The organism is Psychrobacter sp. CX90 (genome assembly GCF_057396305.2).
The window spans coordinates 807,398-1,730,143 of sequence record NZ_CM182008.1; the positions used below are offsets into that span (position 1 = coordinate 807,398).

The 922,746-nt window shown below is 39.5% G+C and carries 696 protein-coding genes, 7 tRNA genes, 1 other RNA gene, 11 pseudogenes and 2 riboswitches (1 of these 717 running past the window's edge); of the genes and pseudogenes, 337 read left to right on the forward strand and 378 right to left on the reverse strand.

Annotation, left to right across the window (positions count from 1 at the left end; all coding sequences use genetic code 11):
- The 8 genes from AC2SLN_RS03225 to AC2SLN_RS03260 all read left to right on the forward strand — a co-directional run.
- A protein-coding gene (locus AC2SLN_RS03225; RefSeq protein WP_486548622.1) for a uracil-DNA glycosylase crosses the window boundary here: on the forward strand, positions 1-232 show its 3' end. The gene continues 521 nt to the left of window position 1, outside the view; only the last 232 of its 753 coding nucleotides appear in the window; its start codon lies off the left edge, out of view; the stop codon is at positions 230-232.
- Positions 233-242: 10 nt separating this feature from the next.
- A complete protein-coding gene (gene tadA / locus AC2SLN_RS03230; protein ID WP_486548621.1) occupies positions 243-812 on the forward strand; it encodes a tRNA adenosine(34) deaminase TadA in 570 nt (189 codons plus the stop codon).
- Between the two features lie 415 nt (positions 813-1,227).
- Complete coding sequence (gene cmk, locus AC2SLN_RS03235; RefSeq protein ID WP_486548620.1) at positions 1,228-1,935, forward strand: (d)CMP kinase; 708 nt, start codon at positions 1,228-1,230, stop codon at positions 1,933-1,935.
- A gap of 275 nt (positions 1,936-2,210) precedes the next feature.
- A complete protein-coding gene (rpsA, locus tag AC2SLN_RS03240; protein ID WP_486530169.1) occupies positions 2,211-3,890 on the forward strand; it encodes a 30S ribosomal protein S1 in 1,680 nt (559 codons plus the stop codon).
- 399 nt (positions 3,891-4,289) lie between these two features.
- Entirely contained in the window at positions 4,290-4,583 is a 294-nt protein-coding gene (locus AC2SLN_RS03245) for an HU family DNA-binding protein (RefSeq protein WP_486529926.1), read from the forward strand.
- Between the two features lie 81 nt (positions 4,584-4,664).
- A complete protein-coding gene (locus AC2SLN_RS03250; protein ID WP_486548619.1) occupies positions 4,665-5,888 on the forward strand; it encodes a CNNM domain-containing protein in 1,224 nt (407 codons plus the stop codon).
- Positions 5,889-6,405: 517 nt separating this feature from the next.
- Positions 6,406-6,900 carry a hypothetical protein gene (locus AC2SLN_RS03255; protein WP_486548618.1) on the forward strand — a complete coding sequence of 165 codons (495 nt, stop codon included), beginning with the start codon at positions 6,406-6,408 and terminating at the stop codon, positions 6,898-6,900.
- 382 nt (positions 6,901-7,282) lie between these two features.
- Positions 7,283-10,633, forward strand: coding sequence for a LysM peptidoglycan-binding domain-containing protein (locus AC2SLN_RS03260; RefSeq protein WP_486548617.1), 3,351 nt, complete (start codon positions 7,283-7,285; stop codon positions 10,631-10,633).
- A 354-nt stretch (positions 10,634-10,987) separates the two neighbouring features.
- Here the strand turns inward: AC2SLN_RS03260 and AC2SLN_RS03265 are convergent, their stop codons facing one another.
- Both AC2SLN_RS03265 and AC2SLN_RS03270 read right to left on the reverse strand, forming a co-directional pair.
- On the reverse strand, positions 10,988-12,223 hold the full coding sequence (locus AC2SLN_RS03265; protein ID WP_486548616.1) for an MltF family protein: 1,236 nt from the start codon (positions 12,221-12,223) through the stop codon (positions 10,988-10,990).
- A 1,021-nt stretch (positions 12,224-13,244) separates the two neighbouring features.
- The gene (locus AC2SLN_RS03270) at positions 13,245-14,042 is read right to left on the reverse strand and encodes a Nif3-like dinuclear metal center hexameric protein (RefSeq protein ID WP_486548615.1); all 798 of its coding nucleotides are present in this window, start codon (positions 14,040-14,042) and stop codon (positions 13,245-13,247) included.
- A 710-nt stretch (positions 14,043-14,752) separates the two neighbouring features.
- On the opposite strand from AC2SLN_RS03270, the gene AC2SLN_RS03275 reads away from it, so the two are divergent.
- Positions 14,753-16,087 (forward strand): S1C family serine protease, encoded by a 1,335-nt coding sequence (locus AC2SLN_RS03275; RefSeq protein WP_486548614.1) that lies wholly within the window; start codon positions 14,753-14,755, stop codon positions 16,085-16,087.
- A gap of 249 nt (positions 16,088-16,336) precedes the next feature.
- On the opposite strand, the gene yfaE is transcribed toward AC2SLN_RS03275, so the two are convergent.
- The 13 genes from yfaE to AC2SLN_RS03340 form a co-directional block, all read right to left on the reverse strand.
- A complete protein-coding gene (yfaE, locus tag AC2SLN_RS03280) occupies positions 16,337-16,594 on the reverse strand; it encodes a class I ribonucleotide reductase maintenance protein YfaE (RefSeq protein WP_486548613.1) in 258 nt (85 codons plus the stop codon).
- Positions 16,595-16,941: 347 nt separating this feature from the next.
- A complete protein-coding gene (gene nrdB, locus AC2SLN_RS03285; protein WP_486548612.1) occupies positions 16,942-18,075 on the reverse strand; it encodes a class Ia ribonucleoside-diphosphate reductase subunit beta in 1,134 nt (377 codons plus the stop codon).
- A 497-nt stretch (positions 18,076-18,572) separates the two neighbouring features.
- A complete protein-coding gene (locus tag AC2SLN_RS03290) occupies positions 18,573-19,106 on the reverse strand; it encodes a DUF6985 domain-containing protein (RefSeq protein WP_486548611.1) in 534 nt (177 codons plus the stop codon).
- Between the two features lie 416 nt (positions 19,107-19,522).
- A complete protein-coding gene (locus tag AC2SLN_RS03295) occupies positions 19,523-20,191 on the reverse strand; it encodes a Cap15 family cyclic dinucleotide receptor domain-containing protein (protein WP_486548610.1) in 669 nt (222 codons plus the stop codon).
- Positions 20,188-21,093: a nucleotidyltransferase domain-containing protein gene (locus AC2SLN_RS03300; RefSeq protein ID WP_486548609.1), complete on the reverse strand. Its 906-nt coding sequence runs from the start codon at positions 21,091-21,093 to the stop codon at positions 20,188-20,190. The genes AC2SLN_RS03295 and AC2SLN_RS03300 overlap by 4 nt, the downstream gene beginning before the upstream one ends.
- Before the next feature lie 321 nt (positions 21,094-21,414).
- Positions 21,415-21,633, reverse strand: a complete 219-nt coding sequence (locus AC2SLN_RS03305; protein WP_486548608.1) for a hypothetical protein — start codon at positions 21,631-21,633, stop codon at positions 21,415-21,417.
- 180 nt (positions 21,634-21,813) lie between these two features.
- Complete coding sequence (locus AC2SLN_RS03310; RefSeq protein WP_486548607.1) at positions 21,814-22,002, reverse strand: hypothetical protein; 189 nt, start codon at positions 22,000-22,002, stop codon at positions 21,814-21,816.
- Entirely contained in the window at positions 21,999-22,688 is a 690-nt protein-coding gene (locus tag AC2SLN_RS03315; protein ID WP_486548606.1) for a hypothetical protein, read from the reverse strand. Before AC2SLN_RS03315 ends, AC2SLN_RS03310 begins: the two co-directional genes overlap by 4 nt.
- Positions 22,685-24,961 carry a class 1a ribonucleoside-diphosphate reductase subunit alpha gene (gene nrdA, locus AC2SLN_RS03320; RefSeq protein ID WP_486548605.1) on the reverse strand — a complete coding sequence of 759 codons (2,277 nt, stop codon included), beginning with the start codon at positions 24,959-24,961 and terminating at the stop codon, positions 22,685-22,687. The genes AC2SLN_RS03315 and nrdA overlap by 4 nt, the downstream gene beginning before the upstream one ends.
- A gap of 896 nt (positions 24,962-25,857) precedes the next feature.
- Positions 25,858-26,205 (reverse strand): YbeD family protein, encoded by a 348-nt coding sequence (locus AC2SLN_RS03325; protein WP_486548604.1) that lies wholly within the window; start codon positions 26,203-26,205, stop codon positions 25,858-25,860.
- A gap of 245 nt (positions 26,206-26,450) precedes the next feature.
- Positions 26,451-28,328 carry an RNA polymerase sigma factor RpoD gene (gene rpoD, locus AC2SLN_RS03330; protein WP_486531849.1) on the reverse strand — a complete coding sequence of 626 codons (1,878 nt, stop codon included), beginning with the start codon at positions 28,326-28,328 and terminating at the stop codon, positions 26,451-26,453.
- Positions 28,329-28,692: 364 nt separating this feature from the next.
- Entirely contained in the window at positions 28,693-30,858 is a 2,166-nt protein-coding gene (locus AC2SLN_RS03335) for a DNA primase (protein WP_486548603.1), read from the reverse strand.
- 295 nt (positions 30,859-31,153) lie between these two features.
- Entirely contained in the window at positions 31,154-32,422 is a 1,269-nt protein-coding gene (locus AC2SLN_RS03340) for an outer membrane protein assembly factor BamD (RefSeq protein ID WP_486548602.1), read from the reverse strand.
- A gap of 595 nt (positions 32,423-33,017) precedes the next feature.
- Between AC2SLN_RS03340 and AC2SLN_RS03345 the strand changes: the two genes are divergently transcribed.
- The 3 genes from AC2SLN_RS03345 (at position 33,018) to AC2SLN_RS03355 (ending at position 36,427) form a co-directional block, all read left to right on the forward strand.
- Positions 33,018-34,103, forward strand: coding sequence for an RluA family pseudouridine synthase (locus tag AC2SLN_RS03345; protein WP_486548775.1), 1,086 nt, complete (start codon positions 33,018-33,020; stop codon positions 34,101-34,103).
- Positions 34,104-34,330: 227 nt separating this feature from the next.
- Positions 34,331-35,611 carry a purine nucleoside phosphorylase YfiH/LACC1 family protein gene (locus tag AC2SLN_RS03350; protein ID WP_486548601.1) on the forward strand — a complete coding sequence of 427 codons (1,281 nt, stop codon included), beginning with the start codon at positions 34,331-34,333 and terminating at the stop codon, positions 35,609-35,611.
- A 258-nt stretch (positions 35,612-35,869) separates the two neighbouring features.
- On the forward strand, positions 35,870-36,427 hold the full coding sequence (locus AC2SLN_RS03355) for a flavodoxin family protein (protein ID WP_486548774.1): 558 nt from the start codon (positions 35,870-35,872) through the stop codon (positions 36,425-36,427).
- A 115-nt stretch (positions 36,428-36,542) separates the two neighbouring features.
- Here AC2SLN_RS03355 and AC2SLN_RS03360 read toward each other — a convergent pair whose 3' ends face one another.
- The 5 genes from AC2SLN_RS03360 to tolQ all read right to left on the reverse strand — a co-directional run bounded on the left by AC2SLN_RS03360 (position 36,543) and on the right by tolQ (position 40,886).
- A complete protein-coding gene (locus AC2SLN_RS03360; RefSeq protein ID WP_486531853.1) occupies positions 36,543-36,692 on the reverse strand; it encodes a hypothetical protein in 150 nt (49 codons plus the stop codon).
- 294 nt (positions 36,693-36,986) lie between these two features.
- Entirely contained in the window at positions 36,987-38,330 is a 1,344-nt protein-coding gene (locus AC2SLN_RS03365; RefSeq protein ID WP_486548600.1) for a beta-propeller domain-containing protein, read from the reverse strand.
- Between the two features lie 261 nt (positions 38,331-38,591).
- Complete coding sequence (locus AC2SLN_RS03370; protein ID WP_486548599.1) at positions 38,592-39,638, reverse strand: TonB C-terminal domain-containing protein; 1,047 nt, start codon at positions 39,636-39,638, stop codon at positions 38,592-38,594.
- A gap of 50 nt (positions 39,639-39,688) precedes the next feature.
- A complete protein-coding gene (gene tolR, locus AC2SLN_RS03375) occupies positions 39,689-40,141 on the reverse strand; it encodes a protein TolR (RefSeq protein ID WP_486531856.1) in 453 nt (150 codons plus the stop codon).
- Positions 40,142-40,157: 16 nt separating this feature from the next.
- A complete protein-coding gene (gene tolQ, locus AC2SLN_RS03380; RefSeq protein WP_486548598.1) occupies positions 40,158-40,886 on the reverse strand; it encodes a protein TolQ in 729 nt (242 codons plus the stop codon).
- Between the two features lie 624 nt (positions 40,887-41,510).
- On the opposite strand from tolQ, the gene AC2SLN_RS03385 reads away from it, so the two are divergent.
- The 3 genes from AC2SLN_RS03385 (at position 41,511) to AC2SLN_RS03395 (ending at position 47,838) form a co-directional block, all read left to right on the forward strand.
- Positions 41,511-42,806: an NCS2 family permease gene (locus tag AC2SLN_RS03385; protein ID WP_486548597.1), complete on the forward strand. Its 1,296-nt coding sequence runs from the start codon at positions 41,511-41,513 to the stop codon at positions 42,804-42,806.
- Positions 42,807-43,852: 1,046 nt separating this feature from the next.
- A complete protein-coding gene (gene putA, locus AC2SLN_RS03390; protein WP_486548596.1) occupies positions 43,853-47,068 on the forward strand; it encodes a bifunctional proline dehydrogenase/L-glutamate gamma-semialdehyde dehydrogenase PutA in 3,216 nt (1,071 codons plus the stop codon).
- Between the two features lie 77 nt (positions 47,069-47,145).
- Positions 47,146-47,838 (forward strand): 1-pyrroline-5-carboxylate dehydrogenase, encoded by a 693-nt coding sequence (locus tag AC2SLN_RS03395; protein WP_486548595.1) that lies wholly within the window; start codon positions 47,146-47,148, stop codon positions 47,836-47,838.
- A 21-nt stretch (positions 47,839-47,859) separates the two neighbouring features.
- Here the strand turns inward: AC2SLN_RS03395 and AC2SLN_RS03400 are convergent, their stop codons facing one another.
- Both AC2SLN_RS03400 and AC2SLN_RS03405 read right to left on the reverse strand, forming a co-directional pair.
- Positions 47,860-47,988, reverse strand: coding sequence for a hypothetical protein (locus AC2SLN_RS03400; protein ID WP_486548594.1), 129 nt, complete (start codon positions 47,986-47,988; stop codon positions 47,860-47,862).
- Positions 47,989-48,175: 187 nt separating this feature from the next.
- Positions 48,176-50,704 (reverse strand): TonB-dependent receptor, encoded by a 2,529-nt coding sequence (locus AC2SLN_RS03405; protein ID WP_486548593.1) that lies wholly within the window; start codon positions 50,702-50,704, stop codon positions 48,176-48,178.
- Positions 50,705-51,225: 521 nt separating this feature from the next.
- On the opposite strand from AC2SLN_RS03405, the gene AC2SLN_RS03410 reads away from it, so the two are divergent.
- From AC2SLN_RS03410 to AC2SLN_RS03420, 3 genes are all read left to right on the forward strand, one after another.
- Positions 51,226-51,846 carry a hypothetical protein gene (locus AC2SLN_RS03410; protein WP_486548592.1) on the forward strand — a complete coding sequence of 207 codons (621 nt, stop codon included), beginning with the start codon at positions 51,226-51,228 and terminating at the stop codon, positions 51,844-51,846.
- 233 nt (positions 51,847-52,079) lie between these two features.
- Positions 52,080-54,083, forward strand: coding sequence for a DEAD/DEAH box helicase (locus AC2SLN_RS03415; RefSeq protein WP_486548591.1), 2,004 nt, complete (start codon positions 52,080-52,082; stop codon positions 54,081-54,083).
- A 71-nt stretch (positions 54,084-54,154) separates the two neighbouring features.
- The gene (locus AC2SLN_RS03420) at positions 54,155-55,273 is read left to right on the forward strand and encodes a type I glyceraldehyde-3-phosphate dehydrogenase (RefSeq protein ID WP_486548590.1); all 1,119 of its coding nucleotides are present in this window, start codon (positions 54,155-54,157) and stop codon (positions 55,271-55,273) included.
- Positions 55,274-55,626: 353 nt separating this feature from the next.
- On the opposite strand, the gene AC2SLN_RS03425 is transcribed toward AC2SLN_RS03420, so the two are convergent.
- The 6 genes from AC2SLN_RS03425 to AC2SLN_RS03450 all read right to left on the reverse strand — a co-directional run bounded on the left by AC2SLN_RS03425 (position 55,627) and on the right by AC2SLN_RS03450 (position 60,107).
- Positions 55,627-55,717, reverse strand: a tRNA-Ser gene (locus AC2SLN_RS03425).
- Positions 55,718-56,079: 362 nt separating this feature from the next.
- Positions 56,080-56,412, reverse strand: a complete 333-nt coding sequence (locus tag AC2SLN_RS03430) for a CopG family transcriptional regulator (protein ID WP_486531869.1) — start codon at positions 56,410-56,412, stop codon at positions 56,080-56,082.
- Between the two features lie 210 nt (positions 56,413-56,622).
- A tRNA-Asn gene (locus tag AC2SLN_RS03435) sits at positions 56,623-56,698 on the reverse strand.
- A gap of 122 nt (positions 56,699-56,820) precedes the next feature.
- A complete protein-coding gene (locus AC2SLN_RS03440) occupies positions 56,821-58,782 on the reverse strand; it encodes a flotillin family protein (RefSeq protein WP_486548589.1) in 1,962 nt (653 codons plus the stop codon).
- Positions 58,783-58,995: 213 nt separating this feature from the next.
- Positions 58,996-59,721, reverse strand: coding sequence for an OB-fold-containig protein (locus AC2SLN_RS03445; RefSeq protein WP_486548588.1), 726 nt, complete (start codon positions 59,719-59,721; stop codon positions 58,996-58,998).
- A gap of 310 nt (positions 59,722-60,031) precedes the next feature.
- Positions 60,032-60,107: transfer RNA gene (locus tag AC2SLN_RS03450), tRNA-Asn, on the reverse strand.
- Between the two features lie 468 nt (positions 60,108-60,575).
- On the opposite strand from AC2SLN_RS03450, the gene AC2SLN_RS03455 reads away from it, so the two are divergent.
- Both AC2SLN_RS03455 and AC2SLN_RS03460 read left to right on the forward strand, forming a co-directional pair.
- Complete coding sequence (locus AC2SLN_RS03455) at positions 60,576-61,100, forward strand: acyl-CoA thioesterase (RefSeq protein WP_486531842.1); 525 nt, start codon at positions 60,576-60,578, stop codon at positions 61,098-61,100.
- Between the two features lie 55 nt (positions 61,101-61,155).
- Entirely contained in the window at positions 61,156-61,701 is a 546-nt protein-coding gene (locus AC2SLN_RS03460) for a DUF2059 domain-containing protein (RefSeq protein WP_486548587.1), read from the forward strand.
- A 122-nt stretch (positions 61,702-61,823) separates the two neighbouring features.
- Here the strand turns inward: AC2SLN_RS03460 and folE are convergent, their stop codons facing one another.
- On the reverse strand, positions 61,824-62,411 hold the full coding sequence (gene folE, locus AC2SLN_RS03465) for a GTP cyclohydrolase I FolE (protein WP_486548586.1): 588 nt from the start codon (positions 62,409-62,411) through the stop codon (positions 61,824-61,826).
- Between the two features lie 227 nt (positions 62,412-62,638).
- Between folE and AC2SLN_RS03470 the strand changes: the two genes are divergently transcribed.
- The gene (locus tag AC2SLN_RS03470; protein ID WP_486531837.1) at positions 62,639-63,442 is read left to right on the forward strand and encodes an enoyl-ACP reductase FabI; all 804 of its coding nucleotides are present in this window, start codon (positions 62,639-62,641) and stop codon (positions 63,440-63,442) included.
- A 130-nt stretch (positions 63,443-63,572) separates the two neighbouring features.
- Here AC2SLN_RS03470 and AC2SLN_RS03475 read toward each other — a convergent pair whose 3' ends face one another.
- The 3 genes from AC2SLN_RS03475 to AC2SLN_RS03485 form a co-directional block, all read right to left on the reverse strand.
- Positions 63,573-63,737 (reverse strand): hypothetical protein, encoded by a 165-nt coding sequence (locus AC2SLN_RS03475; RefSeq protein ID WP_486531835.1) that lies wholly within the window; start codon positions 63,735-63,737, stop codon positions 63,573-63,575.
- A gap of 319 nt (positions 63,738-64,056) precedes the next feature.
- Positions 64,057-65,244 carry a JmjC domain-containing protein gene (locus AC2SLN_RS03480; RefSeq protein ID WP_486548585.1) on the reverse strand — a complete coding sequence of 396 codons (1,188 nt, stop codon included), beginning with the start codon at positions 65,242-65,244 and terminating at the stop codon, positions 64,057-64,059.
- Between the two features lie 206 nt (positions 65,245-65,450).
- The gene (locus AC2SLN_RS03485; RefSeq protein ID WP_486548584.1) at positions 65,451-66,263 is read right to left on the reverse strand and encodes a glycosyltransferase; all 813 of its coding nucleotides are present in this window, start codon (positions 66,261-66,263) and stop codon (positions 65,451-65,453) included.
- A gap of 681 nt (positions 66,264-66,944) precedes the next feature.
- Between AC2SLN_RS03485 and AC2SLN_RS03490 the strand changes: the two genes are divergently transcribed.
- Complete coding sequence (locus AC2SLN_RS03490) at positions 66,945-67,163, forward strand: NF038104 family lipoprotein (RefSeq protein WP_486548583.1); 219 nt, start codon at positions 66,945-66,947, stop codon at positions 67,161-67,163.
- 76 nt (positions 67,164-67,239) lie between these two features.
- Here the strand turns inward: AC2SLN_RS03490 and purB are convergent, their stop codons facing one another.
- The 4 genes and pseudogenes from purB to AC2SLN_RS03510 form a co-directional block, all read right to left on the reverse strand.
- Positions 67,240-68,643 (reverse strand): adenylosuccinate lyase, encoded by a 1,404-nt coding sequence (purB, locus tag AC2SLN_RS03495; RefSeq protein ID WP_486548582.1) that lies wholly within the window; start codon positions 68,641-68,643, stop codon positions 67,240-67,242.
- Positions 68,644-68,783: 140 nt separating this feature from the next.
- Positions 68,784-69,423, reverse strand: a pseudogene (locus AC2SLN_RS03500) (IS1595 family transposase).
- A 295-nt stretch (positions 69,424-69,718) separates the two neighbouring features.
- Positions 69,719-70,018: a hypothetical protein gene (locus AC2SLN_RS03505; protein ID WP_486548581.1), complete on the reverse strand. Its 300-nt coding sequence runs from the start codon at positions 70,016-70,018 to the stop codon at positions 69,719-69,721.
- Positions 70,019-70,135: 117 nt separating this feature from the next.
- The gene (locus tag AC2SLN_RS03510) at positions 70,136-71,527 is read right to left on the reverse strand and encodes a DUF2931 family protein (RefSeq protein ID WP_495057353.1); all 1,392 of its coding nucleotides are present in this window, start codon (positions 71,525-71,527) and stop codon (positions 70,136-70,138) included.
- A gap of 364 nt (positions 71,528-71,891) precedes the next feature.
- Between AC2SLN_RS03510 and AC2SLN_RS03515 the strand changes: the two genes are divergently transcribed.
- On the forward strand, positions 71,892-72,875 hold the full coding sequence (locus AC2SLN_RS03515; protein WP_486550951.1) for a formylglycine-generating enzyme family protein: 984 nt from the start codon (positions 71,892-71,894) through the stop codon (positions 72,873-72,875).
- Positions 72,876-72,896: 21 nt separating this feature from the next.
- On the opposite strand, the gene AC2SLN_RS03520 is transcribed toward AC2SLN_RS03515, so the two are convergent.
- The 10 genes from AC2SLN_RS03520 to AC2SLN_RS03565 form a co-directional block, all read right to left on the reverse strand.
- Complete coding sequence (locus tag AC2SLN_RS03520) at positions 72,897-73,064, reverse strand: hypothetical protein (RefSeq protein ID WP_486550950.1); 168 nt, start codon at positions 73,062-73,064, stop codon at positions 72,897-72,899.
- A 304-nt stretch (positions 73,065-73,368) separates the two neighbouring features.
- The gene (locus tag AC2SLN_RS03525; RefSeq protein WP_486550948.1) at positions 73,369-73,779 is read right to left on the reverse strand and encodes a hypothetical protein; all 411 of its coding nucleotides are present in this window, start codon (positions 73,777-73,779) and stop codon (positions 73,369-73,371) included.
- 16 nt (positions 73,780-73,795) lie between these two features.
- Positions 73,796-74,365, reverse strand: coding sequence for a hypothetical protein (locus AC2SLN_RS03530; protein WP_486550946.1), 570 nt, complete (start codon positions 74,363-74,365; stop codon positions 73,796-73,798).
- A complete protein-coding gene (locus tag AC2SLN_RS03535) occupies positions 74,337-76,250 on the reverse strand; it encodes a DUF2345 domain-containing protein (protein ID WP_495057354.1) in 1,914 nt (637 codons plus the stop codon). The genes AC2SLN_RS03530 and AC2SLN_RS03535 overlap by 29 nt, the downstream gene beginning before the upstream one ends.
- Before the next feature lie 241 nt (positions 76,251-76,491).
- The gene (locus tag AC2SLN_RS03540; protein WP_486550955.1) at positions 76,492-77,901 is read right to left on the reverse strand and encodes a toxin-antitoxin system YwqK family antitoxin; all 1,410 of its coding nucleotides are present in this window, start codon (positions 77,899-77,901) and stop codon (positions 76,492-76,494) included.
- Positions 77,902-77,944: 43 nt separating this feature from the next.
- A complete protein-coding gene (locus AC2SLN_RS03545) occupies positions 77,945-80,512 on the reverse strand; it encodes a LysM peptidoglycan-binding domain-containing protein (protein ID WP_486550957.1) in 2,568 nt (855 codons plus the stop codon).
- A 72-nt stretch (positions 80,513-80,584) separates the two neighbouring features.
- The gene (locus AC2SLN_RS03550) at positions 80,585-82,504 is read right to left on the reverse strand and encodes a DUF2345 domain-containing protein (RefSeq protein ID WP_495057355.1); all 1,920 of its coding nucleotides are present in this window, start codon (positions 82,502-82,504) and stop codon (positions 80,585-80,587) included.
- A gap of 381 nt (positions 82,505-82,885) precedes the next feature.
- Entirely contained in the window at positions 82,886-83,299 is a 414-nt protein-coding gene (locus AC2SLN_RS03555) for a hypothetical protein (RefSeq protein WP_486550969.1), read from the reverse strand.
- 2 nt (positions 83,300-83,301) lie between these two features.
- On the reverse strand, positions 83,302-84,015 hold the full coding sequence (locus tag AC2SLN_RS03560) for a M23 family metallopeptidase (protein ID WP_486550968.1): 714 nt from the start codon (positions 84,013-84,015) through the stop codon (positions 83,302-83,304).
- Between the two features lie 569 nt (positions 84,016-84,584).
- Positions 84,585-85,988: a DUF2931 family protein gene (locus tag AC2SLN_RS03565; RefSeq protein ID WP_495057356.1), complete on the reverse strand. Its 1,404-nt coding sequence runs from the start codon at positions 85,986-85,988 to the stop codon at positions 84,585-84,587.
- 364 nt (positions 85,989-86,352) lie between these two features.
- Between AC2SLN_RS03565 and AC2SLN_RS03570 the strand changes: the two genes are divergently transcribed.
- On the forward strand, positions 86,353-87,336 hold the full coding sequence (locus AC2SLN_RS03570; protein WP_495057357.1) for an SUMF1/EgtB/PvdO family nonheme iron enzyme: 984 nt from the start codon (positions 86,353-86,355) through the stop codon (positions 87,334-87,336).
- Positions 87,337-87,783: 447 nt separating this feature from the next.
- Complete coding sequence (locus AC2SLN_RS03575) at positions 87,784-88,764, forward strand: SUMF1/EgtB/PvdO family nonheme iron enzyme (RefSeq protein WP_486550770.1); 981 nt, start codon at positions 87,784-87,786, stop codon at positions 88,762-88,764.
- A 122-nt stretch (positions 88,765-88,886) separates the two neighbouring features.
- Here AC2SLN_RS03575 and AC2SLN_RS03580 read toward each other — a convergent pair whose 3' ends face one another.
- Both AC2SLN_RS03580 and AC2SLN_RS03585 read right to left on the reverse strand, forming a co-directional pair.
- Positions 88,887-92,123 carry a hypothetical protein gene (locus tag AC2SLN_RS03580; RefSeq protein ID WP_486550769.1) on the reverse strand — a complete coding sequence of 1,079 codons (3,237 nt, stop codon included), beginning with the start codon at positions 92,121-92,123 and terminating at the stop codon, positions 88,887-88,889.
- A complete protein-coding gene (locus AC2SLN_RS03585) occupies positions 92,123-94,954 on the reverse strand; it encodes a contractile injection system protein, VgrG/Pvc8 family (RefSeq protein ID WP_486550768.1) in 2,832 nt (943 codons plus the stop codon). Before AC2SLN_RS03585 ends, AC2SLN_RS03580 begins: the two co-directional genes overlap by 1 nt.
- 688 nt (positions 94,955-95,642) lie before the next feature.
- Between AC2SLN_RS03585 and AC2SLN_RS03590 the strand changes: the two genes are divergently transcribed.
- From AC2SLN_RS03590 to AC2SLN_RS03695, 22 genes are all read left to right on the forward strand, one after another.
- The gene (locus AC2SLN_RS03590) at positions 95,643-96,152 is read left to right on the forward strand and encodes a hypothetical protein (protein WP_486550766.1); all 510 of its coding nucleotides are present in this window, start codon (positions 95,643-95,645) and stop codon (positions 96,150-96,152) included.
- A gap of 29 nt (positions 96,153-96,181) precedes the next feature.
- Positions 96,182-96,934 carry a tetratricopeptide repeat protein gene (locus AC2SLN_RS03595; protein WP_486550765.1) on the forward strand — a complete coding sequence of 251 codons (753 nt, stop codon included), beginning with the start codon at positions 96,182-96,184 and terminating at the stop codon, positions 96,932-96,934.
- Between the two features lie 189 nt (positions 96,935-97,123).
- On the forward strand, positions 97,124-97,636 hold the full coding sequence (gene tssB, locus AC2SLN_RS03600; RefSeq protein ID WP_486550764.1) for a type VI secretion system contractile sheath small subunit: 513 nt from the start codon (positions 97,124-97,126) through the stop codon (positions 97,634-97,636).
- 3 nt (positions 97,637-97,639) lie between these two features.
- Positions 97,640-99,121, forward strand: a complete 1,482-nt coding sequence (tssC, locus tag AC2SLN_RS03605; RefSeq protein ID WP_486550762.1) for a type VI secretion system contractile sheath large subunit — start codon at positions 97,640-97,642, stop codon at positions 99,119-99,121.
- 40 nt (positions 99,122-99,161) lie between these two features.
- A complete protein-coding gene (locus AC2SLN_RS03610; protein ID WP_486550761.1) occupies positions 99,162-99,665 on the forward strand; it encodes an Hcp family type VI secretion system effector in 504 nt (167 codons plus the stop codon).
- 119 nt (positions 99,666-99,784) lie between these two features.
- Positions 99,785-100,276, forward strand: a complete 492-nt coding sequence (gene tssE, locus AC2SLN_RS03615) for a type VI secretion system baseplate subunit TssE (protein ID WP_486550759.1) — start codon at positions 99,785-99,787, stop codon at positions 100,274-100,276.
- Between the two features lie 42 nt (positions 100,277-100,318).
- The gene (tssF, locus tag AC2SLN_RS03620) at positions 100,319-102,142 is read left to right on the forward strand and encodes a type VI secretion system baseplate subunit TssF (protein WP_486550758.1); all 1,824 of its coding nucleotides are present in this window, start codon (positions 100,319-100,321) and stop codon (positions 102,140-102,142) included.
- Entirely contained in the window at positions 102,106-103,128 is a 1,023-nt protein-coding gene (tssG, locus tag AC2SLN_RS03625; RefSeq protein WP_486550756.1) for a type VI secretion system baseplate subunit TssG, read from the forward strand. Before tssF ends, tssG begins: the two co-directional genes overlap by 37 nt.
- A 151-nt stretch (positions 103,129-103,279) precedes the next feature.
- Positions 103,280-106,114, forward strand: a complete 2,835-nt coding sequence (gene tssH / locus AC2SLN_RS03630) for a type VI secretion system ATPase TssH (protein WP_486550755.1) — start codon at positions 103,280-103,282, stop codon at positions 106,112-106,114.
- Entirely contained in the window at positions 106,104-107,240 is a 1,137-nt protein-coding gene (gene tssA, locus AC2SLN_RS03635; protein WP_486550753.1) for a type VI secretion system protein TssA, read from the forward strand. The genes tssH and tssA overlap by 11 nt, the downstream gene beginning before the upstream one ends.
- A gap of 90 nt (positions 107,241-107,330) precedes the next feature.
- Entirely contained in the window at positions 107,331-110,192 is a 2,862-nt protein-coding gene (locus AC2SLN_RS03640) for a contractile injection system protein, VgrG/Pvc8 family (protein WP_486550752.1), read from the forward strand.
- Between the two features lie 9 nt (positions 110,193-110,201).
- On the forward strand, positions 110,202-111,695 hold the full coding sequence (locus AC2SLN_RS03645) for a hypothetical protein (RefSeq protein ID WP_486550751.1): 1,494 nt from the start codon (positions 110,202-110,204) through the stop codon (positions 111,693-111,695).
- Positions 111,696-111,698: 3 nt separating this feature from the next.
- The gene (locus AC2SLN_RS03650; RefSeq protein WP_486550750.1) at positions 111,699-112,622 is read left to right on the forward strand and encodes a hypothetical protein; all 924 of its coding nucleotides are present in this window, start codon (positions 111,699-111,701) and stop codon (positions 112,620-112,622) included.
- A gap of 51 nt (positions 112,623-112,673) precedes the next feature.
- Positions 112,674-113,225, forward strand: a complete 552-nt coding sequence (locus AC2SLN_RS03655; RefSeq protein ID WP_486550749.1) for a hypothetical protein — start codon at positions 112,674-112,676, stop codon at positions 113,223-113,225.
- A gap of 267 nt (positions 113,226-113,492) precedes the next feature.
- Positions 113,493-114,506, forward strand: a complete 1,014-nt coding sequence (locus tag AC2SLN_RS03660; RefSeq protein WP_486550747.1) for a hypothetical protein — start codon at positions 113,493-113,495, stop codon at positions 114,504-114,506.
- Between the two features lie 129 nt (positions 114,507-114,635).
- Positions 114,636-115,694, forward strand: a complete 1,059-nt coding sequence (locus AC2SLN_RS03665; RefSeq protein WP_486550745.1) for a DUF2345 domain-containing protein — start codon at positions 114,636-114,638, stop codon at positions 115,692-115,694.
- A gap of 25 nt (positions 115,695-115,719) precedes the next feature.
- The gene (locus AC2SLN_RS03670) at positions 115,720-116,670 is read left to right on the forward strand and encodes a hypothetical protein (RefSeq protein ID WP_486550743.1); all 951 of its coding nucleotides are present in this window, start codon (positions 115,720-115,722) and stop codon (positions 116,668-116,670) included.
- Positions 116,671-116,694: 24 nt separating this feature from the next.
- Positions 116,695-119,349: a T6SS effector BTH_I2691 family protein gene (locus AC2SLN_RS03675; RefSeq protein WP_486550741.1), complete on the forward strand. Its 2,655-nt coding sequence runs from the start codon at positions 116,695-116,697 to the stop codon at positions 119,347-119,349.
- Positions 119,350-120,555: a DUF6708 domain-containing protein gene (locus AC2SLN_RS03680; protein ID WP_486550739.1), complete on the forward strand. Its 1,206-nt coding sequence runs from the start codon at positions 119,350-119,352 to the stop codon at positions 120,553-120,555.
- Positions 120,556-120,672: 117 nt separating this feature from the next.
- Entirely contained in the window at positions 120,673-121,887 is a 1,215-nt protein-coding gene (locus tag AC2SLN_RS03685; RefSeq protein WP_486550738.1) for a DUF6708 domain-containing protein, read from the forward strand.
- Positions 121,875-122,072 carry a hypothetical protein gene (locus AC2SLN_RS03690; protein ID WP_486550736.1) on the forward strand — a complete coding sequence of 66 codons (198 nt, stop codon included), beginning with the start codon at positions 121,875-121,877 and terminating at the stop codon, positions 122,070-122,072. Before AC2SLN_RS03685 ends, AC2SLN_RS03690 begins: the two co-directional genes overlap by 13 nt.
- Positions 122,073-122,074: 2 nt before the next feature.
- Positions 122,075-123,283 carry a DUF6708 domain-containing protein gene (locus AC2SLN_RS03695; protein WP_486550734.1) on the forward strand — a complete coding sequence of 403 codons (1,209 nt, stop codon included), beginning with the start codon at positions 122,075-122,077 and terminating at the stop codon, positions 123,281-123,283.
- A 75-nt stretch (positions 123,284-123,358) separates the two neighbouring features.
- Here AC2SLN_RS03695 and AC2SLN_RS03700 read toward each other — a convergent pair whose 3' ends face one another.
- The 14 genes from AC2SLN_RS03700 to AC2SLN_RS03765 form a co-directional block, all read right to left on the reverse strand.
- Entirely contained in the window at positions 123,359-124,747 is a 1,389-nt protein-coding gene (locus tag AC2SLN_RS03700) for a DUF2345 domain-containing protein (RefSeq protein ID WP_486550732.1), read from the reverse strand.
- Between the two features lie 348 nt (positions 124,748-125,095).
- Positions 125,096-125,563 (reverse strand): hypothetical protein, encoded by a 468-nt coding sequence (locus AC2SLN_RS03705; protein ID WP_486550730.1) that lies wholly within the window; start codon positions 125,561-125,563, stop codon positions 125,096-125,098.
- A gap of 1 nt (position 125,564) precedes the next feature.
- Positions 125,565-126,671, reverse strand: coding sequence for a DUF6402 family protein (locus AC2SLN_RS03710; RefSeq protein ID WP_486550728.1), 1,107 nt, complete (start codon positions 126,669-126,671; stop codon positions 125,565-125,567).
- Between the two features lie 4 nt (positions 126,672-126,675).
- Positions 126,676-127,710 (reverse strand): DUF2345 domain-containing protein, encoded by a 1,035-nt coding sequence (locus AC2SLN_RS03715; RefSeq protein ID WP_486550727.1) that lies wholly within the window; start codon positions 127,708-127,710, stop codon positions 126,676-126,678.
- A gap of 98 nt (positions 127,711-127,808) precedes the next feature.
- The gene (locus AC2SLN_RS03720) at positions 127,809-128,603 is read right to left on the reverse strand and encodes a hypothetical protein (RefSeq protein ID WP_486550725.1); all 795 of its coding nucleotides are present in this window, start codon (positions 128,601-128,603) and stop codon (positions 127,809-127,811) included.
- Positions 128,604-128,695: 92 nt separating this feature from the next.
- Positions 128,696-129,787 carry a DUF2515 family protein gene (locus tag AC2SLN_RS03725; protein WP_486550723.1) on the reverse strand — a complete coding sequence of 364 codons (1,092 nt, stop codon included), beginning with the start codon at positions 129,785-129,787 and terminating at the stop codon, positions 128,696-128,698.
- 51 nt (positions 129,788-129,838) lie between these two features.
- Positions 129,839-131,275 (reverse strand): DUF2345 domain-containing protein, encoded by a 1,437-nt coding sequence (locus tag AC2SLN_RS03730; RefSeq protein WP_495057358.1) that lies wholly within the window; start codon positions 131,273-131,275, stop codon positions 129,839-129,841.
- A 283-nt stretch (positions 131,276-131,558) separates the two neighbouring features.
- On the reverse strand, positions 131,559-132,686 hold the full coding sequence (locus AC2SLN_RS03735; protein WP_486550964.1) for a hypothetical protein: 1,128 nt from the start codon (positions 132,684-132,686) through the stop codon (positions 131,559-131,561).
- A gap of 101 nt (positions 132,687-132,787) precedes the next feature.
- Positions 132,788-133,771, reverse strand: coding sequence for a DUF2515 family protein (locus AC2SLN_RS03740; protein ID WP_486550962.1), 984 nt, complete (start codon positions 133,769-133,771; stop codon positions 132,788-132,790).
- A 12-nt stretch (positions 133,772-133,783) separates the two neighbouring features.
- Positions 133,784-136,432 carry a DUF2345 domain-containing protein gene (locus tag AC2SLN_RS03745; RefSeq protein WP_495057359.1) on the reverse strand — a complete coding sequence of 883 codons (2,649 nt, stop codon included), beginning with the start codon at positions 136,430-136,432 and terminating at the stop codon, positions 133,784-133,786.
- A gap of 19 nt (positions 136,433-136,451) precedes the next feature.
- Positions 136,452-137,303, reverse strand: a complete 852-nt coding sequence (locus AC2SLN_RS03750) for an OmpA family protein (RefSeq protein WP_486550775.1) — start codon at positions 137,301-137,303, stop codon at positions 136,452-136,454.
- Positions 137,304-137,345: 42 nt separating this feature from the next.
- Positions 137,346-138,296 (reverse strand): type VI secretion system-associated protein TagF, encoded by a 951-nt coding sequence (gene tagF, locus AC2SLN_RS03755; protein ID WP_486550776.1) that lies wholly within the window; start codon positions 138,294-138,296, stop codon positions 137,346-137,348.
- A gap of 5 nt (positions 138,297-138,301) precedes the next feature.
- A complete protein-coding gene (tssM, locus tag AC2SLN_RS03760) occupies positions 138,302-142,306 on the reverse strand; it encodes a type VI secretion system membrane subunit TssM (protein WP_486550777.1) in 4,005 nt (1,334 codons plus the stop codon).
- A gap of 140 nt (positions 142,307-142,446) precedes the next feature.
- On the reverse strand, positions 142,447-144,012 hold the full coding sequence (locus tag AC2SLN_RS03765; RefSeq protein ID WP_486550778.1) for a hypothetical protein: 1,566 nt from the start codon (positions 144,010-144,012) through the stop codon (positions 142,447-142,449).
- A 332-nt stretch (positions 144,013-144,344) separates the two neighbouring features.
- On the opposite strand from AC2SLN_RS03765, the gene AC2SLN_RS03770 reads away from it, so the two are divergent.
- The 13 genes and pseudogenes from AC2SLN_RS03770 to AC2SLN_RS03830 all read left to right on the forward strand — a co-directional run.
- Positions 144,345-145,151: a M15 family metallopeptidase gene (locus tag AC2SLN_RS03770; protein ID WP_486550780.1), complete on the forward strand. Its 807-nt coding sequence runs from the start codon at positions 144,345-144,347 to the stop codon at positions 145,149-145,151.
- A gap of 104 nt (positions 145,152-145,255) precedes the next feature.
- Positions 145,256-145,891: a hypothetical protein gene (locus AC2SLN_RS03775; protein ID WP_486550782.1), complete on the forward strand. Its 636-nt coding sequence runs from the start codon at positions 145,256-145,258 to the stop codon at positions 145,889-145,891.
- Between the two features lie 10 nt (positions 145,892-145,901).
- Complete coding sequence (tssK, locus tag AC2SLN_RS03780) at positions 145,902-147,245, forward strand: type VI secretion system baseplate subunit TssK (RefSeq protein ID WP_486550784.1); 1,344 nt, start codon at positions 145,902-145,904, stop codon at positions 147,243-147,245.
- A gap of 54 nt (positions 147,246-147,299) precedes the next feature.
- Positions 147,300-148,112, forward strand: coding sequence for a type IVB secretion system protein IcmH/DotU (icmH, locus tag AC2SLN_RS03785; protein WP_486550786.1), 813 nt, complete (start codon positions 147,300-147,302; stop codon positions 148,110-148,112).
- A 45-nt stretch (positions 148,113-148,157) separates the two neighbouring features.
- The gene (locus AC2SLN_RS03790) at positions 148,158-148,682 is read left to right on the forward strand and encodes a PAAR domain-containing protein (RefSeq protein WP_486550788.1); all 525 of its coding nucleotides are present in this window, start codon (positions 148,158-148,160) and stop codon (positions 148,680-148,682) included.
- Positions 148,683-148,684: 2 nt separating this feature from the next.
- On the forward strand, positions 148,685-149,323 hold the full coding sequence (locus AC2SLN_RS03795) for a hypothetical protein (protein ID WP_486550790.1): 639 nt from the start codon (positions 148,685-148,687) through the stop codon (positions 149,321-149,323).
- Positions 149,324-149,330: 7 nt separating this feature from the next.
- Positions 149,331-149,891 carry a hypothetical protein gene (locus AC2SLN_RS03800; RefSeq protein ID WP_486550792.1) on the forward strand — a complete coding sequence of 187 codons (561 nt, stop codon included), beginning with the start codon at positions 149,331-149,333 and terminating at the stop codon, positions 149,889-149,891.
- Positions 149,892-150,184: 293 nt separating this feature from the next.
- Positions 150,185-150,646 (forward strand): hypothetical protein, encoded by a 462-nt coding sequence (locus tag AC2SLN_RS03805; protein WP_486550794.1) that lies wholly within the window; start codon positions 150,185-150,187, stop codon positions 150,644-150,646.
- Positions 150,647-151,456: 810 nt separating this feature from the next.
- Positions 151,457-151,945: a hypothetical protein gene (locus AC2SLN_RS03810; RefSeq protein WP_486550796.1), complete on the forward strand. Its 489-nt coding sequence runs from the start codon at positions 151,457-151,459 to the stop codon at positions 151,943-151,945.
- Between the two features lie 95 nt (positions 151,946-152,040).
- Positions 152,041-152,661 carry a hypothetical protein gene (locus tag AC2SLN_RS03815; protein ID WP_486550798.1) on the forward strand — a complete coding sequence of 207 codons (621 nt, stop codon included), beginning with the start codon at positions 152,041-152,043 and terminating at the stop codon, positions 152,659-152,661.
- 164 nt (positions 152,662-152,825) lie between these two features.
- Positions 152,826-153,518, forward strand: a complete 693-nt coding sequence (locus AC2SLN_RS03820) for a hypothetical protein (protein WP_486550800.1) — start codon at positions 152,826-152,828, stop codon at positions 153,516-153,518.
- A 96-nt stretch (positions 153,519-153,614) separates the two neighbouring features.
- Positions 153,615-154,307: a hypothetical protein gene (locus AC2SLN_RS03825; protein ID WP_495057360.1), complete on the forward strand. Its 693-nt coding sequence runs from the start codon at positions 153,615-153,617 to the stop codon at positions 154,305-154,307.
- A 76-nt stretch (positions 154,308-154,383) separates the two neighbouring features.
- A pseudogene (locus AC2SLN_RS03830) lies at positions 154,384-155,306 on the forward strand (IS3 family transposase); the annotation flags it as partial.
- A gap of 127 nt (positions 155,307-155,433) precedes the next feature.
- Here the strand turns inward: AC2SLN_RS03830 and AC2SLN_RS03835 are convergent.
- Together AC2SLN_RS03835 and AC2SLN_RS03840 are read right to left on the reverse strand one after the other, a co-directional pair.
- A tRNA-Asp gene (locus tag AC2SLN_RS03835) sits at positions 155,434-155,510 on the reverse strand.
- A 55-nt stretch (positions 155,511-155,565) separates the two neighbouring features.
- A tRNA-Val gene (locus AC2SLN_RS03840) sits at positions 155,566-155,641 on the reverse strand.
- A 676-nt stretch (positions 155,642-156,317) separates the two neighbouring features.
- Here AC2SLN_RS03840 and ftsY point away from each other — a divergent pair.
- The 8 genes from ftsY (at position 156,318) to AC2SLN_RS03880 (ending at position 166,130) form a co-directional block, all read left to right on the forward strand.
- Positions 156,318-157,226, forward strand: a complete 909-nt coding sequence (gene ftsY / locus AC2SLN_RS03845) for a signal recognition particle-docking protein FtsY (RefSeq protein WP_486550829.1) — start codon at positions 156,318-156,320, stop codon at positions 157,224-157,226.
- A gap of 177 nt (positions 157,227-157,403) precedes the next feature.
- Positions 157,404-157,976 (forward strand): methylated-DNA--[protein]-cysteine S-methyltransferase, encoded by a 573-nt coding sequence (locus AC2SLN_RS03850; protein ID WP_486550804.1) that lies wholly within the window; start codon positions 157,404-157,406, stop codon positions 157,974-157,976.
- 435 nt (positions 157,977-158,411) lie between these two features.
- Complete coding sequence (locus tag AC2SLN_RS03855; RefSeq protein ID WP_486550806.1) at positions 158,412-159,110, forward strand: hypothetical protein; 699 nt, start codon at positions 158,412-158,414, stop codon at positions 159,108-159,110.
- A gap of 365 nt (positions 159,111-159,475) precedes the next feature.
- Entirely contained in the window at positions 159,476-160,234 is a 759-nt protein-coding gene (locus AC2SLN_RS03860; protein ID WP_486550808.1) for a 2Fe-2S iron-sulfur cluster-binding protein, read from the forward strand.
- The gene (locus AC2SLN_RS03865; RefSeq protein WP_486550810.1) at positions 160,231-161,223 is read left to right on the forward strand and encodes an FAD binding domain-containing protein; all 993 of its coding nucleotides are present in this window, start codon (positions 160,231-160,233) and stop codon (positions 161,221-161,223) included. The genes AC2SLN_RS03860 and AC2SLN_RS03865 overlap by 4 nt, the downstream gene beginning before the upstream one ends.
- A 2-nt stretch (positions 161,224-161,225) precedes the next feature.
- Positions 161,226-163,727: a molybdopterin cofactor-binding domain-containing protein gene (locus tag AC2SLN_RS03870; protein WP_486550812.1), complete on the forward strand. Its 2,502-nt coding sequence runs from the start codon at positions 161,226-161,228 to the stop codon at positions 163,725-163,727.
- Between the two features lie 150 nt (positions 163,728-163,877).
- On the forward strand, positions 163,878-165,338 hold the full coding sequence (locus tag AC2SLN_RS03875; RefSeq protein WP_486550814.1) for an XdhC family protein: 1,461 nt from the start codon (positions 163,878-163,880) through the stop codon (positions 165,336-165,338).
- A 3-nt stretch (positions 165,339-165,341) separates the two neighbouring features.
- Positions 165,342-166,130: an NTP transferase domain-containing protein gene (locus tag AC2SLN_RS03880; RefSeq protein ID WP_486550816.1), complete on the forward strand. Its 789-nt coding sequence runs from the start codon at positions 165,342-165,344 to the stop codon at positions 166,128-166,130.
- Between the two features lie 158 nt (positions 166,131-166,288).
- On the opposite strand, the gene AC2SLN_RS03885 is transcribed toward AC2SLN_RS03880, so the two are convergent.
- On the reverse strand, positions 166,289-167,041 hold the full coding sequence (locus AC2SLN_RS03885) for a YebC/PmpR family DNA-binding transcriptional regulator (RefSeq protein ID WP_486550818.1): 753 nt from the start codon (positions 167,039-167,041) through the stop codon (positions 166,289-166,291).
- Between the two features lie 286 nt (positions 167,042-167,327).
- On the opposite strand from AC2SLN_RS03885, the gene AC2SLN_RS03890 reads away from it, so the two are divergent.
- From AC2SLN_RS03890 to AC2SLN_RS03900, 3 genes are all read left to right on the forward strand, one after another.
- Positions 167,328-168,164, forward strand: a complete 837-nt coding sequence (locus tag AC2SLN_RS03890) for an ion transporter (protein ID WP_486531816.1) — start codon at positions 167,328-167,330, stop codon at positions 168,162-168,164.
- Positions 168,165-168,438: 274 nt separating this feature from the next.
- Positions 168,439-169,755, forward strand: coding sequence for an ABC1 kinase family protein (locus AC2SLN_RS03895; protein ID WP_486550820.1), 1,317 nt, complete (start codon positions 168,439-168,441; stop codon positions 169,753-169,755).
- Positions 169,756-169,819: 64 nt separating this feature from the next.
- Entirely contained in the window at positions 169,820-170,494 is a 675-nt protein-coding gene (locus AC2SLN_RS03900; RefSeq protein ID WP_486550822.1) for a YoaK family protein, read from the forward strand.
- Positions 170,495-170,611: 117 nt separating this feature from the next.
- On the opposite strand, the gene AC2SLN_RS03905 is transcribed toward AC2SLN_RS03900, so the two are convergent.
- Complete coding sequence (locus AC2SLN_RS03905) at positions 170,612-171,118, reverse strand: Lrp/AsnC family transcriptional regulator (protein WP_486550823.1); 507 nt, start codon at positions 171,116-171,118, stop codon at positions 170,612-170,614.
- A gap of 181 nt (positions 171,119-171,299) precedes the next feature.
- Here AC2SLN_RS03905 and leuA point away from each other — a divergent pair, with 181 nt between their 5' ends.
- Positions 171,300-173,057, forward strand: a complete 1,758-nt coding sequence (gene leuA / locus AC2SLN_RS03910) for a 2-isopropylmalate synthase (RefSeq protein WP_486550825.1) — start codon at positions 171,300-171,302, stop codon at positions 173,055-173,057.
- Positions 173,058-173,540: 483 nt separating this feature from the next.
- Here leuA and AC2SLN_RS03915 read toward each other — a convergent pair whose 3' ends face one another.
- Positions 173,541-174,737 carry an amino acid aminotransferase gene (locus AC2SLN_RS03915; protein ID WP_486550827.1) on the reverse strand — a complete coding sequence of 399 codons (1,197 nt, stop codon included), beginning with the start codon at positions 174,735-174,737 and terminating at the stop codon, positions 173,541-173,543.
- 927 nt (positions 174,738-175,664) lie between these two features.
- Here AC2SLN_RS03915 and AC2SLN_RS03920 point away from each other — a divergent pair.
- From AC2SLN_RS03920 to AC2SLN_RS03940, 5 genes are all read left to right on the forward strand, one after another.
- Positions 175,665-176,612 (forward strand): OmpA family protein, encoded by a 948-nt coding sequence (locus AC2SLN_RS03920; RefSeq protein WP_495057361.1) that lies wholly within the window; start codon positions 175,665-175,667, stop codon positions 176,610-176,612.
- Positions 176,613-176,670: 58 nt separating this feature from the next.
- Entirely contained in the window at positions 176,671-198,930 is a 22,260-nt protein-coding gene (locus tag AC2SLN_RS03925) for a Calx-beta domain-containing protein (protein ID WP_495057362.1), read from the forward strand.
- Between the two features lie 167 nt (positions 198,931-199,097).
- Positions 199,098-199,214, forward strand: a complete 117-nt coding sequence (locus tag AC2SLN_RS03930) for a transposase-like zinc-binding domain-containing protein (RefSeq protein WP_486550942.1) — start codon at positions 199,098-199,100, stop codon at positions 199,212-199,214.
- Between the two features lie 275 nt (positions 199,215-199,489).
- Positions 199,490-199,714 (forward strand): hypothetical protein, encoded by a 225-nt coding sequence (locus tag AC2SLN_RS03935; RefSeq protein ID WP_495057363.1) that lies wholly within the window; start codon positions 199,490-199,492, stop codon positions 199,712-199,714.
- Between the two features lie 18 nt (positions 199,715-199,732).
- On the forward strand, positions 199,733-200,137 hold the full coding sequence (locus tag AC2SLN_RS03940) for an IS256 family transposase, variant Zn-binding type (protein ID WP_495057364.1): 405 nt from the start codon (positions 199,733-199,735) through the stop codon (positions 200,135-200,137).
- Positions 200,138-200,425: 288 nt separating this feature from the next.
- On the opposite strand, the gene AC2SLN_RS03945 is transcribed toward AC2SLN_RS03940, so the two are convergent.
- Positions 200,426-201,700: an SIP domain-containing protein gene (locus AC2SLN_RS03945; protein ID WP_486549575.1), complete on the reverse strand. Its 1,275-nt coding sequence runs from the start codon at positions 201,698-201,700 to the stop codon at positions 200,426-200,428.
- A 214-nt stretch (positions 201,701-201,914) separates the two neighbouring features.
- On the opposite strand from AC2SLN_RS03945, the gene AC2SLN_RS03950 reads away from it, so the two are divergent.
- The 13 genes from AC2SLN_RS03950 (at position 201,915) to AC2SLN_RS04010 (ending at position 222,976) form a co-directional block, all read left to right on the forward strand.
- Positions 201,915-202,679 carry an ABC transporter ATP-binding protein gene (locus tag AC2SLN_RS03950; RefSeq protein ID WP_486549577.1) on the forward strand — a complete coding sequence of 255 codons (765 nt, stop codon included), beginning with the start codon at positions 201,915-201,917 and terminating at the stop codon, positions 202,677-202,679.
- A 1-nt stretch (position 202,680) separates the two neighbouring features.
- Positions 202,681-203,820, forward strand: coding sequence for an ABC transporter substrate-binding protein (locus AC2SLN_RS03955; RefSeq protein ID WP_486549578.1), 1,140 nt, complete (start codon positions 202,681-202,683; stop codon positions 203,818-203,820).
- A complete protein-coding gene (gene fhuB / locus AC2SLN_RS03960; protein ID WP_486549580.1) occupies positions 203,807-205,918 on the forward strand; it encodes a Fe(3+)-hydroxamate ABC transporter permease FhuB in 2,112 nt (703 codons plus the stop codon). The genes AC2SLN_RS03955 and fhuB overlap by 14 nt, the downstream gene beginning before the upstream one ends.
- Before the next feature lie 564 nt (positions 205,919-206,482).
- Entirely contained in the window at positions 206,483-207,832 is a 1,350-nt protein-coding gene (locus AC2SLN_RS03965) for a diaminobutyrate--2-oxoglutarate transaminase family protein (RefSeq protein ID WP_486549582.1), read from the forward strand.
- An 89-nt stretch (positions 207,833-207,921) separates the two neighbouring features.
- Entirely contained in the window at positions 207,922-209,448 is a 1,527-nt protein-coding gene (locus tag AC2SLN_RS03970; RefSeq protein ID WP_486549584.1) for a pyridoxal phosphate-dependent decarboxylase family protein, read from the forward strand.
- A gap of 25 nt (positions 209,449-209,473) precedes the next feature.
- Positions 209,474-211,282, forward strand: a complete 1,809-nt coding sequence (locus AC2SLN_RS03975) for an IucA/IucC family protein (protein ID WP_486549585.1) — start codon at positions 209,474-209,476, stop codon at positions 211,280-211,282.
- A 66-nt stretch (positions 211,283-211,348) separates the two neighbouring features.
- Positions 211,349-212,752, forward strand: coding sequence for a lysine N(6)-hydroxylase/L-ornithine N(5)-oxygenase family protein (locus tag AC2SLN_RS03980; protein WP_486549587.1), 1,404 nt, complete (start codon positions 211,349-211,351; stop codon positions 212,750-212,752).
- A gap of 110 nt (positions 212,753-212,862) precedes the next feature.
- Positions 212,863-213,477 carry a GNAT family N-acetyltransferase gene (locus AC2SLN_RS03985; RefSeq protein ID WP_486549589.1) on the forward strand — a complete coding sequence of 205 codons (615 nt, stop codon included), beginning with the start codon at positions 212,863-212,865 and terminating at the stop codon, positions 213,475-213,477.
- Between the two features lie 46 nt (positions 213,478-213,523).
- Positions 213,524-214,999 (forward strand): MFS transporter, encoded by a 1,476-nt coding sequence (locus tag AC2SLN_RS03990; RefSeq protein WP_486549591.1) that lies wholly within the window; start codon positions 213,524-213,526, stop codon positions 214,997-214,999.
- Positions 215,000-215,235: 236 nt separating this feature from the next.
- On the forward strand, positions 215,236-217,317 hold the full coding sequence (locus tag AC2SLN_RS03995) for an IucA/IucC family protein (RefSeq protein WP_486549593.1): 2,082 nt from the start codon (positions 215,236-215,238) through the stop codon (positions 217,315-217,317).
- A gap of 4 nt (positions 217,318-217,321) precedes the next feature.
- A complete protein-coding gene (locus tag AC2SLN_RS04000) occupies positions 217,322-219,547 on the forward strand; it encodes an IucA/IucC family protein (RefSeq protein WP_486549595.1) in 2,226 nt (741 codons plus the stop codon).
- A gap of 84 nt (positions 219,548-219,631) precedes the next feature.
- Positions 219,632-220,312, forward strand: coding sequence for an RraA family protein (locus AC2SLN_RS04005; RefSeq protein ID WP_486549597.1), 681 nt, complete (start codon positions 219,632-219,634; stop codon positions 220,310-220,312).
- A gap of 249 nt (positions 220,313-220,561) precedes the next feature.
- Positions 220,562-222,976, forward strand: coding sequence for a TonB-dependent receptor (locus AC2SLN_RS04010; RefSeq protein ID WP_486549599.1), 2,415 nt, complete (start codon positions 220,562-220,564; stop codon positions 222,974-222,976).
- Positions 222,977-223,352: 376 nt separating this feature from the next.
- Here AC2SLN_RS04010 and AC2SLN_RS04015 read toward each other — a convergent pair.
- The 7 genes and pseudogenes from AC2SLN_RS04015 to AC2SLN_RS04045 form a co-directional block, all read right to left on the reverse strand.
- Positions 223,353-223,672, reverse strand: a pseudogene (locus AC2SLN_RS04015) (hypothetical protein); the annotation flags it as partial.
- Between the two features lie 110 nt (positions 223,673-223,782).
- Positions 223,783-223,859: transfer RNA gene (locus tag AC2SLN_RS04020), tRNA-Ile, on the reverse strand.
- An 80-nt stretch (positions 223,860-223,939) separates the two neighbouring features.
- Positions 223,940-225,193 carry a tRNA nucleotidyltransferase/poly(A) polymerase-related protein gene (locus tag AC2SLN_RS04025; RefSeq protein WP_486549601.1) on the reverse strand — a complete coding sequence of 418 codons (1,254 nt, stop codon included), beginning with the start codon at positions 225,191-225,193 and terminating at the stop codon, positions 223,940-223,942.
- A 202-nt stretch (positions 225,194-225,395) separates the two neighbouring features.
- Positions 225,396-227,678, reverse strand: a complete 2,283-nt coding sequence (locus AC2SLN_RS04030) for an NADP-dependent malic enzyme (protein WP_486549685.1) — start codon at positions 227,676-227,678, stop codon at positions 225,396-225,398.
- 389 nt (positions 227,679-228,067) lie between these two features.
- Positions 228,068-229,660, reverse strand: a complete 1,593-nt coding sequence (locus AC2SLN_RS04035; protein WP_486549603.1) for a protein adenylyltransferase SelO — start codon at positions 229,658-229,660, stop codon at positions 228,068-228,070.
- Positions 229,661-229,869: 209 nt separating this feature from the next.
- A complete protein-coding gene (locus AC2SLN_RS04040) occupies positions 229,870-231,261 on the reverse strand; it encodes an acyl-CoA desaturase (RefSeq protein WP_486549605.1) in 1,392 nt (463 codons plus the stop codon).
- A 225-nt stretch (positions 231,262-231,486) separates the two neighbouring features.
- Complete coding sequence (locus tag AC2SLN_RS04045) at positions 231,487-232,365, reverse strand: glycerophosphodiester phosphodiesterase (RefSeq protein WP_486549607.1); 879 nt, start codon at positions 232,363-232,365, stop codon at positions 231,487-231,489.
- Positions 232,366-232,692: 327 nt separating this feature from the next.
- Between AC2SLN_RS04045 and AC2SLN_RS04050 the strand changes: the two genes are divergently transcribed.
- Complete coding sequence (locus AC2SLN_RS04050) at positions 232,693-233,607, forward strand: hypothetical protein (protein WP_486549609.1); 915 nt, start codon at positions 232,693-232,695, stop codon at positions 233,605-233,607.
- A gap of 134 nt (positions 233,608-233,741) precedes the next feature.
- Here the strand turns inward: AC2SLN_RS04050 and AC2SLN_RS04055 are convergent, their stop codons facing one another.
- On the reverse strand, positions 233,742-234,392 hold the full coding sequence (locus tag AC2SLN_RS04055) for a cob(I)yrinic acid a,c-diamide adenosyltransferase (protein WP_486549611.1): 651 nt from the start codon (positions 234,390-234,392) through the stop codon (positions 233,742-233,744).
- Positions 234,393-234,531: 139 nt separating this feature from the next.
- Here AC2SLN_RS04055 and cysS point away from each other — a divergent pair, with 139 nt between their 5' ends.
- The 6 genes from cysS to argJ all read left to right on the forward strand — a co-directional run bounded on the left by cysS (position 234,532) and on the right by argJ (position 242,333).
- On the forward strand, positions 234,532-236,049 hold the full coding sequence (cysS, locus tag AC2SLN_RS04060) for a cysteine--tRNA ligase (protein WP_486549613.1): 1,518 nt from the start codon (positions 234,532-234,534) through the stop codon (positions 236,047-236,049).
- 378 nt (positions 236,050-236,427) lie between these two features.
- Positions 236,428-237,897, forward strand: a complete 1,470-nt coding sequence (gene guaB / locus AC2SLN_RS04065) for an IMP dehydrogenase (RefSeq protein ID WP_486549615.1) — start codon at positions 236,428-236,430, stop codon at positions 237,895-237,897.
- Between the two features lie 161 nt (positions 237,898-238,058).
- Entirely contained in the window at positions 238,059-239,420 is a 1,362-nt protein-coding gene (gene glmM / locus AC2SLN_RS04070) for a phosphoglucosamine mutase (protein ID WP_486549617.1), read from the forward strand.
- 50 nt (positions 239,421-239,470) lie between these two features.
- Positions 239,471-240,118: a pyridoxamine 5'-phosphate oxidase gene (gene pdxH, locus AC2SLN_RS04075; RefSeq protein ID WP_486549619.1), complete on the forward strand. Its 648-nt coding sequence runs from the start codon at positions 239,471-239,473 to the stop codon at positions 240,116-240,118.
- Positions 240,119-240,196: 78 nt separating this feature from the next.
- Positions 240,197-241,012, forward strand: a complete 816-nt coding sequence (gene xthA / locus AC2SLN_RS04080; protein ID WP_486549621.1) for an exodeoxyribonuclease III — start codon at positions 240,197-240,199, stop codon at positions 241,010-241,012.
- A 79-nt stretch (positions 241,013-241,091) separates the two neighbouring features.
- Positions 241,092-242,333: a bifunctional glutamate N-acetyltransferase/amino-acid acetyltransferase ArgJ gene (argJ, locus tag AC2SLN_RS04085; protein WP_486549623.1), complete on the forward strand. Its 1,242-nt coding sequence runs from the start codon at positions 241,092-241,094 to the stop codon at positions 242,331-242,333.
- Between the two features lie 215 nt (positions 242,334-242,548).
- Here argJ and AC2SLN_RS04090 read toward each other — a convergent pair whose 3' ends face one another.
- The 3 genes from AC2SLN_RS04090 to AC2SLN_RS04100 all read right to left on the reverse strand — a co-directional run bounded on the left by AC2SLN_RS04090 (position 242,549) and on the right by AC2SLN_RS04100 (position 245,398).
- Positions 242,549-243,556 carry an alpha/beta fold hydrolase gene (locus AC2SLN_RS04090; RefSeq protein ID WP_486549625.1) on the reverse strand — a complete coding sequence of 336 codons (1,008 nt, stop codon included), beginning with the start codon at positions 243,554-243,556 and terminating at the stop codon, positions 242,549-242,551.
- A 584-nt stretch (positions 243,557-244,140) separates the two neighbouring features.
- Complete coding sequence (locus tag AC2SLN_RS04095) at positions 244,141-245,109, reverse strand: alpha/beta fold hydrolase (RefSeq protein ID WP_486549627.1); 969 nt, start codon at positions 245,107-245,109, stop codon at positions 244,141-244,143.
- Positions 245,110-245,233: 124 nt separating this feature from the next.
- Positions 245,234-245,398, reverse strand: coding sequence for a rubredoxin (locus tag AC2SLN_RS04100; protein WP_486531281.1), 165 nt, complete (start codon positions 245,396-245,398; stop codon positions 245,234-245,236).
- Positions 245,399-245,570: 172 nt separating this feature from the next.
- On the opposite strand from AC2SLN_RS04100, the gene AC2SLN_RS04105 reads away from it, so the two are divergent.
- A complete protein-coding gene (locus AC2SLN_RS04105) occupies positions 245,571-246,122 on the forward strand; it encodes an adenine phosphoribosyltransferase (protein ID WP_486549629.1) in 552 nt (183 codons plus the stop codon).
- 346 nt (positions 246,123-246,468) lie between these two features.
- On the opposite strand, the gene AC2SLN_RS04110 is transcribed toward AC2SLN_RS04105, so the two are convergent.
- Positions 246,469-247,416, reverse strand: a complete 948-nt coding sequence (locus tag AC2SLN_RS04110; protein ID WP_486549631.1) for a transaldolase — start codon at positions 247,414-247,416, stop codon at positions 246,469-246,471.
- 535 nt (positions 247,417-247,951) lie between these two features.
- Here AC2SLN_RS04110 and pheA point away from each other — a divergent pair.
- The 6 genes from pheA to AC2SLN_RS04140 all read left to right on the forward strand — a co-directional run bounded on the left by pheA (position 247,952) and on the right by AC2SLN_RS04140 (position 255,377).
- On the forward strand, positions 247,952-249,124 hold the full coding sequence (gene pheA, locus AC2SLN_RS04115) for a prephenate dehydratase (RefSeq protein WP_486549633.1): 1,173 nt from the start codon (positions 247,952-247,954) through the stop codon (positions 249,122-249,124).
- Positions 249,125-249,322: 198 nt separating this feature from the next.
- Positions 249,323-250,426, forward strand: coding sequence for a histidinol-phosphate transaminase (gene hisC, locus AC2SLN_RS04120; protein WP_486549635.1), 1,104 nt, complete (start codon positions 249,323-249,325; stop codon positions 250,424-250,426).
- A 285-nt stretch (positions 250,427-250,711) separates the two neighbouring features.
- A complete protein-coding gene (locus tag AC2SLN_RS04125) occupies positions 250,712-253,012 on the forward strand; it encodes a bifunctional prephenate dehydrogenase/3-phosphoshikimate 1-carboxyvinyltransferase (RefSeq protein ID WP_486549637.1) in 2,301 nt (766 codons plus the stop codon).
- Between the two features lie 152 nt (positions 253,013-253,164).
- A complete protein-coding gene (gene rarD / locus AC2SLN_RS04130) occupies positions 253,165-254,115 on the forward strand; it encodes an EamA family transporter RarD (protein ID WP_486549639.1) in 951 nt (316 codons plus the stop codon).
- A 192-nt stretch (positions 254,116-254,307) separates the two neighbouring features.
- The gene (gene folB, locus AC2SLN_RS04135) at positions 254,308-254,670 is read left to right on the forward strand and encodes a dihydroneopterin aldolase (RefSeq protein ID WP_486549641.1); all 363 of its coding nucleotides are present in this window, start codon (positions 254,308-254,310) and stop codon (positions 254,668-254,670) included.
- Positions 254,671-254,741: 71 nt separating this feature from the next.
- Entirely contained in the window at positions 254,742-255,377 is a 636-nt protein-coding gene (locus AC2SLN_RS04140) for a hypothetical protein (protein WP_486549643.1), read from the forward strand.
- Positions 255,378-255,621: 244 nt separating this feature from the next.
- Here the strand turns inward: AC2SLN_RS04140 and cysE are convergent, their stop codons facing one another.
- From cysE to dnaE, 4 genes are all read right to left on the reverse strand, one after another.
- On the reverse strand, positions 255,622-256,536 hold the full coding sequence (gene cysE, locus AC2SLN_RS04145) for a serine O-acetyltransferase (protein WP_486549645.1): 915 nt from the start codon (positions 256,534-256,536) through the stop codon (positions 255,622-255,624).
- A 160-nt stretch (positions 256,537-256,696) separates the two neighbouring features.
- Positions 256,697-257,623 carry an RNA methyltransferase gene (locus tag AC2SLN_RS04150; RefSeq protein ID WP_486549647.1) on the reverse strand — a complete coding sequence of 309 codons (927 nt, stop codon included), beginning with the start codon at positions 257,621-257,623 and terminating at the stop codon, positions 256,697-256,699.
- 42 nt (positions 257,624-257,665) lie between these two features.
- Positions 257,666-258,025 (reverse strand): Hpt domain-containing protein, encoded by a 360-nt coding sequence (locus AC2SLN_RS04155; protein ID WP_486531292.1) that lies wholly within the window; start codon positions 258,023-258,025, stop codon positions 257,666-257,668.
- A 45-nt stretch (positions 258,026-258,070) separates the two neighbouring features.
- Positions 258,071-261,697 carry a DNA polymerase III subunit alpha gene (gene dnaE, locus AC2SLN_RS04160; protein ID WP_486549649.1) on the reverse strand — a complete coding sequence of 1,209 codons (3,627 nt, stop codon included), beginning with the start codon at positions 261,695-261,697 and terminating at the stop codon, positions 258,071-258,073.
- A gap of 698 nt (positions 261,698-262,395) precedes the next feature.
- Here dnaE and AC2SLN_RS04165 point away from each other — a divergent pair.
- Together AC2SLN_RS04165 and AC2SLN_RS04170 are read left to right on the forward strand one after the other, a co-directional pair.
- Positions 262,396-262,611 (forward strand): virulence RhuM family protein, encoded by a 216-nt coding sequence (locus AC2SLN_RS04165; RefSeq protein ID WP_486549651.1) that lies wholly within the window; start codon positions 262,396-262,398, stop codon positions 262,609-262,611.
- Between the two features lie 68 nt (positions 262,612-262,679).
- Positions 262,680-262,946, forward strand: a complete 267-nt coding sequence (locus AC2SLN_RS04170) for a transposase (protein ID WP_486549653.1) — start codon at positions 262,680-262,682, stop codon at positions 262,944-262,946.
- A 73-nt stretch (positions 262,947-263,019) separates the two neighbouring features.
- Here the strand turns inward: AC2SLN_RS04170 and AC2SLN_RS04175 are convergent, their stop codons facing one another.
- The 8 genes and pseudogenes from AC2SLN_RS04175 to AC2SLN_RS04210 all read right to left on the reverse strand — a co-directional run bounded on the left by AC2SLN_RS04175 (position 263,020) and on the right by AC2SLN_RS04210 (position 270,949).
- Positions 263,020-264,006 (reverse strand): AraC family transcriptional regulator, encoded by a 987-nt coding sequence (locus AC2SLN_RS04175; protein WP_486549655.1) that lies wholly within the window; start codon positions 264,004-264,006, stop codon positions 263,020-263,022.
- A gap of 352 nt (positions 264,007-264,358) precedes the next feature.
- On the reverse strand, positions 264,359-265,723 hold the full coding sequence (locus AC2SLN_RS04180; RefSeq protein WP_486549687.1) for an MFS transporter: 1,365 nt from the start codon (positions 265,721-265,723) through the stop codon (positions 264,359-264,361).
- Positions 265,724-265,841: 118 nt separating this feature from the next.
- Positions 265,842-266,348, reverse strand: coding sequence for an anthranilate 1,2-dioxygenase small subunit (gene antB / locus AC2SLN_RS04185; protein ID WP_486549657.1), 507 nt, complete (start codon positions 266,346-266,348; stop codon positions 265,842-265,844).
- Between the two features lie 86 nt (positions 266,349-266,434).
- Positions 266,435-267,802, reverse strand: a complete 1,368-nt coding sequence (antA, locus tag AC2SLN_RS04190) for an anthranilate 1,2-dioxygenase large subunit (RefSeq protein ID WP_486549659.1) — start codon at positions 267,800-267,802, stop codon at positions 266,435-266,437.
- Positions 267,803-268,158: 356 nt separating this feature from the next.
- A pseudogene (locus AC2SLN_RS04195) lies at positions 268,159-268,368 on the reverse strand (SDR family NAD(P)-dependent oxidoreductase); the annotation flags it as partial.
- Between the two features lie 65 nt (positions 268,369-268,433).
- Positions 268,434-269,447 (reverse strand): benzoate 1,2-dioxygenase electron transfer component BenC, encoded by a 1,014-nt coding sequence (gene benC, locus AC2SLN_RS04200; RefSeq protein ID WP_486549661.1) that lies wholly within the window; start codon positions 269,445-269,447, stop codon positions 268,434-268,436.
- A 68-nt stretch (positions 269,448-269,515) separates the two neighbouring features.
- Positions 269,516-269,806, reverse strand: a pseudogene (locus AC2SLN_RS04205) (muconolactone Delta-isomerase family protein).
- Positions 269,807-269,830: 24 nt separating this feature from the next.
- The gene (locus tag AC2SLN_RS04210) at positions 269,831-270,949 is read right to left on the reverse strand and encodes a muconate/chloromuconate family cycloisomerase (protein WP_486549663.1); all 1,119 of its coding nucleotides are present in this window, start codon (positions 270,947-270,949) and stop codon (positions 269,831-269,833) included.
- Between the two features lie 150 nt (positions 270,950-271,099).
- Here AC2SLN_RS04210 and AC2SLN_RS04215 point away from each other — a divergent pair, with 150 nt between their 5' ends.
- Positions 271,100-271,999 (forward strand): LysR substrate-binding domain-containing protein, encoded by a 900-nt coding sequence (locus tag AC2SLN_RS04215; RefSeq protein WP_486549665.1) that lies wholly within the window; start codon positions 271,100-271,102, stop codon positions 271,997-271,999.
- 357 nt (positions 272,000-272,356) lie between these two features.
- On the opposite strand, the gene AC2SLN_RS04220 is transcribed toward AC2SLN_RS04215, so the two are convergent.
- From AC2SLN_RS04220 to AC2SLN_RS04230, 3 genes are read right to left on the reverse strand one after another with little or no spacing between them, the layout of a single operon-like run.
- Positions 272,357-272,509, reverse strand: coding sequence for an AAA-type ATPase lid domain-containing protein (locus AC2SLN_RS04220; RefSeq protein WP_486549689.1), 153 nt, complete (start codon positions 272,507-272,509; stop codon positions 272,357-272,359).
- A gap of 48 nt (positions 272,510-272,557) precedes the next feature.
- Positions 272,558-273,061 carry an IS630 family transposase gene (locus AC2SLN_RS04225; protein WP_486548567.1) on the reverse strand — a complete coding sequence of 168 codons (504 nt, stop codon included), beginning with the start codon at positions 273,059-273,061 and terminating at the stop codon, positions 272,558-272,560.
- Positions 273,062-273,077: 16 nt separating this feature from the next.
- Complete coding sequence (locus AC2SLN_RS04230; RefSeq protein WP_486548337.1) at positions 273,078-273,395, reverse strand: IS630 transposase-related protein; 318 nt, start codon at positions 273,393-273,395, stop codon at positions 273,078-273,080.
- Positions 273,396-273,524: 129 nt separating this feature from the next.
- Here AC2SLN_RS04230 and AC2SLN_RS04235 point away from each other — a divergent pair.
- The 3 genes and pseudogenes from AC2SLN_RS04235 to AC2SLN_RS04245 all read left to right on the forward strand — a co-directional run.
- Positions 273,525-273,788 (forward strand): annotated as a pseudogene (locus tag AC2SLN_RS04235) (ferredoxin reductase domain-containing protein); the annotation flags it as partial.
- A gap of 207 nt (positions 273,789-273,995) precedes the next feature.
- On the forward strand, positions 273,996-274,940 hold the full coding sequence (gene catA, locus AC2SLN_RS04240; RefSeq protein WP_486548338.1) for a catechol 1,2-dioxygenase: 945 nt from the start codon (positions 273,996-273,998) through the stop codon (positions 274,938-274,940).
- 140 nt (positions 274,941-275,080) lie between these two features.
- Positions 275,081-275,864: pseudogene (locus tag AC2SLN_RS04245) on the forward strand (DEAD/DEAH box helicase family protein); the annotation flags it as partial.
- 198 nt (positions 275,865-276,062) lie between these two features.
- On the opposite strand, the gene AC2SLN_RS04250 reads toward AC2SLN_RS04245, so the two are convergent.
- Positions 276,063-276,413, reverse strand: a complete 351-nt coding sequence (locus AC2SLN_RS04250) for a hypothetical protein (RefSeq protein ID WP_486548339.1) — start codon at positions 276,411-276,413, stop codon at positions 276,063-276,065.
- A gap of 156 nt (positions 276,414-276,569) precedes the next feature.
- On the opposite strand from AC2SLN_RS04250, the gene AC2SLN_RS04255 reads away from it, so the two are divergent.
- From AC2SLN_RS04255 to AC2SLN_RS04280, 6 genes are all read left to right on the forward strand, one after another.
- Complete coding sequence (locus AC2SLN_RS04255) at positions 276,570-276,950, forward strand: hypothetical protein (protein WP_486548340.1); 381 nt, start codon at positions 276,570-276,572, stop codon at positions 276,948-276,950.
- Positions 276,951-276,978: 28 nt separating this feature from the next.
- On the forward strand, positions 276,979-277,305 hold the full coding sequence (locus AC2SLN_RS04260) for a hypothetical protein (RefSeq protein ID WP_486548341.1): 327 nt from the start codon (positions 276,979-276,981) through the stop codon (positions 277,303-277,305).
- 57 nt (positions 277,306-277,362) lie between these two features.
- Positions 277,363-277,752 carry a hypothetical protein gene (locus AC2SLN_RS04265; RefSeq protein WP_486548342.1) on the forward strand — a complete coding sequence of 130 codons (390 nt, stop codon included), beginning with the start codon at positions 277,363-277,365 and terminating at the stop codon, positions 277,750-277,752.
- A 51-nt stretch (positions 277,753-277,803) separates the two neighbouring features.
- Positions 277,804-278,301, forward strand: a complete 498-nt coding sequence (locus tag AC2SLN_RS04270) for a hypothetical protein (protein ID WP_486548343.1) — start codon at positions 277,804-277,806, stop codon at positions 278,299-278,301.
- 698 nt (positions 278,302-278,999) lie between these two features.
- Positions 279,000-280,553 carry a glycosyl hydrolase family 28-related protein gene (locus AC2SLN_RS04275; protein WP_486548344.1) on the forward strand — a complete coding sequence of 518 codons (1,554 nt, stop codon included), beginning with the start codon at positions 279,000-279,002 and terminating at the stop codon, positions 280,551-280,553.
- 103 nt (positions 280,554-280,656) lie between these two features.
- On the forward strand, positions 280,657-280,857 hold the full coding sequence (locus AC2SLN_RS04280; RefSeq protein ID WP_486548345.1) for a hypothetical protein: 201 nt from the start codon (positions 280,657-280,659) through the stop codon (positions 280,855-280,857).
- A gap of 99 nt (positions 280,858-280,956) precedes the next feature.
- Here AC2SLN_RS04280 and AC2SLN_RS04285 read toward each other — a convergent pair whose 3' ends face one another.
- The 4 genes and pseudogenes from AC2SLN_RS04285 to AC2SLN_RS04300 all read right to left on the reverse strand — a co-directional run bounded on the left by AC2SLN_RS04285 (position 280,957) and on the right by AC2SLN_RS04300 (position 282,672).
- Positions 280,957-281,181: a hypothetical protein gene (locus tag AC2SLN_RS04285; RefSeq protein ID WP_486548346.1), complete on the reverse strand. Its 225-nt coding sequence runs from the start codon at positions 281,179-281,181 to the stop codon at positions 280,957-280,959.
- A gap of 48 nt (positions 281,182-281,229) precedes the next feature.
- Positions 281,230-282,162 carry a tyrosine-type recombinase/integrase gene (locus tag AC2SLN_RS04290; protein ID WP_486548568.1) on the reverse strand — a complete coding sequence of 311 codons (933 nt, stop codon included), beginning with the start codon at positions 282,160-282,162 and terminating at the stop codon, positions 281,230-281,232.
- A pseudogene (locus AC2SLN_RS04295) lies at positions 282,160-282,366 on the reverse strand (Arm DNA-binding domain-containing protein); the annotation flags it as partial. The gene AC2SLN_RS04290 and the pseudogene AC2SLN_RS04295, both read right to left, overlap by 3 nt.
- Positions 282,367-282,596: 230 nt before the next feature.
- Positions 282,597-282,672, reverse strand: a tRNA-Arg gene (locus AC2SLN_RS04300).
- Positions 282,673-283,417: 745 nt separating this feature from the next.
- Here AC2SLN_RS04300 and AC2SLN_RS04305 point away from each other — a divergent pair.
- From AC2SLN_RS04305 to recD, 3 genes are all read left to right on the forward strand, one after another.
- Positions 283,418-288,079: an exodeoxyribonuclease V subunit gamma gene (locus AC2SLN_RS04305; protein WP_486548347.1), complete on the forward strand. Its 4,662-nt coding sequence runs from the start codon at positions 283,418-283,420 to the stop codon at positions 288,077-288,079.
- A gap of 109 nt (positions 288,080-288,188) precedes the next feature.
- Complete coding sequence (locus tag AC2SLN_RS04310; protein ID WP_486548348.1) at positions 288,189-292,730, forward strand: UvrD-helicase domain-containing protein; 4,542 nt, start codon at positions 288,189-288,191, stop codon at positions 292,728-292,730.
- A 115-nt stretch (positions 292,731-292,845) separates the two neighbouring features.
- Complete coding sequence (gene recD / locus AC2SLN_RS04315) at positions 292,846-295,146, forward strand: exodeoxyribonuclease V subunit alpha (protein ID WP_486548349.1); 2,301 nt, start codon at positions 292,846-292,848, stop codon at positions 295,144-295,146.
- A gap of 102 nt (positions 295,147-295,248) precedes the next feature.
- Here recD and AC2SLN_RS04320 read toward each other — a convergent pair whose 3' ends face one another.
- Together AC2SLN_RS04320 and AC2SLN_RS04325 are read right to left on the reverse strand one after the other, a co-directional pair.
- Positions 295,249-295,812, reverse strand: a complete 564-nt coding sequence (locus AC2SLN_RS04320) for a hypoxanthine-guanine phosphoribosyltransferase (protein WP_486548350.1) — start codon at positions 295,810-295,812, stop codon at positions 295,249-295,251.
- Between the two features lie 109 nt (positions 295,813-295,921).
- A complete protein-coding gene (locus tag AC2SLN_RS04325; protein WP_486548351.1) occupies positions 295,922-296,590 on the reverse strand; it encodes a hypothetical protein in 669 nt (222 codons plus the stop codon).
- 340 nt (positions 296,591-296,930) lie between these two features.
- On the opposite strand from AC2SLN_RS04325, the gene AC2SLN_RS04330 reads away from it, so the two are divergent.
- The 3 genes from AC2SLN_RS04330 (at position 296,931) to AC2SLN_RS04340 (ending at position 300,100) form a co-directional block, all read left to right on the forward strand.
- On the forward strand, positions 296,931-298,607 hold the full coding sequence (locus AC2SLN_RS04330; RefSeq protein ID WP_486548352.1) for a carbon starvation CstA family protein: 1,677 nt from the start codon (positions 296,931-296,933) through the stop codon (positions 298,605-298,607).
- A 125-nt stretch (positions 298,608-298,732) separates the two neighbouring features.
- Positions 298,733-299,017, forward strand: coding sequence for a cory-CC-star protein (locus AC2SLN_RS04335; protein WP_486548353.1), 285 nt, complete (start codon positions 298,733-298,735; stop codon positions 299,015-299,017).
- A gap of 78 nt (positions 299,018-299,095) precedes the next feature.
- On the forward strand, positions 299,096-300,100 hold the full coding sequence (locus AC2SLN_RS04340) for an ArsA family ATPase (protein ID WP_486548354.1): 1,005 nt from the start codon (positions 299,096-299,098) through the stop codon (positions 300,098-300,100).
- A 134-nt stretch (positions 300,101-300,234) separates the two neighbouring features.
- Here the strand turns inward: AC2SLN_RS04340 and AC2SLN_RS04345 are convergent, their stop codons facing one another.
- From AC2SLN_RS04345 to AC2SLN_RS04405, 13 genes are all read right to left on the reverse strand, one after another.
- Complete coding sequence (locus tag AC2SLN_RS04345; protein WP_486548355.1) at positions 300,235-301,893, reverse strand: GTPase/DUF3482 domain-containing protein; 1,659 nt, start codon at positions 301,891-301,893, stop codon at positions 300,235-300,237.
- A 75-nt stretch (positions 301,894-301,968) separates the two neighbouring features.
- The gene (locus AC2SLN_RS04350; protein WP_486548356.1) at positions 301,969-303,363 is read right to left on the reverse strand and encodes a DUF2868 domain-containing protein; all 1,395 of its coding nucleotides are present in this window, start codon (positions 303,361-303,363) and stop codon (positions 301,969-301,971) included.
- 781 nt (positions 303,364-304,144) lie between these two features.
- A complete protein-coding gene (locus tag AC2SLN_RS04355; RefSeq protein ID WP_486548357.1) occupies positions 304,145-304,489 on the reverse strand; it encodes a GNAT family N-acetyltransferase in 345 nt (114 codons plus the stop codon).
- 11 nt (positions 304,490-304,500) lie between these two features.
- Positions 304,501-304,728: a GNAT family N-acetyltransferase gene (locus AC2SLN_RS04360; RefSeq protein ID WP_486548358.1), complete on the reverse strand. Its 228-nt coding sequence runs from the start codon at positions 304,726-304,728 to the stop codon at positions 304,501-304,503.
- Positions 304,729-304,786: 58 nt separating this feature from the next.
- The gene (locus AC2SLN_RS04365) at positions 304,787-306,634 is read right to left on the reverse strand and encodes an ABC transporter ATP-binding protein (protein WP_486548359.1); all 1,848 of its coding nucleotides are present in this window, start codon (positions 306,632-306,634) and stop codon (positions 304,787-304,789) included.
- Between the two features lie 451 nt (positions 306,635-307,085).
- On the reverse strand, positions 307,086-307,478 hold the full coding sequence (locus tag AC2SLN_RS04370) for a hypothetical protein (protein WP_486548360.1): 393 nt from the start codon (positions 307,476-307,478) through the stop codon (positions 307,086-307,088).
- Between the two features lie 389 nt (positions 307,479-307,867).
- Positions 307,868-309,103, reverse strand: coding sequence for a 2-methylaconitate cis-trans isomerase PrpF (gene prpF / locus AC2SLN_RS04375; protein ID WP_486548361.1), 1,236 nt, complete (start codon positions 309,101-309,103; stop codon positions 307,868-307,870).
- Positions 309,104-309,291: 188 nt separating this feature from the next.
- Complete coding sequence (locus AC2SLN_RS04380; protein ID WP_486548362.1) at positions 309,292-309,555, reverse strand: Txe/YoeB family addiction module toxin; 264 nt, start codon at positions 309,553-309,555, stop codon at positions 309,292-309,294.
- Positions 309,545-309,844, reverse strand: coding sequence for a type II toxin-antitoxin system Phd/YefM family antitoxin (locus tag AC2SLN_RS04385; protein WP_486548363.1), 300 nt, complete (start codon positions 309,842-309,844; stop codon positions 309,545-309,547). Before AC2SLN_RS04385 ends, AC2SLN_RS04380 begins: the two co-directional genes overlap by 11 nt.
- A 188-nt stretch (positions 309,845-310,032) precedes the next feature.
- Entirely contained in the window at positions 310,033-312,687 is a 2,655-nt protein-coding gene (gene acnD, locus AC2SLN_RS04390) for a Fe/S-dependent 2-methylisocitrate dehydratase AcnD (protein ID WP_486548569.1), read from the reverse strand.
- A gap of 529 nt (positions 312,688-313,216) precedes the next feature.
- Positions 313,217-314,347 (reverse strand): bifunctional 2-methylcitrate synthase/citrate synthase, encoded by a 1,131-nt coding sequence (gene prpC / locus AC2SLN_RS04395; RefSeq protein WP_486548364.1) that lies wholly within the window; start codon positions 314,345-314,347, stop codon positions 313,217-313,219.
- A 69-nt stretch (positions 314,348-314,416) separates the two neighbouring features.
- The gene (prpB, locus tag AC2SLN_RS04400; protein ID WP_486548365.1) at positions 314,417-315,310 is read right to left on the reverse strand and encodes a methylisocitrate lyase; all 894 of its coding nucleotides are present in this window, start codon (positions 315,308-315,310) and stop codon (positions 314,417-314,419) included.
- A gap of 522 nt (positions 315,311-315,832) precedes the next feature.
- The gene (locus tag AC2SLN_RS04405; protein WP_486548366.1) at positions 315,833-316,765 is read right to left on the reverse strand and encodes a LysR substrate-binding domain-containing protein; all 933 of its coding nucleotides are present in this window, start codon (positions 316,763-316,765) and stop codon (positions 315,833-315,835) included.
- Between the two features lie 520 nt (positions 316,766-317,285).
- Between AC2SLN_RS04405 and AC2SLN_RS04410 the strand changes: the two genes are divergently transcribed.
- Positions 317,286-318,485: a DUF805 domain-containing protein gene (locus AC2SLN_RS04410; protein WP_486548367.1), complete on the forward strand. Its 1,200-nt coding sequence runs from the start codon at positions 317,286-317,288 to the stop codon at positions 318,483-318,485.
- A gap of 245 nt (positions 318,486-318,730) precedes the next feature.
- Here the strand turns inward: AC2SLN_RS04410 and AC2SLN_RS04415 are convergent, their stop codons facing one another.
- Positions 318,731-319,399, reverse strand: a complete 669-nt coding sequence (locus tag AC2SLN_RS04415) for a TetR/AcrR family transcriptional regulator (protein ID WP_486548368.1) — start codon at positions 319,397-319,399, stop codon at positions 318,731-318,733.
- A 191-nt stretch (positions 319,400-319,590) separates the two neighbouring features.
- Here AC2SLN_RS04415 and AC2SLN_RS04420 point away from each other — a divergent pair, with 191 nt between their 5' ends.
- The 6 genes from AC2SLN_RS04420 to AC2SLN_RS04445 all read left to right on the forward strand — a co-directional run bounded on the left by AC2SLN_RS04420 (position 319,591) and on the right by AC2SLN_RS04445 (position 328,551).
- Positions 319,591-320,742, forward strand: coding sequence for an acyl-CoA dehydrogenase family protein (locus AC2SLN_RS04420; RefSeq protein ID WP_486530815.1), 1,152 nt, complete (start codon positions 319,591-319,593; stop codon positions 320,740-320,742).
- Between the two features lie 122 nt (positions 320,743-320,864).
- A complete protein-coding gene (locus AC2SLN_RS04425) occupies positions 320,865-322,073 on the forward strand; it encodes an acetyl-CoA C-acetyltransferase (protein WP_486548369.1) in 1,209 nt (402 codons plus the stop codon).
- Between the two features lie 65 nt (positions 322,074-322,138).
- Positions 322,139-324,310: a 3-hydroxyacyl-CoA dehydrogenase NAD-binding domain-containing protein gene (locus tag AC2SLN_RS04430; protein WP_486548370.1), complete on the forward strand. Its 2,172-nt coding sequence runs from the start codon at positions 322,139-322,141 to the stop codon at positions 324,308-324,310.
- A complete protein-coding gene (locus AC2SLN_RS04435) occupies positions 324,303-325,373 on the forward strand; it encodes a CaiB/BaiF CoA transferase family protein (RefSeq protein ID WP_486548371.1) in 1,071 nt (356 codons plus the stop codon). The genes AC2SLN_RS04430 and AC2SLN_RS04435 overlap by 8 nt, the downstream gene beginning before the upstream one ends.
- Before the next feature lie 140 nt (positions 325,374-325,513).
- The gene (locus AC2SLN_RS04440; protein WP_486548372.1) at positions 325,514-327,199 is read left to right on the forward strand and encodes an AMP-binding protein; all 1,686 of its coding nucleotides are present in this window, start codon (positions 325,514-325,516) and stop codon (positions 327,197-327,199) included.
- A gap of 113 nt (positions 327,200-327,312) precedes the next feature.
- The gene (locus AC2SLN_RS04445; protein ID WP_486548373.1) at positions 327,313-328,551 is read left to right on the forward strand and encodes an OmpP1/FadL family transporter; all 1,239 of its coding nucleotides are present in this window, start codon (positions 327,313-327,315) and stop codon (positions 328,549-328,551) included.
- 112 nt (positions 328,552-328,663) lie between these two features.
- On the opposite strand, the gene AC2SLN_RS04450 is transcribed toward AC2SLN_RS04445, so the two are convergent.
- The 7 genes from AC2SLN_RS04450 to AC2SLN_RS04480 form a co-directional block, all read right to left on the reverse strand.
- Positions 328,664-329,914 (reverse strand): NRAMP family divalent metal transporter, encoded by a 1,251-nt coding sequence (locus AC2SLN_RS04450; protein WP_486548374.1) that lies wholly within the window; start codon positions 329,912-329,914, stop codon positions 328,664-328,666.
- A gap of 447 nt (positions 329,915-330,361) precedes the next feature.
- Positions 330,362-331,531 (reverse strand): zonular occludens toxin domain-containing protein, encoded by a 1,170-nt coding sequence (locus AC2SLN_RS04455; RefSeq protein ID WP_486548375.1) that lies wholly within the window; start codon positions 331,529-331,531, stop codon positions 330,362-330,364.
- Position 331,532: 1 nt separating this feature from the next.
- A complete protein-coding gene (locus tag AC2SLN_RS04460) occupies positions 331,533-331,814 on the reverse strand; it encodes a DUF2523 family protein (protein ID WP_486548376.1) in 282 nt (93 codons plus the stop codon).
- 2 nt (positions 331,815-331,816) lie between these two features.
- On the reverse strand, positions 331,817-333,274 hold the full coding sequence (locus AC2SLN_RS04465; protein ID WP_486548377.1) for a virulence factor TspB C-terminal domain-related protein: 1,458 nt from the start codon (positions 333,272-333,274) through the stop codon (positions 331,817-331,819).
- Between the two features lie 143 nt (positions 333,275-333,417).
- The gene (locus tag AC2SLN_RS04470; RefSeq protein ID WP_486548378.1) at positions 333,418-333,654 is read right to left on the reverse strand and encodes a major capsid protein; all 237 of its coding nucleotides are present in this window, start codon (positions 333,652-333,654) and stop codon (positions 333,418-333,420) included.
- 203 nt (positions 333,655-333,857) lie between these two features.
- Positions 333,858-334,160 (reverse strand): hypothetical protein, encoded by a 303-nt coding sequence (locus AC2SLN_RS04475; RefSeq protein WP_486548379.1) that lies wholly within the window; start codon positions 334,158-334,160, stop codon positions 333,858-333,860.
- Positions 334,161-334,182: 22 nt separating this feature from the next.
- On the reverse strand, positions 334,183-335,436 hold the full coding sequence (locus AC2SLN_RS04480; protein WP_486548380.1) for a phage/plasmid replication protein, II/X family: 1,254 nt from the start codon (positions 335,434-335,436) through the stop codon (positions 334,183-334,185).
- A gap of 129 nt (positions 335,437-335,565) precedes the next feature.
- Between AC2SLN_RS04480 and AC2SLN_RS04485 the strand changes: the two genes are divergently transcribed.
- Positions 335,566-335,910: a helix-turn-helix domain-containing protein gene (locus tag AC2SLN_RS04485; protein ID WP_486548381.1), complete on the forward strand. Its 345-nt coding sequence runs from the start codon at positions 335,566-335,568 to the stop codon at positions 335,908-335,910.
- Between the two features lie 409 nt (positions 335,911-336,319).
- Here AC2SLN_RS04485 and AC2SLN_RS04490 read toward each other — a convergent pair whose 3' ends face one another.
- The 6 genes from AC2SLN_RS04490 to AC2SLN_RS04515 form a co-directional block, all read right to left on the reverse strand.
- Entirely contained in the window at positions 336,320-337,489 is a 1,170-nt protein-coding gene (locus AC2SLN_RS04490) for a zonular occludens toxin domain-containing protein (RefSeq protein WP_486548375.1), read from the reverse strand.
- 1 nt (position 337,490) lies between these two features.
- The gene (locus tag AC2SLN_RS04495) at positions 337,491-337,772 is read right to left on the reverse strand and encodes a DUF2523 family protein (RefSeq protein WP_486548376.1); all 282 of its coding nucleotides are present in this window, start codon (positions 337,770-337,772) and stop codon (positions 337,491-337,493) included.
- A 2-nt stretch (positions 337,773-337,774) separates the two neighbouring features.
- The gene (locus AC2SLN_RS04500) at positions 337,775-339,232 is read right to left on the reverse strand and encodes a virulence factor TspB C-terminal domain-related protein (protein ID WP_486548377.1); all 1,458 of its coding nucleotides are present in this window, start codon (positions 339,230-339,232) and stop codon (positions 337,775-337,777) included.
- 143 nt (positions 339,233-339,375) lie between these two features.
- Positions 339,376-339,612, reverse strand: coding sequence for a major capsid protein (locus AC2SLN_RS04505; protein WP_486548378.1), 237 nt, complete (start codon positions 339,610-339,612; stop codon positions 339,376-339,378).
- A 203-nt stretch (positions 339,613-339,815) separates the two neighbouring features.
- Positions 339,816-340,118, reverse strand: coding sequence for a hypothetical protein (locus tag AC2SLN_RS04510; RefSeq protein WP_486548379.1), 303 nt, complete (start codon positions 340,116-340,118; stop codon positions 339,816-339,818).
- Positions 340,119-340,140: 22 nt separating this feature from the next.
- Positions 340,141-341,394 (reverse strand): phage/plasmid replication protein, II/X family, encoded by a 1,254-nt coding sequence (locus AC2SLN_RS04515; RefSeq protein ID WP_486548380.1) that lies wholly within the window; start codon positions 341,392-341,394, stop codon positions 340,141-340,143.
- Positions 341,395-341,523: 129 nt separating this feature from the next.
- Here AC2SLN_RS04515 and AC2SLN_RS04520 point away from each other — a divergent pair, with 129 nt between their 5' ends.
- From AC2SLN_RS04520 to AC2SLN_RS04535, 4 genes are all read left to right on the forward strand, one after another.
- Positions 341,524-341,868, forward strand: coding sequence for a helix-turn-helix domain-containing protein (locus AC2SLN_RS04520; RefSeq protein ID WP_486548381.1), 345 nt, complete (start codon positions 341,524-341,526; stop codon positions 341,866-341,868).
- Between the two features lie 489 nt (positions 341,869-342,357).
- Complete coding sequence (gene bioA, locus AC2SLN_RS04525; protein WP_486548382.1) at positions 342,358-343,665, forward strand: adenosylmethionine--8-amino-7-oxononanoate transaminase; 1,308 nt, start codon at positions 342,358-342,360, stop codon at positions 343,663-343,665.
- Between the two features lie 275 nt (positions 343,666-343,940).
- A complete protein-coding gene (gene bioD / locus AC2SLN_RS04530) occupies positions 343,941-344,678 on the forward strand; it encodes a dethiobiotin synthase (RefSeq protein WP_486548383.1) in 738 nt (245 codons plus the stop codon).
- Positions 344,679-345,126: 448 nt separating this feature from the next.
- Entirely contained in the window at positions 345,127-345,741 is a 615-nt protein-coding gene (locus tag AC2SLN_RS04535; RefSeq protein ID WP_486548384.1) for a hypothetical protein, read from the forward strand.
- 74 nt (positions 345,742-345,815) lie between these two features.
- On the opposite strand, the gene AC2SLN_RS04540 is transcribed toward AC2SLN_RS04535, so the two are convergent.
- Positions 345,816-347,225: an aminotransferase-like domain-containing protein gene (locus tag AC2SLN_RS04540; protein ID WP_486548385.1), complete on the reverse strand. Its 1,410-nt coding sequence runs from the start codon at positions 347,223-347,225 to the stop codon at positions 345,816-345,818.
- 412 nt (positions 347,226-347,637) lie between these two features.
- Between AC2SLN_RS04540 and AC2SLN_RS04545 the strand changes: the two genes are divergently transcribed.
- The 3 genes from AC2SLN_RS04545 to AC2SLN_RS04555 all read left to right on the forward strand — a co-directional run bounded on the left by AC2SLN_RS04545 (position 347,638) and on the right by AC2SLN_RS04555 (position 350,158).
- Positions 347,638-348,525, forward strand: a complete 888-nt coding sequence (locus AC2SLN_RS04545; protein WP_486548386.1) for an EamA family transporter — start codon at positions 347,638-347,640, stop codon at positions 348,523-348,525.
- A 71-nt stretch (positions 348,526-348,596) separates the two neighbouring features.
- Positions 348,597-349,427, forward strand: a complete 831-nt coding sequence (locus tag AC2SLN_RS04550; protein WP_486548387.1) for a PhzF family phenazine biosynthesis protein — start codon at positions 348,597-348,599, stop codon at positions 349,425-349,427.
- Positions 349,428-349,483: 56 nt separating this feature from the next.
- Positions 349,484-350,158, forward strand: a complete 675-nt coding sequence (locus AC2SLN_RS04555) for a LysE family translocator (RefSeq protein ID WP_486548388.1) — start codon at positions 349,484-349,486, stop codon at positions 350,156-350,158.
- 42 nt (positions 350,159-350,200) lie between these two features.
- Here the strand turns inward: AC2SLN_RS04555 and AC2SLN_RS04560 are convergent, their stop codons facing one another.
- Positions 350,201-351,142 (reverse strand): hypothetical protein, encoded by a 942-nt coding sequence (locus tag AC2SLN_RS04560; protein ID WP_486548389.1) that lies wholly within the window; start codon positions 351,140-351,142, stop codon positions 350,201-350,203.
- Positions 351,143-351,262: 120 nt separating this feature from the next.
- Here AC2SLN_RS04560 and AC2SLN_RS04565 point away from each other — a divergent pair, with 120 nt between their 5' ends.
- Both AC2SLN_RS04565 and AC2SLN_RS04570 read left to right on the forward strand, forming a co-directional pair.
- A complete protein-coding gene (locus AC2SLN_RS04565; protein ID WP_486548390.1) occupies positions 351,263-351,985 on the forward strand; it encodes an aspartate/glutamate racemase family protein in 723 nt (240 codons plus the stop codon).
- A 15-nt stretch (positions 351,986-352,000) separates the two neighbouring features.
- A complete protein-coding gene (locus AC2SLN_RS04570) occupies positions 352,001-353,368 on the forward strand; it encodes a DUF711 family protein (RefSeq protein WP_486548391.1) in 1,368 nt (455 codons plus the stop codon).
- Between the two features lie 326 nt (positions 353,369-353,694).
- On the opposite strand, the gene AC2SLN_RS04575 is transcribed toward AC2SLN_RS04570, so the two are convergent.
- Positions 353,695-354,438, reverse strand: a complete 744-nt coding sequence (locus tag AC2SLN_RS04575; RefSeq protein WP_486548393.1) for a M90 family metallopeptidase — start codon at positions 354,436-354,438, stop codon at positions 353,695-353,697.
- 53 nt (positions 354,439-354,491) lie between these two features.
- On the reverse strand, positions 354,492-355,736 hold the full coding sequence (locus AC2SLN_RS04580; RefSeq protein ID WP_486530832.1) for a DUF819 family protein: 1,245 nt from the start codon (positions 355,734-355,736) through the stop codon (positions 354,492-354,494).
- A 352-nt stretch (positions 355,737-356,088) separates the two neighbouring features.
- Between AC2SLN_RS04580 and AC2SLN_RS04585 the strand changes: the two genes are divergently transcribed.
- From AC2SLN_RS04585 to AC2SLN_RS04600, 4 genes are all read left to right on the forward strand, one after another.
- Entirely contained in the window at positions 356,089-358,362 is a 2,274-nt protein-coding gene (locus AC2SLN_RS04585; RefSeq protein WP_486548394.1) for an ornithine decarboxylase, read from the forward strand.
- 340 nt (positions 358,363-358,702) lie between these two features.
- Positions 358,703-358,990 (forward strand): trp operon repressor, encoded by a 288-nt coding sequence (gene trpR, locus AC2SLN_RS04590; RefSeq protein WP_486530834.1) that lies wholly within the window; start codon positions 358,703-358,705, stop codon positions 358,988-358,990.
- A 115-nt stretch (positions 358,991-359,105) separates the two neighbouring features.
- A complete protein-coding gene (locus AC2SLN_RS04595) occupies positions 359,106-360,515 on the forward strand; it encodes an anthranilate synthase component I family protein (RefSeq protein WP_486548395.1) in 1,410 nt (469 codons plus the stop codon).
- A 20-nt stretch (positions 360,516-360,535) separates the two neighbouring features.
- On the forward strand, positions 360,536-361,189 hold the full coding sequence (locus AC2SLN_RS04600) for an anthranilate synthase component II (RefSeq protein WP_486548396.1): 654 nt from the start codon (positions 360,536-360,538) through the stop codon (positions 361,187-361,189).
- A 335-nt stretch (positions 361,190-361,524) separates the two neighbouring features.
- On the opposite strand, the gene AC2SLN_RS04605 is transcribed toward AC2SLN_RS04600, so the two are convergent.
- The gene (locus tag AC2SLN_RS04605) at positions 361,525-362,946 is read right to left on the reverse strand and encodes an aldehyde dehydrogenase family protein (protein ID WP_486548397.1); all 1,422 of its coding nucleotides are present in this window, start codon (positions 362,944-362,946) and stop codon (positions 361,525-361,527) included.
- Positions 362,947-363,473: 527 nt separating this feature from the next.
- Between AC2SLN_RS04605 and AC2SLN_RS04610 the strand changes: the two genes are divergently transcribed.
- Entirely contained in the window at positions 363,474-364,967 is a 1,494-nt protein-coding gene (locus tag AC2SLN_RS04610) for an L-serine ammonia-lyase (RefSeq protein ID WP_486548398.1), read from the forward strand.
- A 432-nt stretch (positions 364,968-365,399) separates the two neighbouring features.
- On the opposite strand, the gene csdA is transcribed toward AC2SLN_RS04610, so the two are convergent.
- Together csdA and yghU are read right to left on the reverse strand one after the other, a co-directional pair.
- A complete protein-coding gene (gene csdA, locus AC2SLN_RS04615; protein WP_486548399.1) occupies positions 365,400-366,944 on the reverse strand; it encodes a DEAD/DEAH box helicase CsdA in 1,545 nt (514 codons plus the stop codon).
- 900 nt (positions 366,945-367,844) lie between these two features.
- Positions 367,845-368,720 (reverse strand): glutathione-dependent disulfide-bond oxidoreductase, encoded by an 876-nt coding sequence (gene yghU, locus AC2SLN_RS04620; RefSeq protein WP_486548400.1) that lies wholly within the window; start codon positions 368,718-368,720, stop codon positions 367,845-367,847.
- Between the two features lie 234 nt (positions 368,721-368,954).
- Here yghU and AC2SLN_RS04625 point away from each other — a divergent pair, with 234 nt between their 5' ends.
- The 6 genes from AC2SLN_RS04625 to gdhA all read left to right on the forward strand — a co-directional run bounded on the left by AC2SLN_RS04625 (position 368,955) and on the right by gdhA (position 375,390).
- Positions 368,955-369,599 carry a Crp/Fnr family transcriptional regulator gene (locus AC2SLN_RS04625; protein ID WP_486548401.1) on the forward strand — a complete coding sequence of 215 codons (645 nt, stop codon included), beginning with the start codon at positions 368,955-368,957 and terminating at the stop codon, positions 369,597-369,599.
- Positions 369,600-369,723: 124 nt separating this feature from the next.
- On the forward strand, positions 369,724-370,152 hold the full coding sequence (locus AC2SLN_RS04630) for an MAPEG family protein (RefSeq protein WP_486548402.1): 429 nt from the start codon (positions 369,724-369,726) through the stop codon (positions 370,150-370,152).
- A gap of 59 nt (positions 370,153-370,211) precedes the next feature.
- A complete protein-coding gene (locus AC2SLN_RS04635; RefSeq protein WP_486548403.1) occupies positions 370,212-370,706 on the forward strand; it encodes an HXXEE domain-containing protein in 495 nt (164 codons plus the stop codon).
- A 466-nt stretch (positions 370,707-371,172) separates the two neighbouring features.
- Positions 371,173-372,006, forward strand: a complete 834-nt coding sequence (locus tag AC2SLN_RS04640; RefSeq protein ID WP_486548404.1) for an alpha/beta fold hydrolase — start codon at positions 371,173-371,175, stop codon at positions 372,004-372,006.
- 407 nt (positions 372,007-372,413) lie between these two features.
- On the forward strand, positions 372,414-373,841 hold the full coding sequence (locus tag AC2SLN_RS04645; RefSeq protein ID WP_486548405.1) for a DHA2 family efflux MFS transporter permease subunit: 1,428 nt from the start codon (positions 372,414-372,416) through the stop codon (positions 373,839-373,841).
- A gap of 202 nt (positions 373,842-374,043) precedes the next feature.
- Entirely contained in the window at positions 374,044-375,390 is a 1,347-nt protein-coding gene (gene gdhA, locus AC2SLN_RS04650) for an NADP-specific glutamate dehydrogenase (RefSeq protein WP_486548406.1), read from the forward strand.
- Between the two features lie 428 nt (positions 375,391-375,818).
- Here the strand turns inward: gdhA and AC2SLN_RS04655 are convergent, their stop codons facing one another.
- From AC2SLN_RS04655 to AC2SLN_RS04670, 4 genes are all read right to left on the reverse strand, one after another.
- Complete coding sequence (locus AC2SLN_RS04655) at positions 375,819-376,586, reverse strand: YidX family protein (protein WP_486548407.1); 768 nt, start codon at positions 376,584-376,586, stop codon at positions 375,819-375,821.
- Between the two features lie 241 nt (positions 376,587-376,827).
- A complete protein-coding gene (gene arsH, locus AC2SLN_RS04660; protein ID WP_486548408.1) occupies positions 376,828-377,601 on the reverse strand; it encodes an arsenical resistance protein ArsH in 774 nt (257 codons plus the stop codon).
- 107 nt (positions 377,602-377,708) lie between these two features.
- Positions 377,709-378,218, reverse strand: coding sequence for an arsenate reductase ArsC (locus tag AC2SLN_RS04665; protein WP_486548409.1), 510 nt, complete (start codon positions 378,216-378,218; stop codon positions 377,709-377,711).
- A 208-nt stretch (positions 378,219-378,426) separates the two neighbouring features.
- On the reverse strand, positions 378,427-379,716 hold the full coding sequence (locus tag AC2SLN_RS04670; RefSeq protein WP_486548410.1) for an arsenic transporter: 1,290 nt from the start codon (positions 379,714-379,716) through the stop codon (positions 378,427-378,429).
- Positions 379,717-380,081: 365 nt separating this feature from the next.
- Here AC2SLN_RS04670 and AC2SLN_RS04675 point away from each other — a divergent pair, with 365 nt between their 5' ends.
- Both AC2SLN_RS04675 and AC2SLN_RS04680 read left to right on the forward strand, forming a co-directional pair.
- On the forward strand, positions 380,082-380,354 hold the full coding sequence (locus AC2SLN_RS04675; RefSeq protein WP_486548411.1) for an ArsR/SmtB family transcription factor: 273 nt from the start codon (positions 380,082-380,084) through the stop codon (positions 380,352-380,354).
- 230 nt (positions 380,355-380,584) lie between these two features.
- Positions 380,585-381,502: a universal stress protein gene (locus AC2SLN_RS04680; protein ID WP_486548412.1), complete on the forward strand. Its 918-nt coding sequence runs from the start codon at positions 380,585-380,587 to the stop codon at positions 381,500-381,502.
- A 263-nt stretch (positions 381,503-381,765) separates the two neighbouring features.
- Here the strand turns inward: AC2SLN_RS04680 and AC2SLN_RS04685 are convergent, their stop codons facing one another.
- On the reverse strand, positions 381,766-382,587 hold the full coding sequence (locus AC2SLN_RS04685) for a M12 family metallo-peptidase (RefSeq protein ID WP_486548413.1): 822 nt from the start codon (positions 382,585-382,587) through the stop codon (positions 381,766-381,768).
- A 356-nt stretch (positions 382,588-382,943) separates the two neighbouring features.
- Positions 382,944-383,756 carry a protease inhibitor BamI-like protein gene (locus AC2SLN_RS04690; RefSeq protein WP_486548414.1) on the reverse strand — a complete coding sequence of 271 codons (813 nt, stop codon included), beginning with the start codon at positions 383,754-383,756 and terminating at the stop codon, positions 382,944-382,946.
- Positions 383,757-384,149: 393 nt separating this feature from the next.
- On the opposite strand from AC2SLN_RS04690, the gene AC2SLN_RS04695 reads away from it, so the two are divergent.
- Complete coding sequence (locus AC2SLN_RS04695; protein WP_486548415.1) at positions 384,150-386,123, forward strand: bifunctional metallophosphatase/5'-nucleotidase; 1,974 nt, start codon at positions 384,150-384,152, stop codon at positions 386,121-386,123.
- A gap of 233 nt (positions 386,124-386,356) precedes the next feature.
- Here AC2SLN_RS04695 and AC2SLN_RS04700 read toward each other — a convergent pair whose 3' ends face one another.
- The 4 genes from AC2SLN_RS04700 to AC2SLN_RS04715 form a co-directional block, all read right to left on the reverse strand.
- On the reverse strand, positions 386,357-387,079 hold the full coding sequence (locus AC2SLN_RS04700) for a sulfate/molybdate ABC transporter ATP-binding protein (RefSeq protein ID WP_486548416.1): 723 nt from the start codon (positions 387,077-387,079) through the stop codon (positions 386,357-386,359).
- Between the two features lie 250 nt (positions 387,080-387,329).
- On the reverse strand, positions 387,330-388,259 hold the full coding sequence (gene cysW / locus AC2SLN_RS04705; RefSeq protein WP_486548417.1) for a sulfate ABC transporter permease subunit CysW: 930 nt from the start codon (positions 388,257-388,259) through the stop codon (positions 387,330-387,332).
- Between the two features lie 145 nt (positions 388,260-388,404).
- Positions 388,405-389,289 carry a sulfate ABC transporter permease subunit CysT gene (cysT, locus tag AC2SLN_RS04710; protein ID WP_486530856.1) on the reverse strand — a complete coding sequence of 295 codons (885 nt, stop codon included), beginning with the start codon at positions 389,287-389,289 and terminating at the stop codon, positions 388,405-388,407.
- A gap of 628 nt (positions 389,290-389,917) precedes the next feature.
- Positions 389,918-391,033, reverse strand: coding sequence for a sulfate ABC transporter substrate-binding protein (locus tag AC2SLN_RS04715; protein ID WP_486548418.1), 1,116 nt, complete (start codon positions 391,031-391,033; stop codon positions 389,918-389,920).
- A gap of 599 nt (positions 391,034-391,632) precedes the next feature.
- Here AC2SLN_RS04715 and AC2SLN_RS04720 point away from each other — a divergent pair.
- Entirely contained in the window at positions 391,633-392,316 is a 684-nt protein-coding gene (locus tag AC2SLN_RS04720) for a carbonic anhydrase (protein ID WP_486548570.1), read from the forward strand.
- A 203-nt stretch (positions 392,317-392,519) separates the two neighbouring features.
- On the opposite strand, the gene sat is transcribed toward AC2SLN_RS04720, so the two are convergent.
- Complete coding sequence (sat, locus tag AC2SLN_RS04725; RefSeq protein ID WP_486548419.1) at positions 392,520-393,779, reverse strand: sulfate adenylyltransferase; 1,260 nt, start codon at positions 393,777-393,779, stop codon at positions 392,520-392,522.
- 210 nt (positions 393,780-393,989) lie between these two features.
- Here sat and AC2SLN_RS04730 point away from each other — a divergent pair, with 210 nt between their 5' ends.
- The 4 genes from AC2SLN_RS04730 to cysG all read left to right on the forward strand — a co-directional run bounded on the left by AC2SLN_RS04730 (position 393,990) and on the right by cysG (position 398,788).
- Positions 393,990-395,672, forward strand: a complete 1,683-nt coding sequence (locus AC2SLN_RS04730) for a nitrite/sulfite reductase (RefSeq protein WP_486548420.1) — start codon at positions 393,990-393,992, stop codon at positions 395,670-395,672.
- Positions 395,665-396,294 (forward strand): DUF934 domain-containing protein, encoded by a 630-nt coding sequence (locus tag AC2SLN_RS04735; protein ID WP_486548421.1) that lies wholly within the window; start codon positions 395,665-395,667, stop codon positions 396,292-396,294. Before AC2SLN_RS04730 ends, AC2SLN_RS04735 begins: the two co-directional genes overlap by 8 nt.
- A gap of 83 nt (positions 396,295-396,377) precedes the next feature.
- Complete coding sequence (locus tag AC2SLN_RS04740) at positions 396,378-397,007, forward strand: phosphoadenosine phosphosulfate reductase domain-containing protein (RefSeq protein ID WP_486530862.1); 630 nt, start codon at positions 396,378-396,380, stop codon at positions 397,005-397,007.
- 314 nt (positions 397,008-397,321) lie between these two features.
- Positions 397,322-398,788 carry a siroheme synthase CysG gene (gene cysG / locus AC2SLN_RS04745; RefSeq protein ID WP_486548422.1) on the forward strand — a complete coding sequence of 489 codons (1,467 nt, stop codon included), beginning with the start codon at positions 397,322-397,324 and terminating at the stop codon, positions 398,786-398,788.
- A gap of 163 nt (positions 398,789-398,951) precedes the next feature.
- Here cysG and AC2SLN_RS04750 read toward each other — a convergent pair whose 3' ends face one another.
- Positions 398,952-400,151: a methyltransferase gene (locus tag AC2SLN_RS04750; RefSeq protein WP_486548423.1), complete on the reverse strand. Its 1,200-nt coding sequence runs from the start codon at positions 400,149-400,151 to the stop codon at positions 398,952-398,954.
- Positions 400,152-400,526: 375 nt separating this feature from the next.
- Here AC2SLN_RS04750 and AC2SLN_RS04755 point away from each other — a divergent pair, with 375 nt between their 5' ends.
- The 3 genes from AC2SLN_RS04755 to AC2SLN_RS04765 all read left to right on the forward strand — a co-directional run bounded on the left by AC2SLN_RS04755 (position 400,527) and on the right by AC2SLN_RS04765 (position 404,574).
- The gene (locus tag AC2SLN_RS04755) at positions 400,527-402,167 is read left to right on the forward strand and encodes an exonuclease SbcCD subunit D C-terminal domain-containing protein (protein WP_486548424.1); all 1,641 of its coding nucleotides are present in this window, start codon (positions 400,527-400,529) and stop codon (positions 402,165-402,167) included.
- A gap of 490 nt (positions 402,168-402,657) precedes the next feature.
- Positions 402,658-403,725, forward strand: coding sequence for a Fic family protein (locus AC2SLN_RS04760; protein ID WP_486548425.1), 1,068 nt, complete (start codon positions 402,658-402,660; stop codon positions 403,723-403,725).
- 165 nt (positions 403,726-403,890) lie between these two features.
- Positions 403,891-404,574, forward strand: a complete 684-nt coding sequence (locus tag AC2SLN_RS04765; protein ID WP_486548426.1) for a hypothetical protein — start codon at positions 403,891-403,893, stop codon at positions 404,572-404,574.
- Between the two features lie 151 nt (positions 404,575-404,725).
- On the opposite strand, the gene AC2SLN_RS04770 is transcribed toward AC2SLN_RS04765, so the two are convergent.
- Complete coding sequence (locus tag AC2SLN_RS04770) at positions 404,726-404,941, reverse strand: hypothetical protein (protein WP_486548427.1); 216 nt, start codon at positions 404,939-404,941, stop codon at positions 404,726-404,728.
- A 21-nt stretch (positions 404,942-404,962) separates the two neighbouring features.
- A complete protein-coding gene (locus AC2SLN_RS04775) occupies positions 404,963-405,214 on the reverse strand; it encodes a hypothetical protein (RefSeq protein ID WP_486548428.1) in 252 nt (83 codons plus the stop codon).
- A gap of 365 nt (positions 405,215-405,579) precedes the next feature.
- Between AC2SLN_RS04775 and AC2SLN_RS04780 the strand changes: the two genes are divergently transcribed.
- Positions 405,580-409,656, forward strand: coding sequence for an AAA family ATPase (locus AC2SLN_RS04780; protein ID WP_486548429.1), 4,077 nt, complete (start codon positions 405,580-405,582; stop codon positions 409,654-409,656).
- 381 nt (positions 409,657-410,037) lie between these two features.
- On the opposite strand, the gene AC2SLN_RS04785 is transcribed toward AC2SLN_RS04780, so the two are convergent.
- The 6 genes from AC2SLN_RS04785 to AC2SLN_RS04810 all read right to left on the reverse strand — a co-directional run bounded on the left by AC2SLN_RS04785 (position 410,038) and on the right by AC2SLN_RS04810 (position 421,333).
- Positions 410,038-414,912 carry an NAD-glutamate dehydrogenase gene (locus tag AC2SLN_RS04785; RefSeq protein ID WP_486548430.1) on the reverse strand — a complete coding sequence of 1,625 codons (4,875 nt, stop codon included), beginning with the start codon at positions 414,910-414,912 and terminating at the stop codon, positions 410,038-410,040.
- 741 nt (positions 414,913-415,653) lie between these two features.
- Positions 415,654-416,406 carry a PAP2 family lipid A phosphatase gene (locus tag AC2SLN_RS04790; RefSeq protein WP_495057365.1) on the reverse strand — a complete coding sequence of 251 codons (753 nt, stop codon included), beginning with the start codon at positions 416,404-416,406 and terminating at the stop codon, positions 415,654-415,656.
- Positions 416,407-416,451: 45 nt separating this feature from the next.
- Positions 416,452-416,898, reverse strand: a complete 447-nt coding sequence (locus tag AC2SLN_RS04795) for a diacylglycerol kinase (protein ID WP_486548571.1) — start codon at positions 416,896-416,898, stop codon at positions 416,452-416,454.
- Positions 416,899-417,298: 400 nt separating this feature from the next.
- A complete protein-coding gene (locus AC2SLN_RS04800; RefSeq protein WP_486548432.1) occupies positions 417,299-418,708 on the reverse strand; it encodes a sensor histidine kinase in 1,410 nt (469 codons plus the stop codon).
- Between the two features lie 117 nt (positions 418,709-418,825).
- On the reverse strand, positions 418,826-419,509 hold the full coding sequence (locus tag AC2SLN_RS04805; protein ID WP_486548433.1) for a response regulator transcription factor: 684 nt from the start codon (positions 419,507-419,509) through the stop codon (positions 418,826-418,828).
- A 51-nt stretch (positions 419,510-419,560) separates the two neighbouring features.
- Positions 419,561-421,333 (reverse strand): phosphoethanolamine transferase, encoded by a 1,773-nt coding sequence (locus AC2SLN_RS04810; RefSeq protein ID WP_486548434.1) that lies wholly within the window; start codon positions 421,331-421,333, stop codon positions 419,561-419,563.
- Positions 421,334-422,054: 721 nt separating this feature from the next.
- Between AC2SLN_RS04810 and AC2SLN_RS04815 the strand changes: the two genes are divergently transcribed.
- From AC2SLN_RS04815 to AC2SLN_RS04835, 5 genes are all read left to right on the forward strand, one after another.
- Positions 422,055-422,762, forward strand: a complete 708-nt coding sequence (locus tag AC2SLN_RS04815) for a TetR/AcrR family transcriptional regulator (protein WP_486548435.1) — start codon at positions 422,055-422,057, stop codon at positions 422,760-422,762.
- A gap of 576 nt (positions 422,763-423,338) precedes the next feature.
- Positions 423,339-424,565, forward strand: coding sequence for an iron-containing alcohol dehydrogenase (locus AC2SLN_RS04820; protein WP_486548436.1), 1,227 nt, complete (start codon positions 423,339-423,341; stop codon positions 424,563-424,565).
- Positions 424,566-424,667: 102 nt separating this feature from the next.
- Positions 424,668-425,717 (forward strand): NADPH-dependent curcumin/dihydrocurcumin reductase, encoded by a 1,050-nt coding sequence (gene curA, locus AC2SLN_RS04825; protein ID WP_486548437.1) that lies wholly within the window; start codon positions 424,668-424,670, stop codon positions 425,715-425,717.
- Positions 425,718-425,923: 206 nt separating this feature from the next.
- Positions 425,924-426,601: a type 1 glutamine amidotransferase domain-containing protein gene (locus AC2SLN_RS04830; RefSeq protein WP_486548438.1), complete on the forward strand. Its 678-nt coding sequence runs from the start codon at positions 425,924-425,926 to the stop codon at positions 426,599-426,601.
- A gap of 10 nt (positions 426,602-426,611) precedes the next feature.
- Positions 426,612-427,241 (forward strand): glutathione S-transferase family protein, encoded by a 630-nt coding sequence (locus AC2SLN_RS04835; RefSeq protein ID WP_486548439.1) that lies wholly within the window; start codon positions 426,612-426,614, stop codon positions 427,239-427,241.
- Positions 427,242-427,311: 70 nt separating this feature from the next.
- On the opposite strand, the gene AC2SLN_RS04840 is transcribed toward AC2SLN_RS04835, so the two are convergent.
- Positions 427,312-428,388: a WG repeat-containing protein gene (locus tag AC2SLN_RS04840; RefSeq protein WP_486548440.1), complete on the reverse strand. Its 1,077-nt coding sequence runs from the start codon at positions 428,386-428,388 to the stop codon at positions 427,312-427,314.
- A gap of 583 nt (positions 428,389-428,971) precedes the next feature.
- Positions 428,972-430,642 (reverse strand): fatty acid--CoA ligase, encoded by a 1,671-nt coding sequence (locus tag AC2SLN_RS04845; protein ID WP_486548441.1) that lies wholly within the window; start codon positions 430,640-430,642, stop codon positions 428,972-428,974.
- A gap of 566 nt (positions 430,643-431,208) precedes the next feature.
- Here AC2SLN_RS04845 and xseA point away from each other — a divergent pair.
- The 4 genes from xseA (at position 431,209) to htpX (ending at position 434,534) form a co-directional block, all read left to right on the forward strand.
- Positions 431,209-432,726, forward strand: coding sequence for an exodeoxyribonuclease VII large subunit (gene xseA, locus AC2SLN_RS04850; protein ID WP_486548442.1), 1,518 nt, complete (start codon positions 431,209-431,211; stop codon positions 432,724-432,726).
- Positions 432,727-432,779: 53 nt separating this feature from the next.
- Positions 432,780-433,049, forward strand: a complete 270-nt coding sequence (gene xseB, locus AC2SLN_RS04855; protein ID WP_486548443.1) for an exodeoxyribonuclease VII small subunit — start codon at positions 432,780-432,782, stop codon at positions 433,047-433,049.
- Between the two features lie 60 nt (positions 433,050-433,109).
- Positions 433,110-433,313, forward strand: a complete 204-nt coding sequence (locus AC2SLN_RS04860) for a hypothetical protein (RefSeq protein WP_486548444.1) — start codon at positions 433,110-433,112, stop codon at positions 433,311-433,313.
- 306 nt (positions 433,314-433,619) lie between these two features.
- Positions 433,620-434,534 carry a protease HtpX gene (gene htpX, locus AC2SLN_RS04865; RefSeq protein WP_486548445.1) on the forward strand — a complete coding sequence of 305 codons (915 nt, stop codon included), beginning with the start codon at positions 433,620-433,622 and terminating at the stop codon, positions 434,532-434,534.
- A gap of 76 nt (positions 434,535-434,610) precedes the next feature.
- Here htpX and msrAB read toward each other — a convergent pair whose 3' ends face one another.
- Positions 434,611-436,308: a bifunctional peptide-methionine (S)-S-oxide reductase MsrA/peptide-methionine (R)-S-oxide reductase MsrB gene (gene msrAB, locus AC2SLN_RS04870; RefSeq protein ID WP_486548572.1), complete on the reverse strand. Its 1,698-nt coding sequence runs from the start codon at positions 436,306-436,308 to the stop codon at positions 434,611-434,613.
- Between the two features lie 683 nt (positions 436,309-436,991).
- Here msrAB and AC2SLN_RS04875 point away from each other — a divergent pair.
- A complete protein-coding gene (locus AC2SLN_RS04875; protein ID WP_495057366.1) occupies positions 436,992-437,411 on the forward strand; it encodes a hypothetical protein in 420 nt (139 codons plus the stop codon).
- Between the two features lie 159 nt (positions 437,412-437,570).
- On the opposite strand, the gene AC2SLN_RS04880 is transcribed toward AC2SLN_RS04875, so the two are convergent.
- The 4 genes and pseudogenes from AC2SLN_RS04880 to AC2SLN_RS04895 all read right to left on the reverse strand — a co-directional run.
- Positions 437,571-438,446: an ATP-binding cassette domain-containing protein gene (locus tag AC2SLN_RS04880; protein WP_486548447.1), complete on the reverse strand. Its 876-nt coding sequence runs from the start codon at positions 438,444-438,446 to the stop codon at positions 437,571-437,573.
- A gap of 85 nt (positions 438,447-438,531) precedes the next feature.
- Entirely contained in the window at positions 438,532-439,182 is a 651-nt protein-coding gene (locus AC2SLN_RS04885; protein ID WP_486548448.1) for an IS1595 family transposase, read from the reverse strand.
- A gap of 23 nt (positions 439,183-439,205) precedes the next feature.
- A complete protein-coding gene (locus AC2SLN_RS04890; RefSeq protein WP_486548449.1) occupies positions 439,206-441,128 on the reverse strand; it encodes a glycine betaine ABC transporter substrate-binding protein in 1,923 nt (640 codons plus the stop codon).
- 271 nt (positions 441,129-441,399) lie between these two features.
- Positions 441,400-442,830 (reverse strand): annotated as a pseudogene (locus AC2SLN_RS04895) (coniferyl aldehyde dehydrogenase); the annotation flags it as partial.
- A gap of 143 nt (positions 442,831-442,973) precedes the next feature.
- Between AC2SLN_RS04895 and lipB the strand changes: the two are divergent.
- From lipB to AC2SLN_RS04915, 4 genes are all read left to right on the forward strand, one after another.
- Positions 442,974-443,810 carry a lipoyl(octanoyl) transferase LipB gene (gene lipB, locus AC2SLN_RS04900; RefSeq protein ID WP_486548450.1) on the forward strand — a complete coding sequence of 279 codons (837 nt, stop codon included), beginning with the start codon at positions 442,974-442,976 and terminating at the stop codon, positions 443,808-443,810.
- Between the two features lie 3 nt (positions 443,811-443,813).
- Positions 443,814-444,866 carry a hypothetical protein gene (locus tag AC2SLN_RS04905; protein ID WP_486548451.1) on the forward strand — a complete coding sequence of 351 codons (1,053 nt, stop codon included), beginning with the start codon at positions 443,814-443,816 and terminating at the stop codon, positions 444,864-444,866.
- A 291-nt stretch (positions 444,867-445,157) separates the two neighbouring features.
- Positions 445,158-447,062: a dihydroxy-acid dehydratase gene (gene ilvD, locus AC2SLN_RS04910; RefSeq protein WP_486548452.1), complete on the forward strand. Its 1,905-nt coding sequence runs from the start codon at positions 445,158-445,160 to the stop codon at positions 447,060-447,062.
- A gap of 293 nt (positions 447,063-447,355) precedes the next feature.
- Entirely contained in the window at positions 447,356-448,588 is a 1,233-nt protein-coding gene (locus tag AC2SLN_RS04915) for a cation:proton antiporter (protein WP_486548453.1), read from the forward strand.
- Between the two features lie 114 nt (positions 448,589-448,702).
- Here the strand turns inward: AC2SLN_RS04915 and AC2SLN_RS04920 are convergent, their stop codons facing one another.
- The 4 genes from AC2SLN_RS04920 to AC2SLN_RS04935 all read right to left on the reverse strand — a co-directional run bounded on the left by AC2SLN_RS04920 (position 448,703) and on the right by AC2SLN_RS04935 (position 453,582).
- Positions 448,703-450,067, reverse strand: a complete 1,365-nt coding sequence (locus AC2SLN_RS04920) for a serine hydrolase domain-containing protein (RefSeq protein WP_486548454.1) — start codon at positions 450,065-450,067, stop codon at positions 448,703-448,705.
- A 255-nt stretch (positions 450,068-450,322) separates the two neighbouring features.
- Complete coding sequence (locus AC2SLN_RS04925; protein ID WP_486548455.1) at positions 450,323-450,823, reverse strand: protein tyrosine phosphatase family protein; 501 nt, start codon at positions 450,821-450,823, stop codon at positions 450,323-450,325.
- Between the two features lie 124 nt (positions 450,824-450,947).
- A complete protein-coding gene (locus AC2SLN_RS04930; RefSeq protein ID WP_486548456.1) occupies positions 450,948-451,850 on the reverse strand; it encodes a MaoC/PaaZ C-terminal domain-containing protein in 903 nt (300 codons plus the stop codon).
- Between the two features lie 331 nt (positions 451,851-452,181).
- Positions 452,182-453,582, reverse strand: coding sequence for a 3-oxoacyl-ACP reductase (locus AC2SLN_RS04935; protein WP_486548457.1), 1,401 nt, complete (start codon positions 453,580-453,582; stop codon positions 452,182-452,184).
- 649 nt (positions 453,583-454,231) lie between these two features.
- On the opposite strand from AC2SLN_RS04935, the gene AC2SLN_RS04940 reads away from it, so the two are divergent.
- A complete protein-coding gene (locus tag AC2SLN_RS04940) occupies positions 454,232-456,028 on the forward strand; it encodes an acetyl-CoA C-acetyltransferase (protein WP_486548458.1) in 1,797 nt (598 codons plus the stop codon).
- 208 nt (positions 456,029-456,236) lie between these two features.
- Here the strand turns inward: AC2SLN_RS04940 and AC2SLN_RS04945 are convergent, their stop codons facing one another.
- The 8 genes from AC2SLN_RS04945 to rsmG form a co-directional block, all read right to left on the reverse strand.
- Positions 456,237-456,584: a PilZ domain-containing protein gene (locus AC2SLN_RS04945; RefSeq protein WP_486530896.1), complete on the reverse strand. Its 348-nt coding sequence runs from the start codon at positions 456,582-456,584 to the stop codon at positions 456,237-456,239.
- A 177-nt stretch (positions 456,585-456,761) separates the two neighbouring features.
- Positions 456,762-457,973 carry a DNA polymerase III delta subunit-related protein gene (locus AC2SLN_RS04950; protein WP_486548459.1) on the reverse strand — a complete coding sequence of 404 codons (1,212 nt, stop codon included), beginning with the start codon at positions 457,971-457,973 and terminating at the stop codon, positions 456,762-456,764.
- A 91-nt stretch (positions 457,974-458,064) separates the two neighbouring features.
- Positions 458,065-458,910 (reverse strand): 3-deoxy-manno-octulosonate cytidylyltransferase, encoded by an 846-nt coding sequence (kdsB, locus tag AC2SLN_RS04955; RefSeq protein WP_486548460.1) that lies wholly within the window; start codon positions 458,908-458,910, stop codon positions 458,065-458,067.
- A gap of 105 nt (positions 458,911-459,015) precedes the next feature.
- On the reverse strand, positions 459,016-460,236 hold the full coding sequence (lpxK, locus tag AC2SLN_RS04960; protein ID WP_486548461.1) for a tetraacyldisaccharide 4'-kinase: 1,221 nt from the start codon (positions 460,234-460,236) through the stop codon (positions 459,016-459,018).
- Positions 460,237-460,454: 218 nt separating this feature from the next.
- The gene (msbA, locus tag AC2SLN_RS04965; protein WP_486548462.1) at positions 460,455-462,296 is read right to left on the reverse strand and encodes a lipid A export permease/ATP-binding protein MsbA; all 1,842 of its coding nucleotides are present in this window, start codon (positions 462,294-462,296) and stop codon (positions 460,455-460,457) included.
- A gap of 172 nt (positions 462,297-462,468) precedes the next feature.
- Positions 462,469-463,581, reverse strand: a complete 1,113-nt coding sequence (locus tag AC2SLN_RS04970) for a ParB/RepB/Spo0J family partition protein (RefSeq protein ID WP_486548463.1) — start codon at positions 463,579-463,581, stop codon at positions 462,469-462,471.
- 262 nt (positions 463,582-463,843) lie between these two features.
- The gene (locus AC2SLN_RS04975; RefSeq protein ID WP_486548464.1) at positions 463,844-464,614 is read right to left on the reverse strand and encodes a ParA family protein; all 771 of its coding nucleotides are present in this window, start codon (positions 464,612-464,614) and stop codon (positions 463,844-463,846) included.
- A gap of 47 nt (positions 464,615-464,661) precedes the next feature.
- Positions 464,662-465,339 carry a 16S rRNA (guanine(527)-N(7))-methyltransferase RsmG gene (rsmG, locus tag AC2SLN_RS04980; RefSeq protein WP_486548465.1) on the reverse strand — a complete coding sequence of 226 codons (678 nt, stop codon included), beginning with the start codon at positions 465,337-465,339 and terminating at the stop codon, positions 464,662-464,664.
- Between the two features lie 219 nt (positions 465,340-465,558).
- Between rsmG and AC2SLN_RS04985 the strand changes: the two genes are divergently transcribed.
- The 3 genes from AC2SLN_RS04985 to AC2SLN_RS04995 all read left to right on the forward strand — a co-directional run bounded on the left by AC2SLN_RS04985 (position 465,559) and on the right by AC2SLN_RS04995 (position 470,092).
- Positions 465,559-468,048, forward strand: coding sequence for a Lon protease family protein (locus tag AC2SLN_RS04985; protein WP_486548466.1), 2,490 nt, complete (start codon positions 465,559-465,561; stop codon positions 468,046-468,048).
- 151 nt (positions 468,049-468,199) lie between these two features.
- Positions 468,200-469,261, forward strand: coding sequence for a helix-turn-helix transcriptional regulator (locus tag AC2SLN_RS04990; protein ID WP_486548467.1), 1,062 nt, complete (start codon positions 468,200-468,202; stop codon positions 469,259-469,261).
- A gap of 150 nt (positions 469,262-469,411) precedes the next feature.
- A complete protein-coding gene (locus AC2SLN_RS04995; protein ID WP_486548468.1) occupies positions 469,412-470,092 on the forward strand; it encodes a TerD family protein in 681 nt (226 codons plus the stop codon).
- Positions 470,093-470,198: 106 nt separating this feature from the next.
- Here the strand turns inward: AC2SLN_RS04995 and AC2SLN_RS05000 are convergent, their stop codons facing one another.
- From AC2SLN_RS05000 to aceE, 3 genes are all read right to left on the reverse strand, one after another.
- Positions 470,199-471,203: an ion transporter gene (locus tag AC2SLN_RS05000; RefSeq protein WP_486548469.1), complete on the reverse strand. Its 1,005-nt coding sequence runs from the start codon at positions 471,201-471,203 to the stop codon at positions 470,199-470,201.
- Between the two features lie 554 nt (positions 471,204-471,757).
- Positions 471,758-473,527: a 2-oxo acid dehydrogenase subunit E2 gene (locus tag AC2SLN_RS05005; protein WP_486548470.1), complete on the reverse strand. Its 1,770-nt coding sequence runs from the start codon at positions 473,525-473,527 to the stop codon at positions 471,758-471,760.
- A gap of 38 nt (positions 473,528-473,565) precedes the next feature.
- Positions 473,566-476,391 carry a pyruvate dehydrogenase (acetyl-transferring), homodimeric type gene (gene aceE / locus AC2SLN_RS05010; RefSeq protein ID WP_486548471.1) on the reverse strand — a complete coding sequence of 942 codons (2,826 nt, stop codon included), beginning with the start codon at positions 476,389-476,391 and terminating at the stop codon, positions 473,566-473,568.
- Between the two features lie 1,056 nt (positions 476,392-477,447).
- Here aceE and AC2SLN_RS05015 point away from each other — a divergent pair.
- Entirely contained in the window at positions 477,448-477,948 is a 501-nt protein-coding gene (locus AC2SLN_RS05015) for a hypothetical protein (RefSeq protein ID WP_486548472.1), read from the forward strand.
- On the opposite strand, the gene zapE is transcribed toward AC2SLN_RS05015, so the two are convergent.
- The 12 genes from zapE to AC2SLN_RS05075 form a co-directional block, all read right to left on the reverse strand.
- Positions 477,945-479,060: a cell division protein ZapE gene (gene zapE, locus AC2SLN_RS05020; protein ID WP_486548573.1), complete on the reverse strand. Its 1,116-nt coding sequence runs from the start codon at positions 479,058-479,060 to the stop codon at positions 477,945-477,947. The two genes, AC2SLN_RS05015 and zapE, sit on opposite strands and share 4 nt — an antisense overlap.
- 364 nt (positions 479,061-479,424) lie before the next feature.
- On the reverse strand, positions 479,425-480,090 hold the full coding sequence (locus AC2SLN_RS05025; protein ID WP_486548473.1) for an alpha/beta hydrolase: 666 nt from the start codon (positions 480,088-480,090) through the stop codon (positions 479,425-479,427).
- A gap of 112 nt (positions 480,091-480,202) precedes the next feature.
- On the reverse strand, positions 480,203-481,249 hold the full coding sequence (locus AC2SLN_RS05030; protein WP_486548474.1) for an ABC transporter permease: 1,047 nt from the start codon (positions 481,247-481,249) through the stop codon (positions 480,203-480,205).
- Between the two features lie 3 nt (positions 481,250-481,252).
- Entirely contained in the window at positions 481,253-482,323 is a 1,071-nt protein-coding gene (locus AC2SLN_RS05035) for a microcin C ABC transporter permease YejB (RefSeq protein ID WP_486548475.1), read from the reverse strand.
- A 206-nt stretch (positions 482,324-482,529) separates the two neighbouring features.
- Complete coding sequence (gloB, locus tag AC2SLN_RS05040; protein WP_486548476.1) at positions 482,530-483,309, reverse strand: hydroxyacylglutathione hydrolase; 780 nt, start codon at positions 483,307-483,309, stop codon at positions 482,530-482,532.
- An 82-nt stretch (positions 483,310-483,391) separates the two neighbouring features.
- Positions 483,392-485,242, reverse strand: a complete 1,851-nt coding sequence (locus AC2SLN_RS05045; RefSeq protein WP_486548477.1) for an extracellular solute-binding protein — start codon at positions 485,240-485,242, stop codon at positions 483,392-483,394.
- A gap of 53 nt (positions 485,243-485,295) precedes the next feature.
- On the reverse strand, positions 485,296-486,456 hold the full coding sequence (gene serC / locus AC2SLN_RS05050; RefSeq protein WP_486548574.1) for a 3-phosphoserine/phosphohydroxythreonine transaminase: 1,161 nt from the start codon (positions 486,454-486,456) through the stop codon (positions 485,296-485,298).
- Between the two features lie 258 nt (positions 486,457-486,714).
- Entirely contained in the window at positions 486,715-487,590 is an 876-nt protein-coding gene (locus AC2SLN_RS05055) for a hypothetical protein (RefSeq protein ID WP_486548478.1), read from the reverse strand.
- Positions 487,591-488,126: 536 nt separating this feature from the next.
- Positions 488,127-489,011: a MetQ/NlpA family ABC transporter substrate-binding protein gene (locus AC2SLN_RS05060; protein WP_486548479.1), complete on the reverse strand. Its 885-nt coding sequence runs from the start codon at positions 489,009-489,011 to the stop codon at positions 488,127-488,129.
- Between the two features lie 206 nt (positions 489,012-489,217).
- Positions 489,218-489,901: a methionine ABC transporter permease gene (locus tag AC2SLN_RS05065; RefSeq protein ID WP_486530918.1), complete on the reverse strand. Its 684-nt coding sequence runs from the start codon at positions 489,899-489,901 to the stop codon at positions 489,218-489,220.
- 2 nt (positions 489,902-489,903) lie between these two features.
- Complete coding sequence (locus tag AC2SLN_RS05070) at positions 489,904-490,659, reverse strand: methionine ABC transporter ATP-binding protein (RefSeq protein WP_486530919.1); 756 nt, start codon at positions 490,657-490,659, stop codon at positions 489,904-489,906.
- A gap of 358 nt (positions 490,660-491,017) precedes the next feature.
- Positions 491,018-491,224 (reverse strand): DUF2905 domain-containing protein, encoded by a 207-nt coding sequence (locus tag AC2SLN_RS05075; protein WP_486530920.1) that lies wholly within the window; start codon positions 491,222-491,224, stop codon positions 491,018-491,020.
- Positions 491,225-491,637: 413 nt separating this feature from the next.
- Between AC2SLN_RS05075 and purD the strand changes: the two genes are divergently transcribed.
- Together purD and AC2SLN_RS05085 are read left to right on the forward strand one after the other, a co-directional pair.
- Complete coding sequence (purD, locus tag AC2SLN_RS05080; protein ID WP_486548480.1) at positions 491,638-492,918, forward strand: phosphoribosylamine--glycine ligase; 1,281 nt, start codon at positions 491,638-491,640, stop codon at positions 492,916-492,918.
- A 203-nt stretch (positions 492,919-493,121) separates the two neighbouring features.
- Entirely contained in the window at positions 493,122-494,552 is a 1,431-nt protein-coding gene (locus tag AC2SLN_RS05085; protein WP_486548481.1) for an ABC1 kinase family protein, read from the forward strand.
- A gap of 118 nt (positions 494,553-494,670) precedes the next feature.
- Here AC2SLN_RS05085 and AC2SLN_RS05090 read toward each other — a convergent pair whose 3' ends face one another.
- A complete protein-coding gene (locus AC2SLN_RS05090; RefSeq protein ID WP_486548482.1) occupies positions 494,671-495,168 on the reverse strand; it encodes a GIY-YIG nuclease family protein in 498 nt (165 codons plus the stop codon).
- Between the two features lie 57 nt (positions 495,169-495,225).
- A complete protein-coding gene (locus tag AC2SLN_RS05095) occupies positions 495,226-496,044 on the reverse strand; it encodes a class I SAM-dependent methyltransferase (protein ID WP_486548483.1) in 819 nt (272 codons plus the stop codon).
- Between the two features lie 390 nt (positions 496,045-496,434).
- Here AC2SLN_RS05095 and AC2SLN_RS05100 point away from each other — a divergent pair, with 390 nt between their 5' ends.
- Both AC2SLN_RS05100 and AC2SLN_RS05105 read left to right on the forward strand, forming a co-directional pair.
- A complete protein-coding gene (locus tag AC2SLN_RS05100; RefSeq protein WP_486548484.1) occupies positions 496,435-496,626 on the forward strand; it encodes a DNA gyrase inhibitor YacG in 192 nt (63 codons plus the stop codon).
- A gap of 41 nt (positions 496,627-496,667) precedes the next feature.
- On the forward strand, positions 496,668-497,855 hold the full coding sequence (locus tag AC2SLN_RS05105) for an aspartate aminotransferase family protein (protein WP_486548485.1): 1,188 nt from the start codon (positions 496,668-496,670) through the stop codon (positions 497,853-497,855).
- Between the two features lie 249 nt (positions 497,856-498,104).
- Here AC2SLN_RS05105 and ruvA read toward each other — a convergent pair whose 3' ends face one another.
- The 3 genes from ruvA to AC2SLN_RS05120 form a co-directional block, all read right to left on the reverse strand.
- Positions 498,105-498,743, reverse strand: coding sequence for a Holliday junction branch migration protein RuvA (gene ruvA, locus AC2SLN_RS05110; RefSeq protein WP_486548486.1), 639 nt, complete (start codon positions 498,741-498,743; stop codon positions 498,105-498,107).
- A 281-nt stretch (positions 498,744-499,024) separates the two neighbouring features.
- Complete coding sequence (locus AC2SLN_RS05115) at positions 499,025-499,513, reverse strand: hypothetical protein (RefSeq protein ID WP_486548487.1); 489 nt, start codon at positions 499,511-499,513, stop codon at positions 499,025-499,027.
- Positions 499,514-499,655: 142 nt separating this feature from the next.
- Positions 499,656-500,861, reverse strand: a complete 1,206-nt coding sequence (locus tag AC2SLN_RS05120) for a phosphoglycerate kinase (RefSeq protein ID WP_486548488.1) — start codon at positions 500,859-500,861, stop codon at positions 499,656-499,658.
- 546 nt (positions 500,862-501,407) lie between these two features.
- Between AC2SLN_RS05120 and AC2SLN_RS05125 the strand changes: the two genes are divergently transcribed.
- On the forward strand, positions 501,408-501,737 hold the full coding sequence (locus AC2SLN_RS05125) for a TraR/DksA family transcriptional regulator (RefSeq protein WP_486548489.1): 330 nt from the start codon (positions 501,408-501,410) through the stop codon (positions 501,735-501,737).
- A 116-nt stretch (positions 501,738-501,853) separates the two neighbouring features.
- Here the strand turns inward: AC2SLN_RS05125 and AC2SLN_RS05130 are convergent, their stop codons facing one another.
- On the reverse strand, positions 501,854-502,876 hold the full coding sequence (locus tag AC2SLN_RS05130; protein ID WP_486548490.1) for a serine hydrolase: 1,023 nt from the start codon (positions 502,874-502,876) through the stop codon (positions 501,854-501,856).
- Between the two features lie 372 nt (positions 502,877-503,248).
- Here AC2SLN_RS05130 and AC2SLN_RS05135 point away from each other — a divergent pair, with 372 nt between their 5' ends.
- The 3 genes from AC2SLN_RS05135 (at position 503,249) to AC2SLN_RS05145 (ending at position 507,537) form a co-directional block, all read left to right on the forward strand.
- On the forward strand, positions 503,249-503,884 hold the full coding sequence (locus AC2SLN_RS05135) for a response regulator (RefSeq protein WP_486530932.1): 636 nt from the start codon (positions 503,249-503,251) through the stop codon (positions 503,882-503,884).
- 115 nt (positions 503,885-503,999) lie between these two features.
- Positions 504,000-505,730 (forward strand): sensor histidine kinase, encoded by a 1,731-nt coding sequence (locus AC2SLN_RS05140; protein WP_486548491.1) that lies wholly within the window; start codon positions 504,000-504,002, stop codon positions 505,728-505,730.
- Positions 505,731-505,818: 88 nt separating this feature from the next.
- On the forward strand, positions 505,819-507,537 hold the full coding sequence (locus AC2SLN_RS05145) for a sigma 54-interacting transcriptional regulator (protein ID WP_486548492.1): 1,719 nt from the start codon (positions 505,819-505,821) through the stop codon (positions 507,535-507,537).
- Positions 507,538-507,557: 20 nt separating this feature from the next.
- On the opposite strand, the gene AC2SLN_RS05150 is transcribed toward AC2SLN_RS05145, so the two are convergent.
- Together AC2SLN_RS05150 and gpmI are read right to left on the reverse strand one after the other, a co-directional pair.
- Entirely contained in the window at positions 507,558-509,153 is a 1,596-nt protein-coding gene (locus AC2SLN_RS05150; protein ID WP_486548493.1) for a S41 family peptidase, read from the reverse strand.
- 124 nt (positions 509,154-509,277) lie between these two features.
- Positions 509,278-510,873: a 2,3-bisphosphoglycerate-independent phosphoglycerate mutase gene (gpmI, locus tag AC2SLN_RS05155; RefSeq protein WP_486548575.1), complete on the reverse strand. Its 1,596-nt coding sequence runs from the start codon at positions 510,871-510,873 to the stop codon at positions 509,278-509,280.
- 540 nt (positions 510,874-511,413) lie between these two features.
- On the opposite strand from gpmI, the gene ssrS reads away from it, so the two are divergent.
- Positions 511,414-511,608: non-coding RNA, 6S RNA (ssrS, locus tag AC2SLN_RS05160), on the forward strand.
- 237 nt (positions 511,609-511,845) lie between these two features.
- Here ssrS and AC2SLN_RS05165 read toward each other — a convergent pair.
- Positions 511,846-512,481, reverse strand: a complete 636-nt coding sequence (locus AC2SLN_RS05165; RefSeq protein WP_486548494.1) for an FxsA family protein — start codon at positions 512,479-512,481, stop codon at positions 511,846-511,848.
- Between the two features lie 238 nt (positions 512,482-512,719).
- Between AC2SLN_RS05165 and ruvC the strand changes: the two genes are divergently transcribed.
- Positions 512,720-513,304: a crossover junction endodeoxyribonuclease RuvC gene (gene ruvC, locus AC2SLN_RS05170; protein WP_486548495.1), complete on the forward strand. Its 585-nt coding sequence runs from the start codon at positions 512,720-512,722 to the stop codon at positions 513,302-513,304.
- Positions 513,305-513,312: 8 nt separating this feature from the next.
- Here the strand turns inward: ruvC and AC2SLN_RS05175 are convergent, their stop codons facing one another.
- The 4 genes from AC2SLN_RS05175 to AC2SLN_RS05190 form a co-directional block, all read right to left on the reverse strand.
- Positions 513,313-514,143, reverse strand: a complete 831-nt coding sequence (locus AC2SLN_RS05175; RefSeq protein ID WP_486548496.1) for an META domain-containing protein — start codon at positions 514,141-514,143, stop codon at positions 513,313-513,315.
- Between the two features lie 72 nt (positions 514,144-514,215).
- Positions 514,216-514,851: a glutathione S-transferase family protein gene (locus tag AC2SLN_RS05180; protein WP_486548497.1), complete on the reverse strand. Its 636-nt coding sequence runs from the start codon at positions 514,849-514,851 to the stop codon at positions 514,216-514,218.
- Positions 514,852-515,185: 334 nt separating this feature from the next.
- Positions 515,186-515,827, reverse strand: coding sequence for a peroxiredoxin (locus AC2SLN_RS05185; protein ID WP_486548498.1), 642 nt, complete (start codon positions 515,825-515,827; stop codon positions 515,186-515,188).
- Positions 515,828-516,102: 275 nt separating this feature from the next.
- Entirely contained in the window at positions 516,103-517,557 is a 1,455-nt protein-coding gene (locus AC2SLN_RS05190; RefSeq protein ID WP_486548499.1) for an SLC13 family permease, read from the reverse strand.
- Between the two features lie 626 nt (positions 517,558-518,183).
- Here AC2SLN_RS05190 and AC2SLN_RS05195 point away from each other — a divergent pair.
- The 3 genes from AC2SLN_RS05195 to AC2SLN_RS05205 all read left to right on the forward strand — a co-directional run bounded on the left by AC2SLN_RS05195 (position 518,184) and on the right by AC2SLN_RS05205 (position 521,038).
- Positions 518,184-519,563, forward strand: a complete 1,380-nt coding sequence (locus tag AC2SLN_RS05195) for a cation:dicarboxylate symporter family transporter (RefSeq protein ID WP_486548576.1) — start codon at positions 518,184-518,186, stop codon at positions 519,561-519,563.
- A gap of 467 nt (positions 519,564-520,030) precedes the next feature.
- A complete protein-coding gene (locus tag AC2SLN_RS05200) occupies positions 520,031-520,252 on the forward strand; it encodes a hypothetical protein (protein WP_486548500.1) in 222 nt (73 codons plus the stop codon).
- A gap of 6 nt (positions 520,253-520,258) precedes the next feature.
- The gene (locus AC2SLN_RS05205) at positions 520,259-521,038 is read left to right on the forward strand and encodes a hypothetical protein (RefSeq protein WP_486548501.1); all 780 of its coding nucleotides are present in this window, start codon (positions 520,259-520,261) and stop codon (positions 521,036-521,038) included.
- Positions 521,039-521,176: 138 nt separating this feature from the next.
- Here AC2SLN_RS05205 and AC2SLN_RS05210 read toward each other — a convergent pair whose 3' ends face one another.
- The 3 genes from AC2SLN_RS05210 to AC2SLN_RS05220 all read right to left on the reverse strand — a co-directional run bounded on the left by AC2SLN_RS05210 (position 521,177) and on the right by AC2SLN_RS05220 (position 523,670).
- A complete protein-coding gene (locus AC2SLN_RS05210) occupies positions 521,177-522,085 on the reverse strand; it encodes an alpha-glutamyl/putrescinyl thymine pyrophosphorylase clade 3 protein (protein WP_486548502.1) in 909 nt (302 codons plus the stop codon).
- A 107-nt stretch (positions 522,086-522,192) separates the two neighbouring features.
- On the reverse strand, positions 522,193-523,185 hold the full coding sequence (locus AC2SLN_RS05215; RefSeq protein ID WP_486548503.1) for an aldo/keto reductase: 993 nt from the start codon (positions 523,183-523,185) through the stop codon (positions 522,193-522,195).
- A 110-nt stretch (positions 523,186-523,295) separates the two neighbouring features.
- Positions 523,296-523,670 (reverse strand): carboxymuconolactone decarboxylase family protein, encoded by a 375-nt coding sequence (locus tag AC2SLN_RS05220; RefSeq protein ID WP_486548504.1) that lies wholly within the window; start codon positions 523,668-523,670, stop codon positions 523,296-523,298.
- A gap of 222 nt (positions 523,671-523,892) precedes the next feature.
- Between AC2SLN_RS05220 and AC2SLN_RS05225 the strand changes: the two genes are divergently transcribed.
- The gene (locus tag AC2SLN_RS05225) at positions 523,893-524,894 is read left to right on the forward strand and encodes a LysR family transcriptional regulator (RefSeq protein WP_486548505.1); all 1,002 of its coding nucleotides are present in this window, start codon (positions 523,893-523,895) and stop codon (positions 524,892-524,894) included.
- A 118-nt stretch (positions 524,895-525,012) separates the two neighbouring features.
- On the opposite strand, the gene hrpA is transcribed toward AC2SLN_RS05225, so the two are convergent.
- The 5 genes from hrpA to ggt all read right to left on the reverse strand — a co-directional run bounded on the left by hrpA (position 525,013) and on the right by ggt (position 535,754).
- Positions 525,013-529,578, reverse strand: coding sequence for an ATP-dependent RNA helicase HrpA (gene hrpA, locus AC2SLN_RS05230; protein WP_495057367.1), 4,566 nt, complete (start codon positions 529,576-529,578; stop codon positions 525,013-525,015).
- A 463-nt stretch (positions 529,579-530,041) separates the two neighbouring features.
- Positions 530,042-530,791 (reverse strand): DUF1543 domain-containing protein, encoded by a 750-nt coding sequence (locus AC2SLN_RS05235; protein ID WP_486548507.1) that lies wholly within the window; start codon positions 530,789-530,791, stop codon positions 530,042-530,044.
- A gap of 97 nt (positions 530,792-530,888) precedes the next feature.
- Positions 530,889-531,995, reverse strand: coding sequence for an alpha/beta fold hydrolase (locus AC2SLN_RS05240; protein WP_495057368.1), 1,107 nt, complete (start codon positions 531,993-531,995; stop codon positions 530,889-530,891).
- Between the two features lie 213 nt (positions 531,996-532,208).
- Positions 532,209-533,213, reverse strand: coding sequence for a protease SohB (sohB, locus tag AC2SLN_RS05245; protein ID WP_486548509.1), 1,005 nt, complete (start codon positions 533,211-533,213; stop codon positions 532,209-532,211).
- Positions 533,214-533,777: 564 nt separating this feature from the next.
- On the reverse strand, positions 533,778-535,754 hold the full coding sequence (ggt, locus tag AC2SLN_RS05250; RefSeq protein ID WP_486548510.1) for a gamma-glutamyltransferase: 1,977 nt from the start codon (positions 535,752-535,754) through the stop codon (positions 533,778-533,780).
- A gap of 537 nt (positions 535,755-536,291) precedes the next feature.
- On the opposite strand from ggt, the gene aspS reads away from it, so the two are divergent.
- The 7 genes from aspS (at position 536,292) to AC2SLN_RS05285 (ending at position 543,265) form a co-directional block, all read left to right on the forward strand.
- Complete coding sequence (aspS, locus tag AC2SLN_RS05255) at positions 536,292-538,103, forward strand: aspartate--tRNA ligase (RefSeq protein WP_486548511.1); 1,812 nt, start codon at positions 536,292-536,294, stop codon at positions 538,101-538,103.
- An 82-nt stretch (positions 538,104-538,185) separates the two neighbouring features.
- Entirely contained in the window at positions 538,186-539,127 is a 942-nt protein-coding gene (locus AC2SLN_RS05260; RefSeq protein ID WP_486548512.1) for a lysophospholipid acyltransferase family protein, read from the forward strand.
- 118 nt (positions 539,128-539,245) lie between these two features.
- Positions 539,246-540,040 carry a glycosyltransferase gene (locus AC2SLN_RS05265; protein WP_486548513.1) on the forward strand — a complete coding sequence of 265 codons (795 nt, stop codon included), beginning with the start codon at positions 539,246-539,248 and terminating at the stop codon, positions 540,038-540,040.
- A 39-nt stretch (positions 540,041-540,079) separates the two neighbouring features.
- Positions 540,080-540,841 carry a hypothetical protein gene (locus tag AC2SLN_RS05270; protein ID WP_486548514.1) on the forward strand — a complete coding sequence of 254 codons (762 nt, stop codon included), beginning with the start codon at positions 540,080-540,082 and terminating at the stop codon, positions 540,839-540,841.
- A gap of 2 nt (positions 540,842-540,843) precedes the next feature.
- Complete coding sequence (locus AC2SLN_RS05275) at positions 540,844-541,689, forward strand: WaaZ-like lipopolysaccharide core biosynthesis protein (protein WP_486548515.1); 846 nt, start codon at positions 540,844-540,846, stop codon at positions 541,687-541,689.
- Between the two features lie 57 nt (positions 541,690-541,746).
- Positions 541,747-542,505 (forward strand): hypothetical protein, encoded by a 759-nt coding sequence (locus AC2SLN_RS05280; protein ID WP_486548516.1) that lies wholly within the window; start codon positions 541,747-541,749, stop codon positions 542,503-542,505.
- 64 nt (positions 542,506-542,569) lie between these two features.
- Positions 542,570-543,265, forward strand: a complete 696-nt coding sequence (locus tag AC2SLN_RS05285) for a putative nucleotide-diphospho-sugar transferase (protein ID WP_486548517.1) — start codon at positions 542,570-542,572, stop codon at positions 543,263-543,265.
- Between the two features lie 3 nt (positions 543,266-543,268).
- Here the strand turns inward: AC2SLN_RS05285 and AC2SLN_RS05290 are convergent, their stop codons facing one another.
- Positions 543,269-544,354, reverse strand: a complete 1,086-nt coding sequence (locus AC2SLN_RS05290; RefSeq protein ID WP_486548518.1) for a glycosyltransferase — start codon at positions 544,352-544,354, stop codon at positions 543,269-543,271.
- A 49-nt stretch (positions 544,355-544,403) separates the two neighbouring features.
- Complete coding sequence (locus AC2SLN_RS05295; RefSeq protein ID WP_486548519.1) at positions 544,404-545,267, reverse strand: glycosyltransferase; 864 nt, start codon at positions 545,265-545,267, stop codon at positions 544,404-544,406.
- A 268-nt stretch (positions 545,268-545,535) separates the two neighbouring features.
- On the opposite strand from AC2SLN_RS05295, the gene AC2SLN_RS05300 reads away from it, so the two are divergent.
- The 4 genes from AC2SLN_RS05300 (at position 545,536) to AC2SLN_RS05315 (ending at position 549,893) form a co-directional block, all read left to right on the forward strand.
- Positions 545,536-547,152, forward strand: a complete 1,617-nt coding sequence (locus tag AC2SLN_RS05300) for a glycosyltransferase family 39 protein (RefSeq protein WP_486548520.1) — start codon at positions 545,536-545,538, stop codon at positions 547,150-547,152.
- A 64-nt stretch (positions 547,153-547,216) separates the two neighbouring features.
- On the forward strand, positions 547,217-548,221 hold the full coding sequence (locus AC2SLN_RS05305) for a glycosyltransferase family 2 protein (protein WP_486548521.1): 1,005 nt from the start codon (positions 547,217-547,219) through the stop codon (positions 548,219-548,221).
- Between the two features lie 49 nt (positions 548,222-548,270).
- Positions 548,271-548,672 carry a GtrA family protein gene (locus AC2SLN_RS05310; protein WP_486548522.1) on the forward strand — a complete coding sequence of 134 codons (402 nt, stop codon included), beginning with the start codon at positions 548,271-548,273 and terminating at the stop codon, positions 548,670-548,672.
- 300 nt (positions 548,673-548,972) lie between these two features.
- Complete coding sequence (locus tag AC2SLN_RS05315; protein WP_486548523.1) at positions 548,973-549,893, forward strand: ChbG/HpnK family deacetylase; 921 nt, start codon at positions 548,973-548,975, stop codon at positions 549,891-549,893.
- Between the two features lie 22 nt (positions 549,894-549,915).
- On the opposite strand, the gene glnE is transcribed toward AC2SLN_RS05315, so the two are convergent.
- From glnE to AC2SLN_RS05330, 3 genes are all read right to left on the reverse strand, one after another.
- A complete protein-coding gene (glnE, locus tag AC2SLN_RS05320; protein WP_486548524.1) occupies positions 549,916-552,774 on the reverse strand; it encodes a bifunctional [glutamate--ammonia ligase]-adenylyl-L-tyrosine phosphorylase/[glutamate--ammonia-ligase] adenylyltransferase in 2,859 nt (952 codons plus the stop codon).
- Positions 552,775-553,052: 278 nt separating this feature from the next.
- Positions 553,053-553,628, reverse strand: coding sequence for a phosphatase PAP2 family protein (locus AC2SLN_RS05325; RefSeq protein WP_486548577.1), 576 nt, complete (start codon positions 553,626-553,628; stop codon positions 553,053-553,055).
- 162 nt (positions 553,629-553,790) lie between these two features.
- Positions 553,791-555,200 carry a glycosyltransferase family 4 protein gene (locus AC2SLN_RS05330; protein WP_486548525.1) on the reverse strand — a complete coding sequence of 470 codons (1,410 nt, stop codon included), beginning with the start codon at positions 555,198-555,200 and terminating at the stop codon, positions 553,791-553,793.
- A 360-nt stretch (positions 555,201-555,560) separates the two neighbouring features.
- Here AC2SLN_RS05330 and AC2SLN_RS05335 point away from each other — a divergent pair, with 360 nt between their 5' ends.
- The 4 genes from AC2SLN_RS05335 to AC2SLN_RS05350 all read left to right on the forward strand — a co-directional run bounded on the left by AC2SLN_RS05335 (position 555,561) and on the right by AC2SLN_RS05350 (position 557,432).
- The gene (locus AC2SLN_RS05335; protein ID WP_486548526.1) at positions 555,561-556,013 is read left to right on the forward strand and encodes a DsrE family protein; all 453 of its coding nucleotides are present in this window, start codon (positions 555,561-555,563) and stop codon (positions 556,011-556,013) included.
- Positions 556,014-556,101: 88 nt separating this feature from the next.
- Positions 556,102-556,425, forward strand: coding sequence for a hypothetical protein (locus tag AC2SLN_RS05340; RefSeq protein WP_486548527.1), 324 nt, complete (start codon positions 556,102-556,104; stop codon positions 556,423-556,425).
- A gap of 136 nt (positions 556,426-556,561) precedes the next feature.
- On the forward strand, positions 556,562-556,909 hold the full coding sequence (locus tag AC2SLN_RS05345) for a hypothetical protein (RefSeq protein WP_486548528.1): 348 nt from the start codon (positions 556,562-556,564) through the stop codon (positions 556,907-556,909).
- Positions 556,910-557,117: 208 nt separating this feature from the next.
- Positions 557,118-557,432 (forward strand): TusE/DsrC/DsvC family sulfur relay protein, encoded by a 315-nt coding sequence (locus AC2SLN_RS05350; protein ID WP_486548578.1) that lies wholly within the window; start codon positions 557,118-557,120, stop codon positions 557,430-557,432.
- A gap of 110 nt (positions 557,433-557,542) precedes the next feature.
- On the opposite strand, the gene AC2SLN_RS05355 is transcribed toward AC2SLN_RS05350, so the two are convergent.
- Entirely contained in the window at positions 557,543-558,097 is a 555-nt protein-coding gene (locus AC2SLN_RS05355; protein ID WP_486548529.1) for a tRNA (cytidine(34)-2'-O)-methyltransferase, read from the reverse strand.
- 332 nt (positions 558,098-558,429) lie between these two features.
- Here AC2SLN_RS05355 and AC2SLN_RS05360 point away from each other — a divergent pair, with 332 nt between their 5' ends.
- From AC2SLN_RS05360 to AC2SLN_RS05370, 3 genes are all read left to right on the forward strand, one after another.
- The gene (locus AC2SLN_RS05360; protein WP_486531209.1) at positions 558,430-558,570 is read left to right on the forward strand and encodes an entericidin A/B family lipoprotein; all 141 of its coding nucleotides are present in this window, start codon (positions 558,430-558,432) and stop codon (positions 558,568-558,570) included.
- 233 nt (positions 558,571-558,803) lie between these two features.
- On the forward strand, positions 558,804-559,334 hold the full coding sequence (locus tag AC2SLN_RS05365; protein ID WP_486548530.1) for an inorganic diphosphatase: 531 nt from the start codon (positions 558,804-558,806) through the stop codon (positions 559,332-559,334).
- 346 nt (positions 559,335-559,680) lie between these two features.
- Positions 559,681-560,073 carry a hypothetical protein gene (locus tag AC2SLN_RS05370; protein WP_486548531.1) on the forward strand — a complete coding sequence of 131 codons (393 nt, stop codon included), beginning with the start codon at positions 559,681-559,683 and terminating at the stop codon, positions 560,071-560,073.
- Between the two features lie 6 nt (positions 560,074-560,079).
- Here AC2SLN_RS05370 and AC2SLN_RS05375 read toward each other — a convergent pair whose 3' ends face one another.
- Positions 560,080-560,751 (reverse strand): alpha/beta hydrolase, encoded by a 672-nt coding sequence (locus AC2SLN_RS05375; protein ID WP_486548532.1) that lies wholly within the window; start codon positions 560,749-560,751, stop codon positions 560,080-560,082.
- A 187-nt stretch (positions 560,752-560,938) separates the two neighbouring features.
- On the opposite strand from AC2SLN_RS05375, the gene AC2SLN_RS05380 reads away from it, so the two are divergent.
- From AC2SLN_RS05380 to creC, 4 genes are all read left to right on the forward strand, one after another.
- Positions 560,939-562,324: a glycerophosphodiester phosphodiesterase family protein gene (locus AC2SLN_RS05380; protein ID WP_486548533.1), complete on the forward strand. Its 1,386-nt coding sequence runs from the start codon at positions 560,939-560,941 to the stop codon at positions 562,322-562,324.
- A gap of 138 nt (positions 562,325-562,462) precedes the next feature.
- The gene (locus AC2SLN_RS05385) at positions 562,463-563,248 is read left to right on the forward strand and encodes a sulfite exporter TauE/SafE family protein (RefSeq protein ID WP_486548534.1); all 786 of its coding nucleotides are present in this window, start codon (positions 562,463-562,465) and stop codon (positions 563,246-563,248) included.
- 226 nt (positions 563,249-563,474) lie between these two features.
- Positions 563,475-564,308 (forward strand): response regulator, encoded by an 834-nt coding sequence (locus AC2SLN_RS05390; protein WP_486548535.1) that lies wholly within the window; start codon positions 563,475-563,477, stop codon positions 564,306-564,308.
- On the forward strand, positions 564,305-566,128 hold the full coding sequence (creC, locus tag AC2SLN_RS05395) for a two-component system sensor histidine kinase CreC (RefSeq protein ID WP_486548536.1): 1,824 nt from the start codon (positions 564,305-564,307) through the stop codon (positions 566,126-566,128). The genes AC2SLN_RS05390 and creC overlap by 4 nt, the downstream gene beginning before the upstream one ends.
- A gap of 222 nt (positions 566,129-566,350) precedes the next feature.
- Here the strand turns inward: creC and AC2SLN_RS05400 are convergent, their stop codons facing one another.
- The 3 genes from AC2SLN_RS05400 to ispF form a co-directional block, all read right to left on the reverse strand.
- Positions 566,351-566,833, reverse strand: coding sequence for a hypothetical protein (locus tag AC2SLN_RS05400; protein WP_486548537.1), 483 nt, complete (start codon positions 566,831-566,833; stop codon positions 566,351-566,353).
- 141 nt (positions 566,834-566,974) lie between these two features.
- The gene (grxD, locus tag AC2SLN_RS05405; protein ID WP_486548538.1) at positions 566,975-567,328 is read right to left on the reverse strand and encodes a Grx4 family monothiol glutaredoxin; all 354 of its coding nucleotides are present in this window, start codon (positions 567,326-567,328) and stop codon (positions 566,975-566,977) included.
- A 293-nt stretch (positions 567,329-567,621) separates the two neighbouring features.
- The gene (gene ispF, locus AC2SLN_RS05410; RefSeq protein ID WP_486548539.1) at positions 567,622-568,110 is read right to left on the reverse strand and encodes a 2-C-methyl-D-erythritol 2,4-cyclodiphosphate synthase; all 489 of its coding nucleotides are present in this window, start codon (positions 568,108-568,110) and stop codon (positions 567,622-567,624) included.
- Between the two features lie 55 nt (positions 568,111-568,165).
- On the opposite strand from ispF, the gene mnmA reads away from it, so the two are divergent.
- Complete coding sequence (gene mnmA, locus AC2SLN_RS05415; RefSeq protein ID WP_486548540.1) at positions 568,166-569,383, forward strand: tRNA 2-thiouridine(34) synthase MnmA; 1,218 nt, start codon at positions 568,166-568,168, stop codon at positions 569,381-569,383.
- A 423-nt stretch (positions 569,384-569,806) separates the two neighbouring features.
- Positions 569,807-570,112, forward strand: a pseudogene (locus AC2SLN_RS05420) (IS1595 family transposase); the annotation flags it as partial.
- 48 nt (positions 570,113-570,160) lie between these two features.
- Here the strand turns inward: AC2SLN_RS05420 and AC2SLN_RS05425 are convergent.
- The 4 genes and pseudogenes from AC2SLN_RS05425 to AC2SLN_RS05440 all read right to left on the reverse strand — a co-directional run bounded on the left by AC2SLN_RS05425 (position 570,161) and on the right by AC2SLN_RS05440 (position 574,547).
- Positions 570,161-570,988, reverse strand: a complete 828-nt coding sequence (locus tag AC2SLN_RS05425) for a sulfite exporter TauE/SafE family protein (protein ID WP_486548541.1) — start codon at positions 570,986-570,988, stop codon at positions 570,161-570,163.
- Positions 570,989-571,361: 373 nt separating this feature from the next.
- Positions 571,362-571,835 (reverse strand): annotated as a pseudogene (locus tag AC2SLN_RS05430) (flavin reductase); the annotation flags it as partial.
- A gap of 215 nt (positions 571,836-572,050) precedes the next feature.
- Complete coding sequence (locus tag AC2SLN_RS05435) at positions 572,051-573,085, reverse strand: methionine synthase (RefSeq protein WP_486548542.1); 1,035 nt, start codon at positions 573,083-573,085, stop codon at positions 572,051-572,053.
- 415 nt (positions 573,086-573,500) lie between these two features.
- A complete protein-coding gene (locus AC2SLN_RS05440; RefSeq protein ID WP_486548543.1) occupies positions 573,501-574,547 on the reverse strand; it encodes a DUF1852 domain-containing protein in 1,047 nt (348 codons plus the stop codon).
- A 983-nt stretch (positions 574,548-575,530) separates the two neighbouring features.
- Between AC2SLN_RS05440 and otsB the strand changes: the two genes are divergently transcribed.
- The 11 genes from otsB to AC2SLN_RS05495 all read left to right on the forward strand — a co-directional run bounded on the left by otsB (position 575,531) and on the right by AC2SLN_RS05495 (position 590,926).
- Positions 575,531-576,490 carry a trehalose-phosphatase gene (gene otsB / locus AC2SLN_RS05445; RefSeq protein WP_486548544.1) on the forward strand — a complete coding sequence of 320 codons (960 nt, stop codon included), beginning with the start codon at positions 575,531-575,533 and terminating at the stop codon, positions 576,488-576,490.
- Positions 576,487-578,199, forward strand: a complete 1,713-nt coding sequence (locus AC2SLN_RS05450; protein ID WP_486548545.1) for an alpha,alpha-trehalose-phosphate synthase (UDP-forming) — start codon at positions 576,487-576,489, stop codon at positions 578,197-578,199. The genes otsB and AC2SLN_RS05450 overlap by 4 nt, the downstream gene beginning before the upstream one ends.
- 201 nt (positions 578,200-578,400) lie before the next feature.
- A complete protein-coding gene (locus AC2SLN_RS05455) occupies positions 578,401-579,420 on the forward strand; it encodes an acyl-CoA dehydrogenase family protein (RefSeq protein WP_486548579.1) in 1,020 nt (339 codons plus the stop codon).
- On the forward strand, positions 579,408-580,304 hold the full coding sequence (locus AC2SLN_RS05460) for a PIG-L deacetylase family protein (protein WP_486548546.1): 897 nt from the start codon (positions 579,408-579,410) through the stop codon (positions 580,302-580,304). Before AC2SLN_RS05455 ends, AC2SLN_RS05460 begins: the two co-directional genes overlap by 13 nt.
- Complete coding sequence (locus tag AC2SLN_RS05465) at positions 580,288-581,214, forward strand: class I SAM-dependent DNA methyltransferase (protein WP_486548547.1); 927 nt, start codon at positions 580,288-580,290, stop codon at positions 581,212-581,214. Before AC2SLN_RS05460 ends, AC2SLN_RS05465 begins: the two co-directional genes overlap by 17 nt.
- Before the next feature lie 106 nt (positions 581,215-581,320).
- Positions 581,321-581,995: a glycosyltransferase family 2 protein gene (locus AC2SLN_RS05470; protein ID WP_486548580.1), complete on the forward strand. Its 675-nt coding sequence runs from the start codon at positions 581,321-581,323 to the stop codon at positions 581,993-581,995.
- 1,161 nt (positions 581,996-583,156) lie between these two features.
- Positions 583,157-583,972, forward strand: coding sequence for a 3-hydroxybutyrate dehydrogenase (locus AC2SLN_RS05475; protein WP_486548548.1), 816 nt, complete (start codon positions 583,157-583,159; stop codon positions 583,970-583,972).
- A 456-nt stretch (positions 583,973-584,428) separates the two neighbouring features.
- On the forward strand, positions 584,429-585,208 hold the full coding sequence (gene phbB, locus AC2SLN_RS05480; protein WP_486548549.1) for an acetoacetyl-CoA reductase: 780 nt from the start codon (positions 584,429-584,431) through the stop codon (positions 585,206-585,208).
- A 70-nt stretch (positions 585,209-585,278) separates the two neighbouring features.
- Positions 585,279-585,896, forward strand: a complete 618-nt coding sequence (locus AC2SLN_RS05485) for a phasin family protein (RefSeq protein ID WP_486548550.1) — start codon at positions 585,279-585,281, stop codon at positions 585,894-585,896.
- Between the two features lie 196 nt (positions 585,897-586,092).
- The gene (gene phaC, locus AC2SLN_RS05490; protein WP_486548551.1) at positions 586,093-588,273 is read left to right on the forward strand and encodes a class I poly(R)-hydroxyalkanoic acid synthase; all 2,181 of its coding nucleotides are present in this window, start codon (positions 586,093-586,095) and stop codon (positions 588,271-588,273) included.
- A 52-nt stretch (positions 588,274-588,325) separates the two neighbouring features.
- Positions 588,326-590,926, forward strand: coding sequence for a DUF3141 domain-containing protein (locus AC2SLN_RS05495; protein WP_486548552.1), 2,601 nt, complete (start codon positions 588,326-588,328; stop codon positions 590,924-590,926).
- Positions 590,927-591,131: 205 nt separating this feature from the next.
- Here AC2SLN_RS05495 and AC2SLN_RS05500 read toward each other — a convergent pair whose 3' ends face one another.
- From AC2SLN_RS05500 to AC2SLN_RS05520, 5 genes are all read right to left on the reverse strand, one after another.
- Positions 591,132-593,219 carry a catalase gene (locus tag AC2SLN_RS05500; RefSeq protein WP_486548553.1) on the reverse strand — a complete coding sequence of 696 codons (2,088 nt, stop codon included), beginning with the start codon at positions 593,217-593,219 and terminating at the stop codon, positions 591,132-591,134.
- A gap of 300 nt (positions 593,220-593,519) precedes the next feature.
- Positions 593,520-594,023 carry a YsnF/AvaK domain-containing protein gene (locus tag AC2SLN_RS05505; protein ID WP_486548554.1) on the reverse strand — a complete coding sequence of 168 codons (504 nt, stop codon included), beginning with the start codon at positions 594,021-594,023 and terminating at the stop codon, positions 593,520-593,522.
- A gap of 385 nt (positions 594,024-594,408) precedes the next feature.
- Positions 594,409-595,257, reverse strand: a complete 849-nt coding sequence (locus tag AC2SLN_RS05510) for a DUF2382 domain-containing protein (RefSeq protein ID WP_486548555.1) — start codon at positions 595,255-595,257, stop codon at positions 594,409-594,411.
- Between the two features lie 717 nt (positions 595,258-595,974).
- The gene (locus tag AC2SLN_RS05515) at positions 595,975-597,096 is read right to left on the reverse strand and encodes a DNA topoisomerase IB (RefSeq protein WP_486548556.1); all 1,122 of its coding nucleotides are present in this window, start codon (positions 597,094-597,096) and stop codon (positions 595,975-595,977) included.
- A gap of 136 nt (positions 597,097-597,232) precedes the next feature.
- The gene (locus AC2SLN_RS05520) at positions 597,233-597,538 is read right to left on the reverse strand and encodes a hypothetical protein (protein ID WP_486548557.1); all 306 of its coding nucleotides are present in this window, start codon (positions 597,536-597,538) and stop codon (positions 597,233-597,235) included.
- Positions 597,539-598,123: 585 nt separating this feature from the next.
- On the opposite strand from AC2SLN_RS05520, the gene trhP reads away from it, so the two are divergent.
- From trhP to AC2SLN_RS05545, 5 genes are all read left to right on the forward strand, one after another.
- The gene (trhP, locus tag AC2SLN_RS05525; RefSeq protein ID WP_486548558.1) at positions 598,124-599,593 is read left to right on the forward strand and encodes a prephenate-dependent tRNA uridine(34) hydroxylase TrhP; all 1,470 of its coding nucleotides are present in this window, start codon (positions 598,124-598,126) and stop codon (positions 599,591-599,593) included.
- A 13-nt stretch (positions 599,594-599,606) separates the two neighbouring features.
- Entirely contained in the window at positions 599,607-600,398 is a 792-nt protein-coding gene (locus tag AC2SLN_RS05530) for a YdcF family protein (protein WP_486548559.1), read from the forward strand.
- Positions 600,399-600,540: 142 nt separating this feature from the next.
- Positions 600,541-600,798 carry a YfhL family 4Fe-4S dicluster ferredoxin gene (locus AC2SLN_RS05535; protein ID WP_486548560.1) on the forward strand — a complete coding sequence of 86 codons (258 nt, stop codon included), beginning with the start codon at positions 600,541-600,543 and terminating at the stop codon, positions 600,796-600,798.
- 446 nt (positions 600,799-601,244) lie between these two features.
- On the forward strand, positions 601,245-602,771 hold the full coding sequence (gene exaC / locus AC2SLN_RS05540; RefSeq protein WP_486548561.1) for an acetaldehyde dehydrogenase ExaC: 1,527 nt from the start codon (positions 601,245-601,247) through the stop codon (positions 602,769-602,771).
- A gap of 142 nt (positions 602,772-602,913) precedes the next feature.
- Entirely contained in the window at positions 602,914-603,261 is a 348-nt protein-coding gene (locus AC2SLN_RS05545; protein WP_486548562.1) for a DUF779 domain-containing protein, read from the forward strand.
- Positions 603,262-603,655: 394 nt separating this feature from the next.
- Here the strand turns inward: AC2SLN_RS05545 and tkt are convergent, their stop codons facing one another.
- Together tkt and serS are read right to left on the reverse strand one after the other, a co-directional pair.
- Complete coding sequence (gene tkt, locus AC2SLN_RS05550; protein WP_486548563.1) at positions 603,656-605,656, reverse strand: transketolase; 2,001 nt, start codon at positions 605,654-605,656, stop codon at positions 603,656-603,658.
- Positions 605,657-605,822: 166 nt separating this feature from the next.
- Positions 605,823-607,109, reverse strand: coding sequence for a serine--tRNA ligase (serS, locus tag AC2SLN_RS05555; protein ID WP_486548564.1), 1,287 nt, complete (start codon positions 607,107-607,109; stop codon positions 605,823-605,825).
- 246 nt (positions 607,110-607,355) lie between these two features.
- Here serS and AC2SLN_RS05560 point away from each other — a divergent pair, with 246 nt between their 5' ends.
- The 4 genes from AC2SLN_RS05560 (at position 607,356) to AC2SLN_RS05575 (ending at position 609,807) form a co-directional block, all read left to right on the forward strand.
- On the forward strand, positions 607,356-608,015 hold the full coding sequence (locus AC2SLN_RS05560) for a YcxB family protein (protein ID WP_486548565.1): 660 nt from the start codon (positions 607,356-607,358) through the stop codon (positions 608,013-608,015).
- A 354-nt stretch (positions 608,016-608,369) separates the two neighbouring features.
- Entirely contained in the window at positions 608,370-608,840 is a 471-nt protein-coding gene (locus AC2SLN_RS05565; protein ID WP_486548566.1) for a Dps family protein, read from the forward strand.
- A gap of 129 nt (positions 608,841-608,969) precedes the next feature.
- The gene (locus tag AC2SLN_RS05570) at positions 608,970-609,287 is read left to right on the forward strand and encodes an IS630 transposase-related protein (protein WP_486548337.1); all 318 of its coding nucleotides are present in this window, start codon (positions 608,970-608,972) and stop codon (positions 609,285-609,287) included.
- 16 nt (positions 609,288-609,303) lie between these two features.
- On the forward strand, positions 609,304-609,807 hold the full coding sequence (locus tag AC2SLN_RS05575; RefSeq protein ID WP_486548567.1) for an IS630 family transposase: 504 nt from the start codon (positions 609,304-609,306) through the stop codon (positions 609,805-609,807).
- A 60-nt stretch (positions 609,808-609,867) separates the two neighbouring features.
- Here AC2SLN_RS05575 and AC2SLN_RS05580 read toward each other — a convergent pair whose 3' ends face one another.
- The 3 genes from AC2SLN_RS05580 to AC2SLN_RS05590 form a co-directional block, all read right to left on the reverse strand.
- On the reverse strand, positions 609,868-610,518 hold the full coding sequence (locus AC2SLN_RS05580) for a DUF2057 family protein (RefSeq protein WP_486549916.1): 651 nt from the start codon (positions 610,516-610,518) through the stop codon (positions 609,868-609,870).
- Between the two features lie 128 nt (positions 610,519-610,646).
- The gene (hda, locus tag AC2SLN_RS05585) at positions 610,647-611,462 is read right to left on the reverse strand and encodes a DnaA regulatory inactivator Hda (protein ID WP_486549917.1); all 816 of its coding nucleotides are present in this window, start codon (positions 611,460-611,462) and stop codon (positions 610,647-610,649) included.
- Positions 611,463-611,967: 505 nt separating this feature from the next.
- Positions 611,968-613,068, reverse strand: coding sequence for an AI-2E family transporter (locus AC2SLN_RS05590; RefSeq protein ID WP_486549919.1), 1,101 nt, complete (start codon positions 613,066-613,068; stop codon positions 611,968-611,970).
- Between the two features lie 374 nt (positions 613,069-613,442).
- Here AC2SLN_RS05590 and purM point away from each other — a divergent pair, with 374 nt between their 5' ends.
- Together purM and purN are read left to right on the forward strand one after the other, a co-directional pair.
- Positions 613,443-614,537: a phosphoribosylformylglycinamidine cyclo-ligase gene (purM, locus tag AC2SLN_RS05595; RefSeq protein ID WP_486549920.1), complete on the forward strand. Its 1,095-nt coding sequence runs from the start codon at positions 613,443-613,445 to the stop codon at positions 614,535-614,537.
- 1 nt (position 614,538) lies between these two features.
- Entirely contained in the window at positions 614,539-615,273 is a 735-nt protein-coding gene (gene purN / locus AC2SLN_RS05600) for a phosphoribosylglycinamide formyltransferase (RefSeq protein ID WP_486549922.1), read from the forward strand.
- Between the two features lie 261 nt (positions 615,274-615,534).
- Here purN and AC2SLN_RS05605 read toward each other — a convergent pair whose 3' ends face one another.
- The 5 genes from AC2SLN_RS05605 to AC2SLN_RS05625 all read right to left on the reverse strand — a co-directional run bounded on the left by AC2SLN_RS05605 (position 615,535) and on the right by AC2SLN_RS05625 (position 621,343).
- On the reverse strand, positions 615,535-616,269 hold the full coding sequence (locus AC2SLN_RS05605; RefSeq protein ID WP_486549923.1) for an ABC transporter ATP-binding protein: 735 nt from the start codon (positions 616,267-616,269) through the stop codon (positions 615,535-615,537).
- 55 nt (positions 616,270-616,324) lie between these two features.
- The gene (locus AC2SLN_RS05610) at positions 616,325-617,254 is read right to left on the reverse strand and encodes an ABC transporter substrate-binding protein (RefSeq protein WP_486550093.1); all 930 of its coding nucleotides are present in this window, start codon (positions 617,252-617,254) and stop codon (positions 616,325-616,327) included.
- 108 nt (positions 617,255-617,362) lie between these two features.
- Complete coding sequence (locus AC2SLN_RS05615) at positions 617,363-618,094, reverse strand: ABC transporter permease (RefSeq protein WP_486550095.1); 732 nt, start codon at positions 618,092-618,094, stop codon at positions 617,363-617,365.
- Positions 618,095-618,428: 334 nt separating this feature from the next.
- Positions 618,429-619,820, reverse strand: a complete 1,392-nt coding sequence (locus AC2SLN_RS05620; protein WP_486549925.1) for an NAD-dependent succinate-semialdehyde dehydrogenase — start codon at positions 619,818-619,820, stop codon at positions 618,429-618,431.
- Between the two features lie 533 nt (positions 619,821-620,353).
- Positions 620,354-621,343 (reverse strand): LysR substrate-binding domain-containing protein, encoded by a 990-nt coding sequence (locus AC2SLN_RS05625; RefSeq protein ID WP_486531158.1) that lies wholly within the window; start codon positions 621,341-621,343, stop codon positions 620,354-620,356.
- Positions 621,344-622,271: 928 nt separating this feature from the next.
- On the opposite strand from AC2SLN_RS05625, the gene AC2SLN_RS05630 reads away from it, so the two are divergent.
- Both AC2SLN_RS05630 and AC2SLN_RS05635 read left to right on the forward strand, forming a co-directional pair.
- Positions 622,272-623,855: an isocitrate lyase gene (locus AC2SLN_RS05630; RefSeq protein ID WP_486549926.1), complete on the forward strand. Its 1,584-nt coding sequence runs from the start codon at positions 622,272-622,274 to the stop codon at positions 623,853-623,855.
- 659 nt (positions 623,856-624,514) lie between these two features.
- Positions 624,515-626,023 (forward strand): CYTH and CHAD domain-containing protein, encoded by a 1,509-nt coding sequence (locus AC2SLN_RS05635; protein ID WP_486549927.1) that lies wholly within the window; start codon positions 624,515-624,517, stop codon positions 626,021-626,023.
- A 370-nt stretch (positions 626,024-626,393) separates the two neighbouring features.
- On the opposite strand, the gene AC2SLN_RS05640 is transcribed toward AC2SLN_RS05635, so the two are convergent.
- A complete protein-coding gene (locus AC2SLN_RS05640; protein ID WP_486549929.1) occupies positions 626,394-626,963 on the reverse strand; it encodes a L,D-transpeptidase family protein in 570 nt (189 codons plus the stop codon).
- A 237-nt stretch (positions 626,964-627,200) separates the two neighbouring features.
- Here AC2SLN_RS05640 and AC2SLN_RS05645 point away from each other — a divergent pair, with 237 nt between their 5' ends.
- Positions 627,201-628,319 (forward strand): hypothetical protein, encoded by a 1,119-nt coding sequence (locus tag AC2SLN_RS05645; RefSeq protein WP_486549930.1) that lies wholly within the window; start codon positions 627,201-627,203, stop codon positions 628,317-628,319.
- 245 nt (positions 628,320-628,564) lie between these two features.
- Here AC2SLN_RS05645 and ruvB read toward each other — a convergent pair whose 3' ends face one another.
- The 8 genes from ruvB to AC2SLN_RS05685 all read right to left on the reverse strand — a co-directional run bounded on the left by ruvB (position 628,565) and on the right by AC2SLN_RS05685 (position 640,048).
- Entirely contained in the window at positions 628,565-629,542 is a 978-nt protein-coding gene (gene ruvB, locus AC2SLN_RS05650; RefSeq protein ID WP_486549932.1) for a Holliday junction branch migration DNA helicase RuvB, read from the reverse strand.
- 432 nt (positions 629,543-629,974) lie between these two features.
- Positions 629,975-630,877 carry a LysR family transcriptional regulator gene (locus AC2SLN_RS05655; RefSeq protein ID WP_486549934.1) on the reverse strand — a complete coding sequence of 301 codons (903 nt, stop codon included), beginning with the start codon at positions 630,875-630,877 and terminating at the stop codon, positions 629,975-629,977.
- Positions 630,878-631,035: 158 nt separating this feature from the next.
- Positions 631,036-633,534 carry a DNA polymerase III subunit gamma/tau gene (gene dnaX, locus AC2SLN_RS05660; protein ID WP_495057369.1) on the reverse strand — a complete coding sequence of 833 codons (2,499 nt, stop codon included), beginning with the start codon at positions 633,532-633,534 and terminating at the stop codon, positions 631,036-631,038.
- A 79-nt stretch (positions 633,535-633,613) separates the two neighbouring features.
- A complete protein-coding gene (locus tag AC2SLN_RS05665) occupies positions 633,614-635,041 on the reverse strand; it encodes a hypothetical protein (protein ID WP_486549938.1) in 1,428 nt (475 codons plus the stop codon).
- Positions 635,042-635,494: 453 nt separating this feature from the next.
- On the reverse strand, positions 635,495-637,027 hold the full coding sequence (gene lysS / locus AC2SLN_RS05670) for a lysine--tRNA ligase (protein WP_486549940.1): 1,533 nt from the start codon (positions 637,025-637,027) through the stop codon (positions 635,495-635,497).
- 61 nt (positions 637,028-637,088) lie between these two features.
- Entirely contained in the window at positions 637,089-637,550 is a 462-nt protein-coding gene (locus tag AC2SLN_RS05675; protein ID WP_486549942.1) for a hypothetical protein, read from the reverse strand.
- Between the two features lie 105 nt (positions 637,551-637,655).
- Positions 637,656-638,744 (reverse strand): peptide chain release factor 1, encoded by a 1,089-nt coding sequence (gene prfA / locus AC2SLN_RS05680; protein WP_486549944.1) that lies wholly within the window; start codon positions 638,742-638,744, stop codon positions 637,656-637,658.
- Between the two features lie 158 nt (positions 638,745-638,902).
- A complete protein-coding gene (locus AC2SLN_RS05685) occupies positions 638,903-640,048 on the reverse strand; it encodes a beta-ketoacyl-ACP synthase III (protein WP_486549946.1) in 1,146 nt (381 codons plus the stop codon).
- 506 nt (positions 640,049-640,554) lie between these two features.
- Here AC2SLN_RS05685 and AC2SLN_RS05690 point away from each other — a divergent pair.
- Positions 640,555-640,947, forward strand: a complete 393-nt coding sequence (locus AC2SLN_RS05690; RefSeq protein WP_486549948.1) for a hypothetical protein — start codon at positions 640,555-640,557, stop codon at positions 640,945-640,947.
- Positions 640,948-641,164: 217 nt separating this feature from the next.
- Here the strand turns inward: AC2SLN_RS05690 and AC2SLN_RS05695 are convergent, their stop codons facing one another.
- Positions 641,165-641,536 carry a hypothetical protein gene (locus AC2SLN_RS05695; protein WP_486531145.1) on the reverse strand — a complete coding sequence of 124 codons (372 nt, stop codon included), beginning with the start codon at positions 641,534-641,536 and terminating at the stop codon, positions 641,165-641,167.
- 341 nt (positions 641,537-641,877) lie between these two features.
- The gene (gene uvrB / locus AC2SLN_RS05700; protein WP_486549950.1) at positions 641,878-643,995 is read right to left on the reverse strand and encodes an excinuclease ABC subunit UvrB; all 2,118 of its coding nucleotides are present in this window, start codon (positions 643,993-643,995) and stop codon (positions 641,878-641,880) included.
- A gap of 472 nt (positions 643,996-644,467) precedes the next feature.
- Between uvrB and dps the strand changes: the two genes are divergently transcribed.
- Positions 644,468-644,953: a DNA starvation/stationary phase protection protein Dps gene (gene dps, locus AC2SLN_RS05705; protein WP_486549951.1), complete on the forward strand. Its 486-nt coding sequence runs from the start codon at positions 644,468-644,470 to the stop codon at positions 644,951-644,953.
- 237 nt (positions 644,954-645,190) lie between these two features.
- Here the strand turns inward: dps and AC2SLN_RS05710 are convergent, their stop codons facing one another.
- The 8 genes from AC2SLN_RS05710 to ppsR form a co-directional block, all read right to left on the reverse strand.
- Positions 645,191-646,456 (reverse strand): copper resistance protein NlpE, encoded by a 1,266-nt coding sequence (locus AC2SLN_RS05710; protein WP_486549952.1) that lies wholly within the window; start codon positions 646,454-646,456, stop codon positions 645,191-645,193.
- Between the two features lie 617 nt (positions 646,457-647,073).
- Complete coding sequence (locus AC2SLN_RS05715) at positions 647,074-648,744, reverse strand: ABC transporter ATP-binding protein (RefSeq protein WP_486549954.1); 1,671 nt, start codon at positions 648,742-648,744, stop codon at positions 647,074-647,076.
- A 106-nt stretch (positions 648,745-648,850) separates the two neighbouring features.
- Positions 648,851-649,882, reverse strand: a complete 1,032-nt coding sequence (gene dusB / locus AC2SLN_RS05720; RefSeq protein ID WP_486549955.1) for a tRNA dihydrouridine synthase DusB — start codon at positions 649,880-649,882, stop codon at positions 648,851-648,853.
- A gap of 196 nt (positions 649,883-650,078) precedes the next feature.
- Positions 650,079-650,504 carry an HIT family protein gene (locus AC2SLN_RS05725; protein ID WP_486549956.1) on the reverse strand — a complete coding sequence of 142 codons (426 nt, stop codon included), beginning with the start codon at positions 650,502-650,504 and terminating at the stop codon, positions 650,079-650,081.
- Positions 650,505-650,788: 284 nt separating this feature from the next.
- Positions 650,789-652,387 carry an inorganic phosphate transporter gene (locus tag AC2SLN_RS05730; RefSeq protein ID WP_486549958.1) on the reverse strand — a complete coding sequence of 533 codons (1,599 nt, stop codon included), beginning with the start codon at positions 652,385-652,387 and terminating at the stop codon, positions 650,789-650,791.
- Between the two features lie 251 nt (positions 652,388-652,638).
- Positions 652,639-654,288, reverse strand: a complete 1,650-nt coding sequence (gene sthA / locus AC2SLN_RS05735; RefSeq protein ID WP_486549960.1) for a Si-specific NAD(P)(+) transhydrogenase — start codon at positions 654,286-654,288, stop codon at positions 652,639-652,641.
- Between the two features lie 99 nt (positions 654,289-654,387).
- The gene (locus tag AC2SLN_RS05740; protein ID WP_486549962.1) at positions 654,388-654,798 is read right to left on the reverse strand and encodes a DUF4377 domain-containing protein; all 411 of its coding nucleotides are present in this window, start codon (positions 654,796-654,798) and stop codon (positions 654,388-654,390) included.
- Between the two features lie 208 nt (positions 654,799-655,006).
- Positions 655,007-655,846: a posphoenolpyruvate synthetase regulatory kinase/phosphorylase PpsR gene (ppsR, locus tag AC2SLN_RS05745; protein ID WP_486550097.1), complete on the reverse strand. Its 840-nt coding sequence runs from the start codon at positions 655,844-655,846 to the stop codon at positions 655,007-655,009.
- A 717-nt stretch (positions 655,847-656,563) separates the two neighbouring features.
- On the opposite strand from ppsR, the gene ppsA reads away from it, so the two are divergent.
- The 3 genes from ppsA (at position 656,564) to rpsT (ending at position 660,856) form a co-directional block, all read left to right on the forward strand.
- A complete protein-coding gene (ppsA, locus tag AC2SLN_RS05750; RefSeq protein ID WP_486549963.1) occupies positions 656,564-658,942 on the forward strand; it encodes a phosphoenolpyruvate synthase in 2,379 nt (792 codons plus the stop codon).
- A 380-nt stretch (positions 658,943-659,322) separates the two neighbouring features.
- On the forward strand, positions 659,323-660,165 hold the full coding sequence (locus AC2SLN_RS05755) for an RDD family protein (RefSeq protein WP_486549965.1): 843 nt from the start codon (positions 659,323-659,325) through the stop codon (positions 660,163-660,165).
- A 424-nt stretch (positions 660,166-660,589) separates the two neighbouring features.
- Complete coding sequence (rpsT, locus tag AC2SLN_RS05760; RefSeq protein WP_486531133.1) at positions 660,590-660,856, forward strand: 30S ribosomal protein S20; 267 nt, start codon at positions 660,590-660,592, stop codon at positions 660,854-660,856.
- 310 nt (positions 660,857-661,166) lie between these two features.
- On the opposite strand, the gene AC2SLN_RS05765 is transcribed toward rpsT, so the two are convergent.
- The 4 genes from AC2SLN_RS05765 to AC2SLN_RS05780 all read right to left on the reverse strand — a co-directional run bounded on the left by AC2SLN_RS05765 (position 661,167) and on the right by AC2SLN_RS05780 (position 664,525).
- Complete coding sequence (locus tag AC2SLN_RS05765; RefSeq protein ID WP_486531132.1) at positions 661,167-661,895, reverse strand: histidine phosphatase family protein; 729 nt, start codon at positions 661,893-661,895, stop codon at positions 661,167-661,169.
- A gap of 200 nt (positions 661,896-662,095) precedes the next feature.
- Positions 662,096-662,890 (reverse strand): metallophosphoesterase, encoded by a 795-nt coding sequence (locus AC2SLN_RS05770; protein WP_486549967.1) that lies wholly within the window; start codon positions 662,888-662,890, stop codon positions 662,096-662,098.
- A 75-nt stretch (positions 662,891-662,965) separates the two neighbouring features.
- On the reverse strand, positions 662,966-663,742 hold the full coding sequence (gene pyrF, locus AC2SLN_RS05775) for an orotidine-5'-phosphate decarboxylase (RefSeq protein ID WP_486549969.1): 777 nt from the start codon (positions 663,740-663,742) through the stop codon (positions 662,966-662,968).
- Between the two features lie 402 nt (positions 663,743-664,144).
- Positions 664,145-664,525: a LapA family protein gene (locus AC2SLN_RS05780; RefSeq protein ID WP_486549970.1), complete on the reverse strand. Its 381-nt coding sequence runs from the start codon at positions 664,523-664,525 to the stop codon at positions 664,145-664,147.
- 756 nt (positions 664,526-665,281) lie between these two features.
- On the opposite strand from AC2SLN_RS05780, the gene yajC reads away from it, so the two are divergent.
- From yajC to AC2SLN_RS05800, 4 genes are all read left to right on the forward strand, one after another.
- The gene (gene yajC, locus AC2SLN_RS05785; RefSeq protein WP_486531128.1) at positions 665,282-665,614 is read left to right on the forward strand and encodes a preprotein translocase subunit YajC; all 333 of its coding nucleotides are present in this window, start codon (positions 665,282-665,284) and stop codon (positions 665,612-665,614) included.
- Positions 665,615-665,842: 228 nt separating this feature from the next.
- Positions 665,843-667,723 carry a protein translocase subunit SecD gene (gene secD, locus AC2SLN_RS05790; protein ID WP_486549971.1) on the forward strand — a complete coding sequence of 627 codons (1,881 nt, stop codon included), beginning with the start codon at positions 665,843-665,845 and terminating at the stop codon, positions 667,721-667,723.
- A gap of 78 nt (positions 667,724-667,801) precedes the next feature.
- Entirely contained in the window at positions 667,802-668,923 is a 1,122-nt protein-coding gene (secF, locus tag AC2SLN_RS05795; protein ID WP_486550098.1) for a protein translocase subunit SecF, read from the forward strand.
- Positions 668,924-669,081: 158 nt separating this feature from the next.
- Positions 669,082-670,617 carry an MATE family efflux transporter gene (locus tag AC2SLN_RS05800; RefSeq protein WP_486549973.1) on the forward strand — a complete coding sequence of 512 codons (1,536 nt, stop codon included), beginning with the start codon at positions 669,082-669,084 and terminating at the stop codon, positions 670,615-670,617.
- 305 nt (positions 670,618-670,922) lie between these two features.
- Here the strand turns inward: AC2SLN_RS05800 and AC2SLN_RS05805 are convergent, their stop codons facing one another.
- The 12 genes from AC2SLN_RS05805 to AC2SLN_RS05860 form a co-directional block, all read right to left on the reverse strand.
- A complete protein-coding gene (locus AC2SLN_RS05805) occupies positions 670,923-671,402 on the reverse strand; it encodes a RidA family protein (RefSeq protein ID WP_486549974.1) in 480 nt (159 codons plus the stop codon).
- A gap of 299 nt (positions 671,403-671,701) precedes the next feature.
- Positions 671,702-673,246 (reverse strand): amidophosphoribosyltransferase, encoded by a 1,545-nt coding sequence (purF, locus tag AC2SLN_RS05810; RefSeq protein ID WP_486549975.1) that lies wholly within the window; start codon positions 673,244-673,246, stop codon positions 671,702-671,704.
- Positions 673,247-673,310: 64 nt separating this feature from the next.
- Complete coding sequence (locus AC2SLN_RS05815) at positions 673,311-673,814, reverse strand: CvpA family protein (protein WP_486549977.1); 504 nt, start codon at positions 673,812-673,814, stop codon at positions 673,311-673,313.
- 77 nt (positions 673,815-673,891) lie between these two features.
- Positions 673,892-674,929: a quinone-dependent dihydroorotate dehydrogenase gene (locus AC2SLN_RS05820; RefSeq protein WP_486549979.1), complete on the reverse strand. Its 1,038-nt coding sequence runs from the start codon at positions 674,927-674,929 to the stop codon at positions 673,892-673,894.
- Between the two features lie 152 nt (positions 674,930-675,081).
- A complete protein-coding gene (locus AC2SLN_RS05825) occupies positions 675,082-675,636 on the reverse strand; it encodes a DUF4870 family protein (RefSeq protein ID WP_486549981.1) in 555 nt (184 codons plus the stop codon).
- A gap of 478 nt (positions 675,637-676,114) precedes the next feature.
- Positions 676,115-676,720: a hypothetical protein gene (locus AC2SLN_RS05830; RefSeq protein WP_486549982.1), complete on the reverse strand. Its 606-nt coding sequence runs from the start codon at positions 676,718-676,720 to the stop codon at positions 676,115-676,117.
- A gap of 169 nt (positions 676,721-676,889) precedes the next feature.
- Positions 676,890-678,203, reverse strand: a complete 1,314-nt coding sequence (gene gspL / locus AC2SLN_RS05835; protein ID WP_486549984.1) for a type II secretion system protein GspL — start codon at positions 678,201-678,203, stop codon at positions 676,890-676,892.
- Positions 678,204-678,364: 161 nt separating this feature from the next.
- Complete coding sequence (gene sixA, locus AC2SLN_RS05840) at positions 678,365-678,826, reverse strand: phosphohistidine phosphatase SixA (protein WP_486549985.1); 462 nt, start codon at positions 678,824-678,826, stop codon at positions 678,365-678,367.
- Positions 678,827-678,960: 134 nt separating this feature from the next.
- Positions 678,961-680,199, reverse strand: coding sequence for an NAD(P)H-dependent glycerol-3-phosphate dehydrogenase (locus AC2SLN_RS05845; protein ID WP_486549987.1), 1,239 nt, complete (start codon positions 680,197-680,199; stop codon positions 678,961-678,963).
- Between the two features lie 82 nt (positions 680,200-680,281).
- Complete coding sequence (locus AC2SLN_RS05850) at positions 680,282-680,860, reverse strand: nitroreductase family protein (RefSeq protein ID WP_486550099.1); 579 nt, start codon at positions 680,858-680,860, stop codon at positions 680,282-680,284.
- A 102-nt stretch (positions 680,861-680,962) separates the two neighbouring features.
- The gene (gene aroC, locus AC2SLN_RS05855; protein ID WP_486549989.1) at positions 680,963-682,063 is read right to left on the reverse strand and encodes a chorismate synthase; all 1,101 of its coding nucleotides are present in this window, start codon (positions 682,061-682,063) and stop codon (positions 680,963-680,965) included.
- 176 nt (positions 682,064-682,239) lie between these two features.
- Positions 682,240-683,268 carry a HemK family protein methyltransferase gene (locus AC2SLN_RS05860; RefSeq protein WP_486550100.1) on the reverse strand — a complete coding sequence of 343 codons (1,029 nt, stop codon included), beginning with the start codon at positions 683,266-683,268 and terminating at the stop codon, positions 682,240-682,242.
- A 1,092-nt stretch (positions 683,269-684,360) separates the two neighbouring features.
- On the opposite strand from AC2SLN_RS05860, the gene AC2SLN_RS05865 reads away from it, so the two are divergent.
- The 3 genes from AC2SLN_RS05865 (at position 684,361) to AC2SLN_RS05875 (ending at position 687,571) form a co-directional block, all read left to right on the forward strand.
- On the forward strand, positions 684,361-685,728 hold the full coding sequence (locus AC2SLN_RS05865) for a L,D-transpeptidase family protein (protein ID WP_486549991.1): 1,368 nt from the start codon (positions 684,361-684,363) through the stop codon (positions 685,726-685,728).
- Between the two features lie 163 nt (positions 685,729-685,891).
- A complete protein-coding gene (gene coq7 / locus AC2SLN_RS05870; RefSeq protein ID WP_486549993.1) occupies positions 685,892-686,533 on the forward strand; it encodes a 2-polyprenyl-3-methyl-6-methoxy-1,4-benzoquinone monooxygenase in 642 nt (213 codons plus the stop codon).
- A gap of 174 nt (positions 686,534-686,707) precedes the next feature.
- Positions 686,708-687,571 (forward strand): tetratricopeptide repeat protein, encoded by an 864-nt coding sequence (locus tag AC2SLN_RS05875; RefSeq protein ID WP_486549995.1) that lies wholly within the window; start codon positions 686,708-686,710, stop codon positions 687,569-687,571.
- Between the two features lie 270 nt (positions 687,572-687,841).
- On the opposite strand, the gene AC2SLN_RS05880 is transcribed toward AC2SLN_RS05875, so the two are convergent.
- From AC2SLN_RS05880 to AC2SLN_RS06010, 27 genes are all read right to left on the reverse strand, one after another.
- Complete coding sequence (locus tag AC2SLN_RS05880) at positions 687,842-688,693, reverse strand: DNA adenine methylase (protein ID WP_486549996.1); 852 nt, start codon at positions 688,691-688,693, stop codon at positions 687,842-687,844.
- A complete protein-coding gene (locus tag AC2SLN_RS05885; protein WP_486549997.1) occupies positions 688,629-688,859 on the reverse strand; it encodes a Com family DNA-binding transcriptional regulator in 231 nt (76 codons plus the stop codon). The genes AC2SLN_RS05880 and AC2SLN_RS05885 overlap by 65 nt, the downstream gene beginning before the upstream one ends.
- Positions 688,860-689,024: 165 nt before the next feature.
- Positions 689,025-689,699 (reverse strand): phage baseplate protein, encoded by a 675-nt coding sequence (locus AC2SLN_RS05890; protein ID WP_486549999.1) that lies wholly within the window; start codon positions 689,697-689,699, stop codon positions 689,025-689,027.
- Positions 689,687-690,280: a phage tail protein I gene (locus AC2SLN_RS05895; RefSeq protein ID WP_486550001.1), complete on the reverse strand. Its 594-nt coding sequence runs from the start codon at positions 690,278-690,280 to the stop codon at positions 689,687-689,689. The genes AC2SLN_RS05890 and AC2SLN_RS05895 overlap by 13 nt, the downstream gene beginning before the upstream one ends.
- Positions 690,273-691,097, reverse strand: coding sequence for a baseplate assembly protein (locus AC2SLN_RS05900; RefSeq protein WP_486550003.1), 825 nt, complete (start codon positions 691,095-691,097; stop codon positions 690,273-690,275). The genes AC2SLN_RS05895 and AC2SLN_RS05900 overlap by 8 nt, the downstream gene beginning before the upstream one ends.
- A 5-nt stretch (positions 691,098-691,102) precedes the next feature.
- On the reverse strand, positions 691,103-691,468 hold the full coding sequence (locus AC2SLN_RS05905; protein ID WP_486550005.1) for a GPW/gp25 family protein: 366 nt from the start codon (positions 691,466-691,468) through the stop codon (positions 691,103-691,105).
- A 151-nt stretch (positions 691,469-691,619) separates the two neighbouring features.
- Entirely contained in the window at positions 691,620-692,141 is a 522-nt protein-coding gene (locus AC2SLN_RS05910; RefSeq protein ID WP_486550007.1) for a phage baseplate assembly protein V, read from the reverse strand.
- The gene (locus AC2SLN_RS05915; protein ID WP_486550009.1) at positions 692,141-692,431 is read right to left on the reverse strand and encodes a hypothetical protein; all 291 of its coding nucleotides are present in this window, start codon (positions 692,429-692,431) and stop codon (positions 692,141-692,143) included. Before AC2SLN_RS05915 ends, AC2SLN_RS05910 begins: the two co-directional genes overlap by 1 nt.
- A 7-nt stretch (positions 692,432-692,438) precedes the next feature.
- Positions 692,439-693,200: a phage late control D family protein gene (locus tag AC2SLN_RS05920; RefSeq protein WP_486550011.1), complete on the reverse strand. Its 762-nt coding sequence runs from the start codon at positions 693,198-693,200 to the stop codon at positions 692,439-692,441.
- A 44-nt stretch (positions 693,201-693,244) separates the two neighbouring features.
- Positions 693,245-693,496, reverse strand: coding sequence for a tail protein X (locus tag AC2SLN_RS05925; RefSeq protein WP_486550013.1), 252 nt, complete (start codon positions 693,494-693,496; stop codon positions 693,245-693,247).
- Positions 693,497-694,249, reverse strand: coding sequence for a phage tail protein (locus tag AC2SLN_RS05930; RefSeq protein WP_486550015.1), 753 nt, complete (start codon positions 694,247-694,249; stop codon positions 693,497-693,499).
- Positions 694,246-696,567: a phage tail tape measure protein gene (locus tag AC2SLN_RS05935; protein ID WP_486550017.1), complete on the reverse strand. Its 2,322-nt coding sequence runs from the start codon at positions 696,565-696,567 to the stop codon at positions 694,246-694,248. The genes AC2SLN_RS05930 and AC2SLN_RS05935 overlap by 4 nt, the downstream gene beginning before the upstream one ends.
- Before the next feature lie 24 nt (positions 696,568-696,591).
- On the reverse strand, positions 696,592-696,783 hold the full coding sequence (locus AC2SLN_RS05940) for a GpE family phage tail protein (RefSeq protein WP_486550018.1): 192 nt from the start codon (positions 696,781-696,783) through the stop codon (positions 696,592-696,594).
- Complete coding sequence (locus tag AC2SLN_RS05945) at positions 696,743-697,048, reverse strand: phage tail assembly protein (protein ID WP_486550020.1); 306 nt, start codon at positions 697,046-697,048, stop codon at positions 696,743-696,745. The genes AC2SLN_RS05940 and AC2SLN_RS05945 overlap by 41 nt, the downstream gene beginning before the upstream one ends.
- 133 nt (positions 697,049-697,181) lie before the next feature.
- Positions 697,182-697,706, reverse strand: coding sequence for a phage major tail tube protein (locus AC2SLN_RS05950; RefSeq protein WP_486550022.1), 525 nt, complete (start codon positions 697,704-697,706; stop codon positions 697,182-697,184).
- A 1-nt stretch (position 697,707) separates the two neighbouring features.
- On the reverse strand, positions 697,708-698,919 hold the full coding sequence (locus tag AC2SLN_RS05955; protein ID WP_486550024.1) for a phage tail sheath subtilisin-like domain-containing protein: 1,212 nt from the start codon (positions 698,917-698,919) through the stop codon (positions 697,708-697,710).
- 66 nt (positions 698,920-698,985) lie between these two features.
- On the reverse strand, positions 698,986-700,251 hold the full coding sequence (locus AC2SLN_RS05960) for a BspA family leucine-rich repeat surface protein (protein ID WP_486550026.1): 1,266 nt from the start codon (positions 700,249-700,251) through the stop codon (positions 698,986-698,988).
- 20 nt (positions 700,252-700,271) lie between these two features.
- Complete coding sequence (locus AC2SLN_RS05965) at positions 700,272-700,730, reverse strand: Gp37 family protein (RefSeq protein ID WP_486550028.1); 459 nt, start codon at positions 700,728-700,730, stop codon at positions 700,272-700,274.
- A complete protein-coding gene (locus tag AC2SLN_RS05970; RefSeq protein ID WP_486550029.1) occupies positions 700,727-701,767 on the reverse strand; it encodes a hypothetical protein in 1,041 nt (346 codons plus the stop codon). Before AC2SLN_RS05970 ends, AC2SLN_RS05965 begins: the two co-directional genes overlap by 4 nt.
- 11 nt (positions 701,768-701,778) lie before the next feature.
- Positions 701,779-702,270, reverse strand: a complete 492-nt coding sequence (locus tag AC2SLN_RS05975; protein ID WP_486550031.1) for a hypothetical protein — start codon at positions 702,268-702,270, stop codon at positions 701,779-701,781.
- Positions 702,271-702,483 carry a hypothetical protein gene (locus AC2SLN_RS05980; protein ID WP_486550032.1) on the reverse strand — a complete coding sequence of 71 codons (213 nt, stop codon included), beginning with the start codon at positions 702,481-702,483 and terminating at the stop codon, positions 702,271-702,273.
- Positions 702,484-702,495: 12 nt separating this feature from the next.
- Complete coding sequence (locus tag AC2SLN_RS05985) at positions 702,496-702,840, reverse strand: hypothetical protein (RefSeq protein WP_486550033.1); 345 nt, start codon at positions 702,838-702,840, stop codon at positions 702,496-702,498.
- Positions 702,834-703,292, reverse strand: coding sequence for a gp436 family protein (locus AC2SLN_RS05990; protein ID WP_486550035.1), 459 nt, complete (start codon positions 703,290-703,292; stop codon positions 702,834-702,836). The genes AC2SLN_RS05985 and AC2SLN_RS05990 overlap by 7 nt, the downstream gene beginning before the upstream one ends.
- Positions 703,293-703,336: 44 nt before the next feature.
- Positions 703,337-703,867 (reverse strand): hypothetical protein, encoded by a 531-nt coding sequence (locus tag AC2SLN_RS05995; protein ID WP_486550036.1) that lies wholly within the window; start codon positions 703,865-703,867, stop codon positions 703,337-703,339.
- 97 nt (positions 703,868-703,964) lie between these two features.
- Positions 703,965-704,888 (reverse strand): major capsid protein, encoded by a 924-nt coding sequence (locus AC2SLN_RS06000; RefSeq protein ID WP_486550037.1) that lies wholly within the window; start codon positions 704,886-704,888, stop codon positions 703,965-703,967.
- Between the two features lie 75 nt (positions 704,889-704,963).
- Positions 704,964-705,338, reverse strand: coding sequence for a capsid cement protein (locus AC2SLN_RS06005; protein WP_486550039.1), 375 nt, complete (start codon positions 705,336-705,338; stop codon positions 704,964-704,966).
- Between the two features lie 68 nt (positions 705,339-705,406).
- Positions 705,407-706,582 (reverse strand): hypothetical protein, encoded by a 1,176-nt coding sequence (locus AC2SLN_RS06010; protein ID WP_486550041.1) that lies wholly within the window; start codon positions 706,580-706,582, stop codon positions 705,407-705,409.
- 235 nt (positions 706,583-706,817) lie between these two features.
- Here AC2SLN_RS06010 and AC2SLN_RS06015 point away from each other — a divergent pair, with 235 nt between their 5' ends.
- Positions 706,818-707,279 carry a LexA family protein gene (locus AC2SLN_RS06015; RefSeq protein WP_486550042.1) on the forward strand — a complete coding sequence of 154 codons (462 nt, stop codon included), beginning with the start codon at positions 706,818-706,820 and terminating at the stop codon, positions 707,277-707,279.
- Positions 707,280-707,427: 148 nt separating this feature from the next.
- Here the strand turns inward: AC2SLN_RS06015 and AC2SLN_RS06020 are convergent, their stop codons facing one another.
- The 14 genes from AC2SLN_RS06020 to AC2SLN_RS06085 all read right to left on the reverse strand — a co-directional run bounded on the left by AC2SLN_RS06020 (position 707,428) and on the right by AC2SLN_RS06085 (position 717,123).
- Positions 707,428-707,928, reverse strand: coding sequence for a phage virion morphogenesis protein (locus AC2SLN_RS06020; RefSeq protein WP_486550044.1), 501 nt, complete (start codon positions 707,926-707,928; stop codon positions 707,428-707,430).
- A gap of 145 nt (positions 707,929-708,073) precedes the next feature.
- Positions 708,074-709,300, reverse strand: a complete 1,227-nt coding sequence (locus tag AC2SLN_RS06025; RefSeq protein WP_486550045.1) for a phage head morphogenesis protein — start codon at positions 709,298-709,300, stop codon at positions 708,074-708,076.
- Between the two features lie 10 nt (positions 709,301-709,310).
- A complete protein-coding gene (locus AC2SLN_RS06030; protein WP_495057370.1) occupies positions 709,311-710,900 on the reverse strand; it encodes a phage portal protein family protein in 1,590 nt (529 codons plus the stop codon).
- Between the two features lie 6 nt (positions 710,901-710,906).
- Positions 710,907-712,577 carry a terminase large subunit domain-containing protein gene (locus AC2SLN_RS06035; protein WP_486550049.1) on the reverse strand — a complete coding sequence of 557 codons (1,671 nt, stop codon included), beginning with the start codon at positions 712,575-712,577 and terminating at the stop codon, positions 710,907-710,909.
- Complete coding sequence (locus AC2SLN_RS06040; protein ID WP_486550051.1) at positions 712,577-713,134, reverse strand: DUF3486 family protein; 558 nt, start codon at positions 713,132-713,134, stop codon at positions 712,577-712,579. Before AC2SLN_RS06040 ends, AC2SLN_RS06035 begins: the two co-directional genes overlap by 1 nt.
- Positions 713,135-713,314, reverse strand: coding sequence for a hypothetical protein (locus AC2SLN_RS06045; RefSeq protein WP_486550052.1), 180 nt, complete (start codon positions 713,312-713,314; stop codon positions 713,135-713,137).
- 3 nt (positions 713,315-713,317) lie between these two features.
- A complete protein-coding gene (locus AC2SLN_RS06050; RefSeq protein ID WP_486550054.1) occupies positions 713,318-713,629 on the reverse strand; it encodes a hypothetical protein in 312 nt (103 codons plus the stop codon).
- 3 nt (positions 713,630-713,632) lie between these two features.
- Complete coding sequence (locus AC2SLN_RS06055) at positions 713,633-713,962, reverse strand: hypothetical protein (protein ID WP_486550055.1); 330 nt, start codon at positions 713,960-713,962, stop codon at positions 713,633-713,635.
- The gene (locus AC2SLN_RS06060; protein WP_486550057.1) at positions 713,959-714,165 is read right to left on the reverse strand and encodes a TraR/DksA C4-type zinc finger protein; all 207 of its coding nucleotides are present in this window, start codon (positions 714,163-714,165) and stop codon (positions 713,959-713,961) included. The genes AC2SLN_RS06055 and AC2SLN_RS06060 overlap by 4 nt, the downstream gene beginning before the upstream one ends.
- Positions 714,158-714,403, reverse strand: coding sequence for a hypothetical protein (locus tag AC2SLN_RS06065; RefSeq protein WP_486550059.1), 246 nt, complete (start codon positions 714,401-714,403; stop codon positions 714,158-714,160). Before AC2SLN_RS06065 ends, AC2SLN_RS06060 begins: the two co-directional genes overlap by 8 nt.
- 9 nt (positions 714,404-714,412) lie before the next feature.
- On the reverse strand, positions 714,413-714,946 hold the full coding sequence (locus AC2SLN_RS06070) for an NlpC/P60 family protein (protein WP_486550061.1): 534 nt from the start codon (positions 714,944-714,946) through the stop codon (positions 714,413-714,415).
- 76 nt (positions 714,947-715,022) lie between these two features.
- A complete protein-coding gene (locus tag AC2SLN_RS06075) occupies positions 715,023-716,060 on the reverse strand; it encodes a hypothetical protein (protein WP_486550063.1) in 1,038 nt (345 codons plus the stop codon).
- 105 nt (positions 716,061-716,165) lie between these two features.
- Positions 716,166-716,735 (reverse strand): PH domain-containing protein, encoded by a 570-nt coding sequence (locus AC2SLN_RS06080; RefSeq protein ID WP_486550065.1) that lies wholly within the window; start codon positions 716,733-716,735, stop codon positions 716,166-716,168.
- A gap of 19 nt (positions 716,736-716,754) precedes the next feature.
- Complete coding sequence (locus tag AC2SLN_RS06085; RefSeq protein WP_486550067.1) at positions 716,755-717,123, reverse strand: helix-turn-helix domain-containing protein; 369 nt, start codon at positions 717,121-717,123, stop codon at positions 716,755-716,757.
- A gap of 97 nt (positions 717,124-717,220) precedes the next feature.
- Here AC2SLN_RS06085 and AC2SLN_RS06090 point away from each other — a divergent pair, with 97 nt between their 5' ends.
- The 13 genes from AC2SLN_RS06090 to AC2SLN_RS06150 all read left to right on the forward strand — a co-directional run bounded on the left by AC2SLN_RS06090 (position 717,221) and on the right by AC2SLN_RS06150 (position 724,994).
- The gene (locus AC2SLN_RS06090) at positions 717,221-717,460 is read left to right on the forward strand and encodes a DNA-binding protein (RefSeq protein ID WP_486550069.1); all 240 of its coding nucleotides are present in this window, start codon (positions 717,221-717,223) and stop codon (positions 717,458-717,460) included.
- Between the two features lie 2 nt (positions 717,461-717,462).
- Positions 717,463-717,882 carry a hypothetical protein gene (locus AC2SLN_RS06095; protein WP_486550071.1) on the forward strand — a complete coding sequence of 140 codons (420 nt, stop codon included), beginning with the start codon at positions 717,463-717,465 and terminating at the stop codon, positions 717,880-717,882.
- Positions 717,883-717,884: 2 nt separating this feature from the next.
- Positions 717,885-718,190, forward strand: coding sequence for an IclR family transcriptional regulator (locus AC2SLN_RS06100; RefSeq protein ID WP_486550073.1), 306 nt, complete (start codon positions 717,885-717,887; stop codon positions 718,188-718,190).
- A 12-nt stretch (positions 718,191-718,202) separates the two neighbouring features.
- Positions 718,203-718,487 carry a hypothetical protein gene (locus tag AC2SLN_RS06105; protein WP_486550075.1) on the forward strand — a complete coding sequence of 95 codons (285 nt, stop codon included), beginning with the start codon at positions 718,203-718,205 and terminating at the stop codon, positions 718,485-718,487.
- Positions 718,487-719,419, forward strand: coding sequence for a hypothetical protein (locus AC2SLN_RS06110; protein WP_486550077.1), 933 nt, complete (start codon positions 718,487-718,489; stop codon positions 719,417-719,419). Before AC2SLN_RS06105 ends, AC2SLN_RS06110 begins: the two co-directional genes overlap by 1 nt.
- A 29-nt stretch (positions 719,420-719,448) precedes the next feature.
- On the forward strand, positions 719,449-721,194 hold the full coding sequence (locus AC2SLN_RS06115; protein WP_486550078.1) for a transposase family protein: 1,746 nt from the start codon (positions 719,449-719,451) through the stop codon (positions 721,192-721,194).
- 11 nt (positions 721,195-721,205) lie between these two features.
- Positions 721,206-722,399, forward strand: coding sequence for an AAA family ATPase (locus AC2SLN_RS06120; RefSeq protein ID WP_486550080.1), 1,194 nt, complete (start codon positions 721,206-721,208; stop codon positions 722,397-722,399).
- A gap of 10 nt (positions 722,400-722,409) precedes the next feature.
- Positions 722,410-722,682, forward strand: coding sequence for a hypothetical protein (locus tag AC2SLN_RS06125; protein WP_486550082.1), 273 nt, complete (start codon positions 722,410-722,412; stop codon positions 722,680-722,682).
- Positions 722,675-723,292: a DUF3164 family protein gene (locus AC2SLN_RS06130; RefSeq protein WP_486550084.1), complete on the forward strand. Its 618-nt coding sequence runs from the start codon at positions 722,675-722,677 to the stop codon at positions 723,290-723,292. Before AC2SLN_RS06125 ends, AC2SLN_RS06130 begins: the two co-directional genes overlap by 8 nt.
- Before the next feature lie 10 nt (positions 723,293-723,302).
- Entirely contained in the window at positions 723,303-723,689 is a 387-nt protein-coding gene (locus AC2SLN_RS06135; RefSeq protein ID WP_486550085.1) for a hypothetical protein, read from the forward strand.
- Positions 723,690-723,741: 52 nt separating this feature from the next.
- Positions 723,742-724,014, forward strand: a complete 273-nt coding sequence (locus AC2SLN_RS06140; RefSeq protein ID WP_486550086.1) for a Gp49 family protein — start codon at positions 723,742-723,744, stop codon at positions 724,012-724,014.
- A gap of 85 nt (positions 724,015-724,099) precedes the next feature.
- Positions 724,100-724,525 carry a gp16 family protein gene (locus AC2SLN_RS06145; RefSeq protein ID WP_486550088.1) on the forward strand — a complete coding sequence of 142 codons (426 nt, stop codon included), beginning with the start codon at positions 724,100-724,102 and terminating at the stop codon, positions 724,523-724,525.
- A 100-nt stretch (positions 724,526-724,625) separates the two neighbouring features.
- On the forward strand, positions 724,626-724,994 hold the full coding sequence (locus AC2SLN_RS06150; protein WP_486550090.1) for a Mor transcription activator family protein: 369 nt from the start codon (positions 724,626-724,628) through the stop codon (positions 724,992-724,994).
- 280 nt (positions 724,995-725,274) lie between these two features.
- Here the strand turns inward: AC2SLN_RS06150 and AC2SLN_RS06155 are convergent, their stop codons facing one another.
- On the reverse strand, positions 725,275-749,973 hold the full coding sequence (locus AC2SLN_RS06155; RefSeq protein ID WP_495057371.1) for a Calx-beta domain-containing protein: 24,699 nt from the start codon (positions 749,971-749,973) through the stop codon (positions 725,275-725,277).
- A 58-nt stretch (positions 749,974-750,031) separates the two neighbouring features.
- Positions 750,032-750,979: an OmpA family protein gene (locus AC2SLN_RS06160; protein WP_486549358.1), complete on the reverse strand. Its 948-nt coding sequence runs from the start codon at positions 750,977-750,979 to the stop codon at positions 750,032-750,034.
- 803 nt (positions 750,980-751,782) lie between these two features.
- On the opposite strand from AC2SLN_RS06160, the gene AC2SLN_RS06165 reads away from it, so the two are divergent.
- A complete protein-coding gene (locus AC2SLN_RS06165; RefSeq protein WP_486549357.1) occupies positions 751,783-754,227 on the forward strand; it encodes an esterase/lipase family protein in 2,445 nt (814 codons plus the stop codon).
- Between the two features lie 147 nt (positions 754,228-754,374).
- Here the strand turns inward: AC2SLN_RS06165 and rnhB are convergent, their stop codons facing one another.
- Both rnhB and lpxB read right to left on the reverse strand, forming a co-directional pair.
- The gene (rnhB, locus tag AC2SLN_RS06170; RefSeq protein ID WP_486549356.1) at positions 754,375-755,340 is read right to left on the reverse strand and encodes a ribonuclease HII; all 966 of its coding nucleotides are present in this window, start codon (positions 755,338-755,340) and stop codon (positions 754,375-754,377) included.
- 222 nt (positions 755,341-755,562) lie between these two features.
- On the reverse strand, positions 755,563-756,822 hold the full coding sequence (lpxB, locus tag AC2SLN_RS06175; RefSeq protein WP_486549355.1) for a lipid-A-disaccharide synthase: 1,260 nt from the start codon (positions 756,820-756,822) through the stop codon (positions 755,563-755,565).
- Positions 756,823-757,252: 430 nt separating this feature from the next.
- Between lpxB and AC2SLN_RS06180 the strand changes: the two genes are divergently transcribed.
- On the forward strand, positions 757,253-758,338 hold the full coding sequence (locus AC2SLN_RS06180) for a 3-deoxy-7-phosphoheptulonate synthase (RefSeq protein ID WP_486549354.1): 1,086 nt from the start codon (positions 757,253-757,255) through the stop codon (positions 758,336-758,338).
- 240 nt (positions 758,339-758,578) lie between these two features.
- Here AC2SLN_RS06180 and pepN read toward each other — a convergent pair whose 3' ends face one another.
- Positions 758,579-761,179 (reverse strand): aminopeptidase N, encoded by a 2,601-nt coding sequence (gene pepN / locus AC2SLN_RS06185; RefSeq protein WP_486549368.1) that lies wholly within the window; start codon positions 761,177-761,179, stop codon positions 758,579-758,581.
- 110 nt (positions 761,180-761,289) lie between these two features.
- On the opposite strand from pepN, the gene AC2SLN_RS06190 reads away from it, so the two are divergent.
- The 3 genes from AC2SLN_RS06190 (at position 761,290) to AC2SLN_RS06200 (ending at position 763,666) form a co-directional block, all read left to right on the forward strand.
- Entirely contained in the window at positions 761,290-761,937 is a 648-nt protein-coding gene (locus AC2SLN_RS06190) for a DUF6231 family protein (RefSeq protein WP_486549353.1), read from the forward strand.
- A gap of 226 nt (positions 761,938-762,163) precedes the next feature.
- On the forward strand, positions 762,164-762,691 hold the full coding sequence (pal, locus tag AC2SLN_RS06195) for a peptidoglycan-associated lipoprotein Pal (RefSeq protein WP_486549352.1): 528 nt from the start codon (positions 762,164-762,166) through the stop codon (positions 762,689-762,691).
- 174 nt (positions 762,692-762,865) lie between these two features.
- Positions 762,866-763,666 (forward strand): 4'-phosphopantetheinyl transferase family protein, encoded by an 801-nt coding sequence (locus AC2SLN_RS06200; RefSeq protein ID WP_486549351.1) that lies wholly within the window; start codon positions 762,866-762,868, stop codon positions 763,664-763,666.
- A 191-nt stretch (positions 763,667-763,857) separates the two neighbouring features.
- Here AC2SLN_RS06200 and AC2SLN_RS06205 read toward each other — a convergent pair whose 3' ends face one another.
- Entirely contained in the window at positions 763,858-764,661 is an 804-nt protein-coding gene (locus AC2SLN_RS06205; protein ID WP_486549350.1) for a hypothetical protein, read from the reverse strand.
- An 883-nt stretch (positions 764,662-765,544) separates the two neighbouring features.
- On the opposite strand from AC2SLN_RS06205, the gene ahcY reads away from it, so the two are divergent.
- From ahcY to AC2SLN_RS06235, 6 genes are all read left to right on the forward strand, one after another.
- Positions 765,545-766,963, forward strand: coding sequence for an adenosylhomocysteinase (ahcY, locus tag AC2SLN_RS06210; protein WP_486549349.1), 1,419 nt, complete (start codon positions 765,545-765,547; stop codon positions 766,961-766,963).
- Positions 766,964-767,173: 210 nt separating this feature from the next.
- Complete coding sequence (metF, locus tag AC2SLN_RS06215) at positions 767,174-768,037, forward strand: methylenetetrahydrofolate reductase [NAD(P)H] (protein WP_486549348.1); 864 nt, start codon at positions 767,174-767,176, stop codon at positions 768,035-768,037.
- A 4-nt stretch (positions 768,038-768,041) separates the two neighbouring features.
- Positions 768,042-768,971, forward strand: a complete 930-nt coding sequence (locus AC2SLN_RS06220) for a 16S rRNA (uracil(1498)-N(3))-methyltransferase (RefSeq protein WP_486549347.1) — start codon at positions 768,042-768,044, stop codon at positions 768,969-768,971.
- A gap of 736 nt (positions 768,972-769,707) precedes the next feature.
- Entirely contained in the window at positions 769,708-771,501 is a 1,794-nt protein-coding gene (locus AC2SLN_RS06225) for an acyl-CoA dehydrogenase C-terminal domain-containing protein (protein ID WP_486549346.1), read from the forward strand.
- A 251-nt stretch (positions 771,502-771,752) separates the two neighbouring features.
- Positions 771,753-773,537 carry an acyl-CoA dehydrogenase C-terminal domain-containing protein gene (locus AC2SLN_RS06230; RefSeq protein ID WP_486549345.1) on the forward strand — a complete coding sequence of 595 codons (1,785 nt, stop codon included), beginning with the start codon at positions 771,753-771,755 and terminating at the stop codon, positions 773,535-773,537.
- 302 nt (positions 773,538-773,839) lie between these two features.
- Positions 773,840-776,341, forward strand: a complete 2,502-nt coding sequence (locus tag AC2SLN_RS06235) for a site-specific recombinase (RefSeq protein WP_486549344.1) — start codon at positions 773,840-773,842, stop codon at positions 776,339-776,341.
- A 92-nt stretch (positions 776,342-776,433) separates the two neighbouring features.
- Here AC2SLN_RS06235 and AC2SLN_RS06240 read toward each other — a convergent pair whose 3' ends face one another.
- The 3 genes from AC2SLN_RS06240 to pdxA form a co-directional block, all read right to left on the reverse strand.
- The gene (locus AC2SLN_RS06240) at positions 776,434-777,270 is read right to left on the reverse strand and encodes a symmetrical bis(5'-nucleosyl)-tetraphosphatase (protein ID WP_486549343.1); all 837 of its coding nucleotides are present in this window, start codon (positions 777,268-777,270) and stop codon (positions 776,434-776,436) included.
- 174 nt (positions 777,271-777,444) lie between these two features.
- Positions 777,445-778,299 (reverse strand): 16S rRNA (adenine(1518)-N(6)/adenine(1519)-N(6))-dimethyltransferase RsmA, encoded by an 855-nt coding sequence (gene rsmA / locus AC2SLN_RS06245; protein WP_486549342.1) that lies wholly within the window; start codon positions 778,297-778,299, stop codon positions 777,445-777,447.
- A 362-nt stretch (positions 778,300-778,661) separates the two neighbouring features.
- The gene (gene pdxA / locus AC2SLN_RS06250; protein WP_486549341.1) at positions 778,662-779,789 is read right to left on the reverse strand and encodes a 4-hydroxythreonine-4-phosphate dehydrogenase PdxA; all 1,128 of its coding nucleotides are present in this window, start codon (positions 779,787-779,789) and stop codon (positions 778,662-778,664) included.
- A 731-nt stretch (positions 779,790-780,520) separates the two neighbouring features.
- Between pdxA and dnaB the strand changes: the two genes are divergently transcribed.
- Entirely contained in the window at positions 780,521-781,957 is a 1,437-nt protein-coding gene (dnaB, locus tag AC2SLN_RS06255; RefSeq protein WP_486549340.1) for a replicative DNA helicase, read from the forward strand.
- 219 nt (positions 781,958-782,176) lie between these two features.
- Complete coding sequence (locus AC2SLN_RS06260) at positions 782,177-782,983, forward strand: enoyl-CoA hydratase/isomerase family protein (RefSeq protein WP_486549339.1); 807 nt, start codon at positions 782,177-782,179, stop codon at positions 782,981-782,983.
- Between the two features lie 243 nt (positions 782,984-783,226).
- Here AC2SLN_RS06260 and acnB read toward each other — a convergent pair whose 3' ends face one another.
- Positions 783,227-785,830 (reverse strand): bifunctional aconitate hydratase 2/2-methylisocitrate dehydratase, encoded by a 2,604-nt coding sequence (gene acnB / locus AC2SLN_RS06265; protein ID WP_486549338.1) that lies wholly within the window; start codon positions 785,828-785,830, stop codon positions 783,227-783,229.
- A gap of 419 nt (positions 785,831-786,249) precedes the next feature.
- Here acnB and AC2SLN_RS06270 point away from each other — a divergent pair, with 419 nt between their 5' ends.
- Together AC2SLN_RS06270 and lipA are read left to right on the forward strand one after the other, a co-directional pair.
- Positions 786,250-786,648 (forward strand): carboxymuconolactone decarboxylase family protein, encoded by a 399-nt coding sequence (locus AC2SLN_RS06270; protein WP_486529874.1) that lies wholly within the window; start codon positions 786,250-786,252, stop codon positions 786,646-786,648.
- 257 nt (positions 786,649-786,905) lie between these two features.
- Positions 786,906-787,949: a lipoyl synthase gene (gene lipA, locus AC2SLN_RS06275; RefSeq protein ID WP_486529873.1), complete on the forward strand. Its 1,044-nt coding sequence runs from the start codon at positions 786,906-786,908 to the stop codon at positions 787,947-787,949.
- A gap of 390 nt (positions 787,950-788,339) precedes the next feature.
- Here the strand turns inward: lipA and AC2SLN_RS06280 are convergent, their stop codons facing one another.
- The 3 genes from AC2SLN_RS06280 to AC2SLN_RS06290 are packed head-to-tail and all read right to left on the reverse strand — an operon-like array spanning position 788,340 to position 791,898.
- Complete coding sequence (locus AC2SLN_RS06280; RefSeq protein ID WP_486549367.1) at positions 788,340-790,349, reverse strand: TRAP transporter permease; 2,010 nt, start codon at positions 790,347-790,349, stop codon at positions 788,340-788,342.
- Between the two features lie 22 nt (positions 790,350-790,371).
- On the reverse strand, positions 790,372-790,917 hold the full coding sequence (locus tag AC2SLN_RS06285; RefSeq protein WP_486549337.1) for a DUF1850 domain-containing protein: 546 nt from the start codon (positions 790,915-790,917) through the stop codon (positions 790,372-790,374).
- Between the two features lie 15 nt (positions 790,918-790,932).
- Positions 790,933-791,898, reverse strand: coding sequence for a TAXI family TRAP transporter solute-binding subunit (locus AC2SLN_RS06290; protein ID WP_486549366.1), 966 nt, complete (start codon positions 791,896-791,898; stop codon positions 790,933-790,935).
- Between the two features lie 393 nt (positions 791,899-792,291).
- On the opposite strand from AC2SLN_RS06290, the gene AC2SLN_RS06295 reads away from it, so the two are divergent.
- The 3 genes from AC2SLN_RS06295 (at position 792,292) to queE (ending at position 795,169) form a co-directional block, all read left to right on the forward strand.
- The gene (locus AC2SLN_RS06295) at positions 792,292-793,221 is read left to right on the forward strand and encodes an alpha/beta fold hydrolase (protein ID WP_486549336.1); all 930 of its coding nucleotides are present in this window, start codon (positions 792,292-792,294) and stop codon (positions 793,219-793,221) included.
- Positions 793,222-793,438: 217 nt separating this feature from the next.
- Entirely contained in the window at positions 793,439-794,260 is an 822-nt protein-coding gene (dapD, locus tag AC2SLN_RS06300) for a 2,3,4,5-tetrahydropyridine-2,6-dicarboxylate N-succinyltransferase (protein WP_486549335.1), read from the forward strand.
- A 159-nt stretch (positions 794,261-794,419) separates the two neighbouring features.
- The gene (queE, locus tag AC2SLN_RS06305) at positions 794,420-795,169 is read left to right on the forward strand and encodes a 7-carboxy-7-deazaguanine synthase QueE (RefSeq protein ID WP_486549334.1); all 750 of its coding nucleotides are present in this window, start codon (positions 794,420-794,422) and stop codon (positions 795,167-795,169) included.
- Positions 795,170-795,608: 439 nt separating this feature from the next.
- On the opposite strand, the gene lolA is transcribed toward queE, so the two are convergent.
- The 3 genes from lolA to rplU all read right to left on the reverse strand — a co-directional run bounded on the left by lolA (position 795,609) and on the right by rplU (position 797,538).
- Complete coding sequence (gene lolA, locus AC2SLN_RS06310; RefSeq protein ID WP_486549333.1) at positions 795,609-796,331, reverse strand: outer membrane lipoprotein periplasmic chaperone LolA; 723 nt, start codon at positions 796,329-796,331, stop codon at positions 795,609-795,611.
- A gap of 514 nt (positions 796,332-796,845) precedes the next feature.
- Positions 796,846-797,103: a 50S ribosomal protein L27 gene (gene rpmA, locus AC2SLN_RS06315; RefSeq protein WP_486529867.1), complete on the reverse strand. Its 258-nt coding sequence runs from the start codon at positions 797,101-797,103 to the stop codon at positions 796,846-796,848.
- Between the two features lie 123 nt (positions 797,104-797,226).
- Positions 797,227-797,538 (reverse strand): 50S ribosomal protein L21, encoded by a 312-nt coding sequence (gene rplU, locus AC2SLN_RS06320; protein ID WP_486529866.1) that lies wholly within the window; start codon positions 797,536-797,538, stop codon positions 797,227-797,229.
- Between the two features lie 626 nt (positions 797,539-798,164).
- On the opposite strand from rplU, the gene AC2SLN_RS06325 reads away from it, so the two are divergent.
- The 4 genes from AC2SLN_RS06325 to AC2SLN_RS06340 all read left to right on the forward strand — a co-directional run bounded on the left by AC2SLN_RS06325 (position 798,165) and on the right by AC2SLN_RS06340 (position 806,105).
- Complete coding sequence (locus AC2SLN_RS06325) at positions 798,165-799,199, forward strand: polyprenyl synthetase family protein (protein WP_486549332.1); 1,035 nt, start codon at positions 798,165-798,167, stop codon at positions 799,197-799,199.
- 356 nt (positions 799,200-799,555) lie between these two features.
- The gene (locus AC2SLN_RS06330; RefSeq protein ID WP_486549331.1) at positions 799,556-801,001 is read left to right on the forward strand and encodes an efflux RND transporter periplasmic adaptor subunit; all 1,446 of its coding nucleotides are present in this window, start codon (positions 799,556-799,558) and stop codon (positions 800,999-801,001) included.
- Positions 801,002-801,030: 29 nt separating this feature from the next.
- Positions 801,031-804,270 carry an efflux RND transporter permease subunit gene (locus AC2SLN_RS06335; protein ID WP_486549330.1) on the forward strand — a complete coding sequence of 1,080 codons (3,240 nt, stop codon included), beginning with the start codon at positions 801,031-801,033 and terminating at the stop codon, positions 804,268-804,270.
- The gene (locus AC2SLN_RS06340) at positions 804,270-806,105 is read left to right on the forward strand and encodes an efflux transporter outer membrane subunit (protein ID WP_486549329.1); all 1,836 of its coding nucleotides are present in this window, start codon (positions 804,270-804,272) and stop codon (positions 806,103-806,105) included. The genes AC2SLN_RS06335 and AC2SLN_RS06340 overlap by 1 nt, the downstream gene beginning before the upstream one ends.
- Before the next feature lie 262 nt (positions 806,106-806,367).
- Here AC2SLN_RS06340 and AC2SLN_RS06345 read toward each other — a convergent pair whose 3' ends face one another.
- A complete protein-coding gene (locus AC2SLN_RS06345; RefSeq protein ID WP_486549328.1) occupies positions 806,368-806,673 on the reverse strand; it encodes a hypothetical protein in 306 nt (101 codons plus the stop codon).
- Positions 806,674-806,691: 18 nt separating this feature from the next.
- A complete protein-coding gene (locus tag AC2SLN_RS06350; protein ID WP_495057372.1) occupies positions 806,692-807,252 on the reverse strand; it encodes a hypothetical protein in 561 nt (186 codons plus the stop codon).
- A gap of 359 nt (positions 807,253-807,611) precedes the next feature.
- Between AC2SLN_RS06350 and rnhA the strand changes: the two genes are divergently transcribed.
- The 8 genes from rnhA to AC2SLN_RS06390 all read left to right on the forward strand — a co-directional run bounded on the left by rnhA (position 807,612) and on the right by AC2SLN_RS06390 (position 815,676).
- The gene (gene rnhA / locus AC2SLN_RS06355) at positions 807,612-808,118 is read left to right on the forward strand and encodes a ribonuclease HI (RefSeq protein ID WP_486549326.1); all 507 of its coding nucleotides are present in this window, start codon (positions 807,612-807,614) and stop codon (positions 808,116-808,118) included.
- Positions 808,119-808,192: 74 nt separating this feature from the next.
- Positions 808,193-809,440, forward strand: coding sequence for a DNA polymerase III subunit epsilon (gene dnaQ, locus AC2SLN_RS06360; protein ID WP_486549325.1), 1,248 nt, complete (start codon positions 808,193-808,195; stop codon positions 809,438-809,440).
- 58 nt (positions 809,441-809,498) lie between these two features.
- A complete protein-coding gene (locus AC2SLN_RS06365; protein ID WP_486549324.1) occupies positions 809,499-811,181 on the forward strand; it encodes a hypothetical protein in 1,683 nt (560 codons plus the stop codon).
- A gap of 204 nt (positions 811,182-811,385) precedes the next feature.
- Positions 811,386-812,213 (forward strand): RnfABCDGE type electron transport complex subunit B, encoded by an 828-nt coding sequence (locus AC2SLN_RS06370; protein ID WP_486549323.1) that lies wholly within the window; start codon positions 811,386-811,388, stop codon positions 812,211-812,213.
- 160 nt (positions 812,214-812,373) lie between these two features.
- Positions 812,374-813,069 carry an endonuclease III gene (gene nth / locus AC2SLN_RS06375; protein WP_486549322.1) on the forward strand — a complete coding sequence of 232 codons (696 nt, stop codon included), beginning with the start codon at positions 812,374-812,376 and terminating at the stop codon, positions 813,067-813,069.
- 573 nt (positions 813,070-813,642) lie between these two features.
- Positions 813,643-814,809, forward strand: a complete 1,167-nt coding sequence (gene metK / locus AC2SLN_RS06380) for a methionine adenosyltransferase (protein ID WP_486549321.1) — start codon at positions 813,643-813,645, stop codon at positions 814,807-814,809.
- Positions 814,810-814,906: 97 nt separating this feature from the next.
- Positions 814,907-815,266 (forward strand): DUF3144 domain-containing protein, encoded by a 360-nt coding sequence (locus AC2SLN_RS06385; RefSeq protein ID WP_486549320.1) that lies wholly within the window; start codon positions 814,907-814,909, stop codon positions 815,264-815,266.
- Between the two features lie 65 nt (positions 815,267-815,331).
- Positions 815,332-815,676, forward strand: a complete 345-nt coding sequence (locus AC2SLN_RS06390) for a hypothetical protein (protein WP_486549319.1) — start codon at positions 815,332-815,334, stop codon at positions 815,674-815,676.
- A 186-nt stretch (positions 815,677-815,862) separates the two neighbouring features.
- On the opposite strand, the gene AC2SLN_RS06395 is transcribed toward AC2SLN_RS06390, so the two are convergent.
- The 16 genes from AC2SLN_RS06395 to apbC all read right to left on the reverse strand — a co-directional run bounded on the left by AC2SLN_RS06395 (position 815,863) and on the right by apbC (position 836,060).
- Positions 815,863-816,759: a ferredoxin--NADP reductase gene (locus AC2SLN_RS06395; RefSeq protein WP_486549318.1), complete on the reverse strand. Its 897-nt coding sequence runs from the start codon at positions 816,757-816,759 to the stop codon at positions 815,863-815,865.
- A 147-nt stretch (positions 816,760-816,906) separates the two neighbouring features.
- Positions 816,907-818,382, reverse strand: a complete 1,476-nt coding sequence (locus AC2SLN_RS06400; protein ID WP_486549317.1) for an NADH-quinone oxidoreductase subunit N — start codon at positions 818,380-818,382, stop codon at positions 816,907-816,909.
- On the reverse strand, positions 818,382-820,127 hold the full coding sequence (nuoM, locus tag AC2SLN_RS06405) for an NADH-quinone oxidoreductase subunit M (RefSeq protein ID WP_486549316.1): 1,746 nt from the start codon (positions 820,125-820,127) through the stop codon (positions 818,382-818,384). The genes AC2SLN_RS06400 and nuoM overlap by 1 nt, the downstream gene beginning before the upstream one ends.
- 1 nt (position 820,128) lies before the next feature.
- Complete coding sequence (gene nuoL / locus AC2SLN_RS06410; RefSeq protein ID WP_486549315.1) at positions 820,129-822,003, reverse strand: NADH-quinone oxidoreductase subunit L; 1,875 nt, start codon at positions 822,001-822,003, stop codon at positions 820,129-820,131.
- A 4-nt stretch (positions 822,004-822,007) separates the two neighbouring features.
- A complete protein-coding gene (gene nuoK / locus AC2SLN_RS06415) occupies positions 822,008-822,361 on the reverse strand; it encodes an NADH-quinone oxidoreductase subunit NuoK (RefSeq protein ID WP_486549365.1) in 354 nt (117 codons plus the stop codon).
- A 134-nt stretch (positions 822,362-822,495) separates the two neighbouring features.
- Positions 822,496-823,221, reverse strand: coding sequence for an NADH-quinone oxidoreductase subunit J (nuoJ, locus tag AC2SLN_RS06420; protein ID WP_486549314.1), 726 nt, complete (start codon positions 823,219-823,221; stop codon positions 822,496-822,498).
- Positions 823,218-823,766, reverse strand: coding sequence for an NADH-quinone oxidoreductase subunit NuoI (gene nuoI, locus AC2SLN_RS06425; protein ID WP_486529848.1), 549 nt, complete (start codon positions 823,764-823,766; stop codon positions 823,218-823,220). The genes nuoJ and nuoI overlap by 4 nt, the downstream gene beginning before the upstream one ends.
- A gap of 149 nt (positions 823,767-823,915) precedes the next feature.
- Positions 823,916-824,974, reverse strand: a complete 1,059-nt coding sequence (gene nuoH, locus AC2SLN_RS06430) for an NADH-quinone oxidoreductase subunit NuoH (RefSeq protein ID WP_486549313.1) — start codon at positions 824,972-824,974, stop codon at positions 823,916-823,918.
- A 1-nt stretch (position 824,975) separates the two neighbouring features.
- The gene (nuoG, locus tag AC2SLN_RS06435) at positions 824,976-828,053 is read right to left on the reverse strand and encodes an NADH-quinone oxidoreductase subunit NuoG (RefSeq protein WP_486549312.1); all 3,078 of its coding nucleotides are present in this window, start codon (positions 828,051-828,053) and stop codon (positions 824,976-824,978) included.
- Positions 828,054-828,069: 16 nt separating this feature from the next.
- A complete protein-coding gene (gene nuoF / locus AC2SLN_RS06440; protein WP_486549364.1) occupies positions 828,070-829,689 on the reverse strand; it encodes an NADH-quinone oxidoreductase subunit NuoF in 1,620 nt (539 codons plus the stop codon).
- Positions 829,690-829,712: 23 nt separating this feature from the next.
- The gene (gene nuoE, locus AC2SLN_RS06445; protein ID WP_486549311.1) at positions 829,713-830,222 is read right to left on the reverse strand and encodes an NADH-quinone oxidoreductase subunit NuoE; all 510 of its coding nucleotides are present in this window, start codon (positions 830,220-830,222) and stop codon (positions 829,713-829,715) included.
- A 97-nt stretch (positions 830,223-830,319) separates the two neighbouring features.
- The gene (nuoC, locus tag AC2SLN_RS06450; RefSeq protein WP_486549310.1) at positions 830,320-832,101 is read right to left on the reverse strand and encodes an NADH-quinone oxidoreductase subunit C/D; all 1,782 of its coding nucleotides are present in this window, start codon (positions 832,099-832,101) and stop codon (positions 830,320-830,322) included.
- Positions 832,102-832,288: 187 nt separating this feature from the next.
- Positions 832,289-832,957, reverse strand: a complete 669-nt coding sequence (locus AC2SLN_RS06455; protein ID WP_486529843.1) for a NuoB/complex I 20 kDa subunit family protein — start codon at positions 832,955-832,957, stop codon at positions 832,289-832,291.
- A gap of 10 nt (positions 832,958-832,967) precedes the next feature.
- Complete coding sequence (gene ndhC, locus AC2SLN_RS06460; protein ID WP_486549309.1) at positions 832,968-833,606, reverse strand: NADH-quinone oxidoreductase subunit A; 639 nt, start codon at positions 833,604-833,606, stop codon at positions 832,968-832,970.
- Between the two features lie 308 nt (positions 833,607-833,914).
- Positions 833,915-834,490, reverse strand: coding sequence for a dCTP deaminase (dcd, locus tag AC2SLN_RS06465; protein ID WP_486529841.1), 576 nt, complete (start codon positions 834,488-834,490; stop codon positions 833,915-833,917).
- A 292-nt stretch (positions 834,491-834,782) separates the two neighbouring features.
- A complete protein-coding gene (gene apbC, locus AC2SLN_RS06470; RefSeq protein ID WP_486549308.1) occupies positions 834,783-836,060 on the reverse strand; it encodes an iron-sulfur cluster carrier protein ApbC in 1,278 nt (425 codons plus the stop codon).
- Between the two features lie 840 nt (positions 836,061-836,900).
- On the opposite strand from apbC, the gene AC2SLN_RS06475 reads away from it, so the two are divergent.
- The gene (locus tag AC2SLN_RS06475) at positions 836,901-837,701 is read left to right on the forward strand and encodes a DUF2310 family Zn-ribbon-containing protein (protein ID WP_486549307.1); all 801 of its coding nucleotides are present in this window, start codon (positions 836,901-836,903) and stop codon (positions 837,699-837,701) included.
- Positions 837,702-838,019: 318 nt separating this feature from the next.
- On the opposite strand, the gene AC2SLN_RS06480 is transcribed toward AC2SLN_RS06475, so the two are convergent.
- From AC2SLN_RS06480 to AC2SLN_RS06490, 3 genes are all read right to left on the reverse strand, one after another.
- Positions 838,020-838,649 (reverse strand): CoA transferase subunit B, encoded by a 630-nt coding sequence (locus AC2SLN_RS06480; protein WP_486549306.1) that lies wholly within the window; start codon positions 838,647-838,649, stop codon positions 838,020-838,022.
- Positions 838,650-838,727: 78 nt separating this feature from the next.
- Positions 838,728-839,429 carry a CoA transferase subunit A gene (locus tag AC2SLN_RS06485; protein ID WP_486549305.1) on the reverse strand — a complete coding sequence of 234 codons (702 nt, stop codon included), beginning with the start codon at positions 839,427-839,429 and terminating at the stop codon, positions 838,728-838,730.
- A gap of 146 nt (positions 839,430-839,575) precedes the next feature.
- A complete protein-coding gene (locus tag AC2SLN_RS06490; RefSeq protein ID WP_486549304.1) occupies positions 839,576-840,916 on the reverse strand; it encodes a short-chain fatty acid transporter in 1,341 nt (446 codons plus the stop codon).
- Positions 840,917-841,296: 380 nt separating this feature from the next.
- Between AC2SLN_RS06490 and metG the strand changes: the two genes are divergently transcribed.
- From metG to AC2SLN_RS06520, 6 genes are all read left to right on the forward strand, one after another.
- Positions 841,297-843,408, forward strand: a complete 2,112-nt coding sequence (gene metG / locus AC2SLN_RS06495) for a methionine--tRNA ligase (RefSeq protein ID WP_486549303.1) — start codon at positions 841,297-841,299, stop codon at positions 843,406-843,408.
- A gap of 350 nt (positions 843,409-843,758) precedes the next feature.
- Positions 843,759-844,751: an ABC transporter substrate-binding protein gene (locus AC2SLN_RS06500; protein WP_486549363.1), complete on the forward strand. Its 993-nt coding sequence runs from the start codon at positions 843,759-843,761 to the stop codon at positions 844,749-844,751.
- 130 nt (positions 844,752-844,881) lie between these two features.
- On the forward strand, positions 844,882-845,922 hold the full coding sequence (locus AC2SLN_RS06505; RefSeq protein WP_486549302.1) for an ABC transporter substrate-binding protein: 1,041 nt from the start codon (positions 844,882-844,884) through the stop codon (positions 845,920-845,922).
- A gap of 185 nt (positions 845,923-846,107) precedes the next feature.
- Positions 846,108-847,142, forward strand: coding sequence for an ABC transporter substrate-binding protein (locus AC2SLN_RS06510; RefSeq protein WP_486549301.1), 1,035 nt, complete (start codon positions 846,108-846,110; stop codon positions 847,140-847,142).
- A 484-nt stretch (positions 847,143-847,626) separates the two neighbouring features.
- On the forward strand, positions 847,627-848,523 hold the full coding sequence (locus AC2SLN_RS06515) for an ABC transporter permease (RefSeq protein ID WP_486529832.1): 897 nt from the start codon (positions 847,627-847,629) through the stop codon (positions 848,521-848,523).
- 155 nt (positions 848,524-848,678) lie between these two features.
- Complete coding sequence (locus AC2SLN_RS06520) at positions 848,679-849,473, forward strand: ABC transporter ATP-binding protein (RefSeq protein WP_486549300.1); 795 nt, start codon at positions 848,679-848,681, stop codon at positions 849,471-849,473.
- Between the two features lie 163 nt (positions 849,474-849,636).
- Here AC2SLN_RS06520 and AC2SLN_RS06525 read toward each other — a convergent pair whose 3' ends face one another.
- From AC2SLN_RS06525 to AC2SLN_RS06555, 7 genes are all read right to left on the reverse strand, one after another.
- Complete coding sequence (locus AC2SLN_RS06525; protein WP_486549299.1) at positions 849,637-850,908, reverse strand: saccharopine dehydrogenase family protein; 1,272 nt, start codon at positions 850,906-850,908, stop codon at positions 849,637-849,639.
- Between the two features lie 310 nt (positions 850,909-851,218).
- On the reverse strand, positions 851,219-852,385 hold the full coding sequence (gene nspC / locus AC2SLN_RS06530) for a carboxynorspermidine decarboxylase (protein WP_486549298.1): 1,167 nt from the start codon (positions 852,383-852,385) through the stop codon (positions 851,219-851,221).
- Between the two features lie 202 nt (positions 852,386-852,587).
- Positions 852,588-853,094 carry a septum formation family protein gene (locus AC2SLN_RS06535; RefSeq protein ID WP_486549297.1) on the reverse strand — a complete coding sequence of 169 codons (507 nt, stop codon included), beginning with the start codon at positions 853,092-853,094 and terminating at the stop codon, positions 852,588-852,590.
- Positions 853,095-853,265: 171 nt separating this feature from the next.
- Positions 853,266-854,519, reverse strand: a complete 1,254-nt coding sequence (locus AC2SLN_RS06540) for a vWA domain-containing protein (protein ID WP_486549296.1) — start codon at positions 854,517-854,519, stop codon at positions 853,266-853,268.
- Between the two features lie 131 nt (positions 854,520-854,650).
- Positions 854,651-855,523 carry an AAA family ATPase gene (locus tag AC2SLN_RS06545; RefSeq protein WP_486549295.1) on the reverse strand — a complete coding sequence of 291 codons (873 nt, stop codon included), beginning with the start codon at positions 855,521-855,523 and terminating at the stop codon, positions 854,651-854,653.
- A 216-nt stretch (positions 855,524-855,739) separates the two neighbouring features.
- Positions 855,740-856,495: a hypothetical protein gene (locus AC2SLN_RS06550; RefSeq protein WP_486549294.1), complete on the reverse strand. Its 756-nt coding sequence runs from the start codon at positions 856,493-856,495 to the stop codon at positions 855,740-855,742.
- Between the two features lie 287 nt (positions 856,496-856,782).
- A complete protein-coding gene (locus AC2SLN_RS06555; RefSeq protein ID WP_486549293.1) occupies positions 856,783-857,103 on the reverse strand; it encodes a YcgL domain-containing protein in 321 nt (106 codons plus the stop codon).
- A gap of 525 nt (positions 857,104-857,628) precedes the next feature.
- Positions 857,629-857,728, forward strand: a riboswitch (glycine riboswitch).
- Positions 857,729-857,776: 48 nt separating this feature from the next.
- Positions 857,777-857,919, forward strand: a riboswitch (glycine riboswitch).
- A 226-nt stretch (positions 857,920-858,145) separates the two neighbouring features.
- Between AC2SLN_RS06555 and gcvT the strand changes: the two genes are divergently transcribed.
- The 5 genes from gcvT to AC2SLN_RS06580 all read left to right on the forward strand — a co-directional run bounded on the left by gcvT (position 858,146) and on the right by AC2SLN_RS06580 (position 865,204).
- The gene (gene gcvT / locus AC2SLN_RS06560; RefSeq protein WP_486549292.1) at positions 858,146-859,294 is read left to right on the forward strand and encodes a glycine cleavage system aminomethyltransferase GcvT; all 1,149 of its coding nucleotides are present in this window, start codon (positions 858,146-858,148) and stop codon (positions 859,292-859,294) included.
- 326 nt (positions 859,295-859,620) lie between these two features.
- Positions 859,621-860,001: a glycine cleavage system protein GcvH gene (gcvH, locus tag AC2SLN_RS06565; RefSeq protein WP_486529822.1), complete on the forward strand. Its 381-nt coding sequence runs from the start codon at positions 859,621-859,623 to the stop codon at positions 859,999-860,001.
- A 125-nt stretch (positions 860,002-860,126) separates the two neighbouring features.
- Positions 860,127-860,906: a nitroreductase family protein gene (locus AC2SLN_RS06570; protein WP_486529821.1), complete on the forward strand. Its 780-nt coding sequence runs from the start codon at positions 860,127-860,129 to the stop codon at positions 860,904-860,906.
- A 259-nt stretch (positions 860,907-861,165) separates the two neighbouring features.
- A complete protein-coding gene (gene gcvP / locus AC2SLN_RS06575; RefSeq protein ID WP_486549291.1) occupies positions 861,166-864,057 on the forward strand; it encodes an aminomethyl-transferring glycine dehydrogenase in 2,892 nt (963 codons plus the stop codon).
- 442 nt (positions 864,058-864,499) lie between these two features.
- Complete coding sequence (locus AC2SLN_RS06580; RefSeq protein ID WP_486549290.1) at positions 864,500-865,204, forward strand: esterase/lipase family protein; 705 nt, start codon at positions 864,500-864,502, stop codon at positions 865,202-865,204.
- A gap of 41 nt (positions 865,205-865,245) precedes the next feature.
- Here the strand turns inward: AC2SLN_RS06580 and AC2SLN_RS06585 are convergent, their stop codons facing one another.
- From AC2SLN_RS06585 to AC2SLN_RS06600, 4 genes are all read right to left on the reverse strand, one after another.
- Complete coding sequence (locus AC2SLN_RS06585) at positions 865,246-866,589, reverse strand: ribonuclease D (protein WP_486549289.1); 1,344 nt, start codon at positions 866,587-866,589, stop codon at positions 865,246-865,248.
- A gap of 170 nt (positions 866,590-866,759) precedes the next feature.
- A complete protein-coding gene (recR, locus tag AC2SLN_RS06590) occupies positions 866,760-867,353 on the reverse strand; it encodes a recombination mediator RecR (RefSeq protein WP_486549288.1) in 594 nt (197 codons plus the stop codon).
- Positions 867,354-867,533: 180 nt separating this feature from the next.
- On the reverse strand, positions 867,534-867,866 hold the full coding sequence (locus AC2SLN_RS06595; protein WP_486529816.1) for a YbaB/EbfC family nucleoid-associated protein: 333 nt from the start codon (positions 867,864-867,866) through the stop codon (positions 867,534-867,536).
- A gap of 336 nt (positions 867,867-868,202) precedes the next feature.
- Entirely contained in the window at positions 868,203-869,522 is a 1,320-nt protein-coding gene (locus AC2SLN_RS06600) for an O-succinylhomoserine sulfhydrylase (protein WP_486549287.1), read from the reverse strand.
- Between the two features lie 708 nt (positions 869,523-870,230).
- Here AC2SLN_RS06600 and AC2SLN_RS06605 point away from each other — a divergent pair.
- The 3 genes from AC2SLN_RS06605 (at position 870,231) to dusA (ending at position 874,407) form a co-directional block, all read left to right on the forward strand.
- On the forward strand, positions 870,231-871,847 hold the full coding sequence (locus tag AC2SLN_RS06605) for a phospholipase D family protein (RefSeq protein WP_486549286.1): 1,617 nt from the start codon (positions 870,231-870,233) through the stop codon (positions 871,845-871,847).
- 143 nt (positions 871,848-871,990) lie between these two features.
- Entirely contained in the window at positions 871,991-873,292 is a 1,302-nt protein-coding gene (locus AC2SLN_RS06610; RefSeq protein ID WP_486549285.1) for an MFS transporter, read from the forward strand.
- Between the two features lie 98 nt (positions 873,293-873,390).
- On the forward strand, positions 873,391-874,407 hold the full coding sequence (dusA, locus tag AC2SLN_RS06615) for a tRNA dihydrouridine(20/20a) synthase DusA (RefSeq protein WP_486549284.1): 1,017 nt from the start codon (positions 873,391-873,393) through the stop codon (positions 874,405-874,407).
- Positions 874,408-874,499: 92 nt separating this feature from the next.
- On the opposite strand, the gene AC2SLN_RS06620 is transcribed toward dusA, so the two are convergent.
- The 6 genes from AC2SLN_RS06620 to AC2SLN_RS06645 form a co-directional block, all read right to left on the reverse strand.
- Positions 874,500-875,378, reverse strand: a complete 879-nt coding sequence (locus AC2SLN_RS06620; RefSeq protein ID WP_486549283.1) for a CPBP family intramembrane glutamic endopeptidase — start codon at positions 875,376-875,378, stop codon at positions 874,500-874,502.
- A gap of 156 nt (positions 875,379-875,534) precedes the next feature.
- Positions 875,535-876,428 carry an alpha/beta fold hydrolase gene (locus AC2SLN_RS06625; protein ID WP_486549282.1) on the reverse strand — a complete coding sequence of 298 codons (894 nt, stop codon included), beginning with the start codon at positions 876,426-876,428 and terminating at the stop codon, positions 875,535-875,537.
- Positions 876,428-877,504, reverse strand: coding sequence for a signal peptide peptidase SppA (gene sppA / locus AC2SLN_RS06630; RefSeq protein ID WP_486549281.1), 1,077 nt, complete (start codon positions 877,502-877,504; stop codon positions 876,428-876,430). The genes AC2SLN_RS06625 and sppA overlap by 1 nt, the downstream gene beginning before the upstream one ends.
- Positions 877,505-877,975: 471 nt before the next feature.
- Positions 877,976-881,230 (reverse strand): ComEC/Rec2 family competence protein, encoded by a 3,255-nt coding sequence (locus AC2SLN_RS06635; RefSeq protein WP_486549280.1) that lies wholly within the window; start codon positions 881,228-881,230, stop codon positions 877,976-877,978.
- Between the two features lie 80 nt (positions 881,231-881,310).
- Positions 881,311-882,003 (reverse strand): lipoprotein-releasing ABC transporter ATP-binding protein LolD, encoded by a 693-nt coding sequence (gene lolD, locus AC2SLN_RS06640; RefSeq protein ID WP_486549279.1) that lies wholly within the window; start codon positions 882,001-882,003, stop codon positions 881,311-881,313.
- A gap of 131 nt (positions 882,004-882,134) precedes the next feature.
- Positions 882,135-883,370 carry a lipoprotein-releasing ABC transporter permease subunit gene (locus tag AC2SLN_RS06645; RefSeq protein WP_486549278.1) on the reverse strand — a complete coding sequence of 412 codons (1,236 nt, stop codon included), beginning with the start codon at positions 883,368-883,370 and terminating at the stop codon, positions 882,135-882,137.
- Positions 883,371-884,083: 713 nt separating this feature from the next.
- On the opposite strand from AC2SLN_RS06645, the gene AC2SLN_RS06650 reads away from it, so the two are divergent.
- Together AC2SLN_RS06650 and AC2SLN_RS06655 are read left to right on the forward strand one after the other, a co-directional pair.
- On the forward strand, positions 884,084-885,058 hold the full coding sequence (locus tag AC2SLN_RS06650) for a hypothetical protein (RefSeq protein WP_486529805.1): 975 nt from the start codon (positions 884,084-884,086) through the stop codon (positions 885,056-885,058).
- 290 nt (positions 885,059-885,348) lie between these two features.
- On the forward strand, positions 885,349-885,744 hold the full coding sequence (locus AC2SLN_RS06655; RefSeq protein ID WP_486549277.1) for a hypothetical protein: 396 nt from the start codon (positions 885,349-885,351) through the stop codon (positions 885,742-885,744).
- A gap of 270 nt (positions 885,745-886,014) precedes the next feature.
- On the opposite strand, the gene AC2SLN_RS06660 is transcribed toward AC2SLN_RS06655, so the two are convergent.
- Positions 886,015-886,404, reverse strand: coding sequence for an SCP2 sterol-binding domain-containing protein (locus AC2SLN_RS06660; RefSeq protein ID WP_486549276.1), 390 nt, complete (start codon positions 886,402-886,404; stop codon positions 886,015-886,017).
- 633 nt (positions 886,405-887,037) lie between these two features.
- On the opposite strand from AC2SLN_RS06660, the gene ccoN reads away from it, so the two are divergent.
- The 6 genes from ccoN (at position 887,038) to AC2SLN_RS06690 (ending at position 892,805) form a co-directional block, all read left to right on the forward strand.
- Complete coding sequence (ccoN, locus tag AC2SLN_RS06665) at positions 887,038-888,531, forward strand: cytochrome-c oxidase, cbb3-type subunit I (protein WP_486529802.1); 1,494 nt, start codon at positions 887,038-887,040, stop codon at positions 888,529-888,531.
- Positions 888,532-888,561: 30 nt separating this feature from the next.
- Positions 888,562-889,200, forward strand: coding sequence for a cytochrome-c oxidase, cbb3-type subunit II (gene ccoO, locus AC2SLN_RS06670; RefSeq protein WP_486529801.1), 639 nt, complete (start codon positions 888,562-888,564; stop codon positions 889,198-889,200).
- Entirely contained in the window at positions 889,200-889,382 is a 183-nt protein-coding gene (locus tag AC2SLN_RS06675) for a cbb3-type cytochrome oxidase subunit 3 (RefSeq protein WP_486549275.1), read from the forward strand. Before ccoO ends, AC2SLN_RS06675 begins: the two co-directional genes overlap by 1 nt.
- Positions 889,379-890,485, forward strand: coding sequence for a cytochrome-c oxidase, cbb3-type subunit III (gene ccoP / locus AC2SLN_RS06680; RefSeq protein ID WP_486549274.1), 1,107 nt, complete (start codon positions 889,379-889,381; stop codon positions 890,483-890,485). The genes AC2SLN_RS06675 and ccoP overlap by 4 nt, the downstream gene beginning before the upstream one ends.
- A 246-nt stretch (positions 890,486-890,731) precedes the next feature.
- Complete coding sequence (gene ccoG, locus AC2SLN_RS06685) at positions 890,732-892,150, forward strand: cytochrome c oxidase accessory protein CcoG (RefSeq protein WP_486549273.1); 1,419 nt, start codon at positions 890,732-890,734, stop codon at positions 892,148-892,150.
- A 70-nt stretch (positions 892,151-892,220) separates the two neighbouring features.
- On the forward strand, positions 892,221-892,805 hold the full coding sequence (locus tag AC2SLN_RS06690; protein ID WP_486549272.1) for a FixH family protein: 585 nt from the start codon (positions 892,221-892,223) through the stop codon (positions 892,803-892,805).
- 301 nt (positions 892,806-893,106) lie between these two features.
- Here AC2SLN_RS06690 and ttcA read toward each other — a convergent pair whose 3' ends face one another.
- Positions 893,107-894,225: a tRNA 2-thiocytidine(32) synthetase TtcA gene (gene ttcA, locus AC2SLN_RS06695; protein WP_486549271.1), complete on the reverse strand. Its 1,119-nt coding sequence runs from the start codon at positions 894,223-894,225 to the stop codon at positions 893,107-893,109.
- Between the two features lie 337 nt (positions 894,226-894,562).
- Positions 894,563-895,507 (reverse strand): OmpA family protein, encoded by a 945-nt coding sequence (locus tag AC2SLN_RS06700; protein ID WP_486549270.1) that lies wholly within the window; start codon positions 895,505-895,507, stop codon positions 894,563-894,565.
- Between the two features lie 497 nt (positions 895,508-896,004).
- On the opposite strand from AC2SLN_RS06700, the gene AC2SLN_RS06705 reads away from it, so the two are divergent.
- On the forward strand, positions 896,005-896,991 hold the full coding sequence (locus tag AC2SLN_RS06705) for a hypothetical protein (RefSeq protein ID WP_486549269.1): 987 nt from the start codon (positions 896,005-896,007) through the stop codon (positions 896,989-896,991).
- A 324-nt stretch (positions 896,992-897,315) separates the two neighbouring features.
- Here the strand turns inward: AC2SLN_RS06705 and murU are convergent, their stop codons facing one another.
- Together murU and AC2SLN_RS06715 are read right to left on the reverse strand one after the other, a co-directional pair.
- On the reverse strand, positions 897,316-898,104 hold the full coding sequence (gene murU, locus AC2SLN_RS06710; RefSeq protein WP_486549268.1) for an N-acetylmuramate alpha-1-phosphate uridylyltransferase MurU: 789 nt from the start codon (positions 898,102-898,104) through the stop codon (positions 897,316-897,318).
- An 80-nt stretch (positions 898,105-898,184) separates the two neighbouring features.
- A complete protein-coding gene (locus tag AC2SLN_RS06715; RefSeq protein WP_486549267.1) occupies positions 898,185-899,318 on the reverse strand; it encodes an aminoglycoside phosphotransferase family protein in 1,134 nt (377 codons plus the stop codon).
- Between the two features lie 487 nt (positions 899,319-899,805).
- Between AC2SLN_RS06715 and AC2SLN_RS06720 the strand changes: the two genes are divergently transcribed.
- Entirely contained in the window at positions 899,806-902,934 is a 3,129-nt protein-coding gene (locus AC2SLN_RS06720) for an LPS-assembly protein LptD (RefSeq protein ID WP_486549266.1), read from the forward strand.
- Positions 902,935-903,046: 112 nt separating this feature from the next.
- Positions 903,047-904,480, forward strand: a complete 1,434-nt coding sequence (locus AC2SLN_RS06725) for a peptidylprolyl isomerase (RefSeq protein WP_486549265.1) — start codon at positions 903,047-903,049, stop codon at positions 904,478-904,480.
- A 277-nt stretch (positions 904,481-904,757) separates the two neighbouring features.
- Here the strand turns inward: AC2SLN_RS06725 and AC2SLN_RS06730 are convergent, their stop codons facing one another.
- The gene (locus AC2SLN_RS06730) at positions 904,758-905,630 is read right to left on the reverse strand and encodes a peptidoglycan DD-metalloendopeptidase family protein (RefSeq protein WP_486549264.1); all 873 of its coding nucleotides are present in this window, start codon (positions 905,628-905,630) and stop codon (positions 904,758-904,760) included.
- Positions 905,631-906,735: 1,105 nt separating this feature from the next.
- Here AC2SLN_RS06730 and AC2SLN_RS06735 point away from each other — a divergent pair.
- Positions 906,736-907,164, forward strand: a complete 429-nt coding sequence (locus AC2SLN_RS06735) for an MCR_0457 family protein (protein WP_486549263.1) — start codon at positions 906,736-906,738, stop codon at positions 907,162-907,164.
- A gap of 381 nt (positions 907,165-907,545) precedes the next feature.
- Entirely contained in the window at positions 907,546-908,742 is a 1,197-nt protein-coding gene (locus AC2SLN_RS06740) for a D-alanyl-D-alanine carboxypeptidase family protein (protein WP_486549262.1), read from the forward strand.
- A gap of 198 nt (positions 908,743-908,940) precedes the next feature.
- Here AC2SLN_RS06740 and der read toward each other — a convergent pair whose 3' ends face one another.
- Complete coding sequence (der, locus tag AC2SLN_RS06745; RefSeq protein WP_486549261.1) at positions 908,941-910,338, reverse strand: ribosome biogenesis GTPase Der; 1,398 nt, start codon at positions 910,336-910,338, stop codon at positions 908,941-908,943.
- Between the two features lie 429 nt (positions 910,339-910,767).
- On the opposite strand from der, the gene AC2SLN_RS06750 reads away from it, so the two are divergent.
- Both AC2SLN_RS06750 and AC2SLN_RS06755 read left to right on the forward strand, forming a co-directional pair.
- Positions 910,768-911,475, forward strand: a complete 708-nt coding sequence (locus tag AC2SLN_RS06750; RefSeq protein WP_486549260.1) for a hypothetical protein — start codon at positions 910,768-910,770, stop codon at positions 911,473-911,475.
- Between the two features lie 109 nt (positions 911,476-911,584).
- A complete protein-coding gene (locus tag AC2SLN_RS06755; protein WP_486549259.1) occupies positions 911,585-913,435 on the forward strand; it encodes a monovalent cation:proton antiporter-2 (CPA2) family protein in 1,851 nt (616 codons plus the stop codon).
- A gap of 129 nt (positions 913,436-913,564) precedes the next feature.
- On the opposite strand, the gene AC2SLN_RS06760 is transcribed toward AC2SLN_RS06755, so the two are convergent.
- On the reverse strand, positions 913,565-914,506 hold the full coding sequence (locus AC2SLN_RS06760; RefSeq protein WP_486549258.1) for a DUF2628 domain-containing protein: 942 nt from the start codon (positions 914,504-914,506) through the stop codon (positions 913,565-913,567).
- Positions 914,507-915,058: 552 nt separating this feature from the next.
- On the opposite strand from AC2SLN_RS06760, the gene trmB reads away from it, so the two are divergent.
- The 7 genes from trmB to AC2SLN_RS06795 all read left to right on the forward strand — a co-directional run bounded on the left by trmB (position 915,059) and on the right by AC2SLN_RS06795 (position 922,684).
- Entirely contained in the window at positions 915,059-915,889 is an 831-nt protein-coding gene (gene trmB, locus AC2SLN_RS06765; RefSeq protein ID WP_486549362.1) for a tRNA (guanosine(46)-N7)-methyltransferase TrmB, read from the forward strand.
- Between the two features lie 664 nt (positions 915,890-916,553).
- The gene (gene rlmH, locus AC2SLN_RS06770; protein ID WP_486529781.1) at positions 916,554-917,042 is read left to right on the forward strand and encodes a 23S rRNA (pseudouridine(1915)-N(3))-methyltransferase RlmH; all 489 of its coding nucleotides are present in this window, start codon (positions 916,554-916,556) and stop codon (positions 917,040-917,042) included.
- Between the two features lie 536 nt (positions 917,043-917,578).
- On the forward strand, positions 917,579-918,658 hold the full coding sequence (locus AC2SLN_RS06775) for an MFS transporter (protein ID WP_486549257.1): 1,080 nt from the start codon (positions 917,579-917,581) through the stop codon (positions 918,656-918,658).
- A gap of 864 nt (positions 918,659-919,522) precedes the next feature.
- Positions 919,523-920,302 carry a DODA-type extradiol aromatic ring-opening family dioxygenase gene (locus AC2SLN_RS06780; RefSeq protein WP_486549361.1) on the forward strand — a complete coding sequence of 260 codons (780 nt, stop codon included), beginning with the start codon at positions 919,523-919,525 and terminating at the stop codon, positions 920,300-920,302.
- A 141-nt stretch (positions 920,303-920,443) separates the two neighbouring features.
- Positions 920,444-921,181, forward strand: a complete 738-nt coding sequence (gene queC / locus AC2SLN_RS06785; protein WP_486549360.1) for a 7-cyano-7-deazaguanine synthase QueC — start codon at positions 920,444-920,446, stop codon at positions 921,179-921,181.
- Between the two features lie 443 nt (positions 921,182-921,624).
- Positions 921,625-921,972: a hypothetical protein gene (locus AC2SLN_RS06790; RefSeq protein ID WP_486549256.1), complete on the forward strand. Its 348-nt coding sequence runs from the start codon at positions 921,625-921,627 to the stop codon at positions 921,970-921,972.
- Positions 921,973-922,189: 217 nt separating this feature from the next.
- Positions 922,190-922,684 carry a peroxiredoxin gene (locus AC2SLN_RS06795; RefSeq protein ID WP_486549255.1) on the forward strand — a complete coding sequence of 165 codons (495 nt, stop codon included), beginning with the start codon at positions 922,190-922,192 and terminating at the stop codon, positions 922,682-922,684.
- Positions 922,685-922,746: the final 62 nt, after the last annotated feature.

Consider the following 922,746-nt stretch of genomic DNA (forward strand, 5'->3'; position numbering starts at 1 on the left):
AGAAGCTATTAATAAGCAGACCCAGCATACTGTGTTTATTTTATGGGGCAGTAAAGCGAAACAAAAAGGTAAATTTATTGATACAGATAAACATCTTGTGCTGTCAGCTGTTCATCCCTCTCCATTGGCAGCGAACCGTGGTGGTTTCTTTGGTACTCGACCTTTCTCAAAAGCCAACGACTATTTAATACAACATGGTAAGCAGCCGATTGACTGGCAATTGCCTCAATAAATTTGTGTTTATGTATAGACCATTATTACCTGATTACAAGTTTGCTGCTAGACCTATTGTTCTAGCAGATGCTAAGTTTTGGACGCTGGATGATTTTAGATTTATGCAGCAGGCGCTTATACTTGCAAAGCAGGGTAATGATCAGGGTGAAGTACCTGTTGGCGCAGTTATGGTGTGTAATAATGAAATAATAGGGGAAGGGTATAACAGACCAATCAGCTGTTCAGACCCTACTGCACATGCGGAAATTGTGGCGTTACGTTTAGCGTGCACAAATATTGAGAATTATCGCCTCCCTCCAAACACAACACTTTACGTGACCCTAGAGCCTTGCACGATGTGTATTGGTGCCTTAATACATGCAAGGCTCTGGCGACTTGTATTTGCTACTCATGAACCCCGTTCTGGAATGGTAGGCAGCCAATTAAACCTTACCGATCTTGAATGTTATAATCACAAAATTTTGATTCGTTCAGGGCTTCTACAGTCGCAAAGTCAGTCACTGTTGAAACAGTTTTTTAAGGTAAGGCGGCAAAAGGCATTGGCGTATAAACATAGGCCTAAACTTAACTCTAAATAATACTATTTAAAGTAATAGTCATTCATCCATGGACCTTGCTATGAGTTATCCACCTATCATAAGTTATAAGTTATGTTTTTATGTTAGCTTCCTCTTAAAAAATAATATTTACCTGTATTAAATAAGTATAGAAATTATCATCTAATCAAATTATCATCTCATCAAAAAGTTACTCAAATTATCATCTCATCAAAAAGTTACGCCGTTTACTTTATAGATTAGAGTATCTTACTCTTGTTCAAGCAATAAATAATATCTGGATTTAGATATTGATATTTGCTATAATCCGCCCCTATTTGTATTTATCGTAGTCTCGCATAAGTTTGTCAAAGTATATTATCTCGATTTTATCGATAGGTTTTGAGTTTAATATAGTGCGGTATTTGTTGATATCATTAAGGGCTAGCCATATCCAATGAATTATCCTGTTATCACAATTGATGGACCTAGTGGTGCTGGTAAGGGCACGGTCTGCTTTAAGCTTGCTCAAGTACTTGGATTTAATCTGCTTGACTCAGGTGCTCTATATCGTATTGCAGGATTGAAAGCTTTCGAAGCGGGTCTACTAGCAGATAATGATCCGACTGAGGATGCGAAGCAAAAAATTACTGAACTCACTGCTAATTTGGACATTCAGTTTGTAGCCGATGATAACACAGGACGAGTTGATATCATTGTAGATGGTGTTAATGTCGCAGGCAAAATTCGTAATGAGACTGTTGGAGGCTACGCTTCTAAAGTTGCTTCACTACCAGATGTTAGAGCGGCACTTCTACAGTTGCAAAAGAATATGGCTTCTCAAAGAGGGTTGATTGCAGATGGTCGGGATATGGGGACAGTGATTTTCCCAGATGCAGATGCAAAAGTTTATTTAACAGCAAGCCCTGAAGCACGAGCAAGCCGTCGAGTTTTGCAATTACAAGAATCGGGGCAAGATGCTGATTATGATACCATATTAGCAAACATTGAAGAACGTGATAGGCGAGACGAAAATCGCAGTATCTCCCCATCGATACCCGCAACAGATGCTTTAATTGTCGATAGTTCTGAGATGAATGCGGAGCAGGTTTATCAAGTGATAAAAAAATTCTGTCAAGAAAAAGGCATTTGCTTTAGTGGTTAAATGACAGTGACTTAAAAAATTTTATTTATTAAGGTGTTACTCCTATTATTTTACGGATAAGTCGCACCAAGATTTTACAGATTTTAGCCTATTTTTTATTTATTGTGCATAGGCATAATAACTGTTGGGCATAAATATCAAACTGATATTTTAATTAAGCATTTATTAAATGAGTGTAGAAGAGTAAAACCAGCGTAAATCTTTTGTGCTCATAAACTTGAACCGTACTGTGCTGGACAGGATACGGCTATATTAAGGTAAACATAATGGAATCAATGGAATCATTTGCTGAACTATTTGAAGCGAGTCTAGGAGAGCAGGGTCTTGATATCGAGCGTGGCTCGGTAATTAGCGGCTCTGTTGTAGCAATCGATAGCGATTGGATTACGGTTGATACTGGATTGAAATCTGAGGGTGTTGTTGCTCGTGAAGAGTTCTTAGATGACAATGGCGAGCTTGAAGTAGCAGTGGGCGATAGCGTTGATGTGGTGGTAGAAGCCGTTGATAACGGTATGGGTCAAACCCTATTGTCACGTGAAAAAGCTAAGCGTGTAGAAACATGGAACGCACTTGAAAAATTATTTGAAGGCGATGAGATCGTTAAGGGTATCATCTCTAGTAAAGTTAAAGGTGGTTTTACAGTTGATATTGGTTCAGTAAGAGCATTCTTACCAGGTTCTTTAGTTGATGTTCGTCCTATTCGTGATACGACGCATCTTGAAGGCAAAGAGCTTGAGTTCAAAATTATTAAACTAGATCAAAAGCGTAATAACGTTGTTGTTAGCCGTAAAGCGGTTATGGAAGCTGAGAACTCAGCTGAACGTGAAGAGCTACTTAATAAGCTTGAAGAAGGTATCGAGGTTGATGGTATCGTTAAAAATCTAACTGATTATGGTGCATTCGTAGACTTAGGCGGTATCGATGGTCTATTACATATTACTGATATGGCATGGCGCCGTATTAAGCATCCATCTGAAGTTGTAGAAGTGGGTCAAGACCTTAAAGTTAAAGTTTTGAAGTTTGATCGTGAACGTAACCGCGTTAGCTTAGGTCTTAAGCAATTAGGTACGGATCCTTGGGATAATGTTGGCGGTACTTACCCAGTAGGTAGCATCGTTAAAGCCCGGGTAACTAACCTAACTGATTATGGTTGCTTCGCAGAAATCTCTGACGGTATCGAAGGTCTAGTTCACGTATCAGAAATGGATCATACAAACAAAAACATCCACCCTTCTAAAGTTGTACAGATTGGTGATGAAGTTGATGTAATGATCCTTGATATTGACGAAGAGCGTCGTCGTATTAGCTTAGGTATCAAGCAAACTATGCCTAACCCATGGGAAGAGTTTGATAAGAAATTTGACCGTGGCGATAAGCTAACGGGTACTATTAAGTCAATTACTGACTTTGGTATCTTTATTGGTCTTGATGGCGGAATCGATGGTTTGGTTCACTTATCTGATATCTCTTGGAATGAGACGGGTGAAGAAGCAATTCGTAACTACAACAAAGGTGATACTGTTGAAGCTATGGTGCTTTCAGTCGATGCAGAAGCTAATCGCATTAGTTTAGGTATTAAACAGCTAACCTCTGACCCATTTAACGAATACCTAGTAGATAATGATCGCGGTTCACTCGTTACTGGTACGGTAAAAGAAGTTGATGCTAAAGGGGCTGTTATTACTTTAGCGGATGACGTTGAAGGTTACTTACGTGCCTCTGAGATTCAACGTGATAAAGTTGAAGATGCGACTAAGCATTTAAATGAAGGCGATAGCGTTGAAGCGAAAATTATCAGTGTGGATCGGAAGTCACGTGGTATTAGCTTATCAATTAAAGCCAAAGACGAAGCCGAAGAACGTCAAGCGATTAAAGAACTGGGTAGTACTGCTACATCATCTACTGAAGCTCAGCCTAAAACGATTGGCGACTTAATCAAAGAGCAAATGCAGTAAGTCTATTGTTATAGATTTATATTGTAATGAAATTTAAATTAAAAGGGAGTAACTTCGGTTACTCCCTTTTGGTTTAAATAGGAAATAATAGTTATTTCATTTTACAAAAATTTAACTTATAGTATAAAAGTGCTCTGTCTTATAAATGATACTGTTACTTAAAAGTTTTAGTATGTTTTATGAGTTTATTTCTTCTGTGGTAGACTAAATGCTAGATAAGATGTTTATAAGAACACGCTTCTATAGACTTTTGAATTTGAAGTCTAAACGTATTTGTTTTGGTTAGATTTACTGGTAGCAGATAACTTATTTTTTATAGATTGACAGTTTAATTTTTAAGCTATAATTTAAGTATTTTAGATGAATTAGAATAGGGAAGCCTTGAAAGGTCAAATGGATATGACAGAAGTTATTAATAAATCAGATTTAATGCATAATATAGCTGCAAGATGCGACTTTGTTGCAGATTCAGAAGTGGATTTAGCAGTACGCGAAATCTTAGATTTACTATCAAAAAGCTTGGTAGCTAATGATAGGATTGAAGTCAGGGGGTTTGGTACATTCTGTTTACATCACCGTAAATCTAGAAAAGGCCGTAATCCTAAATCGGGTAAAACTGTGATAGTGCCAGCTAAAGCCATTCCACATTTTAAACCAGGTAAAGCACTGCGTGAGGGTGTAAATGATAAATAGATGTAATAGATAACGTTTAATGCTATCCTTGGTACTTATTATATCTTTTTTTATAACGTCTAACTATATTAGGTTCTTGACTTGAAAGATCGATTCCGAACAACCGCATGGGTTCCTCGTTTTTTAACTCCAATTCTTATAATTATTATTCTCGCACCCTTGCTAGCTTTTGCTGCTGGAAAAGATGCTGATGCAGCGATTCAAAGCTCTGGATATAGCATTCATGTAGTGCTTTTGACACTATTTATCGTATTGTCAGTCGTGGTTTCCTTTGTTTGTTCGGTTTCTGAAGCCTCATTATTAACGATGACACCCTCATATGTGGCGTCAATCGCTGAAGAAAACCCTAAAAAATCTATGATGTTGCAAGATATTAAGATTGACAACATAGATCAGTCTATTGTTGCTATTTTAACTTTAAATACAGTTGCGAACACCATTGGCTCTTTAGGTGCTGGCGCACAGGCAATCATTGTATTTGGTAGTGAATGGTTTGGGGCTTTCTCTGCAGCGATGACGTTATTGATACTGATTGGTTCAGAAATCATTCCTAAAACTATGGGCACCATATATTGGCGTCAATTATCTGGGCCTATTGCTTATTTTGTTAAAGGTATTATATTTCTTTTATATCCTTTAATTTGGGTCTCTGAAAAACTGACAAAGCTACTTACCCGTGGTCAGCAAGCACACACTTTTAGCCGCAATGAGTTTGCAGCTCTTGCTAGTGTGGGAGAAAAGTCAGGTCAAATAGATCCTTTGGAATCTCGTATTATTAGAAATCTATTGGCTTTTGGGGCGATTAAAGCTGAAGATATTATGACCCCACGATCAGTCATACATGCGTTTGAGCAATCAATGACTGTTGCAGAGCTATTAGCAAACCGTCCTAAGCTTATATTTTCCAGACTACCAATCTATGATAAAGATCTAGATAATGTTACAGGATTTGTATTAAAAACAGACTTACTTTTGGCTAAAGCAAACAACCACATGGATAAACCTTTAGAGAGCTATAAACGTGAAATAACGTTTGTTTTCTCTAAAATGAAGTTGTTTGATTTATTGGACTTAATGCTCAATACGCGTATCCATATTGCTGTCACTGTGGGCGAATTTGGCGAAGTTAAGGGGCTTGTAACCTTAGAAGATGTACTCGAGACCTTATTGGGTTTAGAGATTGTTGATGAGATAGACAGAGTTGAAGATATGCAAGATCTTGCTAGGCAATTGATGCAGAAAAGATCTGCAAGGTTAGGAATGTTGGTTGAGAATGATAATCCAGAAGATAAGATTATTCAATAAGGGTCTTTCCTAATACATATATTGGCAAAATTTTTCTTAACCCTACTGTCATTAACATAGATTACCTAATGCGATAATACCTAGTTTCTTGTTGAGTTTTAGAGATGTGGACAGTACACACTATTTTTCATCAAATGTTTAAATTGGTCGATTTTAAATGAATATTCAGTATGAGTCATTCTGTGACTAAATATTACACGAGATTAATATTGCCTTATCTTAAGTGTACTATCATGAAGATATACCAAAGGACTTTAATTTAGACCAGTAGGTCATCAGTAATATCTATGCCATGATCAGGTCTTAGTATTACTAAAGGTATTGAAAGCTCGTGTTAAAGATTCATGAGTATATAACTGGTACAGTATTTTGTTATGAAATCGATTGAGTAATATGATTAAGTTCTTATGTTTAAATATTATTGATCAAATAGGGTTACTTAAGAGCACTTACTATAGTCATAATATGCGAAGTTATTTATTACTAAGTATTAAAAGTTAACTAAAAAGGAAGACTCATGTTCAATAGAACTTATTCATCAACATCAAACATATTAACCGCTTCACTACCAGTAGCTATTGCTAGTGTGTTAACGGTAACCGTTGCCACTGGGGCACATGCCGCAACCATAACAGAAGCATCGGTCAATAATTATGCGACCACTATGCGCCAAGCGGCTAACAGTAAAAATATTTCACAAGTAGCTAAGTTAGTCGCAGATGATGCACTTATATCTATGTCGCGTAAAGGCAAAACAACCAGCCTCGATAAATCTGCTTACCTTAGACTTTTACAGGACAGTTGGTCGCAAACCAGTAATTATCAATATGATATTCAAGTGTCTAACATTGTAATTAGTGGTAATCAAGCTAAGGCTAACGTTGTTACTGTGGAAAAGTGGGTTAAAGATGGTAGTCAAACCACACTTACTACTTCGTCACGTGCGACTTTAAAAGCAGATAATAACAATGCCGTTTTATTGAGAGCTGTTGCCCAGGTTTCGATCGAATAAAAGTGGAATAAAAAAAAGCTAAATGACGAAAGTAAATAAATAACTCAAATAGCAAGTCAAATAGCAAGCCTCTAATATCGTATTAAATTGCATTCAACGATGCACTGATAGCCAAGTATTTATTATTACTATATCCCTGCATAAACTTTAACTTTCTGGTAAGTTAAAGTTTATACACTAACCAATATGAAATCCAAAAAACTAATTCAAAAAAGCGTAGTTAATAATGAGTATTAATATGACACTTACTATAATACAAGCATTATTATTAAAGCCCTTATGACTACAGAATTTATTACAATAAGATAATTTTTGGATAACATATAATAAATCACATCACTATGTATCTATATTAATGGATCATTAATGGGTCATCATTACCATGAATTTTAAAACTATCTCTCTGCATTTTTGTAAGCTTCCTTTAGTCATTGCCGTCAGTTCGATATTGATGGTTGCTTGTAGTAGCAATTCCAATATGGGCAATAGCAGCGGTGTTAATTCATCGCATCGTATCCCTGTCGCTCAGTCAGAAGCAGTGTCTTCAGTGCCAGCAGGCGATGGCTATAGTACGTCTTTACTCGATGATGAGAGCCTCGAAGAGTTGGCTAATTTGTTAGAAGCAACTGACATGAAGATGGTCGAAGATGACAAATTAGCCATCCAAAAGTTTGGTAACTTATGGGATAGGGTACGTGCTGGTTTTAGTTTGAATCAGTCCCAATATCAGAACAATCAAAGGATTGAGGCGCAGAAAAGTTGGTTCATAACTCGACAGGAATATATTAATAGGCTTACGGCACGAGCCAGCCGCTACTTATATCATACCGTGCGTGAAGCTGAACGTCGGAATATACCGACCGAACTTGCTTTACTACCCGTCATTGAAAGCTCTTATGACCCAACGGGTACAAGTAATGCCGCAGCTGCGGGGCTATGGCAATTTATTCCAAGTACAGGCCGTATTTATGGCTTAACTCAAACACCAAGCTATGATGGTAGACGGGATGTTGTTGAGTCAACGCGTGCAGCCTACGACTTTTTAACCTCTTTGTACAATCAGTTTGGTAGTTGGGAGCTTGCTTTAGCTGCTTACAATGCGGGTCCCGGAAGAGTGCAAAAGGCAATTGATGCAAACCGTGCTCAAGGGTTACCTACCGATTTTTGGTCATTAAGCTTGCCAACTGAAACAATGAATTATGTTCCTCGCTTTTTAGCAGTAGCACAAATTGTGAAAGACACCAGTAAACATAGCATCTATTTACCTGCAATTGCGAATCGACAGCATTTCCGCAGTGTGCCCGTTAACTACGGCGTAAGCTTGCAAGAGGTGGCTAGACTCACTAATGTAAGTTATGATGAGCTACGCATGTTAAACCCAGCTCTTACTAATTCAACAGTTGATATGGCAGGACCGAATCGTATTATTATTCCAAATGAGGTTAATATTACCCTTGATAATACATTAAGTAAGCTAAGTGGTTCTGGAAGCGGTACCTTTACGGCGAGTATTCCAGATACTGAATATAAAAAAATGGTAAAAACGTCTGAGGGGTTAGCAGAGTTCGCGAGTAAAGCCAGTGCGCCTGTACAAAACAGTACCTATATCGTACCAACACCTACAACAACGAGATACACTGAACCACCTCTAAGTGCTTCTGAGAAAAAGAGAATTGAAGCAGAGCTGGCTACCTCCAACACCTTGCCAACTACGTCAGCTCAAATCACAAAGAATTCAACTATTGTACAAGAGCCGCCTCTATCAGCTTCGGAAAAGGAGTTTATATCCGCTCAGATTAAGAGTCAGACTTCCGATATCGGCGAGGTGGTAAGTTCTATTGACGGTAATATTAAACTGGATGCTGTCCAAACTCAGCAGTCAATCTTAGAGGCCAAAGGTCAAGAGAAGCGTATAAGCTTTGGCACAACTAACAATGAAGCCACGCAAAAAAGTGCACCTAAACCCTCAGGAAAACGTACGACTTATACGGTTATGCCTGGTGATACCCTAATTAATATTGCTTCTAGAGCTGGTCTATATTGGCGAGATATTGCCGATTGGAACCAAATTAATCCAAATGCCACACTATTATCTGGCACTAAGCTCTATCTCTATAATGCAAAACCAATTGCACCACTTAGTGAGTCGGCAAAACCTAAAGACGCTAATGCAGTTAATAGTCAACCCAATACCTATGTTGTTCGTCCAGGAGATACACTGATTGGTACAGCAAACAGAGTAGGGCTTAGTGTTTCTCGCTTAGCGAGCTATAACGGATTATCAACTAAAGCTGATCTTAGAGTTGGTGATAAGCTGTGGTTAATCCCAGGCATGGTAGAATCTTCAAAGCTCGAAGCTGAAAATAGTGCAAGTGCAAAATCAGATTATAAAGGCGATACACAGTCGTATACAGTAAAGCGTGGAGAGAGTCTAATTGGACTTGCAAACTCATTTGGTCTGTCTTTATCTACGCTTGCTGCAATGAATGATTTGAGCGCTTCTGAACAATTATTAGTAGGACAGCGTCTAGTTGTACCCGCTAACAAACAATCTGATGCGTCAAAAAAAGCAACGACATCTAGTAGTAGTAATTCAAAATACAGCGGTAAGACTACAAATTACAAAGTAAAAGCAGGAGAGTCTTTAATCGGTATATCCAGAAAAATTGGGATATCGGTTAGTGACATTGCTGAAATAAACAATTTTTCTGAAAATACACGCTTGCAACGGGGTCAGAGTATTAAATTACCTGTTGATAAACAAAGAGTTGCGGTAGTGTTAAATAATGAGTCGATAAAGTATAAAGTACAATCTGGAGATTCCTTAATTGGTATTGCTAATGAATACAATGTGGCTCTCAGTGAGTTAGCAGCAGCCAATAATTTATCGACCAGCTCGCAGCTACTACTTGGTAGTACCATTGTTATTCCAGGTGCTGACGATATTCACTCTAAGAAAACAGATGCGCAGTCGAAACCATCTTCAAAAGTCAATCAGACTGCCTCTGCTACTAATCTGACTAATTATACAGTGAGCTCTGGCGACACCTTAATTGGTGTAGCCAATAGATTGGGGGTTTCAGTTTCTAGCTTAGCTGACGCGAATAATCTTTCAACTAATTCGCAGTTGAGGATTGGTCAGAGATTAAGCATTTCAAATGGTGCTAGCCAGTCAAATGATAAATCAACCTCATCGAGCCCAAGCGCTGATTATAAAAATACTTACAGCGTTAAATCTGGAGATACGCTTATTGGTTTAGCAAAGTCATATGATGTCTCAGTGTCAGATTTGGCCTCTGCTAATGATATGAACACCAATAGCCAGCTACGTATTGGTCAACGCTTAAAAGTGCCAAGCCGTGTTGTCAATAGTTCTAAGAATATACCTTCTCATTCAACAAGCGCTAGGAATTCAGAGGTTGTTAGGTCAAATTCGTCAGCCAATTATACGGTAAAATCAGGGGATTCATTAATTGGGTTGGCTAATAAGTATAAAATGAGTGTCAGTAAGTTGGCTGCCGCAAATGACTTAACGACCAATGCCCAGCTTCAAATTGGTCAGAAGATAGCTATTCCCGCTACGATAACAACTTATAGGGTTCAAGCAGGAGATAGCTTGATTAAGTTATCCAGAGAATATGGCATATCAAGCTCTCAATTAGCAACATTAAATGGCATCGACAGTAATACGATGTTGCAAAAAGGTCAAGTAATTAAAGTGCCCGTTAAATAAATTTGTGGGCTAATAAGTGTCTTGTTATGATACTGATGCTTTTTGATAGTCAATTTGGCAAAGTTATATACATATAAAAGCGGTCATATATAAAAGAGCCCATCTATTCTATTAATAGGTGGGCTCTTTCAATATAAACTATTCAAGTATAGCGAAGTTTAAGTGTGGAAGATGATCATCAATGATACAAAAACATTTCAAAGTTTGTTATGGCGATAACTTCGTTTATCTTACTGATGTAGCAATTAACAATATAGTTACTAATGCCAGTTATCTTACTACTACCGTATTACCTGAATCAATGGTATTTGACTCTATTTAAAGAGCTGAAAGTAAGGAGCAAGAATTCAAACGTTAGGTTAATTCTGTCGGTCTGGTTTTTAATACTTCCAAATAACTACGGATGTTAGTCACGTAATGCATACATTGAATATAACGAGAGTTGCTTGAGGCGTTATTTGATAAATATGAGTATACGTTAGCCCAGCTGTTTGGATTTAAACCTTTCGTTTCAAGTTTGCGCTGAATTTTCTTAACCGCATTGGGTCCCATATTATATGAAGCAAGAGCAAACCATAATCTATCTGGATTTGGAACATCACTGAAAGTTGCTTTCATTTGCTCAAGATAGCGAGCACCGCCACCGATACTCTGGTAGGGGTCAACCCGGTTAGATACTCCCATAGCTTTAGCAGTGCTATTGGTAAGCATCATTAGCCCTCTGACACCGGTAGGCGATACAGCGTTAGCATCAAGATGTGATTCTTGATACCCCATAGCTACCAAGAGTTGCCAATCGTGATCATAGTTGTTTGCTTGTTCTTGGAATGAGGTCTTATAGCTTGGTAGATTGGTATTCAGTGATTTCTCAAAGTGTTCACGATTATAGTCGTCTTTTAATAAGTTCTGATCATAAAAGTCTGCAAGTTTTGCGGTACGGACTAACTGATCATTCGCACATAAAAAATGACTGGCTTCAATGGCTAATGGGTCAGTGCCATTTTTAAAGCTCCAGTTAGTTTTTGGGTGTAAACCATTATTTATTAATGATTGATCGTAGCCACAGCTAACATTCATTGCGGATAGACCCGCATTTTCCGTATCACGAGTACTGGCTGTGGTTAAAGCCATGTCTGCTTGACCAAGGTTTACCGCCTTTAAAGCTTGGGCATCGTTCTCAAAATCTATGACTTTAATTTCAACGCCCAATTGTTGAGCGTAAGTACGAGCAAGGTCGTAACCAAATCCGTGCTGAAAGCCATCAGTCGAAAAAAATGTACTATCACCTTTTACTGATGCCACCACAAGTGTGTTTGAAGATTGCACTTTATCATACGCAGCATGATCACTGCCTTGAGTCGTAGTCAAGGTAATGCTTTGGGCAGGTAAGGATAAAAATGCAATACTAGAGAGTTGAGCAAATTTTTTTGTTTTTGAAAATCTTTTAGCAGGTGGTATTTGGTAAGCGTCAAGTCTTTTTATAGAAGGTACTGATAAAAAACCGCGAAGGCTTTTAGTAGTATTTGAAGTTTTAAGAGGTTTTGATATGTGAGTGCTTTTGCGTTGTAACCAATAGGTCATGCGTTGCATGGATGTCTCCTTTGTCCAACCATCCATAATGTGTAGAGACTGATACACCATTGCATCAAATTCTCGTTAAAACCACATATATGAGCAACATTTAATGCCATTTAGCGCATTGATTATAAAATTAATCGGTCAATGCGTTTAAACACATTATATTAGCTAATGTGCTGGGCATAGGTCTTGAGAAGCGTAATAAGGCAGTAATTAAAAAGCGAATACTGCGTTACTCTATCTACAAGAGTTGCTAGCAGACGAACTTAAGACGTTTAAGAGATATACAAGAAAGGACAGCTATCTTGTATACATACAAATATAAAATATTAATTTGCATTAATGAGGTTTTAATACCTTAATCTATAGGGTATTGGTGCAACCTATCATTACTCTTAATAAATCTTATACACAGTCTTAGAACCTGCATTCATAACTTATAATTGGCTGTTTTCTGCAAAAACAAGCCCCTACTTCGTTAAAATTAGCATTAAACAGAATGACTATTCAACCCAATTTTGCTTCGTATTGACTCATTTTATTTTAAAAATTCCGTAACCTTCACTTATGAATACAGGTTTTAAGATTAAAATATCCTAAACCTGTGCATTAGTTGAATGAGGCAAATAGTTACGATTAAATATTATGATTGAGTTTGATAACTCTAAAATAACATCCATCAAATGTAACTAAATAGCTAAAGCAACTAAAATCCGCACTTGCGATGATTTGTAAAATTTGCCAGTTTATAGCAAAAAGAAAATACATCTGAAAATATCTAGACAAAATATTGCATAGGCAATATTTTGCTTAAGTGTACTCTATATTGGGCTGTTACTACATTAATTCAAGTTTAATATTCAACTTGAATAGGGTTGAAAACGCCGAATAAAATAAAAAAGGCAGACCCGTAACTGCTCAATTATATAATATTTAGTGAAACAATTATAGAGTTATAATTTAAACCCCTACGATTTACTAAATCAAAACATTTGTCACTCTAGTAGTGGCGGAGGAATATTAACGTGAATAATTAAGCAGGGTTTGGGTCATCAACAAATAATACCTCAATACCCAGTCTTTTCTGAATTAACTCTCCCAGATTTTTTATACCGCCTCTCTCAGTGGCATGATGCCCCGCTGCCAAATAATCTATACCCAATTCTCGTGCGCAGTGCGTGGTACGCTCAGATATCTCACCAGATATATAAAGCTGGCAGCCCATTTTTGCAGCCTGTTCAATCATATCTTGAGCACCACCCGTGCAAATACCAACTTTCTTGATCCATTTATCAGATGTTTGATCGTTCGTTGTTGAACTACTATTGGCTGAAATATGCAGTGGCGTTCTACCTAATATCTCCGTTACTGTAGTAATAAATTCGCCAATAGACTGAGGATCACCTTCTGCAATATTGCCAACGGGATGTTTTTCTGTAGGGTAGAGTGCCCCAGTAATGGTTAGGCCAAGCTGATTGGCTAATACTGCATTATTGCCAATTTCTGGATGGGCATCGAGTGGTAAATGGTATGCGAGTAATGAGATGTTGTTTTGCATTAAAGTACGAATGCGTTTTCCTTTTATTCCGGTAATAGGTTGGGGTTCTCCTTTCCAAAAATAGCCATGATGGACTAAAATAGCGTCTGCATTTTGAGTCACAGCCGCATTAATTAAATTTTGGCTAGCGGTAACGCCAGTGATAATTTTTTTGATTGGCGCATCTGCATCAACTTGTAAGCCGTTTGGGCAATAGTCATTGAAATCATCTGCTCTCAAATAGGTATTACACCAACGTTCTAATTCTAACGGGGTTGCTTGACCGTGAATCATATTATCCTCATTTATTGTGAGATCATCTTTTAATATAAACTTTACTATAATGATAGTTTATGTATTTAATTATCTTACTTCTATCTTGTATCCCTATTTTTATCTTATATTGGTATAAGATTTGCTAAGCTTTAGGTATTTAATTTAGGTATTTAATGAGCTATCTCATTTATATTAACTATTATGCTTGCTTAACTATTTAATTGCAGGTTAATTTCGGGCTACTGGTCTAGTAAATTACTGGACTTTCTTCTAGATAGACTAAACTATAATAAATAAGTAACTAACTAACTAACTAATGATGTGTTGACTGATTATTAAATAGTTTGTAGAGATTTTATCTAGTGTAAACTATCTTGGTTAGTGGCTACAGTAAGGGCATAAAATAGCAATTTATATCAAATAGCGTCAAACCTAATTATATAGATTACAAATGTTACATTGCTTGTTGGTATCTGTTTTCTATAGAATTTCGCATAAGTTTGTATTCATCATAAAGCTTAGTGTGTCATCTAGTTTGGTTGTGAACATTGATATAATTGCCGCTGTTAATATGCATTCCTGCTTATTTTGTATTGCTATTTCTACGCTGCTACTGCGTAATCTTTTACCGAGTACCGCAAGATTTCGATAGTGCAGTTATATCAACTTACTGTCTACTATAGATAGTATTGGTAATAAAAGTTGAATTTTAAACCCTAAGGAGCGATATGTCCGCAAAATCAAACACAAATGTCTTATGGAAAATACTGCCATGGTTATTATTGGTGGCTGTATTAGTGGCATTTATTTGGGTATATATTGATTTAAAAGCCAGCCAGCAAAATACTTGGCAGCCACCGCGTAGTGATACGACAAGCATCCCCTTAGGCTCTAATAACACACTAGATAAGCCAGAGCCCATCTCATCTTATCATGATGCTGTGGCACGTGCGTCGCATTCTGTGGTCAATATTTACACTACTCAGGCAGTCACAGAGCATCCTTACATGAATGACCCAATCTTGCGCCGCTTCTATGAGTTTCATGGTCAATTACCAGAGCAGGGAGGTAGTTCAACTAACCTTGGTTCAGGGGTTATCGTCTCTAAAGATGGGTTCATTGTAACCAACGCCCACGTGATCGCTAAAGCCGACGAGATTGTTGTCGCATTAAATGATGGTCGTAAAGCCGTGGCTAAAGTGGTTGGTACAGACCCAGATAGTGATTTAGCCGTTATTAAAGTTGATATGGATGGGCTTAACCCGCTATCGTTCCGAGAAGCACCCATTGAGGTTGGCGATGTGGCATTGGCTATTGGTAACCCTTTTGGTGTGGGTCAGACGGTTACTCAAGGTATTATTTCAGCCACAGGTCGTACAGGGCTTGGTATTAATACCTTTGAGGACTTTATTCAAACCGATGCAGCGATTAACCCAGGCAACTCCGGCGGTGCATTAGTGGATGCTAGAGGCGAGCTTGTGGGTATTAATACGGCTATTTTTTCACGCTCTGGTGGGTCAATGGGTATTGGCTTTGCCATCCCGACGGCTTTGGTAGAGCAGGTAATGAATGCCATCATTAAAGAGGGTAAAGTAAGCCGTGGTTGGTTAGGCATTGAAGTACAGTCCCAGCTACGTGACCCTACTTCATTTGATAGCAGCACAGGGGTTGAGGTATTGAATGTGATACCCGATAGCCCAGCTGCTAAAAGTAATTTACAAGTGGGTGATGTTATTTTGTCGATCGATGGCAAAGAGATGAAAGATGCTAACAGTCTTATTCAGTATGTTGCCCGAAAAATGCCAAATACTGTGTTATCTGCTCAGGTTGTACGTAAGTCTAAGACGATGACTATCAATATTACTCTTGCAGAACGTCCTACCCAGAAAGGTATGCAGCAAATACCTGAGTTTTTACCTGCGCCCGATAGTGAGGAGGGCGTACCAGACGAGTCAGAACTCATAGAGCCTGGCCTCGAATCGCCGATGAGCTTAGAGGATAGAGCTAAATTACGTGAAGAATTAATTGAGCTATTTGAAAAAGGCGCAAGACCCAACAATTAAACGACTATATGAAGCAGTCTTGTGGTAACAAAAGCGTTTGGTCTACTTTTAAGTATGTGATTGTTGCTATGGTTTAGCTTAATTTAGACCTTCCATAAGTTCTGGCTACCAAGTTAGCGTCCAGAGTTGATAGGTTGCACACAAGAAGCCTGCAATAATATTGCGGGCTTCTTGTGTGTGATGGGGTAACTACTCAAATATTATTGTGGGTCAAACTAAGAGGATTAATCTGCTCGATAGTCGAAGCCGCTAGTGTAAATCCTTTAAATGAATCATACCTTTGACTTGGCAGCAGCAGGGAAGTATCTCATTGTTTTCAACCATAGCCAGTGGCGGGGTGGCGTAATTGACAGGGTATGAAGATGCAGTAAGCTTAACACGACAGCTACCACAATAACCTTCACGGCACTGGAAGTTCACATCATGACCAGTACGTAACAAGCCATCAAGTAACGTCTCGTCTTCATGTAAATAAAAGCGTGTTTTAGAGGTAAAAACCCAAGTCATAAATTAACCATACTACATCTATAGTCAATCCACTTTAAACCTGCTACGGTGTTAACCGCCCTAGATGTACTACTTGTACTATCTGCGGTCGGTTGTCGTGTAGCAGAATTAAATTGAATCGACTATATAAAAATAGCCTAAGCAGATTCTAAAAAGATACTTAACCCAAAACAACAAGTCCAAATGTTTAGTTAGTATGTCCTGCATTCACCGTAACCTAGCTTCATGAATAAAATATGACAGCCGAGCTACCAACAATTTTTACTATACCCAATTAAATATACCCATAAATATAGCTAGTCAAATGCTGCAACTCTACATCCTAGAGTTACTGGCGTTCAAAATCATCACAGTTCAAAATCGTCAAAGTCACTATCAGACAAGTCGGAATCAATCTGACCGACTAGATACGAGCTAATTTCTGTCTCTTGCGGCGCAACTTGCACATTGTCAGAGGACAACCATGTATTAATCCATGGAATAGGGTTGCTCTTAGAATCAGGGAAAATGGAAGGTAAACTAACTGCTTCCATACGTAGATTGGTAATATACTCAACATACTGACACAGAATATCTTTGTTCAGTCCGATCATCGAACCATCTTTAAACAGATATCCCGCCCATTCTTTTTCCTGCTCAGCTGCCGTACGGAATATCTCTATACTTTCCTCATAACATTCTTTAGCAATTTCCGCCATTTCTGGATCATCTTTACCCGCTGCCATAATATTAAGCATGTGCTGGGTACTGGTCAGATGTAGCGCTTCATCACGGGCAATTAACTTAATAATTTTGGCATTACCTTCCATCAGTTTACGTTCTGCAAAAGCGAACGAACAGGCAAATGACACATAAAAGCGAATAGCTTCTAATACATTCACTGCCATCAAGCACAGATACAGCATCTTTTTCAATTTACGCAAATCAACGTATTTCTCTTCACCATTCACTATATGCGTGCCGGGGCCGAATAAGCTGTAAAGCTGTGAGTATCGGTATAACTCATCATAATATTCAGCAATGCCTTCAGCACGATGCAGGATATGCTCATTTTCCATAATATCATCAAACACGACACTAGGATCATTAACGATGTTACGAATAATATGAGTATAGCTACGTGAATGTATGGTCTCAGAGAATGACCACGTCTCAATCCATGTCTCTAATTCTGGAATGGAGACCAGTGGCAACAGCACCACGTTAGGACTACGGCCTTGAATTGAATCGAGTAGAGTTTGGTACTTTAGGTTACTGATAAAAATATGCTGTTCGTGAGTAGATAAATTACCATAATCAATACGGTCTTTCGACACATCAACCTCTTCAGGACGCCAAAAGAATGATAACTGCTTTTCGATGAGTTGCTCAAAAATCGGATGCTTTTGCTGGTCATAACGCGCCACGTTGACAGGCTGACCAAAAAACATGGGTTCTTTCATCGCATCATTTTTAGTTTGGCAAAATATTGAATATGTCATGGCTTTACCTTTTATTTCCAGAGTGTTTGAAGTGGGTGTATTTTAAAGCATGTCATTAGTAGGGTGTAGATATAATGCTTTATAGTGGTTCAACGATGTGTGTTAAAAAGTTAATAGTTGACTCAATGTTTCTTAATTCTGCCCTACACATAGTGTCTATAAAGTTAAAAATGCGGGAGCTAATCCCTAAAAAAATGTTAAAAAATTGCAGTACCATTTCTCAACGGGTCTTAACGGGCTTTAAATCAAGAACTAAATAGCTTTTTTGAATCGAGTTGCGGTGTTCTTTTAGAGCTAATCTGTGTTTCATAGTGACTTAAATCCATCCCCAGCCCTTCCTTTGGAAAAGGAAGGGGGCGTTCTTTATGAGTTTGATACGTCAGTGTTTAAAGAACAACTTCCGCATCAAAACAGTCCTAAAGTAGGTTGGTGTAAAGGTACGAGACCCAACAGGTTGTAGCACGTTATTTGTTGGATTTCACTTCACTGCCACAATGCTACTCGTTAGGGTATGAGTAATACACAACATTTTCAAGATTAGGGTCACCATAGCTATCTGCATTAGACAGATGACCGTCATATGCACCTACTTTACTAACAGACAGTCCTTGTTTAAAAACTATTTGCAGACCGTGCTCAGGCTCCCAATCACATTCACATTCTAAGGAAATATAAATCGCTTTATCACCATATGGGCGACGCATTACAATGGGTGTGCTATCAACTTGGATATGTTGCCAAACATCATTAGGATTACCAATCTTAATAATATCGTCTTCGTCTAACATCGCTTCTATATCTTTATAGTATTGATAGATACCATCTACAGCTTGTTTTAGAACGTTGTCATCTATGGTTAAAAAATTAGCGATGGCTTGATGAAAGGCTTCTTTATCTTCGTCTTCCTCGTAATCTTCTAAAACAAAGCGATATTTTTTACCGCCTAAAACTTTCACAGCGACAGGTTGACTGATTAGCCAGTTATCAAAATCGCCTTTCTGAAGTTGGCCTAGATAGGGAATATCAGTCATATGAGTACCTTTGATTGATTTTAGATAAAATAAAAAGGTTAGATGTAGTATGGTAGCGTGGGTAATAACCCATGATGAGGGGTATTCAATCCGTGGGTTTCACTGCATTTTACCTATGCTACGGATTCTTTTTTATGCAATTAAGAATCTTAATTCGTCAGACATCAAAAAATTGCCCAATTTATATTGTTCATTTAGGAACTCAATATGCTTATCCAGAAATAGTTCAACGTTTTCGAGTTCGGTTTTATAGGTTATGTTGATAATGAACATCTGAATTCCTTATAGCTTGAGTAGGCGCAGGTTTTATTGCACCTCGCTACGCAGTTATTAGAGTAGGTTGATGTCGGGACACAAGACCCATCAGGTTATAAGGTGTTATTAGTTGGGTGTCGTAAACTCGCTCAACCTATGGACTAAGAGATTTTACCCTCCGAATTAGCCATGGGGTGTTCTCCATAACTACTTCTATACATGTCAACTTTCTCTTTTTTCCAGAACTTAAGGTTGATTGTTCCAGTTGTCTCTCTACTAGACCAATACTCACCATCCATCTCTAACTGGTTATTTACGATTGAAAGCATCGCAGTACCAAAATGCGGAGGGCTTCTATACTTGATATCTGCTTTAGGGTCACTCCTATATGAATAAATAAGTTTGGGATTTTCATTTTCCGTGCTAATAATAAACCCACTTGAAAAACTCTCACTACACATTTCGCCAGTTCTCATTACGCAACTAACCTTAGTAAATGTTTGATTGATAGTTAGTATAGTAGGTATTTCATCAGGCTTTTTACCAGTGTTTGGACAAACCCAGTTTGATTTCAAAACCCCTTCCCATGTACCATTTAAGTTGGGGAATGGAACTAACCAAGGATAAAGTTTTTCCCATTTCCATAACCATTTCACGAATATAGTAATAACTATAGTGTCTACAGCAACTACTATAGGTAAGGGTTTGAAAAAGTCATAAAATACTTTACTTTCAATAGGATTAATAAGAGTCAAGAAATATATTGAATAAACTAAAGATGATATTAATACTAAAGCCCAAACATAGAAGGGGGTATTTAAGTTTTTCATTGTTTAAACTCTAAAAAACGCCACATTTGTAGAATAAAATTATTGGTCTTTTCAACGTTCCATTTCCTTGTGCTATTAAACAAAGGTAAGATGCCTGATGCTTCATACCAATCACTGCATTTACTACTATATTTAGTTTGGTTATAAAGATATGCAAGTGTGTTTCTTAGTCTTTCAGTCCGAAAATCTATTGTTATGATGTCGTTTGGTACATTATATACTAAACACTCAATTAGAAATGAGCTTATAGCACCATCTACAGGTAGGTGTTCTTTAATCATTTGATGTCTTATGCGTTTTACAATTCTAACGAGTCTCTTATATCTACGTTGCGTTTCTTCATTTTTTAACTTACCATTTTTTGTGTGTTGTTTGGGATAGTTTATTACTTCTATACCATCGTCGGAATAAAATTTGATACCTTCGGCAAATGTTTCAGGATCATAGCTATTGATATGCTTATAATTTCTGTATTGGAATGCTGGTATAGCGTCTGCCTCAATTCTATGAGATGAGTTCTTTATTTTTAAAGACTTATTTCCAGCTATAACTTCAGGAAATTTACTTCTCAAAGCTTTCAATAAGTCTTGTCTGAATTCTGTAAAACCATAATCCCCTTCAGTAAAACCATAATAACTACTATTGTAGCCAGTAGGGTAAAGTGTATAAAAAGGATGTTTTAACATTACGCAAACATCAACATCGCTATTTGCTCTTACATTGGTATTATTCTCATACGAACCCTGAATAAAAATTTCAATATTATTTCTTCTAGTCTTTAAGACTTCAGAGGAATTAATAGCGTCTTTAATCATTCTTATCGCATTTGAAATGCGTTGTTCCTCGTTTTCACTAGCTGGCCGTTCCCAGTCTATTAAATTTTTTTCTGAATATTTATTCATAAGTCATCCTAGTTGACGGTTTTAATTAGTTTGTAGCCTCGTAGGGTGCGTTCCACGCACCATAACTATGAGCCAAATTATATTTAAGCGCATTAATTACAAGTGTTTATGCAACGAAGCCCAGTCATACTATAGTGCGAGTTATAGCAGCGTGCATGATAAGCCACGACGTATGGTATTTAATACGTGGGTTTCTCTTTGTTAAACCCACGCTACGTAGGCTCTGTGGTATTGAAAAGGTAGACTGTAGGTTTAGGCCACCAAAGTTAAGATGATGTACTTAGAAAGATGGATAGAGTAGGTTGCCGTATTTATTATTTATTATTTATTCTTTTCGTCTGTTCGTTTAGGATTTGATAAATCAGATTCGAATATATCTTTGTAGTTCCTATTATCTATATTTATTTCTCTTCCTTCAAAACCTGTAGTTAGCTTTGGCTCAAATGAACTCTCTGGCATGCTAGGATTTTCTTTAGGTTCTACTTTGTCGTTGGTAGTTTTAATCGTACTAGTCGGTAAATCAGGATATTCTTTAGTCATAAAAACCTCCATTCTTAGCTATAGTCAATCAACCACTAAAAGTGGTACAAGGCAAACGAGTGCAAGTACTACAACTGTAGGCTAAGTAAGTTTAACGCTGTAACACCTTAACAGTGGTTTGACTATGTAATAAATTAATTTAAAGTTAAAAGGACTTAATTTGTAAGTATCTACTACTCATTATTTATCTTTTTTATCGGAATTAATACTATCAAATACTGGTATAGCACCTTCCATAATTGTAATTATAGCTGGCTCAAATGAGGATTCAGGCATTGCTGTATTAGTTTTTTGGCTAGATTGACTGTTTTGAGCAGCTTTCGATGGCTCTATAGTTATAGTAGGAGGGTGGGGATATTCTTTAGTCATATTAGTCTCAATAAAGTTAAGGTAAAAATTGAAAAAATTAAGGTAGCTATGAAGAGTTTTACATACTTTGCAACAGTAATTATATGTTCTTGTTTATTTGAAGCTACTGTGTCCATGTTTCTAATACTTTCGTCATAGGCTTTGATCATATAGTGTTTGTAAGCAACTATATCTTCCGAACCAGTAGTTTTTAAACTTTCTAGAATATTTGGTAGCCTAGGTGTTTTAACAAGTTGGAGACTTGCAAAAAGAGATTTGAAAGTTAAATACCCAAATAAAATCTCTAATAAAGAGGATATAATAAAGAGTACCGATATGATTATAGGTAAGCATGAGTTAACTGTGTTAAAACTAAGGCTCTCTATACTCTTACTTGAAAACATAATGATAGTACCCGTCGTAACAATAGACATGACTACAAGGTATTTATTAGCTTTCTCATCAACATTTCTGATTCGAGTCAAACTTTGTAAATACTCATCTTTTAGTACTGTGAGGCTTAAATCATACTTTCTACTCCAATCTAAATTTGCTTTTTCAGAGTTAGAGGCAGGAGTAGTAACAGGGGCAGTAGGAATAGACTCACCTTGATTCTTAGAAATAGATATATCAGGCTGATTAGGCTTCTCTATAGTCTTAAAACTACTATCCTTAATAACTAACTTATTAAAGCTATTGAAAATCATAACTTACAAGCCCCACTCGCACAGCCATCATCAATGTCAGCCTGTGCATCGTTAGCACCATCACGGGTGTTATGGTAATACAGGGTTTTCACGCCAAGTTTATATGCCATGAGTAAGTCTTTGAGGAGCACTTTCATTGGCACACGTTGACCTTCATAATGAGTCGGATCATAGTTGGTGTTGGCAGAAATACTCTGATCAATAAACTTCTGCATAATCGCAACCAGCTTGAGGTAACCATCATTGTTAGGCATTTGCCACAATAGCTCGTACTGATTCTTTAGGTTTAAGATATCAGGTACGACCTGCTTCAAGATACCGTCTTTAGAAGCTTTGACCGATACCAAACCGCGTGGTGGTTCGATACCATTGGTGGCATTAGCAATTTGGCTTGAGGTCTCAGACGGCATTAACGCAGATAGGGTCGAGTTGCGTAGACCGTGCTCGACAATCTCGCTACGTAATGCTTCCCAGTCTAGGCGTAGTGGCTCGTTGCATACTTTATCTAGGTCAGATTTATAGGTGTCAATCGGTAAGATGCCTTTTGAATAAGTGGTCTCATTAAAGGCAGGACAAGCGCCTTTTTCTTTGGCTAACTTGTTAGACGCTTTCAATAAATAATACTGTAAGGCTTCAAAGGTTTGATGGGTGAGGCCAAGGGCTGAGTCGTCAGAATACTTAGTGCCATTTTTCGCTAAGTAATAGGCATAGTTAATCACACCAACCCCAAGGGTACGGCGGCGCATACTGCCATTTTCAGCTGCTTTAACAGGGTAGTCTTGGTAGTCAAGTAAGGCATCAAGCGCACGTACGATAAGCTCGGTCGGCTCTTCCATGTCGTCTAAGTTTTCAACTTCGCCCAAGTTGATTGCCGATAGTGTACAAAGGGCAATTTCGCCTTCTTCGTCATTGATGTTGTCAAGTGGCTTAGTAGGCAGGGCGATTTCCATACATAAGTTGGACTGACGGATAGGGGCGACAGTAGGGTCAAAGGGGCTGTGAGTGTTGCAATGGTCAACGTTTTGGATATAGATGCGGCCAGTGCTGGCACGTTCTTGCATCATTAGACTGAACAATTCAGTAGCTGGCACTTGGCGTTTGCGGATGTTGTCGTCTTGCTCATATTGGGTATAGAGCTCTTCAAACTTGTCTTGATCGGCAAAAAAGGCTTCGTACAGTCCTGGCACGTCAGAGGGCGAGAATAAGCTGATGTCTTGACCTTTAATCAAACGGGTGTATAGGGTTTTGTTGATTTGAACCCCATAGTCCATGTGACGGACACGGTTGTCTTCTACGCCGCGGTTGTTTTTGAGTACTAATAATGACTCAACTTCAAGATGCCATAGTGGGTAGAATAAGGTTGCTGCGCCGCCACGGACGCCGCCTTGTGAGCAGCATTTAACGGCGGTTTGGAACAGTTTGTAAAACGGAATACAACCCGTATGCTGCGCTTCACCGCCACGGATAGGGCTACCTAGCGCACGGATATTACCTGCATTGATGCCGATACCCGCACGCTGTGAGACGTAACGCACAATGGCGCTGGTGGTAGCATTGATAGAGTCTAAGCTATCGCCGCATTCAATTAGTACGCAAGAGCTGAATTGACGAGAAGGGGTACGAACTCCTGACATAATGGGCGTTGGTAATGAGATTTTGAACTGCGATGTCGCATCGTAGAAGCGTTTAACGTAGTCTAAACGCTCAGACTTGTCATAGCTTGCGAATAGACACATACCGACCAGCATGTATAAGAATTGCGGACTTTCAAATACGGTCTTGGTGACACGGTCTTGTACCAAGTATTTGCCTGCCATTTGCTCAGCAGCGGCGTAGGCAAGGTTCATATCACGCCAGTGGTCAATGTACTCGTTTAGCTCATTAAACTCTTCACGTGAGTAGTCTTGTAAGATGTGTTCGTCATATTTACCCGCATCAGTAAGCTTGGTGACATGGTCAAATAAATGAGGAGGCTCAAACTGGTTATAAGCAATTTTGCGAAGATGGAAAATCGCCAAACGTGCGGCCAGATATTGGTAATCTGGGGTGTCCTCAGAGATTAAGTCAGCAGCGGCTTTAATGATGGTCTCGTGAATGTCACGGGTTTTTATGCCATCATAAAACTGGATGTGCGACTTAAGTTCGACTTGTGAGACAGAGACATTATCTAAACCTTCGGCTGCCCAAGTAATAACTTTATGGATTTTATCTAAATCGATTGGCTCTAATCGGCCGTCTCGTTTCATTACTTGAATCTTATCCATATTTGTCATTGCTGTCTCCGATATTGAATAGGTTGGTTTCTTAATAGGATTGGTTCTAAAATCATCGTTGGTTATGAATACTGGTACAGTTTAAAGCATGGTTTTATGATGAATACAGACGCTAACAGGGTGTTTAGTCTTAAACCATAAAACCCCACATAGAATATGTGGTCATTTCTGTATAGCCACAAGATATGGGGTGATTTTTATGTTATAGACACAATATAAAGGAAAAAAAGTGATTTTTCTATATTGACAAATTAGGACAAGGGGGGTCGAGCTTCCTATTTAAGCCGAATATTATGATGTCTAAAATGAGGGTAAATCTGCAAGCGTTGAGAGTATGAAGGCTAGGGCAGATATTAAGACAAAATAGGCATGTGAAAAGTAGTAAAAATTTTTTTTAAAAAAAATGTAAACCAAAGGGTCATGGCTAGAATAATTACAATTCAATTTTATAATCGGAAAGTCGCTTTAAGATTAAGATAAGCATTATGCTTGGTTGATATTCAATCAATGGAAATTAAATTTGCAAACTTAATTTCAAGTTATTTGGTCAAATCTATTTTTTTAGCCCCATAAATAACAAAAAGAGCAGCCTTTAGAAAGGCTACTCAACTTTAGATATAGTCAGCGAACTACTAAACGGTTACAGTGTTAACCTCGTTAAGCCTACTCCCGTATTATTAGCTACTTGCACTCGGTTGCCTTGTAACCATTTTAGACTTCTTTGACTATAGAGGGCTTGTCAACGTTACAGATGAGCTAGTAAGTTAGGGGTTCATTAAGTGTCAGTAAATTCAGTCATCATTATGATCTAAGTGATCTAAAACCTGTTAGTACACGTATAGCTTATCGACTGTATTTAAACAGGTCTCTAAACAATAGTCTTTTAACATCTGTATTTAAACCACAGTACGTACTGTCGCTGCCTTATCCAGCGCAGCATACAGCTCGTTTACTTGCTCAGCCTCAGTAAAGTACAGTTTTACGCGTAATGAGCTAAAACGACCGGTACTCGATTTTTTTACCTGAATAGTTTCGTGATCAAAATCAGGGAAATGAGTGCCTAAAATTAATTTTACTTCATTGAGCAGAGTGTCATGCTCACCTTCGTGACCGATAATACTCATTGGGTAGTCCATTGGAAATGCCCAGAGATCTGGGTTCTGAATATCTGTTTTTTTCGCTAATGGATCGGTACGTAAGGTAAGCTCACGAGTTAGGTCAATATTTTTGTTTTTATTAGCCATAGTGCCTCCAATATTTGTAGAATAGCTTATTTATACAATGCGTTATTCTGAAAAGTAATAGCTGTTCTTAAAACAATCGCTTCGCCAAAACATAAAATAGCAGCGCTAGACTCAGTAAGTCGATTATTTGTAGCGTTTATACTCACTGTCATTACCGTGTTAATGTTCAGATTTGGTATGACATAAAAAAAGCCGAGACTCACTCAGCTTTTTTATAAATCAACCTGCTGTGTGACTTATGCAAATTAGTCGTTTTCTAAAAACGAACGCAAGTGCTCAGAGCGAGAAGGATGACGTAGCTTACGTAACGCTTTGGCTTCTATTTGACGAATACGCTCACGGGTAACATCAAATTGCTTACCCACTTCCTCTAAAGTATGATCTGTTGGCATATCAATACCAAAACGCATACGCAATACTTTCGCTTCACGCTCGGTTAAGTTCCCGAGCACATCACGAGTCGCTTCTTGCAAACCAGCTGATGTTGCATCTTCTACTGGACTAGAGATGGTCTGATCTTCGATAAAGTCGCCCAGATGCGAATCTTCATCATCACCGATGGGCGTTTCCATAGATATGGGTTCTTTTGCAATTTTCAAGACCTTACGAACCTTGACTTCATCCATCTCCAAACGTTCGCCTAATTCCTCTGGCGTTGGCTCACGTCCCATTTCTTGAAGTAACTGGCGAGAGACACGGTTGATCTTGTTAATGGTCTCAATCATATGCACTGGGATACGAATGGTACGTGCCTGATCCGCAATTGAGCGAGTAATGGCCTGACGGATCCACCATGTCGCATAGGTTGAGAACTTATAGCCACGGCGATATTCAAACTTATCAACCGCTTTCATCAAGCCAATGTTACCTTCTTGAATGAGATCCAAGAATTGCAGACCACGGTTGGTATATTTTTTAGCAATAGAGATAACCAGACGTAAGTTAGCTTCGACCATCTCTTTTTTTGCACGGCGGGCTTTGGCTTCACCAATGGCCATACGCCGCGCCACTTCTTTCATTTCGGTAATTTGCATGCCTAGCTTGTCTTCGTGATCACGGATTCGGCGCTGCAATACCACCACATCGTCAACCACTTTGGCAAGACTATCGCCAAACTTAGGATTGCCTTTTAAGCGATCGGTTAACCAATCAACATTGGTTTCATTACTTGGAAAAGTCTTACGGAATTCAGCACGTGGCATCTTACCACGGCGTATAACCAGACGCATAATTTGCCGTTCTTGTTTACGCACGTCGTCATAAACATCATGCATAATGGCCATAACGTTATCAGACATACGATTGTTCAGCTTTAATAGCATAAAGCGTTCAGCAAGTTGCGCATATGCTTCATCAGCTTGCACACTACCACGTCCAAAATCATCTAAGGCTTTTTTAGCTGTTTGAAATAATTCACGAATCTCATCAATACGGACGCGGACAATTTCGGGGTCTAGACCACTGCTTTCTTCTTCTGCGTCTTCATCTGCCTCAGTATCTTCCTCTTCATCATCGTCGTCATCTTTGACCGGCTTTGATTTAGTATTGATAATAGGTGTTTTTTCATCGTCGTCGTCATCGCTGGTAGCGACTTCTTCCTCTTCTGGATCTAAAAATCCGGTAATGACATCTGATAATTTCTTTTCGCCCGCTTCAACTTGTGCGTATTCATCCAGAATAAATTGGACAGTGCCAGGCCAAAATGCCATGGCATGCTGAACGTCACGGATGCCTTCTTCGATACGCTTAGCAATTGAAATTTCGCCTTCACGAGTCAACAGATCTACAGTGCCCATTTCTCGCATGTACATACGCACAGGGTCGGTCGTGCGACCCGGCTCTGTTTCAACAGCCGCAAGAACAGCAGCTGCTTCATCAGTTGCCATCTCATCATCGCCAGACTCATCGTTCATTAAAATGTCATCAGCGTCAGGTGCTGATTCATAGATTTTAATACCGACATCAGTAAGCATTTGCACGATGTCTTCAATTTGATCGCTTTCAGTAATTGAGGCGGGAAGTTGGTCATTTACCTCAGCATAAGTCAAATAGCCCTGTTCTTTACCCATTTGGATAAGCGTGGCTAATTGTGAGGTAGATTGAGAGGCAGGCTTATCGGTCATAATATCTCGCTTGCAAATATTGAGGTGTATTGAGTTTAAAATGAGGGCTTAGGTGGCTAAGGATATTAGGTGTCTAGCCATATATTGCAATTAAATAATGTGAAAGTCATCTGAGCGAAAAATTGCAACAGTTAAAACGCTATAATAACCATGTATTATAACATAACATCGAAATCTGCACCTAAATGAAAACGGTATCTAAACGCAGTTTAACCAATTTTTACACGTCGTATTGTTAAACTAGGTATTTGTTCAATGCTAATACGCAATGTCAAGTCTAGTTTAAGTCCATTAGGCATTCATCTTTACTTCTTATAGTATGGGGTTAGTTGATTTTTTTTAAACCCCTAATTTAGTTATTGACTTAGTTAAGTTTGGTAGATTGTTGTGCTTGCTGCTTTTTTTGCCAGTTCATTAATGTTTGTCGTTGCCTGTTTATATGGCTAGCGATAATAATATTATTTTTATTTGCCATGAGTTGTTTTGATAGGGCTTGTAGCATTAACTGAATAAGTAAGTCATCGGTCAGCTCATCAACATCAATAATCCCCCGATTGTTTAAGTTTGACCAAAAAGGCTGCCAGCGTTTGGCTAGATTTTGCTGCGTTTGAATCGGCAGATTTGCTAATATAAAATGCGCAGCCGCATTGGCATCCTCAGGCAGATGTGGCAGTAAAGAGCTAATGACTTGGGTAAGTTCATTTAGACTAGGGCTATCAAAATCTTGCCAGCTAGGCAGAGGAGGTAGCTCATATTTTTTTTGACGCATATCAGGCGGCACTTCATCTTGGCGTAAGCTTTGTGGCAGTTTAATGTCAGTGACACCCGACTCATGCCACAGGCGCTTGATAGGTTCATCAGCCAATAGATGTGGTGCAAATAATAGACAAAGCTCTAGCTGGCGACTGACGGTCATGTCACTATCAAAATCTAACAATACGTCATGTGCGGCAGTTTTTTGTTTATTTTTGCCGCCCAGCTTTTGATAAATATCATTATTCAATAAATAACGAAAGCTTGACCCTTTTGGCAGTTGGTTGGTCAGCTCACGAACTTTGGACATGAGTTTTGCTTTGCCTTCTGCCATGCCTAAATCATAGCGATCACTTAAGTATGCAAAAATATACTGCGACAACGGCATGGCCTGTTTTATTTGCTCACGCATGGCATCCACCCCATGTTCTGTGACATACGTGTCAGGGTCTTGTCCACTTGGCAACGTTAAAAAACGTAACTCTTTATCATCACTGAGCACAGGTAGGGCAACTTCAAGTGTGCGCCATGCTGCTTTTTGCCCCGCGCTATCGCCGTCAAAGCATAAGGTTAGGGTTGGGTTCATTTGCAAAAGGCGTGAGATTTGGCTCTCATTGATTGAAGTACCCATCGAAGCCACTGCGCCATAAATCCCCGCTTGATATAGCGCAATGACATCCATGTAGCCTTCAACCACTAGCCAATCATTAGCACGATGTTGGCGAGCCTCATAATAGCCATATAATACATGTTGTTTATGAAAAACTGGTGAGTCGCTTGAGTTAATATATTTTGGTTTAATGTCGTTATCTAATGCACGTCCAGCAAAACCAATAACCCGACCTTGGTTGTCACGGATAGGAAAAATAACGCGATCACGTAATAGGTTATAATCACGCCCTTTTTCGGAGTTACGAATCAAACCCAGTAGTTTTAAACCGTCAACATCTTGAGGAAACGACTCTTCTAAGTGTTGCCAGCCAGCTGGCGCATAACCCAAACCAAACTCTTGAATAGTATGGTCGGTCAACCCTCGCTGTTTGAAATAGCTTAAAGCTTGAGTGTTTTTTCTTAGGTTTGCCTGATAAAACTTATTAATATTGATTAATAAATCGTATAGGTTGCCCTCTGATACAGGGGCCGCATTTATAAAGGAGTTACTACTCTGCTTAGGGGCAACGCTGTTTTCAAAAAAGCTAGACTCGGCATTACTTTCCCAATTAGGCGTAGGCGGTGGGGCATCATTGTAGTAGCTGTTAAAATCAGACTCATTAAGGTCATCACTCTTGGCATTATGTGCGTTATGAGTTTCGACGGCATCGTTATGTTGAGGGGCATCGTTAAATACGGGGTTATTGATTGAATGGCTATGAGGCGTGTTTTGATTTAATGAAGCTGGAGGCGCCTTACTTGACTGTGGCACTGATAGTGACTGATTAGCAACTTGAGTAGGGCGACGCTTGTAGCTCAAGTCTTTTTTATCATCTTTAGGTACTTCAATGCCTGTTTGGCGAGACAGCTCATCAACGGCTTCATGGAAGGTTAAATTCTCATAGTCCCGCAAGAAGCTAATGGCATTTCCACCAACCCCACAGCCGAAACAATTATAGACATTTTTTTGCGGGTTGACATAAAAAGAAGGCGTCTTTTCACCATGGAAAGGGCAGTTGCCTTTAAATTCTTTGCCTGCACGTTTTAAGGTGGTGTGTTTACCAATAATTCCGACAAGGTCTGCTTGACTATTGAGCTGATCGAGAATATGACTGGGAATACTCATAACTATGGCTACAGCACAAAATATAATCAAAGGGTCATAAAAGAATTAAGGTGTAAACCGTCCGGATATATCAACAGCACAGTTTGCGGTCATTCGTATAGCTGGCAAACTTCTAAACGGCTACGGTATTAACCACGCGAGATATACCTGATTTGATAAATTAGCGACTAATCAGTGGTCGACTACCTTGTACCTACTTTAGAGTTGCTTGGCTACATAAACCATCAACTCTGTTAGCTAACTATGGTTTAACTACTTTAAAAATCACGTGTGTTACTTATTACATAGACGCTATTTATTCAGTAGTTTCATCTGGCACAGTAGGCTCAGAATCGGTGTTCTCTGGGCTATCATCTGGATACATAACACGTGGGCTGACAATTCTACCCGTTTGTTTAACGTTGGTTGGGTTGCTCATTTGCTGTGTTTCATCTTCTGGTAAGTCTAGTCCGAGTTTTATATTGCGGTTTCGGGAGTTAGTCAACGAAGGTAAGCTATCTTGCGAGATAGTATTTGCTGCTGGTAGTCTTAATTGAGCAGCACGCTGAATGACTTGAGTTTTGGTTGGCCCTGAATAATCAATAGAGGTCACAGCCTCTGAATCATTGCGATTAACAGCACGGCCAAGCTTACCAAAGGTAAGTTTGTTCAGTAATCCACTTTTTCGATTGGTATCTAACTTGACTCTACCGTTTGATGTTAACCATTCTGGGTAATTGATTTGTAGTAGGGTTTTATACTCTTGTGCCAAGTCGGTCATGCCAAGTTGGTCATTACTAAACGCTAATATGGCAATGGCTTCTGGAACTTGTTCACTTAGCGGATAATACTGGAATACCCATTTTGCCCGGTTTGCAGCCGCAACATACGCTTCACGTTTAATATACCATCTTGCAGCGGCAAGTTCATTCTCTGCAAATTCATTGTAAATAAAACTCATGCGTTTAGCAGCATCTGGTGCATAGGCACTATTAGGATAACGTGAAATTAAATCTTGAAAATTACTGAAGGCTAAGCGTAGATAGGAGGTATCACGGTGTGCTTGCTTTAACTTTGCCAAATGTAATAATGTACTGCTATTGGCCTGCATATTTGCCACACCACGAACATAGTAAGCATAATCTACTTGTATATTATTAGGATAAAGCTTGATGAATTGTTCAGCACTGGCTGCGGCAAGCTCATATTCTTTAGTGTTAAATTGGCTATACATTAAATCTAGTAAGGCTTGCTCAGCATAACGACCAGTCGGGTAGAAAGTACGCAATTCAGCCAGTTGTTCAGACGCATAAAAGTATTTTTCTTCATCTAGAGATTTTACCGCATCTTGATAATATTCTGCATCTGTTTTAGATGCTGATGATACGGCATTCTCATCTTTATCAAATACACCTTTAATGGTTTGACAGCCCGTTACACTCAGCATACTGACAGTTAGGACAGCTAGAGTCAACTTGGCCAGACGTGGCTTTAATGCGTCTACTAAAGCTAAAGAAGCCGCTTGAGTGTTGGTTGGAATAAGTCGTATGTTTGCAGATGTCGTTGTTGGTGTTTCACGCTGCATGAAAGTCTCCGCAGAAGAATAGTCTTGTCGAATTAAATAATTAGCATAGTTTAGCATGAGTGTAGCACGCTACTAAATTATTTTGGTATAGGAATGTATGCTGCATGATTAGAACAAGTAACGGTTAAAAAACATTGTTAATATAAACTTTGTTAAAAGTCCCGTTATAAATGCACTGACAAATATTGTTGAATAAGCCAGCAAAGTTGCTCAATTCAGTTATATACCTTTGTATAAGGTATAAGTAGAATATAGTATGAGATAAAATATGCTAAACTTAGCGTATACTAAATACCTAACTTAACCAATATTATGATACTAATACTACGCACAAAAATTACGCACAAAAATTTAGCCAATGCAATGTATTTAGCAGCTATATATTTAGTAAAAGTAATTTAGTGAAGGCTAAGTATCAAGGGGCATTATTATTAAGCGCCATTGGTATCTAGAACAATTGGTATCTAGCACAATAGTTAAGTCAAAAAATAAGGCTGTAAATATAATGTCGTCGAACCTAACTGATGATAGCTCTAATATTGAATTAAATACCCGCTCCAATACGCACCTTTCTGATCACAATAATGCACATGATATGAGCTTTGAAGATTTGGAAGACGATGCTGATCTGACCGATGATGCTGATTTGACCGATATTGATAACTTGCCAAATAATATTAATGGTATTGAAGACGGACAAAGCATTAATAATATAAGCAAAACGGTAAATGCAGAACACGTTGTTGTGGAAAGCGAAGCCGGGCAGCGAATCGATAAACTAGCATCAGCCTTGTTTGCAGAGCATTCTAGAGCACAATTGCAAGAGTGGTTAAAAACGGAACAGCTAACAGTCAATCATCAGGCCATTAAACCAAAGTATCGTGTGAAAAAAGGCGATAATATTCAATTGCAAGCTGAGTTACAAGGGCATAGTGCAGATAAGCCTGAGAATATAGCCCTAGATGTGGTTTATGAAGATGACAGCGTCGTGGTCATTAACAAACCCGTCGGCATGGTTGTTCATCCTGGAGCAGGTAATTGGGAAGGTACATTGGTAAACGCCCTATTATATCATTATCCAGACCAAGCTCATTTACCGCGCGCAGGATTGGTACACCGTATTGATAAAAACACCTCAGGACTGCTGGTCATTGGAAAAACCAAAGCGGTCCAACTGGACTTGCAAGACCAGCTCAAAGATAAGAGTGTATATCGCCATTATCGCTGCGTAGTGGCAGGCGATGCTCCTAGTTTAATTCGTCAGCGGGTCATAAATTTACCTATTGGGCGACATCGTACCCAGCGTACTAAGATGGCAATCACTAGTACAGGTAAAGAGGCGATTACCCATTTGATAGACATTACACCATTAAGTTCAGTGTATACGTTGCTTGATGTGCGTTTAGAGACAGGGCGAACCCATCAAATCCGAGTGCATTTAAGTCATATTGGCCATCCGATAATTGGTGATGATGTCTATGGTAAGCGCCAGCAGTTACGTGCGGGCATCACTCAAGAGCAACGTGATGCGGTGCAAGGATTTAACCGCCAAGCATTGCACGCTTATAAGCTTGGATTCATCCACCCCGAAAGTGGTCAAGAGATTGAAGTGACTGCACCAATGCCGGACGATATGATGCAATTAATTGAAGTGTTGTCTGATAGGGCGCTTAATATTTGAAACTGTACTTACAGTAACAAACATTATTTCTCTATTTAACCAGCAATCTAATTAACCAGTACCCTCGCTATGTTCTCAACGATATAGAGTGCTGCTAAACTATTTAGGTCACTGTTTAAAAAACGGTAGTAGCAGTCATGTAGGTTGTCTTTACATATAGCTGTCTTAATAGTGACAAGACCCTATACTCATTTTAATCAAAGCCGTTATTAACCAAAGTTATTTTTATGCCTATAACTTCTCATAGCCTCAGGCCAGAATTTGCTAAGTTGTTTGATGTCATCGTACATACAAACGATATATTGGTCATACAAACCCATTCGTCCGATTATTTAGAGGGTTGTTTAGATAATCATTTAGATAGTTATTTAGATAGTCATTTAGACAATGTAAGGGGCGATGAGCGAGGTAAATCTCAAGATGATAAAGTCAAAAAACTGGGCAGAAATGCATCTAAAATAAAGACAATAGATTCAAATAGTACCAATAATAAAGGCATCAAAAACGACAATAAAAACGAGACGTTTGGTCAGTTTAACTTGGGGATGCATGTGAATGATGCCCCAAAAAAAGTACTGTTAAACCGTGCGAGCTTGCTAAATAGCATGAATCAATATCTGGCCAGCTCAAATGGATTTAGAGCCAATCAATCTGGGGACAAATCTAATGCTGGATTTGATTCGAGGTCAGCCTTAGTAGAAAGCATCCATTGGATAAATCAAATACACAGTAATGATGTATACCGAATAGGTGGGCAGTTGAGAACTGATGCGGCTCAAACAGTTGTATCTCTTAATCCGCCATCAGCAGATGCGCTCATTAGTGACAAGGCCAAGACTGCCTTAGCTATTATGACAGCAGATTGTGTGCCTATCGTCATATATGATGAGTCAACAGGTCAACTTGCGGCAGTACATGCAGGCTGGCAAGGCTTAGCTAAAGGTATTATTGCAACTACCTGCGACGAGATGCGCCATCACAATAAGGTAACAGAAGCCAGTAACTTAGATAGCAGTAGTAACGGCTCGACTGAGCAACCTTTGCAGGCTTGGATTGGTAGTTGTATCAGCCAGTCGTGCTATGAAGTCTCTAGAGATGTTATTGATAAGCTGTTGGCTGGCTGTGAGAAGATTGGCTTGGATAAAGCTTCTGTAGAACAGCGTATCGTAGCTACTCATAAAAATCCTGATAAAGCATGGCTTGATTTACCTGCACTTGCAGCCTTGCAACTACAAGCAAATGGTGTGTTGGTAAATACTTATTCTGATGTTCAGGCGAATACTTCAAAATGCACAGGTTCAAATAGTCATTTAAATAATAGACAGGGGCATAATAATCACTATAAGTTGCCTTCTTCTATTCAATCGAAGGTGTCAAGTCATGTCTCTGAGCAGGTAGCTTTTGCATGTAGTTATAGTGATAGTCGTTACTATTCTTATCGCCGTATGACCCACTTGGGTAATACAAATACAGGCCGAATGGCTATGGTAGCCGTGCGCCTTAAATGATGATTTTAATTTAAAAAGCTTATTTAAAACGCTTATTTTAAATGACGATTTTAAGTTGTATTGGCAAAAGTCGTTATAGTTTGATTTAGATAGCCGCTTTAAATCTATTAAATCATCTTTCCAACATAGGTATCAGATTTATAGTTTTATCAGACTTATAGTTTCTCAGTTTTAATTAGGGTTTAATTGTCCATGACTTCTCAAAATAGCAAACAAAATTCAAAACAAAAAACGACCGCTCAGAACCTCTGTTTAAAGATGGCAATTGTTTACCACAGTAATTATGGTCACACTCGCCGAGTTGCTCATGCAATTGCTCATGGTGCACAAGGATACAGTTTAAAAACTATTGATGTTAAAGCCCTAGATATTAATGAGATGGATTGGGATTTTATCGATGCTGCTCAAATGATAGTGTTTGGTAGTGCCGTTTATATGGGTAGTGTTCCTGCTGAATTTAAAACCTTCATGGATAGCACCTCTAAGCGTTGGTACAATCGTCAATGGAAAGGTAAGTGGGCGGCAGGATTTGCAAATTCAGGGGGGCTTAGTGGAGATAAGCTGGCTGTTTTACAGCAAATTTGTATCTTTAGTATGCAGCATGGCATGAATTGGACGGGATTCCCCATTACACCGACTGGATATAGTGAGCAAGACGTCAATCGATTGTCTAGTTTCCTTGGATTAATGACTCAGTCAGCTGATGCACCACCAGAAGAGACACCCTGTGAAGGGGATATTCAAACGGCTAAACTATTTGGCGAACACTTAGCGCAAGTACTGATAGAACAGCCGCCTAACTTTAAATCTGAGTAAAGCAAGCCCTAAGAGTATTAAATGCAAGGGGTAAGTACACGGCTTAATAGTCTCTAATAGTAATAGGCTGAGTTTGATGCGTTGTGTTTATGGAATTGTGTTTATGGAATTGTATTTACGGATCAGCAGCGTATTGCTTTAGTTCTGATTTGACTGGAATTGGATTACCTGCAATTTGAATATGCTGACAGGCGGTTAAAGATAAGGCTAAACCTATGAATGTATTTAATATTATAGCTCTTGGAACAAAAAAAGACGGGGTCATGGGGAAGGCTCTTGCTGTAAATATAAAAGTCTTTATTATATAGGCAAAGGGCTCTAAAATCGATCCAAGGCAACCGATTGAAAGCACTATAATTGTAGGCTAGATCAGGTCAACGCCGTAGCGATTTATAAATTCGCCGCCTATATTGAAATGAGCCAGAATTTAAATGAGCCATACTCAAGTTTACTATGTTCAAATTATTTATACATTAAAACCACACATAAAAAACCTCAGTCATAAACTGAGGTTTTTTATGTGAAATTATAATTCAGGGTTGTGACAAATAGTCCCTATTTACTGCTTACTGCTTGGTACCCAGACAGGAGAGCGAACTGTGCCATTGATTCGTTTCGAGATAGTTTGACCCCCCTCTAATGAACGAATGACTAAAGTGCTTGTATTAGCGCCTTGTGAATAGACAACTCGCTCACTGCTTGGCGAAAAACTTGGGGCTTCGTCGATGCCTGTATTACCTAAATTAGCAATTACTGCCCCAGTATTACTCATTATCGCAGCACTACGTCCATTTAAATAACCAATCTTGCTACCATCGGGGCTAACACTCGGGTCGGCCGCATATCCACCACGGGAAATGCGAGTTATGGCACCAGACGGATAGCGGCGGTATAAGCTAGCGGTGTTTGATTCGGGGCTTTCATGGTCTGATGCAAATACAAAACTACCATCTTTGGCAAAGCTTGGTTGCACCTGATCCAGAGGCAGCTTAACTATTCTGCGTGGCGCTCCGCCTGTTATGCCTATGCTGTAAATGTCATGGTCACCACTAACATTGCTGGTAAAGATGATCTCATTGCCTGTGTAGGAGAAGCTTGGGCTTAAGTTGCTGCCTTTTATATCTACTAATTTACGGACTAATTTAGAATTAATATCTATAATATATAACCCTGCGCGTTGATTTTTTTTCTGTACGGAATAGGCGATATATCTCCCATCAGGAGAGGCAGCAGGCCTATAAATACTGGCATTTTGCACGGTAGTCAGTAAGCGTGGATTTTCTCCATCAGAGTCACTTATATAAAGTGCTGAATCTTTGCCATTTGACGTTTGTTTTTCAACAATGTAAGCAATGCTGGCATTAAGGTCAGATTGTTTTTTGCCTGTGATAAGCTCATATATACGGCTTGAAACTTGATGTGCAATCTCTCTTTTATCCTTACCTCTTATCGTTTGTTGACCTAAAATATTACCTGTGCCAACTTCTATCACTTCAAAGTTAACCACAGTGTTACCTCGGTCACTAGATGTGCTACCCACAACCAGATAAGGGATGCCAAGATTTTGCCAAGCGGGTAGGGTTGCCGATAACTCTGTACTTGAATGTGGCTGTTGAATAAGACCGTCAGAGGTTGTCTTAAGTGACGTCGTTTTTAGGTCTTGTAATACGACATTAGAGATGGCGTTATCGCCAGCAAAAGGAACAAAGGCAACCTGATGTTGAACCACACTGCCTTGTTTTTCAATGGTAAACTCAAGCGCATCTTCAGCATGTAAAACAGCTGGATATGACATCATACTGAATAGGAAAAATGCAGCAGATAATTTAGAAGGCTTTGAGTTAGGCAGCTTTGAGGAAGCAAGCTCGTTAGTAATTATCTTGTTGTTACTACAAGTGTGCATAGAGGTATCCATAAATTAAGAAAACGAGTATTGTTTCATTGAAAATATATAAAGTACACTACATCCATATTTAGTTATAAGCAAATCATCTATAGTAAAACCACTTCTTAATGCGCCTTGCTAAAGGGATCACGGTGTTTAACTCACTTAGTTTAAACAATTAATTCCTATTATTTAAGTCCAGTTCAATCAGTCAAGTCCGGTGCGAAGCTTAATGTGCTATTTAACGTATTTTGTTATATCAGTGACTTAAGTTTCGAGCTATTCAGTGACTTTAAAAGTGGGTCTTAGAGTGGTGTGTTTAGTACCAATAACTGGGGTTAATGGACTTGCACTGCGGATGGCTTCTTCAAGTGATTGATTAAGCGCACTATCATCTGAGTTTGCTGTAACACTCAACACGTCTCCATTGGCATTTACTTTAATTTCTACTTTGATTGATTTGCCAATGCGTCCAGCTGGGGGATTCCAGTATGGTTTGATATGGTTGACAAGAGCGCCTTTCACGGCATTACTTGAGTTTCCAGCGCTGCTACTGGCAGAGTTAGATCCTAATCCCGAAGCATTACTATTGCTAGATTGGCTGTTACCAAGCTCAATGGTTTGGCGTGAAGAGTCCGAGCTTGTTCGATTCAAACTTTGATTTTTCAGGGAGTCAGGAATTGATCGTCCCCCCGTTTGTTTATTGTCATTACCAGATGACTCCTTTAACCTCTCTTTAAATTGACCGACTTGGTCTTTTTGAGTTTGAGATTCTTGGTCAAAATGTTCTTCGATTCTTCGATGTTTAAGTTCCGTTTCTTCTTCAGATTCTCTTATCAACTGTTCATGAGTTTGTTCAATTTCAAGTCGTTTACTACTTAACTCGTTAGCGTAGTTTGGATCAAATCCATTATCTTGGCCGCTATTAATACTATCATCAAATCTATCAGCAGGATCATTTGTTCTTTGAAATATTGACTCTGCATGACGCTTATCACTAGTTATCGAAATGGGCTGATCAGTGCTATTTAAATTTATGTTTGCTGTGCTTTGGTCAGTATTAGGATTTTCTTCATTGGATGCTATGCTTCCAGCAGCCATCGATTCACGATTGGCGCTGATAGAGGCTTGTATTTCAGCCAACTCTTGTGGCGTAATAATACTAGTCTCAATAGTCTGGGGTGTATGAATAGTAGGAATGCGATTGGCAAATAAAACAAATGCGATGATTGAACCATGCACAATAAGACTCATGATTGAAGGAATAGCAAGACCATTGTCTTCAGGTTCAACAGGAACATAGACGGTAGGCGCACGATTTAGCACTTTTTATTATCCCAAAATAGTAATCGATCATAACATTCATTTAGCATTTTTTATTGCTGAGCAGTAGGGAGGGGCTGACCCGTTAGCAAGCCAACTTTTTCAACGCCTGCTTGTTGTAAGTTTGCCATAAGCTGCATAATCATGCCATATTGATTGTTCTGATCAGCATTAATCATTACTTTTATGTCATTACCGTTTGATTGGCTTTGTAGTCGAATTAATGTATCAATCAAATCAGCTTCGCTAACTGGAAGGTCTATATCATTCTCATAACTTACAAAAATTTCGCCATTGCTTTTTAGTGATACAATCACAGGCATTTGCGTACCACTACCTAAGCTATCGGTTTTTGCTTTGGGTAAATCCACATTGACGCCAGTAGTAAGCATTGGGGTCGTGACCATAAAAATGACCAATAAAACCAACATCACATCAATATACGGCACCACGTTCATTGAAGCATTAAGCTCTTTTTTATGCCTGGCAAAGGGGCTGGGTTTCATCTTTTGGCTCCTTTATTTAGACGAGTGGTGTTGTGGTAAGTTCTTCTGTTGCTACTGGGTTATGAGGCGCTGGGACGCTGTCATTAATTTCACGTTGTAGCATACCGGTCATCTCATCACAAAAAAGGGCACGGCTATCATAAATAGTGGCCGACTTTGAGGTAAAATGATTATAGGCTAAAACAGCTGGAATAGCGGCAAATAATCCCATAGCAGTTGCAATCAAGGCTTCTGCAATTCCAGGAGCAACGGCAGATAAGCTCACTTGTTCTGTCATTGACAACCCCAAAAAGGCATTCATAATACCCCACACTGTGCCAAATAGGCCAATATAAGGTGCAACAGAACCGATGCTAGCAAGTAGTGATAATCCTGATTCTAATGCCTGCTGTTGACGACCCAGCCCGACTCTTAGTTTGCGTTCGACACCTTCTATAATATGAGTTTTAGGCTGGCGCTTTTTATTCATATGTAAAAACTCAGAAAACCCCACATAAAAAATATTAGCCAATCCGTTGCGATCGGGCATGTTTTGTACACCTTGATACAATTTCGCCAGCTCTTTACCAGACCAAAACCAGCTTTCGAATTGCTCATCATGACGGCGAGCAGTGCCCAAGCGAGCGCTAAGACGGAATATAAGCACCCAGCAAACCAGAGAAGCCAACAGTAAAATACCCATAACAATTTGTACAAGCAGACTTGCATCAATAACTAGGGCGATGAGGTTTATCGAATCGGACATGAATGACTCACTCGTTGTAATTAAATACTAAATTAAAGATTGATAATAAGATGAATGCTAACCTGAGTATTCTAATCTACAATAGCGTAATAAGCATAGCTATCTTTAAAACTTGCCTTTTACCTTTATTGGCTAGAATTTAACCCTTAGTATGTCGCTATAGTATTCAAAAGGCTAAGTTTAAGGTTAAATTGATAGATTAATCAGTTAAATGGATAAGGTTGATGAATCATGAAATGAAAACATTTGAGTGCAAATTAAACCGTTTATCGTGAGGTTGAATGAGCAACTATGTATTATACATTTGTTAGGAAAGCACGCCTAGATGAGTTAATAAAAAGTTATTTTATAACGTCATAGATGGTATAGCTACGGGTTAGCTATGGGGTAGATGTTGAACTCATCACAGTATAAAACAATATATTTGCCTTAGTAGCTATCCTTTATAATTCATTACTTTATAATACATTCTTTTTTAGTTATCTTAATGCTTTATTACCTTTTGTATGTTTTCAGTTAAGCAAATGATTTACCTAATTTGTTTGCCCTACTTATAAACAAGCATGGGCACTTTTTTAATTTTCTGTCCCAACTCTAACTCCAAGTATAGTCAGGCAATAACCTATGAATGCAATTGAACGTTATTTTGGAATCAATGGTAAAAATACCACTGTCAAGACTGAGATATTGGCGGGTATAACTACATTTTTAACGATGGCATATATTATATTTGTTAACCCAAATATTTTAGCTGAAGCAGGCATGGATCAGGGCGCTGTTTTTGTTGCGACCTGTCTGGCTGCTGCGGTTGGTTGTTTGATAATGGGGTTGTATGCCCGCCTGCCTGTTGCTTTAGCACCGGGTATGGGCTTAAATGCTTTTTTTACTTACGGTGTTGTACTAGGTATGGGTCATAGCTGGCAAACGGCTTTAGGAGCTGTATTTTTATCCGGCTGCATCTTCGTTTTGCTCAGTTTGTTTAAGATACGCGAATGGGTAATTAACGCCATTCCACTTAGTTTGAAACAAGGTATTGTTGCGGGTATTGGCGCCTTTCTAGCGTTTATTGCGTTACAGAGTTCAGGCATTATTGTTGCCCATCAAGCAACGTTTGTTACGCTTGGCAATCTAAAAGAGTTCTCGCCAATAATGGCAACAATTGGCTTCTTAGTCATCATCGCACTTGTGCACCGAAATATACCAGGAGCGGTAACGATTGGGATTTTACTGATTACTATCGTCGGTATAATTGCCGGTCAAATTCCATTTGATGGCATCGTCTCTATGCCACCCGCTATTGCACCAACATTTATGCAATTAGACATAGCCAGTGCATTTGATGTGGGCATGATTAGTGTGATTTTTGCCTTCCTATTTGTAGACTTGTTTGATACAGCCGGTACACTAATTGGTGTTACCAAAAAAGCGGGTATTATGCGTGAAGATGGGACCATTCCAAACTTGGATAAAGCTTTATTAGCAGATTCTACGGCAACGGTTGCTGGCACTATATTTGGTACGTCATCAACGACGAGCTTTGTTGAAAGTACAGCCGGTGTAGCAGCTGGTGGACGAACAGGGTTAATGGCTGTTACCGTAGGTGTGTTGTTTTTATTAAGTATGTTTTTTGCTCCGTTAGCCGGTATGATTCCTGCGTATGCGACGGCAGGTGCAATCTTTTACGTATCCGTACTCATGCTTTACACCCTTAAAGATATTGACTGGGAGGACCTAACTGAGGCTGCCCCTGTTGCTGTCGTATTGTTATTGACCCCACTCACATATTCTATAGCCGATGGTATCGCTCTAGGCTTTGTGACCTTTACTGCTGTGAAAGTGCTCACTGGTAAATATCATCAGGTCAGTATCGCTGTGTGGGTCTTGACTGTGATTTTGCTGGCAAAAATCATATTCTTATAAACTAATGGTAATGGTTTAGAGTGCAGTGTTAGCTTTTATACAAGACAGCTTGCGATTTGTAGCCAATTCTGCCACCCGGTTATATTTACTCACGTATGCGGAGCAGGGATTAAGGCTATAGGGATTACTGTTATGTCGATACCCCCTATAGCCAACTCCCTATAGCCAACTCTCCGTTATCCGCCCAGACCAGTAGTATATCTTTATAACCCCCCCCCTTTAAGGGATTTTACCTTTGCAGAGCAAACCTAAAATTGCAATGCAGTTTTTAACGGTCTTTACCTCAGGGCTAAACCGCTTTCTCCCTTATTATTTACCTAAAATTCGAGAATGGTATAGATGCTATAAATATAGATGGCTTCATAGCCAAATGTTTGATAACATTTAGTTATCAAGCTCATAACCTCAATCAACGCCGTAGAGGTTTTTCTTTCCCTGACACCCTGTTAGCGTCCTGCTAAGCCTCGGTCAGAGCCAACAAAGAAGAAGGCATTAGTGAGCTTGATGTTTCCAGTTATTAATATAATTTTAGGACCGCACATAGATTATGTGGTTCGAGATGATTGTATGTATTAATGATTAGGTAACATATTTTCTTGTGTTAGTTACTGTAAGAGTTGTCTAAATAGGGTTATATAGTTATAACTTTTAGGGTTGTAATTTATATGACTATGGACGGCACTCACAGTAGCGACATTTTGGTAATTATACGACGTCTTAAACATCTTACGTATTACCAATGTTGGCTTAATTAAGTGGTTTTAGGTTTATATCGTTCAAACGCTTATTCTATTGATAGTTATTGAAAAGTAATGATAGCTATATAAAAAGTAACACATCAACATAACATGATGTCTGCGTTTAACTTCGGACAACTTAAAGTCAGCTAGTCTGATAGCATTGGTTTCTACGATTATTGGATAAGATACATTGTTAAAGTTACCTTCTTTTAAATACATTATTTAAGATGCATAACCTAATTTAATAACAATGCAGTGTCGATATTCGAATCAGTAAATAGTGCCTCTTAGGCGTCAGGAGTTATGATGAGTCTTTCCAATAAATATTATCCGCAAAACCCAATTCAGTTTACTCCAAAAGAGCTGATGCAGCCTGATTATATTAGTCAGCCTAGCGCTCAGCTTTATAAAAAAATATCCCCACTTTATAGTGTGGATGAAGACAAATGGCTTGGCGAGCTATTACCACTAGCAGAGCCAGTAACACATCAATCAGCTAATGGCACAATTGATGAGCGGGTAGCGATTAGCGACCAAACGAGAAGCTTAGTGGAGCATGTAAGAAATAATAATGACGCTGTTAAGATGGTTGATTCATTATTATTAGAGTATAGCCTAGATACTCAGGAAGGTATCTTGCTGATGAGTTTAGCAGAAGCGTTAATTCGTGTGCCTGATAAAGAGACGGCTGATGCGCTCATTAGCGACAAAATGAGTGTGGCAGACTGGAAGAAGCATCTAAAAGATGATAATGGATTTATTGTTAACGCCTCAACATGGGGGCTGATGATGACGGGGCGTGTGGTCAGTGTTGATGAAAAGTCGACTGCCTCAAGCTTTTTAGATCGTATGACTAAAAAGATGGGAGAGCCTGTTATTCGTAGTGCCATGCAAAAAGCCATGAAAATTATGGGACATCAGTTTGTATTGGGCGAAAGTATTGAAGAGGCTAGTCGAAACAGCCAGCAATATAGGAACAAAGGTTACACATATTCGTTCGATATGCTTGGTGAAGCAGCCATTACGCACAAAGATGCCGAAAAGTATTTTAGTGATTATTTGAATGCTATCAAAGCAACTGCGCACATTAAAGTCAAAGAAGGGATGCCAAAGCCTTCTGTCTCTATTAAGCTCTCCGCACTGCATCCTCGTTATGAAGCAACTCAAAGCAATCAAGTCTTGGGCTTGCTACGTCAACGTTGTATTTTACTTATTGAAGCAGCACGTGATGTTGACGTTGATATTAGTATTGATGCTGAGGAGGCGGATCGCTTAGAGATTTCATTAAAGCTGTTTGAATCACTATATCGTGACACGATGACTCAAGGCTGGGATGGATTAGGTCTGGTAGTTCAGGGCTATTCTAAACGTGCCATTTCAGTATTAGCTTGGCTGGCAAGTTTGGCTAAAGAAGTTGGTGATCGTATCCCAGTGCGCTTAGTAAAAGGGGCTTATTGGGATTATGAGATTAAATTGGCTCAGCAAAAAGGGTTTACAGACTATCCCGTCTGGACGCGTAAAGAGGGCACGGATGTTGCCTATCTTGCCTGCGCAAGATTTTTGTTATCTGAACAAATTCGCGGGGTATTGTGGCCTCAGTTTGCAACGCATAATGCACACACTTTGGCGTCAGTAATGACCATGAGTGAGCATAGAGACTTTGAGTTCCAGCGTTTACATGGTATGGGTGATGCCCTTTATGACCATATATTAGAAGCTTATAACATTCCTGTTCGAATCTATGCGCCTGTTGGTGCTCATAAAGACTTGCTTCCTTATTTAGTACGCCGTTTACTTGAGAATGGGGCGAATAGCTCATTTGTGCATCAATTATTAGATAAATCTTACCCTATTGATAAACTAACCGTACATCCGTATGACACACTAATCAGCCAACCAACTTTACATAACGAGCGTATACCGCTACCACTTGATATTTATCACGATAGAAAAGCCAGCTTTGGCCCTAATATTTTTATTGACTCACAGTGGATAGCTTTTAAATCGGATATTGATAGCTATTTAAGCAAAGTGTGGCAAGCAAATTCAATCGTAAATGGCCAAGATGTCTATGATGAAGCGGAGCCTGCGGTCTCAATTGTTGCGCCTTGGAATCACGATGTTAAAGTGGGTAACGTAAAATTTGCCACTGAAAACACGGCGCAAGAGGCGGTAAAAGCAGCCATTGGAGGACAGCAGCAGTGGCAAAAAACACCAGCGAGTGAACGTGCTGGTATTTTACGCCGTATCGCAGACTCGTATGAGGCTAACTATGCCGAGCTTATCGCTCTATGCCAAAAAGAAGCAGGCAAAACGATGCAGGACAGCATTGATGAGATCAAAGAAGCGGTTGATTTCTGCCGTTTTTATGCTGATGAAGCTGAGCGATTAGATATTCAGACTAATGAATTTATAGATCTAGCGGGCAATAAGGTAGTACAAAAGAGGGCCGCACGTGGCACCTTTGTATGTATCAGCCCTTGGAATTTCCCATTAGCGATTTACACAGGTCAAATCGTAGGCGCTTTAGCGGCTGGTAATACGGTGGTCGCTAAGCCTGCTGAGCAAACCAGTTTGATTGCTTACTATGCGGCAAAGCTCATGTATGAGGCTGGCGTGCCAGAATATGCGCTACAATTTGTGATCGGTAGTGGTGAGGTAGGTGCTGCTTTAACATCATCGGACTCCATTGCTGGGGTAATCTTCACTGGGTCTACACAAACGGCTCAGCATATTAATAAATCGCTCAACTCTAAAGCAACCTCACGTTCATCGGTTAATGAGAGAGCTGTTAAAGAGTTACCTATTTTGGTGGCAGAAACGGGTGGTCAGAATGCAATGATTGTGGACTCTACCGCATTGCCTGAGCAGGTAGTTAAAGATGCGGTATTATCTGCCTTTGGTTCAGCAGGTCAGCGCTGTTCTGCTTGCCGAGTGCTATGCCTACAAGATGACGTTGCAGACGACATAATCGAGCTACTAAAAGGTAACATGGCGGAGCTTATTGTCGGTAATCCGATCCATGTGTCAACCGATGTTGGCCCCGTTATTGATAAAGAGGCTCAAAAAGGCTTGCGTGGGCATATTGAGAATATGCGTAAACAACCTAAAGCTCATGTTATTGCGCAAACACCCATAAGTGCCGATTGTGCTGATAAGCTTAGCAATAGTACTTTTGTACTACCCACCGCCATTGAAGTGGATAGTATTGATGTGATAGGGGGCGAGCACTTTGGACCAATATTGCATGTACTGCGCTATAAATCCCATGAGCTGGATGAATTAATTGATGCCATTAATGCCACTGGATATGGGTTAACTTTAGGTATTCATAGTCGAATTGAGAAAAGAGCTGACCATATTGAGCGCCGTGCCAAAGTGGGTAACACCTATATTAACCGTAATCAAATTGGCGCAGTGGTTGGTGAACAACCGTTCGGTGGTTGTGGTTTATCAGGGACTGGGCCTAAGGCAGGTGGTCCGAATTATGTGGCTCGGTTGACTAAATGGCAACAGGTTTAATAGAGGGTGTGCAGTATTTTTATCAAAAGGTTTTATATATTTAGTTGTTATTGGAATGATATAAAAAAGGAAAGCTCATGAGTGCAATATTTAAGCAAAACCATGCCCAGCAATGTGAAGCATGGAGTCAGCTAAGCGCCGAAAACCGTGCTGCTATATTACGTGACGCTAGCGGTAAATTAGCAGAGTTAACCAGCGATTCAGCTAAGGCTGATAAACTAATCAATCATTTGCTTATGCAATCACACCGCTTAGATGAAGTAACCAGACTGACCGGTGCAACCGGAGAATCTAACGATTTTTACGCTAGTGCGCGTGGAAAAACAATGATAGTTGGTACCGAAAATGCGGAGACTATACCTGTATTAGGTCAGCTTGTGGCAGCTCTGTTAGCAGGTAATGAAGTGATTTTGCATTATCCAACGGCCCCCTCTTTTTGCCAGCAGGCCTTGGATATTTTGCAACAGTGTGGAATGCTTCCAGAAGTAATGAGCGTGGCTAATGACTCTCAACTGAACGTCTTATTACATATGAATCGATTGGCTTTAGTAGCTGCTGTCGGTACGTTTGACGAGACGATGTCTATTAGCCAAACGTTGGCAGAAACGGGAGGTATATTAACTCAGCTGGTCAGTGTGATCGATACACAAGCGTGCCGTGAGATGTTTGAACCTGAGTATCTTGAACGTTTTACAACTGAGCGTGTTAAGACAGTTAATACTACAGCCATCGGTGGTAATGCAAGTTTGATTGAGTTGGGAATGGGTTAGCATATTTTTTAGGTCAGTTGCTTATGGCATATCCTCATTTAGATTATGAGGGTAAAAGTCAGATAAATTAACGTCAAACACGAATAATTTCGAATAAAATAGTGGCATATTGGTTAGAAATGAGACACAGTTTGGCGCTAATTTAGCCATTTTTTACTCCTAAACTGCCAAGTGTTGTCAGTAAGGGTACACCCTAAATATTTATTGTTGAATTTAAAAAAGAGCGCTTAGTTCAAACTGAATTGAACGCTTGCGCTCCTTTTAGAGTTGGCTACATCTTTAGAGAGATATCAAAAAAAGAAGTTCTTTCATAAAGTTCGTAGCTTAAATTAGGAGCTTAAAACTGAACATTTAACCCCAAAGAAATATTACGTCCCATTTGCGGTACAAATGATAAAAATGAGTTGTGCACATAAATCTCTTCATCCAATACGTTGTTGGCGCGTAAGGAAAGGGTGTAGTCTAAGGGATTTTTTGCGTTGCCCCATGTGTTTTTGTAATCCAGCCCTAGGTTTAATAATGAGTAGCCTTTGGTGGCGTTTTCAGGGACTTTGGTGACTTTGAGTAAGTCTTCATCTTTGGGTATTCTGGCCACTGTCGCTGTCGAGGTTTTGTCTTGGGTAAAGACTCGGGTGAAGTCAAGCGAAGTTGACCAGTTGTCATTGTATTCGTTGTTTAAGCGAAAGCCTAAGCGTAGTGGCGACATACGTGGTGCATTACGCTCTGGGCGATCTACCTTGTCGATTCCAATCACTTCATAGTCAGTATAAGCACACCTTTCTTCATAATCTGCATCACCTGGGTTTGCGCCACAGAACTCTGGAGGATCATATTTAGTTATTTCTTCATAAATTTTGTTGCCATATACTGGCGCAAAACCGTAGAGCTTGCCACGCACATAGTCACCAAATACAGTAGCGCTATGCCCAGGTAGATATTCATAGCCCACTTCTGCTTCTAAGCCTTGGATTTTGGCTTTGGATTGGGTCATGCGTCGAAGATATAAGTTGCCGTCTTTATGTAGGTTTTCGGCATGGACATAGTTGTCAAAGTGATTGCTGTAGGCACTGGCTTTGTAGTGCCATTTATCGTTATCAAACTGAATGCCTAGCTCAATGTTATCTGATTTTTCTTTATCTAAGTCTTTATTACCGTATAGAAATGAGTTAGTCGCTAAGTTTTTACCGTGATAGTAAAGCTCCATTGGCGTGGGTAAACGCTCATTGTGCGAGTATGAGAGATCCAAACGATATTCTGGGGTAATGTCCCAGATAGTGCCTAGCGCATAAGAGAAAGCAGACTCTTCATAAGGGGTTAAATCTGGCATTTCTGGTTCTGAAAGCTGACTATGCAGCTTGTTTTGAGATTTTATTGCCTCTAGGTCATAAGTGATAGGTATTTTTGATTTCTCATAACGCAGACCTGCTTCAAATAGCCAGTCATTGAGCTTATATTGCTCAACACCAAACAGGCTAAATTGACGCTGAGTATTTTCAACCAAAAGGCGACGGTTTTCAGCACGTTCTTCTTTAGAAGGTATCAATGCACTGCTTTTGTGAGATTGGCCTTGAATACCCCAGACTCCTTGCAAATGCTCGGTTGGTGTATGATAGGCTTGCAACTTGGCATTGTAACCTTGGTTGTCGAAATAAGAGGGGTTGGCCTTAACAAAGACGCTACCTTGAGCGGGATCTGGGATAGTTTTGCCGTGGTCTTGCTCTTCATGGTGGTAGTTGTGATACGCAACATCCAATCGGACTTTGTCGATAGCGGTTAGGGGGTTTAGTAGCTCACCTTGTAAATAGTAGCTTTTGCTATTCATATCTACCCAAGGTCCAGCTTGTGTATGATCGTGGTTATGCCCAAACGGATGATCATGGCTATGTCCAGGGTCCATTTCATGATCGGTACCACAATGGAAATGGAAAGAGTCAACTAAATCATCATCCCCCATTAAATGCGGATAGACGTTCAGATAAGGGCGATTTTTGCCAATACCTAGGAAGTTTAGCACATGCCCACCACATGAATCGTATTTGTGGTTGTGACCGACTAAGCCATAGTTGTCATGGCGCTCACTATAGGCAACGCCAATATGACCTTGATCCCCGATGTAAGATAAACCAACAGTGCCTACATTAGATTTGTTATGTGAGTCGGGTAGGTAGTTAAGCTTTTCAGCAAGATTAATCTCAGGTACTTCATAGTTATTGGCTTTACGTGACAGGCCTTCCACTCGTAGTGCGACATTGTCTGTCAATCCAAGTGTTACCCCTGCTGTCGCTACTTTTTCATCATTATTCTCATTAAAACGTAGTGTTGCTTCCCCTGTATAACCATCGCTTGGGATTTCCGTTGGGATACGCCCATCTACGACGTTAATCACGCCGGCAGGCGAGGCAGTGCTATAGAGTAGAGTAGATGCACCACGTATCAACTCTACTCTATCGGCAAGTAACGTATCTACCCCGACGGCATGATCTGGCGATAGGGTAGACATGTCTATTGCATCCATCCCGTTTTGTAATATTTTGACACGCACCCCCTCTTGGCCTCTTACGACAGGGGCGGAGGCACCCCCGCCAAACGGATTGCTATGTACCCCAAGCTCATCTGATAATGCGTTGCCTAGCGTCGCAGAACGATGACGTAACTTTTCATTGCTGACTACCACATCACTGGCTTTTTGCGCATTATCAAACGCAAGGCTGGTAGGCGCTATAGGTGCAGCAGTGACTGTAATGGTATTTAGTACGGCAACTGGATCTTCGGAGTCGCCTAAGGATCTTTTAACTTGGTTATTAGCTTCAGCAGCTTGTGCCATCATAATGATGCATATTGAAAGCGTTAAAGGTGTTTTTTTCATGATGATTTCTATCGCCAAAAAAGTAATTTAGACTATTTCAATTAGGGCTACCTTTTGTTTCTACTATGACAAACAAAAGATGAGTCAAATGAGCCATATTTAACGGTATGTTATACTATAACAAAAAATATAAAATGCAATACTTTCAAAGATATTAAGAGTACATATTGACTATTAATTTTAAGAGGTATAATTTTTTATCAAAGTCTTCGTTAATGGTAATAGGAGCTAGTTCAATTAAACGTTAAAATAATCGAAGAGAAGGGGGATAAAAACACATAGGTAGAGTCAACACAACAATGATTAATGTGCTCGAATCTAATATATGTCAATAATCTAATGGCTTAAATTCTAAATAACATTTAAATGATTTGTGAAAGATGAGTATTGAGTAACGATAATCGATGAAAATAAACCCTCTTAATTTATAATAAAATACATCTAATAATAAAAGTACTCTTGTAAAGTTGTGTAAAATTGCTTAATCTCCCAATTAAATATATGAAGAGTATAGCGCACATATGGAATCACTCTCTTTCCTTCCAGTTACGCTGGCATCAGTTTTAGCATCATTTTCCAACCCCAGTGTCCCTCATGAACAAGCCGTAATCAGTACTCATATTAGCCCTGAGATAGCAGGGTTATGGGAGCTTGATTTGCAAAGTATTCCTAAAGTAGCTGCTGGCACTGCTCACTTTGATGTAGATAGAGACAATAAAGAAGCACCTGTTTTGGAGGGGAATTCAAATATAACGACTGATAATGAGCGTCTTAAGTTCAAACCTAAAGTTCTAATGCTTTCCCAAAGCAGAAAAATAAGGTCAAAAGGAGTCTCTACTCAAGGGACCCCTTGCCGAGAACGCTATAATTTTGCCGCTGATAATGAGGTTTTAACGACTAGTGGTGCAGAATGGACGTATGGTGAATATATTTATCAGCACCAGAACGAAGGTCTACCTATCATTGCAATTAGTACGATTTATGATAATAATAAAACCGATTGTAGTGGTAAACGTATTGATCAAACAGGTGATGCGATGATCGCCTATGTCGACTATAAGCCAAGTAAAAATGAGATGCGGTGGTGTACAGATCAATTAGGCAATGAGTGTTTCATGACTTTCCGTAAACTAATACCCTAAATAAATTCAATAGATAAAATAAAACAATAGCGTAAATAAATAGCCACAATACTTGTTGTGGCTTTCTTATACCTGCTATATTAATTAACAATATATCAGCCGCCATTAATAAAATTTTTATCTCAATAAATCCGAAAGTTATCAACGTTCTTAAATCCATAGTTTTTGATACTTGCATCTGTTTGTTGGCTTTTGAATTTGGCATAACTTTACAATCATATGAAACATAATTTATGAAACAAGCAACTGCACTTGATATTTTAAAGACAGGCGAAAATGTTTTTTTAACTGGCTCTGCTGGTTCTGGTAAAACATATACACTGAATCAATATATCCATTATCTGAGAGCAAGAAAAGTAGCGGTAGCGACCACCGCCAGCACTGGTATTGCTGCCACACATATGAATGGTATAACAATTCATAGTTGGTCTGGTATTGGTATAAAAGATGAGCTATCTGACCATGACTTGGCCAACTTGGCACGTAAGCAAGTTTTAAAAGATCGTATTAAAGAAACCTCTGTGCTCATTATAGATGAAATATCAATGCTTCATGCCAAACAGCTCAATCTGGTTGATCAAGTTTTAAAGCATATCAGAAATAGCAATAAACCTTTTGGTGGCATTCAAGTTGTTGTTGCAGGAGACTTTTTTCAGTTACCTCCTGTTGGTAGTCGAGGCGAAACTAATCGAGATAAATTTGCCTTCATGTCAGAAGCGTGGCTAGATGCTCAATTTAAAATATGTTATTTATCTGAACAGCATAGACAGCTAGCGGATAATGGCGAAGATAATAAAAAGCTCTCGCTTGATAGTATTTTAAATCAAATTCGAGCACAAGAGGTTAGTACTGAGGCAATAGTAGCTCTGCAAAATACCTTTAATCAAGATATTGACATGAGCCGAACTCGGCTTTACACACATAATGTTAACGTTAATAAAATTAACGAGAAAGAACTGGCTCAATTGCAAGGAGAGGCGGCTACTTACAATGCAATAGCTTTTGGAGACGCTAAACTCGTTGAAAATTTAAAAAAGACCGTCCGTACCAGTGAAGCGCTTACCTTAAAGGTTGGCGCTAAAGTAATGTTCATTAAAAATAATAATGAGCTCAGCGTCTCAAATGGTACGATGGGTGAACTTATTGGATTTGTGGCTATAAAACCGAGCAAGTCTACCTTAAAAAATGGCAAAATTCATAGCAATAGATCAGATGATTTAGATGACGCGGAGGGCTTAGATGATTTGGATAAGTTAGTAGAGACAGATAGCTTTGAGGATGCTGACGTTGACGTTCCTCAAAAAGAAGCAGCTTCTCCTATTAAATATCCAATCGTGAAACTTAATACGGGTAGACAAATAGTAGTAGAGCCAGAAGAGTGGGTCATAGAGGATGAGCATGGCGACGTCCTAGCTAGCTACTCGCAAATTCCGCTAGGATTAGCCTGGGCGATAACCATCCACAAATCACAAGGCATGACCTTAGATGCTGCTGAAATTGATTTGTCAAAAACATTTGAGCTTGGTCAAGGTTATGTTGCCTTGTCTCGTTTAAAGTCACTTGAGGGTTTGAAGCTTTTGGGTATGAACGATCTCAGTTTGAGATTAGATCCATTGGCGCGTGGTGCTGATGTGAGATTTAAAGAATTGTCGCAAGACGTAGAAGCGTCTTTTATCGAGGCAAAAAAGGATGATCTAACAGAATTGCACAATATATTTGTGCTAAAGTCAGGTGGAAATCTTAGTAAAGCAAGTATAAAAGCGTATGAATCACAACACAAAAACCGGTTAAAGAAGCAGGCGAAAAGTCTTGCTCAAAAAGATAAGCTAAGTAATCAATTAAGTGATCACTCAGAGAGCACGTTGATGGCAACACGAATACTGCTTGAAGAGAGCCTTAGCATTGCTGAAATAGCGCAGAGCAGGGGATTAGCCCAATCTACTATTATGGGTCATATCTCAAAGCTAAAGCGCCAAGACCCCACCTTAAACTGTGAGCATTTACGACCAGATGAGCAAGTCATTAAAAAGGTATGTGATGCAGTTAATGCTATTATCACAGTAGGGGACCCAAATGACTTTCGTAGTAGTGATGTAGAGCATGATCATGAATATGCTGTTACTGCAACCACCCAACAGTTTAATAAAGATCGAATTAAAATACGTCCTATCTATGACTATCTAAAAGAAGAAATAGACTATAATATCATTCGCCTAGCACTGATTTTTATGGAATAAACTTCTGCCATTTTATATTTATTAGGCACTCGTTTAGACTCCCATAATTAACATCATATTAAGTTGTCTCTATGTTGCCACAATCATACAAACCCGTTCCAAATTTCGAATCTAGTACTAAAGAGAATATATCAGATTGTACCCCGATCCGGATCGCAATCAATGGATTTGGGCGTATTGGACGCAATGTTTTGCGGGCATTGTTGGAACGATTTGAAGTATTGGGTAGGTCAGTTCATATTGTGGCCATAAACGACATCGCCGATAAAGAGACCTTGCTGCACTTACTGAACTATGACAGCACTCATGGTAGATTGAGTCGACTAGGAGTTACGGCAGAACTGAATACCGATGGTAGTCAGCTATGCTTAAGCAAAGGCAACAAATCATATTGTATTCATCTATTTTCCAAGAAACATCCAGAGCAACTGCCGTGGAAACCGCTTAAAGTAGATGTGGTCTTAGAGTGTACCGGCTATTTTAGATCCTATGAAGATGCCAGTAAGCACATTAAAGCGGGCGCTAAACAAGTTATTGTCGGTGCTGCACCCTTTGACGAAGTAGATGCTTGTATTGTCATGGGTGTGAACGATATAGAACTAACTAGAACGCCACCTGTTATATCCAGTGTATCTTGTACGACTCAGGCGCTGGTACCTTTGATTTATGTGCTGGATGAGGCTTTTGCTACAAAGTCTGTGATGATGACGGAGATACATGCAGTAACTGCAGATCAAAATGTATTAGACCAACCTCACCGTGATAAGCGCCGGGCTAGGGCATCTGGTCATAACATCATTCCTACGACTTCAAGCAGTATCGCGGCAACGGAGCGCACATTGCCGCATATGCTGGGTAAAATTAATGGCCACTCTATCCGTGTGCCAACAATAGATGTTGCCGCAATAGATGTGACCTTTGTTTTTGATACTGAGGTCACTATTGATGAAGTAAGAAGTGTACTAAAGTCTGCTTGTGAACCATCAAGTAGACTATACGGTATCATGGGTTATACCGATGAGCCACTGGTTTCTAGTGATTTTATACACCAATCAGAGTCTTTAATTATTGATGGACAGCAGCTTATGCAAGCAGGTAATCAAATAAAAGTTTTTGCATGGTATGACAATGAGTGGGGGTATGCCAATCGCTTACTTGATATGTGTTTGCATTTGCAACAAGCAGGGTAATGCACAAATTCAATGACCTGACATAGGGTTTTAAATAAAGCTTAAAATGCAATAGGGCAGGGCAACTAAGTCCGTTTAAAGATGGCGGTAGATTTAAGTTTATCTTAGGTAAATCCGCTTTAAGTCTTGTGAAAATAGTCCAAATAGTTACTATAGTCGATCTTGCCTAAAAACAAAAAAATAAAAGTGTTAAAAGTAACCGAGCGTAGATAGTAAAGTTGCACATCAAGCAAGGTAATAAAATAACTGTTTAAAATTACTTTCAAGAGTGAATTTAAATATAGGAATAAATTTTTAATTTTAAGACATGAAAAAAAGGCCAACTTATTTAATAAGTTGGCCTTTTTAGTATATGGCGGAGTCGGAGAGATTCGAACTCTCGAAGGGCTATGAACCCTTGCCGGTTTTCAAGACCGGTGCATTCAACCGCTCTGCCACGACTCCGTAGGTGCAGTATTATAGAGCGTTTCAAATATAATGCAAGGGGTAATTAAACTTTTTTAGAAAGTTTTTATTAACTTAGATTCTATAGTAGGGTACAACCCTTGATAGAGATGAACGTTTATAGCCGCTAAATAAGTTATTTAATTTAAAAAATTACCGGGATAGTTGATGTGATAATTAACTTAGGGATTTAGCTTTAGTATAGCTTTCAAGCAGAAATAATGGGATGGTTCTAGGTTATAAAGATACATCAAAGATAGGGTAAAATCCGAATTGAAAAAAGCCTGAAACTTTGATACCTCAAGCTTTAGATTTTCTAGTTTGTATATAAAAGTGAATATGGGATTAGCATGTGTTTTGAGCTACTTTTCCTCAAACTGCTCCTCTAAAAGGCACTTACTACTACAGTCAGTATGAGTATCAATAATGGCTTCTTCAATAATAGCTTCGCTCACACCTTTAGCACGTAAATTTTCGATAAATACTTCATCATCAGCAAGTGTGTATCCGGCGTGGTCACGATCTAGGCCTTCACGAATATACAGCCGAATTAAACCTTGTATACGCCTAAAATTATGAAGCTTTGCTGTCTCCTCAAGCATCTCAATCATCTCTTCAGATAATTTGAGGCTGACAGGACGTTTAATTTTTTGAGGATGGCCTGAATATTTATTACGTATGTGAGGGGGTATTATAGACATACTAAATCCAAATGGTTTTATTTCATCTATTATAGAGTAAATAGAACATAACTTAAACTGATACTACAAAACTTAGTATAGTCTTGTTTGCAATAGCATCATAGAGACGTTTTAGATAACTGAAGTTTTAGATAACTATTGTGAGAAACACAAATGGGAAAAACAAAAAAAGCCCTAATATTGAATTAGGACTTTTATAGAATATGGCTCCCTAACCTGGGCTCGAACCAGGGACACACGGATTAACAGTCCGATGCTCTACCAACTGAGCTATTAGGGAATAACTTAAGAGATATACTGATTTAATCAGTGACGTCTCATCTAAGTGGAGGCTATTCTAGCCAAGCTTAGAGTAGGTGTCAACCCCCTACGCTAATAAATATTACCATTTAAGCTGTTTTCTCAGTTATTGGGGTTAATGGTAGTGTGCGGTGCACTCCTATTAGCCATATTATTGTTGCTATTACTGGTATAGCTTGAGGTACTGTCTTCTGCTTTATCGATTGCCTTTTCTATTCGATTGTGAACCACATCGGGCAATTCTAATTCATGTAAGCTAGCACTGGCAGGGTTTGTATTAATAGAGGTTTTATTTGAAGCGGGTCTAGGGGTGCTGTGATTATCAGTATTCTTACCGTTCATAGGCGAGTCTTCAACAGGTTTAAATTGAGAGTCTACCAGTGTGCGAGTTAACGCATTAATATCTCCTCCACCAGATAGTCCAAGCTCACCTAGCAGGTGATCAATAAGCGGCGCTTGGCTACGATAGCGGAGGGCAGAGCTAACCACTTCATCAGCCAAAGAGCCACTGTTTGAACTGCTGTTGGTAAGATTGACACCTGAATCAGAACCGCCCATCTTACCGCCCACTTGCAATATCTTAATACCATCAATGTTTTCGATAGGCTTAACAGATTCAGCAATGATGGAAGGCAGGCGTTCAAGTAAGGCTAAGCGTACTTGCATATCTATTTGATCTGGAGATAGGGTATTGGCAGCATTATTGATTGCTTCATTGCCTTCCGCCTCTACTCGATATTGCTCGGCTTTGGCCTTAGCAATTACCAGCTGTGCATCAGCCTCACCTTGTGCAATTAAGCGTTGTTTATCTGCTTGAGCTTGCGCTTCAATGCGAACAGCTTCAGCCCGATCAGTAGCAGCAATTTTATCAGCCTGCGCCGCTACTTTAATATCAATGGCGTCTTTTTCAGCATCTTCAGAAGCTTTAATCAGCTGTACTGCTTTAGCACGTTCAGCAATTTCACGTTCTCTAACTGTCGTAACGTTCTCAGCTTCTTGTACTGCTAGGGCACGGGCTTTATCTGCTTCAGCTTTCGCGACAGATTCTGAACGAGATTTTTCAGCTACCGCAATTTGACGTTCTTGTTCAGCAAGTTCAATAGCTTTTTGACGTTCTATATTGGCCTGCTCTAAGGCTTGCTCTTTAATAATGTCTTGGTTTTTGATATCACGCTCTGCATTAATGCGTTTAAGGTCAATCTCACGCTGAGCAGCAATTTTAGCTTCTTCGGCTTCACGCTGTTTCATGCTTTCTTCGGTAGCAATATTTGAAGATTGCTCCGCGCGACGAATGGATATCTCACGCTCTTGTTCAAGTTTTGCATATTCTTCTTCACGAACGATATCAATACGGCTACGCTCAGCTTCTAAATTTTTGGTTTTTATTGCCAAATCGGTTTCTTGTTCAATATCGTTACGTAGCTTTAAACGGTCTTGAATGGTTTTGGTTAGGCGAGTCATACCTTCAGCATCAAAAGCATTTTGGGGATTAAAATATTCAAATTTAGTTTGATCTAGACCGGTAAGCGACACGGTTTCTAGCTCCAACCCGTTCTTTGACAAATCTTCTGACACTGCGCGCTGAACACGCTGAACAAAGTCGACACGTTTTTCATGCAGTTCTTCCATTTGCATTTCGGCAGCGACGGCTCGAAGTGCGTCGACAAATTTACCCTCTACTAAGTTTTTAAGCTCATCAGGCGCCATTGTTTTCATACCTAATGTTTGTGCAGCAGTGGCGATAGATTCTTTGAGGGGACTAACACGCACATAAAACTCAGCCTTGACATCTACCCGCATACGGTCTTTGGTAATCAATGCCTCTTCATTGGCACGGCGAACCTCAAGGCGTAGGGTATTCATATTGACAGGGATAACTTCATGCAGTACAGGCAGTACAAATGCACCTCCATTTAATATAACGCGCTCACCACCCATACCTGTACGTACGAATGACACCTCTTTACTCGCGCGTGTATACAGTCGGGTTAAAATAAAACCAATGAGCAGTAATAAAACAAAAATAACACCAGCAATAATGGCGTATGTGATTAAACCTGACATATAGAATCCTTTTTGAATAAGTATTTGAAGTTTTTATAGTTATTAACTGTTATTGAAGGCAAGACCAATTAAGCGTTATATTTATTAAGGCAAACGTAACTAAGGGCAATAGTAGTTCAGGACAGTAGTGTTTAAAATAATGCCTATAAGATAAAAGCAATAAATGGAGTAATAAAGTATAGACATCTATAAATGTAGTGTATTTAATTAGATTTAGACTTTTTTTACTAAATAACGTTCGCCAACTTTTTGGGTAATGATTAAGGTATCTTCTGCATAGATCTTGCTTAACTCACTGATATTAGGGATAGACAAATGGGACGGATCTGATACTGATGGTAACGCTGTCTTATCATGGAGATATTTAGGGTCTGGTTCTACCATGATATAGTGAGTCTGACCATGCTTGTCTACTGTTTTGGCTTGAGCAGGACTGCCAATAGTAGCGTGACCAATTAATATATTAGCAGGACGCCCTACTAATGACTTACCACTAACAGCAGTGGTTTCATCTTTAGGAAGTATAGGATAAAGAAGTGCAGCTAAAATTTTAAGTACAGGGATACTAATCACTACAGCATCAAGACTGGCAAGCCAAGGGGAGAGATAATGACCTAAAGTTAATAACGACACTTGCTGCAATAGAATACCAGTGATACAAAAGCTACCCATAAATAAAATGAGTAGAATCATAGTAGGGATGCGGCCAACATACAGCCAATCTAAAGCTTTTAATCCCAAACTTATATCACTGTTAAAATCTATATCAACATCTGTATCAAAGTCTGCCTCTAGCAGTGAATCGGGCACGAGATTGTCTAAAAAACCGCTTAACCCCCCAAAAAAGAAGCCAAGCATTTCAACGATGAGCAATATGAGTAAAACGAGTCCGGATACAATAAAAGGTGCAAAAGCAGGGGAGTCAAAAAGTGGCCACATGAGGTATCTAATAAAATTGTGTAAGGTAGACTATAAAAGACTTATTATTTAAAGAATATTAACTTGAATATGAATATTATAAAAGTATTAATTAATTATAAGAGATCGAGGTAATAGTAGTTTAGCTTAAATTTTATACGATAAGGAAATAATTTACAGACACATTTAACTGAGGGTTTAAATGAACCCCCTTGTTTTGGGCACAAAAAATTTTGGGCATAAAAAAAAGCCCTTATCATCAGATAAGGGCTTTGGCATACGCCATAAACGGGACATAAATCTTTGACTAGCTAAAAAACTATCTAGAATTTGGCTCCCTAACCTGGGCTCGAACCAGGGACACACGGATTAACAGTCCGATGCTCTACCAACTGAGCTATTAGGGAATAACTAATTTAACGCGACAATGAATGTACTGATTACGTTAAGTGGGGCGTATTCTAGCAGATACAGTTATTCAGTCAAGCTTTTTTTTAACAAATTTATCTATTTCCTGTAAGAGATATTTCCTGTAAATTTATTCATGTTCTTAAACGACTTAGCATAGTCAATATATCAATAGATATCCTACATTTAACCAATAAGGGTAAAGGATAGGCTTATGGTAATTTAAATACTGTAAATTAAAATCGCAATTTTTACACTCTAAATCATAGATTAATTACAGCCTAGCTTATTAAGCTTCAACCGTTCAAAAGAAATAAAACATAGATTTACTCAATTAAGTATAATAACCATATTAAGTATTTAAAGCGTGTTAAGTACTCGCAAATAGTTAATTTAAATGCCATGTTCGAATGTTTACCCGCCCTATAAAAATGTTATTTGACTTAGCAATAGAATTAAGGATTACTATGCCACAACGCAATACCACGTCTACAGCCAAAAAAGCGCCAGTACAACATGAGCTTTATATGTCAATTTTAATGACACCCGACATGGCCAATTTTACCGGTAATGTTCATGGTGGCGATTTACTTAAGATGTTAGATCAGGTGGCATATGCATGTGCGACAAGATATAGCGGGAATTATGTGGTTACTTTATCGGTCGATCAGGTTATGTTTTTAGAACCGATTTATGTCGGTGAGTTGGTAACCTTCGCCGCTACTGTAAATTATGTGGGTAAGACTTCGATGGAGGTTGGAATAAGAGTTGAAGCAGAAAATATTCAACAGCGAACGGTTCGCCATACAAACAGCTGCTATTTCACAATGGTGGCCGTAGATAAAAATGGTAAGCCAACCGAAGTTCCGAAGCTTAATATTAAGACACCATTACAAGAATGCCGATTTGAAGCAGCCATTGAACGGAAGCAGTTACGTAAAATTCAGGCTAAACGTCCAAGCTGTGATATTGATACTATAAAAGATAAATAAAGTAAAAATAGAATGAACGCTTTCTACATATAATAACGTTAAAAGGCATAAAAAAATGAAAATCTTACAAAATACAGTGTTAGCTTTTATCATGGGTATTGGAGTCGTGTCGTTACCCGCTTATGCTAATACGCCAACGGATACTTCTTTAACCAAGCTCATGACAGTTATGCAGATAGATAAAATGATGACTGAAATGCTGGGCGATGGAAGCAACATGATGCCAATGTTGACTGAATCTATGATAAAGAATGACTCATTAGATGGTTTGACTGAGTACCAACGAGAACAAACCACTAAAATTATTGCTAAATATACCCAAATGTTAGTTAATCAAAGTAGTAAAGAATTAACCAAAATTACTAGAGATAGTTTTGTAAAAGCTGCAAAAAATTACTATACCCAAGAAGAGGTGGATGCTCAAATAGACTTTTATTCCAGCCCGATTGGTCAGAGTATTATGAACAAACAATCAAAACTAATGCAAGACTATATGATGGATTCAATGCCAAAAGCCATGCAAACTTTGGAAAATAGCATGGATGCTATACTACCTAAAATGATTAAAGAGCTTGAGGCATTAGAAGCAGAGTCGCAGTAAGAGATTAATAATACTATTAAATAAAAAGCTATAAGAATTAAATAAAAAGCTAAAAGAGGCAGTACTAAAAGAGGTAGTAGGGTATTTAACTACCTCTCTATTAGTCAAATTAAGCGTACAGATTAAAGATTCTGTTTGGGCTTTGGTACCGCCATCAAAAATTCATTGCGTGCTTGAGCATCCGTTTGAAACACACCCAGCATAGAGGTGGTACGAGTGCTAGATTGTTGTTTATTAACCCCGCGCATCATCATGCACATATGAGCAGCATCCATGACCACAGCCACACCTCGGCAACCCGTGACTTGTTCAATGGCTTCGGCGACTTGTTTGGTCAGGTTTTCCTGAATTTGTAAGCGGCGGGCGTACATATCAATAATACGGGCTACTTTTGACAGACCGAGTACTTTGCCATCAGGAAGATAGGCGACGTGTGCCACACCATAAAAGGGTAGTATGTGGTGCTCACAGAGTGAGTAAAACTCAATATTTTGCACCATAACCATCTCACGGTTATCCGTAGGGAAAACAGCATTGTTGGTTACTTCTTCAAGTGTTTCGTGATAGCCTTTGGTTAGATAATCAAAAGCTTTGGCCGCTCGAACTGGCGTATCCAATAAGCCAGGACGGCGCATATTCTCGCCCGTAGACTCGATCAGAGTAAAGTAATTATCAGCGTTTGGAACTTTTATAGAATTTGAATTAGACATGGTCTCAAATGACAAAATTAAAAAGATGCTATAGCTTAACTTCTTAAACTAAATTGTAAAGTACTTTGTAAAAAAAGATGTTAGTATTTACTTATTCAGTGTACACTTGTTACAAACTGGGTGGAAACAATGCTTAATTTCTAGTTTCTATCTTTAGTTTCTCTACTATGGTTATTATCCATTGTTTTTATCTCTAACAGTTAACAGATACGGAAGCAGGAGCGAGGATGTTATTACAAGGTAAACGTTTTGTGGTTACTGGGATTGCCAGTAAATTATCAATTGCTTGGTCAATTGCTGAGGCGCTACAGAGAGAAGGCGCATCGCTGATTTTGACCTATCCTAATGATAAAATGAAAAAGCGTGTAGAAAAAGCAGCCGAGCAGTTTAATGCGGATATGGTGTTGTCTTGTGATGTGGCATCTGATGATGAGATTAATGCTTGTTTTGCCGAGGTTGCTAAGCATTGGCCTGATGGTATAGATGGTGTGGTACATGCAATTGGCTTTGCTCCGGGAGACCAGTTAGATGGCGACTTTACTGAAGTCACTACGCGAGAGGGTAGTGCGATCGCGCATGATATCTCTGCTTATAGCTTTGTTGCTTTAGCTAAGGCGTCGCGTTCGTTATTAGCACAGCGTCATGGCTCACTACTGACATTGACCTACGAGGGCAGTGTTTCAGTCTTACCAAACTATAATGTTATGGGGATGGCAAAAGCTAGTCTTGAGGCTTCTGTGCGCTATTTAGCAGCATCACTGGGTGGTGAGGGTATTCGTGTTAATGCGATTTCTGCTGGACCGATTCGTACACTAGCAGCAAGCGGTATTAAATCGTTCCGTAAGCTACTTGATGTGAATGCGAAAATTGCGCCACTACAACGTAACGTCAGCCAAATGGAAGTGGGTAATGCCGCTTTATTCTTATTATCGCCTTGGGCATCTGGCATTACTGGCGAGATACTCTTTGTCGATGGTGGTTTTAATACTGTAGCCATTAGTGAGCAATTGCTCATAGAGGAAAGCGAATAAGTTTTTTATGACAACCCCAGTGGTTATAATTCAAGTTTAATAAGTGGGTTACCATAAAAACCAAAAAAAAGACGTTGCTTAAGCAACGTCTTTTTTTTGGTTTTTATAACGGCTATTTCATAGAAAGTTGCTATTCAAAGTCATCTTCATCGTCGTCATGCTTTTCATGTTCATGCAGACCTTTCATCATCTCGAGCGGAGAATCATCTGTACGTTGCTGATCTTTTTCATCTAAATGGTCTTGATTAATGTCATTACGAGCCATTTTAGTCGTTTTGCAAGGTTGATTAGGCATTTTAAATCTCCATTTCCATTAAAGTCGATGAGTATCCTAAATCGACAGAACACCCTTATTATAAAACGAAAATCATAAACTTGTGTTTACAAATGTAAACTTAGAAAACTTTAATGTTAGTGTTCAAGTGTAAGCAGGTAGAGTAGGTACTTAATCTGAGCGGTAACTTGATTTATAAAGTTTATGTTTTAAGAGGGTAAAAACGGCTTTATTTATATGCAATGCTGTTTAATACCTTACTTTTATCGTCATAATGACAATTAGGATTCACTCTAATAATGCGTAGAAGATTTAGTTGTTACTAATTGATATAGATCCTTTAATAATCTAGCCAAACCCAACCATTTTCTAGCCACGTCATGATGGTTTGCGTATTAATTAGTGTATCAGTATCTACAAATATATCTTGAGCCGTTAGAGAGTTGCCATCGGCAAGACATTTTAACAATTGCATTTCACACTCGTCGATATTATCCAGATGTTGACCATTTGCATAAACAGCTAGACCCTGATTCCATTCAGTATAAATCAATCGACTGCTATAATCAGGATGTAAACTAGCCCCATTCGCTAATGCCAGTTCCAGCTCATGACTATCGATGGTTTCTTCTGGAATGAGTAGGTCATATTGACGCTTGCTAACCACCTCACTAACCGCTTGTTTAATAAGACTATCGCCCTGTTCAGATTTCAACATACCTAATAGTTGGGCTTTTATTTGTTCAATGCTTGATTCATCAAGCTTACCTGAGGGCTGAATACCTTGCTCAAGGTTTAAAGGTATAAATAAGTTTTCCTCAGAGGTCGACAGATCAGCAACGCTATCGAGAATTTGCATTAGATTAGGACGGCGAAAGCCAAAAGAAAAGGTTAGGCAGTCATCCTCAGCAACACCATAATGGGCAAGTTTTGGGGGTACATATAGGACATCCCCAGGTGCTAACACCTCATCAAAAATAATGTCTCCCATATCATCAAAAATTCGAATGGGTTGGTTTTGAATAAACTCAGTGGTGGCATCGCAAAACTTACCCAGTTGCCAGCGGCGTTGACCATAACCCTGTGCTAAAAAAACATCATAGTCATCATAATGCTTACCAACTGAGCCACCTTTTGGTGCATATGACACCATAATATCGTCTCTTTGCCATTGCGGAATAAAGTTGAAGGCATTCCATAACTGCCCAAGCTCAGGTGACCATTGCTCAAGGTTCTGAACCAGCACGGTCCATTTTTCTGTTAATTCAGAAAAGATATCTTCACTCAAAGGGCTTTGGGTCACTCTCCAAATATATTCAGAGTCTTTTTTGGGTGAGCTTTGAGGCACTTTGCTTTGAGTGATAAGGCGAGCGGTGGCATCTTCCTCTAAAGCAAGGCCTAAAATATCTTCGGGTTCAAACATACCGGCAAGCTGGGGTAAACCCTGCTTGATGAGCAGAGGTTTCTTTCGCCAATATTCTGCTAAAAACTGATCGGCACTTAAGTCATTTGGTAAGCAAAAATTCATAAGTTATCGCTTTAATTGAGATTAATGAGTGATTATACACCGCAATGTCATGAATATGAATTTGTCTGAATTAACACTATAGGAGAGTATAAGAAAGCGAGCACATCGCTGCCTAACGGAAGCAGCAACACTATGAAATATATTTATGGTATGGAGTCTGATTATTGAGAAAGCTGATCATATGGCTATCTTATATATAGGAAAAGCTAGGGCTTGTGAGTAGAGGTTAATTCTAAAGTTGAGGGTTCTTGGGGTTCTATAGGAGATATTGAGGTGTTTAGACCTCCATTACTTTTGTTATGATAGTGTCCAAACTCATAATTAATTTTATTATCTCTAATCTCGCCAATAAATAATCGATGGATATTAGCATGCAAGTATTTCCAGCCAGTTTTAAAGTAGCCGTCTTGTTTTAGTCGTCTTGGATCAAATGAAAATGTAATGGGTAACATTCTAAATTTGGTAACTTTACTGGCTCTGTTAACATAGTCACAGTCTTCGCACAAAGTAATGGTTTCATCAAACCCATTGATGACTTTGTGAATGGTCTTAGTGGAAAACATACAGGCGCCAATAGCGGTAGGAAATAAGAATTGAGTGATATAAATACCGGCATTGAAAATTTTATAGCCTAAAAAGAAATGTTTGGGTAAGCCCTTCGCCGATAGATAAACAGCGGCGACTTCAAGCTTTTGGTTATCAAGATAATCGAGTGCATCGGCGATAAAATGAGCAGGCAAGCGAACGTCAGCATCTAAAAAAAGCAATCGTTCGTAATTAGCGAGGTTAGCTCCTGTATTACGACCTAAACAAACCCCTCTCTTTTGCATTTTATATATGGTTAGCCTAGATAGGCTACTGCTATAACGCTGAGCAATATCGCAGGTGCCATCTTCACTATTGGAGTCGACTAAAATCACTTCAAAATTCTGATGTGATTGCTGACACAAATCAGAAAGCAAATTCCCAATACGTTCAGCTTCATTCAAGGTAATGATTATAATACTAATGGGAGTCATGGCACATTCCTATAGTCGAAAATAGCTACCGTAACCCCATGATACTTATTAATTGTGTCGATTTGATTATACGGTGTCATTTGATGAGACCGTTTTGCGTCTGTGTTATAGTCACTGAGTAAAATATGATATGTGGCAGTAAAATACTGACTTGAACAGACTCTAGTTCTCAAGTTAGTGAATTTTTAGAATAAAATGAGACAATACGAGGCAGCATTAAGTTAAAAGCTCGGGTTAAATAGTCATTCTATTTAATCCGAATTTTAACGAAGTACGAGCTTATTTTAGGCTAAAATAGCAAATTGTAGGTTGTGAATATAGGCTCTTATTTCGTCGAACAAGTTGTTCAATAAGTTGTTAGTCTAAAATGTAAATGTGATACTATTTGCGTATGTTTAGTTTTTGTAGAACAGATAAGTTTCAACCTCATTTAATATGGGCAGCGCTATTTTTCCGAGATATTGCCAATTTTTCTGACTAAACATTTTCGTTAGCAGTAATATCAGTGTGAATGACCAAAAAACCGCGTATTACCAAAATAGTTTTGGTCAGTGTTACGATTGAATGTTCAACAGCCATAATCTACGCACTTTAAATTCAAAAGCCTTAGCTCTAAAAGGCTTATATTTAAAGGCTTGTATTGAAAGGCTATAAATTATTAATTAAGAGACGATATATAAAATGAATTCAAATTACCCTATAAAATCTATTAAACAAATCTCATTCTTAGTATTAATAGCCAGTACATTATTAATGCAAGGTTGTGTGCATAAAATTGTGACAGTACCTGCTAAAGTCGCTTATAAAACAACCAAAGGTGTGGTAAAAGGCACAGTTGCAGTTGGTAAGGCAATTATTCCTGGCAACAGTGACGATGAAGATGATAATAAAAAGAAGTAATAACCGTTTGGTTTAATGTTCAAAAAGCGCTTACTAAAGTTTAGTAAGCGTTTTTTATTATGTGAGAATAGGTTGTCTATAGCTTGTTAATCCACTCGTCAATAGCAAGTGCTTGCTCGACTGCATTACCAATATAGGTTGCCGGTGTCAGCTCACGTAGGCGTTTTTTGTCCACATCGCTGACATTACCAAGCTCATCGCTATCGACAAACTCAAGCATGGCTTCACGAGTCATCGCTTGGCCTCGGGTCAGCGCCTTAAGTTTTTCGTATGGGTTTTCAACACGGTAACGACGCATAACTGTTTGAATGGGTTCTGCCAAGACCTCTTGAGCGTTATCAAGGTCACTATCTAGCTTTTCAGGGTTTACTTCAAGTTTATCAATACCTTTTAAACAGGCATCATAGGCAATAATGCTTTGAGCAAGCCCCACACCTATATTGCGCAACACTGTTGAGTCGGATAAATCTCGCTGCATACGAGAAATCGGTAGTTTTTCACCTAAGTGAGCCAACATCGCATTGGCAACCCCTAGATTACCCTCCGAATTTTCGAAGTCTATTGGGTTTACTTTATGCGGCATAGTAGAAGAGCCGACTTCGCCTTCTTTCAATTTTTGTTTGAAATAGCCCAAACTGATGTACTGCCAAATGTCACGATTGAAATCAATCAATATCGTATTAAAGCGGCGTACAGCATCAAATAATTCTGCTATATAATCATGAGGCTCAATTTGAGTGGTATATGGGTTAAATGTAAGCCCCAGCCGTTGAGTAATAAATTGTTGGGCATGAGCTACCCAATCAACTTCGGGGTAAGCAGAGAGGTGGGCATTGTAATTACCAACAGCGCCGTTTATCTTCCCTAAAAGCTCAACGTGTTCAACTTGCTTAATTTGGCGGGCTAGACGATAAGCCACATTCGCCATTTCTTTTCCCAGTGTCGTTGGGCTTGCAGTTTGACCGTGGGTGCGTGACAGCATTGGTTGATTGGCATGTGCTTTTGCTAAAGCAACTGTAGCATCGGTAACGGCTTGTAATTTAGCGACTAGGATTTCACGGCTATCTTTTAACATAATGGCATAAGATAGGTTGTTAATGTCCTCAGAAGTACAAGCGAAGTGGATAAACTCTAAACTGTCTTCAAGTTGGGTATTGCCACGAAACTTATCTTTAATAAAGTATTCGACTGCTTTTACATCATGGTTGGTTGTTTTTTCAATATCTTTAATCGCTTGCGCGTCTGCTTCACTAAAATTTTCAACGATGTCATCTAAAAATGCGTTGGTTTTTGCATCGAAATTATTAAGTTCGGCAATGGCCTTATTTTCGGCTAAAGACTGAAGCCAGCGAATCTCTACCGTAACCCTTGCTTTTATTAAGCCAAATTCTGACAAGTGAGTACGAAGTGAATCCGCTTTGCTGGCATAGCGGCCATCGATGGGGGAAAGAGCAGTTAGAGCAGATAAAGAGAGTGACATAAATATCCTTCAAGGTTTATGATAAGTTTAAAATAGGCGTTAATGAATCTATGTGTTAATTATAACAAGAAAGTGACTCGGGTAATGGCAATCGGTGGATTAACTTTGCCTATAAATATTGGGGCTGAAGTAGATAAGGGTTAAATATCACACCATTTTCTCAGAATTTTAAGCTGATTAGATGGTGACCCATAGTTAAATCTAAACTCACACTCTTTTAAAAACAAGTGGAAGTTCTTTTTATCTATTCCATTATATTTCTAAGAATACATCTAGATTGATTCCAGAAGTTTTCAATGCCATTGATGTGGTTACGACCTTGAGCAAACTCTTTATAATGATTTACTCTAAAATGCTTAAATTCGCTCACATCCAAGGCGTTATAACTACGATAGTTATCGGTATAAACAAAGCTGTCAGGCTTTATTTTACGCTTAATAACAGGCATTAGATATCATCTACAACAACGGTATAAACCTTACCGTTTCGTTTTAAAATGCCAAATACGGCGGTCTTACCAGCAGCATCTCGACCTCTTTTACCTTTGCGTACACCACCAAAGTAACTTTCGTCTAATTCGACTTTAACGTCAAAGACGTCATCTGCTTCAAGAGATAAATAATACTCAATAACGAGTCTTATTTTATGGTAAAAAAGTGCCGCTGTATTGGGTTGAATACCTAGCAAATCAGCTGCTGTTCGAGCCGTTACTTCAGCGGTATAAAACTTAAGTAGTCTTAACTGTGTGTTTTTACTTAATTTACAACAGGTTAGCCTAATTGTAGAGGCCTAGCATAGTGCTTGTCTATTACAGCCACTAAAGTAAATATGTGCTTTGTAGAAGGTGGTAGCTTTAAAATGGGAGGATTTGGTTGTAAGCTAGATTGGATAGAGGGGCATATTTGCTTAGAGATGCAGACAATGAGCCGTTACACAAAGTGACTTTGGATACCTTTAGCATGGATACTTATAAAGCGACTTAAGGTAGTCTCTTTGCGCTTACTATAAATGGCATAAGTCATTATTTAGACAACTCTTCACAGTTGCCGATTTCATCTAAATTTTTAGATAAAGGTCATGCTTGATAGATATCATTATTACTTAGTATAGGGTTGCTAATATCATCTCCTAATACTGCAGTGTTGTCCTGTTCAGGGCTGATGGCAGCGATATATTGATTGGTATTTCCATGGTTAATATAGATATCATATCTAGGGTCTGTGTTTTTAGCAATTTCAGTTCCTTTTAGGTATTCTGATTGTGGTTGGACTTTATGTCTCATTTCTAAGTATAAATCAACATATGGGCTGACTGCTTTAATTCTCCAGTTACTGCCAGAATTAATATGATTGAGCACACTTTTTTCATTCGCCATAAGTATACCGTAATTTCAAAAACGCATAATATCCCCTCAATTTATGCCAAGATTACTTTTTTCATTTAAAGGGGAATATGCTGTAATACATTTTGCCATTCATGTTTTAGCTACTAGTCAGTCCATCTCCACAAAAGCAGGGTCGTTTAAATCTTTAAGTTTAGGCTTGGTTAAGAAGATAGGATAGCCAAGCTCAGTGATAAACTGCCCTTGCTCTGGATCAATAGGTGCCTTTGAAAACTGATAAGCCCCATCTAAGGCAATCTTTTTATCGTCTTTAATTAGATAGCTGTCTTGCAAGATTAAGTCCTTATTAAACTCAAGGTGCAACGTTGCAAAGTCATTAGGGCTGGCAGCTTGGTCATTAGTAGACAGTGAACGGTTGGGGTAAAGCGCTTCAAAGTAACTAAAGAAGCGATTCAGGTTAGGGTCTTGATAGTAAGGTTGATAATAATCATCTCTTAGTGCTTTAGCGGACCATTTGGGTCTTGGGTACAAATGTACCTCAAGTCCTGTACGCTCACCTGTTTCTGGATTCGTTGCCCAAGTTTTAATGGTATGAGGCACAGATTTTAGCTGCTTATTATGGATGTAAAACTGATCATCAAGTATGGCGTATTTTTCAGTGTTAGCAAACTCGGCATAATACTCGCCATTCCATTCTTGACCATCAATAGTGACTGATAGATTCCAAGGATATTTAGTTTGCATCTTTTTGTACCAGTCTGATGAGATGCTCCACTCTCCTGATTGCCACTTTTTATAAGCGTCAGGGTATCTGTCTTTAAACTCTAAATGATACTCATTCTCTTCTTTTCTTTCTTGATAGGCGTTATAGCTCATATATAAGTATTCATCAGCACTAGAAATAGGTCTTCCTTCCAGTGTTTTAGGATCAGGTTCAATAGGCGTGGCTTGAAAGGAGGCTACTTCTACACGTCCCGCCCGACCAGTAACGAAAACAATAACCCAGCCCTTTGGTGCAAACGCAAGTTCTATATCATCATAGTTACTATCTCTCTCACCTGACTCTATAATCCAAGGATTGCTATCTTGCATCTTTTTATAATGACTGGTCATCAGTGAATATATTTTATCTGTCGGTAGAGGATGCTCGCCTTGATAGTAGTGATTGGTTATTACATCTAAGTAAGTAACACGTACCTTATCTGGTAATGGCTGCTCAAACTCATTACCACCTAGTGGTCTGGCACCATAGCCCCACCTACCTGTACCCCCGTCAAGAGAGCGTAGCCAAGTACCGTCATCTAAATAAAAGCTGGTACTGTAACTTTGAACCTTGTTTGACTTTTGTAAGCTAACTTCGTTATAAAAATTATTCTTTTTATATAGCGTATAGCTAGCGCTGGATAATGCAGCACCCCATTCTACAACTTTGTTATCCTTCATTTTTTTATCCTGATATAAAGAGACAAACGCCATCGTTAACAGTGATAAGACTGCAATAATGGCAAGCTTTAAGATGGTAGGGTAGTGTCGTATCTTCATAAGATTAACTCGGTTATATGTTAGCCATGGATGTTTTTTCTTCTTGGAATGCCGCTCTTTAGTCTAATTGTGCTTGATCACAAAGATATTTAAAAATCCTTAAAAACGGACTGATCATACTGGTCTGGATTGGCAGCAGCGTAGAAGGTTGGGCTGTTATAGTCGTCCATATTGCTATACGTATCATAAAATGGCTCGGTATTCTTAACTACTTCGATGCCTTTAGGGTAGATGGGTTGTACTTTTTAAGCTTTATAGTAACCTTATCAATCTTAAACCTCATTTAATATAATCACTTAGATAATCATAATAAAATATGAGTATAATTCCTTTAACTTGTCAACAAAATATAGCTGTAGCCGTTATGAATGCAAAACTTTTGTTTGTATCCTTATTTATCCTACCTTTATGTACTATGACTGCCTGTGCTCAGGAGCCAACACCTAAATTAGATAGCAACGGTATACCGCAAACCCGAGACAACCTCACGGTAGAAGAACAACAGCAACTAGATGACTTTTTAGCCCAGCAAAAGAAAAACATGCGCTTTATAGAAGGCGGCAGTTTTGAGATGGGCGACTTTGGTCATAAGCTTGATTGGACAGAGGGGTTGCCTTTATTAGGATATGCAGATAATAAGCCATTACATAAAGTTACGCTTGATAGCTTTAGTATGACTGCTTATAAAGCTACTTATTCTGACTTTGACGTTTATAGCATGGCGACAGGACAAGAAAAAATAGGTATGCAAAAGGTAACTATTGGCGTGCGTCAGCCTAATGCCGCCGCAGGTATTAATTGGCAAACGGCGCAGCACTATTGTCAGTGGTTGGGACAACAACTTGACGTACCTATGAGTCTACCAACCGAAGCGCAATGGGAGTACGCGGCGCGTAACAAAGGAGAGTATGTTTTATTTCCAACCGATACAGGCAAGATTGATCCCGGACGTAATATGTGGACCTATGAACAAAAAAGTGAGTTAAGTGAAAAATATAAAGCAGCTTTAGCCGTACCTATGGTAGGCCTTTATCCTCCAAATCCTTTAGGGCTGTATGATATGATCAATCAAAATTACGAATGGATGCTAGATTGGTATGATCCTAAGTATTATAGCAACAGTCCAGAACATAACCCACAAGGGCCTGAGACGGGTACTGAGAAAGTATTAAGAAGTGTGAATGCTAATGAAGGCTCAGCGAGTAATGTGCATGTAGGTGGTCCAGTTACAATTGAGCGATATCAAAAAGAGCCTGATCCTCCGTCTCTTGAAATTGCTCCTAAAGCCAATCAAAATGCATTCACTTCCACTCGTTGTGTGGCTAATTTAGGTAAACCAATGTCATAAACATTATTGATATCTGACGTGTTAGACGTCATAAGTATTGTCATTTCTATGAATTGTTAATTCATCCCTATAATTATTAAAGACAGACTGATCATACTGGTCTGGATCGGCAGCAGCGTAGAAATTTGGACTGGTATAGTCGTACATATTGCTATACGTATCATAAAATGGCTCGGTATTCTTAACCACTTCGATGCCTTTAGCGTAGTTAAGAACATGTATAATTACATTTAATTAACTCTGACTCTCTTAACGGCTATTCAATAGACTGTTTTCTAGCATGTATATCAGGGATTATGCCACCATTATTGGTTTTATATTGTTTAATAAAATACCTGCCATGTCTATCAGTGACTTTAATAGTAATTAATCTATTAGGTACAGGATCGTCTGTTATATTCACTAAACTTGTTTTAATAGTTGAACCATCACCTTTATATCTGTACCAATTGAAATCATCATTTTCGGTTCCAGCTATATAAACCCTTTCTAGTTAGTTAAAATTCCAATCTGGAGTTTCTCTATATTTTCTTGGGGATTTTATATGCAAAGCATTTTGAGCCTTTGGGCTATAATATAATGTAATCATTCCAGTTTCATCAGGAATACTATTGTCATAGATTGGTTTCACTAATTGCACTATTCTCGTACTTAATTTATTTAATTTACCATTACTCATTGAGTTGTATACATTTTTATAATTAGGGCTACTAGCTCTATCTGTATAGGCGTCGTATCCTGAGTACTTAATTACTTCAAAAGCATTTTTTCTAGAACGCCATTCTCTAAAACCAATACGAGTAATTATAGATCTTGCAACTGTTTTAATAGCCTCATCACTTGAACCTCCAGCTTCGCCTGCAATAGTGCTACAGTATACTTTAAACTCTTCACTATAAGACATATTCGTATTTCCTTTATCAATCAAAATTACAAGGATTAGCAATCTTATAATTTTTCTCAGATCCATCTTTTTGACGTATCTTTACATTGAATACATTCTGATCAAAAGTGCTGTTTTGACTATATAGCCAAATGGGAATAGCCGTATCATCAGCATTCGCATCCAGTTTCAATATCTCTTTTGTTTTATCTGAAAAAATCTTTCTTGATGTGAAGTTATTCTTATCAATATTAAATTCAATTAAACAAATGTCATTATATGCAATGAGTTTATGACTCCAGTCTTGTTCTTTTTTATCGTTCACAAAAACATGGTTACTACACGGATTCCCACAACTGTAGACAATGTGATAGAGTTTATCATTCATTTTTTTAATTCGATGTAATTCAGCGTTATCATCAAATATTTCCGTTTGACCCGAAACACGAGAATAGATAACACACTGTGTATCTGAGCACTCACTAAAAACACTAAAATCATTGATATTATTTGATTGAGGTTTTGCGGTTAGACATCCTACTGTCAAGTAAGTAAAAAAAGATATCACAACTATCTTTTTAACAGCATCCAAAGTCATCATCTTCATAACACTCTTCATATTCATAATCCTCATAACTTAAAAGAACAGCATCAAGCCTTAACTCAACATCCTCAGCCTTATTCCCAAAAACCCTAGCTGTTTGTCCATTCTCATCAAGAACACCTTTAAACTCAGTGCCTTTGCTATGATTAATCAGTTTATAACTAACTCCTTGGTTTAGTAGCTCCGTAGGAATTAGTTTTTTTAGATCAAACGCTTTACTAAATAATCCAGACTTAGGTAACGACAGCACAGGAGCAAATACTTTAGCCCCACCCACCAAACCCTTCTTAACCGCCTGAATCTTAATCGTCCCTGGGCACACAAACTTAACCCCGCTCTCATCAATCGTTAACGATGCTCCGCCGCTTGTTTGTACCTTAATACGAGTCGGGGAGGTCACATGCACCTCACCTGATGCGCTACCTATCATCATCCCTTGCTGAGAGTGCAGCTGTAGCTCACCGCCTTGCGCCTGTATTGCTAGCGGCTTAGTGTTTGCACTCACATGAAAGCCTGACTTAGCTGCTTGTCCAGATACACCTGCAAGAGACGTTAACGTATCGCCAAGTAGCTGATAACTACCGCCCACCATATCCGACTGAGTTAACCCAGACTGTCTAACCACACTCTTAGCCGTAAACAGCGTGTTTCGGCCTGATGCCAACAGACTGTCTTTGCTTACCAGCATCACATCAGATGCGCCCATCACCTCCGTGTTCAGTTGATCATCTATGATCTGAGCCGTCTCTTTAAACGCTTTTATCTGCGCATCTACATCTTGAGACGACTGCAAATGGCCTTGCTTTGCCTCACTATAACTATCAGATAGCGTATAGCCTAGATCCAACTGACGAGCGCCCTCATCATTGACCCAAGCTGACTCATGACGGCTTTGAGAATGGCGTATCCCAAACGTCGATAACAAAACACCATTATCCCCTGACAGCTGTAAACCTTTATCACTTGCCACCTCAAACCCAGCACCACGAATACTAGACTGATGATTACCAAAGCGGTGTCGTAGAACTCCCAGCTCTATCACATGCTCACTTGGGGAGAACACACCCTTATCACTTGATGTCGGTGTACTGGCATTGGCTTTATCCTGCGTATTGACTGACCACTGAAGCCCAAGCTTATTTGGCGTATCATCAAACAGCAGACTACTCTCAGAGCGGTTATCCAGCCCAAACTGACTAATACCTGATATAAAGCCACTGTGTGCATCATCCTCATTAATTTGAGAATGACCCAACCCCCCGCCATGCCAACGAGGGGAGGCGCCTTGCATCAGATTATAACGATGCGATGCGCCGCTATCTTGATACGTCACATCTCGCTCATCCACATCCCCCATGCCAATACCATCATAGAGGCTACGGGTAATCACAGGACTATCGATATCGCCATACCAATGTGATAACAGCACGGCTTGCCCAAGCCTTGGCGCAAACTGCCAACCATGTGACGCGCCTGTCGACAGCTGCAAGGATCGAAGTGGCGGGGTGTGTTTGTCATCATGATCACTGATACCTGCCCAAACAGGGGTAGTGATGACTTTATGTCGTCCGTCATCACTAATCTGTGAGTCATAGCTTGGGGCACTAACGTCGCCACTACGTGCTTGAATAAGACCGCTATAGGTATAGGAGGCAAAAGACAATAGGCTTGGGTAGCGGGTATAGGGGATATCAACAGCAATCAGCTTAGCTTCTACCCATACCCCAGATTCGCCAGCGAACTGACATTGATCAGCGGACACCGCTTGACGCATCAGCCAAGCATGTATTGATTGATGGTTATGATAAGAGACACTGTCACTTGCAGGCTCTATGCCAATTAAGGTTGAGGCAAGGCAGTAAGCGGATAATGAATGAATAGTGGGCAAGCGGGTAATTGATTTGAATGCTGGTAGTGAATGACTTGGATGATGTTTTATTATTGTAGCTATTCACGCTTTACGCTACTATCTGTCCGCCAGCATAGGGCAGTGGTAAAGGCTTGAGATGTCGCTTGCTTCGCGTGCCATCTCAAGCCTGACCACAGCAGCCTATGTTGCCGTTCAGTATATCTGCTGCAATCGTGGCTAAAGTGCTCCTTGTAGTTGGGTTAGCTACCTTGTGGTAAATTTAGTTATTTATAGGTTTTAAACTATTCTTACTAATCCAACCAGTTTTACTATTATTTTTATACCGTATACTAACCCAATCTTCGTTTTGATGGTCTGTCGTTACAGTATCGCCTTTAATAAAATAGTTAGGCGGATTTCTAGGCTTAAAATTATTCGTTAATATTTCAGCTTTATTTGAGGTAACAACGTATTTGTTAGCTGGCAAAGGGCATAACTTAGCAAGTTCTTCATCACTACCTGAAGAGTCAATTTTATAAACATAATCAGTTACTAAGACTTCATTTTTATCAACACAATAATAAAATTGACCAGTAGGAGTATGTCCTTCAGTTGAAGTAGTCGATATATACCATCTATTATTCTTTAAGGTATAGTAATATTTATTCTCAGGATAGCCTTTGCTAGAGAATTGGGTATTAAGTATAAAACCATTACCATTTGGACGTGGTAATATTTGAGATAGAGAATCTCCCCCGTCACTAGCATGATTTGAGGTACTTAGACTCATCGTATACTTATTATTTTTATCTCCTGTAAGAACATAAAGCTCATCACCTTGAAATAGATTGTTCTCATCATTTATTCTAGAAATTAAAATATCTTTTATATTATCTTGATTGACATCAAAGATGAAGAGTTTAAATTGTTCATCCGATAGGTTCTTCCTGATATAATCCAAAGATAAATCTTCATTAAAAGTCAAACTATCTAATGTACCGTCTGGATTCCATAGTTTGGAAATACCCACCTCTTCATCTTTTTTATACTCGCTTTCAAAGATATAACTATTTGGTTGGTCAAAAAGCTTAGAGTAGCAACGTCCGTCAGCCTTGCCACTAATGTAGCTGCATTCTCCGATTAATACGCCCTTGTCATTCCATGTCTTACTAGTCCCATTAATTTCTCCATCATGATAAGGAGTTTCCTTAGACTTTTGTCCATTCTCAAAATATTCAATCCAAAGTCCAGTAGGCTTATTTTTTTTATAATAGGATTCTATTTTTTTTGTGCCAGATTCATACCATTTTGTTATCTCTCCTTCCCTAGGGTAATAATTATTAGGGTGAGCAACATCTTCATTGTCGTTATATTTGAGCTGTCCGTCCGTGAGAATATAGGGACTAGTAAGTTTCTTTCCTGAAATATAAAAGTCTTGAACCAAGTATTTTTTCTTGGGCAGCTCTTTTAGTAATACTCTATAGTACTGTGCCTCAGATTTAGAGGATATCTCAAGACCCCATAAATCATGGTTAGTCATGTAAGAAATAATTTCGCCCTTGCGATTTTTTTCTAGGCTTTCAGTTAAAGATTTTTCGCTAGTAGTGTTATTCTGAGATGCAGATTGATAATTACAGGCTACAGTAGAAATTGTAAGCGTTAAAACAAGAAACTTTAGTAAATTTTGCATATATTAGCTCTCTTATAAGGATACAGTTACTAGGTTAAAACGACTATCTAGTTGATGACTTACCCCATCCTCCCCAAGTTATTCCTAGCTTTTTCATTTCTGATTCACTTCTTTTTGGCGCAACATTTTGGTTTTTCGCCATAGGCATATACGATTTTGGAGCATAAAACTCATACTGTTTTATCGGACGAACATCAATAGTAATTTGATTACTTTGATTTCCCCCTAGTCTATAGAAATGTGTACCATTAGGATGTGTTCCGATTACTAAAGCAACATGGCTAGAATGATTAGGCTTACTCATGTAACAAGCTATAGCACCATATATAGGTTTCTGCAATTTTTGGAAGTGTACTTTATCTTTCCTAAATCCATTAGCTCTTACTATATCAAATGTATTTCCTGTATTAACAACATCAACATTAACTTCTTTCAAGCAATAATTTATAAAAGATGCACACCAAGCTCTATCAGTACCCTTCATATTACTCCAGTTCATTCCCACCAATTTATGATAGTTATCTCCAAACTCTCTATCATATTCAGTGAAGCCTTTGTGTTGCATACCTTCTCGAATAGCTATATCCATCCAAGGTGCAATTTGATCTAAGTCTTCAACAACGGGCTTTTGTATTCCTGTACTGATACATTTGGAAGGGTAGTCAAATACTGACTTTAAACGTTTAACGTTTTCTTTTCTATGGGTAAGTCCATTTTTTCCACCATTGACAAGATAAGTAATTAAATTAACATTATCATCATCAGCAATTAAATTGAAATCAACAGTTCCATAGGTTTTTCCAGCTGCCTTAATGATTGTTTTAGGGTAATCTATACGTTCATTTCTAATAAATGGAGGTGGTTTTTTTGGTCCAGTCCAACGAGAAGAGTTACTTAAAACCTTGCCTTCTTTCCAAAACCAGCCAGATACATCACAAGAAACGTCTAAAGATTTTTCAACTAAACTACTATCGCCAACTACGTCTAAACCTGAATAACTGGAATAAAGTTCATAATTATTTTTCCAAGTAAGCTGGATTAGTCCGCGACCCTTATATCTAGGACCATCCCCTCTCTTAGTGTTACCATTCCCAATTGCATTTAAATTTTTACTTCCATCCGCATAATAAGGTTCATAATTACTGCCATCACCAAATTCTGTTGTAGTAGTAAAATATGCTGACTCGTGGTGACATTGAGCGATAAAGTGGATTCGTCTGATACAGGTGTTGATTTCATATTTATTAAAAGTTTTATTTAAGTATTTTAGAAGGCTTTGCAAATTTCTTTCGTTTGGATTCAAAACACATTTATTATGATTAAATACTTCTATACTTCCTGATGAGCTTAACTTTTTAACAATATTTTCTAACTCATTTAGCGTTAAATCTCTATTACAACTACAGTCCCCTATCTTCACAACATCAGTCTTGGGTGTACCGTCCTTACTATTCGTATCTGTATTTTGCGTTTCAACAGGTATTTGTGGTTTTACAGGTGTTCTTTGCGGCGCAGGAGTAGGTACAGAATTCTGACTACCATTTGAATCACTAGGAATAACTAATTTTTGCCCAACTAAAATTGTCGCATTATAATCAATGCCATTAGCACGGGCTATATTATGAGCAGAGACACCATATTTTTTTGCAATACCAGTTAACGTATCCCCACTCTTTACAATATGTACCGTTTTCGATGAACTAGTAGAGTTGTTAGTATTATTAGTAGTAGATTCACCTTCTTTTTTACCACTAATTGCTTCATTAAAGTCCTCAAACCCTTCTTTAACATTCTTCCATGTATCTGAAATTGCATCACCCACTTTATCTAGTAAACCATTATCATTATCTTTAGGGGATCGGTTACTACTAGAAGAGGGTAAACGTCCCATTGGTGGTTTTTCTAAATTATCAATGTTTGGCGCGCTTTTACCCCGTAGCTTAATGGTCTGCCCAGCTTGCAGCTTTTTAGGTTCACTTATATTGTTTATTCTTTTAAGTTCGCTAACAGGAATACCAGTTTCTTGAGAGATATCCCAAAGCGTATCATTTTTCTTAAGTGTATAAGTTTCTTGTGAAGAAGGTATTGTAGGTTTGTTATTGGATAAGCTGCGTAGTCCACTATTTTCAGGAGGAAGCTTTAACCACTTACCTGGATAAATTTTATAATCTGCCTTTACTGTATCCCTATTCAAGTTGTATAACACTTGCCAAGTAGTATTAAAATCTTTAGCAATTGAATAAAGACTTTCACCAGCTTTAACCTCGTGCATTTTTCTTCGATACTGCCCAGCTTGATCAGCAAGTGCTCTGAGTTTCATTTGTTGAAGAGTGAAAGGTGCTTGGACTCTTAACGTTCCTTTTGTTTCAGGAACATTAAAATATTGAGGTAACTTAAGACGTTGTTTTGTGATAGGGTGTTTTATGACAATCTCTAACAACGTTCCAGGAGGTCTACTGATCGGCACGCCCTTACCAGATTCATTAGACTTACCCGCACTCATAGCGTTCCTATCACCTATCACTCTTATCTCATGGTATAGACCCGCAATGGGTTGATTTAACAAGTCGATAAATTGGATCGTAAATATAATGCTTGGGCGTTTTTTCATAGGATTATCCAACTATATACTGATTGACTGTTATTTAAAAACAGGTAATGACAGCTATCTGTGCTAACGTTGTTACGTAGGGTCTGAATCATTGTCATCTGGCGGCCCTTCATCGTCAGGTATAAAAGACATACCCCAATCAGCATCTTTAAAACCAACCATAACTTCGACTTCTTCCTCTTTATCACTGATTACAGGCGCTGTTCGTCCATATTTATCCAATACGCCTTCCACTAGCTGTCCATCTTTACGTAAGATCTTAAATTCAATATCATTAAAATCATACTGATAGAACAAGTCATACACATCCAGCTTGTTACTAAACAGCGGAATAGTATCAGGCATCATCGGTACACTATAATTAGCCCGAGCCCCAGCAACCAGCCCCTTCTTAACCGCCTGAATCTTAATCGTCCCTGGGCACACAAACTTAACCCCGCTCTCATCAATCGTTAACGACGCCCCGCCGCTAGTTTGCAGTTTAATACGAGTCGGGGAGGTCACATGCACCTCACCTGATGCGCTACCTATCATCAACCCTTGCTGAGAGTGCAGCTGCAGCTCACCGCCTTGCGCCTGTATCGCAAGCGGCTTAGTATTTGCACTCACATGAAAGCCTGACTTAGATGCCTGACCAGACACTCCTGCAAGTGAGGTTAACGTATCGCCAAGTAGCTGATAACTACCACCCACCATATCCGACTGAGTTAACCCAGACTGTCTCACCACACTCTTAGCCGTAAACAGCGTGTTTTGGCCTGATGCCAACAGACTGTCTTTGCTCACCAGCATCACATCAGGCGCACCAAGCGTCTCCACACCGAGCGTCTCATCAATAACCTGAGCCGTCTCTTTAAACGCTTTTATCTGCGCATCTACATCTTGAGACGACTGCAAATGACCTTGTTTCGCCTCACTATAACTATCAGATAGCGTATAGCCTATATCCAACTGACGAGCGCCCGCATCATTGACCCAAGCCGACTCATGACGGCTTTGAGAATGACGTATCCCAAACGTTGATAACAAAACACCGCCTGAGCCTGACACCTGTAAGCCTTTATCACTCGCCACCTCAAACCCAGCACCACGAAGCGTAGACTGATGATTACCAAAGCGGTGTCGTAGAACACCCAGCTCTATCATATGCTCACTTGGGGAGAACACACCCTTATCACTTGATGTCGGTGTACTGGCATTGGCTTTGCCCTGTGTATTGACTGACCACTGAAGCCCAATCTTATGTGGCGTATCATCAAACAGCAGACTACTCTCAGAGCGGTTATCCAGCCCAAACTGACTAATACCTGATATAAAGCCACTGTGTGCATCATCCTCATTAATTTGAGAATGACCCAACCCCCCGCCATGCCAACGAGGGGAGGCGCCTTGCATCAGATTATAACGATGCGATGCGCCGCTATCTTGATACGTCACATCTCGCTCATCCACATCCCCCATGCCAATACCATCATAGAGGCTACGGGTAATCACAGGACTATCGATATCGCCATACCAATGTGATAACAGCACGGCTTGCCCAAGCCTTGGCGCAAACTGCCAACCATGTGACGCGCCTGTCGACAGCTGCAAGGATCGAAGTGGCGGGGTGTGTTTGTCATCATGATCACTGATACCTGCCCAAACAGGGGTAGTGATGACTTTATGTCGTCCGTCATCACTAATCTGTGAGTCATAGCTTGGGGCACTAACGTCGCCACTACGTGCTTGAATAAGACCGCTATAGGTATAGGAGGCAAAAGACAATAGGCTTGGGTAGCGGGTATAGGGGATATCAACAGCAATCAGCTTAGCTTCTACCCATACGCCAGAGTCAGCAGCGAACTGACATTGATCAGCGGACACCGCTTGACGCATCAGCCAAGTATGAATTGATTGGTGGTTATGATAAGAGACACTGTCACTTGCAGGCTCTATGCCAATTAAGGTTGAGGCAAGGCAGTAAGCGGATAATGAATGAATAGTGGGCAAGCGAGTGAGTGATTTGAATGCTGGTAGTGAATGGCTTAGATGATGTTTTATTATGGTAGCTATTCACGCTTTTCGCTACTATCTGTCCGCCATCATAGGGCAGTGGTAACGGCTTGCGATGTCACTTGCTTCGCGCGCCATCTCAAGCCTGACCACAGCAGCCTATGTTGCCGTACAGTATATCCGCTACAATCGTGGTTAAAACGCATCACAAGTTAACCACTGTACGGAAATTAAATATTTGAATAAAACCACTATTTGATAGCCATTAGCTTGAACTTTTAAAGGGTGTTTTTTTTGGTTTGATTACCTATCATAACTAGCGATGTATTTCTTAAGTTTTCAAAAAATATAAAGAAATTTATAGCAAGATATGAAATATTATATTTCTTCTCCATGTGCATTATATATCTCAAGCGCATTCTGACAGATAGTTTCATTTTCATATATAAACTTGTCCCATCCTGTATTATCCCTTGATAAATTGATGCCTGCATATTGCATCAAGTCTTCGCTATATTGACAATTCATGTTTGATAGTTTTTTTAAGTTGAGTTGTTCACAATGCCGTGTGGCTTCAGTTAATAAAGGGCTAAATCCCCAAGCATATAAATCTGTATGAATATGCATTTTTGACATTTGTTTTGTAGAACAAACTGAACTAAAAGTATCTTTTTTTATTGGGACATTTATTTCAGGCTGATGTATTCCATTTATATTTTCAGTTAAAGAAGTAATATCGTTGCATCCCAAAAACAACAATGTAAAAACTGAAATAAACTTTAATTTTTTCATAATTAACGATCCGCTTTATCGAGAAAAACATTAGGGTTTATTAAATCACTTCTACGTTGATATATACCCCCGCTAGCACCTTTTATAGTTAGTGTGGAAGTGTCATTAACATTAGAGAACATTTCAAGATGCAACATATTACTAGGTACATTTATTCCAATTAATCTGCCTACCTTTCCAATGGGATCACCTCTACCAACTTTTTGATCTTTCTTAACCATTATACTTTTAGGGTCAAGTTCGCCATATCTTATAATATGAGATTCATGCTGAATTGTCACTTGATTCGTGCCTGCATAGAATGGTCCTGTATTTAATACAACTCCTGATTCCATTGCACGAACTTTAGTACCTGTAGGAGCATATAAATCAGCCCCAGCATGCTTTCTTTTGCCTTTGCTTCTATTACTTCCAAACGATCTCATTCCAGATTTATAATCAGCAGTTGGTTTTATGGGTAAGGGAAATAAATAATTTTTAGGTCTCTTAGCTTTATAAACATACGGTTTATCTCTATCGTGACTGACAGTAAACCGACCTTTCTCAACTTCTTTGCCATCTTCGTATACCAGTACTGTTATCTCGACACCGATTAGTGACTCATGTGGTCTTCCCCTTGTACCATCACTACCTGTCACCGAAGGTTTTTTGCCATAATTAGTAGACTTAGTATAATATGTCAGTCCAGATATCGGTTTATTTGTAGATTCATCCAAGAACTTAATAGTGAATAGTGTTTCATCAGATTCAACCTTATGGGTTGGACCCTGCGACGTTATAACCTCCTTCTCTTTAATTTTAGGCTTTTCAACTTGAAGTTCAGGAGTATTATTATTCGTAGAGGAATTTTCTTCAGCTAAAGAGTCTTCATCCTTAACTACATCTGGTGTTTTACTACTAGTTTTACTTTCTTCTAGAGCTGAACTGTTGATTCTGATGATGATTTGGAGTCCAAGATGTGCCTGGTATTTTTGCTACTCCACCACTGGGCTTAGTGCCTGTATAAAAAGCACTAAACTTAAATTTTTTGAGAGGCCGTTTGAGTGTTGGTAGTGAATGGCTTGGATAATGTTTTATTATTGTAGCTATTCACGCTTTGCGCTGCTATCTGTCCACCAGCATAGGGCAGTGGTAATGGTTTGCGATGTCACTTGCTTCGCGCGCCATCTCAAGCCTGACCACAGCAGCCTATGTTGCCGTTCAGTATATCCGCTGCAATCGTGGCTAAAACGCATCACAAGTTAACCAGCGTACTGTAGTAGATTTATTCATTCACGCAAGGTAGTTATAATAAATCCATCTCCACAAAAGCAGGGTCGCTTAAATCTTTAAGTTTAGGCTTGGTTAAGAAGATAGGATAGCCAAGCTCAGTGATAAACTGCCCTTGCTCTGGATCAATAGGTGCCTTTGAAAACTGATAAGCCCCATCTAAGGCTATCTTTTTATCGCCTTTAATCAGATAGCTGTGTTGCAAGATTAAGTCCTTATTAAACTCAAGGTGCAACGTTGCAAAGTCATTAGGGCTGGCAGCTTGGTCATTAGTAGACAGTGAACGGTTGGGGTAAAGCGCTTCAAAGTAACTAAAGAAGCGATTCAGGTTAGGGTCTTGATAGTAAGGTTGATAATAATCATCTCTTAGTGCTTTAGCGGACCATTTGGGTCTTGGGTACAAATGTACCTCAAGTCCTGTACGCTCACCTGTTTCTGGATTCGTTGCCCAAGTTTTAATGGTATGAGGCACAGATTTTAGCTGCTTATTATGGATGTCAAACTGATCATCAAGTATGGCGTATTTTTCAGTATTGGCAAATTGAGCATAATACTCTCCATTCCACTCTTGACCATCAATAGTGACTGATAGATTCCAAGGATATTTAGTTTGCATCTTTTTGTACCAGTCTGATGAGATGCTCCACTCTCCTGATTGCCATTTTTTATAAGCTTTGGGATAATGACTCTCAAAATATATATGAGAATCGTTTTTACCAGTTTTTTTCGTTTCAAGATAAGCGTTATAGTCTATATATAAGTATTCATCAGCACTAGAAATAGGTCTTCCTTCCAATGTTTTAGGATCAGGTTCAATAGGCGTGGCTTGAAAGGAGGCTACTTCTACACGTCCCGCCCGACCAGTAACGAAAACAATAACCCAGCCCTTTGGTGCAAACGCAAGTTCTATATCATCATAGTTACTATCTCTCTCACCTGACTCTATAATCCAAGGATTGCTATCTTGCATCTTTTTATAATGACTGGTCATCAGTGAATATATTTTATCTGTCGGTAGAGGATGCTCGCCTTGATAGTAGTGATTGGTTATTACATCTAAGTAAGTAACACGTACCTTATCTGGTAATGGCTGCTCAAACTCATTACCACCTAGTGGTCTGGCACCATAGCCCCACCTACCTGTACCCCCGTCAAGAGAGCGTAGCCAAGTACCGTCATCTAAATAAAAGCTGGTACTGTAACTTTGAACCTTGTTTGACTTTTGTAAGCTAACTTCGTTATAAAAATTATTCTTTTTATATAGCGTATAGCTAGCGCTGGATAATGCAGCACCCCATTCTACAACTTTGTTATCCTTCATTTTTTTATCCTGATATAAAGAGACAAACGCCATCGTTAACAGTGATAAGACTGCAATAATGGCAAGCTTTAAGATGGTAGGGTAGTGTCGTATCTTCATAAGATTAACTCGGTTATATGTTAGCCATGGATGTTTTTTCTTCTTGGAATGCCGCTCTTTAGTCTAATTGTGCTTGATCACAAAGATATTTAAAAATCCTTAAAAACGGACTGATCATACTGGTCTGGATTGGCAGCAGCGTAGAAGGTTGGGCTGTTATAGTCGTCCATATTGCTATACGTATCATAAAATGGCTCGGTATTCTTAACTACTTCGATGCCTTTAGGGTAGATGGGTTGTACTTTTTAAGCTTTATAGTAACCTTATCAATCTTAAACCTCATTTAATATAATCACTTAGATAATCATAATAAAATATGAGTATAATTCCTTTAACTTGTCAACAAAATATAGCTGTAGCCGTTATGAATGCAAAACTTTTGTTTGTATCCTTATTTATCCTACCTTTATGTACTATGACTGCCTGTGCTCAGGAGCCAACACCTAAATTAGATAGCAACGGTATACCGCAAACCCGAGACAACCTCACGGTAGAAGAACAACAGCAACTAGATGACTTTTTAGCCCAGCAAAAGAAAAACATGCGCTTTATAGAAGGCGGCAGTTTTGAGATGGGCGACTTTGGTCATAAGCTTGATTGGACAGAGGGGTTGCCTTTATTAGGATATGCAGATAATAAGCCATTACATAAAGTTACGCTTGATAGCTTTAGTATGAATGCTTATAAAGCGACTTATGGTGACTTTGATACCTATACCATGGCGACTGGCCAAGATAAAGTCAGTATGCAACCTATTAGCATAGGAATACGTCAACCCGATGCGGCAGCAGGTATCAATTGGAAAACTGCCCAGCAGTATTGTCAGTGGCTGGGTCAACAGCTTGATGTACCGATGGATTTGCCAACCGAAGCCCAGTGGGAATATGCGGCGCGTAACCGAGGGCAGTACATTCTATTTCCAACTGATACAGGAGTGATAGACCCAGGTCGTAATATGTGGACGTATGCGCAAAAAAGAGCGTACAGCCGAAAATACGACCCTGTTCTTACAGTACCTATTGTCGGGTTATATCCACCCAATCCATTGGGGTTGTATGATATGGTGAATCAAAACTTCGAATGGATGCTAGATTGGTATGATGCTGAATATTATGCCAACAGTCCTGAACATAACCCTCAAGGTCCAAAGACAGGTACAGAAAAGGTATTACGTGGTGTGGATGCCAATGAAGGCTCAGCTAATAATGTCAATGCAGGAGGTCCAGTCACTGTTAGGCGCTTTCAAAGACTACCAGATCCACCTTTGATTTCTGATGATCCTGACTTAAACCAAAATAGAGCAACTTCTGCCCGTTGTGTCGCAAACAGTAAAGTGCCATTGAATTAAACATTTGATTTTATCCTATGTGTAGGAGCTTAATTTTAACTTGTAGAACAATAAACTTATTAGGCTGAAGATGCTAGTTTACATGGCTATTGGCTCAGGTAAAAAGTTACAAAGTAATCTTTTAGGTTGGGTAACTATCATCCTTATCTTTACCAATATTATTCTGAGCCATTAATGTATTATCTTGTGCTACTGTTAAATCTTGTTCACTACCAAAAACAGCTGAATCAAATTGTTCTGGATTGGCAGCTGCATAAAAGGTAGGAATAGCGTAATCATGAGATTAAAATAATTAAAACGAATAGTTAGGTCTAGTGAAATCTATTTTAAAAAGAATTCGTTGTAATTTAATAACAATCAGCAAAATATGATTAGCAAAGTTTACCCTCAAAACCTATAATATATTTATAATACGTTAATTAAATAAGACTTAAAAGGTCCCACCCTATGAATGTCGCTATCACCTCCTTGATACTGTCCATTGGTACACTGTGCCTAACCGCTTGCGCCGCTGAGCCAACACCTAAAACCGATGCAAATGGCATTCCGCAAACCCGAGACAATCTTACTGATGCAGAACAACAGCAGCTTGATACGTTTTTAGCCGAGCAAAAAGCAAACATGCGCTTTGTAGAGGGTGGTAGCTTTGAGATGGGAGACTTTGGTCATAAGCTAGACTGGACAGAGGGGTTGCCATTGACGGGAGATGCAGATAATAAGCCATTACATAAAGTCACGCTTGATAGCTTTAGTATGAATGCTTATAAAGCGACTTATGGTGACTTTGATACCTATACCATGGCGACTGGCCAAGATAAAGTCAGTATGCAGCGTATTGGTATAAAAATACGTCAACCCGATGCGGCAGCAGGTATCAATTGGCAAACTGCCCAGCAGTATTGTCAATGGCTGGGTCAACAGCTTGATGTACCGATGGATTTGCCAACCGAAGCCCAGTGGGAGTATGCGGCGCGTAACCGAGGGCAGTACATTCTATTTCCAACTGATACAGGAGTGATAGACCCAGGTCGTAATATGTGGACCTATGCGCAAAAAAGAGCGTACAGCGATAAATATGATACGGTTTTAGCAGTACCCATTGTGGGATTATATCCACCCAATCCATTGGGGTTGTATGATATGGTGAATCAAAACTATGAATGGATGCTAGACTGGTATGATGCTGAATATTATGCCAACAGTCCTGAACATAACCCGAAAGGCCCAAAGACGGGTACAGAAAAAGTGCTACGCAGTGTGCCAGCTGGAGAAGGCTCAGCAGGTAACCAACAAGCCGTTGGAGAAGTTAATGTGGGGCGTTTTCAAAAACTACCTGATCCACCTTTGATTTCTGATGATCCTGACTCAAACCAAAACTATAATACCTCTGCCCGTTGTGTCGCAAACAGTAAAGTGCCATTGAATTAAACATTTGATTTGATCTTATGTAGTAAGAGCTTAATTTTAACTTGTAGAACAATAAACTTATTAGGCTGAAGATGCTAGTTTACATGGCTATTGGCTCAGGTAAAAAGTTACAAAGTAATCTTTTAGGTTGGGTAACTATCATCCTTATCTTCGCCAATATTATTCTGAGCCATTAATGTATTATCTTGTGCTACTGTTAAATCTTGTTCACTTGCAAAAACGGCTGAATCAAATTGTTCTGGATTAGCAGCTGCATAAAAGGTAGGACTAGCGTAATCACCTAGACTGCTATAGATATCGTAAGCTGGATCTGTATTTTTTACCACTTCGATGCCCTTAGGGAATTGAGGTTTTACTTTTTGTAGCATTTTTAGATACTCATCAACATAATAGCTACCAGTGTTTGGCTTAGTTGTATTGCCTGAATTTATGATATCTAGGACTGATGACTCATCTGCTAATGCTTCACCATAATTAAGCAAACGAATGATATCACCCTGATTTTTACCTAGACTTCCCTTACTTCCGTCAATAGTCATATGTTGAACTGTATTGAGCCACTCAGGTGAAGTGGTAACAGTAGTAAATATAATGATAATAGCTTGTTTTCGATAATCCAATAAATCAATATCTACATCATTTAAACCTCTGATTGACGTAGTAGGAAGATCACTTAAGTGGCTAATTTTTGCATGGCGAGTCAGTTGATAAAGGAGCATACCTTTTGCTTCAGGTGTGGCGTACTTTAACCAATCATCATCACGTTTACTAATGATACGTTGTGCCAGTTTAACTCTTGCTTTATCGGTATCTATGTAAGTTAAAAACTTTTCAAAATTAAATTCAATATTTTGTAATGCCAGAGTAATATTTGAGTCTTTACCAAGCACCATAACAGAAAGCTGACTTAAATATGCAAAGGCTTCTTCGTGGACAAAGACTAAAGTACGAAATCCTGCATTCATCAGTTGATATGACAGCCAACGTACAAATTCTAAAATTAATCCACTGTCAATCTCAAACTCTGCACTCCCTTTACCACCCACACCAAGACAAAGCGCCGCTTGTACTCTTATTTTAAATTTTCCATTGCTATAAAAGACATAGAAGCTGCCTTTAGCACCAATACCAGCACTCCCTGCAACGGTTGCCGATATTTTTGCAAACGCTTTAAAGCCTTTGGCTTCTGGGCTTAACCACTCAATGCTACCAGCAGGTGTAATACCTGCTTCTGCACCAGCAAAGGCATCAACGCCAATATCAGCGCCTACGTTTGAGTTTGCTTGTAATACTTCAGTGCGCTCATAGCTTCTTTCAGCGACAAATTTAGGTCTGTGTTTTGCCGAATCCCACATATTAGCAATGGTTTCCGTAGGCGCTTTACGTGCTGCATTTAATCGTTGAGCGCCCCGTTCAAATTTAATAGAAGCTGCACCTGCGATACCAGCTTTTGCACCGACAAACCCGTAGAAGTTGCAAGATAACACAAACCGAATAGCGCCAAGATCTATTTCGCCAGCTGAATCAAAGACTGTTGCCACTCTCCAACCATCCAAGGATGGCAGAGCAAGCTTAGTATTTAAGTTACCTTCACAAAGCACCATCTTACCGTTTAAATTAAACCCACCTTTTAGACCAATATCGCCTTGGGAGGGACTCCATGAAGCAGAGCCATTCGCAGATGCACCTGCTACTGCTCTCATCCACTGAGCATCTACATCTACTTTGAAATGTTTAGATTCATGGAGACAGCGACTAAGCTCATTAACTGATTTAATCATACCTTCACGTAGACCGTCAAAATCTTTGATGAATGTTTGTGTTTCGTTTTTAAAACTTTTCGAAACAGATATCGATTTAACACTATCTTTCAGGTCGTTAAGTTTAATAGATTTGGGACTGGTGGATAAGTCTATACCACTAGGAGCTTTTATTTTGATTTTATAATTTGTTTTATTGAGCCTATTATTACGATACCTTAAATACCTATCTTTTTTTAGGTATTTTCTCGCTAAGCGTGTATTACCCTCACTATTAGATCCAGCATAACCCTCAACTAAGAAGACCTCCTTTAAATCAGCTTTGTTTTTATAGTTACTATTTAAGTGCTTTTTAACGCTATCCTCAGACAGTTTTAAGTTATCTTCTATTGTTTTAACTTGTTCTAAGGTACGATTTTGCGTGCTTTGTAAAGCATTTGAGTAGTCGCCACGTAACTTAGAGGTTCCACCTATCAGCTTTGTCAGCTCTGATGCTATCTCCTCAAACTGTTCATAGTCAGATGGTTTTAAAACTATTAATTCTTGATTTTCTAAGTCATATACTAATGGCGGCTTAATTTTAGCTGATACAGATGCCAAAGCTGTTTCATTAGCTGATGCAGATGGAACGGTTGTCGCAGTAGAAATAGGTATAACAATATCGTAAGTACAGCCTTCAACTCTAGGTGTCGCTTCTTTATCAGCTCTTCTATTCATCAGCTTAGCATTCGGAATATGCTTGCCATTGAGTAAGACTTTTACATTTCGTTTATAATCTGCAGCTATTTTGTCAGTTAAACCATCGGCTCTGACTGTCAGGGTCTTAACTACTCTGTTACTATGGCTCAACAACTGTATCTTTACATTTCGAACATTTATTCCATTACTTCCTTTTACTTTAAATTGTAAAAAAGTTTGCAACCGATAGCGCTTGATATAGGTATATCCTTGCCTTTCCCAAGAATCTTTTGCTAATTCTGCCTTATTAGGTATTCTTAATATTAATGGCTTAGCGCCATTCTGACCTTTTAGATAAGGGCTAATTAACTTTGAGCCATTACGTAAGTATATTCGATAATTTGTGCCAAATATAATAGGTATTTTTTTTGTATAAGTATGATTGTAAGTTAATTCATCAACTGGACCAGTTTTACCTGGTATTTTTTTCAGTTCACCTTTATCTTTATAGTCAATTTGATAGTCTACACTGCCATATGTAGGAACTACTTTTTTAGTACTGCTGTTTTCATAAACTTCCGCATAAAACTCTAAACGCATGATTCCGCGAGAATCACTCAAATATAATATCTTTGAGTACGCATAGTCGTTATCTCGTGGATTGGCTTTGAGGGTCCTGATAACTGAGTCACTGACTGAAACATCATAACGTCTGCCTTCATTTCCATAATCGAAAACAACGACCGACTTTAGCTCGTCCCATGTTTTAACTTTTACAAAAGTTTTGGTTCTATACCCTGGACTAACCCAAATCTCTTTTTTACTATTACAGACGATGAGAACTTCTTTAGCATTAATTTTTGATCCAGAACCGTCAGCCATCTTTCTCATGATATCAATTCTATAGCTCTTTTCTTCCATTATTCAGATCCTTCCATACTAACCGTAAATCCTTCGTAGTCATCGCCAGAAATATGAATACCAACTTCCTCTGGTGTCTCAGTCACAACCTGCTTAGTTCTACCTTGGGCATCGGTTCTCCCGCTTTTAGTAGTGCCATCTTCCATAAATAAGATATAGTCTGTATTTGCGATAGGCTTTCCCATAGCATCTTTAACAATATAGGTTAGATAACTCTTTATATTAGATCCATGTAGTGACAGTGGTTTAGCAGTAGCCCGAGCCCCAGCAACCAGCCCCTTCTTAACCGCCTGAATCTTAATCGTCCCTGGGCACACAAACTTAACCCCGCTCTCATCAATCGTTAACGATGCCCCGCCGCTAGTTTGTACCTTAATACGAGTCGGAGAGGCTACATGCACCTCACCAGACTCACTACCTATCATCATCCCTTGCTGAGAGTGCAGCTGCAGCTCACCGCCTTGTGCCTGTATCGCTAGCGGCTTAGTATTTGCACTCACATGAAAGCCCGACTTAGATGCTTGTCCAGACGCACCTGCAAGAGACGTTAACGTATCGCCAAGTAGCTGATAACTACCGCCCACCATATCCGACTGAGTTAACCCAGACTGTCTAACCACACTCTTAGCCGTAAACAGCGTGTTTTGGCTTGATGCCAGCAGACTGTCTTTGCTTACCAGCATCACATCAGGCGCACCAAGCGTCTCCACACCGAGCGTCTCATCAATAACCTGAGCCGTCTCTTTAAACGCTTTTATCTGCGCATCTACATCTTGAGACGACTGCAAATGAGCTTGTTTCGCCTCACTATAACTATCAGATAGCGTATAGCCTAGATCCAACTGCCTGACGCCCGCATCATTAACCCAAGCCGACTCATGACGGCTTTGAGAATGGCGTATCCCAAACGTTGATAACAAAACACCGCCTGAGCCTGACACCTGTAAGCCTTTATCACTTGCCACCTCAAACCCAGCACCACGAAGCGTAGACTGATGATTACCAAAGCGGTGTCGTAGAACACCCAGCTCTATCATATGCTCACTTGGGGAGAACACACCCTTATCACTTGATGTCGGTGTACTGGCATTGGCTTTGCCCTGTGTATTGACTGACCACTGAAGCCCAATCTTATGTGGCGTATCATCAAACAGCAGACTACTCTCAGAGCGGTTATCCAGCCCAAACTGACTAATACCTGATATAAAGCCACTGTGTGCATCATCCTCATTAATTTGAGAATGACCCAACCCCCCGCCATGCCAACGAGGGGAGGCGCCTTGCATCAGATTATAACGATGCGATGCGCCGCTATCTTGATACGTCACATCCCGCTCATCCACATCGCCCATGCCAATACCATCATAGAGGCTACGGATAATCACAGGACTGTCGATATCGCCATACCAATGCGATAACAGCACCGCTTGTCCAAGCCTTGGCGCAAACTGCCAACCATGTGACGCCCCTGTCGATAGCTGTAGAGATCGAAGTGGCGGGGTATGTTTGTCATCATGATCACTGATACCCGCCCAAACAGGGGTAGTGACCACTTTATGTCGTCCGTCATCACTAATCTGTGAGTCATAGCTTGAAGAAGTAGACTGTCCACTACGTGCTTGGGTAAGACCGCTATAGGTATGTGAGGCAAAAGACAATGAGCTTGGGTAGCGGGTATAAGGGATAGTATCGGCAATCAGCTTAGCTTCTACCCATACCCCAGATTCGCCAGCGAACTGGCATTGATCAGTGGACACCGCTTGACGCATCAGCCAAGTATGAATTGAGTGATGGTTATGATAAGAGACACTGTCACTTGCAGGCTCTATGCCAATTAAGGTTGAGGCAAGGCAGTAAGCGGATAATGAATGAATAGTGGGCAAGTGGGTGATATCCACTACGTTTGCAACATGCAGTCCACGCATCGAGCCTGCGGCAAGATAGTACTCACGGTGGGCGTTGTTAGCAGCAACCCACTGTTTGGCTAATCTTGTGGCACTATCACTACTGCCCACACGGGAGGGGGCGGCAATAAGTAGGGTCGTGTCTGCTGTGGTAAGAGGGGAGTCATCCGTGGCGATGCCTTCATAGAGGGTATCCGTCTCTAAGCCATCACTACGCACGATGACTTGCTGACTACCCAGCTGTTTATGCATTGGGTGTAGCTGGCTTATGGTGTCTTGTCCTGATTGCACGGATGCTTGGGCGTAGCTGTAGTAACAGGTGTCCCCTAAGCTGTCATCAGGGGTGAGTAGTTGCCAAGTACCAAGCTGTTGTAAAGAGTCGCCTGACAGCCATAGGGAGTTGATGCCAATATCGGCAAGTAGGTCTGAAATAAAGTCCCAGTCACTGATGTCAGATTGGGTGCGCAGAGCAAGCGGCTGATTAAAGAGGGGGTGCTCAAGTAGGGTATCTGTCGGTTGCCAGTCAAAGTCATAATCGGTCAGGATAGCGGTTATGATATCTAAGGGCGACTGATTGATAAAGGTACGGGTGTGACACGATTGGGTCAGTAGCCAGTCGGGGCTGACAACATCAAGCTGATAGAAGTGTAGGGGGCCGTTTGAGTGTTGATAGTGAATGGACTGGATGTAACCAGTACGAATGGTTGGTTGACGCTGTGCGTCTAAGGTGGCCAGGCATAAGCTGTTGCCAATTAATTTTTGGCAGTCGTCAGGCAGTAGTAGGTAGGTGCTATAGGCAAGAATGTGAGCGTGATGGGGCTGGTTAAGGGTAGATTGCCAGATAAAGGCTAAAGGATAAAGGGCGGTGTGGGGTAAGTGGTCTGTGTCGATAGTCAGTTGGTGCAGACGACTGGTTTGCAGTGGCATTGGTTTGATATCCAGTTGGGCTTAGCCTTTGTAAGTTTGGCTGTGCAGATGATGATTTAAACCATATTAAAGCTCAACAAAATATATGGTGTTATATTTATAATATAAGCATAGAACTGAAACAAATGTCTATTTATTATAAGAATAGACTCATTTTATATCAAAAAAAAATAATGTTTAGTGGATATGAGTTACATAAGAGTCATTTAGATAGTTCATTTTAATCGATTTAATTTTTATATTATTAGGGTCTGTTGAACATTCAAATATTAGGACTGCTGATAGCTAAAATTTTTCCAAACTAGGTATAAACCGACGATAATGTCTAGACCTTAGCTAGGTTTATAACAACGTTTGGGGCAATTTTAGCATCAGCCCTGTGGGGCAAGGCTATTTTTTGCCAATATATTGAGAGATTTTCTAACTTAGAATGACTAAGCGTCAAAAATTTCCCTGCATATTGCCTAAAAAATCGCCTCCGCCAGTTCCACATTTGAATGTTCAACAGACCCTAAAGTTATGATGATAGTATAAAAACTATACTATAAATAGATGATAAAGCTCTAAATGATATTTAAAAAGTATAGAGTTTATTGTAATGTTGTCAAGTCTAGGTATAATCAAAAAAATAGTAGTTTTCAAAATTATCCATTTCACGTAAATTTTTCAACAAGATAATGACAATTTTATGAATAGAATCCTATCATTCCATGCTAACCATACCAAAAAAATCATTTCTTCAATTATGTTAATGGCAATTGTATCATTTGCTGGCTGTGGAAAATACGGCTCAACAACTGATCATACGAGCGAATTAATTGACCCTTCACAAGTTGAAATCAATGCTCCTACAATAAGCTATTTAAATATAGATCTTAAAGAGAATGTAGAAGGCGAAAACTCTAAGAAGATAACTGCTAAACAGTGGTTACAAGCCGCTCAAACATTCTATAAGAACAAAAAGTATTCTAGAGCATTACGCGCAGCTGAGGAGTCGTTAACACTTAGTGATTCAGAAGAGGCATATAAGATCGCAATGTTATCAGCTATCAATATCACTCAATCAAATATGGATAAGTACAACAATCCTGATGTGCTAACTGACAATGATAAACAAGCTATTAAAAGTAGATTGACTAAAGTTACCACAGCTATCAATACTACTAAATATTCTAAGAATAAATCTGTTAATAAATAAATGTAAGACGATATAAGAGAATTAAGATAATGATTATAAATGCGAAGAATTGGCTTCTAATATCTAAAAATAAAGTCACCACTGGTTTATTTGTTGCTAGCCTAGGAATGCTGGGACATGTAGGAGTGGCTTATGCTGAGTTAGCGATCATGGAGAAAGATCCAGAGTCTAGTATTGTTAATCAGTATGATCAGTATAAAGCATCTGATCTAGATGCAGCCTCATTCATAAACTTTGTCGATCAATTAAATAAAAGAATTGATCAAAATCCTCAAGATTCTTTAGCATGGGAAATACTAGCCAAAGTATATTATAAACATGGTGATATAGATTACGCTGTGTTTGCAGCGAGTGAAGCTGTTGATTTAGGCGCAACTGATAATGAGTTATATTCTATTTTGCTGACAGGGAGTACTTCAATTGCAGTAGATCAGATAGAGGCAGGTTATGCTGAACAGATTAATAACAAAAGCTTTTTAGAGCAATATCAAGCTTCCCTCAGCAGAGCTTATGGCACTATGCATGGCTTCAACTACAATGAGGCACTGCCTAAGCCAACCATACGCAGTACTCCTTCAAAAGCTATCAATAAATATAAGCCCAAAAAACGCGTTTCACGAAACAAAAGAGCTACGGTTAAACCAAAACCAAAACGCAGTGTTACACCAAAACCAAAACGCAGTGTTACACCTAAAAAATCAAATAGACCAGTGAAAAAATCCAACCCCCAGACACCTAGAAAAACATCATCATCAGGTGATCCATTCAAAATTTTAAGGTAACCCGCTTATTACAGTTTGTAATGTAGTGAAAATATGGTATTTTAAACTTCGTTAACGACACGTCAAATCTTAGTATATTTAAAGTAGACAATTTAAAGTAGACAAGCGCTTAATCAATACGATTAATAAAATTTAAATAGTGTTTATACATAATAGGTATCGCAACAATTAAAAGGTTAGGTGAAAATTATGGCAAAGCAGGATAGCGTACAAAAAAAACTAGCAAAAGTTAGAGCGCCACGCGTCCATCTCACTTATGATGTAGAGATAGGTGATTCGATTGAAACAAAAGAAATCCCTTTTGTTGTTGGCGTCATGGGAGAGTTTTCAGGGGATTCCACTCAAGAACAACCGAGACTTAAAGACAAAAAGTTTGTAGAAGTAGATTTAGACACCTTCGATGAAGTGATGTCTGGTTTAGCACCAAGAGCTACTTTCAGAGTTGATAATGAATTAAGTGATAATGGCGGTGAGTTTGCAGTTGATCTAGCCTTTAATAGTATTGATGATTTTCGACCTGAAGCAGTTGCTGATCAAGTCGAGCCTCTACGTCAGTTAGTACAAGCCCGTGAGCGTCTAGCAGATTTGCGAAATAAAATATCAGCAAATGAAAAACTAGAAGACTTACTAGATGATGTATTAAAAAATACTGAACAAGTTAAAAAAATGGCTGGGCAAAATAACAATGACAGTGAGGAGTAATTAATGAGTATACAAAGTTTACAAGGCTCAACCACATCTGAAGCAGAATATGATTTATTAGAAGATATTGTTAACAAGAGTAATATTGCTAAATCAGAAGAAGAAAAAATACGTGCCAAGAGTCAAATTTCTGAATTAGCGAATGAGGTAATGCAAGGTACGGTTACTATTTCTGAAAACTTAGCTGCTTCTATAGATGATCGTATTGCTCAAATAGATGCTCTTATTTCAAAGCAGCTTAGTACCATTATGCATGCCCCTGAGTTTCAAAAACTCGAATCAAGTTGGCGTGGTCTACATTATTTATGTAGTCAAACGCCGTCTGAATCTATGCTCAAAATACGCATGCTTAACACCAATAAAAAAGAACTTATAAAGGACTTTCAATCTTCTATTGATTTTGATCAAAGCACTTTATTTAAAAAGATTTATGAAGAAGAGTTTGGCAGCTTTGGTGGCGAGCCATATGCGGCGCTAATTGGTGATTTTGAGTTTACTCGCCAAAATGCAGATATTTATTTGTTAGAACAAATGTCTCATGTTGCTGCAGCTGCGCATGCACCATTTATCTCTGCAGCTTCCTCAGAGATGTTTGGTCTTGACTCATTTACAGACATTGGTAGACCTAGAGACTTATCTAAAATATTTGAAACAGCTGAGTATATTAGATGGCGTGCATTTAGAGAGTCAGAAGATGCACGTTATGTTGCGTTAACAGTTCCTAGGTTCTTAGGGCGCATACCGTATAACCCAAAAGAAGGTACTGTGGTTGAGGGCTTTAATTTTGTTGAAGATGTTTCTGGCACTGATCATAATGATTACTTATGGGTTAATGCAGCCTATGCATTTGCTTCACGTCTAACATCTGCCTTTTCAGATTATCGTTGGTGTGCTGCGATTCGCGGCGTTGAAGGGGGTGGTTTAGTTGAAGGTTTACCTGTTCATACCTTCAAGACGGATGAAGGTGACCTGGCATTAAAGTGTCCGACTGAAATTTCAATCACTGATCGCCGTGAAAAAGAACTCAGTGATTTAGGATTCATCCCTTTAGTGCATTGTAAAAATACAAACTATGCTGCTTTTTTTGGTGCTCAGTCAACTCAAAAAGCGAAGGTTTATCAAAATGACGATGCCAATGCGAACGCGGTGTTGTCAACTCAACTACAGTATATTATGGCAGTCTCTCGCATAGCACATTATCTTAAAGCGATGATGCGTGATAAAGTAGGTAGTTTTCTATCTGCTGGAAATGTCGAGTCTTTTTTAAATGATTGGATTTCAAGATACGTTTTACTCGATGACGGTGCCTCACAAGAAGCCAAAGCTCAATATCCATTGCGTGAAGCTTCGGTAAAAGTTGTGGAAGTGCCAGGTAAACCTGGTGTCTACAAGTCTGTGGTTTTTTTAAGACCACATTTTCAGCTCGATGAGTTATCTGTTTCTTTGCGTTTAGTGACCCAATTACCGCAGTCAAGTAACAGTTAGCTTTATTTTTTTTAATCGATAACTTAAAAAGGTAATAACTATGAAGGATATTTACATTCAGTTTAGAGGTAAATATAAGATTGACGGTGAGTCACGTGATAGCGAGCACAGAGGTTGGCTTGAAGTTAACACTTGGGAGCATCTAATTCGCCAACCCAAATCTGCAACCGCTAGTAGCGTCGGTGGTCATACTTCAGAGCGTTGCGAACATTCTGATATGACATTCATGAAAGACTTGGATTCAACCAGCCCTAAGTTATGGGAAGCGTGTTCTGCAGGTTATACTTTTGATGAGATTCAAGTTGATTTTTATCGAGCAAACGGCGATAAACGAGTTAAGTATCTTGAAATTAAACTAAAGCATGCGTTAATTTCATTTGTTAATCCAACAGTAGAAACTGAAGGTGTTCCTACTGAAAGATTTGGTCTTAAATATGCAGCTGTTGAATGGACTTATACGCAGCAAGATATCGATGGTACTGCTAAAGGCGCCGTAACGAAGAAATGGTCATTAGCTAATAACACAGCGACTTATACTTCTTAAGATAAGTTATTATGGCTTTCGTTTTCATTCTATGTAAAAGAAAGGTTTATTATAGGCCTTTCTTTTTTTTGGGATCTTTTAAATGCTCGAGGTAATAGCTTAAAAACAGGTAATTAACAATGAGAAAAATAAGTGATTTTGGTAAAAGAGAAAATGGATTTAGACCAAATTTATTTGAGCAATTATTTGATGATAAACCAAAGAAAACTGAAAACGAAAGAGTTGTAAAACGTTTAAATATTGAAGAGTTAAAGGCATCTGTTGCTAGAGACCTGGAGTATCTTCTAAATACCCGTTCAGTTATATCATCTTCTATCGAAGAATATGAATTAATCAAAGCATCAATCTTAAATTTCGGTATTCTGGACTTTGTGGGACTGAGTAGTGCTAATCCTGCTGATTGTGATTATATATGTCGTCAGATATCTAAAACCATTGAGCATCAGGACTCTCGCTTAAAAAATGTTAGTGTCAGTCTTGATATTGGGGCCGTGGAAGTTAATCAGCTTTGTTTTTCTATTGAAGCATTGCTAAAAGTTTATCCCTCTCAAGAGTTGGTTAGTTTTGATGCCTATTTTGAACCTAGTTCTCAAAGATATGAGATAAAATAAAAAATAGACTTACACGTCATAATTAAATAAGCAAGAGATACTATGGATAGTTTACTTCCCTATTTTGAACATGAGCTTAGTTTGTTCAATAAACAATCTAAAGCCTTTGCAAAAAAATATCCCAAAATTGCGAACCGTTTGTTAATGTCTCAGGATACAGTAGATGATCCGCACATCGAACGACTTATTCAAGCTTTCTCTCTCATAAGTGCCCGAATTAATAAAAAACTTGACGACTCCTACGCTGATTTTACCGAGTCACTTTTAGAAGTGGTATATCCTGATTATTTAAAACCTTTTCCTTCTGTATCAATAGCTCAGTATAATCTAGGGGTACAAGCTAACTCCTTAAGTGATCCAGTTCTGGTGCCACGTAACACTAATTTCACAACCCATAAAATTAAAGGTACTGCTTGCCAATTTCAATCGACTCAGGATGTGACGCTTTTTCCATTAGCTGTTGACGATGTTGTTTTTGAAATGGGTCAAGAGGTATTTGAAGAAAAACATGGATATTTAAATGGATGTATAAGAATTAAGTTTAAAGCGCTCAATGAGGCGTTTGATTTTAGTAAATTGCTTACTCATCCTATAGATATTTATATTGATGAAGATGCCAGTCAAGGCGCTAGTTTATGGGATTTATTAAGATTTGATGTTAAGTTAACACAAATTAAAAGCCGGCTATCACACACTATAAAAGGCACCCCGTTCAATTTATTAGGTTTTGAACCTGAACAGCAGATACTACCTAAAGAAAATATTAGTAATGCGGCATCTAACCTCTTAAAAGAATACTTTTATTTTCCTCAAAAGTTCAACTTTTTGCGATTAAACTTGTCTGGTTTACCAAAAGGATTTAAGTTTGATGAAAAAGGGTTTGAGCTTAGCTGCTATTTTAAATTTGATAAAAAAAATAATATTAAGCTAAAAAATCTACAGCAACTTAGTCGCAATAGTATTAAGTTATTTTGTACGCCGGTGGTAAATCTATTCTCAGCAGCGGGTAAACCCATTCAAGTTAACCATACTCAAGTATATTATGATTTAGTACCTGATACTCATACATTACATCAGTACGAAGTTTATAGTGTAAAAAAAGTAATAGAGTCTAAAAAAGTAGACAGTCGACTAATTCAACGCCAGTATCATCCTTTTTATGCCCTAAATCATTTCGAACAGCATGATGAAGGACGGTACTACCATGTTAAGCGCGATCAAAATATGGCAGAATTTCAACAGGGATATGAATACCAGATTATGTTTGTTGAAAAGAACAAGGAGGAAAAAAGTGGCACGGTTAGTATGAGTACATCTTTACTTTGTACGAATAGAGATTTGCCATCACAAGTTCTTTTTGGACAGAGTCGAGGTGATTTATTCACAGATGCTGCGTCAGGATTTAGTAGCTTATCATTTTTACAGCAGCCTTCTAAAACAGCTCGTTTTGATTATACGGGCGATGAGCGTTGGCGTCTAATATCTTTAATGAGCTTAAACTTTTTATCTCTTGCATCTCAAAATGCTGCATTGATGAAAGAATTCTTGTCACTATATGATATCAAGCAGTCACCTGCAAATAGAAAGCTTATTGAAGGTATTATTTCGGTAGATACTCAAGTGAAAGCGAGACGGATACATCGAGACCCTCAACCGGGATATGTACGAGGAACCTTGGTTAAAATTACCATTGATAAGGCTCAATTTGCAGAAGTAAGTATAAGACAGGTTGCGCACTTACTATCTTACGTTTTTGGTTATCATGCCAGCTTAAATAGTTTTGTAGAGTTACTTATTGTTGATGCAAGTTCTAAAGAGGAGATTCATAGATGTCATCCACGCAGCGGCCTCACTCCTCTTATTTAAGTGACTTATTGAATCAGCCACAACGCTTTGAGTTGCTCCAAGCAGTACGCTTGTTGCGCCATGAAAAAATGCTGGGTTATGATCCTTTAACAATTAAATATCGAGCATCACTCTCACTTGCTTTTCCGCTAGCAGAGATTGAGTCAATGCAGGTGGTGGCGCAGGAGTCAACGGACAATTTATCTGGCAGTAAAAATACCAGTACTCAATTAGAGCTGTATCCTTCAGTTATAGGCTTGACAGGGCCTTTATCCGCTTTGCCATCATTATATACAGATTTTTTGTCTTCTCGTGTAATCCATGCAAAAGATAAAGCGGCACCTGAGTTCTTAGATATATTTAACCACAGGTTAACTGAGCTGTACGTGGATTCAAGTTGGTTTTACAACTTACCACTGCAATATGAGCTAAATAGTAAAAAAGATAAGTATTTGCTATGTTTAAGGTCACTGGCTCAACAACCTAAAAAAGTAACCTCAATTGATAGTCTAATAGCTTATGCAGGGGTTATAGTTCCTGGACGGGTAACTGCGCATCAAATATCTCATGTCTTATCGAACTTTTTAGGTCTGAAAGTGGATGTTGATGAATTTGTTCCTGAGTGGTTTGAGCTGCCCAGCGAAGAGCAGACAGCCTTAGGCGAACAAAATGCAGCTCTTGGGTTGTCTACCTTTTGTGGTAGCCGAGTGGTACAGTATGACACTAAGATTAGAATAAAGATTTATCAATTGGCTGCCGATTATTACTTGAGGCTGCTACCTAATGGAGACATGTATCAATTAATTGTCGACTTTGTGCGTAAGTGGTGCGGGGTTATGATGGCGGTTGAAGTTCAATTGGAACTTGATAAACAGTATATAAAAGCAGTTTCACTGTCTGAATCAAACTTTGGTAGCTTAGGGCGTGGTGGGTTTTTAATGTCTAAACCTGCAGAGAGGAATTATGACGATACTCGTTACTTATTGCCTATTGAAGCTTGTAGATAAGATATAAGATATTTTTGAATACAAATGAATTTGATTGACCGTTTTGGCTTGATAATAATTGTTGTTGATATAAATCTATTCGTTAATAAGAGTATGTTTAAATAAGAATATTGAAATAATTAAAAGATAAAAACTATTAAAAGGATATAGCATGAGCCAGTTAAAAGCAGTCATTACTCGTTTAAGTCCAAGCTGCCGTCAAAGTCTGCAGCAAGCAGCACGATTGTGTATTAGTTTAGGACATAAAGAGGTGGATATTATTCACCTTATTTATGAGTTACTATCAACGCCTAATAATGATGTAGAGTGTATTCTGCAGTATACAAAGGTTGATAGAAAAACATTGTTAGCTAGTTTGGAAAATAATTTATCTGTTTTTGATAAAGCCAGTGGCTCGACGCCAGTATTTAGTGATCGTTTAATGCAACTTCTTGAAGAGGCGTGGCAGGTGGCGAGTGCACAGACTGGCACTACTGCAAAAATTCAGATTCGATCTGGACATGTCTTATTGGTATTACTGAGTTTTAAAGAGTATATATCGTTATTAAGTGAGTTACCTTCTGAGTTTAAGTATATTGATGTTATTGCTTTAAAAGAAGATTATGAGACACTATGCCAAGGCAGCACTGAAGCTCAAAACCTCTCAATCAAACCCTATTCATCAAATAGTACTAATAGCCATGATGCTATTGATAGCAAAGAAGAAGATCATTCTGCACAGCTTGCAACACCCGCTTTAGATAAATATACCCATGATTTAACCGCTAAAGCAAGGCAGGATCAGATTGACCCTGTTATAGGTCGTGAATTTGAGATTCATCAGTTAATCGATATTCTAATTAGACGCCGTCAAAACAACCCTATCCTAACAGGAGAAGCGGGAGTGGGCAAAACGGCTGTTGTAGAAGGCCTTGCTCAAAAAATTATAGCAGGCACTGTACCTGATCAGCTAAAAGATGTCAGCATTCGTAGCTTGGATCTAGGCTTGTTACAAGCAGGGGCAAGCGTGAAAGGTGAGTTTGAAAATCGGCTTAAGCAGGTTATTGAAGAGGTTCAAGCGTCGACCAAGCCGATTATATTATTTATTGATGAGGCGCATACCATGATTGGTGCTGGCGGGCAAGCCGGTCAAAATGATGCTGCCAACTTGTTAAAACCTGCATTAGCACGAGGAGAGTTGCGTACTATAGCAGCGACTACTTGGTCGGAATATAAAAAGTTTTTTGAAAAAGATGCGGCACTTTCAAGACGTTTTCAAGTCGTAAAAGTTGAAGAGCCAGATATCGATACCGCTGTGGCTATGATTCGTGGTTTGAGTCAAAAAATGCAGGATCACTTTGATATTGTTATCCAAGATGATGCTTTATTAGCTGCGGTAGAGCTGTCAGCACGTTATATCAGTGATAGACAGTTACCTGATAAAGCCGTTAGTGTGCTTGATACAGCAGCAGCTCGGGTGAGTTTGTCCAAAACTTCAATACCAAATAAGCTAGATACGCTGCAAGCAAAAAAAACTCAATTAGAGCAACATATTAGCAGCCTAGAACAGCAGTTAGAACGCACTGGGAATGTTGAAGATAAAGAAAAACTGAGTCAACAAATTGCGGTGTTGGATGAGCAACGTCAAGAAAATGATCAGGCCATCGCAGCAATGAGTGAGGCATGGGAGGAGCAGCGTCAGCTAAGTCAGCAACTTGATGCGTTAAATAAGCAGCTAACAGGGAAGCTTGATGCAAATAAGAGACTTGACGTTCAAGAAGAGTATCAAAAAGTAGAGCAGGCGCTAAAACAGGCACAATTATCTTACAGTCTAGTGCATTCGGTACTTGATCGGCAGGTCATTAAACAGATTATTGCTGATTGGACAGGTATTCCGCTTAATGATATGGCAGGAGATGAAAAAAACAACATTCTACAGTTGGCAGATACCTTGCAGCAGCGTGTTGTTGGTCAAAATCATGCCATAGAAGCCATTGTCAAACGGATTCACACTGCCAAGGCAGGGCTTGATGATCCAAGCCGCCCTCAAGGTATCTTCATGTTAGTGGGCCCTAGTGGCGTGGGCAAAACTGAAACGGCATTAGCACTATCAGAGGTGTTGTATGGTGGTGAGCGAAACCTAATTACTATTAACTTATCAGAGTATCAAGAAGCGCACAGTGTTGCCTCTTTAAAAGGGTCGCCACCTGGCTATGTCGGATATGGCGAGGGCGGGGTATTAACAGAAGCGGTGCGTCGACGTCCATATAGTGTTTTATTATTAGATGAAGTTGAAAAAGCGCATCCAGATGTATTAGACCTGTTTTACCAAGTATTTGATAAAGGGGTTATGGAGGACTCTGAAGGGCGTATTATTGACTTTAAAAACACCATCATACTGCTGACCAGTAATGTGGGGTCATCTACCATCATGCAGCAGTGTATCAATACTGACCCAGACAATACTAATTTTGAACTGCCTGATAGCGATACATTAAAACAGGCGATAAATCCGCAATTATACAAAGCCTTTAAGCCTGCCTTTTTAGGACGGTTAACGGTATTGCCTTATTATCCACTGACTGATGAGGCGCTAGCGTCAATTATTGGGCTGAAGCTTGATAAGATTATCAATCGAATTCGTGATAGCTATGATATTGAGTGTGACATTAGCCCAGATGTCATTGAGCTTATACTATCCCGTTGCTATGAGGTAGATTCAGGTGCCCGTAATGCAGATGCCATTATCAGTCATACGTTATTGCCGCAACTGGCAAATGAGCTACTAAGCTATGATGAAAGCAAGCAGTTACTCACAAAAATAACCATTGATGTTGATGATCAAGATAATTTTGTTTATATGTTAGACACCAGCCCCATTGTGCCTCTTAACCAGATGGCTCAAGACAGTGATGACAGTAGTAAAACAGCGGACAGTTTGGCTCAAACTGATCATTTAGCAGACCAAACACAGTCCGAGCTAGGGGAGGTGGCAGATGATAAATAACCCATATTTAATGGATATTGAACAGCTAATAGCGCCCATTGAAGGGACAGATGCAGGGGTAGGTGAAGACTTAACCTTTGACCCCCGTATTGATGCCATTGATGCTGCCCGTAGCGAAGATGACCCGTTACTCGCTCAAGGCGACTGGGTAACAGAGCTTAAAGTTGCCGATTGGGACTTTGTAAAAAATGAAAGTGCGACGTTACTTGCGAGCACCAGTAAAGACTTAAAGTTAGCGTTATGGTATGTCGATGCACTCTCTCATACTGATCATCTTAGCGGCATTATCCATGGGATTACTTTTCTTAAAGCGCTCAATGATACCTATTGGACGAGCATGCACCCCTCTTTAGAGGAAGACGATAGTCTGGATATTAGAGCCGGTCTTTATTCATGGTTTGTGAAAGCGCTGACCGAGGATCTAAAGCAACTGCCATTATCTGATAGTGAGCATCATAGCTATAACTACAATACGTATCTAAGCGCTCGAAATCACGATAAACAGCGCCAACAAGATCCTGGCAGCCAGTCAGAAGGCTTGGCGCTAAGCGACTATCATCAAGCCATCCGAAACAGCAGTAGCAACTGGCAACAACAGCTTATCAGCCAACTACAACACCTGAATGAATTATGGAAAACCCTGACAGAACAGCTTAATGAACTTATGGGAGAGGACGCCCCTGTATTTGCTCCTGTCAGTGACTTACTTATCACATTAAGTACCCACCTTAATGCTCTATTGCCGCAAGCATACGAAGCCCAAGAACAACATGCAGAAACTGATGAACAAAGCGATACCCAATCACACCCAACCTCTATCGCCCCAAGCCATAAACAGCTAAGCCAATCAAGTCAAGTCGCAGACTTTAACCCAAGCAATCAAAACCACCAAGCCAACCGTCAGCAAGCCTTAAAGCTGCTAGGACAAATACAAACCTACTTTGCCGTTAACGAACCGCATAGTCCAGTTACCTTTCTATTAAAGCGTGCCATAGACTGGGCAGACATGCCCCTTGATGAATGGCTGACCCATGTTATAAAAAACCCAGACCAGCTGAGTGCCCTATCAGACATCATTGGTATAGAAAAACCACAAGACCCCAACCAGCATAATGATGGCTATTAAACGATGGCTATCAAAGGCCACTTAATCAAAAGTAACCATATCAAAAGTAACAATGAATTTTGAATTTTAATAATAGCAAAGGAGGTTGTTATGGTGTGGACGCAAACCAACCGTCATCTACAACTAAGCTCTGACAACCAAGACATAAACAGCAGTCTTATCAGCAGTGCCCATCTCTGTGAAAGCCTACTTGGCAGTAAGCTGCCTGATAGTGTCTGGCAAATACCAGACCTTATGCCAACTATCAGCCATTATCCAAGTCCATATCACCATAATCAAACAGAACAAAGCTATCAAACAAGACAGATGAGCCTATATTGTGGCTACCGCTACCAGCTTACCCTAATCCATGAAAATGCAAGCCTCGGCATACAAGACTGGATAGGGCAGAGTATTACCTTAATCTGGGGCACAAGCACCCATCATCTGCAAACCCGTCACAGTATCATTACCGAAGCCACCTCCCTAGGTAGCAATCAAGGCATGGCCGCCTACCGTATCACCTGTGAACCCGCCCTAAGCCAATTACGCCTGAACAGTCACAACCGCCGCCATCACCACTTAAGCCTCAGCGAGCTGATACAGGACATCTTCGCCCCCTATAGCTTTGACTATCAACTCGATGATGCCCTAAATGACATCCACATACAGCACAGCGTCCAATACAACCAAACTGATCTTGCCTACCTTACTTGGCACCTAAGCCTTTACGGTATCACAGGCTACTATCAGCACAGCGACGACAACCACACCCTAATACTCATCCCACATGATAATGAAACACTGCATCCTGACAGCGGCGACATCAGCAGCATCCTAAGCCAAAACCCAGCCAATCTTGCTGACACCCAAGACCGCATAACCGCCTTAATCCCGAACACAGCGCACCACATTACCCAAACCGACCTATACCGCTATGACAACCGCCTGACCGATCATCACACCGGCAGTTACCAAAGCGAACATAGCCAGAAACAGTCAACCGCCCACACCCGATTTATCCACAGTCATACTCGGCTCAATAATGATGGCATGAACCAGCTTGCCACCCGCATCCAGCAGTGGCACATCCAAGAGGCCAACAGCGGGCTCATAGAAGGCAACATCCGCCACCTAAGCCTACCCAGCAGCCATTACATCAGCGGTAACCCGTACCAAACAAATCCTATTAGCATCAGCGCTATTCATCATCAGATTAACAACCACCTACCCATCAACTGGCTAGGTAGTACGCCCCTTGACCCCATTACCTTACAGCCAAGCCTAGCACAAGAAGATACAGACAGTGATCAGGTGCATCACATTACCGCACTCTATCAGCCATATCCCTACAACCACCATATTCCGTACGGTGACATACTAGAGCACTTAGGACGACCGCACCCCAGTCTAACAGGCCTTATGAGCGCTAGTATCATCGCCGATGACACTCAAAGCGTCAGCACCGACCGCAACCACAGAGCACACATCCGCTATCACTGGCAGACAGCAGATGACAGCCAAGACGATGCCCAGTGGATACCCATAGCCAGCCACTTAGTGGCAGACCACATGGGACAAACCCACCCCCTGCGCCACGGGCAACACGTCCTTGTTGACTTTATCGGCGGTGATATCACCCAGCCCATCATCATAGGCAGTACCCATAACGGACAAGGTAACGACAATGCCCAGCACAACCGTATTACCAGTGACACAGACTTTATTGATGCCACCAGCCCCGTCTGGTTTATCAACCCAACCCATGCCCACCCCATAGACGGCATCAAAACTCAAAGCATCGACACCAGCCGCACAGGGGATAGCAATAAAGACAGTGACATCAATGGCTACAACCAGCTTATGTTTGACCAGCACCCAAGCCATCCACAAAGTCAGCTATATACCACCGCCCATCAAAGCAGCCTAACGCTTGGCAGCCTACACCAGCACACCGACCACAGCAGAGGTAGCGCTCGAGGACAAGGCATCAGCCTTGAGACTAAAGCGGCCGGCAATCTGCAAGGCGCAAGCGGACTCCACATCACAAGCTATAGCGCAGACACTCACGCCCACATGAGTCATCACAGCCACAGCAAACTACAAACTGCCGACCAACAGCAACTGGCTTACAGTCAACTCGCCGAGCAACATCAACCTGTAGGCTTAGGTATTACGCCTAAAGCATCAAAAGAGGATACTCAAACCCCTTTTGCCCTCTTTAATGAAGACACCAACAACCAAGCACTAGAGTCAGGACAATGGGCACAGCCGCATATCCTAATAGACTCACAACACAACCTAGCCTTATTAACGGGTCAACACAGCCAACACACCAGTACCCAAAACAGCCACAGCCATGCAGTAGATAACACCTATTACCACAGTCAAACTCAGCTCAATCAAATAGTGGCAGGGGACATCCATTACTACAGCAATAAAGCACAAACCCACACCGCCGCTCATGGCGATGTGACCCTACAAGCCCACACGGATGAGATGCGCTTAGACAGTGAGCAAGTACTACGCGTCCATAGCCGAGATGAGATAGAGATTATCGCCCCTGACACGCTAAGTCTAAAAGCGGGGGGCAGTGGTATTGAAATCAGTGGGGGTAATGTGACTTTAATTACACCTGCTCAAGCGGGGTATAAAGCCAGTAAGGTGGATTGGGGCAGTGGGAGTGGTGTAAGTATTGGATTACCTCACTTGCCAAATATGGAAATGAACAACTGGATTGGACTTCATTATCTAGGAGTAGATGGTAAGGGCATACCAAACCTTAAGTACAAGATATTTTTTGAAGGTGGTCAAGTTATTAAAGGAAAATTGGACAAGGATGGTAAAGCTTATCATGAAAACGTCCCTGAGATAGCTATTAAAGTTGAGTATGAAGATAATGATTTTGAAGACACACCTCCAGAGTCATTTTTGAAGGTTCTAGAAGCTGCTAAAAGCTATAACAAAAAATAGGGTATAGATATGGGTTTTTTACCAGAAAATAAAAGGCTTTCAAATGCGCTTGCTTGGTTTACTAAACCTTTAAATGGTGCTTTGCAGAAAGGTAAAGAGACCATAGGAGACATTGCTGATTGGCTATGGGTAGTCATACAAGGAGATTTTGCTGAAGAACCCTCTACAGCTCAAGTCATCACTGGTACAGCTGTTTCAATGATTCCATTTGTGGATCAAATATGTGATGTACGCGATATTTGTGCTAACTGTAAAAAAATTCATGAAGATGATAGCAACCCCTGGGCATGGATAGGTTTAATCCTAACCTTAATCGGTTTATTTCCAGTTTTAGGGTCGCTTTTTAAAGGAATATTCAAGGTTTTACTTGCACCAGTTAGGCGCTTTATGATGAGACCCTTATCCAAAGCTGGTAAACTTTCAGGTAGTTTGATATACAATGCAGTTGAGCCGAGTATTGAGCAAGGAATTAAGGAGGTAAATAAATATTTAGGCCGTCCTGAGGTTAGAATATTTCTAAGAATTGAAACGTCTGGCAATATATATAGATGGTCAGCCAAAGAGTTACGAAAAATTAAAGCCAAAGTTAGTAAAACTCAGTTATTGGCTGTTCTTGATGAATACATTGGCTATTTAGAAGAAACGGTCGAGTTTATACAGGAATATGGTAGTAGGGGTATTGGAAAACAAGCTGGCGAAATGCTCAAAGTCGTACTAGATATACGTAGAAAAGCGAATAGACGTCTTGGTGAGTTTCTAGCGCCAGTACAAGACTTTTTAGAGCGTTTAGCTATAAGGTTGGATACTGAGGGAGGGTACAAAGCAGTCACAAATCTAACTAATATAGCAAACTTTAGAAAAGTTCATACCGATGGTGAAGTGAAATTGGTAAAAATCAGTCCGCCTAAATGGGTAGATGTTACAAAAAATATTAAATATCCTGAACTAAGAAAATGTCCAAAAATTCCTAAAGGCTATCCAAATATTTCTAATACCGCCCCTGGGCCCCTAAATAGTGCTTACGATACTTTTAATACCATAAAAGCGGTTAATCTTCCTGAGGGCACTGTACTATATCGTGTCGTTGATCCTGCTAGTAATGACAACAGTATCTGCTGGATGAGAAAATCAGAATATATAAAACTAAAAAAACGAGCAGATTGGCGCAGACGTTTCGCCGTTTGGGCAAGTTGGAACAGTAATGGCGAGGTGGTGAAATATATCGTACCTAAAGGGGGTATGAAGGTTTGGGAGGGCAGAACTGCAAGTCAAGTACTGAAAAATAGTAAGGGGCAAGTTCAAACTGCTAATCGGCACGGTGATAAGTATGTATTAGAAGGTGGAGGTGTACAGATTGTGCTTGACCCAGCAAAACTCATTAGAAGCAGAGTTAAACCTCGGCAAAAGACAGGATGGGGCTATGGTAGTGATTTAAAAGGGTTAGAAACTACCAATATGGTTGGTGTGCCAACCCTTAAACAAAACTGGTATGGAGATAAATAAGCAGTGAGCAACTACATTATTAGACCCCAAGAGATTTATCTATTAGAGCGCTACAGTTCTCCTGCATATTATAAAGAGATGCGCGATGCCTTTGCCAATATGTTAGAAGCGGCGGAATATGCCCTAGAGCTATTTGTTAACGACTTACCTTTTGATTACCGTAGCCGCCCTTTAAACATGCAACCTGATATTGTCTGGGGCGAGCGTGTCTTACCCAATCTGCGTAGTACTCTAGATAGTTTAAACATCGGTTATCGACAGCTACTGAATGGAGACTTAGATGCTATCAGCTACGGAGGAAATGTAAAAAGTGATTTTCGCGCCATTAATATGGATTTCCCTATTGACTGGATGCCAAAGCAGCAACAAGTTGAGTTTGAAAAATGGCGTAACAAGGCTGGTACATGCGCTTTTAATATGAAAATAACCAGTTATTATGGCTGGTGTATTGGTGATTTAGCTGGAGACTATGCCTCAGAAGCAAGAGGCCCATTAAATCCACCCGAATCATGGCCTATATATCGTCTCAACCCAAAGTATAGTGCTGGGTTAGATGAAGTTGTCCCTGTTGGCGGTATCTATGTGCCAGATAGAGAAGATGCCAGTGCTCAAGTATTACCAAAAGGCATGCAGGCCATGGAAGCCTATGTTGGCTATGACCCAGAGACCATGCAAGCAGTCGGTAAGGCACCGGTTAACTGGATGTTAGTAGAGCGTATCGCTGATAGTGGCGGAGGCAGCCAGTACGTTGCACCAAAGCGATTACGTTGTGAATCAGGCAAGCCCTGTCCTCAGACAGGATATTGGTGGACACCTGCTAGTGAAAAGCTCATGTACTTTAAAAAAAATGACGTCATGCCTAAGATGAAGCGACTAGAATGGAAAACCATATGGTATTTTAACGAGACCAACCAATTAAAAGAATAAGATATACAACCACTTAGCCCTATCAATTACTCATTAAAAAGAGCTCTAAATATGTTAAATCAACTAACTTCAAAGGCTTTACTAAATATGAGGTTTTTTACTATTACACTATTTATTGTAGGAATGACTCATACGCCACTTGCTAAAGCTGATGATGTTTTTAATAAGTTCTCTCCAACTACAGAAGCACAGAGATTAGAACTTCTTAAAGAGTTTGATGAAGAGTTCAAAAATCTATACTTTGAGAATTTTGCCACTGATCCTGACGACATACCAATCAGTGAATATGAAGATGGTGTGGACCACTATTTGGGAGATTTAATCCTACAAGGCAATCAGCTTTTATTAGATGTTAGTGGTGGTAAATTGATTATAGTTACAAAGAATGAACGTCAAGAGCAACTTAGACAACAACTCATAAAATTCGTATCAGAGCATAATAATGTACCAGTCAGGGTGGGCATACTAGGTTTTATAAATAATACACGTATCCATGAAGCAGAAGAGGTAGATGAGCTTGTGCTTGTAAATTATAACAATTTAGGAGCCAATGCGACTCATAATTTTTTTAGCATAATTGAAGCACTTAATAATATGAAATGAGATAGTTTAATTAATTTCATATTCTAAGTTGCAGAGGGAGAGGAATAGTAACTGAAGAATTGTATACCTATAATCATTCACTATGGCGCTGGCGTATTATCTGGATATTACATACCTTACTGATCCTCTGTATCATTGGGTTATTCTACGCGTTATTTCTAGGCTATGTTGATGATTACTAAAAGGAGATAGACGATAAATACTTTACCCGCCCATAATACAACCAGTATCACTTTACTACCCCGTCCTTACAGTGAGGTAGAAGATGTGCCTACAGACCATCCTAATATGCTGTATGTGGCAAAAGATGTGCGTGGCATCACGCCCTATGCAATGACCTTTAATGATGTCGGTAGTAGTATGCTAAATGAGGGTGGGGTTGTAATGATACTCATGCTTTTATCTAGTGGAATTATAGCTATACCCCTTTCCATTGAAGCTGTTCTCGAAAAGAGTGTTTTAGGGATTGTATCGACTATTTTATTTAATGTACTAACGTTCGTCCTGCCAATTGCAATGCTCCGTAAAGTCTCAAAGCTAACTGACAGCGACAAACCCATAGACGCCTTCGATAAAGTAGGCCAGCGCATCTTGCAATATAACGTCACTCAAGAAGACGGTAGCATAAAAGTCGACTACCATGGTATCAACGAGTTGCCATATAAAGACATTCATGCCAGTGTCGAAAGCGTCAATATTGTTAGTGCGGGCGGTATGAGTAGAACCTACTTTTTACAACTCAACTGGCTAGATGACGAGCGCAATATTATTAATCAACTGGTCTCCTCATTTCCAGCGACATCAGACGCTTATGCTCGAGCACAGTGGCAGTTTATACGAAACTACATGGAAAAGGACGCAAACAGCCTACCACCAATTACACCTTTTGATCCGCCAAAGACAACTAAAGAGCATAAGCTCTATCTATATACCGACAGTATCTTACCCAGCTATGGTGTCACTCAAAACTTTAGAGTATGGCCGTGGTACATCCCTTTATTAATACTACAAGCCTACGTCAAACTCGGAGGTGGCTGGATACAGTCTAAAGGACGCAACATACTAGATGAACCCCAGTACCAGCATCTACGCTACCCACCAGATGCACCAAATCCATATATAGACCCAAACATAAATCCATACCGTATTAAAGTGATTAATAACCAAAGCAAATGGTTTCTATGGCGTTGGCGAATTATATGGATATTACATACCTTACTAATACTGAGTATTATTGGGTTTTTTTACGCATTATCTTTAGGCTATCTTGATGATTACTAAAGAGGGTCAGACTAGAAGTACCTTACCCCTTTAAGATATAGTAAGTATTACTCTATTACCTCGCCCCTATAGCAATGTTCAAGATGTCGCTAAAGACCACCCAAATATACTTTGTGTTGCTAGAGTTGTTTGAGTCGTGCTCTCGTTAGCTTTATTGTTGATGACAATGCCCAGCCCATAGACGGCATCAAAACCCAAAGCATCGACACCAGCCGCACAGGAGCCGTAAATAAAGACGGTCTGACCAACGGCTACAACCAACTCATGTTTGACCAACATGACCAGTATGCACAAACTCAGCTGTATAGTACCGCCTATCAAAGCAGCCTAACCCTTGGCGGCCTACACCAGCACACCGACCACAGCAGAGGTAGCGCTCGAGGACAAGGCATCAGCCTCGAGACTAAAGCGGCCGGCAATCTGCAAGGCTCAAGTGGCGTCCACATCACAAGCTATAGCGCAGACACTCACGCCCACATGAGTCATCACAGCCACAGCAAACTACAAACCGCCGACCAACAGCAACTGGCTTACAGTCAACTCGCCGAGCAACATCAACCTGTGGGCTTAGGTATTACGCCTAAAGCATCAAAAGAGGATGCTCAAACCCCTTTTGCCCTCTTTAATGAAGACACCAACAACCAAGCACTTGAGTCAGGACAATGGGCCCAGCCGCATATCCTAATAGACTCACAACACAACCTAGCCTTATTAACGGGTCAACACAGCCAACACACCAGTACCCAAAACAGCCACAGCCATGCAGTAGATAACACCTATTACCACAGTCAAACTCAGCTTAATCAAATAGTGGCAGGGGACATCCATTACTACAGCAATAAAGCACAAACCCACACCGCCGCTCATGGTAATGTAACCTTACAAGCCCACACGGATGAGATGCGGCTCGACAGTGAACAAGTACTACGCATCCATAGCCGAGATGAGATAGAAATTATCGCCCCTGACACGCTCAGTCTAAAAGCGGCTGGCAGTGGTATTGAAATGAGTGGGGGTAATGTGACCCTAATTACCCCTGCTCAAGCGGGGTATAAAGCCAGTAAGGTAGATTGGGGCAGTGGGAGTGGGGAGAGTAAAGCGATCGCCTTACAACAAATGAAGTTTGAGGCGTGTTCTCAGCTGGCAAACGAAGCTGAAAACAATCATGCTGCAGTAAGTGACTTATAACGTTTAGAGCTAAAAAATAGATGATATGAATAAAAATAATACGCCCACATTAACTCTGAATAGACAAACGCAAGCATTAGACTGTAGAGCTATCAATACTTTTGATGTCCTCATTGTGCATCATAGTCAAAAGCAGCTTATTAATCATATAAAAAAAGAGAATCCCAAAGCGGTTTATGCCTTGGATCAAGATTTGCTACGTTATCACATGATTGATAGCCCCCTTATGATTGTGGTAGAAGATTGTAGCGATATAGGCGTGATCATAGAGGAGCATATTAATCGTTGTGAGTTATTAGATACTGATGATGGGTTACTTGCTTTATTAGATTATACACCTGCTGAAAGGCGCATTGATAAAACGCGCATTAGTGCTTATGAGTTTTTGCCTGACTCTTATCTTACGCAGAGTGCTCAGTCATCGGCGCTAAAAAAAGACTCCACCCAAGAGCTGGTAGATGATGGGTCACTTAATATGGCGGATATTGCTATCAAATTAAGTCGCAATCAAATCATTCAATCAGGACAGCGCAAAAAACATCTTCGCTATTTAGACCCCCAAGTATCGATTCACTTTTTATCATTACAATATTCAGCTTATATCGCCAATCGCTTCGCTTATCCTAAGCGAATGTGGCTGCCTATAGACAGAGAGTGGTATCGTGTTGATGGTATTGATTATTACCTAGCTACTGACACTAAGCACTTCGAGCGATATTCAAACTATTGCCCAATAACACAACAGCAACTAGCAGATATCAGCATCATTAATCGTTTTTTAACCCAAAATGGAATTAATACTAAACCGCTTATCGTAGATGATTATCCGCTAGTTCAACAATGGGTAGATGACTCAAAAAAACGATTGGCGCACGCAACGCATTTAACCAACCGAGTGGATCGTCAAACCATGATGAATCGTTGGTTATTAGAATGCTATACACAATATAACGCAAGTAAACAAAGCACAAATTAATATATAAAGGGTAAGGGGCTAACAGTGGCTGATAAAAGATGTGATCAATGCGTGACACAAGGCGTTACTCTATTGCCGATGCGTTGGGGCTTTAAAATAAATAAAGAGGATTTGACAGTCAAATCTTACGGAAGGTTGGTTAGAGAAGGCTATATTTATATTTTAGATAATAACAATACTTGGTATGGTTATGTGGTTAACGCAGGGAGATATCTTGAGTCATTTAATATTCATGATCCAACAGATAATCCTGATATCACTAAAACTGACTTTGTGTGTCATAAGGGTGATAACTGTAAAGCGTTAAAAAGCTTTATCCGTATACCTAATCCAAATCAGGATATTAACACTTTATGGATAGCCTATAGCCCTGTTAAGTGGACAAAAGCTATCATCAGCAATCATCAAAATAATGTTAATAATGCCAAAGATAACAATATGATTGAATTGCCAGTTTCTGCAACTAAAAGCACCTCAAAAGGCTCTTTAGGAACTGAGTCAAGTCAACCTGCAGGTGGTTATGATTTATGGGAGTATGACCCAGATGGAGAAGGAGAGGATAAGGTAACAGAGTATTATGCCTCTGAATATTTTGGCAGTATTAATCCATTAACAGATAGAGCCTATCAACCTGATAGAACTGATGAACGTGAGAAATTATACACAACGCTTAATACCATAGAAAAAAATAATGCAGAAGAAATTAACCGAGTTTTAAGTGTGTATTTTAATGATCCTGTGGGTGAGATGATTGATTTAAATGAATTTATGATTCAGGCTCAGCTTGCTTATCAGCCTATTGAAGATGATATATATAGATATACAGTTGCGTCACTTATCAATACGTTAAAACAAAACATAGACGAAAAAACGAAAAATGACGCCCAGCGTCATATTGACAGAATCAATGAGCATGCTGAACTAATGCAACCTATGCCTAGATGGGAAGGTGATGGACCAAGCCAAGCAGAACGACTAGAAGAAGAGAAAGCTCGTGAAGAAGGTGCTTTAAAATATAAAGAAAGTCAAGTTCAAGCAGCATGGTCAAACTATAGTAAGCTTATTCGAGAAAATGAGATGAATGAATGGGTTGAAAATTTTGAAGCGTATTCTAAAAATAGAAAATTTGAGCTGAATAATATATTAGATAAGCTAGCCTCTGAATATAAAAGTATTTTTGAAAGCCAATTTCTTAAGAACACCATGATTCATAACTTTGATAAAGAAGATGATATTAGCCGAGTCTATTATACTCTTACTGTTCAGCAGTTTTTAGGATCAACAGCAATCATACCGATGTTATCTGATTTATATGATTCACATTTATCAAAAAAAATCGCGAGTGACGATAATAATTACCTAGCACGTGCTTTAGTATTTAACCAAGATGAAGTGGTTAATTTTATTGACAGTCTGCCACCTATTACGTCAGGACTAACTCCTAGTGAAGTTATGACCAACTCATGGTCTGGGCTTTTATACACCGGCTCGGCTACTATATTTGGTAAATACGATGCAATTGCAGGTCAAGTAGGCGCAACCGTTAGCTTAGCCGAACAGCTGGCGGTTCCTTTCATGAAGAACTATCGTACGGGTCAAACACTAAATGGTTTGATGCTGTCTCAAAAGGAATATTTATTTGGCTACCATCACGAAAAGGCATTGATTATTGTTAAAGGCCAAGGCAGCTACGCAGATGCGAGAAAAGCGCTGATTAATGGCATTATGCATATTACAGAAAATGGAAAATTACCTACTAGAATAAGAGAAAGTGTTGATCAGGCATTAAAAACCTCAGGTGAAGCTGCACGATTAAATAAGCCATTTGCTCAAAGCTTCATCTACTATATTGACAAAAACGAGTTAAGAGCTGGTATGAGTGTCTATGAAAATAGCAATAAAGCTTATGCTAATAAAGGCGCCCTTAGGCAGGCAATTGATCGTTCTATTTACACCACTCCTGAATTATACGAGCATGGCCACAATAACTACAAAAAATTTGAAGATATAACTAATAGACGAATTGATCAAGCGGTTAGAATCAATTATTTTGGAGCGATGCTACAAACGGTTGCTTGTATCTTTTTAATCAGTGCGTTCTTTCAAGCAAAATCTCAAGAAGAGAGATTAGCAGAAGGTACAAAAGCGGTCGCGGGTCTAATGATGCTGTTAGGTGGTGGTTTAGAGCTGCGCGGGAATGCAAGTAAGCTAATGGCAAGTGAGCTAAAGCTTAAACGTGGAGCAGGCAAAGCCGTATCAAATGAACAAGTATTAACTGCTGGACGTTCAGCCAAGACTTTGTCAATTGTTGCAAGAGGTTTAAGTATTGGCGGGGCGGCAATATTTGCAGGATTCGACATTCAATCAGGATATCAAGCAGGTCGTAATGACAATAGCATAATTCAATATGCCTATTATGGCTCAGCTTTTACAGGTGCTGTTTCAACAACTCTTCTTAGCTTAAGTCTAGGTTCAACGGCAACTGGTATTGGCGTTGTGTTATTAATAGGCTTTATTGGCATCAATCTTTTTATCGGTTACTGGAAGAAGACAGGTATGGAGAATTGGCTTAATCTTGGTATTTGGGGCGTAGAAGATGGTGGTTGGTCATTTGAACATACGTTAGAACAATTTGACCGTGCGGTAGTTGGTGAAGATATTGATTTAAAGGATAATTAAATGATAGATATCAATGGCAGGAACCCCTTTACGAAGTTACATTACAAAGAAATTAATCAAAAGCTAGATGAGTCTTTTGGTAAAGGACTGGGGGGTAGGGTTCAAGAAATTAAAGACTTTAAGTGGCTAGATAAAAATCAAAAGTATGACGTACCCCTTTATCCACAGCGTACCGTCGTTCAGTTTAATTCTACCTATATGGAACTAACAGGACGTCAAGATAGAATACGAGGTGATGTTACATCTGGAAGTTTCTTTTTTCTAACTATATTTATTATCGGAATATATTACACAACTTTAAGTATTCTATTAGATTTGAGTAAAAATAACTTTATTAGCGTAGCTTATGTTGGTTTTATATTATTTGTATTTGTATTAATGGCAATATACTTAATAACTTTACTCTCAACCGAACTCTTTACTTACACCTATCTTCCTATACGCTTTAATCGAAAAACCCGTAAAGTATATGTGCGTCAAGCCAACCGTAAGGTAGAAATCTTTGACTGGGATGATCTCAAGTTTTATATGGCAACAACTTACAAAGATGGTGGCGATATCAGAGGTATTACCATAGCAGAGGATGGTATGACCATTACGGGTATGTTTAGCCTGCCTTTCGTAAATAGTTTAGGTGCAGATATACATGATGAAGGCGCATTGTTAGGTCATTTTGAGTTTGTCCGCCGCTATATGGAAGGAGATGAAGAAGACCTTATAGAAGTAAAGAATGCCATTCGTTATATTCATCCCGTACATCAAAAAAGAGAAACCCCATTGGTTTCTTTGCAAAGAATAAAGCTTGGTTATCATGCCAGTCATGTCAATCAAGAGTACCCTAGTACATTTAAACCTGTATTAGTAGAGTATCTTTTGATACCGTTTGCATGGCTACGCTTCATCGGACGCCTTATTTCTATCAATACCAGCATCACGCCACACTTTAGTGCCGAGATTGAAGCCGAAAGTGTCATAGACCCCAATGATCCGTATGACTTAAACAAACACTTGCCCGAGGGCAACCTTGAGGACAGTAATCGACCCCTATGGAAAACGATACTTTATTATATAGGATTAATCTTATTCGGTATTGTCATGCTGTTTGCCTTTGCTTTCTTTGTTGACATGATTGGTAATGCTAAGGGGCATGACTCAGGATTTTTTGATAAGCTTTGGTATTTATTTAGTTTTAATTGGTTGCCTTAAATCATTATCGACACTTTGACTGTCTTTATTGATAGGATCTAGTTCACTCAAACACGAGTTAGCACAGTATGAAAAAGCGGCGGAAGGCGAAGATATTGATCAAAAGGATAACTAATCATGTTAGACACAAATGGTAGAAATCCTTTTGCTAGATTTGGATATATAGAAATAGGTAAAAAAGTAGATGGTACTTTTGGTCAAGTATTTGGTGGTCGAATTCAAGAAATAAAAGACTTTAAGTGGCTAGATAAAAATCAAGGTTATGATGTACCGCTTTATCCACAGCGTACCGTCGTGCAGTTTAATTCTACCTATATGGAGCTTACAGGACGTCAAGACAGAATACGAGGTGATATGACTGCATGGAGTTTGTTCTTCTTAACTATAGGGAGTTATATTTTATATGCCATAATCATAATGTTGAATATAGAATCTGCTGAAGAAACTTCATTATTTTATATAGTATTTTTATTATGCAGTCTGTTATTTATCATTTTCCTTCTTGCTATGCTAATAGCTCTACTCTCAACCGAACTCTTTACTTACACCTATCTTCCTATACGCTTTAATCGAAAAACCCGTAAAGTATATGTGCGTCAAGCCAACCGCAAAGTTGACATTTTTGACTGGGATGATCTCAAGTTTTATATGGCAACAACTTACAAAGATGGTGGCGATATCAGAGGTATTACCTTAGCAGAGGATGGTATGACCATTACTGGTATGTTTAGCTTTCCCTTTGTTAGTGATTTAACAGCTAAAGAAATATTAGGGGGCACACAGCTAAAACAACATTTCGAATTTGTCCGCCGCTATATGGAAGGAGATGAAGAAGACCTTATAGAAGTAAAGAATGCCATTCGTTATATTCATCCCGTACATCAAAAAAGAGAAACCCCTTTAATCTCTTTTCAGCGAGCAACATTAGCAGCACTTAATTCAGACGAAAACATGGAATATCCAAAACAAGCATTGAAGCTACATTGGACACATCTAGCAATCGTTATACAGTTATGGCTACGCTTCATCGGACGCCTTATTTCTATTAACACCAGCATCACGCCACACTTTAGTGCCGAGATTGAAGCCGAAAGTGTCATAGACCCCAATGATCCGCATGACTTAAACAAACATCTGCCCGAGGGCAACCTTGAGGACAGCAATCGACCATTATGGAAAACGATACTTTATTATATAGGATTAATCTTATTCGGTATTGTCATGCTGTTTGCTTTTGCTTTATTTGTCGACATGATTGGTAACGCTAAGGGGCATGACTCAGGATTTTTTGATAAGCTTTTGTACTTATTTAGTTTTAAATGGCTTTTTTAAAAGGGGAGTTTGTAGGTTTTATTGGCATCTCACTATCCATAGGCTATTGGAAAAAAACAGGTATGCAGAATTGGCTTAATCTTGGTATTTGGGGTGTAAAAGATGATGGTTGGTCATTTGAACATACGCTAGAGCAATTTGATCGTGCTGTCGTGGGCGAAGATATTGATCAAAAGGATAACTAATCATGTTAGACACAAATGGTAGAAATCCTTTTGCTAGATTTGGATATATAGAAATAGGTAAAAAAGTAGATGGTACTTTTGGTCAAGTATTTGGTGGTCGAATTCAAGAAATTAAAGACTTTAAGTGGCTAGATAAAAATCAAGGTTATGATGTACCGCTTTATCCACAGCGTACCGTCGTGCAGTTTAATTCTACCTATATGGAGCTTACAGGACGTCAAGACAGAATACGAGGTGATATGACTGCATGGAGTTTGTTCTTCTTAACTATAGGGAGTTATATTTTATATGCCATAATCATAATGTTGAATATAGAATCTGTTGAAGAAACTTCATTATTTTATATAGTATTTTTATTATGCAGTCTGTTATTTATCATTTTCCTTCTTGCTATGCTAATAGCTCTACTCTCAACCGAACTCTTTACTTACACCTATCTTCCTATACGCTTTAATCGAAAAACCCGTAAAGTATATGTGCTTCAAGCCAATCGTAAAGTTGACATCTTTGACTGGGATGATCTCAAGTTTTATATGGCAACGACTTACAAAGATGGTGGCGATATCAGAGGTATTACCTTAGCAGAGGATGGTATGACCATTACGGGTATGTTTAGCCTGCCTTTCGTAAATAGTTTGGGTGCAGATATACATGATGAAGGCGCACTGTTAGGTCATTTTGAGTTTGTGCGCCGCTATATGGAAGGAGATGACAAAGAGCTTACAGAGGTTAAAGATGCAATTCGCTACGTACATCCCGTACATCAAAAAAGAGAAACCCCATTGGTTTCTTTGCAAAGAGTAAAGCTTGGTTATCATGCCAGTCATGTTAATCAAGAGTACCCTAGTACATTTAAACCTGTATTGGTAGAGTATCTTTTGATACCGTTTGCATGGCTACGCTTCATCGGACGCCTTATTTCAATCAATACCAGCATCACGCCACACTTTAGTGCCGAAATTGAAGCCGAAAGTGTCATAGACCCCAATGATCCGCATAACTTAAACAAACATCTGCCCGAGGGAAACCTTGAGGACGGCAATCGACCCCTATGGAAAACGATACTTTATTATATAGGATTAATCTTATTCGGTATTGTCATGCTGTTTGCTTTTGCTTTATTTGTCGACATGATTGGTAACGCTAAGGGTCACGACTCAGGATTTTTTAATAAGCTATGGTATTTATTTAGTTTTAGATGGCTTTTTTAAAAGGGGAGTTTGTGGGTCTTATTGGCATCTCACTATTCATCGGCTATTGGAAAAAAACAGGTGTGCAGAATTTGCTTAATCTTGGTATTTGGGGTGTAGAAGATGATGATTGGTCATTTGAACATGCGTTAGAACAATTTGACTGTGCGGTAGTTGGCGAAGATAAGGTGTATTCGCATAAGCAATATCATCATCGTCAGTAAACTTAAACTGTTCTTTATAAATAGCGCCAGCGATAAACTTAGGCAACCCACCAAGCCCCAGCCCATCAAACCCACCCCTCGCTGGATTATGCTTACCTGCTTTTTCAATAAACTCATTAGCCTTAATCGTAATATCACCGCCCTCAAGCGTAATACTTGCAGAGCCTGCATGAATCGTCACCTTATTACTCGCCGCAATCTCAACTGCTTGGGTTGAAGACGATATATTTACATCCTGCTTAGCCGTTGCCTCAAGTCGTCCCGTATGTGCCGATACCATGATATTGTCTTTCGCATTGGTCATGCTCACACTACCGTTTGCTATAAGGGTCGTTGACTCACCGCTTACCTGATGATGACCCTTACCACTGGTCACCATCCTATCTTGCTGAGTGGTAGACAGCATCTCACCCATAGAGCGATGAACCAGTAAATCCTCACTGACATAACCACTATCAGCGGCGCTATCTATCAAGGTATAAGCTTTTTGCTGATGTGTGGTTTGGGTTTGCTCGTCAGCGATAGACTCAAGCTGAGTCTTAATCTCTTTATGGCTATTAACATGACGACCTAAACCTGTCGCAAGCTGGGTTAAGCGCTCGCTTAGATGCTGACCACCAAGACTGGTTTGAGTGAGGGTCGGGGTATGCTGCTGATAATCATGCGTTGTGCTTTGCGCATGAGTTTGAGCATAGGTTTGGGGTTGACTCGATATTACCATAGCCTGCCCAGTCTTCACACTCACTTGCGCATCGGTTGCGACATGAATACCGTCACGTTTGCTAGCCTCTGTAGCAGGGTGAATCACACCCATCTTAACTCTAGCCTGTACTTGGCTATTATTGAGTGATAACTGAGAATACGCCTGATCAGATCGGTGCTCAGTCACCCACTCGGATAACGCATCATCTGCCTGATGCCGATAGCCACTTTCTACCGCTTTGTCATCATGACAAGCAAACAGGCTAGGGCGAGTGGTCGATAGTAGACTGCCTGTATTGATTAAATGCTCACCATCACCAACAGACTGTACAAGCGTTTGATCATCTGCTCTATGCGTGAAGTGAGTGCCATAGTTCGCTCCTGCCTGTGCCTCAAGTCTTGATATAGGCTGAGCAGGGGTATCAAACAATACAAGTCGAGTAGGGGTCATATGATCACGACTGTCAGTGTCTGACTGATCTTCTGTGATGCCTGTCATAGGAGGCAATACTTGTTTGCGATATGGATGACCCACCCAAGGGGTGTCGGCTAATATCAAGCTTAACTGAGTCAGATGACGGCCTGCTTGTAGATGTGAAGTATGACGCTCACGGTGGCGACGGCTTTGAGTCAGCCCTGTGATGGCGTGTGGAGCATTTCCCGCTTTACACTATTATCTTGGCTTGCACAGGGGCAGTCGCTAAGGCTAGTGTCATTCCTGTGCTGCGATACTGCCACTAGCTAAGCGCCTGCAACCCTGTGCTTTACCAAGTATAACCGTTACAATCGGGGCTAGCGGTTAGATTGTATTCTTGCTTAGGGTGGGCGTGGTTTAAGCTTTCTAAAAAACCAGTGTGGAAGTTAGTTTTTTACCTTGGTGTTGGGACTTAACTATGGTTAAGTCAGTTTAATCTAAAGTCTCTTTGATTTTTTTAGAATTTTCAGATATTACTGTTGACATATCGAACGAAAGTTCTCTGCCTTTCATGCCAGATAGGCCACTTGAAATGAAAACACTACAGCTTTCTTTAACTTTATTTTCTTCTTCCACTGAAATACAAATTTTTGGGCTTGCTATTTGTAAGGACTCAAAATTTATAGGTAAAGTTATTTGATTTAATATTTGTTTATTGTCTTTATCATAATAATAGGCAAAGGATTTAATATCAGGACTCAATCTACATATGTAATAAAAATACTCTCCCTTAATATGTTCACCTCCTCTAAACTTATTAGTAGACATACCTATACATTGAGGTGTATTTTCAGGGCTCTTAGTTATCTCGTCTATCTGCCTTTCAAAATGACAAGCCAAAGCAAGCTTGGTTAATAGTAGTAATGCTAAAGCCATAAATCCTATTTTAAAAAACTTCATTTTAAGACCTTTTAATAATTTTGCTAATTTCAGACTTTCCAACTCTAAAGGTATGATAGCCTTCTTCCATATGAGAGATGTTTATCTTATGCGGTTTTGACCAAACCGTCATATCTCTACCTTTATTATACTTTTTGCGGTATTGCTGATAATGATGATTAAAAATTGGGAACAATAAATCATCAGGGTCGACTGAGGTTAAAACCTGCCCCGTTCTAGAGTTTGCGTTATACGGTAAGTTATTAACCGTATTCTTAAAGACAAGATTAAACTCAAAATCATTTTTATTCCAATGCCCTAAATAATCATCGGGAACACTCATAAAGTCGTAACTATCAACCATATAACATACGATTGATTTAATGGTTATTTGAAGCAATTCATCTGATAAAGCAGTAATACTATAATCACCAATGGCAGCATATACCGCGAATGAACCAAATGTTGCCCATAGATCATCAATGCCAAGTTCTGCTACAAAGGTTACGCCTTTGCTAAAGTTGCTACTATCGATTTGCTTTAACTGTATCTGCCAATCTCTATGAAGGATTTGGCAATCATTACCATTAGCAATACTTTTATAATTACTACTGCCATAAATAGTCGTTTTAAGCTTAGGAAGGTTTGAATGTGAAAATGCATTGTCAAGATACAGAGATTTAATTATTACTGGCTTCGATCGAGAAGTTATGACATTGTTTGTAAGATGTTCAATGCCGTCTTTATAACGTGTAAAGCCACTTAACCAACTATGGTTAAATTTGGAAGGGTTATAATAGTTCAACCTTTTATTTGATTCACCCCATTTACCTTTATCAGCGTTAGTCATTTCGATATTCTCGCCATTCAGCCATTGCTCATTTAAATAAGCAGCATTATGCCAACCTTTAGCTCGCATAGCTGAGGGTATATCTGTAAGCTTAAACAGTGTTTTCTGGGTAGATGTTTTGTTAGTTGAATTATTTGGTTTTAATGTGGAAGTACATAGCTGTTCAGCACTACAAGTTATATTTATACTTTGTTTAGTTCCTAGCTTGAAACCTTCAATTGATACTGTTCCATTACTGTTATAACTGACATCTTTTACCAATATCTTATAGTTACTCATATGTTTAACCTATAAATACATCTGTTTGTATGGGTGCGATAAACTTAACCTCTTCTTCTTTATGGTCAGTAATTTGTGGTGTTTTACCTTCCTCATCAGTTTGTACCTGTTCAATATCACCATTTTCGCGCTCTATCCAAACAGTCTGGTTAGCAATAGGTTTCCCAGTTTCTGACTCTACTAGATGAAAGCCTTCTCCATATGCCAAACTCATCATACTATCAGTTAGTTTAAGTGCTTGAGCAGGCAACCCCCCAAGCCCCAGCCCATCAAACCCACCCCCAGCCAAACTATGCTTACCAGACTTCTCCGTAAACGTATTCGCCGCAACCGTAATGTTCGCCCCATCAAGCGTAATCGTCGCACCGCCAGCACTTAGCGTGATTTTTTTGTTAGCGACTATCTCAACCTCCTTAGTTGAAGACGATATATTTACATCCTGCTTAGCCGTTGCCTCAAGTCGTCCCGTATGTGCCGATACCATGATATTGTCTTTCGCATTGGTCATGCTCACACTACCGTTTGCTATAAGGGTCGTTGACTCACCGCTTACCTGATGATGACCCTTACCACTGGTCACCATCCTATCTTGCTGAGTGGTAGACAGCATCTCACCCATAGAGCGATGAACCAGTAAATCCTCACTGACGTAACCACTATCAGCAGCGCTGTCTATCAAGGTATAAGGAGTTTTATGATGTGTGGTTTGGGTTTGCTCGTCAGCGATAGACTCAAGCTGAGTCTTAATGTCTTTATGGCTATTAACATGACGACCTAAACCTGTGGCAAGCTGGGTTAAGCGCTCGCTTAGATGCTGACCACCAAGGCTGGTTTGAGTGAACGTCGGGGTATGATGCTGATAATCATGCTGCTCTGATTGGGCATGGCTTTGGTCATGAGTTTGGGGGTGACTCGATATCATCATTGCTTGACCGTTTTTTATACTCACTTGCGCCGTAGTGGTCGCATGAATACCATCACGCTGGGGACTAGAGTTTGTTACTGGATGAATAATGCCCATTTTAAGGGTGGCGCTCACGTCGTCTTGATTGATATTAAACTGTGAGTAGGGGTCTCGCGTCTCTTTTTGGTAGTATAAGGCTTTCTTGAATTACACTTGATACTATTTAAGTCGCTTTATTTCATATATTGCCAAAAGTCGGGTGTTTCATAGCTCTCATCTATCTGATAGCCTTCACTCTTTAAATTGAGTTCTTGATGATTTCGATCTTTAGTACTCTGCATAACTAATTGTATATTTGCTTTTTCAAGGTCTTCTCCTTCAATTTTGAATCCGTTTTCTATAAGATTCCGCCCTATATAATCAGCCGTATTGAAAGAGAGCCTTATCAAATATTGCTCAAACCCTAAATCATTAGTACCCGTTTTTTTTATGGTCATGCTCATTATGACACCATCAAGAAATAAGTTGTGGTAGAGGCTATAATAAACTTTATTTTTAAAAATACCGCACCATTCTTCATAAGAAAGTATATAACTAGGATCAACTACTTCATTAAACTCTTTAATTGATCTTAAATTATCGACTTTTGAAATACGAGGTTGTGAGTGAGAATAATATTGATGCCAACCCTTTTGATTAATTTGTGTTAGTAATTCTTTATAAGCCAAATAAGCTTTTTTAGGCTCAACAAACTCAGCTTTGTTCAATCCGGCGTCAATATCTATACCATTAATTCCATCACTATTTTGTTCAACAAACTTACTCCCTAACACTGAAAAGACATTTTCTATAGTCAAACTGTGCTTGTTATGATCAATATTAACTTTGCCTAAATCAGGTGGAGTCCAAACTAACTCATAAAAGCTCATTCCAGCGGGTTGAACATCCACTTTACCACCAGTATAAACGGTAAAGTCTTCGACACCTTGCTGACCGAAATGTAAAGTAACGTTATGTGGTGTAGGCACTAGCTTTGTCCTTTGTTGAAAATGATAAAATAAAATTAACATAACTATCGAGATTAAAATAATTATGCTAATTTTAAAAACTGATAATCGCATTAAGTTTTGCCTTCATTACTATTAGAGTGAATTCTAAAGTTTGCCCGACTATTGCCCCAAGTTGCAATAACTTTTAGTTCAGAAATTAGGAAGTTTCTACCAGAGCTATTTAGCATTAATCTATGATATTTATTAGCTGCTAAGTTTATCCAAGCCATTCGACTGTCATAGTTTTCTAATATAGTTCCTTCTGGCGGTGTACTCCATGGCTCTTCCGATAAAGCATTAACATCATTTCTTTTCTTTAAATCGTCAATATTATAATCACTTGATAATGCCAAGGTTTGATCGATAGTGGCCCAGTTTAGGTACCAACGGCGCTGATGACTTATATTGCCTTTTAGCCCCTCATCTTCCCATGCAATTTTTTGTAAGATATTTTTTTGTTCTTGTACTGCTATATCCAACAAATGATCAAGTAACTGATCCTTACTATTTTCAAACTTACTTCTAATGTTAGATGTATTATTAAATTTCGATTGTATTTTAGGTAATAAATTAAAAGCCGAAACGATTTCAGGTGTTAATCCTAGGTAGTCAATATCCTCTAAACAAGATGACCAGGGTAGATTATTGATTGAAGTTTTAAGATCATGAAAGTTCTGTGTACTTCGTTGTCCTTTGCACATTTCAAATGATGATGAAGAAACACTCCATACATAATGCCACACTGAGATATCCATAAAAAGCCATAAATTACCCTTTGCAAACGTATCTAATGCTTTGTCTGAATCAAAAAAAACATCAAAATTGTATGCTAGTGAGCTTCTACTTGCGTTAAAAACCATTGCAACGGTTTTTGATGCGAAAGCTCCAAGGCCCATCCAATAGAAACGTCCTAATAGATCAGTCTCACCACCTACTTCATTTTCTAAAAAAATATTAGCATATACAGAAGCAATTCTTCTTGCTCGTGCTTCATAACCTGGTTCAAGCTCATAATGGTTAGCCGATACGCGATTAGATACTCTTTTCATAGCTTCTTGTTGATATATTTGTAAAAACTGAATGCAATTGCATTGTGCATCTGCACAACTACCTCTATTTGCATTTGTTTGGCTGTGCCAGTCTAAAGAGTTGCTACCAGACATTATTTTATCTCGCTTTTATTATTTATATATTTATTAGAATAAGAATAGAGATTATTTACTTTTATTATAAGTAAATGTTGACCAAACAAGTTTCAATTTTAGATTATCTTTTTCGTATCCTGAATCTATACGAGGAGTCTTGCCTTCTTGATCAGATTTAGATTTGATGTTAACAATTTTGCTAGTCAGCTGATACTCTATGTCTGGCAAAGGAACACCTGTAGGATCTAGAAACTGCACCTGCTCATCATAAAACTCCTTTTGCCTTAACTTATCATAAGGCAATCTCGACAAATAGTTTCCATCAAACCCACCCTTAGCTGGATTATGCTTACCTGCTTTTTCAACAAACTCATTGGCCTTAATCGTAATATCACCGCCCTCAAGCGTAATACTTGCAGAGCCTGCATGAATCGTCACCTTATTACTCGCCGCAATCTCAACTGCTTGGGTTGAAGACGATATATTCACATCCTGCTTAGCGGTTGCCTCAAGTCGTCCCGTATGTGCCGATACAATGATATTCTCTTTCGCATTGGTCATGCTCACACTACCGTCTGCTATAAGGGTCGTTGACTCCCCGCTCACCTGATGATGTCCCTTACCACTGGTCACCATCCTATCTTGCTGAGTGGTAGATAACATCTCACCCATAGCGCGATGAACCAGTAAATCCTCACTGACGTAACCACTATCAGCAGCGCTGTCTATCAAGGTATAAGGAGTTTTATGATGTGTGGTTTGGGTTTGCTCGTCAGCGATAGACTCAAGCTGAGTCTTAATGTCTTTATGGCTATTAACATGACGACCTAAACCTGTGGCAAGCTGGGTTAAGCGCTCGCTTAGATGCTGACCACCAAGGCTGGTTTGAGTGAGCGTCGGGGTATGATGCTGATAATCATGCTTTGTGCTTTGCGCATACGTTTGCGGCTGTGAGGACATCACCATAGCCTGCCCAGTCTTCACACTCACTTGCGCATCGGTTGCGACATGAATACCGTCACGTTTGCTAGACTCTGTAGCAGGGTGAATCACACCCATCTTAACCTTTGACTCAACGTGGCTGCTGTTATTTGATAACTGAGAATACGCCTGATCAGATCGGTGCTCAGTCACCCACTCGGATAATGTATCGTCTGCCTGATACCGATAGCCACTTTCTACCGCTTTGTCATCATGACAAGCAAATAGGCTAGGGCGAGTGGTCGATAGTAGACTGCCTGTATTGATTAAATGTTCTGCGTCACCAATAGACTGCACAAAAGTTTGATCATCTGCTCTATGCGTGAAGTGAGTGCCATAGTTCGCTCCTGCCTGTTCCTCAAGTCTTGATATAGGCTGGGCTGGGGTATCAAACAACATAAGCCGAGTAGGGGTCATATGATCACGACTATCAGTGTCTGACTGATCTTCTGTAATACCTGTCATAGGAGGCAATACTTGTTTACGATATAGATGACCCACCCAAGGGGTGTCGGCTAATATCAAGCTTAACTGAGTCAGATGACTGCCTGCTTGTAGATGTGAAGCATGACGCTCACGGTGGCGACGGCTTTGAGTCAGACCTGTGATGGCGTGTGTAGCATTTCCCGCTTTACACTATTATCTTGGCTTGCACAGGGGCAGTCGCTAAAGCTAGTGTCATTCCTATGCTGCGATACTGCCACTAGCCAAGCGCTTGGAATCCTGTGCTTTACCAAGTATAACCGTTACAATCGGGGCTAGCAGTTAGATTGTATTCTTGCAGACAGTGGGCGTGGTTAAAGCTATTCTAAGCTTCTCCATCAAATTGCCAAATGACGACTCCCCAATTATTGTTTGGGTAGTCTGGCATGATTGTACCTTGTTTGAAGTAGGCTCGGCTGTCAGCTTTAGCATGGGTAAACCAGAACCCTGATTTAGGACAAGGCTGATTTGCAGGACAACGTCCTCTAGCCTTTGAGGTGACTTCAGGTTTAGCTTTTGGTTGGTTTTCGTAGTAAGGTGTCATGTCTTCGCCAGCTTCTTGACGTTTAATGAATTCCTCGTAGGTTATTTTATAGGGGTCAATCGATACAAATTTGCTGGTGTCGATACCTGTCTTCTCTAGCACAATTGGTAAGGTGTAGTCTGGTTGATCTTGTTGAATGTCGAGGCCTATCTCTAAAGCTTGAGTTTCAGCATATAGCCTTGATGTAGGTAAGTCTGGATATATCTCTGTAAAGAGTGATTCCATTGTATCGTTTGGATTGTCATAACTGAGATAGCTGTTAATATAATTTTCTTCAGAGCTAAAATCTAAGCTGACCATATAGACGTAATTATTAATTTCTTCTTCAAAGTGGTATTGCATTGTAATATCTAAAAAAACATCAGTACCATGTCGTAAGCTCCAAGACTGCAAACTATCCAGTTTTTTAAACTGATTAAAAGTCAAAGGATAATGATAGTTCAAAAAACTTGACGATACTTTTTCACTGGTGCCATAGGCATAACTATCTTGAACAGATATACGAGCATTGGTGATACGACGGTCGTTTTGCCAACCTTGTTCTTCTAACTGTTTAAATAACTTTTGTATGGCGATATACGCATCTTTTTGTGTAATACCATAGCCCCCTTGCGCATTTTCAACGAAAAAACGGATATCAGTAGATTGTATTCCTCTTTCTGGTTTATCGTGATCAAAGTAGCCTGAGGTGCTACTAACATTTTCAATGGTAAGCGACGGAACATTAGGGTAAGTAAACGTGACAGTAGCATAGTTGTCGCTAGGGAAACGTAGTTTATAAAAAGTAACCCCTAGGCTGCCAATATTGAGTGGCTTATCATCAAAACTCCAATACTGTTTGATATTCTCATTATTCTTTTTAAAGGATTCAGGACTTTCTTCAACTGAAACGGTTGCATGAGGCGGCATAGTATTTCCTTTATTATTTTCACTACAAGCTACTGAAGATAGTGATAATGAAATTGCTAGTAATACTGTTTTGATAAGCTGATATCTAAACATAACTATTCCTAAGTTTTATTAATCCATCCTGCTATTTTGACTATTTCTCCTTCAACAATATCTCTTTTATCACCATTCATGAGTTTAATAAATTGTTTAGCAACATCCTCAATCCAATCCATCCTTTTTGTAATATCAGCTAGTTTAATATCATCAGGTGCAATATTTTTTAAATCGGGATCATTTGTGTCTGCTTTTGAGGTAAATACCATTTGCAGTTCAGGAATAGACAATTTTCCTCTTCCCATTTCAGCTAACCATAATCCACGTTTAAAAGTATTTTTTTGATAGATTATTTTTTGTAATACTTCACGCTGTTCATGATTGGCAATCTTCATAAGATTTATTTTTTGCATAGCATTTCTTTGTTTTCCATCATTAGAAGGTGTCTTCTCAAATTCTCTTGTAGCAACAAAAGCAGGCTTGATATATTGGCTTTCACCGAGATTGCGTATTTTAGGTAATACATCGTATGCGCCATGTGAATCGTAAACCATCGCTTTAACTTCATCAATATAGTTCTTAGTATTACGTTGTCCCATACATTCAAAGAAGTTCGGACTACATTGATTGTATTCAAAATGCCATCCAGCGATATCCTGATATAACCAAAAGTTGCCTAGTTTAAAATTATACTCAACACCGAATGCACCACCATCTGCTGACGTTGACCAATGCCCCAGCGCATCAGCTACAGTCTTACTAGCAAAAGCGCCAAGTCCCATCCAAAAATGGCGACCTTTAAATTTTGAATTGCCATTCACATCACTATGTTCTAGATAAAACTTAGCATACACCGCCGCAATTCTTCTTGCTCTTGCTTCGCCATCTTGTACTACGCTTAGATGGATCGAAGAAGAGCTCTTATCTGAGCTTGTTGTTAGTTTTTCAAAACACTGGTATTGAGCGATTGACCATGTAAAGCTACAATCCATTTTCTTAATAGCACAGCTATTTTTGACGGTATTTGTATCAAATGTTAATGTAGTCATCATAAAACCTTTTTATAACTTTTTAAGACCCTGAATAGGCTTAAACAATACTTTAGTCTTTACTTTTTCAGATTTATTTTTAGTATCAGCTCGTATTGTTTTACCCTCTAGATCTACTGTTTGTTTGGTAGCAATGTCTTTACCATGCATTTCATATTCAATATTGGTAATAGGTATACCAGCGGTATTAACAAACTGCACCTGCTCATCATAAAACTCCTTTTGCCTTAACTTATCATAAGGCAATCTCGACAAATAGTTTCCATCAAACCCACCCTTAGCTGGATTATGCTTACCTGCTTTTTCAACAAACTCATTGGCCTTAATCGTAATATCACCGCCCTCAAGCGTAATACTTGCAGAGCCTGCATGAATCGTCACCTTATTACTCGCCGCAATCTCAACTGCTTGGGTTGAAGACGATATAGTCACATCCTGCTTAGCGGTTGCCTCAAGTCGTCCCGTATGCGCCGATACAATGATATTATCTTTCGCATTGGTCATGCTCACACTACCGTCTGCTATAAGGGTCGTTGACTCCCCGCTCACCTGATGATGTCCCTTACCACTGGTCACCATCCTATCTTGCTGAGTGGTAGATAACATCTCACCCATAGCGCGATGAACCAGTAAATCCTCACTGACGTAACCACTATCAGCAGCGCTGTCTATCAAGGTATAAGGAGTTTTATGATGTGTGGTTTGGGTTTGCTCGTCAGCGATAGACTCAAGCTGAGTCTTAATGTCTTTATGGCTATTAACATGACGACCTAAACCTGTGGCAAGCTGGGTTAAGCGCTCGCTTAGATGCTGACCACCAAGGCTGGTTTGAGTGAGCGTCGGGGTATGATGCTGATAATCATGCTTTGTGCTTTGCGCATACGTTTGCGGCTGTGAGGACATCACCATAGCCTGCCCAGTCTTCACGCTTACCTGTGCATCAGTTGCGACATGAATACCGTCACGTTTGCTAGCCTCTGTAGCGGGGTGAATCACACCCATCTTAACCTTTGACTTAACGTGGCTGCTATTATTTGCTAACTGAGAATACGCCTGATCAGATCGGTGCTCAGTCACCCACTCGGATAACGTATCGTCTGCCTGATGCCGATAGCCGCTTTCTACCGCTTTGTCATCATGACAAGCAAACAGGCTAGGGCGAGTGGTCGATAATAGGCTGCCTGTATTGATTAAATGTTCTGCGTCACCAATAGACTGTACAAGCGTTTGATCATCTGCTCTATGCGTGAAGTGAGTGCCATAGTTCGCCCCTGCCTGTGCCTCAAGTCTTGATATAGGCTGGGCAGGGGTATCAAACAACACAAGTCGAGTAGGGGTCATATGATCACGACTGTTGGTGTCTGACTGATTTTCTGTGATACCTGTCATAGGCGGTAATACTTGTCTGCGATATGGATGACCCACCCAAGGGGTGTCGGATAATATCAAGCTTAACTGAGTCAGATGACTGCCTGCCTCTAGATGTGAAGCATGACGCTCACGATGGCGACGGCTTTGCGTCAGACCTGTGATGTGAGTGAGGCTATTACGTGCTAAGTGAGTCAGATGGGTAACGCGGTAATGGTCATTTAAGCGGTTATGACCGTCTAAGATAAAGGTATCTGCCACATGAGCATCAGTGGCGTGTGCTAGGGCAGTATAGCAGTTATGAGCTGCCGTTAAGCTTTGAGCGATACTCACAGCATCATCGATACTTTGAGTATCTGCCACAGGAGCAAAGGCGGCTGGGGTATCAATGGCTAGCTTGGCGGTAAAGACACTTGAGTCATAGACGGGTGTGGTGGCTGTGCTTTGCTCTGGATGCAACACTGCGGCCGTATTAAAGCGCTGAACATTAACTTGGCTAGGTAGGGCAGTAACACGATGCGTGATGGCAAGTACTGGTGCATGAACTCGATCATGCAGTGCTTGATGATAGCGTATAGCCCCGATGTTATGACTGATATTGTCAGCTTCGCTGGGCGTACTACTCGTGATAACCAAGCGTGGTGGGGTGTGCTGGGGTGTTTGGGTGTGACGCAGATACCCTGTCAAGCCTTGACGCGATAGACGCTCACAGATATGTGCCCAGTCGCTTAGTTGCCACTGGGTCATGCGTGCTGGGGTCCAGTCATGGCCGCTGTCATCAATGACTTCAACATTGATGGTAGATAGGCGCTGTGCAACCATACTTACCACATCGGTATGGGTCTCTATATGGGCTCGGGCATGTTGATGCAGCGTTGAGATAATGGGCTGGGCGATAAGGCGGTAGTAGCCATAGCTACCTTCATGATCTATTTGACGTATGGCGGTAATATACAGGTGACGATAAGCCGTACCACTTGGGGTGTCAAAGCTTAAGGTCAAGGGAGAACCAATAAGGTGCGCCAGTGAGCTAAAGGGGGGCTGATGGCGTTCATGAATATAGGTGTTGATGACATAGGTGTCTAATCCATGTTGAGCATGTTGTAAGCGACTGTTTGGGTTTAGCAAGTTGATGATAGCTTGCTCATTGCTACTATTAAGTAGCGCATCAAGCCAATGGGTATGCGTGTTAACGTTTTGGCTTTGACTGGCATAAGCGGCTTGCGTGCTGACCTCTGAGGCATAAAGCCTGTCAAGGTGCATGGGCAGCGCTGTGTTAAGTAGGGTTAGCATAGAGTAAGTTCCCTTTATTCTAGTCGCCTAGGGTAAATTCGATACGCCGATTACGGGTTTTGCCCTCTTCGGTGTCGTTACTGGCTATGGGGTCGGTGTCTCCTTTACCTGAGGTGGTAAGGCGGGTAGCATCAATACCGCGTCCAATAAGGTACTGTTTAACGGCTTCAGCACGCTGGTTTGAGAGGACGAGGTTGGCGCTCGGGTCGCCTGTGTTGTCTGTGTGCCCAGTGATGGTAATGGGTTTGTCGCCAACATCTTTGATAGCGTTTGCCATGTCATCGAGTATACCAAGCCCTTTAGGGGTTAAGTTGGCGCTGCCTGATTCAAATTCGACAATGCGGTTATCTAGAGTGTCGTCTATAAGCTTTTGTTCTCCTTGGGTAACAACCAGCTGATTGTCAAGTTGATAGAGGTCGGTAAGCCTGCTGTGTATTCTATTTTGAATGGCTTGCTTTTGTTCAAAGCTATCAACTTTACCGTACAGTCCAATGCTTGTGCCGTTAATATCTATGCGACCTTGGCGGATGGCGGTGATGTCGCTATCAATAATGGCTGTTGAGACTTCTTGCCAATTGGTTGGAATGCTTATATTAGAGCGTACCTCTATTTCATCACGAACAATACGATTAGGGTATTGGGCTTTTAGTTTTTCTAAAAGCTCGGCTTTATCAGAAACACTTGGAACAACACCCTTGATGACAACAGGGGTGTTACTATCTGTAGTAGCCGCTTGCACTGTATAAAATAGGGAGCCGATTGTTAGACTTATGAAAGTAGCTAACGTTACAAAAGATTTAGTTGGGCGAGAAGTACCCATAGGGTATTTATTTTTTATTGTTGTTAAATTGCGCTTTTGATTAATAAACATGAGTTACCTTTTATTTTTTTATATAATATTCATAAGCATGAACTATTGAGCCAAAAATACTTGCTTAAACAGCTGACGAATATCATACAAATATAGATGGTCTTGGGATAAAAGATCATAAAACCGGCTTAAGCCGATATCTTCTTGAACGTAGTTTTGAGTCCAGTCGCTGTTATCCATCATTACCCAGCTATCTAAATCATGACTAGTTCCTTGCGGCAATTGTGCTAATACATGGCTTTGAGGCTCATTGAAGCTTAGGGTTAACAAGTAGTTTTCAGATGATTGGTAAAAGTAAGTATTGATTTTTATTTCATGTGGGGTATAAAACCCATGAATCAAATCATGCCAAAAAGTCGCCATATTGATAGCCAATTCCTGATTAGTCCCCAACGACCAACATAGCGTTTTATTTAAGCCTATAAATCCTTTACTCAAGGTAGGTAAAAACAATAACCCAGTCGCAATAATCTGCTCTATAAGCTGGACTTTATTGATCATCATTTTATGAGCTATATCATTTAAAGTTATAGAATTGATAAAGTCATAATAATAAGTCACAGCATTATCATCGACAGCTAGCTGGGTCTTATTTAAACGTTCTATTGCATCATTATCTTTGGTGGCTTGTTTCGCATGTACCAAAGTTGTGTTGACACTCTGCCATAATGAGAACGACTTGACAGGTAAATATTTGATCCAGTTTTTTGTTTTTTCAATATATTGAATTTGCATCCCGATAATAGGATAAACTCGCTCATTGCTGTCGTTACTAGGGCTTATAACCCCAGTTATAACCTCTTTATGTAATGTATCAACATGACTAAAAAAGATAAGAGGTAAAGAGGCTGATGTATGTACTGGATATTCAAGAGCACCGCTTATCCAGTCATCAATTGCATCTATCTCACTGGCATTGTGACGCGAACGTATAAAGTCGCCGCGCGAAGGTAGCTTCCCAAAGTATACGAGGGGTAATAGTTCTAAATTCAAAACGGTTACTCCTGCGTACTTGATGAGGCTGCTCTAGCCTTAGACTGTCTACTGTCATTCACTTGAGTAGATGTGTTATTACTATTGACGCTATCATCATTATTAGGGGTGGCCTCTTCCGTACCGGAATTTGATTGACCACCTAACAATGAAGCATTACTAGCAGTCCCTGAGTCATCATTCGCTTGATTCGTACTGTCTTGATTGCTTTGATTATTCTCAGCTGTAGGTTTAGCAGAACGTGTAACGCCCTTACCTATAACGTCTTCAGGTAACTTCATTCCAGTGAAGGGGTTGCTTGAACCACCAGTAGCAGAAGATGAATTACTGCTACTAATAATTCTAAATCGAACTGGGACTGTAATACCGTCTCCGGTCCATGACATCTCAAAAATTGAGTCACCAATTTCGGTGCGTTTGGCCTGATTAATAAGCTTTTCTACACCAAAGTTACCTGCTTCTTCAAAGACAACGAAATCTTTACCGTCGTAATCTTTTGCTCTAATACTTGCCCCAGGTTGGCTTGTGGGATTAGGCCAAACAAAGGTTGTCCATGCTTGAGTACCCATACGATACCGTAACTGCTGACCATCAATAATAATAGTGTATTCAGTGAGTCCACTTACCGGTAGTGGCATAATTTGAAATGTGGTTCGATTGTTTGAGCTAGTCGCACTAGAAGTATCATTGTTAGAGCCACTATTACCAGTATAGTTCATGAAATAGCGACCAAAATCAGCGACAAACTTGGGATTTAATCCTAAACCTGAACCATTCCAAATTTTACTAGAAATTTGGTCGCCACGACGAATAATGAAGGGACTCAGTGTCTCATTAACAAACTTAGCGACATAACCATCATTTCCAAAAAACTGCCCAATTTCCGCAGGAGTAGCTTGTATATTGGCGTTAGCAGTAAAGGGGTATTTGCCTTGTAAGTTATCAACAAAAGGCTTATATACTTGAGCTTGCCACACTTTATTTATTTCAGTTTTTGTGGGGTCAAGCAGCATCGTAAATGAGGCTGTCAATGGTTTACTCAATATAGGTCTAATGACTTGTTTCATCTCAGTATTTGCTTGGCTTAATATTTGTTCATCAAGTATCTGCAAAGATTTTGAAAGCTCTGAGCCTTCAGGACTTAGAGTTTGTGATGCAAACAACAGTGCATCTGGCCCTATATCACCACTACGAGAGATATTATTAAAACGGGTTCTTATATCACCCAAGCTGTTTAAGTAGCTGTCTAATAATGACAAATTTTGATTGTCTTCTCGAGGTGTCACCAATGCATGAATCGAGGTAAATTCTTGGGCAATAACTCCGGCGTTAGGTGTCGTAGAAGGTACAGAATCAGTATTACTTCTATTAGCTAAGGCTTCAGCTTGACGCAGCTCAGCAGGGCTTTGACGAAGTATGGTTTGTTTAAACCATTCAATAAATCCACGACGAGCATTAGCACCTGTTTGGTTAGAGGACGCTGTTTTACTGTCCCATTCAGTTTGACGATCAACAGTCTCAAACAAAGCTTTCAGAGGTGAGTTATCGATATTTGATAGCTGGTTCATTAGTGTGGCGTGATCATCAAAGCTAGTGCTTTCACGAACGTGGGTTTGGGACAAGAACTTCTTCCATTCGTTAACATACTCTTTCTTATAACGGCTTACCAGATCTTGTCTTATTTGCTCGGGACTACCGGTTAAAGTGAGATCATTTTGTGCGCTAGTACCTAAGACCCAATCATTAGCAACAATTTTAGAAGTGGCAGCTTTATCAATCTCATCACTCACAAATGATTCCCATGCTTGCTTTGTGAAAGTTCCTGAAATTGAATATCCACCTAATAGAGCTTCACTGCTACTTTCAGGTAAAATTTGTGCAATGGTAACACTTGGGAATCGCGCGGATGCTCTCATTTTTATTTCAGCATACACACGGTCACGAGCTGGAACACCTTTACTAACTTCAGTGATATTTGCTCGGGTTTGATCAATCAGACCCAAGTCGTTTTGAGTCAAAGGGAATTCTGGATGGGTAATATGAGCCAATGAAAAACTTAATATTTGCTCTGCATCTCTAATCATTTTACTTTTAGGCATTGAACCACGATTGGCTTCTAACCATGTTCGCCAAAAGCGTGTCATCTGGTCACTTAAGTGACTGATTTCCAAATTAGTATGATCGCTAAGCATTAAGTATGCTTTAAGAGCATTATAGGCATCTTCAACATTGGTTGGGTCAGCGCGTTTGTAAGCAGTCACGCTATCTAATGACTCAGTATTTTGTTCTTTTAAAGTTGTAGCTTTTAAGTTTTTGGCATTGGAATTAACTTCCGCCAAAAACTGTTCAATATTCTGCTGAGTTGGCTTCATTAAGATTATACCGATGCCATTAAAGTACTCTGTAAACAGCTTTTGTTTGAGCTTGTCGCCTTGGTACATGCCAAAGCTTAGAGAAAGGGGACGGTTTTCATCGTATTTTTCAAGTTGCTGTATGCGTTTTTGTAGAATGCTTAATGACTGCAGTTGACTTTGAAGATCACCACTAGATTCTGCTTGAATATTAGCAACTTGTTGCAAATCGGACTCTACACGTTCGACCAGCTGTTTGTTATTGGTGTAAGACCAAGTCCATAAACCTGCTGCAATGCATAAAGCAACAATTGATGCTAACGCTACTATGGCTCTATAGTTACGTTGATTTCGATTTTTACGTTGTTTAACCAGATGTTTATCTTTCAAAATAACTTTTGAAAATAAATCATTTAAAAAGTATGACTTATCACTTTCAATTTGTTTGCTATCTATGGGTATAGTAGGTAGCTGTAAGCCATACTTTTGCATCATAAGTTCAGTCATCTGACTATTGACTTGGCCTTCTTGAAGAGCGCTTGTAAAATAAAAACCACGTAAAATGGGTTTAAATTGAAAAGGGTTGTCTTCAAATAAAGAGTGCATCAAGGTTCTGATGACAGGACGCAATGACTGAAACTCCATAGGGAAAGTCATTAAGCTTGGCGACACAGTACGCTGATGTCGTAAAGAGAGTTTGGTGGTACTTAAATCCTTTAGTCCATTGACCAAGACATTAAAATGCTCTTCAAAAATCTCATCAATATTGACATCATCAGGATGCTCAGGATACGGAATGGTTGCGCCCCAAACCTGTTCTCTTTCATTTTTATCATAGTCACTAAAAAAATCTCTGAATCCTGAAATGAGATCCATTTTGGTAAAAACAACGTAGACCGGGGCATGCACTTCAAGCTGTTCCGTTAAATCCTGCACACGACTGCGCAAGTTTTTAGCGAGATCCAAAGCATAATTTGGGTCATTTTTGGTAAGTTCAGCAATACTAACTGCAATAATAATACCGTTAATAGGTGCTTTTGGACGATTCTTTTTTAGCAAATTCAAAAAAGATAGCCACTCAGAGCGATCATCTTCATAAGCTGAGTAACGACCCGCTGTATCAAGTAAAATGCCTTCAGTTGAAAAGAACCAGTCGCAGTTTCTCGTTCCTCCCACACCCTTAACTGATAGTTGGTTGTTTTTTTCCATAAACGGAAACTTAAGTCCTGAATGCAATACAGCAGAACTTTTGCCAGCAGCAGGGTTGCCTATAACCATATACCAAGGCAGCTCATATAAAGCGGCACGACCAGTTTCATCACCAAGCTTTGATTTTCGAATGGTCTTTATAGCTTCTTGCATTTGTTGGCGTAAGGCTTGGACTTCTTGGCTATTATTACTAGCTTTATGGGCATTTTTACCTTCACTAACTGTATCATTGCTTTCTACCAAATCTGCCAGTTCAGATGCAGTACGCTTACGTTTTTTCCAATAAAAATAGGCTATCGCCATTAGCACAGCCAATGTCACTAGCGCCACAACAATAATAGCAAACGTTTTATATGGGACATAGTCATATAAAAAAACTAGTGCAACAATGATAGCAATAATTAAGAGAACTCTTGGATTGTAAAGCAGATGAAAAAATCTTGAAAACATGCGTGCTACCTGATATATGCTAAAGGCTGATTAAGTAGAGTCTTTAATAAATTGTTTTAGTTGAGTATTACTTAGCTAGCTTTAATGATAAAGATTTGATTGTTTTATTTTCGTTATTTATTGGTTTAAATAAACAGTGTCTAGATAGTAACAGTAGTTGTCGTTATCCACAATAATGTGTCTGTTTTATCATGAGTAATTAGCAAGGTTTTATTAAATGTATCATCGCCGTCTATGTCAATATCTGCAAATAATGACAAACTAATGAGCTGACTCATCCATTCATTTCTGGTTGCATATCCTCCCAAATGATGCTCATCAACACGTGCACCTTTGTCAGTTAAATCATCAATAAGATGCATAAATAGCTTTAAGTTATAGGGTTTAGCTAATGGCGATATATCGGATAATGCGGTTAAGTTAAATGATGCCAGAGGGTGCTTGTCATCAGAACGGTCAGTGTCTTTAACTTTTTCAGGGTCTGTTAAAAAATCATGTTGAAGGAAGTCTGAAATTGACCGTATATTAGTCGCGTAATGAGTGGCATTTGATGGTTCTTGTACTATAGGCGTGTTAGATTCACTTTGATTGGAGAACTTCATCAGAGATGTTGCAGTGAGGTTTTCTATCTTTAACATAGAGGTAGCAGAGGTATTCATCACGAAAAGTATAACTCCAGCTTCCTCTGGAACAATGGATGATGCATTGGAGTTTGTAAAATAGTACTCTTCTAACCACTCATCATTAATTTGAGAATCAACCCCGATAACTAGGCTTAACTGAGGATCTTGATTTTGTGAGATACTAATAATATGGTTTTTTATTACACCTAATGGAGTTAATGACTCCTTTTGGTTTTGGCTATCAATTTCATTTGAACCCTCAAGCGTAACGCTACGAATATCAATAACATCCTCTGAGAAGCCATAATTTACAAGTTGTTTTATTAAAAATTCTTTTATGTAGGGCTTATTTGCCAAATCAGGTATAAGTAAATAAATAGGTAAAGTACTTAATTTGGTGTCTGATGACTGAGTATTAAGTGTGCTTTGTACCTCATTAGTTTCGCTTAAAATATGAGATTGTTGCCACTTTGGATGCATACTTAATGTTAGGTTTTGCTGATTCTTATCGAATGGAGTATTTAGCTCAGAAACAAACTGATTGGCAACTTTAGTCAGCTCCGTTTCGTTTTGAGTCAGTATGTGCTTTATGATTAAGCAAATCCTTTGAGTGATGCTATCAATATCATCTTCTTGTGGATATAATTCGTCATCGTAAGAAATAATATCCTCAATGGGCTTTATTAAAATAGGGAGATTGTCAAAGGATGTATATTCAAGGCTCAGCACAGTGAGATCGTCTGAGTTTTCAATGATATCTATAAAACGCTCACCTTCAGGCAAACAGACATAACTATGCATGAATACATCATAGCTTAAAGGGCGTTTTGGTGCAGTATGCGAGGAGGTAGATGATTGCTCATCATCTTCATTCGATTTATTTTTCTTTTTGTTATATTGCCAATGAACCAGCACAATTGATGCCAGTATTATTAAAGGAATAACGACGAAGCAATTTATCAACTCAGTTGATGTAGTGTTAGATACGTTATCTTTAAAATACATCCATATTAAAATCAGATAAACAATAAGTAGTAGGATGAGAATATAACGAGTATAAAAAAGATATTTTTTTATTTGCACAGGCAGTACTTCGCTTTTGATTTATAGTGAGTAAATTTAAATTACAAATATGAAGTTATTGTATATATATCACACGACATGAGCTTTAGTTATTATACATTATGGTCTATTTTATCGTTATTATCTTAACTGTTATTTCAGTATTTTTCATTACATTGCTTTTTGATCCACGTATATTTTCAGTCCTTTACATAAGATTTAGAAAGTTTATCAATATCTTAAGCTTACACTTATTTAAACGGGCAAATAAAAAAACTGACCTGTTGAGGACTCGATCTTTACGCATAAAGGCAGATAATAGTCTGATACCTTTGCTTACAAAGCATTATTTTATGATAGCATCAAGTGCTTTAGTTATAGTAACTATAGGGTTGTGCTATTGGCTATTAAACTACTCCTCATTGGATGTTTATCATGATGTTGATGTCAAACAAAACAACTATAGCTCGCAAATTAACCAGCTACTGATGGGCGAACGATTACAACCACCCCCAGCACCTCCAGAGGAGTTGTTTGAAGAGCTTGATGCAGAAATTGCAAGCTATAACGCCTTTAAAAAAGAAGATGATGTTTGGGAGGAGCTAACGACTAATACAACAAAATTCTCATTTCCTAGTCCAGACAGGGAAGAGCCTGCTATAGACATAGAAAAATTAGAAGGAGGGTATTCATCAGACATGCTGAGTACTCATCTAAATAATGGTTATATTAATATTAAAAATGCTGACCGTAATTGGGACAAAATGAACTCTCAGTTTGTACAGCGGCTACTGATGGTCTATAAAATCATGCATGATCAATATGGTTATGATATGGTTTTGTTGGAGGGGTATCGTAGTCCAGAGCGGCAGGCGAGATTGCTTGCAAAAGGCAGTCACGTCACTAAAGCAGGTTCTTATAAAAGTTACCATCAATTTGGTTTGGCTGCTGATAGTGCTTTTATAAGAAACGGAAAAATTGTTATATCAGAACGTGATCCATGGGCGATGAGAGGTTATAAGTTATATGGCAAAGTTGCAAAATCTGTGGGTCTGGTGTGGGGAGGAGATTGGAGGATGAAGGATCTGGGTCATGTAGAGTTAAGAAAAAAAGGCGTCCTCGGTCGTCCAGAAATGGCTAAAATTCTTATTGATCAGTAATGTATTTTTCTTTGTGATTTCATGTGTTCTAAACGTTACTCAATTTAGTTATATATAATGAATTTCAAAGTTGTGAAAATTTGATGCAAAAGGTAATTATTATAATGAAAAAAATCAATTTTTTGATGCTTACAGTGTTACTCGTAGGATGTGTAGGAGGACAACAATCCAAAGAATCTAAGAGCATTTCAGATTCGCTCAGCTCACTGATAAACACTAAAAAAAATAATCAAGATGAGTTGACGCAATTACAATCTAAGCTGGAGTCTCAACAAGCAGTTATACAAGACGTCTTGCAAGAGCAGCAGAAGTTAAAAGAGCAGTTAAAGCGTTCTAAAATTAATATTCGTATTCAACCTGATAACGTCCTAAATGCTGGTAAAGGTAATCAGGGGAACGCCAGTACACTCTATGTTGCCTTACTTGAAGATAAGTCTCAATTTGTTGAACTACAGGAGTTAGCGGTAAAAGAGATTACCTTAATACCTGGGCGACCTAATGAACTTAATGTGAACGTCACAGAAGACACACGTTACTTAGCATTAAAGATAGATTTAAGATATACCAAAAAACGTTCACAGTTTTTAATTCCTCTTGAAAGTATCAATTATGAAGAACCCTTGTTACTTAATATAGGCGCATGTGATGCCAATATAAGTAGTGGCTTAAATTTGACGACTGATACTGAATTTTCTAAAAAATTAAAATATTACCAGCAACCTTTAGTGAGTTGTCGATAGGAGAAACGATTTGAGTAAGCAACAAGTACTATGGGGCGAAGGGCTTTTTTTGAGACCCCAACATTTTCAAATGCAGGATGTTTATCATAACCATCAACGTAGTATGAGTATGAAGGTCTTGCATCCTTATGCGTACGGAATTATTGAAACAAACCTCGATAAGCCATTATTAGAAAGCAATGTTGTTAGTTTTGAATCAATTTCGTGTGTTTTTCCAGATGGTACGATTTATCAAGCACCTTACACTGACAAATTACCCAAATCTGTCAATTTAGATGATAACTTGGGAGATGATGTTTATGTGTTTTTAAGTTTAGAGATTTTGCATCATAGTGGGGGTAATATTCAATTAGAGTCAAGTGAGAATCCGTCTCGGTATATTAAAGACGTTCAAAGATCACAAGATTTATATACTGATGCAACAGAGTCTGTGGTTGATATATTAAAACTATCTCCCAGTATTCAGCTTAGTAATGAGTCAATACCATCGAGTAATGATGGCATATCATTATTAATTGCCAAACTTGAACGCACGCCTCAAGGATCATATCAATGTGTAGACGATTATCTGGTTTCAAGTGTCCATATTTCAAGTAATGGCTCTTTGTTAAATCAAGTTAACCGCTTAATGACTATGATTAATACCAAATCAACTTCTTTATATGATCATCATCGTCAAACCAATAATGACTTACTAGAGTTTAGATCGTCTGATATTGCCTCTTTCTGGTTATTACATGCTCTAAATTCTGCCTATGCTCAATTAAGTCATCTTTATAATAACCCAAAACTGCATCCTGAACGTCTATATGAAGCGTTATTGAATGTGGCCAGTCAGTTGGCAACCTTTAGTTCATTATACAAAGTGGGAGATTTGCCCAGTTATAATCACAGTCAAACTCATGATTCTTTTAATAGTATTATTAAAATTATTAGAGAGTTGCTCAACACTGTAATTGCCAGCAACTTTATCTCAATACCACTAAATCATACGAAGCCTTCTTACTACATTGGTGAGCTCAGTGCAGATAATATAACCCGAAATTCACAGCTGTACCTGTCAGTGAGTTCATCACTTCCAATGCATGAGTTAATCGACATTGTGCCACGGCGCTTTAAAGTAGCAACACCAGATGGAGTTGAAAAACGTGTTTTGTCAGCTCTACCAGGGACACCGATTTCATACGTCACTCAAGTGCCAAGTGCTATTCCTGTTCGACCTGGGTTTAGCTACTTTTCCATTGAGCCAGTCGGTGAGATTTATAACGAAATGATTAAAGCTGAGTCAATATGTATTTATGTACCTAATGGCTTTGACGATTTAAAAATTGAGCTGATGGCAATTAATCAATAGTATAAAGCTATTAAATAATAAAAATGTATTTAAACCTTATATTCAGAGAGTAACATGTCAACAAATAAAACCTTAAGTACAGCGCCATCTTTACTTGATTCAGGTGAAGTGGCCTCGGGAGTATCGGTCGATGGCCTTGATCGACGTATCAATCGGCAGTCACTTGTCGATGTTATGTATGATGGCTTTTATTTAGTTTTCTTATTGCGTAATCACTATTATAGTACTCAGCCACAAGAGTTTAGATCTAAGATTTATGATTTTTTAGACAGCTTTGAAAGTGCAGCTCGAAAAAAGGGTTTTGCATCTGAAGATATTTATGAATCTAAATATGCTTACTGTGCTTTAATTGATGAAACAATTATGACTTCTCAGGAGCCAGAGTTTCAGCAGTTAAAAAATGCATGGGAGATGAATCCTCTACAGCTAGACTTGTTTGGTTCACAAGTTGCAGGTGATGAGTTTTTTGAACGCTTAGATAAACTGCGCGAACAAGGAGATAAGCATCTACCAGCGCTTGAGGTTTATCATTACGCTATGTTGTTAGGCTTTCAAGGGCGTTATCGATTAGAGGCACCTGAAAAAATACGCTATCTTATCTCCAGACTAGGGGATGAAATCGAGCACCTTCGCGGTAACAAAAATGAGTTTTCTCCTTTCTGGGCTATTCCTGATCAGATCAAACATACCCTTACCCGCGAAACCCCTATTTGGGTCATCCTTTTGGTTGTCGGTCTATTATTGCTAAGCATATATGGCATCATGTCTTATTATTTACATTCACAAACACAAAACCAGCTGGCAGGTTACAGCCAAATTATTCAAGACAATAAAGAACAAGCGCATATTTCGATATTTTTACCATAATCAAACTCTATGATATCCGCTCTCACATAACATCAGGATAGTACTATGGCTGCTTACATCACTGTTGGTGCTAAGACAACACATGGAGGAACGGTTATTTCAGGTTCCCCTCATTCTACCCATAATGGCATACCTATCGCTCGCAAGGGCGATAAAGTCATCTGCAAAAAGTGCAAAAAAGTCGTCACTATTGTGACAGGTGATCCTACCTTTATTGTAGATGGTCAACCGATTGCTCGTGCAGGCGATGTTACCAGCTGTGGATCAAAGCTCATAGCTATTCAGCAGTCATTTGCGTTTTCTGATTTTGATGTTGGTGGGATTGAGCCTGCTGAAGAGGTAGCTTTAACTAAATCAAGTGAGGATGAATCATTTGAGAATGCGTACAACGAAAAGTTCCAGATACTAGATGAGTTGACTCAAGAGCCGTTAATAAATGTGCCTTACCGTTTAAGATACGACGGCAAGGTGGTATCTGGAATTACTGACTCTCAAGGATTTACTCAATTGATTGAATCTGATAATCCAGCAGAAGTTAGTATTTCATTGCTAGTAGATGAGGAGGAGTAGTCATGGCTCAACGTGAAGTAGATTGCGGTAGTTATCGCTTAACTAGAGCTGATAGTAGTGGTCATAAATGCGTATCTGTACCAACCAAGAGGGTTTTAACATCAGGTGAAATTGCTATGGCGAAAGCTATATTTCAAGATTCTATAGATTATTCTAAAGTATTGATATGTAGAGGTTGGCTTTTTCATGACTTAACTAGAAATGCAAGAACATTAGGTTATAAGATTACTTTGCCCTCTGATGACTACGAAGAACATTCTGATTTTTCTCTTAGTTCAGTTCAACAAGAAACCAAAAATTGGTTTATCCACGAAATGGCCCATGTATGGCAACATGAAAGAGGCTATAGTACGATTTCCGCGGGAGCTTACATGTTAGTCTGTGGAGATTACTTTGGTAAAAGTGCGCAACATAATGGTAAAAATGTTAATAAACCTATGGCATATGATCTACACATAATTGAGGATAAAAAGGACTTTCCTAACTATAATATTGAACAACAAGCTGAAATCATAGCTCATTATTATGACATATCTGTAAGAGGGTCTAATTCAACTTATTATCCATATAGAGATCGCTATTATGAATGTTTAAAAGTCTTTTTTATTGACCCCTATAGTTCAGAATTAATGCCTAGGTAACCTAAATATGAATATTCTATATAAGAAGTTATTTTTACTTATAACCATGTTGACGTTGTCGGTTGTATCTCAAGCTATGTCAAAACACGACTATGGACAAATTGATATCACGGTTAAAGACATGCAACCTTGCTTTTATTTAGCTAATTATAATAGAGAAGTACCTTTAGAAGAGGACAAAAATAAGCTGGTATATGTAACAGTATCTAAAGGCTCTGAGATGTTTTTTATAATAAATAACACTTACTTAGACATACCTAACAGTCCGCAAACCTGCCTGCCTGTATCGGCTACGAAAGCATTAACTGATGAAAACGCTATCTTCACTGATACTCATTACTATGTGACTATGATTTTAGGTATAGAAGATAAAGTCATTAATGGTACTAATTATTCTTCTGAATTTTGTTTAATAAAGGATAATAATGGTTACAAAATAGTAGAAGGCGATCGTGGAAGAGTGACACCAAACTCAGATAAAATCACTAACTATTGTACAGACATACCATTTGAAGAACAAAAAAGCTGGTTTCAAAAACTTAAAGAATGGTTGAGTGAAATCTTCTGAACTAAACTTCGAATTTTATTAGATTTATAGGTAGTCATACAATAAGAATTGACTATATAAGCAACTGAATAAAGTAAAAATTATTAGAACTAGCCAGTATAGGCTAACCTACTTTAATTCGACTTTAAAATTAATTTACTTAATTGGGTAGTATCGGTGTATTTATCTTATTTGTTCGACTGTATAAACTGTTTGATTTATCGACATTCCATGAGTAGTTACTCAGTAACACTCTCAGACTTTTTAAATGATCCTAGTAATACAAAAAAACTAGCCTATTAAGGATAATCATCATGTTTAAAAAGTATTTTTGTAGCTTAATAGTCATTAGTCTGCTCTTAAACACATCATGTGTCAGTCGTAATCCTTCACACAAACTACCTAAGATAATTGACAATAATGTTTTCATAAATAAAGATGATAAGTTATGCTTTAAGCCAGACTTTTCAACAGCAACTGTTAATTCTGAGCAACATGAGCTAGATGAAATTATTCGTGTTTCTTTTACTCTTTATCGGTTTGAAAACGATGACTACGTCCTTATGCTACATAATAAACTGCCTGAAGACGAAAAGTATCGCGGACTACCTATGTGCTTAGAAGAAAAAGTTAATACTTTATTAGCTAAAAATAATAAGTATGTTTTGGATATGATCGGGGTTGATCCGAAAAATTTTTTCCATGTACGTTCTGGCTCTGTTTTTGTTTATGATAAAGATCATACAATACGAATTGTGAGCAAGATATCGGATTAAAGTTAATATTAGTTAATTTAGTCTGCACAGACTAACCTACTTTTAGACTGCTTAAGAATAAGTGATTTGATTGGATAGTATCGTTTATTCTTCCTCATTCGACCGTATGGTTGTCAAGGGAACGAAGTCAAAGGGTTAATTATGTTAAAGTTAATGTTAGCACATTTAATTAGCTTAGGTATGTTTCTGTTAAGCTTTGGAATACAGTCTTCCGGCGGTCTCTATACTCATTCATATATTGTCGACAATGATTTATATCGTTTATCCGACTTACAAGGCTCGGGCGGTAATGATTTCGTATTGCTAATAATAGGAAGTGGAGTTTTATTTTTACTTCTAACGTTTATTAGCGTCCTTTATTTTCTTAAGCCGATAATAAAAAGCATACTTTTTTTAATTGCTATTATTATATCATTATGGTTTTTTGAGCTTATGGAGACAGCTAGTTTCATTAATATTAGCTACGCCACCATTTTATTCGGAAATAATATTATATTTTCTATATGGCTCTTACTCTTTATTTTGCTTAATGTATTAGTATTTTCTAACATTTTCATCTCAATAAAAAATAAATTATCCTAATCTAGAGGTTTAAACTAATTCAAAATAATCGAGGGTACCAGTTTTATCCCAATGCTTACTATCCACCGATGAATTTTTTTTGACCGTGTGGTAGCCAATGAAACCGATGTTAAAGGGCTGTTATGGATAAGTCAGTTGGAGATTTATTAGATGAGATTAATGAAACTATGTGTCTCCTTGATGTTGGCTAGTATAATCCTTTCAGGATGTCAACAAAAAGTCAAATATATGACGCCAGAAATTAAAGGGCAAGTTATTGATAGGCAAACAGACCTGCCCATTGCTAACGTCAAGGTGTTTTTGACTTCAAAGGAGTATGATATTACTGGTCAAGATGGGCTGTTTGTAATCCCAGCAATTGAGTACAAATATAGAGTATCATCTCCTGCACACTATGAATACAAAGCATATAGTGATGCTTCTCTCATGTTTATGAGTGACCACTATATTCATAAATCTTACTCCTCAGGTGATTTTCCTAGCACTAATATTGCTCAAAACAAAGTAACTTATGATGCTAATATAAAGACCTATGTCAATATGGGTAAGGTCTACTTAACCCCCATTGATCCTAATGTATCTGAGCGTCAGGAAGAGTATATAGAAGGGCCTATCAAATACTGCCTACCAAACCAATCACAAAAAGAAGTAGAGTGTATTCCTTTGCCCAAAAACATGACTTATGATCAGGTTAGTCCGAATCGGCCGTTGGACTAGAGATAGGGTAGATTAATCATTAGGAAGACATGATGAGAATAATAGTGGCAAGAATAACCCTCTCGCTATGCACATGTTTAGTTATCACATCTTGCATGACTAATGAAGATGTGACACATAACGATGATAAAGTTATTCATAATCATACGGCTGAAAGGGATGAATTAGAAGCGTGGTTTGATGAGAATATAAAGCCTTACAAAGGTTATAAAGGCTCTGAAGCTATTTTTAGAAATATTGTAAGTAAATGGGAAAAACCTATCTCTGCTACTAAAAAAGAAGAAAACTATAACTCTTTGCTTAATCTTGAAAAAGAAGGAGACAGGGAGTTTGAACAAAAAAACTATGGTACAGCATGGAATCGATATAGCTTAGCGTCTATTTATTATCCATCTCCTAGATTGCTAGTCAAAGCAGGTGATGCTCAGCTATTTCATATTATTAATAACTTTGAAAGTATTTGTGACTGCGAAACAAGTTTGAATGCCGAAGGTAGGATTACTCAAAGAGAAAGAAATGGCGTCAAACACTCGTTTCTTTCAACTTATGGTGTAGCTGTTGATTTTAACGATTATCCTAAAACAGACTATCACGATGATCAGAGTTTGAGTCAAAATGAGGTGCAAGAAGTCAAGAAAAAAATTAACTGTCTGAATAAGGTCCTAGATTTTGATGGTAATTTTGCTGACACCACTATTTTAAAGCAATGTATTTGATATCTGAACCTTTGATAATGTCATTTGTAACTTTGAAATTAATGTAAAAATTAACGGCAACCTTATATTTTTTTAGCCTAACTTTTTAAAGTATCTTAGTTAGTTTGAACTAAGCTAATATATATGCAATATGTCGGAAAATTAAGTATTAGGAATCTTGATTGATGCGAAAACTATTGATTATATCGTTCACTGTAATGGTTATGATTTCTTGCACTTCTGATCATGATTCTTACTCTTCATATAAAAATAACAAAGCAGAAATTAAAGAATTAAATCAACCTGTATACTCTGACATCATAGAATCGCCTATAGACAATCATCAGCCACCCAAAAATTACTATAAACCTGAATACATGTTGCAATCAGCAATAGAGAGGCTGCAAAAACTGGACTCAATAGATAAGAGAAATGAAGCCTACAATTTGTTATTAGAGTTCGAAAAGGATGGCAATAAGTATTTGTCTCAGAATAAGCTATTTAAGGCATGGGATAAATATAGCATGGGTGCAATGTCTTATCCTTCTCCAAGGCTAATTGTAAAAGAGGGGGATATTTTGATGCTACATTATATTAGAAATATTAAAATAATATGTAACTGTGAAACCATAAATGACTTAGAAGAAGGTTTTCAGTCAGCAACTACTGTTAAAGAGTTTAGATACAGGATATTAAACAAATATAATTTAGCTCTGGATTTGAATCAATATACAAACCTGAATATTATCGAGTCGCAAAGACTAAACAGTACGCAAGAACAGGCATTGATCAAAAAAATAGATTGCTTAGAAGGTAAACTAAATTTCCCAGATAGAACCTCAGGCTTTGAAAAATTTTCCGAGTGTGTCTTGGATTAAGTAATTAACATCAAAGGTTATATAAAATAAACTTTTGATTTCAAGTGTATTCTCAACCTCTGCTATGTCTGTAAACTAAATCATTAGGAAGACATGATGCAAAAATTAGTGGCAATAATAACCCTCCCGCTATGCACCTGTTTGGCTATTACATCCTGCATGACTTACGAAGATGTGAAGCATAATGATGATAAAGCTATTAATCATCATACGACTGAAAGAGATGAGTTAAAATCATGGTTGAATGAAAGTATAGAATCTTCTAAAGGTTTTGAAACTTCCGATGCAATTTTAAACCGGTTTATTAATAGTTGGGAAGCGCCTAAAACTGTTGCTAAGAAGGATGAAAGGTATCAATATTTGCTCAACCTTGAAAAAGAAGGCGATATAGCACTTTCTCAAAAAAATTATGGAACAGCATGGAATCGATACAGTACGGCTTCGGTTTACTATCCATCTCCTAAGTTGCTCGTAAAATCAGGAGATGCACTGATGTTACAGTATATTAATAACTCAGATAAAATTTGTAAGTGTGATACAAATGACTTGCCAGAAGAGGTGAGAAGAAAAACCAAAGAACTGGATTATATAAAGTATAAAGTTCGAGTAAATTATGGACTTGCGCTTATGCTTGTTTTAGGAGGCTATACCAAAATAGACTATAACGATGAGCAGAAGTTAAGCCAAAATGAGGAACAATCTTTAATGGATAAAATTAGCTGTCTGAATAACGTCTTAGATTTTGAAGGTAACTTTGCTGACACCGCTATTTTAAAGCAATGTATTTGATATGGTAATCACCCCAAAAAATAATAACACGTAAAAGTAGAAACTAACTGCTAAAATACTAGCAGGAGATTTCGACATGAAAAAATCAAGATTTACCGATACACAGATCGTTAATATTCTCAAACAGGCAGAACAAGGCGTACCAGTCAGTGACATACTACGTGAACACAATATAAGTCAGAGCACCTTTTACAAATGGAGGAGCAAATATGGCGGTATGGATGCCTCACTGATTACTCGTCTTAAAGAATTAGAAGCTGAAAACGCTCGTCTGAAGAAGATGTACGCCGAGGAAAGGCTTAAATCAGACATCTTACAGGATGCCATGTCAAAAAAGTGGTAGCGCCTTCTAGGCGCAAAGACTTAGCTAAATATTATGTTGATGCTCGCAGTATAAGCATTCGTTTAGCCTGTCTGATCTTTAACATCAGCATAACCTGCCATTACTATCAGCCAAAGACAGCGGATGAGAATAAGCAGATAGCCAAGTTGTTGATTGATTTGGCAAACGACCATAAAAACTGGGGCTTTAAGCTATGCTTTCTATACTTAAGAAATGTACTCAGATTACCTTACAATCATAAGCGTGTTTATCGTATCTACTGTGAGCTTGAATTAAACCTGAGAATAAAGCCTCGCCGCCGTATTAAACGAAATAAACCCAAAAAGTTTGCCGTGCCAGCTAACATCAATCAAAGCTGGAGTATAGATTTTATGCACGATGCCTTAACCGATGGTAGGTCTATTAGACTCTTTAATGTCATTGATAACTTTAATCGTGAAGCATTAACCATAGAGATCGACTTCTCATTGCCGGTTCAAAGAGTCATACGCAGTTTAAATCAACTGATTGGATGCCGAGGTAAGCCTGATCAACTCAGGTGTGATAATGGTCTTGAGTATATCAGCAATGACTTAAAAGACTAGGCAACTAAGCACTGTATTGTTATTGAGTATATTGAGCTTAGTAATCCTCAGCAAAATGCTTATGTAGAACGGATTATTTCGTAAAACACAAAATAATCAATCAGTTAAAAAACCATTACCCACAAAAAAACCCTAAGCAAATGAACGCTTAGGGCTGAAACTTTGTACTTACTTAAAAGGTAACTTAAGTTTTAAAATATGGCGCAGCGGACGGGACTCGAACCCGCGACCCCCGGCGTGACAGGCCGGTATTCTAACCAACTGAACTACCGCTGCTTAGGTCGTTTATAACTTTATTTAACCACTCAGCTGTTAAACTGTAGTTAAGTAGTGGTGGGTGATGACGGATTCGAACCGCCGACATTCTGCGTGTAAGGCAGACGCTCTACCAACTGAGCTAATCACCCTTGAAAAACGTATTAAAAAAGCACTGCTTTTTTAATTTCGTAAGAGAAAACTAATTAAAAATAATTTTCAAATAACTTAAAACTAAAACTATATCGTCTTAATGTAGGAGCGTATTATATAGATAAAGGAGAGGGTGTCAAACACTTTTTTTTAAAAAGTTTAAAATTTGACTTCAAATGTAGGAGATGTAGGTATTCAATGTCTACCCTGCTATCAAAGTAGACATTTATAACTAGGCATCAATAAGGCTTTTACCCAAAGATATTTATAATAGGGCACTTATAAAGCGATAGGTCACTTATGGTAAACTACTCTTAATCTAATTTACGCTTAATGATTGATAATTGATAAAAAAGAGACACTATGAATAACGCACATAATCCAAGCCGAGTTGTCATTAATTTAGATGGCAGTCTAGATGAGCTTGATGATGACGATATTACGTTGCCCAGTTTGATCCTGACGGAGGATATTCCTGTTGTTGAAACGCCTCGTAATGAGACTATTAATAAGTCATCTTATGAGTTACCAGCCTTTCCACTTGATGATCAGCAACTTGATAAGCAGACATTAAATCAGCAGCCCAAGCCTGTTGAGCATCCGCAGTCTCAAATCAGCGAACCAGATAGTAACGCTAATGATACAGATAAAAGATCTGGTAGCTGGTTTAGTCGGATGAAGTCTGGGTTATCTAAGTCACGTAAGAACTTGGCGGAAGGTGTGGCTAACATCTTAATTGGTGGCAAAGAGATTGACGATGAGCTGTTAGAGGAAGTAGAAGACCAGCTTTTGGTTGCTGATATTGGTGTGGAAGCTACGGATAAAATTATCAAGAGTTTAACCGAGCAGACAGCCCGTGGCGATTTGATTTATTCGCACTCTTTATATAAAGCGCTACAAAAAGAGTTGGTGGAGATATTGGAGCCTAAAGTTGCTCCTTTAATAATTGATACTTCTAAAAAACCGTTTGTTATTTTGGTTGTTGGGGTAAATGGCGTCGGCAAAACGACGACCATCGGTAAACTAGCAAAACGTTTGCAAGCCGAAGGTAAATCGGTAATGCTCGCAGCTGGTGATACTTTTAGAGCCGCGGCAACAGAGCAACTTCAAGTGTGGGGCGAGCGAAATAATATACCCGTTGTCGCGCAAGGTCATGGTGCAGATAGTGCGTCAGTGGTCTTTGATGCGATGCAATCTGCCAAAGCCAAAAATATTGACGTATTAATTGCGGATACTGCTGGACGCTTGCAAAACAAAACCCATCTAATGGCTGAGCTTGAAAAAGTAGTGCGTATTATGCGTAAATCAGACCCAGATGCGCCGCATGAGGGGATGATTGTACTTGATGCAGGGACAGGTCAGAATGCCATAAATCAGGTCAAAATATTTAACGATGCTGTGCCTTTAACAGGTATTACTATTACCAAACTGGATGGCACAGCCAAAGGTGGTGTGGTGTTTAATATCGCCAATACTACCGATATTCCCATTCGCTATATTGGGGTTGGTGAGTCGATCGATGACTTACGTCCGTTTAGTCCTAAGCAATTTGTGGCTGCCTTATTTGAGACTGATGACAAATAAATTTTAATCCTCGAATATTATTGTGGTCCACTGCCCATACTATATTAAATGGCATCATTGAGATGCCATTTTTTTTGTGTCAAGATAGTAGAGAGATGAGCCTCCGTTATTTATGATTTTTTAAGGCAATTGTCAATGAGTCAATCACTCTGTAAGGATACTTCAAAGGCGAATGTAATGATTGTTACTAAAACTGATATTGCAGGATTTCCCTTGGTTTTGATTGCAGGTAAGGTGGCTCAAGTGTGTGAGGCACCGAAACTTCTAGGAGTCAACTGGTTAGGGGCGGGGCAAGAGTGGCAAACGTCCAAGACGGTTGTGCAGTTAAGGAAGTATCTAAAACTTAATGAGGAGAGTTTTAAGCCTCTTGATAAAAATAGCCTAAGCTGTAAAAAACAAACTGAATCACTATTATTAACTGCCATCGAACAACTGAATGAATATCAAAATGGTACGCGCACTACTTTTGACTTACCGCTTGATATGTCTATTGGTACATCTTTTCAACAACGCGTTTGGCAGGCTTTACAAGACATTCCTTATGGAGAAACTATTAGTTATTCACAATTGGCGCAAAATATAGACAAACCGACGGCTCATCGTGCGGTTGCTAATGCCAATGGCAAAAACCCGTTTAGTATTATTATCCCCTGTCATAGAGTGATAGCGAGCAATGGCGGGCTGGGGGGATATACTGGCGGACTGGATAAAAAACACTTGCTGTTAAAGATGGAACGTGCCACGAATTAATTGTGCTCTGTCATAATTTTGTCTTATTAAGTTGTTAGTTTAAATGGATAACAGTATACAAGATTAAGGCTAAGTCATCATGTTTCTAACTCCTTATCTATTTACAAATTATAGATCAGTAATTTTCTCTGAGAGCTGTTCAATCTTTAATTTTTGCGACAGGTATGTTGTATGAGAAGGCTATCCCACTATGATAAACGCAGAAGGTGGTGGGAGTTTTCAACGCTCTATCGGCAACTTTCTCAGCACTCCATTAGTTCATCATCGTATCAGAATCAACCCTCTTTTTATTGGCATTCAGACTATTGCGCAGACCACTTACAGTCTACACCACTAAATAGGGTATCTACTAAACGGTTAGTTTCGAATCTTTCCAGCTATAATCAGTCTAACACCCTTAACTCTTCACATCGGCTAAATACTTTAAAGTCTAATTTGAATAACTTCTCACAAATCTCTCATAAGCTTATCAGTTCTAGCAGTAGACAAAATCAAATCAAACGCCAACGTGAATGGGTTTATCTTAGCCATTATTTGGCTATTGAAGGTTTAGATCCTGTGTATATTATTTCTGGAGATGATGATGGACGAGAGCCCGATTTCACTTTAATTTTCTCAAAAAATCGGGAGTTGATATACATTGGTATTGAATTGACCACCTTACCACGTCTACGCGATAGAATGGGTGAAGATGATTTAATTGCAAAACGTTGGTATTGGCAGGGTCTGCAAGTAGCGGCAAGACAACGAATAAAAACACAAGAAGATATGCGCTGCTACGAGAATGGGTGCTATCCAAATTTCGAGCGCTTTAAGTTGCCAGTAAAAACGTTGTATATGCCAACTAATCAGTTTTTAAAACGTAGAAAGCAGGTAACTTTGTCGAGTATAACCCAACAAGATGTTAATGATGTCATGACTAAAAAAGCACATAAAGTGGACGGCTACCACGCACGAAGACCATTGGATGAGCTGTGGCTACTGGTTCATACCGATAAATATCAGCCTGACTGTATTTTGACGGAACCAAATCCTAGGGTAAGCTTGACTCATACTAGCGGATTTGATCAGATACATATTACCCGTTATCCGAGTCACAAAGTGTTAAAGGTTGAAAGGTTGACGAAAAGTTAATCAAGTGTACTGATTTTTAAAGATAAGCCCCTCGCTAATTTAATTAGCGGGGGTTTTATCATAAAGGGTCATCATTGAGAGACCTGATTAAACAACACTAATGCTAAAAATGAGTTGAGTGAGTTATTTACTTAAAAGCACACGACAACAACACTTTGTAATTAAAAGATTTTTTTATTTTTATTAAGATGATAAAGGCAATATAGAGCTTATTGTGTTTATTAATCTTGTGTTTATCAATCCAAATGTGTGTTTCACCTATACCAATTATTTTATCGCCTTAATTATTTGACTCTAAAACTTATAGAACATACCTCTTAAGTAGTTCAATTAATCCTACAAACCACTTGCCAGCGGACGCCAGCATGACTACCTTAACTTTATCTATTAATAATAAAAGCTATCATTTCGATGATCTCGATCCCCGAACGACTTTACTTGATCTGTTTCGCCATCATCTGCAGATTACAGGCCCCAAAAAAGGCTGTGATCATGGACAATGCGGTGCCTGTACTATTCTCATTAACGGTCAACGTATTAATTCATGTTTAACCATAGCGGTAATGCATGAAAGTGATGAGATAACCACTATTGAAGGGATTGGTTTACCTGAAACTCTATCTGACTTGCAACAAGCGTTTAAAGAGCACGATGCTTTCCAGTGTGGCTATTGCACACCGGGTCAGATTTGTTCTGCTACTGCCCTTATTGAAGAGGTTAAGCAACAGTGGCCCAGTTATGTCACTGAAGACTTAACACAACCTAATGCGCTTTTAGTCAATGAAATTGCCGAGCGTATGAGTGGTAATATATGCCGCTGTTCTGCGTACCCCAATATTATTAATGCCATATCTGAAGTGCTGCAAAAAGAACTTAAGCTTTTTGTGGATTCAAATAATTCAGAAAGCTCAAATACCTCAAATAAAGTGTCTAACTCTTATGCGAAATCAGCTTCTACCTCGGCTGTCTCAGGTATATGGTCGCCAGCGCCCAGTCAAGCCCAATTACAAGATAATCAATCGACTAAAGCCTCTAACAATCAACACATCACTAACAATAACCAAAGCACTAACAATAACCAAAGCAACAAGAACGCTGCTCAACGTTTAGGAGAAAACTCATGAAACGTTTTGAATATGTCCGTGCCAATGAGTTACATCCTGCTTGCGTTGCTGCCAGTTCAGAAGGCGCTGCCTTTATCGGTGGCGGTACAAACTTACTTGATCTAATGAAGCTTGAGATTGAGACACCGATTAAACTTGTTGATATTACTCAGTTAGAACTTAAGCAGATTGAGCCGACATCAGAAGGAGGTTTACGTATTGGAGCCTTGGTGACCAATAGTGATTTGGCAGCTCATCCTGACATCATAACCAGTTATCCAGTACTCTCTCGCGCCATATTAGCGGGTGCATCAGGTCAGCTACGCAATAAGGCGACGACTGGCGGTAATTTTCTGCAACGAACCCGTTGCTACTATTTTTACCAACCAGATAGTCCATGTAACAAACGACAACCGGGCACAGGCTGTCCAGCAATTGAAGGTCAAAACCGCTCACTTGCCATATTAGGTACCAGCGATCATTGTATCGCACAGCATCCCTCTGATATGGCAGTGGCTATGCGCTTATTAGATGCGACGTTAGAGACCCAAAAACCAGATGGTAGCACCAGAGAAATTCCGATTAAAGATTTCTATCGTCTGCCTGATGACACTCCTCATATTGAAACAGTATTAGAACCGGGTGAACTGATCACTCATATCATACTTCCAGCGCCCATTAAAGGCATGCATACTTATGACAAGATTCGTGACCGTGCGTCCTATGCCTTCGCTCTAGTATCAGCAGCTGCAGTGATAGATAAAGATGATACGGGTACGTTAACCACTGTACGTTTGGCGTTTGGTGGCATCGGGTCGCAGCCGTGGCGTAATGAGGCGGTAGAGGCGTCCCTTGAGGGCACTAAAGGAGCTATTCCTGATATTGTGAATGCTGCCAATATTCTTTTAGAAACGGCGAAAGGTCAGGGACAAAACGACTTTAAAATTCCACTAACCCGCCGTTTACTTAAACAAATTATCCAGCGCGCTCTTGACGCTAAGGAAGCTTAACCATGCCATCATTAAATAAAGCGTTAAATGAAGCATTCAATAAAGGAATCCTTAATTCCGAACCCAGCAAAAAAATGATTATGAATGAGCCGGTTGCGACCCTATTTGACAAAACATCGAGTCAGTTAGTTGGTCAACCTATCACTCGTGTCGATGGTTCTTTAAAAGTGAGTGGTCAAGCGACCTATGCAGCCGAATATCATGTAGACAATATGGCTTACGGCGTATTGGTAGGCGCAACTATTGCTAAAGGTCATGTTAAAGATATTGATAAAAGCTCAGTTGCCGATATACCAGGCGTTATTAAAGTAGTGACTGATCCAAAGCATTTTATTAGAAACTCTCAGCAAGGCGGCAAAATGAAAGCGCCGACCCAAGGCACTAACGAGATTGCCTATCATGGTCAGCCGATAGCGGTTGTCATCGCTGAAACCTTTGAAGCGGCTACCGAAGCGGCTAAGGCACTTAAAGTAACCTATGAGGATCAGACGGATAAAGCGGCGTTAGATTTCAAGACAGAGCTTAAAAATACTCATGATGTTAATGAGAAAGAAGGATCTGATAAAAATAGTGAACAAGGCGACCCTGAAAAAAGCTTAGAGAATGCAGCGGTTCGTTTAGACCGCATTTATATCACGCCTAGCCAAAGTAACTCGCCAATGGAGCCTCATTCATCACTAGCGCATTGGGAGGGGGATAAGCTCACTATTTATACCTCAAACCAGATGGTGGCTTTTGGTAAAAAACAAATAGCGGATGCCTTACAGATTGATGCTGATAACGTTCATTTAATTGCACGATATGTCGGTGGCGGCTTTGGTAGTAAATTAGGTATTGCACCAGAGTCTATCGCAGCTGCTATTGCAGCCAAAGAGCTTGAGCGTCCTGTACTGATAATGATGACACGTCCGCAGGTGATGGAGGCAACGGTGAGACGGTCTAATACCCGTCAAAGAGTCGCCATTGGCTGTCGTGAAAACGGGGTAATAGACACCATCATTCATGAATCAATATCTAGCAATCTACCTGATGAAGCATTTTTTGAGCCATCAGCCTTGTCGACACATTTTCTGTATCGTGGTGAAAACCGCAAAGTCGAATACCAAATGGTGGATATGAACTGGACGCTTGCAGGCTCGATGCGTGCACCAGGTGAAGCGGTTGGTCAGATTGCGCTTGAATGTGCGATGGATGAGTTGGCCTGTCAGCTCAATATAGACCCTATTGAGCTACGTCGTCTTAATGAGCCTGAAGAGGATCCATCAAAGCAAATCCCTTTTTCAACACGACAGCTTATACCGTGCATTGAGCAGGGGGCAAAAGCATTCGGTTGGGATGAGAAGCATATCGCAAAACCAGCCAGTCGTTTAGAAGGCGATTGGTGGATCGGTACTGGTATGGCAGTCGCCTCAAGGGGCAATCAGCTAATGCCAGCAGAAGCTCGTGCTACCTTGCAGCTAGATTCAACCAAATCTTACGGCATTAAAGCGGTGATTGAATCCGATATGACTGATATCGGTACGGGATCTTATACCGTATTTTCTCAGGTAGCAGCGGATATTTTGGGCTTACCTATCGACCATATTGAGATGAAACTCGGTGATAGTAATTTGCCAGCCGCTCCCGGTTCTGGTGGAAGTTTTGGTGCAGCTAGTGCGGGTAGTAGTATTTATCTTGCTTGCGCCGAATTACGGGAGCAAATTGCTAAACGGGTCGGCCTGCATGCTGACACTATACAGTTGCAACAAGGTCAAGTCTCTAAAATCGGCGATCATGACGCCACACTGACAGAAACGGCAATTGAAGCGGGCAAGAATGCGCTTGGTAGTGTTCTTAGTAAGTTAGATAAGTTAGATAAGTTTGACAAACTTGACAATATTGCAGAAAAAGCTGGGTTACCGATCTCTATTAACGGATCTGAGGCAACTGAAAAAGAGGACTATGACTTTAGTCATTTTGCCGCTTATCCACTAGCCGATATTATCGCCAAACTTGATAACCAACAACTAAGTGCAAAAGGCGAAATTGCACCCGGTAAAAACGGTAAAACTCATCGTCAAGCCTGCTATGGTGCCAACTTTGCTGAGGTAGCCGTGCACCGTTATACCGGTGAGATTCGTGTGAAAAATATGACGGGTGCATTCACGGCAGGACGTATTTTGAATCATAAGCTTGCAACCTCACAATGTTATGGCGGTATGGTATTTGGGATTGGCTCAGCGTTGATGGAAGAGGTCATTCATGATAAACGAGATGGAAGATTGTGTAACCATGACTTGGCTGAATATCATATTCCTGTGAATGCAGATGTCCCTCAACTCGAAGTCATCCTCGTTGAAGAAGATGACCCGTATACCAATCCTATGCACATTAAAGGGATCGGAGAGACAGCCATATCGGGCGCTGCTGCTGCTATTGCCAATGCGGTTTATAATGCGGTCGGGGTACGCGTTTATGATTTTCCAATTACTCTGGATAAGCTGATTGATCAATTGCCTGATTAAGACGCGGGCATTTTATAGCGTTGGCATTTCGATAGGGTAGGTCGTACATCACTGTGCTATTTGCCCTCATTTTATCGATTAGCAGTTCTATTAAATCAATTCTAAACAGGCCTATCTTTTATTTTTAAACGTCTTAAATAAGTCGATACTATGAATCATGTTTCTGATATTTTGAAATTGGCGTCTGAAGCCTACCACAGCGGTATCGAAGCGGTACTAGCCACAGTTGTGCGTACTGAAGGTTCTGCGTACCGTAAAGAAGGTGCGATGATGCTTATCTGTGCAGATGGCCGCTCAGTAGGCATGATTAGTGGGGGTTGTTTAGAGCCACATATCATTAAAAGAGCTTTTTGGATTACCCGCAATGGACCTTCTGTTCAGGTCTATCAAACGGGGGAGGATGATAGCGCTCATCAAAACAATACTAAGCAAAATAGTAATCGTAATAGTATCCGAAATGATGAAAATAGTGATTTGAATGCTGATAATAAACGTGATTTAGACTGGAACTATGTTTTAAAGGACCAGTATGATAGTCATAACGACGATGATATAGATCTCAATTTTGGTTTGGGTTGTAATGGACGTGTTCATGTTCTATTCGAGCGATTAGCATCTGCGATGCCTTTGATTAAATGTATTAAGGAGGTTCGCAGTAATGAGCAAACGATGCGAATAGCCACTTTAATTCGTTCAGACGATCCATCTCATCCTATTGGCGTTCATATTAATTTAGATGATTTTGCAGCCCACTCAAATATAACCATCTTAAATGAGGATTTAAAATATATTCCCAGTGATCCTACCCTGATACAAGCGATCAAAATGCTATCCTCTAAGTCTTCAGATAATAATTCACTAGCTGGAAATGACTATTCTAAGAAACAGGCTTTTAAAAAAAAGCCTTCTAAAAAACAGGCTCAATTTGTGAGTGTGAAAGGGGTAGTCGACAATAATTTGGACCATATTATCGAGACACAGTGGTTAGTAAGACACTTGCAACCGCAAATTAAGCTGCTGATTTGCGGAGCAGGCAATGATGTATTGCCATTGGTCACGCTTGCGAAAATGCAAGACTGGCAGGTTACAGTATTAGATAGCCGTGCTCATTACGCTACTCGAGCGCGCTTTATGCAGGCTGACAATGTCCTATGTTTGCCAGTAGAGGATAGCGACACCCTTATTAATCTAAGCCGAAATGCTGCCGTTGCCATTATGTCTCATAGTCTCAGTCAAGATAGAGCACGTCTAAAAGTGCTGCTTGCCAATCCACCGGCATACCTAGGTCAGCTAGGACCTAAATATCGAACAGAGCGTTTGATTTCTGAAATCAAAGATATTTACCAAGGCGACATCTCTCATTTACAACAAGGTTTCGATCAACTGCATTATCCTATTGGTTATAAACTTGGCGGTGATGGGCCAGAGGCATTAGCCTTAGGCATCATTGCCCAGATTAATGCGGTGATGCATTGTGTTGATTTTATGGCCTCAAACAATGCTGCAAGTTTAGAAGACCCTATAAAGTCCAAATCTAAGGAGAGTTCAAAGGAGAGTAACGCTGGTGTGCCTGTCTTAAATTCTGCTTTAAACCATATAGTAAGACTTTAAGTTATGCCGAACCTCACTCATACCACTCATGCAGTTATTTTGCTGGCGAGTGGATTAAGTCGGCGTTTAGGAACTCCCAAACAGCTCTTAACGCAATGCGGTGAGACTTTAATAGAAGTCATGCTTCGCAAAGCCTTTTCTACCAGTCCTAAAATTATAGTTGTTGTTATTCCCGAAGGTCATTTGCCGATCAAAAGGGTCATAGATAGATTGATTGCTGACATTGAACCTATTGAAGTGGTTTTCAGTAAAGAACCTGAGAAAGGTATGGGGCATAGTTTAAGCTTGGGTATTGATGCTTTGAATACTCTAGCTACTGATAATTTAGCGACTAGTCAATTAACTACCAACAACTTGGCGATTAATAAAGTTATGATTTTAGGGGTAGACCAAATTTTATTAGACACTCAGCATTTAAATAATTTACTGAAAGAAAGTACTAAAGTTGTCGCCAGTCGCTATCCTAAATCTGACAAGATTATGCAGGACAATCGTTTTGATAGTCGCAATGCTACTAATCCTGTCTTAAAAACAAGTAACGACAACCCTAATTATTCTAAAGATGTCAGTTTAGATAGTAGTGAGACAGTCGTTGGTTTACCAGTAGTCATTAACTACGAGCTTCTAAAAAATTGGCAGTCAAGTTTACAGGGAGATAAAGGACTGCGTCATCAAATTAGAGCATTCGCTGCTGATGAGGTCGCGATTGTTAATAACCTCAATTTAAGTCTTGATATTGATACTCCTGAGCAGCTTAAGTTTGCAATTAATATGGGTTGGTTGGATAGGTAAAATTTATGATGTTTTAAACAGTCAAGTTAAGGCAAAAACAAAAAAAACAGACCCTAAACGCATAGTTAAGGCCTGTTTTTAGTAAGGTAGATTTTATTATTAATCGAAAGTATCCTGCTTAGCTATTAACGAGATTCTGACTAGCTACTAAAAGTAAGTTATTCGGCGCCTAATTGCTCTAAAATCTCATCAGTGAAATCAACGTTGGTGTGTACATCTTGTACATCGTCAATATCTTCAAGCATATCAATCATTTTCATGACTTTTTCAGCATCGTCAATATTATCAATCATTGCACTCGTTGAAGGAGACATAGTTACTTCAGCATTACTTGATTCATAGCCAGCTTTATTGAGCGCGTCTTTTACCGTCCCAAACCTTTCAGGCTCAGTGATTACTCTTAAGCTTTCGCCATCGTTCTCAATATCTAATGCACCGGCATCTAAGGCTACTAGCATAATCTCATCTTCTAATGACACGTCATCGAAGGTGATTTCGCCACGTTTGGTAAATAAATAGGCCACTGAGCCAGCAGTACCCAAATTACCATCAAATTTAGTAAAAGCATGACGCACTTCACTAACGGTACGATTAACATTATCTGTCATGGTTTCTACTAACACCGCCACACCGCCAACACCGTACCCTTCGTAGGTCAGCTCATCCATATCACCGCCTTCCGTATTACCGGCACCACGCTCGATGGCTCGCTTGATAGTATCTTTAGTCATATTGGCCGATAGTGCCTTTTCTACTGCGGCACGTAAGCGGGGATTAGCCTCTGGGTCAGGATCACCTTGTTTGGTAGCAGAGATTATTTCGCGAATTATTTTGGTAAAAATCTTGCCGCGTTTCGCATCTTCTTTGGCTTTTTTATGTTTGATATTTGCCCATTTTGAATGGCCGGCCATAATAAATTCCTTAATATAGAACCAAGAACTTTTAATTAGCATTAGTCAAGCTAACTAAACTTACTTTACCAATTTTTAAACACTCATTGTTTTAACAATGAATGTTTTGCAGATATTACACTGGCAGCGTTACCGTTAAGCCATTGAACCAAAATATAAATCAATGGCACTATTAATGAGGAGTTATAAAGATATCCCTCATATAAAACAAAGTCCTTCTTATTGGTAACATTAACGACATAATGCAGTATAATGACCTAACATTATAGACTACAAACCTGTGTTTATGAAAAAAGCTAAGACAAAACGTAAAACGATAAGTGAGTTAAAAGAAGATATTCACATCGTAATGGATGGAACGGATACGCCATTAGGGCGCTATTTTGACATCTTTTTATTAGTTGCCATAGTTGCAAGTGTGTCTGTCGTTATGCTGGATAGTGTACTATTACTGCGTTTGGAGTATGGCACTTTATTTTTTTATGCTGAATGGTTCTTTACTATTATATTTACCATTGAGTATGTTTTACGTTTATTCTCTACGCCTAACCGCATGCGCTATGCGTTTAGCTTTTTTGGTATTGTTGATTTATTGTCGGTATTGCCTAGTTATTTAAGTTTGATTTTTGGTGGTATTCAGTACCTTATTGTCGTTCGTATTCTACGAATTTTGAGGGTGTTCCGTGTACTCAAAATGAAAGGGTACATGCAACAAGCGGGCTTTTTAGCATCCTCATTAAAAGCCAGTCAACAAAAAATATCGGTATTTTTTCTATTTGTTCTACTACTGGTTACTATTTTCGGCTCAGTAATTTATGTTATTGAGGGTCCTGAAAACGGCTTTACCAGTATCCCTTTGTCAATCTACTGGGCTATTGTTACTCTCACTACCGTAGGTTATGGTGATATGTCACCAAAAACGGGGCTAGGTCAAGCCATTGCAAGTATGGTTATGATAATGGGTTACTCCATTATTGCGGTGCCAACCGGTATCTTTACCTCAGAATTGGCAAAAAACATGCGGCCTCAGTTACATCCTGTTACTTGTCCTAATTGTGGTAAATACGGTCATGCCGCTGGTGCAGAATTTTGTGACCGCTGTGGTCATGATTTACATCTATAGACACTTTAATCTACAGTCACTTTAATATGATAAGTTGTTTTCGTGTGATTATTAGTAAATTGATACCATTTGCATTCGGTATTAATACTAGCGCTGAAATATAGAGGGTAGTGCAATGCTCTCTATATTAGGTATCTCTAAAGGTTTCCTTAGATGACAATATTGAAGATAAGTCCTAAAATTAAAATCGTTATGTTAATTACGGTTGATGCCAACCATTAATGCCTCAATATAAGTTTAAATATATTTTCAATCTATAAGTTTATTGATATTTATGCCTAATTTATTAAAAAAATCTTTTAACGTCGTTAACAGAGTACGTCATACGGCCAGTGTTGCGGGTCTGTCAGCTCTTCGAGTGGCTAAAGGCGAAGATCTTGATGCAAATTTATTACGTGAAACGTTTGAACAGTTAGGCACAACGTATATTAAAATTGGACAGTTTATTGCCAGTACGCCATCATTATTTCCGCGTGAATATGTGACGGCATTTCAAGGCTGCTTAGATCAAACCACTCCTTTGTCATATAGTTACATTGAGCAGGTTCTTAAAGAGGAGTTGCTCACTGCTGAGATGTCTCATCAAGGCATGACGCTAGACGATCTATTTATGGAGATTGATAAAACCCCTCTGGCATCAGCGAGTATTGCTCAAGTACATGCGGCTAAATTGCATGACGGAACTGATGTAGTACTAAAAGTTCAGAAGCCTGGTGTAGATACTATCATGCAGACTGACTTAGGTGTGCTGCATGGTATCAGCAAAATAATGGAAAAGTTGATGCCAAAAATGAAGTTTGCCAGTATCTCGCCAATCATTGATGAAATACGAATTCGTATGATGGCAGAGACAGACTTTATAAATGAAGCAGCGAATATTCGTGATTTCCAACAGTTTCTAGAAATAACAAGTAATAAAAAAGTTATAGCACCAGAGGTAGTGGATGAGTTAACCACAAAGCGGGTTCTAACCATGAGTCGCTTATATGGTATGTCTATGGTGGATGAGGTCGCCATGCGTCAATATTGTGATGATCCGGCGCAAGTTATGGCCGATACTCTTAACACTTGGTTTGCCAGCTTGATGTTCTGTAATAGCTTTCATGCTGATTTACATGCTGGTAATTTAATGCTCCTTGAAGATGGCCGTATTGGTTTTATAGACTTTGGCATTGTTGGTAAGCTAAAACCTGAAAGTTGGAAGGCGTGCATGGGAATGATGCAAGCTTTGCAGGATAATGACTTTGTAACCATGGCAAGCTGTATGATTGATATGGGTATGACCCATGGTCGAGAGCAGGTTAATGAAAGTCAACTTGCTGGCGATCTGGCTCAAATGATTACTCGTATTATGGCTGAAGATAAGACGTATACCAGTGGTAAGCCTTTTAATAGCAAAGAGCAGGCAGATGAATTAAATAAAATGATGCTGGAGATTGTCGAAGTGGGCAAACGGCATGGCATACATTTCCCTAGAGATTTCGCATTATTAACTAAGCAAATGCTATATTTTGATCGGTTTATGCGAACTTTAGCACCTGATATGGATATGTTTAATGATGCTCGCGTCAGCTTATTAGGTAACGCTTGATAGGTCTTAACCCTTTTAATAGTAAAGCTGCAATAATCAAGCTATTAATATACATAAGTAGATTATGATAACCAAATTGCCTCGCTGGATTCTAATTGGTGGTGCGGTACTTGCCTTTAGTGCTGGGTGTATAAACGTAATTGCCTTGACTGGTTTTACCAATCTTTCTGTGTCACATGTTACGGGAAATGTTAGCTTGTTTTCGGCGGCAATGGCACATGCAGATTGGCAGTCAATATTATTTATTGGGGCATCTCTACTATCTTTTTTAACCGGTGCTATTTTAAGTGGCTATATAACGGGTCAGACCTCCCTAAAACTCGGTAATCGATACGGTGTTGCACTTTATCTTGAAGCTGGCATGTTATTGGGTAGTTTTTTATTGTTCTTTCAGCACGATTACTTTGGTCAACTGCTAGCTGCTATGGCGTGCGGTTTACAAAACGCACTGGTTGCTACTTATAGTGGTGCGGTTATTCGAACGACCCATTTGACTGGATTAACATCAGATATGGGCGCTGCCATAGGCAACTGGTTAGCAGGTAGGCAGATAAGCAAACCGACGTTATTGTTTCAAGCATTGATTTGGTATAGCTTTTGTGGTGGAGGGGTAGTCGGTGCCTTCGGATATAACTATGTCGGTTATGCTGCAATGCTACTGCCAATCTCAATCGTATTCGTGGCGGCATTATTTTACCAACAAGCCTCTAATCGGTTATCAAAAAAGCCTACTAGCTAATCATATCTTGAACTAATCATATCTTGATAGTCAGTGACAAATTATTAGCCATGCTATAAAGTAATGCGGCATGCAATATATTTACTCAACAACCTGAGCGATGATGGTTTAATCTTTTTACACGATGCCACGTTGGAATACTTGTCGTAGCTCAAAACTCGTACGTACTTGGGATACCCCTTCGATGTGATTTAAGCGATGAAGTAAAAACTCTTCATAGTGTGCCATGTCACGTACGACTACTTTAAGCAGATAATCTTCAGTACGCCCCGTCACAATGCTGCAACTTACGACTTCTTCAAAACTCTTTACTTTATCTTCAAATTCTGAAAATCGCTCGGCGGTATGTCTATCCATACTCACGGAAATATACAAAGCCAAGCTATAGCCAAGCTTTTGAGGGTCGATATGTGCATGATAGCCCGTGATTATACCAGTATCTTCAAGTCGTTTAATTCGTCTGGCACAGGGTGTTGCTGATAAATAAACCCGTTCTGCTAATTCAGTAACGCTCATGCGTGCATCATGTTGAAGCAGTTCTAAAATTTGTCTATCAATATTATCCAGTTCGTGGGATTGGGATTGTGTATTGGCAGTACTATTGTTGGTTTTAGATTTAGACATTTTGATAAAGCCTGTAAAATAGTGTTTTTCACTAATAATATAAAATTATTTGAGTTAATTAGCTAATTACAGCTTAATATATCACATATTTTGTAGAATTATATTCTGAGACTTTGATATTATATTGAGTATCAAATTAAATTATCTTTTTTTATAGTCATTAATACGTTAGAGGATCAATATGAGCCAAGTCGCCCCCCCTGTGTCTGAGCCAAAAATCAAACCTAAACATGATGCCTTTGATTATCGCAAGTATCAGCCTTTTGCGTTTAAACCAAACTTGCCAGATCGTACATGGCCAGATAAGACAATTAAAAAAGCACCGATTTGGGCAAGTGTGGATTTGCGAGATGGTAATCAGGCGCTGATTGATCCTATGAGCATCGAACAAAAAATGATGTTCTTTAAGTTGTTGGTAGATATTGGTTTCAAAGAGATTGAAATAGGCTTTCCTTCAGCTGCCCAAGTAGAGTTCGATTTCGCCCGCAAACTTATTGAAGAAGATCATATTCCAGATGACGTTACTGTACAGGTATTGGTTCAAGCCCGTGAGCATTTAATTGAGCGAACTTTTGAAGCGTTAAAAGGAGCACGGCGTGCGGTAGTCCATGTCTATAACTCGACCAGTCGTGTGCAGCGAGATAAAGTTTATGCAAAAGACCTAGCGCAAATCAAACAAATTGCGATGAATGGGGCGCAGTTATTAAAAGATCATGCCGCTAAACATCCTGAAACTGAATGGGTGTTCCAATACTCCCCAGAAAGCTTTAGCCAAACTGAACCCGACTATGCTATTGAGGTATGCGATGCGGTAAACTCAGTGTGGCAACCAGAAAAGGGCCAACAAGTTATTATAAATTTACCAGCTACCGTTGAATCCTCAATGCCAAATATTTATGCTGATCAAGTAGAGTACTTTTGCCGTAATCTTAAAAACCGTGAGCATGTGATTGTCAGTTTACATACGCATAACGATCGTGGGTGTGCGGTTGCCGCCTCTGAGCTTGGGGTATTAGCAGGCGCAGATCGTATTGAAGGCACATTACTTGGTAATGGTGAGCGTACGGGAAATATGGACATCATGATTATGGCTATGAATATGTATAGCCAAGGGGTAGATCCTGAGTTAGACTTTAGTGATATGAGTAGAATTGTGCAGGTGGTTAGTGAATGTAATAATCTGCCAGTGCACCCCCGTCATCCCTATATTGGCGAGCTTGTGTTCACTGCTTTCAGTGGCTCACATCAAGATGCGATCAAAAAGTCGCTTGATTATAATGAGAAACACAGCGCTGAAACAAAAAATATCTGGGATGTGGCCTATCTACCAATTGATCCTGCACATATTGGGCGTAGTTACCAAGATGTGGTACGTATTAATAGCCAATCTGGGAAGGGTGGAGTGGCCTATATCCTTCAACGCAATTATGGCTTTAATCTACCACGTTGGATGCAAATAGATTTTAGTGGTGTGGTTCAAAAGCAAGCTGAAGATGCTGCACGTGAACTTAAAAACGAAGAGATTTTACAAGCTTTTGAGAACACCTATTTTAATACCCCTGGTTATAAATTACTTGATTACAGCGTGAATAATAAAGGCGGTGAAGTTGAGTTTAATGGTCAAGTCACTATTAATGGTGATACCATTGATATCTCAGGTAAAGGTAACGGACCATTATCTGCATTTATTAATGGGGTAGCACATCATACTGGTAAGCGCTTACATATTATTAATTATGCTGAGCATGCAATCAGTCAAGAGAGTGCTAATAATGTTGATTTTGATCATGAACAGAGTGATAAAACGAATGCCAATGCTGCGGCTTATATCCAGCTAAATGTTGATGGTAATATTTATTCAGGTATAGGCACCTGTAGTAGCACGGTATCTGCAATGTTGAAAGGTGCGTTATCGGCATTAGCACAAGCTATTTCATAGTCTAATTATTTGTAAAAACCAGTTAGGCTATTCTCAGCTGGTTTTTTTAAATTATTAAATTAGCTTACCCATTTCTTCGATAAGTAGGTTTTTTATCCGCTCTGTAAGATTTATTTTTTATATATAATAGGAATCTGGCAATCAATAATGGGGGGGGATAAATAGGTAACAATAATTAGTGACAATTTATGTTTAATTATTTTATTAACTCTACTTACTAGTCTTTATTTAATTATAAAGTTTATATTTCACATGAGAAAACTATCTCTCTCTTACTATAAACTGACAAAAGGTATATTTTAACTGACAAAAAAAGGCAGGGTAACTGACAAAAGCTGTCATATATACAAATTATATGTCCAAAAGAATTATACACAGATAAAGCGTCGTTCATTAAAAAAGTATGATTCATAAAAAAGCCGAGCAATGCTCGGCATTTAGAGTTATTATCTCTAACATACAATTAACAAAACAAACATATGGTTATTTTTTCAGAACCTCTGCCATTGCATTAGCCACATAATCAACATTGGATGTATTTAATCCTGCTACAGAGATTCTTGAATTCGATACCATATAGATTCCAAATTCCGATTGTATACGCGCAACTTGTTCAGGGGTTAGTCCTGTAAAACTGAACATACCATTTTGACGCGTAATATAATCGAAGCTACGACCAGGAATATTCGCCTCTAAAACAGATTTAAGTTTTAAACGCATTGCTTTAATGCGGTCACGCATTGCATAAACTTCGCTAACCCATTGTTCATAAAGTTCATCATCATTCATAACGATATCAACAATATGGCCCCCATGTGATGGTGGCGTTGAGTAGATACGACGTACTATAGATTGCAACTGACCAAACACTCGTTTAGCCTCATCGGCAGATGGACAGACAACGGATAAACCACCCACACGCTCACCATAAAGCGATAAGTTTTTAGAAAATGAATTGCTTATAAATACTGTCAATCCCATGTCAACTGCTTTACGGATAGCGTATACGTCAGTTTCCATATCTTCGCCAAAACCCTGATAAGCAATATCCATAAATGGAATTAAATCATGCTCTTTAATCACATCTAAAACGGTATCCCATTGCGGTTGAGTTAAATCTACCCCTGTTGGGTTATGACAGCAAGGATGTAACAATATCACGTCATGTTTATTAAGAGATTTTAAAAACTCAACCATGGCATCAAATTTGATACCACCGGTTTGTTGGTCATAATATGGATATTTAGCAACTTCAACATCTGAGCCCTCAAAAATAGCAATGTGATTTCCCCATGTAGGATCACTGACATAGCATTTAGATTGTGGGAACCATTGATGGATAAACTCCGCACCAACTTTCAAAGCACCAGAACCCCCTATAGTAGCAATAGTCGCCACTCGATCTTCTTGTAAAATCTTCGCATCTTTGCCAAAAAGTATTTTTTGACAGCCTATTCTATGTCCAGGTAAACCTTCCATTGGCAAATAAGGTCTGGGAGAAATTGGATTAGCAATGCGTTCTTCAGCTATTTTTACACAGTTAAGAACAGGAAGTTTACCCTCAGCATCAAAATATACACCGACACCTAAATTAACTTTATTGGGTTTGTTATCCGCTATAAATTTATCTTTAAGACCCAAAATAGGATCGCCAGCGTAATAGTCCACACGTTCAAACATTTTATTTCCTTAGGAGATATGAGACAGGAGATTAAAAGGATAAACCAGTTTTTGTATTAACTCAATATATTGCCCTATTTAGGAAACAAATCAGCGGTTTTTAAGATGACATTATTGACTATAAGTCATTCACTCTGATAAACAGCTGCTTTTTTCAGTAATTTTAAGTTTTTATGATCTTTCTCATTCTGGCTTTTGTATGACTATTATATATAAGTTCAATATCTATAAGTAATGGAGAGTTTCTATCATGATAGTTAAACTTACCAAAATATAGACTTGAGATATTTAAAAGAGCCAAAATAATATTTTTGTTTATAGTAAGGCTTATTATCGTTATAATATAATGACTCAGATATGAATGGGTTTTAATCACTTAGATTTAAACATTTTACAAGTTTAGTTAATAACCACATCAATGGGTAAAATTTTGATTTTTCATCAGCCGTATCTTATAATACTAGTAATATATAGAGCTATTAACACAAAGATAAGAAATAAGTTTGGTTTAATTTATGAAAACACCAAAAACTCCGTTTTAACCTTTGCGAACGCCCTGTTATCTTTTACCTAATTAAATTAAATAACTCCTGCTTCTGTCTACGTAATTTTACATACCTCTCTATCTAAACAGACCATATGTAGCCTATTTAATTCAGATTATCCTCCTATAAACAAATGTTCACTCTTGTACTATAATGCCAATTACCAATTACCGATTATCGGATATTAATTGCCTTACAGCTATAAAATTAACAATATTATATATTTGGCACAATAATTGCTTCTAATATACTAAATTACTTACAAATACTAAATTACTTACAAATACTAAATTACTTACAAATACTATTCGATCAACTTAACAACCTCTCTACTCCCCACTAAATCTTTAATTTAAATCTTCGTTATCAGGGTCACTTAAAAATGAAAAAAAACATATTAGCACTATCTTTAACCGCCCTAACTATTGGCTCAATGATCACGACAGCGAATGCCGTTAACATAGTTGATGAAGCGAATAGAAAAGCAGTTGGTCATGTAATGTGGCACAAACAAGAGGCAATTAAACCAGAAGATTTATTGAATAAACCAATACCTGAGCACAGTACCAGCTTATTTTTTATTAGAGCAAAAGACAACGACCCTGAACAATCTAGCACCAATATCGCCATCAACGACAGATATCAAGTCAGCCTACACCCTGGTAACTACACTCAAGTTTACTCCTGTGCCGGTATCAACCGTTTAAGTGGCGAAATAACCGGATTAAAAACCAATGATTTACTATTAGCCACTCAGGATTACCAACTAGAAGAAAAAGGCACCTACTTCTTTTTTATTGATATAGATGAGCAAGGTCAATCATCAATCAAACAAATGGAAGAAGAAAGCGCCTTAGAAGCCCTGAAAGACAAATACTATCAAGCCCATCAAATTACCCGAGTGGTACCAAACTGTCCTCCCATTATGAAAGCCCCTGTACTTGAAAAAGAAGTCAGTATTGAACTTGAAGTACTATTTGATACAGACAAAGCCTTTATCAAACCAGAATTTGTAAACGAAGTGAAAGAAGTCGCTGACTTCATGACCCTCTACTCTAATACAACCGCCGTTATAGAGGGGCACACAGATAGTCGAGCAAGCGAACCTTATAACCAGAAACTATCTGAACGCCGTGCAGTCGCAGTCAAAGACATGCTCATTAATCGCTTTGGCATTGCTGCGGACCGCTTATCAGCGATTGGCTATGGCGAACTGCGCCCAAGAGCCACTAACAGTACTAAAGAGGGTATGCAATTAAACCGCCGTACCATTGCCGTCATTAATGAACGAGTCCGTGTCGACCAAGACGGCAACCAAATACTTAACTAATACACCCAATCGCATATAGCATTATAAGCACATTAATAATATTTAAAGGTAACTATCCATGAAGAACATTATCGTAAAAACACATGACACAGCAAAAACAATTAATGAAATTAGCGTTATTACAAAAGATGGTCATATTGACATAATTAAAGCGGAAAAAGACGTTAACTATGAATTCTTTGATGAATCCATTGGTCGTGCCCCGAATCATATTATTACCAAACGTGTCGACAATGATTTACATGTATCGTTTGAGCGTGAAGGTAAGGACACAGACTTAATTATTGAAGGTTTTTACGATAATGATCAACAAGCCTTAATTGGTATCGCTGAAGATGGTAGTTACTATCACTATATTCCAGATACCGGTGAAGTTTATGACTATGTTACCCAACTAGAAATGGGCGATGTTGAAGGTGCCGCTCTAGGGGGAGAAGAAATGTTAACCCCTTGGTGGATTACAGCACCAGCCGGTTTTCCATGGTGGTTAGGCCTTGGATTAGTCCCATTTTTATTTAATGATGATGACGATAAAGATCCACAAACAGCACCAACCGCCAATGATGACCTAAAAGAAGGTAATAGTGGAGAACCCGTTGTTATCGACGTAGTGGGTAACGACACTGACCCTGAAAACGATCTTGACCCAAGCACAGTAGTCATTAGTAAAGCGCCAGAAGGCAGCACCATCTCTGAAGATGGAAAGAGCGTAACCGTACCCGGCGAAGGGACATGGGAAGTTGACCCAGAAGGCAAAGTAACCTTCACACCAGAAGCCGGATTTAGCAAAGACCCTACGCCAATTGAATACATTGTTTCTGATAAAACAGGCAAGGCATCTAACCCAGCGACTATCTCTGTGGATTATCCACAAACAGCACCAACTGCCAATGACGACCTAAAAGAAGGCACTAGTGGAGAACCCGTTGTTATCGACGTAGTGGGTAACGACACTGACCCTGAAAACGATCTTGACCCAAGCACAGTAGTCATTAGTAAAGCGCCAGAAGGCAGCACCATCTCTGAAGATGGAAAGAGCGTAACCGTACCCGGCGAAGGGACATGGGAAGTTGACCCAGAAGGCAAAGTAACCTTCACACCAGAAGCCGGATTTAGCAAAGACCCTACGCCAATTGAATACATTGTTTCTGATAAAACAGGCAAGGCATCTAACCCAGCGACTATCTCTGTGGATTATCCACCTATAGTTAGTATTCAAGCCTTAGATGCTGAATCAGTTGAAGGTATTGATAATGTTTTAGTATTCCGTATTGCACAAGACCAACTCAGCACAAAAGACACAACAGTTGACGTTAAACTTGGCAGCGCAAGTACCATTGAACCTGAAGACATTGTATCAATCAGCTACACTAAAGCCGATGGCACTCAAGTCACATTGGGCGACCAAGCTGCCATTGCAAACTTCTTGACCAATGGCGATAGTATATTAATCCCAGCGGGAGAAACAGCAGCCCCAGCCATTACAGTGACAGTAGATGATGACAGTGTTTACGAAGTATCAGAAGACATGGTACTTGAGATTAGCAACCCAACCAATGCTAAGCTAGGTACTCCGACTGCAACAGGTATTATCTTAGACGAAGACCAAGCTGACAATGACAACAACCCGAACAACCCGGACGATCCGACTGACCCAACAGACGGCGACAAACCCGTGGTTAGCATTGCCGCGACCGTCGCCGAGGCTATCGAGGGCGAAGAGACCGCCCTTGAATATGTGGTCAGTCAAAACAACCTAAGTGAACAAGACACCACCGTCGACGTCAACTTTAGTGCGGACAACGCCATTGACCCCTCAGACATCAAACAAGTGGTTTACACCGATGAAACAGGCACAGAAGTTACCTTAACTGAAGCTGCAGACATTGAAGCATTCTTCACGGACGGGGTAACCGTTAAAATACCAGCGGGCAGCAAAGACGCCCCAGCGATCAAGCTAACGCCAGCAGACGATGACGTTTATGAGCAATCAGAAGACGCCATCTTAGAGATCAGCAACCCAACCAACGCCGCGTTAGGCACCCCAAGTGCCACCGGTGTCATCAAAGACGAAGCCGATGCAGACGGCAACCCAGAACAAGGCGACAAACCCAAAGTCAACATAGAAGCGACCGTCGCCGAAGCCGTAGAAGGGGAAGAGACAGCGCTTGAATTTGAAATCAGTCAAACCAACCCAAGCAATGACGACACCACCGTTAATGTAAAACTAGGCAATGACAGCAGCATTGAGCCTGCCGACATCGAGAAGATAGAATACACCGATGTCGACGGTAACGCCGTAGTACTGACAGACCCTGCCGACATCGCCGACTTCTTAGAGAACGGCACAACCGTCTTAATTCCCGCGGGAGAAACCAAAGCCCCCGTCATCAAGCTCACACCAAAAGACGACGACATCTATGAGCAAGCAGAAGACGTGGTTCTAGAGATCAGCAACCCAGACGGTGCTGACTTAGGCGAGAGCACAGAAGCCACCGGCGTGATCAAAGACGAAGCCGATGCAGACGGCAACCCAACCGAGGGCGACAAGCCAACCGTTAGCATTGCCGCAACAGATGCAGAAGCTATCGAAGGAATAGATAACACCCTAGCATTTGAAATCACTCAAGATAACATCAGTGAATTTGACACAACAGTTGACGTTAAACTTGGCAGCGCAAGTACCATTGAACCTGAAGACATTGTATCAATCAGCTACACTAAAGCCGATGGCACTCAAGTCACATTGGGCGACCAAGCTGCCATTGCAAACTTCTTGACCAATGGCGATAGTATATTAATCCCAGCGGGAGAAACAGCAGCCCCAGCCATTACAGTGACAGTAGATGATGACAGTGTTTACGAAGTATCAGAAGACATGGTACTTGAGATTAGCAACCCAACCAATGCTAAGCTAGGTACTCCGACTGCAACAGGTATTATCTTAGACGAAGACCAAGCTGACAATGACAACAACCCGAACAACCCGGACGATCCGACTGACCCAACAGACGGCGACAAACCCGTGGTTAGCATTGCCGCGACCGTCGCCGAGGCTATCGAGGGCGAAGAGACCGCCCTTGAATATGTGGTCAGTCAAAACAACCTAAGTGAACAAGACACCACCGTCGACGTCAACTTTAGTGCGGACAACGCCATTGACCCCTCAGACATCAAACAAGTGGTTTACACCGATGAAACAGGCACAGAAGTTACCTTAACTGAAGCTGCAGACATTGAAGCATTCTTCACGGACGGGGTAACCGTTAAAATACCAGCGGGCAGCAAAGACGCCCCAGCGATCAAGCTAACGCCAGCAGACGATGACGTTTATGAGCAATCAGAAGACGCCATCTTAGAGATCAGCAACCCAACCAACGCCGCGTTAGGCACCCCAAGTGCCACCGGTGTCATCAAAGACGAAGCCGATGCAGACGGCAACCCAGAACAAGGCGACAAACCCAAAGTCAACATAGAAGCGACCGTCGCCGAAGCCGTAGAAGGGGAAGAGACAGCGCTTGAATTTGAAATCAGTCAAACCAACCCAAGCAATGACGACACCACCGTTAATGTAAAACTAGGCAATGACAGCAGCATTGAGCCTGCCGACATCGAGAAGATAGAATACACCGATGTCGACGGTAACGCCGTAGTACTGACAGACCCTGCCGACATCGCCGACTTCTTAGAGAACGGCACAACCGTCTTAATTCCCGCGGGAGAAACCAAAGCCCCCGTCATCAAGCTCACACCAAAAGACGACGACATCTATGAGCAAGCAGAAGACGTGGTTCTAGAGATCAGCAACCCAGACGGTGCTGACTTAGGCGAGAGCACAGAAGCCACCGGCGTGATCAAAGACGAAGCCGATGCAGACGGCAACCCAACCGAGGGCGACAAGCCAGTACTTAACCTAGTAGGCACTGATAAAGAAGCCGTTGAAGGCGCTGTTGATGACGCCATCGTCTTTGAAGTACAACTCACAGGCGCAACCGAACTTGAAACCACAGGTAAAGTGACCCTTAACCTAGGCGAGATTGAGCCTGAAGACATACAATCCATCTCGTTTACAGACGGAGACGGCACCGTTAAGAGCGTAACAGTAGCAGAAGCACAAGCCGGTATAGACGTTACCATACCAGCAACAGGAGGCGTTACCCCGACCTTTACCATCGTACCGCTAGACGACTCTATCTATGAGCAATCAGAACAATTTAGCATGACGCTATCAGACATTGTCAACGCGAAGGAAGGGACACTTGAAGACACAGGTATTATCTTAGACGAAGACCAAGCTGACAATGACAACAACCCGAACAACCCGGACGATCCGACTGACCCAACAGACGGCGACAAACCCGTGGTTAGCATTGCCGCGACCGTCGCCGAGGCTATCGAGGGCGAAGAGACCGCCCTTGAATATGTGGTCAGTCAAAACAACCTAAGTGAACAAGACACCACCGTCGACGTCAACTTTAGTGCGGACAACGCCATTGACCCCTCAGACATCAAACAAGTGGTTTACACCGATGAAACAGGCACAGAAGTTACCTTAACTGAAGCTGCAGACATTGAAGCATTCTTCACGGACGGGGTAACCGTTAAAATACCAGCGGGCAGCAAAGACGCCCCAGCGATCAAACTAACGCCAGCAGACGATGACGTTTATGAGCAATCAGAAGACGCCATCTTAGAGATCAGCAACCCAACCAACGCCGCGTTAGGCACCCCAAGTGCCACCGGTGTCATCAAAGACGAAGCCGATGCAGACGGCAACCCAGAACAAGGCGACAAACCCAAAGTCAACATAGAAGCGACCGTCGCCGAAGCCGTAGAAGGGGAAGAGACAGCGCTTGAATTTGAAATCAGTCAAACCAACCCAAGCAATGACGACACCACCGTTAATGTAAAACTAGGCAATGACAGCAGCATTGAGCCTGCCGACATCGAGAAGATAGAATACACCGATGTCGACGGTAACGCCGTAGTACTGACAGACCCTGCCGACATCGCCGACTTCTTAGAGAACGGCACAACCGTCTTAATTCCCGCAGGAGAAACCAAAGCCCCCGTCATCAAGCTCACACCAAAAGACGACGACATTTATGAGCAAGCAGAAGACGTGGTTCTAGAGATCAGCAACCCAGTCGGAGCTGACCTAGGCGCCAGCACAAAAGACACCGGTGTCATCAAAGACGAAGCCGATGCAGACGGCAACCCAACCGAGGGCGACAAGCCAGTACTTAACCTAGTAGGCACTGATAAAGAAGCCGTTGAAGGCGCTGTTGATGACGCCATCGTCTTTGAAGTACAACTCACAGGCGCAACCGAACTTGAAACCACAGGTAAAGTGACCCTTAACCTAGGCGAGATTGAGCCTGAAGACATACAATCCATCTCGTTTACAGACGGAGACGGCACCGTTAAGAGCGTAACAGTAGCAGAAGCACAAGCCGGTATAGACGTTACCATACCAGCAACAGGAGGCGTTACCCCGACCTTTACCATCGTACCGCTAGACGACTCTATCTATGAGCAATCAGAACAATTTAGCATGACGCTATCTGACGTTGTCAACGCGAAGGAAGGTACACTTGAAGACACAGGTATTATCTTAGACGAAGACCAAGCTGACAATGACAACAACCCGAACAACCCGGACGATCCGACTGACCCAACAGACGGCGACAAACCCGTGGTTAGCATTGCCGCGACCGTTGCCGAGGCTATCGAGGGCGAAGAGACTGCCCTTGAATATGTGGTCAGTCAAAACAACCTAAGTGAACAAGACACCACCGTCGACGTCAACTTTAGTGCGGACAACGCCATTGACCCCTCAGACATCAAACAAGTGGTTTACACCGATGAAACAGGCACAGAAGTTACCTTAACTGAAGCTGCAGACATTGAAGCATTCTTCACGGACGGGGTAACCGTTAAAATACCAGCGGGCAGCAAAGACGCCCCAGCGATCAAGCTAACGCCAGCAGACGATGACGTTTATGAGCAATCAGAAGACGCCATCTTAGAGATCAGCAACCCAACCAACGCCGCGTTAGGCACCCCAAGTGCCACCGGTGTCATCAAAGACGAAGCCGATGCAGACGGCAACCCAGAACAAGGCGACAAACCTAAAGTCAACATAGAAGCGACCGTCGCCGAAGCCGTAGAAGGGGAAGAGACAGCGCTTGAATTTGAAATCAGTCAAACCAACCCAAGCAATGACGACACCACCGTTAATGTAAAACTAGGCAATGACAGCAGCATTGAACCTGCCGACATCGAGAAGATAGAATACACCGATGTCGACGGTAACGCCGTAGTACTGACAGACCCTGCCGACATCGCTAACTTCTTAGAGAACGGCACAACCGTCTTAATTCCCGCAGGAGAAACCAAAGCCCCCGTCATCAAGCTCACACCAAAAGACGACGACATCTATGAGCAAGTAGAAGACGTGGTTCTAGAGATCAGCAACCCAGTCGGAGCTGACCTAGGCGCCAGCACAAAAGACACCGGTGTCATCAAAGACGAAGCCGATGCAGACGGCAACCCAACCGAGGGCGACAAGCCAACCGTTAGCATTGCCGCAACAGATGCAGAAGCTATCGAAGGAATAGATAACACCCTAGCATTTGAAATCACTCAAGATAACATCAGTGAATTTGACACAACAGTTGACGTTAAACTTGGCAGCGCAAGTACCATTGAACCTGAAGACATTGTATCAATCAGCTACACTAAAGCCGATGGCACTCAAGTCACATTGGGCGACCAAGCTGCCATTGCAAACTTCTTGACCAATGGCGATAGTATATTAATCCCAGCGGGAGAAACAGCAGCCCCAGCCATTACAGTGACAGTAGATGATGACAGTGTTTACGAAGTATCAGAAGACATGGTACTTGAGATTAGCAACCCAACCAATGCTAAGCTAGGTACGCCGACTGCAACAGGTATTATCTTAGACGAAGACCAAGCTGACAATGACAACAACCCGAACAACCCGGACGATCCGACTGACCCAACAGACGGCGACAAACCCGTGGTTAGCATTGCCGCGACCGTTGCCGAGGCTATCGAGGGCGAAGAGACTGCCCTTGAATATGTGGTCAGTCAAAACAACCTAAGTGAACAAGACACCACCGTCGACGTCAACTTTAGTGCGGACAACGCCATTGACCCCTCAGACATCAAACAAGTGGTTTACACCGATGAAACAGGCACAGAAGTTACCTTAACTGAAGCTGCAGACATTGAAGCATTCTTCACGGACGGGGTAACCGTTAAAATACCAGCGGGCAGCAAAGACGCCCCAGCGATCAAGCTAACGCCAGCAGACGATGACGTTTATGAGCAATCAGAAGACGCCATCTTAGAGATCAGCAACCCAACCAACGCCGCGTTAGGCACCCCAAGTGCCACCGGTGTCATCAAAGACGAAGCCGATGCAGACGGCAACCCAGAACAAGGCGACAAACCCAAAGTCAACATAGAAGCGACCGTCGCCGAAGCCGTAGAAGGGGAAGAGACAGCGCTTGAATTTGAAATCAGTCAAACCAACCCAAGCAATGACGACACCACCGTTAATGTAAAACTAGGCAATGACAGCAGCATTGAGCCTGCCGACATCGAGAAGATAGAATACACCGATGTCGACGGTAACGCCGTAGTACTGACAGACCCTGCCGACATCGCCGACTTCTTAGAGAACGGCACAACCGTCTTAATTCCCGCAGGAGAAACCAAAGCCCCCGTCATCAAGCTCACACCAAAAGACGACGACATTTATGAGCAAGCAGAAGACGTGGTTCTAGAGATCAGCAACCCAGTCGGAGCTGACCTAGGCGCCAGCACAAAAGACACCGGTGTCATCAAAGACGAAGCCGATGCAGACGGCAACCCAACCGAGGGCGACAAGCCAACCGTTAGCATTGCCGCAACAGATGCAGAAGCTATCGAAGGAATAGATAACACCCTAGCATTTGAAATCACTCAAGATAACATCAGTGAATTTGACACAACAGTTGACGTTAAACTTGGCAGCGCAAGTACCATTGAACCTGAAGACATTGTATCAATCAGCTACACTAAAGCCGATGGCACTCAAGTCACATTGGGCGACCAAGCTGCCATTGCAAACTTCTTGACCAATGGCGATAGTATATTAATCCCAGCGGGAGAAACAGCAGCCCCAGCCATTACAGTGACAGTAGATGATGACAGTGTTTACGAAGTATCAGAAGACATGGTACTTGAGATTAGCAACCCAACCAATGCTAAGCTAGGTACGCCGACTGCAACAGGTATTATCTTAGACGAAGACCAAGCTGACAATGACAACAACCCGAACAACCCGGACGATCCGACTGACCCAACAGACGGCGACAAACCCGTGGTTAGCATTGCCGCGACCGTTGCCGAGGCTATCGAGGGCGAAGAGACTGCCCTTGAATATGTGGTCAGTCAAAACAACCTAAGTGAACAAGACACCACCGTCGACGTCAACTTTAGTGCGGACAACGCCATTGACCCCTCAGACATCAAACAAGTGGTTTACACCGATGAAACAGGCACAGAAGTTACCTTAACTGAAGCTGCAGACATTGAAGCATTCTTCACGGACGGGGTAACCGTTAAAATACCAGCGGGCAGCAAAGACGCCCCAGCGATCAAGCTAACGCCAGCAGACGATGACGTTTATGAGCAATCAGAAGACGCCATCTTAGAGATCAGCAACCCAACCAACGCCGCGTTAGGCACCCCAAGTGCCACCGGTGTCATCAAAGACGAAGCCGATGCAGACGGCAACCCAGAACAAGGCGACAAACCTAAAGTCAACATAGAAGCGACCGTCGCCGAAGCCGTAGAAGGGGAAGAGACAGCGCTTGAATTTGAAATCAGTCAAACCAACCCAAGCAATGACGACACCACCGTTAATGTAAAACTAGGCAATGACAGCAGCATTGAGCCTGCCGACATCGAGAAGATAGAATACACCGATGTCGACGGTAACGCAGTAGTACTGACAGACCCTGCCGACATCGCTAACTTCTTAGAGAACGGCACAACCGTCTTAATTCCCGCGGGAGAAACCAAAGCCCCCGTCATCAAGCTCACACCAAAAGACGACGACATCTATGAGCAAGCAGAAGACGTGGTTCTAGAGATCAGCAACCCAGACGGTGCTGACTTAGGCGAGAGCACAGAAGCCACCGGCGTGATCAAAGACGAAGCCGATGCAGACGGCAACCCAACCGAGGGCGACAAGCCAGTACTTAACCTAGTAGGCACTGATAAAGAAGCCGTTGAAGGCGCTGTTGATGACGCCATCGTCTTTGAAGTACAACTCACAGGCGCAACCGAACTTGAAACCACAGGTAAAGTGACCCTTAACCTAGGCGAGATTGAGCCTGAAGACATACAATCCATCTCGTTTACAGACGGAGACGGCACCGTTAAGAGCGTAACAGTAGCAGAAGCACAAGCCGGTATAGACGTTACCATACCAGCAACAGGAGGCGTTACCCCGACCTTTACCATCGTACCGCTAGACGACTCTATCTATGAGCAATCAGAACAATTTAGCATGACGCTATCAGACATTGTCAACGCGAAGGAAGGGACACTTGAAGACACAGGTATTATCTTAGACGAAGACCAAGCTGACAATGACAACAACCCGAACAACCCGGACGATCCGACTGACCCAACAGACGGCGACAAACCCGTGGTTAGCATTGCCGCGACCGTCGCCGAGGCTATCGAGGGCGAAGAGACCGCCCTTGAATATGTGGTCAGTCAAAACAACCTAAGTGAACAAGACACCACCGTCGACGTCAACTTTAGTGCGGACAACGCCATTGACCCCTCAGACATCAAACAAGTGGTTTACACCGATGAAACAGGCACAGAAGTTACCTTAACTGAAGCTGCAGACATTGAAGCATTCTTCACGGACGGGGTAACCGTTAAAATACCAGCGGGCAGCAAAGACGCCCCAGCGATCAAGCTAACGCCAGCAGACGATGACGTTTATGAGCAATCAGAAGACGCCATCTTAGAGATCAGCAACCCAACCAACGCCGCGTTAGGCACCCCAAGTGCCACCGGTGTCATCAAAGACGAAGCCGATGCAGACGGCAACCCAGAACAAGGCGACAAACCTAAAGTCAACATAGAAGCGACCGTCGCCGAAGCCGTAGAAGGGGAAGAGACAGCGCTTGAATTTGAAATCAGTCAAACCAACCCAAGCAATGACGACACCACAGTGAATGTAAAACTAGGCAATGACAGCAGCATTGAACCTGCCGACATCGAGAAGATAGAATACACCGATGTCGACGGTAACGCAGTAGTACTGACAGACCCTGCCGACATCGCCGACTTCTTAGAGAACGGCACAACCGTCTTAATTCCCGCGGGAGAAACCAAAGCCCCCGTCATCAAGCTCACACCAAAAGACGACGACATCTATGAGCAAGCAGAAGACGTGGTTCTAGAGATCAGCAACCCAGACGGTGCTGACTTAGGCGAGAGCACAGAAGCCACCGGCGTGATCAAAGACGAAGCCGATGCAGACGGCAACCCAACCGAGGGCGACAAGCCAGTACTTAACCTAGTAGGCACTGATAAAGAAGCCGTTGAAGGCGCTGTTGATGACGCCATCGTCTTTGAAGTACAACTCACAGGCGCAACCGAACTTGAAACCACAGGTAAAGTGACCCTTAACCTAGGCGAGATTGAGCCTGAAGACATACAATCCATCTCGTTTACAGACGGAGACGGCACCGTTAAGAGCGTAACAGTAGCAGAAGCACAAGCCGGTATAGACGTTACCATACCAGCAACAGGAGGCGTTACCCCGACCTTTACCATCGTACCGCTAGACGACTCTATCTATGAGCAATCAGAACAATTTAGCATGACGCTATCAGACATTGTCAACGCGAAGGAAGGGACACTTGAAGACACAGGTATTATCTTAGACGAAGACCAAGCTGACAATGACAACAACCCGAACAACCCGGACGATCCGACTGACCCAACAGACGGCGACAAACCCGTGGTTAGCATTGCCGCGACCGTCGCCGAGGCTATCGAGGGCGAAGAGACCGCCCTTGAATATGTGGTCAGTCAAAACAACCTAAGTGAACAAGACACCACCGTCGACGTCAACTTTAGTGCGGACAACGCCATTGACCCCTCAGACATCAAACAAGTGGTTTACACCGATGAAACAGGCACAGAAGTTACCTTAACTGAAGCTGCAGACATTGAAGCATTCTTCACGGACGGGGTAACCGTTAAAATACCAGCGGGCAGCAAAGACGCCCCAGCGATCAAGCTAACGCCAGCAGACGATGACGTTTATGAGCAATCAGAAGACGCCATCTTAGAGATCAGCAACCCAACCAACGCCGCGTTAGGCACCCCAAGTGCCACCGGTGTCATCAAAGACGAAGCCGATGCAGACGGCAACCCAGAACAAGGCGACAAACCCAAAGTCAACATAGAAGCGACCGTCGCCGAAGCCGTAGAAGGGGAAGAGACAGCGCTTGAATTTGAAATCAGTCAAACCAACCCAAGCAATGACGACACCACAGTGAATGTAAAACTAGGCAATGACAGCAGCATTGAACCTGCCGACATCGAGAAGATAGAATACACCGATGTCGACGGTAACGCAGTAGTACTGACAGACCCTGCCGACATCGCCGACTTCTTAGAGAACGGCACAACCGTCTTAATTCCCGCGGGAGAAACCAAAGCCCCCGTCATCAAGCTCACACCAAAAGACGACGACATCTATGAGCAAGCAGAAGACGTGGTTCTAGAGATCAGCAACCCAGTCGGAGCTGACCTAGGCGCCAGCACAAAAGACACCGGTGTCATCAAAGACGAAGCCGATGCAGACGGCAACCCAACCGAGGGCGACAAACCAACCGTTAGCATTGCCGCAACAGATGCAGAAGCTATCGAAGGAATAGATAACACCCTAGCATTTGAAATCACTCAAGATAACATCAGTGAATTTGACACAACAGTTGACGTTAAACTTGGCAGCGCAAGTACCATTGAACCTGAAGACATTGTATCAATCAGCTACACTAAAGCCGATGGCACTCAAGTCACATTGGGCGACCAAGCTGCCATTGCAAACTTCTTGACCAATGGCGATAGTATATTAATCCCAGCGGGAGAAACAGCAGCCCCAGCCATTACAGTGACAGTAGATGATGACAGTGTTTACGAAGTATCAGAAGACATGGTACTTGAGATTAGCAACCCAACCAATGCTAAGCTAGGTACGCCGACTGCAACAGGTATTATCTTAGACGAAGACCAAGCTGACAATGACAACAACCCGAACAACCCGGACGATCCGACTGACCCAACAGACGGCGACAAACCCGTGGTTAGCATTGCCGCGACCGTTGCCGAGGCTATCGAGGGCGAAGAGACTGCCCTTGAATATGTGGTCAGTCAAAACAACCTAAGTGAACAAGACACCACCGTCGACGTCAACTTTAGTGCGGACAACGCCATTGACCCCTCAGACATCAAACAAGTGGTTTACACCGATGAAACAGGCACAGAAGTTACCTTAACTGAAGCTGCAGACATTGAAGCATTCTTCACGGACGGGGTAACCGTTAAAATACCAGCGGGCAGCAAAGACGCCCCAGCGATCAAGCTAACGCCAGCAGACGATGACGTTTATGAGCAATCAGAAGACGCCATCTTAGAGATCAGCAACCCAACCAACGCCGCGTTAGGCACCCCAAGTGCCACCGGTGTCATCAAAGACGAAGCCGATGCAGACGGCAACCCAGAACAAGGCGACAAACCTAAAGTCAACATAGAAGCGACCGTCGCCGAAGCCGTAGAAGGGGAAGAGACAGCGCTTGAATTTGAAATCAGTCAAACCAACCCAAGCAATGACGACACCACCGTTAATGTAAAACTAGGCAATGACAGCAGCATTGAGCCTGCCGACATCGAGAAGATAGAATACACCGATGTCGACGGTAACGCCGTAGTACTGACAGACCCTGCCGACATCGCCGACTTCTTAGAGAACGGCACAACCGTCTTAATTCCCGCGGGAGAAACCAAAGCCCCCGTCATCAAGCTCACACCAAAAGACGACGACATCTATGAGCAAGCAGAAGACGTGGTTCTAGAGATCAGCAACCCAGACGGTGCTGACTTAGGCGAGAGCACAGAAGCCACCGGCGTGATCAAAGACGAAGCCGATGCAGACGGCAACCCAACCGAGGGCGACAAGCCAGTACTTAACCTAGTAGGCACTGATAAAGAAGCCGTTGAAGGCGCTGTTGATGACGCCATCGTCTTTGAAGTACAACTCACAGGCGCAACCGAACTTGAAACCACAGGTAAAGTGACCCTTAACCTAGGCGAGATTGAGCCTGAAGACATACAATCCATCTCGTTTACAGACGGAGACGGCACCGTTAAGAGCGTAACAGTAGCAGAAGCACAAGCCGGTATAGACGTTACCATACCAGCAACAGGAGGCGTTACCCCGACCTTTACCATCGTACCGCTAGACGACTCTATCTATGAGCAATCAGAACAATTTAGCATGACGCTATCAGACATTGTCAACGCGAAGGAAGGGACACTTGAAGACACAGGTATTATCTTAGACGAAGACCAAGCTGACAATGACAACAACCCGAACAACCCGGACGATCCGACTGACCCAACAGACGGCGACAAACCCGTGGTTAGCATTGCCGCGACCGTTGCCGAGGCTATCGAGGGCGAAGAGACTGCCCTTGAATATGTGGTCAGTCAAAACAACCTAAGTGAACAAGACACCACCGTCGACGTCAACTTTAGTGCGGACAACGCCATTGACCCCTCAGACATCAAACAAGTGGTTTACACCGATGAAACAGGCACAGAAGTTACCTTAACTGAAGCTGCAGACATTGAAGCATTCTTCACGGACGGGGTAACCGTTAAAATACCAGCGGGCAGCAAAGACGCCCCAGCGATCAAACTAACGCCAGCAGACGATGACGTTTATGAGCAATCAGAAGACGCCATCTTAGAGATCAGCAACCCAACCAACGCCGCGTTAGGCACCCCAAGTGCCACCGGTGTCATCAAAGACGAAGCCGATGCAGACGGCAACCCAGAACAAGGCGACAAACCTAAAGTCAACATAGAAGCGACCGTCGCCGAAGCCGTAGAAGGGGAAGAGACAGCGCTTGAATTTGAAATCAGTCAAACCAACCCAAGCAATGACGACACCACAGTGAATGTAAAACTAGGCAATGACAGCAGCATTGAACCTGCCGACATCGAGAAGATAGAATACACCGATGTCGACGGTAACGCAGTAGTACTGACAGACCCTGCCGACATCGCCGACTTCTTAGAGAACGGCACAACCGTCTTAATTCCCGCGGGAGAAACCAAAGCCCCCGTCATCAAGCTCACACCAAAAGACGACGACATCTATGAGCAAGCAGAAGACGTGGTTCTAGAGATCAGCAACCCAGTCGGAGCTGACCTAGGCGCCAGCACAAAAGACACCGGTGTCATCAAAGACGAAGCCGATGCAGACGGCAACCCAACCGAGGGCGACAAACCAACCGTTAGCATTGCCGCAACAGATGCAGAAGCTATCGAAGGAATAGATAACACCCTAGCATTTGAAATCACTCAAGATAACATCAGTGAATTTGACACAACAGTTGACGTTAAACTTGGCAGCGCAAGTACCATTGAACCTGAAGACATTGTATCAATCAGCTACACTAAAGCCGATGGCACTCAAGTCACATTGGGCGACCAAGCTGCCATTGCAAACTTCTTGACCAATGGCGATAGTATATTAATCCCAGCGGGAGAAACAGCAGCCCCAGCCATTACAGTGACAGTAGATGATGACAGTGTTTACGAAGTATCAGAAGACATGGTACTTGAGATTAGCAACCCAACCAATGCTAAGCTAGGTACGCCGACTGCAACAGGTATTATCTTAGACGAAGACCAAGCTGACAATGACAACAACCCGAACAACCCGGACGATCCGACTGACCCAACAGACGGCGACAAACCCGTGGTTAGCATTGCCGCGACCGTCGCCGAGGCTATCGAGGGCGAAGAGACCGCCCTTGAATATGTGGTCAGTCAAAACAACCTAAGTGAACAAGACACCACCGTCGACGTCAACTTTAGTGCGGACAACGCCATTGACCCCTCAGACATCAAACAAGTGGTTTACACCGATGAAACAGGCACAGAAGTTACCTTAACTGAAGCTGCAGACATTGAAGCATTCTTCACGGACGGGGTAACCGTTAAAATACCAGCGGGCAGCAAAGACGCCCCAGCGATCAAGCTAACGCCAGCAGACGATGACGTTTATGAGCAATCAGAAGACGCCATCTTAGAGATCAGCAACCCAACCAACGCCGCGTTAGGCACCCCAAGTGCCACCGGTGTCATCAAAGACGAAGCCGATGCAGACGGCAACCCAGAACAAGGCGACAAACCCAAAGTCAACATAGAAGCGACCGTCGCCGAAGCCGTAGAAGGGGAAGAGACAGCGCTTGAATTTGAAATCAGTCAAACCAACCCAAGCAATGACGACACCACCGTTAATGTAAAACTAGGCAATGACAGCAGCATTGAGCCTGCCGACATCGAGAAGATAGAATACACCGATGTCGACGGTAACGCCGTAGTACTGACAGACCCTGCCGACATCGCCGACTTCTTAGAGAACGGCACAACCGTCTTAATTCCCGCGGGAGAAACCAAAGCCCCCGTCATCAAGCTCACACCAAAAGACGACGACATCTATGAGCAAGCAGAAGACGTGGTTCTAGAGATCAGCAACCCAGACGGTGCTGACTTAGGCGAGAGCACAGAAGCCACCGGCGTGATCAAAGACGAAGCCGATGCAGACGGCAACCCAACCGAGGGCGACAAGCCAGTACTTAACCTAGTAGGCACTGATAAAGAAGCCGTTGAAGGCGCTGTTGATGACGCCATCGTCTTTGAAGTACAACTCACAGGCGCAACCGAACTTGAAACCACAGGTAAAGTGACCCTTAACCTAGGCGAGATTGAGCCTGAAGACATACAATCCATCTCGTTTACAGACGGAGACGGCACCGTTAAGAGCGTAACAGTAGCAGAAGCACAAGCCGGTATAGACGTTACCATACCAGCAACAGGAGGCGTTACCCCGACCTTTACCATCGTACCGCTAGACGACTCTATCTATGAGCAATCAGAACAATTTAGCATGACGCTATCAGACATTGTCAACGCGAAGGAAGGGACACTTGAAGACACAGGTATTATCTTAGACGAAGACCAAGCTGACAATGACAACAACCCGAACAACCCGGACGATCCGACTGACCCAACAGACGGCGACAAACCCGTGGTTAGCATTGCCGCGACCGTCGCCGAGGCTATCGAGGGCGAAGAGACCGCCCTTGAATATGTGGTCAGTCAAAACAACCTAAGTGAACAAGACACCACCGTCGACGTCAACTTTAGTGCGGACAACGCCATTGACCCCTCAGACATCAAACAAGTGGTTTACACCGATGAAACAGGCACAGAAGTTACCTTAACTGAAGCTGCAGACATTGAAGCATTCTTCACGGACGGGGTAACCGTTAAAATACCAGCGGGCAGCAAAGACGCCCCAGCGATCAAACTAACGCCAGCAGACGATGACGTTTATGAGCAATCAGAAGACGCCATCTTAGAGATCAGCAACCCAACCAACGCCGCGTTAGGCACCCCAAGTGCCACCGGTGTCATCAAAGACGAAGCCGATGCAGACGGCAACCCAGAACAAGGCGACAAACCCAAAGTCAACATAGAAGCGACCGTCGCCGAAGCCGTAGAAGGGGAAGAGACAGCGCTTGAATTTGAAATCAGTCAAACCAACCCAAGCAATGACGACACCACAGTGAATGTAAAACTAGGCAATGACAGCAGCATTGAACCTGCCGACATCGAGAAGATAGAATACACCGATGTCGACGGTAACGCAGTAGTACTGACAGACCCTGCCGACATCGCCGACTTCTTAGAGAACGGCACAACCGTCTTAATTCCCGCGGGAGAAACCAAAGCCCCCGTCATCAAGCTCACACCAAAAGACGACGACATCTATGAGCAAGCAGAAGACGTGGTTCTAGAGATCAGCAACCCAGTCGGAGCTGACCTAGGCGCCAGCACAAAAGACACCGGTGTCATCAAAGACGAAGCCGATGCAGACGGCAACCCAACCGAGGGCGACAAACCAACCGTTAGCATTGCCGCAACAGATGCAGAAGCTATCGAAGGAATAGATAACACCCTAGCATTTGAAATCACTCAAGATAACATCAGTGAATTTGACACAACAGTTGACGTTAAACTTGGCAGCGCAAGTACCATTGAACCTGAAGACATTGTATCAATCAGCTACACTAAAGCCGATGGCACTCAAGTCACATTGGGCGACCAAGCTGCCATTGCAAACTTCTTGACCAATGGCGATAGTATATTAATCCCAGCGGGAGAAACAGCAGCCCCAGCCATTACAGTGACAGTAGATGATGACAGTGTTTACGAAGTATCAGAAGACATGGTACTTGAGATTAGCAACCCAACCAATGCTAAGCTAGGTACGCCGACTGCAACAGGTATTATCTTAGACGAGAATAACGGAGATGATGATAAACCAACTATCACTGTCGAAGATGCTGAGATTACAGAGGGTTTAGAGTTAGTTCACACAGTTACTTTGAGTGAAGCAGCACAAGCTCCGATTAGTTATGAATTTCTACTAGAAAATGGTACAGCCACTGAAGGTGAAGACTATAATAATAGTCCAACATTCTCTAACGGCGTAACCTACGATATTTCAACAGGTCAAATTACCATACCACCTGGAGTAACTAGCTTCACAGTTACCTATCCAACAACGGATGACACAATTTACGAAAACGACGAGACCACCTTACTAACCATAGGTGGCGACAGTGGTACAGGTACAATTCTTAACGATGACAATCTCGATATAGTAGTCGAATCTGCGCAAGCTGATGAAGGGAATGACTTAATACATACAGTTTCGATAAGTTCTCCGAGTGCGACAGATGAAACATATGTATTCAATATTAGTGACGGAACAGCTACTGAAGGTGATGATTATACCAATGCACCACTGTTTAGTAACGGGGTAACATATGATTCAACAACTGGGGAAATTACAGTACCAGCAGGCGTTACTGAGTTTACAGTTACCTACCCTACGATTGATGATTACATTGCTGATGATAACGAAACAACAGTAGTTACAGTTGGTACCTCGACGGCTACTGGTATTATTAATGATGAAGCAACAGCGGACATTGTTACAGTTAATATAGCTGGTCCAGCCACCGTAACGGAGGGTACTGATACTCAAGCCGTTTATACCGTCTCATTAACTAAGGCTGATGGCAGTGTTGTTACACCTACAGTTGATATGACAGTTGATGTGACATACGAATATATCTCTGCGGAAACTTCTGATATTGTTGAGGTTTTTAAACAAGTAACTATACTTGCAGGTACTAATTCAGCAAACATTACAGTAGGTATTGTGGACGATAAAGTATACGAGGGGGACGAAGTATATAACGTTAAGATTTCCAATCCGAGTGATGGTGGCTTTGAATCAGTACAAATTGGTAATGATACTGTCACAACCACAATTAAAGATGATGATGTGATACCTGCACTAGTTATTAATGATGTCGAGATACGTGAAACTGATGCGGATCAGACAGTGCAGTTTACTGTTTCATTTGAAGATCCAAACGTTACAGCTGATGCAGATGTAACGGTTGACGTTGCAATTGAACATGTCAATACCGTAACAGGTGATGTTATGACAACAGTCACTAAAGTTATTGTTCCTGCTGGATCCACATCACAAACAATAGATGTAACCGTAGTGGGAGATGATTTTTGGGAACCAACAGAAACTTATAATGTCAAATTATTAAACCCAATAAATGCAACTATTTCTGATGACACTGGATTGGGTACTATTTTAAATGATGACATTTTAGCTAATGATGATGCGAGTACTGCTATTGAATCTGGTGGTCTGGATAATGCTCGTGCAGGTATAGACGCCACTGGTAATGTCTTGAATGGTGGTGGTAGTGATGTTGCTGATGATCCGACTAATGCAAATGCAACTGTTACTGAAATTCGCACTGGTAGCGTTGAAGGCTCTGGTACAGCTGGTGAGGTAGGTTCAGTACTGCAAGGTACTTATGGCACTTTAACTATTAATCCAGATGGTACTTATATTTATGCCATTGATGAAGAAAATGCTGCTGTTGAGGCATTGAATATAGGCGATACATTAGAAGAAAGCTTTAACTACACAATGAGCGATGGTAGTTTATCGGATCAAGCAGTACTTAAAATTACTATTCAAGGCGATAACGACGCTCCAGATATTCTAGTCATTGAATCAACGCGTATTTCTGAAGAGGGTCTAGCTGATGGTGGTATTACTGACAATAAAAGCTTCAATGAAGCAGATGCCACCTTCACTGCTGCAGTTAACGCTGGGATTAGAGATGAAATTATTGCTTTAAGAGCAGCTAATGCTGCTGCTGCTGCGGACCCTACCAATCCAGATTTAGTGGCGGCAGTAGAAGCTGCAGAACTTGCTCTTAATGATGCGCGTGCACAGGCTATAGAAGATAATCAATTACTTAAAGATGACCAGACTAACCTGATAACATCATCAGGTAACATAACTTTCACAGATGTAGATACTTTTACAGCTGGTGAGTTTAAAATTGTCCCTGATGATATCGATATTACTGTTCAGGGCGAACCTGTAGTGTGGAATTGGGATAATGCTACTAAAACCTTACAGGGTACTACGACGATTGACGGCGTGGAAACCGATGTCTTGAAGATTGAATTAACAGACCCTATTGGCCCGGACGCAGATGGTAGATTCTCAGCAGATTACACGGTCACCTTGCAGCATGCTATAGATCATCCAGATAATGATGGTGAGGATGCTATGGCATTGAACTTCAAAACTGTTGTTAATGATGGTACTGATGATTCTGCTCCAGAGTTCTTAACTGTTATCGTTGAAGATGACCGACCAACAGTAGCTGAAGGGAAGGAGACAATCTTATTAGAACCTATTACTTCCAATATTCAGATAGTTTTAGATACATCAGGTAGTATGGGGTTCACATCAGGTGTCACTACTGAGTTTCCAATATTCGATATTAATGGAAATTTGGTTGTACTGAGTGATAACGCAAACGATGCGGTCTATAATGCAGGTATAAATGTCTATACTGCTGAAGGAAAAATAGTTAATGATGCAAATGGAGATCCTGTATCATATTCAACTACATTTAGTGAAGACAATATTGGAGAGTTGATATATTTTGAGCGTGCTCTTAATCGTTTAGAAGTGGCACAAAAAGCTGTTCTCGATATGGTTGAAGCTTACGATGATATTGGGAGTTCACGTTTCCAATTTATCCAGTTTGCTACTGATGGGTCAGATGTTAATGGAAGTCTGTGGTTAACTGCTCAGGAAGCAATCGATATTTTATTTGACTTCAAAGTGGGTGGTGGTACCAATTATGATGGTGCTTTAAGGGAAGCAATTCAGCAATTTGATAAACCTGGTGCCATTATTGATGCAGATTATAATAGGAGCTACTTCATGACCGATGGTAATCCTACGTTTGGTCAGTCTGACTCAACGGTAATCGATACTTACGTATATACACCTAATGGTGTAACTTATCGGTACAATAAATCTGTTGACGATAGCAGTGGACTGTTTGGAACTGTTAGAAGCGGATCTGGTAATGAATATTCTCCAAATCCCGATAACGGTATTCAATTAGCCGAAGAAACACAGTGGACTGACTGGCTAACTTCAGGTAGTTCAATAGCGCCCAATGGTATTACAGCATTTGCGTATGCGATGGGCGAGTCTGATGATGTTAATGCAGGAAATCTAGATCCTATTGCTTATGATGGGGTTACTGGAGAAAACTTGAATGGTGAGCAAGCTGACTTTAGCGATTTATCCCAACAGCTTTTAAATTCATTGCCTAATCCTATTTCTGAAGATAGAAGTTTAATTAGTGGAGATGTCCCTGGGTTCGTAGGCGGTATGGGTGCTGATGGTGGAGACTTTGTATCGGTTACAGTTGGCGGAATAACATATGAATATGATCACGAGACTGATACGGTGTTTGCTGATGATGGATCTAGTGTTATATACGATTCAGATCAACACTTGCTCACAGCAACATCTAGTTTGACAGGCGGTGTATTTAGTGTGCATTTTGCAGATGGGGTTAGACCTGATGGAACAGCATACAGCAAGGGTCAATATAGCTATCAAACAGCACCAACTGTACTTGGATACAAAGAACCCATTTACTTTAATGTACGCGATAATGATGGTGATCTTGTGGCGTCTGAACAACTACTTGATATCTACCGATTAGCTGCTCAAAATGATTTTATCATTACCAACCAATCAGGTACGATTACCATTGACTCATCAACTATTATGTCTAACGATAACACGAGACTTTCTACACAGTTTAATGGTGCAACTGATCTTGACCCAACCCCCGTTGGTGTAATTGTTGATGCAGATGCGGTAACTGTGACACTAGATGCTAATAATACTGCTAGATTTAATTATAATATAAGTGAAGGTGGGTATAATGCAGATGGCATTGTTAATGTCACATACACCGAAAGATTAGTAGGGAATAATTTTGATAACGTTATTATAGGTAGTGATGATAAAGATGATGTATTATCTGGCCGGGGTGGGGACGATGTAATGCAAGGTAATACTGGCGCTGATAAAATGTATGGAGGTAATGGCGATGATATTATAATATTTGATCTAGAAGATACTGTATTGCGTGGCGATAATGGAATAGATACCATACGCTTAGATCCTAGTTTAGGTTCTTTAGATATCTCTGATTTCATATCTGATACTTATATTCGTACAATTGAAGTACTCGATATTTATGATAATGTAGGTCAAACACTTACAATACAAGATGCAGCAACTGTAAGAAGAATGACGAGTGATGACTCTTTATTCATCAATGCTGATAAGAAGGATACTATTAACTTAGTAGGTTTTACAGAACTGGATAATAGTGATCAAGCAGGTTACAACCAATTTGAATTAGGTCTAGCGACAGTTTATGTAGATATTGATAATGTTGTAAATATTCTTTAATCTGTTATAGATTATTTTAAAACGTCTTCCTCGGAAGGCGTTTTTTATTGATTTATAGTTTTATCCCTTAAAGAATGAGTATGCGCAGAATAATGAAAAAGCGATGTAATGGACAACATTCTTGCTGAAACATTCTCTTAAGTTATATACTATCTATATTTGTAAGGATTGAAAGTCATGAATCAAAAAACTGCCCTTTTTGTCATCAAAAACATACTAAAAAGAACGGGCGCAACCAAGGCAAACAGCAGTACCTATGTCTAGCTTGTGGTAGACATTTTTAGGTTACAGGAGAGTTCATTATCAAATATTATGGATGGAATATGCGAAGGGTAAACAGACTTACAAACAACTGGCCGATAAGTATAGTTGTAGTATAAAAACTATTCAGAGACGCTTAGATAAAGCTATAGTCATAGGCAACTAAATAAGATACAAGACAACCGAGCGCAAGTACTACTCTAGTAGGCTTAGTGAGGTTAACGTTGTAGCTCTTTAGTTTGCCTACGACTATAATATTCAATATCGTATTAAGCGGCCAAAGCACGTGAGTATCATTATGGATACCACGTACTTTGGACGCAAGTTTGGTCTCATGGTCTTTGTAGACAATACCACCCAAGCTGTTTTACATTACGGCATAGTTGGTCATGAAACCAACCAAGACTACAAACAAGCCATAGACCACTTAAAAGCCTCAGGCATTGAGATACAAAGCATTACCTGTGATGGAAGACGAGGATTAAGAGCGTTATTTAATGATATACCTTGTCAAATGTGCTAGTTTCATCAAATACAAATAGTGACCCGCTACCTGACTCGTCGACCTAAAAATATAGCGAGTATTGAGCTCAGACAGCTTGCTCTAAAGCTTACAAAGCCCGATAGTAAGTCGTTTGTCACTGCCTTGGATGACTGGTATTTGACTCATGAAACCTACTTAAATGCGCGTAGTGTGAATGAAAATACGGGTAAAACTTGGTACACTCATAAGCGTCTTAGAAGTGCTTATCGTAGCCTACGAGTTAATAGTGATTGGTTATTTACTTACCAAGAATATGAGCATTTAGATATAGCAAATACAATCAATACTCTTGAAGGTTTGTTTAGTGATCTTAAACGGAAATTACACAGTCATCATGGACTAAATGAGAGCCGTAAGTTACGGTTTATTAAAGACTTTTTAACGTCAAAGTCTCTCAAATAGCATGAATTTTGTCCATTACACCTATTTTAATACTGACAAAATAAACGGGCAATAAAAAAGGCTCTCAATCTTTGAGAGCCTTATATTTCAATACTTTTACTGGTGCGCCCAGTATTAAACACATTGTATAGATAAGTTGTTGATTATTAATTAAAGGTTTAATATTTTACTATTTTGCTTATACCAACAAATATACCAACATTAATTTCATAGCTCATATATTGTTAATAGCAAAAGACCGTTAATAGCCAAAGCCCTGTTTTATACTGAATAAAGCATACATCCGCTCTAGCGGCGCCAATACACCTTAATAACTATCTCTGAGCGTGTCAGCCCCAATCTTGACTGTAATAGTCGGCGTAGCTGTTTGGTGGTGCTGGCTTCAAGAGCACCCCATACTCGGTTTATATGTGTGGGATTTTCATTTAAATAACTTTCTAAACAGGCGTCAATACGCATAGCCAATGTCTCAAATTTACCCTCATTCGTCTTAAGTGGCAAGATAATTGGCCTATCGGTTAGAGCATTGCTAAAGTCGACTTGTTCAAGGTAGTCCTGATCTGCTGGGTCTTGGGTGACACAAATAACCAATGGCGGCGTGGGCTGTGTCCAAAGCTCTAATAACCTAGCCACTGTTGGTATTGATGTTTCATCAGCAATCAATAGACAGCGTGTTTGACCGTTATTGCTGCTGATTTTTGCATCAGTTGTTGAAAGGTTGCTTGAGCCACCACCAAGTGCACCAAGATGAGCGAGTTTTTCTGGGATTTCACGTTTGGTCTTAATGATGTCTCCTGCTTGCAGTGCCATTGCCCAGTTTCCGCCTGGCGTGTCGCCATGAATAAAAATATCAATCCATGCTAATGGTTTACCCGAGTCGACCTCATTTCGGTATGCCTTACGCAAGGTGTAATAACAGTGCTGGCGAACTTTACTTTTTTTGGTAGCCTGGTTTGTTATGGGCTTAAATGAGACAGGGTCAAAAGTAGCTAAATCAAACAAATAAGCATAACCTGCTTCTTGAATCAGCACCGTATCTACTGAGCGCGGGTAATGGTAGGGGTCATTGTATTGCTTATGCTGCTTATCGTGCTGGTTGTCTTCAAGGGGTTGTGATAATGGGCTTATGACCAAGCGCAGCATGTTTTTAGTGACATAATAGCGCTCTTTTACCTCAAAATACTTATCAGTTAACTTGATGGTTCTTTTACCAATTTGTTTATCCGCTTTTTGTTTAAGAAGCACAAAGTGTAGCGGTAGCTCCTCTATATTCTCGATAGGGGCATCAAAGGCAATAAAATAAAGGTGCTCTGCTTCGGTATCGGTGGTCAGTTGTACCTGAATATCAAATCCTTGCTGATAGATTTTAACTAACTTTATAGGGGCATTTTGTAGCTGCGATGGGTCAATGTGATGGAACACACGTATTAAATCAGACAAATCTTCAGTGTGCTCTTCATTAATATGACCAAGGATATGTTGTGCATCGGGGTAACGGATAGGTGTCAGCGAGTGACGCTGACCATCTGAGGGTTTATTTAGGGAGTCGATGGTTTTGGTCATACAATATCTCGATGAGCGTGTGTAGAGGATCGTCTGTTATTTGTTTAATTATATTAGATAATGATTCTCATTACTACAAAGGCATGGTGTAATGGTGTAAAGGTAATATAATAATGAGAATTGTTTTTATTAACATTCGTAATGTATAATACAATATTTAGATGAACATATCTTGTATCGCTTTATTTTTCCTCACTTTAAATACGGCAATTTTATGTTACGAGCCCAAAAGCTTTCTATAACTCGTCAAGACAATACGCTATTACATAATATTCATTGCCAGATTACCCCTAACCAATTGGTGGCATTAATTGGACATAATGGATCGGGGAAAACTACGTTCATTAAAGCGTTGGCCGGAGAGATGTCACCCAGTGCGGGGTCATTAAGTCTGGATGATATGCCGCTTAATGCTTATGACAGTAAGGACTTGGCAAAAAAGCTGGCCTATTTGCCGCAGCAGCTGCCTGATGCTGCTTCCTTTACCGTCAGTGAGCTTGTGATGTTAGGGCGCTATCCGCATCAAAAATGGCTACAAAAACCCAGCAAAATAGACCGTGACAAAGTCAATGAGGCGATGCGCTTAACCCAAGTGGTGCCTTTTGCCGACCGTATTGTTTCTACCTTGTCAGGCGGGGAGCGGGCAAGGGTGTGGTTGGCCATGTGTTTGGCTCAAGATACGCAGTATTTGCTATTGGACGAACCACTGGCGGCATTGGATATAGGCTATCAGATAGAGGTTATGGCGCTGATCAGAGAGCTGGTAAAAACCCAGGGCTTGGGTGTGGTCATGATTGTGCATGATATTAATCTTGCTGCTCAATATGCAGACCGTATTGTCGCGCTCAAAGCAGGACAGATATGCCACGATGATACGGTGGTCAATATCATGCAGCCACACGTGCTAAAAGATATCTTTAATGTGGATATGCAGCTATTAACCCATCCGATTAATGGTCAACCTGTAGCAGTGGTGTAGTATGAAAGTCCGCATGTACTTCCCCAAAAAGAAGCTATCTATCTGCAATAAAGCTGCCTCAGCTACGCCAACTGTCTTTACTCGCTGTCTCACAAAAGCTACTTTTATTCCCTCTATTGCTACCAAATATACCACTATTAAACAGCTGCTCGCATTTGGCTGTGCTGCTCTGATATTACCAATAACTGGCTGCGGTCGCACCGATCAAGCAGTAGAGACTGCCCAAGCACAGCCGAATGCTAATGCAGTAGCTTCTGCAAATGCAGATACGACTGATCAAGCAAACAATCATTTGGCCTCCTCTCTTCATGTGGTGTCACCTGATTGGGGTGTAGCCGCCACGCTGACCGCCATGGGGCACCCACCAATTGCAACTGGGGATACCCGAGTATGGGATCAATGGGTTGATGAGCCCAAACTACCAGATTCTGTGTATGACTTAGGCATACGCTACCTACCAAACGCTGAGCTTGCAGCGCAGCTGCCTGTCGATTTAATTATAGATAACTTTTTTTATGAGCACTCACGTGTGGTGTATGGTGATGTTCCAGCCCAGTCGGTTATGTTTGCCAGTCAAGATGACACTGCTCAGTGGTCTGATTATGCAGAGCCGACACGTCAGCTTGGCGAGCTGATTGATAATCCAGCACAAGCAGAGCGTTATATCGATGAGAGTCAACGACGTATTGCGAAGGCAGCAAAGCAACTACAGCAAAGATATCCTGCTATCAAAAAGTTCGCTGTCGTTCAGTTTGTTGATGCCAATAATATGCGGATGTACGCAAAAAACAGTTTGTTTAATGCGGTGCTCAATCAAATGGATCGTCAGTTAGTGGCATTGGATAAAGGCAATGACTGGGGGTTTGTGCCTATCCAAATGGGGGATCTTACCCAGCTTGATCCTGATGTGTGTTTATTAGTGATTAAGCCGCTTAATCCAATAACGCAGCAACAAATACAAGACAGTTTGGTTTGGCAGCGTTTGGGCTATGGTGCCAATCCTAATACCTCCACCAATAGCCGCTGTATGACTATTTTGCCGCCGATATGGATTTATGGTGGTATGGCATCACTCACAAGTCTGGCAGAAAATCTTGCCTCAGCAACTTTAGTTGGAGGCCGCACGCATGACATCAAATAATCGTCAACCTACCCCCAATAAAACTCGGCATACCTCGAAAAACACCTCTCAAAAGTGTCAACCGCCTCAAAAACAAGCAGTGGCAGATACCACGTTTACCGCCTCATCTTTATCTTCAGCGGTAGAGGTGAAGCATTGGCGGGCTTGGGCATTATTACTGTTATTGCTGCTGGGCATTGGTGCTAGCAGTGCTGTCTTAATCAACACACTGTGGTCACTGCCGTTAATGGATCTATTCAAACCAAGCTTTGTACTTGATGTTGCGGATATGGCAATACAGCTAAAACTGGTTGCAACCAGTTTAGTGGCTTTATTGGCAGGGGGTCTGCTGGGGGTGGTCAGTGTGTTATTGCAGCAACTGGTAAAAAACCCGCTGGCCTCTGATACCACTTTGGCCATTGGTACAGGCGCTCAATTAGCCTTATTGATTACTACCTTATTTGTGCCAAGCTTGGCTATTTATGGCGGCGTCTGGATTGCCTTTGTTGGAGCTCTCTTTAGCTTAGGCTTGGTATTTAGTTTGTCGGCACCAAGTCGTTTTAATCCGCTGATATTGGTGTTAGCCGGACTGGTGGTTAATATTTTATTGGCATCTATAGCCAGTACCCTGGTGCTGTTTTTTACCGAGCGCAGTGTGGGTGTGTTGTCTTGGGCGGCAGGGTTTTTGACTCAGAATAACTGGCATACCAGTATGAAGCTGGTGATTACAGTCGCCGTATTGGCAGCTCTGAGCGTGCCTTTATTAAAGCCATTAACGCTGATGAGCCTTGATGATATGCAAGCGAAGCGTCTGGGGGTGCCTATTAATGCTTTGCGTTTGATCGTGATTGGCATCTCTGCGGTCGTGACGGCGCTGGTCATTAGTGAAGTGGGCCTGATTGGATTTATCGGTCTGGCTGCTGCCAGTTTGGTCAATGCGTTAGGTATTGCTCATATTGGGCGTAGATTGATTGCAGCCTTTGGGTTCGGTGCTTTATTACTTTGGCTCACTAGTAATGTAGGGCTGCTTTTAGAGCCTGTACTTGGTATGCCAATACCGGCAGGCTCTATCACTGGTATTTTAGGTGCACCACTGATTATTTGGCTTATTTTACGTCAAAGACGTCAAGGTGTGGCGCCGATTACTCCTATGCTAAGCCCGCAACGCAAAGCCATTAACTGGCATCTCTGGACAGTGGGATTACTGCTGCTAATTGTTGTTGTAAGCGTATTGGTAAAAGATATCTCAGGTGTTACCTTGAGTACCAATTGGGCGTTAACCAGTCAATACCGACTGCCGCGCACCTTTAGTGCTGCTGCTACTGGGGTGATGCTAGCGACAGCGGGGGTTCTATTACAAACATTAACCCGAAACCCAATGGCCAGCCCTGAAGTGCTTGGTATTAGCTCAGGTGCGGCTTTAGGCGTGATTACTGGGTTTTTATTATTACCTATGTTTGGTGTTAAAGCAGGCGCACTGAGTTTGGTAGGTTCGGGACTAGCAGGGGCGTTCTTAGTGTTGCTGCTGATTATTTGGCTGGCAAGCAAAGTCACGCCTGCTTATTTATTACTAGTCGGTATTGGGATTGCCGCTATGATGGATGGCGTGATGAGCATGGTAAAACTCTCCGGTGATCCAAGGCTTGAGGCGATGCTCAGTTGGTTATCTGGCACGACTTATAGCGCTAGTCCAGAAACCGTTTGGTATTTGATTACCGCCGCTGCGATTCTCCTAGCGCTGAGCATGTTATTGATTAAGCCCTTACGCGTATTAGGGCTAGGCGAGCCGGTTGCCCGCAGCTTAGGCGTTAAGGTTACCGCTTATCGGCTGTCACTATTAATTGTGGTTGCTGCGCTTAGTACGGTCAGCACCTTGGCGGTAGGGCCGTTGAGCTTTATTGGACTGATGGTGCCTCATTTAGCGACCTCTTTGGGCGCTGTACAACTTAAAAAACAGTTGCCATTGGCAGCGCTACTGGGAGCAGGGGTAATGGTGCTGGCCGACTGGATAGGCCGTTATATCATCTTTCCTTATGAGCTGCCGGCTGGCACTATTGCCGCCATTATAGGGGGGCTTTACTTTATATGGCTCATTCGCCGCAGCACGGTACATCCATAATGACAATACCTAACCAAAAGCCTAAATGACCGTGCCGATAAGATAGCACGTAGCGACCGCAGTCTTACAAAAATAACACTGCGGTCGCTGACAATCGCAGATTTTAATAAGGTAAATGGGTAATTCCATTTAGCTTAAGATTTAGCTTAAGGTTCTCTTAACTTGAGTTTCTTACCTGACGCTTTCTACAAAAAATTAGTTATTTAATATCAATAATTTAGCAGGGGTTAACACTTATTATTTTTCTAAAAAAATAATCCAATTTTAGGTTGACAGCAGATTTAATGTCAGTAAGAATATAGCTATCAAACGATAATGATTATCATTATAAATAAAAGAGTATTTATGATTGTAATCGTAAATACTCTTTTTAGTTTGCGCTTGTGGCTATCTCATTCAGCAATCTATCTGCTAGCCCACCTGCCTTTTACGTTGATATTTATTTTGAAGGCATCTACTTGTAGCAACGGATAAACACACGCTTGGTATTACGCAAAACTAGCGTATAACTTATTTGCAAGTGACTTGCAGGCTTAAGTTATTCAAAACCATAAGGGCTTTATTATGTATCTTTCCTTCTCAGCAAAAAAAAGAAACAACCAAAATTATTTAAATCGTCAGTATCAGTTTGAGTCTGAGGTGCTAAGTTACCCTCGCAAACTACCTTTTGCTATTGAGTCGGCTAAAGGGGTCTGGATTACGGATGTTGAGGGGAATAAATACATCGATTGTCTGGCAGGTGCCGGTACATTGGCACTGGGACACAATCATCCCGTGGTTACCCAAAGCATCAGGCAATTGCTCGATAGTGACATGCCCATGCATACACTAGACATAACCACGCCATTAAAAGATGAGTTTAGTGAGTTCGTCTATAATCTTTTGGCAACCGATGACACGGAGTATTGTTTACAGTTTTGTGGTCCTACAGGGGCAGATGCGGTAGAAGCAGCGATTAAACTTGCCAAAAAGGTAACGGGACGATCAGGCATTATTAGCTTTAGTGGCGGCTATCACGGTATGACACATGGCGCCTTAGCCGTCACAGGCAACCTAAGCCCCAAACAAGGGGTCGAGGGGCTAATGGGGCAGGTACAATTTATGCCTTATCCCAATATATACCGTAGTGCATTTGGATTGCCGCAGCCGCAAGATTTAGAAGCTCATATGGTCTATTTTGAGAACTTGTTGACGGATGTTGAAAGTGGGGTAACAAAACCTGCTGCAGTTATCTTAGAAGTTGTACAAGGGGAGGGCGGTGTTAATCCAGCGCCGATTGAGTGGCTAAAGCATGTTCGTCAAGTGACCAAAGCACTGGATATCTTGTTGATTATAGATGAGGTACAAACCGGATTTTGCCGTACAGGTCGCTGGTTTGCTTATCAACATGCAGATATAGACCCAGATATGGTGGTAATGTCAAAAGCCATTGGCGGCGGGCTACCCATGGCTGTGCTGGGCATCAAAAAACAATATGACCAGTGGCAAGCGGGCAACCATTCTGGAACCTTTAGAGGCAATCAATTGGCGATGGCGACAGGGCTAGCGACCTTAAAGTATCTAGAGCAAAACGATATGGCAGCGAAGGTGGCGGCCATGGGCTCAGCATTTATGACGCAGCTGCAGCAGCTACAAAAGCAGGAGCCACGCATTGGTAATGTGCGGGGTAGAGGGTTCATGATTGGCGTGGAAATTATTAATCCCAAGCAGCCCAAACAGGTTGATGGCAGTCATCCTGCTGATGGAGAGACAGCAGCACGCATTCAACAGGCATGTTTTAAGCAAGGTTTAGTGATTGAAAAAGGGGGGCGTATGGGCTCTGTACTGCGCTTCTTGCCACCTTTAACCATTACTGATTCAGAGCTTGAGCAAGTGTTACAAAAATTTCGCGCCGCGTTACAGACCACCCACTAATACACAAGGGGTGTCGTCCACAGTCTCTTCGATAAGAGGCCAATACGCCACCAGCCAGCATGATTTTGTCGCTAAGGATGAGGAATGTTTTGCAAATTTTAACTCACCAAACCAGTACCCAATACCTTGTCGATATACAAAAAGCCAGTCGTTTGATTAAGCAGTGGTTAGATAACAATAACCTATATTTAGGCGGCGACTGTGAGCAGCTAAAAGACGCTTTAGATTTAAGTATTACCCCGCAAGGCCGTGATATGCAGGCCATACTTGCAGATATAGAGCAGCAGCTATTACCCAACTGTGTATCAACTGCCCATACACACTGCTTGGCACACCTGCATCCACCGACTTTAGTGATTGGACAAGTCGCTGAGCTGATTATTGCCGGAACCAATCAAAGCATGGATTCATGGAATCAAAGCCCAGCGGCCACGTATATTGAACAAAAGCTTATTGACTGGCTATGTCAGCTCAGTGGTTTTGATTCAGCACCACAGACGCATTCAGGGGGTGTATTTACCAGTGGTGGCACTCAGAGTAATTTGATGGGGCTACTGCTGGCACGCAATCGGCATTATCAGCAACAGGGTGTTGATGTTCAGCATGAGGGTCTGGGTGGTCAGGCACCAGCCTTCATTTTATGCTCGGATCAAGCCCATTTTTCTATTGCCAAAAATGCCAGTTTGTTAGGTCTGGGGAGCGGTTCGGTTAAAACTGTTGATACCGATGACCAAGGCAGGATGGACATTTATGGTCTAAAAGCACGCATTGACCACTACGGTGCTGACAATATCATGGCCATTGTTGCTACCGCAGGCACTACAGATGCTGGCGCAATAGATCCTCTGGCTGATATTGCAACGCTTTGCCAGCAGCAGGGTGTCTGGCTGCATGTCGATGCTGCATGGGGCGGTGCATTACTGTTATCACAGCGTTATCGAGAGTGGATTGAGGGAATACATCAAGCAGATTCAATCACGCTTGATTTTCATAAGCATTTTTTCTTACCTATCAGTTGTGGGGCGTTTTTGCTAAAAGATAAACGCCACTTTGAGAGTATCCGTCAGCACAGTGATTACTTAAATCCAACCGATGATGATCAAGATAATATCCCAAATCTGGTGACCTACTCTCTACAAACAACGCGTAGGTTTGATGCGCTAAAGCTATGGCTGGCATTAGATCTGCTTGGAACTAACGGCTATGGTAAATTAATTGATACCTGTGTGGATACCGCGCAGCAAGCCGCTGATTTGATTCGCGCGCACCCAGACTTTGTGTTAATACATGATCCGCTCATCAGTAGCGTCTTGTTTTATTACGCGCCAAAGTCTGATGCAGTTCCACTAGAGCCCAACTGGCCTACCTCGGTACCGCTAGCGTCAGTAGCAGACCAGCAGGCGGGGTTGTCTGATGCAGCACTGATTATGCTCAATAGAAAAATTGCCCAGCAACTGCTTATTACAAACAGCGCCAATATCGCAACAACTGCCTACAAGCAGCAGTTTTGTCTTAAGTTCACTGTTTTAAATCCTGAGACCCAAGCGGCTGATATTCAAGATATTTTGGATGAGATAAGCAGGTTAGGTCGCACCCTTATTGCCGAAAATGGTTAAAAAAATAATTTGAAGGAAAACACAGATGATTCAACAAAAGACACTCGACCGATTGGTGCTACAAAATCTAATTAATGCTTATGCCTTTGAAACGCAGCAAGGCAAAGTAATTGACAATCAGCAGCAAAATGCCCAACAAAAGCAGCTGTCTCAGGGCAGACATTTGTTAGTGTTCAGACTTAAGCCGCTAGATATTACGATGGCAGTTGCTTTGGATAATGTGAGCAAATTAGGGCAACATCGTCTGGCTGACATACCCTCTATTTTAAAAGAGTCTTCGTGGGAGAGATTAGCACCAGCCAGCCTTGCGGCGCTTATTATTGAAGATTTAACGTATCGACAAAATAAAGGTAGTGGTAATAATACTGCTGCACTTGATGGTAATGGCGTGATGAAGCGCTGGCTTGAGAGCTATGAGGGGCTACAGATTATTTTGGCGCATCGCAGTGATGAGATTGATGACATCATCGAGGAAGATTTAGATTTTATAGAGACCGAGCAAAGCCTGATCTATGGGCACGCAATGCATCCAACTCCGAAGGGTAGAGCTGGGTTTTATGATAAAGAATGGGCACGATATGCACCAGAAACACAAAGCAAGACACGGCTGCATTACTGGTTGGTAGACCCACAATATATTGCAGATGACTTCGTCGATGGAGACAGTATTAGTGAGGCATTAAAACAGCAGCTTATTGATCATATGAATAATGATGCTCTGAGCATGAGTCGTTATCAGCTGGCGCTACTTGAGCAGCACCCCACTTATAAGCTATTACCTTTGCACCCTTGGCAGGCTAAATTCTTGCAGCAGCAAGACTGGTATCAGCGTTTGCTTGAAGACAGTCAGTTGTTTGATATGGGCGAGATGGGCTGGCAGTTACATCCCACCACCTCCGTACGCACGTTAGCTGCTTTTGATGCCCCTTGGATGTTTAAAGTATCTTTATCCGTGGCCATTACTAACTCAGTACGTATTAACCTTCCTAAAGAATGTCACCGAGGCATGCACGCTTGTCGCATATGGCGCAGTGACTACGGCAAGCAATTAAAAACCCAATATCCAAGCATTGAGGTGCTCAATGACCCAGCTTGGATTGCGCTTAAGATAGATAGAACGATTGTTAATGAGACAATTTGTATCTTACGTGACAATCCTTTTGATGCAGAGTCGGCAGTCACTAATTTGGCAAGCTTAAGCCAAGATCACCCCATGCGATTGACCAATCGCTTTAATACCTTATTTAAAGCCATCCATAAACGTACCAATGAGCCGTTACCACAAATTGCACGGCAATGGTTTGATACTTATTTGCAAGTTGGGTTCGTGCCGTTGATCCAAATGTATTATGAGCAAGGTATCGGCTTTGAGGTGCATCAACAAAATAGCTTGATTGAGCTACAAGAGGGCTATCCTACTAAATTTTGGGCACGTGACAACCAAGGCTTTGGCTATATTGCCGAATATGCAACAGCACTTATTGATGCCAATCCAGCGCTAATCAGTGAGGCTGAATGTGTTATCCCTGAAAACTTTGCCGATTCACGTGTGGCGTATTATTTGGTGGGTAATAGTATCTTCGGTCTCATTACGGCGATTGCTCGTACAGGTCTGGTCAGTGAAGATGAATTGTTAGAGCAGTTTAAGCAGTGTCTGCTAACCCTTGAGGCGCAGTACCCCCATCGCCCATTGTTTGATCTGTTGTTACGCAGCCCAACCTTGCCATTTAAAGGCAACTTACTTACCCGTTTGTATGCCTTAGATGAATTAACTGCTCCTGTTGAAACACAGTCGGTATATGTCGATATCCCTAATCCATTAGCAGAAGGCTAGTGCATGCAGCACTGAGGCAAAGCATACAATCATAAATAAATATTATTGGCTAAATCGGAGTCGCAGATGCTAGATCTTATTGGAATAGGTGTTGGGCCGTTTAATTTAAGCTTGGCAGCATTGTTAGACAAACAGCCCACGCTTGAGAGTAAGTTTTTTGAACAAAAACCCAACTTTGATTGGCATAAGGGGATGATACTGCCACACACTACTTTACAAGTGCCCTTTATGGCGGATCTGGTAACATTAATTGACCCCACGAGTCAGTATAGTTTTTTGAATTATTTGCATCATCATCAGCGCTTATTAAAGTTTTATTTTTTGGAAGACTTTAAGGTTTTTCGTCAAGAATACAATCACTACTGCCAGTGGGTAGCGGCGCAGTTAGATAGCTTGGTTTTTGATGCCCAAGTGCGAGATGTGGCTTTGATGGAGGATAAAACGGGGTATGTCGTACAGGTGTGTGAGCAGGGCAAGATAAACACTTACCACACTAAAAACTTAGTCATTGGTACAGGGACACAGCCGACGTTACCTGACGTGTTACAACCATTGGCGGATCAGGCACCGCACCGCTGTATGCATACCGCAGATTTTGCAGATAATTTTGATTATGACCACATTGCAGGGTCAGATACACGGCCTAAAGTGCTGGTATTGGGCTCGGGTCAATCCTCTGCCGAGGTGTATCGAGCTTTATTTGATCAGCAGTTTGATGACCAAAATCAGCCCAAGTTTCAGTTGGATTGGGTGACCCGCTCAGCTGGATTTTTCCCAATGGAATACTCGCCACTAGGACTTGAGCATTTTAGCCCTGCTTATACCCATTATTTCCATCAGTTACCCAATATGACCAAGCACTCTGTACTACAAACACAAGACCTACTTTATAAAGGTATGGGGTTTAGCACCATTACAGATATTTATGGCCGGCTATATGAGCGCAGTATTGCCAATCAGCCGACATATTCAAAGCTAATAGCACATTGTGAAGTGATCGATGCTCAAGGTAAAGGTGTCACTGATTCAGATAACGATCCAGAAGCTGTCTCAAAGCTTAAGCTGACATTAAATCAGCGTGAGCAGCAGCGTCAATTTGTGGTCGACTATGACTGTGTTATCGCAGGAACAGGGTATCGTCACGGGTTGCCGCGTTGTCTAGATTCTTTAGCCGAATATATAGAGCGAGATGCTTTTGATCAGCCGCAAATTAACTATGATTATTCTTTGGTGCTTAAACACGCTACCGCAGGCAGTACACCACAAGCTACGTCTGGCGGGGCGACGGGTCAAGTGTTTGTCCAAAACCAAGAAATCCATTCGCATGGTATTGGAGCACCAGACCTAGGCTTAGGAGCGTATCGTGCCGGCTATATCGTTAACCAGCTACAAGGCGAGCTGGTATATGACACCCAAGCGCTTACCGTTTTCCAAGATTTTGGTGTGTCTACTGATGCTTTATTGCAGTGATTATCTAGCTTATAAGCCGTGTATAAAAAAGCCAATCTTTGCACCTGTTTGTATTGGTCCACATGGCTTGTCATTTTTATCTATTATTGTTTATTTATAGGACACTATTTATGCCAAGCATTGCCCAAGGTCTGCCCGATACATTTTCTGTTCAAGTCAATCAAAAACAGTTTGGCCTGCGTCCCGTTAAGTATCCGGAAGATATGTCATTACTGTATCGCTGGATGCATGCAGAGCACGTTGTGGACCAGTGGCAGCTACATCTGGCCATGCCACAGCTAAAGGTGCATTTTGAAAAAATGATTGTTGATGACCATCAGCGTCTTTACATCATATTGTGTGACGACAAGCCCATAGGTTATACCGAGATTTATGAGACTTATCGTGATCGACTGTCTTTATACTACAAGGCCAAACCGACAGATATGGGCTGGCATATCTTACTTGGCGAGCCTGATGTGGTGGGCCGAGGCTATTTAAGACCAACAGGGATGATGATCTCTCGATTTATTTTTGAGCATACCGATGCCAAAAAGATTGTCACTGAGCCTGATAGCAAGACAGAGGTGTATCAGTGGGTGGCAGATAGCTTTGCTTATAAGATACAGCGTTTGGTTGATATGCCTGAAAAAAAAGCGGCTCTTTATTTTTGCTATCGTGATGAGTTCTATGAGTCTCGAGGTTATTTAGGGTTTTATGGAGAAGCAGAAGCGTCTGATTCATAATGATTAATACTTATTTAATCTTACTCATCTTGGAATTTTATTAACATTGAACCCGCTTAAGACAAATTTTTTACAGCTACGATCTCGTGTTTTCCAAAAAAGGCCGCCTGAGCGTTTAGACAGCAGCCAGATACGCCGTGTACTGTGGACTTTGTTGTTAGGCGGTACAGTCGTCAGCTTTAGCAATAGCGCATTAAACCCTGCTATTCCTGTTTTTATGTCCCTATTTTCAGTAGATATTGTGATGGGTGGCTGGGTGCTAAATGGCTATGTGTTGGCAATGAGTGTGGGCCTGATGCTCAGTGGCTATCTGAGTAAACTCTTTAAGTTTAAGAGTTTATATATCTTTGCCATTACTGGGTTTATGGCAGGATCAGTGCTGGGTATGTTGGCAAGCAATATGTCGTTTATTATCGCTGCAAGAGCCATTCAAGGGCTGGCAGGTGGTTTGATTATCCCCTTATCAATTGGGATGCTGTATCAGGTTTACCCTAGCAATCAGCAAGGGCGGGTGATGGCCTTGTGGGGCATTGTCATTATGATGTCTTTAGCCTTTGGCCCTTTGGTGGGTGCCTATTTAGTGGCTCATTTTGCTTTGTGGACGTTATTTGGCATCACTTTGCCACTTAGTATTTTAGTTGTGGCTATGACAGCGTGGTGGGTGCCCTTATTGCCGGAGTCTCAAGCACAGCAGACGAACAATACTTTATTTGATAAAAATGGATTCGTCAGTCTGGTGGCATGGCTGTTGGCGCTGACGTTATGGCTAAATAGTTTAAAGTCAAACTCAGTAATCGAGATATCAAGTGGCTTCGTTCAACTGGCGGTATTGGCTGCTTTTATTGTGAGTGCTGTTATCTGGTGGCGCTATGAATACCGACACCCAAACCCACTTCTTAAGGTAAGTTTGTTTGCCAATAAGACCTACTTGCATAGCATTGTGTTAAGCATAACCCAGACCCTTGGGCTGATGATGGGGCTGTTGTTTTTACCTATTGTGATTCAAGATGTCATGCATAAGAACGCTATGTGGACCGGTTTGGTCTTAATGGTCGCCACCTTGGTTGCCAGTATGACCACGCAGGTTGCCGGTGGTATTGTCGATAGATATGGTGCAAAAGAGATCGGCAGTGCCGGCGTTATTATCAGTGGTGCAGCCATGCTGATGTTGGTTTGGTGCCTATCTAGCCCAAATATTTGGCTGGTAATGTTGGTAATGAGTCTACATGGCGTAGGGGTTGGATTGGCCTATTTACCGACCACGACAGTCGGCTTTGGTAGTTTGGAGAAGCATCTTGTTACAGAGGGGGCAGCATTAAATAACATCAGTCGCCGCATTGTATCCACTGTCTTTATTGCGCTGGCGACTTTGTACATTAACAGTGAGGGTCTGGGTTTTTTGACAAAAATAATGCCAAGTCTATCTGCCTCTGATGCGTTAGTTGCCCCCATGCAAGAAGTGTTCTTTGGTCTGGCAATAATGCTGCTACTAACGCTTATTTCTACACGAAAACTGCCATAGCAGCATAAAGAGAGTCCAAAAGAGTCGTCGTTTAATATTAGCATTGAAGTTATAAGATTAGGCTGTTTAGGCGTTTTTTAATCTATATATGTAAATGATTATCATTTTGTTATTGAGAAGTATCAGTAGCATGAATCAGCACTGTAACTTATCAAAGTGACATTTATATATAGTAATACAGAGTCTAACGAAATATTTAATTACTTACATTGATAACAGTCAGCAGGGGTTTATCTATGCAACAAACAAAGTATTACCATACAAAGCACGCGGTAACGGCGCCGGTTTTAGAGGCAAGCTGGCCATGGCAGGCGTACGCTACAACACAGAGGCTGGCGTCCCAAAGTACGAACCATTCGGTTAATGAAAGCAGTCAAAGCCAAAGCAATAAAACCAATAACGATAATGATATTACGCCGCGGGTATTGTCCCAACAGCAGTTGCAGCGTATAGAGCAGCGGGTTATTAAGCAGCTATTGCAAGCGCTATTATTTGAGGAGATTATCAATTATGAATGTCAACCTACCTCAGTAAACCATGCAACTGGTAACTCTCCAAATACAGATCACGCTTTTGTGATTCCAGTGTCTGAGCAGATCAGCTATGTCGCCAAAGGTGCCGTTCATTATAGTTTTGATTTGATTCGTTTTAATGACCAAGAGGTAATGCGAGTAGAGCAGGGACAGTCGTCGCAATCTGCCACCTTAGAAGGCGTTATTAATGACATTATATTAAATATTGATTCGACTAATATCCAGTCTATACAAGTGGGCACAGAACAGGCTAAGACCGCCACAAATCAGTGTCCAAAATTAGTCCAATCCTTTATCGAAGAGCTGCGCCATACCTTGATTAATGAGATTCAGGCACAAGCAATGACCCCTTATGTACCAACGGATATTCAAGCGTTGACTTATCCTCAGTTAGAGGGCTACCTGATGGCAGGACACCCTTATCATCCCTGCTTTAAGTCGCGTATTGGGTTTAATTTAAATGACAACTATCAGTATGGGCCAGAGTTTGCACACAATATTGACGTTGTTTGGCTGGCAATAGATCACCGCTTGCTTGTGAGTAATAGTGTTGAGTCTGTATCTATAAATGACTGGGTTAAGCAGTACTTGGGCAGTCGTGATTATGAGGTGTTAATGACAACTCTAAAAGCGATTGTGGCTAATGATAAAGAGTATGGTTTGCTGCCTGTCCATCCTTGGCAATGGCAAAACACGCTTATTTATGCACTGCAGCCTTTGTTAACTACGCAGCAAGTGGTTTATTTAGGACCCACAGACACGCAATATCAAGCACAGCAGTCTATACGGTCGCTGTCTATGCTGTCAGAGGGTAAGCCATATTTAAAGCTGAGCATGCATCTGATCAATACCTCAAGTACTCGTATCTTGGCAAAACATACGGTAATGAATGCTGCGATAGTCACTCGGTGGCTAAATCAATTGACGGCAGAAGATAAGACCGCTGCTGCATTAAATATTGCATTTTTGGGAGAGACAGTTGGTATTAGCTTAGATCATGAGGTGTTGCGTGAGCAAGGGTATCAGCATCCTGATATTTATGGCGGGCTTGGTGCGATTTGGCGCGAAAATGCGAGTGAGTATCTCTCGGACAATCAGCAAGCCTTTCCGTTAAATGGGGTCAGTTATATAAATAGTGATGGTAGTCTATTAATTGACCCTTGGATACAAAAATATGGAGTAGAGCGCTGGATAAAACAGCTGATTGAGGTTAGTACTCTACCCATTATACATATGTTATTTGCACATGGGGTCGCCCTAGAATGTCATGCACAAAATATCGTGTTAGTACATGAAGAGGGGTATCCGATTAAAGTGCTTTTAAAAGATTTGCATGATGGTATTCGTTATTCTCCTGAGCACTTAGCAAGACAAAATCTGCGTCCTAATTTCTTTAGCTTACCTGCCGCACATGCCGCTTTAAATCGAGGTTCATTTATCGAAACCGACGATACAGATGGTATTCGTGACATGACCGTAGCCTGCTTATTTTTTGTGGCATTTGCTGATATGGCCATATTCTTGCACACTCATTATAGCTATCCAGAGCAGCATTTTTGGCATCAAGTGGCTCAGTGTATCTCTGAGTATCAAAAGGCTCATCCAGAGAATCACGCGCGTTATAAGCTGTTTGATGTCTTTGCCCAAAAGACTCGTATTGAGTCATTGGCAAAGCGACGATTATTTGGTGATGCGGTATTTCCCGTAAAATATTTAAATAATCCGCTGTATAAGGCTGCTAGCGATAATCAAACCGATTTGCAGACCAGCAGTAAAAGAGATTGATGCCATGCTAAGCTTATTTCCAGTACAGACAAAAAACCATAGCGAGGCTCTAGAAACAGCCCAGTGGCGACTTATTAACCAGTTGTTAGAATGCTGTCAACTTGAACAATGGTTAGCACCTGAGAATGTCATTACTACCAGTAGCCGTGAGTACGCCCCCACGCTCTTAGCCCAAAAAGGGAAGGCTAATGATCTTTTGTGCTTGCGCGATGTTGAGGGTCTTTGGAGTCAGTTGCAACACTTATCAGTGCCTTATGACAAATCGATGACAGAGGCGCTGTGTCAACATGACACCCCTATGGTGGTTATTTTATTGCCCAATGATACCCAGCTGCTGTTATTGATTGCCCCAAATCATTGTAGCCAGTGGTTATTAAAAGAGGCGTGTTTGCCTCTTTTATTTACGCCGGTCATGTCCAATCAAAATAATGACAGCAATACAAACAAACAGCCGTCAGATGTGCATGCTATAGAGGGTAATGCCGCTTCTCAATTACAAGCAATAGACTCAGCTGAACAGCTATTGACCTTGTTATTATCTGCCATGCAGGAGCGTGGGGAGGCGCTACCTGAAGGCGGCGTCTTAAAGCTACAAGAGAGCTTAATGGCGTCGTTCAGGGCGCAGCAGTGGTCGGCACAGGCACAGATGTCATCGTTGGTTTATCAACAAGAGCACTGGTATCAAAGCTTGATTGCTGCTGAGCAATGGGCTTCTTTGACTGATCGCCCCTTTCATCCTCTTGCGAAGGGAAAGCTTGGCTTTAGCCAGCAAGATTATGAGTACTATATGGCTGAATTTGATCAGCCTATTTATCTTAATTGGGTGGCAGTAAACAAATCCCATCTAATGATCTCAGAGCAATTAGAGCACATACAGACAACCACAGATCAGGAAACGAAGACGGCTTTGCAGCCGGCTCATTATTTGCTCAATAATCAACAGAAAAAGATACTGGAGCAAGAGTTACAGGCACGCGGCGTAGCAGGCTCTCATATTGCTATTCCTATCCACCCTTGGCAGATGGCGCACGAATTGAATGCTTTTTTTGAGGATGATTTGGCGAATAAAACCGTGGTTAAGCTGCGTTTTAATCAATTGGTGAGTCATGCCAGTGCATCGATGCGCAGTATGCTGTTTTGTCGAAATACTGCTTACAGCATTAAGCTGCCTTTGGGTATATATGCGTTAAACTCGAAGCGCTATTTACCGATATTAAAACTGATTAATGCAGAAAAAAATCAAGCCTTATTGGTACAAGCCTGTCAGCGTGATGTGGTGCTAAAACAGCAGATGTGGCTGTGGGATGAGCGCCTTTGGTGGGGATATATGCCACCTAAAAACCGCCATGACAAAAGCTCGATCAACCCAAGCTTTTATCAAGAAAAACCCACCCATTTAGGTGTGCTACTGCGCTGTTTACCAAAAGAGCTGAGTGATAATTCCGTGCGCCTGTTGCCAATGGCAAGCTTGGGTATGCTGGTGTACAAAGACCAGTCATCCCACCATATTTTTGATGAGCTGATCGAGTCATTCCGAGAAGATACGGATCATTTACCGTCAACTACTGGGGGTACGCAGCACCACGGCACTCAAAGTCAGCTGGCTTGTGATGCGATTAAGATGCAGGTTATGACGTGCTTTACTCGTCTGTGTCATGTATTTTTGGGTACCATGCTACGCTGCATACGCTTAGGGTTAATACCTGAGCTGCATGGTCAAAATGTGGTCATGGTAATCAAAGACAATCAATTTAGTGGGGTGTTACTGCGTGATCATGACTCCGTACGTATCCATCTGCCGTGGCTGGGCCGGCATAAGATAGATGACCCTGATTATCTAAGCCCTCCTAATTTCAAAAACAGACTGTATAGAGACACGCCGCAGGCCTTAATATTTTACTTACAGTCTTTAGGTATCTTGGTAAACCTTCGCGCTATTATCGAATCGTTAGCGGCTCACTATGGTATGGCTGAAGTCAAGTTATGGGCCACCGTTAGAGGGATGATAGAACAACTGTTACTACAGCTAGATTTTGATGCTGATCAGTACTTAATTCTAAAAGAGAGCTTATTGGACAGCCCCTATTATCCGCACAAGACATTGATGCTACCGGTAATTGAACGCGGTCAACAAGCGCACGGCAGTATGCCAGCAGGGGAGAGCAGAGTGAACAATCCATTGCCCATATCAACGCTTGCTATCCACGACCAACCTAATACTCAACTTTAGTCTTTACATGAGTGCTTTAGACAAAAAAAGTTAAATGCCAGCATCAAATTAAGGGCTAAGTTTATTTATGATAAAGAGAGAAATATGACAGAACCGACCATTGAGTCCTTGATCGCCGCCTATCAGCACATTGATAGTTCGACCATTGGACATTTAACCGAGCAGGGATATCTGGCGGGTATAAAACCAGTAGTACCTTGTACTCAATCACTGGCTGGACGTGTGCTTACTGTACGTCTAAATTCAGATAATACCGATGCGATTAACGAGGCATTACGATCTGCTCATCCCAAAGACATATTGTGCATTGATGCACAGCTGTTAAAAAACAAAGCCTGCTGGGGAGCACTACGTACCTGTGCGGCTATATATGAGCAGTTAATAGCAGTCATCGTACTGGGAGAGGTAACGGACTCTCAAGCGTTAAAGCAGTTGGACTTTCCTGTATTTGCTCAGGGTATCAGTTCATTAACGACAGCAAACAGGGAAGGTCGGCAAGGTGAGATAAAGAGCGATTTGTATTATCAATTACCAGATGACCGTGCCACTGTGTGTATCAAAACTGGTAATTTGGCAGTACTGGATAATGATGGTGTGTTTGTTTTATCCGTGTCACAGGCAAATGCGTTATTAGTACGCTGTCAACAAAAGCAGCAAAGTGATGATACTAAGCTGCAGCTATTTATGGATGCTTATAAAAATAATCAGTTAGATCAGCTGGTTGACAGGTTAAAACCGCAAACGACTATCGGCATAAAAGATTAAGATAGAAGAATATTTTTTTGTAAAAATATAGAAATAAAAATTATTATCATTTAGAATAGCATTTGTATTATTAATTACATATTCAATACCTTTTTATTCAAAAGAGTGTTAATTGTAACTGTATTTAGTAACCTGTCTTATAGGTCTTAATCTAGACAGGACAGGTTACCACTCAAAAAGATAACTGTCGCTGGTCAGTTGATTATCTGCAAGCAAACCTTAATAAGTCCAACAAGAGAAGATTATTCTATGAAAAATCATCACCTTGCATTATCTGTTCTAAGTTTATGTATCAGTCAGCAACTATATGCACAAACTGATACGAATGTTACCGCAGCTCAAAATGATACGAGTCCTCATGCAAATTCGATGACCACCAGTGCAGCTATAGACAACACCTCATCAGCTATGGAAGCGGCAGATAGGCCAAGTGTAACACTGGATACAGTGGTGGTAACAGGATTCGCAAAAACAGGGACGGTACTTGCACAAAAAATCAGTGAAATGCCTGCGGTGACTCAAGTGATTGCAGAAGAAGATATACATGCTCAAGCTGTGGGCAGCCGTACCACAGGTGATATATTGGCACAATTAATCCCAAGCTTGGGTACCAGTAGTGGTGGAACAAGTAACTATGGCACCACCATGCATGGTCGACCAGTTCAATTTTTATTAAACGGTGTACCATTAACGGGGTCACGTAATCTATCACGAGAGCTAAATAGTATTGATCCGGCTCAACTTGAGCGAGTAGAAGTACTATCAGGGGCAACCAGTATTTATGGGTCAGGCGCTGCAGGCGGCCTCATTAACTTGGTAACCAAGTCGGTGGAAGGAGAGGGGTTTCAAGGTCAAACTCGTATCGGTATGAGCGCTGCTCGTGATTTTGACTCTGATTCATTAGGCTATAATGTCGGTCAGACTCTAGCCTATGGCGGTAATAATATCTGGGGGCGCTTAGATGTTGATTATGAGGAGAAGGGCGGGCAGTTTGATAGTCATGGCAATCGTATTAGCCCAGATGTTAACCAGACCGATCAGCAAGATACTCAGTCGCTTAGTGTGAATGCGAATGTGGGGGCAAATATTGATGAATCGCAAAGCCTAAACTTAGCTGTCACCTATTACAATGATGAACAAGACACAGATTATGGTCCAGATTATGGCGATAATTTAGAAGTGTTATTTGGTGCTACACCTTCACTGCGTGCTATCGATGGGGCGCATATCAAACATGAGCCAGAGACCCGTAAAACCTCAGTTAACCTAAACTATAATCATAATGACTTTCTAAACTCCAATCTAAGCATTACGGGGTATTATAGAGATGAAAAAGGGCGTTTTTATCCATCTGGTAAAGACGCAAGCGCTCAGGCAGTCGGTGAATGGGTAGCCAATGGGTTAACCGATGAAGATACACTGAAAAAGCTGGCAGGTGCGGCTGTGATAGCGACTCAGTCAGAAGCAGATATCGAAGTAGCGGGTGTACGCGCCGCCATGCAAACCGAGCTTGATATCAAAGATATGCCAACACTTATAAGCTATGGCGCAGATTATGAGCGTGAAAAAAGTGAACAGACTTATTATGGTCAAGATTTAAATAAATTTATGGCCAGCAATGGTTTGGTATCTGAGCCTAATGGCCGTACCTATTATGGTGGGCCAGATACGACCATTGATAAAATTGGTGCATTTGTCAATGCTGATATAGATGTCACAGATAAGTGGCATGCCAGCGCAGGGGTACGTTATCAAAAGCTCAAATCAGATACCGATAGCTTTACCCCCATCTATGAGCAGGTGCTAGAAGAGTATTTTCAGGATCCTCGTATTGCCCCTGTAGCCAATGCTTATGGTATTGACTACCAAGCAGGCAGAGTAGAATCCGGTAATACTGACCATCATAAAACCTTATTTAATCTAGGCACCAGCTATCAGATTACCCCAGAAGATCAAATCTTTGCCAACTTTTCACAAGGCTTTACCACTGCTGATATTCAGCGTGCCCTACGTGATGTTCGTGCAGGCTTCGTTGTTAACTCAGATAATGTGCAGCCGATTGAAGTGGATAACTATGAGCTTGGTTGGCAAGGCACGCACGGTAATACCAGCGCTAAGTTGAGCGGATTTTATAATGAATCGGACAAAACCGTTCGATTTACAGAGGATTATACGGTTGAGGTGGTGGATACTGATGAGCGGGTCTATGGGGCAGAAGCCTCAATTAGCCAAAAGTTAAGCGATAACTGGCAGCTGGGCGGAACATTCGCTTACACGCGTGGTCAATACAAAAAAGATGGCGACTGGCTAGAGCTGGGCGCAGATCGTATATCACCGTTTAAAGGGACGGCCTATGCGCAATATAACTTCAACAATGGCAGTAATATCCGCTTGCAAGCACTGGCTATTGATGGCACAGACAAAGCTTATAAAGATCAGCGCAAAGACCCTGATGCCAAGGCAAATGAAGTATCTGGCTATGCCACCTTTGATTTGGTAGGTCAGGTGAAACTACCTAAAGGACAAGGCACAGTCGATTATGGGGTGTACAACTTACTAAATAAAGATTACTTGAATGTTTATCATCAGACGACCTATGGAGCTATGAACCGTCTGCCCTCACAAGGTACGACTTATGGTATCAGTTATACCATTGACTACTAATCGTAATTAAGATCAGTCATAAAAAAGAGGGCAGTAATGAACTGACCTCTTTTTTTATGTTGATTGGTTTTATATTTGCTTGACAGTTACTACAGCCTATTTAAAGCATGCGCCTGTTTGAACTGCCCCGACTACTATATCGGAGAGTAGATTACTTGAGTCAGGCAGCTTTGTCTGACTCACTAAGGCTATCATAGTATTGTCTCTCAAACCCAAAAGGCGACACATAATTAATTGTGCTATGCAAACGTGTTTTGTTAAACCTGAGAAGCGTTAAAAATCGATTAAGTATCGATTTAGCTTTGCAAGGCAAGAGCTGTGCTCGAGTGACAACCCATTCAAGGGTTGCCAATTCAACATCGCTCACACCTTGCTACTGGTGTTTTAAATAATCAATCATCTGTGTTTTATAAAGCCCATTAACCGTTTCAGCTACCGCATTATGTATGAGCGAGGAAACAGCAAAGCACTGCTTTGCCCGAGCGCAAGGGGAGAGTCGAGTAGATTACCTGTCGTACCAACAGATATAATGACGCCAGAAGCAGCCATCTTATCAGTATAGTGAATGGATAAATACTGAATCCCTCTATCACTATGATGAATCACATATTTCGGATGGTTTCTGCCCGTTATCGTTTGGTTTAGTGCTGCCATTACGATATCAGTGTTCATAGGATCTAACACTTTCCAGCCAACATTCTATACGTACCGCTGTAGTTCTATGATTTCGGTAACTTGCTTAAACTTGCATAAAAAAAGGCTTACCGAATATGACGGTAAGCCTTGAATGCTTATAATAACAAATATGGTGGGCCCAGTAGGACTTGAACCTACGACCAAAGGATTATGAGTCCTCTGCTCTAACCAACTGAGCTATGGGCCCTAATATTAAGCGTTTCACTTAATCAGACGCATTATAATACCTTATTTTTTAAACTTTGCAACCCTAAAATTAACCTAGCACTAATTTTTATTGAAAAAAGAGTCGATCGCTTGGCTTCGTGCACTATTTAAGGCGTTACCAATGTCACGGCCTTCTAAATTACTATCAATATTATCCATACCTATTTTATTATATGCACCAATTATTTGTTCAAACTGGCAGTGTATATAAGCAGTTTTAACCACATAAAAAGTGTTTATTAGCGCATCCAGAGTAATGCTATCTTTATGGGCTTTCGTTAAATTAATAAGACTGGTTAACGTTTGAGCATTTAGGTTTTCCAGATTGGCAAGATCTGCAAACATGTTGGCAAATAATGTGGCAAATTGAGTTATTGACTTTGGCGTTGTTAATAACACACTTAGATGATTAATTTTGCTTGTCCAGATCTTCGCTTCATCGCTAGTTTCTATACGCTCAACACTATTAGAACTGTTAAAGCTATTAGGTTTGTTAAACCCTAACAGTGCTAAGTATTTTTCTGGCATGTAACTCATCTGCAACACGGCCCAGCGGTTAGCTAATGGCAAATGGTAGTCGCCACATAGAGAGAGCGCATGAAATACAAATTTTTGAATAAAACCATTGCTTAGAGTTTCTGCGAGCGTTGGGAACAAATAGGGCAGGGCACCAATCTCTATTAAGCACTTAAAATAAGCGTGGGGGGCATCCTGCATAATCGCTCTTCTGGTTTCTAGCCAAACACGCTCTGCCGTTAAGTGCGCTAATTCCCCTGACTCATTAATTGATTTAATTAATTCAATTGTCTCTGGGGCGATGATGAAGTTACTCGTAGCAGTACCATTATTATAGAAACGGCTGTAAAATCTAGCTATTCTTAATACCCTAAGAGGATCCTCAGAGAACGCACTGGATACATGGCGCAATGTTTTACTTGCAATGTCATCCCTCCCTCCATATGGATCAATGACATTACCTGTAATTGGCGTATCATCATGTAGACCACACACTTCTATAGCCATTGCATTTATTGTCAGATCTCTACGTTTAAGGTCTTGTTCGATAGTAACATCAGGTGCAGCGTAAACTTCAAACCCTTTATAACCTTTACCAGACTTGCGCTCTGTACGAGCAAGGGCATATTCGGCTTTTGTTTTAGGATGTAGAAAAACGGGAAAGTCAGAACCAACTTGTGTAAACCCTGCATTTAACATGTGTTGTGGCGTTACACCAACAACCACATAGTCTTTATCTTTGACAGGGCGCTTTAAAAACTGGTCACGCACCGCGCCACCAACAATATAGACATGCATAGTCAACTAATCCTAAATTTGGGCCAATAAGAATGATGAAATAGGGTACAACTTTTGCTGCGTACTTTCACTCGATTGCCCTGCATCGGTTTTAAAGTTCTTTGACTATCTATATTAACTAAATAATGACATCAAATCGACCAATAAAAAAGCCAGCGTTAAAGCTGGCTTTTAAATAATAAATATTTTAAATAGGACTATTTTATTGCGAGTCTGAGTCGATATCCTGAGCTTCGGTAACCGCTAAAGCAGTCATATTGACAACACGACGTGCGGTGGCAGAAGGGGTTAAAATATGTACAGGTTTATCGGATCCTAATAAAATTGGTCCAATTGAAGCGCTATGTGTCGCCGTTTTAAGAAGGTTAAAAGCAATGTTTGCGGCGTCTAAAGTGGGCATAACGAGTAGGTTAGCTGAACCCGTTAATTTACAATGCGGGAAATCATTGTGACGGATACGATCATCTAAGGCGGCGTCACCATGCATTTCCCCGTCAAACTCAAAATCGACTTGCATGTCTGTTAATAGTTGAAATACTTTGCGCATTTTAACGGCACTTTCAAGGTCTGAAGTCCCAAAGTTGGAGTGAGATAATAGAGCTACACGTGGTGCAATACCAAAACGGCGCATCTGAGCTGCTGCCAGTACCGTCATTTCAGCAAGTTGCTCCGCTGTAGGATTATCATGAATGTAGGTGTCCGCAATAAATATATTACGGTCTTGGGTCAATACAGCATTCATCGCATAAAAGTCGTTAAAGCCTTTTGATTTTCCAATGACTTTACTGACGTAATCTAAGTGCAGTTTATAGTGGCCGAAAGTTCCACAAATCATACCATCAGCTTCACCTTTCTCAACTAATAATGACCCAATTAAAGTTGTTTTACGGCGGACATCTCTGCGAGCGAGCTCTATACTCACACCATTACGTTTATTTTTCTCATAATAATACTCCCAGTACTCTCTATAACGAGGGTCAGAGTCTTGGTTGACAATCTCTATATTATCGCCATCAGTCAGACGTAAGCCTAATGCTTCAATTTGAGCTGCAATAATAGAAGGGCGACCAACCAGTATAGGATACGCTAAGCCTTCATCCACAACGACTTGTACACCACGTAGAATATTTGGATCTTCACCTTCACAAAATACTATACGCTTCGGATTCTTTTTGGCTCGCGCGAAAAGTGGCTTCATTACAAATGCTGAGTTATAGACAAACTCCGAAAGCTTTTGACGATAGGCGGCAAAATCATTAATAGGGAGCGTCGCCACACCTGAGTCCATGGCAGCTTTTGCTACCGCAGGGGCAATCTCAATAATTAAGTTTGGTTCAAGGGGTCCTGGAATTAGATAGTCTTTACCAAAACTTTTTGCGGTATCCACATATTTTTGGCCGTGCATTGGCGTGGCTTCGACATGCGCCATAGCTGCAATGGCATGTACACAGGCAATTTTCATTTCTTCATTAACCGTAGTAGCTCCGACGTCTAGAGCACCACGAAAAATGTATGGAAAACATAATGCATTGTTAACTTGGTTAGGGTAGTCGGAACGACCCGTCGCCATAATGACGTCATCACGAGCAGCATGGGCGATTTCGGGTAAAATTTCAGGAGTGGGATTAGCCAGTGCGAAGATGATAGGGTCTTTAGCCATTCGTTTAACCATATCTTGATTCAAGATACCGGGCATTGAAAGACCTAAAAACATATCTGCATTTTCTATTACATCGTCGATGGTTTTAGCATCGGTGTCACGTGCATAACGCAGTTTAGATTCATCCAAATTTTCTCGGCTAGTAGAAATAATACCACGTGAATCAGAAACAAAAATGTTGGATTTCTTGACACCTAATGCACATATCAAGTCCAAGCATGATATTGCTGCAGCACCAGCACCAGAACAAACAACTTGAATATCATCAATCTTTTTACCAATTAATTGCAAGGCATTCATTAAGGCCGCACCGACAATAATTGACGTACCATGCTGATCATCATGGAATACTGGGATGTTCATACGCTCACGAAGTTCACGCTCAATTTTAAAACATTCAGGGGCTTTAATATCTTCTAAATTTATACCCCCAAAGGTTGGTTCAAGCGAGGCTACTGCTTCAATAAATTTGTCTGGGTCATTTTGAGCGACTTCAATATCAAAAACATCTATCCCTGCAAACTTTTTAAACAAGACGCCTTTACCTTCCATAACAGGTTTAGACGCTAATGGACCGATATTACCTAACCCTAAAACAGCAGTACCATTTGTAATAACACCAACCAAATTACTTCTAGCGGTGTATTTAGCTGCCAGTTTGGGATCTTTTTGAATTTCCAAACAGGGTACGGCCACACCGGGTGAGTAGGCTAACGCTAAATCACGTTGGTTGGCTATCTGTTTAGTTGGGTTAACTGATATTTTTCCAGGAGTAGGATGTTCATGATAATGCAGAGCAGATTGCTCAAACTGCTCTTTGCTCATATGCGCATCTTTAATAGAATTTGAAGTAGAAGGTGTAGTCGTGGTAGAAATATTATCGCTCATGATTAAGACCAAAATGATATTGAAAAAGGAAGTCCCGTTGGAACACTCTAAGTACAATAATTAACTTGAGTATTCTAGCATCATTACAGACTTTAACCATAACTAACCTATGTTAAATACTGTAAAAATACCTTGTATTTAGAAAATAAATGACAAGATTTATTATTTAAACATATTGTAATTTAAATAGAAATAAATATTTTAAGTTAAGATCATCGTGGATATTCTAACCTGTCATTCCGGGTTGATGGCTAATATTCAATAATTTTAGCTATTAGCAGTAATTATTAGCATAAGTAGTACAAGCTAAACTACCAGTTATTTTATTAGGAAGAACAACTGACAATGATGGGTTTGTCATCTTTATTGGGTGGTAAAATATCATGCATTGTTGCTTTATTTTGAATTTCATAAGGCGTTCTAAGTAATTCAAATAACCTATCAACTTCACTAAAATCATTTAATTCAGCATTTGCAATGGCTTTTTGTGCCATTGAATTTCTTAAAATATAGGCTGGATTGTTTTGTTTAATATTATTAACTATTGAGTCTTTTGTAAACACAGGGGTAGAGGCCTTATGATAAGCGCTATATTCAATTTGCGAGTCAATATATTGAAGGTAATCTCTTTGCCAAACATGCCATCTATGCAGTTGAGTTTGATTAAGTTCACTGTTTAAAGTGTTTAATAACTGAGCTTCATGGCTGTGTTTATCAGATTCTATAATAGCGATTAATGATCTAAAACTATTTGTATAGTCCAGTTGATTATCCTCAATTATTTGTAGAAGCTCAAAAGCGAGTGCCAACTTTTTATTTAATGTCTCATCAATAAAAGCACTATTTTTATTAGGCCAAGACAATCCAAGTTTGGCGCAAATACCTTGTTGATAGTATTGACTAAAATATATGTCATAATTTGATAGACATTCATCTAAATTGTTTCGGCTAATGATCTCTGAGTGTTTGGTTAAGCTATGTCGTCCATTATGAAAAATAGTTTTACCAGACAACTGCATAAAATGCATCATCCAAATATTTAGATTCCAACGTCCAATAGCGGGTTGATTCTGGTAAGCATAACGACCTGAATAGTCTGAATGATTATTAATCCATGCTGGATCAAATCTTTCTTGAAAGCCAAACGGTCCATAATCAAGTGTACTCCCTGTAATTGATAAGTTGTCAGTATTCATAACGCCATGAGCAAAACCTATTAATTGCCAATCGGCAATCATTTTTGCTGTATTAATAACCACTTGATTAATAAAATCTAAAATCGGGGTGTCTGAATCAATGACATTGGGATAGTAAGTCTCAATCATATATTTAGTAAAGCTTGGCAATAAATCTGGAGCAAAGCTGGCTATCCATTCCACATGGCCTAATCTTATATGAGTGTCAGCGACTCTAAGTAAAGCGGCACCTGGTTCCAGACGCTCACGCTGTACTGGGGTGTCAGAAGTAATAAAGCCTAATGAATTTGAGGAGGCAAGACCTAAAGATGACATCGCATGACCACATAGATACTCTCTAATAGTACTGCGCAGTACTGCGCGGCCATCTCCCATACGTGAAAATGGTGTTAGCCCCATACCCTTTAAATGTAAATCAGTAAGCTTAGCGTCATTGCCTACCACTTGGGCCATTAATAGACCACGCCCATCCCCAAGTTGTCCCGCCCAATGTCCAAACTGATGTCCAGCATAAGCCATTGCTAAAGGTTCAAACCCCTCTGGTATACTGCTGCCTGACAGTATCTGTACCCAGTTATCCATGAGGTAGCTATCTTTATCCCAGTCGATCTGTTTAGCCACTATGGGGTTAAAATGACCTGCCCGCGGGTTTAGCAAAGGTGTCGGCAGTTGCTTATGAAAAAGACGAGAATCAAGCTTGGCATAACTATTATTAAATTTCATAGAGATTCTTTAAATTTCAGGTGTGGTTTATACTTTAGCGAATTAATTAATGCTATGTGATTGATAGTAACAAATCGAATCTGTCATTAATATGACTTCAATGTTGTGGTTATGCTTAAATAATAGTCGCTCTATATAAAAACCTCCATATAAAAAAACCCTCCATCGTTAGATGAAGGGGAGGAGAAACCATTAAGCGATGATAACTGTTAAGCAACAGTTTTTATATCCACTGTATGAAATGCTTGTTTTAACTTTTGATCATGAGCATTAATACGTTGTTCTAAGATATGGTATTGCTCCTTAAGCATTTCGTCGACTTCATTAAGTTTATCTGCAAATTCATTTTTCTTCATTTCAATGGCTTTGGCTTTCAGCTTTTGCCATTCTTTAACCGTTTCATTGAATGAATCGTATTCAAACATGATGCGATCACGGAAGGTTAGCATTGACGTTGGTAGTACACCATGATTGGTATCGGTAGTAACATTTGATAGTTCTTCGATCTTCTTTTGCGCACGTTTGAACTGCATATTTACTTCAGCATGTTTGATAGTCAAATCATCTACTGTACGTAAATCAGTTGCTAAGCCAAATTTAGCAAGTGCAGCGATAAACCATTTGGAAGGATCATATTGCCACCATTTAACCCCATTTCGATAGTCGTATTGGAAAAAATGATGATAATTATGATAACCCTCACCCCAAGTGGGAATAGCTAAAATCCAATTATCACGTGCCGTGTTTGAATCAGTATAAGGGCGCGTACCATACATATGGCACAGCGAGTTGATAAAGAAAGTAAAGTGATGATTAATGACCAGACGTAACAATCCGGCGAGTACTAATGTACCCCAGACGTCACCTACTAGCCAACCTAGTGCACTCAACACCCCTACATTAGATACAAGTACCCATAATCCATAATATTTATGTTGAATTTGTAGAACCTTGTCGCGGGTTAGATCTGGAATATTTTTATAGTCATAGACACCACTTGGATATTTTCGTAGCATCCAGCCCATATGGCTAAACCAAAATCCACGTTTTGCTGAATACGGATCATCCATAGGGTCATCAACATGACGATGATGAGTTCGGTGGCCTGCGCACCAATCAAATGCCGAGCTTTGAACAGCCATCGTAGCACCTAATAGCAGGAAATTTCTAACTGCTGGGTGTGCCTTATACGCTCGATGCGATAACAGACGATGATAACCAACCGTAATGCTCATGCCTGTCCACACAGTAACTGCGCCAAATAATGCCCAAACAGGCGCGCTGACACTATGAGTCATTAAGTACCAAGGAGTAATCACGGCTGCAGCGATAGGGGTAGCAATCAAGAAAACTGCAGGTATCCAATTGACAGGAGCGCGTTTGAAGGCTAGCTCATTCTCAACCGAACTATTATCGTTGTACTCATTGAGCGAAGAAAGATGGGTTAGAGCAGCGTGATTTGAAGTCGGCTCGACTTGTTCTGGAGTTTTTACTCTGGCAAGGATCTTTTTACCAGTATTTACAGCAAGATTTATAGATGATAAGGGTAGTGTACTAGCAGACCTTAAAGCTTTAAACGCTGTAGATGTAATTCGAGTCATTATATATATGTTCCTAAAAAGGGCAAAGTTCTAGTAGGGATAAGCATACAGTAAATTGATAGTAAAGTGAACACTCATACACTGTAAAATCAGAGTTATTAAGCTTATAAAAATTTAAATAACAATTAAGAAAGGATAGATAAACAATTAAGTAGAAATATCTATAATTATCAAAAAATTCTCTTTGTGTGTCTATACTATTTAATGAGTTTGCCTGCTTTCACTTTAATTGAATAGTGTTAACATACGAGAGGGATAATCCGTAATAATATGATTTATTTCAAGATCAATTAACCTAAAAACCTCTTGCGGTTCATTCACAGTCCATGCACTTGTAGATAAATCAAGACGCTTACATTGATTAATGATATTCAAGTTACATAGGCTATAGTGAAGTCCTAAGTGTTCACAACCAAGCTGGCGAGCAAAATTAGGAAGGTTCATTATATATCGATTTTTAAGCAGTTCCTGTTGAAGGACTTGAGGGCTATGCTCGTGAAAGGGAGTTTTATCAGTTGATTTTGCGGTTTGCTGATTATCGTAAAAAGGATAACCAACGCCTTTGATTGGCTCGACGAGAAGCCCTTTTTTGAAACGAGACAAAACCGGTCGCGTTCTCATTAGATGTAGTAAGTGTGTGTCAAAACTAGTGAGAGTAATTGGTAGGGCGTGAAAAATAGGCTGATTTAGAGTATTGGCTAAGGCAGTCATAAGGTTGAGATGATTTGTACGTGGGTGGGTCTTTATTTCAAGTTCAATGTGCTTGAATTCACTTAGCAAAGTAGTAACATCATTTAGCAACATAAAATCATTCGTGAATCCAAGCCGCTTTGTCAATTCATAATAAGTTAATTGGTCAACCCTAGATTGCTGCCTAAAGAGTCTAGACAACGAATCGTCATGAAAAATAACTAAATGATTGTCACGGGTTAGTTGAACGTCAAATTCAATACCGCTAACCTTACCGTTTGATTGTTGAGCAATTTTTAAGAGATGCTCAAAACCATGGCGGCTGTTTTCAAAGGCCTCACCACGTGCACCGCGATGCCCTAAAAGGTATGTTTCTATAGGAGTATTGTTATTTAATTTAATGGAATTTAGCATTTTTATACGATCTAGATTATGTTATTAAAAGTAGGTTTAAGATATTTATGCTTATGTAATAAGTGAACTAACAAAAGGATATTAATTGACGTATAATATTATGCTAATTGAATACAGTAACTTAAATTTAAGATTATAACTGCAGTTTAAGCTTATAAAAGAATTATATACTCAGTCATATTACTTAATTTACAGAGCTATTATACATAAATTCTAGTGTTCTTTAATACATATGCAGTCTAAATGAGTCTGTAGTTTATCTAAGAGGTAGTAATGAAGTTGACGGTTAAAAACAGGTCGAATAAAAATAGTTTTCTGAGTATTTGCATGTTATGTAGCTTAACACTCAGCACTTTGCCATTGGCGGGTTGTAACAAAAAGGCAGACTCAACTGATGCTGACGTATCAGAGAGTCATTCAGCAGATACTGCTCAAGTTGAACCCCCTTTAGTACTGGTAAAATGTGACGACGATATTGCAACGAGTAAACTTGAAAAGTCTATTAAAGAATCCATCAAGAGCCGCTCCCAAATTCTCATAAATAGCTATGCAGATAGCGCTGATACCTCATTAGATTTAACGGCATTTAATGGTGTAGTAGAATCTATTTTGATAGATCTTTCAAATGTGAAGAGTATGCAGCCCATTAATGACAATGGCATGGTAACTTGTGGCGCTAAAGTGAGCTTGACCTTACCGACTAAAGATGTCAGCCGTGCAAATCAAGCCTTTGCCTCTTTAGAGGGTAAAAGTTTCTCCCAGCGTCTGGAAGACAAAAATATTACTCTTAATAATAATATGCTGGTCAGTGATAACTTTACCTATGTAGTTGGTATGCAAGGTGGTCAAACTGCCGCTAAGATTGTTGGACAACCTGAAATTATTAGTGCAGTTTCGGATATTATCGCTGCATCTCAGTTTGAGGTTGCAATGGCTAATAAACGCCAATCTGAAGCTAAGAAAAGAAATATAGCATCAGCGGCACCCGAACCAGTTAGACGCGTAGAAAAACCTAAACCAGTTCAAAAGACTGAACCCACACCTAAGGTAACCCCACAGCCTCCACAACCCCCGACTCCTAAACCACAAGCTAAGCCTGAACTTAGGCCTGCTCCAACACCTTCTGCCTCTGAGACTCCGTCTGTAAAAGCACCAGTGAATACTGATGATCCAGCGGACTTTAATGTGCCTTCAGATGAAAGTATTGAAATGGTTATTATCGAAGAAGAAGGTACTTACTAGAATTGCTGCACAAGAAGATTAAGCAGACGACTAGATAAATGATAACTTATAAAAGCCCTATTATTAATTTATAGGGCTTTTTGTAGTGATACAAGTATTTTAGAAATACTTCTTTAAATTCATTAAGAAATTAATTAAGTTAATTTTTCTAAAATAGATTTGTTCCATAACACCTCATTGGAATGTTCGATTTTTGCACAATATCTTGCTAGAACAAATAGCCAATCAGAGAGTCGGTTTAGTAGTTTGAGAATATTAAGGGATATTGAGTTGGGTTTATTTGACTTTAACTGTACCGCCCCCCTTTCAGCTCTTCTACATACAGTACGAGCAATATGTATTTGGCTAACGAGTACAGATCCTGCTGGCAAAATGAAGTCTTTAAGCGGTTTTAAATGACTATTTAAACGGTCAATATCTTGCTCTAACCATTCAATGTGGTTTTTACCAATACCTTGATACTCAGGCATTGCTAATTCGCCACCAATGTTAAATAACAAATGCTGAATAATACTAAGTGTATTACTAAGCTCGGAAATCTGATTACTCGTGTTAGCCAATGAATTGTTTTCTTTATTTTCTTTAATGTGGTTAGTATCTTTCTCAATACTATTATATAACGTTGAGACGTATGCAGAAATCATTCCAATGTGTGCATTTAGCTCGTCTACATCACCCAATACCATAAAGGTAAAATCGGCTTTATTGACCCGTTTCCCGTTTGCTAAAGCAGTTGAACCATCGTCACCGGTGCGAGTATATATTTTTGTTAGACGATTTCCCATTGAATTAACTCCTTATGATGGCTTATATTTTAAATATTTTTATACAATATTAGTATAAAATATATCAATTAATAGTATTTTTAGTAAGGTTTCGGTAAGATAAGCTACTTAATAAAATAATCAGGATTTTGAGGTTTACATGTCATTAATAGCTAGCGCATCTAATGTATTAGCACTAAATAAAGATTTAACACAGCAGATTCAGCAAAGCCAAAGTTCTCTTAAAATTTTTGACTCTTTAAGCACCCAGAAAAAGATTTTTAAACCTCTTCAGCCGGGTAAAGTTGGTTTGTATGTGTGCGGTATGACGGTATATGACTATTGTCATATTGGTCATGCTCGGGTCATGGTAGCTTTTGATATAGTAGTACGTTGGTTTAAGTGTCTTGGCTATGACGTGACGTACGTGCGTAATATAACAGATATCGATGATAAAATTATTGCTCGTGCTAATAAAAACAATGAATCTATTGGCGTATTGACCAATCGTTTTACTAAAGCTATGCATGAAGATGCCGCTGCTTTAGGTTGCCTTACTCCGGATATTGAACCAAAAGCAACAGATCACATTGAAGATATGCTTGATATGATTGCTACTCTTACAGAAAAAAAACACGCCTATGCGGTAGAAGATGGAGACGTCTATTACTCAGTAGAGACTTTTGAGGATTATGGAAAATTATCAAAACGTAAACTTGAAGATATGGAGGCTGGTACTCGGGTAGATGTCAATTCGCATAAGAAAAACCCGTTTGACTTCGTACTGTGGAAAGCAGCAAAACCAGATGAACCGCAATGGCCTTCAAATTGGGGTAATGGACGTCCTGGTTGGCATATTGAATGTTCAGCAATGTCAACTAAGTGCTTAGGGAATAGTTTTGATATTCACGGGGGAGGTCATGATTTACAGTTCCCACATCACGAAAATGAAATTGCACAGTCTGAGGCAGCAACAGGGTGTAATTATGCTAATAATTGGATGCATGTGGGTTTTATAAATGTTGATGGTGAGAAAATGTCTAAATCTCTAGGTAATTTTTTTACCATCCGTGAGGTTATGAACAAGTTTCATCCAGAAACCATTCGTTTCTTTATTTTATCCAGCCATTATCGTAGCCAAGTTAACTTTTCAGATGTTGCCCTAAAAGATTCGCATGCAGCTCTCACTCGTATATACCAAGCCTTAAAAGTAGCCGAAATAGTTTTGGCTGAAAATTGTGAGGAGGATACTAATAATCCTCCAAATGAGTTTTTAAATAATAGCTATGTGACTGATTTCATAAGTGCAATGAATGATGATTTCAATACACCCTTAGCCATTAGTGTCTTATTTAATATTGCAAGAGAATTAAACAAAAAAGTTCGTGATCAGCAGACTAAGGTATGCGAAATCAAAATACTTTCGAATCAACTAAGAGATTTAGCAAGTGTGTTGAATATTGGTCAATTAAATCCAACTGATTTTTTGCAAGCTCAAGTTGGCGATGAGAGCGCCACCGAGCTTAGTGATAGTAAAATTTCTGACTTGATTGAAGAACGAAATAATGCTAAAGCCACTAAGAACTATAGCCTAGCTGATGAGATACGTAACCTGCTACAAGCTAATGGCATTGAGCTTGAAGACGGAAAACTTGGTACTACATGGAGACGTACATAACAGATATTTGGGTAGGGATCTACATATCTCTATTTAATATTTTTTCTATAAAATATATCTGTTTGCTATTTTATATAGCTTATGGAGGTGGCTAATAGGCCACCTTTTTTTATCGTTATTCCTATAATTTAAGTCCCTTTTTTAGGGTCTTTTTTAAACCTAACGACGATGTTTGAATGGGTATAATTAACTTATATCTAAGCTCATATTCGAATCATGCCTGAATCAACATAGTTGAACTATTATATTCAGATTCATAGACTTATATTGTCTTATCAATTAAAAACAAGTTTTTCATAGATATCACATTTTTATACTCTCAAATTTTCATAATTATTGTTATAATAAAGCGCTATTTTACCCGGCTAAGAGGTCTGTATGTTGCGAATCGTAGATGATGCCCTAACTTTTGATGATGTTTTAATGCTACCTGCTTATTCAGAGGTTCTTCCTAAAACGGCTTCTTTGGAAACTCGGCTAACAGAAGATATCTTACTAAATTTGCCTTTAGTATCTGCGGCTATGGATACGGTAACTGAGTCTGAAATGGCGATTACCATGGCGCAGCTTGGTGGTATGGGTATATTGCATAAGAGCATGGATATTGCCAAACAGGCCATGCAAGTACGTCGTGTTAAAAAGTTTGAAGCCGGTACTGTTGTCGATCCAATTACGGTTAATCCTGATATATCTGTAGGCGAGCTATTAAAAATTACTAGAGCAAATAATATCTCTGGTGTACCTGTTGTAGAAGAGCAAAGTGGTAAAGTAGTGGGTATCGTTACCCATCGTGACTTACGTTTTGAGACAAACCTGAGTCAACCGGTTAGAAATGTCATGACCCCTCAAGATAAATTGGTTACGGTTAAAGAGGGGGAGAGTAATGAGAATATTAAAAAACTATTGCATGAACACCGCATTGAAAAAGTATTGGTAGTAGATGATGATTTTGGTTTAAAAGGGTTGATTACAGTGAATGATTTCAATAAAGCTGAAAACAATCCAAATGCATGTAAGGATTCTCGGGGCCGTCTTAGAGTAGGGGCTGCGGTTGGTACAGGTGCAGACACTGAGGCACGGGTTGAGGCTTTAATTGAAGCAGCAGTGGATGTGTTGGTGGTTGATACAGCACATGGTCATTCAAAAGGTGTCATTGATAAAGTGGCATGGATTAAAAAGAATTATCCGCAGATACAAGTGATAGGCGGTAATATTGCCACAGGCGATGCGGCTTTAGCCTTACGTGATGCAGGTGCTAATGCGGTTAAAGTTGGTATAGGTCCGGGCTCTATATGTACAACGCGTATTATCGCTGGTATTGGTGTGCCACAAATTTCAGCAATCGACAATGTCGCTTCTGCTTTAAAAGACTCTATTCCTCTTATTGCTGATGGTGGTATACGTTTTTCAGGCGATATGGCTAAAGCAATCGCAGCAGGCGCCTCTTCTATTATGGTTGGATCTCTGTTGGCGGGTACTGAAGAAGCGCCGGGTGAAGTTGAGCTGTTTCAGGGTCGCTATTATAAAGCGTATCGGGGTATGGGTAGCTTAGGGGCTATGTCTGGGTCTAATAACTCATCTGATCGTTATTTCCAAGATGCGAAAGAAGGCGTTGAAAAGCTTGTTCCTGAAGGTATTGAGGGACGTGTACCTTATAAAGGACCTGTGAGTGGCATTGTCAGCCAATTGGCAGGAGGATTACGCTCATCTATGGGGTATACCGGTTGCGCCACAATTAATGAGATGCGCACCAAACCACAATTTATTAAGGTTACGTCTGCTGGCATGAAAGAGTCTCATGTACATGATGTGCAAATTACCAAAGAGGCACCAAACTACAGATTGTAACCTCAACGATGCAACGGATATTTATTAAATGCGAATATTAGCTTAACTAAAAAAGACCAAAAGGCTTGCTCCTTTTGGTCTTTTTTGTAGTATATTGATTAGATAATAGTTTTGATTTTTTAAAATTTTTGAAATAAAACCTAACCAATAAAGAGGGTCAAATGAGCTACTTTGGAACCGACGGAATTCGTGGATGTTTTGGTCAATTTCCTATTACTCCAGATTTTTTGTTAAAGCTTGGATTTGTGACTGGTCAAGTGCTTATCGAAAAAAATGATAATAAAAATCGTAGACCTTGTGTTGTTATTGGCAAAGATACAAGGTTATCAGGTTACGTCATTGAAGCTGCTCTGCAATCAGGTTTTAATGCTGCTGGAGTCGATGTTCATATGGTGGGGTCGTTGCCTACGCCCGCTATTGCTCATTTAACTCGTAGTTTCCATGCTGATGCAGGTGTGGTCATATCTGCATCACATAACCCGTATCAGGACAATGGTGTTAAGTTCTTTTCAGGTGACGGTCGTAAGTTGACGGATGCCATGCAAGAGGCTATTAATAAAAAACTTGATGAAATCATGACGGCTACTACAGTAGACATGACTATTTCTGATCCCTCTAAACTTGGTAAGAATTACCGCATTGAAGATGCTAAAGGTCGCTATATTGAGTTCTGTAAGGGAAGCTTTCCCTATCAGTATGATCTGACAAACTTGACTATTGTCATTGATTGCGCTAATGGCGCAGGTTATAGCGTTGGCCCCAGAGTGCTCAGAGAGCTAGGCGCAAAAGTTATTCCACTTCATAATAAACCCGATGGTACAAATATTAATAGAGGGTGTGGGTCTACACACCCAGACTCTTTACAGCAAGCAGTGATTGAGAACCATGCCGATGTTGGCATTGCTTTAGATGGCGACGGCGATAGAATCATTATGGTAGATGAGAAAGGCAGTCTTGTAGATGGAGATGGTATCTTATATGTATTAGCCACTAAATCTGAAACTAAAGTAGCAGGGGTTGTCGGTACTTTAATGAGCAATATGGGATTACAATTAGCGCTAGAGCAAGCTGATATTCCACTTGAAAGAGCAAAAGTGGGTGATCGTTATGTGATGCAAAGCCTTGAAACACAAGGGTGGATTTTAGGTGGGGAGCCCTCTGGCCATATTTTGTGCTTAGATAAGAGTCGTACAGGTGATGCTATTATTGCTGGTTTACAGGTATTATCTGTGATGGCTAGAACGGGACAATCATTAAGTAATCTAATAGGGGATTTTCATCTTCTACCTCAAACGTTAGTCAATGTTCGTCTCAAAGAAATGAAAGATCCTTATGACTTTCCAGAACTGGTCTCTGCTTTTGAAGAAGCATCACAATCTATTGAAGGCCGTGGTCGTATATTAATTCGCAAGTCTGGAACTGAGCCAGTAATTAGAGTCATGGTGGAGCTTAATGATGAAGAAGAGTGTCATCAATTGGCTCATCAGTTGGCCAACAAAGTTGAAAAAGTTATGGCCAGTTAGTAATTAATACTAAAAAACACCCAGTATAATGAGAACGGTAAGGACAAGTTATGGATTTTACCAATAAAAGAATGTCATATGATAAAGGTGTGTTAACTCAGAAAAATGCACCTAGTAATCCGTTTGACTTATTTGAATTATGGATCAATGAAGCAGTCGAGTATAATTCCCCTGAGCCTTATGCTATGAGTATAGCAACTTGCGGTGCAGACCAGATGCCATCTGTTAGAGTAGTTCTGCTAAGAGAAATTACCGAGTCAGGCATTGTTTTTTATACTAATTATCTAAGTGATAAGGGTAAAGATATTGCTGACAACCCACTTGCTGAAGGTTTGTTTTTTTGGCATGACATGCAGCGGCAAATAAGAGTACGAGGCAAAGTTAGCAAAATTGAACGGGCTAAAACTGAAGCGTATTTTCAGAAAAGACCTTATGAAAGCCAATTAGGTGCTTGGGTCAGCCAGCCACAAAGTGGTGTAGTAGAAAACCGTAAGGAAATTGATGCTGCCTTTATTGAGCTGAAAAATAAATATCCCGAAGGTAGCCATGTTCCAACACCAGAGTTTTGGGGTGGCTATGAGATCAGTATTTCGGAGTTTGAATTCTGGCAAGGTAGACCAAACCGTTTGCATGATAGATTGCTTTATAAGCAAGATAGTAATAATACTGAATGGATTATTCAGCGTTTATTACCCTAGTCAGGCACTTTTTTGATAGCACTTACCTGTTGAATAGGTAAAGTGATTTCTACTTAATAAATTTAGGATTTTAGTTTTATGACCCGTTTTGTAAGTTTTAACATTAATGGTATTAGAGCAAGACAACATCAATTAGAAGCGGTTAGGGATATTTTAGATCCTGATGTGATGGGGCTACAAGAAACTAAAGTTCATGACGAGCAGTTTCCATTAGCTGCAGTGGAGTCTCTTGGCTACCATGTAGAGTATTTTGGCCAGAAAGCCCATTATGGTGTGGCGCTGGTTTCAAAAGCTGTCCCAATTTTTGTGCAAAAAGGATTTTTGGGCGAGGAGGAGGATGCACAAAAGCGGTTTATTCATGCGCGCTATGTATTTGATGGAAAAGAGGTTGACGTCTTAAACGGGTATTTCCCGCAAGGCGAGAGTCGTAATCATGACACTAAATTTCCTATGAAGCGGGATTATTATGCGGCATTAACCGAATATATTGACCTCTTAAAAGAAGAGGGGCGCACTCTGATTATTATGGGCGATATGAATATCTCTCCACAAGATATTGATATAGGTATTGGAGAAGCTAACGCAAAACGCTGGCTGCGAACAGGAAAGTGCTCATTTCTGCCCGAGGAGCGTGAATGGTATGATACGCTAATGAGCCGTGAGCTATTCGATACTTATCGCCTACATTATCCTGACTCCAATGAGCTTTTCAGCTGGTTTGACTATCGTAGCCGTGGTTTTGATGATGACCCTAAACGCGGTTTAAGAATTGATCATATTCTGTGTACAGCTGACATTAAAGATAAATGCATGGCAGCAGGTATAAGTTATGAGCTACGAGCAATGGAAAAGCCGTCTGATCATGCGCCAATATGGGCTGTGTTTGACTTCTAAAAATTGATTTCTAGAATGGATTTGAGTATTAGAAATAGGCGCTTACTTCTATAAATCTTCTCTTATTGTAAGGAATAATATGCCAGTAGGAAATATAGCACCGCCAGAATTAATCCATACCATTGATGGTATTGAAATTGGCGTAACAGCAGCGGGTGTTCGATATAAAAATCGTGATGACTTGGTTGTATTTAAATTAGCTAATACGGCAAAAACGGTAGCTGTAACTACCAGTAATAAATGCTGTGCAGCGCCAGTTCATATAGTACGAGAACATCTTGTTGCGCTAAAGTCAGAGCAAAAACCGGTTAAATACTTAGTTATTAATACAGGCAATGCCAATGCAGCAACAGGAGAGGAGGGTTATAATCGCGCAATGGGCGTGTGCGAGTCTTTAGCTAATAAAGTTGGCGACGCTACCGAGCAGGTTTTACCTTTTTCAACGGGTGTTATTGGCGAGCCATTAAATAGCGATGCCATTATTAACGGTCTTGATGACTGTTTAGCCTCACTGGCGGGTAATAACTGGCTAAAAGCGGCAAATGCTATCCGTACAACGGATACTATTCCTAAAGTAGCGAGCGAGTCTGTCGAAATTGATAAAGGCACGAAATACCATGTCACTGGTATTTCTAAAGGTGCTGGGATGATTCGTCCTAATATGGCAACCATGCTTGGATTTGTCGCGACTGATGCTAATATTTCAGTGTCCTTATTACAGGATATGATTGCCGAATTATCTAATCAGTCTTTTAACCGTATTACTATCGATGGCGATACTTCAACAAATGATTGCTGCGTATTAATTGCCACAGGCGATGAGACAAAACCCTATATCGATACCAAACAACATCCACATTATGAGGCTCTATTTAAGTCGCTTTTGTCGGTTTTTAAACGGCTTGCAACATTAATCGTTCGTGATGGCGAAGGAGCAACTAAATTTATTACCATCAAAGTAACGGGGGGTGCGTCTACCGAAGATTGTTGTGATGTTGCTTATGCTGTCGCTCATTCGCCTCTTGTTAAGACGGCTTTTTTTGCTAGTGACCCAAACTGGGGACGTATATTAGCGGCTGTTGGATACTCTAAAGCACATAACCTTGATGCCACTAAAGTTGCCATTAAGCTGGATGATGTTAGTATCTGTACACGTGGTCAGCTTGATAGTGATTATACTGAAGCAAAAGGTCAAGAAGTAATGAGCCGCCCTGAAATTACCATGCATATTGATTTAGGTGTGGGTGAGGCAAGTGATACAGTATACACTTGTGACTTATCATATGATTACGTGAAAATTAATGCAGATTATCGTAGTTAGTACTTGGTCGCACTAGCTTATCAATTAGATTAAGGTATTAAGTCACTGTTGACGTTGAAAAGAGTGCGATGTCGCACTCTTTTTTTGTGAATTGCTACTACCATTTTCTAGGTGTCTTCTATTAATTTTACACGACTTCTATTAATTTTAGATGTCTTCTTTGAGATTACTGCGACTTTTCTTATTTCTGCCTGTTTATGTTTCTTATCCTTCACTTATTCAGCATCTAACTCTTGATTCTCACTAAAATGCTCTGCAAACAAATCAGCCAAATAACGTGCTAATTGATACGGTATATCATGTCCTAATCCAGTGACTAACTTTAGGTCAGCATGGGGTATCGTTTTAGCCAGCGATTTACCGTGAGCAGGCGGTAACAGCCTATCATGAGTGCCATGAACGATTAAAGTAGGTTGCTTTATAATGGCATCAATGTTTTCAAGTGAACCTGTCGCCATCACTGCCAATAGTTGGCGAGTCACGCCTTTTGGATAAAAACGACGATTGAAAAAAAGTTCAGCCTTCATAGTGGCATGATTTTCATCAAAGAAATCTGGCGAGCCAATTACTCTTTGCAGGTTTACATTGTTTTCAATCACAGTAGCAGAGTCTTTATTATCAGGTAAAGGTCTAGTTAATGCTCTTAATGCGTCGATTTTTGGAGGCGGTAGAAAAGGTTTGTTATTACTGGTAGCCAACAGACCAAGTTTGCTAACGCGGTTGGGGTACTTGGCAGCAACAATTTGTGCAATCATCCCACCCATTGACATACCCAGCACATGGCATTGATCAATGTCTAAAGCATTTAGCAGCTGATTAACATCTTCTCCCATATCATAAAGGGTATACGGCACATTGTTATCAATATGCTTGTAACGTAAACCAAGTTTATATCTAGATATTAATTTAAGTTGCTTAACTAGAGTTTGGTGCTCCTTGGTTAGCTTATTCTTGTGTTTAAGCTTGCTAGATTTGCCGATATCTCTATTATCAAAGCGAATCACTTGAAACCCAGAATCAATAAGCCGCTTACAAAATACATTTGACCATACTAAAGATTGCGCACCCAATCCCATAATCAATAAGATAATGGGGTCATTGTCGCAACCACCTCGCTCGAGATAAAATTTATACTTTGGTGTTTTGACTTTATAAGCGGTCATAAAGTCGGCATATTTGGATGCTTTGGTTCTTATTTGATAAGGCGAATTTGATTTATGCATGATTTACATATAAATAGTGTGCTTTTCAATGACCAAGATTAGCGTACTAAACTATTAAATGAAGCGTAATTTCTAAAAAGATCTCTTATAAACTTAAAAATGATCCGATTTTAATAGTCACGGTTTATTGGATTTTTAAAATTCTTATATAAATTATTTTAAGGTAATGTTTTATCTATAATGCTATCGCAACAATATAGTTTGAATAGTGTTTAATTAAATATTATCAACGGCGTCTGACGCTTATGTCTATGGATAACTTTTGATGACAGATACATTTGTTTATTTGTGCTTAAGTCAATAGTAAAAGAAGTCTAAAATGGTTACAAGGCAACCGAGTGCAAGTACTACTGGAGTAGGCTTAACGAGGTTAACGCCGTAACCGTTTAGTAGTTCGCTGACTATATTTGCGTTTGAGACAAGCATGGCAAAGGTCGATTATTTAAATTCGCTAATTAAGTATTCGAATAATAAAGAATTATAATGTCAATTTGATGAACCACAATGGATTGGCATTATTAAATTACTATTAACAATGGTTATTCATGGTCGTCGTTTGAAGGTAGATAGTTAAAAGTAGAGGGTTATATATCTAACATGTGCTTTTTTAATTGGCTAACGATAAACGGCTGGAAGTAATCGGGAAGATCATGTCCCATTCCATGGATGCGCTTAAAAGTAGCGTTAGGGATGCTCTTAACAAGCTCTAAACCATGTGACATTGGTACTAGTCCATCATGAGTGCCATGCAAAATAAGCGTTGGCGCTTTGATCTCTTTAGAATACTTTTTTATGGAGCCAGTCGTTAGAATGGCATTAAGCTGCTGCACTGGACCAGTAGGATAAAAACAACGATGGTATCTTAGTCTTGATATTTGACCTACGACCTGTTCATCAATATTTCCTTGAGAGCCAACCATATTTATAAACCATTTGCCATGTTGCACAATATCTTCTTCACTATGGCTAGTAGGTCGCTTAATTAAGGTATAGAGTTGTTTTGGCTTGGGTGGGGGTAGAAAAGCACGGTTATTGGTAGAAAAAATAAGCGCCAGACGGTTGACAAGGTGTGGGTATTTAGCGGCTAACAGCTGGGCTATAATACCGCCCATTGAGGCACCAAGAACATGAACTTGAGAAAACCCTAAAGATTGAATGAGGCTTGCTGTATCGTCGGCTAAATCGATAAGAGAATAGCTACTGGGGTATTTAGCGTTGTTTAATCCAAGTTGTAGTCTAAGCATAGCAGGCAAGAGGTTTACCCGCTCTCCAGTAGATGATTTCACTTTAGAGGAGAGTCCAATATCTCGGTTATCAAAACGTATAACGTAAAAGCCGGCATTGATTAACCGTTTTATAAAGTTTTCAGGCCAAAATATAAGTTGTGATCCTAACCCCATAACTAAAAGTATTGGTGGACTTTTGGGGTTCCCGCCTACTTCTACACATAGTGTGATGTCATCTGATACTTGAATAAAAGCTTGTTGCATGAAATCAGTTAAAGGGGAGGGTACCCAATGATGAATATCAAGCGGAGGGAACAACTGACCCATAGTTTATTGCCCTAAGTGATAGTTTTAATATTGATTAATAACTTCAATAACCTTTTTAAAACTATGCGTTAAGTAACTGATTAAATAGACAATGGCACGCTCTCATTGACAGTAGTTTAGCCTATTAAATTTCCATCATTTCAAAATCAATTTTACCCACACCGCATTCTGGACAAGTCCAGTCTTCTGGAATATCCTCCCATTTTGTACCGGGTGCGATACCTTCTTCAGGACATCCTAGCTCTTCGTCATATATCCAACCACAAACGATACATTCCCATTTTTTCATCAAACAGCTCCAAGATACATAAATCAAAAAATAGTGGTTGGATTATAACAAAAATGCGTTCCACCATGTATTCAATTTATTGGGATTAAAATTATTACAATGACTTAATAATGCCTAGTTATGATAAAATTTAAATCATCAGTAAATTTAAATCATTCATTTAGGCCACTTTATGACCAACTTGCTAAATACGACAGAACCTAATACATCTGAAGCAACCCAGCACGAATTCTGGAATATTATTCGTACTGTTCATAATTTCCCGAAATCGGGTATAGATTTTTATGATATTACGCCGATATTGCGCCATCATGTCAATGCTGTCATTGACGAGATGCTAGCGGTTTTGCCTGAAGGCTTATTAGATGAGGTAGATTGCCTTGTTGCCATTGAAGCTCGCGGATTTATTTTTGCAGGATTATTGGCAGGTCGATTGGGTAAAGGAATGTATTTATTGCGCAAACCCGGTAAGCTACCGCCTCCAGTCGCCAATAAGTCTTATGCTTTAGAATATGGTACTGATACCTTAGAAATACAAGATGGTTTACAGAAATCAAAAGTGTTGTTAGTGGATGATATATTGGCAACGGGTGGTACGTTGAACACGGCTTATCAGTTATGTGTTGATGCCGGACATGATGTTGCTGGTGTGTTGGTGTTGCTTGACTTAGTAGATTTACATAGTGAGTTTCCTGTACCTGTTTATTCAGTATTAGAAGGTTAGGGTAGGCCTAGTATGAGTGCTTCTTTAGACTATGAGGATTAAAGAGAGATAAATTTTAGTTAAGCAGCAATCGTTATTATGCAAGTAATGATATATAGAAATATATATAGAGTATAAATTGGCTTCACTTTGGCGATAATTGAGATATTTTAAACCATAAAATTTAAACTACTATAAATAAATGACCCCACACCTTCACTTATCATATGTCATCTGCATTAAGTATGAATTAAGAAAGCTCTATATGTATTCATATAGAGCTTTCTCTTATTCTACAACCAAAGGATGATAACGATACCAAACATATTATTATTTATGTTAAAGCAACTTAAAAACAGAGTAAGGGTTATTTGCTAAGCTTTAGCAGTGCTGCTGTCAATTCGTCTCTTGCATTTATAAAACCTTCAATACCTTTAGGTAATAGCGTCTGAGTAATGCTATCTTGCTCATAGGCGGCACTAAATGTATCAGCGTCTAAACTGACTTTTTGCATGGTCTCACTACTCATATCTGCGGAGAGTTGCTGCTCAACTTGTATGTCCAGTGCGGCTAACTCATCTAATAGATTAGGGGCAATGGTTAATAAGTCACAACCTGCTAACGCTAATATTTGATCGATACTTCTGAAACTTGCCCCCATAACTTGGGTGTTATAACCGTGTTGTTTGTAGTATTGATAAACACGTTTTACTGATTGCACACCCATATCATCGCTTGGAGGAATATTTTGACGGTTTTGCTCTCGCTTTTGCCAATCTAAAATACGTCCAACGAAAGGTGAAATTAGCGTTACGCCAGCATCCGCACAAGCTACTGCTTGGTGCTGACCAAAAATCAAGGTTAAGTTGCAATGGATACCTTCTTTTTCGAGTTGCTCAGCGGCTTTGATACCTTGCCAAGTCGCAGCAACTTTAATCAATATACGCTCTTTATCGACACCTGCTCGATTATACGCTTCCATAAATTCATGGGCCTTTGCAATGGTAGCTTCAGTATCATATGAAAGACGCGCATCAACTTCAGTTGATACACGACCTTCTATAAGATTTAATATGTCACAGCCCACCTGTATAGTTAAGTTGTCAATGACATCATCAATCATACTGTCGCCACGGTTAGAAAAGCGGTTTAGCGTATCAGATAACATGGCTTGTTTGTCAGGATGAGTCAATGCCTTAGTGATTAAACTCGGGTTGGTAGTAGCATCGACAGGCTTTAAGCGTTGGATGGCCGAAAGGTCGCCTGTATCGGCAACAATGGTTGTCATGGTTTTTAATTGTGATAAGGCGCTCATTATAAATTCCTATTAGGTTATAATCGATTATAATCTTTTCAATAAACAAAACCGCACTTCAATAAACAATATCACTGTGTCCAACTTTGTGAATAGTTATTTGTAGAGTTTTAAGCGTGCTAAATTAGTAAGTGGTTTTGGCTTTAGTGCTTATTACTTAGCATTTTACTCAGCATGGAAAAACAGATGCTAAAAAATTGCTACTATACAAAGGTGGTCATGTTATTGAAAGTACTAAATACTGATAACCATACATATGGTCATAAATATAATCTTAATTTTATTAAAACGTAACTAAAAAAGGATGACTTTTTTTAAATATTGTCAGTTTATATTTTTTGTGAAATACCTTGCTACCAAAACAGGCCATAAGTTTGGTATAGTTTAAATAACTGAGTGTAAAATAATATAAGATTTATTTAGTCACTTTAAAAACGGTCTCTTTCTTTAAAAATAATCGCCTTAAACTTAAAGATAGGCAGTTTTAAAGCAGTCACTTTTAAAAATTATCATAACATGACCCATAGGCTTTTTTATGACCTCACAATCAAAAAACGATACTGATAATAGTATAAATAACCACGTAAATAGTAGTGATTCGGCTCTAACGCAATCCTTATCTGAGCTTCGAGATCAAATTGATAGTGTCGATGGTAGTATCCTTGAGCTTATTAGTCAACGCGCTAAAATAGCTCAAAGCGTTGCGGCGTTCAAAAAAGAAAATGCTAACGAGGCGGAAGCAGATCCTATTTTTTATCGGCCTGAGCGAGAAGCTCAAGTGTTGAAAAATATTATGCGCCGCAATCAAGAATCAGATAGCCCCATTAGCGATGAAAAAATGGCACGTCTGTTTCGTGAAATTATGTCAGTATGTTTAGACTTGGAGGCACCTCAGAAGATAGCATTTTTAGGTCCTGTTGGTACATTTACTCATGCAGCCGCACTCAAACATTTTGGTAAGGCTTCTACAACAGTACCATTAACCACGATTACCGATGTCTTCCGTGAGGTTGAGTCAGGCTCAGCAGCATATGGTGTTGTTCCGGTTGAAAATTCTTCTGAAGGGGTAGTTAATCATACACTTGATGGGTTCTTGGCATCATCGTTAAAGATAATCGGTGAAGTGGAATTGCCTATTCATCAAAACTTTTTGGTTGCTGAACACACTAAAATTGACAGCCTAAGTCGTATTTATTCACATCAACAGTCTTTGGCTCAATGTCGGCATTGGTTAGATGTTAACTACCCTAATGTAGAGCGTGTGCAGGTTTCCAGTAATGGTGAAGCGGCAAGACGTTTAAAAAACGAATGGCACTCTGCCGCTATCGCAGGTGACGTTGCTGTTGCTGAATATAATTTGCATAAACTTCATGAAAATATTGAAGATAACCCAGGCAATACCACCCGATTCTTGATTATTGGTCATGAAGATATTGCCCCCTCTGGCGCTGATAAGACCTCCATTGTCGTTTCAGCCCACGATAAAGCAGGTGCTTTGATCGAAATTTTACAGCCATTATCCAAACACGGTGTGTCAATGACCAGTATTGAGACTCGTCCAGAGCGTCCAAACAAATGGGCTTATGTCTTCTTTATAGATATGGAAGGTCATATTGAAGACGATAATGTAAAAGCGGCGATTGAAGAAATTAAACCAATCGTTAAAGAGGTGCGTGTACTTGGGTCTTATCCTAAAGCCGTTATTTAAAGTTAGTGACTCTTTGATCATGACTTATTCAGTAAAGTGGATGATAACGTGAGGATTAGTCTTGGTGTTTGGTCTTGATATTTGTTTAAAGTAATCTGCTAACTAACGATTTATGGGTAAGGTCATGCTAAATATCATATATATTCAATATTTTTAAAATAGAAATAGCCCTTAATCTTCAATATTTTAGGTAGAACTATGAGTAATAAAACGTTTGCCACACCCGCTTACGACAGTATACTAGATCTTAAGGCATACCAAACAGGTAAGCCCATAGAGGAGTTGACCCGTGAATACGGGGTAAGTGATGTTTTAAAGTTGGCCAGCAATGAGAACCCTTTAGGATGTTCGCCTTATGTTACTTTAGCGATTACTCAGCAGTTAGGTCAGCTGGCTCGTTATCCTGATGGTAATGCTTATTACTTAAAGCAGGCCATTGCTGATTACACTGATACCAATATTGATCAAATTACTTTAGGCAATGGTTCAAACGATTTATTAGATATCATTGCCCGTACTTTTGCCGCTAATGATGATGCCATTATCTATAGCGAATATGCGTTTATCGTTTATTCAATGGTAACTAAAATGTTAGGCGCAACTGGCATAGAAGTACCTGCCAAGAGATATGGGCATGATTTAGATGCTATGCTTGAGGCTATACAAAATACTGAAAATGCACGGTTAGTGTTTATAGCAAATCCTAATAATCCTACAGGTACATTACTAACTGGCGAGCAGATTCGTAAATTTGTAGAACAAATACCCAGTCATATTTTAGTGGTTCTTGATGAAGCTTATATTGAGTATACGCCAGAGAGCAATAATCGTGCACTTATCGATGAGTTTGACAATGTTATTATTGTTCGTACCTTTTCAAAGGCCTATGGTCTGGCTGGTTTGCGAGTAGGTTATGCCTTGAGTCATCCTGAAATAGCGGATATGTTAAACCGGATTCGCCAACCCTTCAATGTGAGTCTAGTGGCGCAATCTGCTGCCATTGCTGCACTTGGTGATCAAGACTTTATTGCCAAGGTATGGAAAATCAATGATGGTCAGATGCGCTGGATATGCAAACAGTTTGATGGGTTGGGGTTAGAATATATTAAATCGCATGCCAATTTTGTGATGGTCAATGTTGGCGATGCAAAAGGTATTTATCAGGCATTGCTAGAACAAGGTGTTATTGTGCGGATGTTGGCTGGATATGGTCTTGACAGTTGGCTACGCATTACGGTTGGTACACCAGAGGATAATACCCGTTTGATTGATACCCTACGCGATACCCTTGAGTCTTATTAGATACATATCTTTTAATCTTAATATCTTGGATATTTGTAGGTCATTAAGGAGCTATATTGTGGCTCTATTTTTTAGCTTATTGCAGTTTGGTATGAATACCGCCCGTTGTTCAATATGGTGGTTAAACACAGTCATAGTAAATTATCGAGCTTAGTGAATAGTAATAGGCGTCATTAATAAAAGATACTTCACTATTAAGCTATGCCCATTGTTTGTCGTATCATTATCAGTTGTTATTAGCTACTGTTATAAACCAGTGTTGTTACCATGTAAGGTTTAGAGTGTATGTTGTTTGAGCAAGTTTGTATTATTGGTCTAGGACTTATCGGTGCCAGTCTTGCACAAGCCATAAGAGACCGGGAACTATCAAAACGTATTGTCGCAGTTGATAAACATGCACCAAGTATTGAAGCTGCCATTGCCGAATCGGTCATAGATGAAGGGGGTGCTCTTTTAGAACACGTTGCTAGTGGCTCTGATTGTGTGATTATTGCTGTACCTGTTAAAGCAGTACCTCAAGTTTTGTCAGACATACAGTGCGCTATTGATCAAGGCATATTAAATCAGGATTGTATTATTAGTGATGTCAGCAGCACCAAACAAAATGTAGTTGATGCCGCTAAATCGATATTTACCAATCTACCTTCGGGGCTAGTACCTGCACACCCAATTGCAGGGGCGGAGCTGTCTGGCTTTCATGCCCGTCAAGGCAACCTATTTGTTAACCATAGTGTTATTGTGTGTGAGCTTGAAACGACTTCACAGTTTGCGATTGATAGTATTATAAGCCTATGGGAATCTGCTGGTGCAACGGTGATGAAAATGGATCTTGCACACCATGATGCAGTTCTCGCTTATACGAGTCATTTACCTCATCTATTGGCCTATAACTTAGTCGACCAGTTGGCAAGTCATGATGATAATATGGATATTTTTCGATATGCTGCAGGTGGGTTTCGAGATTTTACCCGTATTGCCGCAAGTGACCCCGTAATGTGGCACGATATCTTTTTTGCTAATAAGCACGCCTTACTTAATGCCCTTGATGAATATAGCGAGTATCTGGCTAAGCTACGTCATCTCATTGACAATGAAGAATCGACTGAGCTTTTAGGGCTACTTGGACGAGCGCAATCCGCGCGAAAACACTTTGGTCATATGCTTACCAGCACCCCATATACTACAACTTTATCGGAACCTTCGACTACGGATAAATCTATGTCTAATCATGAATCAACTTCCAGTGCTTACATTATTACACCAAGTGTTCAAGTCAAAGGGATAATATCAGTTCCTGGCGATAAGTCGATATCGCACCGGAGTATTATGCTAGGTAGTTTAGCAGAAGGCATCACTAAGGTTACTGGATTTTTGGAAGGAGAGGATGCGTTAGCCACTCTACAGGCATTTAGAGACATGGGGGTAACGATAGAAGGGCCAGAAAATGGCCAAGTCATCATTCATGGTGTCGGTATTAATGGGCTAAGACCAAGCCGTACACCGCTATATATGGGTAACTCAGGCACCAGTATGCGGTTGTTATCTGGCATTTTAGCGGCGCAAACCTTTGATAGCGTTATGACAGGTGATGCTAGCCTATCTAAGCGTCCTATGGAGCGTGTCGCTAAACCTTTACGCCAAATGGGAGCTATGTTACAGACAACAGGCGAGAAGGGTACAGCACCAATAAGTATTACTGGCAGTGATAAGCGAGGATCAAAGCTTCACGGTATTACCTATGATATGCCTGTGGCATCTGCTCAGGTCAAATCTTGTCTTTTGCTAGCGGGTCTATGGGCGGAGGGTAAAACGACCATTAGGCAACCCGAAATTACCCGAGATCATACCGAGCGTATGTTAAGCGCATTTGGTTATGCGGTAGAAGTTGATGGCAATACCATTAGCCTTAATGGTGGGGGTAAATTAACCGCTTGTGATATTGCTGTACCTGCAGATATTTCATCAGCCGCATTTTTTATGGTGGCTGGCAGTATTGCTAAGGACAGTGAATTAACTATTACTCAAGTTGGCATGAACCCAACCCGAACTGGGATTATTGATATTCTAAAACTAATGGGGGGTAATATTGCCTTGACTAATGAAAGTTTTGTCGGCGGCGAGCCTGTGGCAGATATAACCGTTAAATCGGCTCAACTAAAAGGCATTCATATTCCCGAAGCGCTTGTACCACTGGCTATCGATGAGTTTCCTGTGTTATTTATTGCCGCCAGCTGCGCGTCTGGTCAAACCATCCTTACAGGTGCCAAAGAGCTTAGAGTAAAAGAGTCAGATCGTATTATGGTAATGGCAGAAGGGCTTGTTAAATTAGGTATTGATTGTACGGTAACTGAAGATGGCATTATCATTGAAGGTAAAGGCACAGCTGGCGCGCATGATGCAATATTTGGTGGCGGCGAAATTTACTCACATCATGATCACCGTATTGCTATGAGCTTTGCTGTAGCAAGTATAAGAGCGAGTGATACTATTACCATACAGGGGACTGAAACTGTCAATACAAGCTTTCCACAATTTGCAGAATTATCAAATAAAATAGGCATGAATATCGCTATAAGAAGTTTATAAGGTCGTTTGTATAGTTAAGATTCGTCTCTTTATTGTTTATGCAGGATACTGACCTTGATAGCCACCCCTTGCTTGGGTGGCTTTACTGTTTTGAGTTAAATCTAATAAATAGGTTTTTGAAGCACTAACATTATATGGCTAGGAATATCACTATGTCACTAACAAAACCTACGAATCAAACAGCAAATTTACCAAAGACGCCCATCATTCAAACAACCAGTAAAGGTATCATAACTGCACTTAGTGCGTTTTTAATATGGGGATGTTTTCCTTTTTATTTTAAGCAGTTGGGTAATTATAATGCCATAGAGATTATCGGACACCGCATAGTTTGGACATTTTGTTGTTTACTCATTGTCCTCATTGTTAATAGACGATGGAGCTGGGTACGTGTGCTCAAAGCCAATCCACGTCTAATAGGTATTACTTTTATTTCTGGATTCATTATCACAGCTAACTGGTTGGTATATGTTTGGGCAGTAAATGCAAACCAAATTCTGGAGGCAAGTTTAGGCTACTTTATTAGCCCTTTACTGGGGATATTGCTCTCCTTAGTTTTTCTTAAAGAGCGCTTGCGTCCGTTGCAATTGGTGGCTGTCGCTCTAGCAGTGTCCTCAGTTATTATTCAAGTCATTATGCTCGGTAACCTACCTTGGATCTCTCTTGTTTTAGCAGCGTCATTCAGCGTATACGGTTTAATGCAGCGACGTACCCCATTGCAAGCTGTGGATGCCCTATTTATAGAGACAGCATTACTCGTGCCCATTTGTATCTGGTGGTTTATGACTACTGAGGTCGCAAGCTCATCACTATCATTTTGGTTAAGCGATAAAATATGGTTTTTAATGCTTGCAGGCCCTATAACCTTAATCCCCTTATTGCTTTTTAATAAATCGACAAAAATGGTAGCGTTTAGTATTTTAAGTTTCATGAACTACATAACGCCGACGCTAATCTTTTTATTGGCTGTATTTTATTATAATGAGCCCTTTGATAGTAAACGTCTTATGGTATTTGGCCTGATTTGGGTAGGTTTGGTTATATTTAGTATTGATTTATGGCAGAATCGTCCCAGCAAAGTATTAAAGAAATTGGCAGCATAAAAGTTAGCAAATGATCAAACTAGCCTAAACCATTAAATAAGCCAGATTAAACTATCATTGACCTTAAAATAGCCATTAAAACATGTTTTTTTAAACAGTGACTAATAAACAGTGACTAATTAGAAGAAGTTAAGCCAAAATACTTTCAATAACTTACAATAATTTTCTAGATTTGAATAAGAAGTAGTCAGTATGAATAATACAGATACAATTAAAATAAGCGGTCTTAAAGTAGGGGCTATCATTGGGGTATTTGAGTGGGAGCGAGCCATAACCCAACCTTTATTGATAGATGTTGCAATACATACAAATACTGAAAAGGCTGCTCAATCAGATGACATTGATCATGCCATTAATTACAAAAGTGTCTGTGACGACATAACAAAATGGTGTATTGATGCCGAAGCTAAGCTTATCGAACGTTTGGCTGATATTATAGCCAGTAGGTTACTCACGCACTATGATACTTCGTTGGTTGAAGTCACTGTTGCTAAACCAACGGCAATCTGTGAAGCAGATTGTGTTTCTGTGAGCATTATCCGCCAAAAAGCATAAACATGATTATAAATAATAGTTATCCCCTATAATTTGTCAGTCTCTATCTGTATTATTTGGAAGATATTTTGATGAGCTTAAATACAATACCCAACTTTCAAAATAGCCAAGGTAAAAGCATCCTAATAAGTAACAGAGATGAACTGGTAAGTAATACTGCTAGTGATTTGATAAACACTGTCCCTGATGATATCTGTCATATATTTGTAGGTATTAAATCACTCATTGAAATTGATTCTATACCTATCGAAGGCATGATAGTGGCATTGGGTAGTAATAGTAAAAATGCGTCACTGAGTTTGAGAGTTGCCAGAGAAGAACTAGAGAATGTTTACCAGCAAGCAGTCTGGTCATCTGAATTTGTGAACCCTGATTATACCGCCACTATTGATAATCCTAGACCTGACTATACCAATCAGTGTGGTTATTTGCTATTTTCAGAGAGTAACTCAACAAAGTTTATTACTGATGTCACACAGCAGTGTAAGTTGATAGAATCCATAGTTAAAACTGAATCTGAAAACAAAGCGACACCCATACACACAGATGGTTTGGATAAGCCTCAATATAAAATAATTCTAATTGATATCGATGTTTTAGCCGTTAAGACAAGTCTGGGTTTGATTGCTATAAAGAAACGCTATCCATTCAAAAAACATGAATGGATAGGTATTCAGGAGTTGTTGCAAAAAGGAGCGTTGAAATAACTGGCTTATAAACAAAATGATTATCTAATCAAACAGTCTGTGTGCTAAATACTACTCACTACTAAAGTGTTTTAGAACTTGTATTTATACGCTAAAGTTAGGACGTTTTTAGAATAAAATGAGTTAATACGAGACAAAATTGGTTGAACAGTCTGAAGAGTCATTTTATTTAATCCAAATTCTAACGAAGTAGTGATTTACTTTAAGAAGAATAGCCAATGATAGGTATTGTGAATACAGGTTCTTACTTATTGATTGCTTCAATGTCATCTACAGAAAGTTGCTTTGATTTTTTGGGTGTAAAAGTAGGATCTAGCTTTCTGATAGCTTTTTGTAGCTCTTCAATTCGGCATTCGGACTGCTGTAAATGCTCTAGAATTTTATTCAACGCTTCAGCCACTGGATCTTCAGAATTTTGGTTTAATCCGTAAGCACTAAAATCCAAGTCATCAACATTTAGACGTTTTTTGTCACAATCATCCAAACTTAGTGCCGTATTTTTTTCATTGTTGCTGTTTTTTGGTTGAGATTTGACAGTGGTTTGGACATTATTTGTCTGTTCAATATGCGTATCTTTATTATCTGTTTCCTTGAACTTAACAGTATCAGAAGAATCAGATTTTTTGTTAATCATACGCGCCACATCGCCAACCATTGTTGCTCCTTCAGGTACAGACTTTACCACAACTGCGTTAGACCCAATTTTTGCATTTTTACCGACGGTAAAAGGCCCAAGCACTTTTGCACCAGCACCAACCACGACACCGTCTTCAAGAGTAGGGTGGCGCTTACCTTTATTCCACGATACGCCCCCAAGCGTTACGCCATGATACAGGGTAACATCATCGCCAATTTCAGCGGTTTCACCGATAACAACCCCCATGCCGTGATCAATGAAAAAGCGTCGACCAATTTTCGCAGCCGGATGAATCTCGATACCGGTTACCATTCGGGTGCAATAAGATAAGGCTAATGCGGACAAACGTTTGTTGCGATTCCAAAGATGGTGTGAGCCTCGATGCATAATGATGGCATGAATACCTGGATAAGTGCATAAGACTTCAATGCTATTGCGGGCTGCAGGGTCTCTATCAAATACAGAGTCAATGTCTTCTTTTAAAGCAGCTTTGGCTTGACGTAAGGCTTGAATTAGTTTCATGGTCGTATCTTAATAAAATTTGAGGTTTGAAAGGTATATCTTACATGATTAGTTGGCTATTGCGCTTGATTTTTGAGACTCATTCCTGAGATTGATTAAAGGTTCAGATGTTTATCTTAGAATGAGAGTAGGCTGGATTCAACTAATATTCGCTCGAAAGTTAGAGCTTTAAGTTTATCTTAGCGATGATAGCATTTAAAAGCTCATACTCTTTTTGATCTAGTTGTAAACGTGAAACAAGCCTTGATAATCGATAGGGCAAGTCATTTAACTTATCATGCTGAGTATTATCCACAAGATCTAACTGATGCATTAGATTGATAATTCTAGATTGCAAGCTCATTTTTTGGTCGTGGTTAATAGCGGGTACATCCCAATTTTGACGAATAATGACATCAATAGTGGGTAATTTTGCGCTGTTAATGGCATCATATTCGGAATTTTCATGGTCGGCGTGATTGAATTGATCTATTTGCTTGAGGGGTAAAAGATGAGTGATATCATCGATAAATTCATTGTCAGTTGGATGCAAGTCAGTCATCAAAGCGCTATATATAAAGCTGGATATCACTTGAACGGCTGAAGCAACATTTAGGACAGGATAATCAGGATTGGCATCAATTTGGATATGATAATCCGCTAATGCTAGCTCATCATTAGTCAGGCCTCTATCTTCTCTACCAAATAAAATTGCAAAGCTTGCATCCGCTATAGAATGATTTAGTATTATTTGAGCGGCTTGAGATGGGTTTATAACCGGTTTAGGGATGTGACGTTGTCGGCTACTGGCAGCAAATACAATATGAGAGCTGCTGATGGCTTCATCAATTGTACTGACAACCTGACAGTTTTCCAAAACTTTTTGTGCGCCCGCAGCATGTGAGATGCTGGAGTCGTCAATAGGGCGTTTCGGGTCAACCACGGTTAGATCCGTTAAACCCATCGTAAACATGGCTCTAGCTGCAGAACCAATATTAGCAGGTAAGGTGGTATTGACTAATACAATTTTTATTCTATTTAAAGTGTCAATTTTAGTCTGGTTTTGTAAGGAAAATTTAGGGTGTGGTTTTTTTGAAGGCGCAGTCATAAATTAACAGCTATACATAATAGGTTCAGCGTTAGTCTAAGGTTAGTTTAACCTATTTTCAATCTCTATATTTGTTGTAATAATTTCTTGTTGAATAAGAGAGACAAGTTCTGCTGCTTCATGAATCTCATTTCTACGACAAGTATCTTGCATGATGCTACATAAAATCGTTAGCTTAGAGAAACCTAGGCTGGCGCTAGCGCCTTTGATTTTATGAGCTACCTCAAAACCTTCTCGATTGTTATTGTCAGCAAATGCATCGGCTAATCGCTCAATACACTTATAGCTAGACTGTATATAATCTTTAATTAAATCATCGAACTCCTCATCTAATAGCTCGCGCATCTCTTCAAATAAATCATCATCGATATGTGTTGTCGTATCTTGATAGGTAGCATCCATAAAAAAACCTGGCTTAAATTATTAATTTTAGTTAGAGGCTTGATTTTATGCATAATGAAAATATAAATTATCGACTGGAACTAATTTGTGCAATTCCATGAGGTTGTCATCTGTTGGGTACAAGCGCCAATCATCATTTAGGGCAACATTTGCTATGGCGTATTCAGTAAACACACTGAGCCCAATCGGGATACAACCATCGTTAGGGTTCATAGATGAATTTTTATCAATTACTTTAGTATTTTGATCATCTATGTCGTAATAAGTATTAGAGGCTTCTTGACTATTTAAATCTTCTATACCTCCATTGAGCATTTGAGCAGGTATTAAATGCTTTTGTGCTGGTTTTAGTAGAGGTTTTAAAGAATCAAGTAAAGTAGCGTCCTCACTGTCTATTTTAATACTTATTTTTTTAACCCAACGTTGTCGACATTCTATTAAAGTATATGCATGCTCTAACCTTGCAAAAATCCTGCCATCTTTGTCTCGGATACTACCTTTAATAACAATAACGTCATCTATTTTAAGCTTTTCTTTAATTCGGTTGAAACGCTCAGCATAACAACTGACTTCCATACGTGTAGTACCATCATCTATGGTAATAACAATACGATTACCAAAGTTTGCAACATCCATAATAAGCCCAGCGAACAGGGTAGTACCGTTATATCCTGTGTCTTCAAGGCTATCTAAGCGATTGTTAGAGGTATAGACGGATACCTCTTTGCGATACTGGTCTATAGGGTGGCCTGTTAAGTAAAGACCTAAGGTGTCCTTTTCGGCTTTTAAACGATGTTTGTCCCCCCAGATAAGGTCACTACCTGTCGGTAATGGTGGGGCAGTGGTTGCGCTATCTAATTCACTGAATAGATCAATGATGCCAAGCTCGGAGTTTTGCCGATCTTGCTCAGCAGCTTGCACAGCACTCGGCAGTTGTGACATTAATGCGCCGCGTATTTCGTAGTGGTGGTCACTATCAAGGTCTGGTCGTAAAGTGGCAGCAAAATCATCGAAGCAGCCAGATTTTATTAATGCTTCAAGGGTTCGCTTATTGACTTTTTTGGTATCCACTCTACGGCAAAAGTCATATAAATCGGTAAACTTACCACCTGACTTGCGAGCGTCTACAATAGACTCCACCGCACCCTCACCAACCCCTTTAATGGCACCAAGTCCATAAATAATATTTGTGGGAGTATCTGATACAAAATGCCATTCACTGCGGTTTACCGAAGGATTGTCAACGGTTAGGTTAAAGTTCTCACGGCAATCATTAATAAAGAACACCACGTTATCCGTATTGTTCATATCAGATGTCAAAACCGCTGCCATAAATTCCGCAGGATAGTAGTGCTTTAAATAAGCGGTTTGATAGGCAAGTACACCATATGCAGCAGAATGAGATTTATTAAAACCATAGCCTGCAAATTTTTCCATCAAATCAAATACACCGCCTGATATGACAGGATCAATACCTTGTTCGGTTGCACCTGTTACAAAAATATCACGCTGCTTGGCCATCTCTTCAGGTTTCTTCTTACCCATTGCACGGCGCAGCATATCCGCACCGCCTAGGCTATACCCTGCCATGACTTGAGAGATTTGCATGACCTGTTCTTGATACACAATAACGCCGTTGGTATTGGCTAAAATAGGCTCAAGATTAGGGTGGTCATACACTACTTTTTCGCGGCCGTGCTTACGGTCAATGTACATCTCTACCATACCTGCATCTAGCGGACCAGGACGATAAAGTGCACACATGGCGATAACATCTTCTATATTGGTTGGTTTAAGCTTAGCCAGATACTTTTTCATCCCAGAGCTTTCTAACTGGAATACCGCAGTGGTTTTTGCATCCTGTAATAGCTTATAAGCACCCGCATCATCCAGTGGCAAATCATCCAGCTCAAGCGGAGGTTTTCCTTCACGTTGTCGGCGGAGATTAATATTTTTGACCGCAGCATTGATCACGGTTAAGTTACGTAGACCCAAAAAGTCGAATTTGACTAGCCCAACGGCTTCAACATCATCTTTATCAAATTGGCTAACTCGGTGGCCTTCTTCATCACAATAAATAGCACTAAAATCGGTAATCTTATTGGGAGCAATAAGAACACCACCGGCATGTTTACCCACATTACGGGTAATACCCTCAAGCTTTAACGCCATCTCCCAAATTTCATTAGCATCCTCGTAATCCATATTGTCTGGATTAGACAACAAGTCTTTAAGTTGCGGCTCTTCTGCTAAGGCATCTGATAGAGTAATCCCTGGTGTTTTTGGAATAAGTTTTGAGATTTTATCGGCCAAGCCATAGGATTTACTTTGTACGCGCGCTACGTCACGTACGACTGCTTTTGCCGCCATCGTACCAAAAGTGATAATTTGGGAAACTGCTTCACGGCCATATTGACTGGCGACATAATCAATGACTCGGTCACGACCTTCAATACAAAAGTCAATGTCAAAATCTGGCATTGACACACGTTCTGGATTTAAAAAACGTTCAAATAGCAGGTCATAATGCAGAGGGTCCAAATCTGTAATATTAAGGGAATAGGCGACTAACGAGCCTGCACCAGACCCACGACCAGGACCTACGGGTACGCCATTGGCTTTTGCCCAACGGATAAAGTCCATCACGATAAGGAAATATCCAGGAAAGCCCATGGATATGATAATGCCTAGTTCGTGCTCTAGGCGTTCATCATAGGGTTTGCGGATCTCTGGCCAAGTGTCATCACGCTCATCATTGGGATACAGTTTGTCGAGACGCGCATTTAGACCACGCTGAGATTCTGAACGAAAAAATGACTCAATGGTTTCGCCTTCAGGTACGGGAAACTCAGGTAAGACATTAATACCTAGCGTTAAAGTAACGTTACAACGTTTAGCCAATGACACGGTATTATCGATAACTTGAGGAATATCGCTGAACAGCTCTGTCATTTGCTGCTGAGTTTTAAGATATTGCTCATTTGAGTAGTCGCGTGGTCGCGTAGGATCAGCAAGTACATAGGAGGAGGCGATGCAAACACGGGCTTCATGCGCATCATAATCCTCTTGATTTAAAAATCGAACATCGTTATGAGCTATTATCGGAATGCCATGTTGATAACCTGAGGAAATTGCTTGTTCAATAAATGTATCTTCATCTTTTCTATTTGTGCGTTTGATAGCAAAGTATAATCGATCTGAAAATACACTTTGATAGTCTGCAATAAGCGCATTTGCCCGTTCAGGGTTGGCTCCTAAGAGGGCTTGACCAACGTCAGACTTTTCAGTTAATAAAATAATGACGCCGTCACTATTATCTATAAGATACTGTTTGTTAACGATAGGAACGCCTCTATTTTCTGGGTTCATACGTCCTTCAGTGAAGCCAACTGATACAATACGGGTAATGCTTTTATACCCTTCATTGTTCATAGCCAGTAAGGTTAACCGTGTGGATTCATCATCTAAAATAATTTCTGCACCAATGATCGGCTTAATACCTGCGCCTAAACAAGCACGATAAAATTTCACAGTGGCATACAGGTTTGATAAGTCAGTTAAAGCAAGCGCCATCTGTCCATCAGCTGAAGCTGCTTTTACGAGAGGTTTAATGCGAATGATTGAATCAGTAATTGAAAATTCGCTGTGCAGACCAAGGTGAACAAATGCCATAAACGACCTAATAAACGGATATAGAAATGAAATTGAAGGGCTTAACGATTATTCGTTGGAATAGAATAATGAATAATGTAGATTAAATATTTTAATATAACTCGAGCCAATTAGCAGCCCGCTAAATTTAGAAAGCATTTAAATAGAGAGCCTCTAAATTTAGAAGCCATATAAGTTTGCAAAGGTAGTGGGGATTATGTCTGATAAAAGTGAGTTATTAGCTAAACACAAGCTGAATAATAAGCCAAGTTATAAGCTAAATAATAAGCCATATAATAAGAAGGTTACTATAGCATTTTTAATATTATTGAGCCATAGCTAAGCCGAGTGTTGCACTCACATACTGGCACACGTTTTTTCAAAATAATTTAAATCGCACCTAATATAAGCCGGAATAATAATGCATGTCACGGCTAAATTCCATGCAGGCAATATCGAAGTAATAAGGTTAGACAACCAACAAAACATTTAATCAATTGGCGATTCGTCCAGATTTTGAAGGCCAGTTTTTTCAGTAGTTTAACTTTCGTCTATCAGGGGAGATGGTCTAGCAGTACGTGCTGAGTATAATGAATACGGGCGAAGCGTCATGGGTTGCTATACTTGTTGTGGTGGATGAGCTGCGTTAGTTGGACTCTAAAGATTATAGTCAATAAAGCATGGTAAATAAAAGGACAACAACCGGAAGGGTAGCAACAATGAAACATAATGATGTGAAAAATGATGTGAAAAATAATGTCAGTTCAAGTATAGAAATATATGACTTGGATAATGGCCAAGCTCATATCAAAGTACAGTTTGAAGACGATAGTGTCTGGCTTAATCGCCAACAAATGGCAGAGCTGTTTGATAGAGATGTTAAAACAGTCGGTAAGCACATTAATAATGTGTTTAAAGAAGGCGAACTAGAGTAAGAAGCAACTGTCGCAAATTTTGCGACAGTTCAACTGTAGTGGCATAATATAATTGGACAGTTTATAAGATGTTATACTCACTCAAAGAGGATAACCAGTATGACTATCAAACGCAGAGAATATACCGAGAATTCAAATTAGAAGCCGGCGGTTTGGTGGTTAATCATAAGCTTAAGATTGCAGAAGTGGTAGAGTTGTTAGGAGTTGGCGCATCTACTCTAGATAACTGGGTGCGCAGGTATAAAAAAGAGCAGAAAGGGGTTACGCCAGCTCAAATTTCAGAAAGGGTTAATGCTCCAAGTTACCTACATGAGTACACAATAATTTTACTGTAAGACAGCTTTATGAAATTATATCAGTGTTCCACAGTTAGATTAACCGCAGGAGTTAAAGTTAGATTATTATAAATTATAGAACTGCTTTGTTTTTAAGTGTCTCACGGGGAGTTTCATCAAATCTTTTTTTATATTCCTGAGAAAAGCGCCCTAAGTGGTTAAATCCCCATTCGTGAGCCAATTTTGATATAGATAAGTTTCTATGCTGATGCGCTGTTAACACCTTGTTGATCTGGTCAAGTCGATGATTTTTCAAAAAAACCATGGGGCTGACACCATAATAACAACGAAATTCTTCATATAATTTGGATTTAGAGACACCCACTTGGCGACAAATATCTTCAATGCTAATCTTATCTTTTGAATATTGTAATATTAACCGCTTAACCTTAACTAAATACGCCGGCTCTTCAGTCAATAACTGTTGCTGAATCATATCAAAATAATTGTGATCTTGCGACAATAGTAAGCCTTTGATCATAAAGTCTTCATAGTCTTCAGTCCAAAAATGTAGGTTCGGATTACCAGTGGTAATTTGCGATTTTACAAATAACTCAACATTTTGCCACCATAGCTTATTCAAACTATGATGATTAATCCGCATAATTGGCGAAAAAGTAACAGGCTCGCTAAGAGGTGCTGAAATTAATGAGGATAAAACCTTATAGAGCTTATGCTCAGGTATGACAAACTGAAGCTTCTGACAGTTTTCTTCGATAATTAAACTTTGCTCACTTGAATTAGAAACAATAATCGCATTATTTTTATCAGATTGATAAGTAATTCCATCATATGTCAAATATTGTTTGCCATAAAAAGGTAAACTGATACTGTACGATCTAAGTGTTGAAATATCGATACACACATCTGCCCCATATTGGATGGTGCCTATGCCGATACGATTATAGGGTAGAATAACCCCTTGATAACGAAAGTCTAACGTATGCTTTGCTTGGGTACTTAGAGAATGATAGCCACAGATCTTGGACATAACATCATGGGCGTCATGAGCATATTGAGAAGTAAAATTTAACACTCCTTTATCGATAGCTACTGACATAGCGGATTCCCTTCGACCTATTCGTTGATTAATACAACATCATCGTATTCCTTTACGATGCTTATATTTCCTTTACGATGCTTAATTAGGGTCTGTTGAACATTCAAATATTAGGACTGCTGATAGCTAAAATTGTTCCAAACTAGGCGTAAACCGACGATAATGTCTAGACCTTAGCTAGGTTTATAACAACGTTTGGGGCGATTTTATCATCAGCCCTAAGGGGCGGGGCTATTTTTTGCCAATATATTGAGAGATTTTCTAACTTAGAATGACTAAGCGTCAAAAATTTCCCTGCATATTGCCTAAAAAATAGCCTCCGCCAGTTCCACATTTGAATGTTCAACAGACCCTAATGTTTTGATAGCGTCGCATCAGTTACAGTTAACTTTGAGTGAGTGGTACGTGATTTAATGACTAGTGCAATAGCGGCAATCAAGACTGGTAGAGCAAGAACTAAAATCAATTTGCCTAAACCCCAGTTAAATGCTAGTAGTTGTGAGCCGAATAACGCACCACAGATAGCTCCGATACGCCCGATACCATGCATCCATGACACCCCTGAAGCGCGCCCTTGGACAGGGTAATTGAGCGCAGTTAACGTTGGTAATGATGACTGTGCACCTGCAATTGTACTGCCACATAAGAAGATAAAAAACCCTAATAAATAAATATTATTGGTAAAAAAACTCGTTAGCACAAACAATATAACGGCAATAAAATAGGTAATCTTTATGGTACTGACCGGACGAAAACTATCCATCAGATAGCCGATTATAATGGCACCAAATACACCGCCAAATGGGAAGATAGCAGCAAGGGTACTGTACTGTTGTGTGTTAAAACCCGCTTGATTGAGCATTATTGGCAACCAACTTGTTAGGAGATAAAACACCAACAAACTCATAAAACAACAAAGCCAAAGCATCATTGTGCCTAAGCGATAACTTGGTGATAGAATTAAACTTAATCCTGACTTTTCTTGCTGAACTGCTGAATTTTCTTGCTGAACCATGGAATCAATAAATAATTCAGACTGATTGATTGCAGGATTGCCAGTAATTTTCAACATAAGTTTTTTAGCAGCATCTTGCTTAGCACGATTTAGCAAATACGGAATTGATTCTGGCAGCATGGCGACCAAAACAACTGTTAGTACAATCGGGAAAATGCCACAGTAAATAAACATAGGTGACCAACCCGAAACTGGGATAACTTTTGATGCTAATAAGCCGCCCACCGTAATGCCAAGCGGAAAGGCACAAATCACAAAATTTACCATTTTGGCGCGATTTCTTTTCGGCATATATTCTGCAACTAGTGTGGCTATATTTGGCATCGCAGCACCTAGCCCTAACCCAGTCAAGAAGCGATAGACAGTTAAATCATTTAGCCCTGTGCTAAATGCGCTTAAAAGGGTAAATACACCAAACCAAGCTGTACTAATATTAATCACCCAACGACGACCGAATTTGTCCGCCAAAACCCCTGAAACCAATGCGCCAATTGACATACCCACCAAGGCTGCACTCAATGCAGGCGCTAATTGAGCTTTACTAACCCCCCACTCTTGGAGCAAAGATGGTGCCACGAAACCAATGACGCCTGCATCCAAACCATCAGCAAAAATAATCAAAACACCAGCGATAAAAACAAACCATTGTAATGCCGACATTTTGTTATCATCGATATATTGTTGCACATCTAATCTTTCCATGACATCCTGCTTAATATAATCTTGTTGTGTTTCTTTAATTTGAGCCATCCTAGGCTGCTGTAAAATTTTTAGAAAATCGATAGTTGCACTTTGCAACCATCGATTTTATACAATACGATTACAAGTGGTAAAAATCGAGAACCGAGTCAATCTTGTCATTGAGTAACACAGTGTGCTGAGAACGAATGCGGAAGCTATCCTGCTCTGGTCGTAGGATATAGGTCGCTCTGCCATAGAAGGTGCCTTCTAACCCTTGACGATTGTAAAGTGTTTGCCAGTTTACCTTTGCTTCAACAAGGTTGTCGGGTAGTGTTTTTACTCTGATATTACTAATCATATGTAAGGTTCGTGGTAGTGGCGTGGCGGATGCGGCCTTGCCTGTACGAATGCGAAAAACCCGATCTTCAAGTCCTGTTCTATCGGCATAATAGATATACGATAGCCCTTGATTTGGGTCTTCCACATAGCGATGCTCATCAATCCACTGGGGTACATGATAGTTACTATCTTCATCATATAACGCTAAGTAGTTATCCCAATCATAGTTATCACAAAATTCTGATTTTTCGTTTAAAAACTGGGTAACCTTGAACGTTAAATCTTGTATTGTTAAATTTTGCAACATGGTTTCCTCCTTGTTTATGCTTAACGATAATACTTCGCTTAAAAGGTGTATTAGTTAGGCTTAATTTGCATGATTTATTGACCGTCTCATTGAGCTGCTTGCTGATCAATCCCTTTTAAAAGCAAACGTTGCCATTCCCCATGTTGGTTCACATATAGGCCTTCTTGCGTAATCTCAGTCCCAGTAATAACAGGGCTGATACCCAAGTTTTTAGCATGTTTTCCTTGCGTGTATAGCCAGTTTTGATGGCCGCGAGAGATATCACTCCACTTTTCTAGGCGTGCTTGGAAGCCACGTTGTTGCTCTCTAAATTCGACTAAATCATCCGGCGTTCCCATACCAGAAACATTAAAGAAATCCTCAAATTGACGAATACGATTACGCCGCGCCTCTGCGCTTTCGCCTTTCACACCAATACATTGACTCACGACTTCGGTTTTATTCCACGCAACTGGGCGAATGATACGCAATTGTGAACTGATTTGATCCATTAAAAATAAACTTGGGTATAAATTGAGGTTACGAAGTCGGTGCATAGCCCACGTAGCATACTCATCGCCATACTCTTTCTGCAATCTTGGCATGACATCCTTATACCCAGGACGTACTGTAGGATTGGGCATATCGCTAAATAATACGCTATGTCCATTTTTGAAGGTGAACCAACCGTCATCGGTTTGGGCATCCCCTGCGCCTAATTTGCTGTAATCTAAGGTATCAGCATCATCTTCTGCTTGCTTAAATTGTTTACGGTGTTGTACGGTGGCCACGTAGTTATAGTGCACTGTGCTGACATGGTAACCATCTAAACCATTTTCATTTTGCAATTTCCAATTACCCGCAAAAGTATAGGCAGATTTACCAGGCAATACTTCAAGCTCACCTGTCGGTGATTGATTGACCACCATATCCAAGAAAATCTTAGCGTCACCTAAAAAGTCTTCTAACGTGTCTTGTGCGTTGATATCTAAGCTGACAAACACAAAGCCACGATAACTTGCAACACGTGCTTTTTTAAGGTTGTAATTGGTTTTGTCAAATTCTGCATGGTATTCTTTAGGGGATTTTACTTTCAATAAACGACCGTCTGATTTATAGCACCAAGCATGAAATGGACAGGTAAAAGTAGATTTATTGCCACAGGAGCTACGTGTTAAGGTTGCACCACGATGCTCACAGGCATTGACCATTGCATTTAGGTTACCTTGATGATCGCGGTTGACAATCATCGGCTGACGCCCGATTTGTACCGTTATGAAATCATTATTATTTGGAATTTCACTTTCATGACAGGCATAAATCCATACCTTCTCGAAAATATGTTCCATCTCTAAGTCAAAAAGTTCTTCTTGGGTAAACATATCACGCGAGATGCGAAATACCCCATCATTAGGTCGAAAATCAACGCTATTTTCGATAACTTTACGCCATTGGGTTTGATCAACTTTTTCCATTGTTTGTAGGCTCCTTGCTTAACTATTGATATAGACCATTAAAGTCGTTTCTATCATTTAAGGCTTTTTTTTGATGTATTACTATCCGATTATTCCAAAGTTTTATCCAATATAACGCATAGTCTTGTTTTATCGATTCCGGTGAGACACAGCTTAGCTGACAGCTAATAACTCAATAAAAAACTGACTTACGGTTTAAAAAAATAGCTCAAACTAAGCTGATTGGGACCACGTTTTGTGCTGTTAATACTATAGGGATATATAAACCTATCAGACAATTGTGCTAGATAAACACCTTAATAAGTTTATTAAAAGCGTCAAGTTGTTTAATATTGGCAATATGCGATGACTCAATCAAAGGTTTCTAATTCGGCTTTTGCGCTGATGGCGTTGCCTTTATGAGCTTTAATTTCGTCTAATACCTCATCAACATAATCAGAACGGTCGCCCAACACGACTTTACCGCCCTCACGAGCGATCTGTAAAGCGACGCCCCGACCAATGCCTTGGGCAGCCCCAGTGACTATAACGACTTTGTCTTCAAAACGCTTATTTGAACTTAGAATGTTGGCTGGTTGCCATGCTTGGCTTGACTCACATATTGGCTTAATACGTTTTTAAAACGACAAAATTAGTTGGCAGAGAATTTTTCAAAAAAGAAATTGGCAGGTTGTATACCTTTGCCATCCATCCAACCTTTGACTGCATCCACCATCGCTACGGGTCCGCACAGATAGACATCGACATCGCCATTATTGAGCCACTCATCTTCAATGTGGGCGGTCACGTAGCCTTTACGTCCATGCTGAGATTCTTCACTGGCAACGACGGTTCGGTAATCAAACCAAGAGTGGGCGGCTTTAAAGGCGTCAAGGCGTTCAATATCCACAAAATCATCATCGTTTGTCACACCAAAGACCAAACGAATCGGATGTTCTGAGCCTTTTTCATCTAGCGTTTTTAACATCGATACAAATGGGGCAATCCCTGTACCCCCTGCCAACATCAAGGTCGGTCGGACAATTGGACGCAAATAAAAACTGCCATAAGGTCCATTAAATTGCATTTTATCCCCGACTTTGGCGGTATCGGTCAGAAAACTGCTCATTTTGCCATTTGGTACATTGCGAACAATAAAGCTGGTTTTGCGATGTAAGGGTTTTGAACTAAATGAATAAGATCGATGTTCATCGGTATTTGGTATGGCGACTTTCACATATTGACCTGATAAGAAACTAATCTCAGGTTGCCCTTCATCCAGCGTTATCTCAAAGCTAATCGTTGAATCAGAGATTTTATGCAAAGCGGTTAATGTGCCTTCAAAGGTATGTGTTTGGGTTTGACAGGATTCTGATGACGCTAAAACCTGTACAACCATATCGGATGTTGGGTTGCATTGACACGCCAAAATATAGCCTTTGGCGGCGTCATCGGCAGTCAATGCGTCTTCAATGTACATATCTTCGTCCATCTCATACTGCCCCGATTCACAGTAGGCTCGACAAGTACCGCACGCCCCATCACGGCAGTCAAGGGGAATGTTGATTTGTTGACGATACGCCGCATCCGAAAGTAACTCACCGTCATTGACGTTAATAAACTTGGTGACCCCATCTTCAAATTGTAAAGCAACATTATGGCTCATACTAAGTCCTTCTCTAATAAAAGTAGTTTTTAATAACAATAAAATCTTTTTTATTGTTGAGTTAACAATTAGCTGTCATCGTGACGGATCGATGATGCATGGCGATTAAGTGGAGTGACTTCAATTGTCATAAACTTATATATCGGTAACGCTTGCTAGATGGTGTTAAGCTCATCGTTGCTTTCGACATCAAAGATACTGATATCGGAATACTACCCCGAAATCTGCCACAGATGACGCCATTTGCCTTGACGGTGTAGCTCTTGCGAGTAGGCTTATTCGGTAGCTTTGATATTTGCTGCGAGTTTTTCATTAAAATCAATAGGAATATTGGCATCCATTTTTACGTGATACAGCATAGTAACTCCAAATTTATTCAGTGTTTATTGACGGCGCAAATTATCTATTTTAGCTTCATCAAGCTCAATGCCCAGGCCTGCCCTAGTCGGGACGACCAGTTGAAAGTTCTCGTAAGTTAGTGGGGTTTTTAAGATTTCTTCAGTCAAAAGCAATGGCGCAAATAGCTCTGTACCATAGGCAAGATTGCTAAAGGTACTAAAGGCATGAGCTGAAGCAATGGTTCCGACTGCTCCTTCAAGCATAGTACCGCCGTATAGGTCAATGCCTTCATATTGGGCGATTTTGCCAATATCACAGGCTTCGATAAGCCCGCCAGCTTGTTCGATTTTGACAGCGAACACATCGGCGGCGTGTTGTTTGGCAAGTTGATAGGCATGACTAGGGTATTGCACCGCTTCATCTGCCATAATCGCCACATCAAAACGTTCGGTTAAAAATTTTAGGGTATCAATATCATCAATGGCACACGGTTGTTCAATCAAGTCAATCCCGCCTGTTTGCAGTTGGCTAATACCATCGATACACTGCTTCCGTGTCCATGCTCGATTGACATCAACCCGGATACTGACGTCTTTTCCCAAGGCTTGTTTAATGGCAACGACATGGTCAACGTCTTCTTGCACTGAGCGTGAGCCGATTTTAAGTTTGAAAGTGTTGTGCCGTTTAGCTGCAATCATGTTTTGGGCTTCGGCGATGTCCTTTTCGGTATTGCCCGACGCCAATACCCAAAGCACGGGTAAACGGTCACGCAAGCGTCCGCCTAGCAATTCGCTTACAGAAACACCCAAACGCTTACCTTGGATGTCAAGTAAGGCTGTTTGAACGGCACATTTAGCAAAGCGATTGCCCATGATATTGCGACTGATAAAACGGATGGTTTGGGCGATATTGTGGCTGTGTTCTTTAGGTAAATTGGTTAGCAAAGGGGCAAAATAGCTATCAAGGTTGGTTTTGATGCTCTCGGGGCTTTCTTCGCCATAGCTTAACCCACCGATGGTGGTGGCTTCTCCCCAACCGACAATACCATCTTGGTCGGTAATTTTAACCAATACCAATGTTTGCTTCTGCATGGTGGCGACCGACATTTTGTGCGGGCGAATAGTGGGAATGTCTATAATAAGGCTTTCAACGGAGCGGTACATAAATCCCTCTATACTAAACAGTTCTTTCCTTTGATTTATACTTTATTAGAATATAATCGAGATTACCAAGACATTATAACTATAGTAAAATACCTTTTAGATATAATATTTTGGATAATATTGAGGTCGCTTTGCGATAAGGAAGTTTATATGGAAATTCGCCATTTACGTTATTTTGTTGCGGTAGTTGAAGAGCAAAGCTTTACCAAAGCGGCAAATAAATTATTTATCACTCAGCCGCCCTTAAGCCGACAAATTCAAGACCTTGAAGAAGAATTGGGCATTGTGTTACTTGAGCGAGGCTCACGCCCTGTCAAGACCACCGAAGCGGGGCAATTTTTTTATCAGTATGCCAAAAAACTGTTGACCAATCTTGAGCAAATGGTGTCCATGACTCAACGTTTAACGACGTCGCAACAGGTATTGCGTGTTGGCTTTGTTGGGTCACTATTATTTGGGCTCTTGTCAAGAATCATTTATCAGTTTCGCCAGTTACACCCTGAACTAAAGATTGAGTTGCTAGAGCTTGGCACGCAACAGCAGGTCGAGGCATTAAAACAAGGCAAAATTGATGTCGGTTTTGGTCGGCTTAAAATCAGTGATTCGATGGTACAGCGTACTTTGCTACGCCAAGAACGTTTGATGGTGGCTGTGCACGCTCATCATCCTTTAGCCGCTATGCATGAAACCGGTGTGTATTTATCCGACATTGCTGATGAGTCTATACTCTTGTACCCCAATACCGGCAAGCCAAGTTTTGCTTCGCATGTGTTGGCGTTGTTCTCGGAACATGGCTTATCACCGACCCATTATCAGGAAGTGAGGGAGGTCAAATTGGCAATAGGGTTGGCGGCATCAGGGGAGGGTATCACAATTGTTCCACGTAATTTGGTAAGTGTACAACTTTACAATCTGGTGTATGTACCGCTGTTAGATGAAGAGGCCACCAGTCCGATTTTTATTGCGGTGCGACATCTTGAGGATAGTCCATATATTGCGTCATTACTAGATACCATTAAGGCTATTTATACAGAAACAAAGGTAATCTAATTGTTAGTATAATTATAAATTCTTCAGCCGATAATCCAGTTTTGCTCGACTAATATTGAACAGTCTGGTGGTTCTAATTATATTATCATTGCTTTTTAACAATACGATTTCAATGACTTGTTAATTACATACCTCTAAATCAAAACCTTCTGTTAATAAACTATCGATACCCAAAATAGGAGTAGCAGCGCTACCCTTATTGACTTGATTATGGGTAGTTAATCGCTGTAAACCACTAGATACTAGCAGTTTTGAAGCCATCTCGATAGTTGGTTCAAATAATTGATCAGGTAATAGGCTACCCGCCTAAATATAACCTTCGGTTAGTGTCAAAATCAAACCTCGTTCAACCGCGTTTTATCGTTCTCGCATATTGCTAATATAAGCGTGTTTTAGCAATATGCGTTGGGCTTGGTCGGTAAAGCCCAAAATAGATTTGTTATATATAGTACGAAATTTTTTTAGAAAATACTCTGCCAACAGTAAAATATCTTCTTTTCGTTCACGCAGTGGCGGAAGGGCAAAGGGTAAGGTATTAAGCCGATATAGTCAGCGAAGTTAAAAATAGTCACAGAGCCAAAGGAAATAAAAGAATAAAGTATCGATGCAGTCTATCCTCCAATCTTTGCGTTTACGTTTGACCCAAGCCCAGACCTGTTCAATAGGGTTTAGGTCTGGACTATATGGTGGTAACCATAAAATGGTATGTCCTGCATTTTCGATTAGCTCTTGTATATCTTGTCTTTTATGAAAGGTTGCATTGTCCATTACAATAACACTTTCATTAGGCAATTGAGGCAGTAATAACTGCATTACCCAACTATGAAACACATCACTATTAATACTACTGTCGTAAAGTCCGACACTGAACAGTACGTTGTTGTAGATAGCTCCAATAGCATTCGTCTGATTCTTTAGTTGCCAATTGTACTCACCTAAGCATGGTTGACCTTTGTACGAGTAGCCATGAGGTCTGTTGTCATGAGCCTTAAACCCACTTTCGTCTAAATAGATAATAGGTCTACCGTCACTTTCAAATTGCCACAATTGTTCAAGAAATATCTGTCTTCTTGCCTCGTCAGCCTTCGGATGGTGTAGTGTCTTTTTTTTGAGTGATACCTAAACGCTTTAAGGCAGTTGCTATACCTCTGTCGCTACAATTAAAGCGTCTTGCTCGCTCATAATGGTAGTCATCAGGATGTGCTTTAACGTCAGCGATAAGTGCCTCGTTGTCTATTTTCGCTGGTGCTCGTTGGTATTTCTTTGGTTCAGGGTTTTTCCTCCAGCGTTGAATAGTAGTGGCACTGATCTGATATTCTTCAACAAGCTCTCGGTAGCTGTAGCCTGCTTCTAGGTTGTCTAGTATCATTTGTCTGTAATCTTTGGAGTATGCCATAGACTTTAGTGTAACCCTTTTTCGATTCGCTGACTATAATACAAATCTTGACCAAATTTCCCCATTTTTACTGCCGCTTCAAGCGATCCATTGGTGGCTGCTAAAGGTATTAGCTTTGCCCTTTACCATCCGTTACCGTTTCAAACAGGGCAGTATATCAATCTGCAAATGCAGGATTTCGAAGGCTCACGAGCGTTTTCAATCGCTAACCCACTATCAATAGCCAATACTGTAAAATTACATGTACATAAATCCGATGACAAAGACGTAATTTTTATCGCCGGTGGCTCTGGCTTGTTTAGCCACGAACCAATGATTTTAGACTTACTTGAACAAGGTAATAAGCGTCAGATTTATCTATTCCAAGGGGCAAGAAATTTAGGCGAACTTTATTTTGGTTCAAAAAGATTTAATATAAATATACCTTTAAGATATAGTTAGATGCTTATAATGTGTTAGCCAAACGCCAAAATATGGCTTAAATTACTTTTAAAGTATGATATTAGGATGAAAGGAATATAACCAAGCAGTTTCTATGAATTGTATATAGCTTGTTTATACTGGCATATACACTAATCTGTCGATCATAGGGAGATAACCATGACAGCGAAAAACGTAAAAATATTTGATAGCAAGGATGTACAAAATTTTCTAGTCTTAGTGAGTGGTCTAGAGCAAGACGGTGGTAACCCGCGTGTTAAGCAAATTTTACATCGCATTGTCTCTGACTTATTCAAAACTATTGATGATTTAGACATCACCCCTGATGAATACTGGCAAGCCATTGCATATATTAATACGCTGGGACAAAGCAATGAAGCGGGACTCCTTTCACCTGGCTTGGGCTTTGACCATTTCTTAGATATGCGTATGGATGCCCAAGATGCAGCATTGGGGATTGATAACCCAACACCACGTACCATCGAGGGACCTCTATATGTTGCAGGTGCTCCTGAATCAGTCGGCTATGCCCGCATGGATGATGGTAGTGATGTCAATGGCACACCACTTATCTTACATGGTACGGTATACAGTGCAGAAAACAAACCTGTTCCCAATGCCAAAGTCGAAATCTGGCACGCCAATACCAAAGGCTTTTATTCGCACTTCGACCCAACGGGTGAACAACAACCCTTCAATATGCGTCGTACTGTGATAACCGATGCTAAAGGTCAATATAAAGTCCGTACCATCGTCCCAGCAGGTTACGGCTGTCCCCCTGAAGGTCCTACCCAACAGTTATTAAACCAACTCGGTCGTCATGGTAACCGCCCTGCCCATATTCACTACTTTGTTACCGCTCCTGACCATCGCAAACTCACCACCCAAATCAACGTCGCCGGTGACCCTTACACCTATGATGACTTTGCGTATGCCACCCGTGAAGGCTTGGTCGTAGAAGCGATTGAACATAATAGCCCTGAGGATTTAGAAGCCTTTGATATGGAAGCCCCGTTTGCCGAAATGGTGTTTGATATCCATTTAAGCCCGTTAGTCGATGGCGTGGATAACCAAGTGGTAGATAGACCTCGCCTACAGCCTTAATCAGCCGTTTTGTCGTAGAAAATAGGTAAAAGTAATCAGACCAACTAGCAATATTGGTCTGATTTTTTCTAAGCATAAGTATTTGTCTAAAAAATTTATTCAAAAAAGCCATAACAAGGATATTATTGCTATGATTCTGCAACAATTTGATCCGCTTTATGCACCTACAGTATAGAAGAGGTTGAGGATGGGCTAGGTCGCAAAACCAAAAAAGAAACCATGATTTTCCCACGTTATCATCAGTGGGATGTAGTGACTAAGTTGATTGAAGATGCAGTTAAGCAGGATAAAGTCAGACAAGCCAAACAAGAGAATCCGAACTTAAATAAAAAGGTTCAAAACCGTTACCTGATTCAGCACAGTGCAGGCTCGGGTAAATCTAACTCGATTGAGTGGACAGCGCACCAATTGTCAACGCTTTATAACGAGGCAGGCACGAAACTGTTTGATTCAGTGATTGTGGTAACGGACAGAACAGTGCTGGATGATCAATTGCAAGACACCATTTATCAGTTTGAACATGCGCATGGGGTAGTGGGGAGTATTAACCGTAAAGAGGGCGAGGGATCTAAGTCTGAACAACTGGCAGAGGCGTTGCTAAACTCTCAGCCGATTATTATCGTGACTATTCAAACCTTTCCGTATGTGCTTAAAGCGATTGAAGACTCTAGCGTATTAAAAGAAAGACGCTACGCCATCATGGCCGATGAAGCGCACTCATCACAATCGGGTACGACCGCACATCAGCTAAAAGAAGTGCTGATAGCTAGCCCGACGGCTAATAGCGACACTGGTAGTGAATCACAATCACAAATCGATAGAGAACTCTCCGCCGAAGATATGCTTGATGCGACCATTAGCGCCCGCCGCGGCAGTCATAACTTAAGCTATTATGCGTTTACCGCCACGCCAAAATCAAAAACCTTTATGACATGCTGGTAGATCTAAGCAAGCGGATGTAGTCTTATATGCTATCCTTTCAGGGAAATATTCTGAATAGTTTGTTTCATTACTTTACATTTATCTTTAAATATAAAGTACCGTTTCACAAGATATTTTTTTACAAAAAAACCTTTGGCGAAAAATCCTAGATCCGGCAGTAAACCACACCTAAGACTCTCTTTATCTAAGTTTATTACTGTAATAAAGCTGTTGTTGCTTTAAGATTTTTGCATAAATGTCGTCATCGTAAGGGATAACCAAACTTTTAGGAACATCAATCTTGAAACCGTCCGATTGAATTCTTATAAACGCCTCATCTAACTCAATAACGTTCAGTCCATAGTGACTTAATTCTTCTCGTAGCTCAATCAAAATCGCTTGTCTATCTGTGTTGCTAATTTCAGGTCTGGAGTAACTCTCAGGTTTGATGATAATGCGACCATCGACAACTTCGTGATTATCTATAGGGTGTCCATTTAACAAAACACTCTGTTCAATTTTATTTTTATATTTATCATTAATGATACCCATTACTGTCATTCCTTATTAGCTATTCTAAAGATGCTACTATCGCTGCAATATTTTAAAATGATTTTTGATAAGGTGTCTGCTAGCTATTGCATAATGTGCAAATTTTAATAAGTCTGTAAAACTATTATCAAACGACATAGTAATTGGCATTAACTGGTGCGCTTTGAAAGACCAGTACCTGCATCAATGGCTGTATTTAACTCTCATAATATCCTGCCTGAAAGTTTTAGTGCGTCCGAGCCATTTGGTGTCGCTAATGACTATGACGGTGCCAAAGTTGAGTATATCGACCCGTTAGATAACGCTCAGATTACTAAGTCTTATCCACATGATGCAATCGCCAACCCGCACACTGAGAAACTAATAGGTGTGCGTAACGATCTACAAGCAACCGCTCACTTGATACGCATCTACAATAAAGATCGATTTACTTATAAGTCGTGTGAGATAACAGCAGGCGATGAGTCTAATACTGTCATACGCACTAACAGAATCACGATAGCGTCTCAAACAGATGCAAGTGTAGTGCAGTGTTGATGCAATCAAGGTCATAGATAACGATATCGTGCTATTTAGTGATACACCTATTGATATTGATAGAGACGCCAACCTATTTATACAGACAATAAATAATGGTGTCGAGTCGATTAGATGCAGCCCTCGTGATAACTATAGTGTTGTATTGAGTCGATTGCCAATCGGTGAGATTAGCACTGACATAACAAAAAGTGCGGTCACAGCAGTCTATCAAATTGTCACTCATAACGACTTGGATAGAGACTCGTATATCGTGACTCAAAAAGACCCGAGCGAGGGCATGACTAACAAACTGATTTCAACAAACTACGATAGTCGATTTTACCAGAACGATTTAGATCATCTAACTACCTAGAAAATTAAACAATATGCGCCCTCCAATTCGGAGGGCTTTTTTACAGGAGAAAGAAAAGTGGCTAATGTAAAATCCATATTAGAAGATGTAATTGAAGATTCTATACCTTTTAATAAGTTTTTAAATAACCCTGCTGGTCAGAAAGTGACTTGGCGATTGGCTGGCGAAATGGAGACACTCGATCATTATATTCAGTTTTTTGAAGCATTAAAACAAATAATTAGCAGCGAGTCAGGTGCAGTACAGGTCAACGGCTCAACGATTAAAACTGTAACTCAATCTGTAAGAGATGCGCTTAACAACTTAAATAATACAACTCAAGTTGGTACATTAATTACAGTTACCTCAAAGTCTGTAGATTCAATAGCAAGAACCCAAGCAGATGTTAACAATGATGTAGTGAATATTAAAAATTTCCTGAATTTATCTGACGACGACCACACCTAGGGGATTAAAAAGGCAATATCCTATGCCAAAGCAACAAATAAAGCGCTCTTCATGCCATCTGCCATCTACAACTACTCATCCGATATTACGTTTGATGTTGACACATACGGAGAGGGCTGTGACTCTACCATTTTGAACAAAATAGCGCCAGCAACAAACTATCACACAAAAGGTCGCTTTGAGCATATTGGGATATATCCAATTAGATTGTCAGTACTAAAGGGCGATACCTCGAATGGTTTTGTCATGACTGATATTTACCGAAAATTTGTAGATGTTAAAAGTGAATATCATGGAGGACACGCTACAGTCTTTGAGTCAGGCAACTTATCACGGATCAAAATACGAGGTATGCGTTCAGGCGGATATGGCTTGTATATCTCAATTCACGAGAATGGAGATAACAGGGCTGTAGAGGCTTTGGGTGGAAGCTACGAGGAATGGTTTAGGGGGGACATTTTGAAACAGAACCAACATTTACCAAAACAGCGTCACACTGGTGGGGCAGTTTTATCACACAACATAATGGCGGTGCAGGGGTTGACTTAGGAGGTAGAAACCATAATTTAAGAGTATACTCGGAAAAAAACGATGTTGCTGCAAATTTTAGCGAAACTCTTTCAGCAAGTAATATTGATTGCATTAATTTTTCAACTTTGATATCTTCTGGTAGTGTTGATAATATACAAAATGTTATTACATCTTCAACGAACAGCCAACGCTACCAAGAAAATCTAACAACAAAAGAAATTCATTTACGAGACTAGCAAAAAGTAGGTGGGCTTAATATAATACAGTCAGATGATAGATCTTATTTATTATCTGGTTACGGTTCATCTGCTAGCCATGCTTTATTGATCGACCCCAACCTAATATTAGTGAAGAAGGGTGGGGGTACATATACACAATCTATATCGAATGGGGGGTCTTTAACTTTCGGAAGTATTCTAGCAGGAGGTCAAATTGAGAAATCAATAACCCTAACTGATGATGTAGTACCTCCAGTCTATGCAATGCCAAGAACTTTAATGCCAAACGGTTTGACATGGTGTGCTTACTTTGACCTAGAAGAACCAAAGAAGGTATGGATAACAGTGTCAAACATTACGCAAGATTTAATCAATATACCAAAGTAACCGTGGGTTGTGACTGTAATTTGGTAACCCTCAGTTTTATAGTAACTTAAGTGCATATGGAATATTATATCCATAGCTAAAACTTATTTTCTGACAAGGAGTATAACACAATTGAATGTTGAACCTAATGTTACAATGGTGTCTGTGAAAAACTTCGGTGTGGTTGGGGATGGTAAAAAAGACGACACCTTAGCCATACAAAAGGCATTAAATAATACAGGGGACGTTTACTTCCCAAAAGGGGACTACTTAATATCTTCCCAATCGACATCGTCTATAGGCAGATATACGTATGCCCTAAAATTGTTAAGTAATACTAACCTTGTTTTTGAAAAGGGGGCTAAGTTAGTTTTAAAACCTAATGAAGAAGAGCGATGTATAATGCTTCTTTTGGATAGACAAGACAATATCACTGTCCGAGGATTACATGCAGTTGGAGATAGAGTTGGTCATCTAGGCAATTCAGGGGAACAAGGTCATGGAGTCGGCATATTTGGTGGTAAAAATATTACATTCTATGATACTACAATAGAGGAGTGTTGGGGAGATGGTGCATATATCTGTTCCAATTATTCTGCTGACCCTGAAAAAACTCCACCAAAGAATATTAAATTTATTAATGGGTATTTTCACAAAAATAGTAGAAATGGCATTGCAATAGTCTCAATAAGTAACGGACTATTTAGTGGATTGAATTTTGTTGATAATGACAGACTAGCCCCAATGGCAGGTATTGATGTCGAACCAGTATATGATTTAGGGGTTGTAGAAAACCTTGTCATAAGGGATTGTACGTCGTCAGGGGGCTACTCAGGTTTTAATGCCCTTTTTAGTAATTCTGACATAGAATCTAACTCCCTAGTGTTATCAGACTTATACGTCTCCAATACCGAAGTTGGGTATATCATTAGCAACAAGAACAAAGGAGATAGAATAAAAGCTAGAAATTTAAGCGCTAAAGGTATTAATCAAAATGGTCTCCTCTTACCTCACTTAAGCTCTATGTCGTCTGTAAGTATCGATGGTGTTGACTTTAAAGACTGCAACTTAACTAAATATGACGATGTAACTAGAAGCTCAGCTATATCAATTTTAAATCAAAACACTCGACCATACGTTTTGGGTAATGTCTCTTTAAAAGGGGTTAAGGTAGACAGTCCTTCCTCTAAATATGGAATACTCTTATCCGAGCAATCTCAAAGTATAGTTGAAAATGGTTACCCCTTTAATATAAATCTGGAGATAGAGTATGTTAATGGAGTATCACATCCTATGTTCAACAGTGGATGCCCTTATAAACTCTCTGGTAACATAGGGGATTTCAAATTCACTTTTGAGGATAGGGAACATAGTCTCTACGTGATACAGCCTTCGGGAGTGGAGGGGATATATAATACCTATAAAGGCTCTCCTAATAAAAGAACTGCATTCAGGTTACCAACACATTCTGATCTACCTAATACAGAAATTAAGATAGAGAATGGGGATTTCGGAGATGTAACAGTAAGTCCTAAAGATGGAGATAAGATAATATATCAAGGGTTGGAAGTTAATGAGTATTTACGAAGCCAAACGAGAGGGTCTTGGATCAAATTCGTAGCCTCTGAGGATGGATTTTGGCATGTTGTCGACCATTTCGGTAACTGGACATCCCCAATAGACTAACTAACGTTAAATCAGGGTTTTAGTAATTTGACTTGAACCTGAAAATACTCATATGCTTACTTGGGCTGAAAATAGATATAAACAGACTATGGAAAGAAGAAGCATGAAAGGCGTTGTAATCCAGTACCTGAATGGTAAAGAAATAGCTAGGTTTAGAAGTCAGAAAGAAGCAGCTAAAGAAACGGGACTTCATCAAGGTAATATTTCTACGCACCTGAATAGTAAGAGAGATCACGTTATGGGTTTTGCCTTTAAATTTGAGTCAGAAGTCATCGGCATGCCATGTGCCGTCATTACCTTATAACAGCCGTTATGACTTGTCTGTTTACATCAGCAATCTGCATTCATAGTGTTCTCCAGTCGTTTAAGTAAATTTGTTTAAATCTTAAATCTATGTGACTTATTATGGTCTAATATTATTAGACTTATTTTCTGAATATTTTTCAACTTTTTGCAATAGAGCTTCCCAGTCTTTATGTTGCATGGTCACATCGCCTTTTTTATAGAAATAAAATGATGCTCTATCAATCTCAAACATTTCAATAAATGCTTTGTTAGTCATACCTGTACTATCAACCAATGTTTGAAAATTGTATGGAGTGAAGCCCACCTCTTTAAAGTCAATCATAGATACCTCACGTCAAATAAATAATAGTCTAACATAAATAGACTATTATTACTTTAAAGAGTCTAAATAATCAGCCCATACTTGCATCATCTCACGACGCTTATCAATAAATATTACTCTTTTGTAAGCTCTGCCGTGCATATCTCTAACATTGTGGCCTAGTTGCGTTTCAACTAGCTTTTCATCATACTTTAATTTTTCAACAAGCAAAGTCCGAGCAGTAGCCCTAAATCCATGTATTGTATGCATGTCGCCACTATAGCCGAGGCGCTTTAATGCTAAATTCATTGTGTTGTCTGACATTGGGCGATTTGTGTTGTGTAAAGAAGGGAACACTAAATTACTTCTTTTGTGCTGTTCAATTTCTCTAAATAAATCACAAACTTGGGTGGATAACGGCACTATCAATGATACCCCAGTCTTTCTTTTTGTCTTACGCGGTGTAAACGTCCAAGTTCTTTCGTCAAAGTCTATATCCTCCCAAAGTGCATGCCTAAGCTCGCCAGACCTGACAAAAACATATGTCATCAACTTGATAGCGATGCGTGTCTCAAACATGCCATCATAGCTATCAATTGCTTTCAGTAGTTCGCCAAAATCTGAGGGGTCAGTAATAGCGGCATAATGTTTGATTTCGGTCGGTTTTAAAGCACCTTCTAAATCTTGCGTTACATCTCTCTCACATCGTGAAGTTTGTATGCCATATCTAAATAATTGACCTGCAAGCGTCCGCATTTTCTTTGACGTTTCAAGGTACCCCTTACTTTCAACCAACCTGCAAGCGTCAAGTACATCGATGGGCTTAATATCAGCGATGGCCATATTACCAATAGTGTTGTTTAGACAGTCAGCATATCTACGGTTATGCTCTAAAGTGTCATCTGATAAATGAGACTGCCTGCTAATATATTCTTCAGCGGCCATTTTAAAAGTATTGTTCTGCTTTAATAGTTCTTCACGCTCTAGTTCACGCTTTTTCATGATCGGATCCACATCAATTGCTAAATCCGCTTTCACATTTGCCCTTATCTCCCGAGCTTGAGCCAAGCTAATATCAGGGTATTGCCCCAATGTAATTGTAGCCCTCTTTTTATTAATAGGGCGCTTATAATCAATTCGCCCAGACTTTGTACCGGTTGTCGAGACATACAAGTACAATCCGCCACCGTCAGCTAGTTTGTATGCCTTGGCGGTAGGCTTAGCTTACTTAACTTAAGTGTTCGAAAGGGGTGTTGTTAATCTTGACATCGAATTACGGTATCCATATACGGTATTTTTGAGTATTACCCCTTATAATACCGCAAAAAATAGGGTATGCAATGACTTATTATGATGCGTTGTGGTGTGACATGATATGCAAAAGCCTCACAGCATTTACGTTGTGAGGCTTTATGAAGTGTTGCGTTGTGCTAATTTGGTGCGCTTACAGGGACTCGAACCCCGATCGATCGCTTAGGAGGCGACTGCTCTGTCCTGTTGAGCTATAAGCGCATATGCTAAAGAATGGGTTATTATAACAGGATTGAACTTAAATAATTAGGGCGTGTCCTCATTTTGAAAATGCAGATAAAAATAAGATAAATCGCAGTCAGACAAGGAAAATAATGTCGTAAATATCGAGATATTTCCCCGTTATTTGACGTGGTATGACAGGATTTAGCTATTTTTAGCCCTTTTAAATACAATTGTACGAATTGAGGACACGCCCTAATAGAAATATCCCTTTAGAAACTTACTGTGCTTTAGCTTTTAATGGTTCTACTATAGGGGGTTCATCATCGGTCATGGTTGGTAAAGGGTGTGCTATAGAATTATTTTCAATTGCATAAAACTAAAGACTAAGCCGAGAAACACACACATTGAACTGACCGTTATTTTGACATAAAACGATAAGGGTTTATGGCGAGATGGCATAACAATATGGCATAACAATGCTCTAGTGGTGAGAGGTGACTGGTCGTGAAAGGTATTAGACTATAGGCAATTTAGTTGCTCGTTAGCTATTGTACCGTATTTTAGTTTAAATCGAAGCGTTGCTTTAAGCCCGTTATAGCACGATGTTTGACTGTGAAAGCCCGTGCTTAGAGTTTTTAGGCGACATTAATTGACGCCTGAGAATGTTATTTGCTTTTAAAGTATCCAGAATCAGTTATGCTTAGGGTATGTTGAACCATCAGATAAGTCCAATAATAACAACCAAAACCAATAGTTGCTGTGAGCAAAAGACTAAGTCCCTATGTTTAAAATTATTCAATCTCATCGAACTGAAAACCTCGTTAATCATTTACTTGTTGATTACCAGTCTAAAGATCAACCAGTGTTTGAACCTTTCATTGTCATTGTCCCCTCCATGGTATTGGGCGATTGGTTAGATAAAACGATTGCCAGTCGTGCTGGTATTAGTACGTTAGTACGTACTAAATTTTGGGGTCAATATCAGTGGACGCTGATGCAAGAGGTTTTAGAACGCCGCAATCGCTATTTGTTAGCTCAAAATCCTAACGCTAAAACGTTTGATGTACCTGAGGTAGCCGTTTTATCGCCGACGGTTATGCAGTGGCGACTGTTTGGTTATTTGACCAATTATCATCAACAGATTATTGCTAATGACAATCATCCACTACACCCTGTATTAATCTCGTTAATTGAATCGATTGAAGATCAAAAAAATGGTCATCTTGATTCTGCACAAAAAGAGGCTCGACTTTGGCAACTGGCAAGTGATTTGGCACGAGTTTTTAACCGCTATTTAACCCACCGTGACGATTGGCTGGCGTTGTGGTCGCACGATAAGGTGCTTGATGTTAAACAGTTAATTAAAGAAAAAGACAGTTTATCACTTCGTTTTGATAAATACGCCCGGGGTACGCCTGAGTGGCTAGTTGAGCATTATGTTGAGTTAGAAGCGGCACAGCGCACTCTTTGGAAAAATTTATTTGCTGATGTGCATCTGTATCGGGTTGCGCTTGAAAGAGTGTTTTGGGAGGCGCTTGAGAGTAATAAGGCCAATGAGCGTGATCAGCTGCCAAAAGTGTTGCGTATTTTTACGATTCAGCAGTTGCCGCAAACGGAGCTGGACTTTTTACAGCGTCTGTCTAAATACATGGACATCACACTACTGCACTATAACCCCTCTAAGCTGTTTTGGGCAGATATTGTCGATAAGTCTTGGTTACAGAGACAGCAAATTATCAACCCTGAAAGTGTTTTCTTAAGAGATTATGGGCACAGTTTGCTATCACGGCTTGGCAAGCAGTCGCGTGATACCTTTGCCATGCTTGCTAACCTGTCGGGTAACGATGATTATCTAGACGATCGGGTAGAGTGGTTTGACAACTTCGAGGACGATTTTCTTGATAGCAATAACTCTAAGGTTAATGGGTTTGAAGCTTCGATAGAAAAGGAAGATGACCGAGAAGCTTATTCAACAGAAAAAGACCAAGCAACCCTTAAACCAGATCAACCAGATCAAAGTAATAGTACCCATCAAGCGCCGAGCTTATTGCGTAAGTTGCAAAATGATGTGTTGATGCTCGATGAGCAGTCGACGCAAGAAGCAACGGCGGCCAAAGTATCCAAAGATCTTGGTGAGCAAATTGAGCTTGGTCTAGAAACTGGAGGTAACCCTTATGCGGATGATGTATTAGAAAATAAGTATTATCAAAAGCAGCGCAGTTGGGAAATATCATTACGTGATAATAGCCTAAGCATTCATTCTTGCTATAGTTTACAGCGTCAACTTGAAGTACTACGTATTATGATTGGCCGTTGGTTAAACGAGCCTATTAAGAAGGGCGAAAAGAAACGGCATGTATCGGATATCGTGGTGTTATTGCCTGATGTTGAGCGTCATCATACCCTAATTAGATCTATCTTCGTGAATGGAAAAGGGCAAGATGGATTAACTTTGCCAGCTAAGGTAACGGGTGTGGTTGATGCTGAAATTAAACAACTGTGGGAAGCAGTGCTTGGGTTTTATAAATTACTCGGTAGCGAAAGCGCCCGATTTGAGGCGGCTGAAGTACTTGATTGGTTGATGCTACCACCCTTATATGAAAACTTTAGCCTAACGCATGAGCAAATGAGCCGAGGCTGTGATTTACTAATTGAAGCTGGATTTATACGTGGTTTTGATGAGGTGCATCTTAAACAAACCTTAGATAGCAATGACTACGATTATCGATTTACCTTTGCTCAAGCATTAGATCGTTTAGTATTGGGATTGATCATGCCAGAGGCAGGCTTGACCGATTGTTTGTATCCGCTAGATCAAGATGAATGGCCTGATAGTGCACTACCCGAAAAGAGCTTACCCCTGTCACAAGTAAGCTTAAATGATGCGCCAATTATTGAAGCACTTTGCCGAATATATTCAGGTCTGGTAGAAAGGCGCTATGATCATCAAAAGAGTATGAAAGCAGAAGACTGGCTAGATCAGATTGAGACTCAAGTAATTCATCGCTACTTTGCGGATGTGGATCAATCTCGTAGTATGCGAGCGATTTATAATGCCATGAATGGCTTTAAATCCAGTTTGCGTGCCAATCGCCATTATAGTCAATATACCAATGACCATCAGGCACGACGTGAAATGAATAAAGCCCTGCATAATGTGGAAGAGTTACCCCTTAAATTAAGCTTTATGTTAGACAGTATCGAGGCCGAGCTTGAAAGTCAGCAAGTTAGTGCTGAGCCAACTGGGGTAATTACCTTTGGCCGCTTTGGTGCCTTACGAAACGTGCCGTTTGAGCTGGTTGTGATGCTCAACATGAATCTATCTGAATTTCCTAATCAAGATAGAGACAACCGTTATGACTTGATGAAAGCCACCATATCACGCCGTGGTGATAGGGTCAGTGAAGATGATGATAATGGTGCATTTTTGGATGCTTTATTATGCGCGCGCAGTGCCTGCTGGATTTTTTATAACGGCCAAAGTCTGACCGATACGCATGAGCATCTTCCCGCCAACCCAGTAAGTGAGTTGCTGCAATTCTTACAAGGAGAGGTGCAGTGGCAGGTTAGGTCACTTGAAAACATGCCGAAAGATATTAACCCCGATGCAGAAAGTGTGAAACGTCAACTGCCAAATTTGATTAAGCAGTGGCTGGTCACTGAGCACCCTGCGTTACCGTTTGATAAGTGTTTATTCGAGACTGAGACTAACATTGACACCAAAACGCCAGACAGCCTGTCAACTGGCAAGGTAGACAGTCAAGAGAATGACACTTCAACGTCTCATGCCAATCTAGCTGAGCAAGCTAATAATGAGCAGGACTTGCTAGAAGTGCAGTTAAACAAAGCCATGAGTAAGACCAAACTTGCTCAGCAACAGCAATTTCCACCAGCGCCGTTATGGCAAGCGGTATTTGATACGCTAAATAGCCATCATCAGACTGAGGATGTGCTACCCCGTGTGTCGTTGCCAACTAAAGAACAATATCAAACGATGGCGAAGATCTTAGGGGCTCAAGCAATAGCTGAGCCAGCATCAGAAAAACATTCGATATCGCCAGACAAACCGTCAGATGCACCCACTAACAATGGACTTGGCAGGCTGGGCAGTATTGGTGATAAAGGTATTGAGTTGCTAATCAATATGCTGAATCTTGATTATAAAGAGGATGCCGAAGCAAAAACGGCACTGAAGCAAGCAATATTTAATATCGAAGAGATTGATATTGAGGGTGCATTAACTTACCAAGTGCGCCACCCTGCCAAGGCATTTTTACGCACTCAGCAAGTACATATTGTGCAAGGTGAGGCATCAATTGCCAGTCAAGAGCCTCTATTTTTAGACAGTTTGTCAACGTATCAGATTAACGATCACTTGATTAATAAACTGGCAGCTGACAATAAAGCGGATGCCAATATAAGTGAAGAGGTGCATGAGGATGAGGAACATTTAATCTATCAAAAGATTATGCCAGCGGGTGTGGCACGTCAAACCACGCTGTCTAATCAACAGCAAAAGCTACTGCATAAATGTGAAGAATTTAAAGAGCAACTGATTAAAAATGAATCAGAAGCGCAGCCACTGATTGAGCATATCAAATCAATAGATCATCCGTTTTTATTAACCCCTACCAAAGAAGAGCCGGTACGACTTGATATAAGACAGCTGTTTGACTTTAAAGGGCATTCTAAACAAGACTCTGAATTAAGTATCGCAAAAGATACGGAAAACTGGCTATCTGTATTACCTAATATCATAAAGATTAAAGGTAAAGTGCCTGTTTCAATGAGTTCTGCTAATGAGGTTGGTAATAGCGCCCCAGACTCAGGCAGTACTAATGACAATAATAATAGTGACAAGACAGCCAAGCCCTATGCCGAGCAGTCGCCAAGATACTGGCTTAATATTTTATCGAGCTCTGCTAGTCCTCAGCATTTATTGAAATTTTGGTTGTCGCATCTGTATTGGCAGGTTGCCAGACGCACCACCGCTGAGCAAGTGGCGCTGCATGATGGCGTTAGCCTATGGTGTTACAATAAATCTCGTCCTCAAGTGTCAGAGTATAAAGATATCGTCGCTTTTAAGCTTGAGCCGATTGAATATAAGCAAGCGGCGATTGAGCTGATTAAATGGGCAGTATTTGGCAATCTTGTCGGTCAAGTGCCTATCACGTTATTACCAGATTATGCGTTGCAATATGTCTCTAAAGTGCACACCGAGCAGGATAAAGGCCTCAACTACTGGCCGAAACGTTCTGACTTTTCATCGTGGTTTGCGCCAGGTTTTCATAGTGACATGATTTATGACAATTGCGTACAACATGCCATTTGGCAGTACGTACTACGTGATGAGGATAAGTACAAGGCGCTCACTACAGGCTTAATAAACCTAGCACAGCCCTTGTATGAGCCTATGTATGCGTCACTCATTAAGATTAAATAGTTTGAGTATCGTGCTGGCATCATTTATTTCATAGGGTAGTTTTAATCCACCTCTAAATAATATCTAGATAACGACATCCTTATAAAGACAATAATAAGCGTATAGCGATATGACACCAGTCAATATGACACCAGATAATATGAATAATACCGTAATGGATGAAGATCAAACTCACGAGCAGGCGACTAAAGAAATCATACCTGCTGTTGACGTTGATTTAACAGGCAAGCACTTGATTGAAGCCTCTGCGGGCACAGGTAAAACGTGGACGCTCACTGGGATTGTATTACGCTTACTTATTGAAGCGCGCCGTTCTCCTGAACAGATTATTGCCACGACGTTTACTCGTGCGGCGGCAGCTGAGATGCGTCAGCGTATTCATGATCGTTTGGTAGAGTTTTATCAGCTTTTACAGTGGGTAAACGTGCTTAGGGGTAACCCTGAGAATAAAGAGTTTCTTTATCCAAAAGGTTTGGTTATTGAGCCCGATTCAAAGACCAAGAACAAGACGGATAAAGAGAAGAAGGATAAACACAACGAAAATAAGAGCAACTTAGATTTATTTGCTGCTGATACTCTAAATCAAGATGATGAGAGTGCTTATAAGCTTAACAATGAGCAGCGCCAAGTTTTGGTTAAAAAACGTGTGAAGTGGCTAACAGATCAAGCCAATCACGCCCACTATGACAAGCTTATAGGCGACCCAGTTAACCTTCATTTAGTGCAATATCTATTAGATCATGTATATACCTATCAGCTATCTGAGGCTATTCGACGTACCGCTTTGGTATTAACAACGCTAGATAAGCTGTTTATTGGCACTCTTGATAGCTTGGCACAAAAATGGCTAACAGAATATAGTAGTGAAACCGGCCATCAGTTGGGCATGGCAATTATTGAAGATCACAGCATTGAGCAAGTGACGGACAGTATTATCCATGATGAACTGCGCCAGTTTCAAAGTCGTTTGTACTATGAGCAGCCTAAGCTATACGACTTACTGGAGCAACAAGGTAAGTTAACCGATGTTGAAGATCATCGAGGGCATGTCAGAGTCTCATTAAACTTTATTTCAGCGCCTATTGATGAAGTACAAGCGAGTAATTTTTCTCTTGAAGGGTATGAACGACTCATTAAAAAAATAATTAGGAATAGTGATGAGTTAGATGTTTTTTTTAAACCAGATGGTGAGTACTATGATGCCCCTAAAGGACAGCTGCTTAATAACAGAGATTCTTGGCCAAAGATTATTCAAGCACTAGAGGTTTATGGTGCATCAGCTTATAAGTTCATATCTAGTAATAAAGTCGATACTGGAAAACTAATTGAAGCGTTTCAAAAGACAGATGATATAGGGAAACAATTCTATAAGACAAAAGATATGGAGCGAATTAATTATCATTTTAATGAGCTGTCAGTTGTTCAGGATTTTAAACGCTATATCGAAGAAAGTAAAAAGCTCGATGATTATGTTACTTCAGTATTAGCCAACTTGAATCGCCACATTGTACTTGCTGTACGTGAAAAACTACCCATTATCTTAGAAGAGCGCTCACAGACGACATTTAGCTTACAAATGGTGCGATTAAACCAAGCATTAAGTGGTAAGCAAGGCGATAAGCTGGCACGTTATATCCGTCACCATTATCCTGTGGCACTTATCGATGAATCACAAGATATCAACGGTGAACAGGCAATGATGATTCAAAACATCTATTTGCCAAATAACAGTAAGAACAAAGAGCGCTCCAATCATGAATTCTTACTGTTAGTGGGTGATCCAAAGCAGGCTATTTATGGATTCCGTGGTGGTGACGTTGCTAACTATAATTTTATGAAACGTCAGTTCGATGACAAGCATATTTGGACACTGGATATTAACCGCCGTTCCAATGCTGGCGTGATCAATGCGCTGAACCATTGGTTTAGTATGCCCACCCGTACCTCAAATAAGCAAAATAGACTAGCAGGACTGGGCGACAATATTTTTTATCAATATATTGAAGCAGCTAATCCTGATGCCAAGCTCTCATGGTTGCAACCACAGGAGCTATCCCAAAAAGAACAGCAATTGGCACCCACCACAGACACTCTGTATCAACAAGTGCTGCCTAATCGTGCCGTTAGTGTTATCAACCTGCCTTATAATACCGATGCTGAGTACAATGAGCATGAAACAACAGCACGACATATTGCGGCAATTCTAAAGAGCGGTCAGAGCTTGGATGGCAGGCCAATCCAGCCCAGTGACATCGGTGTTCTGGCACGAGTAAAAAATGACTTAAAGCAAGTAGAAGATGAGCTAGTTAAGCTTAAGATACCCACATTAACCACTAGCGATGTGAGTATCTTTGAAACGGTTATCGCAGAAGATGTGGCGGCCGTACTGAGTGCGATGCTACAGCCTTACAAGCACGATATGATTAATAGGGTTTTGACCAGTCATTTATATGGGCTAAATATTCAGCAAGCCAAAGCAATGATGATAGACCATGAGACAGGTGTGACAGAAGCAGACGAATATATATCAACTGCTTCTGCCACTAGATTGGGTAAAGCGAACTCTAACCATAAAGACAGTCGCAATAAAAAAAGCGACAAAAAAAGCTACCAAGATTTTATTACCTATCTGAAAGAAGGCGCTGAGCGTTGGCAACGCTACGGCATATTATCTGCTTTACACTACTTGTTTAAAGCCAGTCCTTTTCAGCCTCAAGGTGTTTGGCAGACACTGGCGATGCACAAAGACGGTGAACGTCATATCATGGATTTACGTCATGTGATGGACGTGTTAGCCGAGTACAGTATTGGAATGGGTGAATACGAGTTGCTCGCATGGTTTAAGCAAAATATTGAAGATGCGCCAAATAGTGAGTGGGCGAAACAATATCCGCTACCCACTGAGTCTGGGGTGCAGTTGATGACCATTCATAAGTCAAAAGGCTTGGAGTTCCCGATCGTTTATGTGCTGGGTATGGATTCGGCCAGTCGTAAGTCAGGTAATCGTGAAGACTACGGCTTATATTTGTACAACGTTGAACAGGATAAGGCGCAGGTAAACAATGAACGGTTAGAGACTAATAGCAATTTAAACAGCTTTAGTAACGACTCTAATAGCAATCCTAGTAACAATCCTCCTAACAAAACAGGTGCTCAACGCCGTTTCTCTCCTGTGAAGGGCACAGCCGTGGATAAAGAGCACTATACCGATCTTGAAACGAAAGAAAACTTTGACGAGCGCAAGCGTTTGGGCTATGTGGCTTTTACCCGAGCCAGTGAGCAACTGTACATTGTACTTAGCGACCCTAAAGATAAAAGGGATGAGAAATTTAAGCCTGTTAATTTTTGGTTCGATACTGGTTTGAAAGAATACCATCTGCCTGACAGATTAAAAGGTATTGTTGGCTACTTACCAGGCGTTCAAATAACTGAGTTTTATGATACTTATTATGCGAAAAGCACGGCTCATTTTGCTGAGCTAGAATCTGATAGAGTTAGAAAAGAACCTATCAAATATGATGCGTTTGATAAGGTAATGAAAAACACCTATTTTTATGGCTGGGCTAAGACCAGCTTTACTGCGCTGGCACGTCAATTAGATGAGTCTACGCAAGCAATGGCTATAGTTGATGAGCGTATCGATGATGCGATTGACTTAAACCTGTCGCAATCAGGTTCCTTAGAGAGTGTTTTTTTTAATGAAGAAGACGCCTCAATAACGGTTACAGACAACGAAAACGTTGAACATCTAAAACCAGACGATGATATACGCTTTACTTTTGTAAAAGGGGCAAATGCAGGAACGTTTTTGCACGAAATATATGAAAAAATTGATTTTAAAAATAAAACACAATGGACGCAAGTGATTGATCGAGCAGTCAGTAGTTATCAGTTACCGATGATTTATGCCAGTGTAGTACAGCAAGAGCGCCTTTTAAACCCTAAAGATAACCATGATACAGGCAATAAGTTAGATCAGCTTAAGCTTACCGCGGATAGTACTTATCATGACGCATTGATAAATTGGATAGAGGAGGTTTTACATACGCCTTTACTGGCCTCTAACCAAGCCTTAATCAATATTGAGCCTAATCAACGCTTTGCAGAGCTTGAATTTAATATGGGGCTATCTGATACCTTTAAGGCTCAAGATATTAATCAATTGTTTGAAAAATACGTACCAGATACAGACAAGTACATCAACCTATTGCCACAGAATCATGACCATATTTATCGCTACTTACGTGGTGAAATTGACTTAGTCTATGAGCATGCCGGTAAGTTTCATGTCGTGGATTATAAGAGTAACTTTTTAGGAAATAGCCTAAGCAAATATGATGAAAATTCCTTAAAGCAAGCCATGACTAAAGCAGGGTACTGGTTACAAGCCGCCATCTATCAAGTTGCTTTACATCGCTTCTTATCCATGAGGATTGAAAATTATGCAGGCAATGAAGCGCAATATTTAGCGCCAGTTGAGTATGTGTTTTTACGCGGTGTTTATGAGCTAGATAGTCAATGTGCTGATGAAACAAGTGATGTGAACCATTTATCCCAGAGTGCACATAATCGCTATGGTTTGGTGACATGGGATATACCCATAGCGTTTATTAAGGCGCTAGATGCACTATTTGGTCGACCAGCCCCTTAAATAAAATGTTAAATCTCTAATTACTAAATGGGTCAATGTTAACTATCACATAAAAAATATAAAGATTAAAGTCCTATAAATAATAGCTATAAAATCATCGCGAGAAACAATGATTATGAATAATAATAACACCAGTGTTGGATCCATTAGTCTGCAAGAAAGCTGGGCGACTCATATCAGTGATTATATCCTACAACGTCGTATGCAGACGCATTTGGCATATGTCAGTGCTGAAAAATCCAGCACGGTACAAGCTAGCCAAAAACCGTCGACCCAATCTGATGACTTATACAAACAAGAGGCGTTATTTTCAGCCTTTTTTATTCTATTAGCCAATCAGCTTGAAGAGGGACATACCGTTTTAACTTTAAGCCAAGCCAGCGACGAGAAACCTCTATCAGGTCAAATAAATAACCAACCGGCCGAGTTATATGATTGGCAAATCAAGGTATTAGAGTTGCTTGTTACACCGTTAATAGATTTTATTGACGTTGATGAAGACGTTGAAAGCAACGGGTTGTCTATATTCGATGTGCTCTCTGTCGTCTTTCATAAAAGAGAGCAGTTATGGTGGCAAGCATCGTTAAATGCAACGCAAAAGGAGTTGCTAAACGAGCGGTTACAGCTGGTTATTAATGTTTACGACAGTCTTTATTTATCAAGCTTAACAACACTGACTGAGCAACTCCAGAAGCATCCTTTATTTAACCAAGTAGGGTATGGTAATAGCAATCAATACAAAAATAGCCTAAGCAAATCAAAAGAAAAAAAATCTCCAATTACTTTCCATCTTAGTATTAAACAAGATACAGCCAAACAAAAAAGTAAGAAAAAAAGCAACCCAGATAATCACATGATAATTACCTTATGGTTACATCGTGCATGGCAAGCTGAATACAATTTAGCAGAAAAAATAAAGCAGATTTTGCATAACCCCATCAATTCGCTCAATATAAAACTAACGGACAACCTCAATGAACAACAGGTAAATGCCATTAAAGTCGCTAATAACAATGCTTTTAGTATTATTACGGGTGGCCCAGGCACAGGTAAAACCTATACCGTTGCCCAGCTGGTTATGGCCTTACAACAAGCACAAGAAAATGATGAGCAAGAGGGTAGTGAAGATAATAATGAGCATATTAGATTTAGTACCGACAGTGCCCGCTTAGCATTAGCAGCCCCTACTGGAAAGGCTGCCCAACGCATGCAAGAATCACTGCAAGTGGCATTAGCTTCAGCTAGCGTCGATATACAGCTTCAAGAAGCGAAGACTATTCATCGCTTACTGGGTATTGGCCGTGCGGGTAAGCCTCGTTATAATGCCGATAATCAATTAGGTGAGGATATCATCATCATCGATGAGGCGTCTATGCTTGGGGTAGAGTTGGCTAATTATTTGGTCAGTGCTGTTAAGCCAGGTGCGCGTCTTATCTTATTAGGAGATGCCAATCAGCTGGCAGCAGTTGATGCAGGGGCGGTATTGGCCGACTTATGTCGTATACCATTATTATCGCAAATTCATGCTGAACTCACTGAGAGTCGCCGATTTAGTAAACACTCTGGCATCGGTAAGCTTGCGTATGAAATCAACCAAGGTAGTGTCAATCATACCGCGATATGGCAGCTATTAAGAGAGGATGATGCACTTAATTTTAATAATATCAGTTTTGACAATATTCAAGCATATAACAACGATACTTTGAGTCAAACAGCGAATGATCACATAGTAGCAAAAGATAAGATAATAAATAGCCTAAGCAATAAAAAACAACGTCAAAAAATCGCCAATTTCTACCAGAACTACGTAAATAAAACTAAAACATTACTAAAAAATCCAATAGCAACTTACCAACCAGATGATGTTAATGAGACCATCTCCGACTTAATGGCTGCTTTTAACGAATTTAGAGTATTAAGTGCAGGTCATCATGGAGAATGGGGAGACCATTACCTCAATAATTATCTTACTCAATGGCATACGACTGAGTTAAAATTACCGATTAGGCAAGACGTTTGGTATCACGGACGCCCTGTTATGGTATTACAAAACAACTATGAGCTTGGGCTCTTCAATGGTGATATTGGAATTTGCTTACAAACGGCAGGGCCGCAGGGTAGGTTAGAGGTGTTTTTTGAAAATAAAACGCAAGGCATTGCCATAAATTTGCTCAATGAAGAGCTGATCGCTACTGCGTATGCCATGACCATTCATAAGTCGCAAGGTTCTGAGTTTGATCATGTGGCGATTACTCTTGATAACAGCCATACTAGATTGCTGAGTAAAGAGCTTATTTATACTGCCGTTACTCGAGCCAAAAAACAGGTAACTATTTTTAGCTCAAAGCAGAGTTTAGAAAAGGCGGTTGCGACTCCTACTCAAAGGCACACCGGATTGGCATTACAATTTGATTAAACAAACAACAATCAATCAATAATCATTAAAAAAGGCATCCTTTGATGCCTTAAAACTATAAACTATAAATAATCAAAACGTTAAATGAGCCACAATAAACAATTATAGTTTATCTTCTTTAATGGCGTAGATACCTGGCAGATGACGTAAATAGCCATGAAAATCCATACCACAGCCATAGACATAGCGATCAGCAACATCTAAACCAATAAAATCAACTTCAAAGTCTTTAACTTTACGATCATGTACCTTATTTAATAGCACACAGCAATCAATTGACGCAGGGTTCTCTTTAGCTAATGCGTCTACAATTTGTTTTAAGGTAATGCCTTCATCAAATATATCGTCAATAAGCAAAACATGTTCACCTTCAACACTCACATCAGGCTTATACTTCCATATCAACTCATTCGTACCTTCATTTGCACGGTAACGAGTGGCATGTAAATAGTGCATACGATGATAGAATGTCAAATGAGTCAACAGTTGACCAGCAGGTATCAAGCCACCATTCATCACAACCATGACAATCGGGTTTAAACCTGCGTAATGCAAATTAAGTGTTGCCGCCAGACGCTCATATGCAGCGGATACCTCAATACTACTAATCAGACACTCTGAATTGCGTAATGTTTGTTCGATTTCTTGATTGCTGATTTGACTCATAATAAATACACTTAGATAAATTTTTATTCTAACAGAAGTCTTTTTATTCAGCCAACCATGATAGAACTATTTTACTTAAAAAACCAAATAAAGCTTAGTCAAGCTCCAGTTATTCGGGTTTCTCAATGATAAAAGGTCGATAAAATCGAATAAGTCTAGTTAATGCCTCATCGTCAAGCTGAGGAAATAATTTATTTACCGCCATCTCGATGCCTTTACTGATGCCTGCATAAGCTAAAGGTACTGATTTTCTTTTGATGATGCCTAGAGGTAGGGTTTCTGAGAATCTTGAGATGAAGTGTTCAAGTACTACATTATTCAAGGTTATTAGGGCTTTACTTAGCTGTACTCTATCAACTTTATCATTACTTGCTTTTGCAAAGGCCTCAGTTATTGGCTGGGCGACGTCAGGGGTAAGTTGACAGCCAACACGCCTGACACCCTTATTATCGATAAATACCGTCTCGTCGCGCAAGTAATAAATATTTGGCAGTACTTCAGCATTTTTATCTTTGCCTAAGAGCAAATTTAGCATGGTTTCAGTAGAGCTTTCTATCGTATTAACCACTTTTTTCATAGCGGCCTTACGCTCTTCATTAGGTATAATATCAATAATTTCGACCAGTAAATTTTCGATAAGCTCCCGGCCTATTTGTTTCGCAGTTTTGTTTCTTAAAATGTAGTAGGGTTGATCACTCTCAGTATCAAGTAGCTCTAAAACGTCATCAAGCATCTTTGATAGTTTTTCAGAGGGTTCAAAGCCAAAGTAATACGACATCATGACTCCTTCAGAAGTAATATTTTTAATAAATCGATAAAAGGTGGTTAAAAGTTATTAATACCCTTGAGGTAAATATGTTATAAAACACTTGCCATAATTTGTATATAAGTTTAATTTTACTGAAAAGCAGTTTATAACTGCACTTATAACTTTATCAATATTATCTTAACTCTATTATTGATATAAAAACAAATACGGGTTACTTTTAGCTTAATAAAATGTATTAATTTTAAAAGTAGTAACTTTAACAACAGTTCTTTAAAAAAAGCTCTTAAAAAAAACAGCTCTTTTATAAAAAAATCTATCTTTGAGGAGATTATCATGAAAGGAGATTATCATGAATAGTGCCGTAGTACTATTATTTGGTGTACTGGCCATGTTGTGTGGCTATTTATTTTATTCTAAATATATTGCAAAACATATTTTAGGGTTAGATGATTCTATCGTAACACCCGCTCATACAATGAAAGACGGTGTGGACTATGTGCCTACTAACAAATATGTGTTATGGGGGCATCATTTTACATCGGTAGCTGGTGCAGCGCCTATAATTGGTCCTGCGATAGCCGTAATATGGGGATGGGTGCCTGCCGTTCTTTGGGTCGTATTAGGTACTATTTTTATGGCTGGTGTCCATGACATGTCTGCCGTTTGGGCAAGTGTGCGTAATAAAGGCCAGTCTATTGGTTCTATTGCAGGTTCAGTCATGGGTGGACGAGTACGGACACTTATGATGGTAGTCATATTCCTGCTGTTACTCATGGTTAATGCGGTATTTGCTGTCGTTATAGCTAATATGATGATTAAAACACCCTCGGCAGTTATCCCAGTATGGGGGGCATTAGTCGTTGCGGCTATTATCGGCCAGTGTATTTATCGATTTAAAATGAGCTTACCAATCGTCTCTATTTTAGGAGTCATTGCTCTTTATTCGTTAATTTATCTTGGCACATTGTATCCAATCGTATTACCAGAGACGGTATTGGGGCTTCCAGATAACGCCATATGGATTATTATTTTATTCGTCTATGCTGCGGTAGCGTCTCTGCTTCCAGTATGGATGTTACTACAACCGCGTGACTATATTAATGGCTTACAGCTTTTTATTGGTTTGATCTTATTGTATGGCGCTGTACTTCTGGCCACACCTGATATTGTTGCGCCTGCTATTAACCACAATATGCCAGCAGGCTCTCCTTCTATGTTACCCCTACTGTTTGTGACAGTCGCATGTGGCGCCATTTCAGGCTTCCACGGACTGGTCTCTACGGGTACCACCTCAAAACAAATCGACAAAGAAGAAGATATAAGATTTGTTGGTTACTTTGGTGCTGTAGGTGAGGGTTTGCTAGCACTTGGCGCGATTTTAGCGGCTACGGCAGGTTTTGCGACCTTAGGAGACTGGGAAGCCGTATATCAAAAATTCGGCGACGGTTCAGTGGGTGCATTCATTGATGGTGGTGCCACTATTCTTAATGCTGGCGTAGGTATTGAGATTGTATTATCGCAAACTATTCTAACCGTTATGGCGGCTTTATTCGCAGGTACAACAATGGATACGGGTGTACGTCTTCAACGTTATATTTTCCAAGAGTTTGGAGAGGTATATAACTTACCCGCATTGAGAAAAGGCAGTATTGCGACTCTATTGGCAGTGGGCACCTGTTTATTACTTGCATTCGGTGCTGGCGGTATTGATGGTTCTGGCGGTATGTTGATTTGGCCTTTGTTTGGTACCACTAACCAGTTGATGGCCGCTTTAACATTGATGGTTGTTACTGTTATCTTATTAAGAAAGGGAAAGGCTGTCTGGTATACTTTAGCTCCTTTATCCTTCTTATTAGTGATGGCAATATTTGCTTTGATATTACAGCTAAAGACTTTTTATCAAGATGGCAACTGGTTGCTTATCATCATGGATATTATTATTTTAATAGCCACAATTATGGTAACTTTCGAAAGCTTTTCGGTGTTACGCCGCGAATGGAATCAACATAAAGGGATTGCCAAATAATCAATTTTTAATTTGGTTTTAAAATAAAAACGCTGGCAATTGCTGGCGTTTTTTTGAGCATATTAGAGTTAGGCTGAAATAAAGATTTCAAGTAAACATATGGGCTATATAAATGAGGAAATCCTATGGCTAATGATACATCTGACACATCCGATACATCAACTTGGCGACGTTTTTTGGACGGTTTAAATGAATTTTATCACGCACCATACCGTCAAACATTAGCAAGAGCGGCACGAGAAGAAGAAGATTTATTTATGCTGCTCCTGTTTTCAGAGAGCTTGGGCATAGATAATCCCGCTAGCTTTTACACGCTTGAGTTACAACCTATATTTTTAGAAAAATTTCATGATTGGCATATTAGAATGGGAATGCCGCGCTGCCCATTACAACATGGGGGCTGCTGCTGAAATTTATTGCTAATGTATCTTTTGGGAATTAAATACTTTATTTAGTTTTCTACCTTCTTTCATTTCAGGTATTCATATATGCAGTCATTATCTTTATTAGTGAAGCAACTGGTGCATATGCCAGTCATATTCGTTGGTGGTAAAGGTGGGGTGGGTAAAACGACCACAGCAGCAGCTTTAGCAACTCAATTTGCCGCGCAAGGCGACAAGACATTAATCATTTCAACCGACCCTGCCCATAGCTTAGGTGATGTCTTTAATCATAAGCTGAGTAACACTACAACGTCCTTAAACCAGAATCTAGATGCTATTGAACTTAATCCAAATGAGATTATAGATAAACACTTTAAACAGGTTGAACGAACCATAAGCAGCTACGCAAATCCAGATATGATGCCTAAAATAAAAGAACATCTTAAGTTATCTAAAAGCGCACCTGGCGCACAAGAAGCAGCAATGCTGGAAGCAATTTGTACGCATTTAGTCGATGCAGTAGAGTCTGGATATTATAACCATGTTATATTCGATACCGCACCAACAGGGCATACGCTGCGCTTGCTCGTGCTACCTGAAATGATGGAAGCTTGGACAGACGGATTATTAACTCAGCAGCGTCGTCAAGCAAAGCTAAAAAGTGCTGCAGACAACTTAGCTCCGCATAAGCCAACTCTTGGTAAATCCAAATTAGCCAATCCATTTGCGGCCGCAAAACCTATGGACCGCTGGGAAAAAGCTGTTGAAGTCTTGAATAAACGTAAAGCTTTATTTGCGAAAACAGGCAAACTGCTGCACGCCAGCAATAAAACAGCTGTCGTCTTAGTGATGACGGCTGATAACCTGCCTATTGAGGAGACAAGAAGGGCAGTAAATCAGCTACAAGAAGCTAAATTAGCGCCAGCTGCTATTGTCATTAATCAGTTGATTAGCCCCAAACAAAGTGATGCTTTTTGGCAACAACGAGCCACACGCCAGCAAAAGTTACTTGGCGACATTGAGCAGCATTTTAACGACTACCCATTGTACGGTATTGAACTGCAACAAACTGATATTAGAGGGATTAACGAGTTGCAGGATTTGAATTAACAAGGTTTATACTTTTTTTAATTTCACTTTTTGTATTGCTATGCCAATTTTTAGATTTGCTATTAGCGGGGTTTTAGAATAGCGAGATATTGATAATACTCAGATAATAAAATTAAACCCGCTTAGGGTAACGTTTATTTTCGTTTAAGCTTACTCGATAACGACCATGAGGCATCAGCGCGCAATTGAGCAGCTTGTTCGCTGTTACTTTTACCTAAGCTACTCCATTGCGGCTTCCCACGTGCTTTTTTCAGCTCGGAGGGCAGCTTATGAGCCTCCCAAGGTGGGTTAGTGTGTTCTTGTAATTCTGCTACTGGGCTATCAGGTGTGGCAGCATGACCACGATGGCGTAGTGATGCTAGTAAGTCAACAGAACGGGTAGCTAATAGCGTTAAGGTAGCAGGGTCAATGTATAATCGTTTTACCCCTGTGATTTTATCAGCGATGCTACTGGTGTTCGACAGTAAACCACCCGCAATACCTCCAATCGCTGCCCCTAATCCCATGGTTGTTCCCAAGGCAGCGGCATCTATACCAAGCCCTAATAAAGCCCCTGCCGCTGCACCAGAAGTAGTCCGAATGCCGTAGCTTTTTAATAATTCAGGGTCAAAAGGGTCTTGCTGATATTCGTGCAGCTGTAGGGGCGTAACTACAGCAGTATTGTCATAAAATTTATAGAGATTCATAAGTTTGCTTTGCATAGCACGCTCTGATTGACGCACCGCTTCTTGCATTTCATTCAACACGGGTAATGGGTCGTCATCTTCATCAATTTCACGCACATAAGCAGCAACGTTAATTAAAAAGCCGGCAATAATAATGGTGGCTTGTTCATAAAGCTGTTCCCAATCGGCGCGTCGACGCTCAATCAATCTATGAAGTGTTTCAGGGTGAGTCAACATGGTGGCAAGATTCTGCCAGAGGGTCATTTCATCCTCAAACTCAAAAGCCACTGAATCAAAACGAGTGGATATATGCAGGTTACGACGTGCTAGCATGGTTTGCCACTCGGTAATATTAGCCTCTTGATCACTGGTAAAATTAAACACCGGCATCACTGGAATTGCTGCCCAAGATAAAATGGTCAACTCATCTTTATATTTACCGAGTAAAGGTTCGCGCGCATCGATCACATAAATAGCCAGATTGCTTGTCAGTAATTGCTTGATGACTTTGGCTTCTTGTGAATAATCATTATTAGCCGTCGTTAACGTCGCGCCATCTGATGTGCTTTTAGCAATGTCACTGGCTAAAAATAGTTGTAATCTGTCGATGCCATCGCGGCGACTGGCGGTATTGTCCTCCAGCCAGTCCATGACCCCTGAAGCATCTTCTAAGCCTGGGGTATCAAATAAAGCAACGAGCGTTTCGCCAGTCTGGCTATCACTAATTAGGGCGCGTTCAACATGACGGGTAGTGGCTGCTTCGTTTTGAACTTTACCAAAATACATATCACGGAGTAGGGTACGAAGAATGGAAGTTTTACCTGTATTGGTGTGACCTACCACAGCCAGCCTTAATGGCTCATCCTTGGCAAGCGTTGTTTTTGCTGTCTCCTTAATCATTTCTGACATACTTTTTTGATTACTGGTGGTATGAGTCTCGGCTATATTGGCTGTGTTATCCAGTACTAAAGCTTCAGTCATTGCGGTGCTGTGAGTAGCATCATTATTACTAGGAGCATTCGCATTACTATTACCGCTATTCTCTACTTGCTTTTGCGCTGTATCTTTTGCAAAGGCTTTATCGCTGAATAAACCACCAGATGGTTTATTATTAGTTTGATTCGTCATAGGTCTCTCAAGGTTTCAGTTATCAATGTAAATAAATCGCTTGAATCTTTTACCAGCCTAAATATTTTTCAATTTTTAAGACATTAAGCCAATATTACGCTCTGCCAGTGCAGTTTGCCATTGGTCACGGCGTAGTTTTTTGCTTTTTAACTTTCTTTCATAAAGGTCGCTGTTTTGAGTACTTTCGCTACTTTTTTTCATGTCGCTCCTTTCATTATTGGTGCTATCCTCATCTAACAATTGCACAATCAGACCTTGTTTGGCATGAGTGGCTATGTTATCTAGCTTACGCATCGTACCACGGTCAGGCAATGCTTGGGCATGTAGACCAAGTAACACTTGAACATCATTGTTATTCAAGTAATCAATCAATCTATCCATATCATCACGGGTGTCTACAATACCAAAGTTATGAACCTCGATACTGTCATCAAAGTGATACCAATTTTGGTTGGCATACGGATATTCAAGTAAGGCCACTAACTTTTTGCCTTTAGTGATTTTTGCAATGGGTGCTACTGGAACTACTTTTTCCTCAAAATCATCTGCATCAATTACTTTACGTTGCCAAAAGCTAATTATTTTTTGATAATAAGGCAAATTAATATCTAGTTTCATCTTCTTACGAGTAAACATCAGCGTACAAAATGCCCAAGCAATGGCTCTAGGCACAATGCCGTACATCAATAAACTACCCACCAATAAGCTTGCCCATTGGCGGGCAATACTGAGGGGCATAACTCCTGTAACCAGTCTACTTTGCACAACTGCATCGGCATCAGGTACATTAAAACCAACCAAACTGGGTAACCAGCCAAGCCAATGCGTTAAACTCATCAATGCCTCGTTTGAGAGTATGGTTGATTCCCAGCTAAAGCTATATTGACGCACAACCAGTAAAAATATAATCGCAAATAGCATACCAGTGAGGGTGGCAAGCCAAAGCTGATGGCTGAATTTGCTTAAATACCAGCGCATACCGGTATGCTGTAATTGGCGCTCGTACAAATTTACTGACGCTTGCGTAACATCATCCTTACCGCGTATCAATGCTTTTGGGCTAATAAAGCTCGAAAAAATACTGGGAGACTGATTGCCACGATTTATAATGGTTAAAACCAACCAGCCAAGCAGCATAAGTGTATGAAAGCCGAGCAGACATACCAAAACATAAAAGAAGTTAACCACATTGGCTTGTAGCAGGGTGAACAGACCTAGAAACCCTGAAATACACCACACAATGCTCAGTATCAAAATAATGCCTTTAATACGGCCATCTATCTTGCTGAGAGTACTATTTAAATTGCCATTACTATCAATACGCTGGGCACGCCTATGCAACTTTTCGATTGGCGAGCCCTCTTCATCCTGCATTTTTTCGGTAATCAGCAGTGGATCAGTGGCAAAAACATGGTTGTTTACTTCAAGCTCTCGCACCAGTTCGGTCAATTGGTCTTGTTTTGATAACATAGGTAGCGTTGTGTCCTATAGCATACATTGGTCATGAATTAGTTATGGTTTGTTTGTACTAGACTTTATCTTCACTGACAGTAACTTACATTTTATGGGTTAAAACGACCACATTATCGCTAAACTGGGTTTGATTTCCAGCGTATATACTTTTTTCATTCAAAATGATTCGCATACGGCGATAATTTATCTCATTTTTATTCTTATCCTCTAAATGAGGATAGTCTTTAGATGATATTGTACTTAAAATTAATTGATTTTGTTGTTTCAATATATTCTAAGGACAGGACGGTATATATGCTGAATGAATAGGGGTGGTAATCATTCAGTCAATAAGAACGTAAGGATTAACTTAGTCACTAAGATGATAACTAAGATGGTAACTAAGATGATAGTTAAGCAAAATGCTAGCCAAAAAGCGAGGCAAAGCGTAAACCAGACTCTAAACTATTCAGTAAACTAATTAAGTCAGCAAGCAAGCTAATTATTAAGCCAGTCAGCAATTAAGTCAGTATTCAAGGCAATGATTTGATCATTTTTGCTGTGGATTAGCCGTGACTTAAAAGGTATGTTGAGGGGGGTGAGATGATTGCTTTTTCTACCGCATTTTCCACTTAATCTTCTAACTTAATCTTCTATATTACCTCGAAGTAACTGGAAGTCTTGATTGGGAGAGGGGTTTAGCCCCGATTGTAGTAGATCTACTACAATCGGGGTTAGCTATAAACCATTAAGCCATTACATCTTCAAGAGTGAGTATGCGGTTAAGGTTTTATCTTGGTTATATTAACAAGTAGGCCAAACCAAAAATTATGGCAGCGGCTATGACATACAGTAAGGCGGTTAACGGCTTGAATTTATTTAATTGGGTCGTTTTGAGTTTGGTTTTGCGTTGTGCATCCAGCACCATATTGATATGTTCCAGCCCATCTTCAAGATAAGGGGCACCTTGAGTGACAAAACCCAAAGATTGATAAAATGCAATTAAGTAAGTCTGCGCCGAAATAAAAATGCTGTGTTTACGGTAGTGACGGCGACAATGTTGAATTGCCTCAGCCATAATTTGGCGTGCTAAGCCTTTACTGCGATGTTCCGGCAAGACTAAAACGCGACCAATAACCGCCATTGGCTTCTCATTCAAATCTTGTTTATGGGTGTACTGGGGGGGGGAATAATTCGGCAGTAGCCAATTAGTGACTTATCTTGATGCGCGACCAAGTGTAGAGAGTCGAAATCAACCTCATCAATATCTTGATAAACGCATTGCTGCTCAACAACAAATACTTGTGAGCGAGCCTGTAGAATATAATATAAATCAATGGTGGATAAGGCATCGAAATTTTTAATTGAAAAAATAATACTCATAAAATACATCTTAAAAGTTATTGCGATTTGAAAGATTTAAAGAGCAGTAGAATTTAATTTAAGTCTTTAAAGTTTGGCTAATTTTATCGAGATTTAAACTGTCGGACATGGCATTAAATATTTCATAATATTTACCACGTTGGGCGTATAAGGCTTCATGGGTACCCGTCTCCATGACACGTCCTTCCTCAATAACGACTAAATCGTCAGCATCAATAATTTGAGAGATATTATGTGACACAATAATCACCGTTCGATCTTTTTTAATTAAATCTAAACTTCTCTTGATTTGTTGGCTTGCTATGGCGTCTAGACTTGCGGTCGGCTCGTCTAAAAACACAATAGGCGGGTCTTTTAAAAACATACGTGCTAATGCGATGCGCTGCTGTTGACCACCTGATAGAGATTTGGCTTCACTATCGTACCCTTCAGGTAAGCCCATAATCTGTTCATGAATTGAGGCTTTTTTTGCAGCGGCTATAATCTGCTCATCAGTGGCATCCATATCACCATAGCTGATATTTTCTTTAATAGTTCCTGAGAATATATGGTTTTTTTGAAGTACCAAACCAATTTGCTCTCTTAAATCCTGAGTACTGTAATCTTCTAAATTGCGTCCATCTAGACAAATAGTACCGCTACTGGGTTCGTAAAATTTAACCAGTAAATTAATAATGGTGCTTTTACCAGCACCACTAAGACCAACTAAAGCGGTAATGCGGTTAGGGTGTATCTCAAAGCTAACATCATGTAGCGCTTGCTTACCGTTTGGATAACTAAAATCAACATGCTTGAGCTCAATGTGTCCCTGTAAATCTTTACAGGTTAGCTCGCCAGCTGTTTCAATTTGCTCGTCATCTTCAACAATTTCAAAAAAACCTTCTGCATAGGTTAGTGCGTTATTTATTTGGTCATAAATTCGGTGCATCTGGCGAATGGGCGCCGCGACGTTTTGAAATAGCATTACATGAAACATAATCATGCCAATGGTCATTTGATCATTTAATACAAAGTACGCGGTCAAAACAATAATGACGACCACCCCAATCTGCTCAATAAAGCTTTTAATCGCATCGTAAATAAATGCAATACTGCGGATTCGCAGCTGGTTTTCAGTCATATCCTTTTGAACGTCAAAATGCTTTTTTGACTCGATAGGCTCACGTACAAAGGATTTAATAACGGTAATGGAGTTAATCAATGAAATTATCATACCGCTTTTGGCTTCGCGGAACTGACGCATTTGGCGGCGAAAACCTTGTAACCGATTGGCCTGCTTTTGGCTGACATAGAAATATATAGGCACAATAATCAAACCGACCATGCCAACCCAAAAGTTGGCATTAAACATGATGACCAAAGAGACGATTGCCGTGGCAAATAATGGCAACATATCAATAAAAAAGTTTTGTACTAAGCTGGTTAAGCTGCTGACACCTAAGTCTATTCGGGTTTGCAGCTTACCGCTGTCATTCTGTTCACTGGTATAAAATGACATACGATAGGTCAATATACGGTCAACAACTCTTTGCGATAAATCTCGTGATAAGTTAATACGAATTCTTTCGCCAAAATAACGTTGACCAAAGGATATTCCAGCGTTCAATACCTCCTTTATTAAAAGCACCACACTTATTACAGTCAATAACTGTATACCTCTTGCCCAAGGGTCGGGGAGGCCGGCAATATCGGTTAACGTATCTACGGTGTATTTTAGGACGAACGCATTAACCTGAGCGGTAAATGACCCAAGAACGGTTAATATCAGAGTAAGAATAATAAGCGGTCGATATGGTTTTGCAAATCCGGCCAGTTTTTTTAATATCGACCATAGCAAAGCGCCCCTTTCAGTTTTTTTAGTAGGCGGCTTGTTATCAAGTGGAACACTACGTGGGGGAATGGTCATATTTTATCAATAATTTAATTACCAATTTTGGCGCTATGATTCGTCTTCATTGACAGCGATTTACATTTTATGGGTAGAGAAGGGCTAAACTTACTTCAAAATGTGTCTGATTTCTAGTTAATATACTACAATTTTCTTCAAGATCATTTGTGTTTGACCCTAATTTATTTTTCATTGTACCTTCATAATCTAAATGAGAACACCCTCTAGTGACTAAAAAAATTAGGGTTAAGAAAGACTTATTTCTTAACCCTAATTAAAAGTATAAAATCATATGATGTAAGCTCAATATCAATATATATTAACAACTTAGTGCCAACCAACAAGACTCTGACAAGTGATATATATTAGTTATTAGAATTAAATAGAATGACCATTCAACCCAATTTTGCATCGTATTGATTCACTTTATTATAAAAATTCTCTAACTTTATCTTGTGAATACAGGCTCTTATTTTAATAAACGTTTTTGATTAGCTTGTACTGTTTTTGCATAGGGACTAATACCTTTATTCATGATTTTAATTGTCTCTTTATCAATGTGTTTATCAAAGTCATTGAACACCTCAGTGTTGCCTAAAATAAACCTTTGATAGTCATACATCCATTGCCGTGCCAACGTCATTTGTGAGGATATAATCTGCGAGTTTACATCATTAAAAGACTTCAAAAAAGCTTTTTGCTTCTCTGCAATCATGGTATATATTTCTTGTTGTGATGCAGTAGAGTTGATTGGAGAGGTAGAAAGCATCCAAATACGAGAGGCCATAACCTGTGGAACAGCAAAACACATAGCAATGGTTTTTCGTTGCAGTTTTAATGTACGTGCTGAATTAATAAGCATATTTGCCTCAATTTAAATAGATAAAGATAAATATAGTTGTTTGTTAACAATAAACTTAAACTAGCTCAACTACGATTTTAAGTAGTGAACCTCAATGATTGACATCCGTTATATCAGTACACGCAATAATAGGTAGTATATTCTTTCTACTTCATTTGTTCGGATATAATAACTCTCAATACTGTTTGGTTTATGAATATTTTGTTAACTGTTTGCAAAGCTATGCCTATAAAATTATTTTTGAGTAATTTGTTTTACCCAAACCATAAATCTTAATAAATATGACCTATTCATGATAGTTAATCGCAAAAGACCTCACTACGCTGTGTTAGTGAGGTCTTTTAATACGTGTTATTACAGTAGTCTTGTATATAAAGCTGATAATTCGATTAAAAACTATCGGCTGGTACGTAAACCTCACCAACCATAATGCGGCGTGCTGAACGGCTCATAGACACTTTTTTGGCTTGCCATCGGCCCTCTACTAATTCTGTTTTACCGCCGACCAATAGGGTGCCTGAAGGATGTCCAAACCTAACTTCCTCTAAAGAACCACCACCGGCAGCTTCATTGACTAAAGTACCTTGCGTGGTTGCTGCTGCTGCAATGGCAACTGCTGCTGTACCCATCATTGCGTGATGTAGTTGACCCATACTCATGGCACGCACTACTAGATCAATATCAGCATCATTGACGTCTTTGCCACTTGAGGAGGTATAGCTTTGCGCAGGTGCCACCCAAGCGATTTTGGGGATATGTTGGCTACTTTGTGCATCAGACTCATTGTCGAACACACCCATCGCTACGCCACCTCTTGCTCGAATTTTCTCAAGCTTTGCCAGCGTAGCACTATCACTATTGATATCGCCTTGTAATTCGGTACCGGTAAAGCCTAAGTCTTTCGCTTTCATGAATATAGTAGGGATACCAGCACTAATAAACGTCGCTTCTACTTTGTCAGACTTTAATCCGCATCCCGAAACATCAAAATCATCGATTAAATTACCTGTAGGGAACATATCACTTGATGAATCTACTGGGTCTATAAACTCAATTTTGACTTCAGCAGCAGGGAAGGTAACGCCATCTAATTCAAAATCGCCCGTTTCTTGAACCTGCACGTTACCATTTTCATCTTTATAAACAGGTACATGAGCGATAATAGTTTTGCTGATATTCTGTTGCCAAATGCGTACCTCGCAAACCCCATTCTCATTATTATCACTGACACTTTGGTTAACTCTTTCAGCGTTAACTAAGCCCATATTGATGGCGCACGCACCAACGGCAGCAGTCAAATTACCGCAGTTGCCGGCCCAATCTATCATTAGCTTACCGATATTCACTTGTCCAAATAAATAATTGACATCATGGTCAGCTCCATCAGATTTTGACAAAATCACTGTTTTAGATGTACTTGATGAGCCATTGCCTAGGCCATCAATTTGCTTGCCATAAGGATCTGGACTACCAATAACACGCAGTAGAAAGTTATCACGAGCGTCGCCAGCCACCTGACAGCGTTCTGGTAAATCAGAGAGGTTAAAAAACACGCCTTTAGAAGTACCACCACGCATATAAGTAGCGGAAACTGGGATTTGCGGGGCAAAACGTGATTTAGTCATCAATAAATCCTTTTTATTTACGTTTGATATTAGGGTTTTTGAACATTCAAAAATGAAGACGGCTGATAGCTAAAATTGTTCCAAAATAGGCATAGAAAACAGCAGAAGTGGCATTGTTTGTGATTTTTTTGCAAACGTATATGGGGGACGACCTCAAATGATAATCTACCCTAAAACAATAACCGACCCTAATAATGATAACGACAGGCAATTATGGTTAAGTAGTCATCATCAACGGCATACACTAAGCGGTTTGTTTCGTCAATTCGTCGCGACCAAAATCCAGAGAGACTCTCTTTTAAAGCTTCTGGTTTGCCAATACCCTCAAATGGGGTGCGCTTGCACTCGATAATAAGTTTATTAACTCTTTTTAATGTTTTTTTATCTTGAGTTTGCCAGTATAGATAATCTTTCCATGCGGCATCTGTCCATGCCAGCTTTCTATCCCTCACTAAACGTCCCACCAACTAGGTTTTCATTATTTAACCCATCATCAATTAAGTCTAGCTCTTTTATATTTTGAGATTTATATTGTGCAATAGATTCGGCAAGATGTGCAGCGTTGGCTGGAGATTTTAATAAATGCACGGTTTCCATCAAACTATTATAGTAATCTAAGGAAATAACAACCGCATCTTCAGCATCGCGGCGAGTAACAATGGTTGCATCAGCGTCTTCTACTACGGCATCTAAGACATCTTTTAGGTGTTGCCTAGCTTCTGAAAAAGTAACTACTCTCATATTGGTTCTCCTGATAAATAATTTGTCTAATAAGTAACTTGTACAATATATAGTACATATTATGGCATAGTAAATACAGGATATATAGCATTGGTTATAAAAAACGCACAAACACACTTAATTAAGGTATTTGTGCGTCATATATAGCAATCAGTAATTACTCATCAAAAATCAACTTATTTAAGTAGTTAAACGACTTCACCTGCTAAAAACTCTTTGGCAAAGCGCTGAAGCATACCACCAGACTTGTACATTTTGACTTCATCTGCGGTATCTAATCGGCAAATAACAGGTTCTTTATCTACGTCGCCATTTGTACGATGAATAACCAATGTCATCTCACCACCAGCAGACACATCGCCTTCAATATCAAATACCTCCGTTCCATCGATATTTAGAGTCTTACGGGTGGTACCTTCTTTAAATTGAATGGGTAGGGCACCCATACCCACCAAGTTTTGACGGTGGATACGTTCAAAATCTTCCGCAACCACACATTCAACACCTGCTAAGCGAACGCCTTTAGCGGCCCAGTCACGACTTGAACCTTGCCCATAACCATCACCTGCGATGATAATTAATGGTTGATGACGAGTCATATAAGTCTCAATAGCTTCCCACATACGCATGGTTTGACCTTCAGGCTCAACACGCGCTAAAGAACCTTGAATGACGTTACCGTTTTCATCACGCACCATTTCATTCAATAGTTTTGGATTGGCAAAGGTAGCACGTTGCGCAGTTAGGTGGTCGCCTCGATGAGTTGCATAAGAATTATAATCCTCTTGAGGCAGTCCCATTTTATCCAAATATTCTCCAGCTGCACTGTCTGGCATAATGGCATTTGAGGGTGACATATGGTCAGTTGTTATGTTATCACCCAGTACAGCAAGGGGACGCATGCCTTTAAGCTTATTAGCTTCAGCCATTGAACCTTCCCAATAAGGAGGACGGCGAATGTAGGTGCTGAACTCACGCCAATCATATTGAGGGTCTATCACAACGGCATCATGTCGTCCGGCATCGGCTTTGGCCTCATCAAACATCGGAATGTACACTTGATTGTATTGCTCAGGTTTAACCGCAGCTTTAACAATAGCGTCTACCTCAGCATCATCAAACCAGATGTCTTTTAGATAGACATCATTGCCATCTTGGTCTTTACCTAAAGAGTCTTTTTCAATATCGAAGCGTATCGTACCAGCAATAGCATAAGCCACTACCAAAGGAGGAGAGGCTAAAAATGCTTGTTTGGCATAGGGGTGGATACGACCATCGAAGTTACGGTTACCTGATAGTACTGCGGTAGAGAACAAATCACGATCGATAATTTCTTGCTGAATATCTGGGTCAAGCGCACCACTCATACCGTTACAAGTCGTACAAGCGAAAGCAACCACATCAAAGCCTAATTTTTGCAACTCTGGTAATAAATCAGCTTCTTCCAGATACAACTTAACCGCTTTTGAACCAGGTGCTAAAGAGGATTTTACCCAAGGTTTACGCACCAAGCCTTTTTCTACTGCATTACGGGCAACGATACCTGCCGCTACCATATTGCGGGGGTTTGAAGTGTTGGTACAGCTGGTAATTGCCGCAATAATAACTGCACCATCAGGCATTAAACCGTCTTCTGGCTCAACCAAAGGCTGGTCGGCAGCATGAGCGATGCCGACTTCTGCTAAATCACTTGTTGAAACACGAGCGTGAGGACGAGAAGGGCCTGCAATATTGCGCACTACTTTTGATAAGTCAAAACGTAATACACGGTCATATTCAGCATCTTTCATACCATCTGCCCAAAGACCGGTTTGTTTGGCATACGTTTCAACAATTTTAATCTGCTGTTCGGTTCGCCCCGTTAGGCGCAGGTAATCAATGGTTTGCTCATCAATAGAGAACATGGCAGCCGTTGCACCATATTCTGGGGTCATATTTGAGATTGAGGCTCTATCACCGACCGTTAACTGACGTGCTCCCTCACCAAAGAATTCAAGATAGGCTGAAACAACGCCTTCCTCGCGCAAAAATTCAGTCATAGCGAGCACTAAATCTGTACCCGTGATTCCTTCTTGTAACTTACCCGTTAACTCTACGCCAACAATATTAGGTAGGCGCATGTAGGAAGGATTGCCCAGCATTACACTTTCAGCTTCCAGCCCGCCAACACCGATAGAAATAACCCCTAAGGCATCGACCATTGGGGTATGGCTATCTGTGCCAACCAATGTATCTGGGAAAGTAATGGCATCACCGTTTTGATCTGCCACGACCTGTACCACAGGCGACATTTTCTCTAAGTTGATTTGATGCATAATACCGTTGCCAGGAGGTACGACATTCACATTATCAAAGGCATATTCACACCAGTTGATAAAGTGAAAGCGGTCTTCATTACGGCGCTCTTCAATGGCACGGTTTTTCTCAAACGCATTTTCTTCATAGCCTGCATGTTCAACAGCCAATGAATGGTCAACAATAAGCTGTGTCGGTACAATTGGGTTAACTTTTGATGGGTCACCACCTTCGGCAGCGATTGCGTCACGAAGACCAGCTAAATCGACAAAAGCAGTTTGCCCTAAGATATCGTGACACACCACACGGGCAGGATACCAAGGAAAGTCTATATCCTGCTTATGATAGATATGCTGAGATAACGCTTCTGTCAAGTCTTGGGGTGGGCATCGACGTACTAAGTTTTCACACAAAACTTTTGAACTAAAAGGCAGTTTGGCATAAGCACCTGGCTCAATGTCGTTAACCGCTTGTTCAACGTCAAAGTAATATAAGTCAGTCTCGCCTCCATCAAGCGCAGGGAGTGGCTTTTTATAGTTTTGATTCATCTTCTGGGGGTTGGTTTGAGTTAGGGGCTTTTTGTGAGGATTAGGATTTGGCATGAGAAGCTGTCCTTGATAGTTGATTCATTAGAATAGTTCATCAAAACATGGGGGTTATAGGGGGGTAGTCTATTTAGTTGTAGTCTGTTTAGTTTAAGAAGGTATTGTGCATTTAAAGATAAAGTGTTCATTCGCAGTCAATAGCTATTTATCAAGCAAGCGTTTATTAGGCAACCACCCAAGCACCCGTTCAAACACCCCTCCAAACAAGAGGAGGGCATATATTGCTATGGATAGTATTAATCAAAAAACACCAAAACTAATAATCAGCCATGCTGCTATCCCCAATGGAATAAGCAGCATAAGCTCACTAAATAAAATATAAACGACAAGTTTACCTATAAAATCTAGCACGCGTTTTACAGAAGATGAAAAATCCTTTTCTGTCTTATCGTTTATATTGTTTACGTTTGGCTCAAGATTGTCGTCTATTATTACTATCTATATATCTTGAGTTATTAATGCAATCAAACGATTACCCACGCTCACTAATAGCAGGTACTTCTCTTGGTTCCTCACCAATATATTCTGCACTTGGTCTAATAATACGGTTATTAGCGCGTTGCTCAAATACATGCGCTGCCCAACCCGTTAGACGTGAACACACAAATATTGGCGTAAATAGTTTGGTTGGAATTCCCATAAAGTTATAGGTTGAGGCATGGAAAAAATCCGCATTACAGAACAGTTTTTTCTCACGCCACATAACTTCTTCACAGCGTACAGAGACAGGATATAAAACCGTATCCCCAACATCTTTAGAAAGCTTTTCGGCCCACTCTTTAATGATGACATTACGAGGGTCAGACTCACTATAAATAGCATGGCCGAATCCCATAATTTTATCTTTACGCTCAAGCATACCCATTAGGCCTTTTTCAGCGGCATCTGGAGAGTCGAAGCTTTCAATAAGATCCATAGCTGCTTCATTAGCCCCGCCATGTAATGGGCCACGTAGTGAACCAATTGCACCAGTGACACACGAGAAGATATCAGATAGGGTCGAGGCACAAACACGTGCGGTAAAGGTTGAGGCATTGAATTCATGCTCAGCATATAAAATCAAAGAAACGTTCATAACACGTGTATGTAGGTCACTGGGTTTCTTACCTGAAAGCAAGTGTAAGAAATGACCACCGATCGTCTCTTCATCAGTGACACAATCAATTTTGACACCTTCATGGCTGAAGCGATACCAATAGTTGATAATGGCTGGGAACGCTGAAAGCATACGATTTGTTTTATCTAATTGCTGATCAAAGCTATCTTCTGGTTCTAAATTACCAAGCATAGAACATCCCGTACGCAGAACATCCATAGGATGGGCACTTTGCGGTATGCGTTCAAGCACATCTTTCAGGGCTTGCGGAAGGTCACGTAACTTTTTAAGCTCTGCTTGATACGCATCTAACTGTGCTTGAGTAGGAAGCTCACCGTACAACAATAAGTAGGCGACTTCTTCAAATATACATTTTTCAGCAAGATCTTTGACATCATAACCACGATAAGTCAGACCAGATCCTGATTTACCAACAGTTGATAATGATGTTTTGCCAGCGACTTGACCACGAAGTCCTGCGCCTGTTAATTGTTTACCTGCTGCCATAATAAAATCCTTTTAGTGGGTTGGAGGGCATAAAAATTAAACGATTGAAAATCTTCTTAAGTTGTTAAACTACTTTTTATCAGCAAATAATTTGTCTAACGTTTGCTCGAATTCATGGTAGTTTAAGAAGTCATACAATTCCATGCGCGTTTGCATAGTATCAACAACCTGTTCTTGAGTGCCGTCGTTAAGTAAGTGCTGATAAACATTTAATGCCGCTTTGTTCATCGCACGGAATGCTGATAACGGATATAAAACCATATCAACGCCTACTTTATATAACTGCTCAGTAGTGTAAAGGTCTGTTTGACCGAACTCAGTCATATTTGCTAATACTGGAATGTCTAAAACGTCAGTAAACTTGCGATACATCTCGATGTCAGTTAATGCTTCTGCAAAAATCATATCCGCCCCAGCTTCTTGAAAAGCAACAGCACGTTCCACTGCAGCCTCGAGTCCTTCAACAGACAAAGCATCAGTACGTGCCATAATGACGAAGTCAGGATCTATTTTCGCATCAAGAGCTGCTTTTAAACGATCGACCATCTCACTCGTTGAAACGATTTCTTTGTTTGGACGATGGCCACAACGCTTTTGAGCTACTTGGTCTTCAATATGAACTGCTGCTACGTTGGCCTTTTCCATCTTTCTAATCGTTTGAGCAATATTAAATGCACCGCCCCAACCTGTATCAATATCTACTAGTAGGGGCGTGTCTACTGCATTGGTAATGCGACTTGCATCTTCTAGAACGTTATCTAAACTGGTCATACCGAGATCGGGTAGACCGTATGAGGCGTTAGCAACACCAGCACCAGAAAGATAAATGGCTTTATGACCTACTTGAGTTGCCATCATTGCTGTATAAGCATTGATCGTACCCGCAATTTGGAGAGGTTTATTGTTTGACTTTTGCTCAGTTAGAGCGTCACGAAAACGTTTACCAGCAGAGTTTATGGTCATATTTCAATCCTTGATATCTAGATATGAGGTAAGAAAAATAAAAGATTATGGATAAGCGCTTAACAGTAAGAATTTTTACTAATTAGTATTGTTTTTACTATGTTTTATTTGTCACTATTATTTATATTGTTAAGCACATGCTAACTTACAAAGCAGCTATAAAATAGCTCGCTATGAATCTTATTAAAATGAGCATACTCTCTAAAACGATAAAATTAAAGTCATTTTACAAACCCAATATTTAAGTTGAGTTAATATTAATAATTAGATTAGCTTTATATATTTTAAATATAAATACTTATATTCATTTATTGGGTTTTTTTAGCAAGGTAATATTCGATATATGTTAAATATGCGGCATTAGGTCAGGACAATAGTAATGTTTTGTTACAATTAATCTTAAACGAAACAATGGATCAGAATTTATAAGCTAAATAAATTTGATGTCGCAATAGATTTTGATAACGCGATAGAATTTAGAATTCTAAACGTTATATAAAATTAAGTGGCATATCGAAAAACTTATATATGACGACGGTAGGTAATACCCCGCTTTTCATAAACAGAATAAATGGCTTCAAGCAAAGTTTCAAATGCAGGATGAGTGGGCTGCTGTAAGCTACTCAAAAAAATTGGTGAGGTGGTATCTTCATGCAGAATAGAGCAATAACTAATTTGTTCAGGACGAACGGTTTTTAAGCATTCAGGGACAAGTGTAATTCCTTCACCTGCGGCAACAAGACCTAATGCTACTTGTATGTCACTAACTGCGGTCGTCATATGCGGCAGAGTAGACTGTTTGTTAAACAAATGCAGGATAGGCTCACTAATCATGTTACCGGCATCATTGCGCGGTACTGGTAAATGGGTTTGATGATAAAGAATGATTCTATCGTTAACGAGCTCACTTAATTTCATTTCACTTGAGTTAGCCAATATATGTGACTTGGGTATAGCAGCTACATAACGCTCGTGACGCAGTAATAGCTGTTTAATGTTAGCGTCATCATGTTCAAACCTTCCAAAACCGACATCGATTACGCCAGATTTTAATGCTTCAAGCTGTTTAAATGAGCTGATATCTTTTAAATTAACTTCAAGAGTGGGAAGGCGCTGTTTTAAAGTAGATAGAATGACTGGTAGCAAACCATATAACACTGAGGGCACAAAACCAATATTTAGTGTATCAGGTGGGTTAGCAATTTTTTGCGTCAGAGCAACGGTGCTGTCAAGGTCTTTTAACAAAGTATTTGTTTTTTTATATAAAAAATCCCCCGCAGGCGTTAATTGCAAAGGTCGATTATAACGATCAATGAGTTCTACTTCCAAATCAACTTCCAATTGTTTAATCAATCTACTTAGCGTTGGCTGAGATAAACCAGTAACTGACACGGCTTCGCTAAAACTCTGCAGACGTGCTACCGCATTAAAGGCTTTCAACTGTTTAAGTTGCATTTATTTATACCGTCATAACTTATCGTTAAAAGTAAGTTTAGAAACAAGTTTATGGCTTCGTTTCGGCAAACGCAACTGTTTAGCTATTGTTACAGGTACTTTTTATTCTAATAGATTTTGGCTCTATGAAACTTGTGTTTATAAATAGCCTTAATTACTTTTATAGTCCAGTGTCGCAAATAAAAACTAATACTCTTTTAGAGGCTATAGGATTTTTAGTAGTAATGAGCTAGAGTTAATGAGGTCTTCGTAAATACATAAATTAAAAGACATTTTTGAAAATTTTGCCGAGAATATAGTAATGGATTATGGGTCAGATTAGTATAATCTGTGATATGTTTAAAGATATAATAGCGTTGATTATTGGCTTTTTATATCATTAATAGAGTATGGCGAATATGAGAATATCTACCTAAATCCTTAATTTTAATAAGGTAATTAGTATATGAGTGGTGGGTTACATTCTGCGTCGTGTTGGTTATAATAGAGCTGTAATAGCAACATATAAGCAAGTTTAAATATGAAAAAGCCATCAAAAACAACATTAAACTCTAAAAGCCTTAATGGTTCTGTAAGAATGGGGAAAAGTAATCCTCAATCTTTAAAAAGATTTAATTCTGCCAGTAAATACAAAATTGATTCTAAAAACGATGAGAAATCAGGAATATCTTCCACCACCTTATCGAGTCATGGTTTTGAATTTGTGGATAATGACTTTGATAAAGTAGATAGTCACAATGCCACTGATTCTGATTTATCAGTTATCAAGTCAACCTATAATGACAATAAATGGTATTCTTTAAGTGGACGAATTAGTCGAGTACAGCTTCTTGCTTATACTATGATTCTGAGTATTGGATTAGTGCTAATAATCGCCACAACTTTTACCTTATTAGAATCAACATTTATCAGATCGTCTGATATATCAAATCAAACATTAAAACTATTTCTTGCATTTGTTACACTTCCAACTTTTGTAATAGCAATATTTGCCTTTATAATTTATCCGCGTAGACGTTTACATGATGTTAATAAAAGTGGGTGGTGGTTAGCTACTTATTTTTTACCACCAATCTCTTTTATACTTTTATACTGGTTAATTATAAAAAAAGGGAATAATAGTGCTAATAATTTTGGGCTGTTACCAAGGCCAAATACAGGTTGGCAAAAAGCTTTAGCGTGGTCATTCGCCCTCTTCCTTGCTATTAGCCTCATAAGTGGCTTAATGTTGTCAAACGATATTAAACAGATGCTCACGAACTGGGTAGGTGTGCCAATAAAAAAACTTTCTATTAGTCGGCAAGGCTTGGAGAGTTATAATCAACAAGAAGATATTATTATTAGTGAGGGAATTCAAGATACTGCTCTAATTGACAGCACTGCTATATCTGAGGGTACTTCAGAGGCTAGGGATCATTATAGTACAAATGATTTAAAATCTGGCCAAACTGATATGACTAATGGTCCTGTGTTGAATACAGATCCTGAAGCAGACCCCGAGGTTCAGGAGGCCATTAACGATGCTATAGCAAGTGATTTTATTACCCAATCAAATGAAAAAAAGTCGACGAATGACTATTATGAGTTTTTAAGAGCGTCTGAAACCCCTTTGTTAATTGAAAAAGAACCATTAAAGACTTTGAAAGATACGCTTGAAGATATTGAAGATATTCATGTTGATGAGTCCTCAAATGAGGCCTTAAGTAGTAGCGATCCTTAACTGCTTACCATTAACTGTATTTCATTAACTATCGGACCTCTTTCGATACAAAACTAAAACCTTTAAGTCATTAGTATTAAAGATTTCAAGATAGGTGGGGCTTTAAAGAATACTATTAAGAAGGTAAATTGACAGACCTATCCTCTAATAACTTACCTCTTAATCTCTCATGTTTTAATCATTATAGATTCCTTAGTGCTAAATTTTTATAATCGTTTAGCTTTACTATCCGAAGTTTAAATAAGTTAAGGCTTACTATACAAGTCAGCTTCTGGCTTTGATATCGCTCTCCATAAAATCAGAAAAAGTTCATCAAAATTATCATTAAGTGGGCTTTTTGACTTCCGAATAACCTGCATGGTGCCAATGCGCATAACAAATCCCATAAACACATCAAATAAAACATACAATGGCACGCTATCATTAAGTACGCCACGATTTTGCCCATCAGCTAACACACTTGCAAAAGCATTTATCAGATCTTTATTCTCATAAATAGCAATCTTACGTATACCGGCTGTGGACACAGAAGATAACACCATAACCGCATCAGGATGCGAATCAACAAAATCAAAACAAACCCATAGTGTCTTACGCAGACGATCTTGAACGCTATCAATCCCTTGTAAATGATCGATCATTCTTTCAGCTAGCCTGCCAAGCACCCTATCCATAATGGTATGAAATACAGTTTGTTTGTCACCGAAGTACTTATATAACGTTTGTAAAGAAACATTTGCGGCTTTGGCAATTTGAACCATCGTTACTTCCTGAGCATCATCTCCAGAAAATAATTGATGTACCGCTTTTTCAATCTTGTCTAAGGTAGCAGGTCGTATTTTGGACAAAGGAGCGAGTGCTCTATCATTAAGTAAAAGGGTCTCATTCGAATTACTAGCAATTAAATGGTGCAAGTTTAAGTTCTCCCAATCGGTAATTTAAATTACTATTTTTTAGTGATATGTTGCGAAGCGATTTCTAGTTATGTAATATCAAAGCTCACTTAAGATAAATAAAGGTTTTATTTTTATTTATTATAACATTTATGGTAATAATTATTACCATAACATAAAACTTAATTTTATCCTCGTTAAGGATTGACGCTATGAGCATTGACACTTTTAAAAGCAACTGGATGACCGAAGAACATGAAATGGTGTATGACAGTGCGCTTAAAATGTTTAAAAGCTGGGAAACAAAAGATGAACAATGGCGTGAAAATGGCAAGATAGATCGTGAAGCATGGAATGAAGCTGGCGAAATGGGTTTTTTATGTGCTTCAATGCCAGAAGAGTTTGGTGGTGGCGGTGGTGACTTTGGCCATGAAGCGGTTATTCTTTTAGCCCAAGCACAAGCAAACCAGTCTGGGTTTGGCGGTATGGTTCACTCAGGGATTGTTGCACCTTATATTCTAAAACATGGTACTGAAGAGCAAAAGAAGCAATGGTTACCAAAGATGGCCACAGGTGAGTATGTTGGTGCTATTGCAATGACAGAACCAACAACGGGTTCCGATCTTCAAAATATTAAAACATATGCTGTAAAAGATGGTGATGACTACATTATCAACGGTTCAAAAACTTTCATAACGAATGGTCAACACGCGAACCTAATTGTTTTAGCTTGTAAAACCGATCGGGAGCAAGGGGCACAGGGTGTTTCTCTGATAGTGGTTGAAACTGATGGATTAGAAGGGTTTTCTCGTGGACGTAACCTTAAAAAAACCGGTATGTCAGCTCAAGATACTTCAGAGTTATTCTTTAGTAATGTGCGAGTACCTCAAAAAAACTTATTAGGTAGTGTTGAAGGACTTGGATTTATCCAGATGATGCAAGAATTACCACAAGAGCGTTTAATTATTGCATTAAGTGGCTGTGGTGCTATTAAACTTGCACTTGAACTTACCTTAGATTATGTGAAACAACGTGAAGCTTTTGGTAGACCAATCTGGAAGTTCCAAAATACTCGATTTAAACTAGCTGAATGCCAGGCCGATTACTTAGCAGTACGAGCTTTGTGTGACTCAGCTATAGAAGCTATGATGAATAATACGTTAACAGCACCTCAAGCCTCATTAATTAAGTATTGGGTAACAGAGAAGCAGTGCAAAGTGGTAGATGAATGTTTACAACTGTTTGGTGGCTATGGTTATATGACCGAATATCCAATAGCGCGTATGTATGCTGATGCTCGTGTACAAAAAATTTATGGTGGCACCAATGAAATTATGAAGGAGCTTGCGTCTCGCTTTATGTAGCAGAGAGTAGCTCGCTAGCTTATTAAGCATAGAAAGTAAATGCGACAAGTCGTCGTCGGTATCAAGAGTTTAACAAGGTTAGGTTTGTTATTTTGCAAGGTATAAAATAAAAAGGGATATTTATGACTGAAGTTGCCTATATATATGATGCTATTCGTACACCGCGTGGGAAGGGTAAAAAAGGCGGATCGCTGTATCAAGCATCTCCTATCTGGTTAGTACGTACTTTATTACAAGAAATGCAGCAGCGCCATAACCTTGATACAAGTTTGGTTGACGATGTGGTACTTGGTTGTGTGACACCCGTAGGCGAGCAAGGTTCTGATATTGCTCGTATTGCAGTCATAGATGCCAATTGGCATGAAAGTGTCGCTGGTTTAACGTTATCTCGCTTTTGTGCCTCAGGATTAGAATCTGTGAATCTAGCCGCAACAAAAGTTATGTCTGGGATGGAAGATTTAGTCGTTGCGGGCGGTGTTGAATCTATGAGCCGTGTGCCGATGGGTTCAGATGGCGGTGCTTGGTATATGGATCCTCGTGTCAATGATGCAACTCAGTTTGTCCCACAAGGCGTCAGTGCAGATACTCTGGCAACTTTACGTGGCTTTAGTCGTCAGGATGTTGATGAATTTGCCGCTGAGTCGCATAAGAAAGCCGCCGCTGCATGGGCTAATGGCTATTACGATAACTCTGTAGTTCCTGTGACTGATATAAATGGCATGCTGCTGCTAGATAAAGACGAAACTATTCGTCCAAACACGAGTATTGAGACTTTAGCAGGGCTTAATCCCTCTTTTACAATGCCTGGTAAAATGGGTTTTGATAGTGTCATTCTTGATAAATATACCACTATTGAAGAGATTAACCATGTACATCATGCCGGCAACTCATCTGGTATTGTAGATGGTTCAGCATTATGCCTCGTAGGTAGTAAAGCTGCTGGAAAAAAGGCTAATCTCAAGCCTCGTGCAAAAATAACCATGGCTTCAGTGATTGGCTCAGAGCCAACTATTATGTTAACTGGACCGACGCCAGCTTGCAGAAAAGCGTTAGATAAAGCGGGTATGACAGCAGCAGATATCGATCTTTGGGAGATTAATGAAGCCTTTGCAGCTGTGCCGATGAATACAGCATTAGATTTAGGTATATCTTTAGATAAAGTTAATGTCAATGGGGGTGCTATTGCCATGGGTCATCCACTCGGGGCAACAGGTGCAATGCTTGTCACAACGGTACTTGATGAACTAGAACGCAGAGACCTAAACTCCGCTATGATTACCCTATGTGTAGGCGGTGGCATGGGTATTGCTACTATTATTGAGCGTGTTTAACTCCGACAACTAATTTTTAATCCAAGATACGGATATAACCTACGCATAGAGAATAAGGATATAAAATGAGCACAGATAGCGTTAATGCCATTAATGAACTAGAAAACTTTTCTGCAGAGTCTGATAACGGTATTGTGATCGTTACTATTGACCAATCTGATCGTAAAATGAATGTCATTGGCGATGGTTTCAATGAAGCTTTTGCTGCCTTAGCCGATGCATTTATTACCGATGAAGAAGCAAAGGGCTTAATTCTTACGTCTGGAAAATCTACCTTTGTGGTAGGTGCTGACATCGATCAATTAGCTGGAATAGAAACAGCTGAGCAAGCTTTTGAATTGGTTGAAGATTTCAAAACCAGCCTTCGTAAGCTTGAAACTTCTGGTAAACCAGTTGTTGCTGCAATAACTGGTACAGCACTAGGAGGTGGTCTAGAGCTTGCTTTAGCTTGCCATTACCGTATTGCTATTGACTCTCCAAAAACTAAACTTGGTTTACCAGAGGTCAAACTAGGTGTATTACCTGGTGGGGGTGGTACACAGAGGCTACCACGTTTAGTTGGTATCCAAAAAGCTCTTGAATTAATGACTCAAGGCAAGGAATTGCGACCGAAACAAGCATTAGATATCGGTCTTATCGATGCGATTGTTAGCAATAAAGAAGAGATGTTTGAACAAGCTCAACAATGGATTATAAATAATCCAAAAGCTACACAACCATGGGATACTAAAGGATTTAGAATCCCAGGTGGAGACAGTAAACACCCTAAAGTGGCGCAAGTATTTTCTATAGCCCCAGCTATGGCGAACCAAAAATCACATGGCAATTATCCTGCTATCACTCATATTATGTCGAGTGTGTTTGAGGGTTGCTTAGTTGATATCGATACTGGCCTCAAAATTGAATCCCGCTATTTTGTCGCTTGTGCGCTTTCTGCTGAATCTAAAAATATGATTAATACCTTGTGGACTCAGTTGAATAGCCTTAAAAAAGGTCAATCACGTCCAGAAGGCATTCCTACTTCTAAAATAAATAAAGTAGGTATTATTGGTGCAGGTATGATGGGTGCGGGCATAGCCTATGTGACTGCTAAAGCAGGTATGGAAGTCGTTTTAATTGATACTTCAATCGAAGGTGCGGAAAAAGGTAAGAGTTACTCTACTAAGATATTAGATAAAGCCATTAGCCGTGGTCGCTCAACTGAAGAGAAGAAGCAAGCTTTATTAAATTTTATTAAACCTACCGTTTCTTATGATGATTTAGAAGGGTGTGATTTAGTTATTGAAGCTGTGTTTGAAGATCAAGAGATTAAAGCGGAATGTACGCGTAAATCGGAATCAGTAATACCTGAAACGGCAGTGTATGCTTCTAACACTTCTACACTACCTATTACTGGTTTGGCTGAAGCTAGCAAACGACCAAATCAGTTTATCGGTCTGCATTTCTTCTCACCTGTAGATAAAATGCCATTGGTTGAAATTATCATGGGCGAGAAAACCGATGATGAAACTTTAGCCAGATCATTTGATTTTGTGCAACAAATAAGCAAAACACCTATTGTTGTTAACGACAGCCGCGGTTTCTATACCTCTCGTGTATTTGGTACTTATGTATCAGAAGGGATTGCTATGTTAGGTGAAGGTATTCATCCGCGCAGCATCGAAGTTGCAGGTATGAAGTCAGGCATGCCTATGCCTCCGCTTGCTCTGCAAGATGAAGTCTCGTTGGGTTTATCATTACATGTTATGCAGCAAACCAAACTTGCTTTAGAAAAAGAAGGCAAAGAATTTGTGCCTCATCCAGCACAGCCAATTATTGAAAAAATGGTAAATGAGCTTGGTCGTGAAGGCAAAAAAGCCAGTAAAGGTTTTTATGAGTATCCAGAGAACGGCGAGAAACATTTATGGTCAGAATTAACTGAATTATATCCTACTAAATCTGTGCAACCTTCGCAACAAGACTTGATTGATCGCCTGCTTTATGTCCAAGCTAATGAAACAGCAAAATGCTATGAAGAAAATGTTGTTCGCTCAGTAGCAGACGCTAATATTGGTTCAATTTTTGGCTGGGGCTTTGCGCCAAATCAAGGTGGGACACTACAGTTTATCAACTCAGTAGGCGTTAACAAATTTGTTGAACGTAGCCGTGAATTAGCAGCCTTATATGGTAAGCGTTTTGAGCCAGCTTCTATTCTCGTTGAAATGGCTAAATCCGGTCAGGAGTTTACTGATGACTGATAAACTATTGCATCAAATGACGGACTGCTTACAGGGCATCAAGGTAGTTGATTTAACTCGTAATTTACCGGGACCTTTTGCTACTAGATTACTTGCAGATCTAGGTGCAGATATTATTAAGATTGAACCTAAAAATGGCGATCCTGCGAGAGCTTTTGGAGAGTTGTTTACTGCTTTAAATCACGGAAAGAGCACACATAAAATCGATTTTCGTGATCCTGATGGCATTGGAGTTATCAAACAGCATCTTAATGATGCTGATGTTATGCTTGATAGCTTTCGTCCTGGCACTTTAGAAGGAATGGGGCTTGATAGTAAAACCCTGCTAGAAATCAACCCAAAATTAGTAGTGGTTTCTATTACCGGATATGGTAGCGCAGATGACAAAAGTATCAGCCATGACTGGAGTAATAAAGCGGGACATGATATCAACTTTATGTCCATGAGTGGTGTACTCGACCAACTTAAGTCTGCTGAAGGTGCTCAAGCTATGCCCAATGTACAATTTGCAGATTTAGCAGGTGGAAGCGACACAGCGGTTATCGCTTTATTAGCCGCTTTGCTAGCGGCTAAAACAACAGGTAAAGGTCGTCATATTACAGTTAGTATGACACACAGCTTATACCATCATCTCGTAATGCCTAAAGCAACAGGTAAATTGATTGAGCAAATGACGGGAAGTAAACCTGCCCCCCAATACGATTTTTTAGGCGGATTATTACCTTGTTATCGGTTATATAAAACATCTGATGATCGGTTTATGGCAGTAGGTTCATTAGAGCTGAAGTTTTGGCAGGGGTTATGCGACGTGCTAAACCTTCCTGATCTCAAAAACGTACATTGGCAACGCGGCGTGTTACCAAATATGCCTGAAAGTCGTTCAGCGATGGAAAGTATTGCTGAAACTTTTTCAAGTCAACCTTTGTCGTATTGGTCAAGTGTTTTTGAAACCGCTGATGTTTGTGTTACCCCTGTACTAACGCTTGAGGAGGCTCAAAAGCATCCTTTGTTTGCGCATCAAGATAAGTACGGGGCTACCGCTGGTTGGCAAGTTATTGATTAGTTTATAAAAATAATTTGATTTTACAGTAAAGTATATAAAAGTATATAAGAGCTTCTTTGCAAAGATATGACTTCATTTCACTGTTAATTATTTCTTAGCCTCTTTTATTAAGTTGATCCTATTACCAAGGAAGGTAAAATATGACAAAGTTTTGGACTAAAAATTATCCAGAGGGTATTGCCTCGGATATTCCTCAAGTCGATGAAACATTAATTGATTTTTTCGATGCTACTCTAAAAAAGTTTGCAACTAAAGATCTCATGACAAATATGGGAGTCTCATACACCTATGCCCAGGTTGATGACATATCCCTTAAAATTGCATCTTGGATTCAAAGTTTAGGTTTAGCAAAGGGCTCATCAATTGCTTTGATGATGCCTAATGTGAATCAGTATCTGCCTATTATAATAGGTGCTTTACGAGCTGGGATGGTGCTTACTCTTATTAATCCACTCTATACGTCACGTGAGCTCAAACACCAGCTTGTTGATTCAGATGCTAAAATAATATTTATTTTAGAACCTTTTTGTCATACTTTAGAAACTATTGTCGCGCATACCGCCATTGAAAAGGTTATTATCAGCCCTATTGGAGATATGTTGGGATCGGTAAAAGGCGCCCTTGTTAACCTAGCGGCTAAGCATATTAAAAAAGCAGTTCCAGCGTACCGTTTAAGCTCAAATTCAAATTATGAAGTGTATCAATTTAGATCCATATTGAATGATGCTAAAACCCTAAGCTATTCTCGTCCTGATGTTAAAACAGATGATTTAGCGATGATTCAATATACGGGTGGTACTACTGGTGTGGCTAAAGGGATATTGATTAGCCATCAAAATGTCGTTTATGGCACAATGCAATATGAAGAATGGTTTAAACCCATCTATAGTAGCCAAAACCCAAATGATCAACTGACCTGTGTTGTGGCGCTACCTTTTTATCATATATTTGCCTTTATTATATCTTTATTAGGTATGCGAATGGGTCAGCATTTATTGGTCGTGACTAACCCTCGAGATATTGATGCATTTATTAAGCTACTACAGAAGCAACCTTTCCATATGTTACCCGCAGTAAACACCTTGTTCCATGCCTTATTGCAGCATCCAGAGTTTAAAAGTATCGATTTTTCATCTTTAAGACTGTCTTTAGCAGGGGGCATGGCTGCCACACCTGAGATGGCTCGAAAGTGGTTTGAAGTGACGGGGGTACCTATCATTGAAGGATGGGGGATGTCAGAAACACTTGGTGTCGGCACAGCTAATCCGCTTACCAGTACTGAATTTACCGGTACAATTGGCATGCCATTGCCAGGGGTTGATATACAGATTTTAGATGAGGAAGAAAATGCATTAGAGGTAGGAGAGGTTGGCGAAATTGGAATTAAAGGTGGGAGTGTTATTTCTGGTTATCACAATCTTGACAATAGCCAATTTTTTTCAAAGGATGGTTATCTTAAAACAGGTGACATTGGTACAATGGACAAAAATGGCTATGTCAAATTGCTTGATAGAAAGAAAGATATGCTGATTGTCAGCGGCTTCAATGTCTATCCTAATGAAATTGAAGGGGTTATCGAAATGCACCCCAAAGTTAGAGAATGTTCAGTGGTTGGCGTTGATGATGAGCTTCAAGGTCAATCTGTTAAAGTATTCATCGTAAAAGATGATTCAAGTTTAACTAAGAAGGAGATTACTGATTTTTGTAAGAAAAACTTGGCTGGCTATAAACGTCCTCGTCATATAGAATTTATTGATGAATTACCAAAATCAACAGTTGGTAAAATTTTAAGACATAAATTACGTTCCTTAAGCAATAAAGAATAGATTAATTAAACAATGATTCTTGTTAGGTCAATAACGTCGTTATTTACCTTCATTTATAACCTTCTTTTAGTCGCAATGGATGTGACTAATAATACTGCAATGGAGAATGCACAATGTCAAAAACTTTCTATCTAAATCAATTAGCTGGTGCTTTAGCATTGGTTTCTTTCGCTTCAATGGCTGGAGCTGCTGGCCTTGATCGATCTGGTCAACCAAGTGCAGATTTTACTAAGGAGGGTACTTACGCATACGCCAGTGCTTATCGTATTAGCCCAGAAACCAGTGGAGAATATACTAATGATGGCGTTACTAGAAAATATGACGGTGTTGCTCAAGATTATAATGGCTATGGTTTTGGTGTTAAAACCGATCTAAACGATAAAGTTAGTGTGGGGGTGTTTTACGATCAACCCTTTGGTGCCGAAATTGAGGTTGAAGGCGATAATAACCCACTGGTTAATGGCGATGTCCATACTAAAGCAAGTGTAAATTCAGATACTTTTACTGGTTTAGTTAACTTTAAGCTTGGTGAGGCTGAAAACTTTAGAGTTTATGGCGGTCCTGTCCTAAGTAAACTTGAGGGTAGGTTAAATTTAGCGAGTGGTGAAACATCTGGCGATTTGAAAAACTTATCGCTTGTTAATGGTTATAATTTATATCTCCCAAAAGATCAAGCTTATGGGTATATGGTTGGCGCAGCTTTTGTTAAGCCTGAAATAGGCTTAAAAGCGGCAATAACTTATCGTTCCAAAATTGAGCATGATGTCAAGTTTGGTGAACATATGCCAGCTATTGATTATGTGAACTTAAACCCTCAACTTCAGCAACTTGGGTTAGTATCACGTACCAATGAACAAGCTACGCTGGAATTACCAGAGTCTATAAATATTGATTTTCAAACTGGTCTTAACCCAACAACCTTATTGACGGCAAAGGCGCGCTGGGTACCTTGGGGAAGTTTTGAAATCACGCCGCCTTTATTAGAAAAAAATGTTAAGACACTTGCTCAAACTGCTAAAGCCCCTCTAGTAGCTTACTCAGATGACTCATACATGGTAGAGTTGGGGTTAGGAAAACGCTTATCGTCAGCCCTTGCTGTTTCTGGAACTATTGGTTGGGATAAAGGAGCGGGTAATCCTGTAACTGTATTAGGTCCAGCTGAAGGTTACTACAGCATAGGTTTAGGTGCCAAATACAATGTTACTCCAGAATGGTCTGTTGCTTTAGGGGGTAAGTATCTTATGTTAGGGGATGCGGATACTCAATTATCTTCAACTAAAGCACCTATGGGTAAGTTTGAAGATAATGATGCTTATGTAGTCGGTTTGAAATTAGAATACGCTTCTAAATAATTTCTCTAATAATGCACTGATTCCAGTCAGTCTCGATGATAAGTTTTAAAAAGGGTGGCATACAAAAAAGTATGCTACCCTTTTTTTATTAATTCCTTGCAGTTCAAAATAACTAAATAAACCCTAATAGTTGTACTAAGAATAATAGCGCGATACTACTCAAAAATATAAGGCCCGTTATGCTATATACATTCATGGCAGGTGATAATTTTTCGGCATGTTTCACTAATGAATAATTTAACCAACCGAAAATTGGCGCTGAAACAAATGCTGATATCATCGCAAATTTAAGCATTGCACCAAGCTGACCAGTAAAGAAAGAGATAATAATTAACCCTCCCACAATAGCATAAGTCGTCCAGAATAAAACTTGACGTCCATTTATTGCGCTATCACCTTTAATAAGCCTCCAACTTTCTGCGTTAGCTCTTCCATAACCATCTGCACAAGTGATGGTGGTACCAAACATAACCATAAAGGCTACAAATGAAACCAATAACTTTGACCAAGAGCCAATAGTTTGCGTGTACATGCTTATAAGTTGGGCAACATAAGCACCACCTGCTGTTTGTATCTCGACACCAGAGCCATATTGAACAAATACACCAAGAGCTAAAAAGAATAATGCTAAAATAGCAGTGGATATATAACCTACGTTAAAATCTATTAGGCCTTGACGATGTGTCGTATGGTCATTTTTTACTTTAGCAGACGTCCACATGGACGTAATTGCCGCGAACTCAAGCGGAGCTGGCATCCATCCCATTAATGCTACTATAAAACCCAGTGTTGCTAAGTTCCATGGTGATGTTGCAATAAAGTCAGCGGTCATTACTGATGGTTTTCCTGCAGCAATTACCACTGCTACTATGGTAGAAAAGGTTAAAAAAACCATAATCCACTTAGTTATTTGGTCTAAAAATTTATAGTGACCCAGTATTAAAAATAGCCAAGAAATGCCCATAACCAACATGGATAGGGTAGTGGTGGACAATTCAAAGGTTTCAGGCAACATAAAACCAAGTATCACTGCAGCTAGCAAGCCTACTGCGCCTGTGCTTATAACTGCTGAAACGATTGAGAGAATAAAATAAACCCATAAATAAACACGGGATTTCTTGGTATAACCTGCAATTAATGACTCTCCAGTGTCATAAACATAATCGGTAGCAAACCTAAAAAATGGATACTTAAAAAAGTTTGCTAGAACAATCATAATGGCAAGCTGCCAACCATACAATGCACCTGCTTGGGTTGATGATATTAAGTGTGATCCACCAATAGCCGCAGTTGCCATCAAAATACCAGGCCCAAAAATTCCCCAGTTAAAATTATTACTCTTATCAATAGCGGTTTTACTCATGAGGTATTTACCTTTTAAATAGTTTGTTTATAAATAAAAGTCTGCAAACTACGGTAACGGTAGTAAACAAATACACATAATCCTATGTGATAAATCAGCCTTAATATAATAAAAGATGTCTGACTAGACAACTTATAACCCTATAAAATTTATAGAGTGCTGTTTTATAAACGAATTTTTTTAGATAAGATGGAACAATTCGATCAATCTAATAGCATAGAAGTGGTTATATAGGTAAATGTCACTTAACTGGGTTCGCTATGGTTAATAACATGGTAAATGAAATGGGCTTAGATGCTTTATTTAACATAATATACATTATGCGAAAACAAACCAATTGGATTTGAAATAAACTATTAAAGGCCTGAAGGCGTAATTGCCTATTAAAGGCCTGAAGGCGTAATGAATCATCTTCTTAAACGTATAAATTATGCGAAAAAAAACCAATCAAGAACCCGTTATGAAACTAGAATTATCAATATAATCAACGTTAGACAAAGCAGAATCAGATTGAGTATTATTAATTGAACCATCATTAATATTTCCAAAATTACTATGATGCTTAGTTTCAACTAACTGTCTAGACTTCGGAATTAAAGCAGGATTTTCATTCATCTCATAACATAAACTGTTTGATATAAGAAGAGGTTCGCCATAGCCATTATATGCGACACATGCTCCAGATGAGCTGGCAATAACCATGGCCGGTCGAATTTCTTCATGCTCTGCCATTACAGCAATATGCTTTGGTAAATACTTTGCTTTTAATTCTTCAAGCTCAAATCTCAATTTATTTATCTCTTCTAATTGTTGCTTAGTTTGATTATCTAAATCACTAACAACATCTTCATTAACTTCTTCATTAACTTGTTCAGAACTGAATTTATCAGAAAACATACTATCTTTTGCTAAATGAAAAGTAATACCAAAAATCAGAGGAATAGCAATAACAAAAGGTATTAACTTAGATGGAATCTTAAATTTAAACTTAGAATGAGCAGACGCAGATTGATAAGCATTTTGAAACTTCTTTTTAAAAAAGAATTTTTCACGCTCAAAAGCATTACTTATAGCAGTATCAGAACGAGGATTCAGCTGAAATTCATCCCATTTATAAACCCAAGCAAAATTGGAACCATGCAAACGTTTAACATGATAATGAGTTTGTATTAAACCACGTATGTGAGTGTGAATATATTTGGGAAATTGAGTAATTAAACGTATGTCATGACCTATATGACCATGCTCATTCAAACTAATCGTTGTGGGATTCTTAGATAAAGAACCCGAAACATCTTTAACCCATTCTAATTTATGACATTCATCAAAATAAAAAATAGAGTTTGGAGGCGGACACCAATAACCCTCAGGAACTTCATCGGGTTGAGTTAAATAATCGCCAAACCAGATAGGCTTATCAGTCGGTATTGGTCTAACTTCATGCAACTTAGTTGGTGTGTCAGGTGCATTTATACCCGAAATATCGGCAAAAATGGGTCTACGCTCAAGCCCTTGTTTTTGAAGTTTATCATTCTGCTTAATATCATCAAAAATTTGCTTGACAGCTCTTTGTGATTTGCCGTTGCGAGGCTGTCCAGTGTATAGGTCAATAGCCATATTAAGTCACTTTACTGAAAAAGGTACGCATACTTGCAAGAATAGCCTTAATTGACATAGCACCAATAACAATAGAAATTGCATGGTCTATGTGAGATATACCAATCAAAAACCCCAAATCTGACGGCAAGCCAGACATCTGTTGTAAGCCAGAATTAATATATTTATCAAAGAAAAATTGAACAATAGTATAGCTACCTATACCAATGCCAAGTATTAAGAGACCTTTTAAAACAAAATAACGAGTAAACCAAGAAAGAACAACACCTAAAATGGCAGGCATTATTAATCACTCCCAACACTTAAAATAATTTTAGCTCCAGAAAAATACGCTAACATCAAAAAAACGGGCGCTAAACTAGCAAGAATATTGCAAACAGGAGACATCGGAATTGAGAAAGTCTGACCCATAACGGAAAACTGTTTATCGGCAGGACATTGACGAGATGCATTAATTCTATTTTGACTAATATTAAAACCTTTAAGAGCGCCTAGAGGGTCAAAAGTAGAAACATCAACCTCGGGTAAATCAACATTTGGGGAACCATCCGCCCTTTTTTCAACTCTTAATAAATCTCGAATTTGAGCAAGAAGAGATGTTTGCTCATCTTGTCTTGATGTTATTTCATCAAAATCTAAATCTTTATTAATAAGCTCATCAATCTTTTGCTTAAGTTCAGTATCATCATACTTATTAGACTTTACAGCAGATATAAGCTCATCAATCTTTGCATTAATATCAGACATATCAAAATCGTTATTATCAGAGTCATTACTATCCATCTTACTAATAATCTCATCAATCTTATTTTCAATTGATGTTGTATCAACCTTAATATTCATATTTTTAATAGCATTAATAAGCTCATCAAGCTTACTGTTTGTCTGAACAATATTGTTATTAACAATGCTCATATTATTATTAATAGTCTGTAAATTATTACTCACATTAGATATTTGATGACTAATAACAGTCTGATTAGTGACCAAAGTTTCTGTTAAAGAAATAACACGATTATCATTATTAATAATAGTCTGGTTAGTATTTCTAAGCTGTCTTAAAGCATTACAAATATTACAATCAGATTGACCATCTTCATTGCAATTCTGAGTCGATGGATCACAATCATCTGGCTTATCATCATTTACACAATTCTGACCGACAAGTTTCATACCGCTAGGGCATTGCCAGACGCATTTACCATCTTTTTCTGAATAACCCGAAGGGCATTTAGGAGATGATACACATTTTTTACCATCCCACGAATAACCAGCAGGGCAAGTATTGGGGTTCCAATCACTACAATCAGTTTGATAAATGGGAGCTGTCTTGAGACCTTTTGTGACTGGACCCCCACCGAAATTTGAATCTCGATAACAAAACTTGTCAGAAGAATTATAGTAACTACGTACAACACCACGAACTTCTGAATTAGCTTTATCACAAGCCTCTTGGGGAGTTGCAGAAGCGTGGGGACAGTAACCATTGGGGGTATAAGGTAAATTAACAATAGTAGGAGAAGTAGAGCCAGAGCCAGAACCAGAAAAGCCATCAGAATTGCCCCACGAACCGCCAGCGCCATTGCCACCGAAAGCACCACCGCCACCGTAATAACCCCAAGAGCCACCCGCTCCATTATTACCGAAGCTGCCCCCTCCTCCTTCATAACCCCATGAACCTGCCCCGTCAGCATGAGCAAAAGAGATAAATAGAGATAAGAATATGAAAAATATATATTTCATGATAAAAGAATTCGTAAAGCAGTTATGAAAGTCCAAACAATCAACCAGTTCAAAATTGAAGAATTTTCCATATACACCCCCAAATTTGCTTTATCAAACTGACTAGCAAAAGCTAATCAGCTTTGTAAAACAAACTTATAAAATCATCGTATGATACGACGTAAGAGAGAGAAACCAAGAATGACAACAAGAACACCGAGAATAGCCATACCGATAGTTTCAATATTTGTTACTTGCTCGCTAATCTTAGTAACAAGTTCAGTAACATCTACTGCAGCATTAGCAGAATTTGAAGCCAAAACAGCAGCAACAACACCAACGGCAGCAGCAGCGGGAACAGTTTTAAAAGATTTATTTTGCTTAACTTGAATTTGAGCCATTTTTTTCTCCTTAGCCAAAATAGCTATTAGAATTAGAAATTAAACTACCCACTTTTTTTAATCCCCATGCAGTAATTAAAACAAGTGAAATAGCAAGGGAAATTTGCCCAGCTTCGCTAGGCGTTATTGCTAGAGAATCTAGCAAACTTTCTTGAACAACCCATTTACTACAAACGTTGTTCACTAATTCGATGCAATCGTATTTATGCATTAGGCTTGTGTGGCAACTTAACAGAAGTCACAACGGTAACAGGCTGGTCATATTGATTTAATTCTTGACCTAATTCGATTTCAATCTCGCACGGCAATTTGCCACGTAAACTTTCTAATTTAAGAAAATTAGTATGGTCGCCATACTGATAACTGATTTCTTTAGAGCCAAAGCCGTCGGGACTCGAAAAAGGAACATCACAAACTAAATTAGTTTGGTCGATTGTATAAGCATTACCGCTTTTGCTAGTACCACTTCTATTGACACGCTCAATACGCTTTGCTATGACTTTCACTTTAAATTCTCCTTCAGTCTTTTTATGCGACTAGACGCAATTGTGGTTTAAGATACATATTAAAATCATTAATATGCGACGAAATTGGCGGTTGATAGCCATGTGGATATTGGTTTTGGAAGTCTAAATTTAACAATTTAACGACAGGTATCGTTGTATTTTGTTGTTCTGACAGATTTTGTAAAAGTGCCCTGGGAAGACCAATATCTACCAAAGACTTAACATTTATCTGAAAAGAACGAGCTTGATAACGCTGTTTAACATTTTGCCAACCATCAGATTTTAATAACTTATAAAAATTAAAAGCATTATTAGCTCTAGTGCGTGATAACTTACCGCTCTTAGTAACCGTAGTTAACTTATCTACACATAAGTCATAAATCTCAGCATCGTCATAATTATCCAAAATAGTACCCTCCAAGCTTTGTAAAATCGGCTCAAACCAAATTCGCCAAAGGGTTTTCAATACATCTCTATTTTTTTGCTGATGTTTTATAAAATCCCATAAATTAGTTGGTAAGCCTATCTGCTCTAACTTGCGTTTTTTTGTACGAGACTCAAAACGTAATAACTTCGATGACCAGTCGATTAATTCAGGTGTAAAAATCTCTAACTTTTTAGCTGATTGAATACAACCCGAATTCGCTTTTTTTGTTAAATCCTTAACCTCTCTCAACACATCATTATGTTTGCCATACGCAACTGCATTACCTAATCTTGTAGTTGCTCCGCCCCAGTAAACTGTATTGAAAAAGTCACGTCTATCTGTATCGTTACGTCTTTGACCATTGCTGACATTAGACAAAAAACGCAACAATGGCTGTACAAGTTGTTCACTTTCTAATCTAACGCTATACGTACTATCAATACGTGATATAGATGCGTTTTTAAGGTCAAGACATGCAAAAAAAGCGGGATAATAATCTTGCAATAAATAAAGCATTTCTGACGCTAAATTTTTAACACTCTCGCCACCATAAATATTGTGACCTTGAAGAATTTTGGGACTAGCAGACAAAGAAATATAAGGCAAAGTATTAGCTACATTAACAGCATTAAACTTTATAGCCATATTTGAGTAGCTTGATGGAAGAGCTTCATAAGGATGCTTCAAATCTCCATAAGTTACTTCGCCAGTCATTAAGTCTCTTTTTAAATAACTGGGTACTGCTCGAATCTGATAATCAGCAACATCGCCAATAATTGAATATAAATTGCCAGTTTGTTTGACAAACTCATCACGCATTGGAATATGAATAATAAGCGTATCAAGCATCTCGAGCCTCAAATATTTACTCAATTGCGTAAATTTACAAAAAATATAATATTACGCAATTAAGTAAATTTCAAGAAATATTTTGCCTAAAAGAGTAAATTAATAAAAAATAATCAAGAGACTCAAAAAATGAAAGAAAATATCGACCTAAAGGAAAAAATAGAAACAATATGCAAAGCTAAAAATATATCGAAAAGAGAACTGGCAAAAAAAGCAGGAATACCAGCATCAACAATCTATAGCATTGTAGAAAGAAGAAAAAGCACATCAATTGAAAACATAATGAAAATATGCAAAGCAACAGATATGACAATCGACGATTTCATAAATGAAACAAGAGACGAAAAAATAACAAGAATAATAATGAGTTTAAACAAGCTAGATGAGAAAGACAGGGAAATAATATTAAAAATGATACAAGGGGTAACAGGCTCGGAAACGAAAAATTTTTCGCAAGAATCCACTACTAAATAACGTGGACTCGTTTGCGTGTGTGCGTGTTCGAAGGGGTACTCACACTCACACACGCAAACAGGTAGTATCATTTACTAAATTAATCAATTGACCGTTGACAACAAAAAAAACAAAAGGACGTTTTTTTTGTCGCAACAGGGTCAGAGAAATTTTTGATATGTTCAACAGTTTTTGTTAACTGTGGAAGGGGTTTTCGCATAATGCGGATTATGAGCCAGACAGCAAAAAACGCTATGAGTTGAAATTATCTCATAGCGTTTTTTGTCATAATCACGTGCCATTATGCGAAAACAAACCAATTGGATTTGAAATAAACTATTAAAGGCCTGAAGGCGTAATTGCCTATTAAAGGCCTGAAGGCGTAATGAATCATCTTCTTAAACGTATAAATTATGCGAAAAAAAACCAATCAAGAACCCGTTATGAAACTAGAATTATCAATATAATCAACGTTAGACAAAGCAGAATCAGATTGAGTATTATTAATTGAACCATCATTAATATTTCCAAAATTACTATGATGCTTAGTTTCAACTAACTGTCTAGACTTCGGAATTAAAGCAGGATTTTCATTCATCTCATAACATAAACTGTTTGATATAAGAAGAGGTTCGCCATAGCCATTATATGCGACACATGCTCCAGATGAGCTGGCAATAACCATGGCCGGTCGAATTTCTTCATGCTCTGCCATTACAGCAATATGCTTTGGTAAATACTTTGCTTTTAATTCTTCAAGCTCAAATCTCAATTTATTTATCTCTTCTAATTGTTGCTTAGTTTGATTATCTAAATCACTAACAACATCTTCATTAACTTCTTCATTAACTTGTTCAGAACTGAATTTATCAGAAAACATACTATCTTTTGCTAAATGAAAAGTAATACCAAAAATCAGAGGAATAGCAATAACAAAAGGTATTAACTTAGATGGAATCTTAAATTTAAACTTAGAATGAGCAGACGCAGATTGATAAGCATTTTGAAACTTCTTTTTAAAAAAGAATTTTTCACGCTCAAAAGCATTACTTATAGCAGTATCAGAACGAGGATTCAGCTGAAATTCATCCCATTTATAAACCCAAGCAAAATTGGAACCATGCAAACGTTTAACATGATAATGAGTTTGTATTAAACCACGTATGTGAGTGTGAATATATTTGGGAAATTGAGTAATTAAACGTATGTCATGACCTATATGACCATGCTCATTCAAACTAATCGTTGTGGGATTCTTAGATAAAGAACCCGAAACATCTTTAACCCATTCTAATTTATGACATTCATCAAAATAAAAAATAGAGTTTGGAGGCGGACACCAATAACCCTCAGGAACTTCATCGGGTTGAGTTAAATAATCGCCAAACCAGATAGGCTTATCAGTCGGTATTGGTCTAACTTCATGCAACTTAGTTGGTGTGTCAGGTGCATTTATACCCGAAATATCGGCAAAAATGGGTCTACGCTCAAGCCCTTGTTTTTGAAGTTTATCATTCTGCTTAATATCATCAAAAATTTGCTTGACAGCTCTTTGTGATTTGCCGTTGCGAGGCTGTCCAGTGTATAGGTCAATAGCCATATTAAGTCACTTTACTGAAAAAGGTACGCATACTTGCAAGAATAGCCTTAATTGACATAGCACCAATAACAATAGAAATTGCATGGTCTATGTGAGATATACCAATCAAAAACCCCAAATCTGACGGCAAGCCAGACATCTGTTGTAAGCCAGAATTAATATATTTATCAAAGAAAAATTGAACAATAGTATAGCTACCTATACCAATGCCAAGTATTAAGAGACCTTTTAAAACAAAATAACGAGTAAACCAAGAAAGAACAACACCTAAAATGGCAGGCATTATTAATCACTCCCAACACTTAAAATAATTTTAGCTCCAGAAAAATACGCTAACATCAAAAAAACGGGCGCTAAACTAGCAAGAATATTGCAAACAGGAGACATCGGAATTGAGAAAGTCTGACCCATAACGGAAAACTGTTTATCGGCAGGACATTGACGAGATGCATTAATTCTATTTTGACTAATATTAAAACCTTTAAGAGCGCCTAGAGGGTCAAAAGTAGAAACATCAACCTCGGGTAAATCAACATTTGGGGAACCATCCGCCCTTTTTTCAACTCTTAATAAATCTCGAATTTGAGCAAGAAGAGATGTTTGCTCATCTTGTCTTGATGTTATTTCATCAAAATCTAAATCTTTATTAATAAGCTCATCAATCTTTTGCTTAAGTTCAGTATCATCATACTTATTAGACTTTACAGCAGATATAAGCTCATCAATCTTTGCATTAATATCAGACATATCAAAATCGTTATTATCAGAGTCATTACTATCCATCTTACTAATAATCTCATCAATCTTATTTTCAATTGATGTTGTATCAACCTTAATATTCATATTTTTAATAGCATTAATAAGCTCATCAAGCTTACTGTTTGTCTGAACAATATTGTTATTAACAATGCTCATATTATTATTAATAGTCTGTAAATTATTACTCACATTAGATATTTGATGACTAATAACAGTCTGATTAGTGACCAAAGTTTCTGTTAAAGAAATAACACGATTATCATTATTAATAATAGTCTGGTTAGTATTTCTAAGCTGTCTTAAAGCATTACAAATATTACAATCAGATTGACCATCTTCATTGCAATTCTGAGTCGATGGATCACAATCATCTGGCTTATCATCATTTACACAATTCTGACCGACAAGTTTCATACCGCTAGGGCATTGCCAGACGCATTTACCATCTTTTTCTGAATAACCCGAAGGGCATTTAGGAGATGATACACATTTTTTACCATCCCACGAATAACCAGCAGGGCAAGTATTGGGGTTCCAATCACTACAATCAGTTTGATAAATGGGAGCTGTCTTGAGACCTTTTGTGACTGGACCCCCACCGAAATTTGAATCTCGATAACAAAACTTGTCAGAAGAATTATAGTAACTACGTACAACACCACGAACTTCTGAATTAGCTTTATCACAAGCCTCTTGGGGAGTTGCAGAAGCGTGGGGACAGTAACCATTGGGGGTATAAGGTAAATTAACAATAGTAGGAGAAGTAGAGCCAGAGCCAGAACCAGAAAAGCCATCAGAATTGCCCCACGAACCGCCAGCGCCATTGCCACCGAAAGCACCACCGCCACCGTAATAACCCCAAGAGCCACCCGCTCCATTATTACCGAAGCTGCCCCCTCCTCCTTCATAACCCCATGAACCTGCCCCGTCAGCATGAGCAAAAGAGATAAATAGAGATAAGAATATGAAAAATATATATTTCATGATAAAAGAATTCGTAAAGCAGTTATGAAAGTCCAAACAATCAACCAGTTCAAAATTGAAGAATTTTCCATATACACCCCCAAATTTGCTTTATCAAACTGACTAGCAAAAGCTAATCAGCTTTGTAAAACAAACTTATAAAATCATCGTATGATACGACGTAAGAGAGAGAAACCAAGAATGACAACAAGAACACCGAGAATAGCCATACCGATAGTTTCAATATTTGTTACTTGCTCGCTAATCTTAGTAACAAGTTCAGTAACATCTACTGCAGCATTAGCAGAATTTGAAGCCAAAACAGCAGCAACAACACCAACGGCAGCAGCAGCGGGAACAGTTTTAAAAGATTTATTTTGCTTAACTTGAATTTGAGCCATTTTTTTCTCCTTAGCCAAAATAGCTATTAGAATTAGAAATTAAACTACCCACTTTTTTTAATCCCCATGCAGTAATTAAAACAAGTGAAATAGCAAGGGAAATTTGCCCAGCTTCGCTAGGCGTTATTGCTAGAGAATCTAGCAAACTTTCTTGAACAACCCATTTACTACAAACGTTGTTCACTAATTCGATGCAATCGTATTTATGCATTAGGCTTGTGTGGCAACTTAACAGAAGTCACAACGGTAACAGGCTGGTCATATTGATTTAATTCTTGACCTAATTCGATTTCAATCTCGCACGGCAATTTGCCACGTAAACTTTCTAATTTAAGAAAATTAGTATGGTCGCCATACTGATAACTGATTTCTTTAGAGCCAAAGCCGTCGGGACTCGAAAAAGGAACATCACAAACTAAATTAGTTTGGTCGATTGTATAAGCATTACCGCTTTTGCTAGTACCACTTCTATTGACACGCTCAATACGCTTTGCTATGACTTTCACTTTAAATTCTCCTTCAGTCTTTTTATGCGACTAGACGCAATTGTGGTTTAAGATACATATTAAAATCATTAATATGCGACGAAATTGGCGGTTGATAGCCATGTGGATATTGGTTTTGGAAGTCTAAATTTAACAATTTAACGACAGGTATCGTTGTATTTTGTTGTTCTGACAGATTTTGTAAAAGTGCCCTGGGAAGACCAATATCTACCAAAGACTTAACATTTATCTGAAAAGAACGAGCTTGATAACGCTGTTTAACATTTTGCCAACCATCAGATTTTAATAACTTATAAAAATTAAAAGCATTATTAGCTCTAGTGCGTGATAACTTACCGCTCTTAGTAACCGTAGTTAACTTATCTACACATAAGTCATAAATCTCAGCATCGTCATAATTATCCAAAATAGTACCCTCCAAGCTTTGTAAAATCGGCTCAAACCAAATTCGCCAAAGGGTTTTCAATACATCTCTATTTTTTTGCTGATGTTTTATAAAATCCCATAAATTAGTTGGTAAGCCTATCTGCTCTAACTTGCGTTTTTTTGTACGAGACTCAAAACGTAATAACTTCGATGACCAGTCGATTAATTCAGGTGTAAAAATCTCTAACTTTTTAGCTGATTGAATACAACCCGAATTCGCTTTTTTTGTTAAATCCTTAACCTCTCTCAACACATCATTATGTTTGCCATACGCAACTGCATTACCTAATCTTGTAGTTGCTCCGCCCCAGTAAACTGTATTGAAAAAGTCACGTCTATCTGTATCGTTACGTCTTTGACCATTGCTGACATTAGACAAAAAACGCAACAATGGCTGTACAAGTTGTTCACTTTCTAATCTAACGCTATACGTACTATCAATACGTGATATAGATGCGTTTTTAAGGTCAAGACATGCAAAAAAAGCGGGATAATAATCTTGCAATAAATAAAGCATTTCTGACGCTAAATTTTTAACACTCTCGCCACCATAAATATTGTGACCTTGAAGAATTTTGGGACTAGCAGACAAAGAAATATAAGGCAAAGTATTAGCTACATTAACAGCATTAAACTTTATAGCCATATTTGAGTAGCTTGATGGAAGAGCTTCATAAGGATGCTTCAAATCTCCATAAGTTACTTCGCCAGTCATTAAGTCTCTTTTTAAATAACTGGGTACTGCTCGAATCTGATAATCAGCAACATCGCCAATAATTGAATATAAATTGCCAGTTTGTTTGACAAACTCATCACGCATTGGAATATGAATAATAAGCGTATCAAGCATCTCGAGCCTCAAATATTTACTCAATTGCGTAAATTTACAAAAAATATAATATTACGCAATTAAGTAAATTTCAAGAAATATTTTGCCTAAAAGAGTAAATTAATAAAAAATAATCAAGAGACTCAAAAAATGAAAGAAAATATCGACCTAAAGGAAAAAATAGAAACAATATGCAAAGCTAAAAATATATCGAAAAGAGAACTGGCAAAAAAAGCAGGAATACCAGCATCAACAATCTATAGCATTGTAGAAAGAAGAAAAAGCACATCAATTGAAAACATAATGAAAATATGCAAAGCAACAGATATGACAATCGACGATTTCATAAATGAAACAAGAGACGAAAAAATAACAAGAATAATAATGAGTTTAAACAAGCTAGATGAGAAAGACAGGGAAATAATATTAAAAATGATACAAGGGGTAACAGGCTCGGAAACGAAAAATTTTTCGCAAGAATCCACTACTAAATAACGTGGACTCGTTTGCGTGTGTGCGTGTTCGAAGGGGTACTCACACTCACACACGCAAACAGGTAGTATCATTTACTAAATTAATCAATTGACCGTTGACAACAAAAAAAACAAAAGGACGTTTTTTTTGTCGCAACAGGGTCAGAGAAATTTTTGATATGTTCAACAGTTTTTGTTAACTGTGGAAGGGGTTTTCGCATAATGCGGATTATGAGCCAGACAGCAAAAAACGCTATGAGTTGAAATTATCTCATAGCGTTTTTTGTCATAATCACGTGCCATTATGCGAAAACAAACCAATTGGATTTGAACCCTTTAATACAATTAAATAATGCAACTAAATATAGTTACTTTATGGGTTATAACTCGAAACTCGTTATAGTAGTTTTGGCTCGAACAAGTTAGTATAAGCTACCAGCATTTAAATAAATCAAATCCGTTTAATATCTATCTATAAAATAATCTGCTATAAATTAATCTGACTAAAATAATGACGAAATCTAACTTCGATACACTTCTTAATATCAACACCTTTGATCAAAATCATCTCTGGCATCCATATGCAACATTGCCACCGCAATATCCAAACATAGTCATTGATCACGCTGATGGTGTGTATCTTTATACAAAATCTGGTAAACAGCTTATTGATGGCATGTCATCTTGGTGGGCAGCAATACATGGTTATAATCATCCCATATTGAATGATGCCATCCGAAATCAATTAGATAAGATGGCTCATGTCATGTTTGGCGGTCTTACCCATCAGCCTGCCATTGATCTGGGTCAAAAACTCCTCTCTATAGCCCCTAAAGGTCTAGATGCCATCTTCTATGCAGACAGTGGTAGTATTGCGGTAGAAGTTGCACTGAAAATGGCGCTTCAGTATCAATTGGCTCAAAATAAGCCTGAGCGCAATCAAATAGCGACAACCCGATCTGGCTATTATGGAGATACTTGGCATGCCATGAGTATCTGCGATCCTGTTAATGGTATGCATAGTATTTATGGCAAACAGTTGCCAATACAGCTGTTTTTTGATAAGCCTAAGTCTGGATTTGAAACACCTTTAGACTACGATAGTAAACAACAACTAACAGAATTTTTTGCAAAAAATCAGCAAAATATGGCAGCTTTTATCATAGAACCTGTGGTTCAAGGTGCGGGTGGAATGCGTTTTTATAGTCCTGAGTACCTAAAATTGTTACGTAAATTATGTGATGACTACGACATTTTGTTAATTGCCGATGAAATTGCAACAGGTTTTGGGCGTACTGGTAAGATGTTTGCGTGTGAATATGCCGACATATCGCCTGATATTATGACAGTAGGTAAAGCGCTGACGGGTGGCTATATGACCTTTGCCGTGACATTATGTCAGCGTCACGTTGCTGAACGCATTGCCAATAGTGAATATTCTGCTTTAATGCACGGCCCTACGTTTATGGGCAATCCCCTAGCCTGTTCTGTCGCTTTAGCGTCAATTGAGCTCATTATTCAGCATGATTATCCTAAACGGGCGTTACATATTGAACAGCAACTTAATCAATATTTGCAGCCATTGATAGCTTTTGATCAGGTAGCGGATGTGCGCGTCCTTGGAGCTATTGGCGTTATTGAGTTACATGATGCCGTTGATATGCCAGGGTTTCAGCGTTTATTGATTGAAAATAAGGTTTGGATCAGACCCTTTGGAAAATTGGTCTATATTATGCCACCAATTATCATGACCGATGATGAAGTTCTATTGTTATGTAATAGGTTAAAGCAGGTACTAACGAGTTATTTAAATCCATAGTTTTGATAATGGTTAATTTGATAACTAAACTGAATTTTGGATAAGAATTTTTTAAGCCATTGTTTTTATTGGGTTTAAAATTCCATCCCCAACCCTTCCTTTCGAAAAGGAAGGGAGCTAACCTTTACAGATTTAAAATGAGATAAATGACCGTTTTTTTAAAAGATAAGATGCATTGCTTTGCAAAAGAGGAATGCCTATAACCGTAAATTAGATGAGTTGATTATCACGAATTTAGGTTATGCTATTAATTATACTATTGAGTTAATAAAATTATGTGTGTGTATTTTATAACAGGGATTGATACTGATATTGGCAAAACTATTGCCACGGGATGCTTAGCCAGAGTTTTGCATCAAAAAGGCTGTAAAGTCATCACTCAAAAGTTGGTGCAAACAGGGTGTGACGGCATCGCTGAAGATATTATGACGCATAGAGACATGATGGGCATAGACTTACAGTCTCGTGATAATGATATGACAACTTGTCCCTATGTACTTCAAAAGCCGGCCTCGCCCCATTTAGCATCAAAACTTGAAAATAAAATAATTGAGCCTGAACACATTACTAATGCAACCAATACGCTGAAACAAGAATATGACATTGTGCTCTTAGAAGGCGCAGGCGGGCTTATGGTGCCACTCACTGACTCGTTATTAACTTTGGATTATATTGCGGCGCAAAATTATCCTGTTATTTTAGTCACATCTGGCAGATTGGGCAGTATTAATCATACGTTATTGAGCATTGAAGCTATTAAATCTCGTTCATTACCTTTGCACGCTGTCTTTTACAACCATTGGCAACCTGACAAGCGTTTAGCATCAAATTATGAGCCTGATGTTGAGATTGTGGATAGCACCAAAGATTATTTACATTCTTACTTAGCTAAACAATATCCTGATACTCACTGGGTTGATTTACCTTATTTGTCCTATTATGAAGCTAAACCAGATAATCAATCGTCTAGCTTGCAAAAATATATCGAAAGAATTTCACAAAATTTTTTATAAGCTTTGTAGATTAAATTTAGGAAATTAGAAGCATAGTTATGAGTGTTTTTTATGACAGATATAGAAAGTAACATTGGCAAAACATAAGCTGCAAGTTATATAACCAAGCAACTTCTAAAGTATGGTATAGTCAGCCAACTACTAAACGGTTACGGCGTTAACCTCGTTAAGCCTACTCCAGTAGTACTTTCACTCGGTTGCCTTGTAACCATTTTAGACTTCTTTGACTATATCAATATCATTACTCAACAGTTGATTGAAATGGTCTGAGTTGATAATACTTTTCAAAATATTGTCGTCATAGGGATATGATTAAGCTTACTGGCATTACAATAGATTATAATGAAGCAAATAATTAGATACCTTCCCATACTATGGAGAAGTAAGCTCAAGAAATCTCTGATAATACCTTAATATGCAAAATCATTATATAAAAGGATCGCAAAAAATGAATGCCAAATATAAATTAATAGGTCTTGCTACTGCGGCTGTATTTGTTACCTCATGCAGCACTACTTTATCAACAGCTAATGATACTGGAGATGTTTCTAAAAACCCTTTGATAAATGATTCTGAAACTAACATTCATGAGCTAATGGAGAATAAAAAAGCTATAATTTTGCATCAATCTGAACAGATACAAAGTTATTTATCACAAGGTCAATATGAACAAATAACCCCTCTTATTCATCCTACCAAAGGGTTGCGCTTTAGTATGTATGCTTATGTGAGGCCTGAATCGGATAAAGTATTTAGCCGTGAACAATTCAATACTTATCTGCAGCAGTCTCGCATCAAGTTTACTTGGGGACAGACGGATGGCAAAGGGGATTTGTACATCACATCACTTCCCGATTATTTAACCATGTGGGTAAGAGCAAAAGACTTTAACGATATTAAAGCTACTTATAATAGCTTCCAAGGTTCTGGTAACAGTCTTAATAACCTCGAAGAGGCTTATCCTAATGCAGATTTTGTAGAATTTTATAACCCAGGAACCAATCCAGAGTATCAAGGTAAGTATTACTTAGTATCCATAATTAATGATCAGTGGACGATTTAGTAAATTACAGAGGCAGATACGGGTTAGATATTTAGGTTGTTTCTAGTGCTAGTTGTTCAATTTAGTCCGCTGCATCAGACTGCATCAGAGATATACTCCCCTAACCACTGCAAAAAATCATCACTGGTTGTCGCAACGTTTAAGCGTAGGTGTGTTGAATATTCACCATTTGGGTTAAACAGTTGACCCGGAGCTATGAGCCAACCGTCATTATGCGCTTTAAGGGCAAGCTTGGCTGTATCACATCCGACATCAATCCAGACAAACATCCCCGCCTGCGTGTGTTCAGGATATTCAAGTCCCATCTTAGTCAGTTTTTGACGTAGTTGTTGATGGGCCGTATATAGATGCTGTTGCAGTTTTTTGAGTTGGCGACGACTTTCGCCATGTGTCCACAGCTTATGTATTACTCGTTCGCCAAATTCAGGCGTGGTCATGTTGCTTAAAGTTTTTATCCCGATGACATCATCTATGAATTTATCGGGGCATACCAGCATCCCGACTCGCCAACCCGATGCCATATATTTAGAAAAACCCGTGGCATAAAACACCCGTTCAAACTGATCTAGACTAGAATACCTCAGCGCATTGTCCTCTGGTAATAAAGAGGCATACAAGTCATCTTCAAAGATATAAGCATCATACTTATGAATAAGGTTGAGCACTTGGTGCACTCGTGCAGGATGCAAATTATAGGACGTTGGATTGTGAAGAACACTATTGGTTAAATACATCTTAGGACGATGACGTTCAAATATTTGCGACATTTGTTCAATGTCAGGCCCTTGATGATCACGCCTTACGCTCACTACCTTTAAGCCTTGGCGCTGTAAGCTAATTGATAACCAAAACCAACCGGGTTCATCAACAAGTACGGTATCCCCTTCGCTTAACAACACTTGAGAAACTATTAACACGGCTTGGGAAATACCTGCGGTGGTAATGACATGATCAGGGGTCGTTTGCATGCCTAACTGACCCAAATATTGAACCAGTTGCTGTCTTAATGGCAGGAAACCCTGTATATCTCCGTAGTCATATATGAATTCATCCGCTTGCTTGGCTATCTGCCGTATTGCCCATTCCATTTTATCATTTCGTACCCATTCCAATGGCAAAATGCCTGAACCAGGGGCTCTATCTAGTGGCGTTTTGCTGAACATTTGTCGTACTAACCACTTGGTATCAATTTCAGGATTCTTATCCACTTCTTTTATGGTTTCTGCGGTGAGGGTTTCCTCAATAATTGGGGTATTCACATAATAGCCCGAGCCTTGCTTGGCCGTTAATACATTAGTAGCCACTAACTGCTCGTACGCTTGCGACACGGTAAAACTTGAAACCCCTAGTAATTTTGCTAATTTCCTAATTGAAGGCACACGCTGGTTTGGCTTGTAAACGTGCCATTCAATGCGCTTATTGATCCATTCGATAATGGCTTCAGTTTTGGTTAAGCGTGGATTAAGGCTATAAGTTTCTGACATAACTTTGTCCATATTTATGACTACGGTTTTATATCTATGGTTGTTAAGACTACGGTTATTAAGCCTATGGTTTTTATGGTTGTGGTTTTAAGAATATGGTTCTTAAAAATATGGTTATTTCAAACTCATTATTAGTTTCAAATAATGTGAATTAAAAGGATAGTTAAATTGAACTGTGTTGAACGTTAATCTTAACACTTTATAAGCACTCATAAAAACTGTATTGATACTGTATAGATTATTTTATTTAATAAAAATTTCTAGATTTAATTCTTTTAGAAAATTGTCATGATTTATTTATCAGTACACTTTGTTGGCTGTTATATATTTTGTATAGGTACTGTATTAGCGATAGGTTCTATAGTAGATAACTATATTTGAAATAATAGATGGTCTTGTGTTTGGAACCGATATGACTCTTAAAGAAAAGCTCTTACTATTAATTGTCGTCCTCGTTTGGGGGGCTAACTTTATGGTTATCCGTTGGGGTCTTGAGGATATGCACCCTTTTACTTTCATCTTCTTAAGATTCCTTTTTACAGGTATACCGTTAGTATTTTTCTTAAAAAAACCCGATGTCTCTCTCGGTTATGTTGCTCTTTATGGATTAGCGCTGGGTATAGGTGTTTGGGGTCTGGTATTTTTGGCCGTTTTCAATGGTATGCCATCTGGTATGTCATCATTAATTCTGCAAACCAGTCCATTTTTGACCATTTTAATCGCTATTTTGGTGTTTAAAGAGTCACTAACCAAGCAACAAGCAGTAGGTATCTTTATTGCGTTTATCGGTTTGGTAGTTATATGTCTGTTTAAGTCGGACAACTTTAGTCTTGGAAGTTTGTTATTAGTGCTGTTAGCCTCAGTATTTATGACCTTAAGTAACGTGATTATTAAAATTGCGAAACCGCAAGATGTGGTGAGCTTTACGGTGTGGTCAAGTTTGTTTATTCCCCTACCCGTTTTCGCTTTAGCCCTTGTGGCTGCAAACTTAACCGATGTTGATTTTTCACTCTTTACACAATTTCCAAGCTTCAAAAGTTGGATGGTTGTATTTTTTGAAGCCTTTATTATCACGATTATAGGGTACTCTATTATGGCTAGATTGATTACCAAACATGGACTTGCTATTGTCACGCCCTATACCTTACTCATCCCCATATTTGGTTTGTTTTTTGGCTGGCTAGTTTATGATGAGACGTTATCTCAAATTGAAATTATTGGATCGGTGTTTATTATGGTGGGATTGACGTTGTTGACGGTTAAGTTTTCAAGGAGGTCAAAAATAGTGATAAATGATTGAGGTAATTTGCAAAGATTTAACGGGTAACATGAGTTTTAAAATATATTAATTGAGAACACATTGAGTATTCTATGAAGCTAAAAATCCATATTATTGACGCTTTCACAGATTCCGTTTTTAAGGGTAATTCAGCGGCGGTTATTGTGCTTGAGCATTGGTTAGACGCTACAGTAATGCAGAACATTGCCATGCAAAATAATTTATCAGAAACGGCCTTTTTGGTGAAGTACGAGGCGGATTTAGATTTAAATATAGTATCGCCTACTTACCATATTCGTTGGTTTTCTCCCATTAAAGAAATAGATTTTTGCGGACATGCGACCTTAGCCTCTGCTTTCTTGCTATTTAGTGAACAACCTGACTTGTCTTCGGTACAGTTTTATGCCAAAGCAGTTGGCTTATTAACCGTTACCAAACGAACAGACGGTAAGATAGAAATGGACTTTCCAAATCAAAAACCTCAACTTTTAACTAGCCTGCCTCAAGCCCTAGTCGATGGGCTGTCTATTAAACCTGATGAGGTTTATCAAAACCAGCAAGCGTATTTTGTGGTGTACCAAGCTGAGGAAGAGGTGCTTACTGTAGAGCGGAATAATGAAATCTTAGCAACCCTTGCCCCATTTGATGTGGTGGTAACGAGTCTACCAAACTCTAAAGAATACAAACAGTATGACTTCATATCCCGTTATTTTTGGCCTGCAAGCGGTGGCGATGAAGACCCTGTGACAGGTTCAGCTCATACAGGGCTAGCGCCATTATGGGCTGAGCGTTTGGGTAGAGACACCCTACTCGCTTATCAAGCATCAAGTCGTGGCGGTGAACTAACTTGTGAAGTGCGTGGTGATAGAGTGCTAATATCAGGGAATGCAGTACGTTATTTATCTGGGGTTATTGAGGTTTAATTTTTATCATAAGTACCTGAATTATAGATATAGACTTTGAATATAGGTTAACCAATATGATGACAGGATTAGAAGGCAGTGTTTTTGCTTTAGCCGTATTTATACTTATCAACTCCATAACGCCTGGGCCTAATAATTTGATGCTATTGCATGGCGGTATCAAAAAAGGGCTATGGGGCTGTCAGGGTCATTTATTAGGCATAACGTTTGGTGCTGGCGTGATGACGTGGTTAAGCTATTGGGGTATGGCCGCTATCGTCGTTGACCACCCTACCCTTATGTTGGGTATAAAAATATTGGGTACGGTATATCTATTATGGCTAACTTATCAAATGGCGATGAGTGACTTTAGTGCGATGGTCACTGAGGCTTTGAAACTTGAGTCTTCTGAGGATGCGGATGCAAAGATTAAAAAGAAATTTGGAGAACTGCCCCTTACTTTTTGGCAAGCAGCGTTGTTTCAATGGTTAAACCCAAAGACTTGGACAATGACGGTCATGCTACCCAGTATTGCACTAATACATACTGCAGATACTGGCTCAAATTACGCATGGTTAGCAAATTGGCCTTTAATTATTTTATGCATGATTGTAAGTTTACTTTCTATAGCGGTATGGGCAGCTGGCGGGCAATGGTTACGACGTTTAGTACATAATCCTAAGTTAATGAAACTGATTCATATCATCATAGTGGTTATGACTTTATATTGCGCAGTTGCTTTATGGATTTAGGGTAGTTGAGGTGATGTTTGGTCAATCAATAACTTTGAGCTTTTATTCTGGCATTCTGGGGGCTTCTTTAAAGAAAAAACGATCTGCTAGTCTAGCAACCATGATTAAAAGCATTATTGAAAACAAGACTCTACCAAAAAGAATGACCCAAATGTCAGCACCAAGTAAAAGCATGAGCAAGGTATCTTCAATCAATGCATGTATAAGTGACAAACAACTTAAAGACATGAATAAGTCTCTTCGCCTAAAATTAACTTCATTCACTTTTTGAATAATTAAGCCACCTCCGTATGAAAGGCCAAGAAGCAAGCCTATTGTTGTCATCGGGGCTAGCTCAGGATTCTGACCTGTTAACCTTAGAAAAGGTTCCAAGCGTCTTGACAGCCATATAATAAAGCCTATGCGCTCTAGAAAATCCATTACGAAGTTAATGGCGGTAATAATAATAAACATCGTAACCATAATTTTGACGGTACTTTGAATCCAGTACAGCCAACTTTCATCGCTTGACACTTCAGGTAGCCATGCGATATTTACCGGTTCTTGCATAATACCAAAGAACTCGAATAAATAATGAGCAACGATACCATAAGTAATCGCAGCAAACAGCCTTAACAGCCCTGTAAAGATGGCACTTGCACCAGCCACTCGAACGACTGCCTGCTCTACTGGCAAAGCATGTACAAATAGCATAGCTGAGCTAAGAATACTCAGTTGTCCAATAGTTAACCCATCAGCGGGTAGTAATGTTGCTAAAACACCGATTCCGCCATAAATATTAGTTAATATGGTCACGGCCCAGATGAGCCCTGCCTCTCCAGGTAACCCCATAACTGACAAAGGTACGGCAAGTATCTTGCTTAGCCAATCTGCAACTCCAACCAAATTCAAAACCCGAGATATAAACATCATCGGGATAGTAATCTTTAATAGAAACCATGTTGTAATTAGAGATTTTTTTATGATAGCTAGAATATAGGACATTTATTGCGACCTGACTTGACATAAACCTGAGAGCTACTATGGTCTTATTACAAGATAGCATTAAGCTTTTTAATACATCATAACATCTCTTAAACAAAATAATTAAAACAGGATGAAAATATGAGAACTCAAAAAACGTTGGGCATCATTGGTGGAATGAGTTGGGAGAGTATGCAAACGTATTATCAACTGATTAATAAAGGTGTTAAAGATGAGCTTGGGGGTCTGCATTCCGCTGATATAATCATACACAGTTTGGACTTTGCCCCTATTGCTGCCCTGCAAGCTAAAGGCGACTGGGAAGCACTATCCGATACACTCATTGATAGTGGACTACGCTTAAAACGTGCTGGGGTGGAAGGATTATTAATAGCAACTAACACAATGCACAAAGTTGCTGAGCAAGTGCAATTAGCAGTCGAGTTACCGTTGATTCACATCGCTGATGCTACATCAAGGGCGATTAAAATTCATGGCTTAGATACTATTGCGCTATTGGGGACTAAATTTACGATGAATAATGAGTTAGCTGAGCCACACTTTTATCAACAACGCCTTATAGATGCAGGATTAACGGTGCTCGTGCCTGAATCAAAGGCACAAGACAACATTCATGACATTATTTATAACGAGCTGTGCCAAGGTCAATTCTTAGCTGAATCTCGCGAGTACTATATTGAGGTAATATATGACTTGGCTAAGCAAGGTGCACAAGGTGTGATTTTAGGCTGTACTGAAATTGGACTATTAATTAAGCCTGAGGATAGTCCAATTCCTGTTTTTGATACGACACAAATTCATGCGGAAGCTGGAGTTGATTTTTTGTTGAATAAAACTTCGTAAAAATGTGAGCAGATTATGACAAACAAACAACATTATATAACTCAATATTCAATATCAAACATTATTAATGACATTCTCAAAGATAAAACCCTTTGCAAAGTCCGAACCGTAACCACTTTCATCAATCTTACGAAAGATATGGACGCATGGGAACATGTGCTTGCTGATGCTATCAGACAATGCAATATCTTAGCCGATGCGTATCACTTGCAAGGATATGAGGTGCAATCCATTCGTATTGTAACTAACCCCTTTGGCGAGTATTTAGATACCAGCACTATTGAATCAGCTATCATTGGTTTAGAGAAAATTACTCAATTATTGAATCAACTAAATCAAGATACTAGTACACTTAATTTACGCATTCGCTTTGCCATCGGTGAAGCCAAAACCGTGCAAGAAATCAAACTACTGCCCCAGCTTATCGCTCAATATGGCGATTTATGCAATGCGTGCGTCAATGTACCAGTCGATGACTTGGGTGTACTTGATAACGAGCTGATCGAACATTGCATCGAGACGGTGCAACACATCGCAAAGATTACCCCACGTGGCGAGGGAAACTTTAACTTTACGGTGAATTTTAATTGCGACGAGTATATCCCCTACTTTCCAGCAAGTTATCATAGCGGACAGACGGATAAAGGGTTTGTGATTGGTCTTGAGACACCAGACTTATTAGTTGCCACCTTAAAGGCAGTAAATGAGCATCATAATAAGCAAGTTCGTAAGGACAATCTAACAGAGAGTATAAGTTATCAACAGCAACGCCAACTTGTCTTTGATGCTATGAGTTATGTTCTGCAATATCATATCGATATCATAAACGAGATAGCGCAAACTAAGTGCTCATATTCAGAAACTACGGATTCAGAGGCTACAGTTTCAGAAGCTACGGACTGGACATACGTTGGTATTGATACTTCAGCAGCACCTTCTAAAGACTGCGCTTCAATGGTTGAGGTGTATAAGCTACTTGGTGTACCATTCTTTGGGGCATCGGGTACGGTTGAAGCCTCTAGCCTGCTGACTCGGGTATTTAAGTCTATCAAAGGTATTAATGCGGTTGGATTTTCAGGTTTGATGTTAGCGGTAACTGAAGATACGGGATTGGCGCAAGGCACAATTAATAATGACTTTGATATTAGGGCATTATTAACCTATAGCGCAGTATGTGGTATAGGACTCGATACCGTACCTATTGCTGGTGATACGCCAAACGAGAAACTATCGGCATTAATGAGAGATACAGGTACGATGGCGTTTAGACTTAATAAACCTTTAACAGTTCGGGTTTTTCCTGTACCTAATCTGTCTGCTGGCGAGATGACTCAGTTTGAAAGCGAGGACTTGTGTAATTGTGCGGTGATGGCGGTGCCTTAACGGTTTAATTATTTGTCAATAATCTAACTAAGTAACCTAACTGTCAATAACCTAAATAAGTTACCTATATATATAAGTAACCTTAATAACCTATTGCCTAGCCTTCGCTATAACCGTGAGAGCGTTTTAGCCCTGATAGAAGCGGTATACTGCTCGTTCAGGCGGGTGCGGTGACTTAGTTTTGGAGTGGCTACGCTGGCAAGAGACGCTCCAAACTTTAGTCACTGCCCCGCCTGACGAGGAGATATAGCTGAAAGCAGGATTGGCTACAACAACCCTTGCCCTAACCCTTATCCTGAATTCGGGTTCATAAAATAGTGACTCATTTATAACGGATTCTGTCCAAAAAACTCGACCATAAGTTCAAAAATTTCAGGATAAGCGTCTTGTAATAATGTAGGTCGCTCAAAGAAAACCTCACTCAACACCGCAAAAAATTCAGCAGGATTAGTTGCCCCATAACTATTAATACCTGCTTTAGGATGCCGTTTAAAATCTTCAAATCCGTTTTGCATTATTTGAGTCCATTCGGTAGGGTTCATTCCTGATTGCATAGGTGGAAAACCGTTGGCACGACCGTTTAGCATGTCAAGCTTATGCACGAATTCATGAATTACTACGTTATTTCCATCGAGTTCCCCCGCTTGCTTGACATCCCTCCATGACAGAATAACGGGGCCCCGTAGCCATGCCTCACCACTACGATGTTGATGACCTTCGTGCACAATACCAAACTCATCTGTAGTAGTGTTCTTACTGGTATAGGAGCGGGGATAGATGATGACGGATGACCATCCTTTGTACCATTCAAGACCTAAATTTAGAATTGGCAAGCAGGCTTGCAATGCGATCGATTGACGCATGGTGTCTGTAACTTCAAAGTCTTGTGCTCCTTGGATAGACTTATGGTGTAAAAACAAAGTCGCCAGTTCAAATAAGCGCTCTAGCTCATTTTCGCTGAGTCTATCTAGTATAGGGAGCTGCTTTGCTATTTGTTGCCAGTCCGCCTGTTTATAGGGACTGTTATCTATGATGCGCTGTTCGTGCCAGTCTTTTATTTTTTCAAACATGATTTCATACCCTGCCTTGTACTGTCATAAAGCGGTCTCAGCTGAGATGTCATCTAACCAACCACCAGTCGCATTAACTGAGTACTAACATACCCCCCAACTGTACCCACTGCGTAGCCTAAAATACCTAGAAATACACCAACTGGGGCTAAAGACGGGTGAAAGGCTGTTGCTACAATAGGTGCTGAGGAAGCTCCGCCCGTATTGGCGTTGGAACCGACCGCTAAGAAGAAAAATGGCGCTCGAATGAGTCTGGCAACCATAAATATAATTGCGACATGAATACTCATCCATAATAAGCCAATTAACAATAATCGCCACTGCGATACTAATCCATTCAGATTAATCTGCATGCCAATAGCGGCAATGAGTACAAAAATAAAGACCGTGCCAATCTTTGAGGCACCTATATGATCCAAGCGTCGAATCTTGGTAAATGAAAAGCCCACCCCTATTAAGGTAATGATAACCACCATCCAAAAAAATGAACTGGCAAAGCTATATTGAACCGCCCATGCGTAAGGGGAGAAATAATTGGCGATTTGCCCTCCAATAAAGTGAGCGAGACCGACCATCGCAAAGCACAGTCCAAACATTACCATTAAGTCATTGAGGCTGGCAGGTCGTGCGTTTTCTTTCTCGTAACTTTCAACAGCAGCCACTACTTTATCTATGCTATCGGTATCCGCTTTTAAAAAGCGATCAATTTTAGCACTATGTTTGGCCATAATTAGAATTGCCAGTAGCCACAATGAGGCATTGGTGGTATCCACCAATATCATCATGCCAAATAAGTCATCACTGACGCCAAATAACTCTTTCATAGCCGCTTGGTTAGCAGCACCGCCAATCCAACTGCCGGCGACCGCTGAAAATCCTCGCCATAAGGTATCATCCATAAACATCTCTGGTGATAACCATTTAGCAATGCCGAGACTAATAGGCCCACTAATGATAATGGCGACACTGGCAGCGAAAAACATGGCTATTGCTTTCCAACCTAATCCTAAAATTTTTGGCACATCCATCGATAGTGTCATCAGCAGTAAGCTGGCGGGTAATAAATAAGTAGCGGTAAAGCCATAAATCTGCGAACCAATGCCTGCGGCAAATACGCCAAGACTGTTCAAAATGGCAGGGATGAAACAGCACAATACGATACCAGGTAGCACGGCATAAAATCGTCGCCAAAACTTACTAGGCAGACCTTGGGTATAAAAGATAAGTCCGATAATTGCCATTATGATACCAAACGCTAGGGGTAAGCTTTCTATGGCTAAAGTTGAGCTTTTAAGCATCAGATGGCTCCAAACGTTATCAAAATTTAGCGAGTATAAATAACCATTTGCTAGGGTGCAACCAATCAATACGTTTTCTATAGCCTCTTTTTATTGGCTATTTAAGTATGAACGACCTCATCTTGAGACTCATAAAACGGTCAGTACTGCAAAATGTTATCAAATCAATACTAATAGTTGGCTTATTTAAATACGCCACACAAATCGATGACTACCAGAAGTATTTAGCGTAAAATGGTCAAAAGTATTTACCTCATATTGTCCAGTCTATGAATATAGTTGTCTTTAAAATTCATTAACCTTAAAAACCATAAATAATAAATAATAAACCATCAATAATAAGGATAATATAATGAAAGTAGCCATTAGCGTTGGCATAGAGTACGCTCTAAATTGCGATTACTCACTATACCCTCTTGTTGATATTGCCACTACCGACTTTACCGATATGGCTGCCATTGTTGTGACGATGGAAGATTTACCTGCCACTCATGCTGAAATCATCTATACCGGTTTTACTATCCCTATTTTTGTGGTAATAAAGTATGGCGATAGTATACCTGACGAATGGCTGCCCCATGTGTATGGTGTTTTAGAATTGGCTGATGACCAAAAATACTATAACGGACAACTGATTAACGCTGCCGCCGCGCATTATATAGACACCTTAGACCCACCATTCTTCCAAGCACTGCGTGAATATACCGATTATGGCAATGCGGCCTTTGACTGCCCAGGACATCAAGGCGGACAGTTTTTTAGGCGTCATCCGTCTGGTAAGCGTTTTTTTAAATATTTCGGTGAGACATTATTCCGTGCAGACTCTTGTAATGCTGATGTTGGTTTGGGTGATTTGCTAATACATGAAGGCCCAGCTTATCAAGCTCAGGCACATGCAGCGAAGGTGTTTAATGCGGATAAAACTTATTTTGTACTAAATGGAACTTCCTCTTCAAATAAAGTAGCCATCGGTGCTTTGGTTGCCCATGGTGATTTGGTATTATTTGATCGCAATAATCACAAGTCTGTTTATCAAAGTGCTCTATCGATGAGTGGTGGTACGGCTATTTATCTTGAAACGGATCGTAATGCTTATGGTTTGATAGGGGGAATAGCAGCACATTGCTTTGATGAAAAAGAAATTCGAGCGAGAGTGAAAGAAGTAGCACCAGAAAAAGCCGATGCCAAACGGCCTTTTCGAGTGGCGGTTATTCAGTTAGGTACGTATGATGGTACGATTTATAACGCCCGTCAAGTCGTTGATAAAATAGGTCATCTTTGTGACTACATTGTTTTTGACAGTGCGTGGGTGGGGTATGAGCAGTTTATTCCTATGATGCGAGATTGCTCCCCATTATTACTTGAGTTAACCCCAGAAGATCCCGGTATCATTGTCACTCAGTCCGTTCATAAGCAACAAGCTGGCTTCTCACAAGCCTCCCAAATTCATAAAAAAGACAATCATATCAGTGGTCAGAGCCGCTATGTCAATCATAAACGATTCAACAATTCGTTTATGATGCACGTTTCAACCAGTCCGTTTTATCCATTATTTGCCTCTTTAGATGTTAATGCAAAAATGCACGAAGGCAAAGCCGGTCAACGCATGTGGCATGAGTGTGTGGTTGGGGGTATTGAGGCTCGTAAAATGTTGCTAGATACGTGTACCCTCATTAAGCCATTTGTGCCACCAACTATCGATGGCAAGCTTTGGCAAGACTACGATACCGAAACGATTGCAACAGATATTCGCTTCTTTGAGTTTAAAGCTGGTGAACGTTGGCATGATTTCGAACAATATGCCGATAATCAGTATTTTATTGACCCCTGCAAATTACTATTGACGACCCCTGGTATTGACATACAAACTGGTAAGTACGAAGAAACAGGCGTCCCTGCGCCCCTGTTAGCGCACTACTTACGTGAAAGTTCAGTGGTCCCTGAAAAGGCTGACTTAAACTCTATCTTGTTTCTACTAACTCCTGCTGAAACCTTAGCCAAATTTCAACATTTGGTCGCACGTATCGTACGCTTTGAAACCCATATTAAAGCTAATAGTCCTGTTACCGAGGTTTTACCTTCGCTAGCAAGAGCCTATCCTCAATATCGTGGCTTAAGTATTAATGAGCTGTGCCAGCGCTTACATGACTTTTATGCCAAGCATCAGTTGAATAAATTACAACAGCAAATGTTTGAACAAAAGCACTTCCCTAAATTTTCAATGCGTGCCTTTGATGCTCACAATGCTTTCATACGCAACGATATTGAACTGGTGCCATTAAGTCATATTAAGGGTCGTATTGCTATGGAAGGCGCACTACCTTATCCACCGGGTGTTTATTGTATTGTGCCGGGAGAAGTCTGGGGCGGCGCAGTACTGGACTATTTCCTTGCACTGCAAGAGGGTGTGAACACTTTACCGGGGTTCGAACCAGAGGTTCAAGGCGTATATTGGGAGTACGACACTCAAGGTCGCAAACAAGCGTGGGCATATGTACTTAAAGATGAGAGTATAGATACAAGTGGTTTACCTAAACCTATCAAAAATATTGAAGAAGATCCTGAGATAGATAAAGACGTCTTTTTAAACAAACAAGATGCTCTAACACCGTTTGGGCATATTTGATTAAAAAAGGAATAGATTGTCATTAAATATGAAGTATCTTTAAGATAACAGCGACATTTTGGCAACTATACAGCTATTTAGAACCTATAAAATATCATTTGTTATAAATGCGGAGATGGCCTGCTATAAACGTTATATTTATTCATACGGTAAACCAGAAAAGGCAATCAACATTGATTGCCTTTTCTGGTTTACCGTTACTTTTTTCAGTTTAATGGTGTACATCTATGTACTTATGTACTAGTATATAAGTACAATTATCATTGTATATCTCTACTTTATAAATTAATATTTTAATTTTCCAAAGTTAATTTTCAAAGTTAATTTTTAAGGTCACTTTATGAACGATTCATCCTACGAGACATTATTAAAACATTTAGCTAAGACAGATCAACCGAATCAGATCAAAGCATTATTCACAGCATTGTTGACCGATAAGGAACAGCAAGATATCGCTAATCGCATTAGAATTTTTGACTTGCTAGATCAAGGGGTTACTCAACGCGAGATATCACAACGTCTAGGAGTGGGTATTGCAACGGTTTCGCGCGGCGCTAAAACCATTCAACACAATGACGTTAGTGAATTGCTTAAGACATTACGTGAGACGGGTAATAGTTCACAATAGAGAATTAGAAAATTAGAAAATTCTATTTGGTTTTTAACTACAGATTCAACCAAGAATTCAACGACTCGCTCTTCAACTCATTCAACAACTGCTTTACTTTAGCCACGGATTATTTATGACCACACACTCTCATAAAGAAACGCCCTCTCCTATACAAATCCCCAGTAAGCCAGTACGTATCAAATTAACCGAAGATATTAATTTTTTTGAACTTTTTAAACGTATAGAGGCCGAATTCGAGACTTGTTATTTACTGGAATCTTTAGGTGCAGAAAGCCATATGTCACGTCATCATGCCATTGGTTTTGCGCCAGCCATGACCATTGCAGCGCCTGACCGCCATACTCTCAGAATTGCCAATAACACCACAGGGGTTATTACAGATTATAAGACAGATAATCCTTATCAATTGCTGCGTGAAATTACCCCTCAGCACGTCATTGCACGTGATCAAACCGGCGGTTTAGTCGGGTATTTGGGCTATGATAGTGTCAACTTTTTCGAGCCGAGTCTGAATGCTAAAGCAAGTGAACATTTTGAAGTCTTTAAATTTGGCGTTTATTTAGATGGACTAACGCTAGATAAAATGACGGGTGAAATTTTCTATTTCTACTACCCCACCGAGCAGCAAAACAATCGCATTGACATAGTAAAAGAATTTCTAAAAGCGGAAACGCCCACTTACACTGCCCCCTCAGTTGAGTTTATTGGCGATGGTATGAGCCGTGAGGCGCATGCCAAAGCGGTTATGCAGGTTAAAGAAGATATTATTTCAGGACGTATCTTCCAATGTGAGGTTGGTTTTAAATCCAATTATAAAATAGTTGGAGATCATATCCCAATTTATCAGAAACTACGCCAAGTAAACCCATCACCGCACATGTATTATTTAAAGTTTGGGTGCCAGCGTATTATTGGTGCTTCTCCAGAGCTGTTATTTAGATTACGTCAAGGGGAAATGGAGACGTACCCTTTAGCGGGTACAGCAAAGCGTGGTAAAGATGAAGTGGAAGACCGTCAATTAGCACGAACCCTATTAAATGATGAAAAAGAGATTGCTGAGCATAACATGCTTGTTGATTTGCATCGCAATGACATCGGACGTGTGGCTAGGTTTGGCACAGTGAAAGTTCGCAGCCTCATGGACATAAAACGCTTCTCGCATGTACAGCATATTTCATCAGAAATAGTCGGTATTTTGCATCCAGATGAAGATATGTTTAGCGCTTTGGCAAGTAACTTTCCCGCAGGCACTTTATCTGGCGCTCCAAAAATTGAAGCCATTAAGGTTATTAATGAGCTAGAACCAGATGGCAGAGGTGCTTATGGCGGAGCATTAGGCTCATTTAATTTTAATGGCGACTGCATTTTTGCTATCCCGATTCGCAGCTTGTTTATTAATGGCGAGTCTGCTTATGCTCAAACCTGTGGTGGTAATGTCTATGATTCCAATCCAGAAGATGAGTACTTAGAGATCCAACGTAAATTGTCTGCTATGAAGGTAGTGCTCGATAGCTTTATGTAAATAATTTGGGAATGCAAACAATGAATGTATTAATAATAGACAACTACGACTCATTTACCTTTAATTTATACCAATATGTTGGCGAGATATTGCAGACTGAACTGGATAAAGATGAGGTTAAAAACAGTGTTACTGTTAGACGTAATAATGAAGTTAGCTTAAAAGATATTAAAGAGCAAAATTACGATCGTATTATCATATCTCCCGGTCCTGGTTCGCCTGATGATCCTGTTTATTTCGGTATCTGTGGCGAGGTTATTCGTGAGCTTGGCTCGACTATACCCCTGCTCGGGGTTTGCTTAGGTATGCAAGGCATAGCCCATGTTTTTGGAGGAGATGTCGTTTTAGCAAGTATACCTATGCACGGTAAAACCTCGCCTATTTTTCATAACGAGCTTGGTGTATATCAGGGATTACCCCAAGATATTGAAATTATGCGTTATCATTCCCTGATGGTAAAAGCTGAGACCTTACCGCAGTGCTTAGAGGTGACCGCAGTAGTGGATAATAAAGATAACCAAGATTTGAGTTTAGACGCACGGGCAAAAGCTGGGGATGAAATTATGGGGTTACGCCATAAGCAATATCCTATACAAGGTGTGCAATTTCATCCTGAATCATTTGCGACTGAAGGGGCAAAACGCTTACTAAGCAATTTTTTAAATCAGGTATAAGCTGATTTTCTAAGCAAACATTAATCTTGCTGGTAATACAATGCTAGTAATATAAATAGCTATTTACAAATAGTCAGCGAACTTATAAGTTGCTACGGAGTTAACCTCATTTATCCTCCAATGGGAGTAATTTCAATCAGTTTCCCTGTATTTATTTTAAGTGCTTTGACTACATTCAACATACTAAAAAGGGTTGGTAGAATCAACTACCAACCCTTTTTTTAAAAATAGCGGTTAAAGGTGGGTTAATAAGAAGGAAAGTATTAAATTATTTAAATAACCCATTGCTTAATCCACAACTTTATTAATTTGAGCATTTCTGCAATTTATTAACACTATTTATAAGTGTGAATGGTATGAATTGATGTGTATTCAGCCAGTCCCTCCTTGCCAAATTCAACCCCAAAGCCCGAGTCTTTCACACCACCAAATGGCGCAATAGGTAGTACTGCCGCATGATTATTAATCCACACGGTACCACACTCCATGCGAGCAGCTATTTCGTTTGCCTTTATTAGATCTTTTGACCATACTGAGCCACCAAGGCCGACAGAAAGGCGATTTGCACTGGCGATAGCGTCTTCAATATCATTAAATTTAACAATTGGCAGGATAGGACCAAACTGTTCGATATCTACAAGCTTGGCACCATCTTCAATGTTACTGACTAATGTAGGAGGATAGAAATATCCCTTTTCATCAATCGCCTGACCGCCACATAGGAAGTTAGCACCACGTTCTTTAGCATCTTTTGCAAGATCTTTCACAATGTTTAATTGTTGTTCGTTTTGCAATGGGCCAAGATCTGTATCTTGATCCATGCCATTACCCACCTTCATACTGGTAGCTATTTTTGTTAGCGCATTACACATCTCATCATAGATAGCTTCATGAACGTAAAGTCGTTTAAGAGCAGCACAGGTCTGACCATTATTAATAAAGGCGGTGGCAAAAATCTTCTCAGCAATCTCAGCAACATCAACATCCTCTAATACAATCCCTGCATCGTTACCTCCTAGTTCAAGAGTTAAACGTTTTAAGTTGCCAGAAGCACTTTTCATAATTGCTTTACCGGTAGGTGTTGACCCTGTAAATACAATTTTACGAATGTCATCATGCGAGGATATTAACGCTCCCAACTTTCCATCTCCTGCCACAATGTTTAGAACACCCGCAGGCAGAATATCTTGAGCTATCTCTCCAAAGCGCAGCATAGTTAAAGGCGTCATTTCAGAGGGCTTCATAACAACCGTATTGCCCGCTAGCATTGCAGGAATAATATGCCAAATACTGATTAATAGAGGATAGTTCCATGGGGTAATAGACCCAACAACCCCCAGCGGCTTATGATGAATTTCAATCCGCATTGTGTCGTTATCTTCAATAATTTCTGGCAAAATTTCAAAATCCGCAGTGGTGCGCATCCAATTTAAAGTACCTTCGAATTCAAAACCTGCGCCCAGATTAGCAAAGCCTTGTAGAGGCTTACCCTGCTCTTTAGTCAGTAGCTCTTTTAGCTCATCAGCATGCTCTTCGACAGCATCAGCAAGCTTTAATATCAAATCACGACGCTCAGTATGCGCAAGTTTAGACCAACTGACAAATGCCTCTTTAGCAGCAGCAACGGCATCATTAAGTTGTTGCTCAGTCGCTTTAGGGGCTCTAGCCACCACAGATTTATCTGCTGGGTTAATAACATCAAAATGGTCTGATGTTTCGACTAAGTTTCCATTGATAACTAATTTAAAGTCTTTCATATTATTTATCCTTATTAGCATTAGTAATTATTTATAACTCATTATTCATTAATTTAAATTTATCAAAAAATCAACGTTATTAAATTTATCTTAACGTTAAATCCGACTCGAACCGGTATTTTTATAGTATTTGAAAACATTACGACCTGTAAATTTAACTTTTGAAAATATCAGTAACAACATTAACATAAATTTGTGAATTTAAGAGTTTAGGAGTAAGTACTGTTCCGAGTAATAGCATGAGTTTCAGCGATTATCCTAAACCTAGACAAATATAGGAATTTCAAATGAACGCTAAATTAATAACAAATTTACCACTGATATTAATATTATTTAACGAAGGTTTAATGACAAGATATATTTTTTCAACCATTTAAGTTTTTAATTTGGACTATAATTTCAAATATCAATTGTCTATACAAAATATAATTTTTACACATAATAATTAGTTATAATGATCAAAATATTTATCTATAAGTATGCATTTCGAAGTAAAGTTTCAATCTATAAATCTGGAATAATTTTAAATGATTAGTTTATTTGATATGTTCAAAATTGGTATTGGTCCATCCAGCTCACACACTATGGGTCCGATGATCGCTGCTGGCTTGTTTCTTGAGGAGTTAGATCAGCAATTAGGGCTGCATAATATTAGACGAATACAAGTAGATTTATTTGGATCCTTAGCTTCTACAGGCAAAGGTCATGCGACAGATACCGCTTGTATATTAGGTCTATTAGGTTTTAAAGCCAACACCATTGACAGCAATAAAGTGCCAGACTATCTTGCACCAGTGTTAAATAGCAATCAGCTTAATTTGGATCATAAGAATATAATTGTTTTTGACTACGACACTGATATCGTATGGCATCCTCAAACCAGCTTACCACATCATCCAAATGGTCTAAGCTTTAGTGGTTACGACAGTGGCGGTAAAAGCTTAAGTAAAATCTACTATTCAATTGGTGGCGGCTTTGTAGCGACAGAAGAGGAGTTTGAGACGCCCCTAGTTGAATGCTATGAAGAAGAAACGAACGCACATCAAGCGGATAGTGTCGCCATTACCAGTGATTCAACCGTACCCTACCCCTTTGCCAATGCAAATGAGTTGCTCTCTCTATGTGCAAAAAATAATCTGACAATTAGTCAAATTATGATGGCCAATGAGCTGTCCATTCGTGATGAAAATACCATCAATAGCTATTTAGATGATGTCTGGGAAGTGATGCAACAATGTGTTAAAAATGGCTGTCAAGGACAAGGAGTTCTACCAGGTGGTTTAAAAGTAAAACGTCGGGCAAAAACGCTGTATGAGCAACTAATGCGTGAGCTTGAAAACCCGCTACATCACACAGATAAACTGATGGCGATGGACTGGGTGGATTTATTTGCATTAGCGGTCAATGAAGAAAATGCCAATGGCGGACGTGTTGTTACCGCGCCTACGAATGGCGCAGCTGGTATTATTCCTGCCGTACTACATTATTACCGTGACTTTTTACAAAGTTATAGCCCACAAGGGGTAAGGGAATTTTTATTAACCGCAGCAGCTATTGGCACAATCATCAAACAAAATGCATCGATATCAGGTGCCGAGGTAGGTTGCCAAGGTGAGGTAGGTTCAGCCTGTGCCATGGCCGCTGCTGGTCTGGCACATGTGATGGGTTTATCTCCATCCCAATGTACCAATGCCGCAGAAATTGGTATTGAGCATAATCTGGGTTTAACCTGTGACCCAATTGGCGGGTTGGTTCAAATTCCTTGTATTGAGCGTAATGCAATGGGTGCAGTAAAAGCAATTAATGCCGCAAGGCTGGCAAGCCGCGGAGATGGTGAGCATCATGTATCACTAGATAAGGCCATTGCTACAATGAAGGCAACGGGTGCTGATATGATGGACAAATATAAAGAAACGGCGATGGGTGGACTAGCTGTTCACGCTTTTAATCCTGAACAAGGACGAGAAAAAGGGTCACGTATCGATGTGGTTGAAGTTGCCGTAGGCTATCCTCAATGTTAAATAGCACCTTAATATTAAATAGCACCTTGCACTTTAATGTTGAGAGTCATCCTAATCCCCCTACTCTTTCATAAAAATAATTTAGCAGTATTTAACCCACTGAGCTTACGATATTTTGTGAGGTATTCGTTCCTAGTTTTTTTGATTTGGTATTAGAGTCATGTTGTTTGCAGATACTATCCTAAGGCTCAGTAATTTAAGTATAGTCAGCGAACTACTAAACGGTTACGGCGTTAACCTCGTTAAGCCTACTCCAGTAGTACTTGCACTCGGTTGCCTTGTAACCATTTTAGACTTCTTTGACTATAATGTAAAAGCGTTGTTTACTTCACTTTAATTAATTCAGCAAAAAAAACCAGATTAATAAATCTGGTCTTTTTTTGTTTCTAGTACTTTCATCTAATATTTATGACGGTTTATAACTGCCTATAACTAGCCGTTGCTACTGCGACGTGCTGGACGACCTTCGCTTGAGCCTGAACGTGATGGGCCACCACGACGTTGACCTGAAGGCTTACCTGCACCGCCGCCCGCACCAGCAGGTTTGTTACCGCCAAAGCGACGACCTGCTCCTGCACCAGCTGGCTTGCTGTCTGAATTACCACTACGACCGCCTTCGCTATTTGACGTCTTGCCGCGATACCCACCGCCGCCATTACCACCACGACGGTTACCTGACCCTGGTCCACCACGGCGATTACCACCACGACCATTCTTAGAAGCAGTACCAACCTTCATATCTTTAGTATTCTTTTTAGGTTCCATGCCTTCAATCTCTTCAACTGGCATAGTACGTTTAAGATAACGATTAATGGCTTCGAGTTGTGGACGGTCATCAATGCTACAAATGTTGATAGCAACACCAGTACGGCCCGCACGACCACTACGACCGATACGATGGACGTAGTCTTCAGTTTGACGTGGTAAGTCGTAGTTAAATACGTGGGTAATACCACTAACATCGATACCACGAGCGGCTACATCAGTAGCGACTAAAATAGTAATCTTACCCGCTTTTACGTCATTAATAATACGGGTGCGCTTGGCTTGTGGTAAATCACCGTGTAAAAAGCTGGCTTTATAGCCTTGTTCTTTTAGGCTTTTAGCTAAGGTTTCACAGCTACGCTTGGTCGCTGCGAAAACAATGGCTTGATTGACGTCTTTTTCAGTAAGTAGCTTATCTAAAATACGATTTTTATGATTGAAATCATCTGCATAATATACAGACTCATCAATGTGAGCTGTTTCAACTTTAATCGCAATACGTTCAGGGTTGTTAGTAAAGCTGGCAGCAATTTTACCTACTGGACCATCCCAAGTTGCAGATGACATAATAGTTTGGCGAGTTTTAGGCGCCGCTTTCATTACTTTTTCGATATCATCCGCAAAGCCCATATCAAGCATGCGATCAGCTTCATCAAGAATTAGAATATCTAATTGTGATAAATCAATTCGACCAGAGTTCATGTGATCAATAAAACGACCTGGTGTCGCAATAATAACCTGAACACCTTTATTTAACGCACGGATTTGACCACCATAAGGTGCGCCGCCCACTAAGGGTACACTGAAGATATTACGTGTTTTTGAGCTGTATTGACGTACACTATCACTGACTTGGTTAGCTAGCTCACGCGTTGGCGTTAAGATAACAGTATGTACAACCTGATTGGTCGCTTTATCACGGATAATTTTATCAAGCATAGGCAATACAAATGCAGCTGTTTTACCACTACCCGTCTGTGCAGATAGCAACAAGTCACGACCAGCCATCGCTGGCGGGATAGCTTGGGCTTGAATAGGTGTTGGCATTTCATAACCGCTAGCCGTTAACGCATCGATTAGCTCAGGGGCTAATTCTAAGTCAACAAAGCTTAAATCGTCATCAGTTTTGATAACGCCAGTAGGCTCATTGGTATTGGCAGTATCTAAAGAGTTGTTAAGAGCGTTGTCTAAGGGATTGTCTAAATTTGACATAAATGTGTGTCCATTTAATCACTGACACTATAATATATTGCCAATGCTGAAGGCAAATAGTGAACAGTTAGAAGTTTAAGGCACAACACAGATAAGCGTTATTTAAAATGTACATCCGATGTACAAACTAAAAACGTATTTTGGTGGTTGTTACCGTGAAATTATTAGCTATAAAACACTGTTTAATCTTTTAAATTATTAATTAATACAAAGTGTTAAAGATATAGCTAATAGCAAAATCATCGGCAACAATTTTAAATGGTGTCTTCTCCAGACGACAATTGCGGGCGATGTTATCAATCAGCAAGGCGCATAGTATAACACAACTATTTTAAATAGGTGTTTTATTTTCAACCATTTAGAATAGTATTCCCTATTATTAGCGATAAATGTGACAGTTTCATGAACGACCAATAGTCAGTTATCTATTATTAACTACATTACCTGATACATTAAGGATTGGTCTTTTTCAACCAAGCGTTTGATGAGCTAGTTAGTCTACTACCCATTTAAGAAAATAGTAAAAATGTAGTAAATTATCTTTTTAAACTTTAAATAAAGAATTTTAAAGTTATGCAATCTAAAAAATGAGGATTATGACTTTAGGTCTTATTTAAGCGTTACTTATTTAGCAAGGACAAAAAATAGTTAGTCATTATAGCAACAGCAAAGAACAAAATTAGAGCTGTCAAAAGGTATGCACTATATTTAAAGAATGGATAAGCCCTAATCATGTATCCCACTACTGACGTTAACAGGATTAAAGTTAACGCCTTAGTCGTATCACTACCGCGACGAGCTGTGGTAGCGACTATACCAATTATAATGACTACGAGATACCATATGAGATTAAAATTTAACACTTTTGCAGTTCGCTAATTATTTATAGGTATGATTTATTTACTTATTTATTGGGCGTAGCTCCAATTCAACTGCCCTTTTCACCGCTGGACGGCTGGCTATTAGCTTTGCCCATCGCTGTAAATGGGTATAACTTTGAACCTCTAAGAACGTTCCAGCATTATCATACAGCTCATCAAGCGCCAAACGTCCATACCAAGGCCAGATAATCATATCGGCAATCGAATAGAACCCCTCCCCATTACCCAACATATATTCGTTATTCGCAAGATGTTTATCCAGAACATCTAATTGGCGCTTAGTTTCCATAGTAAATCTATCAATCGGATACTGCATCGGATAAGGTGCATAGTTATAAAAGTGTCCAAATCCGCCACCCACATAAGGTGCGCTTCCCATTTGCCACATAATCCAGCTTAGGCAAGTTGCTCGTTCAATAGGATTATCGGTCGCTAAAGGAATAAACGTTTCAAATTTCTCAGCCAAATACATCATTATTGCACCAGACTCAAAGATATTCACCGGAGTATCTTTGTTTGTATAATCTACTAAAGCGGGAATTTTAGAGTTTGGGTTAATCTCGACAAAGTCTGAACCAAACTGATCGCCTTCCATAATATTAATCAAAAAGGCATCATATTTAGCTCCTTTAATGCCCAGTTCAGCTAGCTCTTCTAATAAAATATTAATTTTAACGCCATTAGGTGTGTTTAATGAGTATAACTGTAGCGGATGCTCCCCTTTCGGCAGGGTTTGATGCTGTCTTGCACCCGCCGTTGGTTTATTAGTATTGGCAAACTTACCGCCATTACCTTCGACAGGTTGCCATACTTTTGGTGGCGTATAGTTAGCATTGTTAGTAGTAGTCTGATTGGCTGATTGTTTGTTTGACTCATTTGAAGAAGTATTATTCATATTTTTTCCTAATTTTTATTAACGATATGTTAGCAATATTATTATAGGATGATAGTCTATCAATACATCAAAAGCAGTACAGTTTGTTTAACCAATGGTTCTTAATAGGTAGTAAGTCCTAATTAGTTTATTTTAATGGCTTCTTTATTAACTGATTTCGAAAATAGATAACTACAGTGCCGAGTACCTATACTAAATTTTATTGACAAGCTTCCACATAAGGTATTGATATTAATGGATAACTATTTAAAAGCGCTGTTATCGCTTTATTTACCTGATATAGATGAGCAAGATAGCATTAAACTCATTGAATCAATCAATCAATTTCCAAAAATCCCGCTAACTAAGTTTGAAAAGAACCAACGTATTTATAGCAAAGGCCAAACGGTAAAAAGTATGTTCCTACTCAAGTCTGGTCTAGTTCGAGTGTATGATCAATCTGATAGCCTATCAAATACCCTCGAGGTTAATCTGCGGTTTTTATGTGACGATTCGTTAGTCTTGCCTATCTATGTCGTTTCTCAATACTGGCAACTTGCTGGAATCACACAACCCTTGATAATAGCTTCAGAAACTGCCGAAGCCGTCACCAAATGTAGTGGCTATCAGATACCGCTAAAAGCCCTCGATCAATTAGGCGAATGGCAATATAGATTAAAACTGGAATTAACTATTCGTCATTATCGCTCAATGGAAGACCGCCTTAGAATGTTGCAATTACAAACCGCTTTTCAGCGCTATGAGACCTTTATTAATACAGCCCCGAAAAAAATCATTGAGCAAATGCCAAGCTTACATATTGCTTCCTATCTGGGTATAACGCCTGAGACGCTGAGCCGAATAAAGCGTCAATACACCACTAGCGACAAAAATCTATAACGTCAAATTGACTGATACCCTGAGTGCGTCTTGATATATGTCAATGCTTTCTCTAAAGGCGCGACTTATAATCCCTATAAACAGGACAATAATGATTAAGGTAGTGACTAAACAGGGACTCAACATGGCAAACTTTATACAACCCATAATCGGTATGATTGGCGTAACTGCAGGCGTGTGGGGGTTTATGTACGTCAAACGCTTAAACTACCTCAATAAACATAACTTGGATCCCCAATCCATTGATACCCCTGAAAAAGTTAATTCTGTATTACCCGATGCAATTAATCTTCCATCGAATAATTTAAAAAATCTGTTTGAAATGCCCGTTTTATTTTATGTGCTATGTCTTGCGTCTGAACAGTATCGTACTCATGATTTACTTTCCTCTAATGATTGGATGCTCAAGCTGGCTTGGGCTTATGTTATCCTTAGAGCGTTACATAGCGTAGTGCAGTGCACCTACAACAAGGTCATGCACCGCTTTGCGCTTTATTTTTTATCTTGTATTATTCTATGGATAATGGCGGTTAAGGTAGCTATGCTGGCTTGAGATTTGACTAATAACTTTATGAGACTTTATTATCTAAATTTAGTAAAACGAGTATTCAAATGGAACTCTATATTTTAATTCTGATGTTACCGATTGCATTTACACTGCATAACATTGAAGAAGTTTTAGGTATGGAGAAATGGACTCACTCAATCCCTTCGTATATTCACAAACCTGTCTCTACCAAACAGTTTGCAATAGCTATAATACTATTTTCAATTTTAGGATTTTTTATTAGCTATTCAAAAGATTTTTATTATACTGAAGAGTTGTATTATTTAGTCATTTCGGGTTTTGCAGGAATGATTCTTTTGAATGTTTTTTTACCACATTTATTATCAACGATTGTATTGGAAAAATATTCGCCCGGTTTGGTCACTGGATTAGTCATTAATCTTCCCATTTCCTTAATGATATTGATAGGACTATACCAAACTGCAGCTTTAACACTTAAGCAAATATTATTTTCCATTTTAATAGGTGGAATATTAGGGTTATCGTTAGCCTATGTTTTTTTAAAAATAGGTAAGTTTTTTGATATGGAAAAGACATGAATGAGATGCCCATGAAAGCTAGTTATTGGTTTAGATACTCAGCTTTTAAGCTAATCATTAAACTTTTCTGTTCGCTATAATCAACATAATGCTTGTTAAGATCGCTGTTACTGTGAACGGATTTATTAACACTATTAGAACCTGTCTTCACAACCTACAAATGGCTATTTTTGCCTAAATAAGCCTCTACTTCTTTAAAATTAAGATTAAATAGAATGACTATTCAAACCAAGCTTTTAACTTTCAAGCTTTTAACTTAATGGTACCTCGTATTGTCTCATTTTATTCTAAACACTCCCTAACTCTAGCTTATGAATACAGGTTCTTAATTCTTATCTTGCGTTATTCTATAGATAATGACACTTAAGATTGCTATTGTGGGTTGGCATATTACTTTATTAATTATAAAACTAAATAAACGCTTAAAATTTTAAACTCTTTTGAACAAGATTAAGGACAATCTAATATGAGTAGCTTCCAATTTATGACCAGCAAAGGCCGTTACCCCGTTAATGTCAATATAGCCTCTCCGTCAATTGATAACCACCTTGCCCACTCTTTTGATGAAACAGCCTCGAAAACAACCCTAATCATGCTAAATGCGCTTGGCGTAACCATAAAAAAATATGGAAAGCTTATTAAAGGTTTGACTGAAAAAGGGTTTACTGTTATCTATGCCGATTATCCAAATTGTGGTGAAAATATGCCACATATAAAACGAGGCATTGATTACGGCTACGATGAACTGGTAAATCATTTTGTGCATCAGTTGGTTGAAAAAGCCAAAGCGCATACGCCAAACAACGATATCGTTTTAGTGGGACATAGTTTGGGTGGTCATCTTGGTACTATTTATTCAGCCATTCACAATGTACCTGTCATAGGTATCGCTTGTGGTAGTACCCATTATAAAAGCTGGGAGGGTCGTGGACGAATTAGAATCTTTCAGGCAGTTGCTGTTATTCAAGCTTTGATAAGGATTTACGGGTTTTTGCCAGGTAACAAGATTGGATTAGGTGAACGAGAAGCCAAGACGATGATGCACAATTGGTGCAGAATCGCTCTTACGAATAAATTTGATTTTATAACTCAACAAATGGACAGTAAAAAAGGCCGGGGTCTATATATCAACATCATTGGCGATGACTTTGCTCCCTTAAAAGCAACCCAAAAACTCGCCGATCTTTGTGCCACTTCTAAGATTGTTAGAGTAAAGCTCGATGCTGATCTTAAAGGTAATCAGCACGGCATTTGGGTAAAAAGACCGGACAAAGTGATTGAGGCTATTTGTGACAATTAAGATTTTGTAGAGTCGAAAAAAGCAACCTAACTCTAAATTTATTGTTATCTAAGAACCTGTCTTCACAACTTTTCACAACCTACAATTGGTTATTTTTGCCAAAATAAGCCCCTACTTCTTTAAATTAACATTAAGTAGAATGACTATTCAACCCAAGCCTTTAACTTAATGGTGCTTGGTAGTGTCTCATTTTATTCTAAAAACATCCTAACTCTAGCTTATGGATACAGGGTCTAAGTATTGATAAATGGTAGTATTTTACAACAGTTAATACTTCACTTTTAGCGTAAGAGGGGATTAATTAATCTGTGCTAACATTAATACAAAATAGTTTAAGCAATCTTCATGATAACATAGTGAGTTAACACCGTTTATATTTGAACATACCTAAATATTTAGGTCGCCTTATGTCTGAAACATCAATAACGCCAACATCTTTAACGAATGATACCGATCCAAAATTCAAACTAACACCTTCTCAAACCAAATTTCTGCCATATGTTCTCGCTGTTGCTCTCTTTATGCAGATTTTAGACGCCACCATACTAAATACTGCGCTACCAGTGATGGCTCAAGCACTCGGTGAGTCGCCACTAAAAATGCAATGGGCAGTTATTAGTTACGCTTTAACCTTAGCTCTGTTTATCCCTATTAGTGGCTATGTAGCTGATAAATATGGCACTCGTAAGACATTTTTGCTGGCTATATTAATTTTTTGTATTGGCTCCGTACTTTGTGCTATGTCCACTAATTTAAATATTTTAATTGCGTCTAGAGTGGTACAAGGCATTGGCGGTGCCATGATGACACCGGTAGCAAGGTTGATTCTAGTAAAGTCCTATCCCCGCAACCAGTTATTAACTGTGATGAACTTTGCCGTTATTCCTGCTTTAATAGCACCGCTTATAGGGCCTCTGCTGGGGGGTTACATTGTTCAATATACTAGCTGGCACTGGATATTTTTAATCAATATACCCATGGGGCTATTGGGTCTTGTGCTTGGTTTTAAGCTGATACCAGATTTGCGTGAACAAACAGGGCGTCTGGATTGGCAAGGCTTTATATTATTTGCCTTGGCCGCGGGATTGTTGACCTTAGCAGTTGAGATGGTCTCAAAGCCTGACGAGATGCTAGTAGGTGTGATGTTAATAGTATTTGGACTGGCACTATTAATAGGGTATGTGTTTCATGCTCGCCACCATCAATCCGCTTTATTCCCTTTATCACTGTTTTCAGTACGCACCTTTAAAGTTGGTATTACAGGTAATTTATTTACCCGATTAGGTATCAGTGCAGTGCCCTATTTGCTACCGTTATTGTTTCAGGTTGGATTTAAATACACACCCTCAATGGCAGGCTGGCTGCTAACTCCTATTGCCGTAGGCGCTATGGGCATAAAGCCATTTGTTAGCAAAATTATTCAGCGCTTTTCTTATCGTAAAGTATTGGTAGCAAATACGACCTTACTTGGTATTTTAATTTTGTTACTTGCTCAGCTTGACGAGCAAGTGGTTTGGTACTGGTATGTTCCATTATTGCTTATAATGGGAGCTTGTAATTCAATGCAATTTAGTGCCATGAATACCATCACTATTGGCGACTTAAAAGGAACGCAAACCAGTAGCGGAAACAGCCTAATGGCAGTTAACCAGCAATTGGCAATGAGCTTTGGCATTGCATTTGGTGCAGCGATATTGACTGTGTTTAGCGATAGAATTAAATTGGATATTATGACTGCTTTTCAGAGTACATTTTGGGTAATGGGAATTCTCACTATCGTATCGGGCTTATACTTTTTGCGATTAAATGCCAAAGATGGTCAAGGTTTATATTAGCATTCTACTTTGGGATTATAAAAACTTTGGGATTATAAAAAATAAAATACAAATGAGTATAATGCTAAAGAAATTGTATCTTCAATCAGCTTCCAAATTTGTTAATAATAGATCTAATGGGTTACAAGTTATTGGAATTAGTGACAATTCAATGACGATGAATCCAACTTTAACTCAAACTTAATCAATAAGGACAGTGCCTATGAGTATGCAAGCCGTCATTCGAAAAGTTGAAGAGCGCTATCCACATCAGCCTGAATTTATTCAGGCTGTCAAAGAGGTGGCTAGCACTATTGACGTTGTCTATGATCGCGATCCGAATTATGCAAAATATAAGGTGTTCGAGCGCCTAACTGAGCCTGACCGTATTATTAGCTTTCGAATTAATTGGGAAGATGATGAAGGTAACATTCAAATCAACCGTGGCTGGCGAGTGCAATTCAGTAACGCGTTAGGCCCTTACAAGGGAGGTATTCGCTTCCATCCATCGGTTAACGAATCTATTTTAAAGTTTTTAGGGTTTGAGCAAATCTTTAAGAATGCGTTAACTGGCCTACCAATGGGCGGTGCTAAAGGTGGTTCTGACTTTGACCCTGCTGATAAGTCAGACAATGAAATCCGCCGCTTCTGCTATGCATTTGTGCGTGAATTGTTTCACCATATAGGCAAAGATATGGATGTGCCAGCAGGCGACATTGGTGTGAGTAGCCGCGAAGTGAATTACATGTTTGCTATGTATAAAAATCTTAGCAAAGAATTTACTGGCGTTTTTACAGGTAAAGGGGTTGGATTCGGTGGTAGTCTTTGCCGCTCAGAAGCGACGGGCTACGGGGCTGTATATTTCTTACAAAACATGCTAAACGCACATAATGACAAAATGGAAGGTAAGATTGTATTGGTATCAGGGGCTGGTAACGTGGCGGTTCATGCTGCTGAAAAAGCCATGGCTTTAGGGGCTAAAGTCATTGCCCTATCAGACTCAAAAGGAACGCTTTATGATGAGTCAGGCTTTGATCAACAGAAGATTGAGTGGGTAAAACGGCAAAAAGCAGCCCGCAAGCCACTGGCTGAATATGAGCAGGTATTCGACGGTAGTTGGCTTGCCAGTACTAAGCCTTGGCAGTTTGATGGCGATATTGCCATACCCTGCGCTACTCAAAATGAAGTGACTGCGGCAGATGCAAAAAATATGTATGAGCACGGTATTAGGTATGTGGTAGAAGGGGCAAATATGCCACTGGATGCCGATGCCATTGACTTTGTGCGTGAAAATAAGATGCATTATGCCCCTGGTAAAGCAGCCAATGCAGGCGGCGTTGCCGTATCTGGTTTAGAGATGTCTCAAAACTCTGTGCGTCAATACCGTACCTTCGAGGATGTGGATGAGCAGCTGCAGATCATTATGAAGAACATCCACGATGATGCCGCTGCTGCTGCCGAAGAATATGGCTTTAGCGGTGATAACTGGATTGATTATATGTCTGGCGCAAATATTGCTGGCTATAACCGTGTGGCTCAAGCTTTGATTGCCTATGGGATATTAAATTAATTGGTTTGCAGTTTTATTTTATTTAAATGAGCCTTAGAGTTTTTTATAGTATTGAGGTAAGATTAAACGATTCAAATAATGTTTCAGACATTCAAACTAAATTGAAATCTAAAACAATAAATAAGCCCCTAAGAAATGACCTTAGGGGCTTTGTTTTTAGGTACTACACCCCTCTCCTCTGAAATAAAATATTATAAGCCTTTACGAGAGGTGTGTTCGGAGGTGTGACCTAATTAACGCGCGAGACAATTTTGGTCAAATAATTGGCAACATGTTGATAATTTTAGTCATAGAACGTCATCTTTTATCCTAAGCTGTAGGCCATGGATTTTTTCTAGGCACATCCTTCAAATATTTTGCGTAAACTTATCCCAAACTTGATACCAAATAGTGTGTTCAGTTATGGCAGAGTTTTTATTAACTGGATTTCACAAATCTCCTAACATTTTGCCTATCCTTAATATTTGCAGTGGTAGTGTTATCGCATCCTTCACGACACCCATTGGAATTACACTATGTTCTAGCTGATTTTTGTAGTTTTTAGAACCGAGCTGTCTTATCTCGACTTGTTGCCCTTCTTTTAAGAAATAATTTTCGGCCAACTTATCAACATTCATATCAGTAGAGACAATGGCGGTCTGATTAGTAGGATTATTGCTAGGCAAAGATAGATGCATAGTAGATATTGCTCTAATAGCTACAGGGGTATAGATGCCCCCTTGTAACGACGCATAGCAGGGATAGTCTGTTGTATCAGACCCTGCTATTTGCGTAGGTTGTATAGACGGACATAGCTGAGCAAGTATCGAGCGCTCTTCAGATGTATACAAATGACTGGGCTTAGTGTAGTGAAATGCTAAACGCATGCGGAAGCTTTTATCAAGGTATCTGTATATAATAATTGGCTGTTTTATATCTATAAAATTGTCATCTAACAGGGTCATTTTTTGCAAATAATCGGCACCAATCGACACCCTATAAGAGTAATTATCTCCTAACAGCACCATCCCTTTTTGACGTACCCCCTTATATGATGGATAACCAATACCCCTTAATGTGTCGTGATTAGATAAGTCATTATTATAGTTAAGGTTATTTGATTGATCATACGATACAGATGCACAGCCAATTAATAAACTTGATAGTGATATACCAAAGATAATGTTGGTAAAAACTTTGCGTAAGGATGGATTCATAATGATCTTTATGATGAATAAATGATTGAGTCTGAGCATTTAATTAATATTTTAAAACTTTTAATCATAACCTATCATTGGCTATTTTCGCTTAAATTAAGCTGTGTGCTTATAAATAAAGGGTTTATGTGTAGTAGTTGATGTTTAATACTAGATGATTGCTAAAGATTGTGAGTATAAAAAAATATTTGCTTAGGCTATTTTTGTAATTTATATTTTGATATTTCGATTTTTAGCGGGTTTAACGTTCCGTCTCATTAACCCGTCTCATTAATTCTTCCGCACTCTCTACCCGTTCAGAATATCTGTCTACTAAATATTTCGCATGATCACGGGTTAAGAGGGTAAAACGCACCAGTTCTTCTAACACATCGACGATACGCAGATAATACCCTGACCGCCTCATTCTTTTGACCGTATTTCCCTCAGGGTCAGTGACATCCTCAAACTCTAAAAATGCTTTGGGAACTGAAGATTGATTCGGTATCGTTAGCATACGCATCCATCGTCCTAATATCCGCAATTGATTGACCGTATTAAACGATTGCGAACCGCCATTGACTTGCATCACTGCCAAAGTCTTACCTTGCGTTGGACGTACAGCCCCTATTGATAAAGGAATCCAATCAATTTGCGCTTTCATAACGCCAGTCATTGCACCATGACGTTCCGGAGAACACCAGACCATGCCCTCACTCCACTGAACCAACTCACGCAATTGTGCTACCTTAGGGTGAGTATCATCCTCATCGTCAGGTAGTGGCAGCCCAGACGGATTGAATATCTTAACCTCAGCGCCCATAGCGGTGAGTATTCTTGCGCTCTCCTCTACCACTAAACGGCTATAGGATATCTCTCGTAACGAACCATAAAGTAATAAAAATTTGGGTGCATGGGTAGTGTGTTCTCTTTGCAAATCCTCCATGGTTGGTATACGAAACTGTCCGGCATCAATATTTGGTAGCTCAGGATCCAAAGTTTCAGGTAAGGTTGGTTTTTTGGGTATATTTTTCATAGGAGTAAAGTTTTTATTATGGATTATATATAGGGTTTTTCGCTGAATGATGATGGAGTAATAAGAATTTTTTATTGGATTTTTTATTGGATAATAATTTTATTTGCTTAGGCTATTTTTAATTCTAATAGGGCTTTTTGACGCTTATCATTTGGCATATCTGCTATTTCATAAAGTGTTGACACTCGCTGCTCAATAATCGCTATAGCTTCTGCAAAGTTTTTCTGGGTTTGTGCTTCATCATCCGTATTCTTTGAAGGATCATTCAGCCCCCAATGCAATTTAACCATATTGGGCAATTTACCAAGCCATAAAGGACAGCTCTCGCCTGCGGCATTGTCACACACCGTTATTAATATATCAGGCTCAAAGTCACCCATATAATCTTTGTCATCCCATGAGTTGCTGGTCAATCCATCTATACAATAGCCTGATTCTGACAAATATTTTAACGTCAGTGGATGAACCTCGCCCGCCGGCGCACTTCCTGCACTCTTAGCTATGAACCGATGTTGGCCATTTTGATTAGTAATGGCTTCAGATAAGGCACTACGGCAGCGATTATGAGTGCAAATATATAGGACTTTTAAAGGATGTGTTTCAGTTTCTTTTGACATTAGTATTAGCCCTTATCAAAAATTGTTTGTTAAATCATTAAAAATATGTGCGATGTAAACCTTGAATGAGCATAAGGCCTAGTTGATCTTATCAAAGTTTAATATTTACTTAGGCTATTTTGTAGATTGAATCAGCCTCCTGCCCCATAATATTTACATATGAAAAATTTAAATAACCATACTCAAACGAACGAAAATTGACCCACTACTAACCCAAAATACCTAGCCATATCACTAATGCACACAGCGTAGCAAATAACACGGGGACCGTTAATACAACGCCAACTTTAAAATAGTAGCCCCATGTGACCTGTACATCTTTACTGGCAAGTACATGTAACCAAAGTAAGGTCGCTAAGGAACCAATGGGGGTTATTTTTGGCCCCAAATCACAGCCAATGACGTTAGCATATACCATTGCTTGTTGAATCAATGCCGGTTGAGCTGTATCAGCGATTGCTAATGATTGGATCAATACGGTAGGCATATTATTCATAATGGAGGACAAACCTGCTGACATAAAACCAGTGCCAAGGGCTGCTGCCCATAATCCTTGGTCGCCTAAATAATTTAACGCAGCTGTCAAATATTGAGTTAACCCTTCGTTTTTAAGACCATATACAATCAAATACATGCCTAAAGAAAAAACAACCACCTGCCAAGGGGCACCCTTAATGACCTTAACAACCGGCAATTTTTTATTAAATGAAGCCACCGCAAGTAGCACTGCCGCCCCTATTGCTGCTATAAGACTAATAGGAATACCCATAGGCTCTAATACAAAAAACCCAACTAGTAGCGCAAACAACACAATCCATCCTATCTTAAAGGTTGCACTATCTTTGATGGCAGAGTTTGGGGCAGGAAGCATACTCACATCATACGATTGTGGAATATCACGACGGTAAAAATAGTACAGCACAACCAGAGAGCTTAATACAGATACTAAGTTAACCGGTACCATCACTTTGGCATAGTCATCAAAAGAGATATTAAAAAAGTCAGCAGATACGATATTGACAAGATTTGACACCACTAAAGGTAAGCTTGCGGTATCAGCGATAAAGCCAGCTGCCATGATAAAAGCAAGCGTTGTGGCGGCAGACACTCGCATACGAATCAGCATGGCAATAACAATAGGCGTGAGAATCAGGGCTGCACCATCGTTAGCAAATAAGGCGGCAACGACGGCACCCAATAATACGATCAAAGCAAATAGCTTTTTGCTACTTCCACCCCCAATGATAGCAACATGCAGGGCTATCCATTCAAAAAACCCAGACTCATCAAGCAGTAAGCTAATAATAATCACAGCGATAAATGCAAATGTCGCATTCCAGACAATATCCCACACCACCGGGATGTCATTAAAACTAATAACGCCCATGAGCAAAGCAACAATAGCACCGACTGTTGCGCTAATGCCAATGCCTAACCCACGCGGTTGCCAAATAACGAATACTAAAGTAATAATAAAAATTAGCGCTGCAATTAACATAATGAAATCATCTTTTGGGTTATTACTACACCTCCTAACGATAAGCCTGACCTATATGGGCTTAAACTCGAAGGTGTGCTACTATTAAAAAGCAATTAAAAACCGATAAAATCTTAATACCCTTAATGCTGTTTACCAAAGTATTGTTGACCAAAGTGCTGTTTAGCAATTTTTAGCTATTAAGACTTTTAATTACAAATGAGGGTTGTAGCAACAAAACTTTCTCATTACTTTTATTGGTGTTATTGGCCATATTTTTTAGCCATATATATTCTTAAGCATAGTGCTACCAAATTTATTAAGTAGAATTATACTATATTCGCATATCCGAATATATACATGTTTAGACATTTGATAGGCTTTTTATGTCACAGCAAGCCCCTGCCTTTTTTAAAGCGTTAAGCGACCCTACTCGGCTAAATCTTGTTTTGCTGCTTCGAGACAGTGAGTCTCTTTGTGTTTGTGACTTAACGACTTATTTAAACCAACCTCAGCCTACGGTATCACGCCATTTAAGCCATTTAAAAAATGCAGGATTAGTAACCAGTGAAAGGCACGGTACTTGGATGTGGTATGCCATTAACCCTGATCTGCCAAGATGGTGTTTGCAAGTTATTAATACGATTGAAAATAAGTAATATGCTAGGCGGCTATACCTAATTAGGTTACACTATAAAAATTACGATACACTATACCAATCAGTTCTCACAAAATAAGTTCTCATCTAAATAGCTAAGTTTTTAATAGTTAAGTTCTAAATCTAGATAGTTACTAGTCACTTAACGCCACACCTTCTCATATGACTTAAAGCCCCATTGATTGACTAATTTATTAAATAGCAACATGGAATGCAATAAAGGAATACTCTATGTCAAACTCTATAAAATCGTCTTCTGACCCGCTTATTTTAGCCTGTATTGATGGCTCTAATGTGACACAGTCGGTTTGCGATTATGCAGCTTGGTATGGGACACATTTAAACTTACCTGTGGCTTTATTACATGTGATTGATGTACCTAAATCTAATAGACATGATTTAAGTGGGTCGATTGGTATGGATAGCCGCCGGACTCTGCTTGACGAATTAACAAGATTAGACGAACAACAATCAAGGATTGCTAATAAACATGGGGAAGCGCTGGTTTACGATGCTAAATCGCATATCTCATTAACCCATGATGCCCTGCCTGTACACACCCATTTACGCCGAGGTAAGCTGCTACCAGCAATCGAGCATTTCTCCAATAAGACAAGGCTTATTGTTTTAGGTAGACGGGGTCAAGACCATCAAAGCGAATCTGCTCATTATGAAGGTAATAAGGGGGTAAATATTGGCAGTCAGATAGAAAACGTTGTTCGTGCTATGCATGTGCCAATTTTAGTATGTTCAGATACTTTTATACCCCCTACCTCATACATGCTTGCCTTTGATGGTAGTTCAACGGCAAAAAAAGCGGTAAATATCATTTGTGAGAGTAAAATCTCGCCCGCTATGGAGGGACATATTGTTATGGTTGGGCATAGTGACACTCAAAATGAGAACGAGCTTTATAAAGCCAAAAAACAAATGAAAGAGGCTGGGTTAGATGTAACGACGCATATTATAGATGCTAAGCTTTATAATAACGATGTGGTTTCAGCCCTAACTAAATTTCAACAAGACAAGAACATCAGTATGATAGTCATTGGTGCTTATGGACATAGCAAATGGCGACAGTTTTTTGTAGGCAGCACCACAACAAAGTTATTAACTAAAACAACGACGCCCACCCTGCTACTACGCTAAACGTCTATGCCGATGGCGGCATCAACATACCCTTTTATAATCAGGGCTATTTACACTTTTATCAGCTCAGTCCTTTAATGTACTGTATTTAACGTATTAAGAAACCCCATTAAATATGTTAATGGGGTTTTTTGGTCATGATTTCGATTAAACATTATTTTAATTAAAAAATGTCAGAGTACGTGTGGTTATGTGAAACGTTGCGCCTTACCAGTCTTAATAAAAGATTGCTGTACGCTAATCCCACTTATCTTAACCTTATCTTAATAGTACGTTTTGGTGGGGTTGAATTCACTAACTTCTTGACGGACATTATTAATGGCTAACACAGCATTAGCACTATTAGAATACTGAGCTGGCACTCCGCATGCATATCCAGAACATTTTAGATTTGGATTAGAGAAGACACCAATCTGGTTTCTGGTATTATAAGACTGAGGATAGGCCATGATAGTTGAGAAGCGTCCCATAATACCGTGACCAAGACCATATGCATAACGAGTACCAGAGGTATCGCCTTGCTGACGAGAATGTAATAAACCCATGTTATGACCCATCTCATGAGCCAGTGTTAATGACCCACAGTCAGCACCAACCACACTATATGCTGCACTTTTGTGCACTGATGTATAACCAACACCGCAGGTTTTAAAACGACCGTCATAGGCAGGTACATTTTGAATAAGCGTCACAAAATCTGCACCAATAGCATTACGACGCTCATCAACATAGCGACTGCCGCGAATTTCAGTCAATAGGTCTGAAGGAGTTCTTGCCGAAGAGTTGTAGAACTCCTTACCGACAATACGAAGTTTTAAACCTACACCACTATTGGCATAAAAGGAGTTAACGTCTTCCTCCCAGCCTTTTAGCATTGTTGTCACAAATTTTTCACTACCATAATAATCAACAGTATCTTGATCATATAAGGCAAGCAGATCAATAGTCTCATGAGATACTTCATCACAATAGGTTCCTGCATCTTGACAGGTCGTATTATTGTTATCAGCAGCAAATGCAGATGAGGCGCCAAGCAGTAATGCTGAACCAGCTACTAAGTTAGTTATACTTTTACGATTACTCATAAACCATTCCCTTAATTGAATATAATAAAGTAGAGTGAAAGTCTTACTGGTTGCCATCAAACCTAACAACTTTCTTATGACAAGTTGTCGCCATAAGTTTGATATATTAATAATAATGAAAGCTTGGCTTTAAGCTGATGTTGACATCATCTCATTATTACCTGACATTAACTAAATTGGTATACTCAAATATTCTAAAGAACTTCTCATATATTTTATTTAGTCAAACTTGTTTATTACATAGTTAACGTTCTTCATCGTGCATATCTAGTGATATTGGTATTATTTTTTAGCAAATTTTTAGTTGGCTGTGCTTACTATGATTAACAATTATCTGAAGTTTACGCATTAACCTCCTAGTGTAAGCCATGCTGTTCAGGCTCTCCTGCAATGCCATTCTCATCTATAGGAATAATCACTTCGCCGCCTTTGTTTGTCAGTGTACCGCCTGGTACAATCCAGCCTTTATCATCAAAGACATCAGTAACATAAAATCCCTCAGGAGTATTAATACCAATGTGGCTTACTGTTTTACCATTTTCATGACCTTGAATAATATTAACTCGATTAATACTATCAAAATCTTCAAGTTTGCCTCGCCATACGGTTATATCAGGGTCATCATTGTCAACCTCTTCAACCACCATAGTGAAGGTATCATTCATATGTGGGATAGGCATTTCTAATCTGTCATTGGGTACAAGTGTCTCAATTTTGACAGGATCAAAGCGAATAAATACCCTCCCGTCTTCAGCATCACCTGGTTTTAACTTGTTGCCTAATTTGCTTGCTATAGAGCTATCTGCCTGCCAAGCATCTGGTTTATTTATAAGCGCTTTTAGCTGCGCTAGACTGAGATCCAGTTCAGGACGACGCTTACGTATTTCATTAAGCCTGTCTTTTAGTTCAGGCTCAGTAATATACATATCGTCTGTAGGCATTATAGTTGCGCTATCGTTATCAGTATCGGCACTTTTGTTTTCATGAGATATAGTGGTGGATAAATTATGGTTGGCTAGTGACGATTCACTCAAAGAGTCGGAGTTCTCTTCCGAGTTCATGTTTGCTAGTGCATGGTCTTTATTATTATTCTGGTTACCATAAACCAAAACTGCGCTTCCTATAGTAATTACTAATGCTGCAACTGGTCCGATAACTTTAAATTTCATAACTAACCACCAATTTGTTTTAAAACGTATTTCGAATGAACCAAATATATAATGATGCTGTAAATGTATTTGTTGTGTTTAAAGGTTCATGCACTTATTTTCGAACTGTATTGATAATGCTAATAAATTATTTCTAAATTGTAAGAGTAGAGTATATATTTATAAATTAATTAACGAGCTATGTTAATTTGTGACCGTATGAGTGTTTGAGAATCTTTTATGTTAGTTTTTTGTCAGTTTTTAAATTAATTATTCAACAGAATCATCAATTTGTCATCCGCGCTTAACTGTAATGTCATCTTTTATGGGCAAACTGTATGCTTTATACACGCACTAACTTTCAGTGATTAAATCTAGTATGACACCCCATAAATAACGGATAGGTAAATATAGATGAGTAATCTCAACCTCAAAAAAACCCCTTTTTTATTTAAAAGAACGAGCTTCTGTTCAGCGCTTCTGTTCATGTCAATTGGACTGCTAAGCGGATGTGATGATGATAACGAATCCGATACTAAAGTTGACTCTACCTTTGAGCCCATAAACTTAACCATTGCTCATATTAATGACCACCATTCTCATTTGGAACCTGAAGGCAAACAAAGCTTTTTGATTGATGGCATCACTTACCGTGCTGATAGAGGTGGGTTTGCTCGTGTCAAAACCGTATTTGACGCATTAGAAGATACCTATGCAAATGGTAACTTTTTGAAGCTGCATGCAGGTGATGCGGTTACAGGCACGCGTTACTTTAGTTTTTATAAAGGCGATGCAGATGCTGACATGATGAATACCATTTGTTTTGATGCATTTAGTCTTGGGAACCATGAATTTGATGAAAGTGATGCAGGATTAAAGACCTTTTTAGACAGGCTAAATGGTACTGAAGGCAATACTACCAACTGTAAAACCCCTGTGTTGGGCGCAAATGTGAAACCAGCCTTAGGTACACCATTAGCCGTCAGCAATGTAGATGATTATATTAAACCTTATACCATCAAAACCACTAAAGACGGTGTACAGATTGGTATTATCGGGATAGATATTGCCAGTAAAACTAAAAACTCATCACGCCCGCTAACCTCAACTGAGTTTTTAGATGAAAAAACAACCGCACAAAACTATATCACTGAGCTTAAAAACAAAGGTATCGAGCACATTGTTTTATTAACGCATTACACCTATGAAAATGACAAAAAATTAGCTGCTGAATTGTCCGGTGTTGACATTATTATTGGTGGTGATTCGCACACATTACTGGGCGATTTCACACGCTACGGCGCATCTCCAGATGATAATTTTGGTGCTCAAGGCGAGTATCCAACAGTGATAACCAATAAAGATGGCGATACGGTATGTATTGGTCAAGCTTGGGAATACACCAAGGCTGTAGGTTTGATGGATGTTGGCTTTGATGATAAAGGTAAAGTGACTCACTGCCAAGGCTCGGCCATTATTCCAGTCGCTGAAACTTTTGAAAAATACAACGAAGCTAAGTCAGATTTTGAGCCTTTAGATGCGCAAAGCAATCAAACCCTACTGACTAAGTTATTAGCAGGTAAGGCCGACTTGTTAAGTAAAGACCTTATCTTGCCCTATAGCGAAAACACACAGGCAGCAGGTGTACTCGCCACTTACACCAACGCATTAGATGATAATTTATCTAAAAAGCTTGGTCATTCCGATGATGCACTTTGTCTTGTTCGTGTGCCTGGCACCACACGCTCTGCTGACATTGCTGGATGTGAAAAAACAGCTACTAGCGCACGTGGTAGTGACATTGCCCAAGTGGTGGCCAAGGCATTTTTAGATGGTGCTTTACGTGCTGACTTTGCTCTACAAAATGCGGGCGGTGTGCGCACCACAATACCAGCGGGCGATTTGACCTATAACGATGCCTATACCCTACTCCCATTTGGTAATACACTGGTTAATCTGGAAATAACCGGTCAACAAGTCATTGATACTTTAGAAGATGCTATCTCTAACCACTTAGAGATGGGGGGCTCATCTGGCTCTCATCCTTATGCTGATGGCCTACGTTGGGATTTAGATCTCACTCAGGAAAAAGGCAAACGTGTGCGTAATGTTGAGACACGTGATCGTAAAACGGGGCAATGGTCTAATCTTGATTTGAATAAAACCTACATCATGGTTACCAATGATTATATCGCCGAAGGTCGCGATGGATACTTAACCCTTGGACCAATATTTGCGGATAAGAGCAAGGTGGAGGATACCAAACTTCTTTATACCCAATCTTTCATTGATTATGTGAATAAAGTCGGCACTATCAAACGCCCTGACCGTAGCGAATATTCACACAAGACGGTTATTACAGCGGATGGTACTTTGCTTGACCCATAAGGCTTGATTAACAGTTCGTGATACTTAACGCTGATGTGGCAACAAAGAAAACGAACTTATATCATTTGTAGAGCACACAAGACCTTATATATAACATAAAAAACACCTGACATATTGTCAGGTGTTTTTTGTTTTTCTGAGAAGATAAAAAGATAGCCATTAACCAGTCTTAGTAGTTTAAAAATCGTAGTTAACTCTAACTCTAACTCTAACTCTAGCTCTAGTAAAGCCTACTATACCAAATCTAAAAAGTCTGCCACAAAGTCACTCGCAGGATGGGCAATGAGCGTCTCTGGGGTGCCAATCTGCTCTATTGATCCATGATTCATTACCACAATCTCGTCTGATACATCTCGCGCTTCCTCTTGGTCATGGGTTACCATGATACTGGTCACACCTAACTCGTGATGAATTGTTTTTAACCACGTTCGTAATTCTTTGCGCACTTTGGCGTCAAGTGCGCCAAACGGCTCATCTAATAGCAAAAGCTTAGGCTTAACTGCCAAAGCACGGGCCAATGCAATACGCTGACGCTGACCACCAGATAACTGGTGGGGGTAGGCATTAGCTAAAGTGGGTAATTGTACTAAATCAAGTAATTGGTTCACTCTTTTTTTGATATCGCTATTGCTGGGTCGCTCATCTTTTGGCAACAGCTTCAACCCAAAGGCAACATTCTCACTAATGGTTTTATGACGGAACAAGGCATAGTGCTGAAACATAAAGCCAATATGGCGCTTTTGTACAGGGGTATCTGTGACATCTACCCCATCAAACAAGATGCGGCCACTGTCCGCATACTCAAGTCCTGCAATAATACGTAATAAGGTGGTCTTACCACAACCAGAGGGCCCCAGAAGTGTGGTTAACTTACCCGTCGGCACACTTAAAGAAATATCTTGCAGTGCGACAAAATTGCCAAAGCTTTTGTGAATGTTATGAATATCTATGCTCATCTTTACACTCTTTGTTAAGTTGCATTCATTGCACTTATGGTAACTGCACTTTTAATGAAAGCCATCTAAAGACAATGGACAAATGGACAGACGATAGGTTTATACCTTTATTCGCCTTACTCATTTGTGTGGCTTAATCTTTTACTTGACGTGATCTTTGTTTGTCTTAGTTGACTGTGTCTGGTCAGTATTTATTGCGGTATTAGAAGCCGTATGAGCTATACTATCAATATTAGTAGACCTCTCTGGTTTATCGGGGTTTATCAGCATCATGACCTTTGGGTATGACCAAAGCAGGTGCAGTAATCGCTTCACGGTCATTACCCTTAGCGTATTTACGAGTCTGTAATTTTGACATCACTTGTTGCACAATTAACGTCAGTAATGCCAAAGCAGCCAGTAAGCTCGATAACGCAAATGCAGCCGTAAAGTTATACTCGTTATAGGCAATTTCCACCAACAATGGCATGGTATTGGTTTCGCCGCGAATATGGCCGGATACCACACTAACTGCACCAAACTCCCCCATCGCACGCGCATTAGTCAAAATAATACCGTATAACAGTGCCCATTTAATATTCGGTAAAGTAATATGCCAAAATACTTGCCAACCTGAAGCACCCAGAGTCAATGCCGCCTGCTCTTCGCTATCGCCTTGAGACTGCATCAGAGGTATAAGCTCTCGAGCGATAAAGGGAAAGGTAACAAATAAAGTAGCCAAAACAATACCCGGTACCGCAAATATCACTTGTATCCCCATTGATTCTAACCAACCACCCATGGTTGAGTTGAGACCAAAAAGCATGACAAACATTAAGCCGGCTACCACTGGCGATACTGAAAATGGTAAATCCAGTAATGTGGTTACCAACTGCTTACCTTTAAACTGATAACGGGTAACCAGCCATGCGATGGCAATACCCAGAACAATATTAATGGGTAGCACTATCGCCGCTGTAATTAAGGTCAATTTAATAGCGGAAATGGCCTCAGGATCAACCAATGCCGCAAGGTACAGCTCCCAGCCTCCTTTAAAAGCTTCGTAAAACACAGCCAATAACGGGATAACCAACATGACTATCATGAATATCGAAGCAACACCGATAAATAAGGCACGCACCCATTGTGCATCCTTAGTAGCGGCATTGTCTTGATAATTGTAGCCATTTGAAATTTGCATAACGCTTTCCTAGATTATCCCAATATGCTTTAGTTTAGCTAAATTTAATAACTGCACCTGTACGTACTTGAAATACTTTTACTACTATAGAGGTTGCCATAAGTTTGGCGTTAACAGTGCCTTCAGATAGTTTTTATGACAGCGTTTATTTCGCACCAACTCGACGAGACAAATGCCACTGTAATAAGTTAATCGCCAGTAAGATAACAAAAGAGATAAGCAACATAAATAAAGCAACAGCCGAAGCGCCTTCAATATCGAATTGCTCAAGTTTACTAATGATGATTAACGGCAAAATCTCAGATTGCATCGGAATATTGCCAGCAATAAAGATGACAGACCCATACTCGCCAGTGGCACGAGCAAACATCATGCCAGCACCCATTAACAGCGCTGGAAATAGCTCTGGCAATATGATAGTACGAAAGGTGGTCAAGCGATTGGCACCCAATACGGCTGCTGCTTCTTCGAATTCAACCGACAACTCTTCTAATACGGGCTGTACAGCGCGAACAATAAATGGGAAGCTAACCACCACTAAGGCCAACCAAATACCAATTGGCGTAAATGCCACTTGAATGCCTACTTTGTCAAAAAACTGACCAATAAGCCCATTGGGCGCATATAAAGTGGCCAGTGAAATACCTGTGACTGCCGTGGGTAAGGCAAAAGGTAAATCGACTAAAGCATTAATTAAAGATTTGCCAAAAAATTCATAACGTACCAATACCCAAGCCACTAATGTGCCAAACACCATATTGGTCAACATGGCATAAAACGACATCTTTAACGACAAGATAATTGCTGCTTTCACTTGTGGCTGACTAATTGCTCCAATAAATCCGCTCCAGCCCATTTGGGTGGTGGTATATGCCATCATTGCAAAAGGTAATATAACTAAAAGCGATAAGCTTAAGACAGTAATACCCAGTGATAAGCCAAAGCCTGGCAATACATTACGCTGACGCAATCTTGTTAGCCAAGAGCGCTTAGGTTCTGCTATCACTGTCGATGGGGCTGGTTGATTCATTACCGTCTCACTGCTTAGATTTTCAGATTGCTTCTTTAAATACCGCTACTTTTAAAATAGCTACTTTTAAAATGGCTACTTTTTAGGTAGTGCTCATGCTAACAGGGCTCGGTTATTAAGTTTAATGATGAATAAGGCTATCGTAGTGAATAAAAGGAATATACTTAGATTCTGGCATACCCTTTTTAAATGACTTAATAGATTAAATATTCAAACGCTATTAATCCTTTTATCCTTGACATGTTTATTGAAATTTTTATGTCACTTTTAATGGCCTACTGCCTACTACCTACTACCTACTACCTACTACCTACTGAGTGGAACAATTGTACTTTATGGTGTAATAAGCTTTTACCCAACAAAAAATGCAGTGGGTCAAAGCAGCGTTATCAATTAGATAAACGCTTATTCCCAACTGCATTTGTTGAATAAATAGACTGTGTTAATAGCCGGCCCTTAAAACTAGATTGATTGGCCAATTAAAGGTTTGAAATAATTTAGAGCGTTACTGAAAACGCCCTATTATTAGTCAAGTTAGATAATTATTAACCAAACGTCTTGCTAAAACCATATAAAAACCGGATGTTGTAACCATCGTTTTATAACGAGCTTTTTATTAAAAGATGGTTTAGTTCGGTGCATTGATCGCCAATTGGTCAAAGACGCCACCTTCACTAAAGAAGTTGTCCATAATCTCATCCCATGATCCAAAAACATCATTCGGACGGAAAGTATCTACTGGTGGTAGCTTGTCACTATTGGCCTCAAGTACAGACTGCACACTGGGGCGTAAGTACAAATCAGCTGCCAATTGCTGAGCCGCATCGCTCCATAAGTAGTTTAAATACTCTGTGGCAGCTTCGGTAGTGCCTTTCTTGTCAGTAACGGTCTTAACAACGGCTACTGGACTTTCTGATTTAATCGAATAATCGGGATAAACAATATCAACTTGACCTTTACCAAACTTTGTCGCCGCTAAATTTGACTCATTTTCAAAGGTAATTAGCACATCGCCAATATTACGTTGAACAAACGTAGTGGTCGCTGCACGCCCACCATTTTCATACACTTTTACATTTTTCAGTAAGTCTTTCACAAAACCTTTGGTTTTATCTTCATTATTATTAAAAGTATGTAATCCATAACCATAAGCCCCTAAAAAGGCATATCGGCCATTACCGGTCACTTTCGGATTAGCCATGACGATTTCTACACCTGGCTGAGTTAAATCCTCCCAACCTTTAATGTTTTTGGGATTGTCTTTACGAACTAAGAACACGATGGTACTGGTAAAAGGAACCGAGTAATCTGGGAAAGCATCCGTCCAGTCGTCAGCTACTAGGCCTCTTTTTTGCAATAACTCAATATCAGAGCCTTGATTCATGGTTGCCACATCAGCTTGTAAGCCATTAGCAACTGAAAGAGCTTGTTTGCTTGATCCACCGTGGGACTGTTTGATTTTAATATTAACATTAGGGTGTTCAGCTTTATAATGCTCAACAAACATAGGGTTGTAGTCTTTATAAAAGTCACGTGCTACGTCATAAGAGACGTTAAGTAGCTCTATATCTTTTGCTTCTTCCGAGGTTGCTTTAGTACTATCAGCATTGCTATCCGCTGTCTCATCTTTACTTTGATTGCTACAGGCGGATAGACCCAGCGCTAATGCTGCTACTGTGCTAATTGAAGCGAGCTTAGCGGTCTTTGTGAGGGTGCCTTGGCTGAAATTAAATGTAATTGCCATTTTTCTGTGTCCTTTGTTGGCAGAAGTATATTTTTTGATGCTGGTTATGCTAACAGGGGTTATGACTTATGTTTAGTGATGAGTTAGGCTATCGTATTGAAGAAATGGAATATGAATGGCTCTACTTAAAAGTTAAAATAGAAAAATAAAATGAGGCTCTGGTTAATAAGATAGCCATTGTGGTCATAACATTTTAAACTGGCAGAAGGTAAGACTGTTAGAAAAAAATGAGCGATTGTTTTGTGCTAATACGGTGTAACTGATATATTAATATTCGTCTTTAGTCTAATTTAGTCTAAGGCATTAAAGGTTTATAACCATTTAACTGTTGATTGGATTTATATTTTCAGTCGTCAGTTAAATATTAAAAGTATCAGTAGGTTTATCATGAAGTAGTTATATTCATTAATGTTTAAGCTTTAAACTTACCCCTAGTCTCAAGGAGAAAAGTTATTAAAAATCTAACCCTAAACACCCTGACCATTACTCTTTTTACCATTGGCCTTATTGGCTGTTCATCCTCAGTAAATAACACTCATTCAAATACTCATCCAAACACGCAGAATGTTATCAATAAACATGCGGATAATCATGTTTCTATCTGGAGTTACCTTGGAGACAATGGTCCAGAATTTTGGGGTGATATCAAAGGAAATGAAACCTGTAAGATTGGCGAAGAACAGTCTCCCATTAATATTGAAACTGTATTAAAAAGCTCTGACGCTGCCCCTAAATCAAACTTTTCAACGTCAAATATAGAAGTTATCAGTAATGGCCATACTGTCGTTTATACACCACAAGATGATAAAAATACAACGACTATTAAAGGCGAGTTATATACCTTAAAACAATTTCATTATCATACCCCAAGTGAACATCAAATATCTGGGGTAAACTATCCCGCTGAAATTCATTTTGTACATGCAAATGCTAAAGGTCATTTAGCTGTGATTGGGGTTATGCTAAACCCGAATGCAACCGATACATCTAATGATACAAACTTTAAACGTTTGGTTGATAGTAGTAAGGCTACTGCAAAAACAGGTCAACCGGTTTTAGTAAAAAATATTAACATTAGTGAAATTCTACCAACAGCGACTGGCTTTTATCACTATCAAGGATCTTTAACAACACCTCCTTGCTCAGAAAAAGTACAGTGGTATGTGATGCAAAACCCAAAGTCCATCACTGCAACCCAGTTAGTAGACTTATCTACACTGTATGAAGGGAATAACCGCCCCGTGAAGCCTTTAGGCAAACGTGATGTTTTATTGGTTAAATAGTTGCACTTATGGTTATAGTATTAATGATTGTCTAGTTTGCCTATAAAATCTGACCATTGTTAAATGGCAAATGATCAACTTAATCAAAACCATTTCAGTAGCAAAAAAGCAAAAAAGAGCACCAAGTATTTTAAAGTTACTTGGTGCTTTTTAGAATGTAGCGACTGACCGCTTAAAATTTGTCAAATTGATTTTAACGATATTTAAACTGCTGAAGCACCTGTTAGCTTAATCTCAGCACGGTCTTCTTTGGCAATGCCCGCATAGTATTCGCGTAAGATTGCTAACACTTCTGGACGACTGAAATTCTCTGGCACTGGAGCATCTTCTGATAAAGCCTTACGTAGCTTGGTTCCCGATACTTTTACATGGTGCTCAGCATCATGCGGGCATGTTTTGGTCGAGGCCATTGCTTGACACGCATTGCACCAGAAGGTCCAATCAATCTTGAGCGGCTTGGTCTCCAGCGCATCTTTATCGATAGTATCAAAGATGGCTTGCGCATCAAAGGGGCCGTAGTAATCGCCCACACCGGCATGATCACGACCAACAATCAAATGGCTACAACCATAGTTTTGACGGAAGAGCGCATGCAATAGAGCTTCGCGAGGGCCTGCATAACGCATATCTAAAGGGTAGCCTGCTTGAATGACCGTATCTTTTTTAAAGTAATTATCAATTAATGTCTTAATGGCTTCTTGACGCACTTCCGCAGGAATATCGCCCGGCTTTAAAGCACCTAGTAAAGAGTGAATCATTACCCCATCACAAATCTCGATAGCAATTTTTGCCAAATATTCATGTGAGCGGTGCATTGGGTTACGGGTTTGGAAGGCAGCCACGGTTTGCCAGTTCTTTTCTTCAAATAAAGCACGGGTTTCGGCAGGGGTTTTGTAGATTTCAGGATATAGGGTTGGGAATTCGCCTTCGCTAAATACTTTAACAACCCCTGCGACATTGACCTCCCCTTGCTCAAGTACTTGCTTAACACCTGGATGCGCCGGATCAGTAGTGGTAAATACTTGCTGACATTCATAATCTTTGTCAATCTCGTAAGTCTCTTCAACCGTAATGACGCCCATGATTTCGCCATCAGCAGCTACTAAAGCAACTTCATCGCCAGCAGCTAAGGTTGCGGCTTGCTCTTTACTGGTCGACAAAGTAATGGGAATTGGCCAAAACAATCCTTTGTGATCGCCCGACTTTAAGGTCATCTCATCGACCACACCCTGCCAGTCTGCTTGATTCATAAAGCCGTCTAGCGGAGTAAAGCCGCCGATACCTAGCATGATTAAGTCGCCACGCTCTCTTGAGCTTAAGGTAATTTGTGGTAATGATTTGGCCGCTTCAAGCGCTTTGCTCAGTGCTTCTCCTTCTAGCAATAAAGGCTTTAGCTCAGAACTTCCATGCGGGGGTACGATGCTCGTTTTACCTAAGCGTTTTACTATTTTTTGTTCAGTCATAACATCATCCAGTGTTTATAGAGTGCAAAAATAAGCTTAAATCAATGATCTAAACTCTTTTAAAAGTTTGATTGCACTAGACTAACCAACTTTGCTTATTCTTATCTATGCTGTGTTTGGATATAGATATGACTATTATGAATTTATGGATTGGACAATGCCTAGGTAGTATAGTGCCATGATTTTTATTTATCTAAAGGCATAATAATTATGTATAAGTACACTCATGCGGACCAAGCCATGGTCGATGAACGGGTTGAGCAGTTTCGCGATCAAACCCGTCGTTACCTAGCTGGGGAGTTACCCGAGGAGCAATATTTACCATTGCGCTTACAAAACGGTCTTTATATTCAACGTCATGCGCCTATGTTACGTATTGCCGTGCCTTATGGTCTATTGGCAAGCTATCAATTACGCAAGCTAGCAGATATTACACGCCGTTATGACAGAGGCTATGGTCACTTCACTACCCGCACTAACTTACAATTAAACTGGCCTAAGCTTGAAGAAGTACCGGATATCCTTGCTGAGTTGGCCTCGGTGCAGATGCACGCCATTCAGACGTCAGGAAACTGTATCCGTAATACTACCACTGATCCTTATGCGGGCGTTAACGCCAATGAGATTGAAGATCCACGCCCCTATTGTGAGATTATTCGTCAGTGGTCAACCTTTCATCCTGAGTTTGCATTTTTGCCACGTAAATTCAAAATTGCTGTTATCGGTACATCAGAAGACCGAGCAGCCACTCAGGTTCATGATATCGGCTTACATATTATTAAAAATGAACAAGGCGAGATTGGCTTTGAGGTAATCGTCGGTGGTGGATTAGGTCGTACCCCTATTATCGGTAAAACCATACGTGAATTCTTACCGCGGAAACATTTATTGAGCTATTTAGATGCCATATTACGCGTCTATAACCTACACGGCCGACGTGACAACAAATATAAAGCCCGTATCAAAATTTTAGTAGAGAGTATGGGTGCTAGAGAGTTTGGTAAGCTGGTTGAAAAAGAATGGGAAACGTTCACTAAAGATGGACCACTTACCTTAACAGAAGATAACTTTGCAACCGCTAAAAGCTACTTTCCAGAATTCGATTACGAAAACATCGATGAACTGGCCAGCAAAACCGAGCTCAACAAACACTTTGAAGAAAAGGCCTTTTCAGACTGGTATTCACGAAATACAGTAGCACACAAAGTTGCTGGCTATCGTGCTGTCATCGTGTCTTTAAAATCAGGTCTCGTTAATGGTAAATATGTACCTGCTGGAGATATTACCGATCATCAACTTGATCGCTTAGCTGACCTAGCAGATGAGTACAGCTTTGCTGAGATCCGTGCTACGCATCAGCAAAACTTAGTCTTTGCAGATGTTAAAGAGACTGATCTTTATACGTTATGGCAAGCTCTAACGGAGCTTGACTTAGCACGGGCTAATATCGGTACACTTACTGATATGATTGTATGCCCAGGATTTGATTTATGTGCGCTGGCCAATGCCACTACTTATAACATCGCTGAGCAAATTGAGAAGTACTTTGATAATTTAGACTACTTATATGACTTGGGAGATATCCAGCTGAATATGTCTGGTTGTATGAACGCTTGTGCTCACCACCATGTTGGAGATATCGGTATCTTAGGTGTTGATAAAAAAGGCGAGCATTGGTATCAGATCAGCTTGGGTGGTAGCTCAAAAGAAGACACTCGTCTTGGTAATATCTTAGGGCGCTCTGTTGCCACTGAGGAGGTAGCGCCAACCCTAGAGAAGATTTTAAACGTATATACTAATCAGCGCCACGTTGAGGGCGATAGCCCCGAACCCTTTGCTGACTTCGTGCAACGTGTGGGTATCGAACCATTCAAGGAGGCAGTATATGGGTAGTTATCATATCTTAAATGATGAAGCCATTAACATGACAAATGATGATAGTTGGTATGCAATTAATACGGCTGAGCTTCCTGAATCTGTATCCATTAAAAGCATTCAGCTGAGTGAACTACTGCACAAAGACGAGCGCTTAGATGTGATCTTGCCATTAATTGAAGTCATCGCTCCTAAGGCAGATACAAAAGCCACTACTATAGGCGCTCCTAAAGGATTATTAAAGGAGCTGTTAGATCTCATTGCAGGGCGCTCAAGCCGTATGGGACTTTGGGCAGATACCAATGTGAGTACTGACCAATTAGATGATTTACTTAAAGCCAGTAAAGATGCTGACCGTCCACTATTACATAACCTTGACCTAATCGTCTTATTTCAGCCAGCTTTTGTTGATGGACGTAGCTTTAGTCAAGCACGTCATCTACGTCAACAGGGGTTTAAAGGCGAAATTCGCATCGCTGGCGAGTTTGGTCTTGATCAAATTGCTTACTTAAAACGTGCGGGTGTAGATAGTTTCGTCATTCCTGATGAGAATATGACAGAAGATATTCCCTTCCTATTTAGTGCTCTACCCTCCTCATACGATGGTAGCGTAGCCAGTCAGTTACCCATGTTTAGATAAATTTTTAATGATTATTTTAGAGTTTTACTGATTAACTATTTCACTGATTAACTATTTTACATTTTTTCGCTTAAGGACATTTTATGAGCATCGATATCAATATTGACCAAGCTAACAAAGAATTAAACGGCAAGACACCAGAGCAAATCGTAGAATGGGCGTTAGCAAAAGCTGAAAACCCGATTATTACCACCAATTTCCGTCCTTATGAGTCTGCAATTTTGCATTTAGTGGCCAAGCAAAAGCCTGACATCACTGTATTATGGGTAGACTCGGGTTATAATACTGATGCGACTTATAAGTTTGCTAATAAGCTGATTAAAGACTTAAATCTTAATGTCGTGACATATATTCCTAAGCAAACCAGCGCTCATCGTGATGCGACGTTTAATGGTATTCCAAGTGTTAACAACCCCCTACATGCTGAGTTTACTGAGCAAGTAAAACTTGAGCCATTCAAACGTGCCCTTAGTGAATTAAAACCTGACGTTTGGTTTAATGCTATTCGCAAGGATCAGACTGAGTTCCGTCAGGGTTTAGACGTACTCAGCCAATCAAAAGATGGCGTGTTAAAAGTAGCGCCGTTGTTCTACAAAACTGACAACGATTTAGATGCTTACTTAGAAGAAAATGACTTACCCAATGAGTTTGATTACTTCGATCCCACTAAGGTTGAGGAAAACCGCGAGTGTGGATTGCATACTCAGCTGTAACTTTAGCTTTTAATAATAGATTTATTTATAAGAGATGATGATTTGGCTAATAAAAATACCGCTTCGATGTAAGCGGTGTTTTTTTTGTTTGTTATCTTTCATCTTATCCCACTAATGCTTAATAGCATTCAAGTCATCGGTTTTATATATGCTGCTATTTAACATAGATAAAACCAAATTTTAAAAACTCCTAAAGAATAGAAAACCAGACTCTGTTATGAAAAATACGAATTAAGTAATATCAACTTCTAAGATGTTTGTTAACGCTTCTTACGACATAATGGCAACATATTTTCAGTGTAAGTTTTTGGATTATGGATACCTTTCCTTTATTTTTTAAATTAACAAATCAACCGGTATTAATTGTCGGTGGTGGCGAAGTGGCTCAGCGTAAAGCGGATCTGCTGTCTCGTGCTGGGGCACTTATTACGATATTGGCTCCAGAGATCAGTGAAGAGATACGTGAACTACTGCCTGATGAAAAACACAGCTTGATTACGGCCCAGTACGACAAAAAATATATTGAAGGTAAACGAATCGTCATCGCGGGTACAGACGATGAAAGATTAAACCGCCGAGTACATGCAGATTGTAAAGACTTAAACATACCGGTTAACGTGGTTGATACACCGCCACTGTGTGACTTTATATTCCCAGCCATTGTCGATAGAAACCCTATCGTTATCGGTATTTCATCAAATGGTAAAGCGCCTGTGCTGGCACGCCTTACCCGTGCTCGGTTGGAAACTTTAATACCTCAAGGCTATGGCAGACTGGCGAAGCTTGCCGGCGATATGCGAGATGAAGTCAAATCAAAAATACCGACACTAACGGGCAGACGTCAGTTTTGGGAAAAAGCGTTTGAAGGCAAGGTTAGTGAACTCATGTTTTCTGGACGTGACAGTGAGGCAGAAAAGGCGTTAAAAGATAATTTAGAGGCTGCTACTAATGAGATAGCAAGCAATACCTCGGATACAGAGTCTAACAATAAAAAAAATATAGGAGAGGTTTATATCGTCGGTGCTGGCCCCGGTGATCCTGAACTTTTGACGTTTAAGGCGTTGCGCCTTATGCAACAAGCCGATATTGTCTATCATGATGCGCTGGTATCGGCTGAGGTATTAGACCTTTGCCGCCGAGATGCGCACAAAGTATTTGTGGGTAAAAAACGCAGTAACCATGCCGTCGCTCAGCAAGGGATTAATCAATTGATGATCAATGCTGCCAAGTCAGGCAAACGTGTGGTGCGTCTAAAAGGTGGTGATCCCTTTGTGTTTGGGCGTGGTGGTGAGGAGATTCAAGCGTTACGTGCAGCCGGCATACCCTATCAAGTAGTGCCCGGTATTACTGCTGCTGGTGCTGCTGCTTGCTATACCGGCATACCCCTTACCCATCGTGACCATTCACAATCGGTGCGCTTCGTCACTGGTTTCTTAAAGTCTGGCGAGCCGAATAATGGCTTTGAATCTTTAACCAACCCTAATGAGACCATTGTCTTTTATATGGGGCTGCACTCGCTTGAGCGCTTGACCAGTGGACTTATTGAGGCGGGTCGTTCTAAGGAGACGCCAATTGCCATTATTTCGCAGGCAACCAGACCTACCCAGCAAGTCATCACTGGCACGCTTCAGGACATCGTTGCTAAACATCAAGCCAATCCCCTACCAACACCTGCGTTGTTGATTGTTGGCGAAGTGGCAAAGTTGCATGATGATCTGGCATGGTATGGTAACCATATTACCAATAGTGACCAGCAAGCGCATGCGCTTAATATGGTTTAAGCCTCTTACTGCAACAACCCTAAGAAGAAACAAAAGCAGGGCCTCAGTATCGAAAGACTAAAAGCCTCAGAAATATGCGTATCAGAGCTCCGCTTTTCTGTAATGACTCAACTCGGTGCTCGTCCCTCGCACAACTACAATTGCAGTGTTTTACTTAGACTATTTAAGTTAAACACCACAGCGATGTTAATTCTTTACTACGTGCTTCAAATAACGGATCCGTGATATCTTGGCTTTTACCATGAGTAGGCTCAGTGTCAAGTCGGTATTTTACCGTCAAACCAGCCTCTTCAAACCAGTCTAATAGTTCTTCACGGGTACGCAAGTTTAAATGCTCAGCCAAATTTGACAAAATCAGCCAAATCTCGCCATGCTCCGCTAAATGCTGCTTTGCGCCCATTAAGAACCCTCGTAGCATGGTACTATTGGCATCATAAACGGCATACTCTAACGGCGAGCTTGGCTTAGCGGGTAACCAAGGCGGATTACACACAATTATATTGGCAGATGGCGCATCTGTCGGAAATAAATCCGCCTGTTGCAATTGCACGTTCGCTAACTCTAAACGATTCAAATTATCCTGAGCGCAGTCAAGTGCACGAGGGTTTACATCTGTCGCAATTACCTGTTTCACGTCTCGCTGAGCCAAAATAATGGCTAATAAACCGGTACCTGTACCAATGTCATAAGCAACGTCATGTACAGCAGGCAACGGTGCATCAAGTAGTAGTTTTACATACTCCTGACGCGTAGGTGCAAACACACCATAGTGCGGATGAATAGATATCCCCAATGCTTTAATTGGTACGCCTTTCTCTCGCCACTGCGCCGCACCCAACGCCCCTTGTAAGTCACGGAATGACAACATGCATGGTTCAGATATCTTGCCAAATGCCGCAGTACAAGCAGCACTCACATCAGGCGCACGACGTAGCTTGCTGATATAGTTTTCATCAAGCTGTAATAACAGACGACTTAATAATCGAGCCCGTTGCGATTGAACTTGGCGATTTTTATGAAAAAGACTGGGTAAGTCGTTGGAGAATTCTTTTAAATCAGCTGTAGTCGCACCTTCAATTATATCTTTCGCAGATTTGTTAGGTCCTTTACTCTTTTTACGCGCTTCAACACGATCTATACGTCGCTGGATGGCTTGTAGTAATTGCTTAGCATTATGAAAATCGCCTCGCCACAGCATAGACGTGCCAGCGTTGGCTAAGCGATAAGCCTCACCTGCTGTGGTTGTGTCATCGACTATTACGATACGGATTGGCGGCTCGTAATTACTTTGAGATATCCAAAGTGCCTTATGTTGGGTATCGCCTTCTTGCCAAGTTACATACTGTTTGGTTGGTTCTAACACTTGTTCTGCCTTTCACTTAAAAATTGGATAGGCATATCATACACTATAGTCAAAGAAGTCTAAAATGGTTACAAGGCAACCGAGTGCAAGTACTACTGGAGTAGGCTTAACGAGGTTAACGCCGTAACCGTTTAGTAGTTCGCTGACTATTATAGACGAGCCAACTTCGCCACCCTAGAAGGTAACTACTCAAAGCTGTTAGCAAGCTTCTTAAAAAGCCGTCAAAGAAATAGGGCAGCAACTTCTTAGAGCTGCTCAGAAGCCTGCTTAAATTTATTTGTGGTATGATATTTCAGGCACCAGTCTAGCTGTTAAATTTACTGCTTTTTCAAACCTTATTGCGTTGTACCTTCCTCAATGACGAACTCAAACTCTATGGCGAACTCAGATAAATCTCTTTCCGAAACCAATCCTTTAACCATACTGCACACCTCAGATTGGCATCTGGGCCGTCGATTATATGGTCAGATGCGCTATGAGGAATTTGAGGCTTTTTTAGCATGGTTAGAAGACGCCATTAGCCACTATCAAGTCGATATCCTTATAGTCGCGGGTGATATTTTCGACACCATGACACCGAGCAATCGAGCACAGGCGTTGTATTATGAGTTTTTGGGGCGGGTTGCGCTTTCAACCTGTCAACATATCGTCATCGTTGCAGGCAATCACGACTCCCCTACCTTTCTTGATGCGCCCAGCAATATATTAAAGTCATTAAATGTGCATGTGGTCGGAACGGCTTGTGAGGATTTAGAAGACGAGGTATTGACCCTCACTGATAGCGAAGGCTCTCCCTGTTGCATCATAACTGCTGTGCCTTATTTGCGTGATCGTGATGTGCGCAGTAGCCGTGCTGGTGAGTCTGATAGTGATAAAGACAGCAAGGTTATTGAAGGTATCAAAGCACATTACGATGGCGTGGCAGAAATTGCCAAAGCCCAACAAGATAAGCTTACTGAACAATACCAATGTCATATCCCAATTATCGCTACCGGTCACTTGTTTGCCTCTGGTGGACGTACCACAAATGATGACGGTGTACGCAATTTATACGTTGGCTCATTGGGCAAAATATCGGCTGATATGTTTGCAGACTGTTTTGATTATGTGGCGCTGGGTCATTTGCATGTACCGCAACGTGTCGGTGGACGTGAGCACATTCGTTATAGTGGTTCGCCGATTCCGATGGGTTTTGGGGAGGCTCGCCAGCAAAAGCAAGTTTTATTGATTCGGTTTGGCGACTCAATAGATGAGCGTTTAGATGATAGCCAACGGTTAACATTTAATTCAAATGAAACCTTTATTACTCCGACATTACAAACATCTACGTTAGAAATATCTACTTCTGAAACACCCTCAAAAACATCGGTTAAGCCTAAACTTAAAAATAAAGACAGTCTATTTATAGATGATCTGTTTGCGGGTATCGATGATGCGACTAGTGAAGGTAATAGCGAGCAAGATAAAATAGATAAATCGTCTGAAGAACTCCCGAGTAATACTATTAAAACTGATCCAGCTAATGTAGATAGCTTTGAGAAAGATAGCTTTGATATAGACGTTACCGACTCGCCTGCCCTTGTTTATCACGATCACGATAAGCAGATGCATATTACCTCTATACCCATTCCTACTTTTCAAAGGTTAATGCAGATTAAAGGAGATATGACACATATTGAGCAGTCCATAAATGCCTTACCGAAAGATGCGGTGATATGGTTGGAAGTTATCTATGAAGGTAATGAAATCGTGAGTAATCTTAATGAGGAAATACAGGCGTTACTTGAAGATACACCATTTAAAGCGTTAAAGATAAAGAACACGAATAATTATAATAAGGTATTAACGTCGGAAAATAGCACTGAGACGCTGCAAGACCTGAATGTGATGGAAGTGTTTGAACGCTGTATGACGGTGCATGATATCGCCGAGTCACAGAAGGACGAACTACGGGATGCTTACCAGCAAATTTTGCATGAAGCGACTCAGGAAGATGTTAATTCGGGTAAGGTTTGAATCAAGTATGACGTATTTAAACAGTCAAATCTTCAAGAAAACTAAATAACGCTTATCAACCAACACCGCATCTAGTCGTCTTAAATACTCTTAACTCGTAAATAACACCCTGATGGTTTATCTTATAAAGCCCCTTCCAATATAAACATAAATACAGGTTGTAAAATTTGGATATGCTATGAAACCGCCCTTTATTCTCACTAATACCATGTTTAGGGGCTGTTGAACATTCAAATATTAGGACTGCTGATAGCTAAAATTGTTCCAAACTAGGCGTAAACCGACGATAATGTCTAGACCTTAGCTAGGTTTATAACAACGTTTGGGGCGATTTTAGCATCAGCCCTGCGGGGCAAGGCTATTTTTTGTCAATATATTGCGAAATTTTCTAACTTAGAATGACTAAGCGTCAAAAATTTCCCTGCATATTGCCTAAAAAATCGCCTCCGACAGTTCCACATTTGAATGTTCAACAGACCCTAATCAAATCGTGCTAATCTCACAACAGATAGGACGATTAGAAGTAGCCTATCAAAGGCAACTGCACCTAAGAAAAGACAATCGCCTGCGTTCTATTCAGTCGTCATTAGCCATAGAAAATAACTCATTAACCCTAACGCAAGTGACTGATATTATCAACGGTAAACGGGTGCTTGGCAACCCTAGAGAAATTCAAGAGGTTAAAAACGCCTATGATGCGTATGAGCAAATCTTAAAATTTGACCCTTATAACATCAATGATTTTTTAACCGCACATGGGATGATGACAAAGGGCTTGGCAGATTATTCAGGGGAATGGCGACAAAGCGATATTGGCATCTATGACAGTTCAGGCAACCTTATCCATATGGGAGCACGCCCACAGTTTGTCCCTAAGCTCATGACGGATTTATTTAACTGGGCAAAAACCGACGACACGCCTATCTTAATAAAAAGTGCGGTTATGCACTATGAAATTGAAGTCATACACCCCTTTAGTGATGGAAATGGGCGCATGGGTAGGTTGTGGCAAACCGTATTATTAAGTCTGCAAAACCCTGTGTTTGCATGGTTACCTGTAGAGACGATTGTCTATGAAAACCAAGCACAATATTATAGAGCACTAGGGCTCGCAGATAAAGCCAATAACGCCACTGTTTTCATTGAGTTTATGCTTGATGCTATTTTGAATATGGTCAATGCCTATATCAATGAGGGTACTGACAAAGACGTTAGCTATAATCCTGATAACGCCAAAACCACTGATGTGAGCGATAAATCGGTAGAAATGAGCGATAAGAATGATGATTTGAGCGATAAAGATAGCGAAATGGGCGATAAAGTTGATATAGTGAGCGATAAATTATGTAAGCTGACTGACAATGAACAACAAGCTTATTTGTTGATTAGCGAATTCTTACAGACTCATTCGAGTATTAGTAATAGTGACGCTCAAATCTTGATACGCAAATCCGCCTCTACCGTCAGACGCTACCTAAACGCTTTAGTTCAGCAAGATTTATTAATCGCCAGTGGCGAGCGCAAAGCCAGAAAATATCGTTTGCCCGATCAATTTTAATATCACCAGCAATAACATAAGAATGCAAACTTGGGTAATGATATTAACTTAGATTTTAATCAAAGAAAGTCAGAAAGTGATTTAGTAGATGTGGATTAAGTTCGTAGGCTGGGCTAAAATCCCAACCTACTGTCGATAATACATTCTTTTAAATTAAGGTCATTTATGGATATCTTTTGGCAACAGCTCCTAGGCACGCTTGCCGGCAATACACTATTGATTGGATTAGCAGGCTTTTTGGGTAAGATATATATAGAACGCATAGCCCGTAATGAGCAAGCAAGTATCGACACAGTTGCAAGACATGACACGGCAGAACTGCAAAAGCAAATGGACAAATTGAAGCAGGAGCACGAAAAGATATTAGTTAAAGACGAACATTTTCATCAAATATCACAAGAAACGTACCAACGCTTATTTGAATTTAAAATAGAAGTTTATAAAGAACTTAATAAGTTGAAGTTGGAGTACGAAGTACCAATCCCTTATGATACGAACCAAATTGAGTTTAAAAACATTGATAACAGGGACTTACTAACCTTCAGAAAATTTCAAAAAATAATTGCTTATATAGGGAATAAAGCTGTATACATTACGCCAAACCTTCACGAAAAAGTAGATAATTTTAAAACTAAAACGGCGAAAAAAATACATGATATTGAGGATTATATATATTTTCACAGTGACTTGGTAAGTGATCCCGAAGATGCTGACAATCTTAGCAAATATGAAGCAGTTGAGTATTCTAAACTTTTTGAAGAAACGACAATTGAAAGGTTAGAAGTTATAAAACAGATAAACAACGATATCCTAAAAATAAGCCGTTATATACATGGAGATACTTTGTAATTGTAGTCTCTGTAGGGTGGGTTAGATTTTTCAAACCTCAAAGAGGTGTAGATAAAACGTAACCCACCATATATTTATTAAAAGACTGCATTTGTCATATTTATTGGGTGGGTTACGCTTCGCTAACCCACCCTACACTGGCAAAATATATTTATTCAAATTCAAATATTACTTGTCCTGGTTTAGCAGACGCTATACTGCGTAAATCCATAGTGGATTTTTTTCCAGCATCTTTAATGATTAGTTTGGCGTTATTATTAAGTGCACTTGCAATACTACGCAAATCCATAGTGGATTTTGTTGATGAAATCCTAATGCTACCTCCTGCACTTGCAATACTTCGTAAGTCCATTGTAGATTTAGTCATGAAATTATCCTTAGTTATTAGTTATACTTCTATTTCCCAACGAGGGGTAAATGTATTATCTGTTTCCTGAACTGAAATTATGTTAGATACAAAAAGATTCCTAGTTCCGCCTTTATTAATATCATAGCAGAAGAATTTCTCCGTACCAGCTGTGACTCTGTAGCTATAAGGCTCTGCCTCTCTTGTTTCTATAGAACCATCCTTTTCTTTAGCAGTAATTAGTATAGTATGTCGATTACGACCAGCAGAACTAATAGTATCTTTGATACTCATCTTACAAACCCCTTATTCTATGTGTGGTTCTATTTATATAGGTCTAATTTAATAACTTTCAAGTTATATTCAAAAAAAATAATTGATACACTACATGAGTTTTAGAATATTTCTCTTTATGAAACGTTAACCTTTCATCAGAGGAGCGGTTTAGCCTCGATTGAAGCGGATATACTGTACGGTTGAGTGAGTTGTGATGGCTTGGTTTTGGCGTGGCGCGCGAAGCAGGCGACACGTCAAACCTTAGCCACTCGCCTCACTCAAACGTGCAGATAGTAACGGAAAGCGAGATTAGCTACCAATCCTGATTACTTCAAAGCACCCTTTTAACTTCTTATTTCAAATATTAATTCTAAGATGACATCATGCGCTTAATTGAACTGCGACTTAAAAACCTAAACTCCTTGAAGGGCGAATGGCGTATCGACTTTAGCGATTCGGCGTTTGTGAATGAAGGGATTTTTGCCATTACGGGGCAGACGGGTGCAGGTAAGACGACCATTTTGGACGCTATTTGTTTAGCGCTGTATGGAGCGACGCCTCGCCTTGGTGAGATTACCTCAACCAATGATGTGATGACACGGCAGACTGGTGAATGTTATGCCGAAGTGGTGATTGAGTTGAACGGGGCACAGTACCGATGCCGTTGGGGTCAACGCCGAGCGTATGGCAAGTCTGATGGGAATTTGCAGAGTGCGACGCATGAGATCGCCGAGGTAAATATCGATAACCCGAGTGCGGGCGATAAGGTGCTTGAGGAAAAATCTTCGCTGACAAAAAAGAAAATTATTGAACTGACGTCGATGGATTTTTCGCAGTTTACCCGCTCTATTCTGCTAGCGCAGGGTAGTTTTTCAGCTTTTTTAAAAGCAAAAGCAGATGAACGTGCCGATATTTTGGAGAAGATTACCGGTACACAGATTTATGCCGATATCTCTAAAAACGTGCATGAGAAGTTTCGTATCGAGAAAGAAGAGTTGGAGCGGATGCAAGCAGTAGCTAATAGTTTGTCGCTGTTGGATGCTGATACCGAAGCAGAGTACCGAGAGACGATTGGCACTTTGAGTGATGAACTTGATACTAAGAAAGCCACGCAGGCAGGGTTTGAGGCGCAAATTAAGTGGCTGGATGCGGTTGCGGATTTACATGGTAAGCAAAAACAGTATCAGCAGGATGTGCTTAATGCTGAGCAAGCGAAGTTGGGATTTACTGCGGATGCCGAGCGTTTGGATAAGGCAAACAAGGCGCTTGAAATTAGCAATGACTTTAATCAATTAGTGATCTATCGTCAGCAATTGGACAGCGTAAAAACAGACCAGCATCAATGTAAGCAGGACTTGACGAAGGCTGAAAGTCAGCTTAGCCAAAATAAAGTTGATTTAGACTATGCCATATCAGCCGAGCAAACGGCATCCGATCAGTATGAAAAAGCACAACCTTTGATTGCTGACATAAGGGGAATCAATGGTCAAATTTTGCAGTTTCAACAGCGTTTGGATGACCAACGGACTCGCCATAAAACATTAACCACCAATATTGATACGTTAAACACTTCTTTAAATACGTCTAAAGTTGATCAAGCGCAATTGAAGACTCAGCTATATAAAGCAAACGACTATCTTGCTACTCGCTCGCATCATGAACAACTGGTCAGCCATATTGAGTCATTTCATCAGCTTGGGAAGCAGATTAAAAGCTTGTTAAGCAATAATGCGGATAAGGCATCAAATAGAAGTCATGCGTTAAGTAACTTTGCACAATTAACGCAGAAACTTGAAACGCTCAAGAGTAGCCAGCAACAAGCGGATGCTCAAATTGAAAGTAAAAAACAAGAGGTTGACTCTTTAAAGGCGCAACATCGTAACTTACTGCAAGGGCAAACTCTACAATCGCTACGTCATCAACTAAACCATATCGACCAAAGTAGCAAACAGCTTAGTGATATGCGGGCGCAATTTAGTCAGATAGGTGAGCTTACCTCACAAGTGCAAGCGTCTCTTTCTTTGCTACCGAGTAGTCAATCCAAGATTGATAAGTTTCAGCAGCGTATTGAGACGAATGAACAAACGCTAGATAGACTGAATACCGAGTATGAGGATAAAAAGACCAATTTAGAGCTATTGCAACAAGTCGCTAAGCTTGAAGATTTTATTGATTTGTTGCAACACGATGAGCCTTGCCCACTGTGTGGATCTCTTGAGCATCCTTATGCGAGCAATCATCCGTTGTTAAAAGACACGTCACAGGATGGTTTGGATAAGCCCTCTCCCATTGCTGAACTTAAAAACCGTTTAGGTGAATTATCCATTGAGATTAAGGATATCGAGAGGCTTATTGCTGAAGATAAAATTAATTTGGCAACTTCGAAAAATGAGCTGAACGGTTATCAAAAACAGTTAAGTGATCAGTTAGCCCAAGCATCAAATTTAGTCGTTAATAATTCATCACAGATAGCGACCTTTAAACAACTATTAAATACCGTTAGCCCTAAGCTTGTAGAGAGTTTTGATAACTATTCATTAGTGACGCAACTCAATGAATCGCAAAAGACTTTAAGCGCTAATTTTAACAACCCAGCTCATGATGTTTCCAATGAAGCGTTAGAAAACATAAAGGCGACTTCTAATGATTTAATGACGCTGTTGCAAGAGGTTATGCAAGACTTAGCATCGCAAAAGGATTACCTGAATACCTTACTTGATGATAACGATAGGTTAATGCAGGAGATTAGCCAAGGTGAAACGGCACTTAAAGCTTTGCAAGATAACGCCCACTCTGCTTTGCAAGAAATAAATGATATCGAAACTAAGATTAAACTGAGTCAACAACAAGTTGCCAGTGATGACGCTTATATCGAGAGTAATTTTACAGAGATTGAGCGTTTGGTTCAGTCTATACGCCATTTAGCTAGTTCCTATAAATTTGATGATAAGGATAAATGGACGACCCTTGATACAGGGCTTAATAAATTATGTGACTCTATAACCAATAAACAGGTTCTAACCACACTTGAGTCTGAAACGTATATAGAAACTCTGCGCAACTATTGTAGAGGGATGCAACAACTTCAAAAGGACTATGGACAACAGCGAGAACTTAGCCAATCGCTTAATAGTGAAATCAGCAATAGTGCTACCAAAATCAAAGGCTTAGTAAATCAGCTTGAACAGTTGCAAAGTGAATGGGATTCTTTATCTACTGCTATTAATGATTTGCAAGCTCAGCTAACAACACTACAAGACAACAGACAAACGCACTATCAGAAGATGGTTAGTGAGCTTAATATTAAGGTGCCCAGTGTTGAGGATGTTGACGGTATTGTTAAAGACAGCAACGAAGAAGCTCCTGCTTATGTAGTTGCCGACATAGACGCCATTGATAAACGCCTGCGTTTGGCAATGGATAGTGCAAGACTAACGCTATCTAAGGTGAGAGAATCATTTATTAATAACCAACAGCGTATCGAACAACTTAAACAACAGGTATTAAAACTGGATAAGGTAATAACAGAAACCAGTGAAAAGTTAGTACAGCAACAAACTGTGTTTGAAGGATTGTTAAAAGATAATAACTTTGATGATGAAAGTGAGTTTAAAGATGCCATGTTGGAGCGTGAGACTCGTGAGGCATTAGCCAGACAACAACAACAGATAGACAGTGATTTAAAAATTGCTCAACATAGACTTGAGGATAGCAAAAAGCAACTAGTAGAAAAACTCGCTAATCCGTTGGTTAAAGACTATGACGGTAATGAAACCGTTAAAGCGACGCTCACAACCAAACTGTCAGCAATAGAGGACGAGATATCAGAGCTTAATAAACAAATTGGCGCACTTGAACAAAAGCTGAAAGACAATGAAGCCAATAAAGCCAATCAACAGGCACAACTTGAGGCAATTAAATCTCAACAACAATCATTTGCGGTTTGGCGTAATTTACGCGAGCTCATTGGGTCGGCTGATGGCAAAAAATATCGCACCTTTGCGCAAGGTTTGACCTTCCAAATCATGGTCAGTAACGCCAATACCCAGCTTAAAAAGATGAGTGACCGTTACCTGCTTACCCGTGATGAAGAGAATCCATTAGAGCTAAATGTCATTGATGACTATCAAGGTGGCGAGATTCGTAGTACCAAGAATTTGTCGGGCGGTGAAGGATTTATTATTAGTTTGGCGTTGGCGCTTGGATTGTCCAAAATGGCGAGTCAAAATATCAGTGTGGACTCATTATTTTTGGATGAAGGGTTTGGGACGCTTGATGAGGACTCGCTTGATATTGCCCTTGATACTTTGACCAATCTGCAAGCAGAAGGCAAATTGATTGGGGTCATCTCACATGTACAGAGTTTAAAAGAGCGAATACTCACTCAAATTAAAGTCGAGAAAATATCGGGTGGGCACAGTCAGATTAGCGGTGCAGGGTGTTATGCTGTGGAAACATAACTTTATACCTCAACCTCAACTTAATAGCCGGCAATATTAATAACTGAATTATCAACAGTACTTTTAGCTGCTCAATTGGAAAATACTGAAAAGGGTTGCAAGTCTCCCTTTTTTCAAAGGGGGATTTTACCGAAAACTCATCCCCAAGCCTATTTTTACCTTCAGTTTAATATTCCACATTCTAATAATGACTTACACGTGAAAAGATAGAGCGGTTTAGCCCTGACAGTAGCGGATATACTTGGTAAAGCAAAGGGCTGATACGCTTGCTTTAAACCGTTATCGCGAAGCAGGAACGGGTTAAAGCGTAGCGGTTCGCCCTTTGCAAACCAAGATAGTAGCGGATGGCAGGATTAGCTACATAATCTAACAAACAGCCAGCTACTCTCCAATCAACTTATTAATCTCACTAATCATGACGGATAAGGCAGATAAGCTAACAGTGGCACCATCAAGATTATCCATCTCGGTAGCCATACTCTCAATAGATTGCTTATGAGCATTTTGCCACTGTTGTAACGCTTGCTCAGGCGCTTCTTGCGACAGCAACTTGGTCATCATTTGTCTTAGACTACGGGTTAGTTCATTTAATAGGGCATAACGAGCGCGTCTATCCCAATGATCTTGCTGAGGAAGCTGTTCAACTTGAGACAATAACCAGTCGATATGCAGGTTCTGATATACCTCAAAGTAAAGCTTAGCAATGTCATCAATTGTGCGGTCATATTTCTCTGCCAATAACACGGTATCTAATGCATCTATGGCATACGGTAAGATGGCAAATGTCTGAGAATCACTTTGATCTAGGCCTACCGAGTTCAGATCTGCAATATCATCTTCTAGATTTGCATCAAACTGGGTAGCAATGATGCCTTGAGGCTGAGTTAATTCCTCTACGCCTTTTTTGAAGCGTTCCACCGTATTTGCAACCTCTAAGTCACTACCATAAGCATTAATTAACCAGACGATGCCTTGCTCTAAGACATCTCTGATTCTATTTTCAAGCTCTAGTAAGGTAATGGCATCAACCTGATTATCCAGTGTTTCAAGCGTTTTCCAGCTGTGAGTGACTTGGAAAATGTCCCTAGCAATCGCATACGCTCTAATAATGGTCGCAATGGACTGATTGGTTTCTTCAAATAAGCGGAAAATCGCTTCGATACCCAGACGGTTAACCACACTATTGGTCAAATAGGTACTGATGATTTCACGGTGTAAACGGTGACGGGTCATCTCTTCAAAAAAGCGATTTGCTAACTCATCTGGGAAATATTTACGTAGCTCATTGACAAAATAGGGATCATTTGGCAAGTCTGATGCTAACAATTGATCATAAACCCACATTTTGCCATACGCTAATATCACTGACAGCTCTGGACGGGTCATGCCAGTTCCCGTTCGTCTGCGCTGCTCAATGACCTCATCAGTAGGCAAAAACTCAATGGCTCTATCCAAACGGCCTTCGGATTCTAAATAGTTAATGATGCGCTTATGATCGGTTAGATTATCCATAGCATTTAAATGGCTAAGCTCTATAGCCTGCGGCTGCAGATAATTTTGACGTAAGACTAAGTCTCCCACCTCATCCGTCATACTTTTTAATAACTCATTGCGCTGCTTGGTGGTCATATCACCTTGTTCAACTACCTTGCCCAATAAGATTTTTATATTCACTTCATGATCTGAGCAATTAACACCACCTGAGTTGTCAATAGCATCCGTATACAGTTGCCCACCTTTTTGTTCTGGACCCCCATATAGGGCATATTCAATACGGCCTTGCTGGGTACAGCCTAAGTTACCCCCTTCCCCAAATACTTTGGCTCGAATGTCTTTACCATTAACCCTAACGGCATCATTGGCTCGGTCGCCCACATCAGCATGGCTCTCTTCACTACTTTTAACGTATGTGCCAATACCTCCGTTCCAAATCAAATCCACTGGGGCTTTCAGCAGCTTGTTTATCAGCTCATTTGGCGTCAGGGTATCGTCTTCAATGCCAAAGGCAGACTTCATCTCTGCCGAGATATGAATAGATTTATCTTGACGAGAAAAAACGCCACCACCTTCGCTAATGAGGGACTTATCGTAATCATCCCAAGTAGATCGGGGCAAGTTAAACAAACGCTCACGCTCTGCATACGAGCTTTCTAAATCTGGATTGGGATCAATAAAAATATGCAGGTGATTAAAGGCGGCTTGCAGTTTAGTAAACTTAGAAAGTAGCATACCATTACCAAACACATCACCACTCATATCACCAATGCCGACAACGGTAAAATCATCTTTATGTTGAATGTCACGTTGCAGCATTCTAAAATGACGCTTAACCGACTCCCAAGCACCGCGCGCAGTAATACCCATCGCTTTATGGTCATAACCGACTGAACCACCTGAAGCAAAGGCATCATCTAACCAAAACCCATATTCAGCTGCTACTGCATTAGCCACATCAGAGAAGCTCGCCGTACCTTTATCCGCTGCTACCACCAAATAAGGGTCATCCTCATCATGGCGCACCGTATTATTCGGAGGCACTACCTTACCGTCGACTAGGTTATCAGTGATGTCTAGCATTCCTCTTAAAAAAGTCTGATAACAGGCTATCCCTTCTTTTTGAAAAACATCTCTACCATCTGCTGGTGTCTTTTGTTTAACAATGAAACCACCTTTAGAACCAACCGGTACAATAACCGCATTTTTAACCATTTGAGCTTTCACTAAGCCCAAGACTTCCGTACGAAAATCCTCCATTCGATCTGACCAACGCAGTCCGCCCCTTGCTACTTTGCCACCACGCAGATGTATCGCTTCAACACGTGGAGAGTAAACAAAGATTTCAAACATAGGTTTTGGCTTGGGCAGATTGGGTATCCTACTGGCCGCAAACTTAAATGACAGTCTATCTTTACGATTCCCTTCTGCATCACGCTGATAGAAGTTAGTACGCAACATGGCATTGATCAAATCCAAATACCACCGCAAAATCCTATCTTCATCCAAGCTTTCAACTTTTGACAAAGCGGTTAGCAGTTGTACTTGGTAATCATTGGTTTTAGACTCACGTTCGCTATCGCTATATTCAGGATTCATACGCGCATCGAACAGATTAGCCAGCATGACTGCGACATCGCCATTTTTAACCAAAGTTTGCTGAATATAATGGCTCGAAAACGGCGCTTTCGCTTGTAAAATATAACGCATAAGTGCTCTTAGAACCACAACTTCATGAGTATCTAAGCGGGTAGCCAATACCAACTCGTTAAGCGGATCACTTTCAACTCGACCTGCCCAAATTTGTGCCAAGCTGTCCTCAAACTGCTCACGCACCACTTTTAAATTGATAGTTTGAGCATGACGAAGGGTTAACTCATATTCTTGCAACCAAGTCGGTTGATCAGCCACATCAAACTCATAGGTCTGAGCTGAGATAACAGACACACCAAAGTCTTCTAAAATGGGTAATATATTCGATAAGATGGCAGGATGATTTAAGCCATATAATTTCAGGTGCAACTGATTTTTCTCATCACCTGTAGACTGATAGATTTTCCATATCATTGGATTATCGCTGCTGAGTCTTGCCAGCCTTTTTATATCAGTAGCGCCTGTACGGGCATCAAATGTTTCTTTATAAGCGGCTGGAATACTCTGTAAATAACGCTTCAGTAAACTATTGGCTTGTTTTTCGCCAAGCGTCTCCACCATGACCTGCTGATACTGATCTGACCAATCGTCCATTAGCCCGTTAAGTTCATCTTCTAACTGATCTAGATCTACAGCATTAATTCTGCCTGGTTCAGTACGCACATGTACATGCACCCGAGCATGATAAGACTCATCAAATTCGGTAGTAAACCTCGCTGAGTAACCGTTAAACGCATCAATCAAAGCTTGTTGCATTTTCAGGCGCATTCCGGTATTGAATTTGTCACTTGGAATATATACCAAACATGACACAAAGCGCTGATAATGGTCCACACGGCAGAACAAACTCAAGCGTTTTTTATCTTTAATCTGAGCTATGCCTGTGACAATGGTATATAGCTCATCAGTACTTGCCTGAAACAAGTCATCTCGAGGCAAGGTATTAATGATGTGCATGTATTTACGGTAGTTATAACCATTTAATGGGAAATCTGCCATTTCCATAATTTTTTTGCATTTTTCACGCAATAAAGGAATCTGTTGCACACTTGATTGATAAGCTTGTGAGGTTAATAAACCAACAAAACGGTATTCACCAATTAACTGTCCCGACTCATCATATTTATGAATACCCAAAAAATCCATATAAACTGGACGGTGAATTGGAGACAGATGACTCGATTTTGATAACAATACAACACGAGGTACGGTCATCAGTACCTTTAAACTATCGGGTAGCTGAGAGAAGCTTTTTGAGCGTTTGTCTTCAGTGTCTCCGTTTAACAGCCCCAAACCACTATTGCCGACGGCGATAAGATCTATCCTTTGTGCAGCGTCAGGAGACAGAGCGGTATCAAAATCATTATCTAGCTTTGGTAAATACTCAACGCCTTCAAGACGGTACTCTTTAAACCCTAGAAATATAAAATGATCATCTAAAATCCACTGTAAGAAGGCCTTAAGTTCCTCAGCACTATGGTACAGCTCCGGAATAGGGTTTTTGTCTAACTCATCTTTGACATGGCTAAGCTTATTACGCATGGCTTGCCAATCCCCAACTATGGTATCCAGAGTTGATATTTTGTCTTTTAATAGCTCTCCTAAAGCCTCCATTGTCTTGCTATCAGTATTCTCAATCTCACAATGCACGACTGATAAATAGCGGGTATCACTATCTTGTACATCTTTAATAGAAACAATCTCGCCTTGATCATCTCGATCAACATCTATGATGTTGTTATGAATCCAATGCACATCTAGCCCAAGTTCATCAATGCACATTGATAAAGTCTCTACCAGAAAAGGTCTATTATAAGCGACCAGTTGCAATACCGTATGACGGCTATGGAAATGCTCCTCTTCGACATTTGGATTAAATAAGCAAATCTCAGGCTGATTGTCTTGATAAGACTTTAATAAGACAAAATGATGCAACGCTATTCCCGCTAAATCTATATCTGATACTTTTTCAGCTATCCGTGGTGCTAAATTTTGATAATATACGGAGATAAAGTCCTCTACTAAGTTTTTATCATTACTGACATATCCCTGTGCAATATTTATTATATTTTTAAGACGATCGTTACTTAGAGAATGTTTATTTTTCATTTTCAATCCTTTATATTATTTGTTTTAAATTATTTTTAGACACTAAGACAATGCATTAAATACTTTAAACTTCGTTCATAAAAGCCCGCTATTTCTATCCTATTGAATAACTTACCTTTAATATCTTGTATACCTTGCTTTTTTATATCGCCTTTTTTACACTTATTTTATGGCAAAATTAATTCATCCTAACTCATAGACTTCTATCACTGCAAAACGAGGGCTTGTTCTTATAATTCCAGTGAGAACAAGCCCTGATTTTGTGATAGAAGAATTAAACGTATTAGGATTATATATATTTAATAGCCCGCATAATGACTATTAAATATGTGAAGCAAACAAGTTTATGATAACCACTATGAACACCCTGACCGTTTATATAACCTATTTATTGATATCATTCAGCTAGTTATGCATTGTCTATGCTAATTCTACCTTCTGTTGCTCTCAGACTAAAGGGTTTAACTATGTTTCATACGTCGCCCAGTCAATCATAATAATAAGTAGGCGATTGAACAAAAAAAGCAATAAGATAGATGGCTTAGTGTAACCCATGTTTATGTCTAAATTAATTCACTTTAATTATTAGGCAATGACAAAAGCCGCAATCTAATCTATAGACTGCGGCTTTTACCGTCAAAAAGTATTAAACGCTTAAGTCTAAACCTCCTGATCCTAAATAAAGAAATACTGCGGGTTGAGTTATTTAATAGACTGAAATCTGATGGTTTAAGGTACTTTTTATCGATTAAAAAATAAGCCAGCCATGACACTAGCGATGGTTAGGGATAACAGCATAGATACTAACGTGTGACTAAAAAAATGATCGCCAAATAACATTTTATACGCTCCTAAAGTCCATCCAATTATGGTTATTATTGTAAATAATTTATAACGGTACTGGCAGAGCTTGGGTATAAATACCATACCATACAAGGCAAATCCAGTACTTGCATGAGCTGCAGGGAAGCATTTTGAGGGTATTTGAGCCTGTATATTTTCCCAAATACTTAGATAAGGATAGTTGCCACCAAACAATACTAAATGATTAGGGCAACTCACATGGGTTACACTTTTTAGCACTGCAATTGAGGCTGGCGCAATAGCAATAATTAATAATAAGTAGCTTATTTCACTTTTTGATAAATTCAGAAAAAATTTATTTAATTGAGTCAGAAACTTGGGTTTATTTAAGTCTTTTCTATTAAAACCTCTTCTATTAAATACAAACGCGATGTGTTTTAAATAGCCACTCTTAATGACCAATACAACTAAAAGGTAAATAGCAAAAACAATCAACAGCAGCTTTGGTAAGTTATAGAATATAAAAGCGTAAGGTTGAGCTCCTTTTTCTAAAAGCCAATGTCCATCGCTATAAAAAATCTTACTTATCATAACGTCGAATTGGCTATGCTCAAACGTCAATGTGGCAATGATGGTCAAGCAAAAAAGCTTGAACCATAGGTACTGATTGGACTTATTAGTTAAATTCATACCACTTCTGTATCCGTCATTAACATCCATTAAGTTATAAAAGAGCTAAAACATGTGAGCTAAGGTAGACATAGCCATTGCCCATAAAATGAATAATAACAATAAGGCAAGAAACTGAGCAGCAGACCCAACATCTTTAGCTATTTTGGCAAGAGGATGCTGTTCTGTTGAAGTATGGTCAATACTGGCTTCAATACCCGTATTAATAAGCTCTGTAATTAGGGATAGAAATGAGGCGAATACCAATGTCATTTTAATACTGAGTGTAAAAGGGATGAAAACAATCCCAACAAACAGTATTGAATTTAACCAAACAACTTGGCGAAAAGCAGCTTCATTTTGATAAGCAGCCTTAAACCCATCTGTCGAATAGGACGCTGCTTTAAGAATCCGAGCGATGCCTTGCTTACCTTTGAGCCGGCTTGCAAAACTATGCTCATCAAGACTTTTTAGGGTAGATTGATTAGTATGAGTCGCAAATGTAGTTTTCATCTCGCAATTTTTAGATCTCGGCTGCGGAGATGGTAGGTTGCTATAGGACATGCGGGTAGACTGTGAGGAGGTAGGTTTGCTCATGATAACCCTCTTAACCAAAGTAGTACCAAATCTAGAAGTTAACCTATCGAGTAAGACGAGTGCAGACGCTGTAAATAGTAGGTTCAGCGAGCCTGCCAAACATAGGTCATTTAATAGAAAGGGCATAAGTAGTGTTGCTTTAAAACCTACAATCTAAGATGACTTAAATTAGGACTGCAAACAGCAATTTTAGACAGTATAGGTATACGTAGGTTAAGATTACGTTAAGAAGAAAAATCAAAAATTGGTAAATGTCATTAATCATGCACGCTAGACCATATATCATGCCCCAGTAGTTTTAAGCGTTAAATATAGTTTAGTTGTAAAATACAGTAAACGTACTGCCTTTTGATACATTGATATTTGAAGCATGGTTATTTGAAGCATGATTACTTGAAACATTGATATTTGATACATTGCTAGTATGAGTAAGTGTCCAGCCAAGGTGAGTCATGATTCGCTGGACAATGCTTAAACCAAGACCAGAGCCCTCAACATTAATACTGTTTGGTTCAACGCGCTCAAAACGTTTATACAGTAGTGGCATCATACTGTCTGGTATGCCATGCCCCGTATCTGTTACTGTGATTGTCTTATCATCAATGCTAATAATTACCTCACCTTCATCCGTATACTGAAAAGCGTTTTTGATTAAATTTCCCATTGCCATCTTTAATAACTCTGGACGTACGAAGGCATAATAATCATTGTCGGCCTGAACCTTACAAGTCACGGACTTATGCTGAATTAAATAGCGCAAACGTGTCACTTCACTATTAACTATCTTATTTATAGAAGTCAAAGGCTTATCAAGCTTTTCAGGTGCACGCGATAATAACAATAAGGCACTGATAATATCTGAAGTTTCTTTAGCGGTCGTATTAATACGTTTCGTAAACTCTAAAGCTTTACTGTTATCTTCAAGTTGTAAAGATAGAACTTCGGACGCTCCCATGATAATTGTTAGAGGTGTCCGCAGCTCATGACTCACATCACCTGTAAATAATTGCTCACGCTTAAGATACTCGAATAATTTATTGTTTTTATCGTCAATTGCCCGCGCTAAAATCCCTACCTCTGAGGGTAAGTTAGTCAACTTTTCAAGCTCATAGGTATCCGCTTCAACGGCTTTCTTTAGATCTGATATAGGTTTGACGATAGCTCGGTGTGCAAAATATGAAAAAACAAGCGCCACCAATAGGCTTACGCCAATCGCACCGATTAGCGCTTTGTAAAATATATTTTCCAATGCTTCGAACATGGCCAACACAGGGTATTGATTACTTGTGGGGTCATCCCTGTCTGTGTCATTAACAATAGTACTGCCAGTATCAAGATAGCTTAAGATATAATCTTGATCATGATAATGATATTTAAAGAAATACAGATCAGCTTCTTTTCCCGTAACGTTTTCAGACTTTAATACTTGCATCTCATTTGATGCTAATGCTTTTAACTGTTTTGGTGCTGTCTGTAGCGTATAAATAGATACCTTAGAAGATTTATAGGGCTTATATTTATCAACATTTAACTGATTGTCTGTATCCTCTAGTTTATTATCGTTGTCACTAAGTTGTAATTGCTGTAGCAGATAACTCTCTACTAATAACGCTTCAACCCTCTCCTCTGCCATATGAAAAATACTGATGAATGAGCAACACAGTAATACCGCGAATAACAGATACGATAAACGCAGTTTGTTACTAATTGCGTGCATATTAAACATAGTAGTCAGTCATATTTAGAGAGATATTAGGTCAGGGATTTAAAACATGGGTGATAAAATTTTAAAATTAGGACTTACACAGCTTCGAAAGGGATAGTAAAACTAATCCTAATGAATTTAATCTTCTGGATTCCTTAATTGATAACCTACGCCTGGCACGGTATGAATCATTGGTGTTTTGAAGGGTTTATCTATTTGGGTACGCACACTATGCATGTGTGTACGAAGCGCATCACTATTGGGAATATCATTCCCCCAAACCCGCTCCTCCAACTCCGCCTTACTCACGACATTTGGAGATGACTGCATAAGAATATGTAAGATTTTGAATCCCGTTGGGGTCAGCTTTATCGGCTTATCTTCACGATATACCGTGTGTTTTTCAGCATCTAATATTAAAGAGCCTAGTATTATTTCATTCTTAAAATGTTCATCATGATGGCGACGAATTAAAGCCTTCACTCGAGCTTCAAGCTCAACCAATGAAAAAGGCTTAACTAGATAATCATCTGCGCCACTATCAAACCCTGCGACCTTATCAGTAATGGTATCTCGAGCTGTCAACATTAATATTGGTGTTTTAATATGGTGATTTTCTCGTAAATCCTTACACAGCTTTGTACCCTCTATACCTGGAAGCATAACATCTAACAATATGACATCATAGCGATTACTAGAGGCTAACGTTAAACCACTATATCCATTATAAGCATTGTCTAACTCATATCCTTTAGGCTCAAAAAATGCAAAGATATTTGCCACAATATCGGGATTGTCTTCAATAATTAGAATCTTAGTCATTGCATTTATCCTTCATTGTCGCTTTTATATTGTCGCTGCTGCTTTTCAGACTTAAAATAATACCGGCTTGTTCGCTACTTCCGCAGTACTGATATTAAAAAATTTGAGCAAAGTCGGTGTAATATAATCATGAGATACAGGCTTGTTTAATTGACGCGCTAAACTACTGCTATCAATATGATTTGAAGAAGGTAACCAGATAATTATGGGTACATTCTTTTGAGCTTTCGGAGCTAATTTATATGGCATACCATGTAAATAAATATTATTTTCGCCAAGACTTTCTCCGTGGTCACTCACATAAACCATTACCACATCATAATCCTCTTCATAGGGCTTTAATGTTTCGATTACTGTATTAAGAAAATAATCTGAGTAACGAATAGCATTATCATAAGCGTTTATAACTTCCTGAGAATCACATTTAGCTAACTCACTGTTTATACAAACGGGTGTATAGGCTTCAAAATCCTTTGGATAGCGCTTGTAGTAAGCTGGGCCATGATTGCCCATTTGGTGCAATATAATTAAGGTGTCTTGAGATGAATTGGCCTGTACTGTATTGGTCTGTGATGTATTAGCTTGAGAAATGGCTCCTGATTTTACCAAGTCGCCAAATCTATTAAGCATACCAATGTCACGGCACTCGATATCGCAGACTGGATTCGTCTTTGATGTCTTAAAGTCCTCATAGGTTACTCGGTCAGCCACACCTTTTGAGCTTGAATTGTTATCTCTCCAGATTACTTTCACGCCTTGCTTGCTTAAAGTATCCAATACATTTTCATTATACTTCGCTAAATCCATATCATAATCTCTTTGGTCAGCATAACTGAACATACAGGGTACTGAATAAGCAGTGGAAGTACCACAAGAGGTCGCATTTTTAAAACTATAGACGTCTGGATTTTTAGATAATAAAGGCGTCGTATTACGCTCATAACCATTTAATCCAATATGATCAGCACGCACAGCCTCCCCTACCACAAACACCATAAGTTTGGGTTTAGACGAGACAGGTAAACCATCTGAACTGCCACCATTACCGTCATTCGCCAAGACATGTTTGGCGTCAACTGCATGAGCGATTAAAGTATCCGGACGTTGCATGTCATTTATCAAATCAGTACCAAGCTTAATGGAAGAGTATAGGGGGGTTATGGGGTTGGCATAATAACGTATCTGTTTGTGCTCACGAAAAAAGCTTGCATATTGATCGCCAAAGGGAATAATACTAAACCCAATTAAGGCCAATGAGAGTAATATACCTGCACCCTTTTGTAAAACTGCCCATTTTAATGGAACTTGTTTTAATTTGATTTTAAATATAATAAAGGCAGGTAAGATACCTAATAATAAAATACGTATTAGAAATATTGGCGACAGTAAATCTGCTGCTTCAGCGTGATCAGTCTCCAGCCCATTTGTCAGCATATTAGAATCAAAAATAGTGCCATAGGTGTCAGTAAAATACCCACAAACTGCTGCAATAATTACCATGATTATTAAAACAGTTTTGACTGTATATTTATTGCTAATAAGCTCTAGAACTAAGCCTATCAAACCGAGCAATAGCCCTGCTATAGATACGAAAAAACCAAAATTGTATTGCAGCGGATAAGTATGGGTAACTTGACTAAAGAAACCTAGATTTGCTGTCATTAATAGATATACAGCCACTATAAATAACAATATATGGTAGTTAATGTCTCTCTTAAAACCAACGTGCTTAACCTTATTAAACAGTTGTTTTACAAAAGAGGTTTTGGAATGAGGTTCTGGCGATACAGAGTCAGTTTGCTTGGTTGTATAACGATTTAGCATGATCGAACTTCTCGAGATAGTTGAGATGTCCGTCAAAATAGCAAAAACAGTGTTAAGATAACGTTAAGATGCCATAGAGGGCTATAGGGGCGGTATAATAAAGGGTTACCTTAGCTTATTTCTGTTAAAAGGCTGGATATGTTAAATTAAAGGATTTGTATTGGTTTCTTAGTATCTAGCATTAGATTAAACGATTTAAATTTTTTATTAATGCTTATTATTCGTTAAGCAAAACTGTACCTAATTTCTCGTTTAGACCCTGTATTCATAAGCTAAAGTTAGGTAATTTTTATAATAAAATGAGACAATACAAGGCACCATTAAGTTAAATGCTTGGGTTGAATAGCCATTCTATCTATTTCATCCTACTTTTAACGAAGTAGCCGCTTATTTTAGGTAAAAATGGTTAGGGCGTGTGGAACATTCGCAAATTAGCACTGCTGATAGCTAAAATCGTTCCAGACTAGGCGCAAACTGACGCTAATGTCTAGACCTTGGCTAGGTTTGTAACAACGTCTGGGGTGATTTTAGTATCAGCCCGAAGGGGCGGGACTATTTTTTGCCAATATATGGCGAAATTTTCTAACTTAGAATGACTAAGCGTCAAAAATTTCACTGCAAATTGACTAAAAAATAGTCTCCGCCAGTGCCATGGTCGAATGTTCCACACGCCCTAATTATAGATTGTGAATATAGGTTCTTAAATATAGGATAATTTATTATGTCTTCTACCTCCGAACCCAATAGAGAGGATTCTAAAGTCGATAAATCGTCTGCGGATGAGATGACGTTGCCGCAAGCTAAATCCTTAGGCTCTAAACATTCAGGTTTTCTACAACCATCTCCCAATAATACGAAGTCTCATTTATTGGCCATAGGTTATCAGCTTCTTGCTAATAAAGGCTTTACTGCCGTCGGTATCAAACAAATATTGGATACCGCTGGTGTTCCTAAAGGCTCTTTCTATCATTATTTTGATTCCAAAGAAGCCTTTGGGGAAGCCGTTATCAATGGGTATTTCGAACATTATAAAAACCGTCTTGATTCAATATCTGCGCAAGACATCAGCGCGCAACAAAAGCTCTACACCTACTTTGAGTTCTGGTACAACACGCAACAGAATCAATGCGACCATGAGAAGTGCTTAGTGGTCAAACTTAGTGGTGAGGTGGCCGATATCTCAGACCCAATGCGTGATGCACTAGCCGGAGGATGTAAGCAGACCGTTGATTGGATAAGCTCGCAAATAGAAGCCGCTTGGGCTGAGAATTCGATACCTAAAATAAACGGATTAAGTGCTGATAGTTTGGCGAAGCGTTGGTATTATGCTTGGCTTGGTGCCAGTCTCATTGCTAAAACAAGTCAATCCAATTACCCTTTAGAAGAAGTATGGGAAATGACAAATCATGATTTGGGATATGGCGCTTAGTTCTTGATAGTGCTTTTAATGTCTATTCTGTTCTTAATGTTCTAAAAGTACTTTTGATTCATGATTGTACTTTTGATTTTAAATAAAGAGGTATATTAGTTTAAGTTATACCCCATCTAGAAATCAACCTATCAAGAAAAGCGATTGCAAGCATTACAAATAGTAGGTTTAATGAGTTTGACAGAAATAGGTTATTTCTAAAAAAGGGTTTTTCCATTTGCTAATGCTTTAAACGCTCACACAACTCTGCTCTAAATAACAGTTCACTACATAAAGCATTACTTAGTTTCTTATTCGGTTTAAATACTCGGTTACAATTATTATTACTTACTTACTAGACGACCGGTCTATTTTAAAGGTAAAATTAAAAGGTAAACTTAATCTGCTGACACAATCTCACATCGCTATTTAATAACGTTATACCAAATCTAGAAATTTACCTACCGAGGAAGGCGAGTACAAACACTACTATAGTAGGTTCAGTGAGCTTGACAAAGATAGCTTGTTTTATAGAAAAGGTTTTATATTTTTAAATAAACTTGTTCTTGACTAAATACATTAACGCTAGAGGTTTTTATGAATAACTTCCAATATTACAATCCCGTCCGTATCGTATTTGGGGAAGGCCAGATTGAACAATTATCAAAACTTGTACCTGAAAATGCGCGTGTATTAATAACCTATGGAGGCGGTTCAGCCAAACGTACGGGAACTCTTGACGAAGTCAAAACAGCACTTGAGTCTAATGGTAACCGTGAGATTTTTGAGTTTGGCGGTATTGAGCCAAATCCTGAATTTACTACCCTGATGAAAGCGGCGGATATGGTGAATCAGCACGATATTGACTTCATATTAGCAGTCGGTGGCGGTTCGGTTATTGATGGCAGTAAATTTGTGGCATTAGTGTCATCGTTAACAGAAGAAGATGGTAGTGTATCTCGTGATAAAGCGTGGGAAGCATTGACCAGCTATTGCAAAGATATTGATTCTGCCGTGGACTTAGGTACGGTATTGACCATACCTGCCACAGGCTCTGAGATGAACTCTGGCGGTGTCATCAATTATAGTGAGCGGCATGCTAAATTGCCCTTTGGTAATCCTCTGGTCTATCCAAAATTCTCAATATTAGACCCCACCAAGACCCTTACCCTACCTGAGCGTCAAGTGATGAATGGTATTGCCGATGCGTATGTTCACGTCATGGAGCAATATTTAACCTACCCCGTCAATGCCAAGGTACAAGATGCGTTTGCAGAGAGTTTGCTTAAAATACTCATTAGCGAGGGCTTGGCGGTTAAAGAGAACCCTGATGACCTTGAAACTCGTAAAAATATTATGTGGACGGCTACAATGGCGTTGAACGGTCTCATTGGTGCTGGTGTTCCTCAGGACTGGACAACCCATATGATTGGTCATGAGCTCACTTCGCTTCATGGCATCGACCATGCTCGAACGTTAACGATTGTGTTGCCTTCGGTTATGCGTGAGCTTAAAGAGAGCAAAAAAGAGAAGTTAATACAATATGCACATAATGTCTGGAATATCAATATAGAGGACGACACATTAACCGATGATGAGATCATCGAAAACGCTATTATCTATACCGAAGAATTTTTTAAAAACCTTGGTTTACCTATCAATCTAGTGGATGCTGGACTGGATGACACAGCGATTGAGCCTATTCTAAAACAATTAGAGGAACATGGCATGGTGACACTTGGGGAACATAAAGCCAATGACTTGGATGTCTCACGTCGCATCTTACAAAGAGCAGCAGGTACCGAGTCATCGGACAACGCTTAAGATCAAAACTAATCTTAAATCCTAATACAACTCAGAAAACAAATCATAAAACAGCTCTTAAAACAGCTCTTAAGAATAATCACTTTAACTAGGATAATAATAATGACATTTGCAAACACCCAGTCAAAAGACAGCAACCGCCAAATTAAACTGGCCAGCCGTCCTCATGGTAAACCCACTGATGATAATTTTGAATTATCAACAACGGAAATTCCTATTCCGAACGATAATGAGATGCTGCTGCGTACCCTTTACTTATCACTAGACCCTTATATGCGGGGTCGTATGAGTGATGCTAAAAGCTATGCCGATCCTCTGCAAATTGGGGATATAATGCTGGGCGCTACCGTCTCACAAGTGGTTGAGTCAAATCTCGATAATTTTAAACAAGGCGATATTGTTATCGCGTATTCTGGATGGCAGGATTATAGCGTGAGTGATGGCGAAGGCGTCTATAAACTAACCAATGACATGAGCCATCCCTCTTACGGTCTTGGTGTGCTAGGTATGCCAGGATTTACGGGCTACATGGGTTTAACGGATATTGGCAAACCACAAGCAGGTGAAACCTTGGTAGTAGCAGCGGCAACAGGCCCGGTGGGCGCCACCGTCGGTCAAGTCGGCAAATTGCATGATTTAAAGGTTATCGGTGTCGCTGGTGGTGCAGATAAGTGCAAATATGCGGTTGAAGAATTAGGCTTTGATCAGTGTATCGATCACTATGCCGGTGACTTTGAAGAGCAGCTAGCAGCAGCTTGCCCAGATGGTATTGATATTTATTATGAAAACGTCGGTGGCCGTGTCTTTGATGCTGTATTGCCTCTACTCAATGCTCACGCACGTATTCCTGTATGTGGATTGGCTGCTCATTACAATCAGACTGAGTTACCAGATGGCAAGGATCGCTTAAGCGTATTGATGAGTACGATATTAAGACAACGCATAACCGTTAAGGGCTTTATCATATTTGAAGAATATGGCGACCATTTCCCTCAATTTTTACAAACCATGGGAAAACTGGTCTCAGAAGGGAAAGTTAAGACCAAAGAACACATCATTGAAGGGCTAGGTAATGCCCCTCAAGGTTTTGCCGATATGCTAGAGGGTAATAACTTTGGTAAAACAGTGGTCAAGGTTGCTGATCCTGAATAAATGAAATCATAGTGACGTCAATAAAATGTTGATTGATACCAAATTTAGAAATAGACCTATCAATCAAAGCGCGTGCAATCGCTACGAATAGTCCGTTAATTGAGCTTAACCGACTCTTAAAAGGATAGGTTATTTTATAGAAAAGGTATAAGAAGATTCTGATCACTTTTAACCGAATTAAAAACAGATAAATAACAAGGATTATTATGAAAATATTGATGGTACTGACTTCACATGACAAGCTTGGAGATACAGGCAAACAAACGGGCTTTTGGTTAGAAGAGTTTGCTGCACCCTATTATGCTTTTAAAGATGCTGGGGTAGATATCACGTTAGCGTCGCCTGCTGGTGGTCAACCACCGATTGATCCAAGCAGTGATACAACAGATGCTCAAACTGAATTTACAGATCGCTTTAAAGAAGATACAGCGGCTCAAGAACAACTAGCGACTACTCTTAAACTAGAAGATATCAACGCTAAAGACTACGATGCTATATTCTACCCCGGTGGCCACGGCCCAATGTGGGACTTGGCTAATGACAAAAAATCGATTTCCCTAATTGAAGACTTTGTGAATACAGCCAAACCGGTTGCTTTTGTTTGCCATGCGCCCGCTGCCCTTAAAAACGTTAAAGTCGATGGCGAATACTTAGTTAATAATAAGAAAGTAACAGGCTTTAGCAATACCGAAGAAGAAGCAGTTGGCCTAACTAATGTTGTTCCTTTCTTGCTTGAAGACGCTTTGAAACAAAATGGTGGTCTTTACGAAAGAGGTCCTGATTGGCAGTCATACGTTGTAGATGATGGCTTATTACTGACTGGTCAAAACCCTGCTTCATCTGAAGAAGTTGCCAAAAGACTTATTCACAAACTTCAAGCTTAAGGAGCCCTAAATGATTAAATTACACCATCTCAATCAGTCACGTTCATTACGCATATTATGGTTATTAGAAGAGCTCGGACAGCCTTATGAAGTCGTGAGCTACCAGCGAGATGAAAAAACCCACCTCGCTCCAGCTAGTCTAAAACAAATTCATCCTTTAGGTAAGTCTCCTGTCATTGAACTTGATGGGCAGGTTATTGCTGAATCTGGTGCAATTACACAGATTTTAATCGACCGTTTTGCGACGGATAGCTTGCGCCCTGCTCTTGAAACTGAAGAATATAATCAGTATGTACAGTGGATTGAATTTGCCGAAAGCTCACTAATGGTTCCGTTATTACTTGAACTGTTTATCGAAAAAGCTGGCGTAACTGATAATGAATTTTTATCAGGATATATTGCCCAAGAAAAAGACAAACTACTGAGCTATCTTAATGATGCTGTGGAGAGTAAATCTTTTATCGTTGGCGATAAGCTCAGTGGTGCGGATTTTATGTTGTCCTTTGACCTTATCCTGTTAAACCAGCATGGCCAGTTAGATGACTATTCGAACATCAAAGCCTATGTTCAGAGCTTGGCTAAACTTACCAGCTTCCAGCGCGCTATGGCACTTGAGGCAAAGTACGATACCTCAAAGTAGCCCTACTCACTGTCACATTTATAAAAAAACAGCTCCTAGTGAGCTGTTTTTAGTTTTGAGTCATTATTGGCTAACAACTCACTCCATTACCTTTGGTATCGATACACATTTTTTTGCCATTTTTTAAATTACCTATCCAAGCTTTACCTTCTTTGAAAACGAAGGGCTGTTCTCCAGTAGTCCCTTTACGATCAATGCCAGACTCTTCAAAACGAAACGGGATTATTAACTCGCCTGCCAAATTGACAAAGCCCCATTTGTCTCCGAAACGCACACCGGCGAGACCTTCTGAAAAGGGGGTAACTTGCTCAAATGAAAATGTAATCATTGGCACACCGTTTCGATCAATGAACCCCCACTTCCCATCTCTTTTCTCAGGCTGCCAAATTTCGCTTCGCCCTAAGGAGCTATTGGGTATCACTTGGCGATCACTATTTTGATAACTTTTATTTTGGGAGTTTTGAGTTAGATTTGGAGTCTCTAATGGGGTCTTGGTAGTGGGTTGGCGTATATTTGGATTTGCTGTTCTTCTAGCATTAGTATCAATCCAGAAAGTTTCGTTGACTTTGACCACTTTTGCAACACCAGCACTAAAATCAGTAATGGTCTTATAACTGGATGAAAAGGGTAATATGACGTTATTATTTGCACTAATGATCCCAAACCCTCCTCGCTTTTTAACGATTATTCGATCGTTATTTGCTGCACGCGCCCATCCTTGAGTATTAGGATCTTGCATGATCGGATCATAGATGGCAGGCACAACTTCACGACCAGACATATTTACATAACCGACCCTACCTGCACGCTGTACGGGCATGATACCGTTTTTCAGTTTACTCACATCAACTTGTGAATAACGGGATAAATCAACCGCTCGGTTGCCCTGTTTATTAATCAGGGCAACGGGTGCGCCCGAATCTTTAACCGCTAAAAAGTACCGACTACTTGCGGTACACGACACATTTTTATAGTAACTCTTAGGAATATTGCAGGCATGAGCTGGCATCGCTACTGCCTGTAAAGAAAGAAGCGCAGCAATACTATAAAAAAATGATTTAGCGAATTTTAAGTTGCGATTGCGTTTAACCGCCATTATGTGTTTTTTAGGCGTTAATTCAGTGTTTTTAGCTAATTCAGTTTTCATAGAATGTTCATTCAACTAATTTGTATTTTTAAAATCTGTCATAATATATTCTAAAACCGAGTGATTTTACTCATCACGTATTAATATATAACCACTGTTACTTTAGAACAACTGCTAATCTAATACCGAGGATGTAGAAAATAGCAAATATTTGAAACTATAACCATATTATTTAGATGAAACCCTTCTAATGAGTAATGAAAACCCTAAAAACTACATTATTGATTCATGTTAGAAATATTATAGAGATATTGAGCACCTTCTTTTAAGATCAATAAATGATAAACATAAGCACTAACACCTATAGAAGACTATAATCGCAGACATCAACCTTTGAATTTCTATAGGTCTATGAGTCTATATATTATCCTATAGGGCAGTAATTGGATGTTGAGGTCAGCAATTGATTTAGCTTGCTACATTTCAAATTAAGCACTTTAATCATTACAAAAAAAAGTCGCAACATGATTCAGCTACGACTTTTGAAATAATGGCTCTTTGAAAAATAGTGTCGCTGGAGAAGATCAATAAGACTCAGTATAAGACTTCAAAGAAATGAAATAAAGTAAAATAAAAAGACGACTTATATTTCGCTTTGACCAGCATATAACTCACGCATAAGTTTTTTGTCATGTTTGCCGACTGAGGTCTTAGGTAATTCAGCCACAAATTTAAAATGCTCTGGTATACCGTACTTTGGAATCATACCTTTTGCCGCAGCTTGCTCTGCTATGGCTCTAATATCTTCAGGCTTGGTGTCCTGACAATCATGCTTTAGTACAATAGCCGCAAGTGGGCGCTCTCCCCATTTGGCATCACGCACCCCAATAACAGCCACATCAGCCACTGAAGGGTGTAAGGACAAAATAGTTTCTATCTCTAAAGAAGAAATCCACTCTCCCCCTGTCTTAATCACATCTTTTAGGCGATCCGTAATTTTTAGCATACCCGCTTTTGTTATAAAGGCAATATCTTGGGTATGCATATAACCACCCTCCCAAAGCTCATCTCCCGCATCGGGGTTTTTAAAATAACTTTGGGTTAACCAAGGTGCACGCAATACTAATTCGCCAGTTTGTTCGCCATCCCGCTTCAGCTCATTCCCATCATTATCCCAAACCTGAGCTTCGACCATCATGACCGGTTTACCTGTTAAACAACGGCGTTTTATATCTTCCTCCAAGCTCATTTCAGGGTCATCAGTACTAAACTCAGTAATACTAATAAGAGGAGCAGTCTCAGACATACCATAGCCCGTATAAACCTCAATACCCGCTGACAGTGCCCTTTTAGCAAGTCCTTCAGTCAAACGTGAACCACCAATAATCATTTTAAGACCATTGAATTTTTTACCTTCCACCCTTGCCTGCTCAAGCACCATTTGCAAAATCGTCGGCACGCAATGAGTAATACTAACGTTTTCTTTATCAATTAAATGCATCAACTTCTCTGGTGTATATCGACCAGGATAGACTTGTTTTAAACCCAGCATAGTCGCAACATACGGAAATCCCCATGCCATCGCATGAAACATAGGTGTCATTGGCATATAGACATCTCCAAGTACCACCCCTTGCTTTTGCGGTAGTGACCCTAAAGTGGCGGCTTCCGCTAATGTATGTAAAACAAGCTGCCGATGACTAAAGAAGACCCCTTTGGGGTTACCGGTGGTACCTGATGTATAAAAGTTAACCGCTATGCTATTTTCATCAAAATCTTTAAACTCAAACGTATCACTTGCGGTGTTAAGTAGCGCTTCATACTCGCCAACCACCCTTGATTGATTATTACCAAAAAAACCATCACTGCTCACACCATCGTCATCAAGCCATATAATATGCTCAATGGATGAGTTCTCAAATTGGTAGTCTTTTACTAAAGGGGCAAACTCCGAGTTTAACAGCAGAACTTTGGGTTTAGCATGATTAATGGTATACAATACTTTTTCTGGAGATAAGCGTATATTGACAGTTTGCAAAACATATTGCGACATTGGAACTGCAAAATAGGTTTCTAAAAACCTTGGTGTATCCCAATCCATCACAGCAATAATATCACCTTTGTCAAGATTTAAACTATCAAGTACATTGGCTAATTTTGCTATACGCGTGAATAACTGGCTATACGTCATTCGCTGCTTATCAGCGAAGATAATTTCTTGGTTTTGTGACGTAAGCTTGCAGCGATTTAGGAGTTGTTTAATAGTAAGGGGAAAGTGATAGGCTTGTGACGCTGGGGCATAATTAATATTCATGATATAGTCCATTATTTCATAAATTGAGCTTAGATTGATTATAGAAAAAAGCGCTTTAGAGGATTGCGGGCTGTTTTAAACCATTCGTTTTGAACGTTCAATTTGAATTCAGTAATGTATCTAAAGGGCCGCCAAAATCCGTTTATTCTTTAATTAGCATAATGAACTACCACTATGATGTAAAGCCGCCTAATTTACTAGATAGTATCTATTATCCCATGATTCAATTTGCTATTATCATCTTTCTTTGAGCTACAAGGGTTAAATGTATTAAATATCTACGACTAAGCTACAGTTTAGTGACTTATTAAATGACTACTTATAATGACTACCTATCTATATAGTATGCTCATTTATAATACATAATGACTTATATTTATTTAATGACTTATATTAAATTAATGATTACTATGCAACCTTTATTGACCTTCTTTAGCACTTAAATCTTATACGAATTAAGACTTTGGGAGAAGTAAAGGTATTAAACTATTTTGTCATTTATTTAAATTTTACCTTATTAGAACCCTTATTTCTCATAACCCATTTTTTATATTAATTAGCCTTTTATGCCAAAGCCAGATTTATCACGCCTTAACTCACTTTCATCTGCGGATACTGCTTTTGAATCAGCACATTATGCCCTAGATGAATTGAGCCCTTCTTTAGACGATGACCTCGAAAATACGGTTTTAAGACTCAGTGATTACTTAGCAGCTATTGAGCTTGTAGTCAAAGAAACATTCAATCACAGCGTTTGGGTTAAAGCAGAGATACGTAATTTATCAAGTAAGAATGGACATTACTATTTTGAGCTAGCAGAAAAAGATGATAGCGGTAAAGTCGTCGCCAGTTGTCGAGGTAACTTATGGAAATTCAAAGCCACTAGAGTTCTTAGTAAATTTGAGCGTGCGACTGGTATGCCACTAGAGCGCGATGTTACGGTGTTACTCAACGTAACGGCTACCTTTCATTCTCTTTATGGGTTTTCGCTTGCTATCAATGATATCGATCCAAGTTACACCATTGGCGACCTAGCCCGACAATATGCGGCAATGCTTGAGCGGCTCGGCGGCGAGGGTTTATTAAACCTAAATAAGCAGCTTCCTGACCCCTTTGATATTGAACATGTTTTGGTCATAGCGCCCGAGAAAGCAGCTGGTCTTGGAGACTTTCGTGCAGATGCCGATAGATTACAAGCAAGCTCAGCTTGTCATTTTCACTATCATTACGCTACGTTTCAAAGTAACACTGCACCTACAGAAATTCGCCATGCCATTACCAGAGGAATGTTAACGTTTAAAAAAGACTATGGTAGGCTACCTGATCTTATGGTTATCATACGGGGTGGCGGTGCTGTTGGTGATTTAGCCTATTTGAATGATTATGAACTTGCCGCCTTAGTGGCTGAACAGCCTGTACCCGTTTGGGTGGGCATTGGCCATGAACGAGATAATGTTATATTAGATGAAGTGGCGCACACAAGCTTTGACACCCCCTCAAAAGTTATCGCTGGTATTACCAATCACTTAGCGCAACTGATGCATCAAACGCAAAGCTATGTTGATAATATTTACCGATTGAGCCAACAACAACTATTAAATGCCAATCGTGCCTCAGAACGTCAATTTAGCACCATTCAAAACTCAAGTGTTCATAGCTTGCAACGATGGCAACACTTAAGCGACACGCATTTTAATACCGTTAAACAGCATGCTAAATTTCAACTGCGCGAAGTATCTGTTAACTCTCGTAATTATTTCAATCACATTCAAAAACAAGCTTACGCAAATCTTGAGAAGTACCAATCAAACCTTAACTTATATCATGACTCAATAAGAAGAAATAGCTATCAGCTAGTGTCTAGTACCGCAAATGATTTACGCCATTATCAACAATTAATACTTATTCAGCACCCTAACAGTCAATTAGATCAAGGGTATGCCTTAGTTAAAGATAATAACAATACTTATCTAAGCGGTATCCAAAGCATTAATAAAGGCGATTTTGTCAATGTAATGATGAAAGATGGCCAATTTTCAGCAGTAGTGACCAGCGTGCATATTACGCCTCATGACTCGAAGTGACCTTGTCTGCCAAACACAAAAACTTATCACTATTAATATATAAGGGTTCCCCTATGGCATCACGAAAAAAAATAGCCCCTAAAACCTTTAAAGCGGCCTATGCAATTTTAAAGAATAATGCCGAAGAGCTGCAAAACTCAAATGAACCAGATATCGATAATTTAATGACCACGGTTGAGCAGTCCATTGCTGCCTATAAAGTGTGCCAAGCTCGCATTGAAGCTGTTCAGCAAGCACTTGATGCCGCTTTTAATGAAGATATTGAAACTGAAAGTAGCAGCAATACCTTAAATAACAGCGAAAATGAAGTTGAGCAACCCTAATCGATATGTTTATCGCTGAGGTTATCTATTTATAAGCTTATGACAGGAAGGGTACTCTCAATGCAAAGCACTTTATACCTTGCTATACTGCCGATTAGTCTGGGTATGATTACCTTTGTATTAAGCCTTATCTGTTTTTTCGGCTATTTAACCAGCGATGACACTCTTACCAAACGTCAGCTTTGGCCTTGGTTTACTAAGCTACTCTTGCTGGCTTTTTTGTTGCTCAGTATAGGTGTATTTTTTACGACTAGACACTTTTAATCGGTAAATTTAATCAAAAGGTTGTCTAATCAGTTAATTAAGGATAATTGACTGATAGACCTCTAAGAATTGTCATATATTTTGTTTGGTTTCTTGAGTTAGTAATATGATTTAGTGACATCATTTAGCGATATTATTTAATTAAAATATAATGTTACTGATACGATGAGGCTCCTCATGTTTTCATCAAATAGTAGAATTAATTTGATATTTTGATTTATCCCCCCATCTATATACTCTATATATTTCAACAGCTAGGCTCATTTTTATAATGTTACCTGCAAAATTTAAAAGGAAATTAGCGTAATGATGCGTATTGGATTATTTTTATTGACAAACTTAGCAGTAATAGTTGTCTTCAGCATCGTATTTGGTGTGTTATCCAAATTTTTTGGTATTGGCGGTGTACACAGTGCAGGCGGACTAAATTACACTAGCTTAGCCATAATGTGCGGTATCTATGGCATGGTTGGCTCAATGGTATCATTGTTTATCTCGAAATGGATGGCAAAAAGGTCAACGGGTACCGTTGTTATTGAAACACCGAGTAATGCTACTGAAAAATGGTTAGTTGATACAGTCGCAAGGCAAGCAAAAGCTGTAAAAATTGATATGCCGGAAGTAGGGATTTTTAATAACTCACAACCAAACGCTTTTGCCACAGGTTGGAATAAAAATAAAGCCCTTGTTGCTGTCTCATCAGGTTTACTGCAAAGCATGACGCCGGATGAAGTTGAAGCAGTATTGGCGCACGAGATTGGTCACGTGGCAAATGGAGATATGGTTACTCTTGCACTAATCCAAGGTGTGGTCAATGCCTTTGTTATGTTCTTTGCTCGTATTATCGGTAGTTTTGTTGATAGAACAGTATTTAAAAATGAAGGCAATGGCCCTGGTATTGGTTACTTTGTGACCAGTATGGTCATGGATATTCTACTTGGGTTTTTAGCGTCTGCTATCGTTATGTGGTTCTCACGTTTACGGGAATTCCGAGCTGACGAGATGGGCGCAAAACTGGCCAGTAGAGATAAAATGATTGGTGCCCTAAACGCCCTTCGTCCTGCTGAACAGCTTCCAGACCAAATGCCTGACAATATGAAAGCTTTTGCTATCTCTACTGGTCGAGCTCAGGGATTCAGCATTGCTAATTTATTCCGCTCTCATCCTTCATTAGATGATCGCATTGACGCTTTAAAGAAACATAATCCCAGTAAAGCCTAATTTATGCTTAATTAGGATAACGAAGTTTGAATCTCTATAAAAATGCCGCTAAATCGTTAGCGGTATTTTTTTAATCTTATTTTACTCTATCAACAAAAACGCCATAACCAGACTGTGGCATCTTATCGACAGGAATAAACTGTAGCGCACCACCGTTAATACAATAACGTAAACCAGTTTTATCTTTTGGACCATCGTTGAATACGTGTCCTAAGTGAGAATCAGCCACACGAGAACGCACTTCTGTACGTACCATGTTATACGCCATATCTCTATGCTCGGTAATAACCTGCGGGTCTATGGGCTGCCAAAAGCTCGGCCAACCACAGCCAGAATCATACTTATGGGTGGATAAGAACAAGGGTTCACCACTTACCACATCCACATAGATACCTGGCGCAAATAAATGATCGTATTCATGGCTAAAAGCGCGTTCTGTCCCCGCCTTTTGAGTAATCTCATACTGCGATTTGGTCAGCGTATTTTTTAGGGCATTTTTATCAAAATTTGCATAGCGCTTAGGATCTAAAGCAGCTTGGATGGTATTGGCTGGTGCTAATTTAGGCGCACTACTGCTACCTGAAGACTGTACTTTATCATCAGCCAAGCTTAAGTCTATATGACAATACCCATTGGGGTTTTTAGCCAAATAATCTTGATGATACTCTTCCGCCATTGAAAAATTATTTAAAGGTTTATTTTCAACGACGATGGCCTTATTGTATTTAGGCTTAATCTGTTTCAGGGCTTTGTCTATCGCTGCCTTGTCTGAGGCATCGGTATAATATATCCCTGTACGATACTGAACGCCCCTATCATTGCCTTGTTTGTTCAAACTGGTAGGATCGATTACTCTTAAGTAATACTTGAGCAGAGTTTCTAAGTCAATCTTATCGGCGTCATAAACTACTTTCACAGTTTCAGCATGTCCAGAGCCAGCAATCACTTGCTCATAGCTCGGGTCTGCAATACTAGGGTTACCATTAGCATAGCCTGAAATGGCATCGACTACCCCATCGACACGCTCCATATAAGCTTCTAATCCCCAAAAACAGCCCCCAGCAAGGTAGATGGTTTTAGTATTTATTGGGGCGCCCTCAGAGTTATAGTAAACGCCATTTTTGCTTTTTGTGTTTTCTGGCTTCGCAGTCGCCGTCACGGTATTGCCAGCGTCGGGCTTGGCTTTACTATTTTTTAAATCCTTAAAGTCATTTGCTGCATTTTCAGCCAGACCATAAGCCTGTTGTTCAGTTAGATTACCTTTAATCAAGCGTACCAAATTACCCTGCTTATCTAAGATAGCCCAACTTGGATAGACTTGAACGCCCAATTGCTTAATGAGGTTTCCAGAGTCATCAATGAGTACAGGAAGCTTAGGATAATCAGCCTGCACACCGGAATACCATTGTTTAAATTCGGCAGTTTCCTTTTCATTTAAATGTCCAGGACTGGCCACGGTAATAACATTTAAACCTGCAAAAGCTTTATCATTTCGCCAACTTTCTGTCTCTTCTAAAGTCCCCAGACACAGTGGACACCAACTCGCCCAAAACTTCACTAAAGTAGGCTTATTAGGATCTATTACCGTCGCACCTGTATCGCCTAAACCAGCCGTCAGTTGCGGAAGTGTTTTTAATTGATTCAATAACTCACTCGGCAACATATCGCGGCTATTGGTAATGCCTTGATTTAGCTCAGTAGTCGGCTGAGCGGTATTATTTTTACCATTGTCTGCGCTGCTTATTTGCCCGCAAGCCATTAATGATAATGCCATTACGCCAAAAAGCCCAATCTGGCATGGCGCATTTAAAGAAAGCGTTTTTTTTTGCAATGATGAGGTTTTAGATGGAATAGATGTCAATTTTGAGTACATTTTTTTTGAGTACATTTTTCGCTGGGTTGGCATAGAAATCTCACTAAATCAGAAGGGTAATACGAGTAGCGCTATCTTAGGCTATGAATCATAAGTTATGATAGGTAGTGTCTTATGACCTTATAACAGACAGGCTTATATTATATACATTTATAAAATAGTAGTCAGTTGCATAAACTTTACGGGATATATCCCAAAGGTACAGGCCGGTTTAATAAGCTTTGAGTTAGATAATGGTATAAACAGCTGAATATAAGGCTATAAGCAACTGAATAAAGAGGTCATTTGAATGTAAGCCTACAAGGTTTAAACATTTTATAATAGGGTATTATGGCTTACATATCTTCGAATTCAACGCTTATTTTTAAATTACCCGCTAAATTTATCGACATTTTTGCAAGACGCACTCCATTTCCGTATTGAGGCTATGCAGCGCTTAATTGATGATCCGAATACACCAGAGAACGAATTAGCTAAAATAGATTATGGCAATGACTAGATGATTTTAAAAAGTGTTTCGGATGAGCTAAAAAAACCAAGTAACCTGCTTGAAATAGAAGCTGATTTTCATCGACTAAGCCAAAGTGCTAATCATTCCGAGTGAACCTGACAACCTTTTGGACAATCCGTTCCGTTTTTATAGCAAACATATTATGTTTGTGTTTTCAGCAAGCTCTTATTTAGCAAGCTCTTATAATGACGCTATGGCAGTTTGCAATCAGTTTTTGGGCTTTGCTCCTTATAAACCAATTCCTTATAAACCAATGCCCTACATCATCGTTGCTTCTCAGATATATCGTTTTACCGATGAACATGCGATAGAGCATGAATTAACAACAATATTGTATCAACCTCAACAATTTGACATGACTTGGCAATGTGACTGCCATATCTTAGGCTATGGGGAGCAAATTTACCCAACCATTAAGGCTGTAGACAGTACTGAAGTCATTAAACTAGCCATAGTAGCCCTAGACCCTAGAAGACTGGGTTCGTCAGTTTGAGCTCGATAACCCCATCTTACAAGCAAGTGATAAAGTGTCAATTTAACTGAATCAAATCTAGTCTATTGACCTATTGGCCTATTAAATAATGGATTAATGGATTAATGGATTAATAACGATAGTGACATAGCCTGCATAGAGAACTACGGATATAATGATTTAATGATCGGCCATAATAAAACGTTTTACGTACTCATCAACTGGACTATCGCGAAGCTGATCTAATGTACCCGTTTGTACTAGACGCCCCCCATTTAAAACACTTATTTTATTACCAAGCTTTATGGCCTCATCAATGTCATGCGTAATAAATACGATCGTTTTATTGAGTTTTTCTTGCAGCTTTAATAACTGGTCTTGGAGCTGTCCACGTATTAAAGGGTCTAGTGCTGAAAAAGCTTCATCCATTAATATAATCGGCGTATCAACCGCTAGAGCACGTGCTAAGCCCACCCGCTGCTGCATACCGCCAGACAATTCATCAGGATAACTGGATTCAATACTCTCCAACCCCACTTCATTAAGCCAGTAACGTGCAATATCGTGTCTTTCTGCTTTGGGTATTTTTCGAACTCTTAGCCCATAAGCTACATTTTGTACTACCGTCATATGGGGTACTAAACCAAAATGCTGAAAAACCATGCTGACATTATCTTGACGAAATTTCTGTAATTTTTTATCGTTTAAATTCAGTATGTTAATAACATTTTTATTATTTATCCTCTCATTTACTGAGACCTCAGAATCGTCTATTTCATCAACACAATCCACCCAAATCTTGCCTACCGTTGGGTCAATCAATCGGTTAATATGACGCACTAATGTTGATTTACCAGATCCAGATAACCCCATAATACAGTGGAGCTCCCCTTTATCAATGCTGAGGTTTACATCATATAATCCTACAGAATATCCTGTCCTCTCACGTACTTCTGTGCTGGTCAGTCCATCCTCAAGCATAATCAGCACTTGGCTGGCTTGCTTCGGATTCGCATTAAACACCTTGCTCACATTCTCTAAATGTATATGGCTCATGATAGGACTCTTGTACAAAATTTATTTTAAATCAAGACATTGAAGAAAATTATACTTATTAATTTTTAGGGGCTGTCCTAGATAACTAGTTCAAACCCTGTTTAACCCATTGTTTTAATTGCAATAATTGCGACTTTGGGTCACTGTGATTAAATCGCCACTCACACTCCTTTAAATAGAGGTAAAAATGCTCTTTTGGAACACCGTTAAACTTACGTAAATGCCGTTTAGCTTGGTTCCAGAAGTTCTCTATGCCGTTAATATGGTTTTTATCATTAACAAAGGTTTTAGAGTGGTTTATACGATAATGAGTAAATTCACTGACATCTAATGCGTTGTAACTTTTAAATGAGTCAGTGTAAACAATGCTATCAGGCTTTACCTTTTCTCTTATGATTGGGATCAAGGTATCTGCTTTAGCATTAGGTATAATACAGGCGTAAACCTTGCCATTACGCTTTAATAGGCCAAACACGGGGATTTTACTACCAGCACCTCGTCCTCGTTTGCCTTTACGGGTTCCGCCAAAGTATGATTCGTCTACTTCGATTTCACCTTCGAATAGACCAGGCTCTTGGCTTTTCTCGTAAATAAGCAGTCTTAGCCTATGAAAGTAATAACTGGCTGTGGTTTTGTTAACACCGACTAAGCTTGCTGTTGTTCTTGCTGTAGAACCTGCAACAAATAGTTCGATTAGTCTGGTTTGTTTATACCAACTTAGTTTACTCTTTCTCATAGTGCTATCCTAAATAATTTTACTTATCTAGGACAGCCCCAATTTTTATTATGATTGAGTAGCTCATCTCTTTTACGCCTACCTCTACCAAAGGCCTGAGTAATACGATCTATGATTATTGCCATAATAACGATAGCGGTTCCTGCTTGTAAGCCTTGACCGATATTAAGAGTTTGAATAGATTGCAGCACATCTTCGCCGAGTCCAGGTGCCCCAATCATTGAAGCTAAAACCACCATAGAGAGTGACATCATGACCGCTTGATTGATTCCCGCCATGATACTGGGTAGTGCTTGTGGCAACTTAATCCATAACAACAGCTGCTTATGATTACTACCAAATGAGCGTCCGGCTTCTACCATCTCGTGAGGTACTTGATTAATACCAAGCATCGTCAGCCGAATAAGCGGTGGCAACGCATAAATAACCGTGGCAAATAGTGCGGGCACTTTACCAATACCAAATAGCATTAATACTGGAATAAGATAGACAAAGCTTGGCATGGTTTGCATCACGTCAAGTACAGGTGTTATGGTTCGCCGCAGCAACTGACTACTCGCCATTAAAATTCCAATTGGAATACCAATGACCATCGTAATCAGTACAGATACTATCAGCAGAGACAAGGTCTGTACCAATGCAACCCATAATCCAAAAGCACCAATCAGAAACAACCCAACAACGCAGGCGATAGCAAACCATAATTTACGAGTAGCAAACCATCCAATCAACCCTATAAAGGCAATCACTAGCCATGGCGGCGTCATACTAAGAAGCTTTTCGATGGGTAGTAGCAGATAAGTTAACGTGACCTGACTAATAGACCTAAAAACATCTCCAAAATTTTGGACAACATAGCTCAGTGTATTATTTAATGAATTTTCAAATGACCAGACGGGAAACCACTCTAAAACATTATTGGTTTCAGTTAATGAAGCATCATCGCTTTGATGAGTATTGCTGCCTATTGCCAAATCAGTTAAGGACACACCAAGTGAGTTTGCAAGATTTTGTGACGCGATAGGGCTTAACCAATTTTGCCAAACTTGAGGGTTTTGTTTTAGAAACAGCCTTGCCTGCTCCTCGCCGCTACGCTTATTTTCAGTCATCTCCAAAATAGCATTGTTAAGTGTGTCAGGCGTAAATTGAACCTTTTTAAACGCATCGACAAGTTCAGGGTTACTAGCAATAAAAGGGCTAGATAAGGCAATACCTAACTCAGATACTGGAAAACCAGAGACACAGTCCGTTTGACTATTGGCATCCAGTAATTTATCCCAGCAGTCACTGTCGTACTCTGGAAACTGAATCGGAGCAAACTCATACTTAGCCATAAGCCCTGTTGGCTGCCAATAATAAAACAGCAATGGTTTGCGTTGCTCAAAAGCTGAAGATATCTCAGCATCTAGTGCCGCACCTGTACCTGGCAATACGTTATTATAGTGTTTATCTAGACCAGTATTTTTAAGGAGATGCGTATTAAAAACTTCACATGTCCAGCCGGTAGGGCAGTTTAGAAAACGGGAACGCCTCGGATTCTCTGGATCAGTAAATAAATGAGCTAACTTAGGCAGGTCGTGGTAGGTTTTAAGCTCAGGATTATCTTCTAATACATACTGGGGTACATACCATCCTTGAGTGGCACCGCCCTTCAACGTATCTCCAATAACCTGTGCTTTGCCTGCTTTAATGGCATCTTCCATAATGGGTGAACGTCCTACCCATTGCTCGCCTATTACATCAATATCATTTTGTGATAATGCCGTTTCTAATGCGGGTCCAGCGCCTGGTACAAGAATCGTCTCGCACCCATAACCTTCTTCAGTAATGGTCTGCAATACAGCAGAAATAAACTGACCACTCTCCCAAGTCAATGAGCCAAATTTAACTGGCGCTAACTGATCATCCCCACAAGCTGCAAAAACTTGTGAAGATAAAAAAATCAAGCTTAATACCAACCACTGTCGAATTTTTATAATGAGATGCACAAGACTGCCCAGATTAATTATTGATGTTTGGGTTATTTAAAACCTGTTCACTTTTCAGTTTACCGTTATCTATATTTAATTGCGAATAAATAGTGTTCCTTATTCTGCAACAAAATCCTATAAAAAAGCCCCTATCATCTAGTAGAGGCTTTGTTTTTCTTAACGCAGGCTTAACTTTAGAAAGTTTAACTAGAAACCAAGTTTTTATTTTAATCCAAACCGTTTGAGTTTACTTACTCAAAAGCTTCAGCCCTTTCTTAAACAACTCACTGTATGGCGGCAGCATAACACTCATAGCATTCAGATTAGACTGTACAAAAACGGGTTTCATATGACTAAAACGCTCAAACCCCCACTTGCCATGATATGCGCCTATGCCTGAATGCCCCACCCCACCAAACGGCAATTCATTTTGAGCCACATGCAGAATAACTTCATTCACAGCGACACCACCGGATACCGTATGATTGCGGACATAATCAATATCATTGCTATTTTTACCGAATACATATAAAGCTAGGGGACGTGGACGGCGGTTAACGAACTCTACGGCATCACGTACACCATCAATATGAACCAACGGTAGAATTGGCGCAAAGAGTTCATTTTGCATAACTTGCGAATCTGTCTCAGGATTCACGACAATGACCGGCGGCATTAACCGACTTTCAGCATCGGCTTCGACCTCTGTTAAAGGAACAATTTTCTCTTTTGGTAATTCGTCAAGATAACTTGTTACACGCTTAAACTGGCTGTCGTTGATAATATAGGTGTAGTCGTTATTATCTCTGATGTTAGGATAGTGTCTTTTTACCCATTCTTTGGCAAGTTCGACAAATTTTCTATGCAAAGATGAATGAATTAATACATAATCAGGTGCAATACAAGTTTGTCCCGCATTAAGGGTTTTACCCATCATCACGCGATTGACCACATTTTTTAGATTTGCATCTTCCAACACAACTACGGGAGACTTACCACCCAATTCAAGGGTTACTGGGGTAAGGTTTGGTGCAGCAGCAGCCATTATTTTTTTGCCCACACTAGTCGAACCCGTGTAGAGAAGATGATCAAATGGCAACTCACTAAAAGCAACGGCTAACTCCACCTCTCCCACCACAACGGCTATCATATCGGCAGAAAAATGCTTAGCCACCGCTTCAGCAAATGCTTGGGCAAACAAAGGTGCTGACTCACTCATTTTAATTAATATTCGATTGCCTGCGGTTAGAGCATCAATCATAGGGCCAACTGATAAGAATAATGGATAATTCCAAGGTACCATAATACCTACTAAACCAAGAGGCTGAGGCTGAACTTCATTATGGGCAGGGCGATATAACGCTGAAATACTAGCGCGACGGATTTTCATCCAATTTTTGCCATGCTTCTTGGCATGTGAAATAGCTTGAAAAATTGGAACTAGCTCAGCAAAGTTAGTTTCAACTTGACTGCGGTTACCAAAGTCCTGATTAATAGCATCTGCAAACCGCTGCTTGTTTTCACTTAGCATAGTTTCTAAGCTATCGAGCAATGACGCCCTTTTATCCCACGAATTTAACGGTTTTTTTCTTGTTAGTCGCTGCATGTGCTCAAATTGTGATTGTAATTGAGCTTTTGTCGTTATTATATGCTGACTCATGTTATTCTCCTTAACAGGTAATTAGATTTAAACGATCGCTAGATTTACACTTTTTCTGGTAACTTTGTCAGTCGTTTTTAATATCTAAGCGACCTATATTCAAAACCTAAATTTGTGTTATGTTATGGGCTTAACCCTTCATTATTAGCATAGTGCTCTCTATGACAAAAATCTATGATAACCTTGCAGCCACATTACGTCTCCGTACCTTAATAGATGCAGACTATCAAAGTACGCATGCGGATATGCTACAAATTACCCTAGATCGTATTGACAAAAAAAAGCAAGGGATCTCTACCCCTGATGAACTTTGGGTCGTAGAGCATAATGACGTTTACACATTAGGACAAGCAGGTAAAGAAGAGCATATCTTACAACGGGGTAATACCCCTATTATAAAAACTGACCGTGGCGGTCAGGTCACATGGCATGGTAAAGGTCAGTTGGTTATATATTTTTTATTTGATTTAAACGCACTGGGCTGGACCGTACGCAACTTAGTATCTCATGCCGAACAAAGCATCGAAGATGTCTTGAATCAAGAACTTAAGTCACATGTTTCAACACAACAGTTTTATGCTAAGGCGCGTAAAGATGCACCGGGCGTATATATTTATAATAATAACGATTTAATGCTGGGTAAGATTGCCTCACTGGGCTTTAAAATCAAGCACGGGTTTAGCTATCATGGCATCGCTTTGAACTTAACTTGTGATTTAAAGGTATTTAATGCCATCAACCCTTGTGGTTATGCCGGTATGCAAATGCTTAAGCTGGCTGACTTTGTAAATTTAACTAACGTTGATTCGTTAACTCAGATTAATAAGGCTAATGGGGATGAGAAGGCCTATTGGGTTAAACCACCACTCTCTGGTCTTGATATAGCTACTGGTACGGTTACTGAATTACAGATTACGGCAAAGCTCGTTCGTAATATAATGCAGCGACAATCAGGTAATATCAAACTACGTGCATTAAAAGATGACAATGAGACATAGTTTATGACGATACATAACAATTACTTTGTGAATAAACATAGCTCGGATAAACATAGCTCGGATAAACATAGCGTCAATCAGCATAGCCTACAGGTAAATCCCAGCTTAAACCCTAATGATAATTCAAATGCCAATATTCATACCAATACGAATACGAATATCAATACCAGCGACAGACACACGCTTCATAAGCCTGATGATCATAACCAAAATAATGCCAATATTATTAACCATAAAAGCGATATCGTTACTCAAAGCAATAACATAGACATAAACTTAGTGAGCGTCAGTGAAAACAGTGAAGAGGCTAATCTTAATGATGCCGCTTATATACGGGTCAACGCCCGTCAAGGCTACCCAAAGCAGATTGAAAAACCCTCTGACAAGCAAACAGAAGTCTTCAATATCTCCAATAATAGTAATAGCTTAGAATTTAATAGTTTAGACTCTAACAGCTTGATCCTTAATCAAATCATTGTTGATGCAAACACACATTGGCAGATACATAACTGTAAAATTATAGATAAAACGCTTACGCAAAGTGAAAAACTACCATTTATATATCATTATGATGCTTTGGACGAAGAGATTAAAAGTCTGCACCCATTGGAAGGACAATTGTTAAAACAGTTTCAGACACCTATGTTTGCAAACGAAGCGGCTCAACACCTACACCTATCCGAAGATTTGATTAAAACACCTTGGCAAATCAAAGTTACTGGCACGTTAGTCATGTTTTGTGAGCCTCTACAAATTGCATTACGCTTGAAATTTACCAATACGGCAAAACAACGAGATCCTGTTTATACTGAGGCTAAAGAAGATGCTCTACTACTTTCTATGAAGAAATGGCATTTTTATGGCGATGTATTTGTACTTAATAAAAACAGCCAACCTCTGATTATAATGTTAGAAGATGAATGGATGTCGATTCCCCGTCTAGACGACTATCAAGCATTACCCGCGTCATATTCAGTGGCGACTTTAGCATTATTAGAAGCGCATATAGATACCCTACCTCAGTTAGATGAGGCCATCAAAATAAGACTTATTTAGCAGCTTCAGCCTCCGGGTTCATATGCATACAAAACGTTTAAATCGCTTTATTAAGAATCTGTTTATAAATACGTTGACATGAAACTTTAAGTTTCAATAATCTAGATTAACGGGCTATATTATATGGCTCTAGCCATTCGCACTGATTATTTTTCAGTTAATCTTTAGCTATAGCGTGTTAATCATAATATTTATTTATACTTGAGCAATAATTTTTCCTTTAATTAAAATTGGTTTTATACGTTACAATAGATTATTACATTTAACTCCTATTGATGAGAAGGACGACCTATGCAATATCGCTCTAAAACGTCTACTTCAGGCCGAAATATGGCTGGCGCACGTGCTTTATGGCGTGCTACTGGCATGACTGATGGTGATTTTGACAAACCTATTATTGCCATCTCAAACTCGTTTACCCAGTTCGTTCCAGGTCATGTTCATTTAAAAGACATGGGTCAATTGGTTGCACGGGAAATAGAAAGAGCTGGCGGCGTCGCAAAAGAGTTCAACACCATTGCTGTAGATGATGGGATTGCTATGGGTCACAGCGGTATGCTGTATTCGCTACCCAGCCGTGATTTAATAGCCGACTCTGTAGAGTATATGGTCAATGCTCATTGTGCTGATGCTCTCGTATGCATTTCAAACTGTGACAAAATTACACCCGGTATGTTAATGGCAGCGATGCGCTTAAATATTCCAGTTATCTTTGTGTCTGGTGGCCCAATGGAAGCGGGTAAAGTATTGGCTTCAGACTTAGCACCTAGCCACAATTTAGATGCCCCAGTTAATGAAGATGGTAAGGCCATTCGTAAACTTGATTTAGTCGATGCCATGATTGATGCAGCTGATGACAATGTCAGTGATGAAGATGTACTTGAAATTGAACGTTCTGCTTGCCCTACATGTGGCTCATGCTCTGGTATGTTTACCGCAAACTCTATGAACTGCTTAACCGAAGCACTCGGTTTGTCCCTTCCCGGTAACGGCTCATTACTTGCCACTCATGCAAAACGTGAAGCATTGTTTTTAGAGGCAGGTCGCCGTATTGTCGACTTAGCCAAACGCCGATATGAGCAGGATGATGATTCTGTCCTACCCCTTTCAATCGCTACCAAAGCCGCTTTTGAAAACGCCATGAGCCTTGATATTGCTATGGGCGGTTCAACAAACACTATTTTACATTTATTGGCTGCCGCTCATGAAGCTGAAGTTGACTTTAAAATGGCAGATATTGATGAGCTAAGTCGCCGTGTGCCTTGTTTGTCCAAAGTGGCACCTGCTACTCAAAAATACCATATGGAAGACGTACACCGTGCAGGTGGTGTATTTGCAATTTTAGCAGAGCTAAATCGTGCAGGTCTGTTAACGACAGACTTACCCACAGTGCATAGCAAGACCCTACAAGAAGCCTTGGAGATGTGGGATGTGATGAATACGGACCACCCTAACCATCAAACCGCACGTGATTTATACATAGCGGCGCCAGGTGGTGTACGTACTACCCAAGCTTTCTCACAGAACAAAGCTTGGTCAAATTTAGATTTAAACCGCGAATCAGGCTGTATCCGTTCAGTAGACAATGCTTATTCAACCGATGGCGGTCTTGCTGTACTATTTGGTAATATTGCTGAGCGTGGTTGTGTGGTTAAGACTGCTGGCGTCGATGATAGCATTCTTACCTTTACTGGTCGTGCCCGAGTCTTTGAATCACAAGATGATGCAGTAGAAGCCATATTAGCTGATAGAATCGTAGCGGGGGATATTGTCATCATTCGCTATGAAGGTCCAAAAGGTGGTCCTGGTATGCAGGAAATGCTCTATCCAACATCCTACCTTAAGTCTAAAGGTTTGGGCAAAGAGTGTGCACTATTAACAGATGGTCGTTTCTCTGGCGGTACTTCAGGGCTTTCAATTGGTCATGCCAGCCCAGAAGCGGCTGAAGGTGGTGCGATTGGACTGGTCAATGAAGGCGACACCATTCATATTGATATTCCCAATCGTAGTATCAATTTAGAGGTGTCAGACAGTGAGCTTGCCCATCGCCGTGAAAAGATGGAATCTCGTGGTAGTAAAGCTTGGAAGCCCGTTAATCGTGAGCGTCACGTTAGTCAAGCGTTACGTGCTTATGCGGCTATGACCACCAGCGCAGATACCGGCGCGGTGCGTGATGTGAGTCAAGTGGAACATTGATTCTAGGTCATAAATAGTATTAGTGCTTAGTAGGTTAAGCTTGGTAAGTTAAGTCAGCTTCGGCTGGCTTTTTTATTTTTATACAATTCTTTATGAGTGACGTCATGAGTAAGTACTGGTAAACCATTTTTATTACTAAATTACAACGATTCCGATGAATCTTTTACTAAAGCAGAATTTTTCTTTATGCTGGAATCAGGCATTATTACCAGCTTTTTCAAGATGACGGTGGTCTATTTTAGACCCTACATTAACTTAAACTTCAACCTTTTGTTTCAAGTGGCGCAAAAATAATGAATGATAACTATAATGGATTTTTATTAGTTTGCGGTATTGCTTTTTTATTTGGTGCATTTGCACCCATTTTGTTCAAACGCTTACCTTTCTCACTCCCCATGCTGCAAGTTAGCTTCGGTTTAGCAATGGGTTATTTTTGGGCTTCGTTACCCTTTTTAAATCCAATCGAAAATGGTATAGCAGTTGAAAAATTATGTGAGCTTGTCGTCCTAATATCCTTAGTAGGCGCTGGGATTAAACTAGACACTCCCCTAAAATATAAGTATTGGCAACCAACGATTAGGCTGTTATTAGTCACTATGCCTATTTGTATCGCTGTCATGGCAGCATTGGGCTACTATGTATTTAGTTTTAGCCTTGGGGCAGCATTACTTATGGGAGCTGTTCTCGCTCCTACAGATCCCGTTTTAGCCTCAAGCATTCAAGTCGGACCACCCAATTCTGGCTCAGAAGATACGCCACGATTTACACTGACCTCTGAGGCGGGTTTAAATGATGGCCTAGCCTTTCCATTTGTTTATTTAGCCATTAAGATTGCAGAGCATTACGGCAAAGCTGATGGCATCACGACTGGCCTAATATGGGATTGGTTTACATATGATGTTCTATGGAAAATTATTGCGGGTACCGTCATTGGTGTTATCGTTGGTAAAAGCATCGGACGATTAGTATTTAACCGACGCTTTAGAGAAACGGTTATTTCGCAAGGCTATGTCGTTATAGCATTGACCTTATTAGCATATGGGATAGCGGAATTTATTCATGGCTATGGGTTTATCGCCGTCTTTATTGCCGCCTTTTCATTTCGCCGTTCAGAACACGGTAATAAATATCATACTGAGCTTCATGACTTTTCCGAGCAGTCCGAGGGTTTGCTCATGTCATTGGTGTTAGTTTGTTTTGGAATTGTGTTAGGCCAAGCTCTAAGCTCAGGAGTTGAACTACCTTGGCAAGTGTATGCAATTAGCCTGCTATGCTTATTTGCAGTGCGTCCACTGGCAGGTTGGGTGGGTCTAAGCGGACTTCAATTAGCCAATAGGGAACGCTTTATCATATCTAGTCTAGGCATCCGCGGTATCGGAACTTTTTATTATCTTGCTTATGCACTAAATAAAAATGTATTTAGTACGGATGAGGCAACAAGCTTATGGATTATTTGTTCTATAGTGGTGTTAGTTTCAATATTTTTACATGGTATGAGTGCACCAACTCTGATAAAACGGACTTAGTGATTAACGAGCTAACCATTAAAAACATCGCATTTAAAAACAGGGCATTTAAAGTGTAAACCATTTAAAAGATCTTAATTTCTAAACTATATAATGGCTAACAAGGTTGATGCGTTAAATATACTCATCAACCCACTTCAATATGGCTTCATTTATAGCAAACTGACGAATGTCTGTACTCATGATGGTTCTATAATTATGCACAAAGGCTACCGCCAGTTTTCTATCAACATCGCACCATGCCGTTGAACCATTATAACCCATATGACCAAACGCATTAGGGGCTAAGTTACAACGCGTGAAAAGACGATGATATCCTAATCGCCAATACATGCTTGATGGTGCTGTGGCTGCCATTATCGCATCACTACCCGTCACATAAACTTTGGTTAACTCATTGAAGACTTTTGGACTAATTAACTGCTGTCCCTCCCATTTGCCTTGATTGGCAATCATCGCATACATCTTTCCAAGGGCACGCGCAGAAGACACATTATTTGCAGCGGGTATTTTTGCAATGAGTGCCTTATCTTCATAATAATTTAAAGGCTCTTTTCCAGAAGGCCACAGCGCATTTTTATAATCAATCAGATTTACGCTACCCATTTCAAAATACAACTTGGTAATATCCGCAGTGGTTAGCTTAAAGTCATCTTTCAAATTGTTTTCTTGCTTAACCAGTTCATACCAACAAGCATAACTGGGTAGTGTTTTATAAGCATTAGTAACAGCCTCACTATCTTGCTTTAATGTTGGTTTTGAACTTTTATTGCTCTTTTTGGCATTACTGGCATTATCTAGATGCTGTTTTTGCCCTGGTTTATCATCAAAATATTTTATCAGCGTCGCAACATTATCAACTTGGCTTTCTTCGACACCAAATATCATCTCTCCTTCTACGCCGAGGGGTTTTGCCAAATAATCGTTTAACGCTTTATTGAGTGGCATTTCGGTTACTTTTTCGATTAATCCACCCAGTACCCAACCCGATACCAATGCACTGTAACAGCTTTCTACTGACTGATTCCTAGGCACTTCTGGAGACATTTGCTCAATTTTTTTAAGCATTTCCTCCCAATCCAGCATATCGTCTGCTTGTTCAGTGATAGACTGAATATTAAAAAGATTTGCACGATGGGTTAATACATCTCTAAGTGTGATTTTACTTTTTAAATCATGCGCTTCTGGATCTAAATCCCCACTGACAAAACTTGGCCAATATTCAGCAATTACTGTATCAAAATCAAGTTTTCCTAGGGATACCAAAACATGTATCAAAGTGACTAAGACACCTTTACCCGTAGAATAATTGAGCGATAAGGTATCGGCAGCCCATTGTGAGTTTTTTGTGGCTTGCCCAATGTTACACTCCGCTATAAGCTCGCCTTCATGAAAAACGACTAGAGATCCACCCGATGGCGCATTTTCGAGTTGAAGTGTTTGCATTAATTGTGAAAGCTTTGTTTGCAACTCTTGCATAATGTCACTCATATATATTTAAATTATAGTGGGGTTTATACCATTAGATTTGTATCACTGTATTGAGCTGTATTAAATTAGTACGCTAAATTCAAAAAGACCTTCTAATACAAGTGATACAAGCCTCTATTTTGAAAATAAGTGTATTACCTTATATTATTTAACGCCCTTATCCCTTAGTGTATCCTTAGAGTACCGTTATTAACTTAATATGATTAACTTAACATGAATTATTGTCAGCCGCTAGGTTTAGCGCTAGCGTGGTACTAATAACCGCATACGTACATCTTCCTCTAAATCACTTTGTAACCCGTGCTCCACACCACGTTGTATAGCGGTATCCATTTTACGCCCACGCAACCAGCCTGCTCTCAACGCTACACACGCACCAACAAAATTACCAGTTGCACAATGTATCAATGTTTTTTTACCGTGATGTGTACGTAAAGCTTTATCAAATTCTAGTAGGTTTACCTGCTTTAGGTCATTTACGCCTTTAACTGGCAAATGCGTATACGTTATACCTTGAGCTTCAACGTATGATTTCTCATCAAATGTTAACTCATCTCTAGGCTGCAAGTTAATGATATGCTCTATACCTGCATCAGCAATTGTGGCTATTTTATTCGCATCTAAAGCGCCCGTTACTACTGTATTTGGATCAGGAAATTTAGCCCCTGTAATAACTCGCTTTAATGCCATCTCAAGGGTAGATTCGTTGGCATTACCTGAATCCGCATTGCTATCATCAGTCATTTGACGTCGTCCTATTAAGTCACTTTTCAAAAACTAAATAAATAAAGGGCATATCATAAATGCTGATACACCCTTTGTCGAATATGCATAAGACTTATATTCTTATTTTGTTATGATAAAAGGATTAAATTTTACTAATTTTACCCAATAAATGTGGCTTGTCCTTTCTAGCATTCACTAGGGTAAAAGCTGCCTCATTTTCAAGCTTGGCCATATTGCTACTGATTAATTTTACTTCTGCTGGCAGGAAGATAGGTAGCTTGAATTGAACATCCACTTTAAAGGCTTCAGGCAACTCTATCAAACTTAAACATTTTGCCTTAGACCACATACCGTGGGCAATAGCTTTAGGAAACCCAAAGGCCTTTGCGGTTAGGGGATGTAAATGAATTAAGTTGAAGTCACCTGAAACTTTGGCATAGCTACGCCCGATAGACTCAGGCACTTCAAATACATAGTTCAGCACGCTATCTTCTTCTTTACCATTAAAAGCGGTAGATTTAGCCTTGCTACGCTTTGCCGTAGCTGGTGATAATTTAGAAGACTTTTGACGAGATAAATAAGTTGATGTACCTTCCCAAACTAGCTCCTCGCCACTGTGAACCTTAGTTACAAAGTCAAATTGTTTTCCTTTTACATGGTCCGCTAGATTTGCAAAGCTAACCGACATTGATATCGTCTCAGTATCTGCTATATGACGATACTGCGTCACTGAATTTTCAATATGTACTAAACCTAACATAGGAAATGCAAAGGGTTCATTGACCATCATATTCATTTGCAACGTTTGGGACAACACAGCAAAATAAGTAGGAGGCACTAGACCATCATCTACAAAACCACATATGCGGCGATAATCTTTTAAGTTGAATTTGTCTAGCTTAAATTTATTCACACTGTAGGTTGCCACTGGCAGCGTATCTTTTGACCCTTTATTGGCTTTACCAACAATAGGTAACATGGATTTAATAATTTTAGGATACGTAGTATAGGCTTTTGGTAACTCTTTATAGACACGTGTAGTCATTCTTGAATATTCCCATGTAATATACGGTTGTCATACAGAAGATTAAACAGACTAATCTAATGAATTTTGTGCGTTTATAGTCGAATACCTTGATAACTAAATACTTTATAGCTAAATACTTTATAGTTAAATAGTTTTGACTCAGCTACTATGTAGCCGATGTGAATACTACAGCAGTAGGACAAACAAGGGGAAGGTCTTAACTGTTTCAAAACACCTTAACTGTCTTAAAAGGTATTTGACTATACTTGTCTTATAAAAGAGCCATCCGTAGACAGCTCAAAATATTATTTTGTGTATTGAACAAGTTTATGCTCTTTTTCTACACCTTTTATGCCCCTAGCAAGCTTTGTCCACACACTCTAACAGTGTTGCCATTTATACCGCCTGACGCTGGAGAAGCGAGCCATGCTATGGTCTCAGCAACATCAACAGGTAAACCACCTTGACTCATTGAATTCATTCGTCGTCCCGCTTCACGAATTGCAAAGGGGATTGCCGCCGTCATTTGCGTTTCAATAAATCCTGGTGCTACAGCATTTATAGTAATGCCTTTATCTTCTGACTTTAGCTTCTTAGCTGTGGCTTGTACCAAACCGATAACTCCCGCTTTAGAAGTTGCATAATTGGTTTGACCTAAATTGCCTGCAATACCGGAGATGGATGATACGCACACAATTCGAGCATGGTTATTTAGCACTTCATGATCAAATAAGTAATCATTAATCATAGCGATACTTTGCAAATTAATGTCTATAACCATATTCCATTGATTTTCATCCATGTTAGCTAAGGTTTTATCACGAGTTACCCCAGCATTATGAATAACGCCATCAAGTCCACTACGTTTAGCCGCCGCCTCAGCAATTTTCTTACCCGCATCATCAGCAGTAATATCTACTGCCAAAGTAGACCCTCCGATTTCACCGGCGACTTTTTGTAAATCAGATTGTTGTGCTGGAATATCTAGGCAGATAACATGTGCCCCATCCCGAGCCAAAACACGGGCAATAGCCTCTCCAATCCCACGACTTGCGCCGGTCACTAGCATGGTTTTACCCGCTAAGGGCTTTGACCATTCTACATCGACGGCGCTACCCTCTCCAATACGAACCACCTGTCCAGATACATATGCAGAACGTGCTGACATAAAGAAGCGTAGAGCTGAATCAAGATTTGATTCTTGACCTTTGCTCACGTAGATCAATTGGGCTGTAATGCCTTTTTTAAACTCTTTGCCAACAGATTTGACAAAACCTTCCAATGCACGTTGTGATAATGTTTTACCAATACGATCGCATTCTTCAGGAGGACGTCCGACAATAATAACACGCCCAGATTGTTCTACTTGACGAGCCACTGGATGAAAAAAATCATACATCTCCTTCAAATCTGGCGCATGACTAATATTACTGGCATCAAATAACAGTACCTTATATTTATCAGTATTACTATTGCTTTGTTTGGTATTCAACCCTATAGCAGAAAAGGAATCACTATGCGGATCATTACTAGCCATATATACATCAGCATGTAATTCATTTAACACATTAGCAATAGAATCACTTAAACGACTGTCTTCCCCCGCGGCTGAACCAAATAATATACTACCACGAACGACTTTTTCTCCAGCTTGGTAGCGGTCTAATCTAATAGGTAAAGGCAATCCAAGGTTTTTGGCAACTTTCTTTCCAAGGGATGACTGTACAAACTCTCCATAACGATCTGACATAATGTCTCCAGTTTTAGTAATTAAATGAATGAAATTCTTACTGTCTTAATGTAGGTCATTGAATCAACTTTCAAATCTAAACTCGAATTTACATAGGAATAGACACGACTACCCAGTTCAAAATAAAGGTAGCATTATTAGCATTAAAAGTCATTTATAGTATCCTTGATAATTGTTATAAAGCCACAACACAAGTATATAGGCACAAGTTTGAATATTAGTCTTCTCTAATATTTTGTGTTTCTATATTAAAAAAACTCTTACAACCTGTAACGTTATATGACGGTCTCGTTAAATGATTGTGCTAAAATAAATACCTAATCATGAGAATAAGTTATGAGAAAGTGATTAACTCATAAAACTCACTTATTATATAACGTCGTCATACTAATATATTTAGGGACATTGTTATTATATTGGTTATTGGATTGGTCAGTACATTGGTTATTATTTTATGCATTGTCGTCATATAATACCATCAATAAATTCATGATTGCTTTTAGAGCGCTGTCATTACCAGATCAGGGTAAGACTTTTTCAAAGACAATCAATGTTGGTAATCTAGATATAATCACTAATTTTTAAATTACCTGAAAATTTCAATTCCAAAACAAACTACTATTAACTTTGTAATATTTAAGGACTATTTATGAGTGGCTCTAAAAAACCTTCAAAAAAAACAACTGTGGTAACGGAGACTAAGGTCATTAAATCTGGTAAGTCTTTACTCGATGAAACCATTAACGATCAAAAAAACGACGGTAAATCTGAAACGATAGATGGGTTTGCAGAGTTGCAAGAAGAAATCTCTCCCTCTTCAAATACCAATACCGATAAAATTATCCGTGAAGATAAAGCTGCCAAGCAAAGAATTATTGAAGATAGTAAAGAACAGTCTGAAATAGACGATATGACGACGGCATTGACTGAGGATAACGCTATGACTCAAGAGATTAATGTCGATAATGTTGATAATAACGTGAATGATAACACAGGCGACAAATCTAATAATGAAGTAAGTGCGGCGGATAAGCCTGAAAAAAATAAAACGCAGGCTTCGGCAGATAATGATAGAAACAACTATGATGAGACTCAACCAAATAATAAAAATAATAAGGGAACACCAATGACTAAGTCGTTAGATAATGCCAGCAATCACAGCAATCAACTTCGCCGTGTGGCTATTTTAGGGGGTAATCGCATTCCTTTTGCTCGCTCAAATGGTAGTTACGCCGATGCGAGTAATATCGATATGCTGAGCGCTGCCTTAAATGGTTTAGTTGAGCGTTACGAGTTGCAAGGTGAACGTCTTGGTGAGATCGTCGCAGGTGCAGTTTTAAAGTTAAGCCGCGATTTAAGTCTAACTCGTGAATCAGCATTAAATACTTCTCTAGATCCACACACCCCAACTTATGATATTTCTCAAGCATGTGGCACTGGCTTACAAGCAACGTTCGCTTCTGCAAATAAGATTGCTTTAGGTATTATTGATTCAGCGATAACTGGTGGAGTAGATACTACTTCAGACGCCCCTATTGCGGTGGGGGATGGTCTCCGTAAAGCACTGATTAAACTCGGGGCGGCTAAAAATAATAAACAACGTTTTGCTGCCTTAACCAGTATTAATCCTAAAGATTTAATTGATTCTCCTCAAAATGGCGAACCACGCACTGGTTTATCCATGGGCGAACATCAGGCCATTACTGCTTTAGAATGGAACATTAGCCGTGAAGCTCAAGATGAGCTTGCTGTAAAAAGTCACCATAACCTAGCCCGTGCCTATGAAGAAGGATTCTTTGACGATTTAATTACCCCTTTTAAAGGTCTGACCCGTGATAATACGCTTCGACCTGACACTACTCTTGAAAAATTAGCGACACTTAAACCGGTGTTTGGTAAGCTTAATGCCAACCCAACGATGACGGCAGCAAACTCTACACCGCTAACAGATGGTGCATCCTGCGTACTACTTTCAAGTGAAGCATGGGCCAAAGATCATGGTCTTAAACCATTGGCTTATCTGGTCCATCAAGAAACTGCTGCGGTTGACTTTGTCGGTAAAAAAGGTATCAAAGAAGGCTTGTTAATGGCACCGGCTTATGCGGTACCACGTATGCTTGAGCGTGCTGGTCTAACCCTGCAAGATTTTGATTTTTATGAGATTCATGAGGCATTTGCATCACAAGTTTTATCAACGCTTGCTGCATGGGAAGATGAAACTTTCTGTAAAGAACGCTTAGGTCTTGATGCCCCTCTTGGTACGATTGATCGTGACAAACTCAACGTCAATGGTTCTTCGCTTGCTGCAGGTCATCCGTTTGCTGCAACTGGTGGTCGCATCCTTGCTACTGCTGCTAAACTTCTGGATCAAAAGGGATCTGGTCGTGCCTTGATATCAATCTGTGCTGCGGGTGGTCAAGGGGTTACCTGTATTCTTGAAAAATAATCAATAGGTCATTGCCATGTTAAACGAGCCACTACAAATTTTAGTGGCTCTTTTGCTATCGAAAGGTTAAATGGTTTAATCATATCTATTTATGTTTATAAGCCAATTAAATAAGCTACTCTAGGGGAGTCCTAATAGCCTAACTAGATTGTAATAATTGTATAAGTATCATTCTAACGTCTAAGTGACACATTTAATCGATATTGCTTTACATGGTATAAGTAGGCTCAGCTGAGTTAATCATTCCAGCCAATAACCGTTCAATCTCATTTTTCATTCTCAAACCAGCTTCATCCTTTTCAAACTGCACTGCAAAACCAGAAGGTCTATTCGATTGATTGCGCTGGTTTATCCAAACTACCTTGCCATGCAGGGGCAGTCGCTCATGCGAGCCGGGTAAAGTCACTGCAACAAAAACCTCATCTCCTAGATTTTGTAAGTGTTCTGAAGGGATAAAAATTGCCCCATTTTTTACAAAGGGTAAATAGCAGGCATATAGGGATTGTAAATTTTCAATATGACAGCGTAAAATACCACCACGACTGGGTAAAGCCATACCTTACTCCTTAAGTGTGCATAAAATACTAAATTTTATTCATCACGATATTAAGTTAATGCTAAATTCGAATAACTCATGCATCAACAAATAAACGCCAGTCTGCACACAGCGCTTAGTAACAAGCTGCACATCTGCAAATATTAGCTTATAAGTATTTAACTATAAATCCTCTAACTATAAGTTTTCAAGTACTAACATTATCTTATCGTAAGCCACTTTATCCTGTACATTTTGTAAAGTCGCGGTTTTAATATCATCTATCTGACTCATTACCCACTGCACGGTTTCAATATCCAAGTCTAAAACTGATGGATAGCTACGTAAGTCTAAATCAAGTTGTAACGTAGGCATACCAATGCAGCATCGACACAAATCCATTAACATCACTTCTGATAAGGTAATAAACTCGGTTAAGCTCAAGTTACTTTGCCAGTAATCGCTTGCCGCTATTCCACTCCGTTTTGCTGAGCGTAATGCTAGCCAAGTTTGCAACCACGTATTACGATGTTGATACCAGTTACTGGTTAACATATTAAGCGCTGCTAATGGTGCGCCATTAGCCAGATTTAACAGTTGAGTAATTTGTATATTCAGATCAATGTCATTAACCCCTTCTCGATTATATTGCGTATTGCTTGGGAGGTTATCCTGCTTATTATCTCGAGGGTTATTAAGAAGTTTTCTACTTTTTATAGTCTCGGCTAAATAACTTATTACTTTATCACGCTCAATTTGATCTATTGCTACTTTTTGAACACGGCTTTTAATTGTTGGTAATAGTTTTGCAGGGGCATCACTTATTAAAAATAACAAGACACCATCACTTGGCTCTTCTAACGTTTTGAGTAAAGCATTGGCAGCAGCAATAGTCATGGTTTCAGCATAATCAATAACACAAATTTTTAGTCCTAGACTACTTTGGCTTATAAACGGTTGCAATGCCCTAATATCATCTACCTTAATTGAGGTACTCCTCTTATCCTCGCTTTTGGAGAGAGCGACACTTTTTTTATTAGAGGGCGTTTTGGACTTGACGCTTTTAAGTTGCCTGTCTAAATTGTCGTTGCTAGGAGCGTCAGGATGCATAGGCAGAGGAAAACTGGCTTCAGGTAACACTCTAAAATCTGGGTGTGTGCCTGTTGTTAACCAGTGACAACTTTGGCAATGGCCGCAAGCTCGCTGGGTGTTTTCTTGTCTATTTGCACACAGCATCCATGCCACAAATCGCCACACAAAAGCCCGTTTACCTATTCCCTGCATACCTGAAAACAACATGCCATGTGGTAATTGCTCGCTTCTTGCAACTAAGTCTTCCCAACCTTTAGATTGCCAAGGTAACAAAGGGGCAAAATATGACATTTCCATTAACTGTTCTGAACCACTCATAACCCCGCTACCACCTTAACTTTAAATTTGTGCATGAACCCTTTTAAGATGTGGCCTAGACCTAATAAAAGACAGCACTCAACAATCTGCTTTATAGAAGTGCGTCAATTGGCATAGAATTTAATCTTGCCAAGTCTTCTTCAGTGTCAACCCCCGCAGGTAGCTGCATTGATGCCTGAGCTATTGCAATTTTTCCACCATTTTCAAGCACTCTTAATTGCTCTAAACACTCAATCATCTCCAGCACACCTGGCGTCCACTTAACAAAATCCTGCAACAGCTTAACGCGATACGCATATAAACCTAAGTGTCGATTGGCATTTTTTGGCACACTAAATTGTTTTTCGTCTTGTAGCAAGCTCTCATTATTACATTGGTGCTGATTGCCCAGAGCAAGAGCATGCTCACGATCACAAGGTATAGGAGCTCGGCTAAAATATAAAGCATGTCCAAGAGGGTTTGTAACCACTTTAACAGCAGAAGGGCGTACAAACTCCTTGTGATTAACAATTGGTTCACATAAGGTTGCCATGACACATTCTGGTTGATTCATTAATAAATCTTTAACTTGTTGCAACAGTACAGGTGGTACCAGTGGTTCATCGCCTTGCATATTGACCACAATATCGTCTTTACCCCAGCCTTTTATATTAGCCACTTCTGCCAGTCTATCCGTACCGGACTCGTGACTCTTATCTGTCATAACCACATCATAACCTGCTTTAGTACACACTTCAGCAATTCGCTCATCATCCGTTGCAATACAAAGGTCATCGGCAAATGTCGCCTGTTGTGCTTTCTGTGCTACCCATAATATCATCGGTTTACCATGTATATTCAATAAAGGTTTACCTGGTAAGCGGGTACTTTTATAACGGGCAGGTATCACTATATGTACTGCTGGATTCACTTGGTTATGTGAATGTTGGTTACCCATGACACATCCTTATATTTATTCGTATATTTATTCTAATATTTGAAGTCACGTTCATAGTTATTATTAAATCTGTATATATAACCATACTTCGAACAAGTGAGAGAGTTAAACCACTTTAAGTAATTTTAATTGAGCCATCAATGTCGTATAACATTCTTTAGATAAAACTGCAGTAACAGGCAATACCCAAATTGATAAACGACTAAGTTCGGTGTTTTGTCTCACAAGCGGAGCAATTTTCACAGCATCTTTAGACGTGATAATGATTGGATAATCCGTTAATTGCAATATATCGCTCACAACAAATTTATGATGATCTGGCATCGGTTTTGCGATGACCTCAAACCCCAGTTCAATCAGTGTATTAAAAAATCTTTGTGGATATCCAATACCACTGACTGCATATACCGTTTTAATTGTTTGATCATAATTACCAAAATTTACTCGGTCATTGAATTTAAAGTCTATTTCAGCTTTTGAATTAATGTCACTTTCTGTTTCTAAAGGTATTAAATGACCTGGCAGTAAATGCATGGTTAGCTTACTTTGATGATGTGTTCCGCTATGTTGTCGCTTATCGCTACCCTGTCCTGATATTTCAGAGCTATTTTCTGACAATGGATTATCGGAAAATGAATTATTAATAGAGGAAGCTTCTGAATGATGATAAATGACTGTCGACCCCTTTAGCCTGCTAATAGGCTCTCTTAAAAACCCAGTTGGCAGTAGCTGTTTGTTTCCAAAGCCACGTGAACTATCCACAACTATCCATTCAATATCGCGCTTAAGTTTATAATGCTGCAGTCCATCATCGGCTATAATAAGCTGAATGCCTTGAGTGTTTTTTAATAAACACTCAATAGCAAGTTGCCGATTAGGACACACGCTCATTGCCACACCTGTTTCACTCACTATCAAGTAAGGCTCATCTCCTACGTCACGCGGCATACTATTGCTGGTAACCATGCACGGCATAATTTTACCATTACCGCCATAACCTCGGCTAATTACCCCAATTTTAATACCATGAGATTGCAGAAAATGTACTAATTGAATAATGAGCGGTGTCTTACCACTACCTCCGACCGTGATATTACCCACAATCAAAACTGGCACTGGCGCATGATATGACTTTAAAACACCAAGCCTATAAACATAACGCTTAATATAACCAATCAGGCCATAAATCCAACTTAAAGGTAACAACAGCCACAGCCACCAAGCTTGGGATTGCCACGCTTTAACCATCTTCAACTCAACGTTTGAGCCTATTTCTTCTAATCGTGATTGAGAATGATTGGATGTTGAGTCTTGATGTGGAGTCATATAGAGTCCAACTGGTAAGGTAAGTATTTAAACAAAAATGATAGTTATTTAATCACTCTTAGATATTTTTAAGTAATTTGTAAAGTATTTATATAATGATGATGTTGCTTAGGCTATTTTTTAAAAACAATTCAAGTATTAACTTAGTCTCTCTTAACGGAATTCACAACCTTTTAGAAAGAAAATGCATCATCATCAATGCATTGAACAGCCATATTTTAGGTAAAGTCTCTATCGTACATCTGGGCATAATGTCCAGAGTTTGCCATCAATTCACTATGAGTACCAGTCTCAATAACCCGACCTTCATCTAAAACCACAATTTTATCTGCAGCGTCGATGGTGGTTAGACGATGTGCAATAACCAATGTGGTTCTATCAACCATCACATTATTTAAGGCTTGTTGGATATAGTATTCCGACTCATTATCCAGTGCACTGGTTGCTTCATCTAAAATAAGTATCGGCGAATTTTTTAATAAAGCACGTGCAATAGACAAGCGCTGACGTTGACCACCAGAAAGCTGTAACCCCTCAGCGCCAACGGGGCTGTCATACCCTTTTGGCAGTTTCATTATAAAATCATGAGCAAAAGCGGCTTTGGCAGCGTCGACAATCTCATCGTCGGATTTAACTGCTAAATCACCATATGCTATATTGTGTTTAACAGTATCGTTAAATAAAACCACTTGCTGGTTTACCACAGCAATTTGAGATCGCAAAGCATTTAAAGATATATTCTCAATTGGCTGCCCATCAATACAAATCTGACCAGAGGTTGGAGTTAGTGTGCGGGTCAATAAATTCACTAGGGTTGTTTTTCCAGCGCCACTTCTACCTACCAAAGCGACCGTTTCACCTTTATTGATAGTTAAATTAAATGCTTCAAGCGCTTTTGTACCATCATCATATTCAACGGAAACATTATCAAAATGTATTGAGCCGCCAATAGTAGGATTGAGTGTTCCTAAATCTTCCTCTTCTGGTTCATCAAGTAACGCAAAAATGGATTGACCAGCAGCAATGCCTTTTTGCAATTTCTGATTAACATCTGTTAATGATCGTACAGGCTTACTGATTAACCCTGCTGCAGTCAAATAGGCTATAAACTCACCAGCCGTGGTTCCTGACATAACCTCAGGACGTATTGCTAACCATACCACCACTGACATCGCTATCGCCATCAAAAGCTGAACGGCTGGCGTGTTTATGCTATTGGTCACAACCACCTTCATGCCCTGCTTCAAATTCTTCAAGGAGGCACGGTCAAAACGGTTGGCTTCATACTCCTCGCCGCCATAGTTCTTCACGACATGATAACCACTTATGACTTCATTGCTGATGTGACTAACATCTCCCATCGTTTGCTGGATACCTTTTGACAAATCAAGATAACGTTTAGAAGCAATTCGAATTAAAATGAGGATAGGTGGCAATACCAGAAACAATATTAGAGTGAGCTTCCAGTTCGAATACAACAGAAAACCCAATAATGAAATGACAGTTAAGCCATCTCTTAACAGGGTTTTTAATGAATCCGTACTGGCAGCTGTGACTTGTTCGACATCAAAGATAAGCTTGGATGAGATAGTACCTGAAGGATTGGCTAAAAAGAATGCACTTGGTAGACTTAAGAGTTTATTGAATACTTCGACCCTTAATTTATATACAAGATTACGTGATATTAACGCAGAAAAATAATTACCTAAAAAGGTACCAATCCCACGCACAAAAAATAGAAGCACAATTAAAAGTGGAAATAAATTTAACTCGGCCTGTTTACCCTTATTAATAGCATCTGTTATAAATTGAATTAATTTAGCAACGCCAACTTCTGTAGCAGAATTAATAGTAAATCCTACAATTGTTAATAAAATAGCCCACCAGTAAGGCTTGATATAGCTTAATAGCCTTAAATAGGTCGCAGTCTGTGAGGGCGGTGTTGGTTTGGTTGCTTTAAAGGTTGATGAAATTAATTGAGGATTTAAATTGGTGTCATCAGTAGATGAATGTTGTAATTTGGCAGTGGATGATTTTTCAGTATCTGATGATTGCGGCATCTTTTGCCCTTAGTTGTTGAAACCTTTATTTCAAATAAACCGACTTTAAAATTACTTCCAAAGCATCTAGATCTAGTTATCAGATCTAGCAATTTTAATCCAGTGAGGTTTTTTAAAAAGTAAAAATATATAAAATTAAACGTGATTAAGGCACTAAACCCACTTGTTGAGATTACTCAAAATGTTTTAGTAGTTCATCAAGCTCTTCTGGGCTGTGAAAGAAAATCTCAACACTGCCTTTACCGCCTTTTTTTTGTTTAAATTTTACCGTCGTACCCAGAAAATCTGATAATTTTTGACTTAATTTTTCAACCTCACCATCTAATCGAGGCTTAATGGTTTTAGAATCTTTATCAGGATTTAAAATTGATTTTACTAACTTTTCAGCATCACGAACCGTCATTGAAGCATCAATAATCTTTTCCGCGATTATTGGCTGTTGTTCAGAAGATAATGACAACAAAGCGCGCGCATGTCCCATATCAATGCGACCTTCACTTAGGTAAGTCTTTACCACTTCATTCAGATGATTCAATCTCAATAGATTTGAAACCGTGGTTCTGGCTTTACCCACCACATCAGCAATCATCGCATGACTCATACCAAATTCGGTATGAAAACGCTGTAATGCCGCTGCCTGTTCAATGACTGATAAATCTTCACGTTGAATATTTTCAATGAGTGCAAGAGCTATTGCAAGCTCATCTGACAAGGCACGCTCGATAGCTGGTATGGTAGATTGATCCGCCATTTTTGCTGCTCGCCAGCGCCTCTCGCCCGCAATAATTTCATGAGTAACCTTATCAGAAACTTTTTCCTCCCCTGATAACAAAGGACGAATAACAATAGGTTGCATCACGCCGTGCTGACGTATAGAAGAAGCCAACTCAGCCAATGCTGATTCACTCATATCACGCCTAGGTTGGTATTTACCAGCTTGGAGTCGTTCAACATCCATCTGTACCAACGTCATTTCTTCATCAGCTATATTATCTCTATTGGTCTTACCAACTGATGCGGCAACCTCTTCAGATTTTTCAGATTTATAGTGACCATTGGCAACACTTTTGTTGTTTTTTAATGTCTGCCTAGCTGGTAATTTTGAGGGTGTTGACTGACATTTAGATTTTTTAGCTTCGCCTGCAGGTTTAGCATTATTAACTTGACTATCGTCTATTGCTAAATCATCACGTAAAGCGACTGCTGTGATTTGCTTTTCTTTTTTAATTGAACCAAGCAGAGCATCCAACCCTCGGTTGGCGGCTAATCCACGCTTTTTTGCCATGATGGTTATCCTCTACCTGCATATAAAATCTAAATAAGAACTAACTATAATATAAAACGATGAAAAAGCCAAAAGCCAAACCTGTATTTACATTATGTGTTTATCCGTTACCACTCTAAGCTTATCAATTATCGACTACTGATATAATTTAGGGGTTGAACATTTTAATGAAAAGTATATAACTTGCAAGTAAAATTATACTTCGCTCTAAATTAATTGCTCAATAGCCTAAAAATCAAATAGGCTAGTATAGATTTAGTGGCTATAGGTTTAGGGGTAACTGCCGACTTTGTTTAATTATTTCTAAAGCAAATTTTCGGTACGCCTGCGCCCCTTTCGAGCTTTTTTCATAATCCAAAACAGGCATACCATGTGCAGGTGCTTCCGCTAGCCTTACATTACGTGGGATGATTGTCTTAAACATCAAGTCGCCAAAATGTGCCTCAAGCTCGTCTGACACATCATTGGCCAGTGTATTACGTGAATCAAAAAGGGTTCTCAACACTCCCCTGATATGCAGCTTTGGGTTTAAATCTTTTAGTCTATCGATAGTTTGAGACAAATCAGCAAGACCTTCAAGGGCATAATATTCACATTGCATTGGAATAATGACACCTTGAGTCGCTACCATAGCATTTACAGTCAATAGATTTAAACTGGGAGCACAATCAATAATGACATAATCGTACCCCTCAAGTGATTGCATTGCCTCTTTGAGCAAAAGATGGCTATCATTTTTACCCATTAGCGTAATATCAATACCAGATAAATCTCTATTTGAACCGACAACATCAAAACCAGCTGGGCTGCGCTCAATCGCATCAGCCAAACTAACACCTTCCAATAACACATCTGCCATACTTAGTTTAAGGGTGCGTTTTTCAAGTCCTGTTCCCGTTGTTGCGTTACCTTGTGGGTCTAAATCAATCAGCAACACTTTTTTGCGTCTGGCAGACAAACTCGATGCCAGATTGACTGCCGTAGTAGTCTTACCTACGCCACCTTTTTGGTTTGCAACTGCCAAAATTTCCATAAAATACTCTACATGACCTAAATAAAACAAGTATAAATTAATAAAAGTTAGGTGCTTTTTTTTCTAGACAGCTTAACAATATGTCTTGTCTCATTAAGTTGAGGCACAGCTATGGGGAGATTAGTGATGTTCCAATCCTCTTTTAAACCTTGTAAATCGTTGTTATCTGGTACCAAGCCTTTCATCGCTTGTAGATATCCATTTTCTGCTAACCTAGGCGCAGAGGCACTCACAAAGTCCGTTAAACTCGCAAATGCTCTTGAGGTTACCACATCAAATTTTTCATCTTCTCCAAGGTTATAATCCTCAATACGATTGGCAATGGGTGTTAAGTTTGTTAATTTTAACTCACTGGCCAACTGTTTAATAAACCTAATCTTTTTTTTGTTACTATCTAGCACGGTCACTGGACGTTTAGGCTCACAAATAGCCACAATTACCCCCGGCAACCCAGCACCTGTACCTATATCAAGCAGTCTACCCGAATGTAAATGAGGTATAATGGCTAGACAATCAAAGATATGTTTTACAAGCGCTTCTTTAGGGTGTTTGATTGCTGTCAGATTATATGCTTTATTCCAAAATAACAGTTTATCTAAATATAGTAAAAGCTGCTGCTGCTGACCCGCATCAATTTCAACTTTTAGTTGTTTGACTACCTTGGATAGGATACTCTTAAACTCATCCAGCTGATTTGATATTACCACAAATTTAACCGTGTTCATGCCGATTCCAACATTAATAATAGCAAGACAAAATGCTAAGCTTACCTTATAGTTTTATTTAAAACTAAACAGTTGAACGCAAGATTATAACACGTTCACTTCGAATTGAAGATGCTAGAAATTATTAAACACCTGAATATCACTCAACAAAATTTATCTGAGTATTTTTGCATCACTTAACTCGGCCTATAGAATCTTATACACATTTTAGAGTATTTTATGTCTGATAAACTTAAAAAACCAATTAAATCAAGTTGCAATCAACCAAAGAAAAAACAGAGTGAAAAACGCACAAATTCATTTTTAGACTATAAATCAAAAAAGACTACTCCAATATCCACACATCATCACATTCAAAAGGACACCATACAAAGTGCTGATCACTTAGTAAATAACGTGACAGATTTAGTTAAAAAAAACTGTAGAGTATCTTTATCACAGCTTAAAAGACATACTGATCCGCAAACTCTACCTGAATCAACTGATTTGGTGCCAGAACCACCCATAGGCTTTGGTCAGCCTCGTGCGATTCAAGCACTGGAAACAGCCTTTGACATAAAAGCCTCTGGATATCATGTTTTTGCTGTTGGAGAAAATGGTCTTGGTAAACGTACTTTTATTACTAATTATTTAAAAAAGTTAGGCAAAACTCAAGCTGTCTTAAGCGACTGGGTTTATGTGCATAATTTTAGCAATCCTCTTTTCCCTCTTGCAATCTCTGTTAAAAAAAGCACAGCACCTGCATTAGCAGAAAGCATGCTTAGTATATGGAAGGCACTAACTCAATGTTTAAAGACGCAATTACAAAATGCTCATTCTTTACATTACAGCTCTACACTTAGTAATTTAAAACCTAAAACGATACCACAAACCCATACTCAAACTGAGATAGCCGAGCTGCAGGCAACCGCTAAACATACTTTGCTGCCTCTATTTGAGACTTTAATAAAGTCTCATAGTAACAATCAAAAACTAAAAAACCATCTAAATACCGTTATGAATCATATGCTTCATAACGCTTATGATATTGCTATTCAATACGCTAACATTGCTAATAACCCTTATACTAATAAAACTTATACTAGTGCCACTGAGAATTTAAATTCAATACCAGCTGAATACTCTATAACGATAATTAGTGACTTCTCAAAGGTGAGTGAGTCCAGTCATAATTTTGCAAAATCGCCACGCTATGCTTCTAAAACTAATTTTAGTACCACAGCAGATGGGGCACCAATTGTGTTTGCTGATACACCGAATCAGTCTAATTTGCTTGGACATATTGAGTATGCAACGCGCTCAGGTTCTGTGGTTACCGATGTCAGTATGATTCGATCTGGCGCTTTGCATCAAGCAAATGGAGGCTACCTATTAATCGAAGCCAATCGATTGCTTAAAAATCCCGAGGCATGGCATGACCTAAAACGCGCCTTACAACTGAAACAAATTCAGTTTGTAAAACCTCAGATGTCATCAGCAGCGTCTGTCTCTTTAATGCCGGAACCTATACCCCTAAATATCAAGGTCATATTACTCGGTGATTTGGACTTATACGATAAATTCATAGAACTTGATGATGAGTTTGAAGCTGTATTTAAAATACGAGCAGACTTTCATGATCAAGTAGAGAGAACGTTAGATAATGAATTGGCTATGGTTTCAAAAATGGCAGATATCATTAAAAAACATGATCTTTTAGCATTTCATTGCTCGGCCCAAGCTGAAGTTCTGGATAATTTAAGTTTACAAATTGAAGATCAAAATAAGCTCAGCCTACATATCGATAGACTGACTCAGCTCATGCTTGAGGCAAATCGCCATGCTGTTCAACAACAGTCCCAGCACGTACAATCAATACACGTAGAGCATGCCTTAACCGACATACAATACCGGTCAAGTTATCTTAAGGAGCTTTATTGGCAGGAGCTGACAGATGGTCAACAGTTAATTAGCACATCTGGTAAGGCAATTGGACAAATAAATGCTTTAACGGTTATTGAATATGCAGATATAGAGTTTGGTATGCCAGCACGTTTAACGGCTGTTGTTCAGCATAGTATGGGTTCAGGAGATATTTTAGATATAGAACGTGATGTAGAGTTAGGCGGTAGTTTGCATGCTAAAGGTATGCTAATTATGAATAGCTACTTGCGGGCGCTATTTAGTCCCTTCCACCCATTAAACTTTACCGCCTCTTTAGCTTTTGAGCAAAGCTATGCGCACATCGATGGAGACAGTGCCACGCTTGCTGAGGCTTGTGCCTTGCTATCAGCATTGGCCGATGTTCCTATATCGCAATCTTTAGCTATTACTGGCTCTATGAATCAATTGGGCATGGTGCAAGCGGTTGGTGGTGTTACTGCTAAAGTGAATGGATTTTTCGATGTGTGCTGTCATCAAGGTTTGACAGGAGACCAAGGCATTATCTTACCCGTTGCAAATATTTCCCAATTAATGCTTCGAGATGATATTATTGAGGCGGTCAACTCAAATCAGTTTCACATTTATGCCGTGCGTACCCTCAGTGAAGCGCTAACAATTTTATCAGAGATGCCCATTGATGCGGTCACTAAAAGAGGACGCTATCGTAAATCCTCATTATTTGGTAAAGTCATTAAGAACTTAAAAAAATGGGATGAGCAATTGAATCCAGCAGAAGAGGCGGTGTTACCAACTACAGATACATCTTTATCAAAATCTAAGCATTAGCCATAACCATACAACAGCTAATTTAACGACTAAAACACTTAAACATGACAAAAACTAGGTTTATTGAGTTTTATCTGTTGGTTTATTTTGGAAAAGCTATCAAATACACCCTATTATCCATATTAACCTATACTTAAATGAAATCAATAGCATGTCTCATATAACAAGTACGGATAAAGCCACATCAGCTACGTTAGAACCTGCTTCTAGTCAAAGCTCTACAAGCAGCTCAGCAACTACTGCTCGGCAGTGGGAACTATTAAATCAATTAGAACGAACACGTTGGAGAGGCACTCATCATCTGCATGAACAGCTGCGTCTTGCCAACTTCGATGTTAGTCTTCGCACGGTACAACGCGATTTAAACGCATTATCAAAACGCTTTCCGATTGAAAAAAATAACGCAAACCCTCAAGGTTGGCGCTGGAAAGAAGATGCACCTGTGCAAAGTCTGCCACACATGAACTTCTCTCAGGCTGTTGCATTTAATATGGTGGAAGCAAATTTAACTCAGCTCTTACCCCCAGCCATATTAAAAGAGCTATTTCCTTGGTTCAACTTAGCTAGACGACAGCTTAAAGACAGCAAAGTCACTCACAACTGGCTTGATAGGGTACGTATCGAACCCCCCACTCAGCCCTTAATTGCGCCGGATATAGATATTGACTGCAAAGATGCAATTTATGAAGCCATATTTCATGAACGTCAGATTTCAGCAGAATATAAAAGACGCAATAGAGAGGTAGCAGGAGACTATGTTTTAAACCCGCTTGCTATTGTACAGCGCGGCGTTGTCATTTATTTATTGGCAACTAGAGTTGATGATCCAGAGTCTATTATCAGAACTTTTGCCCTGCACCGCTTTTCCAAAGTAACTGTCAAAGACACCTTGGCCAACATCCCTATAGATTTCGATTTAACGGCTTACCTTGAAGCTGGGGGTATGGGATTCGCGCACCATTTGTTTAGAGATTTACCTGGTCGTGGCAAAAATACAAAAATAAAGCTCGTATTCAAAGGAAAGTCTGGCTCAAGCCTACTCGAAAGCCGATTATCAGAAGATCAAGTGGTTATAGAGGGCGAGGATACTCAAACCTTTGAAGCAACGGTCAACTTAACCTCACAATTGGTTTGGTGGCTGCGAAGTTTTGGCAATAACATTATCTCAATTGAACCACAAATACTAGCACAAGCGGTAAGTATGGATAGCTAAGTATGACGAGCTAAATGAAAGTATATTAATTTCATAATGTCTATTGACAGGTTAAATCAAACCCTTTTATATAATTCTCAAATCTAATACGATATAAATAAAATTTATTCATCAAAACCTTTATATTTCAATCTTCCTTTGGAGCATCTCTTGTCAACACCAGTATCCTCTACGCTGCAAAATAATACGAACAATATCAGACCTAATATACTTGATAATGGCAGTCATCTTCTAAGCGAATTGCCACTACATACGGATAACTTGCTATTTGGGTTAAACTTTAAATACACTGAAGTAGAGAAAAAGGGGGTTATTAGCCGCCTAAAAGGTAAGACAGAGCCCTTAGATATAGACTTATCATGCATTTTACTTGATCAAAATCTTAATGTTGTTGATACGGTATGGTTTAAAAAATTACGTGATGAATCTGAAGCCATTCGCCACCTTGGTGATAGCTTAGATGGTAGAGACCGTGGAGATATGGCTGAATTTGATCGTAGCTTTGATGTAGAAACAATAGAGTTGAGACTGCCTCAGCTACCTAGCAATATTAACCACATTGCCCTTATTGTGTCTTCATATAATGGACATTCAATTAAAAGTGTTGAAAGAGGAGATATGTATATCAGTGACGATGAAGGTAATGAAGTTTATACTACAGACCTTACCTTATTGAACACAGAGACTTCTGCCATATACGTGGCCACATTGAGTCGAGAATTATCTGAATGGCGCTTTACAATTAATAACTTACCCCTAGAAAGCAACAAGATGGAAAATATGACTCAACAAATTATCAATGAGCTTTCAACAGAGTACTCTCTACATTAAAATATTATTTAATGTAGTATTTTAAATATTAGTAAAAACCTAACTGATAAAATAAACAACCAAATAATATTTATATTTGCTTTATCTATTACAAGTTAGATACTTGTTAGAGCTTCTCCCCGCAATGGGGACAATAATTGCGTTTTTCAATTTCTTTCAATTTATTTTCATAAAGCTGTTCACGCAATAAATGCTTGACGACCTCTTCTGCTTGCTGGCGATCTAAACCAACCTCACGTCTATGTTTATCAATTTTAAATTGATTATTTATTAAATCCATATCTTCACTAAGCAACAACTCTCGAAACTTTTGTTCTAGAATCTCCCGACGTTGTTCAAGCTCAGAGGCCAGACCAGAGGCCAAAATACCTGCAGGCAATGCAGCTAAGCCTACGCCTAAAATAGTAATAACCGCCCCTAAAAACTTGCCTAACGTTGTGACTGGAATGACATCTCCATATCCCACCGTCGTCAAGGTAACTACAGCCCACCACATTGACTTAGGAATAGATTCAAAAACCTCTGGCTGAGCTTGATTCTCTACGACGTAAATACCGCTAGAAGCTGTTACTATCATGATAATCAAGATGAATATAACTGCCTTAAAGGACTCTTTCTCTTTTTGTAAAACGATCAATAAAATACGCATCGCCGCAAAATAACGGGTCAGTTTAAGCAGTCTAAATAACCTTAAAACACGTAAGAAACGTAAATCAACCGAAACGAAAAAGTTCATGTATGCTGGGAAAATTGAGATAAAGTCAATAATTGCACCTGGGCTCTTTATCCAAAGCAAACGCTTCTTCCAATTGGGTAATTCAATTCCTGTAGACTCTGTCTCTTCTATATCCTTCTCAACAATGACCCATAAACGTAACCAGTACTCAATACTAAATATAAGTATTGAGATATTCTCAAACATTTGAAAAGCATGCTGATTTGGGAAATACCATCGATCGACTGATTCTGCGATAACAGCAGAAACGTTTAATATAATAAAAAATATCAAAAACTTATCAACAAACTGACTTAGCGGGCTTTGATACGCATCGTTTTCGATAATATCGTAAACTCTTCTACGTAGTTTTTTGTAAATTCGTAAGTTGATCATGAGAGGCTTATATTTAGTTAATTTTTAACTACACTTAATTTTTCTTTAAAGTCGGGAGATTGATTTTTGGCTGATTATATTATAATAAATTATTAAAAATATAATTTAAGGTATAGATAATTGTGCTGCTAATGATAATCTAATATCCTTTTAAAATATAGGCTCAGCTTCATAGATAAAATATAGGATCAGCTTAGCTGAAGATATTTAGCCTAATGTATATAGTGCTTATACCCATTTTACTTAATGTTCTAATTGTTAAAAGCGCGAAGGGCTTATCAATCGTTCGCTTGAAACTGGCTTAAAACTGTTATTATTAATGTGAGAAATACTATTACTGTTGAATCCTATAGTCAAAGCAATTTAAAATCGATACAAGTCAATTGAATGAAAATACTACAATTAATTGTATGCTAAACAAGGTTAACACCGTAGCGATTTATAAGTTTGCCGATTATATATACTATACAGAAAATCCCTGCCAGTTGCTGACAGGGATATTTATGTAATGTATTAAAGTGCTTGTATTATTAGGTATATCTATTTAATTAACACTAAAGAAGTATGCGTCTTGGATCGGCCAATAGTTTGGCAACATACCGTGTAAATACTGCGGCATCAGCACCGTTGATAACTCTATGGTCATAAGACAATGATAACGGTAACATCAAACGGGGCTCGAAGGTCTGCTTAGCATCATTCCATCTAGGCTGCATAGATGCTTCTGATATACCCAATATACCGACTTGTGGCCAATTGACCAATGGAGTAAAGTATGTACCGCCAAGATTACCCTGACTTGAGATAGTAAAGCTCGCCCCTTGCAGATCTTTTGTTGTTAACTTTTTATCTCGAGCTTTACCAGCAAGCGTACCAATTTCTATGGCAATCTGTTTAATACCTTTATTTTGAACATCCTTAAGTACGGGAACTATCAAGCCATCATCTGTAGCAACCGCAATACCCATATTAACTGTCTTACGTATGTGAATTTGAGTATTATCATCACTTAGATGACTGTTAAATCTAGGATGCTGTGTCAAAGCATAGGCGGTTGCTTTAACAATAAAAGCAAGTATGGTTAGTCCAATACCTTGAGCTTTGAATTCGCCTTTAAGCTCTCCACGCAGCTTTTCAGTTTCAGTAATATCTGACAAATCAAACTGGGTTACTTGTGGCAAATAAGTATTATAATTCAGCTGAGGTATGGATACCTTTTGCAGACGGCTTAAGTCCTGAGTCTCAATCTCGCCCCATATCTCAGATTTACTCATATCTGGGAGTGAGGGTAAACCTGAACCAACACTTATCCCAGTAGTGACCGGCTTAGATGAAGCCCCCGTTTGTATATGAGATTTAACATAACTAAAGACGTCTTCTTTTAATATACGCTTATTTGGGGCAGTGCCCTCAACTTGGGTAATATCAACGCCAAGCTGACGTGCAATTTTACGGACGGCAGGACCCGCATAAACGTCTATCAATTTTTTATTAACTTGCGCCTCAGTAAGCTTACTTTGCTGATTAGCAGTTGTGCTGTTAGAGCTAGGTTTTTCTTGAGTACTTGTATCTTTCTGAGCTGCTTGTGCGTTTTTATTTTCGTCCTTATTGTCAACAGTATTGCTATCGGGTTTACTGATAGCAGACTTACCTTCAGAGCTATCCTTTGAGACAGAGGTGCTATTACTTTTGGCTGAATCAGCGCTTAGAATAATCAAAAAGTCTTGACCATTTGTCACAGTGTCACCCGCTGACACTAAGATTTTTTCGATTGTGCCTGCAACAGGTGAAGGAACTTCTACAGAAGCTTTATCCGACTCTATAAGTAATATAGATTGCTCTGCTTCAACTGTATCGCCTTCAGCAACCATGATTTCAGCAACTTGCGCTTCATCTACACCTAAATCTGGCAGTGAATATGTATGTAAGCCACCGGATTGAGTCTCATCGGACTGAGTATGACCACTATCATCAGATTCTTGTGTTTCTAGGTTTGCCTGAGAGTCCATATCAGAGTGGCTGATAGGTTCTTCTGTCTTATCGTTCGACTTTTCGGTTGCAGAGTGACCTTCTGTATCTTCGTCTGCATCAACTCCAACCTCACTGTCGATTTCAACAAGCACCACTCCTTCACTTACTGTATCCCCAACCGATACCATGATTTTTGTGATTTTACCGGCTGCTGAACTAGGCACTTCAACAGATGCCTTATCAGATTCTAATAAAACTATATTATCATTCTCAGTGATTATATCACCTTCAGCTACTAAGATCTCACTTACCTCAGCGCTATCCACACCCAAATCTGGGGTCTTAATTTCCATGCTATTTCTCCAACAATTAGTTGTTATTCTTCTTTTTATTATTCTTCAATGTTTTTATCATTTAGAATCTCGGCGTCGGCTTTATCTTCAGCACGACCTTCACTACGAATTTCTTCGTCATCTTCTTCAACTAATTCTGGCACGGGATTTGGATTCACAACTTCTGGAGCTGGGGCATCCGGGAAGTGATCGAATTGTGGCTGTACTTGCCAAGCTGGAGGTTGATCAGTATCGATACCTAAACTCGTAATGGCATCTTTAACCAATCTCATTTCGACTTCGCCTTCATCAGCAAGACGTTTTAACGTCGCTACTACGATGTGTTCAGCATTAACATGGAAGAAGTTACGTAATTGCTCACGACTATCAGAGCGACCATAACCATCAGTACCCAAAGTCGTATAAGGTCTGCTATCAGGTAACCAAGCTCTTATCTGCTCTGAGAAATTTCGCATATAGTCAGTTGCGGCAACCACCACACCCTCATGTTTGGCTAACTGCTCAGTGACCCAAGGCACTTTTTCCTCTTCCATTGGGTGCAGGCGATTGTAATCATCACATGCCATACCGTCACGGGTCAGCTCATTAAAACTGGTCACGCTCCAAACGTTCGAGCTGATGTTAAACTCATCACGAAGAATGCGAGCTGCTTTCTGAACTTCTCGCAGGATAACACCAGAACCTAATAACTGCACATGGGTGCTAAGTTGGTTTTCACTATTATCTTCTAACAAATACATACCACGTTTAATACCCTCTTCCACACCTTCTGGCATCTCAGGCTGTTCGTAGTTTTCATTCATTAGGGTAATATAGTAGTAAATCCGCTCACCATTACCATACATACGGCGTAAGCCATCATGGATGATTACCGCAAGCTCGTAACCAAAGCAGGGGTCATAACACACACAGTTTGGTACTGTACCAAATAAAATATGTGAATGGCCATCTTGATGCTGTAATCCCTCACCATTGAGTGTCGTGCGACCCGCAGTGGCGCCTAGTAGGAAGCCTTGTGCCTGACAGTCGCCAGCCGCCCATGCTAAGTCGCCAATACGTTGGAAACCAAACATTGAATAGTAGATATACAAAGGAATCATAGGTAATGCATTTGTCGAATAACTGGTTGCTAATGCAATCCAAGCACTCATTGCACCTGCTTCGTTAATCCCCTCTTCAAGCATGTGTCCATCTTTAGCTTCTTTGTAACCCATAAGCGCATCATTATCTTCAGGCGTATATTTTTGACCTGCAGCTGAATAAATGCCTAGCTGGCGGAACATACCCTCTAAACCAAATGTACGCGCTTCATCAGGCACGATAGGTACAACCCTATCTTGAATATCTTTGTTCTTCAACATTGCTGAAAGTAAGCGCACAAACACCATTGTTGTTGATTGGGCTTTACCGTTACTGCCTTTTAAGATTCTATCAAAAATGGATAGATCAGGGATCTCTAGCGGAATATGACCACTACGACGGTTAGGGAGATGTCCGCCTAAAGAATCACGGCGCCCATGAAGATATTTCATTTCTGCCGAATTTTCATCTGGCTTATAAAATGGCAGTGTTTCCAATTCTTCATCTGTAAAAGGCAAATCAAAACGGTCTCGGAAATAAACAAGTCCTTCTTTATCCAGTTTTTTGATGCCGTGTGTTTTATTTACTGCTTGCGCTTGATCTGAAAGTCCATAACCTTTTACAGTCTTAACCAACACAACTGTTGGCTGACCCTTTGTTTTCATTGCTTCACTAAATGCAGCATACACTTTTATAGGATCATGACCACCACGATTTAAACGTATGATGTCATCATCAGTTAACTCATTGGCCATTTCTTCAAGTTCAGGATACTTGTTAAAGAACTCTTTGCGAGTAAATGCGCCATCACGTGTTTCATACAGTTGATACTCGCCATCAACCGTTTCTTCCATACGTTTTTTTAACACACCCGTATGATCTTTAGCTAACAAGGTATCCCATTTACCACCCCAAATGACCTTAATAACCCGCCAGCCAGCGCCTCGAAATACTGATTCTAGCTCTTGGATAATCTTACCATTTCCACGTACAGGACCATCTAAGCGCTGTAAATTACAGTTTACTACCCAAATAAGGTTCTCTAAATTCTCTCGACCAGCTAACGATATGGCACCGAGACTTTCTGGCTCATCAGTCTCGCCATCACCTAGAAATGCCCAAATTTTACGTCCTTCATCTTCTAACAAACCACGGTTAATCAAATAATTGTGTACATGAGCGTGGTAAATTGACATTATCGGACCAAGGCCCATTGATACAGTAGGAAACTGCCAGTAATCAGGCATCAAGTAAGGATGCGGATAACTTGATAAACCTTTACCACCTACTTCTCGACGAAAGTTGTCTAGTTGTTCTTCAGTCAAACGGCCTTCTAAAAATGAGCGGGCATAAATACCCGGTGCAGAGTGACCCTGATAGTAAATCATGTCACCACCAAAATGATCACTGGCCGCGCGGAAAAAGTGGTTGAAACCTGTCTCATATAAAGTGGCACTGGAAGCAAATGTCGCTAAGTGACCACCCAAATCATCATCGTTCTTGTTTGCCCGCATTACCATTGCTAAGGCATTATACCGAACGAGTGCACGGATTTTACGCTCAATCGCTAAGTCGCCTGGATAAGTTGGCTCATCTTCAACTGGAATGGTGTTTATATATGCTGTATCTAACCGGTTAAACGGCAAGCCCTCTTGTACAGCCATATTATAAAGTGCTTTGAGTAAAAATTGGGCACGATCTTTATCTGCATGCTTAATAACAGATTCAAACGCATCTAACCACTCTTGCGTTTCGATGCCATCCGCATCTTTATAATAATTCATAATGTTTATCCTTATATTTGACCGATGTGATTTTTAAAATGAATAAAATTGAGCAATGAAACAAGTTATTTGAAATTTCATCTATCTACAACTTCTTTTATATAACCTATTTATTAAAATAATTATATGAGTATGCAATAAATCCAAAAGAAATACAGTTGTAGACTATATTAAACCATTGATAGTATAGCGACATGTCAGATGTACAGCTATCACTACAGAGAAATGATTACAGCTAGACTATTTAGATACTAAATGATGAATATATACTTTTATTAGATTCAATACTTTTATTAGATTCAATACTTTTATTAGATTCAATACTTTACTTATTTTTAACAATTGATAACTTTATTAAAATAGCTATTTTTGTCAAAAAATATTAAAGCTTTGTAGCTTATATATTGCTATTAAATGTGAGTTTAAATATGCTGGACGAAATATAGCTCATATTGATCGTCCTATTTTATTTGCAATAAACGTATGTATAAACGTATTTAATAGGTGTCTTTTATAATTTAAAGAAGCCTATTAAATTGCTAATTTGCCCCACATATTTAGTATTATATAACAAGTTAACCATCTTATTAATTAATTACTCAACAATCGTTGATTAATTGTACTCACAACTAAATGTTCAGATATCACAGCACCATACTACTAGTTAGCAAGTTAGCCTTATTTATTCATATTAAAAGCGTTATTGGTTTTTAAAGAAGTTCTCTAGTAGTAAATCTCATACATTCTAGGTTATGATATTCAATTGCAGGTGCATAGTTACTTCGCCATACTACTCCGAGCAGAGGTAAGCCATTCATTAGTGCGTTTACAATAAGAAAGATTAACACAATTACAATATATAATTGATTTCAACCTATTTTATTGGAGAATATCATTTTTTACAGTAGTGAATAATTGTAGTTGCAAATTACCTATATAATTATTAAGGATTTAATTTAAACTAAAGTGATGGCACCGAGTGCTTTTAAAGATTTCTAATGAAAAAAGTTTCTAATGAAATTAATGAAAGCAATCTTTTACCTCAAGGAGTTTGCTTTGTCTGTTATTAGTCTGCATCAATTCTCAAGCATAATGCCTTATTCGAAGAGGTTAAGCTATGCTTCTTTATTTGCAGGTTTATGTATTTCAATCACTTTATCAAGTCATGCAAACGATGGTTTGCTAATGAAGCTTCAAGCCAATAAAGTGGTCAGTCTATCGAATGGAGATATTAAGTATATTCCAGTTAATACAGCGAAATCTGGTACGGTTATTCAATACAAAGCAACTTATGTTAATATGAAACAGCGACCTATTTATAACTTGATGGTAACCTTACCTATACCTCAGGGAATGACCTTCACAGGTGAGGTATATCCGCCAAGTGCTCAGGCTTCTATTGATGGTAATAATTTTATAGACATGCCCCTCATGCGTCGAGAAGGCATCAGACTGGTTGAAGTTCCATATTCTGAATACAACTCTTTACGTTGGCATATTAAGTACTTACCCGTTAAAAAAGCGGCGACTGTGAGTCTAAATGCTTTGGTAGATTAGCTCGATACTTCAGATTTTGCATTATCTAATCTATGTTCTAGTTTCAGATAATCTTCAGATTGCATTTCAAGCAAACGAGAACGAGTGCGTTCAATCTCGAAGGCTAACTTTTCCCCTTGATATAATTCTAAAATAGTTTGCTGCGCTCTAATTAATAGCTTAACACGACGATCATAAAACTCGTCTACCAGATAAATAAAGCGTCTGGTCGGATCTCGTAGAAGATCTGACAGTTCAGGAACATTATCTATTAACACAGTAGTAAAGCGGTTTGCAATTTCAATAAAATCCGATGCTGCACGTGGCTCCATACATAACTGTCTGAAATCACAAAATAACACGGTTTCCGTTCTTCCATTAATCTCAATTTTCCGCCCTGCAATAATGATAGGCTCTTGATAAATTTTTTGGTTACCGGCTAAATCAGAAAAGCGATTTGCTAACCAATGCTGATTGTCTTCAGTTAATGGCGACATGTAAAGCTCTGCTTGTTGCAATAATCGTAAGCGGTAATCAATCCCTGAATCTATATTCATTACCTCAGTATGACTTTCCACCTCTGCAATAGCAGGTAAGAATCTGTCTCGGTGCAGGCCATCTTTGTAGAGCCCGGAAGGTTCAATATTAGAGGTTGCTACTAAAGTAATACCCCGCCTAAATAGCATGGTAAATAAATCGCCCAATATCATGGCATCAGAGACATTCGACACAAAAAACTCATCAAAACAAATGAGTATGGCTTCTTCATGAATAATATCAGCCACTTTTTCTAAAGGATCACTACTACCTTGTAGAGCATTCAACTCCTTATGAACACGTTGCATGAAATGATGAAAATGCATGCGCATCTTACGTTTAATAGGAATCGACTCGAAAAACATGTCCATCATCCATGTCTTACCTCGGCCTACTCCACCCCACATATATAGTCCTTTTGGTGGTTTAGGAGTGGACTTAAAGAATCCTAGAAGCCCTTTTTTTTCAGCAGAAATTTCTATTAACTCGTGATAAATTGCATCCAGATATTCCATTGCTTTATGTTGAATATCATCATACTTAAAGTCGCCTGTTGCAATTGCAGCGTCGTAACGTTGTAACGGAGTTTGATTCATTGTGGTCATTTCATCATCTGTACGTATAAGGAATAGGATTATTACATATCTTCAAGCAGGATGAAAACAGATAATTTAAGCCACAAAAATGTACTTAGAACCTGTATTTACAACCTATCACTGACTATGAGATAGAAATATACAATTGTAAAATGCCTGATTAACTTTTAATTAAGAGGCTTTTAATGACAAAGCTTTTATGACTAGGCTTTCTTTAAATCGCTAAGCGTTAAATTGTCATACTCAGATTTTAATCCGTAGAATCATGCTTAAAGTTGCTATTTTCAAACTAATTGAGATTTTTTAAAAGCTTCTTTTAAGCCGCCATGCTTATAATTCCAAGCGTTAGAGTAGACACTTTAAATTACAAGGCATGCTTTTCTAATAAATTTTTCAACTCGCCTAAACGGCCATGAAAGAAGTGACCTGCTTCTTCAATAATATGCGTTTCAATATGCATTTTTCTGGCAAAGGCAGCCATACTATCAGGGGAAACAACTTCATCAACATTGCCATATATCTGAATTGTTTTTTTAGTTGGCAAAACCAAATCAGACACATCATTATTAACCACGGATGGTGCAATAAGTACAACTTTTAACAGCTCTAAATCAGTAAGACCCCAAATGTGCGGTGTTAGCATCATTTGTTCTGCCACTCTTGCAGTGATATAACCCCCAAATGAAAAACCGCCAAGCCATAACTTACAGGCCGAGCTTTGACTATTTAACCACTGTAATACGGTCATTGCATCTTCAAATTCGCCTGGACCAAAATCGTGTTCGCCTGTTGAGTTCCCAGCACAGCGAAAATTAAACCGTACCGCATGCATTCCCTCATCCCTTGCAAAACGATACATTGTGGTTACCACCTTGTTACTCATAGTACCACCGTGACGAGGATTAGGATGACATATTAGGGCAATCGTATCAGTGTGCTGATCCTGAGGATTACCATTTTGCCATAAGGCTTCTAGTTCTAGCTTGCCTGCAGGCCCGTTGATTAAGTGTTTTTCCGTTTTTACGCTCATAATACTCACAACTAGTTAATTTAAATCTTCTAAAGTTTTATAAACAATTGCGTATTATACACACAGCGTCATTCATAGCTCATAGATTAATGATAATTAATAGATGGTGTGACTAACCTCTTGGATCAAAAGCATCACGCAGTGCCTCACCGATAAAAATCAGTAACGACAATACAATTGTTAAACTAAAAAAAGCAGATAGAGCCAGCCAAGGGGCATCAAGGTTGTTTTTCCCTTGAGTCATCAACTCTCCCAGTGACGGCGACCCTGGTGGTAAACCATAGCCCAAAAAGTCTAATGCAGCTAATGCGACGATATTAGCCGTCAAAATAAAAGGTAGTTGAGAAAGACTTGACGCTAAGGCATTTGGCAGAATATGCCGAAGCATAATTTTTAAATCGGATACGCCAAGATTGCGAGCTGCCCGCACATAATCGAAGTTACGTGCTCTTAAAAACTCAGCTCTTACCAATCCTACTAAACTCATCCAACCAAACAGTAACATGAGCGCAAACAATACCCATATACTTGGACTAAATAAGCTGACTAAAATAATAATCATGAACAGCTGTGGAAGACCTGCCCAAACCTCCATAAAACGTTGACCTATCAGGTCAAACCAACCACCATAATATCCCTGTATAGCGCCAACAATAATACCAATCAGCGACCCAGCTATTGTCAAAGCCAAACCGAATACAAGTGAGATACGCATCCCATACAAGATACGTGCTAACACATCTCGGCCAGTATCATCCGTACCTAACCAGTTACTAGCATTAGGCGGGGCAGGATATGGCATATTAATTTCAACACTTGGGGTCTGATCCGCAAACTCAATCAAAGGCATGAGCATAAACCCATCTTGTTCGATAAGCGATTTAACGGCTGGATCTTTGTAGTTTGCCTCAGTTTCAAACACCCCGCCAAAGGTTGTTTCAGGATAGGCTTTAAGGATAGGAAAATACAAACTATCTTGATATTTAACGACTAAAGGTTTTTCATTAGCAATAAAATTGGCGCCCATACAAACAACAAATAAAATAAGGAAAATACCGAGGGATAGCACACCCTGTTTATTCTTTTTAAACCTTTTAAATCTGGCTTGCCAAATAGGATTTAAATAGGCAGTCTTTAGCGTATTATCATCTACAGCCATCACTTAACGCCCTTCAAAATCAATTCTAGGATCAATCAAATGATAGCTAACATCACTGATAAGCTGGAGCAGAAGTCCGACCAAGGTAAAGATGAATAGAGTACCAAAGATGACGGGATAATCACGTTGTAGAATAGCTTCGAATCCGAGCAGACCCAAACCATCGAGCTTAAATATAATTTCTATTAAAAAGTTGCCCGTAAAGAATATACCGACAATGGCAGCCGGCACGCCAGCAATAATAATTAGCATTGCATTACGAAACACATGACCATAAAGGACTTGATTACGGCTTAAGCCTTTAGCGCTTGCCGTCAATACATACTGTTTAGATAGCTCTTCTATAAAGCTGAATTTTGTCAAATAGGCTAAGCCAGCAAAACCACCTATTGTACTAGCAGTCAATGGTAATACTAAATGCCAAAAATAGTCTGTAATTTTACCAAGCGTAGTCAGCTGGTCAAAGTTTTCAGAGACCAGCCCTTGCAGTGGAAATATTTGCCAATAACTGCCGCCTGCAAACAAAACCAGCAATATAATCCCAAACACAAATACAGGTATCGCATGACCAACTGCTAACATAATGGCCGTTGTCTTATCTATACTGGAACCGTTATGCATGGCTTTGTAGATACCCAGCGGTATGGCAATGAGATAGATCAGAAGTGTACTCCACAAACCCAGTGATATAGACACAGGCAGCTTATCAAAGATGAGCTCCGTCACTGGTTTTCCTTTAAAAAAAGACTGACCAAAATCAAGAACCGCATAACTCTTAATCATCAACCAAAAGCGCTCAGGTGCAGGCTTATCAAACCCATATTGCTCTTTGATGGCTTGAACCATTTCATCAGATAACCCCCTTGAACCGCGATAGCTACTATCCTCTATAATAGTGCTACTGCCTAACGTAACCGCAGTAGAATCGCCAGTTATCGGTGCTTGCTCAATTTGAGCAATTTGCTGCTCAACTGGGCCACCAGGTGCGGCTTGTACTAAGATGAAATTGGCAAGTAAGATTAAGAACAAGGTAGGTATAATAAGTAATATACGTTTTAAAATATAACGACCCATAGCGACTAACCCTACCTAATATTGCCTATCTATTAACTGCAAACCGATTTATTAACGCTATACCAATCTATTAACTTCAAACACAACTATTGACATTAAATCCATGACTGATGTGCTTTGATTGATACTCTAAAACTATCATTATTAATAACTATAGCTATTAAAACCTTTCTTTTTTAAAATATATTTATTTAACGAGAGAGATATTAAAAATTATCTTTTAGTGCTCGTAACGCGCTAAATACGGTTAATGGCTTAGTATTAGGCAGCTCATGATGCACACTTACCCCTTGAATCACATTCTCTTCCATAGTACGTAGAAATACATTTACCTGTCTTTCATGGGCAAGTGTCACTGGTAGTGAGGCTTTACCAGCCGCTGTTAGCGCTTCTACTTGAGATAGTGTTTGTTGCATTACTTGATTATTAGGCTCAATGCTTAAACCGAATTTTAAATTATTCGCTGTATATTCATGTGCAGGATAAAATAATGTCTCTTCAGGAAGTTTATTAAACCGTTTAAAGCTCTCAAAAAGCTGCTCAATAGTGCCTGTAAATACACGCCCACATCCCGCACTAAATAACGTATCACCACAAAATACTTGTTTTACGTTGTCTTTTTCAAAAATATAAGCCAAATGATGTTCGGTATGTCCAGGTACAGCCCAGACCTGTGCCGAATACTCCCACATATTTACTGTGCTACCTTCTTTGACTACCTGATCAGGATTCACATTGTGCTCTGCGCCTGCAACGACATGGGTCATCGGATAAATCTCACGCAGCTCTGCCACACCGCCAATATGATCATGATGATGATGAGTAATCCAAATTGCCATTAACTCAAGACCATACTCTTCTAAATATCGAGCTACTGGCTGAGCTTGACCTGGATCTACGACAATGGCTTGTTTATTCGTATCATTAACCAATGCCCAAATATAATTGTTCGTAAATGCTTTAATAGGTGTGATAATTAAGCTCATACCGCTTCCTGTAATTTAAAATAAGTTATGGCGTTATTCTCGTATATCTCTTTTATTCTACAGAAGATTATTTGAGATGAAATTAATACAAATAGCTGCTAACTTTGGCTTCAGCGGACTGATCTACCCACCAGTAATCAAGACCTATTGCATTATCGGGTAAATCTTGTACATGGCGATATTTATCCCAATACGCTACTCGAGTGCGCGTCGTACCGTACATTGGTACCATATAATATCCTGCACGCAGCAACCTATCTAGCACTTTGGTATATAACACTATCTCATCTCGATTACTGGCAACAGTAAGTTTAGCTATCACCTCGTCAATCGCTTCGTTTTTTATACCACTATAATTGCGATTGCCTAACTCATCCGCAGCAGCACTGCCCCATAAATAACTCTGCTCACTACCAGGAGATAAACTCTGTGGAAAGCCACCTATAATCATGTCATAATCAAATCGTCGTAGCCGCTCAAGATATTGAGGTCCATCTACCAAACGAATGGAGGCATTAAAACCAAGCCTTTTAAGATTGCGGATATAAGGCAATAAGACACGGCTTAACTTATCATCGGAGATTAATATCTCAATCTTTGTAGGTTGACCATCCGGTTGATAAAGCCTCATATTTTGATAATAGAAACCAGCCTCTAAAAGCTTTTGACGGGCTCGTAGTAATGCCTCACGGTGATACCCATGCCCACCTGACTGGCTTAGACGCCATTCACTGAGCACCTTTTGTCTTTGAATGGTTTCAAGCTTTGGCAATAAAGGGTTTAATACAGCCATCTCTTTAGCATTAGGCTTACCTGTGGCTGCTAGCTCAGAGCCATGAAAGTAACTGTTAAGACGCTCATATTGCCCATAAAATAAAGTTTTATTCATCAATTCAAAGTCAAATGCTTCGCTCAAAGCTTGACGCACTCTAATGTCATTAAATATTTTATGGCGCAGATTCATGACAATACCCTGCATGACCACTGGCGTTTTAGTAACAATTTCTTCTTTTTTTATAAGTCCTGCTTTAACAGCAGGAAAGGTATAAGCGGTTGCCCACTTTCTAGCGCTACTTTCCTGTCTAAATTGAAACTGACCTATTTTAAATCCTTCTAGTGTCGTTTCTTCATCGCCATAATAAATATACTTGATTATATCAAAGTTAAATCGACCTTTATTTGCCATAATGTTTTGACCCCAGTAATTAGGATCTCTCATATAAGTCACACTTTGACCTTCTTGAATATTCGAGATTTTATAGGGGCCGCTGCCCATCAACGGCTTTAGAGTCAAAATATCAAAATATTTATCAATCGATGGCTTGGCAAAAACAGGAAACTGCCCCACCATCAATAAAATCTCTTTATTATCATCAGATTTAAAATTAAATTTAACCTTATATTTATCAACAACCTCAATATTATCTATATTTGATAGATAGCTACGTATATGCATTGGACCTTTGCTTAATAGCGCATCAAACGTGGCTTTCACATCCGCACTAGTCACTGGTGTACCATCCCAAAACCTTGCCTTAGGATTGACATGGTATATTACCCAACTGGTATCGTCAGGATCATAAGTTACTTTTTCTGCTAACTGCGGGTACAGGACGTAGGACTCATCTAATGAGCTCGTCATCAAGGTATCGTAAAGATATCCTGTACCACTCATCGCTATCCCTGTCGTCATCCACGGATTGGCGCTATTAAATGTACCTAAAGCAGATAATGATAATGTTCCCCCTTTAGGTGCTTCAGGGTTGGCATAAGGGAGATGATCGGCTTTAACATACATGGCTTCACTATTGTGAGCCAATGTTGTCACTGTAATAGGGGTGGCCAAAGCGCCAGATGAGATTGAACCTACAACCCCAACTAAGACAGTTGTGGCTATGACAGAGCCTTTGAGACGGTTAAACCAACTATTCATGCGTTTCCCAAACTTCAGTAATGCAGGCTAAGGCATATCCATTAACTTAAAAACTAGGCGTACTTTTTGGCAAATTTAGTCATAAAGTCACAAAGGGCTTGAACGGATTCTAGGCTAACAGCGTTATAAAGGCTTGCTCGCATGCCGCCTACATCACGGTGTCCTTTAAGATTAAGCAACCCCGCTTGCTCAGCTTCTGATAAAAACCTACCATCTAAGCTGTTGTCTTTCAAAGTAAATGGCACGTTCATAATAGAGCGATAATACGTATCTACCTTATTGGTATAAAAATCATTATCGTCAATTGTTTGATACAAAAGCTGTGCTTTCTGACGATTGATTTTAGACATCGCCTCAAGCCCGCCACGTGCTTCTAGCCATTCAAATACCAGTCCTGCTAAATACCAAGAATAAGTGGCCGGCGTATTTAGCATAGAGGCTTTACTTGCCTGATTGGCGTAATTAAGCACAGAGGGGCACCACTCACTCGCTTTGCCGAGTAAATCTTCACGCACAATAACAATAACTAATCCAGCAGGACCTATATTTTTTTGGGAACCCGCATAAATCATCCCAAACTTTGATACGTCAATAGGTTCTGATAAAATACAAGACGACATGTCTGCGATAATTGGCGTAGTAACATCAGGTGTGTCAAATATTTGCACACCATGAATGGTCTCGTTAGCACAGTAATGAAAATACTGAGCTCCCTCTGTGAGTTGCCATTCACTACGCTTAGGTACAGTGGTAAAGTCTGACGCTTTACTTGACGCCACCTCATTAACCCTACCTAGTCCTAAATTAGCATAACGTTTGGCTTCTTTAAGCGCTTTGGTCGACCATTGCCCTGTTGTTAAATAATCAGCCATACCGCACCCTTGGTTTTCTGAGCCTTCTGCTACTGCGCCTTGACCATTTGAAAGCAGATTGAGGGGAATGGCTGAAAATTGTAACGTTGCACCCCCTTGCAAAAACAACACTTTATAGTTATCTGGTATTTGCATTAAGCGGCGTAGACTTTGCTCAGCACGCTCTGCCACTGTCACATAGTCACTGCTTCTGTGACTCATTTCCATAATCGATACACCCCTACCTTCCCAGTCTAGCATTTCAGCTTGAGCTTTCAATAAGACGTCGGTTGGTAAGGCAGCTGGTCCGGCACAAAAATTATGCAAACGGTGTAACTTATTGGCGTGAGTTGCCGTATTCATTGTCATATTTGATCCTACATACTCATTAAGATATGGTTCAAAAAACAGATAAATTAATAAATCACTTTATAATGGTTTGATTTTTAGGTAACCGAGCAAACGCATTACTAAAGCATGTTAATTATCGCATTCTATTTTAGAAATAATTTCATTATTAACAGCTAATGGAAGGCTGTTATCTAATGATTACTCTTCGAATTTGGAGTAGCCAATAACGTAAAAACAGTAAATAAGCATATATCAGTGACGATATGTCAATTAAAAGTTACCAGATAGCAAGTGCCAAAGTTGCTTTTTTTGGCGACTGTCTTCTAACATCTCAGTTAAGTATGGCACTCTAATCAATCGATTATGATCGATACCTTCTGGTAATGGCGTCACTACCGCTAATTTGGCATTATCCCTTTTGGCTAATCGGAAAATAAAACCAGCAACACTAGCATTTGCAGACTCTTTATCACTGATACCTTCACAAATTGGGAATTTTAACGTTTCAGCGGTCAACGATAAGGCGTTTAATAGATTATGCCAAAGCGCTGAGGTCTGCTCATCTTTTAAAGCGTGGCCCTCTGCTAGTATTACCCAATCACCGTAACGCGCCCCGAGTAACTCAAATGGATTTACTTGCTCGAAGTGAGTTTCTTGTCTAACGGGTACACTAACCTCTTGCTGCATTGTTTGCGGTGGCGCTTCAATACCTGAACTCAATGATACATTTGCTAATGAAGGCTTATCTGATAAAGAATTCAAAGCCACGTGTTGGATGTTGTCAGAACCCTTTAGATCGCTTAGGTCATTAACGCCACCTGGTAAGGTAGATAAAGTCTCACTTTTTTCAGAATCATTAGACAGAACTTTCTCTACTCCACTGCTCAACACATTGGGTTTAGCCGGTTCGTGATCTTGTTCAGTCTCATTAAAATCAGACTCATTTAAATGGTTATCAACACTAGTAATCGCAGCCATTAGCTGATTAGAAATGCCTTCTACAGCTTTATTATAATCGACTACAACGGTTGGTATATGTCGTTGTAGCCAAACCTCTACCCCCATCATTGACAGTATCTGTCGCTGCTGAATGATTACCTTCATATCATTCGAAACTACATGAGACGGTGTACTTGGGTTAATCATAATTTCATCGAATTATTATAGAAGAGGTCACAAGATCATACGTTATATTCAAAAGATTAAAAATACATAACCATTCAAAATTGAATCAATTCCAGTTTAGCAAAGTTTAAGGTAAAGCTCGATACTATTTAATTCAGTTCGTTAATTTAGCTCGTTATTCAGTTCGTTAATTTAGCTCGTTACTATCTTAATTAAATCTTCAACCGTCATAGCACCTTAATCTGTAATCTAAACACTAATGGACTAAATACTAAGAAAGTAACTATTAGATAAAGCAAATATTAGATAGAGCAAAAAACGCTCAAAGTCACTAATGGGAAGCAACTTGAGCGTTTTTAACACAGTATAGTCGAGGTAAGACACCTGTACTCACAATCTACAATTGGCTATTTTTGCCTAGAATAAGCCACTACTTCGTTAAATTAGGATTCAATGGAATGACTATTTCAACCCATTCAACCCAATTTTGTCTCGTATCGTCTCATTTTATTCTAAAAACATCCTAACTTTAGCTTATGAATACAGGTTCTAAGTGATTATTGTACTGCTGTTTCCGCCTTCTCTTCCCATATTGCTGGGTATTTATAGCCTGGGAAAGTTTCGTGAGCATACTTTTTGAAACTATCTGAATTATAAGCTTCAGTAACGTCTTTTACCCATTTTGCATCTTTATCTTCAGTACGAATAGCAGACCAATTGACATAGGCAAAGCTTTCTTCTTGATATAAAGCATCCGTCAACTTAATACCTGCATCAGTTGCATAGTTGCCATTAATAACAGCGAAATCAACTTCATCACGGGCACGCGGTAACTGAGCCGCTTCTAACTCAATAATATCAATGTTCATAGGGTTAGTAGCAATGTCAGATTTAGAAGCGGTTAATGGGTCAACACCGTCTTTTAAAGTAATCCAGCCTAAATCACTCATCATTACTAACGCACGAGCAAAGTTACTCGGATCATTAGGCGCAGATACTTTCATACCATCATATGTCTGATCTAAACTGGTTTTTTTACCAGTATAAATTCCCAAAGGAGCCGTTGGCACTTGGAATACTTCTACCAAATCTAGATTGTTTTCTGCTTTGAAAGTATCAAGATAGGGCTTATGCTGGAAGATATTAATATCCAAATCACCTTCAGCCAGCGCTAAGTTAGGACGAACATAGTCAGTAAATGTTGTTAACTTTACCTTATAACCCTGAGATTCTAATTCACTTTTTACTTCATCACGAACCATATCGGCAAAGTCGCCTTCAGTAGTGCCAATGACAATAGTGGTTTTTTCTTGCGCTGCAGATGCATTAGCTGATGTATTTTCCTCTGCTGTATTATTGCTACAGCCCATTAACATCAAACCTGAAATTCCCGCTACCGTTGCTGCAGCTAAGACGTTATTACGAATATCTGTTAATTTCATACCGTGTTCCTTTAATTTAAAAAATAATTTAAAACTCAATCACTAAATAATTTAATACTGTGATAATTTGATACTGTAGTAGATAAATGACATTAGCACTGTCATATTGGGTACATCATAGTAAACTATTCATTTGACTAATTATCATGAAAAATTTAGAGCTTATTATGAGTTAAATTCACTGTCAGCCTCCCCGAACCACTCAACTAACGCTTGTCCAATCTTGTCGCTAACAGGTTACCAATACCTTGAATTGCAATAACCATAATAGATAACATAATCACGATAAATATCATGACTTCTGTTTGATAACGGTAGTAGCCATAACGAATAGCTAAGTCGCCCAAGCCGCCACCACCAATCATACCAGCTGCAGCAGAGTAAGAAAGTAAACTAATACAAAGTATCGTGATAGACAAGACTAATCCTGAACGCGCTTCGGTTAATAATACCTTGATAATAGTCAACGGGCTGGCACCCATGGATTCACTAGCCTCAACAATGCCGCGTGGAACTTCACGTAAGTTTTGCTCAACTAATCTAGCAAAGTAAAAAGACCCAGCAATAGCCAATACCAACGAAGCGGCAACTGGCCCAATACTGGTGCCAATAAGTGACTTTGTGAAAGGACTCATCGCAATCATCAAAATAACGAATGGAAAGGCGCGCATAAAGTTGGTAATACCACCTAAAACACCATATAGTGATTTGTTTTGTAACAGCTGCCTATCGCTGGTTAAAAACAAAAAAATACCGAATAGACCGCCAATAGTAATGGCCGCTGTGGTAGAAATACCTAACATGACAAAGGTATCGATAGTCGCCTGCCAAATCTCTCTGCGCAGTTCCCATAAGCGAGCACTAGCATCATTAAAAGTCATTGCTAACATTTTTAGTCCTCCTGAACTAGGCCATTGCCAATTTCAGTGTTTGCGATAATTTGACCGTCAACAATATCAGCCACTTCTAGTAAATGCCCGTCATGTAATAACGCTGCACGATTACAAATACGACGAATAACGCTCATTTCATGCGTCACTATAACGATAGTTACGCCTAGCCTTTGATTAACTTCTTTAAGGGTAGTAAGAAGGGCACGGGTGGTGTCGGGGTCAAGCGCACTGGTTGGCTCATCAGCTAATAACACTTTGGGATTTGGCGCTATAGCACGGGCAATACCCACTCGCTGCTTTTGCCCTCCAGACAACTGGCCCGGATAATGATTGGTTCTATCGGTTAAGTTGACGATTTCCAAACATTCCATAACCCGCTGATAAATATTATCTTTTGCATAGCCAGATACTTTTAGATTAAAAGCAACATTCTCAAATACTGTCAGGTTAGACATTAGATTGAATTGCTGAAAAATCATACCCACATTATGACGAGCAATACGCAGCTGCTTGGCATTTAAGTCAGTTAATACCTCGTCATCAATAATGACAGTACCGCCATCTGGGCGTTCAAGCAGATTCATTAAGCGTAGTAAGGTTGATTTACCCGCACCGGAGTACCCCATTAAACCAAATATCTCCCCCTGCTTAATGTGTAGAGAAATGGGTTCGACAGCTGTAAACCAATGAAGTTTGCCATCTTTTTGAGTCTGAAATTTTTTATATACTTGGTCTAAAACAATCATATCTTTCATGGCATCTGTCTTAAATATTAAGTTTACAGCTTATAGACTGAAAGTAAGGAAAATAAAATACTTGTAACCCTTTGCTAATACATCACACATTAATTAAAAGCTATGTAGGGACACAAAAAAATGGGAAGCGCAATAATATAGCATAACCTACCCTATAAGACATTATTTTATGCTGGATAATCTCATGCCGTTGTGGAATATAAGTGAAGCATAGAGAGTTATAATTAGGACAAATTTAAGGCGTGTTATTATCTCGATATGCATACGCTTTACTCATCATAGGCTTAGCCATACCTCTGGCAGATGTCATTGATAAAGGATAAATAGTTAGTCGATTGAGGAAGCTTTAGGACTTGGGTTAACGATTAAATAGATTAAGCAGTACACTTAGAACGATGCTCACGACGATCATAGTCACAATCGGAAAGTATATTCGGGTATTACCTGTTTCATAACGAATATCTCCCGGTAACTTACCAAACCAAGATAAAGCACTTGGAAACATTGTCCAAATAATGCCAATAACAATTAGAAAAATACCAATAGCGATTAAAACCTTGGGCACAGTTTTCTCCTTTAATATTGTATTTAATGTCAGCCTGATGATGGTTGTGCGAATTTTTATAATCTTGTCTTTATAACCTTTAAATCGACAACATGTATTCAATAGTTGACTATATAATATGCTGGCTATTGAAAAAAACTCCATATTATTTATGTGACGTCTTTTAAATAAATTAAATTTTAATTTCAAATAACAGAGTAAGAAAACTGCCCCTGTTGGGGATATTTTGATAAAATGGCTGAATTTCTGCTTAAATATGGATGGCGGTTAGACTTTAGTGGCTACTAAAACCGATAGCTATTTAAAACAATAGCCATTTAGAACTACGTCTAACACTCCATTTAACGACATATCAAATTCAACGACCTATTATCCATCAACCACATAAAACATTAAGCTAACAAAGGATATCTATGAATATTTTAATTATTGGTTCAGGGGGTCGTGAGCATGCTTTAGCATGGCAATGCGCTAAAGATGCACACGTCGATACAGTCTATGTTGCCAATGGCAATGCTGGTACTGAGCAAGAACCAAAATGTCAAAATATTGACCTTGATACCACCAAACATGATGAGATAATCAGATTTTGTCAAAAAAACACCATCGAGTTGGTAATTGTCGGCCCTGAAGCGCCCTTGGTGGCAGGATTAGTTGATGACTGCACTAAAGCAAACATTGCCACATGGGGGCCAACAGCGTATTGTGCACAACTAGAAGGTTCAAAGACCTTTGCTAAAGAATTCATGCAAGCTAATAATATTCCTACTGCTAAATACCAAGCCTTTACCGATATTGAAGCTGCAAAAGCCTATGTTACTAAAAATGGTGCACCTATTGTAGTAAAAGCTGATGGCTTAGCGGCTGGAAAAGGAGTTATTGTAGCCGAAACAATTGAGCAGGCACATAGCGCTATTGAAGATATGTTGGGTGATAACAAGTTCGGAGAGGCAGGTAACCGTGTCGTTATTGAACAGTTCTTACAGGGTGAAGAAGCCAGCTTCATCTGTATGATTGATGGAGAGAATATCTTACCTATGGCGACTAGCCAAGACCATAAGCGAATTGGCGAAGGCGATACTGGCCCAAATACTGGCGGTATGGGCGCTTATTCCCCTGCCCCCGTAGTTACTGACGAAGTACATGAAAAAGTGATGACGCAAGTGATTGAGCCAGTCGTTCAAGCAATGAAAAATGCAGGTCATCCTTATACTGGATTTTTGTATGCTGGTCTTATGATTGATGAAAATAATGACCCGTATGTTATTGAGTTTAATTGTCGCTTTGGTGACCCTGAAACTCAGCCCATTATGATGCGCCTTCAATCTTCATTGGTTCAACTTATTCAAAAAGGTATTGAGGGTAAGTTACCGAATAAGGCAGAATGGGATAGCCGTGCTGCATTGGGTATTGTTCTCGCTTCAAAAGGATATCCAGAAAGTTCATCAAAAGGTGATGTCATAACAGGCTTACCGTCTTTAGACAACAATAATAGCGTCAAAGTATTTCATGCTGGTACTAAATATGAAGAGGATCATGTGGTAACTAATGGAGGACGTGTACTGTGCGTCACTGCTTTAGGCGATTCAATTTCACAGGCACAGCAAGCTGCTCTACAAGGTGCTGCTGCTATTAGTTTTGAGGGGGCACACTATCGTCGTGATATCGGTTATAGAGCCATAAAACGAGACTAATAACACTCACATTACTCACTCTTTTGCATACTGTCGCTAAGGTGGTATGCTAGTTCCGAACATCGTCATAACGATAAAGTGAAAGCAAACACGATAAAATGTGGATATAATGAAGTTGATGAATTCAAATAAATTTGGTATCACTCATCGCCTTATCGACATACCTTCAACCCACACTGTGTTAATTTTATTATGGGTTATTCATGGCTAATTCAGCACCTCCAAGCTCAACTCAACACTCAAACCTTGACGCCCTAAATAATGAGATAAATGAGCTAAAAACATCTCGTTTTGATCGTCGTTTATCTATTGCCAAAACATCATTAAATATTGGTAGACGTTGGGCTGGTAATAGCTTTAGTGGTCTATTTTTAAGTAAAGAAGCAAAAGCATCTCGTAATCAAGAATTTATGAAGGATCAAGCGGAATACTTAGCTCAGGAGCTGGGTAAGCTCAAGGGCTCAGTAGTTAAGATTGGTCAAATGCTTGCATTGTATGGTGAGCACTTTTTACATCCAGAGATTACCAAAGCTTTACATAATCTTAATGACAGTACTGCCAGTTTATCGTGGCCTGTTGTAGAGCAAGCTCTTAAATCTCAGTTAGGTAATGCGCTAAATGATCTAGAAGTCAATCGTACCCCAATTGGAACAGCATCATTAGCGCAAGTACACCGCGCTACCATCAAGTCTACCCAGCAACAAGTGGTGTTAAAGATCCAGTATCCCGGTGTTGCTGATGCTATTGACTCAGATTTAAGTCTCTTTAAACGGCTGTTAACTGTTACAAATGCAGTGCCTCAGACCAAAGCACTTGATGCTTGGTTTATTGAAATTAGAGACCTTTTGAAAGTTGAGGTTGATTACATTACCGAGGCAGCAACTACGCAACGGTTTTATGAACGCCTTAAAGATGATGAGCGTTATATCGTTCCTGAAGTTATAGAGAACTATTCTAATAATAAAATACTGTGTTTAAGCTTTGAGGATGGTGTGCCAGTTACAGATGCCAACCTGCAAAGTTTATCGCAAACCCGACGGGATAAATTAGGTAAAGCTGCAATTGATATCATGCTGAATGAAATTTTCATTTGGGGAGAAATGCAGACGGATCCGAACTTTGGTAATTATTTAATTCGCTCAGAGCCTAAAGGTAAACCAGACGGACAAGACAAGTTAGTTTTATTAGATTTTGGTGCAATGCGCCAGTTTGATAATCAAATGCTTACCATTGCACGCAATCTAATGCTGGCAGGTTATCACTATGATAAACAACGAATGATTGACTCTATGACAGGCTATGGGTTTTTCGATACGATGAGCAATGATGTTAAATCTAATGTGGCAGACATATTCTTACTAGCGACAGAACCATTCAGAGCACCTACTCTACTAGATAATACTGCTAATGACCATGTTACTGATAAGGGTTACTATCACTGGGCAGCCAGTGACTTGCATAAAAGGCTAATAGAAAGCTCTGGTAGTGCCATACAGTCACGCGAGTTTAGTCTCCCACCAAAAGAGTTTATGTTTATAAGTCGCAAGTTTATCGGTGCCTATACTTTCTTGACTGTTCTTGATGCGCGAACCAAATCTCAAGATTTAATTAGTAAATTTGTACCCAGTGAGTAGTCAAGTGTTTTGCTATATGGGTATCTGAAGGTCAATATACCATCCAAAGTTGAGGATTTACCTAGAAAAAACCTATATTTTATCCATGAGTTGTGGATATAAACACTTTAGAAATCGCTTAATCCGCTACCTTCATCAGATGCCCTATACATTTACAATCAGAGCTTCCAACTTTTTCAAAGGGTAAGTAGCCTGTATCTATAAACGCTTGAGCAAGCTCACACTCTAGCACGTTTTCAGTCATATCTTGTTTGGTATCATTTAAATTCAAAGGTTTATTTTCAATTATCCAGCAACCTAATACAGTCATTTCTGCTCTCACATAATCAATATGCCAACGTTTCTTTTTATAGTCACTTCTATTAAAATGACGTCCAATACGCGCTGCTAATCCGCCTGTACCCTTGGCACTACCAACATACAAATAAAAACCGGACTCAAAACATATCGCACCAAGCGCACCTACTTCGATTGATTTTGCGCTATATAATGCTAGCTTTAATGCATATACACCTGATTTGTTGGGTAATAGGCTTGAGTCATCAATCCACTCCACTCTATTTAAACCTTTTTTTTGAGCTATTAAATCAGTAACTTTATGAGGTAAAACTTCCATTTACGTATCCAGAATATTATTTTTGAGCGCAGACAACATTCAGACCTCAATGCATGTTCAAACTACCTGCGATAAACCTCTTAAATAATGAGAATACCAGCCATCAAATCTAGTTCTATAGTACTCAGGTTTTATCATTTGGATTTCCCAGCATGTTTCATTTCGAGCTAAATATTTAATTTCAAAATGAGTTCTTGCACTGTGTTTAGGGATTTTAAATTTTGTTGTATAAAGTTGCCAGGTATCACAGGACTGTTTATAAGCATTTTCAATATAACTTTCAATATTACTTGCCAATATAACTTTACCATTCGGCTTTAGACGTGATAATAAAAACTCAAAAAACGGCATATTTAACCACTGCTGATTGGCGTTTTTAGGCTCCGGATTTGGATAGAGAAGAAAAAATGTATCGATACTCATTGGCGCAAAGGCAAATACAGAATACGGTATGGCATCAGCATGCACTGGCAATAAATTGTCTTGAATATCCTCTTTTTGTTTTAAAGCCTGCGTAGTCGCTGAAAACACAGAAAACTTATTCAAAGTACGCTCAATCGCTATAATATCATGGTCAGGATTCTGTTTTGCATAAAGACATGCATGCATACCCTTGCCAGCACCAATCTCAACAATTAAAGGTCTCACTTTGTTGAGTCGCTCTGCACTATATGCCTCAGAGCTATCTAACTCATTAATAAGTGGCCCAGCATCATCATTAATAGTAACAACGTGTCCTTGGCGCTGCTTAACAAACTTAGGGAGTTTAAAGTCACGTGGCTCTCTTAATTTATCTGGTTTAAAAACTCTACAGTTATTATGGGTAAGAGAGTCCTGAAGACCTGCTTGTAAACTTGAGGGTATTAAAAGTTGCATAAAATACTTATCTATTAATTAAATGGGTAGAATAGTTAGTGCAAATAATATATAACGTTACTTATTGGCTTATGATCTTATTCATTTTTAATATTGGTAAATGAGTTGATGTAGACGCACGTTTTACTATGATATATTGACACTACTGCGTATAGATATAGAGACTGTATATCTGACTTTTAATTTTAAATTGAAAAATCATATATGCAGGAGATTCATGTTATTAACTGAAAATATTCAGCGCTACCTTTTCTCCATATCTTTTTGAATGTCTGCGTCAATGTAATCTAATTGCAATCCAATCTCAACTGTTGAATCACTCTAAGATTAGCCAGCGTTATTCATTATATCAGTCAATTAAACTCACTTAATTTTAATAATTTGTTATGTATGCAAAATAATAATATTTCTACCACTAAAACCTATCCATGCCCGCAATGTCAAAAACCCACAGTATGGGATAATAATGACTATAAGCCATTTTGTAGTAAGCGGTGTAAACTGATTGACTTGGGTGCGTGGGCAAATGAAGATTATCGTGTCCCCGCTCACAACGATCCATTTACCAATGAACTTGAGTAATGTAAATTGTTTAATAATTTGTCTATAACATTAGGATAATCATGCCAACATCACATTCATATATCATGCCAACCTATAGTCCACAACCCATAAGTTTTTCACATGGGCAGGGAAGCTGGCTATATACAGCGAATAACACTGCATATTTAGATGCACTAACTGGTATTGCAGTTTGTGGCTTAGGTCATTGCCATCCAGCGGTTACTGAGGCCATAACTCAACAGGCTTCTACCCTTGTTCATACAAGCAATCTTTTCAAGATCGAATGGCAAGAAAAAGCAGCAGAAGCCCTTTGCAGAGCTGCGGGTATGGACAGTGTTTTTTTTGCAAACAGTGGTGCAGAAGCCAATGAGGCGGCACTTAAAATGGCACGATTATACGGATATAACAAAGGTTATAAAAAACCAAAGGTTATTGTGATGGAACGCTCCTTCCATGGTCGTACCTTACTTTCTGTCTCTGCCACTGCAAATCCAAAAGCGAGAGAAGGCTTTTATACTTTAGATGACGACTTTATTCGTGTTCCATTTGGTGATATACAGGCAATCAACAAAGCAGCAGCAGAGCATAATGAAATTACTGCTGTTCTACTAGAGCCAATTCAGGGCGAGGGTGGACTTAATACGCCCACAGAGGGTTTCGTATATTTGGAACGGGTTCAAGATATTTGCAATAATAACGATTGGTTATTTATGCTAGATGAAGTGCAAACCGGCAATGGACGTACTGGTAAGTTTTTTGCTTTCCAACATAGCAATGCTCAGCCTGACGTCTTATCTACCGCTAAAGGGCTTGGCAATGGATTCCCTATTGGGGCTTGTATGGTTAGTGGCAAAGCCACTGGCTTATTTAAAGTAGGTAACCATGGATCAACCTATGGAGGAAGCCCGCTGGGTAGCCGTGTCGTACATACTGTGTATGATGTCTTACGCAACACAGATATTATGAATAACGCTACTACCGAAGGTAATTATATTCAGTCATCTGTCCAGCAAGAGTTAGGTGGCTACGATGTTTCAACGCGCGGTTACGGCATGATGATTGGTGTGGTTTTACCTAGTCATGTAGACTGTAGCTCACTAGTTGATGATGCCCGCGAGAAGGAAAAACTTATATTAAACCTGACTGGGACTCATGTCATTCGATTGTTACCCCCTCTAAATTTATCACGTAATGAGAGCGAGCAACTTCTTGATAAGTTAATCAGAGTCATTAAAACCAGATTATAAATCTCTCCATAAAAAACTAAAGCCTCATTCAGAAATGTGAATTTAGGCTTTAGTTTCTTTTGGTTTTAGGGTTGTTTGCTAAGAAGTTATTTGCTAAGAAATAGTTAAACGAGATTACAGGTGCTTACGACCCTGTATTGAGTAATTTATACTGACGCCTTTATACTGATACCTTTATACTGCGTAGTTGTTCTAAGCAATGGTTAATTATTAATATAACTATTATATATAATTAATCGCTAAACATCATTAATAGCTGGATAATTGTTGCAACGTTAATTTAAGTAGTGTTTGCGTGTCTAGTATCATATCTTCATTACCTAACTCTCTAGCAGCCCTGATGGCACTTTGCGCTTCTTTTTCACGATATCCCAAGCTAATTAATGCAGACTCAACTTCTGCTAATACGACGCCTTCCGTATCTGTTGATGAAGGTCCAGAATGAGTCAATGAGCCGTCTAAAGAAAGCAAGCTATCGCTAATAATACCGTCAAACTTACCTTTTAGTTCTATTAATAAACGCTGTGCTGTCTTTTTTCCAATACCCGGAACTTTAATAAGTGCTAACTCATTACCTGATTCAACGCAATGTTTAAGGTCACTAATTGACAGTGAAGACATCATTGCTAATGCCATTTTTGCACCAACTCCATTAATACGTATTAATTGGCGAAAGACATCACGTTCACTTTTATCTAAAAAGCCATAAAGAAGTTGGGCATCCTCACGCACCTGTAAATGCGTCCATAAACTGACAGTCGACTCTAATCGAAGTTGACAAAATGCTGGTAAAGGCAACTCAACCTCATACCCTACCCCAGCCGCAGTCATTATACATGTTACTGGTGCAGAAAGATGACACACTCTACCTTCAATAATTCCGATCATAGTTATCTTTTAATCTGTAAGTTTAGTTTGTTAGATTATAACAAACATTCGTATTTATACTGTAATAATTAAGAATTTACCTTTTAACTAAATAAACAATTAAAAAAGCGATAACACATCAAATATTACACTGAAAATTATTAACTAGAATAGGACAAATCCTGCAAGTTAAGCATGAATTTTAAATATTCAAAAATAAAAAAACCCTAACATAGGTTAGGGTTCTTAATATCGAGCATTATATCAACAAAAAATTAAAGCCGAACTATGACCATTTAATATTAATACTGTTGGTCTTCAGAGACAGCTTCAGAAACTTTTGGATCAGCTTGTAAATCTACATTATCTTTGGTGTTATTTGCAATATTTTTAGCGCCATCGGCAACCGCACTTGCACTGTTTCCAACGGCATTGGCAGTACCTTCGACTGCTTTATTAGCACCTTCTGCAACTGCTTCACCAGCATTTATGGCTGCACCAGATACAACAGCACCTGCTGTCTTAGCACCATCTATAGCAGACTCTCCAACATTTTTAGCCGCATTACCAGCATCAGCAGCCACATTTTCAGTGGCCGTTGCCGCGTCTCCAGCCGCATTAGCTAAATTATCCCCAGCTTTCTCTGCGTTTTCAGCAATATCATTGCCTGCATTTTCGGCCGCTTCTTCAACAGCTCCTTTATCGGCAGCTTCTTCAGTTTGCTGGCTACAGCCAGTTACTGCGAAAGTACCTGCAATTAAACTTGCTACTAAAAAGTTACGCTTCAACATATTTTTTCCTTACATATAAAGATAATTAACAACGATTGAATTCTATAAATAAACATTTATAAAAACAAGTAACTAATTGAAAGTTTAGGTTAAGTTATATTACAGAACGAGTTAATAATTATTAAATTAATATAGTTATCAATTACTTATAATTACTTACAAGGGCAGCAACTGCAGGCAAAGTTTTGCCTTCCACAAACTCCAAAAATGCACCACCGCCTGTAGACATATAACTTACCCCATATTCTACATTGAATTTATGAATGGCTGCTAGGGTGTCCCCACCACCAGCAATCGAGAAGGCCTCACTTGCTTTAATCGCTTCTGCCAATTTACGAGTTCCCTCACTAAATGCCTCTACTTCAAACACACCTAACGGGCCATTCCATAATATGGTTGCTGCGTTTTTAACCGAATCAAAAATATGCTGAGCACTATCAGCAGCGATATCTAAAATCATTTCATTATTCCCAATCTCAGATACGCGTCTTTTCAAAGGTGTTGCAGACTCTAAGGATCCTATAAAATCATCAAAATTAATTTGAGACTTATCCGCTACTATCACATACTCAGGAAGCAATACTTCAGTTTGGTTCATAATTTGCTTGGCAGTATCAATCATATCAGGCTCATACAATGAAGCGCCTACTGAATGACCTTTAGCCGCAATAAAAGTATTGGCTATACCACCACCCACAATTATTTGGTCGCAAATTTTAGCCAAGCTAATTAATACATCAAGTTTAGTAGATACTTTTGAACCACCAACAATAGCGACTAATGGCTTTTTTGGTTCATTTAACGCTTTTTCAAGCGCAACCAGTTCATTTGTCAGCAGTGGTCCAGCGCACACCTTCTTTCCGTCTTGCGCTGCAGCACTAATAACGCCTTCAGTAGAAGACTGAGCCCTATGAGCTGTGCCAAAGGCATCCATCACAAAGACATCACAAAGTCTAGCATAACTTTGGGATAATTTTTCGCAGTTTTTCTTTTCGCCTTTATTGAAACGAACATTTTCCAGCAATACAACATTACCGACTTTTACATTAACCCGCTCATTTAAATAATCGTTATTTAATTCCACTTGCTTACCAAGCTTGTCAGATAAATATTCCGCAACAGGCTTTAAAGAGTACTGCTCTTCATACTCGCCTTCTGTAGGTCTTCCTAAATGAGAGCAAACAATGACAGCCGCTCCTTTTTCTAGCGCCAGTCGAATAGTGGGTAAACTTGATTGCAAGCGTGCATCATTAGTGATTTTGCCATTTTGAATAGGCACGTTGAGATCTTCACGAATCAAAACTGTTTTACCCTTTAGATCTTCATCTTTCATTCTGGCAAACTTCATGTTTATATCCTCTAATATTTATCATTGTTAAAAGGAAGTAATATGTAACTAAATACGTCAAATTTTAGCATATTAGACAACGGACAATCTAAATTTCCAACCTTTAGAGCCATTCAGTTGTTTTTATAAGAATTAGTAAACTCGGTATTACCTTATTAAATACTGTATTACTAATAAATATAGCTTCATATTTACTAAAGGCGTTATTACCCGATAAAAAGCCTTATCTAAATCTGCTACCTTTTAATTATAGGCTTTAAAGTTAGAAATAAAGGAATTTAAAGCACAATGCTAAATGTTATATATCTTTTAAGATAACCACTTTTATGTGTAAGTATATTTATTTTCAGTTTATCGCTTAACTTTTTATGACTGTCTATCTTTTCGGGAGCGTATATAAAGCAAATTAAAATGAAAAAATAAGCTATTCAAATAGTGGCACCTGAAAAGCTATATCACTTAATAAATGTTATCATTGTATTAAATACATTTAGCCTCTTACACCCTTTCTCTTTAATATGAGAGTTTTGATTTTGGAGAGTTACCATGAACAGAGATTTTACTGAGATTAAACAACAACTTTTAACACTTAAAGATGAGTATAGTACTCGAATTGCTAAAATTGAGGATCATATTCATAACCCGCAAGATGAATTAAATGAACATTGGGATGACCAAGCAATATCCATGCGCGATAATGAAATGCGCAAAACTTTGTTGCTAGAGGCCAAACAGGGCTTAACTTATGTCAACGCAGCTTTAAGCCGTATAGAGAGTGGTAATTATGGCGAATGTGAGGTATGCGGTGAAGAGATTGAAGACCAGAGACTAAAGGCCGTGCCTTATGCAACGTTATGCATTAAGCATGCCTCATAAGTCTTAATGTTTTAAAAATAGTTGTATACAAAAAAAGATTGTCACTAGAACAATCTTTTTTGTATACAACTTCTTAATAAATAAGCAAAAAACCTATTGTTGAAAATACAACACGTTTAAATAGATCGACGTAAAGCCAAACCATTTAAAATGGTCTCTGCATCATTCCAACGAGTAGAAGACGAGTTAGCCCCTAAAATAACAATGACTGCTGGACGATTATTCACCCGTGTTTCCATAACGACACATCTGCCTGCCTCGTTAATGAAACCTGTTTTTGAGATACCTATTGGATAGCTGCCACTGCGAACTAAATAACTTGTATTACGTGCCGGATAAGTACGATTACCTGCAGAGTAATTTGCTACAAAAAAATCGTAATCTTTGGTGGTAGAAAACCTGCGAATAACTTCGTAATCACCAGCTGCTTTAACCATCTTAACTAAGTCAATGGGAGAGGCAACATTACGTTTATCAAGACCTGTTGGATCACCAAAAAATGCACTACTCATCCCTAACGATTGAGCCTTACGATTCATAGCACGCATAAAGGCATCGTACCCACCTGGATAATTACGAGCAAGAGACTTAGCCGCTGGGTTCTCAGATTTCATCAGTGTCATTAATAATAACTCTGCACGGTTCATCCTATCGCCAGACTTCAGTCTTGAACTAGCACGTTTAGGACCAACGAAATCAATAGGCTCTAAAATAATCTCTTCGCGCATATCTAGACCAGCGTCTAAAACTACCATGGCAGTCATTAACTTAGTAATTGAAGCAATAGGTCTGGCAATATCAGCATTTTTAGAATATAAAGGCTTGTTGGTTTCAACATCCATGACTAAAACACCACTTGACCTAGTAGAAATAGGTAGGGTGTCATAATAGCTTGAACTTGAACTATAATGATTAGGAGTAAATGATGGTGTGCTACCATACGAACTCTTCTTATTAGAATACATTATAGTTCGCGCTTGGGATAAGCCATCGGCCCCACCCCAACTGATTTTAGCTGCGCCATCTTTACCCTGTTCAGAAATAGTCAGAGCCGCATTGGACAAAGATGATACCGAACCTAACCCTATAATGATAGATGAAAAAATGAGGGTGTTTTTAAATGATATTTTTAAGTTCATGAGGCATCCCGATAGAAGCGTTAAAATTAAATCTTAGAAAAATAAATACGTTTTAAACAGTTCCTATACCTATAGATTACTCGTTATCATCAAAAACAAAAGAACCTATCAGTTTTATATACATAATTATGTAGATGTAACATATGTAAAACTGGTAATGAATAACTCTCAAAACTATAAATAACGTATTACTAATGAAATATAGCGTAACTTGTTTTATATTTATAATATCATCATTGAGTCTTATCGTTAAGTAAATAATTATGAGTCGTAAAGGATACTAAGGTATATTGTCAATTAACAACATAAGGTTTACGATACCGTAACAAATTCGAGGTTCATTAATTTTTAGACAAGTCTGGATAAATACATATGATTAAAGTATTAGTTGTCGATGATCATGACTTAGTTAGAATGGGTATCAGTCGCATGTTAGCTGATGATACTGACATTGAAGTCATTGGTGAAGCAGATAGTGGTGAGCAGGCAATTAAAATGGTCAAATCTACGATCCCAGATGTGATATTACTGGATGTCAACATGCCCAATATTGGTGGTGTTGAAACAACCAAGCGGATAAGACACTTTAATAACTCGGTTAAAATTCTTGCAGTAAGCAGTGTATCGACTCAACCTTATCCCTCGATGTTATTAAAAGCAGGTGTTAATGGTTACATTACTAAAGGCACACCGCTTGAAGATATGATAAAGGCAATAAAAAAACTATATCAAGGTGGAAAGTACTTTAGTAGTGATGTTGCAGAACAATTAGCAGATATGTTATTAACCGATAAAGAAGAATCTCCTTTCGAACGATTAAGTGAACGTGAAAAGCAAGTTGCGATGATGGTGGTTAACTGTCAAAGTCCACAACAAATAGCTGATCAACTATTTGTCAGCGTAAAAACAGTAAATACTTATCGCTACCGTATTTTTGAGAAAGTAGGCGTTGATAGTGATGTGAAATTAACGCATCTTGCCATGCGCCATGGGTTAATTACGCCTTAATTTTAGCTCAGTACAACAAATACTGATTTATTTTTCAGCACTCAATTGTTTATATTGTTTAGTATCTCCAAGATTCCCCTCTTTTAAGATTAGTCAACAAAACTGGAATATTTTAATGCTAAATGGGTTCATCGATAAGTTAAAAAAGGAGCATAATCAAACTCAATTGCCTTTTCTTCAGCTCCGAAAAATGGGACTCATTTACAATACCTACCGTGTCATCATTAGTTTGTTCCTTTTTTTATCTAGTTATGCACTCACTTTTAATAAAATCACAGTAGCGTCAACCCTAAACCTACCTTCCTTTTTGCAACAAATAACCCTTTTGTTTTACTGTTTTTTTAGCCTCTTATTATTGACTTTATATTACTTTATACCTCGACAGATAGTGAGACAACTGGGGATTGGTTTAACTTTTGATGTCATTATCATCAGCCTACTTTTATATACTACTGGTGCCCCTGACATACAGCTCATTATGTTATATCTGGTAGTTGTTAGTGCCAGTTTTATAATTCTTCCTCCTTATCAGTCAGTCATCATTACATTAATGGCTATTATATTTGTTATTTATCAAAATTTTTTATATGCCATTACCAATACAATGGGATTAACTGATATAGGAGATGCTTTATTAATATCATTAACTTTTGTAGCCGTTGGGTATTTGAGTTGGTTTGTATCGCAGCGTTTAGCACGTATAGAAAAAATTGCTAATGAACAAGCAACAGAGGTTGCTAAGCTGAACATTATTAACAGGCAAGTGATCAGTAATATGACACATGGGGTTATGGTATTTAATAAGGATTTAATCCTGCAACTTACAAATAGGTCCACATTAACTCTATTAAATTTAAATTTACCCAAGGATATCGTCAGGAAACTTAATAACGATAAATACTCAGCCTTTGTTTTTATGCAGCAGATTAATCTGCTGCATCCAAAACTACTTGAATGGCTTACAAAAGTAACCCGAAAAACTCAGGCTACTTTTAATTATGAACTTTCGCAGAGTACTCTAAAAACTTCACAACTTCGCTTTACTACAACACCTTTAGAAGAAGGAAGCTTGTTGGTAATTATCGAAGATATACATCGTGAACAAACAAACGCCCAACAATTAAAACTTGCATCTCTTGGTCAGTTGACAGCCAGCATTGCTCATGAAATTCGTAATCCTTTAGCGGCGATATCTCAGGCGAGCCAGTTGCTCATTGAAGATGCTGAGACACTTAATGAACACCAAGAGAACATAAATGTTGACGCAAATATTGATAGAAAATTAGCCACTCATATGCTCGATGAATCAGATATAGAATTATATAGAATGATTTATAATCAAACCAAACGGGTTAATCAAATCATTGAAGATGTTCTTAAACTGTCGAAGCAAGATAAACCCGATCAAATAACATTTATGCTATCAAACTGGTTAGAAGAATTTGTTCAAGACAACTTTGACAGTAAGGACGTAGTAATCACTACATCATGTGATCAAAAGGTTAACTTCGATAAACGTCAATTAGAGCAAATTTTAGTAAATTTAATCAATAATGGCCTACGTTTTAGCCGAAAAATTGATTCCAATGCTCATATTAAAATTGAAACCGATTACAATGACAACGATGTTATAATCGATATTATAGATAGTGGAGAAGGCGTCGCTGAAAGTGACCAACTTGACTTATTCAATCCTTTCTTTACGACAGATTCTGATGGTACTGGCTTGGGATTATATCTATCTCAGTCTTTCGCTTTAGCTAATAATTCTAGACTCGTTTATGTGCAAGATCATCCTGATACCTGTTTTAGGTTACTAATACCTAGGGTTATAGAAGACGAATGACATAAATTATAATGTCCAATATATCAGTACTACCACGCTGGACTTAAGCTAAACACCCAGCCCCTTTTATTTTTATGTGAGCCGCAATATGACTAATACTGCTTTAATAGTTGATGATGAAGTAGATTTATGCCGTTTAATGCAAATTACTCTCAGAAAAATGAATATTGATGCAGATGTAGCATATAACTTATCTTCAGCTCGTCGTTTGTTAGCAGACAAAAAATATGATTTTTGTTTAACAGACTTGAGACTTCCTGATGGCTCAGGTATTGACTTGGTTAAAGAGTTAAATCAACAAGGGAGCAAAATGCCCATTGCAGTCATAACAGCGCATGGCAACATGGATTTAGCCATTGAAGCATTAAAATATGGTGCTTTTGACTTTGTCAACAAACCTTTAGAGCTGCCAAGGCTTAGGCAGTTGGTGGGACAAACGCTAAAAGTAGCACTTGATAATAATGATTTATCTTTAAAGACCACTGATGAGATTGATCTTACTCAACAGCTTCTAGACAAAAGGCTAATTGGCCAATCAATTGTGATGAAAAACTTGAAAAAAACAATTGTTAAACTCGCTCGTTCTCAAGCTCCTGTATTTCTATGGGGTAAGTCAGGAACTGGGAAGGAAGTGGTGGCTCAATTAATTCATGATCTAAGCCCTCGACGTGAAGGCAATTTTGTTCCAATTAATTGCGGGGCTATTCCTTCAGAGCTGATGGAATCGGAGTTTTTTGGACATAAAAAAGGCAGTTTTACTGGGGCGAATTCTGATAAAAAAGGGCTATTTCAACAAGCAGATGGTGGTACCTTATTTCTAGATGAAGTAGCTGACCTACCGCTTTCCATGCAAGTAAAACTATTGCGCGCTATTCAAGAGAAGAATGTGCGAGCCATTGGTGACACTCAGGAGAACCCTGTTGATGTAAGAATATTATCTGCAACGCATAAAAACTTAGATCAATTGGTCCAAGAAGGGAAGTTTCGTCAGGATCTTTATTATAGAATTAATGTTATTGAGTTAAAACTGCCAACACTTAATGAGCGTGAAGAGGATATTAAAGAATTAGCAAACTTCTTTTTAGACGATATAGCTAATGAGTGGAAGATACCAGATAAATTTAGTTTAAGCGATCAGGCCATCAATTCTCTTACCAAAATCCAATACGACGGAAATGTGCGTCAATTGCGCAACATTCTAGAACGTGCGGTTACTTTAACAGACTCCAATTTAATTAAAGCTGAGCATTTAGGCTTATTACCTTCTAAACAGAGCCATTCATTATCTAAATTCCTAACTCAACAATCTAATGAGTTAGATAACTCCCCCCCAGAAGTTACATCTCCTCCTAAATCAAATAACAAATCAAGCCAAGGCACATCTACATTGCCAAAATTGGCACCTAATTTAGCAGTTAAAGAAAGTAATAATAAATTCAGCGGTATTTCATACAGCTCGGGTATATCATTTTCAAAGAGTCTTAAAAATAGAGTATTGAATATTAATAGTAAATCCTCAGCTCAAAACCCTGACAATAAGCTGAATCTATCAAATAATAAAAAAGATCAAGTGATTAATGACGAATCATCCAGCTCTATTGATAATCACTCTTTTGCTGAACTGCCAGAGGATGGTCTCGAGTCTTATCTACTTAATAAAGAACGTGAACTTATTATTATCGCTCTAAACCAAACCAACTGGAATAAAACTAAGGCAGCAGAGCTTCTTAAAACCTCATTTAGATCACTACGTTATAGAATGCAAAAGTTAAAAATTGACGAATCTAGGGATGGCAATATTGACTAGTCCAGTATGTTATAAATGAATTAATAGTCATTAGCAATTGAAATAGGGCCCTTATTGTCATCAAATTTTATACCTATAGGACGTTCTGAAGATAATATAATAGAAATTGCCTGATCAATCCAATCCTGCCCATTACTCACTAAAGTAATATCTGGCTGGACACCAAATCCATCAATAATACCGCCAGTGGCACTACGGTATTCAGCAACTGTCAACTTCAATCCCCCGCCCGACTTTAAAGGAACAACCTCTTGAACGGTTCCTTTACCAAAACTTCGTTCACCAATAATCTTTGCGAGCTTATTGGTTTGTAAGCTGCTTGATAATACTTCTGCCGCTGAGGCTGTATATTTATTTTGCAAGATAATTATAGGAAGATCTGATAAAAAAGGAGTACCCCTTGCGCTAATAACCTGATTATTGTTAGCACGATTTCTAACTTGAATCAAATTTTTATCCGCCACAAACAAACTTGCAATATCAATAGCCGAGGACAATACACCACCTGGATTATTACGTACATCTATGATTACACCAGTGATAGGTACTCCTTTCTCACGCAGGGCATCAATGAGTTGTGTTCTAGAGCTATTTTGAAATATAGGCAATTTGACGATAGCTATACCATTTTTGATATCGACAGTAAGCTTATTAATTTGAGATAAGTTACGTTGCAAAACGATATCCCTCTTAATACCCTGATCATCAACCACCGTGACTGGAACTTGAGAACCTGCAATACCCGCTAGCAACTGCTCAATATCTTGAGAACGCATGTCTTCAGTCAGCTTAACTTCCTTGATACGCAACAGTTTCTGCCCTATTTTAAGACCAGATTCTTTAGCAGATGATCTCGGTAACACTTTGTCTATAACCCAAACTTTATTTAAAGTATCAAACTTGGCGCTCAAGCCAACTTGTCCAATTTCTCCATCAGTAAAGCTACGCAACTTTTCAAACTTTGCAGGGGTCAGATATTCAGCATGAGGATCAAGCTTCTCCAGCATACCTCGGATAGCATGTTGAAATAAAGCTTCATCGTTTACGGGTTTGAAATAATCGTGACGAATAATGTCTATTACCTCAACAAAGGTTGCAATTGTTTTCGGTGATATTGCATTGAGAGGAACAGCATCTGGTGTTAGTTTTAATTGAGAGACTTTCAACTGATCTCTTTGCGTTTCTGACTTTTGCTTATCTAGTTTCTGATTATCTAATTCTTGATCATCATTTGACCTATCATCTTGTAGTATATCAGTATCTATAGGTTCTTCAGAACTGAATGCATCCTCATCAACTACTGCATCTATATCATCACATGACTCATCACAAGAAACATCAGCGTCAGAGGTAATAGTTGCAATTGGTAATAAATCAGGCATTCTTGGTTCTATTAATGAAGACGGAGCAGCAGCATGTGCGGACATTGCTGCTGCGCATCCTGATCCTAAACATATTAAAGTAGAAACCGCTATAACCTTAGATAGCTGTCTTAGAGTAAACAAAACAAATGCTTTAGTGGTGTGTAGACCAATGGTAGTTTTATTGTATGAGACTAAAGTTGACGGAGTCCCATTGAGTAAATTATGTTTTAAATAAAACTGATTTTTGCTCATAATAGACTCATAATGAAAATGATCGAAAATAACATCTAGATCTAGAATAACGTTTAATTTTTAAAATCAGAATACTCAAACAAAGCCTATTAGCTTATAAAAAAGCTATTCTTAAGATAAGATTCTAGTAACAAGACTCAAGTAAATTGATGCCTGTCATTTCACTCGGCACATCAAGCCCCATTAAATCAAGGATAGTAGGCGCAATGTCACTCAGTTTACCACCTTCTCGGATCCTTACTGGTTTGTTACCCACATAAATCAATGGCACTAATTCAGTAGTATGCTGGGTATGCACTTGACCACTTTCATAGTCTTGCATTTGTTCGCAATTACCATGATCGGCCGTAATCAATAAATGACCACCAGATTTAACTACCGCCTCAGCAACTTTGCCAACAGCCTCATCAAGTGCCTCGACTGCTTTAACAGCTGCTTCAAATATGCCTGTATGACCTACCATATCGCCATTTGCATAGTTAACAATAATCGCATCATACTGTCCTGAATTAATAGCTTCAACAAGCTTGTGGGTAACTTCTGGCGCACTCATTTCAGGTTTCAAATCATAGGTATTAACATCAGGTGAAGGTATTAAAATACGTTTTTCACCCTCGTACTCTTCTTCCCTACCTCCACTAAAGAAGAAAGTCACGTGAGCATATTTCTCAGTCTCAGCAATACGCAGTTGGGTTTTGTGGTTGTTTTGAAGATATTCACCGAAGGTATTATGGAGTGCCGTTGGTTTATAAGCTATTGATGTTTTTGGGTGTTTAGCCAATTCATCAGAATAGTGAGTCATCATGACAAAGGCTGATAATAGAGGCTGTTTTTTTCGTGCAAATCCAGCAAACTCATGATCAGGCAAAACGAATGCTTGACTCAATTCACGCGCCCTATCGGCTCGAAAGTTCATGAATATAACCGCATCATTATCGTCAATTGTAATGGGTGTCTCTCCATGTTCAATGACGGTTGTGGGGCTAACAAATTCATCGGTTTCACGCGATTTATAAGCAGCCTGTACTGCCCCATCTGCTCGGGTGGCCATGCGATCCGCTTTACCTAGAGTCAATAAGTTATAAGCCTGTTCCACCCTATCCCAACGATTATCTCTATCCATCGCAAAATAGCGACCGATAATGCTCGCTATTTGAACATGACTATCATAATAGCTATTTAACTCTATGAGGTAATCTCTTAACCGCTTAACGTATTTATCAGCAGACTTAGGCGGTGTATCACGTCCATCTAAGAAACAATGAACAAATATTCCTTTAGCGCCATGAATAACAGCTGAATGGCACATGGCTTCAATATGGTCCTGATGTGCATGAACCCCACCATCAGATAGAAGACCCATAATATGTACATTACCACCCGCATTTTTTGCCGCTTCAATAGCCTCTTTAAATACTGGGTTTTTGTAGAAATCACGATTCTTAATATCACATGAAATACGAGTAGAATCTTGAAAGAGTACACGCCCTGCACCAAGATTCATGTGACCTACTTCAGAATTACCAAATTGACCCTCTGGCAATCCAACATCTTCACTAGACGCCGAGATCAGACCGTGTGGATACTTTTGATAAATTCGGTCTAGATTTGGGGTGTTTGCCGCAGCAACTGCGTTATCTCGCTCATCCTCCCGATGTCCAAAACCATCTAAAATCATTAATACGTGTGGAATCTTCTTATTTTGATCTGCATCTGCCATTAACTTACTCTCCAGTGACTCTTTAAGATTCATGTTAAGATTCATGTTAGAATTTTCGTTTTATATTTAGTTAGTAGCGCCAGAACAACAATTAAATGTATGATAAGATTATAACTTAGATAAACTTCTATTAAATGCTAATAGCTTTGACAATCATAGTCGATGCGATATTGGTAAATCATCAAGCATTTCAAATAGTACCTTTGTAATAAGCAACTTTTAACCTCTTTTAAAACAGCATACTAGCGCTTTTAGTAAGCTTAAAGCAGATAAGTTAATCGATAAGCATTAAGTCTCAATGTTGTTCTTCATATTCTATCAAAGGATGTTTTGCATAGCTTAAACGTATCAATCTCTCAAAATTTTAGAGGGTAAAACATACATATAAGATTTAAAATGATTCAAGCAATTCTATCATATAAGCCAGTTTTTAGTTAATTTTTATGGTTAAAGTCAATAAGCGTATGATATACAAGCATCTAAACTCTCTATGAAATTTTAATTTTATTTGCAAATTTCTTAAGTATCAGATAACATAAATAGCATCTGAAGTGTTCGCCAGTGGATGTTATTCCCTGAGCCGATAATGCTATAAATGGATACGCTACCTATTGTCTTCATGTGTATGCCTGCACTGTTTACAGTGTTTCAGGAAACCTACGGAGGCAATGACGTGTCCGCCCTGAACTTCACGGTTCATGGGTACCCATCTTACAGCGGCACTTCGGTCTTACTTTTTATTATCCTTTTTTAGTTGACCTGCTTTTATTTCTTGTTAAAATTTTTTATTAATAGCTATATTACTGCTAATAAAACTACCTCATCAATCTACCTACCCCAGAGCTCAGTCATTCAATATTTTCAGCCAGTAATTTTTTCTTGTAGCTAGATTGTATAAGTGAGTTAGATCATATAAAAGAAGCCCTTTCAAATTGAAAGGGCTTCTTTTATTCTGAAAAAACCTTGCAGCAACTACTCATCATTAGCGGGCTTCTGGATTTTTTTAACATCTTTGACCACTGTTTTTGCAGTCCCATCTACCGTCGTACTTTGCTTGAACACACTCTCAAATGGGCTTTTAGATCCAGATTTATTACCAAATGGAGTCTGTTCTCCAAAAGGATTAGGATTCGCTTTACTAAAAGGGTTTTGTGAATGATTACCCGCATTATTCATACCGCCAAAGGGGCTCTGCCCACCCATTTGTTTTGCCATCATCTCCATCATTTTTTGCTGATTATTCATGACATAGTTATTTGCCATGTCTTTCAACTTTTTCTGTATCGGAGGCAAAATTACTAAAAGTGCCAACATGTCTGACAGTAATCCTGGGATTAACAACAAAATACCAGCCACAGCCATCGCTATGGTTTTCATCAATGTCTGCTCTGGTGGGCGCATTGCCGGATTCATCATACCACCAGTCTTCATTTGCTGAGCCATTGGATTGAGTGTCGTCATGCCACGGCGAAGCAAAGAGATACCAATAACTGCGGCTACAATAAACCATATAAATACCCACCAGCCACTAATAAATTGGGCAACTAAGTACCACAAAAGCATTTCAATAATAAACCATACAATGGCAATGCCAACAACTGCACCCATAACTTATATCCCTGTTCTATCTTTAAAAATTTAAATAATTTGATTTGTGACTATGTATATGGGGATAGCTTGCTATACTATCAAATCCTATGATCAAATTTTATAAATATAAACTTTTTAAATTTATTCTTATATCATTAAATAAAATTTATAAGCCTTATGAAAGGGCTTTGTGAAAATGTGTGCATGATAAGTATTCACTTTACATTAGTACAAATTACATTGGTACAAAATAGATATGGCAATTATTATTGGAATAGATCCGGGTTCACGCATGACGGGTTATGGCATCATTCATCAAAAGGGCGATACACTACGCTACCTTGATTCAGGAACTATACGTACTGAGACTAAAGAGATGCCAGAACGTTTAAAGCGTATTTTCAATGGCATTGTACGCATTACCGAACACCACCTTAAATATACAGACGAACCTATTAACACAGCTGTTGAAAAAGTATTTATGGCAGATAACCCCGACTCTGCTCTAAAGCTTGGCCAAGCTCGTGGAGCAGCTATCGCTGCATTAGTATCACTAGATTTAGAAGTATCTGAATATACCGCTAGACAAATCAAACAAGCTGTTTGTGGCTATGGTGCCGCTGACAAACAACAAGTTCAGGAGATGGTTTGCCGCATTTTAAAATTGGATATTACCCCACAAGCAGATGCTGCAGATGGACTTGCTTGCGCTATTTGTCACGCTCACTCTAGTCATTCAATGAATAAACTACTGACAGGATCGACCATACGCAGTCGTAGTTCTTCCAAAAAGAAAGGGCGTTGGCGTTTAAATGAAGAAGACTTAATTAATCTACGTTAATACTTCAATTATTCAACGAGTCCACTTTCTACAACCCTATCAAAAACATATACACTCTGCTTTCCTTTAACGTCAACCGGATCAATAGTAAAACGTTTTAGCCGTAATATCTCATCAAGAGTGTTATCGTGGGTATAGCCCTCGATTTTTCTGTTAAATAAACGCCACTTACCTTGCGTTGTTTTAATACCTTGTTGGTTATAAACAATAGGTCTAACTTTTAGGCATGTCTGAGTAGTATTACCAGGACACGGCTGTGTTTGAGAGGCAATCTGCCAATATACAATTTCTGGCTTTACCCCATATTTAGCCTCTGGGGTTAATACACCTTTCCAAACTAAAACAGATCCATTATGGGTTATTTGAGTTAGCAGAGGCACGTCATTAGCCGTGAGGGTTAACTGACTTGTTCCATACATAGACTTTGCCAATATGTTTTCAGCTGCATCAATATCAGTTTCACATAACATTTGAGTGCTTATAACCTCACTTATCGTTAACTCATTAGCTTTCAGCGTATAATGACCACTCATCGCGTTACAGCCAACGCCAAAATTAGCATTGCGTTGGCTATCATTAACATCGAAGCTTAATTCAACCTTATCTTTAATATTTATCAGTTTATTCAAATTGTTTTTATTGCTATCGACTGCGCTTATCAATTGCCATCTATAATTCGATAAGCCTTTATTGCTAATGATAGCTTTAGTCTCAGCACTGTTTTTAATATTAGGTAAAGTATTAGCATTATGATCGCTAATTGTGTTATTAGATTGACACCCAATGAGGATAAAAGCACTCATCATCACAGATAGTGGCAGAGTTCGAAGCAGTAACATTGATTCTCCTTATAAGGATAAATACATTAAAACAGGTAAATACGCAGAGTTGCATATACTTTGTTGTTAATTTTAAGCGGTTTTTTTAAACCCAAATCGCTCATTCATAGCTTTATAGAAACGAGAAATACCCTCGCCGTGTGCGTTAGGATCAACCTTTAATAAACGCCCAAAATCTAATGCAATATATAGAACTATATCGGCATAAGTTAGTTGGTTATTGACTAAATAATCATTTTGTTTTAGTACGTTGTCAAAGTATGGAAGAGCTTTAATGCCTCGCTCAACTGACTTAATTGCAAACTCAGGTACTTGGTCAACTCGTGCAGCTTTTGAAGGATGGCTATGCTGAAATGCGAGCATATAATTGTATAATACCTCAAGCTCAGCAATTCGGCGCATCGAGCATACTTGTGCTCTTTGCACAACATCATTCACCATTACCGAACGCTCCCCATAGACTCGATCTAAGTATTCACAGATTGCTTGTGAGTCATTTAGCACCGTGCCATCATCTAAAACTAAGACAGGTAGTAGTCTCAAAGGATTAATTTTTGCAAACTCTTCTGTTAATTGCTCGTCTTTAGACATATCAATGTCAATAACTTCTAAGTCATCCAAATTATCGATATCAATGCCCTTTGACTGCATCAAAATAACAACTTTACGTGGGTTTGGCGCTTTCCTTGCTAAATATAATTTTTTCATAACTAATTCCTTTAGTTGTCTAACCGTTAATGTTCTTAAACATATTTTTCTCAATGATAAGACTTTATAGGTCATTACCTATACATCATTTTTATCATATCAAATTGAGCAGAAATTGCGATATAAAGTTTTGTTCTGCCATAGTGTCATTGTTTTTTTATTAGTTAACTAAAAATACCCTTTTACTTATCTATTATACATCTTAAAACAAATCGTGAATTCACGGATATAAAAAAGCCTTACAACCAATATTGTAAGGCTTCAAATTATTTGGCTAAGGCATATATATTTACAGTAGCCAACGGGTTAATTTAGCAAGTTGATACATCAAACCTTATTTATTAGGCTGGGGTGTGGTACGTAAATACGGCTTTATTTCAGTAAAACCTTTGGGATAGTTTTTTTCTGAAATATCTTCAGTTTTAATGCTTGGTGGAATAATAACATCGTCTCCATCTTTCCAATCTACTGGTGTGGCAATATTATATTCATCTGATAGCTGGATGGCATCAATAACTCGGATGATTTCATCAAAGTTACGACCAGTACTAGCAGGATACGTTAAGATCAAACGAATTTTTTTAGCTGGATCAATCAAAAATACGCTACGAACAGTATGTGTTGATGCTACATTGGGGTGGATCATGTCATATAATTCAGCAACTTTCTTTTCAGGATCAGCAACGATTGGAAAGTTCATTTGACTACCCTGAGTTTCGCTAATATCACTTGCCCATGCTTTATGATCTTCTAAACTATCTACTGAGATACAAAGCGGCTTGACATTGCGTTTTTGAAACTCGCCATTTAAGGCAGCTGCACGGCCAAGTTCAGTTGTACATACCGGTGTAAAATCTGCTGGATGAGAAAAGAATACTACCCAGTTATCGCCTGCCCACTCATAAAAGTTAATATTACCATCTGTGGTTTGAGCGTCAAAGTTTGGAGCAGTATCGCCTAAACGTAAATGTGCCATATTTTTTATTCCTTATTTAATTTATGATTTTATTACTGTTTTTGATTATTAGATACACATCACTGTGCGGTCAACTTAAATCTCACACTTCTAGTTCAGTCACTTATAGTTATACTAACAAAACAATTCTTTTTAGACCATGGGCAAATGTAAATATATTATGACTTATAGCATTTTTATGATGAATCTAATACAAAAAGCATCTCACATAAAAAGAGCCTCATTTTAGACTCTTTTTTGTATTACTTTATATCTCAAATATTGCAGCTGAGTATTTACATCAAAATAAAATACGCCCAGCACCCCACAATAAGTGCAGCAACGATGTTCAGCACAATTCCGACTCTAACCATTTCAGACTGTTTAATAAGACCTGTACCAAAAACAATAGCATTTGGCGGTGTCGCTACTGGTAACATAAACGCACACGAAGCCCCTATACCAATGATTAGAACGAGTACCTCTTTTGGCAATCCCATTTGCTGGGCAATAGCCACAAAAATAGGGACTAAAAGTGCCGCAGAAGCGGTGTTTGAAGCAAATTCAGTTAAGAAGATAATAAACGCAGCCATTGCAAGTAGTATGAGAAATAGCGGTGCACTCATTAGAGCGTTTGCAACGCTTTCCCCCATAACAATAGATGCCCCTGAGAACTTTAGTACATTTGATAGCGCAATACCACCACCAAACAGCATGAGCACACCCCAATCCGTATTATCTGATACTTGCTTCCAAGAAACTAAACCTAAGCTAACTACAGCAGCAGCAGCAATTAAGGCGATAATTGAATCTGGCTTGGCGATGTCAAAGGTAGCCCCTATTTTTTTACTAAATATCCATGATAGTGCCGTGATAATAAACACTAAAATAGTTAATATTCTTGTTTTAGTCCATGGGATATCTGGTTGTTTAATAGTGTCAATTTTAACGTTTAAATTAGGTTTTAATACCAAATACATAACGCCTAATAATAGCGGTGTCAATACAAACGTGATAGGTAGTCCAAACTTCATCCAATCAGTAAAGCTTAACTCAAGGGCTTTGGCAGCAATAGCGTTTGGCGGTGATCCTACAATTGTGCCTAACCCACCTAAACTAGCCGAATAAGCGATACCGAGTAAAACAAATACAAACGTACCACGGTCTTTATCTCTATCGACTTGCGACAACATACCAATCGCTAAAGGCAACATCATTGCTGCCGTTGCCGTATTGGATATCCACATTGACAACATTGCCGTTGCAAAAAAGATAAGCGCAACTGCCGCACCTAAGCGGCCACCCGATAATGAGATTATTTTTAGGGCAATCTTTCTATCAAGTTGCTGTACATGTAATGCCGATGCCAAAGCAAAACCGCCAAAAAATATGTATATGATTGGGTTTGCAAAGCTCGATAACGCATTAGTAGTATCAAAATCTGGAATGCCGATTGCCACACCAATAATGACTACTAAGATAGCAGTAATCGTTACGTGCAAGGCTTCTGTAAGCCACAATGCACCAATAAACAAAAGTAGTGACAAACCCTTATTAACATTGACATCAAAAGGTAGTGCATTAAATAAGGCAATACTGATTAATGCGGCAATAGCAGTAATAACCAATCCTTTTACTGTGCCTTTTGGAAAGGTATCGGTAAATAGGTATTCATTACCATCGTTAGGTAGATGCTGATCTAACTCATCAGTTTCCCTAGGGCTTGGTGGGAGATTATTTGACTCTGTCATTAGAGTTCCTTATAAAAAACCGTAATAAACTTAAAATAGCTTATGTATCGGAACTGTTAAATTGTTGTAAAGAAATTTAATCAAATACCTAATTTATCAAAATTTCTTTGCTTTATCTAGCACACAAAATAGGTTTACTTGCGACATCACCTTAAAGTGGCTACTTACTCTACGATTGACATTCTTTTAAAGAACTAAAATGAAGAATTAAAAGATTTATATAAATGACATTTTTTTGAAACTTTTATAAATTATGAACAGAATAAATGCTTAATGAAATCGCTAATAATAAACAGCAACGAAAATGAAATAACAATATAGCCCTTCTAAGACCTTTATTATCGTTGTATTATTCCAAGTCATTATCAGGATAATGGTAGCTTTTAGCATATCAATAATGCACCCTTTAATTCAGTAAGCTGGTCATTATTGATATGACATTTGGCTGCCTTAGTAACTCAAAAAAAACAGTCTCTATTCCCTTGTTGTATTTAAGGCACCTATAAGATTCAGCTATTTTAAAAGGAACAATTAAATCATATACACTAATGGAATAACTTATTTAAAAAATATCGCTAGACCTTTGTTATATAATCAGGATAATCGTCGTTTTTGGCTCTTGGGAGATTAATATGCAGTTATTACCATTTGTAGCCATTTTTATAGTACTGCTTTATGGTCTATGGCGTTATACCCGTCAAAGTGAGTCATTAAGTCGCAGTGTATTTCTTGGCTTGTTTCTTGGCGTTGTGTTTGGATTGATAATCTCGGCATTCACTATAAATACAGATCAATTTTTACCTTGGGTAAATATTATTGGTAACGGGTACGTGAACCTACTCAAAATGATTGCTATGCCTTTGGTATTTATATCAATACTAGCAGCCATTGTACGTCTAGAAAAGGCCTCAATGATTGGCTCAATGAGCTTTTGGATAATCAGTACCTTACTCATTACTACTGGTATTGCTGCTTTAGATGGGGCTATTATTGCTAATCTATTTCAGCTTGATGCTAGCTCAATTGTGGCAGGCGAGATGGAGGTTGCCCGTGGTCAAAGTATGATTCAAAGTAGTAGTGAAGTGGCTGACTTAACGATTCCTGGGCTCATTTTAAGCTTTATTCCTACCAGCATTGGCGGCACTTTTGCGGGGCTAGCTAGCACATCAATGATTTCTGCAGTAGTCATCGCCAGCTTACTGGGTGTAGCCGCTTTAACGGTTAACAAAAATGAACCTGAAAAAGGGGCGGTTATTATTCGCAGTATTGACATCCTGCAAAGCTGGATTATGTCTTTGGTTCGGTTCATTATCCGCTTGACACCATATGGTATTTTTGCGCTAATGATTAAAGTCATTGCCACTACCAATGCTGATGCTATTTGGCAATTGGCTAAATTTTTGTTAGCTTCTTATGTCGCTCTATTTATCATGCTACTGGTGCACGCCTTCATTATAATGTTGACAGGTCGATCGCCTATTGATCACTTCAAAAAAATTGCCCCTGTTCTAACTTTTGCTTTCACTTCAAGAAGTTCAGCAGCAACCATCCCTCTGAGTATTGACGCTCAAATCAATAAACTGGGTATTGCCAAACCAATCGCTAACTTCTCAGCCTCATTTGGCTCTACCATTGGGCAAAATGGTTGTGCTGGTGTATATCCTGCGATGCTTGCCATGATGATCGCACCCACTATGGGTATCGACCCTTGGTCTATCGGCTTTATTGCTTCTGTCATTGGGGTGGCTGTGATTGCCTCATTTGGTGTGGCCGGTGTTGGTGGCGGTGCAACCTTTGCTGCCATTATTGTGCTTTCTACTTTAGGAATGCCTTTAGAGTTGGCCGGTTTATTAATTTCAATCGAACCTTTGATTGATATGATGCGCACGTTAGTTAATGTTAGTGGTTCAATTACAGCGGGTGTTGTGGGTGATAAAGTACTTAGTGACGCCAAAAGCCCTGAAGATTTTGTTGAAGTGAGAGATTATGATAGTTTAGTTAGCTAATCGCCTATTTCAAACCCTAACCTCATTAAGCATATAGTCTCGATAGTTTAAACTAGGAAATGCTATTTAAAACATTTCCTAGTTTATTCATAATAAGCGCCAACATAACCAAACTATATGTTGATTAAACGGCTCTCATAGTTGCGCTAAACTGCACTGAGTCATCTTTGAAAAAACAATCACACTCAAAGATAGAGACTAATTGCTCAAATAATAGATTGAGATTTCGTCAATCAAAATTGAAGTCACACACGGCTACACACTCATAACGTAATATTTTTGCTCTTTACTTATATTTGACGTAATATTGTTATTAGTAGCCTATACTTATTATTAAGTTATTGATTAGCAACTTATACTTTTTATTAATGTAAGCAACTGATCGTGTGCTCCCCTCTTGAGCGATCAAGTCCTTATCGAAACATAAAGTTACTATCACTGTTGTAAACATCTATGAGGAGCTTACCGTGAATAACGCAACCAAGAAACTAGGATTCTTCTCTCGAGTTTTTAGACTTAGACTGCCTGATGAAGTGGTAAGCAAAAATGGCCGTTTAATTATTGATAAGAATGGCAATGTGCGTCCTAATTTTGATAATAAACATCTTCAAGACAAGATGATCGAGCAGTTTGGGGCTTTGGAATTAGAAAATACCATTATGGATAGCGATACTAAAGTGAAAGCATAATACGGTATGGGTATCTTTGGCGTTATGTTTATTTTGGCACTTGGCTATCGCTTTAATGTGTCAGTACCGCATAAAAATAATATCCTTAAACGTAGCTCTGGTTGGGTATCTTATGTGGTTTTAGCAACTGATGGAATAGTCAGTATCCTCCTAGGTTTAACAGCATTGGCCATTCTCGGCTTAATAACGCTTTTAATTACGCTCTTTGTTAAGTTTGGCTTCGTATGGCCAACCCCTGAAACTTATAATTTCCTTCAAAATTTATTATCGCTTTCTTATAATGACTATATTAGAGGCATCCTATTTGGTTTAGGTGTGTTACTCGCTTATGTAGCCAATGAAATACGACTGCGTAATAATGCTTTCCAAACAGATTATGATGAATTAAAAAGCCTTGATGGCATCCTTAAAATCATCATTCATGCTATGGAAACCGGATCTTATATAAAAGTTTCATTGAAGTCTGGAAAAGTTTATATCGGTGCGGTATTGGGCGAACAGTTTGAAAACGGGGATCTAGATAACATCACTATCCTACCCATGGAAAGTGGTTATAGAGAAAAAGATACGTTACGTTTAACGCTTGATTGTGATTATAAATCTGTCTATTTGAATCACGGGGTAATCGAGAGGACACCCAATGGTTTACATTATCATGCAGAGCGTGCTGAGGATATGATGATGGTCATCCGAGTCAATCAAATTGAGTCTTTGTCATTATTTGATGCCAATATTTATAAAGAATTTGAATACAAGGGCAAGTCGCAGCACTTTATTTTAGATTGAACAAACCGCTTAAACTATAAGAACCTTGATATAAATTTTTCAGGGCTTTTTTATGACGACATGAATGTCTTTATAGATAATTTTGGCTGTATTTTTTAATAAAAACATTATCTACGATTATTCATTATACTTATTAAACTAATGACGTTTCACATATCTATTAGGCGACTTTTGCCAATGGCATAACGCTGCCTCTACCTCTTGATACCCGACATTTAAGTGGTCTGCCAATCCTGCGGCATGCTCATCTAAATGCTCATTACTAAGCATACCGAATAACAACCTTGCCCCTCGCTTAGGGCCGCTGGCCTCTGCTATATAACAACTGTCAGGCGCAACGTCCGCTAAGTCCATTTTGCCAAGAAGGCATAAATACTCAAAGGTTGATAACCTGCCGAAACGATAAATATTTTGCCGAATCTGCTCATATAAAGCTTTGAAATTATCCGTTTTATTGACAGAGTTGAAGTTAGACTTAAACATAGCCTCATGCCCGCCCTGCTCGCCTATAAATCCTATATAACTTGTGAACACAATTGGCAAATGCTTTAACGATTCATAAGCTCTATGATGACCAAACTTAGGCTTAGGATGACTTTCTGCCAATACCATTACCAATGCTTCCAATCGCTCATTTAGCAAATGAGGTTCATCATTGACCATTTCCCACGTTAAAGCTGTCTCTAAACCCAAACCCTCAGCCCTATATAGCTTTCGCATAAACGCCCAATCCGACTCGTCACTATCGTCTGTATATATCAGCAAAAAACTCAGCCAACATGCCTCATCATAATTAGTCTCCTTTAGAGAGATAATCGCTTTTATTGGGTCAAAATCATCCGAGTTTGGATCACAAGATTCAGCGTTAATCTCACACTCTAAAAGTGCTCTAAAGCTTGCTTCCTGCTCATTACAATCAATTAGCTGAAGCGCTAACACTTCATAAGAGATAGCAGGTAGACTTGCGTTTAGATTATTGCTCTCAAGATAGTCTCGAATATCTTCCGCCAATCGGATTGATTGGTTACTATTGTCCAATGTACTCATATTGTCATAATCATTTGAAATTAAAACGTTTAATAATTAAGACTATGTGTTTTGGGTGAAAAAGTAAAGATAGCGTACAATAAACGCAGTAACAGACAGTTTAAACACTACCTTTCAATACCACTCCATCCTGCTTCAGGGTAACGCTCGCCAGCAATATTACTTGGGTCAAACAATTTATTCAATTCATTAACCTGTTCAGTCGTTAGTTGAATATCCATTGCTTGAGCATTTTCAATAAGATACTTTTCACGACGAGTTCCTGCTATGGGAATCACATGCGGGTATTTATTGAGCAACCATGCAAGACATAACTGGGCATTACTAAAGCCCCAGCTTTGTGCTAATTGGCTAAACTTTTCTACTAATTGTTGGTTTTGAATGAGTGCCTGCCCTTGCAATCGTGGAATGGCCTGACGAAAATTACCTTTTTCTAAGTTTTCGGTATTTAATTTTCCTGTTAAAAATGAACGACCTAAAGGACTATAAGCCACAAAACTTACCCCCAACTCACGACACGTTTCTATAAGCTTGTCTTCTGGTTGGCGTGACCATAGCGAATACTCACTTTGTACCGCAGTAATAGGATGAATAGCATGGGCTTGACGCAGAGTATCACTTGAAACTTCGGACAGCCCAATACCCCGTATCCCTCCTTCAGCCACTAGACCACTTAAGGTATGCATCATATCTTCCAAAGGCGTTTCATGATCACGGCGATGACAATAATACAAATCTATATACTCTGTTTGCAAGCGTTTTAAAGAGTCATGACAGGCTTGTTTAATGTAATCAGGACTATTGTCTAATCGGCGTTCGTACTGTCCTCGCTTACGCACAATACCAAACTTAGTAGCTATAACTATTTGATCACGATTAGGCTTATGCTTAGCGATGAATTTACCTAATAAAGTCTCATTGTGTCCAAATCCGTAAGTATCAGCAGTGTCAAAAAAGTTAATCCCAAGCTCAAGCGCCTTATCGAGCAAGACTAACGACTGGCTATCATCACTTTCTCCATAAAACTCACTCATACCCATACAGCCAAGCCCAATAGCGGATACAGGTCGATTCATCTGTTGTAACAATCGTGTTTGCATTACATTCCCCTCTTTTAACGGTAATATTTATGTGAATTGGATTAACTTTACTATCTTAGAACTTATGCAACAGCAATAACTTAACTCACATATAGGCGACTGGAAATTATTTAGTGCTCCTCAATAACTTCCCTATACGTACTAAGCGCATTCATGCAAGCGGGCACGCCAGCATATATCGCCATTTGAATGACAATCTCTAAAAGCTCTTGCTGAGTAACGCCGACGTTTAAGGATGCTTTCATATGCAACTTAAGCTGAGGTTTAGCATGTCCTAACGTTATTAAGGATGCGACCGTAATCATTTCCCGAGACTTAAGATCTAGTCCAGGTCTTCCAATCACTGAACCAAATGCATAATCAGTAATTAATGCTGGCAAATCAGGATCTAACTCTTTTAGACTCATCGTTACTCTTTCAGCCAAGCCCTCTTGCAACTGATTCATAATAGACTTGCCATATTCGGTAACTGCACTATCTGTCATGACCTTCTCCAATCGTTTTACAACCTATTTAAAACTCTAATCAGTTTATGGTATTCAACAGCGTCATAACAGACGACAGAAACCCTTCTACTGTGCAATAATGCACAATAGCTTTAAACTTTTTATTGATATACTTAATTTAAGGCAATCTACTAAATTGCTGAATACTATTGCCTAATACTATTGTCGAATACTGATGAAACATAACAAGCAGGTCAAAGAATGGATTGGGATGATTTAGCCTATTTTATAAGCTTGGTAGACGAACAAACATTAACAGCAAGTGCTGAAAAGCTTGGCGTCCAACACAGTACAGTATCTCGGCGAATTGAGCGCCTTGAAAATAGGCTATCTTTGCCCTTATTTAATCGTTTAGGCAAACGCTATAGCCTAACGTTAGAAGGTAAACACCTCTACGCACAAGCTATTGAAGTTCAAAGAGAAATAGTGACTTTTGAGCGTATGGCGATTGAGCAAAATGCCATGCAAGGCAAAGTTGTAATATCAGCACCGCCCGTATTAGCGAATGAGCTGTTGATAAAAGAGCTACCTGCCTTCCGAACTCAATACCCTGATATTGTGTTACACATTCGTGGGGATCTGCATATCAGCGATTTGCACCGTAAAGAGGCTGATATTGCCCTACGACTGCAACGCCCTACTGAGGAAGACTTACTAATTCGCACGATATCTTCTGTGCGTTATGGATTTTTTGCGCATCAAAATTATATTGAGCATATACTGGCTGGACAGTGGCAATTGATAGAATTTCAAGCCAATCAAAGGATGGCAGACTGGATAAACAGCTTAGTAAATCAATATGACTATTCAGTGATTTTTAGTAGTAATGACTTATATGTCACTTATAGCAGTGTCTGCGAACAGTTAGGGTTGGCAATACTACCGTATTTTTTAGCATCCAAAAACCCTAATTTACTACCCGTAAATCCTATGACTAGAACCCTAATGACTAAAGATGAGATTGAAACTGCCGAAAGGTTGTATAGTGCTAATAGTCATTTAAATAGCGAGTCAAAAAGGGATTCAGATATTGTGTCTGCTGAAGTGTCAGATAGTTTCAAATCTACAAAAATTAATTACGACTCTGAAAGTGCGATACCTTTAATACAATCTAAACCTCTCTATCTCGTTATGCATCCTGATATTCGACGTTCAGCGAGAGTTAGGGCTGTTGCAGAGTGGTTGGGGACAGTATTTAAGTGAGGGGTTTAATGATATTGCTAAAATATTTTTAATAGAATCAAAAATTGGCCTCACATCTAGGCAGTAGATATTATATTTATTAATATTAACCATCTATTGCATAACTCAAAACCTAACTTTAAGACCTTTGTCCTCGCCCACCTACCTTTTCCCAGAGTTTATTTAACCGCTTCTGTGAGACGGCTTGACGGGTTTTCATCGGTTGGGCGAATAATTGTATTCTAAACTCCTCAACCAGCCAGCGGTATTCGCCAATGGTTTCATCATCGGCACGTCCTGCTAGACGCTCCATGTGCTCATCGAGTTCATAAACGGCATCAAGGTCGCCATCTAGGTTGTGCTCTAAGCGCTCAATCCGAATCTCTAGTGCTTCAAGATATCGCGGATACTGTTGCCAGTGTTCATAGTCCATACGGTACACAAAATCTGCTAAATGTAGGTCGTCAAGCTGGTCTTCAATGTCGTCAATCGACTCGCCAAAAATTTCACGATCAAGCATTAGTAGGCTTCGACGAATACGTTGCCAACGGGCATAGACGTCTTTTAATAGCTTGAGTACGGTTTGACCTTCTAGTAAAAATTGACCCAATACTGCCTTGGCTGTCTTCTCATATTCACTATCGTCTAATGGCAGTTGCTCAATTAGTTTTGTGGCGATATCATCAGCGTTATCGGGTAGCTCTTCATCATGGCCTTTAAAGCGAGGTGCATGGGCTTCCATAGAGGCATCGAGCGTGGCGTCAATAACGATGGTTTTAAGCTTTTCCATATCGCCAAGCGGTGCAAAGGCCAGTTTAAAGGTTTTATCAATCTGACTGGTCAGCTGTTTTTGTTTGGCACCCAGCTGAGATTTAATGAGCGTTAGCACGCCTTTACGGTGCGCTTCCAGTGCGGCGGTGACATCGGTAAACTGATGAATGGTCACAGCTTCCCCTGCTTCATCGGCAACTAGGGCAGCGAACTGCTTCATGACGACACCCGCACTGTGGCGGTTTTTACTAAATCTAAAATGTTCTGGGAATTCTGTATGGACGCCTTTTGCGTCTTTGTCTGAGGTCAAGGCTTGACTGGTGACGCTGGCATGGCGCTGTTGCAACGCCTTTAAGTCGCGGCCTTTTTCAATGACTCGCTTCTTATCATCAACCACGCATATTTGGGGTTGTAAATAACGGTCTATACTTGCGGGGTTAAAGTCAGAAGGCTTGACATCTATGACACCGCGTCGCTTTAGCGCTTGACACAGTTGATTGAGTAGTCCTACTTGGTGGTTCTTTTCAAGTTCGTCAAAGAGGCTATCCGCAGTATCAGGAATTGGCACGATTTTGCGGCGTATGTCTTTGGGCAGAGACTTCAGCAATTGTAGTACCAGCTCATAGCGCCAACCCGGAACCCCCCATAACAGCTCAACGGCATCCAACTGCGGTAAGGCAGCAAGGGGTACTCTAATGGTCACGCCATCATCTTCTGAAGCGGGGTCGAACACATATTTTAAAGGCAGTTTAAGGTCGCCCAATTGCCATATTTCTGGGAATTCTCCAGTAGTTGGGGCGGTCTCTTTAAGCACATCTTCATCAGTGAAGAATAAGAATTTAGGGTCTTCTTTCTCAATCTCAGCACGCCAATCTTCAAAAGCTTTGCGACTGGCAATATGCTCAGGAATTTTACGCTCGTAAAACTGATATAAGTCCTCTTCATCGACTAATAAATCACGACGACGAAGCTTTTCTTCTATCAGCTCGACATCCGCAATCTTGTCCATATTGTGTTGTAAAAATGGTGCTTGACGTCCAAGATTACCCGTTACCAATCCATCACGGATAAATATCTCGCGAGATTCTTCTAGGTTAATCTGCTCATAATTGGTCAGCTGCTTAGCAACGACAATAAGACCAAACAAGCTTATTTGAGCATAAGCCCGTACCCGCCCTGTCTTCTTCGACCAATGCGGTTCGAAGTAGTGGTATTTTAGCAAGTTTCCACCGACTGAAATTATCCATTCAGGTTCAATTTTTGCCACAGTACGCATAAACACTTGTGAGGTTTCGACAATCTCAAACGCCATCACCCAAGCAGGCGCTTGCTTAAATACGGTACTGGCTGGAAATATCTTTGCCTTTTGCTGACGGGCGGCAAGGTATTCACCACGTTGGTCGGTTTTATGCGCGATAACGGATAACAGCCCTGTCAATAAAGCACGGTGTAAATTGGCATATTTTACCGCGCGCAACTCTTCATTGATGGCGTTACCCTCTTTGTCGTCATTAACAACGATAAGATCACTGGCCACGTTTTGGGTGCTATTTTTAGCCAATGGACTATTTGGGTAGGTATGCGACTTGCGTTGGGTTTTATGTTTAGGATTGTTTTTTGAAGAATTGTCATCTTTGGGAACATTCGCAGTTTTACCTTTGACTAGCTTGGGCTCTACCTTGTTTAAAAGCTTTAAGTCGGTCACCATTTGCTCGAGCTGACGGTAGGTCTTTTCCCATTCACGCAAACGTGGAAAACTTAAATAGTTCTTTTTAGCAAAAGCTTTTCTTTGACTATTGGTTAATTTGTTGCTACCTCCTTCATATAAAGCCTTCCAAAGACTAAGATAAAACAGGAAGTCGGAGTCTTCTTGACGAAAGACGGCATGTTTTTGATCCGCTTGCGCCCGCTTTTCGGCAGGACGCTCCCTAGGGTCTTGCACGGCAAGAGCAGCGACAATGATTAACATCTCCAACATACAGTCAAAATCACTACCTGCCACTAACATCCGCGCCAGCCTAGGATCAATAGGCATACGTGCCATCTTTTGACCAATGCGGGTCAATTTGACCTCATTTAAAGTCAGCTTGGAAACGGGTCGGGTTTTCGGTTTGTCTTGATCTTTATCCTGATCTTTATTGCCATTGTCCCCGTCAGTACTTTTTGCGGTAATGGCGCCTAACTCATCAAGCAACTTTCGTCCATCTTTGACCAGACGGCTATCAGGTGGCTCAATAAAATCAAAGTTATCAACGGTTCCCAGTCGCATATTCGCCATTTGTAGAATGACTGACGCTAAGTTTGTACGCAGAATTTCAGGTTCGGTAAATTCTGGACGACTCTCAAAATCCTCTTGAGAATATAAGCGGATACACACCCCAGGGGCCACTCGACCACAACGACCTTTGCGTTGGTTGGCAGCGGCTTGAGAGATGGCTTCAATCGGTAATCGCTGAATACGTGAGCGATAAGAATAGCGTGAAATACGGGCAAAACCTAAATCTATCACATAGCGAATACCCGGTACCGTTAACGCTGTCTCCGCAACGTTGGTCGCTATAACAATACGTCGCCCTCGTCCTGATGGTTGAAATATGCGCTGTTGTTCGGCATAAGACTGTCTTGCAAACAACGGCAATACTTCGGTATGTCGCGGGCCATGAGCAACAAGAACCTCTAACATCTCACGGATTTCAGCTTCGGTAGCGGCAAATATCAAAATATCTGCATGCTCAGGGTGACCTTTTGCAATGGCATCCTCAAAGCACTCTTCTACCGCAGCCACAACGGCGCGAGGTAGATTGTCCTCAAAGTCGTCATAGCTGTCTTCGTCCGAACTGGTCACTGGCGCATCGGTTAAGGGACGATAACGCACTTCGACAGGATACCCTCGACCTTCTACATCAATGACGGGGGCATGCACCATACGCTTTTTGGCTTTATCATATTGAGCGAAATATTCACTAAAACGACCTGTATCTAAGGTCGCTGAGGTAATAATCACTTTTAAATCAGGACGCTTAGGCAAAAGCTGCTTGAGATAACCCATGATAAAGTCAATATTCAGGCTTCGCTCATGTGCTTCATCAATAATGATGGTGTCATAACGGGTTAAGAAACGATCATGACCCAGCTCAGCCAACAAGATACCATCGGTCATTAGCTTAACCACGGACTTAGCCGTACCCTGCTCATTAAAGCGTATTTTAAAACTGACGGTAACACCCAACGGTTCGCCTAGTTCTTCGGCAATACGGTTGGCAACACTACGGGCAGCCAAACGTCTTGGCTGAGTATGTCCAATCTGACCTGTAATGCCTCTTCCTGCCATCATCGCAAGCTTGGGTAGCTGAGTGGTTTTACCCGATCCAGTCTCACCTGCCACGATAATAACTTGGTTGTCTATGATGGCTTGCACGATATCCTCAGCACGCTTACTGACAGGAAGCTCATGGTTCAGTCGTGCTGGCATATTGTCTGGAATACTCTCCATGCGTTCTTTGACAGCTTGTTGCGAACGCTTTTTGGTTCTCTGTAGTTTAGCCTTCTTTTCCGCCAATACCTTTTCAGGGGTGTTTTTATTGGGTCGACTAACCTCTCTTTCTAAACGGCTGATAAAATGTCGGTCTTTAGCCAGTACAGGCAAATCGTCAAGTACTGGGAGATTTTCAATTACACGTTGCCCCCCTGACGGCTCATTATTCGCTTTTGAAGTACTTGGTTTAGAAGCATTTGGTTTTGAAGTATACGTATCAGACTTCACTTTCGGTGTCTTTAACTCTGAATGTCCTGAACGTCTATCTTGAGGTTTTGCATTCTCCACAGACTGACCATTATCAAAATCATGTTGATTTGATGGGCGCTCGCTTGTTTTGTTTTCAACAGAAGCGCTTTCGTTAGGATTTGGGATATCATTTTCTGAAGTATTCGGCATGTTCAAGTTAGGCGTCTTCTTTGAGTTAGGCTGGCTAGTAGGCATTTGCTTAGGCTATTTATTATAATTGAATGAGATTGAATCAGTTCGATGAATAAATTGAATGTCATTAGCGATTTATGAGGGCTAAAGTGGTTAAAATCAAGGTTTGTACTTGGGTGTGTTCAAAAGTATTGAGATACTTTTTGTGCTTCGGTTATCTATTATAAAGCCTTGTAATAAGCTCAAAGATAATATGTCTATTTCGATTGCCGTTTTTACAAGTAGGAACTAAATTTTATAACTGAACTATATAAGAAAGAGCAGTTTAGCCCCGATTGTAGCGGATATACTGCTTGATTAATCAGGTTGCGGAGGCTTGGTCTTAAGGGGCTCGCGAAGCAAGAGACACTTAAGAGCTTAGTCTTCCGCCCTGATTAATCAAGGAGATAGAAGCGAAAGCGGGATTGGCTACATCGAGTTATTAAAATTCAAGACTCTTTAACTTCTTGATATTCAAATAGCCCACATAGTCTTTATCTTCGCTGACCTGTGCCCTATCGTGTAAAGAGTCATCCAAACTGTCATTTATACCCTCATCCAAACTGCCATTAAGAGGCGAAATAACAATACGACCAGATGCTAGCAGACCATTCACGTCGTATATTTCATCGACATCGACTTGCATTTTGTCATCAATATGCGAGGCACCATTAATAGTGGTATCCGCATCATTATAGCTAAAAGATTTATAAAACTCGGTTTGTCTAGCATGTCTCATCGCAGCAGCCTGCGTTGGCGCTACCACGAGCATTTTATAATGGAATTCCTCAATACTGCCCTGTTGATAGCCCCCTAAGTTAATAAAAAATAGCTTTAAGGGTTCATTATCCTCTCTGTCTTCATTGTTTTCTGAAGCGTCTTTAGACTCATTGTTTTCGATTACGCTTGAAGAATTTATTTGGGTGTCAGTTTGAGTGTGCGATTCAGTTTCTGGATTATTCGCTAGTTCCGGCTCCCATGATATTTTATAGCGGTTACCATCTGTGCCAACTACGTTAGTTACCGCTCGAAACGAATCAATATGCCATTTGTTCTTAACTTCAGGCCAGTAGGCATTGATAGCAGGGATTAAATCCCCTATTTTATCCGCCACACCAAAGAAAATATCATGTTGCTCAATCAAACGCCCTTTTGGACGGGCGCCAAGCTGAACCATAAATAATGTCGACATCAATTTTTTCCTTTATTTTATACTCCGTTTCCGGCCGGTATTGCTTTGTAGCAACCGATGTATTAGTTATTTTAATTTAGAAAAATGGCAAAGCAAGCTATTCATCCAGTGGATGTTTATTTAGAAAATGAATTACTGCTTCTACAGTGGCTTTCGGATCTTCCTCATGAGGAATGTGACCCAAGTTTTCAAACACAACCAATTCGCTATTAGGCAAAGCTTGTTTAAATCGGTACGCATTATCGACAGGAATTAAGTCATCCTTCTCTCCCCACAGGATTAAGGTCGGCTGCTTTATACTTTGTAACTGGGAAACTTCATTCATGACAATACTCTGCCTAAAACGCTGGCTTAATGCGTGTCGATTGCCTGCTCGACGCGTTAAATCATAATAACGATTGACTAACTCATCGGTTACTTTACTGTCATCAGCATATACACTCTCTAGACTTTTTCGTACTAAGCTTTTAGGCAATACGTTTTCAGTAAACATAGTAAGCATTGGATACCGAGTAAATTGAAAGGCAATAGGCACGTGTTTTGGCTTAAATTCAAACCCAATCGAGTCTATGATTATTAATCTATTCACTCGTTTGGGATGCTTTAATGTGGTTAACCACGCAATACCACCACCTAGCGAATTACCAGCAATGGTTGCTTGGCTTACCTGTAACTCATCCATTACGTTGATGACCGTATCGACATAATTATCAAGCGAATAAGCTTTATCTGGGATTTTATAAGGCCCAGTGAGACCAAAACCCGGCAGATCCATACGTACCACGCAATACTTGTCGTCTAATGCCGCCGCCCATCCTTCCCAAGTATGGAGGCTCGCAGAAGTGCCGTGTAACAGAACCATGACTTCAGGAAGTTTTGTGGTAAGCGGGTCTGTTTCATTGGCTTTCTCATAAACAGGATCATCAGCATCTTCCTGATTACTTATAGGGCTATCACTATCACTGTTTATAGTGCTTGCTATACCCCTGTCTATCGTGTGACATAAGTTTGACTGCACAACATGGACGTCTAAATCATCAACTTTTTTGAACTCACTATTGGGTAGCTGCCACTTTTTCAGATCTGATACCGTTAGGTCAGGCTTTAACACACATCCTGTTGCCAATGTAGCTGTTGCAAGCAACATGATCCCTGTTTTAACAAAATTGTTTACAGAATACGGGTTTTTTAGAAGGTGTAACATATAAGATAAGACCTATTTAGAATGCTATAAGTTTCAAATGCTGATAGAGAATAAACGTTTAAATAGATTGATGACTTGCTCAAAAAAGTGAGTATTACACAATGAGTAGGCTTTGATATTGCTTATAAAAACACATAGGCGATAAAAAAGCGACCCCATCATAAGGCCGCTTTGTAAAACATATTGTGAGCCCAACAGACCCTTAATCAAAGTCTAAAAGGTTAAGCGTTTATCTTGCTCTATTTTAGTGATTAAATCTGGCAGCTTCTCACCTAGTACCGTTAAAACAGACGTGGTTATTGCAGCTGTTACGGTAGATACTGCATTGTGTGATACGCTTTTTAATCCTAGTTTTTCAGCTAAAGTTGGCTTTTGACGCGATAGGATGGAATAAGCATCGTAATCTTCCATTAAACTTAATAAATAAGCATCGGAGGTTTGCAGCTCGTCTACTAAGTTTAAATGCAATGCATCTTCACCATACCAATGATCTCCATTGGCCACTTTCTGTAAATCTAGTGTAGGACGATAGGTTGTCACAAAGTGCTTAAACAGCTTATGAGTTTGCTCAAGCTCTTCCTTATATTTGGCGCGGTCTTCATCACTATTCTCACCAAATACCGTTACTGTACGCTTATAGTCCCCAGCAGTAAACATCTCATAGTCTATATCATGATTTTTAAGCCATTTGTGAAAATTTGGTAGTTGCGATACGACACCAATTGAGCCAATAACAGCGAAAGGGGCAGCAAAGATTTTATCTGCCACACAAGCCATCATATAGCCTCCACTGGCAGCAATTTTATCCACACATACAGTTACCATTAAGCCCGCATCTTTTAACCGAACAAGCTGTGCTGCGGCCAAACCATAACCATGCACTAACCCGCCACCTGACTCTAGACGAACAACCACTTCATCGCCTTTGTTAGCGGTGCTGATTAGTGTACTGATTTCTTCACGTAAATGCTTAACCGCACTGGCTTTAATATCACCATCAAAATCTAGTACGTATATTTTTTTGTCTTTATTATTGCTTTTATTTTTTACTTTTTCTTTAAGCTTTTGTTTTGCTTTCTTTGCCAATATTTTCCTTAACTGCTTTACGGCATTTTTATCCTCCACAGCCTCTAAAAGATCTTTACGACGGTTATCTTGAACTTTATTTAAATGGATAACTTTTAATTCTACTGGGTTTTTTACGGGATGAAAGAGCATAATAATCCTTTTGTTGGAATAATAACTGACTTAGCTTTATAGGCTTAGGAGCAAGGGCTAAGCAGACATGACAACTTATAATTTAGATGGGTTATAAATTAACTCGATATATCAACCTAATGTGCAAATTAACGATTAACTATCAAAATTCTACAGTGATTATTAATATCGGTGCCTTTACCCAATTTTTCAAGGCTGGGAGAAGGTAATTAAATAGTTTGAATGTTATTAAATAGTTTGAAGGTTATTAGGGTCTGTTAAACAGCCCTCTTAACTGGTTAAATACTCTTGTTGAATACTCTTGCTAAAATAGTAAAGTAAAGTGCCTAAGTTAAGTATGCCATAGCAGGTATCTCTTACATGAGCTAAAGTCTTAAGTGCTAATTGCGAGATGCTAGCTTTGAGATATTGAAAGCGTAAAGTATTCAACGACAGGTTAACAGGGTAATTCACGACATAATTTACTCGCCCAATTTGCTGGTTCAAGTAAGTAAACATTCATATAGTATAGTAGCTGACCAAGTAGTAGCTTGCCAAGATAACAGTCCCTTAAGGTATTGAATTCTAATCTCCCATGACCTTGCCTTCACGCCGAGGATCAGCAGCCCCTTGCAGTCCCTTCTCTGTTATCACAATACCTTGAATACCTGAGTTTAAATCACGTATTTGAGTTTTATAGCCTACTTTCTCCAATATAGGGGCAACATTGACAGCAGCAGTATTCTCTTCAATTTCATAGGTACCAAAACGATTTAACATATGGGGGGTAGCAATAGCTTGTTGAATGTTTAACCCTCCATCTATATGTGTCATCAGTGTTTTAGCAACATATCCAATAATACGACTACCACCAGGTGAACCAACCGCCAAATACGGTTTTCCTTGTTGCATGACTATTGTGGGAGCCATTGAGGAACGAGGCCGCTTACCTCCTTCAACTCGATTTGCTACTATTTCGCCATCTTTTTCTGGCTTAAATGAAAAATCGGTTAACTCGTTATTTAATAAATAACCGTTGGTCATTAAAGTCGACCCGAACGCGTTTTCGATTGAAGAAGTCATAGAGAGGACATTACCCTCTCTATCAACAACAACGATATGACTGGTTGAAGGTAGCTCTATTGCCTCTGCAGTAACATAACGGCTAACTTGTTCATTGACAGTATTATCTTTAAGCTCTATCACACCCGGTAACACATCATCTAAGCTAACGTGAGTAGACTTAATTAAATCCGCTCGTTTTTTTAGATAATCTTGAGATAATAGCTCTGCTGTCGGCACCGTTACATAATCAGGATCTCCCACGTATTTGTCCCTATCGGCAAATGCCAGTCGCGAAGCATCTCCAATGACTCGTAGTGTTGTGGCGGGATTATCTAATAAATATTCCGTTGAAAACTGATTTAAAATCCCAACAATTTGCCCTACTGCTATACCCCCTGAGCTCGATCCACCCATACCACAAACATCAAATTGACGATATTTACTACAGACAGGCTCTCGCTCTATAATGTTATAAGACTTGAAATCAATAGGCTGTAAGTCGCCAGGGTTATCGTGAGCCATTCTTACCCGTTTAATAATATTGTTGGCCAATGATCCTTGATAAAAGGGTAAACTACCCTGCTTCGCCAGTGCTTTAACAGTTTTTGCATACTCTGGGTTTTTAAGCTTAGTGCCTGCTTGCAAAGGCATGCCATGAGGTAAAAAATACGCTTTTGTTTCAGGGTAACGGGATAAGCTCTCAGCATGGGTGGCAATTGATGCCGCCATGCGTGGAGATACTTTGAACCCATTCTCAGCTAAATTAATAGGCACTTTGAAGAGATCGGACCAAGCCAGTTTGCCATAGCGTTGGTGCAGTACATCCATCATCTTGGGTACTCCAGGCACGCCCACCGAGCGCCCCCCAATGACGGCTTGCATAAATTCTAAAGGCTTACCAGACTCCTTTAAAAATAGCTGAGGCGTTGCTGACTGAGGCGCCGTTTCACGGGCATCAAAGCTAGTTAGCCTTTTATTAATATTATCCCAGTAAACAACATATGCCCCTCCCCCTAAACCTGAAGATTGCGGCTCTACCAGTCCCAATGTGGTCTGAATAGCAACCATGGCATCAATTGCGCTACCGCCTTGCTTTAAGATGTTGTAACCTGCCTGTGTTGCCAGCGGATTAGCTGAGGCAACCATGAAGTCATCAGCCTGCACAAGCTTCTGTTGAGTGAGACCACTGCCTTGTTCAGGTGCTGTCATATCTGCACTATAAATTGGGGTTTTGCTTTTTTGTTCGACTGCGACTTTTATCTCAGTATTTGTATTAATGTTAATATGAGGGTCGATGATTTTAGAGTCAGTGTTTTTAGAGTCAGTGTTTTTATCGTTAGTATGTCCAGACAATGTGGTACACGCACTTAATGTCATCGTTAGGACAACTACTGTGCTTAAAGCAAACTTTGAAAATATAGGTTTTTCTGGGGACTGTTTCGATTGCCGGCGTGGCTGATTGAACTTGGTTGCTGAATGACCTAAATGTAAACTCATGGCGCGTCCCCTAAGCTGGCTTGTAAATCCTGTTTGTAAGAACGGGCTTATAAATACCGTCCCTAATGAATATATTACCTACACTTATCTTTGACATCCATTCTATTCATTCAAAGATGTTGTCAATTCGAATATGATGTTAAGTTAAAGAGTTGCTTAAAAATTATTTAATAATCTTTACTTTAAATAATCTTTACTTTAAATGTAATTTAATAAAATTAACAGAAAATTTTCTGAATATTTAACCCGCATCTTTTACAGAGGCAGAGGCGTATGAATATTGCTAAACCACACGCTAATTTTCACGATTAAGTTATATTTTTATAAATTTTCATTATCATTTAATCGAACTTAAGTATTGCTTTTTACGCCTTATAAGCCCTGTTTTTCTACCTTGTAAATAGTAATTCATAGCAAGCTAACAGTTGTGACAAAGTTCAATAACAGGCATAATGTGCGTTTCATTAAACAAATTATATTTAAGTACAATTTTTCAATCCTTATTTCTACAACCCTTGTTAATACAGTGGACAATTTATGATGCGTACTGAGTATTGCGGTTCAGTAACCGAAAAACTATTAGAACAAACTATTACCGTTGTTGGGTGGGTTCACCGTCGCCGTGACCATGGCGGTGTTATTTTTCTAGATATGCGAGACCGTGAAGGCATCTTACAAGTGGTTGTTGACCCTGATACTCCTCAAGCTTTTGCTACTGCCGATGCTGCACGTCCAGAATATGTTCTAAAAATAACGGGGCGTGTGCGTAAGCGTTACGAAGGTACTGAAAACCCAAATATGACCAGTGGCAATATTGAGCTGCTTGGTAAAGAAATCGAGGTATTGGCTAAATCAGAGACACCACCTTTTCCATTGAATGATGAAACAACGACAGTGTCAGAAGACTTACGTCTCAAATATCGATATTTAGATATGCGTCGTCCAGAGATGCAAGAACGCATGGTTTTCCGTGCTAAAGCCACCTCTACTATTCGTCGTTATTTGGACGAACAGGGATTTTTAGATGTGGAAACACCTATTTTGACTCGTGCGACCCCTGAAGGGGCTCGTGATTACCTTGTACCGTCTCGCACACGTCCCGGTAACTTCTTTGCCTTGCCCCAATCTCCACAGCTATTTAAACAATTATTAATGGTGTCAGGTTTTGACCGCTATTATCAAATTGCCAAATGTTTCCGTGATGAGGATTTACGTGCCGATCGTCAACCAGAGTTTACCCAAGTAGATATTGAAACATCATTCTTATCTGAAGAAGAAATTATGGATATTAATGAAGGTTTAATCCAAAACCTTTTCAAAACCATGCTTGATGTCGATTTAGGTAAATTCCCCCGTATGACCTATGCCGAAGCCATGCGGGATTACGGTTCAGACAAGCCTGACTTACGTATTCCGCTTAAACTTGTTGATGTGGCTGATCTAATGCAGTCCGTTGAGTTTAAAGTTTTTTCTGGCCCTGCTAATGATCCCAAAGGTCGCATTGCTGCATTACGCGTACCAAATGGAGGTTCCCTAACTCGCAAACAAATTGATGCCTATACTAAGTTTGTTAGCATATACGGCGCGCGCGGCTTAGCTTATATCAAAGTAAATGACGTTACTAATATCAATAACGGTGTTGACAAAGACTCTGGACTGCAATCGCCAATCATCAAAAATATGACGGATGATGTACTGGTCAGCTTAGTGGACCGTGTTGAAGCACAAAATGGTGATATCATCTTCTTTGGCGCTGATAAAGCAAAAGTAGTAAATGATGCGATGGGTGCTTTACGAGTTAAAGTTGGCCATGATATGGAAATGTCAACTTGCCAATGGGCACCTTTATGGGTAGTAGACTTCCCCATGTTTGAAGAAACAGATGACGGTCAATGGACATCTATGCACCACCCATTTACCAAACCAAAAGGCTCCGTTCAAGAGCTCAAAGATAGCCCAGCAACTGCCTTGTCCATTGCGTACGATATGGTGCTTAATGGCACTGAAATTGGCGGCGGTAGCTTACGTATTAATACCGTAGACATGCAAAAAGCGGTGTTTGATGCCCTTGGTATCTCTGATGAAGAAGCGAATGAGAAATTCAGCTTCTTACTAGATGCTCTTAAGTTTGGTGCGCCTCCGCACGGCGGACTCGCCTTTGGTCTTGACCGCCTCATTATGTTGATGGTAGGTGCTGGATCAATTCGCGATGTCATTGCTTTCCCTAAAACTAAGACTGCAGACTGCCCACTAACTCAAGCACCTGCAGAAGTGGATAGCCGTCAGCTGCGTGAACTTGGCATTCGCTTGCGTGAAAAAGCGCAAGTTGAAGCGCAAGACAAGTCATAATATCTTAACTTTGACTGCAACCACAACTTGCAACAAGGTTTTGGTTTATGGATAAAAAAACTTTGCTTGTGAGTCACTTATTATGAATCCGTTTAATCTATTTAGATATGTGCCACTGCCCTTTCTTAAGGGGTTGGCACTTTTTGTGGCATGGATAATCAACTGCCTACCCAATTTATCAATAAGGCGTACTATTGATATTAATTTACGTTTAGTATATCCAGAATTAAATCAGCAAACTCGCAAAATACTTAGCGCAGACATCATTCGCAATCAATGCCTGACTAGCGTAGAGTCTTTAAAGTGCTGGGCAATGCCGCCACAATGGAGTATTGCAAAAATCAAAAATGTTCATAATAAAGAGGTATTCTTACAAGCATTAAATAGCCCAAAGGGTATGTTGGCTATTGTTCCACATTTAGGCACATGGGAGATGATGAATGCATGGCTTAATCAGCATGGAAGTCCAACCATTATGTATAAGCCAATCAAACATAAGTTAGGCAATGCCTTTATCTTGCAGGGTCGAGAAAAATTAAATTCAACACTTGTTCCTACTGATGCATCCGGTGTCAAAGCTATTTTCAAGACCCTCAAAGCAGGCGGATTTAGTATCATTTTACCAGATCATGTTCCACACCCTTCTGGAGGCGTTATTGCGCCTTTTTTTGGTATAGATACCTTATCTAGTACATTAGCGCCTAAACTTGCCAGCAAAACAAAATGCGCTTTAGTCGGATTAGTCTGCTTACGCAATAATGATGCTAAGACTAACTGTAAACAATCAGGTTTTGACATTCACTGCGTTGCACTTGATGATCCAGCTTTGTATGATAAAGATATGGTTGTCGCAACGACGGCACTCAATAAGGCGATGGAGACGATGATAAACACCTGTCCCAGTCACTATATGTGGGGTTACAGAAGATTTAAAAACCTACCCGTTATTAACAACCCGTATAAATTGAGTGAATTAGAGTTTCAAAAATATTTAGAATCACGTGCTAAATCCCATGATAATTAATATTCAATACTTGATATTCGATGCTAAATACTCGTTGTTTAACATTTAAATGATACTCGTTAACACTCTATTTATGCATATGCTTTTTTTTATAACTTACTTTTCCACAGAGTATTAAATGACTAACCCTCCAAATCAAACTCTTATGATAGACTCAAAGAATCAAAGCGCCGAAAATCGCTACATCATTTGTATGAAATGGGGAGATAAGTATGGGCCGGAGTATGTAAATCGCCTCTATAATATGGTTAAACGCAACCTAACCTTAGACTTTGAAATGGTTTGCCTTACCGATGATGAAACGGGTATAGACAGCAGTATCAAATGTTACCCTATCCCAGAACTAAATCTACCAGAAGGATTACCCGAACGGGGCTGGAAAAAACTTACAACATTTAAGCCCGAATTATACGACTTAAAAGGCACGGCACTATTTTTAGATATTGATATTGTGATTGTCGATAATATCGATGCCTTCTTTAACTATGAAGCTGAACATGAGGACAGTGTGGTTATCATACGTGACTGGAAGAAGCCATGGCGCATGATTGGTAATAGCTCAGTCTATCGCTTTAAAATTGGACAAAACACCTATCCAAATTTACTAAGCAACTTTGAGCAGAATTTCGCTAAAATAAGTTCGGAAGTCCGTCATGAGCAAGCCTACCTATCAAACTATCTACGTGAACATCATCATTTAGAATATTGGGATAAAATCTGGTGCGTGAGCTTTAAATATCAATGTATGGCATCGCCTCTTTTAAGCTTTATTAAAGCGCCTACCCTTCCTGAAGGCGCTAAAATTGTTATTTTTCATGGCGAAATTAATCCACCTGATGCCATTAAAGGTGGTGGTGGCAAATGGTATCGTCATGTTAAGCCGAGTCCGTGGCTTGAAAAATATTGGCATTGATATTTAATGAATTTTCTCGTTAATAATTGAGATATTTATATGGTTAAGCGTAAAAAAAGTAAAATTGAAAACCTATTTACTCTTAACCGTTATAAAAAACGTTTGGGTGCAAAAAATATTGAGTCAGAATTACAAAATGTCGATTATGACTCATTAAAAGCCAATATCTTATCTGGAGCAAAGTTAGAATCGTTCCAATCTTATATGAAAAAAGATTTGAATGAGCATATCTCTCATCTAAGGGCTAATTTCAACGAGCAGCCAGAGTTATTGTTCTATCATGCTAAATTGATTGTACTTATACGCCGTGAATCTAACATTGGGCAAAACTATAAGTTATTTAAACAACTATGGCTAAGTGAACAAGAATTTTTATTAGAACACCTAAATATGCGTTGGCTAATTTCTGCAATTGATACATTTATTGATCACGACCCAGATATCCTATTAAAAAGTATCTTATTAAACGCTATTGTATTAATTAACACGGTTAAGCTATATGAGACCGAACAATATTTATTAAAAACAAATGAGCACGAATCTGATAAATATGATGAAGATAGATTTAAGAAAACAAAAGCAAATTGTTTTGATTTATTTGATGAATTACCTAGTTTTAGAATTGGTGTTGATGACACCTTAAGAAATATGCGTTGGCGAATGGATGAAATTGGAAAAGCAGATCCCTTTGCTTATAGCATCCTAGTGAATGTTTTTGATCGCGTTAATGAACGCGGCAGTGTCTACACCCGATTTCGTAATTATCATGAAAAAGAACGCAATGCTTGGTGGTCTGAATAAATATGGATAATAATGATGTATACCAAGTCGATATAAGCGGAAAAATTTATTCAATCCCTTACTTTAAAAAAGATAATATGAAGTGTGTAGATACACCAGTTAATATCTATGCTTCAGGGCCCTCTATTGATCAATTATCTTTTAACGATGACTTATTAAATAACCCAGCACTTTTTGTAAATGGAAGTATCAGTTTAACAGTCCAACACGCCTTTAAAGACGTTATTGCCTATATTATTACTGATGCTAGATTTATTGAGCACCAACATTTATTGCTGGCTGAATGTTACAAAGGCCAACCTTTATTTATTACAGCCAATGTACTTGATTTAATAGTTAAAAAGCTACCTGAATTTTTTATCAAATACCATCAATGTTTAACTCTTATATACCCAGCCGATAAACTGCATAAGATGGGTTCTAATAGTAAAAAAAGTTTTAGGTTATCCATTTTTAAACCTAAAAAAGCAAGCCTAACTAACTTGGTATCAAATCCAAACTTTGTGATAGATGCAAATAACCTACCTAAGCCAGTGGGCGTTTCATTGGATATTACTCATGGATTTGTTGAAGCAGGCACGGTTGCCTACGTGGCCGCACAATTAGCATATACACTAGGAGCCAATCAGATTCATCTGTATGGCATTGACCTTCTGAATAGCAGTCAGCCTAGATTCTATGAAAGTAAGGATAGCACCGCTCCATGCAAGCTGGATAAAGCTATTGAAAATCGAATTGTGCCTTCTTTTGACTTACTAGCTAGAGAGTATTTCAAACGAGGTGTTAGAGTTATCAACCACTCTCCTGTTTCTAAGGACTTATTTAAAGATATATTATTTAATTATTAAACTCTTAAAGGATACCTACAATAGGTTCAAATCTATCTATCTCGGAGTGAGCTTATTATGGCTGAATTAAGTGGTTGGAAGCGAAAAGCGCTATTAATATTTAAAAGTGAAAAAACATTGGGTGCAAAAGATGTTATTTCTAGTTACTCTAATAAGTCTTCTGCCGCTATGAAAGATAATATTCTGAGTAGTGGCGATATAGATCTGCATAATATAATTGATAAAACAAGAATTAAAGACCTAAATGATCATCTCAATAAGGTAAAAAAAGAGTTCATTGGCCAATCGGAGCTCTGCTTCTACCACGCCACTTTGGTTATTCTTATACGTAGAGGTTACAAAACTCAAGAAACCTTCAAGGCGTTTGAACAGCTGTGGGAATCTGAAACCGAATTTCTCCTAAATCATTTATCCTTACGTTGGATAATATCTGCATGTGATACTTTTGTAGATCATTCCAGCAATCCTATAAGGTCCACCATCCTCCTTAATGCCGTTACCTTGGTAAATACCCTTAAAGTATATGAAACAGAGCAATACTTAAAAGGCTTTCAAAGCAGTAATAATTTAAATGATGAGAACATCGCAAGTTTATATGCTAAACACTTAGACTTATATGATGGGCTCACTTATTTTCGTATAGGTGCTGATGATACCCTGAAAAATATGCGACTGCGATATGAGCGTTATAGAGCTATTGATGGTTTAGCTTGCGATATTTTACTCTATACATTTGATAGAGTTCAAAACTTAGACACTGCTTTCGCATTAGTTAAGTCGCTTCATCGAGACGATAAGTCCCAGTGGTGGCGTTAATTAAGTACATCTGATAAAAAACTTTAAACAACTTTAATATAATTATTCACTCATTGAGTATTTTATGACCTCATTCATTCAAATAGACGCTATCGAAAACTCCATCACAGACAATGGGTTTCTTGTTTGCAGTTTTTATACACAAAGCTATGAAGAGCATGCCATGCGTTTAAAAGACTCATTAGAAAAGCATGGTATTGGTTATTATTTTAGTCGAGTGGAAGACGCAGGCTATTGGGAAGCTAACACAAGAATTAAACCACATTTTATTCTTGAGTGCTTAAATAGGTTTCCTGATAAAGACATCTTATATTTAGATGCAGATGCGATCGTAAAACAACCTATTGATTACTTCAATCATATTAGCGCTGATGTTGGAATTTATATGACAAAAGGTATGAGTGGTATGTCGCATGACTATCTAGCGGGCACCTTATTTTTCAAAAATACACAGGCTGCTAAATCTTTAGTCCAGCAATGGATTAATGAGCAAGTGGATGGCAAAAACACACAAGTAGATCAAGACAGTCTAGATCACGCCATGTATAAACTTAAAAATAATATTTCAATAGAAAACTTACCTTTAGGCTACATTAAAATATTTGATAAGGATTATGACGGAGAAGTTTACATTGAGCAATATCAAGCAAGTCGATCTCTCACTAAGTTAAGACGTCAAAAAATCAGACGGCGCAATAGAATAATAGGCGCCATCGTTTTTGGTCTGATAGTTGCAGTATCCTATGTATCCTTAACTTAAAAATCATTTATTAACAACTTTCAGATACTTGCTAGCAACAACCTTTGGTAACAGGGTGTTATTAAAATCTGCCTTGAACTGCTGTGGATCTGCCATTGCTTGATCTAGTTTTAAAGCAATGGCTTCAATATTATTTGTCTGCATTAAATTATTTTCTGGTAAAAGCTCTCTTGGGCCTGATCTGCAATCGGTACTGATTACAGGCACTCCAAGCGCTAGCGCTTCAGGAATTACTAATGCAAACCCCTCCCACTCTGAAGTTAACACCTTTAATGCAGCATTTTTTATATACGGATATGGATTTTCGCAGAACCCCAAGAATATCACTTTTTCTTCTAAACCTAATTCAATAACTAATTGCTCTACCTCACCCTGAAGCTTGCCTTTACCCAAAAGAAGTAAAGGTAAAGATTTTTTCGTCTTAGCATATGCTTTTATTAAAACATCATGCCGTTTGGCCTCTTTAAAACTACCTACATGTAAAATATAGTTTTTATAATCAGGCTTAAATTTTTGTGATAAAGCTATAATTTTATCTTTATCAATTGGATTGTGAATGGCGTAGGTAGGTGTAATCTCTCCAAAACTTTGAACAAAATCTTCTTTTACTCCCTCGCTAACGCACACGCAAGGATGTCTTGAGAATATATCTATAAATTCAGCTTTAAGTTTTTCAATATTTTTTGCCGATTCAAACTTATATAGTAATGACAATGTGTTGTGAATAACGTATACAATATTCGTTAACTTGCTATATCTAAACACTTTGTATGAACGGTCTAAGTTAGACAATATTAATACTGGTTTCCCGATATTTTTTTCTATATATTTGTCTGTAATTTTTGATAATAAAAAGTGCTTAAGTCTACCTTTTCCTAGATGTTTTAGACGTTTATGGTTAATTAAATGGTAAGTGAGATTGCCATCTAAAGTATATTCAATAAGTGGATCAAAGCAGATTATATGAACATCAAAACCTAATTTTTTAAAAGCATCCCCAATCGTTATAACAAACCTCTCAGCTCCTGCACCTTGCAATGAATTAATTGATAAAACAATACTCTTTTTTTTGACAGTTTCTGGTTTCATATATCTCTACTTTATAATCTGTAAAACGAATCATCAAAAAACTTTGATATTAGCTTTTAAATAAACGTGCAAAAATAGATTTTTTATTATTAGAACGAGTTACTTTATTACCCTTATATTTTTTATGTGTCTTTTTGGGAAACGCTCCGAATGCTTCTACTCTATAATCATCAATCCTATAGCCAGCGTCTAACGCTTCTTGGAAATATTTATCAAACAAATCGCTCAATTCTTTTCTAGGGTGTGGCATGACTTTACCATCGAACCAATGCTTAGCCCCCTCGCTTTCTATTCGTGGTATAGCGTATTTATGACTAAACTGAGTACCCATATCTGAATAATGGAGAATCCTAATATTTTCAATTGGCAAATCCTCCCCATCAACACAATTAAAACTATCTTCATAAGGCGTTATTAGTTGTTGGTTTTTTTTGAAATAATCCATTAGCTTTTGATGTCCATTAGGGTCACTCATTAACTCTGAAACTGGAGTGAGTATGTGTTTGGCTTTTTCACAATCCCACAAACAAGTACATAACCGAGTTATCTCATCATTAACTTTAGCGGCAACCACACTAGAGCCAATAACCGGATGATTCCATAATTCATTTAAATCAGACAATACCACCATATCCGCATCCATGTATATGGCACGGCCTTTAAAGTCACAGTACTCTGGAATAGCCCAGCGAAATCCTGAAAACGGCGTTGCCCACTTTGTTGTGTTCCAGCCTTCGCCTATTTCTGGATTAGAATACCAAAAGCTATTCGGGTCGCGAGATAATTGCATCCATATAATTTCAAAAGGCACTTTCGTATGTTTTTTTATACTGTAATCTAACACCATCATTTGTTCTAGATCACAATTATTCGGATCACAGCCAACGAAAATTTTTATTGTTTCATTTTTCATGTTCAGTACTCGGCAGTTTGAATGGTGTATGAGTAGACTTTATTACTCTATAGACTGTTTGAGTCATTCTCAGTCATTAATATTTATTTAATCATTAATGATTAGCACAGCAACATTGGTTAAGTCAGAAAATCAGATTACAATAAGGAAATTTTATCACATTTATAAACGAAAATAATTTGCTCAATCTAATTGATTAGAAATAATTTAAATGAACCCTAATCTCATTAAATAATGACCAAAGTTATAAAGAAATAAGATATAAATAATGTCAAATACTCTAAAAACAGACAACCAAACACTTAATTATAACCAAAGTGAAAGTTGGCATAAATCAGCCTTTTTTCTAGCCATTTATTTTCTGATATGGTCTATCGTGCCTGCTTTTATAGGCAGTAGCGTGCCATTAGATGTTAGTGAAGGTATCAACTGGGGGCATGAATGGCAGTGGGGTTACTACAAACACCCCCCTCTTTCTTCATGGTTATTGTATAGCTTCTACAAACTTTTTGGTCATATTGGCCCTTATTTTCTCAGCCAAACTCACGTATTACTCTCTTTATTTCTCATATATAAGCTGGGTACCAAGCTATTCTCACATACGCAAGCTGTTTTGGGTGCGCTACTTACCCTTGCTATTTTTTATTACACTTACCCTAGTTTAGAATATAACCATAATATCGCCCAGTTTCCTATCTGGGCTGGATTAAGCTTGCTCTTCTATCAATCCACGACACAAAATCGTTATCGAGATTGGATTTTACTGGGTATAGTGGGTGGCTTGGGTATGCTGACCAAATATAGTGTCGTTTTTCTATTAATTCCAATGGCGATATATTTACTACTTCCAAACCAATGGCGATTACTAAAACAACCAAAGCCTTGGTTATCAGCTATAATCATGTTGGCGATTTTTACGCCACACCTGATGTGGTTAATACAACATGACTGGTTGCCTTTTACCTATGCTAGTGGTCGCTCTAGTGATAGTACACAAGGCAATTCACTTGCTGCGCACGTTAGCTGGTTCAAATTTTCTCTTGCCCAACTAATTGCTCATATACCTTTGTTAATCATATTATTTTTATCTCGTAAGTATCTAGATTTTCAAAAATTACCTACTATTAGATTAACTCAGCTTAGATTAACAAGTCCTAAACTCACTAAACATAAAAACAGCTCGACATCTAATAAACAAAACACCACAACCGATAGCAAGCTGATTGTCTATTTATGGTTGATGCCATTACTATTTCTTATTGTGCTAAGTCTTATATTTGGTATTGGTCTAAGAGATATGTGGGGCATGCCCATGTGGTCACTATCAGGCTTATTATTTGCCAGTTTAATAAAGCCTGACAGTCTTATTTTACTTAAAGACAAAATAACCAAATATCTGAGAGTTTGGCTGACACTTGTGACAATTTTAATGATAACTTATTTACAGTTTGGGCATAATGTACGTAATAAACCGTCACGAATGGATTGGCCAGAACAGGCCTTAAGTCTGCAAGCACAGCAAACATGGAATGAGATTAGCACTTGCACATGGGATAGTATTTCAGGGGATCGCTGGCTAAGCGCATTGGTAGCCATGAATGCTAACGCTTCTCAACTTAAAACCACATCCACTTGGCCTTCACTTATGATATCCGGTCCTGCTAGCCATTCGCCTTGGATGACTTTAGACCGTCTATCAAAACACGGTACACTGATTATGTCACAAGCTGAAAATGATTTGACCTTACCATTGGTCGATAAACTACCAAAGGAATCTATGATACATTATCATGGTATCTGGCAAATTAACTGGCCTAAACAGCCAGATTCAGAGCCATTAATGGTTAAATGGTCAGCTTATATTCCCAATCACTGCGTTAGATAATATATAGCTAAAACTTTTATTTCGTATTTATATTGATGTTTAACCCATCCAAATGAGTGTTTGAATGCCTGAAAAAATGCCTAAAAATCAGACTTTTCTCTCTATCGTCATGCCGGCATACAATGATGCAGCGGCATTGACGATTTTTTTACCTAAAGTAATTGATTTTGCAAACGCTTTAAATGGCCATCAACAAGTTATTATTGTAGATGATGGCAGTAAAGATAATATTAGACAGGTATTTGAAACCGCCGTACAGTCCTGTCCTGTGCAAGTAAAGATACAGCTCATTCGCCTATCTCGCAACTTTGGTAAAGAATCTGCACTTAGTGCTGGGCTGGCTCACGCAAGCGGTAAATACATCGCCATGATTGACTCTGATGGTCAGCATCCTTTAAGCGTATTAGAACAAATGATAAAGATGATGGTACAGGCTGAACAGTCTGACCAAACCAATATTGATATGATAGCGGGTATTCAGGCCAATCGCCCTTATGAGAGCCCTTTAGCAAAAACGTTAAAAAGTAGCTTCTATCACTTTATTCAAGACACACAGCGCTATGAGATTCGCCCAAATGCAGGCGACTTTAGAATAATGAATCAGAAAGTATTACAAGCATTGCTCTCACTACCAGAGCGCCAACGCTTTATGAAAGGACTTTATGCATGGGTGGGTTTTCACACGGTCTATCTACCTTTCACTGCTGATAATCGTGATCATGGCGACAGTAAATTTAATTATACCAGTTTGTTTGAGCTTGCTTTAGTGGGCATCACTTCCTTCTCGCAAAAGCCCTTACGCCTCATATCACGAATGGGTTTTTTTGTCTCGTTTCTTGCCTTTTTATACGGCATATATATTGTTTTAGAAACCTTGTTTTTTGGCAATGACGTGGCAGGATGGGCAACAGTGGCGGCTGGTATCATGTTCTCTACTGGTATACAGTTGGTATGTATTGGTGTAATAGGCGAGTATGTTGGACGCTTATATGAAGAAGTGAAACAACGCCCTATTTATTTAATAGATGAGGTATTAAGTAATCAAGACGCTGATACCCGCCCCGTCTAACTTGCAGAATTAAAGTTAGCACCCTTTCTTTAGTAGAGCTAAATATTTAATGCGTCAGTCAACCTCCGAAATCCTTAAGTTTATGATTATGGGCAGTCTTGCTGCCCTAGTTCACGGTGTCATATTGTATTTAGCGGTCAGCCTATTTAATATATATCCCGCTTGGGCAAATGTTGTTGCCTTTTTATGTGCATTTATTGCCAGCTTTTTAGGTCATTCTTGGGTTACCTTCCGCCATAATATACAGCGCACAAATAAAGGAGACAATATAAAACGTTTGGCCAGATGGTTTGGCAGCTCTATTTTAGGCTTCGCCTTAAACCAAGGGTTATTTATGTTAGGTCTAGGGCTATATGGTGAGCGCTATTATTTGTTAATATGGTTTGTGGTTACCGCTATTATTACCGTTTTAAGTTTTCTACTTGGTAAACTATGGGCCTTCAAATCTTAAACTTTTAAAATTCAAACTATAATCACGTTAATTCTAAGATAGTCACGTTAATTCTAAGATAATCACATTAATTCTAAGATAATCACATTAATTCTAAATAGTTACTATGCTAAGCTCACTTGCTGTACCAGATTTAATAAGCTATTAATAACAATAAATAGAGGCAGTCAATAGCAAAAACTACCGCTCGGTTGACTGGTAACCATTTTAAGTGACTTAAACTATATCAACCGAGTTCATTATAATTTATCATAAGCGCTATACTATAACTTATTCATGATGTGATAGCCTAATGACTCTATGAACGCAAATATTAATACCACTACCTATACAGACTCCGCTTTAATAGAATCATCTAATACGTTAAGCAGAAAGGTTATCGTTAATGTTGATGATTTAGGTTTGTCTGAGCCTGTGAACGATGCGGTCATTAATTTAGCCCAAAAGAGGCTAATTACTGCTAGTAGTTATATGGTGGGTGGCCATATTGACAATACCTCAATCAAAGCCCTATATACCTCGAATATTGACGTAGGTCTACACCTAGATTTCACTGGCGTATTTAAAACCACCTTACCCAAATCGTTACCAAAACTGCTTAAAGCAAGTTACTTACAAGGTATTAAAGCAAATGATGTTGCTAATGAAATTAAGCAACAGCTTGATATTTTTGAAGACACCTTCAATCATGCCCCAAGATTTATTGATGGGCATCAACATGTTCATCAGTTTCCAATCATAAGACAATGTCTAATGAATGAATTACTATCTCGTTATGGCAAAAGTCTGAGCCACACCATGGCAGCGAGAGTAACCACCCCTATAAATTACGACTTAAAAGCATGGGTAATTTATTCGTTAGGCGGGCAACAATGGAAAGCATTGTGTGAGCAAACAGGCGTTATAACAAACAGTCATTTTGGTGGGGTGTATGATTTTGAAGCACACTCAGATAAGCTAACAAAGCTATGGGACCGCTGGTTAGGTCAGTGCCCTATCGGAATTGGTGGATTTGATGAGAAAAATAGCCATAACCCAATCTCAGTAATTATGTGCCATCCTGCCACCCCTTATGACAACTGGAATGATGGTATTAAAGAGGCTCGTGAACGTGAATATCAATGGATGAAAAGCGGTGCTTTAAAGACGCTTTATGATAAGCACTCGATTGAGCTCACGCATTGGAGAGATATGTATACTAAAAAAAAGCCACCTAGATAATCAGACATTTTTTCGCATAGGATCAGCAAATAACTTCATTCCATTTGGTAATGACATAATCGCGTATATCCTCCCAAGGAAGCTCATTGACTAAAATACTTTGATTTGCTAAGGCAAGCTTGTGCATTGCTGCCCTAATGTCCAAATATGCTTGGGTTAACCCTATACAGGTCTCTTCATCCCAAACACCCGTTTCAGCTAAACTTTCAAAAATTCTAATATTATCACTCCATTTAATTAAGCTTGGATACTCATTGGCATGAGCGAGTACGGCATACTGGGCCATAAACTCAATATCAACAATACCACCCGCATCCTGTTTTAAATGGAACTTTCCTTGTTCTTGTGCATCGCTTCCCAAATGATCTTGCATTTTTTTACGCATTTTTTGAACTTCAAATTTTAATTCATTGATGTCACGTTTACGCGTTAGCACTTCTTCACGTATATGATTAAAGGATTGCATCACATCTCTATCACCACATATCGCCCTTGCTCGCACTAAAGCTTGATGCTCCCAAACCCAAGCCTTAGCTAGCTGATAATGTTGAAATGATTTACTAGATACAACCATCATGCCAGCATTACCAGAGGGTCTCAAACGCATATCAATTTCATACGCACGTCCATCACGTGTTTGGGTATTCAGATAGGTCATAAGCTTTTGAGCAAGTCTTGCAGCAAACTTCATACCGCTGACAGGTTTTGCACCTGTTGTCATCGCTTGCTCATTTATCTGATGTATGAACACTAAATCCAAATCTGAGGTGTAAGACATCTCGATTCCGCCAAGCTTACCATAGCCAATAATGGCAAAACCACTATGTGCTTCTGTAACCGAATTACCTTGCTGATTTATAGGATAACCATGGCGCTTAACAAGCTGAGCAAAAGCCCGTTCTAACGCCGCTTCTAATACTACCTCAGCAATGTAAGTCAGAGAATCTGAGACTTTCATAATTGGACGCTCTGCCAGTACATCACTAGCAGCCACAGCAAGCACCTGATTATTTTTGAAGAGACGTAGTGAGCTTAGTAGCAACTCTTCGTCATCTGTTTCTACTCTGAGTAAACGCTGGCGTAAAATATCAGTAAGCTCCTCTTTATCCGGTAGATGGCGATAACGTTGTTGCAAGAATGAATCCAGCAATACAGGGTATCTGGCCAGCTCGCCTGATATCCAAGGGCTTGCTGATAGCATAGGTATGAGATCGACTGTTGCATCAGGGTTTTCGGCAAGCATAACCAAATAAATGGAACGACGGCAAATAGCTTCGAGTAAGTCTATTAATCTGGGAAGAGCGTCATTTGCACCCTCCTGCTTTATTTCATGCTCGATGAGAGCGTGAGTCAATACAGGATAGGCATTGTCTAAGCGCTCTCTCGCCTCTTCTGAAAGATTAGCCACCATTTTGCTATCCCAAAATTGCTGCAATAGCTTGAGATTTTCTTCGTTTAAAATATCCTCAATATTTTTTGTTGAATCTCGCTTAAAATCGCTTTCTGAATCTGTAGGCGTTTGGCGTTCAGTAACCATACGATCAAAAGGGATATTTACATTTTTACGATGCTGATTTAGACATTGCAAAAAGTCTTGCCATCCTTTGAATCCAAGCGTTAGGGCTAAATTATTCTGCCATTTGGGATCATTTGGCAGCTGCTGAGTTTGGCGATCATTAATGGCTTGAATGCCATGTTCAACTCTTCGAAAAAACCGATAAGCTTGCTCTAAGTTTTTGTAAGTTTCATCATCAAGATAATCAAAGTCATTTAAAACTTTCATGGCATCAAGACACCCTTTTACTTCAAGCTGGCTATCTCGACCACCGTAGATAAGCTGATAGGCTTGAACCACAAACTCAATATCTCTGATACCACCAGCACCAAGTTTTACGTTATCTAAATCTTCTCTCTGCGCCACTTGGTTTTGAATCAATGATTTCATTTCGCGCAAGGCAGCGAAGGCACTATAATCAACGTAATAACGAAAAACAAAAGGCTTGACTGTCTCATTCAACTGTTTTTTAAATGTGTCGTCTACCCAGTTTACAACGCGGGCTTTAAGCCATGCGAAACGCTCCCATGCCCGACCATGCTTTTCAAAATATTTTTCTAAAGCAGATAAATGTATCGCCAAGTCACTGCCATCTCCCCAAGGTCTCAAACGCATATCAACGCGAAACACGAAGCCTTCAGCTGTATTTTCATCTAAAAGCTTGATAATGCCTTGACCTAAGCGAGCCATAAATCGCTTGTTATCAATACACTTAGTTCCTTTTGATCTATCACCATCGGTATGACCGCGAGCACTGTGTACAAATATCAGATCAATATCGCTTGATAAATTTAACTCTTGAGCCCCTAACTTACCCATAGCATAAATTGCCATATCATCGTATTGTAACTTACCATCCTTATCAATAAAGGTGGGTCGACCATAACGCTTAACAAGAGACTTCCATGTATATTCTTTGGCAAAAATTAAACACGAATCAGCGAAATCTGATAACTCTTCAGTGAGCTGCTCAAGCGAAATCACACCGAGTGCATCTTGCCAAATCCATCGCATCATTAAAAGTTCACGCAAACGGCGAAGACCTACCATTACACCAGCTTCATCCGCCCTCTCTAACCCGCCATCAAGGCCTTCATCCAAGGTAAAATCATCTATTAAATCGCTAATTTGCTGGCGGGTTAGGCACTCATCAAGTGGGTAACTGGTTAAAAAGTTTTTACAGACTAAAGGCTTGTTTTCCCATATATGAAAAGCAAATTGACTGGCCATTTTGAGCCGTTCAATTTGTTCTAAAGTGATAGGTTCTTTATGTGGATGAGACTTGCTAGACGACTGATTATTATCGGTATTATTGGCTGATGACATGGCTAAGCACGACTCCTTTAAAGTGCTAATGTGCTATAAGCCTACCACAGAATTGATATTTTCGAGATATAAGATAAGATAAAATTTATAAAACCTTAGTCAAAATTAAGCTATATAACTATTCACCCAATACCCATGCATCACTATGTGGTAACAATATTTTAGAATAGTCCGACATGTTCAATAAAGTAACAAACTCTTAAAAGCATACACCTTAAACCGCTAACCTTATTACCCATGACCTTGCTGATATGCTGACTTTTACAGTACACAGATCTTCAGATAAATAAAGGTAGTGTTTCCTCCAAATAAATATGAACTCTTGACGCCCACAGCGACAGTCCATAACCAATACCTGCTCCAATTAAAACATCGGTGGGATAATGCAAACCGAGCACCATTCTGGAAAGGGCTACTAAAACCGCAAAAGGTAACATGATCGGCAATAGTTGTGGGAAATAGCTACCTAAAGTGGCGGTAAATAACACCGCTTGCAAGGTATGACCAGATGGAAAGCTAAAGACATCTAGTGGACGCTCGCCCAAAACAATAACTTGATGCACTTGATAAGGGCGAGGTCTCACAGTTTTAACTTTCAATAATTTATAGATAGTTAAACCCATTAGACTCATTATTATCGTTGTTAGTAGCGGCAATATAGATTGTGTACCACCAATCATAAATGCAGAGGCTAGCATGACATACCAAAACCAACCGTCACCTAATCGGCTTATAGTCTTAAAAAAAACGGCGACCGCGTAATTAGTTGAGTATTTATTAATATGAATACAAAGGTTGGTGTCCCAGCTCAGAAACTGTTCCGTACAGAGTGCTAATGTAGGATGACGACTCATCATGGTATAAATTGGACTGGGTGCAATAGTTGAAGGCATACTCGAAGTTTTTAATGATTCAGACCTGTTTCTACTATTAGAACTGGTATGTTTCAAAACCTATCCCCTTATTTTATTAAGATATAAAAAATGTGTATTCAAAGAACCCACTTTTTTTGTACATTAGACCTTAGCCTGTATCGCATTAATAAACATATCCAGCATCTGTTTGGCAGGGCGCTGCCAAGAAAAACCAGCAACTTGCTGAACGGCATGGCTACTTTGTTCTTTCAAAACTTGCATTTTAGGGAGTGCAGCTACCATATTTATAAACTCTTTTTTATTACCGACCGGAACCAAGCCTCCATTATTTGGATTGACTAACATACCCGCTGCAGCATCATCATAAGCATACACTGGCAAACCGCTGGCCATCGCCTCAATAACGACATTTCCAAATGTTTCTACTTGACTGGCAAAAATAAACGCATCGCCACTGGCATAATGCTCAGCAAGCTCATGTCCTTTTTTAGCACCTGTAAAGATAATATCCTCGCTGCTGTCACTAGCCAAAGACTCAAGGCGTTGACGGTCTGGTCCATCGCCAACAATAACTAACTTCATAGCACGATGTAGCTGAGCACTTTGCAACGCTTTGAATGATTGAATAACTAAATCAACGCCTTTTTCAGGAGACAGCCGGCTTACCATAATCAGGACAGTATGTTGCTTATGCGCACCCCACTCTTGACGCAAAGACTCACTTCTATGCTCAGGATTAAAACGTTCTAAGTCAACACCACGACCTACTTGAACGAGACGCTTAAAACCAATTTTATCTAGGTCGTTTTGTGTTTTCTGACTGGGTACACAAGTCGCTTCTGATGCGTTATGAAACCATTTAAAATAGGTCAGCAAAGGGCGTGCAATAATTCCAATGCCAAAATGGCGGCTGAAATCATGAAACTGAGTATGATATCCAGTAGTAGCCGCTATTTTTTGCTTTTTAGCAGCTAATAAAGCAGCTAATCCAAGCGGACCCTCTGTGGCAATATGCACAATGTCAGGCTTTAGCTGCTTAAGCTCGCGTTTTATACGGTTATAAACAGGCATCCCCATTTGTAAATCAGGGTATTTAGGAATAGGCATGCCTTTAACTTGTATATCTTTAGTGACTATGTGAAGTTGGTTAAGCTGAGGGTCATCACGATGATGTGTATCAAAAGAATTATCTTTAAAGTCATTGCTCTCAACATGTTTTGGCTCAGGTCTTAACAAGCTTACCTTATGGCCCATCATAACGAGCTGACTCATTAACTGGTGTAAACTCATGGCGACACCATTGACATCTGGTTGCCACGTTTCTGTAACCAACAGAATATGTATACCTGACGTTGAGCTGTGAACTAGCTTCGCCTGAGGCAGTATGTGTCTTTTTTCATTGCCATCTAAAAGCAGGTCGTTTACTCTCAATAAGCCAACTGATTTATCTACAATCATATTTTCTCTATCTTGTCCCACTTGAAGCATTGAAGCATTGTCAGACACAAGGCGTTCAGTAGATAGATTTAGCTTATTTAGATCGTTTAACATACTTTCCTCACAACACACTTTACTTTATAAATACTTTTTTTCATGCTCACAATCTATCAGTAAGATTTGACAATTGTATGGCACTTTAATCACAGTTTGATGACAACCCCTTTATTTTCGCTTGTTTGATGCCTGCATTTATTATAGTTAGTATAGTTAGTGATCTTTTTCTAAATGAGGTCTTACTGATCCGTTTTACTGACTACTAGTTAACCCATAATTTATTGGGTAAAATTTCAATTCACTACGTGGGAATAAATGCTGTTAACATACTCACGATAGAAATTTTAAACAGTAAATAACCTAAAGCATTACTATGACAAAACTTCATTCAAATGCCTGACTTGAGGCTTTAAATATATGACAACCGCTACGACTTTAATATTGATTACTGTTGACCCAGCACATCCTCTTGCTGAGCATGCTTATCGCTATACCAAATCATTACTAAGCATTTATCACTCTAAACCTTGTGATTCTCCAACTTGTCATGCAGCAGATAGTGATAATAATCATTTTAGAAATCCAGTTCACGTTTTCTTTTATGGAGGGTCGGCACACACTGCAAATGCTCTACGCTGGCAAGTTGCAGACAGAGAAAATTTAACCCAAAAATGGCAACAATTAAGTTTAGATTACAACCTGGATTTACCGGTCTGTGTAAGTACGGCCATCACTAGAGGTATTACCGATTTAGCCAATGCAACTCGGCACCAACTAGAGGGTACAAACTTAGCTCGAGGATTCAAACTGGTTGGTCTAGGAGAGCTAGCGGGTAGGCTTAATGAAGCAGATAAAGTGATACAGTTTTAGGCTATGCCATATTTTCTATGTCGTGTCCTTATATACAGTAATTAATAAATTATTAACATTAAACTCTACCTTTAAAGGAACACCTATCGTGTCAATACTTATCCGATTAACGACGCCAACCGAAACAGCGACTTATGAAGGCTGTGCATTAGCGTTAACATTAGCGACTTTCGGCCAATCGGTACAGCTGATGATAGGAAGCTCTGTTTTTGGTCAGTTGATGCAATCTGATAGCCGTTTAAATGGCATGATTAGGTCGCTTGATATGTATGATATGCCGCCTGCTTGGCTTCCTGACGATGTATTTAGTAGTTGGATTTCAGGGGTAGTACCACCTGATTTAGCAGCCCAACTTGACTTCATTCCAGAAGATTTAGACTCTACTAAATTCACTCAAGTTTTTACCTTTTAATGTAGTAAGCTAATCTATTGAAGTTAGTTCGCTTGATTAATTCACTGGGTCTAACGGTAAAAAATAATACATGAATACTTGGTTATCGTAAAGAATTCTAAACCATATAGAATATAACACTATAAAGAGCTTAACTATGGTCACACTATTTCAATTACATGCCAATATGGGGAGTTTCAAAGCCATCATAAAAGAGATGAACAGCCTATGGCAAGCAGGCGATAGTGTTTTATTGCTGGGCGAAACGGCTGCTTATCTAGATTGGTTTGATGCTTACATTTCTGATTTAAATGCAGACGATGAATTTGAAGGGACAATTAATGGTATTGCCAATATCTATGTATTATCTGAGGATATTGAGGCGCTCAACGACAGCGCAAAGTTAGCCATAGACTTCAGTAAAGCTATCGCATTAACTGATGATAAGTGGGTGCGATTAACTCAGAAAGTTGATAGAGTAATTACCTTAGGCGTATCGTTATAATAGCCATTAATCTGGCATTGACATATTTTTAAAACTCGCAGTATAAAATACCAAATAAAAATAATAACGCACCGTCCCTATCTCAAACGAATAAACAATATTATCCTCTGTTAGCCATTACCCTTAAGCACATTAAAAAACCATTAATAAAAACCATTAATAAAAACATACGAATAAAAAATATATGAATGCAAAAAATCAGGTAAATATTGAACTAGAACTAGATGAAGAAGGTCATTTGATTGATCATACTTTATGGACGCCTGAGGTCGCACAGCAATTAGCAGACACGCTAGAGGTAACCTTAACAAATACGCACTATGAAATACTGCATCAAGTTCGCCAGTTTCATCAAGAGTTTAAACACCCCCCATCCACTCGACCGCTGATTAAGTATCTGATGAAAACCTTGCCTGGGCATGACATTAGCAATCAGAAATTGCAGCAGCTATTTAAAACGGGGCTGGTTGCTCGCCATGTCAATCGTATAGCGGGATTACCCAAACCTCCGAACTGTTTGTAATGACAGTTTAAGTAGCGAGTAAAGCGAATATAACCACTATCAAGAGTAGGCTTAGCCACTTTAGCATTGCTCATTTTTAGCATTGCTCATTTATTTTTTGAGGTAGGTGTTTACTTTGGATCATACGGTGTTAGCTGTTCATAACCTGTACTGCGCCCCATATCTCCTTTGAATCCTTGCTGACGCCACACTTCATATAAACAAATAGACACTGTATTTGCCAGATTCAAACTTCTAGAATCAGGAAGCATGGGCAAGCGCAACCAGTTTTGGGCACCAATATCTGCTCTAATCTCTTCAGGAAGCCCTGCTGTTTCTGATCCAAACACCAATGCAATATTTTCAGACTCTATGCCCCCCTCTGCAAAATTATTTTGAGTAAAGTCATACTCATAAAAGGGCTTGCTTAGTTTTGTCGTTAACGCCACCATACGTGAACAGTTGGCCTTCTGTAACGCTAGCTTTGCTTGTTGCCAATCTTTATGAACCTGCATATTTGCATATTCGTGATAATCCAAACCCGCTCTTCGTAGTTTTTTGTCCTCAAGATCAAACCCTAAGGGTTCTACTAAATGTAACTTTGCACCTGTGTTAGCGCATAATCTAATAGCGCTTCCTGTGTTATTAGGTATGCGTGGATGAACGAGTATTATGTGTATAGTCATGAATATATAAGCCTTTTTGAAAACATTTTTTTACAAATAAATGACAATTTGATTAAATTTATTACAATTAACTGTTTTTACCTGAAGCCGTTGTCATCTATGATTTGTTCAAGCATTATCAATCAATTTTCGCTATTGATACGAGTGATTAATAAAAGTACTGAAAAACAAATATAGGTTATAGGTATTGAAGATATTGATTAAATAGCAAATTGATTATAGCTGTATCTTATAGTGGTAGTGCTTGAACATTCGTTACTTTCATTTTTAATTATTAGATTTCTAATTACAAACCACTTTTATAGGTGTGTTTTAAACTTTAAGGATATATTATGAAAAAGTTAGCCCTAGCTTCTTTAGCCGCATTAATCGCATTATCAGGTTGCAATACTTTTAAAGGTTTTGGTCAAGATGTCTCTAAAGCTGGCGACAAAGTTACAGATACTGCAGATAAAGTAGAAGATAAAATCTAATAATGCCAGAAGACTAATATATTTATCCAGAAATAAAAACCCACTACAATTAGTGGGTTTTTATTTTATTCCCAATATAAGCTTCATTAAAGGGTGTTTTATTATCTTTAATTTATAAATGCTATTTTGGAATAGCGTCATAACCCAGTAATTACTTGGCAATAAGCCAAAAGTTGTTATAATCGGCGGGAGACATATATTTGTTTATAAACACTATCATATGGGAGAAATAAATGGCAGATTTTAATGTAATTTTAGATGCAGGTGATGTTGACGGTGGTGAAATTAATGTTGTTGTCGAAATTCCAACAGGCAGTAATCATAAAATTGAATGGAATCGTGAACTGGCGGTCTTTGAATTAGATCGTGTTGAACCTGCTATTTTTGCCAAGCCTTGTAATTACGGTTTTATCCCGCAAACACTTGATGAAGATGGTGATGAATTAGATGCGTTAATTATCACAGAGCAGCCCTTAACCACGGGTGTGTTCTTAAAAGCAAAAGTTATTGGCGTTATGAAGTTTGTAGATGATGGTGAAGTTGACGATAAAATTGTCGTAGTACCTGCTGATGACCGTAATAATGGTAATGCTTACAATAGTTTAGCGGACCTTCCAAAACGCTTAATCGAACAATTAGAGTTCCATTTCAGTCACTACAAAGATTTGAAAAAAGCAGGCACTACTGTTGTTGAATCTTGGGAAGATGCTGAAGAAGCTAAACTAGTAATTAAAGAAGCTATTCAACGTTGGAACGATAAATAAAAGCGATCCAATGAGCAGTTAGTTAATAGCCAGCAAGTTCTGTACAATAGGATTAGCCTAGCCAGCCAGTTAGCTTAAATTATTTAGTATTCAAAGCACTTTAACCCTCTGTTAAAGTGCTTTTTATTTATAGTACAATTTTTATTTATAGTACAAATAGTCCAATTGAAGTCGTTATAATCTAATAAGTCATAAATTATAAAGGATGATGTGGAAAACGAACGGTGATAGTAGAGGTTACTAAAAGTTGTTACAGCAAGCGCAGATAACTCAGTAAACTAAGCCAAGAACCTACTAGAGCTTTAGAATAACTTTAACTCTCCCTGTAAATTGTTGAGGATTACCCATGTCGGAGAAGCTGCCGAAACACATTATCCAGATGATTGAAAAAAACAATATGGTCATGGCGATTAAAACTCTTGCTGAAGAGCAAAATATTAGTATGACTGAGGCTAAATCTGCTATTGATGAATATGATAACCAGCTTAAACATAGGCAACAACAAAAAGTTTTAGCCATAGCTTCAAAACAAGGGGTTGTCAAATCCAACACCCCTATACAGCCTTCTCCAAATGAAGATTCATCAGATAAAATGCATACTTTGAATGCAGGGCTCGACAGTCATCTAAACAGTATCGGCTATAAAAAACCCTTAATACCTTACTGGGTAAAAAGAGTTTCTATAATAATCATAGTTATACTTGTATTAGCATTAATAATTAGCCAGTTGTTGCCTTAATCAAACCTACGCCAATACCTTATTAAACCACTGACCAATTGCTTTGATTTGTGGTAAACAAACTTGATGCGCCATAGGGTACGTTGTAAAATCAACGGCATAGCCCTTCTCTTTAAGCGATTCAGCCGCACGTTGTGCCAACACAACTGGTACTACAGGATCCTGAGTACCATGATCAATTTTAATCACTATGTTGCGATTGTCATCCGTAAAATGGGCGCTATCATCCATGGCTAGATAAGTAGAAAGTGCTAGTAAACCACCCAGTTTTTTTGGATGTGTTAAAGCCACTTGGTAAGCAATTGCACCCCCTTGTGAAAATCCAGCAATGACAATATTTTCCTTTTTTACACCGCGTTCAACTTCTCTTTCAATTAAGTCATTAATCGCCTTGGTGGATTGCTGAATTTGCGCCACATCTACCTTACGATCTAAGCTTACCTCTAAAATGTCATACCACGCAGGCATTATCATTCCCCCATTGATGGTCACTGGAATTTGCGGAGCATGAGGAAACACAAAACGTACTGCCAAATCACTACTTAAACCAAGCTCTGGCACCACGGGCACAAAGTCATGCCCACTAGCACCTAATCCATGCATCCAAATTACAGATCGATCAATCTTTTTATTGTCAGGATTGTGCACTACAGTCTCGCATTTTAGATAGTTACTCATCATTACTCCTTCATATTATTATTATCAAACAGGTAAAAATTCTGAAAAAAATTATTTTAATATGTCATGAAACCGTCAATAAAATCAGGTAGCTTAAAGTCTACAAATGTTTATTATCAAACCATAAAAATAATCATAATTTTAACATAGCCAAACTTTTAACATAGGCAAACTTTAGGAACCTCAAATGTTATTTTCTCAGTTAAACTCTATCATACAAACAAATAAAACAAAGCATAGCAAATCATTACTGGCATGTGCACTATGCGTCAGTTTAGCGCCATTAACGTTAGTTGGGTGTGATGACGACGATGACCCCATCGTTGTCAGTGACCCAAAAGACAACAAGGATGAGGACAAAAAACCCGATACGCCTGAAAAACCAGACATTGATCCCGCCAGTAAAGTTGCGTTTACCTATGGTACGCGTCCTTTATATTTAATTGATGACATGGATGAGAGTCCACTTAAAAATGAACTTTTAGCTTGTGAAGGTCAAACACCTAAAAAGTCTGACTTTTCCATATCTCATCGCGGAGCCCCTCTTCAATACCCTGAACATACTTATGATAGCTATAAGGCCGCTGCTCATATGGGAGCCGGTATATTAGAATGTGATGTCGCCTTTACTAAGGATCAGCAACTGGTTTGCCGCCATGCTCAAAATGATTTACATACCACAACCAATATATTAGCCACAGATTTGGCCAATAGCTGTTCAACGCCTCCTCAACTTGATGCTGCAGGAAATCTGTTGAATGCTAATGACATTGAATGTCGTACCTCAGATATCACATTAGCCGAATTTAAATCTCTAAAAGGCAAAATGGATGCGGCTAATAAACAAGCCACTACTCTTGATGGTTATATGAATGCCACAGCCCCATGGCGTACAGAGTTATATAACCAAAATGGACAATTAATGAGTTTAGAAGAGCACATTGCTCTCGCTGAAAGCTTGGGCCTAAAACATACACCCGAGCTAAAAACACCAGTGGAAACGATGCCTTATGGTACTTACACTCAAGATAATTATCGCCAGCAATTAATAGACACTTACAAAAAGGCGGGAGTCAGTGGTGATAAAGTTTATGCTCAATCGTTTAATATTGATGATGTAACATACTGGATTAATAACACACCAGATTTTGGTAAAAATGCAGTATATCTCATTGACGATAGCAACGAGACCGCTGAAGGCCAAACCTTTGACAAAAACGATCCTAACACTTGGAAACATTCATTCCAAGAATTAAAAGGCCTAGGCATAAATATCATTGCTCCTGCCACATGGTTGTTAGTAAGCACTGATGGTAACGGCAATCTCAAGGCATCTGAATATGCGAAACAAGCCAAAGCTGCAGGATTAGAAATTATTACTTGGTCTATAGAACGCTCTGGGCCGTTGGCAAATGGTGGTGGTTGGTATTACAGTGGTCTAGAAGATGCCATTAATAATGATGGCGATATGTTTAATTATATCGACGTATTGGCACAGGATGTTGGTGTTATGGGTATATTCTCAGACTGGCCCGCCACAGTAACCTACTATGCTAACTGTAAAGGGTTATAAAGCTTAGGCATACCCCTTAACAAACATTTTTCACATTGATTTAAATCCAAGCAATGAGTTCATTGCTTGGATTTATTGTTTTATGTCTTATTTAGGGTATGTTCTATATATAAAGCTAATTAAGAAAGGAGGGCTATCATGTCAATACTTGTGTCAACACTGATAGAATTAGTTCAGTCCATCCCATTATGGCATCTAGTGGGATTGTTCTTTGCTGGTGTCGTGGCCTTTATTGTATCCACCATTTCAGGTGGCGGTGGCGCTTTATTGCTAATCCCAATTACCTCTTCAATAATTGGGGCGCCCTCTGCTCCGCCAGTGATTAATCTTGGTACATTCATTAGTCGTCCCTCCCGTTTAATCCTATTTTGGAAAGACATTGACTGGTCACTTATCAAATATTATGCACCCAGTGCCATTATTGGCGCATGGCTTGCTGGGCTATTATTTAGCCGCATGAATGCGGGGTGGATACAATTATTGGTGGGTATATTCTTAGTCTCTACCCTATTCCAATACCGCTTTGGTAAAGTAGATAAAACGTTCAATATGCCCAAATCTGGCTTTATTCCTTTAGGATTTATAACTGCGTTTATCAGTACAATCGTAGGAGGGCTCGGGCCTGTGTTAAATCCTTTTTATATGAACACTGGACTACAAAAAGAAGATCTTATTGCTACTAAAACCGCCAATTCATTTTTTGTAGGTATTGCCCAAATTGGTAGTTATGCGTTTTTTGGGGTCTTAACCTCTCAATTATGGGTATATGGCTTGGCCTTAGGGCTTGGTGCAGTGCTAGGTAACATCATAGGTAAACGTTTTCTCGCAGGCATGACTGTGCACCAATTCAGAGTGGCATTAATTCTATTAATGGTGGTAAGCGGTTTGGTTATGATAGTCAAAAATATTAAAGTCATTATATGACTGTAATTTAGTATAAGGGACTTTAGTATAACTAAAATTTAATATAACGGAGATTTGACCAGAACATTGCTAAAAGCACTTAAATTGAATGACAGTTAATATTCTTCATCAATTTTTCATATTGTGTTCATGTGAATCGCACATTTACCTATTTTGATTATGCTAGGATAGATAAAGTTAAATAGATAAAATGACAATGATATATTAAATTTGGTCGAAAACCCTTATGACTTACTCTACTACCGATAAAACACACGTCTTATCTCAAAATGCTTCACAAGTTAGACCACATATTTTATTGGTTGAAGACGACCCTGCTATTGCCACCTCTCTAAAGGTTACCTTTAAACGCGAAGGCTGGCAGGTTACGTGGTTAGATAATGCCAGCGATGTTATGCCCACTCTTATTGATATGTTAAGAAATGAAGAAAGCTTATCTGGTATTATTTTAGATGTTGGACTACCCGACGGTGATGGCTTAAGTCTTTGCCAATCCATTCGTCATTCAGCGGCTATTGGTCACTTTAAGCATCTACCCATCGTATTTTTAACCGCACGCAGTGATGAAGTCGATCGTATTTTAGGACTGGAGATGGGTGGGGATGATTACTGCCCAAAACCCTTCAGTCCAAGAGAGCTCGTGGCACGCCTTAAAGCAATTTGGCGACGTGAACAATTAACCGTAAACACGGTTGATAAACTCACAGACTCAGTGGATAGCTCAATAGAACCACAAATATTCCAGTTGGTATCAGGGAATTGGCGCTATGAGCCATTAACTTATACTCTTTATTGGAATGATATCAAGCTTGAGCTAAGCAATACCGAACGAAAATTGCTGTTAGCCTTATTGGCTAATCCAGATCGTGTCTTTAGCCGTGAACAGTTGCTAAGCGCAATAAGTGAGCATCCAGATCATCGTCTCGCTCGTACAATAGATAGCCATATTAAATCCATACGTAAGCAGCTTGCTTTGGTTAGTCAAGATAATGGGGGTAACGATAGCGTTGACATTATCCATACACATCGCGGGATTGGTTACGGCCTATGTTCAGCATGAATGAACAATACCCTAACACCAACCATTCTATCAAGCCACCCAGCCTCAAGAAAAAAAGAGATGAGCAAAACAGCGCTGAAAAAAAATCAGCAGAGCAAAACTGGTACGCTAAACTTCACCCAATGGGTAAACATGATGACGCCTTGACCACAGTTAACAAAAGAAAAAACCTGTTAAACCTCAGTTTATTTTTTAGAATCTGGCTTGCCGTTGGCATCATTATCATCATTTCTGGTATCGTCATTTTCAATCAACTCTTCAACTATGTACGCCCAGTTACCCAGCAAGTCATTGAAGATACTTTGGTAGATACCGCCATGCTCCTGTCAGCAAGTCTACAAGCTCCGATGCAGTCTGGCGAAATCAAAAGTAGCCAATATAAGGCGATGCTGGATACTGCGTTTGCCTTACCTAATATGCCAGATAAACAAAACAGATATGCTAGTCCACATGAGCTAGATATTTTGGACACTTGGTATCATCACAAAACACACAGTAGTTTTCGCGTCTATGTCACAGATGCCAAAGGCCATGTGGTTTATGACTCATTAGTCGGTGCAAAAAATGCTGAAGGCAAAGACTATTCAAAATGGAATGATGTCTATCTAACCCTTCAGGGAAAGTACGGCGCTCGTACTACTCGAAGTAATAAGGACGATCAATCGACTTCAGTGATGTATGTTGCACAGCCAATTTATGCCCCTAATAGCGCCAATCCAGAAATAATCGGTGTGGTTAGTGTCGGTAAACCCACTGCTACCGTAATGCCCTATCTAGATGCTACCCGTCAACGCATGCTAAGCACCTCTTTATTTATTAGTATCATAACGTTAGTAATGGCCGGTCTTGTTGCCTGGTGGCTTAAACAAAGTATGATGCTGGTCACTCGTTATACCCAATCACTCGCACAAGATGCCAAGAAACCCTATTTTTATTTAGCCAGTGAATTGAATGAATTAACCGATACTATTGAAGATATGAAGTATCGTCTAGAAAACAAAGCGTATGTGAATGATTATGTACATACACTGACGCATGAGCTAAAAAGCCCACTCACTGCTATAAGAGCTAGTGGCGAGCTGTTAGAGGCGTCAGATCTAGATGATGAAGACAGGCTAATGTTAAGCCAAACCATTACTGAACAAAGTATCAAGCTTCAGTCACTGATTGATAGGCTGTTGCTTCTTGCTAAAATTGAACAGCCCACTTTTAAGTTAGCGATACAGGCCATTAACCCTGATGAGCTGATACGTCGTCTCATTACTAATTACGAGATTCAGTGTCTACAGCAACAGGTTCATATTGATTATAACTGTGACTTAACTGATAGCAATATAGAGGTGCTTGCAGATGAGTTTTGGTTAACGCAGGCCCTACAAAATATTATAGACAATGCCGTGTATTTTGCCCATTCGCACGTCGTGATTCATTTAACTGATCATAATAGGCACAATGACACATCAGCTATAGAAATCAACATATTTAACGATGGCGACTTAATTCCTGACTATGCCTTAAGTAAAGTCTTTGACCGTTATTTTAGTTTGTCACATCAGCATAATAAATCGATTTTAAATCGATTAAATGAAGACAACTCAATTAAAAGCAGCCATGCTAAAAAAGGGACTGGGCTAGGCCTAACCCTAGTTAAACAAGTCATTGAACGTCACGACGGTCAAATAGTTATCCACAATATTCAAGCACCAGACGTTGAAGATAATAGACAGTCAGCAATAACTGCTAACTGCGACTTTGCCTCAACCTCCGGTGTTTTAGTTTGTATTCATCTTCCGATACAGCTAAATAAAACATCTGATTAACATAAAATAAATGGTCAGTTTATATTCCTATATATTTTTTTTATTGCTGTTTATTTTATTGCTGTTTATACAGTCAAATAAATTTAAAATCGCTATAAAGTTACCGAGTGCAGATAATATAATGAGTAGTACGGCAACCGAGGTTAACACCGTAGCGATTTATAAGTTCGACGACCATAATCTATAGTCTTTTCTTCTTACTTGCATAATGCTGAGATAACTTTACTTTGGCTCGCTCAACGGGACAATACGATCTTTTTGACCGCTGCCAAGTACCACATCGCTACCATAGCCATCTGGATTGTCAAGCAAATACGCCTCCATCTTATCTATACTTTCGCTATCCTTGCTGGCTAATATACGCTCCTTGATAGCCTCAACGGGTGGTATAGGTAAGTTTTTTAATAGAGAAAGGAGCTGCGCATTATTGCCCTCCGAAACTACCAATTCAATGAGCGCACGCGCATCTATAGGTAAGTCAGCTGTCGACTGAGCCATTAATGCCAAATGATAAGCACCTGCCACATCCTTATCATCCATAATACGCTGCTCAATCGCCACATAAGTTTCGGCAGTGGCCCCACCTGCCACACTTAGCAAATGGATACACTTTAAAGCAGAGTCCGATTCTTTATCTGCTATTGCAATAATTTTTGAAGACTGCTCTTTCATTTTTTTTAAGCGCTTTTCATTGTCTAAATTCATGTTTTTATCCTTTTTTAAGAGGCTGTGTAAGTTTTAAGTAAATAAGTAAATAACTAAAGTATAATTAAATAATAAAGAGCCTCAGAAATCTATTCTGAGGCTCTTGACTGACAATCCTTTCATTCAAAATAATGAATGAATTTACTCAGATGGACTATGCTCTTCAACCAAAGGTTTCAGCTCGCCTGATTGGTACATTTCTAAAATAATATCAGAGCCACCCATTAGTTCGCCGTTAATCCATAATTGGGGAAAGGTTGGCCAGTTAGCGACTTTTGGTAACGTCGCACGAATCTCAGGATTTTCTAAAATATTAACAAATGCAAAAGGTCGACCAATTTGAGTCAACACTTCAATGGCTTTCGCAGAAAAGCCACACTGTGGAAATTGAGGTGATCCTTTCATATAAAGAATCACAGGATTTTCTTTAATTTGGTTACGAATCAACGTTTCGATATTGTCTGTCGCATCATTTGGAGCGGTTTGGTCTGTCATAATAAACCCTTAGTTTCTATTTTTTGGTGTAATAATGTTGAGTGTAATAGGTTATAGCTATTTAGGCATTTGCGATCAATTCATTCAAATAATCTTGTTATAAAACTGCTTGAATCATTTATGGGGATACTCATTAAAAATTCAATACCCTTTGATAATCAAGTTTTAATATGAATAAGTATCCATTTATAAACGTAGTAATTTAGACAAGTAAGCCTCTATCTAAAAGCTAAAAGGCGCGATTAAAAGGGCATTTCAAACCTTTAACGTTTCTGTATGCAAATTATTAATAGTTAATTTTTCTGTAATAGTACCACACAGCTTACCATGATACCTTCTGAACGACCAGTAAAGCCAAGTTTTTCAGTAGTGGTTGCCTTCACACTGATAACCTCTATAGATGTGTTTAAATCCTTAGCAATATTGGTTCGCATTGCTAGATTATGCTTAGCAAGCTTTGGTCTTTCGCACATTACCGTAATATCAGCATTCAATAGTCTATAATCATGTTCAATTACCAGATTATAAACATGGCGCAATAAGACACGAGAATCCAAACCTGAATTGGCCTCGTCTGTGTCAGGAAAATGTTGACCAATATCGCCAAGTGCTAGGGCACCAAGCAAGGCGTCTGCCAGTGCATGGAGTACCACATCACCATCTGAATGAGCCAGTAAACTTAATGTATGCGGTATTTTTACCCCGGCTAAAGTAACAAACTGTTCTGCGCCGCCATTATCATAAAAAGCGTGAACATCAATACCCTGTCCAATTCTTATCATTATCAACTCATAAATGTTATAATTCTTGCAAATTTTATCATAGTTTAAGTTCTTTATGACCGCACCTAGTACCTCATCAAAGTCTTCGCCAATACACTACCCTGCTTTGAGCTTACATGATATAGCCAATCCTAATAAGACTCGAGTCATTGTCGGTATGTCTGGTGGAGTCGACTCTTCAGTCTCTGCTGTACTGCTTCAACAAGCAGGATTTATTGTTGAAGGCTTATTTATGAAAAATTGGGAAGAAGATGACGGTACAGAATATTGTACCGCCATGGAAGACCTAGCTGATGCCCAAGCAGTATGTGACAAAATCGGTATTCCTTTACACACTGCAAACTTTGCTATGGAATATTGGGATCGAGTTTTTGAACACTTTTTAGCGGAATATCAAGCAGGACGTACTCCAAATCCTGACATTCTTTGTAATAAAGAAATTAAATTTAAAGCCTTTTTAGATTATGCGTCTGACCCAAAATTTGGCCTTGGCGCAGATTACATTGCCACAGGGCATTATACCCGTCGTAGCGTTAACTATTGCCGTGGGGATGGCACTGAGGTAGCGCAGCTGTTACGAGGTTTAGACAATAATAAAGACCAAAGCTACTTTTTACATGCGGTGGGTGGCGATAAGATTGCCAAGACTTTATTTCCTGTCGGAGAGTTAGAAAAACCTAAAGTTCGCAAGATTGCAGAAGCACATGACCTTGCTACTGCTAAGAAAAAAGATTCGACTGGCATTTGCTTTATTGGCGAACGTCGTTTTAAAGATTTTTTACAACAATACCTGCCAGCCAAACCTGGCGATATCGTCACTGATGATGGGATAGTCATTGGTAAACACGATGGGCTAATGTATTATACTTTAGGTCAACGCGGTGGTATTGGTATTGGCGGCGTAAAAGATCGCCCAGAAGAACCTTGGTTCGTGTTGGCTAAAAACTTAGATAAGAACCAGCTTATCGTTGGTCAGGGCCACAATCATCCTATGATGATGAGTAAACGTTTAACTGCCTATAAATTAGACTGGGTTGAACGAGTTGCTCCAGCAGAAATCTTTACTCAACATGGGCTTAAGTGTACGGCTAAAACTCGATATCGTCAGCCCGATCAAGGGTGTACTGTAGTTGTAGATACTGATGATAAGCGTAAGGTAAATGTTATTTTCGATGAGCCACAACGTGCGGTTACCCCAGGTCAATCTGTTGTATTTTATAGTGATGAAATCTGCTTAGGTGGCGGTGTTATTGAGTCTATGCAGCCCATTTAACTTAGCTTTTAAGTTTTAAGATTGACTAACTAAGACTTACTAATAAGGCTATATAAAAAGTGAATGAGTTATTGATTTAAAACAACAAAGTCATTTTATTACTTATAATAAAATGACTTCATGATTAAGAATTAACTTCGGCATACTAACTTTACATTTTTCTTTGATAGAAATACTATTTGGCCCCAAAGGTTGTGTGCCAATATAGATAGTGTTATTTATAATTGGACAGGATTTTAATGATCTAAAGGCTAAGGGCTCCTGTGAGATGTGTTGTCTGCCACTACTATCGGAATCACCACCACACGCACTTAATAGAGTCAAACTTAAGGCGGCAACAACCGCATTTGCAAAAAATTTCACTACGTATTCTTGTTAAATTATTGGGCCTGTAGTAGATAAGCACTATGCTAGACCACTACAATGAAGCTAGCTCATTGTAAATTAAGTAAAAAAGTACAGTTAAGATTAGTTGAGTGTTTCACTGCTGAAGTCACTGCTCGAACATCAGTTGATCTTTTAGGGATGCAGCCAAATACAGCCGCACTTCTCTATCATAAAGTAAGACTCGTTATCGAGTATTAACTTAACACTTGAAGCAAATGACGTCTTTGAGGATTTTTTGAGGGTAAAGTCAAATTAGACGAAATCTACTCTGCTGGTGTACGTAAAGGCAAAAGAGGTCGAGGTGCTGGTGGTAAAACTGCTTTGTTTAGAGTTTCAAAACGTTAGGGTAAAATCTATATCATCATTGTGACATTTAACACCCCCCAACCCTCAAACCAACCCTTTATACAAGAAGAAAAGCGCTACAGCTGTTAATAACACCGCAAAGCATTTTTTCAATAGTTGTGGCGATAGCATATGCGCCACTTTTGCGCCTACTTTGGCAGTGAAAAAGCTCATGCTGGCAATGCCTAAAAAGGCATAGATATGGACAAAACCAATTGTGTTAGGCACATCAACGTGCTGCTGCATCCCAAAAAACATAAACCCTAATGCGCCAGCAATGGCAATGGGTAAACCACAGGCAGCGGACGTGCCAACGGCCTTTTGCATGACCACGTTATAACGCGTCAAATAAGGCACGGTTAAACTACCACCGCCAATACCAAATATAGCAGAAGCGATGCCGATACCTGCCCCTGCAGCAACTTGCATAGGCGTTGAAGGCAGTACGATATTGGTATTATCCATCTTGGCTTTAGCATTGGCCGCGGCTTGCCTTTTGCCACTGGTGAACATTCTATAAGCTACCCACAGTAAAAATAAACCTACGATGACTTGCAGATGAATTCCAGAGATTAAACCAGCTATCCCTGCCCCTGCAAAGCTGCCTATGGCAAGACCGGGTGCAAGATTTTTAAAAACAGGCCACAGAACGGCGCCTTTTTTATTATGTGCCATTAACGAGCTGATCGATGTGACGATTATAGTCGCAAGTGAAGTGCCTAAGGCTAGATGCATGACAGCATCAGTACTAAACCCCATTTGGGTAAATACAATAAATAGCAAAGGTACGATGATTGTGCCACCGCCTACGCCAAATAGCCCTGCTGCAAAGCCTGCCAGCGCACCTATTAGTAAAAAAATGATTATTTCCACAGGATATTGTCTTCTTAAATTGAATGAATTAAAAGATTGTTGAATGTTTGGTTAATTAACAGCTTTAATAATTATAAAATTGATACAATAGTGACACTTTCAGTCATTTATAGCCCATCAGGAACCACCGTACAGCCAGCGCATATAAATCCTTACCAGTTACAACCCCTCTTAATTTTGCGTAAGTCCTAGATTGGTAAACGATGTAGAGTCTGTTTGATTTTTCAAACAGACTCTAGGCTATCGACTGAGTGTTGATTTATCCACTAATTCAAGCCGTTACTTCTTGATCCGTCTGATGTCCTACTTTATTTCCTACTTTATTTCCTACTTTATTGCTGGCTTTATTGTCTATATTGTGCCCGTCTTTGTGCCCAACCGTATGATAGCCCCGATTAAAATAAACCAAGCTTTCTTCCTGATTGCTTTGAGTAATAGCAACTACTTTGCACATAAACACACTGTGGGTACCCACTTCCTGAACCTGCTCGATTTTACAATCAAAACTGACCAGTGCATCCTCTAAAATCGGCGAACCTGTCATTAAGGTAGTCCATGAACCTTGCTTAAAGCGCTCTACTGAATCTAGTTTAGAGGCAAACGCATTTGATATAGGTTCATGTTGGGCGCTAAGTACATTAACGCTCAAAACTTTATTGTCAATAAAATGAGCATGGGATCGAGATGTGGTATTCATACAGACCAACAAGGTTGGCGGTGTGTCTGTAACGCTACAAACTGCAGAGGCAGTAAACCCATGTACCCCAGCATCTCCGGCTGTGGTGACCACATTGACCGCAGTGGGTAACAACGACATGGCGTCTCTAAAATGGGTTGCTTCAATCATGCTTTGTATCCTACGTTTAGTTTATTTACCTATATAGATAGTACTTAATAGATAGGACTTATGCGAAAATACAATTTCACGGCTTTAAAAGTGACTGGTTATTATTTATAGAACGTATGGCTCTACCTTCAGAGGATTCATAAATCATAACCAGTTAACATACTCTCTACTCGTGCGTAAGTCCTACTATAATAGAAATAGAATAGGTTCTAGGATTATTTTGCAGTCAATTCATCACGAACGATTTGTGCACCTGCACTTAAGGCTTCCAGCTTACCACGTGCCACATGGCGTGACAAAGGGGTCATGCCGCAGTTGGTTGACGGATATAGCTTATCAGCATCAACAAATTGCAATGCTTTACGCAGTGTACTAGCTACGTCTTCAGGGGTCTCAATACTATTGGTTGAGACATCAATGGCACCAACCATCACTTTTTTACCCCGAATCAATTCAATCAAATCCATCGGCACTTTTGAGTTTTGGCATTCCAGTGAGACGATATCGATTTTTGACTGTTGCAGCTTAGGGAATGCTTGCTCGTATTGACGCCACTCCGAACCCAGTGTCTTTTTCCAATCGTTATTGGCTTTGATGCCATAACCATAACAAATATGTACTGCGGTTTCACACTTGAGCCCTTCAATGGCACGCTCTAAGGTGGCAATACCCCAGTCGTTGACGTCATCGAAAAACACATTAAAGGCAGGCTCATCAAATTGGATAATATCAACACCAGCGGCCTCTAACTCTTTGGCTTCTTGATTGAGGATTTTGGCAAATTCCCAAGCCAGTTTTTCACGGCTTTTATAATGATCATCATATAAGGTGTCTATCATGGTCATTGGACCCGGAAGTGCCCACTTAATCGGCTGGTCAGTTTGTTGACGTAAAAACTTGGCATCCTCAACGAATACAGGCTTTGTACGACTTACCGCACCAACAACAGTTGGTACACTTGCCTCATAACGGTTACGAATTTTGACTGTTTCACGCTTCTCAAAATCGACGCCATCAAGGTTTTCAATAAAGGTAGTCACAAAATGCTGACGGGTTTGCTCTCCATCGCTGACAATATCAATTCCTGCTCGTACTTGTTCTTGTAGGGAGACTCGTAGTGCATCTTGCTTGGCTTCAATCAGCTCATCACCCTCTATTTTCCAAGGTGACCAAAGCTTTTCTGGCTCCGCTAGCCACGATGGTTTTGGCAAACTGCCAGCGGTTGAGGTCGGTAATAATAGTTTAGTCATGTTTGTTTATTCTCTTTATTTGGTGTTAATTATTTAGTGTTAATTGCTAACTGAATTGACAGATGACTAGGTATTGTTGCAACTGGTAATTATTTATGAATCGACTGAGGGTTGAGCCAGACGATCCATAAATAGCAACCAGTCACTTTTAAAGTCATTCAATTGTATTTTTGCGTAAGTTCAGTTTTTTTAAATAGTGTGACTGTCAACTTATCGGTGAACCTTGCAAGTTAGAGCGGTTTAGCCCTGATTGCCGTGGATATCCTTGACAGTGGACGGGATTGCGAGCGCTTGTCTAGAGGTGGTCGCTCGAATGTTGGAACGACTCTAGGCTTAGCGCTCGCTCCCGTCTGCTGTTAAGATAGGAACAAAAAGCAGGATAAGCTATGATATTATTGAATTAGTAAATATTGAATTAGGCAGTTTGTGGTTCAACAGCCTGATATTTAACTGTTTTTTCTTGATTGTCTTTATTAACAGGCTTATTGATATCAAAGCTGTCTGCCCAAGCATCAAGAATGTCTTGATACGGCTTGATAAAGGTCTCTTCGGTAAATTTGCCTTGCTTAACGGCCAACTGGCTACGCTCTTCACGGTCATAATCCACTTGCGTATGTGAGTAATCTTGATAGTTTAAACTGGGTTGATATACTTGTGCGGCTCTTGAGTTGGCGTTATAAATCTCGGGTCTGTAAATTTTTTGAAAAGTCTCCATCGTCGCAATCGCACTGATAAGCTCAAGATCGGTGTAATCACTCAGCAAGTCACCGGCAAAATAGAATGCCAAAGGTGCCACACTGCCTTCAGGCATAAAGTAGCGAACCGTTAAGCCCATTTTGTGGAAATAGTCATCCGTTAAAGAATACTCATCTTGTCTGTATTCCAGTCCTAATATAGGGTGCTGGTTGGTGGTACGCTGATAGGTTCTGCTTGAGGACACACTCAGACAAATCACAGGTTGCTTATTAAACTGGGCTTTGTATGCCTCAGAGTTTAATAAATCTTGAAATAATTTGCCATGTAAATCACCAAAACTTGCAGGTGGTGGTGTGCCTGGGTTTTTATCAAAATGCTCAAGCAGTACGACACTAAAGTCATAATCACGCACATAAGAGGAGAAGCTGTTACCAATCATACCGTCAATACGTTTGTTATGTTTATGGTCAATAACGGTGGTTTGCAATGTTTCGATTATCGGAAATGTATTGCCATCGCCCTTTATATCGATGTCGACAGAAATGATGTCCACTTCAACAGAATAACGGTCTGCAGTTGGGTTGTCCCAATGTGCTAAGGCGTTAAAACGATTGTTAATCATTGTTAAGGTTTTGCGTAGATTTTCTTGACGTTGCTCCCCACGCGCTAAATTTGCAAAGTTTGTGGTCAGACGCGTGCTATTTGCTGGCTGATAGTTCTCATCAAAGTGAATGGTCTTGATTGAATAGCTAAAAGTGTTACTCATGGTGATTTGCACCCTTAATTAAATGATTTAAAACCAAATTTATTTTAGGTGCTTATTAAACCATGAACGCAAGCATGAATAAAATGATATAACTTTAATTTGAGATGAATTTAACTCATGTTATCAGATTTATAGGTTGAAAAAAGTTTTAATAATAGAAAGCTTTCTATCATAATAATCTATAACCATTTGAAATAATTGAGTTTTTAAGCGTTGAAAGTTAATAGGCAAGATTAGGTTGATGAGAGTATCGCGGATGAGATGAAAGTGTGGCGATAGATGCTGGCATAAAATTACTTGTCTCGTTTTCGGTTGTGATTTAGGAGTCTTTGTTTAAGATACCTACGGACAAATAGCCCGTTATGCTGAACTGGTAATTCTATTAAAATAAATAGGCAAATACTCCATTAAAGCTAGTGAATAGGCAACGAGCAATACAGCCAAGCTCAAGGGTAAAGTGGGTTCTATTAACATTGGTATGCCGGAAGCTATAGCATTGGTAGAAGGCTGCTCTTAAATGGTCACAGATTCTTTGAGTATGTTCGTATAGCAACGACGTATTTATTAATGGATATTATTACCGAACCCCGATCATAATTTAATCGAGGTTTTTTGTAGTTGCTCGATTTGAATTTAATATTACTTGCTAAGGTATGCTTATAGTAAAGGGTTAAGATTTATAGGAAGATGGTTTAAATTCCACACAGTTATTATCGAAGAATTGTAGGATAAAAGTTATTCAAAAAACATATTTATACCTAAGTAAACATTAACGCTATCCCAATTAACAAAAGTCCATGACATGATTATTATAATTTGATTCATTTATTTTGCCCGATTTTATATATAAACAATGACATATAAATATGACAAGTTATACCACCTGTTATAAGAGATGAACACTTAAACTAGGCTTTTGTATTAATTTATATCTAGATGACTGCTGATTTATAAGTGTCCTCCAATTAAAAAAAGGAGAAAGTGTGACCTCAAGGACAACGCCCAGCTCTAATATGGCTGCTAGGTATATCCATCCACAGAATTTCGCCAATTACTTATCCAACCAACATAAATATTGTTTGTTTTTGGATATTGACGGCACACTTGCCAATTTTACGATTAATCCAAAAGATAGTGTCATTCCACCGTCAACTTTAGCCTTATTACAAAGCATACAAAATTATGGTGTTCGAATCGCTATGATCACTGGACGCAGTCTTGCTGAAGCAAAACATATGGTGTCCCCATTACAATTACCGATTGCCGCAACTCATGGATTAGAACTATCATTTGGTGCTGGCGATGCAAACCCTATTTCAATAGATTCCTCAGAGCTAACTACCATTGAACAGAGCATTACCCAATTGAGTCAACCCTACACAGACTTTACTGTTGAAAACAAACCATACTCCTGTGCCCTACATTACCGTCAAAATCCAGCGTTAGCCGAAATGGCTTATAGCATAATGTCTGAGTCCGTTGAAAATTATGCAGACTGGACATTAAAACAAGGTAAATATGTTTGGGAAATTGTACCTGAAGGCGTCAACAAAGGCACTGCCATTTTGACATTACTTAATTATCTTCAAATGGAATTGAGCCAAAGTGCTACGCTTTGTCCAATCTTTATTGGTGACGATATTACCGATGAAGCAGGATTCATTGTTGTTCAAGGCGAACAAGCTTTAGATAAAGCGGACTTGGATAATAACAGCCCGTTTAAAAACCCTCAACCATTAATAGGAATGGGAATTAAAGTAGGCAGGGAGCCAACACGTGCTGATTATTATGTACATGACATTAATGAGGTGGCTGCTTTACTTAAGTCATTTTTATCTTTCTGCCAAGAGCACTATCCACCATTGTCCGATTTAACGGACACAATACCCCTCGCTACATCCCCTACCGCCTTAGTCAAAAAAACAGCGAAAAAGGTTATATGAGTCGACTAATAGTATTATCTAATCGCGTGAAAATGCCCGATAACAACCCGATGGCGGGAGGACTTGCGGTGGCTTTACAGGATGTATTAATCGCTAATTCCGGCATTTGGATGGGGTGGAATGGCAATATTTTAGATCATAATATTGTAGACACCTTTATAAATATCCCAACTTGCACTAATAATGACCATGGTAGTCATTTCAATGACAGTGTTACTGACAATGCATGGGAAAATATTAATGAATTTACCAGTCGTGAAGACACCTCTTTTGCAAACGCAGACTCCAAAGGGTCTGATTCGAAAATCAATTATATGACGACTGCTTTAACCTCCAGTCAATATCAGCAATATTATTGCGGGTTCGCCAACAGTGTTCTGTGGCCAATGTTACATGAGCAAATTGATTTAATCAGCCAAGCGCCTGAGGACTATACGGGATATCAAACGGTTAATCGTCTTTTTGCAAGACAACTCAAAAAAGTCATCAAACCTGATGATGTGATATGGATACATGACTATCACTTTTTAAGTGTGGCATATTACTGTCGACAACTCGGTATGAACAATCGTATCGGATTTTTTTTACACATCCCATTTGCTCCGCTTGCATTTTGGCATCAGCTTGATAAAAGCCCAGAATTGATAAGACATCTTGCCCATTATGATATCCTTGGCACTCAAACTCAGAAAGATAAAGCCAACTGTCTAGCTGTTATCCAGCATTATCTCAAAAGTTGTTTATTAGAAAGCAGTCTACATAAAGACAACTTTGCAAATAATAGCTTAATCGCAGATAACACATTAAAAGACTTACCAAACACTAAACACACAAAATGTCTCGCTAAATCTAACGGGGCAACCGCTGTAACATTAATGCTGAATCTAGACCTAGGTGCCCCACACTACTTATCAGTTGACGCCTATCCAATTGGTGTCAATGTCGAAAAAATCCAGCAACAAGTTGCCAATTTGTCCAAGCAACCTTCACTACATGTACAGAGTAAAAAAACCTTGAATCCTGTCGCACAACAAATAATTGCGGTTGACCGGATTGATTATTCAAAAGGACTGCTAGAGAGGTTTGCGGCATATCGCAAATTTTTACAGCACTATCCCATATTTCAAAATCAGCTAGATTTCTTACAAATTGCTTGCCCTAGTCGCTTAGACCTGCCCGTTTATCAACGTCTTCGTGAGAGCGTCAGACTTACCGTTAATGAGGTAAACCAGCAATTCTTACCTAGTGATATTAAAACGGATATCTTAGAAACGGATATCTTAGAAACTGAAAATCTTAAGGTTAAGGATTTTAATGCTAACACTGATAATTGGCAGGCTATTACGTATAGCGAATGTGTGTTAAATCATGAAGCTTTGATGAAAGCATTTTGGCATAGCGATATCGGTTGGGTAAATTCGCTTAAAGATGGTATGAATTTAGTCGCTAAAGAATACATTGCCGCACAAAATCCTAATAATCCTGGGGTGCTGGTACTGTCACGTTATGCAGGGGCAAGCGAACAAATGCAAGCCGCTATCATTATAGATCCGTATCAACCTGAAAGCATTATAGAGGGTTTATACACCGCATTAAACATGCCATTAGCAGAGCGAAAAAGCCGCTATCTTACCTTATTGAACGGGTTACAAGAGAATGACTTACACCATTGGCATCAAGATTTTTTAGATGATTTATATGATAGATAATTTATATGCTAAATAATTTGTATGATAGAAGAGGTGTCAAACAAATCTCTAGAAGTGCAAGTCTAATTTTCTGAATAATAAAGGCTCAACGACAAGAATAATCTGGCAGAAACAGTTGGACGACAATAATTAGGAACCCGTATGTTGCCGTTATATAGTAAACAAATTTTATTACAAGATATCAAAGATTCACTAAAAGATATGATACCTGAGAATGTGCAAGACTTGAGCTCTTATCCAATGACGGATAAGTTGCGTCATCATATTTTAGACACCCTAATTTCTTATGCCGATAAAATCCCTCACCCTGCCAGTGGTAACGCAGGTAATAATAAAAATTTACCAACGTTCATTCGTTGGCAAATTCTGGCTTACGTTGCGGGTATCGATTTAACCATCGCCAAGTGGTTTGAATCACACTTGGATGCCCTCAGTATCTTGCACGAAATTGGCTTTGACATACCCGAGCAAGGACTATGGGCGGTTTGGGCAGCGGAGGGTTATCCTTTGGACTATCAACAGGGCATAGTCAATGGTAAAAAAGCGTGGTGTTCGGGAGCAAATATTGTTGATTATGGGCTAATGACATATCGTGATGAGCAAAGGCATTCACAACTGGTTATCGTGGATATGCAACAAGATGGTATTGAGATTGACAATACCAAATGGCAGGCGGTAGGTATGCAAGCCACGCATACTGCCACTATTAATTTCACTCAAGTTACAGCAACTAAGGTTGGTGCGGCAAATGCTTATCTTGACCGTGTGGGATTTTGGCATGGAGCCGCAGGAGTGGCAGCTTGCTGGTACGGTGCTACTGCTCGCTTAGCAGAGTATCTTATGAAAGCTTATGAGCAAAAACCAAATGATTATAAAGCCATGTATTTAGGCGAAATAAGTACGGCATTGGCAGTGACTCAACCGTTTTTTCATCATGTTGCTACCTTAATAGATAGCCAACCCAATCTAAGCCATGAACTTGCCATTCGCCAATTAAGGGCAAACGTTGAACAACTGGCTCGACAAGTTTTAGACACTGTCGGGCAGGCATTAGGCGCAGCACCCTTTTGTCACAATGCCCATTTCGCTAGATTATCAGCGGATTTACCCGTGTTTATTCGTCAAAGTCATGGAGCATTTGATTTACAAAAAATTGGCGAACTTTCTTGTGATCTAGCCAGCCAATTAAAGGATAATCAGGAAAATATATGGCAACTATAATCTCTAATGTGGATGTGGATGTGGATGTGGAAAACGAGAGTACAAATAGTCATGGCAAAGATTCAACACTTATTGATCCTGCCCAAACGCCTCAACTAAACCATAACCATCCGATAGTTGGCGATAGGATTATAGAAGGCGATGGTACCAGTCAGGACGCTTGGAAAAATTGGCAAGGACTGCATGACTTACCTCGATTAGAGAGTGCAATAAGCTTTCCAGCCCAGCAACGTGTTTGCGTGTTTGCACCCCATCCTGATGATGAGATCTTGGGCTGTGGTGGGTTACTCCAGCAGTTGGCTAACAATGGCAACCCTATTGTACTTATTCATGTAACCAATGGTACGCAAAGTCATCCTGATTCAAAAATTTATCCACCAGAAAGACTTGATATTATCCGCCCGCAAGAGAGTCTTGAAGCTATAGAAGTATTGGGTGTGACGCATCAAGTCATAACAGTTGCCCTAGATTTAACAGATGGTAAGGTCTTTGAACAACAAGCTGAGTTTAATAAAAAAATAGCGGAATTTATTAAGCCTAATGATATTTTAGTGACCCCCTTTATTCATGACGGTCATCCTGATCATGAGGCAACAGGACAGGTAGTCGCCGCCTATGCTAAACAGCAGCATTTAGCTTGCTATCAAGTTTTGATTTGGGCGTGGCATTGGGCAAAGCCTGACGATAATCGTGTCCCTTGGCACAATGCCGTCAGAATTGATTTAACTTCGGAACAATTACAACGTAAAACCCAAGCAATTAATTGCTTTGAAAGCCAAATTACCGTTGATGAGAGTACGGGTAATCCGCCTATCTTATCTGCAACTACTATCGCTAGAATTAGCCAGCCTTGGGAAGTCTATTTATATGAATCAAACACCTAAGTGTAATAAGTCTAATGATTCTCTTGAGTCGCCTACCTCTTCACAAACACTAAATATTACCGATAATACAGAGGGTTCTAAAAGTAACTGGGAGGACTGTATTGATTACGAACAAACAGACAATCAATCTGTTAGTCAAACTAACGAGCAATCTACGACTTATTCAGAAACGTATTTTGATGCATTATATAACGACAATGCTGACCCTTGGCAGTATCAGACACGGTGGTATGAAAAACGCAAACGTGATATTTGCTTAGCCGTATTGCCTCAAGCTCAATACGCCAATGCCATTGAGTTAGGTTGTGGTAATGGCGTGTTTAGTGAATTACTTGCCCAACGTTGTCAGGCTTTGTTAAGTTTAGATGGTAATAAACATGCAGTGCAACTTGCCAAACAACGCTTAACAAAGTTGCCCCATGTTAAGGTAATACAGGGGGTTATTCCTAGTATATTATTCAACTTAGAAGCGTTTCTTTTAGAGACTCATCCTATTTCAGACTCTTCACTCGCCAGTACCCCACCCCTTGATTTAATTGTGATTAGTGAAATTTTATACTATTTACCACCAAGACAAATTGATAGGATTATCGCTTGGATCGAGCAACATCTAGCCAAGGGTGGCACCTTGCTGTGTTGTCATTGGCGATATAATATTAAGGGTTTTGAGATGAATGGCGACAAAGTCCATAAACGCTTACAGCAGGCGTTCAATTCGAATAACGATAAGTCGAACGTCGATAAGCAAGCCGAGCAAAAAGAAGCAGAGGCTCTTTCTTTAGACCAGCTGCGCACTAAAACCAACTCCGTGAATTTTACCCATCAGACTCAAATAATCGAACGCGATTTTTTATTAGACGTTTGGCTGAACACTAAACGTTCAGTCGCTATGCAAGAGAACTTAGTATGACTTGTTATAACTATTTAGACTTATACGAAAAGTATGACTGTTATTAAATTATGAGCCAATTATGGATAAGTTTGAAAGCGCTAAGCCAGTCTCTATAAAACCCACTATAAAAATTGGTATTGTCATCCCTGCGCACAATGAGGAGCAGACCATTAGCGATTGCTTAGCATCGGTGCAGACCGCCATTGAGCAATTACCCACGACTATTGACGCCTACCCGCTTATGGTACTTGATAGCTGTACCGATGACACCATGGCCTTAGTCAAGAGCGCCGGTGTTGATTATATCTGCTGTGAATATCGCAATCTGGGGCAAGTACGAGACTTAGGCATTCGCCATGCTATCTTAAAAGGTGCCTCATGGCTGGCCTGCACAGATGCCGACTCCGTAGTGCCTTCAGACTGGTTAATGCAACAAATTAACCATATTACTCGCCATAATGCTGATATGATTTGCGGCGTAGTCAGTATAGATAACTGGGCACACTTATCTGCTCAAACGAAGAAAGACTACATTGCTCATTACCAAGACTGTATGGGTCATCGCCATATTCACGGCGCGAATCTGAGCTTTTGCAGTGAGGCCTATCTGGCAGTTGGCGGCTTTGCACCCCTACCTTGTCATGAGGATGTGGATTTGGTTAAAAGGTTTGAGGCTGACGGCTATAATATTATTTGGAGCAATCAAGTCCGTGTCATTACTAGCAGTCGATTGCAAGCTCGAGCAACAGAGGGCTTTGCGAACTTTTTAGTCAATTTAGAGAAAAATAATTTAAAGTAAGGTGTTTTGAATAGGTCAGATACTTTACGTAGTATAGTTCTATACTTTAAAGCTTATAATGCGCACTAATGTCTAAAAAGAAATCTCAAGTACCCACTAATCAATCTTTCGATAACGCTATAAAAAGAAACGTTACTAGTATTTTAGGTGGTCAATCTCCTGAGCAAGCTTTATCTATCAATTCAGAGTGCTCTTTATTAAATCACAGTGATAAAAATAAGTTTAAGTCACCATTATGAGATAGCATTTTTAAGATATAAGACTGGTTGTTATCTTTGTCATTCTAATAATATAATTTTGAGCTCACTTTGCAGCGTACAGCAATTGGTGTTTTGCTATAAAACACCTTACCTTCGCCAACTACACAGATATCTGTGAGCGTACCCCCGTTATCAATATTTACGAGCATTATCGTTTCACTCCCTTGATGATTGTCGTTATATTTGGTTGATTAAATCCGTATTCCCAACCAGTTGCATCCCTAAATAGCAAAGATATATAAATATCTAAGCTGTCAATATTTAACTCAATAAATACTGATATATAAATTAAAGACCATTCGAATATAACAAGATTTACGGGATAGTGAACTACACCCAAGGGTAATAATGAGGAATAAAACGGGTAGTCATTTGGGTAGTTTGGATAAATAATACCCAACTAGATAGATGGTTGCTATGAGATAGACTTATGTCGTAAAACTTGGTTGTCATAAATAAAGTCGTATATGATCCATATCGACATTACCTTGATATCAACACTTAACCTTCTTATATGAAAGCTAATATTACCTTTAGATTCATCGGTATAAACAATAAAGATTTAGCTGAACGTATGGATTATTTCAATGGATTAAGGAATGAGGGTTATTCCCATAGTACGGTTTTTATTGCAAATCAGCCTAGTCAGATATTACGATAGTTATTGCTTATCATTATTGCTTATTATTATCATTCATCATTTAGCATCCTACCGCTTATATTATCTTTAATTAGCATTTTTCTACCATAAAACCGTCATCTAGTAGTGCTACTATTTAAAAAGTAAACCCTATTTATCACTTTATAAATTAATCCAATTATCTACTCATATATGGTATACCTGACTCTATCCTAATAGATGTGACAGACCCCTTTTATAAATAATTACAAGGAGCAATCAATGACTGAACATAGTAATAATCAAGCGATAAAACAAGACCTAACGGGTAAAGTTGCTTTAGTAACAGGCGCAGCTAGCGGCATTGGTAATAACATTGCCACGACTTATGCTAAAGCTGGCGCTACTGTCGGTATTGCAGATATAAATTTAGATGCCGCACAAAAAGCGGTGGACGATATTGAGAGTTTCGGCGGAAAGGCTCTGGCAATTGAAATGGATGTAACCAGTGAAAAAGCAGTAAATGAGGGTGTTCAAAAATTGGTTGATGAGTTTGGCGGTGTAGATATCCTAGTATCTAATGCTGGTATTCAGATTATTAACCGGGTTGATGAAATGCCATTTGATAGCTGGAAAAAAATGCTGGCTATTCATCTAGATGGTGCTTTCTTAACGACCAAAGCTTGTCTACAGCATATGTACAAGAATGATAAAGGAGGTACTGTTATTTATATGGGATCTGTTCATTCCCATGAAGCATCTGTGTTTAAAGCACCCTATGTAACTGCCAAACACGGTTTACTTGGCCTATGCCGTGTCGTCGCTAAAGAAGGAGCTGATCATAATGTTCGATCACATGTGATCTGTCCAGGATTTGTAAAAACACCCTTAGTAGAAAAGCAAATTCCCGAGCAAGCCGCTGAAAAGAATATTACAGAGGAGCAAGTGGTAAATGACATTATGCTAAAAAACACAGTCGATAAAGAGTTTACTACGGTTGATGATATTGCTCAGCTTGCCCTATTTTTAGCAGCATTCCCGACAAATGTTTTTACTGGCCAATCTATTGTCGCCAGTCATGGTTGGTTCATGAATTAATTATCAGATCTCATCTTACTCTGTTTAAAATGAATGACTTAGAGATAAACGATTGAATTTTAATTTTTCCAAAAAAAAGACCAAACCTATTAAAAAACTTAAATTGTAATAAAACCAGTTGCTTAACAAAATCTATACAAAAGTCGCTATGCGTTTGTAAACTTTTGTTCGTACTGTCATATTCAAGGGATAAAATATACGTGTAAAGCGATTTTTTATTTTATAGGGTAATCAAGTTTAAAGTAAGGTTTTAATCCATAGCCTATAGCTAACTTATTTAAAGAAAGTGATTTTAAAAAGAGTCATATTGTTCATTAAAGTTTAAACGTTGCCTAAGTTAAACCTGACATTTTCAACGTCACTCACTGATGATAATTGGCAAATATACGCCTTCTATAAATCATTTACACTTAGTTACCCTTCTATTCATATGTATGTTCTTAAATAGAGGTCTCTATGTCAGATACAGGGTCACAAATAAACTCTAATGCTGTAGATAAGAAGGTTGCCATGGTCACAGGTGCGTTAGGTGGTATTGGCACTGCTATTTGCGAAAAACTAATCGCCAGAAACTATTTCATTATCGCTACCTTAAGCAAGGACGATCCCGAGCGTATAAAAAAATGGTGTGATGACAATGGTTTTGATCCAAAAAATTTCGAATTTTTGCCTGTCGATTTAAGTGAGCACGAAAAGGCTATTTCAGCCATTCAACAAACGATTGATAAGTACGAGAGTGTATATGCTCTCATAAATGGAGCCGGTATTACCCGTGATAGTAGCTTCAAAAAGATGACTTTTGAACAGTGGAAGCAAGTCATTGATACTAATTTGACGTCTTTATATACGGTTATACATCCTGTTTTCTTAAAAATGTTAGAACAAAAAACAGGGCGGATCGTTAATATCAGTTCGATAAATGGCCTCAGAGGTCAGTATGGTCAAACAAACTATTCAGCCGCCAAGGCAGGAATTATTGGATTCACTAAAGCTCTTGCATATGAAGGGGCTACCTCATCCATTACTGCAAATGTTGTTGCTCCTGGCTACACTGTGACGCCCATGGTAGAAAGTGTACCAGAACATATCATGGATAAAATCAAAGAAACTATTCCAATGAATCGGCTGGCTAGTGCTAAAGAAATTGCTGCCGCATGTATGTATTTAATCAGTGAAGATGCCATATTTGTCACTGGAGAAACCATATCAGTCAATGGTGGTCAATATATGTCTTAAATTTTAATGGTCTTATAACAATACTTGTGTTCGTCTAGTGTACGTTTAAATTAACAAATGGAGAAATAAGATGTCATTTTCTAATCAGCAAGACTATATCAATCAATTAAACGACAATGCTCAAAAAATGTTTGAGCCTTGGACTAAGCTCAATAAAGCTTTTTTGAAAAATGCAGAACAGATGACAGAATTCTCACTTAATACCATGCGTTCTTACTCGGAAATAGGCTTAGATAACTTACGTCAAGTTGCAGAAATTGACTCTCCTGAGTCTGCGAAAGAATTTAGTAATAAACAAGCAGAAATGCTAAATGGTATCAGTCAACAAATGCTTGCTGATGCACAGCGTCTTACTGAACTTGGCAAATCTATGCAAGAAGAAGTCGTACAAGTTATGACTGAAGTATATGGTGATACCAATGAGAAAATGCAGGCCAATATGCAAAAAACGGCAGACCAAGCGGCGAAAACAGCTAAAGAATTTACTGAAAATATGAGTAAGATGGCCGAAAAAGCCACTGAGCAAGCAACGGACGCCGTTAAGAAAGCGGCTGAAACTGCCAATAGCACTACCGCTAATACTGCCAGTACAGATAAGACGGATGCCAGTACAACTAAACCAACCTCAGCTGCAGCATCTACTCAAACCTCAACCACTAAAGCTGCTGCGACTAAACCAAAGGCATAACCTTGATACAGTTTAAAGCTGTTTAGTAGTTGCAGTGTTTTAGAAACGTAGGTAGGGTGGGATGGCGTCAGTTCTCCCACCTTATTTTTTAACGTTAAAGGGTCTATTAAAGATTTATTAATGACCTTTAATAAATTGTCAGAACGAACTCATTCGTTTGAACTTTGTGCAAATCATTTGAAACATGGGTGTCAACATGTCTAACAATCAATCCGATAATCAGCAGGATATGACTACCGATCGCCAAACCAATCAATCCGATAATCATAAACAGTCAGGCAAACAATACGACGAGCAGTCAAGCAACAAACATAACTCAACTGACCCATTTGGGTTAAATGACTTTAGTCATTATTACCTAAAACAGTTGAACCATTTCAGTGAGCTTAACCAATCGCTTTTTTTAGACCCCAAAAAATCTATCAACCCTGTTGAAACCAATATGAAGATTTGGCGAGAGTCGATTGACTTTTTTAGCCAATTTTTAACGCCTACCGGTGCTAAATCTGAAAACGCTCACAACTCTGATAACTCTGACAGCTCTGACAAATCTAGCTATTCAACTACCAAGCCTTCAAATCACCAAGACGCCAATCAATTTTTAGATGACGTGATTGAAAGTTTAAATGAATTAAGTCAACGATTTTTAAACGAAACCCTAAAGCGATTAAATAATAAAAGTGATACCACCCAATCCATATTTTTTGATGTGTTGGATGAATGGCAACATTTTTCTTCTACACTCTTAGACAAAAGCCCTATTTCCCTTCTTGAGCAGCAAACCAACCTTTGGCAAGATCAAATTAAACTGTATCAAAACACTTTAATGAACATAGCCGGTACTAAAACACAGCCGATTATTACCCCTGAGAAAGGAGACAAACGCTTTACAGATGAGGACTGGTCCAATAACCCTCTATTCGATTATCTGAAACAAAGTTATCTATTAACCGTCAACAGCATGATGCATACCATTGATAGTGCTGAAGGTATCGATGATAAAACCAAGCAACGTTTGTGCTTTTTTACCCGTCAATGGCTCAATGCGATTGCACCCAGTAATTTCTTATGGAGTAATCCAGAAATACTAAGGCTCACTAAAGAAACTGGCGGTAAAAATCTAATAGATGGGTTAAAGCAACTCGCAGAAGATATGGAAAAGAGCGCGCACATGCTCAATATTCGAATGACCGATGGCAGCGCCTTTGAGATTGGTAAAAATATAGCAACGACTCCCGGTAAAGTGGTATTTCGTAACCGTATGATGGAATTAATACAATACAGTCCTACCACTGACAAGGTAAATAAACGTCCTTTAGTAATCGTGCCGCCGTGGATAAACAAATTTTATATCATGGATTTAAAAGAGAAAAACTCATACATCCGCTGGGCGTTAGATCAAGGTCATAGTGTATTTATTCTCTCATGGATTAATCCAAATAAGTCGTATAAAGACGTCGGTATGGACACATATATGCATGAAGGCTTACTCACAGCCTTAGACGTCGTAAAAGAAATAACTGGCGAACCCGATGCAAATATTATCGGCTACTGCATTGGCGGCATATTGCTTACGCTAACCTTATCTTGGCTGACAGAAAAAAATCAAGCAGATCGTATTGCCAGTGCTACCTTTTGGACAACGATGTTTGATTTTAGTGATCCTGGTGATCTTGGCGTCTTTATTGATGAGCGCATTGTCAGCGCACTTGAGCAAGAAGGCAAAAGTAAAGGGGTGTTTGATGGACGCATGATGGGGGTTGCGTTTAGTCTATTGCGAGAAAATAGTCTGTATTGGAACTATTACATTCAAAACTATCTAAAAGGCGAGCGCCCTACTCCGTTTGACCTATTATATTGGAACTCTGACTGTACCAATGTTACCGCTGCACTACATAGCTTTATACTGCGTGAGCTATATCTTGAAAATAAATTAATCCAGAAAGGTCAGCTAGACTTTGACGGTGTCAAGGTTGATTTGTCAAAAGTAACGACCCCTATCTATGTGGTTGCTACCCTTCAAGACCATATTGTCAAATGGAAAAGCAGCTACGAGTCCACACAGGTATTTGGTGGCGATGTTACTTTTGTACTTGGCGAGTCTGGACATGTCGCCGGTATCATCAATCCCCCAACCGGTAAATACGGTTTTTATACGCATGATGAATTTGACGCAAACCCAGATGAGTGGTTTGAAAAAACCGAAAAGCATCATAATAGCTGGTGGCTGCATTGGGGAGACTGGATTAAAAAATATAGTGCAGGTAACGTCGATAAAAGAGAGCCAGGCCAAGACTACCAAGGCAATAAATGGCAAGTGCTTTGTTATGCTCCGGGTAACTATGTCAAGATCAGAGCAGACGAGGCACTATCATAGTTGATCAAAATAGTTCAAAAATAATAACCCGTAAATACATCTGGAGCACCACATGACTCAAACTATAAAAAAAAATATCGAAAATCCGGACAAAGCCGAGATTTGGCTAAATAAAAATAACCCGCATCGTACCTCAACAGGCTCGTTACCAAACCTGCAAGACATGACAAACAATCGCTTTCACAAAACTCAAAGCCTACTTGAAGAGTATACCCGTCAAAACCGCTATAAAACGGAAAGCACAGAGCTTTTACTTGAGGTAACATCAAGTCATCAACAGCAAAATCATGAACAGATTCAAAATAATATTAAGACACTAAATCAAGATGCTGACAACATTAAGAAGAGTTTAGCTAAAATCGATACTGCCTATAGCTTATGGCAACAATGGCTAAGTTATAGTACGGATAGTAGCAAACGCCTTCTACAAACCGCAGAGGTACTAAAAGAGCGTGGCGATATATTTATTGAGCATGAACGTGCCGGTTGTCCACCCGTTTTAGACTATGATTATGACATCATAATGGATGCCAGTACCTTTGATCGTCCAAGTAATTATGTCTTGCTAAAGATTAAACCACCTGAAGGGATTGAAATTGATGACCGTAATCGCCCCTATATCATCATTGACCCGAGGGCAGGTCATGGGGCTGGTATCGGAGGCTTTAAACCAGAAAGCCAAGTTGGTGTTGCCCTAAAAAATGGTCGTCCTGTCTATTTTGTTGCCTTTAAGCGCCTTCCTGAGCCATCACAAACCATTGCCGATGTTACTTATGCAGAAGCAAGATTTGTCCGAGAGGTTGAAAAAAGACACCCTGATGCAGGGGCTCCCGTCATTGTTGGGAACTGTCAAGGCGGATGGGCTGCCCTTATATTAGCCGCCACTAATAGTGATATCACAGGTCCAATAGTCATGAATGGTGCGCCTGTCGCGGCGTGGAGTGGCGAGGTAGGTGTCAACCCCATGCGCTATAAAGCAGGGGTTAATGGCGGTACTTGGCTGTCTATGATGAGTGCCGATATGTCCAATGGTTTATTTGACGGTGCTTGGCTAGTTAATAACTTCGAACAAATGAACCCGTATAGAAATTATATTGGTAAATATTATGATTTATATAAAAATCCAATGGGAAATCGTCAACGCTTCCTAGATTTTGAACGTTGGTGGGGCGGCTTCTTCTTAATGAATGAAGCTGAAATACGCTGGATCGTTGAAAATATCTTTATCGGCAATCGTCTTGCGCGTAATACAGGTCAGCTTGAAAACGGCGTCAATATTGACCTGCGTAATGTGAAAGCCCCTATTCTCGTCTTTGCCTCTTATGGAGATGATATTACCCCGCCCCCACAAGCTTTGGCTTGGATTTTAGATGCCTATACAGATGAAAAAGAGATTGAAGTCTGCGGTCAACGTATCATCTATATGATTCATGACCAAGTGGGTCATTTAGGCATATTTGTCAGCTCAAAAATTGCCAAACGTGAGCACAAAGGTATTGCGTCAATTATGGATACCATCGAAGTATTGCCGCCTGGTCTCTATGAAATGGAAATTGAAAATATTGAAGGCGAAGGTGCTGAAAAAACATTCTCCGTTGATTTAGCTCGCCGTACCTTCGATGATTTAAATAAGGCAATTGGTAAATGTCGTACTGATGAAAAGATCTTTCGAGCTGTTCACCGCTCCTCAAAAGCGCAAACACGACTCTATGAGCAGACGTTGCGCCCACTCATACAAGGCATGAGCAATGAAACCTCTGCCCAAATTCTACGTGCCATGCATCCATTGAGACTGCAAAGAAGCATCTGGACCAGCAAAAACCCACTAGCGATGGCAGCCAGTTCATTGAGTAAAGTCGTATCCAATATAGATCCAAATAACAGTGCTTCACATACGAATAATGCTGACCAAATAGCTGATCATTCTTGCGATACTAACCCAACTCAACCTCATTCAACTCAAACTCATTCAGCATCTGAACAAGAATCGCAGGAAGGAACCAACTCTTTTGCAAATTATGGCAATGTCAAACTTCCAGCCGTCGAGCCCATCGAGCAAGATAACCTTTTCTTGCAGGTTGAGAAACTGTTTATGGACAGTCTTAGCATGAGCTTAGACTATTGGGGTAAAATGCAAGGCATGATGACCGAAAGTATGTTTTATGGCGTATGGTCAATGCCTTGGATGCGTGAATATGGCAATAAAGAAGGGTCACGCCGATTAATAGATAAAAACGCCTTGAGAGACTTACCAAAAGTGGAGGAAGTACTTAGTAAAGTTGCTGAAGGTGGCTACATCGAAGCAGTTATCCGCCTACTTATTTTATGTAATATTGTGGCCGATAATAATATAGATCGCAACCAATTGCTGCGCTTAACAGAAGTACTCACTGAACAAGACCCTTTTAAGGATTTGTTAAGTTCTGAGATATCTAATAAAATACAAAACCAGACGCTTATTGTACGATTTGCTGAAGATCAATCTATTTCAGCACTCAAAACACTACTAAAAACCCAGCCAAAGCGTATTGAAGCCCTTAAACTAGTTCTCTATGTCATTGGCGACGGCGAAGATAATCTAAATCCAGACACCTTAGCCATGTTAAATCGCATTAAAGAGGCTCTGAGCTTAAAAGATACCGACATCAATTAAATATAGTGAGTCAAGATTGGTAAAAGTTTCAATTAGCATAAAGATTAAAAAAGGTCATACTAAAATACATTTAGTATGACCTTTTAAGCTAAACAATAAACAGTTAAGAAAAAGCTATAGTATTTGAATTTAGGATGCCGGAACAATTAAACAAACAAATCTTAATTAATCAGACATCCAAAATTAGTAATAACAAATTTACAAATTAAGCCAAGTCACGAACCTTTGGCTCACGTTCCCATAAACGAGTTTTGGCATTTTCAATAAATGCATCTAACTCATCTAAAGGCGTTACAAATTCATCCTTTTCAACAGGAAGTTTACTTAAGATAAACTCTTCAGTCGCTGGGCAATATGCAATTGCCTTGCAATGGTTAAATGCATCGTTAAACCAATCTAAGGTTGAACTGTCTTGAGCAAGCTTCTTAGCCACATCAGGCATTATGATACTAACTACCGCATCAAATAGAACTGATGGCGCACCAGCGATACGTTCATCGCTTTGGACACGAGTACCATCATCAAGTAATGCCTCTTTGCTAGGCGCTACAATTTTAACACTACCACCCGCCGCCTTAACGGCATTCTCAAACTTCTCTACCGTCTCACGGCTCGAACCTTCCCCAATTAAAATACCGACTTGACGGCCTTTTAAAGTTTTAGGGCTAAGACCAATGGTTTGAACGGCGGGAGAATTTGGCATATCAATAATTGGCGCTCTTGGCTCTGGTGCTTCAGGTAGCTCCATGCCTAGAGCATTCGCCACACGATTTGCTAAATCTTTATCGATATTAATCAAATGGCCTAATGTACGAGTACGCACATGAGCAGTATCCACTTTACCTAATTCAAAAGCAAAAGCTGAAGCTATATGCGCTTGCTCTGCAGGCGTTTGGCTACGGTAGAACATACGTGGCTGGCTATAGTGATCGGCAAAGCTTTCAGCACGGACACGACCTTTAACCCCATCATCTAACTGTTCAGCAAATGACTTGAAACCTTCATCAAAGTTAGCACGAGGCTTACTTGGATCTAAGCTCTGTGGTTCATACATAACGCGGCCTTTTGGTACCTGCATTTGCATATGACCATCTTGCTGCATATTGGCAAACGGACATTTAGGCGCATTAATAGGAATTTGAGCAAAGTTGGGTGAACCAAGACGAGATAACTGAGTGTCTAAATAGCTAAATAAACGACCTTGCAATAGTGGATCATTACTAAAATCAATACCTGGTGGGATATGCGATGGACAGAATGCCACTTGCTCAGTTTCAGCAAAGAAGTTGTCAGGATAACGGTTTAATACCATTTTACCAACCGTCTTAACCGGTACTAATTCCTCAGGAATAAGCTTAGTTGCATCTAAATGGTCAAATGGGAATTCATTGGCTTCTTCTTCGGTAAATAACTGGACACCAAACTCCCATTCAGGATAATCACCCATTTCGATCGATTCAAATAAATCACGGCGATTATAATCAGGATCAGCGCCTGAAATCTTAACGGCTTCATCCCATGTCAGTGACTGCACACCTAGGACTGGCTTCCAATGGAACCGTACAAATGTACTTTTACCTTCTTTATTAAGTAGGCGGTAAGTATGAATACCGAAACCTTCCATCATGCGTAAGCTACGCGGAATAGCACGATCACTCATTAGCCACATGACGTTATGTAATGTTTCTGGGCTTAGCGATACAAAGTCCCAAAAAGTATCATGTGCTGATGCTGCTTGTGGGAAACCCCGATCAGGCTCAGGTTTTACCGCATGAATTAAGTCTGGGAATTTAATGGCATCTTGAATAAAGAAAACGGGCATGTTGTTACCAACAATATCCCAGTTACCTTCTTCAGTATAGATCTTAACAGCGAAACCACGAACATCACGCGGCGTATCTTTTGAGCCTTTATTACCCGCTACTGTTGAAAAACGGGTAAATAAAGGGGTTTGCTTACCTGTTTCAGTCAATATTTTTGCAGTAGTATATTCTTCTAAAGACTCAGTTAATTCAAAATAACCATGGGCACCAGTACCACGCGCATGAACAATACGCTCAGGAATACGTTCATGGTCAAAATGATTAATTTTTTCTCGTAATACAAAATCTTCTAATAAAGAAGGACCACGAGGTCCTGCTTTTAGTGAATTTTGATTATCTGAAATGACCACACCTTGTTGAGTGGTAAGATTTGGCGCATCATTTCCTGCTTGAAATTGAGGTTCGCCGCCATTACCCACTTTTGGGTTCATATTTTTTGCTGGGTCATTATGATCGATAGTATCTTTCATTATCATGTCCTTGCTAATTAAATGCTAGTTGAATTTTAATAAATATTATTCTGATATTATCTAACTAAGCGTACCCGTATTAAAGGTAATAATGCTGGACGCTTACTTTAATATATTAAACGAATCAAATATTAAAACTGTTTTATTAGGTTATAAATATAAGTAAAAAAGTACGTCACTCTTATTATTGCTCCATAAAATTTACCATATATAACTTGTGATAAGTGCAAATGTAAATAATAAGCGTGTTAGATTAATTGATGAACAATTATTTAAATTACGTTATAGCATTTATGTTAATTACCTTTTAACCTCGTCATCTTTTAAAGCATTATTCTCAGTAACGTCTAACTCTTCATATTTAAGGTCAATACTAATGGTCTCCTTATGAGTATGGACGCTCTTTGAAATTGCAACGTCTTCAACTGCATACGTTTGCTTTTGCACGGTAGCCGTTTCGCGACTCAAAACAATTTCAATTGGACCATTATCAAAAGACACAGTGCTACCATTAATCGTCAGCTGGGGTTTAACAGATAGCATTGGTTCTAAATAAGTTATTATATCGTTGTTATCGCCACTCTTATCTAAATAGTTTTTAACGTCTTGATCTTGATATTTAGCGTCGATAATTAGGACTTCCTCAGTCAGTTCAACTGGGACATTGACGGTCTTTGTTCTTAGTTGCTTACTCACAATAACTCTTGATGTCGGATGCTGGTCCTTACTAACGATAGCCCTTTCTTCTAATAACTCAATTTTTCCTGAACTATTGTCATTAAGGATGTTATTGTCCTCTTTCATAGTCTATATCCTTATTACTATTAAATAGTATAGATTAATGCAGTACTGTAACATTAGTAGCGCTGTAAATTATTAATGCTGTAAATTAGTAATGCTCTCTAAAGATTTATATATATTTATCATAATAATTTCACGAAAAAAGCCAGAGAAAACTCTGGCTCCTGATATAAGAAAAGCAGATAATAAATAACTTCTTCTAGATAACTGATTCTAAATAACTGACTAATAAATGACTTATTATTACACCACTTATTATTTATTATTAAATAACTTTTTATTAGATAACTTTATTAAATAACTTTGGTGTCAACCAGATAAATAAGCTCACATTAGCAACCAGTCATTAAATTACTAGTTGTTAAATTACCAGTCATTAAATTAAAAGTTATCTACCACGTACTGCGCGTACATCGTCAGCAGTAATCCCTTCTGGATTTATTACTTGACCTTCACGGTTAATAATATTGCCATCGCCATCAACATCTAACTCTTCGCGTTTGATAGTCTCATGAACGGTTTCGGTATGGACTTCAGTAGTCTTACCTACGCGCACTTCTTCAGTAACATAAGTCTCTTTACCAACACGCGCTCTTTCCGCTTCTAGCTCAACTTCAATCGTGTCAGCACCTAGGTCGTCACCAATTTTACGGTCAACACGGCGGTCAACATTGGTACGTTCAATATGAGCATGCTCTTCTTCAAGCTCAACATCAACTTTGCGATCTTCAGTAACCACATGCTTCCCTACACTTACTAACCCGGCGACTATACGGTCTTTATTAACAGTTAAGCGCTCTTCAAGTAATTCAAGTGTTGAAGGGGCTTTGTAAAAATCGTCATTAACCTGTAAACGCTGATTCTCAGGAAGAGTTTCAGAAGCAAATAAAGCACGATCTTTATCATATTGCTCATCAAAAGTGTACCTGTAATCGTTGTCATACTCTTCCATTGCATCGACTTGATCTTTAGTTAAGCTATCAAAATAGATATCGTCGCCCACAATACGAGCCAAACCTGCAGGTATCAACACTTGTTTGGTATTGAACCAACCTCCTACGTCCACAATCAAATAACGAATTAGACCAGAAACGCTTTCTACTAATGCGCCCTCTACCTTACCAACTTTTTCATTACCTGTTGCAAAGGCAGTTTTTCCAGTTGGATCATAGTAATCGTCACCAATAAGCTCACGTTGGGTATCTTGAATGTCTTTTAAACGAATTAAATCACTCATAATTTTTCCTTATTATTAATCGGGTTAGATATTTTTATTTTAATAAATGAAACGAATGTAATATCAAGTCTGTGCCTCAAAATCGACATCCGCCGTTATGAACTATGGTGCCTCAAATTTGCTGAAGTGAGACATAAGTCAATTAAACTATCTGAATGTTATTAAATATAAATATCAGATGTTATTGAGCTACAAGTTTAAAGAGACGACTAAATTTTAGATTTAAACAAATAAAAGTTATCGTCGTATCGCTAAAACTTCATAGCCAATATGTCTAACAACTTGATATATACAGTAGCAAGCCTAAATAAATAATCGTATAGTTACTCGGTATCAAAATGTCAACTCGGGTAATCTTACGTTATCAGATGTAAGCAAATTCCAGTAATATCCTGATATTGTTACTTATCGCAACTTAGTAATATTTGCATACATTTGTCGATAATTCAGAAGTCTTTAAATAGCGATATTAGGTCAATTACTTAGGACAACTAGAATATTGTCCTTAAGTTCATGAGAACTGAATTAAATATACAGACAATATATAAGCGGCATTAAGCAGAAATTTGCTAAATACACTATCTATGAATGCGACTTATGAATGCAATCAAAATCTAAATTAGCGGTTGCTATCTAAATTAGCGGTTGCTTATGTAAAGCTTAATTTTTGAGGCGCAAAATATTTATTATAAATAACTCATTTGACCAAAGTGTTGCTTATTGATTTTTAAGGAACATAAGCAACGCCTTTTCTTCAACCTGTTGGTAGCGCCGAGTACGGCCCCGTCTACCCTGCTTATATAGAGTCATAAACTGACCATTTAAAAAGTGTTCAATAATCTTAGGATGTATGTAGGATGCCCGACAAACTGAAGGGGTATTACCAAGTTGTTGGGCGACATACTTAACCATATCAACGATACACTGCTCACGCATCTGCTTATTTTCAGCGCTGTTTGCGTCGCAATTTTTAGTGCTATCATCTGAGTTTTCGAATAAGTACTTAGCGGCAAGGACTGATGCCATCCAAGTCCTAAAGTCTTTAGCACTATATTCCATGTCCGTGTGCGCTCTTAAGTAGTCATTAATATCCTGACTTTCAACCAATTGTTTATGACCATTGTTGTCTATATATTTAAATATTCGATAACCTGGCAATTCAGAACATGCACGAACAATGTCGACTATACGTTTATCCTGAAATTCCACATGGTGCTCTTTAGCGCTTTTACCGACAAAATCGAAAGCAAGACCCTCTTCCGTTTGACTAACGTGCCGACTGCGTAATGTGCTCAAGCCATAACTTTTGTTATCCTTAGCATAACGACTATTGCCAATCCTAATTAGTGTTGTTTCGAGCAATTTGATGACAGCGGCAATCACGTTAGCTCGGCTAAGCTCCTTCGAGCTTAAATCTTTTTCTACTTGTTCTCTCAGAGCAGGTAGAACTTCACCAAATCCTATTACTGAATCGTATTTGGCTTGATCGCGAACCTTGTTCCATCGCTCATGATATAGATACTGCTTACGTCCTCTTTCATCTCTTCCAGTACACTGTAGATGCCCATCAATATATTGACATATCCAAACATCAGACCACATAGGGGGTATGACAAGTGCCTTAAAACGATGACGTAACTTTTTACTTTTTACAGTTTTCCCTTCAGGGTCTTTATATGAAAACCCCTTACCCCACTTAACTCTGCTATAGCCTGGCTCTTCATCACTTACATAGCGTAGGTTGGCATCTTTTGCTAATGCCTCATAATCGTGCCTTGCTATCTTTTTGACAGGGTTGTTTTTTAGAGCGCTATTTTTTGAGCGATTATGCTTATTCATAATTTTTTCCAATCACATTATGAAAAACAAAGTTAGTAAATAGGTATGGTTTTCATATATAAATAACATAGAGAGACTGCCTAAGTAGGCTTATTACTTACTTAGGCAGTCAGTCAATATAGCTGCTTTAAATGTCTTACTTATTCGACTCTTTGCTTAAATCAAAAGCACTCAGTTCATCAACTCTTTTACCTGCTGGTGGTAAATCTTTATTAGCACGAGGATCGACATAAACGTCATCTGTCTCTTGTGAGTCTTGTTGAGGCCCATCTATATCTGGCTTATATTTTCGGTCGTCAGGAGACTGCTCACTTGCTTCTTTATTATTGCCTGATCTATCTACAGAAGGCACATCGTCAATATCATGCTCTTTAAAGTTAACATCGTCACGACGATTTAGAATTTTCTCATCTTTATTATTTAATGACTGATTATTAGGCATATGTAACCCCTTAATTACTGGTTGATTATAATAGTTGATTTTAATAACTGTTAGAATGTGTCATTTAGAACTTCTAATTAAACTAATATTAAAAATGTCTTGCTATTAGATTAAATGTTATTGATAAAAAATGTTCAACATTAAAGTAGTAGGATTATGTGAAATTATGTTATAGCTCTCCAGAATTGACTATTGAGATGTCTATTTTTTTGTAAATTTTACTTTTACATAATATTTATTTTTACATAGTAGTTAAATCTACTAGTTTTAGAATGGCTTACAGCTTCAAATTAACAGAATCCATCCTCTTCTATAAAATAGTTAGTTAAAGGGTGGCTGTGTTCAAAACAGCCACTGCTTATACGTTACTTAACTTACGACATGAAGAACCTTGATATTACGAAGAACCAAAAAATCTGCATCAAAATAAATCCGACTAATTTCGTTGGGTTTATTTCATGACTGGGTAACTTCCTTTATAATAGCCGTATTTATAGACAGCTACGCTTAGCAGCCAACTTTTAATACATTAAGTTGCAACCTTTTAAATCTTTAATTTAGTCTAAATAATAGGCAGACACGTTCATGAGTCAACCCAAACCTTCATCATCTTCAATCCATGTACCTGAGTTATTGTGCCCAGCTGGTACTTTTAGAAATATGCAGTATGCTTTTGCTTACGGTGCAGATGCTGTATATGCAGGACAAGCCCGCTATAGTTTAAGAGTGCGCAATAATGATTTTGATGAAGATAATTTACGCCGTGGTATTGAATACGCACACCGCTTAGGTAAAAAGTTTTATGTGGTGGTTAACATCCAAGCCCATAACGCCAAACTTAAAACCTTTATTGAAGATATTCGTCCTGTGGTCGAAATGAATCCAGATGCCCTTATTATGTCTGACGCTGGCATGATTATGATGGTGCGTGAGGCTTTTCCTGATGTTGAGATTCATTTATCAGTCCAAGCCAACGCCGTCAACTGGGCGACGGTCAAATTCTGGCACCAAATGGGTGTTAGCCGAGTTATTTTATCTCGTGAATTGTCTATTAAAGAGATTGGTCAAATCATTGAAGAAGTACCAGAGATGCAAATTGAAGTATTCGTACATGGCGCATTATGTATGGCATATTCAGGACGATGCTTGCTATCCGGTTATATTAATAAACGTGATGCCAACCAAGGTACTTGCACCAATGCTTGCCGATGGAAATACACTACCTATAAAGCGGAAGAAAATGAAGCGGGTGATATTGTTCCTATCAAAGCGCCTGAAACCTTTGATCCGAAGTCGCTTGAAAACCAGCTCGATAATCAAAATGAATCCTCAAATGATACAAAAATCGACACGGTTAACTTAAATGGCGATGAAGTCATGGGCGATAACTACGTTCAAGCTCCCAGCGATGAAGTCGTGTTATTAGAAGAAGCCAGCCGTCCTGGTGAACTGATGGCCATGTATGAAGATGAGCATGGTACTTACATCATGAACTCTAAAGATTTACGAGCAGTAGAGTTGGTACCTGAATTAACCAAACTTGGCGTCCATTCACTTAAAATCGAGGGCCGTACCAAATCACATTATTATGTGGCTCGTACCGCTCAAGTATATCGTCAAGCCATCGATGATGCCGTTGCCGGTAAACCTTTTGATGAGTCTTTAATTAGTGCGTTAGATGGCCTTGCAAACCGTGGTTATACCGAAGGTTTTTTACGTCGTCATGTGCATAGTGACTACCAGAATTATGAGTACGGCTCATCAAAAACTGATCATCAACAATTTGTTGCCGAAGTGATGGACATTACTGATGGCAAACTTTTACTGGAAATCAAAAACAAAGTAGAGGTGGGCGATACCGTTGAAATCATGACCCCAGTGGGAAATTTGACCTATGAATTAGAGCAAATGTGGGATAAAAAAGGTAACCCAATTGAAGCGGCTCTTGGTTCTGGTTGGTTTGCATTAATAAACAACCCATTTAAAGACATTGATGATGATATGCTGAAGCTTGCCTTAATTATGAAAAATGTTAAAAAACCGATCTTCACATAACCCACCTTAACTTATGATCAAGATACTGACATTATGTCGTCTTACATTGGCAGTTGTCGGTTTCATACTGATTGTTGACTGCGTGATATTAATATCCGGTGGCAGTATTAATTTCGGAACAGTTGCTCCCTTTTTGATCGGTGTGGCTTTTGTCGCCCATGGCTTATTATGGCAAAGAGTGCGTCAGCTGTTTTCAAGTAATGACTGGCTTAACTGGATTTGGTACGGGTCTTGGACTGTTTTTGTCCTATGGTTTATCAGTTTTATAATTTTTGCTTTCTCACTGCAACAACAGATTAAGCAATCACAGCATGTAATCCCTAACGTTGACGCTATTATGGTATTAGGTGCTGGCACTAAAGATAATAAACCTTCGCCCCTTCTTGCTATGCGTTTAGATACCGCAGTGTCAGTCATAAAAAACCAGCCAAAAGCATTGGTAATTACCAGTGGTGGTAAAGGTTTTGAGGATCACTTGAGCTCAGGGCAAATAATGGCAAATTACTTACATAAAGCTCATAATATACCCCTATCTAAAGTGGTCGTTGAAGGGAATAGCACCAGCACTGAAGAAAATTTTTCTTTCAGCGTCCCCTTATTAAATAATCACAGCATTAGCTTATGTGACCCTATTGCCATAGTCACTAGCGACTTTCATATCATTCGTTCTAAAGCCATTGCCAAACATCAAGGCTTTGAACAACCGGTTATGGTAGCCAGCCCCACTCCTCTATCCATAAGATATAATGCGTGGTTTAGAGAGTATTTTGCATTTGTAAGCGGCTGGCTGTTACATGAGTATTAGGGCGCATCCTCATTGACAGTAATTGATATGTTATGGGTCTTCAATAACAGCAAAATTTGGGTCACTATCTCGAGCCCAATTGTTTTAGACCATTATTATTTTAAGCCTCCTACTCCTATAAAGAAGTAATAAGAAGGATAACATGGCATTAAAAATTACCTCAGACTGCATCAATTGTGACATCTGTGAACCCGAGTGTCCAAATGATGCTATTAGTTATGATCAAAAGGGACAAAAAACCTATGTCATCGATCCAGACTTATGTACCGAGTGCATCGGTTTTTATGATGAACCTACTTGTGACAAAGTATGCCCGATTGACTGCATTATTAAGGATGAGGACCGGGTTGAAAATGAAGAGGATTTAATGGCTAAGTACAAAAAGATTTGGGGTAAATAAACTCAGTGAATGGCAATTTATCATTGATGTATAGGATATCAGTAAATCCAACATTCTTTGCTTATTTAAACGTTTAGTAACCATTGTAGCTGGGATTATTAACCCTATTTACAAATGCAACTTAACATCTATATTTTGTTTTTTATACAATTAAATAATCTTTATGTATTTAATCATATGCCTTCTAGCTTATTTAGATAATTTTGAAGTATTTTATCAATCAATACTCTTTTAATATAGCACTCAAAATCTCTGCAAAACTAACATTGTCTACAACTAATACTTAAAGTTATATTATGTATAACTATTTATTATGCATTGTCTGATATCCCCAACAAAATGGAACTTTAAGTATCGGTTAAATGTGAGTACGATTGACCTGCACGCAAAGGATTTTTGCGGCTTTATTGAATTCTATCAATGAGCATAAACAAGGAGTGTCTCACATGCTATACCAATTCCCTAATACAGAAAGTAGCCCAGTCAAATTTCGAGAAAAATACGATAACTTTATCAATGGCGAGTGGGTTGCACCAACCAATGGGGAGTATTTTGAAAACACCAGCCCAGTTGATGGAAAAGTTATTTGTAAAGTAGCTCGTTCAACTAGCGATGATATTGAAAAAGCATTAGATGCTGCTCATGCTGCTAAAGAGGCGTGGGCAAAAACAAGTGTAACTGAACGCGCTAATCTCCTACTTAAAATAGCAGATAAAATGGAAGCCAACCTTGAAAACATTGCTATAGCAGAATGTTACGAGAACGGCAAACCTGTACGTGAAACCTTAATGGCTGATATTCCGCTCGCGATAGATCAAATCCGCTACTTTGCCAGTGCTATACGCGCTCAAGAAGGTGGTATTAGTCAAATTGACGATGACACAGTGGCTTATCACTTTCATGAGCCGCTAGGTGTTGTCGGTCAGATTATCCCTTGGAACTTCCCTATTCTCATGGCAATTTGGAAAATTGCCCCTGCTCTGGCTGCCGGTAACTGTGTTATCCTCAAGCCAGCTGAGCAAACACCAGCTTCTATTTTATATTTATTTGAGACTATAAATATTGCAGAAATACTGCCAAAAGGCGTTATAAATGTTGTTAATGGCTTTGGCGTTGAAGCAGGTAAACCACTCGCTTCAAATCCACGCATTAATAAAGTGGCGTTTACTGGTGAGACCACTACTGGCCGATTGATCATGCAATATGCAAGTGAAAATATCATTCCAGTTACCTTAGAGCTTGGTGGTAAGAGTCCAAATATCTTCTTTGCTGATGTGATGGCTCAGGACGATGAGTTTTTAGATAAGGCCATTGAAGGTTTCGTAATGTTTGCACTTAACCAAGGTGAAGTATGTACCTGTCCTTCACGAGCTTTAGTGCATGAAAGCATTTATGACGAATTTATCAAACGTTGTATTGAGCGCGTCAATGCTATTAAAATGGGTAATCCACTCGATACAGACACTATGATTGGTGCTCAGGCTAGCTCAGACCAATTTGCAAAAATTACTTCCTATCTTGATATTGGCAAAAAAGAAGGTGCAAAAGTATTAGCGGGTGGAGAAGCACGTAAAGGTGTAGGGGATCTTGAAGGTGGATATTATATTCAGCCTACTGTCTTTGAAGGTACTAATGACATGCGCATATTCCAAGAAGAAATTTTTGGCCCTGTCCTTTGTGTGACCAAGTTTAAAGATGATGATGAAGCCATGACTATCGCCAATGACACATTATATGGCTTAGGCGCTGGTATCTGGACACGTGATGTGCATAAAGCATATCGATTTGGTCGGGGCATACAAGCTGGCCGTGTATGGACAAACTGCTATCATCTCTACCCTGCTCATGCTGCATTTGGCGGATACAAACAATCTGGTATCGGCCGAGAAAACCATTTGATGATGTTAGAACATTACCAGCAGACTAAAAATATGCTGGTGTCATATGGCAAAAATGCGATGGGATTCTTTTAAGCTTATGTAATATACCTAAATGAGATACTAAAAAAGTAACTTATAACATAGGATCATAATGCAATCTATCGCACGGTAGATTGCATTTTTTTATAGATATTTGTAATAAAACTAACCGACTAAACCAATAGGAAACAGTAACATGCAAGTTAAAGCAACCGATGCGTGCCTTGAGCTTATTTCATACCTAAAATCTAAACATGGCGACTTAATGTTCCATTTATCTGGTGGATGTTGCGATGGGAGTTCGCCCATGTGCTTTACCTTAGGCGAATTTAAAGTTGGCGACCAAGATGTGCTTATTGGCAAGATTGGAGGTTGTCCATTTTATATGGGTGCCGCACAGCACAAGCTTTGGCAACATACTGATTTAACCATTGACGTGGTAGAGGGTCGCGGCGCTAGCTTTTCATTAGAGATACCCGAAGGTAAACGTTTTATTGTTTATTCCGAGCTATGTGATACAAGTAATGTGATACACGCTATTTGAAAACACGTCATCACTTAATCTGCCTCATAATACTGTCTTTAATGAAGTAGTATTTCTTACCTGCTGGAGCTTTTTAACCTTAAACTTAACTAGACAATCATAATTTATTATTTAGCATTATCCAGATGAATTTGAAACATCTTAACTCTTAACTCTTAACTCTTAACTCTTAACTCTTAACTCTTAACTCTTAACTCTTAACTCTTAACTCTTAACTGCAATCCTGAGAGTAACATTCCAAAAAGTAAATGTCTTAAAGGTAGTCATGTTAAATGCGACAATCTTAAATTTAATAGTCATAAAAGTTGTATATTCGCTTTACCCCTACCATAAAAAAAGAGTTGCTAGATTGCTCCAACAACTCTTTTTTAACTTATGCTTTAGTTGAATCAGTTTATTTAACCAAATCTGTTACCGCTTCAACTACCGCATCAGCCGTGATACCAAACTCTTTATAAAGCTCGCCAGCTGGTGCAGATTCTCCATAGGTGGTCATGCCAATAACCCTACCATCTAAACCAACAAACTTATACCAGTAGTCTACATGTGCCGCTTCAACAGCAACTCGCGCTAAGATATTAGCAGGCAATACAGATTCACGATAGTCAGCGCTTTGAGCAGTAAACACCTCAGCGCATGGCATTGACACAACACGGACACCAATGCCCTGCCCGCTTAACGTTTGATAAGCGTCCATCGCTAAGCCAACCTCTGAGCCCGTTGCAATGATAATGGCTTGTAGTTCGCTCTGTTCTTTAGCGAGTATATAGCCTCCTTTTGCGATATTAGACACTTGCTCGGTATCACGTTGCTGATGTGGTAGGGTTTGACGGCTAAAGATAAGCGCAGATGGTGTGCTGTCAGCTTTTAAGGCTTCTACCCAAGCAGTCGCTGATTCAGTAGCGTCACAAGGTCGCCAAGTGTGCATATTCGGCGTGGTACGTAAGCTCGTTAATTGCTCAACAGGTTGATGGGTTGGGCCATCTTCACCTAGGCCGATAGAGTCATGGGTGTACACATGAATCACACGCTGCTTCATCAAGGCGCCCATACGCACAGCATTGCGAGCATATTCCATAAACATAAGGAATGTCGCTACGTAGGGTATAAACCCACCATGCAAGGCGATACCATTAGCAATGGCAGTCATACCAAATTCGCGCACCCCATAATAGATATAGTTGCCATCAGCGTCAGTCTCGATACCTTTTGCGCCTTTGAATAGGGTTAAATTTGAGCCTGCTAAGTCTGCCGAACCGCCTAATAGCTCTGGCAACATGGGCTGGAACGTATTGATAGCATTAAAACTAGCTTTACGGCTCGCAACGTCTTCTCTTTCATCTTGGCACTGTTGGATATACTCTTGTGCTTTTGCTGCAAAGTCAACAGGTAACTGACCATTTAGGCGACGTATTAATTCAGCAGCCAAGTCAGGATAAGCTTTCTTATAGGCGTCAAACTCAGCATCCCAGTTTTTCTCAAGCGCATAACCTTTTGGCTGCGCATCCCATGCATCATAAATTTCATCATTTAGCTCAAATGGGGCATGCGTCCAAGCGAGTGCATCACGTGTGAGTTTAATTTCATCCTCACCCAATGGTGCACCATGGCTTGATGATTTACCTGCTTTATTAGGACTACCCAAGCCGATGGTTGTTTTACAAATAATCAAACTAGGTTTAGCTGTTTCTGCCAAAGCATCTTCAGTCGCTTTTGTAATGGCATCGGTATCATGGCCATCTACTTTAATGACTTGCCAGCCATATGCCTCAAAACGTTTTTGCGTGTCGTCTGTAAACCAACCTTCAACATTACCATCAATTGAGATGCCGTTGTCATCATAATAAAATACAAGCTTACCAAGCCCTAATGTTCCTGCTAATGAGCAAACCTCATGACTAATGCCTTCCATTAAACAACCATCGCCTAAAAAGGCAAAGGTGTTGTGGTCAATAATTTTATGACCCTCACGATTAAACAGTGCAGCTAGGGTCTTTTCTGCAATTGCAAAACCAACCGCATTCGCAATACCCTGTCCTAAAGGGCCAGTGGTGGTTTCTACACCTGGGGTATAGCCATATTCTGGATGGCCTGGGGTTTTAGAATGTAACTGACGGAAGTTTTTTAAGTCTTCAATGCTTAGATCGTAGCCTGTTAGATGCAACAGGGAGTAGATAAGCATTGAACCATGTCCATTAGACAACACAAAACGGTCACGGTTGTGCCAATTTGGATTTGCTGGATTATGTCTTAAAAATTTGCGCCACACCACCTCAGCGATTTCTGCCATACCCATAGGTGCGCCTGGATGACCAGAATTTGCTTTTTGCACGGCATCAAAAGAAAGAACTCGAATGGCATTGGCTAGTTTGCGTTCCGCTAATGGAGTTGACATAAATTATCCTAGATATTTAATGATTATGGGTTAATAACAAATGAAATATATATAATTAAAACAATTTAAACGTAATAAATTTAGGTACACAGGTAAATGTATTTATTGTGCCTACTTAAAATAAGTAGCTCTCTAAAATCAGTAACACTCTAAAATCAGTAGCAATCTAAACGGTAATCTTATCCTTATTACCCATGAACGGACGCAATACTTCAGGGATAGTAATCGACCCATCCTCATTTTGATGATTTTCCATAATTGCCAGTAAGGTACGACCAACTGCTAAGCCTGAGCCATTTAGAGTATGAACCAGTTCAGTCTTTTTGCCATCTTTTACCCGTGTCCCCATACGCCGAGCTTGGAAGTCGCCACAGTTAGAACAGCTGGAAATTTCACGATATGTATCCTGACTTGGCAACCATACCTCAATATCATAAGTACGCATTGCACTAAATCCCATATCCCCTGTACACAGTTTAACCACACGGTAGGGCAAATCTAATTGCTGCAAAATATACTCAGCTTGACCTGTCATTTCTTCAAGCAGCTCATCTGATTCTGACGATCTAGCAATATTAACCATCTCTACTTTTTCAAACTGATGCTGACGGATGAGACCACGTGTATCTCGTCCATGAGATCCTGCTTCACTACGAAAACAAGGCGTATGCGCAGTCATCTTAATGGGTAGATCTTTAGTTTCCAGCATCTCATCGCGCACTAAGTTGGTCATGGGGACTTCAGCAGTAGGGATTAAATAAAATCCCATATCATCATTGTTAGTGTGATTGGTTAGCTTAAATAAATCATCTTCAAACTTAGGCAACTGCCCTGTACCTCTTAAGCTATCAGAATTCACTATATAAGGTACATAACATTCGGTGTAGCCGTATTTAACGGTATGCGTGTTTAACATGAATTGAATGAGGGCTCTGTGCAGCTGTGCTAATTGGCCAGTCAAGACGTTAAAGCGGCTACCTGTTAATTTTGCAGCATTCGCAAAGTCGAGCATATGCAGACCTTCGCCAATATCGGTATGATCCTTTATAGCAAAATCAAACTGACGCGGGACTCCCCATTTACGCACTTCTACATTATCATCTTCTGATTCGCCAATGGGCACATCATCTGCTGGCAAATTAGGTATTTGCAAAGCCGCAGTGTTAATTTTATCTTGCAATGCCTTTAACGCTTCTTCAGCTTCTTTAATATCGCTACTGATAGTTTGCATCTGAGCAAGTAACTCACTCGCATCTTCTCCATTTTTCTTCAATTGCCCTATTTGTTTCGCACCAGCATTACGTTTAGCCTGCAAGTCTTCAGTGGTTACTTGCAAAGACTTGCGCTCTGTTTCTAACTGTTGCCAAAAATCAATATCCAGCTCATACCCACGAGTGGCTAATTTACTTTTAAGCACTGCTAGATCTTGACGTAATAACTTTGGATTGATCATGCACCTATCCTTTGACGATAATATGTAACGATAATATAAAATATACGATAAAATAATAGGTGCTATGATACCAAGCTCAGTGTTTTTTCACCACGCCCTATCGACGACGAGACCGTATTTTATTGTGATTTAGCCAAATAATGACTAATGTTACCCGCATAGCATAGTAACCGTTCCAATTTACGACGCTTTTCGGTAAGATACTCGCTGACTATTGATACATTTATAACCACATTGAGCATTCTTATGGCATTGTACCCTTACACCCTGCAACCAGTTGAGCTAAATATTTCTGAAGATGAATTTCATCAAGCCCAATACGAGTTGTTTGAACAAACCAACCCCGGATTTTCATTAAAGTCTATCAAAACTAAAGAATGGGCTATCATGGCGGTTACCGTCATTGCTGCTATTGCAGGGCTTATCTTTGTAAAAGGCTATTCCACCATTATATTCTGGCTTATGCTTGCTTTAGTTGTGATTTATCTGTTGATACGAACCCTTGGTATGCAGTGGTATATTAAAAGGGAATTCGAAAAACAAATTGCCGACCAAGAAATGCCTACCGAAATGCGCGATATGAAACTCGGTGTACAAAAACATGGGTTAATTATGAGTATGCCTGCTCCTAACGCGGGTGTACAACCTAATGTGTCAAAAGCAATGCGAGGCATGCAAATGCGCTCGGCCAATACTCAACAAGCAACCATTCCTTGGTCTGCAATAAAAAGCTGGGATGAAACCGATGACTTCATTTTCATGATGTTTGAGATTCAAGGTCAAAAAGGCAGCCAAATCATTCCTAAACGCCTTGAGCAACGTAAATTCCCGATTGAAACCATACGTACACATTTAAAAGAAGTCGTTCCAATTCAGGGTATTCGACCTGATTCTATTGCTCAATAATTGCGTAATGACCGATGAAGTACAACTTGTTTCATTACTTCTCTTAAATATAATATTTCACTACGGCGCGGTATAGAAAAAGTCTATGCCGCTTTTTTTATTGCCTCATATTTATTTCATTGAATATTAGTCATTAATATGTATTAATAGGCATTGTAATCGAATTATAGTTAAACCACTTAATTTTAAGAAACAATATAAGTTATCAATAGTTAAATATAATAAATGATAGTTTTCAGTATGATTCATTAAACTAATCGCTTTTTAATTGTTATTATAATAATCGCTAATAGGGATTGATCTCAAAGAGATTAAATCCCTATCTACTTCTTTTACTAAATAAGGATAATTATTATGAGTACTAATCAAATCGGTCTTGAAAAATCAGATATGTCAGAAGTAATTACTAAGCTTAATAAACTACTGTCTTCGTATCATATTTTTTACATTAATGTGCGTGGTTATCACTGGAATGTAAAAGGTGAGCACTTTTTCTCACTACATGCAAAATTTGAAGAATTGTATACAAGCTTACAAGTTCAAATTGATGAAATTGCAGAGCGTATCTTAACGCTAGGAGGCACACCATTTCATGCCTATAGCGACTTTGCTGAGCATGCTAATATCTCTGAGGACAAAAATGTGTTCGATGGCCGCACATGTGTTGAAGGCGTGGTTAAAGGACTTAAAGAGCTTATTTTAGAACAGCGACAAGTTTCTGAGTTGGCAGGTAATGCAGATGATCAAGGAACAGCTGATTTAGTTGATGACTACGCTCAAGAACAAGAAAAACTAATCTGGATGTATAATGCATTTTTAGGTTAATCTTTACCATATTGCAGTAAATAATGTAAAAATAAAAAGCCCCGTCAATATTTGGCGGGGCTTTTTATTTTCAGCGTATCAAAAACAAAACTATAGTCAGCGAATCGAAAAAGGGTTACACTAAAGTCTATGGCATACTCCAAAGATTACAGACAAATGATACTAGACAACCTAGAAGCAGGCTACAGCTACCGAGAGCTTGTTGAAGAATATCAGATCAGTGCCACTACTATTCAACGCTGGAGGAAAAACCCTGAACCAAAGAAATACCAACGAGCACCAGCGAAAATAGACAACGAGGCACTTATCGCTGACGTTAAAGCACATCCTGATGACTACCATTATGAGCGAGCAAGACGCTTTAATTGTAGCGACAGAGGTATAGCAACTGCCTTAAAGCGTTTAGGTATCACTCAAAAAAAAGACACTACACCATCCGAAGGCTGACGAGGCAAGAAGACAGATATTTCTTGAACAATTGTGGCAATTTGAAAGTGACGGTAGACCTATTATCTATTTAGACGAAAGTGGGTTTAAGGCTCATGACAACAGACCTCATGGCTACTCGTACAAAGGTCAACCATGCTTAGGTGAGTACAATTGGCAACTAAAGAATCAGACGAATGCTATTGGAGCTATCTACAACAACGTACTGTTCAGTGTCGGACTTTACGACAGTAGTATTAATAGTGATGTGTTTCATAGTTGGGTAATGCAGTTATTACTGCCTCAATTGCCTAATGAAAGTGTTATTGTAATGGACAATGCAACTTTTCATAAAAGACAAGATATACAAGAGCTAATCGAAAATGCAGGACATACCATTTTATGGTTACCACCATATAGTCCAGACCTAAACCCTATTGAACAGGTCTGGGCTTGGGTCAAACGTAAACGCAAAGATTGGAGGATAGACTGCATCGATACTTTATTCTTTTATTTCCTTTGGCTCTGTGACTATTTTTAACTTCGCTGACTATACCTAACTTAGCGAAGCACATTTACGTTCGGCTTATTTACCAAACATTTATTTATCAACCCACAAACGAATTTTTTCCCGTTCATCAGGTGTTGCCTGCAACCAAAGCTTCATAAACTTGTCTAAAGTACTTGCATTATCACTTAAAGGAACAGATTGAGTAGCTGGCTGCGAATTAATGGCTGCAATCGTTCTCTGATTAGAGGCTTGAGCAGAATCACCGACACCAATGATTCCGGCAAGTCCTGAAAAAATACTACTATTACCTGTGGTACCTTTAACTTTGGCAATTGTTGTTGAACCATGCATTACCGCTAGAGTCGGTGTTTTAGCATAATCACGTGCTTTCTCATAGTCTTCAGGCTGACCGGGCATGGCTAATCGATAAGTCTGGTTATCTTGCATATCTGCGCTAACCGTGACATTACCAGATCGTAAATAATCGTGATTGTCACCTTGCAAGTCATATAATCGATCATATTTTGCAGTGATAACATGTCTGCCTGGCTGTAACTTAAACTGCTTTCTTAAAGGTTGAAATGCACTTTGATTAATCTCATTACCATTAATTGCCGTTACCTTAATATTGTCATCAACGTCTAAAGTGACCTCAGCGTATGCATAACTAAGAGAAAGAACGCTAATACTGGTTATAGTCATTAAGGTTTTGAGCGGGCTTTTAATCTGAATGTTATTCATGGATAGTCCTTTTATGGATTTTTTACTTATGTATATCTTTGTAATATATAGCTTAGAAATGTAGCACAAAAATTTAAATAAATATATAAATGTTGCTTGTTAAATAAAAACTTGTCCTACCCCAACCACTAAAAATTAAAAGTAATGTTATCTGAACGATAGGCATTATTTTCTTCAGATTTAGACAAATAATCTTCTTGTGCTTCTTGAGTGATATCTTCTAACTCAGCAATTAATGTATGTTCATCAATCATCGCAATGGCTTCATTTATGACCGTTTTAGAGACATGGGCTCTATTTAAATTTGAAAATAAAGGTTGAATAACATTCAATATATCCAGCATTCCCCCAATACGATGGGGCCCTTCATTGAGCAAATGCTCAATAATGCGATTATCAAATTGCCAACCACGCCGGCGCATGACAGACTCTAGTAAGGCTTTTCTATCTGCAAAATCATGACCCTCTGGCACACGAAATGCGGGAGCCTGAATTAGGCGAGTGAGTAAATCTGGAAGTTGGAAAGGAAGTTCACTAGCGGTGGTTCTGGCAGCAAAAATTAACTGGCATTGCCCCTCATAACTACGGTTGATAAGATGAAAGATTGCTTCTTGCCAACTACGACTATGTTTAATAGATTCTAAATCGTCAATAGCAATTAAATCAAAGCTTTCTAAAGAAGCCAATACACTAACATCAGTATTTATTAACTCTTTAAGAGATAGGCAGATTGCCGACTTATCCATCTCCATATAGGATTCACATATGGCAGAAAGTAAATGGGTTTTACCAGTGGCAGCACTGCCATAAATATACATTTGCCCAATAAGACCAACATGTAGTTGTCGAACGGCGTCTATGAGCGTCGTCCATCCTGGACCAGCAAAGTCACTCAGACTTGCATCCTGTCTTACATCTAGATTTAAGCTTAGTTGATTCATCATTACGCTTGCATCTCGATACGGTACATAATATGACACCAATTTTCGATTATAGTTCGTTTTTAAAAACTTATTGGGATTATATTATATTGAAGATAGTCGATAGTAGCATAACGTTTACGTTTGCCATAGCTTATACAGTTAATCGCTTAGTTATACATTATACACGCTATCCGTAATTTTTTCTCATTGTGTCGTCTACACCGAGTTAAATCAAAGGTTTAAGGACTAAATACTCAATAAAGAGACCCAAAGGTATATTGGTATTAAAAAAGATGAGTAGGCTGTGTCTCGTCATTGGCAAATAGTCATTACTAATTAATCTGCTTTATCAGAGCTGTGTGTGATACTAGGCATAAACCTAGACAATATTGCCAGCTTAGCTAGGAGCTAGGCTAACTGACAACAGCGTATAAACGCCATAAACTCAAAAACTCAAAATAGTCACTGCCAATAATCATAAATCATAACCTTGATACAATTTACACTATTTTCAAACCCACCCTAACTATTTAAATAATTTATATTGTTTCTTGCCTCTATAGAACTCTGTTTCTTTATAAGCATTATAAGCATGCTGAAATAAAACGTTGATGACTGCAGACACAGGCAAAGCAATGAGCATTCCAACAAAGCCCAGTAAGCTCGCACCAGCCAATACCGAGAAAATGACCCATAGGGGCGATAATCCAATTTTATCCCCTAAAAGAAGCGGCTGTAATACGTAGCCTTCTATCGCCTGCCCTACCATGAATGCACCGACTATTAGCCCCAAATGAACCCAGTCTAAACCAAATTGGAATAATCCGGCAATGATTGCACCAATAATACCTATCCCTGTACCTAAATAAGGGACAAAACTGGCGATGCCAGCAACCAAGCCAATTATTAGCCCTAATTCTAAACCAATCAATTGCAACTGAACGGCGTATATTACGCCAAGTAAAATCATAACCAACAGCTGACCTTTAACAAAAGCCATTAAAGCTGCATCACAGTCCTTAGCGATTTGAATCACTTTTTGTCTACCTTGACTTGGTAGAGCAAGCTTCCACGATTTAATTCGCTTGTCCCAATTAAATAAATAATAAAAGGTTAAAATCGGCACTAAAATAATGAGACCCGCATTATTAATAACAGTTAAACCCGAATTCATAAGGTTTTTGAATAGTGACTGAGCATCTTCTGCATTGTAATTTTTATTCAAATACTCAACTAAGGTATTTGAAATCTCTTGAGACTGAAGCGGAGGTAATCCAAACCGGCTATGTTGATTAAACCATGCCCTCACGTCTTGATTATACCATTCGACGATACGCGGTACGTAATCCCAAGCAGCTTGAAGCTGTTGCCACAACGTTGGAATAAACCACCATAATAATACACCCAAACCGAGTGAAATGACGCCATAAACAAGTAAAATACCTATCCAGCGCTTCATATAGCGCGATAGAAATGCCACTATTGGATTAAGCAGATATGCAAGAATGAAAGCCACAATAAAAGGCATTAACACTGGGATTAGCTTATATATTAACCACAATGATAAAACCAATAGAGCCGTTATTAGTAGACGTCTAAAAAATGGGTCGATAGTTTGTTGACGCATGATATTTTATCTCAAATAGGCGACTTAGAATTATTTATTGAGTTGAATTGTTCATTGCTGAAATTATTCATTGTTTAAACGACTGCTTAAATAATGGGTTAAATACTTAGTTCAAGAATTAGTTGAATGATAAATGATTATCAAGTTTCTTCTTTTTTTATTGCTAAATATTACTTTAACAAACCATTTTAATCGGTATTAGACTAAACGTTAACTAATATTTAGTCACTTTTTGTTTACTTTGATAGGTAAATTTTGCGACAACACTCTTTATGACTATAATATTTGCCCATCGACCATCACATCCAAGTATAATGACTTTATACTGTCCTACTTCATAACTTCAATATTTGCTTACAAGGTTTGCTAACCCCATGAACCAAAAAAATCTAAACGCTCAAATGGATACGTCATCTAACACGAATAGCTCAACTTCTTTAAGTTACAAAGATGCTGGTGTAGATATTGATGCAGGTAATGCCTTAGTACAACGCATAAAATCTGTTGCAAAATCCACCTCTCGCCCTGAAGTTGTAGGTGGTTTAGGCGGTTTCGGTGCGCTATGCCGTATTCCTACTGGGTACACCTCTCCATTGCTCGTTTCAGGTACAGATGGTGTTGGAACTAAACTGAAGCTTGCTCTACAGCTCAACCGCCACGACACTATCGGTATTGATTTAGTAGCCATGTGTGTTAACGACTTGCTCGTTTGCGGTGCTGAGCCTCTCTTCTTTTTAGACTACTATGCTACTGGTAAGCTAGACGTCGATACTGCTGCTTCAGTAGTTACTGGTATAGGAGAAGGATGCAAACAGTCAAACTGCGCGTTAATCGGTGGCGAGACTGCTGAAATGCCAGGTATGTATCAAGATGACGATTACGACTTAGCTGGTTTTTGTGTGGGCGTTGTTGAAGAAAGCGACGTTATCACAGGCGAAAAAGTAGCCGAAGGTGATGTGCTTATTGGTATCGCATCGAGTGGTGCTCATTCAAATGGTTACTCCCTGATTCGTAAAGTTATTGAAGTCAGTGGTATTGATCTTGCAAATTCTACCGAGCGTTTAGATGGTAAACCCATTACTGATGCTTTAATGGCCCCGACAAAGATTTATGTTAAAGCTATTCAAGCATTGCAAAAATCGGTTGGCAACGAAAACCTTCATGCTATGTCACACATCACAGGTGGCGGCTTTACTGAAAACTTACCACGCGTACTGCCTAATCACTTATCTGCAGAAATCGACACCAAAAGCTGGCACATGCCTGAGCTATTTAACTGGTTGCAAGAGCACGGTAATATAAAACAATCAGAGATGTACCGAACCTTTAACTGTGGTGTCGGCTTTGTCATAGTAGTTCCACACCAGATAGCCGATCAAGTAGTAGAAACTGTCAATCAAACAGGTGAAAGCGCTTGGAGATTAGGCCGTATGATTGCTCGTCAAGATGATGCGGTGGTTTACTTATAATATGAATATAACGTCATCCCTAAACAATACCCTAATCACAGCTGAGCCAAATCACAGCACGCTTTTAAAAGTGGCTGTATTGGTTTCTGGTAATGGTAGCAACTTACAAGTATTGATAGATGCCATGCAGGCAGGCGAGCTTCCGATCCAGATAGTAGGGGTCATTAGTAATAATAATGAGGCTTTTGCAATCACTCGAGCCAAACTAGCTAATATCAACACCACTGTTTTATCGCATATCAAAACTGGCGATAATGCAGGTAAACGTATGGCGATTAAGACTTTTGAGCATTATGCAAATCAGAAGTTAAATGAGTGGCAGCCCGATCTGATAGTGTTAGCTGGTTTTATGCGGGTGTTAAGTGAAGATTTTATCGACTCTGCGCCAGCCCCAATGATCAATCTGCACCCTTCTCTACTCCCTAAGTATAAGGGTCTGAATACGCATCAAAGAGCCTTAGAGGCTGGCGATACGCATCACGGTTGTAGCGTGCATGTTGTGACCGCTGAGCTTGATGCCGGTCAACTATTAACTCAAGCTGTTTTAGAGATAGACGACAACGATGATTCTAATACTCTACAATCTAAAGTACAAAAAATTGAGCACCTGATTCTACCTTGGACAATTTTATTGATTGCTAAAGGTGCAATTGATATTAATACATTGCAACATGATCCTAAATCTCAAAGCTTAAAGTACTTACCAGCACTACCATTAAAACTTTTATTTAACTAAGGGCTAGGCCTGTTGAACCTTCAAACATTAAGACTAGTGAGAGCTAAAACTTTCTAACTTAGAATAATGAAGCATCCAAAATTTCACTGCATATTGATTGAAAACCCATTACTTAATAAAAGCTTCGGCGCCAGTTCCCTTTTTGAGGGATCAACAGACTCTAAATTAGTTTCAATTCCTCTCATTACAGCCTTATAATTTAAATAAAGCTCAAGCGATTATTCACTTGAGCTTTTTTAATATTAAAACCATATGCTAAAACTATTGAGCTTGAATAGCTGCTAATATTTTCCTCTTTAAGGTTAGATATTCCTGACTGTCCAAGAATCCTGCATATTTTGGAATGTCAAACTTGTCCGTCAAATGGGCAGGTGAACCTTTTAGGATATAAATATAATTGGATAAAAAGATAGCTTCATCGATATCATGAGTAATAATTAAACAGGTTAAATCCAGACGCTTTTGTAACTTACTAAACCAACCATACATCTCATCTTTGGTCACAAAGTCGAGTGCTGAAAACGGCTCATCCAGTAGCATAATAGGATTATCACTTAGATAAGTTCTTAAAAGTGCTGCCCGCTGCTTTTGTCCGCCAGATAAACTTTGTGGGTATTGCGTCTCTAAACCTTGCAAGCCAAAATGTACCAACTGAGGATTAACAATCTCTGCAATTTCAACTTTGCTGAGACCTCGTAACACTAAAGGCAAGCTAATATTCTCATAGACTGTTTTAAAAGGTAGTAGTAAGTCTTTTTGTAGCATATAACCCACTGTGCCCGCCTGCCCTGTGGTGTTCCTGCCATTAACCCATACCTGACCATCACTTGGTATAAGCAGACCAGCAGCAATATTAAATAAGGTTGTTTTACCAACACCACTAGTGCCCACAATACTGACCACATCATTTTTTATAATTTCTAAGCTTAATTTCTCAAAAATAGGGTTGGCATTAAACGAGTGGGTTATATTTTCTAAAATGAGCACTTTATCCATCTGTATGACTCAACTTATAAGTAAAAGCATCAATAATCAAACCTATTTGACTAGACTATAAGTAGTCGTTACTCACGCCCGCTTGAGGCGGTAGTGGCTCATCGATCAGTTTATTGTCATAAACCCAATCAAAAAACCTATCCCAACGGTCATAATCAAACTTACCCCACTCGCCATTATCATCTAAATACTGTGTAGATAAATATCTCTGACTCTCTAGAGCAAGCTCTTTATTAATCTCTGGCACATGCTTAATTAAAATCTCTGCACTTTTATCTGGGTTTTTAGCGGCATACACATATCCTTTATTAATGGCGATTAATGCTTTTTTAGCCAGCTCTGGATTTTTGGCTAATAACTCATTATTGGCAATAATAACTGGCGAATAATAGTCGAATACTGGCTCATAATCTTTTAAGAAAAAGAAGTTTGTATCTACACCTTCTATTTTTGAGTGAATACCATCCCAACCATAAAATGCTAAAATATAGTCAAACAGGTTCATACGTAAGGCAACACTAGCATCAGTTGCTTCGCCTGGGATTTTAACTAAGTTATTACCCACAAGCTTGGCAACCGTCGCATCATCAACGGGGTCTTCCCACGTCGAGTAGCGTTTACCATTTAAATCTTTGGGTGTTTGTGCACCTAATGATTTAAGTGACATAAGACCGACTGGATTATGTTGTAAGATTGCCGCTACTGCTGTAATAGGCATCTCTTTTTCCAGTTTTTTTACCATATTTGGCTGAAAGTAAATGCCAAAATCAGCTCTTTTATGAGCAACTAAAGTCGAGGCACTGTCCTCACTAGGCTGAACAATTTTCACGTTGAGACCTTGCTCATCAAAGTAGCCGTTTTCTAAAGCCACATAAAGGCCTGTATGATTGGTATTAGGTACCCAATCTAAACAGATCACAAAGTCAGTCAATTTATCAGCATTGTCAGTGGCTGCAGTATTTTCATCCTTTGGCTGACACGCCATGATGCTAAAGCTACCTAATAACGTTAGCATTAATATTTGAAGTGACCGTAAATATGTTTTTATAGTATTATGTCCTGCTGAAAAAGATTGAGTCATATTGGCTCATCCTTATAAGTATTGGTGTTTAAAAGCACGCGTTTCCAACCATTTAACCAATGAGATTAGTAAAACAGTTAAAAAGCTTATGAAAAATATGACAGCAAACATACTATCTAAATCGTAAGACTTACGAACTCGGGTCATATATACCCCTAACCCATAATATCCACCAAGCCACTCTGCAATAACTGCAGAGATTAAAGCATATGATAATGCAACTTTAAGACCCGTGAAAAAGAAGCCCATAGCTGATGGGATTTTTAAATGGCGATATATTTGATATTTACTGGCTTGCATAGATTTGAATAAATTGAGATGTTCACGGCTGACAGATTGATAACCATCAATCAAGGCAATGGTAATTGGAAAGAATACGGATAAAACAACTAAAACGACTTTAGGGGTAATTCCATATCCAAGCCAAATAATAAGCAGTGGTGCAATTGCAATTGTGGGGATAGTCTGATTTAACAAAATAATCGGATAAACCATCTCTCTTATTGTTTTGGATAAATCCATGCAAATAGATAGAATAAAACTAACGATAAGACCAATAGTAGTACCTAGGAAAGCAGTCGCCAATGTATATTTAGCATGCATCATCAGTAGCTCAAAGTCATCAATAAAAGCCTTTGCTATCTGAACCGGCGAAGGGAGTAAATAATCTGGGATAAACTTTAGTTGGACACACACCTGCCAAATAAGTAAGATTAAAATCACTAAAATATAGCTTTTAACCATACCAACCGTTCTTTTTTTTAGCTCACTCTGTTTATTTGGTAAACGCTTCACAGCTACTCTCGGTCAAGGGGTTATCGACGATATCGTTTTAACATTTTAAGAACCGTGGATTCTAACAAACATAAGCATCCTTAATGAAATTAATTCTTAAATAGATGTCTTAAACACTAGTAATAACTTTAATTTATGTTAAGAGATTTAGTGTAAAACACCGTCTCTTTTTATGATGCTACGCTAATTTAATCTATTTTACCAACTGGGAAAAGCCCTGCTAATCAATAAATTAGCAGGGCTTAGTTTCTAGTGCGTTAATATTAATAATTCTACCAGATCATTATTTAACAGGGTTTTTACTAACAACATGAACCGCCTTAATATTAACAAATTCCTTAATACCGAACCCACCATGTTCACGGCCATAACCTGAGTTCTTTACACCACCAAAGGGCAGACCAGGATGTACTAAGCTATATCCATTAATATAAATCATACCAGTGTCAAAGTACTGCTGGGCTAATTTGATGGCTTTCTCCTCATCTTTAGAGAAAATCGCGCCACCAAGACCATAGCGGCTATCATTAGCAATACGTAGAGCATCATCTTGATCTTTGGCACGTATTAGAGAGGCTACTGGACCAAACAGCTCATCTTTATAGGCAGGCTGGTCAGGTGTAATATTTTCTAGGATTGTTGGCGGATAATAAGCACCTTCATTCTCTGGAATTTCCCCGCCTAGGGTTACTGCTGCCCCTTTTTCAATACTTTTTTTGACTTGCTCATGAAGACTGTCACGCTGCTTAGCGCTAGACATAGGACCAATATCGGTTGACTCCTGCATCGGGTCGCCAACTGAGTAATTTTTGAATTTCTCAATAATTAAATCACGGAATTTATCGTAAACACTATCTACAACCACAAAACGTTTGGCCGCGACGCACGTTTCACCATTATTATAAAGTCTTGCATAGGCGCATGTTTCAGCAGCTAAATCTAAATCGGCATCTTCTAGAACAATAAATGCATCATTTGAGCCGAGCTCCATCACTGTTTTCTTGAGCACTTTGGCAGCTTGCTGAGCAACGACTGAGCCTGCTTTATCACTACCTGTTAAAGTAACGCCGCGCACTTTATTATTATCAATCACTTTTTCTGATGCATCGTGATCAATAATTAAAGCACGAAATAACGCATTCGGTAGATCAGATTCATGCAATATTTTTTCTATTAATAAGGCTGAACCCGTTACGTTTGAAGCATGCTTAAGTAATATACTGTTACCCGCCATCAAATTAGCAATAGTGTATCTAAAGACCTGATACGCCGGATAGTTCCATGGCTGGATACCGTAGATGATACCAATAGGCTCGTAGCTAATTAAGCCTTTTTTTAAACCTTCAACATCGCGATCCTCAGAAGCTAAGGCAGCAACACCTTGCTCTGCTGTAAAGTCGCAAATGCTTTTACATAAATCAACCTCCTGCAAACTTTGCTTATAGGTCTTGCCTCGCTCTTTCGTCATAAGGCGGGCAAGATCTTCTTTATATTCCAACAGTTTTTTACCAATAGATTGTATGACTTGGGCACGCTCTTCGTGCGATACTTCTCGCCACTTTAGAAATGCTTCATGCGATTCATCAATTATATTAGTGACTTCACTATCACTCATATAATTGTAAGTTTCAATAGTTTTACCCGTGGCTGGGTTAATCGTTGTAATATCTGGCATATATATTATCCTCGTTTTAATCTTATCTACATTCTTACTATTAGATGAATAATTTGTCCAGTCTGGTAAATGAACAGTTTTAATAACAAATCATTTAGGTCATATAAATAGGTCATATAAAAGTGTTAACGCCGTTTAATATAGATAATAGAAATATAGATAATAGTGACCTAAATCATTAGATTAATAAGAGTACCACATGGAGGATGAGATAGTTTTATCAGTTGTAATACATTGTGGTCGACTTGTTAATTAATTGAAAAAAATATTATAAAATTAACATTTTTACTCAAAGAGATCTTTTTTTTAAACGAATTAGAGTCTATTGAACAGTCGTCTTCGTAGGAAAAACTAAGCGGAATTTATGTTAATCAAGCAGATAAATGCCGTTAATATCTAGATATTGACCAATTCAACGACACAGAGTAAGGCAAATTTAGCCAATTTTTACATGACAGTTAACTTACTCTCAAATCTGCGTCATCGTTATGATGAATGTTCAACAGACCCTATCCAAATTATTAGGCTTACTATTAAAATAAATGGTTAATAGTAGCTTCCTCTGACTCAGTATTTTCTTCATCAGCCACTACTTGACGAGCAACGTGGATAATAAGCTGACGTAACCAACGGTGTGCAGGATGGTGTTGTAATAGAGGCGACCATGCCATCGTTAACTCAAACTCTGGTATAAAAAACGGAGGCTCTCTCATAACAATACTATCATTTGTGGCTTGCATTCGAGCCACGCGTGTAGGTAATGTAGCAATTAAATCTTTGTTTGCAGCTAGCATGGCTGGCATTTGATAATGTCGTGTAAAAACACTAATTCGGCGTTTTTGCCCCAACCTCTGCAGTGCCTGATCGATTGAACCAAGACCTCCAGATTTTTCAGGATTAACCCCAAACCCGACTCCCATACCGGTTTTGGATACCCAAACATGCTGAGCTTTAAGATAGTTCTTTAAATTAAACCGATATAAATAGGGACTTTTTGCTGACAACAAACAGCTAAACGTATCGCGCCACACCAATACCTGATGAAAACTCTGCGGGATTTCGTTAAAGCGGTTGATGGCTAAATCAACACGTCCCTGCTCCATATCACGGTAGGAGACGTCTGAGGGCGTTAAAAAATCCAAAACCACATTGGGCGCTTCTGAACGGAGGGCTTTTACCAGACGAGGAACCAATGTCGCTTCGGCATAGTCTGAGGTCATAATCCGAAAAACCCGAGACGTTCTATAAGGTCTAAATTCAGTACGTGGTTCAAGTAACTGGGTTAAATCGGCCAGAATCTCGCGCACTCTAGGTTGCAGCTCAAGTGCACGCTCGGTTGGTGTCATGCCTTCCGATGAGCGCACTAATAATGGGTCGTTAAACAGTTTACGTAATCGACGCAAAATATTGCTCATTGCAGGTTGTGTAATGCCTAGCTGCTCAGCAGCTCTAGTGACATTCTTTTCGCGCAATAAAACATCTAAATTTACGAGTAAATTTAAATCGACGTGTTGTAAGTTCATATAACTCTCAATATGTTTTTATTCGTTGTTACAATCGTATCATTGCATTGATTTTAATGGTTCAAATTTTTAATGTGTTTTTATAGGTAGATTACTAAAAATGATTAGGCAAAGGCTTAATAACTTATTCATGACTTATTAAGCCTTTGCCTATTATGTAGTACAAGTATCTAACATCGGTATTAGCTATTGGATAGGTATGTAGTCATAGGCAATTACGTAGTTATAGGTACTTATTATAGATACTTATATAATTACTTAGATAAGTACTCATTATTTATTATATAGGCATCATCATTCATCATATAGGTACTAAATATAGGTACTAACCTTATTATATCCTATTATAGATACTTAACTGTTTAGCACCTAGCGGTTATAAATAGTTCCTTATCGATTTTTCATACTCAACTGGGCTTATTGTTAATATACCCCTCGGATTGATTATTTTGGTTTGAAGCATTTGTAACACTAGAGTGCATTAGTAAATAATGTCATTGTTAAAGAAACGACTCATCGACTGCCTACAAACCATAAAATAGTAACTATAAATAAGCTTAACCTATTATTTTAACAGTACTATAACTTAAATAAATACCCAAGATAACCTTCATAAACTAGATAAATCTTTATAATGTCGTTATAGTGGTTATTAAGTGTTAAGGGCATAGTATTTTGTATACTACATATTTGGTTAGCCTTCCTTATCCATTTTGAAAATCATTTCAAAATAATTTAGCTTAGCCATTAAACAAGCATTTAACAATCATTATAATTTTATAAGGGCCTGCTGCAGGGGGGCCTGCATTTTGCACAGCCTCTTACTATACAGTGGCCTACATTTTTAAACGGTATTAAATAAAAACTTCCTTACTAATAATAAGAAGCATTTATTTCATTTAACCATCCTCAATCTAGGAGACAATTGATGTCAACTTATAAATCAGCTCTTGAACATATCCGTGAAATTAAAGCAAAACATGGTAACTGGCAGAATATCAGTGAATCTGATGCTGCACGTATGATGGTTCAAAACCGCTTTAAAACGGGTCTTGATATTGCTAAATACACTGCTGCTATTATGCGTCAAGATATGGCAGAGTATGACGAAGATACTTCTAAGTACACTCAGTCTCTTGGTGCATGGCATGGTTTTGTTGCACAACAAACGATGTACGCTAAGAAGAAATACTTTGGTACTACTTCTAAAACATACATCTACTTATCAGGTTGGATGGTTGCAGCCCTTCGTTCTGAGCTTGGTCCTTTACCTGACCAATCAATGCATGAAAAAACCACTGTACCTAATCTAATTGAAGAGATTTATACGTTCTTACGTCAAGCTGATGCTAAAGTATTGAATGACTACTTCCGTGAGCTAAACGCTGCAAAAGAAGCCGGTCAAGATACAACTGAAATCGAAGAGAAAATCAACAATTTCGATTCTCACGTTGTGCCAATCATTGCTGATATCGATGCTGGTTTTGGTAATGAAGAAGCCACTTACTTGCTAACTAAAGCCATGATTGAAGCAGGTGCTTGTGCTATCCAGATTGAAAACCAAGTATCTGATGCTAAGCAGTGTGGTCACCAAGCTGGTAAAGTAACCGTACCGCATGAAGACTTCATCTCTAAACTTAATGCGATTCGTTATGCTTTCTTAGAACTTGGTGTTGACGACGGTGTTATCGTTGCCCGTACTGACTCTGAAGGCGCTTCTTTAACTCAGAAAATCCCAGTATCTGAAGAGCCAGGCGATCTAGCTGCTCAGTACATCGACTTTATCGATGTTGAAGAAATTGATATCTCTGAAGCTAAAGAAAATGACGTACTCCTTAAGCGTGATGGTAAATTGGTTCGTCCAGTTCGTCTAGCTAATGGTTTATATCAGTTCCGTGAAGGTACTAACATTGACCGTGTTGTACTTGACTGTGTTACTGCATTAGAGAATGGTGCTGACTTACTTTGGATTGAAACACCTACTCCAGACGTTGAGCACATCAAAATGATGGTTGATCGTATTAAAGAGAAACAGCCTAAAGCTAAGCTTGTTTATAACAATAGCCCATCATTTAACTGGACGCTTAACTTCCGTAAGCAAGTTATTGCTCAGTGGGAAGAAGAAGGTAAAGACATCTCAGCATACGATAAGAACAACTTGATGAGTGCTGACTATGATGGTTCTGAACTTGACGCTGCTGCTGACCAAGCTGCTAAGAACTTCCAACGTGATGCGTCACGTGAAGCGGGTGTATTCCATCACTTAATCACGCTACCGACTTACCACACTACCGCACTTAGCGTTCATGAACTTGCTAAAGGTTATTTTGGTGAAGACGGTATGCTTGCTTATGCTGCTGGCGTACAACGTAAAGAAATCCGTGAAGGTATTGCATGCGTGAAGCACCAAGCAATGGCTGGTTCAGATTTAGGTGATGATCACAAAGAGATTTTCTCTGGTGATATGGCGCTTAAAGCTGGCGGCGAGAAAAACACTATGAACCAATTCTAAGAATTAATCCTTTTAAGTTACAATTAAAAATCGTCCTACTTCGGTAGGACGATTTTTTATATCATTATTTTTATGTGCTATTTATGTGCTATTAAAGTTTAAATCACTTATCGAACAATATGGTTAGTTAGAAATCAAGTCTCTCTATTGTCAGAATACGCGCAATACTGTGAGTCGTTTCTCTATAAAAGCCAGTTGGCTCAGTAAAAAGTCAACTCAATATTAAGATATTTAGCCTGATCTACAAGCATCATTTTTCTCGTTCAACCATCTGCTATCGCAGCTTAGCAGAATACGTTACTTTGATAGACTGTATATTAGTTGTCTGCTCTTTTTCATTAGCACTATTTAACTTAACGGTTACAATAATGATGGCTTGTTAATCGTTAATTAACTTCATATTTTCCATAATTAAATTTTCTATACATTAATATTTTTCAATTCGATAAAACCAATGGCTATCCACCATACTTCTAAGTCTCACTCTTTCTAATTTATAAATAAATATTTTATTAACTAGCAATTATTTTATAAACCTTCTATTGAAATAATAGTCCAATAATAATTGACTATTATTTAACACTTTTTATTTGTATTATGATAAGACACATAGATAATGTTCACTATTAATAAATAATGCTTCATGGAAAGGATAAAAAATGCAAGAGATTGAACTTAAGTTTTTAGTACCTGAATATAAAGTTGATTCACTTATGCGTCAGGTTAAAATTAAGACGTCTGAATCTTCACAACTGGCTGCTCATTATTTTGATACTAAGCTCAATACCCTTGCTGACGAAGGCATGGCTTTAAGGATTCGAAAAGAGGGAGAGAGTTGGGTTCAAACCTTAAAGTCTGACGGTGATGGTCTTGCTGCTCGCGGCGAGCAAAATGATGTATTAGATAAACAAGAGGTTTTACAAGCTTTCGAGAACGATGAATTACAACCAGATTTATCACTATATGACGATTCTGACTTTGCAAAGCCTCTCTCAAAGCTTAAGATTTCTGGAAATGATAACCCTTTGGATAGGCTATATGTTACTGATGTCCATCGTACAACAAGATTACTAAAAAAAGAAGGTAATGTTGTCGAAATTGCTTACGACGAAGGGAAGGTCATTCATGGTCATGACAGTGACAAACATCAACCTATTCATGAAATAGAATTTGAACTCGTCCAAGGGGATGTGAAGTTCCTCTTTGAATCGGCAAAGATCTGGTGTAAACGATATAAATTGTGTGTGTCCACTGTTACCAAAGCAGAACGTGGTGGTTTATTATTAGCGGATAAAGAGCATGCAAATGCAACTAAAGCAGATCTTAATCAACTTAATGTTAATAAAAGTATGACACAGCCTGAGTTTATGCGTGCTGTCGTACACAACTGCATGATTCAAATATTACCCAATGCCAGCGCTATTGCTGCGGGCAGTCCAGACGGTAATCATGTACATCAGCTTCGTGTGGGCCTGCGTAGATTACGTACTGCCCTTAAGTTTTTTGATGGATTCTCCTACGATATCAATCCTGAATGGATACCCATTATTAAGCAAACGTTTAGCTTGCTTGGCGAATATAGAGATCGTGAAGTACTACAGCTTAAAACCCAAGCTATATTAGAGGATATTGGTGGGCCATATGTAGATTGGTCTCCTGAACGCAATGCGTTAAAAATAACGCCTAGTGCTGCTGTGCGTGCTAATGACTTTCAAATAACATTACTTGAATTAATTGAATATACAATGAGTGATGCTGCCAAAGACAAATCTGAGACTGATAATTTAGCAATTGACTCAACAGGTAAAATATTGAATAAGCTTTATAAGAAAATTACAAATGCCAGCACTCAATTTGCACAACTAGATGTCGAATCTCAGCATGATGTACGTAAACGCTTAAAGAGCCTACGCTACCTTTGTGAGTTCGTCGCTCCACTGTATAAAAAGAAACAAACAAAACAGTTTTTAAAATATCTTGAACCGGTTCAAGACGAGCTAGGCGAATATAATGATGATCTTGTAGGTCATGAGTTTTATTTAGAAAAAACCAAGACAGATCCAAACGCATGGTTTGCAGTCGGCTACTTTGCTGCGCATAAGCAACGAACCGCTGAAAAGTGTGCAGAAAGCCTAGTAGCCATCAGTGATGCACCCACATTTTGGTAAGCAGTTCTGCTAAGAGCTTTCCCTCTTTCCCTAATAGTGAGCCACTATCCCTTTGCTCAAAACTGTATAAATTAATAAAATCTATAACCATCTGTTAAAGTTTTTAATGTTGGCAATTCTAAATGTTGTTTGAACTTGAGATTTTTTTTAAAATCGGCTGTCTATTTAAAGATTGTCTATTTTTAAACATTGGTTAGTTTGTAAAAAGCTAAGATAAGTTTTATTTGATTGACCATCAAACATTGAAAGCTGAACTTATATCATGAAAACTAAATACTCTCGATTAATATTGAGCTATGTTATTAATCGCTACTCAACTCGTTTGGTTTCAATCAGTTTAATAAGCAGTCGTTTGATATAAATATAGAGATTATTTAGCAATAATCTCTACACTGGTACCAATTTCAACGTTATCAAACAGCCAAATAACATCTGTATTTCGCATCCTAATACACCCGTGCGACATCGGTAAACCCATAGGTTCTGTATCGGGTGTGCCATGAATATAAATGTAACGCTTATAAGTATCACAACACCCTAATTGATTATTGCCTTTATTAACACCTTCCTCTGTCCCCGCTAACCACAGAATTCGAGACAAAATCCAGTCTCTTTCAGGGTTTAATGTACCAAGCCTGTCATTATATATTTCGCCTGTAGGTACTCTACCTACAAACACTGAGTTTATCGGCGCATTTTCCCCAATTTTTTCTGCAATCACATGTCTTCCTAATGGTGTACAACCAGTTGATTCTAGGCTACCAATTCCATTTTTAGCAGTAGATACATCAAATACTTTTAATAGGTTTAAACCTATTAGTTCATCCTGCTGATTTTCGAGACCCGCACTTTTTGACATTTTAAATAATGCTAAAGTTTGTTTGTCAATATTTATGACAATATGATGACCTATTTCCGTACTTCGATATTTAAAATTCATATTGTTGCCCATTTAATAAATATTTGTAAAAGTTTTACAACATTCAGAGATTATATTTAAAAGTAATTAAAGGCAGTTCATAGTAGCGAAACAATACGGAATACTTATAGAAATTAGCCTAGCGAGCTAGTTTAGCTGATAAAGTTATAAATAGAATTTATTTTGTAAAGGTTTTTAGGTTGTATCTGTTTCAGAACGCTATTAAGATAGCGTCACATTATAATCATATGAATCATTATGACCGCTTTATTGCCTACTCGAGTTTCAATTTACGATTTTCTGATTGAAGATACTCAGCCTATTGATTCTATAGTTGCTGATTTAGGGCATATCTCTCTTCCTCAGGCCAGAATTTTAATTGAACATGGGATTCAAGCTATAGTTAGTGCGCTTCTTGCCTATAACCAGCACCAAGGCTCCGACTTGCTTATTAAAAATTTAATAAACCGCAATCAGGTTAAAGAATTACGAAAACATAATGCATTTAATACAAAGGCTATGATCACTGCCTTCAAATGCGGTCAGCCGGTTAGTGATGTTTTGTTTAATAAGCATTTAACTCAAAAAGAGGTCTGCCACCATCTTGCTGTGTATTCACAATTACCTATTGAAAAGGTAAAACCGCTGTTATCGGCACTGGTTTTATTATGCTTGCGTGAACTTGCTATTTTGGTAGATTACTCACGATTAGATACAACTGAAGTTGATTGTTGGATGAATCTACAATCGCAATTCATCAAACTTGATTACAGTATGAATAAGGATCTAAGAGAATCTTCAACTTTTACTGGTTCACAACGTTTTAAAAAACCATCCTTTGACCCTATGTGGCATGAGATTACGGGTTATAAACCAATTCCTGAAACTAAATGCACGCCTAAAGATAGCATCCCGCACTATGCTAAAGTGATCGGACGCTCGCCTAAAACACCCAGCCAATTAGTCAGCCCATCGTCTAATTCAAGGCTAATTGTGGATAAAAGCAATGAAAGTGATGTGTTAACTTTTAGCGAAATAGAGGGTATATCATTGCCCTATCAGCGTTGGCTACTGCAACTTGCAAAGATTTCCGATATATATTTAAGTAGAAATCGACTCAGAATTGCACCTGAACCCACACAAGCACCTCCTAAACCTTTTGTTAATTTCGATTTTATTGAACATAACCTTAGTAAATTAGCGGATGACTCTGATGCTTCGAATAAATCTGACGTCCCACTTTATAAGAATACAGTCATCATCTTACTCTTAATTGTTATTGGTGGGCTGGCTATCATTGCCATAGGCAAGGCTCAACTAAAGAAAAATAAAAACTTAAACGTTAATAGTCAGATAGTTCTACCTCATCAAATATAATCCAGCGTTGATTGCGTGACCCCAATTATTAATACTTATAAATAGACCAATGCGAGACCATCTAAAAAGATACCCTTAATGAACTTATTAACTTTACAAAACCTGATTTTATCCAGTATACACCGTATTAATAAATATAAATTTCATTCATGACATTTCTTAGCTACTTAGTCTTAGCTACTTATTCATAGTTACTTAGTTTAAACATAAACCGCTTAAACCAAGTCAGTTTACAATTGATCAAGTTATAACTGATCAACTGCCATCTGTGTAATTACACGGCCTCTGGCTGTACGCAGAACATAACCTTGTTGTATCAAATAAGGTTCTATAACATCCTCAAGGGTTCCCCTATCCTCAGCCATGGCTGCAGCAATAGATTCCACCCCTGCCGGACCACCGTCAAAACGGGCGTGCAAAATTTCTATATAGCGGCGATCTAAATGGTCTAGTCCACGTCTGTCCACAGCCAGCATATCAAGCGCACTGTCTGCAATATCACCTGTGACTTTACCATCCGAACGAACTTCAGCGTAATCACGAACTCGGCGTAATAATCTATTTGCTATCCTTGGCGTACCGCGTGAACGTCTGGCAACTTCAATTGCACCCTCATCTGTCATACTTACTTTCATCAAACGCGCTGAGCGACCGACAATGGTGGTTAGATCTTCGATATTATAAAACTCTAGGCGCTGGACGATACCAAATCGATCACGAAGTGGCGAAGTCAATAAACCTGCTCGTGTGGTTGCTGCTACTAGAGTAAACTGCGGTAAATCAAGCTTGATAGATCTGGCAGAAGGCCCCTCGCCAATCATAATATCAAGCTGAAAGTCTTCCATAGCAGGATATAAAATCTCTTCAATAACCGGGCTTAGCCTATGAATCTCATCAATAAACAGAACATCCCCTTCCTCAAGGTTTGTTAACATGGCAGCTAAATCACCAGCACGCTCAAGAACAGGCCCAGAAGTCGAACGAAGATTGCCACCCATTTCTTTTGCAATTATATTTGCTAATGTTGTTTTGCCTAAACCAGGAGGACCAAAAATCAGCGTATGATCTAGAGCCTCACCACGTTTACGGGCTGCCTCGATAAAAACTTCCATCTGTTCACGGACAACAGGCTGTCCTATATAGTCATTGAGAGTAGAGGGACGAATGTTTGTATCCGGTTGATCATCGGGGCGTTGTAAAGGATTAATCAGTCTATTATCCATAATGTCGCTTAATCATAAAATTAAAAGATTATAAGTAATTTAGTATATTATTTTTACCAAATTTAAGAGTTACCTAATTTGTCAAATTTATGTGTCTTACATGGTAATGACTCTAAATGCTAAAAGTTATTGGCTTACTTTTTAGAATAAAATTTAACGTATCATAATTTAACATAACCATCATTTAATAAATTCGATGTAACCATAGTCAAAGAACTTTAAAATCTATATAAGGCAACCGAGTGAAAGTACCATAATTGTAGATTAAACAAGATTAACACCGTAGTGATTTATAAGTCCGCCAACTATATAATTTGATGTAACTATAAAGATGTAACTATAATAAAGTTGAGTAAGTTTAGATCCGATGCTTATCTAGAATCAAAAAAAGCGCCATAAATGATTAGCGCTTTTAGAAACTAACTTAGCGATTTATGTAGCAGAATGAAAATACTTTTTTAAGACTTCGAGACAGCGAGTTATTTTAGCAGGTTGCTGGTCACGTTCTACAGTGACCGCATAAAGAACAAAAGGAGGTAAAGAGTATGCTGGAAGCACCTCAACCAAATCTCCCGATTCAAGTTCCTTTTGAATATCTAAAGACATTACCCGAATCAGACCATGCCCTGACTTTGCTAAGGTTACGCCCAAAAAAACATTATTGGTTTGAATACGAGATTCGACTCTTACCTTTGTTTTTTTAGATGTTTCAATATTCGTGAGCTCAAGAGTATTAGGATCCTTCATTAAATCAATACTGATTAGCTGATGACTTGCTAAGTCTTTAGGCTTTGTAATCTTTTCATGCAGACGCAAATATTGAGGAGAAGCAACCAAAATCTGCTTTACTTCAGCTAAAGGATAATTAGTTACCGAACTATCTTTGATATTAGGACTCATACGCACAGCAATGTCTGCACGCTCATCAATCATATCTATGTAGCGATTATCCGCTAGAAAATACAAACTTAAATCATCATGGGCGGCCATCCAACTCGATAAAGCCGGTAGAATATGATTAACACCCAGTTCAGGGGTAGTTGCAATTCTTAAACTACCCGCCAACTCATCGCGCAATTGATTTACCTTAATTCGGCCTTGATCGGCTGCACTCACGACATCTTTCGCAGCTTCGTAAAAACTTGCACCTGCCTCAGTCAGGCTAAGTTTACGTGTTGAACGATGTAGCAACACCACACCGAGATCTTTTTCTAAAGAGCGTATCTGTTGACTTACCGCACTTGTCGTAATGCCTAGTTGTCTTGCAGCACCGCTAAATGACCCATGATTTACAACACTTGCAAATACTGCCATTCCTCTTAAATTATCTAACATTTTCCGAGCATCCAAATAAAGTTTTTAATAATTGGTTAATCTAAACTGTGAGTATAACTTAAATATCATACATACAAGCATAGGACTAAAAATAAATTCAGAGAGATAAACTATTCAGTTTATAGATATCATTTTATAGATATCGTTGATCGCATAGATTATAAAGGCAGTAGTTTAAGATGAGTGATGTGAGCGTCTGAAAACTCAATCAATTGTCTCATAACTGGACTTTGAGTCAGCAGCTCTTTTGCTCGGGTTTCTGCAAATTTTTGACGCTGAAGCTGTCTGGACTGAGGTAAAATATCATTAGCACTTTTAGCCAATTCACTATCAATTTCAATAGAGACTTCGGCCCCAAACTGTTCCTGAAGATGTTTAATTAATTGTTTTAAAATACTTTTCATGTTTTTGGTATCAAATGCAACTTTAAGAATACTATGACCGTGTATCTCTCCTGTCATAATACCCTGCCTAGCTAGTGCCAGTTCATCTTGCGCTAGTATTTTTGACTCACGAGCAGTTTGCAACCAATAGTCCCATTTATCCGGTGTCCAACTGCCATCTAAAGTAGTGATGGGACAATATAAATAATCTCTGGGGTCTTCTACAGATAATAGTGGACTTGTCATCTTGTTTGATTGAGAGTTATTTACAACTGGCTCGGCAACTGGCTCGGCAACTGGCTCGGCAACTGGCTCGGCAACTGGCTCGGCAACTGGCTCGGCAACTGGCTCGGCAACTGGCTCGGCAACTGGCTCGGCAACTGGCTCGGCAACTGGCTCGGCAACTGGCTCGGCAACTGGCTCGGCAACTGGCTCGGCAACTGGCTCGGCAACTGGCTCGGCAACTGGCTCGGCAACTGGCTCGGCAACTGGCTCGGCAACTGGCTCGGCAACTGGCTCGGCAACTGGCTCGGCAACTGGCTCGGCAACTGGCTCGGCAACTGGCTCGGCAACTGGCTCGGCAACTGGCTCGGCAACTGGCTCGGCAACTGGCTCGGCAACTGGCTCGGCAACTGGCTCGGCAACTGGCTCGGCAACTGGCTCGGCAACTGGCTCGGCAACTGGCTCGGCAACTGGCTCGGCAACTGGCTCGGCAACTGGCTCGGCAACTGGCTCGGCAACTGGCTCGGCAACTGGCTCGGCAACTGGCTCGGCAACTGGCTCGGCAACTGGCTCGGCAACTGGCTCGGCAACTGGCTCGGCAACTGGCTCGGCAACTGGCTCGGCAACTGGCTCGGCAACTGGCTCGGCAACTGGCTCGGCAACTGGCTCGGCAACTGGCTCGGCAACTGGCTCGGCAACTGGCTCGGCAACTGGCTCGGCAACTGGCTCGGCAACTGGCTCGGCAACTGGCTCGGCAACTGGCTCGGCAACTGGCTGCTCAGGTATATCTAAAGAAGAGCCTATAGCTGAAATTTGGCCATCCAGTTGGTTGTCACCTTTTTTAAAATCATTGGCTTTATTAACATATTGAGAGGAAAATGAATCGCCCTTTTCATTGACTTCATACTTTTCATTAATCTTTGCTACAGACTGTCTTATATTAGGTACTTCATTTACGGCGATAGGTCTAAACGCCAACATACGTAATAATGACATCTCAAGAGCTTGCAAAGGGGTATTGGCAAGCTTAATTTGTTCGCGTCCTTGAATAATTATTTGATAATACAGCTGTAATACGTCTGGCGTAATTAGGTGTGCTAATGAAGTAATTTGACTTGCCTGTTCCGTACTCACATTTAATAAAATATTAGGAAGTAGCTGCGTCATGGCCACTTGATGTAGTAACTCAGCTAACCCATCAAACATGCTACCTGCATCAACTAATTGAGCACGCATACCCTCTACATGATTCGCCACAGCTGCTGAATTTCCTTGGTAAATATCAGACAACAAACTAATTAAATCTGCACTATTGATAAGACCAAGCATGTCATTCACAGTATCATCTGTTAACTCTCCTTGACCAAATGCAATCGCTTGATCAGTTAAAGATAATGCGTCACGTAAAGATCCTTTAGCAGCGTTAGCCAGTTGCCATAGTGCAGACTCTGTAAATTCAACCTGCTCATTTTTCAGTACACTTGCTAAATGCTCACTGATTTCCTGCTGAGGAATAGGGCGTAAAACGAATTGTAAACAACGACTGATGATTGTAATCGGTAGCTTTTGAGGATCAGTAGTTGCTAATAAGAATTTAACATGAGCTGGGGGCTCTTCAAGCGTTTTTAGCAGCGCATTAAAACTGTGAGTAGATAACATATGCACTTCATCAATCAAGTAAACCTTATATCTCCCTTGAGTTGGTGCATAGGGTACGTTATCGATAAGCTCACGTGTGTCTTCAACTTTCGTACGCGATGCAGCATCAATTTCAATCAGATCAATGAATCTACCTTCATCAATTCCCAAGCAAGTATTACAAACTCCGCAAGGCGAACTGGTAATACCTGTCTCACAGTTTAAACATTTTGACAAAATACGGGCAATAGTGGTTTTACCCACACCACGTGTACCGGTAAACAAATAAGCGTGATGAAGTCTATTATGCTCAATGGCATTAATCAGTGCCTTTGACACATGTGACTGACCCACTAATTCATGAAAGTTTTTGGGACGGTATTTTCGTGCTAAGACCTGATATTGCTGAGACATATACATCAACCAACACGTGATTTACATTAAGAATATTATAGATTATTAATCTATCAGCCTTGGTGTAAAAGCTTTATTATTACTGATGCATTCCACTTAATTCCTGCATCTGCTCATATAAACGCTTTTCTATGGGAGTCATGGCTGATCCAGACTGATGGAAAACTTCCATTTCAACAGTTACATTGCCTTTGCCATCATTTTTAGACATATCAAAGCCTAATATAAAGTACTCATCCATCACTGGATCTTGTAACTGGCTATTTATGTCCATAATAATATTTGAGTAGTTTTGCTTAATGGCTTCTCGAGAGAACTGTGCATTTTCATCAAGACCATAAATAATCAGGATATAATGATGACCAAACTGATTGTATGAATGTTGATGGCGTAGATACCCATTACGATATTCTTCTTCAGAACGTTCTGAATAGGCAATGATCTCCTCCATAATGCTCATTCGAGTGTACATCGATTCATCAATAATGGTTTGAATATGCTCATCTATTGCAGCATGCTTGTTTTCAAGATGACGCTTTACAAAGCCATTAATAAGCTTCTGATACATGGTTGAATAGTTTTGCAACTTTTGGATCAGCTTAGTTTTTTCATCATTTACATCTTTATGGATATTAATATCGTTACTCATATTGCTCATTAACAACAAACGAGATTCAATATTTGCAAGTAGACCAATTTCAACCAATTTCTTTTGGACATTAATGGCTCGTTCAAAAAATTTTGGACTTGATAAAAAGTGTCGCGCTAAAGCCACTTCATTGGCAAAGCTATTCTGATTAATTAACGCAGGTAAATGATATTCAAAAAAACTAATACAATCACTAGGTGTTTGAAATAAGTTTATTATATTAATAAAGCTGTCTAAACTAAAAATTTGCAAGACTTGTTTGCCATGATCCAAATCTAATACACATTCTTCTTGAAAAAAAGCACTACCATAATCATGATTTATATGTGAAGTAACATCATCATAGATTGCACTTATTAGAGTTAAACCAATACAGTGTATTTTTGTATTGCTGTTTATTGATGGCGTTTTGTTTGCAGACTTAACAGTCTCGTTAAAATTTTTAACGTTGACATCATCTGCTTCAAGCAGGGGCAAACTTATTCTTTTACGCAGCTGCTGAAAGCGTTTTGTTAGCTTTGCGGCTGCTTTTTGTTTATATTTATTGATGACTGTTTTAGGAATTTTTGGCGAATCAGAGTTAAAACTTTCTTCTTGAGCTATAATATATAGACGATGGTTGCCAATGTGCAGCACATAGTCAAACTTTCCAGCACTCGCTAACGGATCACTCGGTTTTAAGAATGCAGAAAAAATAGTTTGTTGTAACAAAGGCTCAAGATTAAATGCTTTTTTATCTTTTCGTGCAACTTTAGGTTCGATAGGCGCTGGCGTGCTCGTACGATTGTCATAAGATTTATTTAAAGTAGGACTTTTAATAGATACTTCATTAGAGTTTTGAAAAGAGTGGTTTGACATAATATCTATTACACCTAAGAATTAACATTATAAATTAAAAATACTATACCGAAATTGACTTACACCTGCCTATCCCCTTTGTATTAAATACATATTATTGTTGTTGAAAGGACAAAGTTTGTGGTTGTATGGAGGTAAACTTAAACTAATTATAGCTACCGTGATATCAGACTTTACTCTATTAGTCGATTAGATATCCCACTAGACGATTATAATAATCTGACTATTTATAATAAATAGTCAACTCTCAATATGTCTAGTTGAAACTCTACTCATACCATTTTCAGTACATTCTTAATAGAAAACAGCAATAAAAATAACCTATAAACACAATTAATAATGATATTGTGCAATTTCACATTTATACTGCCATTGTTGATGCGCACATTGTGAGGTAGTTTATCATCAAGTAGTGGTACCTTTATAACTTTAAACCTCTATAACTTTAAACCTCTAATTTTTAATACGCATATGCGGGAATAGGATTACATCTCGAATACTGGCCGAATCTGTAAACAGCATAACCAGTCGATCAATACCAATACCTTCACCTGCTGTAGGAGGCAGACCATAAGACAGTGCTTCGATATAGTCAGCATCATAATGCATTGCTTCGTCATCGCCTGCGTCTTTCTCTGCTACTTGGTTTTTAAAACGCTCTGCCTGATCTGCTGGATCATTAAGCTCACTAAATCCATTGGCAATTTCACGACCACCAATAAATAACTCGAATCTATCCGTTATCTCAGGATTTTCATCATTGCGACGGGCTAATGGTGACGTCTCTGCGGGGTATTCAGTTATAAAAGTGGGTTGACGTAATTTATGTTCCGCAGTTTCCTCAAAAATTATAGTTTGTAGCTTACCAATGCCAAAGCTTTCTTTGACTGGTTGCTTAAGCGTATTTTGAGCATAGCTAGCTAAATAGTCTCTGTCATTAATATAATCCATATCAAAACCATCGGCGTATTTTGCAATGGCATCTGTCATGGTTAAACGTTGAAAAGGGGCTTTTAGACTAATCTCCTCTTCTTGATAGGTTATTTCAGTTGTTCCTAATATATTATTCGCTAGTTGGCTTAACATACGTTCAGTTAAATCAATCAAGTCATTATAATCTGCATAAGCTTGATAGAATTCAATCATGGTAAACTCAGGATTATGACGCGTCGAAACGCCTTCATTCCTAAAACTACGGTTAATTTCAAATACACGTTCAAAGCCTCCAATAACAAGGCGTTTTAAATATAATTCTGGGGCTATTCTTAAGTATAATGGCATATCTAATGCATTATGATGAGTAATGAATGGGCGGGCCACAGCACCACCTGGGATGGAATGCATCATTGGTGTCTCGACTTCCATGAATTGCTCATCTAGCATAAACTCACGGATACCACTAATGACCTTACTGCGAATTAAAAAAGTATTGCGACTGGTTTCATTAGTCATTAAATCTAAATGCCGATTACGATAACGGGCTTCTAAATCTGCCAAACCATGAAACTTATTCGGCATAGGACGAAGAGATTTAGTCAATAAGGTTATGGCTTCAATATGAACATATAAATCACCTTTACCTGAACGACCTATATAACCAGTTACACCAACGATATCACCAAGATCAAGCGATTTAATCATTGCCAAAGTTTCGTTATCCAACTCTTTGCGAGCCACATATAACTGAATACGTCCAGTCATATCTTGGATAACAACAAATGCACCGCGGTTAAGCATAACACGACCCGCGACGTTAACCTCCGTCTTGTCTCCAGCCGCCACATTCTCTTCAATCTCTTGTTTTGAAATGCCATCAAACTGTTTCTGTAAATCATCAGCATAATCTGTACGCTTAAACTTATTAGGATAAGCTACTTTGCCAGAAGCACTTATATCGTCAAGCTTGGCTTGACGCTGTGCGATTAACTCATTGGTATCTTCAGATGAATGTACTTGATTTTCTGACTGATTTTTTTGGTTAGACATAAGACTCTCAGCATTATAAATTGAATTTATTGAAACAGATTGATGGTTTGAATTCTAATATTTAATCGACACAAATAGCAGGTTGTGGGATACCCTTCTTGATTGTCTGATAGCAGCCAAAAGCACTGCTATTGCTGGCGCATTCGCCAGTTTGGTGAGTCAAATCTGGATTAAGAAATTGTTGTGACTTAGCTTTACATTCGCCAAGACAGTCTGAAGCATCATCACAAGTTTTGCCAGCATCTTCGTACTGCACAACACACACATAACATCCCATCATACCTTCTCTTTGAAGCTTACCACCTTGTTCATGACACTCTTTAACATTGTCGGCAGTTACCTTAGGACAATTCTGATCCTGATCACTGAAAGTCGATAAATCAATATTCGATTGTTCAGAAACAGTAACTGTCGAATCCGGTTCAACTTGAGTTTGGGGCATCGTACAAGCTGAAAGCGTCAATGTGCTTGAAGCAAAAATACCCAATAAGCCCAAAAACATAGATTTTACTTTAATCGTCATAGCTTCTAATGCCTATTCGTTTGCCCATTTAAATGCCTGATACCACAAGTGTCTTATATCGAAATTACCATAAAAACAATGATTAAAAACAATCGTTAAAATGAATTATTCACCACCAATACTGGCCATTAAATCCGCTTGGTGCTCACGAATTAAGGCATCTAATAACTCATCCAAATCCCCTTCCATAATTGAATCTAATTTATATAGAGTCAGGTTAATACGGTGATCTGTCATACGACCTTGTGGAAAATTATAAGTACGAATACGTTCACTACGGTCGCCACTACCCACCAAGTCACGACGCATTTCATCAGCGGTATCGACTTGCGCTTTAACTTTAGCTTGTTGAATACGTGAAATAAGCATCTGCATTGCTTTAGCACGGTTTTTATGTTGACTTCTCTCTTGCTGACATTCTGCAACCACTCCAGTTGGAATGTGAGTCAAACGGACAGCTGAATCAGTGGTATTCACGTGCTGCCCCCCTGCACCACTTGAACGGAAAGTATCCATACGAATATCAGCTGGATTTAAGTCAACGGTATCGTCAATTTTTACTTCAGGCATAACGGCAACCGTACAGGCAGATGTATGCACCCTACCCTGACTTTCAGTTTCTGGAACACGCTGGACACGATGCGCCCCTGATTCAAACTTCAAACGCCCGTATACACCTGTACCTGATACACGTGAGATAATCTCTTTATAACCACCGTGTTCTCCCTCACTGGCAGAAAGCACTTCAATTGTCCAGCCTTGAGATGAGGCATAACGCTCGTACATTCTGAATAAATCCCCAGAAAATATAGACGCTTCATCCCCACCTGTACCAGCACGAATCTCTAAAAATGCAGGTACTTTATCATTCGGATCGGTGGGCAACATCATTACGTTAAGCGCTTCTTCCATATCTTCAATGGATTTTCGAGCATTATCAATCTCATCTTGCATCATCGCCTTCATTTCAGGGTCAGAAGCATCTTCCAGCATTTCTTCAGCATCGGCTTTATCTTTTTCGGTTTGACAATAACGTTGCCAGAGTGAGGTAATTTCAGATAGGTCGCTATGCTCCATTGACAGTTCACGAAACTTATTGTTATCACTCATGGTGTCTGGCTCTGACAGCAGAGCGGTGACCTCTTCATAGCGGTCAACCATTTGATCAAGGCGTTCTCTTAAAGAGTCTTTCATAAATAATATAGCTTGTGTTAGCTTGAGAAAATAATAAGGGGAGTAATTATAACAAATTTTATGTTAAATACCGACTAGCAAATAAATAATCCCCCATATTATGGAGGATTAAGTTAATTACAGAGCGTAATACCTAGTGTAAGCATATTGATAAACGCTTACACTTTACGAACTAATACTGAGCCTATTGAATATCCTGCCCCAAACGAACAAATGACACCCAAATCTCCAGACCTCAAGGCGTCTTTGTAACGGTGGAATACAATCATAGGGCTTGCTGAACTGGTATTCGCAAACTCATCAATCACACTTGGTGCAATGGCTTTGTCCGCTGTTTTTCCAACTACGGTACGCAAGATCAAATCAAGCATATTTGCATTCGCTTGATGTAACCACATCATCTTGATTTCACTAGGCTTAAAGTTATTTTCTGCTAGATGCTCTTGGATTATTTCTGACACTTTAGGACACACTTCGCGGAACACTTTACGTCCATTTTGTAAAAACAGTTTATCTGTGACAGGTTCTTTAATATCAGGATACATTTCAGTTTGTGCGGCTAGGTACTCTGAACGATCCATAAATCCGTATTCATTTTTGATATTAGTTGAGTACTGGGTATATAATTTTGAGTCAAGCACCTCATAACCCTTAGGTGTATCAAGCGCTTCAACAATCGTAGCCATCGCCGCATCACCAAATATGAAATGGCTATCTCGGTTACGCCAGTTTAAATGAGCAGAGGTAATCTCAATATTTAAAACAGCAATACGTTTACCAAGCCCAGATTTAATCGATCCAACCGCTTGTGCTATACCAAAAGTAGCCGCACTACAGGCGACATTCATGTCATAAGCAAAGCCGCCAACCATCCCAATATGACTTTGTATTTCAATGGCAATGGCAGGGTAAACTCGCTGAAAATTTGACGCCGCTACTATAATGCCATCTAAATCATTGGCCTCTAATCCTGCATCTTTAAGGGCTGATTGAAGAGCATCCACCCCCATCTCCGCCATGATTGAAAGCTCTTCGCCCAACTGACGATACGGAATAACTGGCGCCATGATTTCAGGATTTAATATCCCCTCTTTTTCCATGACATAACGTGACTTAATACCCGATACTTTTTCAATAAACTCGGCAGAAGATTTTTGCAACGGCTCTGCATTGCCTTTTTCGATTTCAGCACTATGCTCATTGTTATAATTATCAACATATTGATTGAAAGAATCTACTAACTCTTCATTACTAATGCTATAAGGTGGTGTGTATAAACCCGTTCCTGTGATATAAATGCTCATATCTCTCCCTTTATATGCCTTGAAATAGACTCGTGTAAAATAATGAAGTTTTAAAAAAACACATTTAACATACCAATTAAAATTAAGCTTTAGCCGATTATGCCTACTTAAAAGATCGTAACAAATTATGTCTAATACTAAATTTACATTATTATGCCTGTTTTCTAGCAAATTTCCTATTGCTGAATGTTAAAAAACTTACTAAATTATAATTTAACTGACTAATGTTGATTAAAATATTGTTTATATAATAGCAATTACTGATGATAATATCTAAATAAATGGTCTTTGATACAAATAGATAGTACTTACCTAATTCATGTATACATACAGATTCTTGCAGTTCGTATCTGCAACAAAATAAAACATCATATAATCTTAAGATAGCCTTTATTACAAATACACTAGATAATGATGCTGTGTCTTGTTATCTGATTGTGCGTATCAAATCTATTCGCTTTTTTATGAGGACGCAAATTTTTACTTTACATAATAAGGATTAACCGATGAAAAAAGGCTTATTACTCACTGCAATAGCAGCTACCTTTAGCTTAGCAGGCTGTACCTCTACTGGTACGCCAACTAACACGAATACAACGACGGCTACTGCGACAAACGTGGGTTTAAATGTGTTCAAGATTGCTATAGATAATAAATGTCGTAGCGAGCTTGAGAAGAAGACAACATGGCGCCTTGCTCGTATAGCTATGTCGCCTCAACAAGAAGAAAAAATTCAAACTAAAATTTGTGGGTGTGTCAGTGAGCAAGCACCGAATCATGTAACCCTTGTAGATATGGCTAATGCAGCTATTGACCCTGATTATCGCAGTCAGTTAGTAACCAAAGTAGTGACAAAGTCTTTACAAACTTGTTACGGTAATTTCACTAAGAAAGATTAAAGTTTGTTGAAAATAATCCAAGCTAAAAAAAGGGGCAGTTATGGTTATAACGCCCCCTTTTTAATACATCCTTAACATATGCTCTTGCTCTGCCGGCTAAGCACTGTCTGTAATGATTACTTTTGAATTCAATCAGGGTAATTTTAAATAAGAAAATTTATATAGATTATTAATATGGAAGCTAGTTATTAAACAATATCTTTAGATAGTATTGTCTTTAGAGAGTATTGTTATTATTAAACTCTAATGAGTTACTAGCGGGTAATACAACTTCATTATGAAAGTATTTAGACTTACCATCCAATGTCTCATTTACCTCCTTCACTAAATCATCAATAATGTCATCATAAACCCCATGAAGTAACTCAGTTTCAAATGATGTTAAAGGATGCTTACGGGTTGCTGCTCTGACATGGGTAACACCATGCTTGCTATAAAATATATCAACACTGCCATCGCTATTTAATATACAGCTTACCTTACCCTCATCAACTTCCATTTGAATATTCTCAGGCATAAAAATATAGTCATCAACATCTGTTAATTCTTTTTCAACACCTTTTTTTAATAAAGCCTTAAAGTCAAACATCCTTTATCTCCTAAAATTAGAATTGTTATTAAATAATTTAATAAAAAGCATCCGTAACCATTTGCTAAAAGTACATGACATGTATTCAGTTAAATATCCATATCAATATATCCTATTGCAGGCGCATCTATTTTTTTAGTGAAAAAGTGTAAAACTACGTAGATAATTGGTTGACTTAAGCTATAAAATACAAAAATCGAACAAATGACTGCGAAACTTCGTTGATAAAATAGTTGTTAAAACTACCAACCTCTGATGCAATGAATTTGTAGGTAAAGCCATTTTATCTATTCAACACTATTTTTATCTATTCAACACTATATTGTTATAAGCCATATTGTCTACTGAATAATATATGCTTTAAGCGATATTACTTTGTCACGGACTTTGGCAGCAGCTTCAAATTTAAGCTCACGAGACAATATTTTCATCTCTTTCTCCAAACGATTAATCTCTTTGGCCAATAAGTCTGGGCTACGCAAAATCTCGATATCAACCTCTGGCAACCCGCTACTACTTGGAATAGCTTGATTATCGTTAAGGTCTTCCTCGATCTCGCCTGTATCAATCTTATCTGTAATACTGCGACTGGCAGACTTTGGTATAATGCCATGCTCAAGGTTAAAGGCAACTTGCTTTTCACGTCGACGATCCGTCTCTTCAATTGCTTTCTCCATACTTGGCGTCATTCGATCAGCATATAGAATCGCTTTACCATTTAAGTGACGAGCCGCACGTCCGATAGTCTGAATCAGTGCACGTTCTGAGCGCAAGAAGCCTTCTTTATCGGCATCAAAAATAGCAACCAATGACACTTCGGGCATATCTAAACCTTCACGCAATAAGTTAATACCAACGATTACATCATGTACACCGGTACGCAGTTCATGAATAATCTGCATACGTTCTACGGTATCAATATCTGAATGCAAATAAGCAACTTTAACGTCATATTCTTTGAGATAGCTTGTGAGATCTTCTGCCATTCGCTTGGTCAGCGTGGTAATGAGCACTCGCTCGTTTAATTCACGGCGTTTGGTAATTTCAGAAAGGACATCGTCTACTTGAGTGATCACTGGCCGAATTTCAATCTCAGGATCAATAAGCCCTGTTGGTCGGACTACTTGCTCAACCACCTGCTCGCTTTTTTCCAGCTCATATTGTGCGGGCGTAGCAGAAACGAATATAGTAGTGGGCTTAATACGCTCCCACTCTTCAAACTTCATTGGCCGATTGCTCATCGCACTAGGCAGGCGGAAGCCGTAATTAACAAGGTTTTCTTTACGGGAGCGATCCCCTTTATACATAGCACCAATTTGAGGAACCGTCACATGCGATTCGTCAATAAACAGTAGCGTATCTGGTGGAAGGTAATCGAACAAGGTTGGTGGTGCTTCGCCAGCTGGTCTACCTGACAAATGCTGTGAATAGTTTTCGATGCCGTTACAGTAGCCAAGCTGCTGAATCATCTCAAGATCATACTGGGTACGCTCTTTAATACGCTGAGCTTCAATCAGCTTATCGTTTTCACGAAAATATTCCAATCGCTCTTCTAGTTCAGCACGAATAGTGTGGCTCGCCGCCTCTAATCTTTCACGGGGCGTCACATAATGCGACTTAGGATAAATAGTAATACGAGGAACTTTTTTTACCGTTTTACCCGTCAAAGGATCAAACCAGCTAATTTTATCGACTTCATCATCAAACATGCTAATACGAACGGCAAGTTGTTCTGATTCAGCAGGATATATATCTAACAGCTCGCCACGTAAACGATAGGTACCTCGTTCGAAATCTAACTCATTGCGTGTATATTGTAGCTCGACCAACCTTTTAATCATTGACGTACGGTCGATTATATCGCCAACCACAATATGTAGTAACATTTTAAGATAGCTTTCTGGATCGCCCAAGCCATATATAGATGAGACTGATGAAATAATAATGGCATCTCTACGTTCTAGTAGCGCCCGAGTAGCAGACAATCGCATTTGATCAATATGATCATTAATAGCACTGTCCTTTTCAATAAAAGTATCGCTCGCAGCGACATAAGCTTCTGGTTGATAATAATCGTAATAACTCACAAAGTACTCGACCGCATTATTTGGGAAAAAAGACTTAAATTCGCCATATAGCTGCGCAGCTAACGTTTTGTTATGCGCCATAATAATGGTTGGGCGCTGAGTCTCAGCTATAACTTTGGCCATAGTATAGGTCTTACCAGATCCAGTCACACCTAATAGTAACTGAGCATCCATACCTGACTCTACACCTTTGACCAATTTTTTAATCGCTTGGGGCTGATCTCCGGCAGGTTTAAAATCAGTGACCATCTTGAATGCACGGCTAGCTATTTGTGTACCAGATGCATTCACACCAGTGATTTCAGCTTCGCCTTGAAGCTGGGTGGCAAGTTGATTAAGCTGTCTTGAAGAGCGGGGTTCGGGCATGCGCATAGTCATTTTCTTTTATTATTACTAACTTTTGATGTTTTAAGATATGGGGGTAATTACTGAGAATTAAAAGGCTAGAGTTTTTAACACTTATGAGATAAATCTTTTATGAGATAAATCTTTCAATTAAAGACAGCCAGTAGGAAGATGTCAAACAAACATAGGGTCTGTAAACATTGTTATTAAAAAGTTATTACAAATAACCATATAGCCATCCTATCCTTCTTCATATGTCTATCTTCATATATCTATCCAAACAGACCTATAGAAACCAAAAATTACATAGATTTACATATTTAGTATGTCGATTACATTTAGTCATCCTGAATTTTATAAAGGTAGGTTCAAATATTGAATATGACCTGCTATTATAAATAATGAAATATTGCAATGGTTTATTTCATTCAACAAAAAATTATTTTTGATAATAAAGTAAAAAATTTTATATTAACTTAAAGCATTAAGGATTAAAATTATGAGAGAACGTTACGCAAGTGGTATTAATGATGAAACAGCTAAAAAAATGGTAGAGCTATTAAACTATAACTTAGCTAATTTAATAGACTTAAGCATGGACAGTAAACAATGCCACTGGAATTTACAAGGCAAAGGATTCATCGGGGTTCACCAGCTTCTTGATGACACTTACGAGCGTTTGACCGAGGCCTATGATACGGTTGCTGAACGTATTGTTATACTCGGTGGTAAAGCTAATGGTATCTCTCGCCGTGTTACTGAGGATTCGATCTTAGAACCCTATCCCACCGAAATAACTGAGATTGATCAGCATGTACGTGAGCTAACCAATCGTTATAAGATAGTTGCTGAAGAGTTACGTAAAGCCATTGATTCTGCAGGCGACGCAGGTGATGAAGATACAGCAGATTTATTTACAGAAGTTAGTCGCACCATTGATAAAGATGCCTGGTTCATTGGCGCTAATGCCCCTCTAAACCAATAGTTCTTTATAGAACGATCTGATCAAAAATTAACTAAATTAAATAAATAAGGAGATCGTCACTACAATAGTGATGACCTCCTTTGTTTATTTAGCACAATATTCAAACTAATAACTTATATTTATAAGCTAAAGTTAAGAGATACCCCCATATTTAAAAACATCTCTGAGCAATATACGAGGCATGGCAAACGTCTTCTTTTTGAGTGAGAACGTGAAGGTTAGTCGTTTTATATTTTTTTAGTTATTCCACCATAAAATAAAATTCTCAATTTGTGCATCGTCTGGGATTTTATGAGGATTTACTGTGTTTGTCTTCGAATTCCACCAGCCCTCCTCTAGTTCTGTTTTAGGTATGAGAAATTCAGCATTTATTTCATCTACAACTAAGATTATATGCTCTCTTGTAGGTTCAATTCTAGTGATAGAGTAAGCGTTTTTAACATCACCATATGTTGAGTTATTATGTATACCTTTATCTGTTTTAAAAAAAGGACTTTTAATTAACACTCTGTTAATACTTTGCTTTACTGTCCCTGTTTTTTTTGGTGTAAGGGTAAAAAGTGCTTTGTTGTTATTAGTATATATTTCATAATCATCATATAGATCGTCTAAAAACTCCCCGTGACCTATTTTTTTATGTATTTGAGTGGCAGGCAAGGTGTGTAAAACGTCTTCAATAGTGGTTGATGCATCAAAAACACCTATACTATCGGTCTTTATGGTGTTTTTGATATACTTACCCGCTAAAGAGCCACCCCCTTTACAATAGAACATCATTTGAAAGCGATCTTCAAATTTATCGGTAAATACTTCCAACCCTAAATTATCATGCGAAGGGGCTATATACATTAATATCTCTTTGTTAGAATCCTTGCTAATATTCATCCAAAGGATATTATTTTCAAGCCAAGCTTGCCCGGAGAAACGACAGTTTTCTTTACCGTTGACCTTAGATGCAGAAAAGCTCACATTATATTTTTCCCCCGTTGGGGTGATAGATAAGGTCTGTGTATAGTCATCTTGAGTTTCAAAGAAGGTTTCGTATTTGCCTGCATAGTTGAAAGTTTGTTGTTTATTTAATTGATAGTAAGGGGCTAGCGGGCTTGTAATAGGATGTAGGTCTTTGCCTAAATAAGTAAGAACGCCTTCATTGATTAAAAATCTGACCGCTCTAGAGTCTTCATAGATAGTTATTATATTATTTTTAACCGTATAATTTCCTTTATGAATAAAGTGTTCATCTTGTTTATTTAAGTAGAGCATGTCGTAGACAAAAGTATTATCATCATTGAGGATAAGTTTGGTTTCAATACCATAGCAGTCGGCACACGGTAAGGTACCTTTGTATACTCCAACAATATCCGATTGCGTTATCGATGAGTGGTTATCTGGTATAACTGTAAATGTTGGCTTTGAAGAATTTGGCTCAGTAACTTTGAGACTTGATTGGCAGGCAGTTAGTAGAAGTGCTGATAAAAGATAGCCAACTGGTTTAATAAGCATAAAGAAATTATTCCGGAATATGTGGGGTTAAAAAACGCACTAAGACAGTGATAATTAAGAGTATTAGAAGAAGGTGTTGATATTTTATAAATCGTTCTGGGATAAATACACACAGCACAGATACTATAAAAATTCCTATAAGTTCAATCAAATTAGATAAACTTTGAGAGCCAAATCCTAGCCCAGTTAATACGACCCACATAAATGATGGTAAGAATACTAGGCTAAATTTTTTCAATGGTTTATCCATAGGTTAGGCTTAATAATATAGGTAATAGAAAAACATCCAAGTTGACTGACTTTTACAAAGTGTAAGACTGTAAAGAATGCGATGTTTGGTTAAAGATTTTTTTAACTAAAAAGAGACTTAATTTAAAAAATATTAAAATTTAAAGTCAGAATACAGGATAAAATTTAATTTTGCGATAAACTACATAGTATTCATGTAATCCGCCTAGTCTTTCATAAATTGAAAGCATTGTTTTAAAAAACTCCGATACTGAGGCTCATCTTTTTGTTCTTCGCTTTCAATGTGTTGCGGTAACTGTTTTTAACCCATCGACTACGCTTAAAGGCATATCTTAAACGTTCAATAGTTTTGCAGAAAACAACTATACTTAGCTAAAATCTTTATTGTTAATACTGGTTTGAATCAATAATTGTGAATAAGGATGCTTGGGCTTAGAGAACAGCTGTGAGGTCGTAGCACTTTCTACGCAAACCCCGTCTCGCATAACCATAATATGCTGACAGAGCGCCCGCACCACATTTAAGTCGTGACTAATAAAAATATAACTGATGCCAAGCTTGGCTTGGATGTCGCGTAGCAGCTCAACCACAGCGACTTGGGTACTGCTATCAAGGGCAGAGGTTGGCTCGTCTAATAGGATGACTTTGGGGCGCATAATAATAGCGCGTGCCAGTGCCACACGCTGTCGTTGCCCCCCCGATAACTCATGAGCATAGCGGTAGGCGAACTCGTTTGGCAGCTGTACAGTTGCGAGCGCCTCAAATACTGCCTGTTGACGGTTTGATTTTGCCAGACCTTGCACCAGTAGTCCTTCCTCTATAATTTGCATCACATTAAAACGTGGGTTAATACTGGCGAAGGGGTCTTGGAATACCATTTGAATGGTTGCCCTAAATTGACGTAACTTACTTTTGCTTAGGCTATTTATATTCGTGTTATCAATAAGGATATCTCCAGACACTTTGGCCTGATTACTTAGCAGACGGGTTAATGCCAAGGCGATTGTCGTTTTACCTGAGCCTGATTCGCCCACAATACCTAGAGCGTGCCCCTGAGGCAATATGACAGTAACATCATCAACTGCTTTTACCCACTTGCTTACTCCACCCAATAGTGATTTTTGAGCAGGGAACGCCACCGATAGATTTTCAACCTGTACTACTAAGTTTGAGTCCTCACTATTTGAGCCAGAATGCTTGTGACAGTCGAGCGGCTGCCCGAAGTTCTGTGATATCAGTGACTTCGTATAATCATCACTAGGATTTGCAAAAATAGCCTCACTTTCGCCTTTTTCGACCACTATGCCCTGCTTCATGACGATAATGTGATCGCTATAGCGGCGCACTAAGTTTAAATCGTGGCTGATTAACAGCATCGCCATGCCGTGCTGACGCTTCAGATCGTTTAGCAGTTCCAATATCTCGTGTTGCAAGGTCACATCAAGTGCGGTGGTTGGCTCATCTGCAATCAACACATCAGGGTTTTGTGCCAGTGCCATAGCGATCATAACCCGTTGACGCTGACCACCCGATAGTTCATGAGGGTATCTTGCGAGCTTAGTTTCAGGATTTTTGATATTGACATCATTTAATAAGTCGATAATTTTAGACTTGATCTGCTTTTTTGCAACCCCTGTTAAACGTAGGCTCTCAGCAATTTGATTACCAACGGTATGCAATGGGTTCAAGGCTGTCATTGGCTCCTGAAATACCATCGCGATACGAGAACCCCGTATCTGCCTTAATTGCTTTTCACGTTTATTACGCTGCTGACTGGATTCATCAAACATCTGGTCAATAGATAGCTGACCTATTTCGGCTAAAACCACCTTCCCTGTAACTTTTAATCCACTGGGTAGTAGACCTAATACAGCCAGACTAGAAATTGATTTCCCCGATCCAGATTCGCCAACAATAGCTAATGTCTGGCCCTGCTCAATCTCGTAAGATAATCCATCCACAAGCGTCTGATCCTCACTTGATATAGAAAGATCATTAACGCAAATAACAGGAGATAATTTTGACGAATCATTAGGCATAGATGCAGACTCTAGTGTGATAGGGCGTTATTTAAAGAGGTTTTAGCAAATTTGGATTGACTATGAACTTTTAAGCTATTGCTATTGCTTTTAACTTTAAAAGATTTTACCCATTATCCATAATGTGATGCGTAAAAAAAGCATCCACTACTTTATATTGACCTGCCGTACTCTCTTCACCATACATGGCTTGTCGAAACTCATTTGAATGACGAATGCCTGAGGTATACCAAGCGATGTGCTTACGGGCAATTCGGCAACCAGAATACTCACCATAAAAAGCATATAACGCTTCAAGGTGGGTTAACACAATATCTTTGAGCTGTGCGGTGGTTGGCGCCGGTAGTGTTTCGCCTGTCTCTAAATAATGTGCGATATCTCTGAATATCCAAGGTTGGCCTTGTGCAGCACGGCCAATCATAATAGCATCACACCCTGTTTGATTAAAAACCTCAATCGCTTTTTGGGCACTATCGATATCACCATTGGCAATAACCGGGATACGTACACTTTCTTTGACTTGGCGTATTAATTCATAACGGGCTTGGCCACCATATTTATCTTCACGAGTACGACCATGAATCGCAATGGCGGCAATACCTGCTTCTTCAGCTCGCTTAGCAATACGTAGGATATTTTCTTGTCCATTCTCATAGCCAAGCCTTGTTTTTAAGGTAACAGGTACCTCAACCGCTGCCACAGTGGCATCCAATAAACGGGCGACTAACGATTCATCTTTTAATAACGCAGAACCTGCCAGCTTACGGCATACCTTTTTGGCAGGGCAGCCCATATTTATATCGATGATTTGAGCGCCATTATTAACTTGATAGCGTGCAGCTTCTGCCAGCTTATCCACATCAGCACCTGCTATCTGAGCGGATATGGGCGCAATTTCGCCCTCAAAGTTAGCCCGAAACAAAGATTTCTTATTCGCATATAATGTCGCATCTGCCGTCATCATTTCACTAACGGCATGACCTGCACCAAACGATTTGCATAAACGCCTAAAAGGATTATCGGTAACGCCCGCCATTGGCGCGACCATCAGACCATTGCTGATTTTTAACCCGCCAATATATAAAGGCTGCAATAGCGGATGGAGGTCGATATGAGCTGCTGATAAATTATGAGACATAAAAAATGGCTTGTTGCTGATAACAAGCCACATTGTAAAGGGATTTGCTAAATAATTAAAATGCTATCTGCCTAAATCCTATTTAATAGGTTAAATAGGCGCAAAATAACAGATCAAAGTAATAGGTTATCATTTCAAAAGCCCCTTATAATGGATTCTCTCATTATTGATTGGCTCATTATAAATGATAAGCTAATTAGTTAGAAATCGCTGCTTTCAGCGAGGCTGCCATGTCTGCAAGCTCCTGCATGTCAGCTTGCTCACTGCCATGCTTACCAAGACTGTGTAGACTCGTAGGAATAAGATGCACATGATAGTGAAACACAGTTTGGCCAGCCTCTGCGCCATTTAATTGCATTTGTACAATACCTTCACGATTAAACACCTTTCGCTGTGCAGCCATCACTTTTTTTGCAGTCATCATTACCGCTTGCGCATATTCAGGTTCAAGCTGGCTTAAATCAACCGCTTTTTGTTTAGGTATAATCAATACATGACCTTTTGCTTGAGGCATGATATCCATAAATGCTAACGTTTTATCGTCTTCGTACACAGTGTGATTTGGGATAGCACCGGATAAAATTTTTGCGAAAATATTGTCATCATCATAAATCATAGACATGGTGAGTTCCTTTTTAAATTAGTTTTAGTCACTACAGTTGATTTTTATCTATAGTCAAAGAAGTCTAAAATGGTTACAAGGCAACCGAGTGCAAGTACTACTGGAGTAGGCTTAACGAGGTTAACACTGTAACCGTTTAGTAGTTCGCTGACTATACTTTCAAAAAATTAAAAGCTTGCAGGTTATTCAACACTAACTGCGAATAACTTGCAAGCGTGTAGCTATATTCAAAATTTAAATTTGGAACCTCTGGCTGCTCAACAATACTGTTACCATCCTTTAATTTAAAAGAACATATTGAGCAACAAAAACGAGACACTTGCTAAAATCGCGGCTACAGGGAGCGTAAGCACCCAAGCCATAGCGATAGGACGCATTAAAGCCCAGTTAGCATTATGATTTACCAGTCCAATCCCCAATACAGCACCTACTAGAATATGCGTACTTGAAACGGGTAAACCAAGTAAAGATGCTCCCATTACGACCGCTGCGGCAGACAGTTCTGCCGAAAAACCTGAGGCAGGATGCATTTTAGTTAGGTTCGTACCGACCGTTTGTATAACCTCTTTACCAATAAACCAGAGGCCAACAATTAATGCCACACCAAATGTAACCATCGCCAATGTAGGCACAGCGGCTTGTTGATTCATAGCGCCAGTTTTTAGTACATCTAGAATTGCTGCAAACGGACCAATGGCATTAGCAATATCGTTTGAACCATGGCTAAAGGCAAATCCAGCTGCCGTAAATACCTGCATCCAACTAAATAGAATAAAAGTCGCTTTAGGTAGGTTTTTATTATTATTTTCAAGTGATTTGGCATAAATAAATACAGCCATCCAAATAATGGCGGCCACCATACCCATTATTAGGAAGTTATGTAAGGTAGTTAAACCTAAATGTAGGTTTTTAAGACCCTTAAACAATAACATTGAGCTAATGATAGCCCCACCGAATGCAGCTACTAATGGCACCCAAGTCTGTAAAGCTTTAAACGCATCGACTTCATAACGTGCACGCTCTAACTGATATATCTTTTTATAGTAATCAGATTCTAAATCCTCTTCATTAATATCCTCTTCTTGATAGGCTTGAGCATCTCTTGCAAGAGAGCTTGTATAAGCCAGCTTTTGCATTTCATTTAATTTTTCGAAAGCTGTTTTGTCTTGCAGTTTAACTAACTGCTTCTTTTGATGTAAGCGTTGTAACACTTCAGCTGCAGAGTCGTTATAACTAAGAATATACTTTTTAATTTGATAAAATAGAGCGTAAGAAGCCGCACCACCGAGTAAAGGGGACAATACCCATGAGACTGCAATTAATCCAATTTTATCCCATTTTACGGTTTGTACTGATCCATCTAACCCTGCCAGAGTAAATCCGAGAACCATGGATGAACCCACTAAACCACCGATAATGGCATGGGTCGTTGAAACTGGCCAACCCTTTTTAGTAGCAATTAACAACCAAATAGCGGCCGCTAACAAAGCTGACATCATTAGAAAAACGAACTGCATTGGTTCGATAGTTAGACCATTAAGATCTACAATCCCTTTACGAATTGTATCTGTCACTTCTCCACCAGCAATAACGGCACCGCTAACTTCAAATACCGCTGCCACACCAAGTGCTTGCGGAATTGTTAACGTTCCAGCACCCACTGAAGTACCAAATGAGTTAGCAACATCATTACCACCGATGTTGAATGCCATAAACACACCAAATATGGTGGCTGTAATAAAGATGATTGGAAAATGGTTAGTATAGTCCAAACCCCACCATATGAAGTAGAGTGTCGTTACTACTAATAATAAGGCAAATGCAAAGTTGACTTTTTTATTGCCAACTTCAATCAGATTACTCGTTTCAGATCCGTCTTGCATAATTTATACCCCATTTATTATTATATTTAATTGTTTAGATAGCTGGTGTTTGGTTTTTATTCTTACGATTTGTTATTATTCTCTCTATCTATTAAGCTTTGATGAAAACCTAATAATTTTTATGTATGCAGTAATGAAGATAATGTTATGGCTGCCAGAAAAGGAATAAAAAAAAGACTGCAAAATTGCAGTCTTTAATGGTTATGGTTATATTTATGTACTTTCATCAATCGTTATGTACTTACAAAATTTTAAAACACCCTATTTAAACCATTTAATGCGGCAACACGGTAGGCTTCCGCCATTGTTGGGTAGTTAAAAGTTGTATTGACAAAATATTCTAACGAATTGCCACATTTCATCACTGCTTGACCGATATGGATAATTTCCGAAGCGTGGTTACCATAACAGTGAATACCTAAAATTTCTAAAGTTTCGCGGTGGAATAAGATCTTTAAGACACCTGAAAGCTCGCCAATAATTTGAGCACGAGCAAGATGTCTAAAAAACGCTTGACCTACCTCATAAGGCACGCCTGCATTCGTCAGCTCTTGTTCTGTTTTACCAATACTTGAGATTTCAGGAATGGTGTATATGCCTGTTGGTACACTTGATACAGGTTCTGCATCTTCGTCTCCAATCATAAAAGCAGCAGCGCAACGACCTTGGTCATATGCAGCAGATGCAAGTGATGGCCAGCCGATAACATCTCCAGCGGCATAAATATTGTCTACATCAGTACAATAAGTGTCATCCACTTTTAATTGACCACGCTTATTGGCCTCTAATCCTACATTTTCAAGACCTAAGCTTTCGGTATTTCCGGAACGACCATTCGACCATAAAATGGCATCCGACTTTATTTTTTTGCCACTTTTTAAATGCAATATAACGCAATCATCAAAGGTTTCTAATTTTTCAATTTCTTCGTTATTACGTATCAGTACACCAAATTGTCTAAAATCGTGCGATAACGCATCACTAATTTCGTTATCTAAATAACTTAATAGCTCTGCATGATTGTTAATTAAATCAACTTTATACCCCAGCCCCGTAAATATGGATGCGTATTCACAACCTATCACACCCGCACCGTAAATTATAATTTTATTAACCACATAATCCATCTGCAATATTTTGTCAGAATCAAATACACGCGGATGATTAAAATCTAACAAGTCTGGACGGTATGGACGACTGCCGACGGTAATAATAGCTTTATTAAAAGTAATCGTTTCGATGCCAGTGCCATCAGTAAGCTCAATATTTAAAGTGTGCTTATCTTTGAAGCTACCCCAACCATGGATTACTTCAACACGATTCCGCTCATAAAATCGCGTATGCGTATCGACTTGACTGCGAACCACTTTACGAGCTTTTGCCAATATTTTAGTTAATGGTACTTGAGTGTAGTCTGACCCTTTAAAAAACATCGGGTCTCGGCGATAACTGATTAAATTAAATACAGATTGACGTAGCGCTTTACTTGGTATTGTCCCGACATGAGTACAATTACCACCTACCTGATCTCGTGGATCAATAACAGCTACTTTTTTACCGCTTTTTGCCAGTTTCATTGCAGCCGCTTCACCTGCTGGTCCAGCACCTAAAACAACAGCATCGTATTCATAGTTATGATCGTCTTTTTTTATACGACCTGAATCTTTAGTCAAGTCGGATTCAACTCTAATTCTATTATCATCAAGGGGGCTGATCAAATTGGGATGATATACCTCATCAGCAATATCCAAACCTCCAACAAGCTTTGATTTTTTTGATCTATAAGTGATTTGTTCCTGCTCATGCTCAATAGAATGCTCGTTTTCCGTCTCAATTTGCTCAGATCCAGAGCCATTATCTGTTGTGTCTTTTATGTCATTTTCTTTATTTTTTTTAGACATAGTATCCTCTTAATACAGTAGTTAGGTAACATTTAAAGATGAGAGATGATAACGCATCGTTTGCAGGAGTAGGACTGCTAGTTTGAGACCAAGAAGAGATTAATTTATCACTGCTTTCTGGCTTACTACATTTTGCAGTGTCCATTTGCCGGTCATTTGCTGTTTATTATCATCAATTTTAGGTTTAACATTAATGACGTACTCTACGCCATTAGTATGACTAAACCCTTCAATCCAGTTGTATGGAATTTGAAATAGCTCTCCTGACTGGTTTTTTGCAATCATACAAAGCATCGGCAGTGCACTATTACAAGGTTCTTTGGTCGGCAATACTGTCAATTGCTGCGCCTCACCTAAGCTCAACTGAGGGATATAGCGTGGCTCAGGAACAGGTTGCTTGGCAAACGGGCCCGTCTGACAACCTGCTAATAAAAAAATTGCTGCAATAGCAATACTTGCAGGTAAGTTGGAGAGGCTTAGCTTACTTAGTACAAATGAAACTTTTCGCATTACTAACTACCTAATAATGATTAATTTTTATCGATATGTATAAACACCGTTTATTATATCAACTTTAACACCCTAGGTCAGGCTCAAATAGTTTATAGACTTGTGTCTGAGACTATTCCGCAAATACACCACTACATTTCGGTTATTTTCTAATCAACTACCTACTTCTTTAGTCGTCTTATCTCATATTTTTTACTTCATAATCTAACTAGCCTATACGGCGTTTAAGACCCGTTATTTGCAATATTCGAGTCGCAATCTCCTCCACAGACATTTCGGATACGTTTAAGCTTGGTATACCCTGAGTCATATAAATAGCTTGAATCGCTCGCTGCTCTTCTTCACATTGTCTATAGCTAGAGTAACGACTGCCTGCCCTTCTCTCTTGTCTAATTTTCACCAAACGATCAGTATCAATTATTAAACCAAATAACTTATTCCGATAAGGCTGAAGTGCCTTTGGTAATTTATTATCATATAAGTCATCTTCAGTTAGGGGATAGTTGGCTGCTCTGATACCAAACTGTAAAGCTAGATATAACGATGTTGGGGTTTTACCTGAACGAGAAACCCCAATTAAAATTATATCCGCCATATCATAATGACGAGTACGGGCACCATCATCATTATCCAAAGCAAAGTGAACGGCATCAATCCTTGATTTGTAAGTTTCAGAATCGACATCATCATGCGCATGTCCAGAATGGGCATCAGGTTCCACACCTATTTCATCTGTAATACGACCAATTAAACCTTCATACATATCTAGATTACAGGCTTGAGCTGAATTTATAATTTCACGAATCTCACTATCAACAATCGTATCAAACACGAGAGGTAATATTCCTGTTTCCTGATAGGCTTTATTAATTTGTATTACCGCCTCTTGTGCCCCCTTCACTGAGTCTACATACGGAATGACACGAGTTTCAAATGGCACACTAGCAAACTGACTCAGTATCGATCTTCCAAGCGTCTCGGCAGTAATGGCCGTACCATCTGATATAAAAAAAGCAACGCGAATTACCTCAGGTTTATCTATCGCCATTGCACTACGATTTTGTATCGTCGGCTTTAATGCTGATGTCTGAATTAAACTTTCCATACCCTTCCTTATAAACTTTTCTATTAACATCTTATGATTGAATGTGTAGATCTATTAAATAAAGGCATATTTATCCAATTTTAAGTAGCAAGTATTGTTATTAACATTAAATCAACCAGATTACCCTTATATAACACCCAGTAAAGTATAACTGCCAGTAAAATAAATGGCGCTACCCTTAATAATTGCAAACTCAATCGCTATCAACTTGAGTTAAATAAACTTTAGACTCAATTTAAAACTTATTTTTAATATTAACAGACAATTGTATTAGAATAATGGTTAAAATTTTAGATACATACTGGCGTCTTTTAATATATAACGTCATCTAACTGACGGTGTGTTATTTAATCCTATTTTTTGATCCTACTTTATACATGCCCTTTAGCTCATTATATAAATTAATTATTAAAGTAATTTATTGCGAAACACTTTCTGACGGAAGGTCGCTTTTAACGCTTTTAATGAATAGACGCATATCGAATTTAAATGTTATAGTTTACCTCGCATTAACGGGCATAGAACAACACTATATAGGCTATATTTGTCTATCATATTGCTGTTTTATGGCATTTATAAAATAAATACCCACCATACGGTACACAAAATACCTATTTAACGTTATAATTTTGAAAAATAACCTTATTTCCCGGAGTTTTCATGACAGCACCTCAAGTTATTACCCTTGACAAGTTAGGCAAAGACGATGTTGAAATCGTTGGTGGTAAAAACGCCTCATTAGGCGAAATGATTAGCCACTTATCTGACATGGGGGTTAGTGTTCCTGGTGGTTTTGCAACTACTGCAGCTGCATTTAATAACTTTCTTAATGAGACTGGCCTATTAGATAAGATCAATGATGAACTTAAAAGCTTAGATGTAAATGACGTACATAAGCTTGCTGAAGTAGGTAAGAAAATTCGTGGTTGGATTATTGAACAAGAATTACCGCCTTCTCTTGAAGCGGAGATTCGTGATGCATTCGAAGTCATGAGCGGCGGGGAAGATATTGCCGTAGCAGTTCGTTCATCCGCTACCGCTGAAGATTTACCAGATGCTTCTTTTGCTGGACAGCAGGAAACTTACCTAAATATCCGTGGTATTGATAACGTACTGATTGCCATTAAAGAAGTATTCTCTTCTTTATACAATGATCGTGCTATTTCTTATCGTGTGCATCAAGGTTTTGAACATGCTGGTGTTGCTCTTTCAGCGGGTATTCAGCGTATGGTACGTTCAGAAACTGGCGCCTCTGGGGTTATGTTTACACTTGACACAGAAAGTGGCTTCGACGAAGTTGTATTTATTACTGCCAGTTACGGTTTAGGTGAAATGGTTGTACAGGGTGCCGTTAACCCCGATGAATTTTATTTATCAAAAGCTTTACTTGCAGAGAATAGACCTGCTGTTATTCGCCGCAATTTGGGCAGTAAACATCAGAAAATGATTTATGGCGAAGAAGGTAGCACCACTCGCTCCGTTAAAATTGTTGACGTTAATAAAGAAGAGCGCGCTCAATTTGCCCTGACTACAGAAGAGTTAACAGAACTTTCTCAGCAAGCCTTAACCATTGAGAAGCATTATGGTCAGCCGATGGATATTGAATGGGCTAAAGATGGCGATACTGGCGAAATATTTATTGTTCAGGCGCGTCCTGAAACAGTTAAGAGTCGCCAAGATCGTAATGTGATGGAGCGCTATCTGATCCAAAGCCAAAATGCAAAAATATTATGTGAAGGTCGTTCTATCGGTCAGCGTATTGGCTCTGGTAAAGTGCGTATCGTCAATAGCATTCATGAAATGGAAAAAGTTCAAGTTGGTGATGTGCTGGTATCCGACATGACTGATCCCGATTGGGAACCTGTTATGAAACGAGCCGCTGCCATCATCACGAATCGCGGGGGTCGTACTTGTCATGCTGCTATTATTGCACGTGAATTAGGTGTCCCTGCCATTGTTGGCTGTGGCAATGCAACGGAGCTTTTAACAGATGGGCAAGAAGTGACTGCATCTTGCGCTGAAGGCGATACAGGTTTCATTTACGATGGTTTATTAGATTTTGAAATTCAGAGCAACTCTATTGATCAAATGCCTGAAATTCCGTTCAAAATTATGATGAATGTTGGTAATCCAGATCGCGCCTTCTCATTTACCCAGATTCCTAATGCAGGGGTTGGTCTTGCCCGCCTAGAGTTCATTATTAACCGCATGATTGGTGTTCACCCCAAAGCCTTGCTTAACATGAATACGCTTCCACGTGAAGTGTCGCAAGCAATTAAAGACCGTATTGAAGGGTATGCATCACCTGTTGATTTTTATGTTGATAAATTAGTAGAAGGTATCTCAACTCTTGCCGTTGCCTTTAGAAACTCCCCCGTTATTGTGCGTATGTCAGACTTTAAGTCTAATGAATACGCCAATTTAATTGGGGGTAAGTTATACGAACCCTCAGAAGAAAACCCAATGCTTGGTTTCCGTGGTGCGAGCCGTTATGTATCAGAGAACTTCCGAGATTGTTTTGATTTAGAGTGTAAAGCATTAAAGCGTGTACGTGATGATATGGGCCTTACAAACGTAAAAATCATGATTCCATTTGTACGTACCACTGGCGAAGCCAAAGAAGTTGTTGAGATTTTAGAAAGTAACGGGTTAAAGCGTGGTGAGAACGGTCTAGAGCTGATTATGATGTGTGAGCTACCTACTAATGCTCTATTAGCTGATGAGTTCCTTCAGTATTTCGACGGCTTCTCAATCGGTTCAAATGATTTAACTCAGTTAACCCTTGGTTTAGATCGTGATTCTGGTATCGTGTCGCATTTATTCGATGAGCGTGATCCTGCGGTCAAGAAGTTATTATCAATGGCTATTAAGGCATGTCGCGATCAAGGTAAATATGTTGGAATATGTGGTCAGGGCCCATCTGATCATCCAGATTTAGCTTACTGGTTAATGGAACAAGGCATCGATAGCGTGTCTTTAAACCCAGACTCAGTACTCGATACTTGGATGTTCTTGGCAAATGACGATAATGCCAACTAATTTAAGTCTAATTTAACGATTACTTTGACTAAGAAGCACTACAAAACTTAGTCTATGGCCACAATAATCAAACATATGATCATTGTGGTCTTTTTGCGTTGACTCGATTCTAATATCAACCATTATCTAAAATAAATAAAAGACATCTCAGTATTATTTAATTTAGTATAGGACGATGTCATGTCCAGTTGTCTATTAGTTATTGTTAATCGTTTATATACTTATAAATAAGCCCAATCATGATCTCTCATTGAATTGAAACAGTTCCTAGTACATAACCATATCTGTTAAACTATTAAGTGGTTATTTACTATTTAAAAATTTGTTATTTTAACACTCGTTATTTAAAAACTTGCTATTTAAAAAAAGGTTACATTGCGATGCAGATTTATCTTGCAAGAAATCAGGTTCAAGCGGGACCTTATACTCTTGATCAACTTAATAAAATGCTTGCAACACAGCAAGTTGAACTCAATGACTTGATGTGGCACGAAGGTATGGAACAGTGGCAACGGGTAGGCTCTTTAACCAATGAGACCTACCATTATAACCCTACTGCTTCTGCTACTTCATCTACAAGGGTATCCGTTGCTGAGTTATATGGTAATAATGAACCAGATAAAGCGAAAGCACCCTTTAAAACAAATCTCTCACCCTTCAAAAAGCAGAATGAACCTTCACATGTTACAAGAGTACGACCTGATGGTTTAAAGACCACTGTGAATGAATTGGCAAGCATTAGCAGTAGAATTCTGGCTGTTCTAATCGACCAAATACTTGCGATTCTTTGTTTGGTACCATTGTTATCAGGACTTGCATTTGATTTCGATAAAGTACAAGAAGCTGCGAAAGACCCCGCTCTACTTTCTTCACTGATAGAAACAGTTCCTCAGTATCTAACTGCCATGACTGCAATCTTTTTGCTATTGTTATTTTTCGTGCAAATTTTCATGTTAATCAAACGTGGGCAAAGTATTGGTAAACTGGTAACAGGCGTACGTATTTTAGACGTTGAGACTGAAAAGCTTCCGACAGTCACTAATATTGTATTGCTGCGCACAATACTAACTAATCTGGCTTACAATATACCTTACCTTGGTCAGTTCATTTTGATGGCGGATGTATTTATGTTAATTGTCAACAAAAAACGCCGTAGCCTACATGACAAATTAGCTAAAACAATCGTAGTAAAAGCTACCGATAGTCAAATAAACAAAGATTAAATTTTAACATTACGCAAATTGATTGAATTTTATCAATCGATTTGCTATGATACTCGGCTTTAATTACGCATAAAAAATATTCCATAATTATGCGTGAATTATATGTTGGCGTAATAAGTTTAACTGAATCACTGACAAAACCATGTTATTAAGTTAAGCATAATGACTAACTGGCTGCTTATTTATTATGTATTATTATTGCCATTTTATCATGCTTGCCGGCTGGATAGTCTCAGATCCATAATGGCAAAAATATATTTGGCTTATACCGTCTATATTTAAAAGTGATGAGTTATAAGCTTTATTTTATTTTTACTTATAATTTTCATCTATAGGTCAGGTCACATACACTATTGACTTTATATTTTTCAGTATAATTTTACTGAGCCCAATTTAGTAATTTAACTTTATCAAGGAGACATCCGTGGCTAACACTGCACAAGCTCGTAAACGCGTTCGTCAAAATAACGTACGTCGTCAACATAAAGCATCACAACGTTCAATGATTCGCACTTATCTTAAAAAAGTAGATGCTGCTATTGTTGCTAAAGATTTTGAAGCTGCGACTGAAGCTTACAACAAGGCTGTACCAGTTATTGACCGTATGGCTGATAAGGGTGTTATTCATAAGAATAAGGCAGCTCGTCATAAGAGCCGTTATAATGCTGCGATTAAAGCGATTAAAGCGTAACTTAATACTCTAAAAATTAAATGTTATTTTATTAAAACGACTTAGTCTAAAAGCTACTAGACTTAGTTTAAAGCCCCTACACCTTACCAAGGTTTAGGGGCTTTTTTACGATGTGTGTCATGAGTAGGAAAAAACAAACCATTTAAGATAGCCCGTGGCTATAAAAGCATATAGTATTAAATACAAAAGCGTGAAAATATGGTGAAGTAGTGAGGCTAGGCTTTAAGGATACGCATTTATATAATTTTACAGATAAACATAACATGTTTAAGTTTTACTAAATAATTTATAAAACTTATCGGCCAGCAGCCTAAACGGTAAATAAACTCTGTGCAGACACCGAAAAACTTTTACCCCGCCAAATCAAATTAGCTGTGGATTCGTGGAAAGGTTTTTCATCAAACCATATGAATATACCTTCCATCATTTTCGGCCAATCTTCCCAAGTAATGGCATTACTTTGCATCATTACCCCTAAAAATGCGGACAAAAGCGTATCATGGCTCACAGCCAATGATAAATGCCCAGGCTCGGGTTGATTTTCATACAGTAAATACAATAAATCAAGCGCACCCTTATTGGCTGGCTTAGTGCTTTCTAAAGAATTTTGCAAAAATGCATTTATAAAGTTAAGCGCACCAATCTCTTTAAATCTAGCGCCTGCTACCTTAGCATCTACTACTAAACTACCTGGCTCAACCAATAGTGACTGATGGATGATAGGCTTCTGAACCCCAGCACCTTCCTGCATTAGCTTAGCAGTATCCACACAGCGACCAATCGGGCTAGCGATACTATGCGCATCCATTGAATAGGATAAATGTTCGTCTAACCATCGACCCCAAGATTTTGCCAGAACCCTCCCTTTTGATGTCAGCGGTAAATTTGCACTAGCAAACCCTTCACCATTAGAACGCTCTCGTAAAGAGTGTCTGGTAAATAAAATCAAGCGCTCATTTTGGAAAGGTAGCTGCTTAACTGAGCTAATCATGCTTTCTGGCAAATGAGCTGGGGCTGGTAGTGTAGGATTATTTATCATTATCAATCTTTACTAGTTGAGCCTCTATATTAGTTGAGCATGTATATTTATTTTACCGTTTTTACCCATAAAAGTATCTAACATTAGACTTTGTGTGTAGATTTTGCATTTAAAGTTCACACCTAAGATTGTAGAGTGACATCTTTATAGTGTCACTTTGATAGTCACGCATTAAAATTAGCAGATCTAAACTCCGCTATTTAAATTTCCACTACTTTTGACCAGTCGAATTTCAATTCAGTTGAGCTAACTTCTCCTGGATAAGCCCGTGGATTTGCGACGACTCTAGTGTATCCAATACGATAATCAAATGCTTCATGAGTATGTCCGTGCACCCAGAGTGCTGGCGCCCAAGGCTCCTGCATCCAGCTTGATAAATCAGTAACAAAGGCAGCATTGCTAGGGAATCCTGCATACTTTTCTGATACCGATTTGGGACTAACACTATGATGAGTCATTACCACTACTTTTTTATTATCAGACTTTGACTTTATAAGTGCCTGTTTGAGCCAAGCTCTGTGCTCAGCGTGTATTTGAACCGATATGGCGGGCGAAAATAACCCATCACCTGCATAAATCTGTTTATAATCACGCATAAAAGACATGACTGAATCGAATGTCTCCTCAGAGGCTTGATACTGATAATCTGTCCATAGTGTACAACCCAATATACGAATATTATCAATATCATAACTGGTACATTGCAGTACTTTCAAACCTTTATGTGAATGGTCATCATAGTTATCCCAATTTAATAACTGACTATCAAATGAAAAGACATCCTCAGAAAAGTATTCGTGATTGCCTGCTATCGTTATAATAGGCTTGTCATTAAGTTTAGCCTGATCTTGTAGCCAACCCATCCCTGAATCACTATTTGCAGTATCCCCAGCTACTAAAATGATATCTGCATCAGTTTTAGGAATGCGGCCCTTTGGCATATCTCGTCTAGAGTAACTATCTATGTGAAGGTCGCTTAGTACTTGTAACTTCATAAGACTTTCTTTTTTTAAAATTTAATTTATAGGTTATGTCTATTTGATTCATCAACAGCCAATTGCAACTGATTTTTATAGTTGACGCTCAGAGACACTTTTAATGTTTAATTGACTTATACCCTCTAAAATTGACGACAGCTTGTCAGACGGGTTGGCCGCCTGAGTAATTGAACGGCCTATTACTAAATAGTCTGAACCATTTTGCATGGCTTGTTGAGGCGTACAAATACGTTTTTGATCATCTGCGGAGTCTTCTATAGTGCGAATTCCGGGCGTTATTAGTTTAAAAGCACTGCCGCAAATACTTTTTAACATTGCCGATTCTTGTGCAGAACACACCACGCCATCAAGTCCAGATTCTTTTGTCAATAAAGCCAACCGACGAACTTGTTCATCAACTGTTCGATGGATGCCTATTTGCTCAAGATCCTGCTGTGAACTAGAGGTTAATACCGTGACTCCGATTAATAAAGTATCATGACCTGCATTTATCAAACGCTTTTTAGACTCTTGCATGGCCTTTAAACCACTAGAAGCATGTACATTAACCATCCATACCCCCAAATCAGCAGCCGCAAGAACTGCTTGAGCTGTTGTATTAGGTATGTCATGAAACTTAAGGTCTAAGAATACCTTAAACCCCATCTTATGAAGCTCATGCACTACTGTTGGCCCGCATCGCGTAAACAGCTCTTTCCCTACCTTAACGCTACATTTTTTAGGATCCAATAATTCGGCAACTTGCAAAGCCTCAATTAATGATGTTTTATCTATCGCTACTATAATAGGCGAGTATAGAGTCTTAGTCTCATTACCTTGTAAACTTGTCAATTGATTTGATTGCGTCACGGTATCTCCCAGCATGAATAAGTCGAGCTATACTTTTAATAACTATCTAACTTTTAATAACTATCTAACTTTTAATAACTATCTAACTTTTAATAACTATCTAACTTTTAATAACTATCTAACTTTTAATAACTATCTTCTAAAGAATAACTAGGATGCACATAAAAAGCACTAAATTAATCAATTTTAAAGCTAACTTTATATTTAACTTTGTTTTACATTTGCTTTATGTGTTTTACCCTAAAGATATTCTGAGATCCACAAATTAAAAGCTACATTAAACGACAAAAATGATTAAAAAAAACGACCTCAATCAGGTCGTTTTAATACTATTAGGTTATTTTGATAAATCACAAAGTACAACACTATTTGTAGTATTGTACTAAGCTGATTAACCCTCTATTATCGGATGACCGTTGACTCATTCGAACGAATGGAATTATCCGTAGGAGTCGTATTACCTGCAACTTGCTCTAATGATTGTACATTGGCTTGACGATCAATGGTAATATTTGCTTGCTTAAGCTGTTCTTGTAACCGTTTGTTCTCTTTATTCAAACGGCCAATCTCCCATTTGTTTTGTAATACTTTGAATAACAGTAAAGCAAGTAGCATGCCAATCAGCACACCAAGGAAGATACAAAGAATCAGTAGTAATCCCAAATTCATAGCTGGAGATTGAGTAAATAGTAAGTTAACCGCAACTTCGCTGCCGTTTACCAACACTAAGCCCAAAGAATAACCAAATATTAAAAATAGTAAGATAATTAAAATAAAACGCATAGTTGCCTCTGGTATACAAAAGATTATATCAAGTTTAAAAATTATTATATTAATGCCAATTATAACTTTTTATTAGTAATTACTGCTAGTACTCATTTTATATAATGAGTCACTACTTCCTAATTTTAGACACAATATAAGACTGTACATAAATACTTACACACACTCTCTATGGCAAACAATATCGCTTATTTTAGCCTTATTTTAGATAAGTATGCCACGCGCTATTAGCAACAGTACATGACAGACATTATTAAGCCGTTGTCAGTGAGTTAAAATTATTTAAAAATACTGAGCTGGTTTACCCCTCCTGTAAGTCGATAATTTGGAAAAGTACATTACAAGCTTGATCAGAATATAACCAATATAGGCGTGTACGTGCGTTATAAAAATTAAGGGTATGAGACGAATATAGAGCTCGCTGTTTAATGAGATTGCAATTTAGAGCATTAGTTTAAATCTTTAAAAATGGTTCTACTTGTGAAAAACCACTCTACAATGTAAGTAATAGTTATCAAGCAGGCTTTTTTTTGATACCATGCGGGTTATTTTATATTATCTGCCCCCATATATCAGTGAAGTACCCTGTATAGGCTATCAGAATAGACTTCAAGTAACTTATTGTCTTTATAGCATAGTAACTTAGTGTTTATAGTGATTTAGTATTTATAGTAACTTAGTCAGATTAAGTGATAGTGGTTTTATCGCATCAATAGATTTTTATAGCAATTAACTTTTTTAATTTAAGGAATTATTATGAGCTTATTTATTCAAGCAGCACACGCAGCCCCTGAAACCGGAGCAGCACCGTCAATGATGTTACAGTGGTTATTTCCATTGGTCATTTTTGCAATTTTTTATTTTTTAGTTATTAGACCTCAGTCTAAACGAGCCAAAGAGCATCGCAACATGGTTAATTCATTGACTGTTGGTAGTGAAGTCATTTTTGCAGGCGGCTTAATGGGTCAAATTCAATCTATCGATGGCGATTATGCTGTTGTGGCTTTAAATGATAAAACAAACGTTATGGTACAACGCGCTTCCGTAATTTCAGTATTACCCAAAGGAACTATTGATGGCTTAAAATAGCTGTTGATTGCAAACTTTAAATAAATAGCCTTAAGCGTTTAATATATTATTTAATATAACCTAGGCTTTTTGTCCCATACTGTTTTATTTTATATCCAGACTATTCTGTCGTATTGCCTGTAAAGTATTTACCATGTTATTTAGTTAGTTTTATTGACATATTACAGTCAAATAATTGGATAGTATTTAAACTCTACACCTTACCTTCCTTTAAGTGAAGAAGCGACTATGCATTACCCTGCTTGGAAATATTTTTTAATTATATTCGTCCTTTTCATTTCAGGCCTGTATGCGCTGCCAAACCTTTATCCAGATGAACCAGCTGTTCAGGTTACCAGTGCATCTGCAGGCACACAGCTTGACGAAGCTTTGCTACAAAAATCTCAGCAACTCTTGGATGAGTCTGGAATTGCAAATCATAATCCTACTTTTCAAGATAATAGTGCCCTACTACGTCTAAATAACACAGAAGACCAACTTAAGGCGCAGGGGGTATTGCGCCAACAGCTGGGCAATGATTATGTGGTAGCACTCAACTTAGCTCAAACTACGCCAGAATGGCTACGTAGTATTGGCGCTAAGCCACTCAAGCTTGGATTAGATTTAAGAGGCGGCGTCCGTTTTGTACTTGAAGTTGACATGGATAAAGCCATCGAACAGCGTTTAAAAAGCGCCAGTAGTGATGTCCGCCGTGCTCTACGCAGTGAACGAGTCCCTGTGAAAGGTGTCAGCGCTGCAGATCAAGGCTTAATCCTTCACTTTAGTGATACTAGCAATAGAGACAAATCGCAACGAATTTTGCAAAGTACACAGGGGCCTCAATTCGATATTCAAGCGATTATGGACGACCAAGGGCCGGGACTTAATCTAAGCTATAACGAAGCGACTTTAGATGAGATTAATGACTATGCGGTAGGTCAAAACTTAACCACTCTGCGCAACCGTATTAGCGAGCTAGGTGTCAGTGAAGCACTGGTTCAGTCGCAAGGTAGCAATCGTATTGTCGTCGAGCTACCTGGGGTTCAAGATACCGCTGAGGCTAAACGTGTGCTTGGACGTACTGCTAACCTAGAGTTTCGTTTGGTAGCAGATGACAATGCTAATTATGCAGGTGGCATACCTCCTGCTGGCACAGAAGCATTTCCCTATATGAGCCTTGATGGTCCGCCTTCACTGCTGAACCGTCAACCCATTTTGACGGGCGATAGAGTGCAAGGGGCGACTTCTGGTCTCGACAGTGAATCTGGTACTCCTGAGGTAAACATTACCTTAGATAATGCTGGTGGTAAATTAATGCAAAATGCCACCAAAAACGCAGTTGGCAAACAAATGGCTGTGTTATTTATTGAAAACAAGCAGAAGATTGATTACGCCAAAGATCCTGAAACGGGAGAAACCGTTGAAACACGAACGCCCTATTCGGAAACTAAAATCATCAGTCAAGCAAATATTCAGGCTGTTTTAGGCTCTTCGTTTCGTATTACTGGTCTAGATAGCCCAGCTGAGGCCGCTGAATTAGCGCTACTACTTCGCTCAGGTGCCCTTGCTGCTCCCATGTATTTTGTTGAAGAAAGAACCATTGGTCCATCTTTGGGTCAACAAAATATTGATGACGGCCTCTTTTCAACTCAAATAGGCTACTTACTAGTATTCGTATTCATGATAGTTTTCTATCGCCTATTTGGTGTGATTGCGAATATCGCTTTAGCTTTCAACTTGATCATCATGGTGGCTGTTCTATCCATCCTTGGTTCAGCACTGACTTTACCGGGTATAGCAGGTATTGTATTAACCATTGGTATGGCTGTAGATGCTAACGTATTGATATTTGAGCGTATTCGTGAAGATCTGGCTGAAGGCGCACGACCAAAATCGGCAATTGTTTCTGGATTCGATCGGGCATTTAGTAGTATTTTTGATGGCAATATCACGACCCTTTTGGTAGCGATCATCTTATTTTCAATAGGTTCTGGCCCTATCAAAGGTTTTGCGATTACTCTAGCTATTGGTATTCTAAGCTCTTTGTTTACCGCAATTATTGTAACCCGAGCCTTAATACACCTCGTTTATGGCAAACGTAAATCTGTTAAATCATTAAGCATTGGCTAGGAGAAAATAATGGCTAATAATAAATTAAATGGAAATACAACAGATACTACGTCTGAAAACGAGACACCTGTTGACTCAATGACTACCAGTAACGAGGGTAGGCCTCGTAGAAGACGTAAACCTCGTCGTGATGGCAAAGGCAATAATACTGTTCGCACTCAGTTAGCCCGTAAAGATGATACTACTCTCGCTGAGCCAATAGACAATCTTGAGGACGATGCAGCCTTATCTGAAGGTGGCATCAAAGCGGTGGGTAATAAACGTATCATTCCGTTTATGAAGCTTGAAAAACCAATGGCTTTATTCTCAATCATTATGGTTGTAATAAGTTTGGGTGCTCTGTTTATCAATGGTTTAAATCTGGGTCTGGACTTTACCGGTGGTGTCTCAGCTGATGTTGCCTACGAACAACCTGTCGAGCAAACCCAAATTACCGAAACTTTAGAGTCCGCTGGGTTTGAAGATGCTGTTGTTCAGTATCTTGGCAGCAATAAACAGCTATTAGTTCGCCTCCCCCCCCAGTCTGATAATGTTGATGGATTAAGTGAAAGCCTTAAAACTGCGTTAGACTTGACTGATAATGAAGCCACAATCAGTAGTGTGAACATCATAGGTAGTCAGGTTGGTGGCGAGGTATATTTAAGTTCGATGATAGCTATTATTACGGCTCTGGTCATGATGATGCTGTATGTTGGGGTCCGTTTTCAGTTTAAGCTCGCGGTTGGTGCTTTAGTTGCCCTGTTTCATGATGCGATTGTTACTTTAGGTATCTTTGCAATATTCCAGTTTCCATTTGACTTAACTGTACTCGCAGCAATTTTAGCGCTAATTGGTTATTCGTTAAACGATACAATCGTCGTTTATGACCGTATTCGCGAGAACTTTAGGCGGGTGCGTGGTGCACCCCCAAGGCAAATTATTGATTTGTCATTAACCGAAACCCTACGCAGGACTATCATGACCGTGTCTACTGTATTGGTTGTCGTTTTAGCTATGTTATTCTTAGGCGGCGCAGGGCTATATTGGTTCTCGGTTGCCTTCTTTATTGGCCTGATTGCAGGTACCTACTCTTCAACTTACATCTCAAGCTCTATCCCATTGGCAATGGGATTATCTAGAGATGACTTCGTGGTAAAAGTAAAACCAGAATTTGAAGAAGAAGTGGTCAGTTTTAATGATCCGAAAGCTTATAACGAATAATCACATTTTACCTACTTAATAACCAAAACCATAAAAAGCACCTTGAAGGTGCTTTTTATGGTTTTATTATTAGATGAAGCTCCTCAATCACTATATAAACGTATCGTTTGCTAAAATTTTACCAGTATTTAATTTGCACTTAATAAAAAGTTTTGCATATGAGTCCATCATCCTCTCGCTCAGCCTCAACATTAGATTTGAGCTACTATCGTATTCTGTCAATAGCCACACCGGTGTTAATTGCCAATCTTGCCATGCCTCTACAAGGGGCAATTGATGTGGCTGTCGTTGGCCATTTTCCGCAACCATATAGCCTTGCAGGACTCGGCATAGCCTCACAGCTCTGGCTATTAATTTTAGTGAATTTCAACTTTCTTCAATATGCATCATCGGGTCTGTCATCTCAAGCTGTAGGTCGTCAATCAGCAACCGGTAAATTCTCCCCCGAGCTGGAACATATACTTTATCGCTCTATAGGATTAGCCATTATCCTTGCAAGTATTTTATGGCTATTCAAACCGATTCTTATAGACTTTGGGCTTGATTTATTAGGTGCCCAACCCAGTAGTAGACTAGCGGCACAGACCTATATTGAAGTCCGCTATTTTGGCATCGCCTTTGAGATGATGAACTATGCATTTATCGGCTGGTTTGCAGGTCAAGGTAAAACCAAACAAATGATGATGGTACAAGTACTTGTTTCAGTTATTAATATTGTGTTAACCCTGACATTTGTATACTTTTTAGATATGGGTCTTCAAGGTGTAGCACTGGGGACGGTAATTGCCTATGCATTTGGTTGCTTAACAGCTACTTTATTAGCCCGTTATCATATCCACCAAATGCACCAATTTTCTGCCATTAGGTTTAACGGTGATACTACGTCAAAGACTATGCAAAGAACGACGTCATTATCTACCCAAGAACTTATGCAAGATCAGCCAAATAGCGTAGAAGAGACTGGCCATATTAATAAGCAATTATTATCTATTAGTGGTTTAAATTCTTTGCAGCAACGCTTATCCACTGTATTTGCATTCGATAAAATGCGTCACTTATTTTCCCTCAATAAAGACATTTTCATTCGTACTCTATTATTGACTTTAAGCTTTGCATGGATTACACGCTTATCTGCACAGCAGGGAGATTTGGTCATGGCGACCAATGCCATTTTACTACAAGTATTAAGTATCTCAGCGTTCGCTTTAGATGGTGTTGCAGTTGCTGCAGAAAGTTTATCTGGACAAGCAGTAGCCTACAAAGGGAGCAAGTATTTCAAGCTCGCTGTCAAAAATACAGGAATAACTATATTTTGGTTAGCGGTTACTTTAAGCCTTATTTGGCTATTGGTATTGCCGTCGTTTTTGGGACTGATGACAGATTTACAAGCGGTAAATACATTGGCTCTAGATTATCGCTACGTCGCCGCTCTACTGCCATTGATTGGTGCGGGTGCATATTGGTTAGATGGGATTATGTTTGGATTAACCGCAGGATCTAAAATTCGCAAAGTTGCTATTATAGTGGCACTTATATTCTTCCCGCTTACTTGGGCGGTGTACAAAATTTACGGCGCTCGCTATGCAATGCCCGTTATCTGGTTTAGCGTCTACTGGTTATTGTTGTCAAGATTCGTTGTTGCCGGTGTTGTGCTATGGCGATATAAGCAGCAGCTTATCTATAAAGAACATTAAAGAGGTTTAAATAGCATTTATATTTATATTAGCAACAACGATTGACACTTAATACTTTATGATAAATTTAGTGATAAGAAGGGTGTACTAACTGCTTTGTTCAATCGGTCAATACTATATACTTAATTCTATACCAGAATTATTACAGTGCTAATTTATAGTGTTTTTATAGTTGATAGTCTTTAAAATTATTTTTTAAATTAACCTCTTAACAATTACGTTATCAAATATACAAACAAGGCAATCCACTTGCTAGGTTCATCGCCTGTTTTACTCAACATATAGCTGTCTAAATCAAGAATTGATTACTTTACAGCCATGCATTCTATTTCCACCTTAGCCCCGAAAGCCAGCTCTTTGGCTGCAAAAGCGGATCTAACAGGATAGGGTTTATTTAGTTTGGCTTGATATGCTGTATTAAATTCGTCGAAATCATTCATATCAATTAAAATAACCATACATTTAACCAAATCCGAACTCTGATAACCATAAGTTAGTAAAGTATGATTAATATTATCCAACGCTTGCTCGGTCTCTTTTTTGACACCTCCTTCTACCAGCTTTCCATCCTTAATGCCAAGTTGACCTGACATGTACAATGTATTGCCAGCACGCACTGCTGTAGAAAATGGATACTCTCCATTTGTACCATAAAATATAGGCGTGGTTTTACTTGGTATATTACTTGGCACGGTGCTAGTTTGTTGAGTGGTTACTGCATTACCGGTCATTGCGGCACTACTTAAACCTAAAACTAAAGTCGCTGTTACCATATATCTAATCATACGTTATCCTCCTAAAACTTACCCATAGCAAAAATATTTAATAGCGAACAAAGTATTTATTGCTGTATGAAAAAAACGTAAATCACTGTAAATGACGACACGCCCTAAACTTAACCTTACTTTAGTCATATTTTGGAGTTGGACATTTATTAATAACAACCTATCACACCACATAGCATGAATAAAAAAGCAGAATATAACTCAATAGATAAAGTCATACTCCGCCAATCATTCTAACAAAAAATGCTAAAAGCTGTTTATTGAATTTATAAGAGATTTAGAACAGTTAATGTCACTATTTATTGGCCTTCACCCTCTTGAATACCTGTCATATCGACGGGGGTATCTGAGATAATTTGAACCCCACCCGTCTTTACCTTTGCTTGGTCATTACGTTGTTCCTGTAGATAGTTTAAGTACTCTTCAGTGATATTGCCTGTGATATAGTTACCATCAAATACAGCGCAATCAAATCCTTCGACTGTACTGTGTTTGGTGTCTTGAACCGCATCAATCAAGTCATCTAAATCTTGGAAAATTAGGCGATCTGCACCTATAATCTTACGTACCTCTTCAACAGTGTGCCCAGCAGCAATAAGTTCATGACGAACAGGCATATCAATACCATATACATTTGGGAATTTTACTGGTGGTGCTGCACTAGCAAAAAATACTTTATTAGCACCTGCATCGCGCGCCATTTGAATAATTTCATGACACGTTGTACCACGTACAATAGAGTCATCTACCAATAAAACATTTTTATTTTTAAACTCAAGGGGTACAGCATTGAGCTTTTGACGAACTGATTTTTTGCGCTGTTGCTGCCCGGGCATAATGAAAGTACGTCCGATATAACGATTTTTCATAAAGCCTTCTCGGTACTTAACATTTAAATTAAGCGCAAGCTCCATCGCTGAAGTACGAGACGTATCAGGTATGGGAATAACCACATCAATATCATGATCCTCGCCCCATTCTTTACGAATTTTTTCAGCCAATTTTTCGCCCATACGTAGGCGGGCTTTATACACTGAAATATTATCGATAATGGAGTCAGGACGGGCAAAATAAACATATTCAAAAATACAAGGTGTGTATTTCTTAGGCTCGATACATTGGCGCGTATGCAGCTGATTCTTAAGATCAATAAATATCGCTTCACCGGGCTTAATATCGCGGACGACCTGAAAACCAGAACCAGTAAGGGCAACCGATTCAGATGCTACCATATACTCAGTACCACCATCCTTAGCCAGCCGCTCCCCATATACCAGTGGACGAATACCGTTAGGATCTCTAAAAGCTATTAAACCTTGACCTGTAATCAGCGCTACTACAGCATATGCTCCTTCAAGACGCTTATACATTGAGCTAATCGCATCAAAAATATCGTCTGGAGTTGGCTGAGTTTTATTCAGTGCCTGTATTTCATGTGCTAATACATTTAACAGTACTTCAGAGTCTGAATTGGTGTTGAGATGTCGCAAATCATCTCGATACAATTCTTTGGCAAGCTCTTCGGCATTGGTTAAGTTACCGTTATGCGCTAGCGTGATACCATAAGGAGAGTTGACATAAAATGGCTGTGCTTCTGCACTGCTTGAAGTGCCAGCAGTTGGGTATCTTACATGCCCCACACCAAATTCGCCAACCAATCGCATCATATGACGTGTCATAAACACATCACGCACCATGCCATTGTCTTTACGTAAGAAAAAGCGCCCATCTTTCATCGTAACAATACCGGCAGCATCTTGACCTCGATGCTGTAATACCGTCAAGGCATCATATAAAGTCTGATTAACTGGCTCGTGAGCTGCAACACCAACGACTCCACACATACACTATCCTTTTAAATTAAGTACTCAATTAATAAAAAGCTATTGATCTATCGCAAAGGAAAACTTACTGTTCAGGTGTATCAATTTGTTGCCAAGCTTCTCCAAACACGGTTTTGACAAAATCAGTAGCAAAGGGTGAATATGGCATTAATTCCGGTGCAATGATAGAGGACTCCCAAAGTGACGTGTTGATTAACATTGGTGCTAATACGCTGAGTAAAACTAAAATGGCAATAAGATTTTTAAAAGACCCTAAAATGCCACCCGCTAATTGATCAACCAGCCCCAATTTAAAACCCTTTATCACACTGGAAATCAATGCGGATATTATTTGCATAAACAACATGACTATCAATACAATAATTAAAAAACCCAATGCCATTTGTAAAACTGGAGACTCAATATATCCGGATAACAGTGGACCAACATTATCTGCAAATCTTGTTCCTGCTACTAAAGCGACAAACCAACCCACCAAGGCAACCGCTGTTCGTACTAAGCCAGCCTGAAATCCACGCCATAAACCAATTAGTACTATTACAGCAATGATAATATCTAATAATCCCATAAATTAAACCACACTACTAATTAGTTATTCCAAAAACATCATTTGAATAATGACATTATCATGCCTGTGCCTATCTTTTATGGCATAATCAGTGAATCGTGATGACTTGCAATTGACTCAATACATTGCTGTACAAGCTTAGGGCCTTTATATATCATGCCCGTGTATAGTTGAACCATTGTCGCCCCTGCATGCAGTTTACGAACGGCCTTCTCCCCACTGTCGATACCACCCACTCCGATAATTGGCACTCGATCCATCAATCTTTCATGAAACTGCTGTATGATCTGGGTACTGAGGTGACTGACAGGTCGTCCTGATAATCCACCCGCTTCATCGCCAAAGCGCAAATCTTCAACCCCTGTTCGGCTCAGTGTCGTATTGGTTGCGATTAACCCATCTATCTCGAAATCGATTAATTGTTCAGAAATATAGTCGATTTGATTGACTGTTAAATCTGGGGCAACTTTGAGCATCATAGGAACATAAAATCCATATTCAGTTGCCAATTGGCTGTGTCTATTTTTAATGGTATCTAATAGCTCTGTTAATGCATTGCCGCTCTGCAAGTCTCGAAGATTTTTAGTATTAGGAGAGGAGATATTTATGGTTACGTAAGAGGCATGAGGATATACTCGCTCCAAGCAATAAATATAATCATCAGCAGCATTTTCAACAGGTGTCACTGCATTTTTACCGATATTTATGCCGATATTACCTTTATATTTACAGCTCTGCACCTTTTTGACCAAGTGTTCTACGCCTAAGTTATTAAATCCCATACGGTTAATAATTGCGCCCGCTTCTTTAATCCTAAATAAGCGGGGTTTCGGGTTGCCTATTTGAGCCTTAGGGGTAACCGTACCTACTTCTATAAACCCAAACCCCAGCTCTGCCAAAGCATCAATATAATCGCCGTTTTTATCAAGCCCTGCTGCCAATCCAACAGGATTGGAGAACTGTAAGCCCATACATTCGGTAGGAAGTGCTTGCTGTGAATAGATATAACCTAGAGTGCGGGATTTATGAGCTTTTTCTAGGAGCTGGAGAGTGAGTTCGTGCGCATGTTCAGGATCGAGATTGAATAAAAAAGGACGAAGTAAGGCGTAGGACATAACGCTGGGTAACCTGTTATTAAGAATAATAAATGCAGACCAGCTGCTCAATTTTAGGATTAACTCAAAACCCAAATTATAACAGTATACTGAATTCAATTCACTGTTCAAATTGTATTATTGGTTAAGGAATAAATATATTAAGCAGTTGATTACTGTACAGGACGATTATCCGTCAAAGCAATCCAGCCACGTACAATACGATAAAGGTGCCATAAGATAGCCGCTACGAAAATCAACCCTCCAATAATTGCCATGACAATAGAACCTATTGCCACTTCAGAGCTTTCTGCAAAAATACTAATACCCAAACCCCCTAAGCTCATAAATAACAAAGTCGCACCGATTATTCCTAAAATCAAACTATACCAAAACGTTTTAATCTGCCAGTCAAAATGGGTGGCCAACCATGTCCCTTCTGCTTCGCCTCGACGTAAATAATTCATCACAATCGGTACTATCCACAAAAGTCCCGCGCTAAAAAAGCTAACCGCGTATAGTAAATAAGTAATATGATTAAATTTTATTAGAGCATCTTCTTTAGCCTTCTCTAACACAGGTAAATTATTATTATGGCGTGCCATTTGCGTGTCTGAGGCATTAACCGTGTTTAAGCGTTGATTAAAAACAGACGTTGGCTCATTTTTTAAAGACTCATGCCGCTTGGTCTTTATCTTACGACTATTATCCTGATGATTAGCTGCCATAATTATTTACTCTTATTATGTTTATTATAGAGGCAAAAAGCCAAAACCAATTAAATTGACACCGTCATGCATCATGACTTCTGAACTCATTTACGTAGTCTAACCTTTAATAAGGGCGACTTGTTTTGATTTCCAGTCTTTTTTATCCATATAACTACCAGTGAATTGCCATAAGATCGCATAAGCTATGCTATTAAGCTCATTTGGAACTATTGCACTCTAAACTATCGCACTATAATTGTATGAATTTAAAAAAATTACCGATGCCACTCTTAGCACCTGTACTCATAAACTAAAGTTAGGGTGTTTTTATAATGAAATGAAACAGTACGAGGCACCATTAAGTTAAAAGCTCGGGTTGAGTAGTCATTCTACTTAATCCTGATTTTAATGAAATAGTGGGTCATTTTAGACCAAAATAGCCAATTGTAAGTTGTGAATACAGAGTCTTACATCACATCACAAGTTGCGCCATACATCATTTACTCACAGTCGCCTGAACTTCAATCACTTTCGTATCAGGATTTTGTTGCATATTTAAATTGGTAATCTTGTAGCTCGAATTGACTATTGAACTAATGATATTACTAATAACCCCTTGATTCTCTTGCATAAAACCAATCTGAGCATCATCTTGCACTATTAATACTTGAGGATTTGCAACACCAGATTGAGTTAAAATCTGACTCAAATGTTGATCTATGGCTAATGTGTCTTCAGCACTTTTTGAAGGGTCTATATTACTTGACTGGGCACGTAACCAGAAATAATCACTAACGGCTGTCTGGTATTCCTCTTGTTTTTCCATCGCTTTATTGTGTAACGTATATCCACCATATGCTCCCAGTAAAAGTACTGTAAATATAAATAGAAACGATAAGGCCAATTGATCACGACTAGATAGAGTGGACCATTTGTTAGCCATAGATTCAAGGAGTTTTGAATGCTTAATCGACATCGACTTAATATTCGATGAAGAATCAAGGGCCATTGTTGAGGCATCATTTGCCCCACCCTTCGGTGATATAGCATCCATTTTTGATACTTTATTGGTACGTTTTATTCGGGACAGAAGTTTAGCCATATTTATTCATACGTTTTAAAATAAGAAGGAGTCAGGCAAAGTCACTTATGTAAAGTGGGTGATTCAAAGTAATTGGTTATAAAGAGCTCATTAAAAATATAGTATTATGAGCTGGCTATCAGAGAAAAAATTAATGGCTATCAATAATGGGTATTAATAAAGCAATGATTTAACTAAGCTTACTATAGTTTTCATTTACAGACACATTTGCCTCACTGGCAAGAGAGATATTTAATTCGCCAACTACTCCCCCATCACTAATAGGGTTGATGGCGCCTAAATTAGCATTGATACCTTGCTCATATAGACTACGCTGTAACTGATCTATTCCCTCACGACGCTCGCCTTTTACCACAATGACTATATTTGACTCATTCCAAACTATTGATTGAGCAATTAAGTTTGACTGCTTTAACAAGGGCGAGATGCGACCTAATATGGTAAGGTGCGGTTGACTATCACCCTGACTCTGAACCAAACGAGGTTCAACTTGAGTGGTCACACTTACTCTAGGGTTTAAAGTCTCCCCCGGAAACCATTTAGAAAATTGTGCTTCGGTGGCTTGTTTGGTTGTTATGATAGCATTATCATACTGATACCACTGCAATGCATCACCCACAATTTGGAAGAGGCCAGCCAATAGCAATAGACCTGCCGCCAACGATAAATAAGGTGATGCCAAGCGGGTACTTTTAGCTACTATAAAATTGAGCGGATGTTTTAAAGGATAATCTATGGGCTTTAAAGAGAGGCTAGAAGGTTTTAAAACCAATCCGAATTCATGACATATGAGCCTAATGGGGTCGGGGATATTATCCACATTTTTATCCAGACTTGAGCTAGATTGATTGTCTGACTCAGCATCCAGAGTCAATGTACTTACTATCGAATCATCACTGGAAAGGAACGTTATTTGGCCAACCTCTTTAAGCACTCTTGGCAGCAACGATAAATGACTCAGTGCTATACCTTTTGTAATAGAGAAACGGGCTAAAAAGGTGTTTTGAATTCTATCGTAATATAAGTTTACCGAGCTGTCTATAGAATCAGGGCTATTGTCATTTTGCCTTTCAGGGACTGGTAAAAGTAAATAATCAGGTAGTAAGGCTGTGATTTTATAACCTGCCAGCTGTGCACTTTGCTGCCACTGTTCAATTTGAGCTGAGTTTAATGCATAAAATGTATTTGATGACCCAACACTCATACTACGCACTTGCAGCTGTTCAACTGGCATCAAAGATAACTCTTCGAATAAATACTGTTGTCCAGTTTGTCCCAACTGTTTAATCTGAGTAGTGCTTAATTCATTTTCAAGCATTAACGCTAATTGAGTTGGAATATACAGACACACATCATTATTCTTAGATTTTGAGAATGTCACTTCATTGAGATCTTGCCAGCCATCCAGTTGCATCCAGCTCTCTGTTGCATCACTCCAAACTCTTAACTTTGCTTTTTGATCTGCCAACCAAACATGCTTCACACAATTTTCCTAATATAATCTTTAAGCCTAAATATACTGTAGTGGTAATTAAGAGAGTTTTAAAATCAACTCTTGAGCGCCACTTAAACGTTTAAAATAACCATAGTGATGCTAGATTAATTCATTACTCTACTTTGATATGCTTGCTAGCAAACGGTTTTTTAAGAAACAGGTTGTTGGGGAATAAATCTATCAACCTCATTTCCCATATCTAATCCTATAAACTCAGCCTCAATGATTCGTGCTTCTGCCAATTCATACGCCTCAGGGTATTGAGCCGTTAACAACGCCGTTATCTTAGCTATAATAGGCATATGACAGACAATGAGTATACACTCCCCTTCAATATTCATTAATGTTTTGAGTGCCACTACTGGGTCATCAGGTGGGGTAATATTATTTAATACGTTTGTCGCTACATCAGGTAGTTTAACCTTAAATGCCTCTAAAGTTTGCTGTGCTCTATCATAAGGACTGACAATAAATGCATCAGGAATATATTTATTTAAAATATATTCCGCTGTTTCCTCCGCCTGATTAACACCCATCTTTGTGAGTTGTCGCTCATTATCTTGCTGGGTTTTACGTTCTGCTTCACCATGACGCATCAATATGATTTTCATATTTTTCTCAATAAAATGAGGTTAAAATTCAATTAAACTTCGATAGTGGATAGTGTAATGACTCAATATCTCTCATATAAATATTAACTGTTCTAAAATCTTATATGTGGTTAGCAACCCTATACACAATCTTCTTATTTAATTAAAGCATCTGATCTTTGCTCATTTAAAGAATCATTAGTACGATCATGCGGCATGACAAACTCAACATCACTTCTAAACCCAGCTTCCATCAAGTTTAAAGCAACACCTAGTGCCGCTTGATCTTCATAAATTACGGCATGTAGGGCGTGAGTAATAGGCATATAAATTCCTAATTTAGTTGCCTTCTCATGTACTTGTTGAATGGTATTAACGCCCTCCGCCGTTTGCCCTAACTTTTTGACTGCTGACTCTAAGCTTAGACCTTTGCCTAACATACTTCCAATACGGTAATTGCGGCTCAACTCAGACCCACAGGTGGCATATAAATCGCCGACTCCTGATAGACCTAAGAAGGTCAAAGGATTTGCTCCTGAAGCCGCCCCAAACCTGCTCATTTCCGCCAAAGCACGTGTCAACAACATGGCTTTAGTATTCTCGCCAACATTATAAGAGGCGGCCATACCCATAGCAATGGCATATATATTTTTTAGAGCACCACCTAGTTCCACACCGCGCACATCATCAGAGGCAAAAATTCTAAAAAAGGCACTATGCAAGGCCGACTGAACGGCATGTCTTAAAGGTCCAGAATAACTGGCAATAACTGAGGCAGATGGCATATTTTGCATAATTTCAACTGCCAAATTGGGGCCTGACATAACCCCAAAATTAACCTCAGGCAGCTCATCTTTTATAATCTCACTCATCGTAGAAAAGGTATCTTTCTCCATACCTTTGGTCAATGACACAATAGACTGACCTGAAATATAGGGTGCAATTTTCTGTAAGGTCTCCCTAAAAGCTGAGCTTGGTACGGCAACAAATATAATATCCTTATCTGTCACTGCTGTCTTTAAATCATGCTCAAATTTCAAACGTTCATCAAGTGTAAATCCTGGCAAGTATTTTTTATTTACTCTTGTCTTTTTAAGGTTTTTGACCGTACGTTTATCTCTTACCCATAACGTAGAATCACATCCATTGCGTGCTGCCAGATTTGACATTGCGGTACCAAAGCTACCTCCGCCTAAAAAGGCAAGGCGCAGCTGATTTGATGATAAACTAGAAGGAATAGCAGACTTATCCATCCTGTTTTCAACATCTTCTACCACTTGTGACGGATCAAGCTGTGGTTGACTCCGTTTTGCAAGATTGATTTTAGTTGCTTTTTCAACAAGACTTGATAAAAGACTGTTATTCAAGTTTACTTTTTTATCTTTGTCGTCCATTTTGTTAAGCCTTTTGGTAAATATTGACTAATCCATTAGTGTTGTTTTAATGGTACCGATAACTACGACTTTAGATTAGGTTCTAAGATTGATATTGCACAAACTGTTGAATGTCGATTTTATCACGTACAGGCAGCTCACAAGGACTACTACCTGTATAAACAAATGCAGCAATATAGTCCTCTGAACCCACATTAAAGTAAGATTTAACAGCCGGTTCATTAGATAATAAACCAGTGCGCCAGACTGTATTAAAACCTTCAGCTTTTAACGCCAAGATTAAATTTTGTACTGCGGCACCCGTGCTAAGTAATTGCTCAAACATTGGTACTTTCTCATGGTACTGCATTCTTGTGACAACAGTAATAATCATTGGAGCGCGTAATGGCATATTCACTGTTTTATTAAGCGTAGCTTCGTCAAGCTCTTTATTTTCTCGCAAGGCTTTGGCCTCAGCAGCCGCTAATAATGCACGACCAAATTCGTGTCTGGCCTGACCTTGAGTAACAATAAAACGCCATGGCTTAAGCTTTTTGTGATCTGGTGCGGTCATGGCACATTCTATGGCTGCTTCAATTTGCTGCTGATTAGGCGCAGGTAGAGTTAAATTCGCAATACTACGGCGTGACTTAATCCAATCAATTATAGACTCATCTGTTATTGGCAACGCAGCCACAGTTGGAGGCTTAATATGCGCATTATCTTTAACAATTATAGAGGACGGTTCAACCGTTTCATTTTTTAGGTTCATCGTATGTATTCACTATATTGGTACAACGGGTGGTTTGACATCGGCATTTTGACCACGATGTCGTAAGTAGTGATCCAACAAAACAATCGCTAGCATGGCTTCAGCAATAGGCGTTGCTCTAACCCCCACACAAGGATCATGGCGACCTTTGGTTAACATATCAACCACATTGCCTTCATGATCAATACTTTTACCTGGTGTGGTAATACTTGAGGTTGGTTTAAGAGCAATACTCACTTTGATATCCTGACCAGAGGATATACCACCTAATACCCCACCTGCATGATTGGCTGTGAAACCCTCTGGCGTTAGTTCATCACGAGACACATGACCAAATTGCTCCGCAACCGCCATGCCATCACCAATTTCCACCCCTTTTACTGCGTTAATACTCATCATCGCATGGGCTATATCAGCGTCCAACCGATCAAAGACAGGCTCACCTAGACCTACAGGTACATTTGAGGCGACTATCTCAACCTTCGCACCACAACTGGTACCCTCTTTACGTAGACGATTGATTAAGGCTTCAAAGCGAGGAATGGCATCTCTATCTGCACAGAAAAAAGGATTGCTGTTAACATAGTGCCAATCAATACATTTAGGATTTTGTGGTGCTATTTTTTCGTTGCCTATTTGCACCACATGACCAAAAATTTCGATACCTAAGCGCTCATTAAGGTACTTTTTGGCAATAGCACCTGCGGCAACCCGCATTGCTGTTTCACGAGCAGATGAGCGTCCACCACCACGATAATCCCGAAATCCATATTTCATACTATAGGTATAATCGGCATGACCAGGACGAAAAGTATTCTTAATATCATTGTAGTCTTTAGACTTCTGGTTGGTATTGCGAATAAGCAAACCAATCGACGTGCCCGTTGTCATACCTTCAAAGACACCCGATAAGATTTCTACCTCATCAGGCTCACGCCGCTGAGTTGAAAATTTCGAAGTGCCCGGTTTACGACGATCTAAGTCAACTTGTAAATCTTCTTTGCTAAGCGCTAATCCAGGTGGTATACCATCTACAATGGCCATCAAACCACTACCATGCGACTCGCCGCACGTGGTTACTCTAAAAACCTGCCCTATACTGTTTCCAGCCATAATTTATACTCAATATAATTAAACAGGTATTCACTTGACCTGATTTTTCGCTATTTTAAACTTTTTTTATTAATCAACTATGAAATACAATCTAAATTACTAGTCATCTAAATAAGCAGACATCAGCTGATCTAATGAACTTATAAACAAATATATTTATACACTTAGAGGTTAAACTAAGAGACTAAGCGAGCAACTTGTGCTTCAAATAATCCTCGATATCGCTCAAGAGTTTCACGATCCATAGCAAAGATACCATGACCTCCACGAGCAAAGGTCAGCCAGTTAAACTGTATTTCAGGATACGTTTGATTCAGCGCCCACTCACTATCGCCAACTTCACATACCAATAAACCCTCAGGAGTGAGATAGTCTGCTGCATCTCTTAAAATAATGTGCACCAAGTCCAATCCATCTTGCCCTGCGGCTAAAGCGTGTTCAGGTTCGTGAATAAATTCAGGCGGCAACTCTGCCATAGCAGCAGCATCAACATAAGGCGGGTTTGTCACTATAAGCTCATACTGGTTTTCAGCTGGAATTTTATTAAATAAATCTGATTCGATTAAATTTATTTGGTGGTCCATCCCATGATGCTCTACATTGACAGCAGCTATTTCTAATGCTGATTTATCAATGTCTGTGGCATCAACTAAAGCTTCTCTAAACCAATTAGCCAAACCAACTGCGATACATCCAGACCCTGTACACAAGTCCAAAACCCTATCAGGCTGGCGTAATTGTTTGGCATCTAACCCATGTAAAAAGAAGTTGGGTATGTCTGCAGTAGAATCTGCGGCCAACGACTGTGCAAGTTCATTTGTCTCAAAGTAGGGATAAAACTGCTGGCGAATTAATTCTGCTATTGGAGAGCGTGGGATAAGCACCCGTTCGTCAACATAAAAGGGCATACCACAAAAATAGGCTAAATTAACCAGATAGCTAAGTGGCTTTCTTTCAGTAATTCTCTTCTGTAATAATGACAAAACGTCACCCTTCTCTGACGGAGTCAGTCGACTATCCAATATCTGCTCATCAGCAGACCAGTCAAGTGAAAGTGTGTGAAGTACAATTGCGGCAGCCTCGGCAAATACATCTGTAGTACCTTGGGCTATGACCACATCATAAGTACGCATTTGCGTGACACAAAATCGGATAAAATCACGAATACTATATAAATGATCATACGCCTCATGGCAATCTCTCATTAAGTACTCATATTGATCATCAAATTCAGCATGAGAAGAATCAATATCATGACCCATTGAAGATACAAGGTCATTTAAACCTGATTGAGAAGAAACTCTTTGACTACTTGAATCACTATTAAGATTATCTATTGACATATTTTTAAAACTTTCCCAGTCAGTTAGTATAGAGCGGATTTAAAGGGCTAAACATTACTATAGTTTAGTGTATATCATTATGGCTATGTTTAAATAAATATTACTATTCGTTGCACTGAATTTATTCTATAAAGTAAGCCTAAAGGATATGCTCCTTCAATGGCCATACCCAAAGGTTAAAATCGGTAGTATCCGGCTAAAACAATTAAACATTAATGCTAAATTGAACGCCAAATCTAGATTAATATTTTCTATGAATCATAAGCGTCAAATAAGCAGGGTTAATTAATATATTTCAATCAGTAATCGTAACCAAAGTGAATATTATCAATATTTTTGTTAAAAACTCTAATCTTAAATTACTATCTTCCTAATTAGCCATTGGCATCATAATGCACTATAACCGTTGAGTTTATCATTATAATGACAAACATATGTTATATCTATATCTGTTATACGTTTGTCGCTTCTGTTTTCTTGTGTGTCTATTTGCTTTTTGCTTTTTTTCTATGCCCCTCTTTTTGTTAGCTGTCGCTTCCCCTTTTCTATACATTAACTATATGTACTCATAGAGTCTAAAAATACAGGGACTGAACCTTAAAGTATACGGATACTTATATAAGTACATTTAACGAATTGTTGAAACTGATACTTTTGTTAAAAGTCTTTTTAATGACTAGATATCATTCATATCATTGCTAACGACAAATAACTATTTATTGATGTTATTCATGCTTCACTACTTATGAACGTTGCATTACCGTTATTGTTTCTATTGGTATCTAAATTGTGGTAAACATTTGCCAGAAGCTTAAATTCATCGCATAATAGCAACAACTTTTTAACACAAATTTTTTAATTATGACTCAATTAAACCTTCTGCAGCACAAAGCTGCTCACGATGTCGCGATTATTACGACAAATCCTACAATAACTATCGTTACGGCAAACCCTATGACCAAAAAATCTGTGAAATTTATGCCAAAAATTTTAGCAGCCTCATTGACTACTTTCCTTATTGGTATGAGTGGTCATGCAATGGCAGCGCAAAATCAAACTTTGCCAGTCAAACCTGTAGATAGCTTATCTGAGCTTATAAATGACGTATTGGCTATTGAACAGCAAAAAAGTATTACTCCAGTAGATGAAGTAGACTCTAATGACCCAGAGTCAGACAACGATGATAATCTTAGCACTGCTAACGATGCTAACGGGCAAAATCAAGTAACAAGTGGTCAACCAAAACAGCAAGTAGCCACCACCACTGAACCTGCAATGGACCAAGAAGCTGTAGAGGCTGAGGTAGAAGAAGAGATTGACGAACAAATCCATAGTGATGCTGAGACTGGACAGGCTGTTGCGGCCAGCTCAATTGTTAATGAAGACTCTATCAAAAGTATAGAAAACAGAGATGGTAAACTTTACACCACTACTAATTTGTCACATTACGCCAAACAAGTTAACAACGCAACGTGGTCAACTAACATGCGTAAAAACACCGCAATGACCGTCAAACTGCAAGCGTTACTTGATTGGAACCATGCCTCTCCTGGCCCTATCGATGGTGGCTGGGGTATGAATAGCAAAAAAGCCCTTGCAAACTTCCAAACTATGCATGGCTTACCGAGAACCGGTAAAATGACTGAGGCAACATGGAAAGAGTTAACCAAAAATATCAACCCAAAGATGCCAGTACTGGTGGAATATAAAATAACCAACGATGATGTGAAAACAAATTTTACTAATATACCTTCTGGCTCTGAAGCAAAGTCGAAGCTGAAAGGGCTGTACTACAAAAACATTAAAGAGATGTTAGCAGAACGTTTTCATATGGATGTTCGATACCTTGAGAGATTAAACAAAGGAAAGAGCTTTAATGAGGGCGAAACTATCACAGTTATTAATGTTGGTGAACCCTTGAAAGCACGTATCACTAGAGTTGTTGCTAAAAAAGGGGACAAAATCCTATATGCCTATGATGGTGATAAATTAGTTGCTACTTACCCCACAACGGTTGGCAGTAGTAGTACTCCATCGCCAAGTGGCACATACAAGATTGTCAACAAGGTTAAAATGCCTTGGTATAAAGCAACCGTTGGTGAAGATGACAATAAAAAAGTTTACATGCTACCGCCTGGTCCGAATAACCCCGTGGGCGTCGTTTGGATGGGCTTATCTAAACCTTCTTACGGTATTCACGGTTCACCAATTCCCGAAGGTATTAGTCGTCAGGCCTCACATGGTTGTATCCGTTTAACCAACTGGGATGTACTTGAAGTTTACTCAAACATCCAAGGCGGCGCTATAGTTGAGCTTAAATAATATTTGTAATTTAGCACTTTTATAACTGACTATGCTTAGAAATATAGTCAGTTATAAATTTGCTAATCTATACGACTTAAAAGGCGTCTTTCAGGTTTAATATCTCTTTATTTGACTTGGTAATAGGCGTCATATATCAAGCTTAATGCAATTAGGAGGTTTTATGGGTAAGCATTTAAGTTTTATTGATCGGGCAATTGTAGGCATCGACAGCAGTTTAAGAGCTATCATTCCACACTCGAACCAAACGGCTCGCCCTCTTCCTGTTAGCTCAGATGAAATACCTGAATTATCAATTAATGAATCTCGTCATGTAGCAGGACTAATGCGAATTAATCATGCAGGCGAAGTTTGTGCTCAAGGTCTGTATCACGGTCAAGCATTTACGGCAAAAAATGATGCCGTAAAAGAAGCAATGCAACATTCCGCTGATGAAGAAATTGATCATCTAGTATGGTGCGAGACCCGTTTAGATGAGCTAGGCAGTCATCCAAGTGTGTTTACCCCTGTTTGGTATGGCTTGTCATTTGGTTTAGGGGCTATCGCTGGAATAATATCTGACGAATTTAGCTTGGGGTTCGTTGCAGAAACTGAAGCCCAAGTTAGCGAGCATTTGCAGGAGCATATAGAACAACTGCCTAAGCAAGACACTCGAACTAAAGAGGTACTTGCACAAATGGATATTGAAGAGTTACAACATCGTGAGGCGGCGTTGTATCACGGTGGTCAAACATTGTCTGAGCCGGTAAGAGTTTCAATGCGATGGCTTGCGAACCGTATGAAAGAGGTTGCATATCATATTTAAATATTTTTAATTAAGGCATGTGATTTTTTATTGAGCTCTTTTTAAGGAAACAAATTAATTATAAATATAATGAACCGAATTAACGCTTAAGCATCCTCTGAAATTTGAAAGTGACGCCATTGACAATTAATCTTATTAAAAATAATTGTTCTTATAAAAACTAAGGAATATAAAATGAATAGACAATTTCGCAAACACATTATATCTAGCGCTGTTCTATTAGGTTTAATGTCAGCTACTAATATTGCTACCGCTCAATCAACAACCAGCGCTAATGTAGAAACATTTGAGCAGAAGGTTACTGGATCAGTACACCGCATCCAATATGATAATCAAGAAGCACTTACAGACCCTTTACGTAATGCCACTGATATTGTTGCTAATCGTATCGATGGTATACCTACGCCAAATGTTAGTGTGTCCGATATATCTTATCTACCTACGGTCATTATTCAAAAAACGCGTTCAAACAATCTCGAAAAAATTGACGTCAGCCTTTTAGACGACTTTATTGCCGAAGTCAGTCCTAATGCCAGACATTATCCACCAAACTTTAAAAATGCTTCACAGAGATATTACACCAAAGAAAAGCTTAAAGAGTTAGAAGCTTGGATTCGTCCTTTTGCTGAAAACTCTGATGCAACATACGACGTTCTAATTAGAGCGGCTAAATTAAATGGTATGGCTCGAAACTTAGACTTAGGTTCAGACTATGCCGTTCGTGCCAGTACATATGTTGCGAAAGCAATAGACAGGCAGCCCGACAGCGCTGAGGCCAATTTCTTATATGGAATGATGTTATCAGAAGGGGGCGGATTTAAAGAAAGTAAAAAATATCTCAATAAAGCTGTGTCTCTTGGTTATAAAGAAGCTGAACAAAGTTTAGCTCAAGCCGATTTATTGAACGATAATCGTAGTGCTGCATTATCTCGTTTACAAAGCTTGCTTGAAAAAGATCCCAATAATAAGACTTTGGCACAACAAATTAATTTAGTGCAAAATGGTAAGTACTATATATGGGACTTACCCTCTAACTAATGTTAAATAAAGCTTAGTCAAGTTTTATTAGAATAAAGCCACCCTGTGTGGCTTTATTCTTTTATGACATATAAAGTGGGATGGAAAAAACTCCTGTTATTTAGGACGTTTTATCAGAAAAAATTCTTTAAGAACTATAGCTTACGTTGTTCATTTATACCATGTGATGCGGTGCGTTATAAATTCGCAAAAATTGCGTTATAAATTCGCTGCATCATTATTACATACAGTGCAATCAAATTACATAAAAGCGAAAGAGTCATCGCTTTGCTATCCCCACTTATAAATCATATTGTCGACATAGCTGGCTGACTTATTCACATGAGAGAGTTGACTGACACTTTCATACTCTCCAAGTCTTTCCCAGTCCTCTGGTACGTTATTTCGGATGTACTCCATAAAGTTTGGTAATTCACTCCTAGTGCTACTAAATAGGATATATGGAGGCCTAACGAGTTTCATGAGTGTCAAAAACTGTACCATCCCAAAATATTCATCTAACGCATACGCCCCTTGCTTAGTACTGACATACGGGGGATCTAATATCAATAATGCCTTATTAGCTTCCTGATAAGCTGGTATAAGAGCTTCGAACGGCTGTGACACCATCTCTATGCCATCAAGATAGCCTTCTGCAAGCGGATAATTGCTACGGCGAATTCTATTGTACATAGTATGACTATATAGCTCATCAAGCGTGCTAACTTGCTTACCGCTAAATAGCAACCATGTACTTACTGTCTGAAGATCGATATACCCATCGAAGTTTGTAATTGTATCTTTGACTTTGGCTTTGACACTGTCAGATAGCTTTTTACCACGTTGTGATTTACTAAGAACGTCTGATAGTAGAGTGAGTAGCCTGTTAGTATCCACTATATGATCTAACCTTGTGCTATAGCCGTCAAAATCATTATAGATCACACGAGCATTCGGCATTAGATGCTTAGCGTTATTCGCCAGTAAGCCACTGCCACCAAAGACATCAATAATAGTCCAACCAGCACCATCATTATTGATATTATCAGAGATGACTTGTCGAAAGACTTTAAGAAAGTTACGTTTCTGTCCAACGAACGGCAGTGGAGCTTTGCTGTACAATTTTTGTTTGAGATCGTCCACGAGTCTTATCCTGTGTTGTTGTGAGAGACTCGTGGTCTTCTGATGTGGCGTTCTGGACGCTCATATAGTTTATTGTTTTACAGCGATGACATTTGATTGATAACTCATCAAATGTCTTGATTTTAAGTAGTTTTTTGCCACACGATTTACAGTTTAAAAAGTTCATAATTTCTTCCTGTGCAATAAGATTTCATTTATTAATATCTTATGCTAGACTTGCCACGCTCTGTACAGAGTGGCAGGGTCTAGCCTTGCGACAGGTAGATTTTAGTTTGCTGTCAAAAGGAATGGCTCAATGTTGACGCATTAAGCCATTACCCTGTTCTGTTTATTATGCAGTACGTCTCCATCTACCAATAACAATAGAAGGCTGTACGTTATTATGTGGTGTGTTGTTACCAACTAAAGACTCAGTAGCCTCATTCCATTTATCAGAAGTCATACCGCCAGCGCCGTATTCTTCTGATGTCCTTGTTCGGTCGCCACCGTCGTATGTATCAGTGTCCGTATCGGCAGCTATTGAACCAAATTTATCAAAGTTACCATTGCTGTGCTTGTGTTCTGCCATTTCTTCTATTGATAACGTGTGCTCATACTCACCAAACTCTGAACCAATTGTTTTTGTCCAAGCAGGGTCGTCTTGTTGTTTAGATAAACCAACCAATACTTTACCTTCACCAAATCGTTCCCAGACTCCATAACCAACGTCTTCTGTGACGTCATTAGGCGATTGATAGTCTTTAGTGGTTTCAAAAATTGCGCCCACCGGTAATTCACGCTTCGCTTTCTTGAGTTCTTCAATAGCTAAAAACAAAGACTGTAGCGATACTTCTTCTGATGCATCACCTTTAATACCTTCAACTTCTTGTTTTAAATATGCGGTGCGATTAGCCAGTTGCTCGTGTGGGATGTTATCAATACCACCTTCACCACCTTGAACTGGGTCAGATGGATCAATCAACCTAATTTCTTCTTGCCATACCGCTTGCTCAGTTATCGCTGCCATTGTGCTATTGCTCCGTTATATTTATGTTTGCCGTTATGTTTGATGCTACTATCGTGATAAATTGTCTTAGTGCTGATTGATGTTAATAGACAACGGAGCGGTGCTACATTAATGAGCAGTGCTCTTATCCGCTCTGCCTCTGCCTTATCAATTAAACGGGGTGTAATGATGCGGTAATGAGTCCACCCACCCACTGCCGCATATAAGTGCTTACTGTCATGTCTGATTGAACCATCGTGAGTGTTATGTATAAAACGTTCTTGTAGCTCACAGTCGCCATATCCCAGTAGCTTTAGAGTACGCTTAATCGCCCACGGTGTACCCTTATGGCGGTGTATCTCTATGGCATCTTTGATTAATTCTCGTTTGTCTGTCTCAGTAACAGCAAACTGCCAACCATCACCAAACAAACTGAAGTGGTCAGCAAACCACGGTAAGCTGTCTGCTTGTGCAACATCAATCAGCATGATAATTGCGTGTTGGGGTAGTTTATTTAGTCGCTGCAGCAAGCTTTCTAGTATTAAAAACCGCTCATTTTGCAGCGGCATAGGTAATACGCTATTTTGTATTAAATCAGCCATGTTCTGCCTCACCCAAAACAACTCTTAGTCTTGTACAATTTGCCCATTGATACGGTTGCACAATGATTGGGCGACGTGGGCTAACAACTTCAATTTGCCATACGCTGTCATTACTCAATGCATCAATAATCTGACTAGGCACGATGTCTTTACCGAGTTTAAGCTTAAGTGCATCTATATATTGTTGTGCGGCTGTTTGCACCTCTGTTTTAACGATATTAGAGTCAGCAGTTTTCAGCGGATATACTTTTATAGTTAATTCAAAGTTGTATGGCTCACCGCTAGTGACATGCACCGCATCAGACAAAGGACGTTTTTTCTCATCACTGGTGTTGTCTAACACACGTTGTATTAGCTCATCGCTGGGGTTGCCTTCTGCTGTTAGGATATGTATATATACATTACCATTCTCGCCTCTGATTGCATCAGCATCTATAATATCTGCACTAGTTGACAGTGTGTGATAGATATAGGCTTGACGGCTACCCATCGTAGCATAGCTTTCAGGAGCAAGACGAATGCGTGTTCGTAATTGTTCGTCAGTCTCATTATCAAGTCTTTCAACACCAAAGAAGTCGCCAAGATAATTGAGCATCACTCCGTTTGCGAAGGCGACAAGGTTTTGTTTAGCTGCTTCATTTATCGCAGTGCGTATCAATACTTCACGATATGCAATAACGTCTAACATCAAGCGATCTGCTTGGGCTGGGTACAGCGGCTTACCACTAAGCTCTTCATAAAGTGCAATGAGCTCATCAGTGACTTTGTTGGCATCACGCTCTATAAAGTTAGGTGGGTCAAGTTTGCTTATATCCATTATCGCTATACTCTATAAGTCATGTTTTGGGGTACTAAGCTATCAATCGGTGTCCATGCGATATTAAAAGTTGCACCTGCAAATCCTTGTAACTTGTCATATTGAGTGCCAATAATCTTAACCGATTCAACACGTGGCTCATGTGCCAAGATCGCATCTGTAGCTCGGGCGATAAATAGCGGTGCAACGTCTTTAAAATTTCCATCAATTAAAGGCATGATGTCGCAACCAAATTCAGGGCGATGCGGCACACTACCAAGTGGCGTTGACAAAATAATACGGATAGCTTGCTCAACATCGCTAAAGCCCTCAACAATGCCATCGTTATCAAGACTTGATTGCCAATGCAGACTGTTACTAATTTTGCTCATCTCACCATCCGTATTATTAATTAATCATCTCGGGTTATAAGCTAAAGCACTACATAACAACCTCCTATAATCAAGTTTATAAGTATCAATATTTGGAAGAGGTTTTATAGTATGCGGTTTGCGAGCCATTTAATTTTATGGCAATTTAATGTTATGACGGTGGGTTTGTTGAACTACCACCTCTATTGATACCGCCATGTTTATGCTCAATAAACGATATACCGCCTATTACTGCATCGTCTGTTATAGTCGCTGTGCCATTGATGGTTACGTCATTATTTATAGTGGCATGCTTTGCAGTGATATCAACAACACCAGTACACACCACGCTCATAGCACCTACGGCATTAATGGAGAGCACACTAGCATCCGAGTCATAATCAATGCGTGTTCCGTCATCGAATATCTTAGTGAACTGGTGTCCGTTAGCAGGGCTGTTATCCACATCACTCATTACCGAGCCTAGGCACAAAGCCGACTCACCATCGTCATAAAGTAATATTGCTACTTGCTCGCCTTTCACGGGTGGATCATAGGTCTTAGCAGTTTGGCTACGAGCACATAACATCAATGCCCATGGACTGAGCATATCGTCCATATCTGGCAGAGTTGCTTGCACCCTAAGTGGTGCATATTCAATGTTTTCTACTAGACCATACACAACTTCAGTCATTAGCTTTCCTTTTTGGCGACTTTACAAAACTGTACTTCGGTGGTGTAGCCTGAGCTACGGCTTATCGAATGAGTTGCTTGCTGTATCTGCCATTTACCATTAAATCGCCCAAAGCCAGTGAGATTAAAACTACTACCAGCCGTTAGTCTTGTATCACCAGAAATGTTAAAGCGGCCTTCAGCTTGCTTATCATCCGCTTTACTTTGCCTAGCTTTTGCTTTTGCCTGAGCTACTGCGGGTGTCGATGCATTAGCTCTACTGTTATGCTTATCACTACTATGAGTTGCCATATACAACCTACTGTTTTTTGATTAATTGACCGTCTTTAAGGTCGTAGACGATTAGTTTGGATTTAGGTTTAGGGGTGGTGCGTTTAGGCGAATTAGATTTGCGAATAGTTTTAGTCTTGTGTTTGGCAGTCGCTTTGACTGTCTTTTTACGTTTTGGATTGTGCTTAGTCACACTTGTTTCTTTGGGAACATCCCTTATTTGTTCTCGTAAGCTCCAGCCTCGCATGACGTCAATCCTGTCAATAGTCGTCACTGATGGTGCTAGCTTTAGAGCTTCAGCATGACTAAAAATTAAACGCTTGCCCTTAATTTTGACAATGTAGCCATAGTCTTCAGCAAGTCGTTTAATAAAAGCTAAGTCAGTTTCTTTTTGAGTAACACGCTCAATTTGTAAGGGTTCAATTTTTCCTTCAATACTAAATCCCAAGTTATCAGCAACCTGCTTGATGATTTGATCTAGCGTTTGATTGTCAAATGCTCTATGCCGCTTAGTGCGTAGAGGCATGTTCACCCCAGCTGACAATGCCCTAATCTGCACTGTATTAGGGCTATCATTCACTATTATTTCATCAATCTCAAACGTACCACAATCGAGCAAACCACCATTTTTATAGCCAATATTAAATTTTAGTGTAGCTCCTTTTACCGGATACCAGGCATCCATCCATTTCTGATCGGGATCGGACAACGTAATATCCAATTCATCAGCTGTGCCCGTTAAATGATCAGTATATCTTGCATCGATCATATATTCGGCAATATCATGCATTGCATTCTTATTGTTGTATAGCAGAGTAAAAGAAGGTGTTTTAATCAAAGCTCGACCTCATCAATCAAATGATCTTTATCATCATCTAGCAGCCATACAGGCACATCATTAGATATATCAGGTGGCTTAATAATCGGTATGAATACAATCTGGCCAGCTTCTAAAGTTGAAGTAATTGGCAAATGCTTATTAGCGACTATGATGTGTTCATAAGCTAAAGGGTTACCGTAATACTGATAACTGATGCTATCCCACCTGTCTCCTTCGCTAGCTATATGTTGTAGATACTGTGCCATTTATAGCCTCGCCAATGTATATCTTGCTAATTCCACATAAAAGATTTGCTGGCTATCCATTTGACTAAGCACAGCATCCGCATCGCTCACATCACTTAAAATAGGTAACGGCGGAACACTCTTACCAGTCCAATTGCTCGCAAAATACTCGTTGATACTTTTAATATTGTCGTTAATTGCACTAACATCACCATGTAATGCTTTATCGATATTGCGTACTTTTGCGCGTGCTTTGTGCTGAGCTATTAATATATCCATTAAATGCTGCTGAGGTTGACGATGAGGTAGTAATGTTTCGACATCGTCAGTGTTTGCCGTCTGTACAGGCTTGGATTGTGTATCGTCACGCACAGCAGGGGCAGTGGGTTTAAGTGTGGTATCGCCAGTAAATTCGGTTAAAGTTAAGGTGCCACTAATGATTAAGGGTCGCCCACTATCGCTAGATTGCACAAAGCTGACATCCACATCATCAAGGGTTACCCAGCCTTGATAATCAAAATAATCAAACACTAATTGCTTGGGCTTACCTGCCATACAAGTTGCCTGCATGGTCTGCAAAACGGTTAATGGGTCACAAAAATGGAAGTTTAGCGTAAAACTGATACGCCACTCGTCAAGCTTTGCTCCCAGCCTTTGCCTTGTCGCTTTACCCAGTGGTCGCTCATGGGTTGCAAAGTCGTATCCCATGCGCAAGCTTAGTGCACTTGTTGCTTTTGCTTGACCAAGATTAATATCGCCCAAGCTTACTATCATGCAAACGCCCTCCGTTGTCTGTTTGCTTCTACTTGTGCTAGCATCCGCTCAAATTCAACATAGCTCGCTGATAAGCCCTCTTGTACTTGTGTGGCCACATCGCTATTACCAATGCCAACTTGCACGTTGATAGTCGGGCTAAAGCTGATAGAGCCTGCGCTCATGCCACTAGTGATACTTTGAGCGCCCAATACCTTGTTAGAGTATTCAGTCTGTGCAAGGCGTTTGGCCATAGTGTCTGATGCTTTGATTGCGGTTGGTGTTTGCTGAGCAATCCCAAGAGCGACGCCATCAGCAATATTTTGACCAAAGCCCATAAACACACGGCTGGGCGATTTAATACCAAGCACGCTTTTAAACGTGCCTGATACGCTGCTGGCCAACAAGCTCATCTTATCTTTAAGTGCACCGAACTTAGCAGTAATCCCACCAATTAAACCTTGAATGATATTAATGCCGTATTGTCTAAACTTAGCCGGTAGCCCTCCAAAATAGCCAAAAACCACAGACCATGCTCGTATAAATAAACCCAGAGGGCTAAAGCTCACAATTGTACGTAAAATATTACCCACACCACTTTTAGCAAAGGTTTTCAGGCGATTCCATAAGCCCTGAAAGTAAGGACCGATCCTGTCCCAATTGCGGTATATCAAATATGCAGCACCAATAAGAAGGGCTATACCAATCCCTAATGGATTGGTCATCATTAAAATACGTAATACCCTAAATGCTTTGCCTATAAAGCCTATTGCTCTGCCAAAGCGCATGGCCATAGGTGCAAAACGTCCTAAAACAGCCATGCCTCGCAAGACTGCTATACCAGCTCGTAGTCGATTAAACAAGGTAACCATTTTTATAATTGGACTAACAACTGACAGCACACCAAAGCTTAACCCCCAAAACGCCGCTTTTGCGAGTAGTAAACCACCGACTATTTTCACAATAGAAGCAACTGTTTCTGGATTTTTTTGCGCCCATGCACCAAACTGTTGAACAAGTGGTGTAATGGCGGTAATAGTCTCGTTTAAAGCTGGTAAAAGTGCATTACCAAGAGTTATGGCTAGCACATTAATGTTATTTTTAAAAAGATTGAGTTTGTTCGCATTTGTACTACTCATACCCTCAAACTCAGCATTCATCGAGCCGATATACTTAGCAGTTCCATCAGCATTTGTACCCAATAGATTGACATTCTTTGCCAGCAGCTCGGTATTATTGGCTACAGTTAATATGTCACCGCCATACTCTCTACCAAGCACAGAAGCAAGTGCACCCAATCTATCCGCTTCAGGCAATTTTTCTGTCGCCTTCAAAAAGTCTTCAACAGCCTGCTGACCATTTTGTTTAAATTTAATAGCAAACTGATCTATATCTAGTCCTAGTGCATCAAACCCTTCTAACTGTCGTTTTGTCGCCATATCGAGCGTAGAAAATGTCGTAAGCATGGACTCAATAGCACTACTAGCCGTTGACGCATCACGCCCTTGAGCGATTAATGCGCCAGTCAACCCTACACTAAACCCCTCTGTAAAATTCGCCCCCTTCATCTTGTCACCAACTCGGCTCATAGCGGTAACAATTTCACGAGCTTTAGCAGGTGAGTTATTACTGATGACGTTAATCATGTCACCAATACGTCCTATCTCAGTGACTGGAACCTTCATAACATTGGAAAGTTTAGCCATAGCATCGCCTGCTTTATCAGCAGACATATCAAAAGCGACTCCCATCTTGGCGATAGTTTCAGTAAATACAATAAGTTCTTTATCAGCAACACCTAACTGACCACCCGAAGCTGCAATAGAAGCTAGCTCATTAGCGGTCAAAGGTATTTGTAGTGATAAGGCCTTTAACTGCTCACCAAGCTTTTCAATACTATTGCCAGCACTAAAATCAACTGTCTTATTGACCTCTGCCATTGCTGACTCAAAAGACATTGATGCATTTACAACAGCTCCAACAGGAACAGCAAACCCAGCAAGCTGAGCACTGCTGGTTGCAAAGTTACCTCCAGCAGTACTTTTTAGCTCACCAATCTTACGGCCACGCTCAATAGAGCGATTCAAACGCTCTTGAGCCAGCTCGGTATCTTTGATTGCACGGCCAATTTGCTCATACCTGTTTTTAAGCTTACCTAGGTCGGCATGAGGCCGAGAAAGTGAGCGAGCCATAATACTGCCAAGCCTTTCTTGCTTTGCAGTTAGCTTAGCAGTTGTATCATCAAGCTTGGTTAAATCACGATTGACGCCTCCGATGGCACGGTCAAGCGTGCCGTCAACGACAGCACCTATCCGCATCATCAGAGACATATTTGACATATAAAATCGCCTATTTAATTAATATTAGTGTTTACTTTGGGCTTTGTTTTGCGCATCAATCTGCTTATTTGCTTCATCTACCCAGCTAAGCAGATCATCAATGGTCATCGCATCAATCTCGGTTGGCTGAATATGAAACCACTTGGCTAATAAGCCTTGTATGCTTTGCCAGTGGCTACTCGGTACGATTGAAGTTAAGCTGTTGAAATCGGTCACGCACCGCCACATAATCAAACATCTGCATATTTTCCAAGTCTTCTACGACTAAATCACAAGCCGCCGCTACCATTGCGGTTTCGACTTCCGCTTCATCACTAGCACCACGGCGTTGAGCTTGTTTCATTTGTCGCACTGTTATATTTTTTACAGCGACTTGCTCAATAGGTACACCTGCATCGGTTGTAAACGGGTGTTTTAGCTTAATTGGTTTGTTTGCAGAGCCTGCTTGTTTTGTATCAGTAGTCTGTGTTGTTTTACTCATAACCGTATCCTTAAATGTGTAATCTGATTTCACTATGGAATATATATAGGGCATAAAAAAACCCTCAATGCGTCTGCATCAAGGGCTAGGATAAAGGGATGGTTAGTATCTATATTTTATGGCGGTTTAATGCTTACATCACATTACTGCGATACTCTTCAAGCATATCCTCGCCACCGATTTTTAAGATATTGGCTAAGGCATCATACTCAACAACATCATGACCATCAAATACTTGTTTAACGTATGTGCAAGCAAAGTCATATTCAAAGTCAACATTCTTATGGTCGCCAAGCTTACCCAAGGGCATATTTTTAACGGCTATCGTTAAAAAGGTAACCAAAGGAACCTCTTCAACACGACCTTGCGAGTTATGTACACTCACACTTGAGCGCACCTGAATTTGACGATAATCAAACGGCGACAGCTTGCGTGCAACGGCAGGATATAGGCTATTCATCTTGATCTTGCCTTCGACCTTATCAATACCGTTGGTGGGTAGCTCAAGCTTGCCTACCATACCTAGGGCTTTAAACTCATCGAACAAAAACTTCAGCTCAGGCAAGTCAACACTCTCACACTTGCCCAGCATGGTCTTACCATCGAGATATACCACGCCTTGAGTAATTTTGTGGATCTTTATACCGTTATTAGACATATTAGATGCCTCCCATGTTGACAGATTTTATGTTTAGCAAATATTCACCCGTCACTTCACGCTCGTAAGTGATGCGCTCCATTGGGAAGATAGGGGTAAACTTATAACCAATGACGATATGCCCTTGGCTAAGCTCAGTGGGTGGATTACGAGTTGGATCAAAATACGCTTCACCGCCAACGATAGCACCTCTCATTTGCAAGGTGCGTAGATAGCTGTTTACAAATTCAGTAATGGCCTCAATTTGTGGCTGACGTATATCACTATCTACAAAGGGTAAGCTTGATTGATGAATACTCATCTCAATCATATCTTTAGTGCGTTGCACCTGCTCAAAGCTATCAAAGTTGTTCATGACAGGATACGATGCTGAGCGGTTACCCCATGTTAAAAACCCAGTACCAAATGCCTTAAACATGGTGGAAAACCCTGCTTCGTTAAGTAAGTTGGTTTCAGTATCAGGGTCGTCCAATCGAGCAGAAATAACTCGCTCAAGTCCAAGTGTGCCACGTATCGCTTTATTGGATGAGCTGGTCCAATAGCCAATATCTCTATCAACCCTCGCACGCACGCCAGCCCATGCAATAGAGGCAGGCTCAAGCTTAGTATCATTAGTTACAGGGTCAAATACTTTACGGTGCGGATAACAGATGCGCACACGGCTAGATTGAGTTTGATAAATATCAAGCCCCAGTGGCGCCACCCCACCGCGGCTAGCAACCGCCTCAGTTGGCTTAAGTCCCAGTGGCAGGTCGATATATGCCATAGCTTTGATTTTATGTGCCATAACTTCTAGTGCGCCTGCCACAGCCGGTACAGCACTAAAGCCTGGTGCAATTAAAATCTTAGCGTCATAGCCATAGATCCCATAGCCATCACCAAGCAATTGAATGCCTGTGCGACTACCATCTTCTGTTATTGTTCCGATGATGTCAGCTGTATCAACACTGTCAGTATCGCTGCCAACATTGACAACCATAACAAGCCCAGCGCCTTGTTCACGTAGTGACTTGAGAGCTTGTGGAATCGTATGGTTATTAGTAATATCGCCAAATTGAGCATCATCAGTTGAAGATAAACAAATTGTCAATTTATTAACCTCACCTTTGGGAGCTGTGCCAGCCAAGCCGATGATGCCTGAGCGTACTTCTCGTACTTGAGTAGTGCCTTTGCCCACATCGATTGTTTCAACACCATGTAAAAATTGAGTCATGTCGGTTTCCTATTGGATTGGTATGGAAATTAGTAAAAAATAAGAGATAGAGATAAGGCTTAAAGACTAAGCGACGTTTTCACCCCTTGGGCAGGTACCCCAAACCGGCTTAGGCTCAGTCCAGTTTTCCTCCTCAAAACCTTCTTGGCCAACTGGTAAATTAATAACGCACCATTTTGATAAATCTTGATTAAAACTAGTAGCACCAGCAAACATTTCGAACACATACGTAACATTACTGACATTCCAGCCACCTATATCTTGATTGAAGCTAGTAGCTTGATAAAACATCCTGTACATACCAGTAACACTGCTGACATCCCAGCCACCTATGTCTTGATTAAAGCTAGTCGCACCAGCAAACATCCCGTACATACTAGTAACATTACTAACATCCCAGCCACCTATGTCTTGATTAAAGTTAGTCGCTTCAGCAAACATAGATACCATACTAGTAACACTGCTGACATCCCAGCCACCTATGTTTTGATTGAAACTAGTAGCTTGATAAAACATAAGGTCCATATTAGTAACATTACTAACATCCCAGCCACCTATGTCTTGATTGAAGCTGGTCGCACCAGAAAACATACCTTCTATATCAGTAACATTACTAACATTCCAGCCACCTATGTCTTGATTAAAGCTAGTCGCACCAGCAAACATAAGGTTCATATCAGCAACACTACTAACATTCCAGCCACTTATATCTTGATTAAAGCTAGTAGCACCATCAAATAGTTTTCCCATATCAGTAACATTACTAACATCCCAGCCACCTATGTCTTTATTGAAGCTAGTCGCACCTTGAAACATCTTGTACATATAAGTAACATTGCTGACATCCCAATGCGCTATGTCTTTATTAAAAGCAGTAGCACCAGCAAACATAAGGTTCATATTAGTAACATTACTAACATCCCAATGCGCTATGTCTTTATTAAAGTTAGTCGCTTTATAAAACATAGCGTACATATTAGTAATGTTAGATGTTGCAGCTCGTTCGGCATAATTAGTAGCATCTTCTTTTGTATAAACACATATATACTCTATGGGATCATCATCAAACATGTGAGTTTCATGCTCTGGTATGTCTTTACAATACACAATCCCAGTTGCAGGATCTTTCCACCAACCTGAACCTGAATAACCGTCATCTGCATCGTGAGCATCGGTTGCATTAACAAGCAAAAGATGAGTTTGCACCAATCTCTTGCTATAGTCGTTATCATCACGCTCAACTAACTGTTCGTGATGAGTTGGTTGCCACAAAGTTGTTATCCCGTGCTCACTAAATCCTGTGATGCAGCCTTTATACTGATAACCCGCCATAATTTTATCCTTATCTAAGCTTATAATTCTTTCATCGCCAAGCTCTGCACGTGTACCACCTCAGTTTCAAAATCCACACCATAAAACCAAAGCCCAGATTGATGCTGTACAAAGTAATCTTTAAGTGGTGCTAGTGGTTTATCCGCATGCGCAGGGGTAAACCCTGATAACATTGAGATTACCCAGTCCACAAGCGGCACAGCCCCATATCTGTCATACAGCCCGCGGCTTACGATAGTGACGGTAAGCATCATAGTGCGAGGACGTATCACAGCGCCTGTTTCATTGTGCTTGGGATAACTTGACTGAGCGTAGTTAACGAGTAGTGCGCCATTAGTGTGATTAAGCCTGTAAGTCGCTGGCTTTTCGGGATAAAACTCTACTGCTAGAGTTGTACAAACTAGATCTTGTAGCTGACTAACAATTGACTGGCTAACGTCTGTTGTGATTGAGCAGTGCTTATATACATTGCTTGTCATTGCACTATCAACCCATTAACAACATTCAGCGTCTGACCGTCTGCTGTTTGCAGTGCGCCCGTGTATACCTGCTGACCATTGGTCAGGTTCTCTGTTGTTATTTCAGTCAAATGAACAGACGAAACAGCAGTCTTATTATTTCCATTTCCGCCCCTGTTGAGGAGAAAACCCACTTTTATTAATGCTGTTCCATGTGGCAGCGTGCTTGAGCTATACTGTCCAGTATCATTGATACCCCCAAAAACCCCGACGCCCTTAGTCCAGTTTTTACCAATAGGGACATTCAATAAGTTGGTCGGATATAAAAACGACCCGCCTGATTGCGATGTCCCTATTTTTGTACCGACTGGCCAAGTGCCGTTGGGATCATCTGGATTAGCACGATCCCAGACATCTGACATAGCTATAATGTTATTTGCTAAATCGACGTCTGCTGCTGTATATACACCTCTCCCCGACACGTTACGACTATACGTTTTTTCGCCAAATTTGATACCAGCAGCTGTTTTATATTCGTGGACTTTAATATAGCGTCTCGACAGACTCAAAGTATCCCAGCCCGTAGCATCAGCAATATGCAGCTCAGTATCTCCTATGTTTAACGGCTGAGTTAATGTCGTTATATTATCGTCAAAGGTATACATCTGAGGCATTATAGTTAGACCATCAGCGTCAATGGGCTGTATCGTTATATATGCAAAATTGTTATCGTCAAGCTCTATCGATTTTAAAAAAGCAGATATCTTATAAATGCTGGATGGAATAATTGGTATAAGCTCGTCAAGTGCAACTATCGCATTACGTGTGTCGTTAACAAAACTGCCAAATCCTGCATAGGCGTCTGATCGGTAAAATTCAAAATCACTAAAATTATAATTATTACCCATTAATCCTGAGCCGTTAGTTATCAAGTTCATTCCTCGGCTTTGCACCGCAAGCGCTGAGTAGTATTTTGATAGCTCGCTTTTATCTGCTTTAGTCTTTAGTAGATTAGCGACTCTTGTAAAACCAGCGTTTATTGTTTCAATCAAACTCATAACGTATTTCCTTAGCTTGTATAAGTTTGATTGATAGTCGCTACAAAATCAGCACTGTTGATATTGCCGATTTCTGATTTGCTATACACATCAATGTTGTCACGTGCTTGTTTTTGTTGCTCTGCACTAAAGTTTTGAGCTTGTGCAGCACTAACAAGACCATTATCTGCTTGCGCTAGAGCAGTTATTTTATCAGCTAGCTCTTTTAAGCTGTCGCTATCGACATCAGCGCCAGCGATCAAATTACTGATCGCTTGTGTAATTGCGCTATTAATTTTTGAAGAAGACCAAGTAGACGATGATGATGATGCACTGTCATCAATATTGCTAGCATCATTGATCAGTGCTTTAATTTCATTAAGCGCATTAACGAGGCTCGTCTTATCTATTGTGTTTAGATTAGCTAAGTCGCCACGCGCCGCCTTTGCAGCGTCACGCACTTGCTTAAGCAAAGTTGTTAATCGCTCAAACCCTAAATTCACTTCTTGTGTTAATGATGCCATTTATGTACTCCATATCCCGTCTATTGTTGCTACGTAATTATTAGTAGTTGTAATACTGGTCTCATCAACTAACAGCTTATTATCACTACCCAGTTTTAATGCATTAGGCGCATCTTTACTGATCAAGCTACTGGGCTGGGCAGCAGTTGGCACAAACTTACCAACGTTTAAAACAACTTTTTTCTGCTTATGCGTTACTACCAGCTTTGCCATTACTCATTCCAACTATTCATTACGAGACCAACCCCGATTAACAACCAACGTAATATCATTATCAGTCGACAGCGCCACATCGTTTTCATAAAAAATCACATCCATTTTGTAACTACCCGCTTTCAGCTTATCTTGCGTACTTGCTATAAACTGTCCAGCTTTGGCATTAATTACAACATCTAACTCACACACTAAGCGATCTGATAACGTGCGTATCTGACAAACGACATCAACATCATCCCCTAGTGCCAGCACATCGCCATCATCATCTGTGTAACTAAATCCAAGTGATAACGTTTCAGTATCTTTAAACTCGATGACGACATCGTTTTTTTGTTGAGTGTTGCAATTTACCATCTATCAAGCACCTCGCGGCCAAAGCTACTCATGTTGTCACGGCTTGGCCGTACTTTGACGTGAAACTCACCATCGTCATTGAGCAGTCGACCTTTCAAATCGCCATCAGCCACACCTAAGCTGATCAGCCCATCTCGAATTTTTTCAAGATTTTTAATGGCAATTTTACGACCATCGATTACTGCTGGAGGCAGCTCAAAGCCTTCAGGGCGACGTTCATATATGGCATAACGCACAAGTTGTTTAGCACACTGTGTAACAAGAGTGGGTGCAGGAGCAAAGGGCAAGTGATAACGACCCCGCAAATAGCCGTCCACCTCCTCGCATGCCTCATTAATAACTTGCTCGAGCAGTGCATAATCAATATCACCAGTTGCTTCGTCGTCAGACAACTGCTGCATTACATTCAGTGGTACAAGCGTCCGCAAGTCATCAATATCTATATACACCATGTTACAGCCCTTGTTAATCGTTCTGCTTTATTCTTTAGTAATGCTTACTTAGCATCATCAGCAAGTAATAACCGCTCAAGCACATCATTGGTGGCTTTTGCATCATGCTCGATACCACGTTTATCAAGCTCGGCGTTTAGATCTTTTTTAAGCCAGCCATCGTATGGGTTTGTGCTTTTACTGATTTCTTCTTCAGCTACATCAGATTCAGGTATAGAGACGGCTTCGCCAATTACGACATCAGCATGATCTGTGTCAGCATCGGTGTCAGCCACCACCACGTCCGTTGCCATATCAGTTGCGGTCTGATTATCATCTGTGACTGCACCTGATGCGTCAGAAGGCAGCTCTTCTTCATTAACATATAAAGTCGCTGCTTGTTGCTCTGCTTGCTTTTGCGCTTCCCAGTCTTCAATTTCAGACGCAGTCGGTTCACGAACGCACTTAGCCATGCGCAAAAATACAGCTTGATTTTCAGCAACTTCGAACAAATCGTCTGATTCATATTCAATACCATTGTGTCGGATGGCAAATAATGCGGCCACAATCGCTGTGCTTAAATTTGTCTGTTTCATTGAAGGTAATCCTTTAAATATGTAATGGTTATGTCAGCTAGCACATTGTCTAGCTGACACCAAGCATGGCTTGGCTATTTATTAGGCAAGTTCAGACTTAGGCGACGTTTTTAAACAGAAATCCAGCTGAGATACCTGCAATAAGAGGCTTACGCTCATGGGTAACAGGGTAAAACCAGCTTTTGGCGTTATCATCATAGTATTTAGCTTCTACATACGGATGGCCTTCCATCTCATAGGTATAGCCAAATGCAGGCTCTTCACGATCAAGCTCGTCAGAGGTGGGTGTATAAGCCAAAACAGCATCGTTACCCCACACATCAACTGTGTCATCAAGCTTTTCATCGTAGTACAAGGCTTTACCAATCACTACCTCATCTAAATCTAATAAATCGGCAATCATTTCAGGAGAAATAGCTTTACCATCAGCAGTGATTTTCATTGCCTCGCGAACTTTAGGATTGTTTTTAAGAGCTTTAAATCCACTTGGACTTAATACCAAACGGTTTGGTTCTACGCCACATTGAGAGCGGATAACCTCTTTGCCATCATCGATGTCTTGTACAGGGTCACTTTCAGGGCTTGTCCACATGCTCGTGCCTGATAACGCTTTTTTATTGGTGGGTGCATACTGATCAGGGTCGCGAGCCAGTTTCGCCTGTTGCACTTCTAATCCCAGCCCCATGGCATTCCATGGCTTGCGGATAGCACGTTGTTCAAGCTTAATAGTTGGTGCCGTTGCATTGGCATCACGCAGATGCTCACGGGGCAGTTTGCCCTCTAAGCTATGATTCTCTAATGCATAATCAGCACCTTCATAGCCAACATCGATACGTTTGGTATTTGAGCCTGGCGCACGAGCAGTTTTATAGACCTTGAAATCTCGGTCAGTAAACATGATGACCTTGCCACCAGATTTTGTAACGCCTACACGTGGGAACAGCACATGACCAACTGTGTTTGGCACAACATAGCCTTGCACGACTTTGGTCAAAATTGGGTCTACAGTTACTTTAGCCATTGGCTTTGTCCTTTTCATTTAATATTTTGGTTTACAAATTGCTCTCTTACTTTAAAGCGGGGTTAGGGCTGTTTCTTAGCGCAGTAGCACTTCAGCATGACCCGTTGCGGCGGCGTCATAGAGCACAATGCCACATACATCGGCTGGCGTCGCTACCGCATCAGCGGCAGGTTTGATCGTCATAGCGCCCGATTCAAAGCACACTGCATCGCCTGCCATTACTGCGGCGCTTGCAATCGTGTCAAGATTCATACTGGCTGTGCCAACCACAGTGACGGCTACCGTTTCACCAGCGATTGCAACATATTGAGTAACCCCAAGCGGCAAGGCTTCAGCAGATAGCTGCTTACCTGTAGCAGTGACCCATGTGCCTTTTGGCGTGTCTTGTTGCACCGTGACTGGCAGTGTTAGCAAGCTGCGATGCTGTACGCTTTTATCGATACCTTCCATTTATTGCTCCAGTTTTAATTTGTTTTATTGAATAAATACTGACTCTTTTTTTATTTATTAGCACGTAACTAACCGCCAATAGCGTCTACAGCCGTAGCGTAGTCAACCTTGTGTGCCTCGCTATATGCCAAAGCTTCGTTGTGCAGCGTCAAGCGATCCGCATCAATAGTCGTACCAGAGGGTGCTTCAAAATTGGATGTCGTCATGGTGGTTGACTCTTTACTAGCGGCTTCACTAAATAAGTAAGCAAAGCTGTCTTTATCAGCATTGGCAAGCTTATCTTTCACTGCTTGCTTTAATGGCTGTTTGCTATCACCCTCACCAAACTCAATCGGCTTAGTGGTATCAGCAGCATCAAGACCATCTAAGATTGCAGTTACTAAGTCTTTATCTTTTGGGGCAATCTTATGCTTACCCACCAAGCTTTCCGCAAAGTCGGCATTCTCTTTAGCCATCGCATCGGCTTTAGCTTTCGCTTCAGCTGCTGTCTTAGCATCAAGCTCTGATTTTAAGCGGGCAATCTCAGCATCTTTATCAGTAGTATTAGGCGTTGGTTGTGGCGCTGGAGTCACAGGTGGCACTGGTGGTGTTGCAGGAGCAGCAGGTGCTGGAGTTGTCATATCGTCGTCCTTTTGTTCTGGTTTAGATTCTGGATTAGTTTGGATTTCAGTTTGAGCACTAGTCACAGCAGCAGTTGCAGACTCACCAAAAAACAGTGTCCGCAATCCGTCTACAAATTGGTTGAATATATTTTGTTGATTTGCACCCCCTTCCTTTTCCAAAAGAAGGGTTGGGGATGGATTTTCACTAAAGTCCACCGTCACAGTGACTTCATCTGCGACTTCACTAAATTCAATTGGCTGTAGACCTTTAATCGCAGGTGGTTCAGCGCCCAAAAACCCCACATGACGCAAGTAATACACGCCTTTGACTGGGTTTGCTGGGCTATTGGGAGGATAAAAGCTTGCGGATACTTTTTTGTAGCTGCCAGCTTTCACTTGTTCGCTAAACTCTGTATTGACTTGCTCAGGGGTGGCAAATAGATTGCCGCCATCTGCGCTAAGCGACTGCACCCAGCCAAAAGCTGGGGCATCAGTCTTTGGGTGTCCAACTACAATGGGTGCTTGATGGATATCTGGGTTATATGAAGAGACTGCTTTAGCAAGATCAGACTCACTAAAGCTTACAGTTTGCCCGTGGCTATCGGTATGCGTGCCTGTCTTAAAGATATGGATACGTTTCATAGAGAGGTTGCCATAAATAAAGCTTGTTATAAGAGATAACTCATTTATGACACATAGTAGAGGGCGTATTACATTACTAATTTTATGCCGTTTTAAGGATTAAATAGACACAAGGTATTTATCTAAAAAAATGAAACGACATTACTTGGCGTGTAATCCTCAAATTTACTTGAAGTTTTAAAGCCATCAGTAGATGATTAAAATTCATTCATAATAATTTAGAGGAGGTTAAATAATGAAGGTGCACGATGTCATTGAAAGTAATGCAACCCTTGTTGGTGTTTTAGATATCAAGACTCAGTCAAACTTACCGCAGTTTTTATCTAAGCTATCAGCGGGTATGCCTGCACCTGTCACCGATGATATTGAGATGGTAGATCTCAATACGTTGTGTTTAACTCACCCAAGCGAAACTTATCTTTACCAAGCAGGTGGGTTATCAATGATAGATGCTGGTATTGAGGATGGCGACTATTTGCTGGTTGATAGACATATTGAGCCAAAGTCAGGTCAACTGGTCGCCTGTGCTTATATGAATGACACGTTAATTAAAGAAATGGTCGTTCGTGATGATGGCATCGTGTTAGTCGCTCATAACGATAACTACAATAATGTGATAATTGAGAACCCAGAATATTTTATGGTCATTGGTGTCGTGACTTGGGTATTTACAGATAAACGAGGCTGGCGTAGCTAATTGCATAAGTAGTACAGCTTTAAAACAACCTAAAATCCATTTATAAACATTTATAAACGCCTATCAACATCAATTACCACTAATGACCGCATAAAGACAGCAAAGGCGCTTAAATCGCAATTTAAGCGCCTTTGCTGTCTTTAATAATCTACTCAATCAAATACTCGCTAATCATATCTTTAATTACCGCCTCATCATCCTTACCAAGCCCCAAATACGGACGAGCAGGAATATCACCCCACAGATGAGGGAACTCAGATTTACTACCACCAAAGTGCATCATAGCTCCATATATCATATTGGTACCGACTGTCACACTGGCACTCGCTGCCTGATAATGAATGGACTGCATTAGGGTATGACTCATAATCAGCGGTCGCTTATTCATTACCTTGTTCCTACCACGCTTATTAATGCGACCTGACTTACCCATATCTGAGCGACCTAGCATACGAGCAAAAGTCACTGGGCTATTTGCTTCCCATTTTGTGCCATCAGGTGCTGTTGATGTCTCAAAGTTATCATGGGTGCTATTGACGAGATGTTCACCGATATCAGCCATAAGGGGGCGCATATTACCCACACGCTGTTGTAGTCGTAGTAGTTGCTTTTGTACTTGATCGCTACCTTCAAGTTGTACGGTTATCATTGCACCCACTCATTTTATGTATTAATATAAATATGCACCTAGTCCAAACTGCGGTAAGTCTCCCTCCCGCCACTAATCTGTTTTACAGATTTCGGTGATTGATGAGAACTCTGGGAGCGTTCTGCTAGGTGCTTTATTTTGTCTGCTATTTCTCAAACAGCACCTCACCACGTTTTTTAATCGCTTTATCTTTTGTGCTATCTAATCTATAAGATTTTAAATATATCTCTTTGCCATCCGCCGTCTGATGCAGCACTGCACTATAACGAGACTTCTTACCCTCCATAAAACCTTCAACCCACAGTGTACGTTGTGATGGCTTACCTGTCGGCTTGTGTATCTGACGTACAATAAGCGTTGCATTATCAATTACCCGTTGTACTTTATGATAACTCGACGCATCAAAGCCACGATTACCTGCACGGCTCTCTGCTTGTTTGAGGGCATCATATTCACTTAGCCAGATAGTTTGTGTTTCAACATCCAGTATTTGCCGTTGATTTGGGTTTATCACTGCCACTGCATATTTTTCACCCGTATCAGGCTGTCTTATCAGCCTATTTTTATCAAGATTTGATAATTTATGATAGTTTTCTTGTTGTAGAAGCTCATCACGCTGGTCATTCATTCTTGCTATCCAGCGTACAAACACCCCGTTTGCCATACCATCCGCAACCATAGCTTTAGCGATTACATAGCTATATTTATCAAGGTTGGGATACCAGCTCGACCCTGGTGCATGTGCAAAGCTATCATCTGTATAGCCGTCAACATCAGGCGTATCTGCCACACTAAGCCCTAGACGCTGTACATCTCTTTGACTTAACGCACGTACATAGCAGTTACAGCCATAGCCATTGGGTGGATAATTTATTGACCACCAGCCATCATTGGCAGATAGCACAAGACCATTAAGCCGTTTATGATTAAGGCGTGGGTTATCTAGTGTCACATGCCGATATTGCCAATACGGCCTTGCCGCTAACATCTCAGGTGTACGCATTTGATGCCAACGTCCAGCAGCATGGCTGGTGCGCATATTGGTTAGATAGACAATACGAGCACGCCATGCCTTATACTCTTTATCGGCATCCGATAGCCAGCCCCGCTTTTTCACAATCTCACCAAAGCGTTGTCTAAACTGCCCCAAGCTTTCACCATCGCTAATCGCTTTGCCTACCGCATCTTGCAAATCTTTTAACAAGTCCGCTTTCATCGCCCCAGCCACTACAAACGCTTTATCATGCTGGTGTGCTTGCAAATCTTTATAGCTTTGGGTGGGCAGGCGTACCTTTTGCTCATAAAACGCTATTTGCTCAGCAAAGGGCAACCTAAACGCCGCTTGTACATTAGACAGCTCTTTATCACTCATAATTTATCACTCACAAGCTGGTACCATCGCTATTTAATGCTGCCTCGCCAACTACCTCTGCACGTCCTGCCAACTCTGCTGCCGTCAGCCCTAGCGCAATAACCTCTACCAATTCATCACTAGGCAGATCACTAAACGCTGTGGTCAACATGTCTGGCAAAGCTTCAAGATTAGGTGCGTTATCAATAACTATCTTCAAGCGTGTTAGCCAATCATTTATATGGGGCTGACTGTCATTTGTCATTTGATCGACATGAGCGTCAGCATAGTCTATTCGCACAGGCGTAAATCTCCCTTCCTTTGATAAAGGAAGGGTTGGGGATGCGTCTTCACTAAAATCAGACTCACTAAAGTCCGCTTCAACACCAGAGTTTTGAGTAGCGTCATCTTGTCGGCCACGATCAGCACGTCCTCGGCTTCGAGCTTGTGCTGTAAGAGGTGCGTCGACATCGACATCATCTTCACCGAGTTTATAGGCTCGCATAAAGTAGGTTTTAGTCAGACGTGCACCAGCTTTTTGTAGTTTTTCATCACGACTGGCCAGTTGCTCAGTGACATCTTCATCAGACCACATTTTCCACACTGGCATTGGCTCATCATCACCGATGTTGAGACGCACAACGTAGCGCAGTAGTTCATTGATGGCATCGCTTATCATCTCACCATCGGCATCACGTATGTCGTCTGTAACTTCAAGTCCAGCCGTGGCACTAGCGTTAGTGCTCGATGAATCAGTAGATTGATCTTGACCAAGTAGCGCAATGTTAATTTCACTACGGCAATACTTAAGCAGGCGCTCAAACATATCAGCAGTTGCCCCTTTGCCAGCCGCCTCAATGATTTCAACAGATCCATCATTAGGTATAGCACCGATACCGTCTTGGCTTAACACCTCTAAACTGTCTAGTATTTTATCGACCTCAGTTTGCGGTGTGCCACGAGGGTGTTTACCCACGATAAAGGCTTGACCGTATTTATCGGCAAAGCGCAACCAAAACTTCAGTCCGCCTTTACGGAATATCGCATACCAATACACAGCAGCCATATCCGCCACACCGTATGGATTATTAAAAGTCGCATCATTACGAGCCATGATAAACTTTAACTCAGGCACAGGCTCAAACGTCATGCTCCCAAAGCTTTTAAAACATAGCTCATTATCACCATTGAAGCCAAACCATTCTGGCGGTTTCCCGACGACCTTTTCAGGTATCCATAAGCCATTATCTTTAGTCCAGTAGATTTCTGCAGGGCTGTAACCATACCAAGCAGCATCATGCAGTTCACGTATCAATGTACGCAGCTTGATATTAGCCAGTACTTGCTGACACAAGTCCATGACTTTATCACTGGCATCACCTTGATCGAGCCCATATTCGAGACCAACGACAGCAGAGCGACGACGGCGTATTGCTCCCTTAATCACTGGGTCGACCATAATGTCACGATAGACCTCAATGTCGCAGCCAAGCTTTTTTAGAACTGGATCAGGGTTTGGCAGTGACATCATCAGTGCACCTAAGTCAGAGCCTAGATACGGATTTATCTTTTCACGACTAGCGATTTCACTGGATAGTCGATTTGTTTTAGTCTCTGTCATGCTCATTTAGTCATAGCCTCGTATCATATTTTTAAAGCGGCCAATTAGCCCTATGCCTTGCTGTACACCACTATCAGTATCAGCCGCACGAGAGGCGACCACATACGCCCCCATGGAAATTTGCATATAAGCCGCATTCGCTAAGCACAGCGCAGGGGAGAAGTCCCCGTGGCGCTCAAGCTCAGGATCTTTTAAGTCTTTTCGTTTAAGCGCAACCACCATCGGTATACCGTTAACCTCCTCAATTGCTCGCAAATCTTGGGTCAGGTTGCTATCGGCTGGCATTAATATCTGGGCATCTTCAAACAGATTAATCATTTTAGGCATATACTCGCCATACCACTTTTGCGTCAGCTTCACTTGTAGTATTCGGTCATGTCCAAATTTATCAGCGGTCAGCTCTGCAGTTGTTTCACCACTACCAGTTGCATCCATTGCACCAGCAATAAATCTTGGTAAACCCTCTATCATCGCCCATAATATTTGCATCTGCTGCCGTGCTGGCACTTTATGCATTTCAATCACAAACGGCACATCACGTACTAAGTTTGGCATAATGCCAAGCGGTGTGATAATGCTAAAGTCACGATGCCGTGCATAGTCTTGACCAAAGTACCACAGCCACTTAGGGTCTAAATCTTTTAGTAATGGCTTAAGGTTCGCTTCTATCCAGCCATCGACAAAGTCTGCTCTATCATCAACACTTCTATCGACAAAGCTTTCAGGTAGAGCAAGGCGTAATACTTTACGATCTTGTACCGATGCACGCTCAATCCACGTATTTGGCAAACTGGTACCATTGCCATCGCGAGGTATGGCATCAAGCTCTTCACGCATTTGTGATTTGCGACTACCATAACCCCGCCTGATTTTACGATACCATTTCTTTTTACCTTCAGGGGTTGGCGACTCACCTTTAATCAGACACACACGCTCATATAGCCCATTAGCTACCGCATCATCAAACGTAGCTTTATACACAAATGCAGTATCTTCATAGACACCATTTTGCACCTCTTTAATAAGCTGATTAAAAGCATTTTGAGTACCATTGTGGGTACTGATGATGACAATCTTACTGCCCCAGATTAGTAGTGCTGTCGCTGCATCCAGCACCGCTTGAACATTACTATGGAATGCTGCTTCATCAATCAATACATGACCCTGCAAACCACGGATATTCTCTGGTCGTGATGATAACGCCATAATCTGAAAGCCACTGGCGAGGCGGATACGCCAGCTTGTAATATATTTGGTCTTGCCGTGTTCGTCTTGATCTTCAAACAAAAATTCTTCAATGCCACTCACGCCTTGACCTTGAGCACGGGCAATCGTCTGCAAAAACTTAGCGCAATAGCCTATAAACTCTAAGCCTTTTTGTTTGGTATCACCAATGTAATACACATTATCACCACCTGCATGGCGCTGTGATGCAGCCACTAGCGACTTATCCAGTGCCATCCCAAATGTCAGACCGGTACGCCGTCCTTTTTCCACTACTAAAATGTCGTACTCATGAGACAAAGCAATGGCTTCAGTCTGGTGCGCCATCAGCAAGCCGTCTTGCATCACATTTAGGTTATGGGGGATGTCTTTAACCGATTGCGGCAAATCCTCCCATTCGATAATGTTTTGAGTGTCGCTTAAGGGTTTTAATTCGCCATTTTGTGCAGGCATTAAGAGCGTACTCCTAAGAACTCACGACGCCAGAAGTCGACTTGGTCTTTGCCAAGTCCACCAGCCCTAACATGTTCTTCAAGCTTAGCTTCTTGCTCTTTTATTAATTCAGCACGCGCACGCTCTTTGACTTCACTTTCCCATTTCTTCTGAGTGATATTTGCACGAGTAAGCTCAGCCATAGACTTACTAATCTTTGCAATTAACAGAAGACGTTCTTCTTTATTTTCAACCTCATCAAGCTCTTTAAGTGATACTAGTGCATTAAAGGCTTCAGTCTGCATCAGCGTGATAGTGGCATTAGATAATGCCCCCGTATCATCACCAGCGTTCTCTGCAAAGTGAATGGCCATATCAGTTGCGACTTTAGCAGCATTCAGTTTACTTTCAAGCTTTTTGCCATACCGATGGATTGATGACTTGCTAATCTCGTAGCCAAGCTCACGTAGCCATGCCTCTAAGTCCTGATAGCCATTAAACCCATTATCAAACAGCTTATCATCAAGCTTTTTACGGTGCTCTGGTGCCAACTTATCAATCGCAGTTTCCCGTCCCATCTAACGCCCCTTCCGCTTATTTTGCTTAGCTTTGCAGCGCTTAGCTTTCATACGAATATTATTGCGTGGATTATGCGTTATCGTTTTACCATCGCAATGATATATCCCACGCATTGGGTCTTGATCAGCCATGTAGGCGATAGCATTCAAGATTGAGATATTACTAGAATGGATCGCCATCATTTACTCCCAATACTTAGCAGGGCGAGCAATGCCAGCTGGACAATCCACCGTATAATCTACAACATCAACACCCACAGCAGTCAATCGGCTATGCCAATGCCCATCTGGTTTTTTAGTTACCATGACCATTTGTTTTAGTTCAAGATAGCTCAACTGTTGGTGCAATTCATTTGGTGTCACATTGCCGTATATATCATCAATAATGGTTTTTAGCATCGTATCACCGCAGCCAAGCGGTTCTCCTCGGTGCATCGCCACCAGTAGATACCAGCGCATACCTTCTCGGCGGCTTTTTTGTATATCAACGCTCATCTTTTAATCCTTATTGTTTTGACTGATAATACCGTAAAGCCTATCAAGCTTAGCTTCTACCACAGTGAAGGTGCGGTTAAAGTCAGATTTATGTATGTATTTTTCGGGAAGCTCTGCTTTAAGTTGTAATAAGTCTTTTTCAATCTGTCGCACTTCAGCGGTTTGTTCGCCCACTTGCCGACTTAGCTTACCCAGCTCATCTTTTAATCCATCATCACGCTCACGCAATGCTGATTCAAAGCGGTTAAAAAATGCGGTGCCTGCCCCCCAGATAGAACCACCGATGGTCACTGCTAACCCAATGGCTTGATAGGGCTCTAGCTCTAATATCATCGTTTAGTCCTTTCATATTTAGTTTGGCATTTGATGCAACGAACAGCAGACGGCACAGCACGTTTACGAGCCGTGCCAATTAGGTTGCCGCAGTCCTCGCACTCATTGATATCGTTTGGATCGGCTTGTTTTGTTGCCTGCTGTATTTGCCCATTCAGCCAATATTCAAAGGTTTTATTGGCGGTATCGATAATGTCACTCACGCACGCCACCGCTTTTAATTGCTTGAGTTGTGTTTTTACGCAAGATGGCGTTAATTAGGTTTACGGTTGCTAATAGTAATGCAAAGTTTTCAGCAGTCATGTACTGCTCAAGTGATGGCAGTAAGGGGTCAACAATTTTAAAAATGATTGCTAATACACCCAATACACCGTTAAACCACATTGTCTTAGACTCATACCAATGCTTGCTGTTGTCAAACTTATTACTTTTTGATTGCATATCGATTCCTTAAGCCTCAGAGGTTGGTTGGCGATAATTACCATACTGATAATATGGCAAATCATAGCGATAGCTATATGGTAAACTTGGTACACCATTACCTCTGGATGGCCACACAAAGGCGGTAAAACGGCTACGTGGATAGGTGGCAATACTAATCTGATTATTTTGATTACCTCCTAGCACAACAAGGCGATCGCCTGAAGTTTTACCGATGACAAAACACACATGGCCACCGCCTTTACGGCTCATCACGCCAAGGCAACCATAAGCAGGTTTAGACAGTACTGTGCCGTAGCTTGCGTAGGCTTTTGCTCGATACCAGTGTTTTGGTATACCTCGATTGCTGGCAGTGAGGCAATGAGCAACAAATACACCACACCATGGTGTTTCATCATCTGTCCACCAGGCGTTAAGATTGCCTAGCCAGCGCTGGATGGTTTTGTTATGGCGTGTACCTCGGGTTTCTTTTAACCCAATATAGTGTCGAGCCTCAGCAACCCAAGGCAGTTCGTGTTTGATGTTTGGATTTTGATCAGACATAAAAAAACCTGTTAACTTAATTTAGTTAACAGGTTATTAATTTAGAGGTGGTTTTGATTTTATGGCGGTTTAAGGGTTAGTTATCATCATCGATTTTTTGGCTATCATCAAAAACAATATCCTCTTCAACTCTTGTAACACTAATGATAACAGCATCTTTAATTAGTTCACCTTTTATTCTAGCTTTGATTTCAAGATATGCTGGATGATGATTCCACTCAGCTTTACCAAGCTTAAGTAGATGTTGATTATCTAAAGTATTGTCCTCAAGGGTAGCAGTAAACTCTCTATGAGTATCAAGATTCCTAACCCTAACTTTACGAATTAATGTGCTTGAAGAGTTAACTTCTAAAAGTCTATATCGTCCATCCATTCTGACGGGTAGCCAGTCCTCTTTAGGAGTTTTAGCATAATATTCTGCTTCTTCTCCTGTTACTTCAATGACGCCGTCGATATCCACATCATCAGCATAGCGAGTACTTTTAAGTATTTCAGCCTTAGTTTCTTTTGACTTATTGTATATGATTTTTGCCTTATCATTTTGTATAGCTACTTTTTCGAGTGTATCTAAAGCATTCTTTGTAGTTTCACTCATAGTGTTTAGTATATTTTTTTGTGAGTCGTTCTCTAACTCTTTCTCTTTTAAAGCTTTTCTACTATCAACCCAGTGTCTCCATGCAGAAGTACCAAAGTACGCAACCAGGGCAAAAATAATGAGTGCCATTGCTTCTGTAGAATTCATTTTACCCACCGTAGCCTTTACTATTTCTGTAAATAAATCATTGATATCAATATCAAGAATAGATGAGCCTTCAGTAACAATTACTTGTATCTCAAGTTGTTGTTTTTGTTCTTTAGTCAGTCTATTAATGTTGTTATCATTATAAACGGCTAATGCAAATGCTTCATATAAAGAATGTTGTAAAACTATAATGCCTTTCATCACACTAGGAGTAATACTATTATGAAACTTATCTCCAGTTAGATGAATATGAAAACTATCTAATCCCTCAAAGACGATATGACTTGTATCAATAGAGTCAGGATTTTCTAGATATTTCTTTAAAAATTCGATTGCATCTATTTCATTAGAGATTGTTATTTTATTATCCATTCTATACCCTTTTCCCAACTCAACTATAAACCACTATAACCACGTGCATAACACCAAAACCCCGATCACATCACTATTTATTGACTTTTTCATTGTTTACTCTTTTTAGTTATTCAAAATTTTAGCTTTTTGAGCTTCAAATTCTTCATCAGTCAATATTCCTTTATCTCTAAGTGCTGCAAGCCTTTCAAGCTGTTCAATCATAATATCTGTACTGCTTTTACTTTCAGTGATATTTGTATCATTAGGTGTTGGAATAGGTGGTGGAGCATTACTCGTTGTTTCAGTTCCTTTAGATATTTTAGAGCGTACAAATTCGGAGAAGTTTCTTGCTTGCTTTTTGTCCAACTGCTCAATATCCGCCTTGTTACCTGACGCAAAGATAGTTATTTTGCCAAAAATCATACCTGTTTCATATTGAATAGAAGATATGTTCTTTAACGGAAAGTCCTCAACTTTTAACCCATAAATTAAGCCCTTATCAATGAAGATTAAGCGACTATTCGTACAAACTAGAATACCAGTACCATTATTATAAAAGCCTTGGATAATAGCTTCTGGCCTCTCATTTTCCCATAAGATACTTGGCAACTCCTTTATCTCTTTTCGACCGAGTAAAACGCTAGCGCCGTCTAGTTTTTCTAAAACTGGTCTAATTTCATCCATACTTGGCATAGTCTATTCCTTTATTAGATTAATCTTCCGCAAACGCTTTAGCTGTCTGCATTAGTAACTCCTGCTTATCTTTACTCATCTTTCGATACATTTGTATCATTTTCCATTCTTCTTCCGATAGTGAAAGTGGTTTCACATCTTTTTTGGGAGCTACCTTACCAATTAAACGACTGGTACTTTTCTCACCAGTCATTATATAGCTAATACTTGCACCAAGCTCAGTAAAAGCTTTAAGCACGCGCCCACCTAACTCACTCTCATCTCTTTCGTAGCGACCCCACTGTACTCTAGATACCTCACACAGATCAGCAATTTGCTGCTGGGTATAACCGAGTCTTTTCCTTTCATCAGCAATTCTTTTGCCAATTGATACATATTTATCATTCATAGGGAATTTAGCCTTGACTTAATGATACATATGTATCATTATATACACATTGCTAGATACATATTTGTTTCATAAACCACCATAAGGATTTTAGCACATGACTAAATCTATCACACCCCAAACACCAAAAACGCCTAATGAATTTCGAAAACAGCTTATTGACGAGGGTATCACTCTCAAACAGTGGGCAGAGGATAGAGGCTACGACCCCGAATATTGCTCTCGTATCTTAACAGGCCTTGTGAAAGGAACTCGTGGCAAAAGCCACAATATCAAAGTAGCAATGGGTCTAAAGCTTGATCCCAATGCTAAACAGAATGCAAAACAGGAGGCTTAATCATGACGACTAAACAACACAAAAGAGTCAGCAGCTTAAAGCTAAACAATGCCGAGCTGCGTCGTGAACTCATCCATGCAGATACCATTATCCAAAATGCCCTAGGTTCAATGGTCGTCGAGCAAATAGAAGGATTGGCTTTGATGAATGAAATCAATGCTAACTCAGATACATCAGACCCATTTCGCAGCAAGGCTCGTAGTCAAGCAATGCACCGAATTACCCCAAAGCGTGACTATCTAAAAACAGTACTAGCAGTATTACTAGGATTTTTTATCACTGCTTGGTACTGCGCTTACACCGAAAACGACCTCTTACGTACCGAACTGGCAAGAGCACAGAGTCAACCAGTGCAAGTGGTTAAGTCCCCCTTTTTCAAAGGGGGATTTAGGGGGATTTCACAAGCTGTACAAGGAGAGTAATCATGGCAAACGCCACTAAACGAGCTTTAAAGATTCAAAAAGTTTTAGCAGGCAAATCATTACAAGGCATGGCTTTAAAAGATATCGCAGCAGGTATTGATGAAAACAGTGTTAATACTCATCGCACACTACAAGACATGATTAGCGAGGGGATGGCAGTGCAATTTGAACACAATAAAAAGTATGCCTTATCGACAGCCTGTCTTGCCATTGCACGAGCGCATAGCCTTGAGGTTGGTCAAGCGCAAGAGCAGTTAGATGCGGTCAACCAACGAGTGACTGCCCATGCCAATCAGTACCTAACTTAACAAGGATTGAATATGTCAAATACTCACGAACTCATTGGATATTTAAAGACACAAATGCAATTACGTATTTTAACTACTGCTATGTATGGATCTATAACTAGAGAGGTCTTAGGTATGCCCAATACATCACCACAGGATCTACTAGGTAGAGGCTTTGATGACAATGAAATCAGTACGGCAGTAGAGGCTAGCTTTGAGTTGGAACGACTGATTCGCTCAGGAAAATCAATCACACATTCTATTAATTATATGGTTAGTCATGGCTGGTTACAACGTATTAACGAGGAGGTTAAATAGTGAATAACTTAGATCAAAACCAATTGGCAGAACTTAAAGACAATTTAAATATTGACCAATTTGAGGTGGCACGCCTCTTGGGTCAAAGCCAATATGCTGAACTAATTGAAAACTTCGGACGTGTCAGCAAAATTAAAATTTATGCATACCTTAAGGAAACCAAGAAATATAAGGGCTTGAGCATCGTTGATACAAATGGCGAACTGCTGACCGTCAGCACTTGGCAGGAGTTTTGCCAAACCCAAGGAAAAAGTCACCAACATATTGATGAAGAAATCCGTAATTTATCTACCTTTGGCGAAGACTTCCTAGAAACATCACAGCGTATGGGCGTTGGTTATCGAGACCTCCGTAAACTTCGCAAGCTTCCTGATGCTGAGCGAGAAGTCATCATCAATGGCGAAGCAGTACAGGCTGAAGACAAAGAAACCTTAATTGATCTCATTGAAGAAATGAGTGCCAAGCACGTTAAAACCCGCGATACGCTGCAAAAGCAAATCAATGAATTGCAAGCCGATGCCAAAGCCAAAGACAGCGTCCTATCCACTAAGAACAAAAAGATAGACGAGCTAGATGCCAAGCTAAGCCTGCGTAAAGACCCAGACCAAAAGCTGGCTGTCCAAAAAGAGCTAGAAGCGCATATTAGTAGCGAGTTGGCACAAGCAGTGACCAGTATGCTTACCGCCATTAGCCAGTTTAATAACTCAATCATTACATTGAAAGAGCAGGCAGCAGAGGACGTACCTCACTTGATATTCAAGATAGACAGTGATGTCAGCTACACCTATAACCGCATTGCCGAGCTAGCAGCTGCAGAGGGTATTGAGATTAATCTTGAAGAGATGATAACTCCGGACTGGATGAATGATGCTCTAGAATCTGACAATTTTGAATTACAAGGTCAAACTCCAGAAGACCTTTTAAACGACTAGTTAGTATAACAACCAAACAAGAGCAACCTATGGACACCGCCACCTTTGATTATCTAAAACAGCTTGCCCAGCGTCTTGATAGTGCCAAGCATGGGCAAAAAACGCCAATCGTTGAGCAAGCAGCGGATTACTTGTGTTGCTCAACCAAACAAGTGTATCAACTGCTCAAAGACGCAGGTTTTACCAAGCCTCGCAAGACACGTACTGATAAAGGCGATAGCGTGATTACTAAAGAGCAGGCTCAGCTGATCGGTGGCATGATCTTAGTCGCCACCCGTGCCAATGGCAAACAAATCTTATCTGTCAGTGACGCAGCCGAGATGCTAAAAGCACAAGGCAAACTGCCTGACGTTGCCGTTAGCACCATCTTGCGCGCCCTCAAGGCGTATCACTGTCATCCAAGCCAGTTATCTACGCCAACCGCCCACGTTAACCAACGCAGTCTACACCCCAACCATGTATGGCAGATTGATGCTTCAGTCTGTGTCTTGTTCTACCTGCCAAAAGGTGGATTGGCGGTAATGGAGCAAAAAGAGTTCTATAAAAACAAACCAGCCAACATCAAGAAAATTGAAAAAGAGCGGGTAATCCGTTATGTCGTTACTGACCACTACAGTGCTGCCACTTATGTGGAATACGTCCTGGGCGCAGAGTCTAGCGAAAATTTAACCCAAGTCTTTTTAAACGCCATACAAAAGCGTGAAGCGAATGACCCCATGCACGGAGTACCTCATATCCTTGTGATGGACAAAGGCTCGGCAAACTTATCAGGCTTATTTTTAAACCTGTTGGAGCGTCTGAATGTCGAGCATATCGAACATGCCGCTGGCAATAGCCGTGCAAAAGGTCAAGTTGAAAAGCACAACGACATTGTCGAGTGCAAGTTTGAAAGCCGTCTTACATTTTTAAACTGTAAGTCATTGACTGAGCTAAACGCCTATTGCACCAGATGGCGTACTCACTTTAACGCCACGGCAACCCATAGCCGTACTCGCAAGACTCGCAATGCGGTATGGCTCACTATTACTCCAGAGCAACTCAGGTTAGCACCAAGCTTAGAGATATGCCGAGAGCTTGTGACAACCAAACCGAAAGCTATGAAAGTACGTGGCGACTTAACTGTTACCCATACCATCAAAGGCTATCCAAATCAAACTTACGATGTCACCCATCTGCCAGACATCTATCCGAAAGCCGAAGTCGAGATAGTCGTCAACCCATATCGTGCACCAGATATTGACGTCACTTGGTTAGACACTGTTTATACCGTCAGCCCAATACAAACAGATGATGCAGGCTTTGCCATTCATTCGCCCGTTATTGGTAAACAAATGATTGCTAAACCTGAAAGTAAAGCGGATAGCAGTCGTAAATCAATGCTTAAAGCCGCTTATGGTGCAGATAGCGAAAGCGAGGTGGATAAAGCCCGTAAACAGAAAAAAGCAGCCTATCAAGGCGAAGTCGATGCAATGGCAGATGTAGACAACAGCCATAGCGATGGCAACGTGCCAAACGTCATTACTAAAGCTGGTCAAACCATTGATACAAGCACGCATGAGCACTTATTAAAAGGCAACCGTGAGCTTAAACCATTAACCCATGTTCAAGCAGCAATGGAATTAAGAGGCTTAATAGGTAACCAATGGACACCTGAGCATTTTGCTGAACTGCAAGCTCAATACCCGAATGGCGTACCTCAAACTGCTATTACCGATATTGCCGACCGCATTGTGATGGGCCGACCCGTTCAGCATCTAAAAGTGGTTAATCATTAAAAGGAAATCTAATGCAGACGTTCAAACAATTATTAGAAAACAACAATATAAGCCAACGCCAATTAGCAGATGCCATACACATTAGTCCAGCAGCACTAAATCAATTTGTTAATAAAGGTATATGCCCAAAAAGATTACCAAGAGAGTCTTTAGAAAAACGCATTACTGACCACTTAACTGGAGTCAATGTAGATACCACGTCTTTAAAGGTAATATTCGCGAGCTTACATCTAAATGAATATGAAAATAGAAAGCCATTAGCCGAGATATTAAATACAACTAAAGATTTAAACAAAGAAGAGGATGAACTTATGTTACTACGCAAACAAACCCTAACCGAACCAGCCCGTAAGCAGTTTAAGCTTTTCACTAATCCATTTACCAATGATATTCGCTCAGCAGACGAGCTATATCAATCTACTGATACAGCTTATGTACGTGCAGCCATGCATCACACTGCCAAGCATGGAGGCTTTATCGCCGTCGTTGGCGAGTCAGGTGCTGGTAAAACCACGTTAAAGCGTGACCTTATTGATCGCCTAAAGCGTGAAAACCAATCAATCATTACAATCGAGCCTTATGTTCTAGCAGCAGAGGATAACGATATTAAAGGCAAAACGCTCAAAGCGTCGCACATTGCAGAAGCAGTATTAAATGCACTTAGTCCGTTAGAGAATCCAAAGCGCAGCCCCGAAGCACGCTTTCGACAAGTACATAACGTACTAAAAGAGTCGCACAAAGCAGGTAATAGCCACGTACTAATTATCGAAGAGGCACACAGCTTGCCGATTCCAACTCTTAAGCATCTCAAACGCTTCTTCGAGTTAGAGGATGGCTATGACAAGCTTCTTGGCATTATCTTAATAGGTCAAAACGAGCTTGGGCTAAAGCTATCAGAGCAAAACCCAACAATTAGAGAGGTGGTGCAACGTTGTGAGATCGTCACATTACAACCCATTGCACCCGCAGAATTATCTGGATATTTAACCAAACGTTTAGGTAAGCAGTACAACCTAAACAGCATCATTGACGAGTCTGGTATCAATGCAATTACCAGCCGCCTAGTTCGCACTGACAACAAAGGCAAGGTTACCCAAAGCCTTATGTATCCGCTAGCCATTGGCAACCTATTGACTGGTGCCATGAACATGGCAGCCAACCTTGGCGTACCCGTCGTTAATCACGACATCATTATGAATGTATAAGGAACAAAACATGGCATTAATTCTTAACCCTAATTCCAATGACGATAGTGAATGGCAACGCTTTGGAGAGGGCATCGAACGTGAAGTATTTATACGCACTATCATTAGAAACGTAACACCTGAAGCATTAGCGCATGAGTTGAAATTATCAGCACAAGAAATGATAGATGCTCAAGAACAACAAGATGAAAGGTTAAATCAAATTATCAAAAACGCTAACCATCAATTAACAATGACTCTATTAAATGATATCAAACTACAACAGGAGCAAAGCAATGTCTAACTTAGTACAAGTATCCGACGGATTTATGATCAATGAAAAAGGCTATCACGTACCTGTTGATAAGGTAAAACCTATCGACAAGCTTCGTGATGAGCAAGTTAAGCAAATGATTAAAGATGCAAAACACTTACGGGGCATTATGCAGCAAACCAAGCAGTCTCTTTTTGCAGATTTTAGAGACTTTTTAAACCTTTCGGCTGCTGAATATGACACTGAATATGGTGGCAAGAAGGGAAACGTTAGTCTTCCCAGCTTTGATGGTAAGTATAAAGTGCAGATTGCTATCCAAGATCACATCGTCTTTGATGAGCGCCTACAAATTGCCCAAAATCTAATCCACGAGTGCATCGAAGAATGGGGTGCAAGTAGCGCCAAAGAGATAATGACCCTTGTTAACGATGCCTTTCAGGTCGATAAAGAAGGTAAAGTCAGCACCCAGCGCGTACTTGGTCTACGTCGTCATGACTTCGAGCATCCGAAATGGGAAAAAGCGATGGAAGCTATCGCTGATGCCATGCAAGTCGTCAGTAGCACCGAATACATGCGCTTTTATGAACGTGATGAACAAGGCAAGTATCAGCAAATCTCACTCGACTTTAGTAAAGTTTAAGGAAAAGACTATGACACTTGAAGAAATAGAGGCTATTGCCGAGCAGCAAGATAAGAATACCTATCAAGTTAGAGCAGAAACAGACAGTGGAGATATTGAGCTTTGTTTCAGTGTCAAAGTGAACATGAAGTATCAATATTGGATTGAAATGCATAAGTTTTGGATGGGTCACGAACAAAGTCTGGAAGATGCAGATGGAGACGTTATCAAAAGAGTTTTACATTTTTATGCTAACAGACTTATAGAGTATTTAGTTAATCACCAGTGTTGGAGTGATGCAGGTGTAAATCAAATGTTAGATGATCACGAAGGAATCGTAGCGGCTCCATATATGGATGTAAAAGTGATTAGTTTTGATTTTGAACCTGAAATTAAAACCTTTTATGAAGTTCAATAAATAACCGCCACCAGTTGGCTATTAGCAACCAAATCAAATAAAGGAAGAGAATATGGCTAAACTAACCCCAGAGTTTTTAAAAAGTAAGATTGTCAGTGAAAACTATCATCAGTTTGATGGCACAACAGTAACCGTCTGCTGCTTAACACTTGAGAATGACTTCAGTGCAATTGGTCATAGTGCCTGCATTGACGTTGATAACTTTGATGCCGTCATTGGAGAAAAAACAGCTTATAACAATGCGTTTAGTAAGTTGTGGGAACTATATGGCTTTGCAGACAAAGAAATCACTCACCAATTGGACAGAAGTGGCATTTTAACTTAATCACTTTTAGCCATTTAATCATTCAATGATTGGGGTGAGTTAGCGCAAGCAGCTCACCCTTTTTTTATACCAAAGGGAAACAACCATGACCATCAAACATACTCCAGACAAGCCTAAACTCATTCAGCTCATTCATATTGGAAAGAGCAAACTTGGGTTAGACGACGGTACATACCGTCATATGCTAACCGAGATAACTGGCAAAGATAGCACTAAGCAAATGACCAAACAAGAGCTATTAAAAGTGCTAGATAATTTACGTGATAGAGGCTTCACACCCAGTAAGCCTAAGCGCTCAGGCAAGCTAAAACAGGCTGATGACCCTCAGTCTAAAAAGATACGCAGTTTGTGGTTAGAGCTACATGATGCAGGCAAAGTACGCAATCCCAGTGAGCGAGCATTAGCCAGCTACGTCGAGCGGCAGACAGGTAAATCAGCATTACAGTTCTTAAGCACAGCTGATGCTAGTAAAGTTATCGAGTCGCTAAAACAGTGGCAAAAAAGATTGTAAATTAGCGTAATAATTAACCAGACCTGCCATGCTCATGCCACCTAAGGTCATTTAGATATAGTAAAATAAAGGCTTATAGCGAGTTTACAGGAGGCTAGATATGACGGATATTAAACACGCTGGCAGGCACACACAATTAGGCACAGCCTTTCTACAAGATATGGTTGGGCATGGTGCCGACATTCTTTCAAACTTCACAGACTTACCTAGCGAATCTTGCGAGCAAATTGCCTTCCATCTAGCAGATCGTATGACCACACATTGGGGTGGTAGTATGCTCTATGTACCGAAGAGTAACCCTGTAGAGCTACACAAGCGGGATCTAGCAATATGGCAGGACTTCAACGGCACTAACCACCACCAGCTCGCCCAAAAGTATCAGCTTTCAATGGTAACTATCTACCAGATCATCGCTAAAGTCCGCAAAGCCCTCCCCAAAAAGCAAGAAGACCTATTCGATAAAGAGTAGGCCTTCTTATTTTTATTGATTTAATGATAACACCTAGTGTAATCTTATTACATATTCATCCCACATAATCCCTAGTTATCCCACTTCTTCCCACATTTATAACGCCTTTCTAGGGTATTTATCTAGGGTGTGGTCAACCATGATGGCTATAAACCTGAATGTGTACGTTGTACCATTACACCAACATATTAGATAAAATAAAAAAACTCCCATCACATTTAGTGATAGGAGTTTTTGCATTTAGCAACAAATAACAAATGAGGAACTGAAAGCTTAAAAACTACAATACTGTAATATTGATCTCATTATCAATGTATAAATTATGAGTGCCATTGCTATCAGTAAATGAATACACTTGATAACCATTACTTAAGCCATTATAAGTCCCACCATTAGAAATGATTGAGATAGAGTCAGAGCTATCCCCTTCTATATATAAACCTTTATCAGTCATGTCTGTATCATTAATGACATTTAAAATATCACTGAAGCCAAAATCACTAATAGTCTGGCTACCATTACCTTCCATATCAATAACTTCAAGTTGATCAAATACAGAAGCCGAATCAATTGAACTAAAGTCTAAGGTACCGCCATCTTCATTAATTGACAATGTGTCTACTCCATCGCCACCATTGTATAGTGTGTTGTCTGCTTGATAGATTAACGTATCATCGCCACCATCACCATAAAGTTTATCAGTACCTTCCCCACCATCTAGGGTGTCATTAGAACTACCACCATATAATTCGTCATTGCCAGCACCGCCATTAAGGATGTCGTTTCCGTATGAACCACGCAATAGATCGTTACCAGCTAAACCATTTAATGTATCGTCTCCTAACTCACCATATAATTTATCATCTTCTACGGTACCTGTTACTGTATCGTTACCGCCACGAGCTCTCACCGTAACGCCTTCAGGTATATCTTCGCCATTATAGACATTATCATTATCGTCTAAAACGATTTCACCTAATGGAGATATAGACAAGATTAAAGTAGCTTCAGAGGTTATCGTATCTGTAACATCATTACCATTAACATCCTTCGCGGTATCAATGCTTTTAGCAGTTATTTTGAGACTGCCTTCATAACTACCATGAATAATGGCAACGTTGTCCAGATCGTTTCCTGATAGACCCAGCAAAGTATAGGTACCATCGCCATTGCTTATATATGACTTATTTTGAGTTCCTGAGCCATCATTTAAAGGTATCTCCACTCCTTCCACTGTAAACTTAACATTATCATTTAATGCAGGACTACCATTCACTGCACCAATCATTAATGTCACTGTTTCACTACCATCAACATTGTCGCCTTTTCTAGCGCTTAGGTTCAATAAAGTCGGCTCATAAGCTTCACCTAAGCTCTTAGTTGGTTCAAATTTAACTTCATCAGCAATAGGAGTAAACCCTAATTTGAAGGTCTGAGGAGCTGATATTAGACCCTGCTCATCTACCACCTGTACAGTTGAATCAAATGCACCACTATAACTATCTCGAGGACTGATTTGGAATGGTACGGCATTGCCGTCTGCAGATGGCACAAGCCATTGTCCATTACCAAGGTTAGTTGCTAATACATTGTCTCCATTAGCATCCTGATAGCTGACCGTTGCATCAATACTTTGTTGTTCACCATCAAACTCAGGAACTTTAATAATAATGCCTTGAATAGATGCACCTGATTCAGAAGGATCTGCATTTTCAAGTGTGTAATTATCAAAACTTACTGCACCGCCCTCACTTGAAGTTTTCGTAGTTTCATTGTCTTTTATTTGGACACCATCAGTTACAGGAACGACCTTAAGAGTGGTTACAATATTGGCGGTTAAAGTTTCGCCAACTTGGCCAGCTATTTCAGAGTCTTCATAGTGTTTCACTTCTGCTGATATCGTAACAACATTTTCGCCTGTATCATTATTATCCTGTGGCTGGTACTTAACAACTACACTGTCTGGACTACCATTAACAGGTATTACATACTTACCATCTGTAGGCGTTATTTCAACAAGTCCATTACCACCGTTGTAGAAAATCTTGCCTGGCGCAAGGCCTGCAGTAACATAACCTGTTTCATCCAATGTCAAAATAATATTGCCATCGACAATCTTGTGATAAGCACCGTCAGCAGGATTATTAAGATTTATTGTCACATCGACAGTCGTGTCTTCGTTGATGGTTAACTCCTGAACAGCCTCTGGCATAGGGTCTGTTACAGGGGTATAAGTCAATGTACCAGCATCACTGCCAGACTGATTGTCACGCTCATCCCAAGCATTAAGTGAAACGGTAACTGGAACAATACCATCGGGATCGTTTGGGTACTCATTCGTATTATTGGTACTGTAGTTTTCAGGCGCAGTAATTTGAATATTTTCTAGAACATTCTGAAGCGCATCGTCATCACCCGTACCACTAACAATCCAGCGTGAACCCACTTTAGTAATGGTTATACCATCTATTGGGCTGCCTATCCAATCTAACATTGCATCTTCAGGTAAGTTATCGATTGAAAAAGCAAAGCTAGTGTCATCTTGAGCATCACTTCCTAAATGAACCGATGTGCTGGGTAATCCTGCTGGTGTTAATAGATCTTTTAAAGTAATTGGAGTATCTTCTTTAACTTCAACATCGCCAATTTCGACCTGACCTACTAGCTGAAGCGTTGACGTATCGTCTCCATCAGAAGTTACATTAAGATTCAAATTAAACGATACCGTGGTAGAATTCTCTTCCGCAATCTCATCACCTTCAGCAGGTGTACCAAAATCTTGAGTAAAGGTTTTAATCGTAATATCGTAGTCACCAGTAGAAATATCACTTTGTTTATAGAATACCAATTCATACTCGGGCGCATTGGTATCGTCAAAAGTATTATCTGCTGTGGCATTTGGCACATCTACATACCATGTAATGGTATCTCCTACACCAGCAGACTGAATACCGTTTTCAATAGAGACACCCTTGGGTACACCAGTTACCTCTATACGAGTAAACTGCTCAGTACCATCATTGTCTGGCGAAGATAATTGCACGGTTTTGGTAAACTTAATTTCTGGAACAGAATTACCATTAATGGTTTTAACACCTTGATCATCATTAATCACTATAGACAGACCATCATCTACTGTATCAGCATTATCAATTGCAGGCTTATCGGTCACAGGCAACACATCTACTGCTATACTCCCACTACGGGTAGCAGAAGTACTATTGATTTCATTACCATTACTGTCATTAACTGTAGTACCGACCTCGTCTACAAGGGTATACGTGTAGTCGATATTATAGTCTGTATCCAAATGTGTATCATTTTTCGGAGTAAATGTCACTGTTGTTCCAGCGGCTACTTCATATGCGCCATTATTTAAAATTGGTGTAACTAGGTTCCCTGTACCATCGTCTACTTGAATAGTTAGGTTACTAGCACTTAACTCAGATTCAGTAAAGAAGTAAGTCGTTACTTTCTCAACACCAATATTTGATCCAGTAGTGCTGTCTGTTGTATCTAGCGTGTTTCCACTTGTCGGTACACTCGGCTCGGTAGGCAATGTTAAGCTAAACGCTGTATCTTCATTTTGAGTGACATTTAACGTCGGTACCTGATTATCCGCTGCATCTGGTTTGAAAAAGACGTTTACACTAACTGGATCATGAACTGCCGAGTCTTTATTTAACTTAAGCTCAGTTGTAATGGCTGTGATTTGAAACTTAGCAATACCAGCAAAGTTATCAGGTGCTTCAATGTTTACGTTGCCGTTTAGCAAGTCTTCTAATTTGTAACCCCACAACCCACTACCAAGTGGTGTTGCCCCTGTTACTTTAAAGTCAGACTTCAAACCGTCCATTTGAGCAAAGTCAATTTTGAAACTCACTGATTCATCAACGTCATAAGCGACAGGGTTCTGGTTATAAATTTCTAATAGATTAAATGATGTATCTTCTGTCCCAATACCATTAATCTTATTTGTACTATTTTCAATAGTTGCTAATTCTTTTAGGGTGGTATCATTCTTGACGACATCAGCAACGTTTTGAACAGTAACTGGTAACGTTTGAGTAGCAGGTCCAGTGGTAGAGGTACCATCTTTAGCAACTGCCTCAACTACTAAATCAAATTTTCCACTAGAGTTGTGTGGCGGTATCAGAATTAGTGGTGCTTCACTATCAAAATTAGGAATCTCAACTTGACCATTTGTTACGATTAGCTCTGTACCATCGTAATATATCGAAGAGCCGTCGGGTATATGCTTAATGGTTACAGTGAAGGTTTCAGAGCCATCTAAATCACGCGAAGTTGGCCTGATAACCAGCGGGATACCATCTTCATAATTTGTAATATCATCTGCATTAACATCACTTGAAGTATTGCCATTTCCACGCCCCGCATCCTCAAGACCTTCTGCTTCACTAACTGTAAGGGTAACTTCGCCTGCAACACTATTAATATTTGGTAGTTTTAACCAAGATGTGCCAGTAACTGCCGTATCTGAACCTGATCCATCTTCATCAATATCAACTGTTTTAGCTTGCACCTTAATCCAGAAGTTATCAAATGCATCATTACCAAGCAGCTCTTCTCCTTCATCATTATGATTAAGATTATAATCACTGACGTAGAATGGTGGTACAAATTGTAGTGTATCTAGGAACTCAACAGGAATATCAGCTCCCATATCATCACCATCAGGTGTCACAGTAATCCATTCGTTTCCATTATTATAACGAAACAATGCACCCGCCATGGCTTCAAAGTTCTGCGCCAAAGGAATGTCATCAGTAGAGCCTACCTCAGTATCACCCATACCAAAGCTGACTCGTGCAAATGTTTCTTCTGAGTCGTTGTAAGCAGTAGCAGGCTCTGTTAGTGGTGTCGTTAAAGAGACACTATCTTCATTAGACCAATCAACTTTAAGATTAAATAATACATCTTCTTCTTTGCCTAGCGTAAACCAAGTATCAATATCTGAGTCTAAGAGCTCATTTCTTTCACTTATAGATTCTAATGGATTATAAGTATGACCATCCGTCATTGTAAGATCAGCATTATCGTCGCCATCAGTATCAGAAACACCAACCTCAATTATTTCAGCCACTGGAGTAACCACAATCTCCCTAACGAACGTTGTACTGTCCGTTACTGCCGTACCAGTAGAACTGTCCGTTGTCTCTACAAAATAGGTCAGAGGAATATCTTTACTACTGTGCGCTGGTGGTGTGATGGTATATCCTGCAACATCAACTGGGGTATTACCAAAAATGTAATAAGTTTGACCATCTACTGTCTCAATAGGAAGCTGAGATAAATCCACCTCATCACCATTGCCATCACGCACTGTACCGACACTGGCAACGAGTGATGATTGCAAAATACCTATTTTTGAGAAGCTCTCATCATCACTTGTATCGGTATTTGGTGCAAAATTATCTTCATCTGTGATAGTAAAGATTGATTTGCCATTGGCTTGCTTAAAAAGCGCTATTGCTGTGTCTTCTTTACCTTGGGGATTTACAGCAGTCACGTCAATAGTTGGATTGACCGTTAAGTTTAATGCAACAGAAGCAGACTCTGGTTTGATTTGTGGATTAATATCCGTAGAGTCTGTATCACTATCTTTAGCCACTAACGTAATCTTAGCATCAATATTACCGGCATAATCTTTAGGCGGTGCTATCGAAAATTCTGGATCAGTTGAAGTAGAGATAGCTTTATCTGAGAAGACAGCTTTACCATCTGTATTCGCAATTTTTGTAACACCTTCAATGACAACTTTGGTTCCAGGTGGTAGCCCTTCTATTTCATAATGATATAACTCTGAACCATCGGTATCTGCAAACGTCTCTTTTAATACAGACTGCAAATTTAAGCTTGTATCTTCATCGATTACGGCTGTTATAGTGTCGTTCTTATCAATGTCATTATTTGGATCATCTGATATTGAAATAGAAGTTGTCCCTTCAGGTAGGGTTGTCGGTTTAACTAAATCTATTACTGGGATATCAGTTACCGCTTGTACATCGATAAGCATATCGACTGAGGTTGTCTCTTCAATCAATTTACCATCAATAGTATCTGATGCACTTGAATCATTAGGCTCTGACAAAGACTTACCATCGGCATCTACTTCATATTCAGTAACACTCATATTTACGGTAAAGTTACTCGAATCATGCTCTTTATGAGAAATAATTAACGACTCAAATTGAGCTTTGGTCATCTCAACATCAGCTGTAAGATCCTTAATATGAACACCATCAGTTAACTTAATCGTAACCTTGCCATCATCTCCAGTACTACTGATTACTGTCTGCTTATCCCCATTATCATCGTAGTAGAACAGCTCCGCACCTTCAGGTATGCCACTTAGGGTGATTGATCCAAATCGTTCGCTTCGATCTACAGACCCCCCATTGTCATCATCTTCAAGGTTTATATCGGCAACAATACTAGCATCAATAACTTCATTGCCTGATGCATCTACAGTGATTGGTGTTGTTCTATCTTCTACACCCAAATCACCCAATATAGGCGCATTAAAACCAAGCTTAAATCCTCGCACAAAACTATTGTCGGTCGTGACATCTGGTGTTAAATCTAGAAGCTCATCTTCTTCAACATAGTTTGTGAATATCTTAGAACCGGTTTCTCCCGTAGATACAACTTCTTGAGCATCCATCGTTATGATTGGTGCATCGGCTACAGGATCGACTTCAATATTAATCTGATTTTCAATAACTGTTTCATCATCAATGGCGCGTATATGAAACATCACACTGTAGTTAAGGTTCACTGAATTAGGTGTCTGATCATAACCATTAGCTTCATCAGGCATTCCCAAATTACTATCATTTGGTTTATTAATTGATGAATAGTTTTCTTCAGGATTAAACTCTATTTGTCCATTGCCAATCTCTCTGAGGCTACCTACGACCGCTTCATTGTCCGGTGTATACAGTGCCCCACTAGCATCATAAGCGTTACCATTAACATCTATATAGATTAAATCGCCTTGTGATATCTCAATAGATGAGGTTTTGTCGTAGTTTAGTATGGTAACGACACCACCATCAAAGTTTTCAGCGACATTAATTAATAAAGCATCCTTACCATTTAGGGCAATGTCTTGATCATTGGTAATATCGCCAAAGTCCCCTTCATTCATTGTGAAACTTAGGTCTCGATTAATGATTCTATTTTCGACATTGACGTTAAATTGATCATTATCAATAGATCCATCGGCATCTACAACGGCATAGTCGAGCTTAAAGATGATGTCATCAAGTCGACCATCACCATCAGAATCAATATTATAATGTCTGACAGTATCATATAGCGTAGCGGTATAGTCTAGCCCTTCTGGATTGATTTCTACTTTAAATACAACATTGTTATTAGGGTCATCAACCGTGGTAGCTACTAACTCACCTGCCTGAGTGGTAGATGCATAGATTGTACTATAGTCAGTTACACCATCAACTTCTGCATAGCGATAATAAATTGGTAAACCATCACTTTGAAAGAAGCCTGTTTGCGCACCCTCAGCAATAGTAAAGTAGATGTCAGCAATATCATCTTTGTTTCCAGATATCGTAAAAGCTTCAGCTACTGTTACGACATCTGTACCTGCAACACCAGAGTCAGGATATAAGTCATCTTCTTGCAAAGTAACATTTTTATCCTCCTCAATAACTGGCGATGTATCCGTTATTCGAATGGTTTGAGTGGCGCTGTTTGAAACATCACCATCAGCATCCACAGCCGTATAAGTGAAAGAACCATCATCTTGTAAATTAGGCCCAGGGTCTCGATTATCTATTGCTTTGTTAGCTTTAAATGTCCAATCACCATTTTGCTGAACAGTCAGTAAACCCGTTGGTGTTTCCACCTCATTACCAAAGTCTGACGAAGATATCTTTTTTCCATCTAAGTTAGTATAAGTAAACTTTTTAATTGCCAAATCTTGATCAGCGCCTATGTCATTCTCTAATACATTACCCGTTAGCAGTGTACTGTCATCAGCACTATCATAAGAGCCTTCAACTACCTCAACTATGGTATCGTTTACGGCTAATACCCCATCATCAATAATATTGACATTAAATTGTTGAATGGAGGTGCTGTCAGTATCTTGAAGCTCGTATTTAACAGGCAAAGTGATTTCATCAGTTCCACCCACTCCATTGTCATGATCGAGTTGCCCTTTCAGCTCAAACACAAACTCTTGAGTCTTGCCTGAACTATCATCGGTATTGGTTAAGCTAATAGTAAACACTTTATCATTACCGGCTTTGGCCACTATCGTATGACCATCAGCGCTTATCTCGTAAGCCAACTCCGTACCATCAGATGTTAAACCTAATGCTTTAAGACCTGTGATGGTTTGCGCATCTGTGAAAACCACATCACTGATATCATCGGCATCTTTTACGATACCAAGTTTACGATTGGCGATAAGCGAATCAGGCGTCGTGTCTGTACCATTGTCTAGGTCATCCTCATCTAAAGTGACCTCAGGCTGCAATGCTGTAGGATGAGTATCGGTTACTTTGATTATGAAATCAGCCGTGCTAGTATCGCCATCGGCATCGGTTATGGTATAGGCAATGGTGTCTGTAACGCCTACTGGTGTTGGGTTGTTTTCAGTATCATCAGAGGTATACTCCCATGTGCCATCAGCATTAACGGTTAATGCACCATATTGGGTATCCACTTCAGTACCGACAGTACCTGTAGCGAGTGTGCCATCCTCTTTAGTATATTTAAAGCTTGTGATCGTAGTTGCAGGAGATCCTAAATCATCATTGGTCAATAAGTTTAGGTTTGTTGAGTCAGACGATATAACCTTGCCTCCCTCTTCTACGTAAGCAACATCGTTAAACGCTTGTGGGGTTGCATCGACCGTAATAACGGTAGTAGCAGTATTACTATCATCACCATGCTCATCAGTAACAGTGACCTCAATAAGACGGTCCACTTCACTTGGTGTAGTAGAGGTATTATTAAACTTTATGGTATTTATCACTGATTGATAGTCAGCAATACTGGCATTGCCAGTTAGCTCAACGATAGAATTACCCAGTAAGGTAGCAGTAATACCTGTACCAGCTGGCAAGTTACTAATATCTAATACATCGCCAGTATGCGGATTAGTAATTTTAATAACCGCTTTTGACATAAGATCAGCAACAGTTGTTGTATCAATATCAGCGATACCTGTTGTTCCACTAATTACAACTCCGCCGCTTCCTTCAACAAAGTCATATGAATAGCCTGTGTCGGCGTCGATAACACCGTTTGCGCTTGATAAATCAAGTTCTGGCGCATCATTTGTACCTTGGATAGTAACAGTAAGGGTCTCAATTGTTCCATCAGTAAGCGTATAAGTAAATACATCGGTTACCGAAGCATTTTTTGACAACGCCTGAACTTCATCACTGTTGTTATTTAGAACATAGCTATAGCTACCATCAGTGTTAAGTGCCAAGCTTCCGTATGTCCCAGTACCTGCTGCTGAGGTTGGATCTATTGGCGTTACTGATGTAACTGTTCCAAGTTCATCATTGTTTAAAACATTACCGGTAGCAATTAACGTATTATCTTCGATAACTGTGGCAGTGTCTGGTTGCGGGTCGATATTATCAATAATCTCACCCGTGACACTGTCTTTAGTTGTATCAACTAGTATATTTTCGAACACACCATCATCATCGGTAACTGATTCTAGTGTTAGAACATAACTCTCTATCCCTTCCTTAAACAAATCATCCTTAACCTCTTGAGTAATTTCAAATGTGCTATTGCCGCCAGTGGTTCCAGTTAGTTTTACTGAAGCTCCAATCCTACTACCGTCATAATCAGCATCCGATGTAGAGTCAGAACTAAACTTCAATGTTACAGTAATAGACTCTCCTTCAGGTAATATAACTGCATTACCAACACTGTTTACCAGTTTAATGGTATGAGTCAACTTATTGTCATCGTTAGGTGTCGTACCTGTCGCTCCTTCAACCACTGTGTCATTACCTGTCAGGCGTACATACACGGTGTCTTCTGAACCTTGTTTACTTTCATCATTGATGGTACCAGTCGCAGTCGGTGTGCCTAATTTGGTACCTACTGGGTTGCTGATCTCTAGTACGGCTTTTTCTGATACTTCGTAAATGTAATCATCAAACGGTGTTAGTTTAATTGCAGGGGCTTCTTTGCTACCTGCTGGTATTTTCACGGTTACACCGTTCTCTAAGAAGTCTGCTATTTTTGTAGGATCAGTCAATACGACAGCAGTACCATTTACATCGGTATATTCTACTCTTTCGATATCTTCTGGCTCAATGGTGCTGTTGTCAGTATTCAGTTTAACTAATACTGTGGTGTCAACTGTGCTTTCGTTATTTTGGCTAACTTCAAATTCTAATGCTGTGCCATCTCCTTCTATGACTTCGGGGACGGTCGCTGCTATGCTAACGGTTGGCTTGTCGCCCTCGGTTGGGTTACCGTCTGCATCGGCTTCGTCTTTGATGACACCTGTTACTGCGTCTGTACCTATCGTTACATTCACTGGGCTTGAGATGTTCATGCCTAGCGTTTCTTCGATTTCATAAATGTCGTCGTTAAGCGCTGTAATGGTAAATTTCGGCATGTTCTCGGCAGTTGTGCCCGCTGGTATTTCAACTTCTACCCCACCTTTTAACTCAGCTACTGTGTATTCTTGAGTTGTGCCATTGGCTTTGGTTAACACTACTTTGGTCGTAGCGTCTTCAATATCTTCAGGCTCTACGTCTTGTAAGTCAAGCTTAGCAACAACGGTCGTGGCTTTGTCACTGATACCTTCTTGGTTGATGGTAAAGACGATTTGGTTATCTGTTGCTGGGTCCCCTGCAACGCCTCCTTCACTGGCAATACCATCGGTTTGTACGATGTTGATGACTGGTGCATCGTCATCGTCAAGAATGGTACCTGTGCCGTCATCTCCACCAATGGTTAGTTTGGTGGTTTCGTCAGCTTCGTCTATTTCATCTGGTGTGGTTGGATAGGTAACAGTGAAACTCTCTACGCCTGCTGGTACAGTGATTGTGCCAGTCGCAGCGTCATAGGTTACGCCATCACTAAATGTTGGATCGTTGTCGTAATCTTCGCCTTCTGTGGCGGTGCTATCTTCTAGTTTAAAGTCATAGGTCACTGGCGTTTCTGTCTTGCCATTGACTGTGACGGTATGCACTAGTTCGCCACCTTCAGTTACTTCAGCATCGCCTACGGTTACTGTCGGTTTGTCGCCGTCTGTTGGGTCAGTCGGATCGTCCGGGTTGTTCGGGTTGTTGTCATTGTCAGCTTGGTCTTCGTCTAAGATAATACCTGTGTCTTCAAGTGTACCTTCCTTCGCGTTGACAACGTCAGATAGCGTCATGCTAAATTGTTCTGATTGCTCATAGATAGAGTCGTCTAGCGGTACGATGGTAAAGGTCGGGGTAACGCCTCCTGTTGCTGGTATGGTAACGTCTATACCGGCTTGTGCTTCTGCTACTGTTACGCTCTTAACGGTGCCGTCTCCGTCTGTAAACGAGATGGATTGTATGTCTTCAGGCTCAATCTCGCCTAGGTTAAGGGTCACTTTACCTGTGGTTTCAAGTTCGGTTGCGCCTGTGAGTTGTACTTCAAAGACGATGGCGTCATCAACAGCGCCTTCAACGGCTTCTTTATCAGTGCCTACTAGGTTAAGTACTGGCTTGTCGCCCTCGGTTGGGTTGCCGTCTGCATCGGCTTCGTCTTTGATGACACCGGTGTCTTTTGTGCTGGCGCCTAGGTCAGCTCCGACTGGGTTGCTGATCTCTAGAACCACGTCTTCTACTTGCTCATAGATGTCGTCGTCTTTTGGTGTGAGCTTGATGACGGGGGCTTTGGTTTCTCCTGCGGGAATTAAGACGGTTGTGCCGTTCTCTAAGAAGTTAGCGATGTCGGCAGGGTCTGTCAGTACTACGGCGTTACCGTCGACATCGGTGTATTCTATCTTCTCGATGTCGGCAGGTTCAATGCTGCTGTCATTGCCTAGTTTTACATTCACTGTGGTGTCGTCATTGCTTGGGTTGGTTTGACTGATTTCAAATTCAAGCGCTGTCTCTTCCCCTTCTACGGCTTCGGCGACGGTCGCTTCTATGTTGACTTTAGGTTTGTCGCCTTGTTCTGGGTTGCCGTCTGCATCGGCTTCGTCTTTGATGACACCGGTGGCACTTGGGGTGCCTAACGCGGCGTTGGTTGGGTTGCTGATCTCTAAGATGGCGTCTTCTGATTGCTCATAAACGTCATCGTCTGCTGGCGTTAGCTTGATCGCTGGGGCGTCTTTGCTGCCCGCTGGTATTTTAACGGTTACCCCGTCCGTGAAGAATGCTTCAATGTCTGCAGCTTCAGTTAAGGTAACTTCTGTGCCTGTTTCATCGGTGTAAACCACTTGTTTGATGTCTGAGGGGTCAATGGCGTTGTCCGCACTAAAGTTGACGTCGACGGTGGTGTCTTGTTCACTTAGGTTGTTTTGACTGACCACATATTCAAGGGCAGTCTCTTCGCCCTCGATAGCCTCGGCAACGGTCGCGGCAATGCTAACCACGGGTTTGTCGCCGTCTGTTGGGTCAGTCGGATCGTCCGGGTTGTTCGGGTTGTTGTCATTGTCAGCTTGGTCTTCGTCTAAGATAATACCTGTTGCAGTCGGAGTACCTAGCTTAGCATTGGTTGGGTTGCTAATCTCAAGTACCATGTCTTCTGATACTTCGTAAACACTGTCATCATCTACTGTCACTGTAATGGCTGGGGCTGCTGTTTCTCCCGCTGGGATTAATATACTATCGCCATTGGTCAAGAAGTTTGCAATGGCAGCTTGGTCGCCCAATGTGACTTGAGTGCCATCGGCTTTAGTGTAGCTGATTGATACAATGTCTTCAGGTTCAATGGTACTTGCGCTGCCAAGTTTAACGTCAACTGTTGTGTCAAATTCACTGATGTTATCTTGAGTGATTTCAAATGCTAGGGTGTTATCTATTCCTTCGATAGCTTCTGCATCTGTTGCGGCAATGCTAACGGTTGGCTTGTCGCCCTCGGTTGGGTTGCCGTCTGCATCGGCTTCGTCTTTGATGACACCGGTGTCTTTTGTGCTGGCGCCTAGGTCAGCTCCGACTGGGTTGCTGATCTCTAGAACCACGTCTTCTACTTGCTCATAGATGTCGTCGTCTTTTGGTGTGAGCTTGATGACGGGGGCTTTGGTTTCTCCCGCGGGAATTAAGACGGTTGTGCCGTTCTCTAAGAAGTCGGCGATGTCGGCAGGGTCTGTCAGTACTACTGCGTTACCGTCGACATCGGTGTATTCTATCTTCTCGATGTCGGCAGGTTCAATGCTGCTGTCATTGCCTAGTTTTACATTCACTGTGGTGTCGTCATTGCTTGGGTTGGTTTGACTGATTTCAAATTCAAGCGCTGTCTCTTCCCCTTCTACGGCTTCGGCGACGGTCGCTTCTATGTTGACTTTAGGTTTGTCGCCTTGTTCTGGGTTGCCGTCTGCATCGGCTTCGTCTTTGATGACACCGGTGGCACTTGGGGTGCCTAACGCGGCGTTGGTTGGGTTGCTGATCTCTAAGATGGCGTCTTCTGATTGCTCATAAACGTCATCGTCTGCTGGCGTTAGCTTGATCGCTGGGGCGTCTTTGCTGCCCGCTGGTATTTTAACGGTTACCCCGTCCGTGAAGAATGCTTCAATGTCTGCAGCTTCAGTTAAGGTAACTTCTGTGCCTGTTTCATCGGTGTAAACCACTTGTTTGATGTCTGAGGGGTCAATGGCGTTGTCCGCACTAAAGTTGACGTCGACGGTGGTGTCTTGTTCACTTAGGTTGTTTTGACTGACCACATATTCAAGGGCAGTCTCTTCGCCCTCGATAGCCTCGGCAACGGTCGCGGCAATGCTAACCACGGGTTTGTCGCCGTCTGTTGGGTCAGTCGGATCGTCCGGGTTGTTCGGGTTGTTGTCATTGTCAGCTTGGTCTTCGTCTAAGATAATACCTGTGTCTTCAAGTGTACCTTCCTTCGCGTTGACAACGTCAGATAGCGTCATGCTAAATTGTTCTGATTGCTCATAGATAGAGTCGTCTAGCGGTACGATGGTAAAGGTCGGGGTAACGCCTCCTGTTGCTGGTATGGTAACGTCTATACCGGCTTGTGCTTCTGCTACTGTTACGCTCTTAACGGTGCCGTCTCCGTCTGTAAACGAGATGGATTGTATGTCTTCAGGCTCAATCTCGCCTAGGTTAAGGGTCACTTTACCTGTGGTTTCAAGTTCGGTTGCGCCTGTGAGTTGTACTTCAAAGACGATGGCGTCATCAACAGCGCCTTCAACGGCTTCTTTATCAGTGCCTACTAGGTTAAGTACTGGCTTGTCGCCCTCGGTTGGGTTGCCGTCTGCATCGGCTTCGTCTTTGATGACACCGGTGTCTTTTGTGCTGGCGCCTAGGTCAGCTCCGACTGGGTTGCTGATCTCTAGAACCACGTCTTCTACTTGCTCATAGATGTCGTCGTCTTTTGGTGTGAGCTTGATGACGGGGGCTTTGGTTTCTCCTGCGGGAATTAAGACGGTTGTGCCGTTCTCTAAGAAGTTAGCGATGTCGGCAGGGTCTGTCAGTACTACGGCGTTACCGTCGACATCGGTGTATTCTATCTTCTCGATGTCGGCAGGTTCAATGCTGCTGTCATTGCCTAGTTTTACATTCACTGTGGTGTCGTCATTGCTTGGGTTGGTTTGACTGATTTCAAATTCAAGCGCTGTCTCTTCCCCTTCTACGGCTTCGGCGACGGTCGCTTCTATGTTGACTTTAGGTTTGTCGCCTTGTTCTGGGTTGCCGTCTGCATCGGCTTCGTCTTTGATGACACCGGTGGCACTTGGGGTGCCTAACGCGGCGTTGGTTGGGTTGCTGATCTCTAAGATGGCGTCTTCTGATTGCTCATAAACGTCATCGTCTGCTGGCGTTAGCTTGATCGCTGGGGCGTCTTTGCTGCCCGCTGGTATTTTAACGGTTACCCCGTCCGTGAAGAATGCTTCAATGTCTGCAGCTTCAGTTAAGGTAACTTCTGTGCCTGTTTCATCGGTGTAAACCACTTGTTTGATGTCTGAGGGGTCAATGGCGTTGTCCGCACTAAAGTTGACGTCGACGGTGGTGTCTTGTTCACTTAGGTTGTTTTGACTGACCACATATTCAAGGGCAGTCTCTTCGCCCTCGATAGCCTCGGCAACGGTCGCGGCAATGCTAACCACGGGTTTGTCGCCGTCTGTTGGGTCAGTCGGATCGTCCGGGTTGTTCGGGTTGTTGTCATTGTCAGCTTGGTCTTCGTCTAAGATAATACCTGTTGCAGTCGGCGTACCTAGCTTAGCATTGGTTGGGTTGCTAATCTCAAGTACCATGTCTTCTGATACTTCGTAAACACTGTCATCATCTACTGTCACTGTAATGGCTGGGGCTGCTGTTTCTCCCGCTGGGATTAATATACTATCGCCATTGGTCAAGAAGTTTGCAATGGCAGCTTGGTCGCCCAATGTGACTTGAGTGCCATCGGCTTTAGTGTAGCTGATTGATACAATGTCTTCAGGTTCAATGGTACTTGCGCTGCCAAGTTTAACGTCAACTGTTGTGTCAAATTCACTGATGTTATCTTGAGTGATTTCAAATGCTAGGGTGTTATCTATTCCTTCGATAGCTTCTGCATCTGTTGCGGCAATGCTAACGGTTGGCTTGTCGCCCTCGGTTGGGTTGCCGTCTGCATCGGCTTCGTCTTTGATGACACCGGTGTCTTTTGTGCTGGCGCCTAGGTCAGCTCCGACTGGGTTGCTGATCTCTAGAACCACGTCTTCTACTTGCTCATAGATGTCGTCGTCTTTTGGTGTGAGCTTGATGACGGGGGCTTTGGTTTCTCCTGCGGGAATTAAGACGGTTGTGCCGTTCTCTAAGAAGTCGGCGATGTCGGCAGGGTCTGTCAGTACTACGGCGTTACCGTCGACATCGGTGTATTCTATCTTCTCGATGTCGGCAGGCTCAATGCTGCTGTCATTGCCTAGTTTTACATTCACTGTGGTGTCGTCATTGCTTGGGTTGGTTTGACTGATTTCAAATTCAAGCGCTGTCTCTTCCCCTTCTACGGCTTCGGCGACGGTCGCTTCTATGTTGACTTTGGGTTTGTCGCCTTGTTCTGGGTTGCCGTCTGCATCGGCTTCGTCTTTGATGACACCGGTGGCACTTGGGGTGCCTAACGCGGCGTTGGTTGGGTTGCTGATCTCTAAGATGGCGTCTTCTGATTGCTCATAAACGTCATCGTCTGCTGGCGTTAGTTTGATCGCTGGGGCGTCTTTGCTGCCCGCTGGTATTTTAACGGTTACCCCGTCCGTGAAGAATGCTTCAATGTCTGCAGCTTCAGTTAAGGTAACTTCTGTGCCTGTTTCATCGGTGTAAACCACTTGTTTGATGTCTGAGGGGTCAATGGCGTTGTCCGCACTAAAGTTGACGTCGACGGTGGTGTCTTGTTCACTTAGGTTGTTTTGACTGACCACATATTCAAGGGCGGTCTCTTCGCCCTCGATAGCCTCGGCGACGGTCGCGGCAATGCTAACCACGGGTTTGTCGCCGTCTGTTGGGTCAGTCGGATCGTCCGGGTTGTTCGGGTTGTTGTCATTGTCAGCTTGGTCTTCGTCTAAGATAATACCTGTTGCAGTCGGCGTACCTAGCTTAGCATTGGTTGGGTTGCTAATCTCAAGTACCATGTCTTCTGATACTTCGTAAACACTGTCATCATCTACTGTCACTGTAATGGCTGGGGCTGCTGTTTCTCCCGCTGGGATTAATATACTATCGCCATTGGTCAAGAAGTTTGCAATGGCAGCTTGGTCGCCCAATGTGACTTGAGTGCCATCGGCTTTAGTGTAGCTGATTGATACAATGTCTTCAGGTTCAATGGTACTTGCGCTGCCAAGTTTAACGTCAACTGTTGTGTCAAATTCACTGATGTTATCTTGAGTGATTTCAAATGCTAGGGTGTTATCTATTCCTTCGATAGCTTCTGCATCTGTTGCGGCAATGCTAACGGTTGGCTTGTCGCCCTCGGTTGGGTTGCCGTCTGCATCGGCTTCGTCTTTGATGACACCGGTGTCTTTTGTGCTGGCGCCTAGGTCAGCTCCGACTGGGTTGCTGATCTCTAGAACCACGTCTTCTACTTGCTCATAGATGTCGTCGTCTTTTGGTGTGAGCTTGATGACGGGGGCTTTGGTTTCTCCTGCGGGAATTAAGACGGTTGTGCCGTTCTCTAAGAAGTCGGCGATGTCGGCAGGGTCTGTCAGTACTACGGCGTTACCGTCGACATCGGTGTATTCTATCTTCTCGATGTCGGCAGGCTCAATGCTGCTGTCATTGCCTAGTTTTACATTCACTGTGGTGTCGTCATTGCTTGGGTTGGTTTGACTGATTTCAAATTCAAGCGCTGTCTCTTCCCCTTCTACGGCTTCGGCGACGGTCGCTTCTATGTTGACTTTGGGTTTGTCGCCTTGTTCTGGGTTGCCGTCTGCATCGGCTTCGTCTTTGATGACACCGGTGGCACTTGGGGTGCCTAACGCGGCGTTGGTTGGGTTGCTGATCTCTAAGATGGCGTCTTCTGATTGCTCATAAACGTCATCGTCTGCTGGCGTTAGTTTGATCGCTGGGGCGTCTTTGCTGCCCGCTGGTATTTTAACGGTTACCCCGTCCGTGAAGAATGCTTCAATGTCTGCAGCTTCAGTTAAGGTAACTTCTGTGCCTGTTTCATCGGTGTAAACCACTTGTTTGATGTCTGAGGGGTCAATGGCGTTGTCCGCACTAAAGTTGACGTCGACGGTGGTGTCTTGTTCACTTAGGTTGTTTTGACTGACCACATATTCAAGGGCGGTCTCTTCGCCCTCGATAGCCTCGGCGACGGTCGCGGCAATGCTAACCACGGGTTTGTCGCCGTCTGTTGGGTCAGTCGGATCGTCCGGGTTGTTCGGGTTGTTGTCATTGTCAGCTTGGTCTTCGTCTAAGATAATACCTGTTGCAGTCGGCGTACCTAGCTTAGCATTGGTTGGGTTGCTAATCTCAAGTACCATGTCTTCTGATACTTCGTAAACACTGTCATCATCTACTGTCACTGTAATGGCTGGGGCTGCTGTTTCTCCCGCTGGGATTAATATACTATCGCCATTGGTCAAGAAGTTTGCAATGGCAGCTTGGTCGCCCAATGTGACTTGAGTGCCATCGGCTTTAGTGTAGCTGATTGATACAATGTCTTCAGGTTCAATGGTACTTGCGCTGCCAAGTTTAACGTCAACTGTTGTGTCAAATTCACTGATGTTATCTTGAGTGATTTCAAATGCTAGGGTGTTATCTATTCCTTCGATAGCTTCTGCATCTGTTGCGGCAATGCTAACGGTTGGCTTGTCGCCCTCGGTTGGGTTGCCGTCTGCATCGGCTTCGTCTTTGATGACACCGGTGTCTTTTGTGCTGGCGCCTAGGTCAGCTCCGACTGGGTTGCTGATCTCTAGAACCACGTCTTCTACTTGCTCATAGATGTCGTCGTCTTTTGGTGTGAGCTTGATGACGGGGGCTTTGGTTTCTCCCGCGGGAATTAAGACGGTTGTGCCGTTCTCTAAGAAGTCGGCGATGTCGGCAGGGTCTGTCAGTACTACTGCGTTACCGTCGACATCGGTGTATTCTATCTTCTCGATGTCGGCAGGTTCAATGCTGCTGTCATTGCCTAGTTTTACATTCACTGTGGTGTCGTCATTGCTTGGGTTGGTTTGACTGATTTCAAATTCAAGCGCTGTCTCTTCCCCTTCTACGGCTTCGGCGACGGTCGCTTCTATGTTGACTTTAGGTTTGTCGCCTTGTTCTGGGTTGCCGTCTGCATCGGCTTCGTCTTTGATGACACCGGTGGCACTTGGGGTGCCTAACGCGGCGTTGGTTGGGTTGCTGATCTCTAAGATGGCGTCTTCTGATTGCTCATAAACGTCATCGTCTGCTGGCGTTAGCTTGATCGCTGGGGCGTCTTTGCTGCCCGCTGGTATTTTAACGGTTACCCCGTCCGTGAAGAATGCTTCAATGTCTGCAGCTTCAGTTAAGGTAACTTCTGTGCCTGTTTCATCGGTGTAAACCACTTGTTTGATGTCTGAGGGGTCAATGGCGTTGTCCGCACTAAAGTTGACGTCGACGGTGGTGTCTTGTTCACTTAGGTTGTTTTGACTGACCACATATTCAAGGGCAGTCTCTTCGCCCTCGATAGCCTCGGCAACGGTCGCGGCAATGCTAACCACGGGTTTGTCGCCGTCTGTTGGGTCAGTCGGATCGTCCGGGTTGTTCGGGTTGTTGTCATTGTCAGCTTGGTCTTCGTCTAAGATAATACCTGTGTCTTCAAGTGTACCTTCCTTCGCGTTGACAACGTCAGATAGCGTCATGCTAAATTGTTCTGATTGCTCATAGATAGAGTCGTCTAGCGGTACGATGGTAAAGGTCGGGGTAACGCCTCCTGTTGCTGGTATGGTAACGTCTATACCGGCTTGTGCTTCTGCTACTGTTACGCTCTTAACGGTGCCGTCTCCGTCTGTAAACGAGATGGATTGTATGTCTTCAGGCTCAATCTCGCCTAGGTTAAGGGTCACTTTACCTGTGGTTTCAAGTTCGGTTGCGCCTGTGAGTTGTACTTCAAAGACGATGGCGTCATCAACAGCGCCTTCAACGGCTTCTTTATCAGTGCCTACTAGGTTAAGTACTGGCTTGTCGCCCTCGGTTGGGTTGCCGTCTGCATCGGCTTCGTCTTTGATGACACCGGTGTCTTTTGTGCTGGCGCCTAGGTCAGCTCCGACTGGGTTGCTGATCTCTAGAACCACGTCTTCTACTTGCTCATAGATGTCGTCGTCTTTTGGTGTGAGCTTGATGACGGGGGCTTTGGTTTCTCCTGCGGGAATTAAGACGGTTGTGCCGTTCTCTAAGAAGTTAGCGATGTCGGCAGGGTCTGTCAGTACTACGGCGTTACCGTCGACATCGGTGTATTCTATCTTCTCGATGTCGGCAGGTTCAATGCTGCTGTCATTGCCTAGTTTTACATTCACTGTGGTGTCGTCATTGCTTGGGTTGGTTTGACTGATTTCAAATTCAAGCGCTGTCTCTTCCCCTTCTACGGCTTCGGCGACGGTCGCTTCTATGTTGACTTTAGGTTTGTCGCCTTGTTCTGGGTTGCCGTCTGCATCGGCTTCGTCTTTGATGACACCGGTGGCACTTGGGGTGCCTAACGCGGCGTTGGTTGGGTTGCTGATCTCTAAGATGGCGTCTTCTGATTGCTCATAAACGTCATCGTCTGCTGGCGTTAGCTTGATCGCTGGGGCGTCTTTGCTGCCCGCTGGTATTTTAACGGTTACCCCGTCCGTGAAGAATGCTTCAATGTCTGCAGCTTCAGTTAAGGTAACTTCTGTGCCTGTTTCATCGGTGTAAACCACTTGTTTGATGTCTGAGGGGTCAATGGCGTTGTCCGCACTAAAGTTGACGTCGACGGTGGTGTCTTGTTCACTTAGGTTGTTTTGACTGACCACATATTCAAGGGCAGTCTCTTCGCCCTCGATAGCCTCGGCAACGGTCGCGGCAATGCTAACCACGGGTTTGTCGCCGTCTGTTGGGTCAGTCGGATCGTCCGGGTTGTTCGGGTTGTTGTCATTGTCAGCTTGGTCTTCGTCTAAGATAATACCTGTTGCAGTCGGAGTACCTAGCTTAGCATTGGTTGGGTTGCTAATCTCAAGTACCATGTCTTCTGATACTTCGTAAACACTGTCATCATCTACTGTCACTGTAATGGCTGGGGCTGCTGTTTCTCCCGCTGGGATTAATATACTATCGCCATTGGTCAAGAAGTTTGCAATGGCAGCTTGGTCGCCCAATGTGACTTGAGTGCCATCGGCTTTAGTGTAGCTGATTGATACAATGTCTTCAGGTTCAATGGTACTTGCGCTGCCAAGTTTAACGTCAACTGTTGTGTCAAATTCACTGATGTTATCTTGAGTGATTTCAAATGCTAGGGTGTTATCTATTCCTTCGATAGCTTCTGCATCTGTTGCGGCAATGCTAACGGTTGGCTTGTCGCCCTCGGTTGGGTTGCCGTCTGCATCGGCTTCGTCTTTGATGACACCGGTGTCTTTTGTGCTGGCGCCTAGGTCAGCTCCGACTGGGTTGCTGATCTCTAGAACCACGTCTTCTACTTGCTCATAGATGTCGTCGTCTTTTGGTGTGAGCTTGATGACGGGGGCTTTGGTTTCTCCTGCGGGAATTAAGACGGTTGTGCCGTTCTCTAAGAAGTCGGCGATGTCGGCAGGGTCTGTCAGTACTACGGCGTTACCGTCGACATCGGTGTATTCTATCTTCTCGATGTCGGCAGGCTCAATGCTGCTGTCATTGCCTAGTTTTACATTAACGGTGGTGTCGTCATTGCTTGGGTTGGTTTGACTGATTTCAAATTCAAGCGCTGTCTCTTCCCCTTCTACGGCTTCGGCGACGGTCGCTTCTATGTTGACTTTGGGTTTGTCGCCTTGTTCTGGGTTGCCGTCTGCATCGGCTTCGTCTTTGATGACCCCGGTGGCACTTGGGGTGCCTAACGCGGCGTTGGTTGGGTTGCTGATCTCTAAGATGGCGTCTTCTGATTGCTCATAAACGTCATCGTCTGCTGGCGTTAGTTTGATCGCTGGGGCGTCTTTGCTGCCCGCTGGTATTTTAACGGTTACCCCGTCCGTGAAGAATGCTTCAATGTCTGCAGCTTCAGTTAAGGTAACTTCTGTGCCTGTTTCATCGGTGTAAACCACTTGTTTGATGTCTGAGGGGTCAATGGCGTTGTCCGCACTAAAGTTGACGTCGACGGTGGTGTCTTGTTCACTTAGGTTGTTTTGACTGACCACATATTCAAGGGCAGTCTCTTCGCCCTCGATAGCCTCGGCAACGGTCGCGGCAATGCTAACCACGGGTTTGTCGCCGTCTGTTGGGTCAGTCGGATCGTCCGGGTTGTTCGGGTTGTTGTCATTGTCAGCTTGGTCTTCGTCTAAGATAATACCTGTGTCTTCAAGTGTCCCTTCCTTCGCGTTGACAATGTCTGATAGCGTCATGCTAAATTGTTCTGATTGCTCATAGATAGAGTCGTCTAGCGGTACGATGGTAAAGGTCGGGGTAACGCCTCCTGTTGCTGGTATGGTAACGTCTATACCGGCTTGTGCTTCTGCTACTGTTACGCTCTTAACGGTGCCGTCTCCGTCTGTAAACGAGATGGATTGTATGTCTTCAGGCTCAATCTCGCCTAGGTTAAGGGTCACTTTACCTGTGGTTTCAAGTTCGGTTGCGCCTGTGAGTTGTACTTCAAAGACGATGGCGTCATCAACAGCGCCTTCAACGGCTTCTTTATCAGTGCCTACTAGGTTAAGTACTGGCTTGTCGCCCTCGGTTGGGTTGCCGTCTGCATCGGCTTCGTCTTTGATGACACCGGTGTCTTTTGTGCTGGCGCCTAGGTCAGCTCCGTCTGGGTTGCTGATCTCTAGAACCACGTCTTCTGCTTGCTCATAGATGTCGTCGTCTTTTGGTGTGAGCTTGATGACGGGGGCTTTGGTTTCTCCTGCGGGAATTAAGACGGTTGTGCCGTTCTCTAAGAAGTTAGCGATGTCGGCAGGGTCTGTCAGTACTACGGCGTTACCGTCGACATCGGTGTATTCTATCTTCTCGATGTCGGCAGGTTCAATGCTGCTGTCATTGCCTAGTTTTACATTCACTGTGGTGTCGTCATTGCTTGGGTTGGTTTGACTGATTTCAAATTCAAGCGCTGTCTCTTCCCCTTCTACGGCTTCGGCGACGGTCGCTTCTATGTTGACTTTAGGTTTGTCGCCTTGTTCTGGGTTGCCGTCTGCATCGGCTTCGTCTTTGATGACACCGGTGGCACTTGGGGTGCCTAACGCGGCGTTGGTTGGGTTGCTGATCTCTAAGATGGCGTCTTCTGATTGCTCATAAACGTCATCGTCTGCTGGCGTTAGCTTGATCGCTGGGGCGTCTTTGCTGCCCGCTGGTATTTTAACGGTTACCCCGTCCGTGAAGAATGCTTCAATGTCTGCAGCTTCAGTTAAGGTAACTTCTGTGCCTGTTTCATCGGTGTAAACCACTTGTTTGATGTCTGAGGGGTCAATGGCGTTGTCCGCACTAAAGTTGACGTCGACGGTGGTGTCTTGTTCACTTAGGTTGTTTTGACTGACCACATATTCAAGGGCAGTCTCTTCGCCCTCGATAGCCTCGGCAACGGTCGCGGCAATGCTAACCACGGGTTTGTCGCCGTCTGTTGGGTCAGTCGGATCGTCCGGGTTGTTCGGGTTGTTGTCATTGTCAGCTTGGTCTTCGTCTAAGATAATACCTGTTGCAGTCGGAGTACCTAGCTTAGCATTGGTTGGGTTGCTAATCTCAAGTACCATGTCTTCTGATACTTCGTAAACACTGTCATCATCTACTGTCACTGTAATGGCTGGGGCTGCTGTTTCTCCCGCTGGGATTAATATACTATCGCCATTGGTCAAGAAGTTTGCAATGGCAGCTTGGTCGCCCAATGTGACTTGAGTGCCATCGGCTTTAGTGTAGCTGATTGATACAATGTCTTCAGGTTCAATGGTACTTGCGCTGCCAAGTTTAACGTCAACTGTTGTGTCTTTTGTGCTGAGTTGGTCTTGTGCAATACGGAATACTAAAACATTATCAATACCTTCAACTGATTCAGCATCTAAGGCTTGAATACTAACTATAGGTGGATAATCCACAGAGATAGTCGCTGGGTTAGATGCCTTGCCTGTTTTATCAGAAACAATGTATTCAATTGGCGTAGGGTCTTTGCTAAATCCGGCTTCTGGTGTGAAGGTTACTTTGCCTTCTGGGTCAACTTCCCATGTCCCTTCGCCGGGTACGGTTACGCTCTTTCCATCTTCAGAGATGGTGCTGCCTTCTGGCGCTTTACTAATGACTACTGTGCTTGGGTCAAGATCGTTTTCAGGGTCAGTGTCGTTACCCACTACGTCGATAACAACGGGTTCTCCACTAGTGCCTTCTTTTAGGTCGTCATTGGCAGTTGGTGCTGTTTGTGGATAATCCACAGAGATAGTCGCTGGGTTAGATGCCTTGCCTGTTTTATCAGAAACAATGTATTCAATTGGCGTAGGGTCTTTGCTAAATCCGGCTTCTGGTGTGAAGGTTACTTTGCCTTCTGGGTCAACTTCCCATGTCCCTTCGCCGGGTACGGTTACGCTCTTTCCATCTTCAGAGATGGTGCTGCCTTCTGGCGCTTTACTAATGACTACTGTGCTTGGGTCAAGATCGTTTTCAGGGTCAGTGTCGTTACCCACTACGTCGATAACAACGGGTTCTCCACTATTACCTTCTTTTAGGTCATCATTGGCGGTTGGTGCTGTTTGTGGATCTTTATCGTCATCATCATTAAATAAAAATGGGACTAATCCAAGGCCTAACCACCATGGAAAACCGGCTGGTGCTGTAATCCACCAAGGGGTTAACATTTCTTCTCCCCCTAGAGCGGCACCTTCAACATCGCCCATTTCTAGTTGGGTAACATAGTCATAAACTTCACCGGTATCTGGAATATAGTGATAGTAACTACCATCTTCAGCGATACCAATTAAGGCTTGTTGATCATTATCGTAAAAACCTTCAATAATTAAGTCTGTGTCCTTACCTTCACGCTCAAACGATACATGTAAATCATTGTCGACACGTTTGGTAATAATATGATTCGGGGCACGACCAATGGATTCATCAAAGAATTCATAGTTAACGTCTTTTTCCGCTTTAATTATGTCAATATGACCATCTTTTGTAATAACGCTAATTTCATTAATTGTTTTTGCTGTGTCATGTGTTTTTACGATAATGTTCTTCATGGATAGTTACCTTTAAATATTATTAATGTGCTTATAATGCTATATGCGATTGGGTGTATTAGTTAAGTATTTGGTTGCCGTCTTGGTCGACACGGACTCGTTCATTAATGACGGCAATGGTACGGCGGTTTAATTGCATACCCTCTTTAGTACTGTTAGTGGCTCTTGGGCGCAGTTCGCCATAGCCAATCGCTGATAAGCGGTCCGCAGCAATGCCAAAGCGATTAATGAGCATGTCTTTGACTGCGACTGCACGGCGTTCAGATAGTTTCTGGTTATAAGGTTCGCTTGCTCGACTATCTGTGTGCCCCTCTATAACGGCGGTTGTATTAGAGTAGAGGGTCATGAAGTCAGCGACTTCTTTCACTTCGTTTACAAATTCTGGTTTGATAAAGGCTTTGTCTGTATCAAATAGTACTTCAAGTTCAATACTGACTTCTTTTTCAAGTACAGGGGCTTTCATAATGGGAGGACAGTTTGGTACCACTCGGGTAATTTGATGGGCTTGATAGTATTTGTCTTTCAGGGCTTCTAAGGCGCTTTCTTCTTCCATTTGTTTGATTGATGATTGACCTTGCTCATCTATATCAATAAAAAAGAAGTAGGTGCCTTTTTCTTCTAGTTGGTAATCCTGAGTGGCTAATAGTAAATCATTGGTTTTTAATCCGGTTATTTCGCCACTTAAACGGTTGATACCGGCACAGGAGTAAACTTGAGTGTAGTTACCAGGGTGTAGGCTGACTTGATATCTGTCGTTGATGGCGATATTGGCGCTAGATTGTTCAGGGTCGTTGTCTTTTGCTCTAATAAAAAATAAGCTGGTACTGTGCTCAGGTATTGGTTTATTCAATAAATCTTCTGGTTTAATTGCCTCTTGTTTGTGCCACATTACATGACCAACTGCTTTTCTATTCGCTTCATCAACTATGTTAACGGCATTCGCTGTCGTGATCATTGAGCCAATAGTTAGGGCGGTTAAAGATAGTGCTAATATGTTTTTTTTCATTTTTAAGTGACCCTGATAACGAAGATTTAAATTAAAGATTTAGTGGGGAGTAGAGAGGTTGTTAAGTTGATCGAATAGTATTTGTAAGTAATATAGTATATTAGAAGCAATTATTGTGCCAAATAAAAAATATCATATATTTTCTAGCTGTAAGGTAATTAATATCCGATAATCGGTAATTGGCATTATAGTATAAGAGTGAACATTTGTTTATAGGAGGATAATCTGAATTAAATAGGCTACATATGGTCTGTCTATAATTAAAAAGTGAATGTATTCAAGATACTAAAGAATAATGACGGAATAAAAACCAGCTAGAAAATTAAAAAATCATTAAATTCTTAGCATTAAATTACACAAATGGTATACAAAAATTACAATAGCCCTTATGTTATTTGCATAATAAATAACTGGATTTTATTAAGACCTTTATATTTTATGATGTAGTTTATAGTTAACTAGAGACTCTAAAGTCTTAGAGATGTAAAGAATATAGCAGTGGCAAACTTTAAAAGGATAAATTGGTTCAATAATACTGGTGTGTATAATGTGATTGATCATAACTGCAATGCGATTATGTGACCCTTTCAGACAAGGTTGACTGAATCAAATAAATCAGAGTGTGATATAGTTTGGGAAGCTCATCAATAACAAACGCAATCCCCGCAACTGTACACGTAACTTTCTAAATACATAGAGAAACAGGCAAAACAGTAAGATATAACTTCTAAGATATTAGCCTATAGTGCCTGTTATATTAAGCAATACCTTCCAAACTACTTAATCACTGAAAATAAACTATTATGTCAATTTACGATGTTGCAGATTTGAGAAAAGCTCAAAAAACCTCTCTATTAACACTATTAGGGGGGCTATTTCTGATAACTTCTTGTAGTACAGTATCTCTAAAGCAAAATTTATCTCTTCAGAACATCGAAAAACAGCGTGGGAATATAGTTACTAGGAATGAGCTCAGTGACAATACTCGGTCAACTTTGTTATCTGCGGGTATAGACGATGTAGCCTGTCTTCAACAGTTTGAAATTTGCTTAAATCAACTTAATAAAAATGTAATCAATAAAAATAACAAACAGTCATTGGCATTATTGGCGGAGTTACATTTAGCAAAAGCAAGGTCGCTTAAAGACATAGAGATTTGCAATGAAGATTTATTAAGACCCCCCATCGACCCATATTATGCAAATGCGCCACTACCTGAGAAAGAAAAAAAAGCACTAGAGGATAAGATAAAGCAATGCCAGATAAATTACCGCAACCATTTATTAGAAGCCATAAAAACCAGCTATGCCTACTTATTTTATGATAGGCTCAAAGCTAATAAATCAAACATTGCGGGTTCTACAACGCCTAAAGCAAAGTACTTACCAACTGATTCAGACATTCAAACCCAAGACATCTATGAATTTTCTGCCGATGCGCTAATAAAACTGCTTTATTCTGAACAAATTAAAAAAGATAAATCTATTCATATTTCCTCGTTTAGTGAAGCTTTATCGACGAGTAATAAAGCTAATAAACATTCAAATACTGCGGCTAATAACAACAATAACATCGTCAAACTATTGAATTTCAAAATTGATAATAACTATAAGAACATAAATAATAAAAAATCGACTTCTATTGACTTGTTTATTCCTAACGAACCTGAATATATATCAACTATGAAACAAGTTGATCACAATGTCAGTGAAATTTATGCCAGCCATGACTTAAACTTTTCTGGTTTAAACTTTATCAGTCAGCGTGAGGGTCTCGGTATTAGCTACGTGACCTTACTTAACGATCGCACAACAACCTCTGTAAGAAACCTAATAAAATCTGGTGGACGCGAGCTAAATGTTAAGGATCCTGTAAAACGTATTCACCGTACTGGTAATCTAATACTTAGCGCCGTGGTTATACCAAAAGGCAATACTATTGAACAGGTTCTAAATACAGATAGTCTTAATATTGAACTCTATAACCCACATCATACAGATACCATCAATATATTGGGTGATCCTTATTATTTAACGGGCAATTTTTCAGCCAGCTATGGTGTATGGCTTTCTGAAAACAATTTAGATAACGTCGGATACTTTAGTCTGTTATCAAAACAACAATCTTTAATACTTCCTCAGTTATTCATGCTTGAACCGTATAATCCAAATAAACATATTATTATTATGTTGCATGGCCTAGCATCAAGCCCAGTAACATGGGTAAGGGTTACAAATGATATTTTTAATGATGAAACACTACGCAATAATTATCAAGTCTGGCAGGTCTTTTACCCCACTAACATTCCAATACTTGAAAACCGCTATCAAATTCAAAAATTAATCGAGACTGCATATCAAATAAATGACCCCCAAGGTCAGCATCCTGCTAGCAAGCATAGTGTATTAATTGGACATAGTATGGGTGCTGTCATCAGTCGGATGATGCTGGCTGATGCAAATCTGGAAACAAAAATTCAGACAATGGATAAAGTAGAACAACATAGACGCTTAAATGATCTCATTAATAAACAATTGGATGAGCAAAATATTAGGGACAGGCTTCAATTGCATCCCCTGAGCAATGTAGATAGAGCCGTATTTATGTCAGCTCCTTTTAGAGGAACCGACTATGCCGATCAATGGTTCACATTAGCACTGCGGCGTATTATTGAATTACCTCTTGGATTTGTGCAAACTATTAAAGGAAATTTAACAAGTATGGTATCTGAAGGAGAGTTAGCCGCTAACCCTTTGGGCGCACTCTATTTTGAAAATGGTGCAAGCCAGCTAAGCGATAAATCATCTTTTATGGCGCTTACCTCCGACTTAAAAATTTACGATGGTGTGACCTATCATTCGATTATTGCTAATCAAGATGACGACATTACAAGAGGGCTAGCCCAATTACAGTCTTTGTCAGATGCACAGTTAGATTTATCAAAGAAACAAGTGGTATTAGCAGATGTTGATCCAAGTCAAGCCTCCTTTAATAAAACACAAGAGTCTAATGACCCGATGGCTGTGCCTATGATTGCATCCGTCAATATTTCTACTGAGCTTTCACAAACGCTCTCTGAAAGTTTATCTGACGGTATAGTCCCATACGAAAGCTCTCATTTAGAAGGGGCTGCTAGTGAAACCATTATATCTGGGACTCATAGTATCCAAGCTTCGCCTCAAGCAGTTATCACACTACGAAGAATATTACATGAGCAACTTAAAGAACATCCAGTGGAGCATCATTAATATCTTTTATTGAACCTTTTAATTAACAACTACCTTTTAACTAACAACTATCTGCCATATAAGATTATATTGAGAAAAAGTCAAAGTAACAGACGTACTCAGCTAAAGACTTAATAACCTAAAGAACTAAATACAAACCTGAGTTTATTACAACTCTAACAGTCGCTGTTTAATTGGTTTAAAGCTACGCCTATGCTCAGGCAACACTCCTAAATTTTGTATGGCTTTGATGTGTGCTTTTGTCGGATAGCCTTTGTGTTTCTCTAATCCATATCCTTGATACGATAGACCATCTTCTATCATTTGTTTATCCCGTGTTACTTTTGCTAATACGCTAGCTGCGGCAATAGCAGTATGTAGCGCGTCACCTTTGACCCATGCCTCAGCCACTATCTTGTCGCCCAAGCTTTTACCCAAACCATGCTTAGATAACGTCTCCCAATCAAATAGGGGTATTTGATTACCATCAATAAGCAGTTTGTATTGCACCCAGTCTACATAGCTTTGATTTGAGGTTTCAATTTCTGTCTTTCCAAGACTGACAGTATTAGCCAACACTAAGTTATTTATAGACTGTTTAAACTCAATCATCAAATGCTCACAAGCCACTCGCATGCCGGTCAATGTTGCTTGTAATATATTTAGCTCATCAATAACCGCAGCAGGCACCTCAACAATAATATAACCAAGCGCACTTTGTTTTAACAGTGGAAATAATCGCTGACGATTTATCTCAGTAAGTTTTTTAGAATCTGTCAGTGAAGCCAAGGCGGTATTACTCAGCAACGACTGTTCAATTTGACCGGATAACTGATGCGGTAATATGACAGCCGATATGACAACACTACCATATAAAGGACCACGCCCTACTTCATCTACCCCAATGTCAAACTTGATCGGTTGTATGTTTGTATCTACGCTTTCAATCGTATTCACACTCACGTTGTGTAGAAAGTCTTGTGCAATCGCCTCATCACAGATTTCTCCAGTGACTTTAATAGGCTGTCTTAAAGAAAGATCGGTTATTACTGGAGAACAATCAGACTGCTCTTTAAATCGCTCTTTAATAGTCAATATAGGAATACTGTGAATAAATTGGTTAATTTGGGTCATTGTATATCTTATATAATGAAAATAGGTGTTGTTGACGGGTATGATTGAAGCGTAAAAATATAGGTATATGCCGATAAACAAACATACCGATAAAAACCTGACTATCAAATAAGACATAAAATAAAAGCGTAAGGTTTACAACAGCTAGGGTATGATTGATTAGGGCATATCATCGTTTAGATTAAGAGTACACACCTTGAATTTATTGTTTGCTTAATGACATCAATTAAACAGGTCATGCCATGTATTTATCACTGCAGAAGTAGGCGTTTGATTGCTCTGCTCTTTTAACCATTTGGCGGTGTCACGCAATGTTGACTGATGTTGTTGATAGGCTCGTGGCATTAACAGCTGTGTTACGGCACGGCAAATATTTTCTCCAGTTGCCTCAGCTTGAATAAGCTCAGGTACAATCTGCCTACCCGCTAAAATATTAGGCAGAGACACATAAGGGACTTTGACTAATCGTTTTGCAATGGCATAGGTCAACTTATTCATTTGGTATACCACTACCATTGGTCTACTTAATAGCATTGCCTCTAATGTGGCCGTACCCGAAGCCAATACAATTAAATCTGACATTGCCATAATGGACTGGCTAAAATGTGTTTTTGTTTGGGTGTCATCATAAGCAACTGCTACTGAACTACGTAACGCCTCATCCCGCTTTTCAATCAACTCTTGAACGATATATTGATGATTTTTGTCTATGGTGGGAATGACAAAGCATAAATGTTCATCCACCAGCAATAATCTAGAAATAGCATCCAGCATTAAAGGCATAATAGACGTAATTTCTGAACGCCTTGAACCCGGCATCAAACATATTATCTGGCTGATGTCCTTTTGACGTTTAGAGAAAAAATCTTGTAGCTCTGGGTTATTCCAGACAAGCTCACGCCTATGTTCTAACGTCGGAATATTGACTAATGAATCAGGTAAATTATGCAACAAAGGGTGACCAACACAAATGGCAGGGTGATGGTGTTGTTTATAGACGTCTAACTCAAATGGAAATAAACAGAGTACCAGATGAGTAGCTGCTTTGATTGACTCAATACGCGACTCTCGCCATGCCCAAACAGAGGGACTGACATATTGAACGCAATAGATGTTTTTTGGCTTTAGTTTTTTGGCGACACGTATATTGAAATCTGGGGCATCTATACCAATAAACCAATCAATATTTTCCTCATCAAATGCTTTTATTAACTCACGACGAGCTTTTAATAAGTCGGGTAAATGCTTGACTACTTCAACCAATCCCATTACTGCTAAGCGCTCTAAGGGAAATAACGAATTAAGGCCTTGTGCCTTCATCTTTGGTCCACCCACACCAACCCATTTTATTCCACTTCTTAAAGCATTCATTTGTGCCATAAAATCAGCGCCTAAACTGTCCCCAGAGGCTTCACCGGCAACAATACCAATGACAAGTGAGCCGTTATTTGTGTACGATTGGATTGCAGGGCTAGCGGACATGGCGAACTCTACTTTAATAATAATGGGTTTGAATGATGCCGAAATTTGTGACTAACAGAGAATTTTTAGACTAAACATGAATTAAGTATAACAAATATTTTGCTTGACTATTCTTTTTATCACGCTTTCATTGCGCCTTTGCCCTTGTCAATCGGTATCTAACGCCTCATAATAAAGTAATAGTTTCATATAATTATTCCTTATTGTTATCAGCTGCAATTTATGTAGGGTTGTAAACTGAGCACTGAAACCTTATTTACTAGACAGCTTTATTCAAAAACAATTAACAGGCTAAGTGTTTGTTTAATAGCTTGTATTTTCTCATGACATATTTGATACTACAATTTAGTGAACACTTATTAGCTGAACAACTCAACTATTATAATATTTCAAACTATTTTAATAAAAACATAAACTAGGCAGAACGGTTATGAATACAATATCGACTACCCATAATGCAGACATTGACGACGTGAATATTGAAAAATTTATACCTTTAATAACACCAGATAAATTAAAAGCAGAATATCCTTTATCTAAAAAGGCTCACGATACCGTTCTTCAAGGGCGTACGACAATCCAAAATATTTTAGATGGTAAAGACCATCGCATATTAGTGGTTGTAGGACCCTGCTCTATTCATGATATCAAAGCTGCTCATGAATACTCAGATAAGTTAGTTGAGCTAGCAGAAGAGTTAAAAGATACCATTTATATTGTGATGCGTGTTTATTTTGAAAAACCACGTACGACTGTAGGCTGGAAAGGCCTTATCAATGACCCTGATATGAATGACAGTTTTGATATCGAAAAAGGTTTGCGTATGGCTCGCAAGCTGTTACTTGACCTAAATGAAAAAGGGTTACCGTGTGCAACTGAGGCGCTTGACCCTAATACACCTCAGTATATGCAAGATCTCATAAGTTGGTCTGCTATTGGCGCACGTACAACTGAGAGTCAAACACATCGCGAAATGAGTTCAGGTTTATCATGCCCGGTTGGGTTTAAAAACGGAACTGATGGTGGTTTAACCGTGGCGGTTAATGCAATGAATGCCGTGAAGTATGGTCACAACTTTTTAGGATTATCAAGTGATGGTCAGGTTTGCATTATTAAATCCAAGGGCAACCCCTATGCTCATGTTGTATTACGTGGTGGTAATGGTAAACCAAATTATGACCAATCTTCGGTTGAAGAAGCCGAAAATGCCCTAGAAAAAGGGAATGTTAAAGTCAAGATTATGATTGACTCAAGCCATGCCAACTCAGGCAAAGACCCCTACCTACAGCCAATGGTAATTCAAAATGTTGCAGAACAAATTAGCAATGGCAATAAATCTATCATGGGTCTGATGATAGAAAGCCATCTTAAAGGTGGTAATCAAAAACTAACCAGTGATATCAGTCAGTTGGAATACGGCAGATCAATCACTGATGGCTGCTTAGACTGGGATAGCACAGTAGCGGCTCTACGCAACTTACGCAATACCATTAAAGATGTGTTACCAAATCGTTAGTCATCGCACAATAAGTCAAAATAAATAAAAAAGACGCCTACATAAATTAGGCGTCTTTTTTTGCTCATATCCATAAAAGGATACGATCTAGGTAAATTTGCCAGCACATCTTCTTATTGTCTCATAGAGAAGATAGTGACAAATTCAAAAACAAAGTATTCAGTAAATCTGACATAAGTGTACTTTTTATAATCGGATAATTTTTGGAAAATTTATAGCTAGATAGTTGGGTAACATTAGCTACCCTGCATCAAGTAAACTGTGCAAGCTTTCCTTAACGTTTTTAGAATTTACTACTCTCTTAAGGTCTTCAAGGTGTGATTGAGCAGTACTACGAACAGGCTCTACAAGCGTATACCAACGAGATAGAGATTGTAGTAACCGTGAAGCCAAGACTGGATTAGTCTCGTCCAGTTTAGCAACCACTTTTGTATATAAAGCTAGGCCTTCTTCAGTCCATAATTTAGTTGGTTGTGATGCAAAACTGCTGATAACCGCTCTAATACGGTTTGGTGTTCCCCAATCAAACTGTGGATGGGCGACTAAGGTTTGTATTTGGTCAATTGTGGCATGGTCATCAGATGCTTGAGTACTGAACCATAAATCTATGACAAGGGCATCATCAGCAAAACGCTGGTAAAAGTCAGCAAGTGTAGCCTCTTTATCTACATGCTGATGACGAACCATAGCCTGTAGCGCACCTAAGCGCTCGGTCATGCACTGAGCATCTACATATTGTTTTTTCGCCCAGTCGTGGGCGTTTTCCATACCTGCAGTCAACGCCATATCCAGCACTACATTTCGCAAGGCGCGTTCGCCTCTTGCTTCCGGTGTATCTTTATAGGGTTCAAGGGGCAAGCTATTATAAATGGAGCTCAAATCTGGTTTTAAAGTATCAGCTAATTTTAGCTTCAAACTCTCTCGTCTTTGCTTCATATCAGCCGGTGTGTAGTCTTTATTTATGGCACTGGCCAACTCTCGTTCTGCTGGAATGTCCAATAATCTTGCGGCAAGCATAGCATCAGTATCTGATAAATCAATAAATGCTTTTTTGACTGCTTGTAAATAAACTTCTGCATTACTGTTTTGCAATAAAATTTTATTAACCAATGCTTGCGCATTTTGCCATTGATTAAAACCGCTAGTTTCATGAGCCAGTAAAAATGCCAGTTCATCATTACTATAGTCATATTTTAGCTGAACTGGGGCACTGAAATTACGCAGTAGGGAAACGACAGGTTCAACACCGTCCACCGTTTTAAGAGCGGTAAATTCAAAGTCTTTACTGGCCTCATCAAGTATAAGCAGGCGCTCTTCAAGCATCTCTCCAGTGAGGCGATCAAATACAGCAGATGCCACTGGTATGGGCAAAACTTTTGGCTTATCATAACCTGAAACCTGACGGGTATTCTGAGAAAGGCTAACCGTCAACGTTCCTGTCTGCTTATTAAACCCTTGCTGCCCTGATACCACTGGTGTTCCAGGCTGTGTATACCAATCAAGAAAGTGCTCAACTGACAACCCATTCGCACTTAATGCCGATAACCAGTCCTCAACTGTGACGGCTTGCCCATCATAGCGCTCAAAATAAGTATCCGTACCTGCTCGATATTTATCACCCAACATATTGGCTAGCATACGGACAATCTCTGCACCTTTTTCATAGACAGTTGTGGTATAAAAATTATTAATCTCTACAAAATGATCTGGACGCGGAGGATGGGCTAAAGGTCCAGCATCTTCACTAAACTGATACGCTCGTAATATGGACACATCATCAATGCGTTGAACGGCTGGCGACTGTTGATCCGCCGAAAATGATTGGTCACGATAAACGGTTAGCCCCTCTTTTAAACATAACTGAAACCAGTCTCTACAAGTAATACGGTTGCCAGTCCAGTTATGAAAATACTCATGCGCCACAATCGATTTTACATTAAAACTACTTGCATCAGTCGTAGTTTCAGGACTGGAAAGCACACAAGCGGTATTAAAAATATTCAGCCCCTTGTTCTCCATTGCACCCATATTAAACTGACTTACTGCTACTATCATATAACGGTTTAAGTCATAGGCCCGTCCATAGTTTTCTTCATCCCAATGCATGGCATCCTTTAAAGCTTGCATTGCGACATGGCATTTATCAATGTCGTGGGACTTTGCATATATCTCAAGCTTGACGTCACGACCTTCAATGGTAGTATAGGCATCTTCTAATACGTCTAAATCTGCAAACACACAGGCAAATAAATAGCTAGGTTTTTTAGTTGGATCCCGCCAAATTGCATAATGGCGATTGGCATCGCCCTCAAGCTCGCCAGTTTCGACTAAGTCGCCATTAGCAAGTAGCGTCGGGAATTTTTTATCTGCTTCCAAACGTGTGCTGAAGGTAGCAAGAACATCGGGACGGTCTGGATAATAAGTTATCTTACGAAACCCCTCTGGCTCACACTGAGTCACAAACATAGCATCACTGCTCTCTCCTACAATGTATAAGCCTTCAAGTTCTGTATTTTTTTGAGGCTCGTGACGCACACTAATGGTTAAAATCACTTCATCAGGTGCATCAGCTATTACCAGTTGCTCCTCATTAACGTCATATTCAGTATTAGAGAGGACTTTATCATTCATTTTAAGTGATAATAATGTCATATCCTGACCAAACAATACCAAATTACCTTCGTATTGACGCTGCATTTTTAGAACACTGTTAACAATGGCATGGTCTTCATACAATTTGATATCTAATGACACGTCCTCCACCTGATAACTTGGGGGTGTATAATCTTTGAGATATATTTTTTGTTCTGCAGTATTATCATTATGGGTTAAACTGGGCATATTTTTCTCGATTTTATTAAAATTTATAGGCATTGCTTTCGGCTATCTAATATATTGTTATAAAACGCTTATTTTCAAGCAATTTATCTCACATCACAAAAAGAATCATTATGTTACCTATATCGCATCCGCAACCAGATACCCAATCTAAATCTGAACATAGTCAGTTCATGAATTATTTAGTAAAATACGTGGCAAAAATAATTGCACATTTATATGACAGGACAAGTCATTCTGGGAATTTTGATAAAACCGTCAAAGTCCTTTTGATCGACGATATGATCGCTGATATTGAGCTATTAACGATTAATCTGAATCATGCGCTGAACAGCTTAAACAATATAAAAGTTTTAGGCGGTATACAAATTGAGACTACCCATATATCGTCGAGTGTATTTTTACTAAAACCCTATGATATGCGCTATGACTTAGGTATATTTATTCATCCCTTATTAATGTCCTCTGCGGTGCCTTTGAAAAACTCAGTGAATGGTTCGGAAAAAAATTTGCAGAACATCAGAATGATAGCAACTCGCCTACGTGATTTATTTGCTCAACAAAGTGTTTTATTCATGCCTCATTATCAAAATGATATAGTGTTCAATGAGTTAGGCTATATGCTGTCCAGCAATGATCAGCTTTCTGAGACTCAGATTGACTGTTGGCAGTTTAATATATTTGATTATAAACATAAGCCTGACTGGCTAAACTCAAGATATTGGGCAAACCCCGAAAATTATGACAAGTATCGTTGGTAAGTACCCAGAAAAAAGTGTTTTTTTATTAACTTAGTGCTTGTTAATACGCACAAATTTTGCCATGATTGCTTATTAATTATGTCTTAATATAGCGATGAGACATACATTTATAAGGTTTTTAAGCGATACTATCTATGAATTATAATGCTGACCTCAAAAGGGTGGCAAAATAGTCCAACTCATTAACTACCACATATTTAGAGTATTAATAAAAAGGAAACTAGAAATGAACTCAATTATCAATTCAGTTATTAAAGTAACAAGCTTATCGCTAATTTCAGCTGCACTTGCGGTATCAACAGGCTGTGCCACTAAACGCTCTAACACATCTGAAGTTGTCGTTGCTCCTATGGGTGTTCCAGGTAATGCGATTTATGATAATGGCTCATTAGTTAACAATACAAGCCAGATCCAGAATGCTGCAGAAAATGTACGCGGTATTGTTTACTTTGCATTTGATAGAAGTGATATTGACGCGCAAGCCGCCAGCATTCTTGATGGTCAAGTGTCATTTTTACTCAGTAACCCGACGGCCAATGTTTTAGTGGCGGGTCATACAGATGAGCGTGGTAGCCGTGAATATAACCATGCACTCGGTGAGCGCCGTGCTCAGGCAGTAAAGAATTATTTAGCAAGTAAAGGGGTTGAAGATGTACGTGTGCAAACCATTAGCTATGGTGAAGAGCGCCTTGCTACAACAGGTACTGACGAAGCTTCTCATGCACAAAACCGACGTGCAGAACTTTCTTATTAAGTTTTAGCTTATTTAAGCTGTATTATAGTCAAACCAATTTTAACTTACGACAAGGCGTCCTAGCGCACGCAATATAATAGTATGGCTAGTGAGTAATAAGACTGTATTAATTTAATATTGTGAAGACTACATCAAACCCAGCCCTTGCTGGGTTTATTTTTGGACTACTCATGTATGCCGCCTTATAACCTAGATATGACTTTACTAGATGTTACTTTAAATAGTATCAAGCTAAAAAATATTGAATATTTTGCGTTTAGCAATCAAGGTAAAGCATCCCCTTACCTTGATTCAAATACGTTTATCTGGGTAGCCAGTGCAGAATTTGATATTAATAACCCGCTTAATTCTAATCCGGTAAGTATCTCGTATAACAGAGGGAAATCTAAACAGCTGAAGAATCAGCAAGTAGCGGTCCGCCAACTTTTATATCAGCTTATTGAGACAGCTCGTTTAAACACGGATATAGACAATATCATGCTTGATGAGACAAAGTACCCATACCGACTAAAACCGAATGGGTATTTTGTTAGCTTTTCGCATAGCAGAAACTGGGTTGCTTGTTCCCTATGTCGTAACAAATCTGTAGGCATTGATATAGAACTCAATCCCGTGCCATTGAGTATCGCAAAACGCTTTTACAGTGCCAACGAGATTGATTGGATAAATAGCTTAGAGGATCATAGTAAACAAACAGCGATAAATTTATTATGGATGTTAAAAGAAGCCACCATCAAAAGAGATATAGATGAAAATTTAATGACGGGTCTAACAAAAGATTTAAAAACAACTGCTGAGCAGTTATTAATTCCTAACAATACAAACACTGTGAATAGTCAAATTAACTTAAATACAGGCGACAATGACGATTTGCCCACTCCACACTTTGCTTCAGCGTTTCAACATTTATATTCAGCATATGGTTTATACCTATATTTGAACGTGTCAAATACAGAAATTGTGGTGGTTGTCTAATACTTGAATCTATACCAAATCATCTAAACCCCTTAAAAGTCTAAATTTAAGCCTAACCACCCCTCTCCTTTACTCATTGCAACTTTTTTAATCCACTGTTTGTAGAGCTTAGACCCCCATTTATAATAACTAAGATACAAAAAAGCGACCCTAAGGCCGCTTTTGTTAAACATTTGTGTAATTAAAACAGATTAGAAGCGGTAAGTTACACCAGCTTTAACGATTGGATACCAAAGATCATCCTCTTCAATCTCTTTCTTGGCAGCTTCAGCAAAGCCATCTGTATTAGTACCACTAACATTACTTACTTTGGCGTCTAATTTACCCATGTATGCAGCACCGGCCTCAAAAAATCCGCCCCAATTTTGATTAATATTTGGACGATAGCCAATTGTTACATATGGTGCTAATTTATTTTTATTTTCGGCTTCAATGGTAGCTGTGTCAACTTGGTATTCTTTACCATCTATTGAAACAGTAGCAACACCTTTAGAATTAGTATCAGCTGTAATATTAGCCTCTAATTCATTGCGTGGTACCATCACACCACCGGCAACGGTAAAGTTGTTGGCCCATGGACGCATTTGAACGCCTAAATAAGGATTGCTGAAATCTACATCATATTTTAACTGCCCTTTATAACTACCATAGCCATCACCTAATACTTTATCATAGTTAATCCATGAGTCATTAGCATCTAGGTCTTCCTCGTCATCAAAGCTCATTCCTGACCAACCAGCTTGAAGCTCGGTTGACTCGTTAACACCCCATGCAATATTAGCACCATACCCTAAAGTACCGATTTCAGCACTAACCGCCGCTGGATGAGTTACTGTATCAAATAAAGTTCTAGCAGTACCTGTTACTGCACCAGTAGTGTTGGCTAAAACACCAGCATCTTTATTATACTGATAAGAATCAGTAGAAGTGGCAGCCATTGCCATTGAAGAACCAAATACTGCAGCAGTAATTGCAGCTAATTTGAAAAGTTTCATAATAACTCCAAAAGTTTAGATATATAATAACCATAAGTAATTAAAAAATGCACAAAGCAGATACTTACTTATGGTTGCCCAGTTGTTGAGTGTATTAAACACTTTTTTGTAATAAATGTCACTGACTTAAAGCGACCTTTTATTTGGTATTCTGTAATTTTTGCTTACATCTTGTAAGTAACCTTGCAAAATTAGGCTAAATTATGCTTAAAAATGCAATGTTTGCAGCGATTATCTCAGATTTCTCTTAAACTTTCTTATTATAAAGGAATGTCTGCAACAAACTATACTTAAACAAAACTTCCTTATATATTCTCGCATAATCCTACGGTTAACTAGAAAGTTCAATTTAAATCTATAGATTATTTTATCTCCTACGGGTTTCTATATTAGGACTAATTATTTTATTTCAAGCGCTGCTATGTTCATAAATATAGGCTTATATTGAGAGTATAGCTTTGATTACTTACATAGCTTTTTTTACTTAGATGACTTTATAGCTAACATCTATTAGAATAGTTAGATAACCGAGAGGTGTTGCAACAGTTTGTTTCGCTAGTACATTTTAGAAGTCAAAAGGCGGTTTTTTAGTCTACTGCTATAATTCTAATGTATCTGTAAAACAGTTCTGTCAGGCTCGGTATGCTACTGCGATCAACCAAAATCTTATAGTCTCAATTTTGACGATGATACCGTTATCATTTTTACATTTCTACCTGTTAAAGACATCTATGCAAGTTTAGATAAGCTTCTTATGACATAGCTCTTAAGACAGGGTACGTAAGTTATGGGTTAAAACTTTATCAAGATAAATCAGTAGCAAATAAACAACGACACCTGCGCCTCATTTTAATTTACTCTAATCATTAACTAGGAGCTCGAGATGGACGCAGTGTCTAATATCGATTCGAAACAAACTTCCCATTTTACAGATTATAAAGTTGCTGATATCAGTTTAGCTGAGTATGGTCGCCATGAAATTTCATTAGCTGAAGCTGAAATGCCGGCGCTTATGGGTTTACGTAAGCGCTATAGTGCTGAACAGCCTTTAGCAGGTGCAAAAATTCTTGGTTGTATCCATATGACCATTCAAACGGCGGTGCTTATCGAAACACTAATAGCACTCGGTGCTGAAGTGCGTTGGACGTCTTGTAATATTTTCTCCACTCAAGATCACGCTGCCGCCGCTATTGCTGCCAGCGGTGTTTCTGTATTTGCTTGGAAAGGTGAGACGGAAGAAGAGTATGAATGGTGCTTACGCCAACAGCTTTTTGTGGGTGGTGAAGATAATGGCAAGCTTTGGGATGCTAACTTAATATTAGACGATGGGGGCGACTTAACTGCCCTTATTCATAATGAGTATCCTCAGATGCTTAAGACCATCAATGGTATCTCTGAGGAAACTACTACTGGGGTACATCGTCTGATTGATATGTTAAACAAAGGTACCCTTAAAGTACCTGCTATTAATGTTAACGATGCAGTCACAAAATCTAAGAATGATAATAAATACGGGTGTCGACATAGTTTAAATGATGCGATTAAACGTGGTACAGATATGCTACTTGCGGGACGCCGTGCCTTAGTCATCGGCTATGGCGATGTTGGTAAAGGGTCTGCTCAAAGCCTACGCCAAGAAGGTATGATTGTTCGTGTCTCTGAGATAGATCCCATTTGTGCTATGCAGGCCTGCATGGATGGCTTTGAGCTTGTATCTCCCTATATTAATGGTAACAACACCAATTCAGCTGATAGTGTCAATACTCGTTTATTGCAAGACACTGATCTTATTGTAACCACTACTGGTAACTACCATGTGTGTGATAAGCACATGCTCGCTGCTCTTAAATCAGGTGCTGTTGTTTGTAATATTGGTCACTTTGATACTGAGATTGACACTCAATTCATGCGTGACAACTGGAATTGGGTAGAAATTAAACCCCAAGTTCACCAAGTGTATCGCTCTGGAGATAAAAAGGATTACTTAATTTTATTATCCGAAGGTCGTCTGGTTAATCTTGGCAATGCCACAGGGCACCCTTCCCGCATTATGGATGGCTCGTTTGCTAACCAGGTCTTAGCACAAATGTACTTGCATGAAAGAAAATTCTCTGAGTTACCTGTTGATGAGCAAGCAGATAATCTATATGTTCGTGTATTACCAAAAAAACTTGATGAAGAAGTTGCTGCTGCGATGGTTGCTGGCTTTAATGGTGTGATGACAAAACTGACCCCTGAGCAAGCTGACTATTTAGGTGTTCCGGTTGAAGGCCCCTTCAAACCTAACGACTACAAATACTAGCTGACAATATCAGCCTAGAGAATCAATACCTAAACAGCCTTGTTAACCAAGAAACTTTATTTTTATATCGAACTTAAAGTTGGCAGTCAAGGCGGTTGTTCATATCACTAAAGGTCTAGGGCATGTCATTATTTAATTATCACGTCTTCATTTAATCATAATGACCTGCCCTAAAATAGGCTGACCAATTATTCTCATCAAGGATAAAAAATGAATAAGCCAAAATTCTCATTTGAATTTTTTCCAACCAAGACGGATGAAGGTGTTGAGAAACTGTGTCACACCTTTGACTCTCTAAATGAGCTATCTCCTAGCTATTTCTCAGTCACGTATGGGGCGGGTGGTACTACACGTCAACGTACGTTAGGAATCGTTGACGCACTACATGGTCGCTCTGACACCCAGATAGCACCGCACATTTCATGCATCGGCGATGACAAGTCCGAAATTAGTAATCTACTAGCGCATTACAAATCGATTGGTATCAGTCGCATCGTAGCGCTTCGTGGAGATTTGCCATCTGGCCAAGTAGGCATGGGGGAATTACCTTTTGCCGTAGATTTAGTTCGCTTTATTCGAAAGCAAACTGGAGAGCATTTTCACATCGAAGTGGCTGCGTATCCTGAAATGCACCCACAAGCTAAAAGCTTTGAATTTGATGTACAAAATCTCATTAATAAATTTGAAGCAGGTGCTAACTCAGCTATTACTCAGTTCTTTTATAATGCGGAGAGCTATTTATACCTACGGGATTCGTTAGAAAAACGTGGTGTTGATACTACCAAACACCCTATTGTTGCTGGTATCATGCCGATTATTAACGCTACCAGCTTAATACGCTTTGCTGATAGTTGTGGCGCTGACATTCCACGTTATATCCGTAAACAATTGGCAGATTACGGTGACGATCGCAAATCGATCCGTCAGTTTGGTTTTGAGGTTGTCCATCGCTTATGTGAGATTCTAATAGAAGAAGGCGTTCCAGGGTTGCACTTTTACAGCATGAATCGTATTGAGCCTAATAAACGTTTGGTAGAATCATTAAATTTAACTTCTACTAGCTTGAGTATTTAACGTCATGCGCCGATTTTTCTATAATGCCAATTTAAACTCATACTCTGATCATTCGGGTTCGGGTGCAGCCTATTGTCCCTCTGAGTCGTCAAATAGCACGTATAAATGGACTCGACTTAATGATTTGGCTTTAGAGACTACTTTCGCACTACCTGATGAGGTATATCATCATTGGTGCCGAGTACTTCGTGCCAAAGCTGGCGACCAAAGTATTATGTTTGATGGTTTAGGTGGTCAGAGTGTCATCGAACTACAAACAATCGATAAAAAAACAGCTGTTGCTCGTATCATCGCCCATAATAATATTGATAACTCTCCAGAATACTACAGCACTATTGCCATTGTGATGAGTCGGGGAGATAAAATGGATTATGCTATCCAAAAATCGACGGAACTTGGTGCAACAGCTATTCAACTTCTAACCAGTCAATATGGTGAAGTCAGACTAAAAGCCAATCAGCTGGATAAAAAACTCAATCACTGGCAACAAGTCGCGCTATCCGCGAGCGAGCAGTGCGGACTTAACCGCCCTACTGTCGTTTTATCGCCACTGCCTATCGAAGCATGGCTAAAAGGAGAAGTGGGTAAGGCTCATGACAGTGTACATTATTTAATGGATTCAGGTTTTTATCAATCCTACCTACAAGAGTCTGCTTTATCCCTTGTTTTAGCCGTACCTAGTCAGGAAGAGCTATTAACAATAGATGCAGATGACGCAATCAATAGGCATTTTAAGATTCGAGCAGATGAATCCCATGCCTTTATACCTCGTTTTGATGTTTTAATTGGCGCAGAAGGTGGTTTGTCGAATGCAGAATATCAGTTAGCACGTCAAGCAAACTATCTACCATGGCAACTTGGCAACCGAATACTACGCACTGAAACCGCCCCTGTAGTGGCCTTATCTACTCTGCTATATATGAGCTCTAAATAAGATAGATTACGACCTTATCTTTCACTTATTACCTTGCTAGTTCTCTCTTATAGCCATGCTAAAGAGTCGATTCAATTTCACATTAACCCTGTTTTGAATAATAAGTTAGTTAAAACGACTCTGGCTGAAAAGCACTCTAACTTTAAAGTTCTCTAACTTTAAAATGTTATAAGTTTACACTGCAATCAATAGTGACCTATTATTCTGCCAACTCCTCGTTCTTAACACCAAACAATTAAATTCTAGTTAATTCAATATTTTTTTTGTGACCCATAAGTCTTTGCTGTTGCTTGTAAAAAAATGGCTGACCCTCTATCTTTTCATAATTAAAAAGAGGATTAGTGACAACTCTATTTCAGCTCTTGTCTGCCTTAATTATTTATAAATCTAATCTTGCAGTTAAATTTTATATAGTTTGCGGCTATGCAAATTATAGAAGATTACATTTTTGTGTACCTCATTAACCCACTTTTTAGACATATTAGACATAACTAGGGGCTGTTGAATATTTATCTTCGTAAGAAAATTACTCTCAAACCTTTACCATTGTTATGATGACATGGTAGATATTCAACAGACCCTATTAGCCATTAATTTGATAAGCAGAGCTTTGGTTTAGGTCAGCTTACCTGTTAGGCGAATAGCCAATAATGAGAGTACAAAAATATCATTTACCCAACTTTAAATAAAAAAGCTAACCCAACCCAACGCTATTTTACTAACTAAGGATAATCTCATGCAATATAAAGCCCCTTTTCGTGATATGCAATTCGTTTTACATGAGCTATTAGACAGTACCTCACATTATAAGAGCATACCTCAATATAATGAAGTGGAAAGTGACATTGTAGACAGCTATATTGAAGCCGCTGCTAGCTTTGCAGAAAATGAACTAGCCCCTTTAAACCGTAGTGGTGATGAAGAAGGGTGTCAGTTTAATAATGGCGAAGTAACGACACCTAAAGGTTTTAAAGAAGCCTATAAACAGTACAGTGAACTTGGGTTTGCGGCTTTAGCTGCTGAAGAAAAGTTTGGTGGTCAAGGCATGCCATTCTCATTAAGTACTGTAGTTAATGAGATTATTGGTTCTGCAAACTGGTCATTTTCAATGTATCCTGGTTTATCTCATGGCGCTATCGCTACCCTTGAACACCATGGTACCGATGAACAAAAAGCGACCTATCTTGAAAAAATGGTCACGGGTGCATGGTCAGGTACTATGTGTCTGACAGAAGCGCACGCAGGTTCTGACTTAGGATTAATACGCACTAAAGCAGAACCTAATGAAGATGGTACTTACAGTATTACTGGTCAAAAGATCTTCATTTCAGCAGGTGAGCATGATATGACGGATAATATTATACATATCGTATTGGCTCGACTACCGGGTGCGCCTGCAGGTACAAAAGGCATTTCACTATTTATTGTACCCAAATTTAATATCAATGAAGATGGTAGCTTAGGTGAGCGTAACCACGTAACTTGTGGTTCTATTGAACATAAGATGGGTATCAAAGCATCTGCTACCTGTGTTATGAACTTTGACGGTGCGAAAGGCTATTTAATTGGACCAGAAAACCGTGGTCTAAACTGTATGTTTACGTTTATGAACGTCGCTCGTATTGGTACTGCAGTGCAAGGTGTGACCGCTTCTGAATTAGCCTTCCAAGGGTCACTTGAGTATGCTAAAGAACGTCTAGCGATGCGCTCTATTTCAGGAGCGAAAGCACCAGATAAAGTAGCAGACCCTATTATTGTTCACCCTGCGGTTAGAAATATGTTGTTAACTCAAAAGGCGTTCGCTGAAGGTGGACGTGCTTTAATTTACTATCTATCTATGTTTGCGGATACAGTAGATAAAGGCATTGGCGAAGAGCAGCAATATGCAGATCAAATGCTTTCTTTACTAACCCCAATTGCTAAGGCATTCTTAACTGAAACAGGTTATGAAGCAGCTAACCATGGTATACAAGTATTTGGTGGTCATGGTTTTATTCGTGAATGGGGTATGGAACAGAACGTACGTGATACTCGTATCGCTTGTCTATATGAAGGTACTACTGAAATCCAATCTTTAGATTTGCTAGGTCGTAAAGTGTTGGGATCACAAGGTAAAATGTTAGCTAATTTCACTAAAGTTATTCATAAATTCTGCCAAGAGCATGCTGATGATGACTCTATGGGGGAATTTGTTCGTCCATTGGCTAAGTTAAATAAAGAATGGGGGGATATAACAGCGCGTATCGGCATGCAAGCGACTGAGAACCCTGATTCAGTGGGCGCAGCAGCCGTTGATTATATGTATTTCAGCGGATATGTTACTTTAGCTTATTTATGGGCTCGTATGGCAGCAGTCTCTAAGAAAGCATTGGCGAGTGATACCACTGAAAAAGATTTTTATGATGCTAAAATTAAAACGGCACAATTCTATTTTGCTAAATTATTACCGCGCACTCGCACTTATGTAGCCCGTATTGACACTGGTACTGAGCCATATATGAGTATGAGAGTAGACCAGTTTGCGTTTTAATAACAAACGTTCTTAATACTATTTAGCATAAAGATTAAATGCTACTATTTAAGTTAGTAGCATTTATGCATAAAATTAATAGCATTCAAAGTTAACTTAGCCTATTTATTTAGCCTACTTATAGACATACTTATAGACATACTTATTTAGAACCACTTATCTACTTAGCGTGATATATTTAAAGTCCTAGTTAAGAAAGCTTAAGCCAAACCAGTTATTGCTTACCTCAAAATTAAATCAAAGGATAAACTATGTCAGTTTACAACCCACCTCTCGACGATATGCGTTTCATGCTAAACGACGTCTTCAAAGTTGAAGACTTTTGGCAAGCCAACGAAAATCTGTCTCATGTTGATATGGATACCGTCAACATGATTTTGGAAGAAATGGCCAAGCTGTCAAAAAATGTGATACTACCCTTGAATCGTAGTGGAGATGAAGAAGGTGCGATCTATCAAGGTGATGGTGTCGTGACTACTCCTGAAGGTTTTAAAGACGCATATAAGCAATATGCTGAAGGAGGCTGGATTGGCCTTGGTGGCGATCCCGAATACGGTGGTCAAGGCTTCCCTAAAATGGTAACCATGCTAACCGAAGAAATGCTTTTTACTACCAATCAAGCATTTGCTCTATACCCGAATCTAACCGTAGGTGCGACGCTTTGTTTACTTGCTTCCGGCTCAGAGGAACAAAAACAAACCTATTTAGACAAGCTTTATAGTGGCGAATGGTCTGGTACCATGTGTTTAACTGAACCACATGCTGGAACAGACTTGGGTATTATTAAAACCAAAGCCGTTCCTAATGATGATGGCAGCTATGCAGTCTCTGGTACAAAGATTTTTATAACCGCAGGTGAGCATGATTTATCACAAAATATTATCCACTTAGTATTGGCAAAAACACCCAATGCGCCTGAAGGCTCAAAAGGTATTTCACTTTTTGTTGTCCCTAAATTTATAGTCAATGAAGATGGTAGCTTAGGGGAAAGAAATTCCTTAGCTGCTGGCTCAATTGAACACAAAATGGGTATCAAAGGCTCAGCGACTTGTGTTATGAACTTTGATGATGCTAAAGGCTGGATGGTCGGTCAAGAAAATACCGGTTTGGCGTCTATGTTCATCATGATGAACTATGAGCGTGTGACTATGGGCCTACAAGGGCTAGGTGGCACTGAGCTTGCCTATCAAAATGCAGCAGCATATGCTAACGAGCGTGGGCAAGGTCGCAGTGATACTCAAATTCAAAGCCCAGAAAAGCCGGCGGACGCTATCATTCATCATGCCGATGTACGCCGAATGCTTTTAAACGCTCGTGTAACCTCTGAGGCTTCTCGTTGCTTTGCTATGTATGTTGCTAAACAATTAGACGAATCTAAATTTAGCGTTGATGCAGACAATGCTCAAGCTGCTGCCGCTCGTGTTGCCCTATTGACCCCCATTGCAAAAGCCTTCCTAACTGATAAAGGGTTTGAAGCAACGGTTGACTGCCAGCAAGTGTTTGGTGGTCACGGTTATATTCGCGAATGGGGAATGGAGCAAATTGTCCGTGATACTCGAATTGCCCAGATTTATGAAGGCACTAATGGTATTCAAGCACTCGATTTACTTGGTCGCAAGATTGCGCGAAACAACGGTAAATATCTTGAAAACTTTGTCGGCGAGATTCGTGATTTTATTGCAAATATGCATGCTGAGCACGAAATTAAACAAGCGACTCTAGATGCGGCAGATACCTTAGAAACTTTAACGAAGACTGTTATTGCGAATATTGCAAACCGTAAGAGTGAAATTAATGGCTGTGCTGTGGATTACCTACATGCCATGGGCTACTTATGCTTTTCTTACATGTTCGCCATGATGGTAGAAGCGGCGCATGATAAAGAAGGTGAGTTTTATGCTAATAAGTTAAAACTCGCCAGTTATTACGTTGGCCGTGTTTTGCCTCGTCTTCACGCCCACGCAGAAATGGTTAAGACAGGCAGTGATCCTATAATGGACTTTGATTTGTCTTATTTCGCAGCGAATGTTAGTTAAATCATATTCATTAGAATTTTAAAAAAAAGACAGCTTTTAAAAGCTGTCTTTTTTATTCCTAATTTTTTTAATGCTACTTTTCCCACTTAGCCTTATTATCATAACTGTCATTGACAACACTAGTATGAATAGAAAGATAAATAGATATCAATCAATAATAAAGCCTTATATATAAGTAATACCTGATAAGTAATATCTAAGGTTACAGTAACGCACAAATTAGGCAAGTTATTAGCACAATAATAATTGAGTTTTATTGATAAATGATATAAATTTCTGTGCTGCTTAATTGAGGAATGCAAATGTCTGATCTAAAAAATATCCTACATAAAATCAATGCATTGAGCGATCTGCCTGAGGCACATCTTCTCAAAGATCTCATTGAGCATTTGCGTGTCCCTGAACAAGTATCCAGATCGAATCCTGACAAATCGAATGAAAATATTCGCTTACTCATTAAGCTATTGAATAAACATCCAGAATATGCAAACGGACTGGCTGTTTTTATTTTTACGTTACTAAATAAACACAACTGTATCGCTTCATTTACCGATACGGGTATCTTCTCTGATGAAGGCTTTTCTAATAGCCTGATGCGCCTTGTTGGCCACCGCATTGCTCCTTTACTACCTGAGGATAACTCGGTTGTCGATCTGGTTGATTTTTTATTTGATAATAAAGATGACTTGCATTGGCTAAATAGCATAGACCCTACTCTGTGGTATCAGCTTATTGACCTTCTTGTGGTCGATGATGACCATTTAAATTTAGTCGCCACAGCTAAAAACAATATTTTAAATGCGATGGTTATACTATCTTATCGCATTAGTGGGGTTGGTCTTCACCCAGATTTAATGAAATCTTACCCACAAATGTTAGATTATTCAGCAGCATTTGTTGCCCAGAACCAAGAAGCGGTTTTATTTGCAGATGAGTACCGAGAGGCTCATCAACTTGACAAACATCGAGATGTAAAACCTCACGAAGATATAGATCCTGCCCCCCTGTTAGTTATGCTAGAGCAGTGTGACAGTATTGTAAATACGGTTCGAAAACGCATATACAAAACGGGTATTTCGATTCGCCTTACCAATATGTTGCTGCGCCTAGAGCAAAGTATCAAGCGGATGCGAATTTTAAGTGAATTACTCGCTGACAATCATAAGAACCGCGACAAAGCATTGGTTGAATTGGCTGAAGCCATCATTGTGAGTGTTAAAAGACGCTATAGCATTGGCTACCTAATCAATAACAACACCAAACTCTTATCTCGCAAAATCACTGAAAACTCTGGCCGAGTTGGCGAGCACTATATTAGTACCGATAAATCGGGCTATATAAAAATGTTCAAGAAAGCGGCTATCGGTGGCTTTATTATTGCCTTCATGGCAACTATGAAAATTCTCTCGTATGATCTTGATTTGGCTCCCATGAGCCGAGCCTTTGTTAATAGCATGATTTATGGCTTGGGCTTTGTATTTATTCATATCATTCATGGTACAGTCGCTACCAAACAACCTGCGATGACTGCCGCTGCCATTGCATCAACCATATCAGATAGCTCGGGTAAAAAATCACATAAGTTAGCAAAACTATCTGAGCTTATGGTAGATATAATGCGTACCCAATTTATTGCGATTATGGGCAACGTGCTTATCGCCATGCCATTGGCTCTTGCTATCTCGTTTGCTTGGTTTCAATATAGCGGTCTACCAATGATAACGACTGATAAAGCTGGGCATCTGTTACATGATCTAGACCCCCTACACTCGCCAGCACTTTTTCATGCAGCAATTGCAGGTGTCTATTTGTTTTTAGCAGGGTTAATAGCGGGTTATTACGATAACTTAGCGCTATTCAATAATATTGGCGCACGTATTGCTAATCATAAGCTTTTACTAAAAGTAATGCCTAAGTCATGGGTCGAACGTTTGGGTACATTCGTTGACAATAACTTGGGCGCCATTATGAGTAACTTCTTGTTTGGGGTGTTTCTAGGCAGTACAGCCACTATTGGTTATATATTTGGCATGCCGTTAGACATTCGCCACATCGCCTTTTCAGCAGCTAACTTTGCCCATGGCCTATTTAATATTGCTGCTGATGACTTTAGTCTTGCTCTTGTTCTCATGTCATTATTGGGCGTTGCCTTGATTGGTATCATTAACTTATTAGTAAGTTTCTCATTGGCGATGATTGTAGCCATGCGCTCGAAAGGTGTACATCTACCTGAATGGAAGACCGTAGGTAAGCTTATGCTTACTCATATGATCACTCAGCCAAGAGATTTCTTCTTACCTCGTCCTGAACCCATGAAATATGCAAAAATAGACAGCAAGGGCTACATGATTTATGAAGATATGAATAATTCTCAAAAAAAGAAACTCTTTCCTAAACATTTTGCGGTTCGCCGTTTATCTGGTGTGAAAGTGACCCCAGAAGGCGTTGCTATCGAAAGTAAAGCCCATAAAGTAAACATTGAAGACAGTGATATTTCTGCTAAAGAGGACAATCTTTCAACCTCAGTAGCTACCCAAAACATATCAGATTTTGAAAAATATGAAGATGAGAAGTTAGTGTCCTTAAGCGACTTACATTATGAGCTGATTTCAAATGACAACTTTACCATACTAAATAACCATGACGGAAATCCAAACAGCTGTGTGCCAAACGACCCTGTGAAGGGTAAAGAGGTTCAAATTGACGATTCAGCGTATAAAATGCAGCCGGATAAACACGATCAAACCAAAAATGCAAAAACGCCATTACCAAAGCCTAAAAACCCACCCAAACTTCCCGAGTAGTTTGGGTGCAAACTTTTATATCATAAGGTTCAAAGATAATAGGGGTTTAAAGGGATTGTCATTAAGATGCGCTATTAGAGCCAACGTTTGGTTCAATTTTTAGGACAATTTGCTGATGTGGTAAACGTCTTGCCATCTGACAGCCTATAAGCAACCAAACAATTACCCCACACACAGCCGCCGTCTAGCGCCCTTACGTGAGGCAAGTCTATTTCAGCTTTTAAAGCAGCCCAATGGCCAAATAAAACTTTACGTTGACGGGGTACTAGCCACTCAAACCACGGGAGAAACCCTTCTGGCATCTCATCGTCTAGACTTGATTTGAAGTTAAATTCTAGCGTGCCATCCTGTTTGCACAAACGCATACGGGTAAAGTAGTTAGTAATCGCTCGAAGACGCGCAAAGCCAGTTAACGACTCTGACCAATCATCTGCCTGTTTGCTATATAAGTGCGGTAACATTCGATCCAACTGCCAAAGGCTACTTGATAATTGGACTTCTACTTCACGCGCATAGGCCATTGCATCGCTAATTTTCCAGTGGGGTGGGATTCCAGCATGGACGATAACTGTGTCATCACTGGGACACACTAATAACGGTTGCCTGCGTAACCAATTTAACAAGTCATCACAATCTGGCGCATCAAAGATGGGGGCTGTTTTATCTTTCTTTCTAACAGACGTAATACCGCGCCAAGCGGCAATTAAAGTAATATCATGATTACCTAAAACCGTCGCAGCTGCCCCTTTTTCACAAAGCATTTTTACATGTCTTAGCGTAGATAAGGAGTCTTCTCCCCGAGCCACTAGGTCACCTACAAACCACAATTTGTCTTGATTGGGATCAAATTCAATCTCATCTAATAAATCTACATAAGCAGCATAACATCCTTGTAAATCTCCGATAACGTATTCGGCTCGATAACTCATAAATATACTCTAATCTCTTTATAGTTAATCAATCTAAAAAAGTGGCACAAGGCAAGCGAGCGCAAGTACTACAGTTGTCGGCTTAGTGAGCTTAACGCTGTAACACTTTAAGAGTGGTTCGACTAATTATAGGTTATTTGGGATTACGTCGCTCCATAATATAAATTAAATGCGTCATTGTCTTGAGACTACCAAATTACTTAATGCCACAAAGTCTGCGACATCCAATGTTTCTGGACGTGCATTACCCTCAATTTCTATGGTCGCTAAATCTTCATCTGTTAGAGTTGGCATTAATGAGGACTTCTTGAAAATAGCACGTAAGGTTTTACGTCTGTGGTTAAATGTTTCACGTACCACAATCGAGAACATTTCCTCATCCACGGCTTGCACTGGTTTTACGGCATGAGGTCGCAAACGAAAAAAAGCACTCGTTACTTTAGGTGGTGGATTAAAAGCCCCCCTAGGCACGGTAAGCAAATAATCAGCTTCACAGTGATACTGCATAATCACGGACAGTCGACCGTACGTTTTACTACCCACATCTGCCGTGATACGCTCCACGACCTCTTTTTGCAGCATAAAATGCATATCTTCAATAATATTAGCGTATTCAAGAAGCTTAAATAATAGCGGTGTTGATATGTTATAGGGTAGATTTCCGACAATACGTAGTTTTTTTGCCTTATTATCACTATCAAATAGCGATGCATAATCAAACTGCATCGCATTCGCTGAGACAACATCAAAATTTGGATGACTATTTGCACCTATGCGCAGCCTTAAACTGCTCGCTAAATCACGATCAAGCTCAATAACCGTCATTGCCTCTACCTGCTCCAACAAGGGTTCAGTCAATGCCCCCATACCAGGGCCAATTTCAATGAGGTTATCATCACGATTCAAACCAATCGAATCAACGATTTGTGCAATGATACTGTCATCATGTAGAAAGTTTTGGCCAAAGCGCTTTCTAGGTTGATGCGAGGATTTTTTTGATACAGACTTAAGATTAGCAGAACGTGTCATATATGAAGTTTTTTTTGATTTTGGAAGGTTAAGTTTAGCATAATTAAAGCTATTTTAAGGATTTTTCAACCCTACCCTTCTCTATCTACTCAAGTTAGTGGCTCTAAACGCTTAAGCTAAGGAGTGAAGGCATCTTTTAATGGGTTAATGACGAATAAGGGTCTTCGAAACTGCGCCTGCAAATTATATGAACAATTTATCCTAAATCAGTTAACCGCTTTATGATAACCAATCCCTATAATCGGTACTTTTAAAATCGATACAAGCAAAGCAGATGTCCGTAATGCCCTTACTTCCCGTTCTACAAGTCTTAGACTAAGTGAACGCTACGCTTTAAATATTCAAAATTATCAGTCTATGGCTTAAGCTTCAAACGCCATCTCGTCTGCCATTTTTAAAGCTTGCCATAAACTGCTACTATTTGATTGGCCGCTTCCTGCTAAGTCAAGAGCAGTACCATGATCTACAGAGGTACGAATATAAGGTAACCCTAACGTTAAATTGACCGTATTACCAAAACCGTGAGATTTCAGTACAGGTAACCCTTGGTCATGATACATGGCAATGACCGCATCACAATGTTGTAAATGGCGTTTGGTAAACAACGTATCAGCGGGCATCGCCAAAGAGATAGTCACTCCACTGTCTTGAAACTCTTTTAGAACAGGATTTATTATCTCAACCTCCTCCATACCCAAATGTCCATCCTCTCCAGCATGAGGATTTAATCCGCACACTAAAACTTTAGGCTGAGATAGTCCAAATTTTTGTTTTAAATCATTCAATACAATTTGTACCGTTTTACGGAGGTTATCCTTGGTAATCGCATCTGCAACTTCTCGTAGGGGTAAATGAGTAGTCACTAAGGCCACCTTCATCGCAGGATTTGCCAGCATCATCACTACCTTATCACAACCACTTTTCTGCATAAAAAACTCAGTATGACCCGTAAACATCGTACCATCCGTTAGCGTTAAACCCGCTTCAATAAGTACCGACTTTTGCAGTGGCCCAGTCACGATAGCAGATACATCTTTATTCAAAGCAAGGATGTGGGCAAGCTCTAATTGGGTCATAACCATTTGAGCATTATTGCTATCCAAACTCCCAGCTATTACTGGGTTACTACAGGGGGTGTCAATCAGTAAAAAAGCAGTGTGTTGATCTGGGTTGATAGGCTGTAAATTATGCTCAAACTTTTTTATAACGTCATCTGTATTTTGCAGGGTCTCTGCTTCTGCTATTTTTCGCCACAGCAGACTTTTAGAATTCATATCACCATATATTTGCACATAGCGGCTTTGCAACGCCTTTTCATCAGCCAATACAATCACGGCTCTATTTAGCTGCGACAGCTTCTTACTAACAGCAAGTTGTAGCAAAATATCCATACCAATACCTGCTGGCTCTCCAGTAGTTATGACCAGTGGTAATGATTTGTTTGTCTTTTTATTTTGAGCATCTCTATTTTGAGCGTCGGAAACTGACATACGGCATCCTGTTTTCTAATTATATAGGCGTATCATTAGCATCATATTGATGTATTACTACTGTATTCTTTTATGCACTTCTATCAATGTGATAGACTGATTCATATCACTCATATTTTTAAAACTTATAAGTAAAATAATTATATACTTTAATATAACAGTCTTAACCTTTAAACCCCCTAGAGTTTGTAGCTAATCCTGCCCACCGCTTGTATCTACTAGCCTAGGCGGAGCGAGGACTAAGGCAAGATGCGTTACTGTTACCTCGACACCACCTCTAGCCAAGTCCTCGCAACACGCCCAGACCAGTAGGATACCGCTCATGTCAGGGCTAAACCACTCTATCTTTTTTAACGCACATAAAAGTTGAAAATGGCGTACTTTAATTTTAAATTATTGAAGGGTAACAACATTTATAACCATAAAATCACGCACTATATATAGTTAACCTGTAATAACATCAAGACAAGGCAACTGACCCAAGATATTAAAAGTAGAACATTAAACAAACTCAACACCGTAGCATATTTATTTGAGACAGACTAATTTTATCTAAAGGTTTTCCTCTTATTTAAATTATGCAAAATGTTACCTATGTCGTCATACTCTTTCACGATGTTTAGTTTGTTTATTATCTAAACTTTGATATCTAGGCTCATTAGCTGAACTTAATAAATAAACCTAATGGCTAAACTTAATAGCTACATACTGACCCACAAGAATTTAACTCCATGGCAGATAACAAGAAAAAAACAACCTCTAAAGATAATAATGATGTTGGATTAGCAGATTTACTTAGTCAACAACCTCCCCATAACATTGATATCGAAAAGGCCCTTATTGCCTCTTTGATGAGCATTGAAGAATCTTATGATAAGATTTCAGACATTGTTACTAAAGATGACTTTTATGCGGGGAGACATCAACACATTTTTGCCGCTATCGCTCATTTGGCTTTAGTCGGTGAGCCCTATGATACCGTCATGGTACATGATTGGTTAAGCACGCAAAAACTGCTAAAATCTGCTGGTGGCGAAAGCTACCTTGCCGACATCTTGACCCAAAGCCCAGGCACTCTTTTTAACTTAACCGCTTATGCCCAACGTGTGCGCGAGCTTTCTACCCTACGCCAGATGATTACTGTGGGTAACGAGATGTTAGCCCTCTCTTATGACCCCAAAGAAAGAACCGTTAGCGATATCTTGGATAATGTAGAGGCGAAGATTTTTGCCATTAATGAGCAACATAACAACCGTGCAGAGCAGCGTGGACCAGTTGACGTCAATTCAGTGTTAGTTAATGTTGTTGAACAAATTGAAGAGCTAAAACATAATCCTGATGGCATGATTGGTCTGAGAACCCCCTTTACCGAATTGAATAATAAAACACAAGGTTTACAAGCAGGTGATTTAATCATCGTTGCAGCTCGACCCTCTATGGGTAAAACAACCTTTGCCATGAACCTTGCTGAGGGTGTGCTATTTCACGAAAACCTGCCAGTGGTCGTCTTCTCTATGGAGATGCCAGCTGAATCAATCGTCATGCGACTGTTGTCGTCTTGGGGTCAAATCAACCAAACCCATTTACGTTCTGGTCAAATGAGTGAAGATGAGTGGGTAAAAATGATGGGTGCGATTACCCATCTACAGGAAAAGCAGCTCTATATAGATGACAGTACCGCTCTACCCCCATCTGAGCTACGCTCACGCTGTAGAAGAATTGCTAAAAATCATGGTGGTAAAATGGGTATGGTTATTGTCGATTATTTGCAGTTGATGAAAGTACCTAGCTTAAGTGGCAACCGAGTTGAAGAGATTTCAGAAATTTCACGGAGCCTTAAAGCCCTTGCTCGTGAGCTTAACTGTCCTGTTGTTGCGCTATCCCAGTTGAACCGAAGCTTAGAAAACAGACCAAATAAACGTCCTATTATGTCTGATTTACGTGAGTCGGGTGCAATTGAACAGGATGCTGATTTAATTACCTTTATTTATAGAGATGAGGTATACAACGAGAACTCGGATCATAAGGGTGTTGCCGAGATTATTATTGGTAAACAGCGTAATGGTCCAATTGGTACAGTGCGCTTAGGGTTTGAAGGTCAATATACTCGATTTGTGAATCTAACACCCGAGATGTATATGAGTATGGAAGGACAGTTTGATGAATGATACGCCTATACCTTTTATATAATAAACCCTGCAAGCTATTGCTTATTTTCAGTATTGCTTATTTTCAGTATTGAATTCAGTGACTGAACGACGCTATTTAACTCAGCTATTGAACTAGACAACGGCATGAAATACCTGAACTAAAAGATCCATCAACTTTGAAGATAAAGCGTATCGCATACCAACACCCACATTAACACAAATAGGATACCTACCAATATGAGCCAACCCTCCTCACAAGATTCAGTTATTTATAGTGTCGACAATCATATCGCTAGACTGACACTAAATGACCCAAAAAGCCTCAATGCTTTTAACACATCAATGAAGAAGTGTGTGTTATCTGCACTGAGTCAAGCTGAAGCGGATGACGATGTACGAGTCATTATTTTGCAAGGTTCAGGGGGTAACTTCTCTAGTGGTGGTGATATTAAAGAGATGTTAGAGGGTGGTTTAGATAAAGCGGTGTTAGGGGCAAAAATCAAATCGATGGTTAATGGGGCTGGCGAGGTCAGTTTAATGCTTCGCAAGATTCATAAGCCAATCATCGCTAAACTTGAAGGCGCTGTCGCTGGCGCTGGTATGAATCTGGCGTTAACTTGTGATTTTCGCATAGCAGCTGATAATGCAAAGTTTGTACAAGCATTCGTAAATATTGGTCTTATTCCAGATGCGGGTGGGATTTATCTACTCAATCAACTTGTTGGCGCTGCTAAGACTACTGAAATGGTCATGTTAGGCGATACACTAACGGCACAAGATATGGATCGTCTAAATTTAGTCAATAAGGTCGTTAGTGTTGACGATTTGGATGATACGACTCAAGCACTGGCTGAAAGACTGAGTGCCCTACCTGCAAAATCGCTTGAAACAATGAAGCACATGATTAATGTACACGCCTATTCGGGTCTGAACGAAGCATTAGATATGGAAGTTCTACAACAGTTTAGGATGTCGCAGAGTGATGACTTTATTGAAGGCGTTACCTCTTTTATTGAAAAACGTAAGCCTGTTTATAATCAGTAATTAGTGGGTTAAAGGCTGTGCTACTTTTATAGTTGGCGAACTTATAAATCGTGACGCTGTCAACTCCATTTAATCTACTATTGTCATACTTATATACAAGCGTGAGAATAGAATAGCTGCCTAACAAATTGTTAGAGGTTGCAAATTTAGAGTTTGGTTTGCTAAATGAGGTTGGCTTCCCATAAAAAAGCCCCGTATCTCGAATACGGGGCTTTTTTTTAAGCTAAGCTTTAGCAGGTCAACTTATGATAATTGCGCGACATTAATTTTGTCCGCTTCATCAGAGTACGTATCCATTCTATCGAAGTTCATATAGCGATATACTTCTTCGCCCATGCTGTTAAGCTTACCAGCATACTGCTGGTATTCTTCATTGGTAGGTAATCTACCCAGAACAGCAGCAACTGAGGCCAATTCAGCAGAAGCAAGATAGACATCAGCGCCTTGACCCAAACGGTTCGGGAAGTTACGAGTAGACGTCGATACCGCAGTAGAATTAGGGGCTATACGTGCTTGGTTACCCATACACAGTGAACACCCTGGCATTTCGGTACGTGCGCCAGCTTGTGCATAGATGTTGTAATACCCCTCTTCCATTAACTCGCGAGCATCCATCTTAGTCGGTGGCGCTATCCATAAACGAGTTTTCAGGCTACCTGCTGGCACTTCTTGAAGCAACTTACCAGCGGCACGGAAATGACCAATATTAGTCATACAAGAACCGATGAATACTTCATCAATTTTTGCACCAGCGACATCTGATAATGTCTTAGCATCATCTGGATCGTTTGGACAACACAGAACAGGCTCTTTAATTTCGCTCATATCGATAGTAATATCAATAGCATATTCTGCATCTTCGTCAGCACGCATTAAGCTTGGGTTATCTAACCATTCTTGCATCGCTTCAATACGGCGGCTTAACGTACGCGCATCACCATAGCCTTCAGAAATCATCCACTTCAATAACGTGATATTTGAGTTTAAGTACTCAGTGACCGACTCTTCAGATAAGGTAATAGTACAGCCAGCAGCGCTACGCTCAGCTGAGGCATCTGATAGCTCAAACGCTTGCTCAACGGTTAAGTCTTCTAAGCCTTCAATCTCAAGGATACGACCGTTAAATTCGTTAATCTTACCTTTTTTATCAACGGTTAAGTAACCTTCTTTGATCGCTTGTAATGGAATAGCATGAACTAGGTCACGTAGTGTGATACCTGGCTGACGCTCACCTACGAAACGAACACGTACAGATTCAGGCATATCTAGTGGCATAACGCCAGTAGCGGCAGCGAATGCCACCAAACCTGAACCGGCTGGGAATGAGATACCCATTGGGAAACGCGTATGCGAGTCACCACCAGTACCAACCGTATCAGGGAGTAACATACGGTTTAACCAACTGTGAATAATACCGTCACCTGGACGTAAGCTAACACCACCACGGTTCATGATAAAGTCAGGAAGGGTATGCTGAGTTTCTACGTCAACTGGCTTTGGATAAGCGGCCGTGTGACAGAAAGACTGCATCACTAAATCGGCTTGGAAACCAAGGCAAGCTAAGTCTTTAAGCTCATCACGCGTCATAGGACCGGTGGTATCTTGTGAGCCAACAGTGGTCATCTTAGGCTCGCAGTACATACCTGGGCGGACGCCTTCCATACCACAAGCTTTACCGACCATTTTCTGAGCTAAAGTAAAGCCTTTATCAGAGCCAGCAGGTTGTTCTGGTTTTGCAAATACGTCTGAATGCTCAAGACCTAAGTAGTCACGAGCACGGTTAGTCAACGCACGACCAACAATTAATGGAATACGACCACCCGCACGAACTTCGTCTAACAGGGTGTTTGAGTTAAGCTTGAAGCTTGATAAGACTTCATCAGAATCATGCTTAGTGATTTTGCCTTCATAGGGATAAATGTCAAAGACATCGCCCATGTTGATGTTATCAACTTGCACATTTTCAATTGGCAAGGCGCCTGAGTCTTCCATAGTGTTATAGAAGATAGGGGCAATTTTGCCGCCTAATACTAGGCCGCCAGCTCGTTTGTTTGGTACGTTAGGGATATCATCGCCCATTAACCAAAGTACGGAGTTAGTTGCTGACTTACGACTTGAACCGGTACCAACCACATCACCGACATAAGCCAATGGATATCCTTTCTCTTTCAGCTCCTCAACTAGTTTCATTGGACCACGTACACCCTCTTCATCAGCTTGAATGCCATCACGAGAGTTTTTGTGCATCGCTAATGAATGTAATGGGATATCAGGACGGCTCCATGCGTCTTGTGCAGGAGACAAGTCATCTGTATTGGTCTCGCCCGTTACTTTGAATGCGGTATAAGTCGTTTTTTGCGGTACTTCTGGGCGGTTTAAAAACCATTCTGCATCTGCCCAAGATTTAATAACTTCTTTCGCTTTCTCGTTACCCGCTTCCGCTTTTTCAGTAACGTCATTAAACGCATCGAATACTAATAACGTTCTTTTCAGCGCTGTCGCAGCGTTTTCAGCCAATTCGGCATCATCTAACGCGTCTACTAACGGCAATACGTTATAGCCCCCTTGCATCGTACCTAAAATATCGACTGCTTTTTTCTTATCTATTAAAGGTGACGTTGTTTCCCCTTTCACGATAGCAGCTAAAAAGGCAGCTTTTACATAGGCGGCTTGGTCAACACCCGCTGGAACACGGTTAACCAGCAGATCCATTAAAAACTCTTCTTCACCTGCTGGTGGGTTTTTTAATAATGCAATTAATTCAGCAGTTTGATGTTCTGATAGAGGGAGGGGTACAGTACCAAGCTGGGCACGTTCTTCGACATGTTTACGATAGGCGTCTAACACAATAAGCGTCCTCTTTAATTATTTTATACAGGTTGGGTAGCACTCACGAGGAAACTCTTAAATAAGTAGAGCTGTGGGGGCTGCCGATACCTTGCTGATGGGTTTAAAGTCCTTTGGTAATATAGCCTAAAACGGACAAAAAGTTAATCACAAAACTGTAATAGAGTGCTCTCTAATCGCCATAATCAACATTTATTAAAAAAATGATCCTATTTTTCACATCATTAAAGATATATAGAGTCAAACTGACTATAAATTAAATACTAAGTAATTCAATATATTATAGGTTTATAAGATAGTATTTTAAGGGTCTTAAGTTTACATGATGGCAATTGTGTGTATATTTTTACATTAAACTGCTGATGATGTTTTTACTATTAAACCCGTCATACTAGTGACATTTTTTTTAGGATAACCCAATGAATGATGATACCAACTACCAAAATGGACTTAAGATACGTACTGAGGTAATGGGCGACGCTCATGTAAAACGCTCTTTAGAGTCAGCGACTTCATTTACACAGCCTTTACAGGATTGGATAATTGAACATGCTTGGGGAAGCACTTGGCAAGATGACTCAATATTACCCCGCAAATACCGCTCGTTAATTACCCTAGCCTTTCTCATTGCTCAAAAGAGCCCAAATGAGCTTAAAGGCCATATTAGAGGTGCTATTAATAATGGTGCCACAGTCGAAGAGATTCGTGAAGTGCTCATGCATAGCTTACCTTACTGCGGAGCGCCTACCACACAAGAAGCATTCCGAGCAGCAATAGAGGCCCTGTCTGAGTTGGGTATCGATTTAGACCGCGAGTAGTTTTTTGCTATATTTTAGTAGGCTGTGAGCTCAGTAGTCTCGTTGTTCAATCTTAGTGCTTTTTCGATTTTATTGTACTAGCCCTCTAATTATTTGGTGCTCTTTTAACAAGTAATAGGTTGTGTTTATTTGCCTTTAGTTTATAAGGTTGAATTATCCGCGCCTAACCTAATATCTGATATAATAAGTGCACTACTTTTATTATTCGATAAATCAATAAACCCTTATTATCACAAGGGTTAGGACAGAAGCTAATTATGACAACTACAGTAAGAACTTTTGTGCCTGAGGCTAAGCCTAAACCAAAAAAAGCAATTAAAGGTGAGAAGCTTCGTGGCTATGACAAAGTAGCACGCATCCCAATTAAGGTTATCCCTACGATAGAAGCCCCTAAGAAACCAGACTGGATTCGGGTTAAAATGTCGTCCCCATCTGAAGTAGACCGCATCAAAAAGACGCTTCGTAAACAAAAACTATATACCGTTTGTGAAGAAGCGGCCTGCCCTAACCTGCCACAATGCTTTGGCGATGGAACAGCCACCTTTATGATTATGGGTGATATATGCACCCGCCGCTGTCCATTTTGCGATGTGGCACACGGTCGTCCCAATGAGCTCGATAAAGACGAACCACGTCACACCGCTGAAACTATTTTAGGCTTAGGTCTAAAGTATGCGGTTATCACTTCAGTAGATCGTGATGACTTAAAAGATGGTGGGGCTCAGCATTTTGTTGATGTCATTAATGAATCTAAAGCACTAAGCCCCAATTGCTTAATTGAAATTTTAGTTCCCGACTTCCGTGGACGTATGGAAGTTGCCTTAGATTTACTAACCGAAACGCCCCCAGACGTATTTAATCATAATATCGAAACTGTAGCCCGTTTATACAAAGCATTTCGCCCAGGATCAGACTATCAGCACTCTCTCAATCTTCTTAAAGAATATAAAGCCCGTCGCCCTGATATAGCCACTAAATGCGGCTTTATGGTGGGTCTTGGCGAAACCGAAGAAGAAGTCTACACATTACTGGATGACCTCAAAGCGCACGATGTCGATATGATTACCATAGGTCAGTACTTACAGCCCAGCAAAGACCATGCTCCTGTTGAGCGCTATGTACATCCAGATGAATTCCAACGTTATATGGACTATGGTAAAAAGATTGGTTTCTTTAGTATTTGGGCGGGGCCTATGGTTCGCTCTAGCTACTTTGCCGACCGTCAATTCTATGGCGAAGACTGCCCTGCACCAATTCGTAGCAAAAGAGCGTTAGAGGCAGAAGGTAAGCTTGGGTGCTAGGCTGGTTAACTAACTGCTTTTCTGATTATATGAGTAGGTATTAGTAAAGCTTTATTAGTAGCTGATCTAGCTTTTCGCTACTATCTTGGCACGTATTGAGCGATACGCTACGCATTATCCCGTTCCTGCTTCGCGAGAACGGATTAAAGCAAGCGTCTCTGCTCAGTTCTTTGCCAAGTATATCCGCTTCAATCTAGGCTAAACCGCTTTTAGCATTGACGTTCAAATGCAAGTTTTAAACAGCTTATAAATTAGATTGTAACCCACAAAAAAGAGGTCTAAATTAATTAGACCTCTTTTTTGATTTGGGAATACAGGATTAGCTAGGTTTTGTTTAGGTTGCTTTTGTTCAGACTATTAATATTAGTTAGACTATTAGTTTTGGTTAGACTATATAGTCGTTACTTGTACGGGTTTACGCTTATCCTTGTTGGCATTAATATTTAAGATAACAATACCCACAACAATAATACCACCAATAATATCCGTCATTACCTCAGGATAAATCAGTAGTAAAGCCCCGACTGCCAGTATAATTCTCGTGACCATATTCATAGGCCCTTTGAAATACCCCTCTACGGCCGCACTTAAGCCAATTACCCCTGTTACCGAAGTAAATACCACCGTCACTATCTCAATTATAGGTGGTAATGGAAACTCTTTTGCGGTTACCGCTAGCCCAACTGGATCAATCATCAACATGGTTGGATTATAAATAAACATAAACGGCACAATGAAGCCTGCCAGCGCCAATCTTAGTGATTGAAAGCCAGTTTTCATCGGATCACCGCCCGCAATACCTGCGCCAGCAAACGCTGCCAAGCACACAGGTGGTGTAATGTTGGCAAAGATACCAAAATAAAATACAAACATATGAGCCGATAAAATAGGAATATCAAACCCAGCCAATGCAGGCGCTGCCATGGTTGCCGTGATAATATAAGCAGGAATAGATGGCAGACCCATACCCAATACCATAGATGCCAGCATGGTCAAAATCAAGGTTAAGAACAATGACCCTGCGCCAAGGGTCACAATGGAAGATGTCATTACCGTCCCAAAGCTGGTTAAGCTGACGACCCCGATTATAATACCGACGACCGCACAAGCCGCCATAACCGCTAAAGACTGCCGTGTACCATCCTCTAAAGCCCCAAGGACATCTCTAAAGTCCATACGAGTTTCTTTTTTAAGCATACTCATAACCACAGTAAACCCTATGGTATAAGCGGCTGCAAAACCTACTGGCACTGACTTGGCTAACAAAAATACCAAAAATACAATGGGTAATAGCATGTGTCCACGTGCTTTCATCACATCTTTTAAACGAGGCAGACTCTCTTTCGCAATGCCTTTTAAATCACGGCGACCCGCTCTAAAATGGACTTGAGCGATAACACCTAGATAATAGAGCACCGCTGGCAGTAACGCTGCTAAAGCAATCGTACTATATTTAACCCCTGTCGTTTCCGCCATGATAAAGGCACTCGCCCCCATAATAGGCGGCAATACCTGTCCACCTACTGACGCACTTGCCTCAACTGCTCCCGCAAAGTTTTTGTGATAGCCCACTTTTTTCATAAGAGGAATGGTAAAAGCACCTGTGCCAACCACGTTAGCAACTGCTGCCCCATTGATACTACCCATAAAACCACTAGATATAACCGCAACTTTAGCAGGACCTCCCTGCTTATGCCCTGCAAGAGCTAACGCTAAATCATTGAACAACTGCCCCATACCTGAGCGAGATAAAAATGCGCCGAATAAAATAAATAGGAAGATAAAGGTAACGGAGGCACCAATGGCTGTTGAGTATAGCCCTTCCGTTTTTAGATATAATTGTCCAAAGATATCACCCATGTCATAAGGTCTGGTCAAAAGCCTGTCTGGCATAAAACCTAAATGGCTAACAAAAGGATAGGCAAGAAACAAAAGTGCAAATAAGGGGAGAATAAAGCCCGTAATACGCCTTGTACCTTCTAGAACACATAATACAGTAATAACTGAGAAGAGAATATCGAGCTGATTAGGAATACCGCCACGCACTGTGACAATATTTTGATACTCCAAAATCAAATACCCCACACCAGATAATGATAATAAAAACCATATCCAGTCATACCAAGCCACTTTAAACCGAGCAGATTTTTTAGTGGCGGGATAAATAACAAATATGAGTGCAAACCCTACCCCAACGTGAATAGCACGTTGCAACAAAGCTGGCATGGGATTAAATGTTATATAAAGATGAAAGATAGCATACGCAATGGCAATAGCAGATATAACCCAGCCTATATGCTTATTCTTTAACTTTCGAGTCAGTGATTCACGGTCAAATTTCTCCAGTATTTCCTGTTGTTTTTCAGCTGAGGGGATGTCCGTCTCTAACGGTTTTGACATAACCGACGATAACTCATTAGGCTTAGGGTGGGCTGTACTCATTGCATGAATCCTGTCGTAAAATAGTCCAAAAATTTTGCGTATTTGCAGAAATATAAATATTGGTATAACCCTCTACCCATTGGTAAATAGGTAGATGATGCTTTTTGGTAATAATTTGTGCTTTAATACTGGGAGATATCATCCAATTTAAGTGCGGTAGACGTAAATTCATACGATAGTGCACATAGTTTGGATATTTTTGGCTGGTCGTGCTTAGCGTTTCTGTGGAGGGCGTTCCTGCTCCAAAAGTTTGTAAATAAGCATCAGTCAATAACAATTGTTCGCCCTCAATCTCATAAGACTCAATCCACCATTGTTTTTCAACCGAATGTTGCCACTTTAGATCAAACCCTTGTTCAATAAAACATTTTTTTTGCGCAAACTCCACCAAAATAACTGGATAGGGCGTATAAAATAACGCTTTAACAGCCGCCCCTATCAATATGAACATTACAGCGATGCTAATACCAAAAAAAAGACCAGTAGAGCGCTGACGCTCTGGCTGATCTTTATTTATAGTAGACATTATGCAATGACACTGTTATTTAGCAGCTTGTTCGTCATAATATTTTTTGGCACCTGGGTGAATTGGGGCTACCAAACCTTGCTGAGCCGTTTCGAGACTAATCCCTGCGGCTGCTTGATGCGCGGTTTTTAGCTTATCCAAGCTATCGAAAAATGTTTTGGTTAATTTATAAACATCCTCTTCAGATAAATCAGAGCTAACCACAAAAGCATTCATAATAGCAGCAGTAGGAATGGCTTCTTCATTGCCATACGTGCCAGCAGGTATTTCTTTCGCAGTAAAGTACGTTTGATCTTTAGCAATTTCAGCTACTTTAGCAGGATCGATACTGACCAGTTGCAGATCAAAACCTTGTTCAAGCTCCATTAAAGATGAATTTGGTAATCCACTGGTCAAAAATGCCGCATCGAGCTTACCAGATTTAAGCGCATCAGCTGCTTCTGCATAACCCAAATAGTCAACGTTCACGTCATCGTAGGTCATACCAAAACCTTTCAACAGGTTACGGGCATTCACTTCAACACCAGAGTTTTGAGCGCCCACGGCAATACGCTTACCTTTTAAATCTTCAAAATTCTTAATCCCTGATGACTTCGAAGTGACAATTTGCACGTAGTTGGGATATAACGCAGCAATTTGCTGAACTTTTGTAATAGGTGCGGAGAAGTTGTTTTGCCCCAGTACAGCGTCATTAACCACATCGCTCATAGCAAAAGCCATCTCTACTTTGCCTTGATTAATCAAGTTCATATTTTCGACAGAGGCACCTGTGGTTTGTGTTTTAGAGTTCACACCATAAGTCTGGTTATATACTTCTGTTAACGACGTTCCAATGATATTATAAGGGCCTGACGCACCGCCTGTTGCTAATGTAGCGAACTTAGTTTCTAAAGCATCAGCAGCGGTTGCCGCTTGAGAATCTACCTCACTACTGGCCGATGATGTTTCTTCAGGACTTTGTGAACAGGCACTCAAACCCATCGTAGCACTCAGCAAAATGGGGATGATTAGATTAGATTTAGAGGGGTTAAACTTTACGCTAACAGACATTATAAAGATCCTTCAAAAGTTCGTTAAATTAAGTACTCAGCATAATGATGACATGATTTATTACACTTTTGTAATAATATATTACTCAACAGCAAGATACCTAAAAATACTTACAAAATCAATACAAACAATATAGGCTGTTTCTTCCCTACTATCAAGGACAGTTAACTACCCTGATGAATAAATGACAAGGGGTGGTATTATTAAAAACAACAGTGTGATAACAGGCGTCAGTATTATTAAAAAAAGCATTGTCAAAATTATCTTTAAAATTATTATCTAAATTTATTCACATTATTAATAAATGGCTTAAATAGGATCGTTATGGCTAAAACAATTCTTTCCTCTGATGAGATACATACGCTACATCACACGATTTATGAACCCAAAAATGATATAAAAGCATCATTATTGATCGTTCATGGCATGGCTGAACATAGTGGTCGCTATGATGAGTTTGCTACTTTTTTAGCGGAACATGGCGTTGCGGTATTAATTTATGATCAACTGGGTCATGGACGAACAATAAACCATGCAGACGAACTGGGTTATTTTGCAAAAAAACATGCCATGCAATTGTTATTAAGAGATGTGGTTCATATGAGCAATATCTTAAAGCAAAAATACCCTAACCTTCCGCAGTTTATCATGGGTCATTCTATGGGTTCATTTATTGTGCGCAATGTTTTACAGGTTCATTATAGTGAGTTTGCAGGTGCCATACTGATGGGTACTAGTGATACTGAGCCATTGATTAAACAGATGCTTCCCATTACCAAAGCTTTAAATAAAATCAAGCCAAAACAACGTAATAAGCTTTATGCCATTACGACGAATAAAATGATGAACCGCAAAGTCAAAGATAAGACATCATCGTCTAAATTTGCTTGGTTATGTCATAATATTGATAGCATAAAAGCCTATGAATCAGATGCTTTATGCGGATTTGACTTTACAAACAATGGTTATTGGGCATTATTTAATCTAATGAATATTGGCCTTGCAAAGGATTGGGCAGAGATGATTGAACCTGAATTTCCTATGCTCTTTATTAGTGGAGAAGACGATCCTTTAGGTAATATGGGTAAAGGTATTCGCAAGCTAACAAAACGTTTAAAAACAAAAGGATTTACCCACATTGACCAGCGTTTATATCCTGAGATGCGCCATGAGCCACTCCATGAAAAAAATAAACAATTGGTTTATGATGACCTGCTTAACTGGATAGAGCAAACCAGTCACTTATCGCTGTAGTACTATTTTATCTTAACTACTTTTATAGCCATTTTAAAAAAATTAATTAATAATTCAACCACATCTAAAAGTTAAATACCGTTAAATACCGATGTTTAAAGCATTAATAGGTTCAAATATTTGCTAAAGCCATTTAAATTAGAGACAATATAGCAGTAATAGGCAGACTTTCATCTACCATTACCAGTCAACCCATTTGATTAATTTGGAAACCAGTATGTCATTAGAAACAATTATTGAACAAGCTTTTGAAAAACGTGCTGAATATAGCCCAAGCACAATGCCCCAAGATGTTAAAGATGCAGTAAACAGCGTATTGGAACAACTTGATAATGGTAGCCTTCGTGTCGCAGAGAAAAAAGACGGTAAATGGATTGTTAATCAGTGGGCTAAAAAAGCAGTATTACTGTCATTCCGTTTAAATGATAATTACCCAATGCAAACTGGCGCACACCTACAGTTTTATGACAAAGTTCCTACTAAATTTGCAAACTGGACTGATACTCAATTTGCTAAAGCGGGCGTTCGAGTGGTACCCCCTGCGGTGGCACGTCGTGGCTCATTTATCGCTAAAGGTGTTGTATTAATGCCTAGCTACACCAATATTGGTGCCTATGTTGACGAAGGCACAATGGTTGATACTTGGGCAACGGTAGGATCATGTGCTCAAATAGGTAAAAACGTACACTTATCAGGTGGTGTCGGCATTGGCGGTGTCTTAGAGCCATTACAAGCCAACCCAACCATCATAGAAGACAATTGCTTCATCGGTGCACGCTCTGAAATTGTAGAAGGCGTGATTGTTGAAGAAGGTTCAGTCATTTCAATGGGGGTTTATATCGGTCAATCAACGAAAATTTTAGACCGTGAAACTGGCGAAATTACTTATGGTCGTATTCCAGCTGGGTCTGTTGTGGTATCAGGTAGCTTACCCTCTAAAGATGGCACGCACAGCTTATATTGTGCTGTTATCGTTAAAAAAGTAGATGCACAAACTCGTTCAAAAACCAGCATCAATGACTTGCTACGTTTGGCCTAATATCATTATTGAATTACTAAATGTGGCAACTAAAATGATAAAAAGGTGCTTAGATCATTCTAAGCACCTTTCTCTTTAGGCTTTAATCTTTAAGGTATGCTCTTTAGACTCTTATGATCAGAAAAAACCCCTCATTATCATTCAATAAGTATGAGCACCATGACTAATAACAGCCCGCTTCGTAGCCAGTATATTCCCGTAAACAATCCAGAATCTGGATTACGGATAACAGAGATATTTTACTCCCTGCAAGGAGAAGCGCTAACCTCTGGTTTACCGACCGTGTTTGTTAGATTAACAGGCTGTCCACTGAGATGTGTCTATTGTGATACCACCTACTCTTTTACTGGGGGCAATCGCATGTCATTGGATAATATCATGGCAGATATTTCGCAATATCCTTGTAAACGTGTTTGTGTAACAGGCGGTGAACCTTTGGCTCAGCCTAATTGTCATGCCCTTATTAACCGGCTATTAGACGAAGATTATGAAATATCACTAGAAACTGCAGGGGCTTTATCGGTGGAGAAAGTGCCAAATACAGTCAGCAAAGTCATGGATATCAAGACGCCGAGTAGCGGTGAACAGGGCAAAAACTTATGGTCAAATCTAGACTACTTAACTCAACATGATCAACTAAAATTTGTGATTATGAACCGTAGTGACTATAACTGGGCAAAGCGCAAACTAAATGAGTATGAACTGGATAAAAAAGTAGGTACAGTTTGGTTTTCACCCATGTTTAATGTTTATGACAATAGCACTGACAGTGTAGAGAATCTCAAGTCTAATATGGTAGTACCAAAGTTAGCGCGGGAATTGGCTGAATGGATTTTAGAAGATGCATTGCCTGTCAGATTACAACTACAGTTGCACAAAATTATTTGGGCAGATGCCAAAGGTAAATAAGACCTTAGCAAAAAATAAATTAGCAGCACGTTTTATTGGTGCTGATCTCAGACTATCTAGAATTTGTCATTGTAATGCTTATACTCGTTCTTTTGCTTGTTAGTGTTTTACCTGCTCGTTATTTCTTTATCATTATTACAACCATTCATTCATTATTACAACCATCAAAAACGCCGAAGCAATTACTTCGGCGTTTTTAATATCTCTTTTAGGACGGCACAGTTATAGTCAAAGAAGTCTAAAATGGTTACAAGGCAACCGAGTGCAAGTACTACTGGAGTAGGCTTAACGAGGTTAACGCCGTAACCGTTTAGTAGTTCGCTGACTATATTTTAAAACAAATAATGTAACGGTCACTATTGTTGGGTAATACCCTTTTTTATTTTAGTTATTTTAGCCTACTAATCCAATATTTAAGTGACTAATCAATAGTTGCCGATTACTGGTTAATTACGTCGACACCTGCTGGGGCTTTAAAGTTGAACTGACTGTTTGCAATTGAAGGATTCATCTTTACATTAGTAAATTTAATCGATGTGACTTGACCCAATGAGTCATTGAGTACCATCATGACAGGCTTACCTCCACTAAAACTAATCGCTAGGTTTTTAAAATTAGCATTACTAGACTTTGGATAAAGTACATAGTAGTTTTTATTACCATTTGGCTGGGTAACTTTAAAGTTTTTAGAGATTTTACTAGGATCGCCAGACAGCAATAAAGCTGGCGTATTGCCGACTTGATTGTCTGTGTTTTGACGCGTCACTTGCTCTAAATCTTTATCATATACCCATAGATGGCTACCATTGGTTACAATCAGCTGCTCTGAAGGTGAGGTAATATTCCAGCGGAAATTATTTGGACGCTTTAAACTCATCGTACCTGAAAACGTACCATTTTGGGCGCTTATCCCGCCCTTAGTACTACTCGCTCCCTTAGTCGTTTGTTTAAAATTGGCTGTCATACTTTTGGTATTTACCAGCAGTTGATTTAATCTTTTTGCGGCTGTTAAATTATCTGATGCCTCGGCTGCTTGAGCTGCTTGACTAACCGCTAATGTAGGAGCCCCAAGAAGAATAGCACCTGCTAGAGCGGAGCTCATCAACTTTTTAGTAAGGCTTGTTGATGCCTGTGTATTTATAAATTTAATGTTAGTATTCATTACACCATCCTTTAAAACTAAGATTATCAAATGAGATAAATATAAACTGATATCTATCTATAAACTAGAATCAATACTCTTAAACATTTATTAAATATAAGCTACATAAATTAAGCTATGCATCTCTGTGTTTAACTTGTAAGCATAGTGCCAGTTTTTTTATTACGTGACTAGATGATAAATGCAAATAAAACTTCTCGCTTGTTACTGTATCTTAATTCGGCATTTATTTATAGAAACTTTGTAACTTATGACTTGTCTATTTGCCCCTATAACCTTGAATATTGAGGTTATAACCTTTGACTTAGTGACCATCTTTTCTTTGAAACCTCTTATAGTAATTATGTGCTGGTAATTTTTGGTTAAAATAATGGCTTGTCATAATCATCATTCACTTATACAGGCATACAAAAAAGCCCTGCAACCTTTAAGGATACAGAGCTTTTATTAATCATAAACTGGAATTATCTACCAGCGTTATAAATAATTAGATTCGTAAATAACACCAACACTTTTATGCATTTTCAATCATAACATAACGACGATTAAATTTACCTTTAGTAGCAAACTTAACAACACCATCATTTAGAGCAAATAAAGTGTGGTCACGACCCATGCCAACACCTGCGCCAGCATGGAATTCAGTACCACGTTGACGTACAATGATGTTACCAGCAACAACTTCTTGACCACCAAATACTTTTACACCAAGCATTTTTGGGTTAGAGTCACGACCGTTACGAGTGGAACCAGCGGCTTTTTTATGTGCCATGAGAAATCTCCTTGTGAGACTAAATTATAAACTTTAAAACGATATTGATATTTTACTAACCGCTTAATTTGTAATGCTATAACGCTAAATAAAATATCGATCGATAACGATGAAAACTGATTATTAAGCGTTAATTGCTTTAATCTTAAGAAGCGTATACCACTGACGGTGACCTTGCTCTTTATGATAATGCTTACGACGTTTGTGCTTAACGATACGGATCTTTTTACCACGTCCGTGCTCTACTACTTCAGCTTCAACACTAGCGCCTTCAACAACTGGCTGACCAATTTTATAATCTTCGCCATCAACAACCATTAATACATCGTCAATTTTGATTGTTTCGCCTTTCTCAGCTTTAAGAAGCTCAACTTTCAGTAGCTCATCAACGCTTACACGATGTTGTTTACCACCACTTTTAATAACTGCGTACATCTTATGACTCCGTTTAACCCGTGTGCCGTGGCTATTAATACATTGATAAAAATGATTAATAACGCTTCAGCTTTTGCCTGACTTACGAACACGACAGGGAAAGTTACAGAAAAATAGCTCATATACTCAAAGGCTCGCTTTATGCTAAACCAAACAAGTTATATAAGCTTGAAATATGAAGACAGAATTCTACGCATTAATGATTTAAAATGCAAGTAATGATTGAAATTTAAGCCTATGCTATGATGCTTTTAAAATTATTTAAAACTTTAACTGGCAGTAGAGCATTCAAACGCTATAATCTTACCCAGTAACTCACATGATCAGAGTGTGAGTCGTGAAGATTTAAATTACAATAGTTTAGAGTTATTACATAAAATTTTGACATTTGCCAATATCTAGATGCAAAATGATGCAAAATTTTATTAGTCATGTTTTCCGATTGTCGGTAATGAGTTTATATAAATAATTTTTATAAATCAGTTGGCAGGCTATGTTTTGCTATTGAAACTCTTATATGTTTATAGCTTTAGTTTTTAATACATTTACTATTATTTTACTGTTTATTACTGTTTATTACTGTTTATTACTGTTTATTATATTATTTTTGCTGCAGTTGACTAACTATGACCCTTATAAAATCAAACCCCGTAACTGACACATCTCCATCCTTTCATTCATCACTCAGTTATAAAGACATTCAAAAAATTGTTGCCAATGACTTCGCCATTATGGATAAGCAAGTTTTTGGCAGTTTAAACTCGAAAGTGCAATTAGTAATGAGTGTGTCTCAACACGTTATCAATGCAGGCGGCAAACGCATGCGACCTTTGATAACACTTTTATGCTCTCGCCTATGCCATGATAGCCCATCGAATGAAGCTATGCACTTAGCGGCAATTACTGAGATGCTACATACAGCCACATTAGTGCATGATGATGTGATCGATGAATCAGGTCTACGCCGTGGTAAACCAACCGCGAATGCTGCGTGGGATAATCCTACCGCAGTATTAGTTGGAGACTATTTAATTGCACGTTCTTTCAATTTATTAGTCGATTTTCAGAGCCTTCCATTATTAAAGCTATTTTCTGACGGTACTTGTGATATTGCTGAAGGCGAAGTTTTACAGCTACAACATCAGCATAATCCTACTGCTACCGAACATGATTATATGCGTATTATAGATGGTAAAACATCACGGTTGTTTATGATGGCAACGTGTGGTGTGGCAATTTTGCAGAATAAACCGGAGTTTATGCAGCCCTTCAAGGATTTTGGACAACATTTTGGTAATGCGTTTCAAATTATTGACGATGTGCTTGATTATAGTGGAGACAGTGATGTCATGGGTAAAAACTTAGGAGATGATTTAGCAGAAGGTAAGCCAACATTACCAACTATAGTCGCTCTTAGAATTTTAAAAGAATCTGATAAAGAAAAATATAACACCCTTAGAATTGCGGTTCAAACAGGCAAAGCAGATAATGCTAAACAGCTTATCGATTTGGTAAAATCAACTGGGGCTTTGGACTATTGTAGAGATCGTGCAATAGAGGAAACCCGTCTAGCGCAACAAGCTTTAGCTCAATTACCTGAGAATAAATATCGTCATGGGTTATGGCAACTTACTGAGCTTGCCAGCTCTCGTCTTGTGTAAGTTATTGAGCATATTAAGATTTATAATGCCTCATTATATGATATTTACTAGATGACATAGCTATCATCGTGCTTTAAATGCGATGTGGATTTATGTAAAAGCTAAAAACAATTACTCTAACCTGACTTAGATCATGTATAAGTAATCCATTCTTTGTTTATCTTATTTATAAAGCCACTTATCTGTGGCTTTTCATTTAACCTATCCGTCTAATTTTAAAAGTTTTTATACAAATTTTGCAGCGTCTAAAATTTCTACCTTGCTAACACCTAACATTACAATTTTTAAATAATTCCTTAAAATTTTATAACCTTTCATTGCTACAATGTGTAGTGAATTATCAAAGGATAGAACTTATGTATCAAACTCGCCTATTCTTAGCTGCAAGTTTAGCAGTTTCTGGCTTATGTCTCGTTAGCTGTGATAATAGAAACAATGAATCTACCACTGCTCAGCAACAGATGCCAAAAGTAACGGTAAATGTAGTCCCTGTCCAGTTTGAAACTGTGCCATTAATACACGAATTTTCTGGTCGTACAGTGGTCTATGAGGAAGCCGAGGTACGCCCGCAGGTAACGGGGATAGTTGATGAAATTTTATACCGTGAAGGCAGTATGGTCAGCAAGGGGCAACCTTTATATAAATTAAGTGTTGAAAATTATCAGTCGGCTCAAGCCGCTAACACTGCTGCTGTGCAGCAAGCGAATGCAAACGTTAATACGGCTAAAGCGGCTTATAATAATGCGCTTGCCAATCAAGCTTCTCAACAAGCCCAACTCGAACAAGCACAAACTGATTTAAAACGACTTGAACCATTGGTTGATATAAAAGCTATCTCACAGCAACAATATGACCAAGCTTTAACTCATTATAAAACGGCCCAAGCCGCATATGCCAGCGCCCAAGCCGCTGTTGACCAAGCAAAAGCGAATATCGCCAGCTCAGAAGCGGCGGTTAATACGGCAAAAGCGCAACTGTCAGGAAGTGAGTTAAATCTAAACCGTACTATTATTCGCGCGCCTATTGCTGGAAAAACAGACCGCTCTGCCGTAACCGCAGGTGCTTTAGTCAATGCTAATCAAGCCAATCCTTTAGTCACCATTTCTAAACTAGATCCGATATATGTTGACATTAGTCAATCCTCATCAGATCTGCTTAAGCTTAAGAAACAGCAAGCCAGCGGTGCTTTAAAACCTGGAAGCAGCGCTGTTGAACTTGTTTTGGAAGATGGCTCAACCTATCCTATTCGTGGACAGTTATCATTAGCGGAAGCTAAGGTTGATAAAGATTCAGGCTCAGTTACTTTACGGGCAGTCTTTAAAAATGATAATTATATTTTAATCCCTGGTATGTTTGTTACAGCCCGTATGACACAAGGGCTAATAAATAATGCCGTTTTAATCCCTCAAAGTGCCCTAATTCGAACCCCGAAGGGCGATACACAAGTGTATATTGTTGATGCTAATAATAAGGCTCAAATCCGCCCAGTCTCTGTAAACGGTACCTATAAAGGGAAATGGATTGTGACTGAGGGTTTAAAAGCGGGTGAAAACTTGGTGGTTATTGGCGGGTCTAAAGTGAAGCCTAAACAAGAAGTGGTTACCAAACCCTTCAAATTATCCTCTACCGAAAATTCGGAAATATCTCAAGCCCCTAGACTAGGTCAGGGGCCGGTTGCGCCAAATTCTGGACAGGATCAAGGGCCAGTCAACCCCGGTTCAGATAAATCCGTAGGTCCTGTAGCGCCTAACGCTAAAACTGGTCAAAAGGGAAACGGACGCAACACAGAGTCTGAAAACTAATCCAAAAATAGGCAGACTAGGAAAAAATCATGTCACGATATTTTATTAACCGCCCTATTTTTGCATGGGTAATTGCCATTTTAATTATGTTGGTAGGTATCATATCTGTTATTAATCTACCAATTGAACAGTATCCCCGCATTGCACCGCCTACTATTAACGTCAGCGCCAACTATCCAGGCGCAAATGCACAAACGGTTGAGGACTCAGTTGTTCAGGTCATTGAGCAACGTATGAAAGGACTTGATGGCTTGATGTATATGTCATCGTCAAGTTCATCAAATGGAGGAGGCACAGTCACTCTCACATTTGAAAATGGCACAGACCCTGACACAGCACAAGTCCAAGTCCAAAATAAACTGCAAGCAGCAATGAGCTCTCTTCCTGAATCCGTTCAGCGTCAGGGGGTCAATGTAAACAAATCTTCTAGTAGCTTTTTGATGGTACAAGCCTTTGTGTCCGAAGACGGCAATATGGATCGCGCGGATATTGCTGACTATGTGGCGTCAAATGTAGTTGATCAAATCAGTCGCGTTGAAGGGGTTGGCGACGTTCGTCTTTTTGGCTCTTCATATGCCATGCGAGTTTGGTTAGACCCCACACGTCTACGTAGCTTTAACCTGATGCCTAGTGATGTGGTAAACGCCATTCGAGCACAAAATGCCCAAGTGTCTGCTGGTCAGCTAGGACAAGCGCCTGCTAATACTGAAAAACAAGTTATTAGCGCCACTGTCACTGTACAAAGCCTTTTACAAACACCAGAAGATTTTAGGAATATTTTATTAAAAACTGACAACACAGGTGCACAAGTTCACTTAGGGGATGTCGCTGAAGTTGAAATTGGCAGTGAGAACTATAGTGTCAATGCTCTATTTAACGGTAAAGAATCCGCCGGTATGGGTATCTCTTTAGCACCAGGTTCTAATGCTCTCGAAACGAGGGCATTAGTTGGCGAGCGCATGGCACAGTTAGAACAAAACTTTCCGCCTGGTCTTACCGCTGTGGTTCCATACGACACCACACCATTCGTTGTTCTGTCCATTGAACAGGTAGTTAAAACACTTATAGAAGCTATCGTACTTGTATTTATAGTCATGTTTCTATTTTTACAAAACTGGCGCGCCACTATTATTCCAACATTAGCAGTGCCAGTTGTTTTATTAGGTACTTTTGCCATCCTGTATATCGCAGGCTTTAGTATTAACGTACTGACCATGTTTGCTATGGTGTTGTCCATTGGTCTGCTGGTAGACGACGCCATTGTTGTTGTCGAAAATGTTGAACGTATTATGGAAGAAAATCCTGATATTTCGGTTAAAGAGGCAACCTTGCAATCTATGGGCGAGATTAGTAAAGTCGTGATTGGTATTGCCTTGATTCTTTCCGCTGTATTCGTCCCTATGGCATTCTTTGGTGGCTCAACGGGTGTTATCTACCGTCAGTTTTCAATTACCTTAATTACTAGCATGGTTCTATCAGCAGTAATAGCGCTTATTTTTACACCTGCTTTATGTGTCACTTTATTAAAAAGAGGTAAATCTCATGATAAAGATAAGGAGCAGAAAGGTTTCTTCGGCTGGTTTAACCGTAGCTTTGATAAGTTAAGTCGTTCTTATGAAGGTTTTATTGGCAGAAGTATTGACTTTAAATGGTTATACTTAGTGGGATATGCCGCCATTATAGGTATCATGGCTGCTATATTCTTGCGCATACCAAGCTCATTTTTGCCTGAAGAAGATCAGGGTATCATGATGGCTTTGGTCCAGCTACCGACAGGATCTACTTTAGACGAAACCCAAGATGTTCTTGATAAGGTTCGCGGTTATTACGAAACTGAAGAAGAAAATAATATTGCGGCTGTATTTACCATTGCCGGATTTAGCTTTGCCGGACAAGGACAAAATATGGGGTTAGCATTTATTCGTCTTTCAGACTGGGAAACCAGAACCGGTCTACAGAACACGGTTCAAGCGGTTCAAGAAAGGTCTAATAAATATTTTGCTGGTATTAATGAAGCTTCACTGGTAAGAGCTATTGTGCCGCCTGCCATTACAGAACTTGGCAACGCTAGTGGTTTTGACTTAATGTTGCAGGATGTCGGTAATATAGGCCACGAAGGATTTCTTGCTGCCCGTAATCAGCTACTTGGTATGGCTGCACAAAATGATCAGGTTGTAGGTGTACGCCCCAATGGTCAAGAAGATGCCCCTCAATTCAAAGTGGATATTGACCATGAACAAGCTGCCGCTTATGGCATAGCCATGACAGATATTAATAGCTTGTTGTCTACCGCCTGGGGCTCAGCCTATGTGAATGACTTTATTGATAGAGGGCGTATCAAACGGGTTTTCGTACAAGGCGAAGCAGATAGCCGAACCAACCCAGAAGACATAAATAAATGGTATGTACGTAACAACTCAGGTGATATGATTTCACTAGGAGGTATTTCAAGTAGCGAATGGCAGACAGGCTCGCCCAGTTTGAATCGTTATAACAGTTTTCCCACTATGAATATTCAGGGTAGTGCAGCGCCAGGTGTTAGTACTGGTGAGGCTATGGATGCTATGGAAAAAATGGTTGAACAGCTTCCTGAAGGTATTGGCTTTGAGTGGACAGGTTTGTCACTTGAAGAACAAAAATCTGGGGCACAAGCACCTATGCTTTATGCGCTCTCAATTTTGGTTGTCTTTTTATGTCTAGCAGCACTTTATGAAAGCTGGTCTATCCCCTTCTCTGTTATTTTAGTGGTACCATTAGGGGTATTAGGTGCTGTACTATTCACGTGGTTAAGAGATTTTGCCAACGATATATATTTACAGGTAGGTCTATTAACAGTGGTTGGATTGTCCGCTAAAAATGCTATCTTAATCATTGAGTTTGCCAAAGAGCACCAAGAAAAAGGTTATTCATTACGAGAGGCTGTAATGACAGCAGCTAGACAACGGTTGCGTCCTATTATTATGACATCGCTTGCCTTTGGTTTTGGCGTGGTGCCTTTATACCTAGCGAGTGGCCCTGGTGCGGGTAGTCAAAATGCCATTGGTACCAGTGTCGTAGGAGGCGTTGTTACCGCTACTTTGTTAGGAGTATTCTTTATTCCTATGTTTTACGTATGGGTGCGCTCTGTTTTTAAACATAAAAATAACAGTGACGATGGTAATTCCAATTCATCTTCAAATGACACCCATCCTAGTCAAAAACCTAACGTATATTCTCATAATGGTGTTGCAGATGGTACTGCCCCTGCCAATTTTGGAGACAACACATAATGATGGCATCTTCAAACTTATTTAATAAATCACAAGGTAAAGCCGTGGAAGATATGAATAGCATAGGATACAAGAGTAGATGGATGCGTGTGTGTGGGGTCTCTGCTTTCACATTGGCAATCACTGCTTGTCACACCATACCTTCTTTACAAACAGACCCTGTAGTAGCCCGACCCAATATCCCACTAAATGAAAACGGTGGCTATGAAGTATATGGCGATAATAAAGTACCTTCTAGTTTAGCAGCGGTTCGCTGGCAAAGCTTCTACACTGACCCTAAACTAAAGTCCTTAATCCAACTTGGTCTGGAAAACAACAAAGATGTGAGACAAGCTGTTTTGGCGATTCAAAAAGCCAAAGCCCAATATCGCATTACAGATAATAAAGATTTGCCTACATTAAGTGGTAGCGGCGAATACTCACGCAGCTCAAACTATAATCCTCAAGCAAATAAACGCATGACCAGTGATAATTACAGTGTTGGTCTGGGTATGGCAGGTTATGAGCTTGATTTTTGGGGTAAAATCTCTAGCTTAAAGGATCAAGCACTACAAAATTATCTGGCTACCGCCGCTGCACGGGACACCGCTCAAGTCAGTTTAATTGCTAATATCGCAAAAAGTTATGTCAATTTAAGCTATCAGTTGAAGCAACTTGAGCTGGCCAGTAAAACATTAGCCAGCCGTGAAGAATCACTACGTATTACAACAGCACGCTTAAATGCTGGTATTGATTCAAAAGCCCCTTCTCTACAAGCTGAGGCCTCTGTGGAAACTGCAAGAATAGCCGTATTAAATGCACAAAGTGGTGTCTTGAAAGCTAAAAACGCACTCAAGTACCTTGTCGGTGCACCTATAACAGACAATATGCTACCTGACCCAGCTGTCTCTTCGATTGCTACCACGCAAGTTCTAAGTGCTGGCTTACCTAGTGAATTACTATTGTATCGTCCAGATGTCCTCCAAGCTGAATATCAACTTAAAGCTGCTGGAGCAAATATTGATGTTGCTCGGGCTTCTTACTACCCTAGTATCAGTCTCACTGGGCGATTTGGGTATTCAAGCAGTGATTTGTCTGATTTATTTAAAAGCAGCGCTGCTGGCTGGTCATTTGGCCCCTCAGTTAGTGTACCGATTTTTGATGCAGGTCAATTAGATGCCAACTACGAGGTTGCAGAAATTGAACGAGAACAAGCCTTAGCCAATTATGAAAATGCAATCGAATCAGCATTTCGTGAGGTTAGCGATGTATTAGCGGAGCGGGCTACTTTGGATGCAAGGACTGAGTCACAATATCGCTTACAGAAAAGCTATGATGAGATATTTAATATTTCAGAAGCCCGCTATATTGCTCAAATTGATGACTATCTAAGTGTGCTTGACGCTCAGCGTTCATTATTCTCTACTCAGCAAACCATCTTAAACCTTGAACAAGAAAGGCTTAACAATCAAATTGACTTGTACCAAGCATTAGGTGGTGGTGCCAATTTGATTGATAATAACGCCATTCCAACGCCACGACATCGCAATCTGACTAATATTGCCAGTGTTAAAAGTAATGAGCAAAAAGCAGTAGAAGCTATTAAAGCTGCTAGTGCGCCTGTATTGGTATCTGAAGCGGAGGCAAACGCTCTGCAAAATGGTAGAACCAAAACAGTTATCAAGCGCAGAGTGGTCGATTCGGTTGATCTCGATAACGATAAAAAGCCTGATGCTCTTGTAACAGAAACTGAAACCACTACACAACAAGATGACTCATCACCAGCTTCCAGTAACACAGCTAACTCTATAGATGGCTCTACTAATGATAGTAGTACCCCGTCATTAACCCCTTAAAACCTGTGACTTAAAAAAAAGTGAAGCCATTTTACTGGCTTCACTTTTTTATATTTGATTTATGCAAGACTTGCTTAGCGACTAACAATTGGGTTAGACAGCATATGGCTTATCTGCTATGTGGCTATAACAAAAATAGCTAACGATATCATGATTGGCGTCACAAAATCTAAATGAACCACGAAAGAATAACTGCACCATTAACATTATTCATCTTTGGGATGTCATAGATGACTTGATTGCGATTGATCTATGTTAACGATTAATCAGGTAAATCGTGCTGCACATGATCAGGACTAAGCCCAAATGAAAACACAAAAGTAGACACGATACTGTTGACAACAATAAAAGGAATATCAATTTCATTATGGCCGATAACGAAGCGACCCAATAACGCTGAAACCACCAACATAAACACAAAAAATAAAGCCAAATATCTTATTACAATAGGATGCTTCATACTATATGGCTCTTTTGGCTTTACCCCTTTTTCAAGGACATATATCCGCACTGCCCATCCCAAACCATAAGCAATAGCACCCAATAGTAGATAATTCAAAAACCCCATCTATTCTTAATCCTATTCCTACAGTGAATTAGTATTTGGCAATGTTTTAATGGTAATGTTACTCATCTTACCTTCTACAACCTCATCACTATGTATGTCATCACATTCAACTTTAAAGATCGTATTTGCGCCTTGAAGTATGTACCCTAAATAATCACTATCCAATAGAGGATCCATATTTGCAAAGGCACTGTCAACGTGAGCGATAACCAAGAGCTTATCTGGTCTTGCAATCAGGTGAGTCACTTCTTTTGACTCGATAGAAAAGTAATCTGAAGACTGGTTAACGTCTAAAATTTCAAGGGGCTCTGGGCTATCCCACACCCGCTTTGCCGACACAGGCTCTTTCATTTGCATAACTAACCCATTATCTTGCTGACTAACCTTGATTTGAGCGGGTTCTGATTTATCAACGGTATAGCAGCCAGAAAAAATACGGCTATTTGCTTTTAATGACTGCTTATCTTTATCATCATCTTTAAATTCATCATACGCTTGGTTAGACTCACTATTATCTGATTTTCCTAAGTTATCACATGCTGGTAAACATAACCCCATGAATAGCATAAAAGCTCCCATAAGTGTCTGATATCTCCTACAAATTATGGGATAATGTTTTTTTTGCCTTTTTGTAAATGGATTCAAAATAAATTCCTGAGCAACTTTAATATACAGCATCTTAAATAAAGAGAAGTACCTTAAACTAAAAAGGCAATATTTTCAAAAAAATGTAATTTTAGTATGACATCTCTTTGTCATATCCACCCAAAATATCTAATAATTTCAACGTTCATTCTAGCAAACTTCTATCAATCGATGTTATCAATGTGCATTAAATAATTCAGCTAAACAGATTGAGTTGACAAATTTTGCTATACTATTCACACTAATCTATAGTCTCCTACCTCGTCATTTATAATCTAGCTATGTGAGCCCTTATGTCAGTTCTAAACCCGAAACCCAACACTACTATTGCCTTTACTGACGGTGCCTGCAAAGGCAACCCAGGGCCTGGCGGGTGGGGCGCTCTATTAGTATTAAGTGATGGCACTCACATTGAATATTTTGGCGGTAAATCGCACACCACTAACAATCAAATGGAGCTGATGGGTGCCATCATTGCACTTGAAAAAAGCCCTAGTCAAGATATGCTTGAGATATGGACAGACTCTAGTTATGTGAAAAATGGTATAACATCGTGGATACATGGTTGGAAGAAAAAAGGTTGGAAGACCTCCGCCAATAAGCCAGTTAAGAATCAAGCACTTTGGCAACGCCTTGATGCCTTACAAAGTGCCAGGGATGTCAATTGGCATTGGGTCAAAGGTCATGCGGGGCATGCCGGTAATGAAAAGGCTGATGAACTGGCTAATAAAGGCATATTAGCGTCTTCTGATAATACTGTAGGTTCAGATACAGTATCCGATACTTTAAAAAAAAACTAAATAACTGTTCAACAAATGACTCTGTAAAAGAACATCATCAGCAATCTAAGACTTTTCAAATTGATAGGCAGCCCATGTCCCAACATTATTCAAAATCATCTTCTGGCACTAACCTCTCTAATCAAGATGCCAAGTCTAATATAGAAGATGACTGGCTTTTTACTGATCCCTTAGGGTTTGAAAATGATTTAGATGTTGATTTAGAGAGTAATCTGGATAGCGATTTGGAGAGTGAGGCTGAACACGCTATGGCTACTGATTGTGAAGAACACTCTACAAATGATATGCTTAATGGTGACACCAGAGTCAATCATCTTGACTCAAATTTTAATGATAGAAAAATGAACTCAGATTCCGCTTTAGCAATCAACCAAACCCATTCAACTGAGCAACCTGCAAAGGTATCGCAGCTCGATAATGAGGATACTATTGCCGAATTTGATGGTGATACAAGCCGTGCAAACCCTAACTTCAAGCCCCTACTACCAGATCCAACTCATAAAGGAGAGCCGGGCCGCCAGTTGATTATGGATACGGAAACTACTGGTCTTGATGCGCTTAAGGGCGACAGAGTGATTGAGGTAGGTATTGTAGAACTTGTTGATCGCAAATTTACTGGCGAAAAACTACACGTTTATATTAACCCCAAACGTGGTATGGATGATGAAGTAATACGTATTCATGGTATTACAGAAGCATTCTTAGCAGATAAACCTACATTTGATGAGGTAGCGCAGAAACTATACGATTTCATGAGTGGTGCTGAAATTATTGCTCATAACGCCCCTTTTGATATGACATTTTTATCAATGGAGTTTGATAAAGTTGGGCTTACAGACTTTGCTGATAAAGTTACGGTAACTGACTCGTTGGTAATGGCTAAGCAGCAATATCCTGGTCAAAAAAACACACTTGATGCGCTTGTGCGTCGTTTAAATGTCGGTAAAATGGACCGTACTTTTCATGGGGCATTATTGGATGCTGAGATTTTAGCTGAAGTATATCTTGCTATGACAGGTGGGCAAGTCTCACTTGCTATTGATGATGATGCACAAAGTGAAGGCGGCGGCTCACATACTGATTTTAGCCATCTTGCTGATAAACTCATTGTCGCCAAAACCAACTTTATTCAACATTTTAATTGGGTAGCGAGTCTAATCGCTAATAATCCCAATTTATCTATCTTACAAGAGGTTCATTGCTTGTCGCAAATTACTGACGAAGCAGATCTCCATCACTGTTTGCAACCAAACAACTATGACGTTAGTGGAGCTGTTAAACTAGCTGAAAGATTAAAAACCAGTCTTTTCATAAAGACCTAATATTATAAACATGATACTTATTCGGTAATATAGATTACCTAGCACTGGAAGCGATTTTATGCCATTTAGCCAAAAAAATATATCATTTAAACCGCTAAGCGCTACAAATTTTAATTTACCACTACTCTATCTATTAATACCAGAAATTAAAGTTACGTTAAAAAATGCAGAAACCCACCTCAGTGAGTTTTATGACGATCAAGAGCAAGCCCCTTTATTGATCGATTCAATTGATATGTTTAAACAACTATCTTCGGTATTAAAACTAATTGCATTATACGGCGTTAGCGAACTAGCGAATGTTTTAGCTATCAGTATTCGTAAACTTTATGATGAGGGTGATAATAGCAATGAAGAATTAATACTTAACATTTCTGAAGGGGTAATGACATTAGGGCGGTACATAGAATTTGTACTTTTAAAGGAAACCATAGAACCTACTTTATTAATTCCAGTGATAAACAAATTGAATGCCAATATTGGTCGTAATTTAATCGACGAACAAACGTTTATCCCTTCTGACTACTCGAACATATCAATTGTAGATCCAGAAACTCATTATGAAGCCATTCAAAGTTTGCCTATAAATTCACGGCCATTAATTATGGGCTATAGAGCTGGATTAGAGGTTGCTTTAGCGAATAAGAACGGTAAATTAACGGATAAAGACGCTCAAAAACTTGAAACTATGAATAATGTTTGTCGTTTAATTGCCAAGCATTCTGATAAGCTATTTTGGCAAGCTGCCCAAGCCGTAACATATAATATTAGCTCTATTTTACCTTTAAATGATTCACAAAAAAGAACTCTAATATTTTTAGAACAACAGTTTAATGACTACCTATCAGCAAATAATAGTGAATTTGCAAACTTAGTTAGCTTTGCCTGTTCTCGTGAAAATGAATTGGCTCAGGATATTAAGCGGAGAATTGATTCTACTCGTTTAAATGATGAACAGCTTACCCAAATGAAGCACTACCTATATGGTCCAGATGGCGAAGTTGCAAATACAATAAATAAACTGATCCAAAATAGTATTGATATCATTAAAGAGCGTGTTGACGCATTTGTACGAGGGGAAAGTGAAAACCCTACAAAACAGGATGCCAAAGAAATATCAGTCAAGCTAAACACCTTGGCTTCAACTTTACATCTCATCAATCTGAATGAAGCCGCGGCCGCATTGAAAGCATCAGCGCAAGAAGTTAGTCAATGGGACACACCTAGCTCTGAAGACTTCGATAAGCTACTGGGATCATTGATGATCAGTGAGAATGCTGCCATATATTTGGCTAAGTCTCATACTCCTGGCGCTATTATGCAGCCTCTTCATAATTCAAAGATTTCAGCATATCAACTTAACACAGCCTATGAGACTTTAGTAAAAGAAAGCCGAATTATTATTGCTACTATTGAACATATTATTAACGATTATATTGAAAGTGATTATAGTGATATATCAATACTTTCTGAGATACCCACCTTGATTAAGCAAGTTTCTGGTGCGCTCTACTTTCTGGATTTATCGGATGGGTATACCATACTAAACCGCTTGGCCAAGTTTATGGAAACTAAAGTTATAGATTCTAAAACACCCATCGGCGATATTATTTTAGCGCAAATCGCAGATATCATACTCAGCATTGATTACTATTTAAATGGATATGAAAAATCTCAACCTGTAGGCTACCATGCCCTACGGGTCAGTGTTGACAGCCTGAATAAATTATTGGCTGTATAGAGACTTATAGAGACCTCTGTTAATAAGCCTAAATATTTCAATAGCTATTAAACGCACACAATTGTAAAAACTTTCAAGCTAAAGAATAGTCAATAACGATAACTTGGCGTTACCGTTATTTTGATACAGATACCCACAGTAAACGGTTATGATAGACTATCTTACTTATTCAATAACAATCAACTGTTGATGATAATACAATCGATGAGCACACAAAGATTAGACAACCTTCCTATCTTATTTAAGCGTTTAAACCTTAGTTCTATGGATAAGCATGAGCGTGAAAAAATTGCGGCAGTTGATGCTCTATTACCTCAAACTCAGTGTGGATTATGCGACCATGCAGATGGCTGTTTGCCCTATGCGGTTGCGATAGTAAAGAATAATGACTCTCATAACAAGTGTGTACCTGGTGGTCAGCCTGTAACGGATGCTATTGCTCATCTTTTAGATCGCAACGCCTTAATAGCACGTCCCTCTCAGTGGCCTATTAATCCGAACACCCAGCGCCCAAATGAAGTGCGTGCCATTATTCGGGAAGACGACTGTATTGGCTGTACAAAATGTATTCCTGCTTGCCCTGTTGATGCAATAGTGGGCACTGGCAAACATATGCACACCATTTTTACAGATTTATGCACGGGTTGTGAATTATGCCTACCACCCTGCCCTGTCGACTGTATTGACTTAGTTGAAATCAAAAGAGGGGCCGAATTTGACACTATCGAATATAGAAATCAAGAACAGGCACACTTGCGCACTCGCTACCACACACATTTGAATCGTGTAGCTGAGCACATGTCAGACAGTGCGCATGCGAAACCTGTAACCAGTATGGTTGAAACTAAGCTGGGTAATGCGGCACATAAAAGCTTAGATATTAATGAGGCGGAGGCTAAGGCAACTATCGCTACGGCCAAGATTCGGACCAAAATTAAAAAATTAGAAAAACAATTGAGTGTTCGTTATAACCAGAAAAAACAAACAGAGCTAGATTCTTTAAAAGATCAACTCAACAGCTTTATAAACTAGAATTTTATTTATAATCTACAATAGTGCTACCTCTTACCTGTATTGATTGGCCGCCAGTAGCTTGGCTATTCAATAGTTACTAGTTAAAACTTACTATGAAGCGTCAATATTTAGATTTTCTATTTGACCTTACTATTTGGCCTTACTATTTAGAGTTACTATGAGTAAAACCATTAAGCATAAAACAGCAAATACCCCAGCCTCACGGCGGCTACCCAATCGTGATGTACGTGCTTTTTTTGAAAAGCTTGCTGCTACAATTGATGAACCCGTAACCGAACTTGAATATAGCAGTATTTTTGAGTTATTGATTGCGGTTATGTTATCAGCTCAAGCCACTGATGTTAGTGTTAATATCGCAACTAGACGATTATTCCCTATCGCTAATACCCCAGAAGCTATCTTATCACTCGGCGAAGACCGCCTAAAAGAATACATAAAATCAATTGGACTTTTTAATTCTAAAGCTAAAAACATTATTAAAACTTGTCACGATTTAATTGAAAAACATAATGGCCAAGTACCAGACAATCGTAAAGACTTAGAAGCCCTTGCTGGAGTCGGTCGCAAAACAGCCAATGTGGTTTTAAATACTGCTTTTGGACAACCTACTATGGCGGTGGATACCCATATATTTAGGGTTAGCAATCGTACAGGGCTGGCTACTGGAAAAACGGTACTGGCTGTTGAGAAAAAGCTACTAGAACGTGTTCCTGAAGATTTTTTAGTAGATGCTCATCATTATTTAATTTTGCATGGTCGATATACCTGCCAAGCTAGGACTCCAAAGTGCGGCAAATGCCCTGTTTATGAAGAATGCATGTTTAAAGACAAGTCTAAGTTTATAGAGCTTTGATGAATCTACTCTTTGTTTATTCGAAAAGTAAATGACGTAGCCCAATGGCTGAAATATTTTATAGAAAACATCCTGATTACTGCGTACGTTAAGCGGGGACATTTAAGTCTGCACGCCATTTATTGTCTTTGGGCGATATCCTATGGTCAGACATTATTTTCATTATGGGATATAAGCATAAAAAGTTCATTAAAGAACATTTTAAACAACTTCCAATAATAAACCACTCATCGTTTTAGATATTCCTGATAGTTATTACTATATGGATAATTATTACTATATGGATAATTATTACTAATATGGATAAAAAGTGACAAAGTTGGCTCCTTGAGGCTATTGATGCGTATCTAGTGAAATTTAAGATTATTTCGCCTCTAATTAGCAACATTAAATCCGTATATTAATCAATTTCACTATTAGACAGTAACCATACTAGAGTTTTACTATGATTCAAGGTAATATATAGACCATTTTCTATTAATCCTATTTCCGTCTGTCATATTTTGTTTATTATACATAAAACAAATGACATCACTGTTAAGACAGCGCCTGCAAATAAGTGACAATTCTACTATGCATGATTATCAAATTTTTACTTCAGAATCTGTTAGCGAAGGCCATCCTGACAAAATGGCTGATCAAATCTCAGACGCTTTGCTGGATGCTATCATGAGGGAGGATTTGCACGCACGTGTGGCCTGTGAAACATTGGTTAAGACTGGGGCAGTCGTTTTAGCTGGAGAGATATCGACGACAGCTAATATCGATATTGAACGCATTGTACGTGATACTGTTAATGGTATCGGTTACCATCACTCTGACTTAGGTTTCGATGGCGATACTTGTGCAGTTATTAATATGATTGGTAAGCAGTCACCTGAAATTGCTCAAGGGGTAGACCGCTCAAACCCCGAAGATCAAGGTGCTGGAGATCAAGGCTTGATGTTTGGATATGCCAGTAATGAGACGGACGTACTAATGCCTGCGCCCATTCAGTTTGCTCATCGCTTAATGGAGCGTCAGTCAGAGCTACGCCGTTCAGGTGATCTACCATGGCTACGTCCTGATGCCAAGGCTCAAGTAACCTTAAAATACTCCAACGGTATTCCCTCTGCCATTGATGCGGTTGTTTTATCAACGCAACATGACCCAAGCATTATTCAATCAGAGCTTCAAGAAGCGGTCATGGAAGAGATTATTAAGCAGGTTTTACCCACTAACCTACTTCACAAACATACACGCTACCATATCAACCCAACTGGCAAGTTTGTCATTGGCGGCCCCGTAGGTGATGCCGGTCTAACCGGTCGAAAAATTATAGTTGACACCTATGGCGGTATGGCTCGTCACGGTGGCGGTGCCTTCAGTGGTAAAGACCCCTCAAAAGTAGACCGTAGTGCGGCTTATGCAGGTCGTTATGTCGCAAAAAACATTGTTGCCGCAGGTTTAGCTGACCGTTGTGAAGTTCAAATTAGCTATGCAATTGGGGTTGCTCAACCAACATCTATTGCTGTAAACACATTTGGTACTTCCAAGATAAGCCATGAAACCATCATTGAGCTTATCCGTACTCATTTTGACTTGCGCCCCTACGGTATAACTCATATGCTCAATCTTCTACAACCTATGTATCAGCAAACCGCTACATTCGGTCATTTTGGTCGCACGGGGAGTGAGACTGCATTTACATGGGAAAAAACAGATAAAGCAGACATCTTAAAAGCAGATGCCAATGTTTAAGCTATCTCATAATTTTGGCTATTAGCAATCTTACTTTTAAATGTCAGCACACTTTGATTGTTTTTATTAATGACTTAGACTAATGCGTAGGATACTTATGACAAACCAAAATTTAAATCATACTGAAGACAGTCTTCATATTGCTGATCAGTCCAATGATATTGAGATTCCAGCTGATATCGAATCATTTTACAAACGTGCTGATGCTATTATTGAATTAGCAAATAGCCAGCTTGGCAAAGAGGCACATTCTGGTCAAGTAGGCGCCTCACTATTATATGCGGCTGCACGTTACAGCTCATCAGTTGCTTCTATTGGTTTTGTGAAAGGAGAAGACCTTGCTAAAGAGAAAAATGAAATCTTAGAGTTTTATACCTCACAATACCGTCAAATGCTCAGTGACAATATTGATGATTACGTACAAAACTTTGATAAGTATGTACAATTGAATAAGTAGTATCTTTCTATGCTTAATTTGTGACAAACTAACAGCTACTTCACAATTACTTTATTGGCATTCAAATGTTGAACTTTAGACCTCATAACCCAAGTGCATTAGTGTTAAAAAAGTCAAAACAACCCCTGACTTATACTACCTTACTTATAGCCATCTTCTTATCGGGATGTACTAATGGTGTGACGCCTAAACAGCACACACCTCCTGAGTCACATAAAGGCATTACTATAGAGAATCCATCTGATTTAGGCCCTTCACAAAGAGCGTGTACCATGCATTATGATCCTGTATGTGCAACAATTAAAAATACTGATGGTACGGTATCGAGAATAACGGCAGGCAACGCTTGTTCAGCTTCAAACATTCCGGAACTAATAAGTTATGAGAAAGGCGAATGCCCTATTAATTAGACTGTTGCAGTTCGTTTAAAACACCATAATTAAGTTAGAAAAACCGCATATAGTTAAATCTATATGCGGTTTCTATTTGGACGTTACTTTAATTATAGACATAGCTAATGTAATAATAGGCCTACCAATTCAATAAAGACCTATCATGTATAAAGTGGCTAAATACACCGCGTTGCCAGAATAAATTTACCAATAATTCTCAACAGCAATATTTCCTACCCCACGTCGATTCATGACCAATCCCATCTCTTTCAGAGTCTCTTTGGTATCTTCAACCATTTGAGGGTTTCCACATAGCATGACATGTGAAGAATTAGGATCCAACTGACGACCAACAAAACCTTCCAGCTCTCCAGTCTTTAATAACTCTGGTAATCTTTTATCTAATGCACCTTTAATGACCTCACGTGTGACGATGGGCACAAACGTGAAACTAGCAGGATTATCTACAAGAGTGGCAAAGTCTTCAACTAATCTGTTAATCCTATCGACATAGGCAAGCTCACTTTGAGTACGCGCGCTATATGCTAGAATTATGTGCGTATAATTTTCCCAAGTCTTTAAATCTTGTAACATAGATAAAAAGGGTGCTAGTCCAGTTCCAGTAGCTAATAACCATAAGTCTTTAGGTGCAGGTTCCTGATAACGAGCCAATGTTAAAAAACCAAACGGTGTCGTGTTCAGTAACAGCTCATCGCCCACTTGTAAGTGTTGCAGTTGGGATGTAAATGCACCATCAGGTATAACAATTGAAAAAAACTCCAGTATCTCATCATAAGGAGATGACACAATGGAGTATGCTCTAAAGATATCTTCATCTATTGCAGAATTATCATTATCAGAATTAAATTTACTATTGGCTTCATCGTCGCTAACATCAGTACTGTTTAAATCATTATTGTTTAACCCATTAGTGACTTTATGAAAGTTAAGCCGACTTGGATTAACCCCCAAACGTACAAACTGTCCAGCAGTAAACTTAAAACTTTCCGGACGGGTTACGGTAAAGCTAAACAGCGTAGGAGTCCAACTGGTTTTACTCAATACTTTAACTCTAGCTATGTTATCTGAATTATCACTCATAATTACCACTTAGACCTAACCACACAAATGTTCTTAAAAAAACCGCTAAATTTGATTGTATCTAACATTAAAGCTAACGGTGTTGGTTAAGTCATACAAACGCTACCAACATTAAAAACACTTTAAAAGATATTAAATATCAAATACTTACCAAATTATGGAATGATCGGACCATAGGATGAAGTCATTAGGTAATATACCAAAGTATATGACGGTAAGGGTTACCACAATTACCATTAACCCACCTACTTGAATACCCCAATGCCATCGAGCGTCAAACTCCATCGTTTTACTTGGTCTTTTGAATAAGGTAAGCATAACACGGAGGTAGTAATATAATCCAATCGCACTCCCTAGTATAATCATGCCTGCTAAGAACCATTGCATTCCTTGAACCGCAGCAACAATTGCAAAAAATTTAGTTACGAATCCAGCCGTTAACGGAATTCCTGCCATAGATAACAACATGATAGTCATAACCCCTGTCAATACTGGGCGGCGCCAAAATAAGCCTTGATAATGATGTAGCTCTGATGCTTCACCTGACTGTTTGTAGGTGCTAGACATTAGGGTAATGACGCCAAATAGACCTAAGGATGTTAAGGCATAAATGACCATATACATGTTTGATATCGAATAGGCACCAGGACCAATACTCAGGATAACCACTAACACGTAACCCATATGCGCAATTGAGGAATAACCAAGCAGGCGCTTTAGGTTTGTCTGTTTGAGTGCCAATATATTACCCACTAATATGGATAGGGTGGCACTAACAGTCAACAGCATAATGACAGAGGGCATCGTTATTATTGTAGTGGTTAGGAAAAACCGAATGGCTAAGGCCATCATTGCAATTTTGCTTACTGACGCAAGAAAAGTTGCGACTGGTGCTGGAGCACCTTGGTAAACGTCAGGTGTCCATATATGAAAAGGGGCCACTGACAATTTAAAAGCAATAGCAAATACCATCAGCGCCGCACCCAAAATCATCAAAGGAGCATCGCTAACCATCGTTAGTGCAGTGGCTATTTCTTTAAAATTTAACGTACCAGTCGAAGCGTAAACAAACGCCATACCCATTAGCAGTGTTGCTGACGCTGTGGCTGAAAGTACCAAATACTTAAGACCGGACTCCAATGACCTGCTTCGCATAAATGTATATGCTAACATTCCATATAAAGGCACCGATAACAGCTCTAGACTGATAAAAAATGAAGCCAAGTTATGGGCGCAAACCATTAACAAAGCACCAATAGTTGAAAGTAACATCAATAAATAAAGTTCTTCTTTATGGTCTTTGAAGGTTCTAAAATATGGATACGCCAAGGTACAGCATGCCAAGGCAGAAATAAAGATAACGACCATATTAAACTGTGCGAAAGGGTCGACTGTATACATAGTATCCATTGAGCGACTATGGGGAACCAAAAACCAGCCCATTATCTGGCCAATTAATACTACCAAACCAACATTTAGTCCTAAGACACTTATCGTTCCAGTCACAAAATGTGAACGCCTTATAGTGATCCCTAACATGGCAATAAGTAAGGTAATTGAAACTATAAGAATGGGAGAAAATGGTAAAAGGGCCTGCCAAGCATTTGAAGTAAGATCAGTCATTAGCGAGCCTCCCCTATGCCATTCAATGAAGATAGGTTATCAAAGTTTAAAACTTCAGAGTAAGCATAAGCATTGTGAATCCACTGCATTGCATGGCTCGATGTGTCTAAAACAGGTTGAGGATACAAGCCGAGCCAAACCAAACCAACGGCCAATACTAGGAGTAACGCCAGTTCACGCTTATTCAAATCATATAGCACAATTGGTTTGTGTGGTTTTTCCACTATATCAGTTGGATTTTTAGCAAGTACTATTTGATCTAAGGCACTCTCACTTTCTGCTTCAATTGCTGCAGCGTAGGTCAGTGGTTGCTTTGAGGTAATAGTGGCAGCAGCCGTATGCTTAGCTTTGATTAATCTAGGATGATTTAGCTCGCCAAACAATGCCCGATAAATCAAGATAAGGGAGTATAAACCAGCCCATACTAAACTGAATGTAGCGACAATCACAAATATAGGATACTGTTCAAATGAACCTAATAATATAAGAATCTCACCAATAAAGTTTCCAGTGCCTGGAATACCGAGTAAGGCAGCACAGAAGAACATTAGTAAAGGTGCATAATAACGGAATTGACCCCACATGCCTCCCATTAGTGGCAACTCTCGAGTGTGCAAACGTTCATATAATTGACCTGCCATGATGAATAATGCAGCAGAAGACAGACCGTGCGCAATCATTTGTACCATTAAGCCCTGCAGGCTAATTAAAGTGCCTGCATAAATAGCGAGTACCACAAACCCCATATGCGAAATACTTGTATAAGCGAGCAAACGTTTGACATCAGTTTGCACAAACGCCAACCAAGCACCGTAAAATATACCTATAGCACCTAATGTCATCGCGATTGGCGCAAATTGATAAGAAGCCTCTGGAAATAAAGGCAATACAAATCGAATTAAACCGTATGCCGCTGTCTTAATTAGAATACCAGCTAAATCAACAGAACCCGCTGTTGGTGCTTGTGCATGTGCATCTGGTAGCCAACCATGAAATGGCATAATCGGCAATTTAACCGCAAAGCCAATAAAGAAGCAGAGCATCACAGGATACTCCCACCCGCCTAATCTAGTACCAAGTAAATCATTATAGTTAAAGCTCCAGATACCTGACTGAGTATAACTTATGATAACCAGCACCAATATGCCAATCAGCATGATTAGTCCAGACGCCTGCGTGTATATGAAGAATTTAGTTGCTGCATACTCTTTAGTCTTACCGGTTATCGAGTCATGACCCCAAATCGCAATTAAGAAATAAATGGGAACAAGCATCATCTCCCAAAAGAAGAAAAACAAGAACAAATCGATGGCTAAAAAGACACCAATAACACCGCCCAAGCTCCACAACAAATTGAGATGAAAAAAACCAACACGGCGCTGGATTTCGCCCCATGAACACCCCACAGCCATGATACCCAGAAAGGCTGTCAGTGCAACCATGAGTAAGGAAAGCCCATCCAGTGCTAAATGAAATCGAATGCCAAAAGCATCTATCCACGGTAAATTAAATTCGGCGAACCAGGGCAATTTATCGGTTGGTGCTAAAACTTGTTCACTTAACCCACCAAAGCCACCTTCTTTCCATAAGACAAGCGTCAATATAAAAGTAATTATCATGCCAATCAAAGCAATCCAACGTGGCAGACGATTGTTTACTTTTTCTATTAACCAACATAGCGTACCGGATATAAACGGTATCGCAATAAGCGCCGGCAACATCCAAGCTAATTGAGTTTCTGTCATTTTAAACCACCGTCATCATGACAAGTATCAGTAACACTGCCATCCCCAGTCCAAAGCTTGCGGCATACCCTCTAAGTGAACCTGTTTGTGTCATGGTCAATACTTTATTACCAACAGAAGCAATTGCTGGTAGCATATTCCATGATTTATCAACAGGATCAACTTTTAGTAATTTACCAATGAATAAAAACGGTTTTACAAAAATCAAGTCATATAGTGCATCAAAGCCTAAGCCGTGATAACACCAATAATTAATGGCACTGCCTACCCGTGATGATTTGAACTTGTTAATCAGTTTACTGCTATTTGCTACATACAATAGATAAGCAACAATAAAACCTATTCCCATAGAACCCATGGCAATATATTCTGCCGTATGCTTAGCATGAGCACCACCATTTATCTCTAAAATATGACCGACACTGTCAGGCAACACCCCTTGGAGAGGGGGAGAGATTAATGCGCCTATAGCTGTCGATAAGACAAGCAATACCATAAGCGGGATTTGATAAGATAGACCTGTTAATTTATGAGCAGGCGTTTTCTCTAGACCAAAAAAGGTAAACCAAATCATACGGAAGGTATACAGTGAGGTTAAAAATGCCCCAAATACGCCCATGTAAAATAAGGTTTGATGACCGGCTGCATAAGCTTCCCAAAGAATCGCTTCTTTAGAATAAAAGCCAACAGTTATCCACGGTATCGCTGCTAATGCCCCGCCACCAATAATGAAACACCAAAAGACAAGCGGGATTTTTTTGCGTAACCCGCCCATCTTAAAAATATTTTGTTCATGATGTACCGCAATAATTACCGCACCAGAAGCTAGGAACAATAAAGCCTTGAAGAAGGCATGAGTCATGAGATGGAAGATAGCACCTTGCCACGCTCCCACACCCAAGGCTAAGAACATATAGCCAATTTGACTCATCGTAGAATACGCTAAAATGCGTTTAATATCCGTTTGAGCCAGCGCACATAAGCCGGCAACGACTAATGTAATGCCACCCACGCCACCGACCCAATAAAGAAGTATTCCGGGCGTTAGCATAAATAAAGGATGCATACGAGCAATTAAATACACACCGGCAGTTACCATAGTTGCGGCATGGATTAATGCTGAAACAGGAGTAGGTCCTGCCATTGCATCTGCCAGCCAAGTATGCAAAGGTATTTGAGCTGATTTACCCATAGCCCCACCCACAAGCATCATGGTGGCTAATACTAAAGTTGAATTATTGGTCTCAAACAATGTTGGTGCAGTGGTAATAATATCTTGTATATTTAGAGTGCCAAATTCACGGAATAGCAAAAAAAGTCCAAAAGCCAAGAACACATCACCGATTCGTGTCACAGTAAATGCTTTTATCGCAGCACGCCCATTCGCTCTATCTTGAAAATAAAACCCAATAAGTAGATATGAACAAATACCAACACCTTCCCATCCTAAATATAGTAGCAATAAGTTGTCTGCCAAAACCAGTAATAGCATACTGGCGACAAATAAGTTCATATAGCTGAAAAATCGAGCAAAAGCAATATCACCCTTCATATACCATGAGGCAAAAAGGTGGATCAAAAAGCCAATGCCGGTGATAACGCCTGTCATGGTTAGAGCCAAACCATCATAGCTTAGACCAAATGCAGAGGCAAAGTCGCCGACTTGTAGCCATGTCCATAATGGGATATGAATGATCGTGCTTGGATCATATTGAGATAAATAATTGATTGCGGCAAATAGCGCACATAGTGCGGATAAGCCCATGCTACCAACACCAAGCCATGCTGCTTGCTGTTCCGATAATTTGTCACGAAAAGCGGCCAAAATTAAAAAGCTAAATGCAGGAAAGATAAAAGCTAATGGTAATAGACTCATGACATTATCCTTTCATCTCGTTGGCCGAATCGATATCTAAATGACCACGGCGATGGTAGAACTGCAATAAAATTGCCAGTCCAATTGAGGCTTCAGCAGCAGCTAAGGTAAGTATAAATATAAACATCACTTGACCGTCAGCACTGAGCCAATGACTGCCTGCAACGATAAACGCAAGACCAGCAGCAGACATCATTATCTCTAAACTCATTAACATAAACAAAAAATTACGACGTACCATGACGCCGCATAAACCAATGGCAAATATAATACCAGCCAATATGAGTCCGTGCTCCATTGGTATACTGCCTAAAGGCCCATTGTCGATAACGGTCTTAATATGTGACCTATCAACCATCTCAACTTGGGCTATTGGCAACATATTGCTAGCCTGTTCAGTTACGGTAGACGACGCCACTTGTTGAACTGATATATTGTTGAGTGGACTATTACCCATGGATGCCGTGGTTGAATTTTGTGAGGCTGCATTTGTCATTCGCTGTCTCCCTCAATATTCTTAGCCTTATTATTCATGTGATACTTGGCCGCATCGATAGGCTCATATTGATAAGGCTTGGCATATTCAACCGCATCTGTGACATCATTGTTATCATAAGAGAGCAGCTCATTGTTAGTTTGGCCAATCAATTGGCTGCTGTGACTTTCATTTTCATCATCAAGCGCTTTTTTACCTAAATGATAGGCGGCAACTAAAGCTGCTAATAACAGCATTGCAGCAACTTCAATTAACAATAGGTACTCAGTAAAAAGTGTTATACCAACTTGTTTGGCTGACACAGTACCGCTACCAATCATCTTAGTAGCTTCTACACTATTGCCAACGCTACCTATATTACCTACTGAAATCATGTAATACATGACAACAGAAATAATAAAAGTAAGACCCGCTGGGACTGCCCAGACGCTAGAATCTAACCAGCGACTTTCTCGCGCATCGCTTTTAACACCCAAATTTAACATCATTATGACGAATACAAATAAAACGAGAATGGCACCTGCGTAGACAATAACCTGAAGAGCCCCAGCAAAGGGCGCACCAATGATGATAAAGATGCCTGCCAGTGCAAGCAGAGACACAATCATAGAGAGTATTGCATGAACAGGATTTGCCAACATAATCACACGGAGGCTAGCAATAACTGCCACAAGACCAAGTGCATAAAAACCAACTAATGCAGTGTTATTAAACCAACTCATGGCAAGAGACTCCTTAAATCTATAGGTTCTGCTTCATTTTTAGCAGCACCTTTCGGTTTGTCTTCGATCGCCATGCCTGAAACACGGTAATAGTTATAATCAGGATATTTACCTGGGCCTGAAATCAGTAAGTGCTCTTTTTCATAGACTAAATTTTGACGAACATACTCGCCCAGTTCAAAGTCAGGGGTTAACTGAATGGCAGTCGTGGGACACGCCTCTTCACACATACCGCAAAAAATGCAGCGCGAAAAATTAATACGGAAAAACTCTGGATACCAACGTCCGTCTTCTCGCTCCGCTTTTTGCAAAGAGATACACCCAACTGGACAGGCTACCGCACATAAGTTACAGGCGACACAGCGCTCATCACCATCTGGATCGCGGGTTAATACAATGCGCCCTCTAAAGCGTGGCGGTACAGGAACAGGCTGTTCAGGATACAAAATGGTATCTCGAGGTCTAAACGCATGACTATTAACCATCCACATTGAACGCACAATAGTAAACATGCCCACAACTGTATTTTTTAAGGTTTTAAACATGTTGACTTCTCAAATTGCTTATTAGTCCTTTGCAGATTCAAAATGATTAGCAAGTTGACTAATAATTATAAGAATTAAAAGTATAAAACTGTTCGACTCAAATTTATTAACCATTCAATGGTTTAAGATATTCAACGAAAGTAATGTTTTCAACTTGTCGATATCAAGATAAATGCTGCCGTGATTAACAAGTTAATTAACGTCACGGGTAAACATACTTTCCATCCAAAGTTCATAACTTGGTCATATCGAGGACGCATCAACGAACCCCGAGCCAACACAAACAATGTCATAAAGAATAAGGTTTTAATCATAAACCAAAAGGCAGGAGGTAAAATAGTAAAGCCTAGATTCATTGGTGCATCCCAACCACCAAAGAATAGACAGGTCATCAATGCAGAAACCAACACCACATTGACGTATTCGCCAATAAAAAACATACCAAACTTCATACCTGAATATTCAACATGATAGCCTTCGGCAAGCTCTTGCTCAGCTTCAGGTTGATCGAAGGGATGTCTGTGGGTAACTGCCACACCTGCAACAATGAACGTTAAAAAACCTAGAAACTGGGGAAATATATTCCAGTTCCAAAACCCTCCGGTTTGTGCCGCTACGATATCACGTAAATTAAATGATCCAGTTAACGCCACCACACCCATTAGCGAGAGACCTAAAAACACCTCATAGCTTATGGTTTGTGCTGCACTACGTAACCCGCCTAATAGAGAGTATTTATTTTCTGACGCCCACCCACCAAACATGACCGCATACACCGCCATACCAGCCATAGCAAAGAAAAATAAGAGGCCAATGTTCCAGTCGGCAACACCGAGCGTTGGTGATATAGGTATAATGACAAATGAGGCGAGTGCGGTAAACATTGCAATTGCTGGTGCTAAGATAAACATGAATTTGTCAGCAAATTTAGGTGTCCAATCTTCCTTGAAGAAGATTTTCAGCATATCAGCAACCAGTTGCAAGGAGCCAAATGGTCCAACTCTATTTGGCCCATAACGGTCTTGCCAAAGTGCCAGCATGCGACGTTCATAGATAATCATAACTGCCGCAACACTGACAACGACTAAAAAGATGAACAGGGATTGTGCAACTAAAAAAAGTACAGCCCATGCTTCAAAAGACAGGCTTTGACTTAAAAATCCAGGCACATCAGGAACGATACGAGCAACTTGTGTAGCGGTTTGCATATTAGACTCCCTGATCAACTGGCTGAGCATTATGGGATGAATCATCTAAGTTATCATCTAGCTTATTAGTAACAGGATCAGTATGCGTAACAGTAGGTGGGTCTATTTTATGAATCGACGCTGGTAAATGGCCATGTATAATCGGTACTTGTCCCACAGGATAACCAATACAACCCTCTGCTAAATAAGGTATGATTTTTACGGGTAGCTCAATGCGCGAGCCATTCGTAGTTACTGCTAACCAATCATTATTGCTTAATAACCAATGCTCAGCATCTTCCTGTCCCACATAAAATGTAGCCCCGGGTAACTGACCTGCCACTACAGGACTGCGACTGGCAATCGCTGAACTCGCAAACATATTGTAAACAGGCACCAGTTTTGCCTTGCCTTGGAATAGGCTTGTTTTTATTGAGGCAGTTAGCATAGGACGTACGTAGTCACGTTTTGTAAGTTTGGCATCCTGTTCAGGGATATCAAAGAGACGAACCCCTGGATCACCTTGTTTAAGGCTACCGCCTACTTTGTCTTGATATTTATTCCAAGCTTGAGGGGAGTTCCAACCTGGCGCTTGAGCAAAAGGAATCATTGCGCTGTCGGTTTTATTGCCAGAATAACCTTCCATAGAAAATGTTAGCGCTGTATCCAAGTCTTTTGGCTGCATAGGCTCATGCACTGAAATGGGCGCTCTCATAGCAGTACGCCCAGAATAGCGTCTTGGTTCTCTCGCTACTTTTAATCCTGAAATTCGATAATCTGCACTTGGCGCGGCTTGTTTAATACCCGTAAGATTGGGATGTGTCTCAGTCAGCTCAGCTATCACATCATCAAGCTGCGTCCAATCAACTGGCATACCTTTAAGGGTAGTCTCAATAGCATGCAACCATCGCCAGCCTTCTTTGATGCAGTTCATCGGCTTATAATAATTTGGATCGTACACTTGGAAGAATCTCTGCGCCCGACCCTCGCTAGAAATGAGCGTACCATCAGCTTCAGCGAAACTTGCGGCTGGTAAAACTAAGTCAACAAATTGATGCCAATGTAGAGCCTGATGATCCAGCACAATAACCGTTTTATTCTTGAGTAATTCAGCTAGATTATCTACATCTATGACATCAGTTAACTGATTTTCTGCAACGATAATGACATCGAAATCTGTAGATAACACCTCTTCAACCGGAGCACCACCTAATAGGCAAACTCCCATACTATTCGCGTCGGCAACACTTAAGTATAGTCCGGCCTGATTACTATAACGCTCATTAGGCGTTTGGAGTTCCAATTTTTGGGCCTGATCAGGCTGGCGTTCTAATTTATCTTTGCCAGTATTTTTATCCGTTTTCGCATCCAGCTCTTTGTCTTCTTCTGGTTGCTCTTCTGCACTTTGAGCACGGACTTTGGCGTTGTGTATCTCAATTTGTTCGATCTCATAGGCTTTGATGGCTGCGCGTTTATCTGTTAAGGCTTGAGCTACCTGTGCAGCAGCTTCAATAATGGCGACATTAAATAAACTCGTTCCTGATATGACTAATGGCTTATCCGCTGTGACTAAATCTAAAGCTATTTGCTTAGCCAAATCTTGTATTGGATCAGACTCCTGTTCTGACTCTACTTTATGTGGAGCATCAGCAACTTGAACAAGGTCTAGATTATCATTTAAATTATCAGGCAGATGTTTAACTGTCTCAGCAACCGCAAAACCAAGAGCGATAATATCTTCAGGGGTTGCCACACAGCTTACTTCACTAATGTCATCAAGCTTAGTCTGCACGACATCGGCAATATAAACAGGGCTAAGCTCCTTTTGTCCAATTCGTTTTACAGGCTCTGCTAACCACTGTTGGGTTTTTAATGCTTCTGCCATTTTTAGCGCTTTATTTTTAGCCGCTTGACGCACAGCTAATGCCACTCTGGGGCTAATTTGAGTGATATCTTCACCCAATATAAATACGGCATCATAACTTTCAATTTCAGCGAGACTAGGATTATGAATCCCTTGTGTGTTTAAAACTTCAATACACTTATCGACTAACTGTTGTTGATGACTGTTTAATCCAGTAGAAAAACTCTCATACCCTACAAGTTTTTTTAATGAATAATTGGTCTCTAAGCTTGCTCTTGATGAGCCAATACCGATAATTTTTTTGCCTTTAATACGCTTAACGGCTTCATCTAAAGCGTAATCTACATTTATCTTAACTCGCTTATTGTTAATATATTCAATAGGGTTTACTGGGCGATCTTTACGGTTGACATAACCATAGGAAAAACGACCTAAATCACATAAAAAATAACGATTTACCTCGCCGTTATAACGATTTTCGATGCGACGCAATTCGCCATATCGTTCACCTGCCGAGATATTGCAACCCACTGAGCAGCCATGACAAATGCTTGGGGCATATTGCATATCCCATTTACGATTGTATCTATCAGAGTGTGTTTTATCAGTAAACACACCTGTTGGGCACACTTCTGTCAAATTCCCAGAAAACTCACTTTCAAACTGGCCATCTTTGTCACGACCAAAATAAACACGGTTGTTAGACCCATAAACGCCTAAATCCTCACCACCTGCATAATCTTTGTAGTAACGTACACAGCGATAACAAGCAATACAGCGATTCATCTCGTGGGCAATAAAAGGGCCTAGCTCTTGATTGTGATGCGTACGTTTGGTAAATCGGTAACGACGCTTATGATGACCTGACATATAGGTCATATCTTGCAAATGACAATGTCCACCCTCTTCACAAGTAGGACAGTCATGCGGATGATTAGTCATTAAGAATTCGACAATAGATTGACGAAATGCCTTGGCCTCACTGTCATCTACAGAAATATACATATCATCTGTTGGTGCAACCATACAAGACATGACCAAACGCCCACGCCCAGATTTCGCATCTTCAGCATTTTGAAACTGCTTTACAGCACATTGGCGGCAAGAACCGACAGAACCCAATGCGGGGTGATAGCAGAAATAAGGCACATCGATACCTAATGACAGGCATGCCTCTAAAAGGTTGTCTGCTCCATTAACTTCGACCTGCTTACCGTCAATATGAATGACCGCCATGCCTATTTACACTCCTCTACTTCACATCGCTAGTATTAGAAGGTGCATTATTTTTCGCATCCTCTGAACCTGACTTTGTGGCATCATTTAGATCTTTCTTAGTGATTGCACCTGCACTACTTGAAAGCTTGTTTTTAACCACATCTGACATCACTTTTTTTATTTCTGACTCTGCCCACTGTGAGGTTTCAATATCAGCTTCGGTGGGCACCTTGGTAATAATTTTATTATCAAATTCATGGCGAAAATACTTAAGCGCACTCATCAACGGTTCCATAGCACCTGGTGCATGCGCACAGAAAGTCTTTCCTAACCATAAGTCACGAGTTAAGCCTTCAAGCTTTTCCACATCACCTTTTTGACCCTGACCATTTTCGATTGCTGAGATCAGTTTTACACCCCATGGTAAACCATCACGACATGGCGTACACCAGCCACAAGATTCTCGTTGGAAAAATATTTGTAGATTTCTTTGCAGAGACACCATATCTTGAGACTCATCGACTACCATTATTAGCCCAGTTCCCATACGGCTACCCGCTTTTTGAATAGGATCGAAGTCCATTGGCGTATCTAAATGCTCAGGAGTCAGAAAATCAGTGGATGCACCTCCTGGCAGCCAAGCTTTTAGACGCTTACCCTCTTTCATACCCCCAGCAAAATCTTCAATGATTTCTCGTGCAGTATAGCCAAATGGTAATTCCCATAAACCGGGGTCATTGACCAACCCGGAGCAGCCAAATAGCTTGGTGCCTGGTGTTTCACTGTTGCCCTTTTCATTTGGCAAAGACTGATACCAATCCACACCATTGACCATAATTGCAGGCATATTACTTAGGGTTTCTACGTTATTGACAACAGTGGGTCTACCCCAAGCACCCGATACTTGTGGAAAAGGCGGCTTAGTACGTGGGTTGGCTCGGCGGCCTTCAAGACAGTTAATCAGTGCCGTTTCTTCTCCACAAATATAGCGACCTGCACCTGTATGGACGTGTACATTAAAACTAAAATCACTACCTAAAATATCAGAGCCAAGTAAGTTGTTCGCAAGACACTCATCAATAGCCTTCATTAATCGTTCAGCGGCAATAATATATTCGCCGCGGATAAAAATGTAACCATCCGTTGCGCCGATAGCATGTGCGGTAATAAGCATACCTTCAATCAATTGAAAAGGGAGACGCTCCATTAATAGGCGATCTTTAAACGTGCCCGGCTCCATCTCATCAGCATTACAAATTAGGTATCTCGCTCCCCCATCTGGTGGTGTCATGAATGACCATTTTAAACCTGCGTTAAAACCTGCACCGCCTCGACCACGCACGTTAGCCGCTTTAATCATATTCCCCACATCTTTTGCAGGCTTATTTAAGGCGTTTTTTAGACCTTCAAATCCTCGCAACGATTGATAGGTTTCCAAATCTAAAATGGCATCGTGATGAGCCAATCGCCACGTTAAAGGCTTTGTCTCAATTGTAGCTTTCTCTTTGTCGCCATATATGGGAATACGTTGCTCATTGAGCTGACTTGGGGCTTTACCCGATTTACGCTTAGCGAATTGCTCAGCAATGGTTAGCTTTCTACGACCTGTGTCTGTCACAGATGCCTTACTTATCACATCAGAAATGGTTGACATATTAGGGGTCATGCTATCAGTACTCATAAGTAATACTCCAATAGCTCAGCAACATCATCAGGCTCAACAGGGCCAAAAGTATCTTCATCAATTAACACTGCAGGACCCTTATCACAATTCCCTAAACAGCAAATTGGCAATAGCGTAAATCGTCCATCTGAAGTAGTTTGACCAAATTCTATACCCAATTGAGACTTCAGCTCAACAGCGAGCGCCTCATACCCTGTTAGATAGCAAGCCACTGAGTCACATACTAAAATAACATGACGCCCCACAGGAGAGCGATAAATGCGATTAAAGAAAGTGGCCACACCCTCAATATCAGTTACTGGTACATCTAGTAGATTTGCAATTGCATTAACCTGAGCATCATTTACCCAGCCATTACGTTTTTGAACCAGTTTTAGAGCATCAAGTGATGCTGCACGGGCCTGAGGATAATGATGAATGTACTCATGTATTCCCTCAATCTCTTGTGCAGTTAAAATGCTTGCTACGTCGACTGTTGGTGCTTTATCGGTCACGATTTTCACAGTGCCAATCCTTTACTTAATAATTGCTTAATAATTGCTTAATAGTATCAGCGATACAATTTAATGCTTAGACGATATCAATTTTAGTGCTAAAAGCTTATCTATCCGTATCTGCCATCACAATATCAATAGACGCCAAATAAATAATTAAATCAGATACCAAGCTACCGTTAATAACTGATGGCATTTGTTGTAAATGGGCAAATGTAGGGGTGCGTATGCGAGTACGGTAACTCATGGTCGCGCGGTCAGAGGTTACATAATAGCTATTAATACCTTTAGTGGCTTCAACCATCATAGAAGATTCACCAGCAGGCATAACAGGACCCCAAGATACTGAGATAAAATGATTAATTAATGTCTCAATATCATTTAGAGTACGATCTTTTGGGGGTGGCACAGCTAAGGGATGATCCGCTTTATAAGGCCCTGACGGCATGTTCTCCATACATTGACGGATAATACGTAATGACTGACGGATTTCTTCAATCTTAACCATACATCTGTCATAAGCATCGCCATTATAAAAAACGGGAACTTCAAAATCATAATTCTCATAACCCATATAAGGGCGCGCTTTACGTAAATCAAAGTCAATGCCTGTTGCCCTGAGCCCTGCCCCTGTCACACCCCAAGCAAGCGCTTGTTTGGCATCGTATTGGGCTACATTCTGGGTACGCCCTTTGAGCACAGAATTTTTCATGGCTGCTTTAACATACTCATCTAAACGCTTGGGCATCCAGTCTAAAAACTCACGTACTAATCGATTCCAACCACGAGGCAGGTCAGCAGCAGTACCCCCAATTCGGAACCAAGCTGGATGCATCCGATAGCCAGTAACGGCTTCAATGACATCATAAGCTTTTTGGCGGTCGGTAAACATATAAAAGACGGGCGTCATACCACCTGCATCTTGAATAAAAGTACCAAAATAGAGCAAATTGTTGGTAATACGAAAAAACTCACTCATCATTACCCGAATGGTCTGTGCTCGATCTGGCACGGTAATACCGGCCATTTGTTCAACAGCCATCACATAGGGCAGCTCGTTCATAACCCCACCAAGATAGTCGATACGATCGGTGTATGGGATAAATGAATGCCATGTTTGGCGCTCCGCCATCTTTTCAGCGCCGCGGTGGTGATAGCCAATATCTGGAATGCAATCAATAATCTCTTCACCATCCAGCTGCAATACTAGGCGGAATGCACCATGAGCTGAAGGATGGTTTGGGCCTAAGTTTAAGAACATAAAGTCCTCATCTCGCCCTGAGCGTTTCATCCCCCACTCTTCTGGGACAAATCTTAGATTCTCTTGTTCGAATTGTTGCTTAGCAGCATTTAAAAAATAGGGCGTAAATTCGGTTGCACGTGCGTGATACTCTTTACGAAGTGGATGTCCTTCCCAATATTTTGGCAGTAGGATACGCGTTAAATGAGGATGACCATCGAATACGATACCAAACATATCCCATACTTCACGCTCGTACCAATTTGCATTGGGCCATATCTTAGTAGCCGTAGGAACTTTTAAGTCATCCTCAGATAAAGCAACTTTAACGCGAATATCACTATTACGTTCAAGTGACATCAAATGATAAAACACCGTAAAGTCACTGTCAGGAAGGCCATCACGATGTTGACGTAAACGTTCATCTATCGCTGATAAATCCAAAAGCATCACATAAGGCTTTGGCAGCATACGTAAGAACAACAAAACATCGAGTAAGTCTTCACGTGCCACCCAAATAGTCGGCATTGCTTCGACCGTATGTTGCTGCACAAATTTACCAGAAAATTTATGCCCAAGCTCGCGTATTACGGGTGACTGAGTCTGATTTATATTTTCTGATTTATTTTTATCTTCTACCGTTGCCATGGTTACCGCTTACCTCAGAGTTTTTAAAACTTTTAATGACATTAAATAATGACACTGCAACTGTTAAGTTATTATTAATAATACACGGGTTATAGGTAACGCAAAACAGTCAAAATATCGATTTAAACTTATTACCTCACCTCTAATAATATTAAAACTGAAACCTGATTAATAAATACCATACCTATTAAATACTATCTGGGCTACGCAAGTTTTTCACAGCAATGCGATCTGCCTGCTTGCGGTCACGTTCAGGCTGCATTTGTGGCTGATAAATACCTTTGTCATTGACAAATGCACCTAATGGGCGGCGCTCTTTAGTGATGGAGTCTTGCAGTAACATCAGACCCTGTATAAGAGCTTCTGGACGCGGAGGGCAACCGGGCACATATACATCAACTGGAATAATTTTGTCTACGCCTTGTACCACTGAGTAAATATCATACATACCACCCGAGTTGGCACAAGCACCCATGGAAATAACCCACTTCGGCTCAAGCATCTGTTCATATAAACGCTGAATAACGGGTGCCATTTTGACAAAACAGGTGCCGGCAACAATCATCACATCTGCTTGACGGGGTGACGCACGAATAACCTCTGCACCAAATCTCGATAAGTCATGAACAGCCGTCAAAGTAGTGGCATATTCTACATAACAGCAAGACGTACCAAAGTTAAACGGCCAAAGCGAGTGCTTACGACCCCAGTTCGCTGAAGCATGCACCATATCTTCAAGCTTACCCATAAATACATTACGATTGACCTCATCTTCAATGGGGTCACTGACAGTAGTACGGGTTTGCGCTGGAAACTTATCAGCATCGGGATTGGCTCGGGTTAGTGTATATTTCATGATATAACCCTTAGGAAGATGTTTTAGCAGAAGGTAAAGTGGTATGAGTCTGGTTAGCAAAATCTACTGAGGTAACATTACCTGTGGTATTAATATGGTCAATATTAGCTAAATGGCGCTTATTTATCGCAATGTCATTCGATACATTAACTTGACCAGAAGATTGGGCAGGTACTTTACCTGTTGGATCAGTATGTAGCTCTTCTATACCATCAAACTTAGTAATATCAGCCAAGTTAAAACCTAAAGGAGGGGCTGTTAAACGCTCTTTTCTACGACGCTTATCAGCAGGCGCCCAATTTAAAGCTCCAATACCTAATGCGTAAATCAGACCAATTAATAGCTCAACGACAAAGACAACCACCGTAGCATAGCCAACCCAGCCAACCTCTCTGACAGATACAGAATAGGCAAATAGGTACAGGGCTTCTAAATCAAAGATAACGAAAAAAATGGCTACCAGATAAAATTTAGCAGACATACGAATTCGGGCATTGCCAGCTCCGACAACACCCGATTCAAAGACTTCTTCTTTTTCTGCACCTTGTGACCGACCACCCAATAATCGTGGTACAACGAGCATAAATAACACCAAACCAATGGCAGCTAGGATAAAAGCTAATGCTGACCAGTTAAAGGCGGACGTCATTGATGAATCTCCTCACTCGCTAATATCAACTTATGTATGAGCCACAGCGAAAGCAGGTCACTCATTTAATGCTAAGAAAATATATTGGCTGGCGAAATTGAAAAAGCTACTATACTTATTTTTTAAGCTAAAATCTAAATTAAAACTGAACTTAAAGTTCATTATTTATAAGGACAAATAACACAACAACTCTCGAGGTTAACGATATTATGTTTCTTAGCAGTTGAGTTAGCACTAGGATAAACTGAGAAACTTTAACATACTGATACATTTAGAATCGGTATTATATCATTTATTTAAGAGTAACTCTATGTTCGTGGTAATGTAACCCCTTTTTGACCCTGATACTTACCACCTCGATCTTTATAGCTTGTTTCACATATATCATCAGCATCTGATTGGAAAAAAAGCATTTGTGCAACGCCTTCTCCTGCATAAATACGCGCCGGCAGAGTCGTTGTGTTACTAAACTCTAACGTTACGTGACCCTCCCATTCAGGCTCAAGCGGCGTTACATTAACAATGATTCCGCAGCGAGCATATGTTGACTTACCGAGGCAGATGGTTAACACATCTCTTGGAATTTTAAAATATTCAACAGTACGGGCAAGAGCAAAAGAGTTCGGTGGAATAATACACTCATCTCCCACAATATCGATAAAGCTATTTTCATCAAAGTTTTTGGGATCAACAATAGCCGAATGCACGTTGGTAAATACTTTGAATTCACGCGCACATCGCACATCATAGCCATAGCTTGATGTACCATAACTGACCAGCTTTTCGCCGGCCTCATTAAAACGCACTTGACCTGACTCAAATGGCTGGATCATGCCATGTTCTTCGGCCATTTTACGAATCCAACGGTCAGACTTTATCGACATACGAAACCCTTAATTTTTAAAGATATTATTTTTTACTCGAATGTTACTTAACTAACATAACCAAGTTAAAACACACTAAGTTATGATAAACCAAGCTAAATTAGACTGAGTTATATAAGACTAAGTCGAGTAAAACAAGTAGCGGTGATTATAAGTAATTCCATTTGAAATTTACAGGGTTATCTACTTATATTGTTTTATCATATTTCTCAAGCGCTTCTGTAGGTCTTCTTAGGTATCATTTAGACAGTGATTATGTATTAGTAATAGCATTTAGAATAATACAACTCAGTTAAAAAATACGTCCATCATCCCGTTTTTTGGCAAACTTAGCGATGTTCGTTTCAATTCTTTTAGCAATCTCAATATAGAAGCTCGCATAGTCGTCACCTGCCCCATTATTAGCAATGACACTCGGCTCACCTTTATCAGCTTGAGCACGTATACTCCTTACTAGTGGCAACTGACCTAATAAAGGTACCTGATATTCTTCGGCTATCATCTCGCCGCCACCTTCACCAAAAATAGCATCCGTATACCCACAGTTAGAACAAGTATGTAATGCCATATTCTCAACCACACCAATAACAGGGATACTGGTTTTATTAAACATCTCAATACCTTTTTGGGCATCCATCAAGGCTATATGCTGTGGCGTAGTCACAATTATCGCACCCGTTACAGGAATACGCTGGGCTAGCGTCAATTGAATATCGCCCGTGCCCGGTGGCATATCAATGACTAAATAGTCCAGCATTGGCCAATTGGTCTGATTAAACAACTGCATTAGCGCACCAGTTGCCTTAGGCCCGCGCCATGCCACTGGCGTATTATCACCCTCCAATAAACTGCCGATAGACAGCATTGCTAAACCGTGTGCTTCAACGGGTACAAACTGTTCATTTTCAAGCTGCGGTTTTACGCCTTCAACGCCAAGCATACTTGGCATAGAGGGGCCATAAATATCAGCATCTAATATACCAACTCGATTACCCAGTTTTTGCAGGGCTAAAGCAATATTAACCGTCGTGGTTGATTTGCCCACCCCGCCTTTACCTGACGCAACCACAATAATATGTTTTATACGAGGATGCGGCTGTAAGCTTTCTTGTGTAGGGGCACGTTTGGTAATGGGCGGTTCATTAGACTCACCAGCCTTACTCGCTGTTACCTCAATCGTTTTTGGCAGTGCTTTGCCACTGCCTTTAGTAGAAGAGACAGATGAAGCGGACAATGCATTACTTGAGTGAACATTTTTATGGGAAGATTGAGGTGGTAAACTGACATTAAGATTCACTTCATTTATACCAAATATCTGTAATTCCAAACCAAGTAAGCGTTGCAACTCTTCTGGATTAACCTCCGCTGGCAATCGCAAATCAACCGTAACTGAATCGCCTTGGTGGCTAAATTTTGTCAGCTCAATGTTTTGGTTACTGCTCTTAAATGGACTACCAGAGTTATAGCTACTTAAGACCTTTTCAACAGCAGATTGCAACTCATCAGTTGGCTGAGAGTTCTTATGCAGGCTGTTATTTTTATTTTTGGACTTTGTTATAAAGTTAAACATTGATGCCCCTTGACATGACGTTTGTAAACTGGCAATTAGATGCACCTAACAGCCAGTATAACCAACAAGACATAATAAAAAAAACCACTTTAATATCATTGAGTTATTATAAAGCCTAAACCGTGCGCTCAAAATAACGCAATTCATTTGAAATCTTAGAATCTGTATTAACGACCTTTAATTAGCAATAGAGGCACTAAGGCTATCCCATTCCATCACGATTATTAAGGTATGGCAAAACTGTGGCTTGATTATCTCATTGCTCTACTGTCTTCTATCTTCCACATATTCTAAGGTTTAATATGTGTATCATATATAATATAAGCGATATGAAATAAAAGATATCAATAGAAATGGGTTACAGTTCTATTAGCTGATTATTTACTTAGTAAGTTAATTAGTAAGTTAATTAGTAAGTTACTTGGTTAGTTACGTGATAAAAGTTACTTACTCAGTCACTTGATAAAAAAATATTTGATAAAAAGATACTTACCTACTAGCCTAGATTAACGACTATGTGTAGCGCTTTTGGATTATTGGTTATTACTGCTTTATAAAACATACGCCTTGCCCACAAGCATCTAAGTCAAGGCAGTAGTAGAATGAAAAAATGAGCCTAAAGTATACTTAAAAAATTTCCGCTAGTTGTCTGACTAAAATATCCTAACTTTGAGTGTACAGCATTGACGGCGGGGGTCAGATTTATCTCCGGTTTTTCAGCATACACCAAGCCTTGGACGTGATGCCGCAGATGGTTGCCATCATTAGGTAGCACCTTACCCAATTTCAACAGCAACATCCCCAGCTATCTTTAATATAAAATAATCATGAGATATAAAAATGCATGCCTTTGATATTATCATACCCCAATATACAGGTATCGCTGAAGATGATGACAGCCACGACCATGATGTATTTTGTTATTTAGGAAATTTAGAAAACAATGGACAAATATTACCTCGCAACCATCATTTACCTGTTGCCCAAAATGATATTACCCGTGTGACGGTGGTGTGTCCTGAAATGGATGCCCTTGACCGTAAAAATATGAACAGCTATGCCCAAGAAATGCACGATAGAATCGAACGGTTAGCAGGTAAACCCATTCAAACCTTGTATATCGGAGAAGACCATGAATATCCACTTCCCCGTTATGCCGTACCAACGCAATCTGAATTTTATATGTTGCGTTGGGGCTGGAGTTCGCCTTTACTAGATGGGGTAACCTTACAAGACATTCCTCTATATAAAATCCCATATATCCACCCTGATTACCCTTGTTATGATAATGTGTGGTCATGGTATCGTCAGGCTGAAGCGTTATACCGTTTGTGGCTTGGTTCTCAACCAGTAAGTGAAGCCTTTGCCTTAGAACAAATGCAAAATCTTAATTCTGAACATAGCAAAATAGGTCGAGAATTGTGCCGTATCATTGAACAAAGCACAGGTGTACCCACCTATTATTTTTTGATGAATTACCGTAATTGGACACAGGCAGAAGATATGGCACAAAAATGTCCGCTCACAGGGCAGGATTGGCTATTGCCTGCCAATACCTATCCCTATATCGATTTTAAATGCGATGATAGTCGCTTGGTAAGTGAGTTGAGCCAAAATTGGTCGGATGAAAGCGAGGACTAACCGTATAATAAATACTTTGTGGTAAGCTTATAAAACCTATCAAGCATAGAGATAAAAATAATGCCCCAATCATCCTTAACCAACCGTGAACCGCCCAAAAATTGTCGAGAGTGTTTTACTGGAGTCAAGCACAGGACAAGTTTATTTTAAGCATACTTGTCGGCTCATTTAGCAATCATAACATTGAATTAGCTATAGCTATTTATATATAGTAGCTCATACATATACATAGTAGCTATTTTGCATTACAGGAACCATCGCCTAGCTACCAAAAACACTCAAGTTTTGATCTTTACACTCAAAGATAATGGGGTTGAACTATTGGATAATAGTCACTGGTGTATGTTTTTGCAGCTCTTCAAAACTCACACCCTCTGCCAGCTCAACAAGCTTTAAGCCATTGCTGGTTATATCTAATACCGCCAATTCTGTAATAATACGATCGACTACTTGCTTACCTGTTAATGGCAACTGACATTCAGCCAATATTTTAGGGTCGCCATGTTTATTGATTTGCTCCATCAATACAATCACACGCTGCACGCCAGCTACTAAATCCATAGCGCCGCCCATACCTTTGACCATCTTTCCCGGAATCATCCAGTTGGCTAAATCGCCTTTTTCTGAAACCTCCATTGCACCAAGTATAGCCAAATTCACATGGCCGCCTCTGATCATAGCAAATGAGTCCGAACTGCCAAAAAAGCTAGCGCCTAGCTTGGAGGTAACCGTCTGTTTGCCCGCATTAATCAAATCTGGATCTACGTTCTCTTTGCTTGGAAACTCCCCAATACCCAACAAACCATTTTCTGACTGTAACCAAACATCGATGCCCTCAGGTATATAGTTGGCGACCATAGTGGGCAGACCAATACCTAAGTTGACATAAAACCCATCTTGCAGCTCTTTGGCAGCGCGCTGTGCCATTTGTTCTCTTGTCCATGCCATAATGTTACTCCTTCCTAAATATTTAAAACGCTATGTATTTAAACCTCTTAAGACGATATTGTTATTCTTCTATTATCACTATTGCTTTGTCGTAATTTTTTCAATACGCTTTTCAGGATGACTATTTAAAATAACCCGTTGAACAAAGATACCCGGCAAATGAATCTCATCGGCATCAAGCTCGCCGATTTCCACTATTTCTTCCACTTCTGCTACCGTAATCTTGCCGGCCATGGCACAGTCTGGGTTAAAATTTCGCGCCGTTTTATTAAAAATCAAGTTGCCGGCTTTATCCGCTTTTTGCGCTTTAACAAGAGCGACATCAGCAGTAAGTGAATGTTCCAGTACATAAGTACGCCCCTCAAAATCACGGGTTTCTTTACCTTCAGCGACCTGCGTGCCCACACCAGTTGCCGTATAAAATGCTGGAATACCCGCACCACCCGCACGCAGTTTTTCTGCCAATGTACCTTGCGGAGTAAGCTCCACTTCAAGTTCCCCACCTAAAAACTGGCGTTCGAACTCTTTATTTTCGCCAACATAAGATGAAATCATTTTTTTAATTTGACGGGTTTGCAACAGTAGCCCAAGACCAAAATCATCTACGCCAGCATTATTACTAATACAGGTCAGATCTTTTGCCCCAGTGTCTCTAAGGGCAAAGATGAGGGCTTCAGGAATACCACATAGGCCAAATCCACCGATAGCCAAAGTTTGTCCATCCTGGATGATGTCTTTCAGCGCTGATTCGGCGCTATCATATACTTTTGATTGACTCATTTTTCTCTCCTTGGTTGAATCAACATACATTATTAAACTTGAATGCGTTATTGACATAATATAGTGTCAGCAGTCATATATTCATGTCATAACGTTCTAAATAATCTACAATATATCTATCATAGATTATTATGAGAGTAATTACACTACACCAATAACCAAAAAGCACCCGCAATGATCACACCTGAGACAGCCAGTACAATCAGACAATATCCCATAATAGCCCGAGCATCTAGACCCGCAATACCTAATAATGGCAGTGCCCAAAACGGTTGAATCATATTAGTCCACGCATCTCCCCATGAAATAGCCATTGCCGTGACACTTGGGCTAACATTTAGAGCTACCCCAGCTGGAATCATGACTGGACCTTGAACTGCGAACTGTCCCCCACCCGATGGGACGAAAATATTAACCAAGCCTGCACTCAAAAATGCAAATATAGGAAAGCTATCGGCGGTGGCATTATTGACAAAAAACTCAGTAACTAGAGTACTAATCGACACCCCTTCTGCATTAGCGCCCGTCATAATCCCCATAATACCGCTATAAAATGGAAACAGTAATACAATCCCTGCGATGCCACCTATTCCCGATTTCACGGCACGATAATAACGCTCCAATGTGCCATGCGCTAATAATCCAATAAATAAAAATAGTCCGATAACGATATTTAAGCCTAAGTTAAATCCGTTATTTGCGAAGTAATTGATGTAATACAGCACTCCCATGGCCAACAAAAAAAGCGCAATGATACGACTGTCATCAATCTTTTGTGCCAGAGTAATCTTTTCAGGGGGGATATATGCTTTAACTTTTATTAAAGCAGGATCAACCGTAGTAGGGTTTTTGGGATGCATGAATCGATTTAGCAGCGGCAGAACAATGATTAAAGCAGCAAGTATAATTAAATTGTATGAGGCAAATATCGTTTGCGATAAAGGCACCGCCTCCGTCAATATACCGCCTGACAATGTTTGTAAGTTTTCGCCACCTGAGCTCAATGTCAAAGGTATAGAGCCAGAGAAGCCGCCATGCCAAATCAAAAAACCAGAATATGCGGCGGCAACCAATAGTGGATAATCGACATTCGGCACTTTTCTGGCCAATGACTTAGCAAAAATCGCCCCAACTACTAGCCCAAAACCCCAGTTAATCCATGAGCCTGCAAGACCCACGAGCGTTGAAATGACGATTGCCGTTGAGGGCGACGTAACTTGCCCAGCAATACGGTCTAAGAATCGTTGAATAATAGGGGCATTGGCAAACGCGTAACCCGTTACTAAAATTAAGGCCATTTGCATTGCAAAACCATGTAATGACCACAGACCATCTCCCCAATGGCCTGCCATAGTCAATAGGTCTTGCCCAGTTAACGTGATACCAGCAATAAAAGCAATTAAAGTTAAGAAAATAGAAAATACAAAGGGTGAAGGAAGGTACCGGTTAACCAATTGTACACTGGCATTAGTGATTATCTGAAACATAAGAAACCTCCATGTTGAACTTATTGTTTGATCCAGCGTTACATTAAGTTATAAGAACAAAGCCCTTATGGTAGCTTAAAAAAGTAAATTTTAGAATAGTAGGGTCATATTAAGCTTGGTTGTTAGTTATAAATGTCTTTAATCTGCAAGCCATTAATTAAACAAGCTGACAATGATTACAACTTTTTCAACTTGTTTAAATATCTTAATTAATCGCAGCACTGTTTAAATCGCTAAAACTCTATAGTGATATATCCTATTAAACATCGGTAGGTAAATTCCCATTTTTATGCCTTTTGCGGTATCATAGTCGCACATTATAAACTCAGACAATTCTCTTAACAGTCTTTCTAAAATCAATAAACTTTATAGGTGGTTTTGTGCGTCATATTCTTGTTACCAGTGCCCTTCCCTATGCCAATGGCAATATCCACTTAGGTCATCTTCTAGAACATATTCAAACTGATATTTGGGTCAGAGCAATGAAAGCACAGGGCCATCAGGTAACTTATGTTTGTGCGGATGACGCGCATGGGACAAGTATAATGCTTAAAGCTGAAGAAAAAGGGATTACTCCTGAACAGCTCATAGCAGAAGTTAAAAACTCGCATGAATCTGACTTCGCTAAGTTTTTAATTGAATACGATAATTACCACACGACGCATTCGGATGAAAACAAAGAGTTCTCTGAATTAATTTATCGCCGTTTAAATGGCGAAGGTCACATCTCAACCAAAGATGTTGAACAACTATTTGACCCAGAAAAAGGGTTATTCTTAGCCGATCGTTTTGTCAAAGGTGAATGTCCTAAATGTAGTGCCAAAGACCAATATGGTGATAACTGTGAAGTTTGTGGCACGACTTACAATGCCACTGAACTTAAAAATCCGTACTCTACCTTATCTGGTGCTACCCCAGTCTTAAAGATATCTAAACACTATTTCTTCAACTTGCCAGAGTTTGAAACCTTCTTACAACAATGGACCAAAGACGAAGGTCGACTTCAATCCTCGGTATCAAACAAACTGCAAGAATGGTTTGAAGCGGGCTTAGCAAGCTGGGACATTTCACGAGATGGGCCCTATTTCGGTTTTAAAATTCCTGATACGCCAGACGATGAACCTGATAAATATTTTTATGTCTGGCTAGATGCACCTATCGGTTATATGGCTAGCTTCAAAAATCTTTGCAAACAGCGTCGGGGTTCTACAGACCCACTATACCCAGAACTCGACTTTGATGATTATTGGTTAGCAGAAAATCAGCATAAGACTGAGCTTTACCATTTTATTGGTAAGGACATTGTCTACTTCCATGCTTTATTTTGGCCAGCTATGTTAGCAGGTGCTGAATACCGCACCCCAACAGGCGTATTTGCACACGGTTTCCTCATGGTCAACGGCGAAAAAATGAGTAAGTCACGCGGCACCTTTATTCAAGCTGAAACCTTTGCTAAACATCTCCACCCTGAGTACTTGCGCTATTACTTCGCGACAAAGCTATCGGATAAAGTAGAAGACATGAACCTAGATTTTGCTGATTTTATGCAAAAAGTTAATTCCGACATGGTTGGTAAAGTGGTCAATATCGCTAGCCGAAGTGCAGGTTTTATTGTCAAAAAGTATGACGGCATGTTGTCTAAAACCTGTCCTGAGCCTGAGCTATTAAATGATGTCATGCGCACAGGTGAAGAGATTGCCACTGCTTATGAAAATAGAGAATTCAGCCGTGCCATGCGCCTAATTATGCAGTGTGCGGATAAGGCAAACGAATACATTGATAGCAAAAAACCTTGGGCAATGGCAAAAGAAGAAGGTAAAGAGCAAGAGGTTCAAGACGTCTGCTCAGTGGCGATAAATGTATTCCGCCAGTTAATGGTTTACTTAGCGCCTGTTTTGCCAGAGCTTACGAATAACGCCAAAGCTTTCTTAAATATCGAGGACTTAAGCTTCGAAAGCCGTAATGAGCTATTGTTAGGCCACAAAATTAATAAGTTCAAACCTCTTATGCAACGTATTGAGCAAGCACAAATTGATGCTATGGTTGAAGAATCAAAGCAGGACTTGGCAGCTATTGATCCTCAAAATACTGTTAAGTCTGATAGCAGTGCTCAGTCGAACAACAGTGCTAAATCTAAAGTCAATGCAGCTTCAACTGAAGGGGAATTCCTCGACTTCAATGACTTTATGAAAGTTGAGATGACCGTGGCGCAAGTGCTTGAGTGTAACTATGTTGAAGGCGCAGACAAATTGCTACAATTTACGTTAGATATTGGTAGAGATAAGCCAATCAATGTGTTTAGTGGCATTCGTCAGTTTTATGAGCCTGAGCAGTTGACTGATAAAAAAGTAATTTGTGTGACGAATCTTGCGCCTCGCAAAATGAAATTTGGGATATCAGAAGGTATGATTTTATCGTCTGGCGACCCTAAAACTGGCTTAGTGGTCATCACTCTACCTGAGGCGTGTCAAGTAGGTGATAAGCTCGCTTAACTCACAGATCACATATTGCACAGGCGTTTTTAAGAGCTGGCCTATTTAGATTAGATCCTTTACATTCAATCGGTGTTTAAAAAATAAACACCGATTTTTTATTGTAAAATATTCAAACTTATGTTCTACTATACTAGTACATGATTATATGCCACTATCATTAGATCTTAACTCTATCTCTTTCTAAAATTTGAAAATTCAAACCTTTAAACTTTAAATAATTTAGTGAGTTTTATATGCTATTAAATTCCAGCCAATCCCTGTTCACAACACCTAACCTATCAAAACTCGGCTCCGAGACTAAAAAACCCTCCTTTAAAAAAATCTGTCAAAGTCTCTTAGCGATTAGCATGGGATTAGGGGTGGCCGGACTCACTGGGTGTTCAGACAAAGCAGAAAATACAGCGGCTGAAGTATCTGCAGCAAGTGTAAATAATAGTCAAAAATCAAAGACCGTTGCCATTACTCAAATTGTTGAACACCCATCATTAGATGAAATACGCCGCGGCATTATTGAAGAACTTGCAGATAAGGGATACGCTGAAGGTAAAAACTTAAAGGTTAACTTCCAAAGTGCACAAGGTAATACCGCAACTGCTGGACAAATCGCCAAACAATTTGCGGGCGATGTGCCCGATGCTATAGTGGCAATATCAACGCCCTCAGCACAGTCTGTTGTTGCATCGACAACCACAATACCTGTGATTTACACCGCTATTTCTGACCCCGTAGCAGCTAAGCTAATTGATAAAAACAATGTGCCGATTCAACCGAATGTGACAGGTCTATCGAGTCAGTTTCCCATAGATCCACCTTTAGATCTGGTTCAAAAAATAGTACCAGACGCCAAGACTATTGGCTATGTATATAGCCCTGGGGAAGCAAACTCAGTTGCTGTGTTAAAGCAACTACAAGAAGCAGCACCTGCACGTGGACTCAAAATTCTTGACGTTGCTGCCAACCGTCCTACTGATGTTGCCATGGCAACCCGCAGTTTAGATGGGCGTGCAGACGTAATATACACCTCACTTGACAACAATGTTATATCCGCTTTTGAGTCTATGGCTTCTGCCGCTAATGAGCTAGATATACCGATTATTACATCAGATGAATTTAGTGTTAGGCGAGGTGCTACAGCTGCCCTTGGTGTTAATGACTATGACTTTGGTAGAGTGACAGGTAATATGGTATATCGTGTATTAAACGGCGAAGCGACATCTGAGATTAAACCAGCAGTTATGAATAAGTTAACACTTTATATTAGTCCCAAACATGCAGCCGAACAAGGAATCCAGCTTGACGAGTCGTTATTTAAAGAAGCGATTAATGTTGATGATAAATAAACTACCAATTTATTAAAAATCTGATATTCTTTAATTAGCAACTTTTTTGAGGTCAGGATGACTTCAAATTTATACAAACGCCAATAATTTATATTCTAAATTATTGGCTATTTACTTAGGAGATCAACCCATGTTCAATCCAAATCGCTTTGTCAAAACCCTTATGTGGGGCGGTGTTGCTACCGCAATTTTAGCGGGATGCAATCAGCCAGCAAATAATACTGAACAATCGAATGATACAACTTCAAATGCAGACACTACCGTCGTTGCTGATACTGACGCTAAAGAAGTAGCAATTACCGCGATTGTTGAACACCCTGCCTTAGATGCAGTGCGTGAAGGTGTTATTGAAAAATTGGCCGAAGACGGTTATATAGAAGGTAAGAACTTAAAGGTTAATTTCCAAAGTGCTCAAGGCAATACTGCGACTGCTGGTCAGATTGCCAAACAATTTGTTGGTGATGAACCAGATGTTATTGTGGCTATTGCAACGCCTTCTGCTCAGTCAGTTGCAGCCTCTACCACCTCTATTCCATTAGTATTTTCTGCCGTAACCGATCCTATTGAAGCCAAACTCGTAAACAGTTTAGAGGGGTCTGGTACAAACGTCACTGGCGCATCTGATGCCCTACCATACGAACCACAAATTGATTTGATGAAACAAATTATTCCAGACTTAAAAAATGTCGGTTATGTTTATAGCCCAGGTGAAGTCAACTCGACCATAGTACTCAAAAACCTCACTCAAAAGCTGACCCCAATGGGTATTACCATTCATTCAGCCCCCGCTCAAAAAAGTAATGACATCGCTATGGCAGCACGTAGTATCGCTGATAAAGTAGATGTCATTTACACCTCTACAGACAACAACGTAGTTTCTGCGTATGAGTCACTCTATCAAGTGGCCCGCGAAAGTAAGATACCTTTGATTGCTTCTGACACAGGTTCCGTTGAGCGTGGTGCTATTGCTGCATTGGGTGTCAACTATCATGACCTTGGTCGTGAAACTGGTGCCATTGTTAGCCGTATTTTAAATGGCGAGAAAGCGGGAGATATTCCAGTTTATACGGCAAAGTCATTGGATTTATATGTTAGTAAAGCCAATGCAAATGAAGTCGGTATAGAATTGCCAAAAGACCTTATAGACAACGCTAAAGAAGTCATCGAATAAGAACGCGTCTTTCAGTCATTATTCAATTAAGCCTCGAGTAATGCTGATTTTTCTAATCGCTAAGTACGATATGCACTTACAAAATGACCTAGGCTTTTTTTATTTGGAAGTATTTGATAGATGTCATATACTTCCTAAAATATTTATTGAATTTTTTAGGATTATATTTTTTTAGGATTATATTAATGATTATGACAAATGGATTTGTTAAAACCTTAATGTGCGGTGGATTATTAACTGCCATGTTAGCTGGATGTAATCAGCAACCCTCCACAGACTCTACTGAAGCCAAAACAGATACCAAAACATCAGTGAGTGAAGATGCCGATATCAAAGAGGTGGCCATCACTGCTATCGTTGAACACCCCGCTCTTGATGCCGTTCGTGAAGGTGTCATAGCAGAGCTTAAAGATCAAGGATTTGTAGAAGGAGAAAACCTAGAAATAAGGTTTCAAAGTGCACAAGGTAGCCCAGCTACTGCTGGTCAGATTTCAAAACAATATATTGGCGAAGCACCAGATGTGATTGTTGCCATTTCCACCCCTTCCGCTCAATCAATGGCCTCGGCAACCAATACTATTCCTATTGTATTTAGTGCCGTAACTGACCCTGTTACCGCTAAACTTGTCCCGAGCTTAGAAGCCTCAGGGACCAATGTTACTGGCGCAACAAATGCGATGCCCTATGAGCCACAAATTGCGCTTATGAAAGAGATTATTCCTAGTTTGAAAGATATAGGGTATGTATATAGCCCAGGTGAAGTTAATTCAACTGTTATCCTCAAAAACTTAAAAGAGCGCTTAGAGCCGATGGGCATCACTATCCATGACGCTCCTGCACAGCGCAGTAATGAGATTCATCAAGCTGCTCTTAGCTTAGCTGATAAAGTGGATATGATTTATGTGTCTAATGACAATGGTGTGGTTTCTGCTTTTGAGTCGCTTTCGCAAGTCGCCACCGAAAGTAAAATACCCATCATTGCACAAGATACTGATTCTGTATCGCGTGGTGCTGCCGCTGCATTAGGTGTTAACTATGTCGATTTAGGACGTGAGACAGGCAAGATTGTCAGCCGTATCTTAAATGGGGAAAGTCCAGGTAGTATTCCTACTTACATTCCTGAAAACTTAAGTTTATTTGTAAGCCCTAATCATGCTGCTGAACAAGGGTTTAAATTACCACAGTCAGTCATTGATAGAGCCGACAAGATTATTGAATAGCCTAATGTTTTTATAGATATCAGATGAGTCCTCATTTATATAAAAGTACAAAGGCCTCATCATATGCTTTAATTGTTTATTAAATCTTCTTTTATCTGTAAAATATTTATTTTGTAATTTTATATATGCCTTAGGTAAATCTTTAGGTTTAGCAATATTTCGAGAAATATATGAATTACTGGATATTCTTAAGCTCAACACCTTAAACCAATATGATACCTATTGTTTAATAGCGTAGTTATTTAGACTTATAGTTATTTAGACTTATAGTTATTTAGACTTAATAGCTAATCTTTGGTATAGGTTCATGATTACTATGACGACAATTGAAAAATTTCGTTGCGATAATATTCATTGGTTTATTTTAAGCGCAGATCATTTAATCTGTTAAATCTACTTTAACCAGCTTCTATGCCAGTCAGTAAATTTATTATACAACTCTATTAGACAACTGGTTAAACCCTAAGCGGTGTCATTATATATTATGTCTCTCATTGCTTTTTTTGGGGCTCTCGAAAGTGGTCTTATCTACGCCTTAATAGCCCTTGGCGTACTCATTTCGTTTCGTACTCTTGATTTCCCTGACCTTACTGCGGATGGTAGCTTTCCGTTAGGGGGAGCTGTTGCCGGTATTTCTATTGTCTCGGGTATTGACCCATGGATTGCCTGCGGCTTGGGTATGATTGCTGGTGCGCTTGCTGGTATAGTAACGGCTTGGCTACATGTGAAACTTGGCATTTTGCAGCTGCTTGCTAGTATTTTAGTGATGGTTGCCCTGTACTCAGTTAACTTACGTATCATGGGTGCGCCAAACTTGCCATTGCTAGGAGAGGAAACTGTCTTCAGTCCCTTTGTTACCAATGAAAATGGCTATTGGGTGCGCTGCGTAATTATCGGTGGGGTGGTTATAGTAGCCAAGTTATTCTTAGATTGGTTCTTTAGTACTGAGTCTGGGTTATCAATGCGCGCTACAGGATCTAACCTGCGCATGGCACAAGCACAAGGTATTAATACCTCGGTCATGACGGTTGTCGGTATGGCAATATCTAACGCCCTCATTGCTCTAGGTGGTGCTTTGTTTGTACAAACTCAAGGCGGAGCAGATATCTCTATTGGAATCGGTACGATTGTTATTGGTTTAGCAGCGGTAATTATTGGGGAAACTATTATTCCTGCAAAGCGCATTTGGTTAATTACTTTTGCGGTTATTTTAGGGGCAGTTATTTATAAGTTATTTATTCAGGTAGCTTTGTCTAGTGATTTACTGCGTAGCATTGGTTTTGGGTCACAAGATTTAAATTTAATCACTGCCCTATTGGTTGTTATTGCCCTGCAATTACCCTCAATTAAGTCAAAGTTAATGCGTGGTAAACGCACGTAATTTAACCAAACCGATTAATCGTATTATGAATACTTTGACTATACACCAATAACCACACATTAAATTCAGAGTTTATATTTTAATATTATTGTTATTAGTACCAAGTGGTTAGCAACATTACTAAAAAAGCCTCTAAATTAAAAGGATAGCGTCCTATGATGGAAGCCAATGATCTTAGGTTAACATTCAACCCAGGTACACCAATCGAAAACCCTGCCCTTCGTGGCATCAGCTTGAATATCGCCGAAGGTGAGTTTGTCACAGTTATTGGGACGAATGGTGCAGGTAAATCAACGTTTTTGAACGCAGTTAGCGGTACAACACGTGTAGACAGTGGCTCTATATTGCTGAACGGTCTTGATGTCACTAGAAAAACGGCTCACCAAAGAGCACACTGGGTGGCCCGAGTTTTCCAAGACCCTATGGCAGGCACATGTGAAGCTTTAACCATTGAAGAAAATCTAGCGTTGGCTTATAAACGTGGCGGAAAACGTGGCTTGCAATTCGCCCTTAACAATAATAACCGTGAGTTATTCCGTGAAAAGTTATCTATCCTAAAGCTGGGCTTAGAAAACCGTTTGTCGGATAGAATGGGATTGCTTTCAGGGGGTCAGCGCCAAGCGGTAAGCTTACTTATGGCATCGCTACAACCCTCAAAAATTTTATTACTGGATGAGCATACGGCTGCTCTCGATCCTAAGACTGCCGCTTTCGTGTTAGAGCTTACTGACAAGATTGTCACTGATAATAATTTGACCACTATGATGGTAACGCATTCGATGCAACAGGCTTTAACCCATGGCGACCGCACAGTGATGCTACATCAAGGACAAGTGGTCTTAGATGTGGCTGGGAATGAGCGTGAAGGTATGACCGTGCACGATTTACTGGACATGTTTGAGCAAACCCGAGGCGAAAAAGTTGAAGATGACAGTTTAATTTTGAGTTAACTCTCACTACTTGATATACGCCTAATACGCAAAAGCCTATTGTTGAGTAAATTTTATAGTCAAATAACCCCTTCAATAATGAGCTGCACCCCATAAGTTGTGTCCAACTTATGGGGTGCAGTTTAATTCAGTTAGGCTTACTTGTTACTGATAAAAATAAATTTTATAGTTCGAACTGTAACGCTCTATCCCCTTTATCATCTTGAATACGGGTTGGCAGGCCAATATCGTTTAATACGTTAATGAAAGGTTTGACGTCCAGCTCTTCAACATTTGCCATATGACCGATATCCCACTCGCCAGTCGCGATAAGCATGGCGGCAGCAACAGGGGGCACGCCAGCAGTGTAAGAAATACCTTGGCTACCTACTTCGTTGTATGCGTCCTTGTGGTCAGAGACATTGTAGATAAAGACTTCACTATCGACTCCGTTAATCTTACCTTTGACTTTATCGCCAATGCAGGTCTTGCCTGTGTAGTCTGGTGCCAAGGAGCTTGGGTCAGGTAATACTGCTTTGACAACTTTCAGCGGTACGACTTCTTGACCTTCAGCAGTCATGACAGGTTGTTCAGATAACAAGCCAAGGTTTTGTAATACCGTAAATACATTGATGTAATGCTCGCCGAAACCCATCCAAAAACGTATGTTAGGTACGTCAAGGTTAGCGGATAATGAGTGAATTTCGTCATGGCCACTAAGATAGCTGTTTTGCTCGCCCACCACGGGTAAATCGTCGGTGCGCTTTACTTCAAACATTTTGTTGGATTGCCACTGGCTGTTTTGCCAAGAGTATACGGTTCCGGTAAATTCACGGAAGTTAATCTCTGGGTCAAAGTTAGTGGCGAAGTATTTGCCATGACTGCCAGCGTTAATGTCAATAATATCGATATCAGTTACTGAGCCTTTGTCCATCATGTCATAGCCGACTCGCGCATAGGCATTAACCACACCGGGATCAAAGCCTGCGCCAAGAATGGCGGTGATGTTGTTTTCGGCACAACGCTCTTTGCGTTTCCATTCGTAGTTACCATACCATGGCGGTGTCTCGCATATTTTGCGAGGGTCTTCATGAATGGCGGTATCGATATAGGCAGCACCAGTATTGATACAGGCTTCAAGCACTGTCATATTAATAAAGGCGGAACCCACATTAATCACGATTTGTGCGCCAGTGTCCTTTATTAAGGTGGCAACAGCGTCTGAATCCATGGCATCCACTTCGTGAGTATGTAAGATAGATTCTTGTTTGAAACTACCCTTCTCTATCACGCTGGCTGCAATTTCATCGCATTTTGATTTGGTGCGTGAGGCAATATGCAACTCACCTAGTACATCATTATGCATAGCACATTTGTGCGCAACGACTTGAGCCACTCCGCCAGCACCGATTATGAGTACATTACGCTTGGGGGTTTTGGTTGTATTGGAAGTCAATCTGGAAATCCTCCTTAGTGGGTCAACATGCCTTAGTCGGTTAATATAAAGGGTACGAGTTGACGCCGTGAATGATGTGCGTGAATTAAAAAGGAAGAAATAGGAAAACCCACGCACCCGAAATTTAAAAACGCAGCATTATAATGTCAAATACACAATAATGCGACTGCAAATTAGCTAATATTCAATTTTTAACCAATCTGGTATCTATCATGACATTTATAGTAAGCTTTGTGTGAGTCAATCCTAATAGTTTTTGTTGTTTAAAGTGTATTAAACAATAAACGGGTACTTTACTTTATCCGTTCTGTTAAGACAGACTGGCTTTAAAGTCATCATAGCCAAAGGTTTTTTGTACTTTAAGATTACCTTGCTCATCGCAGATTACAATAGAAGGCATTGCCACGCCATTAAACCAATTCTTTTTTACCATGGTGTAACCTGCCGCATTACCGAATGCAACGGTGTCACCGATGCTTAATGGCGTATCTAACGCATATTCGCCAAATATATCGCCGGCCAAGCAAGACTTACCATATATAATGGTACTAGAATCTGTCTCTGTTGAAGCAATATCACAAGCCTGTTCATTGACCTCAACTAAAGGTGCAGTCTCACGATAAATTAATAAATCAAGCATATGCGCTTCAATAGACGCATCAACGACTGCAAGTGGCTTACCATTATGCAGGGTATCTACGACAGTGGTAACCAGCTTGGCAGCATTGTGAATACAGGCTTCACCTGGCTCTAAATACACTTGCACACCGTATTTCTCGCTAAAGCTTTTCAGCCTATCAGCCAACTTTTCTAACGGATAGTCAGGCGCGATAAAGTGTATGCCCCCACCTAAGCTGACCCATTGCAGCTCGTGGAAGAAAGCACCGAACTTGTTTTCAATATCATCAAGGCTCGTATTAAACGCTTCAAAACTTTCATTTTCACAGTTATTATGAATCATGACACCAGTAATCTCGGGAACTACAGGTTTAATTTTATCGATATCATGCTCACCTAAACGACTAAAAGGCCGAGCAGGATCTGCAATTATAAATGACGAATTGCTTGTTTTAGGGTTAATGCGCAGACCTACAGGGACGCCCTGAGCTTTAGCTTTATCTTTAAAGGCATGGAGCTGATTAAAAGAGTTGAAAATAATTTTATCCGCGTAGGTTAACACCTCATCAATTTCATCGGCACTATAGGCAACACTGTATGCATGAGTCTCTTTTTTCTCAACACTGCCATCTTCATGAACAGCGTTACCAAACTCTTCTTTACCTAATCGCACTTCATTTAGAGATGATGAGGTTGTGCCATGCAAGTAGCGCTTCATCTCATCAAATACACCCCAAGTGGCAAAACATTTCAGCGCTAATAACGCTTTGGCGCCAGAGAGGTCGCAAAGACGTTTAACGATTGCTAAGTTTTGCTTTAAATCAGTAATATCAATTTGATAATAAGGGGTATTTAGCATATTTTTTCCTAAAAAAATAAAAGGAATGAAAACTGTTAATTAAGGTCAATTGGAATAGAGCCTCGTAATAGACATAATATCGGCTGTCTAATTTAAACGGCTAATCTAAGTTCGACCCTACTTTGATAAGAGGCCCTTCTACAACCTCTTTGACACTATTTGGGGATTATTAATGTTTAAACAATCTTGAGAAAGTCTATACTTACTCGTTGATATCTTTTAAAGAGTTATGAAGTTTCTTATCCTCGGGATGAAAAGCATAGCAAATCGCTTCTCTATCACCATCTTGCCAGCTTTTTATCGTTGGTGTTAATACTGACATCTCGTAATACGACTTTTGATAGGATTTACCAATATAGCCTTTAAACTTATCTTCACACACATCGAGCATACGCTCAATTAGCGCCTCAGTTTCGTTATAGTCCTCTGCTTCTGGCAAGTTATAAATATAGTACACCTCATTATCATGTGGGGCATTACATTCAAGGATAGGAAAGTTATTGGCGGCAATATTTTTCTGCGCATCAGTAACTGTATCTTCTTCACTTGGATCATCAAAACACATACCGATCTTTAGGCTATTAATCTGGTAACCTACTTCATTTTTAAATAACGATTCCTCAGTTTTTTGAGTCTGAGAACCATTCTCTTGTGAGCAGCCTGTCAGTGCCCCTACTAATATTAATGAGATAACAAAAAAAGACGACATATACTGCACGCCTTGAATCCTTTTAGATTTCTCCAACTTTAATTCCTTACTCAATTTCACTGATAAGTTGGTGTTACTAATAACTTATGTCTTATTTATAATGGGTAAAGTGGCCGATATATTTAATAAATGCATATTTTTAAAGAGAATAGACAAGACTTTAAGCCGTTACTACCTTGCCAAATAACCTGTCATCTCTTCTACCCCATGCAGCGTCATCGGATACATATGACCCTCCATCAACTTGTCAATCTCGCCAATGGTATGCGTATAATGCCAATAGGCTTTGTCCTCAGGATTTAGCCAGGCCACTTTATCAAAGTGCTCAACAACCCGCTTTAACCAAATGATTCCAGGTTCTGAATTCATATACTCAACACTACCGCCTACCGAAAATAGCTCATAAGGCGACATTGAGGCATCACCGACAAAGATGACTCTATATTCTCTACCGTATTTCTGTAGTAGCTCCATAGTTGGGGTGCGTTCAGCATGACGACGTTGATTATTTTTCCATACATAATCATATAAACAGTTATGGAAGTAGAAGAACTCTAAAGTTTTAAATTCATTTTTTGCGGCCGAGAACAGTTTTTCTAAAGCTTCAATATGCGCATCCATACTACCCCCAACATCAAATAACATCAGCACCTTAACTCGGTTACGTCGTTCTGGCTGCATATGAATATCGAGCACGCCTTTTTTGGCAGTACGCTTAATGGTTTCTTTAATATCAAGCTCGTCAGCACTTCCCGTACGTGCAAACTGACGTAAATTACGTAGTGCCATTTGCAATTGGCGGGTACCCAACTGCTTATCATCATCTAAATCTCGATACTTACGCTGCTCCCATACTTTGACTGCACTGCGTTTGCGGGATTCACCGCCAACTCGTACCCCTTCGGGATGATCACCATATGCCCCAAACGGTGAGCTTCCTCCAGTGCCAACCCACTTACTCCCCCCTTGATGTCGTTTTTTTTGTTCTTTTAAGCGTTCCTCAAGAGCCTTCATTAGCTCTTCTAATGAGCCATATTTTTTTAGCAGCCGACGCTGTTCTTCGGTTAAATTCTTAGGATCAAGCTTTAAATCGAGCCATTCTTTTGGCACATCGGTAAGCTTAGCCATTAGTTCGTCAATATCTAAGCTATCCACACCATCAAAGTAATCGGCCATAGCACGGTCAAATTTATCAAAATGGCGCTCATCTTTGACCATACACAGCTTAATCAACCGATACATATCGTCACGACTGGCAAACGTCCATACATCATTCTCATTAAGAACATCAGGGTCATCTTTTGATAACTCAGGATGTGGCTGACGCATTAACCCCTTATCTAGAGCGGCATTTAAATCTAGCAACTCACGAGTGCTTACTGGCACTCCATAAGCCCTCAAGGTGTAAAACAATTTTACAAACATATCAGCCTTGCCCTTTGATGTTACGACACCTAATGATAATCTCGACATTTACCAATGGTTAATAAAAATGTTTTCTTAATAACTTTCTAAATAACTACTCACAGTATATAAATACAATATTTATTTGCTATTTAACGGCTCATCATATTTGCAAAACGCTGTAACAGCGTAATGTCCGCTTCGTTCTTAAGTAAAGCACCATAAAGTGGCGGTATTGACTTCTCGCCACGAAGGTTTTCCTCAAGCTCTTGTTGTGCCATATCATCCGCAAGTAAAAGGGTTAACCAGTCCACTAACTCAGACGTTGAGGGTGGTTTTTTTAAACCTTGAATATTGCGTAATTTATAAAATATATTTAGAGCATCATTGACTAGTTTCTCTTGAATATTCGGAAAATGCACATCGACTATCTGGCGCATAGTACTCTCATCAGGGAAATCAATATAGTGGAAGAAACAGCGACGCAAAAAAGCATCTGGCAGCTCTTTTTCATTATTTGAAGTGATAATGACCACTGGGCGTTTGTCTGCTGTAATAGTCTCTCCCGTCTCATAGACATAAAATGACATTTTGTCGAGTTCATGTAATAAGTCATTCGGAAACTCAATATCTGCTTTATCTACTTCATCAATCAACAGCACACTTCGCTGATCAGAGGTAAAAGCTTCCCAAAGTTTACCCGGCTTAATGTAATTATTAATATCATATACTTTGTCATCACCTAACTGAGAATCGCGTAGGCGTGACACCGCATCATATTCATATAAACCCTGCTCGGCTTTAGTCGTTGATTTAATGTGCCAAGTGATGAGCGGCATGCCCAAACTTTGCGCCACCTCTTCTGCTAGTAAAGTCTTACCAGTACCAGGCTCTCCTTTAATCAGCAGAGGCTTTTGTAAAGTAATTGCCGCGTTAACCGCCAGCTGAAGGTCCTCAGTCGCAATATAGCTTTGCGTACTCGTAAATTGATTTGAAGAATTTCGAGAAGTATTTAAGTCAGTCATTTTTAAACTCTTTTAGATATCATTAAATTAATTGTTATTGGGTCATTAGAAGATGTTTAGCTATTTATTATCAGATTATGTCTATCTGTGTTTCATAGGGAAAAAGCTTATTGAATATATCAAAAAAGGGTTAAACACTTTAACCCTTGTGAAAAAATGCAAATAAGATGGTTTTAGATGACAATATGGTTTTAGTTGACAATAAGGAGAAGAGTGCTAATCACTTTTTTTGACATCTTCCCTATCAACTATTTTTGCATAATTGCTCGACGCATTTTTAACAAAAGGATCGTCTACTTCAATAGGCTCTTGCACGGGTACAACGTGGCTATTAACCGTTTTTTTTAGCGAATTTACAGGTTTTTTTGTTAATCCATCGTGCTTCGTAGGGGTCTTTGGCAAACTCACAGAATGGTCATGATTGACCGTATCTGATGACATTTTATCTGTAACTTCCTGCGGATCGATTGATTCAACAGCTACTTCGCTAGACATATTAGCAGTTGACTCTTTTTCGGCTAAGTGCGCGCTTTCAACTGATTTTTCAATACTAGAGGTTATGGCATTTCTAATTAATTGCCAAATAAACCCCAGCACTAATCCTAAGGTAAAAACCACTAATATCGGCAATAAATTACGCAATGCCAGTCCGGGATCTTTCATTAAGATACCGTAAATAACGCCGATACTTGCTGGGGCTATATCACCTGTTTCCGCCGAGGTAACGCCAGGCGTCAATAATATAGAAAATACAGCAAGCCAGCTCATGCCCCCAATAGGTTTTGGCAATATGCGCACTATAAATAACCACAAAATTAGCACGATACAAGAGAAACCCACATACGCGTATATTGGCAGCATATCAGGCGGCACATCTGCAACTAAATCACTCCACCATAAGGTAATTTCGCTTATGGTTTCGCTAATGCTATCTAGTGGCAATTTAGAAATTATATCGGCTAACCAATCCATTCAATGATAAATCCAAAACAATCTGTGTAATTTAAGCATTCACTGCTACTCGTTTAGAGTCTATGCTACTATATAAAACCACTTTACGGAGATAAAATATTTCAATAAAGTTAGCGACTATTCTATCACGTCTTAATTATTTCAGGAGTTATTCAACTCACTGGTCAAATGTCGTTTAATCAACTTAACAAGTTTATAAAAAAAATTATATTTAAACTGTGTAAGCCCAGTAAACAACCAACCTAAATTTTTTGTCAGTATTAAAATGATATTTAGCAAAATTGTATTTAATCATATTTCTTATCTTGCTCTTCTTTCATGCGCATTTGTGCCTGAGCTGCGAATACATCACTTGGTGGTCTTTGAACAAAATACCCTTGAGACTCAAGCTTATCAACCACTTCATCTTTATTAACCCGAGCCAGTTTTTTAGTCTCAGATAAATCTAAATGCATCAAAAACTTACCTTCGCCTAAAGTTTGACGTAGCTCTTTTGGTAATACTCCCAGCCAATCTTTAATCTCGTCAGTGTCATCAGGGAAATCTGGGCGGGCTATATAAACGTACATCTCGCTATGTTTCGCAAACTTATAAACATCACAATGCATATAGTAATTACCTTAAAATTTAATCAATGGTTTTGTGCCTCTATATTAACTGATATCAGCATAAATTCAATGCAACGTTAGGTTCACAAAGGTCAATTTATCGATAAAACGATATTGGTAACTTTATAAAGACATTTTTCTGTCTCTATAAAGTAAGGTTTTGTTTATAAATATCGTAAAAGTAAAGACTTGAATAAGGGCGATTAAATTGAAAGGTAAAGAACTAGGATTGTTAAAAAGCGATAAGGGTGTCTAGTCACATGCAACCTATTTAATTGAAATTGATTGAAAAACTTAAATAAATGACACACTATTTATAGTCTATATTTATAATCTATGTTATTTAGCTTCTTTAATCTATCAGCTGTTAATTTGAAAATTAGCCTTTACTATCAAGGGATATAATCTTGTTGATTACTTATTATCTACTCGTTATGGCTGGTTCTTTATTACTCGTTACTCAGTAGCAAAAATTAAGCTATCTGAATTGAGGCTTGTAAAATCTATGCACACCTTTCATAATAGACCTGTTTTTCAGGAGAGCGCAGTCATTTAATGAGTTGATCTGCCACCGAAGGCGTAAGCACCCTGCCAATCGCTCAGGTAACCGGACTGAAAATCTCATTTTCATCGATCTATTGATTGATGATCGCTAATATCATAATGATATTGCAATGATAAATCTGGAGAGTGGTATTTGATGATTGATTCAAATACCCACCGAAGGGGAAAAGAAGTTGTCACTACATAGCTTATTAAGTTAGTAGAATTTTTGATAACGTCGAAAATCTCAGGTCACAGGACAGATGGGGCAAACAAGATTATAAGATTTCATAGAAATGAGTGGCATGGCTTATTAAATTGCTTTGCAAACTTGTCTATGCTATCTGTAGACTTGTTTGCCCTTTTTTATGGCTTCATTTAATACTATTTTAAACAACTATTTAAACAACTATCTAAATAACTTTTTAAGATTTTTGATGTTATCAAGCATACTTTTATATCAAGATTACTGAAAATATTACTTACATAAGGATTTGCCATGACCGCTTCTTTAAAACGAACCCCTTTTTATCAGTCTCACGTTGACTCTAACGGCAAAATTGTTGATTTCTCTGGCTGGGAGTTACCCATTCATTACGGGTCGCAACTGGATGAGCATGAGGCAGTACGTACTGATGCGGGCATGTTCGATGTGTCGCATATGGTTATTACCGATGTTAAAGGTTTAGAAGCTAAGGCATGGCTACAGAAGCTTCTTGCCAATGATGTGGCAAAATTAAAAGCCGTCGGCAAAGCCTTATATTCAGGAATGTTAAATGAACATGGCGGAATTCTTGATGATCTTATTGTTTATCGCATGAATGAGGCGGAAACTGAATACCGTATCGTCTCTAACGCTGCGACTCGTGATAAAGACTTAGCGCACTTTGAACAAGTAGCCAAAAATTTTGACGTGGAATTAACAGAACGTCCTGAGCTTGGAATGTTAGCTATTCAAGGGCCAAACGCTATTGCTAAACTTAAAGACGCTAAGCCTAGTTGGGCAGAGACACTTAATGAGCTAAAGCCATTTGTTGGCGCTGATTTGACTGATATTGAAGGTAACGACTGGTTTGTTGCTCGTACCGGCTACACAGGTGAAGATGGTGTTGAGGTTATCTTAAACGGTCAAGATGCTGCTGAATTTTTTAGTTTATTAAAAGAATATGGCATTAAACCAGCGGGGCTTGGGGCGCGTGACACGCTACGCATGGAAGCTGGCATGAACCTTTATGGTCATGACATGAATGAAGACATCAGCCCATACGAGTGCAATATGGGATGGACCCTTGCTTTAAAAGACGAACGTGACTTTGTCGGTCGTGACGCATTGATTCAAAAGCGTCAGCAAACTAAAGCAGCGGGTACGGCAATGCAGCAAGTTGGATTACTTCTTGAATCCCGTGGTGTATTACGTGAAGGTATGACCGTGTCAATTAACCAAGGCACGGATAATGAACAAACCGGCATTATTACCAGTGGCACCTTCTCACCTACTTTAAAGTATTCGATTGCCATTGCACGTATACCAGCTGATGTCAGTGATGAAGATGACGTACAAGTAGACTTACGTGGTAAAGGTAAGTTTGTTGATTTACGTGTCATCAAGCTGCCATTCGTTCGCAACGGCGAAAAACAGTTTGACTAGGCCGTGTCCTCATTTTGAAAATGGAGATAAAAATAAGATAAATCGCAGTCAGACAAGGAAAATAATAGGTAAATATCGAGATATTTCCCCGTTATTTGACGTGGTATGACAAGATTTAGCTATTTTTAGCCCATTTAAATGCAATTGTACGAATTTAGGACACGCCCTAATATAAAGCACTACCTTAGTTAAGCGTTTTAAGTTGACTGTTTGTCACTTAATTAAGCAAATGACACATTAATCATTTATTGGCTTGTCATTTTAATTGTGTATAGTCATTATAACCATTGTCTTTTTAACCCTACTCTTACCTTATGGAGAATAATATGAGTAATGTACCTAGCGAGCTAAAATATGTGGCCAGCCATGAATGGTTGCGTCTTGAAGAAGATGGTACGGTAACGGTTGGTATTACAGACCATGCCCAAGACTTATTAGGCGATATTGTATATGTTGAGCTACCAGATGTTGGTGATACTGTGGCAGTCGATGATGAGATATCAGTTGTTGAATCAGTAAAAGCGGCTTCAGATGTTTACGCGCCTTTAACTGGCGAAATCGTCGCCATTAATGAAGCGTTAGAAGAAACCCCTGAGACGATCAACTCAGATCCTTATGGCGATGGTTGGTTTTTCCGTATTAAGCCTGATAATGCTGATGACTACAATGATTTAATGTCAGCTGAAGAGTATGAAAGTGAGCTGTAACTAACCTGCAAATTTTAAGGTTACTAATATCCTTTTCTCTAAGCGTTGTTTTATTCATTGGAGCAACGCTGACCTTTTAGCCTATTTATATTTCATTTTGCTTCATCAATCAGGATAACCCTGTTATGTCTATGAACCAAAAATACAGTACGTCCAATAAAGCTAACAATATAGATGGAAAAACCTTTAACACGTTAGAAACCCTCGATAGCTTTAAACAGATTGTTGAGTCACGTCGTTCGGTCAGAAAGTTTACCGATACCCCTATCCCCGATGAAGTCTTGCAAGACTGTTTACGTCTGGCCATGCTGGCACCTAATTCTAGTAACTTACAGCCTTGGGAGTTTTATGTTATTGACTCCGATAGCAAACGTCAAAAAGCTAATAAAATTTGCATGAACCAAAATGCCGCGACAACGGCTAACCGATTAATCGCTATTGTCGCACGTACGGATACATGGCGTGCCCATGCCAAACAAAACATTGAAGAGTTTCCGGAAACGCCGGTGCCAAAAAAAGTTATAAACTACTATAGTAAAATTGTCCCCTTTGATTTTATTCGTGGTCCTATAAATAGCGCATCTGCTGCGAAGTGGGGTATTACCCAAGTATTTAGGCATATTAAAGGACCGATCAAATCACCCTATTATACCAAAGAAGATATCAAAAATTGGGCAACCAATAATACAGCCCTTGCTGCAGAGAATTTAATGTTGGCTTTGAGAGCATATGGTTTTGACAGCTGTCCAATGGGCGGTTTTGATGAGCCTGCTCTCAAAAAACTATTAAATCTAAGTGAACATCATCATGTCGTTATGATGATTGGGGCGGGCGAGCGTGATGAAAGGGGTATTTATAACACTCAGTTTAGGTTTGACTATACCAAGTTTGTAAAACATGTCTAAAGTTAAATAGTGTATACCATGTTCACTTCAAGACAAACAGCCAGTTATACCAATAGCCAATTGTAAATAGTAAATAGTAAATAGTAAATAGTACGTCCATGAGCTGATACAGCATTAAACTTTTAACGAATTGGAAACTTTTAATGAATTAGGGATAGAATTTATTGAGTTCAATATAATCAATTCGTTACTTATAACATTTCCACTATCTACACCCATTAATAACTGCCTGAAGGCGGACTAAACACTAAGGATTACCATGACTATAGATAACTCTCAAAACAATACTTTTGATGGTTTATTCAATGAATCTCAGTTTGTCTCAAGACACTTAGGTGTTGCTGAAGCTGAGCAACTTGAGATGCTAAAATCCATTGGTTATGAGGACATGGAAAGCTTTATTGCTGATACTGTGCCAGCACCCGTACTCATGAATCGTGAGCTTGAATTGCCGCTTGCCATCAGTGAGCACAATGCCATCGCAAAATTACGTGCTATGGCCGATGACATCATCGTTAACAAAAGCTACATTGGTCAAGGCTATTCGCCAGTACGCATGCCAGCAGTTATTCAGCGTAATGTTTTAGAAAATCCAGGTTGGTACACCGCTTATACGCCTTATCAAGCTGAGATCGCTCAAGGCCGTCTTGAAGCATTATTAAACTTTCAACAAGTGTGTATTGATTTAACTGGCTTAGAGCTGGCTGGTGCATCATTGCTAGATGAAGCCACAGCAGCAGCTGAAGGCATGGCCATGGCCAAACGGGTCAGCAAAAGTAAATCAAATCAATTTTTCGTCGATGACCGTGTATATCCGCAAACTTTAGACGTTATTCATACTCGGGCGAAGTACTTTGGCTGGGAGGTTGTGGTTGGAGATTTTGAAACGGCTAAATCAGGCGATTTCTTCGGTGCCCTATTCCAGTATGTCGGTAAAGATGGCGATGTTGTAGACTTAACGGATGTGATTGCGGCGGTTAAAGAAAACAAGACCTACGCTTTGGTAGTCAGTGACATTATGAGCTTGGTCTTATTAAAGTCGCCAGCCGATATGGGCGCAGATGTGGCGTTAGGAAGTACCCAGCGTTTTGGTATTCCAATGGGCTTTGGTGGACCGCATGCCGCTTACTTTGCCTTCACAGACAAAGCAAAACGTGCGGCACCTGGTCGAATTATCGGTGTGTCAAAAGATGCTCAAGGTAATACCGCCCTGCGTATGGCACTGCAAACTCGTGAACAGCATATCCGCCGTGAAAAAGCCAATTCTAACATTTGTACCTCACAGGTATTACTCGCCAACCTTGCTGGTATGTATGCTGTATATCATGGTCCTAAAGGTCTAAAACGCATTGCCACACGTATCCACGCTATGGCAACTGCCTTTAGCGATGTCATTAGACAGCTTGACGGTGATTTAAGTGTCATACACGACAACTTCTTTGACACTGTATTGGTGGAATGTGGTTCAGAAAAACTGGCAACACAAATCTTTGAAAATGCGGAAAACGTAGGCTATAACCTATGGCGAGTGGGCAAAACAAAGCTATCCGTATCATTTTCAGAAACCAGCGATAATACTGATTTTGAAGTACTGACTCAACTATTTGCTAATAAAGCGCATTCACTGCCAAATGATGCAAAAATATCATTAAATATTGAGTTATTACGCACTGATGAAATTTTAACGCATCCAGTATTCAACTCTTATCATACAGAACACGAAATGTTGCGCTATTTAAAGCGTCTTGAAGATAAAGATTTAGCAATGAATCGCAGTATGATTTCGCTTGGAAGCTGTACGATGAAGTTAAATGCTACCAGCGAAATGCTACCCATTACTTGGAACGAATTTGCTAATGTGCATCCTTTTGCACCACGTGAACAAGTTTCTGGCTATATTCAAATGATTGATAGTCTTCAAGATCAGCTCAAAGCCATTACTGGATTTGATGATATCTCTATGCAGCCAAATTCAGGTGCATCAGGTGAGTACGCAGGTTTACTGGCCATTCGACGCTATCATGAGTCTTTAGGTCAACCAAATCGTGACATTTGCTTGATTCCAAAATCAGCACACGGCACCAATCCAGCCACTGCTCAAATGATGGGCATGAAGGTTGTGGTTGTTGATACCGACGAAAACGGCAACGTCAATATTGATGATTTAACCAAGAAGTGTGAATTGCACAGTGAAAACTTGGGCGCATTAATGATTACCTACCCATCTACACATGGCGTGTTTGAAGCAGGCATCCGAGATATATGTGATCTAATCCACAAGCATGGTGGTCAGGTATATATGGACGGCGCAAACATGAATGCTCAAGTCGGTATCATGCAACCCGCTGAGGTTGGCGCAGATGTATTACATATGAATCTGCACAAAACATTTTGTATTCCTCATGGTGGCGGCGGTCCGGGTATGGGCCCTATTGGTATGAAGTCTCACCTTGCACCTTTTAAAGCGAATCACGTGGTTAGCCCTGTACATAATGCCTCTAAAGATATGAATGCCGTATCGGCTGCACCCTATGGTTCAGCAAGTATTTTGCCCATATCATGGATGTACATTACGATGATGGGACGCAATGGACTATTGGATGCCACTAAACTTGCGTTACTAAGCGCAAATTATATCGCTAATCAACTTAAAGATGATTACCCAGTGCTTTATACCGGTTCAAATGGCCGCGTTGCGCATGAATGTATTATTGATATTCGTCCACTTAAGGAAGAAACAGGGATTAGTGAGTCTGATATCGCTAAACGTCTAATGGACTATGGTTTCCATGCACCAACAATGAGCTTCCCTGTTGCAGGTACACTAATGATTGAGCCGACAGAATCAGAAGCGAAACATGAGCTTGATCGCTTTATTGCCGCACTTAAGTCGATTAAACAGGAGGCCATGAAAGTAAAATCAGGAGAGGAAGGTTGGACGTTAGAAGATAACCCGATAGTTAATGCACCGCATACCGCTTTTGTTATAACCTGCGAAAATTGGTCGCATCCTTATAGCCGTGATACTGCTGCATTCCCATTAGACTATATCCGTGAACACAAATTCTGGCCTTCGGTCGGTCGTATAGATGACGTTTATGGCGATAAAAACTTAATGTGCAGTTGTCCAAGTATTGAAAACTATATGTAATACCTTTTCAAAAAATAATCTGCAGTATATAACACGTTCAGTGTCTATTTATAATGCTGAAAGTCGTTATCCTTGCTCGTTTAATTTTGCACTTGGTATAAATTTAGTGTTATAGATCTAATCAGTAGCTCAAATTGGCAAAAACCTTCAAGTCTTAGATTTGAAGGTTTTTTAGCTTATCCATTTTTTTCGGATTATACAGTTTTGTATTATACAGTTAAGTCAGTTAAATCATTTTTATGCTATAGTTTAAGTAGTCTAGAAGGGTTAACAAACAACCCGATATAGGGATAGTTTAATGAATAAAACAGACATTACCTGCCTCTATGGTTCATACCCAAACTGTTATACATTGGAAGTCAAGCGTTATGGATTGCTCTGAATATAGCTAACTTTTTATACCCATTCAACTCTAATGCTCATCATTATGGAATAAATTATTGTGGTAACTCAAACCTCTGATAAAGATAACTCAAATACCATAACTGTTCCCCCTCAACCTTTTGTAATATTAATTCATGGGCTGCACCAACATGCATGGATTATGCGCCCTTTGGCTAAGAGACTACAGGACAAAGGGTTTAAAACTCATGAACATAATTATTATAGTGTCATTGATAGTATAGACCGGCATAGTCATCGTTTAAATATATGGCTGACCAAACATCATGATCCTAGCATACCTATTTATTTAGTTGGCCATAGTCTGGGTGGGCTGGTTATTAGGGATTTTATTTCCCGTTATCCACAGTGGAAAATCGCGCGCTGTGTGACATTAGGAACCCCGCATATCGGTAGTGTGACAGCTGAATATATAAAAAAACTAATGTCGCCTTTGGTTGGAAAAGCCTATCATCAAGGGCTTGATGGTCAGGCAGCACCCCTTAAAGAAGGAATCTGCTTGGGTGTGATAGCGGGTAATTCGCCGTATGGGCTAGGTCAAATTGTTTTGGATTATCATAAACGTAAAGCTAAGCTTGCAAAATCTCAGTGCGACCATGATGGTACAGTATATGTTTTTGAAACCCAACTGCCTAACGCAACTGATCATATCGTGATGCCAGTATCACATACCGGTATGTTAATTAATCAAAAAGTAGCGGATCAAACGGTCTACTTCTTAAAACATGGTAAGTTCAAAAGGTAAATGTATGACACCCTATAGGGATAAACAGAATGTAAAGCAGCTCATTGCAAATCGATATTCATACCTGACTGCAATGCTTCTTTATGGGTTTCAATGATGGGTATTAGTGTATTTATTACCCATTTATAACGCCAGCCTTTAAGACCTTCAGGTAATTGGTCAATCGGCAAATCATAAGCCACTACCTCATAAAGCCGAGACAGCCACTTTTTGCGCATCAGCACGTTTGCCGGCACACCTGTTTCGGCTTCATATTGTTTTACTGCTTTGTTTACCGCTTTTGAGATAGTTTTATCTTTTGATCGATACGGCGCAAAAACACGGGCTGGCTGCTCCTGTATGCTCAATGAGCGTGCCTGATTTATAATGGATAAAAGCTCTTCACCATAGAGGCGAACTGTACTTCGATGCATGGTGGTCTTATGAGTCAACTGCTTCAAGTTGGAAGGCAACTCAACAACAATGTCACGTACTGCTTGTTTTTTTAAAATAAATGTCTTGGGCTGATTTGTCGATCTCGCCAATGCTTCACGCCAGCTTGATACTGCTTGTAATACAGCAAGCTGTTCACCGGTATATCTAAAGTCTGCCATTGCTAAATAGGTAGCATCATCTTCAATATTAGCTGCTTCATACAGCTCCCTAGCATAAAGCTGACAATCCTCTACAACCTTATCATAAAGACCCTTTTTAGTAAGCTGCTGCTGCACAATATCATACAGACTCATTAAATATCGAACATCGTCAATCGCGTAGCTTTCTTGCTTATCCGTTAGTGGACGAGCCAACCAATCGGACTGACTTTCTCCTTTATCAACTTCAATATCCAGTTCATTCGATAAGGCTTGTTGATATCCCATTTGCAACTGACCTGTAAGATAGGACAGCGCAATTTGCGTATCAAAAACATTGGTCAAAGCTGGACATTCGGATAAGAGATAAAAAATACCCAAATCTTCACCACAAGCATGCCATATCATAAGTGGCATCTCTTCTAATACAACCCAAAACTGGGTTAAATCAAGCTTTGGAGCATCCAATAAATATATACGATTACCTGTATTAATTTGCACTAAAGCAAGCTTAGGGTAATAAGTGTCACGCTTGATAAATTCGGTATCAAGGGCAATACGTTCGCAGGTCTCAAGCTCATCTAAACAGGCTTCTAGCTCATCGAAGTCGGTTACCCAATATACAGGTAAGTCAGCAGCAGCTTGAAGTGTTTGCTGTATACTCGCCGTATCGATAAGCTTTTCTGGTTGCAAAATGGTGGCAATGTTGCCTGCGTCATTGTCTATAACCTCGTTAGTGTTAACCGTGTTAGTTACACTATTAGGATGGCTAAGGTTATCTTTGTGAGTATTATCGCTGGCATGCTGAGTCATCTCTGCCTTCTACTTTTTAAAGTGACTATTAGGTAAGTTGATATAATTTAAGCTACTATTCATTATGTCGCTAGAATTTTTGTTACTAAAATTTTGTTACTGGGATTTGTGTTACTAGCCTTTAATAGATTCATTAACTGCCGATTTCAGGATATTTAATCTAGAAATTATCAGATAAACGAACGGTTTTGCAACGCTTGCGACAGAGTCATACTGTCTAAATATTCAAGTTCACCGCCCATTGGTATACCTTGAGCAATGCGAGTAACTTGACCAACATGTCGCCGCACTGCTTCAGAGATAAAATGTGCTGTGGTTTGACCTTCAACTGTCGTACTGGTAGCCAAAATTATTTCTTCCACTCTTTTGGCTTTAACTCTCTTAACCAATTGATCAATGTTTAAATCATCAGCATTAATACCATCTAAAGGCGATAAGTGTCCGCCCAATACAAAATATCGCCCACGAAAACCAGAGGTTTGCTCAATCGCCATCACATCCGCTGCGGTTTCTACCACACAAAGTATCGAGTCATCACGCCTAGCATCTAGGCATATAGGACAGACAGGATCATCACTAAACGAATGACACCGTTCACACTCAATAATATCGTGCATTGCCACCTCCAAGGCTTGGGCGAGTGCTATGCCTTGTGTTCGTTTCTTGCTTAACAAATGCAAAGCCATGCGCTGCGCCGTCTTTTGACCAACACCGGGCAGAACACGCAACTGTTTAACCAAATTATCGAATTTTTCGGTTAACAAATAATCACCTTTAAATAATTTATAAAATTATTCTAATAAACAAGGTTAACCCATCAAAACTCTGTATGTCGTATAAAAAAAATGAGGTGTAATGCCCATATTACAACCCCATCTCTTTATACAGCATCTTGAAGATCTGCTGACTTATCCATCATAAATAAAGACCAACTAAAAGTCTTATTAGCCAAATAGCCCCTGCATGCCAGGTGGTAAGCCCATACCGCTAGTTGCTTTCGAAAGAGTGGCTTCAGATAGTTCATCAACTTTAGCCACTGCAGCATTAATAGCCGCAGCAATAAGATCTTCAATTATATCTGGTTCATCTTCCAATAAACTAGGATCAATGCTCAAACGTTTAACTACGTGACGGCCGGTCATAGTAACTTTAACTAATCCACTCCCTGCTTCCGCTTGAACTTCTTTTTCAGCCAGTTCTTTTTTAGCTTTTTCAACATTGGCTTCCACTTGCTTTTGCATTGTTTGAGCTTGCTGCATGAGTGCTTGAATATTCATAGTGACCTCTTAAAATAAGAATCCGTTTAAATAAGAATCCTGTTAATGGAATCAAGTAAATGATAGCTATTAAAAATTATATATTAAAAACAATAATGATGAAAAAAGCAGTTAAATATTCAGTCAACTATTAATGAGTCGTAACTTAATACCTTATGTGCGCAATTGTCCACAATCAAGCCATTATACTGATTCAATGCGCCTGTGTCTAAATTCTAGTGTCGCAACTTTATTATTTAAATATAAGATTATCTAAATATAAACGCAATTACCTATTATAAAGTTTAAAACCGCAAAAAGCTCTTTTTAAACTAAAAAATCCATTTAGATTTCAGCTTAGCTTAGACTGTCAAGTCCACGTGCCAAATCCCTAATAATATCATCCACATCTTCAAGCCCAACAGACAATCGAATCAAAGCGTCACTCACGCCAGCTGCCTGCCTTACCTCAGAACCCAAACGAAAGTGGGTGGTAGTGGCAGGGTGGGTAACCGTAGTTTTAGCATCGCCTAGATTATTAGTGATCGATATCATCTTGGTGCTATCAATAACATGCCAAGCGGCTGCTTGCTTATCAAACATATCAGACTTAACTTCAAACCCCATAATAGCCCCAAAACAATTAGCACGATGATGCTGAGCTGCGGCCAATGTATGCATTGGATGACTGGCTAATCCTGAAAAATGAACTTTCGCAACGTTGTGATGTTGCTCTAAAAATTGTGCGATCTTATTGGCATTTTCACAATGCACTGTCATGCGTAAGCTCAGTGTTTCTAAGCCTTTAATAAATATCCACGCATTAAAAGGACTCATGCTGATACCACCACTGCGCACCACAGTAAAGGCCTGTTGCATAAGCTCATCACTCCCTACTAAAGCACCGCCAAGCACCCTTCCTTGACCATCAATATACTTAGTAGCAGAATGGATAACCACGTCTGCACCAAAATCTAAAGGCCTTTGAATAGCTGGAGTGGCAAAACAGTTATCAACAATAAACAAGGCACCCTGAGCCTTAGCAATGTTACTTATACCCCGCAAATCAGCAATTTGTCCTAATGGATTACTTGGCGTCTCGCAATACAAAACTTTAGTATTGGGTTTTATGGCATTTTGCCAAGCCGTATTATCAAAGCAATCAACGTAAGTGACCTCAACACCAAATTTACTAATAAAATTATTAAACAATCCCACTGAAGAACCAAATAACTGCTTTGCTGCCAGTAAATGATCACCCTCCTCTAAGTATGCCAGACACATGGTTAAGATTGCCCCCATTCCTGAAGCAGTGGCAACCGCCCGCTCGCCGCCCTCTAAAGCCGCTAAACGGCGCTCAAAAGTGCGTACCGTTGGATTAGTATGCCGAGAATATACGTTACCCTTTTTATCCCCATTAAAATGTGCTGCTGCATCAGCGGCAGACTTATAGACATAAGAGCTTGTTGCAAAGATAGCTTCATTATGTTCACCCTCCTCTGTACGGTAATGTCCAGCTCTGACCGCTATGGTTTGCATGCCATAATCTTCAGATAAATCTAGAGCATCGTTATCCCAATTTGGTTCTAGTCCAGTGTTCTCTGGCTTCGTGACATGTGATGCCGCACTTGGATCAACAGAGTGTTGAGCGTTTTGATTAGACAGTATCTCATTCATAGTAAGTTCGTTATTAATAATTAATAGGTGATAAGGGAGTGATTAGTATGTGAGTTTTTTTGAATAGATGATTAAAATAAATTTAGGGGTTAAATTTTTATCCAACTATTTGTGGATAGGATTATTAGCTCAAGTATAGACAAAATTTATCTTACTTCCATTTTCTTTTTATTATTAACGCTATTCCTATCTACTATAGATAACAATTTACTGACATGTATTCAATATAAGTTGATTAAGTAATGAATAAGTATGGATAAACTACCGAATTAGTCTGTCCCTACTTCAATAGAAAAACCATGTTTATAGGGAGTCACAAGCTTTAGAGGTCATCTTTGATTCTGTTACCCTAACTGTTAAACAAAAGTTCGGTCAAACAAAGGTTTAAAATATAAAAAATAAGTGTACTATAATGCCTCATTTTATCGGGTTAATCATTCATTCAAAGTAGCGTTGCTTTGCTGAGAAGATTTTTCAACCTGCTATCCTTTTTAGATGCAGTTTTAGTTCGCTTATAGTGCCCGTCTCTAAACACAATTGTGAATGATCACAAGATTACGAGTGACTATAAATGCAAGTGACTATAAAGTTGTAAATTACTTTTCTTTCATTCTTATTAGTAGGATAGATTTGATGGTGGTGCTTGTGTTTTTTTACCCTCTATATCGTGCTTTAAGTATTCACCCTATAAGGAATGCGTCAAGATTCATGACTAAAACTATAGCGTTAGTACTGTTCTGCATAAGTGTGACAGCGTGCAATACCTTACCCAAAAACCCACATATCCAAGCAAGCTTAAAACTCAACGAAAGGATTCAGCAACGATACAGGTCAGAAATAAAGCCAGAGGATATTGATGAGAAACAACTGGCATTAACTCAGTCTATTGATCATTTAAATAATCTCCATTCAGGACTATCAGGATATCACCCAATAATTAGTGGCACGGATGCTTTTGTCTATAGAAATATATTAACGTCTATGGCAGTAAAAAGCATTGATGTTCAATATTACATCTGGCATAACGATGAAACTGGCCAACTTATGCTAAAAGAGTTATGGAAAGCCGCTGAGAATGGGGTAATTGTACGTTTTTTATTAGATGATTTTAATAGTAATAGTCAGCTTGATCAGCACTTACTCCAATTTGCAAGCCATCCAAATATCGCTGTGCGTCTTGTTAACCCAATGGCCTACCGGAAGTTTAAGACCTTGAACTACTTAACCAGTGTGAAGCGAATAAATCGACGTATGCACAATAAAAGCATTACTTTTGACCGCCAACTCAGTATTGTGGGTGGAAGAAACATTGGCAATGAATATCTGAGTAACAATGAATCAAATCAATTCGCTGATATTGATGTTCTTTTAGTTGGCCCTGTTGTCAAAAGTATCAGTAATAGTTTTGATGAATATTGGAATGCATCTGTATCTTACGATGTGCAAACACTTGTCAACCCTGACCTTGAATTAGCAGAAAACAGTGTGCAACAAGACACTTTTTTTTCTAATCTAGATAAACTTGATCCAAACAACACCAGTACAGTACTATCAATCGCTGAAACTTACAAACATGCGCTAAATGAATCTACAATCGATATGGACTTAATAAATAAGACATTAGCTTTTCGCTGGGCGCCAATAACGTTTGTTAGTGATACTGCAGAAAAAATATCCAGAAACGCCAATCCAAATGATTTTCTTGTCCATAAGCTGCGTAATTTATTGGGTAAACCAAACAAAAACTTAACCATTGTTTCTTCTTATTTTGTACCTACGAAAGACGGGGTAGATACATTAACAAAGCTATCTAAACAAGGGGTTAAAATTAGGATACTCACAAACTCTTACCATGCAACTGATGTCTCAGCAGTTCATGCAGGCTACTCAGAGTGGCGCAAAACTCTTTTAAAGTCTGGTGTTGAATTATATGAAATTAAAGCCACAGTAACGAATGATGTCGACAACAAACTTTGGCGAGGTCGTAGTCAATCTTCAACGAGCTTACATGCTAAAATGTTTGCCGTCGACGATCGGAGTGTTTTTATCGGCTCATATAATGTGGACCCTAGGTCTGCCGATATGAATACTGAGATGGGGGTAATCATTGAAGACAGTTTTCTTGCCAATACACTCCATCAAACAGTCAGCGATGAACTGTTTTCACAAGCCTATAAGGTTATTCTTACTGATGATAATAATCTACAATGGCAGACCCTAGAAAATAATGAAATAATAGAGTCGCATAAAGAGCCAAACATGGGCTTGGCTGATCTTATTTGGATAAAACTGATGTCGCTACTGCCAATAGATTGGTTGTTATAATATAAAAGTATAATAGACGTAAATATATAGTCCTATTATTTAAGTGCATCATTGCTATGAACCTCTGCCATAACAATAGCGGAGCCATCAATTAGCATCATATTCTTTAGATAGTTAACTTTAATTTTTAATAGCAGATACCCATGCCATTTAACGATCTATCTAGTACATCGAGATCCATTGATGCTAAGCAAATCCTGATCATTTGCTTTGCTAATGCAGTTGCCTACTTTGATTTTTTAATTTATCTATATATGGCAGACATTATTAGTGCTGCTTTTTTCCCCGTTAGTGATGACGTTATACTGTCTAAACTTCAAGCACTTAGCTTATTTACAGCTGGGTATATAGCACGCCCTATTGGGGGGTTTATTATTGGTCGATATGGAGATACCCATGGGCGTAAACCTGCGTTACTTATCAGTTTATCACTCATCGCATTAACCACACTAATAACAGCATGTCTCCCAACCTATGCTCAAGTTGGTATACTTGCCCCTATCATTTTTTTTGCAGCTCGTTTGCTTCAAGGTATGGCTTTTGGCGCCCATGCACCACTCGGCTGGGTTTATATCGCAGAACATGTTCATAGAAGCAATTTGGCAACCTACTGTAGCATGGTAGCAGGTAGCTTTATGATGGGCGGTATCGCATCAAGTATTTTTTTCGAAATACTATCGAATACCTATACTCAGGGAGAACTTATTGACTATGGGTGGCGAATCCCCTTTATTTTAGGTGCAATGTTCAGTTTTATAGCTCTTTTATTTTGGCATGCATTAGATGAAACACCTATATTTTTAGAGCAAAAAAATCAAACTGCCCATATTAATGAGCATCCCACGATTAGATCATCATTTAGACGTTTTAATGCTATTTTTTTAGCCTGTATACTGACATTTATTCTCTCAAGCTCGGTCATCGTAGTTGCCCTTATGTTACCTGACTTAGTATTACTCAGATTTAGCGTCGACGAATCACTTCTGATGTTCTCTAACGATGTTGGTTTACTATTTATTTTGTTAGGCTGTATCTTTTATGGGCTGCTTGCAGACAAAAATAGTACGGGAAAAACAATGATGATTGGATCTCTAGCACTTGTTATTAGTGCACTTGCATTTTATTATCATATCGCCAATGGCGGTCAATACATACTGGTAATGTATGCAGTTTTAGGCTTTAGTATTGGTATTGTTGGCCTTAGCGCTTCAGTTCTAGTACAGTTATTCCCAACTAGCCAGCGCTTAACGGCTGTTGGCCTAACCTATAATATTACCTATGGCGCTGTTGGCGGCATCCTACCTTTTGGCTTAGCTTATGCAACCAATCATATCAGCTTCTCTCCCGCACTATATCTAACATTTATTGGGCTAGTAGCTTTTCTTATCGGCCTTTACCTTTATCGATCCCCTAAGTTTAGAGCACTTGATGAAACGATTAAATGACCTATCAATCAAACCTATAAAAATCAACTATTCTCTGGCTTTGAACAAAACTCTTAACGGACGGTATAGCCATTAATATAGTACATAAAAAATCTGCAATGGATAACAAACACCTAATGGATAATAAGCACATAATGAAAGATAAGCGACTATCAGTTGCACCGATGATCGACTGGACTACCACTGATTACAGGTATTTTGCACGTCTGTTTAATCCTTATATTTTCTTATATACTGAAATGATATCCACTGGGGCCATCATTTACGGTAATAAAGATCGGCTTTTACGCTTCGATAAAACGGAACATCCTATCGTGTTACAACTTGGTGGCGCTAATGTCGCCGAGATGACCCACTGTACGATTGAGGCTCAAAAGCGTGGTTATGATGAAGTTAATATCAATGTTGGTTGCCCCTCAGACCGGGTTCAGCATAATAAAATCGGTGCCTGTCTTATGTCAGAGCCCAATACGGTAGCAAATCTAGTGCGTGCCATGCAAGCAGAGGTTGATATCCCCATAACAGTGAAACATCGAATTGGCATTGATGACTTTGACAGCTATGAATTTATGAGAGATTTTGTTGATGCGAGTGCCAATGCAGGCTGCAAACGATTCATTGTGCATGCGCGTATTGCTTTACTTGAAGGCCTTAGCCCAAAAGAAAACCGTAACATTCCGCCATTGCGATATGATGATGTGTACCGTTTAAAACAAGACTATCCAGAGCTTAAGATTGAAATAAACGGCGGTATTAAATCTATTGAACACGTTAAAGCCCATCTTGAACAAGTTGATGGCGTAATGATAGGTCGTGCCGCTTACCAAAACCCCTATATCCTAGCAGAAGCCATGCAGTTATGGGGAGAGGTACCGCCCAGTCGAGAGGATATTTTAGCAAACCTATACCCTTATCTTGAAGAGCAAGTTGCGAAAGGAGAACATTTACCCTCAATCGCTCGGCACTTTTTAGGGTTATTCCAAGGCTTGCCAGGCGCACGTAAATGGCGACAGGCGTTAAGTGGCAAACAGCAACTTACCGTGTCACAAATTAGGGAAGCTGGAGACCACACCTTAGCATTCATAGAATCTCATAAAGACACTCATATTATTTAAAGTATTGCTAGCTCGGCATTTACACATAATTGCAGTGATTCTGGACGCTTACAAGTTTACTGAATGCAGAAATCAACCTTTATTCGAGAATATTAGTCGAGAACGTATAGATATTGCCACATTGCCATGCCGTTGTTAATAATATGGATGATAATTGGCACTATTATTGACCCTGATTTGTAGCGAGCATAACTAAACAATAGGGCCAATATAAAAATGACACTCATTTCATAATAGTCGTATTGCAAATGGATAATCGCAAAAAGTAAGCTTGTGACCACGCTTGCCAGTAATACGCCCCTCATACCAACCAATTGCTCTTTTAATGCTGACCAAATGACCCCACGAAATACAAGCTCTTCATAGATAGGCACTATAATAACCATGACTAATATAAGTAGCCATTTCGGTTCAGCTGTAAAATATAAACTATCAACAAATGCACTGGGATTTTTGTCGAGTAAATAAGTGATAGATTCACTGATTATCAAAAAAACCACCCACAAACTCAATACAGCCAGTGCTATTCGTGGTAAAAAAGGTTGAATTGCTAAATAATCTGCCACCGTGTACTTATGACGGGTCGTTTGATGCAGTTCTAGGCGAGTAGCGTATACTTGTTGGTTCTGCATTCTCTTCTGTTGTGCACTATTTATACGCCATTTTACTATGCCATAAATAGACGCCAATAACACAATGAATGTTAAAAGCATTGTGTAGCTTATAACAGTACCATTATAGCTACCAATACCAAACCTTTCTGCAGGAAGCATCTTGGCGTCATTCAAGACTATTGGCGTAAATAGATAAATCCCAAGTAGCTGCACTAGCACAAACAGCCCTATCATCCAGACAATCAGACAACCCACGCCTATTTTTGTAAAAAACTTGGGCTGAGTTATCGAGCCAGATTTACTATACTCCCTGCTACGTCGTGAACTGTCTGAGCGTTTCGTCAAATTTGGCGGCATAATTAATGAACTTTCAAATGAACATGTTTAGGAGTTTCAAAAAGACCTTGCTCAATCCATTATTAGACCAATAACAAGCTAACTCTTGTAATCCAAATATGATAGAAATATTGAGCCTTTCTATAGAACTTTCTTCTCAAGATCCACATCTAAAGGTTATGATTGCTCAGAGATTGTATTCATAAGCAATTCGGCAACAGAGTCAGGGTGCTCAAGAGGAAACATATGTCCCCCCTTATGCAGTGTGTAAGGAATGGATAAGCGCTTTGTTACCTTCTTTGGAAAACCTCGATGTTGAAATTGACTATCACTGCCCACGATTAATGTGACTTTGCGTTTTGGGGGCCTATTAGGTTTAAGCCAGTATAGGGATGGATTTGTGCGAAATACAGCAACCTCAGCCTGTTTTGGAATGGTCAACGTTACCTTACCATCTTGACGCTCGCGCAACCCATATTGAATATAGGCATCAAAACAACGCGGATCAAAATTTTTGAAAAACCCTTTCGGCTGAAGTAAGTCTCTAGCTTCATCCCTACTCTCCCATACATCACGGCGTTTTTTTGAAATACCCGCAGGAGATACCTTATCTACTCTCTTTGCAGACGTCAACTTAGCCAAATGCCAAAGCAAACTACTGCTACCATAAATTAAAGGTGGATCCATTAATACAGCTTGACTGAAAAGCTTGGGTTTACGATAAATTGCTTGAAGCGTACACAATGCGCCAAGCGAATGACCAATACCAATAATAGGCACCTTATGCTTTTTTTTTAGCTTAGCCACACTATCAATAACTTGCTTAGTTAGATCCTTCCAATGATTATCGATGGCATAAGTCGACTTACCAGACTCATCAAAACCCAACGTAGGAATATACTCAAGGGTAAAGTGTTGCTCAAGAATATCAAATATCGGCTGATAAACTCGGCTTGGCATACCATTAGCATGCGCAAAATGTATAACTGGTTTACCTGTCACTTTAGAGACAGATAAATTGGAAAAATCATAAGGATGGCTTTTATTTTTTTTTGAATTATTAACGTCCATTAGCGCATCTCGCCAGTATTCTTATCTTGAGGAAGCAGCTTCATATCTATGGTCGATCCAATGCCAGCACCAAGCTTAATCGCAAAATTACCAAATAGCTCTTGCATAGGGTCAATGGGCGTATAATTAACTACGTTATCAATGTCCAGCTCTTTTTCAAGAGTGCGGATATTACCTGTTTTGTCAGCAAGGCCTAATGCAATGGATTGCTCGCCTGTCCAAAATAAACCTGAGAATATATTATTTTCTTCGGTATTTTTTAGTCTATCTCCACGCCCTTTTTGGACTGCCTCAATGAAGTGTTTGTGTGTATTATCTAAGACATTTTCAACATGCTGTCTTTCAAAATCTGTTAAAGGACGGCTCATACTTAAAATGTCTTTGTATTCGCCTGCGGTAAGCGTACCATCTTTTATGCCCATTTTATCCATTAATCCTTCAACGTTGTAACTAGGCATAATAACACCAATCGAACCGACAATACTTGAAGGATTAACGTAGATTTCATCTGCAGCAGATGCGATATAATAAGCACCCGATGCGCCAATATCACCAATAATAGCATAGAGCTTCTTGTCAGGATATTCGGTACGCAAATCCATCATCGTCTGCCAAATTTCATCAGATTGGACAGGTGAACCACCAGGCGAATTAATATTCAGGACTACCGCCTTAGCCTTAGGTGCCTCAAAAGCTTCCGTGAGTGCGGCGCTGATATCATCTGCATTTGCCATATCACTCGCACTAATAACACCTTCCACATCAACAACCGCGATATGATTCCTGCTGGTATCAACACCGCTCAGCCCAGTTTCTGTAGGGGTACAGCCTCGAGCCATCATAAAAAATATTAGCAGAAAAACACCAAGGGTTAACAGTTTGGATATTACACGCCATCGTCTGGCACGTCGCTGTTCTTCAATGCTTGCCATCAAGGTTTTTTCAAGCAAATGCCACTCTCGCCCTCTCGTATTAGCTGGCAGGCCACTAGGAGGATTATTTAAACGGTTTTTTTCAGGGTTTGGAGTTGAATTATTATCAGGAGCTTTGTTTGGATCAGGTGGCCAGTTAGACATAGAAAATATAAATCCTAGTAATGAATACATGAGTTAAAACAGATTAAACGAAGGTCTGTTCCATATATTACGCTTATAAAAAACAGTTAAAATATCAATTCGATAAAGTATCAGGATCGTTAAAGGCGCAACGCAAACTGATTTAATTGGACTTTATTCATTTCTTTCAATAACTCTCTATTGCTGCAAATATGACAAAAAAAAGACTCGGAAAATGCTACGGGTAGCAGTATGACGATAGCGGTAATAAGATTCAATATACCTTTGGTTATATTTCGATAATTTTTTTATATTTGTTAAAGAATGCTTTATATTGCTTATAGCTTTATATTGCTTATATTAAAGTTTATTACGCTCAAATTGATGGTTTGAGTGCGACATTTAAACCAGAGTATGATTTTAACGTAACAAATGATTTTATAACACTTACCATCACTTAGTATTTAAACGAATGATAACTATCATAGACGTTTATTTAGCGTGGTTTAATTTTAAATAATTTTGTTGCCAGTACAACTCAACCTCTTTCATTGTAGAGGGTACTGACTGGTCAGTTTTATCAACAATATCCAAGGATATTGGCTGCATTGAGTCGATTAAATCAGCATCAGCATAAGATTTAGCCGTTAAAAGCCAGTGTTTATTTTCTAAAGAACCATAAAAGCGATCTGAAATGGTATTGGTTGTAGCGAATACTGGATCATGGCACATGGACTGCCATAATTTAGCATGTCTTGGTTGTGGACTAGTATAAAAAATGAAGCTCGTCGATTGATTGTTGCCTTTAGTATTCTTTTTAGCCTCTAAAGCTGACTGATTAATCCTAGCATCGTCTATGCCGAGATTTTTATTGATATTGTTGATATTATTGGCATTGACGACATCGCTAACTTCTGTCTCTTGGTTCGATAACAATTTTAACCCATTATTTTGTTCTATGCCTACCGTCAATTTACTGTCCATTTGTAACGTGCAGTCCCATACTTGACTATCGTCAATTTCAGGCCAACCACTTATTGCCATTAAGCTGACCTTATCAAACTCCCTTATCAAATTATTGGAAGTGTTATGATTCAATTGCCACAAACTGCCTTTTTTGCAACTTTGAGGAGTTAAAGGCACTTTTTTTAAGTATCCATCCACTTTTTCCTGACTGTGTTCGAGCCCTGCCTGCCAATAATAAGAAATTGGCATATCCTGTCTAATCTTTGCCACTAAAAAAGCTAACTCTGGTGTTGCCGTCTGTACCACTACTCCTGTCAAATGCCTTACCTGATGGTTTTTCAAAGAATCATAGACAGACTTCGATGCCTCAAACAATTGCGTTTCAAGTAAAATCACATCGGTATCGTAACTGTTTGGATAAGCGGATAACAGTAACCAATTATAATTAGTGTTAGTTACCAATGTAGCAGACAACTGGTTGCTGCTCATTTCTATGGGAATAATACGAGTAAGCTGTTCTGATTGCTCTTTGGCTATGAATGGCAAAAACATGAGCACAGTGATCGGTGGTATTGAATACAAATGGCTTAACACGCCTTTCGATATGATCCAAGGCAATACAGCCATAATAATTAAAAATAATAAAGGCAAGCTTATGTCAGTATATAGCCATCCTGTTTGACTTGCTGAACTTTGTAATAAAAATAAAAAGTGATGAAAGGTGTCTAATATCTGGAATATAAAACGCCATAGCATGTCTGCGACATCTGCCCAAATTGTGTACACCAATCCTGCCAATAAATTGAGTGGTACAATTAACCAACCGAATAAACCAATGGCAAAAATATTGACCAACAGACCCCACAATGAGACTTTGCCAAATAACCATAAACTGATTGGCAATAATGCAATAGACATCCACAATTGCAACTTCAAATAGTTGACAAGTAAGGCTTTAAATGTGCTTATTTTAGACGTTTCTTGCTGATTATCAACTAATGATAACGAGGTTAATCCAGTGTTTATCTCTTTTACGAGTCCCCATCGCTGGGTGTAGATAATCAATACAACAACCGCTATAAAAGACAACCAAAAACCTGCTTGCCATAGAACATAAATATCCTGCCATGCCATAGCTAAAGCAATGACCAAAAGCACTTTAAATACAGAGGAGGCTGCCAATGAGTAACGTACAACGCCAATTACCACCAACATTAGTGCCGTTCTAATCGCTGGTATATCAAACCCTGCAAATAGGGCATACATAAAAGCCACAGCCACTGCGATAACAAAGCTCAGCTGCCAGCGAGGCAGTATGCGATAGAGACTGGGATACAAGTAATTGACTGCAGTTGTTGCTATAGTTGCTGATAATACCGCTAAGAAAAGTACGTGAGCACCCGATATGGCTAATAAGTGCGATATTCCAGCAAATCGATAACGTCCAGTCATCTCAGAGCTAATTAAACTTCTGTCTCCCGTGAGCAGGCTTAAAGTAACCGCAATATGGTCATGGTTATTGATGTTGGGTTGAATTGCTACGTAAGGGCTATTTACCTGATTATCTGGTAGAGCCATTTCTTGAATTTTTGTTTCTCGAACTTTAATCAAAGATAAAAAGTGCTGGCGAAACTGATAACGCATGTTAGCAATTTTTTGTATTGTCGTTAGGTTTTTAATCTGGTCAAACCCTTGCAAATCTGTTCTGATTATATGCGCTAGCGCAGTAGCATGGCGTGTACTCAACCAGCGATATTCATTAAAGCCATTACCTGCATCTGTAAACTCTATAGGCTCTAATTTAAGCCGTAAGGTTATTACCTTATCCGGAGAAAACTCATTTAACCACTGGTCATCAATATTGTATGAGCTTAGTAGGACTGTCATGCTACTTGGTAATTCATGATAGTCAGGTATGCCGATGTCTACTTTTTTATCATGTTCTATAGCATTAGCATTTACTACAGGCTTCTGTTGTATTACCCTATTTGCGGCCCTGTCATTACTATAGCTCTCAATATCGGTTATGTCACTCATCACATTCAAACGTTCTGCAAGATTGCTTTTAGCCTCATTTTTAACTTTCTTTTGTGCATCGCTCTTAGCAGTAGTCACACCCTCATTATCGCTGGCTATGATTGAATCTGGGTCGATACTTAAAGGGTTATCTTGTCTATTCAGACGATTATCTGGTATATAAAATGGATTTACACTCGCTGTATCTCCCCCTGCTGTATTACCTCTATCTTGAAAGTGCACATAAGGCTTGATATTTGTTAATCTCACTAATTGACGATACCCTTGCACCACAGCAGTCGCCTCTGCGTTTGCATCTTCTACGATATTTACTGTTAGGAGGCGGTCACTTAGACCTATCGGAGTCACAACCGCTTCAACATAAAGCGATTGTTTAGGAGATTTTTCTAGTAAATTCACACGCTGTGCTAAGGTGCTTGTTATAACTGCCAATAAAAATACAAGCAAGCTTAATCCCCTAACAAGCGGTATTATTACACCTTGCTTTAAGATCATACGTGTCGGCGTTAGGGGTTGCGACTTAGCACATATGGATGGTAAAAGGAATTTACTTTGAGGCACCAGCCTTCTTTTAAACAACTGGATGATGATGCAAAGCAATACGACTAAGCTAAGTAAAACATAGCTTGTTACTTGCCACTGTTCACTAGTGACAGAAGTGCTTATTAAAGCAAGTTCTTGTGGATGAATTGATAAGATAGCCAGCATGAAAGCTATAGAAACAATCCCTGTTAGCCATATCACTATTCAATCCTTGATAGATGTCTTAAATAAACCAACATGTTCACTTTTCGTTGGCTTAAAATATAGCTTATGAAAAGATTTTAAAACCCTTCCTCAAACTGGGACCATTGGCCATTTTTAAGTAATAACTGCCTATCTGCCTTGGCTGCCAAGCTTCGGTCATGGGTAACCATCAATAGAGCCATTTGCAACGTTTCTTGTAGCTCTGCTAACAAGGCAAAAACACTTTGGGCATTATCGTAATCTAAATTACCCGTTGGTTCATCCGCTAGCACTAATGAAGGTTTTGTCACTAAGGCGCGCGCAATAGATACTCGTTGACGCTCACCACCTGATAACTCCCCTGGACGGTGCTCTAATCTATGACCAAGACCCACTCGTTCTAACAAATCAATAGCCTGTGTACGAGCTTCTGAAATTGGTACATGTTTACGTAACAGTAATGGCATAGCCACATTTTCAATCGCAGTAAATTCAGGTAAGAGATGATGAAATTGATAAATAAACCCCAGATGTTTATTACGCATGTTACCGCGCTCTGTTTCGTTCATTTTATTTAAGCAATCGCCATGCAACCAAACTTCGCCAGAAGTTGGAATATCCAGCCCACCTAATAAATGTAATAACGTACTTTTACCAGAACCACTTGCGCCAACGATAGCCACACGTTCGCCTTGCTTAATCGAAATGTCTAATCCAGTGAGGACTTGCGTGCGAATACTACCTTCATCATAAATTTTATTAATATTTTTAGCGATTAATATCTCAGACATAATTTTCTCAATTACTGTGTTTTTATGTATTTTAATAGGGTTATTCCTATACCCTTCACACTCTAGCCTCAGTTTTTTACTGCTAACTTTTTTACTACTAAGTGCTAATTAATAAAGGTAACCAGTAAAATTTATTCATAACGCAACGTTTGTGCAGGTTGAATTTTTGACGCGCGCATTGCAGGATAAATCGTCATCAAGAAACTCAATAAAAATGACGCTGACGTAATGATAAATACATCGGTTGCTTTAACATAGGAAGGCAGGAAATTAACTGGGTAAGCATCAGGCATATGTAAATCAAAGATTTGAATGATATAACCGAATATATCACTGATTGAAAAGGCAATGGCGAGTCCTATGGCTGTACCTATTACCGTGCCAATTACTCCGATAAACATTCCCTGAACAATAAATACCTGCAATATAAGCTTGGGCGTAGCACCAAATGTTTTAAGAATGGCAATGTCAGATTTTTTATCTGTGACCATCATAATTAGGCTAGATACAATATTGAACGCCGCAACAATGACAATTAAGAATAAGAGCAAGCCAATCATGGCCTTCTCCATTTGAATCGCACTAAATAAATTGCCATGCGTTTGTGTCCAGTCATTCGGATAAAGCATTTCTGGGTCATGTTGTGTTGCCCTCTGAGCAACGCCAGGTGCGGCAAAAATATCATCCACTTTCATCCGAATCCCTTGAGCACCACCCGGTAAACGCAGTAACTTTGCGGCATCATTCATAGGAATATAAGTCACAATATTATTGACCTCTTTACTAATATCGTAAGTGCCCACTAAGGTAAAACGTTTGAATCTTGGGATAATACCTGCAGGTGACGGCGATGCTTCAGGCAACACTAAAGTTACTTTATCCCCCATCGAAACCCCCAGAGACTGAGCTAAATCGATGCCTAGGATAATACCAAAATCGCCTTCTTTAAGCGCATTAAACGAGCCCTCGGTCATATGCTCGCCGACAATGGACACCTTAGTTTCGTACTCTGGTACTACGCCTGCGACCATAACCCCAGCAACTTGCCCATTAGCAGTCAACATACCTTGTAAGTTGATAAATGGTGCAGCTTCACTAACGTCAGGATCTTTTTTAATTTCAGTTAGAAGAGGCTCCCAATCTGAAATAATATGACCTGAGGTAACAGTGGCTTGTGGAACCATGCCTAAAATACGGCTTTTTATTTCTCTATCAAATCCATTCATCACTGATAAGACAGTAATAAGGACGGCAACACCCAATGTTAGACCAATGATTGAAATAAGTGAGATAAATGAGATGAAACGATTGCTGCGCTCTGCGCGAGTATATCGTAACCCTAAAAATAAGGCTAAAGGACGAAACATAATGTAAGCTCTTACTCAATTAAATGAAGAGTAGCAATTGTAAAAGGGAAAAATCGTTTTACGGCGTGCCTGCATTTAGATTATTAGGCTTAAAATAAGATGGAGTATCGTCAAACATGAAAGATTTCGAATAAAATATCAGTATATTCGCTAAAAATCAGACACGGTGTGACGAGCATATAGCCACTTTTAGCCCATAACCTGCATAACTTGTAAATTTAAGTTACTGTAAATGAGGAGACGCCCAACTATGACGAGTTCATAAAGTGGCATAGTTTGACATAAATAACGCTAGCTTGGCTATGCCATTTGCTAGAATTATATTATATTGAATGTACTCATAGCATGATTATTAACATACCCCTTAAATCAACATGTTAAATAAGGGTTATTTTGCTTAGAAACTTGTAATCAAATAACTTGCCCTTATGATAAGTAAATAAGTAGAAGCTCGTTTAATTTGGTCGTTGTTAGCTAACCTTATAAATACCAAATAAAAACTGATCATAAAGGAGTAGTCTAAATTGGATAGCGTCGCTTAAAAAAAATTAAAAACATCCTTAAAGCGTCAACTTTATAAAATTAGTAGAACTCTATTTTTAATACAATTTAGCAGCTCTCGATTGAACTTTGCACACTAAATGTCAATAATTTGTAATAAATAAAAAACTCATCTCGGTTAACCTATAAAACAACTAATAAATAAGACAATTATGAGCACTCAACAATACAAATACACGCCCATCAGTAACTCTCATTCAAGCACTAATCCCACCAAAATTAATTTAAGTGCAGATCAAACGGCTGGTCATGGAGACCACTGGAATATTTTAACCAATGACATTGAAGGTGTGGTGCCAAACTGGCTGCAACGATCTATTGATAATGCGGTAATTGCTTCTGGATTACAGACGGCGTTAAAAAAAGAAGAGTTAGCGCATTTAATTTTATCTGGTAATGAGCAGTGTCATATCAATCAAGTATTGGCTATGAAAGATGGCAATATTCAAAACTTCATTAATGCCTACCCCTGCGTCAATAGCCCTTATGGTTTAACCTGTACCATTGATCGGGTTATTGTTAATGATGAGAATAAAGATGCTGTTTTACGATTGATAAGTGAGGATGGTAGTGTTATCTATGCTTACGACCAACTTTATTCAGTAAATAGTGAGTTGTATCGTCAGCACCAACCTTATTTTGTTAATTTTAGTGCTTGGGCATATGGCATCCAGCCAAGCGCACAGGATGAGATTATATTAGTCGAAGATCCTGAAGCGATAAGATATCATAGAGCCTTTAATGACGTAGTGGCTAAAAATAATGGTGTGCCCCCTAATGATATCGAAAAAAGAATTAGAGAGTGGAAACCGGAATCTGATACGCCCCTAGCGCCTGTAGAGATAAACCTTGGTCATATGTGTGCATATTTGTTTGGTGAAACATTAGGTCAAGAAGATGAAGCATGGTGTCAGGGGCAAGTATTAGGTAAACAAAGTACTGTTTTCTTTGACAACGCTTTGACCGTTTTAGACGTGGCAATTTTACGTGAACCAGATGCCACCCCATTTGTGGTACGTATAGCTACACCCACTACTGAATATATCCAAAAAATTGAAGTGAACGATTATATTCAAGCTAATATTTGGTTACAAGCTGCCATTTATCATGAAAACCAATCCAGTTAAATATTTATAAATTTATTCCCTTAAACATTTAACTTTTTGCTAACGTATGTACCCATTTTAGTATAGAAATTAGTTTTTTAAGCTTTAGAGCTTAATAAAATGACCTAAATGGTGATAATTTGTCATTTTTTATAAAAATAGTTGACTTTTTGCCAATTACTGTATTTACAAGGGTTAGGTGTTCAGGTTAATATTAACCAACTTCTTTAAATAGAAATAAAAGTCTACTTAATTTGTTGATTTAATCAATCGAAATTTTAAGTGACCTTAAGTTTCTACAAAGTGTCATTATGAAAGTACCTAACACTATTGTTTTTACTAAATCTACGTATCTAACTGATAACGTATCGAAGAACTCTGATCAAAGTTCTGATATTTTAGTAAACAACCCAAAGTCTATTTCAAAGCATGCTAGTATCTCAAATGAGACTGGCTATCTTTCTGTTGCCGCTTTTAGTTCTGTAAAAAATCAAACTAACCCTGCTTCTTCCAACAATTATTCAGTTAAGAATGTGGGTACGCCAATAGAAGATAAGCCTAAGTTTTTTGTCACAGTTGATAAATTACCGTTACCTGATTTTTCAATCTTAGCAAACACTAAGTATATTAATCTTAAAAGCGTCATGAGTGCAGCATTTTTTATGTCAGGCATGCTATTGATGTTTTATATAGTGCATTTTTCTTAAGCAAACTCAATTTCTGATAACGCCTTGATAAACAATAAAATATTTTAGATCGATCAGTGAAAAAATTTGATACGATACTAAAAGGATCATTATTTATTTTGCTGGTGCCAATGAACTTTTAATTTTGGGCTTAAGCTAATCAATATACTGCTATTTTTTTCAATTAGCCTGTCTTAATAAATTTCTACGCATAAAAATAGCACCGCCATTGTTGGGGTGCTATTTTTTAATGATTGTGTTGAATTCATTAACACAAAGCAATTGCAATTATTAAGCGTGATCAGTCATCGCATATATCTTTTTGAACAATTCTTTTTGCTCAATACTTGGTTTAACACTTTGTAATGCCATCATCTGACTCATATCGCCTTCAATACGAATCTTACCTGACATAAAAGCTTCCATAGCTTTGTTCATATTGCCATCAAATAACACATCTTTAAGGGTCAATTCATCAATGATGACCGTAGTATCCGCATCTACATACCCTTTTTTTAGGATCCCATCTGCAAGATGTGCTTCAACATTACCGTTTGCAGACTCAGTAACATTTAAATTCATTTGCATATTAGCTAATGACGGTGAGGCATTTAAATTACCTGCCTCTTCCGTTAAACGATCAACTTCATTAAACCACTCGTCAGATAAAAAAACTGCCATAAAATTTCCTATTTTTTGAATAAAAAAAACGTTAAAATATTGGATAAAAAGTAACATACATTTCAGTTTAAATATATGTTTGATAAAATACCTCAATTATCCATGCACTTACTAGATATTAACCAACTCTCTATAACAAAAGCAAATTTTATATATATTAAATAAAAGCACATTTTATTTTGGCACGAGATCAAATCTGTACAATTAAACTGGATGTTAGCAGAATGCATTATGAGTTTTAAGGGTTCTCGATCATAATTTAACGTCTGCTATTACATACCTTAATCATTGCCATTGTAAATATTGACTGATGAGTAACTACTTATACTTAGTTTATCCACAAATTCTTTAAGGGTTTTTACATTTTTTACCATTACGTCAGATGATATTTTGCAGACTTTGAGTTACAATGGCAACATATTTATAACATCGGGTATATCAACCCAACTCTCAACATCGTTAATTCGTCACTCTTAACGTTGTTTATAAGTGAGCCATCGCTAACTTAATTTGCTGTATTGTCATACTCTTAAGTTTGATATTAGATTATCAACTTATTCAGCTAGTTTAGTTTTTGAAGGACTTATTTAGAGTTGGAAACTAGATACTTAAGGCTGTATAGGAAATATTCAAATGAGTATACATAACACAGCAGTCTCGCCAGTTGATCAAGATTATGAAATCACCATTGTAAAATTCTTTACAACGATGGCTGTCATCTGGGGAATTATTGGCATGGGTGTTGGGGTTTTTATAGCCTCTCAATTAGCATGGCCTGCCCTTAATTTCGATATTGCTTGGCTTAGTTTTGGTCGATTAAGACCTCTGCATACTAACGCGGTAATCTTCGCGTTTGGCGGGTCTGCACTATTTGCCACATCATATTACATTGTACAGCGTACTTGTAAAACACGTTTATTTGCACCATATCTGGCATGGTTTACCTTCTGGGGATGGCAAGCAGTCATTGTATCCGCTGTTATTACCCTTCCGCTTGGTATTACCACCTCTAAGGAATATGCTGAGCTTGAATGGCCTATTGACATCTTAATTGCTGTTGTATGGGTGTCCTATGCTATCGTATTCTTTGGTACTCTCATTAAGCGTAGAACCTCACATATTTATGTGGCAAACTGGTTCTTTGCGGCATTCATTATCACTATTGCACTTCTGCATATTGTTAACAGTTTGGCTGTACCAGTAGGGCTTTTTAAATCATATTCGCTATTTGGTGGCGCAACTGATGCCATGGTGCAGTGGTGGTACGGTCATAATGCTGTAGGCTTTTATTTAACCGCTGCTTTCTTAGGTATGATGTACTACTTCGTACCTGTTCAGATTGGTCGTCCAGTCTATTCTTATCGATTATCAATCATCCACTTTTGGGCATTGATTGCTTCATATATGTGGGCTGGTGGACACCATCTTCATTACTCAGCACTACCTGATTGGGCTCAATCATTAGCAATGGTATTCTCTATCATTCTATTCGCACCATCTTGGGGCGGTATGATTAATGGTGTTTTAACCCTATCTGGAAGCTGGGATAAATTACGCACTGACCCTATCATTAGATTTTTAATCGTCTCTTTGTCATTCTATGCTATGTCAACGTTCGAAGGTCCAATGATGTCTATCAAAACAGTTAATGCGTTATCGCATAATACTGACTGGACAGTTGGACACGTACACTCAGGAGCACTTGGCTGGGTAGGTATGATTACTATAGGCTCACTATATGTACTATTGCCGCGTATTTATAACAAACCGAAAATGTATTCAATTAGCTTAATTACTACTCATTTTTGGTTAGCAACGGCTGGTACGATTTTCTACATCGTTTCTATGTGGATCTCAGGTATAGGCCAAGGCATGATGTGGCGTCAGACTAATCCAGATGGTACGCTTGCTTATAATTTTATTGAAACGGTTCAATTCTCACATTATCCCTATATCGGGCGAGCGTTCGGTGGATTATTATATGTAAGTGGTATGTTTGTCATGGCTTATAACTGTTATAAAACGGTTAAAATGCCAGATGCTAGACCACTACCTAGTGAAGACCCTATTGATCATCGTTCAATCGTTACCGAAGACGGTGCTGAAACTCAGCAAGCTAAAGTATAAAACCAGCAAACCATTAAGGAGTCATTCATCATGGCAGGTTCAGCTCATGAAATAATTGAAAAAAATACAGGCTTGCTGGTCATCTTTATTGTTATTGCAATTAGTTTTGCAACATTAGTAGAGATTGTCCCATTAATATTTGACAGCAAGTCTCCGGAGGAAGGTGGAGTAAATAAACCTTTACCTACTATGGAACCATGGACAGCTTTGGAGTTTGAAGGGCGCGATATCTATATTCGTGAAGGTTGTCATGTATGTCATACACAAATGATTCGTCCACTTCGTGCTGAGGTTGAACGTTACGGGCCTTACTCAAGAGCTGCCGAATCTGTTTGGGATCATCCGTTTTTATGGGGTTCTAAACGTACTGGTCCAGATTTAGCGCGAGTTGGCGAGCGCTATTCTAATGATTGGCACGAGAAACATTTAATTAATCCTCGTTCAGTTGTGCCTGAATCTGTTATGCCAAGTTACCCTTGGCTAGCTGAAAGAGAAGTAAATGGTGCTAAGGTTCAAGAAAAATTACGTCTTTTCCGTGATCGTTTTGGCGTACCGTATACTGACGAAGATATCGAAGCAGCTCCAGACCAAGTCTTGGGCGCTACTGAACTTGATGCCGTGGTTGCGTATCTACAACAGCTTGGGACGGCTATGGAAGGTCAACGCTAATGAGCATAAGTGATTTACACACATTTGCAACAGTAGCGGCATTCATTGCTTTCATAGGTATCGCTTGGTGGGCATATTCGCCTAAAAACAAAAAGCGATTTGAAGAAGATGCGCAACTTGCGTTAGATGACGATATGATTGATTCGTCATCTCCCGATTCACGCAATAAGGATAAGACATGAGCATATTTTGGAGTTCTTGGATTACCATACTCAGTTTAGGTTGCTGGTTATTAATCACTGGTGTACTTGTTTATATGGTTCGCAGTAAAACAGATCTGGAGGATGATGGAACAACAGGTCATTCCTATGATGGCATTAAAGAATATGACAAACCTTTGCCGAAATGGTGGCTGGGTATTTTTTACGGTACTATTGTTTGGGCTCTAGGTTATTGGGTATTCTTCCCTGCTTTGATGCCTCATGCGTTCAATGGTATTGCTACCGTCGAAGTAGATGGTAAAACAGTACCATGGTCTTCTAAAAATGAGTTATATAGTGACCTAGAGGACAATAATGCAGTCTTTACGGCAAACTTTCAGAATGAATACTTGCCCAATCCTAAAGCTAATGACGCATTAACTGTTTTAGCCACTCTTCAACATGATATGAAGAGTTCTGCTGAGCCATCTTCTGAGATGAAAAGTAGTGTGAACGAGCAAATTCAACAGCTCGCCCCTTACGTAAAAGAGCTCTCTACAAATACGCGAGCACTGATGGCAGGTGAAAGTTTGTTCCTTCAGAACTGTGCTGTATGTCATGGTTCAAACGCTAAAGGGGCAACAGGTTACCCTAATTTGACCGATAACGACTGGTTACATGGTGGTGAACCTGAGAATATTTTGTTAACCCTACATAATGGTCGTGTAGGCGGTATGCCTGAATTTAGAGATACTATTGGAGAGAATGGTGTCAAAGCTGCTGCAGAATATGTTTTAGCGCTGTCTGGAAATCAAAATGACTATGAACTTGATGAGGTTAAAGTTGCCCAAGGTAAAGCCATTTTCAATGAGCAGTGTGTGATATGTCATGGAGAGAATGCCAAAGGAATGATTGAAACTGGTTCTGCCAATTTAACAGATAACATTTGGTTGTTTGGTGGGGATAGAGAGACTATTCGTGAGACAATACGTAATGGACGCGCTGGTGTGATGCCTGAATGGCAAACTAAATTAGGTAACGAGCGTATTATGCTTTTAGCAGCTTACGTCTACTCATTATCTAATAGTAATCTACAAGCCAGCTCTACAAGTAATGATAATGTAGTCGCTACGGCTGCTGAATAATTAACTTAATTAGCAATTTGTATAAAGTTGTCTTATATAGAGGGGGTTGTTGATACAACCTCCTCTATTTTTTAATAAGATATTGATTTAGTCCTTTTAGGTACCAAATACTACTCATACTCATGGTGTTATTCTGATAGCGATAACATTGCATTCAATGATAAAATATATTATATAAATACTGATAGTTTTAACCCCCCTCCTTACATAGCCAGCATAATGATTCTAAACATTAGAGGTACATTAATGTCAGCACCTACTACCAACAAAATCCCCGTCCATGATCTGGGCCACGATATGGATGCTACTAAAAAAAGAATCCATCCTCGCTTCACTAGCGGATACTATCAACGTATTCGTCTATTTACAATGTATGGGTTATTTGCTCTATTTCTGATATTACCATGGTTAAAGTATGATGGAAGGCAAGCGATTTGGTTTGATGTTGCCACACAGCATTATTACGTTTTTGGACTGACTTTATTTCCGCAAGACTTCTTTTTCTTTGCCGCATTTTTAATCATCGCTGCCTTTACTTTATTTATGGTCACTGTATATGCTGGTAGAGTGTGGTGTGGATATGCATGTCCACAAACGATCTGGACCCATTTATATCAGCACGTTGAGAAGTGGGTCATTGGCGATCGTAATAAGCGCATTAAATTCGATAAAGCGCCTACTAATGCCTCAAAAGTCGCTAAAAAAGTCCTTATCTACTTTGTATGGTTTGTTATTGCAGTAATTACCGCTGCCACATTTGTCAGTTATGTTTCAGGCACAGACTCCTTATATGGAAGTTGGCAGTTTATTGCCGGTGTTCCATTTCCTGATTGGCCGAAATGGATATGGATAGCCATGTTTATTTTTACAGTGGCAACTTATGCAAATGCAGGCTACATGCGCGAACACATGTGTACTCATATTTGCCCCTATGGCCGCTTCCAAAGTGTAATGTTTGATAAAGATACACTAATTGTCTCTTATGATTATAATCGTGGGGAACCTCGTGGCCCTCGAAAGACAGGGACTCATCCTGAAGAGCTTGGCGACTGTGTACAATGTACAATGTGCGTACAAGTTTGCCCGACAGGTATTGATATTCGTGATGGTCTTCAAGTTGAATGTATACAATGTGCCGCATGTTTAGATGCTTGTAACGAAATTATGGACAAAGTGGGTTACCCACGCGGCCTAATACGTTACACTACTGAACGGCAGTTAGTTGAGAAAGAGAAAAGTAAGGTACTGCGCCCAAGATTATTCGCCTATCTTATCCTCTTGAGCGTACTTATTAGTGGATTACTCTATACTTTAGTTGATAGAGTTCCTCTTGAGATTGATATTCGGCGTGATAGGAATGAGCTATCTTCCCTAAACTCCGAAGGATTAATTGAGAATAGCTATATTGTTAAGATTACCAATAAAACGCAAAACCCGCATGATTATAAGTTAAGCATAACTCCTCAAGAAGGTTTGTCATTACGTACTCGATTTAAATCTTTACCTCTAGATGCGGGACAAAGCTATGACATGCCAGTAAGCGTTGTCGGAAATCCTAAAGTGCTTCAACAAAGTGAGATACCTGTTGAGTTTAATGTCGATAGTAAAGATGGTAAATTCCATGTGTCTAAACAAAATATCTTTACTTCTCAAGGACAAGATTAATCTAGAAGAGTCTGCTCTAATATAGGGCTGGCTCTTTATAGAAACCATTAAGTTTCATTAAGGCTTTACTATGAAAACATCAAAGCCCACCTCAAATTTTGGGCATAAAGATAAACAACCATGGTTTAAAAATTACATGGTAGTTATATTTGTTATTGGATTGCCTTTATTTGTAGTAGTCGCTTGTTTATGGTTTGTATACTACTCCATCCAAATTGGAGATACTGTGGTACGTGATGATTGGTATATGGATGGTAAAACTTTATATCAAGATTTATCGAGGGATGAACTTGCGCATGATTTGGATATAAAAGGCGAGATGTTATTTGATGATGACAATCAGATTACATTCATTCTTAACTACCCCAGCCATAGTTTAGCAACTGGCAAACTAAATGATGGTACACCCGTTTATTATCCTGACGAGCTGCGATTGTCTATCTCACATGCCACTGAAAAAGAAAAAGATAGAGATACAATCCTAATACATGTCAACGATAATAAGTATAAAGCAACTTTACAGCTTGACGATTTAGAATCAAAATATTATGTTGAAGTCAGTAATGAAGGTAAGTTGAATTGGCGATTGAAAAATGTCGGGAAGCTACCTCAGTCTAAAATAAGCTTTGAACCTCTAGCTATTTTTGATAAATAACGTGCAACTATATATGTCACTCTTTTATTCGACGGTAATCCGTAAAGATTACCTTTTTTATCTTTAACCTAAACTAAGTTACTCACTAGCCAATTTAATTAATACTTGAATGAACAAAGGTAGTGCGATTTCAAATAGGTTAGAATGGTTGATATCGTATTGAAACTTTATTTTCATTTTAAGCTTGAAGGCTAATTAAATACTGATTGCTGATTCTTGATTAAATTAAGTGTCGTGAAAATAAAATATCTAGAACACACCTTCATTACCAACACTTATTTTATAAGTCATTCATCATTTATTAATCAATGCTTGGATTAACCGTTGGAATTTTTTGGATCGCTGCAGTCTTCTTTTGTTTTACCACATCATAGGGATTGATATTAGGCTGCACGGGTAGACCAATATGAGCCAAATCAGCTTGTCCACCAACCTGTATATTGACCCCTTCAAAAAAACGTTGATTTTCATCTCGTTCCAACTCTAAGCTTTCAAAATCAAATAAATCCCTATCTGCTAATTGTGAAGGTGCTACATTCTGCATCGCTTTAAATATCGAAGCCAATCTTTGCGGATGGGCATTATCCCAGTCTCTTAGCATATCGTTAATTAATGCCCGTTGCAGGTTTTCCTGACTGCCACATAAATTACATGGAATAATCGGAAATGCCTTATAACGCGCATACTTGATAATATCTTTTTCCTCTACATACGCCAGAGGTCTAATAAGTATATTTTGCTTATCATCACTTAATAGTTTGGGAGGCATGGCTTTTAAAGTACCTCCATGAAAAAGATTTAGAAAAAAAGTTGCTAAGATATCATCTCTATGATGACCTAGGGCTATCTTAGTAGCGCCTATTTGCTTAGCGAAGCCATAAAGTGAGCCACGTCTCAAACGTGAACAAGCAGAACAATACGTTTTTCCCTCAGGCACAACACTTTTGACCACGCTATAAGTATCTTTTTCTAAAATATAATGAGGTATACCTTGTTCTTGTAGGTAGTTCGGTAAAATATCCTCGGGATATCCAGGTTGTTTCTGGTCTAGATTAACGGCAACCACCTCAAAATTAATTGGGGCAATTCGCTTTAATAATAACAGTATGTCTAACAGTGTGTAGCTATCCTTTCCACCAGACACACACACCATTACTATATCGCCATCCTCAATCATATTAAAATCTTTAATGGCCCATGATACTTGTTTTTTGATTTTCTTTTGCAGCTTCTTAAATCTAGTAGACTCAGTGCCCTTATGCTCAATATACCTATCGCTCTGCACTCTTTTATTAGAAATTTCCGTTACTATTTGGGCATTCGCCTCTATTGGGGTAGCTTTTTCATCTTGAACACTTCCACTATTATCTGTTGTAACAGAAGGGTCATATAACATAGCTTGTATATTTTTTATTGGCATAATAACTGGCTTATGATTAAATTTTAAAGCTTAATTATAGCAAAGTATTAATTATAGAATGAATAATTACGAGCCAAACTTATCAGCAAAAATCTTGATGGTAAGTCAATATAGTCAAAGAAGTCTAAAATGGTTACAAGGCAACCGAGTGTAAGTACTACTTGAGTAGGCTTAACGAGGTTAACGCCGTAACCGTTTAGTAGTTCGCTGACTATACCAATATTTTTAGCACGCAATCCATTATGTAACAACTTTAATTCATACAAATTAACACCTATAAAAAAAGGATTATCCCAATGATGGAATAATCCTTAACCAGAACTGTCATTTGAAAGGGTTATTTAGGTGTGACGATCGCAACCACTCGACGGTTATTTTGACGCCCTTGATCTGTATTGTTAGTATCCACTGGTTTACTTTCGCCATATCCAGCTGTGGTTAATCTATTTGCATCTGCACCATAGCGTTTAACGAGTTCATTTTTTACAGCTACCGCCCGTCTTTCAGATAAATTTTGATTATAGGGCACAGTACCAATACTATCCGTATGCCCTTCAATAACAGCGATGGTATTAGGATTCTCTACCATAAAGTTCGCCAAATCTTGAATCCGCTGGTTATACATGGGCTGCACTTCATCTTTATCAAATTTAAATAAGACATTCAAACGGAATGGCTTAAATAACTCTACTTTTTCACGTTCAGGTTCTGGCGCGGCAACGACTACTTGCGGTTCTGGACAATCTCCATACACGCGGCTAATTTGATGCGTTTGTTGCGGCATATCTTTTAAAAGAGAGTTTGCTGTTTCATCATCAATCTTACGCATTGACGGTATCTGAGTCACATCGTCTACATCAACATAAAAAAAGTTATTCTGTTGAGGCGCGATATCAATGATTTGAAGGTTGCTTTCAACTAAATCATTAGTTTTTAAACTGGTTGTCGTTAAGCTAATGTTTTGAGAGCCACTACAATACAAGACTTGTGAAAAATGACCCGGCTGAAGGCTGACTTGAAACTTTCCATCCACACCAATATTTGTACTGGTTTCTAACTCGTCGTTATCAGCTGGACGAATAAAAACAAGGTTACCTTCATTTTGAGGAATCTCGCTATTATTTACTAAAAGAAATGGCTTCTCGCCTGTTTTATCCCACACCACTTGATTAATTTGTCGATAACCATCATCTTTAACGTCATCCGCAATTGCCATTTGACTGAAACCTACTAAGGCTGCCAGAATTGACGTTTTTAAAACTTTAGACTTGGTGTCTATCATAAATATTTCCTTAATACTCATTAGTAAACTACTCATTATTTTTCCTAAATGAGACCTGTATGTAAAGGGCTTAGCAAGTGATTAATAAAATCTAAACCTTATAGGTCTCAATAGTCTGAAATTATTATTTAATTACCTATGCTATCACAAGCATTTTTAGAATACCTTTGCTGTCCGATGCTCAAGTATTTAAAAATGATAAATGGTTGGTATTAATGGTTAAACCTTGCTAAATAGATATTCGACGGTAAATTTATAATGAATATTTCTTAAAGTCTGATATGAAAGGTATTAAATTTAGTAATGAGGATTTAAGGAAACTTAAAATTTTCTTAGGAGGCTAGTTAAGAGATCAGTAATAAGGCTGCTAGATAAGAGACTTTTTTAAATAGTGCTCAGACAGGTGCAAGATTTATTGTGAAGCCTATGGTATAGACTATGCACTATAATATAATAGTAGGTACTATATTTGCACTTTCGTAAGGGAAATATTTAGCATGTTATCTCAAAATAAAAAGCCTAAAAAACAAGCAGCTGCAAAGTTACCTAAAGACGAACTGAACCGGGCCTTTGACCCTTTAAAAAATAAACATAACCGTTCTACTAGTAGTAGCAAGGGTTTAAATAGTAGCAGGGGTTTAAAAAAATGGCTTCCAGCCATTATATTTGCCGTATTGCTACATGCCGCCTTACTGGCATTATTTCTTCACAATCAGAATAAAATATCAACAGATAGTCATATAAGTGCCGATAGTGCCATTGAAAAAGCAGCTGAAAAAGACGGTTTGAACGGTGTTAAAACTGTTACTAAATCGGAAGTGAATGTTGTCAATAAAAGTCATGAAGAAGATCCATATAGCGACGAAACCGTAGCTCAAAACAAATTAGCTAGAGATTCAAACGCTAATAAATACTCTATAGATCAAGATAATCCTATTAAAAACAGTGGTAATAAACCGTTTGGAAAGGAACGAGTTGTTAAAGCGGAAACAGTAACCTCTTTAACCAATAAACAAACTCAATTGAATCCAATGGGTAATCAGGCAGATAGTAATGAGCGTATAACCGCTATCCAGGCAGATAGTGTACGCTCTATTAATCCAAATGATGCTGTGCTCCTATCTAGGGATCTTCCTTCATCAAAACGTGAGGCTACTACTCAAGACCAAGAATATGCTGAGAAAGCGAAAGAAATTGAGAGTATAAATGATAAGATAAGTGACGCCATACAAGCTGTAAAACAAAAAAATATTCAAAATATTGAGGCAAGTAAGCGGGACATTGCACCCTCTACCATTAAATCACAGACCCAAAAGCCTGTTGGTAAGATCGTGGTAGATGCGTCAGTTACTTCTCAAAGTAATGTTGATACTGAAAAGCAACCCTCAGTGGATACAATAACGCCTGAAATCTCAGAGCAGAAATCAAGTGTTGCGCTTGAAATAAACCCTGAACCTAACCCTAATAATGTTCAAATCCCTTAAACGTTATGCCCCTTGAAATAGTTTGGTAGTCGAGTCGGAGCTTAAGTGTTTTTTATTACTTATTCGTGTCCTTTTATCATTTAAAGATCTGTAACCTAAAATTAGCTATTTTCGCCTAAAATAAGCCACTATTTTGTTAACATTAGGATTAAATAACATGACTATTCAACCCGCACATTTAACTTAAGGGTACGTTGTATTATCTCATTCTATTCTAAAAAATTCATAACTTTATCTTATGAATAAACGTTCTAACTCTGCACAAATGAACCACTTAATTACTTATCACTTAATTATTTATACCATAATGACTGCGAAAGTGATCTACAATATGGGTCTACCCGAATGAGTAATATTACTACCCTGCTCTAAAATATATTGATTCACAGCGTCTAATCGCTGAGGCGTACCCACATCCACCCATTTACAATCTATAACTTCCGCGGTCACTTTCAGCTGTTGCATAGACTCCTTTAATAGAGGCGCAAGAGCAACAACTTGGTCCTCTGCCACGCCTGCCACTATTGATGGAGTCATAATGCTGATACCAGCAAAAGTATATTTTTTCCCTGACATTGCATTGTCACTGGCAAAACCATTATTGATAGCAAAGTCGCCATTAGGGTTATGTTCTGGATTATCAATCAGCAATAAATGCGTTGTCGCTAAATCTTTCAGCTTATAATTTTTTATGGAGGCAAAATCAAACTCTGTCCACACATCACCATTAATAAGTAAAAATGGCTCTTGTCTCAAACATCCTTCCCTTAAGGCTTTTGCAATGCCTCCAGCAGTTTCGAGGGGTTCATCATCTTCAACTGACCAGTGGATTGCCACACCATAGTCGCTACCATTACCCAGAGCAGCCATCAATTTACTTGAAAGCCAAGATGTATTAATAGTGATATCTGTAATACCCGCAGCTTTTAGAGCTTTGATGTGCCACACTATGAGTGGCTGACCAGCAACTTTTACCAATGGCTTAGGAGTTTCTAATGTAAAAGGACGCAATCTGGTTCCTTTACCCGCTGCTAATATCATGGCTTGGGTAATAGGAAGTGATTGCTTAGCACAGGTTTTTTTTGTCTGTTCAGAAACCGCTTTATTGTCCATAATTACCCTTTACCCCTCAGTTAGATAGTGTTTTCAATATCAGTCAGTTAAATATCTGTCAGATAGCCTATTAATAAAGATTAGTGATTAAATGACTTAAAAAAGTTTGGTTCAACTTTTTGTACCAACCACTGATAAACTGGCGTTATAAAAACGTTAATCTCTTCATCGCTATTATCATGTAGCCATTGCATTTCACGCAGTAAGTCACGCCATACCTTTGGTATATCCGCTAAATAACGTGACTTTCCATCTCGCTCAGACAGTCTCACAAATATACCCAGTACTTTTAAATGACGTTGTACGCCTATTAAGTTCAATTGAGATTTAAACTGTTCAAGACTGTGTGCGCCATTTGAATGTTGATCTTTAATTCGATACCAAAAGTATTCAATCCAGTTATTAATATGACTCTCATCCCACTCAACATACGCATCTCGTACTAATGAAACCAAATCATAGGTATAGGCACCAATGACAGCATCCTGAAAATCTATAATACCAAGTGCGCTTGGCTGATACTGATCTTGCATGAGGTTTCGACTGTGGTAGTCTCTATGCACAACAACTTGCGGCTGCTTTAAAATCTGGTTTGTGAGTTCTTGAGTAAATTTTTGCCACATCTGCTGATCTTTATCTTCGATTCTGCAATCTATAAAAGGTAAAAACCAGTCATTAAATAAATCTATTTCACGGTGCAGCATTGATGCGTCGTAGGGAGGTAAGCTAAAGGACTGTATTGCTAATTCAACTGGAATGCTCTGCAAGTCAATTAGACTATCAATGGCTAACTTATAGAGTCTATCAATTGTATCGAAATCATTGTTTACTTTATGAGACTCTAATAAATGCGAAAATTCGGTCTTACCAAAATCTTGTAATAGTAAAAACCCACTATCAATATCTTCTGCAATCAGTGTTGGTACGTTTATTTTAGATGCTAATAACCGATCAACACGCACAAAGCTTTCAATAGATTCAAGTTGCGGTGGGGCATCCATGACAATATAGCTTGGGTACTGATTATGCTGGGGTAAATCAAGATATATTCTGTGATACCGTCTGAAACTGGCATCACCTGGTAAGCTTTCTAGCTTATAGGTTTGTCCGTTTAATGCATTGTCTATAAAAGCAAGTAATTGCTCATATCTTGCATCCGTATGAGAAGAGACGTTAACAGAACTTAAATTCTCAGTTTTTTGAACATAGGTCATAATAAAGTACTTTTAGATATAGTGAAAAATGGACTCAAGTTTAATTTTTGGGCTTTTTTTATGGAAATCATTTAATTAACGAGGCACATCGCTAAACTTGAGGTAAAATAATATGTGCTAAAAAATAACTTAGTATTAAGGACACCCTAACCCATTACAAAATAGTTTTTTTACCTTGTATAATACTGCTAGATACCATATTTGGACATTTCAATTTTGAAAATTGTATGAGCTTGCGTAATTATTCGTTATTTTAAAGCCTGTAGTGTAGCTGATTTACATTTTTTTGACTATTATAAGATGGCTCAAATTTGCCAAACTTTGATCGTTTGCAAACTGGACAGGTATTTAATTCAATAGATATTTAATTCAACATTTCACATTTGTGATGTAAATACAGCTCCTAACCACGTTAACACCGTACTAATTTACAAATGCTAGATTAATCGTAGTATTATCAAAGTATCAAAACAAATAAGGTTTCCCATTGCTCTATTCTCAACTATATCGCAGTATTCGGTTTGCATATCGTGGCTTGCTACAGCAGCCCCGCTCTGCTCTCGTTGCAAGTATGCCTCTTTTGATGTGCTTACCGTCAGCTTATGCCAATGCCGTGAGCGACTTGGCAAATCTTAATAATGTTCCCGATACATCTCGTGCACAGGATAATCTGCCAGAACCGTATCAGCCAGAACTTAATTTGGCTATAAACGGCACTGACATAGAAAATGCTGCACCAAATGGGGCAAATACAGCCGGCTTCGAACCGACTGAGCCAAATACAGTTGACTTTGAATCCGCGCCATTAAATCACGATAAACGTTATTCAGTACAAACATCACCTGCTGCTTTTGTAAATAACCAGCCAATCAATAACCAATCAATAAATGAAACGTCTGGAAAAAAAGCTAATTTAGCGGGTCAGGTAAACCGCCATAGAAAGAGTTCAACCGAGCTGGCGACGACATTTAATACGCAAAGCGCTAAAAAAAGCTTAGACAGACTGTCGCAGTTTTACCAAGCCTCAAATCCCGCACAAACTAATCATGACCCAGAAGTAGGTTCGATTACTACTGATAATGGTCATAATTTGAATGATAAAGAATCAATTGATGGCGGGTTGAGCGATAACGATTGGTTTAATTCTACTGAGACCACCATCAATGCAACTGACTCAGCACCTATTGCAGCACCTAATGTTTTTAAACGTAAACTCAATGATGCCTCCTCATATCGCTGTGAAGGGGTATGGGTTACTCCCAGTAATCTTGATGAAGATTCGTCTTATCATCAAGCTGTAAACCGTGCTGTAGCCCAAGATGGTCTTAATGTTACTGAAGGTCTACCCTTATATGCTCAGGCTGATTATGGCTATTATGACAGTGTGTCTCGTGTAGAGCTATCCGGTAATGTAGAAGTGGTACAAAATGGGCAGCTAATTACAGCAGATCAACTCTCACTCGACCTTGACAGCGGTGCGGTTGGCGCCACTGGAGACGTTTTACTGGCCGAAACATCTCCTCCAAACGCAACAACTGAAGCAGCTGGAGCAACTACATCCTCCGTCAATCGCGTCAACCCGACTTCTTCATCTAGCAAACTCACCGGTAGTGGGCTAATTACCGTAGCAGATGAGATTGCCTATGATACTAACAGCAATGCTGCTACTGCTACTAATGTTGCCTTTGCAAGTATCCCTATGCAGGCGCATGGTTATGCTCACAAGCTTAATAAACCTGATGACACCCATTATCAGCTTGATAAGGTAATGTTCTCCACCTGCCCCCCGACCAATCGAAAATGGCAGCTAGAGGCTGAACAAATCGATATTGATACCGAAACTGGGCGTGGAGAATCTTATAACACGACATTCCGCTTAGGAAAGGTACCAGTCTTTTATTTACCCTACTTTAACTTCCCAATTGACGATCGCCGCAGTACTGGGTTATTGACACCTAGCGCTAGTATAGACAGCGAAAGCGGGCTTAAAGTTAGTATTCCATACTATCTAAATTTGGCGCCGAATTTAGACTCCACCGTCACTACCGATATTTATACCAATCGAAACCCAATGTTAACGGGGGAGTTGCGTTATTTACTAGGCAAGTACGGTAATGGCGAACTAAGAGCGGGTTATTTAGCGAACGATAAACAGTATGATGACAAAGATCGTAAAGGGCTTTATTTCCAACACCAATGGCAGTCTAAAGATATCAAAAACTTGTCAGCAAGTGCCGTTTATAACTATGTATCAGACCCACAGTACATAACAGATTTTGAAGATTTTGGTCTGACCAATAACTCTCTTAATTTACCCCGACGTGCGCAAGTAAATTATATAAATGACTATGTAAACGGGCAGTTAAAAGTTGAAACTTTTCAAAGCGTCAAAGCAACAGATGCAGACGGCAATGTGATTCAAGATAAAGATAAACCTTACTCACGCCTGCCCCAACTGTCTATTGATTATCGCCTACCCACTAATAGAACCAATATAGAAATAACGGGCGTCCATGACTCTGCCTACTTCAAGAAATCAATTAATGATGGGTCGGAAAATGAAAAAAGCGGGTTACGCATCTATAATGAGATTGGCGCCAGTTATCCATTTGAATCCACATGGGGTTATATCGTTCCTAAATTAAGTCTACAGCATCTTTTTACTGCGTATGATGAAGAGAGTAGAATCGTTAACAATGTCAGTGAGACGGATAACACTCAGACCGCTTTTGCACCTAAAGTTAGTATCGATTCTGGTCTGAATTTTTATCAAGCAGGCACACCTTTTGGCTTATTTGATCATAACCTAGGTGGGTATCAATTATTGAGTCCTCGCCTAAAATATACTTACTCAAAATTTAGAGACCATAGCAAAATACCCAACTTCAATACCCGTGTCGCTTCTGTTGATTATGATCAACTATTTTCAGACTCTAGGTTTTTGGGCTACGACCGTATCGCTGATAATAATAATATTTCTGTCGGTTTGAACTATCGTTACATCGACGCAATGGGTGTGACACGTTTTGATGGTAGTATTGGCGATCAGTTTTATTTAGACGAACCACAAGTGGCTTTAGACAATGCTACAAAATTAAGCGATCAAAGCTCATCTGGCGTGGCATGGAACTCAAGCGTTCAACCTTATCGAAATATTTGGTTTGATTTTAATGGTGCACTAAATGATAAAAATCGTCTAAATTTCATAAATAGTCAGATACGCTATCAGCCTACTCCTTTAAGTCTAATAAATCTTGGACTTGTAAAACGTAAACAAGATCCTAATACCAATCAGGATGCTTTATCCGCTATAACTGCCTCAGCCCTGTTTCCAATTAATAATAATTGGAGGGTCATGGCGCAAGGTCAGTTTGATAATAGAAGTCACAAATTCATAGATTCGACTGTTGGATTAAATTATGAGGATTGTTGCTATGGATTTTCTATATATGGTCGCAGTTATTACAATGACTTAAACTTAGACCTTGAGCCTACAAGAGCGGTTATGGCAGAGTTTAGAATAAACGGTTTGGGGGAAAGTAGAAGCCGTTTAAGTAAGCTATTTATTGATAGGGTGCCAGGCTTCGAACCTGTTGACACCCTATGGAATAAATAACCAATGACTGATACCTTACATTACTTCCTTTAGATTTTATAGACGCTAAAGATTTTATTTTTACTATATTGGCTTCCTTTACTTTATTACCATACGCAGGATAAATATGACAATGGCTAGAAAATCTCTTGAATTAAGTAACAAAAACGTGACACATAGACTAAAAACCATCGTAATTATTGGTAGTTTGGCTCTGCCTATGCATTTTACTTATGCCGATACTGCAGACGCAAATTCCAATGCATTAAACAGTGACGCTTCTTTGCAACCAGTTGCCACTAATGCCAATAGCAAAACTGATAGCACTAGTAAAGACGGTATCATTGCATTAGTAAACAATACAGCAATCTTAAAAAGTGATCTTCAATCTGCCGTCAATACGACCGCAGCCCGTCTTAAAGCTGATAAACAAAATCTACCACCTTCAAAACGATTGCAAAACGATGTATTAAACAGTTTAATATTGCGTGAGCTGCAATTGGAGTTAGTTAACCGCTCTGGTATTCAGCCAGATCCGAATGTCGTAAATCAAAGATTAGCTCAATTTGCTCAATCACAAGGTGTGTCTTCTTTATCAGAGTTGCAACAGAAATTAGACTCAAGGCGTTCAGGTAGCTATGCAGCACTACGCGCTCAAATAATTGAAGAAGAATCTTTGAAAATATTGCAACAGAGTCAAATAGCAAAACGGGTACGCATTACGGATCAAGACATAGAGGCATTTTTATCCTCACCCGAAGCCAGTCGTTTGGAAGATGCTGAATATCGTACCATTCACATACGCATTCCATTTACAGATGATGTCAGCCGGATTTCTGAGAGTCAGAAAGATCAGGCTTTACTCATCGCGCGCCAAGCAAAAGCATATTTGGAAACCTCTGATGATGCACAATCAGTATTAGATCAATTAAGCCAAGGCGTTGCTAAAAACTATCCTGTTCCTCTACAAGGTGGAGATATGGGCTATCATGCCGCTGCAGGTTTGCCAACTGAAATTACAAATAAAATTCTTCCGCTCGACATTGGCGATGTCACTGAACCACAGCTCGCATCAGAAGGCATTGATATTGTTAAGCTGATTGATAAGCGTGGAAATGAAAACATGATTGTTGCGCAATGGAAAGTACGTCATTTATTAGTAAAAACCGATGATCAAGTTAATGATGCTTTAGCTGAACAGAAAATAAATGACCTATATGAACAATTACGTAAAGACGCTAATTTTGCCTCATTAGCATCTACCTATTCTGATGATTCTGGCTCTGCAGGTCGGGGTGGGGATTTAGACTGGGTATCTGAAGGTCAAATGGTGCCCGAGTTCGAGCAAATGATAAAGCGTACCCCTGTAGGCGACTACTCTATTCCCTTTAAGTCCCAGTTTGGTTGGCATATTTTAAAAGTTGAAGACCAGCGTCAAAAAGATGTCAGCGATACTGTAAAACGCAATATGGCCCGAGAGGCTTTATATCAACGCTTAGCGCCGCAAGCGCAAGAAGACTGGTTACAAGAGCTTAAAGCCAACGCATATATTCAAATCTTTGATTAAATAGGTAGGCCAAACCTATCTCATATTAATGCTAGACTTGCTATATAAGCCATACGTAATTAAGCAAATTTTGAGTGTCTTAACGCTGGAAGCTTAAACTGTGAATTAATCAACCTAGGCAAACAACAATTGAACCCCATTATGACTAGATAAAATTAAACCCCGCTCTGTTACAAAGCGGGGTTTAATTTTATAATATGGCTGTTTCATTATAGGACTTAAGAGCGAACTTTTACAATCCGATATAAGCCCATTCACATTTTTAAAATATTTAGATTTACAAGCCAAGAATAGCTCTTGGGTCAATTGGATTCCCATCTTCCCGAACTTGGAACTCAAGGGCTATTCGGCTAGTTTGTCCAGTATTGCCCATAGTGGCAATTTGCTGACCCGTACGCACTTGATCGCCCTCTTTAACTAATAATTTATCATTATGGGCATATACGGTAATATATTTCTCATCGTGTCGAATCATAATCAGATTGCCGTACTCAGGTAATCCATTCCCAGAATATAAAACTTGCCCCTCTTTACTGGCAACGATGGGATCACCTAAGCGTCCACCAAACCACATACTATTGATACCGGCATTGGCATCAAAGTTTTTGAAGACAGGGCTGGTAGTAGGATAACCATATCCTTTTGCAGAACTGATAGAGCTATTATTAGTGCCGTTACTATAAGTGCCATTATAAATATTGGGGGTAGAGGTTGTACCGGTAACTGGTGACTGATTACTAGGATAAGTGCGTCTAGGCTGAGCTGTTGTAACATTATTACGGTTTGAAGGGGTTGATTTTCCTTCCCAAAGCTTTAGCCATTGACCTGAATAGATTGTGTAACGACTATCTAATCTATTCATTGCACCAATACGGCGGTAATTCAACCCATAGCGATTTGCAATGTGACTTACTGTATCACCAGATTTAACCTTATAGTAGTTAGGTACCCCACGAGCGTCAACAATAACCGTAGGCCCTCTATTAACTTGATAAGAAGGCTTAGTGGCACAACCTGACAAAGTAAGTACACCACCGATTAAAGCCATTAATAATACGTTAGCTTTTAATGCACCGGTTTTTTTACTATTTAATTGTGTTAATTGTGGGTTATCTTTTACAGTGTCAGATACTGGTAAAGTACTGAACATGGGCTTATTCCTTATGTAATCAATTGACTCAAGTGGTAATATTTTCTTTTCTATTAAACGTATTAACTCATTAATTAGATTTAAAGAATCAAAGCGATCTGAAAATAAGTGGTCATTAGCAATGAATTTGGTACTGGCATTGAATCTGTCTCTATTCTCTCTATAGTTATTAAAAGATATTTATTGAAAGCCTAACACATGACATCATAACAACTTTAATTATGAATTTAAATTATATGAAAGGGTTTAAAGCTCAGACATATGTTTAAATTATTAATCCTAATGGCTCGATTTATTAAGTCAATAATTATTTATCTACTATAACGATTCTTTACATACAACCCAGCCTATTTTTATTATAAAATATTTCAGCTAGTTAAGTCTTAGAACCCTCATTCATAAGCTAAAGCTAGAAAAGTTTTATAAAAAAATAAGACCATACAGGGCAAAATTGAGTTGAATAGTCATTATATTTAAGCCTAATTTCAACAAAAAAGAAGTCATTGCTCATTTTAGGCGAAAATAGCAAGTTATAGGTTATGAATACAGGTTCTTAGAGTATATTGCATTAGTGCACTAGATAGAAACTACAATATATTTGTGGCGATCATATTAGAATTTTTACTTTATTACTGGTACTTATCAAATTAAGTGGTACTGACGAACGCTACTGAAAAGGAAGAATAAAAAGACAGTTAATAAATGCGTTTTTTGATTTATTTTTATAGTGCCAATAAAGCTTAATGTATTCATTTCAGTAAAGATAGTTACTGATTATAATGTATGGGTCACATTAGCTAAACATCTTGTGTATGGTTTTATGTAATAATGTACCCCAATAGTCAGCAAACCAAATTTTATATTTTTACTTTATTTATATACAACGATTAACAGATACAATGAGTAAGGGTTGTCAGGCGAATGTGTAGTTTGAACATTCACGGAGTTGATTGGATAAAGCTACTTATAAAAACTACTCTGTATAACATAAAGTTGCTTTAAAGGTTAACTGCTTTTTACGGTTTAGGTCTCTGTTTGCCCGTGTAGAACGTATTTAATTGAATTTAGTTTGATTTTAATAGCACATAAACAAATGGTTGGCATTATGTATAAACAAAAAGAGAGAAGTTTAATGAATCGTATTTCAAGTTCTTTGCGATTGGCAATGGTGTCTACTATTATCTCCACCGTTGCATTAGCCGCTTCTACACTTTCATATGCTGATAGTACCACCATACCGGTAGATTTGGCTGGGGCTAACACATCAAAATATGAAATTGCCGTTTTGCAAGTATTGTCCGAGATTTGTCCCCCAATATTAGATCAAAATCAACGTAGTGGGTTTTTTAAAGCTTATGACTACGAATTAAAAAAACAACTGCCTACAATTGATAACCCTAAAGCAGCAATACAATACCTATCCACACAGCAAGATTATAAGAGTATTCTCACCAGTATGCGTAGTTGGACAATGGGCTTTCCTCAAGAAGATAATAAAGCACTGTGTACAGATCTCGCTAACGCTTCTTTTTAGATCCACACACTAAAAGACCGACTCAATTTGAGTCGGTCTTTTTTATTCTAGGCAGTTAGAAGCTTAACGTGTTTGCTTAAACTCAGCTACTACTAAGTATTTATAACCTTCTGGAGTTTTTAACTTTTATAAATTTTTTTTGAGACCTTTTTAAGACATCATTACTGCATAAAACAAAATCTATCGGCGGTATTTAGTGAGCTGATTTTATATTTAAATGTATCACACTACTTTACAATTTGATAAAATGGCCTCCTTTTAGACTACCAATTATACTAAGCAAACACAGTAGTTTAACCTTTAAGAACTTTAAAATTAATTCATTAGAATTGTATTACTTAAAGATCTGCACCTAACTGATATAAACATGGTATTCGTAATATGACTGCTTCAACTAATAAAACCTCTTTAATAAGCTATATCGCAAATTCTGCACCCATCCGCTCATGGATTACTGGGGCAGGTTTAGCATTGCTTTCTACTACAAGTCTAGCTGCCGTAACCGCGCCTGAGATGGATAACGCCTCTTATGTATTAATGGACTATGACACAGGCGTCGTTTTAGCTGAAAAAAATGCAGACCAGCCTCTCCCGCCTGCTTCACTTACCAAGATGATGACCAGCCATATTATTGAAAAAAAGCTACTGGCTGGAGATCTTAAGGAAGACGAACCCGTGCTAATGAGTGAAAATGCGTGGTGCCGCGGTAGTAGTAGCCAATCTTGTATGTATGTCCCCGTTAATAAAACGGCATCAGTTATTGATATGTTACGCGGTATTATCATCCAATCTGGTAATGACGCTTCAAAAGCAATGGCCGAACATATTGCCGGTAGCGAGGCTGCTTTTGCAACCATGATGAATGAAGAAGCGAAGCAACTTGGCATGGAGAACACAAATTTTGTGAATGCCACAGGTATGCCAGCTGAAGGCCATGTTGCCTCAGCACGTGATCTTGCGAAACTTGCACGTGCTATTATTAAAGAAGGTGGCGATTACTATAATATTTATTCTGAAAAAGAATTTACCTATAACAATATCACTCAAGGTAATCGCAATGCGCTTTTATTAACTGACTCAACCGTTGATGGTCTAAAAACAGGCCATACCAATGCTGCTGGCTATTGTTTAGTTGCTTCGAGTAAGCGCAATAACATGCGGTTGATTTCTGTCATTATGGGTGCTGGCAGCATGCAAGAGCGTGCTGATCAATCTCGGACCTTGTTAAATTGGGGTTTTGGACACTTTGACACCTATGTTGGCGCTCCTGCCAATCAATATGTTGAGACCGTACCTGTCTATTTTGGTAAATCTGATAGTGTGAAATTAGCGACTGGCGAAGCCTTAAAGGTGTTGATTGAGAAAACACAAAAAGATAAAGTGAATACAGTCGTTAATATTTCAGATAATATTGAAGCACCGATTCAAAAAGGTCAAGAAGTTGGCAAGATGCTGGCTGTCGTAGACGGAAAAACTGTTGCCTCTGTTCCTGTGGTGGCTACTGAGGATGTCGAAAAGTCTGGTTTTATAAAGCGTGTTTGGCAACACATCACAAAATGGTTTGGCGATTTATTCTAAACAGATTGTCTTAAATACTTAGGGTTTCTTTTACGTCATATATACGTATATTTGGTGGCTGATTTGCGAGTAATCGTTGCAAATCAGCCATTTTTTTATTATTACAAATCCTCATGTGAAACCTAGGCGTATCTTGCGCAGTGGCATTAAACTAAGCAGCTAGGACTTGAGGAGAATAAAAAAACGAGACCATACCAATCATTTGTTCTTAGAGCCTTTAAACTTTTGCTGACGTTTCTTTAACGACTTGGCCTTAACCGCCGCTGGTTTTTTGCCTATGTAGGGGTTTTTATTCATCTTGAATTCAACCTTGAGCGGTGTTCCTTCAAGCTTAAATACTTTCCTAAATTCGTTTTCAAGATAACGCTGATAGCTTTTTGGCAAGGAGCCAGTTTGGTTACCATGAATAACAATGACTGGTGGATTATGACCACCTAAATGTGCATAGCGTAGCTTGATTCTTCTGCCGCCAACCATAGGTGGTTGGTGAGCAGCAACCGCATCTTCTAATATCTGGGTCAATCTATTCGTAGATACTTTAAACATAGAAGATTGGTAAGCTTTATGAATAGATGGGTATAAGTTACCCACATTGGTACCATGAAGCGCTGAGATAAAATGTACTTTGACATAAGATAAGAAATCAAAGCGACGATCTAACTCTATACGTATCATTTCTTTTTTATCGTCTGACAACCCATCCCATTTATTGATAGCAATAACGATGGCTCGTCCTGCATCTAAGGCATACCCAAGCATATGTAAATCTTGATCCACAATACCTTCTTGCGCATCAATAACAGCGATAACTACGTTAGCATCTTTGATCGCCTGAAGTGCTTTAATAACAGAGAACTTCTCTACTTTTTCGTCAATACGACCCCGTCGACGCACGCCAGCTGTATCAATTAATATATAGTTTTTCCCATTACGCTCATAAGGAATATAAACACTATCTCGCGTGGTGCCTGGCATGTCATATACAACAACTCTATCTTCGCCTAACATACGATTAACCAAGGTCGACTTCCCAACATTTGGTCGACCAATCACAGCAAGCTTCAGGCCGTCTTGTGGCTGCTCTTCCACATCTTCAGGCATGTCAGCGGTTAGGTCATCTAAGAAGTTCATCAGGCCTCGACCATGACTTGCAGCCATGGGGTAAGGCTCGCCTAAGCCTAACGCATAAAACTCTGCTGGGGCGGCATCATGAACACCATCTACTTTATTTGCAATCAGATAAACAGGTTTACCTAAGGTATGCAGTTGTTTTGCAATTTCTGCATCAGCACCTAGCATACCTACTCTCGCATCGACCACAAACACAATAATGTCTGCCTCATGGATTGCTGTATGCGACTGTGCGGACATGTAATCGTCAATACTGCCTTTTACATCGTCAGCTTCACCTATACCACCAGTATCAATGACAATAAAGGATTTATTATCATAAGTAGCATCGCCATATTGGCGATCTCTAGTTAAACCAGATAAATCAGCAACTAGGGCTTGACGTGTCTTGGTCATTTGATTAAATATTGTCGATTTGCCAACATTCGGGCGACCAATTAGGGCAACGACAGGTTTCATGGACATCTTTTATCTCACTTGATTTGATGAAGCTATAACCACTAAGTTGTCATTTGGATTTGGTATTATTATTCATTCATACACATTTTTATTTATTGATGCGTATTCATTGATATACATCACGATATATATCACATAGGTACACAATGCATAAATAGGCTTTAATAAACATCGATAAGTATGTTAAGCATATATAATCTGATCCACATTTGACTTTGTTACTTAGTAGCTATTTGAATTCATTTGAATTTTAACTAGAATTAACCTTGTTTTAGCAATCATTGATAATTATTAGCAGCTATTTGGTAATCAAAGCATCATGACCTATATTTATACCATTTAGAATATACTGGTAACCGCTTATTAATTAATTTTGAAACTGCTTTGTTATGATAACATGGTTTTATCGCATTTATAACGAGCCACACTCTAACTATGTCAAGACGTTCTGCACCATTTGAAGCCCCAAATCATCTTATTGATAACCCAAACAGCAAAGATGGCATAAAACAAGCTAAAGCGTTGCTTTCTACCTTGCAAGTGGATATTGCTAAATTCCGTCATGGCCATTTCCCACCGCAAATTTTAAGGCAAATACGTGATATGCCTATTTACCAAGGCAATCACGATGAGGTTAAACTATACCAACAGCAATGGCAGCCGCTTATTGATCGCGCATTGGCTTTTTATCCGTCGGCATATCTGCCTCCTGATCATCTGCCACTGCCTGCAAGTCTAGAGATTCCACAATTTATTTATCATGTTCAACGTCTACATTTAACCAAGACACGGGCTAAGGAATCTAAAAACTTTGGATCTATAGGCGCTTTAGTAAATAAATGTGGTCCTTTCTCAGATGAGGAATATAGACGGCTGGAAAGCGTCTTTGTACACGATGATACAGCAAGACTCGTTGCGCATCGAGAGTTTATTGATTTAAGAGCTTATGTATTTTGTCGCAATCACAAAGGCGAGTTACTTGAACCCGAACGGTTGCGTTTCTATCGTACTGGACTGATTATTCATGTCCTACCTGATTTCAAGGTGGTCGACAGCAGACAAAAGCCTCGTAAACGTCGCAATGATGCATATACCAACCTATTGGCAAATAACGGAGTCTGGAAGATTTATAAAAAGAGATAAAATAAGACGCTTTGCCATTTTCTATTTTATGGGTTCTTAAATATACCTTGTGGACATACTATTTGGTTACAAAGCCCCTACCACCTACGTTTTAACTTAAGGACAGTTAATGCTTTCAGCCATAACCATTCAACCAAATTTGATGCTGCAAGCCACTATATTTTTAGGGGCAGCACTATTGTTGGTACCTTTAGGCAAGCGGTTGCATATCTCAACCGTACTAGGCTATTTAATCACGGGCCTTATACTGGGCCCTAGCGTACTAGATGTGGCAGGTAATGCGGAAAGCCTGCTACACTTCTCTGAATTCGGCGTGGTAATGCTGCTGTTTGTCATCGGTCTAGAATTACAACCATCAAGACTGTGGGCGCTACGGCGTTCAATATTTGTGTTCGGTGGGCTGCAAGTCGGAGTTACCGGAATTATCCTGATGGCTCTTGTCTATCAGTTTGCTGGCCTGAAGCTCGATACTGCTTTCATTGTCGGATTCGGCTTGGCGCTGTCTTCAACCGCCTTTGTGTTGCAAGTATTGAGTGAAAAAGAGCAACTTTCTAGTACGCATGGCCGTGAAGCGTTTACCATCTTACTCTTTCAAGATATTGCTGTTATTCCTCTACTAGCCGCCATACCTTTTTTATCAGGGGTGCGCCAGCAAACTTATGACTTAATGTATTTTGGCAAAGTAGTGGCAGTATTCGGCGGATTATTTTTAGTCAGTCGTTACGTTGTTCGTCCATTCTTTAAATTTGTGGCGTCAAGCGGTGCCACTGAACTGCTTACCGCAGTTGCTTTATTTATCGTTATGGGTGTCTCAATGTTGATGGGTCAAATTGGTCTATCAATGGCATTAGGCGCATTTCTGACTGGCGTACTGCTAGCTGACTCTGAGTATCGTCATGAACTTGAATCCAGTATCGAACCTTTCAAAGGATTGTTGCTTGGTCTATTCTTTATGTCAGTAGGTATGCTGACAGATGTGAAACTTGTTCTCGACCACCCCTTTGTTATTATCGGTTCTGCCATTGTGCTAATGTTCATTAAGTTTGGGATTATCTCTATTATTGCGCGTCTGTTAGGAAACCGTTTACCTACCAGTATCCGCCTCGGAGTAACGCTGGCACAAGGTGGCGAATTTGCATTTGTCTTATTTGGTACAGCAGCCACACAAAATGTACTCCGCCCTGAACTTGCGAATATGCTCACGCTTATCGTAACTGTATCTATGGCGCTAACCCCATTAGCCTTTGTATTATTGGATAAAATTGGCGAACCTATCTTTCAAAAACGGCAGCCAAGTCGAGAGTACGACAGTATTCCTGATCATGAACATCCTGTTATCATTGTAGGATTTGGCAGAGTGGGTCAAATTATCGGCCGAGTACTGCGTATGCAGAATGTCGAATTTACGGCGATTGAAAGCTCAGCAAACCAAGTCGATTTTGTGCGCAAATTTGGTAACCAAGTCTATTATGGTAACCCACAAAACCCACAAATCTTACGTACAGCGGGCGTGGATAAAGCAAGACTATTTATCATAGCAATTGACGATATTGAGCAATCTATCGCTACTGCTCGCTTTGTACATAATCACTACCCTCATCTAAAGGTATTGGTTCGTGCGCGTAACCGTGCTCACTTTTATCGCCTACGTGAAATTGGTATTACTCAAATTTGGCGTGAAACCTATTTATCTTCACTCGATATGTCACGTGAATCTTTAGAATTATTAGGGTTATCTCCTGAGAAAGCACGGGAAACAATCACTGCCTTCCGTGACTATGATGATAAATTGCTCAATCAACAACAGGCAATATATGAAGATGAAGCCAAACTCATTGAGTCTGTACAATCCTCGTTGCAAGAGTTGGAAAGCTTATTTGATGCAGATCATGATGAAGGCAAAAAGTTGGATCTAGAGGAGATTGAAACCGCTGTTGGACTACATAAACCTTCAAATTAATATGGTTTTAACTGCGGATTATTAACGGGCTGCCTTTCAAATACTGACATATAGCCCTTACACAAAGTTAAATGCATTTTAGAAGAATGACTGGCAACAGCCCTTGATTAGAGCAGTACATCATTTTGGTCATTCTTCTGCGCAACTCTTAGGCTTCTTCTTCTCGCTTAGAGAGGTAATGCATTGCCACTGCACATCCTTATCACTTGATGGACGATACATAATAAACGTCTGTCCATTTAAGTTACGGTTTGGAAAAGGAACATCATGTATGGTGGCGATCAGCGCACAACTGCTCTGCTTTTTACCAAGTGCATCCGTATGTTCTACCACCTGCAAAGTCATATTTTTACCAGATGTATTTAGCGTCATCCCTACAGGGCACTTACCCTGTACACGATACATGTCTTCGATGTGACTCGTGACTGTACGAGTTGTTAAAAACGTATTTTGAATAATGCCGTTTTCTTTAGGTTTCGCATAAAGCGGCAGAAACTGCACTTGTATGACGGTTAGTAGAAAGGCAAACAATCCAAAGGCAATACCGAGTCCAAGTTGACTGACCCCCCCTTCACGCTGCAAATGGGATTTTTGTTGTTCTAAATCTTTAGGATATTCTGTAATCGCATCTGCAATCTCTCGGCGGGCCATACGATAATAATAGGCATCTGTCCATCTCGCTACCATGACCGCCCAAAAGATCCATATTACCCCAGCGATACTCAACCGAGTCATCATGTGATATGCGCTTGGTATAAATGGGATCAACGCAAATTCAACTGCACTTAAAATGATAGCGATATTCAATTGGATAAATGACCAGCCAGCCACTGTATACACGATTGAGTCCAAATAACGCTTACGGTATAGCAGCCAGCCAAAAGTGGTAAAGAAAGAAGCCCAGTGCCATTTGGCCGATAAATATCCTTGCTTATCAAACTCTGCAAAACGTTTCAGATAATACGCCTGTGACCGATTACCAATAAACCACTTATCAAGCTGTTCTCGCTGAGCGGGCGTGAGCTGCTCTTGATAAAAGGGTGGCGGGGAACTCTCTTCAATAAAAAGCATGTCGGCGAAACCTTTTTTGCAGACATAAAACATACACATTGTGCTTATACCAGCAGCTATTACTGGTTGCGCATCGTTTTGTATAACAATACACGCTATAATACGCCAAAATTCATCCTTTTTTTAGTAACTTTTTGCCATCGCAATTAACTTTGTTCTAACTAACGTTAAACCATAACAAGTTAGCACAGCTTTCGGCTAAACCTAAGATCATCTTTGACTGTGTAAGTTGCTCACTGATTGCTATTTTGTATTAAGAATTATTAAAAGCATCAAAGTTGCTTACGCATTTTTTGCTTACTGATTTATAGTTACTAATAGGTTTAAAGCTACCCAATAAAGTTAAACACAAAGCTAGCTTTTAAAATGTAGTTAACTTCAAAAAATAAGATAGTTTTAAAAACAAAAGTAGCTTTAAAAATCAAGGCAACTGCAAAATATAATTTAATAACGTTAATAATGGACGATAATTTAAATATGAGCGCCGATAATAGATCCCACTCTAAAACCCCTAGTTCAATTGAAAGCCTTAACAAAAAACCGCTTATTGACATGGTAAGTAATCAGTCAAATAGCCATAAAGCTGAGAGCTCAAATATTAACGATAATACCGCTAGCGATAGTCACCCAAGCCAAACTAATTCGGTAAAAGATACCACAAGACACCACCGTTTTATAAACACCTTTATGAAGCGCCGTACACACGTCAGTAAAAATGCCGAACACGCTTTGACCGATCCAGCTTATAAAAAGTACATCATTAACTCGGTAGATGAGCGGGGGAATGGTTTAGTAGAAGATATTACCGATTTGCGTACTCTATTTGCCGATATAAGTGAGACACCGAATGGTGCTGATGCCCCTCTAACTTTTGAAATTGGCTTTGGTATGGGTGGCTCGCTCATTGATATGGCGATAACCGACCCTTCCCGAAATTTTGTCGGTATTGAAGTCCATGAACCTGGTATTGGTAAATGTGCTTTTTTGGCGGGAGAAAATAATCTCAACAATCTTAAAATCATAAACGGCGACGCCATTCAGCTCATGCAGCAATTACCAGAAAATCATATAGATCGTATACAGCTCTACTTTCCCGACCCTTGGCAAAAGAAGCGACATTACAAACGCCGCTTTGTCAGTCCCAAACGTATGGAGATTGTGACACGTGTGCTTAAATCTGGAGGCTGGTTCCATACCGCAACCGACTGGGAACATTATGCTTTTTGGATGCTAGACGTCCTCGATAATTTTGATGGATTAACCAATACAGTAGGCCAAGGTAACTTTACACCCAGACCAGATTTTCGACCTTTAACAAAGTTTGAGCAAAGAGGTATAGATCGAGGACATGGGGTTTGGGACTTAATATTTAGTAAAGATTAACGGCATCTGGCTATGACCTGGACCAAGCGACAATCTAACGACAATCTAACGACAATTTAAAGAATTAATGAGTAGTGTCTTTATTGTGAAACATCGCTGTTGTAAGCTGGTTAATCCCTCCTTTTTTAGCCATGTTTTAGTTGTGAAATAAATTTTATATTTAACTCATTGATTCATTATGCACAATAGAACTCGGTCGTTAATGCACGGATTATAAAGCTCACAAGAGTTTTCCCCATTAACTGTGGATAACTTTGTGGATAAGCCGCTACTTGACAAGATACAACCCTGATAAAACCATGCATCACATAAAATTGTTCATTTTTCATACAATTATTTATTCTTTTAAAATCAACTAGTTATGATCCAACAGTCTTTTAGATTATAAAATAATAATATTTTTTAAAATTATTTTATATTCATTATATGTTCCACGAATTGACCCTTTAGTTTTAATTAAACTGTGGATAAGTTATAAATATATCGTATTTAGTGTTGACTTTTTAACTTTTATACACTTGTCACGTCGAAGTGACTTTTACGTGACTTATCCCCTTTTAACCCAAAAACTAAACCAATAAATTTTATATATTCTAACCTCCTATTTATATATTCTAACCCCCTATAAAATTAATATGTTTTAGACAGATAAGAGAAAAATTAAATGAAGCTACGTATTTTAACAGTGGGTAGTAAAATGCCCGAATGGGTCATTAATGGATTTGATGAGTATCATAAACGTATCCAGCCCATGCTTATTACTGAGATGGTAGAACTACCTGCTGCTAAAAGAACTAAGAACCCTTCTGAGGCTAACCTTGCTCAGTATCGAGAACAAGAAGGAAGAAGTATTTTGGCGGCGCATCAAAGTAATGCTCGTGAGAAGCTGTGGGTATTGGATGTTAAAGGCAAAATGTTGTCTACTGAGCAGTTAGCGACAAACTTAAGTGACACCATGCAGCTTGGGGACGATGTGGCACTGGTTATTGGTGGCGCTGATGGGGTATCGCCTGAAGTGCTGAGAGCAGCAGATTTTAAATGGTCTTTATCTCCACTTACTCTCCCCCACCCTTTAGTGCGTGTGGTGTTGATGGAGCAGTTATATCGTGCAATGAGTATTAATAACAATCATCCTTACCATCGAGGGAATTAACACAGTGAGAGGTTATGTTGTTGTCATACGAATCATAGGGTTTTAATGTAGAATTCTGCATGGTCGGTTATACCTAGTATCTGTAGTAGTTACTACAAGTAATGACAGATTAAAGGACTTATCGGCATACTCTGAATTAATTTTGCATGCTTTGGTATATTTAAGCCAGTAGTTCCCAATTAATATTAAAAGTCTAGCCCAACGTATCACATACATAAAAACTAACTTTAGTGTATAAATTTACATTACTAAACACTCTATTTACAGTTTACGATTCAAGTATACATTCCGTGTCATTTCCTTACCAAACTCAATCTAATCTTTATTTTTATGGTGCTATTATCCGAAAAACCAGCTATTAGTAAATTCGATACTGTAAATATAACTGTAACTTTAGTTTAACGAAAACAATAGTTTAAACGACAGACTCTGTATTTGGTCCTAATTTAAATCTTTAATATCACTTTCGTTACACTACACTCCAACACACTCCAACCATTCATTAATAGTTTAGTAATATTGACGAGGATACTAAAATGATTCCAACATATACCCCACAGCGACGTCCATCATGGCGTGGTGTATTAGCAGGACTTCTAATGGGTCTAATTGTGGTCATGGCCATGATTGCTTTAGCACTGGTATTAAGTTCTTTCCTACCGTTTAGTTTACAAGGTACAAGCATAGCTGCTGGTATTTATACTGCGATTACCGCTTTAGTTAGTGCCTATGTCGCAGGCTTCTTTGCCGTTAAATATTCAGCGCCTGAAACTCTTTTTGGTGATGGTACTGAAATTGACCCTAAAGATGCCACTTTAACAGGTATGTTAACGGCGGCTTCAATGGTTGCTTTAACCACTTTAATGGCAATCAATGGCGCAACTAGTATTTTATCGACTGCGACAAGTGCAGTAAGTAGTACGGTTAGTACCGTAGCCAGCACTGCTGCTACTGCTACTGGTGGTGTAGCAAAAGCCACTTCTGGTGCTGTTGGTAGCGCCGTTGAGCAGTCAGATGTGAACGTGCAACAAGAAGCAAAAGAGATTTATGACAAAGTAACTGGCGATATTAGCCGTAGTGATATTGAAGGTTGGATAGCTAAAAATACTCAAGGTCTTAACCAAGATCAAATTAGTGCCACGGCTGATGTGGTTGAAGAGATGGTAAACGAACAAAAAGCTGAGGTACAAGAGCTTGACTTGACTAGCCTTGAAACTTGGAAAAATATCGATGAAGTGGCTAAGAACCGTTTAGCCGATATTGAACAAACGCTTAAAAGTGATGAAATCATCACTCGTCTTCAAGCGGAAGGTCTAAGTGAAAGCGAAGCGCAAGAAGTCCGTAATGAAGTGGTTGCTTCATACAATGAGTACAAAACTGAAACTGAGCAAATGGTAGCAACTGCCCAACAAAGAGCAGATCAAGGCTTACAAAAAGTGGATCAAGCGCTTAATACCGCTGAAGATGTAGCACGTAAAACAGCCTTGTATTCAGGTCTATTCTGGTTGATTAGTACGCTATTGACTTTCATTGCTAGTACTATGGGTGCTCGTAGTGCCGCCGCTAATTACCGATTAGATAAACCCATTGTTAGAATGGGAGATAACATCCGTTAATTGATTAGATGGGTTAATTGAGTAAGTAGGTGGTTTACTGCTTGATAAAAACTGTCTATTTCAATCCTATTAAAATAAAGGACATACCTTTAATTTAAACATTGCTGTAAGATTTTGAAAGCATCCTGAATTTTCAGGGTGCTTTTTTTTTATTCATTATATTAATCTTTAACATTATATTATTCTTTAAATATCTATAATCCCCCTATTTACAATGATTATTATAGTTAGAATGGGACAAGGACAGAGCGTATTAGCCTTGAAGTCAAAAAGACTCCCTAAGATGCTAAATCCACTAAATCAGGTATAAACTGATTCAACAAGATAATTGACCAATAGATTGATTATTTATCAGATAGAGTATTGGCGTTAATAAGGTTTAATTGTGCGTATATGTTCACGTAGCTTGTTTTTTTACGGATACTGGGCTAAAACGTCTAGTCTACGTTTACGAGATCCTTTAGTGTAGTAATGTTAATGGAACAGTTATCAGTTATACCGAGCAATGAGTAGTCATAACAACCATCCTTATCATCGGTGGCATTAAGGGATAGATAGATACATTGAAAGTAGAGACAAGTGACTTGGTGCAATCCGAAAAACAACGACATAACCCATAACGCTATAATACAAATTAGGCCAATATCTTAGTAATAAATACTGCCACTAGAGCCGGTAACCGTTTCTTTGTCGAACTCAATGGCTGCTTTAAAAATACAGCCCTGCCCCCATAACTAGGCCATGACACATTTATATTCTTCACAGTCTTTAGGTTCACAGTATCTTAGTATGGCAACAAGTAACCCCGCACGCAACTTACTCAATCGTAAATCACAGGCTAGGCAATTGACCAGTCTGGAGGCGATGGCTATTTCTGAACCTTATGCAACTCTGCCTAGCCTGTTTATCTCCCACGGTGCGCCTACTTTTGCCCTTGAAAAAAATGCCACTACCAATGCACTGGCTCGAACAGGGCAAAATTTGCCGCCGCCTAAAGCCATCATCATCATGTCAGCACACTGGGTATCGCATTCTTTAGAAATTGCCAGTAATCCCAAACCCCAAACATGGCATGATTTTTCTGGATTTACCCAAAAGCTATATACCTTAAATTATCCCGCTAGCGGCCATCCTGCTTTAGCAGAGTCGTTATCGTCACAACTGAATAAAATGGGGTTGCCCAATAGCGTGAACCCACTGCGACCTTTAGATCACGGTGTCTGGGCTCCTCTTCTTCATCTATATCCAGACGCAAACATCCCCATTGTTCAGATATCTTTACCTAAAAATTTTGATGCCTATGCCTGTTATCAATTGGGCAGCTTATTTACCCAACTGCGCCGCGAACAAGTACTAATCATTGGTTCGGGCAGCATTACTCATAACTTAGCGACCATAAAGTGGGATGCCAAAAGCGAAGAGGAAAATGCACTGGCCTTTAAGCATTGGCTGCTTCATATGCTCAAAACAGATATTGCTACTGCCTTAGACTGGCAACAATTTACTGAAGTTAATAAAGTCCACCCTACCCCAGAACATTTACTACCGTTATTTTTTGCACTTGGGTGTGGTCAACGGGTTTCGGTAATTCACGAGAGTATGGCTCATCACAGCTTAGGTATGGACGTGTATCGCTTTGACTAACTAAAATACGACCTCAAAGCCCATAACCAATTCGCTACACAAAGTGAGCGACTAAAGCTTTAACTTTGTTAAAATCTATTTTTATTAGAACTCAACTTCATTTCAACCCTATATCATTTAAACCCAACTTCAAGCGAGGCCATTAACTTGGGAAACAATAAGCTAGAAACTACAAATCAAAATGCAGTGGTATTGCTCTCTGGTGGTTTAGACTCCGTTACTTGTCTATATTGGGCAAAACAACGTTATGCTAAGGTAACCGCTGTCAGTTTTAATTATGGTCAACGCCATAACAGTGAGCTGATAGCCGCTAAACGTATCGCTAAACAAGCCGCAGTGGATCATAAAATTATTGATATTGATATCGCCCAACTTGGTGGTTCTTCATTAACAGATTATGATATGACGGTTCCTGATGGCGATACTGATAAGTTCCCTACCCACACAGACGTCATTGATAACGCTGCCATTCCCAACACCTATGTGCCAGCACGTAATACCATTTTCTTATCTTATGCGTTAGCGGTAGCGGAAGTTACTGACTCTAATCACATTGTGATTGGTGTGAGTTCGGTAGATTACTCTGGCTATCCAGATTGTCGCCCTGAATATATCCATGCGTTCGAAATTATGGCAAATCTAGCAACTAAGGCTGGCGTAACAGGTCATAAGCTACACATTCAAACGCCTCTGCAAACACTGACCAAGGCAGAAACTATAAAGCTTGGCACCTCTCTTGGCGTGGACTATTCACAAACCGTTTCTTGCTATAAAGCAGATAGCGAAGGCAAAGCTTGCGGCATTTGTGACAGCTGCACCCTACGTAAAAGAGGCTTTAAAGATGCGGGTGTTCCCGACCCAACTCCATATCAGGCTTAAATAGCAATATATCTAAAATAGGCAACGATAGTCAGATAAAGTTATGGAATCCGGTAGGCTGTTACCGATGCTTAACATACTTTTTCATTTTAATAGCAAAAAGCAGTATTTTTATAGGCATTTGCTTGCTATGGTTTAGTTCTGCTATTTTTAGTTGTTTGATACTCGAAATTAAGAACCTGTATTGACCACCTAAAGTTAGGATATTTTTAGCATAAAATGAGCCAATACAAGGCCCCTTTAAGTTAAAGACAAGGCACTCTTAAGTTAAAAGCACGGGTTGCATTCTATTTAATCCTAATTTTAACGAACGAGTGGCTTGTGTAAGACGAAAATAGCCAATTAAAGTTTGTGAATACAGCTTCTAATAATTCTCAACAGTTAATAAAGCTTGAAATGTAATCGCTATTTTTTTTACCTCCACATATTATTTAGGACTATTTATGACATTTACTTCAAAACTTAATTTACTGCCCATTCTTGCACTAGGCACTTCTGCTATGTTAATGATGTCGTCAGCGAATGCTTTAGACGTTAAACAAGAGATGGTCAATAGCTGCGTTAAACAGGCCGTTAATGATAAAATTGCCGATAAAGCAAATGCCTCTAAACTATGTAGCTGCACGGCTGATGTTCAAAGCAAAATGACTGTTGGTCAAATGTGGGAAGCTGAAAGCTATGCTAAGAGCGGTAAAAACCCAATTACCCTGCCTTATATTAAAAAAATGCAACAAGACATGCAAAAGTGCTCAAAAGGGTTGAAAATTAATAACCCAAGTAAAGCCAAATAGTTATTCAGTCACTGTTTACTTCATTATTAATTCACTGTTAAATAGCTATTTAAGACGGTAAAATTAATACTGTCAAACTATTTAACAGTGAACCTATTTTTATATTTAAACCGAATATGAACGCTAAAAAAGCAGGTTTTAATTATTAATCGCCTCTATCTATGAGAGTGAGTATCAAACATTTCATATAATGACCTATTTAAGACAAGGACTGATCATGGCCAAATCGACCGATGAGACAATCACGCTTCCAGAATTTACCGTGCCTATGGTACGAAAGATTGACGGCAATATGATTGAAGCGGATATTAGCTTAAGAGATTTAATCGACAACCGTAAAAAAGGGCTGATTTTATACTTTTATCCACGTGACAACACTCCCGGTTGTACGGTTCAAGCCATTGATTTTACAGCTATGCTTTCTGATTTTGATAAACTGGGTTATGACATCATTGGCGTATCAAGAGACAGCATTGAGTCACACAAAAAGTTTATAGACAAGCAGGATTTGCAAATTGCGCTTATCAGTGATAGCGATGAAAGGTTATGTCAACACTTTGATGTGATAAAAGAAAAAAATATGTATGGCAAAAAAACAATGGGACTGGTGCGCTCTACCTTTGTGTATGATAGTAAAGGTAAACTCACGCATGCTCAGCGTAATTTACGAGCAAAAGGCTATGCTGATAGACTGTTAGAAACATTGGCTTAAGTTCTAAGGATTACGCTGTGAGCGTTAAACTCTAAGGCTAAATCGTTTAAGTTATTTAGGTC

Bases quoted from the DNA above. Each gene is read 5' to 3' on its own strand.
- AC2SLN_RS06040 (WP_486550051.1), bottom strand. From the start codon at position 713,134: ATGGGACGGGAAACTGCGATTGATAAGTTGGCACCAGAGCACCGTAAA.
- AC2SLN_RS04305 (WP_486548347.1), top strand. From the start codon at position 283,418: ATGTTTAAAATTATTCAATCTCATCGAACTGAAAACCTCGTTAATCAT.
- AC2SLN_RS06755 (WP_486549259.1), top strand. From the start codon at position 911,585: ATGCTTTCAGCCATAACCATTCAACCAAATTTGATGCTGCAAGCCACT.
- AC2SLN_RS05990 (WP_486550035.1), bottom strand. From the start codon at position 703,292: ATGGTGTATATAGATATTGATGACTTGCGGACGCTTGTACCACTGAAT.
- AC2SLN_RS06125 (WP_486550082.1), top strand. From the start codon at position 722,410: ATGGCATTAATTCTTAACCCTAATTCCAATGACGATAGTGAATGGCAA.
- AC2SLN_RS05265 (WP_486548513.1), top strand. From the start codon at position 539,246: ATGACTAACCCTCCAAATCAAACTCTTATGATAGACTCAAAGAATCAA.
- AC2SLN_RS03695 (WP_486550734.1), top strand. From the start codon at position 122,075: ATGTTAGACACAAATGGTAGAAATCCTTTTGCTAGATTTGGATATATA.
- gcvP (WP_486549291.1), top strand. From the start codon at position 861,166: ATGACTATAGATAACTCTCAAAACAATACTTTTGATGGTTTATTCAAT.
- AC2SLN_RS06095 (WP_486550071.1), top strand. From the start codon at position 717,463: ATGACGACTAAACAACACAAAAGAGTCAGCAGCTTAAAGCTAAACAAT.
- fhuB (WP_486549580.1), top strand. From the start codon at position 203,807: ATGACATCAAATAATCGTCAACCTACCCCCAATAAAACTCGGCATACC.
- AC2SLN_RS03735 (WP_486550964.1), bottom strand. From the start codon at position 132,686: ATGCCGCCTCATGCAACCGTTTCAGTTGAAGAAAGTCCTGAATCCTTT.
- AC2SLN_RS05315 (WP_486548523.1), top strand. From the start codon at position 548,973: ATGAACGCAAATATTAATACCACTACCTATACAGACTCCGCTTTAATA.
- hda (WP_486549917.1), bottom strand. From the start codon at position 611,462: ATGATGAATCAACTAAGCTTAAATCTAGATGTAAGACAGGATGCAAGT.
- AC2SLN_RS04345 (WP_486548355.1), bottom strand. From the start codon at position 301,893: ATGACGAATCAAACTAATAATAAACCATCTGGTGGTTTATTCAGCGAT.
- AC2SLN_RS05860 (WP_486550100.1), bottom strand. From the start codon at position 683,268: ATGAGAGATTGCCATGAGGCGTATGATCATTTATATAGTATTCGTGAT.
- AC2SLN_RS05300 (WP_486548520.1), top strand. From the start codon at position 545,536: ATGTCAAATACTCTAAAAACAGACAACCAAACACTTAATTATAACCAA.
- AC2SLN_RS03350 (WP_486548601.1), top strand. From the start codon at position 34,331: ATGCCTATAACTTCTCATAGCCTCAGGCCAGAATTTGCTAAGTTGTTT.
- AC2SLN_RS04790 (WP_495057365.1), bottom strand. From the start codon at position 416,406: ATGAATTTAACTAATAAGTCCAATCAGTACCTATGGTTCAAGCTTTTT.
- rpoD (WP_486531849.1), bottom strand. From the start codon at position 28,328: ATGACCGATAAGCCTGCCTCTCAATCTACCTCACAATTAGCCACGCTT.
- AC2SLN_RS04575 (WP_486548393.1), bottom strand. From the start codon at position 354,438: ATGTTTGAAAAAATAAAAGACTGGCACGAACAGCGCATCATAGATAAC.
- nrdA (WP_486548605.1), bottom strand. From the start codon at position 24,961: ATGACAAATATGGATAAGATTCAAGTAATGAAACGAGACGGCCGATTA.
- AC2SLN_RS04885 (WP_486548448.1), bottom strand. From the start codon at position 439,182: ATGAGAAAGAGTAAACTAAGTTGGTATAAACAAACCAGACTAATCGAA.
- AC2SLN_RS05950 (WP_486550022.1), bottom strand. From the start codon at position 697,706: ATGTCTAATAACGGTATAAAGATCCACAAAATTACTCAAGGCGTGGTA.
- tssM (WP_486550777.1), bottom strand. From the start codon at position 142,306: ATGTTTTCAAGATTTTTTCATCTGCTTTACAATCCAAGAGTTCTCTTA.
- pdxA (WP_486549341.1), bottom strand. From the start codon at position 779,789: ATGTCAGTTTCCGACGCTCAAAATAGAGATGCTCAAAATAAAAAGACA.
- AC2SLN_RS06750 (WP_486549260.1), top strand. From the start codon at position 910,768: ATGTCAAGACGTTCTGCACCATTTGAAGCCCCAAATCATCTTATTGAT.
- tssB (WP_486550764.1), top strand. From the start codon at position 97,124: ATGGCAAAGCAGGATAGCGTACAAAAAAAACTAGCAAAAGTTAGAGCG.
- AC2SLN_RS05715 (WP_486549954.1), bottom strand. From the start codon at position 648,744: ATGCCTAATGATTCGTCAAAATTATCTCCTGTTATTTGCGTTAATGAT.
- AC2SLN_RS04680 (WP_486548412.1), top strand. From the start codon at position 380,585: ATGTCAAACTCTATAAAATCGTCTTCTGACCCGCTTATTTTAGCCTGT.
- cysS (WP_486549613.1), top strand. From the start codon at position 234,532: ATGTCATTAATAGCTAGCGCATCTAATGTATTAGCACTAAATAAAGAT.
- AC2SLN_RS05145 (WP_486548492.1), top strand. From the start codon at position 505,819: ATGACTAATACTGCTTTAATAGTTGATGATGAAGTAGATTTATGCCGT.
- grxD (WP_486548538.1), bottom strand. From the start codon at position 567,328: ATGACAGACCAAACCGCTCCAAATGATGCGACAGACAATATCGAAACG.
- AC2SLN_RS04585 (WP_486548394.1), top strand. From the start codon at position 356,089: ATGAAAGTAGCCATTAGCGTTGGCATAGAGTACGCTCTAAATTGCGAT.
- AC2SLN_RS03410 (WP_486548592.1), top strand. From the start codon at position 51,226: ATGGAATCACTCTCTTTCCTTCCAGTTACGCTGGCATCAGTTTTAGCA.
- AC2SLN_RS03325 (WP_486548604.1), bottom strand. From the start codon at position 26,205: ATGGCTAATAAAAACAAAAATATTGACCTAACTCGTGAGCTTACCTTA.
- AC2SLN_RS06550 (WP_486549294.1), bottom strand. From the start codon at position 856,495: ATGGATTGGTTAGCCGATATAATTTCTAAATTGCCACTAGATAGCATT.
- AC2SLN_RS05035 (WP_486548475.1), bottom strand. From the start codon at position 482,323: ATGGGTCGTTATATTTTAAAACGTATATTACTTATTATACCTACCTTG.
- AC2SLN_RS06135 (WP_486550085.1), top strand. From the start codon at position 723,303: ATGACACTTGAAGAAATAGAGGCTATTGCCGAGCAGCAAGATAAGAAT.
- AC2SLN_RS06020 (WP_486550044.1), bottom strand. From the start codon at position 707,928: ATGATAACCGTACAACTTGAAGGTAGCGATCAAGTACAAAAGCAACTA.
- ruvC (WP_486548495.1), top strand. From the start codon at position 512,720: ATGGCAATTATTATTGGAATAGATCCGGGTTCACGCATGACGGGTTAT.
- ccoN (WP_486529802.1), top strand. From the start codon at position 887,038: ATGAGTATACATAACACAGCAGTCTCGCCAGTTGATCAAGATTATGAA.
- AC2SLN_RS05690 (WP_486549948.1), top strand. From the start codon at position 640,555: ATGAAAAAAGGCTTATTACTCACTGCAATAGCAGCTACCTTTAGCTTA.
- AC2SLN_RS03865 (WP_486550810.1), top strand. From the start codon at position 160,231: ATGAAACGTTTTGAATATGTCCGTGCCAATGAGTTACATCCTGCTTGC.
- AC2SLN_RS05510 (WP_486548555.1), bottom strand. From the start codon at position 595,257: ATGAGTGATTTAATTCGTTTAAAAGACATTCAAGATACCCAACGTGAG.
- AC2SLN_RS04560 (WP_486548389.1), bottom strand. From the start codon at position 351,142: ATGTCCTATATTCTAGCTATCATAAAAAAATCTCTAATTACAACATGG.
- AC2SLN_RS04005 (WP_486549597.1), top strand. From the start codon at position 219,632: ATGACAGAACCGACCATTGAGTCCTTGATCGCCGCCTATCAGCACATT.
- AC2SLN_RS06760 (WP_486549258.1), bottom strand. From the start codon at position 914,506: ATGCTTTTTATTGAAGAGAGTTCCCCGCCACCCTTTTATCAAGAGCAG.
- AC2SLN_RS03290 (WP_486548611.1), bottom strand. From the start codon at position 19,106: ATGACTGATATTCCCTATCTAGGCCAACTTCAGAAAGGCGATTTTGAT.
- AC2SLN_RS04600 (WP_486548396.1), top strand. From the start codon at position 360,536: ATGAATGTATTAATAATAGACAACTACGACTCATTTACCTTTAATTTA.
- AC2SLN_RS06700 (WP_486549270.1), bottom strand. From the start codon at position 895,507: ATGATAGACACCAAGTCTAAAGTTTTAAAAACGTCAATTCTGGCAGCC.
- dapD (WP_486549335.1), top strand. From the start codon at position 793,439: ATGTCATTAGAAACAATTATTGAACAAGCTTTTGAAAAACGTGCTGAA.
- ccoG (WP_486549273.1), top strand. From the start codon at position 890,732: ATGTCAGCACCTACTACCAACAAAATCCCCGTCCATGATCTGGGCCAC.
- AC2SLN_RS05130 (WP_486548490.1), bottom strand. From the start codon at position 502,876: ATGAACTTAAAAATATCATTTAAAAACACCCTCATTTTTTCATCTATC.
- tssF (WP_486550758.1), top strand. From the start codon at position 100,319: ATGGATAGTTTACTTCCCTATTTTGAACATGAGCTTAGTTTGTTCAAT.
- AC2SLN_RS03965 (WP_486549582.1), top strand. From the start codon at position 206,483: ATGTATCTTTCCTTCTCAGCAAAAAAAAGAAACAACCAAAATTATTTA.
- arsH (WP_486548408.1), bottom strand. From the start codon at position 377,601: ATGAAAAATATACCCAAAAAACCAACCTTACCTGAAACTTTGGATCCT.
- csdA (WP_486548399.1), bottom strand. From the start codon at position 366,944: ATGTCAAATTTAGACAATCCCTTAGACAACGCTCTTAACAACTCTTTA.
- AC2SLN_RS04815 (WP_486548435.1), top strand. From the start codon at position 422,055: ATGTCTTCTACCTCCGAACCCAATAGAGAGGATTCTAAAGTCGATAAA.
- AC2SLN_RS05140 (WP_486548491.1), top strand. From the start codon at position 504,000: ATGCTAAATGGGTTCATCGATAAGTTAAAAAAGGAGCATAATCAAACT.
- AC2SLN_RS05045 (WP_486548477.1), bottom strand. From the start codon at position 485,242: ATGAATAGTTGGTTTAACCGTCTCAAAGGCTCTGTCATAGCCACAACT.
- AC2SLN_RS04215 (WP_486549665.1), top strand. From the start codon at position 271,100: ATGGAAATTCGCCATTTACGTTATTTTGTTGCGGTAGTTGAAGAGCAA.
- pheA (WP_486549633.1), top strand. From the start codon at position 247,952: ATGACCTCACAATCAAAAAACGATACTGATAATAGTATAAATAACCAC.
- AC2SLN_RS05530 (WP_486548559.1), top strand. From the start codon at position 599,607: ATGATCAAGATACTGACATTATGTCGTCTTACATTGGCAGTTGTCGGT.
- AC2SLN_RS06000 (WP_486550037.1), bottom strand. From the start codon at position 704,888: ATGGCTAAAGTAACTGTAGACCCAATTTTGACCAAAGTCGTGCAAGGC.
- AC2SLN_RS05090 (WP_486548482.1), bottom strand. From the start codon at position 495,168: ATGGAAGTTTTACCTCATAAAGTTACTGATTTAATAGCTCAAAAAAAA.
- gcvH (WP_486529822.1), top strand. From the start codon at position 859,621: ATGAGTAATGTACCTAGCGAGCTAAAATATGTGGCCAGCCATGAATGG.
- ftsY (WP_486550829.1), top strand. From the start codon at position 156,318: ATGAAGTCTGGGTTATCTAAGTCACGTAAGAACTTGGCGGAAGGTGTG.
- dusA (WP_486549284.1), top strand. From the start codon at position 873,391: ATGGATAACAAACACCTAATGGATAATAAGCACATAATGAAAGATAAG.
- AC2SLN_RS03400 (WP_486548594.1), bottom strand. From the start codon at position 47,988: ATGGCTAAATTAGCGCCAAACTGTGTCTCATTTCTAACCAATATGCCA.
- AC2SLN_RS04150 (WP_486549647.1), bottom strand. From the start codon at position 257,623: ATGACTGCGCCTTCAAAAAAACCACACCCTAAATTTTCCTTACAAAAC.
- AC2SLN_RS06130 (WP_486550084.1), top strand. From the start codon at position 722,675: ATGTCTAACTTAGTACAAGTATCCGACGGATTTATGATCAATGAAAAA.
- AC2SLN_RS05770 (WP_486549967.1), bottom strand. From the start codon at position 662,890: ATGAAGTTACAAGTACTAAGCGACCTTCACATAGATAGTTACTCTAGA.
- AC2SLN_RS05675 (WP_486549942.1), bottom strand. From the start codon at position 637,550: ATGACGATTAAAGTAAAATCTATGTTTTTGGGCTTATTGGGTATTTTT.
- AC2SLN_RS06515 (WP_486529832.1), top strand. From the start codon at position 847,627: ATGTCTCTCATTGCTTTTTTTGGGGCTCTCGAAAGTGGTCTTATCTAC.
- AC2SLN_RS04485 (WP_486548381.1), top strand. From the start codon at position 335,566: ATGAAAGAAAATATCGACCTAAAGGAAAAAATAGAAACAATATGCAAA.
- AC2SLN_RS04570 (WP_486548391.1), top strand. From the start codon at position 352,001: ATGACAAACAAACAACATTATATAACTCAATATTCAATATCAAACATT.
- AC2SLN_RS05000 (WP_486548469.1), bottom strand. From the start codon at position 471,203: ATGATCAACTTACGAATTTACAAAAAACTACGTAGAAGAGTTTACGAT.
- AC2SLN_RS05295 (WP_486548519.1), bottom strand. From the start codon at position 545,267: ATGAAAAATGAAACAATAAAAATTTTCGTTGGCTGTGATCCGAATAAT.
- AC2SLN_RS04430 (WP_486548370.1), top strand. From the start codon at position 322,139: ATGAGCACAGATAGCGTTAATGCCATTAATGAACTAGAAAACTTTTCT.
- AC2SLN_RS06780 (WP_486549361.1), top strand. From the start codon at position 919,523: ATGGCTATTTCTGAACCTTATGCAACTCTGCCTAGCCTGTTTATCTCC.
- rplU (WP_486529866.1), bottom strand. From the start codon at position 797,538: ATGTACGCAGTTATTAAAAGTGGTGGTAAACAACATCGTGTAAGCGTT.
- AC2SLN_RS04165 (WP_486549651.1), top strand. From the start codon at position 262,396: ATGAAACATAATGATGTGAAAAATGATGTGAAAAATAATGTCAGTTCA.
- AC2SLN_RS03565 (WP_495057356.1), bottom strand. From the start codon at position 85,988: ATGAAGATACGACACTACCCTACCATCTTAAAGCTTGCCATTATTGCA.
- pdxH (WP_486549619.1), top strand. From the start codon at position 239,471: ATGGATTTTACCAATAAAAGAATGTCATATGATAAAGGTGTGTTAACT.
- AC2SLN_RS04730 (WP_486548420.1), top strand. From the start codon at position 393,990: ATGTATAAGTACACTCATGCGGACCAAGCCATGGTCGATGAACGGGTT.
- AC2SLN_RS03815 (WP_486550798.1), top strand. From the start codon at position 152,041: ATGACTAATGAAGATGTGACACATAACGATGATAAAGTTATTCATAAT.
- AC2SLN_RS05960 (WP_486550026.1), bottom strand. From the start codon at position 700,251: ATGGCGGGTTATCAGTATAAAGGCTGCATCACAGGATTTAGTGAGCAC.
- AC2SLN_RS05390 (WP_486548535.1), top strand. From the start codon at position 563,475: ATGACTTACTCTACTACCGATAAAACACACGTCTTATCTCAAAATGCT.
- AC2SLN_RS03415 (WP_486548591.1), top strand. From the start codon at position 52,080: ATGAAACAAGCAACTGCACTTGATATTTTAAAGACAGGCGAAAATGTT.
- AC2SLN_RS04095 (WP_486549627.1), bottom strand. From the start codon at position 245,109: ATGGGTCAGTTGTTCCCTCCGCTTGATATTCATCATTGGGTACCCTCC.
- AC2SLN_RS03995 (WP_486549593.1), top strand. From the start codon at position 215,236: ATGCAACAAACAAAGTATTACCATACAAAGCACGCGGTAACGGCGCCG.
- secF (WP_486550098.1), top strand. From the start codon at position 667,802: ATGACTACCAGTAACGAGGGTAGGCCTCGTAGAAGACGTAAACCTCGT.
- AC2SLN_RS04930 (WP_486548456.1), bottom strand. From the start codon at position 451,850: ATGACTACACGTGTCTATAAAGAGTTACCAAAAGCCTATACTACGTAT.
- AC2SLN_RS05285 (WP_486548517.1), top strand. From the start codon at position 542,570: ATGACCTCATTCATTCAAATAGACGCTATCGAAAACTCCATCACAGAC.
- rnhA (WP_486549326.1), top strand. From the start codon at position 807,612: ATGTCAGTTCTAAACCCGAAACCCAACACTACTATTGCCTTTACTGAC.
- AC2SLN_RS04700 (WP_486548416.1), bottom strand. From the start codon at position 387,079: ATGAGCATAGATATTCATAACATTCACAAAAGCTTTGGCAATTTTGTC.
- AC2SLN_RS05115 (WP_486548487.1), bottom strand. From the start codon at position 499,513: ATGTTGAAGCGTAACTTTTTAGTAGCAAGTTTAATTGCAGGTACTTTC.
- AC2SLN_RS03295 (WP_486548610.1), bottom strand. From the start codon at position 20,191: ATGAAAAACTTAAATACCCCCTTCTATGTTTGGGCTTTAGTATTAATA.
- AC2SLN_RS06205 (WP_486549350.1), bottom strand. From the start codon at position 764,661: ATGAAACTTTTCAAATTAGCTGCAATTACTGCTGCAGTATTTGGTTCT.
- AC2SLN_RS04325 (WP_486548351.1), bottom strand. From the start codon at position 296,590: ATGTCGTATTACTTTGGCTTTGAACCCTCTGAAAAACTATCAAAGATG.
- dnaB (WP_486549340.1), top strand. From the start codon at position 780,521: ATGGCAGATAACAAGAAAAAAACAACCTCTAAAGATAATAATGATGTT.
- AC2SLN_RS06795 (WP_486549255.1), top strand. From the start codon at position 922,190: ATGGCCAAATCGACCGATGAGACAATCACGCTTCCAGAATTTACCGTG.
- acnD (WP_486548569.1), bottom strand. From the start codon at position 312,687: ATGAATCAAAACTATAAAAAGCCACTCCCTGCGCTTGATGGAGGCGAG.
- AC2SLN_RS03505 (WP_486548581.1), bottom strand. From the start codon at position 70,018: ATGGCGAATGAAAAAAGTGTGCTCAATCATATTAATTCTGGCAGTAAC.
- AC2SLN_RS05370 (WP_486548531.1), top strand. From the start codon at position 559,681: ATGTCGGAGAAGCTGCCGAAACACATTATCCAGATGATTGAAAAAAAC.
- sthA (WP_486549960.1), bottom strand. From the start codon at position 654,288: ATGTCTAAAAAAAATAAAGAAAATGACATAAAAGACACAACAGATAAT.
- prpF (WP_486548361.1), bottom strand. From the start codon at position 309,103: ATGACTAAATCACGTTTTGCCCCGCAAATCCCAGTTTCCGCTACTTAT.
- AC2SLN_RS04765 (WP_486548426.1), top strand. From the start codon at position 403,891: ATGGATATCTTTTGGCAACAGCTCCTAGGCACGCTTGCCGGCAATACA.
- nuoF (WP_486549364.1), bottom strand. From the start codon at position 829,689: ATGTCAACCATTTCTGATGTGATAAGTAAGGCATCTGTGACAGACACA.
- AC2SLN_RS04140 (WP_486549643.1), top strand. From the start codon at position 254,742: ATGAGCTTAAATACAATACCCAACTTTCAAAATAGCCAAGGTAAAAGC.
- AC2SLN_RS04640 (WP_486548404.1), top strand. From the start codon at position 371,173: ATGAGTAGCTTCCAATTTATGACCAGCAAAGGCCGTTACCCCGTTAAT.
- AC2SLN_RS04360 (WP_486548358.1), bottom strand. From the start codon at position 304,728: ATGAGTATTATTTTTTCAATTAAAAATTTCGATGCCTTATCCACCATT.
- aceE (WP_486548471.1), bottom strand. From the start codon at position 476,391: ATGAATTATTATAAAGATGCGGATGGCATCGAAACGCAAGAGTGGTTA.
- AC2SLN_RS04330 (WP_486548352.1), top strand. From the start codon at position 296,931: ATGAATAGTGCCGTAGTACTATTATTTGGTGTACTGGCCATGTTGTGT.
- sppA (WP_486549281.1), bottom strand. From the start codon at position 877,504: ATGTCTAACTGGCCACCTGATCCAAACAAAGCTCCTGATAATAATTCA.
- nrdB (WP_486548612.1), bottom strand. From the start codon at position 18,075: ATGACATATTCAATATTTTGCCAAACTAAAAATGATGCGATGAAAGAA.
- AC2SLN_RS03705 (WP_486550730.1), bottom strand. From the start codon at position 125,563: ATGAAGTTTTTTAAAATAGGATTTATGGCTTTAGCATTACTACTATTA.
- AC2SLN_RS03655 (WP_486550749.1), top strand. From the start codon at position 112,674: ATGTTAAATCAACTAACTTCAAAGGCTTTACTAAATATGAGGTTTTTT.
- msrAB (WP_486548572.1), bottom strand. From the start codon at position 436,308: ATGGCATTATCATTAATGGCTTGCGGGCAAATAAGCAGCGCAGACAAT.
- ppsR (WP_486550097.1), bottom strand. From the start codon at position 655,846: ATGGCGATAGATAAACCTGAGGTAATTCGCGTTGCTTTTTTTATATCA.
- AC2SLN_RS03680 (WP_486550739.1), top strand. From the start codon at position 119,350: ATGATAGATATCAATGGCAGGAACCCCTTTACGAAGTTACATTACAAA.
- AC2SLN_RS04755 (WP_486548424.1), top strand. From the start codon at position 400,527: ATGGCGAACTCAGATAAATCTCTTTCCGAAACCAATCCTTTAACCATA.
- AC2SLN_RS05280 (WP_486548516.1), top strand. From the start codon at position 541,747: ATGGCTGAATTAAGTGGTTGGAAGCGAAAAGCGCTATTAATATTTAAA.
- AC2SLN_RS05355 (WP_486548529.1), bottom strand. From the start codon at position 558,097: ATGACTATACACATAATACTCGTTCATCCACGCATACCTAATAACACA.
- AC2SLN_RS05620 (WP_486549925.1), bottom strand. From the start codon at position 619,820: ATGCCAGATATTACAACGATTAACCCAGCCACGGGTAAAACTATTGAA.
- AC2SLN_RS05610 (WP_486550093.1), bottom strand. From the start codon at position 617,254: ATGGCGTGTCAGCCAAAGGATGAAAATACTGCAGCCACTGACAATGCT.
- secD (WP_486549971.1), top strand. From the start codon at position 665,843: ATGCATTACCCTGCTTGGAAATATTTTTTAATTATATTCGTCCTTTTC.
- tssE (WP_486550759.1), top strand. From the start codon at position 99,785: ATGAGAAAAATAAGTGATTTTGGTAAAAGAGAAAATGGATTTAGACCA.
- AC2SLN_RS03640 (WP_486550752.1), top strand. From the start codon at position 107,331: ATGGTGTGGACGCAAACCAACCGTCATCTACAACTAAGCTCTGACAAC.
- AC2SLN_RS06050 (WP_486550054.1), bottom strand. From the start codon at position 713,629: ATGAGCGTTGATATACAAAAAAGCCGCCGAGAAGGTATGCGCTGGTAT.
- trhP (WP_486548558.1), top strand. From the start codon at position 598,124: ATGAGTCAACCCAAACCTTCATCATCTTCAATCCATGTACCTGAGTTA.
- AC2SLN_RS06295 (WP_486549336.1), top strand. From the start codon at position 792,292: ATGGCTAAAACAATTCTTTCCTCTGATGAGATACATACGCTACATCAC.
- AC2SLN_RS05830 (WP_486549982.1), bottom strand. From the start codon at position 676,720: ATGGCTAAACTTCTGTCCCGAATAAAACGTACCAATAAAGTATCAAAA.
- AC2SLN_RS03740 (WP_486550962.1), bottom strand. From the start codon at position 133,771: ATGACTACATTAACATTTGATACAAATACCGTCAAAAATAGCTGTGCT.
- AC2SLN_RS05435 (WP_486548542.1), bottom strand. From the start codon at position 573,085: ATGACTAAACTATTATTACCGACCTCAACCGCTGGCAGTTTGCCAAAA.
- nuoG (WP_486549312.1), bottom strand. From the start codon at position 828,053: ATGGCGGTCATTCATATTGACGGTAAGCAGGTCGAAGTTAATGGAGCA.
- AC2SLN_RS03875 (WP_486550814.1), top strand. From the start codon at position 163,878: ATGAATCATGTTTCTGATATTTTGAAATTGGCGTCTGAAGCCTACCAC.
- AC2SLN_RS06150 (WP_486550090.1), top strand. From the start codon at position 724,626: ATGACGGATATTAAACACGCTGGCAGGCACACACAATTAGGCACAGCC.
- AC2SLN_RS05875 (WP_486549995.1), top strand. From the start codon at position 686,708: ATGAATAGACAATTTCGCAAACACATTATATCTAGCGCTGTTCTATTA.
- AC2SLN_RS04540 (WP_486548385.1), bottom strand. From the start codon at position 347,225: ATGTCAGAAACTTATAGCCTTAATCCACGCTTAACCAAAACTGAAGCC.
- AC2SLN_RS05605 (WP_486549923.1), bottom strand. From the start codon at position 616,269: ATGGATAAAGTGCTCATTTTAGAAAATATAACCCACTCGTTTAATGCC.
- AC2SLN_RS05180 (WP_486548497.1), bottom strand. From the start codon at position 514,851: ATGAAAAAATTATATTTAGCAAGGAAAGCGCCAAACCCACGTAAAGTT.
- AC2SLN_RS05535 (WP_486548560.1), top strand. From the start codon at position 600,541: ATGGCATTAAAAATTACCTCAGACTGCATCAATTGTGACATCTGTGAA.
- AC2SLN_RS06510 (WP_486549301.1), top strand. From the start codon at position 846,108: ATGATTATGACAAATGGATTTGTTAAAACCTTAATGTGCGGTGGATTA.
- nuoL (WP_486549315.1), bottom strand. From the start codon at position 822,003: ATGAGTCTATTACCATTAGCTTTTATCTTTCCTGCATTTAGCTTTTTA.
- dcd (WP_486529841.1), bottom strand. From the start codon at position 834,490: ATGTCGATAAAGTCTGACCGTTGGATTCGTAAAATGGCCGAAGAACAT.
- AC2SLN_RS03345 (WP_486548775.1), top strand. From the start codon at position 33,018: ATGAGCTTTGAAGATTTGGAAGACGATGCTGATCTGACCGATGATGCT.
- benC (WP_486549661.1), bottom strand. From the start codon at position 269,447: ATGAGCCATAATGTTGCTTTACAATTTGAAGATGGGGTCACCAAGTTT.
- AC2SLN_RS03530 (WP_486550946.1), bottom strand. From the start codon at position 74,365: ATGAAGATGATGACTTTGGATGCTGTTAAAAAGATAGTTGTGATATCT.
- AC2SLN_RS05865 (WP_486549991.1), top strand. From the start codon at position 684,361: ATGACCAAAAAATCTGTGAAATTTATGCCAAAAATTTTAGCAGCCTCA.
- AC2SLN_RS03385 (WP_486548597.1), top strand. From the start codon at position 41,511: ATGAATGCAATTGAACGTTATTTTGGAATCAATGGTAAAAATACCACT.
- AC2SLN_RS06400 (WP_486549317.1), bottom strand. From the start codon at position 818,382: ATGACTGATCTTACTTCAAATGCTTGGCAGGCCCTTTTACCATTTTCT.
- AC2SLN_RS04270 (WP_486548343.1), top strand. From the start codon at position 277,804: ATGCCATCTGCCATCTACAACTACTCATCCGATATTACGTTTGATGTT.
- AC2SLN_RS04775 (WP_486548428.1), bottom strand. From the start codon at position 405,214: ATGAGTATCAAAGATACTATTAGTTCTGCTGGTCGTAATCGACATACT.
- tssH (WP_486550755.1), top strand. From the start codon at position 103,280: ATGAGCCAGTTAAAAGCAGTCATTACTCGTTTAAGTCCAAGCTGCCGT.
- AC2SLN_RS04230 (WP_486548337.1), bottom strand. From the start codon at position 273,395: ATGGCATACTCCAAAGATTACAGACAAATGATACTAGACAACCTAGAA.
- AC2SLN_RS05765 (WP_486531132.1), bottom strand. From the start codon at position 661,895: ATGATAAATAATCCTACACTACCAGCCCCAGCTCATTTGCCAGAAAGC.
- AC2SLN_RS03645 (WP_486550751.1), top strand. From the start codon at position 110,202: ATGGGTTTTTTACCAGAAAATAAAAGGCTTTCAAATGCGCTTGCTTGG.
- xseA (WP_486548442.1), top strand. From the start codon at position 431,209: ATGCCAAAGCCAGATTTATCACGCCTTAACTCACTTTCATCTGCGGAT.
- AC2SLN_RS06735 (WP_486549263.1), top strand. From the start codon at position 906,736: ATGTATAAACAAAAAGAGAGAAGTTTAATGAATCGTATTTCAAGTTCT.
- AC2SLN_RS05455 (WP_486548579.1), top strand. From the start codon at position 578,401: ATGATACCTGAGAATGTGCAAGACTTGAGCTCTTATCCAATGACGGAT.
- AC2SLN_RS04945 (WP_486530896.1), bottom strand. From the start codon at position 456,584: ATGGCTTTACCCAGTCGTGGTGGTATTTTACGCTGTCATATTGAAAAT.
- catA (WP_486548338.1), top strand. From the start codon at position 273,996: ATGACAGCGAAAAACGTAAAAATATTTGATAGCAAGGATGTACAAAAT.
- AC2SLN_RS04985 (WP_486548466.1), top strand. From the start codon at position 465,559: ATGTCTGATAAACTTAAAAAACCAATTAAATCAAGTTGCAATCAACCA.
- der (WP_486549261.1), bottom strand. From the start codon at position 910,338: ATGTCCATGAAACCTGTCGTTGCCCTAATTGGTCGCCCGAATGTTGGC.
- AC2SLN_RS06655 (WP_486549277.1), top strand. From the start codon at position 885,349: ATGAAAGTACCTAACACTATTGTTTTTACTAAATCTACGTATCTAACT.
- AC2SLN_RS05730 (WP_486549958.1), bottom strand. From the start codon at position 652,387: ATGCAAGACGGATCTGAAACGAGTAATCTGATTGAAGTTGGCAATAAA.
- xthA (WP_486549621.1), top strand. From the start codon at position 240,197: ATGACCCGTTTTGTAAGTTTTAACATTAATGGTATTAGAGCAAGACAA.
- AC2SLN_RS06740 (WP_486549262.1), top strand. From the start codon at position 907,546: ATGACTGCTTCAACTAATAAAACCTCTTTAATAAGCTATATCGCAAAT.
- AC2SLN_RS05805 (WP_486549974.1), bottom strand. From the start codon at position 671,402: ATGATTAGATATATGGTAACAGCGACTTTAGTTTTAGGTTTAAGTAGT.
- AC2SLN_RS05685 (WP_486549946.1), bottom strand. From the start codon at position 640,048: ATGAGCATTTATATCACAGGAACGGGTTTATACACACCACCTTATAGC.
- AC2SLN_RS05240 (WP_495057368.1), bottom strand. From the start codon at position 531,995: ATGTTACACCTTCTAAAAAACCCGTATTCTGTAAACAATTTTGTTAAA.
- AC2SLN_RS05345 (WP_486548528.1), top strand. From the start codon at position 556,562: ATGGTCACACTATTTCAATTACATGCCAATATGGGGAGTTTCAAAGCC.
- AC2SLN_RS03935 (WP_495057363.1), top strand. From the start codon at position 199,490: ATGGATACCACGTACTTTGGACGCAAGTTTGGTCTCATGGTCTTTGTA.
- AC2SLN_RS05545 (WP_486548562.1), top strand. From the start codon at position 602,914: ATGCAAGTTAAAGCAACCGATGCGTGCCTTGAGCTTATTTCATACCTA.
- AC2SLN_RS03790 (WP_486550788.1), top strand. From the start codon at position 148,158: ATGGCTGCTTACATCACTGTTGGTGCTAAGACAACACATGGAGGAACG.
- AC2SLN_RS05400 (WP_486548537.1), bottom strand. From the start codon at position 566,833: ATGAATTTAGACAATGAAAAGCGCTTAAAAAAAATGAAAGAGCAGTCT.
- AC2SLN_RS04695 (WP_486548415.1), top strand. From the start codon at position 384,150: ATGAGTAATCTCAACCTCAAAAAAACCCCTTTTTTATTTAAAAGAACG.
- AC2SLN_RS06140 (WP_486550086.1), top strand. From the start codon at position 723,742: ATGGCTAAACTAACCCCAGAGTTTTTAAAAAGTAAGATTGTCAGTGAA.
- AC2SLN_RS03545 (WP_486550957.1), bottom strand. From the start codon at position 80,512: ATGAAAAAACGCCCAAGCATTATATTTACGATCCAATTTATCGACTTG.
- metF (WP_486549348.1), top strand. From the start codon at position 767,174: ATGAATAAGCCAAAATTCTCATTTGAATTTTTTCCAACCAAGACGGAT.
- AC2SLN_RS06480 (WP_486549306.1), bottom strand. From the start codon at position 838,649: ATGGCATGGACAAGAGAACAAATGGCACAGCGCGCTGCCAAAGAGCTG.
- AC2SLN_RS05120 (WP_486548488.1), bottom strand. From the start codon at position 500,861: ATGAAGTTTGCCAGAATGAAAGATGAAGATCTAAAGGGTAAAACAGTT.
- dnaE (WP_486549649.1), bottom strand. From the start codon at position 261,697: ATGGCATTTGTTCACCTTGGTCTGCACAGCGAATTTTCAATTACTGAT.
- ttcA (WP_486549271.1), bottom strand. From the start codon at position 894,225: ATGCCAATAAAAAATATACAAGCTATGTTATATGACCCTTCTGTTACA.
- AC2SLN_RS05220 (WP_486548504.1), bottom strand. From the start codon at position 523,670: ATGACAGATAGTGCAGTTACCGAATATGGCAAGTCTATTATGAATCAG.
- AC2SLN_RS05440 (WP_486548543.1), bottom strand. From the start codon at position 574,547: ATGAGTAACACTTTTAGCTATTCAATCAAGACCATTCACTTTGATGAG.
- rpsA (WP_486530169.1), top strand. From the start codon at position 2,211: ATGGAATCATTTGCTGAACTATTTGAAGCGAGTCTAGGAGAGCAGGGT.
- AC2SLN_RS05655 (WP_486549934.1), bottom strand. From the start codon at position 630,877: ATGTTAGATAATTTAAGAGGAATGGCAGTATTTGCAAGTGTTGTAAAT.
- AC2SLN_RS04410 (WP_486548367.1), top strand. From the start codon at position 317,286: ATGAAAAAGCCATCAAAAACAACATTAAACTCTAAAAGCCTTAATGGT.
- AC2SLN_RS06190 (WP_486549353.1), top strand. From the start codon at position 761,290: ATGTTACCTATATCGCATCCGCAACCAGATACCCAATCTAAATCTGAA.
- AC2SLN_RS04975 (WP_486548464.1), bottom strand. From the start codon at position 464,614: ATGGAAATTTTGGCAGTTGCAAACCAAAAAGGTGGCGTAGGTAAGACT.
- AC2SLN_RS03810 (WP_486550796.1), top strand. From the start codon at position 151,457: ATGACGCCAGAAATTAAAGGGCAAGTTATTGATAGGCAAACAGACCTG.
- AC2SLN_RS04880 (WP_486548447.1), bottom strand. From the start codon at position 438,446: ATGAGCCATATACATTTAGAGAATGTGAGCAAGGTGTTTAATGCGAAT.
- AC2SLN_RS06725 (WP_486549265.1), top strand. From the start codon at position 903,047: ATGGCTAGAAAATCTCTTGAATTAAGTAACAAAAACGTGACACATAGA.
- AC2SLN_RS06230 (WP_486549345.1), top strand. From the start codon at position 771,753: ATGTCAGTTTACAACCCACCTCTCGACGATATGCGTTTCATGCTAAAC.
- AC2SLN_RS03710 (WP_486550728.1), bottom strand. From the start codon at position 126,671: ATGAGTAACTATAAGATATTGGTAAAAGATGTCAGTTATAACAGTAAT.
- yghU (WP_486548400.1), bottom strand. From the start codon at position 368,720: ATGAATAATACTTCTTCAAATGAGTCAAACAAACAATCAGCCAATCAG.
- AC2SLN_RS04625 (WP_486548401.1), top strand. From the start codon at position 368,955: ATGGATAACTATTTAAAAGCGCTGTTATCGCTTTATTTACCTGATATA.
- AC2SLN_RS05895 (WP_486550001.1), bottom strand. From the start codon at position 690,280: ATGGCTGATTTAATACAAAATAGCGTATTACCTATGCCGCTGCAAAAT.
- AC2SLN_RS03585 (WP_486550768.1), bottom strand. From the start codon at position 94,954: ATGCCACTGCAAACCAGTCGTCTGCACCAACTGACTATCGACACAGAC.
- AC2SLN_RS06585 (WP_486549289.1), bottom strand. From the start codon at position 866,589: ATGACTCAGCATGCCAGCGATAATACTCACAAAGATAACCTTAGCCAT.
- AC2SLN_RS04715 (WP_486548418.1), bottom strand. From the start codon at position 391,033: ATGGCAATTACATTTAATTTCAGCCAAGGCACCCTCACAAAGACCGCT.
- purB (WP_486548582.1), bottom strand. From the start codon at position 68,643: ATGTCACTCTCTTTATCTGCTCTAACTGCTCTTTCCCCCATCGATGGC.
- AC2SLN_RS04110 (WP_486549631.1), bottom strand. From the start codon at position 247,416: ATGAGCGCCTTATCACAATTAAAAACCATGACAACCATTGTTGCCGAT.
- AC2SLN_RS03980 (WP_486549587.1), top strand. From the start codon at position 211,349: ATGCTAGATCTTATTGGAATAGGTGTTGGGCCGTTTAATTTAAGCTTG.
- AC2SLN_RS05485 (WP_486548550.1), top strand. From the start codon at position 585,279: ATGTCATTTTCTAATCAGCAAGACTATATCAATCAATTAAACGACAAT.
- AC2SLN_RS05965 (WP_486550028.1), bottom strand. From the start codon at position 700,730: ATGACAAGCAATGTATATAAGCACTGCTCAATCACAACAGACGTTAGC.
- guaB (WP_486549615.1), top strand. From the start codon at position 236,428: ATGTTGCGAATCGTAGATGATGCCCTAACTTTTGATGATGTTTTAATG.
- AC2SLN_RS04040 (WP_486549605.1), bottom strand. From the start codon at position 231,261: ATGACTCGAATTACATCTACAGCGTTTAAAGCTTTAAGGTCTGCTAGT.
- tolQ (WP_486548598.1), bottom strand. From the start codon at position 40,886: ATGTCCGATTCGATAAACCTCATCGCCCTAGTTATTGATGCAAGTCTG.
- AC2SLN_RS06650 (WP_486529805.1), top strand. From the start codon at position 884,084: ATGAGCACTCAACAATACAAATACACGCCCATCAGTAACTCTCATTCA.
- rarD (WP_486549639.1), top strand. From the start codon at position 253,165: ATGTCACTAACAAAACCTACGAATCAAACAGCAAATTTACCAAAGACG.
- dnaQ (WP_486549325.1), top strand. From the start codon at position 808,193: ATGTCCCAACATTATTCAAAATCATCTTCTGGCACTAACCTCTCTAAT.
- AC2SLN_RS03480 (WP_486548585.1), bottom strand. From the start codon at position 65,244: ATGAATTTTTGCTTACCAAATGACTTAAGTGCCGATCAGTTTTTAGCA.
- AC2SLN_RS05165 (WP_486548494.1), bottom strand. From the start codon at position 512,481: ATGGGTGCAGTTGTTGGCATTGCCATTGTATGGTTTATTATTGAAATG.
- AC2SLN_RS04920 (WP_486548454.1), bottom strand. From the start codon at position 450,067: ATGCAAGAGTTGCAAACAAAGCTTTCACAATTAATGCAAACACTTCAA.
- AC2SLN_RS03245 (WP_486529926.1), top strand. From the start codon at position 4,290: ATGACAGAAGTTATTAATAAATCAGATTTAATGCATAATATAGCTGCA.
- AC2SLN_RS05185 (WP_486548498.1), bottom strand. From the start codon at position 515,827: ATGGCACATTTACGTTTAGGCGATACTGCTCCAAACTTTGACGCTCAA.
- nuoJ (WP_486549314.1), bottom strand. From the start codon at position 823,221: ATGAGTTGGTTTAATAACACTGCATTAGTTGGTTTTTATGCACTTGGT.
- lipA (WP_486529873.1), top strand. From the start codon at position 786,906: ATGACAACTACAGTAAGAACTTTTGTGCCTGAGGCTAAGCCTAAACCA.
- dusB (WP_486549955.1), bottom strand. From the start codon at position 649,882: ATGTCTCATAATTTATCAGCAGCTCATATCGACCTCCATCCGCTATTG.
- cysW (WP_486548417.1), bottom strand. From the start codon at position 388,259: ATGCAAATTTCAAATGGCTACAATTATCAAGACAATGCCGCTACTAAG.
- AC2SLN_RS05970 (WP_486550029.1), bottom strand. From the start codon at position 701,767: ATGAGTTTGATTGAAACAATAAACGCTGGTTTTACAAGAGTCGCTAAT.
- AC2SLN_RS04735 (WP_486548421.1), top strand. From the start codon at position 395,665: ATGGGTAGTTATCATATCTTAAATGATGAAGCCATTAACATGACAAAT.
- AC2SLN_RS05900 (WP_486550003.1), bottom strand. From the start codon at position 691,097: ATGGATATAAGCAAACTTGACCCACCTAACTTTATAGAGCGTGATGCC.
- AC2SLN_RS03265 (WP_486548616.1), bottom strand. From the start codon at position 12,223: ATGCAACGCATGACCTATTGGTTACAACGCAAAAGCACTCACATATCA.
- AC2SLN_RS04645 (WP_486548405.1), top strand. From the start codon at position 372,414: ATGTCTGAAACATCAATAACGCCAACATCTTTAACGAATGATACCGAT.
- AC2SLN_RS04515 (WP_486548380.1), bottom strand. From the start codon at position 341,394: ATGCTTGATACGCTTATTATTCATATTCCAATGCGTGATGAGTTTGTC.
- ggt (WP_486548510.1), bottom strand. From the start codon at position 535,754: ATGAGTTTACATTTAGGTCATTCAGCAACCAAGTTCAATCAGCCACGC.
- AC2SLN_RS03805 (WP_486550794.1), top strand. From the start codon at position 150,185: ATGTTTAAAAAGTATTTTTGTAGCTTAATAGTCATTAGTCTGCTCTTA.
- AC2SLN_RS03515 (WP_486550951.1), top strand. From the start codon at position 71,892: ATGAATGCAAAACTTTTGTTTGTATCCTTATTTATCCTACCTTTATGT.
- AC2SLN_RS03685 (WP_486550738.1), top strand. From the start codon at position 120,673: ATGTTAGACACAAATGGTAGAAATCCTTTTGCTAGATTTGGATATATA.
- AC2SLN_RS05225 (WP_486548505.1), top strand. From the start codon at position 523,893: ATGGATTGGGATGATTTAGCCTATTTTATAAGCTTGGTAGACGAACAA.
- AC2SLN_RS03850 (WP_486550804.1), top strand. From the start codon at position 157,404: ATGATTGTTACTAAAACTGATATTGCAGGATTTCCCTTGGTTTTGATT.
- AC2SLN_RS03925 (WP_495057362.1), top strand. From the start codon at position 176,671: ATGAAGAACATTATCGTAAAAACACATGACACAGCAAAAACAATTAAT.
- AC2SLN_RS03690 (WP_486550736.1), top strand. From the start codon at position 121,875: ATGGCTTTTTTAAAAGGGGAGTTTGTAGGTTTTATTGGCATCTCACTA.
- AC2SLN_RS03275 (WP_486548614.1), top strand. From the start codon at position 14,753: ATGTCCGCAAAATCAAACACAAATGTCTTATGGAAAATACTGCCATGG.
- bioD (WP_486548383.1), top strand. From the start codon at position 343,941: ATGTGTGTGTATTTTATAACAGGGATTGATACTGATATTGGCAAAACT.
- AC2SLN_RS05210 (WP_486548502.1), bottom strand. From the start codon at position 522,085: ATGAGTACATTGGACAATAGTAACCAATCAATCCGATTGGCGGAAGAT.
- AC2SLN_RS06080 (WP_486550065.1), bottom strand. From the start codon at position 716,735: ATGCCAAGTATGGATGAAATTAGACCAGTTTTAGAAAAACTAGACGGC.
- AC2SLN_RS03900 (WP_486550822.1), top strand. From the start codon at position 169,820: ATGATAACCAAATTGCCTCGCTGGATTCTAATTGGTGGTGCGGTACTT.
- AC2SLN_RS03580 (WP_486550769.1), bottom strand. From the start codon at position 92,123: ATGGAAGAAAAGAGCTATAGAATTGATATCATGAGAAAGATGGCTGAC.
- AC2SLN_RS06090 (WP_486550069.1), top strand. From the start codon at position 717,221: ATGACTAAATCTATCACACCCCAAACACCAAAAACGCCTAATGAATTT.
- AC2SLN_RS05815 (WP_486549977.1), bottom strand. From the start codon at position 673,814: ATGGGATTATTAGATATTATCATTGCTGTAATAGTACTAATTGGTTTA.
- AC2SLN_RS05820 (WP_486549979.1), bottom strand. From the start codon at position 674,929: ATGTCCTACGCCTTACTTCGTCCTTTTTTATTCAATCTCGATCCTGAA.
- prpB (WP_486548365.1), bottom strand. From the start codon at position 315,310: ATGACCATAAACTCTGCTGGTAAACGTTTTCGTGACGCTCTAACTGAG.
- AC2SLN_RS04830 (WP_486548438.1), top strand. From the start codon at position 425,924: ATGAAAATATTGATGGTACTGACTTCACATGACAAGCTTGGAGATACA.
- AC2SLN_RS03255 (WP_486548618.1), top strand. From the start codon at position 6,406: ATGTTCAATAGAACTTATTCATCAACATCAAACATATTAACCGCTTCA.
- AC2SLN_RS05695 (WP_486531145.1), bottom strand. From the start codon at position 641,536: ATGTTTGACTTTAAGGCTTTATTAAAAAAAGGTGTTGAAAAAGAATTA.
- cysG (WP_486548422.1), top strand. From the start codon at position 397,322: ATGGATACCTTTCCTTTATTTTTTAAATTAACAAATCAACCGGTATTA.
- folB (WP_486549641.1), top strand. From the start codon at position 254,308: ATGAATAATACAGATACAATTAAAATAAGCGGTCTTAAAGTAGGGGCT.
- AC2SLN_RS03945 (WP_486549575.1), bottom strand. From the start codon at position 201,700: ATGACCAAAACCATCGACTCCCTAAATAAACCCTCAGATGGTCAGCGT.
- AC2SLN_RS03750 (WP_486550775.1), bottom strand. From the start codon at position 137,303: ATGTTTATTAATCAAAAGCGCAATTTAACAACAATAAAAAATAAATAC.
- AC2SLN_RS05070 (WP_486530919.1), bottom strand. From the start codon at position 490,659: ATGAAAGATATGATTGTTTTAGACCAAGTATATAAAAAATTTCAGACT.
- nth (WP_486549322.1), top strand. From the start codon at position 812,374: ATGAGTAAAACCATTAAGCATAAAACAGCAAATACCCCAGCCTCACGG.
- AC2SLN_RS06340 (WP_486549329.1), top strand. From the start codon at position 804,270: ATGATGGCATCTTCAAACTTATTTAATAAATCACAAGGTAAAGCCGTG.
- gloB (WP_486548476.1), bottom strand. From the start codon at position 483,309: ATGAGCTTAATTATCACACCTATTAAAGCATTTACGAACAATTATATT.
- AC2SLN_RS04175 (WP_486549655.1), bottom strand. From the start codon at position 264,006: ATGTCAGTAGCTATCGATAAAGGAGTGTTAAATTTTACTTCTCAATAT.
- AC2SLN_RS03895 (WP_486550820.1), top strand. From the start codon at position 168,439: ATGCCTAATTTATTAAAAAAATCTTTTAACGTCGTTAACAGAGTACGT.
- AC2SLN_RS06330 (WP_486549331.1), top strand. From the start codon at position 799,556: ATGTATCAAACTCGCCTATTCTTAGCTGCAAGTTTAGCAGTTTCTGGC.
- rlmH (WP_486529781.1), top strand. From the start codon at position 916,554: ATGAAGCTACGTATTTTAACAGTGGGTAGTAAAATGCCCGAATGGGTC.
- nuoI (WP_486529848.1), bottom strand. From the start codon at position 823,766: ATGTTTAAAACCTTAAAAAATACAGTTGTGGGCATGTTTACTATTGTG.
- AC2SLN_RS04055 (WP_486549611.1), bottom strand. From the start codon at position 234,392: ATGGGAAATCGTCTAACAAAAATATATACTCGCACCGGTGACGATGGT.
- AC2SLN_RS03590 (WP_486550766.1), top strand. From the start codon at position 95,643: ATGAATAGAATCCTATCATTCCATGCTAACCATACCAAAAAAATCATT.
- AC2SLN_RS04425 (WP_486548369.1), top strand. From the start codon at position 320,865: ATGACTGAAGTTGCCTATATATATGATGCTATTCGTACACCGCGTGGG.
- hisC (WP_486549635.1), top strand. From the start codon at position 249,323: ATGAGTAATAAAACGTTTGCCACACCCGCTTACGACAGTATACTAGAT.
- AC2SLN_RS04090 (WP_486549625.1), bottom strand. From the start codon at position 243,556: ATGCATAAATCAAATTCGCCTTATCAAATAAGAACCAAAGCATCCAAA.
- AC2SLN_RS06620 (WP_486549283.1), bottom strand. From the start codon at position 875,378: ATGCCGCCAAATTTGACGAAACGCTCAGACAGTTCACGACGTAGCAGG.
- AC2SLN_RS05590 (WP_486549919.1), bottom strand. From the start codon at position 613,068: ATGCGTCAACAAACTATCGACCCATTTTTTAGACGTCTACTAATAACG.
- AC2SLN_RS05945 (WP_486550020.1), bottom strand. From the start codon at position 697,048: ATGAGTAAAACAACACAGACTACTGATACAAAACAAGCAGGCTCTGCA.
- AC2SLN_RS06790 (WP_486549256.1), top strand. From the start codon at position 921,625: ATGACATTTACTTCAAAACTTAATTTACTGCCCATTCTTGCACTAGGC.
- nuoC (WP_486549310.1), bottom strand. From the start codon at position 832,101: ATGGCAACGGTAGAAGATAAAAATAAATCAGAAAATATAAATCAGACT.
- AC2SLN_RS03670 (WP_486550743.1), top strand. From the start codon at position 115,720: ATGAATAAAAATAATACGCCCACATTAACTCTGAATAGACAAACGCAA.
- AC2SLN_RS04665 (WP_486548409.1), bottom strand. From the start codon at position 378,218: ATGTCAAAAGAAACTGAAACACATCCTTTAAAAGTCCTATATATTTGC.
- AC2SLN_RS06395 (WP_486549318.1), bottom strand. From the start codon at position 816,759: ATGAGTGATAATTCAGATAACATAGCTAGAGTTAAAGTATTGAGTAAA.
- AC2SLN_RS05645 (WP_486549930.1), top strand. From the start codon at position 627,201: ATGACCGCTTTATTGCCTACTCGAGTTTCAATTTACGATTTTCTGATT.
- antB (WP_486549657.1), bottom strand. From the start codon at position 266,348: ATGTTGCAAAATTTAACAATACAAGATTTAACGTTCAAGGTTACCCAG.
- tkt (WP_486548563.1), bottom strand. From the start codon at position 605,656: ATGTCAACTCCATTAGCGGAACGCAAACTAGCCAATGCCATTCGAGTT.
- AC2SLN_RS03395 (WP_486548595.1), top strand. From the start codon at position 47,146: ATGAGTGCAATATTTAAGCAAAACCATGCCCAGCAATGTGAAGCATGG.
- AC2SLN_RS04740 (WP_486530862.1), top strand. From the start codon at position 396,378: ATGAGCATCGATATCAATATTGACCAAGCTAACAAAGAATTAAACGGC.
- AC2SLN_RS05125 (WP_486548489.1), top strand. From the start codon at position 501,408: ATGAACAGAGATTTTACTGAGATTAAACAACAACTTTTAACACTTAAA.
- AC2SLN_RS05025 (WP_486548473.1), bottom strand. From the start codon at position 480,090: ATGAGCGTAAAAACGGAAAAACACTTAATCAACGGGCCTGCAGGCAAG.
- AC2SLN_RS04605 (WP_486548397.1), bottom strand. From the start codon at position 362,946: ATGAAAGACTTTAAATTAGTTATCAATGGAAACTTAGTCGAAACATCA.
- ccoP (WP_486549274.1), top strand. From the start codon at position 889,379: ATGAGCATATTTTGGAGTTCTTGGATTACCATACTCAGTTTAGGTTGC.
- AC2SLN_RS06220 (WP_486549347.1), top strand. From the start codon at position 768,042: ATGCGCCGATTTTTCTATAATGCCAATTTAAACTCATACTCTGATCAT.
- AC2SLN_RS06540 (WP_486549296.1), bottom strand. From the start codon at position 854,519: ATGTTTGTAAAATTGTTTTACACCTTGAGGGCTTATGGAGTGCCAGTA.
- AC2SLN_RS04635 (WP_486548403.1), top strand. From the start codon at position 370,212: ATGGAACTCTATATTTTAATTCTGATGTTACCGATTGCATTTACACTG.
- msbA (WP_486548462.1), bottom strand. From the start codon at position 462,296: ATGCCGCAATCATCAGATACTGAAAAATCATCCACTGCCAAATTACAA.
- AC2SLN_RS06120 (WP_486550080.1), top strand. From the start codon at position 721,206: ATGCAGACGTTCAAACAATTATTAGAAAACAACAATATAAGCCAACGC.
- AC2SLN_RS03570 (WP_495057357.1), top strand. From the start codon at position 86,353: ATGAATGCAAAACTTTTGTTTGTATCCTTATTTATCCTACCTTTATGT.
- AC2SLN_RS05845 (WP_486549987.1), bottom strand. From the start codon at position 680,199: ATGGACGACAAAGATAAAAAAGTAAACTTGAATAACAGTCTTTTATCA.
- AC2SLN_RS05985 (WP_486550033.1), bottom strand. From the start codon at position 702,840: ATGGTAAATTGCAACACTCAACAAAAAAACGATGTCGTCATCGAGTTT.
- AC2SLN_RS05665 (WP_486549938.1), bottom strand. From the start codon at position 635,041: ATGTCAAACCACTCTTTTCAAAACTCTAATGAAGTATCTATTAAAAGT.
- AC2SLN_RS06595 (WP_486529816.1), bottom strand. From the start codon at position 867,866: ATGAATATTCAAGCACTCATGCAGCAAGCTCAAACAATGCAAAAGCAA.
- exaC (WP_486548561.1), top strand. From the start codon at position 601,245: ATGCTATACCAATTCCCTAATACAGAAAGTAGCCCAGTCAAATTTCGA.
- AC2SLN_RS06280 (WP_486549367.1), bottom strand. From the start codon at position 790,349: ATGTCAAAACCGTTAGAGACGGACATCCCCTCAGCTGAAAAACAACAG.
- AC2SLN_RS05640 (WP_486549929.1), bottom strand. From the start codon at position 626,963: ATGAATTTTAAATATCGAAGTACGGAAATAGGTCATCATATTGTCATA.
- AC2SLN_RS06155 (WP_495057371.1), bottom strand. From the start codon at position 749,973: ATGAAGAACATTATCGTAAAAACACATGACACAGCAAAAACAATTAAT.
- AC2SLN_RS03955 (WP_486549578.1), top strand. From the start codon at position 202,681: ATGAAAGTCCGCATGTACTTCCCCAAAAAGAAGCTATCTATCTGCAAT.
- AC2SLN_RS04835 (WP_486548439.1), top strand. From the start codon at position 426,612: ATGATTAAATTACACCATCTCAATCAGTCACGTTCATTACGCATATTA.
- AC2SLN_RS06030 (WP_495057370.1), bottom strand. From the start codon at position 710,900: ATGACAGAGACTAAAACAAATCGACTATCCAGTGAAATCGCTAGTCGT.
- AC2SLN_RS03905 (WP_486550823.1), bottom strand. From the start codon at position 171,118: ATGTCTAAATCTAAAACCAACAATAGTACTGCCAATACACAATCCCAA.
- AC2SLN_RS04445 (WP_486548373.1), top strand. From the start codon at position 327,313: ATGTCAAAAACTTTCTATCTAAATCAATTAGCTGGTGCTTTAGCATTG.
- AC2SLN_RS04010 (WP_486549599.1), top strand. From the start codon at position 220,562: ATGAAAAATCATCACCTTGCATTATCTGTTCTAAGTTTATGTATCAGT.
- AC2SLN_RS04385 (WP_486548363.1), bottom strand. From the start codon at position 309,844: ATGAGAGTAGTTACTTTTTCAGAAGCTAGGCAACACCTAAAAGATGTC.
- AC2SLN_RS05085 (WP_486548481.1), top strand. From the start codon at position 493,122: ATGGCTAATTCAGCACCTCCAAGCTCAACTCAACACTCAAACCTTGAC.
- apbC (WP_486549308.1), bottom strand. From the start codon at position 836,060: ATGTTTAACTTTATAACAAAGTCCAAAAATAAAAATAACAGCCTGCAT.
- AC2SLN_RS03595 (WP_486550765.1), top strand. From the start codon at position 96,182: ATGATTATAAATGCGAAGAATTGGCTTCTAATATCTAAAAATAAAGTC.
- AC2SLN_RS06675 (WP_486549275.1), top strand. From the start codon at position 889,200: ATGAGCATAAGTGATTTACACACATTTGCAACAGTAGCGGCATTCATT.
- ruvB (WP_486549932.1), bottom strand. From the start codon at position 629,542: ATGGATAATAGACTGATTAATCCTTTACAACGCCCCGATGATCAACCG.
- AC2SLN_RS05565 (WP_486548566.1), top strand. From the start codon at position 608,370: ATGAGTACTAATCAAATCGGTCTTGAAAAATCAGATATGTCAGAAGTA.
- AC2SLN_RS04770 (WP_486548427.1), bottom strand. From the start codon at position 404,941: ATGACTAAATCTACAATGGACTTACGAAGTATTGCAAGTGCAGGAGGT.
- AC2SLN_RS06485 (WP_486549305.1), bottom strand. From the start codon at position 839,429: ATGAGTCAATCAAAAGTATATGATAGCGCCGAATCAGCGCTGAAAGAC.
- AC2SLN_RS04440 (WP_486548372.1), top strand. From the start codon at position 325,514: ATGACAAAGTTTTGGACTAAAAATTATCCAGAGGGTATTGCCTCGGAT.
- serC (WP_486548574.1), bottom strand. From the start codon at position 486,456: ATGAATACGGCAACTCACGCCAATAAGTTACACCGTTTGCATAATTTT.
- AC2SLN_RS03355 (WP_486548774.1), top strand. From the start codon at position 35,870: ATGGCAATTGTTTACCACAGTAATTATGGTCACACTCGCCGAGTTGCT.
- AC2SLN_RS03490 (WP_486548583.1), top strand. From the start codon at position 66,945: ATGAATTCAAATTACCCTATAAAATCTATTAAACAAATCTCATTCTTA.
- AC2SLN_RS04820 (WP_486548436.1), top strand. From the start codon at position 423,339: ATGAATAACTTCCAATATTACAATCCCGTCCGTATCGTATTTGGGGAA.
- curA (WP_486548437.1), top strand. From the start codon at position 424,668: ATGACATTTGCAAACACCCAGTCAAAAGACAGCAACCGCCAAATTAAA.
- AC2SLN_RS05630 (WP_486549926.1), top strand. From the start codon at position 622,272: ATGTCAACTTATAAATCAGCTCTTGAACATATCCGTGAAATTAAAGCA.
- AC2SLN_RS05135 (WP_486530932.1), top strand. From the start codon at position 503,249: ATGATTAAAGTATTAGTTGTCGATGATCATGACTTAGTTAGAATGGGT.
- leuA (WP_486550825.1), top strand. From the start codon at position 171,300: ATGAGCCAAGTCGCCCCCCCTGTGTCTGAGCCAAAAATCAAACCTAAA.
- serS (WP_486548564.1), bottom strand. From the start codon at position 607,109: ATGATCAATCCAAAGTTATTACGTCAAGATCTAGCAGTGCTTAAAAGT.
- AC2SLN_RS06025 (WP_486550045.1), bottom strand. From the start codon at position 709,300: ATGAGTGATAAAGAGCTGTCTAATGTACAAGCGGCGTTTAGGTTGCCC.
- AC2SLN_RS06200 (WP_486549351.1), top strand. From the start codon at position 762,866: ATGCCGCCTTATAACCTAGATATGACTTTACTAGATGTTACTTTAAAT.
- AC2SLN_RS06115 (WP_486550078.1), top strand. From the start codon at position 719,449: ATGGACACCGCCACCTTTGATTATCTAAAACAGCTTGCCCAGCGTCTT.
- AC2SLN_RS06505 (WP_486549302.1), top strand. From the start codon at position 844,882: ATGTTCAATCCAAATCGCTTTGTCAAAACCCTTATGTGGGGCGGTGTT.
- nuoM (WP_486549316.1), bottom strand. From the start codon at position 820,127: ATGACAGAAACTCAATTAGCTTGGATGTTGCCGGCGCTTATTGCGATA.
- AC2SLN_RS03270 (WP_486548615.1), bottom strand. From the start codon at position 14,042: ATGATTCACGGTCAAGCAACCCCGTTAGAATTAGAACGTTGGTGTAAT.
- lipB (WP_486548450.1), top strand. From the start codon at position 442,974: ATGACAAAAATCTATGATAACCTTGCAGCCACATTACGTCTCCGTACC.
- AC2SLN_RS04180 (WP_486549687.1), bottom strand. From the start codon at position 265,723: ATGGAAAGATTAGATGTGCAACAATATATCGATGATAACAAAATGTCG.
- recD (WP_486548349.1), top strand. From the start codon at position 292,846: ATGAATAATAATAACACCAGTGTTGGATCCATTAGTCTGCAAGAAAGC.
- AC2SLN_RS04915 (WP_486548453.1), top strand. From the start codon at position 447,356: ATGAATGATAACTATAATGGATTTTTATTAGTTTGCGGTATTGCTTTT.
- AC2SLN_RS04320 (WP_486548350.1), bottom strand. From the start codon at position 295,812: ATGAGTCAAATCAGCAATCAAGAAATCGAACAAACATTACGCAATTCA.
- AC2SLN_RS03825 (WP_495057360.1), top strand. From the start codon at position 153,615: ATGCAAAAATTAGTGGCAATAATAACCCTCCCGCTATGCACCTGTTTG.
- AC2SLN_RS04925 (WP_486548455.1), bottom strand. From the start codon at position 450,823: ATGACTGATGATAGCAATGCGGATTCAGGTAATGCCAACGAATCTACC.
- lpxK (WP_486548461.1), bottom strand. From the start codon at position 460,236: ATGACTCCACATCAAGACTCAACATCCAATCATTCTCAATCACGATTA.
- lpxB (WP_486549355.1), bottom strand. From the start codon at position 756,822: ATGTCCGCTAGCCCTGCAATCCAATCGTACACAAATAACGGCTCACTT.
- AC2SLN_RS05460 (WP_486548546.1), top strand. From the start codon at position 579,408: ATGGCAACTATAATCTCTAATGTGGATGTGGATGTGGATGTGGAAAAC.
- AC2SLN_RS05205 (WP_486548501.1), top strand. From the start codon at position 520,259: ATGGGTATCTTTGGCGTTATGTTTATTTTGGCACTTGGCTATCGCTTT.
- AC2SLN_RS03795 (WP_486550790.1), top strand. From the start codon at position 148,685: ATGGCTCAACGTGAAGTAGATTGCGGTAGTTATCGCTTAACTAGAGCT.
- AC2SLN_RS05890 (WP_486549999.1), bottom strand. From the start codon at position 689,699: ATGGCAGCGATAACTGAGCAAGCGGTATGGCAAGAAGAAATTAGGTTG.
- metK (WP_486549321.1), top strand. From the start codon at position 813,643: ATGCATGATTATCAAATTTTTACTTCAGAATCTGTTAGCGAAGGCCAT.
- AC2SLN_RS05065 (WP_486530918.1), bottom strand. From the start codon at position 489,901: ATGTTAGCAATGACTTTTAATGATGCTAGTGCTCGCTTATGGGAACTG.
- ahcY (WP_486549349.1), top strand. From the start codon at position 765,545: ATGGACGCAGTGTCTAATATCGATTCGAAACAAACTTCCCATTTTACA.
- AC2SLN_RS06010 (WP_486550041.1), bottom strand. From the start codon at position 706,582: ATGAAACGTATCCATATCTTTAAGACAGGCACGCATACCGATAGCCAC.
- AC2SLN_RS03360 (WP_486531853.1), bottom strand. From the start codon at position 36,692: ATGACCCCGTCTTTTTTTGTTCCAAGAGCTATAATATTAAATACATTC.
- AC2SLN_RS05270 (WP_486548514.1), top strand. From the start codon at position 540,080: ATGGTTAAGCGTAAAAAAAGTAAAATTGAAAACCTATTTACTCTTAAC.
- AC2SLN_RS04845 (WP_486548441.1), bottom strand. From the start codon at position 430,642: ATGAATATTAATTATGCCCCAGCGTCACAAGCCTATCACTTTCCCCTT.
- AC2SLN_RS04460 (WP_486548376.1), bottom strand. From the start codon at position 331,814: ATGCCTGCCATTTTAGGTGTTGTTCTTTCTTGGTTTACTCGTTATTTT.
- AC2SLN_RS06225 (WP_486549346.1), top strand. From the start codon at position 769,708: ATGCAATATAAAGCCCCTTTTCGTGATATGCAATTCGTTTTACATGAG.
- rnhB (WP_486549356.1), bottom strand. From the start codon at position 755,340: ATGACCCAAATTAACCAATTTATTCACAGTATTCCTATATTGACTATT.
- AC2SLN_RS03745 (WP_495057359.1), bottom strand. From the start codon at position 136,432: ATGCTAACCCTACTTAACACAGCGCTGCCCATGCACCTTGACAGGCTT.
- AC2SLN_RS06285 (WP_486549337.1), bottom strand. From the start codon at position 790,917: ATGTCTACTATAAATAAAGATCAGCCAGAGCGTCAGCGCTCTACTGGT.
- rsmG (WP_486548465.1), bottom strand. From the start codon at position 465,339: ATGAACACGGTTAAATTTGTGGTAATATCAAATCAGCTGGATGAGTTT.
- AC2SLN_RS06705 (WP_486549269.1), top strand. From the start codon at position 896,005: ATGTTATCTCAAAATAAAAAGCCTAAAAAACAAGCAGCTGCAAAGTTA.
- xseB (WP_486548443.1), top strand. From the start codon at position 432,780: ATGGCATCACGAAAAAAAATAGCCCCTAAAACCTTTAAAGCGGCCTAT.
- AC2SLN_RS06005 (WP_486550039.1), bottom strand. From the start codon at position 705,338: ATGGAAGGTATCGATAAAAGCGTACAGCATCGCAGCTTGCTAACACTG.
- argJ (WP_486549623.1), top strand. From the start codon at position 241,092: ATGCCAGTAGGAAATATAGCACCGCCAGAATTAATCCATACCATTGAT.
- AC2SLN_RS03915 (WP_486550827.1), bottom strand. From the start codon at position 174,737: ATGTTTGAACGTGTGGACTATTACGCTGGCGATCCTATTTTGGGTCTT.
- AC2SLN_RS05330 (WP_486548525.1), bottom strand. From the start codon at position 555,200: ATGTTAAACGATCTAAATAAGCTAAATCTATCTACTGAACGCCTTGTG.
- AC2SLN_RS05385 (WP_486548534.1), top strand. From the start codon at position 562,463: ATGTCAATACTTGTGTCAACACTGATAGAATTAGTTCAGTCCATCCCA.
- antA (WP_486549659.1), bottom strand. From the start codon at position 267,802: ATGGAAAAAGTTGATCAAACCCAATGGCGTAAAGTTATCGAAAATAGC.
- lolD (WP_486549279.1), bottom strand. From the start codon at position 882,003: ATGTCTGAGATATTAATCGCTAAAAATATTAATAAAATTTATGATGAA.
- queE (WP_486549334.1), top strand. From the start codon at position 794,420: ATGACTAATAACAGCCCGCTTCGTAGCCAGTATATTCCCGTAAACAAT.
- AC2SLN_RS04025 (WP_486549601.1), bottom strand. From the start codon at position 225,193: ATGCATGTCTATATTGTTGGTGGCGCGGTGCGTGACCAGTTTTTAAAG.
- AC2SLN_RS04550 (WP_486548387.1), top strand. From the start codon at position 348,597: ATGAAGCTAAAAATCCATATTATTGACGCTTTCACAGATTCCGTTTTT.
- AC2SLN_RS05800 (WP_486549973.1), top strand. From the start codon at position 669,082: ATGAGTCCATCATCCTCTCGCTCAGCCTCAACATTAGATTTGAGCTAC.
- prfA (WP_486549944.1), bottom strand. From the start codon at position 638,744: ATGAAAGACTCTTTAAGAGAACGCCTTGATCAAATGGTTGACCGCTAT.
- AC2SLN_RS04970 (WP_486548463.1), bottom strand. From the start codon at position 463,581: ATGGCAAAAAAGCGTGGATTAGCCGCCAACCGAGGGTTGGATGCTCTG.
- AC2SLN_RS06645 (WP_486549278.1), bottom strand. From the start codon at position 883,370: ATGTTTCGTCCTTTAGCCTTATTTTTAGGGTTACGATATACTCGCGCA.
- AC2SLN_RS04630 (WP_486548402.1), top strand. From the start codon at position 369,724: ATGGCAAACTTTATACAACCCATAATCGGTATGATTGGCGTAACTGCA.
- purF (WP_486549975.1), bottom strand. From the start codon at position 673,246: ATGTGTGGAGTCGTTGGTGTTGCAGCTCACGAGCCAGTTAATCAGACT.
- AC2SLN_RS04280 (WP_486548345.1), top strand. From the start codon at position 280,657: ATGAAAGGCGTTGTAATCCAGTACCTGAATGGTAAAGAAATAGCTAGG.
- purM (WP_486549920.1), top strand. From the start codon at position 613,443: ATGAACCAAAAAAATCTAAACGCTCAAATGGATACGTCATCTAACACG.
- AC2SLN_RS05105 (WP_486548485.1), top strand. From the start codon at position 496,668: ATGCCAACATCACATTCATATATCATGCCAACCTATAGTCCACAACCC.
- AC2SLN_RS06070 (WP_486550061.1), bottom strand. From the start codon at position 714,946: ATGTCTGATCAAAATCCAAACATCAAACACGAACTGCCTTGGGTTGCT.
- AC2SLN_RS03770 (WP_486550780.1), top strand. From the start codon at position 144,345: ATGATAGCATCAAGTGCTTTAGTTATAGTAACTATAGGGTTGTGCTAT.
- AC2SLN_RS04520 (WP_486548381.1), top strand. From the start codon at position 341,524: ATGAAAGAAAATATCGACCTAAAGGAAAAAATAGAAACAATATGCAAA.
- AC2SLN_RS04810 (WP_486548434.1), bottom strand. From the start codon at position 421,333: ATGCTAAATCGTTATACAACCAAGCAAACTGACTCTGTATCGCCAGAA.
- AC2SLN_RS06365 (WP_486549324.1), top strand. From the start codon at position 809,499: ATGCCATTTAGCCAAAAAAATATATCATTTAAACCGCTAAGCGCTACA.
- AC2SLN_RS05975 (WP_486550031.1), bottom strand. From the start codon at position 702,270: ATGGCATCATTAACACAAGAAGTGAATTTAGGGTTTGAGCGATTAACA.
- gdhA (WP_486548406.1), top strand. From the start codon at position 374,044: ATGAGTATGCAAGCCGTCATTCGAAAAGTTGAAGAGCGCTATCCACAT.
- AC2SLN_RS03485 (WP_486548584.1), bottom strand. From the start codon at position 66,263: ATGACTCCCATTAGTATTATAATCATTACCTTGAATGAAGCTGAACGT.
- lysS (WP_486549940.1), bottom strand. From the start codon at position 637,027: ATGTCTAACCAAAAAAATCAGTCAGAAAATCAAGTACATTCATCTGAA.
- AC2SLN_RS05030 (WP_486548474.1), bottom strand. From the start codon at position 481,249: ATGGCTGTAGATGATAATACGCTAAAGACTGCCTATTTAAATCCTATT.
- AC2SLN_RS05505 (WP_486548554.1), bottom strand. From the start codon at position 594,023: ATGAAAGAGGACAATAACATCCTTAATGACAATAGTTCAGGAAAAATT.
- AC2SLN_RS03950 (WP_486549577.1), top strand. From the start codon at position 201,915: ATGTTACGAGCCCAAAAGCTTTCTATAACTCGTCAAGACAATACGCTA.
- AC2SLN_RS03460 (WP_486548587.1), top strand. From the start codon at position 61,156: ATGAAAATCTTACAAAATACAGTGTTAGCTTTTATCATGGGTATTGGA.
- AC2SLN_RS06500 (WP_486549363.1), top strand. From the start codon at position 843,759: ATGGGATTAGGGGTGGCCGGACTCACTGGGTGTTCAGACAAAGCAGAA.
- AC2SLN_RS05365 (WP_486548530.1), top strand. From the start codon at position 558,804: ATGGCAGATTTTAATGTAATTTTAGATGCAGGTGATGTTGACGGTGGT.
- phbB (WP_486548549.1), top strand. From the start codon at position 584,429: ATGTCAGATACAGGGTCACAAATAAACTCTAATGCTGTAGATAAGAAG.
- AC2SLN_RS04805 (WP_486548433.1), bottom strand. From the start codon at position 419,509: ATGACTAAGATTCTAATTATTGAAGACAATCCCGATATTGTGGCAAAT.
- ruvA (WP_486548486.1), bottom strand. From the start codon at position 498,743: ATGATCGGAATTATTGAAGGTAGAGTGTGTCATCTTTCTGCACCAGTA.
- ppsA (WP_486549963.1), top strand. From the start codon at position 656,564: ATGACAGCACCTCAAGTTATTACCCTTGACAAGTTAGGCAAAGACGAT.
- AC2SLN_RS04290 (WP_486548568.1), bottom strand. From the start codon at position 282,162: ATGAAAAAGCGTGAACTAGAGCGTGAAGAACTATTAAAGCAGAACAAT.
- AC2SLN_RS04670 (WP_486548410.1), bottom strand. From the start codon at position 379,716: ATGTTAATTGCAGCGCTAATTTTTATTATTACTTTAGTATTCGTTATT.
- AC2SLN_RS04950 (WP_486548459.1), bottom strand. From the start codon at position 457,973: ATGAGTGGTTCAGAACAGTTAATGGAAATGTCATATTTTGCCCCTTTG.
- nuoK (WP_486549365.1), bottom strand. From the start codon at position 822,361: ATGGTTGATAGGTCACATATTAAGACCGTTATCGACAATGGGCCTTTA.
- AC2SLN_RS03975 (WP_486549585.1), top strand. From the start codon at position 209,474: ATGATTCAACAAAAGACACTCGACCGATTGGTGCTACAAAATCTAATT.
- AC2SLN_RS04455 (WP_486548375.1), bottom strand. From the start codon at position 331,531: ATGGCTATTGACCTATACACTGGACAGCCTCGCAACGGCAAATCACAA.
- AC2SLN_RS05780 (WP_486549970.1), bottom strand. From the start codon at position 664,525: ATGCGTTTTATTTTAATTATCTTACTATTTTTAATATTTGGTTATTCT.
- AC2SLN_RS04100 (WP_486531281.1), bottom strand. From the start codon at position 245,398: ATGAAAAAATGGGAATGTATCGTTTGTGGTTGGATATATGACGAAGAG.
- AC2SLN_RS04250 (WP_486548339.1), bottom strand. From the start codon at position 276,413: ATGGGTATCATTAATGATAAATATAAAAATAAAATTGAACAGAGTGTT.
- AC2SLN_RS03985 (WP_486549589.1), top strand. From the start codon at position 212,863: ATGCCAAGCATTGCCCAAGGTCTGCCCGATACATTTTCTGTTCAAGTC.
- AC2SLN_RS06730 (WP_486549264.1), bottom strand. From the start codon at position 905,630: ATGTTCAGTACTTTACCAGTATCTGACACTGTAAAAGATAACCCACAA.
- AC2SLN_RS03610 (WP_486550761.1), top strand. From the start codon at position 99,162: ATGAAGGATATTTACATTCAGTTTAGAGGTAAATATAAGATTGACGGT.
- AC2SLN_RS05215 (WP_486548503.1), bottom strand. From the start codon at position 523,185: ATGCAAACACGATTGTTACAACAGATGAATCGACCTGTATCCGCTATT.
- AC2SLN_RS04785 (WP_486548430.1), bottom strand. From the start codon at position 414,912: ATGAAAAATAAACATTCTCTAAGTAACGATCGTCTTAAAAATATAATA.
- AC2SLN_RS04105 (WP_486549629.1), top strand. From the start codon at position 245,571: ATGACCAACTTGCTAAATACGACAGAACCTAATACATCTGAAGCAACC.
- AC2SLN_RS06715 (WP_486549267.1), bottom strand. From the start codon at position 899,318: ATGACCTATGTTCAAAAAACTGAGAATTTAAGTTCTGTTAACGTCTCT.
- AC2SLN_RS05450 (WP_486548545.1), top strand. From the start codon at position 576,487: ATGAGTCGACTAATAGTATTATCTAATCGCGTGAAAATGCCCGATAAC.
- dps (WP_486549951.1), top strand. From the start codon at position 644,468: ATGAGAGAACGTTACGCAAGTGGTATTAATGATGAAACAGCTAAAAAA.
- AC2SLN_RS06605 (WP_486549286.1), top strand. From the start codon at position 870,231: ATGACTAAAACTATAGCGTTAGTACTGTTCTGCATAAGTGTGACAGCG.
- AC2SLN_RS04535 (WP_486548384.1), top strand. From the start codon at position 345,127: ATGAATGCCAAATATAAATTAATAGGTCTTGCTACTGCGGCTGTATTT.
- tssC (WP_486550762.1), top strand. From the start codon at position 97,640: ATGAGTATACAAAGTTTACAAGGCTCAACCACATCTGAAGCAGAATAT.
- AC2SLN_RS05885 (WP_486549997.1), bottom strand. From the start codon at position 688,859: ATGAACTTTTTAAACTGTAAATCGTGTGGCAAAAAACTACTTAAAATC.
- AC2SLN_RS05305 (WP_486548521.1), top strand. From the start codon at position 547,217: ATGCCTGAAAAAATGCCTAAAAATCAGACTTTTCTCTCTATCGTCATG.
- AC2SLN_RS04450 (WP_486548374.1), bottom strand. From the start codon at position 329,914: ATGAGTAAAACCGCTATTGATAAGAGTAATAATTTTAACTGGGGAATT.
- tssG (WP_486550756.1), top strand. From the start codon at position 102,106: ATGTCATCCACGCAGCGGCCTCACTCCTCTTATTTAAGTGACTTATTG.
- AC2SLN_RS03820 (WP_486550800.1), top strand. From the start codon at position 152,826: ATGCGAAAACTATTGATTATATCGTTCACTGTAATGGTTATGATTTCT.
- AC2SLN_RS06145 (WP_486550088.1), top strand. From the start codon at position 724,100: ATGACCATCAAACATACTCCAGACAAGCCTAAACTCATTCAGCTCATT.
- AC2SLN_RS03365 (WP_486548600.1), bottom strand. From the start codon at position 38,330: ATGCACACTTGTAGTAACAACAAGATAATTACTAACGAGCTTGCTTCC.
- coq7 (WP_486549993.1), top strand. From the start codon at position 685,892: ATGGGTAAGCATTTAAGTTTTATTGATCGGGCAATTGTAGGCATCGAC.
- AC2SLN_RS03300 (WP_486548609.1), bottom strand. From the start codon at position 21,093: ATGAATAAATATTCAGAAAAAAATTTAATAGACTGGGAACGGCCAGCT.
- AC2SLN_RS05100 (WP_486548484.1), top strand. From the start codon at position 496,435: ATGCAAAATAATAATATTTCTACCACTAAAACCTATCCATGCCCGCAA.
- uvrB (WP_486549950.1), bottom strand. From the start codon at position 643,995: ATGCGCATGCCCGAACCCCGCTCTTCAAGACAGCTTAATCAACTTGCC.
- AC2SLN_RS05930 (WP_486550015.1), bottom strand. From the start codon at position 694,249: ATGATAGTAAGCTTGGGCGATATTAATCTTGGTCAAGCAAAAGCAACA.
- ispF (WP_486548539.1), bottom strand. From the start codon at position 568,110: ATGATAAGAATTGGACAGGGTATTGATGTTCACGCTTTTTATGATAAT.
- AC2SLN_RS04935 (WP_486548457.1), bottom strand. From the start codon at position 453,582: ATGTCAGATCGTTATGGAGAGTTTGTACAGTCATCCCTTGGAAAGAAA.
- AC2SLN_RS04050 (WP_486549609.1), top strand. From the start codon at position 232,693: ATGTTATGTAGCTTAACACTCAGCACTTTGCCATTGGCGGGTTGTAAC.
- AC2SLN_RS05360 (WP_486531209.1), top strand. From the start codon at position 558,430: ATGAAAAAGTTAGCCCTAGCTTCTTTAGCCGCATTAATCGCATTATCA.
- AC2SLN_RS05925 (WP_486550013.1), bottom strand. From the start codon at position 693,496: ATGGCACAGTATCTACAACATATAGCTAGCGAAGGAGACAGGTGGGAT.
- AC2SLN_RS05955 (WP_486550024.1), bottom strand. From the start codon at position 698,919: ATGACTCAATTTTTACATGGTGTTGAAACAATCGATGTGGGCAAAGGC.
- AC2SLN_RS06660 (WP_486549276.1), bottom strand. From the start codon at position 886,404: ATGGCAGTTTTTTTATCTGACGAGTGGTTTAATGAAGTTGATCGTTTA.
- tadA (WP_486548621.1), top strand. From the start codon at position 243: ATGTATAGACCATTATTACCTGATTACAAGTTTGCTGCTAGACCTATT.
- dnaX (WP_495057369.1), bottom strand. From the start codon at position 633,534: ATGTCTCAGCAATATCAGGTCTTAGCACGAAAATACCGTCCCAAAAAC.
- AC2SLN_RS06350 (WP_495057372.1), bottom strand. From the start codon at position 807,252: ATGGGAGCTTTTATGCTATTCATGGGGTTATGTTTACCAGCATGTGAT.
- AC2SLN_RS03525 (WP_486550948.1), bottom strand. From the start codon at position 73,779: ATGTCTTATAGTGAAGAGTTTAAAGTATACTGTAGCACTATTGCAGGC.
- AC2SLN_RS04125 (WP_486549637.1), top strand. From the start codon at position 250,712: ATGTTGTTTGAGCAAGTTTGTATTATTGGTCTAGGACTTATCGGTGCC.
- AC2SLN_RS04420 (WP_486530815.1), top strand. From the start codon at position 319,591: ATGAGCATTGACACTTTTAAAAGCAACTGGATGACCGAAGAACATGAA.
- icmH (WP_486550786.1), top strand. From the start codon at position 147,300: ATGTCAACAAATAAAACCTTAAGTACAGCGCCATCTTTACTTGATTCA.
- AC2SLN_RS06160 (WP_486549358.1), bottom strand. From the start codon at position 750,979: ATGAAAAAAAACATATTAGCACTATCTTTAACCGCCCTAACTATTGGC.
- AC2SLN_RS04465 (WP_486548377.1), bottom strand. From the start codon at position 333,274: ATGAAATATATATTTTTCATATTCTTATCTCTATTTATCTCTTTTGCT.
- cmk (WP_486548620.1), top strand. From the start codon at position 1,228: ATGAATTATCCTGTTATCACAATTGATGGACCTAGTGGTGCTGGTAAG.
- AC2SLN_RS04800 (WP_486548432.1), bottom strand. From the start codon at position 418,708: ATGTTTAATATGCACGCAATTAGTAACAAACTGCGTTTATCGTATCTG.
- AC2SLN_RS05375 (WP_486548532.1), bottom strand. From the start codon at position 560,751: ATGAGTAACTATCTAAAATGCGAGACTGTAGTGCACAATCCTGACAAT.
- AC2SLN_RS03260 (WP_486548617.1), top strand. From the start codon at position 7,283: ATGAATTTTAAAACTATCTCTCTGCATTTTTGTAAGCTTCCTTTAGTC.
- AC2SLN_RS04000 (WP_486549595.1), top strand. From the start codon at position 217,322: ATGCTAAGCTTATTTCCAGTACAGACAAAAAACCATAGCGAGGCTCTA.
- AC2SLN_RS05060 (WP_486548479.1), bottom strand. From the start codon at position 489,011: ATGAAATTAACAGATATTCGTAATAACGTCTTAGCTGCAGCAACGGTA.
- AC2SLN_RS06335 (WP_486549330.1), top strand. From the start codon at position 801,031: ATGTCACGATATTTTATTAACCGCCCTATTTTTGCATGGGTAATTGCC.
- AC2SLN_RS04555 (WP_486548388.1), top strand. From the start codon at position 349,484: ATGATGACAGGATTAGAAGGCAGTGTTTTTGCTTTAGCCGTATTTATA.
- kdsB (WP_486548460.1), bottom strand. From the start codon at position 458,910: ATGGGTAACCAACATTCACATAACCAAGTGAATCCAGCAGTACATATA.
- AC2SLN_RS05055 (WP_486548478.1), bottom strand. From the start codon at position 487,590: ATGATTAACCCAAGTACACCGTCTCATGTAGTTTCGAATGATATGAAG.
- AC2SLN_RS05190 (WP_486548499.1), bottom strand. From the start codon at position 517,557: ATGACAGAGTCAAATAATCTCCCACCAAGCCCTAGGGAAACTGATGAG.
- AC2SLN_RS04405 (WP_486548366.1), bottom strand. From the start codon at position 316,765: ATGCAACTTAAACAGTTGAAAGCCTTTAATGCGGTAGCACGTCTGCAG.
- tssA (WP_486550753.1), top strand. From the start codon at position 106,104: ATGATAAATAACCCATATTTAATGGATATTGAACAGCTAATAGCGCCC.
- AC2SLN_RS05740 (WP_486549962.1), bottom strand. From the start codon at position 654,798: ATGCGAAAAGTTTCATTTGTACTAAGTAAGCTAAGCCTCTCCAACTTA.
- AC2SLN_RS06165 (WP_486549357.1), top strand. From the start codon at position 751,783: ATGTCAATTTACGATGTTGCAGATTTGAGAAAAGCTCAAAAAACCTCT.
- pal (WP_486549352.1), top strand. From the start codon at position 762,164: ATGAACTCAATTATCAATTCAGTTATTAAAGTAACAAGCTTATCGCTA.
- AC2SLN_RS04370 (WP_486548360.1), bottom strand. From the start codon at position 307,478: ATGCTTATTAATTCAGCACGTACATTAAAACTGCAACGAAAAACCATT.
- AC2SLN_RS04435 (WP_486548371.1), top strand. From the start codon at position 324,303: ATGACTGATAAACTATTGCATCAAATGACGGACTGCTTACAGGGCATC.
- AC2SLN_RS03440 (WP_486548589.1), bottom strand. From the start codon at position 58,782: ATGTCAGGTTTAATCACATACGCCATTATTGCTGGTGTTATTTTTGTT.
- AC2SLN_RS04500 (WP_486548377.1), bottom strand. From the start codon at position 339,232: ATGAAATATATATTTTTCATATTCTTATCTCTATTTATCTCTTTTGCT.
- AC2SLN_RS03575 (WP_486550770.1), top strand. From the start codon at position 87,784: ATGAATGTCGCTATCACCTCCTTGATACTGTCCATTGGTACACTGTGC.
- AC2SLN_RS05920 (WP_486550011.1), bottom strand. From the start codon at position 693,200: ATGCATGATATTGCCGAATATATGATCGATGCAAGATATACTGATCAT.
- AC2SLN_RS06600 (WP_486549287.1), bottom strand. From the start codon at position 869,522: ATGAATGAGATACTGTCTAATCAAAACGCTCAACACTCTGTTGATCCA.
- AC2SLN_RS05935 (WP_486550017.1), bottom strand. From the start codon at position 696,567: ATGTCAAATATGTCTCTGATGATGCGGATAGGTGCTGTCGTTGACGGC.
- nuoH (WP_486549313.1), bottom strand. From the start codon at position 824,974: ATGCAAACCGCTACACAAGTTGCTCGTATCGTTCCTGATGTGCCTGGA.
- AC2SLN_RS04505 (WP_486548378.1), bottom strand. From the start codon at position 339,612: ATGGCTCAAATTCAAGTTAAGCAAAATAAATCTTTTAAAACTGTTCCC.
- AC2SLN_RS06045 (WP_486550052.1), bottom strand. From the start codon at position 713,314: ATGGCGATCCATTCTAGTAATATCTCAATCTTGAATGCTATCGCCTAC.
- AC2SLN_RS04655 (WP_486548407.1), bottom strand. From the start codon at position 376,586: ATGAATCCATCCTTACGCAAAGTTTTTACCAACATTATCTTTGGTATA.
- AC2SLN_RS03555 (WP_486550969.1), bottom strand. From the start codon at position 83,299: ATGAAAAAATTAAAGTTTATTTCAGTTTTTACATTGTTGTTTTTGGGA.
- AC2SLN_RS06625 (WP_486549282.1), bottom strand. From the start codon at position 876,428: ATGGACGTTAATAATTCAAAAAAAAATAAAAGCCATCCTTATGATTTT.
- AC2SLN_RS04035 (WP_486549603.1), bottom strand. From the start codon at position 229,660: ATGAAATTTAATAATAGTTATGCCAAGCTTGATTCTCGTCTTTTTCAT.
- AC2SLN_RS04795 (WP_486548571.1), bottom strand. From the start codon at position 416,898: ATGAAAACTACATTTGCGACTCATACTAATCAATCTACCCTAAAAAGT.
- AC2SLN_RS03800 (WP_486550792.1), top strand. From the start codon at position 149,331: ATGAATATTCTATATAAGAAGTTATTTTTACTTATAACCATGTTGACG.
- AC2SLN_RS05515 (WP_486548556.1), bottom strand. From the start codon at position 597,096: ATGAATAAGCATAATCGCTCAAAAAATAGCGCTCTAAAAAACAACCCT.
- AC2SLN_RS06180 (WP_486549354.1), top strand. From the start codon at position 757,253: ATGAATACAATATCGACTACCCATAATGCAGACATTGACGACGTGAAT.
- AC2SLN_RS05310 (WP_486548522.1), top strand. From the start codon at position 548,271: ATGCGTCAGTCAACCTCCGAAATCCTTAAGTTTATGATTATGGGCAGT.
- aspS (WP_486548511.1), top strand. From the start codon at position 536,292: ATGATGCGTACTGAGTATTGCGGTTCAGTAACCGAAAAACTATTAGAA.
- AC2SLN_RS05980 (WP_486550032.1), bottom strand. From the start codon at position 702,483: ATGGCAAAGCTGGTAGTAACGCATAAGCAGAAAAAAGTTGTTTTAAAC.
- AC2SLN_RS04350 (WP_486548356.1), bottom strand. From the start codon at position 303,363: ATGTTATCAAAACAAGACCAATTGACCGAACTGGTGCGAGAGCTTGAA.
- AC2SLN_RS05570 (WP_486548337.1), top strand. From the start codon at position 608,970: ATGGCATACTCCAAAGATTACAGACAAATGATACTAGACAACCTAGAA.
- trmB (WP_486549362.1), top strand. From the start codon at position 915,059: ATGGTAAGTAATCAGTCAAATAGCCATAAAGCTGAGAGCTCAAATATT.
- AC2SLN_RS03540 (WP_486550955.1), bottom strand. From the start codon at position 77,901: ATGCAAAATTTACTAAAGTTTCTTGTTTTAACGCTTACAATTTCTACT.
- AC2SLN_RS06345 (WP_486549328.1), bottom strand. From the start codon at position 806,673: ATGGGGTTTTTGAATTATCTACTATTGGGTGCTATTGCTTATGGTTTG.
- AC2SLN_RS05335 (WP_486548526.1), top strand. From the start codon at position 555,561: ATGACAACCGCTACGACTTTAATATTGATTACTGTTGACCCAGCACAT.
- phaC (WP_486548551.1), top strand. From the start codon at position 586,093: ATGTCTAACAATCAATCCGATAATCAGCAGGATATGACTACCGATCGC.
- mnmA (WP_486548540.1), top strand. From the start codon at position 568,166: ATGACCGCACCTAGTACCTCATCAAAGTCTTCGCCAATACACTACCCT.
- cysT (WP_486530856.1), bottom strand. From the start codon at position 389,289: ATGAATCAACCAGCCCCATCGACAGTGATAGCAGAACCTAAGCGCTCT.
- sat (WP_486548419.1), bottom strand. From the start codon at position 393,779: ATGACTGAACAAAAAATAGTAAAACGCTTAGGTAAAACGAGCATCGTA.
- AC2SLN_RS05915 (WP_486550009.1), bottom strand. From the start codon at position 692,431: ATGGCAACTCATAGTAGTGATAAGCATAACAGTAGAGCTAATGCATCG.
- AC2SLN_RS06385 (WP_486549320.1), top strand. From the start codon at position 814,907: ATGACAAACCAAAATTTAAATCATACTGAAGACAGTCTTCATATTGCT.
- AC2SLN_RS03335 (WP_486548603.1), bottom strand. From the start codon at position 30,858: ATGAGTATTCCCAGTCATATTCTCGATCAGCTCAATAGTCAAGCAGAC.
- AC2SLN_RS05625 (WP_486531158.1), bottom strand. From the start codon at position 621,343: ATGAACTTACAACACGTCGATTTAAATTTACTCGTAAATTTAGATGTT.
- AC2SLN_RS06055 (WP_486550055.1), bottom strand. From the start codon at position 713,962: ATGATATTAGAGCTAGAGCCCTATCAAGCCATTGGGTTAGCAGTGACC.
- AC2SLN_RS06260 (WP_486549339.1), top strand. From the start codon at position 782,177: ATGAGCCAACCCTCCTCACAAGATTCAGTTATTTATAGTGTCGACAAT.
- AC2SLN_RS05615 (WP_486550095.1), bottom strand. From the start codon at position 618,094: ATGGTTAAAAGCTATATTTTAGTGATTTTAATCTTACTTATTTGGCAG.
- AC2SLN_RS05275 (WP_486548515.1), top strand. From the start codon at position 540,844: ATGGATAATAATGATGTATACCAAGTCGATATAAGCGGAAAAATTTAT.
- AC2SLN_RS03420 (WP_486548590.1), top strand. From the start codon at position 54,155: ATGTTGCCACAATCATACAAACCCGTTCCAAATTTCGAATCTAGTACT.
- AC2SLN_RS06290 (WP_486549366.1), bottom strand. From the start codon at position 791,898: ATGGGTTTGAGTGCCTGTTCACAAAGTCCTGAAGAAACATCATCGGCC.
- AC2SLN_RS05755 (WP_486549965.1), top strand. From the start codon at position 659,323: ATGCAGATTTATCTTGCAAGAAATCAGGTTCAAGCGGGACCTTATACT.
- AC2SLN_RS03475 (WP_486531835.1), bottom strand. From the start codon at position 63,737: ATGCCTAATCAACCTTGCAAAACGACTAAAATGGCTCGTAATGACATT.
- AC2SLN_RS04490 (WP_486548375.1), bottom strand. From the start codon at position 337,489: ATGGCTATTGACCTATACACTGGACAGCCTCGCAACGGCAAATCACAA.
- AC2SLN_RS03880 (WP_486550816.1), top strand. From the start codon at position 165,342: ATGCCGAACCTCACTCATACCACTCATGCAGTTATTTTGCTGGCGAGT.
- AC2SLN_RS06105 (WP_486550075.1), top strand. From the start codon at position 718,203: ATGTCAAATACTCACGAACTCATTGGATATTTAAAGACACAAATGCAA.
- AC2SLN_RS06325 (WP_486549332.1), top strand. From the start codon at position 798,165: ATGACCCTTATAAAATCAAACCCCGTAACTGACACATCTCCATCCTTT.
- AC2SLN_RS03405 (WP_486548593.1), bottom strand. From the start codon at position 50,704: ATGAAAAAAACACCTTTAACGCTTTCAATATGCATCATTATGATGGCA.
- gpmI (WP_486548575.1), bottom strand. From the start codon at position 510,873: ATGGCAGATGCAGATCAAAATAAGAAGATTCCACACGTATTAATGATT.
- AC2SLN_RS05725 (WP_486549956.1), bottom strand. From the start codon at position 650,504: ATGTCTATGATTTATGATGATGACAATATTTTCGCAAAAATTTTATCC.
- AC2SLN_RS06555 (WP_486549293.1), bottom strand. From the start codon at position 857,103: ATGCATTGTGATGTTTATAAGTTTGCGAAACATAGCGAGATGTACGTT.
- AC2SLN_RS04480 (WP_486548380.1), bottom strand. From the start codon at position 335,436: ATGCTTGATACGCTTATTATTCATATTCCAATGCGTGATGAGTTTGTC.
- AC2SLN_RS05260 (WP_486548512.1), top strand. From the start codon at position 538,186: ATGAATCCGTTTAATCTATTTAGATATGTGCCACTGCCCTTTCTTAAG.
- AC2SLN_RS04335 (WP_486548353.1), top strand. From the start codon at position 298,733: ATGGCTAATGATACATCTGACACATCCGATACATCAACTTGGCGACGT.
- cysE (WP_486549645.1), bottom strand. From the start codon at position 256,536: ATGAAACTAATTCAAGCCTTACGTCAAGCCAAAGCTGCTTTAAAAGAA.
- AC2SLN_RS06490 (WP_486549304.1), bottom strand. From the start codon at position 840,916: ATGTTTCAGATAATCACTAATGCCAGTGTACAATTGGTTAACCGGTAC.
- AC2SLN_RS03725 (WP_486550723.1), bottom strand. From the start codon at position 129,787: ATGTCTGGTAGCAACTCTTTAGACTGGCACAGCCAAACAAATGCAAAT.
- AC2SLN_RS04545 (WP_486548386.1), top strand. From the start codon at position 347,638: ATGACTCTTAAAGAAAAGCTCTTACTATTAATTGTCGTCCTCGTTTGG.
- AC2SLN_RS04990 (WP_486548467.1), top strand. From the start codon at position 468,200: ATGTCTCATATAACAAGTACGGATAAAGCCACATCAGCTACGTTAGAA.
- pepN (WP_486549368.1), bottom strand. From the start codon at position 761,179: ATGCCCAGTTTAACCCATAATGATAATACTGCAGAACAAAAAATATAT.
- purD (WP_486548480.1), top strand. From the start codon at position 491,638: ATGAATATTTTAATTATTGGTTCAGGGGGTCGTGAGCATGCTTTAGCA.
- AC2SLN_RS05520 (WP_486548557.1), bottom strand. From the start codon at position 597,538: ATGCCTAATAATCAGTCATTAAATAATAAAGATGAGAAAATTCTAAAT.
- AC2SLN_RS05380 (WP_486548533.1), top strand. From the start codon at position 560,939: ATGTTATTTTCTCAGTTAAACTCTATCATACAAACAAATAAAACAAAG.
- rpmA (WP_486529867.1), bottom strand. From the start codon at position 797,103: ATGGCACATAAAAAAGCCGCTGGTTCCACTCGTAACGGTCGTGACTCT.
- AC2SLN_RS04210 (WP_486549663.1), bottom strand. From the start codon at position 270,949: ATGTACCGCTCCGTTGAAAGCCTTATTATAGACATTCCCACTATTCGC.
- AC2SLN_RS03445 (WP_486548588.1), bottom strand. From the start codon at position 59,721: ATGTGGCCACTTTTTGACTCCCCTGCTTTTGCACCTTTTATTGTATCC.
- AC2SLN_RS04610 (WP_486548398.1), top strand. From the start codon at position 363,474: ATGATTAGTTTATTTGATATGTTCAAAATTGGTATTGGTCCATCCAGC.
- AC2SLN_RS05495 (WP_486548552.1), top strand. From the start codon at position 588,326: ATGACTCAAACTATAAAAAAAAATATCGAAAATCCGGACAAAGCCGAG.
- nspC (WP_486549298.1), bottom strand. From the start codon at position 852,385: ATGCTAAATACCCCTTATTATCAAATTGATATTACTGATTTAAAGCAA.
- AC2SLN_RS06570 (WP_486529821.1), top strand. From the start codon at position 860,127: ATGTCTATGAACCAAAAATACAGTACGTCCAATAAAGCTAACAATATA.
- AC2SLN_RS03920 (WP_495057361.1), top strand. From the start codon at position 175,665: ATGAAAAAAAACATATTAGCACTATCTTTAACCGCCCTAACTATTGGC.
- AC2SLN_RS05995 (WP_486550036.1), bottom strand. From the start codon at position 703,867: ATGAAACAGACAAATTTAAGCACAGCGATTGTGGCCGCATTATTTGCC.
- AC2SLN_RS05825 (WP_486549981.1), bottom strand. From the start codon at position 675,636: ATGGCAGCTAATCATCAGGATAATAGTCGTAAGATAAAGACCAAGCGG.
- ilvD (WP_486548452.1), top strand. From the start codon at position 445,158: ATGCAATATCGCTCTAAAACGTCTACTTCAGGCCGAAATATGGCTGGC.
- creC (WP_486548536.1), top strand. From the start codon at position 564,305: ATGAATGAACAATACCCTAACACCAACCATTCTATCAAGCCACCCAGC.
- AC2SLN_RS06545 (WP_486549295.1), bottom strand. From the start codon at position 855,523: ATGACTGACTTAAATACTTCTCGAAATTCTTCAAATCAATTTACGAGT.
- AC2SLN_RS03870 (WP_486550812.1), top strand. From the start codon at position 161,226: ATGCCATCATTAAATAAAGCGTTAAATGAAGCATTCAATAAAGGAATC.
- glnE (WP_486548524.1), bottom strand. From the start codon at position 552,774: ATGTCATCAGCCAATAATACCGATAATAATCAGTCGTCTAGCAAGTCT.
- AC2SLN_RS06390 (WP_486549319.1), top strand. From the start codon at position 815,332: ATGTTGAACTTTAGACCTCATAACCCAAGTGCATTAGTGTTAAAAAAG.
- AC2SLN_RS04905 (WP_486548451.1), top strand. From the start codon at position 443,814: ATGACGATACATAACAATTACTTTGTGAATAAACATAGCTCGGATAAA.
- AC2SLN_RS06270 (WP_486529874.1), top strand. From the start codon at position 786,250: ATGAATGATGATACCAACTACCAAAATGGACTTAAGATACGTACTGAG.
- AC2SLN_RS05560 (WP_486548565.1), top strand. From the start codon at position 607,356: ATGGCATTGTACCCTTACACCCTGCAACCAGTTGAGCTAAATATTTCT.
- AC2SLN_RS03890 (WP_486531816.1), top strand. From the start codon at position 167,328: ATGAAAAAAGCTAAGACAAAACGTAAAACGATAAGTGAGTTAAAAGAA.
- AC2SLN_RS05580 (WP_486549916.1), bottom strand. From the start codon at position 610,518: ATGAATAACATTCAGATTAAAAGCCCGCTCAAAACCTTAATGACTATA.
- gcvT (WP_486549292.1), top strand. From the start codon at position 858,146: ATGACCGCTTCTTTAAAACGAACCCCTTTTTATCAGTCTCACGTTGAC.
- AC2SLN_RS04355 (WP_486548357.1), bottom strand. From the start codon at position 304,489: ATGGCGGTTATTGGTCGCGTTTTAGTCTTGCCGGAACATCGCAGTAAA.
- AC2SLN_RS04340 (WP_486548354.1), top strand. From the start codon at position 299,096: ATGCAGTCATTATCTTTATTAGTGAAGCAACTGGTGCATATGCCAGTC.
- AC2SLN_RS05635 (WP_486549927.1), top strand. From the start codon at position 624,515: ATGCAAGAGATTGAACTTAAGTTTTTAGTACCTGAATATAAAGTTGAT.
- AC2SLN_RS06455 (WP_486529843.1), bottom strand. From the start codon at position 832,957: ATGAAATATACACTAACCCGAGCCAATCCCGATGCTGATAAGTTTCCA.
- AC2SLN_RS04495 (WP_486548376.1), bottom strand. From the start codon at position 337,772: ATGCCTGCCATTTTAGGTGTTGTTCTTTCTTGGTTTACTCGTTATTTT.
- AC2SLN_RS06475 (WP_486549307.1), top strand. From the start codon at position 836,901: ATGCATGCCTTTGATATTATCATACCCCAATATACAGGTATCGCTGAA.
- AC2SLN_RS06610 (WP_486549285.1), top strand. From the start codon at position 871,991: ATGCCATTTAACGATCTATCTAGTACATCGAGATCCATTGATGCTAAG.
- AC2SLN_RS04155 (WP_486531292.1), bottom strand. From the start codon at position 258,025: ATGGATGCTACCTATCAAGATACGACAACACATATCGATGATGATTTA.
- AC2SLN_RS04045 (WP_486549607.1), bottom strand. From the start codon at position 232,365: ATGCTAAATTCCATTAAATTAAATAACAATACTCCTATAGAAACATAC.
- AC2SLN_RS04780 (WP_486548429.1), top strand. From the start codon at position 405,580: ATGCGCTTAATTGAACTGCGACTTAAAAACCTAAACTCCTTGAAGGGC.
- AC2SLN_RS04840 (WP_486548440.1), bottom strand. From the start codon at position 428,388: ATGAAAACTGAATTAGCTAAAAACACTGAATTAACGCCTAAAAAACAC.
- bioA (WP_486548382.1), top strand. From the start codon at position 342,358: ATGACGAAATCTAACTTCGATACACTTCTTAATATCAACACCTTTGAT.
- AC2SLN_RS04565 (WP_486548390.1), top strand. From the start codon at position 351,263: ATGAGAACTCAAAAAACGTTGGGCATCATTGGTGGAATGAGTTGGGAG.
- AC2SLN_RS06775 (WP_486549257.1), top strand. From the start codon at position 917,579: ATGATTCCAACATATACCCCACAGCGACGTCCATCATGGCGTGGTGTA.
- AC2SLN_RS06065 (WP_486550059.1), bottom strand. From the start codon at position 714,403: ATGCAATCAAAAAGTAATAAGTTTGACAACAGCAAGCATTGGTATGAG.
- rsmA (WP_486549342.1), bottom strand. From the start codon at position 778,299: ATGACACGTTCTGCTAATCTTAAGTCTGTATCAAAAAAATCCTCGCAT.
- AC2SLN_RS04595 (WP_486548395.1), top strand. From the start codon at position 359,106: ATGACCACACACTCTCATAAAGAAACGCCCTCTCCTATACAAATCCCC.
- AC2SLN_RS03510 (WP_495057353.1), bottom strand. From the start codon at position 71,527: ATGAAGATACGACACTACCCTACCATCTTAAAGCTTGCCATTATTGCA.
- AC2SLN_RS04580 (WP_486530832.1), bottom strand. From the start codon at position 355,736: ATGCTTAAAAGCTCAACTTTAGCCATAGAAAGCTTACCCCTAGCGTTT.
- AC2SLN_RS03340 (WP_486548602.1), bottom strand. From the start codon at position 32,422: ATGCAGCGTGAAACACCAACAACGACATCTGCAAACATACGACTTATT.
- AC2SLN_RS04940 (WP_486548458.1), top strand. From the start codon at position 454,232: ATGAGTGGCTCTAAAAAACCTTCAAAAAAAACAACTGTGGTAACGGAG.
- AC2SLN_RS06235 (WP_486549344.1), top strand. From the start codon at position 773,840: ATGTCTGATCTAAAAAATATCCTACATAAAATCAATGCATTGAGCGAT.
- AC2SLN_RS03860 (WP_486550808.1), top strand. From the start codon at position 159,476: ATGACTACCTTAACTTTATCTATTAATAATAAAAGCTATCATTTCGAT.
- yajC (WP_486531128.1), top strand. From the start codon at position 665,282: ATGAGCTTATTTATTCAAGCAGCACACGCAGCCCCTGAAACCGGAGCA.
- AC2SLN_RS05005 (WP_486548470.1), bottom strand. From the start codon at position 473,527: ATGGAAATTAAGACCCCAGATTTGGGTGTGGATAGCGCTGAGGTAAGT.
- prpC (WP_486548364.1), bottom strand. From the start codon at position 314,347: ATGGCAGCAGGTAAACAATTAACAGGCGCAGGACTTCGTGGTCAAGTC.
- trpR (WP_486530834.1), top strand. From the start codon at position 358,703: ATGAACGATTCATCCTACGAGACATTATTAAAACATTTAGCTAAGACA.
- zapE (WP_486548573.1), bottom strand. From the start codon at position 479,060: ATGAATCAAACTCCGTTACAACGTTACGACGCTGCAATTGCAACAGGC.
- AC2SLN_RS05465 (WP_486548547.1), top strand. From the start codon at position 580,288: ATGAATCAAACACCTAAGTGTAATAAGTCTAATGATTCTCTTGAGTCG.
- AC2SLN_RS04860 (WP_486548444.1), top strand. From the start codon at position 433,110: ATGCAAAGCACTTTATACCTTGCTATACTGCCGATTAGTCTGGGTATG.
- AC2SLN_RS04675 (WP_486548411.1), top strand. From the start codon at position 380,082: ATGTCACAGCAAGCCCCTGCCTTTTTTAAAGCGTTAAGCGACCCTACT.
- putA (WP_486548596.1), top strand. From the start codon at position 43,853: ATGAGTCTTTCCAATAAATATTATCCGCAAAACCCAATTCAGTTTACT.
- AC2SLN_RS04470 (WP_486548378.1), bottom strand. From the start codon at position 333,654: ATGGCTCAAATTCAAGTTAAGCAAAATAAATCTTTTAAAACTGTTCCC.
- AC2SLN_RS03315 (WP_486548606.1), bottom strand. From the start codon at position 22,688: ATGATTTTCAATAGCTTTAATAAGTTAGTTATTAAGGATAGTAGTTTT.
- AC2SLN_RS06535 (WP_486549297.1), bottom strand. From the start codon at position 853,094: ATGTCGTCTTTTTTTGTTATCTCATTAATATTAGTAGGGGCACTGACA.
- AC2SLN_RS06370 (WP_486549323.1), top strand. From the start codon at position 811,386: ATGAGCACACAAAGATTAGACAACCTTCCTATCTTATTTAAGCGTTTA.
- AC2SLN_RS04170 (WP_486549653.1), top strand. From the start codon at position 262,680: ATGTTATACTCACTCAAAGAGGATAACCAGTATGACTATCAAACGCAG.
- AC2SLN_RS04365 (WP_486548359.1), bottom strand. From the start codon at position 306,634: ATGACCATTCCCCCACGTAGTGTTCCACTTGATAACAAGCCGCCTACT.
- sohB (WP_486548509.1), bottom strand. From the start codon at position 533,213: ATGCTCTTTCATCCCGTAAAAAACCCAGTAGAATTAAAAGTTATCCAT.
- yfaE (WP_486548613.1), bottom strand. From the start codon at position 16,594: ATGACTTGGGTTTTTACCTCTAAAACACGCTTTTATTTACATGAAGAC.
- AC2SLN_RS05175 (WP_486548496.1), bottom strand. From the start codon at position 514,143: ATGTTACTGCTTCGAACTCTGCCACTATCTGTGATGATGAGTGCTTTT.
- AC2SLN_RS06015 (WP_486550042.1), top strand. From the start codon at position 706,818: ATGAAGGTGCACGATGTCATTGAAAGTAATGCAACCCTTGTTGGTGTT.
- sixA (WP_486549985.1), bottom strand. From the start codon at position 678,826: ATGAAAATCATATTGATGCGTCATGGTGAAGCAGAACGTAAAACCCAG.
- hrpA (WP_495057367.1), bottom strand. From the start codon at position 529,578: ATGCCGAATACTTCAGAAAATGATATCCCAAATCCTAACGAAAGCGCT.
- AC2SLN_RS03885 (WP_486550818.1), bottom strand. From the start codon at position 167,041: ATGGCCGGCCATTCAAAATGGGCAAATATCAAACATAAAAAAGCCAAA.
- AC2SLN_RS06075 (WP_486550063.1), bottom strand. From the start codon at position 716,060: ATGGATAATAAAATAACAATCTCTAATGAAATAGATGCAATCGAATTT.
- AC2SLN_RS03310 (WP_486548607.1), bottom strand. From the start codon at position 22,002: ATGACTAAAGAATATCCCCACCCTCCTACTATAACTATAGAGCCATCG.
- AC2SLN_RS05095 (WP_486548483.1), bottom strand. From the start codon at position 496,044: ATGCAACTTTTAATACCCTCAAGTTTACAAGCAGGTCTTCAGGACTCT.
- AC2SLN_RS05325 (WP_486548577.1), bottom strand. From the start codon at position 553,628: ATGAGTCGTCATCCTACATTAGCACTCTGTACGGAACAGTTTCTGAGC.
- lolA (WP_486549333.1), bottom strand. From the start codon at position 796,331: ATGAATACTAACATTAAATTTATAAATACACAGGCATCAACAAGCCTT.
- AC2SLN_RS04690 (WP_486548414.1), bottom strand. From the start codon at position 383,756: ATGAAATTTAAAGTTATCGGACCAGTTGCAGCATTAGTAATTACTATA.
- AC2SLN_RS05500 (WP_486548553.1), bottom strand. From the start codon at position 593,219: ATGAAAGATACTATCGATCATAATGACCCAGCAAAAAATATGAACCCA.
- purN (WP_486549922.1), top strand. From the start codon at position 614,539: ATGAATATAACGTCATCCCTAAACAATACCCTAATCACAGCTGAGCCA.
- AC2SLN_RS05150 (WP_486548493.1), bottom strand. From the start codon at position 509,153: ATGAGCAAAAATCAGTTTTATTTAAAACATAATTTACTCAATGGGACT.
- ccoO (WP_486529801.1), top strand. From the start codon at position 888,562: ATGGCAGGTTCAGCTCATGAAATAATTGAAAAAAATACAGGCTTGCTG.
- AC2SLN_RS06240 (WP_486549343.1), bottom strand. From the start codon at position 777,270: ATGAGTTATCGAGCCGAATACGTTATCGGAGATTTACAAGGATGTTAT.
- AC2SLN_RS06100 (WP_486550073.1), top strand. From the start codon at position 717,885: ATGGCAAACGCCACTAAACGAGCTTTAAAGATTCAAAAAGTTTTAGCA.
- AC2SLN_RS06035 (WP_486550049.1), bottom strand. From the start codon at position 712,577: ATGCCTGCACAAAATGGCGAATTAAAACCCTTAAGCGACACTCAAAAC.
- AC2SLN_RS04310 (WP_486548348.1), top strand. From the start codon at position 288,189: ATGACACCAGTCAATATGACACCAGATAATATGAATAATACCGTAATG.
- AC2SLN_RS03455 (WP_486531842.1), top strand. From the start codon at position 60,576: ATGCCACAACGCAATACCACGTCTACAGCCAAAAAAGCGCCAGTACAA.
- AC2SLN_RS04685 (WP_486548413.1), bottom strand. From the start codon at position 382,587: ATGAGTAATCGTAAAAGTATAACTAACTTAGTAGCTGGTTCAGCATTA.
- AC2SLN_RS04030 (WP_486549685.1), bottom strand. From the start codon at position 227,678: ATGAGCAAAGAGCAGTTTGAGCAATCTGCTCTGCATTATCATGAACAT.
- AC2SLN_RS05475 (WP_486548548.1), top strand. From the start codon at position 583,157: ATGACTGAACATAGTAATAATCAAGCGATAAAACAAGACCTAACGGGT.
- AC2SLN_RS03470 (WP_486531837.1), top strand. From the start codon at position 62,639: ATGTTATTACAAGGTAAACGTTTTGTGGTTACTGGGATTGCCAGTAAA.
- tolR (WP_486531856.1), bottom strand. From the start codon at position 40,141: ATGAAACCCAGCCCCTTTGCCAGGCATAAAAAAGAGCTTAATGCTTCA.
- AC2SLN_RS05235 (WP_486548507.1), bottom strand. From the start codon at position 530,791: ATGTCGACATTATTTATGGTTCAGCTTGGCGCCCGTCCAAAAGGGCGT.
- AC2SLN_RS04285 (WP_486548346.1), bottom strand. From the start codon at position 281,181: ATGATTGACTTTAAAGAGGTGGGCTTCACTCCATACAATTTTCAAACA.
- AC2SLN_RS03305 (WP_486548608.1), bottom strand. From the start codon at position 21,633: ATGACTAAAGAATATCCTGATTTACCGACTAGTACGATTAAAACTACC.
- folE (WP_486548586.1), bottom strand. From the start codon at position 62,411: ATGTCTAATTCAAATTCTATAAAAGTTCCAAACGCTGATAATTACTTT.
- AC2SLN_RS06520 (WP_486549300.1), top strand. From the start codon at position 848,679: ATGATGGAAGCCAATGATCTTAGGTTAACATTCAACCCAGGTACACCA.
- AC2SLN_RS06690 (WP_486549272.1), top strand. From the start codon at position 892,221: ATGAAAACATCAAAGCCCACCTCAAATTTTGGGCATAAAGATAAACAA.
- murU (WP_486549268.1), bottom strand. From the start codon at position 898,104: ATGGACAATAAAGCGGTTTCTGAACAGACAAAAAAAACCTGTGCTAAG.
- htpX (WP_486548445.1), top strand. From the start codon at position 433,620: ATGATGCGTATTGGATTATTTTTATTGACAAACTTAGCAGTAATAGTT.
- AC2SLN_RS05710 (WP_486549952.1), bottom strand. From the start codon at position 646,456: ATGCTTATTAAACCAGTTGGCTATCTTTTATCAGCACTTCTACTAACT.
- AC2SLN_RS06085 (WP_486550067.1), bottom strand. From the start codon at position 717,123: ATGAATGATAAATATGTATCAATTGGCAAAAGAATTGCTGATGAAAGG.
- AC2SLN_RS05290 (WP_486548518.1), bottom strand. From the start codon at position 544,354: ATGAAACCAGAAACTGTCAAAAAAAAGAGTATTGTTTTATCAATTAAT.
- AC2SLN_RS03775 (WP_486550782.1), top strand. From the start codon at position 145,256: ATGAAAAAAATCAATTTTTTGATGCTTACAGTGTTACTCGTAGGATGT.
- glmM (WP_486549617.1), top strand. From the start codon at position 238,059: ATGAGCTACTTTGGAACCGACGGAATTCGTGGATGTTTTGGTCAATTT.
- AC2SLN_RS05910 (WP_486550007.1), bottom strand. From the start codon at position 692,141: ATGACTGAAGTTGTGTATGGTCTAGTAGAAAACATTGAATATGCACCA.
- aroC (WP_486549989.1), bottom strand. From the start codon at position 682,063: ATGGCTGGAAACAGTATAGGGCAGGTTTTTAGAGTAACCACGTGCGGC.
- AC2SLN_RS05905 (WP_486550005.1), bottom strand. From the start codon at position 691,468: ATGAGCAAAATTAGTAACAGTCTGCATTGGCAATCAAGTCTTGATAAC.
- ndhC (WP_486549309.1), bottom strand. From the start codon at position 833,606: ATGACGTCCGCCTTTAACTGGTCAGCATTAGCTTTTATCCTAGCTGCC.